Origin of the sequence: Nocardia sp. CA-107356 (assembly GCF_050946365.1) — a bacterium.
GTDB lineage: Bacteria > Actinomycetota > Actinomycetes > Mycobacteriales > Mycobacteriaceae > Nocardia.
In genome coordinates this window covers 7,628,408-8,551,153 of sequence record NZ_CP191992.1, presented here as the reverse complement: position 1 = coordinate 8,551,153, position 922,746 = coordinate 7,628,408, and the positions used below count along the sequence as shown (strand labels likewise).

Sequence of the window (922,746 nt, the reverse complement as noted above, 5' to 3'; positions counted from 1 at the left end):
GAAGAGGTAGTTCTTACCGGGTTGCGCCTGGTCGGCGGATTCGGGTGATTGCTCGGGCACGAGCATCCAGCGCACCGCGGCCGTGACCCCGGCGGCGTCGGTGACACCGAACGCGTTGAGCCCGCGGAAGGTGCTGTCGCCGAACCCGGAGGTCGGTGGGTGCTGCCGGACGATCTGCATGGCCGCCGCGGTCTCCGGGTGACCGGCCAGGAACGCGGCCATCTTCTCCGGATCGGGTTTTCCCGTTCCGGCAACGGGTTTGGAGGCGAGCAGTCGTTCGTAGAAGCCTTCCGGGGTGCTGTCGAGGAAGACCGGGAGGTTGAGCATCGCGGTGCGCCACTGCTCCCCGTTCGGCAGCGTGAACTGCAGCCCCAGGCCGCGGACTGTGGCGTTCGCGTCGGTGGCGCCGGGCAGGCTTCCCGAGAGCGAGAACCGGCCGGCCACCGGAACCCGTCCGGGCTGGAAGACGACGGCGGTGGACACCGCGGCGCCCGCCCCGTTGCTCTCGAAATATCCAGTGGCACTGAGTCCCTTGGCATGGTTGCGCCGGAAGCCTTCGTGCTTGCCGTTCAGCTGCTCGAATCGGTCGGCTATTCGTGACGACGTCAACGCGTCCGGCGTCAACCAGCCCTTGGCATAGAGGAAACCGCCGACGTCCACCGCGGCGATCCCCCCGACGGCGGCCAATCCGAGGAGGACACCGCGCCGACTGACTTCCGTGCCTGTCCCGGGATCCGCCCGTTCGGTGTCGTCCTCCATCGGCTCTCCTTCTCTCCCATGCGGTGTGCGGCTTGTGGGATTCGGTTCTCTCGGTGGGCCCGTTGAAGCGAGTGGAACTCGCCCCTACCGGCCGGCGGTGGGGGGTGCGACCGGCGCCGGGGTCACCAGGGCGACGTGCCACTGGCCCTTGACGCCCTCGCCGTTGGTCTGGCCCGGCGCGTCGTCCTTAGCGAACCGGTACAGCGGGCGGCCGTCGTACACCGCCTGCTGTGCCCCGCCGTCGGGGCGGGTGAGGGTGCCCAGTGCGCCGGGGAGGTCCGTCCCTGCGGCGGCTCTCGGAGCGCCGAGCGTCGGCGGCCAGGTCGTGGCGCACTGTCCGACGCAGGCGGAGGAGGTCGGGGTGTCCTGCGTGAACCAGTACAGGGTGTAGCCGGCCGCGTCGGTCACGACGTTGCCGAGGGCGGTGGTGGTTGCGCCGAGCTGCGCCACTGGGGCGGCGGCGGAGGCCTGCGGGGCAGAACTGGTCGGCTGTGCGTCCTGCGCGGCGGTGTCGTTGCCGCAGGCGGACAGCAGCACCAGCGCGGCGCCGAGCCCGATGCACTGTGTCGGTAGCGTTCGCGTCTTCATCGTTGTCTCGCTTCCGTTCGTGATCGCAGTTGTGCGAGCTGAACGGGAATACGGCCGCGGGGCGGCGCACCTTCACTTCGCGACTGTGTGACATGTCACTCGTCTGGTGTCCCGGCGACGTGAATGATCCGAAGGGTCGGTCCGTATACCGGGTGAGGACATCGCTGGTGACTGGAGCGTTGGGGACACGATGGTGCGGAGGTGAAGGCATGCGGCTGATCTCGCAGCGCCGGCATGTCGGTGGGCTCGGAGATGAATCTGCGCTGCGCGCAGCGTACGAGGACCACGCCGGCGAACTGTTCCGGTTTGCGCACCGCTCGCTGGGTGACGCGGGCGGCGCCGAGGAGGCCGTGCAGGAGACGTTCCTGCGCGCCTGGCGGGCGGCGCACAGCTTCCGACCGGACACCGCGTCACTGCGCACCTGGTTGTTCTCGATCTGCCGCAACATCGTCATCGACATCAGCCGTGCCCGGGCCAGCCGGCCGCCGCTGGCCGACACCGAACCGATCGATGCCCCCAGTGCCGCGCAGCCCCTGGAAGAACTGGTGGTGGGTCTGCAGGTGGAGGAGGCCCTGCGCCGGTTGTCCGAGCAGCATCGTCAGGTTCTCGTCGAGGTGCACCTGCGCGACCGACCGGCCGCCGAGGTCGCCGCTCAGCTCGGGATCCCCGAGGGCACCGTCCGCAGCCGCGTCTACTACGGTCTCCAAGCTCTCAAACTCGTACTGGAAGAAATGGGGTGGCACGGTGAGTACTGATCAGTGCAGGCAGATACGAACCCACCTCGGCATGCACGCCCTGGGCCGGTTCGAACCCGCCGCGACCGTGGCGCTGCGGGCGCACCTCGACGGCTGCCCGGACTGCCGTTCCGAACTGCGCGAACTGCGCGGCGTCGCCCAGGTCCTTCGCCAGGCCGACCCCGAGCGGGTCGACGATCAGCCTGCCGGTCCGCCCCCGGCGCTGCGCACCGCTGTGTTCACCGCAGTCGAGCAGGAACGACGCCGGAAGCGCTCTGTCCGGATCGCGCAGCGCGCCGCGGCGGCGGCGATGCTGATCGTCGCGCTGGGGGGAGTCTTCGTCGTCACGTCGCAGCCGGCCACGAACTCCCCGCAGGGCACGAACTCCAGGCCGGTCGCCTTCGCCGAACAGCCCGCCGGTGTCCACGCCTCGGCCAGCGTGGAGAACCGCAACTGGGGCACCAGCATCGCCCTCGATGTCACCGGCCTGCCGCAGGGCCAGCGCTACGCCGTGTGGCTCGAACGTCCGGACGGCAGCAGAATGCCCGCCGGTAGTTTCGTCGCGGGCGGCGAGAAAAAGATGTCCATGCAGATGGCGGTCGGACTACCCATGTACGAGGCCGCGGCCCTGGGCATCAGCACTCCCACTGACCCGAGCCCCCTCCTCCTGGCACCGCTCCACTCCTGACGTACTCGGAGACCCAGATCGGGCGGGCCTCGACGGTGTCTGCGTGGGCGGGAAATGGGACACGACGTGGCGGCGTCCGCGTCTTCGACGTGCACGACCGCCGCGACCGGCTGGTCGATATTCAGATTCCACGGCGTCCGTGCCGTATCGAACTCTTCGTCACCCGGCAGCAGTACCCGTCCGCGCACGGCGGATCGCAATGTGTTGTGTGACATGTGGATTCCCTTCGTTGCAAAAATGTTCACCGCGTCGTGCCCGAGCCACTGGACGGAGCCTGGCCCCTGGCAGGGTCCCGGGTGGCCGGGTCGGTTGCCGGGGAGATGGGTGTGGGCATCGGAAAGGCCACTTCGTAGTTGAACGACCTACATCGTCAGAGGTGATATCCCGCCGGACCTTCCCGACTGCTTCCTGGCGTTTACCGGGCAATTCGTGTGATTACTCTCAGCGGGGCACTGCGTACCCGCTGGTCAGCGGGTCGCAGTTCTGTATGGTGCCCTCGGCAGGACACGCAAAACATGGGCAACTGGGAAACGCTTGGTCATTGTGGGTATGTATCCCGTCTGAGGGACCGCGATTCCCCTGCGGGCGTTGGTCAATCGGCCCCAACTTTATGGCGCCTGGGGCGGGGCGTGTCGAACATGAAGTCCATGACGAGATGTCGACGCCGATTTCGGTCCTCGGTCACGAATCGGTCCCTGTGCCCCAACTGCCGCAAACAGCATGCTGCACAGATTGTTTCGGATCGGTGAGGCGGTGCGGTTTGCTGCCGTCGCTGTTCATCACCCAGAGTTCCGAGAACATGACTCCTTGTTCGGATGCTGGATCACGGGTGAAACGGGTGTAGACGATCTTCGTGCCGTCCGGCGAGAACGACGGGTATGCCGCGTCATCGTCGTTGAGCAGTCGGATGTTTTGACCATCGACATCCATCAGGTAGATCCCGGTCCGGCCATTGTGAGCGCGGTTGCTGGCGAAGACGATCCCGGCTCCGTCCGGGGTGAAGACCGGCGCGAAATTGACATTCGGATCGTCCGGCAGCAGCTGCCGTGCACCGGTTCCGTCCGATGCCATCACCCAGATAACTCCGGAGGATCTGGCGAAAAGGATCTTCGAACCGTCCGGTGAGAATGCGGGACGGTCCGTCGAGCCCTCGCCATCAGGGTCCTCGACGAGGAAGCGACCGGACGGAACGGGGATGACGGCGCCGGGGACGACGATGCCGGTGACGGGGCCGGTCGGATCGGGGACGACGTTGAGTTGCTTCAACTCGCCGCCATCGGCATTCATCACGAAGACGGCACGACCACGAGTAAACGCGATCCTGGTGCCGTCGGGAGAGAACGTCGGGTAAGTGGACCCACCGTGGGCGAGTTTCCTGACATTGCCGCCGTCGGGATCCATGACCGCGATCGTGTACCCACCCACGACGATTTCCGAGCCATCAGAAGCAAAGCTCGGACAGGCGCCGTCGCCGATCCGGGTGACCCTGGTGCCGTCGGGATTCATCACGAAGATCGAGTTCCGGTCACCAGCGAACACGATCTTGCCCGGAGGCGACGACTGCTCGACATCCGTACCGCAGCCGACGGCCAGCCCCGACAATGCAACGGTGACGGCGAGGGACGGCACCAATCGGCTTCCTGTCCCGACCAGATCGCCCACCCGACTCACACCAGACGCATGCGCATGTGCCGACGCACACCCATGTTCTTCCCGGTCGCGCCCATTCCCGCCCGCCTTCACCGTGCGGCTGATCAACATGCCCGTCCGGCGGACGATGCCAGCCCAGCGCGTGAGAGTGAGGATGCTCGACATGTCCAGCATCGTCCGCGGACCCACACCGCAAGCCTTACCAATCCTGGGAATCCAGCGACCGAGCTGCTCGAGGGTGGGGCCAACTCAACCCGGGCGGATTCAGATTGACATAGCCACCGAGGGGCCGGTAGGGCCGCGTCGTTCTGGCGGGCCGGCCGTCGATCACCGGGTGAGGGTCGTCCAGCAGTAGGAGCGTGAACAGCAGTGAGCCGCACCCGCAGATCATCCCCCGCCATCCGCACCCTCGGCCGCGCCTGGCTACTCATCATCTGGGCCTACTGGCGCGCCCGAACCCGTACAACCCCACCCGGCACCAGTCCGAAAAGACAGCCGATCGCTGGATAGGGTTGACTCACGGAACTCAGTCCTGTGCGCCGACGATCGGAAGCCACGGAACGGCGTTGGGGCGGAAACTCTGTCGCTCGGGTGCCAACCCGCTGTGATCATCGAGGCTCATCATCGTGACACCAACCAGCTCCGCATCACCGTCGTCCTGGGCGCCAACAGAACTCCCGCAATTGCCGCAGAAGCCACGCTGGGAATCGGGAAAGGTGTTGTACCAGACCGGCTCGCCGCCTGGCCCGGTCCACTCGAAACCGTCGCGAGGGAAATCGACCCACGACATCACCGGGCTACCGGACAATCTCTGACAATGTGGACAACTGCACAGGTGGGGAAACGACAGATCGCCCGACGCTTGATACCTGATATTGCCGCACAGACAGCCGCCGGAATGCATGGTGCACATATCCTTTCACGTCGTCGCTGGAATAACGAAGGGCATCTATGCGCGACACTCATCAGCGGGACCACGTCCGGCTGATGACCTCCGTGTTCGTCGCTTCAGATCTTTGCCGATACTAGTTGGCTCCTGTCCATCGCCGGAGGAAACGGATGACTCCAGCGCCACGATCAGGGCAAATGCCCCGTGTGCCAACGGGAGGCCGCAGTGGCGAGCACGATCTGTTCGGCGCGGCGCTTCTGCAACGCCATCTGGTGGTGACCATCGCTGGTGTTAGCGCCGGATTCCGGCCGGTTGCACCGGACCTCGGCCTCGATGGCCAGGGAGGCCACTGTGAGACTGCCGTCCGACCCCTATTCGGAACTAGGCTCGACCTCGAGCTCTTCACGCGCCCGGCCGCCGAACTTGATCCGGCCGATCTTGCGGCCCTTTTCGATGAACGGGCGCAGAGCCGCGTCCAGTTTGTCGTAGTTCTCAGGCGTCAGGTCGATTTCGTACGCGGTGCCCTCGAGTGAGAAGCGGTGCGTCGACACCTCGGCTGATTCAGTGCCGGTGAGGTCGTCGGAGTACGCACCCTGCTCACTCATGGACGGATCGTAACTCCACGATCGCCGAAATCGTTCACACCACAAGGTGATCCACCAACGCTCTGCACCCAGATCCTCTCCCGTGGCTGCGCGGGCGGCGTCTCGGCGTGCCGCAGGTTGCGTCCAGGGGTGTCCAGCGTCGGCAACCGCAACGCCGTAACAAACCGCCATCACCACAGTGCCGTGTACGTCGAAATTGGCCGATACCAACATCTTCCGCATGATGGTGGTGTCGAATTGCCAATTGATCAACGGTGTTTGTGGATGACCGATGTACCCAGTCAGGAGTGCCCGCGTGCCACGTGAAATCGATTCCACTGTCTTCCCGCATCTGGCGGCGGACCTCGACCGCGTCCGTGACGTTCTCGGCCCCGTGCAGTTCGAGGGCAGGCCCGAGCTGACCGCACTCACCGACGAAGGACCCGACACCTCACGCCGCCTGGTGCGCCCCACCCTGACCTTGCTGTCGTACTACCTGCTCACCGATCCCGCGAACCCGGCCGACGACCGGGCGGTAAGCGCCGCCGCCGCCGTCGAGTTGCTGCATCTGGGCTCGCTGTACCACGACGACGTCATCGATCACGCCTACCAGCGCCGCGGCCGTCCCAGCGCCAACGCGGTGTGGGGTTCGCACATGGCCGTACTGGGTGGAGACTCGGTGACGACCGAGGGCATGCGCATGCTGATCGAACTCGGCCAGCGCGAAGGGCTCGCGGCGACAACCACGGGTGCGCAGATGTGTGCGGGCATGGTGATCGAGGCCGCCGACCAGTATGTGGCCTCCCGCAGCGAGCAATCCTACCTGGAGTCGATCGCCGGCAAAACGGCGGCGCTGCTGTCGCTGGCCTGCCGGGTGGGCGCGATGCAAGCCGGCCGCCCCGAGGATCAAGAGGAAGCGTTGGCCCTGTTCGGTCGACACTTCGGGCTGGCCTACCAGCTGTACGACGACATCCTCGATCTGACCTCGACCGCCGAAGAGATGGGCAAGCCCGTCAACGCGGATCTGCCCGAGGGCATCTACACACTTCCCGTGATCCGCGCCGCTGCCCGCGACCAGGACCTTGCCCGCCTGCTGCGCAGCAGAATGACCGGTGAGCAAGCCGCACACGCCCGCGACCTTGTCATCACCTCTGACGCCGTGGACGAAGCACAGGTGTTGGCCGAGGAATTCCTGGACCAGGCCGCCGGTAAGCTTGCCGCCCTGCCCGCCGACCCGCGCGCCCGCCACGCTATGACCGCCTACGCCCGGTCCATACTCGATCGGCGAACTCCCCGCCCCACGGCATCCAGGCCTTCGACGCAGTCACCCCAAGCCCACGGTGATGTGTTCCCGCAGGAGGTCATGCGATGGTTGAGGGGCTGGCTGGTGGAAACCGGCCTTGTGGTCACCCCGGCCGAGTTGGACCACCGCCGGTGGGCAGGCACATTCCGGATCCCGGCAGCGCAGGCCTTGGCCCCAGTGGACGCGGCCCGTGGACAGGCCGCTGTCGGCCTCGCCGTGCTGTCCCTTGTGTGGGACGACCTGTTCGAGGATCCGCGGCTGACCGACCCCGAAGCCGTCACCGCGCTGCGGCGTGGCCTGGTGGCAACGCTGCGCCAGGACCCGGACAAACTATGGAGGCCCGGCGCGATTCCGACGGCCTGGGCGAGTTTGTGGCCGCGCCTGCGCGCGGGCCGCAGCAGCCGCTGGCAGGAGCGGTTCCTCGACAGCCTGGAGGAGTGGTTCGAAGCCTGCGAACGCGAAGCGCACCATCGCATCGACGGCTACATCCCCGCCACGGCCGACTATCTGCCGCTGCGGAAGTCGACCGGCGCGTTCGACAGCATGATTGCTTGCCTGGAGGTGTACCAGGACCGGGAACTGCCGTCGAAGCTGCGGAGCCATCCCGTGGTCCGCCGTCTCGAGGAACTGCTCTTCAAGGTGAGCTTCGCGGAGAACGACCTGGTGTCACTGGATCGGGACGAGGCAGACCATGTCCCCTACAACCTGGTGCGGGCGATCCGGCACGAGACCGGCTGCACTCGCGGCGAAGCCGTCGAGCAGGTGCAGCGCCAGGTGAGCGAGCATCGGACCCAGATCGACGCGGTGACCCGCTACCTCCCCGCGCTCCTGCGCGTGCTTCCCGGCCTGTCCGGCCGCTGGAAGGAGTACGCGTCGATCTATGAGGACCTGACGACCGTGTTGCTCCGCACGCATCAGCTCGATCGGTACACGCAGACCTCCACTTCCGCAGAGCCGGACTTGGAACGCCTGCGCCGTGAGATCTACTACCCGGCCACCGAACCGGCTCCTACCGCGCCCTAAAGCCCATGCACCCGAACGTTCTTGCAACCGAGCCGAGGGGCAAAGCGTCGCCTCGAATCCAGCGGTATGTCCCGCGCGCTCCGCCATGGTGGTCGCGCGGGACCCCCTTTCAGTGGTTCGCTGGCTGTCTGAATTTCGCCGGGCCGCAGAGGCGAGGTGTGCGGAGGCTGATCCGGATCGTGGGTCGTAGAGACGAGCGGGTACGCAGATGGACAGCGGCCAGTCCTATGAGGGCCCACGCCAGTTGCACGGCGAAACCAGCGAATAGTGTGTTGTCGGAGAAACCGGCCGCGGTCGAAGCCTGCATGGCCCGTAGGAGGGCAGCCCCAGCGCACGAATTCGCTGTCTACCCCGGCACTGGCGATGGGGTTCTGCACGGCCATGTCGAAGCAGCTGATCATCGCGATGGCGAACATGCCTCCGTGTGTTCGAGTGCGCTCGAACACACGGCACGCAAATCCGGCAGATCTGCCGGGAATCGGTGCGCGAGAGGGGAATCGATCACGCAGCCGCAACAATATTGGTGCAGATGTGTGCACGAGTGGCATCTATCGTGCGTCGCTAGAGCGTAGCACAGAATCTGTGATCACGTATTGACGACGGTATTCTCTTGAGCTGCAACACTTTTCGGTATTCCAGTGGGGGTAGCTGAGCGGAAGGGGCTGGCGTCGGTTCCGTCGCGTGGTTCAGATTCGGGTTGTTGCCCGAGTCAAATGTGTTGTGGCCGCAGTGGAATCGTTGGTCGAGGGCTGCTCTGGATGGTGCCGGTCGCGTGTTGGTGGGACCGGCACCATGGTTGTCAGAGCGTGATGCGGTGGGGTTCAGCAGTGACTAGTGGGTGGGGTTCTTGGGTGAGGGCGGATAGTGCTGCGGCGATTTCGTAGAGGTCGGCTTTGACGTAGGTGGCGGTGGTGCCGTGGGTTTTTCGGGTGTGGTGGCCTGCGTATGTGCGGGCGGTGGCGTAGCCGAAGGTGCGTTCGACCAGGTGAGGGTGGTGTGGCGTAGCCAGTGGGTGGTGATGTGTTGGGTGGCGACCCAGGGGAGGTGTTCACCGATTCGGGCCCAGAGGTGGTCGTAGCGGCGAGCGGTGATGGGTTTGGTGTTGCGGTAGCGCAGCAGCTGCCCTTGGGGTGGGCTGCCGCGTTGTTCGGCGTGGCGCAGGAGGTGGCGCATGAGGGTGGGTGAGACGGGTTGCCAGCGGTCGATGCCTTCTTTTTCGCGGAGCAGGATCAGGCATTGGTGTGGGTCGAGGTCGCAGGGGCGTAGGCGTAGGGCGCCGTTGCGGCGGCATGCGGTTTCGATGTGTAGGCGCAGGATGAGGGTGTCGAGTTCGGGGTCGTTGCCGGTGAGGGAGGTGACGTGGCAGATCTCGGTGAGTTGGGGTGAGGGGATCGCTTGGCGTTGTGATGGGGGTCGGGTGGGTATTGCTAGGTGGCGGGCGGGGTTTCGGGTGGGGTGGATCCAGTTGTTGTCTTCGGCGTAGCGGTAGAGGCAGCGCACGGTGCTGATGAAGTGTTCTCGTGCGCTGGTTCCGTTGCGTGCGCCGGGTTTGGCGCTGCTGGTGGTCTGGATGGTGTGGGCTCGGTGGTCGAGATCAGCTTTGGAGATTTGGTCCAATGGGTGGTTGTGCCAGGTGGTTTCGAGCCAGTTGAGATGGGTGTTATAGGTGCGCAGGGTGCCCGGGGTGAGGGTGGCCCGCAGTTTCGGGATGGTTTGGCCGAAGGTGGGTACGGCGGGGGTGGTGAGTAGGTCTGTGGCGGTGATGCCTATCTGCGACAACAGGATTCGGGTGGTGTCGATGGCTGTCGGGTCGGCGACTGTGCGGACGTCTGTTGTCATCGGCTATGACTCCAGTGACCGCAGGTAGTTGCCGAACAGCGCGTTCAGCATCGGTGGTGGGTAGATCGCGAGTTGCTGTTGATCCGGGTGAGCGACGAGCAGGACTTTGTCACCGATGTCCAGGTCTGCTTGGCGTCGTTGCCGGAAGGGGATGCGAAAGTAGGCGCTGGTGACGCGTGCGGTGCCGAGATCGGTGTGGTGGATGAGCAGGATGCCGTCGTAGGCGCAGCGGATTGCGAGGCGGGTGCCGCTGGTCCAGTCGAGGGCGTCCAGTACTGCGCGGTCGTGTATGCGTCCGGCGGTGCCGATGGTGCACATGCTGTAGACGATGCCGGGGTGGATGGGTGTGGCGACCTGTCGTGGTGCGGTGCGTATGGCGTGGATGAGTTCGTGGACGGGTGTTTGTGGTGGGATGACCGGTGCGATCAGCACGGCAGCCACCACCTTCCGGCGGCACCGGGATGTTCCGGTTGTGTGTGCTCAATTCCATTGTGGGCCAAGTCATTACCTCCATGGTCGAGGCACTCGACCGCGCGGCCCAGGTCGCGGTCAGCCACACCGTCGGGTGCGTGAACGATTCGGGGGTATTCGATCATGGTCACGCGCGAGCACGCTGCAGAGTTGGCGTGTGTCTGCCTCCGAGGCAGGCGTGGCGCCCACGGCGAGGCAGCCTACAGCTGGGAATGGGGACAACCAGCGGTTTCTTGTTGGCCAGCCAGTGCACAGTGTCCGATGCCAGATCATGTGACGCAGCGATGGTGATCTAGCAGAGGTGCGTCGGATATATAGCAGTCGATGGAGTTGGCGTCTGCCGGATTCTTGAGTAGTAGGGCGGGGCAATGCAGCGGCGGCTGCAATGCAACCGGACCGGCCGGTCACCGAGAACAGAACTGCAGGGTGCGAAACAACTATTTGTCGGCGGCCGATGCTGTACTGAGGAAGACAGCTACTCAGTGCGCAAGGGGGTTCTCGAGTGGCCGACGTGACCGCGGAGCAGATCTTCCACGAATTCCGCAGCAGCGTGAGCGCGGACATCTCGTTGTCGTTGTTGAGGTCGAGGGATGCGCTGCTCGATCTGGCGCTCATGGCAGCGCATCTGGGTGATGGACAGATTGTCGACGGGCAGACGCTCACCGCTGCGATGGATGCCGATTTGCCCGTATTGCTGCGCAGTTATCTCCCTGACGGCCGCGGTGATGAACAAGAGCTCTTGCTGGATGCTGACGCTGTGCTCATCCGATGGCGAAAGAAGAGTTGGGTGCACCGTAGTGCCGATCCGCGAGATCCTCGCATCGAGCGGTACCAGCTGACGTCGGGAGCCCAGGCCGCAGTGCGGCAGATGCGCAACTTGCGGCGGCGAACGTCGATCGCCACCGAGTCGGCGCTGGCGATTGTCATGTCGGAACTGCATGAGATCGCTACCGAAGCGAATCCCGATCGGGTCGCCAGGCGACGAGCGATCGATGAGCGGATCGCCGCCCTTGTGGCGCAACGTGACGCGCTCGACAGCGGTGAAGTACTCGAAGTGGACCATGTGGAATTGGTGGACAAGGTCGCCACGCTTGCCGAGCTCATCGACCGGATTCCTGCTGATGTCGCCAGTTATGGGGAGCGGATGCATGCCAATACCGCCGCTCTGCTGCGGCAAAGCCTCTCTGATGACGCCACGGAGTTTGCGGAGTCATTGCAGCGCATGTTCGACGGACATGACGTTATCGCCGAATCCCCTTCGGGGTGTCGCTTTCCGCCGGATGAGCAATTTCGTACGCGGCGGAGATCTGACGCACTACCGCAGCATGCGGACGCGGATCAGCGAGGCGCAGGCTTCGGCGGCCCTCGCATTTCAACACACCCACGGTGGCCGTGATATCGGTTTCGTGGTGCCCATGAGCGGTGTGGACACGACCTCGGTCGGCCGACTCCGGCTTGATCAGGGAACCGCGACTATTCCTGCGGCGGTGGAGAATACGAGTGCGGAGTTCGCTATCGACCCGACCATGATGGTAGGTCGGGAATCCATCGACTGGACTGCCTTGCGTGATGCGGTGCACACCACGATGGAGGCGCATTCAGGGTTCGCCACCCTCTCCGAGGTTCTCGAGCGACTGCCTGCTGCTCGGACCGGTGACATCATCGGGTTGTGGTCACTGGCGGCACGGTACGGAGAGGTCGACGACGAGGCGATCTCCCCGGTGTGGGCGGCGACCGCTCGCGGCTATCGCGAGATCGCTATTCCCTACGCGATATTCGGCGAACGTATTCCCGCGCCGGTCACTCCGCAACGAACTCCGCGCAGCCTCGACCGACAGCTGTCTCTAGCAGAGGAGTTTGGTGATGAGTGACACGACCGATCCGACATTCGCGGATGTTTTTGGAGAGGACGATTCTGGAGAGGTGAGCGAGGCGTCCCGGGGCGACCCCGCGCGGCTCGACCCCTCTACCGTGTTCGCAGGGGATAACGATGTGGTCGGCTCGCATGTGGTCGTAGGGGAGTGCATTGCGCGTTTCGACGGAGACACCAGCGAACTTCCTCCCGAATTGTGCTGGGCGTTGCAGGAATTGGTGTCGGCTCCTCACATCACGGAGAAGTCTAGAAGTTGGCCGGTAGTCCTGCAGTTCGAAGAGCGGTTGCGGTCACGGTTGTCGGAGCTCGGACTGCTTCTCGAGATCAACCGTGAGTATCGGTACGCGTTCACGCGTCAAGCAGACGACCCCAGCCCGCGCAGCCGAACGATACTGCGCGCTAAGACGCTCAGTCTGGCGGCCAGCGCGCTGGCGCTCTACCTGTATCGGCAGTATGTCGTTTCGCCGGATGATCCGATCGTCGATCGCGCCGACATGATCGACCACATGATGGCCTACCGGCCGTCGGACGACACGGACGAGGTCAAGTTCCGGGACAAGATCAATGTGGCGATCAAGTCGCTCGATGACGCCGCGATCATCAAGCCCATCAGGGGAAACGACGATCGATTCACGATCTACGGGGTGATCACCGCGATCCTCACCGCCGATCAGGTGGTGACGCTCGAAACCCGGTACCGGGCGATCGCACGGGGCGGGGTAACAGCGGCCGTCGAGGGCGCAAGTTCGGGGGAAGGGGCATCCGCATGACAGGGTCCACGAAACGTGCGGTACACCTAGGTCAGTTCCGCCTGGCGCGACTGCAGGTCGTGAACTGGGGAACTTTCTGCGGCTACAAAGATTTTCGCATCGATGATCGCGGTGTGCTGCTCACCGGTCCGTCCGGATCGGGCAAGTCATCGCTGATGGACGCGCATTCCTTGGTGCTGTTGCCGACCTACGACCAGCGTTTCAACGCATCGGCGGATCTGACGGCGCGAGGGTCGAAACGGAACACCCGCACCGTCGCGGACTACGTCCGGGGCGCGTGGTCGGAGACCAACGACGAGAACGAACGTTCGCAGGTCCGTTATCTGCGCGGGGGTGAACCCACATGGTCGGCAGTCGGAGCAACCTACGACGACGGCCGCGGCGCGGTCACCACGGCTGTCGTGGTCAAATGGTTCACCGGCGTCGAAAACGACGGTGCAGCAATGAGCACTCTGCATCAATTGAGTGACGGCGATTTCGATCTGCAAGAACTCAACGCCTGGGCAGAGCGCAAGTTCGATACTCGATGGTGGAAGCAGACGCATACGACAGCGCAATTCCCCCCGACTCAAGACCAGTACATGAAGGAGTTGGCAAAACGCGTCGGGCTGAGCAAATCTCGAACCGCACTGGCGCTGCTGGGCAAGGCAAAGGCGATGAAGAACGTTGGCGACCTAAACCTCTTCATCCGCGACAATATGCTCGACCGGCCGGACACCTTCGACGATGCTCAGCGGATGTTGGCCGCGTTCATGCCACTCAACGAGGCCTATGAGACGGCCAAACGAGCCAACATGCAGGCGCAGGTGCTTCGGGATCTTCCTGAAAGCTGGCGGATCTATCGCGAATCCAGGGACACGATCGACCGGGCTACGACACTGCGGGGATCGACCCTCGACCGGTATGTACGAGAGAGGCTCCTCGCGGCCATCGGGAAGGAACTCGACGACATCGATGCCGAGGTCGGACGTCTCGATGACGTGATCGGAGGTCAGAAAGCTCGCTCTGACGCGACTTTGAAAGTCTATGTCGATTTGGAATTGGAGATCAGCAGCGAGAATCAGAACCTGCGGAGTCTGGAAGAGCGTCAGAGTGCTCTCGTGAGTCGAGCTGATGCGGCGAAGCGATCGTACGGGCAGTACAGCGGCTACGTGACACGGTTAGGTGAACAGTCCCCGCAGGATGGCGATGCCTTCGAAAGTCTCCGCAGCCGGCTTCCCGCATTGCAGTCCGCTGCCGCTGCTCGTTCGGTGGAACTCACTCCCAGAACCAATGCGGCGATTGCCGCCGAGTATGCGGCCGCGAAAGCGCACCGCGAGAGCGAGACCGAACTCGTCAGGCTCCGTTCGGCCAAGTCTCTGATTCCCGGCCCGGCAATCGACAGACGCGCCTGGATCAGTAGCGAGACCGGCGTGCCGATCAACGAAATCCCGTACGCCGCCGAACTGATCGACATGGCCGACGGTCACGAACGCTGGCGGCCCGCGGCGGAGAAGGTGCTGCGCAGCTACGGTATGCGGATGCTGGTGCCCGAGCGGCACAAGGATGTCGTACGTCAGTTCATCGATCGGAACGACATGCATGGCGTGCTCGAATACAGCATTGTCACAGCAGTTTCCGCGCATGAGCCCCGCCCGCTGCCGAACACGCTGGCCGGAAAGCTGGCCATCGACCGCGATCATCCGCACGGCCGATGGCTCGCCGACCAGATCACCCGGCGCTTCAACCACGTCTGCGTCGAATCGGCTCTTGAGATGGACGATCATAACGTGGCTGTCACGGTGAACGGCACCGTGAAGCTTCCCGGAAACCATTACCGCAAGGACGATCGACCCGAGTTGACCAGCAAGTCGACCTACATCCTCGGAGCCAACACGGTCGCCAAACGACAAGCGCTGGAGGCGGATGTCCAGCAACTCGCGGAGAAGAAGGAGGCGACAGCCGAGGCCGCGCAGGGGCTGAGAGATCAACTCGAGGAGGCGAACGGTCATCGCGATGCGGCCGCACAGGTTGCCACGTTCGCCACCTGGGTGGAACTGGATTTCTGGACTCCGACCCGCGACGCGAGTGAGCTCGGCGAGCGAATCGCGGAGATCCGTACAGGAAACGTCGATTTGCATCGCCTTGAAGCAAAGCGAGATCGGGCCAAGGCGGAGCACGACAAGGCGTACGGCGCTTGGCACAGCACACACCAGCGTATCGCGGAAGTGACGCAACGGCAGACAGTTCTGGTGGACCTGCAATCGGCCGAGGAACAGAGGCCGCACCTTCTCGACGAAGAGGACCGCGAGTACCTCGACGGTGTGTACGTGTCGATCAATATCACCGCGACGGTCGATGCCATCAGCAACATTCGGCGCCAACTCGATTCGGCCCTGGAGAAACTCGTCGTCGCTGCGCGCGGCGATCGACAGACCGCGCACGAGAAGGTCCGATCCGCGATCATGCGATTTCTCGACCATTGGCGTGACAGCGCTCCCGACGACAGCGGGGATGTCGATCGCAGCGGCCAAGACTTCGCTGATCTGCACGCCGATATCGTCAAGCGGCGGCTGCCGGAGGCGATGGAACGGTTCGAGAAGATGATCAGCGAGGACATGGTTCCTTCGATTGCGATGTTGCAGCGCAGCATCGAGAACGCGGCGACCGAGATCGAGCGGCGCATCGGGATGGTCGACTCCGGCTTGCGCCGAGTCGAATTCAATACCGGGACTCACCTGCAGATCTCGTACACGACAAGCCAGTCCGCAGATATCAAGGCGTTTCGCGCCAGTGTCGACACTCTGATGCGCAAGGCCGCGCAGCTGAAGAGCGATCCGGAGAAGTATGTCGAGCAGTTCAAACGGGTCAAGGCGCTCATGGCACGGTTCACCGCGACCGACTCGGCGGCCGAGCGCTGGCGCAAGAACGTCCTCGACGTCCGGAACGGGTACGTCTTCTACGGACGGGAAGTCGACGGCGAAACCACTAGGCACACCTATCGCAACACGGCATCCAACTCGGGCGGAGAACAGGAGAAGTTGGTGGCGTTCTGTCTGGCGGCGGCGTTGAGCTACAACCTCGCCGATGACGAGACGGATGCTCGTCCACGCTTCGGCACGCTCATGCTCGACGAGGCGTTCAGCAAATCCGATGAGAACTTCTCCGCGCAGGCGCTGTCCGCGTTCGACGAGTTCGGGTTCCAGCTGCTCATCGCGGCACCGATCCGAATGTCCGGCATCGTCGAGCCGTACATCGGCCAGGCAATCCTGGTCGAGAAGCGAACCTATCCCGATGGCACACGGTCGCACGGCAGGTCGGCCACATTCGGCGAACTCGCCGACCAGCGATTCGCCGAGAGCGACGGTGCCACTCGTGCTTCAGCCTGACGAGGTTCTCGAGCGACTGCACCGACGTTTCGGCGACGACTACGCGGACTGGGCCCGCGGAAAAGGCGCTTGGCCGCTGCGGATCTCGCTACAGCCACCGGATATGGCAGAACGTTCCGAATCGCCGATCGCCTGTCATGAGTGGGCTGCCCGCTGGGAGGACTACACCGGTCCGGGCACGCTCGGGTACGCGAACCTCCGGTTCCCGACCGGCACCCACCGCATGCCGAAGACACTTGTACTCAGCCGACCGGGTGACGTTGCCGCCGCGCATCCGGACGACCTGACGGTTTGGCAGCGGTGTGGGCAACGACTTACATACTTGCAAAAGGAGTTTCCCGGCGCGCGCCTGTCCGATCAGGTCCGCCGCATCACCGGACTCGACGATGCCGATTACAAACGCTTGGTCCGTACCGCGCGATGGCTCCGCGCCAATCCGACATCCGGATTGCTGCTACGGCAGTTGCCGATCGAGGGGATAGGCACCAAGTGGTTGGGAGCTCACCAGAATCTCGTACTCGCCCTGCTCGGGGACGATGCCGACATCGAGTCCTCCGACAGTGCGCCACCCAGGTCCAAGAAGCGGGCTCTGCATCGTCGGCTAGGGCTGAAAGTGGTTCCGGAACTCGTGCAGGTAACAGTATGCGACCCGTTCCTGCGGGTTCAACTTTCGTGCATGCACCATCTCGCGGCGACAGTCGAGGATCTCAGTCGATGGCCGCATCATCCCACTACAGTCGTGATCCTGGAGAACAAGGAGACCGCCTTCGCAGTCACAGGTGACCACACGGGCACGGTCATCCTGCATGGGCACGGCTTCTTCGTAGATCAGTATGCGCGAATCACGTGGGTACGGAACGCCGAGCGTGTGATCTACTGGGGCGACATCGACACGGCGGGCCTGCAATTCATCAGCGACCTGCGTGCCCTGGGCGTCGTCGCCACCACTATTCTCACCGACACCGAAACCCTGGACCGATACCGGCATTTGGCAGTCGAAGGTGCGATGCCGCAACGCAAATCGACACCACCGCACCTGACCGCCCGCGAGCAAGAGCTCTATCACGTGCTCGTCGATCATGCGGCGAAGACCGGCACAGGACTGTTGCTGGAGCAGGAACGGATCCCATGGGAATCCGCTTACCCGCGGCTGATGAGCGCAATCGGAACCGTGCAGCACCACGCATAAGACGGTGAAGCGAGTAGTCGAACGCGCCAAGGCTGGTGGCGACCGGCCAGCACCGGTGTCGCGTCTCCGCAACTACGACCAGGTGCGCGATCTGGTCGCTGAGCGGGTCGAGAAATCGAAGGTGACTTCAAAGGGACGGATCTCGGCCAAGCGGTTGCTGTCGGCGGCCGTGCGGCCGGTTATGAGGTGTCACCAAGGAATTTCCGGCAGCTGGTGGCCGAACAGAAAGTATTTTCGCCGCCGACGAGTCCAGTCGCCGCGACGTATGTGAGGTCCTGCGCATCGCGCTCCAAGTACCGCGGGATGACGAGGCCTACCCCACGCCGGATCCGGTCGAACCGGGACTGACCAGCCCGGAGCTGCTGATGCGTTATGAGAGCTAGTAGCTGAGTCCTGCTCGGGGTACCGGCTACCGCGAAAGCAGTTCCGCACGACACTCTGTCTCTGTCTTCACCGCGACGCACTCTGCCCAGGCCCGCTGGATATCACCGGAGGTGGGCGGCTCGCCGCAGGCGACCCCGCACCGTTGGTATCCCGGTACCGGTGAGCCGTCGGGCCAAAAACAGCCGTCGTCGTTGCAGGTGTACCCGCGGGGGCCTGGTCGTCCGCCGAGCCCTGACCTCGATTCTTCATCGAGGTACTGGCTGCCGCCGTGCGTGTCGAAGCACCATTGCGAGTACCCTACGGTGCCGTCGCTCCATCTTGCGGGTCCTGGTGTTCCCACAAGGCATTCGATTACGTGCGGTTCCGGGTCGGCGGCGGCTGCGCCGTGGACTCCGCCGAAGACCAGCGAAGCACCGACGAAAGCAGTGATGACGATCTTGCTCATGGTTCCCCCTGTAGCAGTGGTGGGTAGGTTCGCGACGTCGACACATCAGTCAACCTCGAACCTTCTTGCCCTAGAAAGCAACTGGCGAAGATCATCTCACTGCTGGCGCCGACTTCTGTCCTTACTCGTAAGGATTTGGGGTTGTTCGGGTGCGAATTCGTTCCGCGTGACTGTTTTGCTACCCGGCAACCCAGGCGGAGATGTTCACCAATGCGGCCCACAGGTGGTCGTATCGGCGGGCGGTGATGGGTTTGCCGTTGCGGCAGCGCAGCAGCTATTGATCGGGCTGCCGCGTTATTAGGCGTGGCGGAATAGGTGCCGCATGAGGGTGGGGGAGACGGGTTGCCACCGGTAGATTCTGTCCTTTTCGGTGGTATGCAGGCCGTCAGGCCGCTCGCGGACCTCGATGGCACGAACTCGTCGAGTCAGTTGCCGGAATATCGATCCAACACTGCGATGATTCTCTCGAAATCACGTACCGAACGCTGGCAGAACTCTGGATCCGTCCTCACTAGGAGGTCCACGGCTTGTGCTTCGGTTGCTAGTCCGTGAAGTTCTTTCTCAGCCATCACTCGTGCAGGTACGAGCACCCAGTTTCGTCGGGTAGTGTCAAACAACCAGTCGATCTCTCGATTGTCGGCAAAAGCGGCCTCGTGCAACAGTTCAGCAACACGACCTGGCCGAGGTTCAGGGAAACGCCAGACAACAAGCGGCGGAGCGGGAGTGCCATCATCACCGATGCCACCCGCATGGCGATACCACTCCAGGTCTCCGTACCGCTTCAACCGAGTAATAAAATCACCAGAATTCACTACCCTACTCCCTTGATCGTAGCGCCCGGATTATCTCCCATAATAGTCTTCCGCCATTGCTCGATCGGAACGGGGTTTGAACTATGCCTCGGATCGTAGACATATTTGCCATCGGTATAAACCTCATGATATAAAAATTGTTCACGCAGTCCATATTCTTCAACAGTTACCTCTTGCCCGGGAGCAGGATCCACCCTGAGTATCTCCCCTTCCTCAGCGGCAACCTTCTTTAAATGCTCTGCAATCTCGGAACAATCCTCACCCGGATGAATGCCCTCTCGCAGCATTCTCGCCATCTCATCGGTAACCGTGCTCGAAGGAATGCCAGAGGAGCCTCCTTCGTTTGCCGGGTCTCCATCGTCATCGATGTAGACCTTCATGGCGATGATGGCACCGAGTTTGATGGCGATATCGGTGAGGCTGGGGACCTTGTCGAACGCGGTCACCGTAAAGGCTGTGGTTCCCGCGACTGCCGCTGCGGTGCCGATTATTTTGATGAGTTTGCTTGTGTCGTAGGTGCTTTTGAGAACTCTGGCGGTGTTGCCTGCGATCGCTACGACGCCGACGCCGGCGGCGACGTCGCTGAGGGCGGCGGTGATCCAGGATGCGGCGACGCCGATGACGACAGTGGTTCCGGCTGCTATCAAGGCGTTGGTGACCGCGTCGCGGAATTTGTCGCGGGTTTCGGAGGTGGCGGTGCTGTATTCGGTGACGGGTGTGGCGAGGTTGAGGGATGCGGAGGCGAGTTGGGTGGCGCCGCTGTTGAGGGTGGTGAGGTGGCCTAGGAGGGGGTCGAGGCCTTTCTTGTCCTGGATGTCGCTGAAGAGGTTGGTGATCTCGGTGATCCGGGATGCGGCATCGGTGATGGTTTTGTGTTCGGCGAACGTCTTCCAGGTCGATGCGGCCTTGGCGAGCTTGTCTTTGTTGCCGTTGGGCAGCTTGCTGCCGAACTCGTCCTGGATCTTCCCGACCAGGGCGTCGTAGAAGCCGGGGATACTGCCCTTTCCCTCGGTCACGCCGTCGCCGTTGTTGCCGACCGAAGTCGGGATGGTCACCTTGTACTCCGACATCGCCGTCACGGTGGGCCGGTCGGGCATCGGGTTGGAGTTGTTCGACAGTGCCCAGTTGTGCCCGGCGGCGTAGAGCATGGTGCCGAAGTTGGTGAGGGCGTCGGCCAGGTTCGTGCAGGTCTGCATCGTTTCCTGGGCGACGCGGTCGTAGGTTTTGCCCCAAGATTCGCAGCCAGCGGTGTCACCGGCCATGCCCGCGCATTCGCCTTTGACCGCGTCGTGGATCGGTTTGTCGGCGGCACGCAGGTCGGTGGCCAGGGCGTGGCATTTCTTGCCGGCCTCGTAGTAGGTCTGCCAGTCGATAACCAGTACACCCATGTGACTTATCCCTGGGAGAACATTGTGTAATTGGTGTCGTGGGCGGTGGTGTAGCGTGCGTGGGCCGCCTTCGCGGCGTCGCTGACATCCTTCACACCCTCGACGAATTCGCGTGCGCCAGTGACCCATTGAGCGTGGGCATCGGCATAGGCCTGGGCGGCAACGCCTTCCCACCCACTGCCGGTCAGGGTGGCGACCCGGTCATCGATCTCATCGAGATGCTCGCCGATGAACCCCGCCAGACCCGACAGACGGACCACGATCTCATCGAGATGGTCCAGATCAACCGAAAACTGAGAGTTCACGGCAGATCCAAACTCGACGTGTTCAATGTGGCGGCGTTGCTCTCGTCCCCCGCCTGATAGGTGTCGGCGGTGACACCCAGCTTCTCCGCCATGCCGGTAAGAGCGGTCATGATCTGGACACCGCCGTCACGCACTTCGGTCCAGCCCTCGGAGAACTCGTTGGCCGCGTCCCCGGTCCAGCTGCCATCGGTCAGCGAAGCGACGTCCTTCGCGGCGGAATCCAACGCCGTGCGCAGTGCCTCGGCCAACTCGTAGACGTACTTGCCGACCTCGCGCACCTTCTCGGGCACCACCGAGAGGTTCCGGCCAGAGGCTGGTGTCCCCCCATCACTCATGGCGCCAATCCTACCGATTCCTATCAGAGTGGGCATGGACAGGTCGTAAGCGCTGGCGCGACCAAAGTTCTGAGATGCCGATTCCCCGACCGACGTCAATGATCTTGTCCCGCAACGGGTCGGACTGTCACGGCAGCCCAGCGTGCCTGGTCGATCTCACTGATGAACCAGTCGAGCACCAAGCGTGACGGCAAGTGGCCTCCAGGCATCCAAACTCCTTCCGGAGGCCAGTATCTCGCCTCACCATCGGGTGTCCGGAAGACCATGGGAACTTCACGCTTTCCGACCAACCGGAAGCTCACGCCAAACCGCGTGCAGCACAGCCGAAGTCGGTAACATCGCTTGCTGGCTCGGGTTGCTTTCGATGAAGTCCCAGAGTTGCCGTTGATGAAGGGGGTTATGGGTGGTCAGCCATTCCGCGCTGCAGGGTTACCTGCTCGAGGAGGCCCTAGCCTGGCTGCTGCGGTCCAGCGGGTATCGGTTGCTGGTTCACGCAGATCAGGATCCGGTCGAGCTCGTGGACCAGGGTGGCGATCTCCGCGTACGGGGGCGCGGCGCGCTCCATCAAGCCGACGTGCTCGGCGAGTTCACGTTCACGCCCGCGTTCTCGATGCCGGTTCGGTTGTTCGTGGAGGCCAAATACCGCAAGGAAAGCTGCGATTTGCCGATGGTGCGGAACGCGCACGGGGTGGTGCACGACGTCAACGAAAACTACATGACCGGATCGGGGACACGTCCGCGGCAGCGGTACAAGTATTCGTATGTGTTGTTCTCTGCGAGTGGTTTCACCGCAGATGCGCAGAAATATGCTCTGGCCCACCATATTTCGCTTGTCGACCTTTCCGGTCCCACTTTCGACTTGCTACGCGGCATCATCGGCACCACCGGCAACACCCTAGACGCGGCTCAAAAGCACCTCCCGGAAACCGGCAGTTCGAGGAAAAAGGTCTTTCCGGTGAACTGGATGCGAGCGATGCTGCGGCGGCATCTGGGAACTGCTCCGTCGAACCTGCTGCCACAGCCAGGTTCTCCTGGAGGGGAATTCGACCAGAAGGCCGGTAGAGCTCTGGCGGAGTTCGCCGAGACCCTGGTGCGGAGAAGCGGTTCGGAACTGCTGCTGGGGTTTCCGGCGGCGCCCTTCATCCTGCCGTTGGCCACCGAGAACTACGAGAAGTTCATTGAATTCGGGGCCGAGCAGCCGGACCACAAAGTGCGGATCCGGCGTGACGGTACGGGTGTCCGGGCGGAATGGAAGCTCTCGCCCGCCGAGGCGCCGGATGCTTATGAGCTGACGTTTAAACTTCCCGAGCAGATCGAGGACTGGATCGGCGAAGTCGCCGACGAGGAGATCTCCCGTGCGGTGAAGGTCAAAAAGCAGTTTCTGTCGGAGATCACGCTGTATCGGATGAACGGTGCGAGCCCCCGCGTCTACCAGTTGCGCTACGAGCCGGGTTCGCTGTCCCGGATGCGCGGGGATGCGTGAACACTCGGTGCTGATCCGCTGTTCGACAGCGGATCAACAGCCGTTCCCAACGGGTAGGTAGGGACTGGGTTTGCCGTGCCAACTCACCCGCAGAACGTCCCTGGCCCGAGTGGCGGCGACGAATAGCAGTGACCGAGCTTTTCGGTGTTCGCGGTCATAACGCGGTGGGTCGTCGGTCCGGTAGCGCTCGATGGTGCTGCGGGGGATGGTGCCGTCGCCGGCTCCGACGATGGCGAGGCGTTGGTATTCGAGACCTTTGAATCGGTGCATGGTGCCGATGTGGATTTCGCCGTCAGCGTCGAGGCCGTCTTTGGTGAGCTCGGCGCAGGTGATTCCGGTGGTGGACAGGTGATGGGCGATGCGGCCGACCAGGTCGCGGTCGGCGACGCAGACCGCGATTCGGCCGCTGGGGTCGACCGGTGCACCGGATGCATCGGTGGAGAGTTCTGCCCGCCACCGTAGCAACACCTCGGTCAGGGCGGATAGTTCGTCGTTCCAGGTGTCGTATCCGGTGAACTCGGGTGGGTTCCCGTGGAGAACGGACCGATATCCGGCGAGGGTATCGGTGCCGTCGTCGAGGTCGTCGTAGGTGATCGGCTCGCTCGCGGGGTCGATGATGTGGAGGGCCTGGGCGAGGATTTCCTTGGTGGTGCGGTAGCTGAGGGTCAGGCGAGACGCACGACCGCGGATATTGATGCCGAGGGCGCCGAGCGCGATCTGGTGGTCGTAGATGCGCTGGTGGGTGTCGCCCGCGATGAACATGTCATTGGGTCGTCCGGGGTCGGTCATGGCGCGCAGCATTTTCCAGTGTGCCGGTCGCAGGTCTTGGGCTTCGTCGACCACGATGTGCCGGTAGCGGTGGTTGCGATATCGCACGCCCGAGCTGCTGTCCAGGCTGTCCGGATCGTTGTCTCGGTTGCGGCGTTCGGCGATCTTTGTGGCGCGTTCGATCTCGAATCGAGCCGCGCGTTCGGCGGCCTGACCCCAGGTTTCGATGCCGAGTTTGTCCAGTCGCGCGGTGAACTGCTCGACCAGTTTCCAGATATGGGCGCGTTCGGGGCGGGTGAGTGCTTGTCCGCGGCCTGCCCGGCGGGCCTGGAAGTACTGGCTGCGGGTAGGGATGGACTGGCCGAGGATGATCTGTTCCCATTCGTCGAAGACGAATTCGGAGGTGAAGCGGTGGTCGTCGAGTTCGGTCTGTAGCTGGCGTAGTTCGGTGCGGGCGATGGTGTCGAAAACACGCTGTTTGCCGCGGCCGGATGCGGTGTTCTCGCCGATGACGCGGGCAGCAAGCTGATCGATGTGCACGATATCGACCCGGCTCAGCATGCGGGGGTCGATGAGGGAGGCCAGCCGGTTGCGCAGGTCGGTGGTCAGATTCTTGGTGAATGTGGTCAGCAGGATCGGTCGGTCATCGCCGGGCGGTAGCTGTTCGACGAGGTGTTTTACGCGGTGCAGGGCGACGATAGTTTTGCCGGTGCCTGGACCGCCGGAGACCCGGGCTGGGCCGTTGTAGTGACGGTGGACGATGCGTTCCTGGGTGGGGTGCAGGAAGACTTTCCAGGCGCGGAAGTCGCCTTCTTCGATGGCCGAGCGCACGTCGTCGTCTACCGTTCGGACCTTGGTGCGGGCCAGGGCTGCGGCCAGGTCGTCCGGATCCGGGATGGCTTCGATTTTGGCCGGTGTGGTGATTTCCCGGCGTACTTCGTCGATATCCATCCCGGCTGCCAGGCCGTACAGCACATCTTTCGACAGCAGTGGGGCGGTGGCGACAAGTTCGTCGAGTTCAGAGCTGGTGGTGACCGTCAGCGCCAGGTCGAGTACCTGCTCGGCGACACCCAGTTCACGGAGTTGCTCGGCGGTGTATCCGGCTAGTAACGGTGATCCCGTATCCGAGTTCTCGGTCTCCGGCTCAGGTCGGGCGGGCTCGGGGGCAGCCTGCTCGGGCTCGGGTTCGGCCGGGGTGAGGGTGATGCCGGCGCGGCGGAGGGCGCTGTCACCGACGACGGCGATATCGACGAACTCGATTTCCCCGGTGATGCGGTTGATCGCGACCTGGAGTTCTTCGTAGACGTCCTTGCGGTGCCGTACGGCGATGACGAGCCAGCTTTCGACTCCGTCCGGATCGCGGCCGGTTGGCACCATGAGCGCCCGATAGCTTTGGTCGATGCGAAAGGACCAGATTCGGGAGTCGCCTTTGAGTGGTTTCTTGCGCAATCCCGGCAGGTCGGGGTTTTCGCGGAAGTTGTGGCTGAAGTCGTAGAACTTGGCTTTGACCGAGCGGTCGAGCTTGTACAGCTCCTCTTCGGCCTTCCGGTACAGGCTGAGCCGGGCGGTCATCGGGCCATTCCTCCTTCCATATCCTGAAGCCTTGCCAGGAGGTCGTCCAGGTGATCGAGCCATTCGGCCGCGGTGCGTACGATCCAGCCGTCCGCGGTGTAGGCGGCGTCGCGGCGCCGGGCTTCCTCGTCGTCCGCATTGCGCGGTGGCGGCACCACCGCCACTTTGATATCCGATCCGGGCCAGGCGAAGTCGGCCGGCCATCGGCTGGTGGCGCCGAGTTCGTAGCCGAATACCGGTGCTCTTTTCCCGCGGTCGGCGAGCAGTTCTGCCAGTCGCAGCAGGTCTGGCGATTCCTCGGGTTCGTCGCGCAAGATGTCCAGGATGTCGGTGTCCCAAACCTTGTCCCGCAGCATCTGAGTGAGGACGGTCTCCGGGGTCTGTCGTTGCGGCCGTTCCGATATCGAAGTTGCCGCCGGTTGTGCGGGAACGCCGAGGAGGGAATCGAGTTCACCGACCCCGCCGCAGGCGGCGAGTACTTCGGCCTCGAAGTCACCGACCCGGCTGCTCGCCAGCTGCACGCCGTCACCGCCTGCCAGGGACAGGAATTGCGTGAGGTTGGTCCAGTACAGCCAGGACCGCCAGCGGTCCTTGTGCTCGGCGCTGTCCAGGACCGCGTCACGATCGTCCAGAACGGTGAGGGCGGTCCACTTCAGGTTTTCTGGATAGCCGGCGTCCAGTACGAGCACGGTCGGCAGCCCGGAGTCGTCCTGCGTGCGGAAGATATGGGCCGGGCCGACGGCAGCCGTGTCCACCGCTCGCTGCCGATCACGCTGTTCGATGCCGGCCAGGGCGGCCAGCTCATCCTGCACAGCCGCGACCAGTTCCCGGCGACTACCGGTCGCCACGACCGGAGTGGTGCCGGGCTGGCGGGTGAGCCCAGTGACCAGGGCGCGGGCTCGCCGGCCCCATTCTTCGGCGTCCGGGCACCGTAGGTAGTCGATGAGGGTGTCGATTGGATTGGCGAAAACCGTGGTGGCGAATCGGGCCCGTTGCCCGCCGTATTGTTCGTACGCGCGTTTGGCTTGTTCCTGCGCGGACGCCTGGTACGGCGGCCACACCGGCCGGGTTCGGGTGGTGGCCTGTTCGAACAGGTCGATATCGGCCCAGGTGATCTGGAACACGATGGCGCCCTCGGCGCGGAGGCGGGTTCGTTTGGCGGCGTCGTCGGCAATCCGGTTGTGGTCGCGGGTGGCGTGGAACCGGAAACCTTCCAGGTAGACCTTGACCGTCTGGGCGGGGCCGTCGACCCGGGTGAAGGTGAAGTCGGTGATCGTGTCCTGCAGTCGCTGTTGCGCGGTCAGCCGCCAGTGGGTGACATCGCCGGTGGCGGCCGTGTCGACGAACCGCAGGTGCCCGCTCGCGTGACTGTCCTCGTCCAGGGAGACATCGTCGGTCACCTTCACCCAGTCGCGCATGGCCGACAGGAACCGTGCTTCCAGATCGGATTCCACCTGTGCGTCCAGCCCGACCAGCCCGGTGTGCTCGACTCCGGTGGTTTCCCAGCCGTCCGTGCCGTCCTCGGTGAACAGCAGGGATTCGAGCATAGTCAGTGCGGCCTGACGAGACACGATGTCCTGGAAGCGTTCCGGGGTGTAGCGGTACAGGCAGCGGTGGCAGGCTCGGCGCTGTTCCTCAGCACACGAACAGGTCTCGAGCAGCGTGTGTGCGGCTTTGAGGGTTTTCCGGAATTCGTTCGGATCGGTGAGTCGGTCGAGGTAACCGGTACCGCCGGGCAGGGAATCGAACAGCACGAGAAACCAGCGGCGTTCCCCACTGTTTCGGTCCGGCATGGACGTCACAGTGGTGTCCAGATGTTGCGGATCTCCGCCGTAGTACAGGTCCACTCCGAGTCGTAGGGCGGCCTGGAACGAATACACGCGCGCGTCAACATTCGCGGCGGCGGCAGGAAGCAAGATCCGCAGCGCCTCGGTCTTCAGTTGGTGCGCCAGCAGTACCGGTTCCTCACCGGCCTCGGGTTTCTTGCCGCGGCGCAGTGGACACCACGGTCGGTGGTGTTTGAGACGGCCACTGCGGGCGGCGGCTGAATCGAGTTCGTCGATATGCGGGTCGAAGACCGGCTGGCCGTCGGCGCTGGCGGCACCACAGGCAGTGCAGACGTAGAACGGGTTGAGCCGTACTCGCATTCCGGCGAAATCGTCACGGCCGGGGGCGTCGAATCGGGCCGGTCCGACGTTGATCCGCCGGATCACGGCACGACGGCAGTAGTCGACACCGAACGTCTGACGTGCATGCCGCCACGAACCGGGTTCCAGCTCATCCTGCGGAATATCGACCGCGTCGATCACCTGGTAGGCACGGCGATCACGGTCGTCCTTGTCGTCTCGGATCCGGGCATCCTCACGTTTGTCCCGGGCGGTGACCGTGGCGGGTTCGACGACTTTGAACAGGCAGGAGCCGTCGTCGGCGATCTGGTCGGTGGCGCAGCGCGGGCACGGCGACCGGTCCGCGTGCGCGTTCTCGGAGCGGATATACCCGCAACCCGGGCACACCCGCCAGGTGCGCCATTCCTGCCGTCCTCCGATGGCGACCTGGATTCCGCTAATGCGATGTTGGAATCCATTGACGTAGAAGGTGTTTCCGGGCGCCAGTTCCTCGAGTGCGAGCCGCCGCGGCCGTTCGTATTCGAAGGTGTCGGAGGTAAATTTCTTGGGGTTGGCCGGATCGGTGCCGTATACGGTGGCCGCCAGGGTGGTGGTCGAGTCGACCAGAGCGTAGTTGGGCAGCAGCCCCAGATCGCACAACGCGTTCTGAGCGGGGGTGTCACCGCGCAGCATCAGCGCCCGCCCGACACCACGGCGTTCGGCATCGAGTTCGTCCTTCTGCTCGGCCTGGTCGGGATCGGAGTCGTGCAGTTCCGCACGGGCTTCATCGATTTCGCGCAGCCGGTCGCGCAGCGATTGCTGTTGCAGGAACCATTCCCGTTCGGCCGCTTCGATCGCCGACCGCAACCCATGCGTGGCGTAGTCGCGGAGTTCGGCAGTGGTCTGCTCCCACTTCGCCCGCTCATCCTCCGGTACCGGGAAGAGGGCGAGGAATCCGGCGACGAGCTCATCACCCCGCGTCAGCGCCAACTCCACCAGATCGGCGAGATAACCGGACGGTCCGAACAACCGGGGCGCCTTGTGTGGAATGGCGCGCAGGACGATGCCGTCGGAGCGCACGAGTTTCCCGGCGGCGGCCAGGTCCAGCAGGTGTGCCAGGTATTGGCGGCGCAGGATTTCGATCGCCGACAGGTAGCAGCCGGGCGGCACGATGGTGCCAGCGATGAGATCGGTGGGGCGCTCCAGGAAGTACAGATCGCGACGGCGGCGGTCGGCGATGGTGAGTAGGAAGGCGTTCCCGCTCCGGCGCCCGGCCCGGCCGACCTGCTGGGCGTAGGACGCGGGCCGCCGCGGTAGCGCGGCCAGCACCACCGCGGACAGTTCCCCGATGTCGATACCCATCTCCAGGGTCGGCGTGCAGGAGAGAACGTTGGGGCTGTTGAACCCTTTCCGATGTTTGAACGCCGCTTCGACTTCTTCCCGCTGTGGCCGGGTGAGCATGCCGGTGTGTTCGGCGGTGACCACCTGGTAGGTGCCGGCCTCGCGGTACAGGCGTCGGTAATAGTCGCGGGTGAAGTCCCGGTCGCGGTGGTGCACACCGAGTTCTTCCCGCCGGTCACCGGCCACCAGGCGACCGGTCCGGCACCGATACGAGGGACAGGGCTGGCCGTGCCACTGATCCAGCAGTGCCGGGTGCACGGTCTGCTCCCAGAAACACACCCGGCAGCGCACGAACGCCGACGACACCTGTGCGTCGTCCACCAGTTGGGCGGCGATATGCCCGGGTTTGAGGCCATACACGCGCAGGGAACTGTCGTTCGGGCTGCGCGCCGCCAGCAGCCCGAGCCGGTTCAGCTCGGGTAGTAGCTGGGTCCAGAACTCCGGGGATCGTTCCCGGGGCAGTTCCAGGCAGCGGCCGGCCCACCGCTCGTACCAGGACAGCCGACCGGTTGCGGAGTCGAACTCGCTATTGCTCTTCGGCGTCCCCAACAGGAAAGTCGGCGCCGCAATCCGCCGGGGAAAGGCCCGCATCCCGGGCGCTCGGCCACCCCAGATCGGATAGCGGTTGGTCCCGGCCTCATCGACATACCGGTCCAGCCATTGATGCGCGACCGCACCACGGGTCCGCACCCGCTCCAGCAGCACTCGGACGAAGGCCAGATACCGGGCGTCGTCCTGGGCGATCAACGGAACTTTGTCGCCGGTGCTCTCCTCGTGGATCCGCCGGACCGCCGCCGCGACAGCGTCCGGGTCGTTGATGTGCACATGCGCGGCCGCGGTGCGCGTCAGCTCCAGGGTGCGGCCGTTGCGGGAACGGAACCCGAACTCCATGAAGGTTTCGAAGGCCAGTCGCTGCCCGATCAGCCGCCGCACCTGCCGACTTCTCTTGCCCGGGAGTAGCTGGCCGGACAATAGTCGCTGCACACCCGGGTACCGATGCAGATCCGGCGGCGCCACTGCGGCGAGGATCTCCGGGTCGGTCGTCGCCTCGACCATATCGGCGATCAGATCGTTCAGCGCGGTGGGCTGCTCATGGTTCAGATGTTCGGCCAGCAGCGCACGTAAGGAAAAGGTGTAGGACCGGCTGGCGACGAACCCGGCCCGGTGCGCGGCGTCCTGCACCGAATCGTTGAACATCAGCGTCCGGTCTTCACCCAGCTTCTTGTCCAGTTCACCTCCGGTGAACAACTGGGTGATCGAGGCCGCAGCCAGAGCTGCCGCCCCGGTACCGAGGTAGCGGATGGCGTTGCGTTCCCCGCAGGCCGGGCACCAGTCCTCCCGCGCGGCCGTATTGGCCGGACCGGCGAAATACACGAGCACGAACGCCGAATCCTGTGCCGCCAACCGCGGCTCTTTGGTTTCCGCGTCGTAGTCGGATTTTGGATCGGGCAGCCGCAACCGGCTGCGCGGCCCGTCCAGCACCATCAGCATGCCGCCGGCGCCCTGCCCCGCCGCACCGGCCGCCGGCATCGCCGCCGCCCCCGATCCCTCCTGTGCTTCCTGGGTGGTCGCGGCGATCAGGTTCCGCACCCGAACCTTGTCCTGCCCGAGCGAAGCCCGCCGGATCTTGAACGTATCGAACTCGATCTCGTAGTCGTCGCTCTCCGGGGAGAACACCGCCCACCCCGACCGCCCACAATCCCGGCAATACACCGCAGGCAGAAACAGATTCGCGCTCTGCGCCGATGTCGCCGTGGTCACCGGAGCACCCCGCCCGTCGGTATCCGACTCCACCGCCCCGGACACATCCCACCGGAACTCCGCCCGCGGCCACGGCAGCACTCCACGCAGTAGACGGGACACCGACCGCGCCCACTGATGCACTTCGACCTGCACAAACGGCAATATGCGGTCCGGTGTCGAATTCGGGTCCCGCGCATACGACAGCAGCGCCACGTACCGGGCCAAGGCCTCGGCAGCCTTCTCCGGCTGCCGCGCCACCGCCTCGGCCCACCCCGCCGCACCGGCCCGCCACATCACATCCAGCACCTCGGCGCTGGTTTTCAATTTCCCGTCCAGCGCCTGCAGCACCGCCCGGGTGAACAGATGCCGCCGCAACCTATCGCCCAGCCAGGCGCGCAGTGCTATATCCGCGTCGGACGGCTCGTTCCGGTTGAACGGGTGCTTGTCCAGCCAATCTCGATCCGGTTCACGTTCCCCGGTCACCGCCTCGATATGGTCGAGGAGCGCTTCCGCCCCGGAAGCCGGGTCGGGGAGCGCGAGCAGTTCGTCGGGGGTGGGCAGGCGTTGCATCGCTACCCTGGTGAGCGGAATGAAATCCTCCACCGGCAGGCGGTTCTCGCCGATAATCGATTTCTTGGTGAACTCGGTCCCGAATACCGCGGTCGCCACTTGCAGCAGCCGCTGTGCACCGTCCTCGCCGGTCCCCGAGCCCAAGGTCGCCGAGGTCGCCACCGGACAGATGTCGCCCAGCGGCCGTCCCGGCTCCGATGCCCCGACAACGGCGGCCAAGCGGCGCAGCAGCATTGCCACATCGGTGCCCTGGGCGCCGTCGTAGGTGTGGAATTCGTCCACCACGATGTAGCGGATATCCGACTCCCGCCACAGCGGGGCATCCTCCTCCCGCTGTAACAGCAGGTCCAGCATCTTGTAGTTCGTGAACAAGATGTCCGGCGCGGACAACTGCATGTCCGAACGCCGGGTGTCCACCTTCTCGTATCGGGTCGCGGCCCGGTCACCGATATAGAGACCGGCCCGCAACCGGCCCAATTCGCTGTGCTTCCTGAGCAGTGCGTCGATACGCTGCGCCTGATCGGTGGCCAGAGCGTTCATCGGATACAGGAATACCGCTTTGATCCCGGTCCGGCCGGCTTCCCGCTCCCGGCGGCAGTGGTCGAGCACCGGGTACAGGAAAGCTTCCGTCTTACCGGAACCCGTGCCCGTGGTAACCAGCGTCGGTTCCGGGAGGTGACCGCGAGCGGAGGTCAACCGCGCAAACGCCGCCGCCTGATGCGCATACGGGGTGAATCCCGCGGGGCACCAATCCAAATGCTCGTCCCAGCTGTCCTCGGCGGTGGTGAACGGGGTGCGGATCCGCAGATACGGGCCGCGGAACATTCCGGAGGTTTCATCGCCGAGGAACCGATGCAGTGCCTCCCGGGCGCCCTCGTCACTCAGCGCGTAGGTTGTAGACAGGTACTGCAGCAGACTCTCCTTGAGCCCCCGCGCCTGCAGTGTCGGCCTCACGGCTTCGGCACCTCCTGTGTCGCCGGATCCCACTCGCCGCGAGCGACCGCCTCGTCGAGGCGGCGCTGGAACACCGCATGCGCTGCCCGCATCTCCGCTTCACGGTCTGCCTGATAGAGCGGAGCGGTGTAGCCGTCCGGGACCGGGAGGCCACTCGGGTCTCGATCTTGTTCTACCGCAACACGGTACGACTCGGACTGTTTCCAGGAATCCTTGGTCTGCCTCTGGCCGTAGGTGCGCGCATCACCGGCGAGCTTCCAGCCGTTGGCGTCGAACCAGGTCACGGCCTCGAATTTCTGCAGTACGAAGAAGCGTCCGCGGTAAGCTGCGATCAGCGCATCGGCATCCATGCCGATCCAGACCGCGACGAGCGCATCTATCTCAACGAGCGCGGCACGACGAGCGCGTTCTGAACGGAGGGGTGTCGCGGGGCGCCATTTTGGGGCTGCGGTTTCGAGAGGTTGCAGCCCCAGCCATTCACAAGCCCATTGTTCACTACTCCACCTTGTTTCATACAATTCCTCCCACAGGCGGGCATAGGCGGAGGTCAAGCAATTGAGTCGGAGTGTTCGCAGCAATAAGGCAGAAGCCAGCGGATGGTCCGTCGAGGGAGCCGGTGTTGCCTCAGCGTCACCGATGCGCAGATCTCCCCTTCCTGTTATTCGAAGAAAATAATCCAATGGCAGTGCAGCCCAGAATCCTGCAACAAGTGCTGTCAGGCGATTTTCACGCATCGCCAAGCTGTGTACGGCATCGACGTGTGCAAGCCCGGGAGGTACGAGCGCGGCGAAGAGAGATCGCTCGGTATTCGAGGCGACTCTCCGACGCCAAGCAAGGCGATAGAAGGCGGTATACCTCCGTTGTGCTCGTCTCGCGAGAGCATCGTCAATACTCTTCTGATCTACTTCTTCATCGGGAATTTCGAGTAAGTCGGCTATTTCGCTGCGGGCCCTGGCTGCAGCCTCCTTACTTTTCTGCAGACATCCAAGGGTGCGATAATCGACCCAACGATCCTGTTCATGCAGGTACTCCAAGGTTCGGTGGGGAAATCGTACATACTCGGTATCCGGTACCGCGTCCTCGGGTAGGGTGACAAGATCAGTCCCGTAGGAGTCGTTGGGGTTGGCATCGTAGTGCTTAAATATGGAAGTCGCGACTCCGAGCTGGATACCTTTGAGGATTACTCGACGCCAAACCTGAGGCTGCAAGTTTTCTGTATTGTACTGAATCAATTTGGCTTTCTTTGCGCCGCTCTCGTGGTAGCCAGGTGTAATCCTTGGGGAAAGTCTTGTCAGGCGAAGCGGATAGTCCGCGAGCGCTTGGATGGCCGCTGCTTCGTCGATGCTGACTGGGTATAGGAGCCGGGCCTGTATGACCGGTTGGGAGGAGTCGTCGAGCAGCCGCTGCCATACAGACAGTCGTTCTTTGTCCACCCGGACAACGCGTGCGCGATGAGGACGTTCGTCGTATGCCCCACCTTTGTATCTGATACCGGGACCTATCCCGGAACCGTCGTGTTCCGACGACAGGCGGAGGGCATCCGTTGAGACCAGCCAAGAAAGGTGATCGAATGCTATATCAGCTTGTATGGCGCCGTAGATATGTACCCCGAAGTGGGTCCATTCACCGACCGGCTTCTGAAAGAAACGGTGGTATGCATTGAAGAAATCTCCATGGATACGCAATCGACGATAAGATTCTTCTCTAAGTCTTGATTCTTTATCGCCAGAGAAGTGACTATCGGGATGTACCATTCCTGCTACGGCGTCACAAGCGGAATGCGCCCACACCTGCAGCATAAATGCCCTGTAAAGGTTCGGCTGGGTTCCGGTCAGTAGCGGGTACATCTGTGGCGATCCGAAAATTGCTACCTGCCCGCTGATATCGGTCAATTCTTTCAAGGTGTAACTACGAACACTCGAATTCTCCAGGAGAGCGGACCGACGACTCTCTTTCTCGGGTGTGGATGAATTTTCCTGCAGCTCGAACCATGGTTCATACTCTGCCAGCACTGCCGATTCGTCCCATCGTGGCCGCACCCACGGCGGATTACCCACCTGAATATCGAACCCGCCGTTCCGGGCGAAGATGAGCGCGAATTCCAGCTCCCAGTGCAGGAACCCCTTCTCCTTCGCAATATCCCGTACTTGCCGCAGCCACGGGAACCGGTCCTCGGGGTTGCCGGTGTCCATCTGCATATACCCGGTGAGGGTGGTCTCGAAGTCCTTCAGCTCATCCAGCGTCTGGAAGGTATCGAGCAGTGTTTCCTCGGGTACATCCGACCGGCCGAGCATGGCCTCGAGGAAGTCGATCCAGTCGTCGAGGTCTGTCAAGGGAACAATCGGGCGGCGCTGGGGCTGTGGCCGTTTCGCCGGAGTCTTCTGGGATTTCGCCGGGCTGATCTGCTTGCGGATGACGGATGGTTCGCCGTCGGTGTCGGGATCGAAGTCATCGAAGGATGTCTGTTCGCCGTCGACCGCGAACAAGGTGAGCATGTCGACGAATCGCGGTTTCGCTTCCGTCGCAGTCTTCGTCTCTGCGGTAACGGGTTCCGGTGCGGGTGGTTCTCCGGCTGCAGGAAGCCCGTCGAGCACCTCGCGCAGGTCTTCGACGTCTTGGATTGCGGTCGTCGCGGTGTATTCGCCGTCGGTTCCATCGAGCAGACCGGTTTTGTCGGCGGACCAGAACCAGAGGGCGCACCAGGCATCCATCACTGTCTTCAGTCGCCAATAGGGTGTATCGACGGCGTTGAACAGGTCTTCGAGGACCTTCTCTTTCGGCGCCGGGTGTTCCGGGTACTGGAGGAACGCGAATTCCGGGTCGGTCGGGTCGGCTTGCCAGACGTCGATACGGCGCGCGATCTCTCGTTCGGAGATCTCCATGCGTTTGACCACCGAGGACCAGAGGAATTCGGCGCGGCGGGCGAGGTCCCGGAGCCGGGTGAATTGTGAGCGGGCTTCAGCTTTGGGGTTACCGGTTTTCGTATCGATTTTCGGTGTGCCGTCCCTGTCGAGATGCGCGGTGCTGCGTTTCGGCCGCTGCAGGATTCCCCGTTTCCAGGCTGCCAATTGTGCGATCTCGGTGGCGGCGAGCTGTTTGGCTTCCGTGGAACCGGTGACCGCCGCCCAACCCGGGGCGGGCAGCAGGAACTGGTGGATGGCTTCATGCGGAAGTTCTTGATGCTGCCCGTCTTTCACGAACGGCAGGGTTTCCGGAGCGAGCGCCCCCTTGGCCTTCAGCCATTCCTTGGCCGGGCTCGACACATCGTCTCCGGCGAACACCGCACGCCGGGCGCCGATGAGCGAGTTGCCGCGACGCAGGTGGAGACCGAACCAAGGCGCCCGCATTCCGGGGTGCATGGTGTTGAGCCACAACGACACTTCGGCCAGTTCGACACCCGTGGCATTCAGGTCGACACCGTAGGCGTTGTGCAGGGCGATATACGCCTTCGCCTTCTGCTTCTCGGTGAGTGCGTCGGCGGTGGGGATGCTGGTGCCGAGCTCTTCCTGGCGGCGCCGCAGGTATTCGTCGGCCAGCTGGTTTATGGCTTCGTTGAGGAAGGCGCCGGACCCGAGTGCCGGTTCGCAGATCTTGAACTTCAGCAGTTCGGCGGCTCGGGTTTTGATGGTGGTGCCGTCGTCGTCCTTCTCCTGATCGAGGCGGTAGCGCAGGGCGAGTTCGACGGTGACCTTGGTCAGCGATTCGGGTGTGTAATAGGAGGCCGAGGTCTGCCGGTCGCGGCCGGCAAGCCGGTAGACGAATTCGCCCTTCCGGTATTTCTTCACACCCCGCAGCCCTTTCCGGGCGTCGTCGTCTTTGTAGTGGACGAGGGTGCTGTCGGGATACTCCTTCTGGTTGTGCGCCGGGATGAGCCACGATCCCTGTTCTGAGTCGCCGCTCTTGGCGACCTCGCACAATTCTTCAACGGCGACGATGCCGGTGTATGACATCAATCCTTCGTAGACGGCGCCGAGCTGGTTGATGCCGAGGTTGCGGTAGGAGATGAAGCCGCCGCGCTCACCGCGTTTGCCCTTTTTCATGGTGAGCAGCCGCAGTACTTCGTGCAGGGCTTCGTTGCGGAGCCGGAGGTCGAGGTGGCGGGGTTCGAGGTCGTCGTCGCAGCGCGGGTCGGGAACGGTGCGGCCGATGAGCCGGATGGCTCCGGGTTCGAACAGTTCGCTGCGCAGCGGTTCGAAGCGCAGGCCACGGTCTTCGCTGCGCCGGGCTTGTTTCTCCTTGCGGGTTTCGGGGTCGTCGCCCGGCTGGTCGTCATCGGGTTCGGTGCCGTATTCGCGGTGCCCTTTATTGACCTTGGTGAACAGGATGTCGAGGGATTTGTAGAGGTGGAAGCTGTTCTTGGCTTCCTCTTCGACGAGTTCTTCGCTGCGGGCGACGAGTTCACGCAGCCGGGACATCGAATACCCGGCCTCGTAGGAGCCGTCATCGGCGGGCAGGATACCGAGTTCGGGCCGGGCTTCGGCATACAGCAGGAACAGGATTCGGTACAGGTATCGGAGGGTTTCCCGCGTTAGTTCGCGGGCGAACGGGATAGCGGGGCTTTCGATGTCGGCGGGGGTGACGTTGTTGCCGGGTTCGGCCATCCGGCGCAGTACTTCGTTGGCGATGATCTCGACGGAACGCTGCAGGCCGTAGCGCAGATCGGTGGAGACACCGGCGGCGTTGGTGGCGGATGCTTCGAGCAGGGTGTCGAGGACCGAGCCGGTCTGGTTGTCGCCAGGGTGGAGTGTGTCCTGGCAGAGCAGGGCGGCGATGGTGGCCAGCTCGCCCTGCTGGGTCCGGTCGTTGCGTTCGAGTGCGGTATCGAGACTTACAGACAGATAGCGGCCTTCGTTCCAGGTGTGCCGGTCTGCCAGGACGAGTACACCGCCGCACAGCAGGAGGATGAAACGGGGTCGCGGTCCGCCCGCTCCGTCCAGTTCGCTCTGGAAAAGCCAGGATGCCAGTGCCGGGCCGGTCTCGTACGTCTCGCTCGCGCCGATATGGAAGGCAGTGAGCAGTCGGCCGGCGCCGTCGGTGTTGAGCGCGGCATCAGTGTCGGTTGACCAGCCGCAGTCCACGGCGATAATGCCGGCGTCGTGGTAGGCGACGGACACGCGATGGTCGCGCCCGGCTCGGTGAGCGGTCAGGTCCGCGGTGGTGTCTTTGTCCCCGTATCCGAGAGCGCGCAGGATCAGCTGATGCCATTCGGCGAGCTTCTTGACCCATTCGGGATTGCCGTAGGTGTTGATGCGCGATTCGCTGTCGCTGTCGGCGTGCGCGGCCGCTGCGAAGTAGCCACGACGTTCCTCGCCGAGGTACTGGGCGCGCAGGGCGCGGACCCGTTCGCGGGGGGTATTCCGCGGGTCGAGTTCGTCGCCTTCCTGTATCGCCCAGGAGTTGAACACCTGCTTTTTGAGGTCAGGGCCGAGTTGTTCGGCGAAGTAGTGGGCCGAGAAGTATTCGCCGCGGTTGGTAAAGGAATCGAAATCCGTGCTCATCGCGTGGTATCTCTTTCGGCGGCGGTCTGCGGTTCGAGGACGGCCAGCAGCCGCAGCATCGGCGCGCTGGCGGTTTCCAGGGCGGCGGCCAGGCGCAGCAGCCGGTCGGCGGTGCGGTCGAGTTCGGCTTCCCGGGGGCGTGCGCTGGCGAACAATGCCAGCTGACGCCATCCGGTGACGCGCTGCCGGTAGGGAGCGAGAGTCGCCTCGATCTGCTTGCGGTACTCGGCTTCCAGGCCGATCAGGTGGTGTTCGGCAGCATCGATCGCGGCCGGTACCAGCTCGCTGAGTGCCTGCTGATCATGGGGTGCCGCGCGGCCGGGCATCCCAGGGCCGACACCGGCACGTTCCAGGAATTCGGTGGTCAGTTTCTCTACCGCGGGATCGCCGGCCAGGCCGGATACCGCCATCCATTCGACGATGGTGGGTTTGCCCAGGGCGTTGGAGTAAACACCCTGGACCAGAAAGGTCGGGCTGTCGACGCTCGCGGCGAGTACGGGCGCCTTGTGCCTGCCGATCTCGACCAGCACTTTATCGGTGACCCAATCCAGCACTGGGTGAATATCGGTCGCATAGGAAACATTGGGCCACTGGCTTTTCCGGGTTTCCCGCGCGACCTGCAGCCGTTTGTCGGCGAGCTGCTTGGCGAAGGTGATCCGCATCCGCGCCGGCTCGTCCTTGCGCGGCATGATCCGCTGCTCGTCCAGATACGATTTCGGCAGTGCTTTCAGCCGATACAACAGGTCCCGAGGTGGTTCGAAGGCGATGGTGCCGTCCTCTTCGCGGCGCAGGGACAGCTGGTCCTCGGGATTCGGGCGACAGACCTGACGCAGCGCCTCGTCGAAATAGTCTGCGGTGGAGGGAAACAGGGCTGGCACATCCGCGCGCGCCACGTCCGAATGTTCAGCAACCGCGCCGACCTGGCCCAGCAGGTCGGCAAGGAAATCGGATCCGCTGCTGCGGGATTGTTCGAAAGACTGCTCGACGGTGCGGCCCGCGATCAGGTCCTTGGTGAGCCGTTCTTCCTCGTCCTTGGCGCGATACAGGCCGGTCACCGCCTCGGCGGAGCCTTCGAGTTTGTGGGCTTCGGCCTCACGGGCGAGGACTTTCTCGCCGACGAGCCGGTCGTCGAGGGTGCGGGGCTGCCCGGTTTCCGGGTCGGTTCGCCACGGTATGTCGCTGGTGAGGATCAGCGCGCGGAATTCGGGTGGTTCCTGTTGTCCGTATCGGTCGATCCGGCCGTTGCGCTGTTCGATGCGAATCAGCGACCAGGGCAGGTCGTAGTGGATCAGCAGGTGACACTGCTGGTGCAGGTTCACGCCCTCGGAGGCCACGTCCCCGGTGAACAGGATCCGTACCGGGTCGTCGCGTAGCCCGAACTGTTCGACCAGTTTGCGTTGTTCTTCATCGGTGTTGGCTTCGCCGTGCATGACCTGCACCGCGCCGCCGAAACGCAGCCATGGCTTCTTCTCGTCATGGATCGCACCACTGTGGAAACCGAGTGCGGCCGGGACGGTGTCGGCGAGCCAGGTCAAGGTGGGGACGCTTTCGGAGAACACCACCACACGGGCCTCCGAGCCGGGACCGATGCCCATCGTGCGCAATTCGCCGATGAGCGCCTGCAGTTTGGCCGAGTCCGGGTCTTCGATCCGCGCGGCCAACTGCTGCATCGCCAGTAGCGCTGTCCGCTCGGTCTGCCTTCGCATACCAGCGGCCGGGCCATCACTTGCGGACTTGCCGAGAGTGTCGAGCCTGGTCTTGATCGTCGCGAGCAATGCCTTGTGCGAGGACAAGAACGACTTGAACAATCGCCACGGAACAAGCTGATGCCGGCTGACCGAGGGCGTGTCCGGATCCGCGGGAATCCAACAGGTGGCCAGCTCGGCGAATACCGCCAGCTCTTTCTCGGTGGCCCCCGCCTCGATCGGTTTCGATGGGCCACGGTCGCGCCACTTCTCGTCCTTGATGGATTCGCGCACCTCGCGGGAAGTTTTCGTGCGCCGGATATACAGGTGCGTGAGATCGGCTACGTCGTAGTGGTTCGGGTCGGCGATTGCCGCTTCGTCCAGCATCCGGACCAGCTCCGCGAATGACGCCATGTCACCGTTGTGCGGGGTGGCCGACGCCAGGATCAGGGCATCGGTTCGGCGGGACAACAGGCGGGCCAGCGCATTGTTCTTTGTGCCCCGGTTCATCAGATTATGCGATTCGTCGATGACAACCGCATCCCACTCGGTGTGTTCGAGATGATGCACGTAGACATCGCTTTTGAGGGTGTCCACGGAGATGATCACGCGCTTGAAGTAGGCGAACGGGTTTCGGCCGGCTGGAATCTCCTGCTGCACTCGCTGAATACCGGTCGAATCCAGGCGTACCAACGGAATCCCGAACCGCGTCCACAGCTCCCGCTGGAACTGTTCGAGCACATGCTGCGGGGTGACCACCAGGATCCGCTCACCCCGGCCCCGCCGGATCAGCTCCCCGAGCAGCACACCGATCTCGAGCGTCTTACCCAGACCCACCACATCGGCAATCAGCAGGCGCGGCTGCGGATTCTTCATCGACAACGCCAGCTCGGCCGGACGCAGCTGATGAACCTGATCGTCCATCAGGAAGTTCCCGACCAGCGCGAGCCCGTGCTCGGTTTGCGGCAGATACGTTTTGCGTAGTACGGCCTCCAGGAACAACCGGCCCCGGCGGTGATTCGGGGAATCATCGGCTACCAGTTCGGTTTTCCGGGGGTCCAGCTTCCGCACTGTGTCGATGCCGTCGTAGAAGATCGCATCGGTGTCACGAACGAACGGGGACATACCGCTGACTTCCAGCATCCAGCCATCGTGGGCGGTGGCGGTGCACTTGCGGACCAGCCACAGCTCATCGCGAATCAAGACCTGAGCGCCCGGAGCATAACCACCCTGAAGGGCTTCCTGGCTCGGGACTCCGGCAGCGGCTCTACTCTCGACGACTGCACGCTGCCCATCCGCCGCTCCCGCTTCGACGCCCACCATCTGCTCCGACTCTCCGTCCGCCACACCAGATCCTGACCCAATCGGGCGCCTACCCGGGTTCGAGGGCAGCACGCCAACCATCCACTGTCCTACAGCACCGCGCTCATCGCGTATTGCGCACGTAGTTCGTCCGCTACCAGCTTCGCCTCGGAGATGCTGGAGGCCGGCCGTTGGCCTCGCGGTCCAGTGACCTCACGGCGCTCTTTCTTGCCGGTGTCCGGGGTCGGCAACTCGGCCGGTGCCGACTCATCGGATTCGGCATCCTCCGGTCCTTCGTCCAGTGGTGAGCGCTCGTGGTTCCCGATCTCGTCCCGGCTTTCGATCAGCGCCGGTGGCGGCTCCTCAGCGGCTCCCGATATCCCGCCCGAGGTGGTCCTGGCAATCAACGCCTGCCGCATGCCGACCGGAGTCCGGCCTGCGGATTCCATCAGAGAGATACAGCTGTCCGCGATATCGTCGAGAGTCGGCCGATCCCGCGGCTCGAAGGCGAGCATGGAAGCGATCAGCGGAACCAGGTCTTCGGGGACGCCGTGCAGGTCCGGTCCGATATCGGGATTGGTGACCTGCGCGAGAACAGCGTTCCACCCGATTCCGTCGTAGGGGAACCTTCTGGCCGCCGCATATAACAGCACCGCGCCCAGTGCATACACGTCAGCGGCAGTCGTCAGCTCGGAACTGCCGCGGGCCTGCTCCGGTGGCATACAGCGAATCGTGCCGACCACCATTCCGCTGCGTGACAACGATTCGGAGTCCCCGTCCAGAAACGCTCCCAGCCCGAAATCGATGATCATGGGGCCGTCCCGGCCCATGATCACGTTCTGTGGTTTCAGATCGCGATGCAGCAACTTGGCCGCGTGCACAGCGTCCAAACCTTCGGCGAGCAACACACCGAGACTCGCGACGAACAGCGAGGGCAGCACACCATCGGCATCGATACATGTCAGCAGCGTCCGACCGGGAACGTATTCCATGGCCATCCACGGGCGCTCCGCGAAAGGATCCGCGTTCAAGAACCGCGCGACCCTGCCGGTGCCGATCACCGTCCGCGCGATCAGGGCCTCGCGCTCGAAACGCGCGCGGGTCTCGGGGTCGTGTTTGTCGCTGCGAATCAGTTTCACCGCCACCTGATCACCGCCCGGTGAATGCGCGAGATAGACCTCGCCCATCCCTCCCGACCCCAGTTCCCGGTCCACGGTGTATCGGTCGATCTTTGCGGGCATCCCCGTCATCTAACGCCCCAACCCTCCTGCGACACGTCTCTGCGGCGCCGGCCGAGACGAACAGGCGCTCAACAAGCGTAGTCGCCAAACGGACTGTCAATCCCTCGAAGAGACTGTGAATGGCCACGTGTCCCGCCGGGTGTGCGAGGGATCGCTCGCGCACGCGTCCGTCGCAGTTGTGCCGTTGCCGAGTGTCAGAGGGGCGAGCGAAGTTCTACTCGCGCACGCGGCGGTGTCACCGGTGACGGAACTGTGTGCCGCGAGCGGCCTCGCTGTCGCATCTGCGCCAACGTCCGACGGCTCGAGCGAGGGCAAACGTGTGCGAGGAAGTGATCGAGCACGTATTTGCATCAAATTTGATGCAAATACGTGCTCGAGTAATGCGCGAGAGGGGAATCGATCACGCAGCCGCAACAATATTGGTGCAGATGTGTGCACGAGTGGTTCTATTGTGCGTCGCTGGAGCGTAGCACAGATCCATCATTGTTGTTGTAGGTGCTGTATTCTGTTGAGCTGCAGTAGTTTTCACTGCCTCGATGGAAGTAGCTGAGTGGCAGGCCATCGTCGCGTTTCTGTCGAGGGTTCGGTTTCGGACTGTTGTGGGCTTCAAATGGGTTGCGGCGCGGGTGGAATCACCGATCGAATGTTGTCCATTGTGTTGCCGATCGTCTGTTGATGGCGACCGGCACCGTGGTTGTTTGGCCCGTGGCGGGGGTGCCTTGTTAGCCACCCGGACCGGCGTTCCTTCCACGCCCCAATATTCCGAGGCGCGGATCCATACGCTGTTCGGGAGCCATCACGTAGGTGGGAACAGCGTCAATGGTGTTTTCTGGTGGTCGAGGGATGCGAGGGGGTGTTGTTCTCCGGTGAGTATCGACAGTGCCATGGCGACTTCTTCGGTGGTCGCTCGTGTGTATATGAGTGTGGCCCCGTCTTGTCCGGTTGGTTCGGCATGGGCGGCGAATGCTCGGGCGATGGCGTAGTTGAAGTTGCGTTCGACCCAGGTGAGTGTGGTGTGCCGTAACCAGTGGGTCGAGATCTGTTGTGTTGCGACCCAGGGGAGTTCGCGGCCGATCCGCTGCCAGATGTAGTCGTATCGACGGCGAGTAATCCGACGCCGGTTCCGGTATCGCAGTAGCTGCTCGCCGGGATCAGGGCTTCTCTCACTGTGTGTGGACAGTCTGTTCATCAGCGTGGGCGAGACTGGTTGCCAGTGGACGGTACCGCCTTTGCCGTGCAGCCTGATTAGGCACTGTTCGGTGTCGAGATCTTCGGGGCGAAGAGCGAGTGCGCTTCCTGTGCGGCAGGCTGTTTCGAGATGGAGTCGCAGTAGCAGGGTGTCGAGGTCTGGGTCGTTGCCTGTTGTTGTGGTGACGTGGTTGATCTGCGCGAGTTGGCGGGGGGACAGCGCACGGCGGGTGCTCGGAAGGCGTCTGGGCTTATTGATGTGCAGAGACGAGTTGTAGGAAGCTGAGACGAAGCCGTCGTTTGCCGCGAATCGGTACATGCAGCGGAGTGCGCCGACCATATGTTCGGCGGCTGAGCGCCCGTCGCGGCTGTTGCGGCGCACGACGGCGTTATGCCTCGTTTCCTCGACGAGTGTCTGCAGCTCGAGTGCTGATGGTTCATTGAGTCTTCGGTCGGGCCAGCGTTCAGCGATGTGACGCCAGTACGGGATGTAGGTTCGTCGGGTGCCATGGGAAACCGCAGCGGTGACTCGAGGCACGTATTCGTCGAACGTAGGAATGCCCGCGTCGGCCGTCGTCGGGTTGAGCAATTCTTCGGGATGGATGCCTAGGCGTTCCAGGAAGAGTCGAGCAACCTCGAGTTCGTTCGTGCTCATGCCGAGACCGTGAAGAAGGCCAACATGGGTGACAAGGCCGTGTACACCACTGTCGGGGAAAGGATGATGACGACGTCGTGGGCGGGGTATGCCATGAGAAGTAGATGATCTCGTGGCGAGATACCCACGGCTTGTTGCACCGCTGTTGGAACGTAAATCTGCCCGAACTGGCCGATCCTAGGGTGTTTTCGCGTGGGAGCAGCACTGCGCAATGCGACGATTTGCTCGGCGACTGAGTATTCGATGGTGTGGCCCTGTAGCCAGCCCATCGGTTGAAAGACATCGGCGCCTGACAGGCGCCCACGCTTGCTGATCACCGAAACTGCGATGTGCAATGGCGATGGCGGGGAGTCGGATGTGGCCACGATAGGTGCTCGGGGTAGCGGAAGTCCGGAGACCTCCGACGCTGAGCGAGCGGGCACGTGGTCGTGCTGAGTTGACATGGGACTCGTTTCTGCCCCAGTCTGCTGATTCTCCCATCTTCCATAAAACCGGATTGCCAGTGATTTCGCCACTTTCGGTGCAGCGATCAGTGTGCCGAGCGTTCGGCTGAGTGCCGGGGGTCATCTGTCGTTGTTGGCTCCGCACCCGGCAACTCGGCGGCCGAACTGTGCTTGCTCGCCGTCGCGTTTCCGGGTGACTGCGGGGAGAACGCCCCCTGTGCAAACAGGAACCTGTGTGCACAGGGGGCATTGGCCGTATCTTTTTTACCAATTACAAGGGCGTCGTGAGTTCCATTGGAGAGCCCAGTTCATGATTCTCGCGTCAGCAAATTCCGTGGGCGAGGCTTCCGAAGCCGATGCTTCTTTGTAGTTGTGGCCCCGGTGTGAGATTCCCCCCATCGACCCTGCATCGTTGCTGGACCGGTGGTACCAAGGCCTCGAGAGCTGGCGGTGAGCAGTGGAAAGATCATCGGCGGCAGATGGATTCGCGAGGTTGAATACTCGGATGCGGCGTGTCACGCCTGCGTGTCTGGCGACAGCATGGCGGCTATGGACCTGGGGGTCCGGAGTACGGTTTGCCGATTGCGGTGACGAGGTAGACATCGAGTGCCTCGGTGTGCGGAGCGATGCTGATCCGGTAGGAGCGGAGCTCGCCGGTCGTTACGTCGCGGTGATGTAGAAGGTGGTCGGTGTCGCGGCCGTAGGTCACTGACAGGCTCGCTGCCCAGAGGCGACGGCATTGGTTGTTGGGCCCGAGCTGCCGGATGAGGTCGCGGGCTTGTTGGGAGTCGCGGTAGATGCCGAGGATGGCCTTGTTGTAGGCGACTGAGTGAGCGGCCTCGCGGTTCCAGTCGACAAAGACCTGCTGGGCTATGGGGCTGAAAATCCAGGTTGGGATCGAGTCGGTCTTCTCGATGCCGGGTAGGGCTGAGTGAAACAAGTCGTTGCAGGCCAGGACGTTCCATATCGGATCCACGTATGCCGCGAACACGCCCCGTCGTTCGAGGTCGTCGAGGTGACTTATCCAATCGATGTTGGCGGCCACGGACTGGCGAAGCTTGTCCACCGGTGCCAGATCCTCGGCCGGAGCACGTAGTTCGTGCAGGTGACGTGCTAGCAGTGAGTCGACCTTGTAGCCGGCGATGATCGCCTCGAGCGTCTCTAGTTTCGGTACATACCTGTCGGTTTCGATCTCGAACAGGTATGAGTCGCTGATGCCGTGGCGGTCGCGAGCTGTGGAGCGTGCTAGTCCCAGGTTTTCTCTGATCAGTCGCAACGTGGTCCCCAGCGTCGGGATGGACGGTTGCGGTTTGAGCCTGCTGTTGTTCGAACGGTATGTGGGACTCACGGAGTCCCCCCCTTCTGGTGTCTTCCGTTGCGAGATGTGCGGCGATACGATGATCGGTTGCCCCCAAGCACCAGCTTTGTGTCTACCAGAACAGGTAGGCCCCGGCAACATCTTCCATCTGAGGGAAACCGCCGATCGTGCTGGATCGCGGGGTTCGTGGGGTCGCGCACGCATCGAATGATGCTGCCGCAGAGGGAATCCGCGAAAAATCTTTTTTGCCGATCAGATCATGAAGTGGGTAGCAAACACCCTGCATGATGGCACTTTAGCAACTTGACGATCCATTCCTCACCTAAAAATAGGTGAACGTAAACCCTAGCTTTTCCGGTGGTTTCGAGGTTTGGATGTGAAGTGCAAGTCCAAACTGATTGAAAGGAAACCACATTGGACCCGCTCACTATTCTGGGATGGGCGAATGCCGCTCTGTCGCTGCTGTCGAATGGCTTGTACGTCGCAGGACAGGCACTGGCGCTCATCCTGCCCTTCATCTGACTGGTAAGACCTGAGAAGCGGCCTCCCAGAAGCGTATTCGCTGCTGGGAGGCACCTCGAAAAGCGCCCGCCCCCGCGCATCCAGGCCATAAATCACTATTTCCCGCCTTCACGATGAAGGGTTATTTGGCATGCCCGAATCCAGCAGAATTTCTTGCCTTCGCATACCTGATCAGCGAATTGAAACCGGTGCCCTGCGAGGGCGAAATCGTTTGTCCAGCAGTATCACCAGAGGCAGCCGCGCCGTCCTCGCGGGTGCACTACCCGTGGCAATGGTGTTGGCCGCCTCGACGGGAGCCGCCACGGCGGTCGACAGACCTGCCGCCATCGCCGACCAACCCGGTGTCACCAGCCCCGACCAGCCCGGCGCCACCACCCCGCCACCGCCACCGCCCTCGCCCGAGCCTGAACCAGCGCCGTCGGTGTACTACTCGCAGCCGCCGCAGATCCGCAATGACGCGACCTCGCGTCCGGCTCCGCCGCCGGAAGAGCCGGTGGAACCGATCAGGTTCGAGGACCTACATCTGCCCGAGCCTGTCGCGCCGGTCGCGCCGATCGAGGCGCCGGAGAACACGATCCGTGTCGGGCAGTGGCAGACCCCGCGCCCGGACTGGCTGCCTGCGGAATGCGCGGACGCCATCAACGATGCTGCCGCAGGTGCCGAAGCTCAGGTCGCGACGGCGCTGGACTCGATCGGGATTCCCGCCGGACGCTCGGACCGGGTCTCTGGTGCCACCTTGGCTGGTGCCGGAATCGGTGGCGCCGCAGGCGCTGTCGTCGCTGGAGTACCGGTAGCTGCCGCGGGAGCGGTGGTCGGTGGCTTGATCGGCGGCACTATCGGCGGCATCGCCGGAGCCGCGCTCGGCACAGTTGTGCCGGTGCCGATCATCGGCACGGTGACCTCCGGCGTCGCTGGAACAGCGCTCGGTGCCGTAGTCGGTGCCGCCGTGGGTGCCGCCGTGATCGGTGTCCCCGCCGCCGTCGTCGGTGCCGTCGCCGCGGGCACGGTCGGTGCCGGATTCGGCGCTGGAGTTGGAGTCGGGCAGCCATGACCATAGAGGTAAACAACCGCGCACGTGTCTTCGCCGCGGCAGTAACCACCGCTACCGCGCTTGGCCTGGCCGCCGCGACCACTGCCACCGGACCAGCTCAGGCAGTGCCGATCGGTCCCGGCTGCCCTGCGCTATATGTGCTCGGCGTCCAGGGCACCGGCCAATCCTCGCCAACCGCAGACCCACTCGCCGACACCGGAGTCGTCGGCGCGCTCATCGCGCCGGTCCTCTCAGCCGCTCCTGGTTTGGTGCAACGCAGCTACATTCCCTACGGCGCCGGGTTCGGTGGCGCCGTCCCTGGAGGCGGACCGGACCCGTATGTGGTGTCGGTAACCGACGCCCGCAATCAACTCGACGCCGCTGCCGCCCAGATCGCCGAAACCTGCCCTGGCACGATGATCGCCGGGATCGGCTATTCCCAAGGCGCGCAGGCGATGTCATTGTTCGCACGTGATGTCGGTTCGGGCGTCGGGCCGGTCGCGCCGGATCGGATCGCCGGGATCGCGCTGTATGCCCATCCCGACCGCGCCCCGGACGCGCCGATCTTCCCCGGCCGCCCGGGGCAGACCGTGCCCGACCCCGCGCCCGGCACCGGCGGTGCGGCGGTGTCGGCGGTGCAGATCTCCAACCCGCCCGCTGGTGGCGGCGGTATCGCCGACGGCGCGACCGGTTACGGGGCACTGACCGGCCGCGTTGCCGATATCTGCACCGATGGTGACCTAGCCTGCTCGGCGCCGGACCGGGCCGCGCTGCTTCGCGTTGGTGCCGAGATCGCCGCCCAAGCCGACCTGCGCGACCCGATAGCCGCAATCGGGTCAATGAACAATTTGTTCGCCGCTGCTATGGGTGATGCATGGACGAGCGTGGTGCTCAACGACTTTCAGGTCGGCGCGGGCAACGTCGACTACACGCCTCAGCAGAGTTTGGCAGGCCGGTTGATCGAGGCCGCCGACCCCCGTACACCTGGCCCGAGCCCGGAGGAGATCGGTGCGGCGGGTGCGCGGTGGAACGAGATCACCGCCACCGTCGCGGCGAACCCGATCGGCCTACTGCCCAAACTCGCCGGTCAACTCGCCGCGGCATGGGGACAGTTGGTCACCGATAACGCCGACCTGCTCAATCCCGCGGTCTGGGTTCGCTACGCCGACACCGTTGCCCGACACAACAACTACGCCATCAACGGGCAACTCAATTCGGGCATCGCCTGGATGGTCGCCCTCGCCCACGATATCGCCGGGAGCCGATAATGTCCGATTCCACCACCATCGATGACTTCTACAGCATCCCCGATGACTTCTACAGCATCCCCGAAATCGACTTCACCCCCAAACCGGGGGAGATCCAGCGCCGCCGCAGCGTAAACACCCCGGGGTTACCCGGCGCGAAGCGCGCGTGGCAGCTCGTCTACGCCACCCGCACCGCGTCCAACGCCCCCATCCCGGCGTCGGGGATCGTGATCACACCGGACCGGCCGGACACCGCTGGAGCAAGCCCGATCCTGGTGTACTGCACGGAATTCCACGGCCTCGGCGGGCGGTGCGCACCCTCGCAGTTGCTCGCGGGGGAGGGGACCGAACCCGCAGCCTCATTCATCGCCACCGCGCTTGAGCGCGGCTGGACAGTGGCGGTGCCCGACGGTCAGTGCTTGGGCATCACCGGGTTGGGACCGCACATGTTCCTGGCCGGTCGCGCCGCCGCGCACGCGGTGCTCGACCTCGCCCGCGCTGTCCGCGCCGTGCCGGAACTGGACTCCGTGAACGCGCCGTGCGTGGTGTGGGGATACGCCGACGGTGGACGCGCCGCGATCTGGGCCGCCGAGCAGCATCCCCGGTACGCGCCGGAGCTGGATCTACGTGGCGTCGCCGCCGGGGCGGTCGTGGCTGATCCCGGGGCGCTGATCACAGAGATCGACGGCGGGCCCTGGTCGGGGCTGGCACTGGCCGGACTGATCGGCCTGACGCGAGCGTATTCCCATCTGCCGGTGGGACACCTGCTCACCGACGAAGGACACCTCATCGTCGAGCAGGCGCAAGAACTCGACGCGGCGACGCTACTGATCACCTATCGCAACCAGCCGCTGGGGCACTGGTGCGAACGCGACGACCCCTGGAACGACCCCATCTGGCAGTACGTGCTGGCCAATGAGGCCAGCGGCTACGCGACCCCAGCGGTACCCGTTCACCTCTACCACGGCACTGAAGACGCCCTCGTGCCGGTCGCGATGGGACGGCACCTGTTCGCCGAATACCGATCTCTCGGAGTCGATTTGAGCTGGCGGGAATACCCAAACAGTCACAGCGGCACCGCCACCGACGGCGCTCCCGAAGCCATCGTGCAGCTGGCGAACTACCTGGCCCGCCGACCCGAGCGCAGCAGGCGCCCGGAACCACCGCGCCCACAGACCACCTGAATCGCCTGCCCGCACCTGCGAACCCCTCGCCCGGGTGCGGGCAGGCCCCACAACGAGCACAGATCGAGGTGAAATCCCATGCATCCCTGCACTATCAGGACTCGGACTTTGCGGTGCGCCGCCGCGACGGTACTGATGTCGGTCGTCGTGTCGGTGGCCGGTGTCAGCACGGTGCACGCCGATGACGGTGTCCCGCTTGGCGCGAAGTGTCCCAGCCTGTATGCGCTGGGGGTGCAGGGCAGCGAGGAGGGAGCTCCAGAGGCCGGGATTGTCAGCGACTCCGGGGCGTTGGGCCAGGTCTTCGGTCCGCTGGCCACTGCCGCAGGGGATCTCGTGCAGCGCGCCTACGTCCCCTACGGCCAAGCGGCCGACGGGAAGGCACTGCCGTATGACGCCGCGGTCACCGCCGCCGCGGAGCGCCTAGAGCACATGGCCGCCGAGGTCGCCACACGCTGTCCCAACACCAAGATCGCCGGCGCCGGCTACGCCCAGGGCGCAGCCGCGGTCTCTACCTTCGCCCAACGAGTCGGAACCGGCAACGCCCAAGTTGCTGCGGACCGAGTCGCTGGAATTGCGTTGCTGGCCAACCCCACTCGCGCGGCCAATACCTCGGTATTGCCCGGCCTGCCACAGGCAACCACACCCGCCGCGGCACCCGGCACGACGGGGGAGAAGGTCGCCTCCATCACACTGAGCAATCCAGCGTTGACCGGAATCGGGATCGCCCCTTCGGCGGGGTCGAGCGGGTATGGAGCGTTGGTCGGGCGAGTCGCGGATCTGTGCGTAGCAGGCGACGCTACCTGCGACGCACCGGCTGGGAGCCCGCTGGCCACCACCGTGGCCAACATCGCCGCACGGTCGGATCTGCGAGACCCGATCGCCGCGATTTCCACTGTCGCGCAGGCGTTGTCGGCGACGGTCTACACCACCGCGGTGAATGTGGTCAACGAGGACCTCAGCGGCACGAGCCTCGATCAGCTGTCCTATCAACCCAGCAAATCTCTCGGTCAACGCCTGGCCGAAGCGTCCACTCCGACCACGACACCACCAGCACCTGCCGACGCCCTCTCGGCACTATTCAAGCTCGGCACCATCGGGCTCGGTGCCGTCGTGTCGGTCGCGCAGAAGGTATTCACACCAGCGACAGTTGCCGAGCTGGCGACTGTCGGCATGTCCAATCCTTGGGCGGCGATCGCCGCGTTGGGCACCAAGCTCGCCGCAGCGGTCGTGGAGTTGATACCGCCCCAGACCGCCAGTCGCTGGATCAATCAAGCCTTCGACGCGATCACCAGCACCATCACCGACCACAGCGAGCTCTACACCCTGGCCAGCTCCGCCAAATACAGCGACACCACCGGCCGCCACGGCTCCTACCAAACCGTGCCCGCCACACAAACCGGGCACTCAACGCTGCGCGCTACCGCCGACTGGTTCACCGCCCTGGCCCGCGACCTCGCCGCCACCGGAAGCACCTCAGCCCCACCACAACCCGCCACCCCCTCGACGAGCACACCACCCACCCCCAGCGCCACCGCCGTGACACCAGCGGCCCCCACGTCGAGCACCGGCCCCTAGACCCCTTCGGGCGGAGCCCGAATCCGCCCGACGTACCCAAACCTTGTCGGCTGATTCTCCCCTGGCCACCCGCCCGAAGGGCCCGCCCTGCCCGCCAACCACACCAAGGAGGTGAGAACCGAGATGCCCAACACCCGAACCGATATAGACACCGATCATGGTGAGGGCTGGCTGCATCGCGGCGAACCTGTTGCCCTGCAAACCATCTCGCCAGCCACCGGCGCCGCGAACCCTGAGCGCGGCACCGAATGGCAGTGGATCAGCCAGCCACCCGCGCAATCTGCCAGCGGCAGAACTCGCGCGGGCATACCGCGGCGGGTGTGGATCGGGCTTACCGGCGCACTCGGTGTGGCCGCCGCGTTGATCGCTGTGGGAATCGGCTCGATCGCTGACCGTCCGGACATGGCCGCGGTGCTCCCCACGGCGACCGCGAGTCCTCCGACAACGACCTCACCACCCGGTGGCGCATGCACCGGGCTGTCGGGGCAGACCGTCACCGACACCGCTGGTGACACCCACAGCCCGCCAGGGGTGATCGCGGCCTTCGAGCACGCCTACTACCGACAGCGCAGCGCCGAAGCCACCTTGAGGCTGGTCGCCCCCGAGGCTGGTCTCACCCTCGAGGGGCTGGCAGCGGGCATCGGCTCGATCCCAATCGGCACCACCCACTGTGTCGCGATCACCCCGATCGCAGAGGGCACCGCAGAAGTACATCTGGTCGAGCAGCATCCCGATGGCCAGCGTATCGACTACCTGCAGTTGATCAACGTCGGCCACGGCCCAGACGGCGTGGCCATCACCAACATTCAGAAGCGGGGCTGAGCGATGGCCGCACCGCTGCACCTACACGACGACCACCGCGATCTAGGGCAGCGTCTCGACCCGGGCACCATCGCCGCGCCGGAACAATTGGCGCCGGTGCGGGAGACACCGCTGCCGACCACCGGTGCGCATCCACCGCTGTTCGCGGTGCTCGGCGCACATGGCGGTGCCGGAACCTCGACGCTGGCGCGGTGGTGGGCACCGGCAGCCGACACCGGTCTGGCCTGGCCCGGATCATCGCGCACGACCCAGCACGTCATTATCGCCGCCCGCCTGTGCATGCCCGGCCTCACCGCGGCCGCTGAACGGCTCCGCGAATGGCACGCCGGACTGACACCTGAGGGTGTGGAGGTGATCGGGCTGGTACTCACCGCGGCTCGCCCGGGAAAGGTCCCCGCTGTGGTGCGCCGGTATCGCGCTGTGGTCGCCGAGTTGGTCGCCCACATTTTTGAGATCGGCTGGCACGACGAACTCGTCGTCTGTGAACTCACCGAACTTGCCCAGTATGTGCCATTCGCCCCACCGCCACCGCGCCGATCAGGGCTGCGCGATGCGGTCCCCGCCGACGTGCACCACGCCGGAACCCAGATCATCACCCACCTCGCAGCAACCCGTTCGATTGCTGCACAACCCGATTCGGAGAAAACGCCATGACCACCGCCTACGCGGTCGGCGAGGCGATCACCGTGCTCGCCCAAGAAATCAAACCCACCCCCATAGCGCCGCCGGGCGCAGACAAGCTGATCAACCTCGTCAACTACCTGTCCTGGATCGTCATGCTCGCCGGCATCGCATCGCTGATCTACGCCGGCGGCAAATTCGGATGGGAGCGATTCCACGGCGGCGCGGTCGAATCACCCAAGATCATCCTCGGCGCCCTCGTAGGCGGCATCATCGCCACGAGCGCCGGAACGATCATGAACGCCGTCGTCACCGGAGGCGCATAACCCATGCGCCACTTCCCGATTCATCCCCAACGCTGCGCAACAATGCCCGGTAGCTGGAGAGCCGACACCCGGATCCCGTCTACGGCGCACACACGCGAACACAACGTGGCCCATCATCGCGACGCGGACCCGTTCACGATCGCCGCCCCCGACGGACTGCGGCTCTCGGCCGCACGCCTCGGCCCGGCGCATCCTCCGGCGAGCGTGGTCTATGTCCACGCGATGCTCACCGACTCCACCTACTGGACGCCGCTGACGGAGTGCCTACACCAACGGCTCGACGGCGGCATTGCCCAGATCGTCTATGACCAGCGCGCACACGGCACTTCCGAGCATGCAGCCCTCGGCGCCCGAGCCATATTGTCGACGCTGGTCGATGACCTCGACACGGTTCTCGCCCACGCTCACGGAGCGGTCGTGCTGGTCGCGCACTCGGTGGCATCGCTGCTGGTGCAGGCATGGGCCGAGCAGTACCCACGCCGTGCCCGCGCCTTGGCGGGGACCGTGTTTTTCAACGGCTGCCCCGAATTCCCCTGGCGCCCAAACCCTGACGTCCACGCCGAGGACAGACGCTCCCGACGCGCAACGCATCAACTGCTCGAGGAACTGACCACCTACCTGTTCGAGCCGCCGCTCCGCTTCCGAACGCAGCGCCGCAGCCCGTTCGACACCGTCGGCGGCGCGACGCGCCTCGAGAACCTCGAAGCGATGCTCGCCGACCTCGCCGTCTACAGCGGCGCCGCCCTGACCGCTGAGGCAGCCAGCGTCTTGCGAGCTGTCCCGTCCTGGGTACTGACCGGGCGGCTCGACCCCGTCGTCGCACCGAGCAGATCCCAGCATCTGGCCGAACGGATCTGGAGCGACTACGACAGCATCCCCGACGCCGGGCACTCCTTGCCCTACGCCGAACCGGGCAAAGCCTGCGAGCCGATCCTGGCCGCACTCGAGGTCGCCTACCGCACCCAACAACAGCACGGTGGCCCGCTGTGATCGCCAAACCACTTCCTGCGCAAGTGCTTTCGCCGCTGACTCAATTGCTGGGCTACCTGATGTGGTTCGTGCTGCTGCTGTGCATCGCCCGCGCAGTGTGGGTCGGCGGGCTGCTCGCGATCCGCATGTACCGCGAAGAAAGCGTCGAAGGCCTCCTCGGCGCACTGCTAGGCGCGGCCCTGCTCGGATCGGCCAGCTCCATCGCCATCACCGTCCTGCCCACCTGACCGAACGAAGGAGACCGACCCCGTGAACCCCTTCCGCACACACCGGATTGGCGTCGTGGCCCTGCTCGTGTTCACCGGAACGCTCGCCGTAGCGGGCTTGCTCGCCTGCAGTGGCCAGGACAGCAACGGATCCGCCCAGCCGAGCGCCACCGTAACTGTCACCGCGCCAACCGGATTGCGCTGGCAGAGCTTCCAAGGCGTGGACCTACCAGTCGCTGACCAAGGCCCCGAGCGCATCGACGGACCGGTAGCCAGCGGATTCGACCGCTCACCAGCAGGTGCGGCGCTGGCCGCGATCCACTCGACGGTGCGGATGTCGATCGCCACCGACAGCCAATGGCCCACGGTCGGCCAGCGCATGCTCGCCGAGGGACCGGGCCGCGACAGTTGGGCCACCGCCCGCGCCCAGGTTTCGATCACGGCACCGATCGCTAGCGGCGCACCGAAAGTCGCGGGCTACGTGATCGCCCAGTACACCCTCGCCGACGCCGCCGTCGACATCTACACCATCCACCCCGACAACTCCATCACCCGCAACAACGCCCACGTCTTGTGGCAAGGCGGGGACTGGCGGCTGCACCTACCCGAGGACGCGACTTCACCACCGGTTACCACCGCTGCGGTGCTCCCCACCGACATCGTCGCGTTCACCCCGCGCTGAGGAGCCCAACTCATGAGATCTCATCGCCTGCTGGTCATCTTGCTCACCGGTGTCGCCGCCGTGGTGATCGCGGTGTTCGTACTGACCATCACCAACAACAGCTCTCGCGACATCCCCGCTGACCCCGGCAATACCCCCGCACCGACCGAGCGCACCTTTCCCGAGTTGCCGCCGACCACGATCCTGCCGCCGACGACAGACCTGTTCGGCAACCGCCTCGAAGTGCCCAACGACGAATCCGGTGTCGCATTTGCCCAAGATCCGAGCACCCGCAACGACCCCGCCAGTCCGGACTACCTGACCACACCGCCCACCCGGATGCAGTGGCAGCGCGGCTGGGGTGGGGCGGCACTCCCGGCATCGGGCAGCGACGGACCCGCCCGGATTCACGACGGCATCGCAACAGGATTCGCCCACACCCCGCAGGGCGCGGCCCTGGCCGCCGCCGACGCACTCGCCCGCGCTCTAGCCGCACCAGACCGGGTCTGGCAGCAGGTCGTGCGGGAACGCTACTACGGCGGAGGCCAAGCGCTGCTCGACCGGTTCGCCCGCTCGCGCGAACGCACCCGCGACGCCGCCCGTTACGTCGTGGTGCCCGACGGCGTCCGGATCCAGCCCGGCTACCGCGAAGACCTCGCCCTGGTGCAGTTCGCCACGCACAACGACATCGGCTACACGATCTCGACCTGGCCGATGGCCTGGATCGACGGCGACTGGCACGTGCGTGTGCCAGAGAACATCGAAACACTCTGGGGCCCAGGCACTTCCGCATCATCGCTGACCGGATTCGGAAACTGGAAGGGCCTGTCGTGACCGATATTGCCCTCGCCGGTACTCCAATCACCGCGATCACGACATGGCGAACCCAGTTGCCGATTCCCGATGTCTGCGACATGCCACTGGGGCCGCAACAGGCATGCGAACAACTCGGACAGGCCGCCTCCGACGCGGCCGGCTCGGCCCTCGACGACATAGTCGCGCAATTCGCGGAGAGCTTCAGCAACATCCTGCGGTTCGTCATGACCTGGTGGACAGCGCTGCCCTCTCCGCAACTGACCGACAACCAGGGAGGACTCGGACCGACGTTGTCGGGCATCCGGGAATACACCAGCGGCCTGCAGGTGCTGCTGCTCACCTGCGGAATCATGTTCGCGGCGGCACGGCTCGCGCTGGCCAAGCGCGGTGGGGTCGCTGGTGAGGCACAGGAAAGCCTGCTGATGTTGGGCCGGGCAGTGTTCGCCTCAATGGCCTTCGCCGCGGTCATCACCGCCGGAACCCATGCCGGTGACGCCTTTGCCGAGTGGGTGATCTTCGACTCATCCCGAGGCGACGCCCACAACATCGTCGCTGAGCTGACCCAATTCGATCTCAGGACGAACAACTCCGGAATGGGAACTGGTGTCCTATTCGTGCTGTTCCTCCTCGGGATCATCAGCATGCTCATACAGCTGGTGATGCTGGTGCTACGGCAAGCCTTGCTGATTCTGGTCGTCGCCGTGATCCCGATCGCGGCGGCTGCTTCTGGGACAGGGCCGGGTTCTCAGGCATACAAGCGTCTATTGAGTTGGTCGCTGGCGTTCGTGTTGTGGAAGCCGGTCGGGGCCTTGATCTATGCGATGGCGTTCACCGTGGCCGGGCGTGATCAGAAGGATCCACAGCTGGTGCTCCTAGGCCTGATCTTGCTGGTCATGACGGTGATTGTTTTGCCTGCGCTGATCCGGCTGGTCGCACCCGCGGTGGCCACCCTCGGCGGCGGTGGCGGCGCGGCGGCCGTGCTGGCAGGCGGCGGCGCAGGAATCGCGATGGCATCGCTGGGCGACCGCTCGGGAGGCCGCAAGGTCAGCGAAGGCGAGAACGACCCTGGCGGTGCCTCACCACCCAAGGAGCCGCCTCCAGGAGGCGGTGGTGGCGGAGGGGGCCGCCCGATGCCCGACGGCAGCGGTGGTACTGGCGGTAACGGTTCCTCCGCCTCGGGGGCGGGCAGCTCAGGGGGCGGCCACGGTGGCTCGGGCAGGGGTTCGAATGGTGGTGGTGCACCGCCACCGGGAGCCGCGGCATCGAAGGCGTCGAATGGGGCCGGTGCGGGCGGCGGCGGGGAGGCGGCTGGTGCTGCTGGCGGCGTAGCCGGTGCGGTCGCGTTGGGTGCGCAGCTGGGGGAGCAGGGGGTTTCGGCCATCGAGAGCCAGACCCGAGACGCCACCGAGGGTGGTCTGGATCCGGATGCGTTGGGGCCGGGGGAGGTTCGGCGATGACCACGCGCATGTACGGCCGTTGGGAACGCCCTCGCTCGGCCGGGTTCTTCGGGTTGACCTGGGGTGTGTCCATGCTCGGGCTCGCCTTGATCATCACCGTGATGGTCGGGTTCATGCTCACCCGGTCGCTGTCGGTGGCCGCGAGCTTGGTCGCCGCCGCAGCACTGGTATTCACACCACTGGCGATCACCCGCAACGGCCGCACCGGCTGGGAGATCGCCTTGCTGCGCATCCAGTTCGCCGCTGCCGCAGCGCGCGGTGAGCACGTCTACCAGGCCGGCCGGTTCTCCAAGATCCCGGGCATCGCGAAACTGCCTGGGCTGCTGGCAGATTCGCGGCTCTCGGAGTACGAGACGGCGGGCGGGAAACGCTTCGCCATGATCCACATCCGCCGCAGCGACCACTACACGGTGGTGCTACGGGTGATCCCACGCGGCAAAGAACTCGTCGACCAAGCCCAGATCGACTCCTGGGTCGAAGGATTCGGCCAGTTCCTGGCGACTCAGAGTCGCGGTGGGGAAGTCGTCGCGGTGACCGCGGTGTTGGACAACGTCGTCGAGACCCGCCTCAAGCAAGCCCGGGAGGTCGCCCGCCTGGTGCGCCCGGATGCTCCGGCGTATGCGAAGGCGGTGATGCGGGAAGCCGCCGCCGATATCGGTGGGGTTGGGGTGCGGATCGAGGCGCGTATCGCGATCACCTACCGCGCGATCGGCAAGGGCCGCATCCGTCGTGATGAGGCCGAGCAGGCCCGCGAGATCGGGCAACGCCTGCAAGGAGTCTTGTCTCAGCTGGCCCGTGCCGGGCTGCCGGCGACACCGCTGCAGGCGTGGGAGGTCCTCGGGCTGGTGCGCACCCGCTACGACCTCGCCTCCCAACGCGATGTCGAAGCCGCCGGTGCGGAAATCGTCCGTACACAGTCGTGGGACTCGGTCGGCCCGCTGGCGCATCGGGACCGCTGGGATCACTACCTGCACGACGGTGCCCGCTCGATCACCTGGGAAATGGACGCCGCCCCACGCGGTGCGGTCATGGAAACCGTGCTCGAGGAGTTACTGCGCCCGCGCGCCGACGTGCCACGCAAGCGGGTGGCGATCGTCTACCGGCTGCATTCTGCTGCTGAGGCAACCACGTTGGTGGACTCGGACTTTCGTGACGCGGTCGCGGCGGAGCAGACCGAACGCGGGATCGCGAGCGCGTCGGCGCGGATCCGGGTCGGCAATACCCAAGCCGCCCGGGAGGAGCAGGCGCGTGGGGCGGGCTTGACCCGGTTCGGGGCGCTGGTGACGGTCACCGATCACCTCGACGGGGACCTGCCCGGCATCGAAGCGTCGGTGAAAGCGATGGCCGCTGCCTCCCGCTTGGGGGTGCGGCGCTGCTACGGCAGCCAGGCCGCCGCATTCGCGGCCAGCCTCGGAATCGGGTTGATCCTGCCCGAGCACACTTCCATTTCCAAGGGGGTGTCGTTGAATTGAACTCCCACCGCGCCAAGGGATCTCGCCCCGCCCGCACCGAAACGATCGCCGGTGTCCGAGTTCTCACACCACACACGCGTGCCGCGATCGAGACGGCCGCTGCCAAGTCTGGGTTGCGTGGTTGGCGGGCACGGCTGGCGATATCCAGCGATGACCATCGCCGGGCCACCGCGGCCCGCCGCGGGGAGGAAACCGGCCGCGCAGGCTTCGACCGATCGCTGCTGGCGCTGACCGATCGCGGCTACCGTGGGCTCGGCGGTGGCCGCGCCGCGGTGGTGCCTGGTATGCGGGAGTGGCGTGCGACAACCGTGCAAGTGGGCGGATTGTGGCCGTTCACCGTTGGTGCCAGCGCGCCCACCGTCGGCACGCCGGTCGGCGCGCACTACATCACCGGTGCCCCGGTGCATTTCGACCCGATGAGCTGGTTTTTGCGGGGCTTCATCACCGCCCCGATCGCGTTCGTTCTGGCACTCAATGGTTTCGGCAAATCCAGCCTGATCCGGCGCATGGTGACCGGCGCGGTCGCGGCCGGGGAAACCGTGCTGTGCATGGGCGACACCAAACCCGACTACCGCGACCTCGTCGTGGAACTCGGCGGGCAAGTCGTCGACGTCGGCTACGGGCACGGCACCATCAACCCCCTCGATGTCGGCGCGCTCGGTGCTGTGGTGGGGCGACTCACCGACCCCGACCAGCGCCGCCAGGTCACCGCGCGGGTCGAAGCCGGGCAGGTCAACATCGTCGCCGGGCTCATCGAACTCGTGCGCGGATCCCGTGTCGCCGACTACGAAGAAGTGCTCCTCGCCGCCGGATTACGCGAACTCTACAGCCCCGCAGGTGGTTTCAGCTACGAACACCCGCCGATGTTGTCGAACCTGCTCGAGGTCATCTCCGGCGGTGGCGAGCAACTGCGCCAGTTCGCCGAGGAAGACGACGAACCCGCCTACCGTGCGAGCACCAAAACCTTGCGCAGGTCCCTGCGTGCGCTGGTCGAAGGGCCCTTCGGTGCGATCTTCAACGGGCCGACCACCACCCGCCTTGATCTGGCGAGTCCCGCCGTGTGTGTGGATGTCAGCCGCATACCTGAAGGCGACACCAAACTCTTGGCGGCGGTGCTGATGGTCTGCTGGAGCGAGGGCTTCGGAGCGGTCGCCGCCGCGCACGCACTCGCTGATGCCGGACTCGCCCCGCCACGCACGTTCGAAGTCGTCATGGACGAGATCTGGCGGGTGCTCGGGGTGGGCGAATTCATGGTCGACCGCGTCGATGCCCTCACCCGACTCAACCGTGTCCTGGGCACTGGGTTGATCATGTGCTCGCACACGATCAAGGACCTGTCGAGCTTCGATTCGCCTGCCGCGCAAGCGAAAGCGCTCGGGTTCTTCGAGCGAGCTCGGGCGAAGCTGATCGGTCCGGTGGGGCCAGAGGAGATCGATCGCATCCGTGCTGCGGTCGGTATCACTGATACCGAGAAACGCCTGGTCACCTCGTGGGCGGCTCCTCGGCCACCCTCAGATGACGACCTGGACCCCTCACGCCGCGAAACCCCACCCGGCACAGGCTGCTTCCTACTCAAAACCGGTGAAGCCAACGAACCCGGAATCCCGTTCCGGCTGGTATTCACCCCCACCGAGCGCGCCGCCGATATCCACAACACCAACCGCCGCTTCGACAACCTGCCTGCAGCAGGGGAAGCGAGTAGGTGGTGATGAACGATGAACAGCTCGAAAACCATAATCGCGACCGCGATCTCGCTACCGATCGCGCTGATCATACTACTGCTGATCGTTGTCGGCCTCGACTCGGCCCGTTCGTGTGCAGCCCCACTTGCCAACAGTGCCGTCGGGGTCAGCGGTGCCACCGGACAATCGGTGGCGGGGCTGTCGGAGCCCCAGCTACAACTGGCCCGCAACGGTGTCGCGATCGGCAAACAACGCGGCATGACACAGAACATCATTATCGCCGAGCTGGCGGCCGCTGCCACCGAATCCACCTTCCGCAACCTGGCCAACCCCGCGGTGCCGGAATCGCTGAACTACCGCAACGACGGTCTGGGCTACGACCACGACTCGCTCGGCCCGCACCAGATGCGTGCCAGCGTCTGGGGATCGGTCGGTGTCGCCGCCCTGATGAATCCGATTTACCAAATCAACTGGTTTTACGACCATGCCGTCCAACTCGGGCCTGCCGCCGCGCACATGTCACCGGCCGAACTGGCGCAGGCGATCGAACAATCCGCACCGAATGCCTATGGGGCACAACTGGATTTAGCGCAACGGCTCTATGCGATGTTCGCCGACATCGACACCGCCTCGATGCCCTCCACTCAGGACGGGTCCTCACCCGCCGGGTGCGGGCCGAACGGATCTGGGACGCCACTACCCGCGCACGCCAGTGCCTTCGGTCGCGCGGTGATCGAGGCGGCGATGAAATGGATCGGCACCCCGTATGTGTGGGGCGGCGGCGACACCAATGGCCCGACCAGCGGTGGGTTCGACTGCTCGGGCCTGACGCTATATGCGATCTATCAGGCCTCGGGCGGGCGAATCCGGTTGCCGCACTACACCCAAGCCCAGCAAGACCACCCCAGCGCGCAACCGGTGCCGTTCGCCGAGCGCGCACCGGGGGATCTGATCTTTTTCACCGCGCCAGGCGATACGGATTCCCATCACGTCGGCATCTACTACGGCCGCGATTCCCAAGGCCGCGACCTGCTGTTACACAGCCCGCAAAGCGGCCAAAACGTCACTCTCACTGCGTTATCAGCGTTCGACGGAGAACGGATGGCCGTGCGCCGCTACACCACCCCCGCCGCCGCCTCCACTTCACCCCTCGACACCACCCCGGGAGGACGAGAATGAAAACCACACCGACAGTAGCGGCCCCGCACTCAGGTGTCACACCGGAGATGGTCGTGCGTGTGCGTGCGGCCGAACTGCACGGGTTCACCAGTACCCGCCAATTCGATCGGGTCGCGGTCGAGCACAAGTTCACCGACGGCCGCGCCTTCGAGCGATTTCTGACCGCATTGCTGGTCGAGGCCGGGATCGACTACGAAGGATTGCGCCAGATCGAAGCCGCTCGCCGCAGCGCCGATCAGCGGCTGGCGGCGATGACGGTGCGGGGGCCGCGGCTGATGCTGTGGTCGGCCGCCACCATGGACGCCTTCACCGTGTGCCGCGGTGACGGACGCGTCATCTGGCACGACCGGTTTGCCAGCGACACCGTCATCGCCACCGGTGCTGCGGCTGCGGAAGCCTCAGCGCGACAAGCGATCTGGTTGGCCGGGCAAGCCCGCACCAAATGGGGTGCCGAGGCGGCCACCCTGCACCTGATCCTGGCCCGCACCCGCAGCATCGACATCGAGAACCTGCACCACACCGCCCGCACCTGCGCGCTGGTGCTGGACGTGGTGAGCGAACCAGTGCACAACCCGGCCGCCGAACAATGCAACCGCCACGAGGCCGTCGACTGGTCCGCCACCGACCTCGGCGGCCTCCTACACCCCCACCGGGAGCCGGCATGACCCCACCAAAAGCCCTGACCGCGGCCATCTGTCTCGCTGCCGTGACCGCAGCCTGCGCCGCGAACATACCCCACCCCGCCACGAACGATGAACACCATTGCAGGACAGCGAGTTTCGCCCTGCCCTTCGACACGGTGGACCCGTGCTCGGCCGAGGCCGTCCTGACCGCGGCGGTGAGCACCGTGTTCGGCTATCGCCCGAGCGAGCAAACCGATGCGCGGGTGGCGTTTCGTGCCGCGCGGGTGTTGATGGATCCCGAGTTCGCTGAGCGTGCGGAATCCGCTGCCCTGGTGTGGGCGCCGGTGAGCCCGACGCAATGGCAGCAGTGGCGCGGTGGGGCCACCGCGATCACCACGTCGGCTCATATCACCAGTGACGACCATCCCACCGACACCGCGACTACCGCCAGCCGCGTGCTGGGTGTGGACCTGCAACCGGGGGACCAGCCGCCGATCAGGTGGGCGGTGTACGCCCACGCCACCCGCACCACGGCGGTATCGGCGTGGGTGTTATCCGGATTGGGGGTTCTGCCATGAGTGGAGATCCCGTCGAAGAATCCAGTCAGGCGATGCGCCAGGGTTTCGTTCAAGCGTTGCAAACTGCGCACACCACCGCTGCCCTGATGCGGGGACGTGGTGGGGAATCACGATCGAGGGCGGAGTCCGATCAGCGGATACGCCTGGCCGACAACAAAGAGTTGCGGTCGGTCATCGAACACCACCAGCGCGTCTTCAACGCTGGACAGGCCGCGGGCCTGGCGCGGGAACTGAACACCGCCAAAGTCGATGAAGTGCATGCCCGCATCGAGCGTGGCGGGGAGATGCACGAGATGGAGCAGTGGATCAAGGAGGGGCAAGCCGAACGCGCCGACGCCGACCTGGACCGCCGCAACGCAGCGGGCGAACTCGAACGCGAGCAGAACAGCGAACTCCACGAGTGGAAGATCGACGCCTACGCCAACCGGGAGACCCGCGCCGCCGAGTTGCACGAGCTCGATGTCGAATACAAGGAACTGCTCATCGAGAGCCGTCGCCGCGCAGCCGGTTTCAGCGACACCCTCAGCGCACACGGAGAATCCGGCGAAGCGATGGCATCGGCCGCGGCGTTCGCCGCAGCCAAGAGCGCCGAGGGGTTGTCCGAGGAACTCGACGACGAGTTCGACGCCTACGCCGAGCGGTTCGTCGAGGACACCGGCAGCGACTACACCGACATCATCGACGCCGACATCGTCGAAGATTTCGACGACCGAGACGTGACGGTGGAACCGCAGAGCAAGGCACCGGAAGTAGCGATCGAGAACATCATCGACGCCGAGGTCATCGAAGATTTCGACGATCTCGATGCGACGGCGCATGCGCGGAGCAGGTCGTCGTCAGTCGCGGTCGAGGACATCGCGGGGCTGGCCGAGGAACTGAGTTTCGCCACCCACCTCACCCACGAGTTCGCTGATCTGGGTGGCGATCCGGACCCCGACCCCGATGCGGGATCAGTGATCGCAGATGCGGTCGACGCCGCCGGACTCACCAGCGAAACCCTCGCTGAGGACATGGATTTCGGCCCCGAAGAAGATCCGCGCACGACGCACGTGTCGCCGATCCCTGATCTGGGGATGCAGCGGTGACAGCGACAACGACAACAACAGTGATGGCCTCTGCTGCAGGTGGGGGCCGGTGAGATGGATACACCGACTCCGCTGCAGGCGCATCTGCTCAAAGCGGTGCAGAACCTCGCCTACGACAACCAGCAGCGTCTCGAACATGCCCGTCACGCCGGGCACGTGAGTGTTCCGCCAGAAGTGGTGCAGCAGTTGCGTATCGGCGAACGGTCGCGCGAACAGCTCGAGGATGTGGCGTTGGCGGTAGGTGTGCCGAAGCCATGGATCGACTATGTTCGCGCCGCGGGTGAGCGTGGCGGGCAGTGGCAGCCGGGGCAAGTACTGCTCGGGTCGGGACAGGTTGATCGGGCCGTACTGACCGAGGCGTTGGGCGTCGAGGTGCGGGGTTTGCAGGATATGGCGGGTGTGGCCGCCATCTATACCCGCCGTGGCGAGCTGAATGTCGATGCGGTGGTGCGGTTTCGGCGGGTGATGGGGATGACGTGGCAGCGCCTGGGCGCGGTCTCCCATGCCTTGACCTTGAGCGAAGAAGAACGCCACCAGATCTGGCAGCGCGGCGCCCAGCATTGGTCGACCGCGGTCGCCGCAAAGTTCGCCACACACAGCGACCAGCAGCTGGCGGCGCGCTGGAACCAGGTGGCAGGCACCGACTTCACCGCCATCACGATGCCGGTGATCGTGCTGCAAACCGCTGGGATCACCCACGACGACATCACCGCCCAGATGCCGATTTCCCCGGACCGGATGGTCTCACTCGCCGCCGACGCCCTCACCACGCTCGACCGGCGTTCAGCGCAGCCGACGATCACCGACCCCGACCGAGAGCCCGACGCCGCGGGAATCAACGCGGCGATCGAGGCCGCCGGATTGACCGGCGACCTGCCCGCAGCACTCGAAGCCGCCGACACCACGACCGACCCGACGCCCGCGTCGGCGCTGGCCGAGGTCGACCACGGACACGACCCATGACCGTCGATCTCGGCAGCCTCTGGAAGCCGGAAACGACCGAATACCAATCTCTTTCAGGAAAGGGACAAGCATGAGTGAACCGATACCCGGGATGGAGGGGTTACCCAGCTGGAAGCTGCGGCTGCTCGAACGCATCCAGAACGCCTCCGCCGACCACATGCAGCTCCTGCTACGGGGGCATCCGACCTACGAACCCCATTACGGCGGCGGCGAAATCCCGCTGCAGACCTGGCGCACCCACCTGCGGGCGCTGGCCGCCGATCGTCACGAGATCGAGATCCATGCCAGCGCCGTTGGTGTTCCGCCCGCGGCGATCGCTGAGGCACGGGAGATGGGAGAGCGGGGACTGCGATGGGGCGACAGCGTGCATTCCCCACCCACCATGCGTCACGGCGAGGACCCCGTACGCGCCCATATGGTCGAAGGGATCGCCAATGACGTGTGGCAGCTCGAGCACATGGCCGCGATCAATGTCGCGCACCGACTCCGCGGCGCGGACGGACGATTCCCGCCTGACCCGCAGGCACACGAACAGTTTGACCGGAACATGGCCGCCCTGTGGTCCCGCGCGTACGACACCGGCCATGTGATCGGTTTGACCAGTGAGGAGGGTGCCGAGTTGTGGGGCCGCGGCCAGGCGGGCTGGACGCAGTTGGTGGCAGCGACTGTGCACCGCTACGGTGACGCCGCGCTCCACGAACGATGGCGTGCCTATGCCTGGCGAGGGATAGAACATGAAGCCTGGCGCAGCGTCGACAACCTCGCCGCCGACCGGATACAGGACCCCAATGTGGCGCCGCCCCCGACGCCGCCCGAGCTCATCGAACGAGCCACCCAAGCCCTCACCGGAATAACGAGTGAGGCGAGTGCCGACCCGAGTATCGGCGCTGCCGTCGACGCCGCGTTGCCGCTCGATGTAGCGGCGGAATGGGATAGCGAACCGGCGTCGGAACCCGATATTCGTCCTCCCGAACCCGAGGCGTCGGTCGGGTTCGAGCGGTGAGGCGCGATGACGATGACGACTCCCGAACCCGAGTCCTCCCCGCCGCAATCGGTGGTCGAATGGCAGGCGCAACTGTTGCTGCGGATCCGGCTGCTGGCCGCTGAACACACCCGCATCCTGGATGGCGGGTGGGAGAACTTCGAAGCCCTCACCATCGATGACAATCCGCGCACGGCGTGGCAAACGCATCTGGATGGGCTGGAAGCCCAGCGGGAACAGGCCGAACAGACCGCGCTCACCGCCGGGATCGAACCGGCCTGGATCGAGGACGCCCGCGAACTCGGCATCCAGAGCACTCGCCCCCGCGTGGATGCCGGGGTGCGGCAGAACCCGTTACGCGACAACGCCGCTCAGGACTTCTACGTCGACATGCTGTCCCTAGATTTGTGGCATCTGGAACGGATGGCGGGGCTGTTCGCGGCACGCGCGGACCGCATCGCTACCGGACGGTGGAGCTTCGCCACCAATCCCATCGCGGCGGCGCAGTTCTCGCAGAACATGCAGCTCTACCAGGAACGAGTGACCGCTCTGGCGCACGCCGCGCAGATCACCGCCACCGAGGCGGGCGAACTGTGGGGTCCGGTTGCCGAAGGCGTCCGGCGACAGCTCGCGGTCAATCTCGCAACCTATGACGAATTGACGCTGGTCAACGAATGGAACTCCTACGCAACCGTGCGCACCGACCTAGCGATTCCGCCCTATGTTCCTACCGACCCCGATACCGGCATCCCCATCGCTGGCGCGCAGGTTATCCCACCGACACCGCAACACATGATCGACGCCGCTACCGCGTCGCTGCGCGCGGAATTCGTCGACGCGGCCATCAACAACGCCGCCAGCGAATCCGATCACAACGCCGAGCCCACCGCCATCACCGACGCCATCGACGCCGCCCTCCCCGAAGGCGCCCACAGCTGGGACAGCGAACCCGACCACGGCGACCAGACCACCAACCCGCACCACCAGATCGACCTGGGCAGCGAACCTTACTAGCCGAACTCCACGAATCCAACCCTGCGCCGATCACTGATCCATCAGAGGTATTCGCAGCAATCGTTTTTCGTCGACGCACCGGTCACGGGTACTGACCGGAGGCGCCGAAACCGCACTGCCAGGGGACATCCGAACACCGCCGCACCGTCGATAGCCGGTTTGCGGCACACGCCTTTCCTCATTGGAGGTCGACGATGTCCACCACATCCGAATGGGCTGCGCGATGAGCTGGCCAGAACCACGCCACGCAGCCACCGATCCGGCCTATTACCACGACGCGGCCGACCGGACCGAAGCCCAGATCCGGGCTGATTTCACCCGTTACTACCAACTGAGGTTGTTCGCGCCGTTCGCCGAAACACCTGAGCAGAAGCAAGAATTCACCACCTGGGCCGATGAGCTGGCCGCCCAGTGGGGCCGCAACGAATCCATCGAGCACCGTAGACAGTGGGAACAACTACAAGCCGCGGTCTCGGGGTGGGAGCTTCGACCGGAAGCCACCCGCGCCGCCTACACCCGCATCGACCAAGCCAAAGCCGCCGGCGAACTCGGTGTCGACGCTCGAGTGTGGCGCAACCTGCGACAAGCCGCCGAAGTCACCGGCCACATCGAAACCACCATCACCGGCTCCGATCAAGACGGCGCCCGCTGGCGAGCCCCGGACCACTCCGCCGAACTGGACCCCGAGCGCACCAGTCTGCTCGACCGAGCCCTCGGCGGCCGCGGCCCGGAACTGGCCAGTCTGGCCGAGGTCGACGCGATCATCGCCGAAACCGATCAGCTACTGGCGGCCGAGGAAGAACTCGGCGACCGCGACACCGGCGCCGACGAACGTGCTGCCCGTCAGCGCGAGATTTTACGCCGCCTCCAGGATCTGACCGCCGAACATGCCTGGCTGTCCGAACGTTGGGATGGCTCACCCGAACAGGACCAGGCCCACATCGCACGCCTGGAGTCCCTGCTTGCGGAAGCCCGCAGCGCCCGCGTCGACGCTGCCGACGCTGGTGTCCCGTCCGCCGATATCGAGGCCGCTTACCAGGCAGGACGTGACGGCACCTACCGGCACGCACACATCGGCAACCCGCTGATCGAGCCCAACACAGCGCCGCAACGCGACCTGTCCGCTGCCGAGGCGGTGTCCGACGGGTTCGAGAACACCGGCGACGGGCTCTTGGACACCGATCGAGGTGGTGGCGCAGCCATCGACGACGCCACTGCCGCCGCTCTGCCCGGCGCGGAGTTCGCCGAATGGGGCACCGCCGACGGCGTCGAGGAAGACCTTGCGACCACACACCGCACCCACAGCGTGGACGCCGACATGGCGCTGTGAAAACCGTTCCACCCCAATCTCTTCCACCTCTGAAGGACGTTGATCATGATCTCGACACGAGAGACCCGTCGCCGCACCAAACGCGGCCTGGGCGAGGAAACCACGCTGCTGCTCGCGTTCCTGGCATTGGTGGCATTCGCCCTGGCGTTGTGGGCGGCGTTGAGCCTGGGCAGCTGGTGGGCCGGACTGCCTGTCAGCGGTCACCCGGTGACCGCGCTGCTCGAAGTCGTTGCTGGACAGCACCGTTGGCCGTGGCAGGCCAGTGTGCTGGCTGTCGTCTTCACCGCGACGGGAGCCGCGCTGGTGATTGCGGGCTGGCGGGCATTGAGCGCCCGTAGTGAGATCGACGCGGCCGCGCGCACGATGCAACGACCCGCGGCGATTCGGTTGGCCCGCGCGAGCGATAACGCGGTCGCCAACCAGCGACTCCTCCGCGACGCCGACCCAGCAATTCAAGCCCTCAAGGGCCCACCACTAGGAAAGACAGTGATCGGCGGCGTCGAACTATTCGTACCAGCCGAAATGTGCGTGACACTCGCAGCCGGCGCCCGCACCGGGAAGACGATGGTCTGGGCGGTGCCCGCGGTTCTGGCCGCCTGGGGGCCATGCCTGGCCACCTCGATCCGGCCGGACCTGTACCGGCACACCGTCTATGGGCGCGAACAGCGGGGCCGGATCTGGCTGTGTGATCTGCAAGCGGTCACCGGCACGATCGAGTGCGGGTTCTGGGTCGACCTGCTCACCCAGGTCACGAACTTGCCCGCGGCCCGCAAACTGGCCGGGTTCTTCGTCTCCGCGGCCTCCGGATCGGTGTCGCAGGCCGCCAACGCGCGAGTGGATTCCTATTTCGACGGTGGCGCTCAAGAGTTACTGAGCTTGTATATGTATGCGGCGGCGTGCGCGGGCGGGGATTTGCTGCATGTGGCCGAATGGCTGGGCAGAGACCAGGATCAGACCCCGGCGTTGATCCTGCGTCACTACGGCCACCAGCGGCCCGCCGAACGCATCCTCGAATCCCAAGCCCTCTACGCCCGCCAACGCGACGGCCTGTACGACATGGCACGCCGGTATCTCAACGTACTCTCCGACGAAGGCTACGCGCGGCTGGTCACCCCACCCCGGCGCAAGCTGCTAGCGGTACGCGAGGAAACCGACAAGAAGACCCGCAAAACCCGCATCGTCATCGACAAGACTGAACAGGACCCGACCCACAGCCTGCCGGAATTCAAACCCGCGGAATTCGTCACCTCCACGGACACGTTGTATGCGCTGTCGATGGCCGGTCCTGACGGAGCCACACCGTTGACCGCGGCATTGGTCGGCCAAATCCTCGAGGCTGGGCTTGAGGCGGCACGGGCTCGCGCGGATGGGCGCCTAGCGGTGCCGCTGCTCGGGGTGCTCGACGAGGCCGCCAACTGCGCCCGCATCTCGGAATTGCCTTCCTATTACACCTACGCCGGTGGCAGCGGGATCATCCTCATCACGATCTTGCAGGTCCTCGAACAAGGCGAAGACCTTTGGGGCGCAAACGGTCTCAAAACGATGCGCGCTCAATCCATCGAGGTCTACGGCGGCGGGATTGCCGCGGTCGACTACCTCGAACACTGGTCAGCGATGACCGGGCCCCATGATGTGGCCGACCGATCCCGCAGCCACGGCGCCGGGGGAGTCAACCGCACCCTGACCTGGCGTCCCGAACCCATCCTCGACGTCGCCCTGCTGGCCGCACTGCCCAAAGACCGTGCCCTGGTTCGACTCCCGAACCACGGGCCTGTCGTCGTGCACAAGATCTGGTGGTCCGACACCGAATACGCACCCCTGATCCGGAAATCGTTGGCGCGCTTCGAGAAAGCCGCCCACCTGATCTATGGGGCAGCTGAAGTCATCGACGGCGATCCGGCAGACGGTGGTGAGCGGCCATGAGCGCGCCGAGCGCGGCGGCGAGCAAGAAGAAGCCGATGCCGCCGGCATACCGGCATTTCACCGAATTCACCGAAAAGTGGCTGCTGCCGACGATCAACGTCCGGTTGGCCGAAGCGTCCCGGGAGAACACCTACACCTGGTGCAGCAAGTGGTGGGCCCACCGCGGCGTCGCCGTGCGTTTCGCGCATCTGCACCGCGCATTCGAGGCACAACGGCGCGCACAGACCGCTAACAGCCTCAGCACGTTCCTGCTCTCACACCTCGACGCCCACTTCCAAGTCATCCTTGACGCCGCCAACGGTCCGCTGCACCGCTGCACCCGCACCACCCACCTCACCACACCCTCGTTGCCATTCGACCCCGTCCCAGTGGGGTGGTTCACTTCCGCGAACCGCCCACCCGAGGCCGCACCCGAGGGCGAGGAGCAGGAGCCGAAGAAGCCACCGCCGCGGTTCGCTCATTACAGCGAGTTCGTGCAGGACTGGTTGCTGCCGGTCACCGCGGTGCGGATCGCGGGCTCCAACCGGGAAGGCCAATACAGCTGGTGTCGCCAGTGGTGGCGCCACCAAGCGGTCGCGGTCCGCTTCGCCGGCCTGCACGCGGTCTTCGAAGCCGCGCGCCTGGCGGAGGACAAGTCCGCGATGAGCGGGCTGTTCGTGCGCCATATCGACCCCCACATGCGCTACATCCTCGACGCCGCCAACGGCCCCGTTCACCGCTGCACCCCAGACCAACACCTCGACATCCCCGGGCTGCCCACCGAACCCATCCCCGCGGCATGGTTCGGCGCTCCTGGTGCGAAAACCGCGATCGAGCACCTCGGATTCGGCCCCGACTTCCGAGCCTTCGCAAATGGTGCGGCGGGAGGGCGGCAGTTGTGATCACGCCGACCCGTCCACAGGTGCAGGTGCTGCGATCCCTGCAGACCCAGTCGATGATAGTCACCACGATGCTGGCCGAGGCGGCCCAGTACGAGCAACACAGCGGGCAACGTCCACCGCCGTCCTGGTTCGAGGTCTTCCACAACCGCGCGACGCTGCGGGAAGCATTGTCCGATGTCGCAGTCGCTGGTGGGGTGCCGCGCGCGTGGGTCGATCACGTCCGCGAGCGTGGCAACCGAGCAATGCGGTGGAACCCGGACCTCTACCTGCGTACCCCCGAACCGCTCAACTGGGACGAGATCCTCGGCGGACTCGACGCACACGTGCAGCGCCTACGCGAATGGACCGCCCTCGCCGCCGCCTACAGCCCGCTCACAGCAGCGGCCGAGGACGCGGCGAGCGCACGATTCGATGACAACCTGCGGGTACTACGGGCCAGGACCGCGGGAGTGGCGAACCTGCTCGGCGTCGATGCGCAGCAGGCCCACGAGTTGTGGGGCACCGAGGGAGACTGGGTGGCCACAGGGGTGGCGATGCTCGAGGGTGTTTCGGTTGAGGGTCTTTCGCAGCGCTGGCATCAAGTGGCACGCACCGACACCCGCACCGACGCACTACAAGCCCGCGCGCTGGCCGAAGCCGGGATCGCGATCGACACCGCCGTGGCGCTGCCCTCCCACGAAGCGCTCGAGTCCGCGATCGGTGCCGCGCTCACGCCCCCGACACCACTGTTCCTTTCGGCGGCGACACCGGGCGCGGACATCGACGCTGCGGTCGACGCCGCGAGCCCCACCTATAGCGCCGATGCCGAAACAGTCATGGACGCACCGATATTCAGTGACTCAGCGGGCACCGAACCCTGGAGCGCCGCACAGATTGACGTAGCTGCGGCGGCACCGATGTGGCGGGAGGCTGAGCCGTGACCGGACCGCCCTCGCCGCTGCGGATCCGCGATATCCCGCCCGAGCAGGCCGCGCTCCTACGCCAGATCCACCAGCTCGCCGCCGTCGGCGAGCGGCTGCGCCGAGCCCTACCAGAGACCACGCCGCACACCGCGGAGGGCAGCCAGTTGCTCGACCATATCGCTGAAGTCGATCGCGATCGGGACCTGACCGAGATCCGCGCCCGCGCAGACGGTATGCCTGCGGGCTGGGTCGACCAAGCCCGTGCGGCTGGGCGATCCGGGCGTGCCTGGACCGACGAACTACTGCTGCCCCCAACGCGATCGCCGGCACGGCGCCGAAACCTTCAACGGGTTGTCCAGGACACCCGACAGCTCGCCGACATGGCCGCGCTAACGGTCGCCCGCCAGCAGCGACTCGCAACCAACGCAGTCACCACCGACCCGGAACCCGCTGCCGCCGAACAGCTTCGACGCAACATGGCGGCGCTGTGGACGCGTGCTGCAGCCACCGCCACCTCGCTCGGCATGGACGGCACAGAGCGCGCCCGCGTATTCAACGCCGCCAGGAGATACCTCGATCGACGCGTCCAGACCTACGAGCACTACAGCCTCGACGACCTCAACGCTGCCTGGCGCACCTACACCACCCCTACCATCGCCGCCACAGTGCGGCGCTCACTCAAGAGCCTGCGCAGGACAGATCGCGACACCGACACCTCAGCAGCCGAGGCAGACCAGCCCCCGACACCACAGGCGCTGATCGACCGCGCTCGCCACAGCCTCGACACCGCAGCCACAACCGACTCCGACACCGGAACCGACATCGAGTCAGTGATCACCATCGCGATACCAGGCAACGCCTACGGATGGGATGCCTCAGCTGAGTTCGACAGCGGTGATTCCGCCGCCGTCGACGCGTATCCGGACGCCGGACCAGATCCGTAGCGGTCGGTAGTCGTTGTCCACCAACAACTTTCAAGCGAGGCGACATGAATTCATCGAACATCGGCTCCACCGCCGGCGGCGTTGCAGCCGAACGGTCGGCGACCACGACACCGTGGCCGTTCACGCCATGACACGGCCACCGGGCCGTCGTGACCAGCGTCGTCCCAGAGCCCACACACGCCATGTCCGCCCCGATGCCGCACGCCGCTTCCCGCGTCCGTCCCATACCCAGCTGACAGGAACTCCCACCATGACCATGAGCCTGGACCACTTCACCCGCCCCGCAACAAGCCACCACCGCCAGCTAGGTGCTCACCACATCACCTACCTACCCGACGGGGTCGCTCTGCTCGATCCCCGCGTCTGGCTGCCCGGCTCCGATGACCGGATCTTGACCGAGCACGCGCATCTGATCAACCCCGACGGATACCTGGTCGCAAGCATCGGCGCACTGCTGATCGAATACGCCAACCGGACCATGCTCATCGACGCAGGATTCGGACCACTGGCCGTGCCCACACCCTACGGGCTCATGCGCGGCGGGCAGCTACTCACCAGCCTCGCCGCCACGGGCAAAGCCCCAGCCGACATCGAACTGATCGCCATAACCCACCTACATCTGGACCACATCGGCTGGCTATGGCAATCCATGCCCGCAACCACCGCCAGTCCCTTCGCCGATACCCCGGTCCTGGTCGGCGACACCGAGTGGGATCACCGCGATCTCGCCCTCGCCAGCGGGATCAGCCAAGAAATGCTCGACACATTTACCGCCCACGTCCACACCATCGCTGACGGCGAGGAGATCTTCCCAGGCGTACACGCCCTGGCCACCCCCGGCCACAGCCGCGGCCACCTCGCCTACACCATCACCTCACCCGGCCACCGGCTGATCGCCTTCGGCGACGCCATGCAAACCCCACTCCAGATCACCCACCCCGAACTATGCGCCGCCGTCGACGACGACCCCGCCGAATCAGAGACGACCAGCCGCCGCCTGATCGACGAACTCACCGCACCCGACACCCTCGGCTTCGGGATGCACTTCTCCGACGTCCAATTCGGACGCGTCACCACCGACACCCGCGGCGAACAGGTGTGGCTCCCCGAATAGCCACCCTTCCAACACTGTTCGGCACACGCCCCACCTCGCACGACGAACCGATCCTCTGCTCCACTGAATAGGAGAAATCTATGCCTGCCTCGCCCGGTCCATCGGGATCACCGTTCAAATACGCCCTGCCCGTTGCCGCGCCGAGCTACGCGAGTTCACCCGATGGCATCATCTGGCCGGAGTGGCCCACGCACGCCGGGCCGGACGCAACCTCGTTCAAGTCAGTGACGCAGGAATTCTGTCCACTGGGCTCTCGCGCGGATACGAACTGTCGGTGCACAACACCGCAAGCGCAGCGACCAACGTGCCGACAGTGCTGGCCGCACGGACGATGGCTCTGGTCGCCGTCGCCGATGGCCGCCCGATCGGGGGGCTGTCGGCGGGGCCGTCGTTTCTCCTGTGCGCTCAACTCGCCGCCTTCGGACGCACCGCGGTCGTTCAGGCAGCGCTGACGACGATGAAAATCCACGCCATGGCCGTGCTCCCCGGCTACACCCGGCACGGCGTAGGAACAGCGCTGCTACATCAAGCGCTCACCCTCTCACGCCAAGCGGGTGTAGGCATCGTCTACGGCCAGTTCGACACCAGCACAACAGGACTGGCCCAGTTCTTCCGACACAACGGCATGAACCTCGCCGCCCCCAGCGCAGTACTGGACCTACGCACCCACCTCGACCTACCCACCGCCGTCGCGCCCGGCCCCGGTGAGACCCTGTTCCACCAGGTGGTGAACCAGTGAGCGCCGCAGAAGGCCGACAACAGCCACAGATCCGCCGAAGCTCCGATCGGCACACCGTTTCTGATCGACGCCCGCTACACCGTGCACGTCGATGGCCCGTCGGAGGGCTGGCGCGGGCAGACCGCCAAGGCAGGCGGCGGCTGCGTGATCGACATGGGCTACCACCTCATCGACCTGCTCCTGTGGTCTTTCGGATTGCCCGACAGCATCACAGCCGAGCTGTCGGTCGGCGCGCGACCGGACCGGCGCTACGACGCCGAAGATACTGCGCTCATTCACTTTTCGTACGACAGCGGCCTCTATGGCTCGTTGCTACTGTCGCGGTTCATCGGGCCGAAGACCGAGGAGATCCGGCTCGTCGGGTCTGACGGTGTCGTGCATCTGGAACGGGGCCGCATCCGCCGACTGACCAACAGTGGCGAGGTCATCGAGTCACTGCATCGTGAACAAGCCTGGCCCTCGGCCGCGGCCTGCCAGATCGACTACTTCCACCGCGTCATCGACGGCACCCGACCCAACCTCAGCGGTCCCGCCGAAAACCTCGATCACATGGCCTTCGTCGCCGCCTGCTACGAGTCCGCACGTACCCACACCCACCTCAATCCCAAGGAGCTCTTGTGACCTCACACCTCGCCCTGCTCGGCGGCCCACCCGTTATATCCGAAGTGGCGCCGCACTTTTCATGGCCACCACTGACCGAGGCCACCAGCGTCGCCGTCCTCGATCAGCTCGACGAGGGCATCTCGATCTACGACCGCTCCGGTGTCATCGCCCGACTCGAAGATGCGCTTCAGCGCTATTTCGGCGTCCGCTACGCCATCCTGACCAGCTCCGGAACGGCTGCGCTGTATTCGGTGTACGCCGCGTGCGGCATCGGGCCCGGCGATGAGGTGATCGTGCCCGCGTACACGTTCTTCGCCACCGCCACACCGCTGCTGCACTTGGGTGCGACTCCTGTCCTGGCCGATTGCGACGCCAGTGGCAACCTCGATCCGGTCGACGTGCCGCGCCGCATCACCGACTGCACCAAAGCCATTGTGGTAACGCATATGTGGGGGATGCCCGCACAAGTCCGACGTCTGCGCACACTGGCCGACGCTCATGGCCTGCTACTGCTCGAAGACGCTTCCCACGCTCACGGGGCGAGCATCGGTGAGAAGAAGCTCGGCACGTTCGGGCGAGCCGCCGCTTTCAGCATGAATGGGCCAAAACCGCTGTCGGCGGGCGAAGGCGGCTTCATCCTCGCCGATGACGAAGAGGTGTATCACCGCGTCTTGCTGCACGGTCAATACAACAAACGGTGCCGCAACGAAATCCCAGCGCATTCCGACCTCAGGCGCTACGCCGTGACGGGCATGGGACTCAAGCATCGCATCCACCCGCTGGCCGCGGCCCTTGCTCTGGAACAGCTTTCAGCTCTGGATGACTACCTCGCCGAGCGCCAGCGCATCGCCGAGCACATCCACGACGAACTGCGGCGAGAGCCGGGCCTGACCATCACCTGGCACGAAACGCACACGCGACCGGCCTGGTACGGACTCACGATTCTCTACGACAGCGAATTCTTCGACGATGTGCCGGTCGAGCGTGTCCAGCCATCACCGTCGGCAGCGGCCTGTTCGACGACCTCCCGGAGCCGAGTTGCGACATGCGGTGGCACATCCACTGCCGCTGTTCGCGCTGCCGTCACCGATTGTGGAGAGGCAGGCGGTGCGGGCTCCTGCGGTGACCGCGTCGATCGAGGTGCGGCAGTGAGGTTTTCGAGGTGTAGGAACTCATCACACGCGGCGACCAGCGGCTGGGGGTCTTCAGTTCCCCCGACTCCGTAGACGCGGCACCCGGATTCGTGGATTCGTCGGGCCAGAGTGGTGAAGTCGGAGTCGCTGCTGACCAACACGACCGCGCGCAACTCGGTGGTGTGGAGGAGGTCGAGTGCGCCGATGGGCAACGGCGTCGGTGGCGTTGCGACCGGTAGTCCAGCGGAACTGTTGCACCGGCTGGATCGACAATGTCAGCAGGTGCGACTTCCACTCGGTGAGGTTGGTGCTGGTCCAGTCGCCGTAGGCGCGTTTGACGTGCGCGGTGCCGCATCTCGCGATCTCGGCCAGCAAGGGCTCGGCCACCGACGGCGACGCGTTGTCGGCATCGATCAGGACGGCCAGCCGCATGGTGTTCTCCGCCCTCGGTGCTTCCTCCCCGTCACTCGTTCGCGAGCACCATTTTCGAGGTAGATGTCGGATAGGGCAGCGATACGCCGTTTTCGTTCAAACGGACAGCCGAATTCGTCCGTCACCATGAAGATGACCACAGTCGTTGCCGCGTCACCGTGCACATCTGGGCGTCAGGATGGGCCCGAACTCACCGACTTTCGTCTCCATCTGAAATTGCGGCGTTGTGTGCATCATCGGTGACGCGCAACAGTCAGGCGCTCACTCGAGTGGTTCGTCTCCGGGGTCTCCGTCGATGAGTCTGTCGCGTTCGTCCGGTGTCGCCCAGTGTGCTTCGCTCCCATTCTTTTCGGTGTTGGTGACCAGGAGGATGTCGTCGAAGTAGTCGGCGACCTTTCGCATGTGGGTGATGGCGGCGATCATCCGGCCGGCGGTGGCTTGGTGGTTGAGTGCATCCATGGCTTCGCGGAGGGTGCGGGTATCGAGGGAGCCGAAGCCTTCATCGAGGAAGAGGGCTTCGATGCGCCCTCCGCCGCGTGAGGTGAGCTGAGCCAGCGCGAGTGCCAGCGCCAGGCTGGCCATGAATGTCTCTCCGCCGGAGAGGGTTTTGACATCGCGGGATCGGCCGGTTTCACGATCCATGATCATGAAGTCGTCGAGGAATTTGAACCGGCCGGCGGTCATGTCGAGGAGGAGTTCGGTCGCGATGTTCAGCACGGCTTTCTGACGTTGCTCGGTGACGAAGCTGAGGAATTCGCCCTTCTGCAGCAGGTCGGAGAGCACGTTGAGGCTGTCGGCTTCGGGTTTCAGCAGATTCCGGCGTTGCTCAATCTCGGCGCGGCGGGGTTTGTCAGCGACTGCCTTGTCGTGTCGGTCCTGTGCTTCTTCCATCAAGCGTTGCGCTTTGCCCGCTTGCTGGTGGAGGTCCTCGGGTGAGGTGGCATTCGCCTTCGCGAGGGTTGTGGTGATGGTGGTCTGTGCTTGTCGACGGTTTTCGTCGTGGACGGCGGCGTCGCGGTCGCACTCACGAAGGAGTTGCTGGGTCGCCCTGACAAGGTCGCCGGCCCACGCCGTGTCAGTTTCGAGGCACCATGGCTGCGGTCGGGTGGGGATGTCGACCGGACGCGTGAGCTGCGGCACCGATGCGGCGCGGTGGGCCAGCTCGAGTAGTTGGTCTGCCAATCTGCTTGCTGGTTTGTCGACGTCGTCGCTGATAAGGTTTCGGACTTCGGCAAATGCTGTGTGTTGTTTCTTGAGGTGTTGCCGAATTGCAGCCGCCTTCTTGGTGAGGGTGTCGAGGTGCTTGCGCTGCTGTTCGGCTCGTTCGAAGGCTCGGTCGAGCGTGGCGGCGGTCGGGTCGGTGCCGTCACGCAGATCCTCGGGTATAGACCGGTAATCGTCGAGTGCCTTGTCGCGCCGCTCGGTCCAGGAACGCAGGGATTCGGTGACGTTCTTCGTCTGGCGGATGAGATCCTTCTCGTCACCCCGGAGTTCGACTTCGAACTCTTTCTGTCGTGTCCGGGCCTGATCGGCGGCCGACCGAGTGTGTTTCACGTGAGCGGTGGCGGCTTCGACCGTTGTGAACGCTGCAGCCAAGATCTCGGAGTCGGGTTGGCTGAGGTCGGCGGGACCGACGGCAGCGGTCAGTGCATCGAAGGACGCCTGGAAGTCTGCATGCGCTTGTAGCGTTTCGGCCGTTGCAGCCGTCAGCTCTGCTCGAGCCCTGTCGTGTGCCGCCTGGGCCGTCGCCAGTGCCGTGCCCTTCCCTGTGGCGCGTCGCTTCGCGTCCTTGAGTGCGTTGTGTGCTTGCGTGATGTCGGTTTCGGTCGGGGCGCGGAAGTCGTCGGGCAGGGGCCGAGTGCAGACCGGGCACAGAGTGCCGGGTTCGTGACCTTCCGCGGCGTGGGCGGCGGAGTTGCGACGGCGTACGGCCTCGACGGCTGCTTCGGCATCGTCAACGTCGCTGTCGGCTTGTGCGGCGGCCTGCTGGGCCTCGGTGAGCGCGTGCGTGGTCGCCGGCACTGCGGCTTCGGCCTTGTCAAGGGCCCGATCGGTCTTCGTGGCCTGCCCGTGGGCATCGCGGGCGTGAAGGAGTAGCGACTGCTGGAGGTCGAGGTCGGTCTTCGCGAGGTCGAGCGCTGCTTCGGCTTGCTGGGCCGTAGCCTCGGCCTCCCTGGTCTGCTGGGCATGGCGCGGCAGGGCCTGGCGGCGAGCCTCTAGTTCTGTTCGCTTCTGCTGTGTCTCGGATTCACGGCCCGCGTAGAGTGCGAGTTTGTCGTGTATCTGGGGGAGATCGCGCTGCAGAGAGCGGAGAGTGGTGAGCGCGACCGTGGTGCCGGCGATGCCGGTGCCCTGGCGGTCGGCATCGTCGAGCGCAGCCTGCAACTGCTGCTCCTGCGCGGTTGCGGAGGCGATCTCGGATTCGACGGCTAGCCGTCGCTGAGAAAGCTCGGCGTCGCGGTGTGACAGCTGCCGATAGTCGTCGTCCCATCCTTGCTGCGGGTATTTTCGCAGCTGTTCTGCGGCACGCCGCAGGTCGGCGCCGCACCGTTCGGCAGTAGCGAGGGCTGTCTTGGCCTGATCGCAGGTTGCCGCGGCGACGGTGAGATCGGTGATCTGGCCTGCGAGTACGGCCAGCTGGAGGGAGGTCTCCTCGAGGACGCTGTCGGGATCGGTGGTGAGTTCGCCCAGCGTGCGCTCCAATTTGTCGATCTCGTCCTGCAGGTTCTTCGCCTTGTCTTGCACCTGCGGGCGCATGTCGCTGATCCGTTCCAGCCCGAGGGCGGCCTGCAGAATCGGTCTCCGATTTCCTGGGGTGGCTTGCAGCAGTTCCTGGAACTTGCCTTGCGGCAGTAGAACCGCCTTCAGGAACGAGTCCCGGTTGAGTCCGACGATCGCTTCGATGGCGTTGTCGACCTCGGTGGTGCCGTTGAACTGTTGTCCGTCGTCCTCACCGACGAGGCGGTCCTGGCGCCGCCCGCGGGCGGGCACAGCGCGCGTTACCCGCCAGCGCTTGCCGTTGGCCAGGAACGTCAGCTCGGCGCGGACGGCACCGTCGCCGCCGTGAGCGACCAGCATGTCCGAATGCAGTGCGGTCCAGGTGGGTTTTCCGTAGAGGGCGAAGCACAGGGCTTCGAAGACCGAGGACTTGCCGGCGCCGGTATCGCCCATGATCGCCATCAGGCTGATGTTGGTGAAGTCGATGACTTGCTCGTTGCGATAGGACCGCAACCCTTTGAACTGCAGGCGCAGTGGTCTCATCGGCCGGACTCCTTGCTTGTGGTGTCGAGGGGCGTGGTGAGCAGGTTGTCCACATCGGGCAGGGTGAAGGGGCGCTCGTCGTCGAGGCAGGCGAGCAACTGCCGGAACTGCGCACGGACCCGGCCCACATCGGCGACGACCCCAGGTCGCGTTGCGAGGAACTCGTCGAACAACTCGGCCAGGTCCGGCTCGGCGTCCTCGGCATCCTCGCAGTCGTCGGGCGCCAGGTCCCAGCCCTGGGACCCGAGGGGTATCGGGCGTACTCCGAGGATCGTCACCGTCGGAACGAGGGCGTGGACCTGTTCGTACAAGGTGGGATCGTCGGTCTGGGTTTCGATGAAGAACATGCACATCTCGTCCCCGAAGCTGGACGCCTGCGCCTGTAGTTTGTCTAGGGTGCCGGTGAACTTCCGCAGTGTCCGGCCGGCTGTCAGCGGGACCGGGGTGATGTCTGCTGGCTGCCCGGGACGGAGGTCGACGATCAGGACGTTCTTGGTCTGCCCGGCCTCACCGAGGTCGAGCTGGATGGGAGATCCGGCGTAGTACCCGGTGACCTTGCTGTGGGGCAGCGGCTGAGGATTGTGGATGTGCCCAAAAGCGGCATACGCGACAGCGGGTATGTCGTCGGGGCTGGTGGCGTAGCCCTGATTCGTCGCGCGTTCTGTCCCGGAAAGTTCGGCACCGGTGAGGTATTCGTGGGCGGCGAACACGGCGACTTCGCGGCTGGGGTCGAGGTCTCGCTGCAGTTCGGTGGCCAGTTCTCGCTCGAGTCGGCCAACGGTTTGTGCGTATTCCGACTGCCATTGCTCGGGATGGATGAAAAGATCGGTCGCGCTGGCGTCGATGAACGGCAGCACACCCAGTCGCAGGATGGTGCCGTCGGCGCCTGTAAAACTCAGCACGCCACCGTCTTTCGGGTCTTCCCGCGGTTTGTCGATGAGGTGGATATTGCTGTGCGGGCCGAAAGCGCGGCCGATGATCTGGAACCAGCTCGGGGAGTCGTGATTGCCACGCAACACGACGACGGGTGCGAGCGTGGCGAGGTTGCGCAAGGTGTCGATCGCGAGTCCCTCGTCCTGATAGGAAGGACGGCGGTTGTCGAACAGGTCGCCGGAATGAATGATCAGGTCCGGGGAGTGGGACTGCGCGATGCCGACGATTTCTGCGAGGACGGCGCGGTGATCGCCGATGCGGGATCGTTTGTAGAGCATCTTGCCGAGATGCCAATCGGAAGTATGCAGGATTCTCATGGTCTCACCTTTGGGCGGATAGGGGTGAACGCGCACCGCGCACGGTCGGCGGCTGTCGTTGAAAGATGGTGTAGCAGTTTGTAATTGGTGATCAGTGGAGGTGCTGCTGTAGGTGGGTGAGCATGGCCTGGTTGGCTTCCCAGCCGTCGGGGAATTTGGCGGGGACGCCGAGGTGGATCGGTTCGCCCGGAGGATGGGCATCGAGGAGGTCCTGGATACCGGCGCGGGCGACGACGATGCAGGCATGGCGATGACGGGAGGTCAGCACGCACAGCCGTCCCGCCTCGAGGTGGAATGCGGTGGCGTCGCGTCGGCCGGACAGAGGATGCAGGACCAGCAGCAGATCATATTCACTGCCCTGGAGCCGGTTCGCTGTATCGGCGCGGATCTCGGCGGCATCGCGTGCTGCCAGCGCCTGCCGGATGGCGGCTACCTGGTCGCGGTGGGCAGCGCCGACAGCGATGTCGGCAGCGGTGATGTCACGTTCATGTGGGCTTCGTTCGTCGGTGGCCGCGGCGCCGCGGGCCAGGATGCGTACCGCCAGGTCGGCGATAGCCTCGACCGCTTCGGTGTCGGTGCGAAGCGTGTGGCGGGCGGGAAGCTCATGCAGCGCCCATCCGGTCCGGGCAGCCCTGTCGAGGGTGGCGTCGACCGCGGCAAGTCCGAATCCCCGGGTGCGGTAACGGAGGTGACGCTGGTCCGGGCGGGTGGCCGCGTCGAACGGCGTAAATGAGTAAAACGCCGCCGACACCGGCTCGGCTGCGGCGGGGGCCAGCCGCCACGACACCGGCAGCGGGTGGACCGGTAGGTCGGGATTGTGTCGCCGCAGCACAGCGACGGCGCTCTGCATGGGATCCCATGTCAGGCCGGTCCATCGGTCGATGTCGATGGTCGCGAACGGGTCCAATTGGCCTGGGTCGCCGACAAACAGCGCACGGTGAAATCGTGGGGCAACGCGCAGCAGCATGTCCGACCGCATTTGATACGCCTCATCGATGATCGCCCAGGGCCAGACCCCGTCCTCGACGTGCACCCATTTCGCTGCGGTAGCGATGACGATCCGGGCGTGACGCAGCTGTTCGGGCTTTGGTGCGACGGTGACGTTCGGGTGCAGTGTGCGGGGTGTCGGGACGTAGGTGTCGGATCTGAGGCGGCCGATCGGGATCGACGGTGCCTGGATGGCCATGCGGCTGATCAGGTCGTCGACCTGGTCGTTGGTTTGCGCGACGACCATCGCTGGCTCGCCGGAGTTGGCGATGTGGATTGCGGCCCGCACGACCAATGTGGACTTCCCGGCGCCTGGCGGGGAGTCGACGATAAGCCCGCGGTGACGGCCGTCGGTAAACTCGGCGAGTACCGTCGTGACGACTCGCTCGGCCTGTTGAGCGACGTCGCCGGTCACGCCCACTCCTCCTCTGCGCCGTCGGCCGGTATCTGCGGTGGCGGGGGTCCTCCGTGAGTCCACGGCGTCATCGATGGCTCCGGAAACTTCCCTGTGGGCGTGTATCGGTCGGATAGCAGGGTGTAGCAGACATGATCGTTCACCTTCGGGACGCTGCCCGGGATCGGAATGCTGTTGTTGCCCATGCCCTTCGACAGCCGCAGCGTTATCCGAGTCTGGTCGGGTCCACTGTCGACGGCGGTGATGGTGCCCTTTTGCTGAGGGCGGTGGTGATCGCGAAGGCCGGTGGTCTCGGCGATGAGCCGAACCGGGTCGTTGGTAGTGATCGTGATGGTCGCCTGCGGCGATCTCCTCGACCTGGGATCGATCTCCACGGCGGTGACGGTTCCGGCGAAAGCTTCACCGGCTAGCCGGAATTCGGCCATCACGAGCGGATCGTCGAAGGCCCGCTGAGCGTCATATTCGGCCTTCGCCCGCTCGAGCCAGTTGATTTCCCGGGCGGAGTTGACTGGATTGGGATGCTTTGGCTGCGGCGGGCCGTCGCCAGCGATGTAGTCGTCGGTTTTTTGAAACGCCTTGACATCTCGCGCCCACCGGGTGCCGACCCGGTCGCCGGCGGGCAAAGCCCGCATTAGATCGATCGCCCGCCATACCAGCTCCCATGTCGGCTCGATCTGTCCGCGCACGGCTGTCTCGAGCCGGGCTCTGGCCGTCCGGCGATCACGGTCGGTCCGGGCGTGGTCGTAGTCACGGAAGATGCCGACCAGCGCTTCTCGGTCGAACAGGGGATCGGTGGCTGGACCCGCTGGGGGCCACGTCAATGGGTCCTCGGCCTCGAGCGCGGCCTGCGGACCGTCGCGGCCTGCAGGTGGATCGATCCACCCCAGCAATGCCGCGAGGTTGCCATCCTCCATGGCGCTCTGCCCGGTCGCCCAGTGTTGGCCGAGAACATCGGTCGCGGCCAGCAGCAGCGCCGATCCCGGGTGGTCGGCGCGGTCGGCCAGGAATTTCAGCCACCTCCCCAGCGTCGGGACCGGGATCGGGACGGAATGGCTCCCGGTCGTGGAGCGGAATCGAATCGCACGACTGAGCAGCCCAAGGAACTCGATACCACCGCGATTGGGAACCCACAGTTGCGGTGCGACCGCGTGTGCGGTCCGGCGGGGCCGGGAATGCCGACAGGCAGCGATGTAGTCCAGAATCGGCAGCGCCAGCTGATGCGCGAACCGCAACCGCAGGTCTTTGTCGCGGGGCTGGGCAACCACCAGAAACTCCGGACGGTCGCGGTCGGTTCCGACCATCGCCGCCAACGGAGCAAGGGTTTCACCGGCCAGGTTCAATGGAACGCACACCATCGGGCGCCGACTGATATGAACGTGTCGGACTGTCGTGATCGGTTGAGCGCGACGCTCTTTCACGGCGTAAGCACGCGCTAGCGATGTCAGGGTGCTCACGCGACCCCCTTGAGGCAGTCAGCACGCATCCTGTCCGCCAGCCGAAGCAGGTGCGCGGCCTCGTACTCGTGCTCACCGGGAGCGCGTCCCTGCGCCAAAGCCAGGGCGGCGTCCAGCATTTCGATGCCGCCCAGATCTTCGCGTACCGATCGGCCGAGTCTCTCGGTCGAATGGTGCGCCTGTGCGCGACAGTACAGCGCCATTTCGCAGGTGGTCAGGCACTCCGGCGCGTAGCGCGCATCGACTTGCTCTAGGGCGTCGATCAGTTCATCGACCGGCCTGGTGGCGATGCCGTGGTCGTCGCGGCGAAGGTCCAGGGTCAGTTCGGGCGGCAGCAGCGACAGCAGTGGGCCGATCTGCGCCAGGCGGGACAGCTGCCGCCGCAGGACCGCGACCTGTTTGCGGATGTCGATGCGAGCCGAGGTCGGCTGGTTGGAGAAGTCCGTCGGGCACACCAGGAAGATCGCGTCGGACACCAGCCCCGGCTTCAACCCCAGTTCCTGTAACAGCTGCCGCAGCGCCAGCACGTACACCGCCGCCTGGGTCGCCGCGAAAGCGACCTTGCCTGGGTCGGCGCGGCCATCGATGATCGAGAACGACTTGATCTCGACCACGTGGAACCGGTCGCCCAGTTTGAACGCCACCAGATCCGGTTCCAGGTAGGCGTCGTGGCCGGCGATATTCAGCCGCAGCAGCGGATGATCGAACAAGGTGCCCGAGTCGGGGTCGGACCGCGCCGCTCGTGCCAGCAGCTGCCGGGTGTACCGATGTCGCGTCTGGGAAGTCTCGTGACCGGCAGCAACGGCGAGGTCGTGGTAGGACACCTGCGGGATCGGCAGCGACAATTTCTCCCGCAGCAGCCGGAGTAGCTCGGCGCAGGAGTTGGCTTTCACGAATTGTTCGAAGGCGATGCCGCGGGTGATGTCGAATGGGGACTGCCCGAACTGTGGCGGGTAGCCGATATGCTCGGCCAGTTCCTGCTTGTTGACGGCGGCGGCATCCAGCACACCGCGGCGGCTGCATCCGGGGTTGCTGGTCAGCGCAGCGATCGTTCTCGCATCGTGTTTCTTCGGGTCAGCCGATCCGCGGATGGTATCCAGACGAATGTCGGTGTCGTTCAACAGATCTTCCTTCGTAACGGAAGCACGCATGGATAGAAGAGGGAAAAGAATACTGCCCGTGGACCCGATCAGCGCTCGGTTGTGGACTGGGAGACCACCGTGAGTGTCGAGCCGAATAGTTGTTGTCGTTCGTCGAGCTGCGATGTGGCACGCTCGGCTGCCACGTCCCGCTGCACCTGATCGTCGTCTTGATGGACCGCGAGCTCGGTCCGTGCCGCCTCGGCCACCGTCGCCGGGTCGAGAGCATCGAATGAGTCACCGGCACTGGGGATACTGGTGGCGAACCGCCTTAGCAGCCGCTTGGCTGGCAGTGTCGGCTCGCTCATACGACCGACTTGCTCGGCCACATGGATTGCGCCAGTGAGGAAGTCGACGCGCCCACTCAGCGGGCCGACGATACGGCGGCTGATCGGCCACGTCGACACCGCCAGCAGTCCACGGGCAGCGATGAGCCGATCTGCCGTAAGCGCGCTACACAAATAGTAGGGCCGCGCATGCGGAGACGACCGGAACGAGCGCTCCTCATCGCGCCGTAGATGCCTGACCTTCTCGCTGGACAGTTCCCCGGCGAAGAACACATCCTGTACAGCCACAACCATTTTCGGTGCTGAAGGTACACCCAGCAGGGTCAACGCCTGATGGACCTGGTCCCGCACCGACAGAATGGACCCGAGAGGGCCCGCAGCCTTCGCGGCGTCGTCAGGTGCGGCAACGGCATCGATCGCGTCGTGCCATGCCCGCTCCACCCGGCGAAGCTCCACCCGAACCTGATTTGCTCGCACCGTGTCGCCGGCCATCAATGCCCGGCGCACCTCGTCGCGCAAGATCTCGATCCGCCGGTCGAGCTCCTCCAGGGAATTGGTCACGGCACCGCACACTACCACCTGTGCCGCATATTCCAACATTCTCCGACAAAGACGCCCAAGAGTTCCGGCTCGGATTGCGACCGGCAACCTGGAAAATCGAACATATAAGCGAATATTGGGTAGTTGGATCCTCACGATGTTGCCGAGATTGGTCGTCGCCCTCATGCATCGGACTTTGGATGCAACCCGTCCGGCTCGCGCCTATCCTGCGTGTGCTGCATGAACGCGCATCCTCCCGTGCACTGGCCCACCCAACTCGGGCGATCCGCTCGAGAGTTCTGCAGATGGCGCCGGGTAGATCGTTCTGACGGCGGCGCGCATGGGCATGGGCATGGGGTTTGTCGGTGTCGTCCGGCATGCTGATGCGAAGACGCTGTCGATCCACGGAGTGCGCAATGTTATCCGCTCGAACCGGCCCGCAGCCCTTGTCCGACAGTGATATTCAGCAGATAACGGCGGATATCGCGGAAGGTCGGGCACCAAGAGTTTGGTTCACCGCGCAGGCGGTCGGCATGCGGGAAGGGCGCTCGGGCAGGGTAGTCGCGGTCGGCAACCCCGGCGAGGCCGATTTCCTCCGAGTACAACCCACCGGATCGAAGGACACGCTGGCCTTCTCGCCCGCCGAATTGACCCTGGCCAAACCCGCCCGACGCAGCGCCCGCAACTCCGCCGCATCGCGCGGTCAGGGGACATTGTGGTGATACATCCCAAGTGCGCCTCGAGCCTCCGCCCCGACACCATGACAGACACCGCTCTGGCTGCATCCCCGATCGCAAACCGCTCTGCTGCAATGTCCGGCGCTGCTGATGTTTGAAACTCGCGCCTCGCGTCGGACCCTTCGGCGAGTTTCCGGTATTCACCGGTCGATGACCGAGGGCGCGGCGCTGTTGCATTCCTACGCGCCGGTAGATCGATATAGCTCAGCGATCTGGGTGTAATCGGTCAAGGAGACAACGTCGTTGTCGCGAGGGTATCGATCAATGACTCAAGCCGTCCTGCGGCGTCATGGAGTGGGATGGCTTCCTGCTCGATTCGCCGGAACGGTGCGGGTCCTGCCGTGGCGACGGCGTCGTAGGCGGCTGCTTCGGCCTGGGTGAGGTTGGTGAGCCGCGTCGAGGACGGTTTGATTGGCCGACCGGCCTTGTCGTGGTTCACACCATGATGTGCGTAGCGGTGCAGGTCGGTGGCGTCCATAAGGATGGAGTGGACGGTCTTGGCGGGCATGCCATCGGGGGCAGGTGCGGCCATCGCGGCGCGGAGCCGGTCGAGGATCGTGTAGCCGTCGGCGTCGATATCGCCCCAGTAGAAGATATGTTCGGCCGCGCGGATCCAGGCGATACCAGCAAGCAGGGACCCGGCGGCTTTGCCGCTTCCTTCGACGATGATCGAATCGCCGGCAGGTGGGAACCAGAGGCGACAGTCACGGTTTTCGACGATGAGGACGACCCGCGGTTCGTAGGCGAGGTCGTGGACATCACCGGTGGTCCAGGAGTCGTGCCTGCGCCTGCCCGAGGCGGTGTAGTCGGGGTCAACGTAGGTCAGGTGAACGACAGCCAGCCGTGGCCTGACTTCGGAGCGCACGTCGCGGCCGGTCACCATTGCCAGGAGCGCGCCGTGGGTTTCGAGCCACTTCGAGTGCATGCCGGGAACCGGCAGTTGGCGGGCAGTCCAGGCACTCACGTCAGGGTGGTCGCGTAACCAGGACACAGCTGCGAATAAGACAGAGGTGTCGGGCTCGGCGAGCCGGTAGGTGGCCTTCAAGGTGGCTGGGGTGAGAGTTGCGCCGACCGCGGCGAGGGACGTGGCGAGTCTGCGGGCGTGATCGATGTCGACGGCTGGGAGCCTGCCCTGGGCTTGGTGCACGAGTTCGATGGCGGCGGTTGCGGTCTCGGCTATGAGCGTCGCCGGGAACTCGTCAGTCACACCGCGGATTGTCACCGGTTTGCGGATGATCTCGAGTCCGACGGCACCGCTGATGAATTGTGTATCGAACGCGCGCCACGCCGTATGCCATTCGTGCCAGAGGTCGTACCCGATCTGCCCAACACTTTTCCCGGTCGATAGTCCGGGGCGAAGCGGCACGGAATAGGTCACGGGTGCTTCGCCGCCGCGCTCCGCGCAGACTGCTTCGGCCCATTTCTGGTCGATCTTGCGGCGGATCGCTTCGACGGCCTCTTCCACTGTCACAAGGCTGGAGGTCACTCGTCGTCCTCGGGCACGCCGATTATGGGTTTGGCCCAGGAGCGGCTCTGGGTGTCTTTGAGCACCAGATATTCGGCCTCGACATGCGGTTCGATGGCGCTGTTCTTGTCGTTGGGGGCGCCGACGATGAGCTGGAATCCGAGGCCACGCCAGGCGCCAATGGCGCGACCGGTGTAGCGGGCGTCAGCCTTGATAAGCGCTTCGTCGAGAAAGACCGGAGCGTAGCGGGGACGTTCGGCGCCCGCGTCGCCCAGCTGATAGCGCAACGCCGAGCCGACGATGAAGGCAACGAGTTCCTGGGACTCGCCGCCGGATTTCTCTCCGATGTGGTCGTAGAGGGCGACGTGTTCGTTTGCGGCGTTGCGCTTTTCGGCGCTGATGCGGATGTGGTTGCGCACATCGATCAGGTCGGCGAAGTCCGGGGCCGTGCGGCGGATGCGGTCGATCACCTTGGCCATCCGACCGTAGGCACGCTCCCGGGCTGTATCGGTGTCGGCCTGGTCGATCAGGCGGCGAACGTCACGCAGCTCCTTGCGGAAGCGTGCGCGTACTGCCGAGTGGCTTTCCTGCGGGTCGATCTGCAGTCGATGGTCGTCGTCGGAGAACGGCAGGTCGGCGAGGATGCGGTTGACCGGTTCGATCCGGTCGCGGATCTCCCGGATAGCCGAGGCGAGTTCGCTGTCGAGGCTGGTGAGGTCGTTGCCGGACAGTTTCAGCAGGCTGTCGCGCCATTGGTTTTCCAGCTCGTGCAGCCGACTGGTCTCCAGGTCGGTGAGCAGGCGTTCGAAATCGTCGTAGGAGGCATCGGGGTCGGTGCCGAGGTTCGGATTCGGCCAACGTTCGACGAATGTCGAAAACGTTTCCGACAGTGCTGTTCTGGCCCTGGCTATCGCACTCGCAGCAGTCTGCCGATCGGCTCTGAGCCGGTCGGCCACACGGTCGGTGGTCGCATCGAATTGTGTGATGGCCTCGCTGGCCGGGATATCGCCAGTCCCCCCTGTATCGAACAATGCGGTGAGATAGTCACGGTACTCGGCAGTGACCTCGCGACCGGACTGGCGGGTGGCGTCGAGTTCTTGCTGGGCGTCGACCGCCTCGCCTGCGGTTGTTTTCCAGGCTTCGTCGAGGTCTTCTTTCTCGACCTTGGCCCGGATGGCCTTCTCGGCGAGGTCGTTCACCTTGACCTCCAGCGCAGCCAATTTCTTCTGCAGTCGGTCGATTTCGGGGTTGTCGGAGTGAACTTCGTCGATGATCTGTGTCCATCGGTCTCGTTCGGCCGAGACCGAGTCGACGTCTACCTGATCCCACGACAGCTCGGTCAGGGTGCGGTAGGCGCCGCGGCGGTCCTCGAACGAGTCGAGGGCGTCCTGCGCCTGTTTCAGTAGCCTGTCGGCGTCGGTCTGGCGTTCCTCGGCGTCGCGGATCTGTTCGTCGAGATGCGCGAGCAATCGGTCGTTGGTGAAGCCGAGGACGTTGGCCCTTCCCTGACCGCCGTGCGCGCCGCGCACACCGTCGGAGATCTGACCGGTGATCGTGAGTGCCTTGAGATGCTGTGGCAGCAGGCGAGGAGTCTCGACGCAGACATAGTCGAACCGGATGACGAGTTCGCTTTTGAGCCACGCCGTGAACGGTGAGGGACGGTAGTCGAGGCGGCCCGGCAGCGTGCGATCGTCAAGCCCGATCTCGTCCCGCAATCCGGTCCGTACGCCCTCGAACTGGATGCGCCGCACGGTGCACACGGTGTTGATCTTTTCGCGGAAAGTATTCAGGTGTGCGATGTCGATCAGCATCTTGGTGGCGAACCCGCCCAGAGCGAGGTTGAACGCTTCGCGCCACGGCTCGAATCCCGTACGAACCTCGATCAATTCACCGACAAACGGAAGATCATCCGGCGTAAGACCAGCGGCCTCCGCAAGCGCCGCGCGCGCTCGATGCAACTCTGTGGGGATATTGCCCCGGCGAGCCGCGACAGCCTTGCGCTCGGCATGCAACTCCGCCAGCTCTCGCGTTACGGTCGTCTGGTGTGCCTTCGCCGCGGCGAAGTGGTTCTGCGTGGTTTCCCTGGATTTCTTGTCATCGAGCAGCCGGCGTGCCTGTACGACCAAAGCAGCGAAGTCCTCTTCGCCGGATACCTCGACGTCGAGGACATTCAACGCCTTGTCCAGTCGCGTGCGCACCCGCCTGACCTCGTCGAGGTGCTTATCGACCTCACGAAGCTCTCTACGGGCCCTGTCCAATCGGTCGCCACCGGAAGCGCGCAGAGTCTCTGCTACTCCGTCCCGTTCGGATTTGGCCGACTCGGCCAGGGCCGACTGCGCATCGACTGCTGCCTTGGCCTGCTCGCGGCGTCGCTGCAGGTTTTCCGCGGTAGCGTCCAGCAATTCGACTCGTCGTTCGTGCCGCCACAACCACGCTGGGGACGAGGAGTCGGTGAACGATCCGATGGCCTCGATCATGTGCAGCCGCTCGGTTTCGTCGTGGATGGTGCTGCGATGCTCCCGGATCGGAGTCAGTGCCCTGACCTGCTGGCGCGCGGTGGTCATCTGTTTGCGCGTGCTGGACAGTTCGTCGAACTGCTTGACCACCTCGTCGGCCGTGGAAAGGGTAGACGGTTCCTCGAGAACCATCGTCTTGTACAACGCGTCGACCGTGGTGATCTGCTGTCCGGCCTGAATCCGGCCCAGCAGCGCGACCGCTTTGTTCCCGTCTCCGGCGGCGCCGATCCCGAGCGCGGTGTGCAACCGCGCTGTGTACTCCAGGTCGGTGGGGTAACACGTCAGCCCGAGCGCTTTCACCGCAGGTTCGGCGAGCCGCTTGCTCGCCGGTCCCGCCAGCTCGCGCAGGTCGAACGGTACGTCGCAGGTGGCTCGCACCTTGGCGAGGTCCTCGAGAGAACGCGCCGACGACGGCACGTACCATGCCCGGACGGCAGTGAATCTCGCACCGGAACGGTCGGCCCATGTCATCGCGATCGCTGACCAGGTGTCCCGGCCGTCGCCACGCAGAACCTGGGCCTTCGTCTCACCTGCGGTTCGGGATTCGTCGAGCTTTCCCCGTGCATACGACAGGATGTTGCGCTGATCCTTGCCGCGCGGCCGACCGACGACACCACCGTTGGAGGCCCCGTTGAACGGCATCGTGTGGGGCATGATCAACGCGATATAGGAGTCCATCAGAGTCGACTTGCCCGATCCAGACTCACCGCACAGCAGGGTCGCGCCGGGCGCGAACCGCACACGATGGTGCCCGTCGTACCCGCCCCAGTTGACCAACTGCAGATCCTGCGCCACCCACTGCTGACCGCGAGACGCCTCGGGGATCAGCCCAAACAGCGTGTCGATCATATTCATGACGCGATATCCCCCATGGTGTCGTCGACCACGTGGCCCGTGCCGTCGTTGCGTTCACGCAACCATCGGCTCAGCTCGCTGAGTTTCTCCGTACTCATCACGACCTCCACCAGCGGCGTGATCCGGTATCGACCCGCGGTTTCCTCGTCCATCAATCCTTCCCTGGCCAACCGCGTCACTGCGCCACGGATCTCTTTCTGCCTGTCCGCCATATTGGTGCCATCAGGGTCGAAGTAGGTCAGCACCGTCTGCTCGAGTTCTTCGATATCGACCCGCGCCGACATCTCACCCGCGACCCGTTCCTGCTGGAACACCGTGCGTAGATGCACCAGTACCAGCGTCTCGGCACGGTTGTAGGGATCGTCCTTCAAAAGGATCGGCACATCGAGTTCCGCCGACCGCACCTGCTGCTTGTGGGCGATGCCGCGCTCGTGATCGATCACGAGCCGGACGAACATGTCATGCAACCGGGACTCTATGAGTTGCTGGTTCTCGAGCAGGGTCCGCCACTGCGCCGAGTTCTTATCGGCCAAAAGGAACCGGCGCTGCAACAGCCGCACAAGCACCCGCCGCACCTCCGCGTCCAGCGTGCCCGTGTCGCCGGCGAACAGCTCGGTCGGGTCCTCCTCCATCGAGACCGGATCGATGAACCCTGCATCCTCACCCTCAGACCACGCGTTGTCACAGAAATCAGTCTCACTCATCCGCCGCCCCCTCCTTCGTCGTCACGACTACACCGCCGAACGCGAATCGCCGCCGAGTCCGATCCGGCCGGACCGCCTCGACGGTGACAATCTCCCCAGTTTCGGTCATACCCGCGCGATGCGCGAGCTCGAGCAGACCGAGCAAATCGACCGGGCGGCGGATCTCCTCGGGTGCCACACCAAAGGCGACCGCGATCTCGACGGTGTCCGCTTCGGCGGCGAACCGTGCTAGATGCTCATCCAGCGCCGCATAATTCGGGCCGCCCCATGCCCGGGTATCGGTGTCCGGCATCATATCGTAGCTCCACTCGGCCAACGGCACGGGCGGCTGAAGCGGGCGGGGATCACTCAGCGATTGACGCAGATGCTCGACGCTGGCGGTCGGTAGGCGACGCAGTGGCTCGATCGGCTCCCCGCGCCGGGAACCGGGCATCCATCGGTGAAAGCCAGTCATCACTTCACGGAGCAGCTCGTCTACCTGACGGTCCCGCATCGGGTCATGGTTGCGGACCTGAGTCGTGATCACATGCGACGCCTGCCGCTGCGCGGTCAGCACCTCTTTGACGCCTCGCTCGATCCGGCGCGCGATCTCGGTGAACTCCCGCCGCTGCGGTTCGGTCAACTGCGCGGTGAACCGATGCCGCAGCACCGTGCGCAACCGGCTCGACAAATCATCGATTCGCTCCGGATCGCCGATCAACCCCAACGCCCCGGCGAAGGCCCGTCCTTCCGGCGTTGCGTCCATGATCTGCTGCCCGTGTTCCAGGTATTCCCGCAGCACCTCGCCGGTCGGCCGGACGTCCTGCCGCAGATCGGCAACTACATGCCGCTGCATGGCCTTGATCGACTCTGCCACCCGGGCGAAATCCGCCGGCAGCTCCCGCGCCAAATGCAGCACGTTCTCCGCCTCCTCCACCAGCCGCTCGTCGTCGACGGACTCGACGGCGCCGCCAGCCTCGAGCCGCCACAGCTCCTGCTGCCGTTCCCGGATCTCCGCCTCCAGACGGGCAATCCGTGCCATCACATCCGGGTCAGCGTCCTGCGCCAGCCGCTCTACTGCTTCCAACAGCGTCCGGACCCGCGACTCCGATACTCGTGTGCGGGAACCCGCGACTCGGCCCGCGACTTCCAACGCGCCCACGCCATGCGCGGACAACCGATAGACCTCGCCCTCGTTGTCCAGCACCTGACGTACGAGCCACCCAGCGTTCACCCACTGACGGCACAGATCCCGGGCGCTCCCGACGGGCAACGGTAGCTGGTTCTCCTCGCCGTATCCCATTGCCCGCAACTGGTTCAACGCATCGCTGATCTCCGCGTGCGCGTCCGCCACTGTCACTGCGGGCCGCTCGGCGGTGAACACTGTCGCCAGCATGGTCACGACAAACGGTGCATACGTTTGATGGAGCAAATCGAGCATCGGGGTTTTGAACGCCCGAAGAGCCCCCTGATACGCACCCTCTACGCTTCGAACACTCATCGTCGCCAGAGTACGTCGACCGACCGACACACAAGCGTGAAAGACAACCCTCTGAGTAGCGAGTGCACCCGCAGCTGATACTGCGGACCGCGGGACGGGCTGTTGAAGGCGAAAACGGTTGGCGTTGCGCAGGTCTGGAAGGCAGGCTATGAATCATGAACTGGTCCAAAGTGTTCGCGGATCGGTACGAGTGAACTTCGGACGGGAGAGCCGATATCGGCTTCTACACGGGGCTGGCATCTGGGACCGACGGGCCGCTGATGGAGCTTCCTCATGGGCAACGGCCGTGTCGCTATCTCGATCGCGCAGGCCACCGGGCGGCCGGTGAAGCCAGCAACGGTCTTTCGCTGATGGCGCAGCGGATCGTGTCGTGGTTGACTTCGACAGAACTTCTCGCCACGCGAAGCCGCGCGCGACGCCGGATGAACACCGGATACGAGCAGCGAGTGAAGGCAGGTCGCGGACGACAAGCCGAGCGCGACGGGCGATCGAGGTGGCCGCGTTGCGGCGGCTCACCGCGATGCGCGACTGACGCATTCTGCTCGCTGACCGGTCGAGGTGACCCGGGTATGGCGGCACGCGTGGACGACCATCGACGAGATGACGATCGTGTGGTCGACGCTCATCGGAATCGGGTCGACGAATGTGCAGGATAGCTGCCTGCTCTGGTCAGTGGAACAGGCGCTTGTCGTACGGCTCGCCGTGATCGTCGGCGCCTGGGCGCGGCACGTCACGGTAGACACCCGGCGAGTCCGGGCGCGCACCGGGTTCAGGTACGAAACCTGGGCGCGCTAGAGGCGGCAGGATCGGCTGTCACCGACAGGCGCGATATCGGGATTGAACTGGTGGACGAGGTTGGCCAGGCTCGGGCGGTGCCCGGCGTCCCGGCCTCGATTCTGATCAGGAAGGCGTTCGGGGTATGCCCGCTCATGGTGGCGCTGAGCCGATTCCCCCCGTACACCGTGTGCAGTTCGGACGTCCTCACCCAGGTGCTCGGCCGAACGACCCCAGGAGGGCGCCGAGTCCGCCGGTGGCCGTGGTGGTTTCGAAGCCGGGTCCACGCTGCGACGACGGGAGCGTGTCGGTGTGGCTCAGTATCATCACTGCCGAATCCGATCGGAACGGTACCGGCAGGTGGTAGGCGATGCAGGCAGATTATGTGTACTTGATTGGCGGCGACGAATGCCCGCGAGTCAAGATCGGGCACTCGAGGTCGCCCGAACACCGCCTTGCCGAGTTCAAGACAGGATTTCCCTTCCGCATGCGTGTGCTGTGGAGACATGGCGGCGGTGCGGCGCTTGAGCGTGCCCTGCATGAACGGTTTCAGCGCTACCGCCGGGAAGGTGAGTGGTTCGAGTTCGGCGACATCGATGCCGTTACCGCCATTTCCGCAGCGACGGCCGAACTCTGGGAGAGTGGCGCCGTTGACGGTCGGGTTCGGAAACGGCGGTTTCCGACAATCATCAATCTCAATGGTCTCTGGATCGCGTACCTCGCCCCAGGCGGTGTGGAGACAAAGTCATTTCCAGGTGAATCCGACCAAAACATCCCAGGGCTACATGCCGGGTTCGCGGCATGCACAGCCGTCAACGACGCGGGCAACAGCAGGTGCCCCGACACGATTGGAGGATACGAATACAGGCCTGGCCAAAAGTACATATCACCGCCCGAGATCGAGGCGATCGAGTTCGAGGGAGGTTGGATCATCAGCGCCCGCTTGCAACTTGACGCTCTTGAGCTCGATCGTTGGCTTCGGCAACGGTGTCGTGCGCATGCCAGCCCCCTGCACAACATGTGGTGTTTGCCCGAGTGGGAACCTGTGGATGTCGCTAAGCATCAGCCGAACATCTACACCAGCAAGCCAGACTGGCCGGAGGAATCGAACAACCGGTGGCGAGTCCGGTTGGCTCGGATGCGAGCCCTGACCGACGACCGAACTTCGGGGGTCAGCGCACCGTCAGCATCCACCCCGTAGGACGCTGCCGTGCTGTAAAGCACAAGAGTCGATCTCCAGCAAGCGGACAGCGAACTAAAACTGAGATTGACGCACATGCGTTGATCCGTTGGAGGTGCGGGTGACGTCGACGAACTTCAGCGATACTCCGCCCGCTTGCGGGCGAGGAATTCCTCCCCATCGAACGGCACGCCGGGCCCGGCGTGCTCGGCCTCGATGAGGGCTTCCCGCACCCCGCGGAGGTTGGTCTCGCGGTCCTCGAGTAGCCGTAGGGCGGAGCGCACAACATCGCTGGCCGACCCGTAGCGGCCCGAGCTGACCTCGGTCTCGATGAACCCGAGGTAGTGATCACTGACGGAAATTCGGATTGGATATGGTCGACAACGTTGAACATGCTTCCAGCGGTTCGCATTTCACTCTTCCGGCGATGCCAGTCAGACGTCCGCGGTCGGATCCGGTTGGACCGACCGGGCCGGCGGTCGCGGCGTTGCCGTGATGCACCACGCAGTCGGATGATGTTCGTCTTTGCCGATGGCGGAGCATGCACAGGCGAATTCGTTTGTCGCTGTGGATCGTTTCTGTCCCGATCGTCACCCTTCCCTCGACACATAGCCGGTCGGTCGGGTTCGCTCGCACGGTCAAGATCGTGAATGCTGCCGTCACGTCCGGTTCGAGGCTATCTGCCCGGTCGGGTCATCGTGGCTTACCGGTCGTTCGCCATCCGGGGTGAGGCATGGGCGTGTACCTCATTCTGGGTCCAGGGATTCCGAAGCTCGACTATCTGGAGCCGCGTGACGCGCTGCTGGTGGTGCCGTTGATCGATGAGGACCGGGTGTTTACTTCCCGGGTCGGCGGCGTCGACTGGATCTGTGCGTTCACCAGCGTCGAGTCCTACGCCCGCTATATGAGTGCTCGCGGTGTCGATTCGGACCAGGAGTACCGCTATCACACGCTGCGCGGGGGTCGCCTCGCTGAGTATGCGGCAAGCCGGGCCGAGCCGACCGGAGTCGCTGTCGATATGGCGGGCACAGCACCAATGGCGTTCCCGCCGAACGCTTCCGAGACCTCCCTCGCTGGTGATGGGAACCGCTGATGGGTGAGCAACTGAATGTCGATCCCGCAGTGTTGCAGCAGGCGGCAGACGGGATCACCGGTGTCATCGGTGAACTGTCCGATCTCGGTGTCGGTGAGACGGGGGCGATGGGGCGAGGGTTTTCGCTGTTGACGTTGTCGCCGATGCAGGCGGGTAAGTCCTTGGTGCAGAATGCGTTTGAGACGTTCACCGAGCGGTGGTCGTGGGGTGTGCGGTCGTTGGTGCAGGCGGGTAACGCTATCGCGCAAACGTTGGGGTTGGCGGCGGGCCGCTATCACATCATGGATGAGAAGTTCTCTGACACGTTCAAGGAGATCACCGCCCATCTGATCGGGAACCCGCATCTGTCGAATGAGGAGATCGACAAACGGTCGTGGGGCGAGACTCTGGCCGATAACCAGTACAACCAGATCCGCAACCGCGACTACAGCGCCGAGTCGTTCCAGAACGCGTTCAACCAGATCGGCACCAACATCGAGGTCATTCAGGCGGTGGGCCCGGACGCGTTGGGCAACAACGGCCCGATACCGGGGATCCCGCAGCATTGGAATACCGGTGCCGCGGAGCGAGCGGCGGAGATTCGTAACGGGCAAGGGGGGCAATAGCTTTGGGGATCGGGGATTTCGTCACCTCGGTTGGTGACGCGATCGAGCACGGTGTCGAATCGGTCACCCAGAAGGCGGGCGAGCTCGCCGATTCCGGTTTGGACGCTGCCGCCACGCTGGCCCGCAACCTTGGCGCGGATGGGGTCGCCGAAGGGTTGGACGATCTCGGCGACAAGATCGCCGACCTGGCCGGCGGTGAAATTCACGAGCGTGAACTCGGACAAACCAAGGATCCGAAAGAACTGATCCGCGGTGACCCCTCGGCGATCCACGATGCCGCCGAAGCATTGCAGAAGATGGGGGATTCGATCGGGCAGACCGGCGACGCGCTGCGCACGGTGAACACCGCGGACTGGACCGGGACCGCGGCCGAGGAGTTCCACACCGAGTTCGCCAAACAACCCAAGCTGTGGTGGGAAGGCTCGGACGCGATGCACAAGGCGTCGGGCGTGCTCAACAGTTGGTATTACGAGGTGACCGCCGCTCAAACCAAGGCCGCGGACGCGATTGCACGGTGGGATGCTGCCGAGGTCGAGGAAAACAGTAAGAAAACCCAGTGGAACGCGCTGTCCGATGAGCAGAAACGCAAAACGCCTCTGGTGGATACGTGGACGTCGATACGCAATGAGGCCCGTGAGATCTTGCGCGGTGCCCGCGCCCAACGCGACAATGCCGCAGCCTCAGCCGCGGCAGCATTGGTGGCCGCGACCGAGTCCGCGCCGACCGAGTCGCCGTTCACCGAACGCTGGACCGACAACGTCTCGGACCTGTCGGGGGCATTGGATCAAGCGAAACTGAACTTCACCTCCGGGTTGTTGACCAGTTTCTCCGGGATCGTGCAGTTCGTGCGTCAGGTCAGCCCACTCGACGCCTACAACCTCACTCATCCGGCCGAATACTTCTCGAGCATGTCGGATCTGGGCACCGGACTGGTGGTGGCCGCCGCTGATCCCGGGGCGATGACGTCGGCGATCCTGTCCGGTGCCCGCAAGAACCCCTCGGAGTTCCTGGGCTCGCTCACCGGAGACCTGATCACCACCGTCGGCACCGGCGGTGCGGGCGCGGACAAACCCGCACTGTCGGCTCTGGACAAGGTCGGCGACGTCTCCAAAGTCACCAAAGCCACCCACACTGTGGCCAGCGCGGCAGAACACGCTCCACACCCATCGGCCGGCGCCCACACGCCGAGCGCTCCCACATCTCATGCTCCTTCGTCGACACCGCATGAGCCGGGCGCACCGACGGGCACCCACCCAACAAGCGAGGCATCGTCGCCGACCTCGACCGAGCACGAGCCGGGAACGCCGACGGGCACCCACCCGAGTACGACCGAGCCGGGCACCCACCCCAACACGGCGACCGAATCCCCAACCCAGCCGGGAACCACCGACCCCCATCCCGGCGACACCACGTCCCAAACCCCCTCGCACACTGCAGAACCCGACGCACCCCGACCGGAGAACTCGGCTCCCAACCACACACAGCCGGAGTCACCATCGGCGGCACCGCATCCGGACACGAATCCGGCTCCTCACAACACTGATTCGCCCACCACAACCGAGCACGGCGGTGACCCTCCACAGCAGACCCATGACCCGAACCCGACCTCCACGGACGGACATGGAGGGGACGGCACTACCCCGGGCGGTCACGGCAGCCCGAGCCCGGATCATCAACAGTCTCACCACGACCAACCGGTGGACAACACGCCGCAGGGTCGCGCCGAGGCCGACCAGGGTGCCGGTGACACGGCGCGCGAAAACGGCGCGGACAGCAACCAGACCCCGAACGAGAAAACCTGCGACCGAGATCCCGTCGATGTCGCCAGTGGCGAATTCCTGCTTCCGGAAACCGATCTCGACCTGCCTGGAGTTCTGTCGCTGGTGTTGGAGCGCACTCACCGCTCGAGCTACCGGTATGGCCGCTGGTTCGGTCCTTCCTGGTCAGCGACCCTCGACATCCGTTTGGTGGTCGAGCACGAAGGTGTGACCTTCCTCGGGCAGGACGGGATCATGCTGGTCTATCCGCACGCCGCGGCTGGTGTGGCGGTGGAGCCGATCACTGGTGGGCAGCGGTGGACGTTGACTCGCACCGACACCGGCGGCTATCGGCTCTGGGATCAAGGTCGTGAACTGATCTGGCATTTCGCTCCAGAACCGGTACTCGGCGACCTTGAATCCCGGCTGGGGAACTACGCGATCTCGGCGATTACCGACCGGCACCGTAACCGAATCCGCTTCCACTACAACAGCGACGGCACACCGGTCGAGGTCTCGCATTCCGGCGGATATCGAGTCCTCATCGACACCGCGGCGGGCCGGGTGACCGGACTGTCGGTCAGCAGTTCCGGCGACAACGGTGTTGAAACCGTTACGCGGGTACTGGAATTCGACTACGAGTTCGGTGAACTCGCGATGGTCACCAACGCCGTCGGCGCCACCACCCGTTACAGCTACGACACTGAACACCGGTTGACCTCGTGGACCGATTCAAACGGCAATCAGATGGTCAACGCCTACGATGAGTCCGGTCGCGTCATCTACCAGCGCGGCACCGCCGGTGTGATGAACTGCGACTTCGACTATCTCGAATTCCCCGACGGCGCCGGCAGCCTCACCACCGTCACCGACTCCTTCGGTGCGGTCACCAGCCACGGCTTCGACCGGGACCGTCGCCTCCGTGACCTTGTCGACCCGGCAGGTGGTCGTACCCATGTCGACTACAACGCCGACCGCAACCCGCTGAAAGTCGTTGCTCCCGACGGTGGCATCACCCGCTACAAGTACACCGCCGAGGGTGACGTCGCCGAAATCACCCGCCCTGACGGCCACACCGTCGAGATCGAGTACCTGTGGCGCAACCGCCCCACCCGAGTCATCGAGGCAGACGGCAGTGCGCGACAACAGGAATGGGACAAGACCGGCAACCTCGCCGCCATTGTCGACCCGGCGGGCACCCGCACCGAATACCGCTACCACCCCAATGGCGCTATCGCCCAGATCACCAACGCCGACGGCGCCCGCACCACCATCGAGGTAGATCCGGCCGGTCTTCCCATCCAGACAACCGACCCGAACGGCGCGATCACCCGCATAGAACGCGACCACTTCGGCAGACCGATCAGAGTCATCGACTCCTTCGGCGGCCACACCTGCTATGCGTGGGCTCCCGATGGAAAACTGCTGCAGCGCACCGACCCCGACGGTCACACCGAATCGTGGACCTACGACGGTGAACGCAACCTGCTGACACACACAGACCGCGCAGCCAACCTCACCCGCTTCACCTACGGTGCCTTCGACCTGCTGACCTCCCGCACCGAGCCCGACGGGTCGACCACCCGCTACACCTGGGACGCCGAACGCCGCCTCACCACGGTCACCAACCCCCTGGGCCACACCTGGACCTACGAGCACGACCTCGCGGGCCGCCTGATCGCCGAAACCGACTACACCGGTGCCACCACCCACTACACCCACGACCGCGCCGGCCGCGTCGCCACGATCACTCCCGCCACCGGCGTCACCCGCCATTACACCCGCGACATCCTCGGGCGTCTTACCGAAATCACAGCCGACACCGGCGAATGGCTCCGCTACACCCACGACCCCGTCGGGCGCATCCTCACCGCTGTATCCGGCAGCGGAGGGGACTCCATCCACGCCCTCGAATTCGGCTACACCCCAACAGGCCACATAGCCACCCAAACGCTCGATCATCAATCCCCGATGCGGCACGACTACGACCAACTCAGCCGCCGCACCCGCCGCATCACCCCCTCCGACGCGACCACCGACTGGCACTACGACTTCACCGGCCGTACTCGCGCAATGACAGTCGACGGCAACCACGTCCAGTTCACCCACGACCCACTCGGTCGTCTAACCTGTTGGCGCATAGGTGAAATCGCGGTCACCCGCAACCTCACCGCAGTAGGGCACCTCACCCACCAAGACGTCACTGCCTACCCCGGCAGCTCACTCGACCTCGGCCCGTCTACCCGCCCGAGCCCACACCGGCTCCGGTACGACGAATACACCTACCGCCCAGACGGATACCCCACCAGCCACATCCTCACCCACCCCGACACCGATCGGGTGCATCGCGAATACACCCTCGATCCCGCAGGTCGCGTTACCACCATCACCCGCAACGGCGCCCTCACTGAGCAATACACGTATGACCCTCTCAGCAACATCACCAGCACCCTGCCCGCGCAGGCCTCCGGCGAAGGCGCCGTTGCTCTCGCTACCGCGCCAACAACATCGGCTACCACTCACGGTTCACATCCCACACCGGAGACCAACGATCACCGCGAATACCACAACAACCTCCTCATCCGAGACGGTCGCACCCGCTACCAGTACGACGAGTCCGGCCGCCTGATTCGCAAAACCACCACACGCCTGTCCCGCAAACCTGACATCTGGCGGTACCGCTACAACGCCTTCGACCAACTCACAGACGTCTGGACCCCGGACCACCAGTGGTGGCACTACACCTACGATCCCCTCGGTCGCCGCACCACCAAACAACACCTCGCCGCCGATGGCGCCATCCTCCACCGCACCGACTACACCTGGGACGGCACCCACCTCATCGAACAGACCACCGACGACAGCTCGAAACGGTGGCAGTACCAACCGAACTCCTACATCCCGATCACCCAGACCACCGACCAAACCCGCGTCGATCGCGAGTTCTTCGCAATCATCACCGACCTCGTCGGCACCCCCACCGAACTCATCGATCCCGCCACCGCGACCAACGTCGCCACCGCATACACCGATCTATGGGGCAACACCACCTGGCCAGAACACGCCGGAACCCCACTCCGATTTCCTGGTCAGCATCACGACGCCGAAACCGGTCTGCATTACAACCTGCACCGCGTCTACGACCCGCACACAGGGCGGTTTCTCACAGCAGATCCTATGGGCCTCGCACCTGGCCCCAACCCCATGGGCTACCCTCGCAATCCGGGGCTGTGGACCGACCCGTTGGGGCTGGTGCCCTGTCGTAATGAGGATGGATCGTTCCAGTTCCGTGAGCCGAATCCGGCTCACCCGCCGAACCCTCAGCTCGATGATTTGATGCACAAGAAATATTCGGAAAGCTACGACTGCTCAGAGATCGCGCAGGACATGCTCTCGAGAGCCGATGGGGTTGGGAGCATCATTCGTTACGAACCAGCAGATGGGAGCCTCCTCCTCACGCCCGAGAACACCGGGCGTGTAACCCAGGAGTACGTATTTCATGAGGTATATACAGATGGTCGTTACGTTTACGATCCAAGGCTATCGGTAACTCCGATTCCTTTAGGCGACTTCGAGAGAGCGATCAAATACCTAAACCCAGGAGTGAGGTGGTCGGGATGACCAACGCAGCCGATCGGCCATCCAAACGCGTACTCTCCACGCTTGCGATTCTCGGCGAGGTCGAATGGGCTCGAATTGATATGGGCTTCGACGACTTCACCCCCCGAAGGACTCCGCCATTCATAGTTTGGCGCTACAAGTCTGAATCCAACGATACACCCGACGTAATCCAATCTAGCGTGCGATCCTATCGCGGTGAGATCGACTGGAACGTCGATAAACCGGGTCGCAACTGGATCATCCAGCCGATCCGAGTCGCCTCGGGCACCCCGGAATTCGCGGGGCTGGAGGGGCGCGAACTGTTAGACGCCATCGCACAGAGCGATCCAGAGTATTGTGAATCTTCCATCCGAGATTTCCAAAACTTGTTCGAATATCTGGCCCGTCTATGGCAAGGTAGTAACCATGAATAAGGATGAGGTGGTTACTGCGACTTCTGGCAAGATTTCTTTTATAATCGTAAACGATCGTAGACGGCGCTCCTCGCAGAGTTTCGCCCACGTTATCATAGACGCGCCCAACCCCTGAACGAATGGATGTCAAAAGTCCGGACGTCGAACGGATCGGCCGCCTTCTCGCCGAATGGTTGCCTGACCAGAAAGCAATGACAGTCGTGGAATATTTCGACGCGCCAATCAAATGGTTTGTTTCCTTGGCGAATGCATGATCGCGATATGTGCGGCATTCTGGTTCGACCTATGTTAGCACAACAAAACATCTGGTCTACGTGAGAGAAAATCGGGTTCTGTCACTGTATGAAGGATTCGAACCAGCTATTGTTGTGCAGGATATAGGAAAGGCCCGACGAGCCGCCATACACCTATGTTGCGGGGAAGCTATTGCCGCGAGCGGTCAAGAATTTCGTCAATATGACCCGATTCATGCGGGGACTTGCCGGGTACTGCGTACCGGGCACCTGATTGTTGTCAGGGGAAGCACCTCACTGGTGTGGTCCATTAGCTGGTCGCGGATCGGATGGTGTGGGTCGGCGCAGATGGACTGACAGTAGAAGTCGCTGGAAAGGCACGCGTCACCAGTCGATGAATACCACGTGGCGGCGCGCCGGCATCCGCTCTGCCATGCTCATTTCTCGAAGCCCCATGTAGATGTCCTTGCCGGTACGCCACTGGCTCTTCTTCAGGAATTGCGGGTGGATGTGTTCCTCGGCCTCAATGACTCCGGCCGCGGTCGATGTCACGTGTGATCTGACGGTCGACTAAACGGTCTCGCTCACGAGATTTCCTGTGACGCAACGGAATCCGGTGTCGTCGTCGAGCATCCTGCGCGTGGCATCGTTGAATGCTGCTGGTTCGCCTCGGTCGAAAGGGCTGGTGAACGCCGAGCCTTTGAGCTCGAATCGGTCGGTGGCGGTCTCGGTGGCGGTCCATTCCCAGGTGTTTCCGACGAGGTCGTAGATGCCGAATGGGCTGACTCCGCTGGCGTAGGTTGATACCGGCGTTGTGGTGCCGGGCCCGGAGCCTCGGACATTGCATTTGGCCGGGGTCGGCTGGTTGCCCCAGGGCCAGGTGTTGCCGCGGGTGCCTCGGGCGGCCTTCTCCCATTGTTGGCTGGTCGGCAGAGCTTTGTGCGCCCACTGGGCATAGGTGTTGGCGTCGTCCCAGCTGACCCAGACCACAGGCTGGTCGGCGATGTCGCGGTCGGGGGCCGGGCCGTCCCAATGCTGGGGCGTGGAATGTCGGTGGGCGGCAACGAATCGCGCGTAGTCGGCGTTAGTGGTCGGGAAGACATCCATCCAGAATCCGGCCACCCACACGGGTTGGTCTTGTGGTCCGGCGAGGAAGATTCCTTCGGGCACCCAGGTCATCAGCTTGCCGTCGGCGGGATGGCGGGTGTTGGTGCGTTGCTGGACGACGTCGGTATCGCGAGCGTCGCTCAGGGCGGTGGGAGACATCGCTTCGACGAACCGGGCGAGTTCATCGTCGTTCAGGCGCGACAAGATGGTATCGAGGGCTGCTTGGTTCACAGGGCGGGGGCGGATGTTCGCGCCGCCGGCTTCCCAGCGGGAGATCACCCGGGGGTTGACGCCAATATGCGCTGCGAATTCGATCAGACTCATCCGCCGGGCATCTCGCAGTGCGGCTGCTTCGGAGCCGGTCCAGCTCCGGACCACGATGGCCATCGCGCGTGTCCTCCCTTCCCGAGCGGTGGGATCTGAGCCTAGTCACAGCGGTGGCATGGCGCGCGTCAGATGCGTTGCGGGGGAATGGATTCGTATTCCGCGCGGAGCCGTTCGATCATCTCGTGGTCGATGGGAAGGTCAATGTCGTCGATACGGGCGATTGCACGCACACCGACCGCGGCGTTGGTCGCGACGGCCGCGTCGACGTGCGGCAGTTCGGCCAGGGTGATGGGCTTGACGACGACTTCCTCATCCAGGGTCTGACTGAGCAGGCGCATCGTGATGCCAGGCAGCACCTCGGCCTGCGGCCAGATCAGCTGGCCTCCGGAGATGACGCCGATGTTGGACGTCGCGATCTCGGTGATGGTGCCGTCGGCGTTGGTGAACAGGACATCGTCGGCACCGTCGCGTTGGGCGAGGCGGCGCTGGTAGAGGGCGCCGAACAGGCCGACGTGCTTGGTTTTGGGTAGGTCGCGGGTGTAGACCGCCGACCGCAGAGTCATCGGGGCTTGCGGGACGGCGGGTGCTTCACGCCAGGTCACGAGGATTTGAGGGTCGGCGTCAGCGCCGGGCCTGCCGAGGGCGATGTGCGGGTCGAACACCGTGATCCGCACGACTACCGCCGTATCAGTGTCGGCCACGACGCGGCGGATGAGGTGGCGCACGCGTTCGGGGTCGAGTTCGGCGTCGAACACCGTGCGGCAGTCGCGGGTGAGCCGGTCCATGTGCTGGCTGAGCCCGCGCACAGCGCGATTCTTCACGCGCATGGACGTGAAGTGCCCGTATCCGACCAAACCCAGCGCCGCGAGCTCGGACTGACTGATCGGCGACCCGTTGAGTTCCATGCGGCCAGTGTGTCACCGAGGGCGCGTCGCGGAAGCGCGGCCCAACGCCGAACGTCAGTGAAAAGTCAGTGCAACGACATTCAGCGACAGTTCCGGGCAGGCAGGCGTGCACCGATTCTGAGGTCCATGAAAAACACGGATCGCGGCAGCCGGGGTTTTCAGTCCGATCAACCAACCCACCGCAGGGACCGAACCACCATGAGATCACCCGCAGCAATGGGCTACATCCGTCGTGACGAATCCGGAACACGCCAACCGTGGGACGAGACCGAAATCCGGCGCGCTGCACAGGATTTGGGCTACAACCTGATCAAAACAGTCGTGTTCGGCGACGACACGGACCATCCGGCGATGCGCCTGCGGAACGTGGCCCGCAACATGACCCGGGTGCGCGGGGTGGAGATCTCGGCCGTGCTCACCCCGAACCTGAAGCATCTCGACGGTGACGTGGGGCCGGTCATCGAGTGGTGTGACGAGGTGATCACCGTGGAGGACGGTGCGAGCTACAGCCGCCTCGGATCACATGTCATCGCCTGATGCTGGGGTGGCAACTGGGCCTGGTCATCGCGGTCACGCTGGTGTTCGCGGGAGCGATTTCCGGGGCCACGTGGCTGATGTACCAGGACCGGGCCGATGACGAGTTGGACAGTCAGAGCACATCGACATACGACACCACCGCCGACGACCTCGGTGTGAGTGCAGCCGAAATTCTATCCAGGCTCGGACCTGAGTACGACGACCCAGACGACCAGTGACCAAAGGAGCTACTTCGATGACAACATCGCACGACGCGCCACCGCAGTGGCGGAAGGTCCTCGATGCCGAGATACGGCCGTGGCCGGAGGAGCACCGCGCCTGTGAAGCCCACGAAGGCGGCACGACATCGCAGGCGTGCGGCGCGAAATGGTGGCTGCTGCAACAGCATCAAGCACGCGGATCGACGTTTCCCGATGTGGCTTCAGGTGGTTGCGCAGCGTCTCGGCTGGGCACCAAACAGCATGAGGGGGCCGGCCATGCAGGCTGAAGGTCTCGGCGGTTCGAGGCATTGCAGGCTCTTCCGGTCTACGACCGAGGCGGTGCAGCGGCACCGTGCCGGCGTGTTTCGGGTCCGGAATCCCCTACGGTCGTCCCGATGCCGTGATGGTTATGTGCCCCGGCCTCGGGCGTTTCCACGAGGCTCGACGATGAGTGGTGAACGACCGCTGTCGGCGCTGCTGGACAACGCGTTCACCCCCGCGCGGTGCTGTCCGAACGGAGCGGCGTGATGGGGCGGCTGCGGATTGCGGTGATCGGCTGCGGCGTCGCCGCGCAGACTCGGCATTTGCCGGCGCTGGCTCATCTCGGGGACCGGTTTCGGGTGGTCGCACTCTGCGACACCGACCTGCGGGCGCTGGAGCAGGCCGCGGTGTGGGCGACCGGATGTCGCGTGTTCGCCTCGGTGGGAGAGTTATTCGCCGCGGCCGAACTGTTCGACGTAGTGCTGATCGCCACCAGCGGTGACCACGTCGCAGAGATTCAGGCTGCGGCGGCAGCCGGAAAGCCGGTATTCGTCGAGAAGCCGCTGTCGCTGACGCCGGAACAGGCCCGAGGGTTGGTCGAGGCCATCGAGTCCGCCGGGATCGGTTGCGTTGTCGGGTATATGAAGCGCTACAGCGCGGCGGTGACCACCGCGCTGGGGCAGATCGGGATCGCGTCGGGCCTGCGTACCGCGGCTGCAGATCTGGTTCATCCGCCAGAGGACCGCTACTTGTATTCGGTACTCGGCCGCGCGCGGCCACCCGGCGGGTCACTGTTGGAGTTCGTGCATCACCAGGTCACCGATGGAGCCAGCGCCGCCGCCATCCGGCGGACCGCCGGAGTCGATGCTCCCCTCGCCGCGCTGGCTGCCTATTTTCTGTTGGCCACCAGCGTCATTCACGACGTCAACCTGGTGCGGACCGCGCTCGGCGGCCAGGTGCGGGTCGTGAACGCCGCGTTCTGGAACGACGGGCTGAGCGGGCAGGCGACCCTGCGCAGCCCCTCGGGGCGGGTCGGGCTTGTGTCCTACACCTTCGTCGCGGCTGGCCGGTACACCGAAACCCTGTCACTGGTCGGCGACACCGCCCGGTGCGCGGTGTCGTTCCCGTCGCCGTATCTGGCATACGCGCCGATCGCGCTGGACACCGAGAACGACGGTGACGCGGTGACGCGGGAGTTGGTCTACGACGACGTGTTCGCTGCCGAGTTGATCGCCTTCCATGACCAGCTCGTGTCCGGCCCGGCCGCGGCGACCGGCCCGCGCGAGGCACTGGCCGACCTTGAACTCATTGCCGAAATCGTACGGTCAGCGCAGACCGTCGAGCGCGACACCACCACAGAAGGGAACCGTCGTGTTGGTCTCTGTTGATCTGGACAACCGCTTCGTCGACGCCTACGGGTTCGACATCGTCGAACGCAAGGGCATCGGCCACCCCGACTCGCTGGCCGACGGGCTGGCCGAGGAGCTCTCGCGTGCCTATTCACGACTGTGCCTCGAGGAGTTCGGGGCGATCCTGCACCACAACACCGACAAGACCGCCCTGCTCGGCGGCTCGGCCACCGTCGCGTTCGGCGGCGGCAGCATGGACGGGCCTATCACCGCCTTGGTCAACGGCCGGTTCAGCGAGACCTTGGGTGACCGGAAGCTACCGGTGGGGGACTTGATCGAGACCGTGTCCCGCGATTTCCTGTGTTCCCGGCTGCCGCTGCTGCGCCGCGACGACATCGAGGTCCGCATGCGGCTGAACCCGGCCTCGAGCCCCGGCCACGTCCACAGCGACACCAGCTCCCGTGACGGCGGGCGGCTGCACTGGTTCGCCCCGCGCAGCCTCGACGATCTGAGCGAGCGCCGCCGCCTACATGCCAACGACACCTCCGCCGGCGTCGGGTACGCGCCGCTGAGCATCGCCGAACGCACGGCCCTCGACATCGAGGGATGGCTCAACGGCTCCGAATTCACTACCGCCGCAACGTATTTCGGGTCGGACATCAAGATCATGGTGTGCCGCGACGGAGGCGACCTGCACATCACGTTGTGCGTGCCTCAGATCGATCGGCACACACCGGATCTGGCCACCTACATCGACCGCAAACGCGCCCTGCAGGAGTTGGTGCTGCAGCGGGCGCGTGGTCTGGCCCCCTCCGGTGAGGCGACGGTGGCGTTGAACACCCGCGACGACCACGACGCCCGGGAGTTGTATTTGACGGTGACCGGGTCCTCGATCGAGAGCGGCGACGAGGGCGTGGTCGGGCGCGGTAACCGCTGCAACGGTGTCATCTCGCTGATGCGGCCCATGAGTATGGAGGGCGCCAACGGCAAGAACCCCGTCTACCACGTCGGCAAGCTCTACAACGTGCTGGCCCAAGCCGTCGCCGAGCGGCTGTACTCCGAAACAGGGTTGCCGATGGCGGTGTGCCTGGTGTCGCGGTCGGGCGGCGAGCTGACCTGCCCGGAGTTCGTCGGGGTCCAGCAGTCCGGCGGTGTCGCGGTGGACAGCGGGTACGTGACCGCGGTCGTCGAGGACGTGATGGGTTCGCTGCCCACGCTGCGCGAGGACCTGATCGCGGGGAGGCGAGCGCTGTGCTGACCCGACTGACGGCCCGCGACGACCGTTCGGGCTTGCCGGTGTGCATCAACCCGGCCTGTTTCCGGTGGGGCACTTCGGTCAGCGAGTTCCTCGCAGCCTCCAGGAATGCGGGATTCGAGCGGGTGGAGGTGTCCATCCAGCAGATCCTGGCTCTAGCCGAGGTCCTCGGCGGCCTGGGCGCCGTCGCCGCCCGAATCGCGGAGTTGGGGGTGCGGGTCGAGGCGTTCAGTGGCCTGATCCCGGCCGGACCGGTGCTGCCCGCGCCGCTGCTGGTCGAGCAGACCGCGTGGAGTGCCGCCGAGGCCACCATGGATGAACGGCTCACCGCCGCAGCCGCATTGGGCTGCACACGGGCGGCGATCGTGTGCAATCCACGCACCGATCTGTCGCCCGCCGACGCCGTTTTGACCGCGGTGGATCGGCTCGGGCTGTTGGCCGACCGCGCCGAACCCTACGGTGTGCGCTTGGCGGTCGAGTTCATCGGCCTGCACGCGGGGCTGCCCGCGACGCTGGATGGAACCCACCCGTTCGTGCGGGATCTCGCGGGGCTGGTGGGTCTACTCGACCAGTTGCGCCACCCCAACGTCGGGCTCCTGCTGGACACCTGCCATCTGTTCGCCGCCGCCGTGCCCGAGGCCGAGATCCGGGCGCTGCAACCAGGATCGGTCGAGTTCGTGCAGGTCAGCGACGTCCCTGCTGACATCGACCCGGCGGCGATGCGCGACGAGTTGCGCTGCCCGCCAGGCCAAGGCGTCCTCGACCTGCCCGGGCTGCTCGCGGTCATCGCCGACACGGGATACAGCGGGCCTGCCTCGATCGAGCTGTTCTCGCCCGCGGTCTGGAGCCTCGATCCGGCCGACGCCGCGCACCACCTGTTCGCCGCCGGACGGCGCGGCCTGGCGCCCGCTTCGGCGTACTCGGCCGGGCACATCCCGATGGGAGGACTGTCATGACGCTGCGTGTCGGGTTGATCGGCTGCGGCCGAATCGGCACCGAGGGACACCTGCCCGCCTACGCTCTCGGCGAGGTGACGGTGAGCGCGGTCTGCGACCTCGACCTCTCCCGTGCTCGACATGCGGCCGAATCCTGCGGTGCCGCTGTCGAATCCGATGCCATTGCCTTGGCGCGACGCGGCGATGTCGATGTCGTCGACGTCGCGACCCGTCCCGGCGACCGCGCCGCGCTGATCCGCACGCTGCTTGACGCCGGCAAGCCGCTGCTGGTGCAGAAGCCGGTCCTCTACGACCTAGCCGAGGCACGTGAGCTGGCGCAGCAGGTGCGCCGGGCGGGGCTGGCGGTGGCGGTCAACCACAACGCCCGGTGGGCACCTACGCACGCGCGGGTGCGCGGCTGGATCGAGGCCGGACGCCTCGGGCAGGTGTATGCGGTGCATCATGCGAACAGGTTCAACGAGGATCTGGCCGCCTGGTACACCGATCACCCGGACTACCTATTCCTCGACCACGGCCTGCACTACCTCGACCTGGTCCGCCACCTCACCGGCCGCACCCCGACGACGGTGTCCGCGCGGGCATGGTCCAAACCCGGCCAGCACGCGTCGTGCCCGCTCGCGTACGCCATCACGCTGGGCTTCGACGACACATCACCGTTGACCGCGAGCCTGTCGTTCAACAACGCCGTCCCTGCGCCCGGCGGATTCCACTACCGCCTCGACATCGACGGCTCCCTCGGCAGCGCTGGGGCCGACCTGGAACATGCCTGGCTCGTCTCCGGCGACGGCGTGCCCGTCGAGAACGAGAAGTGTGGCGGGGCGTGGGTGCCCGACGGCATCCTCGGCGCCTATCGTGCGTTCGAGCACGCCGTGGAAACCGGTGCGGCGCCCCCGCATTCGCTCGACGACCATCTGCGCAGCCTCGCCGTCGCCACCGCGGCCGCGGACTCGGCCCGCGCCGACGGCGCCTGGACCAGCGTGGAGCAGCCATGAACACCGTGCCGCCCGAGGTCGGTGTCGCGGTGATCGGCGCGGGCACCCGAGCGCGCACGCTCTACGGTCCACTGCTGAAGATGCTTCCCGGTGTCCGGCCCGCAGGGATCTGCGGACGCGACCGCCACCGCAGCGCCGAGGCCGCGACCGCGTTGGGCACCGTCGCGTATCCGGACCTCGACGCGCTGCTCGACGCTGCGGGCGTGGACGCGGTGGTCGCGTGCGTCACCTGGTCGCAGAACCCCGAGCTGTATCGGCGACTCGCGGCCTGGGACGGCCCGGTCCTGCTGGAAACACCCCTGTCGGCGGACCCGACCGAAGCAGCGGAGGTCGCCACGGCGCTGGCCGCACGGGACAGGTACACCGATGTCGCCGAGCAGTACCACCGCCGCCCGATCGAGACCGTCAAACGCGACCTGATCAACCGCGGCGTGTTCGGTGAGGTCCGGACCGCCTACAGCGATGGAGTCGGCCACGAGTACCACGGTGTGAGCCTGCTGCGCTCCTACCTCGCAGCGCCCGCCGCCCCGAGGCGGGTGCTGGCGGTGCAGCGGGATCTGCCGATCACCGACCACATCACCCACCGAGGCGTGTTCTTCCCCGGAGAACGCGTCCAGCACGCGGTGATCGAGTTCGACAACGACACCCTCGCGACCTATCACTGGTCGTGGCTGAACTATGAGTCCCCGATCCGCGCCCGCCGCCAAGCGGGTTTCACCGGCACCCATGGCGCGGCTTGGGGTGAGGAGATGGTCGCCCTCGCAGACCCGGACAACCCCCACGCCCAGCATTACCGCATCCAGCGCCGTACCCGCGTCGTGCACGGCGTCGAAGTCCTCGCCGAGATCGCTGTCCTGGCCGACGATGCATGTGTCACCAAGTGGCACAACCCATTCCCGCTGCTGCCGCTGGACGAGGAACGCATCACCGCTGCCGCTTTCCTTACCAATCTCGCCGCGGCCGTCACCGACTCCACCGTCGCGCCGCTGTACCCACTCACCGAAGCCGCCGCCGACCACGTCACGGTCGCCGCGATGTACCAAGCGATGGCTGAGGAGTCCGGCAGTTGGACTATCCCGTCACCGGGAGCCGTTGCATGACGATCAGTGTGTATCTGGAAGGTCTCCCCGGTGCGGGCAAGACCTCCATCATGGTCACCCTCGCCGCCACGCTTGGCGAGGACTGCCTCGCTGTCCCCGAAACCAACCCCACCACCGCCGACCGGGAAGCCTTGCACGACAGGCCCTCCCAGGAGGCCACCATGTGGTATCTACGGCGGGAGTTGCGCCGCGACCGGCTCGCGTCGCGCCTCACCGACGCGCGGTATCCGGCGGTGGCGGTGTTCGACCGCAGCTACCTCAGCGTGCTGGCCTACTGCTGGGCCACCGCCGCCACCAGCGGCGACCGCGACCGGTACCGGCACGCCCTCGCCGTCTTCGACCGCGACATCCGGCCGCACCTAACTTCGGCGGCGACGATTGTGCTGCTCACCACCCCGATCGCCACGTCGCTGCACCGCCGACGCGACAAAGCCGACCGCGAATTCGAACACCAGTGGTACCGCGGCGATTTCCTCGACGCGCTCGCCGAGTTCTACCGCGTCGAAGCCCCCACACTGGCCGTAGGTCCACTACACAACCTGGACACCACCGGCAGGCCCGCCGACCAGATCCACACGGCGTTGCTGCCCGTCCTCGACCCGACCGGACGCCGCACCGCCATCCCGGTCGAGCACTTGGCGGCACCCCTGGTGCCGCGGCTGCACGGCCGACACCTGTGCCGACCTGGTCTTCGCCGCTACTACGAAACACACGGCGGCGTTCAGATTCTCGGGCAACCGCTGGGCGAGCCGATCAAACACCACGCTGGAGTCTGCCAGTTCTTCGAGCGGCACGCGGTGCTACTCGATGAGACCGGCGCCATCGTCCCCCTCGATCCCGCTATGACAGTCGACGACCTTATGGAGACACCGTGACTGCGCCGCTGCGATTAGGAGTGCTCGGCTGCGGCATGATCGGCAGCGCATACCTGCGCCAAGCCCACACTGTGGCCGGGGTTCGTGTCACCGCCATATGCAGCCCGACCCCCGCCTCCCGCGATTCGGCGTTGCGGTTGTGGCCGACCGCCCGCGCCCACCGCGACCGCAGCGCGCTACTGGACGACCCAGCGGTGGACGCGATTCTGGTCTGCACCCCACATGCACACCACTGCGCCGACGCGGTGGCCGCGCTCAAGGCCGGCAAACACGTTCTGATCGAGAAACCGATCGCGACCTCGCTTCGCGAGCTGGATCAACTCGAACTGACCGCCGCCCACCACGATCGAGTCGTGGTCGCACTGCCGCTCCTCGACCGCCCAGCGCTCACTGCGGTGGCTGAGCTGGTCGGCTCGGGAATCATCGGCCCACCAATGGAATTCACCTCCATGCTCGACGTCCCGGGGCCACCACGATCGAACTGGTACTACAGCCGCGAGGCCGTGGCAGGCCCGGCGCTGGACACCTTGCCGTATGCGTTGACGCGGCTGCTGGCCCTCACCGGCACGCCGAGCGCGGCCACCGCCGCGGTGACCCAGGCCATCGTTCACCGGCGATGCCTCGACGGCGCAACACTCACCCAGCAGGTCGAAGACCATATGAGCATGCAGTTGACATTCCCGACAGGACAGCAAGCCATGGTCAAGTCGTCGTGGTGCCTGCACCGGCCCGAGGACTACCTCATCGTCCGCGGCCGATCCGGCGACATTCGACTCGACTGCTGGCGCAACCGCATCCTCGTCCGATCCGACACCCCACCCGAGCAGCCGCACTACACCGCCACATGGGACGACACCCCGGCCTTCGGCATCGACCTGCCCAGTGCCGATCCCGAACATTCCAAGCTCACCGCGCTGGTCGCCGCAGTGACGAGCAATACCGACATCCTGGCCGAATCGTCATTCGCGATGCGGCTGATCCTGACCGGACTGACAACACAGACCGGCGCCGTCGAGGTCGCGCCCGCCACCGGCGGACCACAGCCGCTTGTCGATCTGCGGATCGGACAGGAGTACCTGTAGGCGATGACCGTCACCGTGAAACGCTCCACGCGTCTGGCGACGCTGCCGAAGGCGCACCTGCACGTGCATCTGGAAGGCGCCGCCCGCGCCACCACCATCGCCGAATTCGCGAATCGGCACCGCCGCCCGACGCCTGCCGGCACGGCTTTCAGCGACCTTCTGGGGTTCATGCACTGCTTCCGGCAAGTCACCGACACGATCGCCACACCCCAAGACCTGGGACGGGTCATCTGCGAGTTCGTCGCCGACGAAGCGGCCGAGGGCGTGCGTTACAGCGAACCGATGGTCGGGCCGTGGCTCTACGCCGGCCGATTCGGCTGGTCCGTGCCCGACACCCTCGCATTCATCGACGACACCTTCCAGCAAGCCGCGCGCCGCCACGGCATCGAAGTGCGCTACCTGCTCGGGGTGAACTGGGCACGCCCGCCCGACTGGATCGAACAAGCCGCCCGCTTCGCCGTCGAGTATGCCGACCACAATGTGGCCGGGCTCGGCCTGACCGGGCAGGAACCCGCCGACGGATTCGAGCGGTACTCCCGGGCCGCCGTGATCGTGCGCGCACACGGCCTACTCGTAGTGCCACACCTTGGGGAAACCCAAGGACCGCAAGCGATCCGCGCCGCCATCGCCGCCATGCGACCGCATCGGATCGCGCACGGCGTGCGCGCCGCCGCCGATCCGCGCCTACTCGACGAACTCGCCGACCACCGCATCGTCTGTGACGTGTGCCCGACATCCAACGTGCGCCTCGCCGTCACCAGCGATTTGGCCAGCCACCCGCTGCCGAGGATGCTGCGCCACGGCGTCCCCGTCACGCTCAACGCCGACGACCCCACGCTGCTCGCCACCACCCTCACCAGCGAGTACACGCACGTCGGTCGTGCCTTCGGGCTCACCGATCATCAGCTGGCCGACCTCGCCGCCGAGGGAACCTCGAGGGCTGGTATGACCGAGACCACATGCGCCGCACTGCGATCGAGCATCCGGCGATGGCTCGCCGACGATCAACCCACCACGGAAGGACACCATGGATAGCGACGCCACCAACCAGTTCCAGATCCAGGTCACCGCACGCGCCCTGGTCACCAGGGGCGAGGATCTGCTACTGGTCTCCAACGACGGCCGGATCTGGTACACACCCGGCGGTCGCCTGCAACCCGGCGAATCGCTGCACGACTGCATCCGCCGCGAAGTCCACGAGGAAACCGGCCTGCACGTCACCGCAGGGGAACTGGTGCACGTCTTCGAGTACTGGGAGGCCAAACACCACCGCCACAAAGTGGAGTGCTATTTTCTCGCGCGCCTGGAATCCGGTGAGCTGGACCAGGATTGGGCCGACCTCGACGGCCCGGTCGAACACATGCGGTTCTTCACCCCGGCCGAAGTACAGGCCGCCGAACACATCTACCCGCAATTCCTGAAGAAAGGCCAGTGGCGCACCGGCAAGGACATCTACATGGGTTTCGAAAAATGAACACCGCGGATCGGATGGCACCGCGACGCCGCGTGGTATTCGTCGACTGGTGGGGTGTGCTCTCGCGCGACTTCTACTGGCAGTCCATCTGCGCCGACCCACACCATCAGATCCGCGACCAGCTAATGCAGTACATCGGTGAGATACTCACCCCCAACAGCATCCCCGGGGACGAATGGATGCGTGGCATCCGGTCAAGCCAGCAGGTCATCGCCGCGATGAACCTCACGCCCACCAACGGGCTCGACGGGAAGTTCCTGCTCGACAGGCTGATCAAGGACTGCGCAGCCATGTCGGTCAACACCGAACTCGCTGCGCTGCTGGCCGAACTGCGGGCACACGCGTTCATTGTGGTCGCCACGGACAACATCGACTGCTTCGCCGACACCTTCCGTCACGTGCAGCGGACCGCCGCACCGTGGTCCGGTGCAGCGGCGACGCTGACCGACGCCGTCGGTCTGTTCGACGACCTCATTTGCTCCAGTGACGTCGGCGTCTGCAAAAAGGACGACCCGAACCGGTTCTTCGGTGGGTGGCTCGATGCTCACGGCCTGACGATCGCCGAGGCCACGCTCATCGATGACAAGACCGCTAACTGCGACGCCTTCGACCTCAACGGCGGCACCGCCGTGCGATGGGATGCCAACCGCGACAGCATCGCTGAGCTGCGCCACACGCTGGCGCGGTGGATGACACATTCGCTCAAATGACCGCAAGGCCGGCCGAGAAGCACCTCCCGGGTCTCGCGGCGGCAACCGGTGATGGATGCGCGCACCGGGTTCTGGCACGGCCGGTGCCAGTGGACGCGCCTGATGGTCTCAGCTCAGGAACCGCCGTCGGTGGAGTCGACACGAATGCGGGCGGGAGGAACGAGGGCGCGAACGCGGCATCGAACGGGAACGTGGATGAGTACCAGAACGAAAGTTGGGAGTAGATAGGATGAGTTCCCATACGGCTGAGTCGCGGCGGATACGCGATGACATCGCCGCGCTCACCGAAGAAGTTGCGGCACTGGCGTATCCGGGACATCTGGCAGTCTCGGCACTGCTGCAAGCGGCTGATGAGCTGGCAGCGACCGCACTTGCCGGTGCGCCCCGTAGCTACGGCGACCGAGCGGAGCGGGGGTGAGCATCGATGTGTGCGTTGTGTGATGACGAGCGTTGCATTACTCGGTTCTATGCGACTCCACGTCCGAAAGAGTCGAGGATTCTCGGGACCTGGGATGAGGATGACTACGATGCGCCGACGTTGTCCGATCATCTCGAGGACGCCAAACCGGCCGGTGTCGAGGCGCGCGAACTCGACGATGCGGCATGGTTCGTGGGTTTCGACAGACTGAAAAGCGATCCGCCACCGCCGATCCGATGGCGTATCGCCGGACCGCTGGAATTTCCCGAATACTGCTTCGGTGATAGTCCCGGCGTCGTGGTGGGACCGATCCGCACGGCATGGGAGCTGGCGGCGTTTGCGGAACGGTTGATGACCGGCCACGAACACGACGACGGCGGCACCATCGCCGAATGCCTCGTGGGTGCGGTGCCGTTGCGGCAGGAACAACACTGCTGGTTCCTGCCGAACCTACGAGTGATGGGACCGTGGCAGGAACGAGTTACCGATGACGGCGCGGTGTACCGGGTGTGTGGATATCTTCCGACACCACCACCGCCCCGGCTGTAACTGGCTACCTCTGGTAGAGACGACCACCAGCGGATTGCCCCGTCCGGTCGATCGCCGACGCCACGCTCATCGATGACAAGACCACCAACTGTGACGCCTTCGACCTCCACGGCGGCACCGCAATGCGATGGGCCGCCAACCGCGAGGGGCGTCGCCGAGCTGCGTCACACGCTGACGCGGTGGATGACACATTCGCTCAGCTGACTCGGGTGGCCCCCTGGAAGGGGCGCTCAGCAGGTGTTGAGGCGAGCTTCGTAGCGCAGGAGAGACAGCGCTGAGCGACCGTCTGTGATGATGCCGGTGCGGGCCATGTGGAGGACGCGGTCAATGGGCAGCAGATGAGGTGTAATGAGTTCGGTCTGGCCTAAAGACGGAGTGTGATCGAGGACGGTGTCGTAGGCCAGGTAGATATCGCAGCGGGAGTTGGTGATGGGCAGGCTGTCGTAGAAGAAGCCGACATGTTCGATGTGGGAGGCCGTTGCGCCTGCCTCGTCGCGAAGCTCCTTCGCCGCGAGATCCTTCGGGTCACCGTCGTGATCGAACAAGGCTCCTGCTGGCAGTTCCCAGCCCCAGACACCCACGGTTTGGCGGTATTGACGAAGCAGCAGGATCCTGCCGTCGCAGGTGAGGGGGACCACATAGACGGCACCTGCGTTCTCCAGGGTTGTCTGGGTGTGCTCGGCGCCGTCGCGCCCGAGGATCCGGTCGCGACGGAGTCTGCCGAGTTTGTAGGTGTAGGGGTAGTCGCTGTCGATTAGCGGCCAACCAACAGTCATGTGAGGTCCAGTGCGATATCGGTGCGTACGACTCGCCCCCGCAGCTGGATGTGGTTGAGCGCTTCGTAGGCGGTGGAGCGGGCTTGGCTCGGGTCGGCGGCGCGGGCCACCACGTTGATCAGACGTCCGCCAGCGGCGACCAATTCACCGTCGTCGTTGAGGGCTGTTCCAGCGTGCAGTACGTGCGCGCCGTCGACCGCGGCGGCGGTGTCGAGACCGGTGATGGTGTCACCGGCGACAGGGCGCGAGGGGTATCCGTCGCTGGCGATGACGATGTTGACGGCGGTGTCGGGGCTCCAGTCCAACTGTGTGTCTGGTTTGAGAGTGCCTGTGGCGCAAGCCATCAGCAGCCCTGCCAGTGGGGTGTTGAGGCGTTCGAGGACCACTTGGGTTTCCGGGTCGCCGAAGCGGGCGTTGTATTCGATGACTTTGACGCCATCGTCGGTGAGGACGAGCCCTGGGAACAGGACACCGGAGAACGGTGCGCCGCGCTTGTCCAGTTCTGCCAGCAGGGGTTCGACGACTGTCGCAGCCAGTTCGTCTTCCACTCCGGCGGGCAGCCAGCTGACGGGGGAGTAGGCACCCATTCCGCCGGTGTTCGGTCCGAGGTCTCCGTCGGCGACGCGTTTGTAGTCGCGGGCCAATGCCAGCAAGACCGATCGGTTGCCGTCGCAGAGGGCGAACGCGGAGAACTCGGGGCCGGCGAGGTATTCCTCGATGACGACCCGCTCGCATTCGGCGGCGTGAGCGCGGGCGGCGTCGATGTCGTCGGTGACGATGACGCCCTTGCCCGCCGCCAGCCCGTCATCCTTGACGACGTGCGGTGGGCCGAACTCGGTGAGCGCGGCGTCTACTTCGGCGGCGGTGGTGCAGGTGCGCGACTTCGCGGTCGGGATCCCCGCTGCCGCCATCACATCCTTGGCGAAGGCTTTGGAGCCCTCGATGCGCGCTGCCTCCTCGGTCGGGCCGAAGCAGGCGATTCCGGCTGCGCGCACCGCGTCGGCGACCCCGGCGATCAGTGGCGCTTCGGGGCCGATCACCACGAGATCGACGGCGAGGTCGACGGCCAGGGCAGCGACTGCGGTGCCGTCGCAGGCCTCGACCGGGTGACACTGTGCGATCGCCGCGATGCCGGGGTTGCCTGGCGCGGCATGCAGTTCGGTGACCTCGGGGTCGCGCGAGAGCGCCTTGGTGATGGCGTGCTCACGGCCTCCGGGACCAACGACGAGGATCTTCACAGGTATTCATCCTTTTCTGGGGTGTTGGGCACTCGGGTGGTTTATCGGTGTCGGCGCAGAACTGACTGCAGCGAATCGAGGCCCCACTCGAGCTCGTCAGCGGTCAGATTGAGTGGTGGGGTAAACCGCAGCACGCGCTCGGCTACGACCGACAGCAGTAAGCCTTGCTCACGCAGCTGCGCGAGCAAGTGTTGGGGGTCGATAGCGGCGGAGAGTTCCAGGCCCTGCAGGAGGCCTGTGCCGCGGGCTGCGGTGACGGGCAGGGTGTCGTCGTCGGCGAGTTCGCGCAATCTGCTGGCCAGTGTGTGCCCGATGCGTTCGACGTTTGCTGGGATGTCTTCGGTGTCAATGACTTCCAGGACTGCTCGCGCGGCAGCGGCGGCGACCGGGTTGCCGCCGAAGGTGCTGGCGTGGCTGCCTGCCGGTAGCGCACCGGCGAGAGTTTCTCGCGCGAACACCGCTCCCATCGGAAGGCCGGCGGCGATTCCCTTCGCGAGTGAACAGGCGTCCGGGATCACGGCGCTGTGCTCGGAGGATAAGAACGGTCCCGTGCGGCAGATGCCGGTTTGTACCTCGTCGAACATCAGCAGCGCACCGTAGTCGTCGCAGAGCTCACGCAGCCCCCGCAGATAGCTGTCGTCAGCGGGGATGACGCCTGCTTCGGCTTGGATCGTTTCCACGATCACCGCGGCGGTGTCCGTGGAGATCGTCGCGGCGACAGCATCGAGGCTATTGAAAGGGACGTGCGTGACGCCCGCGAGGAGTGGGCCTGTCCCGATCTTGTGCTTGGTGTGGCCGGTCAAGGTCAGTGCGCCGTAGGTGCGGCCGTGAAATCCGGTGGTTGTGGAGATGATCTGGGTTCGGTCTTGGCCTTGTTCGTGGAAGTGGCGTCGCGCCAGTTTGAGGAGGCATTCGTTGGCCTCGGAGCCGCTGTTGCAGAAGAACACGCGGTCGAAGGGTGTTCGCTGACAGAGCTGTTCGGCGAGCAGTATTGCTTGGCGGTTGTGAACGAGGTTGGAGGTGTGGACAATTCGTGCGGCTTGCTCGGCGATCGCGGCGGTGATGTTCGGGTGGGCGTAGCCGAGGCAGCTGACGGCGTTGCCTGCGGTGAAGTCCAGATAGTGTTTGCCGTCGACGGTGATGAGATGGCGGCCGCTCCCGCGCTCGATGATCAGCGGTGCGGGCTTGTAGGTGGAAAAGGTTGTGCGTGCCGCCGCAGCCAGCAGTCGGGTGGTCTGTTCGTCGGGGTGGCCGGTTCCTGCCGTGGGGTCGCAGACGGCGTCGGTGTTGACTTGGATGTCGTTGTGGCTCATGGGAACTCCGGTGATGGGGCCGATCATCGACAGTCGCTCGGCGATGGTGGCTGCGATGAGTTGGTTTGCTCGGTCGCTGGGGTGCGGGCCGAGTTTGCCGCGGGCGTAGAGGCCCGCCGGGTCGGGTTCGGCCCGGAAGGTGGGGGTGAGGTCGATGACCGGCAGCACCGCGCCCATCGCGGAGTAGAACGGTTCGTGGGCGGCGGGAACGCGGTCCAGATCGGCGGGTTGGGGAACGATGACCAGCGCGGCCTGCTTGCTGGCCGCAGCGCACGTCCGAGCGAACCTGCCGATCAGCGCTTCCAGCAGCGCAGTCGAATGCTCTTCGCTGTAAAGGCGGGAGGTGAGGGTGTGGTTCTCGCGCACCACGATCGCGAACGCTCGCCGGAATCCGTGGTCGGGCTGTCGACGGAGGCGGCCGACGGTGAGGTGGAACAGGATCGGAATGTGGCGTCGGGCTCGGGTGAGCAGGTGCACGACGTGGGGGAAGGCGAGCAGGTCTCGCCGGAACTTGCGGCGGTAGAACGGGTCGATCACCTGGAGGTGCGGTAGGCGTGGGCGGTAGTCGAGGTAGTCCTCGGCGCGCTGGATCACGCTGGGGTGCAGGATAAGTCGCCCGTTGAGGTGTTGGAAGCGGGGCTTGAACGCCAAGGTGTTGCCGTATTCGAAGTAGTGCTTCCATGCGGACTGGATGCGGGCGATGGTTTCGGGTACCACGCCCATGACGACGAGGTCGGCGTCGAGGTGGGGCAACTCCCGCTCGAGCCGCAACAGCGCCTGGTCCAGGCCGTAGTTGCCGACGCCGTAGTTGGCGACGTTGGCGCCGGTCAGCCGGGAAAGGTGGTGCGGCCAGGTCTGGTGGTCGTTGACCAAGCGGCAGAAGGTGAACGAGTCACCGAAACACGCGATCGGCGCTGAGGGCTCCTCACCGTAGCCAGGATTGGTGCGCCGCCCAGCGTCGTCGACGCTGTAGCTGGTGACACCGTCATCGGTGACCTCGTTCGCTGTCTCGCCAGGCCGTCGACACCAGCCGAGTTCGCGGTCGAAAGACCGGTCGGCGTGGGCATTCACGGTGGCGGGGCTGAGTACTGGTGCGAGGTCTGCGCAGGTGATCAGCCATGGGAAGGACCGGCGATGCCAGCCGATCAACGCCCATGCTGCGAGTTCAGCCACAACAGCAGCTAGAATTGCCCGCCGCATCATCGCAGCTCCCGTATGCGATCCAGGATCGCCGCGGCCAGCACAACTGGGCTGCCGGCAGCACCAGAGGTGTCGAGCACAAGGTCAGGAGCGGCCGGGCGGGGGAACGGGATATCGACGCCTACAACGTTGCTTTCGTGTCCGGCGGCGGCCGCGGCATAGAGGCCCTTGGTGTCACGCGTACGCAACACGTCCATCGGCGCGTCGAGGAAGACCTCGAAATACGACGAGAAGGTGGCCCGATTCCACGCTTGCCAGTCCGGGAAGATCGACAAGACGGCAGAGACGACGTCGAGGCCTTGCTGGTCGAGCATGGCGCACATCCGCGAGATCCGGCCCGCGTTGACCTCCCGGCCCGCGATGTCGTGCCCGGTCTGCTCACCCCACACCTCGCGCAGCAGGTCGCCGTCGAGGTACACCGTGCCGGGGCGGGTGGTGCGTAGTTCGGCCTCAACGAGACGTCCGATGGTCGTCTTTCCAGCCCCGGACATCCCTATCAACCAGGTGATCATGTGGTTCCGGCTTTCGTCTCGGAGGTTGGCGGGTGCTCGAGTATCGAGGTGTAGAGGGAAACGTCGGCGGGATGATCGACTTCACCCCAGGGACCGTGCCGGGGGACGGCCACGATCTGTTCACCGGCGGTGATCAGGCCCTGCAACAGCGAGGTCATGTCCATGGCGTCGCGAGCTGCCGGGGGCAGGGCAGCGAGGTGATCGCGTACCCGTGCCCAGGCTGGTGGGGTGAAACGCAGCAGCCCCATGTATTGGCCTTGGACTTCTTCGGTGGAGGTTGCCCTTCGGCCGATTTCGGCGACCGTCGAGTCGCTGCGCAGCCGAAAGGTTTCGGCATCGGCCAGAGGGTCGGCGAACCGCTTGGCCCACAGCTCGAGCCAGTGCGGGTCGTAGGCGATGGCCAGCTCGGCGGAGGTGTCGGCGAGGGATCGGACGGTTTCGGCGGTGTAGAAGATGTCGCCGTATGCGACCAGGCTAGGGGCCGTGCTGAGCCAGTCGTGGGCGGCGGTGAGCGAAACGACCATGTTGGTTTCCTGCCAGCGCGGGGCGTGGAAGTCCCGTGACAGCCGCCCAGTGAGTGATTCGGCGCGGTAGCCGGTCACGATGGCGACCTCCGCGATGCCGGCTTCGGCCAGAGTGTCGCGGTGGCGGTCGAGCAGGGTTCGGCCGCCGACGTTCACGAGGCATTTGGGGCGCTCGTCGGTGTGTGCGCCCATGCGGCTGCCCCGACCGGCGGCGAGGATCACCGCGCGCATGGCACGCTCGCGAAAAGGTCGCGGAACAAGGCGATGTCGTGCGGGTCGGGCACGGTGACACGTTCGGGATGCCACATGATCCCCGCTACCCGCAGCTCGTGCGATCCGACCGACTCCACCACACCGTCGGCGGCGCGAGCCCACACATCCAGTGGGTCGGCGCTGTCGCGGGCGGCCCAGCGGTGGTAGCTGTTGACGATGCGGGCTTTGCCCAGGAATTCGATCTCATGGTCGACGCCAGCGTGCTTGGGTACGCGGGCCAGGCTCACACCGAAGTGGTGTTGAAGCATCTGCATTCCCCGGCACACGCCGAGAACACCTCGGTGCCGCCGCAGAGCCTCAGTGACGAGAAGTCGCTCGGTGGCGTCGCGTTCGGGTGCCGTCCCGCCGTAGGCGCTGAGATCGTTGCCACCGGTGAGCAGCACTCCCGCCGTGGGGATGGCGGTGAGTAGGTGGGCGGCGGCCTCGGGATGGTTGGGGACCGCGATCGGCACCAGCCCGCATCTGGTGAGGAACTCGGTCCACCGGTGGTCGAGGGTGTCGCGGCGTTCGCCGCGTTGCTCGTCGATGGTGACCATCTGGGTTGTCAGGACCGGGATCATCGCAGGATCTCGATTCGCCGGTTGGTGCAGTCGATCGCGACCATTTTGGACTCGCGTAGTGCCTGGTAGGTGGTTTCACCGACGCCGAGCACCGCGGGAACACCGAACTGGTGGGCGCGGATGGCCATGTGAGAGTTGACGCCGCCATAGGCGGTGATGACTCCGGCGATCCGGTGTGAGTAGATCCAGTCATAGCCCGGGTCGCCGCTGGGCAGCAGCAGGATCTTGCCGTCGATCGGCGCCCCGATATCGAGGGGGATGAGCGGAGCGGTCACCGAGGCTTGGGTGATGAAGCTGGGTTCTGCGTGGGGCTGGTGGAAAGCGAACACATCCTGCGGCCGGGTCAGGAGTGGGGGTAGCACGATTTGCCGTGTCAGCGCGTAGGTTTCGTGTCCGTTCTCGACGCCACGGCGCAACTCCTCGGGCGCCCACCCGGTGCCTTGGTAGAGCTCCTCGATGACACGGACGTCCAGATAGGAGCAGTCTTCGGGGGAGAGCCCGCGCTCTGCGCCGAGGCGGCTGATGGCCGACAGTGCCTCCGACAGGTGGCGGGTGAAGGCGAACTTGGAGTTTTCGCGCCCGATGATCCCGTCGCCGATGAATGTCACAAGCTCGGCGCCACCGTGTTCCAGTCCCGCGCTGGATGCGAGGTCGTCGAGGGTGTGTAGTTGGGATATGTTGGGCTCGAAGGGCTTTGGAGGTGGGTTGTTGTGTGTTTCGGTGCTGCTGGTGAAGTACAGGTGCGGGGCCTGGTCATAGCGCGGGGAGCAGATGTTGTAGGTGCCAGGGCGCAGATGCCCATAGATCCGCAGGAATTCCTCGGTCGAGAGGGCCGCGCGGTCGGCGCTCATCTCGTTGGTGACAGTGTGCAGGCCGGACACGAACTGGTCGGCCTCGCGCCGTGACAAAACGCCGGCACGCACGATCGAGCGCAGCAGCTCGACGGCGATGAACCCGAGGCGCGCATACCCGGAAAAGGCGGGAGTGCCGTAGCGGGCGCAGTCGTGCAGTAGCCAGCGAGCCTCGGCGACCGGGTCGAGGTCCAGGCCTTTGACGACAGTCCATCGTTGTTCCAGGCTCCGCAGGTTCTCGTCATCCTCGACGCGGGCTGGGTGAGCTGGATCGAGGAGTTGGTTGGTCAGCCGCAAGAGGCTTTCGGCCAGAGCGTGGTGCTCGTCGTCGGTCAACGCGGGGCCGAACCGTGCCCGTGATTGCTCGCGGGTGTCAAAAGTGAAGCAGGACTGGACAATTTCGAACTCGACTTTGTCGTGCAGGGCGGGTTCGGCGGCGAGCCGGTCGAGCTGAAGGTCGACGACCCGTGCTGCGACGGCGTCGTCGAGGTCGGCCGGGAGCAGGGAATTGAAGCTGGCCCGCACGTCGATGTAGGGGAGGCCCGCCAGGTCGATCATCAATGGGCAGCCCCGAACATCGCGGTAGCCGTAGCGATGTCGCTGATCGGCCCAGACCTGGTTGGTGATCAGGCGCCGATACAAGCTCAACGCCAGCGGTCGGGGCCGGATGCCGATGATCTCGGCAGGGTTCCAGTCCGGCATCACGCCCAACAGCGTGCGGCGGCCGAGCAGGGTAGGGTGTCTGCCGTCGCGAGCAAGCTTGGCGGCGGCGGCGTGCAAGGCGGATTGGTGGGCCCGGGTCCGGACCGGATCCGCCGCCGCGGCGAGCAGACGGCGCACCTGCAGGAGATAGAGGCGGTCGGGCTCCCCGAACGCGAACTCCACGTCGAGCAGATCCTCGCCGGTGAGCGCCTCGAGTTCACGCGTGAGGGCCAGCAATCTGGCCATTCGGTCATCGCCGAGCGAATCCTGCGCGGGCTTCCAGTAGTAGAAGGTTCGCAAGCTCGTGCCGCGGCCGCCGGTCACGGCAGCGGTGTCGGCGCCGTCGTTGTAGTTCACGACGATGTAGGCAGCGCCAGTATTCGGGTCGCCGCTGAACACCACCCCGCTTCGGGTGACCCGCGGCGCCATCGGCTGGACCAGGATTTCATCCGCGCGATCTATCGCTCGCTGTCCTGCCTCGGTGTAGGAGGACACCACGCGCTCGATCGCTGCGGTGATGGCTTCGCGGCCTACGACATTGGCTTCCGAGTTGTAGCGGCCTGCTTCCTGGGTGTCGGCGGCGTCCTCGTGCACGGTGCTGCTACGAACGATCAGCGGCCCGCCCGCCCAAGACTGTGTGGCCAGTTCATCGAGTAGTTCGTCGCGGCGCTCGGCCCAGTCCGCGACGGTGAAGTACATCAGCGGCAGCACCTCAGCATGGCGAAGCAGCGGAGCCAGGCTCTGCAAGGTCTGCGCCTTGGTGCCGAGATCGACGACGGTCCGTGATATTTCCGTGGTGGGAGTGCTCATCAACGGTCGCCTTCCTTCACGCCGATGAACACCATCACGTTGCAGAACTGAGCAGGCCACCACCGCATCAACAGCCCGTCGACCGCGCGGCCGAGGACGTTGAGCCGGTAGCCCCCTGCGCGGCGCACGCTCTCCTCGGCGTGAGCGATGTGTCGTTCGCGCAGGAAGGGCAGCCGGTAGAGGATCGACATGTTGCGGGCGTAGTGAACCTGCTCGGTGCGCAGCCCGACTCCGGCCAGCACCGCGGTGAATTCCTGGGCGCCGACGAGCCATTTATGGAAGTGCGGCGGGCCGGTGCGGTGCCGATTGCGCCATTGCCAGTACCGCTCGTTGAGGCGCATCTCGATGTTGTCCGGGCGCATCGTGATGCAGAACCGGCCGGTGGGAGACAGGATCCGAGCCGACTCGCCCAGCGCAGGCACGAGGTCGTGTTCGAGATTGTGATACAGCCCGAACGCCAGCAAGACATCGATTGCGTTGTCCGCCAGACTGATTCGGGTCGCATCACCCACCGTCACATCCAGGCCGGGGTCCTGATCGCGGATGGCATCGACCGCGATTTTGCTGCGCTCGATACCAGCGATCTTCCAACCGCGGTGGTGGTAGTGCTTGACGACTCTGCCGAGTCCGCATCCGAGTTCCAACACCCGATCAGACTGGTCTCCCATCACCATCTCGGCGTATTTGATCGGGTAGATCGACAAATCAGTGAAAGATGCTTCGTCGCTTCCGGCTTCGGCCCAGCGGCGGTCCCAGTAGGACTCGTTGGTTTCGGATCGTCTGATCGCCTTGCGCATGATGGGTGTCCTTCCTCGCTAGGCTTCAGGACTTGTTCGATGCCGGCTCGGGGACGCTGAGCCACGCTCGGGCCAGAAGACGCTTGCGCTCGGGTTCGGGGAAGTCGGTGAATTCGGTGCGGTTGTGGGCGACGGTGGCGTTGTTGAAGAAGATGACCTCACTGGCGGCCATGTCGAGGGCCAGGACGTTGTCCTCGTCTTCCAGAACGCTGTCGAGCCGGTCGAATGCGGCCGCGTCCTGCGCGCTGATCGGCAGTTCGGCCTTGGCGTAACCGGTCTCGATCCAATGCCGCATGTAGCGCAGCGTCGGACCCGCCGCGAACTCACCCCAGGTGAACACCGGGTAGGCGTTGTCGAAGATGTTGGTGTCCTCGTCACCGGGAGTCACGGTGTTGCGGTAGTGATCCTTGAACAGTGCTGGCAGGTGCTCAGGGGTTGTCTCGGCGATCTGCCGGTAGGCCTGGCAACCGCTGGTCAGCAGGCTCTGGCCGCCGTGCATGGCCGGGCGCAGACACATCAGGCCGAAAACGTTGGGGAACAGCCGCTTGGAGGTGCTGTCGGTGTGGAACGGTGCGCGCACCCGCGTCTTGGACACCGACACATCGGTGGAGCGGAAATCGTAGCCGCGGTCGAATACGTCGTGCAGGCGCCCGTACGGGGTGAGCATCTCACCCAGATGCAGACAGGTCAGCACGTAGAACAAACGCAGTTCGGATCCGTTGAATTTGCCAGCGTCCAGGCCAGTGAGGTGGGCGAACCCGAAACGACCGAAGATCTGTTCACGCAGCCGCTCGGCGAGGGTCACCAACTGGGGCAACTCGACATCACCGCGCTCGACGGTGTCGAGCAGGGCCGCCGGATCGGTGACTGTCGCGAGATAGTCGGCGAACTCGCGCAGTACTTCCGGTCCCACAGCGACGCTCCAGGAACGGGTCGCCAAGGCGTCGCTCCTGGTCCAGGCGAGCTCGGCGATCACGCCTTCCTCGGCGGCGAACTTTTGGGCAGCAACACAGACAAAATCGGACATGAGGGCGCTCCAATGAAAGGGATCCGGCGGAGTTCTCGGCGGTTCAATGGGCGGAGCCGCAGCAACCGCTGCCCAAGCCAGCCGAAACGAGCCAGAAGTAGGCGAAAGAGCATGTGTACCAGTGACATTCACGCATTACCTCTCCGACTCGGGGTGAAAATGCTGAACGTTCAGTCAACCCGTCTGCGCATGGTCTCCGTAACCGGATAAACCCGTGAACATCGTGAAGTTCGTCAAGGGACATGAAGAGTCATGGGTAGTGAAGAGTGGTGCGCCGCAACATCATTGAAAACGGCGCGAGCGCGCGCCGGTTCCCGCTACGGTCGGAGAGTGAACGGGGGACCAGGCGCGGAGACGACATCGTTGCGTGCGACGTTGGAGCAAGCCGAATGGGGGCCGCGAGATCTGACCCGTGCGGTCAACGCGTGGCTGTCCACACGCGGGCGAGCGAGCGAGCGTATCGATGCGACTGCCGCCTACCCGTGGGTGAGGCTGAACTACTGCCCGGACAACGGCATCGCAGCAGTCGTGGCCACCGTGCTCACCGAACGGCTCGGTCGCTATGTATCCGCCGAAGCATTGTGGCCCGACCATCCCCGCGCTCGACGAGTGACCACCCGGATGCGATCGTGCGGCGATCAGAACATCGACGAGATCGTCCGCTCGCTGGACCTGCTCGCCGCGGGTGCCCGCCCGCCGGCGCTCACCAGTGCAGAACTGACTGTCGCCGCGATAGCGGGATTGCGCGAGCCGATCGCGCCGCCTGCAGGTGTCCGCGGACGGGATCGTGTGCAACTGGCCCAAGCCGAACTCATCGCGGGTCATGTCGCCGCACTGCGCAAACTCGACGACTGCCAGGGTGGCGGCGCACTGAGCCTGCGCTACGTATCGCGCGAACTGGGCAGCGTCTTGGACCTGATCCGGTGCGGGAGCTATGAACCCGATGTCGGCGATATCCTGTTGACCTCGGTCGCTGACCTCACACAACTGGCTGGATGGATGCAGTTCGACTCCGGTGCAACCGATATCGCACAGCGATACCTTCAACTCGGCATCCGCGTCGCCCGCGCTGCTGGCGACAAAGATCGCGCTATGAACAACGCGGGAATGCTAGCCTACATCGCCGCCGAAGCGGGCGAAGGGGTGAATTCGCTGGCCATCATGGACGCCGCGGCGCAGCTACCGACGACCAGTCGACTGCTGCGAGCCCGCCTTGCGGGGCGACACGCCACCGCCCACGCTGCGGTTGGTGACCTCCACGCATTCCGCGCGGCCAGCGAAAACGCCCAGGAACTGCTGGCAGCCTCGCACCGGGACCACACTCAGTCTTATCTGTACTACCTGACTCCCGCTCAACTCGACGCCGAGGCCGGATACAGTCTCGTCGCCCTCGCCCAGCGCACTGACCGACACCGCTCCAGGCTGCTGATGCAAGCCTCGCAGCTATTGGCGCCGCGAGCTCAGATGGATGGTGATCAGAGCTATCAGCGCTCCGCGGTCCTGCACGGCTGCCAACTCACCCACGTGCACCTGATGCTGCGCGACTACGACGGCGCTGTCGCGGCCGCCCGCGGCGCGGCGGCGCTGTTGCCGAGCGTCCAGTCGGGCCGATGTGTCGCCAAGCTTCGCACCCTGCACAAGGCCTTCGCTCGCCGCCGCCGCTCGGCGGTTGTCGCGGAGTTCCTCCCAGACCTCGAAGAGACACTCCAGGCATGTACCTAAGACAATGTCGAATGTGTCTTCACAATCTTGCGGCAGCCGGCCCGGATTGCTGCCAGGTGAGAATTGCGGTCTGATGTCACACTTCGCCAGGACTGCCGGTGCAGTCGATATTTCGCTAACCACACGGAACTTCGATCACATCGACTCGGCGCGACTCCTGCGCGCATATGCGGTCGAGCGACGCGAAGTCGTCGGCTTCGACGACTTACCTGACCTGGACAAGCCTTTCGAGTTCGCGCCACCGTGCGGACGGTTTGTCGTCGTGTACTCCGCCGTCGGCGAGCCCATTGCCTGTGGTGGTTTCCGAACCTATCCCGAGCGTGACGCCGTGGTCGAGGTCCGCAAGATGTATGTCGACCCGCGTCACCGGAGACTGGGGTTGGGAAGCCTTGTTCTGGCTGCGCTCGAGAAGCATGCGGCAGAACAAGGCGCACACGAGGTGATCCTGGAAACCGGCTCCTACAACCGAGTAGCTACCAGGATGTACGAATCAGCTGGCTACCACTTGATTCCCGCCTATGTGCCGGGGCGACCCGACTTCAACAGGGCTTACTCCAAAACGCTGAGCCCGCTGGACTGACGCCCTGTTGCACGGGCACCTCCGTTGCAACGAAATCTGGTGCCGAGCACAGATCTATGAGCTTAACTGCTCGGCACGCCACATCCGCTGCGCCGCAACCGATCCCACTCCACAAGCAAGCTGCGCTCACGCTCGGCGGTGATTCCGTGCTCACCGGCACGTTGATGCTCGACCGCCCGGTTGCCGGAGCACATCCACGCCCAGGTGTCGTTGACTGTGTCCGACAGTGGACGACACCGCAGCCCCTCGGCCTGTGCGCGATCGGTCACCATCGACCACGCTGTGGGAAGCGCACGCCACATCGGCAGTTCGGTCCACTGACTCACCCCACGTGCGATCAGCCAGTCTTCATCGACCCACAGCGGGACCGCATCCGAACCGGTCGCCGCCCGGCACGCGTCGAACAGTCCACTGAAAGTTTCACGGCCCGCCGGTGCCGCGACATTGAAGACCGCGCACGTGGCCGCCTGCGCCCGATCCACCACGAACGCTGCTACATCTCGGACATCGATAGGCTGAATGCTGCGATCCGGCGCCGGGACGAGCACCCGTCCGCCGCGGGCGGTGCGCGACAACCACCACGGCAGCCGTCCGACATACTCACCCGGCCCCAACACCACATGCGGCCGCACGATCGACACACGCTCGGTCCCGAACTGCTGGCGGATCGCCATCTCGCAACCAACCTTGAGAGGACCGTAGGCGTCAGGATCCCAAGCTCTTGTCCCAGGATCGCATTCAGGATCGGCGTCCTCCCACAGCGGTGAATTCTCGTCCACCGGCTTGTGCGGCCAGTCCATATACACCGAGATCGTTGACACGAACACGTACCGATCCACCAGCGGCGCCAGCACTTTCGCGCAGTGGCCCACCAACCGCGGAATCACCCCGGCGACATCGATCGCGACATCCCACGGCCCAGCGCTAGCAAGTCGGTCGACATCGGACTTGCGTTCCCAGTCGCCGCAGATCCGCGTTGCTGTGGAAACCGAGCACTGGGAGATGCCCCGATTGAACAGCGTCACGTGATGGCCGCGGTGCACAGCTACCGCAGTGATAGCACTGCCAAGGAACCACGACCCGCCGAGAATGAGAACTCGCATACCAACACCGGCCTTTCGATCATGTCGGCGTGTGCATCGCGACAGCCCCTGGGGTGATGGGCATTCGAGCCCACATGTAGATTCCTGGGGTCACGACCGCAAGGACACTGATCCGCCACTGTGAGACATGGAAATCCATTGCGGCTCCTCCCTACCCGCGCACCAGCATATGAGACGTTGGTGCGCGGCAGCCCGTATCGGAGCTACGGCGCAAACATTTTTCGACCAAAGTTATCAGCGCGATGGGGCGACGACCGGGCCCGGCTGGTTCGTCGAGACGCTTGGAATCCGTTCTACGCAAGCGTTCTGGTCAGTGATCATCGGTATGCTGCGAAGACTGAGCTGGTGGGTGGCCGATGGATCGCGAACGGGGGTCCTCGACATCCCCGCACGCCAGTTGGCTTACGGCCTGCCAAGAAGTCCAGGAATTTGGGGGGACTACCAGGATCAGCTGCGGCGCTGCCTCACCGATGACGGCCTGGCGCTCGACATCCGGGTCGCCGGTGCACTGATCCGGTTGTACGGCATGTCGCTGGACCACATTGTCAAGTGCGCCGATGATCGGAAGCCATGGGACGGCGTTGGGGCGGAAGCTCTGTCGCTCGGGTATCAAGTCGCTGTGGTCGTCGAGGCCATCATGGTGACACCCACCAACTCCGCGTCACCGTCGTCCTGGGCTGCGACCGAACTACCGCAGATACCGCAGAAGCCGCGCTGGGAGTCGGGGAAGGTGTTGTACCAGGTCGGCTCCCCTGTTCCGGTCCACTCGAATCCTTTGCGGGGAAAGTCGACCCACGACATGACCGGGCTGCTGGACAATCGTTGACAGTGGCGACAGCTACAGAGTTGCCTGTCAAGTTCATCTGTTCAGCGGTCGTCTGGGCGCACGGGTTGGTTTGCCATACCGGTGGCTGTCCGCAGCTGACCACACAGCCAATAGTCTGGGCGCTGGGAATTCCGCTGTCAGACGACAATCGGTGCCAGGGAAGCGAGCGAATGCATGATCACGACCGATAGCGAGTTGATCGCCGCATTGGCGGAGCGGACAAGCTGCGACCCCGGCGACCTGTTCATGCCTGTCACATGGGGCCGAATGCGGGATACGTTCTCATACCCGCTGGACGAGGCCGCGGCCGAGCAGGTCATGCAGAAGATCATTGAGGAGATGACCCATGTGGTCGAAACCGGTGTTCCGGCCATTACCGATCCAGCGTCGCGATATGTGTGGCTGCACGAGATGATTACCCACTACCAGTCGTGCGAGACCCGCAAGGTTGCGATCCGAGTAAGCGACGCGGGCCGAATGTCAGCGTGGGCGATGTCGGGCTACGACTATGACCCGGCGGCCGACGGCTGGGACCTCGACCCGGAAGACTACGACGACGAGCTGATCGCGCAGGTACAGACGTGGGAGTGGTGGAAGCAGGTCAAAGCCTCTGGTGTCCGGGAGAGCTGGCGCATGCCGTCTCCCTACGCTGGGGCGGACTCCGAGGTCCCGATCGACAGGGTCCTGGACGAGCGTGACAGCACCGGCGACGAATCCGTGTATCGGAGGGCACTGAAGCGGATCCGCGACGCGAACTACCGTGACGTTGACGCATGGGCGCACTCGGGCCACGAAGCTCTCTCCCGTGCCGACGCTGTTGTCGGGACGACGAAGCAGTCCAACGCACGGCGCGCCGCAGCGCTCGATGAAGCGCTGGGCTTCTACCAAACCGGTGTCATAGTCGGTGAACTGAGCCTGCCGGTGGGGTTCACCGGTGTGCTGCCGTGGTCCTGTATCGAGAATCGCCCGTTCCACCGTGCCCGGCACGGTCTGGCACTGGCCTGGTGGCGGCTCGGCGACTTCGACCGCGCGGCCACCGTCCTGTGGAGCGGGCTGTGGATCAACCCGGATGACAATCAGGGCCTGCGAGATCTGCTGCCGCTGGCCGAGTCGCGTATTGCATACGAGGACACCCACATCGACTAGGACTGGCTCGGCGGCGCCTGCCCGACCGGGTGCCGCGCTCGCTGCAACCCTATGCCCAGCTGCTGACGCCAGCCGCGGCCTGGCGTAGGCAAGGTCGATCAGAGCTGCTGGTCGGGCGTGGTGACGAATCGTGCGATGGCGTCGAAACCCGGTTCATATCCGTTCGTAGTATCGACCGTCATCTGCGCGACGTCCATTTTCACGGGTACGAAGGACTCGGCGGTACGGGTTCCGGCGGCGATCTCGGCGAGGAGGTCGGCGTCGTTGTGTGCGCGCCGGTGAAGGTCGTGCTCGGCGCGATGGGTGATGCGGTCGTGGAACATGTGTTGCGGCGCGGTGCAGTAGTTGATGCGGATCTCGGCGAACTCGGCCACACGCAGCAGGTTCGGGCGCCATAGTTCTGGAACGCGGCTTCGGCGACCGCGCTGACACCACCGCGGGCGCGCACGGTCAGCACGTCGAAGAAGGCCGTCGCTCGTCGGCACAGTGGCGGCGACCATGCCCTGTTTGATCTCGTCGCGGATGATCGCCGGAATGCCGACCCGCGCGGCCAAGGCGTGGGCGAGCGTGGACTTCCCCGCCCCCGGAGGACCGCTCACGACCACGATCACCTGCGCGCCGGGTCTGGGTTGCGGCCGAGGATGTAGTAGTGCGCGATCGACTCCCGCAGCTGTCCGGACGGCTCGCATTTGAGCAACTGTGCTCGAAGGTCCTTCTCGAATTCTTCTGCGAGAGCGGGGTCCTGACGAATCCGGGCGGTGTACGAGGTCGACCACAAGAATCCGAGGAACTCATCCACCGTCCAAGCGTGTGGCGTCGGGAACCGGTACTCGGTGACGTCGAGGAACCCTGCCTCTTGCAGGATCTCTTCGTGGGTGCGCCGCGCTGGGGCGTTGCTCTCGGCCGTCGCTGGCGACGCACTCGCAGGGCGCCCCGGTTCCCCGGACCATCGGGCCACGACATCGACAGCGACGGCTTGCCACGGCTCTGTCCCGCTCCAGGGTGTGCTGCTGCCCAGGATGGCCAGGCAGCCGTCGGAGGCCAGCCACTGGCGGGCGCGTTCGGCGATCATCGGTCGGTCCAGGCGGTGGTAGGCGTTGCCGATCGTGACCAGCTGTGCCGGTTCGGTGACGGTCAGGTCTTCTGCCATACCGGTGCTCCAGGTGATGTTGGTGGCACCGGCCTGGTCGGCTTTGGCGCGCCCGACCTCGATCATGTCGGGTTCGAGGTCCACGGCGTAGACGTGGGCGAATCGGATGTGCAGGGGAATCGCGATTTCACCAGTGCCGCAGGCGAGGTCGACCAGGACGCCACCTTCGCCTGCCCGGTTGAGGAGGTCGTCGAACAGTGGCTGAGGGTAGGCCGGGCGGTACCGGCTGTAGTATTCGGCTGCGCCGCGGAACAGATCCTCGCTATAGCCGGGTCGGACAGGCCAGCTCGGTGGGGTCGACGGGGTCTTGGCCATTTCGGCTTTGTCGCTCCTTGCTCTGGCAGTTCGGTGCGATACGGCTTGGTTTCGTGCGTTCGATCGTTGTTAGGGGACGAGGTCCGGGCGGTCGAACTGACGTCGGTATGCGCTGAATCCTTCCCTGCAGACCCGCGAGCACACCTTGAGTTTCCCACCAGCGATGGAGTCGGTGCTCCAGCTGCGTTCCACGGCCGCTGGTGGCGCGGTGCACGACCAACAGCGCGTCGCGACCCCTGCCGACGCCATTCGCTGCGGCGCAAGCATTCTCGTCCTCGGCCGAGCGATCACCGCCGCGCCGGATCCCGCCGAAGCCGCACAAGCCATCGCTGAAGAAGTCGCGCAGGCACTCTGATCGAAACCCGGCCGATCGTCGAGCGCTCGAGATGGTCGGCCGGTCTCGTCAACCTGGGGGGATGATCAGTCCTGGGCTCCGACAATCGGAAGCCATGCGACAGCATTGGGACGAAAACTCTGTCGCTCGGGCGTCAAATCTGAATGGTCGTCAAGGCTCATCATGGTGACGCCCATGGCGGTGCCGCCATCGTCGATCGCGGCGAGGAACGAGCCGCAGGTGGGGCAGAACCCTCGGCGGGTCGTCGGGTACGTGTTGTACCAGGTCGGCTCACCGTCGGGGCCGGTCCATTCGAACTTCTCGAGCGGGAAATCGACCCAGGCGGCGACCGGGCCGCCGGCCAGCTTCTGGCAGTGCGGGCATGAGCACAAATGCGGCCAGATCGGCTCCGCGTCGGCGCGGAACCGGATCCGGCCGCACAGACAGCCACCCTCATACATCAGACGTCTCCTCTCGTTGAATTTCATTGTGCCAGAAGCGAATTGAAGCCCATGTGTTTCGTTTGGTATCGGACCCGGCTAGCGTAGAGCAGCACGGCCAGCCGGGCGGGAATTCAGGGGTGTGCCGCGCCTGGCGGGTCAGAAGCGTGCGGACTGCTGAGACAGCCGGATGTCGCGGACACCGGTGGCGCCCAGGCAGAGCCGTTCAGTGCCGATGCCCAGGCCGACGCTGCGGGCGGGTACGGCGCCGTCGAGGACCGCCTTCTGCACCACCGACTGCTCAGCTGAGGCGATCAACTCATATCAGCAGCTGACCAGTCACGCCGAGCCGATCTCTTGACTCACTCTCACACCGACGGAAACGAACTGCCCGGCCCCACGAGTCAGCGGAGTTTTCGCGACTTGTCGGTACCCGCTGGCATCATTCAAAGAAACTCCTGGGGCGAATGCCCTGACCTACCAATGTCGTTCATGGAGAACGCTATGCAACGTAACCAATACCCGGGATTCTGCTCCGAATGCCGAGGCGGCGTAGCACGTGACGGCGGCGCCCTTTATGGTGCCGGTGCGAGCAACACGATCGTCTGCGACTCTTGCCTGTTTGACTACTACGGCGAGAGTAAGGGGTACCTGGCCCCGCTGGCGGGGCAGCGGAGCAGATTCGCAGACCTCGCCGCTCGGGCTGAGGAGGGACGGCGCGGCTATGACCCGGATCAACCTCAGTAGCATGAACTAGCGTGCAATGGGTGTCGTTGTCAAGAGTTGGCAGCGTTGGGTGTCGTTGGTTGGCGTCAGCCATTAAATGGCTGGTTTGATGACAAGCCTCGACGGCTGGTCAGCAGCCATGCCGGACATGTGCGACTTCCAGCTATACGTGGCGGTTCCCAGTTGTTGTCGGCGGCTGGCGTTCGGCAGCGCGGAAGTGGAACAGGTTATTGCACCGCCGATCGGCGGACGCCGGGCTCCCGAACAGCCGACATGCTGCTATGAGCGGACGTTTGCAGGTTGGGCGTATTCGACTCGCTTCGCGCATCAATACCGGTGGGTCTTGAACGCCCGAAGATGTGCATCCGCATGCGACAGATCTCGCTTTTAGGCAATCGACCGACGCGAACCTGCCCGCGGCGCACTTATACGCGTCGAATGGCGTTGGCAGTCTGGCTTCGGTGTGAGAAGGAGCAGCGGCCTCGTCAGGAGCGTCATTTGTGTCCTGAATCGTGATCGTTCAGCTGGCACCATTGAGCGGTGACTGGAACCACGACGCAAGACGTGTTCGCGATCCCCGGGGACTCGCACCATGCACGGGTGCCGTACTATCTCTGGGCGTACGCCCACGATCATGCTCATCTGGCAGAAGCTGCCGATGAGCTGCAGCGCTTCCTCGCGGACGTAGCCAACGAAGCGTCCATCACAGTCCACACGATTCAGGCGCGTGCCAAGACCCTGGGCTCCTACCAAGACAAGTCCTTGAAGAAGCTCGATGACGGAACAGCGAAGTACCCCGACCCGAAGCACCCGGAGACGGGAATCCAGGACTGCATCGCCGCGCGGGTGATCCTGTACACCTCGCAGGCCCGGGATGACTTTGCTGACCAAATCACCCGGCGAGCTGCCGCCGGTGACCCGTTCAACCCGGGCGACGAGAAGCACAACGGGTACGACAGCGTTCACGTCATCGTCAGGGAAATCACCAATGACGCACTAAAGACCCGCTATAAAGCTCTCGCCAAATACCTTGAGGCATATCCGGGCCTGGAGATTCAGCTCCGAAGCGTCGCAGCTCACGCCTGGGCGGAGTACGAGCACGACATCCGATACAAGTCCCCGGCATACCAGGCGTTGTCGAAGAATGACCGCGAGCAAGTGGACCAGTACTTCGTCGAAGCAGGCGGCTTACGGCGGTTCATGGACGAGTTATTCGACCGGATCGACGGGCTCATGGCGAAGGAAGATGACAGCACATCTCCCGTAGACCCCGATGAACTGACCGACGAAGTCGGGTACTCCAAGGACGAACCTGGCGAAGACCACGACCTTGCCACCGATACACTTCGCAGCTTGATCGAGGAGCGTTTCCCGAAGAACGACGTCGGCGAGAACGCTGCGGTGACAGAGCTGATCTCGAACCTCGGCCCATTGGGCGTCCGTTCAATCGGACGCCTGAAATCGACGCTCGAACAGATTGAGTCCGACGACGTCTTCAGTCTCATGGAGTACCCGGTCACACCGACCGGTGCGCGCCGACTCGACGACGAACTGCTCACGGCATTTACCGAGCGCTATGTGGAGCATGCGCCTAACGATGACCGTCGACAACTCCTTAGGCTCCGGTTGCGCAAAGTCCGAGGCAAATATGCCATCTACTCGATCCACGACGGCGAAACATTTGGGCCTGCTGTACCTGCGGCACGCGCAGTGCGGGATCTCGCCCAGATGGTTGCAACCGACCGCGGCATGTACGCGGCGCTAATTGATGGCGCAATCGCGCTCGACGCCGAGAAACTGAAAAGTTCCGCCAAACCCGGCGCTGTGTCCACACCCAGCGGCGACCTCCAGGTCGCAACCAACCTCTCCCGTCCCTTTGCCGAGGAGATCTTGAAGACACTGATGGAACGTGCGGCTGGGTCTGGTTGGAGCGTGACACGGGCCGGGGACGTACTGGTCGAGGCACCCTCGGCTATCGTTCCTGGCGAGCCAGCAACGGGCGATATGTCTACCTCTGAGATCACCGAGCCGGGATTGCACGCCGAGGCATAGTCGGCCAGAACCGGCAGGGCGTGAGTTGGGCCGATCGAATCGGCCGCCGTGCCAGTCATCGAACGCGCCATTGCCGCGCCGGTAGGACGTGCCTGCTGTTTCACCGCGGGAACGTCATGCGCATGTTAACTAAGTCAATGGTTGCCGTAGCATGTGCGGCAAGAACCCACTGATCCGGAGAAGTTGATGTCCCAGCCCAACGCAATACCGGTGACGTTGGCTGAAATCGCTAGAATTGCTGGCGTCGGACGGGCGGCGGCCAGTAACTGGCGGCGGCGGCACGACACATTCCCGGCGCCCATCGGCGGCACAGATGTCAGTCCGCAGTTCTCCTTGACGGAGGTCGAGGCATGGCTGCGGGATCAGGGCAAGCTGCGAGACATCGGTGAGAAGGAGCGATTGTGGCCACAGTTCGACGCATTGGGTGACCGTGCCGAAACCGGTCGGGCAATCGCTGTGACCGCGCTGAAGCAGCAACATCATGATGTCGTCCTGGAGTCCGAACCTGAACTCTCGCTGTCGCATTCGGCAGAACATCTGGTAGATCGGGCTATTGCGTTGGCGGAGCGGGAGGGTCCGCGAGAAGTCTTCGAGTTTCTGCTCGGCCGCTGGCTGGATACGCATGTGCGCCAAATCAGTTCCACTCCCGAACCGTTGGCGCAGTTGATGGCCGAGATCGCCGAGCGTGTCCGCACTGGTACGGAAAGTAGCGGCCCGCGCACCGTACTCGACCCCGCTTGCGGTTCGGGTGGCCTGCTGCGCGCCGCAGCCGATGTCTGCGTCGGCGGCAGCGATGGCATGGATCCGGTGCTACTGGCAGGGGCGGAGAAGGATCCGGTTCTGGCGGCTTTGGCGGCTGCGCGACTGTCGCTGACCTCTTTGGAGGACACTGCGTCCCGACCGTGGACTGTGGATGTACGGACCGCCGACTCGCTGCGTGAGGATTCCCATCCGGACCTTCGTGTCGATCTTGTACTGTGCAACCCGCCGTTCAACGAGCGCGACTGGGGATACGAGGAACTGGCAACCGATCCCCGTTGGGTCTACGGGCTTCCGCCGCGCACTGAACCCGAGCTGGCGTGGGTCGAGCACGCAGTGTCGAAGCTGCGTCCCGGCGGGGTCGCGGTGCTGTTGCTTCCTCCTGCGGCCGCGTCCAGGAAAGCGGGACGGCGAATACGCGGAGCCCTACTGCGTGCAGGTGTTCTGCGAGCGGTAATCGCATTGCCGTCGGGGTGCGCCCCGCCGCACAGCGTGGCTCTGCAGCTGTGGGTACTTCAGGCCGACCGCCCAGGCCAGAGAACCGATGTAGGTCATTCGGTCCATCTGATCGATGCCGGTGACGCGGCGAAGAATGCTGATGGCCTCGACTGGATTGCCTTGCGCAGCGGCGTTTTTGCGGCGATTGGGGTAAAGGATCATGCCCTCCGCCAGGATTCGCCGGGAGACTTTGCGCTGTGGCAGATCCGCTCCGTAACCGTGCCTACGATCGATCTGCTCGACGACGAGGTCGATCTCACCCCAGCGCGCCACGTACCCGCCGGATCGTCCGGGAGCTTCGTCGAACTGCGAGAATCCTGGAGTCGATTCTCGACATTGCTCGCAGAAGTACAACAGTCGGCAGGCTCCCTATCCTCAATCGGGTTGAGCGCGAAGGAGGATGGACAGCCCGGAATAACGACGATCGGGGAACTGGCACGGGCCGGGGCGTTGGTCGTGTATGCCGGACAGCTGCCGGCGGAGGGTTCCGTTCGGACCGGAGCGGTCAGCAAAGCGGGGGTGCCCTTCTTGGCCGTGTCCGACCTGTTGATGGGCGGCGAGCCGGGCGGATGGATTCCGGAACAAGAGGTGGCTGCTGCCGCCCTGAGGACCACCGAGCGCAACGATGTGATCGTTTCCGGAGTGACGCGGGCGTTCTTCGCCTGGGTGGAAGATCGGGCCGCGACCGTACTGGGGCCACAGCTCTATGCGTTGCGTGTGGACCCCGCGAAGCTGGATCCATGGTTCCTCGCTGGGTGTCTGCGCGCGCCCGCGAATGGTCGTCAGGCCGGTACGCACACGTCGAGTTCGGCTCGAGTCGATGTTCGGAAGCTACAGGTTCTGCAGGTGCCCATTGCGGAACAGCGCCGATACGGCGAGGTCTTCCGCCAGGTGGTACGTTTCGAACAAACCGTTCAGGAGCTCGGAGATCTGGGTGCCGTACTCGTGCGGGAGCTCAGCAACAACCTGTCCGCCGGGCGTCTTTCGCAGAGCTAAACGATTCCGAGTCGGTGTCAGCCATGGTCTGTGGCGTAGCCCGATTCGTTCAAGTTGGTGTCCAGTTCCCGACAGATCGCACGCACCATTTCGGCCTCATGCGGAGGCAGAGCTGCCGCTGCTGCGACCGCTTCGCGCAGCGTTTTAACGGCGAGGTCGCCTTCTCCGAAGGGCAGGCGGCATTCGGCTACCCGTAAGCGCCAGATCAAGGCCGTTGCCTGATCCTGCGGATCGCGGCTGTGCGCCAAATCCTCAGCCATTTGCTGATAGAGCGGGGCCGCGCGGCCGCAATCTCCGAGCACGCGCAATCCCTCGGCTGCCAGCCGCCAGACGCGTCGAACAAGGGGTCTGGCTGATCCCCACTCCCTTCGCGCCGCCATCGCGATATCCGCCAGGCGGGCGATCGCAGGGCCGGGCTCGAGTGCAGCTAGTTCCCGTTCCGCGTCCTCACAGTCCTGCTCGACGTTCCGCACCTTCAGCCAGCCCGAAGATTCCGGCTGGGGTGGTGGTACGGCTGCCGCTCCGCCATGAGTCGGCTCCTCCGTGTCGTTTTGCGAGATTCGGTACGGCAAAGTCGGGTCGGGTTCCAGACGCGGGATAGGTGAAGGTGAACCCGGGGGCGGCAGATGAGGCCGGAGCCCACGCTGAATCTCTATCATGTCCGGTCGCTCGTCTGGGCTCTTGGCGAGCATGCGTAGGACAAGTTCATTGAGCTCGACCGGTACCTGTGGGGCGAATACCTCCAAAGGGAACGGAAGTTTGTCCAAGTGCTGGCCCTGCAGGCCGCCGTGCTCCTCGAGGAACGGTGTCCGGCCCGTGAGCAACTCGTAACAGACGCAGCCGAGCGCATAGCTGTCCGTTTTGGGGACGACCATATCTCCCCGGATTTGTTCCGGTGCTTGATATCCGGGACTGCCCAGACTGGAGCCGTGCTGCGTGTAGCGGGTGACGTCGGCGCCGAGAGGCCTTGCGATTCCGAAGTCGAGCAGCACCGCGATACCGCTTGCGGAGACGATCACGTTCTGCGGCTTCAGGTCTCGATGCACCACGGGTCGTTCGTGCGCACATTCCAGCGCGGAAGCGATCTGCATCGCGATGGCGACAGCCGGTCCGAGGGTCAGCGGGCGGTATCGCGACAGGAAGTCGCTGAGTGGGGTGCCATCGATGTACTGCATGACCAGATAGGGCGTACCTCCATGGCTCCCTTCGTCGTACAAACGGGGGATGCCGGGATGATCGATCTTGCCCAGCAAGCTGCCCTCACGCCTGAATCGCTTGCGCACAGTGGCGAGTTCTTCGGAGTGGTATTGCGTGTCGACGCGAAGCATCAACTCCTCGGCAGGGTTCATGAACTTCACCGCGACCACGCGCTCGTCCTGGATATCGATCGCCCGCCAGACCTCCGCCATGCCTCCTTTCCCGATCGGCGATTCCAGTCTGTACCGGCCGCCGACTAGCACATCACACCGAATCTCTCGCGTCCGCATTCCTATTCCTTCTACCCAACGGTTCCCAGACTCCAGTCTGTGAATGGTTTTGTCAGCAAATCATCTGTGGACTAAGTTCACAGCATGTGTCATCATTGAGGCTCACTCAAATCTGCAGGGGAGTGCTCGATGACCGACTGGCTACGGCCGACCGGGACCCAAGGGGGCATGTGGCTCGTACGGGCAAGTAGTGTCGCCGTCCGTGAGAATCCGAGGGACTGTCCGACGGCCAAAAGTGCCGCGTTGCGGCTGTTCCTGAAACCTGACCCCGTTCCACCTCGGAGCTCAAAAGCATTGGAGGACTTCACTTTCGCGCCGCTGATGGGCGCTCTCGATCTGATCGAACACGAGGGCTGGTCGCACGCCGACGCCAACGCCGAGCTGATGCGCACCAAAGGAAAGTTTGACAGCAACCGCGCGCCGGCACACCCATCTCTGCTCGAGTGGACCGCGTACGCGATTCCGCGCTATCTCGCGGCCCGCGAGGCGGAGCAAGCCGAAACCGAAGGTTCGGTCCCGCAGACGATTCCGATGCGATTCGAGTGGGCGGCGCTGTATGACCGCGGCACCGCGGAGCCGGATTCTCGTGGAGCCACCCGCTATGAGCGGTTTGCATGGGGACGTCGCTACGCTTCCGCTGATGGGACGGTCCGCGATCTGTGGCTACCGTCCATCGGCACAGCAAGATCGAATCGGTCGGAAGCCGAGAAGGCCGCATTGGCGGATGTGCTAGCCAGGGGCGAGGTCTGTCCGCGCCCGGGATTCGAGCGTCCTTATCGACCGCTCCGCAACCAGCCATCCCTCCGGCCGGAAAGGGTAAGAGCTTTCGGCTACGGATGCGGTGACGGCAAGGCGGTACTGCTCCTGGATTGGGGCCCGGACGAGGTACGCAATCGCTATCGCGAACACGCCGCGCCGGCCTTTGCGCGGGTGGCCGAAGGATCGGGAGCTGTTCCGGGCTCCAGCTGTATCAAATGCAAGGCATTGGCGGGCTGCGCAACTCTGCCACGTACCCCGGGATTGTGGGGTGGGCTCCCTGGTGAGGTTCGGCGCCCTCGACGCAGTCTCTCTGCGTGGGATCTGCGGCTGTACGGGCAATGCCCGGCCCAATATCACCTGACGCGCCAGCTCAACCTGACGTCGTTGCGCCCGGAACCCGAGGCGGCGGTGCGTGGTCGGGCTGTCGACGCTCGGCTCAACGATCAGCACAGGAGAAATCCGGTGGGTGGATGCCGGACAGTCGCATGGCCACCCGATCCGGACAACTGGTCGGCAGGTGGTGTGGAACTCGCCGGCCAAGCGGCGCGAGACGGCGCCGCAATGCTCGCTCAGCACGCCTGGCTGTGCCCGGTCGACGGCTCGAGGCCTGCCGAACGTGTCCTCGTCCAGCATCAATTATCCTGTTACATACCGGAACTCGACGTTGTCGTAATCGCCACCCCCGATCTCCTCTATACCCGCTCCGGCGGATGGGTCTGGCGCGAAACTAAGACGGCCACCAGCAGGCTCTGGGAGGGACGGCCGTTGCTGCGGAGCTACCCACAGCTCGCGCTGGCAGTCCTCTTGCTGGCGGCGGGAGCGCTCAGCGGCGAACTCCGCCGCTCCCGTGTCGAGCTCGAACTGCTCTACCCCGATGACGGCACATTGGAGGAGCTCGATCCAAGTCGTTCGGCTGTTGTCGACGAAGCACGTGACGTCATCGCCGAGCTCGCCGATCCGCTCCTGCATGACGACTTGTACAACCCCGTGCCCGGACGCCATTGTCACGGCTGCGAGGCCCGCACCTGGTGCCGGCCCGGCCGCGAATTCGTCGACCGGAATCCGCTGTCGGAAGCACAGCCTCCCAACGCCATCCAAGACGTGAGTTGAGGTCTCTCACATGCCATTACACGACACTCCCGAGGACTGGCTCGACCATGCCGACGTACCGTTGTTGCGAACCATCGCGACTGCCGTGGTGAAACTAGCCGATACCACTGGCATGCAGTCGTTTTCGCTACCGTACGATGCCGAGGCGCAGCGCGCCGTGAACGGCATGGCGCTGGCCTGCGTACGGCAGCGAGCTCAGCCTCCGGCAAGCCTGCCCGATCTGCTCCGCTGGTGCCGAACCCGGCCACTGGAGGATTGGCCGCTCGATCTGCCCGCCGATGCATTCGGACCGGATGACTATCTGATCGACAGCGCGTCGGGCGAGCCGACCCAGTTGTGTCACGAGTGGTGGGTTCAAGGCCGAGACAGTGCGGCCGCGCAATTCGACCGCAGAGTTGTACGCCGGGCGATGCAACTGTGCCGTGAGGCATCCTCGCCCGAGTCCTACACCGCCTTTCGCCGGCTGCTCGTCACGAAACCCGTGCTGACGAGTGCGGACCACTTTGAACTAGCCACGGATTTGATTCTCGAACCTGTCCGGTCGTTGCTCGACAACATCTATGAACCGGTACCCGCCGGCTACCTGCGTAGCGGCGTATACATCACCTGCTATCGATGTCTGACCTTGTTGAGCCCCTTGATCGACGGTGGCTGGTGGTGTGAACGAGACCAATGTCGAAGTCGCGGCCCGGCGCCACGGGGCCGAACCCTGATCACTGAGGAGGTCGGCACGGTCTATCAGCTCGTTCGCCCATTGCGGCAGTTCGTTACCGGGCCGGGCCGTGCCGAGATCGAGCTGGAAAAACGATTGCAGGCGCTACAGCTGGCGGTGGAAATGTGGCCGGGATACGACGCCTACGACCTGCGGATCACCTTCCCCGATGACCACGTGTGGGCGGTCGATGTCAAGGACTGGGCCCACCCGGGACTGCTCGGCCGGGCTGCCCGGATCGTCCGTGCCGAACCACCTTATGACCAAGCGTGCTGGGTCGTACCGCAATACCGCATCGATCTCCGCCGCGACTACCTCCGTACGTATGCCCGAAGTCGCCCGGCAAAAGCGGCCGGTCTGCGACTGCTGAGCGACGACCAGCTCGTCGCCGCGGCTACTGCGCGACTGCGTGGAAAATCCGGGCCTTCGGCACAGATAAGCCCTGACAATTCCGACTCGAACGACGGAGCTGCTCATGCGTGACCGCCACAGTTGGTATAAGCCGGTCGTCGAGGCACTGCGGCCCTGGCCGGAGGAGTACCTGCAGATCAAGCCCGCCGTACTGTGCCAGGTGGAACTCGGCCTGCGGCTGCTGGAACGCCTCGATTCGGACCGGCCGGCCAATAGTGTGTGGCCGCTACTGGGCGGCTATCCCTTCGCGGTTGCCGCCGGACTGGCCCCGGATGAGTGGTCGCGGCAGCTGATCGTGAATGCCCGACATCTGCTATGGACATTGCGCCGGAACCGCATGTGGCAGCAGAGTCTCGATACGTACGAGAGACTGCCCGAGCGTTTGCGCGGCTACCGCATCGTATCCAACGATGCCCCTGCTCGCCGTATCCCACTGATGGTCGCGGCTGATCGCTTCGCCACCTACGACGCTGCCCTCGAGTCGTTGCCCGCCCTGGACCGCAATGTGCTGCCACTCGCCGCGGCCGGGACGAGTCGATTCGTGGACCGCCGTCGCAGAACCTCTGTCACTCTGCCCGAAGAACTGGTCCTTCCCTCGGTAGCAGGACACGATCTCGAACAGACCCGTAAGGCCGCGGGTAACCCGTTGGACATCCCGCTGGCCGAACTGGCGGACACCGCACAATGGATGGATACGACCGAGGAGGAACGGAAGTTCCCTCGCCGCGGAAACTGGGCGCGCCGCCTCGCCGATTTGCAGTTGGATACCCGTACCGACGACGGCCTGAGTTTCGCGAAGGCATCGGTGCTCCGGTTGGACCGGCTCGTCCATCTCGTCGGGATGGTCGGCGCAGGCAAGAGCACGCTCATGACATTGATCGCGGTATGGGGTGCACGGGAAGGCCTGCGGACCACATTGGTCGTCGGCGATGTCGCCGAGCAGCTCACACTGACCGCGCTCTTCCGTGCACTGGAACTGCCTGCTGCTCCGGTGCTCGGGCCGACCACTCGGGAACGTCACGTTCAGCGGCTCCACCGCAGAATCGCTGCCCGCAGTGGGCAGTCCGTGCTGATGCACGACGATCCGGGCTTCGTGGACCTGAGCACCGTGTGTGTGCTCGATGCGCAGCGCGGCCTCGACGCCGCCGAACCGTTGCGCTACATTGATGCGCCTTGTACGGCGCTGTACCCCTCGCGCTCAGAGGCCGCCAGTACTGCGGAGAGCTCGGAGAGCATCGGCCGCTACCGCGAATCCGATTCCGCGCCCGGGGAACAGCGCGACGAAGACGATCTGGGCCGGCGCCACGGTTGCCCGATCTGGAGTGGCTGTCCCAGGCACAGTTCCGCACGGGAACTCGTGAATGCCCTGATCTGGGTGGCCAATCCGGCGAGCCTGATGCAGACCGCCGTGCCACGTCATCTGAACGCGGAGCGGCTGCGCCACCTCGAGCTGGCTTGTCTGCGTAGTGACATCGTGATCGTCGACGAAGCCGACCGGGTTCAAATGCAATTGGACGAGGCCTTTGCGCCGTCCGCGACCCTGGTGATGCGTGGTCCGGAGTCCTGGCTCGACCGGCTGGATATGCACAAGATTGAGGAACTGGCCCGGCAAGGCCGGCTACCGTTGTCGGACCGCGACGTGGAACGGTGGGCGGCGGCCCTCGATGTTGTCAGTACGACGACCAACCGGCTCTACGCGATGCTGATCAACGACGCGAGTCTGCGCGACTGGGCGGAAATCGACTACTTCAGTGCATGGACATTGCAAGAGAAACTCTTGGAGGAGTGGTATCCGAGCACCGCTGATGTCGGCGGCGAGGGTTCGACCGAGGCATTGCCAGACGAGGCCGATCTATTCAGCATCGACGATGACCACGACGATTCCGCTGCCACGCAGGGCATTTCGCTCGACGCTGCAAACTCTGCCAGCCCCTCGTGGGCGCAGCGTCGGATCGCGGTCACCAAATTGCTCGACACCTTCCGCGATGATCCGCTGGGCGACCGCGGCCCTTACGGCACCATCACCGATGACCTTGTCCGCGCCACCCAGGATCTGCTGCTCACGCTCGATGAGGCCAGCACGCGGCGACGCGTCAAGGCCCTCTTGGATGAATTGCTCAGTGGTGCACCGGGTCTCGCGAAGGACGATAATTGGCCCGCGCCAATTCCACGCAAGGGCAGCGATCTGGTCCCGGCCGATATTCGTGCTAGTGAGGACTGGTACGACCGCAATGCCCGGCGGTTGGAATTCACGTTGCTGCTCGCGGCACTGCATCAGCGCTTGAGTCGAGTGACCTTTCTGTGGCCTCAGGTCGAGGCCGCTCTCCACTTGGATGCGACCGACAACGAGCTCTCGCGTCGCCCACCGCTGGATTACGCCCCGATCGTCCCCGAGTCCCCGATGGGCAATGTCCTCGGATTCCAGTACCTACCCGACGACCAAGACCAGACACCAGATATCGAAGGACGCTGTACTGGGACCTTGCGCTATTTCCGTTGTGCTGGGGTCGGTCGTGAACTACTGCACGCGCTGCCCGAGCTGGGCGCCGATCGCATCTCCGGACGGCCGGGACCACACGTCTTGCTGATGTCGGGTACCAGCTGGGCGGGCACCTCGACCCGTGCCCACATCCTGGCCCCCGTTCAGGCCGTCCTCAAACCTGACGACAAAGCCCTTGAGGCTATTCGAGGCACCACCTTCCGGACCAACTTCCTCTACGACCAGCAAAATCGCCCTATCACCCTTTCCGGGCAGGATCACACGATCCGCAATGACGTTCTCAAACAACTCGTCGGAAAGCTGGCGCGGCCCGGCAGGGGCGGGACATTGAGCCCCATCGAGGCAGAGCTTGCCCGGATCGAGGATCCACGTCGCCGCCGTGCACTGCTGCTCGTCGGCAGTTATCGCGAGGCCACAACGGCCTTCGGTCTCCTGCATGAGATGCCGCGCTGGCGCGGTCGGGTGAAAGTGCTCGCCCGTGACGACGCCGATCTCGACGAGACGACCGACGATATGTTGCCCACGCCAGACCGGCATGCGGCGGCGCTGCGACGAGGTGAGCTCGCCACTTTCGCCGAGGATGAGGAGGCCGAGCTGCTGATCGCGCCACTCATGGCGATCGAGCGTGGCCACAATATTCTCAGTCCCGCCCGGACACCCAACGAGGAGCGGGTCGCGGCATTCGGGAGCGTGTTCTTCTTGGTCCGTCCGCACCCTCGCCCTGACGACCTGTCGCTCGCCATTTTTGCTATCAACGACTGGGTGACTCGTTTTGTCCGTAACCAGGTTCCGCATCCCGAACACGGAACGTTTCACGACATGGTCGGCAAGGCCGGCACTCTCGGCCGCGCTGGACTCGCCTTCCGTCACATCGCGCGTACGGAGTGGCGGCGTCTGCTCACCCGGCGCTATGTCTACTCGCGGCTGAGCGACACAGAGAAAAAGTCCTTCGCGTGGGATCAGTTGGTTAGCATCTGGCAGGTCATTGGTCGCCTCGTACGTGGAGGGGTACCCGCGCGAGTGGTCTTCGTCGATGCCGCGTTCGCCCCGGCGCTGGCTGAGGCACTCGCACCCCCAATGCCGACCGATCTAGCGATCGGACTGGAAGACGAACCCGAGAGGAAGGCGCGCCGTCGTAAGTACTCCGACGACGGTCTGCTCGCTCGTCTCCATGATGTTCTAGCGCCGTATTTCGATCCAACAGCGAGCCCCACCGATTTCGTCGAGCCGTCCGACCCGGCACTGGTGCAGATGCTGTACAAGCCGCTCTACGAGGCGCTGTGTGGCATGCAGATCCGGTCTGCGCCAACAGAATTGGCGATGCTCAATCCCGATACCCTCGAACCGTCCTGAAGGAGCCCCGCAGTGGGATTCAGCTACCAGAGCATCAGTCGCGCCGCGTATCACCTCGACTCCGACGCAACCCCGTGGACCGTCGACTATCGGGCGCTGCCCTTTCCCGAGCACGCCCGCGAAAGCCTACTGAAACTGTGTAACTACAGTCGAGACAAGGACGGCGATACGCCCTATCGAACCGTCCCGACCTACCGGTTGGACGGGGTGCTGCAGAGCTTGGCTCCCGATCTAGTGGTGCGTGGACGCTCCAGTGCCACAGTGCTTTCCGGCGAAGGTACGCCGCCGGAGGACTTCTGGCTGTATGCCCCCGCCGATCTTCCCGACCCCTTGCCGGAACGGACGATGTACCGACTGTTTGCGGCTTGGCTGACCGATCTGGGTCGGCCCGCAGGCTCCACCGACGCGTCGTCGGCTCGTCAAGACCTCCTGCTAGAGACTCTCGCCGAACTCGAGGCATCACCGCTGGTGTGGCAGCCCGCCCATGTCGATCTTCTCAGTTGTACCCTGAGCGAGGGTGGAACAGCGGCACCCGCCGCACGCCAGTATCAGCTTGCCACCGATGCCCTCGCCAGGCGGATCACCACGCTCGACCCCTACGATTTCGGTGCTGGCACACTGCGTTTCCGTGCTGTTCCGCGCGGCCCTCGCCAGCAAGGGGCAGAGCTGATGTCTCAACCCCTTTCTCAAGACATCAAGGGTAAGACCTGGTGGTTCTCCATCACGATCAATATTTCGCTGCACACGGTGCCATTGGATCCGATGCCGCGGCTGCACCTTCACACCGGAGTGCGCCGCTGGGCCACCCATCCACGCGCCGATACCGGAAAAGTTCATCTCCCCTACGGTCGCGCCACCAGCGTCTATCTGAGGCCGACCATTCCGTGGCTCCCCGGAGCTCCCGCCAGCGAACGCTACGCTGTGGCCCGGCTGGCTTACGACCGGAAAGCCCGTGCCATCGATTGGCGGGAAAACGGTCCGGCCGGCATTCTGCGCCGATTGGCGCTGAGCCAATCGTTTCCCGATCCCGAACAGTTGCTGAGCGCACCGCAGCAGTGGCTGGACAAAGGTCCCGGCGTGCGCGGTGCTGTCGTGTACAGCAACCACATGGGCGTACACGGAATCGGGCCCGGGCTTATGTCGCATCAGCGCTCGCTGATCACCGAATGGGCAGAGCAAGCACTTCCCGACGGGCTCGTTCGAGCGAAATCACTGTCCCGCAGCGCAGTTGGTACCAACAAACCCGCCAATGCCCGGCCTGCTGTGGAAGGGCAGGCGAAGAAAGCCGAGGAGTTGCGAGCCGCGCACGCGCGTCGTGGAGCTCTTGCGGCCGCGGTCGTCCATATGCGGCCCTCCGATCTAACTGTGCTCGACGGACCCCCGGTCTTCGAAGCCAGATTGCTGTGGCAAACGGCGGCATTGCGCCAGGCCGCGGTTGAGGGGCTCGCAGAAATCCTGGGCCTTGAGGGGAAAGACGGCGCGCCCCAGTCCGATCACGATAATCCCGACGCCCTGAAAGCGGTTTTCGACACAGCCGAGCCGGGGAACGCCGTGCTATTCGAGTGGCGCACACCGGAACTAACCGTCAGGCTGCGCTGTCTCCCCTTGTCCGGAGGGCTCGCCGACAAGCTCGCACTCGATCCCGGGGCACGCTCCCAGAGCGCCGCGCTGACCGGTGCGGTCAACAGACGCCGAGGTGAGCTGGCCGTATTCCTCAGTGACGACGGTTCCGATCCCGAATCACCAACCCTCGCTCTCGTCGAGATCGTACACCGCAGCACCTTCCGCCCCGCGACCACCGACCCGAAGTTCGCCATGCGACTCGGTTGCGCAGACGCCGGCGTTCTCACCCAGTTCGTCGTCGTTCCTTCCAACGCCAAGGGCATAAAGACCGAAAAGAATGTCGATCACCGCGTCCGTTCGGGGTGGTTGGATGGGCTGCGGCAGCTCGGGGTACGCGTGCTTCCGGAACATACCCTCGGCGGCAACCTTCCCGAGGACCTGCGATACGCCGCAGTCTGGATGGTCAAGCGCCGCAAGGACGGTCCAACCCGGCTCCCTTTGCATCTGCCCGTTGCGGTCTTGATGACTCCGCTGCCGGAAGGCACCGGCCGAGCACAGGTCCAAGGCTGGGACGACGATACGAAAAGCTGGATACCGTATCCGAAGTTCCTTCTGCGACTGGTGAAAAAGGCCGAGATCCCCGGCGCCGAGTCGCCGACCGGGCAGTGGATCACCAGCGCCGCTTGGCGCAAGAACATAGATCAACAGCGCAAGGAAACAGCCAGCTACCTGCAGCGGATACTGTTCTCCTTGCGAGGTCAGCCCACTGTGCTGATCGCGCACTCCCAGAACAGTCGCCAACACTGGCCCTGGCTTCAGGATGGCAAAGCAGTCGTGGACCTCATCAAGACCGGCCACGCCCCGCCGTCGACACTCGACCCCGACCTCAGGCTCGTGCGGATTCGCGGCGCCGCTGGGCGAGAGACTCCACAGTGGTGGGGTATCGACAGTCCCGACGGCATCAACGGCCTTCCCGCAGGCTTGTGGACGCAGCCGACCGAGCCAGGAGCCGCCCATCGAGTCTTCTATAGCACTACGGAAAAGGCCAGCCAATTCAAGAATTCCGCTGTGAGTGCCGACCGTCTAGCCCCGCGAACGTTGACCAGAGGCAGCAACGCAGGCAACTGGACCATCGACGCGGACAAACCCGCATGGAACCCCTCGTTGGTGGAAATCGCAGTTCTCGGCTGCCACCCAGCAGCACAAGAGAACAGCACCGGCGACAATCCCGAAGCCATCGCCCTGGCCATGCACCAACTACGCCAGGCCCCTGACTATTTGGACGCACTCTCCCTACCTCTTCCACTGCACCTCGCCGGGTTGGCTCAGGCATACGTCCTGCCAATGATGGCCACCGACGACGAGCCCGACGGCACCGATGTGGAATTCGACCACATGTCCGATGACATCGACCCAGATCTGGCGAACGCGCCTGGTCTGTCGCAGGAACCCGATCCTGCCGAGCAACTGGCCTTGTCGATTTGGTGAAACCGATAGTGAACCGTCGTCAAAGGTGCGGGCGCGCAGTGCGATCCATCTGCCGGTCTTCGAGAAAGTGATTCAGACCGACTGCCGGAACACCAGTTCGGCGGCCGTTGGCCGTGCGCAACAGATCAGCAGCCTTCCTCACAGGATGCCGCAGCCAGCAACTTGAGCAGGCTCACGCCCACCGCAGTGTTGGGGAGTCTTTCGAGCAAGCCACTGAGTTTGCGTCGATCCTGTTGCGTAGCAGTTGCTGCTTGAGTGATTTTCCGAAACAGCGCGACGAGTCGACGTCGGTAAGCTGCGGGGGCGTGCTTTGTGGCGGATGGATCGCGAACGGGGGTGGCTAGGCGATTGGCTGAATTCGACGGTCGTGGTGTGTTGCGGGCGGAGATCGCTGCGTTCTATGCGGGTTTCGGACAGCCGGAGGTGCTGCAGACGGCGTTTCGGCAGGCTGCTTTGTTGGTGCCGCTGATCGAGGATGATCGCCTGTGCACTTCCCGGGTCGGGGGTGTCGATTGGATCTGTGCGTTCACCAGTGTCGAGGAGTACGCCCAGTACATGGCTGCGCGGGGTGTCGCTGGTGATCAGGAGTATCGGTATCAGTCGCTGTTGGGGTGGCGGCTGGTGGAGTACGCGGCGGGGCGGTCGGAGCCGACGGGTGTGGCTGTCGATATCACCGGTTCGGCGCCGATCGCGTTTCCGCCGCAGGTGTCGGACGATTCGGTCGGGGAGGGGAGGTAGCCGGTGGGGGATCAGCTCAACGTTGACCCGGCGGTGTTGCAGCAGGCTGCGGATGGGATCACCGGTGTCATTGGCGAACTGTCCGACCTGGGGATCGGAGAGACGGGGTCGATGGGACGCGGGTTCTCGCTGCTGACGCTGTCGCCGATGGAGGCGGGGAAGGCGTCGGTGCAGAAGGCTTTCGAGACTTTCACCGAGCGTTGGTCGTGGGGTGTGCGGTCGTTGGTGCAGGCGGGCAACGAGATCGCGAAGACGTTGGGGTTGGCGGCGGGGCGCTATCACATCATGGATGAGAAGTTCTCGGACACGTTCAAGGAGATGTTTACGCAGCTGACGGGTAACCCGCATCTGTCGAAGGAAGAGATCGATGCGCGGTCGTGGGGGGAGACGTTGGCCGACAACCAGTTCAACCAGATCCGCCACACCGACTACAGCGCCGAGTCGTTCCAGAACGCGTTCACCCACATCGGCACGAACGTCAAGGTGATCGAGGCGGTGGGCCCGGACGCGTTGGGCAACAACGGTCCGATTCCGGGGATCCCGCGGCATTGGAATACCGGTGCTGCCGAGCAGGCGGCGCAGATCATGAATGGCCAAGGTGGGGGTGATAAGTGAGTGGTCTGGGTGATTTCGTCAACAAGGTTGGTGAGGCGGTCGAGCACGGCGTCGAGTCGGTCACGCAGAAGGCGGGTGAGCTCGCCGATGCTGGTTTGGATGCGGCGGCGGGGCTGGCGCGCAAGGTGGGTGCCGACGGGGTCGCGGAGGACCTCGACGATCTCGGGGACACGATCGCCGATCTGGCCGGCGGTGAAATCAAGGAACGTGAACTCGGACAGACCAGTGACCCGAAAGAGCTGATCCGGGGTGAGCCCTCGGCGATCCACGACGCGGTCGAGGCGTTGCAGAAGATGGGCGATTCGATCGGCAAGACCGGTGATGCGCTGCGCACGGTCAACACCGCGGACTGGACCGGCTCGGCGGCGGAGGAGTTCCACACCGAGTTCGCGAAACAGCCGAAGCTGTGGTGGGAGGGCGCCGATTCGATGCACAAGGCATCGGGTGTGCTCGATGGCTGGTACCACGAGGTCACCGCCGCGCAAACCAAAGCCGCTGACGCGATCGCGAGATGGGAAGCGGCCGATACCGAGGAAACCACTAGAAAGAACCAGTGGAACGCCCAGTCGGACGAGCAGAAACGCAAGACACCGCTGACCGACACGTGGACCTCGATCCGCAACGAGGCCCGCGAGATCCTGCGCGGCGCACGAGCCCAGCGGGACAACGCCGCGGCCTCGGCCGCGGCGGCGTTGGCGGCGGCGACCGAGGCGGCCCCGACCGAGCCGCCGTTCACCGAACGCTGGACCGATAATCTCTCGGACCTGTCGGGGGCTTTGGATCAGGCGAAGCTCAACTTCACCTCCGGGTTGTTGACCAGTTTCACCGGGATCGTGCAGTTCGTGCGGCAGGTCAGCCCGATGGACGCCTACAACCTGACCCATCCGGCCGAATACTTCTCGGGGATGTCGGATCTGGGCACCGGGCTGGTGGTCGCGGCGGCCGACCCCGGGGCGACGGTGTCCTCGATCCTGTCCGGTGCACGGAAGAACCCGTCGGAGTTCCTCGGCTCATTGACCGGGGATCTGATCACCACCGTCGGCACCGGCGGTGCGGGCGCAGCCAAACCCGCCCTGTCCGCGTTGGACAAGATCGGTGACGTCTCCAAGGTCAGCAAAGCGACCCACACCGCGGCCAGCGCGGCAGAACACGCCCCACACACCCCGAGCGGCACTCCCACACCCCACACTCCCTCTTCGACCCCGCACGAATCCGGCGCACCAACAGGCACGCACCCGACAACCGAAGCGCCGTCACCAACCACGACCGCAAGCGAGCCGGGCACCCCGACCGGTACCCACCCGAGCACCAGCGAGCCTGGCACACAACCACACGCGACAACCGAATCGCCAACGCAACCTGGAACAACCAACCCACAACCTGAAACCCCCACGCACACACCGGAGTCCGGCACACCAGGAGCCGACAACACCGCACCGGGACACACTCAGCCGGATGTACCGCAGGCGCGTCCCGAACTCGCCGCACCTGACTCGCACCCCAGCGGCGAGCATCCCGGTGACGCACCCCAAACTCCCCACCAGCAGCCCTCCGACACTCCGGCGGTTCGACCGGATGCGGAGGTTTCCCCGGGACCGAACCCGAGCCACGAGACACCCAGCCAGCACCCTGATCCCGACTCGAGCCCGCCTGCTCACACCGATTCACCTGACACCCCAACAGATCACGGTGACGGCAGTCCGCGTCAAACCCACGACGGGACAGAACCCACCCACCCGGACGGGGACGGCAGGAACCCCGATGGACACGACAACCCCTCCCCGGAAAACCAACCGACCCATCATGATTCGCCGCAGGAGCACCCCACACCGCAGGAGCGAGCCGAGGCCGATCAAGGTGCTGGCGATACGGCGCGGGAGAACGGTGCGGACCACGACCGCGTTGAGGGCGACAAAACGTGTTCCGAGGATCCCGTCGATATCGCGACCGGTGAATTCCTGCTCCCCGAAACCGATGTCGACCTCCCCGGTGTCCTCGCCCTGACTCTGCGGCGCACGCATCGCTCGAACTACCGGTACGGCCGCTGGTTCGGGCCGTCGTGGTCGACCACCCTGGATATGCGTCTGGTCGTCGAGCACGAAGGAGTCACCTTCCTCGGCGAGGACGGCATCATGCTGGCCTACCCGCACGCCGAGGTCGGTATCGCAGCTGAACCGGTGACCGGTGGACAGGCATGGACGCTGACCCGAACCGAGGTCGGCGGTTACCGCATCTGGGACCAGCAGCGGGAAATCCTCTGGCATTTCGCGCCCGAGCCGACCCTCGATGGCATCGAGTCGCGCCTTGGCAACTACGCCATCTCCGCGATCACCGACCGCCACCGCAACCGGGTCCGCTTCCACTACGACCCCGACGGCGCACCGGTCGAGGTGTCACATTCGGGCGGATACCGAGTACGCATCGATACCGCCGCGGGACGCGTCATCGGGCTATCCGTACTCGGCGCCAACACCGAGGGTGCCGAAACGCAAACCCAGTTAGGGGAATTCGGATACGAGGCAGGCCAGCTGTCGGTGGTTGTGAACGCTGTCGGCGCTACCACGAGCTACACCTACGATGACGAACATCGGCTGACTTCTTGGACTGATTCCAACGGCAACCAGATGGTCAACACCTACGACGAATCCGGCCGCGTCGTCTTCCAGCGCGGCACCGCCGGGATCCTGGATACCGACTTCGACTACCTCGAATTCCCCGACGGCACTGGCCGTCTCACCACCGTCACCGACTCCCTCGGCGCCACCACATCCCACGGCTTCGATCGCGACTTCCGCCTGCGGGACCTCGTCGACGCCACCGGTGGGCGCACCCACACTGACTACAACGCCGATCGCAAACCACTGAAGGTGACGGCGCCGGACGGGACGGTGACCCGATACCGCTACACCGGCGAGGGCGATATCGCCGAAATCATCCGGCCGGACGGCAGCACTGTCGAGATCGAGTACATGTGGCGTAACCGCCCCACCCGAGTGACCGACGTCGACGGCACTGTGCGGCAACAGGAATGGGACAAGACCGGCAACCTCTCCGCCATTATCGACCCGGCCGGAGCCCGGACTGAGTACTCCTACCACCTCAACGGTGCTATCGCCGCGGTCACTGGACCCGACCTGAGCCGGACCGTGGTCGAGGTCGATCTGGCCGGACTGCCGATTCAGCTGACGGATGCTGCCGGTGCAGTGACGTGGATCGAACGCGACGCTGTTGGGCAACCTATCCGGATCGTCGATCCCCTCGGCGCTATCACGCAATACGAATGGTCACCTGCGGGAAAGCTGCTGCGGCGAACCGATCCTGATGGTCACCCCGAATCTTGGACCTACGACGGCGAAGGCAACATCCTCACCCACACCAACCGTGCAGGCGGCGTCACGCGATACGCCTACGGTGCTTTCGATCTACCGGCATCGCGTACCGACCCCGACGGTTCGACCACGCACTTCATCTGGGATAGCGAGCGCCACCTGACGACGGTCGTCAACCCGCTGAAACAGAAGTGGATCTACACCCGTGACCGATCGCACCGGGTGATCGCCGAGACCGACTACACCGCGGCGACGACCCGCTACACCCGCGACAGCATGGGACGCGTCGTCACTATCACCACGGCAACCGGGACTATCCGCCATCACACCTACGACCTTCTCGGCCGGCTCACCGAGATCGCCAGCGACACCGGTGAATGGATCCGCTACACCCACGACAGCGCCGGTCGCGTCCTGTCGGCGGACAACGGCACCGGCGAGACACTCACGCACACACTGCAATTCACGTACGATGTCACCGGGCAGCTCTCCTCCGAGCAGCTCGACAGCCACCCGGCCATGCGCTACGAACACGACGCCCTTGGTCGCCGGATCCGCCGAAGGACCCCCACCGGGGCTGTCACCACTTGGCAGTACGACGGCCTCGGCAGAGTCCGCGCCTTTTCCGCCGACGATCACCTCATCACCTTCGACTATGACCGTGTCGGCCGTCCCACTGGCTGGCGTACTGCCGAAATCGCGGTCACCCGTAGCTTCACCAGCACCGGGCGACTCACCCGACAACAGGTCACTGCCTATCCGGCGACATCGCTGAGGATCGACTTCGAACACACCACGCGTCCGGCTTCGCGGTCGCTTCGAGATGACGAATTCGTCTACCGCCCTGACGGATACCTCACCAGCCACACCATCAACCGACCCGATACCGATCCGGTGCGCCGTGATTACCGTCTGGACTCGGTCGGGCGGGTCACGGCCGTCGCTCGCGGCGCTGCGCTTGCCGAGCAGTTTGCCTACGACCCGCTCGGCAACATCACCAGCACCCTGCCCGCCCCGATATCCGCCTACTCGACCATCGAAGCCGATGGCGGCCCAGCAGGCGAGGACGCCCCGTCGCAAGCCGACAAGCATTCGGGCCAGCGGGAGTACCGCAATAGCCTGCTCAGCCGCGACGGCCGCACCCGCTACCACTACGACGCATCCGGTCGCCTCATCCGCAAAACCACCACCCGGCTATCACGTAAACCCGACATCTGGCACTACCGATACAACAGCTTCGACCAGCTCACCGACGTCTGGACTCCCGAGCATCAGTGGTGGCACTACACCTACGACGCTCTCGGGCGCCGCACCACCAAACAACACCAGTCGACCGACGGCACGGTCCTCGAACGGATCGACTACACCTGGGACGGCACACACCTGGTCGAACAATCGACTGCGACGACGGTCACCCGCTGGCACTACCAGCCAGATTCCTACACCCCGATCACTCAAACGACCGACCAGGACACGATCGATCGCGAGTTCTTCGCCATCATCACCGATCTGGTCGGTGCGCCCGTGGAGATGATCAACCCCGACACCCCCCGGATTGCCGCGACCGCCGCCACGGGTCTTTGGGGAGACACCACCTGGCACGGGGATACCAGCACGCCCCTGCGTTTCCCTGGCCAGATCCACGACCCAGAGACAGGACTGCACTACAACCTGCACCGCACCTACGACCCTGCGGTCGGACGATTCCTCACTCCGGACCCACTGGGTCTCGCTCCTGCCCCCAATCCCCACACCTACCCGCACAATCCGACCCGCTGGTCCGATCCTCTCGGGCTGATACCGGCCGAATGCGGCCCGCGTCAGCAGGAAGGCGACCCAACCTCACCTCATGCCAGCGCACCTCGCGAGACCCTGTTCCACTACACAGACGAGCCCGGTCAAAAAGGCATCCTTGACAGCGAACAGCTGCACCCATCCTTGAAAGCCAACAACCCCGCAGACGCCCGCTATGGAGACGGCCAATACCTTTCCGACATCATCCCCGGCTCGCATTCCAACGCGCAGCTGTCCCGCGCGTTTATCGGCCAGCCGTTCCAAGGCGCCCGCTTCAGCCATTACATTGAAATCGATGTTTCAGGACTCAACGTCGTCCCGGGCCGCAAGAACGTGTTCGTCATCCCGAACTCGGGCCCCCTGGACCTAGCCGGACGGATCATCGGATGGGGAGTGAACTAACCATGAAGTACCTGAAAGTCCTATGGTCACACAACTTCCCGGATGAGCCGGTGGAGCTCTTCAGTGAGATAAACGACGACGGATGGGAAGTCCGCAAAGTCGAAATCTTCAGCGACGGACACAGCGACTGGGCCGACACGACCCAATCGAAAGGCACCAGCATGCTGTCCGAGAAGCGGATGCCCAGCATCGCGGAGATCGCCGAACAGCCCGAATTCTCGCCACAGCAGATCACCCCGAGCGAGTTCGAGGAAATCTGGCGACAGTCGACCACAGACCATGCGTGAACGACTTTGCGCTGATAGGGAGCCGGGGATGAGGTATGTGAGGGTTACTTGGCATCACGACAATGACGAGCCGATCCTTTACTTCCATGAAGTCGGTGCTGACGGCCGCGAGACTCGCCGAGTGCAGATCTACCGCGACGGATACTCGGAATGGGCCGACGAGAGCCATGAGACAGATGCAGCGGGACTCGCCGAAATACCTATCGCGCCGATCGAAGAAATCGCCGGCCAACCCGAATTCAAGGCTGAAGAGATCTCCCAAGGCCAGTTCGAGACCGAGTGGGAAAAAGCTAGAGGAATCAATGTTCGGACTGAATCGCCCCGGTGAGTTCGGAGACTCTCCGGACGTGCCGGGGCCGATTCAGACTGCCAGTTCTCCCCTCGTGTCGATGTGTTCAGCGGTATGTCCTCGCTGGCCGACTTCCCGAACCGATGAGACAGTGAGCAATGCGTCGGGAAGTCACGATACCGAATTCAGTTCCCTTACCGAAAGGCCTCCCGCAATCTATCACCGGCTTCATGCACGTGATGTTGTGAGGGTTTGTCCCGTCCAGAGAACGGCTTTCGCCGCGCCCGCAGGCACTGGCTATTTCAGGTGCACATCATTCTGACCGTATCGCCCCAACGGGTGCAACGCGCGAAAGCTTGGGTTCGACCTACTGAGACCCCCTCGTCCGAGGCTGAAGTAAGGCACCGGTCGAACTCGTCAGCGGTGGAGGATGGGGAGATGTCGGGTGTCGTTGTGCCTGATGAGTACCCATCGCCGGTGTTGGGGGTTTCTGGTTCGGGGTCGGTGTTCCCATTCAGTGATTGCGGTGTAGTCGATCTCGGCGGTCGCGTAGGTCAGGGTTGGTGGGATGCGTTGAAAGTGTTGTGCCGCAGCGAGAATCGTTTCTCGGTGGCAGGTGAGCACAATGGTGTCGCTGGGGTGTTGGGCGGTCAGTATGTCCAGCGCGCATCCGACTCGGTGAGCTGCTGTGGCCCATGAATCGGCGCCGGGTGCGCGTGGGTGGTCGGGGGAGGAGACCGGTGAGTGTGCGGGATCGGGGGCGATCTGGTGTCGTTGTCGGCCCTCGGCGGTTCCGTGCTCGATATATGGGAATATCGGTCGCAGGGGTAGCAGGAGTGCCTGTGCGATTGGTTCGGCGGTTTGCACAGCTCGTGGTACTGCTGTCGAGTACACCGCAGTGATGGCGAGCTGGTCCTGTTCGGCGGCGAGGTAGTCGGCGACGGCGCGGGCTTGGCGGTGGCCGTGATCGGTCAGGCCCCGGCAGGTGTGCTCGCTGGCAATCACATCCTCGATGTTGCTCCAGCTTTCGCCGTGCCGGACAAGGATCAGCCGCAGTCCGCGGCCTCGTTTCGCCGGGCTGGTTTGAGCGGTTTCCGGAGTCGCGGATTGGGGATCGGTGGGCTGTGGGTCGGTCATTGGTCTCGCATTCTTCGGATTGGGTTGTGGTGCAAGAGGATTGGACCTCCTGTAGGTCGGCGAGGTGTGGCAGTGGTGAGGTCGGCACGGCCGTGATCGGTTTCGGCGACCCGGTTGTCGCCGCGGGAGAGTCGCGTCCGGGCTGGAGCGGTGCCACGGTCTGATCACGGGCTGGGCAAGTCGAGGTAGTGCACGAGAAGGCGGATGACAGCGTTGATCGCGGTTGCCTTGTCGGAGTTGGTGAGGTTGTTGAAGTGCTCGGTGAGGAGCGGCGTGACGCCCGCGCTGATCCGGACTTCATGCCAGCTGTGTTCGGCGGTGCCTCCGGTGACGGCAATCGGGATTATCGGGATGCCGAATTCTCGGGCGATCGCCACTTCCTCGGCTGTGCCGTTGCCGTCGGCGTCGCCGAAGTCACCGCCTGCGAAGACAAGGCATGCTTGTGCGGTGCGCAGCATGATGCGGCGTGCCTCTGTCCGGCCGCTGTCGATGTGGATGATTTTTCCGAGAGGCTGGTAAAGGGTACTTAGGCGTGTGGATTCGGTGCGCACGTACATAGTGGTGCGGCCTGGTGCGTAGGTGCCGTTGGCTTGCAGGGCACGCGCCATAGTGTGGGAGGTGTGTGCGCCGAGGCGCGAACCACCACAGACCAAGGTGATGGGCAACCCTGCGAGGGCGGCCCCCAGGGCGCATGCGAATGTCTGCTGGAGTTGCTCGTCGAGGTAGCGGCCGCAGAGAAACACATGCGGTGCACATCTGTTGCGGTGCGCCTGTTCCAGCGCGGCGGCCATCCTGGCCAGCACGGGTCGGCGCTGTCGTTTGAAGGCGCTCTCGACGTAGCCTTCGTTGTGGCTGCGCAGGTAGCTGCGCCGTTCCTTGACTGTCGTGCCGTGAAATTCCTGACCGACGGCCAGGATGGTTTCTGCCAGTCGCCGGTCGATGTAGTCGGGGAACGCGGTGACGATGCACTCGAGCTTGTCGAAGGTCCAGTTGGATAGTTCGATGTGGTCGGCCGGGTTGGTGATCGCCGCCGGGCCTGCGAGGGCTTCCAGCAGGTAGTCGGCAGCGAGGATGGTGTCAGGGGCGAAGCGCTTTGCGTTGCGTCCGTATCGCTCCAGCGCGTGATGCAGCGGTGTCACCGTCATGGTGTTGCATCTTTCCCCGGATGCTGCTGCGCGAGAACGGGCTTGGGCGTCGATGGCCAACATGTGTGCCTTTTTGCAGGCGTGCGGGGTCGTATCGTCGTGCTGTCGGCCGAGTCCGGCCGCGAGGCTCGAAAGTATTGGCTACCAGGTTGGTTGGTGACCGAGTGAGGGAGGAAGCGCAGACGATGGGTCGGCATCGCAGAAGTGTGTCGTGCCAGGACAGGGCCGCGGAAGCCGTGGTGGTGGTGGCGATCGCCGTCGCGGTGATCGCGGTTGTGCTGGCGTTGGTCGGGCATGGGTGGGAGCACCAGCGATGACCCCGGCGGGGACAGGTGGCGGGAACTCTCCGGCGGTCAGTACTGAAGTTGTTTGTCCAGCCAGTTGCGGAAGGCGGGGTAGTCGGCGCGGGTGGTGATCCAGGTGGGGTATCCGTCGGTGGTGGCGCTCATACGCGCGTCGGGGGCGAGGGTGATGCGGCGGCGGCTGAAGTCCACGAACGGTAGTTGCAGTGCGGCAGTGAGCGTGAGGGGGTCGTGTTGCTTGCTAGCGGGATACATGCGGGCGAACCATTGGTCCAGGTGTGCGGCTAACAGTTTGGCCCAGTCAGGGGCGGCGTCGGCGGCGAGGTGCTGGTAGGTGCTGGTGCCGGCGGCGATCGCGATTTCGTCGGTGAAGGTGACATCGGAGGTGACCAGCAGCAGGTCGTGGGCGGTGGCGACGACGTGGCGCGCGGCGTCGGGGTCGAGGCGGAAGTTGTGTTCGGCGCGGGTGGGGTCTCGGTAGTTGAGGGCGCCGCCCATCTGGGTGATGACGAGCCGCTCGACTAATTCGGGCGCGGTTCGCAGGACGTGGGCGAGGTTGCTCATCGGGCCCATGCCGACCCATCGCACGGGTGTGTCGGTGCTGGCGCAGATCTCGCGCACGGTCTGCACGACGTCGGTGGGTTGATCGGGTATGTGGTCGGGGGTCAGGCCGTCGGCGGCGTGATAGCGGGTGTTGCCGAGATCGGCGCCAGCGGTGACGGGCACGTCGGGACGGTTGTTGAGGTCGAGCAGGTGGCGGGCGAGTCGGGAGCGTTGTCCGCGGCGTTCGTCGGCGGTGATGACGGCGGCCAGTTCGGGCAGGTTGCGTGCGGCGCAGGTGACCGCGATCGCGTCGTCGGGGTCACCGCCGATGTCGGTGTCGATGATGATCGGGGTGCCCTGCACAGAAGGGGGTGGGGCACCGCCGGCGCGCAGTTTCGCGGCCAGAGACGGATAGCCGAGCTCTTCGTAGCGTTCGGCGTATCCGAGTTGCGCGGCCCAGGCCGACTGTAAGGTCTGTTTCTGCTCGTCGTCGATGTCACTCATGCTCAGCTCCTCTGGCGGGGTTGGTGCGGTGGAATTCGGTGAGGAAGGCTTGTTTGGCGTCGAGGCTTTCGAGTTGCTGATACCGGCGCCACTCGTCTCGAGCTCGAGGGGGATCGAGCCCGCTGGCTTCGATGGCCCCGTGCAGAGCACCCACGATGTGTTTGTCGCTGCGGCGCACGATGGAGTTCATCATCTCGGCGAGATCCGGATCGGTATCTGTTAGCGAGCGTGTTGCCCATGATCGCACCTGTCGCAGCCCGGCTTCGGCAGCGGCAGCAAGCTCGGCACGCACGTCCTGCCCGGCGCTGCGGCGTTGGGCGATCTCACGGGCGTAGTCGCCAACCGCCATCTGGTTGGCGTCCATGACCGCCAGACGTGCGTTGTTTTCGAGGTAGTCCGGTGATACGTCGAGCGGGTTGATCTGGTCGGTCGGCGGCGCTTCGAAATGTTGTTCGGGCGTCCAGTCCGGGCCGAACCGTTCGGCTTTCGAGTACGGGCCACGCAAGGACTGCTCGATCGCCAGCACAGTGTCCTTGTCGGATAAGGTTGCCGCCAGGTCCGCTGGTATTGCGTCGTCGTGGGAGACCACGGTGCCGTCGACGGCTTGATGCAGCAGGTATCCCTGCTTGCTGGCGGCATGCGGGTCGCGCTCGGCTTCGCTGAACGCAAGGTATTTGCCTTGGAAATTCACGTCGGGGTAGGTGACCGACAGCAGCGATTGGACGCTGCCTTTGAAGCTGGTATCGACCAGGACGATGTTGGCTCCCGGGATACCGACCGGTATTCCGCGCGATTCCAGGAAGCGAGTCATCGTTGCCCTCGATCCTGGGATCTGATCGGGGTCGACATCGTCGCGGGCGTCACGAAAGTTGTCGATCTCCGGGAAGGACTTGTCGGCGTTGGTCTCCAGATCCTGGACCAGGGAATCGGCCAGGCAGCGCGAAATCGGGGCCTCGGCGCAGTGGCGGGCGAACCGTTCGGGGTCGAGTTCTTGCGCGGCCAGCGCCATGGTGTGTGCGTCGCGGCCGAGGAAGACGACAACGGTGTCGGGCCGCTTGGTGATCAGTTCTTTGCAGTCCTCGAGGATCCTGCTGGTCGCGTGGACAATTGCCGGGGCCAGATGGGAGCGCACAGCGTCGAATGCCTTCGACACGGTTGCCCGGTCGGCGTCAGTCTCCACGCCGTTGCGGGCGGTGACTATGTCGAGGATTTTCTCGCGGCGCTCGGCCTGGTCACTGGGTTCGACGGGTTCAGCGTTGCTGCCGGTATCGGAAGTAGACGGTGCGTCTGGGGTTTGCGCGTTCGCGGTGGTGTCCGGCTGACCCCCGGGCTCGGGGGTGGTGCCCTGACAGTCTGTGGGCACGTGCTCGACAGTGCGCCCGCCGGCCTCATCTGCTGGGCCGCCTGGTGGGTCGATCTTCAGGATATGTTCGCTGCGGGTGAGACTCGCCTCGGGGCTGCTACCGGCGTGACGGTCGCTGGTCGCGCCTTGGGTCTCGGATTCGGTTCGCTGTGCGATCTGGGCGGAAAGTCCCCTGATGTCGCCGTGTGTGGCGGGCTCTGGCGGCAATTCGGGGGTGTCGCGGCGGTCGGGGGGAGGATGGCTGTCGATGCTCATGGGTCACCTCGCGCGGGTATCGCGGTGGTGTCCTCTGGTGCGGGGAGTAGCGCGAGCGGCCATCGCGTCAACCCGTGCAGATGCGCGGTGGCATGGCGTAATCGCTGTTCGACCGAGTCGGCGCGGCTGAGCCGATCGATAGTGGTGACCAGCAGGCTGGGTTCTGGCCCGGTCACGATGCGCGGGTCGGCCCAGTTGTCCGGATGGGCGCGCAGCATCTCGCGTTGCTCGGCGAGGGTGGCACCGGGTAGGTGGAGTCCCCGCTGCGCCCATGCGGCGGTGCCGGGGTGGGGCCGATCCGACGGCAGCGCAAGGTTCTGCAGAGAGTGCTCAACGTCGACCCACCGATAACAACCAGCCTGCCAACAGAATTCGTTGCCGGTGCACTGTCCGGGAGCGCCGCGAAGCACTGCGGCGGCGAGGGCGCACAGGTGCTCAAGGAGCTGCTCGGGTGGGAAGTATGCGGCCAGTCCGGCGTATCGGTGATCGATCGCGGTGCGTATGCGGTGGTCGATGGCCTCGGCCAGAATCGCCGGCTCGGTCCGGGTTGTCCATTCGGTGAGCCAGTCGGGCTTCGGTCGCGGGCTGGGGCGCCCGACGAGATGTGCGATCAGCATCAGCTCCGTCCACAGAGTCAGCCGAGGATCTTCGGCGAGGGTGTGGGCGCGGTGCAGACTCCGCAAAGTCAGTGGGATCTCGCTCATGTGCGCTGAAAGGGGCGGTGTTCGGGCCGGAGCGCGTGCCTCACGGGACTCGCCGAGGGGGACCTCGATGCGGATGGGCCGGTCCATGCCATCGCTGAACACCGCTGCGCGGCCCGGCGGGAGCGACACGATCTGTCGGGACTGGGCTGGGTCGAGGTTCATGGTGGCGCCGATGAGGTCACGGTCCTCGGCGGCGGGCAGCCGGTGCACGATCTTGAGCGCGGTGTTCTTCACAACATCCGGGGTGATCTTGCTAGGAATCTGCTCGGCGACAATGATTCCCTCGCCGTAGGCGCGGATCTCGGCCAGCAACGCGGCGAACAATTCGACCGCGCGCGCGGCCGGGCTACCAGCTTCGGCGCGACGCAACAGCCGGTGCGCCTCCTCGATCACCGTCACGTGCGCCAGTCCAGCGCGCCGGTTGGCGCGGTGAGTGCGCAGGTGTTCGGCGACACGGATGAGGACCACCCCGATGAGGAATGCCTTGTCGGCATCGTCACCGACATCCTCGATCTCGATCACCGTGTTGGTGGCCAGCAGCGCAGCTATATCGAGGCGGTAGCGGCCGTCGAAGAATCGTCCTGGGGTACCCAGACGCAAGGCCCCGAGCCGCACGTCGATGAATCCGCGCACGTTGTCGGTCACTTCCCGCCCGTACCCGATCGCCTCGACTACCGCAACGGCAGTGGCCTGCAAGTCACTCAGGCCGGGATGACGTGGCGACCAGCCAAAGTGGCTGGGCTCGCCGGTGACGAGGTCCCATCCGAGATCGGTGTAACAGCGGGTCAGCGCGTGGGAGAGCACCTGCGGGAACGGGTCGACGGCGTCGAAGGCAGCCAGGAACAGCGCGCGGACCAGGTCGATGTGGGTCTGCAGGGGAAAACCCGGCTCGGGTTCGAGAGGGTTGATCCCGGCCGGGACCGCATCGGGGTCACCGGGGCGCAGCACCGTGACCGGCGCGTCGATCCGCCCGGCCATCGCCGCGTACTCGGCCTTGGCCGGTTCGATCACCAGCCACGGCACAGCGGCAGCGTGCAGGCCCTCGAGCATATGCCGCACCGTCTGTGACTTGCCTGACCCGGTCGCGCCGGCGACGAAGCCGTGCCGGTTGAGAGTGTCGCGGGCCACGGTGAACCGCGCCACCGGTTGATCGGCATCGTCGAGAACCGCGCCGAGATCGATCTCCCCGTCGTGCTCGGGGGTGAGATCGAAGCCAGCCATTTCGACCATCCGAATTCCGGGCAGTTCCCGACGTGGGGGCCGCGCCAGCGCCGCCAGCAGTTCCGCATCGGCCACGAACGGTGACCGAGCGTCGTCGTCAGCGCCGGTGACCAGCGCCGACCACACACGGTCGGCGGAGGAGGCCTGCGGGTGCGGTGTCAGAATATAGGGCAGGTCATCGAGATCGGCTGCGCTGCATAATAATCCGGCTGCCCGATGCGTGCTCGCGCCGTCATCGCCGCCGACGATGACATGTATCCGCCACAGCCCCGACCCGCGCGCTCGCGAGAGCTCCCGGTACCGGAATTCCCCGCGCTGCACCGCAATCCGAGCCGGTTCGGAATCCGCCCGCGCCCGCAGCCGCGGCAGCTGGACTTCCAGCTCGGCCAGCTCGTCATCGACCTCAGTGATCGGGACCGGTGAGGCCACCACCAGCCACACGAACCGTCCCGGCAGGTGCGCGATGTAGTCCTCGAACCCGCCCCGCCGCATCCGAGTCCGCGCACCGGGCGTCTGCAACCAGAGAGAATCCGCGCGCCCGGTACACCGCACCCACACGGGTACTTGCCGCCACTGCGCAACCACCGACTCGCTGTCAACAGCTTCGGCCACAGCACCCGGCGGAAACAGCACTGCACCCGAGTCACGACTGTACTCGGGTACGGCGGGAAACAGCGGGTTGCCGCCCACCAGAACCCGGATCTGGCGGTCATCGCCGATACGATCCCACGCCACCGCGAGCGCGGAATCCGCACCAGCGGCGCTCAGGTCGGCGTGTGCGGCGGTCAACGCAGCAAACACGGCCACATGGGCGTGGTGCTGAGGCGAGTCCGTCACGGCTTCGCTGCCAGCACGTGGTGGTGACGGAATGGTCAGCAGTTGGTGAAAACAGAACCCGCTCAACACGATACGGCCACCGTCCCCGACCGAGGCGATCGCGCTACCCGATCCAGCAGCGCGATCCCGGGATTACAATCGCCAGCGACCACGCGCCGACCACGCCCCCCGGCCTCCACCCACACGAATGCCGTCGCCGGCAGCGATTGAAACACCGTCGGCTCCACCACGTACTCATAGGCGCGTGCCCACGTCTGCGCGGTCGAGGAATTCTGTGAAAATGACCAGCTTGTGGTCTGCGACCACGTCATCGCCCGCGAACGCGAATCCGAACTCCCCGTCGAGGTCGGCGAAGAGTTGGCGGTTACCGTCGATGTCACCGAATCACCGGCGGTATCGGAGAGTCCGTCGGTGAAGCTGCGCCCGATCTGCTCGGTCAGCTGCGAGAGCACGAACCGATGCCCGCGACCGACGAAATCGGCTGCCGCAGCGGCCTCCCCAGCATGCCCGAGCCGCATCAGCACCGCGGCGCTGCCCGCGGCACCGAGCAACTGCGTCTGCTCACCACGCAAATGCTCCGACATCACAATCAACCGCATCCCCACCCGCCCGGCGTGACGAGCCAGCACCTCCAGCTCCGCGGCACCCAGATGATCCGCCCCGGCGATCACCACAGCGCCGGCCGGTGCAGAGGCAGCGGCGCGGACCTCATACACCATCCGGCAAAACGCCAACCGATCGAGCAGATCCTTGCAGCGTGCGTTGGCCTCGGCCGTCTCGATCACCCGCAGGCCCGCCTCCGGCCACAGCGATCCGAGCGATAAGTGTGTATTCGGCAAGCGGGCGAGAGAGCGCAGTGACGCGGCCAGAAAACGCAACTGGTCAGCGGCGGCCGCGGAGGAGCCCACGATCTCTGTCGCCCGGTTCAGTGCGCGGATCTCCTGCGCCGATAGACATGTCTGCTGGTCGACGTCAAGGGTCCGCCGCACCAGGGCCAGACCCGCCGCGATCCGCTCGATAGTGCGAGGAGGCTCCAGACAGCCACTCACAGCTTCGATCAACTCCGCGTCCACAGCCCGTGTCCGCACCGTATCCGGCTGCGCTCCCAAGACACCGGCCAACGCCTGCGACACCAGCTCGCCGGCCTCGGCGGGGGACAACCCGTCGACAGCGACCACACCATCGGCGGGCACACGATCCACCCGCACCGCGTACCCCACCGTGCGCGCCAGCGCCGCCAGATCCGACGCCACGCCCCGTTCGGTGAAATCCAGCACCAGCAGTCGCGAACCATCGGACAGCAATGAAAGCCCCAGCGTGGCAAGCAGACTCGCCCATCCATCGACTGTGCCGCCGAACAAGTTCACCTGCCCCCAACGCTGCTCGGGCTGCACCGGATGCCACAGCAGCGTCGAGGCCACACGCTCTTGTTCCCGTTGATCGTGCTCAGCGACCTCCGATCGCCAACATTGCAGGGCGGCCTGAAAGCGGGACCACTCCTCGGCATGCCGCGACTCGTGCATTCGGCGGGCCGCGCTCAAGCGCGCTCCCACCAGCGCACACCACACCGCAACAGGCGCCAGCACACAGCCACCTACCAACGGCCACAACGCGATCCCCCACGACGCCGCCACCACACTCGCCCACGCCGCTACCAGCGCCGCGACTCCGATGACCAGCGGCATCATGCGCACTCTTGCCCGGTCCCGAACCAGCGTTTCCGGCGCTGCAAACCCCGCCCAGCGTGGAGCACTGTCCCGTAAAGGACTCGGTGCCACCGGCGCGGGAACGACATACTCCCATCCCCAGCGTTCCTGCGGAACAAGCAACCGGACCGCCAGATCTCGACTGTCCACCACCGGCAACTGATCCACGACATCCCCCCAGGCAATTGAAGACGTGGCAACTCCGAAACGCAAAGACAGAATAAGAGGCAGACGCGAATACAGGGACGAATCGTTACCGAACAGTAGTCATAGAACTCGGTCATATAATGTTCGTAGACGACAAAAACGACGAAGAATCTGGTAGCCATGGATTCGCATTCCAGGACAGATTTCTAATAGAACCTTTCCAAGATGCATCGGCATCGGCAGCGGAATATTAGCGACAGCGATGCGGTGCGATCCTTAATCGAAACGTAATTGCATACGCACGCTCAGATGAAAAAACGAAGCACCACCGATCCGGAGACACAATTGGCAGCCGACCACTTCAGCAACCCGTCTCCGTCGAGCTGGGCCAAGAGACCGAACGCGTTGCGCGACAAGGACCCTACCCACAACAGACAAGCCTCGAGTTCCTGACAGAGCTGTCCGAGCTGGCCCGTGACACCACCGCGGCGAAGAAACCCGCCGCCGAGGTTCCATGAGAGGGCCGCGCGGCACGACAGCATCGACCGAGGTTCGAGTCACTCCCGGGCCACCAGACACCGATCATCACCGCGAACGTCGTCAACGAAATCGTCCCGTTGGTTGGATCGATAGTTTTCCGGCACACCCATAACGGGCGCCCGCAGGTCCAACAGGATTTCTACAGCAGCTGACTCATGATGATCGCGTCCCAGAGTTCACCGTTGCGCCGCGGGTAGTGGGCGCGCAATGTGCCTTCGGTTTCGAAGCCGGCGCGGTGATAGAGCCTGATCGCGGGTAGGTTGTGCGGCCAGACCTTCAGGGTCGCCTTGTGGGCGTGATGGTGCTTGCACCAGTCGAGGATATGGTCGAGCAATGTGCTGCCGACGCCCACGCCTCGATGGTCGGCGGCGATCATCATGGTGATCTCGGCGACGCCCGGTGTCGTAAAGTCGGCGGTTGCGATCGCTATGACTCCGGCGGTGCGGTGGTGGGCGACGAGGACACCTGCGGTGTCCGCGGCGATCTGCTCGGACAGTCGGGTGGCAGCCTTGTCTTCGTCTATTGGTGGTTCCGCGCCAATCCATTTCTGTTCGGCCGCCACTGCGACGCGCAACCGCACCAATGACGGTACGTCCTCGACGCGGGCGGGCCGGATCACCACCTCCGCACTGGGTTTCTTGGCCTTCGTGCGCGTCGACACCAGGGCGGTGATGATGTTGTTGCCGATGAGGGTGGTTTCGAGGCTGCGCAGGATCAGTTCATCGCCGATGTCGGAGAGGTGGATTCCGTCGGCGAGCCACGGGCTGAGGCCACCGTCTCGTTCGCGTAGTAAGGCGGCGGTGGTGACGAACGCGCCCCAGTAGTCCACGAACATCGCGCCGTTATCGCGGGCCGCCTTCTGTGCGGCGAGGTTGTAGGCGAACAGGTCCTCGTTGATCGATACCGCGTCCAGACCGCATTCATCGCTGACTGGGGGTGCGGCAAGGCAGATCACTCGCAGTGCTCGTGGTTGCAGGTGCTCGAGGATCGCTCGATAGTTTCGCGTGAATTCCTCGATATCGACAGCTTCGTGGTCGCGGCCTTGCGCGCGGCGGAGCACGTCGTTGGTTCCGCACTCCAGTAGGGCCAGGTCTTGGTCGAGGTCTACCCCGACGACGTCGGCGAGTAGGTCCAGGCTGGTGGCACCGCCGCGGCCGTGGTTGTGGATCGTGAACGCCACGTCGGGAAGCTTCATTGCCAGGACGGTTTCCAGGCGAGCCACGAACCCGGCGTTGTGTCGACCATCGACGCTCACCGTGTCGCCGGTTTCCGGCAGATCCGCGAGGTCGGTCAACCGGGACGAGGTCGCGACCAGGTGCTCGGTGTGGCTTGTGCCCCAGCAGCGGAGCACCACGGGTTGGCCGGGTTGTGCGGTCTGTGGTGGCCGCCGGTCGGTGCCGGGATCGAAGGCCGTTGCGATCGGCGGTGAGCTGTTCGCCAGGCTCTGATTCGGGGAGTGCGGGGTCATGTCGGTGTAGATCGTGTCGACGATGTCTTCGAGTGTGTCGGCCGCGTCGATGCGTACCTCGTCCACGAACCCGAGGGGGTCCCACCCGTGGTACCAGTTGCGCATGTCGTCGCGGTCGAACTCGGCGGTCTTGGTGCGCCGTCCGGAGTGACGCTGCACGGTGTCGGCGAAGGTGAGGTCGAAGGCGTAGAAGCATGCCTGCTCCGCCATGGCGGCGAGCTGTGCCAGCATGGTGCCGTAGCGGCGTGCGGTGAGGATGCCCTCCACGACGACGGTGAGTCCGCGTTCGAGGCCGAGTGTGGCGATGTCGCGCAGGAGGTCGATGTTGTAGCCGCCGGTGACATCGGATTCGCGGAGGAACCCGCGTCGCACGACATCCTGACCGATGACCAGGCACCGCCCGCGGTCGAACCGTCTCTGCAACTGGCGGGCCACGGTTGTCTTTCCGGAGCCGGAGTTCCCGCGAATAACCACGAGCCGACCGCTTTTCGCGGTCACTGAACCATCTGGCGTGGGCACCGCGAGGGCGGTCCGGATCCGGTCGGCCAGTGCTGCGAGCTCCGGTGGTGAGTACGCCAGAATGCCGTTTTCTGCCGCGACAGCGTGGAACTGCTGTTCACGGTAGGGCACGCCGGGCGGCAACGGTGCGATGTGAATGTGTGCGTTGCCGTCAGCCGACCCCATCGAGAACAGGTATAGGCGTTCGGGATTCATCGCTTCGGCGGTGCCCCTGGCCGCTGTGTGGACAGAGGATTGCAGTCGAAGATATTCCTGCGGCGTCAGGTCGCGGGCGAGGTCCTCGACGTGTCGGCGGGGCACCACCAACACGTGGCCGGGCAGCGTCGGGTACTTGTTCAGGAAACCCACGTGCTCGCTGTCGTCATAGACGGTCTCATGCTCGAAACCAGGTGTCCCGGCCAGGAACTCGCAGATGAAACACGGACCGGTGCGCACCTGTGTCTCGTAGCCCGCGATGTCCATCGGGACGCGTCGCCGCCGCATCTCGGCCGCGGTGTCCGTTGACGGCTCGGGTTTGGTGGCGATCAGATGAAAGAACCGGGCGCCCTCCAGGCACGGGCTGCGGTCGGCCACAGCGTTCTCCAACCGCAGCAGCTTGTCGAAGAATACGGGGTCGTGCTTGGCTTCATCGTCGGCGATCAAATCGCACACGACACGCACCCCGTAACGCAGCGGCGGATTCATCCCCGCGCCAAGGACGTATCCAACGACTTCATCTGCTGTGCGGGAAGCGTATTCCAGACCGTAGGTGGCCGACTCGCGCTGCGTGGTGTTCAACAGGCGCAGCGCCTCGTCGAAATCGCTTCGGCGGACCGCGGCTGCCAGTGGGGCGCATGAGGGATTCGGCGCCAGAATCGATATCAGCCCTCCGGTGTCGAGCAGTCCCACCAGATCCTCGATCACCGACGCGGGTCCGGCGAGGTACTGGATCACGTTGTGCAGCAGGACGATGTCGCATTGCCGGTCACGCAGATCCCATGCCGCCTGCCGTATATCGCCGGGCTGGCATTCGATTCGGTCTTCGACACCGGCGTCTGCGGCGCGTTGACGCGTGGCGTGCAACGACCGGCTCGAGGTGTCCAGGACCGTGACGTGGTGACCTGTTTGAGCCAGCCGCACCGCGTCGATGCCGTTGCCGCCGCCTGCGTCCAGGACTCGCACCCGATCCGGCAGGTGCCGGGCCAGGTTAGAGAACACCTGCTCATACCGCAGTCGACCCCACGGCGTGTGCTGGTATGAGTTGAAGTCGTCCAAGTGGTGGTCGAACTCCGACAATGCCCCTGCCTCCCGCCTGCCGCTGTTGCTCGTGGACCTGCCCCGACCTGACTCGTCCTGCATCGACTCCCCATTGCCCCGAATCAGATCCAGTAGCGTCGGATAAGCGTCCCGTCATCCCACGGCTCAACCGATTCCACTGTGCCGCCGCAGGATTCGATGATCCGGTGGCTTCCATCGTTGCCCTCATCGCACGTAATGAACACACGCTCGATGCCCATCCGGTGCGCGAGGTCCAGACTCTGCCGAAGGATAGCGCGGCCGTGGCCCCGGCGTCGGTGTTCGGCGAGGACGGCATAACCGATGTGTCCGCCTCTACGAGCCAGGTAGTCATTGAGCATGTGCCGGATGTCGGCGCGACCGACGATCTCATCGTCGACGGTGGCGATCAGAAACGTGGCGGGAACGATGCCGTCGGGCAAGTTGCGTCCCTGACGGTAGTCCTCGAGCATCTTGAGGTATTGCTTCCAGTCCATCGCCGGTTCCAGACCGAGAGCGAAGTCGAAGTCGTCCTCGGCAGCCATCACCTGGTGGGCCGCGCGTACGACCTGCTCGTCGCCCATGCGCGGGGAGCGCAGGATCACGTTACCGATGCTGAAACCGTTGATGGACATGGCTGAACGGTAAGTCCACGCGATTGCGGAGTCGATCGCTTTTCCCTCCGGCACATCATGGTTCGCTGCCATGAGGGGCGGCCGGTCTGCGACGCCCCCAGGGCAAGGCCCGCGCCGCGCACGAGACGGATGCTCTACGCAAACCCCGCACGGGCGCAAGAATACTTGAAAGAACTGACCGGACAGCTACCTCAGTTCGACGAACACGCTGAAGCCGTGGAATACCACCAAAGCAGCACCGTTGCCCGAAACGCGCGCCCGACGTAAACGGGCAGCCCGATCACTACAACTCGCCCAGCCGCTGGGACTGCGCATGGCAACTGTGGAAAGGTTGCGAGGCCGGGAATTCGAGTTGGATGCGATAAAGTTGAATCTGTTTCTAGCGGTTCGCATTTCACACTTCCAGCGATACCAGTCAGGTACGTTCATCGTCGGGCCGGCCGCGATATCGGCGGCGGTAAGCTGACCAGAAATCGTCGATCTACCATAAGAGAGCCGTCTGAGGTTGGGAGCTCTCCAGATGCGCGTCGCAACAACCGAACTCATCGCGCGAGCGGTCATCGGGTCCCTTGACGGGTTGCTAGTCGCTCGCGAACGCGGCAAGTCCTACGTCTTCTTGCCCGGCGGCCACGTTGAACCCGGGGAACCGGTCGAAGACGCTCTCGTGCGGGAACTGAATGAAGAAATCGGCGCCAGCGCCAGCATCGGTCGACTGCTCGGAGTCGTCGAACACGGCTATGTCGACGACACCGATACCGTCCGCCATGAACTGAACCTGATCTTCACTGCCCACATCATCGGTGAACCCGTCAGCCAGGAAGCCCACCTCGAATTCCTGTGGCTACCCCTTGACCAGCTCCCCATCGCCGACCTGCGGCCCTGCGCGCTCAAAGACGCACTCGCCACTAACCATGCCAACACATTCTGGCGACGGTGGAACCGCTGAATTCTTCGGAATCGGCCCTCCATGTGACCTCAGCGGTGCACGAATCGCGTTGTCACATATGTGATTCCGGATCGACCGTCTCCGTTGAACATAACCGAGAACAGCGACTTCGAGCGCCGACCTCGACGTTGGGAGAGCGAATCAGTTCACGGCACGTTCGAACCATCCGCCAGGTGCGAAGTCCGGAACTACGCGCGGCAGCTCGCGCGACTTCGCCTCGCTGTCCGCGGGCCACAGCACTTCCACATGCTCGGCAGCACGCCGGAACACTTCGGTGTCGATTTCGACGCGCTGCTCGGCGATCCCGGCCGCGGGCCAAGCGGCGATCACCGTCAGCGGTCCGGGCGGTGGCAGCGGTGTCAGGTAGTAGGCGGTGACGCTGATTCCCTCGCTCGAACCACCGCCACCGCCCATCAGGATCGCGGTGTCCGCGTCGTCGTCGAGGCGCCAGCGATCGATATTGGTCGCGGTGCGTCCGTCGGAGAATTCGACACCGATCAGAAATTGGTCCTTGTCGCCACCGGGATAGCCATGGAAGCTACTGAACGCTGAATGGTCGCTTCCCGGTCGGACGTACAGGTGAAACGACAACTCGATTCCCTCGCGGTAGGCGCGAGCCCCGACCAGCGCTGCGACGACATCCTCAGTCCGCACCAATACCCGCTCAACCGGTATCGCTACTGGCATCTCATTCGATGGTCTTGTGCGTGTCAGGGTCACAGGACCGGAGTTGCTTGTGCTTGGTTGTGTCGAAGTCGGTTCGCTCATGTCCTTCTCTCCTCGTCGTGGGTGTCGCTTGGTTGAACAGCATTGGCCCGTGCGCCGTGGCGGTGGGCTGGTTCTGGCAGCTTTGGCCCTGTAATCGTCCGGCCGCTATTCCGCCCAGCACGTCTGGAACATGGGACTGAATTCGGCCAGGAGCTCGATCGGATCACCGTGCTCGGCGTCGACTGGCGTGGAAGTGATGGTCGCGCTCGACCAGGGCGACAATGTCCTCGCACGTGTTTTGGCTCAGTGGTGTCGCGAGACCGCGGAGGATGGTGTCGGTGAGTTGCCAGGGATCGGAACTGACGAAATCCACCCCAGGGGTTACGCATTCGACGAGTTGAGCATGCGCGTGCATGAGCATCACCGCCGTCCGCACGCCGAGGTGATGTCCTTGCCGCTCCAACCATGCGGCCAGATCGTGCGCGACGTCGCCGACCTGGCGAGGCCAGCTACGGCCGCCGCCGTCGACCGCCCACTCCGACTCGCACACACGGCCCTGTGCGCTGATCTTCTGAAACCACCATTGGTCGCCGACGGCGTGCAGCAGAATCCGGCGGCGTTTGACCTCGACCGCCCATACTCCGGCCGGGCCGACCAGTACGTGGTCGGTCTCGCCGCGTCGGTTGCGGTAGCCGCGGAGCATGACCCATTCATCCGGTAGCAGGCCAGCAAGACTCCAGGTGAGCAAGTCCTCGCCGTATACCCCCGCGCCTTGCTGCTGGACCCGGTGATATGCCCGCTGCACCTCGTAGTCGGCCGATTCCACCTGCCGGAAAGCGTCACCGACCCGTGCTTGGGCAGCTTGTTCGTCGGTGGTGGGCACAGACAGCAACCGCTTCCACAGCGGCTTCGTGCGGCGAGTAGCTTCCAACTCGCCGGATGCCTGAGCGTAATAGCCTTGCCACGCGGCATGATCCGCTGCGGCACCCTGTAACTGCTGTTCGGACAGGTGAAGCTGCTCACCTCCGTGATCCGACAGAATCTTGACCCGCATCGTGCCCCGCCTCCTCCACACGCCCCCAACACTCAGCATGACCGAACAGTCGAAGACGCGGACAAGAATGAGCCACAGGGCATTTCGCATCCATAGCGTCAGACGCACCCAGGAAGCCAACGGCCACATCATCGTTACCTCCCAGTGGGCGTTGACGCCACATGCTGGCGTTTGGAGTCATCCTCCGCATGCGCAGGGCGACGATGCGGGCCTGATTCGAGTCCGGCGGGGCAAATGCATAACTATGTCATCCGGCGGCCGTGACTCATCGCTTGCAAAATGACCTGTCGGAAACTCTTGCGCTCGGCTGGGCTGTAGCGCGGGCCAGCTAACTCGTGTTCGATCACGGTCAATATTTCTTCCACGGCAAGTGCGCGGCCATATGCCGGGTTATGGGTGTGCGTCGCGTTGCGGACAGCTTCGGCGAGTAGTCGTCGAAGGTCAGGCCCCAGGCGGTCCATGTCGGCGACAATACCCGATTCGATCGAACATATGTTCGCTCCACGGGTTACCATGCACCATGGTTGCGCGGTGGACGATTGACGGCGAGGAGGTCCAGTTCGATTCAGGTGTGGATCTCTGACGATGCATTTGTCGGCGGCGTCGTTCCCGGCGGTGCATCGGAGGGATAAGTGGCAGGCAGGTAGGTCCAGGTTGATGGCTGCGGTTGTGGGCGGATCCAGTCGCCGTGCCCTGAATAGCCTTTCCGTCGGTGAAGAGGTATCCGGGGCTTAACACGATGTTGGGGTGGGAGCTAATGATCAAGCACGCGACAGCGTCTACGTTTGTGTTTCATCGGTTCAGTGATGGTTGGAAGCTGGGGCTGATCGAACACCCGCGTTTGGGTCGCCGCATGGTTTGCGGCGGTTAGGCCAAGCATTTTCAACTGTCTCACCCTCCCCTCGTGGAGGTTTCGTTGGCGGTCGTCGAACGGCTAGGTTCATTGCTCCTTACTCGTCTTAAGGAGCCCTGTGGACTACTGTTTCACCTCCCGCGACAAGGTCCGCCAGTTCGGGGCGGCTGTCGATGGCATCGACCTCGACTGCCTCCGTTACGTGACCCGGCAACGGGCACTCAAGGACGGCACCCCGTTCTTCCTCGGCGCGGATATGCGCCCTTTGGAGCCGCACTGTTCGTTCTTCCTTGAGCTGGCCAAGACCCTGAAGGCGAGGTCGCTGCAGGATTACGCCTACGACTTCATGGACTTCAGCGACTTCCTGGGGAGCCTGGATCCGCCGAGTGATGTGCTGTCCGCGACGGAGGACGATCTGCTCGCCTACCGGGAGCACTGCACCGAGCACCGGGATGAGCCCATGTCGCCGGCGACCTGGAAGCGCCGCCGGGTGACGATCCAAAACTTCTACGACTGGGCGGTCGATGAGGCCAAGCTGCTGGCCAGGCGCCCGTACTATCGACGTCCCAGCGGGCGTGACGTCCTGAGCTGGGGTGCCACCGCGGCGCTGGACGTGAGGCATCTGACGTACAAGCAGTGGCGGTTCCTGAACAGCGTTGGCCTGCGAGGGCTACTGCCGGACGGCGCGGCCGACCCGTCGTTCCGGTCGGCACATACGTTGCGCGACAGCGCCGCTGGCTCGCTGGCTATCACCACTGGCCTGCGGCTGCGGGAGTTCCGGGCGTTGCTCGATATCGAGGTCGGCCCGCCGCGCCGCGACGGTACTGCCAAGGATGTGGAGCTGCAGGCCATTGCCAAGTTCGGGCTGCCGCGGACCGTGGAAATCCAGGACGCGACGGTGCGGGAGATCGACTGGTATCGCCGGACCGAGCGTGCCGCCACGGTGCGCAAGGCGTCAAAGACCTTGTGGCGCCTGCGCAATGAGTTCTTCATCGTCGACGATGTCGACACACGCCAGATGAAGTTACGCGGGGTCGAGCACGGCAGACGCCGGACCTGGAGCGTCAAGGCGATGGACGCGCAGTTGCGAGCGCGGACCATGGTCGAGGGTGAGCACGGGCTCGAGCCGATGGCCCTGTTCGTCGGGCGCCACGGGCGGATGCTCACCAGCCAGAGGTGGCAGCAGATATTCCTCGATGCGCACGCGCGCACCCTGCGGATCATCGCCGAGCACGACCTGAAACTGGAAATGCCGCAACGGATCCGGATTCACGATCTACGACACACGTTCGCGGTCTACATGCTGGAGCTGCTGACCGAGCTGCTCCGCCAACAGGATGCGCAGGAGTACGCGCGCTCAGGCCGAGTACCCGCCTACGCGGCCGACCACCAGGCGCGCAATCCCTTCCTGACCGTGATGCGGCTGCTCGGGCACCGCCGTCCAGAGTCGACGATGCGGTACCTGACGTACAAGAGGAACTCGAATTTGCTTGTCGCGCACGCTATCAGGGAATGGAACGACCAAGATAGCACGTACGCGGAACTGGCGTCGCGGCACGGGGGACGGGGCAACGCCTGATGCCCCGCCGCGGACAACGCCGAGCTACTTCCGGAACGCGGCCGCCCCGCCCCGCCGAGCCCTCCCCGGACCGAATCGGGGTGCGCGAGATCGTCTTCCGTCAGAGAGAGCGACCCGTCTATGCCCGGCTCGACCCGTCAGCGTTCGCCTGTTCCACCCTGGCCGGACAGCTCGCGGACCTGTGGGTCGACTATCACCGCAAGAACTCGCTGAAGACTGTTCACGCCTACCCGACTGCGATCCGCTCGTTCGCAACATTCCTCGACGTCCACCTGCCCTCGCAAGGCATCGACGCGGCGCACGCCCGGTTGGAGGACGAATCGATTGATCTACCGGCGATGATCCACGCCTGGGGACAGAACCTTCTGACGCAGTACCCCGAGCATTCCCGACGTCCCTGGGGTTTGGAGCGCGCGCTGCTCGCGTTGCTCAACCACGGTTCGGAGCGAGAGCTGGCCGTGTCCGAACGGGTACGCCGTCGAGTTGCAGCCCCTCCAGGGGTACGCAAGGCCAGCGGTCAGGTCCTGGACGAGTTCAGCAACAGTGAACGGGCGGTGATGCGCAGGACCGCTCGCGACGATGTTCGTGCGCTGGAGGGGCGTCTGGCCCGCGGGCGCGAACTCCTGGCGGCTGGACGGGATCCGCGCCGGCATGGCTGGCTGGAGCTGCCCAACCTGATCTGGGCTGCCCGCCACGGGCTGGTGGACAGCGGCGCCCTGAGCGACAACCTCCTGAGCCGCAACTGGTCTGCGGAGGTTCGCGAGTTCGCCGAAAGCTCTGGTATCTGGCCCGGAATCGGTTTGATGGGCTGCCTGTACCGCATGCTGTTCCCCCGCGAGATCGACCTGCACCCGTTCCGGGTCCTGCTCCTGCTCGCAATGACCGACTGCACCTCCGAGGAGCTGCACTCCTTGCAGGTGCCGGACTTGGAGTTCAGCACCGAAGGCGTACGCATCGTGCAGACCAAGCAACGCGCGCAACGCATCCGAGCCGACTTCCACATGGCCGAACCACTCGACGCGATGCCCGAGGAGTCTGGTGACAAAACGTATGCGGGGCAAGGAGCGTGGGACGTACCCGGTTTGCTGCGGCGCTTGGTCGGGGTCAACGTCCTGACTCGCGAGGTGTTCGACGGCGAGCCGTGGGTGTTCACCGCGGTGGAGTCCCGCCAGCGGGTGCGCATGGAGGCTGCGCTCGCCGCGTTCCAGGACCCCGGCCGCCGCTTCACCCACTGGCTTGAGGGCCACAGCGGTCCGGAAAGGCCGTTCCCGCAAGGAGTCTCACGCCCCCACGATATCCGGCGACTACGTAAAACCGCGAAGACAACCCGGGTAGTCGCGCTCGGCGGCACCCTGACCGACCTGGCCGGAGACGATCACAATGTCCGTGTGTTCCAGCAGCACTACGCCCATGGGACCACCGCCCACGTGTTGGCAGGGGCCGCGATGAACCGCGCCCAGTCCAAGGTCTTCGCCAAGATCACCGGGACGCCCACCTTGGTGCGGCCCGAGGACCAAACGCACCTTGGCGATCCCGAGGTCGCCGCCGCACTCGGCGTCACCCCGCAGCAGGGCATCGACCTACGCGACGGCGAACTCGACATGGGCGTGAGCAACTGCAAAGACCCGCACAACTCGCCGCACTCGGTGCCCGGAAAGCTCTGCCACGTCGCCCCGGCAATGTGCATGATCTGCGACAACGCCGTCGTTTTCGTCTCTCAACTTCCCCAGCAGCTGCTGCTGTTCGACCACATCCAGCGCATGCGTGACGTGCTGCCGCCCAAGAGCTGGCACAGCGTCTGGGGGCGCCAGGAGGCCACGCTCAAGCAGATCTTCGCCGAATGTGCCGACCACGTGGCAGCCGCGCGCAGGACGATCGAGGAGCAAGCGCTCACCCTGAATCTGCCGCTGGGGATGCGAACGGAGTACGACCGATGATCGGTCCTGCTCGCCGGTCGGCGCTCAAGTCCGCGGTATTCGCCGATCACGAGCCGGTCTACGCTGACCTTCCTGGGCAGATTCCCGGTGTGGCCGGGCCGACGTTCGGCCGCACCGACATGTGGCCGGCGGACAACGTGCGTCGGCCTGCGAACACGGTCAAGGCCGCGTGGAGATGCAGCTTCCCCGACGACCCCGTGTGGAACCTGCTGGTGCGGGAAGTCGCGTTCGGCATGCTCCACCCGACCCACCCCGCCCTGCAGAAAGCCGGAATCTTCCTGACTCCCGGCAAGTGGGGGCTGCGAACGACCGCGTCGCGCTGCTTGTATCTCGCACTGTTGAAAACCTGGGCGATCGAGCAGGACATGCCCGATGACCTCGGCCTGTGGCAGGCAGACGATTGGCAGGCGTTCATCGACTCACGCGCGCAGCGGACCGACCCCTCGTCGGTCCGCAATGTGGTGTCAGCGGTGCGACAGCTGATCACGTTTTCGCCGGTCCTCACCGGTGTTCCCACCCTGGCCGATCCGTGGCCGGGTAAGTCGAGCGCCCAGGTCGCCGAATCGATGTGGACCGACGAGCTGTCCACACCGGCAATACCGCCCGAGGTCTGGTGGCCGCTGCTGCGAGCCTCCTGGGCCTACATCGACCGCTTCGCACCGGATATCCTGGCCGACCGTGATCGGCGCCAGTCCGCACCATGCAGCTGCCCGCCACCGCAGACGGACAACGACCGCGAGCTCGAGCAGTGGCTGGCAGATCCGCGCACCAGCATCCCACTCAACCCACAAGACCGGGGCCGGGCACATCGCGGCGAGGTGAACTGGCGGCGTGCCAGCCTCCTTGCCACCAACGGCCGTACCCCTGTCTTGTTCGCCGCCGAGAAACCCTTGGGTCTCCGGCGACGTCAGCGCCTACTGGGGTGGCTCGCCGAAACCGGCCGTAGTCACACAGGCTCCGTGCGTCAGCCGTCTTTCTCTCCGCCCGCGCAGCAGCGGCTCACCCATTGTGACCGGATCCTGCGTGAGTGGCTGGACAACCCGAACAACCTGATTCCAGTCCACTCGGTGCACGATCAGGTCGCGTGGGCCGGCGAGCCGAACTGGACGGAACTGGCCCAGCTGGTCTACCAGCAGCCCAGCCACGTCTTCTCCACCAGCAGCAAGGCCAGGGCCGAGCGACGTCGCCGGTGGGTTTATGAGGTGGCCCGCGACCCGAACCGCACCATCGCGACCGATCACGGCCTCAACCCTCGCATGCTCCGGGCAGCCTGCTATGTCTTCGTCGCTGCGCTGACTGCCATGCGCGACAGTGAGATTCACGAGATCGAACGCGGCGCACTCACCCAGTACTACGGCGCCCGAGCGCTCGCATCCCGGAAGGTAAAGGGCGACGATTCCCGGCCCCGCGGCTACTGGTGGATCATCGAGCCTGTCGCGCAAGCCATCGCCGTTGCCGAACAGCTGACCTGGCACGACACCAGAGTGTTCACCGCTCTCACCGCAGACGCTGGATGTGGAGATGGCGGCTTCGATGCCGCCCGCGACATCGACGATTTCATCGCCACCGTCAACGCCAACCGCGACCACACCGGCCTCGAGGCGATCCCCGAAGCGCTGGTGCGGCCCCACATGTTCCGGCACACCATGTCGATCATCGCCGCCCAGGAGCCCGACGGAGAGATCGCGCTCGGGCTGCAACTCAAGCACGCCGCCCGCCGCGCGCTGGCGAACCGCACCACACTGGCCTACGGCATGCCCGACGCGCGGTGGGCCAAGGAGTTCGACAACCAGCTGCAGGTCGCCGCCGCCAAGAAGCTGGTCTCCCTGCTCCAGGCCCGCCGGTCCGGCCAGACGATCGCGGTCAGGCCCGGGGCCGCGCGGTTCCACGCCGGGCTCGACAAGGTCAACGACGTCATCGAGCACAGCGCGGCGCTGCGTGCCCAGCTCGCCGACGAACGCCTGGAAATCACCCTTCTGCGCGACGAATTCGCCAACCTGCACCTCGGCACGGTCAACCACTGTCTGTGGAACGCCCCCACCGCCGAATGTCAGAACCAACTCCCACCCGATCAGCGCGGTCACGCCCCACTGCTGGGGGCCTGCCAGCCGTCCCGATGCCGCAACTCGGTACTCACACTCGCCCATGAGCCGATCTGGCGAATGGAGGAGATCGGCCTCGTTGCGCTGCTGAACAAAACGTTGTCCAAGCCGTTGCACGAACAGGCGCTGACCCGGCTTGCCGAGGTCCGCTCGGCAACCGCACAGTTCGACAAGTTGAGGGAGAACCCCTGATGCCGGTGTCCGCCGCCACCGAGAAGAAGCTCCGCGAGGCCATGGCCCGTCTCCTGGCCGGCGAGCCGCTACACAGCGACGGCGCGCTGTCCAAGGAAAACCTTGCACGCGAAGCACAGCTCAGCCACGCCACAGTCCACCGCGCCGAGGAGGTTCTGGCCGAGTGGGATGCCCGGGTCGCGCGACCGGTGGTCCGGACGCCGGGAGAAGTTCGCCGCGACGAGACGATCACCGATCTGCGTCGTCGGCTTCGGGAGGCCACCACCCGGGCGACCGAGTTGCAGGGCAAGCTCGACGCGCTCGCCACGGTGACCGCAAACCTCTACTACGAGAACCTGGAACTGAAGAAGAAGATGTCCGTCAAGGCGCAGGGACGGATCGCTGCCATACCGGCTTCGGGCCCCTGGATGGAGTGAACCGGCAGCTCTCATCCGAACCGTCTGTCGTTGGCCACCGCGCCGAATCCCCTGGCCACCACGACGTCCCAATGGCTCGGGCTGCGGTGAATGTCGCCTCTGGCCCTAGCCGCGACCGCGGCCGAGCAACGCGACCTTTCCCGCGGTGCCGCTGCGATCGATCACCTGCGAGGCGATCATGCCGCCGTCGAAGACATAGCCGACCGGTCCGGTGAAAAGCGGCTCGCCAGTGCGCAAATCGTAGACACGTATGTTGCCGTCGCGCCCGTACCGGAAGTAGTCCGGTGCGCCGATGACGGGTCCGGTGCGCTGATGACGGGTCTGACCGGCTCTCCGGGAACCACTGTCGGAAACGTCTTACGCCAGCTCGCGGAGATATCTGAGACGGTTCCTCGCGTGAAGACAGCGGTCTGCCAATCCGCTGTTCGCACCGCCACCGTGACGACACCGTCGCGAGCATCGACCTGCTCCACCTCGAAATCGGTGATGTGGTCGGTGAGCACCGTGCCCGTCGCGCTGTCGACGATCAGGACCCGATGGGTGTCCCAACAGCTCAGCAGGCCCTGAAAGACCTGTTCGGCGCAGCTGTCCGGCACCGCGGTGGCCGCCACGATCGTGGTCCCGGCATCCATCGGCGTGCCGTTTCCGTAGTAGACGTTCAGACTGTGCGGAGCGGACAGTAGAACAGCGCCGGGGTCAGTGGACAGATCGGCGGCGCGCACCGTCCAGCGAGGAGTGGGTGCGGAGCCTAGAGTGGGCTCGATACGAAACTTGCCGCCCACCACCGGCGTTGCCTGCTGGGACTGCCGTGGTGATCGGTCCGCCCATACGACCGCAGCGACACCCACCACGACGGCCACGACAAGCACCGCGATCCAACTTCGACGCCTGTTCGGACCGGTGAACCACTGTGCAGCCGTGTTCATGCGGAGAGGTCTCCTTCATACATCTATCTGGACCAGGCACTGGCCGAACTGTGGGAATCTGCAAGGTATCAGCCATCGTTGAAGGGTGGCGATCGCGAGGACGACCCATCGCTGGTGATTTCCCATAGCTCGAAGATCAAGTTCTCGGCGCGGTGGGATTCGCCGACCTGGAGATGCCGCGTCTGAGGAAGCAAACGAGCTTCAGATGGTGACGCCGCAGTCGATCTCGACCATGATCGGGACGATGTAACAGACCCCAGCGTGTGGTGGCCCGCGCCGCGCCAGACGCGGCAGCGTGTCACTTCGAAGAAGGGTTCTTGATCGGCATCGGCGGGCCGGTCGTTCATCACATTGGCGCTGAGCGTGGCGAGGGCTTCGGGTTCGTGCAGGTCGACCACCCGCTCGGTGCGAGACTTCGAGCGGGCTCCTTTCGACGAGTTGGCTCTCCAGGGGTCCGTTTATTGCGGGATGCACCCCATGGTGGTGGCCCGGGCCGATTGCCCAAAGCCATCACGAAAAGTGTTGCGGCCGTCGCTACCTCATGCCCGAACTGCTGGGCTCGGCCGCGGCCGACTGTGCCCGGCTGGCGAACCCGATACAGCCAGGATTATCCGGGTCCTCGAGCGGTTCGCCCGGGTAGAGCATGTCTCTCGGAAACACCGCACCGCCTGAATTCGGCGGAGCCGAGCCCCGCCGCTTCCCCGAGCATGCGCACGAAGCTCGACTCCGACCCCGCGCGGCCCCCGACGAAAGACCGGGAACCGACCAGACGGTATCGAATGACCTCATGATTTACCAGGAATGGGAAGTGTCGCACGGGGGTGAGGAGTTTCCGTTGCCTGATGCTCGTGACCGGTCGGGCCGGGAGGCCGTTGATCCGCGAGGGCAAAGTCTCACCCTGCTACTTCGTGCCCGCCACGAAGATCTGCATACCAGGCCGCGACATCGACTGCCCGCGGAAGCGGAACTGTCATGCCGCACATCAATACGTGGTTAATGTCACGAAACTCGTTGTGCGAGTCCATAATTCACTTCTCGTCGATACGCTGGTCAGGCATGACCGGCAGTAGAATCATCCGACGTGTTTCCAGAGTTGACACACTGAGGCAGAACCCAGCGGTGCCCGCGGCCGATGCTGTCCGGCTCTGCGCTGCAGCGTTCGTGCAAAGTGGCGAAGGCACCGTCCTGCTGATCTGTGGCGGCGACGAGGGCAACTGGTCCATGCCCGGCGGCCGGCACGAGCCCGGCGAATCTCTCAGCGACACCGCCGTCCGCGCGACTCGCGAACAGACCGCCATCGGCATCCACCTCACCGGCCTGGTCGGCATCTTCACCACCCTGGCCCACCTCACCGCCAACACGCGCAACGACGAGGCTGGACGCACGTGCACGATTGTCTACCGCGGCGAGCCTGTGACTGGTGAACCGACACCGAGCAGCGAAAGTGCCCACATCGAATGGGTTTCCATCGGCGCCATCGCTGACCTGTCGACGAATCCCGTCCAGCGCGAACGCATCGACTGGGCCTTGACCCAGCCCGAACCGCACATCGACGTGCCCACACGGTGAACTGTTCGCTGCCCGTCATCTTCTTCGGGTGGCCTGGTGTGTTCACCCATCGCCGGCACTTGACATATCACATCGGCGTGGCAGGGTGCTGGGTTGAGGCCGGGGTCCCGCAACGTCGAGTTCGGACACCGGTCGAAACGCCGCAGGCTCAGTCGTGGTGAAGCGATCGGTCGGTACTGAGCCTGCGGTGTTTTGTTGGAGCACCGCACCGATAGGGCCTCGATAGGCCCGTGCCACGGCTCGTCCTCATCGCATTGACGCTGAATGAGCAACCCTCCGGCAAAACAGACCGTGCGGTGTTATCGTGGGCGGGTCGCCGGATGTGCTCTGATCCGGCGACTGGTTCGAGGGATGTGTTTGTGCGACTCACCCTCCCCACCCGCCCAGGACGGCGCACGCGGCGCCCTGGGCGGCGCCAAGTCCGGACGGGCCCGCCCGGCTGGATTCCGCTCGCCGTAACCAGTGATGTAGCCGCCGACGCGCATCCCGGCGAGCGTTGCGCGCCACGTTTTCTGGCCGGTCTCACGCTGTTTCGGTCCGGTCGAGTGTGTCAGCGATGACCCATTCGGTTTGCTGAGCCGCTCATCGGGCCGGCGTTAGCGGGCCAGGCAGCCGCGCTAAACCAACTCGGTGAACCCGCGGGTGACCCATTGCCGCAGTCATGTGCGCGAGCCCCCAACGCTCCAGCCCGACCGCTGCAGTCGCCGACAAGAACTGTCCATTGTGCCGCTACCTCGACCATCGCCTCACGAACCCCAAGCCAGTACGGGCCGGATACCCGCCCATCGCAGGCACGTTGCCGATCGGGGATGAACGGGAGCTCGTTGCAGCCAATCGGGGCGCGACGAAACCCGGGTTTGCTTGATGCCGCGCAGGCGATGCGCTTGGACCGCAGCGAACGCTGCGCCGATCCGCGCGACCACCGAGTACCAGGAACGCGCGGGCATCATCGCAGACGATCTGCTGACGGCACAACCGAAGCCGGACAGACACGGGGGTCATCGACGGCGGCGATGATCAGTTCTCGGCCACGCAGACTGCCGCCGAACACGCTCGTGCACCTCGGAATCGACCCGATCGCGCCGCTCCGCGCGGCCACGTGGATCCAAAGCTGCGGCCGCGATAGCAAGCAACACCAGCACGACGATGACGCCCACGATAGATCCGCCGATCAACAACAACCGTTTCCTATTCCCTCGACAGGTACGCGGCGCGAACACCGCCACCGGTAATCTGATAGTCCTTGCGGCACAAATACTTTCATGCCGCACCATCGGCAAACCAACCCCCGTAGGCGCGGACCAGTCAGCCGAGCTCGATCACCACGGGCCCCTGGGGCAATCCTGCCCCCACAGCCGCAAAGCGAGCAGAGACTTCCGAAGCCGTTTTGCGGGAGCATGGCGCCCGATGTGACCGGTCCGCAACCTCATGACCGGCGCGGACCCGCCGGTGGTGTGAAATGTGTTGTCGCGCGAGGGTTTCCGCCGTTACCGTCGCCCCCCTGACTGGCCGCGGCCACTGTGTACCGGTTAGGCTCGACGCCTATCAGCCATCCCCCCGGCTGATAGCTGCTCGCGGCCACCGACCCTCCCCCTCCAGGTGCCGCGAGCCCGGATGCCGTCGGGCCCTCCACGCTCGACGGCATCACTCATTTCGGCCCGTCCCGGCGTGAATCCGGCAAACGACCTGGTCGTCGACGATATGCCCGTGCGGAGCGTGGCGGGGTCGGCCCGATCGAGCCCGATACCGGTTGCCGGTGATGTGTGGGCACAGTGTGCACTCCCCGACGGCTGCGGTGGTGTCGGCGCAGTCGGTTCCATACCGCCAACAGCGCCTCCACCGACCCATAGCGGGTCGTGAGTCGCGCAGCAGGTGCTGCGCAGGCGAGGTACTCGCATAACCATCCGGCATCCATGCGCATTGGGTCTCAAAGCTGGTGAGGCGATGTATCGGTGCGGGAACACCACTGGGTGAGACGGCGGGCGAGATCACACAGCTCGGGCGCGATATCGAGGGCGTGGACGGGTCCGGCGACCTGTTCGAACACGCAGTCGCCGCGGTGCACCTGGCAGTCGAACCAACACCACGACCGCGTCAGTGGATCGAGATCTCGAGCCAACCGGGCGGCCAGCTCGGTGAACGCGCCGGCGACCTGCGCGGGGGAACCGATGTTACGGACGCGCCACCACAGTCGGTGATAGTCCCCGGGTGTGGAAATGCGCACCCGATAGACCAGCATGTCCGAGACCGTCACCGCCGCACCGTCGCCCTCGACGACGACCAGCCGACGGCACAACCACGGCGGTAACCGGTGACGATGGGCACCCACATGCCTGGGCCATACCCGATACCACCACGACCACACCGCCTGATGCCGCCCCAGATCCATGCGCATTCGCGACAGCCGCTGGCACCGAACCATCCCCCCTAACCGCACACCGCGAGGTCGGTGCCTCCAGCCCGGGCTCCGCTCGCGGTGTGCGGTAGTCGTTGCTCATCCCAGGCGAACGGCCAGGGGTGGTCCGGGCCGCTGCCCTGTCGGTCGAACGAAGCGGCGGCTCACCAGGGTTGGTGTTTATCCACCCCGGATCGGGCCGTTGACCCCTGCGGCATTCCAGATACGAACCCTCCCTGGACCAGCTCGGAACATCACATGATGGGGAGCTGATCGAGTCTGCGGACCCAGGCAGCTATGGCGGCCGCGGTGGTTTGGGTTGGTGAGGTCGTTCGTCGGCGCATTCGCCCACAATTCGCCACCGTTCGGTTTCTCCTGTTCGCCGACTACGTCGTTCCCGGTGTGTTTCGCCGGCATCTGCGGGGTGTTGGATGGATTAGGGCTGCTCGGGTACTAATAGGGTGAGGGGAAGGGGGTTGGTGGCGTGGCGATTGTGTTTGCCGATCCGATGGGTGCGCGTGTTGCGGAGGCGATCGGGCACGGTGATTACGCGCGGGTGGCGCAGTTGATCCAGGACGGGGCGGACCCGGACGCGGTCGGTACCGGCGGGGTCAGTCTGCTCGGGTGGGCGATCCTCAACCGCAGCGCCGAGGCGGTCTGGGTGCTGCTCAACGCCGGCGCGGACACCGGTCGCCCCGACGATGCCGGTGACACCGCGGTGCACTACGCGGCGGTGGCCGAAGACCCCCGCTATCTCGGGGCGATGCTGGCCCGGCAGGCAAACGTGGATCTGGTGAATCCGCAGACCGGGCACACTCCGCTGATGAGCGCGGTGTTGTCCGGGCGCCGCCCGCAGATGCACATGCTGCTGACCGCCGGAGCGTGTCCGGACGCCACCGACCGTGCCGGGGACACACCCTTGCACCTGGCCGCCGAAATCGGTGATTACCGCAGCGTCGTGGATCTGTTGGCGGCCGGCGCCGACCCGACCCGCACCAACGCTCGAGGGTCGACGTTTCACCGCACCCTGTTGCTGACCCCGCCGGAGTCGCTCACCGCCCGAGCGCGCCGCGACCGCGACCGCATCATCGACTGGCTGCACACCCACGACATTCCCGTCGAAGGCTCCTAGACACCCATACCGAACCGAGCCGAAGATGCGTTCCGGTCCGCCCGGATGGGGTGGGCGTGGAAAACTCCGGGTTCGCCGGTGGTGGCTGGTGACGATCACCGATCGTGACCATCGCAAACCGTCGGGTCCCGCGTCGACCGGCAGTGTCAACGTCGTTGACGAGACCGGGTGCGACACCGCGCATGTGGCGGCCGTCGAACCCGCCGTCGGGGTTGGAGGTGCTCGCCGCCGGGATCACCAACGATCCACCCGCCCGCGCCGAACGCGGCTACCAGGTCCAGGTGTCGCGGGCCGAGGAAGAGGCGATCATCGACATGAGGGGCGGTGAACTGCGCCCAGCGGAGATCGACGCCGGCCTGCGCGGCTACGCGGCACCGCCCCGGCGACCCACTGCCCGCGCCGACCCGGAATAACAGCCACACCGCCGGTGGACGCGGCGAGCCCGAACAGGTAGCCACGCTGGACCGGTCGACTGGTGTGGCCGGCAGCGTGGGGGGTGAGGTGGCGGTAGCGGCAGTCGGCGATCGTGTCGGGTCGGCAGCAGACGGTCGGGTCTATGGTGATCGCGCGATCCTGCGTTACCTGGGCGGTCGGGCCGATCGATGCCGCCTTCACTCCGAACCAGCGACCCCGGCTCCCGCTCTTTCGGCTGATGAGGGAGGCCGGGGTCGCTGCCTATCTGCGGTTGCCGCACCCCCGGTGTTGTGTTGTGGAGTCCTGGGCGCGACGACATCTATTCGATCACGAATTCTGTTGTGCACCAAGATTGTTGACACACATTCCGTCAAAGTATACGAAAACTACTGACCGACAGTCGGTTTAATGCGCTCAAAACAGGTGCACAGTCAGGAATCGTCCATCCGGAAGTCGCGGCCAAGTCAAGCGCATGCATCGCCCGCTCATCGAGTTCGCCGGTCGATTTCCGTCGTCCCCGGATGTGCCGGAAGTAGGTGTGAGGGCAATGCCGCAGCAGTGGCCGCGCGGGAACGAGGCGGGCGGGGTCTGCTCGTGCATGCCGCTGCCCAGGGCGGCTGGGCAATGTCGTCCTGGGCAGTGGGTGAGGAATCACACCCGAATCCTCGAACTGCGTCGCCGGACGGGAGGATCTCGGCGACCCACCGACGATAACACCGCCCGGCATGTCTTTGTTTGGATGACCTGGTCCCGCAACTCGTCCAATAGCCGGAAGCAAGTCGATGCGGTGGGCGAGGGCTCAGGTGATGCCGGTGATGTCTTTGGCGATGGTCGTGAGCCGGTTTCGGGCGGCGGTGAGCACACCCTGGCGATTCTTATTGGCTTGCTCGTAGGTGAGGATCGCGCGGATGTCGGCGGGGTCGGTGAGATCCTTGATCGCGGTCGTGGCCTCGGTGAGATTCAGCTCCGGATAGTCGCTGATGGGGAGTTCGTCGGGGTCCAGGACGCCGGTGGCGGCGCGGACCGAGCGCAGGGCGTCGGCGGCGGTGTCGGCGCCTTCGCGGCGGGTGACTTCCTCGGCGGTGGCCAGCGCCGCGTCCCGGGACGCGGTGAGGGTCTTGACCGCGACATCCCCGGCATGGGTTCCTTGCGCGAGTAGCTCACCGAGCGCGGGTCCGGTGGTGCGCACGGCATCCATGGCCCGGTCCAGGCCGCGTGCCGACCAGTCGGCGGGCAGGTTGAACAGTTTCACCGCGGTGCCGGTGGCTGCTTGCAGCGGGGTGCGGCGCAGCGCGGCGGGCCCGCCGAGGGCGTCTTCGGCCAAGACCGTGGTCAGCCAGTCCACGGTCTCGGTGTGGGCGGTGATCAGCCGCTCCGCCAACCGCACCATCTCGGGATGCCCGGTGGTGGTGGCGAGGGCTTTGATGTAGCGGGCGCGGTCGAGGAGTTGGTGTTCGAGGGTGAGGTCACCGAGCAGGGCTTCCTCGAACGGCTGGGCTTGCTCGGCCAGTGTCTTGACCGCCGCGACCGCCCGTCCGAGGAAGGGGCCGATGACCTCGGGTACGCCGCCGAGTTCACCGATGGCGGCCGCGATGGCCTTCGCGCGAGCGCGGGCCCGGTCGGCGTTGGCGGACAATTCCCGGCGTACCGCCGCGGTGCGGGCTTGGGCGATGCGGGTGTCGGCGAGATGGATCTCGGTGTTGGTCAACCCCAGCACAGCGCGCAGCTGCGCCAGCAATGTGGTTTCACGGGTACTCATACCGACATTTCCTCCCTTCAACGTTGAGGCATCGAATCGGCGCAACAGTGCACCGCTGACGGGACTACCCGCATTCCCGCCCGCCAACCCGCCCCACACTGCACTGCGCCGGTGGCGTGTGCTGGCGCGTACTTCCCAGACTGGGCGTCGGTGCAGCGGCGGGACCATCGACAGACGAAACGGCGGCCCGTAGACACGATGTCCACGGGCCGCCCTTGTGCGCTGGTCGAACAATACGGCGGGATGGGCGTCTACCCACACCCGAATCGGATTCGCTTGCCTGTAGACCCCGCCGTCTCCACAGCATAAAACGCCCCGGCGGCGACCGCCCGCAACCCACCGGCGAGTGTCGCCGCGAGAGCGTGCGGGGCACTCGCGTCGAACCGGTCGATCGGCGCCTGTGGGGGCCCCGAGGGCTCTCGTTGCGCCTGCGGGCATAGGCCGGGAAAGACCGGGTGCGTTGATGCGCCCGGTCGTTATCAACCAATTTTGTTGCATTCCAGTCTGTTTGCTCTTCTCGCGCGATCCGTAGTTCCGGCGGGTTCAAAGGCGCTATCTTCGTTGCGGAGTACTGGTCAAATCTTGTGTGGCGCAATCGCTCATCTCATGGCACATCCGCCCCCGAGAGGATTCGACTATGACGACGTATGCACCGGTCACCATCCAGCAGGCCCAGTTCCCGATCATCGAATCGTTCACCCACGACACCGTGACCAACCCGCACTGGCAACTGCTGGGCAGCGCGCGGCTGCACGACGGCAGCCTGGAACTCACCCCCAACGCCAATTCCCAGGCCGGGACGGCGTTCCTCGATCAGCCGTTCTCCTCCACGCTCGGGGTCACCATCGACTTCGACTACTCGTGTGAGGGAGGAGCCAGCCTCGGCGACGGCTTCAGCGTCTACGTGATCGACGGCGCGCACACCACCCAGCCCGGCGGTATCGGCGCCGCACTCGGCTACTCCATCACGAAAACGGGGTCGGGGCAGATCGTCGCGCCGGGCGTCACCGCCGGATTCGTCGGCGTCGGCTTCGACAACTACGGCAACTTCGCCACACCGCTGGCCGGTACCGGCGGCGGTACATCACGGTCCAACACGGTCGGGGTACGCGGAGCCGGCAATCTGCGGGAAGGGTTCAGGTGGCTCACCGGCGTTGCGGTGCCGGGCGGCTTCCGCGCGGATTGGGAGCGCGGCGCCCACATCCAGGTCTCCATCATCGGCGGCCGGCTGACCGTGCGCCACGCCGACAAAACCAACCCGAACGGCACCCTGCTGATCGACAACTTCGATCTCGCCGGCGCCGACGGCCAGCCACCGGTGCCCGAGACCTTCAAACTGGGTTTCGCCGCCGGGACCGGCGCCGCGACCGCCTACCACCGGATCCGCAACCTCAAGGTGACCCTGCCCGCGGAAATGCCTTTGGAGATCACCGGCCCGCAGGCAGCGCAGTCCGGACATCGGATCAGCTACCGCATCGGCGTGCAGAATCTCGGTCCCAACGACGCCCCCGACGCCGTGCTCGACGCCACTGTCCCGACAGAGCTGACCGATCTCGAAGTCACCTGCCAGGCCGAGAACGGGGCCGTCTGCGGCGCCGGTTCGGTCCGCGACGGCCTACACCTGCCGATCGACCTGCCCAAAGGCAGCAAAGCGACTATCACCCTGACCGGCACCATCGACCCCCAATTCGAGGGCCGACTCACCTGCACCAGCCTGATCACCTCACCGTCTCGCGCCAATACCGCCGAACGGCACTCCGGCTCGGTCACCACCGAGGTCGATCGGCCCCCGGTCACCGTCTCCCCTGTGATCGTCGGGCAGTGGCCCCAGACCTGGCCTGATGACGCGAAGGGCTGGGTCATCAGCTACGAACTCACTCTGGCCGCCCACGCCCAGCGGGTGGTGTGGTGGGAGATCGGTTTCGACGTCCCGCCACGAACCCGCATCAATCCCCAGCAAAGCCAGTGGTACCAGGTGATCAAGGACGGCACCGACGGATCGGTCGTCATCACCACACCCGATGACACCCACACCATCGAACCCGGCACACCCCTGACCGTCGCCGTGCAACTGCTCTACTCTTCCCAGCACGAGGCCGGGGACGGCGCCCTGCGCAACCTCCACGCCACCGAGATCACCCGCCCATAGCCCAAGCCCCGAACACTTCCACTCGAAGCCGGCGCCCGTCGAATCCTCGAAGGGGACTGCAGGAATGTGGTGAAACAGAGTCGAGCGGGCCGGGGCACGGTGTCGGGACTACTCCCAATCCGTACCCCGGACCTCTCGCCGAACCCCGCCCCCGCCGTACGCCCAGAAGCATCCGCCGCTGAGGACGCGCAGTTTCGGCTCCCAGCGACGCTCTGTGGCCAAGCCACAAAGCGGAACGATCCACCCGGCTGCTCCTCGGTTCGAGGGCACGCTGTCGGGAAAGGCGTGACCGGCCGCTGTACTGCCGAAATCTTCCGGTCTGGTTCGGCGGGATCAACCTGATTCACGAGTTTGCGGCCAGGTAGTTCCCAGATGCACGCGGGCGTCTCTCACCCGGACACCGATAGGTAGGTGGCTGCTCACGAAGACAGGTATACGCCCAGGTGCGATGACCGATGCGGGCCCGGTACCTATCCGATGAACATAGTTGCCCTGCAGCAAACACAACCCTTGGTGACAATACTGTGACCCGACCCCGCCCCCGACAACAGCGTCGGACAGGCCGACAACGAAGCCGGCCGCGCAGGCGGACACCACAACACCACGAACCAGAAACCCCTGCCTGATGTCCACTAATCCGTTCAGCATGTTCGGCCTGGTCGCCGCGCTCGACGACCGCAACATCCAAGCCCACCTCACCGGCACTGCCGAGGACTGCGCGGTCTGCGCCACCGTGTCCGGCCCGGAAACCACGTGTCCGGCCAGCCGCGTCGCCGAGATCACCCGCACCACCCAACGCCGCCTGACAGCCACCGAAATCGTCGACCACCTCGGCATGGCCAGCTCCATCGAGGCCTGATAGCAGCACAAACCAATGCCCGCCGGTTTCACTGCTCATCGACAGTTGTCGCGAACGTCCAGTTCAGCACCCTGACAGGCAATTCCGTCGAACTCCGGCGAATCCGACGTGTGGGTCCTGGTGGCCATCGGCATTCAGTGAGAACCGCTCGACGATCCGTAATCCAGCTATAGTTGATCGAGCAACTGTTGCGCAACCTAGGTTGGGGGCACTACGTTGCTGATGGCGTGCTGGAACCTCCACCCCCAAGGGGCCGGCAGACGCAAGACGGTCCGGTAGCCGCAAGGTCCCGGGCCGTCGTCCATTCCACACCCACGTTCGGTCACGTCACCGGGGTAGTAATCGCAGCAACTGCAACGCAGATGCGGGACTCGTCGAGTCGTATCCCGGATACGCCGATGGCTGTTCAGCCCTCGCCCCATACTGATAGCCATGGGGTATGAAGCCGTGCGGCCACATTCTCGTCGGGGACGGATAGGCGGAAACTACGTGCGCGGATCGGTCCGCGTCACCGACCGGCCCGCACCCTGGCACCGGAGCCGGTCCCCATACCATCTCGGCTACCGCAGTACCTCGCCCACGCCGATCCTGTGGGCTCTCGGGACGCTCATGGGCGGGGTGATCCTGCTGCTGGTCGTGGGGACCCTCACCCACCTGGGATCCCCGGCCAGGCCGGGCGAGACCGCCGTGGCGCCCTCCAGCGTCGCGCCCACGGGCCCGAGTGTCCAGCCGCCGTCGTGCTTCCCGTCTCAGGCACCGTGCTGACGCTGTCTGCGGTCCAGGGCCAACTGGGGTGGTCCTGGGGTCAGCAGGGCTGGGGGCTCGACATTTGCTACAGTCAGACCGAAGAGGGCGGGTCCGCTCCTCCTCGGTGAAGTTCGCCAAGTCCGCCACGGCCCAGGGCTGGTTGCGGTAGTCGATCCACTCGCCCGGCGCGGTCTCACACAGCATCGCCTCGCGCCACCGGGTCTTCTCCGCCTCGGGCAGGTTCGTGGCTTCCAGCTCACCCACCTTGTCCGCACGGCAGGTGATCCCCCACGAGATCTGCTTGGGTGCACCCGTGAGGTCCGGCCAGCCCGCCACCCGGGCAGCCGCGGCGTTGGCGGCGTTCACGCAGTTGTAGTCGCTCATGGAATCCGGGGTGCGCTCAGGTACCGACACCGATCCGGTCTCTCATGGCAGACTCAGTGGTCATGACCTCGGCCCTGTCGCAAACCTGCAGCGAGATTCGCCGGGCACTGGCCGCCGCGCTCGGCGTCGATCTCGATGTCTTCGACTATCCGATCCCGGACTACCTGTTCGAGCCCCACGACGATGACGACGGCGAGGACGACACCGCGGTCATGGTGTTCGACCTTCGCGATCTCGCGGACCAGAACGGTGTCGCGTGGCTCGCCTGGATCGACGGGCTCGGCTGGTTCCACACCGCCGCCGACGTCGGCGATGTGCTTATCGCCAGCGGCGCACGGACATTCGATCCGTACCGGTGGGATGCCCTGCCCGTCGAGCAGGTCGCCTCAGCCACCGAGGTAGCCGACGCGTGCGCGGCAGTCGTGACCGACACCGCGCGCCGCGAACAGAAACTGCAGTTGCTCGCGCGGACCTTGAAGCTCCAGCAACTCGGGCACACCTCGGCCGAGATCGCCACGATCGTCGGTGCGCCGATCGATGAGGTCGAACGGATACTCGCAACCGGACGCTGAGGCGCGGCTCTACATGCGGGGCGCCGTGCTGGTGTGAAGGCCCGCCCTCGGTGAGTGAGGAGGTTCAGGCGGGCCTGCCCATCACCGCGTGAAAGACCTGAATCACGTCGGGAGACACCCTGGGGGGACGACACCCCAAGACCCGCCCAAAGGATGGATTGAGTGAGCGGGACCCAGGGGTGTCTACGCCCCTCCGGGCGCTGTCACGATGACCGCAGGGACAATGCTCGTGACAGCCGCAGACACTACCGCCACACCCGCCCGGACACTCGGTACCGCAGTTCACGCGTGTCACGCCCGGCCCAGTAGCAGGCTGGTTTCGCTGACCGTGCGGAGGATGCTGCCCGACCGCAACGAGACCGATCGGTAGCTGGTGAACCAGGGCCGCCCCTGGGTCCCACCTGGATCCGGGTGTGGTCCCGCAGCCGGATAATTCACTGGCAACAGGCGGGGATGTCGCTCAGGAAGTGGTGCGGATCCACGGCCGAACAGGGGCGCAGCGCAAGCGAAACATCGTCAATCTAGTTGGGTCACCAGACTGCTCAACCGTGCCGGGGCAGTGCGGGCTCGTGCTATGCGTGGCCCGACAAGGCATTCGGCCTCAGCGAGGGGGTACCACGCGGCGGCGGTCACCTCGGACAGCTGAATATGCCCGATGTCAGCGTGCACCGTGGTGAAGCAGTACCCGATGTCGAGGTGATAGTGGGCCGGCTCATCTTTGGCCGGCCGAGCTGGAACCGGGCCGTATTCGATGTAGACGGGGTCAGGTGATGCTGGGACAACGGCGCTGGGATCAAGCCCGGTCTCCTCCGCCAGTTCGCGCACCGCCGCGTCGATCAGTGTGGCGTCAAATTGCTCGAGATGCCCTCCCGGTTGCAACAAAATTCCTCCATACGCCTTGTGGCGCACCAAGAGGACCTCGGCATGATGGCGGACCAACAGAGCGCCGACGGTCACGTGCATGGGGAAGGTCCGCCGTGAGGCGACATCCTGTCCGTGGCGCAGCAACTGCATCGGCTCGGACAGGTGCCCGGCCTCATCCGGGTGGTGCTTCAGGTAGGTGGCGAGCGTGCCCAAGATGTCGGAATCGCTAATCGCCATAGGTTGTCCTCCGTCGAAAGCGTGTGGCGAGCGGGAACGGCCGTACTCTACAGGCTGGGCCCGAGTCGGCATGAATATCGTGTGGTTCGAAAGTCTTGCCTCTCAATCCCTATCGCTATCCGAGGCGATGGCCAAACCGGGGACGTGTCGAATGTGGCGCAGCCGTCCTGAAAGTCACAAACGGGCAACGTTTCCCGCGTCCTCTGAGACAGTTGCCGCGTAGTTGGCAGTGGATCGGTCAGGTGCTCTCGTCCGGGAGACAGTGAGACAGAAGGCGGGCTGAGACATACGAACTGTTCCTAATGGTGGCCATGTCGAGCGAGACGAAACACCAGCCGAAGCCGCTGTGCGGGAAGTTCGGGAGGAGTCGGGGCTTGAGGTGCGGTTGCTGAGCGGGCTGCGGGCGCCGCTGCCGGCGGGATATCCGTTGCGGTTGATGCAGCAACCATGGTGGGTCACAGAGACTGCGGTGGCGGCTGACGATCACCGTGCTGAGCCCCATGTGCATGTCGACTACCAGTACTTGGCGGTCGCGGATTCCGTAGTGCCGGTGTGTGATCCGGCCCATCCCTTCGCCTGGTATAGCTTGGCGGAGTTGGCGGATCTGTCGATGTTCAACGACACGCGGATGCTGGCGACGATGCTCCTGCCCGATGTCGTGGCCGCGATCGAGACCGCAACCGGAGCGTCTCGTGGCGACACCGCCTGATGGTCTCGTCCTCGCCGCGCGTGCAGCTTGAATCCGTCTCGTCCAAGTACTGAACGAGACGCAAAAGGCGGTGTCGCGTAGGCGCAGATATTGACCTTGCTCCTCGAAACTCCAACATCGCGACGCCGATATCGGCTGGGAGCGCCATGTAGGGGATCTGTTGGCGTGCAGTACATTCAACGATCCGATCTACGATGCACGTCCCGAGATTGATGCGTTGCTGCGTCGGCATGACGATGACGTCGACGATCAACGCGTAGAGCGCGGCGCCTGAGACCCGCCCTATGCCCCGTGGCTGCACCGCCGCAGTCCGTGGTGAGACAGCGTCGTGGGGTCAGTTGCCGATGACGAAATCCACTAGGGCGTGGGCAGTTTCGCGCAGGCCGCTGGTCAGGACCGCGGTTTCGTACGCGGACCAGTCGGCCAGCTTCGAGGCGTCACGGTCGGCGCCCCGGGTTGTCATGCGGGCGCGGATCTGCTCGGTGGTGCTGTCCAGCCAGATCGTGATCGCTGGCAGCGACTGTGGCGCTGCGACCTGTTTCTTGAGGTGCTCGGTGAGTCGTTCCCTCGCATCGGCGGCGGTGCGGATGAGGCTCAGCAAGGGTGCGTCCACGATCACCGGAATGCGGGTGGCCACGGTCGTTGCCATGCGGATCAGGCCGTCGTAGACGTGTGGGGCGACAACCGACTTGTAGGCGTCGCTGTCGCGATCAACGGGGTTGCCAGTCAGCTGGGTCATCACCGCCGATTCCAGCCCCGGCGCGAAGGTGTCCTTGTCCAGCACTATCGCGTCGGTGGCTGCGGCCAGATACCGTGCGGCGGTAGATTTTCCGGACGCGGGAAACCCGCACAAGACGATCAATCCGGGCCCGTTCACGTGCCGGGCGCAATCGATCAACGCCTCCCTCGTCGGTGCCGACAGCGCAGTCGTTATCGCGCTGGCGTCGTCGCCACCGCAGGCGGCATGCACCGGCGTCGAGTCGTCGGTTCCGACCCCTCGCTCCGTGTGCGTTGCTTGGGGCCGGTTCGGCAGGACGGTGCCCGTGCCGTCCGAGGTTGGGCCGGGTAGCAACGGCGGCCGGGAGCCCTCGCCGGTTGCGGTGCGCCGCAGCCACTTGCGATCGAGTGCGCCCTGCAGGTCGGTACCTCGATGGTGGGCTAACAGGATCGTGTGGCCCAGCAAGTCGGCGATCTCATTGTCGACCGAATCATTCAGCTCCGCAGGCGATTTGCCACGAGAGCGTCCCTGCCCCGTGGCAGCGAGGAACTGCTGCACCAACTCCCCAGCCTCCTCGGCGATCTTCAGCACCAGCCACTCCGGTGTCCGCCGGAACCCGTGCCGCTGCGCGTACTGCCGAGATACCGCATCCAACTGCGCACCCAACACATCCCAATCCACGTCCTCACCCTCCCAACTCCGTCCTACAACCGGTCCACCATGGCGGATGTCCACCGCAAGAACTCACGGTCTCGACAGCCAACCGCCACCCGTACCGGCCGGCGAGCCACGCCCCCTCAGCAGCACCGATCAGCATCCGCCACGCAGTGCGGCCTCTCCCGAAGGCTACTGCGGTCCCGGCAACGGCCAGGACTTTCTGCTGGTTCGAGCGCGTGAGCACGGCCGCCGACCTCGTGACTGCATGCTCTCCACGGCAGTCATGGTCGTGCCCAAACGGGTGTACCGAGCCGCACACCCCGTTGGCCAGATACCCGAGATGCACGGTATTGCCGTCGCACAGGAAGGTGCCGGACGGAGAGCGCTGCCGTAGCAGTACGTGCAACCCACCGAACGCGTCTTCCGACGTGCGAATCCCGGGCTGCACCTCGATCTTGCGGACAGTGCCTCGATGTACCGCTATCACTGCGAGAACGTCGTGTGCGTCCAGTGTGAAAGTAATCCGGTCGACGGCCCGCTCATATCCTACGGTCCCTGCACGGAGACCGAAGCACGAAATCTCAAGCTACTGCACGACGATATGCGGTGATGGCACGCAGGCGGCGTCAGCCAGGAATCTGCGTGCGCGGCCGATCACCGCGGTTGGCTTGTCACGATCGACGAAAATCATTGTCGGACATCGAAATCCACACGGCATAACGCTCTGACCGCCGAGTAAAGATATACATGTATTCCATGGATGACTCCCTGCTTTCTGAAATACGTTCTCGCCCAGTGGAGAACGCTGATCTGTTCTGAATCCCCATCCACATCCTGGAGGCAAATCCTTATGGCCGAGGCCATCTGTCCCCCTGCACTGAAGCCCGGAGACCGTGTTGGCATCCTCGCCTCCTCGGCGCCGGAACCCTTCCTCGCCTCCTCGGCGCCGGAACCCTTCATCGACTCGGAGGGGTTCGAGCGCGGCCTGACCGCCCTCGAGTCCGCAGGCTTCGCAGTAGCGGTGGCAGAAACAGCGGTGCAGGAATTCGGCTACCGGGCCGTGCCCGAGGCGAACATCCTGACCGACCTGCACACCTTCGTCACCGACCCGACCATCAACGCCATCATCTTCGCCGGCGGCGGCAAGAACTCCAACCGGCTGCTGGGCGGCCTGGATTACAGCGCGCTGGCTCGGCAGCCGAAAGTCATTGTCGGCGTCAGCGATCCAACCGTGCTCCTCAATGCCATCACCGCCCGGACCGGGCTTGTCACCTTCCATGGTCCCTCTGTGGTCTGGGATTGGGGCAGCCCAGAACCGAACGACCTGACCGCTCGCCACTTCGCACGGATGGTCAGCGGCGTCGCGTATGCCGGTCGGCTGGAGGACGCGCCGCTTACCGCGCTGCGGCCTGGTCAGGCCGAAGGCCAGCTCGTGGCCGGGTGCCTGTCGGCGGTGCGCAACCTACTCGGCACGCCATACGAACCGAGTTGGGACGGCGCGATCTTCGCGTGGGAGGACATCAGCAAACCGATCGAACTGCTGGATGCGACCCTGACGCATTTTCGGGATCTGCGTGTACTGGAACGGATTTCCGGCATGGTGGTCGGTGAGCTGGTGAACTGTGAGGACTCACACGGTTGGGGGCTCACTGCAATGCTGCACGACCTGTGCGAGGACTACGGTTTCCCGATCCTGACCGGCCTGCCGTTCGGCCACACCAGCACCAAATACACCCTGCCCATTGGCGCACGGGCGCGCATCAACACCGACGACTCGACGCCGCTGCAGATCGTCGGTCCGTGGGTCAGCCAATGAACGAACACGACCAAACGGGGTAGCTCCATGACCGTTCTCACCAACACCGACCGCTGGCAGCATGGCCGGTTTCTTCACCACCACAAGTAGGTGCGCGAAATGGCCCTCCGCCGCCTGCTGTTCATTCAGGCTGTCCGGGATCCCTTGCGCTCCAAGGGCTACCAGGAGACGCCGGTGCCGGACGCGCGAGCTGGAAAGCGCCGACCGTGCGGCCGGAAACCTACGGCTGCGTATGTGCTGTGTGTTTCAGCAAGTCGAGTACCGTCTCGTGCAGGTGACCGTTGGTGAATACCGCGGCACCCGACCCGATTCGGCGCTTGCCCTGCAAGTCGCTGAATCGGCCTCCCGCTTCCTCGACGATCGGGACAGCGGCAGCGATGTCCCAGGGACCAGCGGCCAGATGAAGGAAGACGTCAGTTCGCCCGGCAGCGACGAGCATGGCGCCCTGGCAGGTGTCAGCCCAGCCGGTCAGCGGGCCGCCAGCGGCGCATCGGGCGAGAAACGCAGCGCCCATGGCAAGACGTTGAGCAGGCATTGTGGACCTGACGGGCCAAATCGCGGCGGTGGCATCGCTGAGCGTCCGGGTTGTCGTTACCGCGAGCCGTTCGCGGGGGCCGAGTTGCCCGGCTACGCAGGCACTGGTCCAGGCACCTGCATCTCGCGTCGCCCACCAACGGCGCCGCAGAGCTGGCGCCGAGATGATCCCGGTCAGTACCTCGCCGTTGTCCTCGATGCCGATCAACGTGCTCCATTGCGGCTTTCCAGCAGCGAAGTTGTCTGTGCCGTCGATAGGATCGACCACCCATCGGCGAGCGCTGTCCCCCTGCTGGCCGAACTCCTCACCGACAACGCAGTCGTGCGGACGGACATCGACGAGCCGACGGCGGATGGCTTGCTCCACCGCGCGGTCGGCGGCCGTGACCGGGCTGCCGTCGGCCTTGGTCTCAGCGGACAGGCGCCCCGATGAGAAATATCGCATGGAGATGTGATCGGCCGCGTCGGCGAGCTGATGGACAAGCGTCAGGTCATCGGGCGCCACCACAAGGATGAAATTCTAGACAGCAATAACCTGCCCGCGACCTGCGGCAGTACTGTCGCCGTGACCGATGGGAGCGTCGACATGACGGGCGCTACTCGCGCCGAACGGCCTCGGAAATGATGAGGGTCAACGATATCGGCCCACCGACTGTCGACACACCGACAGCAGCCCCGAAACGTTCGTCGGAATCGGGCTACAGGTGGATCGCAAGTGCCATTACGAAGCTTGCGGCATCGACGTCGCCAATCGGGCCGTCACCGATCTGGTGTTGCAGTTGGGCGCGACGGGGTTCTGCACGGATCGCCAGATGGCCAAGCTCTGCCGGGACCTCGCAGGATTGCTGTAGGCCGATGGCATCCCACGACCGCCTCTACCGTGCCGTCGACAAGCCGTGCACCGCCCACCCGGACATAACGACGAGCCCGCGGCGTGTCCTGCGGTCAGTGCCTGCGTCGGCATCAACACTATGCGAGCGGGGCGGAGTATCGGTCAGGCGATAGGCCGCCTCTGCTCGCACAGGACGATCCCGCCTTCGCGCACGGCATTCAGCGCGGCAGTGAAACGATCGATGAGTATCGGTTTCATCTTGCCCGCAAGCTCCTGGAGGGTGTAGAAGCCCGCTGAACGAATCTCGTTGGCATTCAGTGTCATCCGGGCAAGATCTCCTTCCGTGAGCACGCCGCCGTCGAAGACGAAGATCACCCCCTCGGGCCGCGAGTCCTGGGGACGGACATAATCCACCACCAGAAGCCTGCCGAGCCTGTAGTTCCACCCCAGTTCTTCGAGCAGTTCGCGCTCAGTTGCCGCCCAGGGCGCCTCATCCGCCTCGACCGAACCGCCCGGCATTTCCCAGTACTGCTTGTAGGACGGCTCGACCACGAGCACCCGGTCCGAGCTGTCCCGAAACAGCACCCCGGCGGCCATGCGTTTGCGCGGCAGTCCGGCTACGTACTGCTCGACCGGCTGTGTCCCGGTCACGGCGGGACCGTCGTGCGACGTCGTCACCTGCGACACCCTAACCGCTACATCCACCGTCGTTCGGGTTGCTGGTGACCTGGCCGGTTGCCCACTGCCGCATTCGCGGCTCGACTTCGTCGAAGAACAATGACTTGGAGCGGGTGTAGTCGTCGTAGTCGGGATCTGCCGCATGTTGAACGGCAAGCTCATACTTGAGTTCGGCGTAGCGCCGCGCCTGGTCCGGATGTGCACGCAGCCAATCCCGGACGAGAACAACGAAAGCGGCGAATGGAGAATCCCGCCGACGAATGTGCAGGATGGCCGACTGCTCCGGTGAATGGAACAACCGTTTTCCGTGCACTTCGGCGTGATCTTCGTCGCCTGGGCGCGGGATGTCGCGGTACACACCCGGCGAGTCGGGCCGCGCGCCCGACGCGGGCACGAAACCCGTGTGCGCCAGCAGCACTGCGAGCTCATCCAGTGGTAACAGGGCGGGCATACACACCTGTAGATCCACGATAGGTTTGGCGGCCAAGCCAGGCACTGCGGTCGAACCGATGTGCTCATAAACGAACACGTGAAGCCGTTTCTCGCACGCAGGTGCTCGGCACGACAGTTTGCCCTCAGCGAATTACGCTGCGACACAATCATATTGACCTGAACCAGTAGCATACGGCACGCCCGGGCGACCTCGCCACCAATCGATGGTTTGGCCTTCGGCCACGCCCAGTTCGTCGGTGTAACCGGATTGGAGCAGTTACCTCACCCGGCGAGCCAGCATGCTTGCTCGGCCCGGTTTGCTTGGCTACCAACGCAATCAACGCACCCGCATCCCATGTGGTCCAGGCGATAACATGGGAGTGATACAGGACCTCCCGCCGCAGCAACGCCCATGCTCGGCGGGCAGATCAGCCGAACTCAACGTCACCTGCTCGATATCCCTGATCTCGCCCTACCCGACCCCACAAAACCCGCTGGTTGGTCTCATTCGAGTCTGGCGGAATGACCTACTGAGTAATTGCGGCGATCGACGCTTCGATGGCTTCGAAGATGTGTGAATCAACTTTGCGCTGCCAGTCCGGCATGTCTTCCCAGTCGGCGATGTAGGACGGTTTCGGTTCGGGAAAGTGCTTATGGATCTGCCCGATCCAGCACAGGGCGACCCAGCGCCCCTTCTGCTCGGGCGAAAGTTTGGTGGCATTACCGTCGGTGACGGTAATGAACTCAGCGACCTGGTCGTACACTGCGATCGCGGCTGCCTGCTCCCATACGGGCATCTCTTCCCAGGACGCGATGTAGCCAGGCTTCGGTTCCCCTGGGTAGTGCTTGACGACACCAGCGATCCAAGCCGCACGAAAGACACGCCCACGGTCGATATCCTGCAACATTTCTCCTAAGCGGTTTCAGTGGAGTTGTAGTCCCGCGATTTGTTTGCTGACGTGATGTACGTGGCGATCGCGTTACCTGCCCGTGTTCGGGACGGTCGCTGCGAGCACCGCACCGATTTTCGTCGGCTACACATTGTCGGCGTCTACGAGCACCGCCACTGCGCCCGCTCCGTGGATGTGGACTTCGTCCAATCGCGGATCCGCCTCGTCAGCGTTCCCGCGACGATGCGGCCCCGCACACCCAGCCGGGCCGCGATGCCCTGGAAACGGTTGCCGCCTGTCCATCGCCTCGGTGACATCACTCATGCACGGTACCGCGCCGATGTGATCAACGACCCCGACATCGCTCAGATGTCGTCTGACTCGATGGCAGGGGGCGCGGCCCCGCGTGCGCGGGAAAGGTGCGATCGACGAGAGGAGTCGGAACTTGACAAAACCCCTTGTGTCTCCACGGGTTTCGCGACAGATGCCGACTCCCTATTCCGACGGAGCGGGACCCCGTCCCAGAGTTCCACTAGGCCGGCGCTCGGTTGTCGACCAGTCGGATGCCGCTGCGAGCAGCCGTTGCGACCAGGGCGGCGATATCGAATTGGTGCCAGGTCATCAGCCCGCCGACGAGCTGTTGCATCTCCCTGTCGCCTGGACGCCACGATTGATGTTGTACCGCTTGGCCTGCAGTTGACGGTCCCGCGTGGTCTGGAAGAATCGGTCTCATCACCCCGATCCGGCGGGAGGACGAGCCGATGAATCATTCGAGGGATAGCGCGGCAGATGCCCTCCACGAGAAGCTAGTCGCAGCCTATGGGCCCGACTTCAGCATCGACGACTTCCGGCCGGATCCGGACACCGCTCCGATGGAGCCACCGCCACCGCCACCGCCACCGCCACCGCTGCCGCAGGAGAACGCTGAACAGTTGCTGCGCGAGGCCCTGATCGGCGGAGAGAACAGCGGCGATCCGACACCGGTCGATTTCGACGCCTTCCTCGCCCGCAAGCGGGACCAGACCAGCGAGCAATGAGCGGCATCGACACTGGCGTGTTGGGTGGTCCCAGCGATAGCGGGCGTCGGCGGCTTGCACGTGGGCGGCCATGATCGCGGCAAGGGTTTCCGGCTCGGTGTCGCGGAAGGTCAGTTCGATAGCTCGTTTGTCCACGTCGATGCGGATCAGTACCGAGCCCCATACCGAAGCGTTGTCAACGGATCCGACGACGCCATCGACGTCGGGAAGATCGAGGTCATGCCGGTTGGTGAGCGGATCGCGCGCCCACGACGCCCGCATATGCAGCGGCTCATCTTCACTGATCGGTTCAAATCCGAACGGTCCGCGCTTCACCCCTCCCCAGTGAGAAAGTCATCGATCGCAGCGATGACGGCGGCGAGTTGTTCGTAGCTGGGAGGGTGCAGATCCGCACAACTCATTCGGGCACACCGCCAGATCGGGCAGATTCATGCGAACGGTCTGCTTCGGCGACCACGCCAGATTCGGGCGCTCGCACACGACATCGAGCCGTTGACCACCGATCCGGGTCCGCGGTCCGGCAACTCGATGGCTGGATGGCTCGGTCGTGAGGGCGGCGCGCCCGGCGACCGTTCAGTGTGTGTGTGGGAACTCCTCGCGATGCTGTCGCGGCTGGATCGTGCGCGGTGCCGGGATGCTGTGAGGCCCAGTCAAGTACATGTGGCCAGGTGTCACAGTACGCTGGCGTGGTTTGAGATGCTTTGAGGTGCGGGTCGCGTTTGCGGCCCTGGACGAGGAAGGACGCGCCAGTCGTGACGCAGAGCCTGGGCAACGTTTTCGACGAGCTTTCTTGGCGAGGGCTGATCGCATTGTCCACCGATGAGCAGGACCTACGCGCCGCGTTGTCGGCGGGCCCGGTGACGTATTACTGCGGGTTCGATCCGACTGCGCCGAGCCTGCACATGGGAAACCTCGTCCAGCTTCTCACGATGCGACGGCTTCAGGACTTCGGCCACAAGCCGCTGGCGCTTGTCGGCGGAGCGACAGGACTCATTGGGGACCCGCGGATGTCAGGTGAGCGGGTACTCAACGACCCTGCCACTGTGGCCGACTGGCTGGAGCGGATCCGGTCACAGGTTGAACGGTTCCTGTCCTTCGAGGGCGAGAATGCTGCACGGGTAGTCAACAACCTCGACTGGTCGGCGCCGATGTCGGCGATCGATTTCCTCCGCGATGTCGGCAAGCACTTCCGGCTGAGCCGAATGCTGTCCAAGGAGGCGGTGTCGGCGCGGCTCAACAGCGAGGTTGGTATCAGCTTCACCGAGTTCAGCTACCAACTCCTTCAGGGCATGGATTTCTACGAGCTCTACCGGCGATACGGCTGCACACTGCAGACCGGTGGGTCCGACCAATGGGGCAACTTGACCGCAGGCGCGGACCTGACCCACCGTGTCGAGGGGGTCAGTCTGCATGCCCTGGCCACACCGCTCATCACGAAGGCCGACGGTACGAAGTTCGGTAAGACGGAGGGCGGCGCTATCTGGCTCGACCCAGAGATGACCTCGCCGTATGCCTTCTACCAGTTCTGGCTCAACGCCGAAGACGCGAAGGTCACCGACTACCTGAAGATCTTCACCTTCCGGGAACGGGAGGAAATAGATGCCCTCGATGCGGTCACCCGCGAACGCCCTGCGGAGCGGGTAGCGCAGCGCGCTCTGGCTGAGGATGTCACCTCGCTCGTTCACGGCAAGGAGGCGATGGTCCGGGTCCGAGAGGCCAGCCAGGCGCTGTTCGGCCGCGGCGATCTCGCCGCCCTCGACGCATCGACGCTGCGGGAGGCTGTCCAGGAACTACCGTCAGCGGCTGTTCTACGTGGCGAGCACGACATCGCCGAGTTGCTCGCCACGACCGGTCTGGTGGCAAGCAGATCGGCCGGTCGGCGCACGATCGCCGAGGGCGGGGCGTACGTGAACAACACAAAGGTCAGTAGCGAGGATGCGACCGTCGACGTCGCTGATCTGCTGCACGGCCGGTGGATACTTCTGCGCCGCGGTCGGCGTTCGCTGGCCGTCGTCGAGGCCGTCTGAGCGTCAAACCGGCTGGGGTGCGACTGGTCTGCCGGGCGCGCTCCAGCCGCGACCAGCCGTGAGGGTGCGCTTATGGGGGTGAGATCGGCATGTTGGTCCTCGACCTTGACGGCACTGTGTACCCGCAGGACAGTGTCCTGACCGAAATAATCGACACTCGGACTGCGGCGTTCTTCCTGGAACGGGCAGGGTTGGATACGCGGGAATTGACTGCTCTGGAAGTGGAGCGCCCGTCTGTCCTGGATGCGCTCGATCACCTTGGCCTGTCTCGATTCGACTGGGCCCGAACGGTTTACGCTGACCTGCCCTACACCGAGATCCTCCGGCCCGACCTCCGGCTTCGGGCTGCCCTGGTTCGAGTCCAGGTCCCCCGGGTTGTCGTGACGCTGGCCCCGGCGACTCACGCGCGGAGGGTGCTGGCTGCTCTCGGGATCACCGAGCTGGTCGATGATCTTCACTCGGTCTTCGACAGCGCAGACGTCGTCAAGGATCGTGTGTACGCGAAACTGGTTGCTAGCCAAGGTGAGGCGGCCAATATCTTCGTGATCGGGGACAACCCTCGGCTGGACCTGGCACCGGCGGCCGAGTACGGGTGCCGCTGCGTGTTGGTGGGACAGACGCGGAGACCCCGGCAGTACCCGACGTACATCACCCTGATGGACGCGTTAGCGTCCCTCAGTGCCGGAATATGAAGCGGGCCTGCCTTTTCCGATCTGCTAGGCGACCCGTCCTGACGTGCACACACTGCATACTCTCCCGCGATGATGTCTGCGCGCTGGCGATACCGGCTCGATAGCAGTCACAGCGGGAGCTGAATGACTCAGTGGCCCTGCGCATTCCGGTGCTCGGTGTCCGAGCTCGATCCCAACGTTATCGGAACCATATGGACCGAGACCCATGCCCGAAGCCGAAACCGTGTCCGTAGCAATGTATCCGGATCGGACGACCGCGATTCGGAAACAGCCGAGGGGTTCTCGCTCAGCGTCGGACGTCGCTAACTTTGAAGTTTCCGGCTGATGCCGCTGAGCAGGCTAGTAGTGATGGAGGGGCCGACGATGCGCGAATTCTTTCAGGACCCGGATAGTGACGATCTGACTGAGCTGCAGCGGAACCTGCGCACTCTGCACGATCTCGTCAGCGGCTTCATCGATCCAGAGGAGCCCCGCATACGGCGGCTGGGTGATGAGTCCTTTGGAGAGATCCTCGAACGGGAGTCGCTTCCGGGACCATCGAGCACACCCACAGCGGTCTTGGAGAGTTTGGCCCCTTACTTTCAGGGGATGGTTCGGTGGAACCATCCGGGCACGATGATCAACGTGACACCGCCGCCGACGTATGCGTCGGTGGCGGCGGCAGCGTATACGTCATTGCTTAACGCCAATGGCGCTCAGGATATGTCCAGCGGATTGCTGCTGGGCGCCGAGCTCGCGGTGGTCAAGATGGTGTCGCAGCTGGCCGGGCTCGACCTCGAAAAGTCTGGCGGTGTCTTCACTTTCGGGGGCAAGAGCACCAATGTTCATGCGGTCAAACATGGTATCCAGCGCGCTGTGCCGAATGCTCGCCGGGAAGGTATCCCTACCCCGATCCGGGTGCTGTCGTCCACACAGGGGCATCCGTGCCACGAGGAGGTGTGCGGGTGGCTGGGCATCGGCGAAACCAGCTGCTTGCGGGTGCCCACGCTACCGGACGGGTCGATGGACCTCGGTGCCCTCGACGAGGCGTTGCGCGCGACGGTGCGGTCCGGGAAACAGGTGGCCACCATCTTCGCCAACGGCGGCACGACAATTCAGATGGTTGTCGATCCGATCGGCGAAATCGTGGCCCTTCGAGACGCTGTGGTCGAAGACCTCGGGCTCGACTACGTCCCCTGTGTCCACGTGGACTCTGTGGTGGGCTGGGTGTGGCTCTTCTTCCGCGACTATAACGCCGAGGCCAACCCGTGGGGATTCCCGGCGCGGGTACTGGACAAGATCCGTCGACAGGCTGCCCGTATCACCGAGATTCGGTTGGCCGACTCGTTCGGCGTGGATTTCCACAAGACCGGTTTCGCGTCGTACTCTGCCAGCCTCTTCATGGCCGCCGACCGCACTGAGATCTACCAGCAGGGCGGGATCACCCATGCCGACCATCCGATCGGCGGCGGAGGCCGCAAAGGGCTGCCCTACGAGGATCTTCGCTTCGGCCATCACTCCCCGTTCCAATACACATTCGAGCTGAGCCGATCTTTGACCGGCCCCGTCGAGGCGTACGTCAACCTCAAATTGCTCGGCGTCGAGGGCTACCAACAACTGATCGGCGGGCTGATCGTGGCATCGCAACGCTTCGGGGAAGAGTTGGTTTCCCTCCAACGCTTCGAGGTGCTCAGTGCCACCGACAGCCAAGGTTTCGCCGTCCTGTTCATCGCCAAGCCGAATTCGGACACACCATCGGTGTTCGACCAGAGCTGGGACCGGTCGAGCCTGGAGGCGCTGGCAACGTTCAACTACAAGTTCTACCGCTACCTCTTCGAACAACAGAGCCAAGGACGCTGCCCGATCATCTGTGACTACTCCTCGGGCTACCACAAGCTGGTCGGCGGCGCACGCATCGGCGTCCACAAGTCCTACCCCATGTCACCGTTCTACGACGAGAAAACAGCAGTCGGGTTTGCCAGGCAATTGGGCGGCCTACTCGAGGAGTTCGACGCGAGAGCCCCCGACGCCCCCTTCGCCGATGGGCCGCACGAAGCCCGGCCGATGATCTTCCGACCGGGCACGCTGACGTGAATAGCCTCAAGAGCGTCAGTCTGGACGACGCACGTCTCGAGTCGCTCCTGCGCTGCTACTCCACATTCCGGGACAGTGACCGCAGCCGGATACTCACGGCGGTCGTAAAGAATTACCGGCGCAGCATCGGCGCTGACAACCCGGTGTGGGCAGAGCGCTGGGAGCGTGCGCTGCACAAACTCACCGACGGCAGGCTCACCCTCACCCAAGTCGTCGTCTTGGCGACCGATCTCAGCGGCGAAAGCACTCCGATCATGGAGTTGCGGCGCGACTCACCAACACTTCTGGCCGATCTCGGCGCAGTCGTATCGACCCTGCCCTTATCGGCCAAGCCCCAATTGAGCCTCGCAGTAGCGCTACACAACCTGGGTCTGCCGCCTCTGCTGACGTATGCGTTCAACGACTGGCAGGTCGAGGCGAGTTCCCCGCTGGAGTTGGGGCGACGGCTCGGTGAACTCGCGGTGATGGGCCTGTACCGCCTCGCGGAGACACACGCCACGACCTGCGCAGCTGGCCCTGTGCTGGCGTCCGGCGCGATCGCCGATGTCGTTCGATCATCCGGCGATCGTGTTACGAAGTTGCCCCGGAACTATGCGGCACGTGCCGTGCTGCTCCCCGAGGAATATGAGAACTTCGGTCGGCTCGCGCGCGCGGGGCTCGGTGACAGGATCCCCGGCGGGGCCAGCTTTGATGCTGGAACGGCGTCATTGAGCCGCGACTATGTCGAGGGCCCGGACGGAGAGGCTGTCCTCCGTAGCGAACAGGAACTTTCACCCAGTCAGCGCGCCGACCTCGGCAAGATATACGACAGGCTTCAGGAGACCATGACAAACACCGGGCTGGTGCTTGACCTGCACCCGGGTAACTTCATCTGGGACAAGGGAATCCAACGCTGGATCCTTGTCGATCTCGGCCCCATACCCGTCATCGGGTCGGCGGAATACACCGGGAGTTCCTTCGACGACTACTACCGGCACACCTGGCTCAACAGGCGATGGCGCGAACAAACCGAGCCGATCCGGTCCCTCGACTACAACGTCGAGCGGACCCCCGAGTCGGGCGGTGGAATCGAGCCGGTAGGCGGAACCGCGACCCAGGCTGTGGGACGCGCGTGACATCGACCGCGTTTTACCTGCTCAAGCCGGACGCTCTTACCTGCGGGACGGTTGCCCAGCGTGCACGCGAGCTGGCCCCGAACCTACACGTCGTTGCCGAACAGGACGTTGTCATCACATCGCAGCAAGTTTCCGCGCTCTGGGCCGACAACCGGTCCGAGTTGTACCCCATCGCATCGGCATTCCTCAAGCTCTACCTCGTCGGGCAAACCTCAAGACTCGTCACCGTGCACGGCGAAACAGCGCTGGAAGACGTTATCGGGCTCAAGCAGCAGTTGCGGCGCGAGTACGGGCGAGGCGCCTTTGCCAATGTGGTTCACGCGCCGTCGGACCCGCGGGAGAACGAAGACCACGCCGCAGTCCTTGAAGGGCGCAGTCGGCCACCCCGGTCGGGACCGGTCTATCCGCCGGCATCCTCGCGCGTGGTGTCTCTTGGTCAGGATGAAATCTTTCATGTGGTCTCGGCGATCTGGAAGCAGGCCCACGAGTTCGGCTGGCCCTCGCTCGCAGCACCGCCTTCGAACGCTCCCGCCGCGGTATGGCTGATCGCCGACCACGTGCATTCGATCGATTCGGCCGTGTCCGCGCTATGGGAAGGCCTGCCACAGCTCAGCTTGCACACGGCGGTGGCACTGGTGTGCGAGGTGGAACGCACGGGTCGCACACCCGTGCTGTCGGGGACGCCCGCAGTTGTGGCGCATGCCGCGCGACGACTGCGCGCGCTGGGACTCCAGATCGAAACGGGCCCCAGCACCGCTGGTTAGCTGAAAGCCGGTGCGGCAGTGCGATTCATGCGGCATGCACGTACGCGCTCAGTGTCTGCCGCATGTCCTTGGCAACGCGCGAGTCCGGGAAGTGCTTGGCCAACAGACTCTCAAGCTGATTCAGACGCTTGCGGACCCAGGAGAAGTGAGCCGAGATCGGTTTCTCCAGAACAGGAGCGACAGCGGCCAGGCTGCTGTCGAGGTCGCCGAGCCGGGCGCTGGCCGACGCCAGATAAATCTGGGTCAACATTTCGTCGCCAGGAGAGTGCTGCACCTGCCACGCCGCGATGGCCTCGGTGGACGCGGTAACCGACTTTCGGAGGATCTTTGGCTCGTCAGCCCACATGAGGGAAAAACCGTGGTAATAAATCTGCTTCGCTGGGCTGAAGCTGAACAGGCCAGGTACTTCGTCGGCACCGCACTTGTCCCGTGCGCGGTCTGCCTGTTCGAGCAATTCGAGTGCCGTTTGGGAATCGCCGAGGTTCGCGACCGACGCAGCGAGGCCGCACAGTAGGCGAGGCTCAGCAGTCCCGGTTGACGCGTTGGTGTAGTTCAGCCCGTCGATCGCGGCGTCTCGGGCCTGTTCGAAGTCCTTCGTGAACCTGAACGCGAGGGCTTGTGTGCCCTTTGCCCATGCCCGCAGTTGATCGTGATCAGCCCGGTCGCCGAGCTGAAATGCGGCTTGGGCGTGGATACGTGCGGTGTCGGCCTGACCGAGATCCAGTGTCAGATACGCGAGTACTCCACAAACTCGTCCGAGGGCGACGTACAGGTCACGGATGTCGTCGGGCCGATGCGCTCCTTCTTTCAAGCGGCGCATCAACTCTGCCCGGATATCAACGGCGCGTTTCAATGTCTTCTCGTAGGGCTCGAACCGAGCGTTCGTAGCCACATGAATGACGCCGTCGTGGATCTGGTCGAGTTGCACTCCGTCCGGGCTTGTCAACAACGCTTCGGAGTCCCGGCGTGTGGCGTCCAGGATCCGCATCGTGTCGGCGAGCCGGGCATTTTCGCGTTGGTCGGTGTCCCATGCTGCCACGAGCGTGCCGTTGGCGTTCAGTGCGAGATCAGCTTGTTCGACCCATCCGCGGTCTTTGGGCCATCTCCGGCCAGTCTCGATATTGGCCAGCCAGGAGTGGCTGCAGTAGAGGACCGCGGCGAGTTCCCGCAGGCTGTAACCACGCCTCTGCCGTAGTTGCCCGAGCAGTTGTCCGGTTCGTTCAGCGTTCATCCCGAGCAATCGTGCCGTCTCCGAGGTCACTGGCCGTCGCCCCCGTGTTTTCAGTTTCTGCTCGTGGATATGGAAAACAGCGTAGCGGTTCCATGGGTTCACTGGTGGTGGTGATCTGAAGTTACGTCCCGCCCCGGGCAACCAGCGGTCGACTCGACTCGGGTGCAGGAGACAGAGGCGGGCAGTGTGTCGCGACGAGGCGGCGCTGCCCGCGCGGTTACCCTGTCCGGCTCGAAACGACCAGGGCAGCACGAGTAACAACGGAGTGGCAGAAAGCGTGAGAGTACCAGCAAAATTCACTGACAAAAAGGACGGGCTACTGGCAACGGACAGGAGGAGGGCCTTCAGCCCTCCGACCACCCGACACACATTAATCCCATGTGAGGCCTCAGGGCGGACTTCATGCACCGAGGCCGCGACCTGCCCGTTCCTGTTGTCTCGCAACGCTTTCACGGCGGATTTCGCCAGGTACCCCATATCCTTGAGCCGGACCCGGTTTACCTGGGCCGAGCGAGTGCTTATGACTTGCCAAGCCCCAACTTCGCAGTCGGACGCGAAGTTGAGACGAAGTCGGCCGCGAGATTACGAAGCCCGCCGTGAGAACCTACACGTCACGCTGCTGTGGCTTCGAGCTGATCGAATTCGCCCTTCTGGATCCCGTCGCGAAATGCATGCCATTCAGTAGGTGTGTACGTGAGCGCATATGCGGCGAGGCGCAAGGATACGTTGCCGTTGGCGGCGTAATCGATTGTTGGAAGATCCTCACCACCGGCCTCGCCGCCGTCCAAGACAACGTTCAGGAAGTGACGCCAGCGGTTTGCGGGGATACTAATAGTCGGCTGGTCGGCTGCCCGGTCTCGGTTGCTCGGGTCGCGCAGGAATTTGCTGTCACGGACCAGGACTACCCGGCCCGCATGGGCAACTTCGACACAGCTCGAGGATGAACTGGACAAGGTCGCTTTTACCCAGTTGAGGCGTGAGGTGGTGCTGACGTCCATGTCGATGATGTTACTCACCTGCTGTTCTGTCCCTATCTACGAGTTCGTTGAGGAGGTGGAGAGAGTCTTCGCGGCTGAGTGATTCCTGCTGGAGATGCCCGAAGACGATGGTCAAGTTGCGGACCCGCTGCTGGTCCTCGACGAGTTCGTCGTGTGTGGGCACCTCGCTCCATGCGAGGGTAGGCAGCCGCGGCCGAGGGAAATCGAGAATGTGGAAGGTCGAGCAGCCACGGATCGCGCCTGTGTAGCTGGTGAAGGGCAGGACGCGGAAGTTGATGGTTTCCCAATGGGCTTCGATGACGGTGATCAGGTGATGCAGCTGGTTCAGCAGGACCTCTGGGCCTCCGGTTTGCTGTCGCAGCGAGGCCTCGCTTACGACGACGTTCAGGCGGAGCGGGTCATCACCAGTGAGGCGCTTCTGCCGCTCCATCCGGGCGTCGATACGCTGCTGAACCTCGATCTGGCGAATGAACGCGGTGTCGCCTGTAATCAGCGTGCGCGCATACTCTTCGGTCTGAAGCAGACCGGGAATGAGCAGGCTCTCGACGGTGCTGATCTCCTCGGCTCCGTACTCCATGCCGAACAGGCGTAGCTGTTGCTCGCTGAACAGTCCTTCGTACTCCGACCACCATCCACGCTCGCCGGCCAACCGGCGTACCTCGATCAGGTCGAGCTGATCCTCTTCGGTGAACCCGAGGAACTGAAGAAGTTGAGTCAGCTTCTCCTCGGAGAGGATTCGCTGGTCACGCTCAACTTTCGGCCAGTAGGTCGCGGCGAACTTCAGCTCTTTCGCGATCTGCGGTCCGGTGATGCCCAGCTCGTCACGCCGCTTGCGCGTCCGATAGGAGAGTTCCCACCGCGCAACAGCAGGTGATTGAGGTGCCATCGCAGCAGTCTCCTCCCGAGTCGTATCAAGCAGTCAACACCCTAACATCCATTCGGAATGACAGCTGTCATGCTCACGGCTATAACTAGGTCTTGAACAGCTTGACGGCATAGTGTTGTAGCTCTAATCTCAGCTGTGTCGCTCATCACTTGATGAAGGTCAGCGACCAAAGCAACCAGGGGTGATGGTCATGCAGCTCATTTCCGACGGTTCTTCCACGTCAAGCCTGATTGAGCCTGGCGATCCGGATGGCCTTGCAGAGACGCCTGCATGCGGTGCAGCCACTGGACCCGAACTGGCTATCGAGTACCTCAGTGAGGGCAGGTGGTCGGTCCGGCGCGGTGATCAGCGGGAGAGTCGGGCCGTGTGATGGCGATCGCAGTTGGAGCCGGGCGTCGAACGTCAGCGAAACGTCAGCGCAACGCGATCAAGCGACAGTTCCGGACACGCGGTCGCGCACCGATTCTGAGGTCCATGGAAACCACCCTGATGCCCCGATGGGGGTGGGTTCCTGGCTCGGGCCCGTCGCGGTGTCGATGCGTGAGGCCGCATTTCTACTCGCTCTGCCATTCGACTTCCGCAGCTGCCGACAGCGCCAGTTGCGGGGGAGTGTCTGGTGAAGAAACGGAGGTTGCCGCGGTGGCTACAGCAGTGATGCATGTCTATGTCCGAGATGACCTGGCGGAGCCTGGGTGGCGTGATCGTGTCGAAAAATTCATCAAGGGGCAGTCGTTCGCTCTGGGCACCATCATCCATGCCTCGGGAGATGCGGATTCCGATGACGCTGAGGCGCCCGAATCTGCTGCGAGACGTTTGTTTGACGAGATGCTGCGCACCGACAGCTATCACGCCGTGACCCCATCGCGAGCGCACCTGCGTGACATTCCATTTGCTCTGCAACTGCGATTCACGCGGGCGGAGATGTGGTTCTGGACTGTCCCTGATGACTGGGGGCAGCGATGACGACGGTGGAACTGGTGCGGGGTGAACGAGTCGCCGCGACTGCGGCTGTCGAGATGGTGCTGCCGACGAAGTCGGAGTTGACGCGGGCTGCTTGGGGCCTGTCGGTCGAGGCTAAGGGCGGGCCCGCAGCGGGAGTAATCGTGCGGCTGTCGCATGCGCTGGCGGAACTTCACGCATGGGATCTGGGGTTCCGTGCCGAGCTCGGAACCCGGCCGGCCGGACAGTTCGATCGCAACTACAGTGCCCTGCTCGACAGGGTTGCTGAAGTGTTGATGCGCAATCTGCCTGATCTGCCGGAGAAGGACCTGAGAGGTGTAGCCGATCGGATCGGCCGAATCACGCGCCTGTCGGCACAAGCCAACCGGCTTGGCCGCAGCATCCGCCGTCCGGCGCAAGCGAATCAATCGCATCCCGACTGCTACGTGGATCTGTTGGATTATCACCAGATTTGGACGCGGCTGGCCCAATGGATCGACCACTACGACGACGACGTGTCGGCCCTCGCCGCGCGGGCACCCTGGCGCGCACCGGCCGCCGACGAGGCTTCTGTCGAGGAGCCCAACGCACATACCCCAGTCCACGATCCGGTAGCGATCACGCCACCTGTGGATAGCCCCCGTCGAACTCGACCCCGCCAACGCGGACCGGATCACCCCATCACCCTCGGCACCGCAAACACCCGCGCCGACGCACCCCCAGGGAGTGAATGAATGATGTTGCGCTCCAGACGCAAACCCACCCCCGAGTCAGCGCCGGTCCTGCTCGGCTACATCGACACCGCCTCCATCTCGGCCGGAAAGACAGCGATCGATGTCGGTGCGCCGATGCGTGCCCGCGCCGCCGAGTACGGATACACCTGGGGCGGAACCTATCTCGACCACCACACCCACGGTGAAACCGTCGCCGCACTCACCCGCGCCGCCGCAGCCAACCCAGCCGTGGTCGCGGTGATCGTCCCCGACGACACCCACCTCCCCGACGGCCAACACACCATCATCACCACCAGCACACGCCGGATCCGCGTCCTGACCACCCACACCCTCAACGACACCCTCGGTCACCGGGCACTCCCCGCCACCGGGAAGGGCGGGCGTGATGACTGAGGACACCGCATACGCCAGCTCTAACCACAGCTGGTCGAACCTCGGGGACTTGTCATGACCGGGCGGCGCGTGCGGGCCTATGGGATTGTGAGCTTGGACCGGTCCGGGCCGCAGGCCGCGGCCGATGTGCAGGCCATCCGCGAGGTTGCCCGCTTCGCGCGGCTTGATCTGCGTGCGGTGTCGGTGATGTATTCGGCGGACCTGAGTGTGCTGCTCGCTAGTTTCGCGGCGTCCGGAATCGGTGTGGTGATCGTGCCGAGTGTGCTGCACCTGACCGGTTGGCTCGACGCGGTGCGCCGCGACTGCGAGGTGTGGACTCTGTCGCCGCCTGGCTATTGGCCCCGCGTCCACGCTTCGGGGCGACCGGGTGAGTTCATCGCCAGCTCGGGGCTGTGCTGATGAATCCACTCCAGCCCATCCGGCACATCCACATCGCGGTCCGCTCGCATAGGACCTCCCTGGCAGTGCCGACCAAATCATTAGTGTCGCTGCTGAACTGGGCGCGACCGCGTACTTGGTCACCGTCGACGACGATGTGCGACCGGCACTCCCGCACTGCCGTGCGGCGGGGGGCTGGGAATACCCCCGACCAGCTCGTCGAGTCGCCATCCACCTGCCGCACTCACACCACGACGTGATGCCGCGCGGACTGCGTGACTGGTGAATGCCCCGGTTGAATTCGAAAGGACAATTCAGTGACCACAGCAACGGTTTTCACCCCTGAGACCACCAATGCCGAAGCCCCGGCCGCCGAACGCGCGATGATCGACGAGCGTCGGCGGGTGTATCGGGATCAGTTCGGGTTCAACACTTTCCGTGATCCGCGCACTGATGCGATCACGATGGTCGCTGGGTCGGTGTCGGCGGTGATAACACCAAGCAGTCTCGGCGCGCGGGTCAGAGCCTTGTTCGGCTCCGGGACGGTGCCGGTGTTCTCGGTCGGGCATCGTCTGTGGGTGTTTTTGGCCGAGGGCCCGACACCGATGGACAACACCGCTCAGCTGACGGCTGATTTGTTCAAATGTGGTGCGGTGCCGTTGGTCTCGGGTGCGCTGATTGTGCTGCCGACCCCGGGTAACGATAAGCGGTGCTGGATGCACGTGCCCGACGGCGCTGCCCGGCCGCCGTTCGCCGCGGTGGTCGAGGCGGTCCACACCGCTTCAACTGAGGTGGGTTCGCAGTGAGCGCCGTCGACCCGAGCATGTCGCGGCGGTCGCTGAGTGACCAACTGGCCCCGTTCTGGGTGGAATGGCTCGCGTACAAGACCGACGCCTTGGACCGGTTCGTCACCCATGACGTGCCGCAGTTGCCGTCGGACCGCTACTCCGAGACCGGCATCCGTGTCGCCGAGCAGGCTCTGCTCGCCCGCTTCACCGCTCTGGAAACCGCCGATCCCGACGATTCGCTGCTCACGCGGTTCGGCTGCTACCTCGGTGAGACCTTGACCGAGGCACTCGACGGGTATTGGTTCAACGACCCGTTCCCGGATCCCCGCCTCCCACGGCCGACCGTGCGGTTCCTTTACACCGATGTCCGGCTGTGTGTCCGGGAGCAGGTTGTCCTGGCCCTGCATTACCGATCTGGCACCTACTGGTCGCAGATCTACCGCGCGTTGTCGGGCCTTTGCGTGACGTGGTGGGAATCCGGGCACAGCCGCCGCTGAACCACACCACGCGATACCGCACCGCCCAGGCTTGCGGGCGCGCCCCGAACAGTCACTTACCACCAAGGAGTTGGAGAAGGTCATGGCCGAGGGAGCCATCAAATGGTTCGACAGGAAACGCGGGTTCGGATTCATCGTGCGCCCCGGCGAGGTGGACATGTTCGTGCATTGCTCCGGGCTGGCGAACCCCGACTCCTCTCTCCTCGCTGACGGAGTGTGGGTCACCTACGACATCGTTGCGGGCCCCAAAGGACCCGAAGCGATCAACGTTCGCCCCGTGCCGAGCAACCGGCATGCAAGGCCCAGGGCCGCGCGCTACCAACCCATCCGGGACCGAGACTGACCAGCTCCGGCCGGGTACGAGCCCGACCCGATGACCACGGATCCAAGCCTCCAACCCTGCCCGCACCAGGAGACACCACGGAGATGACCGACCCCACCACACACACTCCCGAGAGCGCGATTGGTCCCGCGCCGCTGCCGCATGTGACCGGACTTCGCTTGTCTCGCAAGCAAAGCCAGCAGCGGACCCGGCAGCGTGTTCTCGATGCCGCCACCGTCTTGTTCCTCACCGATGGCTACCCAGCGACGTCGATCGAGGCGATCGGCGAACGCACTGGATACACCTACGGGGCGGTGTTAGGTCACTTCCGGACCAAGGACGCACTCGCGGTCGCCGTGCTCGAACAGGTATATCGCCGTGCCCACGCTCGCGTGCACCGGTATCAGGTCCGCGACCACGATCACGTCCTGACCACCGTTACGACCTGGATGCACATCGCGATCACACATCCCGGCTGGATACGCCTCGAACACGCCCTCGACGCAGCCGGTGAATATCGCGACACGCAAAGACGGTTGTGCAATATCCACAGCACTGCAACGACTTTCATCGCCAATGCTTTCCACGAAACCGGTATGGAGCCCGACGTCTCCCCGGCAACCGCCGCCACGATGCTGCTGTCGATCGTGATCGGGCACGCCGCCATCGACTTCGACGAGGCCACCACCTCGGCGGGTCTGCGTCTGCTGGTGGACCACGTTCTTGCTCCCGCCGACCCACAGGCCTCGACGAGTGCGGACACCGCACCGGCCACCGCAGTCGGCTGCGACACCGTGACCGAGTTCGCCGCCAGCGACGGGCCGTGCGATCGCCGGGTCCACACGTGACGGGGTGTGGTTGACCGCCCTCCGGATCCGGTCGGGGGCGAGAGCGGTTGCCAGAGCATCAGGATTCGACACTTGATGAAGGGGAGAACACACCCGATGGACGTGGGAGTTTCGGTGGACGTGCCGGATGTGCTGGTCGTCGACGATGGGCATTTGCGAGCGAATTGGCCGTATCTGCGGGCCCGGTTGCGGGCCGGGCTGGTCAACCACGACCTGACTGTCGTGTTCGCCAGTCTCGGTGCGGGCCAGCGGATCCGGGATCTGTACGGGATCGGGGCAGTGCCCGCGTTGGTCGTGATCGATGTCGAGCCCGACGCCGAGGACATCGCGGCACTGACCAAGCTGGAAGTGGTGGCGGGGGTGACCGGCGGCGGCAAGCTCGCCGTCGCCGACCGACTCGCGGAGCGGGGCATCGTGTTCGTGGATGGATCACGCGGTCGCGCCCGGTCACAGGCGGAAATGGCGATCGGGCTGATGATCAACGCCCTGCGTCAGATCTGTACCTGGCACAACATCATTGCCGCCGCCGGGCCGTGGCCGCGCCCGAGCTGGCAGTTCACCGACCACCCGAGCTTCGTTAACGGCACGGTGTGCGGCAAGCAGGTCGCTGTGATCGGGATGGACCTGGTGGGTCGCGCGGTGATCGGCTTGTGTGTGGGGATGGGGGCACGGGTGTGGGCGGTGGACCCGGGCGTCGAGGAGACAGATTTCCAGGAGGTGGGGGCGCGGCGCATTCAGCTCGATGAGGTTGCCTCGGTCGCCGATATCGTTGTCGTCGCGGGAAATTCGAGCACACCTCCGTTGACTGGCGAGATGGTCGCGCGGTTGGCCAGCAGAACGCTGGTGGTGACGGTGCGCGGCGGCGGGATCGACCTTGTGGCGTTGCGCGCCCGTGTGCTGGCCGATGAACTTTTCTGGGCGACTGATGTCTACGAGTCGGTGCCCGTCGCGGCCGGTGATCCGATCCTGGGTCGTGGCAACGTCATTCACACACCAGGCATCGCCGCCTGCACGCGGGAGGCGAACCTCGCCGTGGCCGACATCCTGACCGCCAACATCGACCGTGTCCTGCGTGGAGGTCCACCACTGCGATGGGATTGTGTCCCGGCCGTCACTGTCGAGGACACATCGGGTGAACCCGCTGGAGGTCCTGCGGCAGATGAGCTGATCAACAGGATCGGGGCTGCGGGAGTACATCCATGGTCGAGATGACGAAATCGAATATGTTGCGGCCCGGCAAACCGTTCGGTGATCCGGGAGCGAGGAGGGGCAGCCGCCGGATGGTGGCCTCGATGGCGGTGACCGATATCGGCATCGGTTTGGTGTATGTGCGCTTCGACGCCGATCACCCGCTCGACCTCAACGACGGGCGTGGCTTCGTCTTCGACTACGAGTTGCTGGACTCCTCCGCTTACACCCCCGAGGTCTTCGGGGGGGTCATCGACGACCGCCTATTCGAGATCGACCTGCACGCTGAGGTCATCACCGGCCACGACATGCTTTCCGGCCTGGCGAAACTCAGTCACGACATCACCGACCCGGAGGCTCTGTCCAGCATCGATAGCTGGATCCAGATGTGGCCCGAGCGCGAGAACGTCAACGCCTGCGGTGACCTCGAACGCATCATGGTCGACACCGCTTACGATCTCACCGTTTCTCATGTCGATCTTGTCCAGACCTGTCGGCAATTGTGGGTGCACAGCTGGTATCTGGATCCTGATCGCCATACCCAACGGTTCCCGATCACCACGGCTCTGGCATCGGCGGTCCTGGCCGGGCGCGAGATGGGTTGGTGCAGTTGGAACATGCTCGATCTGGATCCGCTGGTGACCGAATCCATTCGACGCCTCGATGCGTGAGGCGGTGTGCATGAGAGCCGCAATCACGGGGGATCGGCACATCGTCGAGGCAGGAAACGACACAGCCGAGGACATAGTCCCGCGGCATCACAGTGACGGAACTTCCGCCGAGCTGGTGAGGGTCGGTTGCCGAGTGGCGCATGCCCAAGAGTGCAAGCACCGAACCGCGGCTGGTCCACCGGTCGGGCCCGGTGCGCGAGCCGTGTGCAAGTCACTCGCTGATCGCGACATCTGGTGGACGCCAGCAGAATCCGGAAAGCCGCGTAGCGGCCCATGCTGATGGGGGAGAGCTGAGGATGAACAAAAGATGTTGTCGCTCGTGTAGCGGATCGCTTACTGCGGGGCACGTGGGCGATTTGTGTGCGAAGTGTGCATCGGTGGCGGGGTTCAAGCGGTTGATCCCACCGGGATTCTTCGACTCGCCATCTATGCGTAAGGCATTGGCGCAACAGGATTTCGGGAGTGTTTTCGGCGCGGTAAGGACAGAAACCGGGTTGAGCCAGGGCCAGTTGGCGCAGCTGGTGGGGTTGAGCCAGGGCCGGGTCTCGGAGATCGAGAACAAGGGCCACAAGGTCACTGGGCTTTCTCTCGGTGCCCGGATCTCCATGGCGCTGGGGATCCCTGCGAGCACGATGGGGTTCTGGAGCGAGCCGGGTAGCCTTGTCGATGAGGAGGTGAGTTGGGTGTACCGACGTGACTTCCTCTCTCTGGCGACGGCCACCGCGCTGGGCTCGAATCTGCACCCGGAACTCGATCGGCTCGGCAGCGCGCTTCCCGCGCGAGTGAAATCCTCACCGCGCACACTGATCGGCGCCAACGACATCGAAGCGATCGAGGAAGTCGCCGACTTCTTTCGCCGCCAAGGGCTGGCCCGTGGCAGCGGCTTGTATCGTGATGCTGCCCTGGCGCAGCTGCATGAGGTTCGCTCCTATGAGCACGTCGAGTGCAGCGCGGTATTGCGACCCTGGTTGTGGGTGGCTACGGCGGAGCTGGCGTGGGTGACCGGCTGGCTGGCTTACGACGTGGAAGATCATGATGCCGCGCGCCGGCTGTGGTCGTATGCTCTGTGGGCCGCAGGTCAGGGCGCCGATCACCCACGTAGTACCGATTTGTCGGTGGCGATCCTGCTGGATTTGGCACACCAAGCGCTGCATCTGTGGCGGCCGTTGTGGACGGCCCCGACTCGTGCGGAAAGTGACCACCAGCAGCAGATGCTCGACGACGCATTGCGGTGCGCGCAGACCGCGGCCGCGACCGCGAGTAGCCGCCGCCATCCGGTCTCTACGGTCACCGAAGCGTATATCGCGTCGGTGACGGCGTGGTGCTGGGCGGCCCGTGGTGACGCCGCCGCGGTGCACCGGTTGATCCAGCAATCCCAAGACCTCTACGCGAAGGTGGATCGAAGCAGCCTTGCCCCGTGGGCGGCGTTCATCACTCCCGCCGAAATCTCCGCCCAGCACGGGCATTCGTATTACCTACTCTCCACCCATGATCGCGATCACGCCCCGCAAGCGGTGCAACTGCTCAGCGCCGCCGTGGAAGGCCACGCCCTTGCGCACGCCCGCAGCAAGGCCGTTGCTCTGCCGACCCTGGCTGGGGCGTGCCTGCAGGCCGGTGACCACGACGGCGCCGCTGCCTACTGTGACACCGCGATCGAACAGATCGGTGGCTTGACCTCGCGACGCTGCTACACCCGGCTGGGCGATTTGAATCGGATCGCGGCCCAATACGACCGCGACTCCCTGGTCACCGATATGCGATCTCACATCACCGACACCCTCGAGGCGAAGTGATCGACAGCGGTCTGCCGGGCCACGACGCTCTGGAAGCGGTGTGCGCGGAATTCGGTGTTTCCGGCGTCGAGGATGCGGTGATGCTGCATCACCGATCGAACGCGGTGTGGCTGGTCGGTTCTGTCGTAGTGCGGTTGGCGCCCGCTACCGAGCTGCGGCGTCGACGCGCTGCCGCGGCCGTCGCGGTGACTCGATGGCTGTCGAATGCAGACGATCCGATCGCGCTGACGCCGCTGCCGGGGCCACAACTGGTCGTCGCCGGTGGGGCGGTGGCCACTTTCTGGCCGTACCGGCCTACGCAGGGATCCGCCGATCCGGCCGCTCTCGGCGCGCTGGTGCGGCGACTGCACGCGGTCGGTGATCCGCCGCAGTCCGCCCCGATACCGGAATACCGGCCGCTAGTGCGCCTGGGTGAGGCACTCGACATCGACGAGCGCCGGACACGACCAGCGCTGTCTAACGCTGACCGCGTGTGGCTGCGGAGCCGGGCCGAGGAACTGGTCGCTGAGTTCGCAGACACGCAGTGGCCGTTGGGAATCGGGCTGATCCACGCCGACGCACATTCTGGTAACGCGGTCCGCGACCAGGCCGGTTGGGTGTTGATCGACTGGGACGGAACCAGTATCGGCCCCCGGGAGCTGGACCTGATCGGTACGGTTCCCGACCATTTCCACGAACCCGACTGCCATCGGCAGCAATTCGCCGCCGCCTACGGCTACGACATGCTCACCTGGCCGGGCTGGGTCCTGCTGCGCGACATCGTCGAACTGCACTCGATCGGCTCCTATATCCGTCTAGCACCGGACAAACCAGCCGCCGCGAACGAACTCCACCACCGCGTCCAATCCCTACGCAGCGGCGACCGATCCGTGCTCTGGCACCCAGTGCACTGAGCCCGCCACCGTGATCGGGTGCAGACGAGTATCCGGCCCCATGATCAAAGTACGGAAATTTCCTCTCCGTCCAATGGTGTTTTCGCACAAGGTTTTTCGGCACCTGGCCAGGCGAGATATTCGAAGTTTCTGAAATGCGATCCCTGGCAGGGATATCCCTGCCAGGGATTGGATGCCCCCCTCGTGCGCGCGAGCCTGATACAGGCATCCGGCACCGGATTCGCTTCGGTCACAACGTCGTGAACCACCCGCCGTCCGGGACGTGGCGGACGACGAGGCGCGGTGTCCGGATGCTGTCGGGCTACCTGGGAGGCGCGCATGACCACGGTCGTGGACAAAGAGCTGTGGATCGTCGGACACGCCAACTGCGCAGCCCCCGGCGACATTCGGTTCGGGTCGATCAATGAAGCCCGTTTCATCCGCGCCACCCACTCCGGGCACGGTCCGCAGTGCCGCCAGTACCTCGCCGCCGCCGCGTACAGCGGCGGGGTAAACGCCCAAGACGACTGGGACGACTAGCTGGTCCTCACGACCCATCGGCGTGCAGTCGCTGTCAGGGGCGCCTGCACCCAGAGATGTGCCGGGACCGCATGTACGCCTCGTGCCAAAGTCCGTGCCCCACAGTGAAAGGCCGAACATCAGTGACCACTGGGCAACCAGCTTTTCCGCCACCGCCGGTGTGCTCTTCGGGCTTGCCGGTGTCGCTATTCGGGCCAGAATTCAGGGCGGACCCCCATCGTGCGTACCGGGAAATGCGGCAACGTTTCGGGTCTCTGGTCCCGGTGGACATCGGGGTACCAGCCACCCTGGTCACCGAATATCGCGATGCACTGGAGATCCTCACCCACGAGGAGCGGTATCCGACCGATCCGACGGCCTGGGCGCAGCAGGTGCCTCCCGACTGCCCTGCCCTGCCGATCTTGGGCCCACGGCCGGACGCCCTGCACAGCTCGGGAGCGACACGCTCGAGGTACCGGCTCGCCATCAGCGAAACCCTCGCCAGCATCGACCAATTCGCTCTAGGGGACACAGTCGAACGTGTGGCGGTGACGCTGATCAACGGCTTCTGTGGAGGGGATTCGGCGGATCTGCTGGGCCAGTTCGCGCGACCGCTGGTTGTCGAAGTGGTTCATGAGGTGCTGGGTCTATCGCCGGAGGCGGGGCGGCACGCAGTGAACGCGATCATGACGCTGCGAGCCACCGATCCGGCGTCGGTGACGCAGGGCAACCGCATGCTTGAGGAGGCGATGAGCGACACCGTCGCGGTAAAGCGGGCCGCTCCAGGTATGGATGTGACGTCGTGGCTGCTGAAGCATCGGTCCGGGCTGTCGGTCGATGAGGTCATTCACCAGTTGGCGATGCTGTACCGGTTCACCGAGCCGACGTGGAACCTGATCGCCAATGCTGTGCTGCGGGCGATGACCGATGAGCCGTTCGGCGGCGACGCTGTTGGTGGCGCACTGTCGCCGCAGGAAGCGATCGAGGAAGTGCTCTACAGCGATCCGCCGCTGGCGATCGCGTTCGCGCGCTTCCCACGGCAGATGCAGATCCTCGACAGCGGCACGGTGCACGAGCACGAACCGGTACTGGTCGGCGTGGCGGCGTGCAACAGCGATCCCGCTGCGATGAATGTGACACGCACGGAGATCCGCGGCAACCGCGCGCACCTGTCTTTCGGTGCGGGAGCCCAAAAGTGCCCGGCAGACGAGTTGGCGACGCTGATCGCGCGCGAGGCCCTCGCTCAGCTTTGGGACGCGTTGCCCGATATCGAGCTGGCTGTGCCCGTCGAGAGCCTAGAGCGGGTGGCGAACCCCTTCCTCAGCGCCGTGGTCGCGCTACCGGTCAGGTTCCGCCCCTCCCCTCAGCTCGAGCTTCCATAGGAGACCCCTGCCGTGATGCAGAACTTCCCTGCGGCTGCTGCTGCTCCTGCGCGGGCAGCTTCGACACCGATCGAACAGGTCGGTCCCCGAATCCTGCTGCACACACCCGAGTTCGCGAACGACCCGCACGCCGCCTACCAGGACATGCGGAACAAGAAGTACGGGTCGCTGGTCCCGGTCGAACTCGCACCAGACGTGCCCGCGACACTGGTGATCAAGTACTACACTGCGGTGAGGATTCTCACCGATCCCGAGCACTTTCCCGCCGACCCCCGCGCCTGGCAGGACACCATTCCCGCCGACAGTCCGGTTAAGCCGATGTTGGAGTGGCGGCCCAACGCGTTGCGTAGCGCGGGCCTCGCGCATGCTCTCTATCGCGGTGCCAACACCGCTGGACTCGACGGCGTCGAGCCGCACCGCCTGCGCGATCAGGTGATTGCCACCACCATTCCGTTGATCAATAAGTTCTGTCGCGCCGGAGAAGCCGATGTCATCGTCGACTACGTGCGGCCACTGGCCTTCTCGGTGATGAACACGATGCTGGGCTGCACCGATGACACCGGAAACGATGTCGCCTGGGCGCTGGGGAGGATGTTCGACTCCACCACCGACACCGACAAAGTCAACCAGGTACTTGTCCAATCGCTGGGCGGTCATATCGCGGACAAGCGGGCCAATCCTGGTGACGACATCACCACGCGGCTGCTCGCCCATGACTCCGGGTTGTCCGACGAGGAACTCATCAACCAGCTGGTCACCCTCTACGCTGCGGGGATCGAGCCGATGGTGAATCTGATCGCCAACACGGTGCTACTCATGGTGACCGAGGACCGGTTCCTCACTAGCCGCGAGTCGTACGGCACCCCGATCGCGGACGCGCTCACCGAGATCTTGGTGAAAGACCCGCCGATAACCAACCTCTGCCTCAGTTACCCGCCGCAACCCATCAAGGTCGACGGCATCTGGCTCCCGGCAAATCAGCCTGTCGTGATCAGCATGGCCGCCTGCAACAACGATCCCACCGTCAACACAGGCCAGTTCTTCGAGGCCGAATGGCATCTGTCCTGGGGCGCCGGCCCACACGCGTGTCACCGATCGGCGCGAGTTCTGGCACGCATGATCGCCCACACCGCCATCGAACGACTGCTCGACGCGCTACCCGACCTGGTACCGGCCCGCCCGAAAAAGCAACTCGTGTGGCGTCCCGGACCGTTCCATCGCGCACTGGACGCATTCCCGGTCGTGTTCAATCCAGCTCCGCCACTGCACATCTAAGGACAACGCGATGACCACCGACATACTGCGCCCGCCAGCCCTGCACCGCGACGGCACACCGGTCCCGCACCGATTCCTCGACACCTACCACCGGCAGTTCATCGAACACCACCGTGTCACCGGAAGGCTGAACCAAGAGCAGCTGCAGGCTCTCGATGACGACCCACACTTCTATCTGGAGTTCTTCGCCCAGCAGCTGGCCACCGCGCGCCGGTCGTGGAATCCCGAGCAGGCGGTGGTGTTGACGCTGACGCTGTGCGACGTCATCGACACCCCCATCGCGCGGTTCGACCACCGGTGGTGGCCCCACCCAGGTCAAACCATGGCGACCATGGTCCGCACCGGCGCCATGGTGGCGCACCACAACGAACGCTGGTGCGCCGACTGGAACGTACTGGCTCGGGTGTGCGAATCCTGGCGTCCGGAAGAGGCTTTCGCCGTCCTCGGCGCCATCACCCGCCACCGCGTAGTCGCCCGCGACGGCGTCTCAGCCCTCGAAGCCGTCGGTCTCTTGCCCTGATCACACAGACCGGCCGCCAAGACGTTTCGACCTACCGATGACATTTCCCGGACCCGAACGCACACGAAAGGCATCGCAACCCAACATGATTCGGCGGCACGCCGCGCGGCTACAGCCGTCGGCGGGTCGCCTGGCGAGAAGGCGAGTTCCACATGACCATCGATCTCACCACCACCACCCGCGCGCACGTCGGCAGCGAACCTGTCGAGGCGTTGCGGACCGCGTTGTTCGGCCCAGACATCGTGCAGCGGGCATGGGTCCGCGACGCGGTAAGCGCAGTGGAGGACCTGCCGGTGTCGGGCCTGACCTATAACGAGCACGCAGCACGCGGGCCGGTCAAGCTGCGGTCGGCGATCGAGAAGCTCGGCGTACCCGTGCGAGACCTCGCTGCCGACCCCCAGCTGCGGGGTGTGTTCTGCGATGAGTCCGCCGTTAGCGCGACCCACGTGCTGCCTCTTCTGACCGGGGACATCGACCTGGTGGCACAAGCGATTCTGACACTGGGGACCGGCACCCCGTATCAACAGCAATGCTTGGCCGATCTCGACACCGGTGCCGCGGTAGGGGTGTTTTCTTCGACCGAACTCGGCGGCACCAACGGCGCCGACCACCGCAACCGGGCGATCTGGGATCCCGCGACCCAAGGGTGCTGGATGCGCACCACCGACCTTCTCGCGGCGTACTCGCTGCCGAATCTCGCCGACCCCGACGTGCCGAACATCGTCGTGGCCATCGCCCGCCTCTACGTACACGGCCACGATGAGGGCGTCTTCGCTTTCCTGGTACGCCTGCGGACCGCAGACGGCTTGGCCGAGGGGGTGGATGTCGAGCCGTTGCCGGACAAGGACTTTTCGCCGATGGCTCACGCGATCTTCCGGTTCCGCAATTGTTGGGTACCGAAAGATGCACTGCTCGCTGGGGATTGGGCTCGCTTCACCGAGGACGGTCGATTCGAATGCGATATCGCTGACCGGCGCGAACGCTTCCATCGCACGATTATCCCGCTGGGGGATGGTCGTCTCGATTTGGCGAACGCTTCGGTGGCCAGCGCTCGCGCCGCCCTGCACGGCGTACACAATTTCGCCGGGCAACGCCGACCAGGATCGGGCACGGTGATGGCCGACCGTGACGCGGTACAAGACAATCTCGCCACCGGGCTGGCCGCCATGTACTGCGCGAGCATCCTGGGCCGCCATCTGCGCGACATGCGCGCGGCGACCACCAACAGCGACCCTGCGATGGGACTGTGGTCGATGCTCGCCAAGACCACGATGACCCAGCTGGCTGAGCGGGTGCTGCTGATGTGCCGTATGCGCACCGCCTCGCACGGCGCGACCGTGCTGAGCCGTCTGGGCGCGTGGCACGGGAACATTTTCGGGGCCATGGTCGCGGAGGGGGAGACACAAGTCCTGCAGATCAAAGCAGGAAAGGCACTATTAGGCGGCGCAACGCCACAGCTGGCGGGCACGCCGGACGATCTGCCTTGGCCGGTCGAACTGCTCGTCCAGCGGGAGCGGGCCATCGCTGAGGGGCTGCGCCGCGGAGATCTCACGGCGGCAGGGCCGGTCGTGGGCCCAGGCACGGCGGCCATCGCACTGACGGTCGCCGCCGGGGACCGGGCGACTGCTATCGCCCCGATCATCGCCGCATCCGGCACCACCAAGCCCCTCGCGAAACATCTTCTCGTCACCGTCGGTGAGACCTTCGCGCTCGGCCTCATCTACTACCTGCACAGCGGCTGGTACAACACCCACCCGGTCGAGGGCTGGGGCGAGCACAGCGCATCGATCGAGACCGAACTTGCCACGCGCCAGCACATCCTCATCGACCACATACCGGACCTATGCGCCGCCCTCGACGTCCCCGACCTCCCCGGCTCACCGCTGAGCGGCGACAACTACCTCGCACCCTACGAGCAGCTCACCGGCTGGACCCCCGACAGCTTCATTACCGCCACCACACCATGACCCGCGGTCAGCCGGTCCTGGTCGCCGCGCTGGTGGTTGATCGATGCGGCTGTGAACAACGGCGCTTGCAGCCGTATCGGAAGGAAATAGAACGCGCCCACGTGGACTCTGTGACAACGCACGCCGCCATTGATGATCCTGCTCAGCCTCAGTTTCTGGGCCGCACACAGCCTTCACCACCTCACACGGCCGCGCAACTACCAAACACGTTGCAGGAGAAGGGAAATTCATGTCCAGCGTGGAACTCATCCCCGGTTGCTTCTCGCCGACACCATGTTCGAACTCGCGGCCGCGGGCGTCGCCGAGCATGCACGAACCCGGCACCATGAGCCTGATGGTCTGCCGGAACAGCGAATTCGGGAACCGGCGCCACCTCTACCGCCACAGAATCGGGTGCTGTCGGCGTTGGCCAAGGCTGGTTGCCCGCTGCAGGCGATCGACTTCCCAGGAGGCGACGATGTCCCGGGCCGCGGCGGGATCGTGAAAACCTTGAAGATCTGTGGACGCAACAAGTTCGCAGTCGCTCTCCAGGCTAATAATTCCCACATCGTCCGGTCTCGACCTGCTGGTCACCACATCGGCGCGCGGCCAGATGCAGCGGCACATGGTTGAGGTGGAACCGCGAGCGCTAATCCGGAACGACATCCCCCATTCAGCGCGGATCTGGAACTTCTGGATGGGCGGCAAGGACTACTGCGACATCGATCGGATTGTCGGGGGCGAGTGCATCAGTGTGTACCCGGACATCACCACGATGGCGGTGCAGTCGCGGCAGTTCTTGGTCCGCGCGGTCGATTTCGTCGCCCGTGACGCCGGTGTCCACCAGTTCCTCGATATCGGCTGCGGCTTGCCGACTTTGCTGAACACCCATGAGGTAGCCCAGGCTGTGGCGCCAGTGGCGAGAGTGGTTTACATCGACGATGATCCGCTGGTACTCGCATACGCCCGAGCGTTGCTGATCAGCACGACACCGGAAGGCATCACAAGCTGCGTGTATGGAGATTGCCACGAACCCACGCAGATCCTCTACCAGGCGCGGAACCGACTGGACTTCACCGAGCCCGTCGCGGTGATGTTCATGGGGGTGCTCGGCCACGCCCGCAGCCACGACGACATGCTGCAAGCGGTGCGCACCGTGATGGCCGAGATGCCCTCTGGCAGTTACCTGGCCATGTGGGACGGCACCGACGACAGCCCGGCCTACGTGGAAATGTGCCGCCGCTACGGCACGGCCGGTGCGACGCCCTACGTTCCTCGTCCCCGCGAGGAGATCCGCGCCGCGTTCGACGGTTTGGAATTCGTAGAACCGGGCTTTGTGCCGATCACGCACTGGCGTGCCGTCGCCGCCGAAGTTGGCCAGACCACACCGGTCTCGGCCTACGGCGCAGTTGCACGCAAACCATGAGAATCAAGGAGCCACGACTTGCGAGCAGTCCCGCTTTCCCTTGACCCCACGGATCTATGAACCGCTCGAGGTTTCCGGCGCGGCGCGGGCGCGGACCGGTGACCAGCAGATCACCCGCAAGCGCATCCTCCACTCGGCGCGCGCGTTGTTCCTTGCCCATGGCTTACGTCCACATCGATCGATCAAATCGCCGAGCGCGTCGCCTATACACGAGGCGCGGTCTACAACAACATCGACTCTCACGAACGGGCTGGGACTACCGACAAGGCTAGCGACCCGACAGACCCCCGCACAGCGCAACGGCTTCCAATAATGACTGGAGCGCAGCGGCGTGCGGCATCACGATGGTGCGATGGGCGAGATCACGGGCACCGTGGCGCGAATCGCATGGGCGGACCTGCCACGGCCGGTACGCGCCGAACTCGAACGCCGCCTCGGTGCACGGGTTCGCACTGCTGCCTCCCAATCGGGTGGGTTCAGCCACGGCATGGCCGCGCGACTGCTGTTGGATGATGGCCGCAGGGTGTTCGCGAAAGCGATCAACTGCGCGGACAACCTGTCAGGCATGTACCGGACCGAAGCGCGGACCGCAGCACGGTTACCGCGCACGGTGCCGACTTCGTCAGTCCAGTTCACGGTCGACATCGCGGGATGGTTCGCCGTAGTGTTCGACGACCTCGACGGCCGCCACCCCCGACTCGAACGGCCGACCGAGTTGCGTGCGGTCCTCGCCACAGTCGAGCAGTTGACCCACACACTGACACCCAGCCCACTGTCCGATGCGCCCACGATCGCCGATGGCTACGGGCCGCGCCTGAACTGCTGGCGGCGATTCGCCGGGCAGGGCCCGCCCTCCGACCTCGACAGCTGGTCGCTGAGCAACCTCGACCGGTTGGCCGAGTTGGAATCGACCTGGCCTGAACACGCCGCCGGTGACACCTTGTTACACACCGACTTACGGCCGGATAATATGCTGCTGCGTCCCGAAGGGGGCGTGTCGGTGATCGACTGGGCGTGGCCGTGCGTCGGCGCAGCCTGGATCGACCTCGTCTCGCTGGCGCCATCGATCGCGGCCAGCGGCGTCGACCCGGACCCAATCCTTGCCGCGCATACGTCGACTCGTGATGCCGAGCCAGCGGCGATAGACGCGTTTATCTGTGCGCTGGTCGGCTACTGGGAGCACAACCGCCGCCAACCCGGCCCACCACGATCACCAAATCTTCGCCGCCACCAAGCGCACTCGGCACAGGTGTCACGAGCATGGCTGAGGCGACGGCTGGCATGGCTGTAGAGACGGCGTCGCGATCAGCTCACTGGACAGAATCTTCGAGTCGTCGCGACACCGCCTGACCGTTGATCCAATTTGCCGAGGCCCTGTTCTCTTTCTGCGGCAGCAGCACGGCCGGCCCACATCGCGACGCGATCTTGGGCTGACTTCAAAACCTGGTTCGCCACGCTTAGTGTGGCGTGGCGGGACCCCAAGGGCTACATCGTCGCCGCCACGAGGCGGCCCGATCGTCGGTGATTCATCGCGATACGTGTTTGCGCTGAGGGGTCGGCGGGATGGGATCGCTCATTGACAGCCGGAGGTATTGACCACTGGACTGCAAGCTCCATTTCGCGTAGTAGTCGGCAACGGAGTCATCTGCGAACAGTCCGACGTGGCTGATCCCGCATGTACTGGCCCATTCGATCAAGCGGTTGATGATTGCTTGACCGATGCCGTGACCGTGAAAACCCTCTGCGACAACGACATCCACAATGGTGGCGTACACTGCGCCGTCGCCGTCGCCGTCGCCGTCGCCGTCGCCGTCGCCGTCGCCGTCGCCGTCGCCGACGCCGACGACCCGGCCCATCCCGACTGTGATGCCATCCCGTAGGGCGACGACACCGAACAGCGACTGTGCCAGCGCTGCCTGGCATTTCGACCGCGAAGGACTCGCCCATCCGACTGACTCACGCAGAGATCGATACTCCTCGACGGTCGTGGTTCGATCTATGATGGCGAATTTTGGCGGCATCATCGGGGCATTGCTGCGACAGTTGTGTCGTCCCAGTAGGCGGTGTCGCGGCCGTAGTTCGGTGTGGTGTAGGCCGTGTCCCAGGTGGCACCTGGTTCTATCAAGTCTCTCCATGGGGCGACTTCGACGTAGAGGACGCGCATCGAGTTCAGTGCTGCGTAGTGCAGCGCTGGCCCGTCGGTGGCGACGGCGTTCTCGGCTACGGCGACTTCGAAGTTGTGCTCGAGGCCCGCCCGCACGGTGGCTTCGACGCACACGTTGGTTTGCAGACCGGCGACGATGAGTCGTTGAGCGCCGAGGCTGCGCAGTATCGGCCCTAGTTCGGTGTAGGCGAAGAAGTTATGTCTGGTCTTGTCCAGTACCACATCGCCGGATTCGGGTGCCACCGCATCCATCAGTTGCGAGCGCCACACCTTTTCCTCCGGTGGCAGGTGCGGTACGCGTAAGGCCCGATATCGGCGGTGTCGCGCGGCCCGCGGGTTGAATGCCAACTGCCCTGCCGGGCTGAGGGTTTGGCGTGAGTAGATCACAGGTATATCGGCGGATCTGGCTGCGGCGAGCAGGGTTGCGCACTCGGTGACCACCTCGTGCAGCCGCCAGATCGGTGGCCACCCCAGCGCGTCGCGTACATCTTGGACCAGATAGCTGTTCTGCAGGTCGATCATGAGCAGCACGGTGCTCGGCATCGAAACGCTCCCTCCCGCTGGACGCGGATATTGATTGTGTCGATGGCTGCTCGAGCTGTCGACGCTGTCGAGTGTGGTGGTCGTGACGTTGAAGGCGGTCGCGCGGGCCTGCGGCCGCGACTGGTTCCCGGGTAGTTGCAGGGCTGAGACGAACTGAGTCCATACAGCCTCCCGTATAGATAAACCAGTGAAAACGGAATCCCACAGACCAGCACTGCACTGCCGGATCCTCGTTCCGACCTACGATGCCAGCCCTGCCGCTCGCGGACATCGCCATGGAGTCCGCGACAGTTGCCGTCGCCGAGTCCGTACGCGCAACCATGTTCGGGTTGTCCGGCCCGACTCGTCCCGGAGATAGCTCCGCCACCGTGTCCAGTCATCATGCGACGGCACGACAGCCTCGCGGGTCTGCTGGACGCTCTGATCACTCGCGCAGAGGCAGGCAGCTAGCCGTAAGACACCGATCCAGTATCCGAAAAACCGCGAAAATGCTTGGAACACCGTTTATTTGACGACAGAACCAGCGACGTGGCGCCAGGGTGAACACATGGGTCCGCTACTAGACTGCCTGGCTGGAGACGGCCGCACGTGCCGTCGGAGGGTTGGGCTCGGTCTGGCAGTTCGTTCATTCCACGCCACCTTGATTCCATGATTCGCAGGAAGGATTGCGCCTGATGTCCGAGAAGGTCGTCAAGGAGAAGGTACTGGTCTACGTCGTTTACGACGGAAAGCTGCTGGTGTTCCGGCACACCGACTACTCGTGGGAGGAAGTCGGGATTCAGGTGCCCGCTGGCAGCATTCGCGCCGGGGAAACGCCCGAAGATGCGGCGCTGCGTGAAGCGCGGGAGGAGACCGGGCTGTCGGACTTCAATATCGTGCGCAAGCTTGGAGAAGCCGAGTACGACATCAGCCCCTACCGGTTCGAGATCCAGCACCGGCACTTCTTCGAGTTGGAGTTGTGTCAGGACGCGCCGGACCGGTGGGCAAGCCAGGAAGACCACGACGGCGAGGCAGAGCCGACACGGTTCGAATGCTTCTGGATTGCGCTCGAAGCCGCCCACGTCCTGCAATCGGGACAGGGCGCTCTGCTCGGCCGCCTCGTCGATTGAGCCAGACCAAGCCACCGATTCTGGTTGGGAGTGAGCCCTGTGAACGGGGACAACGACAGCCCGTACCTGACGATGACGCAAACCGGAACCGAGACAGCGGTGTCGGTCATCCGCAAGCTGCGCGGAGAGACCTGCGACATCGACTGTCTCTACTGCTGCCTAGCCTGACAGCTTTGCGATTATTCCCTGACGCCGGCTTTGCCGAGTTGACGGTTGTAACGGTGCGGGCGGGACACGATGGATGTCCCCTGAGGGTGTTCGCTCGTCGCGCACTGACGTAGAGTGCAAATTTGGGCCGACCGCGCTGGCCCGCACCGTGCCGGACACCGACGCCCACGCCGTCACCGGGCTGTTCACGGTCAAGGTCTGTGATCGTGCGGAGCGTATGTTGTCGTGCCTGGAAACTTTGGAGGCGCGGAGCGTGGAAAGCCGTGCCGCACAAGGAGTTCCGGATGACCCGCGATTACTGGCGTAAGAAGACGGTGCGCGACCACGCCGCAGCGACCGACAGGACCTATCTCGACGCAGCTACCTCCATGCGCGCCCATCCGGCGGGAGTTGCCCTGGCCGGTGATCTGCGCGATGCCCTGGCCGCAGGGCTCGACGCGGCGGCATGGCCCGTCGAGATTGAGCACCACCCGGAGGCGACCGGACTGCGTCTGTATGCAGGGTTCGCGACGATCTCGGTCGAGCGGCAAAACGAGTTGTCTAGTTTCACCGGTGACGAGCACCCCGACGACCCCGACACATTCGACCTGTCCATGCCGCTTCGCGTGATCGTGTGGGCCCCGCTCGTCGTCGACTTCTCCGAGGAGTTGGGCCGGGTCCGCGGCGTCGACGCCCAGGAGATCCCAGCCGACGGTGGTGTATCCCGGATCATCGCTGAGATCGACCGCGTGGTGGGGCAGGCGCGTCAACGCGATCATGCCGACACAGCCGTGGACACCGACTGCGGAATCTGTGGGGACTCATACGCCGCATCGGCGCTATTAGAGCCCACCACGACCAGGGTCAGTGTCTGTCCTGCGTGCGCATTCGACGGCGATCTGCTCGGTGCCCATCCTGCCCAGCTCGCATTCCAGCTCGACCAGGCCGCCACCACGAACCTGGCACTCGTGGCTGGCTGGGCGGGAGTGCAGGCTCTGTTGTGTTGTCTGGGCGGCGCCGACTTCCACACATGGCTGACCGAAGAGTGGGAGGCAGCGGGAACCGTTTTCAGACCACTGGAGTGGTGGCACGATCCAGGAAGACGTGGATCTGGCTGCCTCCGGCGGATCGTCGGCCGAGCGTGTTTGCCGATTTCGGCTGCGGCGCCTCCCTCAAACACATTGCCGCCGCGATCGACCAGGCCCACCCGGGTCTCCGCGCTCTCAGCCGAGCCAATCGAGCGGACGAGGTGAGCGAATACCTGGACGACGGCGAAAGCGACGATCTCGATGACACCACGCTGGAACGGATCTGGCCCGCGGCTGTCGCCTACACTGTCGCCCTGCTCACCCAGAAGACCGAACGCCCGAATCACCGCACGCCCTGGCACGTGATGGAGTCATTCGAACTCGCGGAGTGGATCGACGAACTGGAATCCGATCTCGACTATTACCAAGTGGAATCCGTTCTGGGCGCGGCCATTCCGACCATCCTTCATGCCCTCGACCCGGTCGACCAGGAGATCTGAACGGTGAACGCCTGGAGAGCGCGATCGCGGACCTGATCCGTTCAGACGACACCCAGTGGCCTTGACCCGATGCCATCGATCGCACGATCAGCGCCTGGCAGTTCCTGCGACGCATCCACTTTGACAACGCGCCGGATCATCCGCTCCACGACGCACTCGCCGCCGCGGGTGACCGCTACATCCTTCAGGCCATGATCTTCCTGCCCGCCAAGACAACGATGTGGATCGCCCCTGGCCTCGTCACCGTCGTAGTCGGCGCTCGCGGCACGGTAGAACAAGTTCCGCTCCTCGACGAAAGCCCAGACGGCGACCGCTGACCCAGTGTCGCGCTCAACCTAATTGGTGGACTGTGCGCGGACCTGGGATTGCCGTTCACGGACAGAAGGTGGCTCTTTCGAGTCGAACCGGTCGTCATCGGCGTAGACGCTGTGCTGTATCTGCCGCTATGTCTCTGGCGTGCAGGCTCATTGAGATCGATGTCATGGGTCGGCGGTCACCGTTTGGCGTCAGTTTGGTTACAGTGGATTGCGGTGGGGCTCAGGCCCGACGGACTTCGTTCGCCATGGGGGGGATCGATTGTGGCCATTGTTCTTTCGTGTCCGGTGTGGTGTGTGTGGCATCGCGATCCGGGTGAACCCGGTACTCGTTGTGTGCATTACGGTCCGGAATTGTCAGTTCCGGTTTCGGGGATGGTTTCGTCGAGTGCGCAGCGGCGTGTGTTTGTACAGTTGACTGCCGTCGACTGTGATGGTGTGCGGCACCGCGTAATTGATCTCGTCGTGCCAGGGGTTGGTCATGTGGAGTTGACCTCCGGGCAGGCGCGTGCGCTGGCTGAGTGGTTGATCGTCGGGACCGAAGTGTGTGGTGTCGCGTCCGCGGTGCCGATGTGTCGGCCGTTGTGGTGTGTCGATCATCGCGACCTGGATCCATCGGAGCCGGGTGCGCTGGTGGAGCATTACGGTCCGGTGGTGTCAGTGAAGGTGTCGGGGCCCGAGCTGTCGGCTGCCGTCGGGGTGCGGGTGAAGGCGGCGGATATCGACGGGGATCGGCATGTTTTCCTGGAGTTGATATTGCCGGACGGGCTCACCAGCGTGACAGAAGCACAGGCATGCAAGATCGCGGCGAACCTGCTCGATTCAGCGGATGTCTACGACGGCCTCTTGTGACGACAGTGCGGAGGTCTCTGGATCGGTGTGGCTGGGTGGTATCGGGTGCGTGCGGAATCGACGGGTGCGGCCGTGCTTAGTCGTGGGGCTCGGGGATGCGGCGGAGCCGCGGCCGGTATCGGCTCGTTTCGGATGAACAGCGCCCGACCCGTGGCGTGACAAGAATATTTCGCGTGACACATGGATAAGTGGTGGCGAGGTCGGCGACCAACGGTTCTGCTGTTTCGTTCAGTATTTACAGTCCGAGGTCATCGTCTGGAAGGTGATTGACAGGCTCGGGGTGGTTGGTGCTGTTTTCACAGTTGAATTCGTCTGCTGGTTCAGCGTGCTGTCGATGGTGTTGTTCGTGTGCTTTCTGGGTGTTTGTGAGGTTGCGGCGGCGGCGTTGCTCGGCGTGGTATTCCTCGAGCTGTTGGTTGATGTCGGCGATGCGGGTCCGGACTTCTTCACTGGTGTGGGTTCCCGCTTCGGTGTGGTGTTGGTCGGTGTCTGGTGCGTGTTCAGGGGCGGTGTTCAAGAGTTGGTCCCAGCAGTCGGGGGTGCCGGCGAGCAGGATGGCGTCGCGTTTTGCCTGGCGTGCGGCGGCGCGTGCGGCGCTGTGTTCGCGGTTGCGCGTGGTTTGTTCGGCGATCAGAGTGTCGATGCGGGTTTGCAGTGCTCGGCGTTGGCCGCGCCGGTAGGTGGGTGTGGCGTCGAGATCGGCACGCGCGTCGTGGAGTTCGGTCGCAACGGCGTGGAAGGCCTTGGCGGCGGTGTGGAGTTGCTGGTCGGCGGTGTGGGCGTCGCGGATCGCCTGTTGTGCTGCTGTGTGGCGGCGGGCGAGATCGTCTGGGTCGGGTGGGTGCTGGGGTGGGTTGAACAGGAATGTCTCGGTGTCGGCGAGGGCGAGGCGTTGGTGTAGTTGGGCGATGTGCTCGTCGAGTTGAGCGTCGGTGAGCACGTAGAGCGGATTGTCGAATGCTGGATCGGCGGGGTCGACCGAGCGCGATGGCTGGGTGGTGTCGGGGAGTGGGTGATCGTGGAGCCAGGCTTCGATCGCGGCTCGGTGTGCTGGGTTGCGGGTGGCGCGCCAGTCGCGGCGCAGCATCGCGCGGGCGGCGGCGGGGGGTTTGGTGGCGGCGATGTGGGTGCAGCGTGCGGCGACGTGGTCGGCGGGATCGTGGTCGGGGATGCCTTGCTGGTCACTGTCGCGGCATTCGCCGCACAGCCCGTCGTCGGCGCGGCGCGGCAGCACGGGAGAGGCGTCGGTGCGGGTGCGTTCCAGACCACAGGCGACACAGCCCAATCCGCGCGTGTCGGACAGGGCGGCGCGGTCGTAATCGAGTGGGCGGTGCTTCGGGCGCGCATCGGGCAACACTGGCCGGTAGTAGTGATGCAGAACTCCATCCGGAACTACGTTGTCGTAGGGCTGGTCGTCGACGTCGGCGCGGGTGTCGTGGTAGCCCTGCTCGGCTCGGCGGGCATCGATCTGTGCGTCGGTGAGTTGTTCGCGGCGTGCATCGGGGTTGATGTGGTCAGGGTGGTCACGGGCGACTTCGCGGTGTCGGTCGCGCTGGTAGCCGGGTTCGGCTGGGCGGGTGGGGGTTTGGTAGACGTGCGGGTCGCTGTCCGGTGTGCATGCCTCGATGAGTGCCCGATGCTCGGGCAGACGCTCGGCAGCCCACCGCAACCGTGCGCGAGCGACGGGAAAGCTGTTGCGGTACAGAGTTTCTGCGATGTCGGCGAGGACGGTGTGTTGTTCATCGGTAGCGATATCGGCGAGCTCACCGAACGCATCGACGCCGACAGCGATCTGGCCGGTGCGGAACAGTTCGGCCACCTCGCGAATACGGTCAGGGAACTCAGCGGCGTCGGTTTCAGCTCCGATGTCTACCTCGGAGGCCGGTGGTGACGCAGGTTCGGGGGGCATTGTCTGTCGGCCTTCCTGGTTGTATTCGGGTTGCGGTGGTGCATCAGGGGATGTGGTGGACTCGGGCAAATCCGCACGACCAGGCGCGTCGGCGGCGGGAGCGTTGGTGCGTGGGGTGGGTGTGTGGTGTAGGAGTGCGTCGATGCGCCAGGCCAGCGCACTGGCGAGTTGGTCGGGGCGCAGGCCGGAGGTGTCGTCAGGTTGGGCGGCGAGGAGCAGTTCGTGCGCGGTGGCGAGTAGTTGCTGCGGTGTCCATGTGGTGCCGGTCGCGCGGTCGATCGCAGCGACCACACGCGGCCACGCCGGGTCGGCGATGACGCGGTCGGCGGCATCGTCACCAAGCACGGTGCGCAGATCGGTGATCCAGTACGGGCGCAGGTTTCGGTGGTCGAGACCGGCGTCGAGGGCGGAGGGCTCCAATTCCAGGCGCGACCACAGCGCGGCGGCGGGCATCTGATCGGGCAGCGGCCGCAGCGCCGCGGCGTCGGTGAGCAATGCCTCGATGTCGATTCCGGCGCGGGAGGCGACTTCGATCTTGTCCGCGAGGACGGGCCAATACGGGTCTTTCACGACGCGGGCCTCCAACCGCTCGATGGTGGCGGCCCACTTGTTTACCGGCAGATGGATGTCGCCGAGCGCATCGGTGACTTGTTCGTCGAGGAGCTGTTGGTGCTCACGTTCGAGCGCGCCGTAGCGTGGTGGTCCGGTGGGGCGCATGTCGCGGTCGTCGACATGCAGACTGGCGCGCCAGACCGCGAGATCGCCGAGCAGTCCCGGATCGGTGCCGACGAGAGGTCGAGCCCAGTGCGGCGCTGTGACCGGAGTCCACCAGTGGATGTCGCAGCGGATCTGAGCCGCGAGTTCGCCGACGATGCCTGCGCGCGGAGTGACTTGTGTGGAGTCTCGGTCTTCGCGCAGACCGCGCGGGATTCCTTGTGCCCACGGCAGCGGTCCGGTGCCGGTGGAGTGCGCGCCGGAGGGGTCCAGCCGCCAGTCCAATACCGCGGCAACATCATCGGCGGTGTCGAGTTCCCGCGCGCCTGCGGCGGTGTGCAGGGCAGCGATCGGGTCGGCCCCGGACAGCGCGATCATCGCAAGGTGCTGACGCAACACGGTATAGGCGGGGCTGTCGGTGAGGTTCGGGCGCAGTGCTTCCGCGGCGGTGTCGAGACGGTCCAGGCCCTCAGTGCCGAGGGCGTGTTCTGTGGCGACACCGAGCGCGTCGAGGTAGATATCGAGTGCGCGACCGATCCGAGCGCGCGGGTCGAGCGCGTCACGCAGTTGGGTGTGTGCCGATTTTTGTGCGCCGTCGCGGCCGAGGATGCGCAGTAAAACTTCGACCGCGGTGTGCGGAAACACCGCTGGTTCACTCCAAAACGAGCCCTCACTGCCGTCCAACGCGGTCGGAATGTAGGCGTGGTTGGCGTACACACCGCGCGTCATCGCGACGTAAAGCTGCTGCCGAGATTCATTTCCGGTGAGCGCGACATGACAGGTATCGGCGGTGATTCCCTGCGCGGAATCGATCGTCGTGGCGTACCCGAGGCGCACATGCGCGGCGACGTAGTCGGCGGGAAGCCGCACACTCGCACCGCGTTTTCCACCGGAACGCAGGTGCGTAGCGGTCAAACTGCCGTCGCCGTGGACAGCGGTGACGGTCCAGGCATAACCGTTGCGCACCCAATCACTCGCACCCAGACGCAGGCGTGGATTGTTGCGGCGGGTGCGGATCGTGTCACCGACCGAGGCCGCCAAGCTGTCGGCGAGCTCGCATTCCGCGCCGGCTGCGCCACCGCTGCGTGTGATGCGGTCCGCGCGAGCGCGGGTGTTGAGCGCTTTCACCACGTCGTGGTTTGCGGCGAGCATGATCGCGTCGCGGTCGGCGAGATGGTCAGCGGCCCAGGCGGTGTAGGTGTCATCGTGGGTCGCGCCGTGATGGCCCGCATGTATGCGAGCGTTGTCGAGATACCAGCCCAGGGCGGCTGGGTCGCCTTCGCGCAGTTGCAAACTGGCCGTTGCTTCGGCTGTGGAGGCGAAGCGCACGACGTGGGTCAGTGTCAGGGTGTGCTCGGGTGCGGCGGCGTTCATGTCGGTGTCCGCGCCGCCGGCCTCGATCGCGGGCAGCTGCTGATCGTCGCCGATACAGCGGATCGTCGCCCCGCGAGAAGCCAGAAACCGCAGCAGTCGTAGGCGTTTGAGGTTGCCGAGCTTGACATGCTCGTCGACGATCACCAACGTGTCGGAATCGATTTGCAGCACCCATTCCGGCAGCGGCGGCGGGACATCACGATCCACAGCTGGGTTGTCCGGACGCGGTGTGTGACGAGACAAGACGTCGAGGACCTTGTCGACGGTCTCGACCCGGGCACCGATCGACTCACCCAGCACCGCGGCGGCTGACGCGGTGGGTGCCAGGCCGAGAACTTGTCCGCCGCTGGTGTGCCAGGCGTCGGTGAGCACAGCCATCGCAGTGGTCTTGCCGGATCCGGCGGGGGCGTTGGCGGTATGCACCCGCAACCCCGAGGTCGCGAAGCCTTCGACGACACCGACCTGCCCGGCGTTCAACGGCCTATCCGGATGCAGCGTGTTGTAGTTGCGCACCGCCGCAGCCACCATCGCGGGGGTGAGTTGGCGGGCACCGGACTGCACCGACAGCTCGATCAACTGCTTCTCCACCGACAACGTGTGCGCCGAGGTGAACAGCTGCGAGCCCGCGGCGGTGTAGACGCTGGAGCCGTCGCGACGCCGCAACAGCTCGGGCACCGTACGCAATTCGGGTGCGTCAGCGACATCGGGGTCGCCGCGTTCGATCGACTGGGTCGGCGACAGCGCTTCGGTCAGTACGGCTTCGGCGGTGTGTTCCCAATCCTGGCCGTGGATGCGGCCGCGGACCTGCCGCTCGACTTCGGCGCGCACATTGTTGGGCCGCCAGGTCGATCGATGCTCCGCCACGACCTCCAGCACGCGCTCGGCGGTGTGCGCGATCCACTGCGCCGATACCGAAACACGCGGCGCACGAATCGGATTCAACGCCGCCACGATCATCCGCGACAGTGTTTCCCGGCCGCCGAGCACCGCCACCGCCTCTGCCCGCCAGCTGGTGCGTTGTTCGGCGAGTGAGCGCAGGTGGTGTTTGGCGGGGCGGGTTTCCAGGGTGGCGCGCTGGGCGAGGTCATAGATTTCGCCGGGGATCGGTTCGCGCCCGAACCGGTGTTGGAAGTCGGCGGCGAGCTCACCCAGACGTTCCTTGATCGCGGCCTCGCGCCGCGACCACACCTCGATCAACCGGGTTGGGATGCCGACGATTTCGCGGATCGGCCGCTTGGTGGGATCGGTACCGGCGCGTTCGGTGAACTCCACACCGACGAGATCTTCGAGATGATGCTCCAGGCGGGTGTTGTAGATCTCGGACACGGTGACCACAGCGTGGTAGATCGCGGCACCATCGAGGGTGCGCCATTTTCCGTCGAGCGTGCGCACCCGGTTCGCGATCACCACGTGCGTGTGCAGGTCAGGATCCCCGGCACGGCTATCGCGGTGGGTGAAACACGCCGCGACAATGCCCTCGACATCGACCTGGCGCACACCGTTGCGTCCCAACCGGGTGAAGACCGCGTGCTCCTCGAGCCACTTGAGCGCGTCGCGCACCGCGCGCTGGTGCGCGAGCTCGATCTTGCCCGCGACGGTGCGCGGGGCCAGCGCCCACAACACCGAGACGCTCTTCACCGGTGAGAAAGTGATATCGAAACCCGCGACCGCAGTCGTGCTGGGACGCGAGTTACGCGCCACCCACCCCGACAATTCCCGCGCATCCAAGGGCGGACGATCGTAGGTTTCGCAGAACATTTCAAACGCGACACGAGTACGAATACGCGCGCGTTCGTCATTGCTAATAGCGTCCTGAGGGTCGAATCCGTGCGCGGAATTGTATTCGGTGAAGGCTTTCGAACACCGTTTCCGGAACTCGGAAACCTCCGCATAGACCCGGAATGGGTTACCTAAACGCGACGCGTGATCGGCGGCTTGTGTCGCTTGTTTGTGCGTGGCACCCTTGTTGATCTCAGCGTCGTAGACACGTGCTTCGATCACTTCCGCGTTCGGATGACGCCCCAGTCCGAGCAGGGATTTCAGCTGTTCTTCGGTGACTTCCTCACCGAGTTGCAGGCCTAACGCGGCAAGGCCCGTGCCGTGCCAGCGGCCCGGAGCTTCCCCATGAGCTGAGTAATAGTCAGCGAGGCTGGAACGGCCGCGAGCCGAAACATCATTCGCGGCGACATTGCGCAGATAATATTGATACCCATTGCCTGCCGCGACTTTATGAATCGTCGCGGTCATATACCCATCAAGCACCCCACCGGCCATTTACGCCAGGGGTTGGAATTGACTATTTTTTCGTCAAATCAAGCATATTCCCAGGTCGTTACCAAATCGTTTGTTGGTGGAGCGGGACTATCGCAACCCGAGACTATCGGCGCGCATGGCTGTGTAGTGTGCCCAGGTTTGAGCGGAGAGCGCGGCCCATCTGGCCGCGGTGGTTGGGGAAAGTCCGAGTAGCTCGGCCAGGACTGGGGTGGGCATGGCGGCTGCGAGGTGGAACAGGGCGGCTTTGCGGGCGTGGCCGGGCCGGATGCCTCGCGCGACGAGGTGGCCGCGAATGTTCTCTGTGACCAGGTGTTTTCCTGGGAGGCGGCCAGGGAAGAGCCAGCGGCCGTCGTTGGCGTAGGAGGCGGGCGTGCCGGTGGTCAGGTGCTCACGGATGAGTTGGTCGAGAGGTTCGGGCATTTCGATGGGAATGGTGTCGAAGGTGATGGTGACGGTGCCGTCGGGGTGGAGGACGGCCTGGTCGTGGTGCATTCGGGCGATGCGTGAGAGTGGCTGGGCGAACAGGAGCATGAACAGACCGGCGACGCGGGTGTAGAGCCGGATCGTGGTGTCGTGCAGCAGTGTTTCGACGTGCTGCCAGCGTTGTTCGTCGCCGAGTTCGACCTGTAAATCAGGCCGCTGCGGGACGGGAATCAACAGGTCGTTGGTGAGCTGGGTGTGGTTGGTCCAGTCGATAAACCGGGTCAGAGTGGTGCTGCGGCTGGGGTGCTGGGCCAGGTAGCGGTCGAGATCGGCCTGGGTCGTGTCGGCGAGTGCGCGGTGGTGCTGGTCGAGCCAGATGAGAAGGCGTAGAGCGGCGAGGAAATCGGCGCGAGCGTTCTGGACGGCGCCTCTGGTGATCTTGCCGCGTGCTTCAAGCAGTCGCAGACGTCGCAGGATATGCCAGCGGGCGAAGCGTTCGACCAGGTCGGCGTGGTGTTTGGGAAGTTCTGGCAGGAGGCTGCCGAGCCAGTGGGTGGTTCGTGCGACCAGTGGTTCGTAGGGTTCGAGAACGCCGGTGGCGGTGAGCAAGTCTCGGATGTAGTTGATGTTCCGGGTGCTGGGGAGGTCTTCGAAGGTGGTGTGGGCGATGGGCAGGTCTCCCAGCGCCATCGCTTGCAGGATCTCGGGGCAGCTGGATCGTTTGATGAGCCAGGTCAAAGTGGATTGCGGACGTCGACCGGCCATCCAGGCGTCGAAGACCGGCCGAAGACGCGGATGGACCCTGCCGCGGTGATCGGAGAGGAGTTCGGTGGCGCGTCGGGCCAGTGTGCAGCGGGCGCAGAGGCGACCGTAGGGGTTGTCCTCCCGACCGCATTGCGGGCAGGCGAAGATCGGTTCGTTGTCTGTGCATGCCGCGCATGCCGGTCGATGTTGTGCGTCGTGGAAGGCCAGTACTTTCGGTTCCGCGCAGCCGGGACAGGCTCTGACGTCTCGGCGAACTCGCAGATGGCAGGCATCGCAGATGGGTTCGCCGAGGACTTCGCGGGTGCGGTTGCAGGCCTGACCGCAGCGTGAACAGGTAGTGCGCGGCAGAGGAATCCGGTCCCTCACTCGGCGGGGTCGTGTGGCCGTCGGACAGTGGCCCGGATCGGACGTAGCTCCCCGATGCCCAGGCCTTCCTCGCTGCGGCCATCGGTTCCGGTGTCGGCCTGTTCGGCAGGTAGAACGATAGGCTCGAGCAGGTCGTTGGGTTGGCAGTTGAGGATGTCGCAGAGAGCCGCGAGCAGGTCGGTGTTGATCCGTTGCGGCGGGGTCGTGACCATCTTGTGGACGTATTGACGGGTCAGGCGGACCCCGCGCTCGGCCAGCAGAGGCACCAGATCGCTGGTTTGGAAGATTCCGCGGGTCGCCATGACCTGCCGCAGATGCCAGCGCATGACGACCCGTCGCGTGCTCACGAACTCTCCTTCGGTTCCCTCGGTCGAGGCGCGTGTGGGTAGACCCTGCTCAGCGCTGTTCGCAGGGTCTGTTTCTTGAAGTCGTTGCTGACCGAAGCGTAGATCGCGGTGGTGGACGCGTAGAGGTGTCCGACCTGTTCCTGGACGAATCGCTCCGGATAGCCGAACTCGATCAAGTGGGTCACGTAGGAGTGTCGCAGGCAGTGCAACGTCAATTCCGGGGACAACCCGGCGCCGGTGCGGATCCGGGAGAACCGCTTCTCGAAGAACGCGCCATCGATGCGGGTGAGGCGTTCGGTGACCCAAAGGGCCTGATGGTCACCGGGGTTGAGGATGGGGCGGGCCTGCTCGACCCACTGGCGCATCCCGGCTACGACCCAGTCGAACTCCGGCACCGTCACCACGGTGCGTCGCCGCGGTGCGCTGCCTCTTGTCGCCTTGCCGTAGCGCACGTGCAGCGACCCGTAGGTGCCCCACTCGGGCATGTGCGGGTTCGGTCGCAGGTCGACCACGTCCAAGCGGCAGAGTTCGTTGCGGCGCAATCCCTCTCCAGGGTTTCCTGACCTGTTGCAGGACGTTGCCCAACCGGGGTAGTCCCGCCGGTGCTTCGGCGATTCTCCGTGGGTGTGGTGCTCGTGGCTGGTAGTCGTATCGGGTTGCCGACCAGAAAGCGAGCATCTATGCGGGCATTTCCGGTGAGTTTGCCGTCCGGGCAGCGGTATTGGACGGTGCTGGACGAGGAGTTGCGGATCGTCGGCGTCGCCGACGAGTATTTGCGGCATCTGCGGTTCGGCCGCGACGCGGCCGAATCCACGACGAAGGCGTATGCGCACTCGATCACGTTGTTCATGCGCTGGTGCGCCCGGTCGGGCCGGACCTGGCAGGCCGGGGTCGAGCAGTTCGCCCTGTTCATGACGTGGCTGGCGCATGCCCCTGCGTCGGCTGATGCCGCGACGGTGGTCGCGGGTCCGGGTGCGGCACTGCGATGCCCATCGCGGATCAACGGTGTGCTGACCGCAGTGCGGGGCATGGTCGTCCACGCGATCGCGGCCGGTCACGGTGAACCGGGACTGGTGGCGATGCTGTACGAGGTAGCCGACGATCGCGACCTGCCGGCCGAGGCTCGCGGCGAGGACGGGCGGATGGCGTGGCGGATGCGAGTGCGGCATCGGCTGCCCGAGCCGGAGACGATGGTCGAACGAGCCAGTGACACCCAGATCGTCGCGCTGCTGCGCGCGTGCAGGTCCGCGCGGGACCGGCTGATCGTGCTGCTTTTGGCTCGCGCCGGGCTGCGGCGTGGGGAATTGTGCGGGCTGCGCCGCAGCGACGTGCATCTGCTGGTGGACTCGCGGCGGCTGGGTTGCGAGGTTGAGCGTGCGCATCTGCATGTGGTGCGCCGCGAGGACAACCCAAATGGCGCCGTGGCAAAGTCCCGCCGTCAGCGGGTGGTGCCGCTGGATTTCCTTGTGGTGCAAGCCTTCGATACCTACGAGTTCGAGCGCATGCGCATCCCTTCTGCTGCCAGCAGTGATTTCGTGTTCGTCAACATGTTCCGCGGAACCATCGGCGCGCCGATGCGCCCGGACGCTGTCGCGGAGTTGATGGCCGCCGCGTCGCGGCGGGCCGGGCTCGACGCCCCGGTCCGGCCGCATCAACTGCGGCATGCCTTCGGCAGCAACGCCGTCGACGCCGGAGCCGGCATCGACGTGGTCGCCGACCTTATGGGACACGCGTCGATCACGTCCTCCCAGGTCTATATTCATCCGGACTCCTCCAGGCTGCGCGCGGCCGTCGACTCCGTGCCCAGTCCCCGCGAGCTCGGCGCGGTGAACCGATGACAGCCGCCGTCGTAGACCGCGCGGTCGAATGGAACGGCCTGGAGGCGATCGAGTTCCCGCATGTGCTCGCCGGTGTCGGTCTCGCCGGCCCGGCTGCGGTGCTGGCACGAGCACTGGATAAGGAGCTGCTGGCCGAGGCCGGGTGGGATCCGGTCGCCCGGATTCTGTTCCTGCCTGCCGAACATCGGCTTCTCGGCCGGAAGGTATGCCGGGTCCACCAGTGCATCGGGACCGCCCACGACGATTACCCAGACATCTGCCACCGGTGTTTCACCAGGCTGTCCCGCATGGGCATGACCATGGCCGAGATCACCGCCAGCGATGCGCTTCCTGCCGCGCCGCTGCCGGCGCCGCGCTGCGCGGTCCCCAAATGTCGACGCCTGCCGATCGTTCCGGGTGCCCAGTTGTGCGAACCTCACGCAGCAAACTTCCGCGCCAGGCGCATTCGTGTGAGCGTCGCAGAGTTCGCGCGGCATCCGCGTGTTCGTCCCCACCCGCTGTCGCCGGATTGCTTGGTTTCGGCGTGCACCCGCGCCGCTGACGGGGCGGTCGGTTACTGCGGCACGCACTTTCAGCGGCGGTCGGTAGCCCGTCGCGATGATCCGAATATCGACGAACGATCCTGGCGGACAACGGAATCGGGAGTGGCTGAACCAGGGCAGGTGAACCTGCGGGCACTGCCCGAGCTGGTGGTCGTGGAGGTGCTGATCGGCATGCAGGCACGCCTGCGTGACGGGTTGCGGCTCACCGATGTCGCGATTCGGGCAGTCTGCGACACCCTGCGCCGCCACCAGGTCGCCACCATCCACGACTGCGATCCGAAACTTGCCCCCGACCGGCGGCCGAGGTCGATCATGACGTCGTTCACCCGCGACGTGCGCCGGATGCTCACCGACCCCGGCATCGAACAAGCAAAGGACACTTGGGATCTGGCCATCTTCGGTCACCCGGGGAGGCTGTCGTTCACCATGATCACCCAGCCATGGTTGTCCAACGCAGCGAAGCGGTGGGCGGCCGAGCAACTGCCGCACCATCGAGGCAGTGGCGCATCGCGGGTTCGCGGCAAGATCAATAACATGGGGCGGCTGTCCGAACACCTCGCTCGCCGGCCCGACCATGGTCTGGATCCCGCCGCTCTCGGACGCCCCGATCTGGAAGGGTTCCTCAACCGGCTCGGCCACCTGGAAGCCACCGGACGAATCGGCCGCTATCAACGCAACATGATCTGCCGCGACGTGCGTCAGGTGCTCGCCGGAATCCGATCCCTGGGCCTGACCCGGCCCGGTCAGCACGCGGCCGGACTGCCTGGCGACTTCGCCGTCGAACACGTCGACATCCCTGCCGATCCCGAACGCGGCGAACCCGGACGCTGCCTGCCGCCAGAGATCATGACAGTGCTGTGTGCCAACCTCGACACCCTCCGGCCTGCCGAGGTCCGGGTCGCCACCCAGATCGGCATCGACACCGGCCGCCGTCCCGAAGACATCCTGAACCTCACGCTGAACTGCCTCGACTACGACAAGGACGGCGGCCCAGTGCTGGTCTACGACAACATCAAAGCCAACCGGCTCGGCCGACGGTTGCCGATCAGCAAGGCCACCGCCGACGTCGTCATCGCCCAGCAGCAACGGGTCCGGGAACGATTCCCCGACGCACCCTCGGCGCAGCTGAAGCTGTTGCCCACCCGGTATCGGAATCCCGACGGGCGCAAGGCGATCAGCAAAACAACCCTGCAAGCGCGTCACCGCGACTGGCTGGCCACGCTGCCGACATTGCGCACCCGCGACGGCGTCGACTTCGACAAGTCCCGGGTCGTGCCCTACGGATATCGCCACACCTACGCCCAAAGACATGCTGACGCCGGGGTTCCGATCGATGTCCTGGCCGAGCTGCTCGATCACCGCAGCTTCTCCGTGACCCGCCGCTACTACCGCATTGGGGAAGACCGGCGCCGCGCCGCGGTCGACACCGTCACCGCGCTCAGTTTCGATCGGCACGGCAACCGGATCTGGCGTGACGCGCGGATGCTGCTGGAATCCGAACGCGTCCGTCACGCCGTCGGCGAGGTCGCCGTCCCCTACGGCACCTGCACCGAACCTACCAACGTCACAGCCGGCGGAGGAGCCTGCCCGGTCCGGTTCCGCTGCGCGGGCTGTGATCACTTCCGCACCAACATCGCCTACCTGCCCGACCTGCAAGCACACCTCGACGACCTGCTGCGCACCCGGGAACGCCTGTCGGCCGCCGTCGACGGAGTCGACGACTGGGCCCGCGTCGACGCCACACCAACCCAGGAAGAAATCACCCGCATCCGGCGGCTGATCAACCGGATCAAAAGCGACATCGCCGACCTCGACGAGGACGAGCGCGCCCACATCGACGAGGCGGTCGCCGTCGTGCGCCGTCACCGCGCTGCCCACAGCGTCCCGCTCGGCATGCCGACTCTCACCACTCCCACCACGGAGGCCAGCGCATGAGTTCAACGAAATCTGCCCGCGCGCAACACACCACGAGCTCCGGCCCGATGCTCGACGGCCGCCGCAACGACTCGATGCGCCGCCGCCAACGCGTCATCGCGATACTCGACCGAGCCGCGGCCGACGGCGAGCAGCCCAGCACGGCCGCCATCGCTCGCGCCGCCGGAGTCGACCGAACTTTCCTCTACCGGCACCGTGACCTGCTGGAGAAAATCCATGCGCTGCAAGCAGATCCAGCCACCACGTCCGGGACCGGACCGGCGGTAACCCGTGCCTCGCTGCAAGCCGACCTTCTCGCTGCCCACGAACGCGCTGCACGGCTCAACGCCCGGGTCCAGCACCTCGAGAAACGGCTGTCCGAAGCACTCGGCGAACAGACGTGGCGCGAGTCCGGGCTCGGCGCACCCACCGACATCGACGCCCTCCACCAGCGGATCAACCAGCTCGAACAACACAACCTCGACCTGCAGCAGCAACTCGAGGAACGTGACCACGACATCGCCGCAGCCCGCGCCACCAACTGCGAACTCATGGCCCGGCTCAACACAACAACCCGAACGCGATGACACGCCGCGAGCCCGCTTGCACCACGGCTGTTGCGACCGCTAGCATTCCTCGCATCAGCCTCTGAACTGCACAAATTCAGAGAATCGCGGAAGTGCACGCGGCTGGAGCCCCGGAGAACAGACCGTAGGCGTAGGCGGTCTTGATCATCTGCGCGTCGCGCAGCGCCGCGAACGCGCCTTTGCGACCGGAGTTGGCGATGACCTCGACCCGTTGGTCGAGGTAGTCGAACAACCGCTGTAACTCGTCGTAGGACAACGGCCGCCGCTCGGGCCGGCCTTCGTAGTTGAGCAGGTGCGCGGTGGTGTTCCACTCATGGCAGATCTGAGATGGGATCTGCCCGAACCGATCTCGGCATTGACGCACCCACTCGTAGCGCTGATCGGTCAGATAGTCGCAAAACATGCGAAGCACCAAGTGGTAGCCCCGAATCGTCGACGGTGCCAGCCGGCCACCGCTGTCGGAGGTCAGCGAGACCGTGAAGTCCTCGACATCGGAGGCCGTCCACTCCCAGGGATAGGTTTCCGCGAAATTCCGGAACCGCTTGATCAGCGCGATCCGCGGTTCGATCGTCGTCACCGCCAACATTCGAGACCTCTGCTGGTTCTCCCAGCCGAGGAGCATGCCCTCGAAAACCGCGGCGGCTTCATCGAGATGCCGCACTCCCTCGACCAGGACCAGCCCTGCCGATCCAGGGACCTTCGTCAAGAAACCACTCCAGCCGTCAACGGAAAAGCGACAATGTCGCATCACCGTAGCGACAGCTGCTTGCTCGTCAAACTCGTCCAGGTCGACAGGATCGCGGTAGTCCCGACACGTCCGATAGTCCACCTGCGTGACCTCGAACTTGTCTCATTTCCGTCGATAGTCCCGCTTAACCTCCTGGATGCAAGAGGTGTGCTTGTGAAAAAGAGATAAAGAGAGGGAGTAGGTGAGTAGTAGGAGGAGGAGAAGAAGAAGTCGCTGGGTGGTGATGGGGAGCGTAGTGGAGGGGGTGGCGAGTTGTGAGGTGATGGTGGAGGGGATTGGGTTGAAGGGGCGCTGGTAGCTGGTGGTGCCGGTCCGTCGCGGGAGTGGGCACCGCGACGGACCGGGGTAGCGAGAGACGCTGGTGGTCTGGGCGGCGGGGAGCCGCTGTGCCGAGCGGTTCTGGACTACCTCGTGCCGGGCTCGGTGGTGGTGGTGGTGGTGGTGGAACACCGGCAGTGGCAGCGAGATTCGGTGAGGGGGCGCGCCCAGTGCACGCAGATGGCGAACCAGCACAGGACCCAGATCGAGGAGTAGTGGTCGGAGAGGAAGTCGAGCCAGGGGTGGGGCACGGCGTGTACCTCCAAGTCGGAGCGGGAGTGAGGGGATGTCGGTGGTGGCGTCCGGTCCGCAGTTCGAGCGCTCAGTCGAGTGGTGCGGCGATGCGCATCCACCCACTGGACTCGCAGGCGTAGTAGCGGTCCTCGATGGCGACGACGTCGCCGACCGACAGCGACCGCAACGGTTTCTCGGCCCACGCGTCGGCGTGGGCGTGGTCGTCGGGGTGCTCAGGGTGGCTGTTGAACGCGGCGAAGGCGCGTTCGAGAATCACCGCGTCGGCCGGGGCAGCTGCGGTGGTGACGTTGTATTCGTAGGCGAGGACCAGCGGCGCGTCGCGGGTGTAGCCGTGGAGCAGGGAGTGCGGGTCGCGGTTAAGGAACACTCGCACGGTGACGGCACGGCGGTGCGGTGCGAATGCGCGGCGCAACGCTCGGGTGAGGCGGCGGAGGCCGGTCGGATATCGGTGCATCACGAGAGCTCCTCGAGGTTCGAGTTGGTGGTGGACCGGTCCGCCGTGGGCGCGAGGCAGCCACGGCGGACCGGCGATCAAAGGGAGACAGCGGATGTCGGGTCAGGCCGCTTGGGACTGACGGGGCCGGGCGGGTACGAGGCCGAGATCGATCCGGCAGGTGAGGCAGTAGTTGTCGGTGTGGATGACGGTGTAGCGGGTGCAGCCGTCGCAGCGGCCGTGACGCTGATCGGCTCCCAACTTCGCCCGCCGGTTCCGCGCGGCGGCGCGGGGACGCGGTGCTACCTCGGTGGCGGCAACCTCGGCGGCGCGCTGGAGCGGCTTGGCCGGGTTCGGGGTCAGCTCGGGATGAGCGGCGAGGAAGCGCGTGATGTGGCGGCAGATCGGGTGCGGTGCCGCCCGGTGCCACACCTCGACGATCAGAGCGTGCGCGGCCGCAGGGTAGGTGGCGGCGAGGAATTCACAGCGAGAGACCACGAAATCCTCGGTGGTGAACTCCTCGGGCAGCGGCGCGATCCCGGGACGGGCGTCGGCGCGGCAGGAATCGCAGAGGCCGTCATCGGAAACCAACTGTCCGCCTCGAATGTGGATGGGCCGCTGGTCGGTCATGGAGCGTTCGATGAAGCAGGACACGCACCGCCACCCCATGACCGGGACCATCGCTGCGTCGTCGTAGTCGAGGCCGTTGCCCTGGTTCGGGATCTTCGGACGGGCGTCGTCACGCACCCGCAACCCGGTGCGGGCATCGGCGAATGCCTTCGCCTCGTCCTCGGTGATCCGGCCACCGCGCCGCGGCGCACCACCCTGCCCGCGTCGGCGCGAGCGCCGATCCCGCGCTGCTGTCTCGTCGTGGCTGTCGAAGTAGTCGCTGGCGCGTTCGTCCAACGTCTCGCCGTCGCGCTCGCCCTCGTGTTGGGCGTTCCAGGCGGCGCGGTGCTCGGTGTCGTACTGGCCCGCAACATAGTTGACGTAGACGCGGTCCCACAGCTCGGTGGCTTCGGCGTGGTCGCGGGCATACCGACGGCGCTGCCGCTTGGCGCGCTCCTCGTCGGAATCGGGATCGGGCACCGGAACATCGATCGGGCGCTGAGGCGGTTCGGGCGCGGCGTTGGGATCAGCGATGGTGGTGCCGTCGGTGAACATTGTGCCGGTCACGTACCCGGTGAGGATTGCCTCGGTCGCGATCGCATACGGCAGCAGGTGGGCACGGTGATCCCCAGGAGTGCTCGGCGTCGGGACCGGGCGGGCTTGGGTGCGCGCGGCGACCTTGTCGGGGGCGAGGCGGGCAGCGTCGGTGGCTCGCGAGGGCGCACGCTGGGTGATCAGCGGCCGGTAGCGGTCACGTACTGGCATCGGCGGGAGTTCTGCGGCGGTGTAGGAGACCTCGAAGATCTCCGGTAGCTCTCGGGAGTGCAGGCCGGGGTCGGTGTCGGGGGTGCAGCGGTTGATCAGCTCCCGCCGTTCTGGGTCGGCTGCCTTCCACATCGCGTCGAGCCGTTTGTGCGCGGTCGCGAACGGGTAGCGGGTGAAGGTGTCGGTGAGCTCGTCGAGGAACGCACGCTCGGCCGGTGTCGCGAGAGCGAGTACATCGGGGAACATTTCGCGCGCGAGGCGCGGGCTGTCGAGGTGGAAGAGGCGGTCCAGGTGGAACAGAGCATCGAGGAAAGCGCTGGGCATGACGAATGTCCTGTCTCGCGAGGAAAAAGGAAACCCACCCCGAGAGATCGCGTGCGCTTTTCGCAACACGAGGGGTGGGCGGCTGGTCGGGTGACCCGCCTGAAGGGCGATCGACCAGGGTGGTGAACGACGCGGCGGAGGGAACGCGCCGAAACGGGTGGGCGCGAATTTCGCGCGCACACAACCCAACCCGCACCCGAACCGGTGGCGGTCGCGCCGGAGGGAAATTCGTGCGCGCACGGGCGCGGGCCCGCAGGCGCGGCGGGCACCGCCCTGGTAGCCCTTCAGTCAGGCGGGGCGCTCGACCAGACGAACACCCCGGACACCCAACCCAAACCCCTTCCTTTTCTTGCTTTCCTGGGCGGGAAGGTCAGGCCACCAACGGTGGACGCTGCGCGAAGTAGGCATCAGCGTCGGCCTCGGCGCGGCGGCGACGCTGGGCGGCTCGCTCGTCGCGGGCACGGTGCCGCAACACACTCGGTCCGAGAGGGTGGGGCGTGTGGCGTGCGCGGCGAGCCGCGACCGCCTCCGGTGTTTCGCGCCTGGCATCGGTGGTCGTGCTCGGGGTCGCGTGCAGGCGAAGATCGTGACCGGGCTCGCGGACCGGAGTGCGCGCCCACGGACCGAGTTCGACCTCCACCGGGATCTCGATGGCGTCGGCCAGGGCGTAGAGGCGCTCGTCGGGATCTGTGCAGGGGGCGGATCCGTTGTCGGGTATGCCGATACGGGCGTTGGTGATCGAGACCACCCGCGCCAGTGCCGTTTCCGGGGAGTTGGCGAACCCACGGTGGATGAGACCGAGAAACCCCCAGTCGGCCGGGGTGAGGGTCTTCAGCGCCTGCCGGAATTGTTGGCGGGCCCGGCAGGGATCGGTGTCGATCAGCTCGGCGAGGGCGGCGATATCGGTCAACATGGGGGTCACCGCGATCGCGGTGTGGGAAGCAATGGTCACGACAGTTCTCCTGATCACGGAAGTAGAATGGACACAGCGGGATTCGCGTCAGCGGTCGAGGCGGTGCCCGGCGGCATCAACCCGCCAGGCACCGCTCACGCGCGAGGGAAAGTGAGTTAGAACTGGGGGTCGTCATTGCTGGTGCCGCCGCCGAAGGAACCCGCAGTGTTCACCGCCCACGGATCGGCCGACCCGCCGCTGCTGCCGGTGGACGCTGCCGCGCCGACCAGGTCGCGGGACCGGTCACCAATATCGGAGCGCCCGGCCGCAGACCGGCCGTTGCCGTTGGTGTCGCGTTTAGTGCGAGTGACTTTGGCGGTGGCGAAAAGCAACGAGGGCCCGACCTCGTCGACCTCGAGCTCAACGACGGTGCGGTTCTGACCGTCTGGGGTCTGCCAGCGGCGCTGCTTCAGGCGGCCAGTCACAATCACGCGCGAGCCCCTGCTCAAGCTCTCCGCGGCGTTCTCCGCGGCCTCGCGCCACAGGTTGCAGCGCAGGAACAACGCCTCGCCGTCTTTCCACTCCCCGCTGCTGGGGTCGCGGTATCGGGGTGTGGAAGCGACGGTGAAATCGAGGACCGCCACACCATTGGGTGTGAACCGAAGCTCAGGATCCGCGGTCAGATTCCCTTTGACGGTGATGACCGTATCTGCGACCATGCCGAGTACTCCTTCGAATGTTAGTGGATGAGAACAGCAATCGCGCACCCAGGCCCACACGGACCGCGCGATGGCGGCCACCGCTGAGGGCAGCCAGTGGATCGGACGGGGTTCAGGCGACGGAACCGACTCCGCGGTAGCTGAGGAACCGCCACGGGCGGTGCAGGTGTGGATGCGGGCCGGGTCAGTGGGGGATCGGTCCCAGATCGACGCCGAGGTCGGCGGCGATGCCGCGTCCGGTGTGGGCGAGTCGGCGCACGGTTTGTGGGCGTATTCCGCTGCGCAGGCACGTTTCGAGGAGGATGGTCATCGAGTGTGTCGGGTCGGCGTGTAGGGCGGCCTGCAGGGCGATACCGGCGAGCGGGCCGTCGCCGCGGATGTAGGCGCTGTAGGCGAGAAGTGTTGCGGCATCAGCGCGGTCGCAGCCCGACAGTGCCCGAGCCGAAGCCAGCCACAGCCGTTCGGCGGTCGCGGCGTGCTCACCCACCGCGAGCGCGAACAACGAATCACGCACCATCCGATCCCGCAGCGCCGCAGCCAATTCGGCGTACTGTCCGGCGGTGAGCGCGATCCCGGAGTCGGTGTCGGCGACCCGCCACAGCACCCACTCCAACATCTGCCGGTGATAGCTGCCGGGATCGCCGCGGCGCTCGGCCTCGGCATACCGGTCGTGGGCCTGCCGGAGGGCGTCGTCGAGATCCGCGGCGACCTGGGTGGTCAGTTCGGTGTTGGGGGTGAGCAGTTCGATGAGTTCGGAGCGGGTGCTGCGGATCGGCCGCCCGTGGAGCACGTGGGCGAGGGTCACCATCGAGGTGGCCGGATCCGGCAGTGTCCCACGGCTGTTGGGTCCGAGCAGATCCCACCAGCGTTGCCCCGGTTCGAGGGCGCGGACCGCCCACGCGCCCGCGACCACGATGTCCTCCTCGGCCAGGCAACTGGTGAACGCGGCGATCAGCCGCCCCCACGGCCCGATATCCGAACCGGTCGGGGGCTGTGTGTCGTGGGGTTCGCTCATCCGGTCATCGACGATGACCGCGAGCACCATGGTCGCGTTCTCGGTGGCGCAGATCGTGGCGACGGCGTCGGCGTAAGCATCCGCCCGACCCGGGTGGCTGTCGTCGATGTCGAGATCCAGCCGTAGCACCGCGTCGATGACGGGCGCTTGGCGGGGATCACCGGATTCGCGAAGTACTGCCACCACCAGCGAGCGTTCGGGGACGAACCCGACCATCGCGGGCACCGCCGCGATCAATTCACCGGGATCATCGACATGCAGCGACTCGCCCGGAACACGATCCCGGGAAACCCGATCCGGATCACCGGTCAGCTGGTCGAACAAGCGCGATAGAGCGTCATCGGTGTCGTCGGGCATGGAAGTCCTCTCTGTCGCGGGATGTGTGTGCGATGACCGGGCGCGCCTGCGGCATGAGCGGTCAGTGCGTCGGCTGGTCGTGGGGTTGATGACTTCGGTGAATCGGCGCGGCGGCAGCACACCTCGGGCGCGGGCGTGACCGATGACGGTGTCGTGGCGGTGCGCGGCGTGGACGCGGCTGCGGTCGTGGCGGTGCCCGTCGGGTCCGTGTTCGTCACCGCAGCCGCCGCGCGGGGGGCAGCCGATGCGGTTGGACAGCGAACAGCCACACCAACTCGGGTGAGCTTCAGGTCGGGGTAGGCGGTCAGAACCGATCACGATGAGGACAGGTGTCTGCGGCCATGAGGGTGTTCTGTTTCTATTCGGGTGAGTGACGAGCACCGGCCCACCACGAACAGATCCGTGGTAGGCCGGTGCGGGTTGTGGTGTGCTGGTTCAGGACTCGATGTCGATGTCGTGGTAGTCGATGAGTTTGGCGGCGGCCTGTTCGACGTCGACCAGGGCGAAGTCGATGTCGGGATCGGCGGTGGCCTCGTCGAGGAACCGCAGATACCGCTGCGTGGCGGGTAGGGCGTCGCGCCACAAGCTCTTGCCGATCGCGAGTTCGGCGCAGGCGATCTGCATTGCGAGCACGATCATCCACGCCCGGTTGGGTGAGGCGTTGCTGATCGCGGTGACCAACGCCTCGATTGAGGCGTCGATCCGCAGCAGTGAGGCCACTTTCGTGCGCTCGACGGGGTTGAGTTTGTGCGCGAGGGCTTCGGCGACGAACCTGGCAGTGGCCCGGTGCAGGGTGGCACCGGCCACCAGTTGCGGCAGGAATTTGTTGCGGCGATCGTTGGCGGCCTCTCCCCGCACGTTCAACTCGATCACCCGCCGCCGCGCCAGCCGAGCCTGCTCCCGCTCGGCTGCGATATCGGCTTCGCTCTGCGGGTCAGATTCGGATATTACGATCTGGAATCCGCTGCCCGCCAGCGCATCCTCGGGCAGGTAATAGGTCGGGGTCCACCGATCCGCGCGCTGCACCGACTCGGCGTGGCGCAGTCCCTCGCCAGGTTCGGCGTCGGGGTTGGCGCGGGTGTTCCAGTCCACGGCCTCGGATTCGACGAGCGCACCGGTTTCCTTATCGACGAGCAGTGCGTTCTTCTCTACCGCCAACCACACCACCCACTGCTGCGGGTCGGCATAGAAATCCTCGGCGGTGACCGGATCACCGGCGGCGGTGGTGAGCGTCGCGGCGGGCACGAACCCAGCGTCAGTGTCGGGTTCGGCGGTCAGGATGCCGAATCCGTAAGCGGCATACGGGAGTGCGGCTTGCAGCAGGGCGCGAGTGGCGGCGCGTTCATTGTCGATGCGCTTGTGCACGTAGGTGAAGTCGTAGCGTCCGGCGCGTTCGAGGCGCGCCACGGCGTCGGTGTCGCCGCGGCGTTCGTAGTCGGCGATGATCGCGAGCTGATCGAAATCGAGCTGCCGTCCCTCGGTCAGGAGCCGTTTCGCGGTCGGTGACGCCCCGATAGCGGCGGTCTTGGTGATCTCGGATCGCTTGCGCTGCAACCCTTCGGCCACCCGCGTAGGGCTCGCCCCCAACTCCAGGGTGAGCGCGACACCGCTGGCGCGGTCGGCATCGAGTAACGGGACCCGGCGGTCATTGAGGTTGATCTGGTCGATCGTGCGCGCAATGCGGCGTTCGTTGTCCTCGACGCTCGGGTCGGCGTCGGTGATCCACACCGGCACCCTCGCCAGGCCGACCTCGCGGGCCAGCAGCACCCGCAATTGGCCGTCGTAGACGTGCACCGACCCATCGGGCTCACGCTCGGCCAACGCCGGGGCCCGCACCCCGAACATGCTGATCGACGCCTTCTCCTTGGAATAGGCATCCAGATCGATCGTCGTACGTACGTTTTCATCTATCAGCAGCGCATTCGGATCCATGTACGCCGCCTCAGCCTGCGGTGGCGGTGACACGATCGGATCGGAATCGGTGGGGGCGTCGGGCTCCACATCGGTGCCCTCGATATCCACGATGTCGGGCGTGGGGCTCGTGTCGGGCTGTTCGGTGCTGGTGTCGGGGACGACGGACAGCGAGGCAGTGCTCACGGTGATCTCCTCACATAAGAGACGGCGCGGCACCGCGCCCCGGACGTCCGGGGTGCGGTGCCGCGCCGAAAATGCGGATACGGGATAGGCCCAAGCGCGCCTGGGAATCTGGGGCCGCGGGTAGGGGCCGGGTGTCAGGCGGCGCGGGTATTGCGCTGGCGGGTGAGGTTGACCGGTGCCAGCCGCAGCACGCCGCGCTCGTCTTCGGTGAAGGTCCAGTTCCGGGCGCGCCAGTCCGGGAACTGCGCCCGCCAACCCTCCAGCCCCGGTGTGTCAGGGATCGCGGTGACCGGACCGGCACAGCCGCGCTCGACGAGGGTCTGATACTCCGCGCGGGTCATGCTCTGCACGGCAACAGGATTCGAGGACATGAACAACCTCCAACACAATCGATTCGGACATGGATGCCGCTATGGACAGCGGTGACAGCGAGAGGAAACGCCATAGCTGCTGCTGAGGGATCAGCGAGACAGTGAGTCGATCGCTGCCAGAAGGGCAGTGGTGGTGGTGACCGGCTCGGCGCGGCGGTCCTGGATCAAGCGGTGACAGCCCGCCGAGGCTGCGGCGTCGGCGGGTCCGGGTACCGCGAACACCGGCCGGTGCAGCCGGTGGGCCCACCCGGCGGTGTTCAGGGTGCCCGACCAGCGACCCGCCTCGGGAACCACCACCGCATGCGACAGCGCCGCCACGAGCCGGTTGCGCCGCAAGAACCGCTCACGGCTGGGTCCGCTGCCCGGCGGGTACTCCGACACGATCGCCCCCGACTCGGCGATCCGGTCGAACAACTCCCGATGCGGATACGGGTATGCGCGATCCACGCCGTTGGCCAGGACCACGGTCGTGCCCGCCGCGTGGGCGAGCACGGCCCGATGCGCGACGGCGTCCACGCCATAGGCACCGCCGCTGACGATATGCCAACCACGCTCAGCCAACACGGCGGCAACCTCCCCGGTGATCCGTTGGCCGCGTTCGGTGATCGCCCGCGCCCCGACCACCCCGGCCCGCAGGCCGGTCGCTGGCACACCGTGGCCGCGGACCCACACCGCGACCGGAGCGGCGTCGGCGACGGTGAGGTCGTCGAATCCCAGTGCCGCCCAGTGCGGGTCGTCGCGGGTCAGCAGCCGCGCCCCTACTTTCGCTGCGCGTTCGAGATCCTCGGCGGCCAACTCCCCGACGGTCGTGCGGGACATGGGGTCCGGTCGTCGACCGGTGAGCTGGTCGGCAAGGTGTTCGACCGAGTCGAGATCACCCGGCGCCGCGCCCACACCGTTGACGCTGTGCAGGACGGCGCGGGCGAGGATCGCCCACGCGAGCTGGCGTTCCTGCGAAGGTGTGGCTGCGGCCACGGTGGTCCTCCCTGGGAATTGGTGAATGAAGTGCGGCTCAGGCCGAGGGCGACACCGGATCAGGTGCGCCGGCATCGGGTGTGCGAGGCCGGGCACGAATCAGCGAGTTGGCGAAAGTCGGCGAGCGACCAGACGCGGGGGTGTGTGGATGCGAGGGCGGCGACCGCACAGAACGCAACAGGTGTCCGGCGCGAAGGAGGGGGAGACAGTGGATACACTCCGGAGGGGTTGGCGTGCATCCACTCTCGCGCCTCGGCGCCAATACCGAAAAGGCATGGACGCGGGCAGCATCGGAACCGATCAGTGGGCTGTGTGAAGCATTACCCCCCGGGCGACCCGACCCCTGCTGTCCAGACTAACGCCGGCGTCAGCGGGATACGGCGGTACTCGCCAGTTCAGGAACCTATCCCCAAACGCGTCGACAGTGCCGGGTGCACTCCTCGGCGGCGGTGGTGTTCGCGCGGTGAGGATCGCCGGTCGCTGCGGCGGGCCGCAAAGATGGACAGACAGGGTGAATCGACCGGTTTGCAACCGCATCTACAGACCGTGCAGCGGCACAGCGAAAATGTTCAGTGCTGGCGGGCGGTGAACCGGTGGGTACTGCTACCTCTCTGGTGTGGGGCGGTCAGGCGACCGGCTGGTGTGGGTGGCGGCGTAGGTGAGGCCGTCGCCGATGGTGCGTGCGGCTTCGGTGTCGGTGAATCCGTCGACACCGACGTGCTGTGCCGCAGCATCAGCAAGGACGCGGTAGGCGTGGTCGCGATCGAGTAGTCCCTGCCCGACGAGGCGTCCGAGGCTGTTGGCGGCCAGCAACACCGCGCGATGGCGTGTACCAGTGCGTGCGAACCGGATCCGGTCGGCCTGGTTACGCAGCGCCGCCGCGATGTAGACGTCCGGGTGCGTGATCTGGGCAGCCGACCCCACCGGCAGCAGCGGCGGTGGTGGTGGTGCGAGGAGTTCGGCCAGCCAGCGGGGTAGCGGGATCGGGTCGCGGTCGTCGAGGACCCGGTACCGCCCCGACGGCAGCGCGGAGCCGGGGCCGACGACATAGCCGCCGATACCGCGGCTGTCGATGCGCCACCCGAGGCGGGCGATGGTGTTGCGCAACAACGGGGTTGGGGGTGGCCGGTAGTACAAGTGCATCCCGCCCGAGGGTGTAGCGACTGCGAAGGTCGGCACCGGGACCGGATGCCCGGCTTCGGCAGCGAGGCGTGTGAGGACGTCGCGGCCGTCGCGGGCCCCGGCCCACCGCGCGGGTGGGGGCTGGTCGTGGCTGGTGTCGAGATCGAGCACGTGCAGGCGGCTGGGCCCGCAGGCGATACCGATGTTTCTCTCAGGCCAGCGGAGCCACCACGAGCGGATGCGGGCGGGATCGACGGTGGCGGCGTTCTTCCAGTTCTCGATCGCGGGTGCCTTGCTGCCCGGGTGCAGCGGAAACACATGGAACCCGCGGGCAGCGCTGTGGATCGCGACCCCGACCCGCGAGGCGTCGGGGCGGTGGTGCCCGCGAGCGTCGGCCGCGGCACGCGGGGCGGGGTTCACACCGTTCCCATCGTGCGTTGCGCGGCGAGGTGGCGGGCGAGGTGGAGAACGCGGCCGCCGCCCAGGCGCAGCTTCACTTCGGCCTCACCGCTGCGAAGCACCCGGATCGAGGCAGATACCGGGTCGGTGAGATCGCCGAAATCGATCCGGTCCTCGCGGGAACGATGGACAGGTGCCAGCACGGCGGCCAACTCGTCGAGCACCGCGTCGCGGCGGGCGAGGACGGCCGCGTCTTCGCGGGCCCTGGCCCGGTATCCGTCGAGGGTGCGTTGATAGCCGGGGAGCAGACGTCGCGCGATGTCTGCGGCGATCCGGGCGGGTGGCCGGTGGGCGGCGACGGTGATGACATGGTCGGGGTCGCCGCGATAGCGGTGGGCGCTGAACCGGGTGTAGGTGCCTTCGATGCGCAGACGGCCGTGATCGGTGTGGCGTGAGGAATCATCGCCGTGGGGGATCGTCAACGACTGATCCGCCGGGCCGGCGAGCACAGCGTGGCGGCGGGTCATGTATCCCCGCTTTGCACGCCACCCGTCTGCGAGCTCGGCCGCGATTTGATGGGTGAGGTCGAGGAAATCCATACCAGCGCAACTCCTTTCACACGGTGGATGGATGGATCGGTGGTGTGGTCAGATCCCGAACACCTCGCGCAGCGCGGCCAGCATCGCCAACGGTTCCGGCGGCTGATCCCCGGAAGGCGCGGTGGCGTCGCGGATCTTGCGCAGCTTGAGGAAACGGACTCCGGTGAGGTTCACTCCGACCGCGGGGGCGGCGTGTTTGGTGCCGGGGTCGTCGATGATGCGGTAGTCATCGATGTGCAGCCATGCCTCGTACCAGGCTTCGGCCGGTTGCCCTTGCCGGGACGGTTCGCGGGGGTCGGGGTCGCGGGGCTGCCAGTACCGGCATTCGCAGTCCGTGTCGTCGCAGTGGGCGAAGCGAACCGTGGGGTTGGGGTGGTAGTGGTGTTGTTGTCCTGCCAGCATCGGGCACGCGAGGCGGCTGTAGTGCGCGCACTCGGGATGCAAACCCGGTTCGACCGCCAGGCCGCGTAGGTAGTCGATCGAGCGGATGAACACGATAACCCGGTCCTCAAGCCGTTGACCGCAGATCTGACACCGCTTGCCCCACAAGATCTCCCAGGCACGGCGCGGGTCGAGCATCCCCCAGACCGGTCGCGCGGGGTCACGATGGGTGAGAGTGATGTGGGGGACGACCAGTCCCCGCGCACGCGCAGCGCCGGTGAGGCGGGCGGGGACCGGGACCCGGTCCGGGCCGGTCGCAGACGATGGTGTGGAAGTCAATGCTCACCTCGAATCTTTCAGTGGACAGGTTCGGCGGTCAGGGCGACGCTGACCCGCCGGTTGGGGTGTCCGGGGCTGTGGATGCCGACCTCGATGCGGGCTGTCGGTGCGCCGGGTGCGGCGGTGCCGGTGGTCCAGGGGTGGAAGTGGTTCTCGTCGAGGTCGGGCAGGTTCGCCTCGATCCAGGCGATGAGGTCGCCGATGTGGCCGATCAGGTGCTCGGCCATCGGTTTCCGGTGCGCGGGTCGTGCTCGTGGACGGTGACGACGGTCGGGGCACCGGGTACCTGGGTGGTGAGTGAGCGCGGCAGCACACCTTGTCGGCCACCGGCGGCCCAGCAGCCGTGTGCGATCACCCACCGGCCACCAGTGTGTTGCGCGGGGACCAGCCGCCACCCGAATTCGGGCAGTCCGATACCGAACGGGTCAGGGGCCCAGCTGATCTCGCTGCCACCGTCGGGGGCGACGGTGGTGATTTCGGTGGCGTACTCGACGCGCACCAACGCCAGCGCCGCGGTGCCCTGTACGAGGGTGCGGTTGGGCAGGCGGTCGAAGACCGCGATGGGGGTACCCGGTCGCGGGCCGGTGGCAAACGCCGCGTGATATCCCACGACCAGCATCGACAGCAGCCGCCCACCGTCGGGCAGGTACGGCGCGTGGTACGGATCGACCTGGATACGAGCGCTGAAGCAAGACAGGTCAGTGCCCATCGGGATCACCCCTCGACGCCTGGAATGGGGGAGTTGCCGCTGTCGGTGAACAGCAGCGTGAGGGACTGGCGGCGGTCGGTGGGGAACGGGTCGGTCATTGGGGTGTGGGCTCCTTGTCGGTCGAGGCGGGGGTGTGGGGGTGGACTGCTTCGATGAACCGCAGCGGCAGCAGAACCCGGTCGCGGCCACCGAGGCGGTGCAGGACCGTGTGGTGGCGGTGAACCGCGGCGACGTGGACGCGGTCGTGGCGGTGTCCGCCGCGGGTGGTGATCGTCGCGGCGGAGCCGCAGCGACGTAGCCGATGAAGTTCGATGGTGATGAGTGCGATCACCGGATCGGCGGACTCACCGCCACCGTGACCGTCGTCGTCGGTGGCGTCGGTGTCGGCGAGCACGGTGACCCGCTGGGCGATGACTGCGCGCAGGCGGCGCAGCCCGTCCCACGGGGCGGCGTCCCGCATGAGGGTGTCGAGGCGGTCTAGGACGTGACGCAGGAACCGGATCTGTGTCTGGGCTCCGTTGTCGGCGATGGTGTGGTCTCCGCTCATCGGTTCGCTGCCTGCCGCCGACGCCGCGGCGTGAGCCACCGCACCGGGCGGTGTCTTGTCGCGATCGCCGTGGTCAGGGCGTCGGCCGTCTCGGGGGCGCGATCGGCGTAAAACCATTCGGTTGCAAGGTTGTCGGTGTCGCGGATTCGCACCCGGATGCGGTGTCCGTCAGTGCTAGCGATGACCTGGCGGTCATTAGTGTCGGGGACACGGATCAGGGCGCTGGCCTGGTTCAGGCGCTGGGGCATGACAGACGTGCTCCTTGTAGGCGGGGTGGGGTAGGGAAGTACCTGGGGTTCAGGCGTTTTCGATGTCGAGCAGGTCCGCGTAGCGTTGGCGGCCCGCCAGGTCGGGGCAGGCGCAGTGGGGGAAAAGTTGGTAGCAATCGGCGCAGAATCCGCAATAGCCGCAGTGCGGGCCGAGGCGTTCGCTGTCGTCTTCGCCGCAGCAAAAGCAGTAGTCGAGTTCGCCGTCGTAGACGTAGCCCCAGCGGTAACCGAGGTAATCGTGGTTGGAGTACCAGATACCGGTGTCGGCGTCCCAGTGCCCGCGCGCCTCGTTGAACAGGTAGGCGCGGTGGCGGTAGGCGGGATCGACGGTGAGCAGCACGATCTTGTCGCTGCCCAGCCACCGTTCCAGGCCCTCACGCCCGGTCCAGGAATCCAGCGACCCGAACGGCGTGGTGGGCAAGAAATCCTCGGCCGCGATCCGGGTGTCGGAGCGCTCGTCCCCGGTAGCGGGGTGGACAGCCGAAGGCAGGATCCCGTTGTGGGCGAGCACGGTTCGCTCGTCGCCACCGACCGGGAAGGGGTGACAGTTGTCGAGGGTGTGCTGGCCGTGGGTGGCGAAGCGGGAATGGAACAACGCCGCCCCGTCGGGGTATTCGCAACGCAGGGCGGCGAATTCACCGATCGCGGTCTCGGCGTCGAGGCTGTGGCCGGTGGTGATCGTGTTCGCGGTGATCAGGGCGTAGCCGTGGCCGTGCGGGTTGGACAGTGCCCCGTTGCGCAGCGCGGTGATGTCGGGGGTGGCGCCCGGTTTGAGGAATGTCGGCATGCACATCGCAGGACCTCCAACTCGGTGAGCAGATCGGCGTAGTCAGGGCGGGTGGACAGCCAGGCGGTGAACGCCGACCACTCCCAGCCGCGGCGGCGTGCGACCTGCGCGGCGGTGAGGGTGCGGGTGTATTCGACCGAGGCCGCGGCGAACGCGAGCGCGGCTTTGACCTGGCGCGGGTAGAGGGAGCTGGCGAACACGCGCAGTTCGAAGGTGTGGGCGGGGTAGACGTTGATGGCCTGGTAGCGGCCCCACCCGTTGGTGCTGCCCTTGGCGAATTCGGCGGCGCTCGAGCGGGCTTCGGGGGAGAATTCCGCCCAGTCCCGCGAGCGGCGGCGCGCCAGCGTGGTGACCTGGGATTCGTTGCGGTAGACGAACTTCAGCCACCGGTAGATGTGGGCGGGGGAAGAGAACCCGGCCCGGGAGACGTGCACGTGGATCCCGACGCTGCTGTCGGTACGGCAACCCAATAGCCGCAGCTTGTTCAACAGCTGCCACGGGAACCGGGTGCGCGCGTAGTCCCACGACATCGGGTGGGTGACCAGCTCGAACCCGCACGGACTGATGGAGCTGTCCTCTTTGAGGTAACCCAGGTCCCCGAGTTCGGCGACCGCGAGTTCGACCGCGTCGTCGAATTGCGAATGGGGGGTGATGAGTTCGAGTTCCATTCCCAAAAACAGCGGGCCCTCGCCGTGGAACAACGGTTGCGGGTGGTAGTCGTAGTCGTGGACCAGGTGGTGGCCGCCCTCGTGGTAGCAGTTGTCACAGCGGTCGTCGCTGAGCGGGATGAGGGTGTCGCAGTCCTCGCAGTAGTGGTAGTCATCGAAGCGGCACGTCGAGCACACCTCGTTGCCGCCCTGCACGGTCTCGGTGTGTTCGGCGTACGCGCCGCACTCATCACAGCGGTCGTAATTTTCGACGCAGGTCGGGCACACGTCCGGCCCGTCGATCACCGCGGTGATATCGCGGGTGAACAGATCACAGCGGTCACAACGCGACCAACCGTCAAGGCAGCGAGGACACAGCGCGGTGTCGGTGACCGTGTAGCCGACCTCACGGGTGTGGATGGCGCAGCCATCGCACAACGAGAGACCGGTGGCGCAGTCACCGCAGACCCGGTCGCCTTCGACGAGGGTGACGACAGTGTCCGAGGCGACGATGAGCGCGCAGTACTCACAGCGCGTATCGGGCACGGTGGTGGTGGGCATGGGGGATCACGACCTTTCGACGGGAACGGCAAAGCCCCCGCACAACCACCGGAAAACCGGTGGGGTGCGGGGGCTTTGACAGGTGAGGTGGAGATCGACAGTGGCGAGGGTCAGGCAGTGTCAGGTGCGCTCGTGCGGGCGCGATGGTGACCGGTGCGCCGGGTGCGGGTCAGCGCACTCGCCTCGCCACTGCGGCCTCGGGTGGCGTGAGGGGAGTAGCAATCACAGTGCGGGAAGGGCTGCTCGCAGTCGAAGCACCAACCGCACCACGTGCAGTGACGGCCTCGCCGGTCGAGGTCGAACTCCCGGCACCCACCGCAGCGCAGCCGGTAGCGGTCGGGCCAGCGCCGCGACATCGGCTGATAACTGGTGTTGGAGTACCAGATCCGGTCCTCCCAGATCCCGGCCTGTTCACCGAAGAGGTAGGCGCGGTGCTGGTAGGTGGGGTCGACGGTGAGGATCAGCAGCTTGCTTGACCCAAGCCACGACGCCAGACCGCGGGCCCCGCGGTGGGTGTCGATCGACCCGAACGGCTGTGCGGCCAAATATTCCTCGGCCGCGATCCGGGTATCCGACCGCGGATCGTAGGCGCGCGGATGTACCCGTTTGGGCAGGGTCCCGTTGTGCGCCAGCACCGTTCGTGGATCACCACCGAGCCGGAACGGATGACAGTTCTCGATCGAGCGGACACCGCGTGTGGCGTAGCGGGAATGGAACAACGCGTACCCGTCGGGATACCGCGCACGCAAACCGGTGAACTCCTCGATCAACGGCTCGGAATCCATGCTGTGACCGATGCGGATGCCGTCGCCGATGATCAGGGCGTACCCGTGGCCGTGATGGTTGGTGTGCGCGCCGATCCGCAACGAATGCGAGTCAGCTGCGACACCGGGCGGGAAGCAGGTCAGCAGGCACATGCGAGCTCCAATTCACGCAACTGTTCGGCCAACGGCAGATACGCCGGGTGCGCATCCACCCACGTGGCGAAACGCGCCCACTCCCACGCGCCGGCCCGCACGTCGGGGATGCGCAGGGCGCGGGTGTAGTCGATCGAGGCCGCGGTGAACGCCAACGCCGCCTGCACCCGCCCGACGTCCAGCGACGCCGCGAAGATCCGCAGTTCGAGGGTGTGGCGCGGGTAGGGGTTGATGGCCTGATGCCGGTCCAAGCCCAAGGCGTGGACGTGGTTCTTGGCGGTGTCCTTGACCCGCGAGCGCGCGGCCCGGTCGAACGGGGCGTAGCGCGAGCGTCGCCGCGCGAGCCTGGTGACCTCGGATTCGTTGCGGTACAACAACTTCATCCACCGGAACACATGCGCCGGACAGGCGAACCCGGCGCGGCTGGCATGCACATGTAACCCGACTCCGGCGTTCGTGCCGCAGCCGAGATCCTCGAGTTCTTCCAGTAGCGGCCACGGGAACCGATCCAGGGCATACCGGTAGCTCATCGGGTGAGTGACCAGTTCGAAGCCGCCTGGCTGGATCGAGGAGTCCCGCTTCAGATACCCCAAACCGGACAGCCGATCGGTTGCCACTTCCACTGCGGTGTCGAGGGTGTCGTCGGGGACGACGATCTCGAGTTCGAGCCCGAGGAACAGCGGACCCGCGCCGTGGAAGCGGGGATCGGGTTTGAAGCTGTAGTTACGTACCCGCGCCGGATGCGTGCACAGCTCACACGAGCGTTGCCCGCGCAGTAGCGTCCCGCACTCCCGACACGAACTGAACCCCGCCGCGCAGCGGACACAGGCACGCAGCCCACCGGAGACATACCGGCTCGCGGCACTATGGCGGCCACAGTTGAAACACCGGTCGAAGAACGCGTCCGCGCATCGGCAGCACACCGTTTCGTCGGTGTCGGTGCGCTCGTACGGATGGGTCAACCGAGCACACGACACACAGCCGCTCCACCCCGCCGTGCAGGTGCTGCACAGTCGACGGTCATCAGCGGTTTCGGTGACACGCAGCACTCGGTTTGCGCAGCCATCACACGACGGCAGCTCACCGAGACACGGTGGGCACACCGACTGGTCCTCGACCGGATATCGCGGACCACTCCGGCGGGTCCGGCACACCGCACACGCGGTGGTATCGAGTTCAGGCATGACAGAACACCTTCCGCGGAAACGAAAGAACGCCAGATCCGAGCGAGGGGATCGCTCGAACCTGGCGTTCGAAAGGACAGAACAACGGCAGACAGACGCGGCGACTGCGGACCAGCGGGGGTGTGGTGCGTGGCTACTAGGAATGGAGCTGTGCACACCGGCGGTTCCGCAGCAGCCGATAGAGGAGATGGGCGGAGTGGATGCTCATACCCCACGAATCAGGGGACCTGCCAACAACACTGACCACGCAGCTGCTCAAAGCGGGTCAGACGCAAGGATTTGAGAAACCTTCGACAGCAGATCACCTGCGCCGTAGTTTGATTACAAGACCGGTGCAATGGGAGGAACCGCGATGCGTGTCGATGTCGAATTCACCAGTGGCGCAGTGACCTTGCGGGGTTGGCTGTATCGGCCCGAGCAGGCCTCAGGCGTCGTCCCGCTGGTGGTGATGACGCACGGGTTCGCTGGAGTCAAGGAATGGGTTGCGCCGTTCGCCGAAGTGTTCAGCAAGGCTGGTTTGGCTTGTCTTGTCTACGACCACCCTGGATTCGGGACCTCCGATGGTGAACCGCGTTTCGAGGTCGACCCTTTCGCGCAGATCGAGGGCTACCGCGATGCGATCACCTTCGCCCAGACCTTCGACGGTATCGACGCCGAACGCATCGGCATCTGGGGAACCAGCTTCGCCGGCGGCCACGTCCTGGTCGTCGCGGCGACCGACCGGCGCGTGCGTGCGGTCGTATCACAGGTGCCACTGACCAACGGGTGGGCCAACTTCCGCAGCTTGGTGCCGACCGTCATGCTGCCGACCGTGCATGCGGCCATCGCCGCCGACCGCCAGGCCCGCGCCTCCGGTAAACCACACCAGACGATCAAGGCGGCCTCCGATGATCCGACCGAACTCGTCGCCATGCCCGGTATCGAGGTCTACAACTGGTTGATGGCCAACGGGCCGCAAGTCCCCACCTGGCGCAACGAGGTCACCCTCTCCAGCATCGATAAATTCCAGTCCTACGCCCCGGAAGCGTTCCTACGTCGCGTATCTCCGACACCGTTGCTGATGGTGATCGCCGATCAGGACACCCTGACACCCGCCGATATCGCGCTGCAGAGCTACGCGGAGGCACTGGAACCCAAACAACTGGCGCTGATCCCCGGCCCGCACTTCGCCGTGTACGAGGAGCAGTTTCAACGAGCCTCCAGCGTCGCCCGCGACTTTCTACTCGCCAACCTGAACGGATAACGCCTGGATCTGGCTCGGAATTTGCTCGCGATCTGGATCAGGCGTCAGCCGGGTTAGCTGACCGGCAAGACTGCGGCGACCAGATCACACGTGCTGGAACACTCGTCGCCAGCTTGGGCGAGGCGCAGGAATCGAATTCGACCGATCATCGTTCGAATACGACCGAGACTTGCCGTGCGAGTGCGGGAGTATGATCGATCGCGGGAGAATCAGCAGGCAGGCCCGACTAGGAGGTCGGCCATGTCGTCGCGTCATCCGCCGCGGTCACCGCGGACAGTTCGATCCCCGGAAACCCTTGAGCGACTGGCCCGCTCGCGTGCGCGTATTCGTGAACGCCGAGAACAGGCACGTCAGCGGGAGCGAGCGATCACCGACGCGGTGAAGCGGTATCTCATCGATTGGCAGGCGATCAGGACGTGTGAAGCCAAGCGTGACCAAGAAATCGAGGCGCTGCGCCAGCAGATCAGCGCAGTCGAATCACGCGCCAGTGAGGAGATCGCCCGCCACCGCGCCGACCAAGCTGTTGCCGCCGCAGTGATCCGTGACCAAGATCAAACTGATGAAGATGTCGCTGATCTACTCGAAATCAGCGTCAAACAAGCCCGGCAACTGATCACCGCCGCACGCGCAACGGGCGGCACAATGTCGGCGAGCCCATCACCGAAGCCGACCGCCACGCCAACCACCTCTCCCGACTCGATGTTGGATTCAGGCGCTGGCATAACCACCGGCGTTCCACACGAACCACCGGAAGTGCTTCGGCGCGAAGGCTTGCCGTGAAGGAATGCCCGGTGCTGGAGACAAGGGCCAAAACGCGACACCGCACCGATGGCAGTAGAAACCGGCCTGCCATACAGCGTGAGCGCGCCGACGTCCTCGTACGACTCTCCCGTTGCGGCGAATACGACGTAGGGCAACGCTGAGCAGGAGGCCGCCAGGCGTCGTCAGGACCACGAAGAAGATCACGGTGGAAAGAGCCGCGACCCATCGCGATACGCCGGGGTACGGATCGGCGACCGAGATGATTGCCGGAACGATCCAGCACATCGCTGGCAACAGCAGCACAAGCGCGAAGAAGGTCAGGCGCCCGGCTGGAGTACGTGCGGGCTCGCGGGCCAGACTCCGTGCCAGTGTTGTGGTGTGAGTGCGCTCAACCGTGGCCGTACCGAACACTGGGACCAGGCCAGTCGAAGCCACACCAACGCCGGAATAGACGTTCGTTCCGGAGCTGGTCGACACGCCTTCCGCATTCAAGGCGGGCACACTCTGAACCAAGTCGAGCTGGCGGCAGTGTGGACACGTGAGGTCGATGTCCATGCGGGGGACCCCCTCCCAAGCCGTTGCGCTGTAGCGGCGCGTGTGTGGTGCTGGTACCTGCAACGAAAGCTCTGTGAGGTATCCAACACCTTCAGTGACCCGCTGTCGAGAGGTATTGGCGTGCTGCTGCATTGATGAGTCCTTCCTTGTGTTCGACGGTTGAGGCAGATTCGTGCGATCCAGCTGCACATGGGCCCAGACCGACAAAGGGGATCACCGCCTCGTACTTCTACAAGAAGGCGTGGCAACCTGCCCGGCGGCGCCTCGACGGGCTCGCGCGTGCTGCCCCCGCGTTCTAGCGCGCGGCGACGACATTGGTGCGCGTGGACATCTGAATCCTTCACCCGCCGGGCGTTGTGGCGGGGTGCGAACCCGAGCAGTTAATTGCCCGTTACGGCACGGCCCTGAAGTCCCTGCGGATCAAGCATCTGACGCCGTACACGCTGCGGCACACCGGGATCTCGTGGAAATTGCAGGACAGCGTGCCGATGTTCGTGGTGTCCCGCGACGCCGGGCACGGATCGGTCACCGTCACCGACCACGTCTACGGCCACAACGACCGCCGCGCCAGCGAATCCGCCGCCCAGGTCACCGCGCACCAGCTGCCCCGGTTGCGTACGAACATGCTCGTCCGGGTCGTCTGAGCGCACATACCAGTACACATCGGCGGACCGAAATCCATTCCATTGCATTCCCAGCGAAACGGAATGAATTGGAAGGCAATGGAACGGATGGAAGGGAATCCGCGATGCTCACGGCGGTCACCACTCACGTCGCGGCCGAGCCTCGGTCAGCGCCAGTTCCCGGCTGCAGTTGGCTCGTCCTGGTACGACAGTCGGGCCAGCGGCGGTGCGATTGTCAGCAGCCGGCGTGGGAGCACGGTCCCCCGGAAATGTCGTCGGTGTCAGCCTGTTCCGTACGGACATTGCTGGGCGCGGCGATGATTTCGGTGTCTGGGATGTCGATTGTTGCGGCGTCGCTGAGTATTCGACTGATCGTCGAGCGGCTTTTGTTCAGTTCTCGTGCGATTCGGGTTGGTGTCCACCCATCGAGGTGGTGGTGAGTCAGTGCTCGGGCGACTGTGTCGGGATCGCGGCGGCGGCCGGGGTCTCGTGCGCACAGAAGCGCGGCCACTTCCCTGAACTCTGCGTCGGTGCGGTTGGCTAACGGCGGTGGCGTGCGCACTTGATCGCTGTCGATCATCACCTCGAGTTGAGTCGCTGCCGGTGTGCACGTGTTCTGCGGTGCGCACTGATCAGTGGTGGCCGAAGCGCTGTCACTGTGGGTGGTGGAGTGGGCGAGCGCGAGCAGTGCGACCGTCGCCTGCGCCATCGAGCCCTCGATGATCAGCGGCCACAGCCATGCCTCCCCGTGCGGGACGCCGGCGGTGATCGCGAGTGACCGTAGTGCGGTGAACGACAACCAGAACGCGCCGGTCGCGATGAGAGCGGTCATCGCGGTGGCGATCAGATGGGTGCTGCGGGCTCCGGCGTGCGCACGCGCGAGTACCGAAACGCCGTGCACTGCCGCCAGCAAAGCAAGGGGTGGGATGATCGCGACCGCGGCGGCGACGGCGGGGAGTGCGGTGTCGTGCAGGACGGCTTGGGTGGCGTTGCCAGTGATGCTGACCGTGGCTGCCGCGGTGAGCACTGTCCAGAAGAAGCCGTGCGCACGCGGCTTTGGTGTGGTCGTCTCGGGCAGAGCGGTGCGCATGACGACGGCTGTGGGTGAGGTGAGGGCGATCTCTGTCATGACAGTCCTTTGTCGCGATGCGATCCGCGTGCGGACGGCGCATGCGTGCCCGGCTGGTGTCCGGGGACGAGCGGATGCGGTTCGGCGGTGAGTATCGACAGCGCAGCGGCGACTTCTTGGAGATGGGATTTGACGTAGGTGGCAGTCGTGCCGGGGGCTTTGCCTCGGTGTCCGGCGTATTCGCGGGCGACGGCGTAGCTGAAGGTGCGTTCGACCCAGGTGAGGGTGGTGTGACGTAGCCAGTGCATGCTGATGCCTTGGGTCGCGACCCAAGGCAGGGCCTCGCCGACTCGCCTCCAGATGTAGTCGAAACGCCGTGCGGTGATGGGTTTTCCGTTGCGGTAGCGCAGCAGTTGCCCGGATCGAGGACTATGGCGGGTGTCGGCGTGGTCGAGCAGGTGTCGCATCAAGGTCGGCGACACTGGTTGCCACCGGTCGGTGCCGTCCTTCTCCCGCAGATACACCAGGCATTGGTCGGGGTCGAGGTCGTGTGGGCGCAGCGCGAGCGCACCTCCTCGGCGGCAGGCGGTTTCGATGTGCAGACGCAGGATCAAGGCGTCGAGTTCGGGGTCGTCACCGGTGGTAGCTGCGGTCTGGCAGATCTCGGCCAACTGGCCCGAGGGGATCGCGTAGCGGTGTGAGGGGCGTCGCACGGGCATGGTGAGTTGGCGGGCGGGGTTGTCACACGGGCGGATCCAGCCGTTGTCCTCGCCGTAGCGGTAGACGCAGCGCACCGCGCTGATGAAGTGCTGCACGGCGCAGGCGCCGCCGCGGGAGGCGCGGTTGGTCTGGGCGGTGGCTTGGATGGCGCGCGCCTTCTCCTCGAGGTCGGTCTTCGTCGGCTCGTCGAGGCGGTGATCGCTCCACGCTGCGAGGAGGTGCTCGAAGTGAGTGTTGTACGTGCGCAGCGTGCCCTCCGACAACCGGGCCCTCACCTTCGGGATGACCTCGCCGAAGGTCGGCACCGCCGCACCGGTGGTGACGAGATCGGCGGGAGAGATACCCATCTGGGTCAGCAGCACTCGCGCGGCGGCAATGGTCTCGGCGTTCGCCGCAGGCTGAGTCAGTGTCGTCATCGCCGCGCCGCCTCGAGGACGCGCAGGCTCGCCGCACACAACTCGTCGAGCGCGACGGGCGGATGGATCAGCAACTGGTTGCGGGTGCGGTGCCCTATCAGCAGGGCACGGTCTCCGATGAACAGGCTCACCCGGCGCCGCAGCCGATACGGGATACGGAAGAACCCGCCCGCGGTGACAAGGACCGTCCCATCCACGGCTGGGCGGGCCAGCAGCACACCCGCATCCAGGCAGCTCAAATCCAGGCGAGTTCCCGGCCGCCAGTCCAGGACGGCGTAGGCGTGCTTGTCGATGACGCGTCCGGCTTCCCCGACGGTGCACACCCCGTAGACGACCTCACTGTTGGCGACACGCGTCGAGGTCGTGGACACGGGGCCGTGGATGAGTTCCTGCAGCGGCGACTGGGGCGGGACGACGGGTGTGATCACCGTCGATCACCCCCGCCAGCAAACATTCCCGAGGGTGCCGAGGAGTCGATTTCCGGCAGGTATGCCACATATCGGTGCAGGTCAGAGCATGGAATCACTGGTCAACCTCCGTGTGTGCGAGTGCACTCGCACACACGGCACCGATATCCAACAAAAATGTTGCAGATCCGTGCGCGAGAGGGGACTTGAACCCCTACGTCCGTGGACACCAGAACCTAAATCTGGCGCGTCTGCCAATTTCGCCACTCGCGCTTGATGGTACGACCGTCCAAACTCTACCGGGCCTGACCGTCATCGCGAAGCGCACCCCGGGCGTGTCGTACTCACCGGTAACCCCACCTGGGATTATAACGATTTCATAACGTCCAACATGAGGAGTGCTCATGTTTCGTACGCGTTGGTAACCAGGTAGACCAGCGGCTTTGAACATGAGGGAGGGTCATGTTTCTGGGCATTCTGGTACGGATGTACGGAAATACTCGAGGGTAAGGCCGATGCCGGGGGGCAAACGTGAGGATTTCCTCATGATTTTCTGGAATCCTTGCGGACATCAGGGCTCATTGGTGAGGAACACCTGCGCACCGGAGGGAGCGGCGTGTCTCGACGGCATGTCGCCAGGAGAAGGAAGTCGAAGCGTCTTGACGATCAATGAGAGCACTGCGGCCGGAACCGGACAGAGCCCGAAAGTGGTTGGGGTGCCACAGCAGGGGGGATCCAGGGCCCCGCTGTTGGATCGACTGCTGGGCGGAACGCCGTACGCGCTGGCGTTCGGTGGGCAGGGAGCCCGCTGGCTGGGTGAGTTGGAGGAGATCGGGCGGGATGCCGCGCTGGAGCCCGAGCTGACCGCCTTGGTTCATGAGGCGGCCGCGCTGCTGGAACCCGTTGCGCCGCAACTGCTCGTGGTGCGCCCGGTCGGCTTCGACCCGATCGGCTGGATGCTCGAGAACGAGCTCGCCGATGGTGATGAGGCCGAGGTCTCGGGTGCGCCCTCGGAGCAGGTGCTGCGGTCGGCCGCGGTGTCGATGCCGGGCGTATTCCTGACGCAGGTGGCCGCCATGCGCGCACTGCGACTGCAAGGTCTGGATTCGAACGAACACGCGCCGGTCGCGATCGTCGGACATTCCCAGGGCCGGCTGGCCGCGACCTCGGTGGAGGCCGGGGGACAGCGCGACGCCGAACTCCTCGCCATCGCCCAAATGATCGGTGCGGCAGCGGGTTTGGTGGCGCGTCGGCGCGGTCTGATGCCGGTGGGCGAGCGCTCGTCGATGGTCGCGGTATCGAATGTCGATCCCGAACACCTGAGCACGGTGGTGGCCGAGGTGTCCGCTGGGGTGGACCCCGCCGCGGCGGCAGTGGTTTCGATTCGCAACGGTCGTCGCCGCGCGGTGCTCTCCGGGACGCCGACCCAACTGGAGCGCGTGCGTCAGCGGTGCGCTCAGATCCATGACGAGCAAACCCGTGAGCGAGATGCGAAGTCGCGCGGTGGAGCGGTGTTCGCGCCGGTCTTCGAGGATCTGGCTGTCGATGTCGCATTCCATCACCCCGCACTCGCCGATACCGTCGACATCGTCAGCGGCTGGGCGTCCCAGTGCGGTCTGGACGCGGCACTGGCGGGCGCTCTGGCCAGGGAGATCCTGGTCGACCCGATCGACTGGGTCGAGGCGGTCGACGGCGTCGTCGCCGCTGGCGCGCAGTGGATTCTCGATATGGGCCCCGGCGATCTGCTCAGCAGGCTCACCAGTGGCTCGCTGAAGGGCACCGGCGTCGGTATCGTCGCGGCCGCGACCCGTGCGGGTCAGCGCAGCCTGCTGACCCCGGGTGCCGCGCCCACGGTCGCCCAGCCGTGGTCGGCCTTCGCGCCGCGGCCGGTGCGCCTGCCCAGCGGCCGCGTCGTGGTGGAGACCGCGTTCACCAAGCTGACGGGTCGCTCACCGATCCTGCTCGCGGGCATGACCCCGACCACCGTCGACGCGAAAATCGTTGCGGCGGCGGCGAATGCGGGCCACTGGGCCGAGCTGGCCGGTGGCGGTCAGGTGACCGAGCAGATCTTCGCCGACCGGGTGGCGGAACTGAAGACGCTGCTGCACCCGGGTCGCACGGTGCAGTTCAACTCGCTGTTCCTCGACCCGTACCTGTGGAAGCTGCAGTTGGGCGGTAAGCGCCTGGTGCAGAAGGCCCGGGCGGCGGGCGCGCCGTTCGACGGCGTCATCGTCACCGCGGGCATTCCCGAACTGGAAGAAGCCGTCGCGCTGATCGCGGAACTGACCGAGGTCGGCATTACCCACGTGGCGTTCAAGCCGGGCACCGTGGCCCAGATCCGCGCGGTGTTGCGCATTGCCGACGAGGTGCCGGACTACCCGGTGATCATGCACATCGAAGGCGGCAGGGCCGGTGGCCACCACTCCTGGGAGGACCTCGACGACCTGCTGCTGGAGACCTACGCCGAACTGCGCAATCGCGCCAATGTGGTGGTCTGCGTGGGCGGCGGCATCGGCACCCCGGAACGCGCCACCGAATATCTGACCGGCGAATGGGCTGTGCCGCACGGCTATCCGGTGATGCCGCTGGACGGCGTGCTGGTCGGCACGGCCGCCATGGCCACGCTGGAGGCCACTACCGCACCCGAGGTCAAGCAACTGCTCGTCGACACACCCGGCACCCCGGACTGGGTCGGTGCGGGTACCGCGACCGGCGGAATGGCTTCCGGCCGTAGCCAATTGGGTGCCGATATCCACGAGATCGACAATGCGGCCTCGCGCACCGGCCGCCTGCTCGACGAGGTCGCCGGTGACGCCGACGCGGTCGCCGAGCGCCGCGAGGAGATCATCGCCGCGCTGAACGGCACGGCCAAGCCATATTTCGGCGATGTGGTGAGCATGACCTATCTCGAGTGGCTGGAGCGCTACGTCGAATTGGCCGTCGGCCTGGATCGCCGCAAGGATTTCGACTGCGGCAGCGACCTCGGCGACGCCTTCCTCGACGCCACCCGCTCACTGTGGCTCGACATCACCTGGCGCGACCGGTTCGCGGAAATGATGCGCCGCACCGAATCCCGGCTGCATCCGGCCGATCGCGGCGCGATCCCGACGCTGTTCGAATCCGATGAGGTCTTCGAGAATCCGGTCGACGCGCTGTGCACGCTCAAGCAGCAGTACCCGGCCGCCGCGCAGACCGTGCTGCATCCGGCGGATGTGCCGTTCTTCGTCAGCCTGTGCAAGACCCCGGGTAAGCCGGTGAACTTCGTGCCCGTGGTGGACCGCGATGTGCGCCGCTGGTGGCGCTCGGATTCGCTGTGGCAGGCCCATGATCCGCGCTACTCGGCCGATCAGGTCTGCATCATCCCCGGCACGGTGTCGGTCGCTGGCATCACCCGCGTCGACGAGCCGGTCGGCGAACTGCTGGACCGCTTCGAGCAGGACACCGCGTTCTCGCTGGTTCGTGCGGGCGTAGCACCGGTCGCCGTCGACGCGCGGCGCACCGCGGGCGTGACCACCGGTCCGATCGACGCGGTACTGGCCGCGCCGGATGTCGAATGGTCCGGCCGCACCACCATCAACCCGATCCACCGCCTCGGCGATCTGGCCGCGTGGACCGTCGACGATAAGGGCGCGCTGCATCCGCCGACCGGCGCGACGATCACCGAAACCACTGGGCCGGATGCCGATCATTCCTATGTCGAGCTGACCGTTCCGCTGGCCGGCCGGGACGCCGTGCGCATCCGGATTCGCATCACCGTTCCGTCCTCGCTCTACAACGGCGGCGCTCCGGTCATCACCGAAACTGATGCCGACACCGCCATGTCCGCACTGCTCGCGGTCGCGGCGGGCCAAGCGCTGCCGGAGGTGAAGGGCAGGGTCGCGCACATCAACCTGGCGTGGACCCCGGACCTCATCGCCGATCACGCTGGCGTCACCGGCTCGGGCCTGCCCGAATCGTTGAGCACGCTCGGCCGTACCGTGCCCGACGTCCTGGTCGGCGCGTGCTGGCCAACCGTCTTCGCGGTGCTCGGCGCCTCGCGCACCGAGGGCGCGGATTCGGTGATCGAGGGCATGCTGGATCTGGTGCATCTCGATCATCAGATCGAGTTGCTGCGCGAGTTGCCGCGCACGACGAGCATTCTCGTCGTCCGCGCGGAGTCGAAGTCGGTGGTCGATACCGACCTCGGTCGTGTGGTCGAGGTCGAGGTCACCGTCGGCGAAATGCGCGATCAGGGCCTCGATGTGGTGCCGCTGGCTCGCCTCACCGAACGTTTTGCCATTCGCGGCCGCAATGGCGCGGGTGAACTGACCGATCCGCCGCGCGCGGCCGGTGCGGTTTCCGATGCGGCCACCGACACCCCGCGTCGGCGTCGCCGCGACGTCACCATGGTCGCGCCGCGCGCCATGAACGCCTTCGCCGAGGTCTCCGGTGACCACAACCCGATCCACACCAGCGATTCCGCCGCGAAACTGGCCGGGCTCGGCAGCCCGATCGTGCACGGCATGTGGCTCTCGGCCGCCGCGCAGCACGCCGTCTCCGCCGTTGATCCCGAAAGCTCGACTCCGGCACGGACTTTGACCGCGTGGACCACCCGGTTCCTGGGAATGGTCCGCCCCGGCGCGGAGATCGACGTGCGCGTCGAGCGGGTCGCGGCCGACGCGGGCAGCGAAATCATCGAGGTCTCCTGCCGGACCGACGGTGAGCTGGTGATGACCGCAACCGGTCGCACCGCCGCACCGAAGACCGTCTACGCCTTCCCGGGTCAGGGCATTCAGCGCAAGGGCATGGGCCTGGACGCTCGCGCCCGCTCGAAGGCCGCCAAGGAAATCTGGGAGCGCGCCGATAAGCACACCCGTGCGGCACTCGGCTTCTCCATCCTGGCCGTGGTCCGGGACAACCCGACCTACCTCAAGGCGCGCGGTGTCGAGCACCGGCACCCGGACGGTGTCCTGCACCTGACCCAGTTCACCCAGGTCGCCATGGCGGTGCTCGGCGTCGCCCAGGTCGCCGAGCTGCGCGAGGCCGGTGCCTTCGTCGAGGGCGCGATGCTGGCCGGACATTCGGTCGGTGAGTACAACGCACTCGCTGCCGTCGCCGGTGTGCTGCCGCTGGAGGCGGTGCTCGAGGTCGTCTTCCAGCGCGGTTCGGCCATGCACGAGCTGGTGCCCCGCGATGCACAGGGCCGCAGCGACTATCGGATGGCCGCGATCCGGCCGTCGCAGATCGGGTTGCCCGATGACGAGGTCGTCGGCTTCGTCTCCGGTATCGGCGAGAGCGTCGATGAATTCCTCGAGGTCGTCAACCTGAATCTGCGCGGTTCGCAGTACGCGATCGCGGGCACGGTCAAGGGGCTCGAGGCGCTGGAGACCGAAATCGACCGCCGCCGTGCCGAATTCGGTGGTAAGCGGGCGTTCATCCTGGTTCCCGGCATCGATGTGCCGTTCCACTCCACTGTGCTGCGCGAGGGTGTTCCGGAGTTCCGGCACAAGCTCGAACAGCTGCTGCCCGCCGATCTGCACCCGGAAATCCTTATCGGACACTACATTCCGAACCTGGTGCCCAAGCCGTTCTCACTGGAGCGAGCATTCATCCAGGAGATCGCCGATCTGGTGCCCTCGGAGCCGCTGGCCGCCGTGCTCGCCGACTTCGACAGCTGGGCCGCGCGTCCGACCGAACTGTGCCGAGTGGTGTTGATCGAACTGCTGGCTTGGCAGTTCGCCAGCCCGGTCCGCTGGATCGAGACCCAGGACCTGCTGTTCACCGATGCCGCGCGCGGCGGACTCGGCGTCGAGCGGTTCGTCGAAATCGGTTTGGGTGCCACCCCGACCGTGGCGAACCTGGCCAGCCAGACCCTCAAGCTGCCCGCCTTCGGCACCGTCACCGTCGAGGTGCTGAATATCGAGCGCGAGGCCGCGATCGTCTACTCGACCGACACCGATCCCGCACCCGTCGACGAACCCGCCGACGAGCCGGTCGAAACCGCTTCGGCCGCAACGCCGGTCGCCGCGGCGCCGGTTGCGGCCCCGGTCGCGAGCTCGGGTGGTCCGCGTCCGGACGACATCGCGTTCACCGCGGCCGACGCCACTCGCGTGCTCATCGCGCTGTGGACCAAGCTGCGGCTGGATCAGATCGGCCCGGTCGACACCATCGAGGGTCTCTGCGACGGCGTTTCGTCGCGGCGCAACCAGCTGCTCGTCGACCTCGGCTCCGAGCTGTCGCTCGGCGCGATCGACGGCGCGGCCGACGCCGATATGGGCGCGCTCTCCGCCACGGTCGAGCGACTTGCACGCACCTATAAGCCGTTCGGATCAGTACTCTCCGATGCCATCGGTGATCACCTGCGCAAGATCTTCGGCCCGTCCGGCAAGCGGCCCGCCGCGATCGCCGAGCGCGTCAAGAAGGTCTGGGAACTCGGCGACGGCTGGGCCAACCATGTCACCGCCGAGTTGTCGCTCGGCACCCGCGAGGGTGTCAGCGTGCGCGGCGGCGATCTCGGCGGATTGGTCGCTGGTGTAAGCGATGCCGCCTCGGTCGACGCGGCCATCGACGCCGCGGTACAGGCCGTCGCGGCCCGTCGCGGTGTCGCGGTGTCGCTGCCGAGTGCGGGCGGCGGTGGCGGCGCCACCGTGGACGCCGCGGCACTCGGCGAGTTCACCGAGCAGATCACCGGTCGAGACGGCGTACTGGCCACGGCCGCCCGTGTCGTGCTCGACCAGCTCGGCTTGACCGAGCAGGCATCGGCACCGGAGGCCACCGACGACACCTTGGTCGATCTGGTTTCGGCCGAATTGGGTTCGGACTGGCCGCGTCTGGTCGCGCCCGCCTTCGACCCACGCAAGGCGGTGCTGATCGACGACCGCTGGGCGACCGCGCGCGAAGATCTGGCCAAGCTGTGGCTGCTCGATGACATCGGCTCCGGTGAGGGTCCGGTGCACGGCTACCTCGGTGCGGGCGAAGCCGTTGCGGCGCAGGCCAACTGGTGGCGTGAGAAGGCCAAGCACGAAGCCCGCTCGGTGCTCGCCGGACTGTACGAGCGCATTGCTGAGGCGGCGCTGAGCACCGAAGAATCCGGCCTGTGGTCCTCGGATATCGCCGTGATCACCGGTGCCAGTAAGGGATCCATCGCAGCGGCGGCCGCCGGTCGACTGCTCGGTGGCGGCGCCACCGTGGTGGTCACCACCTCGAGCCTCGATCACGAGCGGCTGGGCTTCTACCGCGAGCTCTACCGCGAGAACGCGCGCCACGGTGCCGCACTGTGGGTCGTCCCCGCGAATATGGCCTCCTACCAGGATGTCGACGCGCTGATCGACTGGGTCGGCGCCCAACAGGTCGACAATGCGGGCGGTGCGAAGGTCAAGACCAAGGACGCGATGACGCCGACTCTCCTGCTGCCGTTCGCGGCGCCGCGGGTCGCCGGTGATCTCTCCGATGCGGGCGCTCGCGCCGAAATGGAGATGCGGGTTCTGCTCTGGTCGGTCGAGCGGCTCATCGGTGGGCTGTCCAAGATCGGCGCCGACCATGACGTCGACGCGAAACTGCATGTGGTGCTTCCGGGTTCGCCCAACCGCGGTATGTTCGGCGGCGACGGCGCCTACGGCGAGTCCAAGGCCGCGCTCGACGCCGTCGTCGGCAAGTGGCGGGTCGAGAAGTCGTGGTCCAGCCGAGTTACCTTGGTACACGCCATGATCGGCTGGGTGCGCGGCACCGGACTGATGGGCCACAACGATCCGATGGTGGCGGCGGTCGAGAAGGCCGGCGTGCACACCTGGTCCACCACCGAGATGGCCGAGGAGCTGCTCAAGTGGTGCACCTCGCGAGCCCGCCAGGTGACCGTCGCCGGACCGCAGCAGATCGACCTCACCGGCGGACTCGGCCGGGCCAAGCTCGACCTGCCCACGCTGGCCAAGCAGGCCCAGGAGGCCGCCGCGGCCGAAAGCGAGGAAGCCGCTGCGGCGGCGACGATCTCGGCGCTGCCGGCACCGCCGACCATGAGTTCGGTGCTGCCGGTGCCCGAATGGGGTACGGTCACTGCCGATCTCGCCGATATGGTCGTCATCGTCGGCGCCGGTGAGCTCGGCCCGTACGGATCGGCGCGCACCCGGTTCGAAATGGAGGTCGAAGACCAGCTCTCGGCCGCGGGCGTGCTGGAACTCGCCTGGAGCACCGGCATGGTGACCTGGGAGAACGAGCCCAAGCCCGGCTGGTACGACACCGAGTCCGGTGACTATGTCCCCGAACACGAGCTGGCCGAGAAGTACCACGACGCGGTCGTCGCCCGCTGCGGTGTGCGTCGCTACCAGGACGACGGCGCCATGATCGACAATGCCGCGCCGCTGATGACTTCGGTCTTCCTCGACCAGGATCTGACCTTCACGGTCGGCGGTGAGGCCGAGGCGCGCGCCTTCTACGCCGCGGATCCGGAGCACACGGTGATCACGCCGGTCCCGGATGCCGGTGACTGGCAGGTGATCCGCAAGGCGGGCACCGAGATTCGGGTGCCGCGCAAGGCCAAGCTGTCGCGCACGGTCGGCGGTCAGATCCCGACCGGCTGGGATCCCACCATCTGGGGCATCTCCGCCGATATGGCCGCCTCGGTGGACCGGGTCGCGCTGTGGAACATCGTCTGCACCGTGGACGCGTTCATCAGCTCCGGTTTCAGTCCGGCCGAGCTGATGAGCTGGGTGCATCCGAGCCTGGTCGCCAACACCCAGGGCACCGGTATGGGCGGTATGTCCTCGATGCGCTCGCTCTACATCGACAACCTGCTCGGTGAGCCGCGCCCGAACGATATCCTGCAGGAGGCGCTGCCCAACGTCGCGCTCGCACATGTGGTGCAGTCCTACGTCGGCAGCTACGGCGCGATGGTGCATCCGGTGGCGGCCTGCGCAACGGCCGCGGTGTCGGTGGAAGAGGGCGTCGACAAGATCCGTTTGGGCAAGGCCGAATTGGTGGTCGCCGGTGGCTTCGACGATCTCGGCATCGAGGGCATCGTCGGCTTCGGTGATATGTCCGCCACCGCGGATTCGGCGGTCATGACCGCCAAGGGCATCAGCGATCGGTACTTCTCCCGCGCCAACGACCGCCGCCGCGGCGGATTCGTGGAATCGCAGGGCGGTGGCACCGTGCTGCTCGCCCGCGGCGACGTGGCGGTGGAAATGGGCCTGCCGGTGCTCGGCGTGGTCGCCTTCGCGCAGTCCTTCGCGGACGGTGTGCACACCTCCATCCCGGCGCCCGGACTCGGCGCGCTCGGTGCGGGGCGTGGCGGCCGCGAATCCAAGTTCGCCGCCGAACTGCGCAAACTCGGTGTGGCACCGGACGATATCGCGGTCATCTCCAAGCACGACACCTCGACAGCGGCCAACGACCCGAACGAGTCCGAACTGCACGAGCGGTTGGCCACGGCCATCGGACGTTCCGAAGGCGCACCGCTGTTCGTGGTTTCGCAGAAGAGCCTGACCGGGCACGCCAAGGGTGGTGCGGCCGCGTTCCAGCTGATCGGCCTGTGCCAGGTGCTGGAAAACAGTGTCGTGCCGCCGAATCGGAGCCTGGACTGCGTCGATGACAAGATGCAGGCCTACCCGCATCTGGTGTGGGCGCGCGAACCGCTGCGCTTCGGTGATCGGTTCCCGCTCAAGGCCGGTCTGCTGACCTCGCTCGGCTTCGGTCACGTCTCGGGTCTGCTCGCGGTGGTGCATCCGGAGGCGTTCATCCAGGCGATCGAGCCGGGTCGGCGCGAGGAGTACCAGCGCAGGGCGCAGGAGCGTCAGCTCGCCGGACGGCAGCGGTTCGCCGAGGCCATGTGCGGCGGTGCCCCGCTGTACGAGCGGCCGGCCGACCGGCGTCTCGGTGGCGATGGCACGCCGTCCGAGCAGAAGCGGCAACTGGAGGCGGACGTGCTGCTCTCGCCCGACGCGCGCCTGTCCGGCAGCGGCACCTATCGGGCCGACGGCGCGGGTTGCGGCACCGGGGCAGTGATCCTGGGGCAACTCGATGCCGGTGGGTCTATGGGATAGCGGCTACGGCCACTACCGTGCAGAGTGCGGCCGCTACGGCGGCCGCACTCTGAGTTTCATTGAGCTATTGGGCTGAGGAGCGGCGACGCATTGACCATCCTGGGGATCGGCTTGGACTTGGTGACCATCTCCGAGTTCGCCGAACAGTTGCAACGGTCCGGAACCACCATGCTCCGGGAGAGTTTCACCGCCGGTGAGCGGCGCTACTGTCAGAGCAAGGGTACCGATCCGGCACGCAGTTACGCCGCACGCTGGGCGGCGAAGGAGGCGGTGCTGAAGGCTTGGGCGACATCGCGTTTCGCGCGCCGCCCACAGATCGGTGACAATCCGTACCCTCTCATCGAGGTCGTCAACGACGCCTGGGGGCGGCCGAGCATCAAACTACACGGCCTGGCCGCCGAATTCCTGCCCCGCGCAAGGGTTCACCTCTCGCTGACCCATGATGGGGATACCGCCGCCGCCATGGTTGTCCTGGAAGATCCGGGCGAACTCGCGGACCTCATCGAAGGTCGCGAAGCGACATAATCCGAACCGGCACGCCGGGCCCCGTACTACGGATGCCCGGTTGCTGGGTCATTTCTGGCTGGCGGTGCGAGATTCCTTCTCGGCGACCATCAGGTACGCGACCATGAGGCGCTTGAGTTCGGAGACGGCCTCGGTGTTGCTCTGGTCGTCCTGGACGGAGAAATTCAGCATCGAGTAGACGACGTGGACCAGAACCTCGGCCATCATGGTGCGGCGCGCGCGGGGGGTGCGCGGGGTCAATGGACGCAGCATCTGCGAGACGACCTCGGCGAACTCCTTTTCGTGGATCGCGCCGGTGGCCCGGGTGGACGGAGTCGACTGCATTGCCAGCCAGACCTCGCGTCGGGACGGGTCGGTCATCCACAGATTCGCCAGGTGGTCGACGAACTGGTTCATATGCCGCAACCAGTCCAGTGACGGGATCTCGCCGTGGAAATCGGCGAGCTCCTGGGAAACGGCAACGAGGTCTTGGCGATTCAGCTCGCAGACAATGACATATTTGTTGGCGAAGAACTGATACAGCGTGCCGATCGGCACCTCGGCCCGCGCTGCCACCTCTTCACAGGTGAACGATTCGAACCCGACCTCGACGAGCAATTCCCGGGAAGCCTGCAAGAGGGCATCGAACTTGCGTTTGCTGCGTTCCTGGGTAGGCCTGCGCCGGGGCATGAGCTCCTGCGGGTCGTCCTGCAGGTCCAACGCAGGGTCCAGACGTCGCTTCGACCTGGCCTCCGTGCGTACATCCACGTATCAAGGCTAGCGGTATCGACACGCGTGCGACACGCGCATGGTATCTGCGTGTTAAGAACTGTCACATTTCATCACCCATCCAAGACTGAGATGGCCCCGAACACATAACCGAGCGTGCGTGCATCACAACGCACATTCAGGGCCGGGGAATCCAAGGGGCTCAGGGGTTTCGGCAAGCTCGTGAGCTCGGCAAATGCACTGGGAAGGCGTGATCAGTGGCAGCTCGATCCGTAACACTAGGCGTTTCCACCGAACGCGGCGCCGTTCACGCGGTAGCCCTCGCCGACGGCGGCGAGAAACTACCCGAACGCGTGCTGTTCCAACGGGTGGTGAAAACCCGTGGCGAATCCAAGGCGGACCTGGCGGTCGCGGTCGAGACGGCGATGGAGAGCCTCGCCGCGGAGATCGGGCCGGACCAGGAGATCTGTGGTACGGCGGTCGCCTACCGCGATGCCGCCGAGCGCCGCGCGATCGTCACCGAATTGGCATGCGGGCGGTGGCAGACCGCCTCGCTGGTGTCGGCGAAGGCCGCACACCTGAGTGTGGCCGGAGTCATGACCTGGCTCAACGAATTCGACAATCTGCTCATCGGCGAGGTCGTCCCCGGACACCAGGCTTTCACGCTGGTCGACCGCAGGCGTAGCCGGGTGCTGGCCGCGACGAGCCAGTCGGGCGCGGCCACCGCGGCGGCGCTGGACGCCGCCACCGCGGCGGCGTGGGATCAGTTCGAGGCGGCCACGGTTCGGCCGGACGCGGTCGTGCTGATCGGCTCGGGTGCGAGCGGGCGGGCGGTGGCCACGGCAATGGGCGGATTCGGTGCGCCGATTATCCCGTGCAAGATCGCGACATCCGCGACGGCGGTCGGTGCGGCGCTGTTCGCCATGTCCGATGCGGAAGGTCCGGGTGAGCCGGTCGAGGAGGCCAGGCATTCCCACGGCACCGCGGCGCTGGTCGCCGCGGCCAGCGTGCTGGCGGGCGGACTGGTCGCGGGCGGTCTCTACGTGACGAACACCTCGTCGCGGAGCGCGACATCGGTCACCGCGGCTGCGCGAGTCACCGCGGACGCCCGGGCGGTCGATGGCACCGGATCGGCCAGCGGCTCCAGCGCGGGCTCCTCGGTCCAGCCGAACCTCTACCCCTTCGATCGACCGGACGCCCGGCAACCCGCCGCCGGATCCTCCTCCGACCCAACGGCGGCCCACTTCGACTTGGGCGAAGTACCCCCGTACAGCATGCAACGCTGGGGCACACAGCAGCCGCTCGCCCTGGCCCCCTTCGATGTGTACGAGCACGAAAACGAAGCGGGGGTATTGCCACAGCAACAGGTCCCCGGCTCAGGCATACCCGGCCCCACCGCAAAGGTCGGCGCCCCCAACGGCTCCATGCTCTTCCCCGGTGAATCCCCACCCCCAGCGGCTTTCACCCCGGAGTTCTACCACTGGTGGGACAACCACTTCCGCATGCTCGTGCAATGGGCGGCCCAGCAATTGCAGCCCACCACCTAGCAGAAATCGCATAGCAGGTCCGGTGCCCCAGTGGCACCGGACCTTTCGCTATGTGGAGCTCGATCCGCCGTCCGACACCGGAACAGCGCGCCCGCCGCGACATACCCGAGCACCGCGATCCCCGTACACCCCCGCTGAGCGAGCTGGTATCCGATCGCGTGGTCGGCCCCCCGGAACTGCTCGACGATCCGAACTGGCGGGTCCGCCTGGATGCCTGGGCGTGGGCGGAGTTCCGCATGATCGGACAACACCCGTGGTGGGTCGATCCCGGTGGGGCCGCGGAATATGGCCTGGCTGGATGTCGGGCTGTTCGCATTCGCCGGAACCGGGGTGCCCGAACCGGTGAAACTACAACCGGTGCTGAACGTTTCGCTGTAGGTGATCGGGCGTACGCGGCCGGCCAGCGAGTAGTGGCCAGCGCCGAGTACGGACTGGTAGATGGCCGCGCGATCGACCCGCAGCGCCCCTGGCGTCGGCCCCTGGCCATATCGCAGCAGGCCTTCGACCTGGAGGAGACGACCTGCGGAGAAGGCCATCTGCGGTTCGGTGTGGATCGGCTGCTGCGAACAGTTCGTGCGCTCGTTCGAGACGTAGGTCTACACCGACAGGTCGCGCCGAAGTTTGGCGACGTGGCCGGTGGCGCGGACGTTGTATTGGGCGACGTCGATTTTGCCCGCTTCGTCGACCAGGAAGGTGGAGCGGATGACGCCCGTGACGGTTTTGCCGTACATCATTTTCTCGCCGAATGCGCCCCATGCGGTGAGTACGGACTTATCCGGATCTGACAGCAGTGGAAAGGTGAGCTTTTCGGCATCGCGGAACTTGGCCAGCTTGGCGGGCTTATCCGGGGAGATGCCGATGACCTCGATACCCGCGCCCTCGAGGTCGGCGAGGTTGTCGCGGAAATCGCAGGCCTGTTTGGTGCAGCCGGGGGTGCTCGCGGCGGGGTAGAAGTAGACGATCACCTTGCGGCCGCGGTAATCGGACAGCGACACGTTCTTGCCGTCGGCGTCGGGCAGGGTGAAATCGGGGGCGGGATCGCCGGGGGAGAGTCGTTGGTTGTCGGTCACGCCTTGCACGGTAATCGAATGTCCCGACAATCGAGCCCGCACCGACGCGGTGCGGCTGGCTAGACTCGTCGGCGAGCGCGTTCGCGGCACATCTGACACAGGAGGACATACGTGGCGAGGGATACCGAGCAGATCGAGCGGGAGATCGAGGCCGCGCGGACACGGCTCGCGAGCACGCTCGACGAAATCGCCGTGCGGGCCGATCCGCAGCGCATCGCCGATGACACCAAGCACATCGTGCTGGCGAAGCTGAACGAGCCGAAGGTGAAGTACAGCCTGATCGGTGCGGCCGCTGTGGCCGTCGGGTTGGTACTGCTCAAGATCTTCCGCTGAGCCGAAACGACAACACCCGGTGTGGCAAAAGGTCTGCCACACCGGGTGTTCTGCGTTTCAGGGCTATCAGACCGTCGGGCAGGCGAAGCCGTCGCCGTCCGGATCCAAGTGCGGGCCGTAGCCCGGCTCCCCGCGGAACAGCGGTGCCCGTCCGGCGGCACGGGCCTCATCGCAGTTGGCGAATGCACCACCGGCCGAGCCGGTCTGGGACATACCTGCCGAGCCGGTCGCGGCCGAACCGGTATCGATTGCGGACGAGCCCGTTCCTGCGGAACCGGAGGGGACGTCGGCCAGGGCTGCGGGCGCGGCTAGGAAGGTCAGTCCCGCGATGGCAACGCTGACGGTGAGCGCGCGAACGTTCATATATTCCTCTGTTTGTGTGCTGCGGTGGATTGGCGCCCAGGGGGAGACGCCGCATCCACTGTTGTGACGGGCCGCTCCGTTGTCAACCGCGCCGCCGGACAATTAGGGGAATTAGGGGAACATCACCGCTATCGCCGTCACTCGCCGAGACGCTTACCCGCCAAGTGTTCGGCAGGAATATTCCCCATCCGCCCGGCTTGGTAATCCTCCATGGCCTGGATGATTTCGGCACGGGTATTCATGACGAACGGACCGTATTGCACGACAGGCTCTTTGATCGGCTGGCCACCGAGCAGCAGTACCTCCAGATCGCCGGTCCGGTTGTGCTGCACCGCATCCGCGGCGACGGTGATCGAATCGCCCGGACCGAAGACGGCGAGTTGTCCTTCGCTGACCGGTCGGCGCTCGGCACCCACCGTTCCGCTACCGGACAACACATACGCCATTGCGGTAAACCGTTGCGGCCACGGGGTTTCCAGTTGTCCGCCCGGTGAAATGGAGGCGTGTGCGTACGAGATCGGGGTATAGGTCGAGCCGGGTCCGTCGAAGCCGCCGATCTCGCCCGCGATGATGCGCACCAAGGCGCCACCGTCGTGCGAGCTGACCAGCGTCAGCTCAGCGCTGCGCAGATCCTGATAGCGCGGGGCGGCCATCTTCTGTGCGCGCGGCAGATTGACCCACAGCTGGATGCCGTGGAACCAGCCGCCCGCGATGACCAGCTCCTCGGCGGGCAGCTCGTCGTGCAGGATGCCGGATCCGGCCGTCATCCACTGGGTATCGCCCTCGCTGATGACGCCGCCGCCGCCGTTCGAGTCGTGGTGCACCATGGTGCCGTCCATGACATAGGTGACGGTTTCGAAGCCGCGATGCGGATGCCACGGCGCACCCTTGGCCTCGTACGGCTCGTAGGCGACCGGGCCCATCTGATCGAGCAGGATGAACGGATCGGCCGAGCGCACATCCATACTGGGGAACGGTCGGCGCACCTCGAAGCCCGCGCCCTCGCGCTGCTCAGGTGCGGTGCTGATACCGGCGACCTTCCGTTCACGCGTGGAATCGGTGGGGCGGGGCAGTCGTGGCAGCACCATGATGTCGGGGACGGTGATGGCTGGCATGGGCACCTCCTGAGTGGTTGGTGTCCATGTCAACCAAAGGATGGCTAGGATCATTCCCGTGGTCCGATGGCTGAACGATGACGAGCAGGAGAGCTGGCAGGCCTTTATCCGGCTACGCCAGCGGCTGGACGCGGCGCTATCGGCCGGGCTGGCCCAGGACGGCCTGTCCACCGCCGACTACGAACTGCTGGTGCCGCTGTCCGCGGCCCCCGGCGGCTGCCTGCGTGCCAAAGAGTTGGCCGCCGAGGTCTGCTGGGAGAAAAGTAGGCTCTCGAAACACTTGGCGCGCATGGCTTCTCGCGGACTTGTCGACCGTCGCCCGGCCGCGGACGATGCCAGGGGGATCCTGGTCGAACTCACGCCGGAGGGTCGTAAGGTGCTGGAAAAGGCGGCGCCGAACCATGTCGAACTGGTGCGCCGGATCTTCGTCGATCCGATGACACCCGTGGAGGCGCGGGCATTGCGGTCACTGGCCGACAAGGTGGTCACCGAGGCCGAGCGCGATACCGAGCTAGGCTACTGAATCACCACGGTGTGATCGGCGGCTTCACCCACAGCAGCTTTTCGTCGGTGTGATTGCGTTGTGCCGCAGGATGATTCGGATGACGAGCGGCCCAGATGTCCTTCTCGTCGAGCAGGTGACCCACGCTCGTCCAGGTTTCGTCGGTACTCGGCGGATTCGTCTCGGCGGCGCGCGCCAGCTTCCGGCGGACCGCCGCGGGCATGTCCAGCAGTTCGGCCCCGGTGATGCCGCGATCCCAGATATAGGTCGCGAGGCGGCGCGCCTTCTCGGCGCGGCTCTTCGACGCGTGGTCGGAGTGGGCGTAATCGGTCATGGCGCAGTCCACATCGATGGTGGTTGGTCTGCGTCGACCCTACGACAACGCCTCCCCGCCGTCGGGCGGGGAGGCGTTGTCGAGAAGTCGTGGATCAGTACGCCGAGTTGACGTTGTCCATCGAGCCGTAGCGGTGGGCCGCGTAGTTGCAGGCGGCGGTGATGTTGGCCACCGGGTCCCAGATGTCCCAGGCGGTGCCTTCGACGTGGTAGGAGTTGAAGGTGGGGTCGATCACCTGGAGCAGGCCCTTGGAGGGGATGCCAGCGGCGGCGTTGGAGTCCCAGAGGTTGATGGCCTGGGGGTTGCCGCCGGATTCGCGCATGATGTTGCGGTAGATGCCGTTGTAGCTGCCCGGAATGCCCTGTGCGGCCATGACGTCGAGGGCGTGGTGGATCCAGCCATCGAGATCGTCGGAGTAGATCGGGGCAGGGGGCGGCGGCGGGGTCAGTCCGGGCACCGGCGGCAGTTCGGGCAGCGCGGGCAGCGCGGGCAGCGCGGGAATAGCCGGGGCGTCAACCGGCGTGGCCGCGGGGGCGTCCACGGGGGCGGCCGCAAGTGCGGCGGCGGGGGCGGGCTGTTCCTCGGCGACCATGGCAATGCGCGACGGAACGCTGTCGTCGGCCAGCGCGACTACGGAGGAGGTGCCAACGGCGATGACACCGGCTGCGGCCACCGCGAGGGCGACACTGTCACGGAGCGAAAGGCGGCGGAAGGAGGGGAGGCGTTTGTCGAGCATTGCGAAATCAGTTCCTTGATCGTTTCCATAGGGGATCCGGCCCGGTACGGGCAGCGCGGATCTCCAACGGGGCACCCGGTGGGCAACCCGAATGAATCGGTTCCGTATGCTGTTTTCGGGTTTTGTTGTGAAGGCCAGGCGGAGCCCTGGCGCCCGACGCGGTAAGAGCCACCCGGGTTCGGTTCCCGGCGGGTGCCGCTATCGTGCGGGGAGAATGCGGTCACGGACTGTGATGCCGCTGATATCTCCAGCGACCGCGGCAGGTGAACACATTTGCCGTTGCGGTCGTTTTCCGAATGTGTGTGGATCGTTCTTCGGTCTAACCCAAACCTCGGGTCTGTTCGTGATCTGGTCTCAGCTTGGTCACGACTGGTTAACGCAAGGTAAACGAATAGTGAATGGGCGGGGTTGCCGATCTTGGAAAGCCCTGGTCGGACTCCGCGAAAGGCCCCGTATGCGGGGAGTTTGCCGCTAAACCGGATGTGGCGTAGGTCACTGAATTTTCCTAGTAACGCAGGCCACTTTGTCTCAATTTGGTCACCATGAGGCCGGACGGACACGTCCAGGGGCCACCACGCGGGTCAAACTGTTACGCAATTCGGCCACCGTGGAATCGCCCAAAACGGACGCCCACTGGTCGGCGAAATTCGCCGCTGCGGCATCTGCCGCGCGTGTGCAGGCCCATCCCTTAGCGGTGAGGGTGATCAGTCGCGCGCGGGCATCGTCGGGATGTGCGTTGCGTTCGGCGTAGCCCTTGCGCACAAGTTCGTCCACCAGCTGACTGGCGGCCTGTTTGGTCACTCCCAGATGTTCGGCCAGCTCGCCGACCGTCGCACCGTTCGGTGCGAGCCGAACGAATGCGAACCCATGTGTCGGCCGTACGTCGGCGAATCCGGCTGCGACCACTCCCGCATGGATGGCGTCGGTCGCCGCCGCTCCTGCGGCCAGCAGTAGCAGCGCGAGATCCTGTCCGGGCCGCAGGCTCGAGGCGGGTTTCAGATCCGACATGACTGACATCTTGACACAGATGGGCAATTTGCTTGACTATATAGTCAATCTGCTTGACCAAATAGAGGAGTAAGACATGCCTGTAACCCGTGCCGCCGAGGCCGAAACCCACGAACTGCACGGCACCCGATTCACCTCCTACATCCGTCCCGGCACGGGCAGCGCCGAACTGTGCGTCTGGCAGATCCAGGTGCCCCCGGGTTTGAAAGGTATGCCGCACAAGGTTTTACGAGAAGAGGCGTTCGTGATCATCGCGGGTGTGGTGACCCTGACCATCGACGGTCAGCCGGAGGAATTGCGGGTGGGCGATGCCGCCGTGGCCCCCGCGGGCTCGATCATCAACCTCGACAACACCGGAACCGAAACCGCCACCCTCGTGGTGACCGTTCCGGTCGGCTTCCAGGGTGAACTGCTCGACGGGACCATCATCAATCCGCCGTGGGTCAGCTGATCGCCGCCGACCGGGTACGTGTCCGACGACACACCCGGTGTTATCGCTTCGACGGCGGTGCGGTACCACATTGATCCAACAGAAAATCCCCCCATGCTGCGTACTGCCGAATGGGGGGATTTTGCTGGTGGTGCGCAGGGACTCGAACCCCGATCCCGCTGTTAAGGGTTCGGGGTTTTCTGCGTTCACCCCTGATCACGGGCAATCCTACGTGACTGCCTTACCTGCGGTTATGTTGAAATGCACTGCGTACTTGGTCACGCAGAATCACGCGCAGTCACCCGGAAAGTTTGGGGTAATCGTGGGTGGGTTGAGTCTGTGTCGCTCCTGTGACGCAATCCAAACGGTGTTCCGTCCAATGAGCGTCTGGCCTCGAGGCACATTCGGGTGGTGTGTCGCAGGTTGGTGCCTTCGGCAGGGCGCGCAAAACATGGGCAACTGAAGAACGCCTGGTCATCGTGGGTACGTATGCCGCCTGAGGGATCGCAATGCCCTGCAGGAGTTGGGCAATCGGCCCCAACTTCATGGTGCCCTGCGGGGCGTGTCGCATATGAGAACGATGACGACCTGCGGTTTTCGGGAGGGTCTGCGATACGCAGTCGCACCTCGTATCCGCGCCTGGACACAGGTTCAGGGTGACAGGGGGCTCCACCCGTGGAATCGGTTCTGGTGCGTGCTCAGGTCCCGAGATCGAGTCTCGGCCACGGCGAAATGGGCTCGGTCTATCTGGCTCATGATGATCGGCTGGACCGAATGGTCGCTCTGAGGATTCTGCATCTTCATCTGATGGCCACCGGCGAACTGCGACGTCGGTTCGAGCGTGAAGCGAAATTGACTGCTCGACTGGACCATCCGGGCATCGTTGCTCTGAAACCGTTCGATCGGGGCGTGGATTAGGTCGTCCTGACCGGCAAGTTGGTAGTGGGTCGGCGAGCCTAGAGGCGTCTGCTGACTTGTGGAAACGGGTCACAGGTTTTGTGCCCTTGGCAGGACAAACATGGCAACCGGAAAACGCCTGGTCAGTGTGGGTGCCTACCCGATCTGGTCGCCGTAATTGGCGATAGCGCACTAGCCCGGCGTTTGCTGTTGCGCCAAAATCAACTGGCTTTGCTGGTAGATCAGGTTTCCGCGGGTGCGCAGGGTTTCTTCGTGCTCCGAGCCGAGCACGCGGGTTCGCGCATCGAGCAGTCGCTGGTAGTCGGCGGTGGCGCCTTCGTGGTCGTTGGCGTCCGCCCGGCAGCTGGCGAGAGCACTGAGCGCTCGGAGCGTGTCTGGGCTGTCGGCGCCGAGCACGCGGGTTCGCGCGTCGTACAACTGCTGGTAGTCGGCGATCGCGGTGGCGAGGTCCTCTGTCAGCGCACGGCAGGTGGCAAGGTTGTACAACGCATTCAGCGTGTCCGGGTGGTCGGCTCCGTGGACGCGCGCCCGTGCCGCGTGCAGTTGCCCATAGTCGCGGGTTGCGCCCGGGTAATCGCGGCAGTCGAAACGGAACTCGGCGAGCCGACGCAGGGTGGTCAAGGTGTCGGGATGATCGGCCCCCAGCAGGCGAGTCTGGTCGGCGATCAGTTTCTCGTACTCCGAGACGATGCTCATTCGTCCACTGTACGGTCGAAAAGGCTAGTTGCTCAGCTGGTTTCAGCGGATCCCCGCCGCGGTCAGTTCATCCGGAAGATCGCAATGGCCGATTCCGCCGTGGGTACCGCGAGGTCACATGAGTTGCTTCGGACTTCCACGGCCATCAGGTCATAGGGAGCCGCACGCTTGGGGGCGGGAAGGAGCAGTCCGACGAAAGCGATGATCCTGCACCAGCCTCCGCTGGTGTTCTCGATGGCGGGGACTCCATCGATCCGGACTCTTCGATCGCCGTCGCTGAGTGGATACGAAGCGTCTGTGGCTCGGCGCCGGGACTCGTAGCTGAGTTCGATTCTCTGAGCGGCGGAGTAGAGCTTCGGATCGTCGAGAGTGAAGTCGCACTCGTACAGAAAGGTTTTGGTGTCCAGGTATGGCGTGTGTCCCTCGCCGACACCGCTGAGACCGGCGCACGGGTCGAACGTCGCGGCGTCGCGGCGGCTGGGGCCGCCGTCGAAAATGCGCACCGAAGACTGGGCGAGCTTCTCCAGCGCTGGACAATTGGCTCGGCCGCCATTGCCGACCATCTCCGAGAACATCAGTAGTGTCTTCAAACCGTCGTCGATCTGCTTGATCGTCACCGCGATCGCACATCCGCCGTCAGTGACGGCCTGGATGGCGTCACGTCCGGCCACCTCGATCCGCTGCGCTCCGTCCGGTAGACGGTCCGTCGGTGTGCCGACGGAGATGTCGAGAAAGATCGCGGATGTTTTGGTCTCGGGCAATAGGTCTTCGAAGGACACGACGCAGCGATCAAGTCCTTGGGCTGGCATGATGCGCGCGGATCCGACTTCGGCTACGGCCGCGGTATCGAGCAGATCGCATGGATCGATCGCGCGCAGTTCGTCGAACGCATCGAGCCTGGCCTGGGATCCTTGCGGCTGGACTCGGCCGCGATAAACTCTGCTCGGTGTCGCTGGCGCCACGCCGCGCCCGATCTCCGGCGCAGTCCCGAAGGCGGTGGCGTCGGTAGCCCTCGCGCCGGTGGCCGTCGGATCGGGTGTGCTACTCGCACAGGCACATAGGAATGCCAGCAGTACAGCACCAATGGCTGCAATACGAAAGGCTCTGGATCCCAATCGCATACGCCCCCCACGATCTTGTTCAGCAGATTCTTTGGGCAGCGTAACGACCGGCTCGAACCGCGGCACGATCGGGACGCGAACCGTTGGGGCGTGGCAACATCTCGATTCCGACCAGGTTCGTGTTCCGCCACGCGGTCGCGACCATCCTCGACCGTTCAGCGGCGTTCGACGACGCCCGAATCGATTGGATGCGACCGCGTCGCACGATTGCTCCTGCTGTGGAGCGAGGTGGCGTGTCTCGAAAAGCCTTCTATATTCAAAGAATTCGACAATGTCATCTCGTGTCCTACTGGTCGCCTCGGCCGAGCATGTCGCGGGTGGTCTGGCTCGAAGACAACACGGTGGATCGCTGGTACCGGCGCGCGGCGAGTGTTGTGTGGCCTCGGGAGCAACCCGTCGCCGGAGGTTGTAGCTGCTGCGGCGACGCATGTCGCCGACGACCGGAATCCCTGGCCTGCCGCGGACTCTCGGTCGCGCATGGGATCGACGGCCGCTCCGCGGTGACCCCTCCGAGTCGGGCGAGGGGTGTCTCTGCATCTACTCTGTGTTACAGTCTAGTGGTACTCAGTGACACTGAATAGCGTATTTCTATCGAAAGAGGTCTGCTACGGACAATTTGACGGAGATGCTGAAAGGTACGCTCGAAGGCTGCGTCCTCGAGATCATCGACACCGAGGAGACATATGGTTACGCCATCACGCGTCGGCTGAATGAACTCGGTTTCGCAGACGTCATCGAAGGGACGATCTACGCCATCCTGCTGCGGTTGGAGAAAAATGGACTGGTCGATGTTTCCAAACGATCTTCCGAAGTCGGCCCGCCGCGCAAATTTTACGCACTCAACGACGCGGGACGCAAAGAGCTTGCGACATTCTGGTCGAAATGGGAATACGTCTCATCACGCATCAATGAGCTCAAGGAAAACGAGAAATGAACTTCTGGGAGACAATCACAGGAAACGATCTCACCAGGGAATATAAAGCCTTCGAAGCTCGAGCCGAGGCCCTCCCGGCCGAGTATCAAGCGGCGTGGGAAGAGATCAAGATCCATCTCTTCCCCTACTCGGGCTTCACGGGCCGCAACTTGATGCCGATTCTCGACGGCACTCTAGGGCTGCTCGAGGAAACAGCGTCGGATGGTCAGAGTGTCCACGAGGCACTGGGCGATGACATCAAAGGCTTCTGTGCGGCGATTGCCGGCGAAGAAGGAGCAAAGAGTTATCGCGACAAGTGGCGCGAGCAGCTGAACAAGAACGTTGCAAAGAAACTGGGCCGGCTAGGAGGATAAAGTGGGCATCCGCGACATCATCGAAGGTAAGAGAGAGTGGCGGGCGCACATGGCGCGCGTCAAGGCGCTCCCGCCCGATTACCAGATTGTCTACAAGGAGATTCAGAAGTACTTTTTCAAGATCGGGCCAGTCGAGCTGGTCGACGGGAGCTTGCTGTCGGGGATTAGCGATTTCTTCGAGGAAGGGGTCGTGGCCGGCAAAGGAGTCATGGAACTCATCGGCAATGATGTCGCGGCTTTCTGCGATGACCTTATAAAAGACTCACGGACCTATGCCGACATCTATCAGGAGTCCGTCAGCAAGGAAGTCGGTAAGGGAATGAAATGATCTCCGTTGTCTCGCTGTCCATCTGCGCTCGGGTCTGAGCGCCACCACGCGTCGTACTGTCGACAGCAGTGCTGAATGGTGGTCCGGATGGCGCTCTGATCACCGCGGGTGTGGCGGTCTGGTGCCTGTAGAGAAGGCGTATGGCACTTGCGGCCGGGGTTCGAATTCCTTGATTGCGCACTGCGGCGGGGAGTTGGATCGAAGCACGCGATAGAGGTCGGCTCCGATGAACGATGTGCTGCCTTCGCGACGGCGCTGCTCATCCTTTGAGTGGTGCGACAGTTGGTGGCCATGAGAGTCATCCATTCCACCTCGGTCTCGGGTGGTTCCTCGCCGGGAGCGACGAACCACCGCAGCATGTCGCGTGTGTGTTCCGTGCTGGGATGTAGCGTCCAAATAGCTGAAGCTACAGCGACTTTCGGGTTCACGGTGAGTCGGATGTAACCGGCAGGGGAGATCAATGCTCGTGCCGTGATGCGAGCCGAGCGGGCGGCGAGAGCCACCGCCGCGCCCAGCGAATTACCGCCAGCGCAACGTCATCCAGCCGCGCGACGGTCAGGATTTCATCGAGCACCCGGCCGTACCAGGGCAGCCGGGCTCGGCGTGGTCGGCGCGGGTCGCTGAGACCGGGTTGACCTTTCGCCGGACAGCGAGCATCTTGCGCCGCCGCTACTCAGTGTTACTATCTACTAGTAGTAAGCAACACTGAGTAGTGCGAGGAGATGATCCGTGGGCAAGCAGATAACGGAGATGCTCAAGGGCACGCTCGAGGGCATCGTCCTGGCGATCCTGGCCGTGCGGTCCGCATACGGCTACGAGATCACGGCGTGGCTGCGGGAGCAGGGCTTCTCTGATATCGCCGAAGGCACCGTCTATGCCCTGCTCGTCAGGATCGAGAAACGGGGCCTGGTCGACGTGGAGAAGATCCCGTCGGAGAAGGGGCCGCCGCGCAAGGTGTACTCCCTCAACGAGCAGGGGCAGGAATATCTCGACGAGTTCTGGAGGACCTGGAGCTTCCTGTCCGAACGGCTCGAACAGCTCCACGAAGGAGGCAAGTGATCATGTTCATCGAAAAGGCGCTCGGCGATCTCGGCGATAAGCGGCGGTGGCGACAGTATCGGGCGCGCGTGCGACAGCTTCCGCAGAGCCATCGCACGGCAGTCGAAGCTTTCGAGCGGTACCTGATGGGCTCCGGGCCGGGTGGCGGCGTTTCGATGTTCGAGGATCTTGCCGATCTGTTCGAGCAGAGCGCCGCGGATCGAACCCCGATCCGCGAGGTCGTCGGGGCGGATCCCGTGGAGTTCAGTGAGACGTTCGCGCGGAACTACGCGGAGGATTCGTGGCACAACCGTGAACGGGAACGGCTGATCAACGCCATTGAACGCGCCACCGGAAGAGGAAATTAGGGCCGTTCGATGACGACACAGCAAGCCCTGGCGGTCCCTATGCAGGGTCTGGAGAAGTCCCGCGGCGCACTGCATGTTGCGCGGGACGGGTTCACGATCGGCCAGGCGGCGGCATTCGCCGGTGTCACGGTGACGACGGTGCAGCAATACCACCAGTGCGGGTTGGTCGACGAACCGGACTACGACGGGTCCGGCCGCAGGCGATATCGATCTACCGATTTGATGCGACTGGTGCAGGTCCGGACGCTGGCCGGAGCGGGTGTGCCGCTGGCCGAAATCGGGGATCTGCTCGACTATCTCGCCCACGTCGAGCGCGTCCTCGGCAACCCCCACTGAGCTACGGCGCCCGAAGGATATTGTGCCCCAACCGAATACGCGGATAGGGGCCACTGCGGAATCTGCGCGTGCGTGATACGCGCTGGGCGGGCACTACCCGGAAACTCTCGACGGCCGGCATGTCCTCGGATATACGTATACATATACTTATAAATATAATAGAAAGGATTGGGGCAATGGTAGGCACGACAAATGGGAACGGTGTCGAGGACGGCTGGGGAAAGGTCGCGGACGCGTTCCGCGCGAACTTCGAACCCAACCCCGGCGAGTTGGGCGCGGCATGCTGCGTCTACGTGGGCGGCCGCCGCGTCGTCGACCTGTGGGACGGCCTTGCCGATCGCGCGGCGAACCGGCCGTGGGGCGAAGACACTGTCGTCCGGGTCGCCTCGACGACGAAGGGCGCTACCGCGATCTGTGCCCATCTGCTGGCACAGCGCGGTCAGCTGGATCTCGACGCCCCGGTGGTCCAGTATTGGCCGGAGTTCGGCGCCGCCGGCAAGGACCGGATCCCGGTGCGCTGGTTGCTGTCCCACCAGGCCGGGCTACCGATCATCGACGGACCGTTGACGTTCGAGCAGGCGTGCGCCTGGGACCCGGTCATCCGAGCACTCGAGGCGCAGCCGCCGCTGTGGCAACCGGGCACCGAACACCTGTACCACGGCGTCACGTTCGGGCATCTGGTCGGAGAGGTCGTGCGTCGGATCTCCGGCAAGTCGCTCGGCACGTTCTTCGCCGACGAGGTGGCTGCTCCGCTCGGACTGAGCGCCTGGATCGGGCTGCCCGAGGAACACGAAGGACGGGTGGCCCGGATCGAGTACGCCGCTTCGTTCAGCGTGGAGGAGCTGACCGCCGGGATGATCAGGAGTACCGGGCTGGATGCGGACACGGTCAACGCATGGATGCAGGCCGCGTGGGGGCCGGATTCGGTCGTAGCCCGCGCCGGGTCACTCGGCGGTGCATTGGACAACATGGCCGATCCCGCGACCGCGTACTACACGACGCGTGCCTGGTCCGCGGCGGAGTTCCCGGCCGCGAACGGCATCGCGGATGCGCGATCGTTGGCTCGGATGTATGCCGCCACGGTGAGCGATGTCGACGGCGTGCGGCTGCTCGACCCGTCCACGGTCGAGAAGGTGATAGCTGTACAGACCGATAAGACCCGGATGCACGGGTTGCCGCCGGAGCTGAACATCCCGGCCGACCGCTCCTTCTACATGTCGCTCGGGTTCTGGCGCGCGTGCCCGCCGCTGCCGATGCTCGGACCGGGATCGTTCGGCCACCCCGGCTCCGGTGGATCGATCGGCTTCGCGGACCCCGACGCCGGTGTCGGCTTCGGCTACGTCACCAACCTGTGGGACCTCCGGCCCGACGACCCGAGGGCGTCGAGCCTGGCCGAAGCCGTCCGATCCTGCCTCTAGAGGAATTCTCGTCATGCGCGCCGTTGCAGACACTCGACCGAACGGAATAGCCACGCGGCTGCTGGGTGACCGCCAGTCCCTGCCGGTCCTCGTCCTGTCGCATCACGCGGCGTCGAGGGCTGCGGTGATCTTGCGGACCATCTCGGTCATGGTGGGGCTGGGCTTGTCCTGGTGGGTCTGGGCGGCTTCGATGGCGACCAGGACGGTGCTGCGGAAGTTGTCGGCCTCTGTCGGGGCCTGCTCGTTGAGCAGGCTCATGGTTGCGGTCAGGGCGGGCAGCACGTGGTCGGCGAGTTCGGCGACGGTCTTGCCGTTGAGGTTCACGGGCTTGGACTTCTCGGCGAGCACGTGTCCGACCAGGCCGGTCGCCGAGGACAGGGCGATAGAGCCGTTGGTGGCGATCTTGTGGGGCTTGCCGGTGGCATCGGCGGCGACCAGCAGCGAGACGGCGCCGTAGGCGGCGGTGCGCAGGGTGAGCTTGTCGGAGTCGGTGAGGGTGATGGACATGGTGGTGTGCTCCTTGGAATCTGTTGTGGTGGAAGTTGATTGAACGAACGGGTGGTGGATGCGGCCGGGCCTGTGCCCGGGTGGTGTCCGAATTGCTCAGGGCGAGTCGCGTAGGTCGCGGCGGCCGTGAACGCCGCCGCCGGACCGGTCGTGAGCGAGTCCGTCAGCGGATCGATGAACCGTCCCGGTCGAGGGCGGCGGCCTCGCGCACGGCCTCGGCGACGGCACCGAAGTCTTTGCGCAGGATGTGGTCGTGGTTGCTGGCGACCTTCGCGCTGATGCGGATGTTCTGGTTGCGGGCGGTCACCGCATCGAGGCTGGCGCGGATCTTTTCCTGCTCGTCACCCTTGCTTCCGAGCGAGGCGCCCGAGGCGAGCACATACCGCGTCGCGACGGTGATGTTGTCCAGCACGGGGCCCAGCTCGCGCTCGCGGGCGATCTTGCCGAGTTCGATATTGCACTCGGCCTGCTGTGCCGCACCCATGCGCGGGGTCAGGCCGGTCGGGCGCAGCAGCGCGGTGATCGGGCGCAATCGCTTGAACAGCTTACGGATCCGCGCCTCCATGGCGTCGTCGAGCCAGTCGTGCGGTTGCGCGCCTTCGACCAGGACCGCGCCCATGCACCGTTGCGGATTGCGGCTGGCCCAGTGCGCGGCGACGAACGCCCCGTAGGACCATCCGATCACCACCGCCCGCTCAACGCCCCGGGCTGCGAGCACGGCGTCGACATCGTTCACGCAGGTGGCGAAGGAATAGTCGGCCGAGGTCTTGGATTTGCCGCGAGCCCGCTCGTCGAAGGTGATGTGCCGCAAGCCGGAGCCGAGGTCGGCAATGACGCGCTTCCAGTACCCCTGCGTGGCGAACTGGCCATTGCAGTAGATCACGGGGATCCCGGAACCGCCGGTGTCGGTCACGGCCAGCGCCGTGTCGTCGACCGGCACCATGCCCGTCCAGGCCGGGGTGTTCGCGGTGTGGTTCGAGTTGTTCGCTGCGCTGTTCATGTGGACTACTGTCGCCAGCCCGGCTGATACCGACCTGACGCCGACCTGACACCCCCACTGACACGGTGTCCGACCTGGTTACAGCGGACAAGGGGGACAGACAGGCATCGGCCGTGCTCGCTTCGCGCCGATGTTCAACCTGATCGTCTCGAATGTGCCGGGCCCGGACCAGCCCCGCTACCTGGCCGGTGCGCGAATGGTCATGCTGTACCCGCTGTCACTGCTGTTCAAGGGCGAGGGGCTCAACATCACCGCGGTGTCCTACGACGGGCGGATGCACCTCGGTTTTACGGCGAGCCCGACCGTGCATACAAAACTCCTAATGATGAATTTGTCAGATGTGACCTTAGCATCATGTGGATAGGAACTGATAACCTCATCACACTTGATTGGATCAATTGTTAATAGATGCGGTGTGAGATGGCCGATGGTCTACTGGGCAAACCTCTCGAGATCGGCCCCATGCGGGTCGAGGGATGTCTCTACAAGTCGGCAACCAGCGAAACACTCGCCATCGCAGACGGTTTCGTTACCGATGACCTACTGGCCTTCTATGAGGCGACGGCACAGCCCGGGACGCCGATGACGTCACCGGAAACCTCTACGTCTCGCTCCAAGGCAAATCAGCGGGCGGGCAAGCGGGAATCGATAGCGATGACAAATCCTGGGTCTACGCGAGTAGGTCGACCTCGCCCACATCGGGGGTAGCAAGCGCGTGGCGCAGCTCAATCATGAACGTTAACGCAGATTTCTTGCCTTTAATAAGGGAGGAATCTACCATCGGTTAATGCAAGGAATCTTGTGTTAACGCTTGGTCGAGTTCGGCGACCTTCAGCAATGAACGGTCCGTCGGAGACCTCGACACCGCTCCGGGGCATCGGTACCGGCTCCACGCTCGGGTTCCGAGTCATACGACGCCACTGGACCACTTCGAACCCACCCCCGAAAGGAGTCACCGATGACTCGCACACCTCTGCTGCCGACCAAACTGTTCATCAGTGCCGCGGCGTTCATCCGCGCCACCGAACGGCTGGCCACGCCGATGGGCACCCGGTTCTTTCTGCCCGCGCTGTTCGTGGACCGGTTCGCGAACATGGGCGCGATCGACAAAACCCTGTTCACCGGCCAGCTCGACCGGTGTCGTTCCTTCACTGATGAGGTCTGGGCCGGGTATTGGAACAGCCTGGCCGATCCGCATATCGCCGCCGCCGACGCCGCCCTCGAGCGACTGGGTGGGCCGAACGTGCGCGATCTACTCGACGACGCCGACCACACCGTGGTCGAGCACCTCGGCAAGCTTCTCGCCCCGGCGGTATCCATCTTGTCCGAGCGTGGTGCGCAACCGAGCCCCGATCTCGTTGCACGGTTCAGCGCGGCGCACCCCGCCGATGCCGATGCCGCTGTCGCGGTGGATGCCCTGATCAAGGCGACGGTCTACACCTTCGCCGCATCCTGGCCCGGCTGGACACCGCAGCGGCTGCAGGCCTACGCCGTCTCACGACGGCTGACCCATGTCCTGTTGACCGCTCTGGCCCCGGCGATGGGCCTGGTCATCGAAGCCATCGAGGTCCCAGCCGGGAACGAAACCGTTCGCGGGTACACCATCTTCCCTCCCGGTACCGACCGCGTGCCGACCTTGTTGGCCACCAACGGAATCGAGGGCACGATCCAGGAACTGCTGTTCCCCAGCCTGGCTCACCGTCCGGCCGGATTGGGCATGTTCGTCATGGAGATGCCCGGCACCTACGACTACCGGCAGCCGATGTCGCTGGAGTCCGAGCAGATCTATCACCAGGTGATCGATTACCTCGCCGAGCATCCTCGCGTCGCCCCCGACCGCATCGGCATGTTCGGTCTCAGTTTCGGGGCCTACTGGTCCACCCGCATGGCAGCTACCGATTCGCGGTTGCGCGCGGTGGTCTCCAATGGTGCACCGGCGGAGAAGACCTGGGCGCTGACCGGCTCGCTCGGGGTTCCCGAAATCATGGCCTGGACGCTGACCAACACCGTGGCGGCCACCGGCACCTTCAACCTGCTGCGGCGCCTATCTACCCTCACCGTGCGCGAGTTGTGCCCCAGGATCACCATCCCGTTGCTGGTCATCAACGGCGACTCCGACACCCTGGTGCAAACCCAGGACTCTATCGACATCGCCACCCTCGCACCACACGGGTTACTCAAGCTCTACCCGGGCGACGACCACTGCGCGATGAACCACTTCGACGAGTGGGTGGGCATGGTTATGCGGTGGATGTACACCCAACTGACCACCTGAACCGGCCTGCCCCCGTTGGTTCGGCATAGCAGCGAAGTTGCTGTCGTTCTGTTCACCGGTGGCGCTAATTCGGTCGGGTGATTCCGTGAAGCAGCTGGTCGACGACGCGCGCAAAGAACGCCTCGTCGACCGGCTGGCGGGTCAGCAGTGCCCGGAAGTGCACCGGTGCGATCAGCGACTCCAAAGCCATCGCCGCGTCGGTGGTTTCGGGTAGTTCACCCCGAGCCACGCCGCGGTCGATTATGACCCGGGCCAGGTCGAATCGCGACTGCCAGAACTGCGCGCGATTACTCGCCAGGACCGAATCGTCCTCGGCGACAGCCATCGCCCGAGCCAATGCGATGCCGAGCGGGCCTGCCTGATACGCCGCGATCGAGCGGGCGAACTCGAGCAGATCTCCGCGCACGGTCCCGGTGTCGGGAATCGGCAACTGTTGGGAGCTGTAGCTCAGCAGCGCGTCGAGGATCACATGCTCCCGGGTGCCCCAACGCCGGTAGATCGAGGTCTCGTGCACACCGGCCAGCCGGGCGACCTCCCCGATACTCACCGCATCGGGACCGTGCTCGGCGGCCAACTGTAACGTGGCATCCAGCACCGCTTGCCGGACCCGGGCCGAGCGGCCACCGGTTCTGCGGCGGACCTCTGTCTCGCTCATTCCAAACATTTTAACGCAAAGACCTTGCGATAAATCTCCGGTTGGTTGTACGGTTCACTAACGCAATGTTCTTGCGTTTATTGGCGGGTCGTACAAAGGAGTCACGATGTCCTACCAGTGGCCACTGGACGCCGAAGATCTATTCGGGGAGCGATATCCGCACATGCTCGACGTCGGGCTTCCACCGGTGAATCGGCGGTACCGATGACCGCGGCCCGTGGCGCCGAGATCGTACGCGGCCTCATCGCCCATGCCCGCGCGATCGGCAACGGCGTCGTGGTGCACTTGGGCATCTCGGTGGGTGGCTCACTACGCGGCCAGCCCCGGTCTTGTCGGTGAGGTCGACGCGGCCATCGTCGCAGGTGGTCCAGTCGAAAAATCCTTCAATCAGGTGATCTCGATCCTGATGACCCGGCTCGAACGGGCCCTCGCCGCCGACCCGGCAGATCTCATCCGATGACCCCCGTCAGAGCTCTTCGACCATCCCGCAGTGGAGGAACCCGGTGACCGACTCCGTACTCGACGACTACATCGCTCGATTCAGCCGCTGGGGCAAATGGGGCGAGCACGACCAACTCGGCGCGATGAACCTCGTCGGACCAGACCAGGTGCGCGCCGCCGCCGCGTTGATACGCGACGGCCAGGTCATCTCCCTGACGCTGCCCTATGACCAGGCCGGTCCCCAGCCCGGCGGGCTGCGGTCGAACCCGCAACTGGTGACCACCGCGACCGGCACCGATCACCTCGCCGGGGTGCAGGAGAAGGTCCTCTCAACGTTCGGTCCGACCGGTGAGTTCGGGTTCTCCGACGACATGATCGTGATGGGAACCCAGTGTGGCACCCAATGGGATGCGCTGTCGCACATCTTCCACAAGGGCAAGATGTGGAACGGCTACAGCGCCGCCGAGCATACGTCCAACGGTGCATTCCGCAACGGCATCCAGCACTGGAGCGACCGCATGGTGTTACGGGCGGTCCTGGTCGATCTGCCCGCGCGACGCCAGGTCGCCAGCCTGGACCCCGGTTACGCGATCACCGTCGAGGACCTCGAAGACGCTCTCACCGCCCAAGGGGCCACAGTGCAACCCGGTGACGCGCTGATCGTGCGGACCGGGCAGCTCGGCGCGCGCCGCGGTAACTGGGGCGACTACGCCGGAGGCGCTGCACCGGGGCTGTCGTTGCACACCGTGCCCTGGCTCTACGAGCGCGAGGTTGCCGCCGTCGCCGCCGACACCTGGGGTGTGGAGGTACGCCCCAACGAGATCGAGACATTTCAGCCGTGGCACCAAGTTGCGCTGGTGCACATGGGTTTGGCGGTCGGGGAAATGTTCGACCTGGACGCGTTGTCGGTGGCGTGCGCGGCCGATGGCCGTTACGAGTTCATGCTCGCCGCGTCTCCGCTGCCGATCACCGGTGCGGTCGGCTCCCCGGTCGCGGCGGTGGCGATCCGATGACCGCCCACACCACACCAGCATTGTTGTGGGAACCCCACGACAGCAGCACCACCGAAATCGCCCGCTACGTGGCCTGGTTGCAAGCCGACGGCCGCTTCGACGGGCCCGTGGACTACTCGCGGTTGTGGGACTGGTCTGTCGCCGACCCCGATCGTTTCTGGTCCTCGATCTGGGAGTTCTTCGACATCAAGGCCGACGGCGACCCGCACCCGGTGCTCGCCGACGCCACCATGCCCGGCGCGACCTGGTTCCCGAACGTCGCGCTCAACTACGCCGAGCACGCCTTGGCCCACCACCGACCCGACACCGCGTTGGCGGTAATCGCGCACAACCAAACCGATCCCAACCCCATCCAGATCACCTACGGACAGCTGCGCGAGCAGGTCGCACGCGCCCGCGCCGGCCTGCTCGACCTCGGAGTGCGTCGCGGGGACCGTGTCGCAGCGTACATGCCCAACATCCCCGAAACCGTCATCGCGTTCCTGGCCGCGGCCAGCATCGGCGCCATCTGGTCCTCGTGCCCGCCGGAGTTCGGCGCCACAGCGGTGATCGACCGGTTCGGCCAGATCGAACCGACCGTGCTGCTCGTCGTCGACGGCTACACCTTCGGCGACAAGACCATCGACCTGCGCGCCGAACACGCCACGCTGCGTGCCGGGTTGGCGTCGGTGACCACCACCGTGCTGGTGTCCTCGGTGTTCGACGAAACGACACCGGTGGACATGCTGTCGTGGCGCGAACTGCTCGATCAGCCAGCGGAATTGGGCTTCGACCGGGTCCCGTTCGACCACCCGCTGTATGTGCTGTACTCCTCGGGCACCACCGGGCTGCCCAAACCGATCGTGCACGGCCACGGCGGCATGCTGCTGACCCACCTCAAAGACGGTGCCCTGCACCTGGACGTCCAAGCCGGCGACCGCCTGTTCTGGTACACCACCACCGGCTGGATGATGTGGAACACCGTGGTCTCCGGGCTGCTCTCCGGTGCCACGATCGTGCTGTTCGACGGCAACCCCACCTACCCCGACCTGGCCACCCTGTGGCGCCTAGCCGCCGAAGACCAGCTCACCCACTTCGGTGTCAACGCCGCATTCCTCATGGGATGTCGCACCTCTCGGATCCACCCCCGCGATCACGGTGACCTGAGCGCGCTGCGGTTCATCGGGTCCACCGGATCACCGCTTCCCCCCGACGGCTACACCTGGGTCTACGACGAACTCGACTCCCACGTGCTGCTCGGATCGGTCAGCGGCGGTACCGACGTGTGCTCGATCCTCACTGGCTGCTCCCCGATGACGCCGGTGTGGTCCGGTGAAATGTCCTGCCGCGCACTAGGAGTGCCCGTCGATTCTTACGACCCCGAGGGAAATTCCGTCGTGGACACCGATGGTGAGCTGGTGATCACCGGACCTGTCCCCGCGATGCCGGTGGCGCTCTACAACGACACCGACGGTTCCCGCTATCGCTCGACATGGTTCGACAACTATCCCAGGATCTGGCGCCAAGGCGACTGGATCACCATCACCGCCCGCGGATCAGCGGTTATCAGCGGACGCTCCGATGCCACCCTCAACCGCGGTGGCGTCCGCCTGGGCACCGCCGAGTTCTATGCCACCCTCGGGGCGCTACCTGAAATCAACGACAGCCTCGTAGTGCACCTCGACGACCCGAAAACCGGTCACGGCCAACTGATCCTGTTCCTCGTACCGGCCGACCAGGATCAGCCCGAAGACGAATTGCGCGAGCTGGCCGCACAAACGTTGCGCGCCAACTTGTCACCGCGCCACGTGCCCGACCGCATCATCCTCACCCCCGAAGTGCCCTACACCCGCACCGGCAAAAAGCTCGAGATCCCGGTCAAACGGCTTCTCCAGGGCGCGGACCCGGCCACCATCACCAGCCCCGGCATCCTGGCCAATCCTGACAGTCTGGCCTTTTTTCACGCGTCACTGCTGACCAGGTGAGGCACTGATACGCAGCCAACCGCCTCGACCGAGCCGCAATCGACTTTCCAGACCTATTGGCCCGCCTCGGGATGGTCGCGCAAGACGGCACCGACGGCAACGCCTACCTATGCAGGCTCGATATCTCCCTCTACGACGTCCCGCTGCCCTGCGGGCTCGTACCGCAGATCGGCGGGAATTCGCAATCCGCGGTCTGCCGCCCATGAACCGGCACCACTGTCGATAGTGAGCAGTGCTACGTCGCACTCGTTGAGAGATCTGTGTCCGCCGATCAGGCACTGCACCGGATGAAACCTATGTCCACCGATTGGGGTGGGATCGCCCACGATGGCTGACTACTCGGCGCCGCGACTGGTGAAGTCGAAGGATCCGCCGTCGATGCCCCAGGAGATGACCCGTTCGGGGTGAATTCGGATGACCGCGCGTTCCTGGGGTTGGAACGGTGGCTCCTCGTCATCGAGCGCCTCGGCCGTGCCGCGTACCTCGATGCCGCGAATCACGTATGGCTCCAATGAAACCTGTTGGTCGATGACGAACGACACCCGGCTGCCCGCCTCGACATTGCGGTACTTTCGACTGGCACGCATCCGCATGCCCCCGATGTCGATCGCGCCGTCGGCGTTCACCCGATAGCTGGTCGGGTTATTCTGCACGACGCCGTCGGGCGACACCGTGGCCAGCCGACCGATCCCGGCCTCCGCGAGGAACTGCTGTTCGTTGATGGTGAAGGTCATGTCAGTTACTCCTCAGTGAATTCGATATCAGGTGTGCCCCCGGCGATCAGCCGGAAGTTGTCGGCTGAGATCAGAACAGGATCAGCGCGGCGCACAGTCCGGCAATGGCAATGAACTGCAGGGTGACCCGGTACTTCAGAATGCTGTCCCACTTGTCCTGCAGCGCACGGGCATTGGCCGGAATGATGCCGCTCTGCGCAGCGGCGGTCTGCTGGGAATTGATCGGCTTGGCGATGCGGACATAGAAGGCGAGCCAGGTCAGCAGCGCCGCCACCGTGATCCCCGCCGCGACAGCGGCGCCGATCTGCCCGGCCAACAGCGCGATCAGCAGTGTGAGCACGGCGGTGACCACACCGCCCGCACCGACAACCGGCATGCGCTTATCGCCGTAATAGTGACCCCATCCCGCACTCATGGTCACGGCCGCATCATCGAGCTTGCGGTACACCGACCGGGTGATCACGGCCCCGCAGACATCGGTGCCATAGACGACGGCATTGGCGAGAACGGCGATAGCGGCAATGATCTGGCCGGTGACAATCAGCATTTTCGGCTTCCCTTCCTAGATTCTAGCAGCGCTAGAAACTAGAGCAACGGTAACATCCGTCCACTATCTTGTCTAGCGTTGCTAGATTTCAGATCGCTACCGCGGGATCGCGCTCGGATCAGCAAGGTGCACATGCCCGTTCCGGCCGAGCGGACGCTGTCGCCGGCAAGCCGGTCACCGAACGCTGGCAGATCTTCGGTCTGCTGGTTCCGCTGGTGGTGCCGGGGCTCATCGCGGTCCCGGCCCTCGTCGACCGGGGTTGCGGGCGGCCTGACCGCGTCGGGGCCGGACGTGGAACGGCAGGTATCGATTCGCGCCGACCCTTGACTTTCCCGGTAGGAAAGTGGAGTCTTACTTTCCTACCGGGAAAGTGAGGGCACCATGGAAAACGTCGCTCCGGATCAGGCACGCGCCGCGCTGGACACGGTCGAGCGGGCCCGCCGCCGAGTGGCCGACGAGGTCGGGCTGCCGCGCGGATACTGGTGGGCAATGGCCGCCGGCTGGGTCGTGCTCGGCGTGATCGGGGACCTCGGGCCGCAGTGGCTGGTCATCGCCACGACGCTGATCTTCGGCGCCGGACACTCGTTCCTCGCCTCGCGGCTGCTCAACGGGCGTCGCCGCACCGATCAGATTCAGGTCAGCGCGGCCGTTGCCGGACGCCGCACCCCGATCGTGGTGGTGGGCATGCTGTTCGCGCTCGTCGCCCTCACCATCGGTGTGGCGATCGCCCTGGACACCGACGGCGACCGCAACCCCGGAATCTGGGCAGCAGTGCTGGTGGCGGCGATCATCGGCTTCGGCGGCCCGGAAATCCTTCGCGTCCTGCGGCAGTGGTTCGGCGCGTGAGGCAAACCCGTTTCGACGAACTCATCCACCCGAGCACGCGGCTATCGCTGGTCGCGACCCTCGCAGCCGCCGACTGGGCCGAGTTCGCGTTCCTCAAAGACCACCTGGGGCTGTCGGACTCTGCCCTGTCCAAGCAGCTCGCCATTCTCGAAAACGCCGGTTATGTCGCCACCGAACGCCACCTGGACGGCAGCCGGCGCAAGGTCCGCGCCCGGCTGACCGAGCGCGGCAGGGCAGCCTTCACCGGCCATATCGCCGCCCTGCAGGAAATCGTCGCCGCCGCGACACCCGCGGCCCCGACCACAACGTCCTGATTCGAAACCTCAGCAGAGGCCGGGATCCGCCGCCGAAGCTTTCGAATCGCCCTACCGAACAGGAGAACTCGACATGGGAATCTTCGGCAAGACCAAGCGTGACCCCGAACAGCCGCCCCAGCCCCAGCCCGCAGCGACCCCGCCCCGGCCCGACCAGGAAGCCAAGCGCCGCCGCCGGCGTCGCCTCCTGGGCGGCGCGTTCACCGGCGGCTGGAGCGGGAGCTGACCGCACCGGGCTGGACCCGCGGCCCAGCCTGCGCTACTGAACCTGAATCAGGTTGCCGTGCAAGCCGACTCGACGCCAGTGTGGGTTAGTAAGAACAACTTCACCTGGCCGGCGACGATCCAACAGAAGGCGTTGCCGGACCAGGACTTCCAGACGACTCTCACACCGGAGCAGGAACTGCACGTTCTCGAGGTCCTGTTCGATGCGCTCGGCAGATTCCTCGGGGCCCGCGAAAGCACTTCGTAGAACGTCTATGCCGTGTAGTGCGCTGGCTGAATCGCAGAAAGGCCCGGGAAGTCAGCTGCAGGAGACGAATTGCTGGACGAAGATGCCCGCGGGGTCGGTGGTGTCGAAGCCGGGGCGGGCGGCGCCGGCACGGACACCTACACCGAGCTCGGTGAGCTTGCGGTCGAGGATGTTGGCCTTGTGGGTGGGGCTGTTCATCCACCAGGTGAGGGCTGCTCGGGCGGTGGTGAAGGTGTTCGAGCCCCAGCCTGCGTAGGTGTTCTCGGACCAGCGGTTCACGTCGTGGCCATCGCCCTGGTAGTAGGTGCAGGGGTTGTAGGACTTCACGCGGCGCTGGAGCTGGGTGATCACTGGGACACCGGCGAGGTCGGGATCGTCGTGAGAGTTCGCCCCGTCGGTCCACCATTGGCGCCCCTCGGCGTGGCGGGCGAAATCAGCTGCGCTGTTGCGTAAGTCGTCGCTCCATTTCAGCTCGGGGACACCGGCATTGGTGCGTTCGATGTTGGTGAGGCAGAAGACGGCGCGCTCGATCTTGTCGAACTGGTCGTTCAGGGCGAACATGGCGCCGAGGCCGTTGTTGGGGTACTTGTTCGCGAAGTACTGGTAGCCGTGTACTGGGTCGTCGGCGTTGTCGCAGGTGGGGGCCGCGGCGGCGGGTGCGGCGGTGCGCGGGAGACCGGTGACGGCGGTGGTGGTGATGGCCAGCGCCAGGACGGCACCGCCGATGATCTTGCGGCTCATGGTCTTTCAACTCCGTACGCTCGAGGAACCAATGGGCTCCTTCAGCGTCGGCGCCGAGACCAACAGTCCACCAACGGAATACCAATGGACGCCGGGCACTCGAACGACACCTTGCTTCATCGTCACCGAAGACCTCTCGCAGCATCGAGCGAGAAGATGACGAGCACCTCATCAGGCGGTGCGGGCGCAACACCGCGTCAACTCTGAGAATTCGGTGGGAAGGGGGCGCCACGGTCCGCGGGCTGGGACCGGACCAGGGGAATGGGCCTGCGCAGGTCGACCATGCGGGCGGTGGGGATTTGCCGTTCTCGTTCGAGGATCGGGCCGGTGGATTCCGTGCCGAGCGAGACGGTCGCGGTGCAGTCGCCGGGGCCGAAGGCGACGAGGGTGCCGTGGCGGACGGTGGCGGCCAGCGGCTGGATCTCCAGAGTGAGGACGAGCTCGACGGTGACCGAGCCGGCGGACTGCCCGTCGACGAGGATCTCCAGGTTCGGGCGGTAGGTGTGGGTGAGCTCGTGGGCGAACAACTCGACGGTTTCCTCGGGGCCGCGCTGGGAGCGGACGGCCGCGGAGCGGAGACGATCGTAGCCGCGCCAGCCGGCGACCGCCGCGTCACCGAGATCGATGTCGAGCAGGCTGTCGACGGCTTCGGCGATTCTCGGCAGGGCGATATCGCGCACCAGGTCGCCGAGCGCCGGTGCGGCCGTGTGCAGTGTGTGGTCGAAGCCGACCTCGCGCAGGCGCGCGGTGAGCTCGGCGCAGCCCATTTCGCGGGATCCGTTGTTGTAGAGCACGGCTCGTGCGGTGAGGGTTTCGGGGAACATCAGCGTCGCACCTCTCGCACGGTCGTGATGGGTTCGGCCCGGTGCACGCGGATCTGCACACTCGGTGGGCGAGAAGGGAAGGTCCGGATGTCCAGGCGGGGGCTCGGGTCCTGATGGACGCGGACCTGCACGTCGGGTACGCGACCCGTGTGCTGGGGGCTGGGTGCCGGGCTGCCGAAACGAGGGGATTCGGCGGTGCGGCGACCGAACGGTGCAGCGCCGGGTGCCCGGCCGCCGGGCTGTGCGGTGTCGGGCTCGCGACTACGCAACGGTGCGGGCCCGGGGGCACGGCTGTTGCCCGTGGCAGGGGACTCCGGTGCGGGTGTGCGGCGGCCGAGCAGGGTGACGGCACCCACGATCGCGGCGAGGATCAGGGCGGCACTCACGGCGAGCGGACCGACCGACGATGTCCCGGACTTGTTCTCGGGGCCCTGTGCGTCCGCGGTGGGTGGTGTGGGATTCGTTTCATCGGGGTCGGAGGTCACGATCGGGTCCGTGGTCACCTTCCGGGCCGCGAGCACGGTGATGGGCTTCGTCGAGGTGATCGAGCTGTCCGCGGTGCAGGTGGCGGTCAGGGTGGACTTGCCCGGTGTCGCGCCGGTGGGCACGGTGACGGTCGTGTCGAACTTGTAGCTCGTGACGGTCACCGTGGTGGCGGAGGTGGTCCAGCCCGGGGTGACGGTCACCTTGCTGCAGAGCCAGTTCCCGCCGTGCACAGTGATCGTCGTGCCCTGCACCGCCGTCGATGGGACCTCGAGGATCAGTATGTAGCCGTCGCTGGTGCCGCTGCCGTCACCCGCGCCGGTGGTCGTGGTGGTCGGTGACGCCTTGCGCACGGTTGTGCCGGTCGGTGGGGGCGGCACCGAGGTCGCGCTCGAATTCGGCGGCGGCGCAATCGAAGACGGGTCCGCAGCCGCGGGAATCGTGGTGGCGGCGAGGACCGCGGCGAGCACGGCGGCTGCTGTCGCGACCTGCCGGATGAGAGAGCGGCGACCGGATGGGATCGAAGCGGAAGGGATCGTCATGGCTGCGCACTCCGGGAAGCGCCCTCCGCCGCCCGTCACCCGGCACGGCGGGGGTTGTGAAAGAGAGACGGGAACAACGGGATACGTTGCCTGTCCACGGTAAGCGGCGCCGATATGGGCCGGCAACCGATTTTGTTCACAGGACGGCTGCGAAGCCGTTGGGGCATTCTCGCGAGGGCATCACGGAGCGGCATTACATCGTCTCGCCGGAGGGGCACCGGACTCATCGGCCGGGCCGGGCTGGGCACGCCAGCTGAGGAACGATTGGTGGTGAATTTTTGGTGTTCTTTTGGTGACGGTCCGATAGAGCGGAACAGCCCCGATCATAATATCGGGCCTCACCTGCTAATTTAAGTGCGGTTTGTGAGGTCCTACTGCAATCTCACTACCGCTGGTCAGGGGCTTTCAGCCCTGTTAGCAGAGGCCCAGGATGAGGCCGAGCACGGCGCAGATCGGCCAGTCTCACAACCACCAGCCCGAGCTCGGCGGCTGTCGGACAGCGAGAGGGTGGAGCTAGCCAATGACTACCGGCGTGGGATGACGGTCTACCAGCTGGCCGAAAAATACCGAGTGCAGCGACAGACCGTGAGCAAGCACCTGCACGCCATGGGCGTGACAATGCGACAGCAAGGCTTGAGCGAGGCGCAGGTCGACCGGGCGGTAGAGCTGTACGTGGAGGAGAGACTGACGCTCAAGCAGGTCGGCGCGAAGCTTGGGGCGGATGCTGGGACGGTGCGGCTGGCGCTGATTCGGCGAGGGGTGAAGATGCGGGCAGCGGTGGCGAGGCGATAAGTACGGCGATCCGCGGCAGAGGGTGAGCCCTGTCGCGGACCATGCCGAATAGGCGCTACTTCTTCTTGCCCTTGTTGCCCTTCGACTGTGCCAAGTCGCTGGCGGCCACGCTCTTCTGCGCCTTGGTCGCCTTCTTGTCTGCCAGCTGCTTGCCAGCGAGACTGGCATCCTTCTTGCTCGTTGCCACGGTTTGGGTCCTTTCCGACCGGAACAGTATCCAGTGATATGCGCAACCACCTGGGCGAACGCTCCCCGCGACGGGTGCAAGGCGACTGTACGCCGAACCACCGACAGCCAGCGGAGAGGATTTCGCCCAGCTCGTTCGTCCCTGCATACCGAGGACGATGCCGGATATTTCAGGAAACTCCTCAGCATTGATAAGATAAACGTATGAACGAGTTGCTTGACAGCATCATTGATAAGTATCTGACGTCTGGGGACTTCAATGGATTGTATATCCATCACGAGTCGCCGGAGACGCTTGCTGCTGCAATTCAACTGGTGGAAGGCGGACTAGCTCAGGTCGTCGACAGCAATGACTATATGAACTGCCACATTCGGCCCTGGCAGTCGAGACGTTCGCTCGAAGAGCAAGTGGCGTCGGTTAATAATTTGCCTGATGCAGAATATGGCCTCTGTCTGTATCCAACTCCACAGGCGATGTCCGGATTTGGCCTCGGCGATCGTTTTAGGGATGAGCCTTACTGCCGCTGGATGGCCGAGGGTGGAGGTACGCTCGAACTCGCATATTTTAGATTCGATGTCCTGGAGCCTTATCGGAATGATCCACGTTTCTCGTTCCAGTTCCACGACTACGGAGCCGATGCGGGTGTCAGTGATCCGGTCTACCTTGACGAATCAGAGTCAGAGGACGACAAAACCTCGATTAGTCATATCGGATTTGCGTATGACCTGTCCGAATACGACCGCGGTAATCCCGATTCAAAAATTGTCCGGCGAGTCTGTGCATTTCTGGGCGATCTAGCGAAACTTACACCAGTACATCAACAGCGCTGGCGTACTTACGAAGTCCCAGAACAAGGCAAGTTGAAACCGCATCCTATCTGGTGGGGGCAGCAGATGGGGCACTGGCCAGATGGTCTAGGTCCGTTCGAAAAGCTCTTTTTTGAGCTGCGGACATGGAATGAATTGCATCAACGAGTATTCGGTGATGACCTGCTTCGCGTGACTGAACGGCCCAGTGATTTCGGATGGATTTTGCGCCCCTCGCAGCAAGAATACGATGCATTCGTTCATCAATTAGACAAACTTCTATCAGATAATATTCGACATGCTGGTCTCGACGCACTTGGTGCAGCAAAGCGAGATGGTCAGGACCAGGTATTGGGTAGCTTGAATCGTCTCGATGATGTGTTGCGTCAACGAGGAGTCTCCGAAGAGGCGCGCCGGGAAGTATTGAAGCCGCTGAGGGACGTCCGCCAGGCGAGACAACGACCGGCTCATGCAATCGGCGGAAACATCACGGATGTCACTTTTATTCATAAGCAAGCTTCCCTGCTCGAACAAGTGACACTATCGCTTGAGAATTTCCGGCGATTTTGGCAGAGCCATCCGCTGAATAGTGACTGGGAAGAACCAGAATACGCCAAGATTGATAGCCACTATTACAAGCTTTAGCTTGAATAGACACTAAGCCTGTGTGTTTAGGCTAGCCACTTAACTTCTTCGAGCAGCGCCAGCAGACCCGCTATTGAGCAGTCATCGGTGTCTCGGTACCGTTTCTGTTCATCGAGGTTGTTGTAGACGCCAACTCCCCAGCCGGTTTGGTCAGAGCGTTGTAGTTCTAGCGGACCTTCCTTGTCAGTGATGAGCACCGTTCGTGTCATGAGGGGCTTAAAGGTAATAGCCAGGCAGCCACCGCCAGTGTTAGTCATGGCAGCGTCGTAGCCGTGAGCTTCAAGGGCCTGAAGGACGTCAGCATATTCTTTTTCGGTGTCGGATGCCCAAGTCTCTTGTTTCGTGTTCATGGTGTGATCTCCGCTTATCTTTGCTCCACCCCTGTTCTAACTCTGAATGCAGAAGTGATCAATAGAGGTGCCGAAGAAAGAGATGTAGTTTTGTCGTCAGTGGTGGTGCGGGCCGATGTCTATCAATCGTGAGGGAGCTTCACACCGGTCGCGTCGGCTACATGTTGAATCTGGGCATTTTGGCGGTTCTCGCGCTCTGTCGTCGTCTCGCCTACGACCGCCAGGATTTGGGCGAGCTGTTCTTGGATTTGTTCGTGGTTGCGATTGACCTTCTGGTCGATTCGGTCGATTCGTTCGGTGATTTCGCGGATCGACTGATGCTGCGTGGGCCAGTCGTCCTGTTCATCCCGTCGTCCAAATTGCTTATGCATACCCCTCCTTCGGTTGGTTGTTGTATCGGGCCGGTCGAGAAGCAGAGAGCGGCGAACCACTCGATCTGCTTCCGACCGGCCCGGTTCCGGACGTTGCTGGGTGATCAGCTGTCCGGCGTGCCCTCAGCGGGTTTTTGGCCGCGCCGCTGGCGTGGGCGACGGCCGCCCTCCTCTGTGATCGCTTCCTCCTCTGCACCATCCGACTCATCCTGGGTCGGCGGTGGCGGCGAGGTCTCGGTGAACAGGTTGTCGATGGCTGCCTGCCGAGCGCGCGCCTCTTCTTCGATGGCGGCGCGGGCTGCGTTGGCCCTGGCCATAAGGTCAGGATCGTTCTTGGCTGCCTCGATGTGGGCATCGACGGCCTTAAAGCATTCCGCTTTCAGGCTGCTGCCACGCAGTTCGGCAATCCAGGTCAGCTGCGCATGGCGAGCTGTGTCGATGCGGATCGCCAGCGTGATTTCCTTGCTCGACGGTTCGGGCATTGCTCCTCCTCGGTGCGAGCGACCGGTAAACGCTTGTTGCGCTTACGAGTACGGCCGCAGGACGCCGACGAGGCACGCCACGGCATAGTGAGCGGCGAGTCACGCTCACCAATGCCGTGGGGCTGGTGGCTCCAGGGGGAGCCGTCACCCAGTTAATGACAGCGGGAGTTGAGGCTCAATCGTCTGACCGGGCGACTGGTCGGCAGCTGCGACGAGCGACCGGACATGATCGAGCGACGGTGAATACCCCGGCATGGAGCCCGGCGTTGGTACTGCTTTTTGCGTTGTAGAACAAACAACTAATTCGAAATTGATACGCTGATCGCATCGTCGGGTAATCGAGGCAAAAACTACATCGCTATCTCTCGCGACATCTGTTGTAATGGTCTGCGATCAGAGTTATAACAGGGGTAGAGAACAATAGTAAGCGGAGATAACCGACATGACCAACACTCAAACCACTGTAGAAACACCAATCGTAGACGACCCAGCTTCTACGGAAGCGCAGTACACCGATGTCATCGAACTTCTCACCAAGCACGGCTACATTGCTGGAATTGCTGACACAGGTGGCGGCTGCGAAGCCGTCGAAATCGTGATTGACGATGACCACCGCCTGCTTGCCAATGGCAAGGACGAACTTCTCGCCTGGGACCGCGCTGACCACCAGGGATGGCGAGTTGGCCGCTACCGTGAAGACGACCTTGAGGAATCTGTTACCAGCGAGGATGGTTCCGCCGAGGGGTTGCTGAGCTTGGTGAAAGGGCTGTCGCGTTAAGCCACTATGCTAGCGGTTGACCAAATCATGTCTTCCGGTCAAAATCAAACATGCATGGACGATCAATACAACAGATTCGAACTCCTCGCCATCGCTCTCTATCCCCGCTTCGGGAATATCTACGAGTATAACGTGGCGAACAATGGCGACGTCGGCTACGACATTCAGATCTGGACGGACGAACTTCGCGATGCCGTCAGACAGTACCTCAGGCACGACCTCCCTGCCGAAGTGACCGACCGACTACTCAGTTCGGACGAAGGTGCTGTCGACGCCACCAACAAGGCAGCTCGCGTTGATTCTCTGCTTGAGGTGGAGCCCTGGGAGATTGCCCTAGAAGTGTGCAATGCTGCCATCGTGGTCGTGCCCAGCTTGTATCAACTCATCGGTGATCTTGACGATTGGCCCTCTGAGGAAGAACGCGATATGACGATCGTGTGGCTCGAAGCCCATTCCAATATCGACACGTGGAACGAACTTGCCATAGCAAGTCGCTATGACGTGCTACGTCGGACCAGGATGCCATCCGGCGCCACCGGCCAGGTGCTCCCTGACGATCTGGTTCAGGTGCTCACACCGGCTGAGCTGGTTGCGGCTTGGGAGTGCGTCGTCGGGCCAGCCGAATCCGACCTCACCGACGAAGAATGGCAGCTGCTGGAACCCCACTTCGGACCCGTCAATGGCCCCTCCGGGATGCGCCCGCGATCGAGCTACGAGCTCCGCCGCAAGCGCCGTGCCTTTGATGCCATCCGGTTCAAGATGGCTCACGATGTGCCATGGACACGGCTTCCGAGCCGTTATGCCCCCAGTTCGACCTACCAGATGTACCGCCACTACAACGCAGATGGCCTCTTCAGCCGCTTGTACGAGGCGCTCCGCGGTAATCCGGATGCTGGCCGAATAGTGGAGTGGTTAGAACAGATCGTGAACGACGGCGGCAGCGCGAAGCCAGCCACGTCGACGGAGGCTATTGCATGATGCTGCGATTCCACCGGCATCCTAGATCATGGTACGTCGAGGATATTGAACTAGTGGCTGCTCTGGGGTTCGGGTGGTATGGCTTCAGATCGACGCTTCGCTGTCAGCGCTGCGACCGTATACGCACTGCCACGTACCTCGACTCGATCCTGGCACTCAAGCTCGTGGGAATGGGTCTTCGCGATCCGTCCTACCAGAATAAAGCCGTGGAATTGGCGGAGCAGATCGCGGATGACAAGCGAGCGAGTTTGATCTAGTTGTCGCCAAGTTCACCCCTCAGCCTCTCCGCCCACTCCGCCCGCTCTTCAGCCCCAGCCAACCGCTTCTCGGAAAGCTGAACAGCATTGAAGCCATCATCGTTGTAGCGGGGGAAGATATGAAAGTGGTAGTGAAAGGGATGTTGGTCGCCTGCTGGTTCGTTGTTTTGGCGGGTCGTGATGCCATCACATTGATATGCGTCTTTCATGGCGAGGGCAATCTTTTGGGCGACATCAAACACCCGGTGCCCGTACGCCGAGGGCAGGGTATGGATACTTTCATAGTGCTCGTTCGGAACCACGATCACATGGCCGCTATTCACACCAACAAAGAACGAATTGATAAACGCCGTGACCAGTTCATCCTGATAGACCACATCCGTTGGTCTTATCAGCGTGTCCGGACTGACAATGCCTTGAACACCGAGGCAGATAGGGCAGCGGTAGGTGGCGGGGGCATGGGTGGTGATCACTTCCGTATGATTACCGACAGCCCCGCCTGAGCGATCACGACACTGCCCGCCATTGCTGCACTACTGCGGCCACGGGTACCACGGGCGGGCGAAAGGGCCGCTAGCGGGCCGACACGCGCCGAAACCGCCGGGCAATGGCCCCACGGGGGCGGGTCAGGGCGGAACTCGCCGCACGCGGCGAAATTCGCGGCCTCCTGCCGATCCACCGTCAGCCTTCCCAGATGGTGATCTACACCTGGCTGCGACTGAGGTCGTCTGGTTGACTTGTCCTGTGGTTCCGACGAGCACCATCACCCGCATCCGTACCCTCGACGGCCTGCACCTGGCGGCCACCCTCGTAACCCCTGACCAACCACCGACGCGCGCTGTCGTGTTGGTGCACGGTGGCGGTGTCACCCGCGAGGAGGGCGGCTTCTTCACCCGGCTGGCCGCTGGTCTGGCTGAGGCGGGGATTGCCTCGCTGCGCTTCGATCTCCGTGGTCACGGGGAGAGTGAAGGGAGCCAAGCAGAGCTGACGCTCGCCACCATCCTGAACGACATCCGCGTCAGCCTGGCCTACGTCCGCGAGGCCACTGGCGCAACCAAGTTGAGCCTGTGCGGTGCGAGCTTCGCTGGTGGCATCTGCGCCTACTACGCGGCCAAGCGGCCGGACGATCTGTCACGGCTGGTGCTGCTCAATCCGCAGGTGGACTACAAGAAGCGGACCATCGACACGCGGGACTACTGGACGAACGACGTCATCAGCGACGAGCGAGCCGAAGAGCTGAATTCGACTGGCGCCATTCAATTTAAGGCCGACTTGCAGCATGGCCGTCCGTTCCTGAACGAGGTGTTCTGGTTCCGGCCGCTGGACGTGCTCGGCGAGATCACCGCGCCAACTCTCATCATCCACGGCAACGCCGACACCTTGGTGCCGATCGACGGATCGCGCGAGGCCGCCACCAAGTTCACCGCGCCGGTTGAACTGGTGGAGATCGAAGGATCGCAGCACGGCTTCGCCGTCCACGACGACCCGGAGTACCTGAATCCGAAGAGCCAGGAGTACCAAGCGCAGGTTATCGGCATCGTGGCTAATTGGCTGACAACCGGCTTGCCGTCAGGGCAATAGCACGTCGCGCAACTCTTGCACCCTCGGCAGATGACGCCACGGATCAAGGGTGCGGACCACGTCGACGATGACGTTCATCGTTCGCTCGGACCTTGTTTCGCGGGCGACGGCGACCGATTCAACCGCGACCGTGGCCGCTTCGTCCGGCTCGCCGCTCAGTGCCAAGGCTTTGGCCTGCCGAGCCCCGAAAAATCCGGCGTCGCGCCGAGACAGTGAGCCACTGGCGAGCACCTGGCCAAACAATTGCGTTGCCGTCTGCGGTCGGCCTGCTTCGGTGTAGCAGCAGGCCGACCGCACCAGGAGCGTGCCTTCGTTGAAATAGCTGACCAGTGCGTGGTCATCCGCGCCGTTCGCCTGAGTGAGAAGGTGCCCGGCATCGGCCAAGCTCTGTTCCACAACGCTGGTTGGTTCGCCGATCATGGCCAGGCCCAGGGCTTCCTGTTGCACCACCTCGGCCCGTACCCGGATCGGCAGTTGCCACGGACCATCCTTCGCCGCCTGCGCCAGCGTCAGCAACGTGCCGGTGTCGCGGGTTTCGTAGGCCATCTGGGATTTCTTCAGGAGCACGTAGCCCTGCATCGGCAGACTGCCCGCCGCCTGCGCCCACTCCATGGCTCGGTCGTAGAGAAAGGTGGCGGTCAGCGGATCGTGCAGATCGCGGTACAGCCACCCGGCGAATTCGGCACCATCGGCCCCGACCGCGAGCAGTTGCCGTTGGACATCCGGCCTGACCTGCCGACCATGCCGCCGGATGGCACCGAGAATCCCGAGCACCAGCGGGAGCGCCGCTGCCGGACCCAGCGTGCCGTCGTCGGCCTTGCACCGTGCCAGCTGCGCACGGAAGAAGTTCACGACGGTGCCGTCGAAGTACCGACGCGCATCCTCCAAGGCCACACCGACACGTTCGAGGTCGTCGGCGTGATTCGGTGGCGGTGCGGCAGTGCCGTCCGAGGCCAACCATCGAACAAGTGCCACGGCGTCATGGCCTGCGGCACTGGTAGTTTCGGTGGGCAACACTGCTCCGTCGCCTTCGGCATCCGGCAGCTTGAACCACAAGAGGTCAGCCGGAATATCGAGGATCTCGGCCCAGCGAATCAGCTTGGAAATCTGTTCAGGTGCCGCGCCTTTCTCGATCCGGCTGAGCTGCGCTTGGGTCAGTTCCAGCCAGTTGGCAACCAACTCCTGCGGCAATGGTCGGCCGTGGTACGGATGAGTCCGGTAGGCGAAGATGACCCGGCCCATGTGCCAGGTAGCCAAGGCATCCCGGATCTTGTCGGTTTGCCAGAAGCCCGGCGGCACGGTTGGCGGACGAATCACCTGATCGCGAGCAGTGAGACTACAAGGGCCACATAGTGTTTCGACGTTATAGCGATTGAGCCTGCTCCCACAGCGAGCGCAGTAACGTTGCTGCTCGGGTTCGCGCTTCATGGCTACTCCGCAATCGTTTTGGGGTGCCCTAACCCGACCCCGTTCGCCCTGGTCGCGTGACCCTACCAGGGCTTGACAGTACCCACTATACGTTTCATACATACCCCGCATACCCCCTTGTCGTGGCCGTTTTCGCCCCGCAGATCGACTCTTGGGACCTGGACATATTCGGGCCTCACGAAAGGGGTTGGCCGTGACCTTGTCCCTGGTAGTTCCCATTTTCGGCCCACCAGCCGCTGGAAAAACAACGCTGACGTTGCGCCTCCAGTCACCGGGACGACGGATCTTCCGGCTGCGCGAGCACGTACCGAAAGAGGTGCTGGCCGCGACAGCCACAAGCAGCGAACGGCTGGGCTGGATTGACGAGTTCACTGTCGGCGAAGCGCTGCGATCGTATTTCGGTGCAGCTCACGAGGATCCGGGCGTTCACACCGTGCTGCTGGACAACCTTCCGGGATCGGCCAGCCAGGTCGACCAGCTGCTGGCCACGCTCTGGACGCTGACACCCTCGCCGCATATCGAGCCGATCGAGGTGGTGACAGATGCACGAACACTGAAGCAGCGGGCCAAGAACCGCAAGGTGTGCCACCGCTGCGAACGCGATCCGATCCACGATCCGCGCCTCCCAGCAGTGCCGACGACAGACGACCCCTGGCAATGCGCACACTGCGGCGGTCTGCTGCATCCGAGGCGAGGTGACTCCCCGCGGTTGTTCAAGGCCAGGTTGCAGCGCTACCACCAAACGGCCGCTGGCATCCGGGCTGGCTTCACGGATTCCGGGATCGCCGTGACCCAGCTCGACACCACCAACACCATCGACGTGGCGGCGAATCTGCTTGCCCCGCTCCTCATTTCACGGAGTTCTTCGCTATGACGACTGTCTACTTGCCCGCCCCTCTGCTCAGAAGCAAAAGCGATGCCTACGGCCACGCCAGGATGCCCCGTGGTGCCAGCGTCCGGGAACCGGACCGGATTGACCGCGTGGCCTACGGCCGCTTTCGCAATGTGTATCTGTACATCACCGAAGCCTGCCAATTGCGCTGCGAGCACTGCTACATGGGCGAACGGTTGGACCGGGCACTGAAGATGCCGCTGCAGCAGATCGTGGATACGCTCGCGACCTGGCGCCGGATGGGCGGCAGCAAGTTGACCCTGCTCGGTGGCGAACCGACGTTGCACCCCAACTACTGCGATGCCGTCCGGATGAGCCGGAAGCTTGGCTACGAGCACGTCATCACGACAACGAACGCGCAGAAGCCAGCGCTCAAGAAGTTCCGGCAGCTGGAACCGGACGACTTCGCCTACGTCCAAGTCAGTTTGGATGGCGGCAGTACCAATAGCCACGACGCGATCAGGGGCACCGGCACGTTCGACATTGCCCTGGAAACCACGGCGGAGCTGACCGGGCGAGGGTTTGATACCCGCATCATCTGCACGGTGAACAAGGCCAACGAGGGTGACGTGCTGCGACTGCTCGATCTCGCCGATGAGCTGAACGTCAACCTGGTGAAGTTTCACGTCTTTTCGACCATCGGCACCGGCCACGGCAATGCAGAGATAGCGATGACGCCGCCCGAATGGGTGAATTTCTGCGACCGCCTGCATGTGGTTGCACCCGAGCACAACACACGCGTCTGGTACCAGCCGACCTACGCCCGGCGCGACCAGATGCCGCGCTACGCCGCCGAGGGCTACCAGGGATGCATCGGCCGGACGCTGGATCGGATCTCGATCTTCCCTGATGGGCGCTGCTACGTCTGCTCTTATTTGTTCGACACCGACTTGTACTTCGCGCAGATGGTTGACGGTCAGGTGCAGCTCAACCACGGCTCGAACGAGTTTGACTTATTCACCAAGCCCCTGACGACCAGCGCGTGTGGCGGGTGCAAGGCGTCGGCCTGCCAGGGCGGCTGCCCTGCTGAAGAGGTCGTCATGGGCAGCTCGTCGTGCGCGGCATACGACGACATTGTGCCGGTCTGCCGGTTGTGGAAGTCCAGCGCGAAAGACGAAGCGTGAGCCGAGGAATGAAGCCAATGGATGACATGGACCGAGTGGTCGAAGAACTGTGCTGGATCGACTGGAACGACATTGACGAGGTCGAGGAGGCATGCTCCCTGGTGCTAAAGGAACTGGCCTCCAACCCCGGCACCGTGCGAGCGCGACTTGATGATCTGCCCAACCGACCGGAACTGCTCAACCTGTGCGAGCACTACGACATCCTGGACAAGATCGTGCTGTTCAGCGACGATAACCCTGGTGTCCGGGTTCGGCTACACATCTTCCTGCCGGGCTATTTCGACCGGCCGCACAACCATCGTTGGTCGTATGCCAGCCGCATCCTACGGGGGCACTACCGGCACTATCTGTTCGGCAATGCGGAGCTGGACGAGCAGGTGGACCCGGCCAAACTGCCGGTGCTACAGGCGCGCGAGGAGCCGGTTGGCACTAGCTACGCCTTGCACCACAGCATGGTTCATGCCGTGGTGGCCGAGCCGTTCACGGTGTCGCTGGTGGTGCGGGGGCCTGCGGTGAAGGATCGGTTTTTGGTGATGGACCGCAAGACGGGCGAAAGCTGGTGGCAGTACGGGGCGAAAGAGGAATCTGCCGAGGAGGCCAAGGCGAAGCAGATGAGCCGGACGCGGTTCGCGGAAGTTACTGGGTGGTTGGAGGAGTGGGGGGTGTTGGGCACGACGTAGCGTCGGCCAGGGAATCTACCTCCCACAAAACGCCCGTCCTACACTCAGGTGTAGGACGGGCGTTTGTATTGGGAGTGATATCAGAATGGGCTCCGCTACTCTGCGGATTCCTTAAGATGCTCTTTGAGATGCGCGATGTCCTCAGCGAGCATTTCCTCGACCTGTTCTTCGTATCCTTTTGTCCAGCCAGTCGGGTCGGTGCCGTCGTCTTCGATCTTAAACTCTATGTGTTCGATGAAGGTAATTCCTATATCGGAATGCAGGCAGTCACTATAGTCCTCCAGTGCAGCGCTGAGATCTAGCGCTACCTCTTTTATTAGCTTGAGTTGCCCTTTCTCTTTAACGGACGTTTGTTTTGTGAGCGTTAGAATAGACCTAGCTAGTTTGACAAGATGCAAAGCGTGGCGATAGTTGCAGCCGCATGCCTCTTCGACCTCTTCGTTTGGAGTGCTTGGATGTTGTTCTGATGATTTAGTCATACGCTTTCTATAATATCTCATTCATTGAAGTGAGCCAGTTTTTCGACATGGCTCAGGTCGTCGTGCTATGTGCGATTAGGCACCAGAGCCGGTGTAGTAACCGCGGTCATCGTCGACTCGGCCGCCTCCTTCTCGCTTCTGGCCATAGTGATTGTGGCCCGCGTCGAACGTCCGGCTCGACTGCTCTCCATCGGAGATCAGCGTATGCCCGTCGTTGTAGCCAGTCCCTTGACGGAAGGTGACAGTGTTGCCGTCTTCCGTCGTGCCGACGGTACGGGGTGTCCAGCCGGTCCTCTCCTTCATTCCCCGCTGGCAGCAGCGGTTGCAGGGATAACTGTTCGAGCAGTCCTTGCGCTTGCACGCCATTGTTTCGCTTCTTTCGAAGTCGTGTAGCGCCTAGCAAGGCGCTACAGTGAGTTGTGGCGAGATACATGCCTGTCTCATTGCTTCGACATCGGGCCGAAACGAGGTGGGCATTACGCGTGAAATTTCAGTGTCGCTCTACGCCAGCGACGGATTATGATATATCTCCGCACCAAAGGCAAGCATGAGCCCAAAGAATATTGAAATGGTTAATGATTATTTAATATCTCGGGTTTACATTAGGCGATGTTCACCGAATGAGCCGAGGTGGCAAACGTGAGCAGCTCGTCAAGACTTGGGAGTGGAGAATTCTGATGACGCGCACAGCGCAGCGCACCACTCCCCGATCCCAGCTCCATGCTGCGCTGCATCGACCACCCGGCCCGAAGGCCGGAGAGCAGACCACCGGAAAACGCCGCACCCGCGCAGTGGGTATGGCGGACGACAACCTGGAAGGCAGGCACGGAAATTTGCTCCGATCGGGAGACCGCCACAGCGCCGAAGGCACCGGCCGTGACGATCACCCAACGAGCGCCAGTCTGGGCCAGCAGCGATCTGGCCAGGGCTGGTGCTTCTTCGTGGGCAACGTCATCCACGTTGGTTTGGATGAAGAGATGCGGGTAGCCGCGGATGGCGGTGGCGACATGCTCCGAGAGGTCGGAGCCGCCAAGGTTGAGCAGCATGGGCACCTCGGCCGCGCGGCCGGCCTCGATCACGCGCAGGACTGCCCGCTCGATGATTTCGTAGCAGTCGACATAGAGGAACGAGGCGGAAGCGATCGGCGAAAGATCAACCTGTTCAAGGCTGGCAACCACGCTGGGCAGATGCGCGAACCATGTCCGGGTGTGATCGTCGTCGGCAGCCACCACGATCCGTGGTGTGATGACTTCTGGTCGGACCGTGAAAGCGCATTCGACTGTGCGCTCCTCCAACCATTGGCGAACGAACGCGCCGTGACTGTCATTGCCAATGTCGTTGGCAACCAACAGGGTCGGCGCTCCGAGGGCTGCGAGCACCGCCGCTGTTGTCGGCCCGTCAGCCGCGACGGACCGTTCAAGACGTCGGATTTCGGCCCCATGGTTCGCACGCGGAAAGTGGGGCACGGTCCATAGCTCCGCCAGCGCCAGGTAGCTGACGCACACCACCGGGCCGGACTGGAGCATCATCGTCTACCAGCCGTAGACCGAGAAGCTCTTGCCGTCGGCGATGGACTGCATCGCCACCCGGCAGTAGTCGATCATGTGCTGAGGCAGCGCGTCGGTCGAAAACCATTGCAGCTCTGAGCATTTGTCCGGCTCTTGGTTTTCCGGCTCACCCTGCCAGGTACGCACGGTGAAGAAGAAGGCCATCCGGCCACCGGATGACGAGTTGTGCATGATGTGGCTGAACCGGACGTCCTCGGGCTTGATGACAGTCCCGATTTCTTCTTTAGCCTCGCGGATCAGGGCGTCAATGACGGATTCGTCGGCCTCCAGGTGACCGCTGGGCAGATGCCAGGCACCATCCTCGAAGCCGGTGTTCTGGCGCTGACCGAAGAGCACTTCGTTACCGCGGCGCAGGACGAGGTGAACATCGCCGGTGACTTTGTGTCGCCGGGTGTCTGAGCCGTGAGCCTGCTTGGTTGCTGTGTCCGTCATGAAGTGAAAATTCCCTCTTTCCATAGTAGTTGAGCTGGGGTTTTTGGCCAAGCGACTGCCGTGCTGGGGCCAGCCTAATGCGCCGCCTGCCAGCGGAGTATGCGCCGGATGTATAGCCGGGCGGGGCGAAGCGGTATAGCCCCTGGCCTGCCCGGATTCCAGGCTGGGACCACGGCAACAGCCCAACCAGTCCCACGTCATGGAAGGCAGCCATCATGCGAAAACCACTGCGGCACATTCGGGTCGAGTCAGGCGAATTACGAGTCGACTTCTCCGCACCAGCCGAGCAGATCACGGACGTTGCTCAAGAGCTGAGACTCGGCATGCCTGAACTCACTGTCACGGTGGATGACGACGTCAGTGACGATTTGCCGCCGCTGCCATACCGAAGGCTCTGGGAGTGAATTACAGGACAGCAGCATGGGATTCATCATTGGCTTCACGGTGTTGGTGGTTGCGTATATGTCTGTGCTGGTGCTGCTGATCCTCGACGCCGAGGATGGACCACCTCGATTCCGAGGAAACCCACGACAGCGAAAACGCTTACGTCGGCCGAAGCGAAACCGCGAGCCCCGACAAAAGGCTGGACGCCATGGCCGACAACCTGACGATACTGATGTTTATGCGGTTATTGCTCGGATTAAGAGGCGGGGCCGAAGATGAAACAGGCACAGGCGCATTTCTTCCTGCGAAATCTGGCCAACTGGCTGGGCGCGGGACCGGGCGAGTGACGGGCTGGTGTTTCCGGAGGTGAAAGGGTGCAAGGGATGATCGAACGATGCAGAGAGCACGGACGTGAAGGCGTGTTCGCCGTTACGATGGCTCCCGACCTCGACCGAGGCAGATCACACAGCGAAGGTGCAGACTAGTGGACAACTTCTGGCAAGGACTGGCCGACGACGTGCTGGCGTCGCTCACGGCTTACCGGGCTCGCATCGGTTCGTTGGATATCAGCATGAAGCCGGACGACACATTGCTGACCGAAGCGGACATCGAGGTCCAAAATCTCATCGTCCAGCGGATTCGCGACCTGGACGCCGATGCCTACGTCATCGCTGAGGAGGACACGAGCGATACCTCGGCAGCGCTCCGGTCAGGGCAGACGGTTTCCGGGAACGTCTGGATCGTTGACCCTATCGATGGCACCGCGCAGTTCGTCAAACCAGACGAGGTGGACTATTGCAGTGTCGTCGCTTTCTACAAGGACGGTCAGCCTTCATCGACGCTGATCGTCGTGCCCGAGTTCGGGCCTGGTCGCACGCCGGTTGTTATCTACGGCTCGATTGAAGACAACTCCGTCACCGTGAATGGCACACCCGTTCAGATCCAGCGCCCCCGGCCGTTGAGTCATACGGCATCTGCTACGCGCAGCCAGGGCGACCCGCCGAGTACCATAGAAGCGGCTTTGGCCGCCAAGGGGTATGGCATCAAGAGCCGGACGACGTCGCAGACCCTCGACATGGTGCGAACGGCGCTGGACTTGTCCGAGCTTTCGCCAGTGGCTGAGCCGTTCGATCTGTTCCACCGCCGAGACCAGAAACTCTGGGACGCTGCGGCTGGCATGTGCCTTGCCGAGATTGCCGGGCTCGCTATCCACGACGAACACGGCGGCGACATCTTGCCGCTACCGAGCGAGTTCTTGGCATTGCCTGAGCCGGTGTTGACGTCGTCGCTGGTGGGGAACGCCGATCTCATCCGGGAACTGCTGTCCTGCTAAGGATGGCCAATCGCGAAAGGTACGTCATGCAAGGGAATCAGCTGAGCGACAACGACTATCAGCGGCTGGCCGAGGTTATGGCCGGTCCGCACGGTGCCAAGGTCAGTGCCAACAGCCCGGTCGATGTCCTCATCGTCTTCTCGTGTGTTGATCCAACCGTGGGGCACGCTGCAGCCAGCCTGTACCGCCAGGGCCTGTGTCGGCACGTCATCTTCTCCGGTGGGGTTGGCAAGGATTCGGGTGGGCTGGCGACGCTGGGTATCGCCGAGGCCCAGTTTCTGGCGTCGGTCGCCATCGCCGATGGCCTGCCCTTCGATGCGATCTCGCTGGAGCTTGAGGCCAGGAACGGTAAAGAGAACGCGGTGTTGGGATTGCAACTCGCCGCCATGCGAGGGCTCCTGACCGACGGTGGCCACGTCGCGAGTCTGGTGCCAGCCCAGCGCAGCCGACGCCTGTTTGAGGAGTTGCGGTATCAGGCGGGGACTGGCTATCCGGATTTGGCGTTGTCCGTCTCTGGGCTGTCGAGCGGTGTCGTTGACGCTGCTACTCCCGGTGTTCAGGTCGAGCTGCTCGGGGAGCTTCAGGGGCTCGCCACCATGCACGCCAAGGCTGAACCGCGGATCTATCGCCAAGACGACTTCCAAGCTGGCGGTGAGTATTTCGAGCTGGTCGCCAAGGCCGGGATTGACTCATAGGGTGGTTGTCGGTCAGGCCCGCTCTCGCCTCACAATCCATTTCCTGACGATCTCAGCTTCGACTGATTTGTGATCGCGAAAGATTTCCTCTGCCTGGTGGAGGCACGACAAGGCAATCTGCCGATCGAGTGCGGAAGAAGGCAATTGGCCCATGCGAGCGAGAGTCCGAGCTTCCGCTTGCCACAAGTCCCCTCGGGACCGGAATGCCTGCACAGCATCGCCAAGAACCGACGCGGCGCCAGCCACGTTGCCTTGCCGCTGTAGCAGTTTGGCTCGTCGAATCAAGCCGTGGCCGGCAATATTCGCGTGTCTGTACGTGCCGGGGGCCGGGATAGCCCAGTCCAAAGCACGGTCGATTCGCTCACGCGCCTTGTCATCGTCGTCCATCAGTATGTACACGTCAGCAAATGAAACACTCAGGCTCGCAATCGGGTTGTCCTTACCCTCGAAGAGTGGTTCGGCTTCAATGTAGGCCGTATGCGCGGCGGCGATGACGTCCGTTTCGGAATGCACCTGGGCCAATTGCAGTCGGACGTCAGCGATTTCACGCATGACGGTGGGAAAGGCCCCAGGCAGCGCCCGCTCATCCCGAAGTAGTTTGATGCTGGCTCGGAACTGTTCGATACCGGTCAGGCACGACTCTTGGAGGGCTTCCTTCTCCTTGTCGGAGATGGCGGAAATTCTCAACATGTCCAACGCATCACGCACGCGCACGAGCCGGATCCGAGCACTGTTGCGGAGCAGAAACCCGTGGGTGCCGGGGTCGTTGATCTTTTTCACTGCGGCCAGGCCAGCGGTCGTGACCGCTTCCCAGTCGCTCAAATAGTTGCCTGTGTCCAATTGGTAGAAGAGGCTCGCGGCGAGCTTGGGGGCGTACTCGTCGGGAGGTTCAGCGGCGCAGGCACGGATCGTCAGGTCGACCAGGGCTGCTCGTTCTGTCGCGAACCATGGGCCAATCGCCCCAGGGTCGTCGCCCAGCCAGTCGGCTGCGTCGCTCCCGCCAGTCCACCCTAGAAGATATGCGTGGTCAATCATGGGGTTACCCCCGTTGACCATGTTGAACGCGTAGTTGGTGGAGCCGTAGTAACCAGCCAGCATCCGCGATATTGCTTCGCGTCGTTCGTCTTCCGAACACTGCTCCCTAGAAAATTCTCGCAAGAGGTCGTGGATGTCGAACCGATAGCCACTGGTTCGGTCGATAAGCCCAACATGCTCGAAATCGACGACCATGCGCTCAGCAGCTCTGATCGACACGCCCGCCACGAGGCTCACTGTATAGGCGTCGATTCCTTGGCCCAACCGTGAACTAAGCAGGCGGTAGGCCCTCTGCTGCTTGTCGTTGAGATGTTCGTACGACGTTGAGAAGATAATGCGGATGTTTCCGTCTTCATCGCCTTCCGACACCTTGTCGAGCGCGCGCCTATCCCTGAGTTTTCGCGCCAACTGCGTCGGTGTCTCGTATTCGTACTTGACGAGGCTGGCAAGACTCTTTAGGGCGCGAGGCAGTCCGCAGGCAAATGGGGCGAGCCTCTCCAGCGCCTCGTCTGATTCCCATCGGTTGGCCGGAATGTTGAGCTTCAGCATCTCAACAGCCTCTGGCAATTTCATGGGCTTTAGGCCGATTGATTCAACAGAATGCGTGGCCTCAAGCCCTCGCAGCGGCGGCCTGCCGGTGACTACCGTGAAGTACGACTGACCGTCCGGGAGGAGTGGTGCTACCTGCTTCGCGGTGGCGGCATTATCGAGAATGAGAAGCGGACGGTACGAATCGCACAATCGGCGGAATTCGATAGCAGCGATACCGTCATCTTCAATGTGCGCAATGGACGAAGCAGCTACCCCGAGATGCGCAGCCAATTGGGTAAGGGCTTCGATCGGTCCGATAGGATCCTTCCCTCCGGCGTCGAAGCCACGTAGGTTTATCTGATACCAATTCAGCTCGCGATTCGCGCTGGCAATGCGTTTAGCCCAGTACCGCGCCAGTTCTGTTTTTCCATATCCACCTGGACCCCAAATGATGACTGTGTGTGCGCTACCCTCTTCTGTGGCAGCGGTGATCGCCTGGTCTAGCTGGTCGATGTAGGCAGGGCGGGGAAGGTAACCTTTTGGGACCACAGTTTTTAATGGCGGGATAGCGATAATGGGGGGTTGCCTGGGTTCAGGCGGTAAAGGCTCCCTGAGGATGCGGAGCCTTTCACGCAGCTCATCAATTGGCTGACGTCGATCCGTCAGAACATTATCTGCATGGATTAGAAATTGGAGCGTGAAGTCTTTATCCTCGCCATCGTTTCCTCCTTCTACGCACCGAACCAACGCTGTGCTTGTAGCATCCTTCCACCTACGGTGGATCGGTACCGTAGCATTTGCTATTCTACGACGTTCGTCATGCGACGGTACCGCATCCGAAAATGGATCAAGTAGTGCGCCGAGTATCAAAGGTGCATCCCACCAGCATGGCTGTTTATAACGCTTGACCTCATCGGGCTCCTCCCTGTTTTTCGCTCGCTCAACCACCCATACCAAGATCACTCGGGCTGCCCGACCGTCGATGTCCTCAAACTTGATCTTGAGTTTGTTGGCGAGGTGCTGTCGGATCTCAGGGCGGGCGTCCAGTTCTTTTACTGAAGCGCCAGAGCCGAGCGCAAGTTCTCGCAGCTCCAGGAGCGCTTGCCCACGCGTCGGGTCGGGATCGCGGTTCATATTCAAGATAGTAGTCCTCCAAACACGTGAGCGGTTACCGTTCGGCCTATCCGGATAATGCTCGTGCTTGCATTTATTGTCATTTCCTTCATAGTCTGCCATGGCGCAACTTACTTGAAATGAGGTAAGTGCGATGGGAAATTTAAACAACTGCGGGTTAGAGCTTGAGTGTGGCTTCGATCTCGAAGACCCGATTCTGGGGTATCGTCAAGAATTCTTTCTGTGGGTTCGTGGCTTCGACCTTGATATCCGGGGTGTCACCGGTGGCCGCGATAGTGGCGGCCTACTCTACTTGTTCGTAGAATGGTACAACCGCCGACGGCAAGAGTACGATTCCCAGGGATCGGAAATCGATGTGGAGCACGACAAGAGGCTGCTGTCGGAACTGCGGCCCTACATCCTGCTTGCAATTATGGATGCAGTTTTGCTCGATCCCTCCAAGCTCGATTATGTCGGGACGGGAGCGGATGGCCGAAGCTATTCGGTTCCACGGCCATTGCGACGGATTATGACGTCGGCCTCCGAGTCCTACGACACCGCGGGTGAGTGGGACCTGATTGACGGGATGCTTCGGCACATGCCGATATCCATTCAGTGACCTTCGTCACGTAAACCCAACCAACCATGTTGCGCCACCCCATCACGCCCATCCCCGAAAGGGGGTGGGCGATTTACTTAGTGCCTCTGATCAGCCCATATAGCAGATTTGTCGTCCATTTGTATTTTGCCCTACAAATCGAATATAAATCGGCGATAAATGCGCGACAAATCGATTTCTACCGTTGATGGAGTCAGCTTCAATTCGTATTCAAGGGAGCAGTTGATGACCATCAACAACCCGGAGCAGCAACGCCTGACCGTGAGCGACCTGCCCGCCCCCGACCTCATGAACCTCGGTGAGGCTTCGGCTGCCTACGCGAACCTGCTGCAGGTCGCCAAGCGTGTTCTGGTCGAGGTTTCCCGCCGTCACTGTGACATAGCACCCGGACTACAGGAGCACGTCGAGGATGAGGTCTTGGTGGTCGCAGCTGGAACGAAACGGAAGTTGCTGGGTTCGTTTCAGTGTGGCTCGTGGCAGCATGACGGCCGGCCCATCGATGAGATCTTCCTGAATGCCGATTGGCGCTGTGGCGGCGATGATCTCGACTTCATCGAGGAGCTGCTTGACACCCTGATTCATGAGCTGACGCACTGCTGGTGCCGCTTGAGCGGGATCAAGGACACGTCGAACCGCGGCCGTTACCACAACAAGAGGTTCGCCCAAATATCGATGGCGCTCGGCTGCGCCATTGTTAAGGACTCACGCTACGGCCACGCCACTGTGGGGCTGCAGCAGTGGGCGCGAGAGGAGTACGCCGACCTCCTGCGCGAACTTGGCGGCGCTTTGATCATCGGCCGGGCACCGCAGCCGAAGATCAAGACGACGACCGCCGCCAGCGCTGAGGCCGTCCTGCTCATGGTCGAGAGCCCGGAGCCTGACGCCAAATACATCTTTCCCGCCTGCCGCTGCCGCACTCCTCGCGGTGGCCTGGTCGCTCTCCGCATCGCTCGGGGCTCCTGGCGACCCGGCACCATCTGGTGCTCGGTCTGCGGCCATGCCTTCGAGGCCGAGTCGGAGTCTTGACCTTTTTTGGTTAGACGCACAGCAAGGAGGACCGCCCCACCACCCATGCCATCTACCCCATCAAGAAATCCATTGCATACCAAAGGAGTTCCACATCATGTCCAACCCAACCACCGCTCGCCCCACCGTCACAGTGGGTGGGCACCGCTTCGCCATCGGCGAGGACGACTACCCCGAGGTCGCGAAAGAGGTTATTGCGCGGACGTTCGCCGACCTTGATCAAGTCTTCGAGAACCTGCACGAGGTCTTGGACCAGCGTGCCGAAGCCGCGCCGAAGGTGGTGTCCCACATCCTCATCCTGCTCAGCGTCCTCGGCTACCACATCGACCGCTCGCGGATGGGGTGGTCCTAAAGCAAGACGGTCGTGGGGCCAGGTAGCCGCCTGGCCCCACGACCTACCGAAAGCCCCTGCTCCCAATTCCCAACCATTCCGAATCAGTAAACAGAAGGAGAATCCGGTGGTATCTATCCAACCACCCGCAGCAGCCAGAATCAGGCTGCTCACCGCAGTTCGTCTTGTCGCCCTCGGCCTGGCGGCCGTGCTGCTCGGCGGCGTGGTGGGCTGTGCGTCCATCACCCAAATTCAGCCAGGCGGCCTGGCCGACGCGGAGCAGATCGCGGCGACCTGCCCGGCCGGGCACCTGATCGCCGCCCGCGCGGCCATTGACGTGGGGGCCAACCTGCGCGCCGTGGCGGGCGAGGCGGGTCGGCTCGATCCAGTGCGCAAGCTGGTGCGGCTGACCGAGATCTGCGGCGGGCACCTGCGCGTCGACGCTTTCGCCGGGTCGGCGGGCTCGACAGCGGCGGTCTACGACGGCGATCTCGCCCTCGGCGGCGCGACGCAAAACGCTAGGCTCCGTCGCGAGCCTCGTCAGAGCGACGAGGTCATGGCCGCGATCATGAAGAACCTGCCGATCGCCGCGGCCAAGCTGCCCCCGGAGGGCAGTGACATCATCACCCAACTGGGCACCATGGCAGCGGAATACGGGCAGGGCCTCGACCCCGCCGGTTCGCGCTACGTGCTGCACGAGGTCATCACCACCGACGGCGTGCAGACCGAGCGGGTGCCGCTGACCGACCCCTCGCTCACCGTGGCGCGGGCCGAAGTGTTGGCGGCAGGCGTGGCGATGCCCAGCCTGGCGGGGGCCGACGTGCAGTTGACCAGTATCGGTAAGACGGCTGGCCCTGCTCCGGCTACCAGCTATTCCGATGCCCTGAAAGCCTTCTACCGCAAGCTGTGCGACGCGGCGCGCGCGGCGCGCTGTGTGGTCGTGACGGACGGGGCGGGCCGATGAGCATGTGGCATATTCGCCCTTTCGAGCGACTGAGACGGCGCAGCGTGTTCGACGCCACTGCCTTGATGGCAAGGGCTGAGCAGACCCGGCTGGTGCCGGTCGGCGAGGCCAACGCTGTTGTCCGACCGACGTCGGTCAGCGACACCTACTTGGAAACCGAGTACGACCAGCTCGGTGTCGAGCAGCTGCGCGAGCACGCCGCCGCAGGCGAGCAGGCAGCACGGAAATCGGCGGTGCGGGCCACCGGGCTCGACATCGCCCGCGAGGCTCGCCGCAAGCTGATCGAGGCCAACGAGCAGCTCGTCACCATCGCCGGTGATCACTACAGCAACGTAAAAAAGCTGCTCGGGCCGTTTGCCTCGCGCAAGGCCGGATCAGGCATGCGCTACCTGATCTTCTTGGTGGCGTTCCTGTGTGGCGACAGCGTCGGGCTGCTGGGCGCGTTCATCCAGTACGGCGAAATCCCCATGCTCGCCGCGTGCCAGGCGGTCTCGGCCGGGGCCGCCACGGTGACGGCCGGGATGGTCGGCGCTGAAGCCAAGAACGTGAAGCTCGCCGCCGAGCGGCAGCTCGACCCTGATGCCCTGTCCGAAGAGTTGGCACCGTATCGGGCGCTGCTGGTCGGCCCACTCGCTGCGCGCAAGTTCGTCATGGCGGCCACCGCGGTCGCGACGCTGATCGCCTTGGCGGTCGCGGTCGGCATCTGTGCCTTGCGCAGCAGTATTGAGGGCCAGACGTCGGGATTCGTGTTCGGCGGGTTGGCTATCGCTATCGCGTGCGGCAGCTGGGTCAACTCGTACCTGCACGCCGACGCCGTGGCCGACAAGGTCGAGTTGGCCTACAAGGACTACAGGCGGGAACTGCGCGCTCACGGTTGGCGGTCGCGGTCGTGGCGGTTTGCTCGCAGCGAGCGCGCCGCCGAACGGGCGCGGCTCATTCGCCAGCAACACGAGATGCACGGCGAAGCCGCCAACGCCAAAGTGATGGCGGCAAAGCACAGGGCGATGCAGCAGAGCCCCGACGTGATCGGCCACGGCCCTGCCGCCTCGGCCGACATCGAGATCGGCCGCAAGCCCCGCCCGCGCTCGACCAACCGGGGGAAGGCATGACGTTGCTGTCCGCGCGGCTGCGCCGCGTCACGCTCATCGGGAAGGAGGCGAAGCCGTCCACTGCACATGGTCGGACGGCACCCGCCTTCACCCTTCCCCACCCCGGCCACTGCTCGGGGCTGCGGACGCTGACGATCGTCATCACCGACGACTCGGCCAGCCTCACCAGCCCCGGCGGCAACGACCCGGTGTCGCAGCGCTACCAGGAGGCTCGAATTGCCTTCCGGCACCTGGCGAATGCCTGCACATGTGGTCAGGAGTTCGGCGCGGTGGCGCATTTCGATCGGCCGAGTAGCGGTGACGTCGCGCCGGTATCCCTGGCTGGATGGGGGCTACGGCGCCTTGAGCGGGGCCTCCGTGTGCCCCGTCTGGCTGCCGGTACGAGCCGCCTCGGCCCGGTACTGGCGGAGGCCAAGGTCATCGCCGAAGCCTTCGCCGCCGACCTTGTACAGCTGGTGGTGTTCAGCGATTTCCTGCTGACGGACCAGGACGTCGACGGCGTGCTGGCCGACTTGGACAACTTTCCCGGCCAGGTGCATGCCGTCGTGTTGACAGCCTCGCCGCAGAAGCAGCTGTTCAGCGGCACGTCGGTCACGGTGACGCCGGTTGGCATCGACGCCGAGTCCGGCGACGTGGCGCGGGCGCTCCTCCGAAGCCTCACGGCACATCGGCTGGCCGCAGCCACTTCTCAAATTCCCCGCACGACAGAGCTTTAGGAGCACCCCACTATGACCGACCCCCAAGACAACCACGAATCCGGCGCAGGGCCACAGCGATTCGTCGGCCGAGTGCCTGCCGGTGACCACCCGGTGACCGCCGGACACATTGCCGATCAGTCAGTCAGGCTCATCCTGGCTGCCTTGACAGAGATCGTGGAAATCATAAGGGTCCACGGCGACATGGCTCCCACGAGCACCGCCTACGTGATCGAACTGGCCAACATTGTGGCTGGCGAAACGCTGGCCTGGACACGGCGCTGGCCGAAATGACGAGCACGGAAGACCATTCCATCGACCGTCTCGTTGCTCATTGCACAACGCGACAGTGAGTACCACCAAGCGAGCTTGTCGCCGCTCGTAACCAGTAGTCACGCACGTTCTGCACCCTGTCTTATCGGGCGACGCGTCGCCCGATAAGACGATTGAGCCGGACACATGCCGCGTAATTAACTACAGATATTCGCGCACATCGCAAAAGCATCCAGTTAAAGCAGTCGTCATGCTGCGAGGATTCGTGCGCGCAAATTCAGAAGATAAAAGGAGATTCATTATGACCGAACAATCCAGCCACCAGGGAGCGCCGCGTCGGTATCGGACGATACTTGCGGACCCGCCGTGGGACGTGCACCAAAAAGGCCACCGTGGTGCGATTCAGCACTATGACTTGATGACGCTCCAGCAAATCAAGGGGATGCCCATCGCCGATTTGGTCGAGCCGGATGGCCATTGCTGGCTGTGGGTGACAAATGCCACTTTGCGCGATGGCTATGACGTCTTGGAGGCATGGGGCTACGTCCCGCGCTCGCCCCTGACCTGGGTGAAGACCCGCCTGGGGCTCGGCCAGTACCTGCGCAACATGACAGAACACCTGATCCTCGGCACTCGCGGCAATGCGCCAGTCAATTTCCGGGGGCAGCCGACCTGGACATTCGCGCCCGTGCAGGACCATTCTCATAAGCCCGAGGAACAATACGCCATCATCGAAAGAATCAGCAGCGGACCGTATCTGGAGCTGTTCGCCCGCCGGCCGCAGCCTGGCTGGCACGCTTGGGGAGATCAGATCGATTCGGACGTCGTCATTACGGGTTATCCGGTGCCATCGGATCGCAACAACATGCGTGATGGAGACGTTGCGTCATGAGCGAAGGAGATCCTTTCAAGAATCCATTTCGATGGTTTTTCCATATCAGCCTGCTGTTCCTGTTCGGGATGGTTGCCCTCTCGCTGGCGTTCCAGCTGCTAGGACAAATCTGGCCATGGCTGCTTCTCGTCGGCTTGATCGTTGGTGGTGTGGTGGCTGGCGTTGCGATTTGGCGAGCCAGGAGGCAGCCATGGTAGGCATTAAATATTTCTTAACTCGCACTGGGATTCTGTTGTGGAATGCGCCAAATCTGTTGAAACAGGTTGCGCGTTGCGTCATAGATGGAATAGGCACCACTGCCACTTTTTTGTTAGGCGACGGGTGGAACGACCATCGTGATAACCAGAAGGAGGGCAGTGATGACTAATCCGAAGCGGCGATACCGCAAGAATTCTGAGCGGCGGATTTTTGTTCAAGGCGAACGCCACGATCCGCCCGACACCTTCCTCCTGGCACGGGCGCTGCTCGACCTCGCGGCGGAAATGGCCGCTGCCAAGGCTGGCAAGGACGCTCCATCCGACGATCAGGCCGACAACGATGCACTGCCTCGGTCGGAGGACCGATCATGAACGCGCCGATAGTGTTCTCGCAGCTGTACCTACCTCGGCCGCTACTGGTGGATGACATCGTGTTGCCCTTCGGCCGGCTGGCTGCCGATCCGGGCACGCCAGGTCTGGTGCTGGAGACCCGCGCGGATGCCGACGGCACGCGTCATCTCCTCGGTGTCGCACCGGAACATGTGATCTGGGTGCATCGCACGCTGGCCGATCTTCTTCCCGGTCTCACTATCTTGCCGATCACTCCAGAACGCCCGCGGACTGCCGTCACCAAGGCGGCGGCGATCTCATTTCAACCGGCACCACTCGGCCTGCTCGACACGATGGCCGAGAGTACGACCACTGCCCTGCTCTCCGCCCTCAACGCCAAGTTGCTGCCCGGCGAGCAACTCGTCGTGCAATTGCTCCTCGGACCGACGTCGCCAGGGCGCACCGTTCGCAGTCGGATTCCAGATCCCGGACTGTCGCTGTGGCGAGCCGTGTCGCATGGCCAACAACCGGCTCCACCGTCTGTGGCCAAACAGATCGAGCAGCGCCTGGCTCACAATGGTTTTCAAGTGGCAATCCGACTGGGTATCACTGCCACCACACAGGAGCGCACGCGGCGGCTCGGCACCGGGCTGGTCGGTGCGCTGTCGAGCGCAAAACCACCCGACGTGGCCGTCACCGTCACACGCGTCCGCCCGGCCGAGTTCAGTCAGGCCAAGGCCCCGAGATGGTGGCCGCTGCGCCTGACTACGGCCGAATTGCCCTGCGTTCTGGGCTGGCCGCTCGGCGAGGCCGATCTGCCCGGCATCACGCCCATCCATCCAAAATTGTTGCTGCCGAAGCGGATACCGACCGAGACAGAACGGATCTTCGGGTACACCGCTTTGCCCGGCACCAATATTCCCATCGGCCTCGGTGCTGCCGACGCGCTAATGCACGTAATCGTCTTGGGGCCAACGGGTTCCGGCAAGTCGACCGCTCTTCTCGTGCAGATTCGTATCGATGTTGCGGCAGGGCGTGCCGTCTTTGTTATGGACCCGAAAAAGCAGCTGATCGACGACATCGTCGCTCGCTGCATTCCGGCGGATCAGATGGACCGAGTTGTCATTATCGATCCGTCTGACCCGCTGGCTCCTGGCTTCAACCCACTCGACGTGGGCGACCGCGATCCCGATGTCGTGGTCGATGGGCTACTGGCCGTGTTCAAGGCAGTGTTCTCCGACGGCTGGGGGCCGCGCACCGAAGACATCTTCCTGGCGACGTTGCTGACGCTGGCCCGCGCCGGCAAACGTCGGGCTGAGCCGTTCACGCTGCTGGATATGCCGACCCTGCTGACGGACGACCGGTTCCGCAGATCGGTCATCGGCAAGGTTTCTGACGACCCTGTGCTGGAAGGTTTTTGGGCCACTTTTAACGAGCTGTCGCCCGGCGCGCAGGCGTCGATGATCGCGGCACCCATGAACAAATTGAGGCGGTACCTGCTGCGGCCCGCAGTCGCACGCATGCTCGGCCAACCCAGGCCACGCTTTCGACTGCGAGATATCTTCCGCGACAACACGATTGTGCTGTTCGCGCTGAACGACGGTCTGATCGGGCCGATCACCTCCCAGCTGATCGGCAGCTTGGCTGTTTCGGAAATTTGGATGGCCACAATGGAGCGCGCCAACGAACACAAGCCGATGGAACGGCCGGGCATCGTCGTGGTCGATGAATGCCAAAACTATGTGCACCTGCCGACATCGTTCGGCGACGCACTCAGCCAGAGTCGGTCCTACGGCGTGGCCTGGGTGCTGGCACACCAGAGCCGGAAGCAGCTGCCTGCCGACTTGCTGGAATCGGTGGACTCGAATGCTCGTAGCAAGGTCATCTTCCGCCTGGAGAGCGCCAAGGACGCGGCCGACATCGCCAAGCTGGCACCGGAACTCGATGCGGCCGATCTTCAGAAGCTGCCCAAGCACCACGCCTACGCGCGGGTGGTGACTGGTGGCGAGTCCAGCGGGTGGACGGCAATCAAGACATTGCCGCCCCCGCCCGAGACCCAACTCGAAGCTGAGATCCGTCGCCGCAGTCGGAAGCGCTACGGCAACGACGCGCCACCAGCAACTCATGCTGCCGCGACGCCGATTGGCCCGGCGGACGACCCGGTCGTGCCTGTCGGTCGCAAGAAGCGCGGCACCGCTCGCCGAGCGGCCGAGGGAGGGGAAAAGTGAGCGCCGCGCCGGAAAAATCGCGTCTTCCCGACCGTCCTGCCGTGTTGCCTATATTTTCCTGTTTCCCTAGTTCCCTCCCCCTTGTTCCGTCCCTTCGGGACGGAACTGACCGCTGGTTCAGCGGTCCCAGACGGCGAGGGTGGCGGGTGCGGTTTGCGGCTGCTCGCGGAGAACGGTCATGAGGCAGCTCGATGAACTTCGCGAGCAGCTCAGCGATCGTGACATCGCGATTCTGGCCGATATTGAACGCTTCCGGCTCCTGACCACCGCGCAGATCCGCCGGCTGCACTTCGCTACCGGCCACGACACGATCGGAGCCGCGACCCGTGCCTGCACCCGCGTTCTTGACCGCCTGCGCGAGCACGGCTTGATCTCCACGTTGGCACGCCGTATCGGGGGCGTGCGACGGGGGTCGGCCAGCCTGACGTGGCAGCTGGCCAGCGGCGGTGAACGGCTGCTGCGGCAGCTATATGAGCGACCGTACCGACGGCGCTACCGCGAACCGTCATACGAGTTCACCGACCACACGATTGCCGTCGCCGAACTTGGCGTGCAGCTCTTGGAGACCGATCGACGCGGCACCCTCGAACTGGTGGAGCTGGCAGTCGAAGGCCCGGCCTACCGTTCGTTCCTTGGGCCGCATGGCGCGAAGGAAACGCTCAAGCCTGACTTATACGCGATTACGGCAACGGCCGACTTCGAAAGCCACTGGCTGATCGAAGCCGACCGGGCACGGGAGCATGGACCGCACTTGCTACGCAAGCTCGGCGCTTACCACCGCTACTTCAAGACCGGTCGCTACCAGGCCGAGCATGGGCTGTTTCCTTCGGTGCTGTGGGTGGTGCCCGATGACGCCCGCACCAACCAGCTCAGCAAACTCATCACCAGCGCCGAGCCGATGCCGCCTGACCTATTCCAAATCTGCACGTTCGATGGGTTTCTCGACTTCGTTATGACAAAGACCCTTGGCGTGGAATCGCTTCCATTGCCGGGCGTGCTCGAATCGACGGTAACTGATGGGCCACCAGCTGGGCTGGCCGAATACTAACTGTGCCAATGCAGATATCGGCTCTCCCATCCGCGAGTCTCAACAGATGTAAATTCCGCTTCGGAAACCCTATCCACAAATGGCGGAAAGAGAGTTATCGTTCCAAGTAACGCCGAAATAGGCGGGCCAGCAAGGCAATTACGCAAAAGGAGGAAAAATGGTAAGTGAAATTGAAGCTGTAATAGGGCAAAATGGCGAGACACCTGCTCCAAAGGCGTTCATATATCTACGGTTCGCAACCGACCGCGACACCGACGCGGGATCAGCTGACAAGCAGCGAGCCGCCTGTCAGCGCCTGGCCGATAGGCTCGGACTAGGCATCGAGATATTTGACGAGAATTGCGATACTGAACGCAGCGGTGGAGGCCCGGTATGAACTCGCCAGACCGTGGATCAGCCGTGGCGCCGGAGGGAGGCGCTCCTGCTGTGCTGTTCATGTCGTTTGCTCGAACGCCGAAGAACCAAGACCTACAGCGGGAGATCGGTATTCGTCGGGCGGACGAGTCGAAGCTCCGTCTCGTGCATGAGATTGTGGAAGTAGGTTCTGCAGCAACACCATACGACAAACGCTGGGCTCTCAACGCCCTGTTCGGCTACCTCGATGAGCATCCCGACGTCCGGCATGTGCTGCTGCCAAGCTTGGGACGCGTGTCCCGTAGTTGGCAGAACCTCGGCCCAATCCTGAAGGAATTCGAGAATCGCCATGTAGTGATCGTGACCTTCGATGGGCGGCGAGTGACCGACCTTGATATGGCAATCATGTGCTCAGGATTCAATAAGCTACTGAATTTCGAGGGGCCGACGCATCTAGGAAGAGGACTTCATGACGCTTGAGCGTCCACGCGATTTGAATGCCAGCCAGGCAAGCGCATTCCTCGGCACTGCCAAAGACTGGATGCTGCCGTATATAGCACCGGACGTTGAGGCGGCCGAGGATTTTGACTTCGTCGACGAGAACGAAGCGCCGCCCGGCACACGGACACTGTTCTATCTTCGTGTGTCCACGCCCGGACAGGTAAACAAAGACTTCGATCCAGAAGGCATTTCGATCCCGGCACAACGGCTCGCCTGCACCGGTAAGGCCAAACAGCTCGGACTGAATGTCATTGGTGAATACATCGAACCTGGCAGATCGGCCACCGAGATCACCAAGCGAGTCGAGTTCCAGAGAATGCTCGACCGCATCCGGCGCGAACGCGACGTCGACTACATCGTCGTCTACGAGCTGGCACGCTTCGCACGCAACCGGCTCGACGACGCCATCGTCATGGCCGACCTGAAGAAACGCGGCGTGACACTGATCAGCGCCACCGAATCGATCGACGACAGCCCTGTCGGCCAGCTGATGCACGGAATCCTGGCCGCGTTCAACGAATACCGCTCCCGCAAGGACGGCGCGGATGTGGCCTTCAAGATGGGCGCGAAGGCCAAGAAGGGCGGCACCCTCGGCCAAGCACCGATCGGCTACCTGAACGTGCTGCTCCAGACTGACGATGGCCGCAAGATCCGCACTGTTGAAATCGACCCTGAACGGGGGCCGCTGGTCGAGCAGGCGTGGAAGCTCTATGCGACTGGCGATTACAGCCTGGTGGAGATCGAACGCACCATGGCGGACCGCGGGCTACGTACTCGCCGCACGCCGAAGCGAGCCCCGAAGATCGTGACGTCCAAGGAATGGGCGCGGTTCTTCCGCAACAACTACTACATCGGCATTGTCACCTACAAGGGCGAAGAAGAGATTCCGGGCCGACACATGCCGCTAGTTGACGATGAGACGTTCAACCGCGTCCAGCGGGTACTGGATGAACATGGCGTGGCTGGCGAGCGCCGCCGGGTCCTCCACCACTACCTCAAGGGCTCGCTGTTCTGCGGCCAGTGCCGCATGGACAAGCGGGTCCGGCGGATGATCATGCAGCGCTCAGCGGGGCGGCATGGTGGGGAGTACTTGTACTTCTTCTGCATCGGCAACCAGAAGAACGCAGGCTGTCACTCGCCGTACATGAATGTCGACCGGGTGGACGATGCGGTGGTGGAGTACTACAAGACGATCGCCTTCTCACCGGAGTTCATCACGGCCATGCATACCAGCCTGGACGCGATGCTCGCTGAGGGCGAAGCGGCGCAGCGGCTGTACCGGAAGCAACTGCAAGACCAGCTCAAGGACTTGGACGTCAAGGAAACGAACCTGATCGGGTTGGCCGAAGACGGGGCAATGCCGAAGGCCAAGATCCGGACACGGCTGACTGAGATTGCTCGGGAGAGGGAGAAGCTAGAGGCTGAGCTGGGCAAGGTGCAGCTGGACCTCTCAGAAGGCGCTGCATTCTTGACGACCTGCCTGGAGCTACTGCGTGATCCGTATCGGCTGTATCGAGGAGCGAGCGACAAGGTACGGCGTCGGCTGAACCAGGCGATCTTCAAGCGGTTGTATGTGTTCGAGGATGAGAACACCGGCCAGGAGCGGATCATGGGGCATGAGCTGCAACCGGCTTTGGCGGAACTGAAGGCGATCGAGGCGGGACAGGCGGCTCTGCGACGCGGGGAGGATGAGGCGACAGCGATGGCTGTGGCCGAAGGAGTCCTGAGGCAACATCTGCCGGAAACGACGTTCGCCACCCGGTTGGGTGGCGAACGTATGAAGCTGGTCACGGCCCTGGCTTGCGCCGTTTATTCGGGTCGTGTTTCTAGTAATGGTCTAATGGTGCGCCATCAGGGACTCGAACCCCGAACCCGCTGATTAAGAGTCAGCTGCTCTGCCAATTGAGCTAATGGCGCGTGTCTTGCAGTGCTCCGTGTTCCGGTGCGGGACAAACATTAACAGGCGAAGTGCCCAGAAGTGAAATCGGTTTCTGACCGGGGCCGATGGGGGAGTCGGCGGCCGGTGTTAACACAGTGCGGCATGGAAGTGATCTAACCCCTGAACTCGCCTGCGGCGGAGTGGATTCGCGGTGGATCATCCATGCCGACCTGGCAGACTGGCAGCGCGTGGTCTCGACCGAACTCCATCGGCGTTGCGGGAGGAGCGTGTGTCGGTTGGATCCGAAGCCATCGGTGCGTTTTGGCGGCATCGAGACTTGAAACGGGGTTGAATATGGGCGTTGGTCAGGGTCGACATCGGTTGATGCGAAAGATCACCGGACCTGCAGTCGTTTTCGCGGTGTTCGCGCTGGCCTTGACGGCATGCTCGTCGTCCAACGCTACGGACACCTCATCGGTCACCATCGACCGCAATCCGATCACCGAGCTGATGAAGCCCAAGCTGTTGTCCCCGGTCAAGAATGGTGACGTGGGGGTTTCGCCGGGTATGCCGATGACGTTCAAGGTCGATGACGGCAAATTCACCGCTGTGACGTTGACCAACCCGCAGGGCGACCCGGTCGGTGGCACGCTGGCCGCCGACGGGCGGACCTGGGAGACCACCGAGTTGCTCGGCTACGGCAAGACCTACAAGCTGAAGGCCGACGCGATCGGTCTCAGCGGCGCGAACTCCACCGTGCTGAGCTTCACCACCAGCTCGCCGAACAGTCAGACCAAGCCGTTTCTGCTGCCCGGCGAGGCTGAAGTGGTCGGCATCGGCCAGCCCGTCGCCGTGCAGTTCGACGAGAACATTCCGGACCGCGCTGCTGCGCAGAATGCGATCAAGGTCACCACTGAGCCGCCGGTCGAGGGCGCCTTCTATTGGGTGAGCAACCGTGAGGTCCGGTGGCGGCCGGAGCATTTCTGGGCGCCGGGTACCAAGGTCACCATCGATGTGAACGTCTACGGCCGTAATCTCGGCAATGGGCTGTTCGGCCAGGACAACATCCACTCGTTCTTCACCGTCGGCGATCCGACCATCTTCACCGCGGACGACAACACCAAGCAGGTGACGGTGGAGATGAACGGTCAGGTGGTGCGGACCATGCCGACGTCGATGGGCAAGGACAGCACGCCTACCGATAACGGCATCTACATCGTCGGCGACCGCTTCGATCGCATCATCATGGACTCCTCGACCTACGGCGTCGCGGTGAGTTCGCCGAACGGCTACAAGACGCCGGTCGACTATGCGACCCGACTGTCCTACTCCGGCATCTTCTTCCACTCCGCGCCGTGGTCGGTCGGTGCGCAGGGCTACTCGAACACCAGCCATGGCTGCCTGAACCTGAGTCCGGCGAACGCGCTGTGGGTGCTGCAGAACGCCAAGCGTGGCGACATCACCATTGTCAAGAACACGATGGGCGGCACGTTGTCGGGTGTGGACGGTCTCGGTGATTGGAACATTCCGTGGCCGGAGTGGAAGGCGGGCAACGCCGACAATCGCTGACCACCACGGATGGCGAGCAGGCCCCCGGCGTTGCTTGTCGCCGGGGGCCTTTTCCTGTCGAATCAGGGAATGACCGGGCCTGATGTGCCCGCGCAACTGAGCGTCGCGCCGACCGCACTGCCGAGCGCGGCGCACAATAACGGCCCACCGAAGAGCAGGCCCTCCAGGCCCGCCATGGCGGCCCCGGCCGATCCGGTCCCCGAGGAGCCGGTGGTCGTGGCCCCGCCCGCCGATCCGGTGGTGAGCGTGCCCGAGCCCGAACTGGATCCGGTGCCCGGCTCGACCGCGATATCCGCGGTTGCGGTACCGGTGGCGCCTGCGAACAGAGTTGCGCCGACGAAAGCTGCGATTACCGCGGAACGCATCACGAACTTGGTGTCTTTCTGATCAGCCGGGGTGGCGTCCTTGCGACACCGCCCTCGTGCCCGCAGTCTACGGAGTGAAAAGGAGATCTGTCAGACAATCGGCCGAGTTGGCCGGAGCCCGGGATGCGGGGGCTTGACACTTGCGAAATCGCCTGCGCCACATAGAAATATGCCCATCGATCCAGCGGCGACTGGATTGATCACTACGACTCCGGACTGGTTGTATCGGAGGGAGAGGTTTCCAGTCATGCGGAAGTCGGCGTCCTCCCAGGAATTCGCGCCGGTCCGGTCGATTTCGATTACGCCCGGCAGCTCGTTCATCGACTCGGGCACAGTGGGCCGGTTGACACCCATCCCGACCGCTGCGCGGAACGGTCCCGCTGACGGTGGATGGGCACCGAGGGTCAGAACTGGACGCCCGCGTGCATTTCCCAGACCAGGATCTCGGCGGGCTCGCTCGCGGTGACCTGCTGGCCGCCGGTGGCGGTGAAGCGCACCGCGTCGCCGGTGTGCAGCGGGCCGGCACCCTCCAGTGTCACCGCGCCGCGGGCCACGAACAGGTGCAGGAACGGCGCGTCGGGCAGGTGCACCGACTGTCCTGGGGCGAGCCGCGCGGCGTACAGGGCCGCGTGCGAGTTCCGGATCCGGATCGCGGCGTGGCCGTCATGTTTGCGCATACCCGAGGCGACCGGCAGCAGACTGCCGGACAGCAGTTCCGCCTCGATCTCCAGCTGCTCGTAACCGGGGGTGATACCGGCTTCGTCGGGTACCACCCACATCTGCACGAAGTGCACCGGATCCTGGTGGACGTCGCCGCTGAGCCGCCACGAGTCGTTCTTCTCCGAGTGCAGGATTCCGGTGCCGGCGCTCATGCGCTGGGCCAGGCCGGGGTATATCACGCCGTTGTGGCCGGTGGAGTCCTGGTGGACCAGCGAGCCCTCCAGCACCCACGTGACGATCTCCATGTCGCGGTGTGGATGGGTGTCGAACCCCGTACCGGGATCGACGATGTCGTCGTTGTTGACCAGCAGCAGCCCGTGATGAGTGTTGGCCTGGTCGAGATGGTGGCCGAAGGAGAACGAGTGCTTGGAATCCAGCCAGCCGAAGTCGGACTCGAACCGGTCCTCGGCGCGGCGGATGTCGACGGTGGGAGTCAAGTCGATGGTGCTCATGAGGTGCCCTCCTTCAGGATCGGCGCCGGCCTGATCGCCGACCCGCAATTGGTTTCCATGGAAACTAACCCGCGTCGGAGCGGAACTATTTCCGCCAGCGATCACGCAGTTGTCGTGTCAACTTGTTGGTTGCTCAGGTCGGACTTGGCTACCGGGCGGCGCTCGGTCCGAGCGCCGGAACATCCCGAACAGGCCGGAGCAGTGGTTCAACGCGAGGGCCCCCACGGGTCGGAAGACCCAATCCGGGTTTTCGGCTCGCAACTCTTCGGCGCGGCGTTCGAGGTCCTTGCGCCCGATTCGGTCCTGTTCGTGCCACACCACATCTTCGGTATGGGTCTCGGCGATGGTCGCAGCCCGGTGAGGCCAGTCGACCTTCATGTACGTGGTGACACAATCCTTAACGGCCGAGCCGGGCGACTCGATAGCGGCCTGCAGGCCCGAGACCAGCTGCGGAAGGTACGCCAGGTACGGCTCCAGCTCTTCCCACCGCTCGTCGTCACAAGTTCGAAGAGATTGTGTGCAGCCGTCCCGGATGTTCACCACTGACACGGATTTTGTATTCATCCTGGTGATCTGCCGCCACGACGTCGCGTTACGTGTGCATGGCATCTCATTGTGCGGATGCACAAGACAGGTTCGCCGGTTTGTTGCGGATCGATGCTAGCGGGCGAGGTGTGACCGACGCATCATTGCTCGTGACACCCCGATCCGGGGAAGGACCCATGGGCACGACCGGCTTCGGCTGGGCCTGAGCTGACCAGGAGCAGAGCCGATGAACACACAGCACATCGACTACGACACCGCCGAAGGAGTCGACGTCCTCATCGTGGGCGCCGGAGCATCTGGCGGGGTGGCAGCACTCGAGTTGGCCAGCAGAGGCCTAAAGGTTGTGTGTCTGGAGCAGGGAGACTGGAACCTGCCCGACGACTTCACCGGCGACAAACCGTCGTGGGAGCTCACCCGTCTGAAGCAGTGGAACTCCAGCCCGAATGTGCGCCAGAACCGGGCCGACTATCCGGTCGACGCCACCGAGAGCCCGGTCGAACCGCTGATGTTCAACGGCGTCGGCGGCAGCACGATCATGTTCTCCGGGCACTGGGTTCGCGCGATGCCGTCGGACTTCCGGGTCAAGACACTCGACGGTGTGGCCGAGGACTGGCCGTTCACCTATGAGGATCTGCGACCGTTCTACGACGAGGTCACCCACCATATCGGCGCGTCTGGGCTGGAAGGCGACCCCGCCTATCCGGATCCGCACACCTTTCCGCTGCCGCCGCTGCCGATCGGCAAGTACGGGGTAGTCGCGGCCAAAGGGATGGACAAGCTGGGCTGGCACTGGTGGCCGGCACCGAATGCCATCGCGTCGCGCAACTTCAAGAACCGCCCGGCCTGTCTGCGCTACGGCGCGTGTGAATCCGGATGCCCAACCGGAGCCAAGGCCAGCACTGACCTCACACACTGGCGTGACGCGATCGCGCTGGGTGCGGTGCTGATCACCGGTGCCCGGGTCAGCCAGCTCACCGTGAACGACCGCGGCCTGGTCACCGGCGCCGAGTACATCGACCGCGACGGGAACCTGCAACACCAGGCGGCCCGGGTGACCGTGATGGCTGCAAACGGGGTAGGCACACCGCGCCTGCTGCTGAACTCGACCTCGTCGCTCTTCCCCAACGGCCTCGCCAACTCCTCCGGGCTGGTGGGCAAGCGTCTGATGACGCACCCGTACGCCTCGGTATTCGGCGCCTACGACGAAGAGCTCGAAACCTGGCTCGGCCCGGCAGGACAGGCGCTGCAGTCGATGCAGTTCTACGAGACCGACACCGACCGCGGTTTCGTGCGGGGAGCGAAGTGGAACCTGATGCCGACCGGTGGCCCGCTCGCCCACACCCTGTGGGAGCGGGGCCAGGACTGGCGTGAGGGTTTCGGACCCGCCTTCCACAGCCACCTCGAGCGCACGTTCGGGCGCTACACCGAATGGGGGATCACCACCGAAGACCTGCCCGACGAGCACAACGCGGTTGTGCTCGACCCAGACGTCACAGACTCCGACGGGATCCCGGCCGCGAAAATCCGCTACACCATCGGTGAGAACTGTGAGCGAATGCTCAAATTCAACGTGGAGCGGGCGATCGAGGCGCACCAGGCCGCCGGGGCTGTCGAAGTCCACCCGATCCCAGTGGTACGCCACAGCGCCTGGCATCTGCTCGGCACAGCCACCATGGGCACCGACCCCGCCACCTCCGTCGTCGATCAGTGGGGTCGGGCACACGACGTACCCAACTTGTTCATCATCGACGGCAGCGTCTTCGTCACCTCCACGGGCGTGAACCCGACCGCGACCATCATGGCGATCGCCCTGCGCTCGATGCGGCACCTCGCCGAAACCCGCCACAGCATCCAGACCGCGTTCTAAGGACAGCATGATGCTCGATTCCGACCAGCGACGCACCTTCGCGCTTCTCGCCGACGCACTGATTCCCGCGTCGGGCTCCATGCCCTCGGCCAGCGCCGCTGGAGTACCCGACGCGTTGCTCGACCAGGTTCTCGGCTACCGGCCTGATCTCGCAGAGGCATTCGCCGCGGCCGTTGCCTCGTGCACCGGCAAGGACCCCGAAGCCGCTCTCGATGAGCTCGCCGCGCACAGGCCCGACCAGTTCGAGGCGCTGACGGTGTTGACGGCGGGCGGGTACTTCCTCAGTCCCGCTGTGAAGGCCGCCATGCCCTATGCCGCGGCACCGCGTCCGGCCCGCGAGGACATGGATTCCTACGTCGATCTTCTCGCCGACGTTGTCGAGCGCGGCTTCGTCATCCGCTGATCAAGCCCGTCGAGGCCGAAACCACCACCTCCAAACCTGGCCGGGTCCAGCGAAAGGCAACAGCAGTGAGTGAAAATCACAACGGGCGTGAAGAATCTGTCTCCACCATCGAATCGGCCACCATCCAACCGATCCCGGCCGACCAGCGCCACGGGCGCAACCGGGACATGTTCACGATCTGGTTCGGAACCAACATCATGATCCTGGCGGTCGTCACCGGGGCGTTGTCGACGACCCTCTTCGGGCAGCCCGCCTGGTCGGCCGCGCTGGCGGTCATCGCGGGAAACCTCTTCGGTGCGATCTTCATGGCGCTGCACTCTGCTCAGGGGCCGCGGCTGGGTGTTCCACAGATGGTGCAGACCAAGGGCCAATTCGGTTCGCTGGGATCGATTCTGATCGTCGCAGTCGTCGTCTTCATGTACCTCGGGTTCTTCATCTCGATTCTTGTCTTCGGCGGGCAGTCCCTCGCGTCCGCCTTACCCTTCCTGAGCGGTAAGGCCGGCATCGTTGTGCTCGCGGTGATCAGCGTCTGCGCGACCATCTGGGGTTACACCCTGATCCACGCCTACGCGCGCATCATGACGTGGGCGTCGGGGCTGGTGCTGCTGATGGCGTTCGTCTGGGCGTTCATTGTCCACCCGGTGCCCGATCACTTCTTCAGCACGGGCACCGCGACGCTGGCCGGCTTCTTGAGTACCTTCGGGGCGTGTGCGGTGTGGCAGATCGCCTATGCCCCATATGTTTCCGACTATTCGCGCTACCTGCCGGCGAAGACGGGATCGAGGCCGGCATTCTGGATGAGCTACTGGGGCACCAGTATCGGCTCGATCCTGCCGATGTTCCTCGGGGCAGGCGTCGGATTGCTGCTCCCCGACACCGACCCGGTTGTCGCCCTGACCCAGGCCACCGCAGGGATCAGCGTCGTGGTGGTTGTGGTCTTCAGCGTCGGAGTCGCCGCTACGAACGCGATGAACCTGTACTGCGGCACGCTGAGCACGATCACGATTGTGCAGACGATCTTGCCGCGCTTCAATCCACGCGGCCGCGAACGTGCTTTGATCGCCACCGGACTATGTGCGCTGGCCGTGAGCGTCGCGCTCACCGCGGGCAGCGACTTCGTCGCCACCTACAACAACTTCCTGGTTCTGCTGCTGGGTTCGCTGGTCCCGTGGACCGCCGTGAATCTGGTGGACTACTACCTGGTCCGGCATGGGGACTACGCCGTCGAGGACTTTTACAAGCGCGACGGCGGTCGCTACGGGCGGGTCAACTGGCCTGCGGTCAGCTGCTACCTCATCGGTGTCGCTGTACAACTCCCATTCATGATCATCGGAACCGCCTTCATCGGACCGATCGCCAAAATGCTTGGCAACACAGATATCTCGTTCATCGTCGGATTGGCTGTCGTTTCACCGCTCTACTACTTCACAGCCACGGCTCTTGCCCGCCGCAACAATCGTTCGATGGAACCAATCACGCAACCGGCATGAACTACCACCGCTGCGGAACCGAAACGAAGAACCTACCTACGGGCGCCGGACCGGGCGCAGAAAGTACAGGCGAATGATCATGGCATCAACTGAAATTGGGCGATTCACCGTTCGGCGTCCCTCTCCGGATCAGATCCCGGTCGCTGACCTGCCGCCCGCGGGCCACTTCATCGGCGGATCGTTTGTCCAGAGCTCGTCCACCGAGGTCATCGACGTCCTCGATCCGACCACGGAAAAAGTCCTCGCATCCGTCCCGGCAGGAACCGTCCAGGATGTCGATTCGGCCGTGGAGGTGGCCGTCGAGTCTCAGAGATCGTGGGGCTGCACCACACCGAAGGAACGATCCGAGGTGCTCTCTCAGATCGCGGACATCGTAGAAGCCAACCGCGAAGTACTCACAGTGCTCGAGTCCGCGAATACCGGCAAGCCCCGCAGCGTCGCCGAGGACGATCTCTCCAACACCATCGACACGTTCCGGTTCATGGCGGGGGCGGGGCGGACGATGACTTCCCTGGCCGGTGGAGACTACGCGCGCGAACACACCTCGGTCATTCTCCGCGAACCGGTTGGAGTGGTCGGGGTGATCACGCCCTGGAACTATCCGCTACTGATGGCCGCCTGGAAGATCGCCCCCATTCTTGCCGCCGGAAACAGCGTGGTGCTCAAGCCCTCCGAACAGACGCCGCTGTCGATACTGAAGCTGGCCGAGCTCATCGCCGGACACATCCCCGACGGGATCGTCAATATTGTGACCGGCCGAGGCCGGACAGTGGGACAGCGCCTGGCCGAACACCCCGACATCGCACTTGTCGCGGTGACGGGAAGTGTTCTCAGTGGCCAGGCCGTCGCAGAAACCGCCTCACGTTCGGTCAAACGCGTCCATCTCGAACTCGGTGGCAAAGCACCCGTCGTCGTCTTCGCCGACGCCGACCTCGATGCGGCCGCGGTCGGAGTGCGTAACGCCGGATTCTGGAATGCGGGCCAGGACTGCGGCGCAGCCTGCCGGGTGCTGGTGCACGAATCGGTGGCGGAAAAGTTCACCGAACTCCTGGTTCAGGAAGTCGGCAACCTGGTAGTCGGCGCGCCGGCCGCCGGGGACGACGTCGAAATCGGTCCTATGGTTTCCCGCCCGCACTTCGAGCGCGTACGGGACTCGCTGGCCGACGCGACAGCGGCCGGCCTGCACGCGGCCATCGGCGGCGCGGTCCTGGACGGCCCCGGCTACTTCATCGAACCGACCGTGTTCAGCGGGGTGCCGGCCGGGGCGCCGATCACCCACCAGGAAATCTTCGGCCCTGTCGTCACGGTCGAATCGTTCAGCACCACCGACGAGGCGGTTGCGAGGGCCAACGAGACACCGTACGGACTCGCGGCGTCGGTATGGACCCGGGACGCGGGCCTGTCCCTGAGCGTGCCCAAGCGGCTCGACTTCGGCACCGTCTGGGTCAACTCGCACCTCGTGTTCGCATGCGAGGTGCCGTGGGGTGGGTTCAAGGGATCGGGCTACGGGCGCGACCTCTCGCTCTACGCGCTCGACGACTTTTCCCGGACCAAGCACGTCATGATCAACCACAGCGCATGAGCCCTGGGCGTCGGCCCGCCGATCTGGCACGCGAGGCCGAGTTCCCGGCCGACCTCGATGCGGTAAAAACAGGATTGATACCGCCGCGCTGAGCGCCTGTCCGGGACGCAGCCCGCGGGTAGTCTTGACAACACTCAGCAGGCAGTGACACAGGTGTTCGAGGAAAGAGCGTGCCGTGGCCGATGCGGACCCACCGGCGACCCAGGCGGACTTCGCCGGATTCGATCCGATCGAGGCAGTTGGCGCTGAACTGAGCGCCGCCGGATTCGAGGATTCGCACGAGGTCGGCCGCGGCGGCTTCGGCGTCGTGCTTCGGTGCCGGCAGGGTGCCCTCGGCCGAACGGTCGCGGTCAAGGTGCTCTCAGCGTCCCTCGACCGCGAGAATCGAGAACGCTTCCTGCGCGAGGAATACGCGATGGGCACGCTCTCAGGGCACCCGAACATCGTCGCGGTCTACGAAGCGGGGGTCACCGCCGGCGGCCGGCCCTTCATCGTGATGCCGTTCTGCGGCGCAGGCTCGCTGGAGGCGAGAATCCGGCGACAGGGTCCGTTGACCTGGTCGGAGGCCCTGCGTGTCGGTGTGAAGCTGGCCGGCGCCCTCGAGACGGCCCACGGTGCGGGGATTCTGCACCGGGACGTGAAGCCGGCGAACGTCCTGCTGACCGACTACGGCGAGCCGCAGCTCACCGACTTCGGCATAGCCCGCACCATCGGTGGGTTCGAGACCACCGCCCGTGCCGTGACCGGCACTCTGGCGTTCACCGCCCCCGAGGTGCTCGAGGGTGGGCCGCCGAGCGTCGAGTCCGACGTCTACGCGCTCGGTGCCACACTGTTCAGCCTCATCTCCGGTCATGCCGCCTTCGAACGACGCAAGGGGGAGGAGGCTGTCGCGCAGTTCCTGCGGATCGCCGCGAATCACATCCCCGACCTGCGCCAGCAGGGAGTGCCCGGGATCGCGTGCGAGCTGATCGAGACCGCGATGGCGCGCGACCCGGTCGAACGCCCGCACACCGCGGCGGAGTTCGGAAACCTGGTGCGCGAGGTCGAGCTGCGCAGCGGCCTGTCGATCGACGAGATGGCCCTGCCCGGCGCGACGGGATCGCGGGACACGTCCGCGCCGAGACCGGCGCGGGAGCGCTCCCCGTCCGGCTGGACCGCGCGACCTCCGCGCTTGCCGCTGCAGTTGACCAGCTTTGTCGGACGGCGGGCCGCGCTTGCCGATGTCGGCGCGCTGTTGACGACGGCGCGTCTGGTCACGCTCACCGGCCCGGGCGGGGTCGGGAAGACTCGGCTCGCGGTGGAGGCGGCGGCGGCGTCACCGCTGCGCGCGAACACCTGGCTCGTCGAGTTGGGAACTGTGCTCGAACCGGAACTGCTCATCGACAAGATCGTCGACGACCTGCGACTCGGCGACGAACCGATCGGCGCGCGCAACCCGATCCGGGCCCTGGTCGACCGACTCTCGGACGTGTGGGGCGATCGCGACGCCCTGATCGTGCTGGACAGCTGCGAGCACCTGGTCGAGTCGTGCGGCCCGCTGGTAGAGGAGTTGCTGCGGTCGATCGGCGGATTGCGCGTGCTGGTGACCAGTCAACGGGTTCTGGGCGTCAATGGTGAACATGTCTATCCGGTCATGCCGCTCTCGCTGCCCGATCCGGCCGCCGACGAAGAGCAGGGGGACGAATCCGAGGCGATCGCCCTGTTCGCCGAGCGTGCGCGGGCGGCCGAACCGGATTTCGCGCTGACCGACGACAACCGGGTCGCGGTGGCCGGGTTGTGCGAGCAGCTCGACGGAATGCCGCTGGCCATCGAGTTGGCGGCCGCCCGGCTGCGTGCGTACGGGCTGGACGAGATGCTGGCGATGTTCGCCGACCGGTTCCGGATGTTGGCCACCGCCGGCCGGCCGGCGGATCCGCGGCACGGCTCGCTACAGGCGCTGGTGGAATGGAGCTACGACCTGCTCACCGCCCAGGAACGCGACGTGTGGGCCATGGTATCGGTGTTCACGGGACGTTTCACCGCTGCGGCTGCGGCGGAGGTCTGCGCGGGTCCCGGATACCAGGAACGGGATGTCCGGTTGATTCTGGCGTCGCTGGTGGACAAGTCGATGTTGTTGTCCGGCACCGTCAGTGGTGTCCGTCGCTACCGGCTGCTGGTGACGCTGCGCGACTTCGGGCGCGAGCGCCTGGCCGAGACCGACCTGCGGCAGGCGTGCCTGCAACGATTCGTCGCCCGGTACCGGCGCCTGGCCGCGGAGTTCCGGCGGGGGTGGTTCGGCCCCGGTCAGCAGGCGCTGTACGACGCGGTCCACGACGAGCGGGAGAACTTCCGCGCGGCCCTTTCGTACAGCCGCAGCGACGGGCAACTGTCCCTGGCCGGTATCGAGATCGTGACGTCGCTGCACTTCTATTGGCTGGCCAGCTGCAGCCTGTCGGAGGCGCGGCGCTGGTTGTCGGCAGCGCTCGAGTCCACCTCGATGGACGAAGCGAATCGATCACGGGCACAGTGGAGTTCGTCGGTCGTGATGATGCTGCAGGGTGACCGGACGATGGCGCTCGATTGGGCCACTCGGGCGCGCGAACTCGCGATCGTACGCGGCGATCACGGCGACCAGGGGTACGCCGCAGCCGCGCTGGGATTCGCCGCGATCTGTGGTGGCGAACTCGAGCTCGCCCGGGTGCACTACCAGGAGGCAGTGCAGTGCCAACGCGACTCCGGCGACGCCGAGGGGCTCGCGGTCGCCATTACCGGGCTGCTCACCAGTCTGCCGCAGGGCGGCGACACCCCCGATGCCCAGCTCTGGCATGAGGCGGAGGCGTTGTGCACGGCGGCCGGCGACAAGTGGACCCTCGCGTACCTCACCTTCACGCGTGGATACGATGCCTTCCTGGCGGGGGACCTCTCGGGTGCCCTCGACTGTCAACGCGAGTGTCTGCGGCTCGCAAGGGGATTCGGCGATCGGATCCTGTGCGCCTGGGTGTTCGAGGTGACGTCCTGGATTGCGGTCCAGCGCGGCGACGCCGAACTGGCCGCGCGGATGCAGGGGGCCGCGGCCGCCAGTTGGGCGTCGGGGGAGACGTCGATGCTCGGCTACGGCGGTATGCGCGAAGGGCACGACGAGACCAGCGCTCGTATCCGCGCCGAACTGGGGGAGTCGTCGTCCGATCGGCTGTTGCGTAGGGGCGGTCGGACGTCCCTACGGGAGAGCATTTCCGTTGCTCTCGGGGAGCGGGACTGAGGTTCCGCCCGCCCCGATCAGCGCAGGACGACGGTGCGGCGTACCTGCGCGGTGACCCGGCCTTCGCATCGACCACCTTCTGCGCGATGATCTGTCCCTCGTCCAGGTCCGCGGTCACGTAGTGGGCGCTGGCTTCCGCACGTCACGTGGACCAGCATCAAGAAGTGGCCGGCCGCCCGATCGTCGAACAGTTGTTGTCGATGATGTCGCAGCCGTGCTCGACCAGGTATCCCGAGACGGCGAAGACGATGCCGGGTGACCCGCCGCAGGGGCGACCGCTCGGATCATTCCGACCGCGCGCCACGAGAGTCCCTGGGCCAGGGACGGATCACGACGGCCCCGGGTGGACTTCGGTTATCTCGAGAGCGTGGTCTCCTCGAGTGACTCGGCGGCGGCGACGGCCTTCGCGGCCGAACCGGACACCATCAGCGAGACCAGGTCGAACACCAGCGTGGCGGCCGCAACGCAGGTGATCTCGGCGTGGTCGTAGGCGGGGGCGACCTCGACGACATCGGCGCCGATAATGTTCAGACCCGTCAGCTGGCGGAGCATCCGCAGCAACTCCCGCGAGGTGAGCCCGCCGGCCTCGGGCGTGCCGGTGCCCGGTGCGAACGCCGGGTCGAGCACGTCGATGTCGATGGAGACGTACACCGGTACGTCACCGATGCGCCGGCGCACGACGTCGACGGCCGCCTCGATGCCCATGACGTCGAGGTCGCCGGCGCGGATGATCCGGAATCCCATGCGCGCGTCGTCGTTGAGGTCCGCCTGGTCGTAGATCGGCCCGCGGATGCCCACATGAATCGAGTGGTCCTCGATCAACAGCCCCTCTTCGAAGGCGCGGCGGAAGATCGTCCCGTGGGTTACCGGAGCATTGAAGTAGGTGTCCCACGTGTCGAGGTGGGCGTCGAAGTGCAGCAGGGCGACCGGGCCGTGCTTTGCATGCAGCGCACGAAGATTCGGCAGGGCGATGGTGTGGTCACCACCGATCGAGACGATCCTGCGGTCCCCGCCGCGGAGGATCTCGCTGGCATGGTCCTCGATCTGCTTGCAGGCCTCGGCGATGTCGTACGGGGTGACCGTGATGTCGCCGGCGTCGACGACCTGGACCTCTTCGAGCGGCGCGAGACCGAGTTCGACGTGGTAGCCGGGGCGCAAAGCCCGGGCGGCCTGACGGACGGCGAGCGGGCCGAACCGGGCGCCGGGGCGGTACGAGGTGCCCCCGTCGAACGGCACTCCGAGGATGGCGATGTCGTAGTCGTGCACCTCATGGATGTCGGCAATGCGGGCGAAGGTGCCCTTTCCAGCGAAACGGGGAACCTCGGTGGCGGGAACTGCACCGACGAGGGTGTCTTTGGGCTGAGGCATGTCGGTTGTCTCCTGTGTTCGGTGTCGTGGATCAAAGAGGGATGACGGCCCGGGGTTTTCGGTGCGAGGAAGGTCCGATGCGGACACCCATCGGCGGACGCCCTGCGCGCAAGCTCACCAAGGTCAACACCAGATACGTCCGCCGCAGATGATCCTGGCGGCCGGAATCACCCTGGGTCGACGAAGCTTGCGACGAATATGGTGAGACGACCGGTACTGGCCATTGCGGCTCCTGGGCTGCGTTGATACATGGCGCGCAGAGTGCTGACGTCCAATCAGACTGCCTCGGACCCATGCCTGTGCGCGAGTAGCAAAGACGCAAAACTGATCGATCTGTTCTATTCGATCGCACAAACCGCTTGGTCGCCAGCGCTTAAGATGCGATTGTGGCAATCACTATCGGCGAGCTCGCGGAGATCCCGCACCTTCGACTCGATGTGCACTCGGGAGCGGCAGGTCTCGGGCGTGAAGTCGCGTGGACACATGTCACCGATCTCCCCGAACCCTGGCGCTGGGTGACCGGCGGCGAGTTGCTGATGACCAACGGTATGTCGTTTCCGAAATCAGCGAAAGCACAGGTCGACCTGGTGCGACAGCTCGCCGCGAAAGGAGTGGTCGGCCTCGGCATCGGCGAGAACATGTACTGCCCGCCGCTCACCAAGGCGATTTCGACGATCAGTGACGAGCTGGGGTTTCCGGTGTTGTGGATCCGGTATCCGCTGCCCTTCGTCGCCATCTCGCGGGCCGTCGCGGAGGCCACCCTCCTCGACCAGTCGCAGCGGCTGAGTCGCACGGTCCGGATGTATGACCTGATCCGCCGCCGCACCGCGCACGGCGCCGACCCAGCAGCCCTACTGTCCGCGCTGGCGCGCGAGCTGGGATGTGAGATCCAGGTATGCGAACGCGCAACCGGCGAGCCGTGGTTCCCGGACTCGCCGCCGCTGGATCCGACGGTCAGCGACGCCATCGCGACATTGTCGGAGTCGTCGAAGAACGTGGCCGGTGGAGCATATGGCCTTCCGTCCATCGGTGACCGCGCGGCCATGCTCACCGACATCCCTCGGCACGCGGAGGCCGCATTGGTCGCGCTCAGCGATCCGAAGGTCGGCGTCGACCCGATCCAACTCCAGCATGCGGCCACCGTCGTAGCGATCGAGCTCTCCCAGACACGGCTCATGCTCGAACACGAGCGGCGCTACAAGTCGGGATTGCTCACTCAGATGCTCGAAGGGCGGACGGACATTCCCGCCGTAGCCGATCAACTCGCCGAAGTCGGCCTGGATCCGGCGTCCGCGGTGCTCGTCGCCGCCCGCAGCGACGACACGAATCGCATGCTGGACCTGCACAATTCGTTGTGGCGGCGTTCGCTGCCCTATCTGTGCCGGCTCCGCATGGACACAGCCCATGTTCTGGTACCCGATGGCCCCGACACCGACGCCGTGCTGATCCGAGCGCTCGGCCCGACCGCCCGGATCGGAGTAAGCGGGACAATCAGTTCGCTCAGCAGGTTTCAGGATGCGGCTCGGGAAGCTTCCTGGGCGTTGTCGATCGCGGAACGCCGGGGAACCGTCGTGTCTCGGTACGGCAGCGCCGTACCCTGGATCGGCCTGTCCGACGTGGCCGATGCGCAGACCCTGGTCGACCGCATCCTGCGGCCGGTCCTGGACTACGACGAGAAGCACCAGTCGCAACTCGTCGAAACCCTCTACACATTCTTGCAGAACCAGCGGTCGTGGCAGCGGACTGCGCAGGCCATGCACATCCACCGGCAGACGGTGATGTACAGAATCCGGAAGGTGGAGGCGCTCACCGACCGCGACGTGGCGGACACGAACTCACTGGCAGAGCTATGGCTGGCCGTGCGGGCCGCCGAGCTGCTCTCGATTCGCTCCGAGTAGACATCGAAAGTAGCCCGTGTGGATCATCCACCCGCGATCCGGGGCCACCACTCAGCCGCGCCGCAACGATCTCATCCAAAGCTGGTCAAGGCCGTCCGGCTCGGCCTGTACGACCCGGTCGGCCGCTGAACGCATGGTGCGGGGACCCTGCAGTCGGTCTGACCGGCGGAAGGGTCCCCTCATTGGGGTGGTAGGGGGCTACCCGTGTACATGCAGGGGCTTGCCGGAGACGGCCAGCAACGCCTCGCCCAGCGCCTCGCCCTGCGTGGGATGGGCATGCACGAACTTTGCGGCCTCGCCCGCATTCGCCTTCAAGTTGTAGAGCATCTGTGCCTCGCCGATCAGCTCGCCGACCCGATCGCCGACCATGTGCACGCCGATCACCGAATCATCCGGCGCCACTACGAGTTTGACTGCTCCCGATGTCCCGAGGATCTGGCTCTTGCCGTTGCCCGCGAGGTCGTAGGTCATGGTTTTGATGTCCTCGCCGAACGCCCCCCGTGCCGTGGCCTCGGTCAGGCCGACCGAGGCCACCTCGGGGTGTGAGTACGTCACGCGGGGGATGCCGGTCTCGTCGATCGGGTCGGGGCTCAGGCCCGCGATCTCCTCGGCGACGAAGATGCCCTGCTGGAATCCGCGGTGGGCCAACTGGAGTCCGGGCACGATATCGCCGACCGCGTACACGTTCGGGAGCGCGGTGCGCAGTCGCTCGTCGGTGGTGACGAAGCCGCGGTCGAGGACGATGCCCGCCTCCTCGTAGCCCGTCGCCGCGGTGTTCGGACCTCGACCCACCGCGACCAGCACGACGTCGGCATCGAGGACGTCGCCGGACGCGAGGGTGACGCGCACGCCGTCGTCGTCCTGCGCCACCTCGGTCACCCGGGCGCCCGTCTTGGCGGTGATCTTGCGCCGCCGGAAGGCCCGTTCGAGGTACTTCGAGAGCGCCTCGTCCTCGTTCGGGACCAGCCGCGGCAGCGCCTCGACGATCGTCACCGAGGCGCCGAAGGACGCCCAGACACTGGCGAACTCGACGCCGATGACGCCGCCGCCGAGGATCACGGCCTTGGCGGGGACCTCGGACAGGGTCAGGGCCTGGTCGCTGGTGATCACCCGGCCGCCGATGCTGATCCCGGGCAGCGGCTTGGGGTACGACCCGGTCGCGAGGATCACGTCGGTGCCGGTGATCAACTCGCCGTCGACCTCGACGCCGTTCGGTGCGACGAACCGGCCGCGGCCGTTGACCACCTTGATGCCGTACGAATCGATCAGGCCCTGCAGGCCCTTGTGTAACCGGGTGACGATGGTGTCCTTGTAGCTGAGCACCTTCTCGACGTCGACGCCGCCGAACGACGCATCGACGCCGAATTGCGAAGCCGTGCGGGCGTTGTCGGCCACCTCGGCGGCATGCAGTAGCGCCTTGGTGGGAATGCACCCGCGGTGCAGGCAGGTGCCACCGAGCTCGTTCTCCTCGACGAGGATGACCGAGCGGCCGAGTTCGGCCGAGCGGATGGCGGCGGCGTACCCGCCGGAACCGCCGCCGAGAACGACCACGTCTGCGGATCGTGAGGTCATGTGAATACTCCTTGTGTGGAATGTGAAAGCTGTGTGGATGAAGGCATTTCGTGGATCTACCGGGAATCGGAGGCGGTCGTCGCCTCGGCATGCAGGCGGCCTGCGCGGTAGGAGGACCGGACCAGTGGACCCGACATGACGCCGAGGAATCCGATCTCGCGGGCCACCTGCTCGAGGTGCGCGAACTCCTCGGGCTCGGCCCACCGCTCGACGGGATGGTGCCGGGACGACGGCCGCAGGTACTGGGTGATCGTGACCAGCTGGCAGCCCGCGTCGTGCAGGTCCCGCAGTGCCTGGATCACCTCGTCGGTGGTCTCGCCCAGTCCGAGGATGAGGTTCGACTTCGTGATCAGACCGTCCGTCCTGGCCCGGGTGATCACCTCGAGGGACCGCGCATAGGTGAAGGCGGGCCGGATCCGGCGAAACACGCGTGGAACGGTCTCGACGTTGTGCGCCAGCACTTCTGGACGGGTGTCGAAGACCTCACGCAGTTGTCCGGGATCCGCGTTGAAGTCCGGAATCAACAGTTCTACGCCGGTGCCCGGGCTCTGCTGGCGAATCTGGCGCACCGTTTCGGCATACAGCCAGGAGCCGCCGTCCGGTAGATCGTCGCGAGCGACGCCGGTCACCGTGGCGTACCGCAGACCCATCGCGCTCACCGACTCGCCGACCCGTCGCGGTTCGTCGAGGTCGAGATCGGCGGGTTTGCCCGTGTCGATCTGGCAGAAGTCGCAGCGCCGCGTGCACTGGTCCCCGCCGATCAGGAAGGTCGCCTCGCGGTCCTCCCAGCACTCGAAGATGTTGGGGCACCCCGCCTCCTGGCAGACGGTATGCAGGTTCTCGCGTTCGACGAGGGCGGCGAGCGCTCGGTACTCGGCTCCGGTGCGCATCCGCACCTTCATCCACGGCGGCTTGCGTTCGACTGGAGTCCGGGCGTTGCGAACCTCGAGCCGAAGCAGTCGACGCCCGTCCGGGGCGAGGGGGGAGGGGTGGGGTGAGACGCTCATGGGAACTCCTTCGATAGCCGGAGCTGGCGAATTCTCGCTTGCAGGCTCCGGCTGCTGTGCGGCGACGCAAAGTCGCCGGTGATATCAGACCCGCACGGTCATGGCCGAGCAGCGCTCGCAGGAAGCGGTGTCAGCGGGGGAGAGGAGGCAGGCCCTCGATACCTTTGCGGGACTTGGTATCTGGACGCCGAATGCTCGGTGTGTGCGGTCACAGCTGAGCGAGTTCCAGACCGAGGATGCCAAACGCTGACGCGTTTTGGCAAGGGTGGCGCGGTCGAGTGGTCCCGAGGAGGTGGTGGCAGACAAACCTCGGGGGAGTGTGTACTGTTCTGCGAATCACAACTGAAAACGCCGATGACGCGCAGCGGGAGAACCTCCGAGTTTCAGACTTCTGAACTCCGAGGCGCCGTAGGAGCAACTTCCTCCCCGGGAATCTCTCAGGCCCCAGTACCGCAGCGCCGAGGCAACTCTGGAGAACAGGAACGGCCGCAGGCCGGTACTTACCGAAGGTGAAGAGCAACGCCGTAGCTGCGGCAATGCCCAAACTCTCAGGTTTCAGGACAGAGCGGGGAGGTGTCCCTCAGTCGATGTCCGGTGCGGTCCGGACATAGCGAAACCGGAGTCACCTCGTGCCAGTTGAAACCCGCATTGCCCCCACTGGTGGGCCCTCTACCAGCGACTTTCCCTCGCGCCACATCGGTCCCGACGCGTCCGCAGCACAGCACATGCTCGAGGCACTCGGCTACGAGACGCTCGATGAGCTGATCGACGCAGCGGTGCCGGACCAGATCCGCAGCGAGAAAGCCATGGACCTGCCGGCGGCCCGGAGCGAGCCGCAGGTCCTCGCCGACCTGCGCGCCCTCGCCGACCGCAATCAGACGCGTGTCCAGATGATCGGTCTCGGCTACCACGACACCGTCACACCTGCGGTTTTGCGGCGAAACCTGCTCGAATCGCCGGCCTGGTACACCGCCTACACGCCCTATCAGCCGGAGATCTCCCAGGGTCGGCTCGAAGCGTTGCTGACCTTCCAGACGTTGATCGAGGATCTCACCGCGCTCCCCCTGGCCGGGGCCTCCCTGCTGGACGAGGCCACCGCCGTGATGGAGGCCGTGCTGCTCATGCGGCGGGCCAACAAGTCCAAGTCCGCCACGAACCGGGTGATCGTCGACGCGGACTGCCTGCCGCAGACCCTCGCGGTCGTCCAGGGGCGTGCCAAGTCGGTCGGCATCGAGGTGCTGGTCGCGGATCTCTCCAGTGAATTGCCCGACGGTGACGCATTCGGTGTGGTGTTCCAGGCGCCGGGCGCGAGCGGCGCCGTGCGCGGCCTGTCGCCGCTGATCGCGGCCGCGGGCGAGCGCGGCGCGCTGACCACGGTGGCCGCTGACCTGCTCGCGTTGACGATCTTGACGCCGCCCGGAGAACAGGGCGCCGACATCGCGGTCGGATCCGCGCAGCGCTTCGGCGTGCCGCTGTTCTTCGGCGGCCCGCACGCCGGCTACATGGCCGTGCGCACCGGGCTCGAGCGCATGCTCCCGGGCCGCCTGGTCGGGGTCTCCGTCGACGTCGAGGGAGCGCCCGCCTACCGGCTCGCGCTGCAGACCCGCGAACAGCACATCCGCCGCGACAAGGCGACCAGCAACATCTGCACCGCGCAGGCACTGCTCGCCAACGTGGCCGCCATGTACGCGGCGTACCACGGTCCGGAAGGTCTGCGCGCCATCGCAACCCGCGTCCACCGCCATGCCGTGGCGATTGCCGAGAGCCTGCGGGCAGCCGGCCACCAGATCGTGCACAACCGCTTCTTCGACACCGTGCAGGTCCGGGTGCCGGATCAGGCAAGGGAGTTCGTCGCCAACGCCGATCGCCTCGGCATCAACTTGCGCCTGGTGGACGACGACCACGTCGGCATCTCCTGCAACGAGTGCACCACCGATGACGTGGTGCGTCGCGTCGTGGCCGCCTTCGGCGCGACGGTGACGGCAACGCCGACCGCGGTCTCCGGGCTGCCGACCGAGCTCGACCGCACCTCGAAGTTCTTGCAGCATCCGGTGTTCCACGAGCACCGTTCGGAAACCGCGATGCTGCGGTTCCTTCGGAAGCTCTCGGACAAGGATCTCGCCCTGGACCGCACCATGATCCCGCTGGGGTCGTGCACGATGAAGCTGAACTCCGCGGTGGAGATGGAGCCCATCAGCTGGCCCGGATTCGCCGGCATCCACCCCTACGCGCCCTCCGAGCAGACCGGCGGGTACCTGGAGCTGATCGGCGACCTCGAGCGGTGGCTCGGGGAGATCACCGGATACGACCGAGTCTCGTTGCAGCCCAACGCCGGATCTCAGGGCGAGCTGGCCGGGCTGTTGGCGATCCACGGATACCACGAGTCCCGCGGCGAGAGCGGCCGCAACATCTGTCTCATCCCGCAGTCCGCACACGGAACCAACGCCGCCTCGGCGGTCCTGGCCGGGATGCAGGTGGTCGTGGTGGCCACCGCGACCAACGGCAATATCGACATCGACGATCTGCGCGCCAAGATTGCGGTCCACGAGGGCAAGGTCGCCGCGATCATGCTCACCTACCCCTCCACTCACGGTGTGTACGAGAACGACGTGCGCACGGTCTGCGACCTGGTGCACCAGGCCGGCGGTCAGGTGTATGTCGACGGCGCGAACCTCAATGCGCTGGTCGGCCTGGCCCAGCCGGGCAAGTTCGGTGGCGACGTCTCACACCTGAACCTGCACAAGACCTTCTGCATCCCGCACGGCGGCGGCGGACCCGGCGTCGGACCGGTCGCGGTGCGCGAGCATCTGGCCCCGTTCCTGCCCGGGGACCCACTCGGCAGCGGCGACGGGGGAGCCCCGGTCTCGGCCGCGAACTACGGCTCGGCCGGCATCCTGCCGATCACCTGGGCGTACCTCGCGCTGATGGGCCCGGACGGCCTGACCAGCGCCACCGAGGCCGCGGTGCTGGCGGCCAACTACGTCGCGAAGTCGCTCGACGCGCACTTCCCGGTGCTCTACACCGGACCGTCGGGTCTGGTGGCGCACGAGTGCATCCTCGACCTGCGCGCCATCACCAAGGAGACAGGTGTGACCGCCGAGGACGTGGCAAAGCGACTGATCGACTACGGATTCCACGCGCCGACCCTGTCCTTCCCGGTGACCGGCACCCTGATGGTCGAACCGACGGAGTCGGAGGACCTGGCCGAGCTGGACCGGTTCATCCAGGCGATGGTCGCGATCCGGCAGGAGATCGACCTGGTCGGTGACGGGGTGTGGCCGGTCGAGCGGAGCCCGCTGCGTCAGGCGCCGCACACCGCGGAACAGGTCACTGCCGACGAGTGGACGCTGCCCTACCCCCGCCACCTGGCCGCCTTCCCCGTCGCCTCCTTGCGCGCCGCGAAGTACTGGCCACCGGTACGTCGGATCGACGGGGTACACGGGGACCGCAACCTCGTCTGCTCCTGCCCGACACCCGAGGCATTCGAAACCCCGACCAGCCAGAACGTCACCGACACCTCGGCGAACGCCGACTCCCGCGAGGAGGTTTTCGCATGAGCGAGCGTAGCGAGCGAACCATAGGCACAGCCGAGCACTCGCTCGTGCCGGAGCGAAGCGGAGGCATGAGCGAGCGTAGCGAGCGAGCATCCGACACAGCCACCCGCGGTGGTCATGCCGGAGCCGAGCGTCAGCGAGGCGGAGGCATGAGCACCGGTTCGTCCGTCTCGACATCCCCCGCATCTCCACTGCTCGAAGAGCACGCCAACCTCGAGGCCAGCTTCACCGACTTCGCCGGCTGGCAGATGCCACTCAAGTACGACAGCGAGCTCGCCGAGCACCGAGCCGTGCGCAGCACTGCCGGGCTCTTCGACCTCTCGCACATGGGCGAGATCGCGATCACCGGCCCCGCCGCCGGTGCGCTGCTCGACTACGCGCTTGTCGGCGAACTCTCCAAGATCGGCATCGGGCGAGCCAAGTACTCGCTGCTGTGCAACGCCGACGGCGGAGTGATCGACGACCTGGTCGTCTACCGGCTCGCCGACGACTACTTCCTGGTCGTGGCCAACGCGTCCAACGCGTCGACGGTGGCACGTGAACTCGTCTCGCGCGCAGCGGGATTCGATGCCGAGGTCGACGACCAGTCGGCGCAGACCGCGCTGATCGCCGTGCAGGGTCCGGCCGCCCAGGACATCGTGCAGGCACTCGTGCCCGACGGGCAGGTCGCAGCCGTGACGGAGCTCGGGTACTACGCGGTCACCCCCGCATCGGTCGCCGACATCGACGTGCTGCTCGCCCGCACCGGGTACACCGGCGAGGACGGCTTCGAGCTGTACGTGCCCAACGAGCAGGCGGTGCGCCTGTGGCGGGCACTGCTCGACGCGACCGCGGCCCGTGGCGGTGTGCCGGCCGGTCTCGCCTGCCGCGACACCCTGCGGCTCGAGGCGGGCATGGCGCTTTACGGCCACGAGCTGACCCTGGACACCAACCCCTACGAGGCCGGACTCGGCAAGGTGGTCCGGTTGGGCAAGGAGTTCGTGGGACGCGATGCGCTGCAGGAACTCTCGGAGCGGCCCATCGAGCGGGTGCTGGTGGGACTGAAGGGCACCAGCCGGCGAGCGGCCCGCGCCGACTACACCGTGTACGACGCGGCGGGCGAGACGGCAGTCGGTGTCGTCACCTCTGGTGCGCTCTCGCCGACGCTCGGCTACCCGGTCGCGCTCGCCTTCGTGGATGCGGCTCTGCAGGAGTCCGGGACGGAGCTGACCGTCGACGTCCGCGGCAAGAAGGAACCCTTCGTGGTCACTCCCTCGCCCTTCTATCGCCGCTCCTGAAGCCGGAGCGCTCGAACACTTCGCGCTCGAACACGCAGCGCTCGAACACTATTGACCTACCCAGTCACCAACAAGAGCCCTCGAGAAGGTACAAGCATGTCCTCATTCGATCTGCCCAACGACCGCAGCTACACCGACGACCACGAGTGGGTGGCCATCACACCGGGAGCCGAGCTCCCCGACTACCCCGTCCGAGTCGGCATCACCTCGATCGCCGTCAACTCGCTCGGCGAGCTGGTCTTCGTGGACCTGCCCGAGGTCGGCGCCACCATAGTCGCCGGCGAGAGCTGCGGTGAGGTCGAGTCCACCAAGACCGTCTCCGAGCTGTACCCGCCGGTCAGCGGCCGTGTGACCCTGGTCAACAGCGCTGTCGTCGACGACCCGAGTCTGGTCACCTCCGACCCCTACGGGCAGGGCTGGCTGTTCGCCGTGCAGCCCTCCGCCGCCGGTGACCTGTTGACCGCCGCCCAGTACGCAGAGAAGAACGGAGTCGTGGCATGAGCGGTCAGGCGCGGAGGCGGCAGCGGAGTGTAACCACGCAGCGCCCCCGCTCATGCCAGAAAGGACACAGCATGAGCGTCCTGGACCAGACCCTCGCGGATTTCGATCCCGACGTCGCCGCCCTCATCGGAAGGGAGCTCGAGCGTCAGCGCACCGGGCTCGAGATGATCGCCTCCGAGAACCACGCTCCGATCGCCGTCATGCAGGCGCAGGGTTCGGTGCTGACCAACAAATACGCCGAGGGCTACCCGGGGCGCCGGTACTACGGCGGGTGCGAGCACGTCGACGGGATCGAGCAGCTCGCCATCGACCGAATCAAGGCACTCTTCGGCGCGAAGTTCGCCAACGTGCAGCCGCACTCCGGAGCCACGGCGAACGCGTCGGTGATGCACGCGCTGCTCGAGCCGGGCGATACCATCCTCGGCCTGTCCCTCGCCGACGGCGGACACCTCACGCACGGCATGCGGCTGAACTTCTCCGGGAAGCTGTACAACGTTGCGGCGTACGGGGTTTCGGACAGCGACTACCTCATCGACATGGACGAGGTGGCCAGGGCGGCACGCGAGCACAAGCCGCGGCTGATCATCGCCGGCTGGTCGGCCTACCCCCGGCATCTGGACTGCGCCCGCTTCCGCGAGATCGCGGACGAGGTCGGCGCCTACCTGATGGTGGACATGGCCCACTTCGCCGGGCTCGTCGCGGCCGGGCTGCACCCGTCACCGGTGCCGCACGCGCACGTCGTCACCTCGACGACCCACAAGACGCTCGGCGGACCGCGCGGCGGCATCATCCTCACCAACGAGGCCGACATCGCGAAGAAGATCAACTCGGCGGTGTTCCCCGGCCAGCAGGGTGGGCCGCTCGAGCACGTCATCGCAGGTAAGGCGACCGCATTCAAGATGGCCGCCCAGCCCGAGTTCGCCGAGCGGCAGCAGCGTTGCCTCGACGGCGCCAAGATCCTTGCGGAGCGGTTGAGTCAACCGGACGTGAAGGGCGCCGGCATTTCCGTGCTGACCGGCGGGACCGACGTGCACCTGGTCCTGGTCGACCTGCGGGACGCGGAGATCGACGGCCAGCAGGCGGAGGATCGCCTCGACGCGATCGGAATCACGGTCAATCGCAACGCGGTGCCGTTCGATCCGCGTCCGCCGATGGTGACCTCGGGGCTGCGAATCGGCACCCCGGCCCTGGCTGCCAGGGGTTTCGACGCCGGGGACTTCGAGAAGGTCGCCGACCTCATCGCCCGGGCGTTGATCGCGGCGCCGGAGGCGGACGTGTCGGCGCTGGCGACCGACGTGCGCACACTCGCCGACAAGTACCCCCTCTACCCGGAGCTGTAGAGCATGGCTGCGCTGCCCGTCGCGGCCCTGACGTCCGCTCCTTGCTGCGCTGCGGCACTCGCTGCGATGATCCGGAAGGACCTCGACTCATGACCATCAGCGTGTTCGACCTCTTCACGGTCGGCATCGGTCCGTCCAGTTCACACACCGTCGGCCCGATGCGGGCGGGCGGGAGGTTCGCCGAGGCCCTCGCTTCCCGCGGTGTGCTCGATGCCGTCGCCGGTATCCGCATCGATCTCTACGGATCGCTCGCGGCCACCGGCGCCGGCCACGGCACCTTCTCCGCGATCCTGCTCGGGCTGGAGGGGTACCGGCCGGAGACTATCGAGACGCAGGAGAAGGACCGTCGCCTCGCGACGTTGCGGGAGACCCGTCGGATCATGCTGGGCGGCGTCCGGGAGATCGAGCTCGCCGAAGACGAGATCGTGCTGCATCCGTTGACCGTTCGGGACTTTCATCCGAACGCGATGACCGTCGCCGCGACCGACGACGGCGGGCAGGAACTGCTGCGGGAGACCTACTACTCCATCGGCGGGGGCTTCGTGGTCACTGAGTTCGAGACGGAGGCGCCGGCGCCGACGGACCCGCTGGCGCTCTCGTTCGGTTCCGCGAAGGAGTTGCTGGAGATCACCGAGCACCACGGGATCTCGATCGGCGACGTGATGCTCGAGCACGAACGTGCGGCCAGGCCCGAGTGCGAGGTGCGCAGCCAGTTGCTGCACATCAGGGACGTGCTGGTGGAGTGCTTCGAGCTGGGTATTTCGCGGATGGGTTACCTGCCGGGTGGACTGCACGTCCGGCGTCGGGCCCGCGACTGGTACGAACGTCTACGTAGCGAGGATCCCAACCGGGACCCTGCCTTTGCCGAGGACTGGGTCAATCTGGTGGCCCTGGCGGTCAACGAGGAGAACGCCTCCGGGGGACGGATCGTCACCGCTCCCACGAACGGTGCGGCCGGGATCATTCCTGCGGTGCTGCACTATGCCACCCACTACACGCCCATGGGCAAGTCCGATCCGGACGGCACGGCTATTCGTTTCCTGCTGGCGGCGGGTGCGGTCGGGTCCCTCTACAAGGAGCGCGCCTCGATTTCGGGCGCCGAGGTCGGGTGCCAGGGTGAGGTTGGGTCCGCCGCCTCGATGGCGGCGGCGGGGCTCGCGGAGATCCTCGGCGGCACGCCGGCGCAGGTGGAGAATGCCGCGGAGATCGCCATGGAGCACAGCCTGGGCCTGACGTGCGACCCCATCGGCGGGCTCGTCCAGATCCCGTGCATCGAACGGAACGCGATCTCGGCGGGCAAGGCCATAAATGCCGCCCGAATGGCGTTGCGCGGCGACGGAACTCATCGTGTCAGCCTCGACCAGGTGATCGAGACGATGCGCGCGACCGGGCTGGACATGAGCTCGAAGTACAAGGAGACGTCCATGGGCGGGCTCGCCGTCAACGTCTCGGTCAACGTCGTCGAATGCTGATCGGGGGCAACAGGCATGGAAAGGAACAGCCAGTGGTTGAATGACCTCGCCTGCGTGCGGATCTCGAGGTCCGGGTCGTCGTCGATTCCGCCGCCAGCGCCGACGCATCAATCACGCCGGCAGCCTTACCCTGCGGGAAAACGGGTTAGCACAACGGCAATAGGGGGTGGATGTCATGATGCCGATTCGATCAGCAGATGCTCCAAGCGGGCCGTGTCGTCGGAGTCCTCATCGACACCGACCACTGCGACGAACTCGCGATCACCGGCACGTCGCTGCAAGGGACTCCAGGAGTTGGCGAGATACCAGCTCGCCCCGGTGGTGCCACGCGGGCCTAAGCCCGCGCAGAATATCCAGTATCGGTCGGGGTGCAGGTCCGGGCTCGGTCGCACCCGCGCGATGACGCCGATGCTGTGATCTCCGCTCGAGCCATACCGGCTACCGTCGGTCAACTCCAACTGCTCTGAACGGGAACCGTCTTCAGCACCACTGCCATTGAGAGTGAAAAGCGGACGATCGACGCTTTCGAGGTACATACGTGTGCAGTCGTTGCAAGTCAGTCCAAAACTGATATAGGGGCGGTCGCCGTGCGCAACGACGTCCCGGTCGCTCCGGATTTCAGTCAAAAGACCAGTGTGGCGCCGCAGCGCAGAGAACACGTATAGCAGTCCGCGAACTTCCTTCTCCGGTAAGGCAGCCAGCACATCCGAGCGATGATCAGCCGCAACTGCGCGGACCTTCCCGAATGCGCACGGATAGGGAGCCTCGGCCGCACCGAATGCTTGCACAGGCCGCAGCGGTAGCTCGAACGTCGGGTACACGAGAGTAATCCCGCTGGTGATCATCTCAGCCCCGAGAAATGCTTCGAGCTCGATGTCGGTTCCGGGAGAATCCAACTCGTGCCCGCGAACGGCGACCGGTGCGGCATCTGCCATCTGAAACAATCTCTCGATCGTCCAGCCAGGGAACATCCGGACCAGTACCCGGCAATGGTAGTCGCGCGGAAGCCCGACCATCCCGCCCGAAAGCCACTGGTAGAACTGTGTCTTCGCTGGCCCGTAACCAGGTGGGATGGGAGGATCGAGTTGCGCGGCGCACCTATCGTACGCGGCCAGGAAATCCGAATGGCTCTTGAGATGCTGCTCCGCCAGCAGCATCTTCAGAACGGTAGCCAATGAAACCCCCTTACCCCTGAAACCACCGCCCTGGTGGCGGCGACTCGATTTACAACCGCGGCTCGCACGGTCGGCAACGCTGTCCGGTGACCGCCCCGACCACTCGGACACCAGTGCAGCAGAGGCTGTTACCGCTCCCGCCCGCCGTGGCCACGGTGCGCTGTGCCGTCCCCTCCCTGCTGGGGCGAGCGCAACGCCGCGTGTCCGGGTCGATGTATAGCGAGGTAGCCGCAATGCTGCCGACGAAAGTGAGCGCAGTGGCGGTCGACGGGCCGATCCCGGTGCGGCTGGTCGTAGCGCCGGCTGCGGCAGCCCCTTGGATGGTGCTGTTCAAAGCGGGTATGGGAACCTAACAGACAATGTTGCCGGGTCTCTCCGAGGGGTGGCAATGACCTGCACCGTACCGGCAGGCGCGATCGCCGTGACCTGCGTATCCGAGTCGATGGTGTAGGTGGTCGCGGCAGTACCGGATCGCCCGATCAAGAAACGGCGAAGCCGGTACCCATCACGGAACGTTCGCGTCTCCCGACGTGTTCCACAAGGTCGGAGAGCGGGAGGTGATGGTAGGCATGACGCGCCTCCTTTGCCGCGATGATGATTCCCCGACTGCAACCGGATGGTTGCTTCCAGTAAGCCCTCTACGTTGTTGCAGAGCAATGAATCTCCGATCCGTTTTCGTCCGTTTTCACACGTAGACCTTGCCTCCCGTCGATGTAACCGACCGACTGCTGCAGATCCCCCGACGGTAAGCCGCGACCAGGGTGATTCGGTGCCGGCGGTGGCGCGGACGGACCTGCGCGGTGATCGCATCAGAGCGTCGCCGGTGAGTCATCGCATCAGTGACGAGAACCGTTGTGGCGCATGTCTCGAGGGTGCCGATGCGGCGTTATATCCAACGGCTGCGGCGGTGCTCGTGATCACGGCGATCGGCTCAGGTCGGGTAGGGGGGTTGCCGACCCGACCGGGAGTCTCCAGATCTTCGACAGGCGGCGGGAATCCGATAACGAACGAAAACGAACCCCTCGGGCCGGTCCATCGCCTGTTTCAAGGACGTTAATGGAAGTTGCGGGCCGCCACAGCAACTCGGGCAACCGCCCGGGGGCACTAGAGGAATTACACAGCAGCAAGGAGGCAAGCATCGTGCCTACCATCACCTCGATCTCCCCGACCTCGGGACCCACGACCGGGGGAACAAGCGTCACGATCACCGGTACCGGGTTCACCGGTCCGACTACCGTGCGATTCGGTACTACGGCAACGACTTTCACCCTGGATTCACCGACGCAGATCACGGCGATCGCCCCTGCCGGATCAGTCGGTACCGTACAGGTCACTGTTACCACCTCGGCGGGCACCAGCAATGGTGTGCCCTACACCTATCTCGCGGTTCCCACGTTGAGCAGCATCAGCCCCAGCCAGGGGTCCACTGCGGGCGGAACGACAGTCACGCTCACCGGGTCGGGCCTGACGGGAGTCACCGCAGTGAATTTCGGTGGCACACCCGCGACCTCGTTCACGGTCAACTCCAACACGCAGATCACCGCTGTAACCCCCGCGGGCACCGGGATCGTCACCGTCACCGTGACCGGGCCAGGTGGCACCAGCAACCCGGTTACCTACATCTATGTCGTCGTTCCGACCATCACCTCCATCTCCCCGACCGCCGGACCCACTGCGGGCGGGAACAACGTGACGATCACCGGCACCGGATTCACCGGCCCGTTGACCGTCCGATTCGGCACGACCGCAACGATATTCACCGTGAACTCCGCCACCCAGATCACCGCCGTCGCCCCAGCCCATGCGGCCGGGACGGTGCAGGTCACGGTCACCGGCTCGGGCGGAACCAGCAACGGTGTCACCTACACCTACGCCGCGGTGCCCACACTGACGAGCATTACCCCCACCTCAGGATCGGTGACCGGCGGAACCACGGTCGTTCTTGCCGGGACGAATTTGACGGGTGCGACGGTGGTGAGTTTCGGTGGGACGCCGGCGACGTCGTTCACGGTGAACTCCGCCACTCAGATCACTGCTGTGGCTCCGGCCCATTCGGCCGGGACTGTGCTGGTTACTGTCACGACAGCGGGTGGAACGAGCAACGGTGTCGCCTACACCTACGTCGCTGTGCCGACGCTGACCAGCATTACCCCCGCATCAGGATCGGTGACGGGTGGGACCACGGTCGTTCTTACCGGGACGAACCTGACGGGTGCGACGGTGGTGAGTTTTGGTGGGACGCCGGCGTCTTCGTTCACGGTGAACTCCGCCACTCAGATCACTGCTGTGGCTCCGGCCCATTCGGCCGGGACTGTGCTGGTTACTGTCACGACAGCGGGTGGAACGAGCAACGGTGTCGCCTACACCTACGTCGCTGTGCCGACGCTGACCAGCATTACCCCCGCATCAGGATCGGTGACGGGTGGGACCACGGTCGTTCTTACCGGGACGAACCTGACGGGTGCGACGGTGGTGAGTTTTGGTGGGACGCCGGCGTCTTCGTTCACGGTGAACTCCGCCACTCAGATCACTGCTGTGGCTCCGGCCCATTCGGCCGGGACCGTGCTGGTGACCGTCACCACCGCGGGTGGAACCAGCAACGGTATCGCCTACACCTATGTCGCTGTGCCCACTTTGACCACAGTGGTGCCCAATGTCGGATCGGTGACGGGCGGAACGACGGTCGTGCTGACCGGGACGAACCTGACGGGTGCGACGGTGGTGAGTTTCGGTGGGACGCCGGCGACGTCGTTCACGGTGAACTCCGCCACTCAGATCACGGCGGTCACCCCGGCCGGATCGGCGGGGACCGTGCTGGTTACTGTCACGACAGCGGGTGGAACGAGCAACGGTGTCGCGTTCACCTATGTCGCTGTGCCCACTTTGACCACGATCGTGCCCAATGTCGGATCGGTGACGGGCGGGACGACGGTCGTTCTTACCGGCACGGCCCTGACGGGTGCGACGGTGGTGAGTTTCGGTGGGACGCCGGCGTCTTCGTTCACGGTGGACTCCGGCACCCAGATCACTGCCGTGGCTCCGGCCGGAACAGCCGGGACCGTGCTGGTCACTGTCACGACAGCGGGTGGAACCAGCAACGGTGTCGCCTACACCTATGTCGCTGTGCCCACTTTGACCACAGTGGTGCCCAATGCAGGTCCGGTGACGGGCGGAACGACGGTCGTTCTTACCGGCACGGCCCTGACGGGTGCGACGGTGGTGAGTTTTGGTGGTACGCCGGCGTCTTCGTTCACGGTTGACTCCGCCACTCAGATCACGGCGGTCACCCCGGCCGGGTCGGCGGGGACGGTCCTGGTGACCGTTACGACAGCGGGTGGAACGAGCAACGGTGTCGCGTTCACCTATGTCGCTGTGCCCACTTTGACCACGATCGTGCCCAATGTCGGATCGGTGACAGGCGGAACGACAGTCGTGCTGACCGGGACGAACCTGACGGGTGCGACTGCGGTGAGTTTCGGTGGTACGCCGGCGACTTCGTTCACAGTTGACTCCGCCACTCAGATCACTGCCGTCGCCCCCGCTGGGTCCGCCGGGACCGTGCTGGTTACTGTCACGACAGCGGGTGGAACGAGCAACGGTGTCGCGTTCACCTATGTCGCTGTGCCCACTTTGACCACAGTGGTGCCCAATGCAGGTCCGGTGACCGGCGGGACGACGGTCGTTCTTACCGGCACGGCCCTGACCGGTGCGACGGCGGTGAGTTTCGGTGGGACACCGGCGACTTCGTTCACAGTTGACTCCGCCACTCAGATCACTGCCGTCGCCCCCGCAGGGTCCGCCGGGACGGTCCTGGTCACTGTCACGACAGCGGGTGGAACCAGCAACGGCGTCGCCTACACCTATGTCGCTGTGCCCACTTTGACCACGATCGTGCCCAATGTCGGATCGGTGACCGGCGGAACGACGGTCGTGCTGACCGGGACGAACCTGACGGGTGCGACCGTGGTGAGTTTCGGTGGGACACCGGCGACTTCGTTCACGGTTGACTCCGCCACCCAGATCACGGCGGTCACCCCGGCCGGGTCGGCGGGGACAGTACAGGTCACCGTCACGACAGCGGGTGGAACCAGCAACAGTGTCGCCTACACCTATGTCGCTGTGCCCACTTTGACCACGATCACCCCCGCATCAGGATCGGTGACCGGCGGAACGACAGTCGTGCTGACCGGGACGAACCTGACCGGTGCGACCGTGGTGAGTTTCGGTGGTACACCGTCGACTTCGTTCATCGTCGACTCCGCCACTCAGATCACCGCCGTCGCCCCCGCAGGGTCCGCCGGGACGGTCCTGGTCACTGTCACGACAGCGGGTGGAACCAGCAACGGCGTCGCCTACACCTACATCGCGATACCTGCCCTGACTGCCATAGTTCCCAGTTCAGGGCCGGTGGCCGGTGGGACCACCGTCACCCTGACAGGAACGGCACTCACCGGAGCCACCGGGGTCAGTTTCGGTGGGACACCCGCGACCTCGTTCAGCGTCGACTCCGCCACTCAGATCACGGCGGTCACCGCTGCTGGGACGGCGGGGACGGTCCTGGTCACCGTCACCACCGCTGGTGGTACCGGTGATGGTGTCTCCTTCACCTTTGCCGCGGTGCCCACGCTGACCGCCGTCGTTCCCAACTCGGGGCCGGTGGCCGGTGGGACCACCGTCACCCTGACAGGAACGGCCCTCACCGGAGCCACCGGGGTCAGTTTCGGTGGGACACCGGCGTCGTTCGCCGTCGACTCCGCGACCCAGATCACGGCGGTTGTCCCCGCCGGGACGGCGGGGACTGTGCTGGTCACCGTCACCACCGCGGGTGGAACCAGCAACGGTGTCGCCTACACCTACGTCGCGGTTCCTACCCTGACCGTGGCGGTGCCGAACACCGGCCCGGTCGCTGGTGGGACGAGCGTGGTACTGACCGGGACGGACCTGACAGGTGCGACTGCGGTGAATTTCGGTGGTACACCGGCGACTTCGTTCAGTGTCGACTCCGCTACCCAGATCACCGCGGTGACCCCTGCCGGGTCGGCCGGGACCGTGCTGGTCACCGTCACCACCGCGGGTGGAACAGTCGATGGTGTCTCCTTCACCTACGCTGCGGTTCCTACCCTGACCGTGGCGGTGCCGAACACCGGGCCGGTCGCTGGTGGCACGACCGTCGTACTGACCGGGACGGACCTGACAGGTGCGACGGCGGTGAGTTTCGGTGGTACACCGGCGACTTCGTTCAGTGTCGACTCCGCCACCCAGATCACCGCCGTCGCCCCGGGGGAGTCGGCCGGGACGGTGCAGATCACTGCCACGACAGCGGGCGGCACCAGTAACGGTATCGCTTTCATCTACGTCTGACAGCGAATGCGGCTGGGCCGCCGGTAGGCCGTTGCCTGCCGGCGGCCCAGTTACGTCGCGATCGAACCGAAGCCCGCCATCATGGATGGCGTTGCGGGGCACGTGACTGGAGCCCTTTGAGCAGGTCCAGCGGTTGTGAGAGTTCTGATGCACCAGAATGGGTGCAGGAGGACGAGATCACGACATGGCGCGACGACGACACACCCCCGAGCAGATCATCCGCAAGCTGCGCGAGGGCGAGAAGCTGATCGGGGAGAAATTCTCGATCGAGGAGGTGTGCAAGCACCTCGAGATTTCCGAGGCTTCCTGGCATCGCTGGCAAGCCCAGTACGGCGGCATGAAATCCGACGACGCGAAACGGCTCAAAGAGCTGGAGCGCGAGAACGCGCGGTTGAAGAAGATGGTCGCCGAGCAGGCCCTCGATATCGACATGCTCAAGGAAGTGAACCGGGGAAACTATTGAGCCCGGACCGCCGTCGCAGGGCCGTGGTGGTTCTGCAGCAGCGGTTTCGGGTGTCGCAACGCCGCGCCTGCCGAGTGGTGGGGCAGTCGCGGTCGGTGCAACGTCGGCCGCGCGCGGTCGCCGAGGTCGAACGGACGCTGAGGGAGCGGCTGCGCGTGATCTCCCGGCGTCATCCGCGGTGGGGCTGGCGGAAGGCGCACGCGTTGTGCCGTGGCGAGGGTCTGGTAACCAACCACAAACGCACCCAACGACTCTGGCGTGAGGAGGGATTGAAGCGACCGAGTCGAGTGCGTAAGAAACGCCGCATCGGGCCGGGTCGGAATCAGCGTCTGAAGGCGTCGTTCCCGGATCAGATGTGGGCCCTGGATTTCCAGGTCGATGTCACTGTCGACGGTCGACAAGTCCGGTTCCTTAACATTGTCGACGAGTTCACGCGGGAAGCCTTGGCCACCAGAGCATTCCGGTCGTGCACCGCCGATCAGCTGGTCGGTGTGCTCCACGAGATCATCGTGGCCACCGGGCGGAAGCCGATGCACATTCGCATGGACAATGGCACCGAGATGACCGCGCACGCGATGCGGGATTGGTGCCGGTTCACCGGGGTCGATGCCTCGTTCATCGATCCGGGATCGCCGTGGCAGAACGGTGTCTGTGAGTCGTTCAATGGGCGTTTCCGCGACGAGTTCCTGTCCTGCGAGGTGTTTCATTCCCTGACCGAGGTGCGGGTCCTTGCCGAGGATTGGCGCATCGAGTACAACAGTTACCGGCCACACGGATCGCTGGGTTTCCTTACCCCGCAAGCATTCCGTGAGCAATGGGTACCGACCGAGTTCGAGCAGCAACTACAACTCGCATAGCCGGTGGACCTGCCATCGGGGCCCAGTCACACGAGGTTCGGTGCTTTCGCACGCTCCGTGCTCGAGATCGGTACGTCTTCAGCCCCTCCGATCGGACCACTCCGATTCCTCCAGCACCACAACCCGCCGCCCCCGTCGAGCAGAAGACCCGGAAATCTGCCTGGTCGACTGTTCATGTCAAGCACACGGTGGTCGGTAGTCGCGGTCGGGTAGGTACCGCATCCACTCTTGCCGCGTCATTGGATCGCCGACGGCGTTGCACACATCTCCGACTATCGGCTCCGGGTCGAGGTTCCAGATTTCGACACCGGATCCGGATCGCGCCACCGCCAACGCGGTGCCGTCGGGGCTGAAGGCGAGTTTCTCGACATCTCCTTGGCTCAGGTACGACTCCAAGAAGGGCGCGTCAGGATTTGCGACGTTCCATATCTCTGGACGCACCAGGTACTCGCCGGACGATGAGACGCGGTTCGCCGCCAATGCGAGTCTCTTGCCATCGTGGCTGAAGGTTATGTTCGCTCGGGGAGCGCCGACCGGAACAACGACCGGAGAACCCTCCAGGCTGTTGTTCTTCAGCTTCCACAGGCGCAGGAGTCCATCGGATCCGTAAAGTGCCAACAGTGCACTGTCCGGGCTCAGTGCCATCTTGCTGTATCCCCGCTCGCTTGCCGGCAGGTACTGCGACCACAATTCGGAAGGACTGGTTCGGCTCACCACGCTCCATGCACGTAGCCGCATATCAATCGTCGGCCGCAACTCCTGAGGCTGGGATGACGAAGCCGATTCGGCCGTGAGCAGCGTTGTGCCGTCGGCCGTGAACGCGAGCCAGTTCGCGGGTGCGGGAATGGTAACGATGGGACGGGGATGGTGTGGGTCACTGACGTCGTACAGCCGGACTACGCGACTCTCGGCCGGCGCGTCATACTGGTCATCGGCCACCGCGAGAATCGGCTGGGTAGGGCTGAAGGCGACTGCCGCCACGCCGTTGACCAGGTCATCGATCGTGGCCACGATGCCGGACGCCGGATCGGATGTCGATCGGAATCGTAGGACGTAGTCATCCGCAGTATTCTCTTCGACCGCCGCGAAATAACTACCGTCGGGACTGATTCCGATGTCCTGGCCGAGGAAGGCGGGCGCTGCGGAAAGATACGTCGGATTGTCGGCACCGTCTTTGACGCTTCCCCGGCTTGTCCACACGAAATTTCCGTAGGACGTCCCGACAATGAGCACTTCGCCGCTGCCTTTCGACCGGAACACCAGCGGCGCCGCCAGTCTCGGCGGGCCGGGCAAGAAGTACGCTGCACCGGGTTGCGCGGGATTGGAAATGCCCCATACCGCGACACCCTGGTCCGTTGCTTGGAATGCGCGACCGGCGTGACGCGGGTCGAACAACATGTGACCGCTGGCGTGGCCGGTTTCGGCGCTGACCGAAGCCCCCGCCGCGATCGCCCCGGTTTGCACGCTGTAGCGCCACAGCTGCCAGGTCTCGCCGCATACAGCGACGAATTCGCCGATATCGCGACTTGTTCGGTCGAAGGCGATCGAGGTGATGTCCCTGTAGCACTGGCCCGTCGAGTTCGTCACCGGTGGGGAATCATTGGTCCGCGGCGCGGTCGGGTCACCGAGGTCCCACAAGAGCAGGGGTCGTTGGTCGCCCGAGCCGATCACAGATTGGTGAGGGGCGGCCAGATAGCGCCCCTCGGGGTCGAATGCGATGCGATGCCACGGCCTGAACACGGGGAACCGCGGCGCGTAAGGCTCGGCCCCGATGTCGAGCGTGGTCACGGGAACGGGATTCGAGACATCCCAGACGTCGGTGTGCCCGTCGATGGTGGCGGAGGCGAACAAGCCGCGGTGCGGTGCGACGGTGAGCGTGTCGATCTGCGCGGAACGGGCTCGCAATATCGGCAGCGCCGAAGGCGTGGCGGGTTGTGTGATGTTCCACCGCAGGATTTCCCCGGTCGAGGTGCCCGCGTAGAGCGTCGCGCCGTCAGGCGCGATGGCCATCGCGGTCACCGCTGACTCCAGCCTCATCCCGACCACCTCGATCGGGTGGGTCACGTCGGTCGTATCCCACAGGCGCAGGTCGGTCTCCACCGATCCGGGAGGAGTGAAGGTAGCCGCGGCCAGCAAGGTTCCTGCCGGGTTGACGGCGATCGCGCCGGCCAGCAGATCGGTGATCAGTCCGGCTTCGGATCCTTGCGTGCGGCGTACCGCGATGGCGTCCACCGACGAGATTGCCAGCACGTTGCCGTCGGCGCTGGTGGCGATATCGGCGGCCGTTCTTCCCTGGTTTATCATGCCCGGGGTGTTCCGACTGTTGAGCAGCGAACCGAGACCTGCCTCGGCATCGATTCGATAGGCCAACACGCTGAGTTGTTTGGCGAGGCCCGGTTGGCGGGAGCGAAGGTTCTCCGCTTCGGCCGCCAGATACCGGGCGAGGTCGCGCTGCTGAGCGTCCGCCGCCTTCTGCTGATACAGCAACGCTCCGGTCAGACCTACCGTCGCCAACAGCGCGAGCACCGCCAGCACCGCGACAGTCGTTTGACGGATCCGTGTGGAGCGACGCTCCTGACGCGCGGACGCTTCGACGAATCCGGCCGACACCGGCTCCAATTCGGTCGTGACATCGGCGGCGCCGAGCTGTTCGCGCAGTGCCGCCAAGCGCGTTCCCCTGTAGAGCAGCGAGGAGTCACGCTCAGCGTGCTCCCACTCCCCGGCGTCGTGGGCGAGTTGTTGCTCGGCGCGCAACCGGGCGCGATCGGAATCGATCCATGCACGCAGACGTGGCCATTCGCGCAGCAGCGCCTCGTGCGCCAACCGCACGGTGTCGCGATCCATCGTGATCAATCGGGACTCGGTCAACCGGTCCAGGACCGCGTGCGCCACATCCAGATCGGGCACCGCGTGGGTGAGATCGGTGCGGTCGCAAGGTCGGCCCGTGTCGGCATCGCCATCGGCGCCGACGCGCACCAGCCGGGGCAGCATCGTGCGGAGCGCGTCGCGGCCGGCATCGTCTGCGGACGCGTAGATCGAGTCCGCCGATTGTTTGATGGCGTGGGCGATTCCGCCGGTGTCCCGGTACCCGGCCACAGTCAGTTCGTTGCCGTCCCGGCGGTGCCAGGTGGACAGCATCGCGTGGGACAACAGTGGCAGTGCTTCCGCCGAGGCGCCGGGCCCGAGGTCGTTGATCACTATGTCGGCGAGCCCATCCGCCAGACACCAGCCGTTTCGCAGCGCGGGTTCGTCGATCGCCTCTCTCAGCTCGTCACGAGTCATGGGTTCGATCAGGATCTGCCGGTCTCGCAGTGCAGCAACGAGTTCCGGATGACAGACAGCGTGTCCGTAGAAGTCGGCACGGAGCGCCATCACCACGAGCGCGCACGGCGTCGAGCCATCCGCTGCCTCGGCCAGCGCGGTGAGCGCGCGCAGAAAGGCAGTCCGCGTGGAGGTGTCGGCGCAAAGAGTGAACAGTTCTTCGAGTTGGTCCACGATCACGGTCAGGGTGTCCCCGGGGCGCCGCGCCAACACCTTGTCGGCGAGTTCGGTCACCCTGCCGGGATCTCGGTCGATCAGATCGCGGCTGTCTGGAGCATCAAGAGCGGCGACCAACCGTTGGAGCGGATCGGCGCCGGGGGTGAACCGGCGCAGCGCCCAACCCACCGATCCCGCCACGCCCGGTAGACCGCGATCTCGTAGGGCCGCGATCACACCGGCATTGAGCAGTGAGGTCTTGCCCGAACCGGACGCACCGACCAGCACCCTAGGCCCGCCCTCCGTGGCCGCGACCGCCAGTTCGTCGAGAAGCCGTGCGAGCATGGTGGCGCGACCGAAGAACATCCCCGCGTCGTCGGGCCCGAACGACGCCAGACCCGGATACGGGGACCGTCCGGGAGTCGGATCGCGCGCGGGTTCATCCGTCGGTGCAGCAGCCGGATTGGCCGCAATGATCAGCGTGCCCGCACGGTCACCGGCTTGGCGGCGCGGGAGCGGGCCGCGTTGAGCATCACGCAACGAGCGATATACCCCGTCGAAGAGCGCGTCCAGGGTCAGCATCGACGGCGCCCGGGGATCGCCGTTCTCGAGGAGTTGCAGAAGGGCGCCGGAGAAGGCGGTATGACGTTGCCCGGCCGGCGCCGACGCGAGATGTTCGGCGGAGCCGATCAGATAGCGACCGTGGGCACCGGTGGCGAACTCCCGAATCGAAGCGGTGTCCGCTTCGAGGGTCGCCGACCCGGAAAAACAGCAATCCAGAATCACCACCACCGACGGCGCCCGGCATTCTCCCAATGCCTGCGCCAACGCGGCGAAGGACAGGGCTTGGTGCGCGGCCAGACCCGGGATGAGCTCGCCGGTGTCCTTCGCCGCCAAATAGAGTTCACCGCCGGGGCCGCGCAGGCCATGCCCGAGGAAGTACACGACCAGCACCGACCGAGCACGTGCGGCTTCCTCGGCGATCGCCGCCGCCATCGTGCGCGCGTCCGGCGGGTCGAGTACACCGACCACGTTCTCCGTCATGGCGCCACACCGCTCGATGAAGGCGGCATGCAAGTCGGAGAAGGTCTGCGCCACCGTAGGCAGCGGTGGCAACGCGGTTGTGGTGTGAGTCGCGGTGGCCAGGACGAGGATTCGAACGCCCTCGCCGGATAGATCGGTCACTGCTCGATCGGCGCTCGACCCTGGCCTTCCGGCTCGACGGTTCTCAGCAGCCTTTCGGCCAACTGTTGCAGTTCGGCACCGTCCAACGCGCCGACACCTCGCGCGTCGAGTTCCACGATTCGATCACCCGAACCCCGCACCGTCAGCCGAACATCCGCCCGCCGGCTGCGTATCCACGCGACGATCGCGGTTGCCGTCGCGGCCGTGATACCACCCGGGCCGACCAGGATCTCCAATGCCTCGAGAATCGGTCCCATATCCTCCGGCCCCGGCGGCCGCAGCTGCGATTTGAGCCGGCCCCGCAGCTCGTCGGTGTCCCCGAGAAACTCCGCGAGGTCGCGCAATTCGTCGGAATTGTCGGTAACGATGATCATCGACACCCTGTCCCCCTGAAGGCCGCTCGTCACGACGAATTGTATTGCACCGCAACTCCTGAAGGAGAGCGAACCCGAATGGGTTCTCGGTCATCCGGCGCCGCGATTACTCGCTGAGGGTGGGCGTGAAACCTCGCGATAGACTCGCTAGGTGTCGAGTAGCAGAAGGGCCAGGCCGGAGCTTTGATGCCCTGACCTGGCCCGCGCGGGTGGCTGACGGGACTCGAACCCGCGACACCCAGGATCACAACCTGGTGCTCTACCAGCTGAACTACAGCCACCATGCTGGTTATGTACCAGCGCGGTAGATATTAGCGTGTTACCCCCGCCAGTCCCTAATCGGTTTTTGACGTGCCATTTTGTCCGGCCGCGGCGGCGCCTTTCGCGGTCCCGCTCACTTCGCTCGCGATGGCGGCTATCTCCGCGGTCGACGGGCCGGGTGTGGGGACGAACGCGGTGCGCCGGTAGTACTCCAACTCGCGGATGGATTCCTTGATATCGGCGAGGGCGCGGTGGGTGAGACCCTTCTCCGGCTGGCCGAAGTAGATGCGCGGGTACCAGCGGCGGCACAGCTCCTTGATGGAGCTCACATCGATCATCCGGTAGTGCAGATGCGTATCGAGCGCGGGCATATCGCGGGCGATGAAGCCACGGTCGGTTGCGATCGAATTGCCCGCGAGCGGGACCGTACCCGCGGTCGGGGCGTATTCGCGGATGTAGTCGAGTACCTGCTGTTCGGCGTCGGCGAGGGTGACCGTGGAGCGGCGCACCTCGTCGGTGAGGCCGGAGCGCGCGTGCATATCGGCGACCACCTGTGGCATGGCGGCGAGAGCCTCGTCATCGGCGTGGATGACGATATCCACGCCCTCACCGAGAATATTGAGGTCGCTGTCGGTCACCAGCGCGGCCACCTCGATCAGCTTGTCGCTGTCGAGTCGCAGGCCGGTCATCTCACAATCCATCCACACCACATATTTGTCGGACACCTCGGCAACATTAGCGGTGTTTGTCTGCGATGCCTGCGGCATCGGTCCTAATGGGTGGCAGCGGCGATAGAGTTTGCGGAGATCGGCGTATGCGTTTCGACACGACAGCTAACACCGCGGAAGCAGTCACAGTCAGACCAGACGGAGGACGCGCGATGAACGCAGGATCGCACAGCGATTCGATGGGGGGTGGTGGCCAGGGGGCGGGTGGGCTCACCCCCCAGGAGAAGGCGGCCGCGGCTAGGCGGGCGGCCGAGGAGGCAGCGCGCGTCGCCGCGGAGGCCGCCGCGGCGGCGGAGGCCGCCGAGCGCGAGTTGGCAGAGCAGGAGGCGGCGGCCGCGACCGCCGATCCGAATGCGGCGAATGCGGTGGCGCAGGCCGAGGCCGCGCAATCGAGGGCGGCCGCGACGGCCGAGACCGCGGCCGCCAGTGCCGCCGCGGCGGTAACCGCGAAGGCGGCGGCGAACGAAACCGCCGAGGTCGCAGAGCAATCGGTGGCTCAGCAGATCGCCGCAGGGTACGCGTTCGACGGGGTCGCGCTGGAACTGGGCACCATTGTGGTCGACGGTGCCGTCGATTCGACCGCGCGCGTACGGATTCCGATGCGCACCATGAACCGGCACGGTCTGGTGGCCGGTGCGACCGGTACCGGAAAGACGAAAACGCTGCAGGGCATCGCCGAGCAGCTCTCGCGGGCCGGGGTGCCGGTGGTGCTCGCCGATATCAAGGGTGACCTGTCGGGGCTCGCACAGCCGGGGCAGGCGAATGACAAGCTCAGCGCCAGGGCGGCCGAAACCGGTGCGGCGGACTGGGCGCCGGCCGGATATCCGACCGAATTCGTCTCGCTCGGTACCGGCGGAGTCGGGGTGCCGATCCGCGCGACCATCACCGCATTCGGGCCGGTATTGCTCAGTAAAGTGTTGGGCCTGAACGAGACTCAGGAATCCACGCTCGGGCTGATCTTCCACTGGGCGGATAAGGCGGGGCTCGGCCTGCTGGATCTGAAGGATCTGCGTGCGGTCATCACTCATCTCACCAGTCCGCAGGGCAAGGAAGATCTCAAGGGCATCGGCGGGGTTTCGGCGGCCACCGCGGGTGTCATCCTGCGCGCACTGGTGAATCTGGAGGCCGACGGCGGTGACACGTTCTTCGGCGAGCCGGAACTGGATCCGGCGGATCTGCTGCGCACCGCGGGCGGCCAGGGCGTGGTCACGCTGTTCGAATTGGGCGCGCAAGCGGCCCGGCCGGTGATGTTCTCCACGTTCCTGATGTGGGTGCTGGCCGACCTGTTCCAGACCCTGCCCGAGGTCGGCGACGTCGAAAAGCCCAAGCTCGTTTTCATTTTCGACGAGGCGCACCTGTTGTTCGCGGATGCCTCGAAGGCATTCCTGGAACAGGTGGAGCAGACGGTCAAGCTGATCCGGTCCAAGGGCGTCGGCGTATTCTTCTGCACCCAGCTGCCAACCGATATCCCGAATCCGGTGCTCTCCCAACTGGGTGCGCGCATTCAGCACGCCCTGCGCGCCTTCACCCCCGACGATCAGAAGGCGCTGTCCAAGACGGTGCGCACCTACCCGAAGACCGGGGCCTACGACTTGGAGAAGGCGCTCACCTCGCTGGGCACCGGTGAGGCGATCGTCACGGTGCTCTCGGAGCAGGGAGCTCCAACTCCCGTGGCGTGGACCAGGATTCAGCCGCCGCGCTCGCTGATGGACACCATCGGCGATGAGCAGATCAAGTCGCGGGCGCTGTCCAGTGCGCTGTCGGCCAAGTACGGCCAGACCATCGACCGGGAGTCGGCCTATGAGATCCTGGCCGCCAAGGTCGCGGCGGCGCAGCAACAGGAACCGGAGTCGGCTCCGGCGCCGGGCCGTTCCTCGAAGGCGCCGGAGGAAGAGTCGGCGGCCGAGCGCATCATGAAGAATCCGGCGGTGAAGAGCTTCCTGCGTTCGGCCGCCACGGCCGCGGGCCGCGAGATCAGCCGCAGCATTTTCGGCACCCGTAAGCGCTGAGGGCGCCACCCCGAGTGAAAATCCGAACCCGCTGATCCGCCGTCGGCGGGTCCGGTCATTTCCGAGTAGCGGGTACTCGATACGTCGTCGCTGGTCAGCGCTAATTTTGCAGTGGTGTTCGGGCGGTGACAATTAAGGAGTCGTCATGCCAACCGCAAACTTCGGGACCAAAAACGATCCCGGTTTCGAATTGGAACAAAGTCCGGACCTGATCGCGGTCCGAACCCAGAACAGACGTCCGATCCCCCGCTCCATCGGGTCGGTCCGCACACCGCTGAGCGGCGAACTGGATGACGCTGCCGTGGTGGTGTCCTATCCCGAAGCAGGTGTGCAGGTCTACCGGGTGCCGCCGGATTCGCGGACGGTCGCTGCGCGCAAGTCGGTACTGGCCGCCGCGCCGGAGGTGCGTTTCGCCGGTCATGTGCTGGTGGATCCGGTGAGCGAGGAGCCCGTGTTGTACACCGAGAACATCTTCGTGAAGTTCACCGACGACGCGAAACCCGAACAGTGTCGCAGGGTGCTCGACCAGGCGGGTCTGCGGATCAAGGAGACGGTGACCTATGCGGCGAACGCGTACTTCACCGGCGCGGTCGAAGGGACCGGGCAGCGGGTGTTCGATATCGCGAATGGGCTGCTGAGCCGTGCTGATGTCGTCTATTGCCATCCCGAGCTGATCCGACGGCGCTCCCGCAAGACGATCTTCCCGCAGCAGTGGCATCTGAAGCCGACCACCATCGGCGGCGCGGCGGTGAACGCGCACGCGAATGTGGAGGCGGCCCATGCGGTAACCCGCGGCAAGGGGGTGACGATCGCGCTCATCGACGACGGTGTCGATATCGACCACCCGGAATTCGCCGGGGCGGGCAAGGTGGTCGCACCGCGCGACGCGACCTTGCAGTCCAACGATCCGCGGCCGCGCGATGTGCAAGGGACCGGTCCCCGAGATGGCGATAATCACGGCACCGCATGCGCGGGTGTCGCCTGTGCCAATGGCACGCTCGGCGCCTCCGGCGTCGCACCCGAGGCCAGGCTGATGCCGATTCGGCTCGCCTCCCAACTCGGGTCACAGGCGGAGGCGCGCGCCTTCACGTGGGCCGCCGACCACGGCGCCGACGTCATCTCGTGCAGTTGGGGCCCCGCCGACGGCGTCTGGTTCCGACCGGACGACCCGGCACACGATCAGGTGGTGCCGATACCGGCCAGCACGCGATTGGCGATCGAGCATGCGGTGAACAATGGCCGCAATGGCAAGGGCTGCGTCGTGCTGTTCGCGGCGGGCAATGGCAACGAGTCGGTCGATAACGACGGCTATGCGAGCTTCCCGAAGGTTATCGCCGTCGCGGCCTGCAACGACACCGGAAAACGCAGTGTCTACAGCGATTTCGGCAAGGCTGTGTGGTGCGCTTTCCCGAGTAGCGACTTCGGGCATCCGGCGTTCCATCATCCCGACGCACTGACACCGGGCATCTGGACCGTCGATCGACACGGCGCCGCCGGGTACAACGTCGGCACCACCGATGACGGCGACGCCGCCGGGAACTTCACCAATAGCTTCGGCGGCACGTCGAGCGCATGCCCCGGGGCGGCCGGTGTCGTGGCCTTGGTGCTGTCGGTACATCCGGGTCTCGCGTCGAACGAGGTCAAGGACCTGTTGAAGCAGTCGTGCGACATGATCGATCCGCAGCACGGCGGGTACAGCGCGGACGGGCACAGCGCCAAATACGGCTTCGGTCGTCTCAATGCGCTCACCGCGGTGCAGACCGCGAAGAAGCTGCGGGGGCCGAACTGAGCGTCAGCTCACGCTGCGCAGTGAGCGTTGCACCATGTCGAAACCGTAGTCGAGCATTTCGGTCTCATAGGCGTGGACCGCGTCCCGCAGCGGACCGGTCCGCTCGGTAATGCGCTGGCACAGCAGTGCGGCGTCGCGCAGTGCGGTCGCCGCGCTGCTCCCGGCCGGAATCATGGTGTGGATGGCATCGCCCATCAGCGTGACCGGACCGGTTTCCCAGTGCGGCAATGGTTTTGCCGTCCGGATCGTGGTGTTGTGGACCGATTTCTGATCGGCACGGCGCACGAGCGTGCCGAGATTTTCGGGCCAGTCGGCGATCAGTTCCGTCGCGACCTTGCACAGCTCGTACTTGTCCAGGGCGGACAGATCGGCCGAAATCAGCGCGCTCGGCGCGGCGACCACCCACATCACGTAGTCCGCGCCGTCACCGGAGGCGAATTCGTGGGCGGCCAGCGACATGAACCGGCCGTCGGCACCGGCTATCACGCTGAACCCGTCCAGCGCGGCGGCCGGCGTCAGCGCGCGGGTCTCGTCGGTCAGCAGTGTCTTGCCGTAGATCTCCGCTTGACCGGTTTCGATGACCTCGGCATCCGGCAGCCATTGGGCGCGAATCCTGGAATGCGTGCCATCGGCGGCGACCAGCAGGTCGGCGTCGGTGACCGTGCCGTCGTCGAAATGGGTCCGGACCCGGCCGTCGTCCAGCAGTTCGAAGTGTTCGAACGACGCGCCGTGGTGGACGTCGATGCCGGTGAGCAGGAACTTGCGCAGTGTGAGCCGGTCGACGGTCAGATGCCGTCCGTGCACATCCTCGTCCGCTGTCGGCGGCACCAGCATTTCGCGGACGACGTGCAGTTGCGGGTCGAGGAACCGCACGCCGGTACCGCGTTTGCCCGCGGTGGCGACGATTCGTTCGTAGCGGTCGGGTGGCAGGCAGGCGCGCAGGGCGAGGTCGCCTTCCGGGTCGAGGTGAATGCGATAACCCTGGCTGTGGTGGTCCGCGGCCTCGCGTTCGTAGAGCTCCACGGTGATTCCGGCTCGGTGCAGGCCCTGTGCGAGCAGGGGTCCGGCCAGCCCGGCCCCGACGATGACAATCTTCATATTCTAAAACTATCTGAATACAGACGATCTGTCATCGGATACACTTTGCTCCGTGGAGCAGACTTCGCAGCGACTCGGCGCCCAGATCGGTGGACAGCTCTATCTGGCGCATCGCTACGCACGCGCGGCGGCCAATCGTGCGCTGCGGGAACAGCAGCTCGAGCTGCGCCATCTCGGCGTGCTCGGCTGCCTCGCCGACGTGGGACCGCTCAGTCAGCGCGCCTTGGTCGACCGGCTGCAGCTGGACAAGTCATCGATGGTCTACATCATCGATGAGCTGGAACGGCAGGGGCTAGCGCAGCGGCGCAAGGATGAGCGGGACCGCCGCAGCTACGCCGTGCACATCACGCCGAGCGGCCGGAAGCGACTGGCCGAGGCCAACGACACCGCCGATGACGTGGTGAACGAATTGCTCGTGCCGTTCTCCGATGCCGAACGCCGACAGTTGCACGAGCTGCTCGCGCGGTTCATCGAACACGCCGCCGAGCAGCCTTGATCGCGGCAGGACTCAGCCCGCGTCGCGGTCGAGTAGGTCGGCATCTTCGCGGTATCCGAGTTCCTGGCACCGGCCCTTGCCGACGGCGATGATCGGCGTGCGCGGCGCGCTGTGGTCGGATATCGCGCTGTTGTACTGGTAGGCGCCCGTGCACGGTGCCGCGAGTACCTCGCCGGCACGCAGATCGGCGGGCAGCCGGACGCCGGTGGCGAGAATCTCCTCGGCGCTGCCGGTGTGGCATGCGACGGTCGCGGTTACTTCGGGGCCGGTCGAATACCGGTTCACCACAACCATATTCGCGCGGGCACCGTCCCTGGGACCCTGCGGCCGGTCGCATCTGCCGCCATCTACGACAACGAAATTGTGGCCGTTGTGGAGGCGTTGCACCGAGCGGACCCGATAGAGGGTCACACCCGCGCGAGCGACGATGGCCCGGCCCGGTTCGAGGGCGATATTGGGGCGCGGGAATCGGTGGCGCGCGCACGCGGCGTCGAGGGCGTCCTCGACGATGGCGGCGAGTTCGGTCAGGTTCATCTCGGCGTCACCGCAGCGATAAGCGATGGCATGTCCGCCGCCCAGATCGAGATCGGTCAGGATCCGGCCGTGGTCGTGGCGGATCTGTGCCATTTCGCCGACCATCCTGCGGATCGCTTCGCCGTAGTAGTCCGGGTTGTAGATCTGGGACCCGAGATGGCAGTGAAAGCCGATCAGATCCAGCATCGGTTGGGCCACGATCCGCTCGGTGGCAGCGGCCGCGGCGTCGAGCGGGAACCCGTACTGCTGGCCGGCTTTGGGAGGATTGGTCGAGTTTCCGTGGATATCAATGCCGGGGGACAGGCGCAGCAGCACCCGCTGTGGCCGGGTCGTCATGGCGGCCAGCAGGTCGATCTCGGCGAATGAGCCGACCACGATCCGCCCGACGCCGCATTCCACCGCTGTCTGTAGCGCGTCCGGATTTCCATAGCCGTGCAGGATGATTCGTTTGGGGTGGACACCCGCGGCGAGGGCGATCGCCAGTTCGCCGGAGGAGCCGACATCCATCGAGAGCCCCTCGGCGGTGACCCAATCGGCCACCGCTCGGACCAGGAGCGCCTGTCCCGCGTAGATGATCTCGGCCTCCGGGAAGGCCCGCACATACGCCCGGCAGCGGTCCCGGACCTCTCGCTCGTCCAGTACGCGAGTTGCGGTGCCGAACTGGTCGGCGATCTCGGCGAGGGGGACGCCGCCTACGACGATCCGGCCTGCGGCGTCGTAGTGCGAATCCCGGGGCCAGATCGCGAAATCGAGGCGTGCGGCCGACCCCGACCGAGCGGACGAAAAGAGGTCCAGCAGCGTCACGGTGTACTCCTTTGTGCCCGCTGAATCTGCGGGGATACTTCGGTTTACCTCTCGGGCGGGGGCTCGGGGTCGGCCTTAGCGCAACCTTGACCAGCGCGATTTCGTTCTTTACGCGTTGCTGACGGATCAGCGGCCGACATCGCGGCTGAGCAGGTCAGCGATGGTTTCGCGGCGGATCAGTTCCCGGCAGCGGCCCTCGCGCACGGCGATGATCGGCGGGCGGCCGACGCTGTTGTAGGACGAGGCAAGGCTGTGGTGATAGGCCCCGGTGCACGGCACTGCCAGCACCTCGCCGGGACGTAGGTCGGCGGGCAGGCGCACATCGGTGGCGAGGATATCGCCCGCTTCGCAGAATCGGCCCGCGACGGTCGCGGTCATGTGCGGGCCGGTGGGGTGTCGATTGGCGACGACGACGGAGTAGTGGGCACCGTATAGCGCGACCCGCGGGTTATCACTCATGCCGCCGTCGACGGTGACGTAGGTGTGCCCGCCGTCGATGTGCTTGATCGACAGCACCCGGTACAGCGTGACACCAGCGCGGGCGACGATGGCGCGGCCCGGTTCGATGGCGATGACCGGTCGTGGGAAGCCACGGCGTGCACAGGCGGCATCGAGGGCGTCCTCGACGATCGCGGACAGTTCGGTGAGATTCATTTCGGCGTCGCCGCAGCGGTAGGCGACCGCGTGGCCGCCGCCGATATCCAAGTGTGTGAGCAGATAGTCGTGATCGTCGCGGACCCTGGCCATCTCGGCGATCATGCGGCGGATGGCCTCGCCGTAGTAGTCGGGGTCATCGATCTGGGAGCCGAGGTGGCAGTGGAAGCCGATCAGCCGCAACTTCGGCTGGCGCAGAATGCGAGCGACGGCCTCGGCGGCCGACTCGCTGCCGATGGGGAAGCCGAACTTCTGATCGGTGACGCCGGTGGCGACGGCGGGGTGCCCGTGCACGTCGATACCGGGTGTCAGCCGCAGCAGTACCTGCTGTCCGTCCATGGCCAGGGCCGAGAGCAGGGTGATCTCGGTGAGCGAGTCGACAACGATGCGGCCGACGCCCGCCTCGACCGCGGTTTCCAGTTCATCGAAGGTTTTTCCGTTGCCGTGCAGGATGATTCGCTTCGGGTCGACCCCGGCCGACAGTGCGACCGCCAGTTCGCCCGCCGAGCAGACGTCCACCGACAGGCCCTCCTGGGTGACCCAGTCGGCGACCGCCCTGATCATCAGTGCCTTGCCCGCATAGTAGATCTCGGCTTCCGGAAAGGCGGCCCGGTACGCCTTGCACCGCTCCCGGACCTCACGCTCGGCCAGGACGTAGGTGGGAGTGCCGTACTGGTCGGCGATATCGGCCAGCGCGACTCCGTCGATGGTTATTCGACCCGCGTCGTCGTAGTGCGTATCCCGCGGCCATACGGCGGAGTCGAGGCGTGCGGGCATGCCACCCGACCGCAGCGACGGGAAGATTTCCAGCAGCGTCACGATGTCTCCTGTGTCGCCCCCGCTTTCTCCTGTCTGCGGGGCCGATGCCAGGACTACGCCTGTTTCAACGGTGTGAACCGCGGGCTTATGCGAACTTGACACCGCGACCGGCGATCTTGACGGGATGACAACAGGTCTGTGACCTGCGACAACACCTTCAGGGACGGGCGTGCAACGGTGCCCGGTCCGCGGGACCGCCCGGCCGATGACATCGGGTAGGGCTCAGTTGCCCAGTTTTTTGTAGAACGCACCGGCGATCGGTGCGGTGAGGGAGCGGGGGCCGTACTGGCCGGCGACGCTCATGCCCTTGCTGATCAGGCCGGGGACTACCCGCATTTTGTTGCGGGCCAGGGCGTCGATGGAGATCTTGGCGGTGTATTCGGAGGTGACCCACATGAAGTCGGGGACCATGCGGTCGACAATGGAGGCCTCGGCCGGGTCGGGGGTTTCGGTGCGGACCGGGCCTGGGGCGAGCAGGGTGACATGCACACCGGAGTCCTTCAATTCGCCGCGCAACGACTCGGAGAAGGTATTGGCGAAGGCCTTGCTCGCCGCATAGGTCGCGTTGTTCGGGATCGGCATATTGCCCGCGGCCGAACCGCTGATCAGGATGCCGCCACCGCCCCTGGCGATCATGCCGGGCAGCACGGCCAGCGTGAGGTCGTGCACCGCGACGGCATTGAGCTCCATCTGGTCCCGCTCGTAGGCCGGATCGAGTTCCGCGACCGCGCCGAAGGTGGCGATACCCGCGTTATTGCACAGGATCGAGATATTGCGGGCGGCCAACTCCTCGACCAGCGCACCGCGGGCGGTCCGATCGGACAGATCGACAGCGCGCACCTCGGCGGTAATACCGTGCGCCAGCGTCAACCGCTGTGCGAGTTCGGTCAGCACCTCACCGCGCCGCGCGACCAGGATCAACGAGTATCCACGCGCGGCGAGTTCAGCGGCCAGCGCAATGCCGATGCCGGAGGAGGCGCCGGTGACAACCGCGCGATTCTCGGAGGTAGGGGAGGGCAGGCTCACGAGTGGAGCCTAGGGGATGCAGGTCGGAGGTCGTCTCAGCGCCCATTCGCCCGGAGCGGCGGGATCCGCGGGACTCGGCTGGGAATGGGCGCTCAATTCGTCGCGACGCTGGTAATACCGCTCCCGCGCACCTTTTCTCGGGCCGCGCACGAAATCGCGGGGCGAGAACGTGTGTGGCGCATGAAAAGGTGTGCGGAAACAACGCAGAGCGCGGCCGAACAAGTGACTACCGATTCAACGGTGTGCGGCAGCTGGCCGCTATAGCCGGGCCGCCAGTCGTGTGCCCTGGTCGATCGCGCGCTTGGCGTCGAGTTCGGCTGCCAGCTCCGCGCCGCCGATCACGTGGATGTCGGCTCCGGCGGCGCGCAGCGGCTCTTCCAGTTCGCGTACGGATTCCTGGCCTGCGCAGATGATGACGTTGTCGACCGGGATCAGTTGGGGGCGTTGGCGTTTTTCGCCGAAGCTGATGTGCAGGCCGTTGTCGTCGATGCGCTCGTAGTTCACACCGCCGACGTGTTCGACGCCCTTGGCTTTCAGTGCGGCGCGATGCACCCAGCCGGAGGTTTTGCCGAGGTCCTTGCCGAAGGGGGTGGACTTGCGTTGCAGCAGAACGACTTCGCGGGCGGCGGGGGCGGGCTTGGGCTCGGTGAGCTGGCCGGGGGCCTGCTCGTCCGCAGAGTCGACGCCCCACTCTTGCTTCCACTCGTCCAGTTTGAGCGCAGGATGTCCTTCGACAGTGAGGTATTCGCTCACGTCGTAGCCGATGCCGCCCGCGCCGATGACGGCGACGCGCTTGCCGACGGCGCGCTCTTCGCGCACCAGTTCGGCGTAGGACAGCACCATCGGGTGATCGATGCCGGGAATATTCGGAATGCGCGGGCGCACACCAGTGGCCAGCACGATGTCGTCGTAGCGCGCCTCGATCAGCTCCGCCGCGGTGACCCGCTTGTTGAGGTGCACGGTCACGCCGGTGACCTCGAGCATCCTGGTGTAGTAGCGGATCGACTCGTTGAACTCTTCCTTGCCCGGAATGCGGCGGGCGATATCGAATTGCCCGCCGATCTTGTCGTCGGCCTCGAATAGGTCTACCCGGTGCCCACGTTCGGCGAGATTGACCGCCGCTGAGAGTCCGGCCGGGCCGGCGCCGACGACCGCGACGCGTTTGGTGCGTCGGGTCGGCAGCAGCTTCAGTTGGGTTTCGTGGCCCGCGCGCGGGTTCAGCAGGCAGGAGACGGTTTTGTGCTGGAAGGCGTGGTCCAGGCAGGCCTGGTTGCAGGCGATACAGGTGTTGATCTCGTCGACCCGGTCGGCGGCGGCCTTGTTGACCCATTCCGGATCGGTGAGGAACGGCCGGGCCAGCGAAACCAGTTGCGCATCACCGCGAGTGAGGATTTCCTCGGCGATCTCGGGCATATTGATCCGGTTGGAGGCGCAGACCGGAATGTTCACCTGCGCGGTGATCTTCGCGGTGAATTCGACGAAGGCTGCCCGCGGCACCGAGGTGACGATGGTCGGGACACGCGCCTCGTGCCAGCCGATATCGGAATTCAGAATGCTCGCGCCCGCGGCTTCGAGTTCCTTTGCCAGCGCGACGATTTCGTCGAATGTCTGGCCTTTCTCGACCAATTCGGCCATGGACAGCCGGAATACGATGATGAAGTCGGGTCCGACCGCGGCGCGGGTGCGGCGCACGATCTCCACCGCGATCCGGTGCCGGTTCTCCGCCGATCCGCCCCACCTGTCGGTGCGCTTATTGGTGCGCGGCGCGAGGAACTGGTTGATGAAATAGCCTTCACCGCCCATGATTTCGCAGCCGTCATAGCCCGCGAATTGGGCCAGCTTCGCGCAGCGGGCGTAGTCGTCGATGGTCTGCTCGATGCCGCGCGCGGAGAGCTTGCGCGGCCGGAACGGGTTGATCGGTGCCTTGATCGAGGACGCCGAAACACTGCCCGGCATATACGAATAGCGGCCCGCGTGCAGGATCTGGATGGCGATCTTGCCGCCTTCCTTGTGCACCGCCCTGGTGATCACCCGGTGCCGGTACGCCTCGGTCTTATTGGTGAGCTTGGCGCCGAACGGCAACAGCCAGCCGGTGCGGTTCGGGGCATAGCCGCCGGTAATGATGAGACCGACACCGCCGCGGGCGCGTTCGGCGAAATAGGCGGCGAGCCGGTTGGTATCCCAGGCGCGATCCTCCAGGCCGGTATGCATCGACCCCATGATCACGCGATTGCGCAGCGTGGTGAAGCCGAGGTCGAGGGGCTCGAAAAGATGGGGGAACGAACTCATCGCTGAGTCTCACCTTTCTTCGGGTCCGCGTGCGGGGCTGTTGCACGGGGTTGCAGGGCTTGCAGTACTTCGTCGCACCATTCGATGAATCCGGATTCGACGCGAATGCCCGCGCGTAGCACGAGGTACTGGTGCAGTGGGGTTCCGGAGAGCTGATCCGGAGCCGGGAAGTCGCGCTTCTCGATCAGCCGGAACAGTTCGAGCCGCTGGTTGTGCTGATCGCGATGCCGGACGACCTCATTGCAGAGCGCGCCGATATCGCCGTGCGCGGCGGCGCGGATCTTCACCCCGAGTTCGTTGCGCGGTATGGAGGTATCCGTCGGCGCGGCGATCCAGCGGGCCAATTCGGCGCGTCCCGCCTCGTTCACCGAGTAGACCTTCTTATCGGGCCTGCCCTCCTGGGCCACCACTTCGCTGCTCAACCATCCGGATTCCTCCATGCGCTTGAGCACCCGATAGATCTGCTGATGGGTAGCGCTCCAGAAGAAGCCGATGGACTTGTCGAAGCGGCGCGCCAGCTCATAGCCCGAACCGGCGCGCTCGGTCAGCGATACCAGCAGCGCATGTTCGAGGGCCATGGGGCAAGGTTATCGTTACAGCCAGTACTATGCAACTGAGTGCATAGCTGTCTTGGTATCGAGGGTTGCCCAGCCTGCCGACGTGATCCGCATTAGGCTGCGCCCATGAGGGCGGCATCGCGCAGCGATTCGATGGTGGTGGTCGCGTGACGGGTAGGCCCGAGGTCGACGCGCAGTCGACTGTTGGACAGGCCGCCGGGCGCGGGCACGTGCTGGCGTGGGGGTTGTGGGATTGGGGGTCCTCGGCGTTCAACGCGGTGATCCTGACCTTCGTCTTCTCGGTGTACCTGACCGATAAGGTCGGCGACGATCTGCCGGGCGGGGTGTCGTCGAGCGCCTGGCTCGGTTGGGCCCTCGGCCTGGCGGGTTTCGTGGTCGCGCTCACCGCGCCGATCAGCGGGCAGCGCTTCGACGCGAGCGCGAAACGCAAAGGCTCCCTTGGCGTGCTGACCGCGCTGACCATCTTGTCGATGGCACTGATGTTTTTCGTGCACGACGATTACCGGTACTTCTGGCTCGGTCTGGTCCTGCTCGGCTTCGGCTCGGCATTCTTCGAATTGGCGGGCGTGCCTTACAACGCGATGCTGCGCCAGGTCTCCACGCCCGACGATGTCGGCCGGATCTCCGGATTCGGCTGGGCTATGGGCTATTTCGGCGGCATCTTCATCCTGCTGATCAGCTATTTCGGCTTCATCTCCGGCCATGGAGATAACCGCGGCCTGCTCGGCGTTCCCATCGACGACGGCACGAATATCCGGTTGGTTGCGATGCTGGCGGCCGTGTGGTTCGCGGTCTTCGCGCTGCCGGTATTGCTGGCCGTGCCCGAATTACCGCGCACCAATGCCGATCCGGGCGCGGCGAAGGCCGGATTCTTCGGCTCCTACCGGGTGCTGGTGCGGGATCTGCGCGAACTCTGGGCCGTCGATCGACGCACCGTCAGCTTTCTGATCGCCAGCGCGATCTTCCGGGACGGCTTGGCCGGTGTGTTCACCTTCGGTGCGATCCTGGCCGTGCGGGTCTACGGCATCGCCGATTCCGATGTGCTGCTCTTCGGTATCGCCGCGAATGTCGTTGCGGCGCTCGGCGCGATCACCGCGGGCCGTTTCGACGACCGCGTCGGCCCGAAGATCGTGATCGTCACCTCGTTGATCGCCATGGTGATCTGCGGCATCGCGTTGTTGCTGGTCTCCGGTCCGGTCATGTTCTGGATCTTCGGCCTACTGCTGACGATCTTCGTCGGTCCCGCCCAATCCGCCTCCCGCTCCTTTCTGACCCGGCTGGCCCCACCCGGGCGCGAAGGCCAGATGTTCGGCCTCTACACCACTACGGGCCGCGCCGTATCCTTCCTGGCCCCAGCTCTTTTCGGCTTCTTTGTCTGGGCCTTCGATACCGATCGCGCGGGCATTGTCGGCATCCTGGTAGTCCTCGCGCTCGGTCTGGCGGCTCTGCTGCCGGTCCGCGGGCCGGAGCGGACCGCGGCCTAACGGTCCTTGGACGGCAACCAGGCGGCCATGCCGAGAGCGATCAGCCGGACCTGGCGGATGGTGCGGTCGACGATGGCGGGTTGATCGCGGGGTGTGGCGGCCACATAGTCGGCGATGCAGTCGGCGACTGTGGAGACGATCAGGTCGGCGGCCAGTTCGAGGTCTTCGGGGGACCAGGAGTCCAGGTCCGGAATGCGGGAGAGGTCGACGACCAGTTCGCGGACGATCAATTGCAGTTCGAGCGCGATGGCGTGCTGCAGGGCGGCCGAACCGCCGCGGCGTTCGCGGGTGATGAAGCCGAAGAGTTCGCGCTTGGTGGCGACCTGATCGAAGACGAACCGCACCGTCTCCGAAAGCCGGGCATCGGGCGTGCGGCGCAGTTGGCGCAGGGCCAGGCGCAGCGCGCGGATGCCCTCGTCGACCAGGGCCGCGCCGAGATCGTCGAGTGAGGCGAAGTGCCGGTAGAAGGCGGTGGGCACAATGCCCGCGGAACGGGCGATTTCACGCAGGCTCAGCGCACCGAAGCCGCGCTCGGCGGCGAGCGTAAGTGTGCCGTCGAGCAGGGCCTGCCTGGTGCGCTCCTTACGTTCCAACCGGGTAGCTGCGGGCTCGCTCATCACAGTGAGCATACATCCGTTCACCATTCGTCCATTCCAAGGATGTAGTTCGGGTCACATCAATTGCTGGTTGACACCGGACCCGGTCCATCAGTCACACTTGTTGAGTGTACAGACGTGCACTGAAATCTTCACCGAAGAAGATCGGGAGCACGCCGCAGCCCGATAAGCAGAGGTACCCGGCGGCGTGCGCTCAGGGTCCGGAGGCGGCAGCTTGCGTGACCACGCAGGACCCGCGCACGCCGCGAATTGAACGGAGAACCGCATGGTGGGACTTCTCGACCTGGTGCAAACCCTGACCACACCACACCCACTGGATCGCTACCTGGAACTCGTCCGTCCGACGCTGACGGTCCGCGAGCTCCGGGCCGAGATCACCCACGTCCGCCGCTCGGCGCCGGGGTCGGTGACGCTGACCCTGCGTCCCACTCGACAGTGGCGCGGCCACGCCGCCGGGCAATATGTGCAGATCGGCGTCGTGATCGACGGCATCCGGCACACCAGGTGCTACTCGCCGGTGAATCCGGAGGCCCGGCGCGACCGGCACATCGAACTGACCGTCAGGGCGCATCCGGGCGGCCTGGTCTCGCAATACCTGTACCGCAACGCCGTACCGGGCATGGTCGTCAGCCTCGAACCCGCCGACGGTGTCTTCCGGCTCCCCGAACCGCGCCCCGAACGGGTGCTGCTGATCAGCGGCGGCAGCGGCATTACGCCGGTGCTCTCGATGTTGCGCACCCTGGCGGATGAGGGCTACCCGGGCGAAGTCGCCTTCCTGCATTACGCGAAGTCGCCAGCAGTGGTGCCACATCGCGCGGAATTGGACGCGATCGCACAGGCGTACAAGAACTTTCACATCGAAGTGCGCCATCCCGGTGACGGCTCCGGCTATTTCGACTACGACCAGCTCGAACGTATCGCGCCATGGTTCGCCGACGGCGAGACCTATGTCTGCGGCCCGCAGGGCCTGATGGACGCGGTGCGCAAGATCTTCGAGGCCGAACAGCTGGACCACCGGCTGCACGCCGAGGAGTTCACCCTGTCCACGACACCAGTCGACGCGGACGAGGCCGTCGGCACGGTCAGCTTCGCGGCCAGTGGAAAGACCGCCGAGAACAACGGCGCGGTCCTGCTGGAGCAGGCCGAGGCCGCAGGCCTTACCCCGGAGTACGGCTGCCGGATGGGTATCTGCTTTTCCTGCACCGCGGTTCGGCGCAGCGGTTGCACCCGCAATGTGCGCACCGGCCAAACCGACAGCGATCCGGATCAGCCCATCCAGCTCTGCATCAGCGCGCCCGTCGGCGACGTCGAGATCGATATCTGACAAAGCAAGGGGACTACAGCAATGACAATTTTGACCGAAACGAAAGATGGCCCGCTGGTATTGAGCCCGGACCAGGTCGAGGAACTCGGCCGGGCACTGGACGACCTGCGCGCCCGTACTGTCGCCGATCTCGGCGACCGCGACCGCGAATACATCTACTCGATCATCAAGGCGCAGCGCGGTTTCGAGATCGCCGGTCGCGGCCTGATGTACCTGGGCTTCCTGCCGCCGTTCTGGCTGGCCGCGGTCGCCGCGCTGAGTGTGTCGAAGATCCTGGACAATATGGAGATCGGCCACAACGTCATGCACGGCCAGTATGACTGGATGCGTGAACGCGGCCTGAATTCCCGTGAATTCGAATGGGATAACGTCTGCCCGGCGGATCAGTGGAAGCATTCGCACAACTACATGCACCACACCTACACCAATATCCACGGCATGGACCGCGATATCGGCTACGGCATCCTGCGCATGGACGAGGGACAGAAGTGGAATCCGCTGCGCCTCGGCCAGCCGCTCTACGCCTTTGGGCTGATGGTGCTGTTCGAGTGGGGTGTGATGGGCCATGACCTCGAGGTGGAGAACATCCTTCGGGGCAAGCGGTCCTGGTCCGATGTCAAGAAGCTGGTAAAGGGCCAGTGGCGTAAGGCCGGTCGGCAGGTTCTCAAGGACTATGTCGTCTTCCCGGCGCTGACCGGTCCGCTGTTCCTGAGCACGCTCGCCGGGAACGCCGCCGCGAATCTGGTGCGCAACCTCTGGGCCTTCTCCATCATCTTCTGCGGCCACTTCCCCACGGGCGTACAGACGTTCACCGAAGAGGAGACCGCCGAGGAGACCCGCGGCGAGTGGTACGTCCGGCAGATGCTCGGCTCGGCCAACATCACCGGCGGCAAGCTGTTCCACATCATGTCCGGTAATTTGTCGCACCAGATCGAGCACCATCTGTTCCCGGATCTGCCCGCGAACCGCTATCCGCAGATGGCGCCCGAGGTCAGGGAACTGTGCGAGAAGTATGGATTGCCGTACAACACGGGTTCACTCGGAAAGCAGGTCGGATCGGTCTGGCTGAAGATTTTCAAGCTGGCCCTGCCGCCGTTCTTGGTCGGGAAGGAGTCCACGCCCGGTGTTATTGTGATGCGACAGCGGAACGCAACCGAAGTGGGCGTGTGAATGATCGGGAAATTCGAAAGCAACAAGGACCTAATTCAAGAATTGACTTCGTCGGGCGCACGTCATGTCGGAAATATCGCGAGCATCATCACCGGCACCGTCGCAGAGGTCACCCGGGAGATCGGTGAGTGGATCACCGACGCTATCGAGATGAACGAGGCCGCGGCCGCCGCGCGTAAAGACGCGGCGGAGCAACGGGGCGAAGAACTCCTCGACGACGATGATTTCGCGGGCACCGCCGTCCAGGACCGGGCCGATGTGTCCTATGACGCGGAGGTCGAGCCGACCACCTCGTTCGTCGAGGCCGAGGTGGTTGAGCCCAACAACGATCGATAGGGGGCTCGAGACCCCCTTGGTGATCACCACACCGGCAGTCTGCGCCGGTGTTCGATCACATCGGTGATCAGATCCTTGTATCCGTCGGCCAGTTCGGCCAACCGGCTCCACTGCAGTTGGGCGTCATCGTCCAGCTGCAGTGGGTGCGGGTCGACGGGTGCCGAAATTCCCAATGCGTGTTGTGCCGCAACCCATTTCGCCGCCATCCGATCGATGACGGCGCCGAGGGTCTCGGTGTGCAGTGAGGCGCCGGTGCGGTGCTGCACATGGCTGGCGACCCAATTGTCGATGCGGCCCACTAGATCCGTTCGGTGCGCATCGGTGTCGTCGACGAGTTGCAGGCACTTGGTGACACAGCTGCTCGACGCGTCCGGCGCATGCGCCGCCAGCAGCGCGTTATGCCTGCGTTCATGGCATTCGACCAACTCGCGCGCCACGGCGAGCACGCGGTGCCGGTGCCGATTCGGATTGTCGGGTTCGCGAAATGCGCTCAGTAGCGCCGTTGACGATGGCAGCTCGTCGGCTCCGATACGGCCTGTGGCGTATTCGGTAGGCATGATGCACGCCCCTGCGGTAACGATTGATGTGTTTGGATGCGCCAGGGCCGAGGAGGATTTCGGGGAGGGGCACCCCTCGGCTCCGGCGCAGCCCCGCGCCCCGGACGTCCCCCATACAGTCCACCAGCACGGCAAAGAAACCGGGAAATCCGCGACGATGCGATGAGGAAGACGGCCCGAGAAAATCGGGACCTTTTCAGGAAAGCGCGATAGTCGAATCGGCGCAATAGAATGGTGTAGAAACAGATGAGCTGCCGAGAAATCGTTATGATCCGTTACGGATCGGTCACATGCGCGCCACCATTCACGCCTTACCGGAATCTGTGAGCGCATGGGCAGCAACCACTTCTGGCGAGGCGCACCCACGACCTCGTTCGATCGACTAGCCTCGACGTTTGTGCCCGCTTATGTGTCTTCGCCCGAGCTGACATTCGGGTTCATGTTCGCGCTGGAAGACCCCGAGCGAATCGCCGAGGTCGTGCGCACGCTCATCCTCCGCAAGACGGTGTCGGTGTTCCGACTCGCACGCCTGTCCGATGACGACGGACCGCCCGAACGCTATGTCGTGAACTGGGCGGTGATCCCGCAGATTTCGATCACCACCAGCGCCCCTGATCCGGACGAGCTGGAGGCGAGCCAGATCATGCTGGTGAACGCCTTCCTCGGCGAGGAGGGCGAAGTGAGTTTGTACTCGGCCCAGGGGCAGGCGCCCGGCTGATCCTCTTGTGCGCAACGGCAACTGGCGGATAAGCCGCACTGGGAACAACTTTCGATCCGCCCCGATCGCGCTTGGCTTCGGGGCGGCTCCGTTTGCTCCGCGCATATCCTCTGGACTTCACGCATACCTTCGGGTCGGTGGCGCGGCGTTTCGTGCGGTGAGTCGGTATGCGAGGTTCGCGAGGAGGCCGGCATGGTGGTGGTGTCGATATTTCGGTCTCTCGGCTGTGCCAGGGCTCATGGCTCCTCGCTATCGTGGACGTAGTTCGATTCGACGGTGATTGCTTCGGCTTCGTCCAGGTCGTCGTCGTACTCTGTGGGCCAGCCGTCCGCACCGATCTCGCACAGTGAACCGTCCGCGCGCTCGCACACCGGGTTGCTATCGACCGGGGCCAGTTCGAGTTTGAGCCGGGTGACTTCGTGGAAGGCGGCGAGCAATACCAGGACGGATGGGGCGATGTCGTTTCGCTGGGGCCGATTCTCAGTCATCCGAGTTACGTCCCAACGGATTCGGGAGATCTGAGGCGCGCAGCAGGGCCGTCCAGTAGTCATTGCGGAGCGCATCCCAGAGGTCGTCGTGCTCCGGGAGCAACTGGCGCGCGTCGACCAGATCGGGGTAGGTGTCGAACATGATCGTTCCGGGTTGTGCGTCGGGAAGTAGCGTGCGCGAGGGGAGTCGATGGGCGGTGAACGCTTCGTGCGGGAACTGCACGCGCAGGATCCGTGCGGAACTGCGGATCAGCTGCCAGACGGCGGTTTTGCGGCCGTCCTGAGTTCGGGTGGTGCGCAATGCATCTCGTCGCATTACGACACCTTCCCGTTGGTGCGCCCGATGCCGGGGGACTCGACACCCCGGCACCGGGACGGTTCTGCGGGCGCAGACCGGTCTGCCCACTCGCGGACGGCGTCGGCGAACTGTTCGACTACCTCGGCGGAAGCGCCGGTGTAGATTGCGGGCGGCCCGATGAACGGGTCTCGCTGTGGAAGCTCTCCGCTCGGCATGTGCGACCTCCAGACCTTGACGAATGTTTGGTGCGCCCGGTCCCGACAACCCCTGAATGTCGACGGGACGGGAGTGGACCTGCTGGAGGGGTTAGCGGGTCGTTCTCCCTGCCGGGCGCACATCGAGCACACACCGTGCAGTCGTGAAAGACACTCGAAATTGGATGATCCATTGCAAGTCATCAGAATTTCCTGCGGAGGATCCTGCGGGTGCGGCACGATCGTCCGGAAAGTGGCACACCACCATCCAGCCAGGAGGTTCGCGTTGTCCATACACGACTCAGCATCCGAACGGGCACCGAAGGCGAGGTCCAGGCAACCCGCCAAGCCGGGTGCGGAAGTCGGCTCGACCGTCCCGCGGCGGCAACTCGGACGGCATCTACGCGAGCTGCGCCAACAGACCGGGATGTCTATCGCCGAGGTCGCCAAATTGATCGAACGCGGGGCGACCACCCTGCAGCGGCTCGAAGCCGGTACCGCCGATCGAATCCGCTTGTGGGATATAGAGGCGCTGTGCCGGGTGCTGGGCGCGGACGAGACGACCACCGATGCGCTGAAGGGACTCGCGCAGCAGGGGAACACCGAGAGCTGGTGGCATGAATACGGGGATCTGATCCCGAAAGACTTCGATGTGTACATCGGCCTGGAATCGGCGGCGAGCACGCTCACGTCGTTCCAAGAACTCGTGCCGGGACTGTTTCAAACCCCCGGTTATGCCGAGTCCCTGATCCGCGCGGTGTACCCGGAGGAGCCATCGTCTGAGATCACCCGCAGGGTAGAGATGAAGATGCACCGCCAGAGACTCATCACGCGGAAAGGTCGCCCCGCTGCCGTCGATGTCATCTTGGATGAATCAGTCCTGCGCCGGATGGTCGGAAGTCCGCGAATTATGGCCGAGCAGCTGCGCTATCTGGCCGACCTCAGCACCAAGCCCAATATCACGGTGCGGGTCCTGCCCTACGTGGCTGGTGTTCCACTGGGCGATCTGACCGGCCCGTTCACCATCGTGGACTTCGCCTCGGATGCCAAAGGCAAGCACGAACCGTCAGTGGTCTACGTTGAGAACTTCACGGGTGATATGTATCTGGAGCGCCCGGGAAGCGTCAGTCGATATCGGACAGCGCACGAGGCCATCGGTCGCGTAGCGTTGAGTGCGCAGTCAAGTAGGGACCTGCTTCGCAGGGCAGCAAGGGAGTACGAGCGTGAGCGTTGACCTGTCCGGGGCCCAGTGGTTCAAGAGCACTCGCAGCGGGGGCAGCAAGGACTGTGTGGAAGTCGCCTTCCTCGATGACGGTCAGGTCGGCGTACGTGACTCGAAGGACCCCACCGGGCCGGCGCTCGTATTCACGCCGAGCGTGTGGGACTCGTTCATTGCCGGTGCCAAGGACCATGTCGAGTGAGTGCCGACATATCGAAAGCGGATTGGTTCAAGAGCAGCCGGAGTTCGGCTAACGCAGAGTGCGTGGAAGTTGCGTTCCTCGACGGCGACATGGTCGGGGTTCGTGACTGCAAGAACCCGGCCGGTCCCGCCTTGGTCTTCACACCCGGTGAATGGGATGCCTTCACGGCTGGTGTAGCCGACGGAGAGTTCAAGCGTCCGTAGGGGGTTCGCCCCGAAGACCCGAGCGGCCCTCAGTATCAAGCTGGGGGCCGCTTTGTGTTCGCGGACGTCTGGGCCGCTGCGGGGAACGCGATTCACCGCACCTGCCGGGCACCTTTTCGTTGGCATGTCGGTATCGGAACGTGGCATGAGCGGATGCCCAGTACGGGACAATCAGGACATTCCTCACTCGTTGTCGAGGCATCGAAGCACCTGGAAGGAGCATCGATTATGGAGCCCGAGAACACCGCCAAAGCCGTGAGTCCGGTCAATCCGGTTCGTGTCCGAGGAGATCTCGATCCCGCCCTATCGCGGTGGATGTGGCTGGTCAAGTGGATCCTGGCCATCCCGCACGCCATTATTCTGGTTTTCCTGTACATCGCGTACGTGATCGTTTCGGTGATCGCATTCTTCGCGATCCTGATCACCGGGCAGTATCCGCGCGCGCTGTTCGACTTCAACGTCGGTGTCATGCGTTGGGGTTGGCGGGTCGGCTTCTACGCCTACTCGGTGCTCGGCACCGATAAGTACCCACCGTTCAGTCTGCAATCGGATCCCGACTATCCGGCGGATCTGGAGATCGACTATCCGGAGCAGCTGAGTCGTGGTCTGGTGCTGGTGAAGTGGTGGCTGCTGGCCATTCCGCACTACCTGATCCTCGCCGCGATCTTCAGTGCCGGTATGGGCGGCAAGTACGGCTGGGGCGGTTTCTCGCTGGCCAATGTGCTGGTGCTGATCGCGGCGGTGGCACTGCTGTTCACGGCGGTTTATCCCAAGGGCCTGTTCGATTTCCTACTCGGCGTGCATCGCTGGTACATCCGGGTCAGTGCCTATGCCTCGCTGATGCGCGACGAATACCCGCCGTTCCGACTCGATCAGGGCGCTCGCGAACCCGAAAGTGACTGAATAGCAACCGAACCGGGAGCCGGACAGCGAGTAGCGGTCACCACGCGGATTCATAGATCCGCCGGACCACATCTTCGATGTCCGGCTCTTCTATGGACAGGTCGCGTACTTCGGCGCGATCGGAGACCGCGGCGAGAACCTGTGCCGCCGTGGTCGCTTCGGCATCGAAGGCCAAGCGCTGTCGCATCCCGTCGCCCTCGCTGGTCAGCAGTTCGGTACACGGCAGATCGTCCAGATTGCGGGTGGGTTCGACCAGATCGACGACCAGTACCCGCCGGGCGCCCACCCGCACCGCGAGTCCGGTCAGTGAACCGTCGTACACCAGACTGCCGCGATCGACGACCAGCACGCGATCGCAGAGCCGTTCGATATCGCCCATATCGTGGGTGGTGAGCAGCAGCGTGGTGCCACGCTCGGTGCGTTCGGCGCGTAGGAATTCGCGTAGTCGCTGTTTCGACAGCACATCCAGGCCGATGGTCGGCTCGTCGAGAATGATCAATTCGGGGGAGTGCAGCAGCGCCGCGGCGACCTCGGCTCGCATGCGCTGACCCAGCGAGAGCTGGCGCACCGGCGTATCCAGTGTCTCGGCCATCTCCAACTGTTCGACCAACTCGTAGGTACGTTTATGCGCGACATCGGATTCCAGCCGGTGGATGGCGGCTAGAATCGAAAACGATTCGCGCAGCGGCAGATCCCACCACAGCTGGGAGCGCTGGCCGAAGACCACCCCGATCCGGGCGGCGAGTTCGCGCCGCTGCCGCACCGGGTCCAGACCGCAGGTGCGCACGGTGCCCGTGGTCGGGACCAGGATGCCGGTCAACATCTTGATCGTGGTGGATTTCCCCGCCCCGTTCGCCCCGATATAGCCGACCGCCGAGCCCCGTTCGATCCGAAACGTCATCCGGTCCACTGCGGTGAGCGTCTCGCGGCGGCGTCGCCAGCGGTGTCCGGTCTTGCGATGCAGGATGAACTCTCTTGTCAGGTTCTCGATGTCGATAATCGAGTCCGATAACGCACTCTCCACCACGCTTATCCGCCGCCTCCCTGATAGTGCCGAGTACCTAGTCGCCACAAGCTCAACGCGAGCAGCCACACCCACAGCGCCGCCAACGGGGTGAACCAGGCCAGCCAGGACGGCAGCAGCGGCGGGCCGGGTAGGTGCAGGAGTGCGATGGTCGGCAGATATGCCGTGAACGCCACCGGAATCGCGAAGCCGAACACCAACTGCAGCGACGTCGGGAACACCGAAGCGGGTTGCATCGCAGCGAAGGATCCCCCATAAGTGAAACTGTTGGTCAGTTCCGCACCGTCGATCAGGTAGAACTGTGCGCCCGCAGCGCAGACGAACAGGCCGCCGAAGAGGGCGACGCCACCTAGCAGAGTAGTCGTCAGGAGTACGAAAGTTTGGGGCCCCCACTCGATATCGTTGCGAATCAGTCCCCAACCGAGCACGGTGATCGCCACCGCGGCGCGGGCCAACCGGCGCAGGGAAATATCGCTGGTAATGAGCTGCAGGAGCAGGGGTTGGGGGCGTAGGTGGTACGCGTCGAGCATGCCGAGCCGGATGAGCGTCGGTAGCGAATCGAGGTGGCCGAACAGGACTTGGGCCAGTGCGAATCCGGTATTGCTGAGGCCGAACAGCAAAAGTGCGTCGTCCAGGTCGAGCCCGCCGAGCACCCCGACGTTGTGGTAGATGACCCACACCTCGGCGAACTCGACGATGCCGATCAGGAAGGCGCTGAATACCTCACTGGCGAAGGACAACCGGTAGGTGCGCTGGGCCCGCATCCGGGACCGCAACACGGCCGCGTACGGGGTGAACCAGGTTCCGGCCGGTACGGGCGTATACGGGGGCTCAGCCACCCTGCACCTCCAGCCTGCGGCGTCCGGCCGCCAACAGCACCCGGCCGACGGCACCGACCGCGAGAACCCAGAACACCTGTGTGGCAACGACTGTCACGCTGGCCAGCCCGGTTACCCGGCCCGACAGGATGTCGATCGGCGACTGCAGGATCGACGGGAACGGGGTGGTTTGCGCGACGGTGCGCAGCCATGCCGGGAACATGTGGACCGGCACGAACAGCCCGGCCAGAAACGTGCCGCAAATCTGGTATAGCACCCGAATACCGCGTGTTTCTACTACCCAGAATCCGATCAATCCGACGGCGAAAAGGCATAGAAACGACAACGCTACGGCTAGAACCACACTGACCAGTCCGAGTAGATAGGGCCCCGGTGTGCCGGGCATGGCGAGCCCGAAGGTGAGTACGCCGACCAGCACACTCGGCGCGCCGCGCGGCAGGATCGTGCAGGCGGCACGGCCGAGATCGATAGTGAGATAACTGAATTGGACATCGACCGGACGCAAGAAGTCGATCGCGATATCGCCGTTCTTGACCCGGTCCACCAATTCCAGTGGTGGTCCCATGAATTGGGTCGCGCCGAGCAGGCCCTGGGACAGCCAGACATAGGCGCCGATCGATCCCGCGTCGTAACCACCGAACCCGCCGGAGGCGCGCACCGCGGCCATCATGACCGCTGCGCGCACGAACCCGAAGATGCAGTTGGTGAAGAGTCCGGCGAACATCGCGAGCTTGTACTGGGATTGGCGTCGGAATCCGGCTCGGGCGAGATAGAGATACAACCGTGCGGTTCGTAAGGCGGGTGCCGCGACGGGCCGCAATCTGTCGCTCTCCGCTCTGCCGCGCACAAACGGTTAACTCTACGGCGAGCGGGCGGACGCGCGGTAGGTGTGCGCGCGATTTTTGGAAAAGTGCTACAAACCCGGTGCGCCAATGTTAGAAACACAGTCACTTCAGATTTGCCCTCGCATCGAGTGGGCGGAGCCGCCCGCGCGCGCGACAGGAAGGATCGTCGATGACTGTCGTCCAGATGACCGTTTTCGAGGCGCTCGAGTCGAACGTGCGCGGGTACAGCCGAGCCTGGCCGACCGTCTTCGACACCGGCAGCGGTGCCTGGCTGCGTGATGAGAACGGTAAGGATTACCTCGACTTCTTCGCGGGCGCGGGCGCACTCAACTACGGCCACAACAACCCCATCCTCAAGCGGGCGCTGATCGAATACATCGTCGGTGACGGGATCACCCACAGCCTCGACATGTCGACCGTCGCCAAGCGGGGACTGCTCGAGACCCTGCGTGACCGGATCTTCGCGCCACGCGCACTGGACTACAAGGTGCAGTTTCCCGGCCCGACCGGCGCGAATGCCGTTGAGGCCGCGCTGAAGCTGGCCAGAAAAGTCACCGGACGCCAGACCGTTCTCAACTTCACGAACGCCTTCCACGGCATGTCGCTCGGTGCGCTGTCGGTGACCGGCAATGCCGCCAAACGCGCCGGAGCCGGTGTGCCGCTGGTGCATGTGACGCCCATGCCCTACGACGGGTTCCTCGACGAGCACGACGACCTGCGCTGGATGCGGCGCGCACTGGACGATTCGTCCTCCGGCCTCGACAAACCCGCCGCGGTGATCGTGGAGACGGTGCAGGGCGAGGGTGGTGTGAATGTCGCACGCGCGCAATGGCTGCGAGAACTGGCCGAATTGTGCGCGGCGCGCGGCATCTTGCTGATCGTCGACGATGTGCAGATGGGTTGCGGACGGACCGGTGGGTTCTTCTCGTTCGAACTCGCCGGTATCACCCCCGACATCGTGACCCTGTCCAAATCGATCGGCGGCTACGGATTGCCCATGGCGCTGGTGCTTTTCAAGCCAGAACTCGACCAGTGGGCGCCCGGCGAACACAACGGCACCTTCCGCGGCAACAACGCGGCATTCGTCACCGCGCGAGTGGCGCTCGAGCACTACTGGTCCGACAGCGCGCTGGAGTTCGCGACGTTGGCCAAGGGGGAACTCGTGGCGGGCGCCCTTGCCGACATCGCGGCGGCATTTCCCGGTGTGTCGACCCGTGGACGTGGGCTGGTACACGGACTTGTCTTCGAGGACGCGTCACGTGCGGGCAAGGTATGTCAACTCGCCTTCGAACGTGGGCTGCTCGTCGAAACCTCCGGCTCCACCGACGAAGTGGTGAAGCTGTTGCCGCCGTTGACCATTACCGAGGAGGAGTTGGACCGAGGGCTGGCGGTGCTCGCCGGTGCGGTCGAGGTCATCTGCGGATAGTCAGCGGCCCGTGATTCCGATGTTGATCACCGGATGCGCGCCGGGATCCAGCCATCGCATGACGGTGCGGAGATCGGCGGCCGCGATCGCGACGCACCCCGCGGTCGGGCGCCCGGTCTCGATATGCAGGAAGAACGCCGATCCCGCGCCCGCCACGACCGGCTGGCGGTTGTAGTCGATCACCACGGCGTGGTCGTAGGCCACACCCGCCATGCCGAGATTCTCGCTGGCATGCTCGTCGAATTCGCAAGTGCCCGTCGCGCAATGGGCATAGCGGTTGTAGTTCGGCGCATCGGCGTCGGAGACCCACCAGTCCGCATCGCCGACCTGCCGATAGGGAAGGCTGGTCCCGTCGTTCGGTGCGATCCCGAATGCCTCGGTGAGCGTCCAGACACCAGCGGGAGTGTGTGCCGAGTTCTCGCTTGCGCGGCCGATGCCGTCGCGCCCGACGAATGCCGGCAGTGGCCCGATCTCGGCCCGCCACCCGCCGGGGAAGCGTTGCCAGGCAGTCAGTGTCGCTGTTGTCGCAGTGGTGTCTGCCGCGACGACGGTGAGCAGCTGCGTGGCATCGCCGTGGTACGGCAGCGGCAGGTCCGGCCGCGGGGCGCTGGTGCACGCGGCGACTGCGGCCAGCAGCACGATGAGCAGCGATATCCGTATCGACAACTGATACCTCCCGAAATATGCGCCAGCCCCCAGGGGTGTCGACCTTACTGGCGCGTGCAACCGTCGTCCGGCGATCGCGAGGGCGTGGCATCCGATGTCGACTACCCGTGCATCAACTGGTGATAGTGGGGAATGCCGGAGGTAGGAGTCGCGGGCGCGGGCTCACCGTGGCTCCGTCGTAGGAGGTGGTACAGGTGTCGGAGTCGCCAGCGCTACCGGTGCGCATCTGGCGTATGCAGCCCTGGAATCCCAGCCCATTGATGCGGGTCTCGGATCGAATGCAGGGGATCACGCGGATTCTGGCCGTCCTGATCGTGCTGGTCGCTGTGCCGATCGCCGCCGCCGCGGGTACGGCTGCCTATGCCACGGCCTCGGCGCGGATCCGCACCGAGAACGCCTCGAAAGTCGCCGTGACGGCATTCATCACCGGCAATCCGGTCCGGGTCGCGGCCCCGGTAGCAGACCGAAACGGCGCGATGGTCGAGCATTTCCAGGCGCAGGTGTCCTGGACCAACGACGGAAAGTCCGCAACCGCGATAGTCGGCGTCCCTGATAGCGCACAACCAGGTCAGCCGGCTCCCGTCTGGCTGGGCCCGGACGGACGCCCGACAACCGCCCCACAGCGATCCAGCACCGCCGCCGTCCACGGCATCAGCGTCGGGGCGGCCGTCCTGCTCGAAATCTGGCTCGGCGCGGCAGCCTTCCTCTGCGCCACCGCCTGGGCCCTCGACCACCACCGCAACAACGGCTGGGACCGCGAGTGGCGCCAGATCACCCATCCCACCGGCCAGGGCAGCCAATGACGTGTCAGCAGAAAGAATTCTGATCGACGGTGTGGGGCAGCGGTTCCTGTCCCGCATTCACCCGCGATATGACTGCGGTCGGTCCTTGCTGTGTTCGACGCTGCCTCCCTCGTCGGGTGCAGCCCTCCCGTCGGACTCGGGGTGCGGGACAGGACCACGGGTGGTGCCGGGCATACCGTGATTCGCAGGTTCCTCGAACTGGCCGGTTCCCGACAGCACGGTCGTCAGCATCCGAACCAGTTCGGCCTGCCGATGCGTTCCGGTCTTTTCGAAGGCGCGTTGCAGGTGTGTGCGCACGGTGTTCACTGAGACCGCGAGTTCCTCGGCGATCGACCGCAGCCCTTCGCCGCGTAGTGCCGCTATCGCGACGCGCGCTTCGGCCCCGGTCATCCCGTACAGCTGCCGCAGCGCCTTCGGCCCTCCCGATATTTCATGGTCCGGGTCGACGATGACGACGAGCGCCGCCGACGCGCGCTCGTCACGGCACCCGGCCTTCGGATCCAGCGGCAACACCAGCAGTGCGTACGAGCTGGCGCCGCTGTGTCGGGGAATGAGGGCGCGCCCTCCGACGCACGGCCCGTACTCGCGCAGTGCCGAATCGATGACGGCGCGCAGCCCGACCGCGGATCGGCTGTCCGATGATTCGAGGTGGCCGCAGCGTCCCATACCGAGGCCGTCTCGCGATTCCAGGATCGACATTGCCGTCGGGTTCGCGTAGCTGATCACCCCGCAACTCGACACGATCACCAGCCCGTGCCGATGCACGTCCAGCACGGCGATGACTTGGTCACGCTCGGTCCGGACCGCTGCCAGACAGGACTGGACGTTCAGTGCGTGCCGCAGATGTGGCAGCAGCAGGCGCATTGTCGATATCGCCGGTGATCGGTCGAGGTCGTGGCCCCGATCGGGATACACCCCGATCCACGCTGTCTCGGCGCCACTGGTGAGCAACGCGAACATCCCGTTGCCGAGCCGGTGCGGAACCATCCAGTCGCGGAAGAATGGATGCCGACGCAGGTAGTCCGGACCGAGCAGCTCTTCGCACGTCGTGATGACACCGGCGGGTTCGTGTTCGAGCGCCCGCGCGATCGGATCGATACGCCAGAATCGGGCGTTGTAGCTGTGGCGCAGTTCGTCCGCCCCGAGCGAACAGGCGGTCATCTGCCGGCTACTCGAGCCGGATACGACCAGGCCGCCGCGGTCCGCGCCCAGCGCCGTGACAATATCGTGCACCGCCTGCGGCCAGTCACCCGGATGCAGCGCAGCGCGGTTGATTCGCGCAACGATCGCGGAAAACCTCTCGATTGTCATTGCCATATGAAATGACCTGCGGCACAAGAGAAACGGGAATCATCCAGAGTTGACCATCGGTGTTCGAGCGATGCGTCACACGAGTAGTTCGATACCTGATTCTACGCACCTGAATTCATCGACAGGGCCAGCATTCTCATCTGTTCAGATGAGGAACCGCGTCACGAGCCCTGCTCTACTCGGAAGAGCAACCGCTTCGCTACAGCCGGTCGGCTGTGTCTTCCCGGGGGGCATCGTGATCAGGCGTACGACAACCGGAAACCTTGCCGGGCCGACGGCGGTATCGCCCGGCATCTGCACTCCTGCACACCGTCCGGATCGGACCGGCTCGACCCGTTGCCGGCCGACGCCGCAGACCCGCCGTCTTCGATCAATGGAGGTTCCCTCATGTCGACGGCAGTTGATTTCGCCGCACGTTTGATCGATCCCGCGGCCATCAAGGCAGCCGGTCACAGTGCCGTCCTGGTCTACGTATCGCCGAGCAGGCCCGGAGCCGGTTTCGGTGCCAAGCCGGTGACCAAGGAATATGCCGATCGCTTGAAAGCCGTTGGCCTCGAGACCGTTTCGATATGGCAGTACGGAAAGCCCGGTAATGCCCAGGCACCCTCGGACTGGACCACGGGCTACGACGGCGGGCATCGGATGGGCCGTCAGGCCAGGGAAATCCATTCCGCCGCCGGCGGATCCGACCGGTGCCCGATCTTCTTCGCGGTGGACGAGGACATCGGATCGGCCGAATGGAACGACCGGGCGGTCGACTTCTTCCGGGGCGTCAACGACTCGATCGGACAGGAGTGGACCGGTATCTACGGCTCGTCGAAGGTGTGCGCTTGGGCCATCGAAGACAACGTGATCGGCCGGACTGCCGAGGGCCGGTACTGGGCCTGGCAGACGCGCGCATGGTCCGGCAACCGACTCGATACCCCCGAGGCCGTCCTGTATCAGCGCGTCATCGACACCCCTGCCGATCCGGGCCCGCTCATCGACGGCAGCTCGGTGGACGTCAACGACATCTTGGCTGCCGACTTCGGGCAGTGGTCCATCGATCGCCCTGCGACGCAAGGAGAACACATCGTGAACGCTCCCGCATACACCGAACTCGACAGGTTCGGAAATTCCCGCTCGGACCGCTGGGGCGCTCGTATCACCAACTTCCTGCTGCACACCCAGGAAGGCAATGGCACCGCCGAATCGCTGGCGGCCTATCTCGACAACACGGCCAACGGCGTCTCCTATCACTACACGCTCAAAGATGGGATCGTCTGTGATGTCGTCGATACCGACTACGCGTCATGGTCGGTCCTGGATGCCAACAGCAGTACGATCAATCTCTGCTTCGCGGGCAGCCGGGCGTCCTGGTCCAGGGACGAATGGTTGGCCATCGACGATGACCTTCGGATAGCCGCCTGGCTGGCCGTTCAGGATGCGAAGAAATACGGTTTCGCCACCGATGTCATCGCCCCGCCGTATACCCGCAGGGACGGCATCTCCGACCATAAATACGTGACCGAGTGCCTCGGGATCGGCACGCATATCGATGTTGGCTGGAACTTCCCCTGGGACGTCTTCGAGAGCCATGTCCGAGAGTTCACCGGTGGCGCGCCGGTAGCGGGCGAAATCGGTGCGAAGGCGGCCACATCGCCCTGGCTGGGTGCGCGGCTCGGCCCCGAGGGCGAAATGAAGACAGCCGACGGTGTGGGCCGATTCGTTCAGTTCGAGCACGGATACATCTATTGGTATCCGTCCACCGGTGCACATCCGATCCCGAATTCATTGTTCGAGAAGTATGCGGAAACTGGTTGGGAGGCCGGGCCTTTGGGCTATCCGATTACCGATCACACCGTGCTGCGCGACCCGAAGGACGAAGAATGGGGCGAGGTACAGGGCTTCCAGAACGGGGCTCTCTACCAGCGTAACGGTCAGCCGGCGTACTGGGTACACGGCGAAATCCGTGAGCGCTGGAACCGGAGCGGATTCGAGAACGGGCTCCTCGGCTGGCCGACATCCGACGAAATCCCTTTCGACACCGGGACCTACCAGGAGTTCGACAACGGCCGAATCTACTGGACACCGAAACCGACGCTTGCCCTTCGGACGACCGACGAACGCGACGAGCCGCTGCTCGATACTGCCTGAGCCCGGGCGGTCGAACGGTATGGTCGCGTTGGATGAAACGACCAGGAGATCCCTACTTGGGCCGCGAATCCGTTGTGTAGACCTGGAAGTCGCTGAGCAGTTGCTCCTCCTGGAGCAGTGACGCGCGCGCCTCATGCCCGTGCGACGTCGCCACCCCCGCGGTGAGTGCTTGCACCAGCGAGGTGAACGCGGTCATCGAACGCAGCACCGAGGCACTGGCCGCATCGACGAAGAAGCATTCGTCCGCCGATGCGGCCAGTGGTGACCCCGGGTTGTCGGTCAGTGTGACGACATGGGCGCCGACCGACCGAGCCCACGCCGCACCGCGCACCGTGTCGGCCATATAGCGATGAATCGAGATGGCCACGAAGCAATCTCCCGCACGCACCCGGCGCAGATCATCGGTCAACGCGCCGGCCGTCGCCGTCACCAGCGCGACGTCCTCACGCACCATGCCGAGCAGGTAGGCCAGTAGATACGCGGGCGCATGGCTTTTGCGCAGGCCCATCACATGCACCCGCGGCGCGTCGGCCAGATGCCGGACCGCCGAGTCCCAGGTGTCGTCATCGATGCGCGCGAAAGTTCGAGCGATATTGGCCTGATCGAATTCCAGTGTGCGGTTCAGCAATCCGCTGCCGTCGGCGGGCAACTGCTCCAAGGTGTCGAACCGACGTAGCAGCTGGGCCTGCTCCTGTAGCCGCTCGCGGCACAGGCGGGCCAGTCCCGGATAGCCCTTGAGACCCAGGGCATTGGCGAAGCGGACGACGGTGGCCTCGTTGACGCCGACCGCCGCGGCCAGCTCCGACACTGTCATAAAGGCCACGGCTTCCGGATCGGCCATCACCCGCTCCGACAGCTTGCGATGCGACTGCGACAGCGAGTCGTGTCGCATTCGCAGTTCCGCGACCAGTTCATCGAACGTCTGCGGCCCTTTGTCCGCCTGTTGCTCGTTCACGCGGTCATTCTCCCTTGTGGCTCGGGCCGGGCGGAGTGCATCCACCGGCTCTGCAATCAAAATTGCATCATTGCAGATTCTGCAAATCTACTTGCATATCGCGGTTCGAGGCGGTTAACTACCTCGCACGAGCCTCCGATCAGGACTGGATCCGCCCATGACAACTACATCGCTCACCGACGCCACCACCTCCCCGCAACCCCCGCTGATTTCGATGCGTGGTGTGACCAAGACCTTCGGCACCATCACCGTGCTGCGCGACATCGACCTGGACATCGCCAAAGGCGAGGTCGTGGTGGTGATCGGGCCCTCCGGTTCGGGCAAGTCGACGCTGTGTCGCACCATCAATCGGCTAGAGACGATCAGCGGCGGTGCCATCACTTTCCGCGGTGAGCCACTACCGTCGTCCGGCGCGGCGCTGAAGAAGGTGCGCGCCGACATCGGGATGGTGTTCCAGTCGTTCAACCTGTTCCCGCACATGACCGTGCTGCGGAACATCACGTTCTCGCCGATGCGCATCCGGAAGTTGTCCCGGGCGGACGCCGAGACCAAGGCGAGGGCTCTGCTGGAGCGGGTCGGCCTGGCGCACAAGGCCGATGCCTATCCGCCCCAGCTGTCCGGCGGGCAGCAGCAGCGGGTCGCGATCGCCCGCGGGTTGGCCATGGAGCCGGAGGTCATGCTGTTCGACGAGCCGACGAGCGCCCTCGATCCGGAGATGGTCAGCGAGGTGCTGGACGTCATGAGATCGCTGGCGAGCGAGGGGATGACGATGGTGGTGGTCACCCACGAGATGGGATTCGCGCGCGCCAGCGCCGACCGCGTGCTGTTCCTCACCGACGGTGCCATCGCCGAACAGGCCACTCCCGACGAATTCTTCACCGCGCCGAGCAGCGACCGCGCCAAAGACTTTCTCGCGCGGGTGCTGCAACCGTGAATCCTCCATCACTGCAATCCGTTTCAGGAACTCCGCTATGAGAAGACTGTCCCGCCTCGCCGCGGCGCTGCTCGGTGTGGCCGCGGTAACCCTCGCCGCCGCCTGCGATTCCGGCGCACCCCCGATCGAGCTGTCCAATTCCGGCCCGCCGGTGGACACCACTGTCAACTTCGCCGCGGGCTCGACGATGCGGCACCTACACGATGCCGAAAAGATCACCATCGGAACCAAATTCGACCAGCCCCTGTTCGGCCTGAAGAACCCGATCACCGGTCGGCCCGAGGGATTCGACGCCGAAATCGGCAAGCTCATCGCGGCCAAAATCGGCATCCCGGCCAACCGGATCGAATGGGTCGAGACCGTCTCCGCCAACCGGGAACCGTTCCTGCAGCAGGGCCGGGTCGATGCCGTCATCGCCACCTACACCATCAACGACCAGCGTAAAGAGATCATCGACTTCGCCGGACCGTATTACATTGCGGGACAGTCGCTCATGGTGCGCGGCGGCAATCCGGCCAAGATCTCCTCGCCGGACGATCTCACCGGCAAGAATGTCTGCGCGGTGGAGGGATCGGCGTCCTCGACCAATATGCGCAACCGCGTCCCCGGCGCGCACGTCGTGCTCTTCGATTCCTACAGCAAGTGCGCGGAGGCGTTGAAGAACGGCCAGGTGGCGGCCATGACCACCGACAACACCATCCTCGGCGGCCTGCGCAGCCTCGACCAGGACGCTTTCGACCTCGTCCCCGGCACGTTCACCCAGGAGCCGTACGGCATCGGAATCCGCAAGGGGCAGACGGATTTCGTGCGGTTCATCGATGACGCGCTGCGTACCGCGTTCGCCGACGGTAGCTGGTCGGCGGCGTGGGACCGCACCGCTGGCCGGATCCTCGGCGCGGCGCCGCCGTTCCCGGATCTCGAAAGCTACTGAGGGGCATCGTTATGCATGTAGTTACCGACAACGCCGCGCTGCTGTCGAAGGCATTCGGCACCACCCTGCTGTTGAGCTTCGGCGGCGGCGTACTAGCCGCGGTCATCGGACTGCTCGTCGCAGTCGCGCGGCTGTCGCCGGTGCCGTTCCTGCAGCACGTCGGCGCCGTCTACGTCGAAACCATCCGCAACACGCCACTGACCGTCGTGTTCTTCCTGATCGTGTTCGTGCTGCCCCAACTGGGGCTGACCATCCCGAGCTATGTGGTGTCGGCGATCGTCGCACTGGGCTGCTACACGGCGGCGTTCGTGTCCGAGGCGGTACGCGCGGGCGTCAACACCGTCGGCCGCGGGCAGGCCGAAGCCGCACGGGCGCTCGGTCTTTCGTTCACCGAGGATATGCGGTTCATCATCATCCCGCAGGCCGTGCGCGCCGTGGTGCCACCGCTGGCCAACGTGTGGATCGCGCTGGTCAAGAACACCTCCCTCGCCGCCGGATTCGGCGTGCTGGAACTGACCGCGTCGGGGCAGCGGATCAACTTCCTCGACCCGGCCGCCGTCGTCGCGGCCCTGTTGTGGATCGCGGTGGCCTATCTCGTCATCACCCTGGGATCCGCCTTCGGATTCCGCAGGCTCGAGCACCGATTGGCGGTCGCGCGATGAACACCTCCTTCCTCTACGACGAGCCGGGTCCCGACGAGATCCGCCGGGCCCGCCGCATCACCATCGCTGCCGGACTCGTCAGCGCGCTCATCGTCGCCGCGATCCTGCTGCGGCTCGGCTCACACGGACAGCTGAACCACAAGCGGTGGGCGATCCTGTTCGATCCGGAAACCGGTGTGCCCCAGGCATTGTGGCAGGGATACCGGGCCACGATCAAGGCCGCAGGGCTCGCCATGATCATCGCGTTGGCGGTCGGGTTGCTGCTGGCCGTCGGGCGGCTGTCGCGGTATCGGCCCGTCCGGCTGGCCACCGGTGCCGTGGTCGAGGGCTTCCGCGGTGTTCCGCTACTGCTGCTCATGTTGTTCGCGGCCCTCGGATTCCCCGGTCTGGGACTGGATCTGAGCCTGCTGCAGATCGTGGTGCTGGCGCTGGTCGCCTACAACTCCTCGGTGCTGTGCGAGATCTTCCGCGGTGGCATCCTCGCCATCGACAGCGGACAGGCCGAGGCCGCCGAGGCCATGGGGCTGGGTCGTTCCGTCGTGCTCGGCAGAATCCTACTGCCACAGGCGATTCCGAACATGCTGCCGGTACTCGTCAGTCAGATGGTCATCCTGCTCAAGGACACCTCGCTCGGCTTCATCGTCGGCTATGCCGAACTGCTGCGGCAGGGCCGCTCACTGGTCGAGTACTACGGCAGTCAGTACTCCATGCAGCTGTACGTCGGGGTTGCGGTGATGTACATCGCCACCAACTTCGCGATCTCGTTCCTGGCGCGGTGGCTCACCGCCCGGCAGGGCCGCGGCAGGCGCTCGAAATCCGGACCCGCCGACGACATTCCGCTCACTCCCACCCCCGTGGTCGGCGCTGCGCGCTGACCCATAACGAGAGGAGATCTACCTCGATGACCACAGCCACCGACGCACCCACGGTGCTGGTGTCCCGTCGCGGACAGGTCACGGTGCTGACGCTGAACCGCCCCGAACGGCTCAACGCCGTCAGCGAGCAGCTGTATCGCACCCTCATCGACGCCCTCGCCACCGCCGATGCCGACCCGCAGGTGCGGTGCGTGATCCTGACCGGCGCCGGGCGCGCGTTCTGCGTCGGCGCGGACCTGAAGGCGCACGCCGCGGGCACCCGCACTCGCGCCGACCGGGAACATTACGCACAGCTCGGGCAGCAGGCCTGCCGACAGATCCAGCACATGTCCACCCCGGTCGTGGCCGCGGTGCACGGCTACGCGCTGGGTGCCGGTGCGGAAATGGCAGTGAGCGCAGACTTTCTCGTGATCGCCGACGACGCCGGGATGGGATTTCCCGAGGTGAGTATCGGCACCTTCGTGGGCGGCGGGGTCACCCACCGGCTGCCGCGGCTGATCGGGTTGCGGCGCGCGACGGACCTGCTGATCCTCGGTGAACGCTTCACCGGCGCACAGGCTTACGAGTGGGGCCTCGCACACGCCGTCGTCGCCCCCGACGCACTGCTGGATTCGGCTGCGGCGCTGGCCGATTCGCTGGCCGCCAAGGCGCCGCTCGCTCTGGCCAGGATGAAGGCCGCACTGCGACGCGACGATCCGCTCGACGTCGCCCTCGACGCCGAACCGCGAGATCTGCTGGCGCTGATGGACTCCGAGGACTGGGCCGAGGGAGTCATGGCCTTCGCCGAACGTCGCCAGCCGGTCTTCCGGGGACAGTGAGGGACCTCTGGTGACACGCGCATCCACTACCACTCTGGTCGGCACCGAGCGCACCGGACTGCAGCGACTGCTCGATCCTCGGTCCATCGCAATCATCGGTGCCTCCACAGATCCGGCCAAACGCGGCTATCAAGCGATCCGGGCGCTGCAGGAATCCGGGTACGCACACCCGGTATACCCGGTCAATCCGAAGGCCGGCCAGATCCGCGGGCTCGACGTCGTCGCGAGCATCGACCGGCTGCCGCCCGGGGTCGATGTCGCACTCATCGCCGTACCCGGCGCTGCCGTCCCGGGGGTACTGCGCGAATGTGGCGCGGTCGGCATCGCGGGGGCGGTGGTGCTGGCCAACGGTTTTCGGGAGATCGGCGCCGCAGGTGCGTGGCTCGCGGCCGAACTCGCCGCCGCCATCGCCGATAGCGGGGTGCGGGTGATCGGACCCAATACCTCCGGCATCGCCAACGTCGCCACCGGCGCCAATCTGGTTGGGTTGCAGGCCATTCCGCCGGGCCCGGTCAGCGTCGTCACGCAGAGCGGGAATATGTTGTTGTCGCTGGTCAACGATGTTCGCACGGTGCGCGGGCCGGGCCTGCACACCTATGTCGGCCTGGGTAATCAGGCCGACGTCCGCTACGACGAATGTCTGACCGAACTCGCCGCCCAGTCGGGCTGCGGTGCGGTCGCCGTGCACGCCGAGGGACTGGCCGACGGGCGCGCATTCCTCGCCGCCGCGGCCCGTGCCACCGTCGGCACCCCGGTGGTGATGCTGCGCGGCGGGCGATCGGCCGCCGGGCAGCGAACCGCCCTCTCACACACCGGATCCGTCGCGGGGTCGGACGCGGTCGCGACCGCTGTACTGGCACAGGCCGGGGTCGAACTGGTGCGGCGCTCCGATGAGCTCGCCGTCGTCGCCGGAGCGTTGTCGACCACCGCACCGGTGCTGACCGGCCGACGGGTGGCCGTCCTCAGCGACGGCGGCGGGCACGCGACCTTGGCGGTGGACGCGCTCACCGCGCACGGGATCGAGATAGCGGAGTTGAGCGGTCCGACCCGGGCGGCATTGCGTGAGCTGCTCGGCCCAGCGGCCTCGGTGATCGTCCCCGTCGACGTCGCCGGTGCCACCGATACCGATCCGACCGTGTTCGCCACGGCGGTCGAGATCCTGATGGCCGATCCCGCGGTCGGGCTGGTGCTCATCGTCGGGCTCTTCGGCGGATATCACCGGCGTTTCGATCAATCGCTCGAACCGGCCGAAAACGACACCGCGCGTGGCATTCTCGCCGCACAGTCCGCACACGGCACGCCACTGCTCGTGCAGAGCTGCTACGCGGGCGATCCGATCGCCAATCACGACATCCTCCGCGCCGCAGGGGTGCCCGTACTCGCTTCCATCGATCATGCGGTGCGGATCGCGGCCGCACTGGATCGGCGCAGCAGGTGGTTGGACAGCGCCGACCGGCGATCGCCGCTCGTATTGCCCGCGCCCGCCGCACCAGTGCGCGTGCCGGCGGGTGTACTCGACGAACCGTCCGCACGGACACTGCTCATCGAGGCCGGAATAGCCATCGGCCCATGGCGATTCGTGTCCTCGCCCGAGGAGGTCGCCGCCGTGGTCGGCGAATTCGACCAGCCGTGCGCGGTGAAAGTCGTCTCCCCGCAAGTGATTCACAAATCCGAGGCCGGTGGGGTACGGCTCGATGTCGTCGTCGAGACGGCCGCAGCGCAGGCACTGGACATCACCGCATCGGTTCGAAAGGTCGTGCCGGACGCACACATCGACGGCATGATCGTCACACCGATGGCGCCGCGCGGTGTCGAACTGCTCATCGGGGCCACCCGCGACCCGATCTTCGGGCCCGTCGTCGCGTTCGGCAGCGGTGGTGTGCTGGTAGAGGCACTCTCGGATGTCACCTTCCGCGCCGCGCCGTTCACCGAACTCGAGGCGCACGAAATGATCCGGGAAACGATCGCCTCGCGGCTGCTGGACGGGTACCGCCACCTGCCTGCCGTCGACCGCACCGCGCTCGCCCGGTTCCTCGTCCGCATCGGTGATCTGGTGGCCGCGCATCCCGAGATCGCGGAACTGGACCTCAATCCCGTCGTGGCCTCGGGTACCGGCATAGTTCCGGTGGATGTCCGGATCGTCATCGCACCCGAGGAGTAGATCGTGAGTGAGCCCGTCCTGATCGAGCGCACCGGCGACGTCGTCGTCTGGACCCTCAACAACCCCCAGGCCCGCAACCCGATATCCGATGTCGAGACGGTGGACGCGCTGGAGCGGGCGGTGTCCGCCGTCAACGCCGATCCCTCGGTGCGGGTGGCGATCCTGACCGGTGCCGGTACCGCCTTCTCCTCGGGCGGCAATATCAAACACATGCGCGACCGAGCCGGCATGTTCGGCGGCGCACCCGCCGAGTTGCGGCAGGGCTATCGGCACGGGATCCAGCGCATCCCCAAAGCCCTGTATCACTGCGAAATTCCGACCATCGCCGCGGTCAACGGCCCGGCCATCGGCGCGGGCTGCGATCTGGCCCTCATGTGCGATATGCGTATCGCCGCCGACACCGCGACATTCGCCGAGAGCTTCGCCAAGGTCGGCATCATCCCCGGTGACGGCGGTGCCTGGCTACTGCCTCGCGCCGTCGGCATGGCTCGCGCCAGCGAGATGGCGTTCACCGGCGAGCCGATCGACGCGGCCACGGCGCTGGAGTGGGGGCTGGTCTCGGCGGTCGTCGAACCCGACGCACTGCTCGACGCGGCCCAGGCGCTGGCCGCCCGGGTCGCCGCCAATCCACCCCACGTGCTGCGCATGACCAAGAAGCTGCTCCGCGAGGGCCAATGGCAGAGCCTGGAAAGTCTGCTCGAACTATCCGCCGCCCTCCAGGCCATCGCCCACCAGACCGACGACCACCACGAAGCGGTCTCCGCCATGCTCGATCGCCGGGCACCCAAGTTCACGGGCAGGTAGGCACGGGTTACGGGTGTCGGAACCGATCGTCCGCGGTCTCGAACTCGTCGACGATCCCGACCGGACGCCATCCGCGATACCAACGAACCTCGCACCGAACTCCGCCGGGCAACACGCCAAGCGACGAACACGACTCGCCGGCACGGGAATGAAGAAGTCTGATTTATCCCGTTTAGGGATGGGGTCTCGGTGGTATCTATCGGTGGCGGGTGTGGGGAGCCTGCATACCTTGGGCTATTCGCAGAGCTGAGCAGAGCTGAGTAGCCGCGAAGGCGACAACTGAATCGGCGCGAACCCTGCCTGTGAGTCAGGGGCGGGCCCGGCGGATGATCCCGCGCACGACCGACAGAGGGTGGATATCGTGCGCGGCACCCGCCTGTCCGCGTAAAACGCGGAGAGACGGGTGTATGGCGCCCCCGGCAGGAATCGAACCTGCGACCTAGGGATTAGAAGGCCCTTGCTCTATCCAACTGAGCTACGGAGGCAGTGGGTTCCACGATGGCCGACATTGGCCGTGCTGTCCAGCACGGCAAGTATAGCGACCGTCCAGATTGCTAGGTTCTTAGCGTTAGCAACATTTCAGCCACCTGTGGCGCATGGGCCAAGCGAGTCGCGGGATGATCGACATCGCACCTCCGATCCGTTAGCCACCTTATCGGCCCAAACCCCGCCGGGCTACGCATTAGCGGCCGACTACGCTCAATCCCATGTCGTCACCGCAGGACCTGTCCGTCGCACCCGATCTCCGAACGGGTAAGTCGGGCTCCGGGGCGACCTTCGCGACTATGACGGTGCTCGCCGGTGCGATCGCGGCGGTGGTCGCCGCGATGATCGTCGGACTGTCGGCGGCGCAGGCGTTGACCTTGCTCGGCATTCCGGATCCTGGACCGCTGACCACCTATGGCCTGCCCGCATTGCGGGCGCTCGCCGATCTGTCCGCGGCATTGACCGTCGGCTCCCTGCTGTTCGCCGCGTTCCTGGTACCGCCGCAGGCGAATGGCCTGCTCGATGTCGGCGGGTATCGCGCGGTGCGGCGCGCCGCCAACTTCGCCCTGAGCTGGGCCTGCTGCGCGGCGCTGCTCATACCGCTCACGGTGTCGGATACCACCGGGCAGTCGGTGAGTCAGATCTGGCGGCCGGAGCAGTTGTGGCGCGCGATCGGCCAGGTGGATCTGGCCCAGGCGTGGCGCACGACGGTGGTCTTCTCGCTGATCGTCGCGGTGGGGTGCCGACTGGCGCTGCGCTGGGGGTGGACCCCGGTGCTGTTCGGCGGCGCGGTCGTCACGATGATGCCGCTGGCGCTGACCGGGCATTCGTCCGCGGGTGGTGCGCACGACCTGGCGACCAATAGCCTGATCCTGCACCTGGTCTCCGCCGCCGTATGGGTCGGTGGATTGTTCGCGGTGCTCGCGTACGCGATGCGCGGCGGTGTGCACACCGATATCGCGACCCGGCGATTCTCGCTCACCGCCACTATCGCCTTCGTCGTGATCGGCGTCAGCGGCGTGATCAACTCCTGGGTGCGGGTGCCGTGGAGCGATCTGTTCACCACCACCTACGGCCGACTGGTGATCGCCAAGGCGTGCGCGCTCGTGGTGCTCGGCGGCATCGGATATCTGCAGCGTCGCGCCAGCCTGCCCGCACTCGCCGCGAACCCGCTCGACCGCGCCGCGCTCATCCGATTCGGTGGTGTCGAGGCACTGATCTTCGCGGCCACCATGGGGCTGGCCGTGGGGTTGGGGCGAACGCCGCCGCCACCACCGACCAGCGTGCCGACACCCGCGGAGGTCGAGCTCGGTTACAACCTCGACGGCCCGCCGTCGGTATCGCGATTGCTGTTCGACTGGCGCTTCGACTTGATCTTCGGCACGCTGGCCATCGTGCTTGCGGTGCTGTACCTGATGGGGGTGCGGCGGTTGCGTGCGCGCGGGGATGCGTGGCCGGTCGGGCGGACCATCGCCTGGCTCTCGGCCTGCGCGATCCTGCTCTTCGCCACCTCGTCGGGGGTCGGGCGGTATTCGCCCGCGGTCTTCAGCGTGCACATGGGGCAGCACATGGCGCTATCGATGCTGGCGCCGATCCTGTTCGCACTCGGTGGTGCGGTCACGTTGGCGCTGCGCGCCTTGCCAGGGGCCGGCCGTAGTGGTGTGCCCGGTCCGCGCGAATGGATTCTGGCCGCGGTGCATAACCCGGTCTCGCGTCTTCTGACCCATCCGATCGTCGCGTCGGTGATCTTCGTCGGCGGGTTCTACGCGCTGTACATGGGCGGTATCTACGACTCGTTCGTCGATTCCCACGCGGCCCATCTGATGATGAACCTGCACTTCCTGCTCAGTGGCTATCTGTTCTATTGGGTGGTGATCGGCATCGACCCGAAGCCGCGTCAGGTGCAGCCGCTGACCAAGCTCGGCATGGTGTTCGGCTCGCTGCCGTTCCATGCTTTCTTCGGCATCGCGCTGATGAGTATGACCACGGTGATGGGTGGGTGGTTCTTCCGCAGCCTGGGCCTCGGCTGGAACAACGACCTGCTCGATGACCAGCGCACCGGCGGTAGCCTGGCGTGGGCCAGCGGTGAGGTGCCTTTGGTGGTGGTGATGTTGGCACTGCTCATCCAATGGTCGCGCAGCGACGCGAAACTCGCGAAGCGGACCGACCGGGCCGCGGACCGGGACCACGGCGCGGAGTTGGCCGCCCATAATGCCATGTTCGCCGAATTGGCCAAGCGTGACCGAGGAATACGTAATTGAGCTCCATCGAGGTGCAAGTTGTGAGTGAGCGGGGTGCCGCGGTGGTGGAGAACAGGCATGCCCGGCGGGTGTATCGATCGGATGTGCGTGCGGCGCGCAGACGGTTGGCCGGACAGGTGCGCAAGACGCCGGTATTCCATACCTCGATCATGGGACCGAACGGGCCCGTTCCGGTCACGCTGAAGCTCGAATACCTGCAGCACGGTGGGACCTTCAAGGTGCGCGGCAGCTTCAACGCGCTATTGGAGTCGGCCGAGCAGGTCGACCAGGTTGTCATCGCCTCCGGCGGGAACGCCGGGATCGCGGCCGCCCTGGCCTCCGCTCGCCTCAGCAAGCTGTGCACCGTGGTGGTCCCGGAGTCGGCGCCGCATACCAAGGTGGCCGCGATGTGGTCCTACGGTGCCGAAGTGCTGTGGCACGGAACGACTTACGCCGAGGCCTACCGTTACGCGACCGATCTCGCGAGCGAGCGGGGCGCCATGCAATTGCACGCCTACGACCTGCCCGCGGTGGTCGCGGGTGCGGGCGTGGTCGGGCTGGAGTTGGAGGAGCAGGTACGGGGGCGGCCGCCGGTGCTGGCCGCCGTCGGTGGCGGCGGGCTGGTCGCCGGGATCGCGGCGGCGCTCGGGCGGCGGCAGCAGGTGGTCGGGATCGAACCGGAGGGGATTGCGACGCTGAACGCCGCGTTGCACGCGCAACGGCCGGTGGATGTGAATGTCTCCAGCATCGCGGCGGAGTCCTTGGGCGCCAATCGGATCGGGGATATCGCGCTGGATATCGCGCGTCGCTATGACGTGCGCTCGCTGTTGGTGACCGATGATGCCATCGCGACGGCTCGCGAATATCTGTGGCGGGAGTTTCGGATCGTGGTGGAACTCGCGGGGGCGACGGCGTTTGCCGCCGTGCAGAGCGGTGCGTATGTGCCCGCCGAGGGGGAGCGGCCCGTGATCGTGCTGTGCGGTGCCAATACCGACCCGGCGGTCCTGTAAGGCTGGTTCGCGACGAACCCGGCTCTACCACTGGGGGATTCGTCGATTCGCGGTCGCCTGTTCGGACCCGATCGCCGCCTGCGATCCTCCGACGATGGGGATGTATGAAGCGGCGACTGTCCACATGTGGCGAAGTTGTCCACATTCGGGAATCGGGGCGGCCGGATGGGGTCCGGAGCGGTCAGGCTGAAGGGGCCCTCAGGTGCGAGGGAGCAATACCCGCAGCGATCCGTGACGGATCGAAACGTAAAGGGGCGCAACGATGTATGAAGCGATGGTGACCGTCATCGGCACGGTGGTGACCCATCCGGTCAAGCGCGATCTGACCAACGGGGAGCAGGTGGTGACCTTTCGGATGGCGAGCAACTCCCGGCGATTCAATCCCGAGAGCGGGGACTGGGTGGACAACGGAACCCTGTATCTGACGGTCAGCTGCTGGCGCAGGCTGGTGCTCGGTGTCGACGCCTCCCTGCGTCGCGGCGATCCGATCGTCGCGCACGGCCAGCTGCGCTCACACGAGTACCGGGGCAGGGACGGCGCGGAGCGGCGCGACATCGAGATGCGTGCCACCGCGATCGGCCCTGACCTGTCCCGCTGCACCGCACAGGTGGTCCGGCGCGCAGTTTCGGGCGTGGCGTCCGGACCCAGTAGCCTGACACGGAATAGTTGTGACCGATCCAGCACTGATGATCGTGCATGCGTCGACGGCCAGGAGCCGGGGGAGGGCGCGACGTCCCTGTCTTCCGCACCGCCCCAGCTCGCTGATCCCGAGCCCGTCGACGCTTGACCGCACGGCCGGATCCCCCCGGCGACAGTGGTGGTGCTGGGGTGTTGGTGGGTGGTCATAGGTGACCGGAGTGGACCTCTGACGGCCTGTGAGTCTCTGACTGCCAGGCGCGGACGGGATGTCTGACGAAGAACCGAGCCCGGGGCAACCGCGGTTTGTCGGCATGACGCCGCCCGGAGGCCGCTGCGGTTCTCGGCGAGTTCGTTGGGCGTGCCCTCGGCAGTCGATTGCACTGACCAGAGCCGGAGTCCTTGTCGGAGTAGATGGGTAGATTGCTCGCCATGTCGCTGAGGGACTTGCTCGAGGAAGTGTTGACACTGCAACCCAACTTCAGTGCAGACGCACAAGATCCAGTGATGGTTCGCCGGAAAGCTTTGGTGGAGAAGGCGATTCCGGAATGGATCCAGACAGAGCTCAATTCGAACTTCCCGAAGTGGCAGACCGAGGGCAGCGGTGGGAAAGGCACGCCGGCGCGAGTTCCCTGGAGCCGCTACTTCGATCCTCAGCGGAGCGGCAAGCCCGGCGGCGGGTGGTACGCCGTGTACCTGTTCAGTGCCACCGGCGATGCTGTGTATCTGTCGTTGAACCAGGGCACCAGTCCGTTCGATCCGATTCGGCGACGGATCATCTCGCTGTCCGACAGCATTGTGATCCGTCGCGCCGACTGGGCTCGCTCGGCACTTGCATCGGACGGAGTAGACCCCACATCGTTCGGCGCCATTGACCTGCATATGAGCCGCGGACTTGGACACGCCTACGAGCTCGGGAACGTACACGGTATCGGGTACCAGGCCGACTCGCTCCCAACCGAAGAACAACTCCGCCAGGACTTCTCAACAATTGGCGAGATGCTGGACAAGTTGTACAAGCTCGCTGACGACACTGTGTTCATTCCCGGTGATGAGCCGCCGGAAATCGTCGATGCTGAAAAGGCCGCAGCGGAATCTGCTGGAAAGACACGGCGGACAGGTGGGCAGCATCAGCGGTTGAGCCATGCTGACAAGGTTGCGATCGAGGAGCACGCGGTTGACCTTGCGATCGAGCATTTCAAGGCGATGAAGTACACAGTCAAAAACACCGGCGACCTGGAGTCATATGACTTGCTCGCGACCCGTGGTGCCGAAAGGATCTACGTGGAAGTCAAAGGGACGACATCGCTTGGCGGGCAGGTGATCCTGACCTACAACGAGGTCGAACACCATCGGCAGGAATATCCCAACAACGCGCTGGTGGTGGTGCACTCGATCAAGCTCGATCGAACACCCGTGCCGCCTAGAGCTTCTGGAGGAGCGATCGTCGTCCACCAGCCTTGGCAGATCGACCAGGCGATGCTGCGGCCCGTCTCCTACTACTACACCGTCCCCAACGTATAGATGTTGAAAATGGGCAGGCAGGTGCTCGGTCCGAGGTCCGATGTCACCCACTGTATCGCGGGGTGCCACAACGGTTTTTGAGGCTATCGCTGATGGCGTTTGTCGCAGGTGGCGTTCATCGAGAGTAACTAGCTCGCCGGGGGCCCCGGTGCGGAATCCGCAATCATGGCCGGAAGCTCGTAGGCCAAGTGAAGCAGTTGATACGTGAACTTCGCGACATCCATTGCCTGCTTCTCCGAAATCGAGGTCAACTCGTGGTTGGCTTCGTTGCCGACATCCTTGATGCGGTCGATCCACGTGCGCATCGCCGCTGTCACAATCCCCACATCCTCGAGGTGGTCGAGTGCCCGCGCGAACGAGGGGCTACGGTTCTTCTCATCTTTGGCGGGGAGTTCGTGCGCGATCGCTACGTGAACGAGAAGCTTTCGGCACATCATCACGGCAGCAGTGTTCGCCCCGACCGAAAGGCAACTACGGACTTCTTCCCAAGCAGCTACGTCCTCCGGCGGCAGCGCGTGTGGCGTCTCGAGGGGGCATACACCTGGACTCAAGACTCCCTCGTTCCGCACGAGCCCGCGATGGCATCTGACGCACCGAAGCCACTCGACATCCGCTTTGAGTAGGTCATGGCCAGATGTCGTTGCGATCACCATCGCCTGGCTACCGTGACAGTGTGCGCAATCAGCCTGCTGCCAGCTGCGCACGTCGCTCTTTTCCAAGCTTTCAAGGCGGTCGGCTGTGACTAAAAGGTCGCCGCTCAAATCGTTCGCCACAGGTGCGATTGTGTCACCCTCCACCAACGCGGCTCCGGAGTTTGTATGACAGGGCAAGCGTGACACGGCGATCCAAGCCCTTTGCTCCGGAGGCAGACTCGAGCCGATTTCGGCGGTATCCGGCCGGATGCGGGAGGTCAGGTCACTCGGCGTTTCGGTACTCGGCTGTCCGGGCGTGTCCGGCGTAGTTGGCCTACAGGCGGCATGACGAACTCGTAGAGGCTGGGAGCGATGGCCTTGGGAATCGCTCGGATCTCGTCCTGGTTGAATGACGGTGGGCTGTGAGCTGCGCAAGTGGGGGCAGCGGGCCGTAATCATCAATCCTCGTACCGATAGGCTCGTGTATATGGCTGAGTTCATCTACCAAATGAAGAAGGTTCGTAAGGCGCACGGCGACAAGGTCGTGCTCGACGATGTCAACCTGAACTTCCTTCCTGGCGCGAAGATCGGCGTCGTCGGCCCTAACGGCGCCGGTAAATCCAGCGTGCTGAAGATCATGGCCGCATTGGACCAGCCGAATAACGGAGACGCCTTCCTCGCCCCGGGTGCCACGGTCGGCATCCTGCAGCAGGAGCCGCCGCTGAACGAGGAGAAGACGGTTCGCGGCAATGTCGAGGAGGGCCTGGGCGAGGTCAAGGTGAAGCTGGATCGCTTCAACGAGATCGCCGAACTCATGGCCACCGACTACTCCGACGAGCTCATGGACGAAATGGGCAAACTCCAGGAGTACTTGGACCACGCCGATGCCTGGGATGTCGACTCCCAGCTCGAGCAGGCCATGGACGCACTGCGCTGCCCGCCGCCGGACGAGTCGGTCACCAACCTCTCCGGTGGTGAGCGCCGCCGGGTCGCGCTGTGCAAGCTGCTGCTGAGCAAACCCGATCTGCTGCTGCTCGACGAACCGACCAACCACCTCGATGCCGAGAGTGTGCTCTGGCTCGAGCAGCATCTGGCCTCGTACGCAGGCGCCGTGCTCGCCGTCACCCACGACCGGTACTTCCTCGACAATGTCGCCGAGTGGATCCTCGAACTCGACCGTGGCCGCGCCTACCCCTACGAGGGCAACTACTCCACCTACCTGGAGAAGAAGGCCCAGCGTCTCGAGGTCCAGGGCAAGAAGGACCAGAAGCTGCAGAAGCGGCTCAAGGAGGAGTTGGCCTGGGTCCGTTCCGGCGCCAAGGCCCGCCAGGCCAAGAACAAGGCCCGCCTCGGGCGGTACGAAGAGATGGCGGCCGAGGCCGAGAAGCACAGGAAGTTGGACTTCGAGGAGATCCAGATCCCGGCGGGTCCGCGCCTGGGCAGTGTGGTCGTCGAGGTCGAGCATCTGGACAAGGGTTTCGGCGACCGCCAGCTCATCAAGGATCTGTCGTTCACCCTGCCGCGCAATGGCATTGTCGGCGTGATCGGCCCGAACGGTGTCGGTAAGACCACGCTGTTCAAGACGATCGTCGGGCTCGAGTCGACCGATAGCGGTGAGGTGAAGGTCGGCGAGACGGTCAAGCTGAGCTACGTCGACCAGAACCGTGCGGGCATTGACCCGAAGAAGAATGTCTGGCAGGTCGTCTCCGACGGTCTGGACTTCATCGAGGTCGGCAATCAGGAAATGCCCTCGCGCGCCTATGTCAGTGCGTTCGGTTTCAAGGGCCCGGACCAGCAGAAGCCCGCCGGGGTGCTCTCCGGTGGTGAGCGCAACCGGCTGAACCTCGCGCTCACCCTCAAGCAGGGCGGCAACCTGATCCTGCTCGACGAGCCGACCAACGACCTCGACGTGGAAACGCTGAGTTCGCTGGAGAACGCACTCGAACAGTTCCCGGGCTGCGCCGTTGTCATCTCCCACGACCGCTGGTTCCTCGACCGGACCTGCACCCACATCCTGGCGTGGGAGGGCGATAACGACAACGACGCCAAGTGGTTCTGGTTCGAGGGCAACTTCGAGGCATACGAGGCCAATAAGATCGAGCGTCTCGGTATCGAAGCCGCCCGACCGCACCGGGTGACACACCGCAAGCTCACCCGCGGCTGAGTCCCGTGCTCGGCGGGGCGGTCGCTATTGCCGCCCCGCCGGAATACGGTGCCAGCAGCTCGATTCCGTCACGCAGCACGTCCTGTCGGTTGGTCGCCAGCCCGAGACGAAGTAGCGATGTGTGGTCAGCAGGAAGTCGACATCACGTGATGTCAGACCCGATGCCAGCGTCGATCACTCGGGCCACCAGTGCGGCCGCTCGATCGAATTCGCCTGCGCCGCACCAATACAGCGCCGCCTGCGCGATGATCGACGGTGCTGCCTCGGTCAGTCCGAACCGTTCGAACTCGGCCGCCTCTGCGCCGCCGTGCTGCGGTCGCCGGTCTGACAAGCGAGCCGTGCGCTGCGGCTGTGCACCACCGCATCTCGATCGGACATCGAGACATCGAGCGCAGCGACCTGGGCGGTCAGGTCGGCGGCGCCTCTGTACTGCTCGTCGCGGTCCGGAATAGCGCAGGGGCAGCAGTCCTGACGGGACCGGTGCTTGCTGATGTGTGGCATCGCGTTCACTGCCTCTAGATATGTCGGTGGATCCTTCACGAACGAGGCGTGAGGTTCGGCGTTACGACGTGACGTGAGCGTGAGCCGCGTACCCGAGTTCGATGAGGGCGACGGCGCGCACGCGGGCGCAGTCCGAGCAATCCGCGATCCGCACCGCCGAACGGCATTCGGAACCGATCTGCCACGGCGGGCTGGTCGACCGCTGCCGCAGCGGTAGCATCCGCGCATCACGTCATCCAACGGTCGTTCTGCCGAAGGAATTGCGGAGAATCCGCACCGGGCCGTGTCTCCATCGAAGGAAATACGGTCGGCGCACGCCCGGCCACAGATCTGACTATGGTGGGGACCGTGCATGCGCAGGCGCAGTCCGGGCATTGGGTCGCTACCACCGCGATCGCGTCTACCTGACGTTGCCGGTCCGATCGGGTGCTGTGCCGGGTTCATCGACCTCGGCAATCAAGCGGCGAACGCTACGGTATCGGTGAACACCCTGCATTTAGAAGGGAATTCACCCCCGCGTCTGCAAGGCACAGCTACTCTCGGACCGGCGTCACTTTGTTGCGGAACCGAATCCGAGGAGTTGGCGAAAAAATGACGGTCTCGTCCGAATTGTCCAGTGCGGCGTGGGCCGCGGGATTGCCGCAGTCGCTGCGCGGTGAACTCGCATCCCTCGAGGAGGCGTATTTCCGCCACGTCGACGCGGGCGATGTGGACTGCGCGATCACCGGGATCACTCAGATCTTCCGGCGGCATATGGAGCTGGCGATGACTCGCCCGGCCGAGCGGGCACTGGTGCGGGTCTACCACCCGGACGACGGCTCCGGCCTCGGCGCCGCGCTGCAGTTGGTCACCGACGATATGGCGCTATTGGTGGAGTCGATCACCTCGTCGCTGACCCGGATGGGCGTCAGCGTGAGCGAGGTGATCCACCCGATCTTCGAGGTGACGCGCGATGCGGACGGACGGCTGACCAGTGCCGCGCCGCACGAGGTCGACAGCAATGGCACCAGCGGCCTGCGCGAATCCTGGATGCACCTGCAATTGCACCCCTCGACCAGTCGCGCCCTGCTGGACCGGATCGAGCAGTCGATGCCGGATGTGATCGCCGACGTGCGTCAGGTCATCGGCGATACCGAGGCCATCAAAGAGGTACAGAGCGGTCTGGCCGATGAGCTCGAGGTAGCGGCCAAATCCGGCCACGCGCCGTTCTCCGACGCCGATCTGGTCGATACCGCGAATCTGTTGCGCTGGTTGGCCAGCGGCAATTTCACCGTGCTCGGCTATGCCCGCTACCGGCTCAGTGCCGACGAGGGGCAGACGATCTCGAACCCGCTGCCCGGCACCTGCCTCGGCGTGCTGCGCCCGGATGTCGGCACCGACTTCCGGGTGCCGGTCAATGGCGGCGACCGGCCGCTGCTGATGCTCACCCAGGGCCTGGTGCCCGCCACCGTGCACCGCTCGGTGTACCCGTATTTCATCGGTGTCGCTGACTTCGACGAATCCGGCACCATCGTCGGCGAGCACCTGTTCATCGGTGTGTTCACCGTGACGGCGGTGCACGAGAACGTTCTCGACATTCCGGTGATCGAACGCCGCGTGCGCTCGGTCATCGAGGAGAGCGGATTCGACCTGGACTCGTTCTCCGGTCAGGCCATGCTCGAGGTCATCCAGTCGTTCCCGCGCACCGAGCTGTTCTCCTCCGATGTGGAGACCATGCGCCGCACTGCCACTGCGGTCCTGAATGTCGGTCTGCGCAGGCAGGTTCGGCTGTTCCTGCGTTCGGACGGTTACGGACGATTCGTCGCGTGCCTGGTTTATCTGCCACGGGATCGCTACACCACTCGGGTGCGGCTGGAGATGCAGGAAATCCTGGTCCGCGAACTGGGCGGCGTCTCCATCGACTATTCGGCGCGGGTCAGCGAAAGTGAGCTGGCCAGTGTGTATTTCACGGTGCGCATGCCGGAGGCGGAGTTCCCGGTGCTGCGCCAGGCCGTCGCCGTCGCCGACACCTCCGAGGCCAATCGGCTGCGCATCCAGAACCTGCTCTCCGAGGCGACACACACCTGGGATGATCGCCTCAATGATGCGGTGAGCACCTCCACCGTGCTCGATCCCGGGGTTGTCCAGCGCTATGCCGAGGCGTTTCCGGAGGCGTACAAACAGGATTTCGCCTCCGACCGCGCCCTGGCCGATGTCGTCCGGCTGGAGCGGCTCGCCGAGGGCTCGATCGACCAATACCTCTACCGCCGTGCGGATTCGGTACCGGGCTCGTGGCGGTTCACGCTCTACATCGGCGGCACCGGCATCTCACTGAGCCAGGTGCTGCCGGTGCTGCAGAGTCTGGGTGTCGAAGTGGTCGACGAGCGGCCGTACCAGATCCTGTTGGATCCGGTACCCGGCGATGGGGGCGGGGAACGCTGGATCTACGACTTCGGCCTGCTGGCCAGGCCGGAATTGCTGCGCAGTTCGCTGGATCGGGATCTGGACGCCGAACTGCTGGAGTCCTCGGCCAGAGCCGATGCGCTGGCATCGGAGGAGCAGGGGCTGCACGATCGGTTCACCGCGGCGTTCGAGGCGGTCTGGTACGACCGAGCCGAGGCGGATGCGCTCAATGAGCTCGTACTGCGCGCCCGGCTGCCGTGGCGTGCGGTGTCGATCCTGCGGATGTACGCGAAGTACCTGCAGCAGGCCGATTTTCCGTACAGTCAGGCGAATATCGCCAGGGTCCTGCTCGCATATCCGGATATCGCGCGGCTGTTCGTCGACCTGTTCGCCGCGCGGTTCGATCCGGATACCGAATCGGCCGAGCATGCCGCCGAGTTGGAGACCCGGGTGCGCGGCCGCATCGACGAGGTCGTCAGCCTGGACGCCGACCGCATCCTGCGTGCGATCCTGTCCCTGGTCAAGGCGACGCTGCGGACGAACTACTACGTGACCGACATCGCGGGCAATCCGCGCGGGTACGTCTCGGTGAAGGTCGAGCCGCGCGAGATCGCCGAATTGCCCAAGCCGAGGCCACAATTCGAGATCTTCGTCTATTCGCCTCGGGTCGAGGGCGTGCATTTGCGCTTCGGTCCGGTGGCGCGCGGCGGGTTGCGCTGGTCGGACCGGCTGGAGGACTTCCGCACCGAAATCCTGGGCCTGGTGAAGGCGCAGGCGGTGAAGAACGCGGTCATCGTCCCGGTCGGCGCCAAGGGCGGTTTCGTGGTCAAGCAGCCGCCGGCCGCCACCGGTGATCCGACCGCGGATCGGCAGGCGCTGGGCGCGGAGGGCGTCGAGTGCTACCGGACCTTCATCTCCGGTCTGCTCGATGTCACCGACAATGTGGACCGGGCGACCGGTGCCGTCTTGCCGCCCGCGCGGGTGATCCGTCGCGACGCCGATGACACCTATCTGGTGGTGGCCGCCGATAAGGGCACCGCCACGTTCTCCGATATCGCCAACGACGTGGCGCAGAGCTACGGGTTCTGGCTCGGTGACGCATTCGCCTCCGGCGGTTCGGCGGGTTACGACCACAAGGCGATGGGCATCACCGCCAAGGGGGCGTGGGAGAGCGTGAAACGCCACTTCCAGGAGATGGATATCGACACCCAGACCGAGGACTTCACCGTGGTCGGGGTCGGCGATATGAGTGGCGACGTCTTCGGCAACGGCATGCTGCTCTCCGAGCACATCCGGCTGGTCGCGGCATTCGACCATCGGCACATCTTCCTGGATCCCGATCCTGATGCGGCCACCTCGTTCCGGGAGCGGCAGCGAATGTTCGCGCTGCCGCGCTCGTCCTGGGCCGATTACGACACCTCGCTGATCAGCGCCGGCGGTGGCGTCTGGGATCGCACCGTGAAGTCGGTGCCGATCAGCCCACAGACGCGAAAAGCGCTGGGGCTGGCCGATGATGTGGTCGCGCTGTCGCCGCCGGAACTGGTGCGGGCGATCCTGCTCGCGCCGGTGCAGCTGTTGTGGAACGGCGGTATCGGAACCTACATCAAGGCGAGCACCGAGACCAATGCCGAGGTCGGCGACAAGTCCAATGACGCGGTGCGGGTCAATGGAAATCAGTTGCGGGTCAAGGTGATCGGTGAGGGCGGCAATCTGGGCGCGACCGCGCTGGGCCGCATCGAGTTCTGCCGCAACGGCGGCAAGATGAACACCGATGCGCTGGACAACTCGGCCGGTGTCGACTGCTCCGACCACGAGGTCAATATCAAGGTGCTGCTCGACGGTGTGGTCAGCGCGGGCGGACTGTCCGAGGCCGAACGCAATCCGCTGCTCGCCTCGATGACCGATGAGGTCGCCCAGATGGTGTTGCAGGACAACGTCTCCCAGAATTTCCTGATGGGCATCTCGCGGACCGAGGCGCCCAGGATGCTGAATGTGCACCAGCGGCTCATCGAGGATCTGGAGGCGCGTCGCGGGGTGGATCGCGAGCTGGAGGCGCTGCCGTCGGAGGTGGAGGTCAAGCGCAGACTCGAGGAGGGCACCGGCCTCGCCTCGCCCGAGCTGTCCAATCTCATGGCGCATGTGAAGCTTTCGCTCAAGGCCGATCTGCTCGAGACCGATCTGCCGGATATCTCGTACTTCGCCACCCGGCTTCCGCAGTACTTCCCGACACCGTTGCGGACTCGGTTCGGCACCGCCATCAAGCGGCACCGGCTGCGTCGGGAGATCACCACCACGATGGTGGTCAACGAGATGGTCGACTACGGCGGCATTACCTACGCCCACCGGCTCAACGAGGAAATCGGCGCCAGCGCGACCGATGCGGTGCGCGCGTTCGCGGCGGCCAGCGAGATCTTCGACCTGCACACCATGTGGGCGCGGATCCGGGCCACCGACGCCGCGGTATCGGTGCGCGACGAACTCGAACTCGAGACCAAGCGTGCGCTCGACCGAGCCTCACGCTGGCTGTTGAGCAACCGTCCGCAGCCGATCGCGGTCGGCGCGGAGATCAACCGGTACAGCCGAGGTGTGCGCGAGCTGGCGCCGAAGGTGCCCGGTTGGCTGCGCGGACATCACGTCTCGACGCTGACCGATCAGTCCGCCGAAGTGATCGCCCGTGGCGCGCCCACCGACCTCGCCACCGAGGCCTTCGGGCTGCTGAACCTGTTCCCACTGCTCGATGTGTTGGATATCGCAGATATCACCGATCGCAGCGGTGAGGAGGTCGGCTCGCTGTACTACGCGCTCAACGATCACCTCAAGATCGATTGGCTGTTGCAGGCGGTCAGCCACCTGGAACGCGGCGATCGCTGGCATGCGCTGGCCCGGCTGGCACTGCGCGACGATATGTACGGTTCGCTGCGCTCGCTGACCCTCGACGTGCTCTCCGGCGGTGACCCGGAAGAGACAGCGGACGAGAAGATTGCATACTGGGAGTCGAAAAACCAGTCCCGGCTCGGACGCGCTCGGGCAGCGCTGTCGGAGTTGTTCGAGTCCGGAACCCACGATCTCGCCACGCTGTCGGTTGCGGCGCGGCAAGTGCGAAGCATGGTGAGCGGGGTGGGCGCCCAATCGGAGGTACCACGTTGACGAGTTCGTTGAACGGTAATGGAAAGGCGCCCGGCAGCGCCCTGCTGCTGCCGAAGCGCTTCCACGCCAAGGTAGACGTCAGGTGGTCGGATATGGACGTGTTCCAGCACGTCAATCACGCCCGCATGGTGACGCTGTTGGAGGAGGCGCGGATTCCGTGGCTGTTCGAGGACGGGCGTCCGACCGCCCCGCTGCGTGAAGGCTGTGTGCTGGCGGACCTGCGGGTCCGCTACCGCGGTCAGCTGCGGCACGAGGACACCCCACTCGATATCGCGATGTGGATCGAGCAACTGCGGGCGGTCGACTTCACCATCGGTTACGAGGTGCGCGCCAACGGTGCGGCCCCGGACTCGCCGGCCGCGGTGATCGCCTCCACCCAGATCGCGGCCTTCGATATGCGTTCGCAGCGTCTGCGTCGGCTGACCGATACCGAACGTGATTACCTTGCTGAGTGGAAAGATTGAGCGATTGCCCGCATCATTCGGGCGGCGGATCCGGATCGCTGGGCAGTAATGGCTGACCTCGGTCGTCGTGTGGTGGCGGCCGGGGCCGGCCGCGATGTGGTGATGTGGGAGCACTGATGTCGGGACAGCGAGTCCTGGAGGTTGCCGATCCGGCTGAGCGGGAGAATCTCGCGACGTTCTTGAGTCGAGCCGTTCGGCTGGATCCGGCGGCGGTGGTGCGTATGCGCCGTCGTGGGGAACGGTACGTATCCGCTTGGGTGGCAACGGGTTTCGAGGCGCTCGCAGTGCGCACCGTGGTCGCCGAGTTGGGCGTCGACGATGTCACTGTCGGTGCCGATCTGGTGCTCGCCGGTTTGCCGTCCGGCAATCCGATCGATCTCGGCTACGCGATGGATTCGGCCTGGCGTGGCGCGCTGCCGCCGGATGTCGGCTTCGAACATATCGACGATGTGCCCGCACGTACCCTGGTCGAACTCGCCGAACAGGGCGCGGCACTGGCCAAGGAACACGGCAGTAGCCATGGCCCGCCCGCTTCCCTGCTCGACCAGACGGTGCTCACCGTCTCGGCGGCTCCGGCGCAGGTCCAGGTCCCGATGCGCGTTGTGTTCGCCCTCACCGCAATGGATTTCATCCCGCACTCCGGTGACAAGGCCGATTCCCGCCGCATCCCGCCCACCGAAATCGTCCGGGTCCGCGCCAGCAGAACCTGGCTCCGCCTCGACGCCCGCTACGGTTCCGTCGCCCGCCGCCTCAGCGGCGGCATCCCGCTGACCCCCAGCTGATCCGAGCTGCCTGCCACTGGTGGCCTGTCGCACGAATTCCCGCACCTCCGGTCGGGATTCGCATCCGTCGTGCGGTGCGGATCCCGATAGTGGGGGCTGCTCAACGGTTTTGGGGATGTCGAACCGGTGGGGGGTCAGGAGAGGCCGAGCAGGCGCAAGAGGGCGGTGGTTGCGGCTGCCGCGAGGATGACGACGAGCATGGGTTGATTGCGCCAGGCCAGCAGGCCGCCGACGAGAACGCCTGCGGGCAGGGCGAATCCGAGGTGGGCGGAGCCGGTGGGCAGCGTCGTGATGGCGACCATCGCGGCGAGCAGGACGACCGCGCCGATTTCCAGGAGCTGTTTCGCGCGCTCCGGGAACCGAATGCGGTTGCGCAGGGCCGGACCCAACGAACGGAAGGCATAGGTTCCCGCGGATAGCGCGGCCATGGCGACCAGCAGGATCGGGGTGCTCATGCCCGGACCTCGCCCGGCTCCGAAATGACCGGCACGTCGATGCTTCGCTGGTTCATGACGCCTGTGCCTCTGCAGCGCCCGGCTTCTCGTCGTCGTGCTTCGAGATCGCGAAGAATAACCCCGACAGTGCAACCAACACAGGCATTCCCGCGGGCAGGAACGGCGCGCTCGCCACGGCCGCGATCGACCCGATCAGCGCCGCGCGCAAGGTGCCACGCGACCGCAGCGCGGGCATGATCAGTGATAACAGCACCGCGGGAAATACCGCGTCCAATCCGATCGCACCGGTATCGGGCACCATCGTGCCGATCAGCGCACCGATCGCCGCACCGCCGGGCCAGGCGATGAGCACACCCAGCCCGCTCACCCAATACGCGGCCCGCCTACGCGCGACATCTGGCTGGGCCAGGGCCAGTGCGACGGATTCGTCGTTCATCACATGGACGCCGATCCGCCGCCGCCATCCGGTGCCGACCACATCGGGTACCGACAGCCCGTACGGCAGATGCCGGGCATTGACCAGCAGCCCGGCCAGTACGGCCGCGATCGGGCTGCCGCCTGCCGCCATGATCCCGATGAACAGGAACTCCGCACCGCCCGCGAGCACGACGACGCCGAGCACGATCGGAACCCACAACGGAAAACCGGAGGTGACGGCGGTGGCGCCGTAGGAAACACCGATCAGCCCGACCGCGAGTAGTACCGCCGCGATCCCGGAGAGCGTGTCCCGATCGAGTGTTCGCCATATCGAACGCATGTAGCTTATAGTGAACATGGCGGGACGATTCGTCAATATGGTTCTCTGTTGGGCGGTCAGCTACTCGACGGGAGCGCGCATGGAGCAGGATCCAACGACGCCGCAGGCAGTGATCGCCGCTGCGCTGCGCCGCGAGCGCACGCGCGCAGGGCTGTCGCTCACCGAGGTCGCCAACCGTGCGGGTATCGCGAAATCCACACTGTCCCAACTGGAATCGGGTACCGGCAACCCGAGCCTGGAGACCTTGTGGGCGCTGTGCGTCGCCCTGGACATGCCCTTCTCGCGACTGCTCGACCCGCCGCGCCCGACCGTGCATGTAATCCGCGCGGGAGAGGGCCCGGTGGTCGCCGCCGCGGAATCGGATTACCGCGCCACCCTGCTGGCGGCCGGACCGGCCAACACTCGCCGTGACCTCTTCCGGATCACGGCCGAACCCGGTCATGCCCGCAAATCCGACCCACACATTCCAGGCGTGATCGAGCATGTGCTGCTGGCCGCCGGCCGCGCCCTCATCGGCCCGATCGACGCACCCGTCGAACTCGGCCCGGGCGACTACATCTCCTACCCGGGAGATGCCCCTCACGTTTTCGAAGCCCTCGCCCCCGACACCTGGGCAGCATTGGTCGTCGAATACACCTAGCGGAAGCCACCGATCACGGCTGCGGTGCACCCGCTGGTGCGACGCTCACCGATCGACCCCGCGGATTCGAGTGCGGTGACCAAGAACACCCGCGGCGGATGAGCACGAATCCCGATCCGGGTGTCGACGGAGCCAATCCGGACGGGGCTAGGCGGCGCCTTCGCCGAGATACTGCAACCACACCGGATCCAGCTCCGTAGTGGTCGACAGCAGTCGCCAGTGCGGCCCCTTCGGCGACACCAGCGGCGAACGCAACGTCCACCCCAGCTCGCTGAGCAGTTTGTCCGCCTTGCGATGGTTACACGGCGCGCAACTCGCGACGCAGTTCTCCCAGGAATGTTCACCGCCGCGGCTGCGCGGGATGACATGGTCGATGGTCTCCGCCTTACCACCGCAGTACCCGCAGCGGTAGCGGTCGCGATGCATGAGGGCGGCTCGGGTCATCGGGACGCGCGCCCGATAGGGCACGTGGACGTAGCTGCGCAGTCGGATGACCGACGGAATCGTGACGGCGGATTCAGCGGAATGCACCACCGAACCCTCGGGGTCGTGATGGACGGTATCGGCTTTATCGCAGATCAGAAGCACCACGGCGCGGCGTGCGGACAGCGCGGTGAGCGGCTCGTAGGTGGCATTGAGAAGCAACACCCGGCGCTTCAACCAGTTGGCGGTCTCGTTCTGGACCGGCGTGAGGTGCGGATTGTGGTGAGCAGGCTCACCGGTGCGATGTGCACCCGGATAGTGATCGGACAAGATGTGCAGCGGAGTAGCCCCCGACCCACGATTGTGGACGTCGGCGGGCTGGAGTTGTCGGTGCGTCCTGGCCTCGTGTGATCGGCCGTGCCGCTGCTTCATGGGGACCCCGGTTTCATGGTTTCAAGATCATGTGGTATCTCGGCAGAGACTGCCACCCAGTTGACCATGGAACGCGGGCTATTGCACGGTGATTTCGCACAATGTCGGATGAACTGTGGTTGAAGGGCCGCCCGTTCGTGACGCGGGCACAATGGAGTGCGGCCCGTAGTGAGCATGCGGGTCGCTCGAAACGATCAGCAGCGGACCGATCGAGAGGACCTGATGACTTCCGGCGAGCAGACAGCGACGTCGTTCTACGAGGCGATCGGCGGGGCGGCAACGTTCCACCGGATCATCGCGGCGTTCTATCGAGAGGTGGCGGCCGACGAGGTGTTGCGCCCGCTGTACCCGGAGCCGGACCTCGAACCGGCGGAGCGGCGTCTGCGTATGTTCCTGGAGCAGTACTGGGGTGGACCGCGCACGTACTCCGATGAGCGCGGGCATCCGCGGCTGCGGATGCGGCATATGCCGTTCACGATCGGTCCGGTGGAACGTGACGCGTGGCTGCGCTGCATGCGAATCGGCGTGGCGGAGATCGAACCGGAGATTCTGGACGATGAGCATCGAAAGGCGTTGCTCGATTATCTCGAGATGGCGGCAAATTCGCTGGTGAACGCTGCGTGGTGAGGTCGTTTCGGTCGAGTTCCCGGACAGGCCCAAGGTTTTCGGCTCGGATATCGAACGCTGGATATTTGCCCGATGTCATCGAATATCGCTGAGCCTGAGCGAATTTGCCGAAAATTTTTGGCACTATTGCGGATGTGACTGATATACCTGCCGTCCCGGCGCCGGTGGATCGCACCGCCCAACCTTGGTGGCGGTCGGCCATGTTCTACCAGGTCTATCCGAGATCCTTCGCGGACTCCGACGGTGACGGGATCGGCGATCTCCGCGGGATTCGCGACAAGCTCGGCTACCTGGAACTACTCGGGGTCGACGCGCTCTGGATCTGTCCGGTGATGCGATCCCCGATGGCCGACGGTGGCTATGACGTATCCGATCCGCGCGATATCGACCCGCTCTTCGGCGGTATGGCGGCGATGGACGAGCTGATCGCCGACGCGCACGACCGCCGTCTCAAGGTCACCATGGATCTGGTGCCGAACCACACCAGCGATCGGCATCCGTGGTTCGCGGCGGCTTTGGCCGGCGCACCCGGCGGCCGGGAACGCGACCGCTACATCTTCCGCGACGGCCGCGGCCTCGACGGTGCGATACCGCCGAACAACTGGCCGAGCATCTTCGGGGGGCCGGCGTGGACCCGCGTTGCCGAGGCCGACGGCAGGCCCGGCCAGTGGTACCTGCATATCTTCGCGCCCGAGCAACCGGATCTGAACTGGGCAAATCCCGAGGTTGCCGCTGATTTCGAGCAGACGCTGCGCTTCTGGCTCGATCGGGGTGTCGACGGGTTCCGCCTCGATGTCGCGCACGGTATGGCCAAACCGGACGGTTTGCCCGATATGGAGCGCGTCGACACCAAAATGCTCGTGCACGACGACAGCGATCCGCGCTTCAACAATCCCGCCGTGCACGAGATCCACCGCCGCATCCGCAAAGTGCTCGACGAATATCCGGATGCGGTCTCGATCGGCGAGGTCTGGGTGGACGACAACATTCGCTTCGGCGAATACGTCCGGCCGGACGAATTGCACCTGGCCTTCAATTTCCGCCTCGCCGAGACGCCGTTCAGTGCCGACGCGGTGCGCGCCGCCATCGACAATTCGCTGGCGGCCGTCGCGCCGGTGGGTGCGGTCCCCACCTGGACCCTGTCCAATCACGACATCGCGCGTGAGGTCACCCGGTATGGCGGCGGTCCCGTCGGGGTAGCGCGGGCCCGCGCCATGATGATGGTGGAGCTGGCGCTGCCCGGCGCGGTCTTCATCTACAACGGCGCCGAACTCGGGCTGCCGAATGTCGACGATCTGCCCGAGGCGGTGCTGCGGGATCCGGTCTGGGAACGCTCCGGACATACCGAGCGCGGACGCGACGGCTGCCGGGTGCCGATTCCCTGGGAGGGTGTGGCACCGCCGTTCGGCTTCACCAGGGCCGAATCCTGGTTGCCGATGCCGCCGGAGTGGGCCGCGTCGACTGTCGAGGCGCAGTTGGAGGAATTGGGCTCCACCCTGTCGCTGTATCGCATGGCGATCGAATTGCGTGGTGTCCGACCGGAATTCGCGGGTCCGCGGATCGAGTGGTACGGCAGCCCGGCTGGTTGCCTCGCCTTCCGTCGGCCCGGCGGACTGGTCTGCGTGCTGAACGCCTCGCCCGTGCCGATCTCGTTGCCGCCCGGTGATGTGCTGCTCGCCAGCGTCGCGCCGGAGAATGGTCAGCTGCCCGCGAATGCCGCCGCCTGGCTGGTGTGACCGGACAACACGAGCGCGACCACAGCGCGAACTACTACACACCATCGTCTACCGTTGGTCTCGTGAGTGAGCGAAGCGAGCGAAGCATGTGCCAGCGTGCCATGCGCATGACGGAGCCGAGCGTCAGCGAGGCTCGGTCATGAGCATTCTCGAGACAGTGCTGATCTTCCTCGGCATCCCCTTGGTGATCTACGGCGCGATCGCCGGATTGTCGTTTCTCGGCAAGCCACTGCCCGGGGAGAAGCCGGTCCACTTCGATCTCGGTCAGAAGTGGACCCAGCCTCCCGTGCTGTGGAGTGCTACCGACGAGGTGACCGGATCGGGTCATCACGACACTGAGTCGTCGCATGGTCACCATGCGGCAATCGAGTCCACCGAGGTGGAGCTGATCGGAGGCCGGGCAAGTGGCAAGTTCTAATTGGCCCGCGGTAATCGAATCCGAACTGCCACACGGTTCGGTGGTCACCAGCAGTGGCCGCGTCTCCGGTGTGCACGAGGCCGGTGCCGTGTTCAAGGAAGCCCCGTTCAGCGATGACGAGCGGCTGGCCATGGACAACGTGCTCACCGAGGCGACCCGCGCGACGAAGGTGCGCTTCAACATCTACATCGGCGATCTGGGTGCGGATCCGGCCGCCGGTGCGGACGCGGTCTTCCCGGCGACCCCCGAGGCAGCGCGTTCGGTGCTCATCGCCGTCTCGCCCAACGACAAGGCCGTCGAGGTCCGTTCCGGCAGCGAGATCGCCGATCGCGCCAACGACCGCGTCTGCCAGCTCGGCGTCACCGCCGCCCTGAGCTCGTTCCGTCAGGGCCAGCTCATCGACGGTCTGGTCTCCGCGGTCCGCGTCATGGCCGCCGCCATCGGTCGCTGATCGCGTAGTTCCTCATCCGGCGCGTTCACCTGCACAAGGTGGACGCGCCGATTGCGTTCGGCCGCAGCACATCGACAAGTCCGGCAGCTAGTGTCTCGGGTGAGATGCGAACGGGGCGTGCTCATCACGATGATGAGCACGCCCCGTTTCGATCAGGCCGAGGTAGCCATCAGTGCCGCATGCCCTTTCAGCCCTGGGCGTCGAAGGCGCGGGCGCGCAGTGAGCGCTCGATGCCCGCCTTACCCTCGATCACCAGGCGACGCAGGGCGGGCGGGTGCTCACCGGCGAGGAACTTGTCCGCCGTCGCCACCGCTTCCTCGCTGATCGCCCAGACGGGGTAGAGGCCGACAACGACGGTTTGCGCGACCTCGCTCGAGCGGCGCTCCCAGACGCCGGGCACCTCGGCGAAGTAGCGGTCGACATAGGGCGCGAGCAGCTCGCCCTGGCCCGCCGGTGCGAAGCCACCGACGATCGAGCGAGCGGTGATATTGGGCACCGAATCGTCCGACATCACCGTGGTCCAGGCCTGCTCCTTCACTTCGGCGATCGGTCGGGCCGTCGCCGCCGCCGCGGCCTGGCGCTTGCCCGCGGCGGTGGGGTCGTTCGCCAATTCCTGGTCGATAGCCGGAGTGTCGAGGCCATCGGCATCGATCTCGCCCGCCGCCGCCAGCGCGGCGACCAGTCGCCAGCGCAGATCGGTGTCCACCAGCAGACCGGGCAGACCGACGGTGGCCGGATCACCGTCGAGCAGTTCGCGCAGCACCTCGGTGTGCCAGGCCTGCAGTCGCGCGCCGGTGAGCGCGTTGACGAAGGCGAGCTGATGATCCGAGCCCGGCGCGGCCTCGCGGGCGAGTTCCAGCAGCCGGTTGGCGTATTCGGTCCAGCCGGCGGTATTCGCCCACTCCGGATCGGCGTAGCTGCCGATCGCGGTATTGGCCTGCATCAGAAGTCGTTGCACCACACCGATTTCGGTCTCGGTACCGATACCGCGCTGCACCAGGGCCACGAAGTCGCGTGCGCGCATCTCGGCCTGCCTGGTCATCTCCCATGCGGCCGACCAGCACAGCGTGCGCGGCAGCGGTTCGACGATTTCGTGGATGCGGTGCAGCACCACGTCGAGCGAATCGGAATCGAGGCGCACCGAGCAGTAGGTGAGATCGTCGTCGTTGATCAGCACCAGCTGGCCGCGTTCCACGCCGACGAGTTCGGGCACCTCGGTACGTTCGGCGGCGTCGAGGTCGAGTTCGATTCGGTTGGTGCGGACCAGCCTTCCGTCCCGTTCGCCGTATACGCCGATCGCCAGGCGATGTACGCGACGCTCACCGGCGCCCGGTTCGGCGCCCTCCTGGACGACCGCGAACCTGGTGAAACGGCCGCCGGGATCGACCTCGAAGTCCGGACGCAGGATATTCAGGCCGGTGGTCTTGAGCCACTGCGCGCCCCAGCCGGACAGATCGCGGCCGGAGGACTTCTCCAGCGCCGACAGTAGATCGTCGAAAGTGGCATTGCCGTAGGCATGTTCGGTGAAGTAGTCGCGCAGACCCGTGAGGAACGGCTCCAGCCCCACGTACGCCACGAGCTGCTTGAGCACGGAAGCGCCCTTGGCGTAGGTGATTCCGTCGAAGTTGACCTCGACCGCGTGCAGGTCCGGGATGTCCGCGGCGATCGGATGCGTCGAGGGCAGCTGATCCTGCCGGTACGCCCAGGACTTCTCCACATTCGCGAAAGTGGTCCAGGCACTGGTGTATTCGGTCGCCTCGGACTGGCACAGCACCGAGGCGAAGGTCGCGAACGACTCGTTCAACCACAGATCGTCCCACCACTTCATGGTGACCAGATCGCCGAACCACATATGCGCCATCTCGTGCAGCACCGTCTCGGCGCGCCGCTCATAGGACGCACGGGTCACCTTGGACCGGAAGACGTAGTCCTCCAAGAAGGTAACGGCACCGGCGTTCTCCATCGCGCCCGCATTGAACTCCGGGACGAACAGCTGGTCGTACTTGCCGAATGCGTAGGGCACACCGAAGTTCTTGTGGTAGAAGCCGAATCCCTGCTTGGTCTCGCTGAACAGTCGCTCGGCATCCATATGCTCGGCGAGTGAGGCGCGGCAGTAGATGCCGAGCGGGATGCTGCCGTGGTCGTCGGTGTAGGCGTCGGTCCACTCGGCGTATGGGCCCGCGATGAGCGCGACCAGGTAGGTGCTCATCTTCGGGGTGGTGCGGAACAGGTGTTTGCCCGGCTCGGCGATCAGCGTGTCGACGACCGCGCCGTTGGAGATGACCTTCCAGCTCGGCGCGGCGGTGACGTTGATATCGAAGGTGGCCTTGAGGTCCGGCTGATCGAAGCAGGCGAACATGCGCTTGGCGTCGGCGGTTTCGAACTGCGAGTACAGGTAGACCTCATCATCGGTGGGGTCGACGAAGCGGTGCAGGCCCTCACCGGTATTGGAGTATTCGCAGTCGGCCTCGACGATCAGTTCATTGCGCTCGGCCAGACCGGTGAGCGTGATGCCCTTGGACTCGTCGTAGTCGGCGATATCGACCGCGGCGCCGTTGAGCACGGCCGAGCGGACCCCGCGGGCGACGATATCGACGAACGTGCTCGCACCCGGAGTCGCGGTGAAGGTGACCGTGCTGCGGGAGAAGAAGGTCTGCTCGCCCGGCTTCCCCGCCCCGTCGGTCAGGTCGAGGTCGATGCGATAGTTCTCGACCTGCACTGTCGAGGCGCGTTCGATCGCCTGGTCGCGAGTCAGGTTCGGTGCGGACATGGGACTCCTTCGTGGTTCGAAGAACAGGCTCGGGCGGGCCGCCCGGCGGGCACAGCACTCACCACAATGCCACCTCGGTAAGGTTGCCCGCGCGGAACTTTTTCCCATAAACCCTATCGACCAGGATCGGAGCTACGACGTGAAGCACATCCACGCCGGAAAGGTGCGCGACCTCTACGAGGACGGCGACACGCTGCTGCTCGTGGCATCGGACCGGGTGTCGGTGTACGACGTGGTGTTGCCGACGCCGATACCGGATAAGGGCGCGCTACTGACCCAGCTGTCGAACTGGTGGTTCGAGTACTTCGCCGACGTGCCCAACCATGTGGTCTCGGCGACCGATGTGCCCGCCGAATTCGCCGGTCGCGGCATTCGGGTCAAGCCGCTGAAGATGTTGCAGGTCGAGTGCATCGCGCGCGGCTACCTGACCGGTTCGGGGCTCGAGGAGTACCAGCAAACGGGCACGGTCTCCGGCATCGCGCTGCCGCCTGGGCTGCGCGACGGCGACAAACTGCCCGAACCGATCTTCACCCCGTCCAGCAAGGCATCCGAGGGTCACGACGAGCCCATCACCTTCGCGGATGTGGTGAACCAGGAGGGTCGCGAGGTTGCCGAGCAACTGCGCGAGCTGACATTGCGGATCTACACCCGCGGTGCCGCGCACGCCGCCGTTCGGGGTGTCATCGTCGCCGACACCAAGGTCGAATTCGGTTGGGACGGTGACACTCTCACCCTCGGCGACGAGGTGCTGACCTCGGATTCCTCACGCTTCTGGCCCGGCGCCGAATGGGAGCCCGGCCGCCCCCAACGCTCCTTCGACAAGCAGTTCGTCCGCGACTGGTCCACCTCCACCGGCTGGAACAAGGAATACCCAGGCCCACCCATTCCCACCGAAATCGTCGAGGCCACCCGCCAAAAATACATCGAAGCCTTCCAACTGATCACCGGCCAAACCTGGAGCCCCGCACCCCGCTGACCACCGGGCAGCCCGTCCCGAGACTGGGCATCCCATGTGCGGGGTGCCGGCTCGATGGGCGGGGTGCCCGGTGCCAGACGGCTGGCGCGGGGGCGGTCAGATGAGGTGTTGGGTGAGGCGGTCGAGGTAGGGGCGTTGGCCGGTGCCGAGCTTTTGGTGGGCGGTGGGGAGGTCGAACCAGGCGGCGCGGTCGATTTCTGGGAAGGTGGCCAGGCGGCCCGATTTGGGCGGCCATTCCATTTCGAAGGTGCCGGGCACCACGGTGGCCGGATCCAGGTCGGCCTCGACGGCCCAGACGGTGAGTTCCTTGGTGGATTTGCCACTGCCGTAACGGACCTCGCCGAGCGGCACCCGCTCGCCCTCGGGCACCGGTAGGCCCAGTTCCTCGGTGAACTCGCGTGCGGCCGCAGCGTCGGGGCTCTCGTGCTCCGGCTCGTATTCGCCTTTCGGAATCGACCAGGCACCGGCATCCTTGCGCGCCCAGAACGGGCCACCCATATGCCCGATCAGGACCTCGGTCCCTCCCGATTGCCGACGGAACAACAAGATCCCCGCACTGAATTTCCCAGCCACACCCAGCAGTCTGCCGCGTGCCGCCACTGGGCGCGCAGACGACACGGCCCAACGCCACTCTCAACGCGCCGCCGCCTCGCCGCCGCGGCGGCACCGATCTGGCAGGCCGCGCCTGGATCCGGCAGCTCGTGGGGCCCTTGCGTGCCCAACTGTTCCGTCGCCCGTCGCCCGTCGCCCGTCGCCCGTCGCCCGTCGCCCGTCGCCCGTCGCCCGTTGTCCGTCGCTCGTCGCCCGTTGTCCGTTGCCCGTTGCCCGTTGTCCGTTGCCCGTTGCCCGCTGCCGCTGCCCGCTGCCCGCTGCTCGTTGCCCGCTGCTCGTTGCCCGCTGCCGCTGCCGCTGCCCGCTGCCCGCTGCTCGTCGCTCGTCGCTCGCTGCCGCTGCCGCTGCCCGCTGCTCGTCGCTCGTTACCCGCTGCTCGTTGCCCGTTGCCCGTTGCCCGCTGCTCGTCGCTGTCGCTCGTCGCTGTCGCCCGTCGCCGAGCGCGCTGCCGACGCTGACGCCGACGCGGGGCGGGCGGTCAGGGGGTGGCGCGGTGGCGGAGGTGGGCGGCGCGGAGGGTGAGGTAGTCGCGTTCGGGAAAGCTGGTGGTGCGGTGGGCGGCAATGGTGTAGCAGGCGATGGCGGCGTCGAAATCGCCTGCCATTTCGTGTAAGTGGCCGCGGACCGCGTCGAGGCGGTGGTTGCCGGCCAGCTGATCGTAGAGGGTGTCGGCGAGTTCGAGACCCGCGGCGGGCCCGTGCACCATGGCGGTGGCAACGGCGCGGTTGAGCGTCACCATCGGGTTCTTCGAGATGCGCTCGATCATGTGGTACAGCGCCAGGATTCGCGTCCAGTCGGTGTCCTCGGCACGTGGGGCCTGTGCGTGCAGCACCGCGATCGCGGCCTGAATTTGATAGGGCCCGGTGAGACCGGATGCGAGCGTGCCGGTCGTCAGCGTGACGCCCTCGGTGATCAGCGCGCGATCCCACAGTGCGCGATTCTGCTCGGCGAGCGGAATCAACTCACCGTGGGTCCCGGTGCGTGCCGCACGCCGGGAATCGGTGAGCAACATGAGTGCGAGCAGACCGGCGACCTCGGTGTCGTCGGGGAGCAGCCGGTGGATCGATCTGGTCAGGCGGATCGCCTCGCCGGACAGATCCGCCCGCTGCAGGTCGGGCCCCGAAGTGGTGGTGTGCCCCTCGTTGAAGATCAGGTACAGCACATGCAGCACCGAACTCAGCCGTTCATGCCATTGCGCGTCACCGGGCCGGGCGAACGGCCGGTCGAGGGTGGCCAGCTTCTTCTTGGCACGGGTAATCCGTTGCGCCATGGTCGCTTCCGGCAGCAGGAAGGCATTGGCGATCTCCGCCGTGCCGAGCCCGCCGACCGCGCGCAGCGTCAGCGCGATGGCACTTGCGGACGACAGTGCCGGATGGCAGCAGAGGAAGAACATGGCGAGCGTGTCGTCCCGATCGACGGCCGCGGCGTCGGGCACATCGCGTTCGAAAACCGTTGTCTCCCTGCGTCGCCGAGCCACCTCGGCGCGAACCGTATCGGCCATCCGCCGTTGCGCGACATGGGTCAGCCACCCGCGCGGATTATCCGGCAGACCGTCGGCGGGCCATTGGGTCGCCGCTGCCAGCATGGCCTCCTGCAGCGCATCCTCGGCGGTGTCGAAGTCGCCGAACCGGCGCACCAACGTACCGAGGACCTGCGGCGCGAGTTCGCGCAACAGGTCGTCGATGCCCACGGGCAACGTCGTACTCATCGAGGACTATTGCTCGGTCGCCGGAACACCCATCACCGCGCGCACCTCTATGTACTCGCCGATCGGCTTCCCGCCCGGCCCCGGTGCCGCCGAAGCCTGTGCGGCGATCTGCAACGCGCGCTGTGGGCTGTCCACATCGACGATCCAGTATCCGGCCAGGAACTCCTTGGTCTCCGGAAATGGCCCGTCGGTGATCACCGGCGCCGAGCGCCCGTCGGAACTGACCACGCGCGCGTCTTCCGGTCCGGCCAGTCCCTGGGCGTCGACCAGCTCACCGTTCGTGGTCAACTCCGCACCGAGTGCCCGCTGGAAATCCAGATGTGCCTGGATCTCTTGCGGCGTCCACTCGGTGATCGGGGCGTCGCAGTTGGCGGCGGATCCATAGGTCTTCAGCAGCATGTACTTCATATCCGGCCTCCTGGCCTTCGGTGCGCCCGTCCGGCGCTTTCGCGATGAGGTCGGAGCCCGCCAGGCCGATTCGACACATTCTCGAATACCTCGATGTGATCTGCGTCATAGTGGTGTCGCGGGATCGGCGAGCCGTTCCGGATCGACCTGCTGCCCGATCAACTCCTTGATCCGGTCGGTGGCATCCCAGATGTTCACGTTCATCCCCGCCAATACTCGGTTGTCGGCGTCGAGCCAGAACGCGACGAACTCACGCGTGGACTCATCGCCGCGCACCACTACCCGCGCGTACTCGCCGGGCGCGGCATAGCCGGTGTACTCCATGCCGAGGTCGTATTGGTCGGTGAAGAAGTAGGGCAGCCGATCGTAGGCGGCGGACTTGCCGAGCATGGTCTGTGCCGCGACGGCTGGCTGGTTGAGCGCATTCGCCCAGTGCTCCACCCGAACTCGACGACCGAGCACCGGATGCTGTTCGTCGGCGATATCGCCGACGGCCACGATATCCGGGTCGCTGGTGGCCAGGTTCGCATCGACCAGCACGCCGCCATCGGTCGCGAGCCCGGCGGCCGCGGCCAACTCGATATTCGGACGTGCGCCGATCGCAACCAGCACCGCATCACCCTCGATGACAGTGCCGTCGGCGAGCCGGACGCCGGTCGCGAGATCCGTCTCCACCTGGTGCGTGGTGATCTCGCTGACCTGCGCGCCGAATCGGAAGTCGACGCCGTGATCGCGATGGAGCTGCGCGAAGACCCGCGCCATTTCGGGGCCGAGCGCCGCCAGGAGCGGCAATTGGGCGGCCTCGACGATGGTGACCTCGACTTGGGCGGCACGCGCGGCCGAAGCGACCTCGAGCCCGATCCAGCCCGCCCCGATGATGACGAGGCGGCGTGCGGTGCCGAACAGCTCGATCAGCGTGTCGGAATCGCCGATGGTGCGCAGCGTGTACACGCCGCGAGCGTCCATGCCGGGGATCGGCAGCCGACGCGGTGTCGAACCGGTCGCGAGCGCGAGCTTGTCGTAACCCAGCGTCGAACCATCCGGCAGCGTCACGGTTTTCGCGGTCCGATCGATCGCGCCGACCTCGGTGCCGAGTCGGACGTCGATGTGGTGATCGCGATACCACTGGCCCGGATCCACTGTGAATTCCTCGAGTGATTTCTTCCCCGCCAGATGTTCCTTGGACAGTGGTGGTCGCTCGTAGGGGAGATAGTCCTCGGCGCTGATCAGCGTCACTGCTCCGGCGAAATCGTTGTCGCGCAGTGCTTCCGCCAGTTTGGCCGCGGCCAGACCGCCACCGACTATGACGAAACGCTGATCAGAGGTCATTGCGGACTCCTTGTCGGGAGGGAACCGGATGCCTGCGTGTCAACCCTACTGGGACCCGACGCCGCCTTTCGGGGAAATCGACGACCGGCGCGGGAACGAATCGTGTGGTTGCGTGGTTGGCCACGGATAGCGGTGCGCCGAGCCACCGCGATGACTGCATGCGATGGAGAGGAACAGATCCATGAGCGAGACGACCACCAAGAATGTCGCCGATTTCTGGTTCGACCCGCTGTGCCCGTGGTGTTGGATCACCTCCCGTTGGATCCTGGAGGTCGAGCAGGTTCGCGATATCGAGGCCCGCTTCCACGTGATGAGCCTGTCGGTGCTCAACGAGGGCAAGGAGGGGCTGCCCCCGCAGTACGAGGAGCTGCTGGCCACCGGCTGGGGTCCGGTCCGGGTCGCCATCGCCGCCGCGCAGGAGCACGGTGACAAGGTGCTGGCCCCGCTGTACACCGCCATGGGCAACCGCATCCACAACCGGAGCGAGGAGTACGCGCGCGATTCCCGCAAGGAGACCCTCGCCGCGGTGATCGCGGATTCGCTCGCCGAGGTCGGCCTGCCCGCCGAACTCGCCGCGGCGGCCGAAACCGCCGAATTCGATGAGGCGCTGCGCAAGAGCCATCACGAGGGCATGGACAAGGTCGGGCCCGATGTCGGCACCCCGACCATCCACATCAACGGCAACGCGTTCTTCGGTCCGGTGCTGTCGCGGATCCCGCGTGGCGAGGAGGCCGGGAAGCTGTGGGACGCCGCGGTCACCCTGGCCGACTACCCGCACTTCTTCGAGCTGAAGCGGACCAGGACCGAGGATCCGGCCTTCGACTGAGTTCGGTCCGCTACGGCACGGGTTTCGGCGGCAGCGCCGGAACCTCGCCGTAGCTGCTCGGATACGGACCTGCCGGGGGCGCACCGGCGGGTCGGTTCGGTCGCCAGAACAGGCGACCGTGCTTGCTGCGGTCGCGCAGCGCCCACATCCGCCAGGTCAACACCGGATGCGAAGCCATAGCATTGCTGACCCAGACGAAAAAGCCCCTCTCGACGCCCGCCCGGTCGGCCATCTCGTCGAAGCCGACCAGTTTGTTGAGGTATTTGCCCGCAGCGAGGGTGCCCATGGCGGCCGGTGCGCCGATATACCGATTGCAGTAGCCGTGGTTGTCGGCGGTGTACTCCTGGGACCGGATCAATGAGCTGCCGATGATCGGCAGCGATGGCGCGATGAACATGCCGAGCTGGCGCCAGTACGACGTATGCCCGGCCGCGATATGTCCGACCTCGTGGCCGATGATGAAGGCGAGTGCGTCGGGTTCGCGTGCGGCGCCGCCGATTTCGAACAGATCGCTGTAGACCGCGACATAGCGCCGGAAACCGTGCCCGGAGGCGAAGGCGTTGATCTGGCCGTTGCCGAGCACCACGTAGGCATCGGGCACCTTCGCCAGCCCGAATCGAGCCGCTGCCTCGACCACCAGCTGATATCCCTCGGGAAACTGGGTGGGTGACATCTTGACGCCGTTGACCCGCTGGGCCGCGTAGCCCATACCGCGCAGGAACCAGACCACGATCGGCGCGAAGACCAGGATCACCAGGTACGGACTCGGCACCTTCCCATCCACGATGAGGCCGATGAAGACCAGCAATGCCAGTAGCAATGCGGCCGTGGTGATCACGCACACGACCACGAGCAGCGGAATCTCCCACGGATGCCGTGCGGGCATGCCGAATGGCGACAGACCGCGCGGCTGACGCTGCGGTGGCATCCCCGGCGGCACCGGAGCCACACCGTAGGGACCTTGGCCGTAGGGCGCCGGACCGTAATGGGGTGTCGGGTACGGCGACGGCGCTCCGGGATAGGGCTGGGGCGTCGACGGATATTGAGGCGTCGACGGGTATCGCGGCGAATCGTGCTGGGCGGAAATCTGCCCGTTCGAGGTGGCGGTCGCGTCCTGAGCCTGCGCCCACCCGCCCAATGCGGGATAGGGGTCGGCAGGTTGGCCCGCCTGCTGGGGCGGCTTGGATTCGGGCGGCTGCATGAGGTGAACTCTATTCATTTGCCGGGGACGACGTTCGACGCCGTTGTGGTGCGGTCGATACCGGTGGCCGCGAACTCGGATGGCATACCTGTCGATTCGTCGCGGCCGTCACCGGTGTTGATCACGGTGGCGCGGTGTCGTACATCCCCTCTCGCGGCACGGCGAAACACGCCTGACACAATCGCAGCCATGCGCGTATACCTGGGTGCCGACCATGCCGGTTTCGAACTGAAGAATCACGTCAAGGCCCATCTGGAGCAGGCGGGCCACGAGGTCGTCGACTGCGGCGCCCTCGAATACGACGCGCTCGACGACTACCCTGCCTTCTGCATCGAGGCGGCCCGTCGCACCGTCGCCGATCCGGGCAGTCTCGGCCTGGTCTTCGGCGGCAGCGGCAACGGCGAGCAGATCGCCGCGAACAAGGTGCCCGGCGCCCGCTGCGCCCTGGCCTGGAGCGTGGAGACGGCCCAGCTGGCCCGTGAGCACAACAATGCCCAGCTGATCGGCATCGGCGGCCGCATGCACTCCACCGAGGAGGCGCTGGCGATCGTGGACGCGTTCATCTCGACCAAGTGGTCCGAGGAGCCGCGCCATCAGCGCCGCATCGACATCCTGGCCGAGTACGAGAAGACCGGTGTGCCCCCGGCCGTTCCGGCATCCTGACGCACAGCATTGGCGAAATCCGCCATCTCGCAAGCCGAACCACAACACCGCGGACGCGAGACGGTGGACCGGAGAGGATTTCGGTCTTCGATGCCTGAGGGGCATACGTTGCATCGGCTTGTGCGGCGGCGTCAGCGGTGCTTCGTGGGCACTGTGGTGTGCGTTTCGAGCCCGAAGCCGAGGTTCGCGGCTCCTGCCGCGTGCGTTGGTGGACGGGAGAGGATTTCGGCCTTCGATGCCTGAGGGGCATACGTTGCATCGGCTTGCGCGGCTGCGTCAGCGGTGCTTCGTGGGCAGTGTGGTGTGCGTTTCGAGCCCGAAGCCGAGGTTCGCGGCTCCTGTCGCGTGCGTTGGTGGACGGGAGAGGATTTCGGCCTTCGATGCCTGAGGGGCATACGCTACATCGGCTTGCGCGACTACATCAGCGGCGTTTCGCTGGGGGAGTGGTGCGCGTTTCCAGCCCGCAGGGCAAGTTCGCCGCCGGGGCTGCGCGCGTCGACGGTCAGGTGCTCGCCAAGGCCGAGGCGTGGGGCAAACACCTACTGCACCACTACGAGTCGGGTCTCATCGTGCACGTGCACCTCGGGCTGTACGGGGTGTTCACCGAGGTGCCGCTGCCGATGGGCGAGCCGGTCGGGCAGGTGCGGATGCGGATCATGGGGGACGCGTCCGCCGATGATCGCCTGTACGGCACCGACTTACGCGGTCCCACCGCCTGCGAGGTGTACACCCGCGCGGAGGTCACGGCGCTGACCGAGCGGCTCGGCCCCGACCCGCTGCGGCGCGGTGCCGATCCCGAACGGGCCTGGCGGCGCATTCACCGTTCGCGTAGGCCGATCGGCGCGCTGCTGATGGATCAGCAGGTGCTCGCCGGTGTCGGGAATGTCTATCGCGCGGAACTGCTGTTCCGGCACGGCATTTCGCCACAGCGGCCGGGCACGTCGCTGACCGCCGACGAGTGGGATGCGATGTGGACCGATCTGGTCGCGCTGATGCGGGTCGGGGTACGGGTCGGCAAGATGGTCGTCGTCCGGCCCGAACACGACCACGGTGAACCATCCTACGCGGCCGACCGCCCCCGCACCTACGTCTACCGCCGCCCCGGCGCCCCCTGTCGCATCTGCGGCACACCCGTCGCGCACTGCGTCCTGGAGGGCCGAAACCTCTTCTGGTGCCCCAGCTGTCAAGCGAGCTGACCGACGACACAGGCCCTTTGGTCACCTCGCCCGCGTGATAGCGCGTGTGTGGTGACCAAAGCGCGTGACCAAAGCGCGTGACCAAAGCGCGTGACCAAAGCGCGTGACCAAAGCGCGTGACCAAAGCGCGTGTGTGGTGACCAAAGCGCATATGTGGCCACCAGAGGGCGTATGCGGTGGCGGAGCGGTCTGTGGCGGAGCGGTGTGCGCGATGGAGCGGTGTGTGTGGCCGACCGGTGTGTGGCCGAGTGGTGTGTGTGGCGGAGCGGTGTGCGCGACGGAGTGGTGTGTGTGGCCGAGCAGTGGGTGCGGTGTCCAGCGGGTCAATGTGGTCGGGGCCGGTGCGGTGCTGGATCAGCCTGCGACGGCCTTGATTTCGGGTTTATCGGATTCGGCGAGGGCGAAGCGGCGTCCGCCCGCGGTCTTGGCCGCGTACATCGCGCGATCGGCACGCCGTAGCAGATCGGTGAAATCGCAGGAATCGCCCGGCGGCGAGTACGCGGTGCCGACACTGGCCGAGACCGGCACCGGACCGGCCGTCGACCACACCGGATCACGCAGCGCGGCCACGATCCGGTGCGCGATATCGCCGAGGGTGTTGTCGTGCGGATTGGTGGCGAGCACGAATTCGTCACCGCCGTAACGGCAGATGACCGTATCCGGCGGGCAGATCTCGCGCAGCCTGCGGGCCAGTTCGACGAGCACCTCGTCGCCGACCGCATGGCCGTAGTTGTCGTTGATCTGTTTGAACCGGTCCAGGTCGATCAGCAGCAGGCCGACGCCGCGGTTCGGGTCGGCCGCCATCAGCCGCACCTTGTCCTGTAGCAGCGTGCGGTTGGCGAGGTCGGTGAGCGCGTCGTGGGTAGCCTCGTGCCGCAGCCGATGCTGTAGTGCGGCGATCTCCTGTACCCGCAACGACACTGCCGCCGAAATGTGCTGCTCCTGCTGGGCCAGTGCCCGTTCCTGTAGCGCCTGGGCATAGCTGTCGATGGCCTGGCTGGCGACCAACGGCCAGCGCGTCGCGACCAGCGACCCGGGCGCCCCCGCCGGGAAGCCGAGCAGCCAGCGGGTGGCCTGGGCCAGCATTCTGGTCCGTTCGAACGGCGCCTCGACCAGCCGTGCCCCCAACATCCGCGCCTCGGGCACCGGAAAGGGCTCGGACCTGGCCAGTTGCAGTAGCCGCTCGATGATCTCGACTAGAAACGGTTGTAACTGTTGTGGTGACGCGTGTGATCCCGGCTCCGCGCAGACCGCATGCGCCCACGCGCCGGCCATCTGCGCTACGGGTGGTTCGATATCCGCAGACATCGCACTCACCCGCCACGGGTGATGTCGGTATCCGGGTGCCCTGTTCCCACGCAGGTGCCGGCTTCACCCCGATCGTTCCCACTGCTACGCGGTTGTGTCCACCTCGCTTGGTGCACGCTCACCGCCCCCTTTCCAGATACCCCCGTCCGGCAAAAAGGATCCTAGCAAGCCACTCGGCACCGAAAAACGCTGTTTTACAACGAGTTCTCGGTCCCTCGCGAATGGCGATCGGGTATGTGATCGCTGCCGCACCTCCGGCGTTACACAGGAATTTCGTTCGCTGAGAAATCGCGGACCGACACGCCGACGGCGCGCCGAAACGGGGGTGAAATTGGGTGGCTACCGGCTCGCTCGCGTCTTGGCGAGGTGGTCCGAGCGGCCCGATGCGATCAGTGATAGCAATACGCTACCGTCGATGGTTGGCACGTGATCTCGCGCTCGGCACCTGTTCGCAGTGGTTCGGCGGGGGCGGATTAGCGTTTCCGACGCCGTATTCGGTACAGTCGGTGCGCACACGGCATCGTGGCGATCCCATTGATGTCGTATGCCTGCGGGTGTAGTTCAATGGTAGAACCTCAGCCTTCCAAGCTGATGGTGCGGGTTCGATTCCCGTCACCCGCTCCACAGCAGGATTCATCCTCGTCGGCGTCATCTTTCGCCGCGAGGCCACGGGGTGTAGCGCAGCTTGGTAGCGCATCCGCTTTGGGAGCGGAGGGTCGCAGGTTCAAATCCTGTCACCCCGACTGAAACCGCAGGTGGGGCTCGGGGAGGAGACGGCGGGGCCGAATCACCCCGATTCCTTCCTCGGACATCGTCGGTTCGACGATGTTCAAGAGGGCGATGTATGCCGGCACCGTTGGAGGACCGGGTCACCCTCGAGACGCTCGTGGCTGCGTTGACGATGCAGCAGGCGGAAGCGAAGGCGAAATGGTTCGCCGACCGAGCCGGTTCTCTGATGTCGGATCGCATCCTGGCGGCGCTAGGGGGTGCCGAAGCCGAGGGCGATCGGTAGTCGATTCCGAAGCTCGTCGCGGTAGTACCGAACCAGGGGTAGCCGCACAACGTGCTGGCGCGATGCCGAAACGTAGCTGAAGATGCGGGTTCGGAGAGATCTCGGGGCGAAATTCGTCCGATGCCGGCCCCACGGTGATCGTCTCGACGGTGTGGCGAGGAGTTCGGCATAGTGTGTAGCCGTGCCCGACCTTGACACGGCTCCGGCCGCGAGCGTGCTGGTCGTCGACGATGAGCCGAACATTCTCGACCTGCTCTCCGCCGCGTTGCGGATGAGCGGATTCGACGTGCACACCGCGGACAGTGGACTCGGGGCGTTGGCCGCGGCGGCGGCACATCCACCCGACATCGTCGTGCTGGATGTGATGCTGCCGGATCTGGACGGCTATGCGGTGGCACGGCGGCTGCGGGAGTCCGGCGATCAGGTTCCGGTGTTGTTCTTGACGTCCCGGGATGCGGTCGAGGATCGGATCGCCGGGCTGGCCGCCGGTGGCGACGATTATGTCAGCAAACCGTTCAGTCTCGAGGAGGTCGTGCTGCGGCTGCGCGCGATTCTGCGTCGCACCCAGGGCACGGAATCCGACGACAGTGTGCTCAGGTACGCGGATCTGGAGTTGGACGTCGATGCGCATACGGCACACCGTGCGGGCGAAGAGATCTGGTTGTCGGCCACCGAATTCAGCCTGTTGCAGTATCTGGTCGTCAACGCGGAGAAGGTGCTCAGCAAACAGCAGATCATCGATCGGGTGTGGAGTGCGGAGACCGGGCGTGACGGTCGGGTCGTCGAGACCTTCATCAGCCAGCTCCGGCGCAAGGTCGATGCCCGGAATCCGCCGCTGATCCACACGATTCGCGGTGTCGGCTACACCGTGCGGCTCGGTGGCGCGCGCTCGTGACGGCCCGCCGAATCTGGGATCGGCGCCGATCGACATTGCGCACCAGGCTGCTGTTGGTCCTGGTCGCGATCGCCGGGATCGGGATGGCGGCCTTCGGGGTGCTCAGTATCGCGATGTTGGATCGCGCACTGCTCGACCGGGTGGATGATCAGCTGAATCATGTTGCCAGCGATATGACCTCGACCAAGCGGCCACCGCCGCCACCGCCGTCCGCCGCCCCGGAGTACGAGCAGTTGCCCTCGGACTTTCGGCTCATGTTCTTCGATGTCGATGGTCAACCGATCGGCAGGCTCGGTGCGCCGGTCGAGTTGAGTACGGTACCGGCATTGCCGTCGATGGACGCGGCCTCGGTGCGCGCCAGGGCGAATACCGCTTTTACGGTCGGCGACCAGAAGAGCGATATTCGGTGGCGGGTGCGCACTGTCGTACAGCCGGCCACCGAATGGCAGCCCAACGGCGGCACCGCCGCGGTCGCGATGTCACTGGCGACCACCGAGGCGACCACCGGCAAACTGCGCACCATCGAGCTGGCGGCGGGCGCGACGCTGCTGATCGCCATCTCGGTGATCGCGGCGGTGCTGGTCCGGCTCGGATTGCGGCCGCTGACCCGGATCGAGCACACGGCCGAGGCGATCGCCGGCGGGGATCTGGATCGCCGTGTCGCACAGACCGATCCGCATACCGAGGTGGGCCGGCTCGGCACCGCATTCAACGTGATGGTCACCCGGTTGTCCTCGGCGCTGCGCCAACTCGCGGATTCCGAGCGGCGGATGCGGGCGTTCGTCGCCGATGCATCCCATGAACTGCGCACCCCGCTGACCTCGGTGCGCGGATACGCCGAGCTGTATCGGCGCGGCGGCGCGCAGGACGAGGCGGGCGTGCGGGAGATGATGCGCCGGATCGAGGGCGAGGCGATCCGGATGGGGCTGCTCGTCGATGATCTCCTGCTGCTCGCGAAGTTCGACCAGGAGCGTGCGCTGGATCTGGCGGAGGTCGATCTGGTGGCGCTCGCAGCGGATGTGGTGGGCGATGCGGCAACGCGGGCGCCGGACCGCGACATCGGACTCGAGAGTCCGGACGCGAGGGTTCGGGTTGTCGGTGACGAGCACCGATTGCGGCAGGTCGTGACGAATCTGGTCAATAATGCGCTGGTACACACGCCATCCGAGGCATCGGTCACCGTCGCCGTCGGGATCCGAGCCGCGGATACGCTGGCCGATCCGGTGGCCGCCGAGGCGGGCGCGGCACCGCCCGCGGCAGCCGAATTCGCCGTGCTCGATGTCCATGACGATGGTCCTGGCATCGCGGCGGAAAACGCGCCGCGCATCTTCGACCGCTTCTACCGGGCGGCCGAATCACGTTCCCGTACTGGTGGTTCGGGGCTCGGACTAGCCATTGCCGATGCGATCCTCGGTGCGCATGGTGCTCGGATCCAGCTGTTGCGCACGCCCGGCGCGGGTACCACGTTCCGAATCCTTTTCGCCGCCATCTGAACTCGCCGTCGTGGACATGCCCCTGCAGTGGCTGCGACACTGAGGGATCGGGGCTCGTCCGCCCGAGGAAAGAGGGCTGCGATGGGCAGCGCAGATTTCGTGGATACCGTGCTCGCGGTCGGCCGGGCATTGGACATGCTGCAGAAGGTGCTGTTTCTGATCATTCTGCACAGATGAGGCGCGCCGACGGGGCAGCACGGGTAGGTTAAGTTACTAACCGTTCTGGAGCTGTGTCCCGGAGGAGACTCATGTCCCTGACCCTCGCCCAGCGCGCGACGCTCGGCCTCATCTGCGATACATTCGCGCCGGGGGACGGGTCGGAGCTGCCGTCCGCGTCGCGGCTCGGCGCCGTGGACGCCGTCGAGCAGCTGCTGGCACGCAATCCGAGTGTCGCCGAGCGCCGCGCCTTCGAAACCCTGCTGCGCGTGTGGAATTCCCGCGCGCTCGGGGTGCTGATCGGGGCGGGGCCGCGCAGATTCGCCGATCTCACACAGGCCGATCGTGAGCAGGCGTTGTGGCGGCTCGGGAACTCCCGGCTGGCGCGCAAGCGTGCGGTCTTTCAGGCGCTCAAGGGTGCGGCATTAACGGCGTACTACGCGACACCCGGGTCGACGGGTAGCAATCCGGCCTGGCGGCAGATGGGTTTTCCCGGTCCGTTCGGCGCGCTGCCGGATGCGCCACGGCCCGCGTTGGCCCCGCTGCGCCCGACCGGCGATATGACACTCGACTGCGATGTGGTGGTTGTCGGGTCCGGTGCGGGCGGCGGCACGGCGGCGGCGGTGCTCGCAGCGGCCGGATTGGACGTCGTGGTCGTCGAACGCGGCGGCTACTACGACGACGCGGATTTCGGGACCGGCGAGCTCACCGGACTGCTGAATCTGTATTCCCCGGGTCCGGCGACCACACAGGAGGGTCAGCTCGGCCTCGTCGCGGGATCGTGTCTGGGCGGCGGCACGGTGGTCAACTGGACCACGTCCTTTCGCACACCCGAAGATGTGCGCGAGGAGTGGGCGAGCTTGGGCGCCAAACAATTCGCGGCCGATGAGTACACCGAAGCGCTGGACGCGGTCGAGGCGCGACTCGGCGTCAACGGTAAGCACTCCGATGCCTCCGGCCGCGATACCGTCCTGGAACGCGGTCTGCGCGAACTGGATTGGCATGTCGATGCGATGCCGCGGAACGTGCGCGGCTGTGATGCCGGAATCGAATGCGGCCGTTGTGGTTTCGGCTGCCGGATCGGCGCGAAGCAGTCGGTGACCAAGACCTGGCTCGCCGATGCCGCCGAGCACGGTGCCCGGCTGTTGATCGATACCGAGGTCCGCACGATCACGCTGCGCGACGGCAGCGCGAGCGGCGTCGCGGCGGTGACGCCGGAAGGCGACTCGGTCACTATCCGGGCCCGTGCGGTGGTCGTCGCCGCGGGCGCGATCCACACGCCCGCGCTGCTGCGCCGCTCCGGGATATCCGGTCAGAACATCGGCCGCTACCTGCGACTGCATCCCGCCACCGCGGTCTTCGGCACCTTCGATGAGGAGATCCGCCCCTGGGAGGGCGGTCTGCAGACCCGCTACTCCGCCGAGCACCGTGACCTCGACGGCCACGGCTACGGCGTGATCTACGAGACCGGGCCGCTGACACCGGGTATGACGGTCGGCTTCCTCAACTGGACCAGCGCGGCGCAGCATCGGGCGATCATGCACAATCTCGCGCATACCGTCGCTGTCGGCGTCATAACCCGAGATCGCGACCACGGCACGGTATCGATCGACCGCGCGGGCGACGCGGTGGTCCGCTATCGTCTGTCCGGCTACGACCAGGCCCATATGCACGCCGGAATCGATGGCGCGGCACGGATTCTGGAAGCAGCTGGGGCGCGCCGGATCTTCTCCGGACATCAGTTCGGCCCGGTCTACGAACCCGGTATCGAGGGCTCCCACGACACCTTCGTCGCCGAATGCCTGCGTGCCGGTTACGATCCCGGCCGCTGTGCGATGGGTGCGCTGCACATCATGGGCTCGGCCCGCATGGGCGGCGCGCGCGCCGATTCGGCCACCGACCCGGACGGCGCGGTCTGGGACGTGCCGAATGTCGTCGTCGCCGACGGCTCCTGCTTCCCGACCGCCTCCGGGGTCAACCCGATGCTGAGCATCGAGGCCATCGCCCACATGAACGCCGCCAGATTGGCCGCGCGGCTGACCTGAGCGCTGACGGATCCGAGCTATCGCAGACCGCGTGAGCGCCGCACGAGGTTGCAACCTGTGTGACGACGCCACGCGGTATGCGCCAGTCGGACTGGGTCAGTCGGCCCCGCCCCTTCAGGAGGTAGGCGTGCTGAACAGTCGGGCTCGCCGGGTCAGGGTGAGTCCGATCCCCTCGGCGGCCGCGCGGACCGACGCGGCGTGGGTTTCGGGGTGGAACCGGTGGGACGGGCCGGCCACACTGATCGCGGCTACCACCTTGTCCGCCTCACGGACCGGGGCGGCTACGCACACGAGGCCGGGAGCCGATTCTTCGAATTCGTACCCCACGCCTTCGGCCGCGATCCGATCGAGCTGGTTGCGCAGCGGGCCCGGCAGGATCATCGTGCGTGGGGTGTAGCGGCGCAGCGGGCCGGTCAGTACCTGGTTACGGAGCGCCGCATCGGCGTGGGCCAGCAGCACCTTGCCGATGGCCGTGCAGTGCACCGGCATACGGCCCCCGATCCGCGAGGGGGCGCTCGCCTGTCGACGTCCGCCGATCTTGGTCAGATACACCACGTCCGTGCCGTCCAGGACGCCGAGATGCACTGTCTCGTGAATGCGCGCGTTCAACTCTTCCAGGAACGGGATGGCCACCTCGAGCAAACTCCGCTCGATCGATGCGCGCATACCCAGCTCGAACAGGTACCCGCCGAGCCGATAGCCGGCCTCGGTCCGGTCCAGCAACCGCACCGTCACCATGTCGGACAGGACCCGATGCAAGGTTCCCTTCGGAATGCCGGTACGCCGCCCGATCTCGGCCAGGCTCAACGCGGTGTCATCGATCGAGAACGACTCGAGCACCGCCATGATCTTGCCCAACACGGTCGAGTGGTCTACTGCACGACCAGGAAACGCAGATGACATCGCCGACCTCCAGCCATTCGGGCCCCGTTCACTCTACTGGGCGGCGTTCGGCTCAGTGGAACAAAATACTGGCGGGTCCGTTACTCCGGCGGCGACAGTGAGAGCCACTGCCTCACTTTCCGCAAACGACTTCCGGGACCCCAGATGCCAACACCTCCAGGTCTTGACCGACCTTCCGCAGCCGCGGACACCGCCACGATCGCCGCCGCGAACCTGCTCAGCGCGGCCGCCCGCTCCGGCACACCGTGTGTCCCCGTACGGGATCTGATCGGCGCCGACGACGTGGCCGCTGCCTACGCGGTACAGGAGTGGCTGACCGCTGAGCGCATTACCGCGGGCGCCACGGTCGTCGGCCGCAAGATCGGCCTGACCTCCCCGGCGGTGCAGCGGCAGCTCGGCGTCGACCAGCCGGATTTCGGAGTGTTGTTCGACGACATGCAGTACAACCAGGACACGCCCGTACCTCTGAGCCGGCTGCTGCAACCGAAGGTCGAAGCCGAGATCGCGTTCGTGCTCGCCCAGGACCTGGTCGAGGGTCCGCTCGACGACGAGCAAGTTCGCGGCGCAGTCGACTATGCGGTGGCCGCACTCGAGATCGTCGACAGCCGCATCGCCGGCTGGGACATCACCTTCGGCGACACCGTCGCCGACAACGCCTCCAGCGGCCTATTCGTACTCGGCACCGAGCGCCGCACCCTTGATGGCTTCGACCCCGTTTCGGCGCAGATGCAGATGTCGATCGACGGCCGCTGTGTATCCACTGGAACCGGAGCAGCCTGTCTCGGCGATCCACTGCACGCGCTGGCCTGGCTGGCACGTACGACACGGGAGTTCGGGCAGCCACTGCGCGCCGGTCAGATAGTTCTGTCCGGAGCCCTCGGACCGATGGCCGCGATCGAGGCCCCCGGCACCGCGACCGCGGACATCACCGGGCTCGGCTCAGTGACCGCAGCCTTCATTCAGGAGTGAAACCTATGGACAACAGCCCCACCAAACTCAAAGTCGCGGTGATCGGATCGGGCAACATCGGCACCGACCTGATGATCAAGGTGATCCGACACTCGAACGTGCTGGCGATGGGCGCGATGGTCGGCATCGACCCCGAGTCCGACGGCCTCGCCCGGGCCCGCCGGCTCGGCGTCCCCACCACGGCCGACGGTGTCCAGGGCCTGCTGGAGCTGCCGAACTTCGACGAGATCGGCTTGGTCTTCGACGCAACCTCCGCCAAGGCGCACGCCACCCACGCCGCGCTGCTCGAACCGCTCGGCAAACGCCTGGTCGACCTGACACCGGCCGCCCTCGGTCCGTTCGTAGTACCGGCGGTGAATCTCGACGAACATCGTGACGCCCGCAATGTCAATATGGTCACCTGCGGCGGGCAGGCCACTATCCCGATCGTCGCCGCCATCTCGCGCGTCGCACCGGTCGCCTACGCCGAGATCGTCGCGTCCATCGCCTCGAAATCCGCAGGACCGGGCACCCGCGCCAACATCGACGAGTTCACCGAGACCACCGCGCACGCGATCGAAACGGTCGGCGGCGCCCAACGTGGCAAGGCCATCATCATCCTCAATCCGGCGGACCCGCCGCTGATCATGCGCGATACGGTGCTGTGCCTGACCACCGCACCGGACTCCGCCACCCACCGGGCGATTCGGGAATCGGTCGAACGAATGATCGCGCAGGTGGCCACCTACGTGCCCGGCTACCGCCTCAAGCAACAAGTCCAGATCACCGCCGTGCCGCAGGACCAACCGGTGCGGACACTGCTCACCATGGACGCGGCGGCTGCTCCCACTCATCAGGTGACGGTGTTCCTCGAAGTCGAAGGCGCTGCCCACTACCTTCCGGCCTACGCCGGCAACCTCGACATCATGACCTCGGCGGCCCTGCGCTACGCCGAATCCATCGCCGACACGATCGCCGCCGCACCGGCAGGACAGGAAGCACTCCGATGACGATGCAGCTGTTCATCCAAGACGTCACACTCCGTGATGGCATGCACGCGGTGCGCCACCGCATCACTCCGGACGACGTCGGACGGATCGTGGCGGCACTCGATGCCGCCGGTGTCGACGGCATCGAGGTCGCCCACGGTGACGGACTCGCCGGGGGGAGCTTGAACTATGGCCCGGGCAGCAACACCGACTGGGAATGGATCGAAGCCGCTGCCGCGAATCTCACGCATGCTCGGTTGACCACACTGTTGTTGCCCGGCATCGGCACCATCAAAGAACTCGAGCAGGCCTATCGGCTGGGAGTCCGGTCGGTGCGCGTGGCCACCCACTGCACCGAGGCCGATGTGTCCGCCCAGCACATCGCCACCGCACGGGAACTCGGCATGGACGTCTCCGGATTTCTGATGATGTCGCATATGGCCGAACCGGCCCGTCTCGCCGAACAAGCCAAGCTGATGGAATCGTATGGGGCGCAATGCGTCTACGTCACCGACTCCGGTGGGCGGTTGACCCTGGACGGCGTCCGCGACCGGGTTCGCGCATACCGTCAGGTTCTCGATCCGGGCACTGAGATCGGCATCCACGCGCACGAGAATCTTTCGCTGTCGGTGGCCAATTCCGTTGTCGCCGTCGAAGAAGGTGTCACCAGGGTCGACGCCTCGCTTGCCGGTCACGGCGCCGGCGCGGGTAACTGCCCGATCGAACCCTTCGTCGCCGTCGCCGACTTGTACGGTTGGAAGCACAACTGTGATCTGTTCGCCCTGCAAGACGCGGCCGATGACCTGGTGCGCCCCCTGCAGGACCGCCCGGTGCGCGTGGATCGGGAAACCCTCACTCTCGGATACGCGGGGGTCTACTCGTCGTTCCTGCGCCATGCCGAAGCCGCATCGCAGCGCTACGGCATCGACGTCCGCACCATCCTGCTCGAAGTGGGACGTCGGGGCCTGGTCGGTGGGCAGGAAGACCTCATCGTCGACATCGCTCTCGACTTGCTGACCGACTCCACCGGCAGCTAGCGCCCGCCTCGACGATCTGCCGAACTTCCAGTTCACGCGGGCCGACTCGTTTATCGTTGCTCGCGAGAACTCGTGGACCCGCTAGTCGATGTGCAGAGCCGATCCCCAAAAGAAAGGCACGACATGGGCGCGATTACGACTACTGACGGCACCGAGATCTTCTATAAGGACTGGGGCAGCGGTCAGCCGATCGTCTTCAGCCACGGCTGGCCACTGTCCGCCGACGACTGGGACAACCAGATGCTGTTCTTCCTGCAGCAGGGCTACCGCGTGATCGCCCACGACCGCCGCGGGCACGGACGATCCACCCAGACCGGCGACGGCCACGATATGGACCACTACGCTGACGACCTCGCGGCGTTGACATCCCACCTCGATCTCGAAGACGCCATCCATGTCGGGCACTCCACCGGCGGCGGCGAAGTGGTGCGCTACCTGGCGCGCCACGGCGAGAGCCGGGTGTTCAAAGCCGCGCTCATCAGCGCAGTGCCACCGTTGATGGTCAAGACCGACGCCAACCCGGACGGCCTGCCCAAAGACGTTTTCGACGATCTTCAGAACCAACTCGCCGCCAACCGCTCGGTGTTCTACCGCGCACTGCCCTCGGGACCGTTCTACGGGTTCAACCGCCCGGGTGTGGAGTCCTCGGAGGCCATCATCGAAAACTGGTGGCGCCAGGGCATGATGGGTGGCGCCAAGGCCCATTACGACGGCATTGTGGCGTTCTCCCAAACCGATTTCACCGAGGACCTCCAGAAAATCACCGTGCCGGTCCTCGTGATGCACAGCGAAGACGACCAGATCGTGCCCTACGTCGCTGCCGGTCCGAAGTCCGCGAAGCTGCTGCGGAACGGGACACTGAAGACATACCAGGGCTTTCCGCACGGAATGCCCACCACGCATGCCGACACCATCAACGCTGATCTGTTGGCGTTCCTACGGACATAGTCCGGTGCCATCGACCCGGAGCGGGCGCACGGTGCGTGGGAGTCGGGTACAGCTGCGAATACTCGGCTCAGCGGATCGAGGCTGTCATTCTGATGACCGGGGTCGCTTATCGACGCGGAGGACATGATGGGCGACTTCGACTATCTGGTCACCGGCGCTGGTGGCGGCACCGGCGGGGTGAGCCATTCGGTGGTCGAACTACTTATCCGGGATGGCGCGAGCGTTCGGGCCATGGTCCACCGGCAGGACGACCGGGCCGACGCGGTGCGCGCACTTGGCGCGCAAGTGGTGGTCGGCGACCTCACCGAGCCCCGAGACGTGGTCTCCGCGATGGAGGGCGTGCAGCGGATGTTCTTCAACATGAGTGTCTCGGAGTCCTATCTGAAGGCCGCGGCCATCGTCTGCGCCGCCGGACGTGAACAGGGCGGACTCGAGACCATCGTGAACATGTCGCAGATGACGGTCTCCCAAATGACGTTGACCAGCACCGACGAGTCACACCAGCAGTGGTTGCACTGGCTGACCGAAGAAGTGATGGATTGGTCGGGCCTGCCCGTCACCCACGTGCGGCCCACGGTGTTCATCGACAACCCGCTTTTCACGTTCCTCGGCGCAGCCTCGGTCCGCGACCGCCACGCCCTGGTGCTGCCCTTCGGCGACGGCCGGACCTCGCCCATCGCCGCCAGCGACGTCGCCCGCGTAGTAGCCACGATCCTTCGCGCACCACAGGATCATCAGCGCCATGTTTACGAGCTGACGGGGCCGCAGATCCTCGACGTCGACGGCCTGGCCCGAAGCTACTCCCGGGCGCTGCAGTTTCCGGTGACGGCAGTCGACGTGCCCTACGACGACTGGCTCGAGCAGGTCTTGAAACCTGTGGGCCTTCCGTCACACGTCGAGCAGCACATCGCCACCATGGCGCGGCTGCACCGCGCCGACCGGTACAACCGCATCACCGATGACGTCGAACAAGTGACGGGTGAGCCCCCGGTCGCGGTCGAGCAATACATCGCTGACCATCGAGAGAGGTTCGGCGGCTAGCTAGTAGCCGATGGTGAAGCGGCGCTGGATGAATCGCGGCACCTCGACCTCGTCGAGCAGGGCGACGGCGGCGTCCTCGATCGAGATGCGGCTGTGGCCATCGGTGTCGCGGACCGGCTGGTCGCCGCCGATCCGGTAGCGGCCGGTGCGTTCGCCGGGGGCGATCAGCTCGGCCGGGCTGAGATAGGTCCACAGTCGGTTCGAGGTGCGTAGGACGTCGAGTGCGGCGCGGTGGCCACGTGTGGCGCTGATCGAGGGATCGGCCAACGGCCGGGTGGTCGTGCCGTGACGACGCAGCGCCCACCCGTCACCCCGCATGCGACCACTGGGCGATGCGGTAACCGTTAGAGGCGCGGGTCCACCGGTTCGGATTCGAGGGCGAGGATCGCGAAGACGGCCTCGTGTACGCGCCAGAGCGGTTCGCCCGCGACGAAGCGATCCAGTGACTCCAGGCCCAGTGCGTACTCGCGCAGGGCCATCGAGCGCTTGCGGCCCAGGCCACGAGTACGCAGCCTGCGTAAGTTGTTGTCGCGCATGTACTCCGGGCCATAGATGATCCGGAGGTACTCGGGACCGCGGCATTTCACGCCGGGCTGGACCAGGCGATCGCCCTCGGCGGCACCGCGGACCATCGCGTCGTACGGTTTGACAACCATGCCCTCGCCGCCCGCTGTGGTCAGCTCGGTCCACCAGGTGGTGGCGGCGGACTCGCTGTCCGGCTGGGTCGGATCGACGATCATCCGACCCGTCGAAGTGAACAGGTCAGTATTGGCGGCAGCCATGCGGTCGATGCGTGACAGATGCCAATCGTGGTCGCGCACGGCGTAATTGACGCCTTCACCGGCCAGGATCTGGAAGGGCGCGAGCCGTAGTCCGGCCAGGCCGTCAACCGGCCAGCAGTAGCGGCCGTAGGCCGTGGTGAACGCCTCCGCATCGGTCTTGCGGGCGGCGGTCCGGTCGATGAGATCGGCTACGTCCAGCCCGCGGGCCGCGACGGCGGTCAGCAGGTCGGTGGCGGTGCCGAGCGAGGCTCGGGCCGCCGCACCCACCGCCGCGTACTGATTGCGTAGCAGGCCAATGGCTTTGGCCGACCATGGCATCAGCTCGGTATCCAGCAGGAGCCAGTCGGTGTTCAATTCGTCGAACAGCCCCGCTGTTTCGGCTGCGGCGCGCACACGGGCCAGCAATTCCTCGGTCTGCGCGGTGTCGTCGAAGAACGGGCGGCCGGTGCGGGTGTAGACCACACCGGTGCTGCCGTCGTCGACCCCGAATCGATCGGCCGCGCTCTGCGCCGAGCGTGTCACGAGAACCATTGCGCGCGAACCCATGTGCTTCTCCTCGCACACCAGTTTCGGCACTCCCTCGGACCGGAAGTAGGCGAACGCCTCGGCAGGGTGTTCCAGGTAGCCGTCCAGCTGAGTGGTCGCACACGGCGCCATGGTCGGCGGCAGGTACACCAGCCAGCGCGGGTCGATGGCGAAGCGGCTCATCACCTCCAGGGCGGCGCCGGCGTTCTCCTCCTGTACACCGATCCGGCCGTGCTGGCGGGTTTCGACCACCCGGCGGCCGAGCACATCGTCGAGATCGAGGACGCCGGGATCGCGGTGCACCACACCCGCGCCCGTCGCGATGGTGGTGGCCTGTAGCGGACGCACCGGCTCGTACCACACCCGTTCGGCCGGCACCGAGATCGGCACGCGCTCCGGATAGCGCAGGGCCGAGAGTTTGCCGCCGAAAACGACCCCGGTATCCAGGCACAGGGTGTTGTTCACCCAGCGCAGATCGGTCACCGGCGTGTGGCCGTACAGCACGGTCGCGCGGCCGCGGTAGTCCTCGGCCCAGGGATAACGCACCGGAAGGCCGTATTCATCGGTCTCCCCGGTGGATTCGCCGTACATGGCGAAGGCGCGAACCCGACCCGACGCCCGTCCGTGGTACTCCTGCTTGAGTCCGGCATGCGCGACAACCAACCGGCCGCCGTCGAGGACGTAGTGGCTGATCAGACCGCGACAGAAGTCCAGCGTCGCCTTGCGGAAATCCTCGTCCTCGGCCTCCAGTTGGGCCAGCGACTCCGCGAGTCCGTGTGCGATGCGCACCGTCTTGCCATCGAGTGCGCGCACCAGCTTGTTCTCATGATTTCCGGTAACGCACAATGCCGTTCCCGCGCGCACCATACCCATGACGAGTCGGAGCACACCAGGGGTATCCGGCCCACGATCGACCAGATCGCCGACGAATACCGCGGTGCGTCCGGCCGGGTGACTCGCGCCGACCGCGCGGCCCGCATCGTCACGCACCAGGTCGTAGCCGAGTTCGCCGAGCAGCGTTTCCAATTCGGCGCGGCAGCCGTGCACATCACCGATCACATCGAACGGTCCGGTGAGTTCACGCCTATCGTTCCACGCCTTTTCATCGACGATGGTCGCGGACGCGATCTCCTCGACGCCGCGCAGTATGTACACCTTCCGGAAGCCTTCGCGTTCCAGACCGCGCAGACCTCGGCGCAGTTCGCGCTGTTGCCTGGTTACCACGTGCCTGGCCAGGTGTGACCGGTCGGGGCGGTGCGCATTGCGTTCGCAGCACACGTCATCGGGCACATCGAGCACGATCGCCACCGGCAGCACATCGTGCGCCCGCGCCACCGCGATCAGTTCCTGCCGCGCCTTGGGCTGCACATTGGTGGCATCGATGACGGTGCGCAGCCCGCGCCGCAGCCGGATACCGGCGATGTGGTGCAGCAGTGCGAAGGCATCCGGTGTCGCGGACTGGTCGTTCTCGTCATCGCTGACGACGCCGCGGCAGGCATCCGACGAGACGATCGCGGTGTGCCGAAAGTGCTTGTGCGCGAACGTCGATTTTCCGGAACCGGTGCTGCCGATCAACACGACCAGAGAAAGTTCCGGGACGGCTAGTTCGGTCATCACGCGGCTCCTCTCGTACTGCCGTCGGTGGCATCGGTCGTCGTGGCTTTGGTGAACAGCGCCAGCTGCGTGGGCGGGCCGAATTCGGGATGTTCGACACCGACGGGCCCGAAGCGCACCGTGTACCCGTACCGGTCGGCCACCCGGGACGCCCAGCCCGCGAATTCCGTACGGGTCCATTCGAACCGGTGATCGGAATGCCGGAACGTGCCCGCCGGAAGCGTCTCGTACACCACGTTGTGCTCGGCGTTCGGCGTCGTCATGATCACGGAAGTCGGTGCGGCCGCAGCGAATACGGAGTGTTCGAGTGCGCCCAACCGCGGCTCGTCGATATGTTCGACCACCTCCATCAGCACGGCCGCGTCGTACCCACGCAACCGTGTATCGGTATAGGTCAACGCCCCTTGCAGTAATGTCAACCGCCGCGCCACCCGCTCCGGCATCCGATCCAGCCGCAACCGCCGCTTGGCGATATTCAATGCCCGCATCGATACGTCGACACCGACAACCTCGGTAAAAGCCTTGTCCGCCAGCAGTTCCCGCAACAGTGCACCCTCCCCGCAGCCCAGATCCAGCACCCGATGCGCCCCGACTTCCCGTAGAGCGGCCAAGACCGCGGCCCGCCGCATAACGGCCAACGACGGCGCAGGCGCATCGTCTTCGGTCGCCGATTCGTCTGCCGCCCCAGCCCCAGCCGACGCGGTGTCTGCCGATGCGGACTGTGCCGCAGCTGCGGTCGATGCGGACTGTGCCGCCGCAGCCCCGATCGATGCGGTCACGGCCACCGCATCAAGGCCGAGCCCGGAGTTCTCGACCACAGCGTCGGATCCCGTGACCGGCCGATCGACTGCTATCGCGAAAGCTCCAGGCGCATCGACGGTTTCAGAGCCTGCTCCCCGCTGATCCGCCGAACCTTCGCCAGTGCCCACCTGGTCGGACAAGGCCACGTCGTCAGCTGCTTCCAGCGCTTCATCGAATCCCTCCTCGACCGCATCGAGATCCTCCGGCTCCACATCGTCGACCTCGGCGAGCCGGGCCAGCGCGGTGCGCACCAGTGACTGGCGTCGAGCCAGGTAGCGCCGGGTGATCCACGCGCGCTCGGGGTGCTCGGCGAGCCAGCCAGCGCCCGCACGGATGAGCTTGTCGACCTCATCGGCGGCCAGCCAATAATGCTTGGCTCCGTCCAGCACCGGCAGTAGGACGTACAAGTGCGCGAGTGCGTCGGCAAGCCGGATGGTGCCGGTGAGTTCCAGTCGCACGTAATGCGAATCGCCCCATTCCGGGAAGGCCGGATCGAGGGGGAGCGGTTCGGCGATGACGGTCCAGCCGAGCGGCGCGAAGACACGCTCGGCCGCCTCCGGTCCGCCCTTGCAGGGCACCGCGGGCAGCGCGATCCGCAACGGCAGCGCGGTCCGCACCAATTCGGGTCGCTGGTCGCAGCGGCCGTGCAGGGCGGTGCGGAATACCGCGCCGAGCGCGACCGACAGCAGCGACGACGCCGCGTACGGCCGATCGTTGACATACTGGCCGAGGCTGAAATCCGGTGTGCTGCGGGAACGCCCGCGCACCAAGCGAATCGGATCGATCTCCAACAACAGCGCCGCCGTGCATCGCCCGGCCGTGGCCTCCGGGTACACCACGTGCGCGGTGCCGTAGGACTGCTCGAACGCCTGCACCCGGTCGGGATTCTTGTGCAGCAGGAAGCCCAGATCGGTCGCGGGCCAGGCCGCGCCCTGCGGCGGTGTGCAGGTAATCGTCAACAGCATCTTGCGATCGTCGCCGAGCCGCAGACCGCACGCAAGGAGGTTTCAGAGGCTGAGGTTCGGCCACGTCCAGTCCGCGACGGCCGGGATGTCCTCGCCGTGTTCGCGGGTCCAGACGCGTGCGTTCCACCGCGCGTCGACCATCTCCTGCCGCAACCCCGCCGCCTTTTCCCGCAGCGTGGGCACCCGGTCGATGACGTCCATCACCAAGTGGTACCGGTCCAGGTCGTTGAGCATCACCATGTCGAAAGGTGTTGTCGTGGTGCCCTTTTCCCTGTACCCGCGCACATGCAGCCCATCGTGGTTGGCGCGTCGATAGGTGAGGCGGTGGATCAGCCACGGATACCCGTGGAAGGCGAAGATCACCGGACGGTCGCGAGTGAACAGCGTGTCGAATTCGCTGTCGGACAACCCATGTGGATGTTCGTCCGGCGGCTGCAACCGCATCAGATCGACCACATTCACCACCCGGATCCGCAGTTCGGGCAGTCGTGCCCGCAGAATCGCCGCCGCCGCAAGCGTTTCCAGCGTGGGCACATCACCGGCGCAGGCGAGTACGACATCGGGCGTGGTGCCGGGATCGTCGTTCTGCCCGGCCCAGTCCCAGATTCCGGCGCCCCGCGCGCAGTGCACCGCGGCATCGGCGACCGAAAGCCAGTCCGCCTGTGGCTGTTTTCCCGCGACCACCACATTGACATAGTGCCGTGACCGCAGACAGTGGTCATAGGTCGAGAGCAGCGTATTCGCGTCCGGCGGCAGATATACCCGCACGATCGACGGCTTCTTGTTCAGCACTACATCGAGGAATCCGGGATCCTGATGGGTGAACCCATTGTGGTCCTGCCGCCAAACATGTGACGACAGTAGGTAATTCAGGCTCGCGATCGGCCGCCGCCACGGCACCGCCGCGCTCGCGTCCAACCATTTGGCATGCTGGTTGAACATCGCGTCGACAATGTGGATGAACGCCTCGTAGCAGGTGAACACGCCATGTCTGCCGGTCAGCAGATATCCCTCGAGCAGCCCCTGGCACATATGCTCGGAGAGCACCTCGATCACCCGCCCGGTGCGATCGAGCCGCTGATCGAATTCGCCGATCTCGGCCTGCCAGTCGCGTCCGGTCACCTCGAGGATGTCCTGTAGACGATTGCTGGCCAACTCATCCGGCGCGAAGGTGAGGAAGTTGTGCGGGTTGCGCGCGGTGACATCGCGCAGCCAGCCGCCGAGCACCCTGGTCGCCTCGTGCGAGCTCGCGCCCGGCGCGGTTACCGCGACACCGTAATCACGCCAGTCGGGCAGCATGAGATCGCGAACGAGCATGCCGCCGTTGGCAATCGGGTTCGCGCTGAGCCGCCGATCACCAAGGGGCGCCAGCTCCCGCAGCGCGGCTACCGGCCGACCCGCCGCATCGAACAACTCCTCCGGTCGATAGGAGCGCAGCCATTGTTCGAGCACGGCGCGGTGCGTGTCATCGGTGCGGGCCGCGGGCAGTGGCACCTGATGTGCGCGGAAAGTCCCCTCGACCTGATCGCCATCGACCACCGGCGGACAGGTCCACCCCTTCGGCGTGCGCAAGACGATCATCGGCCAACTCGGGCGCGCGCCATCGGTACCGCCGCGCGCGGTCTGCTGGATCCGCGCGATGCGGTCCAAACAATCATCCACGGCGATCGCCATTGCCTGATGTACCGCCGCCGGATCGTTGCCCGCGACGAGCACCGGCTCATAGCCGTATCCGCGCAGCAATGCCACCAACTCCGACTCCGGAATCCGCGCCAGAATCGTCGGGTTGGCGATTTTGTACTGATTCAGCGCCAGAATCGGCAGCACCGCACCATCGCGCGCGGGGTTGAGGAATTTGTTGGCATGCCAACTGGTGGCCAGCGGCCCGGTCTCCGCCTCGCCGTCGCCGACTACGCAGAACACCGTCAGATCCGGATTGTCCAGCGCCGCCCCGAACGCGTGCAGCAGCGAATAGCCGAGCTCACCTCCTTCATGAAAGGACCCCGGCGTCTCCGGTGCACAGTGACTCGGCACGCCACCGGGGAAGGAAAACTGCGCGAACAGGGCACCCATCCCGTCGGCGTCCTGCGGAACATGGCTGTAGAGCTCGGAATAGGTGCCCTCGAGCCAGGCGCAGGCGTTCGGCCCAGGGCCGCCGTGCCCGGGTCCGGCGACGAAGACGGCGTTCAGATCGCGCTGCCGGATCGCCCGATTGGCATGCACCCAGACCAGATTCAGGCCGGGTACGGTTCCGAAATGTCCGAGCAGCCGCGGTTTGATGTGTTCGGGCCCCAGCGGTTCGCGCAGCAGCGGATTGCTCATGAGATAGATCTGGCCCACCGCGAGATAGTTCGCCGCCCGCCACCACGCGTCGAGCGATTCCAGTTCCGCGCGCTCGAGCGGCCCGGGGACGTCCGCGAGCCGATACGCCCGCGGCGCGACGGTCGCACCGCCACTGCTCTCGACATTGTCGGCCGAGGTATCGCCCCCGACACCGGCCATCTGCGTCATACGCCAACTCTCCTCACACTCGGGCATCGGAAGCGGCACCTGGCGGGACCGCTGTCGGGTCTGCACGGTTGCCGATGGCAATCGACAACGCCGGTTGGAGAATTCATCGTCAGCCTACCCAGGGATCGCGCCGGTGATCGGTCTTCACGATCTCGCGCCCGCGGTCGATCCGTCTGGTGCCGGATGTCACTGCGCCGGGGCCATCGGTCCTCGCTCGGACGACGATTCCCGCGGCCCGGACGCAGGGTGGCTGGGACGCGTGTGGCCCGGTGTATTACGGTCCGCCGCATGCAAACACTGCGCAGGATCATCGGTATCGGCACCATCGCCGCGGCGACGTTCGCGCTGGCCGCGTGTGGCTCCGACGATGGCAAGGGCTCGGCGGCCACGTCGTCGGTGGCCACGTCCGCGGCCGCGCCGGCATCGGCACAGCCCACCTTCGGCCAGTTGCCCGCGCAGAGCACCGGAGCCGAATGCACCGCCGACGACATCGTAGTGGTCGGCGGTTTCGGTGCGACTCCGAAGATCACCATCCCGGACACCTGCACCCCGCCGACTCAGCTCGTCGTCAAGGATCTGGTCGCGGGCAGCGGTCCCGGCGCGGTCGCGGGTCAGCCACTCACCATGAACTACACGCTGATCACCTGGTCGGATAAGAAGAAGCTGGACAGCTCGTTCGACCGCGGCAAGCCCTTCCAGCTCACGCTGGGCGAAGGAAAGGTCATTCCGGGCTGGGAGCAGGGCCTGGTCGGTGTGCAGGCGGGCGCGCGGCGGCTGCTGATCATCCCGCCGAACCTCGGCTACGGCGCAGGTGGCAATGGCATCAAGCCCAACGAGACACTGGTCTTCGTCACCGACGCGGTCGCCGTCGGCAAGTAGCGACAGCGAACGGTCCTCAGCGGTGGTGCTGCCTGCAGCCCGCCGCGACCGGTCAACTAACCTGGTCGAGATACGCACGTTGAGCCGTGTGGCGATTCGGCTCGTGATCACCCCTAGCAAGTCGACCAGAACCAACGAACAAGGAGCATGTCCGTGAAGAGCACCGTCGAGCAGCTGAGCCCGACCCGGGTCCGGATCAACGTCGAGGTGCCTTTCGAGGAGCTGAAGCCGGACTTCGACAAGGCCTACAAGGCGCTGGCCAACCAGGTCCGCATCCCCGGCTTCCGTCCGGGCAAGGCCCCGGCCAAGCTCATCGAGGCCCGCCTGGGCCGCGGCGCGATCCTGGAGCAGGTCGTCAACGACGTGCTGCCCGGTCGCTACAGCGAGGCCGTCACCACCTCCGAGGTCAAGGTCATCGGCCAGCCCGAGATCGAGATCACCAAGATCGAGGACGGCCAGGAGCTTGCGTTCACGGCCGAGGTCGACGTGCGCCCGGAGATCGCCCTGCCCGCCTACGACGGCATCGAGGTGACCGTCGACTCGTTCACCATCGGTGACGAGGACATCGAGGAGCAGCTGCAGTCGCTGCGCCAGCGCTTCGGCACCCTGACCGGTGTCGAGCGTGCGGTCCAGGACGGCGACTTCGTCTCCATCGACCTCTCGGCCACCGTCGACGGCGAGGACGTGCCAGAGGCCGCCACCACCGGCCTGTCCCACGAGGTCGGCTCCGGCCAGCTGATCGAGGGCCTGGACGAGGCGCTCACCGGCCTGTCGGTCGACGAGTCCAAGGAGTTCACCTCGACCCTGGTCGCCGGTGAGCACGCGGGCAAGGAAGCGGTCATCACCGTGACCGTGCGCTCGGTCAAGGAGCGCGAGCTGCCCGAGGCCGATGACGATTTCGCCCAGCTGGCCAGCGAATTCGACACCCTCGACGAGCTGAAGGATGACCTGCGCAACCGGGTCGAGCGCGTCAAGAAGGTCGAGCAGGCCGGTCAGATCCGCGACAAGGTGCTCGAGACCCTGCTGGAGCAGGTCGAGGTGCCGCTGCCGGAGGCGGTCGTGCAGGCCGAGATCGATGCCGTGGTGCACGATGCGGTGCACGGGTTCGACCACGACGAAGCCAAGCTCGCCGAGGCGCTGGAGGCCCAGGGTTCCAGTCGCGAGGAGTTCGACAAGGACACCAAGGAGTCCGCCGAGAAGTCGGTGAAGACCCAGCTGCTGCTGGATGCCATCGCCGAGGCGGACAACACCCAGGTCGGCCAGGAGGAGCTCACCGAGCGGATCCTGTTCCAGGCGCAGCGCTACGGCCTCTCGCCCGAACAGTTCATCCAGCAGGTGCAGCAGGCGGGTCAGCTCGGCGCGGTCTTCGCCGACGTGCGTCGCGGTAAGGCGCTCGCCGGTGTCGTCGGCCAGGTGAAGGTCATCGACTCCGACGGCAACACCGTGGACACCGCCGAAATGTTCGGTGGCCCTGAGGATTCCGCCGACGAGGCGGAGTCCACCGAGACCACTGCGGCGAGCGCCGAATAATTCCATGAAATGCCAGCGTGATTGTGTTCCGGATGGACTTTTGATCGCGCTGTGAGCGAGCGTAGCGAGTGAACCAAAGACACAGTGCGCTCTCGCGCACAGCGCAATCGAGCGTTAGCGAGATTGCGCTGTGAGCGAAGAAGGGCGGTACCGGGAGTTCGGTGCCGCCCTGCTTCGTTAATGTTTGTGACAAGCGAACCAGAGATGGCTGTTCGGCATCAGCAACGAGCCGGTGAGAGAAGGCAGGTATCCGTGACAATGAACAAGGCAGGGGTCGTCATGACATCCGCGACTGCTGGTCTGAACCTCAGTGATTCGGTGTACGAGCGCCTGCTGCGTGAGCGCATCATCTTCCTCGGCACTCAGGTCGACGACGACATCGCCAATAAGCTGTGCGCGCAGATCCTGCTGCTCTCGGCGGAGGACCCCACCCGCGACATCTCGCTCTACATCAACTCGCCCGGCGGATCCGTGACCGCGGGTATGGCCATATACGACACCATGCAGTTCGCCGAATGCGATATCGCCACCTTTGGCATGGGTCTGGCCGCGTCGATGGGGCAGTTCCTGCTCACCGCGGGCACCAAGGGCAAGCGCAGTGCGCTGCCGCACGCGCGCATCATGATGCACCAGCCCTCGGCGGGCATCGGTGGTTCCGCGGCCGATATCGCGATCATGGCCGAGCAGTTCGCGCATACCAAGCGTGAGCTCAACGAGCTGCAGGCACTGCATACGGGCAAGTCGGTCGAGCAGGTGGCCACCGACGCCGACCGCGACCGCTGGTTCACCGCGAAGCAGGCCCTCGAATACGGCTTCATCGATCGTGTGATCAGCCACGCGGCGCAGGCGAACGGCGCGGGTAACTAGCGACGGGTGCGCTGACCCGTTCCCCTTCAACAACTTTGGAGACGAAGATGGCCAATCAGTTCGACCCGCGCGCAGGCCTGGGTGGCACCGCTCCGGCGAGCCCGCAGTCGCGCTACATCCTGCCCTCGTTCATCGAGCACTCGAGCTTCGGTGTCAAGGAGTCCAACCCGTACAACAAGCTGTTCGAGGAGCGCATCATCTTCCTCGGCGTGCAGGTCGACGACGCCTCGGCCAACGACATCATGGCGCAGCTGCTGGTGCTGGAGTCGCTGGATCCCGATCGCGACATCACCATGTACATCAACTCGCCGGGTGGCTCGTTCACCTCGCTGATGGCGATCTACGACACCATGCAGTACGTGCGTGCCGATGTCGCCACCGTCTGCCTGGGGCAGGCCGCTTCGGCCGCCGCCGTGCTGCTCGCCGCCGGTACCCCCGGTAAGCGTGCATGCCTGCCCAATGCCCGTGTGCTGATCCACCAGCCGTCGCTGGAGGGTGGTATCCAGGGGCAGGTTTCGGATCTGGAGATCCAGGCCGCCGAGATCGAGCGCATGCGCCGCCTGATGGAGACCACGCTGGCGCGACACACCGGTAAGGATGCGGACACCATCCGCAAGGACACCGACCGCGACAAGATCCTGACGGCAGAGGACGCCAAGGAGTACGGGATCATCGATACGGTGTTCGACTACCGCAAGCTCAGCGCTCAGAAGTAGACAAGCCGCGTCGGATGACGCGGTGTGCTGATCGCTCGTAAGTTGCTCAATGTCAGGATATTCCGGCCGGGACAGATGCCACTCGGCATGTGGCCCGGCCGGACTGCTTCGGGGAATTCGACCGGCCGGAACGGTATCCGGCGGAAGGCTTTCCGGGGGCGGGCGGCCAGGCGTGTCGACTGGCCGCCGAACGGGGTGAACGTGTTCCATAGCGGTAAGAACTCGTAGGACCCCGGCGAGAAACATGCTCGAGTTGTCGACCTCCGTCGCACACACCGGGTACGGTCGACCTAGGGACCTTTGCTCCCGGTTGACGGCAGTGCTCGAACCGTCGGATTCGCTCGAGGTGTTCGTGATTACACCCGAGAGTGGCGGATTGCTGGCAACCTGGATAGACGGTTGCAGGCGGACAAGGAAGTAGGGACCCACGAGATGGCGCGCATCGGAGATGGCGGCGATCTGCTGAAGTGCTCGTTCTGCGGAAAGAGCCAGAAGCAGGTCAAGAAGCTCATTGCGGGACCAGGGGTGTACATCTGCGACGAGTGCATCGATCTATGCAACGAGATCATCGAGGAAGAGCTGGCCGAGTCCAGCGAGGTCAAACTCGATGAGCTGCCCAAGCCCGCCGAGATCCGGGACTTCCTGGAGAACTACGTGATCGGGCAGGACACCGCCAAGCGCACGCTCGCCGTCGCCGTCTACAACCACTACAAGCGCATCCAGGCGGGCGATAAGGGTCGTGACAGCCGGGGCGAGACGGTCGAGCTGGCCAAGTCGAACATCCTGATGCTCGGCCCCACCGGCTGCGGTAAGACCTATCTGGCGCAGACGCTGGCCAAGATGCTCAACGTCCCGTTCGCCATCGCCGACGCGACGGCGCTGACCGAGGCCGGATACGTCGGTGAGGATGTCGAGAACATCCTGCTGAAGCTGATCCAGGCCGCGGACTACGACGTGAAGCGAGCCGAGACCGGCATCATCTACATCGATGAGGTCGACAAGATCGCGCGCAAGAGCGAGAATCCCTCGATCACCCGCGACGTCTCCGGTGAGGGCGTGCAGCAGGCGCTGCTGAAGATCCTGGAGGGCACCCAGGCCAGTGTGCCGCCGCAGGGTGGGCGCAAGCATCCGCACCAGGAATTCATCCAGATCGACACCACCAACGTGCTTTTCATCGTGGCTGGCGCGTTCGCCGGGCTGGAGAAGATCATCTCCGATCGCACCGGTCACCGCGGCATCGGCTTCGGTGCCGAGGTGCGTTCCAAGGCCGAGATCGACACCGATGACCACTTCGCCGAAGTGATGCCGGAGGACCTGATCAAATTCGGTCTGATCCCGGAATTCATCGGCCGTCTCCCTGTCGTCGCCTCGGTGACGAACCTGGACAAGGATTCGCTGGTCAAGATCCTCTCCGAGCCGAAGAACGCACTGGTGAAGCAGTACGTGCGGCTCTTCGAGATGGACGGCGTCGACCTCGAGTTCACCGAGGACGCGCTCGAGGCGATCGCCGATCAGGCGATCCTGCGCGGCACCGGCGCCCGTGGCCTGCGCGCCATCATGGAGGAAGTCCTGCAACTGGCGATGTTCGACATCCCCAGCCGCGACGACGTCGCCAAGGTGGTCGTCAACGCCGATACCGTCAACGACAACGTGCTGCCGACCATCGTGCCGCGTAAGGCGCAGCGCGCGGAGCGCAGGGAGAAGTCGGCGTAGCACCGACGCATCACATGCCCCAGCGAGCGGGCCGGAGACTTCTCCGGCCCGCTCGATGTGTATCGGTCGGTCCGTTGGGGTACTCAAAGGTCACGGTTGAGTAACCAGCCCAGTCTTGGTTCGCACTGGATCGGGGCGAAAAGACCCCGCCTGCAAGGTTTCTGCGCGGCGGGCGCGATGGACCCGAGGTCCCTTCATGTCGATAGTTCCAGTTTCCTCAGATCACAGCACGGCTGGCGTGCGCGGATCCGGACCACCCGCCGATCGGCTGTTCGTAGCGGTTCTGCCGCCGATGGATTCGATCACGCTGTGCGCGGTGGGCGGCGAAGTGGATTACCCGACAGCCGAAATTCTTCGGCAGTCCCTGCTCGCGGCACTACCCACGGCGGGTGCGGTGGTGGTCATCGACCTGTCTCAGGTGACGTTCTTCGGCGTTGCCGGGCTCCGGGTATTGATGGACGCCCGATCCTGGTTCGGCCGCAGTGGCCGGCGACTCCAGTTGATCACCGGCTCGCGCTGCGTGGATCGGCTGCTCGAGGTGGCGGGTCATGCCGCGGTGTTCGATATCGTGCCGACCCTTGCCGCGGTCGCGCGGGCAACGTCGTCCGAGCCGGTGCGCGCGAGTGCTTGATAGCGAAAATGTAGGTGCGGCAGTCGAATTCGACTGCCGCACCCGCGGTATATCGCGTTGACTCAGAGTGTTTCGTTGAGCATATCGTCCTGGCTCCAGTAGGCGCGCATGCTGACGATCCTGCCTTCGTCGTCGAACTCCATCACATCGATGGGCGAGAGCGTCAAGCGGTGATTGCCGAATGTAGTGACGAGGGTGAACATGAACGCGGCGTGGTTGCCCGCGATCCGGATCGTCTCCGGACGCAGCTCGGTCTCCCGATCGAGGTTGGCGATCACGCCGTAGAACTCGCGGATGGCGTCGTGGCCGCGCTTGGGCTCGGTGCCGATGGGATCTTCCACCACCGCGTCGGGCGCGTAGAGATTGACGATCTCTTCGGTCGGACCGGAGCCGACCAGCTTGACGTACTGCTCGACCACATCGCGGATCTGCTGTGCCATGAAAACCCCTCTTGATTCGAGCAACCTGCGGGCAGTCGCTCGGGGCGACGAATTGAAACGTGTTCCAATTCGGAGCCTAGCAGTGTCCCGTGGCCGCGTTGAAGAGGGAATCTCGTCAGCCGGGATGGGAGGGTGAGGTACTGGCGCAGATGGCCCCCCGCACCAGCACGCTCCCCGCCTCCCCGAACCTTCTGCCTTTTTCGGCTATCCTGTTGGCGCGCTAGTGCTCTGGATACGGTGACGACCGCTGCCGCATCGCTGTGCCGCCCGATCGCGCCCGGTGTCGGAATCGCCGTTGATTCCCTGGTTCGCCGTTGAACCTTCTGTCCCGCACTGGTGCGTCTGCTTGTGGTTTCGCTGATGTGGCTTCGCGTGTTACTGCCTGCCGATGCCCCGTGTTACCGAGGCGTGCTCACTGGTTCGTGAAGCCGTCGGTGCTGGCTGTCCAGAAAACTCGTCGCTATTTCCCGCCGTTCGACCCCGGTGTGTCGAGCTTGTGTGGTGCTCGTCGTGCTGTTTACTCGGTCCGGTCAACCAGATGTTCGAGTGACGAGTGAAAGCGGAGGAGACATGCCACTGCCTACCATGACCGCGGAACAGCGCACTGAGGCGTTGGCCAAAGCGGCTGCGGTCCGCAAGGCGCGCTCGGAACTGATCGGCAAGGTGAAGGCCGGAAAAGTATCGGTCGCCGACCTGTTGAAGAAGGCCGACAGCGATGACCTGGTCAAGAAGACCAAGGTCGCTGCCGTGATCAAGGCGCTGCCCGGCGTCGGACCGGTGAAGGCCGCCAAGCTGATGGACCAGGCGGAGATCCCCGAGGACCGCCGCATCGGCGGACTCGGCGCACGCCAGCGTGCGGCGTTGCTCGACGCGCTGAAGGACTGACAACGCCGCAAGCGACTGCTTGCAGGTCGCTCGAAAGGGTCGGCTCGGACCATGATCGGGGAACGAACGCTCACGTCGGTGGCGTGGCTGTGCGTCGAGAACGGCCGCTTGCTGGCGGTCCGGACCGAGGGACGCGACGCCTTCTATCTACCGGGCGGCAAGCCCGAGCCCGGGGAAACCCTGGCCGGAGCGCTCGTTCGTGAGGTTCGCGAGGAAGTGGGCGTCGAGTTGGAGGCGCACCGGATCACGCCCGTGGTGACCATTACGGCCCCCGCCCACGGGCGTCCCGGAACGCTGGTCGAGATGCACTGCTTTCGGGCACCCGGTCACGGCATTCCGGCTCCGGCCGCGGAGATCGCCGAGATGGCGTGGCTCGGACCCGACGATGGCCACCGGTGCGCACCGGCAGTGGTGCGGGCGCTGCACCATCTGACCGCGATCGGCGGATGGGACGCGTCCTGAATGTCGGACGCGCCTTGACTTTTGACAGACCGAACGCCCCACAGCATGTGCTGTGGGGCGTTGACTGTTTCGGGGAGCTAGCGGGGTGTGCGGCGGCGGGGAAGTTGGAAGGAGATCGGGTCGGGATCGCGTAGTTGCGGCCCGCGCGGGGTGACCAGGATCAGGGCCAGCCCGAGGGCGGCGATCAGTACCGCGCCGATGATGCTGAGGGTGAAACTGCCCGCGCCCAGCTCAGCGGGCTTGTGGAAGGCGTGATAGATCAGGTGCGGTACACCGAAGACCAGCCAGCCCAGGCCCGCGACCTGGGCCAGGGCGCTGCCGCCGAGGAACAGCGCGGCCAGGGTCACCGCGGTCAGCGCCAGGAAGAACGAGCCGACATCGGCGGCGAGATGATGGTTGTACGGACCGTCGGCCGAGATCCATTGCATGCCGAAGCCCGGAAAGCTGGTGTACCACGAATGCGGCGCGACAACCGCCCACAAGCCGACGACCGCGCCCTGGAATGCCAATACCCCCAACATGATTCGGACCGCCAGCCAGCGGTTGCGCTGCTGTTCGAATCGCATTCGCACGCGTAGTCCGCCGGATTTGCCATCGACCGTGATCCGCATCGGTCTCTCCGTTCATCGCCGAACCATGGATCTGGTGATGTCACCGTAAGACGGACATCGGCCACGATCAATAGGCGGCGACCTCGTCGGTGACGGTCAGCCGGTCGGAGCGGGTGTAGATGTTCATGGTGTCGCCACGTAGGAACCCGACGAGGGTGAGGCCGGATTCGGCGGCGAGGTCGACGGCCAATGAGCTGGGGGCCGAGACGGCGCCGAGCATCGGGATGCCTGCCATCACGGCTTTCTGGACCAGTTCGAAGGAGGCGCGGCCGCTGACGATGAGCACGAGATCGTTGGCGGGGATGCGGTTTTCGAGTAGGGCCCAGCCGAGGACTTTGTCGACGGCGTTGTGTCGGCCGATGTCTTCGCGGACGGCGAGTGCGGTGCCGTCGGTGGTGAACAGTCCGGCGGCGTGCAGGCCGCCGGTGGCGTCGAAAACTGTTTGGCGGGTGCGTAATCGGTCGGGCATGGCGGCGAGGGTGTCGCTGTCGACGGTGATCGAGATGGTTGGAAGCGGGAATCGGGTGCGGGTGCGGACTTCGTCGAGTGCGGTTTTGCCGCAGAGGCCGCAGGCGCTGGTGGTGAGGAAGTTGCGGGTGTGTATCGGGGTGGGGGTGCGTAGCTGGATGTCGAGGACGTTGTAGGTGTTGCGGCCGTCCTCGTCGGTACCAGCGCAGTAGCGGGCGCTGACCACGTCCTCGGCGGTGTGAATGATGCCCTCGCCCAAGAGGAATCCGTGCACGAGGTCGATGTCGCTGCCGGGTGTGCGCATGGTGACGGTGAGTGATTGTCCGTTGAGGCGCAGCTCGAGCGGTTCTTCGACGGCGAGGGAGTCGGGGCGTTCGATTACGCCGTTGGGGGAGATTCGGCGCATCTTGCGGCGCGCGGTCACTCTGCTCACGACTGCACCTCCTGCTCGGCGGTCGGGCACGTAGCGCAGGGTGAAACGATTCGCTCGACCACGGCTGTTGCCCATTCGCTCGCAGCGCTGTTGTGCCGAAATGCTGTGCGGCCGGGCTCCGCTGGTCTCACGACGGCTGCCCGACATGGACGTGCGGTTCGACTCGGATCGTGACGGCTTTGGAGACCGGTGTATTCGATCGTGCGGCAACGTGATCGAGGGGGATCAGGGGGTTGGTTTCGGGATAGTAGGCGGCGGCGTTGCCGCGTGGGGTGGGGTATTCGACGATGCGGAAGCCGGTGACTGTGCGTTCGGTGCCGTCGGTCCATTCGGAGATCAGGTCGACCAGATCGCCGGGGACGAATCCGAATTCGGTGATGTCGTCGGTGTGCATCAGGATGACTTTGCGGCCGCCGTGGATGCCGCGGTAGCGGTCGTCGAGGCCGTAGATGGTGGTGTTGTATTGGTCGTGGCTGCGTAGGGTTTGCAGAATCAATCGGCCTTCGGGGACGGGGACCCAGCTCAGTTCGTTGACGGCGAAGTTGGCTTTGCCGGTGGTGGTGCGGAATTCGCGGGCGTCGCGCGGTGGATGTGGAAGCTGGAAGCCGTTGCGTTGGCGTACTCGTCTGTTGTAGTCGGTGCAGCCGGGGACGACTCGGGCGATCGCGTCGCGGATGGTGTCGTAGTCGTGCTGATACTGCGCCCATGGCACTGGATGATCGGCGCCGAGGAGGGTGTGCGCGAGTTCGCAGACGATGGCGACTTCGCTGCGGAGGTGGTCGCTGACCGGTGCGAGTCGTCCGGTGGACAGGTGCACCATCGACATCGAATCTTCCACCGACACTTGCTGTTTCTTGCCATTGTGCAGGTCGAGGTCGGTGCGGCCGAGGGTGGGTAGGATGAGCGCGGTCTGTCCGTGCACGACGTGGCTGCGGTTGAGTTTGGTCGAGATGTGCACGGTGAGGTCGCAGTTGCGTAGGGCGGCCTCGGTGACTTCGGTGTCGGGGGTGGCGGAGACGAAGTTGCCGCCCATGCCGATGAACACTTTCGCGGTGCCGTCGCGCATGGCGCGGATCGAATCCACGGTGTCCATGCCGTGTTCGCGTGGGCTGGTGATGCCGAATTCGTGGTCGAGTGCGTCGAGGAAGGTGTCGGGCATCTTTTCCCAGATGCCCATGGTGCGGTCGCCTTGGACGTTGGAATGCCCGCGTACCGGGCAGACACCGGCGCCGGGTTTGCCGATCATGCCGCGCAGCAGTAGTAGGTTGGTTGCTTCTTCGATGGTGGCGACGCCGTGGCGTTGCTGGGTCAGGCCCATCGCCCAGCAGATGATGATGTTGCTGGATTCGGCCACCAGTGTTGCGGTGCGCTGGAGGTCGTCGTCGGACAGGCCGGTCGCTTCCCGCACGGTGTCGAGGTCGACGGCATGGGTGTTCTTTTCGTATTGGGCGAAGCCGGCGCAGTGGGTGTCGACGAACGCGCGGTCGACCACTGTGCCGGGGGCGCGGTCCTCGGCGTCGAACAAGAGTTTGCCCAGGCCTTGGAACAGTGCCATATCGCCGCCGAGGCGGATCTGGAGGAAGTCGTCGGCGATGGCGACGCCGCTGGTGAAACCCTTGACAGTCTGCGGATCGCGGAAGCCGAGCAGTCCGGTCTCCGGTAGCGGGTTGACCGCGATGACCTTGGCGCCGTTGGCTTTCGCGCCCGCGAGCGCGCTGAGCATGCGTGGGTGGTTGGTGCCCGGGTTCTGGCCGGCGACGATGATCAGGTCGGCTTTGCCGAAGTCGTCGATGGAGACCGAGCCCTTGCCGATGCCGATGGAACTGGTCAGCGCGGTGCCGGAGGATTCGTGGCACATGTTCGAACAGTCGGGCAGGTTGTTGGTGCCGAAGCTGCGGACCAACAGTTGATACAGGAACGCGGTTTCGTTGGCGGTGCGGCCGGAGGTGTAGAACAGGGCCTCATCGGGGGAGGTCAGGGCGTGCAGGTGCTCGGCGATGAGCCGGTAGGCATCAGCCCACTCGATCGGGGTGTAGTGGGTGTGGCCGGGGTGTAGCACCATCGGGTGGGTGAGTCGGCCCTGTTGGCCGAGCCAGTAACCGGATTTGCTCGCGAGTTCCTCGATCGAATGCGCGGCGAAGAATTCGGGGGTGACGGTGCGCAGTGTTGCCTCCTCGGCGACGGCCTTGGCGCCGTTCTCACAGAACTCGGCCGGGCGACGGTGCCCCGTCGGCTCCGGCCAGGCACAGCCGGGACAGTCGAAACCGTGCACCTGATTCACCCGCGCCAACGAGCGCGTGGTTCGCACCACGCCCATCTCCTCGACACCGCGTTTCAGCGCCACGGCCACCGCGGTCACGCCCGCAGCCTGCTCCTTCGGCTGGGTCACGGTCAGCGCGGACTCATCGATGTCCTGTGTGGGCCCTTTACGGTGCATGCTGGATATTGTCCTCTTCACACGAATTTTGTCGCGGGCACCCTTGTCCGATCCCGGGTCGCGGCGTAATACCTGTGCCGCGACGTTGGGCTCCTGCCTGACGGATACCGCTCGGTTCGGATCGTAGGCACTCGCGCCGCGTTCGGCAGGGTTTATCCGCCGATCGCATGCGGCGGCGACGCCACCTGATAGCCAGCGGCTTTCGCGGCAGCCGGGCTGGGCGAGAAAGCTCCGCGTCGGCGGGTGCGGGCTTACCATTGCTACTGATCAAATCGCTGATCTGAGGCACAGCCGATGGGGACGCAGGCAGCAATTCCCGCGCGTGCTGGCGGGGCGCGTCGGCAGGTGCGGTGTCGCTATGCGAATCGTGGGGTGCTATCCGGAATTCTGAGTTGTGCGGTTGTGCTCGCCGGGGTGGTGCCGGTGCTCGGCGGGGTGTCGGCATTCGGTGTTCCGGCATCGGAAGAACCGACATCATCGGTGGTTCGGCCGCAGCCGCACACGGTGGAGCAGCCCCCAGGTGACGGGACCGAGGACGGGGGCGGAACGCGAGACGGGTCCGGGTCGCAGACCAGCACCGGGACACCGGATGGGCATTCGGACGGCAGCGGGACCCATGATGGCACCGGGACGCGGGACGGTACCGCAACGCCGCCGACAAGTAGTCGGGTGCCTGCCGATCCCTGCGCCGGGCGCTCGTCCGACGGGTGCTCCGGACCGCCATCCAGCAGTGCGCGACCGCCGGATATTGTGCTGCCGCCGATCACCATTACGATCTTGCCGCCGCCTCCGCAGCAGTCGACCACGCCGGATCGGCCGCGTGTGGATCCGACCACCGCGCCGCAGAATCCGCCGCCGGACAATCCGCCGCCGCCGGATACCCCGCAACCACCGGACAATCCGCAGCCGTCGAACAAATCGCCCGAGGTGGCTGTTCCGTCCGTTCGGCCGGTGGAGCCGACGCAGATCGCACCGTCGACTACATCGGCCGTTCCGCTGCCTCCCGTCGCCGCGCAACCCGCCGGGCTCGAGCTCACCCCCTCGGCGATCGGGCTCGGTGACGATGTCACCGCGGCCGGATCGGGCTGTGATCCGCAGGCGCAGGTCAGCCTGCTTGTCGGGGAGACGCCGGTGGGCAGCACCGTCGCTGGGGCCGACGGGGTATTCCGGTCACCGCTGGCACTGACCTCGATCGAAGTCGGGCGCTACCAGGTGACGGCTCGGTGCGGACGCACGCTCAGCGCGCCGCTGGATGTGGTGCTGGTCAGCCGGATCAGCGCGGCCACGTCGACATTGACGGTGATCCTGTTCTTCCTGTTGATCGGTGGGTGGTTCTACGGGCACCGGCTCGTATCGCATCTGCCCGAACGGAGCGGACCGTGATGCGCGCGTACGTCTCGGTGGCGACCCGAATCATTGTGCTGCCCAGCGTGTTCGTGCTGATACTCGGTGTGGTTGCCGGGTTGTCGGCGGCACCGGTCGCGGCCAGGCCGCAGGGCGTCGATATGTCGGCAACCATCGATGATCACGATATTGCCGAAGCCACCGCCGCCAAACCGCTTCGGCTGCAACCGAACAGCACCATCCGCGTGGCGATCGCGTTGACCAACAACACCGATGCGGTCGTGCGTATTCGGCGGGTGGATCTCGCCGGGCAGGTGCTCGGGCTGAGTTTCTTCGCCTACTCGACCGCTGTCGAATTATCCATCGCACCAGGGAAATCCGATGCGCTGAAGTATCGGCTCGATCTCACCGGACTGGACGGCCAAGCGACCGGACTGATCGGCGCGGATCTGGCGGTGATCGGTGAGGACGGCGCGCGGATAGCCTCGATACCGCTCGACACCGATGTGCGCGGCTCGCTGCGATCGGTGTACGGGCTGTTCGGGATCGCACTGGCGGTGCTGACCATGCTCGCCATCGTCGATGCCGTGCTGGCCATCGCCCGGCACCGGCTGTCCCCCAACCGATGGCAGCGCGGGGTGCGGTTGCTCGCGCCCGGAGTCGGCATCGGATTGGTCTTCGGGTTCACCGCGTCGGTGGTGCGGTGGTGGGTTCCGGACACGGGGCTGTGGCTCGCGGTCGCCGGAGTGGCGGGGGCCGTCGGCTTCCTGCTCGGATACTGTTCGCCGACACCGGAATTCGGGCCGAACGAGGATCTCGCCCCGGCTCCGGAACTCGAAGAACTCGCCGATGTCGATACCGTGCGGCTCCGGGAGAATGGGCAATGACTTGACCAGTGATACCGGCCGGTTGCGGGCCGCGCTGCCCGCCTACGACATCGGCGCGCAGGTCGGCAGGGGCGGATGTGGTGTAGTGCTGGCGGGTACCCACCGCCGGTTGGGCCGACCGGTTGCCATCAAGCAGATTCCGCCGCAGTTCGCCGATGACGAGCAGGTGCGCCGCCGGTTTGTCGCCGAGGCGCGATTGCTCGCGGCCATCGATCATCCCCATGTGGTGCGAGTTTTCGATTACATCGAGGATGATGAGCTGTGTCTGCTGGTGATGGAGTACCTGCCGGGCGGCACCGTCGGCAGCCGGTTCGCCACCGAGGGGTTCGACGCGGCAACCGCGGTCGCGGTCGGGCTGGCCTGCGCGGCGGGACTGGAAGCGGCGCACCGCCACCAGATTCTGCATCGCGACGTCAAACCGTCGAACTTGATGTTCGGTACCGGCGGTGCGATCAAACTGACCGATTTCGGCATCGCCAAGATCGTCGGCGGCGACCAGACACTGGTGACCAGGACCGGTGAGATCGTCGGCACCCCGTCCTATATTGCGCCGGAACAGGCACGCGGACAACCGCTTTCCCCCGCCACCGACGTCTATGCGCTGGCCACCATGCTCTACCAGCTGCTGTCCGGAGTGCTACCGTTCCCGCCGAGCGAAGACCACCTCGCAACGCTTTTCGCCCATGCCTTCGGCGACCCCATACCTCTCGTCGAGGTCGCGCCCGGTGTCCCAGGGCCGATCGCCGATGTGGTGATGCGCGGCCTCGCAACCGATCCCGCCGACCGCTTCGATACCGCCGAACTCTTCGGCATCGCGCTCGCCGAACCGGCCGCCCGCTGCTGGGGCGGTGATTGGCTGACCCCGGTAGGTATTCCGGTGATCGGCGCCGACACGATCGTCGCGGCCGCCACCGGGAGTGGTCGCGCCGCGCGGCATCTCGGTGCGGCGGCACCGAGATCGCAAGGTGTGCGAGGTAATCGGACGATGGTCGGCCCCGAAACCCTGCCTCCTACCGAAACCCCGCCGCCACCCCGATACGGTTCGCCTTCGCCCAGCGCATCCTCAGCGCCTACCGAAACCACACCCCGTCCAGATACCCCGGATTCGGCTGGAGCCGGGCCGATTCCGCCGGCGGTTGCGTTCCGGTCTTCAGACAGCGCTCCGTCGCGACCGACCACACCGCCGCGGCACGCACACGACTCGGATTCGGTTCCACGCGGCCCGATTTCGCCCGTTGCACCGGGGTACGGCGAGATCGCTTCCGGACCGTTGCGGCCTCCGATGGTTCGCGTGCGGCCACGGCAGGGGCTGGCGGACAAGGGCGTTCGGTTGGCCGATGTCGATCGGCGCGATCTGGTGCCGATTCGGGATGTCGTCGCCTTCGCTTCGCCTCGGCTGCCGTTCCTCGTGGCATTGTTGTGCGCGGCCGGTGCGTGTGTGGTCGCGGTGCTCGGGCTCGGCGCACCCACGGCAGGAGGAGATCTGATGCCGGGCACGGTCACCGTTGCCGGTGTCGATCCGACGGGTTCGAATCCGATCGATATCGATCTTTCGGAGCCGATTCCATTGCGAGTCAACGGGATCGATGTCGATTCCGCTTCGCTCGCGGTGGATGTGGTCGGTGCGCGGCTGGGTGGGGATCCGGTGCCGCTGCAGCCCGGTGGGACGGCCATGCTGCCCGATCCGGTCAACCCGCATGTGCTGGCGGGCCACCTCGACGGCGAGCTGACCCTGCTGCGCAACGGCACCGAAATCGCCACACAGCGGGTCGAACTGCACACGACGCAGCGTCCGACGCTCACCGCCGCATCGGCCGCGATCGTCATCCTCGCGCTGTTCGCTGCCGCCTACCTGGAGTCCAACACCCGCACTTTGCGTCGTGGTCACGGCGGATTCGCCAATACCATCGGCCTGTCGGCCAGTTCGGCCATCTCGGCCGCTGCCGTAGCCGGTGGTGCCTGGATCCTGCGCGGTACCCCGCCGACCATCGCCACCCTGGCTGTCAGCGCGGTGCTCGCCGCCGCGGCGGGCTTCGCCGTCGCGGTCTGCGCACGACGCATCGGCGAGCGGCGCAACTTCCTTCGTCGCGCACGGCGGGAAAATCGCTGAGTGCGATCCACTCAGGAGCGACGGTCCTTACCGGCCTCCGTAGGATGCTTCGGGCGGTCCTCGGTGCGGTACGTGATGATCCGCTGGCCGATGCGCAAGCTCCAGCCGGGTGGTAGTTCGATCGGGGCGGTGCCGACACGGGTCCAGTCATCGTCGCCGGGGGCGGCGATGAAAGTGCCTGCGGGAGTGGCGGCGTCGCGGACGTAGACCTTGCCGCGATCCACCGAGACATAGGCGTGGACACGGGAGACATGGCGGTCGCGGGGGACCGTGATGGGCGTGGCGGTCGCCGCACGCACCGCCTCGTCGACCGTCGGACTCCGACCGACAACATAGGTCCGGTCCAGCGGATATGCCGCGCCGTCCTCGAGAATCAGCGCACCGGCGACCTGCCCCGAACTCTCCGGATTGCCCACACCGCCAACCGGCCGCACCGGTCGCGGCCGCACCCCGTGCAACGGTGGGATCTTGTGCAGCGCAATAGGTTCGGGCCGCGACGGCGTACCCGCGCGAGACCCACCGGGATCCGCGCGTTCTGCGGCGGACATAGCCTGAGTACTGACGTCCTGTGGGGCCTGCGTCGCTCCTGACTCACCGGACTCCGGCGCCCGCCCCTTCGCAGATGACGTCGTTCGTTCGGCGACAGGCGACTGCGCCGCTGCCCCGGGACCGGCTTTCTCAGTGGGGTCCTCGGACTGTGCGGAGGATTGCCGCGGAATGCCAGTAGACCCGGCCTTCTCGGTGGGCTCGTCCGGCGTGGCGGATCGGACGGAGGGCTGCTGCCGGGGCCCAGCGGCGGTGGGAGGTTGTGCCGCGTCTGTACGTCGGCTTTTCGAAGTGTGTTGGGATTGTGCCGTCGGGTCGAGCAGGGCTTCCAATCCGGCCGCGGCGGTCGGTGGCGGTTCGGGGGTGGTGCCGAGGGACGGGGATGGGCCGGTGGAACGGCCGCCAGCGGCTGCGGATTTGCCTGCGCGTCGGGCCGCGATGCGCAGGGTGAAACCGCCGCCGGGGACGATACCGGCGCGCAGGTCGGTCCGTGGCAATTCGTGCACCGGAAATGCACTGTCGGCGCCGACTGTGATCCGGCGCACCGGTTCTCGGACGATTTCGTCTACCCAGGTGAATGCGCGTGCCCCGGAGAGGCGTCGAGTTCCTTCCGCACCTTGGATCTCCGCGGTTACCTGGCCGCGCAGCAGGATCACGGTGCCATCGGCCGTTGGCGCGACCACGCCGAACGGCGGTGGCTCGGAATTGCCGCCGAAAACCACCGCAGCCAGCCGCTGCGCGATCGCCGCGCCTGGATGGCGCGCATCGGCTACGGCCTCGATAGCGCCGAGTATCCGGTCGGTGGAGGGGGTTTCGCCCGCGAGATACACGACAACCCCACCGAAGCGTGCGATCAGACCAGCGCCAGGCGCAATCCCCACGGTCGACGGGTTCTGCTGCACCCGCGCCTCCTTCCCGGACCACTACCGGCGTCCAGCATAGAGCGTGCGAAGCAGCCGAAACCGGCCCGCGACGAACAGCACGTGCGCACACGTAGTGACCTGTACCCGCCCTGATCGACCGAGTGACGTGCATCACTCGATGCCGCACCTCCCTGATCCCTCGCGAGCGACCTGCTGTGTGTGGCCGGTCAGGTGACCTCGGAGGGTCAGGCGGTGAATTCGGACGCGTGGTCTTCGAGCCAGGTGGTGAAGGGGCGGGCGGGGTGGGCGGTGAGGGTGCTGACGGCGTTGGTGATCAGGGTGGGGACGCCGTCGCGGCGGCGCCAGTAGTCGAGCAGGCCGTCGGCGTAGTGGGCGGGGATGAATTCGGCCATCTCCTCTTTCCACGCGTCGGGGGTGACATGGGCGATGGTCGCGGTTCGACCGGTGATCTGGTTGATCAGATCGATCTGCGCGGTGAATGTCAGGGTCTGCGGACCGGTGAGGGTGTAGACGCCACCGCGGTGATCCGGTTCGGTGAGTAGGGCGTAGGCGCACTCGACGACGTCGAGTTCGTGGATCGGATCGGTGTAGGCATGGGGGTAGGGGAGGCTGACCGGGCGGTCGGCCTTGATCGCGAACGACCAGCCGCGGGCATTGCCCGCGAAGGCGCCGGGGCGCAGCACCGAGACGGTCATCGGTGCGTCGGCGAGTCCGCGTTCGGCGTCGAGATGCGATTTCGCGACCGGGTTGGAGGCAGCATCGGGGTCGAGCACTGAGGACGAGGACAGCAGCACGATGTGGGTGACTCCGGCTTCGGTTGCGGCGGAAACGAATTCGGCGATGCATTCGGGCTCTGCGTAGAGGAACACCGAGGTGACGCCGTCGAGTGCGGCGGCGAAGGTGGCCGGGTTCCGCAGGTCGCAGGCGACGGCGGGGATTCCCGCCGGAAGCTGCTCGGGGCGGCCGGACCCGACGCGGACGGTGTGGCCGTCGGAGCGCAGCAGGGATACGAGGTCGGTGGCGACCGCGCCGCGGCCTCCGGTAACGAGAATCATGAGAAGTCCTTTGGTAGAGGGTGGTTCAGTGCTGTGGTTCGGCCTGAGCGTGCCGCGGCAGTAGCCGCACCAGCCCGAGACCGACCAGCGTGATGGCGGCGACGAACACCAGGCTGACGGTCAGCGCGTGCGCCTCACCGGAGCCGACGGTGTGGAAGTACACCGTGGTGATGGCGGCGGCGCCGATCGCATTGGCGAGTTGCTGTACGGCGGAAAGGGATCCGCTGCCGCTACCGGTCTCGGACGGGTCGATATCGCCGATGGTGACGACGAAGATGGTGCCGAAGCAGGTGCCCATCCCGATGCCGAGCACCAGGATAGCCACCGCGAGAGCCCAAGGGGCAATACCGATTCCGGCGGTCAGTGCCTCGATGAGCAGCAGCCCGGTGCCCGCCAGGGTGATCAGCAGGCCGACCAGGATGAGGTTGCGCCCGAGCGTGGCCAGCAGTTGGTGCGCGGCGATCGAGGCGATGATGATGCCGACGGCGAGCGGGGCGAGGCCGAGCGCGGCGTCGGTGGGGGTGTAGCCGAGACCGTTCTGCATGAACAGCGACAGCACATACAACAGGCCGGAGACCGCGGCGAAGAATACGAGGCCGAGGATCAGACCCGAGGTGAAACCCCGGTTCTCGAAGAGCGTCGGCTCGATCAGCGGGTTGGTCGCGGTGATCTGCCGACGGGCGAACATCGCGAACGATACGGCTCCGGCCGCCAAGGCCGCGAAGGGCGCCGTGGTCCAGCCGTTGGCCGAACCATCGATCAGGCCGAACAGTGTGCCGAGCATGGCCGCGGCGAGCAGGATGGCGCCGAATACGTCGATGGTGACGGTGCGGTCGCCGTCCTCGGCGGGCAGCAGGCGATGGGCGGCGGCGAACGCGAGGCCGCCGAGCGCGATATTGATCAGGAACATCGCGCGCCAGCCGAGGCCGAACAGATCGGCGTCGATCAGGAATCCGGCCAGGATCGGGCCGCAGACGCCGGACAGACCGAGGGCCGGTCCGAAGACACTGAATGCCCTACCGAGCTGCTCGCGGGGAAAGACGCTGGTGAGAATGCCGAAACCCTGCGGGATCAGCATCGCGCCGAAGGCTCCTTGGACCAGGCGCGCGGTGATGAGCGTGACCGGATCGACGGCGAGGCCGCAGGCGATCGAGGCAAGGGTGAATCCGGCAAGGCCGATCAGGAACAGTCGGCGTTTGCCGAAGCGGTCGCCGAGTCGACCGCCGACTACCAGCAGGACGCCCAGGGATAGGGCATAACCCGCGCCGAGCCATTGGATCAGCGATGCCCCGCCGTGTAGGTCTCGCGCGATGGTCGGCGCGGCGATATTGGTGATGGTCGAGTCGAGTAGGTCGAGGATGTCGGCCGCGAGAATCACGGCCAGTATCGCCCACATCCGGGCGCTGACCTTGGTATCCGGTGGGGCGGGTTGCTGCGTGCGGGTGTTCATGGCCATCTCCTGATGGGAAGAATTTGAGCGAACGTCGATCGTGACGAACGTTGTTCGACAACCGAACGATATTCGACGAACAACGTTCGTGTCAAACAGTGTTCGTTGAAGCGTATGCTCAGCTCCATGAGCGCCGCACCCGTCAGCCGCCGGGCCCGACCCGCCAAGGCCCCCCTCAGCCGTGACGTCATCATCGAAACCGGCCTGCGCATCCTCGACCGCGACGGTCTGGCCGCCCTCACCATGCGCCGCGTCGCACAGGACCTGGATACCGGTGCGGCCTCGCTCTACGTCTACGTCGCCAACCGGGACGACCTGATGGCCGCCATGCTCGATCACGTGCTCGGCACCGTGCCGGAGCCGACCGGTGACACCTGGCGCGACCGGCTCACCACACTGGTCGAGACGACCGTCGATGCCATGGCCAAACATGAGGGGCTCGCGCTCGTCGCCCTCGGCTCGATCCCGACCAGCCCCAATGCACTGCAGATCGTCGAGCGGCTGCTCGCCCTGCTCGCCGAGGGTGGGGTGGACGCGCTGACCAATTCCTGGGCGGTCGACCTGATCTATCTGCACATGTCCGCGCAGGCCGCGGAGCAGAGCGTGTACAACACCAAGGACACCAACGAGCAGGATTACGTCGCCGAAGTAGCGCAGCGATTCGCCACGCTACCGGCCGATCGGTATCCGACGCTCGTGGCCATGCGTGACCAGATGTTGGCGGGCGACGGCGACGAGCGTGCCCGGTGGGCGCTGCGTGCGCTGGTCAACGGCATCCTCGCGACTCCGGCCGAGTGATGCCCGTGGGAGAATCGTCCATGCGGATGATTCGACCGGCGGTCGAGGAAGACCTGCCGATACTGCAAGATATCGAGCGCGTTGCGGGCAAACCCTTCGCCGATATCGGCATGATGGCCGTCGCGGATGACGATCCGCCGTCGCTGCACACTCTCCGTGAGTTCCAGCAGGCGGGGCGGGCCTGGGTCTATCCCGACGACAACGGTCGCCCGATCGGCTATCTGATCCTCGGGATCGTCGACGGCAACGCGCATATCGACCAGGTCTCGGTGGATCCGGACCATGCGGGAAACCGGATCGGCAAGCAGCTCATCGACCATGCGGTGCGATGGTCGAAAGCTCAAGGGCTGCAGGCGATCACGCTGACGACGTTCATCGACGTGGCGTGGAACGGACCCTACTACGAACGCCTCGGCTTCCGCTTTCTGACCGCCGCCGAAGAGACCGAAGAGCTACGCGAAATCCGCGCCGCCGAGGCCGCGCACGGCCTCGATCTCTGGCCGCGCGCCGCGATGCACGCCGAACTTGCTACTTGGCGGATGGACTGAACTTCGCCACTCCGCCATCCGGTCGAATGCGGCGCCGAGTGTCGCGAATCAATGCTGGTGCGCGAATGCGGCCTCCGCCGCGGGTAGCGCCGCGGCGCGGTCCTCGGGGACCAAGCCGATACGGGTGCGGCGGTCGAGCAGGTCGCCGGTGTCGAGTGCGCCCTCGTGGGTTATGGCGAAGGCGAATTCGGCTGCGGTGACGTCGATTCCGGGGGCTACGTAGTCGGCGAGGGCGGGGTTCCGGTCGGCCGTCGCGAGCACGGTCGCCGCCTCGCTGCCGAAGCGTTCGACCAGCAGCGGTGGCGCGGCGATGTGGTCGCGGGCAGCGCCGGAGACCGCGCCTACCAGCGGAAGTCGCTTGGTGCGGCACGGGCCCGCCGTGAGGTTGCCCTGGGTGACGGCTGCGTCGACGGCGTCCTGGGCCATCTGGCGGTAGGTGGTGAGTTTGCCGCCGACGATGGTGATGACACCGGTGGGGGAGTGCAGGACCGCGTGCTGCCGGGAGATATCGGCGGTGCTGTTGTCGGCCGTCTTCAGCAGTGGCCGCAGTCCGGCGTAGGTGCCGCGAATATCGCTGCGGGTCAATGGCTCTCGGAGTGCGGTGTTGATGGTATCGAGGAGGAAGTCGATTTCGGTGTCGGTGGGCTCGGGTTCGTCGGGGACCGGTCCGGGGGCGTCCTCGTCGGTCAGGCCGAGGTATACCCGCCCGTGCGCCGCTGGGAAGGCGAAGACGAAGCGGCTCGTGCTCCCCGGCACCGGGACGGTCAGCGACGCGGTCAGGCCGCCGAATGATTCGGCATCGAAGACCAAGTGGGTGCCGCGGCTCGGGCGCAGTTCGATGCTCGGGTCGACCTGATCGGCCCAGACGCCGGTGGCATTGACGACGGTGCGGGACCCGATGGCCATGGTCTCGCCGGTCAGAGTATCGCGGAGGGTGGCCGAATCCCCGGTGACGTCAAGGGCTTCGACGCGGGTGAGGATGGTCGCACCGTGCGCGGCCGCGGTGCGGGCCAGCGCCACCACCAGTCGCGCGTCGTCCACCAGCTGTCCGTCCCAGGCCTGCAGGCCGCCGCGCAATCCCGCGCGGCGCACGGTCGGTGCCAAGCGCAGCGCCTCGGCGGTGGCCACTCGACGGGAACGGGGAAGCGTCGCAGGCGAAGTGCCCGCGCTGCGCCGCAGCACATCGCCCGCGACGAATCCGGCGCGGATCAACGCGCGTTGCGCCACACCGATTTCCGGAAGCAGCGGAACCAATTGCGGCAATGGTCGCACCAGATGCGGTGCCGTGGTGTTGATCAGAATCCCCCGCTCGACGGCACTTTCGTGCGCGATGCCGACCCGACCGCTGGCCAGATACCGCAGCCCGCCGTGCACCAGCTTGGAACTCCAGCGGCTCGTACCGAATGCCAGATCGTGCCGCTCCACCAGCACCGTTCGCAGTCCGCGAGCCGCGGCGTCGAGCGCCGCGCCGACACCGGTCACGCCGCCGCCGATCACCAGCACGTCGATGTCGACACCGTCGCCGAGTCCCTGTAGCTCACGCGCGCGGCGTCCGGCGTTCAGCGCGGAATTTCCACGGGCGTCGGCCGAATTCGCAGTCATCACAATCCTTTCCGGTGGCGGACGGACCGCCGGTGCAGAGGTGTTCGGTCATCGGTGCTCGCCGTCGGGAACGAGGTAGCCGTCGATCGCGCGGGTCAGTTCCGCATCCAGCGCCGCTCCGGCCAGCAGCGGGGCGACGGTACCCGCCGACTGCACCGCCGATTGCGCGATCAGCAGCAGCATCGTCGCCATCTGCACGGGCTCACCATGGCGAATGGAGCCGTCTCGGTGGCCCTGGATGATGCCCTCGGTGAACAGGTCGATCAGGGCGCGTTGGTTGCGGCCGAGGCGGCCGAAGACATAGGTGAGCATCAGGTCGGTGTCGGTGCGGAAGATCTTGCCGAACAACGGATTCGAGCGAACGGTCGCCGCGCCCGCGACAACGCCTTCGACCAGCCGGCTGCGTGCGTTGCCGGTGGTCGGCATGGCGGCGGCGACGATCGCGCGCAGTTCGCGCACCAGCAATTCGGCCACCAGCGATCCGGTATCGGGCCAACGCCGGTATACGGTCGGCCGGCTGACCCCGGCGCGGCGGGCCACCTCGGTGAGGGTGGTGCGGCGCACGCCGAATTCCTCCACGCAGGCCCGGGCCGCGTCGAGGATCGCGAGATCGGTTGCCGCGAGCGCGTCGTCGGGGGCGGACTCTTCGGAGGCAGTCATCGGGTGTCACCACCGGGTGTTGGCGGCACCGTCACCGCGGTGCCGGAAGTGGGCGTCTGTTCGTTACTGCTTGACAGTCTATGTCAAACTGTAACGCATGGTCGAGACGCAGCACACCGACAACACCGGGCCGGCCCCGAGCGAGGCGGGCGCCGCAAACCCGGGCGCGCCGGAGTATGCGGCGAGTATGGTTTGGGACGCCTGGGGCATCCCCGCCGGACATAAGCCGCTTTCGGCTTCCATCCGGAACCTGCTGACGCAGGTATTCGGAATCTCCGGTGACCCGGTGGCGCGCCGCGATGAGGGCGATGTGCCGCTACGCGAGTCGACGTTGACGCCGACTCAACGGGACGGGTTGGTCGAGGTGGTCGGCGTGGGCAGCATTTCGGTCGACCACCACGATCGTTTGCGGCACGCGGGCGGCAAGAGCACCCCCGATCTGCTGCGCCGCCGGGCCGATGGCCCACAGGACGCACCCGACGCGATCGTCTTCCCCGCCGACCATCAGCAGGTGCTCGCGGTGCTGGCCTATTGTGCCGATAATGCCATCGCGGTGGTGCCCTTCGGCGGCGGTACCAGCGTGGTCGGCGGCGTCGACCCGATCCGCGGTCGCTTCGACACCGTCATCGCGCTGGATCTGCGCCGTCTCGACGATATTTCGGATATCGACCCGATCAGCGGCACCGCGACTCTCGGCGCCGGACTTACCGGCCCGATGGCCGAGAAACTCCTGGCTGCCCATGATCTTTCGCTGGGCCACTTCCCGCAGAGCTTCGAATTCGCCAGCATCGGCGGATTCGCCGCCACCCGGTCCTCCGGCCAGGCCTCGGCGGGCTACGGCCGTTTCGATGACATGGTGCAGCGGCTGAAGATCGCGACGCCGAGCGGCACCATCGAACTCGGCCGGGCACCCGCATCCGCCGCGGGCCCGGACCTGCGCGAACTGTTCGTCGGTTCGGAAGGCGCCCTCGGCGTGGTCACCGAGGTGACCCTGCGGGTGCATCCGGTGCCGGAAACCATCGGCTACCAGGCCTGGTCGTTCCCGGATTTCGAAACCGGAGCCGCCGCACTGCGTTCGGTGGTGCAGGCGGGTGCCGCGCCGACCGTGCTCCGCCTGTCCGACGAGGTCGAGACCGGCGTCAACCTGGCCCGCTCCGCCGATATCGGCGGAGCGACGGTGGCGGGTTGCCTGGCCATCACCACCTTCGAGGGCACCGAGGCGCATGTCGAGTCTCGCAGTGTCGAGGCGGGCGCACTGCTCGCCGCGGCGGGCGGGACCGCGCTGGGACAGACCCCGGCCGAGGAATGGGAGCACGGTCGTTTCGCCGCGCCCTATATGCGCGATGCCCTACTGGATGTCGGCGTGCTGTGCGAGACCTTGGAGACCGCGACAACCTGGTCGAATCTGGCCGAGCTGAAGGCGAGGGTGACCGCGGCACTGACGGATTCGCTCGCCGGACAGGGCACCCCGCCGCTGGTGATGTGTCATATCTCGCACACCTATCCGACCGGCGCTTCGCTGTACTTCACCGTCATCGCCAAGCAGCTCGACGACCCGATCGCCCAGTGGCATATCGCGAAACAGGCCGTCGGTGACGCGATCGTGGCCGCGGGTGGCACCATCACCCATCATCACGCGGTCGGCACCGACCACCGCCCGTGGATGCCCGAGGAGATCGGCGATCTCGGCGTGCGCGTGCTGCGCGCGGTGAAGCGGGAACTGGACCCTGCGGGCATCCTCAACCCCGGAAAGCTGGTCCCGTGACACAGGATTCGCCCCGCCCGGTGCGCGCGGTCACCGTGGTGACCAACCCGCGGTCCGGCGTCGGAAAGGGCAACGATGTGGCCGCGGCGGCGCTGGCCCGCTTCGCCGCAAGCGGTGTCGAGGTCGCCGAGGTGCGTGCGCCGTCGGCCGCCGAATCGGTACGTCTGGTGCGGGATTCGATCGCGGGCGCTACCCCGCCGGACGCGGTGGTCTGCATCGGCGGTGACGGGTTGATGAATGTGGTGCTGGAAGCGCTCGCGCAGACGGGCGTGCCGCTCGGACTGATCCCCGCGGGCACCGGCAACGACCTCGCCCGCGAAATCGGTGTGCCCACAGACGATCCCGTCGCCGCCGCGGATCTGGTGCTCGGCGGTCGAACCCGCGTCATCGACCTCGGCCTGATCGAATCGTCGGCGCCCGGATTCAGCCCCAAGTGGTTCGCCACCGTCACCGGTACCGGATTCGACGCACGAGTCACCTTGCGCGCCAACAATATGCGTTGGCCCAAAGGCCCGCTGCGCTACACCTTCGCCGCACTGGCCGAAATCTCGGGCCGCTTTACCGTGCCCTACCGGATCGAGCTGTCCGGCGTCGTATCCGGCGAGTTCGACAATCCGGACGTCGACACCGTGATCGAGACCGACGCGGTCATGGTGGCGATCGGCAATACCCGTACCTATGGCGGTGGCATGCTGGTCTGTCCGGACGCGGTGATGGATGACGGTCTGCTGGATCTCACAGTCGTCGGCGCGGTTTCGCGGCGAGATATGCTCCGCCTGCTGCCTGCGCTGTCGGCGGGTAAGCGGATCGATCATCCGAAGTCCAAGCAGTACCGCGTCGCGCAGGTCACCCTCACTGCCCCGGGCGCCCCGGCGACCGCCGATGGTGAGCCCGCTGGCACGCTCCCGATCACCTTGCGCGCGATGCCCGGCGCGCTGACCGTGCTCGTCCCATGATCAGGCGAACATTCCTCACGCCGCGAAGCTGACGCGACCCAGCCGGTCGACGGTGGTCCGATCGACGATCACCATCGACGCGGGTGCGGGCCGCGGGAGCTGCCCCGCGTCGATGGCACGAATGAGGCGATCCCAGCGACGGCAATGCAGTATGAAAAAGAACGGATTGATCCGCCGCCCGCGTGCGTATTGACCGGCGCGCGCCACCCCGCGGGCACATCGAGCAGGATCACGTGCACTTCCCGGCCGTATCGCGTCGCCCACCGGCCGATCAAACGTCTCGCCCATCCGAAAGTGGCGCAGTCGTGGATCACCACCGGTCCGCTGCCGTCTCGCAGTGCGGTCCTGACCCCGAGGTAATGCACGATGTGCACCACCGGCCGCCACAGCGGGTACGGCAGCCGACCGAGCTTGCGCCGCCAGCGATTTCGCGCATGGTGCGAGTCGAGCACCACCGAACCCGCTGGTCCGCGCGGCGGCTCCGCGGCCTCGACCTCGGCGCCGAAGAACAGCCGTAGCGCCGTACTCTTGCCAGCGCCCGGTACCCCGGCCACGACCAGCGCCGCCTTCGCGGGATACCGCAACTCCTCGATCGTGCGTCCGCGTAGATCGTGCACGGAGTTCGGCGCGACGACCCGCATATCGGGTAGTCGCGATTGCGAACCTGGATAGGGCGAATCAAGCGGAGGGCTCACCCCTTCCAGGCTCCTCAGCCAACTCCGCCGCGACAACCGGGAAAACCCTGATTATGGCTGAGTATTTCCTGAGCTGGGCGTGCGCGGGCGGCTCTCGATGCCGGCGCCCGCGGTGTCGTTTGCGGCGGCTGCGGATGGAAAATGCCAAGAAGCTGAGAATTACTTATGGATTCGGAGCTCGAGCCGTTTTGGGCGGTAAGCTCTCCGGGTGTAGGCGGAGTGTTCGGTGTCCCTCATCCACCGAAGACTCCGCCTTTTTCTGTGCGCTGGCCCTTTTAGGAGCTCAGCCGGCACGACCACTAGAATGCCGGGGTGACCAGCGCAGCCTCTGACAACCCGCGTAATCGTGCCGATGCCCTCCCCAAGAGCTGGAATCCCAGCGAGGTGGAGGCCGAGATGTACGAGCGCTGGGTAGCGGCTGGCTACTTCGCCGCCGACAGCGCCAGTGCCGAACCCGGCTACTCCATCGTGCTGCCGCCACCGAACGTCACCGGCAGTCTGCACATGGGCCATGCGCTCGACCACACGCTGATGGACACTCTCTCGCGTCGCAAGCGCATGCAGGGTTATGAGGTGCTGTGGCTGCCCGGCATGGACCACGCGGGCATCGCCACCCAGACCATCGTGGAAAAGCAGCTCGCGGTGGACGGCAAGACCAAGGAAGACTTCGGCCGCGAACTGTTCATCGACAAGGTCTGGGACTGGAAGCGGGAATCCGGCGGACAGATCCAGTGGCAGATGCGCGCGCTCGGCGACGGTGTCGACTGGAGCCGCGACCGCTTCACCATGGACGACGGGCTCTCGCGCGCCGTGCAGACCATCTTCAAGCGGCTCTACGACGCTGGCCTGATCTACCGCGCCGAGCGTCTGGTCAACTGGTCGCCGGAACTGCGCACCGCCATCTCCGATATCGAGGTCAAATTCGAGGATGTCGAGGGCGAGTTGGTCTCGCTGCGCTACGGCTCGCTCGAAGACGATGAGCCGCATGTGATCGTTGCCACCACCCGGGTGGAGACCATGCTCGGTGATACCGCGGTCGCGGTGCATCCGGAGGATCCGCGCTATAAGGACCTGATCGGCTCCACTCTCGAGCATCCGATCACCGGACGCCAGATCCCGATCATCGCCGACGACTATGTCGATCCCGAATTCGGCACCGGCGCGGTGAAGATCACGCCCGCGCACGACCCGAACGACTTCGAGATGGGCCTGCGGCACAACCTGCCCATGCCGAACATCATGGACGAGCGCGGTCGGATCACCGGCACCGGAACCGAATTCGACGGTTTGGATCGGTTCGAAGCGCGGGTCAAGGTGCGCGAGCGGCTCGCCAGCGAGGGACGGATCGCCGCCGAGAAGCGGCCCTACCTGCACAGCGTCGGACATTCCGAGCGCAGCGGCGAGGCGATCGAGCCGCGGCTTTCGATGCAGTGGTGGGTCAAGGTGGACTCGCTCGCCAAGGCGGCGGGTGACGCGGTTCGCAACGGCGACACCGTGATTCACCCGACCAGCCAGGAACCGCGCTGGTTCGAATGGGTCGACAATATGCACGACTGGTGCATCTCCCGGCAGCTGTGGTGGGGCCACCGCATCCCGATCTGGTACGGCCCCGAGGGCGAGGTCGCCTGCGTCGGTCCGGATGAGACCGCGCCCGAGGGTTGGGTGCAGGATCCGGACGTGCTCGACACCTGGTTCTCCTCCGGGCTGTGGCCGTTCTCCACCATGGGCTGGCCGGACTCCACCGAAGAACTCCAGAAGTTCTATCCCACGAGCGTTCTCGTCACCGGCTACGACATCCTGTTCTTCTGGGTGGCCCGGATGATGATGTTCGGCACCTTCGTCTCCGACGATCACGTGCTCACCGCGGGCAAGGGTGGCGCGAAGCAGGTGCCGTTCAAAGATGTGTTCCTGCACGGCCTGATTCGCGATCAGTACGGCAAGAAGATGTCGAAGTCGCGCGGCAACGGCATCGACCCGCTGGACTGGATCAACTCCTACGGCGCGGATGCGTTGCGCTTCACCCTGGCGCGCGGCGCACAGCCCGGCGGTGACCTCTCGGTCGGCGAATCGCACGCCCTCGCCTCGCGCAGCTTCGTGACGAAGCTGTTCAACGCCACCAAGTTCGCGCTCATGAACGGTGCGAAGCCGGGCACGTTGCCCGATCGCGCCGAACTCACCGATGCCGATCGCTGGATCGTCGACCGGCTCGAACAGGTTCGCGCCGAGGTGGATTCGGCATTCGACGCCTACGAATTCGGTAAGGCCTGCGAGGCGCTGTACCACTTCGCCTGGGACGAACTGTGCGACTGGTACCTGGAGCTGTCCAAGGTGCAGTTCGCGGCGGCCGGTGCGCGTGCCGAGTCGACCAGCATCGTGCTCGGCAATGTGCTCGACGCGGTGTTGCGGCTGCTGCACCCGGTCATCCCGTTCGTCACCGAGGCGCTGTGGCGGGCACTGACCGGCGGCGAATCGGTCGTCATCGCCGCCTGGCCCGAGGCCACCGGTGTGACCACGGATGAGACCGCCGCGCAACGGGTTTCGGACGGACAGCGGTTGATCACCGAGATCCGCCGATTCCGCAGCGACCAGGGCCTGGCCGATAAGCAGAAGGTGGCGGCCAAGCTGATCGGCCTGGACGCCGCTGGCCTGACCGAACTGCACGATTCGGTGGCCAACCTGGCCCGGCTCACCGAGCCGGGCGCCGATTTCGCTGCGACCGCCTCGGTCGAGGTCCGGCTGAGCGGGGCCACGGTGACGGTGGAGCTCGACACCTCCGGCGCGGTCGATCTGGACGCCGAACGCCGCCGCCTGGAGAAGGACCTCGCCGCGGCCGAGAAGGAATTGGCGACTACCGCGGTCAAACTCGGCAACGAGGCCTTCCTGGCCAAGGCGCCGGATCAGGTCGTCGACAAGATCAAGGGACGTCGCGATGTCGCCGAGGCCGAGGTGGCGCGCATCGGGGCCCGACTCACGGAACTGAGCAGCAAGTGAACACCGAACCGGAGCCGCAGTACGCGGACGACGAACACCCCAAGGCGCGGCTGCGATCTGGGCCGTCCCCGGTAGATCTGGCCGAAATGGCCTTGGTCGAGGCGGAGTTGGACCGGCGCTGGCCGGAGACCAAGATCGAGCCGTCGCTGTCCCGTATCGCCACGCTCATGGATCTGCTCGGCTCACCGCAGCAGAGCTATCCGGCCATCCACATCGCGGGCACCAATGGCAAGACCTCGGTCACCCGGATGATCGACGCGCTGCTCACCGCACTGCACCGGCGCACCGGCAGGATCATCAGCCCGCATCTGCAGCTGGCCACCGAGCGGATCAGCATCGATAACGCGCCGATCACCCCGGCCAAATACGTCGAGACCTATCGCGAACTGCTGCCGTATATCGAGATGATCGATAAACAGTCCGCTGCCGCCGATGGTCCGGCCATGAGCAAGTTCGAGGTGCTCACCGGTATGGCCTACGCCGCCTTCGCGGAGGCGCCGGTCGATGTGGCGGTCGTCGAGACGGGTATGGGCGGCAGCTGGGACGCGACCAATGTCATCGACGGACAGGTCGCGGTGATCACCCCGATCGGCCTGGACCACATCGATTTCCTCGGCGACGATCTCGCCTCCATCGCGGCGGAGAAGGCCGGAATCATCAAACGCGCCCCGGAGAGCCTGATTCCGCGCGATACCGTCGCCATCATCGCCGAGCAGGCGCCCGAGGCGATGGAAGTACTGCTGCGCCGGGCCGTGGAGGTCGATGCCGCGGTGGCGCGGGAGGGCTCGGAGTTCCGTGTACTGGCCCGCCAGATCGCGGTCGGCGGCCAGCAGCTCGAATTGCAGGGCCTCGGTGGGGTATACGACGAGATTTTCCTGCCGCTGCACGGTGAGCATCAGGCCCACAATGCGGTGCTCGCGCTCGCCGCGGTGGAAGCGTTCTTCGGCGCGGGCGCCGACCGGCAGCTCGATATCACCTCGGTCCGTGAGGGTTTCGCGAGCGTCACCAGCCCGGGGCGAATGGAGCGCATGCGCAATGCCCCGACCATCTTCATCGACGCAGCACACAATCCGGCGGGTGCACAAGCGCTGGCCGCGACGATGACCGCGGAATTCGACTTCCGCAAACTGGTCGGTGTCGTGGCGGTGCTCGGTGATAAGGATGCGGCGGGCATTCTGGAAGCCCTGGAGCCGGTTCTGGACGAGATCGTGGTCACCAGCAATGGTTCGCCGCGCGCCATGGATATCGAGCGCCTCGCCGACCTCGCCGTGCAGCGCTTCGGCGATGAGCGAGTGGTCACCGCCGAGACACTGCCCGACGCGCTGGAAACGGCCATCGCCATCGCCGAGGAGGTCGGCGATACGGGTGAAATGGTTTCGGGCGCGGGCGTCGTGGTCACCGGATCGGTGGTTACGGCGGGTGCGGCGCGCGCGCTGTTCGGGAAGGACCCGGCATGAGGGTCAGGCCCGGAGGCAGCCCATAATCACGTAGGGCCCGCGAATGCCGCGATGAACACAGCACGAGAGTCAGTCCGAACAAGGAGACAGCGTGACCGAGGCAACCGGCGACGCCGCCGAGCCAGAGCGGACCGACGGCGCACCGCAGGTCCCCCCGCCTGCCACCGATCCGTGGAAGGGGCTGCGCGGTGTCATGGCGGGCACGTTGATCCTCGAGGCGATCACGGTGCTGCTCGCGTTGCCGGTCGTCGCGGCCGTCGGCGGGGGAGTCGGTTGGTTCTCCGGCGGCTATCTCGTGATCCTCGCGCTGGTGATGATCCTCGGCGCCGGACTCCAACGTCGCCCGTGGGCCATCCCGTTCAATCTGGCCCTGCAGGTGCTGCTGATCCTCGGCGTCTTCGTCCATCTGTCCGTCGGCGTCATGGGCGTCTTCTTCGCCGTGGTGTGGGGCTTCATCCTGGTCTTGCGCGCCGATGTCAAGCGCCGAATGGAACTCGGTATGCTTCCCAGTCAACGCTAGCGACTGCTTGCAGGTCGCTCGATAGGGTCGGCATCCAAGGGTCTTCGTAGCTCCGGTTCGGTGACCCGGGAGACTGCCCATTAGGCTGTGCGCCGTGACTGAGCAGACGTTGGTACTCATCAAGCCGGACGGTGTGGCCCGTGGCCTCGTCGGCGAGGTGCTGGCCCGGATCGAGCGCAAGGGGCTGAAGATCGCCGCCTTGGAGCTGAAGCAGGTATCCGAAGAGGTGGCCCGTGGCCACTACGCCGAGCACGCCGAGAAGCCGTTCTTCGGATCCTTGATCGAGTTCATCACCTCCGGCCCGGTCGTCGCGGCCATCCTGGAGGGCCCGCGCGCCATCGCCGCGTTCCGTCAGATCGCCGGTGGCACCGATCCGGTCGAGAAGGCCGTCCCCGGCAGCATTCGTGGTGACCTCGCGCTGCAGACCCAGGAGAACCTGGTGCACGGCTCGGATTCGCCGGAATCGGCCAAGCGGGAAATCGCGCTCTGGTTCCCCGAGTTCCCCGCCTGATCCAAGGCTCGCGGTGTGAGCTGCGCGGACCGATGACCCGGTCGGCGTCGCCGCCGCACGAGGCCGAGTGTCAGCTAGGTGTAGGGCATGAGCTGCGCGAACCGATGACACAGCCGGCCCGCCGCGGGACGGAGCCGAGCGCTGGCGAGGCGTAGTCGTGCGGCGATGGCAAGACGTCGCGGCACTGTGTGGGATACTGGCAGTGGTTATCGACGATGCCGAGTGTTCGCGCAGGTACGCGGACGATCGGTGCCGGACGGTAACCGGATGACACTGCGGTTCGATGCCGATCATCGCTGCTACGAACAACTGGCCCGTTGCTGGGACCGGAGGTTCGCGTCGGCACGCTGGATGAGCGCTCGCGCCGTGGAGTTCAGCCAACAGCCAGGCGCCGCGTGACCAGTTAGCCCGACCGACGAACAGAACATGGTGTTAACCGGGCATGCGGGGCGAGACCACTTGACCTTGCGCCAACCGCGTGAGGTGAACGGACAGTGCCCCCGCGTCGGCCGCGTCACTCCTGCCAGGAGGGACGCGCCCGGGGACCCGAGGAGACTTCGTGGCCGATCAAGAGCCGCTGACAACAACATCACAGGATGCAGAACAATTGCCGGAGCGAATCCGAGTTCACGCGCTTGCCAAGAGGCTGGGAGTAACCAGCAAACGCATCCTGGCCAAGCTCGCCGAGTTGGGTGCCGATGCGCGTAGTGCGCAGTCGAATGTCGATCGATCGGTAGCGGAATCGGTCCGCGACGCGCTCGTCACGACGGAGCCGGACGCCGAGGCGTCGCAGGCTCCCGAGATCGCGGCGGACCAAGAGCCAGCTCCCAAGGAGCCCGGCCCCATCTTTTCCGCGCCGGACCAGGTGATCGACCAGTCCGGATCGCTGCCATCGGGGGAGCAGCCCGCGGCACACCAGCCGTCGGTGCAGCTGTTCACCCATTCGGCTCCGCAGGAGCCGCACGTCGCGACGCCGGTCGTCTTCGAGGCCGCCGCCGCGGTCTCGGCGCCGCTGTTCCTGCCGCCGGACGCTGCGGCGGCCGAACAGGCACGCAAACAGCGCCGGGCCGAGCGGGAGACCCGCCGGGTCGAGGAGCCGCCGGTCGAAGCGGTCGAGGACGAGGTCGAGACCGCCGAGGACGAGCAGGAATCGACCGACCAGCAGGGCGATGCGGACCAGCCGCGGCGTCGGCGGCGTGGCCGTCGCGGCCGTGGTCGTGGCCGCGGTGAACAGCACAGCGAATCCGATGCCGACGGTGACGACGGCGACGTCGCCGAGGAGAGCGCCGAGGACGAGCAGCCCGCCGCGCGCAAGGCGACCGAGGCCGAGGCCGTCGAAACCACCGAGGACTCCGAGAACGAGGACGAGGAATCCGGTCTGCCGGAGGGGGCGAGCCGTCGTCGTCGCCGTCGTCGTCGCCGCAAGGTGGCCGGCGAGGGCGCCGAGACCGAGGCCGTCTCCGAGGATGATCCGCCGAACACCGTCGTACACGAGCGCGAGCCGCGCAATAAGACCCGCAGCCGCGCCACGGTCGACGAGGTGCAGGGCATCTCCGGCTCCACCCGGCTGGAGGCCAAGCGGCAGCGTCGGCGCGACGGTCGCGAGGCCGGTCGCCGTCGCCCGCCGATCCTGACCGAGTCGGAATTCCTGGCCCGCCGCGAGGCGGTGGACCGGGTGATGGTGGTGCGCGAGAAGACCTTCCCCGATCACCCGACGGCCACCCAGGTCGCGGTGCTCGAGGACAACATCCTGGTCGAGCACTTCGTCACCAACACCGGCTCCGCGTCGATGGTCGGCAACGTCTACCTCGGCAAGGTGCAGAATGTGCTGCCCTCGATGGAGGCGGCGTTCGTCGATATCGGCCGCGGCCGCAACGGCGTGCTCTACGCCGGTGAGGTGAACTGGGAGGCCGCCGGTCTCGGCGGCAAGGAGCGCAAGATCGAGCAGGCGCTCAAACCCGGCGATCAGGTGCTGGTCCAGGTGAGCAAGGATCCGGTCGGGCACAAGGGCGCCCGCCTGACCACGCAGATCAGCATGGCCGGACGCTTCCTCGTGTATGTGCCGGGTGGTTCGTCCACCGGTATCAGCCGCAAGCTGCCCGATACCGAGCGCAAGCGACTCAAGGAGATCCTGCGCGATATCGTGCCCGCCGATGCCGGGGTGATCATCCGCACCGCGTCGGAGGGCGTCAGCGAGGCCGAATTGGCCCGCGACGTGGAGCGGTTGCAGGCGACCTGGCGCACCATCGAGAAGGCCTCCGAGGCCAAGGACAACGGCGCACCCAAGACGCTGTACGAAGAGCCGGACCTGTTGGTCAAGGTCATCCGCGACCTGTTCAACGAGGACTTCTCCAAGCTGGTCATCGAGGGTGAACGGTCCTGGAGCACCGTCGAGAACTACATCCGCACGGTCGCACCGGACATGCTCGCCCGGGTCTCCCGGCACGAGAACAACGGTATCGACGTGTTCGAGACCTACCGGATCGACGAACAGCTCGCCAAGGCGCTCGATCGCAAGGTGTGGCTGCCCTCGGGCGGCACCCTGGTGATCGACCGGACCGAGGCGATGACGGTCATCGACGTCAACACCGGCAAGTTCACCGGTGCGGGCGGCAGCAACCTGGAAGAGACGGTCACCCGCAACAACCTGGAGGCGGCCGAGGAGATCGTGCGCCAGATGCGGTTGCGCGATATCGGCGGCATGATCGTCGTCGACTTCATCGACATGGTGCTGGAGTCGAACCGGGATCTGGTGCTGCGGCGGCTGACCGAGGCATTGGGCCGCGACCGCACCCGCCATCAGGTCTCCGAGGTGACCTCGCTCGGGCTGGTGCAGATGACCCGCAAGAAGCTGGGCACCGGTCTGGTCGAAGCGTTCTCGTCGACCTGTGAGCATTGCCATGGCCGAGGCATCATCGTGCACACGTATCCGGTGGAGCTCACCGCGACCGAGGACACCGCGCGTGGCACCCGGGAGACCGGGTCGCGGCGGCGGCGTGGCCGGGACAAGGGTGCGGCGGCCACTGCGCCTGCCGCGGCCAGCAATGGCACCGGGCATGTCGCAGAGGGGGACGAGGCGGAGATCGCGGTCAAGCGGGCCCATCCGGTCGCGCTGGCGATGGCGGCGCATCAGTCCGAGGAGACCGGGCACGGCGACGAGCTCGAAACGTCGGCTGAGGTCGCCGTGGCCGAGGCTGTTGCGACGGATGCCGAGGCCGTTGCGGCCGACGGCGCCGAGGCTGCGGATGTGGCCGAGGAAGTCGTGGCCGACGAAGCCCTTGCGGCAGTGGCCGAGGAAGCCGCGCAGGCAGTAGCCGAGGGAGCGGTCCAGCCCGCGCCCGACGAGGTCGCGGCTGCCGAGCCGGTCGATGCCGGGGTTGGCGAGCCCGTCGCGGAGGCCCCCGTCGCGGTCGCCGAACCTGTGGTCGAGCAAGCTGTGACAGCGGAGGCACCCGCAGCCTCGACCAACGGTGTGTCGGAGCCAGCGGCGCCCCGTTCGACCAGCCGCAGACGTCGTGTGGCGCGCTCGGCTGCCGCACCGGCCGCGGATAGCGCGGGCGCGGTGTTCGTGCTGCCGACGGCTGATCAGGCGTCCACAACGCCCGTGGTGGATTACGCGGCGGATGTGCCGGTCGTGGTGCCGACCCGCAAGCCGCGCCGCCGGGCGGTCGGTCGTCCCGCCGGACCGCCGGTGGACGAAGCGAACTGACCGCCACCATCGGATCCGATCCCGGGACCCCCGCCGCACTTCGCGACGGGGGTTCCGTCGTTCGGCGATCTGGTCCGACCGGCGGCCGCGGCCCTGACCTGGTCCTTGGCACCGGTTTGGTTGGCGTGGTATCCGTCCTGTAATCTTGGACAGTCGCTGCCCGGCGACAGCGCTCAACTGCGCTGTGTTCGTGATTCGGCTCGAAGCCGAGAGCCATCAGGTTGCTGAGGCGGCGGTGACTACCAGACCAGAATGCTGTGGTTTCCAAGCGGAGTTATCCGGGCGGGAACACGCAGCCGCGCGAGCACGAGCACGAGCCGCGCGCATTACAGGAAGAAGGGCAGCCGACCGATGGCAACGTACGCGATCGTCAAGACCGGCGGAAAGCAGTACAAGGTCGCGGTCGGTGACCTGGTGAAGGTCGAGAAGATCGAGGGTGCGCCGGGTTCGTCCGTAGCGCTGGCCCCGGTTCTCGTCGTCGATGGCGCCGAGCTGACCACCGATGCGGCCGCGCTGGCCAAGTTCTCCGTGGCCGCCGAGGTCGTCGAGCACACCAAGGGCCCGAAGATCCGCATCCACAAGTTCAAGAACAAGACCGGCTACCACAAGCGTCAGGGTCACCGTCAGCCGCTGACGGTCCTCAAGGTCACCGGCATCAAGTAAGCCTCCGCGCTTTCTCGAGTTACTTCACAGGAGTTCAGAAATGGCACATAAGAAGGGTGCATCCAGCTCCCGCAACGGTCGCGACTCGAACGCCCAGCGACTCGGCGTCAAGCGTTTCGGTGGCCAGACCGTTTCGGCGGGCGAGATCCTGGTTCGCCAGCGTGGCACGCACTTCCACCCCGGCGTGCTCGTCGGCCGTGGCGGCGACGACACCCTGTTCGCCCTGGCGGCGGGCAAGGTCGAGTTCGGCACCAAGCGTGGCCGCAAGACCGTGAACATCGTGGTTCCGGAGCCGGTCGAGGCCTGAGCGCCTTCAACCACTCCGGAAACAGCTGAGCGGGTCAGGGTGGATTCCCTGGCCCGCTTTCGCGTTCTCGAAAGAGCGCGTTCCCATAGAGCAGGTTCTTTCGAGCGACCTGCAAGCAGTCGCTACGGCTGATCGTTTCGAGCGACCTGCAAGCAGTCGCTACGGCTGATCGTTTCGAGCGACCTGCAAGCAGTCGCTACGGCTACCGAGGAGGATGATTCGGACATGTCCAAATTCATCGACCGTGTCGTATTGCACGTGCGTGCGGGCAAGGGTGGTCACGGCTGCGCCTCCGTGCGCCGGGAGAAGTTCATGCCGCTCGGCGGTCCCGACGGCGGCAACGGGGGACGCGGCGGGGATGTGATCCTCGAGGTCGACCCGAATGTGCACACCCTGTTGGACTTCCATTTCCATCCGCACGCCAAGGCGAGTAGTGGCAAACCGGGCGAGGGCAGCAACCGCGACGGTAAGCAGGGCACCGATCTGCTGTTGAAGGTGCCCGACGGCACCGTGGTGCTCGACGATGACGGCAAGGTGCTCGTCGACCTGGTCGGTGCGGGCAATAAGTTCATCGTGGCGCGCGGCGGACGCGGCGGGCTCGGCAATGCCTCGCTGGCCTCCAAGGCGCGCAAGGCGCCCGGTTTCGCACTGCTCGGTGAGGACGGGGAGGAGGGCGATCTCGTCCTCGAGCTGAAGTCCGTGGCCGATGTCGGGCTGGTCGGATTCCCGTCGGCGGGTAAGTCCTCGCTGGTGTCGGTGCTCTCGGCGGCCAAGCCGAAGATCGCGGACTACCCGTTCACCACGTTGGTGCCCAATCTCGGTGTGGTCTCCAGCGGTGACACCACGTTCACCATCGCCGACGTGCCGGGTCTGATTCCCGGGGCCAGCGAGGGGCGCGGGCTCGGCCTTGACTTCCTGCGGCATCTCGAGCGTTGTGCGGTGCTCGCACACGTCGTCGACTGTGCGACATTGGAGCCGGGACGCGATCCGGTCTCCGATGTCGATGCGCTCGAGGCCGAACTCGCGGCCTACCAACCAGCGTTGGATGCCGATACCGGGCTCGGTGATCTGGCCGATCGGCCGCGCGTAGTGATTCTGAACAAGGTCGACGTGCCCGATGCCGCCGAGCTGGCGGAGATGGTCACGACCGAATTCAGCGACCGTGGCTGGCCGGTCTTCGAGATCTCGGCGGTGAGCCGAGCTGGCCTGCGCCCCTTGACATTCGCGCTTGCCGAGATGGTTGAGCAGTATCGTGCGGCACATCCCAAGGCCGCGCCCAAGCGTCCGGTGATCCGCCCGATCGCGGTGAACGAGACCGGTTTCAGCGTGATCGCCGATCCGGAAGAGCCCGGCGGTTTCATCGTGCGCGGTCCGCAACCGGAGCGCTGGGTGCGCCAGACCCAGTTCGACAACGACGAGGCCGTCGGCTATCTCGCTGACCGCCTGGCCCGCCTCGGTGTCGAAGAGGAGCTGGTCAAACAGGGCGCCGAGCCGGGAGCCCCGGTCACCATCGGCGACGTCACCTTCGAATGGGAGCCGCAGATCTCCGCGGGCATCGATATGGTGCCAACGGGCCGCGGCACCGATATCCGCCTGGAGCAGAACGACCGGATCAGCGCCGCCGAACGCAAGCACGCGTCGCGGGTGCGGCGTGGTCTGGTCGAGGACGACGAGGAATAGCGTGAACGCCGTAGGTTTGTCGTGTGCGCCGAAGTCCCGCACGGCGCTGCGGCCGGTGGGTTCTGTTGCGGTACAGGGAGTTCGGTTGCGATGCAGGTGAGTTCGGGGATCGCGGAGTCGATATCGCAGTCCGGTCTGAGTGAGGCCAGGACGGCGATCGCGGCGGCGCGCAGTGTGGTGGTGAAGATCGGGTCGTCGGCGTTGACCAGTTTGAAGGGTGGGCTGGATACGGCGCGGCTGGATCGGCTGGCCGATGCGGTAGAGGCGCGGATGCGGGCCGGATCCGATGTCGTCGTGGTTTCCTCCGGTGCGATCGGTGCCGGTATCGCTCCGCTCGGATTGACAAGCCGCCCACGGGATCTGGCCACCAAGCAGGCGGCGGCGAGCGTCGGCCAGCTGGCGTTGGCGCATGCGTGGGGCACCTCGTTCGCGCGGTTCGGGCGCACGGTCGGTCAGGTGTTGTTGAGCGCCGACGACTTCTCCCGGCGCGAACACCATCGCAACGCGCAGCGCACCCTGGACCGGTTGCGCTCGCTCGGCGCGGTCGCCGTCGTGAACGAAAACGATACTGTCGCAACCGAAGAGATCCGCTTCGGCGACAATGACCGGCTCGCCGCGCTGGTCGCGCACCTGGTCGGCGCCGACGCGCTGGTGCTGCTCTCCGATGTCGAGGGCCTCTACGACGGGGACCCGCGCAAGGGCGCCGCGAATTTCATCCCCGAGGTCCGCAGCAGCGCCGATCTCGACGGCGTCATCGCGGGCAGCGGCGGCGCACTCGGCACCGGCGGCATGGCCTCGAAACTCTCCGCCGCCCGCCTGGCCGCCGACGCGGGCGTTCCCGTACTGCTCGCCGCCGCCACCGAAGCCGATATCGCGCTCAGCGCGGGCACCGTCGGCACCGCCTTCGCCGCGCGCCCGGTTCGCCTCTCCGCCCGCAAATTCTGGGTTCGCCACGCCGCCGACAGCCGTGGTGCCATCCTCATCGACGAGGGCGCCGTTCAAGCCGTGGCCCATCGCCGCCGCTCCCTCCTCGCCGCTGGTATCACCGGTGTTCGCGGCCGCTTCCACGGCGGCGACGTAGTAGATCTCGTCGCCCCCGACAACCGCATTGTCGCCCGCGGCGTAGTGGAATACGACAGCGCCGAACTCTCCGGCATGCTCGGCCGCTCCACCACCGAACTCCCGGACACTATGCAGCGCCCCGTAATTCACGCCGACGACCTGGTCAAGGTCTAACCGCCTGCCGGATCGCCCGGCAGGCCGAGAAGTCGACTTGATGGGGTGGCCGATGCGCCTGGATCAGTTGCAGATTCCGCGCCCTTGCCGACCGCTGGCCCGAGCCCAAACCTATTGATGAACAACGCCGGAAGCGCCGTTAGCCCGATAGACCCGGATCCGCATCGTTTGGGGCACCCGCCAAGGGCCGCGGAGTCCGGGAAGGGCCGCGGATCCCGGGAAGGGTGCGAGTCCGGCGAGGGGTGCGGAATCCGACAAGCGGTGGGGCTGAGGCGGTAGTTGCGGGCTTGGTGCGCAGACCACACCTTGGGTGACGTCGACTGCGCGGTTGGATGCGGTGGATCGGTTGTGAGGCAGGGGGTCAGCGGGTTCCCTCCGGGGTCGGGATGACGCCGGGCTGGTTGGACGTGGGTGGGGGTTGGGACTGGCCGGATGCTTCGGGGATGGGGCCGGTGATGCCGGGTTGGCCGCCCGGGTCGGGCAGTGGTGGGGTCGGTTCGGTTGGGCCGGGAACTGCGGGTGCTGGTACTGGCGGCGGGGGTGCCTGCTGGGTTGGCGGTGCGGGTGCAGGGGTTTGTGGTTCGGGTGCAGGGGTTTGTGGTTCGGGTGTTGGTGGAGGCGTGTGCTGGGTTGTCGGCGGTGGCACAGGTTCCTGGCTCGGCTGCGGAGCGGGCGGTGGGGCTTGCTGGGGTGCTGGTTCCGGCGTTGAGGTTGGTGGTGCCGGGGCGGGGGTCGGATCGGGGGGCGGAGCTGGCTGCGGGGTCGTCGGTGCCGGGGTGGGCTGTGGTGCCTGGGATTCCGGCGTGGACGGTCCCGGTTGCGGCGTGGACGGTGCCGGGGTGGGTGGCGCTTGTGACTCCGGCGTAGCCGGTGTCGGCTGTGGGTCCGGGGTGGGTGGCGCTTGCGATTCCGGCGTGGACGGTCCCGGCTGTGGGTCCGGGACGGGCTGTGGTGTGGTTGGGGCCGGAGTGGGTTGTGGCGCTTGGGATTCCGGCGTCGATGGGGTGGGCGCCGGTGCGGTCGGGTACGGAGTCGGTTGTGGTGCTCGGGATTCCGGTGTCGACGGTGTTGGTTCGGGGACCTGGACGCCAGGTGGGGTTGGTCCGGGAGCTCGAGCGCCGGGCTCGGTGGACGGCTGCTGCGAATGCCGGGGCACGGACGGGGCCGCGCCCGGTGCGCCGGGGAGCGCGGGCGGTGCGGGGAGGGCGGGGACTGCGGTGCCCGCCATGTGGTAGGCCGGTTTGTAGATCATGTTCATGGCGAGGACGGCTTCTTGGCGCAGCGCCTCCTCCGCCATTTGCGCATTGATCACATTCGCGGCCTCGAGCAGTCGAGCGATGGTGCCGATCGGGCCCGAATTGCCCGGTGGCACAACGGCGATCTTCACGGCTTCCGCGGCCGCGGCCACGGCCCCGAGGCGAGCGCCGACCTGGCCCATGATCGCGGCGAGTTCGTCGACAGAGGCCGCGTAGCTGCGGGCGCTGGCATAGGCGGCCTCGGCCGCCGCGCCCTCCCAGGCCATCGTATTCATCACCCGATCCGAGCTGGCGCGGGTCAGTGGGAACGAACTGGCAAGCGTCCCTGCGACTTCCAGCCAGGTGACCGATGCGGTGAGAATCTGGGCGGCATCGATCTGCTGGGTCCTGGTGTAGATCTCCTCGTGCTTCATCGACTCGAAATGTTCCATCGAGCTGATGTAGTCGGGGTCATTCCCGCCCCTCGCCCGACCACCACTCCCGACGGAATCGCTGTGCGACACGGCATTCCCCGTCACCTGACCGCCACCTCCACGCAATCGCTACGCGATGCGGTGTTCCCCGTCACCCGATCGCGACCCCCGACGGAATCGCTGGCCCGGCCGCGTCGCCCCACGGAATCGCTGGGCAATGCGCCGTTCATCGCGGCACCCGCGATTCGATCGCCCGCAGCGCCGCGGCGTTGGCGGCGTCGGCCTCCTCGAACAGCCCGCCGCTGATCAGGTACGCCTCCTTCATTCGGTAGGCGGCCTCGATGTAGTGGTCTAGCAGGGTGGCCGCGTCGCGGGCCTTGTGCGCGAATCCGGCCTGCAACTGCTGTGCGGAGATGAATCCGCCGAATCCGCCGGACTCGCCCGCCGATTCGAGGCGTTGTCGCAGATAGATGAGCCGGTCGGCTTGGTGGTCGTACATTTCGGCGCAACGCCGCGCCGCATCCGGATCGAATGTGATGGTGCCCGCCTGTGCCTCCTGTTTGAAGCGGGCAATATCGGCTCGGCTGCTCTCGATCGTCATGCACACCCCCGGGGATCGGTCGGTCCGCCTCAGACTAACTGTTGGCTATGCGTCCGGTTGCCATAGTTCCGGCCCGTCACGGTTATCGGGCCTGCGCGGGAATGCGTTTCTGCAGCTGCGTCGCGAGTTGCTCGGCCGAGGCGGGCACGATGTGCACGGTATCGCCCGCTTTGATCAGATAGCGTCCGTCGCCTTTGACATCGATCCAGGTGTAGTGGATCGGCGGCTGCGGTGTCGGATGGTCCAGTCGACCCTCGATCCGGATATGCCCCTCGGCGGTATGCGGCTTCAGCAGCAGCCGCCGGATCGAGGGCACCGAACGCTGCGAGACGATTACGACCTCCTCGTCGCGGATCGCATCGGCGGCGGCGGTCCTCGGCGGTTCGTGACCGGCTGGGACCGCGGGCAACAGCGATGCGATCCGAGCGCCGAGCTTGGCACTGAGACCGATCGAAAGACGTACGCGCCCACCGAAATCCGCGCCGGCGCCGGGCTCCTGGACGGCGAGTACGGCGCGGTCGTAGATCGCGCACGCCAGCAGTCTGATCTCGGTGCCGGGGCCATGTCCGCCGCCGATCGCCACGATCCGGGTCTGCGGGGCCGCCATGATCCGCAGACATGCCGATAGGTCCGGATCGCTGCGTGGTGGCAGTCGCTCGTTCAGCTGTGCGCGCAGTTTGTCGGCGTCCGTCTCGGTCCGCGGCGTTTCCAGGATGCGCAGTGGATACGGATGGCGATCCAATTCGGTTTCGCGCCAGATATGGGCGAACTCGTCCGGGGTGAAGGTCCAACTCACGCCGAATCACTCCTCACAACCCACGAACGTCGGGCCGCCCGCCGGCGACCGCGTGCAGGTCGCTCGAAGGATCAGCTTAGCGGTGGCTCGAGGCGTTCGAACCAAGTCTTTCGGCAACCAGTACCACAGGATTGCGGGCTAACGTCAGACTGAAATCTCGGATATATCCAGACAGCCCCTTCGGTTTGCTCTGCCTTGTTGTGCCGGAGCGCCTGCTCCGGTGCGGTGAACGGGGGGTGATGGGAGAGATGACTTGCAGGTTCTTGGACCGTGGACCGACTCAGCGACGTTTGCCGCGCTGGCCGGGGGGAAAGCACGTGGTTTGTACACCTTGCACAACGGTGGCTTCCGCGTCCCGGACTGGGCGGTGCTCGGCACCGACGTTTTCAACCGGTTCCTTATCGAGACCACCGCCGACGCCGATCTGGCGGCGCTTGTGGTGAATGTCACATCATCGGATGACTTGGCCGCGGCGCTGACCGCCGGTGCGGAAGTGCGCGCCGCGATCGTCGCCGCGCCGCTGCCGCCGACGGTCCTCGAGTTGATCGGCGACGCCTACGCGCGCCTCGGCGCCAGCGCGATCGCGGTCCGATCCTCGGCGCTCGTCGAGGACGGCCCCGGCCACTCCTACGCGGGTCAGTTCGACTCGTTCCTCAATATCAACGGCGTCGATGCGGTCGCGCGGCACGTGCGCGACTGCTGGGCCTCGGCGTTCTCGGAAAGATCCATCCGCTACGCCTTCGCGCACGGACAGCCGCGTGCCGCCGCCATAGCCGTTGTCCTGCAACGCCTTATCGATGCGCGCTGCAGCGGCGTGATGTTCACCGCGAACCCGATCACCGGCGCCACCGACGAATTGGTCGTCAGCGCGGTGTACGGCCTCGGCGAGGGGTTGGTGTCGGGCGCGGTGGACGCCGATTCGGTGGTGGTCGACAAGTCCTCCGGCACGGTGCTGGAAACGACTGTGGGGGACAAGGATCGGACCTACGCACCCGCCGCAGAGCAGGGCTACGCGGTGCTGGAGGTCGAGCAGCAGCGCCGCGAGAGCGCCGTGCTCTCGGATCCCGAACTGGCCGAGTTGGTGGAGTGGGGACGCAAGCTGGAGGCCGATATCGGTGCGCCACAGGACATCGAGTGGGCCATCGATGCCGACGGGCTCTGGTTGCTGCAGTCACGGCCGATCACCACGGCGGTCGGCGACGGTGCGGTGCGCGGCACGGTGCTGCGCGGCGCCGGTGAGGCGGTCCCCGACGGCGAACAGCGAATCTGGGACAACTCCAACATCATTGAGAGTTTCAGCGGCATCACCTCCCCGCTGACCTATACGACGGCGGCCGATATCTACGGCCGCGTGTATCACGGCTACGCGAAGTCGCTGCGGGTGCCCGCCGAGCAACTGCGCCAGACCGATCGCTGGACTCCGGTGCTGCTCGGCTACTTTCACGGCAGGGTCTACTACAACCTGCTGCACTGGTACCGGATGGTCGGCATCGCACCCGGATATCCGTTGAACCGCAAGGTGCTCGAGGCGGCGCTCGGCGTCGATGAACCGCTGCCCGACGAGATCGCGAAGACCCTGCGCCCGTTCACCTTCCGCACGCCCCTGGCTCGACTGCGGTCGCGCGCTGTCACCACGGTCACCTATGTGCGGCGGTTGTTCGGCATCGACGAGATGGTCGAGCGCTTCATGGCCGACTTCTATCGCGTGTACGACGAATACGACGCGCTCGACTATTCGACGCTGACCGGTGAGCAGGCGTACGCGGCCTACCGCAAGGTCGACCGCGACCTGGTCGACCGCTGGGGCCCGCTGATGGTCCTCGACGCGATCCTGCTGACCACTACCGGTCTGATGTATCTACTGACCAAGCTGCTGCTGCCGAAGGCGCCGGAATGGTTCCTGTACGCCGTGGTCGGCCCCGGCGCGGATGTCGAATCCGCCGAACCGGCCCGTGCCATGACCGAGCTGGCACAGTTCGTCCGCACCGACCCCGAACTGGTGTCACTGATCAATTCGACACCGCCGGAACAGATCTACGATGCGTTGGTTGATCGCGCCGAACTCCTCGGCCGAGTCGAGGACTACATAGACCGCTACGGCTATCGCAGTCTGGACGAGCTCAAGCTCGAAACACCGGACCTGCGTGAGGATCCCGCGAGCCTGTTCATCATGTTGCGCAGTACGATCGGGCGCGTCGGCGAGGCCGCACAGCACAGCCGCAGTACCGAAGCCGACGAATACCTCGATGCCAATCTGCACGGATTCCGGCGCCGGATCTATGAACGCCTGCGCGGCAAGGTGAATCGCTGCGCCGCCCATCGCGAGCGGCTGCGGTTCTGCCGCACCAGGGCTTTCGGCATGGTCAAGCGGATGATCCGGGTGATGGGCCGGGATCTGGTCACCCGCGAGGTCATCGACGAATTCGGTGACGTCTTCTCGCTGACCGTGCAGGAGTTGCGCGGCTGCTACGAGGGCGCCGACACCAGCGGTCTGCGTGAGCTGGTCGCCGCACGGAAGGCGCAGCGCGCCAGGGACGCCGAGTTGGTGGCTCCGGCACGGTTCGTCACCACCGGCTCGACCTTCGGGCGGGCCGAACTCGCGCGCCAGGGCTGGGTGCCGGTCGCCGATACTCCGGCCGCGACCGTCGGCACCGTCCTGCCCGGCACGCCATCGGCATCCGGGCTCGTCGAGGGCAATGCGGTGGTCGTCGACGAGCCGCGCGACGTCGCAGGCGGCATCCTGGTTGCATACCGCACCGATCCCGGTTGGGTGGCCGCGCTGCCCTCGGCGTCGGCGTTGGTCATCGAGCGCGGCAGCCCCCTCACCCATGTCGCGATCGTGGCGCGGGAGTTGGGAGTGCCGACGGTGGTTCAAGTCAAGGATCTGACCAAGAAGATACGGTCCGGTATGCGAATTCGGGTGGATGGTACAAACGGGACAGTGACTGTGCTGTCCGAAGGAGATCTGCGGAATGAACCCTGATAAAGACGTTGCCGCAGTTCGTAATTGGCTAGCCCGTCCGGCGCAGCACACCGGGATCTATCTGGCCGATGAGGCCGACGGCTGGGAGTACCGCAGCTATGCCGATCTCGCCGAGCTGACCTGGTCGATCGCGGCGCGCATGCGCGAACACGGTATGGGCAGCGGTGCCGGCGCGTGCGTGATCATGCCGACCGGATTCCCTTGTGCCGCAGCGTTCTACGCGGTGTGGGCATGCGGCGGGGTGTTCACACCGGTCGCGCCGCCGATGTTCGGCGACCTCGACCAGATCATCGCCCATATCGCGGCCATTCTCGAACAGGCCCGGCCGCGACTGGTGGTGACCTCGACCGAATTCGAAGAGTTGGTGCGCAGGGCCGCGACCGTGGCCGGCCGCACCGACGAGCCGCTGGTGATCGACGCTGCGAAACTGGGCCCGGCACCCGAGGTCCGCGAATTCGGGGAGCCCGACGAATGCGCGCTGCTGCAATTCACCTCCGGGTCCACCGGAACGCCGCGCGGGGTGCGGGTCAGCTGGCACAACCTGGCCAACAATATCGCGATGATCTCCACGCTGATCGACTGGCGCTCCGGCGAGACGATGGTCTCCTGGCTGCCGCTCTATCACGATATGGGTCTGGTCGGCGCGTTCCTCACCACCGTGACCAATCAGGGCGATCTGTATCTGATGCGCCCCGACCAGTTCGTCCGTGACCCCGCGCGCTGGTTGCGTGCCATGACGCAGGCCCAGCACACGCCGTCGCCGTCCTTCGCGCTCGGCTATGTGGCGCATCGGGTCGCGCCGGAAGAGATCGCGGACCTGGACCTGTCCGGATGGCGCACGCTGGCGGTGGGTTCCGAACCGGTCGAAGTGGCCGATCTCCAGTCGTTTGCGAATCTTGCGGGCAGCCGAGGCTTTTCGACCAATGCGTACACACTTGCCTATGGTCTGGCCGAGGCGACGCTGATGGTGACCTCCTCCGCACGCAATCGGCCCATCACCGCCCTGCGGCTGGACAATCCGAATCTGCGCTTCGGCGAACCGATTACGATCCTGGCCGAAGAGCTGCTCGACGACACCCACCGCGTCGAGGGCTCCGGATGGATCACCGGACTCGGGTACTCGACACCCGAATCGACTGTGCGGGTGGTGGATGAACACGGCCGGGAACTACCGGACGGCATCCTCGGCGAGATGATCGTGGTCGGCGATTCGGTCGCACTCGGCTACTCCGGCGAACCGGACGCCGGTTCGTCCACCAGGATCGTCGAAAGCGTGCTGTTCAGCGGTGATGCGGGATTCCTGCACAACGGTGAGGTTTTCGTACTCGGCCGGATGGGGTCGAGCCTGAAGGTGCGCGGCCGGTCGGTGTTCATGGAGGACATCGAATCCCGGGTCGCTCAGGAAACCGGGATCACCAAGGGCAAACTCGCCGCCGTCGCGATCACCGAGGCCGGTGCCCAGGGCATCGCATTGTTCGCCGAATCGGCACCCGGTGATTGGCTCGCCGAGGCGCGCAGGATCATTCGCGGTGAACTCGGCCCGGCGCAGACGGTGACCATCGTGACCGGACCGCGCGGCATCATTCGCCGCACGTCCAGCGGTAAACCACGGCGTCGGCACATGTGGCAGCTGTTCGTGGACGGTGCGTTGGCGGACGCGACGGTGCACGCGGCCGAAGATGCCGCGAAGTCGGAACCGCGTTCGGTGAGTGCCGGTACCGACGATGCGGTGCCCGAGCCTGCCCTGCCCGCCGAGCGCGTACGACAACTGCTCGATCGGGCACTGGAAAGTGTTGTGGTGCCGCGTGATTCGACCATGCTGTTCGAAGGATCGCTGGCGGAGGGATTCGGCAACGCCGGATCCGATGTCGATTTCCTGGTCGTCGCACCAGGTGAGGAAGATCTGCCGACGTTGCCGACGGTGTTGTTCATCGACGGTCGGCGCGTGGAGGTGCGGACCCGGTCCGAGGCGCAGGTGCGCAATCAGCTGGCGCAGGCGGCAGGAGATCCGGACAAGCTCGACGAGGATCTGCTCAACCGGTGTCAGCGCTTCCTGCGCGCGACCGTGGTCGAGTCCGGAGCGCCCGATATCGCGGAACTGCGTGCACTGCTGCCGCATTCGAACTTCACCATGCTGATCGCCGACTGGTGGACCCAGCGCGCGACGCAGGCGCTGAGGTACGCGGTCGCGCTGCGGGCATTGCACGCGGGCGACGAGGCCGCGGACTGGGCGCGCGATGGACTGCTACAGGCCATGAAGGGTTGGGCGGCCCGCAGGGGCGAAAGCTATCTGGAGACCAAATGGCTGCCGCATCAGCTCGCCCGCATCGGTCGCGACGAGCTGATCGATCGCTATCACGAACTGAGCACCCCCGCCGAGCAGGTGCGGTGGGAACAGGTTCGGGAGTTGGCCGCCGCGCTCGGTGTCCCCGAGGTGGCCGACGATCCACATCAGCTCGTGTTCGCACGAACACCCCGGGTGACAACCTGGACGATCGGCGGTCGCGTGCATGTGATCCGTGACGACCGAGATGTCTTCGCGCTCTCGGACCGCGCCGCTCCCGCCTGGCGCTCGGTGGTATTCCGGCACTCACTGCGCGATGTCCTCGCCCGTGCCGAGCACGATATCGCCGAGGACCTACTCGAATTCCTCAGGCTCGGTTTGGTCGGGTTGCAGTGGCGCGGTGGCGAACTCGTCGAACCCGCACTGGCCATGTGCAAGCCGGTCAAGCCGTATACGCCGGTGCCGAGCCCCGCCGCGCCAGCGCTCGGTCTGACCGGCGCGGCGCGCGACGATGTGATTGCGACGCTATCGCCGCTGCCCGCAACCAGATTCACCGAATGTGCGCTGAATCTGGTGTGGTCGAATATCGTCCTGGAGAACGCCAGGGAGGATCTCGCGGGTGCGGTCAAGAACTCCCAGGGTGCGGTCGCCGATATCGCCGCCCATCGGCTGATCGCGATGGCCGTGCGGGTCCTGTTGTCCGCATTCGGGATTCACCCGCTGCCCGCCGACGTCGCGCCCGCGCCGACCCTGCGGCGGCTGTTGCCGCAGCACGCCACGCGCCGCGACGATCTACTGGCACAGCTCGAATCGGCACGGCGGGTGCGCTTCTCGGAGATCATCGGCACCGGCGGCGATACCATCGCCGGGCTGGCGATCCTCGATGACTTCGTCACCTTGGTCCGGTGGGTCGCCGCTGGTTCCGATGCGTCGACGGGATTTCCGGCCTCCTTCGATTCGCGTGAGCAATGGCGGCGCACCCTGGCGATCGGCTACGACTGGCTGCGTATCGCTGGCTACCTCGACACCGACCTGCCCCTGGACGAGGCCCGCGATCTGCTGACTTCCGGTGGCCAACAACCTCATCTCCGGGAGGGAGAACCCGCATGAAGGCAGTTTCGCGCAGCGATTCGACGGCGGGTGGTGACCGGGTGACGGGCGGTCCCGCCGAGAAGGTGCGCAGAATCGTCTTGGCCATGGCCCCCGAACCACCGGCCGAACTGGCCGATGAGCACCGCCTCGTGGAAGACCTCGGATTCGATTCGCTGCGTCTGATGGAGCTCACGGTCGTCCTGGAGCGGGCGTTCGCGCTGCCACGCTACCGGCCGGAAGAGTTGGTCGGTGTCCGCCGGGTCGATGCGGTGATCGCCCTGGTTTCCGGCACTTTGGCGGCGGTTGACGAGGTGCGCGGATGAGTCCGGGCGATACCGTCCTGGTGACCGGCGCGGCGGGTTCGGTCGGCGCGGAGGTGGTGGCGCGGCTGGCTGCCGCGAGCCGGCCGGTTGCCGCTGTGCTGCACAGTAATTCGACCATCGTGCGCAATGACGGCACCCTGATCGAGGCGGGTACCGCAATCGCGGGTGACGTCCGGGTGCCCGGATTCGGCCTGGCCGACGGTGTCGCCGCGGATCTGTCCGAGCGGGTCGGCACCATCGTGCACTGTGCGGCGACAACAGCATTCGACGCGTCGGCGGCGGAATACGAGGAACTCAATGTGCGTGGCACCGCCAACGCCATCGCACTCGCCCGCCAATGGGATGTGCCGCTGGTGCACGTCAGCACCGCTTACGTCTGCGGTATGCGCGGCGGCACCGTCACCGAGGACGAGCTGGAGGCAGCCCAGACCTTCGGAAATGGCTACGAGGAGAGCAAGTTTCGCGCCGAACAGCTGGTTCGGGCAGCGGGCAAGCACGGCCTGCCGTGGGTGATCGTGCGCCCGGGCATCGTGACCGGCGCCAGCGATACCGGCGCCATCCGGGAGTACAAGAACCTCTACACCGTCGTGAAACTCATGGTCGAGGGCAAACTCCGTTCGCTACCCGGCCGCTACGATGCGACGCTGTCGCTGGCGCCGGTCGATCACGTCGCCGATGTCATCGCCGCTGCGGTACTGGATTTCGACTCCGCACAGAACCGTACGCTGCATGCCCTCGGCCGCGATACCCTGTCCCTGCGCGAGGTGTCCGATGTGCTCGCCGAATATCCGTCGTTCGAGGTCGCCACCTTCGTACCGGAGGCGACGTTTTCCGAGGACGACCTCGCGCCGATCGAGCGGGAGTACTACCGCCGCATCGGTTCGCTGTACACCAGCTACTTCCGGCGTCGCCTGGTATTCGATACCACCCACGCCGAGGTCCTACTCGGCCAACCGTCCCCACCGAGTGGCAAGGAGTATCTGCGGTTGCTGCTGGACTATTGCCTGGAATCGGGATACCTGGGAATTCCGCTGCCCTCGATCGAGGATGTCCTGGCCAGCAACGACTTCGACGGAGCCGCACAGTGAGTGCCACAACACCCGAGCCGATGCGGCAGCTGCTGAGCGCGCTCACGCCGTCGCCGGAGAAGGTCGACGCGTATATCGCCGACACCTACGTCCAGGAATCGGTCGACCAGCTCGACCGGCTCGGCGTCGATGCGGCCAAATTCGCCAGGGAGCATTCGCTGCTGCTGCTCAAGCCGGACGCGATCGTCGCCCGCTCCGTCGAGCCGACGCTGAACTGGTTGGCCGACAACGGATTTCGCGTCGTCGGCGCATACCGCATCCCGGTGGACCGGCATCTGGCCCGCGCGCTGTGGTACTTCGCCTGGAATATCGCCTCACCCGAACGTCGTCGCCTCGCGGATCTGCTGGTCGGCATCTCGGATGTGCTGGTGCTCGTTGTGCACGGATCCGACGGTGCACTGCCGGTTCCGGTGCGGCTCACCGAAGCGAAGGGCGCCACCGATCCCCGCAAGCGCCGCCCGGGTGAGCTGCGGTATGTGCTCGGCCGCCATAACTATCTGCTGAATCTGGTGCATTCACCTGACGATCCGGCGGATGTCCTGCGGGAACTCGCCATCTACCTGGACGAGTGGAGTAGGGCGAGGATGATCGCGCAGGCCGGCACGGGCGAGGACCGCTCGACGGATGCGATCGCGATCGCGCAGGACCTGTATGCGCGTACACCGGCGCGCAGCTTCGAGCGGGCGGACGCGCTCGACCGAATGCTGCACGATCTCGAACGGGGCGGCCACACGGCCCCACCGGGCTTCGATCCGGCGGCGGATGCGGACTGCGCGCAGCTGCTGTATCTGGCCTGGGCCGAGGGCCGCGATCTCGATCCGTGGTCGGCGATCGTGCTCGGATCCTATGTACTTCCCATGCGCAGCGGCACCGAGCCGCAGATGTTGCGGCCGGTGTCGGCCGAAGATTGGTTGGAGGGTCGACCGTGACCACAGAAGCGGCCGCCGTGCAGACGGCAAGCCATACCCGCACGATCTCCCGGGAACTCGCGCACCGATGCGCGGTCTCGGAGGTATTCGTCACCTCGCTGGACGAAGTGGCCGAACACACCTATATCGCCGGGGCCCAATTGCCCAGAATGCACGCCTATTACGGCGACCACGCCGGATCGCTCGCGGTGCGCCACGATCCGCTGGTGGTGATGGAGGCTGCGCGGCAGACCGCGATCGCATTGACGCACAAGTTCTATGGCGTACCACCCGAAATGGCATTCGTGGTGCGCACTTTCAACGGCACCGGCTCCGACACGGTGGCCTGGGAGGTCGGCACCGCGCCAGCGGATCTGGTCATGCGGGTGCGAGTTCCGCAGCGACACCAGCGCGGTGGCGTACTGCACGGCGTCGATATGGTCCTCGAGATCGAATCCGACGGCGAGCCGATGCTGACGGTCGACGGATCCTTCTCCTGGGTGACCGCACGGCAGTGGTCGGCATTGCGCAGCGGATTTCGGGAAAGCCTCGGGCTCGGCCCATTTCACGGTGCTCTGGCGCTCAGCGAACGCGCCGCACCATCCGCGGTGGGCCGGGAGAACTGGCGCAATGTGGTGATCGGCCCGCCGGTGCGCACCGGTGCGGTCGCCAGGGCGACGCTCGTTCCCGACCTCGGCCATCCCTTCCTGTTCGACCACCAGCTCGACCATGTCCCCGGTAGCCTGCTGATCGAGGCGTGCCGTCAGACCGCATTGTCGATGATCGTGCGTGACCTACCCCAACTCGAATGTGTGGCAAGCACTTTCGACCGGTTCGTCGAGTTGGACCTGCCCGCGGAATGCACCGCGGAGATCACCGATCAAGGTGCGGGCAGTCTCGTGATCCATTGCGAGATCCATCAGGCCGATGCCGTTGCCGCCCAGATCGATCTCGAATTCGCCGAGGACACCTTGGTTTCCGAGCCCGATACCGAAGGCGTCTGATGGGTGAGGAGTTCAAGGGCACCGACCTGCTGACCACCACCCGTGCCTTCCGCCGCCGCCTCGACCTGACCCGCCCGGTCGCGCGCCAGGATCTGCTGGACTGCCTGGACGTCGCGGTGCATGCCCCGAGTGGCACCAACCGTCAGCCGTGGCGCTTCCTCGTCGTCGAGGATCCGGAGACCAAGCGGCAGATCGGCGAGTACTACCGAAAGGGTTTCGCCGCTTACCTTTCCGCGCGCACACCCCGCCCGGACCAGCTCGGCGATCTGGCCTCGGGCCAGCACCTCGCCGCGCACCTGCACGAGGTTCCCGCCCTGGTCATCGTCTGCTCCCTGGGGCGCCCGCCCGCGAACGCCGCCCCGCTGCTGCTCGCCAGCTTCTACGGCTCGATCTATCCGGCGGTATGGAACTTCATGCTCGCACTGCACGAACGTGGGTTCGGTTCCACCATGACGACCGCGCACCTGGCCTACGAGCGGGAGATCGCCGATCTGCTCGGGATTCCGTTCGACCAGGTCACCCAGGTCGCGATGCTGCCGGTCGCACATTTGCTGCCCGGTACTCGGGGGCCGGGCCCGCGGCGCACTCCGGCCACGGAGGTGACCATGTGGGACCGGTGGACCGACGGATGAGTGAGCGCACCGCTTGGTCTCCCGGTCTCGTGGACTCGGTCGTTCGCATCGGTCGCTTCACCGCGGTGATGTACAAGCCGCATTACCTCCTTTACGGCGTGCTCTGGGTGCTGGCGCTGGAGGGCACCGCGGCCCTGGTGTCGCAACCGGATTCGTCGTGGCATCCGACCGGGTCCACGGTGTTGCGGATCGTCGTCGTCGCCTTCGTCCTGCTGTATCTGCGCATGGTCGACGAACAGAAGGACCTCGACTACGACCGCGTCCACAACCCGGACCGCCCGCTGGTCACCGGCGCGATCACCGCCACCGAACTGCGCGCAGCGATGACCGTCATCGCCGTCGGGGCGATAGCCGCCAGCCTCACCCTGTCGGCGCTATCGGCGCTCATGATCGCCGCCGTCCTCGCCTATGGTCTGGCCCTGTGGGGCCTCGAACGCCTGTCGGTCACCATTCGGACCGACATCCTGGTGAATCTGGCCGTCACCTATCCGGTCCAGCTCCTCGTCACCGCCTACGTCATCCTCTCCGCCGCGGACACCGGCGAAGTCCGCGCCACCTGGCGGACCGCCGCCGTCGCCCTGATCTTCGCGGGCGCGTTCCTCCAATTCGAGTTCGCCCGCAAGACTTCCCGAACGCCCCGCCCAGACGAACTCTTCTACTCCAACGCCCTCGGCCCCATCGGCAGTACTGCCTTCGGGCTGCTGTGCGCCGCGGTCGCCGCGCTCACCGATATCGTCCTCGTCCAACCATGGACGTACTCGTCGGCTCAGGCGGTCATCGCGTGGATTCCCTTGGCGCTTCTACTGCTTCCGATCTGGGGCGCACTGAAGTTCCTGCGCGGCACCCGGCCCGACTACCCGGTGCTCCCGGCCGTCCTGTTCATTCTGACGTCCTACATCGTGCTGATAGCCCAGGCGCTCACGCTGACGTAAGTTCGATCCCTGCAGCTGATCTCGGCCCGAACCCGTCAGCCCATCGGTAAGCGCGCCGAGCCGAGATCAATGCCGATCCCGACGCTCGTCAGGACCGACCGCTCCGACTCCGGGTTGCGGGCCAGATGACCGGAATCCGGCGCTGCGGCGGGGCCTACCTCCGCGATGGTGTGAGCGCGATCCTGCCGAACACCTCGCCTGCTTCCATTTTCTGGTGGGCCAGCACGGCCTGCTCGAGCGGAAGCACCTCGTGCACAACGGCTTCCAGCTCGCCGCGACTCGCGGCGGCGAACAGTTCGGTGATCACGGCATGTTGGTCGGGTGCGGGCACGGTGTCGGCGCTGAAGGTCGCGAACGACAGCGACTTCTGGAAGGCCGTGACCATCTCCATGCCGAAGTCCGCGGGCGGTTGTCCCGCCATCGCGCCGACGACCACCATGCGACCGTTCGGCTCGAGCCTGGCGAAGAACGACGGCAGATTCGCGCCGGCGACGATATCGATGATGACGTCGTAGCCCGCGGGCGCACCCTCGGGTCCCACGCCGAGGCGGTCCAGCACGTGTGTCGCGCCGAGCGTGCGCAGGCGGTCGCCGCGCTCGGCCGACGAGGTGGTGACTGCGACCGCACCCGCTCCGGCCCGAGCCGCGAGCTGGACCGCCATGACGCCGATGCCACCGGCCGCGCCGCGTACCAGCACCGACTCACCGCGCGCGAAATGGGCATGGCGCAACGCGAAGTGGGCCACCATCGCAGAGCTGCCGAGCGTCACCGCGTCGACAGCCGACAAGGCGGCCGGGAGGGGGATGAGCGTCGCGGCCGCGGCGACGACGTGTTCGGCGTAGCCGCCTTCGGCGTAGCCGCCGCCGGCGCCGGTGGACGTCCACACGCGCCGACCGACCCAGGCGCTGTCGACGCCCGCGCCGACAGCGGCGACCGTGCCTGCGATCTCGTTGCCGAGGACGTGACCGGGTGTGTATCCGTATCCGGCCAGTGCGCCGCTTCGGAGCAGGGTGTCGAGACCGCCGACGCCGATCGCCTCGGTGGTGATCAGTACCTGTCCGTCGGCCGGACTCGGGTCGGGGAGGTCGACGATCGCGAGGGTCTCGGGGCCGCCGAACGTTTGGACCGTCACTGCTTTCACTGTTGTCTCCGTATGCTTTTCGATCGGGTACCGACCAACGGACCGTAACGGACGCTACCGTCCGTTTCGGCTAAAGTGAGAGCGGTGACCGCTCGTTTGTCTCACACCCAGCGTTCCGATGCCCGGGACAACCGTGAACGCATCCTCGCCGCGGCTCGCGCGGTATTCGTCACCGACGGCCTGGACGTGCCGATGCGGACCATCGCCCGGCGCGCCGACGTCGGCCCCGCGACCCTCTACCGTCACTTCCCGACCAAGCAGATGCTGGTCGCCGAGGCGTTCACCGACCAGATGTGCGCGTGCCGGTCGATCGTGGACGAGGGCCTGGCCGACCCGGATCCGTGGCACGGCTTCTGTCTCGTGGTCGAGAAGATCTGTGAGCTGCAAGCGCACGATCGAGGCTTCACCGCGGCCTTCATGTCGACCTTCCCGCACGCGATGGACTTCGCCGCGATCCGGACGTCCTCGCTGACCGGCGCTGCCGAACTGATTCGCCGCGCCAAGGACACCGGCCGCCTGCGCCCCGATATCGTCCTGGACGACATGATCCTCATGATGATGGCCGACAGCGGCATCCGCGCCGGCACACCGGCAGCACGAATCGCGGCGTCCCGACGCTTCGCTGCCCTGATGATCCAGGCGTTCCAAGCCTCACCCATGTCTTCGCCGCTGCCACCAGTGCCACGATTGGTACCTGCGGTTCCGGTACCTCGGCGCAAATCCAGAGGCGCTTCGGATGATTGACCGATGGTCGAACACCCTGTCATCGCGGGACTGAACACGACCAGCGAGCCGTCGGGCAGCGTGGTGCCACCGATGGTGACCTCGCCGTCGGCGGTAAGGGTGCTGACCCACGGACCCCAGCAGCGCAGCGTTTCCAGGATCACCAGGTGCAGATACGGCAGGGTGGCCACGTGTTCGGCGTGGACCGGGCCGGACCCGACGAAATCGTCGAGTTCACGACCGAGTTCGGCCGCGATCTCCGGATTCCGCATGATCTCGTACCAGACCCAGCCGAGGATCGATGCGGTGGATCCGACACCGGCGGCGAGCATGAGGATCAGTTCGTCGACGATCTCCGCATCGGAGAGCCGCGTCCCGGTCTCCGGATCGGTATAACGTCCTGAATGGCCTCGCGCAGCTCCTCGCGGTGGAATTCACCCGCCTCGCCCAGGCTCACTTCGCGGATCAGATCGGCGGTGGTGAGCACGTAGGCCGGTCGCGGCCCGAGATAGATCCGCACGATGAGCCCGATCTCGGCCAGCGACATCACGAAGTCCAGCCCATGGCGCAGCGCGACCACACTGTGGCTCAGCAGCGGCATCCGGCACGGGGCGGTTGGCACGTTCGGACCTGTTTGCCGCATGAGGTGATCAGGTCCTGAAATCGATAGCACCACGCATGCGGACCACCGTAGTTACGCAGGATGTCCCCTGAGCCGCAGACACGCGCCGCATGTCGGTCCGAAGTAACGGTTGTGTTGCCATGCGCTCACATGGCATTGAGTCCGCCGGAATTGGGAATTCCTCGTCACACGTCCCGTGAGCGGAATGAGGTGCCACATGAACACAGTGGTATGCGGCGATTGCTGGCGTCGCGAAAACTTGACGTTCGCACAGCGACTGGACCCGGCATTCATCCGGCCAGGATTCGCCTACCTATGTGCCGAGCACCGGGCCTGTCGAGACGAAACGCTCGGCCGCACCGACTTCCGGCAATCGGCGGCGTGAGTACTCGAAACCAACCGTCCGCGGCCAGCGCGCACCCGTCCGGCCGACTCTGTCGGCTGCGATCCCAGCGGGATCAGCGAATTTCGCTGGCGGTCAAGGCACATCGGGCAATGAGCCGGTGCGTCCGCGCTCGCGCTCCGCGGCGGTGGCGAGGTAATCGCCCAGCTCGCGGCGCAGCGTGACATCGAGCGACCGGGCAAGGGTGGCGTGCACCGAGGCGACGGCCAGTTCGCGCATCTTGTTGAGCATCGTTGTGGTGTCGGCGATTTCGCTGCTGGTCTCCGGAAGCCAGCCGGGTCCGTGTTCGTCGACGATGTGCTGTTTGGCGGCCGTGATCATGATGTGGGTGATGTCATCGATGTGGTCGGCGACTTTGGCGTAGATCTCGATGAGCGTGCGCAGCTCCAAGCCGTATTCGTGCAATTCGGCGAACGAGGTGAGCAGTGCGGTATCGGTGAAGGCGACGGTATCGCCGTCGATCCGCACCAGTTTCATCTCCGCCAGCCGGTCGACGAGTTCGTCGGTATCGGTGCCGAGAATGGTGCCGATGAGTTCGCGGGGAACTTCGAAGGTTTCGTCCTTGGCCCATGCGGCCGTCACCGCATGCTGCAGGCCGAGCACCTCGGTGAGATCTTTGCCGGTCTCCCAGCTGGTGATGAAATCGGCGATATGGGCGGTGGTGAAGCCGCGCTGCAACAGCGCGTCGATGAGCCGCAGCCGCTCCAGATGCGAATCGTCGTAGATGCTGGCGCGGCCATCCTTGCCGACCGGCGGCGGCAGCAGCCCGCGTTCCTGGTAGGCGCGCACATTCCGGGATGTGGTGCCCGCGGCGCGGGCGAGCTCATCGATCCGATACTCCGACACCGATATCACCTCCCATAGCGACTGCGGCACGCTGCGCCGGCGGCCTGGACTCGGTCTTCGAACCGACCGAGTCTAGCGTCATGGCCGCCGGCAGCGATTGCTTGCAGGTCGCTCGAAAGCGCCAGCCGTCCGGCACCTAGGAAACCGCCGCGATCCGTGGCTTGCTGCGCGCGCTCGCGGGTACGACGTGGTAGTCGTCGAGGTTCACTGTGCGCAGCTGACCGACGTACTGGGTGGCGAAGCCCGGGTACATGGTCGCGTTGAACCCGTCCTCGGTGAGATACCAGCTGCGGCAGCCGGAGTTCCAGGTGGTACTGCCGAGCCGCCGCTGGATCGCGGCGTTGTAGCGGTCCTGCCGCTCCCTGCGCACGTCGAGCATGCGCAGATTCCGGTCGAGGATGGTGCCGATGGCGCGGACCAGATAGTCGATCTGGGCCTCCATGTACACCAGTGCCGAATTATGTCCCGGCCCCGAGTTGGGCCCGAAGGTGAAGAACAGATTCGGGTACCCGGAGACCGCGATGCTCTTGTAGGCATAGGCGCCGCGCCGCCATTCCTCGGCGAGCACCTGTCCGTTCCGGCCCACGATCGGGATGGGCGTGCCGGTCTTGGAGACATCGAATCCGGTGGCGAAAACGAGGCAATCGGCCTGGTGCTCGATGCCTTCCGCGGTGCGGATGCCGTGTTCGGCGATGCGGGCGATAGGCCAGGTGATCAGCTTGCAGTTGTCGCGTTGTAGCGCCGGATAGTAGTCATCGGTCATCAGCAGCCGCTTGCATCCGGCGCGGAAGTCGGGGGTGAGCTGGCGGCGCAGCCACGGATCCTTGACCTGCCTGCGCAGTTGGGCCCGCCCGACGAGCTCGACCACCCGGGTCAGCGGGGTATTCCAGACGACGCCGAGCGCAACGGATTCGTGCCCGTAGAACCAAGCCAGGCGCGAGAGGGATTCGGCAGCGGGCAGCCGGCGGTAGAGCTCCCTGGTCAACGGTGTGGTGCGCCGATTGACCCGGGGCAGTACCCATCCCGGCGTACGCTGGAATACCTTGACCGAGGCCGCCTTCTCGACCAGTTCCGGAATGATCTGCACCGCACTGGCTCCGGTGCCGACGACCGCGACCTTCTTGCCGGTGAAGTCGTAATCGTGATCCCAACGGGCACTGTGGATCTTGTGCCCACAGTAGTCCTCGATACCCGGAATGTTCGGCAGACTCGCATTGGCCAGGGGGCCGGAGGCCAGTACCACGGTCCGGGCGCGGACCGCCTCCGTTCGGCCCTCGATCGTGATATCCCAGGCCCCGGCGTCCTCGTCGAACGCGATCCCGGTGACGTTGTGGCCGAAGCGAAAATGCTTGTGCAGCCCGAAATGCGCGGCCATCGACTCGATGTAGCCGAGGATTTCACTGCTGCCGGAATAGGTGTGCGACCAGTTCGGGTTCGGCGCGAAGCTGTAGGAGTACAGCCGTGACGGAATATCGCACGCCGCACCGGGATAGGTGTTGTCGCGCCAGGTACCGCCGATAGCGGCGCCGCGTTCGAAGATCGCGAAATCGCCGATTCCCTTTTGCTTCAAGCGAATCGCCGCGCCGATTCCGGCGAATCCGCCGCCGATGACGGCGACGTCGAGCGTGTCGGTCATCATTTCCCTCGTCATGCCGCGGGCTTGTAGGTGAGTTCCTTGGACCAGGTGGGGTCTTTGCGCAGCAACACCTTCGGCACCCGCGCGGTGATCTTCACCAGCGCATCTGCCAGCAGGTGGTAGGGATGGTCGCGATTGATCACCCAGCCGCCGTGCATCTTGACGATCTGATACATCGGCAGCCGCCGCGCGAATTCGCTGCGCTCACCGACATTCGAGTAACGCTTGAGCGCCGCGTACAGCTTCTCCTCGTCGACGCCCATCTCGATGATGTTGTCGCGCATCTTGTTCAGCAGCGGCACATAGCTCAGCACGCCGATGATGAACGTCGGTTTGGCCCAGCCGCCGACCAGATCGATGAGCAGCTTGCGCATCTGCGCGTGGCCGAGCAGATCCATCACCGCGAAGTCCACGGCCAGATGTCGGGATTCGTCGGCATTGATCTTCTTGAACGCCTCCTGGCAGATCGGATCCTCGATCTCGTCCATGATGAATTTGATCAGCGCGCCGTCCAGGGCGACCTCCAGCATCGGGATCACCGTGCCGAGGAATGACAGCGACATATCGTCGGAGTACTGGTCGAGGAAGTCGATGACCAGTTTGACGTTCACATTCGGCTGCGGAATTTCGTCACCGTCGAGCATGCCCCAGCGCCGCATCAGTGCGAGTTCGGCATTGGCGTGCTTCTGCTCCTCGGCGTGGAAGTAGCGGTATATCTCGCGCAGCGTCTCATTGGGCGCCTTCTTCGCCATGGCGGCGAAGCCGCGCGCGCCGACGTTCTCGATCCACATCAGATCGGCCATGAACGGCTTCAGTTTGGCGTGCAGCTCGGGTGAAATCGTCTCCGCGCCGGGTGCATCCCAGTCGATATCGGCCAGCGCCCACTGTCGATCCTTGATCTTGCGGAGCATATCGTCGAAGTCCATAACGTTCGCCATGATCAGACTCCCGTCTTATCGGAGACCGCGGACCGGTCCGTGGTGGTCGAGTTCTCCTGTGGCAGTAGCCGATCCAGGAGCCCGAGGGCATAGGTGTACTGGGCGGGGAAGTAGCGTTTGAGCCGCCAGATGAGGTGTGCGTCCAGCTGCGGCAGCACATACAGCTGGCCGCGGTCATGGGCGTCGAGGGTGGTGCGCGCGACCCGGTCGGGGGAGAAGCCGGTCAGGCGCATGAGGGTGTCGGCCAGTCGGGCCGAGTGTTCGGTGATGCGGCCGTCGCGTGCCACATTGGTTTTGACGAAGGTCGGGCACAGCACGGTGACCGCGACCCCGGTGCCGCTCATTTCGGCGGCCATGGTCTCCGACAGCGATAGCACCGCGGCCTTGGACGCGTTGTAGACCGCCATCGACGGCGCGGCGGCGAAGGCGGCCGCCGAGGCGACATTGATGATTCCGCCGCGGCGAGCGGCGCGCAGCTGCGGCGCGAAGATCTCGCAGCCGTGCACCACGCCCCACAGGTTGATGCCGAGGGCCCATTCCCAGTCGCTGAAACCGATCTCGCCGACATGCTTTCCACCGATGCCGACGCCAGCATTGTTGACCACCAGCGTGACCGGGCGCTCGAACAATGATTCGGCGAAGCGCGCAAGCACCTCCACGTCCGCACGCTGGGAAACATCGCACCGGAAGGCATGAGCGGCGCCCGGGTGGTCGCGTTCGATGAGTGCGACGGTCTCGTCGGCGCGGGATTCATCGATATCGGCGCAGATCACCTGCCCACCGCGGGCGGCGATTTCCAGTGCGAAGGCCCGGCCGATGCCGCTGCCAGCGCCGGTCACCACCGCGCGAGCGCCGTGGCTGCGGCGCGGCCGGATCCCGATCGGGATGAGCCTTTCCAGTCCGAACATATCAGCTCACCTTCTTCGTGGTGGTGTGGGAAATCAGTGCGGTACACAGGAATTCGGCGGCCCGATCCAATGCCCTGTCGGCCTCGGGCACCAGCAGCGGCAGCGCCTGGAAGACGTGCACCTGGCCGGGCCAGATCTCGAGTTCACAATTGCCGCCCGCGTCCCGCACCATCTCGTACAGGTGTCGTGCATCGGCACTGAGCATTTCGGCGCCGCCCGCCTGGATCAGCATCGGTGGCAAGGCCATACCGGGTGGCACCCGCAGCCGCAGCCGCGGTGCGTCGACGGGCAGACCGCGGGTGTAGGCGTGCGGGAGTCGGCTGGCCGCGCGTGCCGAGATGACCGGATCCCGGTGCCGCCGTTCCTGTTCGGCGGCCAGTCCGAGGGTCAGATCGAGCAGCGGGGAGAACATCGTGACGGCGGCGGGTTGCGGCCGGTTATGGCGTTCGTTCTCGATCAGCAGATCCAGTGCCAGATGTCCGCCCGCCGAATCGCAGGCGATCGCCAGGTCGTGCGCGGCGAAACCGCGGTCGAGCAGCCAGCGGTATCCGGCCTCGACATCATCGGCGGCGGCCGGAAACCGATGCTCCGGTGCGAGCCGGTAGTCGGTGAGGAAGACCGGCAGCCCGGTCTTCTTCGACAGCTGTGCGGCGAGTCCGCGATGAGTGCGGGTCGAACAGAGCACATAGCCGCTGCCGTGGACGTAGTAGATGGCGCGCGGACCGAAATCCACGCCGGGAGCACGGACCCATTCGCCGCGGACCATGCCGGACCGTACCTGCGTGACGGCCGTGCCCCGCGACGGTGGACCCGCCGTGGCCATGATCGTCGCGATCAGCTTGCGTGCGAACCACACTCCCGGTGCGTTCATGGGTACCGCGTTGTTCAGCGGCCGCAGCCCGATCTCGCATGCCGTGGCAGCGAGTCTGGACCGTACCGATGGCACCGTCGGAACGCCGGGGACCGAGGTCCTCGTTGACCTTGTCATGCACTCAGCGTCATCGATGAATGTGCCAGTTGTCAATGGCACATTTAAAACAGGCTGATCACAGTGTCGGCAATGCCGTCCACGTCCGTCGGTGCGGCCGCGTTTCGGGTGGTGGTCGTCTCAGTAGCCGCGGCCCGGGTCGATCGGCGCGAGGAGGTTTCGGCCTTCGACGAAACGCAGCACGTTCTCCGACACGTGATCGGCGAAGGCGGCGAGTCTCAGTTGCGGGGGATTCGAATCATGCGGGGTGACAATGGCATTCGGGAGCACCCAGAGGGGGTGGCCGTCGGGGAGGGGTTCCGGGTCGGTGACGTCGAGGCCGGCGCCGCCGATCGCGCCCGCGGCCAGCGCGGCCACCAGCGCGTCGGTATCGATCAGGCTGCCGCGCGCGACATTGACGATCCAGGACGTCGGCTTGAGGCGGGCGAGTTCGTCGGCGCCGACCAGATGGCGGGTGGCGGCGGTGGCCGGGGCGGCGATGACAACGTGGTCGGTGCGGGGCCAGATGCGGGCGAGCTGATCGGCGGGGATCGTCTCGACGGTATCGGGGATGCCAGGGCCGGTTACCGGTCTGCCGGAGCGGTTGACGGCGATGACGTGCACGCCGAGCGGAATGAGCATGGGGATCAGTGCGCGGCCGATACCGCCCGCGCCGACGATCGCCACGGTCTTACCGCGCAGGGTGTCGACGTGGGGAAAGAACTCCTGTTGCCGCCAACTCCCGGCGTGTAGATGTTCGGGCAGATAGCGCACTCCGGCGAGCAGCAGCATCAGTGCGTGTTCGGCCACGCTGGCGGCGAAAGCGCCTGCGGCGGAGGTGAATCGAACGTCGGGGTGGCGGGCGAAAATGCCCGCGGTGAACCAGTCCTCGACACCGGCCGCCGGTAGCTGCACCCATTCGACGGTGCCCGGCAGTTCGTCCGGGAACTCGCCGGGACCACCGGACCAGATCAGCGCCCTGGCCTCGGTCAGATCCGCGACCGTCGCGCCGCTTTCGACGACGGCCTTGCGCAGCAATGTCGGAGCGGGGGTGGACGGGCCGATCGCGATCGGAACCGGAACCTCGGTGGGGCTCATGGATGACCTCCTATCGCGGGCGAGACCGCGCAGCATGCGGCCGACTCCGAAGCGAACGGTAGCACCGGCGGGTGCAACGGCCGTTGGCTGCTAGTCCTGCTCGTCGAGGTCGACTTCCAGGTTGTCGCGCTCGGCCCATTCCAGCAGGTGATCGATGCGGAACACCGCGTCGTCGATGCCCTCGTGCAGATCGCCGAATTCGGCGAAGCGAGCGGGGACGGTTTTCATGGTGAAGTCCTGCGGTTCGATATCCGATATCTCATCCCAGCGGACGGGGGTGGATACCGTCGCCTCCGGTACGCCACGCACCGAATAGGCGGCGGCGATGGTGTGGTCGCGGGCATTCTGGTTGTAGTCGACGAACAGCAGCTTCGGATCGCGGTCCTTGCGCCACCAAGTGGTCGTCACATCGTCGGGGGCGCGCCGCTCGACCTCGTGCGCGAAGGCGAGTGCCGCCCGCCGCACCTCGGTGAAACCCCACTCCGGTGCGATGCGGACGTAGATGTGCAGGCCTTTGCCGCCGGAGGTCTTCGGCCAGCCGACCGCACCCAGCTCGTCGAGCACCTCGTGTGCGACGCCCGCCACCCGCTGCACCCGCGACCACGGACAATCCGGCATCGGATCCAGATCGATCCGCCATTCGTCGGGTCGCTCGGTGTCGGCGCGGCGGGAGTTCCATGGATGGAATTCGACGGTCGACATCTGCACGGCCCAGATGACATCGGCCAACTTGTCCACGCAGAGTTCGTCCGCATGCCTGCCGTAGCGCGGGAAGAAGACCCGCACCGTCGGAATCCAGTCCGGCGCACCCGCGGGCAGCCGCTTCTGATGCACCTTGTCGCCCGCGAGCCCCTTGGGAAACCGGTGCAGCATGCAGGGCCGGTCCCGCAGCGCGCGGACGATGCCGTCCCCGACGCTCAGGTAGTACTGCACCAGGTCGAGCTTGGTTGCGCCGGACTCCGGGAAGTAGATCCGGTCCGGGTTGGAGATGCGGACGGTGCGGTCGCCGACATCGAGTTCGATGGCGGGCGACGCGGACTTACTGGCCACCCGTCCGACGATAACGGCTGCACGGGTCGACCGCGCGCATCCGCGTGATATGCAGCTCGAACTGTGCAGGTGAAACTGTACAGTTTGAACTGAATAAACTAGAGTCGTGCACATGGACGAGAAGATCTCCGAATCCGCCGTCCGGGCCGCCGCCGAGGTGCGGATCGTCTTCGGCAGGCTGCGACGGCGCATGCGTGAACTGGCCGCCGATGACGACCTCACCCCATCGCAGACGGCGGTGCTCAGCCGCTTGGACAAGGACGGTGTGGCGTCGACCAGCGATCTGGCCGCGGCCGAACGCGTGCGGCCGCAGTCGATGGCGATGACGATCGCGGCACTGGATCGCTACGGGTTCGTCGAGCGCCGTCCGGATCCCGCGGACGGGCGCAGGCAATTGCTGTCGTTGACTGCCGCGGGGCGCGAGCGACTGCGGGGTGAGCGGCAGGTGCGCCAGGAGTGGTTGGCTCGGACGCTGCAGCAGCGGTGTACGGAGGCGCAACGGCGCACCATCCTCGAGGCACTCGCATTACTGGACGACGTGGCGCAATCATGACGGCCGTCGAGCAGCAGGACTCCGGCCTGTCCACTGGCGCAACGGGATTCGATCGCAGGCTGATCGCACCGATGATCCTCGGTTCGATTCTGAACCCGATCAACTCCTCGATGCTCGCGGTGGCGCTGGTGCCCATCGGGAAGGCGTTCGGCGCACCGCCGTCGCAGACCATCTGGTTGGTCTCGGCTCTCTACCTGGCGACCGCGGTCGGGCAGCCGGTCATCGGGCGGCTCGTCGACCGATACGGGCCGCGCAAGCTCTATCTGATCGGCACCGCACTGGTCGGTATCGCGGGCGTGCTGGGTGCGCTCGCGCCCGGTCTCGGCGTGCTGATCCTGTCCAGGGTGCTGCTCGGATTCGGCACCTCGGCGGCCTATCCGGCCTCGATGTTCCTGTTGCGCAGCGAATCCGAGCGGACCGGAGCGCAGAGCCCGGCCGGGGTGCTGGCCGTATTGTCGATCGCCAATCAGGTGATGGCGGTGGTCGGGCCGACGCTGGGTGGGGTGCTGATCGGCGTCGGTGGTTGGCATCTGATCTTCACCATCAATGTGCCGTTGTCGTTGGCGTGCCTCGTGCTCGGGCGGATGCGCATGCCCGAGGTGGCCGAATTGCCCGCGGCGGTGCGGGCGTGGCAGGGCGGCGGTGTGGATATCGCGGGCATGGTGCTGTTCGCGGGTGCGCTTGTCGCTTCGATGCTGTTTCTGATGAAACCGGCTGTCGCGCATTGGTATCTGCTGGTGATCGCCGGTGTGGCCGGGCTGGTGTTCGTGCTGCGGGAGCTGCGTGCCGCCGAGCCGTTCATCGATCTGCGGGTGCTCGGCGGTAATGCGCCGTTGTTGGCCACCTACGGCCGTCAGGTGCTCGCCTTCGTCACCGCCTATGCGTTCCTCTATGGCTTTACCCAATGGCTGGAGCAGGGGCGGTCGCTGAGCGCGTCCGTGGCCGGGCTGGTGCTTTTGCCGATGTCGTTGAGCGCCATCGCGATTACCGCGATCACCGGGCGGCGTCGGCAGGTGCGCGGCAAGCTCATCGCGGGTGGTCTGCTGCAGGTCGCGGCGTGCGCATGCCTGCTGCTGCTCGGTCCGCACACCGGGATCTGGCTGTTGATGGCGCTCGGCGTGCTGATCGGGCTGCCCCAGGGACTCAACGGACTCGCCAATCAGAATGCGCTGTACTACCAGGCCGATCCGGCGCGGATGGCGTCATCGGCCGGATTGTTGCGCACCGGAATGTATCTCGGTGCGTTGATCGCGGCAGCGGCCGATGCGGCTGTATTCCCGCATGTCGCGGATAGTGCCGGGGTGCACGAGTTGGCGGTGCTGCTGCTCGTCGTCTCGGTGCTGCTGGTGATCGTCACGATCGCGGATCGCTCACTCGCGCGCGTGGCGGCCTGATCTTCCTATATCCCACGATAATTCGCCTCAGAAAGGTCTCATCATGCCGGTCACCACACTCGACGAGCGCACCGCACTGGTCATCATCGATCTCCAGCACGGCATCGTCGCCGCACCGCGCCAACCGCATTCGGCCGCTGCGGTCATCGAGAACTCCGCGGCGCTCGCCAACGCCTTCCGCGAGCACGGCCTGCCGGTGGTGCTGGTGCGGGTCTCGTTCGCGGCCGATGGTGCCGATCAAGTGAAGGGGCGCAATGAATTTCCGTTCCCGGGTGGCAATCCGCCCGAGGGCTGGGATCGGATCGTGGACGATCTCACCGGTCATCCGGAGGACATCCACGTCACCAAACGCAATTGGGGCGCGTTCTACGGCACCGACCTCGACCTGCAATTGCGCCGTCGCGGCATCACCCAGATCGTGCTGGCCGGGATCGCCACCAGCATCGGCGTCGAATCCACCGCCCGCGCCGCGCACGAACACGGCTACCACATCACCCTGGCCGTCGATGCCATGACCGACTCCGATGCCGAGGCCCATCGGCACAGCATCACCAAGATCTTCCCGCGCCTCGGCGAGACCGGCACCACCGCCGAGATCGTCGAACTACTCGCCGCGACCCGCTGACCCGCAGCTTCGCCGGTTGTGAACACCGGTGCCAACCGAGCTCGAATGGGCGCACACTGACGAGATGATGACCAAGCTGATGCGAGCGATTCGTCGATTGTTCGGACGCGGGGTGCCCGCCGGTGGCGGTCGGGGTCCCGGCGAAGCCGGTGGCGGCGCCGCGGGTGTCCGCGAGCCGCGCACGCCGCTACCGCCCGATGACCGGCTCAGCGACACCAAGCGATTGGAACCGGACCCGCCGACGCTTCGACTACCGGACGCGCGCCAGTGAGGCGCGGCCGGTAGCCGTCGGCTCCCGCTCAGTCGTGCCCGTGCAGCTCCGGCATGGGCGGTAGCTCGATGGTGTCGGCGACCGGGTCGATGCGCAGGTTGTCCAAGGTTTCGAAGAACGCCTCGGCCGAGCCATACCGCGCGATGACCTCTCTGAGCAGCCTTTCTGCGGGCATGTTCGAGTTCATGGGGATATCGTGACCTATCGAACCCGGTCCGAAACGCACGTTCGCCAAAGATTCGCTAGGTTGTCAGTTATTTAGTGGCGAACGTCGGGCTCGAGGAGCCGCCGGCCGCCACAATCCGGCCGAAACCGACTACGTCTGGGTGGCCAGCACGAACGGCAGAACTGCCGGTGCGCCCGCATTCCGGAGCGAGTGGGCGGCCACGGTGAGCGTCCAGCCGGTATCGGAAAGGGCGTCGACCAGCAGAATCGGCCCGTCGGCCGAAATCGGGTCCGGGATCGACCAGGAGTCGAACAGCCCCGCCACCCGGTGCGCGGAGTTCGCGGCCGATACCGGCGGCCGGTCCGGCCGCAGCCGCAAAGTGCCGAGGTCACGGAGGCGACCGATCTCGGCGAGGCGGGCCGCGAGGGTGGCGGTGAGTACTGGATAGCGGTGCGATTCGAGGGCCATGACCGCGGTCGGGCGGGTCGCCCACTTCCACTCGCGCAATACGGCGATGCAGGCGTCGAAGACCGCATCCGGAACCGGATCGTCGGGAGCGTCGAGCAGGGCGCGCAGGCGCTGGCCCCAACCGAGGTCGGTGAGTCTGCCGAGAGCTCGACCGGTCTCCGCGCCATTGGTGATCTTGCCGGACAATGGGATGCCGAGTTTCGCCATCCCGGTGGGCCACTGCTTGCGCGGGGCGAGATCGAGACCGGGACGGTCGAGCCGGGCGCGGGTCGCGGCGATCGCCGAGGAGTCGATGGTGGTATCGAGCCGGGTGCCGGTGCAGTTGTCGCAGCGGCCGCAACCGGGCGCATTGCCCTCCAGTGCGGGCAATCCCGGGTCATCGAGCTGGCGGCGCAGGAACTGCATCCGGCAGCCGGTGGTGCTCTGATAGTCGATCATCGCCTGCTGTTCGACCTCGCGAGCCGCGGCCAGGCGTTCATAGCGTTCGGTGTCGTAGGTCCACGGCGCTCCGGTGGCGATCCAGCCGCCGCGTACCCGGCGCACCGCACCGTCGACATCGAGGACCTTGAGCACCATCTCCAGTCGCGAGCGGTTCAGCTCCACCAGCGGTTCCAGTGCGGCCGTCGAGATGGCCCGATCGAAATCCAACGCGTCGAGTACCGAGCGCACGATATGTTCGCGCGGGAAGGCGACGGAGGCGAAGTAACTCCAGATCCTGGCATCCTCGGGCCCGGGCAGCAGCACCACCTCGGCGCGATCGGTGCCGCGTCCCGCACGGCCGACCTGCTGGTAGTAGGCAATAGGGGAGGACGGCGCGCCGACATGCACCACGAATCCGAGATCGGGTTTGTCGAAGCCCATGCCGAGCGCGGAGGTGGCGATGAGCGCCTTCACCTCGTTATCGAGCAGCGCCGCCTCCAGCACCTCGCGTTCGGCGGTATCGGTCTGCCCGGTGTAGGCGGCGACATTGTGCCCGTGCGCATTCAGCAGGTCGGCGAGATCGTGTGCGGCGGCGACGGTGAGGGTGTAGACGATGCCGGAGCCCGTCAGCCGGCCGAGGTGCCCGCTCAGCCAGGCGGTGCGCTCGACCGCGTCATCGAAGCGGACCACCGACAGATGCAGCGATTCGCGATCCAGGGTGCCGCGCAGTACCAGGGTGTCCGTGCCGATCTGGGTCGCGACATCGGTGACCACCCGGTCGTTGGCGGTCGCGGTGGTGGCGAGCACCGGCACATCGGAACCGAGATCGGCGATCAAGGTGCGGATGCGGCGGTAGTCGGGCCGGAAATCGTGACCCCAGTCGGAGACGCAGTGCGCCTCGTCGATCACGACCAGTCCGGCATCGGCGGCCAGCTTCGGCAGCACCTGGTCACGGAAGTCCGGATTGTTCAGCCGCTCCGGGCTGACCAGCAGCACGTCCACGTCGCCCGCGGCCACCCGATCGTGGATCTCGTCCCATTCGGTGACATTGCCGGAGTTGATGGTCGCCGCGACGACGCCCGCGCGTTCGGCGGCCGCGACCTGGTTGCGCATCAGTGCGAGCAGCGGCGACACGATCACCGTCGGGCCGCGTCCCGCCCGCCGCAACAGCTTGGCCGCGATGAAATACACCGCCGACTTGCCCCAGCCGGTGCGCTGCACCACCAGCGCCCGCCGCCGTTGCACGATCAGTGCCTCGATCGCCGTCCACTGATCCTCGCGCAGCTTCGCCCCTGGTCCCGCGAGATCGCGCAGCAGCTCCTCGGCCCGCTCCCGCAGGTCGGGAGCGGTGAGGTCGATCGCTGACGTACCGGCCGCCGTGGTCATGGCTCCATCGTGCCCGATGCCTCCGACATCGATACCGACGACCGTGTTGTGCGGTATCCGCTCGACGCAAGGATCGGCGGATCGAGGATCGCGATCGTTACCGGCGGACACCGACACTCCCGTGCGGCCAGCGCGGCGAAAACGGCGAAATACCCCTGGGCAACGGACAATAGGATGAGACGATTGCTCGGCACCGTGGGACCGCGCAGGAGGTAACCATGACCAACTACGACCCACTGCCGGGTTGGTCTCCGCCCGGTGCGCAATTCCGCAGCACCGGTGGGTTCGGGCGGGCCGTCGTCGGCATTCTGGTCGGGCTGGTGGTGACCCCGATCGGGATCGGGCTTGCCGCGCATGCGGCGCTGGATACCCGCCAGTGGGTCATTCTCGGATCAGCGGCCAATCGGGCCGAATCGACCTTCCAGATCGTCGGCGGGGCGCTGCTACTGCTCTTGGTGGCCGCGCTGGCCGCGTACTCACCGGCGGGCACGGTACTGGCCGGTCTGGTCTGGGGTGTGGTGCCGGGGTTCATGTACCTACTGTTCCCGGACGACACGTGGCGGATCATTCACGACGATCTACCGATGTTGTCCGATGAGATGCGATTAGCGCTGATCACCTGGGTGACGAGCGGCTTCCCATTCATCATGGGCGTACTGCTGATCGGCGCGGGTGTCGCTGGCACATTTCGGCGGCGCTGAATAGGTGCAGGGCCGAATTGCGGCTGTGCGCACCGCAATTCGGCCCCGATTTGTATCAGGCAATTCCGCCGGGGCGGTTCAGCCCTTGACGCACAGCACCTGACGCAGCGTCGCGACGATATCGACCAGATCGCGCTGCGCGGCGATCACCTCATCGATGTCCTTGTACGCGGCCGGAATCTCATCGACTACACCAGCGTCCTTACGCGACTCCACCCCCTCGGTCTGCGCGATCAGATCGGCGACGGTGAACTGCCTCTTCGCCGCGTGCCGGCTCATCCGCCGACCCGCACCGTGCGACGCGGACTGGAACGAGGCCGGATTTCCCTTGCCACGCACCACATATGAGCGCGTACCCATCGAGCCGGGGATCAAAGCCAGATCGCCAGCACCAGCCCGCACCGCGCCCTTCCGCGTCACCAGCATCGGCACACCGTCGATCTCTTCCTCGGCCACATAGTTGTGATGACAAGAAATCGGCTCGTCGAAACGCACCTCACGTCCGGCGAATTCCGCGCGCACCGCACCGCATACCAGCGACAGCATGACCGCGCGGTTGCGGGCGGCGTATTCCTGCGCCCAGGTGAGGTCGCGCCGGTAGGCTTCCATTTCCGGTGTGCCGGAAAGGAATACGGCCAGATCGCGATCGGGCAGATCCTGGTTGTGCGGTAGTGCTCGCGCGACGGTCATATGCCGCTCGGCGAGTTCCTTGCCGATATTGCGGCTACCGGAGTGCAGCAGGACCCATACCGTGTCGTGCTCGTCCAGGCAGACCTCGATGAAGTGGTTGCCGGAGCCGAGCGAGCCGATTTGCCTGTGTGCCTTGGATTCCAGCGCCTGAACGCCCGGATTCAATGCGCCGAACTCGGACCAGAAACGCTCCCAGCCGCTGATGTGCCTGGCCAATTCGCCGTGTGAGGCGGCGAACTGCGCGCCCAGCTTCGCGACATCGACCGCATTCTTATGCGCCTGGAACCCCACCGGCACCGCCGCTTCGATGCGTGAGCGCAGCGAATGCAGATTGTCGGGCAGGTCGGCAGCGGTGAGATCGGTCTTGACGCTCTCCATACCGCAGCCGATATCGACGCCGACGGCCGCGGGCGCGACCGCATCGCGCATGGCGATGACCGAGCCGACCGTTGCCCCCTTGCCGAGGTGCACGTCCGGCATGACGCGGACGCCGTGGACCCATGGCAGTTGCGCGATATTTCGCAGTTGCCGCAGCGCGGACTGCTCGATCTCGTGCTCGTTGGCCCACATGAGTGTCTGCGCCCTGGTGCCGCGCAGCTCGACGGGAAACATGGGGAATGTCCTTTCTGGTCGGGTGTGTTCCCCTTCAACGCTAGATTCCCGGTACAGCTATCTGCACGTCATTTCTTCGCCGGTTACGGCTCCACGAAATCGGCGGCCAGACTGCACAGCTTCCATGTCCCGCCACGGCGCGCCATCGTCCCGGTGTAATCGATGTCCTTGAAGTACTGCCGATATTTCGCGGGCACATCGGTGAAGGATTCGTGTGCGAGGAAGGTCGCCGAATCGGGGCCGGTCTGCGTGATTCCGGTAATCGTGTTGGTGAAGCCCGCTTCTTCGACCTCAGGGCCGATTCGTCCGTCGTATTGCGGCGTGTACTGCATGAGCAGCGCGTCGACGGCCTGCTGCGCCTCCGGGCAGACGAGCGCGCCGAAGGATTGCCACTGCCGGGCATTGGCCGTCGCGGCCAGTTGTTCGACGACCGCGACGAGCGCCGGATCCGGGCTGGTCGGATTGTTCGTCGTGGTGCGCGCATCCGGCGGATTGAAGACCATCGGCGCGGGCAGTGGCCGATAGCCCGACGGCTCGATATTCGTGGCGACCGCGCGGTCCCAGGCGCCGTCGGCGATCATCGCCTGAATGGCGTGGGTGATCCTGCGCTGCAGGCCGATGTCGCCTTTTTTGACACCGACGCCATACCGCTCGCGGGTGAAGGGGCGTCCGACGACCCGCAGTTCATCCGGATGCTGGGCGGCGAATCCGGCGAGGATCACATCATCGGTGCTGACCGCGTCGATCTCGCCAGCGCGCAACTCGTCCACGCAGATCGAATAGGTCTCCTCGACGGTGACCAGCACGTCGGTCGCGAAATCTCGCTTGATCTTATCGGCCGAGGTGGATCCCTCGCCGGTGCAGATGGTCCGGCCGTCGAGGGCCTCCGGCCGATCGATACCAGCCTCGTCGCGACGGACCAGCAGGTCCTGACCGGCGAGCAGATACGGTCCGGCGAAGGAGACCGCCTTCTGCCGATCGGCGGTGATCGAATACGACGCGACGACGAAATCCACTTCGCCGCGCTCGAGCAGCTCTTCGCGTCGATTCGACGGTGCCTCGCGCCAGCTGATCCGCTCGGCCTCGACGCCGAGATATTTCGCGATATAGGTCGCGGTATCGACGTCGAACCCGTACGGAACCCCGTCCTCGCCCATCACCGACAGCCCGGGCTGATCGAATTTGATGCCGATGGTGAAGGTCCATGGCGTGTCATCGGTGCGGTACGCGCACGCGGCGGCGAGCATCAGGCCACTCGCCAGGCCGACAGTCAGGATCGAGTGCTTCATCGAACCGGATCTCCTGTCGATGCGGGGACCTTCCGTCGCGCGCCAACGCGCCTCCGCGTATATCCAGCTATTGAGGCGTGCCCTCCTGATTGTCGCTGATATCGCCGCGGAAGCGGGGTCGGATTGCGCGAAACCGTTTGTTCTTCGAAATCTGGCTATTGATGAGCACACACTGTTGTTCAGTTGCGGTAGGTGCTGGTGGCGTTCCCGTTCGCGACCGCGGTGACGAGTCGTTCGGCGTCGGCAGTCGTGATGATGTCCTCGGCGATCCACTCGTCGAGCAGGCGGCCGAGGCCACGCCGCCACAGCACCGCGCCGAGGTAGTGCAGTTCCGGAAGTCCGCAGCCGTCAGAGGAATAGAGCATCGAGTGGAAGGGAGCCAACTCGAGTGCTTCCGCGAGCACCGTCGTGGCCCGCTGTCCCACATAGGGAATCGTCAGGCCGAGGTCGAGTCGCACGTGGTCGAAGGCATGCGCGAGGTAGGCCGCATTGCGATGGAAGGGCCAGCAGTGCAGCAGTGCGACCGATGATCCCGCGCCCGCTGTGGCACGCAGGAAGTCGGTGAGCAATAACGGATCCGCGTGCTGGAGTCGCAGATCGGTATCACCGAAACCGGTGTGGAATTGCAAGGGCAGGCCGAATTCCGCGCCGATGCGGGCGCCGAGTCCGACCAGCCAGCCCAGGATCGCCGGATCGGTGAGGCGGCGTTCGAGGGTGATCGTGTCGGGTGGGGTGTCGGTGAGTGGGAAGTCGAGTCCGCAGCGGTAGGCGACAATTGTCTTGAGGCCGACGGCATTTCCGGCCCGGCCGCGCAGGGCGGTCTCGATATCCTCGAACGGCATTGTCTCCGTACCGACTTCGGCGATCACCTGTTCGGCGAGGTGTTCGAGTCGGACGATCTCGCGCACCTCCCCGTCGGCGACCGCCGCGAATTCCGCTCGTCCGCCGCCGAATCCGGTATCCAAGAACCATCGGGTGGTGCCGGTGGCGCGCAGGAGCCTGGTGGTCGCCTCGCGCCAGCCGAGTTCGGCGCGGCGGGCCAGATACCGCTCCGGATCCGCATGCGGTTCCAGATCGAGAATCGGTGCGCACCAACGTCGTACCGCGAGACCGAGCGCCGAATCGAAACTGCCGCGTCGCCCTTCACTGAGCAGCCGCTCGAAACCGGGCCGGTCCAGATCTGCGGCTACGACGCCGTGACAGTGGTGATCGGTGAGCGCGACACCATCGGTCAGCACCTAGAACCGCCACCGGGTCAACTCGACCACCTTGGCCGGGCTGATATCCCGATAGCGTTCTGCCTCGGCGCGGCGCACGGTGAGCAGTGCGTCGTGCAATTCGACGCCGAGCGCCTCGGTGAGCACCTTGGAGTCCGCAAGTGCGTCGGCGGCCTCCATGGAGTTGGTCGGCAGCCGTCGCACACCGGAGAGCATGAGTTGTTCCGCGTCGAATCCGACCGGGTCACCGGTGATTTCGGCGGGCAGCCGCAGCTCTTCGGCGACGCCAGCGAGTCCGGCGGCGATGACCGTGCCGACGATCAGATAGGGATTGCCGGTCGCGTCGAAACATTTGATTTCGGCATTGGCGGCCCACTCTTCGGTGCCCTTGACACCGGTGATGAAGCGCAGCGCCGACTCCCTGGTCTCCCGACCCCAGCACTGCCAGACCCCGGCCCAGCGCGAGGGCTGTAGCCGCAGGAAACTCGCCGGATTCCCGGCGCCGACCGCGACCAGCGCGGGCAGTTCCCGCAGCACACCGGCCAGGAAGGCCTCGCCAACGGGGCGCATGCCGTAGGGCCCGTCGCCCTCGGCGAACAGCGGCCCCCGCTCATCGTGGAGCGAAAGATGCAGGTGTGCCCCGGAACCCGCGCCGCCGGGCTCGATGCACGGCGCCAGCAGCGCGCGCCAGCCATATTGCGCGCTCATCTGGCGGATGGTATGCCGGAGCAGGACCGCATCGTCGGCCGCCGCCACCGGATCGTTGGGGGCGACGGACAGCTCCAGCTGCGCGAGCGCGTACTCGGGATGGAACTGATCGACCGCGATCTCCTGGCGCTCCAATGCCGCGACGAGATCGCTGGCGTACTCGGCCACCTGGCCCAACCGGATCATGCCGTAGGCGGGCCCGTATAGCGCTGGAACGAAATCGTTTTCGGTATCCGCGCGCCCGACCGCCCACTCCGTTTCGAAGGCCATCGACAGTCGCAGACCCGACTCCTGCGCCGCATTGGCCTGTCGGGTCGCGAACGCACGCTGACAGGCGACGAAGCGGGTGCCGTCCTGGGTGAACTTATCGGCGGGCACCCAGGCCCAGCCCGGCTGACAGGCGAGTTCGGTCAACCGGGACAGGTCCGGAATCAGGCGTAGATCGCCGTCGGGTCCGCCGAGATAGCGGCCGACCGACATCAGATCGTCGAAGGTGAACGTCTCGAAACAGGGCGACACGCCGATGCCGTATTTGGCGGCATGCGCCAGCCGCCCCTTCGGCACCGTCTTCACTCTGGTTATCCCCGCATTGTCGACGAACGACAGCACGACCATATGGGCCTCGAGGTGTCCGATCAACGCATCGTGGGCACCTTCGGCCGGTATCCGATCCGGCATGGTGGGCATAGTCCCAAGATAATCCGCTCATGCCCGCTGATGGCGCAAACGACGGTCAGTCGTCCGGTTCGTCGCCGTCGTCGCGCTGCATATCGGCCAGCTGGGTGCGGGTATTGAGAAGTTCGGTGGTCACCTCGGCTGACGGGGCCGTTTCGGCGAGGTCTGCCAATTCCGCGAGCAGCGCGCGCATCGTCGCGAGCCACGGTCGATCGGATTCCATACCGCTGCCGTACCGCTGTAGCCAGGCCGCCGAGCGCAGGCATTTGGCTCGGGGGCCGATTCGACCGAGGTTGCCCCACAGGTGTGCGGCGCGCAGGAAGGCGGCGATGGCCTGTTCGTCTTCGCCGCAGTAGTCCAGCACCGAGGCCGCTGACCAGGCGAGGTCGGCTTCGAGTTCGACGCGGTCGGGATCGTTGTGGACCAGCCTCGCGCCCGCGACGAACTGCTGCGCGGCATCACGGAAGCGGTTGAGCTTGCGCAGTGATTCGCCGTATTGGCGGCGCACGATCGCCATTTCGGCGGGTGGGTACGGCATCTCCCCGGCCGCGAGTGGCTGTTCGAATACGGCGGCCGCCTCCCCGTGCCGTCCGGCCCGGTGGAAGGCACGCGCGGCGACGAAGGTGAGGTGTATCGCGTCCGCGGCCGAAATCGGTTCCCAGCGTGCGGCGGCGGTGAGCGCCGCGTCGGCCAATTCGTATTCGCGGCCCGGCTGCCCGGACAGCGCCATGACGAGTTGGGAGCTCAGGCGGGCGAGATGTTCGGCGGGCAGTGCGGTCGCACCGATCGAGAGTGCGCGGCGCAGATACTGTTCGGCATCCTTCGGGAAGTCGATGAGCCGCACCGCGGCCAGTTCGGCCAGCTGCAACGCGTCCTCGGCTTGTTCCTCGGATGTCGCAGTCACCACCGGTGCTACCGCGACAGCCCTGCGCGGCAGGGTATTTCGCACACCGAGTGGAAGGTGCTCGACCAGCGGCCGTTGCGCGAGCCGGGCCGCGACCCGATCGCTGACCACCGTATTGCCATTGCGAGCGTCGTAACGTGCGGTGAGCTCGCCGATTTCGACGGTGAGGTCCGCGCGTACCGAATCCATCGTGCCCGCACCGACTTCGAGCCCGCCGAGATCCAGCTCGGTCAGCCGCCGCAACAGCACACCGACACCCGATATGAACGCGAGTCGGATGGCGGCGTCCGCGCCGGGATCGGTCAGCCACGCCGTGTGCTCGGCCAGGATCTCCAGACCGCGCGCCTCGTTCCCGGTCAACGCGCAGAATTCGATGTGCTCACCCACCGAGCGCCGCAGATCCGGAATGTGGCGTACCAGTGGATAACCCGTCAAATGCGCGCTGCGCGCCGCGGCGGCGCGACCGGCGCGCACCATCGGCAGCAACGCCTGCCCGAGCACCCGGTGCGGTTGCTCGGCGCAGCTGCGCGCACCGTCGATGACCGGATGCCAGCACTCGAGTGCGGACTCATCGTCACCGGCCTGCGCATAGTTGGCGCCCCATTGGTCGCGTTCACAGGCGTCGCAGTCGGACATACTGTCGCGCGGCGCGGCGCGGGCCGCGTCGAGCAGTTTCGCGGCCGCGTCGTGTTCACCGAGTTCGCGGGCCAGGTCGGAGCGCAGCGCGAGCACCGGGCGAGCACTGTATCCGCGCTGCCGATAGCGACTTTCGAGTTCGTCGAGCCAGCGGTAGATGGTTGGCAGCGGCACGGCGGGATTCTCGATCAGGCCCCAGGTCAGCCATTTCAGATACCAGTGCACCGAATGTGTCATCCCGCCGAGTTCGGCGGGAAAGTCGTCGTAGATCCGCAGTAGCCTGCCGTAGGCGACCGGAGCCAGATCTCGTTCGCCCGCATAGGCGTACGCCTTGGCCAGCTCCAGCAGGACACTCCCCTCCAGTGCCCGGTCCGGACCCGACTTCGCCGCGCCGGCAAGGGTTTCCAGGCGTTCGGTGCGCCCGCGTCCGTGTGGCAGCGAACGGCTCTGCGCCAGTGCCAGCTGGATCTCGGAGGTTTCCATCTCAGGCCTCCTCGGCGGTCTCGCCCGCCGCGTGTCGGGTCGCCCAGCTGAGGAATTCGCCGAACGCGCGATTGAGCAGCGCGGTATCGGCCGGGCGCAGCGGCCGGTGGGTCATCAATAACGCCTGGCCGTACAGGGATTCGATCGCGGTCTTCAGAAAGGCGGGATCACCGATGCGGCTCAGTCTGCGCACCACGGGACTGTGGTGATTCAACACCAACTGCGCGCGGGGTGCGCTGGCCTCCAGTGCCCCGAGGATTTCGGTCCACAGTTCGTCGGCGCCGACACTGGTCTCGACGCGGGTTCGTTCATTGCGTGCGCCGCGACTGTCCAGATGCAGGGCGGGCACCGAAACCGGGTGGAACGCACGCAGGATCACATCGCAGGACAGTGCATCCAGTGCGGTGCGGGCGGCGGCGAGCACCGGGGCCAGTGCCAGTTCGTCGGACGGATCCACCAGGTCGAGGGCGGCGGTGACCGCGGCCGCGTCCAACTCGGTGACCGTCACCCCGGGCAGGATGGCGGGCAGCAGGGCGACGAGTTCCGCATCGTAGGTGTAGCCGCCGTTGACGACGCCGATACCCTGCGCGGCCGCGGTCGCGGCCACCTGCCGGAACTCCTCGACCGTTGCCGTCATCCGCACCGCGGGATGGTTGCGCGCGAATTCGGTCAGCGGCAACCGGCCATCGGTTGTCTCGAACAGCAAGTGCGGCACCATGATCCGCAGCATGTCCGGCGAGTGCCTGGCCATCGCCTTGACGCCGAGCGCGTGCACCGACAGGAATGCGGCCAGCCGCTCGGGCTGTTCGGCGGCGATTTCGGTGAGCCAGTAGCGAATTCGATCGCCGAGAGCCTCGCGGACGATGGCGAGGCGTTCGTCTTCGTAGAGTCCCTCGCGCGAGGCCGTCGGGCGCAGGCTGTCGGTATCGATCACACAGCGTACGAAGAAGGCCCAGTCCGGCAGCAATCCGCGCACCGCGTCACCGAGCAGCATGCCCTTGAGATAGACCCGGTGTGCGCTGGGATCAGCCGGATTGCCCGGCTGCGACAGCACGAAGGCGATACCGCTGACTCCGGCCAGTTCGGCATCGAGTTCGATCACATCCAGCGGGGTGAAGCCGAGTGTGCGCTCGCCGTATTCGAACAGCGCCGCCCGACGCTGCGCCGGGGACGCGTACGTACGCCGCCATACCGGCAGTCCGTCGGTCGCGCGCAGTCCGGCACCATTCGCCTCGACCGTCACCTCGTAGGGCAGGAGCGAACCGAAATCGCGGACCAGGTCGAGTACTCGTCCGGGCGTGAACCAGGCCTGCGCACCGGCGCGCGGCGTGAGATGCACGGTGGTGCCGGGCTCTTGACGGTCCGCGGGGTCGAGCCGCCGCAGCGAGTAGGTGCCGTCGGCGGCGGCCAGCCATTCGACGGGCGCGGCCGCCGAATCGACGGCCGAACGGGTGACGACCCGAATCGTCTCGGCCACGGTGAAGCAGGCCAGCAGCCCGATGCCGAACTGTCCGAGGAACTCTCGGCGCGCGCCTTCGATATCGTCACGTTTCGACGAGTGTCCGATGGTGGCGAGGAAGCGGTGCACGTCCGCCTCGGTGAGACCGATGCCGGGATCGGTGATCCGCAGCCCCGATTCATCGATGACCAGGCGAATCGCGGTGGGCGCCGACGCATCGCGCTGCGTGCGGGCGGTGACGGCATCGACCGCGTTCTGCAACAGCTCACGGATGTAGACCCGAGGACTCGAATACAAGTGATGCGATAAGAGATCGACGATTCCACGCAGATCGACCTGGAATGAATAGTTCCCATCACCATGGCGGCCCGATCCCGCCCGTGCACCATCCGGTGTGCTCTTCACCATGGGTCGAATCCTGGTGCCGAGCGCCAACGGTTCTCTTAACGAATGCTGATGGTGTCAACAGACTCGACGTTGCGACTCGAGGGGATTGCTCACACCGGCAGCAGGCGCGACACCACCGCAGTCAGCTGTTTGGCCGAGCGGCATTCGTGCATCTCGATCACCTCACGGTACTTATCGGCGGCGGAATCGCCGGTGCCCCAATTGCTTTCCTTCTCCGGATTGAGCCAGTGCGCGTGTTTGGCGGTCTGCACCAGTCGGCGCAGCGTATTCAGTTCCGGGTCACGGTAATTGGTGCGGGCATCGCCGAGGATGAGCAGCGAGCTGCGGGCGGTCACGGCATCGGGCCAGTCGGTGGCGAAGCCAGCGAGCGCATGGCCGTAGTCGGAGTGCCCGTCCAGGCCGACCACCTTGCCCTCGGTGAAGATGCGGGCCATGGCCTTGTCCGGCTGGGTGTTCGGATCGAAGAACCGGGTCACCTCGTCGGTGCGGTCCACGAACGCGAAAATGCGCACCCGGGAGAACTGTTCGCGCAGCGCGTTGACGAGCAACAGCGTGAAGTTGCTGAACCCGGCCACTGAACCGGATACATCGCAGAGCAGGACCAACTCGGGACGACCCGGCCGTGGTTTGCGATTGACCAGGTCGATCGGCACGCCGCCGGTGGACATCGATTTGCGCAGCGTTTTACGCAGATCGATCTCGCCGCGGCGAGCATGCCTGCGCCGCACGGCAAGTCGGGACGCCAGTATCCGGGCCAGGCGCTGGGTGCTGCGCCGCATCTCCGCGAGTTCGGTTTCCGAGGCGCGCAGGAAATCGACATCCTCCACCTGCCGTGCGACGGCATAGCTGGCGACGCGCTCCCGGCCGATATTCTCGGCCACCCGCCGGTGTGTTTCCGCCTCAACGATGGCGCGGAATCCGGCGATGCGCTGGCGGCCGATTCTGCGGGCGACCTCGGTGTCGAAGTCACTGGTATCCGGTCCGACGGACAGCCCCTGCAGGATCCTGGCCAGCAGTGTTTCCGGCTGTACCTCGCGCAGGGTCCGGTATGCCGAGAAGGAGGGGCCGCGGGAGGACTCGTACTGTCCGAGCTGCTCGACCAACTGCGCGGCGATCATTTCCAGCTGCGGTGCCGAATCCTCGCGGGTCAGCAGCGCTGCGAGGATTCCACGCAGCGCGGGAATGTCGATCTCACCGGTGGGTGTGCGCGGAATCTCGATATCGTCCGGTGCGCCGCTGCGCTCGCCGAACGCGGCCGGAAACCACAGGTCGAACAGGCCGTCGAAGGTGCGGCGGTGGGTGGTGCGGCGCAGCAGCGAGCAGGCCAGCCCCTCCCGCAGTACCTCGCGGTCCATCAGGTCCAGCACCGACACCACCCGGCCCGCGTCCACGGTCTCCGAGGGCCCCACCGCGATACCGCGCTCCCGCAACGCCTCGACGAATCCGACAAGATGTCCCGAAATCCCGTGCGGCGCATCGAGTGTGGGCGCCGCGGGCACCGATCCGGCCGCCATGGTCAGGCCAGCTTCAGCTCGGCCAGCGCACGCTGGTGGTCGGCCCGATGTTTGAGCACGACACCCAGGGTGGCGCGCACAGTGGTGTCGTCGAGATCCTGCATGCCGAGCGCGAGCAGGGTGCGTCCCCAGTCGATCGACTCGGCGACACTCGGCAGCTTCTTCAACTGCATACCGCGCAGCACGTGCACGATGCGCACCAGCTGCTCCGCGATCGCGGCCGAGAGCTCCGGCACCCGGCTCGCCAGGATGCGGCGTTCGAGCTCTTCGTCAGGGAAGTCCAGGTGCAGGTAGAGGCAGCGGCGTTTGAGCGCCTCGGACAGCTCACGGGTGGCGTTGGAGGTCAGCACCACGAACGGTTTGCGGCTCGCGGTGATGGTGCCGAGCTCGGGCACCGTAACCGCGAAATCGCTGAGCACCTCGAGCAGCAGACCCTCGATCTCGACATCGGCCTTATCGGTCTCGTCGATGAGCAGCACGGTCGGATCGGCGCGCCGGATCGCGGTCAGCAGCGGCCGGGAGAGCAGGAATTCCTCGGTGAAGACGTCGGCCTTGGTCTCTTCCCAGTCGTTTTCGCTGGACGCCTGGATGCGCAGGATCTGCTTGGCGTGGTTCCACTCGTAGAGCGCGCGGGCCTCGTCGACACCCTCGTAGCACTGCAGGCGCACCAGCTCCGCATCAGCGGTCTGCGCGACCGCCCTGGCCAGTTCGGTCTTGCCGACGCCGGCCGGGCCCTCGATGAGCAGCGGCTTGCCGAGCCGGTCGGCCAGGAATACCGACGTCGCCGTCGCCTTATCGGCCAGGTATCCAGTGGTGGCCAACCGTTCGATCACATCGTCGACCGATGTGAAGATCGGCTCCTGCACTGCGCTTTCGGTAGCCACGTGGCGTCCTTCCCTCGAAACCCACCCTTCACGCTACGGGAGGGGCCGAAGCAAGCGTTCGGCGGTTCTTACACCGAACGAAATCTAGACGGGGCGGATCTGGCCGTCGCCCCAGACGATCCACTTGGTCGAGGTCAGTTCCGGCAGCGCCATCGGGCCACGGGCGTGCAGCTTCTGAGTGGAGATGCCGATCTCGGCGCCGAAGCCGAACTGCTCACCGTCGGTGAAGGCGGTGGAGGCGTTGACCATGACGGCGGCGGCATCGACGCGGTTGGTGAATTCGCGGGCCGCGGCCAGCTCAGCGGTGACGATGGCCTCGGTGTGACCGGTGCCCCAAGTGTTGATGTGCTCGACCGCCTCGTCGAGATCCTTGACGACCTTGAGTGCGATATCGAGGGTGAGGTACTCCTCGCCCCAGTCCTGATCGTTGGCGGGCACCAGTCCGGGCAGGTCGCCGTGCACGGTGACGCCGTTGCGCTCCAGCGCCTCGATCAGCCGGGGCACGGCGATGGAGGCGATCGCGTCGTCGATGAGCACCGTCTCGGCGGCATTGCACACGCTGGGACGCCGGGTCTTGGCATTGATCAGGATCTGCTCGGCCATCTCCAGATCGGCGGCTTCGTGCACGTAGACGTGGCAGTTGCCGGTACCGGTCTCGATGGTGGGCACCTGGGCGTCGCGGACCACGGCATTGATCAGGCCGGCCCCGCCTCGCGGGATGACCACGTCGACCAGGCCGCGTGCTTGGATCAGATGGGTCACGCTGGAGCGGTCGTGGCTGGGCAGCAGCTGTACCGCATCCGCCGGAATGTCCAGTGCGACAAGGGCTTCCCGCAGCACCGTGACCAATGCGGCATTGGAATGCGCGGCCGAGGAGGAACCACGCAGCAGCGCGGCATTGCCGGATTTGAGCGCGAGCCCGAATGCGTCGACGGTGACATTCGGGCGGGCCTCGTAGACCATGCCAACGACGCCGAGCGGCACCCGGACCTGACGGATCTCCAGCCCGTTCGGCAGCGTCGACCCGCGCACGACCACACCGACCGGATCCGGCAGCCCCGCCACCTGGCGCAGCCCGGACGCGATGCCGTCGATGCGCGCCTTGGTCAGCCGCAGCCGGTCCAGCAGCGACTCCTCGGTCCCAGCCGCCTGCGCGGTCGCGATGTCCTCGACATTGGCGGCGAGCACGGTATCGGCCGCCGCGAGCAACGCATCGGCCGCCGCATGCAGCGCCTCGTTCTTCTGCGCCGTGGTCAGCTGTGCGAGCGCTCGCGAAGCCACCCGAGCCTTACGCGCGGCATCGTGCACCGTCTCGCGGATATCCTGGCCGGTCGTCGTCCCTACCGTCATAGGTGACAGCCTACTGACCGGCGCGAAAGCGGTTCCAGCCACGGCACCGGTCCGGCGACTCGGCCATACTTGCCGCATGAACCTCCTGCTGCTCGTGATTGTGGCACTGGTGGCCGTCGGCATCGGACTCGTCCTTCTCATCGTGCGGGGCGGATCTCGCAGACCGAACCATCGGCCACCATCGATGACACCGGGGTGGTATCCAGATCCGGCGAACCCCGGCGTCGTGCGCTGGTTCGACGGGCAGCAATGGACGCCGCATACGCAGCCGCGAATGCACTGACCACCGACGCACCGATCAGAACCAGCGCACAAGTCGCGTGACGGCGCTCGGACCTGCTTCGCGAGGTGCCAGGTGGGAATCACCTCGTGCCCCGTGAATTCTCTTTGGGAGCAAGGGATTCAACCCAATATTCGTGCCGTACCGCGTCCCATAACCTCGCCAGTTCCGGGAACCGCTCACGGACCTGCACCAGATCCGGCGCGGCGACGACGCTCGACATCGAAATCGCCGGCTCCGCTTCGGATAGATTGCGCACCAACATCATTCGAATGCAGCAATTGTCGATCCGCCAGATCGCCTGCCAGCCGTCCACCTCGGTGCGATGCTCGCTCATCCCCGGCTCGTCAGCCGTCGCCGCCACTGTTCGCGCCCGAAATCGGTAGTGCCAGTTCGGTGAGTTTGTCCAGCACCTCACGCAGTGTTCGAATTGTCGGCCCGTCCTGCGCGCAGCTCTCGCAGTCCAGTGGCGGGAATTCGAGTCCGCGCGCGGCAGCGCGCTCGCGCGGGGTCAACGATTGCGGCGCGAGTCGACGCGCATCGACCAGGGTGTAGTACGCCGCCGCCTTCCACACGCACCGGCCGATCCGACAGGCGCGATGCTCGCGCATCTGCTCATGCGCCAACGCGATATCGGCATACCCGCAAACTCTCGGCGGCGTGACGATCGTGTCCTCGCGCATCACGCCGCCCCCGTCTCGGGGATGGCCCGGCACGCGACCCTCGCCCATGTGGTTGCGGGACAAACGGTTTCGAGATCGAAGTCCTCACACACCCGCGCTGGTTGGTCGTCGACCTGCGCCAGGTCGTAGACCACGATCGCGGCCATACCCAGCCCGGCGGCGATCCCGAGGGCATACCCGATCGGATCGGAAGTGTCCTGCGGGGGCCGTACCGTGTAAACGTACTGGTAGCCCAGTAGCCGGGCGTGCTGCGCTACGGCGTTCGCGTGTCGGGGTGCCGCAAGTCCGGACACGTCACCGCGGACGAATCCAACGGCCTTCGGCGCGTCGAATCCTTCTGTATGTGATTCTGCCACTTGATTGTTCGTCATCGCTCCAGGCCTTCGGTCGATGGAGTTGCGGGGGTGGCGGTCGAATAGGCCTTGTACCTCAACGATTCCCATCTCGAGCGCCGCCCACAGCACAGCATCAGCAACCGATAGACAGCAGCAGAAACGAGAACTCGATTGCGATTGCTCTAAAACGCCAGGACGGCGCTCGGTTCTGCAGTAAGAACAGGCTCAGTTTCCGATCCGATGTGACTCGATTCCAGGAGACCCCCGTGACCAGCACTGAAAAGGACGGCCCGTCATCAACTCTGCCGCGCCGCCAGCTCGGACGATTCCTTCGCGAGCGCCGCGAAGCAACCGGATTCACCATTGCCGAAGCCGCCAAATTGGTCGACCTGTCCAGAGCCGTGCTTCAGCGCATCGAGACCGGACAGATTCAGAAGGTCCGCCGACAGGATGTACAGGCCCTATGCGAGGTATACGACGTCGGCGCCGCCGACACCAAGGCCGCCGTCGACCTCGCCCAGCAAGGCAGAGCCAAGAGCTGGCACCACGTCTACGGCGGCCTGTACAGCACCGCATTCAACATGTACGTCGGCCTCGAAGCCGCCGCACGCCAACTCACCACCTACCACGAACAACACGTCCCCGGCCTGCTCCAGACAGCCGACTACGCGCGGGCAATCATCGGCGCGTTCCCCAAGTTCACCAGCACCGATGATGTCAACCGCCGCGTCGAGCACCGAATGAAACGGCAAGCCCTCGTCACACGCAAGACAAACCCGATCCAGCTGGACGTGATACTGCACGAATCGGTGCTCCACCGGGTCATCGGCACCCGGAGCACCATGGCGGCGCAGCTGAAGTACCTCGCCGAGATGTCCAAGCGGCCCAACATCACGCTGCGGATACATCCATACAGTGCAGGTTTGACCTGGGGGACGCCCTACAGCTCGTTCATCATCCTGGAGTTCGCGCGCGCCGCCAAAGCGGAACCAATCGAGCCCCCAGTGGTATTCATCGACGGCGGAGCCGGACAAGACGTCTATCTCGAGAAGCCCGAGGACGTACGGTTCTATGGTGAGCTTGCTACGGCCATCCGGGATACATGTCTGGGTGAGGTAGAAAGCAGAAACCTGCTGCGGCAGGTGGCGAAGGAGCACGAACGTGGTGAACGTTGACCTATCCAGGGTGAACTGGTTCAAGAGCAGCTACAGCGAAGGCAGCGCGCAATGCGTCGAGGTGGCGTGGCTCGACAGCGGCAAGGTCGGCGTCCGGGACTCGAAGAACCCAACCGACCCAGCACTGGTATTCACTCCCGGCGAGTGGGATGCCTTCACCGCATGCATGCAAAACGGTGAGTTCACCCGGCCCACCACGTAACAGCTCTCCGAAACGACCACAGTGGACGACCTCGGTCCGATACGTAATGGACCGAGGTCGTTACCCTTTCAGCTCTCAGGCATTGACCTCGTTCAGGATCTGTCGCAGGAAGGGCCGGGGTGGCAGGTCGGGTGCCTCCGGGGCGGCGAGCAGAGATTCCACCACCGGTGCGATCGCGGGGGCGCTGTCCACCACCATCCCGACGAGACCGAGTTCGGCGCACCGAGAAAGTGCCGGAGCGAGGCAGGCAATCGCCTGCTCGGTTTGTCCGGCGGCGGAAAGGCAACCGCCGTATAGCAATTGAGCCTGCAGAAGCGCGCGGGGGCGGGGCTGGGTACGGATTTCGGCGACGATTTGTTCGGCGTCGGCGGCGGCGCGCTCGTCGGCGTCCGGTGACTGTTGGGCGAGTAGGAGGCGAATGGCCGAGTCGTGGGTGAGTTCGGCGGTGACCGCGAGTGGGTGGTTCGGTTGCCGCTGGTACGCGGGCAGGTGCTCGAGCATCTGCCGGTCTTCGTCGGTGATCGGCAGACCCAGTCGTACCCGCTCGTTCAGAATGCGGGCGGTCAGCCGTGGCAGGACGATGTGCTCCGCGACCGTTTGTCCCTCGTCCAACCGTTGTCGTGCGGCCTCGAGGTCGCCGCGCACTGCCGTCAGCCTGGCACCGGTCCCGTAGTTGGCGATCAGGAATTCCACGGCGCCGGCCGCGACGCCGGGACCGGATGCCAGCAGCTCGGTGGCTTCGGTGTATTGCCCTTTCTGGTAGAGCAATTCGCCGAGCAGGCCGCTGGCCATGCGGGTCGCGTGGGATTGGCTGCCGGTATTCCGGGCGAGGGTGAGCGCGGAGCGGAAGAGCTCCTCGGCGCCGGCGATGTCGAGTTGTTCGACGGCGGCTTGGCCGGCGATGCAGGCGCCGTACACCACGCCGGCCGGGCCGTTGATGCGGGTCCGGTAGGGCTCGGCCCACGCATGCCAGCGGCGGGCACCGGCAAAGTCGAAGCGATAGTAGGTGGCCGCTTCCGCGGTGGTGGCCGCGACGCTGGCGAAGAACGGTCGTACCCGCTGCTGCAGCCATGCCACGGCGGTATCCGGGATATCCTTGAACCGGTCCGTCACAAGATATTCCGCGGCTCGCGTCACATCAGCCTGGATGCGCAGCTCCGCGGTCCCGCGATCGTCCGGTGCGGTTGCCAGTGCCGCGTCCACGCGATCCAGCGCGGCTCGAGTGGCGGCGGGGCGCTGGAGGGAGATGTTGGCCCAGGCCACCGACAGTTGCAGCCGTGGATCGGCAACCGTGATCTCGGCGGGCAGCTTCTTCACCAGCCCTAGGAAGGTGGCCATGCGGGAATCTTCGATCAGCGTGTCGGCGTGTTCTTGCACCAGTTGTTTCGCCCGCTCGGCGGCGCCGGCCGCGAGTGCGTGATCCACGGCTTCGGTGACCATTTCGTGCCCGGCGAACCAGGTCGACGCGGTCAGATGGAGCTGTTCGAGCAAGCCGGGATGCTGCCGGATCAGTCTGCGGCGCAAGAAGTCCGCGAAGAGCGCGTGATAGCGGAACCACCGCAGCTCGTCATCGACGCTGCGCAGGAACAGATCTCGGCGCCGCACCTCCTCGAGCTGTTCCTGGCCGGACCGCACTCCCGTCAGCGCCTCCGCGAGATCTCCGCAGACGGTGTCGGTGATCGCGGTCCGCATGACGAAGTCGAGCATCGTCGGTTCGAGCGCGCCGACGACGTTTTCCATCAGGTATTCGCCGATGGCGTAGTGCTGCCCCGTGATCTGGTCCAGGTAGCTCCCGGGATCCTCCTTGCCGCGCAGTGACAGTGAGGCGAGCTGCAGTGCCGCCACCCAGCCCTCCGTCGACTCGCGCAGCCGGTCCACGTCGGCGTCGGAAAGGTGCAATCTCTTCATTCCGACCAGGAAATCCGTCGCTTCCCCGGAGTCGAAACGCAGTGCGCTCTGGTCGATTTCCACCAGTTCGTCCTGAACGCTCATGCGCCCCAACGGAAGACCGGTGCGCGTGCGGCTGGTGACGATCAATCGCAGGTATTGGCCACCGTTGTCGAGCAGGAACTCCATCGCGGCGAGGGTCGCCGGACTGGTCACATGGTGCCAATCGTCGATCACGACGGCAACGGGTTCCGCACTGTCGTGGATCTCGTTGATCAGGGCCGTCATCACCTGCTGCGCCGCACCGGCGGAACGCTCCTCGAGAATCTGCGTCAGTTCGATCGCCAGCGTGGGACGAACCTGCCGAATCGCCTCCACCAAATGGCTCAGGAACCACACGACATTGTTGTCGTCCTCCGCGATCGCCAACCAGGCAGCCCGGACGCCGTTCGCTTCGAGAGCGTGCGCCCACTGTGCGGCCAGGCTGCTCTTGCCGAAACCGGCCGGGCCATGAATGAGGACCAGGTGCCTGGATTGTCCCTCCCGTAAGGTCTCCAGCAACCGCGGGCGATCGACCAGCCGGCGCAGTGTCGTCGGTGGACGGAACCGGGTCGTCGGGGCAGATTGCGGCCGCAACGCGGTTGCGGAGGTCGACGTTCTCGGCAGGATCGGCTGCGCGCCCGCGACCGAGACTGTTTCGACGGATCCGTCGTGCTCCAGGGCAGGCATCGTGTCCACCGACAACCCGCAGGAGAACTGCACGGTGCGCAACCGCTCGCCGAATTCCCGGGCAGTGGTCGGCCGGTCGGCCGGTTCGGTGGCCATCGCGGCTTCCAGGACGGCGCACACCATTGCCGGTACACCGGCGGATCGCAGGTCGGGGACGGGTTCGGAGGTGATGCGCACGAACTGCGTCACCATCGACTCGCCCGCTTGGCGCTCGAACGCGGCGTGGCCGGTGAGCGCCGTGAACAGCGTCGCGCCCAGCCCGTAGATATCGGAGCGAACCGTCGGAGGTTCGCCGCGTATTACCTCCGGAGCCGTGTAGGCCGGGGTCCCCGCGACCACGCCGGCCGCTGTCTCGAACGCGCCGCCTACGCGCGCGATACCGAAGTCCGCCAGCTGCGGCTCACCGTAGTCGCTGATCAGCACGTTGGCGGGATTGACGTCGCGATGGACGACGCCACAGGCGTGCGCGGTCGCCAGCGCGCCCGCCAGCTTTACGCCAACGGCGAGTACCTCCTGCCACGACAACGGTCCGTCCGCGCGAATCCGTGCGTCGAGTGAACCCCTGGGGTGGAAGGGCATCACGATGAACGGCCGTCCGGTCGGAGTTACGTCGGTCGTCAGCACCTGGACGATGTTCGGGTGGGTCGAGAACTTCCCCAGCGCACGTTGTTCGCGCAGGAAGCGGGTCCGGTCCTGATCGTCGACCGTGGAAACGAGAACCTTGACCGCCACGTCCCGATCGAGTGCGGAGTCGGTGCACCGGTACACGATGCCGAATGCGCCGCGGCCGATCTCTTGGGCGTCGGCCAACCCGGCCGCAGCCAGTTCCGCTGCGATGCCGAAAGTCAGGTCGCGTTGCGTCCCCTCGGCATTACCCTCGGACACCGACCGCTCAACCGATCATCGGCGCAGACTTCCCGGATATTCGCGCGTTCGCGGCGGGCTGCCGCCCCGACCGCACCACGAGCGACTCATGTACTCACCTCTCGAGGCGAAACCAGCTGGTCCCGACAGGTCGATCATAAGCCGCGACGACGGGAGCAGCGTGCCGGCCATCGAATCGGCCGGATAACTGCGGCGCGACGAGGTGGGCCGAGTCCCAGCCGTATCCGCCCGCCGAAAATGGCGCTGGTGCGCCGCCGATACGGCGAATCCCTGCGCAAGCGCACGCCCCGTTTGTCTGTCTGCTAATCGAAAGCGCTGCACGACGGTGATGCCGAGGTGGGCGTTCAGTGAGTCCGAATTCGCGACCCACAGCGGGTAGCGGCGTTGATCTGCCATTGCCTCCGACCTACGCGGCATGCACCGGAATGACGCTGGCGGTGCCGTCTGCTGGCTTGGCCCATCGGGGTGTTTGCGGACGATAAGAAAACTGTTGGGCGGCATCGGCATTGTTGTGGCGGATACCGAGATCGCCTCGGTGCGACATGGATTCGGAGTTCCGGATGAAGAAGACCGCCGCTGTTATCGGTGCGCTGGCGAGCGCCGCAGTACTCACGGCCTGCGGGCCGGACGATTCGCCGACGACCGGGGGTGGATCGCCGGTGCCTGCGACCTCGTCCGCGGCGGGAGCGCCGACGACCGTCGCCGGATCGCCGCGAGCCGAAACCTTCACCGCGACAACAGTGCATCTCGAGGGCGCCGGGTACAGGATCGACGTGCCCCAGTTGAGCGGCGGAAAGGCCGATGCCAGAACCGAATTCAACGCGGCGATGCGGGCCGGGGCGCAGGAGTGGATCGACCGCATCAGCCGTCCGGGCGATTCGGTCACCGGCGGTGACAGCCAGGTCGTCCGCATCGGTGCGCAGGTGCTCAGCGGGCATCTGGTCGTCAGCATGTATGCCGAGGGCGCCGCGCACCCGAACAGCAATGACTTCGCGCACGTCACCAATATCGATACCGGCAAGGCCATCACCCTGCCCGACTTGTTCACCGACCTGCAGCAGGGCCTCAACACACTCTCGACTCAGGCCGAGGCTCTGGTCCAGCAGAACCCGAGGGCGACGGGCTACAGCAAGAGCCAGCTCACCCCGGTGGCCGAGCACTTCCAGACCTGGGTCGCCACGCCCGAGGGCATGAAGATCTATCTCGGTGAAGTCGCGTCGCACGCCGCGGGCAATATCGATGTCACCGTGCCGTGGTCCGCACTGGACGGCATGCTGAAGCCGGGGATGCGCGCGGTGGTCGGCAGCTGACGCCCTCGGCACAGCTCGCGGTGGTACCTTCTCGGGCACTGACGCGCGCCATTCGGGGAGGCCTAATGAAGAAGACCGTTGCCGCTGTCCTGGTCAGCGTCCTGTTCGCCGTGCTGACGGCCTGCGGGTCCGACGATCGGGCCGGCTCGTCCGCGGCATCGGCCTTCACCGCGTCCTCGATTCGGCTCGAGGGCGCCTGGTATTCCGTCGACCTGCCGCAGGTGGCGGGTGGCAGCGACGATGCGCGCACCGATTTCAATGAGGGCATGCGCGCCGAGGTTGGTCCGTTCCTCCGGGCCGCGGCGGAGAAACAAAAGGTGAAGGGGTTCAACAGCGAGGTCGCCCACATCGGCGGCCACGTGCTCAGCGGTGTGCTCGGCATCGAGGTCTCCGACGGCAATCTGCATCCGACCACCTTCAAACGCACGCATGTGACGAATATCGACACCGGCAAGGCGCTCACCCTGCCCGATCTGTTCACCGATCTGCAGAAGGGCCTCGAGGTGCTGTCGGCGCAGGCCGCGGTGCAGATTCCGAAGACGCGGGTCGGCACGAACCCCTACGACAAGCAGAGCATCACGCCCGCCGTGGACAACTTCAAGGACTGGCTGGCCATGCCCGACGGTATGCGCGTCTACGTCGGGGAGATCGCATCGCACGCGCTGGGCTATATCGACATCACGATCCCGTGGTCCGAACTGGACGGAGCACTGAAGCCGAGTCTGCGGGCAGTCGTCAGCAGTTGACCGTCCGGACCCCGGTCGGTCCGAACCGACCGGTTAAGCTCGGCACTCATGCAGAAGAACGGTCGGCGTCGACGCAAGCTGGGGGTGATGGGTGGCACTTTCGACCCCATCCACCACGGCCACCTCGTCGCCGCCAGCGAGGTCGCGAACCGGTTCGAACTGGATGAAGTGATCTTCGTCCCAACCGGACAGCCGTGGCAGAAGGCCGATAAGCAGGTCAGCCCGGCCGAGGATCGCTACCTGATGACCGTGATCGCGACCGCGTCGAACCCCCGATTCTCGGTCAGCCGAGCCGATATCGACCGGGGCAAGGTCACCTACACCGTCGACACACTGCGCGAGATGCGCAGCAAGCATCCCGACGCCGAGCTGTACTTCATCACCGGAGCTGACGCGCTCGCCAACATCCTGACGTGGCAGGATTGGGCGGAGTTGTTCGAACTGGCGAAATTCGTCGGAGTGAGCCGACCGGGGTATGAGCTGAACACCGATCATCTCGAGGAGCATCTGCGTGACCTGCCGGTCGACGCGGTGACCATGATCGAGATCCCGGCGTTGGCGATCTCATCGAGTGACTGCCGTCGCCGCGCCGCCGAGAACCGGCCGGTGTGGTACCTCGTGCCCGACGGCGTCGTGCAGTACATATCGAAGCGGCATTTATATGTGCCCGTGGGAGTGGAAGGTAGTTAATTTGAGCGCATCTGTCGAGTCGGTGGAGATGGCGCAGGTCGCCGCGCGCGCGGCGGACGAGAAGCTGGCCTCCGACGTCGTGGTGCTCGACGTGTCGGAGCAGTTGGTGATCACCGACTGTTTCGTGATCGCCTCCGCGCCGAACGAGCGTCAGGTCAATGCCATCGTCGATAACGTCGAAGAGAAATTGCGCGAGGCGGGGCATAAGCCGGTCCGGCGCGAAGGCACCCGCGAGGGTCGCTGGGCGCTGCTGGACTACGTCGACATCGTCGTGCACATCCAGCACAATGACGAGCGCAATTTCTATGCGCTGGAACGGCTCTGGAAGGACTGCCCGTTGGTTCCGGTGGAGGGGATCGCGGCAGGGAGTGATGTATTCAAGCGCGCGGACGAAGACGACGCCGCGGCGGTGAACAGCGAAACGGGGACAGCTGCGAGTGAGTAAGTATGCCGGGGTCCGCACGCTGATCCTGTTGCGGCACGGGCAGACCGAATGGAATGCTGCCGACCGTATGCAGGGTCAGATCGACACCGACCTCACCGAACTCGGCCGTCGCCAAGCGAAAGAGGCCGCGCGCGAACTGGTTTCGCGCAATGCGATCGCCCTCGTGTCCTCCGATCTGCGGCGCGCCTTCGACACCGCATCGGCACTGGCCGACCACACCGATGTCCCCGTGGTCTCGGATCCGCGGCTGCGGGAAACCAATCTCGGCGATTGGGAGGGGCTGACCCACCTGGAGGTCGACGCCGACTATCCGGGCGCGCGGGTGGCCTGGCGGTTGGACGCGGCTTACACCCCGCCGGGCGGCGAGAGCAAGCTCGAGGTGGGTGCGCGTTCGCTGCCCGTCGTTCGAGAATTGTTCGCCGATCGGCAGGATTGGCCCGGCCGGACTATCATCCTGGTGGCGCACGGCGGGCTGATCGCCGCCCTCACGGCTGCGCTGCTCGACCTGCCGCCGCGGAACTGGCCTGTCCTTGGAGGACTGGCCAACACCAGTTGGGTGCAACTGAGCAGCCACGGCCCGAGCATTGATCAGCCCGGTTGGCGCCTCGATGTGTGGAACGCAGCGGCGAAGGTGGCCCCGGATGTCCTCTGAAGAACCGGTTCGTCAGGTACCGGACGAAATGTTCCGTCGGGTATCGGCGAAGCCCGAACGGGCGATCCCGGACGCGCTATTCGGACCTCCCCCGGTGCAGAAGGCCGAGCCGGAGGCACCGGCCGAGTCGCAGACGCCGGGGTCCGATGGCGATGAGGCGGTTGCCGCCGAGTCCGGTGAGGACAACGGCGAGCCCGCCGCGCCAGCGGCGAAGTCCGGTGCCAGTGCCGAGCCCGCGGAACCAGCGGGTGAACCACCCGAAGGTGTTGGGACAGTATCCAATGCGATCGAGTCCGCGACTCCCGCCATCGATGCTGCCGCATCGACTGCCGAGTCGGTGACCGACGCTGCGACGGCTACCCCCGCGGACGAGTCTGCTTCTTCTCCAGTGGATCCCGTGGTCGGCGATGCCGAATCTGTCACTGTCGGATCCGCGCCCAGCCCGGCCGATTCCGGTAATTCGGTTGTCGATGACGAGGTTTCGGCCGCCGCGGTGGCCTCGACCGGTGAGCTACAGCAGACGGATCGGCCGGTGCTGCTGGTGATCGCGGATTCGCTGTCCTACTTCGGTCCGAAGGGCGGCCTGCCCGCGGACCATCCGAGGATCTGGCCCAACCTGGTTGGCACCGAACTCGATTGGGATGTCGAGCTGATCGGTCGGATCGGCTGGACCTGCCGCGACGCGTACTGGGCCCTGATCGGCGATCCCCGGGTGTGGGCCGCGGTACCGCGCGCGGGTGCGGTCGTCTTCGCGGTCGGCGGGATGGATACATTGCCCTCGCCGCTCCCGACCGCGCTGCGTGAGCTGATCCGGTACGTGCGACCGCCCGCGCTGCGCCGTGGGGTTCGCGCCACCTACAACTGGCTGCAGCCGAAACTCTCGAAACTCGGTCGCCCGGTGGCCTTGCCGCCGAAGGTGAGCGTGGACTACCTGGAGCAGTCGCGAGAGGCGCTGGCACAGTTGCGTCCGGATCTGCCCGTGGTCGCGGTGCTGCCGTCGGTGCACAACTGCGCTGCCTACGGACGCGTGCACAGCGGCCGCGAGCGTGCGGTGCAGGCACTGCGCGCCTGGTCGGCGAAGACCTCGGTGCCGCTGGTCGATCTCGGTGAAGCGGTGCACGACAATATCTTCTCCGGTGCGGCGAATCCGGACGGCATCCACTGGGGCTGGGACGGTCATACGGCCGTCGCGAATTCGATGGTGAAGACCCTGCAGGAGGTTCGGTAGTCCGTGGCCGTTGTGGTCGTCACCGATTCGTCCGCCAGCCTCCCTGCCGAACTCGTCGGTGAGTTGGACATTGCCGTTGTCCCGCTCCACGTTCTGGTCGGTGACCGCGCCATTCGCGAAGGCGTCGACCCCATCGATATCGACTACGGCTCCGATACCGTGACGACCTCGGCGGCCTCGCCCGGCGAGCTGCGCGCGGTCTACGAGCAGGCACTCGCCCGGAGCAACGGGGATGGTGTTGTCGCGGTACATCTTTCGCGCCAACTCTCCGGCACCTGGGAGGCCGGTCGGCAGGCGGTCCGCGATATGGACGCCGCCGACCGGGTCCGGCTGGTCGATTCGCTCGGCGCGGGCCTGGCCACCGGCCTGCCGGTGCTCGCGGCCGCCCGCCGCGCACACAGCGGCGCGTCATTGGATGTCGTATATGACACCGCCGTCGCCGCGTCGAGCCGATCGCGCACGTTCATTCTGGTGAACCGTACCGAACAATTGCGCCGTGGCGGCCGATTGAGCAGCGCCGCTGCCTTTTTCGGCAGCGAACTGGTGAGCAAACCGCTGCTGCAGATCGTCGATGGCCGATTGGAGCTGCGTGAGAAGGTCCGCACCCGGTCCAAGGCCTACGCCAAACTCGTTGCGGCAGCGGTGGACGCGGCCGGTGATGAAGGTGCCGCTGTCGCCGTCCAGCACCTCGGTGCCGAGGACGCCGCGAATACTGTCGCCGCCCAACTCCGCGATCTGGTTCCCGGTATCCGTGAAATGATCGTCGCCGAATTCGGTCCCGCCCTCGGCGTGCACTTGGGCGTTGGTGCCGTCGGTGTGCTGGTTGTCCCCGGCGGCTGCGCCTGATCGCCGATGCGGCGAACCGTACTGTGGGGCGGGCCCGACCCGACCTTGTCGGCGGAATTTTGCGAAGTGCGGGAAGGGCTCTCGGCGATGTCGAGTCGGGTGGACTGAGCGTCGCGCGGCCATCGGCACGTTTTCGCCTGTCCGCACGGCACGCCCGCGTCGGTGCCGTGGACCAGCGCCGATGCGTGGCCGGACGCGCCACACATCGATGCGTGCGCGCTCGGTGAACTCTGTGATCGCCTGGCGATCCACTTCGTCACCGAGCGCTTAAGGCCGGATCCAGCTGGCATCACTGCGGATTCGACCACAGTGCGGTGCTATGCACGGCGATGAGTTCGGTGACCGGGGACAGGAATTCCTCGACCGGCAGCGGTTCGAGGCGACGTCCGTCCCGAAGCCGTACCGCGACACGGTCATTAGCGACCTCTTTCGGGCCGATGACGACCTGATACGGGACCAAGCGGGCCTGGCGGATGCGCGCGCCGAGACTGCCGAGTTCGTGATCGGCGATCTCGGTGCGCAACCCCAGTTCGAGACAGCGTCGGGCAAGGGCCTCGGCGTGCGGAACTTCGGCCGCCGAGACCGGCAGGATGACCAGCTGGGTCGGGGCCAGCCAGGCCGGGAAGGCTCCGCCGTGCTCCTCGATCAGATGTGCGACTGCCCGCTCGATGCTGCCGATTATGCTGCGGTGCACCATGACCGGGCGGTGCTTCGCACCGTCGGCACCGATGTAGTGCAGGTCGAACTGCTCCGGTTGGTGGAAGTCGACCTGCACGGTGGACAGGGTGAACTCGCGACCGGCACTGTCGGTGAACTGGATATCGATCTTGGGACCGTAGAACGCGGCCTCACCCTCGGCCCGTTCGTAGGGCATACCGGAGCGGTCGAGGACATCGGCGAGCATGGCGCTGGACCGCTGCCAAAGTCCCGGGGCCGCAACATATTTCCCGCCGGGGCCGGGCAGTGAGAGCCGGTAGCGGGTCGGGTTGATACCCAGCGCCACGTGGGCCCGTCGGATCAGCTCGAGTGCGCCCGCGACCTCGTCGGCGACCTGGTCCACGGTGCAGAAGATGTGTGCGTCATTGAGCTGGATCGCGCGGACCCTGGTGAGTCCGCCGAGTACACCGGAGAGCTCAGCACGATACATCCCGCCCAATTCGGCCATACGCAAAGGCAATTCGCGGTAGCTGTGCGAGCGTGCGCGGAACATCACCGCATGGTGCGGGCACAGGCTCGGGCGCAGCACCACCTGTTCGCCGCCCAACTCCATGGGCGGGAACATGTCATCTCGGTAGTGCGACCAGTGCCCCGATATTTCGTAGAGCTCCCGCTTGCCGAGCACCGGCGAGTACACGTGCCGGTATCCGGCCCGCCGTTCCGCGGTGCGGATGTAGTCCTCCAGGACATGGCGCACGGTGGCGCCGTCGGGCAGCCAATACGGCAGCCCGGATCCGATCAGCGGGTCGGTGTCGAACAGGCCTAGTTCGCGGCCGAGTTTGCGATGGTCGTACATGGGGTCTCCTCGCGGACAGCGGGCGAGTGACCACAAGACGAAGCCCCGGGGCACTCGCCCCGGGGCTTCGATCAAGACATCAATCAGCGCGCCGGGACAGTATCCGGCGTCGTCGTCACAGCAGCGCGCTTCATGTTCGCCACAGTAGCAGATCCGTCGTAGCACTAGCTGGCGAATAGCTGTCCCGCGCAGAATAGTGCTGACGCGCAACAAGATTCGCTATCCGACCTGCTCCGCGAGGAAGTCCTCCCAGGTGAGCTTGCCGACCGTCGCGCCATCGATGGTCAGATTCTCCTTGGCGCGATAGGCGCGTCCGACCTTGCCCGGCACCCGGACCGGCAGGAACACTCGCCGCTTGCCCTCGGCCTGCAGATAGCCGCGGATCAGTTCGGCCATCGGGTACACCGTCGGTCCGACCAGATCGGGCACCCGTCCGGCTGGTGCGCCGAGCGTCAGCTCCACGAGCCGGACGGCGACCTCCCGCGAATCGACCGGTTGCCAGTCGATTCCGCCGGGCGCCGGGACGATCGGACTCTTCGCCATGCCCCGCGCGGTCTTCAGCGCCAGGTCGTGGAACTGCGCCGCACGCAGAATGGTGAACGGCACACCCGATTCGATAATGGCCTGTTCGGCGGCGAACTTGGCCTTGAAGTAGCCGATCGGCAGCTTATCGGCGCCGATCACGCCGATATAGACGATATGCCGCACCCCGGCCTTGGCCGCGGCGTCGATCAGATGCCGCGTCGCCACATCATCGCCCTTGGGTCCGCCCGCCAGGTGCAGGATGACCTCCACGCCATCGACCGCCGCCTCCACGCCCGTGCCCTGCAGCAGATCGCCGGTCACGAATTCGATGCCGTCGGTCGATTCGTGGGCATTGCGGCTGAGCATCCGAATCTGGAAACCGGCATCGACCAGCAGCGGGGTGACGTGGCGGCCCAGCGTGCCAGTGCCGCCGGTCAACAGGATGGTCGTCATGATTCCTCCAAGCTCGGTGGGCCCGTGGTGCGCGGCCGCGTCAGTAGGTCTTCCTAGAGGTATGACGGCGCTGCGGGGCATGGTGTGACATGACCGGAGAACGCGCAGGTACCCGACGGTGTGCGCGAACGAATTGTCTGCCGCTTGCCTCTACGATTCCCCGGGTGACCGGATACGACGACCTCGATGCCTTCGAGCACCTCGACACTTCGACGCTGCCGCCGCGCCAGCAGCGGATTCTCGCCACGATTCGGGACTGGGTGGTGCGGTACGGGTATGCGCCGAATACCCGCGAAATCGGCGACGCGGTAGGGCTGCGTTCCTCGTCGTCGGTGTCCAAACATCTGAAGTCCTTGGAGGACAGGGGATTTCTGCGTCGCAGCGAGACGATGTCGCGGCCGATCGATGTGCGCAGGTTCCTGCGGGCGTCCGCGCCGCGAGAGCAGAGCGAGGATTCGGTGACGGTGCCGGTCGTCGGCGATATCGCGGCGGGCACGCCCATCCTCGCCGAGGAGCACACCGACGATGTGATGACGCTGCCGCGCGAACTCGTCGGGCGCGGAACGGTTTTCGGACTGCGGGTGCGCGGCGATTCGATGATCGACGCGGCGATCTGCGATGGCGATCTGGTCGTCATCCGCAAACAGCACGAGGCGCATTCGGGTGACATCGTCGCCGCGATGATCGATGGTGAGGCGACGGTCAAGGTCTACCGCCGTCGCAACGGGCACGTCTACCTGGAGCCGCGCAATCCGGCCTATTCCGTCATCGACGGCGACGAGGCTGTGGTCCTGGGGAAGGTGGTCTCGGTGATGCGCCGCGTGTGAGCTCGGCGACACGGCGTGTGGTGGCGGCAACGGTGGCTCGAAAATCCATTGCCCGAGCTAACGACCACCTGTAGCGTCGCTTCGGTTTGTCCACCTATCGACCGAAGGAGTCGATGCCGTATGAAAGCCGTCACCGAACGCGACATCAGGTCGTCGTTCATCAATTGCTCCAAGACGACCGCCAAGAAGTTGCCCGTGCCGCGGGATCTGGACGCCCAACCGTGGGATGACCTGGACTTCCTCGGCTGGAGCGATCCGTCGCTGCCCGGGCGCGGCTATCTCGTTGTCCCGCAGGACGATCGCCTGGTCGGGGTCGCGCTGCGTTACGAAACGGGTGGATCCGGCCGGACCCAGATGTGCGCGATCTGTCTGACCACGCATACCGGCCGCGGCGTCTCGCTGATGACCGCGCACAAGGCGGGCGAATCCGGGCGTCGAGGCAATTCGATCGGTACCTACATGTGCACCGATCTCGCCTGCTCGCTCTACGCGCGCGGTAAGCGAACGCCCGCACTCGGTAACCGGTACCGGGAAGATCTCATCACCGAGGAGACGAAGATCGGACGGGTCCGCGACAACATGAACGCCTTCGTCACCAGGCTCTTCAGCTAGTCCGTCGCATCCGGACGCAGCTGTGTAAAGGAGGTAGATGCCATGCGCCGACACTCGACAATCCGCGCACTGTCGCACCCTGAGTTCCGCCACACCGCACCCGAACTCGGGGTGCCCAGGATTGCGCTCCGGTCGAGACGGCCCGGACACCGGCCGGACCACCTCATCCGGAGCGGAATCCTCGCCCCGTAGCAGTGTCGATCCCGCAGCCCGCGAACGCCACGGCACCCGCCTCACAGGCCGTGGACCGTGGATGAGGCGCTGATCGACCTGCTCGGCTATTACATCGACCGACAGGCCGTCAGAACATAGCGGCAGAGCCGTGCCAGCCCCCCCAGTTGCGATGACGGACACGCGATCTCCGCCTGCGGACAGCACGTCTGCGCAGGTGGGAGGCTATTGTCATGACCAGTTCACAGACCAACGGGTTTCCTTCGGGTGAGTTTCGGGTCGTCGAGGTGGATTCCGGACTATGCCTCACCACCAAGCCCGGCGTCACTAGCAGGACCGACGGCAACCAGGAGTACAACGAGCGTCACGGTATGGCCACTCAAACCGGGAACCCCGCCGTCGAGGTGCTCTCGGTCACCGGGGAGCCACGACAGCGCTGGTACACCGACGGCGCCCTGTTGATCAACACGGTCAAAGAAGACGTCCGCGGAAACTTCGCCCTCCGCATCAGCCCCGATCTCATGAGTCGCCTCGGCGACGGAAACAACCCGGACTACGTGGAGATGGTCGGTATTGGTTCTATCGATGCCGCTCAGTTACAGGCCGAGGACGGGTATATCTACCTGGAGGGTGAGCCCGAGAACGTCATCACCTATGCACCGGGCAATGAAGGACTGTTGGGCAAGGTCGAGCTGATCATGACCCCTCGCGGTGGTGCACACCAGCGCTGGCGTTTCGAGCTTGGGAAATAGCGCAGCACTGTCTGGGGTCCACAATTGTGAAAGCCGCAGGTCAGCAACCTGCGGCTTTCACTGTCTGCAACGTCATCCTGTGCGGGGACTGCCTCCCGGGGTGCAGGCCGGAAACGGTCGAGATTCTGGCTCAGATGCAACATTGATGCATCCAGCACGTCGACGCTGGTCATCGATTCAGGATTGGCCCGAATCGCTACCGCAGCAAGCCATCTAACAGCAAGAACGACGCGATCAATAGGCAATACAGTGTTGCATCCGATGCTATAGAGGCATTTTGATTTCTCGCGCGTCCTTGTCGGGGCGGAGTCCGCGCCATGACGGGTGCCGCAACCGACCGTCGCTGGTCCATTCAGTGAACGACACTTCGCCGACGAGTTGGGGCTCTACCCAGATGGCATCGGGAACGTCGGCATCGGCAGTGGGAGTGTTGCGTTGCAGCGGTTGAAGTTTCGCCTTCAGGTCGTCGAGCATCGCTTGGGTGAACCCGGTGCCGACGTTGCCGATATAGGCGAGTTTTCCTTGGTTGTCGTAGATGCCCATCAGCAGTGAGCCGATGTGCCCGGCCCGGCGGCCAGTGCCGGGACGCCATCCGAGGAGAACGACTTCTTGGTCGTTGACATTTTTGACTTTGGTCCACAGCGGGCTACGGCGGCCCGGCAGATACGGGCTGTCGAGGCGCTTGCACACGATCCCTTCGAGGCCGAGTCGCCGGGATTCGGCGAGGATCTCGACGCCAGAGCCCTGCAGCCGCGGCGGAACCTGCCAGTGCGGGCCATGGAGGCCGAGGTGTTCGAGCAGTTCTCGCCGCTGCTCGTAGGGCAGATCGATCAACGGGCGTGTGCCGATATGGAGGAGATCGAAGACGAGGTAGGTCGCCTTCACGGAGTTGGCGAGGTCTCGGATCACTGCGGGGTTGCGCTGATGCATTCGCGGCTGCAGTGCTTCGAAGGAAGTACGTCCGTCGGCGGTGAAGGTGACGATTTCACCATCGATGACGAACGGCGGGGTTGCCGGGGCGAGGGTGGCGAGTTCGGGCCATGCCGGGGTGATGTCGTTGCCGTTGCGTGAGACCAGGTGCAGGTCACGGTCGATATAGCCGATGGCGCGAATGCCATCGAACTTGACCTCATATGCCCAGCGCTGGTCATCGCTGGGGAGGCTGCCCGCCGCCGCCAGCATCGCCGCATACCGCGGCAGTCCTGTCACTCGCGCCTCGACACCATTGTCTGGCCCTTTCGCGGTTGACTGATCGTTTGAATAGTACCGACCGGTCTTGTATCTGGTTGGTCACTGACCGTGTTCTGCCAAACTCGGCGTGTGTCGCCGGTGGTTGTCTACGTTGTCGCGGTGCCTGTTCCGGTGTGGAGGTTGTGCTACTTTCCGGCGGCGTTGCCGACACCCATGGGTTCGCCGTCGTTTGCTTCGCTGATTGCCGATGACTGGGCCGAATGGCGGCAGGGGTCTTCCCGGTGAGTCCTCACACACCGGCAAAGAGGCTTGGTCAACGGTCAGCTGCTAAACCCTGTCCATAAGATCTTCGACCTGCTCCACATCGGCGACCGATCGCTGATCGACCTGCCCTACCAGCAGCGGCGCCAGCTACTCGAACAACTCGGCCACCAGAAATCCGTGCCATGGCGGGCCGAGTTGTCCACAGGCCGGGAGTTATCAACAGACTTTTTATTTCGCCTGCTCAGCGCCCATCTCCCTCTCTGACTCGGGACTAGCGTCGCCGCCATGCCACGACATGACGAGCGCGAGCGGATTCGGCGGCGACTCAGTGCGTTGACCGAGCGAGTCGGTGCCACCCGGACGATCGGTGCCCGGGGTGCGGCCGGTTCGGTGGGCGCCGAGTACGGAAAGCCGCCTGGACCCCGAAAGCGATCGGAGGCCGAAAGGCGGTGCGCGAAGCCGTCGTTGGGCTCGCGGCGCTCGTCCGACGGCGGGCGGTGGGATGACGAGCAGTTGCCCTCGTCCAACCCCGAGGATCTGCGAACCGAGGACGACGGGGATGCGGTCGATGAGGACGACGGGGTCGGCGAGGTGCGCATTCCCGGCTGGTTGGACGCGCCGGAGGGACGCTCGTCGTGGCGGGATCGCTTTGTGCCGGAACGATTTCGGGGGACAAGATTGGACCCGGGGTGGCGGGGGTTGGTGACGCTGGTCATGGTCGGGCTGGCGGCGGTGGTCGTCGCATCGGTCGTCGTGTTGCGTGAGCGACCGGTGGCGCAGGCGGTGCCACCACTGTCCGCGGTGCGAACCAGCACCGGCACGGCCACGGTATCGGCAGGACTGTCCGGTCCGAGTATGGCCGCGGCGCCCGGCGCCGTTTCGCCTGTCGCATCGGTAACCACGACTCCCGCAACGGAAGTGGTCGTCAGCGTGGTCGGGCTCGTGCACCGTAGCGGTCTCGTGCGGTTACCCGCGGGGTCTCGGGTAGCCGACGCACTCAACGCAGCGGGCGGTGCGAACGACAGGGCGGACCTGAGCGGCCTCAACCTGGCCCAGCGCCTACAGGATGGTGACCAGGTGCTCGTCGGTCCCGGTGGACCGAACACGGGCGCGCCGCAACTCGGCAGCGCGACGATCAGCGCGGGCGGACGCGCGCCGAGCGGTTCGGCATCGAATTCCACCGCCGCACCACGCCCGTCGACCAAAGTCGACCTCAACACTGCGACCGAAGCCGAACTCGACGCCCTCCCCGGTATCGGCCCCGTCACCGCCCACGCAATCGTCGCCTGGCGCACCACAAATGGACGATTCACCGATATCGCCCAACTCGGCGAGGTCGACGGTATCGGCCCAGCCCGCCTCGCCCGCCTCCGCGACCTGGTGACGATATGACCACGTCGAGTGACCGGGGTCGCATCGACCGCCGGGCTGCGCTGGATGGTGGTCATCGGGCGGGTGTGGAGGTTGATCGGCGGACCGGTGTGGGTGTTGATCGGCGGGCGGGTATGGAGGCTGATCGGTGGGCAAGCGCGGGGGGTGATCGGCGGGAGGGTGCGGGGGGTGATTCGGCGTCGGAGGAGGTGGTACCGGCTCTCGATGCGCGGTTACTGCCTGCGGCGTTGTGTTGTTGGGGGGCAACGATTGTTGCGCTGACGGCGGGGTGGGTGGCCGGTCTGGTGCTGGCTACGGCGCTGGTGTTGCTGGCGATCGGGCTTTGGGTGGTGCTCTTGCGTGCACTGGCGCATCCCAGCGAGCGGTGGCGGGTCGTCGCCATTGCCGCGCTGGCCGCGATGCTGCTCGGTGCCGGGTTCGCGACGGCGGGCGCATGGCGTGTGCACCGGGTGGCGACGCATCCGTTGCGGCACACCGCGGCCTCGGTGCGGGTGGTGGTCGTACCGACCGATGATCCGAAACCGGTGCGGTCCAGTGCCTTCGGCGGCGAGCGGCGGTGGACCGTGCGGGCGCGGCTGCGGGAATACCGGCAAGGCGAGTCGACGGTGCGGGTCGGTGGTGCCGTGGTCATCCTCGCGTCCGGTGCGGAGTGGGGTGAGTTGCTGCCCGGTCGAGCGGTGGAGTTCCGTGCCAGACCGGAGCGGCCGTGGCACCGCGATCTCACCGTCGCCACCCTGCGAGCCCAGGGACCGCCGGTCGCGGTCGGCGCGTTGCCCTGGTGGCAGCGAGTGGCCGGAGCCGTACGCACCGACCTCGCGTCGGCAGCGCGCGTATTGCCCGAGCGTCAAGCCGGACTGCTGCCCGCACTGGTGGTCGGGGACACCTCCGCGCTGCCCGATGAGGTGCGCGAGGACTTCGAAATCGCTGGGCTGGAACACCTTTGCGTGGTCAGCGGTGCCAATTTCACGATTCTGCTCGCGGTGGTGCTCGGTGCGATGCGACTGCTCACCCTCGGCCCGCGTATCGCAGCCGCGGTCGCGGCAGCGGCGCTGCTGATGTTCATTGTCGTCGCGCGCCCGGATCCCAGCGTGCTGCGGGCGGGCGCGATGGGCGCGATCACGTTGCTCGCGTTGATAACCGGACGCCGCAAGCAAGCGTTGCCCGCGCTCTGTACGGCGGTCATCGGTCTGCTCGCAGTGTCGCCGGAACTGGCGGTGCGTGCCGGATTCGGGCTGTCGGTGCTCGCAACCGCCGGACTGATCTTATTGGCACCGAGTTGGGCGGACTGGTTGCGCGCCCGCGGCTGGTGGCGGGTCCCGGCCGAAATCGTCGCGGTATCGGCCGCAGCCTTCGTGGTGACGACACCACTCGTGGTCGCGCTCACCGGACGGCTCAGCCTGGTCGCGATTCTCGCGAATATCCTTGTCGAACCGGTAATCGCGCCCGTGACGGTGCTCGGCGCGATCGGTACCGCGCTCGCCGCGGGCTGCTCGCCGCTGGCCGAACTGGTGCTGCGCTGCGCCGAACCGCCGCTGTGGTGGTTACTGTTCGTCGCCGAACATGCGGCGAGTGTGCCGGGCGCGGAGGTTTCGGTACCCGATGGCACGACCGGTGGGCTGATCGCTTGCGGGGCGGTCGTTCTCCTGGTGCTGGCATTGCGGTCCGCGATTCTTCGCCGTCTGGCCGCCGCCGTACTGCTCGGTGTCGCGGTGGTGCTGATTCCGGTCCGCATCTGGCATCCGGGCTGGCCACCCGCGGGCTGGGTGCTGGCCGTCTGCGATGTCGGACAGGGCGACGGACTCGCATTATCCGTCGGCGACCACACCGCTGTGGTCATCGATGTCGGCCCTGATCCACGAACCATCCGCACCTGTCTGGATCGCTTGCGCGTCAACCGGATAGCGCTGCTGGTCCTGACCCATCCGCACGCCGACCATATCGCCGGTCTCGCCGGTGCCGTACAAGGCCGCACGATTGATGCCCTGGCAGTCGGCCCCGGCGAACTCTCCGGAGCAGCGATTTCCGGACGTACCGTATCCGGTCCCGCCGCCGCCGAAAACCGTCCGATATCGAATATGCCCAGATCCGAAGTGGGTTCGAGCAAGGCGACCGGTACCACTCCAGAACCGACTGTGACACGGGAACGGCGCACGGAGGTCAGCGGACCGGACCAAGTCGCCAGCATCGCGGCGCAGGTACACATCCCGGTGCTCGAGCTGACCTCCGGACACGTATTGCGTTTCGGCGCTGTCGAATTGGACGTACTCGCACCGGCCCAACCAGAGCGCCGCCCGATAAGCATGCCCAGTACCGACGATGCCAACGACCGCTCGATCGTCATCGCCGCGACTACACCAGCGGGCCGGATCCTGCTCACCGGCGATATCGAAGCCCCGGCACAGCAGCGACTACTGCGCTCCGGTGCCACCGTCCAGGCTGCCATCCTGAAGGTTCCGCACCACGGATCACGAACCACCACAAGGGAATTCCTCACCGCTGTCCGGCCTCGTCTCGCACTGGTGAGCGTCGGCGCCGACAACACCTTCGGCCACCCGAATCCCGCTGTACTGGCCGAACTCGCCGACATCGGCACCCGCGTGATCCGCACCGACCGATCCGGCGACACCGTGATCGTCGGCTCCGGTCCGGACCTTCGCATCTTTTCATCACGATCGACCAAATCGTGATGGCTGGTGCCATATCGATTCAGCGGCCCGCAGGTCGGAGCCGGACTGCGACTGGACTGGAACGCGTGTCGAAGATCGGGGCGAGGCAGCTGGCCGCCAACGAAAACATGGATCGCGACAAAACGAAGGATCGGTCCCTGCCACGACCACCGTGCAGATGTCGGAGATCTTGTTCAGCACGCAGCGCCCGGCCGAGTGGGACGCGTTTGCCGACCTCGAGCAGTATCGGCTGTTGCACCTCACGATCGAACCCACCGGATCTTCATCGACATCCGAAAGGGCTACGGCACAGCGGCAAGCAGAGATCGGCAGATGCCATTGACGTTGACAGCCGCAGTGCGGTCAGGACACGACCGTCGTGCAACAACTACGCCGACTACCAGCACATCGCCGACGTTCTAGCATGACCGGGGTGGCAAAGCGGGGGACGCTGTGAGGCGCGGCGGCTCTGTCGGTGGGGGTACGTAGGATGCATCCGTGAGCGAACGGACTGCGGCAGTGCACCTGGTGCTCGGTGATGAAGAGTTGCTGGTCGAGCGGGCTATCGCGGGGATTGCGGCGCAGGTGCGGGGGAGTGCGCCGGATCCCGATGCGGTGCCCGTTGATCGGCTGCGGGCGGGGGATGCCAATACCGCGGAACTGGCGGAGCTGTTGAGTCCTTCGCTGTTCGCCGAGGATCGGGTGATCGTGCTCGATTCGGCGGCGGAGGCGGGCAAGGATGCTGTCGCGGTGATCACCGCTGCTGCCGAGGATCCGCCTGAGGGCGTGGTGCTCGTGGTGCTGCACTCCGGGGGCGGTCGGGCCAAGGCATTGGCACCAGCGCTGCAGAAGTTGGGTGCGCAGACGCACGATTGTGCCAAGTTGACCAAGGCGTCCGAACGTGTGGAGTTCGTGCGCGGCGAATTCCGGAATGCCGGGGTGCGGGTCTCGAGCGAGGTCGTGCAGGTGATGCTGGAGGCGGTCGGCTCGGATCTGCGGGAATTGTCCGCGGCCTGTTCACAATTGGCCTCCGATACCGGCGGCAAGATCGATATCGCCGCGGTGCGCCGCTACTACTCCGGCAAGGCCGAGATCTCCGGTTTCGATGTCGCTGAACTCGCGGTGGCGGGGGATCGGCCCGGTGCGATGGAGGCATTGCGCTGGGCCAACGACCGGGGCGTGCCGCATGTGCTACTCGCCGACGCCCTCGCCGACTCGGTCCACACCATCGCGCGTGTCGGTTCCGCGGGCCGTGGTGACCCGTTCAAACTGGCCCAGCAGTTGGGCATGCCGCCATGGAAGGTCAAGAAGGCCCAGGCCCAAGCACGAGGCTGGAACGCGGCCAGCATCGGCTCGGCCCTCCAGGTGGTCGCCACACTGAACGCCGATGTCAAAGGTGGCGCTGCCGACCCCAATTACGCTCTGGAACACGCCCTCTCCCGAATCCTCGATCTGCACTCGGCGAGCTGACCTGCCGCGCGATAGCGATTTGCGCGTCGGAGAGCCGCTGAGGAGTGGTGTCGGCATCCGGCTGCCGACCTCGTTGTTGTGAAAGTCAGCGAGCGGGCGGTATGCCAACTATTTGCTCCGCCTGGCGCACGCGCGCATCCGCCAAGCGACTGAACAGCGCTTATTGCGATTTTCAGCACATACCGGACGCTCGTTCTCCATGGCAATCTAGATACCGGCTATGGACTAGCAAACAAGATCGCTAGATGGCGATTTCGAGCGTGCCCCTAGAGGGCACGCTCGTCGCCGTGACGGCCGGGGCGTGCACCGCCACCCACAGCCGCGACGCCGGATCGGGCGGGCGATCGCGAAGGTCGCCGCGGGCGTATCGGCGGTGGTCGTGCTCGCCGGAACGGCGGTCGGCTGGGCGACAGCGGGCGACCCCACTGCCATTCGCCGCGAAGTCCGCGCCGCCTTCGGCCAAGCCATCGCCGCCATTCCGACAGCCGGGCGGTCGCCGTCAACCGACAACGACCAGCCCGTCGAAACCTCCATATCCGGTTCGCTCACCCCGACTCCCGACGTGGGCACCCCGGTCGAGAGCTCCATCTACGGCGACACCATCCCCTGCGTGAACTGACGCCCCACCCGGACTCAGTCGCGCCCTTCGATCTTCAGCTCGCCGAAGGTCACCCCGCGGGTCATCGGCCGGGCCAGCATGTCGTGCGGGAAGCCGAGTTCTACCGCGCTGGCCTGCTCGAGGCGTGCCACCTGCGCGGTATCGAATTCCACCTCGAGCGCACCGAGGTTGTCCTCCAACTGCGCGGCCGTGCGGGCGCCGATGATCGGTGCGGTTACCCCGGGATTGCGCAGGGTCCAGGCGAGCGCAACCTGCGAGGGCGTCTTACCCAGTTGTGCCGCAACATCTTTCACCACATCGGCGATGGCGAGTCCGCGTTCGGTGAGCGACCCGTTGGCGGCGGCCACATTCTTGCGGGTGCCCTCGGGCGAGCCCGCCGCATCGTGATCCAGATCGGCGCGGCTGTACTTGCCGGTGAGCACGCCGCTGGCCAGCGGCGACCACGGCACCACGCCGAGACCGAGTTCCCGCGCCATCGGAATGAGTTCGCGTTCGACGGTCCGCTCGATCAGGCTGTATTCGATTTGCAGCGCGATCAGCGGTGACCAGCCGCGCAGGTCGGCGATGGTCTGCATGCGCGCGATCTGCCAGGCCGGTGCGTCGGAGATGCCAACGTAGAGCACCTTGCCCGCGCGGACCAGATCGTCCATGGCGCGCAGGATCTCCTCGACCGGGGTCAGGAAGTCCCAGGCGTGCAGGTACAGCAGATCGATGTAGTCGGTGTTCAGCCTGCGCAGGCTGGCCTCCACCGAGCCGACCATGCTCTTGCGGTGGTTACCGCCGGAGTTGGGATCGCCCGGCCGCCGCAGCATCGTGTATTTCGTTGCCAGCACCAGACTTTCGCGATTGTCGGCGCTGAACTCACCGAGCAGCTTCTCCGAGGTGCCGTTCGTGTATTGGCTGGCGGTGTCGATGAAATTGCCGCCGCGCTCGACGTAAGTGTCGAAGATCTTTCGGGCCTCGTCCTTATCGGCGCCCCAACCCCAATCGGCGCCGAATGTCATGGTCCCCAAGGACAGCGGAGACACCCGAAGACCCGAGCGGCCGAGCAGCCGGTAGGTATCGAGGGTGCGGGCTCCGGACATGTCGTGCTCCTGTCGTTTGTGCTTCGTTTCCGGTGTGACCAAGTCTGGAGCGGTACCTGGCCATGGGTAAGGGAAGGTTCTTCCTGGGAAGGCCAGTCCTACCCGGCCGTAAGATCGAGAGCGATGACCAGCACCGTGAATGCGACGCCGCGGGGCGAGCCCGGGCCCGGAGGCGGCGGCTTGCGTGACCAGACAGACTCGGGGAGTGCGGCGAATTGGGCACAAGCACTCGCGGACTTTCTGCGCGCTCGGCGCGAGCGACTGAATCCCGGCGATCTTGGTCTGCCCGCACGCAAACAGGCCCGGCGCACCCCGGGGTTGCGCCGCGAGGAAGTCGCCGAACTGGCGGGTGTGAGCACCGACTACATCGTCCGGCTGGAACAGGGGCGCGGCCTGCGCCCATCCGCGGACGTCCTGGAGGCGCTCGCAGGCGCCCTGCGCCTGGACACCGATGAGCGCGCCTACCTCTTCGATCTGGCCCAGCAGCGCCAGCCGAATGCCGGGAAACCGAGCACCGTCCCGGCGCCCGCACTGGCGATGCTGGTGCGCGATCTGTCGCCGCTGCCCGCGATGCTGGTCAACCACCGCTACGACATCCTGGCGTGGAATCCGGAAATGGCCAGACTGATCGTCGACTTCGGCGCCCTGCCACCGCGGCAGCGCAACTCCATGTGGCTGTGCCTGATGGATCCGGCGATGCGCGATTTCTATGCTGAGCGCGATCGCATCATTCGCGAGGGCATCGCCGACTTGCGCGCCGCATGGGCGGCCCACCCCGACGATCAGGAACTGGCCGATCTGGTCGCCGAGTTCACCGCCCGCAGCGAGGAGTTCGCGCAAGGATGGGCCACGCACGACGTCAAGGTCCATGGCCGCGGACAGAAGCCGCTGCGGCACCCGCAGGTCGGCCCACTGGTCGTCAATTATGAAGTGCTCATGCCGCTGCAGGATCCGGACCAGCGCGTCATCATCTATCGCGCGGCCGATGCGGATTCCCAGGACGCGCTGGATCGCCTATGCGCCGATCTGGATTGAGCACTCGCCCCATCAGATGATCCGCACCCGCTCGGTGCGGGTGCGGATGCGCGGGGAGATTATTCGACCGAGCTGAGAACTAGCTCGATATCCTCGTCCGACTCCTCATAGCGGCCCTCCCATTCCTCGTAGACCGGAATCTCCTCGTCCCGGGTGACGATCCACTCCAGGGAGTAGCCGCCTTCCTCATCCGGAACCATGACGTTCTCGATCTTCAGTCCGATGCCGAGGACCTCGGCGGCGCGGATGACATCCGCGAGGTCTTCGGAGCGAACCGGCGTCTGATTGGCGTACACGGTAACCATGCGCCGAATCGTAGCGGGAACCTCCGACATGTGGCTGCCCGATCCGATTACGGCTCGAGGAGTGGGATGCGGCGATGACCTGGGGGATGGTGCCGTCCGCTGCTTCTCTGCCGATTTGCCAGGGCAGTCTCGATGACATGGCACCTATCGAGGGCGTTCTGCTCAGCGCCCAGGGAGCGGCATCGGTGCCGAGATTGAGGTTTGCTGAACTGTTGCGACAAAAATTGTGAAAACGGATGCACCACGCCGAGCTCGAGGCGTCGGCAGACCGATAAAAAGTGATCCTCGCAATAGTCGATCGGGGACGACAAAAGCCGCCGTGGTCATCGAGGCCACGACGGCTGCGTCAACGTATGAAGTGGTACCACAGCGGTACCGATGTGATCAGAGCTTGTTCACCGCGACCGAGAGAGCCGACTTCTTGTTGGCGGCCTGGTTGGCGTGGATAACGCCCTTGGAAGCGGCCTTGTCCAGCTTGCGGCTGGCGAATTTCACCAGATCGGTGGCCTTTTCCTTATCGCTGGCCGCAACGGCCTCACGGACGCGGCGGATCGCGGTGCGCAGCTCGGACTTGACCGACTGGTTGCGCTGGCGCGCCGCCTCGTTGGTACGGATCCGCTTCATCTGGGACTTGATGTTGGCCACGCCTGTTTCCTCGTGTTCCTGTCGCTGAGTGGACTGTGCTGAAAAGTTCGCGAGCGCGCGTTGGTAACCGGAGTGATCAGGTAATACGACGCCGAAGATCGAGGGTACCAGCCGCCGCGTCGCACACGAAATCACCACAACCCGACATGCGAAATCACTACCGCGCGAACGGTTCGATCAGCAACGCTACCGACCGTGGTAATCGGGCGGAAACCCGGAGTGATGCAAGAAATTTACCTGTGTCACACACGGCATCGGTGCTGCGTGTAGCACGATTTTTGCATGACTCCCGCCTCACCGCCACGTTCGGCTCGATCTCTTGCGCCGACGCGTGCCCGGTCGAACGGGTATGCGAACGGCAACGGCAGAGCAACCACTACCGGCCTGTTCGAGGGTTATGGGCCCGGTCGGTATGCGGATGCCTTCGACGAGATGTTCGACGGCCAAGGCCGGGTGCGCCAGCCGTACCGGGGCATCTTCTCGGCACTGGCGCCCATCGACGTGGCCGATCTCGCGGCGCGCTCCGATGCGCTGGACCGCGCCTTCATCGATCAGGGCATCACTTTCTCGCTGTCCGGACAGGAGCGGCCCTTCCCGCTCGATCTGGTGCCCAGGGTGATCGCGGCCGCCGAATGGGCCAAGCTGGAGCGCGGGATCAAGCAGCGGGTGACCGCGCTGGAACTGTTCCTCGCCGACGTCTACGGCGAGCAGAACATCCTGCGTGACGAGGTCATCCCGAAGCGGCTGGTGACCTCGTGCCAGCACTTCCATCGGGAGGCCGCCGGACTGGTGCCGCCGAACGGGGTGCGCATCCATGTGGCGGGTATCGATCTGATCCGCGACGAACGCGGCGATTTCCGGGTGCTCGAGGACAATCTGCGCTCGCCGTCCGGAGTCTCCTACGTCATGGAGAACCGGCGCACCATGGCGCGGGTCTTCCCCGATCTGTTCTCCTCGCACCGGGTCCGCGCGGTCGGCGACTATCCGACCCATCTGCTGGCCGCACTGCGCGCCTCCGCCGCGCCGAACGAGGCCGATCCCACGGTCGTGGTGCTGACGCCCGGCGTCTACAACTCGGCCTATTTCGAACATTCGCTGCTGGCCAGGCAGATGGGGGTGGAATTGGTCGAGGGGCGCGACCTGTTCTGCCGCGACAATGTCGTCTATATGCGGACCACAGCGGGGGAGCGTCAGGTCGACGTGATCTACCGGCGCATCGACGACACCTTCCTCGACCCGATGCACTTCCGGCCCGATTCGGTGCTCGGCGTCGCCGGACTGGTCAATGCCGCGCGGGCGGGCAATGTGGTCATCTCCAGCGCGATCGGCAATGGCGTCGGCGACGACAAGCTGACCTACGCGTATGTGCCGACGATCATCGAGTACTACCTCGGTGAGAAACCGGTGCTGCCCAATGTCGACACCTATCGCTGCTGGCTCGACGAGGAGCGCGAAGAGGTGCTCGACCGCATCGACGAACTGGTGATCAAACCTGTCGAGGGCTCCGGTGGCTACGGCATCGTCATCGGCCCGGTGGCCACGCCGCGGGAACTGGAGGCGACCCGGCGCAAGATCAAATCGGATCCGCGCGGGTGGATCGCGCAGCCGGTGGTGCAGCTGTCCACCGTGCCAACCAAGATCGGAAATGCGCTGGTCCCGCGCCATGTCGACCTGCGCCCGTTCGCGGTCAACGATGGCGACGACATCTGGGTGCTGCCGGGCGGTTTGACGCGGGTGGCGCTGCCGGAGGGTTCGCTGGTCGTCAATTCCAGTCAGGGCGGTGGCAGTAAGGACACCTGGGTGCTCGCCGGGCGCACCTCACCCGCCGACCGTGAGCTCGCTGGTGAGGAGTTGGTGAGCGAACCGCCGCAGTCCGACCAGCGGGAACTGGGCCGGGAATTGACCGCGACGCAGGCGAATCAGCAACAGCAGCAACAACAACAGGAACAGCGGCTGGGTTCGATGCGGCAGAGTCAACGGCAGCGGTCCGGGCCGGGGCAACAGCAGCAACAAGGCCCGGTGATGCGCTGATGCTGGCCCGCAACGCTGAATCCCTCTACTGGATCGGACGGTACGTCGAACGTGCCGACGACACCGCCCGCATCCTGGACGTCGCGGTGCATCAGCTGCTCGAGGACGCAACGGTGGATCCGGACCGAACCTCGCGAGTCCTGCTGCGGGTACTGGGTATCGAACCGCCCGACGCCGAACTCGACGTCTGGTCGGTCACCGATCTCGTCGCGTTCAGCCACGACCACGGCAATTCGATCGTCGACTCGATCGCCAATGCCCGCGAAAACGCCAGGGGCGCACGCGAAGTCACCTCCAGTGAGATGTGGGAATGCCTCAACGCCACCTTTATCGGGCTCACGGCAACCGAGAAGGCCGCCCGCAGCCTCGGCCCGCACGAGTTCTTCCACTACATCAAGGACCGGGCGGCGATGTTCGCCGGCCTCTCCGATTCCACCCTCAGCCGCGACGACGGCTACCGCTTCCTGCTGCTCGGCCGGTCCATCGAACGCGTGGATATGACTGTGCGCCTGCTGCTTTCGCGCGCGGGTGACCGCACCTCCTCACCGGCCTGGGTGACCGTACTGCGCTCGGCGGGCGCGCACGACACCTATCTGCGCACCCACCGCGGCGCACTCGACGCCAATCTGGTCGCCGAATTCATCCTGCTCGACCGGCTCTTCCCGCGTTCGGTCTTCCATTCGGTGCGGGTGGCCGAGACCTGCCTCGCCGAACTCGATCAGCGGCCGAGCAGCCGGGTCGGCGCGCGACACGAGGCGCAGCGACTGCTCGGCCGGGCCCGCAGCGAACTGGAATTCCTGCCGCCCGGAGCGCTTTTGGAGGATCTGCAGAACCGCCTGCTCTCGCTGCAGAAGACCTGCCGCGAGGTCAGCGAGGCGATCGCACTGCAGTACTTCCACGCCGCGCCGTGGGTGGCCTGGACCGATCTGCGCAGTAGTCACGATAACCATGCGCAGGTGGAGGGAGAGTTGTGAGCTGGCGGATCAGGGTGGTGCACACCACCGGTTATGTATACGACGCTCCGGTTACCCGGTCGTTCAACGAGGCTCGGCTCACCCCGCGTGCGGACAGCAGGCAGAACGTCATCCTGAATCGGGTCGAGACGGTGCCCTCCACCCGGTCCTATCGATACACCGACTACTGGGGCACCGCGGTCACCTCCTTCGATCTGCATGCGCCGCATACCGAATTGGAGGTCACCGGGTCATCGGTGGTGGAAACCGAACCCTTTGCCGGTCCGGCCGAGGAGCTGTCCTGGGAGGAGTTGCGTTCCGAGCACACCGGTGACCGTTTCGACGAAATGCTCTCGCCCACCGCCTATGTGCCGCAGGACAAGAAGCTGGCCACGATCGCAAAGCACCTCGGCCGCGGTGTGCCGCCCGCGAAGGCGGTAGTGCGTGCGGCCGAATGGGTGCACAGCGAAATGGACTACATCGCGGGCACCACGTCGGTGCACACCTCGGCCGTGCAGGCCTTCGCCGAACGTCAAGGCGTATGCCAGGATTACGCGCATCTGACACTGGTGTTGTTGCGCAGCATGGGGATTCCGAGCCGCTACGTCTCCGGATATCTGCACCCCAATCCGGCCGCCGAGATCAATACGACGGTCGCCGGGCAGTCGCACGCCTGGATCGAGGCATGGACCGGAGCGTGGTGGGGCTACGACCCGACCAACAATATCGCCATCAACGAACAGCACGTATCCGTCGGCGTCGGTCGTGACTACGCGGATGTGCCGCCGCTGAAAGGCATCTTCTCCGGCGGTGGCTCGACCGATCTGGAGGTCGTCGTGGAGATCACCCGTCTTGCCTAGCGGTCGCTTGTGTGGCGCTCGAACAGGTCAGCCGTGGCAATCGCCTTGCGGGTCGCTCGAAAGGCCGCCGTAGTGATCGCTTGTGGGTCGCTCGAAAGGGCTAGCCGTAGTGATCGCTTGTGGGTCGCTCGAAAGGGCTAGCCGTAGTGATCGCTTGTGGGTCGCTCGAAAGGGCTAGCCGTAGTGATCGCTTGTGGGTCGCACGAATGGGCCAGCCGTAGTGATCGCTTGTGGGTCGCACGAATGGGCCAGCTCGCGCGGGTCGTTGTAGTGCTCACCCGTCTCGCGTAACGTCCAGTTTCACATCAGCCGTGATTTTCGCAGCAGGTCCCAGGCAAACCCCGTACCCGCGGGGATGATCCTCTCGGAAGGTGGCGCGCATGTCTCCCACTGCTCAGGAAGTCGTCGAGGAAGTAACCGAACTGGAGCCGACGCCGGAGCCCAAGAAGTGGGCGGCCGAGGCGCTCGGCACGTTCGTCTTGGTGATCAGCGGTGTCGGCACCGCGGTGCTGGCCGGTGAGCGCGTCGGCCCGCTCGGCGTGGCACTCGCATTCGGCTTGTCCCTACTTTTCCTGGTCTATGCGATCGGGCCGATCTCCGGCTGCCACGTCAACCCGGCCGTGACCGTCGGGCAACTGCTGCTCGGCAGGCTCTCGGTGATCTCCGCGGTCGGCTATGTGATCGCACAGCTGATCGGCGGGTTCCTGGCCGGCCTAGTGCTGTTCGCGATCGCCAAGAATCTGCCGTCCTATGACCGCGCGGTCGCCGGGCTCGGCGCGAACGGCTGGGGTAAACACAGTCCGTCCGCGGTGCGCGGTCCGCTGGGGCAAGTGGTGATCGAGAACGGATACGGGCTGTCCGCGACGATCATCATCGAGGTCATGTTGACCGCGCTGCTGGTCTTCGTGGTGCTGGCCTCGACCGACCAGATCTCCGATATTCCGCTGGCCGGTCTGTCGATCGGTGTCACGCTCTCGGTCATCCACCTGATCTCGATCCCGGTGGACAACACCTCGGTGAACCCGGCCCGCAGCCTCGCCGTCGCCTTCTATCAGGACGGCGCTGGTCCCCAGGTCTGGGCGTTCATCGTATTCCCGCTCATCGGCGGTGTGCTCGGCGCGCTGGTCTACGGCCTGCTCTTCGGCCGCTCCCGGGAGATGGTCTCCTGATCGCCTTCCCGCGTCTCGGGCCGACCGGTGAGTGCCGCGGGGTCGCGTTGCGGACCAGCTGGTTCGAGGCCGGTTGAGCTGGCTCGTCCTCGGCGCGTTACCCATGTGCTCTCTAAACGGGTCGCCGCTGGTCATGGCGCCGACAGTACCGTGTGTTCTATGGCCAATTGCCATCAAGTCGTCAAGAATGCGGCCGACAGAACGTGCCGCACGCCGGCCCCGGCCCCGTCTTCGCCCTGCACGCGCGGCGCGGTAGGAGGCTTCGAATCATCCGACAGACCTTCGGATTTCGTCGGTAGTCCTGGATAGCCTTAGTGGCATGAGCGGACTCTCCGACTTCCTGACACATGCCACGGCACCGTGGTGGGTTCTTGCAGCGTCCGTCGTCGGCGGTGGCATCACGGCATCCGTCACTCGCGCCAGCGACAACCGCAAGGACCGCCAGGCAACGGCTGCCGACCAGAGGAGACTTGAGCAGCAACAAGCGCAGCTACGACGGGAGGACATCAGTCGGCTGTGCGCGGGAGCCCTCGCGGAGGTGGATGCGCTCCACCGCATCGCCACCGTTCAGCTGAAGATGATGCCCATGGCAGTCATAGAAACTAGCTTCGAGGTGCAAGATTCGCCGAAGTTCGATCTGATGGACTCCGCGATGAACGCTGCCGAAAGGCGGCCCGAGCGGCTTGGGGAGGTCTCCCAACAGCTAAAACCGCTTGGGCAGCTTGTCAGCCAGCTGGCAATACATGCGCCAGCCGAACTAACGAAGGCTGCGCTATCCCTTGAGGCTCCACTGTTCACATTGCTGTTCCGAGGGCCAACCACCCTGAACCAGGAACGCCTGAGCACGCAATTCTTCAGCGTCGAATACACGCGCCGCGCGTTCCTGAACTCTGCACGCGAGTATCTGGGCCCAAATCTCGCACCGGAATGAGCGGCTGGAACGCAACCGGATAGCGTTCGATAGCTGGCGAGTGCCCAACAACTACTTCTAGACGTGAGGTGAAGGACGTTCCTGCCCGAGGGACATACCTTGCATCACCGGGTGTGAGGCTCGACATGAAACGCGGGTGACCGTGGTGTATCTGATACACCGATATCACCGCCGCCGCGCTGATCAGCAGTGCAAGGCTGACCGGGACGACTGCGAAGATCACAATGTCCCGAAGCTGTCGATCGGAATACATCACGTTCTTACTCCTTGTCTTCAGGTGGAGCCGCAGGGGTATCGCTGCGGTACAAGAGGTGTCGATGTAGCCGGACGCCATCGTCGGTGAGCCAGTACACCGGCTCGCGGCGCTGACCTCGGGTGTGCGATGTTCCGGACTCGGCATACCCGCCATCCAGCAGCCAGCGCAGCGCGGCAACAGTCGGTCCGAGGCGAAAACTGCCCGCGAGATTACGGGCCGAGATCGGCTTTCCGATCAACCCGAGCGCACGAACCGTCCGAATCAGCCCGCGTGCTAATTCCACTTCTTTACCGGCAGGACCAGTAACGCGGCCCATCCCGCCCTTCCGTTAGATCGTTCCGCGTGAATTCTCTTGAGCTGTAAAGAATTCCGCCCAATACTCTCGACGGATCGCATCCCACAGCTCCGACAGTTTCGGGAACCGCTCACGCATCTCCGCCAAGTCGGGAGCAGCGGCGAGAACAGCAGCGGAAAACAAACGTTGCGTCTCGGATTCGTTACCCACCAGCATTATTCGAACGCGGTGGTGATCGAGTAGCCAGTGTGCGACCCAGCCGTCCACTTCCGTGCAGCGCTCGCTCATACCAGCCCCTCGAAAGTTATTGATTGCCTTTGCTAGCGGGAGTGTTCGCGCCCGGGGCGGGTGTTCCCAACTCCGAAAGCTTGCTCAACACTTCGCGAATCGTCTGTGTCGTCGGCCCGCTGTGCGCGCTCGGCTCACTGTCCAGTGGCGGGAACGCGATTCCCCGTGCGGCGGCGCGCTCGCGTGGGCTCGAAGTCTGCGGCGCGAGTCGGCCCGCATCCACCAACGTGCGGTGCGCTGCCGCTTTCCATAGGCAGTGGTCGACCCGGCAGGCGAGGTGACGTTGCATCTGCTTGTGGGCGAGTTCGACGTCAGCGTTGTCGCAGACTCGCGGGGGCGTCACGATCACGGTCCTGTTGATCACGCCGCCCCCGTTTCGATCGGTGCCGGGTACATGATCCTTGACCAAGTCTCTGGCGGGCACACGGTTTGCAGGTCGAAGTCTTCGCAGACCCGCGCTGGCTGGTTATCGACGTGGGCCAGGTCGTACACCACGATCGCCGCCACGCCCAGCCCCGCCGCGATACCAAGCGCGTAGCCGATCGGGTCGGTAGTGCCTTGTGGGGGCCGCACCGTGTAGAGGTAGCGCAAGCCCAGCGATCGGGCGTGCCGCTCGATCGCAAGCGCGTGTCGGGGTGCGTCGAGACCCGAGATGGCCCCGCGCATGAGTCCGATCGCTTTCGGTCGGCGGTCGCCATCTGGGATGTCGGGTTCTGTGGGTTGCATGCTCTCACCACCAGTAACTGTCAGTTGTATTGCGAGTGAAGGGGGTCGGGGAAGATCAGGCCGTTCACGCGGTGACACTGGCGGGGCCGGGGATCGCGTCGTCACCGAGTTGTTCGGCGACGAAACAAGTCGCCAGCGCCAGCGCGGCCTCGTGGCCGTCGGCGGCCAGAGGTAGCCATGGGAGCGCCAGCTCTGTCATCACCGCTCCGACGTGGTAGTCGGCCAGTGTCCGGAATTGCTGGTTGCCGTCGCGGGACTTGTTGGTGCCCAACGGAATATTCGGGTCGAGTTGCGTGCGGAAGACGAGGTGATAGCGGTCGCTGTGGGCGCGAGCCAGCGTCTCCAGATACGCCCATCCCTCCGGGTCCGGGGTCTCGCCGCGATAGTCCAGAGCGGCCCGGTAGTAACCCAGCGCGTCGGGGACGGCGCGGTCGACCAGCACCACATCGCCGTGTAGCCATGCCTCGAGCTCGTTGCTGATCCCGCGCGTCATGATCCACAACGTGGAGGTCCAGGTGTGATTCCACAGGATCGGCAACCCCAAGCGTTGCGCTTGTTCGCCGAGGTCCGCGACCGTGGAGACTTGCAGGCCCGTCCGGCGTAGCTCGTGAGCGAGCCGGGCAAGGAAGGTGCTCTTGCCAGTGGAATGGGTGCCGACCGCAGCGATGGTGACCGGCTGATCGAGGGAATTCACCACAAACCTCCTTCGGGTTCTGGGACAGGCAGGAACTCGGGAGAACCAGCCGCAGTGAGCAACTCGGGCCAGTCCAGTTCGCCATCGGTGATCAATGCGCACAGCAACTGCCACGCGGCCCAGGTGTCGTATCCGGCGCGGTGGTAGCCCTGTCCGGCAACGGTGCTGGTGTCGAGTTGGCCGCGTTCTATGAGCTTGTCCAGCGCATACGAATCCAGCCCCTGCCAGACCGTCTTTGCCAGCCGCAGCGTGTCCAGAATCAACGGCGGGTTCCAGTTCGGCAGGTGTGCTGTGAGGACCTTGCGCTCGACAGTGGCGTTGTGGGCGACCAACACCCGCCCGCACAGGGCTTCGTCGATCTCGTCTGCAACTTCCTGCCACTGCGGGCAGGCGGCGAGATCGGCGTTGGTGATTCCGTGGACCTTGCGCGTGACGATCGGTGTCACCGGCTGTTGCGGCCGAATCAGCCACGACCGCAACGCATCCGAGGTCGTCGGCCCGTCCACCAGCAACACCGCGATCTCGATGATCTCCGGCGGGTTCTGCCCGTTGCCCTCCACGTCGACCACGGCCAACTGCCGCTCGCGCAGCGCGTTCGGGAACGGAAGTGGGTTCGTCATGATGGCGTGTTCTCCCTCGTGGTGGGCCAGCCGAGATCGGCGCGGCCGTGACGGTTGTGGTGGTGTGGTTTGTCGATGTCGTGGACCTGGTATCCGTGACCGTGCTGGAGCAAGTAGCGGCGCTGCTCGTCCAGCCCGGCCACGACCACGGCGCGGTCGTTGACCTCTACGAGGGTGCCGCCCAGGTCGGCGGCCAGGTCGGCGACATGCCGTTCGTCGGGGCGTCGCCACGCCTGAGCACACCGCTGTAGCTGTGCGGCCGGGCAGATGTCACACAGTTCCCGGATGCCGTAATGGCCGTTGTAGTCGGCGATTCCGTGCGCGTAGGCGACCGCGCAACTGGTCTTGCGGAACAACGCGGAACCGGGCCGACTGGTGTCGGCAGCATTGAGAATCCGTCGTTCCAGCGCCTCGGGGAACACCTTGCGGCGGGCACCGTCCGGATACGGTTCCGGCAGTCCGTTCGCCTGGTAATAATCGCGGATCTGATCTTTGAAGAACAGACCAGTGAACACGGTCGCGTGTGCGTGGTGGCTCAGCGTGAGCGCACGGCGTAGATGCTCGTCCGAGTCGTTGAGACCCGGCACGATCGGCCGCCAGTACAACACCACTCGATACCGGTCCGCGCGCTCGAACGCCGTCACCAGCGATCGCGCCGCGATCGTGGAGTCCACCGGCTCTACACGTGGGTCGTCGATCCCCGAATGCGTCACCAGCACAGTGACTTTCAGATTCTTGATCGAGTTCAGGACTGCGCAGTCCTCCGGCTCGATCCGCCACCGGGTGATCACCAGAACGTGGTTGGTCAACCCGCGCGCATCCAGCAGTTTCAGCATCGTGAAGGTGTGCTGCTTGACCCTGGGCAACATCGGATCGGTAGCCCGGTTCAGCAGCTGAATCGGTGTCACGTGCGGCCGGAAGTACCGATGACCGGTCAGCAGGTCGGCGGCCTTCTGGTCGTCCATCAGCGCTCGCGGAACCTTCATCTCGAAGTTGTCGAACAGATGCCGCACGCAATACCCGCAATCCAGCGGGCACCCCACAATCCAGTTCAGACTGAGCCCGGACTTGCGGTACTCGATCACATCCAGCAGTTCCGGCCGCATCCTCGCTCGCTGCGCCACGTCCAGCAGCGGAACGCCGTGGCGGGTAGTCGTTCTCATGGCCTGCGCCTCCCACTCGATTCCAGGCCACCGGTTTTCGCGGTGCCTACAACGAGCAGACCGCCACACCCCCAAGGCAAGGAAGAAGGCAAATCGCCGGAAAGCCGATTTGCCACCCCGGTGCGGTAGGCAAGAATGAACCAATGCAGGGGGTACCAATGAACGACCCGACCAGCGAATCAGAACGGCAACCGGCAAGCATCGCCGACCAGTTGGCGCGCGAAATCAAACATCGCAGGCAAGCGGCGGGCCTGAGTCAGCGCCAGCTCGCTGCCAAGATTCGCTATACCCGTCAGTATGTCGGCATGGCCGAGAGTCAGGACGCCGTGCTCCCATCGCGCGAGCTCGTGGCCGCGCTGGACGCCGTGCTCGGTGCGGACGGCGCACTGGTCACACTGCGCGCGCAGGCCCACGACGTGCAACGCGCCACGCGCATCCGCAACAGGTCGACCGCCCCGGAGAACACGGTCAACGGCACCACCGTCATGTTGCCGGTTATCGTCGACGGCCGAGTTGTATCACTGCCTCTCGATCCGCGTATCGTCGGTCTAGGGGGTGGCGGTCTTGCCGGTCCCGCTTGTGAATCCGAAGACGATGGGGATTTTTCTGTGGTAAACCGTCGCACACTCCTCACTCAAGGAATTGCGGTCGCGGCAACCGGCGCATTAGACCCCGACCTTATTCGTAACTCTGACCCCGTAGAGGCTGTCGTTCGTTCAAGACAAATTTCTGAACGCACCCTGACTAGCTTTACGGCGGTGACGCGCTTACTTGCAGGTCAAAGGCAAAGCATTGCACCCGATGCGCTATTGGCACTCATTTCGGCGCATCGAAATTCGGTGACTGCGCTGTTTCGGAGCGCCTCCGACGAACGTGTCAAGAATCAGATCGGTTTCCTCCTTGGCGAAACCTCAATCGTGGCGAGTCGACTCTGGAGCGCAATTGGAGATCGTTCGATGGCGCTGGCGAGTTGCGCATTCGCAAAACGTCTCGCGGACGATATTAGAGACCCAGCACTCGGTGGGGTTGCAAGAATCTTCGAAAGCAATCTCCGCTCGGACGCCGCGACGCTGATCGGTTCAGACGGCGATATCGTGGACGGTCTCCAGCTGCTCGGGGAAGCTGCGGCAGTCGCCGATGTTCTTCCGCCCGCCGCGCAAGCTCGGATAGCAGCGGAGCAAGCACAGGCATTCGCAGTGTTGGAGCTGGCCAGGGAATGTCGAGAAGCACTAGCGCGCGCACGCCGCGCTGTAGACGAAATCGCCGAGCCCGATCAGACCGGTCTTTTCAGCGATTGGAACCCGACACGCCTTATGGTCTACGAAGGAACATGCTGGCTATTCCTTAACGAACCTCAGAAAGCAATAACTGCACTGAATCAAGCCATCAGCACAACCACAGCGGATAATCGGAATGTCGCTCTCGCCGCACGAGTCGACCTCGCGAGCGCCCACGTACTGAGTGGCGAACTAGAAGAAGGGTGCCGAATGCTGGGAGATGCATACGAAAATCTAGTTGCAATGGGAAATTCGCGAGGGATTGAACGCGCTCAGCGCGCGCTTGGCCGACTCAAGCCATGGAAAACTGAAACACCGGTTCGGGAGCTTCGGGAGAGGATAGAAACCCTCAAGGTCTCCTAATTATTACCTGCCAAGGAAGCTACGGCCGAGACCACCATATCCGTGTCCAGCCGGTCCAAGGCCGCGTCAGGAGAATGCTGCTCGAGCTCATTACGGGGCATTCGATGCGCGACCGCGATAACGTGAAAACCTGCATGACGAGCACAAGCAATGTCGTTCGGAGCATCACCAATGACAACCGTCCGACTCGCATCGAGCGTAGTGCCGTATTGAGCGGCGAACCGCTCGACAACCACGGCAGGAAGCTCGAACCGGTCACGCGCGTCATCGCCGAACGCGCCGATACCCAGATCCAGGTATCGGTCCAGGCCCGATACGCGAAGTTTGACTTCGGCTGCTACACGCAGATTTCCGGTCAAGACAGTCTGCACGAACCCACGTTCGTGCAGCGAGGCAATGGAATCAAACGCACCGGGATACGCTGGCTGCTCACGGGCAAGTTCCTGTTCCCCTTCGAACATCACACGGGCCAGCACCTCGTGAAACCGCTCGACGCCCTCTTCGGCAACTTCCGACTGCACCCCCGAAGCGACAGCAGTATCCACAACGATCGACTCATCGGTGTAGCCATGCACGCGTGCCTTCGGGAAGACGATCGACTCCTCCTCAAGACCATAGGTGCGGGCGACAGCCCTTCGGAGCCAACGCAAGTCGGCCGGTATCAAGGTGCCGTCAACATCCCAAACGACCAGACCCGCGTAAGCCGCACTCATACCGAGCATTCTGGCATGAGGTCTGTCTGACCGGCACTCTGCGCGTCCGTGTCCGTGATGGGTGGCCCACCGGCCGACTCGGAGCTGACCTACGAAACGTAGCGGCCTTCGCTCAGGGACGTTCGCTTGTCTCCTGGGCGGTTGCTGGTCAGCCGTCGCCCGCTTGTCATCAATCCCGCCATTAAATGACTGACGTCGACCAACGACGCTCGCACGCGCCAACGCTAGTAATCGGTATCACAGCCGAAACGGGGTGAGACTCCAACGTATCCACAGCTCAGAGGCCCAATGAAACCAACTACACCCAACGGTGTCCGCACTTGACAATGACACCAACCGCCAGCTAGTTCGATGCGAGTACATGGAGTTACCCATGTACCTGCGAGATCAGTTGTCCTGTAGACATTTTCGTAGCCGCCCGGACAATGGAGGCACGACGCTTCATACCGCCGGGCGGTTTTCGGTCCCGGTGCGGCAGGTCAGCGAGATCAGCGCGGGCAGGGGGAACAGCAGCAGGAACAGGTTGGGCACCCACCAGAGCGGGCTGAAGTCGCCGCGCAGCGTCCAGAATGCGATGGCCTGTAGTCCGGCCACACTGGTCAGGGTCAGCGATACGGTCATCAGGGTGCGCCAACCGGGTGTCCGGCACAGGCTGGCCAACCCGGTCGCACTGGCCGCCAGATCGAGCAGTACGAATGAGTTGTTCCAATCGGTCAGGATCGGATCGGTGTAGTCCTTATAGGCCCATTCGGGTGGGATCACGTGTCCGAAGGCGATTGCCCAGTAGAGCAGGAATCCGACATCGGTGACCAGCATGGCGATCTTTGTCGGCCCGAGCACACGATTCACGACAGCTCCCGACTCCCGGTCAGTGCCAGGCGTATTCGGCGCACAGGCGGTGCGCGACCAGGTCGAAGGTCTTGCGCGCCAGGATCGCGCCTTCGCGGCGGATGCCGTCTTCCGGAACGTCGAGTACCCGGTCGAGGCGGACCCAGCTCGGTCTGCCGTCGTGATCCCAACTGCCGCTGCCGATTCCGACCCAGTTCCGGTCGTGGGCGCGGTCCGGATTCGACGACAGCATCAGGCCGAGTAGGGTCCTGCGGTCGCGCCCGACGACGAGCACCGGGCGATCCTTGCCGTTATTCGGATCCTCCTCATAGGGCACCCAGGTCCACACGATCTCGCCCGGATCGGCGCGTCCGTCCAACTGCGGGCTGTAGACGATCTGCCTGGCCCGCTCGGCCGTCGGCACCGGGGGCGACGCGGCAGGGCGAACCGAGACGGCGGGCGCCTTGCGCGCCGCCAACGAGCCGACCGCGCGTTCCAACAGTGCGGAGCGCTGCAGTTTGTCCACCAGTTTCGGTCCCTGCTGCTTGATCTTGGGACCCTGTTCCCTGGCTATGATGCCGAGCTGCTTGCCGATCGTGTTCCAAGTTCCGGCCATCCTTGGATGGTAACGGTCTGGTCTCGCCTTCTCATCCCTGCCGGACCCGCTACCTGGCCTTGGTGATGACCGTCTCCGCGTATTCCTCCAGCCGGGCGATTTTGGTGGCCAGCGGCTCCACATCGAGTCCGTGCCGGTAGGAGGGGCGGAACCCGACGATGACATCGGTAACCCCGCGGTCTTGCAGCCGTTTCACCCCGTCGACGGAGTAGGCCTCCGGCGCGACGACGTGGATCTCGAACCGACCCCCCGGATCGTCACGCTCACTACGTAATTCGTCGATCCGGCCGAGCAGTCGCGTCAACTCCGCGTCATCCCCACCCGCGTGCATCCACCCGTCGCCGAGCCGCACGGCGCGGCGCAGCGCGGCGTCACTGTGCCCGCCGACCAGGATCGGCAGCGGTTCGGTCGGCGCGGGGGTGAGTTTGATCGACTGGATGTCGTAGAACTCGCCGTGGAATTCGAAATAGCCGCCCGCGCACAGCCCGCGAATGATCCGCACACATTCGTCCATCCGCTTGCCGCGCCGCTCGAACGGGACGCCCATGATCGCGAAATCCTCTGGCCACGGGCTGATTCCAACGCCGAGCGCGAACCGATTGCCGCTCAAACAGGCCAGCGAACCGGCCTGTTTGGCGACCAGCACCGGCGGCCGGATCGCCAGCTTGAGCACGAACGGCACGATCCGCAGCGTCGTGGTCGCCGCCGCCAATGCCGAGGACAGGACGAAGGCCTCGACGAACGGTTTGTCCTCCAGGAATTCGCGATTGCCATCGGGGGAGTAGGGATAGGTCGAGTCGGACTCGGCCGGATAGGCGATGCTGTCGGCCACCGACATGCTGGTGAACCCGGCCGCCTCGGCCGCGCGCGCCAGCGGCACATAGTGCGCCGGATCGGTCATCGCCTGCGCGTAGGTAAATCTCATGCGCCGGAGTTCTGCTGTGCTGCAACGGAATTCGGCACAACAAACGGGTACCGCACCGGATATCTGCTCGCTGACACGGTATCGAGATCGCGATCGGCCCCGATCCGCGCGACCGACGCCAGCATCCGCCCCACCCGATCCTGGAACTCGGCCGCGTCGCGCGCGCCGTACCAGACCATCGGATCGGTGAGCGCCGCGGCCGGGAACTGTTCCTCGACAATGGCATCGATGGCGGGCGCATCCGGTGTGACTGCCCGGACGACCACATTCTGCGTATAGCCGAACGTCGACTGCGTCTCGATGGCGACGCCGGTGTGCTGCCCCTGCCAGCGCTGCAACCACTCCTGCGGCGTGAGCTCGGCGGGCCTGCGCAGGAACGCCAGATTGCCGAAGCCCTCGGTGCGCACCGGGTTCGAGTCGTCCAGCCGCAGCGGCACCGACTCGGTCACCAGATAGCCGTGTACTGCTGCGGCGACCTCCCCGAGGATGCTCGCTGCCGCGGTCGCCTCCGGCCCGTAGCTCTGCTCGACCCAGACCGTGACCACGGCGGCGATCGGCGGATCCATCGTGGCGTAGCGCATCAACGCGTCCTGCACCGCGCTGTCGCGCACGTAGACGGTGACACCAGCCACCCCGAGTTCGACGAGGCGCTCGGCCACGGTGGTGCGCAGCGCTTCGCACCATGACTCGGTGGCATCGCGATCGGCGTGCCGCAGGACGAAGACCAGTTTCTCCACTCGCCGAAAGTACGGCCGCAGCCTCGGCGGCGGGAGGGAATTGCCCGATCATCGGGACCGCTTCCGCGAAGCCGTCCCGCGCAACCCCGGCTCTGGTAGGCGAATCCTCGGTTAGAGTCTGGAAATTCGGCGTCAGGAGGTGTCCATGCAGCCGCAGGTGTTTCCGGGGACCTACCAGGACGGGAACGGTATCGAGCGCATCGTGTGGCGGATCGGGCCATCGCGGCACTGGGGTCCGAACCGGTTCGACATCCGAACCGTGATCCGTGGCGTCCCGGTGGCGGGTCCGGACTTCGACGCGCTCGGTCCGTACGACACGGGTGCCGCGCTTCGGGTCGGGCTGTCCGTCGATGAGTGGGATGCCATCTCGGGCTGCGCCTTCTCCGGCGAGATGCCCTGCACGGTGCAGGTGGACAGTGAACGGGGACCCGCTGCGATCCATTTCCGGCTGACACTGCCGCCCGGCGGGGCCGGTGAGTCACTGCAACTCGCCGTCGATATCGATGGGCAGATCTACCAGGGCACAGACAGGTACTTCGAGGACGCGCTGTTCCGGCTCGGACAACAATTTCCCGACGGCATCCGACTGATCTCCTGTATGACGTGCCTGTTCTCCGACTACTCGCCCTACGGTCACGGCCTCACCGGCATGTGGTGTCATCGCGAGGCCCGCGACCGGTACCTCGCGGTTCGCTCCAAGGACGAATATTTGGAGGTGCCGGTCACCGAGCAGGTACCCGAGACCTATCTGTGCGCCGACTACGAGCGCCGCATCCCCGGCGCCGGCTACCGCGGCTGAAGAGTGCTCCGGAACGCAGAACGGTGAACCGCTGACAGGGCCTTTACCTCGCGCATGGGACGATGGACGGCAGTTTGCCGATACCCATGAGGAGTGGAGTGCCCGCCAGCTTCGCCGACACGACGTTCACCGATCCCGCCAGGATCCGGAACTTCTGCATCATTGCGCACATCGACCACGGTAAGTCGACGCTGGCCGACCGCATGCTGCAGCTCACCGGTGTGGTCGAGGAGCGGGCGATGCGCGCCCAGTACCTGGACCGGATGGATATCGAGCGCGAGCGCGGCATCACCATCAAGGCCCAGAACGTGCGGCTGCCCTGGCAGGTCGACGGCACCGACTATGTGCTGCATCTCATCGATACGCCAGGCCACGTCGACTTCACCTACGAGGTATCGCGTGCGCTCGAGGCATGTGAGGGCGCGGTGCTGTTGGTCGACGCGGCGCAGGGCATCGAGGCGCAGACGCTGGCGAATCTGTACCTGGCGCTGGACAAGGATCTGACGATCATTCCGGTGCTCAACAAGATCGATCTCCCGGCCGCGGATCCGGATCGCTATGCGAGCGAGATCGCGCACATCATCGGTTGCGAACCCGAGGACGTGCTGCGGGTCTCCGGTAAGACCGGCGTCGGTGTTCCGGAACTGCTGAACAAGGTCATCGAGACGGTGCCGGCGCCGGTCGGCGATCCGGACGCGCCCGCCCGAGCCATGATCTTCGACTCGGTCTACGACACCTACCGCGGCGTGGTCACCTATGTCCGCGTGGTGGACGGCAAGATCGTTCCGCGCGAGAAGATCAAGATGATGTCCACCGGCGCGACGCACGAACTGCTCGAGGTCGGCATCGTCTCCCCGGAGCCGAAGCCCACCCAGGGCCTCGGCGTCGGCGAGGTCGGTTATCTGATCACCGGCGTGAAGGATGTACGCCAGTCGAAGGTCGGCGATACCGTGACCTCGGCCCGCGGCGGCGCGACCGAACCGCTCACCGGCTACCGCGAGCCGCGGCCGATGGTGTACTCCGGTCTCTATCCGGTCGACGGCTCGGACTATCCGGACCTGCGCGACGCACTGGACAAGCTCCAGCTCAATGACGCCGCCCTGACCTACGAGCCGGAGACCTCGGTGGCCCTCGGCTTCGGCTTCCGCTGTGGATTCCTCGGTTTGCTGCATATGGAGATCACCCGCGAGCGGCTGCAGCGCGAATTCGATCTTGATCTGATCTCCACCGCGCCCAACGTGGTCTACAAGGTGGAGATGGAGGATGGCGCCGAACAGGTCGTCACCAACCCCTCGTACTGGCCCGAGGGCAAGGTCCGGCATGTGTACGAGCCGGTGGTCAAGTGCACCATCATCTCGCCGAGCGAATTCATCGGCTCGATCATGGAACTGTGCCAATCCCGCCGCGGCGAACTCGGCGGGATGGACTACCTGTCCGAGACCCGCGTCGAGCTGCGCTACACCATGCCGATGGCCGAGATCATCTTCGACTTCTTCGACTCGCTGAAATCGCGGACCCGTGGTTACGCCAGCCTCGATTACGAGGAGTCGGGCGTACAGGAGTCGGCGCTGGTGAAGGTGGACATTCTGCTGCAGGGCGAGGCGGTGGACGCGTTTTCCGCGATCGTGCACCGCGACGCCGCCCAGGCCTACGGCCACAAGATGACCACCAAACTGCGTGAGCTCATCCCGCGCCAGCAGTTCGAGGTGCCGATCCAGGCCGCCATCGGCTCGAAAATCATTGCCCGCGAAAACATCCGCGCCATCCGCAAGGACGTCCTTGCCAAGTGCTACGGCGGTGACATCAGCCGCAAGCGCAAACTGCTCGAAAAGCAGAAGGAAGGCAAGAAGCGCATGAAGACGATCGGCCGCGTGGAGGTTCCCCAGGAAGCCTTCGTCGCCGCTCTCTCCTCCGACGCCGCCTCCGATAAGCCGAAGGGGCAGAAATAGGTTCGCCACCCCGGCGCCGCCCGGCAAACTGCGGGATAATGCCTCATAGGGAACGACTGTGAGGCAGGATCCGTTGTCAGGTGGGCAGAAACCGAGGAGGCGGGCTGTGACTGCGGTACACGGGGACCCGATTCTCACGTCGGAGGAGGGGCCCATCCTCACAAGCGAGTTCGAGTCGATCGCTCGTGCCGTCGAGCGCGAGACCGAGGGCGTGCAGGTTGAACTTATCGGCGGACGACTGGGGGTCAAACGAGTGCCCGATGGCGACCATGGCCGGATACTCAACTGGCTGCTCCTGCTGCTGATGCCGTTGAGCCCGGGGCTGTTTCTACACGTCATCGGGCAGGGTTTGGCAGTTGGGTCTTACCGCAAGGGGCGATCACGTCCTGACGGCATTCTGGCGCCCCCCGATGCGTTCGCTGGGGCGGGTGAGTGGGCATCGCCTGACGCCGTAGCGATGACGGTGGAAGTCACTTCTCATGATTCGGACACCAACCAACGTGATCGAGTCGAGAAGCCGATCGCCTACGCGCGAGCTGGGATTCCGATCTATCTGCTCATCGATCGCGAGGCTGGCAAGGTCGTGGTGCACAGCCAGCCTGATGAGGATGGCTACCAGGACTTGCACAGCTATGCGTTCGGGCGCGCGGTGAGTCTTCCAGAACCAGTGGGCATCACCTTCGATACCGAGTCGCTCAAAGACATGGGCGACTGAGCCTCACCTGGGCTTCCGGGCGGCGATTCGCACGCGCAGGCGGACGCCGCCCAGCGGGCTGTTATCGAGTTCGGCTGTGCCGGAATGGAGTTCGGCTTGTTGGCGGACGAGGGCGAGGCCCAGGCCGCAGCCGGGGGAGCCGGGGCCTTTGCTGAAGCGGTCGAAGGCGGTGGGGCGGATGGTTTCGGGGATGCCGGTGCCGTCGTCGTCGATGATGATCTCGACTCCGGCGGTTGCGTCGGAGGCGTTGTGGCGCAGGGCCTTCGGATCGGCCGTGTGACCGTCGGTGTTCGGGTCGACAGTGTTCGGATCGGCGGGGGTCGCGCCAGCCGGGGCTGGATCGGCAGGCGCGCCAGCAACACTCGGACCGGCGGCGCGCGGATCGGCGGGGTTCGCGCCAGCCGGGCTCGGATCCGCAATACTCGGATCGAAGTGACGGGCGGCGATCGTGATGGTTCGGGCGTGACCGTGCTGTACGGCGTTGGCGACCGCGTTCGTGACGATGAGCATGAAACCGCCGGGTAGACCGGTCACCGTTGTCGGGGTGCATTCAGTGAGGTCGATGTGCACGTCGGGGTGTCGGCGGCGGGCGTCTTGGACTGCGCGGTCGAGGATTTCGCAGAGTTCGAAGGTTTCGAAGGCATCGGATTCGGTGAGTTCACCGACGGCGAGTTGTTCCAGATCGGTCAGGGTGTTCTCGATCTGGCGCTCGGCGAGCAGGATGTCGGCGAGTACCGCGCGCCGCTGTTCGGCGGGTAATTCCTTGGTGGCCAAGACTGTCAGGTCGGTGCGCATCGCGGTGAGCGGTGTGCGCAGCTCATGGGCGCAGACCGCGGCGAAGTCCCTGGCGCTGGCCAGCGCGCGACTGGTGGCACCGTGCGCCGCCTCGAGTCGTGTCAGCATTCGGGTGATGGCGTCGGAAAGTTCTTCCGCCTCACGGGCTCCCCGGCCGCTCAGCGGAGGGAGCTGCTCGAGGGTATCGATGCCGTGCGTCGCAGTGGCGAGTCTGCGTAGTGGCCGCGCGGCGTAACCGGCCAGGAACCAGCCGAGCGCCGCGGCGAGGAGCACGCCCGCGATGCCGATCGCGATGCCGATCAGCTGGCTGCGGCGGATGGCCGAATCAACCAGTGCGCGATCGGGATCGAGCCGCACCACCAACCCGGGCGCACCCGCCACGGTGGTGCGGACATCACCGGGGCCGACGAGCACCGGCCCGGATACCGCGGGTCCCGGCAGTGGCGGCAGGGCCGGAAGTGGTGGCGGCAGCGGAAGTGCCGGAATCGCCCCGTGCGGTGGCGCATCCAACCGTTGCACGACCGCGACACCCATCGTCGACACGGTCTCGTCGAACTGTCGAGATCCGGTGGCGTCGAGCAGGGCGGTATAGGCGATGCCGAGCGTGATCGCCACTAGCGCGGCGACGACGCCCGATACCAGCGCCACGCGGGCGCGCAACGATAGCGACACCTTCGGCGCCCTCACCGTCCGGCTCCGCAGGGGGATGTGTACGCGCTCATGACTCCATCTCGCTGACTCTCGGCTCCCGCGTGCGCCGGGGTGCACTGTGCCGATGGTTCACTTGCTGACTCGGGCTCACAACTGTGCCGCGCTGACACTCGGCTCCGCTATGCGCGAAGGCGCGCTTTGTCTTCGGTTTCACTCGCTCACGCTTCCTCCCGCAGTACGAACCCGACCCCGCGCACGGTGTGGATCACCCGTGGCGCACCGTGCGCCTCCAATTTGCGGCGCAGATAGGAGACGAACACATCCACCACATTGGTGTCGGTGGTGAAGTCGTAACCCCAGACCGCGGACAGGATCTGCTCGCGGCTGAGCACAATGCCGATATTGTCGGCCAGCAGCGCGAGCACCTCGAATTCCCGTTTGGTCAGCTCCACCGGCTGTCCGCTCGCGAACACGCGATATCCGGCCCGATCGATCCGCACCTGTCCGACCTGGCGGTGATCGGCGCCGGACGGCTGGACCGCCGCGGGCCGACGGCGCAGCAATGCGTGCAGCCGGGCGACCAACTCACCGAGGTCGAAGGGTTTGGTCAGGTAGTCGTCGGCACCGCGCTCCAGGGCGGCGATGCGATCGCTGACCGCGGTGCGGGCGCTGAGCACGCAGATCGGAATGTCGTTGCCCATCGCGCGCAATGCCGTAACCACGCCCGCCCCATCGAGATTCGGCATATTCACATCGAGCACCATGGCATCCGGTTCGGTGCTGTGGACCATGGTCAGCGCCTCGGCGCCGTCACCCGCGGTGACCACCTCGAAGTCCGAGAGTTCGAGCCCGCGTCGTAGCGATGCGAGAACTCGAACCTCGTCGTCCACGACCAAGATGCGTTGCCCACCCGTCATCCGGGCACCGCCCCTCATCGAATCGCCGCCGGATACTGCCGCCATGGAGCCACGATAGAGCCGCTGTTCGGTCAGCTGCCGCTACTGCCGGTGGGGGCCGGACGCGCGGGTTGGACGTATACGACGTCGGGCCCGCCGCGTTCGATGGTCACCTGCGGACCGCCGGGCTGAGCAGGCGCGACGATGACCGGTCCGGACGGATCGATATCCGGGCAGTCGGGGAGCGCGGCACCCGGCGGCAGCGGTGCGGCCGGAACGGCGTCCGCATGGCCCGGCCCGCGCTGGATCAACACATGGGAACCACCGGGAGCGACCAGCACACACGTTACGGTCGGGCCGCCCGGATGCGGCGGCTGGGCCGAGGCGGCGCCCGCTACCAACGCGGCCGCGGTGGCGGCGAATGCCGTTGCGGTGACGATGGCGACAATGCGGGCTCGGCTGCGGCCGAGGGGAGCGGTCATGATGAGTTCTCCTTCGCGTCGGTGCCGGGTCGTCCCGGCGAGATCGACGCTAGGGAGCGAAACTTCACCATCTCTCGAGCAATCGTTAGAGATCTCTTGCAGCGCACCGAACTTCGGGGTGTACGGGTCGCCACCGACAAGTTAGTCTCGTCGACACGGCTTCGACCGCCGCGCGGCGCGGTTCGGAGCGCTCGATCAGGGTCCACATGACGACGGCTGGACCCAGTCCGGGATGCCCGCAGAAACAGGGCTTCCGTTCTGGTTTCTCCAATGGCAAGGTTGTGTTGCTTGTCACAGTCGCATTCTTTGCGGACCTGCAGAATGTGACAGTTGGGTTTTCCGGAATATCGTTAGGTGATCTTCACTCGGTCTGCCCGGCGTGATGAGGATGCTGGAAACCTGAGAGTGGAGCTTGCATGACGAGTGACCTGCCCTTCGACAGCGATGACACCGAAGCTGACGACCGTGCGGGAGATACCGCCTATCGTGTCGCCACCGGCGTTGCGCGAGTAGCGAGGGCGGGCGCGTACGTCACCGGTGGTGCCCTGGTCGCCGCCAACGGCGGTACCGCGCCCGTACATCCCGGCGGGCAGAGGCTCGACAGCTGGACTTCGGCCTATACCCGTGATCCCGATGCGGACGCACCGAGCCCGGTGGTGACATTTCCGGATCCGGATCCGAATTCGGTGCCGCCGGCACCCATTCACTCGCACACGTCGACACCGCGCGATATCGGCGTCAATGCTCCGTTCACCATTCCGAACGTGCCGGACTCGGGTCTGCACATCGGTTCGCCACCGCAGCAGCACACGCCGCAACCGTGGCAGGACGGCACCTATGGGAACGGTCACCAGCCCGGACTCGCTCTCGGTACCGAGAGCGAGCGGTCCGGACTCGATCTGCGTGGCGAGACGCCGCAGTCGGGCCTGGATTTCGGCACGGACCACGCGGGCGGCGGCTTCGGTGGGGCGCCCGGACTCGACTTCGGTCAGGGCGGCTTCGGCCTGCCCGGACACGGCCTCGGTCAGGAGGGGCACGGCTTCGGCCTGCCCGGCGTGAACGGCTTCGTCGCGCCCGGCTCGAATCCCTTTGTGCTGCCCCGCATTCCGGTGGCCGGGACGGCCGCCAACACCAGCGCCGAGTCGGTGAGCGGCGACGCCGACGATTCCGACGCCAGCACCGAGGACGCGAGCGGCGGCGCTCCGTTCTTCGGCGGCAATATGTTTCACACCGGCGCGCCCGGGGGCAGCGGTGAACTGTTCCACGGCGCCGACGCGTTCCACGGCGGAGATATGTTCCACGGCATCGGAAATCCGGATGCCGTCGGCGTATTCCTCAATGCGGACGCCAGTTTCAGCGTGCACACCGGGCTCGAAGTGGACTTCGGCGTCGGCCCGAACGGGATGTACCTGACCACGCAGTCCAAGGTCGAGGTCAACGGCGCGCTGAAGATCGAGACCGGTGCGGGGCGGGTCGGCGACAATATCGACCGGTTCTCCGACTGGCTCGGCCAAACGCCCGGCACCACCGGACGTTCCGGCCTGGACCCGTCCGGCACTTCGGGTCATGGCCCGGGCAGCGCGCCCGGAACGCAGCCCACCGGATCCGTCCCCCAGTACTCGGCCGCGGCTCAGCCCGTCGCGGTGCAGCCCGTCCAGCCGTTCGCCACGCCGTTGCCCGCCCCGGTCGCACCGGCCCTCGCGGCGCCGGTGCCGGTGGCGGCCCCCGCCGTCGCGCCCGCCGCAGTCGCCGCGCCGGTCGCGGCCACCCCGCTGCAGACCACGATCCAGCCGGATGTGGCCAGCACCCCGGTCGCCAATGTGCTCGTGGCGCCGACGGGTCCATCGCCGCTGACCGCGCCCGCCGCGGTGGTGCCCGCACTGTTCGAGCCCAGGCCCGCTCCGGCCAAGCCGGTCCTGGTCGACGATTCACACTCGACGACAGCGCCGCTGACCAACACCCCGACCACCGTCACCAAGACGGTGCCGGTTCCGGTCGTCCCCGGCGATAACACCACCGGACATCCGACCAAGCTGCCCGATCCGGGCAGCACCAAGACGCCCGGTGCCACCCTCCCCGGCACGGATATCACCGGCACGACCAAGACTCCGGTCACCCAGGCGCCGACCACGCACGCGCCGAGCACCAATGTGCCCGGCACCAACGCACCGGGCCACACCGCGACCCCGACCACACCGGACGACGACGATGTGACGCTTCCCAGCACCGGCAACGGTGGCGCGACCACTCCGAGCGCCGGCCACGGCGGGACCAGCCCGAGCACCGTCAACGGCGGGACCGGGGGCAACTCGGCCCCGACCACACACACCCAGCCGACGGTGGACATCCCGACCAACGAGCCGACGGTATCGGTGCCGACGGTCACCCACTCGGCACCGACCCTTGCGCCGACCGTGGATATCGACATCCCGACCGCGAATTCCCCCGCGCCGATCCCGACCCCGCAGACCCACGCGCCTGTCCCGACGATGCCAGTACCGGTCACCCCGATGCAGCCGCCGATCGATATCAAGCCGCACCCGATCGCCGCCGAACTCGGCGACCCGGCAGATTTTGCGCACCCGGTATTCGAGCCCGACCATTCGGCGCTGACCTTGATCGCCGGTGGCCTGTCCTCCTCGCTGCTGCCCGAGTCGAGCTTCGACGACGGCCACCACCTGGCAGCGGGCCTGGATATCGCCCTGATCTAGGAACCATATCGGGGGGTGCGCGCACACGTCGCGCTGGCGCATGTCATCGTCGAACGCGATATTCGTACGACAGTTAGGAGGAGGGTTGTCTGCCGCAGCCGGGCTGGAGGCCGCCACGGTGAAACATCCGGAGGTCATGGCGCCAGTTATCGGAATTCTCGATCAACTGCAGGAGATGACCCGCTCCGCGGGCCGCGACGACCTCGGCGGCCGACTGAATATGGTCCGGGCCAGGGTTGGTGACCCTCGGCTACGCGTTGTGGTCATCGGTGCGTCCAAGAACGGAATGAGCACCCTGGTCAACGGTTTGATCGGCGCCAGGGTCAGCGCCACCGAGAGCACGCTCAGCGTGCCGGTGATCGCGGAGTACGGACCGGAGCCGACCGCGGTGCTGGTGAAATCGCTCGGCGCGGGCCGCATCGAACGCCAGTCGGTCGATCCGCTCGATCCCGCTCCCGCGCTGGCCGCCGACGGGGTGATCCGCGCGGAATTCACCGAGCCGAGTCCGCTGCTGGCCGAGGGCGTCGTCCTGATGGACGCACCGGGCACCAATGGTGAGGACCACGCCACCTGGTCGATGATCGCCGCCGCGGATGCCGTGCTCTACGTCGGTGACGCCGGAACCGAGTTCACCGCGGAACAGATCGCCTACCTGGACCGCATCCAGCAGATCTGCCCCGCGGTGGTCTGCGTGCTGAACAAGATCGACCTGCACCCGCACTGGCAGCACACCCAGCAGCGCAATCGCGCGCTGCTGGACGCGGCCGGACTCGGCTTCGCGGTGGCTCCGGTTTCGGCGCTGCTGCACCTGCAGGCAGGCAACTATCAGCGCGATATCGAATCGGGCGTCCCTCAACTCGTCGACCATCTGCGCGATTATCTGGTGGCCAGGGCCGACACCGTCGTCCTCGAGGCCGCGGCCAATGACATCCGGCTGGTCGCCGACCATCTCGCCGTGACCCTGCGGACCGAGGCCGAGGCGCTGCGCGATCCGCGCCGCCGGGTGGAGATCACCGAACAACTGGTGGCCGCCCGCGACCAGGCCGATCAGTTACGGCAGCGCTCGGCCAACTGGCAGGTCACCCTCGGCGACGGCAGCACCGAGCTGATGGCCGATATCGAACACGATCTGCGGCACCGGTTGCGCAGTCTGGTCCGTGACGCCGAAGCCGAGATCGCTCAGACCGATCCGGCCCGGCGCTGGAACGACTTCGGCACCGATCTGGACGCGCGCATCTGCGAGGCCGTCGAAGAGAATTTCGTCATGGCGCACTACCGGGCAGTGGAACTGTCCGAGCAGGTCGCCGGCAAATTCCCCGCCGATCACCGCACCCCGCCACTGCCGGATCTACGCCTGGACAATCCCGGTGAAGTGCTCGGCCCCGTCGCACCGCTGGATCCCCTGGTCAGTGCGAAAGCCGGTGTGATGGCGCAATTCCTGACCGTCATGCGCGGCTCCTACGGTGGTCTGCTGATGGTGGGCGTGCTCACCAGCCTGCTGAAGATGCCGCTGGTGAACTGGTATTCGGCCGCTGCCGCGCTGCTGCTCGGCGCGAATGCGCTGTGGGACGATCGCAAGGCACGCAGGCAGCGCCGTCAGGCCGAGGCGAAGGTTTCGGTGGCCAGGCTGATGGACGATGTCGTATTCCAGGTCGGCAAGGAATCGCGAAATCGGTTGCGCGCCATGCAGCGCACGCTGCGCGACCACTTCACCGATATCGCCACCGATGTGCTGCGGGCTGTCGACGAGCGGCTGCGGGTGGCGGAGGTGGCCTATGGGAAGTACGGCGATCACCGCGAGGAGCGCATCGCCGACCTCGACGTCCAGCTCGGCAAGTTGCGCGGGCTGCGCGCCGATGCCGATAGCATCAGCGCGCCCGCGTAAATATTCGTCAGGCTGGGTGAATCGCCGGGGTGTGCGCCGGTTGGAACCCGCCGGAGTTGTGTGACTGCTCGGCCCTGATCACATGCGTCACCGCGTTGATGAGTGCCAGATGGGTGAAGGCCTGCGGGAAGTTGCCGAGGTGGCGTCCACTGCGCGAATCTATCTCCTCGGCATAGAGCCGCAGTGGGCTGGCATAGCCGAGCAGGCGCTCGCACAGATGCCGGGCCCGCTGCAATTCGCCGATCTCCACCAGCGCGGAGACCAGCCAGAACGAGCAGATGGTGAAGGTGCCCTCGGCGCCGGACAACCCGTCGTCGGTGGTCTCGGTCCGGTAGCGCAGTACCAGACCGTTCTCGGTGAGCCGGTCGGCGATCGAGAGCACGGTGGCGCGCACCCGGTGGTCGGTGGGCGGCAGGAAACGGTTCAGCACCACCAAAAGCAGTGAGGCGTCCAGGGTGTCGCCGTCGTAGGTCTGGGTGAAGACACCGTATTCGTTCACGCCGTGGGTGAGGATATCGGCCTTGATCTCGTCGGCAACGGTGTACCACTCGGTGGCGCGTTCGTATTCGCCGTGCAGTTCGGCCAGTTTCGCGCCCCGGTCCAGCGCCACCCAGCACATCACCTTCGAGGAGGTGAAATGCTGTGGTTCACCGCGGACTTCCCAGATGCCGCGGTCGGGCTCCCGCCAGCGCGCGATGGTCGCCTCGACCTGGCGCTCCAGCAGCGGCCACAGCGATTCCGGCACCTGTTGGCGGGATTTCACGTGCAGGTACACCGCGTCGAGCATGGTGCCCCAGATATCGTGTTGGTCCTGGTTGTACGCGCCGTTGCCGATGCGCACGGGTTTGGCGCCGTCGTAGCCGGTCAGGTTGTCGAGCGTGGTCTCGCTGAGCTCGCGTTCGCCACCGATACCGTAGAGCACCTGCAGCGGAACGGGTTCGCCGTCGTCGCCGGTGGTGGCGTCGTTCAGAAAGGCGAAGAAGTCGTTGGCCTCGCGGTCGAGGCCGAGGGTGTACAGGCCCCACAGTGCGAAGCTGGAATCGCGCACCCAGGTATAGCGGTAGTCCCAGTTGCGTTGGCCGCCGGGGGTTTCCGGCAGTGAAGTGGTGGCGGCGGCCATCAGCGCACCGGTCGGCGCGTAGGTGAGCCCCTTCAGCGTCAGCGCGCTGCGCTGTAAGTAGTTGCGCCACGGATGGTCCGGGAAATCGCCGAGGGTGATCCACTGCCGCCAGCATTCGGTGGTCTGCCACATCTTCTGGGCCGCGTCCTCGAAGGTGCGCGGTGCGGGCAGCTCCGACCAGGTCAGTGCGACGAACACCTCGTCGCCCTCCTTCATCCTGGTCCTGGCGCGCGCCTCGCGGCCCTCGAGTCCCAGCCGCAGATCGGTGGTCAGCACCAGGGTCGGACCCGCGCTCGGGTCGAGGGAGCGCACCGCCGTCGCCTCCTCGTAGACCTTGCCGGTGTACTCCCAGTGGGCCGGGGCGCGGTGGTAGTCGAAGGCGGGTTCGCAGCTCATCTCCAGCTCGACCGTGCCGTTCACACATTTCACCGTGCGCAGCAGGACGTGCTCGGCATCCCAGTCCATCGGCGTGCGGCGATGGGTCTTGCTGCGCTGATCGTTGTTGTGCCATGGACCGAGCACCAGGGCGTCGCGCACGATCAGCCAGCCCGTCTCGGACTGCCAGGTGGTTTCCAGGATCATGCCGCCCGGGAGATACCTGCGCGCAGCGGGCACATTGACCCCGTACGGGCCGATTCGGAAGTGCCCGGCGCTGCGGTCGAGCATCGCGCCGAAGATGCTCGGCGAATCGGGCCGTGGCACACACATCCACTCGACGGCGCCGTTGCTGGCGATCAGACAGCTCGTCTCACAGTCGGAGAGAAATGCGTAATCGTCGATCGGCGGATAGGTGGCGTGCTGGTGTGCCCCCCCGCTCAGCGGACTGAGCGTGGGCAGGTCGTCGGGTTCGTCGACGGTCTGATCATCGGAAGACGCCATACCTCATCTTCGGTCCGTCGAAGCATCTCGTCCACCGCCGCGCCGAATCCCGCCCGCAGCGCCGGAGGCGCGGCCATCGAACACAGCTAGGCTGGGGGCGTGCACAGGATCGCAGGATTGTGGGACGGATTCGAGCTGTGGGTTGCGGGTTTGCCGTTCATCCCGCAGTTCGTCGTGGTGCTGGTGGGTATGGTCCCGGTCAGCTTCGCGATCGCCTACGTGCTCGACCGCGTGCTGCGGGTCTCCCTGCAGCTGCTCGGCCGCAACCGTGCCCTGACTGCCGAGGAAGTTGTGCCCGAGGAACCCGCCCTGATCCCTGAGTCGATCGCACCGTCCGTCCCGGTGCGTGAGATCGCGCAGAGCGGGGCGCGTTGATGCCGCGTTCCCGCGTCCAGCTCGCCCTCGTCGCCCTGCTCGTGCTGGTTATCATCGCCTGGCTCTTCACCCGCTGACGCCGTGCAGGGGGCCGCAGTGTTGGCATTTGTGATCGGCCGCACGTCGGCTTCATCGAGTCATCCAATGCGTCGGCCAACGGTTCTCGTCGACCTCGCACAATGCCCCGTCAGCCAGAGATCAACCCGATCGTCATCGCAGCGCTGGACGAGGTCCCGCACAGCCAGGAGGAATATCTCGAATTCGGCTGGCTACCAATGGATCAGCTCGGCGCGACCGACCTCCGACCGTACGCCGTGAAGGGCGTGATAGTCGGTGACGCGCGGTCTGTCCGGCACCCTTGGACCGGCCGACGGGTGAACCCGTTCGACGTCGATCCCGGATGCGGGCCGACCCTCGCGTTCCGCTTGAACCATGACCCACCCGGACACAGAACATCCTGTGTCATGCTGCCGATGGCGCGGTCACTCGAATGCACGCTCATGCCGACTATCACTCGCAAGGGTGGCCGCTGTTCCCCGTGACCGGCGTGGCGGCGGTGAGGTGTTCACCGCGGCGGGTGGCGTTCATGAGGACCGGGACGATACGACAGTGTCATGGCTCGGTCGTCCCCGCTGGACAGCTCTACCGTCTCACCGGAAAAGGCCGAGCGCTGCCGAACAACCTGCCCAAGGGCCCCAGCCCTGAGCGGAGAGTACCCGCTCGGCGATGGCGATCTGCTGTTCACGGGTGGCTTTGTCGGCAGTCGGCCCATATGCGGCACCGCCGTATGCGGCCCATGTGCCCGGCGTGAACTGCAGGCCTCCCTGAAACCCGTTGCCGGTGTTGATACTCCAATTACCACCCGACTCGCAGGCGGCGAGACTGTCCCATTCCTGATCGGTGGCGGCGGAAGCTTGGCCAATGTATGCCATGCTGGCCCCGCCAATGATCGCGCTGGTGGCGACGATCTTTTTGAGTGGGGTGCCCAGAGCGCTCATGTCGCAATTCCTTTCGAGTCAGCAAACCTATTACAGGTGTCCAAGCATGAAAGGTGATCACTGGATCTTTTGGGCCCGTTCGAGTGTGTGCTGGGCGCGGTGAGCCGAAGTGACAGTCCTGGATATCGTGTCCACATCGAAATACAGACCCATGTCGTGCGTGAACCTGTTGACAGTCGCCGGGTCGGTCGAAAAAGCTGCGGCGACGTCTGGATGAATGGCGGTGTGCACGCGCGGTAATGTCGATTACCAGATGTTCGCCAAGCTTCACAGATATGGCTATTCGAGCGAGTCCGCGCCGCCGGTAATGAATCTTCTCGGTGATCGACGCTCAGCGCGGCAGTATTGCGCGTCCACGGACAGCGGAGCGGTTGAGCCGCGTGACGGCGCGGGTTGCGAGGCCCGCACCGCGCATCAGCCACTTGAAGGCGGTGGTCGACGGGCCCGGCACGATTCCAGCCAGTTGTACGCCGTCGAGCAGGTCGTAGAGGGTTTCGCCTTCGTACATCAGGTGTTCGGCGTTGAAGTGATATCGGTCGACAGCGGCACACTGGATGAAGGCGCCGTTGCCCGGGATCGCGACCGCGTCCTTTCCATAGGGATGAAGCTTCAGCGGCCCGACCAGGTGACCACTGCCGTAGTAGCGGACGACTATGCGGACCTCACCGTCCGCTGTCAGATCGATATAGCACTGCCCGGGTATCGGGTCGTAACGCCAATCGGGGATGGCATCGAAGAACGCGAAGTTGTACGCCACGAATTCATCGAGCCCGACCATTGTTGCGCCCAGCGTCGTAACGTCCTTGTAGCGCAGATCGTCGGTGTAGAGCTCGTGGTTGTAGCTCATGTCCCGTGTCTGCCAGCTCCACCAGTACTTCTTTGCCCATTCGAGAGTCCAAGCGATATCCAGGCCGTGCCCCGCATAGAAGTCGATCTTCTGCTCGTACTCGTCGAACCACGCCTGGGTCATCGCAGTCAGCGCGTCCTCGTCGAGGACCTCCACCGGCTCGGCGCGGTTCGTCATCACTGTCGGGATCGGCTGCGCAAGGCGTGGCAGCCGTAGTGACTGTTGGAACTTCTCGTTGGTGAACATGGACGTCTCCCATCTGGAAGCGCATGCTTCCCAAATGAGATGGTTCTTGTAAAGTGATTCTGTGTCAAGGAGCTACGGTGGGCAGACAGCCGAGGATCGCGCCGCCGACCGGCGGGCCCGCCTCATCGATGTCGGTGTCGAAGTGGTTGGCACACAAGGAGTTTCTGCTCTGGGAATGCGAGCGGTCTGCCGTGCAGCGGGGTTGAGCCAGAAGTTCTTCTACGAGAGCTTTCCCGATACAGACGTGCTGCTGCATTCGGTGTATCGGGCGGCGCTGTCCCGCCTGGAAGACGCAGTCGCGCCCGCGGTAGCGTCCGGCGATCTACACGCGGTGTTCGACGCCGCCGCCCAGCTCATGGAGGCCGATCCCCGTCTGTGCCGCATCCTGTTGGTCGAGCCGGTGGCGGACGCGCGACTACGGCGCCACGTGCGAGAAACGATTCCGGCGATTGCCATCGCCGCACTGGGGGACTGCATCGGTGGCTCGCCCGACGATCCCCGTATCCGAATGCGCTTTTCCGCGCTCTTCGGCGCCCTGATCTCGCTCTTCATCGAGTGGACCGAAGGAAACCTCGGCACCGACCGCGCCGCCTTTGCCAGCCACGTGACCGCAGTCGCAACACAACTCATGGAAGGCGCAGGCCACGCCGACGCTTGACCCTCCAACCACCAGCCCATCCGAATGAAGCACACGCTTTCGCGGCCCTGTCGAGAATCACCGGGCGAACGGAGCGGAATTCCGCTGATCGTGGGGTGCTGATGCCTCGCCGATCGGCCACGTCGGTCTGCCCGGCCGCAGAGCGTCCGGAGTCCAGCCGCTCACGAAATAGGTGCCTGAACCCGGATCTCGGCGGAATCGACGCCCTCATCCCTGCTCGTCATCGCTCGCTCTTCACTCGTCGGCCGAGTCGTCTCGATCGGCGCCGGTGCGCCAGTCGTTGAAGCGTTTGCCGATCTTGGAGACGGTCTCGCCGACCTCGTGACCCACCGTGCTCACCGCGGATCCGACATCGCGGCCGAGGCCGCGCACCGTGCGGATCAGTGGGTCCTCGGACTGGTCGAAGTTCTGCCGGTAGGTGCGCGCGGCTTCCTTGATTTCGTCGCTGATCTTGGTGTTCTTATCGTGTTCGCGGCGCGGGTAGTCACCGCCGAGCATGCGGTTGTAGTCGCCGGATTGGATCCAGCGGCGCAGTTCCGCGGCCCGCAGCACCGAGAAGGGATGGCTCTGCAACTCCAGATTGAGCAGTTTCAGCACGCCGTCGCGCAGATCGCCGGAGCGCTCGTAGTCATCGGCCTGCTGCAGGAACGCGCCGTGGTTCATCTCCTTGATCCAGGTGCCGCCCGCGGTCTTCATATGCACCCGCACCGACGCCTCCACATCCTGGCCGCACAGCAGCCCGGCGCGGTCGCCGGAGAGTTCGGACTTGCGGCTCCACTCCATCAGCGCGGCCACGATCGCGCGTAAGGCCCAGCCGCCCACCGGCATCCAACCCAGGTTGGCCGAGATGCGCAGCAGATGCATGAGCATGGTGCGATAAACCGCATGCCCGGACAGCGCGTGCCCGAGTTCGTGGCCGACGATGAAGCGCAACTCTTCGGTGTCCATCAGATCGATCAGCCCGGTGGTCAGCACGATGAACGGCTGGTCCATGCCGATGGTGAAGGCGTTCACGTGCGGACTCTGCAGCACGAACATCTCGGGTGTGGTGCGCGCGTCGAGGATCTCCACACAGTCCTGACGCAACTGGTGCAGCGAACGGAACTGGCGTTCGTCCACGCGAACCGCGGTCGCCAGATAGAGCAGCCGGTGCTGGCGTTCCTGCAGTAGTCCCGACAGGGTGCGCAGGATGACATCGAAACCGGCGAGCGAGCGCAGTGTCACCAGCGCGGTGCGATCGGCGGGATGTTCCCACGCGCGGGTGCTGATATCGGGAAACCGGGTGCGAACGCGATCCGGGCTGGTAGTCATGGGATGAAACCCCCCTCTTACTGGAACTTTGTCGGTTTTTGCCGCCGGAAAGCGGATAGCTGGCGTTGATTCGAAGTGGTGACGTTTCCTCTGCTACAGTCTGCCCGTGTCTTCGAGTGCCGTCCCGCAGGTCCGCCATGAATTGGCGTTGATCGCTGTCGGCAATCTCGCGGTCGCGGACATTCTCTGTCGCTGATCTGCGCCGGGCGCTGCTGCGCACTCTCTTTCTCTAGACTGGCGCGCAACTTTTCGCAGCAGTGTCCGTAGCCGAACGACCCGTCGGTCGGTAGTCGCGCCGTGTCAGTTCTATCGTCGCGACCCCTAGTCCACGTCGCGGCGGAGCGCATAGGAAAGGTTCCATCCATGTCACCCAGATCCTTGCTCCTCGGATCGTCCCGATCGCACCGTCGCCCGGTCATCGCAGCGCTAACGGCAGTCGCTGCCGTCGTGCTCACCGCGTGCGGTGGTGGAGCCAGTGACACCGTGGGTGGTGCTGGAGCCGACGGCAGCGGCGGCACCCTCAACCTCTATGCCTATGCCGTCCCCAAGCCGGGCTTCGACAAGGTCGTCCCCGAATTCAATAAGACCGATAAGGGCAAGGGCGTCCAGATCAATGGCGCCTACGGCGCATCGGGCGATCAGTCCCGCAAGGTCAAGGACGGCGCCGAGGCCGATATCGTCAACTTCTCGGTCGAGCCCGATATCACCCGCCTCGTCGACGCCGGTCTGGTCGACCCGAGCTGGAATGCCGACGCCACCAAGGGAATTCCGTTCGGTTCGGTCGTCGCGATCGTCGTCCGCAAGGGCAACCCGAAGGGCATCAAAGACTGGGACGACCTGCTCAAACCGGGCGTCCAGGTGGTCACCCCGAACCCGTTCAGCTCGGGCTCGGCCAAGTGGAACCTGCTCGCCCCGTACGCGGCCAAGAGCGACGGCGGCAAGAACCCGCAGGCGGGTCTGGACTACCTGAGCCAGCTCATCTCCAAAGAGCATGTGCAGGTGCAGCCGAAGTCGGGCCGCGAAGCGACCGAGACCTTCCTGCAGGGCACCGGTGACGTGCTGCTGAGCTATGAGAACGAGGCGATCTTCTCCGAGCGCAACGGTGATCCGATCGAGCACATCGTGCCGCCGACCACCTTCAAGATCGAGAACCCGGTCGCGGTACTGAAGAGCAGCAAGCATCTGGAACTGGCGAGCGCCTTCCGCGACTTCCTGTTCACCACGGCGGGGCAGAAGGCCTGGGCCTCGGCCGGATTCCGCCCGGTCGACCCGCAGGTGGCCGCCGACTACGCCAAGGACTTCCCGACTCCGCAGAAGTTGTGGACGATCGCCGACCTCGGTGGCTGGAAGAGCGTGGACAAGGAGTTGTTCACCGCGAACACCGGCTCCGTCGCGGTCATCTATGACAAGGCCACCAAGTAGTTCGGTGATCTGAAACACACGGGATACTGGACGACTGTGACAGACAGCAGCACCGCCGGGATCGGGCACGTCCCCGATCCCGGCGGCTCCGAAATCGCGGATGAACCCGCGTCCCCTGTAGCCGCTGGCCGAACCTGGTCGTGGCTACGGGTGACCGGTTCGGTGGGTCCGCTCGGCATCGCCACCGCGGTGCTCTGGCTCAGCATCATCGTGCTGCTACCGCTGGCCGCGCTCACCGTCACCTCATTCGACGACGGCTGGTCCGGATTCTGGGATGCCATCACCGCGCCCGCCGCCGTCGACTCGCTGCGCATCACGGTGGTCGTCTCCGTGGTGGTGGCGGTCATCAATGTGGTGATGGGCACGCTGATCGCCTGGGTCCTGGTGCGTGACGACTTCCCGGGTAAGAGCATTGTCAACGCGCTCATCGACCTACCGTTCGCGCTACCGACCATCGTCGCCAGCATCGTGCTGCTGTCGCTGTACGGCCCGCAGAGCCCGATCGATATCCACCTCAACGCCACCCAGCCCGGCCTCGTCGTGGCGTTGGCGTTCGTCACGTTGCCGTTCGTGGTCCGATCGGTGCAGCCGGTGCTCATCGAGGCCGACCGCGAGGTCGAGCAGGCCGCGCTCTCGCTCGGTGCGGATAACTGGACCACGTTCCGCCGTATCGTCCTACCGACCCTCGCACCCGCCATCATCAGCGGCGGCGGTCTGGCCTTCGCCCGCGCCATCGGCGAATACGGTTCGGTGGTGCTGATCGGCGGCGCCATCCCGCGCAAGACCGAGATGGCCTCGCAGTACATCCAGAAGCAGATCGAGATCGACCGGCCGGTGAACGCGGCCGCGGTCTCGGTCGCGCTGCTGGTCATCTCGTTCGCGACCCTGCTGGTGCTGCGGCTGTGGGCCGAGCGGACGGCGCGCAAAGAGCAGGAGGCACAGTGAATCTGTCCTGGCCGACCCGTATTTCGCTGCGCACCGTCGCATTGGGTTACCTTTTCGTGCTGCTGGTGCTGCCGCTGATCATCATTCTGTGGCGCACCTTCGAAAAGGGGATCGGCGCGTTCATCGACTCGATCTCCACACCGGCGGCGATCTCGGCATTCCAACTCTCGATCCTCATCGTGGCGATCGTGGTCCCGGTGAACGTGATTTTCGGCATCGTCACCGCGATCGCCCTGGTGCGCGGGAAGTTCCCGGGCCGCACCCTGGTGCAGGGCATCGTGGATCTGCCCTTCGCCGTTTCGCCGGTCGTGGTCGGCGTCGCGCTGATCCTGCTGTGGGGTGCGGACGGCTGGTTCGGCGGACTGGAAGATCTCGGCTTCAAGGTCATCTTCAATCTGCCCGGCATGGTGATCGCCACCATCTTCGTCACGCTGCCGTTCGTGGTGCGCGAGGTCGAGCCGGTGCTGCACGAGATCGGCGACGATCAGGAGCAGGCCGCGGCCACCCTCGGCGCCTCCCGCTGGCAGACGTTCTGGCGGATCACGCTGCCCGCCATCCGCTGGGGCCTGACCTACGGCATCGTGCTGACCGTCGCGCGTGCGCTCGGTGAATTCGGCGCGGTGATCATGGTGTCCTCGGCGCTGCCGGGTAAATCGCAGACGCTGACACTGCTCGTGCACGGTCGATACATCAACGACCACAACACCTTCGGCGCCTACGCCGCCGCCACCCTGCTGATGGGCCTCGCCCTCATAGTCCTTCTGTTGATGACCCTCCTCGAACGTAAGCGGGGCACCAAGTGATCACCGTGACCAATGCGAAGAAGAACTACGGTTCCTTCGCCGCCCTGAACGATGTCAGCATCGATATCCCGTCGGGGGAGCTGACCGCACTGCTCGGGCCGTCGGGTTCGGGCAAGTCGACCCTGCTGCGCTCGATCGCGGGTCTGGAGTCGCTCGACTCCGGCATCGTCACCATTGCGGGCAATGACGTCACCCACGTGCCGCCGCAGAAGCGCGATATCGGCTTCGTATTCCAGCACTACGCCGCGTTCAAGCACATGACCGTGCGGGACAACGTGGCCTTCGGACTCAAGATCCGCAAGCGCCCCAAGGGCGAGATCGCCAAGCGTGTCGACGAATTGCTCGGCATCGTCGGCCTCGACGGCTTCCAGCATCGCTACCCGGCCCAGCTCTCCGGCGGTCAGCGCCAGCGCATGGCACTGGCCCGCGCGCTCGCCGTCGACCCACAGGTGCTGCTGCTCGACGAACCCTTCGGCGCCCTCGACGCCAAGGTGCGCGCCGATCTGCGCACCTGGCTGCGCCGCCTGCACGAGGAGGTCCACGTGACCACCGTGTTGGTCACCCATGATCAGGAAGAAGCGCTCGACGTCGCCGACCGGATCGCGGTGATGAACAAGGGCCGCATCGAACAGGTCGGCAGCCCGGAGGATGTCTACGACCGTCCCGCCAACGAGTTCGTCATGTCCTTCCTCGGCGCGGTGGCCAGGCTCAATGGGCACCTGGTGCGCCCGCACGATATTCGCGTCGGCCGCGACGCCAGCATGGCGTTGGCCAAGGACGAGGGCACCGCGGAATCGGCGGGCGTCACCCGCGCCACCGTGGAGCGCGTTGTGCACCTGGGTTTCGAGGTGCGCGTCGAACTGCGCAATGCTGCCACCGGCGATCTGTTCGCCGCCCAGGTGACCCGGGGCGACGCCGAGGCGTTGCAGCTCAGCGACGGGGAGACCGTCTACGCGCGGGCCACCCGCATTCCGGAACTGCCTGCGGGATAAGGGTGAATTAAGCTCCGCTGTATTGGCCGGATTCTGACCATTTCGAGTGACCTGCAAGCCATCGCCAGCGTGCGTGGGCGAAATCCGCACCCTTTCATGGCGTGTCGAAACCGAACTCTGTTTCAACTTCTCATATTGTGCTGAATGCGAAACATGTGCTAGTGGGTTCCGGTGAGTTATCGGAACGTAATCCGAAGTGAGCCATTCGCAATGGTCGTCGAACGCGGCCCGGATGAGCGATATCCGGCCGCCCGATCGCAGCCTGCTCGACCTGCCGTCCGTGGGTCAAGGCCCGCGACGTAGGTCGTGTGCAGGCGGCGGGGAGTTGATCGATCGCCATGTCAATTCGAAGACAGGTATTTCTGGCGCTGGCCGTTGTCAGTGCCGCGGTGATAATCCAATCCGGTCCGGCCACGGCCGCACCACCACCCGGAACGCCCGCACTGCGGGCACCGGATGGGCCGGCAATCACCGAGATCCCCTTGGACTCGCCCGAAGTGGCCGCCGTGAGCCCGGAATCGGTGGGGAAGCCGATCCCGAACTCTGCTGCCGGCCGCATCCCGGCGCAGTCGCTGCCACACGGAATCGAGGGCGATCAACTGCATTTCACGCCGAATCCGGAGCAGTGGGATAACGCGCGAACGATTGTCGAGGTGGTCCGCCACCGCGGCATGCCCGATTATGCGGCGGTGGTCGCACTGGCCACCGCACTACAGGAATCAATGCTGCGCAACCTGACCGAGGCGGTCGACTACGACTCGCTCGGGGTGTTCCAGCAGCGTCCCTCCGCGGGCTGGGGTACGCCGGAACAGATCACCGATCTGCGCTACGCGACCGAGCGATTCCTGGACGCATTGCTGGTCCACGCGCCGAATTACCAGGCGATGCCGCTGTGGCAGGCGGCGCAGGCCGCGCAGCGTTCGGGCTTCCCGAGGGCGTACGCGCGGTGGCAGGACCAGGCCGCGCAGATGGTGCTGCAGTTGCTCGGGCAAGCGCAGGGTCCGGCGCAGCGTACAGCGTACGCAGCGAGTGCTCAGGCTGTGCTGGAATGTTGCTAAGTGATTGCCAACGGCCGCACAGGCTTTGATTTCCCGCACCGGAACGGTTCGCGAATTCCGGTGCGGGAAGTCGGAACTCGGGTGACCGCGATAGCGGATCCGCGCGCCGTGGTGTGCACGAACTGGTCGGTATCGGCACAGCCGTCCGTTCGGCCTCCCACGGCTGCACGGCTATCGTGACGAGGGGTGCGTTGAGGTGATGTTTGCGCATGTAGGAACATGTAGCCGTAGCCGAGATGGCGGAGTTGGCGTCGATCGGCGAACCGTGACAGGGCATCGTCGAATTCCGGCGCGCCGGAAGGGATCCGACCATGATCGGGTCGCGCGGAGTCGCGTGGCGGGTGAGCCGGGTTCGGTGCGCTCGCTATGCAACGTGTGTCAGTACCGGCGGTGTGCGGACAACCGTATGTCCGGTGGTTGGCAGGCGGGTCGCGGAGTGGTTGCGTGAATAGGTTCGAAGCAAATCGGCTCGGCGATCAAAGGATTGCGATGGCGGTTGGTCTTGGTTTGAGCATAGGCACTGTGAACACGGTTTCCGCTCTGGCGGAGGAGAGTTCGGCCAAGGCTCCGCCGGGGCGCCGCTCGGCCGCCGAACGCTCGCCCGCTGTCACCCGTCGCACCACCCTCACCTTCGACAGCACCGGCATGGCCAGGGTCGGCATGATTCCGCGGCACGGGCGCGCGATCACCGAATTCGCCGACCTCGGCCAGCGCAAGACCACGCGGGCCAGAGTCGGGCACCGGGCGCTGACCGCCGCCGATCTGATCGCGGTCGTCGCGGAGTGCCTGATCACCGAGGCGCGCCGCGATCACCGGGCGGTCGATGCCGGAGTCACGCTGACCCATCCAGCGGGCTACTCCGAGGGACAGGTAGGGGAGTTGCGCGCGGCGTTGGACGCGATCGGCCTGCCGCAGGTCGCGCTGGTTGCCGAACCCGTTGCGGCGGCGACCTGGCTCGAGGTCGAACGCGGGCCGCTGATGCCGGGCCTAGCCCTGGTCTATGACCTAGGTGGCGCCAACCTCGACATCACCCTGGTGCGAGTCGGCGCGGGATGTCCGAATAATCCGATCGTCGGCGTGCCGGTTCGATCCTCGGAATTCGGCGGCCGTGCCTTCGGCGCACTGGTTTCCGCGCGGGCCGGGAACGGCACCGCTGCGGCCTCCATTTCCGGTGCGGTCACCGGTGTTACCGCCGATGAGTTGCGCACCATCCATATCCGATCCTCGCTGAAATTGGTGTACCGCTGTCTGCGGATGGCCGATGTGACGATGGCCGATGTGGACTGCGTCCTGGTGGTCGGCGGCGCGGCCCGCCCGGTCGAGGTATCCCAGGTGCTCGCCAACGAACTGGCGCGCCCGGTGATCACGGCCCCGGATCCCGAGCGCACCATCGCCGACGGCGCCGCCATCATGGCGCCGTGCCGCCGCCGTGGATGAGGAGGCGGCCGGACACCACCACCGGCACAGGCGTCAAGGCGCGCACCGCCTAGCGGCGGCGCGCGCCCTTTTACTTTCGCGACGCACAAGGCGCCGCTTGTCCCGGGTTGCGATCGCGGCGGGGATGTCGGCATGTGGGGTCGTGATCGCGCTGGCGCTCCCCGCCGATTCCGTAGTCGCGGGGTTGTCGCAGGTCGGGCTGCGGTAGCGGCGGACCCGGCGGCGAACCCACCGTCGCCGGAACGTCGATCATGTGCCAGGTTGACGTTACTCCTCGTAAGTGTAACTATGGGATACAGTAAATGTCCCACGAGGAGAGGCAGTGACGACGATGTCTACAGCCGTTACGCCCGCAGTCGATCCCGATCTGGCGAAGGCGCAGGAGTATGCCGCGAAGCTGCTGCTGCTCTCCGAAGGTTCGGTGAACAAGCACTTCGACCCCTTCGAGGACATCGACTGGGACAACCCGGACTTCGCCGTCGACGCCGGTCCGGAGCGTTGGGTGCTCCCGGTGTCCGGCGATGCGCTCGGTCGCCACCCCTGGTACCAGGCGCTGCCGCTCGACCGCAAGATCGCCATCGGCAAGTACCGCCAAGCCAATGTCGCCAAGGTCGGTCTGCAGTTCGAATCCATCCTGATCAGCGGCATGGTGACGCACAGCTTCGGCCTGCCGAACGGCTCACCCGAATTCCGCTACTGCTCCCACGAGATGATCGAGGAGCACAACCACACCCTGATGTTCCAGGAGATGGTCAACCGGATCGGGATCGACGTCCCCGGTATGGGGCCGCTGGTGCGCAAGTTCAAGTACATCGGTGCGCCGGTGGCCGCGTTGTTCCCCAATCTGTTCTTCATGGCCGTGCTCGCGGGTGAGGAGCCCATCGACCACATCCAGAAGGCGGTCCTGCGCTCCGGCGAGGAAGTGCATCCGATCATGCATGGCGTAATGGCCATCCATGTCGCCGAGGAGGCGCGCCACATCTCCTTCGCGCACGGATTCCTCGAGCAGCATGTGCCCGAGACGAATTCGGCCAACAAGTTTGTGCTCTCGATTGTCATGCCGATCGTCATGTGGATCCTCGGCCGCTCCATCTACACCCCGCCCCGGTCGTTTTTCCGCGAGTTCGATATCCCGGACGAGGTGCGCAAGGAGCTGTTCTACGGGTCGAAGCAGGCCAAACAGGAGTTCAGCGATTTCTTCGGCGATGTGCGCACGCTGGCCAACGACATCGGCCTGATGAATCCCATCGGCAAGGCCGTGTGGAAGTTGCTGAAGATCGACGGCCACACCACCCGCTACCGCTCCGAGCCGTTGCGCACGGCGAAGGCTGGCTGACGTGCCCTACGTCGTCACGCAGTCGTGTTGCAGCGACGCGTCCTGCGTGTACGCCTGCCCGGTCAACTGCATCCATCCCACGCCCGACGAACCCGATTTCCTGACGGCGGAGATGCTGTACGTGGACCCGCAGGCGTGCGTGGACTGCGGTGCGTGTGCCACCGCGTGCCCGGTCGATGCCATCACCTCGTCGAAGAAACTGACCGATGAGCAGAAGCCGTTCATCGAGATCAACGCCGACTTCTATCGCCAGGCGCGACCGCGGCCGCTCCTCGCGAAGCCGGTGCCCGCCGCCGAGATTCTCACCGAGCATCAGCCGCTGCGGGTGGCGATCGTCGGATCGGGTCCGTCGGCGATGTATGCGGCCGATGAATTGCTGACCCAACCCGATGTCACTGTGACGGTCTTCGACCGACTGCCGGTGCCTCATGGGCTGGCCAGGTACGGCGTCGCACCGGACCATGCCAAGACCAGGCAGGTCGATAAGCTCTTCGACATCATCTCCGCGCAGTCGGGTTTCGGGTCGTATCTGAATGTCGAAGTGGGCAAGCATATTTCGCATGCAGAGCTGCTCGCGCACTTTCATGCGGTGATCTACGCGGTCGGCGCGTCCTCGGATCGCAAGCTCGACATTCCCGGAGAGGGGTTGGCGGGTAACGTATCCGCCACCGACTTCGTCGCCTGGTATAACGGGCACCCCGATCACGCGGAGCGCACCTTCGATCTGTCGCAGCGCCGGGCGGTCATCGTCGGAAATGGCAATGTGGCTCTCGATGTGGCGCGCATCCTGACCAGTGATCCGGAAGCGTTGGCGGGCACCGATATCGCACCGCATGCGCTGAAGGCCCTGCGGGAGAGCAAGGTCGAGGAAGTGGTCATCCTCGGCCGGCGTGGTCCGGCCGAATCCGCTTTCACCGTTCCGGAATTCGTCGGTCTGCTCGGCGCCGATGTCGATATCGCCATCGAGGGAGAATTGCCGGAGGTGACGGAGGGGCTGCCGTATCAGGTCGAGCAGAAGCTGCGGCTGTTGCGCACCTTGTCCGAGCGGGCGTTCGGTGCGCGCAAGCGGATCGTTTTCCGGTATCTGGCCGCGCCGACCGAGATCCTCGGCGCCGACGAGGTGACCGGTATCGAGGTGCGCCGCAATGCACTCGTCACTGATCCGGACGGATGCGTCCGTGCCGTCGCGACAGGGGAGACCGAGCGGTTGGATGCCGGGTTGGTGCTCACCTCGGTCGGCTATCGCGGTGTGGCGCTGCCCGGCTTGCCATTCGACGAGCAGGCCGCCGTTCTCCCGAACCTGAACGGTCGCGTGCTGGAGCAGTCCGGCGGTGCGGTGCTGTCGGGAACGTATGTCACCGGCTGGATCAAGCGTGGTCCCACCGGATTCATCGGTACCAACAAATCCTGCGCGCAGGAGACGGTTCGGCAGTTGGCCGATGACTTCAATGCCGGTCGGCTGCGTGAACCGGTCGGCGGCGCTACGGACTTCGACCACTTGGTGCGTGGCCGTCGGCCCGCGCTGGTCGCTGGTGGCGCCGTGGTGCGGACCGGTAGAGTGCGCCGCCTGCTCACCCGCGCCTGAGCGCTCGCGGCGCATTCGCGCCGCTGTCGTATTGGTGATACGTAACAAAGTTCGCCCCCCGCCGACATGACGGATGCGAGGTAGGGTCCGAGAATGGTCGGCACCTCGGCGATCGGCGACGCGATGAGGGCGTGTGTCGGGCCGAGGTGCCGGTCGGCTGCCTGGTCGGGCACCGGCGAGGCCACCGCCTACTTGGCGGTGAATCCGCCATCGATCGCGAGCGCCGCGCCGGTGATGAAACTGGCCTCATCGCTCAGCAGGTAGGCGCAGAAGGATGCGATCTCCGCTGGCTTGCTGATCCGGCCGAGCGGATGCAGTGCGGCGATGGCCGCTTCGCCTTCGGGTGTCGCACCCATCGAATTGCGGAATGCCGGAGTATCGACGGCGCCGGAGACCAGCGCGTTCACTCGCACGCCCTGTTCGGCGGCTTCCAGCGCCACCGCGCGGGTCAGTCCGACGACACCGTGCTTGGCCGCCACATACGGCGCGACCGAACCCATACCGACCACGCCGAGGTTCGAAGCGTTATTGAGAATCGCGCCGCCGCCGGAGGCAACAATGGCCGGAACCTGGTGCCGCAGACCGTAGAACACGCTTGTCAGGTTCAGTTCGAGATCGGCGCGCCACCCCGCCTCGTCGATCTGTGAGACCGGGCCGAAGGCATTGACGGCACCCGCGTTGTTGAAAGCTGCGTCCAGCCGTCCGTATTCGGTGAGCGCCGCCTGGGTCAGCCGGGCCACATCGGCCTCCACGGTGACATCGGTCGGCACGAAGACCGCCCGGCTGCCCGTCGCGCGGATATCGGCCGCGATCTTTTCGCCCGCGTCCTTACCACGAGCGCCGAGCACCACTGCCGCGCCCTCGGCCGCCGCCCGCAGCGCCACGGCCTTGCCGACTCCCGAGCTCGCTCCGGTGATCAGCACGACCTTCTCCGCGAAACGTGTAGACATCGTCCTCGTTTTCCCTTCTCTTCCTGGCGATTTCATGCACGATGAAGTGGGCGGGACCTCGGCTCGGCCGAGCGCTTCCGCATCGCGGAACCCAGTCAAGTCGTTGGCGGATGGTGCTGCTGGCGGAAAACGGGCATTACATTTGATGCGTCATGCTTGATGGGCCGATACGGGCGTGCAATGAAATAGCTAGCGCTGGCAATGATCTGGTTACCGACCGGTCGGTGTGTGCTGTCGCTTCTGTGCGGTTCGGTCGTTGCCCGTTGCGGACGGCCGATCGGCGCCGTGATTCGAGTTACTGTGCAGTAGCGGAAACTGGCTTGCCGCACTGGAATCGGGCTTCAGGTTGCGAAACGCCGAACGTCCAGGGGTCTGGATCGCGTTTAATCAGGCGATCTAGCTGGAGGTTTGAATCATCATCAACGTAAGTCGAACGTTTCATATCAATTCTGCATCCCATTCGATCCGATAGCAGCTAACCTGTGGGAGCTGTTTGGGAAGCGACCGCGGCCACATGGATCTCCTATGTGATGGACGTGGTCTCGGTGCGTTGACGGGATAGCGAATGACTACAGGTCTGGGTTTCAGCATCGGTTCAGTGAACTCCGTATCCGCCTTGGTGACCGGCGAGCGACCATGGTCGTCGGTGCGGGCGCGCCGCACGGCGGTGACCTTCGACAGTGCGGGCGGTATCCGGATCGGTGGGATCCCCCAATTCGCTATGGCGGTAACGGATTTCGCAGATCTGGCGCGTGACCCGGAATCGGTGATCGTGGGCGGTCGGCTCTGGTCGCCCGCGAATCTGGTGGCCGCGGTGGTGAACGGTCTGCTCGAATCGTTCCCGCCGACCGCGGGGGCCGTCGCAACCTATCCCGCAAGCTATTCCGATAAGCAGCTGGCGCTGCTGCGACAGGCGCTGAACCTGGCCGGGGCCGCCGATGTAATGCTGGTACCCGAACCCGTCGCGGCCGCGGAGTGGCTCGAACAGGAGCGCGGACCGCTGGAGCCGGGCTTCGTGCTGGTTTACGACCTCGGCGGGGCGAGCCTCGATGTCTCGATCGTCCGGGTCGGACCGGACTGGGACGACCATCCGATCGTCGGAAAGTCCGTGCGCTCCTACGATTTCGGTGGCCGTCCGCTCGGTGCGATGATCGCGCAATACTCGCGGGTCGGGGCGCCCGACGACAACGGGTCGATGCTGCAGATGACCTCGATCGTCGATATCGGGGGTCTGCGCACCCAGCACATCCGGGATTCCTTCGACGTGATCCACGAGTGCGTGGAATCGACCGGACGCAGCCTGTCCGATATCGATTACATTCTGCTCGTCGGCGGTGCCACCCGTCCCGTCGAGGTCGCGCGCACCATCGCCGAACTCGGGCGACCCGTGGTGATGTCGACCGATCCGGGCCAGACCGTCGCCGTCGGCGCCGCCGGTTACGCCGCGCGCAGCTTTGCCCCACTATCGACGGGCGGTCGACATCGAGCCCCGAAGATCGCCGTATTCTCCAGTGCCGCAGTGGCATCCGCGGTGGCAGTATCGGCGGTCACGGTATTCGGCGGCCCGACCATCCCGGAGATGCCGTCCCTGCTCGACGCCGCGCCGAATGGCGGGCGCCCGATGGACAATCTGCTATTCGAGCCCGATATCCACGCGCTCACCGATGCTGGTTCGGCCGTGTCGAGGGCAGTCGGCTGGGCCACCACGGCCGCGGGCTTCGGCAACTCGGGTAGGCCCGCCTACGGGATCGCTCCCGACGTCCATACGACAACGATCGGTCCGTCGGTGGCCGAGGCCCACTGGGGCAGCCACCAGCAGCCGCGACGTGGGTCGATGCAGTCCGACGGTGTCACCTACGCCAACCCGGCCCAGTTCCTGAACCCGTTGCCCTTCGTTCAAAGCCCGCAGCGCGCCCCCGCGGTCCCCGACCAGCCCGCGACTCCCGCACCGATCCCACGCGTCAGCCTCCCGGGTTCCCGTCCCACCCCGATCAATCCAGCTCCCGCCGTCCCGGTACCGCCGCCTACCGCCGGAACGGGTACAGCGACTCCCGGTATCCCCGGCATAACCATCGGCAACCCCCCGATCTTCACCGGGCCTGCCACGGGCGCCCCGTCGGGCGAAATCCCCTCCGGGACCGTGACTCCGGGTGGCACCACCTCGGAGGGCAGTTGGTCCGGCGGCAGCGCGGACAGTACGCCCGGCGGAAGTACCTCGGGCGGTGCGTCTTCTGGGGGAACGAGCGGTTCGACATCTGGGGGATCCACGAGCGGATCGACGGGTGGTACCTCCGGTTCGACCAACGGTGGTTCGACGAGTGAGAGCCCAACGGGTGGCTCCGCAAGCGGTGCTACCTCGGGTGGTTCGGCCAGTGGTGCGACCTCGGGTGGTTCGGCCAGTGGTGCGACCTCGGGTGGTTCGGCCAGTGGTGCGACCTCGGGTGGTTCGGCTAGTGGTGCCTCGGGTGGTTCGGCCGGTGGTAGTAGGTCGGGTGGCTCGACGAGCGGTGGTACATCGAGTGGTTCGACCGGGGGGCATACCTCGGGTGGCTCGGCCAACGGTGGCACCTCGGGTGGCTCGACTAATGGCGGTACATCAGGCGGTCCAACTAGAGGTGGTGCATTCGGCGGTTCGACCGGTGGCACCTCGTCCAGCGGAACCTCCTCCGGCGGTTCGACATTCGGCGGCAGAAGCTCCTCCGGTGCCAGCTCCTCGGGTGGTGGTTCCGCCTCTGGCCACTCCGGTGGTTCCAGCGGTGGGGGCGGCGGAGCCCACAGATGATCACCGCGGTCACATAAAACCAACTGAATTCGCGGCTCGCGTAGCCGATACATCCGCTCCAGCCCCCGCAGAGTGCCATAGCGATGCACAATGGATTGGTGGTAGACGGGGGACCTCAGCTCATTGCGCTGGATATCGATGGGACGTTGCTGCAGCCGGGATCGGCGGTCAGTGCCCGTGTGGTCGATGCTGTGCGTGCGGCCGTTGCGGCGGGTGCGCATGTGGTCGTGACGACCGGGCGGACGTTGATGACGACGCGTCCCGTGCTGGAAGAGCTGGGCTTGGTCGATGGACATGCGTTGTGCTCCAACGGCGCGGTGCACATCGATGTGGCGAAGGGGGAGCCGGTGGCGGTGCAGACATTCGATCCCGGACCTGCCGTCGTCGCCTTGCGCGCACTGTTCCCGGAGATGATTTTCGCGGTGGAGAAGGTCGGTGTCGGCACCTGGGCCACTGGGATCAGTCCGGGCGAATTCTCCATCGGTGAATACGTTCTCGTCGATGACGGTGCGTTGAGCAGTGAGCCGACGCCGCGACTCAACGGCTGGTGGCCCGAGGGTTCCCTGGAGGAGATGCTGCGACTGCTCGCCCAGCTGCGCGTGCCCGGAGCGAGCTGGGTGCACGGCGAATTCGGCCCGTGGCTTACCGTTTCGCGGAGCGGGGTCTCCAAGGGATGGGCGCTGGAGCGACTGCGCACCGCACTCTGTATTCCGCGCGCGGCGACCCTGGCCATCGGCGACGGCTACAACGACCGCGAAATGCTGCACTGGGCAGGGCATTCCGTCGCAATGGCGAACGCGCCGCACGAGGTCCGCGACTGGGCGGACGAAGTTGCCGACGACGTGGCCGACGACGGCGTCGCCAAAATCCTGGAGCGCTGGTTCGGCCCCTGAGCCGACAGCGAAACCCTAACCGACGACGACCATGCGCCGACGCAGGTAAACATCCCTGCGTCAGCGCATCCTCGCGGCAATGCGAGCCTGGCTCGAGCGGGCCGACTCTTCGCCAAGATCTCGAGGTAGTGCGGATTCTGCATGATCCCCAGCACGTTTCCGAACGGATCCATCACCGACGCGGTGATGAAATCACCATCGCCGTGCGGCGTGATCGGGTCGTACTCGGTGGCCCCCAGTGCCAGCAGCCGGTCGAAACTCGCCTGCAGATCGTCGACGTGCCAGTGCAGGATGGCCCCGCCGGGCTGATCGTGCGCGCCCGCCGGTGCGAACTTGCGGTTGATGATCCCGAGTTCGTGCTGATAGTCGCCGATGCGGAATTCGTAGTAGCCGCCGGGCACGGCGTAATAGGGCTCGAAGCCGAGCACCTCGGTGTACCAGCTCTTCGCGGCCTCGAGGTCGTCGGCATAGAACGAAACGGTGGCCATTCCTCGCAACATCTTGGTCTCCTCGGATCGGGGTCTTCCTTATCTGTGCGATCCATCATTCCGGTCAAAGTGCTCACCGAATGAGCACTTTTTTCGGCAGAATTGTGATCATGCGAGCGGACCGATTGGTGGCGACCCTGCTCTTGATGCAGACGCGTGGACGGGTGACGGCAGCCGAGATCGCCGCTGAACTCGAGGTATCGGTCGCGACCGCGCGCCGCGATCTGGAGGCGTTGTCGGCCGCGGGTGTCCCGGTCTATCCGCAGCCGGGTCGTGGTGGCGGCTGGTCCCTGGTAGGCGGTGCGCGCACCGACCTCAGCGGCCTGACCGAACCGGAGGCCCGCGCGCTGTTCCTACTGGCCGGACCGTCCGCGAGCGCGGTGCCCGCGGTGAAGTCGGCGTTGCGAAAGTTGGTGCGTGCCTTGCCACACACCTTCCGCACCGATGCCGAGGCCGCGGCCGACGCGGTGGTCATCGATCCCGCGCGCTGGGGTGAGCATGATCAGCTGCGGCCGCAACTTGTCGAATTGTTGCAGCGCGCGGTCGTCGAACGCCGCAAGGTGCGCATGGAGTACGAGCGGGCCGGGGAGCGCAGCCAGCGCATTGTCGACCCGTGGGGTCTGGTCGACAAGGATGCCGTCTGGTACCTCGTCGCCGGCACCGATCGCGGCCGCCGCACCTTCCGCGTCGACCGCATTGTCGATGCCGCGATTGCTGACGAAATCGCCCATCGCCCAGCGGATTTCGATCTGTCGATGGTATGGGCAGAGGTGGTCGGCGAGGTCGAGCAACGCCGCGCCGCCACGTCGGCGACCGCACTCGTCGCGCCGCGACTCCTGCCGATCCTGCGCAAGCAGCAGGGCCGACACTGCGAGGTGGACGGCCCGGCCGCCGACGGTCGTATCCAGGTCCGCGTCACCGCGCCGACGCCGCGCATGATCGCCCAGCAATTGGCGGGCTGGGGCGCCGAAATCGAGGTGTTGGCACCGCGATCGGTGCAGGCGGAGCTGGCCGTCCTCGGTGCCGAACTCGTCGACCGGTATGGCGAGTAAGGCGTAGCGGAGGACGCCACCGGGCCGCGCACGAGCTCATCTGCTCGGGCGCGGCCCGGTGTCATATCAGTGTGCCGGTTCCCGCGTCGGCAGCCGCTCGGCCATCGCACGGACCATCTCGGTGGCCACCACCGCATGTCCGGTCATTGTGAAGTGAATGAGGTCCTCGCTCATGATCTCGGGTCGCAGTCGCAGCGGATGGTCCCAGAACTCGACCAGGATCGCGTCGTAGCGCACGGCCAGTTCGCGCACGATGTCGTTGAGCGCCGACATCCGTTCCCGCATCGGCCGCATCGGCGCCATCCGCTCCGCGTCCCACACATCGGCGAGGGTGAATGTGCTGATCTGAGCCCCGCTGCGGGCCAGCGCGCCGAACAGTGCGTCGAGATTCGCGCGCAACTCGTCGAGACTGCCGCCCGGAACGAACAGATCGTTGCCGCCGCAGCTCAGATGCACCAGATCCGGCTCGAATTCGAGGACCCGCGGCAGTTGGTGGGCGAGCACCTGCGCGGACGTCGCGCCGATTCGGCCGGTATTCAGGTATGCCAGAGCGGGATTCGTTGCCTTCAGAATTGCGGCGATGCGATCGGCCCACCCGACGGTGTCATATCCGGGGCTCGGGTCGCCGACGCCCTGGGCGATCGAATCACCCAGCACCGCATAGCGCCGCCATGGAGCAGCGGTGAGCAGGCCGCGTGCCACCGTGGTCGACAGCAGCATCGGGTCGTCGGCTTCGGTACGAATATCGTTGTGCGTCAAGATAACTCCTAGCTCTGGGCGGGAACGGCGACGGCCGGAACCGGGGTACGCGTCGGAATGGCCATCACCACGGCGGCGACGGCGCCGATGACCGCGCAGACGGCGAACAGCGTGTGGAAGGCGGCCAGCGCATCGTCGGTATTGGCGGCGAACACTGCGGCGAGCACTGCGACACCGAGCGCGCCGCCCACCTGCCTGGCGGTCAAATTCATTCCGATACCCGCCGCGAAGCGTTGCGGCGGAAGCGAACTCGCGGCCGCCGTACCGAGTACCGTCACGACTATTCCGACGCCACCGCCGCCGAGCAGTCCGGCGGGCACCCATGCCGACCACAGAGTCGGTGTCGCACCGAAGGAATCGGTGCTCATCCAGAGCGTGGTTCCGGTGAACATCAGCGCGCCGAGGACACCGAACCAGCGTCGGGTGGTCGGCGCGGTGATGCGCCCGGCGATGGTCGCGGTCACCATCGAGGACACCGCGCCCACTGTCAGCGCGGCCGCCGAACCGAGCACCGAATACTGCCAGATCGCATCGAGGAACAGCGGACCGGCGAGCAACCAGGCGAACATGGTCGCGCCGAAGACGAACGAGGCGGCATTCGCCAGCGCGTACGGCCTGCTCTGCCACAGCTCGACCGCGATGGCCGGATTGTGGTGGCGCGCGGAACGAATCAGCGCCGCCAGGATCAGCAGCGCGCCGACAGCGAGTGCGGCGAGCGTGCTCGGCGCGGTCCAGCCCCACCGTTGGCCCTCGGTAACACCGGCGACCAGGCCGCCGAGGCCGAGGGCAATGGCGACGGTCCCGAGCGGGTCGGGCAGCGCGCTACCCGGCTGTCGCGTATCGGGCACCGGAATGCGCAGTCCCGGCACGATCAGCACGATCGCGACCGGAATATTGATCACGAACACGGCCCGCCAACCGAACGCCTCGACCAGCGCACCACCGATCGCCGGACCTACCACGGCGGCGAAACCGCCTGCGGCAGACCAGGCTCCGATGGCCGCGCCGATTTTCTCGCGCGGCGTGACGCTGAGCACCAGTCCCAGCGCGGACGGCACCATCAGTGCCGCCGTCGCGCCTTGCAGCAGGCGACCGGCGATGAGCCAACCGGCGGTGGGCGCGAGCCCGCACAGCAGGGAGGTCAGCGCGAAACCGGCCAGTGCGATCAGGAACAGTCTGCGCCGTCCGAGGGTGTCGGCGAACCGGCCCGCCGGGGTGAGCAATGCCGCGAAGGCGATCGCATAGCCGCTGACGACCCAGGTGAGTGTGGTCGTCGCGGTATCGGGGAAGTCGCGCGCGATGGAGGGAAAGGCGATATTGACGACGGAGAGATCGAGAAAGGCGATAAACGCTGCACCACAGGCGATTACGAGCGTTCGCACGGCGGCTTGGTTGGTCGGCGGACTGTCGGTCCGCGTGGACACTGCGGTCATGGGGAGATCCTTCGACGAGAACGGAAAACAAAGCGTACGATCGTTCGTGTAATTAACGTACGACCGTTCGTTCGTATTTGCAAGTGCCGAGTGGAAGAATGTGGTTATGGCCGAGACGACGATCACCCCTGAGCATGACCAGCGCTTGGCGAAAGGCGCGCGATCCCGGGCATCGATCGCCAGACGCGCCGCCGACCTGGCCTCCGTCGAGGGGCTGACCGGTCTGAGTATCGGCAGGCTGGCCACCGATCTCGGCATCAGCAAGAGCGGCATCGCCACCCTGTTCGGCACCAAGGAGGCGCTGCAGGTGGCGGCGGTGAAGTCCGCCCGCGAGGCCTTCATCGAGCGCGTCATCGCCCCCGCCATGACCGAACCGCGCGGCCTGATCCGGCTACGCGCCATCGTGGACCGCTGGTTCGAGCACATCATCGACCCGACCTTCCCCGGCGGCTGCTTCCGCGTCGCCACCATCGCCGAGTTCGACAGCAAACCGGGCCCCGTCCGTGACGTCATCGCCGAAGACCACGCCGACTGGCTCGGTTTCTTGGCCAAACAGATCAGCTACGCCCAAGACGAGGGGCGCTGCACCGGCCGGAACCCCGACGCCATTGCCTTCGAACTGGACGCACTGATCAGCGCCGCCAACACCGCCCGGCAAATGGGCGACACCGACGGCGTCACCACCGCCCGCACCATCGTCGACGCCCTGCTCGCCTGAGCGACTGCGGGTTCACAAAGTGATCAGCGGCAGAGTGCTGTCCAGCTCGGTACGCCATCGGGATCCGTTGTGACGATCGGCGAGTAGTTCATCGACCTCGCGCAGATGACCACCGCAGCATCGACTACATCGTGGGTGCAGCTCTCGCCGAGCAACGTGCCGATCTGCAATGCTGCCAGGTAGTCGAGTTCGGCGAATCGGATCGCGGGATCGGCAAGGAATCGTCGGGGCGGCGCGGAGCAGCGGTGGATTGCCTTCAGGATCGGCGGATGTCGCGCGGAGTGGCGCCGAAGCGGCGGCGGAAGGCGGTGCTGAAGGAGTTGGCGGAGTTGAAACCGAGTCCGGCGGCGAGGGTGGCGATGGTCCAGTGGCGGTATGCGGGATTCTGCAGCCGTGCGTGGGCGAGTCGTAGGCGTTCTTCCTTGATGAGTTCGCGCGGTGTGGTGCCGCCGTGTTGGAGCGCGAGCTGGACCTGGCGCAGCGACCAGCCGAGGGCGCGGGCGACGGCGGCCGGAGTCAGTTCGGGATTGTGGGCGTTGGTGTGAATGTAGTGGCGGACACGGGATTCCACGTCGGTGAGATGGCTCTGTTCGGTCGGGTGGTCGCCGACGATGTGCATGCACAACAGCTCGACCAGCCGCTCGGATACGGCGTTGAACTGACGGTGGGTGAGGGTGTCGCGCTCGGCGATCAAACCGGTGGCGAGGTCGGCGACCACTCGTCCGAGCCCCGAGGTAAGGTCCACGAGCGGCGAAGGCGGTGCGGCGCTGCCGAGGCGGTGGTCGATCTCACCCTTGGGGATGGTTATGGTCAGCCCCTCGGTGCCGTCGACCTGGGTGAACGCGAACGGTTGGTCGATGGTCACCAGTGCGCCGATGCCGGGCGGCATGGGTACGTGCTGATCGTCCTGCCAGATGGTGACGTGCCCGGTCGTCGGCAGCATCAGGCGATAGTCCTCGTCGGCGTCTTCGCGCACATGTCCGGCAGTGCGGTAGTAGGTCACGGCATCGGCCTGCCATCCGACGATTTGGTAATTGTCCGTGCGGCGCAGCGCTACTCGTCCTTGGAAGTCGCTTCGGCGGGGGAATACGTAGCCCACCCGGCGTCGGTGGCACGACTGGATCAGTTCGCCCCAATAGTCCGTGCGCTCGTGCGGCGCGACGGCGCTCGTGGCGGCGGTCTCGACGAGGTCGACTCCAGCTTTCATCGGCATCATCTCCCGTCATCGCGATCTATCACCACACCACAAACCGGTTGGTCTGGCGCTTCCATAGAGTGGCTCGGCGCGCCACGCGCTAAACGTGGTGCAGGACACGGCCGACGCTGCGCTCGGCGATAACTTTGCTGCGCTCACCGGCAATTGGCGCCCGCACACCGCCCCTACCATCGGGATCTCACCTGTAATGCGATAGAGGAGTTCTGCGTGAGCAACGCACTGAAGATCGTCGCGTCCTGTGCGGCCACGGCCGGAATTGCCTCCGGGGCAGCGTTTTTCGCTCCCGGCACCGCTTCGGCGGCGACATATGGCAATCAGTGCGGGGCCGGATACAACGTGATCGATACTCACGATCTGCGGGGCGGCACCATCTTCCTCACCTACAACGGCGAGAAGAACTGTGTCGTCACCGTGCGGGACCAGCCGGGCGCCGCGGTGCGTATGGCCGCCGGCTTGGAACTGTCCGAAGGCAAGAAGGACGTGACCATCGATGAGGGTCAGTTCACCGAATACGCCGGACCGGTGTTCGTCTCCGCGAAGGGCCGGTGCATCGATTGGGGCGGAATCATCGGCGACGACAAGTGGCAGATCTTCAACGTGCACTGCCAGTGAGCCACTGAGTTATCGAAAGGTCATCATGCGTATAACGAGCAGGCTCCTCGCGGGAATCGCCATCGCCGCCGCCTCGATCGGATTCACCGTCGCCACCAGCGCGACGGCCTCCGCCGAACGCAGCGAAAGTGGCTGCTTCTCTTACTCATACGAGCCTGGCACCTTCACAACCACCGTCTACTACCACAACCGGTGCGACGTAACCCGCAAGCTCACCATCTACCGTGCAAGCAACTCGCCCTGCAACGACGACAAGATCGAACTCTACGTCGACGGCGGTGCGAAGGGCGACGAGGTGGTCCGATGCGGCGATGTCACCCAAGTGGTCGGTGAGTGACCGGACTATCGTTCACGTGGGGGGACTGCGGTACTCGGCCGAATAACCTTCCCCGCTAGCCGATTCGGGAAGTGGTATGAGCGTCGAGGAACATTGGGACGAGATTCGGGCGGTTGTCGCACAAGGGAAACGGTCTACCGGACACTTTGCGATCGCGTCGGTGGACGCCGACGGTGCGCCGCATGTGACGCCGGTAGGAACTGTCTTTCTCCGTGACAACCAGACCGGCTTCTATTTCGATCAGTACACGAGCGCGCTGGCGCGCAATGTCGACGCCGACCCGCGAGTGTGCCTGATGGCCGTCGACACCGGATTGCTGTTCTGGCTTCGCTCGCTGTTCCTCGGCCGCTTCATTTCCGCGCCCGGAGTGCGCTTGTACGGCACCGTCGGCGCCCTGCGGCCCGCGACCCCATCGGAACTCGAACAGGTGCGGCGCAGCGTCCGTATCGCCCAGTGGCTGAAAGGCGGCAAAATGCTCTGGTCCGACTTCAGCCACGTCCGCGATATCGACTTCACCGAATTTCGGCCGGTCCGCTACCCGGTAATGATGTCCCACCTGTGGGAGGGCGTTTCCTGAGTGCTCAGGGTTGGCGGGTGGGGAGGGTGAAGGCGGCGGTGTGGACGGTGTCGCCGTGTTCGAAATCGAGGAAGAGACGGTAGGTTCCGGGGCCGGGGACCGCGGTGTGGAAGGTGATGTCGGGGCCGGGGGTGGTGATCCCGTCGTCGGGGGCGCCGTTCGGGTGGACGTGGACGTAGGCCAGATCGCCCGCTCGGAGGATTACTAGGTGTCCGAACGCGGCCAGGTAGGGCTGAAGGTCGGTGACCGGGGTGCCGTCCTTGCGCACGGTGAGGGTGAGCAGTTGGGCCGCGCCGGGGGTGAGGTTTCCGGCCAGCGAGACTTCGTAGCCGTCCACGGTGACGGTGCGTGCGGCATCGGGGGTCGGCTGCGGGTCGTAGGTGCCTGCGACCGCGAGATCCGCCCCCAGCGTGATGGTTTTGCCGAGTGCGCGCGGTGCGATATCGGTGAAGATGCGATAGGCGCCCGCATCCGGCAGATTCAAACGCACCGACCAGGTGCCGTCGGTCGCGCGCACCGGGTGCACGTGCCAGAAGCCGGTGAGTTCCCGCCGCGCGACGATCAAGTGCAGTTCGCGGTCGTGCAGATCGGTGTACTCGGTGACCGGCCGTCCGTTCGGTCCGAGAATCCGGAACCGGAAGTCGAATTCGCCTGGGCGGACGATGGTGTCGGCGAGTTCGAGTGTGTAACCGTCCTGCGAGATCAACAGTCCGCCGGGTGCGCCGTGCGCCGTGTGATCGGCGTGCGCCGTGTGATCGGCGTGCGCCGTGTGATCGGCGGCAGCAGTCTGGGCGCTGTGGTCGGTGTGCTTTCCAGCGTGCGTCCGGGTGTTCATTGTTCGTCCTCCGACCTGTGTTCCGCTCTGACACAGGAAACCTATACCCCCTATGGGTATGTGATCAAGAGACGTGATTGTGAACCGGATCACCGGTGTGGAACTGTTCTGATGCGATCAGGCCGACAGGCTCAGGACATCGGTTAGCGCGTTGTCGTAACGGTCCCAAACGATATCGGCCAGCGCCGGATGCGGACCGATGACGTGCGCGTGCGCCAGATCGGGCACGGCGGCTTCCAGCCGATCGGTGAGCAGCCCCGGTGCGAGGAACCACGGTGCCACCAGCACGCGCTCGGCGCCTCTGTCGTGCAGACGCGAAACTGCTTGGGCGAGAGTGGGTTCGGTGGTGGCGAAGCAGATCTCGGTGCGCCAGCCGGTGATCGCCGTGAGCTGTCGCGCCACAGTGGCGGTGCGGGCATTGGCGGCTACCGAAGACGAGCCCACCGCCGCAATGGCTACGCCGACGCTCCGATCCATGCCATCCACCGCCAGTACCCGGTCGCGCAGGGCCGCGATCAGCCGCGCATCGGGCCCCAGGACATCGGCTTGGGTGAGCCGCAGCCGCGGGTGGCGAAGGCGAGCGGCCGCGAGCAACCCGGGTAGGTCCACCCGCGCATGGAAGGCGTTGCCCAGCAGCAGTGGAGCGACCACGGCGTGTGTATGCCCTTGTGCCGCAACGGCATCCACCACCTGATCGACCGACGGCGCGTTCAGGTCGAGGAAGGCGAGCCGGACGTCGAGATCTGGTCGGACGGCAGGGATATCGGCGACTACCGCCGCCATCGTTGCTGCCGACCGCGGATCACGGCTGCCGTGCGCGACCGCGATCAGCGCCGGATACCCGTCGACCGGAGTCGACAGCAGTTCGAGCTGCGCCCACATGGATCTACCGCCCGGCAGCCCCACAGCCGAGACGGCACCGCTGCCGGGCGAATTCACCTCAGGCTCCGACCTCGACCGCGGTCAGCACATCGCCGACCAGGCCCGCGGCCAGCGTATTGCCACCGGCCGGGTCGATGAGCAGGAAGCTGCCGGTGTGCCGGTTGACACGGTAGTCATCGGCGGCGATGGGTTCGGCGACGCGCACCGAGATCCGACCTATATCGTTGAGCTCCAACGACTCCGGGTTCGGCGCCGCGGTCAGGTTCTGCTCGTCGAACCGCTCGACGAGCGCGCCGACGATAGCCTGTGTGGTGCGCGTGCCGTGCTTGAGCAGCAGGCGCGCTCCGGGACGCAGTGGCTTATCACCCAGCCAGCAGACGGTCGCGTCGAACGAGTCGATCGGCTCCGGTGCATCGGCGGGTGAGGCGATGATGTCCCCGCGCGAGATGTCGACATCATCGGCCAGGATCAGCGTCACGCTGCGCCCGACCTGAGCAACGGCGAGCTCACCATCGGGCGTATCGACCCGCTCGACGGTGGAGCGAATTCCCGAGGGCAGCACCACGATTTCATCGCCGGGTGACACCGAGCCCGCCGCGATCTGGCCCGCATAGCCGCGGTAGTCCGGGTATTCGGCGGTGCGCGGCCGGATCACGTACTGCACCGGAAAGCGCAGGCCGAGCGCGTGCTCGCCCGAGCTGTCGGCATCGACCGGCACCGATTCGAGGTGCTCGATCAGCGAAGGTCCGTCGTAGTACGGGGTGTTCTCCGACCGCGAAGCGATATTGTCACCGTGCAGCGCGGACACCGGGATCTCCAGCACGTCCTCGCTCGACCAGCCGAGAGTGCTGGTGAGCGTGTTGAATTCGGCCGAAATCTGCGTGAAGACGGTCGCTGGGTCGTCCACCAGGTCGATCTTGTTGACCGCGAGCACCAGCTTGGGCACGCCGAGCAGCGCGAGCACCGCGGCATGCCGACGGGTCTGCTCGATAACACCCTTGCGTGCGTCGACGAGCAGGATCACCAGCTGCGCGGTGGACGCGCCGGATACGGTATTGCGGGTGTACTGCACATGCCCGGGGGTGTCCGCGAGCACGAATGACCGCTTGGGCGTTGCGAAGTAGCGGTAGGCGACATCGATGGTGATGCCCTGTTCGCGTTCCGCGCGCAACCCGTCGACGAGCAGCGAAAGATCCGGTGTACTCAACCCTTTGTCTACCGAGGCGCGTGTAACGGCGTCGATCTGGTCGGCCAGTACGGATTTCGTGTCGTAGAGCAGCCGTCCGACCAGGGTGGACTTACCGTCGTCGACAGAACCGGCGGTGGCCAGCCTCAATAGGTCGGACATATCAGAAATAACCCTCTCGTTTGCGGTCTTCCATCGCGGCCTCCGACACTCGGTCGTCGCCACGCGTAGCTCCGCGTTCGGTCAAACGGGACGCGGCCACCTCGGCGAGGATCGCCTCGTTATCGGCAGCGTCGGAAAGAATTGCGCCGGTGGAGGATCCGTCGCCGACGGTGCGATAGCGCACCGAACGGGTCTCCAGTACCTCACCCTCGCGCGGACCGCCCCAGACGCCGGGCGTCATCCACATGCCGTCGCGCTGGTACACCGGACGCTCGTGCGAGTAGTAGATGCTCGCCAGGTCGACATCCTCGCGGGCGATGTAGCGCCAGATATCGAGTTCGGTCCAGTTGCTCAGCGGGAACACCCGGACATGCTCGCCGGGCGCGTGCTTGCCGTTGTACAGGTTCCACAGTTCGGGCCGCTGCCGTTTCGGATCCCACTGCCCGAAGGCGTTGCGCAGCGAGAAGATTCGCTCCTTGGCGCGCGAACGCTCCTCGTCGCGGCGGCCGCCGCCGAAGACCGCGTCGAAGCGGTGTTCGGCGATGGCGTCCAGCAGCGGCACGGTCTGCAGCGGATTGCGGATACCGTCCGGGCGCTCGGTCAGGCGACCGTCGGCGAGGTAGTCCTCGACCTTCGCGACATGCAGCCGCAGGCCGTACTTTTCGACCACCTTGTCACGGAACTCCAGCACCTCGGGCAGATTGTGCCCGGTGTCGACGTGCAGCAGCGCGAAGGGGAGCGGCGCGGGCCAGAAGGCTTTGAGCGCCAGGTGCAGCAGCACCGTGGAATCCTTGCCGCCGGAGAACAGGATCACCGGCCGCTCGAATTCGCCTGCCACCTCACGGAAGATGTGGATCGACTCCGATTCGAGCGCCGCGAGGGTGTCGAAATCGGTGATGCCGAGTGAACGTGTGCTGATGGTTTCGGTCATGCTGTGTCCATTTCTGCATGCCCGAGGGGCCCTACGTGGTTACGCACGCTACCTCCTCCGGGCCCTGACTCGGTCATGCGGTGTGCAACCCGCATTCGGTCTTGGCGAGGCCAGCCCAGCGGCCGCTTCGCGGATCGGATCCCAGCTCCGGCTTCCGTGTGCACGGAGCGCAGCCGATGGACGGATATCCCTCCTCCACCAGGGGATTGACGAGGATGCCGTGCTGTTCGATATAGGTCTGCATCTCGTCGTCGGACCAGGCGGCGATCGGGTTGATCTTCACCAGTCCGAACGCGTCGTCGAACGAGATGAGCGGCGCGTTGGCCCGGGTCGGCGCCTCCACGCGGCGAATGCCGGTGACCCAGGCGTTGTATCCGCCGAGCGAGCGCTTCAGCGGCACAACCTTGCGCAACCGGCAGCATTCACCGGCATCGCGCGCGAACAAATCCTTGCCGAGCAGCTGATCCTGTTCGGCCACCGTGTGCTCCGGCCGGACGTTGATCACGTTCACCCCGTAGACGGCCTCCACCGCATCCCGGGTGCCGATGGTCTCGGCGAAGTGGTAACCGGTATCGAGGAACAGCACGTCGACACCCGAATGCACCTGTGCGGCAAGGTGAACCAGCACGCCGTCCTGCATATTCGAGGCGACGATATAGCCGGTGCCGAAGTTGTCCTCGGTCCATCGCAGCAGCTCCAGCGCCGAGGCATGCGTCCCGAGTTCGGCCGCGCCTTTTTCGGCGATCGCCCGCAACTCGTCTTCCGACAGCTTCGCGGGCAGGTCTGCCGCTACTTGATCTGTTGTCACGCTTGGTCTCCCATTCACCTGAGGTCGGCCTCGTCGGCGCGAACGGCCCATTGGGCGAACCGCTCGCCGTCCTCGCGGTGCTTGATGAAGTTGCGCACCACCCGCTCGATGTAGTCACCGAGTTCGTCGGTCGTCACCTTGTGCTGGCGCAGTTTGCGACCGAAGGCGCTGTCGAAGCCGAGGCTGCCACCGAGGTGAACCTGGAAACCCTCGACGTGATTCCCGGCGCCGTCATCGACCAGCTGACCCTTGAACCCGATATCGGCGATCTGTGCACGCGCGCACGAGTTCGGGCAGCCGTTGATATTGATCGTCACCGGAACATCCAGCTGCGCATTGAGATCCGCGAGTCGTTCCTCCAACTCGGGCACCAGCGCCTGGGAGCGCTTGCGGGTCTCGGCGAAGGAGAGCTTGCAGAACTCGATGCCGGAGCAGGCCATCAGGTTCCGTCGCCACAGCGACGGACGTGCCTGCAGGCCAAGGGGTTCCAGCTCGTCGATCAGCGCGTCGACCTGATCGTCGGCGACGTCGAGAATGATCAGCTTCTGGTAGGGGGTGAACCGGATCCGGTCCGAGCCGTACTTTTCCGCGGCCTCGGCGACCTTGGTCAGGACGGTGCCCGACACCCGGCCCGCGATGGGGGAGAAGCCGACCGCGTTGAGCCCGTTGCGCAGCTTCTGCACGCCGACGTGATCGATCGGCTTCTTCGGCTGCTCGGGTGCCGGACCGTCGATCAGCTTGCGCTTCAGGTACTCGTCCTCGAGCACCTGCCGGAACTTCTCGATGCCCCAGTCCTTGATCAGGAACTTCAGCCGCGCCTTGGTGCGCAGGCGGCGGTAGCCGTAATCGCGGAACACCGAGACAACGGCCTCCCACACATCGGGCACCTCGTCCAGCGGCACCCACACGCCGACGCGCTGGGCCAGCATCGGATTCGTCGACAGACCGCCGCCGACCCACAGATCCAGACCCGGGCCGTGCTCCGGGTGATTCACCCCGACGAACGCGACGTCGTTGATCTCGTGCACCACATCCTGCTGGCCGGAGATCGCGGTCTTGAACTTGCGCGGCAGGTTGGAGTACTCCTTCTTGCCGATGTAGCGGCGCACGATCTCGTCGATCGCGGGCGTCGGATCGATGATCTCGTTCAGCGATTCACCGGCCAGCGGCGAACCGAGCACGACGCGCGGGCAGTCGCCGCATGCTTCGGTGGTCTTCAGCCCGACCCCCTCGATCCGCTTCCAGATCTCGGGGACGTTCTCCACCTCGATCCAGTGGTACTGGACGTTCTCGCGGTCCGACAGATCGGCGGTGTCGCGGGCGAACTCGGTGGAGATCTGGCCGAGGGTCTTCAGCTGCGCGACATCGAGTGCGCCCGCGTCGCAGCGGATGCGCATCATGAAGTACTTGGCCTCGAGAATGTCGATGTTCTCGTCGCCGGTCCAGGTGCCGTCGTAGCCCTGTTCGCGCTGGGTGTAGAGACCCCACCAGCGGAACCGGCCGCGCAGATCGCCCTTGTCGATGCTGTCGAAACCCTGTTTGGAATAGATGTTCTCGATCCGGGCCCGCACATTGAGTGGGTTGTCGTCCTTCTTGGACTGTTCGTTCGGGTTCAGCGGTTCGCGGTAGCCGAGCGCCCATTGGCCCTCGGCCTTGCGGCGCACCGGCTTACCGGTGCGGGCACGCGGGGCTGTTGGCGCCTCGGCGCGGGGACGGTCCGCGCGGACGCGCCGCTCGGAGGCCGGGCGCTGCGGGCGCGCGTGCGGCCCGGAACCGGGCTGATCCGTGGGACCGGCGTCGGTGCTCGACGTCATGGGGTCGCTCCTGCTGGGTGGGGGTACATCCGTGCTGAGGGCGTGAGGGGCTGACTCACGCCTGCGGTGTCAGCGGGCCGATGTCCATCGAAATCGGGAGATCACCGGGAAATCCGGGAATGGGCGCCGCTGAGCTACCGGAGGGAACCGGGCAGACAGCAGGCGCTGCATACGCGCTTGAAGTCGACGTGGCGACGTGCCACAAGTCGTACTCCAGATCCACGCATAGGCCTATTGTGCCATGTCAGGGTGGCCGTTCCGACCGCGCGGTCATATTTCCCGCGAAATCGAGGGAAATTCCCTGGACCGTGTGGACCGATTGTGATGGCGGTCATAGTTAGGGGTCTGAATGCGGCGCATGATTCGTCAGGATCGTCGCCGGTGACTCATCTCACGACCGGTTGACCTCGAGTTATCTCGAGGTTGCAAGCTCGGAGCCATGAGTACCGCATCTGTCGCCACCGATACCGACCTCGACGCGATCCGCGACGTGGTCGCCACCATCCAGCACTCCCAGCAGAACGAACTCGTCGACGAATTCGTCGGCCTCTTCCGCGAGGATGCCATCTGGACCACCGGGGGCGGTAAGCGGCTGTTCGGCCGCGCTGCCATCGCCGAGTTCACCGCCCGGGTGCTGCCGGGTGCGATGCGGGACGGCACCGCCACCTACGAGGTCGAACACGTGCTGTTCATCCGTCCCGACGTCGCCGCCGTCAAGGTGGTCCAGCGGTATTTCGACGGTACCGGGCAGCTCTCCGGGCAGGGGTCGCCGATGTACGTCATGGCGAAGGAGGACGGGCGCTGGCTCCTGACGGCCAACCAGAACACCGTGGTCGCCGACTGATACCGGGGTGCGGTAGCCCGCGTCGGTGCCCGGCATCGGCAGCAGGGTGCCTGGTGACAGGGTCCGGGACAGCGGCGGTCACACTGGTGGGGTGAGTTCCGCCGTCGCCCCGATCGAAACCGAGACGCCTGCCCTCGTGCTGCGCGATTTCGGGCGCGGGCCGTTCGGGATCTATATCCACGTGCCGTTCTGCGCAACACGCTGCGGATATTGCGATTTCAACACCTATACCGCGGGTGAACTGGGTACGTCGGCGTCGCCGCAGTCCTGGCTCGAAGCGCTGCGCGGTGAATTGGCGACGGCGGCCGAGCAATGTGCGCTGCTGCCGTCGGCGACGCCCGAGGTTGCGACGATATTCGTCGGCGGCGGCACGCCATCGCTACTCGGCGGCGACGGTTTGGCCGCGGTGCTGAACTCGGTGCGTGCGAACTTCACCCTCGCCGCCGATGCCGAGGTGACCACCGAATCGAATCCGGAGTCGACCGCACCGGAATTCTTCGACAGGATCCGCGCGGCCGGGTACACCCGCATCTCGCTCGGCATGCAGTCCGCGGCCCAGCACGTGCTGAAGGTGCTCGATCGCACCCACACCCCGGGCCGGGCCGTTGCCGCCGCGCGAGAGGCCCGCGCCGCCGGATTCGAACACGTGAACCTGGACCTGATCTATGGCACCCCGGGGGAGCGCGACAGCGATCTCGACGCGAGTCTGGACGCGGTGTTGAGCGCGGGTGTCGACCACGTATCGGCGTACTCGCTCATCGTCGAGGACGGCACCGCCCTGGCTCGTCGCGTCCGCCGCGGCGAACTGCCCGCACCCGATGACGATGTACTCGCCGCCCGGTACGAGCGCATCGACTCCAGGCTGAGCGCGGCGGGCCTCACCTGGTACGAGGTATCCAATTGGGCCGCAAGCGATGCCGCCCGCTGCCGCCACAACCTCGGCTACTGGGATGGCGGTGACTGGCTCGGCGCTGGCCCCGGCGCGCACAGTCATATCGGTGGTGTCCGCTGGTGGAACATCAAACACCCTGCGCGCTATGCCGATACGGTCGCTCGCGGCGGACTGCCCGCGGCGGGTTGGGAAACACTCACCGCCGACGAGCAGCACACCGAACGCGTCATGCTCACCGTCCGCCTGCGCACCGGCCTACCGTTGCACGAGCTGGCCCCGGCGGAATTCGCCGCCGCCGACCGAATCATCGCCGACGGCCTGGCAATTCGTTCGGACGACCGGCTGATCCTCACCGACCGCGGCCGACTGCTCGCCGACGGCGTCGTCCGAGATCTCCTGACCTGAACGCATCCGCTGCGGGTGCCGGGTCCGCGTACGTGGCATCCGGGCTCGTGAGTTCTCCGAATGTCTGCGGTAGGCCCGCCGAATGCTGTCGGTTGCACTATCACAGATCGGTAAAGGCGCGTAGGCTGCGCAGCAACCCAAGGAGTCTTATGCCACCGGCACGACACATCACGCTGATCTCCGAACAAAGTGACTTCGCCGAGTCGCGGGCCGCTGAAAAGGCGGAAAATGCACGTCAGAGTGCGATCGCCGCGCGGACTGTCGCCAGCCATTCCGAGAATGCGGCAGATTGTGTGGCCCTACTGGCCATGCTCGGTCTGGACGCGATGGCGGGCAAGATGGCCAAGAGCGCACAGGCTCAGCTCTAACCTCCCGCACCCTGTGCGGCCTCGTGCCGCCATTCGCGCGGCGACATGCCGTACGCCGCGCGAAATCGGCGGGCGAAATGCGATGGGTCGCGGAAGCCCCAGCGGCGCGCGATCATCGCGATCGACCGATGCCTGCTATCCGGGCGGACCAGTTCGGCGCGCACCCGGTCCAGCCGCTGGCCGATGATCCACTGTTCGAGGCTGTATTCGGCGTTCGCGCAGACCTTGTACAGATACCGCACCGACACGCTGTGCGCACGGGCGATCTGCTCCGCACCGAGATCCGGATCCGCGAGATGCTGGTGCACATAGGCGCGAATCCTGGTCAGCAAAATATCGGTCGGAACTACGGCGGCGCCACCGCCGGATTCGCTGGCCGACAGCAGCAGGCCGCGGACGAGTTCGATGGTGGCCAAGCCCGCCAGCGCCGCCGCCGGATCGGCGCTGAGCGCGTCGGCGTCACGGGTCAGCGCGAGTATGTGGTCGGCCACCAGTCGATAGTGCGGGCTCTCGCGCACGCGCGCAGCCGCGCGGCGGATCACCTCGGTCGGCAGGCCGAGTAGATCGAGCGGCACGTACAGACAGGTCGAGGCGCCGTCGGCGGTCCAGCGGAAGTCGTACGGCGCATGGAGATCCATGATGTGCAGTTCGCCGGGCGCGACGACGCGCTGGGCATTGTCCTGCTGATAGTGGCCGTCACGTGCCCGCTGCACCGCGATGGCGAGTACCGGCGTTGGCGTGGTGAGCGCCTGATCGGATATGCGGATCGGCTGGTTGCCCGCGGTTCTTGCCTGGAAGATGCTGGCGTCGCCGAACTGCCAGACATCGAAGTCCGCGGCCACGCCGTCCGGATCCTCGACGATGACATGCAATGGCGCCGACGCCTCCGCCATGGCGGTCGAGAGCATGTCGGTCTGTTCCCGCGGTGCGATGGTGCTGGTGTCGAACACAACCGGCATGGCGGCCTCCGTCGCTGCTGGGACAGATCTCCATATCGTCGCACGTCGACGGGGCCGGCCGTGCATTGTCAGCCGAGGATCGTGCACTGTCGGACCGTTGCGCTGGCGCGGGCCCTCCTAGGCTTCGAAACGGTCATCGACGCAGGTCGACTCCACCCGGCCCGCGGACCGCAATGGATCTTCCGGCGAAGAACGACATCAGCGAAAGGGTAGGTTTCCTGTGAACATCACCCGTAGCCTGCGCGTCTGCATCGCGGCGCTCATCCTCGCTTTCCCGCCCGTCCTGGCGGCCGCACCCGCTACCGCAGCACCCCTCCCGACGATCGTGCTGGTGCATGGCGCCTTCGCCGATACCACGAGCTGGAACGGTGTCGCCGCGGTGTTGCGCGAGCACGGCTATCAGGTGGTTGTGCCGGAGAATCCGCTGCGCGGCCCGGCCAACGACGCCGCGGCGGTGCAGCGGACTCTGGATACGATCTCCGGACCCGTTGTCCTGGTCGGTCATTCATACGGCGGCTTCGTCATCACCAACGTGCACGACCCGAAAGTCCAAGCGCTGGTCTACATTGCGGCCTTCGCTCCCGTGCAGGGCGAATTCGGACTACTCGAACTCGACCCCATCCGCTTCCCCGGCAGCCAGCTGCTGCCTCCGGCACTGCAGTTTCGCCTCGTCGACGATCCAAATGGCTTGGCGGGCCAGAACCTCGACAGCTACATAGCACCCGATCGCTTCAACGACGTCTTCGCCCAAGACGTGGGCCCCGACGTGGCCGCCGACCTGATCGCCCACCAACGCGCCCTCGCTGTTGTCGCCAATGTCGAACCCTCCAGCGCACCCGCATGGTCCGCAACCCCCAGTTGGTTCCTCGTCTCGGCGGACGACCGCGTCATTCCCCCTGCGTCCCAACGCTTCATGGCAAATCGCATGGGCGCACACACCGCTGAAATCGGCTCCTCCCATGCCTCCCTGGTCTCCCACCCCACCGAGGTCGCCGCGGTAGTGGAGTCCGCCGCCGGTCAGTAGCCAGCTGACCACTGGCCTCGCGGAGTTCGCGGCGCGCACCGGAATAGGCGGCTGGGACCCGGGTCACGCGGCCCGGGTGGTTGCGCGGGTGCGCGAACGGGCAATTATCCGGTAGGCAATTAGACTGGATAAACAGACGTACCCGACGACAAGCGAGGAGGTGGGGCCATGTCGAGCACCGATGATCGGCGCTTCGAGGTCCTGCGTGCGATCGTCGCGGACTATGTCGCGACCAAGGAACCGATCGGGTCGAAGACGCTGGTGGAGCGGCACAACCTCGGGGTGTCCAGCGCGACGGTCCGCAACGATATGGCGGTGCTGGAGGCCGAGGGCTATATCACCCAGCCGCACACCAGTTCCGGTCGCATTCCCACCGATAAGGGCTACCGGCAGTTCGTCGACCGCATCTCCGAGGTGAAGCCGCTCTCGCCCGCCGAGCGCAGGGCGATCATGGAATTCCTGGAGTCCGGCGTCGATCTCGACGATGTGCTGCGCCGCGGCGTCCGTCTGCTGGCCCAGCTCACCCGGCAGGTCGCGGTTGTCCAGTATCCGACGGTGTCGGCCTCAACGGTCCGCCACATAGAGGTGGTCGCGCTGAATCCGGCGCGGCTGCTGCTGGTGGTGATCACCGATACCGGCCGCGTCGACCAGCGTCTGGTGGAACTCGGCGCGCTCATCGATGACCAGGACCTCGCCGCACTGCGTGGCATGCTCGGCGGCGCCATGGACGGCAAGCGGCTGTCCGATGCCTCGGCCGCCGTCGCGGAACTGCCCGAGCGGTCGCCGCTGCGACTGAAGGATGTGCTGGTGCGCGTCTCGACCGTGCTCGTCGAGACTCTGGTCGAGCATCCGGAAGAGCGTCTGGTCCTCGGCGGGACCGCCAACCTGACGCGCAACGCCGCCGACTTCGTCTTCCCCGGTTCGCTGCGTGATGTGCTCGAGGCGCTGGAGGAGCAGGTGATCGTGCTGAAGCTGCTCGCGGCCGCACAGCATCCGGGTACCGTCACGGTGCGCATCGGCGAGGAGACCCAAGTCGAGCAGATGCGCGGGACCTCGGTAGTGTCGACCGGCTACGGCGCGGCGGGTGCGGTACTCGGCGGCATGGGTGTGCTCGGCCCGACCCGCATGGACTATCCGGGGACCATCGCATCGGTCGCGGCCGTTGCCCGTTATATCGGTGAGGTGCTCGCGGAGCGCTGATGGGTGATGTCCACTGGCGACGTCGCTGTTACCCTCGATCTTTCGGCGGATAAAGTTGAGTGCATCCGACTAATGCTGTTGCAAACCAAGGACTAGAGAACTCAAGTGGCACGGGACTACTACGGACTGCTCGGCGTCGCGAAGAACGCGACCGACCAGGAGATCAAGCGCGCCTACCGCAAGCTGGCGCGGGAACTCCACCCCGACGTCAACCCCGACGAGACGGCGCAGGCCAAGTTCAAGGAAGTGTCGACCGCCTATGAGGTGCTGTCGGACCCGGAGAAGCGGCGCATCGTCGATATGGGCGGTGACCCGCTGGAGTCCGGTGGCGGCGGCGCGGGCTTCTCGGGCGCCGGATTCGGTGGGCTCGGCGATGTTTTCGAGGCGTTCTTCGGCGGTATGAGCGGCTCCGGCGGGACGCGCAAGCCGCGCGGCCGGGTACAGCCCGGTGCGGATTCGCTGCTGCGGACCCGGCTCAGCCTGGCCGAATGCGCGGTCGGTGTCACCAAGCATCTGACCGTCGACACCGCCATCCTCTGTGACATCTGCCACGGCGCTGGCACCAACGGCAAGTCCAAGCCGGTGCGCTGCGAAACCTGTGGCGGCGCTGGTGAAGTCCAGTCTGTGCAGCGTTCGTTCCTCGGTCAGGTGCTGACCTCGCGTCCGTGTCCGACCTGTCGCGGTGCGGGCGAGACCATTCCGGATCCGTGCCACAAGTGCGGCGGCGACGGCCGGGTGCGGGCGCGGCGTGAAATCGCCGCGCCGATTCCGGCGGGTGTCGCCAATGGCATGCGGGTACGGCTGGCCGCGCAGGGTGAGGTTGGTCCCGGTGGCGGTCACGCGGGCGATCTGTACGTGGAGATCGTCGAGCAGCCGCACGATGTCTTCGTCCGCGACGGCGACGATCTGCACTGCACCATCCGGGTGCCGATGGTCGATGCCGCACTCGGCACCACCGTCGTCATCGACACCATCCTGGACGGCCCGACCGAGCTGACCATCCCGCCGGGCACCCAGCCGGGTGAGATTTCGGTGCTGCGCGGCCACGGTATGCCGCGACTGCGCTCCGGTGCGCGCGGTGATCTGCTCGCGCACTTGGACATCGTGGTGCCGACCAAACTCGACGCCAAGTCGACCGATCTGCTGCGCACGTACAAGGGTCTGCGCGGTGTCGAGCGCGCCGAGGTGATGTCGGCGCAGTCCGAGCACAACAGCGGCCTGTTCGCCCGGCTGCGGGCGTCGTTCAGCGGGCGATAGCCGTTGGCCGCCACGGTCTTCTACCTCGACGATATTCCGGAGCCGGGCGCCATCGCGGTGTTGGACGGCCCGGAGGGACGCCATGCCGCGACGGTGCGGCGCATCCGGGTCGGCGAACCGATTACGCTGTCCGATGGCAACGGTCTGCTTGCCGCATCAGAAGTCGTTGCGGCACAGAAGGATCGGCTCGAACTGAAGGTGCTCGACCGGGCACTCGCCGCGCCAGCGACGCCGCGCGTGAGCGTTGTCCAGGCGCTGCCGAAGTCCGACCGGTCGGAACTGGCCGTCGAGCTGATGACCGAGGCGGGCGCCGACGTCATCATTCCGTGGCAGGCCGCACGCTGCATCGCCAACTGGGAAGCCAAGGCGGGTAAGGCCGTTGACAAATGGCGCGCTGCCGCCCGCACGGCCGCCCGTCAGTCCCGCCGCGCCTACATCCCCGAGGTCGCCGACCTGCACCGCACCCGCGATCTACTCGACAAGATCCGCGAGATCATCGCCGCGGGCGGAATCGCGGTGGCGCTACACGAATCCGGCGCCGCCCGCTTCGTCGAACTGCCTTTCGACCGGGCCACCGAGATCATGCTCATCGTCGGCCCCGAAGGCGGCCTGGACGATTCAGAGCTCACCGCCTTCGCCGCCGCGGGCGCCGACGTAACCCTGCTCGGCCCCACCGTACTGCGCACCTCCACCGCCGCCGCCGTCGCTCTCGGCGCCTTGGGCGCGTTGACCTCCCGTTGGTAGTGGGTCGGCTTTTCGGTGCGGCACCGTGAATACGGCGACCACACAGAGTGTCGCGACAACGAAGCACGACAGTGTGTACCAGAGATTCCCGAGGGGGTCTCCATTGCTCGTCGAACCGTCGACGGCGTCGAAGAAGTCGGGTAGCGCGCGCACCCAGAGCAACGCCATCACGCACAGGTACACCACGCTGTAAATTCGCACGAATTCATTCGTGTAGTGCGCGGTGCCGGAGTGGTCGCGCCGCAGCCGCAGCCACTGGCGGGCGAGAATCGGAACCGCGACAATCGTGACGATGACCAGTTCGGCGGCGTAGAGGAAGCCCCGCAACGTGGTGCTCCCGGCGCCGAACAGCGTTGCCGGGATCGGCAATACGGCCGTACCCAAAGATCCGAGTATGCCGATGACAACGGTGCGCCGAACCAATTGCGGTGCGGATAAGGTTCGCCCCTGGTCGATGTGGCGACCGACGAGCAACTGGACACAGAACGCCAGCGACATCGGCCACAGGGCGGCGAAAACCACCACGCTCGGTAGTGGTACCGAATCGAACATCGGCTGATTGAGCGGGTTTTCGGTCGACCACTCCCACCAGCGCAGCTGCGGTCCGAGATGGTCGAAGATCTCATAGAAGCCGTGGTGGACGAAGCCGACGCAGATTGCGCCGACGAGAACACCGTACTGACGGAAAACTCCCAGCATTCTGACGATTTCGAAGGCCAAGGTAGCCATCAATGGGTAGATCGCGACGATATAGAGCGGGAGCCGACCCCAGAGGAAATCCACGGTGAAGACGTTGTGGGCGAACATCGTGTCGACGTGTGCGTCGATACCGAAGGCCGCGGGAAAGTACAGCGGCGGTTCGATAATGAACAGGTACGCCGTCGCGCCGAACCAGACCACGAGATTGGTGGGATCGCCGTGCCGACGCATGCGCACAATTGCGTAGATCAGCGCCAGCACCGCGCCGAGGACGATGGTGAATTCGAGAACCGGCAACGTCCAGTTCTCCAAGGCGAAGGGGTTTCGCACCTCGACGAGTCCACCGGCCTCCTGACAGGAAAAGCCGAGCGCCTTCGCAAGCTGGTCGAAGGTGGGCGCGCAATGATCGGCCATCAGTCCCCCTGCTGCGCGGCGACCGTATCGGCGGTGTACCAGTGCGTGACGTCGTAGCCGGCGTCGTAGCGCTGGAACCACACATCGGCGAGTGCGGGCAGCTTCTCGTGGTCCGGGTTGTGCTTGGGCATTTGACTGCGGATGATGCCCACCAGTGCGATGAGTTGTTCGCCGAGTCGTAGATCGTCGAACGCGCGCAGCATCGGGCCGTTGTCCAGCACCGGCAGCCGCAACCACCTGCGCAGCTTCTGCTTATTCCGGTGCGTCGCGAACATCGCCAGTGCGTCGATCTGCCGATCCTCCTGCGGGACATGCTTATTGAAGCCTTCGCAGGCCACCTTGATGACCCTCATGACGTGCCGGAAGATCGACGGGGCCATGCGCATCCGGTAGGCGTCGCTGCCGACAATCGAATCGAAGATGATCAGTGCGGAACTTCGATGTTCGACTTCCTCGACGAAATGCCAGATGAACAGCGACGCGACCCGGTCGTCTCCCGGCCGGAAGAGCGTCGAATCGTTGTCGAGCATCAGTTTGAACACCGGGGTGAAGGTCGCCTCCAGGTCGGCGGTGTATGCGAGCCGATAGTTCAGGGGGGTGTTCGTGGTGAGGCGGTCGAATTCCGCGATCACCTCGTTGAGGGTCTCCTGGAGCCCTGGGTAGTTCCTGATCAGACCATTGACGTGTTGGCGGTGGGCGGTCGAGTGCTGCCCCTCCTGACGCACGAATGCGTCGGCCTCCTCTGCCACCACGGGATCGGCAATCCGCGGCATGGCCTCGCGAATCATATTGACGATCATCTTCTCGAAGCCGATCGCCAAGAAGGAGACTGCGTTGGCCATGGAGGAGAAGGCCGGATTCTCTTCGTTCCACAGGAACGGTACGTCGTAGTCCGCGAATGCGAATCGCATTTTTCGGACGTGCAGATCGGTCACTTGGCTGTACCTCGTGTTTCGAAAGGGTCTGGTAGCCGCGCTCGGATGTACCGAAGCCTCGATGCCGCTGATCATACATAGAACGAGTGGAGTGTATGATAACAATCGTCGCTATCGTCTCTAGCAGGGAGAACGGCGAGCATGCGGCCCTGTGGTAGCGTCGAACCCCTGATCCGGAGGGTTTCCCCGCGGTCGGTCGCACGCGACGGACATGGTTCGAGCCGAGGAAGCGAGCAGTGGCAGGAAGGCGCGGGTGGGGCGGGAGTCCACCGAGCAGCGATGAAGAAGCATCTCGTCGAATAGTCGCCGCCGCAGTCGATCTGATCGGACGAACGGGTTCGGAGATCAGCATTGCCGACGTCGCGGAGTCGCTGGGCGTCATCCGGCAGACGGTGTACCGATACTTCCCCAGCGCGGATGCACTGATGCAGGCTGCGGCGATCGCATCTGTCGACGGTTTTCTGGATCGGCTGACACAGCAGGTCAGCGGTATCGAGAACCCCGTCGAAGCGATGACCGAGGGCGTGGTCTACACGCTCACCGAGGTGCGGCGCACGCCCCATCTGGGCATTCTGCTCTCGAGCACATATTCGAATGTGCACCCCGAGAGCCTCACCTCCGAAGAGGCGCAAACCTTCGGAATGACGATGATCAGACGCTTCGACGTCGACTGGGAACAGTTCGGATACGACGACGCATCTCTGTACGAACTCGTCGAATACGTCCTGCGAACGATGCAGTCGTTCTTCGTTTCTCCAGGGAATCCGCCACGCAGCGAAGATGATCTGCGCCGCTACCTACGCCGATGGATGGGAACCGCGATCATCGCCCAAGCCGAGAACAGCTAGCGCCCCGCCTGCCCCCCTAGGCCGCAGGGACCACACCAGAAGCGCGGCCACCGCGAGTAGGGCCCCGACGCAGGCTGTCAGCCCGGGCCAACCTTGCTTCGCGTAGGCGATGCCGACCGTACTGCCGATGATGGCGCTGCCGAGGTAGTAGGCGAACAGGTACAACGATGACGCGGCGCCGCGGTTTCCGGGAGCCATCGCGCCGACCCAGGTGCTCGCCACCGCGTGGGCGCCGAAAAACCCTGCGGTGCACAGTGCTATCCCTAGGATGATCGCGATCAAATGGTCCGCGATGGTGACCAGGACGCCGCCGCCCATCAGTGCGACGGATGCGGCGAGCACCCGGTGCTTGCCGAAACGATCGGCCCAACGACCGGCCGCGGCCGAGGCGAGCGTGCCCGCCAGATACAGTAGGAACACCGAACCCGCGACGGCGGAAGGCAATTCGAAGGGCGGCCGGGCGAGCCGATAGCCGAGGAAGTTGTAGATGGAGACGAAGCCGCCCATCAACACGAAGGCCAGTCCGAACAGGGCCAGCAGCCCGCGGTGACGCAGCGACCTGCCGAGATCGCCTAGCGCGGAACGCATTCCGGCGGGTCGAGCGACGAATCCACGCGACGGTGGCAGTCCGCGCACAAACCAGACGGTGCAGCCGGCCGCCGCGACCGCAATCGCCGCCTCGGCCCAGCGCCACGATGTCAGGTCCAGAGCGACGGCCGGAATCAACCGCCCCGCCAGCCCGCCGATCGAGGTACCCGCGACGTAGATACCCATCGCGGCACCCAATCCATCGCCACCGATCTCTTCGGCCAGATACGCCATCGCGACGGCTGGCACCCCGGCGAGCGCCACACCCTGCAGCGCCCGTCCCGCCAGCAGCACATCCAGCGACGGGCTCAATGGCAGCAGCAGGCCGATCGCGGCCGAGATCACCGCCGATCCCGTCATCACCGTGGTCCTGCCGATCCGCGAGGACAGCGCGCTCACCGGAATGATCGCCAGGGCCAGCAGCCCGGTGGTCAACGAGACCGCCAACGCGGCCTGCGCCGGGGCGACGCCGAAGGCCGCCGACAGGCTCGGCAGCAACGCCTGCGCGCTGTACATCGACGCGAATGTGGTCAGTCCCGCGGCGAACAGCGCGGTGGTGATCCGACGGTCGTGCGATATGTCGGAAATGGCGGTCGAGCCGGTATCCGTGCTGGTCATGGCACCTCCTGTACTCAGGATCGGTACCTGTCCCTAGAAACGGAAATGAATAGTAATGTGATAGTTGATGCGTCAGGTGCATAAGAAAGGGTCAGCGCGTGTTGGGTGACGACCTGCTGTGGTTCACGACACTCGCCGAACTGGAACGAGTCGGCGCGGCCGCCGACCGGCTGCACATCGCTCAGCCGACGCTCTCGCGCATGCTCGCCCGCCTCGAGCGCCGCCTCGGCGTCGAACTCTTCGACCGTCACGGAAAACGGATCACGCTCAACGACTACGGCCGTATCTACTACGAGCACGCCCGCCGCGCCCGATCCGAACTCGACGCCGCCGCCCAGGCCGTCGCCGATCGCACCGATCCCGCGAAAGGCGTTGTCCGCCTGTCGTTTCAGCATTCCTTCGGCGGCTGGCTGATCCCGCAACTGATCGGCGGCTTCCGGCGCGGTTCGGCCGGCATCTCGTTCACCCTCTGGCAGGGGGCGTTCGCCGCGGTCAACGGTCGGATACTCGACGGCACAGCGGATTTGGCGATCGTGTCGCCCCGTCCATCGGCTGCCGGACTCGGCTGGCACAAACTGCTGGACCAGCCACTGGCCCTGGCCGTGCCCGCGGAGCATCGGCTCGCCACGCGGCGACAGATCCGGCTCGCCGATATCGGCGACGCGGAATTCGTTGCCATGCATTCGGGTTTCGGTATGCGCCGCATCTTCGACGAACTCTGCGCGGCCGCGAATATCCGCCCCCGCATCGCCTTCGAATCGAGCGATCTGGTCACCGTCGCGGGTCTGGTGGCGGCCGGGCTCGGCGTCGCGGTGCTACCGCTGGAGGATCCGATTCCGGCAGCGGGTTCGCTATCGGACCTGGTGACCGTCCCGCTCGCGGATGCGGGAGCATCACGCGATGTCGGGCTGATCTGGTCGGCGACCGCCCCGCCGTCGGACGCCGTGCGTCGATTTCGTGACTTCACCGAGGATTGGGCCCGGCGGCGCGGGGGAATCCAGATGCCGCGGCGGTAGGCGCACGGTAGCCGTTTATTCACTGCGTGTTGTCGGTGGGGCGCGTTAAACTTTCATCAACGACGCAGCAATTCGAGACCGGAAAGCAGGCCATAGCCACTTTTGAGAACACAAGGCGAGATCGGCGACCCGACTACACCCGCGGCAGGCAGTAGCTCACCCACCCCGCCGACTTCGTCGGCTTCCATCCCCCGTGGTGCAGGAGACAACGGTTCGGGCCCGGCAGCGCGCACCGTGCGTTCCAGTATCGAACTCGCTCCCGAATCCGTGTTCCCCTTCCTGGGCTCGGCCGACCAGAACCTGCGTGAACTCGAGCAGCTGCTGGATGCGGATATCCATGTCCGCGGCAATTCCGTCACACTCACCGGCAAGGCGGCCGATGTCGCCCTCGCCGAGCGGGTCATCGAACAGCTCGTCGCGCTGACCGGTCGCAATCGAGTGGTGACCCCGGAGGCGGTGCGCCACACCGTATCGATGCTGACCGAGGGTTCTTCGGAATCCCCGGCCGAGGTGCTGAGCCTGGACATCCTGTCCCGGCGCGGTAAGACCATCCGGCCGAAGACACTCAATCAGAAGCGCTACGTCGACGCGATCGACGCCAACACCATCGTGTTCGGCATCGGCCCCGCTGGCACCGGTAAGACGTATCTGGCGATGGCCAAGGCCGTGCAGGCACTGCAGACCAAGCAGGTCAACCGGATCATCCTCACCCGTCCCGCGGTCGAGGCGGGCGAGCGGCTCGGCTTCCTGCCCGGCACGCTCAACGAGAAGATCGACCCGTATCTGCGCCCGCTCTACGACGCGCTGCACGACATGATGGATCCGGAGGCCATTCCGAAGCTGATGGCGGCCGGTGTCATCGAGGTCGCCCCGCTGGCGTACATGCGCGGTCGGACGCTGAACGATTCGTTCATCATTCTCGACGAGGCGCAGAACACCACGGCCGAGCAGATGAAGATGTTCCTCACCCGGCTCGGATTCGGATCGAAGATCGTGGTGACCGGTGACGTCACCCAGGTCGACCTACCCAATGGCGCGCGCTCGGGTCTGCGCGCCGCGAGTGAGATCCTCACCGAGATCGAAGACATCCACTTCTCCACGCTGACCAGCAGCGATGTGGTTCGGCACCGGTTGGTCTCCGATATCGTCGACGCCTACGAACGGGCCGAAGCCGAACGGGTCACCCAGGTCGGACCGCACTATCCGGGCAATCGCGCCCAGCGCCGCGCCGCGAGCCGGGGAGATCGGCGCTGACGTCGGCTTATAGGCTGATGCGGTGAGCATCGAGATCGCCAATGAATCGGGTATCGACGTACCCGAAGAAGACCTGGTCAGTGTCGCGCGATTCGTCATCGGCCGGATGGATGTGCACCCAGCGGCCGAACTGTCGATGGTGCTCGTCGATCTCGACACCATGGCCGATCTGCATATGCGCTGGATGGACCTACCCGGCCCGACCGATGTGATGTCGTTCCCGATGGACGAACTGGAGCCGGGTGGTCGACCCGACAGCGCCGAACCGGGCCCGTCCATGCTCGGCGATATCGTGCTGTGCCCGGAGTTCGCCGCCGGCCAGGCCCGCAAGGCTGGTCATTCGCTCGATCAGGAACTAGCACTGCTCACTGTGCACGGCGTGCTGCACCTGCTCGGCTACGACCACGCCGAGCCCGAGGAGGAGAAGGAGATGTTCGCGCTACAGGCGCGGCTACTCGAGGAGTGGTACGAGAGCCTGCGCGAGGCGCAATTGCGGGCGGAATTGGCCGAACGCGATGCCAGGCTGCTGGGGAAGGCGGGTTTCACCACACCTGGTGAGGCGCTGGGCCCCGCGTGAATTCGCTGACCCTCATCCTGCTGGCGGTGCTGCTCGTCCCGGTGGGCGGGGTGTTCGCCGGTGTCGATTCGGCGCTGAATACCATCTCACCGGCGCGGCTCGAGGATATGGTCCGGGCGGAGCGGCCCGGAGCGGTACGGCTCACCAGGATCGTGGCCGATCGGCCGCGATACGTGAATCTTCTTGTGCTGCTTCGCATTCTGTGCGAGATCAGCGCGACGGTATTGTTGGTGGCGGCGTTGATCCCGCTCTGGGACGACGATTGGGCGCTGCTGTTCACCGCCGCCGTCATGGTGCTGGTGGACTATGTGGTGATCGGGGTCGGTCCGCGAACGCTCGGCCGCCAGCACGCCTACTCCATCGCACTGGCCTCGGCGCTGCCGCTGCAGTTCATCGGCACGGTGCTCGGTCCGGTCAGCAGGCTGCTGATCCTGATCGGCAATGCGATCACCCCCGGTAAGGGATTTCGCAACGGCCCCTTCGCATCCGAGATCGAGCTACGCGAAGTGTTCGAGATGGCCAGTGAACGCGGCGTGGTGGCCGACGACGAACGCCGGATGATCCAGTCCGTCTTCGAACTCGGCGACACCCCGGCCCGCGCGGTGATGGTGCCGCGCACCGAGATGGTCTGGATCGAAGCGGATAAGACTGCGGCACAGGCGATGTCGCTCGCGGTGCGCAGTGGGCACTCCCGCATTCCGGTGGTCGGCGAGAACGTCGACGATATCCTCGGCGTGGTGTATCTGAAAGATCTTGTGCCGTATGCGGATAGGAGTCGCAAGGTACAAGTGCGCGATGCGATGCGCCCTGCCGTGTTCATGCCCGACTCCAAACCACTGGACAGTCTGCTCGACGAAATGCAGCGCAGGCGAAACCATATGGCACTGCTGGTCGACGAATACGGTGGCATTGCCGGACTGGTCACGATCGAGGATGTGCTCGAGGAGATCGTCGGTGAGATCGCCGACGAGTACGACACCGACGAGACCCCGCCGATCGAGGACCTCGGCGAGGGCCGCTACCGGGTTTCGGCGCGGCTGTCGGTCGATGATCTGGCCGAACTGTACGGCCTGGAGATCGAGGAGGAGGACGTCGACACTGTCGGCGGCCTGCTCGCACACGCACTGGGCCGGGTGCCGCTGCCCGGCTCCAAGGCCGTTGTGCACGGCCTGGTACTACGCGGTGAAGGCGGCGCGGACACGCGGGGCCGGGTGCGGGTGCACACCGTTGTCGTGCGCAAGGCGACGGAGAAATCGCATGCCGAGAAGTCCAACGGCAGGCGCAAAAGCAACGGATCGGAACGGGATATCCCGAACGAACGTGATCAGGACGGAGACAACGATGACTGAACTGGACGTCGAGGACAACAAGCTCCTGGTACTGGCCAAGGGCGCGCTCGGGCGCACCGATGGCGGCTCGGGCGCGGCCATCCGCGATACCGACGGCCGCACGTACTCGGCCGGTGAGGTTTCCCTGCAGTCGCTGCGGCTGACCGCGCTGCAGGCCGCCGTAGCGGCCGCGATCTCCAGCGGCGCAGAGGGATTCGAGGCGGCGGTGGTCGTCGGGGGCAGGTTGTCGGATCCGGGGGTCTTCGCGGTTCGCGAGGTATCGGCCGAGACGCGCATCATCTTCACCGACCGCTCGGGCGCCGTCTTCGAGATCGTCGACGATGCCGACACCGCGGAGGTGCACGGTGGCTGAGGGCAGTACCGAATTCCGTTCCGGCTTCGTCTGTTTCGTCGGCCGCCCGAATACCGGCAAGTCGACGCTGACCAATGCGCTGGTCGGCCAGAAGATCGCGATCACTTCCTCGCGCCCGCAGACCACCCGCCACACCATCCGCGGCATCGTGCACCGCGACCACGCCCAACTCATCCTGGTCGACACCCCCGGCCTGCACCGACCGCGCACGCTGCTCGGCCAGCGCCTGAACGACCTTGTCCGCGATACCTATTCCGAGGTCGACGTGATCGCGCTGTGTATCCCGGCCGACGAGAAGATCGGTCCGGGCGATAAGTGGATCCTGCAGCAGATCAAGCAGATGGCGCCGAAGACCACCCTGCTCGGTGTGGTCACCAAGATCGACAAGGTGAGCCGCGACCAGGTCGCCGAACAGCTGATGGCGCTGTCACGATTGCTCGGTCCGGATCACGATGTGGTACCGGTTTCCGCGGTCAAGGGGGAACAGGTCGAGGTCCTCGTCGACGTCATCGCCTCGAAAATGCCGGAGGGCCCGGCCTTCTACCCCGACGGCGAGCTCACCGACGAGCCCGAGGAAACCCTCATGGCCGAGCTCATCCGCGAGGCCGCCCTGGAAGGCGTCCGCGACGAACTCCCACATTCGCTCGCGGTGGTCATCGAAGAGGTACTGCCGCGCGAAGAGAACGAAGACATGCTGGACGTGCACGGCCTGCTGTACGTCGAACGCCCGTCGCAGAAGGCCATCATCATCGGCAAGGGCGGTGCCCGTCTCAAAGAGGTCGGCACCAACGCCCGCAAGCAGATCGAACACATCCTCGGCGTCCGCATCTACTTGCATCTGCACGTCAAGGTTGCCAAGGATTGGCAGCGCGACCCGAAACAGCTTGGCAAACTTGGGTTCTGACGCTGGAAATCATGGGATGTGATATTCCGATCCCGCTGCTATAGTCGGCCCGTTGGCGGCTGTCCGTGATGACTCCGGGCCGCCGCCGAGTGCGTCGGAAGGGTCCCGACGCATACGGAGGGCTGAGCTGTGAGCGTGGTCGAGGGTGCGGTATTCGCCGGGTATCAGATCGAACGCCGTCTCGGTGCGGGTGGGATGGGCACTGTCTTCCTCGTCCAGCATCCGCGGCTGCCGCGCAAGGACGCGCTGAAGGTCCTCGCCGAAATCCATGCCGAGGATCCGGAATTCCGGGCCAGATTCCTGCGTGAGGCCGAAATAGCGGCGCGGCTGCAGCATCCGAACCTGGTCGCCGTGCGGGATCGCGGTGAGCAGGACGGTCGACTGTGGATCGCGATGCAGTATGTGGACGGCGTCGATGTCGCCCAGTTGATCAAGACGAACGCGCTCCCGATCGAGCGAGCTGTTCGGATTTTCGTCGAGGCGGCGCGCGGTCTGGACGAGATCCATCAGGCGGGTCTGCTGCACCGCGATGTGAAACCGGCCAATATCCTGGTCGCCCAACAGCCGGACGGATCCGATCGGGTGCTCGTCACCGACTTCGGGATCGCCCGTGCCGCAGACGATTCGACCACCCTCGCCTCCGGCGGGACCACCGCCACCCTGGCCTATGCGCCGCCGGAGCAGATCAGCGGTGATCCGATGGACCACCGGGGCGATGTCTACGCACTGGGCTGCACGCTCTATCACATGCTGACCGGCTCGGTCCCGTACCCTCGGGACAGTCCGGGGGCGGTGATGTACGCACATCTGAACGAGCCACCGCCTCGGCCCTCGCTCGAAAATTCCAGCGTGCCAACGGCATTCGATGCGGTGATCGCCAAGGCCATGGCAAAGCAGCCGGACGGGCGGTTCTCCAGTTGCGGGGCGTTCGCGGCAGCGGCTCGGGCCGCACTGGACGGGGGCGCGCTCACCGGTTCCGGACCGGACGCAGCGCGGACGAAGCGCCGCGATCGGTTGCTCGCGGCGGGGTTGCTGGTTGTCGTTGTTGTGGCAAGTGCGATTTCGACGGTTCTGTGGATCGGCGGCGACCCACCGGCCAGCACATCGCCACCCTCGACCACCGCCGGTCCGCCGGATGTGAACACCGCCGAGTGGGGTGCCTACGCCTATATAGCGCAGGCATTTCCCGAACTGCTGCCGCCCTCGCCATTGGCGACCGGGTACAAGGACGTCGGGGGCTGTATTCCACTCGACGAGCAGGGCCGTACCGCTTCCTTCGACGTACCTGCCGCGGTCGGCGAACTGTTCTGCATCGGTGATGGCGACCCGGCGCGCACCATGGCCGTCACATGCAATGCCAACCGGTCGCCGATCTTCCCCGATCGCTTCTTCGCCCGGGTAGAGGGCGATGAACGCTGGGTGCGGTCGTCCGGCACGGGGCATGTGAACTGGGGTTCCGATATCGAAATCGATGGCAAGATCCGCGGCCAGTTGGACGTCTACTTCGACGATCCGAGCCGGAATTTCTGCACCGTGCAGGTGCACGGCACTGGGTCGGGCACCGAACTACACGACCGGTGGTGGCCTGATGCGCCGCTGTGATCGGGTACGCAAAGTCCGTGCCGCCCTGGCCAGCGCGGTGGCGATGCTGGCGCTCACCACCGGCTGCACTGTGCACGGGCAGCCGATGCCGCAACGACCCGACCTCGGCGCGCTCGATATCGGCGGATATAGCCTCGATCCGCTCCACGAACCGGCCGTCGACAATGAGAAATACGGCAGGGTCATGGAATCGATACGGCTGGGCGAGGTCATGGCCGATCCGGCCGAGGCGGATTCGACCTTGACCTTCCCGATGAGCGGCTTCACCGCCGTACCACTGCCAACACCGGCCAAAGCGGGTGCGTATCTCGCGGCACCGGTCCGCCCGGTCCTCGAAAAGTGGGGAATGCTGGCCGGTTTCGCCGTCGGCCGCGCCGACAAGGACATCGAGCGCACGCCGGTGGTCGGCGCCGCCCGGCTATTGACCGTCCTGGTGCTGCGATTCCCCGCCTCCACCGCGGCGCAGCGAGCCGCCGAGGAGATCGACTCGGTCGATGCGTCGGTCAGTCCCGAGAATGTGTCCGTCACTATCCCGGAATATCCGGCCGCACACGGCCATTGGCGTCCGACCGTGCCGACCATAGCGGTCTCGCTCGCGCACGAATCATTTGTCGTCACGCTGCTCGGTGGGCATACCGCTGCCGATCTCACTGCCCTCACCACGTTGGCGCGCAAGGCATTCGATGCCCAGCTGCCCAGACTGCGCGGGTTCGCGCTCACCCCGCGCGAACAGCTCGCGGCCCTGCCGCTGGACCGCGACGGCATGGTCGCGCGCATGGTGCCGAAAGCGCCGGGGCGCTGGCCGTTTCCCGCCGTGGCCTTCGGCACCGAACAGGAGAACGCGGGGTGGAAGAGCGCTCCCCAGGCAAGTGGCGTCGTATACGGCACACATGCCACCTTGTTGTACCGGGGTATCGGGAAACCGAATCCGCCGGAGCTCATGGCCTTCAACGGTTTAGAGGCTCTGATGCGATTTCCGAATGTGGCCGCCGCACGCACATCCTTCGCAAAGGCGCAGGACAGGGTCGACAAAGACGGGCGGCGATCGGTGCCCGGCCCGACCGGGGTGCCCGATGTCACCTGCGCGAAGGAGCCGGACGGCCTGACCGCGCTTCCGTTCAACTACAGCTGCACAGTGTGGTACGGGCGTTATGTCGCAGTACTTTTCGGTCGGGATCTGCACGACTTCCAACAGCGGGTCGCGGCTCAGTACGGGCTGCTGGTGAACAGTGAGCGGGGTACATGACCGAGACCCTTGCCCCGGGCACGGTATTCGCCGGGTATCTGATAGAGCGGGTGCTGGGCACCGGCGGGATGGGAACGGTGTACCTCGCGCGGCACCCGCGACTCCCGCGCCGTGACGCGCTCAAAGTGCTCGCGCAGATCCACAGCGGTGATAACGAGTTCCGTGCTCGATTCATTCGGGAGGCCGAACTCGCCGCCCGGCTCGAACATCCCAATATCGTCGCGGTGCACGATCGCGGCGTGTGCGACGGTCGGCTGTGGATCGCGATGCAGTTCGTCGACGGCATCGATGCGGCCGAACTCATTCGCCACGATGGCGCCGAACTGCCACCGGAGCGCGCGTCGCACATTGTCGGATCGGCCGCGCGTGGGCTGGATGCCGCGCATCGCGCGGGACTGCTGCACCGTGACGTCAAACCGGCGAATATCCTGCTCGAGTCGCGACCTGGCGAACCCGATCGAGTATTCGTTTCCGATTTCGGAATAGCCAGGGCCGCAGGACAATCGACCGCGCTGACCTCGGTGGGGTCGGTGCTGGCGACCTTGGCCTACGCTGCGCCGGAACAGCTCATGGGTGGTGTGGTCGATCAGCGAGCCGACGTGTACGCACTGGGCTGCACACTCTATGAATTGCTCACCCGCACAAAGCCGTTCCCGCGCAACACCGCCATCGCGGTGATGCAGGCGCACGTCCAGGACCCACCGCCCCGCGCCACCGAGGTGAATCCGCTACTGCCGCAGGCCATCGATCGGGTGATCGCGCGGGCGTTGGCGAAGAGCCCGGATGATCGGTATCCGTCGTGTGGTGCGCTGGCCGATGCGGCGGCGGCCGCCCTCGACGGCCGCGCGGAGGCGGCGACCGTCGAGGTGCGTAAGACCGAGCCGCGACTTCCCATGCGTCGGCGGCGCGTGGGGATCGCGATCGGTATCGCCGCATCGGTCGTTGTCGTCGTTGTCGTCGTTGTCGCGAGTGCAGTTGTGCTGAACAGGAATTCGACCCGAACCGTGGCGACGATCGCCACGATCGGGTCGACGACGAGCACCGCGGCCCCGGCGACCGGTCCGCCCGCCGTCACCGGGACCGCCAACGGTCGGCTGTCGTGGGGCAGCCACACCTTTATTGCGCAAGCCTTTCCCGAACTGCTGCCGGCCAGCCCGGTCGAGAGCGGGTATCAGGGCCTCAGATGCGTCGCGCGGGACCTGGACGATCGTCGCGTCGACGTGAACCAACCCGCCCCTGCGGTCGCCAACCTGGATTGCAACGGGAACCGGGATCCGGTGGAGGCGATCTTCGTGGGCTGCAATTCGAATCGCAGCCCGACCAACTACTACGCCCACCCCGATTTCGTCGCGCTCGGTGATGAACGATGGGATCGGCGAACCGGGCGCGGCCGAATTCTCGTGTTCGACAACATCACTCCGGACAATGACCACCTCGGGCCCAACCGGCCTCAGGGCGTGCTCCAGATTCTGTTCGACGATCCCCAGCGGAACTTCTGTTCGCTGTTCGTGTACGGCGGGACCTCCGGAAAAGACCTGTACGACCGCTGGTGGCGTAGCGCGCCGTTCTGAACCGAGTTAGGGAGGAAGCCGCCGTGGATGTTGCCGAAGGCACCACATTCGCCGGGTATCGCATCGAGCGCCGCCTCGGCGCCGACGATATGGGCGCCACCTATCTGGCGCAGCATCCGCGACTGCCGCGTCGGGACGCGCTGAAGATTCTGTCCGATGAGTATGCCGCCGAGCCCGACTTCCGTGCGCGTTTCCTGCGCGAGGCCGAAATCGCCGGGCGGCTGCAGCATCCCAATCTCGCCGCGGTCCGGGATTGTGGTGAACAGGACGGCCGACTCTGGATCGCGATGCAGTATGTAGGCGGCGTCGATGTCGGTGAGTTGATCCGGCGCGGCCGGACCGAACTGAACGTGGAGCGCGCGGTGCACATCGTCGTCGAGGCCGCACGCGGACTGGACGAGATCCATCGTGCGGGCCTGCTGCACGGGGATGTGCGGCCGGGCAGCATTCTCGTCGCCGAAGAATCGGATGGGCCGGATCGGGTGCTGATCGCCGATGTCGGTATCGCCCGCGCCGTCGGCGATGTGACGACGGTGGCCGGTGGCGGCGGTATGCCCGGGGCCGTGGACTATGCGGCACCGGAGCAGATCAGCGGTGACGCGGTGGACGATCGCGCCGACGTGTATTCGCTCGGCTGCACGCTATACCACATGCTCACCGGCTCGGTCCCGTTTCCTCGGGACAGTCCGGGAGCCGTGATGGGTGCGCATCTGAACGAGCCACCGCCTCGGCCCTCGCGCGGAAATCCCAGCGTGCCAGCGGCATTCGATGCGGTGATCGCCAAGGCCATGGCAAAGCAGCCGCAGGATCGGTACCCGAGCTGCGGAGCGCTCGCGACCGCGGCGACGGCGGCGCTGCTGCCCGAATCGGATCCGATCGTGGTCGCACCGGCTCCCGCGTCACGCGGGCCGGATCGGCGGCGGCTGCTGCTCGGTGCGGCAGTGGTCGCCATTGCCCTGGTCGCTGTGTTGGTTTCGGCGGCGCACCGGATCGGCCGCGACATATCGACCACGGCCGGCGCGCCGGGGCCGACCACCAGCGTCGAGGGCGCGGCTGCCGCATCGGCCGCGGCATGGAGCCCGCACGCCACTGTCTTCGCGGCATTTTCCGATCTGCTACCGGCCACACCGCTGGGTGTCGGCTATCGGGAATTGCACGATTGCAAGTTCCTCGATGAGCAGGGGAGACCCATATCGTTCGATGCGCGGGTGCCGATCGATCGGCTGGACTGTACCGGCGACCAGGATCCGATGGAACAAGTCATCCTCACCTGCAATACCGATCGTTCGGTCATGAAGCCAGCAGCTCCGCAAGAACAGCCCGAGGGGGCCGAGCGCTGGACCCGGCCGTCCGGTTCGGGGGCACTGCACTGGGGCAACTACACGAACCGACTGGGAGGCGTGTTGGGCGAGTTGGAGGTGTCGTTCGATAGTCCGAATCGGAACTTCTGTCGGATGCGGGTGATCGGCGCTCAGTCCGGCGCGGATCTGCGTACGCGGTGGTGGCTCGATGCGCCATTGTGAGGTGAACGATCGCGCGAGAATGAACCGCGCCGACCCGACTCGTTCGGTGGCCGCCGCGGCCGTAGCGGTCATGGTGCTGGTCTTGACAGTGGGCTGTGCGCTGCAGGGGCATCCGATACCGGCGAACCCGAATCCCACATCGCTCGATATCGGCCTGAACAGCATCGAACCCCTCGCGGTACCGCCCAATGACAACGAAAGCTATGGGCGGACACTGGAATCAGTTCGGATGGCGGAGGCGATGATCGATCCGGTCGAGGCCGACGCATCTCTGAAATTCGCCTTCGACACCGGCGGCGCAATGCCGCTACCGACGCCCGCGAAGGCGACCCGAGTGCTCGCGAAATCGGTGCGCCCGGTGCTCGAACGGTACGGGATGCTGGCCGGTTTCATGGTCGGCGGCGCGGACAAGGAACAGATCGGTCCGCCCGTCATCGGTCGGTCCCGGTTGCTCACCATTGTGCTGCTTCGCTTTCCGGATGCGACCGCGGCTCGGCAGGCAGCTCGGGAAATGGAGGCGACCGATGCCGCGGTGAGTTCCGACAATGTGTCCGTCGCCATTCCGAATCAGCCATCGGCATCCGCGCATTGGCGTCCGAACGTACCGACACTGGCCGCGACTATGGCGCACGAATCCTTCGTGATCAGTGTGCTCGTCGGCCATACGAGTCCGGATCTCGCCGTACTCACGGCAGTGGCGCGCCAGGCTTTCGAAGCGCAATCGACGCGGTTGCGCGACTATTCGGCCACACCGCGGGACCGGCTCGCCACGCTGCCACTCGACACCGACGGCATGCTGGCCAAGTTGATCGCCGAAGTACCTGGGCGCTGGCCCTTTCCGGCGGTGGCAATGACCGACTATGAGCAGAATGCCGGCTGGTATGCCGCCGCCATCGTGACCGGGATCGTCTTGGGCCCGCGTGGCACCTACCTGTACGGCTCGCGCCAGCGCCCGAGCTCGGTCGAGCTCGAGGCCGTCAACATCTGGAATGAACTCGACCGCTATCCGGATGCGGTCTCCGCCCGTCGGGCGTTCTCAGATCCTGAGCAGGATCAGAACCCCGAACTCCGCGCTGCGTCTGCGCCGGACGCGGTGCCGGACGTGCGCTGCGCGGAGCAGCTCGATGTGCCCCCGCAGCTCCCGCTCCGATTCACCTGCAGGCTCATCCACGGTCGCTACATCGCGCTGATTCGCGGCCGCGATCTGAAGAGCACCCATCAGCAGCTCGCGGCGCAGCTGGGTCTGCTGTTGAACAGCGAGTAGGGATATGGCTGGAAGGTTCGTTCCGGGAACGGTTTTTGCCGGATATGTGATCGAGAGGGTGCTCGGCAGCGGCGGGATGGGCGCGGTGTACGTGGCCAAACATCCGCGGCTGCCGCGTCGCGACGCGCTGAAGGTGTTGTCGGATGACCACAGCACCGATGCCGAATTTCGCGCGCGCTTCATTCGCGAGGCCGAACTCGCTGCCCGGCTGGACCATCCGAATATCGTCGCCGTGCACGACCGCGGTGTGCAGGACGGCCGTCTCTGGATCGCGATGCAGTTCGTCGACGGAATCGATGCCGCCCAGCTCATCCGCCGGGGGCCCGCGGAGCTGACACCCGATCGGGCGCTGCACATTATCGATGCCGCCGCACGCGGTCTCGATGAGGCCCATCGAGTCGGGATGCTGCACCGCGACGTCAAGCCGGCGAATATCCTATTGCAGCCCCGGCCGGGGCAGCCGGATCGCGTGTATGTCACCGATTTCGGAATCGCTAGGGCCGCAATCGAAACGACGGCGCTGACCGAGGTCGGTTCGGTGCTGGCCACGCTCGCCTATGCCGCTCCGGAGCAACTGATGGCAGGCCAGGTCGATCATCGGGCCGACGTGTACGCGTTGGGCTGCACACTGTTCGAACTACTGACCGGGCAGAAGCCCTTTCCCCGGACCACCGCCGTCGCGGTGATGCAGGCGCATATCCAGGACCCGCCCCCGCGTGCCACCGCCGCGAATCCGGCACTGCCGCAGGCGATCGATGACGTGATCGCACGAGCGATGGCGAAGAACCCGGAACATCGGCACCCATCCTGCGGTGCGCTCGCGGACGCGGCGGCCGCCGCGTTCGTACCGCGGGTGGCCGCGGCCACGCTCGACCTGCGGACGCAGGGCAGGGGGCGTTCCCGTCGTCGCATTGCGCTGGCTGTCGGCGTCGCGGCATCGGTCGTCGTGCTCGGGGGCGCGAGTGCGATAGCGTTGATCGGGAATTCGCATGAGACTCCCTCGACGGACGCTGCGGCAGGGTCGTCTGCGGTCGCGGTGTCCAGCAGCACAACACCGCCGACAACTACGGTTGCCGCAGGTGCCGCATCATGGGGTGGTCACAACTATATGGTTCGGGTGCTGCCCGACCTACTGCCCAGGACCCCTGCGGACAGCGGCTATCAGGGCATGCGGTGTGTCGCGGTCGATGACAAACGGCGTCCGATCGATGTGTACCAGGCGGTGGGAGCGTCGACCTATCTGTCCTGCAACGGCGATCGCGATCCGCTGGAATTCCTTATCGTGCAGTGCAATTCCAACCGAACGGTCAGCAGAATAGAGGCCTACACCGATGCTCCCGTCGCCGGTGATGAGCAGTGGGAACGCCCATCGGGCCGGGGCCGGGTGATCTGGCAGGACATCGCTGGTCCGGCCGGTCGACCGGCGGGCTCCCTGGAGGTCGAATTCGCAGACGGCGGCCGAAACTTCTGTCAGCTGCGGGTATTCGGCGGCAATTCCGGTCGTGATCTCTTCGAACGCTGGTGGCGAAACGCCCCGGTCTAGCGTCGAAAGTTCTTGTACCGTCTAACTACTCGACCATCGGCATCCTCGTCGCCACCGGCCTCGGGACGTCCGGTCAGCCACAGCAGTGCTTGCTGATGTATCCGCAGGGTGTTGTCAACGGCCGGGGTCCGGACGGGTGCCCGGCGGGCACCCGCAGCGATACCGAGGTCTGGATCCCGCCCGAACGCTGAACTCACCACCAGGGTTCGGGGCGGTGCCGATCCCAGCGCAATTCCGATTCCAGTTGTGCCGCAACCGATACCAGTAGCGGCTCGGTGTTCGCGGTTCCCATCAGTTGTGCGCCGACCGGGAGGCCGGCGTCGGTGAAGCCAGCGGGGACATTGACGGCGGGCCAACCGAGCACATTCCAGGGCCAGGTGTAGGGGCAGGCGGCGGTGATGAGGTCATTGGTGGCGTTGACGCCGATGCCATCGATCTCCTCGGCGCGCGGCGGTGGCGTCGCGGTGGTCGGCGCCAGCACCAGATCGTAGTCGCGGAAGAAGCCGCCGATTCGCTTGTGCAGCAATGATTCCGCCTGGCGCGCGGCGAACAGTGCCGGTCCGCTGAGGGCACGGCCGAACCGCACGTTCGCGGTGGTGCGCGGATCGACCTGCGCGCCGGGCATGTTGTCGTAGGCGGCCCGGATGCCCGCCATCGAGCGCGGCAGGAAGGATGCGCCGATCATGATGCCGTAGTGCAGATCCGCCACGGTCACCGCATGCCCGAGGCGGCGCAGCGTTGCGGCGATGCGCTGGACCGCGACCTCGACCTCCGGATGCAGCGCGGTCTTGGTGGCGGTGAACGGAATTCGCAGCGACAGTGCGATGCGCAGTCGCCCCGGATCACGGCCGACGGCATCGGATACGGTGAGTGGTTCGGGGGTGTGCAGATCGCCTCGATGCGGTCCGGCGGCCGTGTCGAGCAGCAGTGCGGCATCGGCGACGGTGCGCGCCAGCGGTCCGTTCACGGTGAGACCATAGAAGGCCTCGGCCTGCGGCCAGGTGGAGATGCGGCCGCGCTGCGGCTTGATGCCGACCAGGTTGGTCCACGCGGTCGGGATGCGGACCGAGCCCGCGCCATCGGAACCCAGTGCGGCGGGTACCAATCCGGCCGCGACGGCGGCCGCGGAACCGCCGGATGAACCGCCGGGCGTATGCGCGGCGCCCCAGGGATTGCGGGTGTGCCCGAAAGCGGCGCCGCTGGTGAACGGCAGCTGACCGAGTTCGCAGGTATTGGTCTTGCCGACGATCACCGCACCGGCCGCGCGCAGCCGCCGAACCGATTCCGCGTCTTCGGTTTTCGGGGGCAGATCGCCCCCGCAGCCGAATGCCGTTGGCACACCGGCGATATCGGTATCGTCCTTGATCGCGATCGGCACGCCGAGCAGGGGGAGTCGTTCGCCAGCGGCCAGGCGTTCGTCGGCCTCGGCCGCCTCGGCGAGTGCTTGTGCGCGCCGAACGATTCGGAAGGCGTTGAGGCTCGGCTGGCTGGCCTCGATCCGGTCGAGCGCGGCCCCGACCGCGGCCACGGAGCTGATCGTGCCCTGTGCGAGTGCCGCCGCGGAGTCGGCGAGTCCGAGTTCGGCGGTCTCGGCTGGGCGCAGGCTGGGGTCGGACACCGTCATGGGAACTCCGTCTCCTTCATTCTTTCGTTGCACGGTAGCGCGGAGCTGGTCAGTCGTCCACATTGCGTCGCAAATCTCCACCCGAGGTAGGAGGCGGAAACCTAGACATACATACGGGATGTATGTAACAGTGGGTAGGCACTGCAAACACATGGAGGAACCATGGGAATCAGTACGTCACTCGGCCGCAGTCACGAGGTAGACCTACCCGGCGGCCGCATCCGGTATCACGACACAGGGGAGGGCGCGCCGGTCGTATTCGTGCACGGCCTGCTCGTCAACTCCGATCTCTGGCGCAAGGTCGTCCCCGCCATCGCGGCGGCGGGCTATCGCTGTCTCAGTCCGGACTTGCCGCTCGGCTCACACGAAATCCCGGTCCCCGCAGCGGATCTCACGCCAACCGGGGTCGCCGATCTGATCGCCGACTTCCTGGAGCGACTGGACCTCACCGACGTCACCATCGTCGCCAATGACACCGGCGGCGCGATCACCCAGGTGTTGCTGACCCGGCGACCGGAGCGGATCGGTCGCGTAGTGCTGACCTCGTGCGACGCCTACGAAGGGTTCTTCCCTCCGGCCTTCGCAGCGCTACCGGTGCTGGCGCGGATGCCGGGTTCGCTGCGGCCGCTGACCGAGTTGATGCGTATTCGTGCACTGCACCGCCTGCCTATCGCGTTCGGCTGGGTGACAAAGCGCCCGGTCCCGCCGGAGATCGCCGACTCCTATCTGCTGCCGAGCCGGAATTCGGCGGCGATCCGCAAGGATCTGCGACGCTTCCTGAAGACCGTGCATCGCCGCTATACGCTCGACGCTGCCACCCGATTCCCGTCGGTGCGGGTTCCGGTGCTGATCGCGTGGGCCCGCGAGGACAAGATCTTCCCGTTGAAGTTCGCCGAGCGTCTGGCCGCCGAACTGCCGAACTCCACCCTGAAATTCATCGACGACTCCTACACGTTCCTGTCCGAAGATCAGCCCGAGTTGCTCTCCGAAACGATCCTGGAGTTCACTCGGCTGCATGCAACGCCGTAGTCAGGAGGATCGCTCCCGTGCCACCCGAGCCGCGCTCGAGCAGGCCGGCCGCCGGTTGTTCGCCGAGCGCGGGTTCGCGGCGACCTCGGCCGAGGAACTCGTCACCGAGGCGGGGGTCACCCGCGGCGCACTGCACCACCACTACGGCGATAAGCGCGGGCTGTTCCTCGCAGTGCTCGAACAACTGGAAGTCGAGGGCACCACGGAAATCGAAAACGCCATCGGCGCAGTGAATCCCGATGACATCCTCACCTCGATGGCCATCGGCCTCAATACCTTCCTGGAGATCTGCCAGCGCCCCGAGATGATCCGCATCACCCTCTACGACGGCCCCGCCGTACTCGGGTGGCAGGCCTTTCGCGAATTCGAGGTGCGCCACGGGCTGGGGCTGATCGTCTCCGAACTGGAGCGCGCCCGCGACGAAGGTCTGATCGCCGACGCGCCCATTCCGGTGCTGGCCCAGCTGATCTTCAGCGCGGTCACCGAAGCGGGCCTGATCGTCGCCCACGCGGCCGATAAGGACGCCGCCCGCGCCCAGGCCCAACAGTCCCTGATGCTGCTCATCGGCGGCATTCTCCGCACCTGACGGCGCGGTTGCAGGGGTGTCGCATTGCTGATGGTCTCTTCGCATAGGTCGCTGTGAGGAGACCACTCGTTATGCGAGGCACGGAACATCAGTGGATGGGGAAGTTGAAGTAGGTTTCGGGGAAGGGCTCGGCTTTCAAGGTGAAGTGCCACCACTCCTCGGCGAGGTTTTTGAAGCCGTGCTCGTCCATGAGGTTCGTCAGTAGCTCACGGAGCGCGCGCTGGGTGCCGCTCGGTGCTGGGGCGGCCGTATGCGCCAGCGGATCGAAGCAGTCATAGCCTGTGCCGAAGTCGAGGCTGTTATCCCGGAATCGCTGGTCGGCGGGCAGTGTGCATGCGTGCAGCGGATCACCGTCGTGATACTGGTCTTGATCGGCCGCCGGTAGCGCGACGATCGTGAGATCCAACGTGCTGCCACGACTGTGTCCGGACTTCTCCGCGATATACCCGTCGCGGAACAGATTCGCCTTCTCCACCGTCGGATAGAACTCCGCCCGCATCTTGGTGTCGCCGAGATCCTTTGCCCAACTGACGAATTGGTCCACCGCGCGCTGCGGTCGGTAGCAGTCGTAGGTCTTCAACCCGAGTCCCATCGGCCGCAACTCCCGCTGCACGTCAGCGAGCGCCGCGGCTGCCTCCTTGGTCAACAGGCACTTCGGCGCTTCATACCCGTTGATCCGCCCGCCGATGAAGTTGTGCTCTCCGAAGTACCGCGCATCGACAATGATGGTCGGGTCGAGCTCCGTCACCGACACGAACGCCGTTTCGTCGGGCTTGGGCTTGCTCGGTTCCGTATCCCCGCAACCTACGACACCGATGGCACCGACCACCGCCAAAACCGCTGAGCAGAAGCGAATTCCGCGCATCCGAAGATCATAGCCGCTGAGCTACGCTCCCGAACCGAGTTCCGTTCGCAGCCGCCCGCCGAACTCCGCCGCCTCCGCGGCCGACCAAGGAATCACCCCGTTCTCGGCCATCAGCGCATGAAACTGCTGGCGCTCATAAGGTGTGCCGGGCGTGAGCGGCTGAATATGCCAGTGCACATGCGCGTTGCCCTGTTGGCTCCCGAGTGAGAGCACATAGGTGCGCTCCGACGGCACAACGGCTTCGACGGCTCGTGCGATCCGATATACCACCGCCTGCAACCGCAGGTACGCAGCCTCGTCGAAGTCCCGAACGACATGTTCGACATGCGCCTTCGGAGCCACCAGAACATGTCCGTACATCGTCGGATATCTCCCCAGGAAAGCACTGTGCACATCGTCATCGAAGACAACCTCGTGCTCGGACCCCGGCGCACCGGCAACAAGGTCGCAGATGAAGCATGGCCCTGACCGCACCCGCCGTTGATAACCCACCAGATCGAACGGCACCCGATCTCCCCGCATCCGATCACTCCCTCCTCGAAAAGATCCGTTCACCTCGGTCGGCGGTCGACGCACTACCCGGGCGTCGATGTCAGCAGACCCCGGGTTCAGACCTGTCGACCTGTGTCCGGTTCGATGTTGCCCGACTCCACCAGGACATTCCAGGCCGCGGCCTTGCGTAGACACCCGTCGGCGCGCCATTCGCGATGTCGCTGCACGGTCCGGTGCGCTTCGGTCACGCTCAGCGGTTGGTCGGGTGCCTCGTGCGGCCACGATTCGGAGTTGGTGGGCTGGGCATTCTCGGTCTCGCTGCGTCGGCGCTCGGCTCTCCATTCGGCCCTGGACAAGCTCTCACCGAGTGAGATTCCGCCGCTTTCGAACCGTCCGCAGGCGTTCTATGAGATCGACGCTCATGGTTCGAGACCGGGCTCTTCCAGCCATGGCGCATCCGAAGCACACGGCGAGCAAGCATTGCTGCGCCGCGCCTGGCGGTGGGGGTCAGGGGTTCGTGGGAGGATGAGGGCGTGCGTTTGTATCGGGATGAGGCGGTGGTGGTTCGCCAGCACAAGCTGGGCGAGGCGGATCGCATTGTCACGTTGCTGACGCGGCAGCACGGGTTGGTGCGGGCGGTGGCCAAGGGGGTGCGGCGGACGAAGTCGCGGTTCGGGGCGCGGCTGGAGCCGTTCGCTTATGTGGATGTGCAACTGCATCCGGGGCGCAATCTCGACACGATCACCCAGGCGCACACCATGGAGGCGTTCGCCGCCGATATCGTCGACGACTACGGGCGCTACACCACGGCCTGCGCGGTGCTGGAGACCGCGGAACGGCTGGCCGGTGAGGAGCGCGCACCCGCACCGAAGCTGCACGCGCTGACCGCGAGCGCGCTGCGGGCGATCGCCGCCAAACAACGCCCGCACGAGTTGATCCTCGACGCATATCTGTTGCGCGCCATGGGTTTTGCGGGTTGGGCCCCCGCGCTGGACGAATGCGCGCGCTGCGCGACGCCCGGTCCGCACCGCGCGTTCCACGTCGCCGCCGGTGGCGCTGTCTGTGTGCACTGCCGCCCGCCCGGTTCCGCCACCCCGGCCCCCGGCGTCCTCGACCTGCTGATCGCCCTGCTGAAAGGCGAGTGGGACTACGTCGAGCAGGTCCCCGACCAGATCCGCAGACAGGCCAGCGGCTTGGTCGCGGCGCACCTGCAGTGGCATCTCGAGCGTCAGTTGCGCACTCTTCCGCTGGTCGAGCGGTCGCGCTCGACCGATGCGACGGCCGTTTCGGCGTCCGCGACCGCCGGACAAACCGGCTGACCTGGACACAAGTTCTCCACAACCATCAGGCAGGATGGTTGTCGTGATCCTCCGTCGAGACTCTGCCGCGCCGACCAGGTCGACCAGCGCACGGTCGGGTGCCGAACGCACCGTCCGTCCGCCGTCGCCGCACCCTTCGGGTGCCACGCCGCCGGAATTGCCGGCGGAGTTGGTGCCCAAACACGTGGCGCTGGTGATGGACGGCAATGGGCGCTGGGCGCAGGAGCGCGGGCTGCCGCGCACCGCGGGCCACGAGCGCGGCGAGGCGGTGCTGATGGACACCGTCGAGGGCTGTATCGAGATCGGGGTGAAGTGGCTCTCGGCCTACGCCTTCTCCACCGAGAACTGGCGGCGCAGCCCGGAGGAGGTGCGCTTCCTCATGGGGTTCAACCGCGATGTCATCCGCCGCCGCCGTGACGAGATGCACGAGATGGGTGTGCGGGTGCGCTGGGCGGGGCGGCGACCGCGATTGTGGCGCAGCGTGATCAACGAGTTGGAGACCGCGCAGGAGCTGACCAAGGACAACACGGTGATGACCCTCACCATGTGCGTCAACTATGGCGGTCGTGCCGAAATCGCGGACGCCGCAAGGGAAATCGCGCGTCGGGTCGCGGCGGGCGAGATCGATCCGGAGCGGGTGAACGAGGCGACGATCGCCAAGTACCTCGACGAGCCGGATATGCCGGACGTCGACCTGTTCCTGCGCCCCTCCGGTGAATTCCGCAGTTCGAACTTCCTCATCTGGCAGTCCGCCTATGCCGAATTCGTCTACCAGGACACGCTGTTTCCCGATTTCGACAGGCGCAACTTGTGGGAGGCCTGCCTCCAGTACGCTTCGCGTGACCGTCGCTTCGGGGGGACCAAGTGAACGGCGGCACCAGATGAACGGCGGCACCGACATGGACGCAGCAGTGACCCCCGAGCAGGAGCTACAGGCCAGGGCTGGCGCCTGTCTGTCGCTCTATGACGTCGATGTGCGGGTCGACCCCGAGGGTTCGATCGGCTTCGAGTACGAGGGCGCGCTGTGCTCGCTGCGGGCGGTGACCTTGGCACCCGGCCTGGATGTGCTGACGCTGACCTGCGTGCTGGCCTGGGACCGCCCATTGAAGCCGCAGCTGCACAAGCGAGTCGCCGAGCGCAATAGCGCGATTCAGTTCGGCTCGATCACACTGATCAGTCGCGGCAGCCAGGCCGATGTCATCCTGCGCTACACCTTCCCGGCCGCGGGTCTGGACGATCAGGCGCTGGCCACCATGCTGCTGCTGGTGCTCTCCGGCGCGGGTAAGGCCAGGCAGGGACTATTGCCCTGAGCGGCGCCACGCCGATGTCATGACAGATGTCATGGCAGGTTCGTGACACTCATGCGAGGTACCGGGCCGCTGATTGCGTGACCGTTGAGTCATGACATCGGCACTGACATCCACGGCCATCTTCGCCGCGGCGGGGGGCTCGGGCAGGCACCGGGCGTCGTCCGCGATCGAACTGCGCGACCTGCACAAGAGCTTCCGGCTCCCGGGTGGCGGCGAGGTGCGCGCCGTCGACGGACTCGAACTGGTGGTCGCGCCGGGGGAGATCGTCGCCTTCCTCGGCCCCAATGGCGCGGGTAAGACCACCACCATCGATATGCTGCTCGGTCTGGCTGCACCGGACTCCGGCAGCGTGCAGGTCTTCGGCGGCACACCGGCGCAAGCGCTTGCGGCGGGCCGCATCTCGGCGGTCATGCAGTCGGGCGGGCTGCTGCCCGATCTGACCGTCGCCGAGACCGTGCAACTGGTGGCCACGCTGCACGCACATCCGCGCTCGGTCGAGGAGGTGCTGGCCCGCGCGGGTATCGCCGATATCGGCGCGCGTCTGGTCGGCAAATGCTCGGGCGGGCAGAAGCAGCGCCTGCGATTCGCGCTGGCGCTACTCCCCAATCCGGATCTCATCGTCCTCGACGAGCCGACCACCGGCATGGATGTCGAAGGGCGCCGGGAGTTCTGGAATGCCATGCGCGAGGACTCCGACCGCGGCCGGACCGTGCTGTTCGCCACCCACTATCTCGACGAGGCCGATGCCTATGCCGACCGGATCGTGCTGGTGCGCGCGGGCCGGGTGGTCGCCGACGGCAGCGCCGCCGAGATCAAGAACCTGGTCGCTGGCCGTGCCGTCAGCGCCACCCTGCCCAGCGCCGATCCGGCTCGGCTGCTCGCGGTCCCCGGCGTCGACAATGTCGAACTGCGTGGTGACCGAATCATCCTGCACACCAAGGACTCCGACGCCATCGCCCGCTATCTGCTCACCGAGACCGCCGCGGTAGATCTCGAAATCACCTCGCACAATCTCGAATCCGCATTCCTGGCGCTCACCACGGGAGACAACTGATATGACCACCATCGCCCCACAGGCGGTTTCGACGCACGTACCGCTCGGCGGCTTCAGTGTCGGCTTCCTGCGCCTGGAACTGCGCCGCATGCTGCGCAACCGGCGCACCATGATCTTCACGTTGATCATGCCGCCGCTGTTCTTCGTCATCTTCGGCCTGCAATCCGATTACAAGACACAGTCTTTCGGCTCGGGCAATGTCACCGGCTACGTCATGGTCTCGATGGCGGTGTACGGCGCGATGCTGGCGACCACGAGCGGCGGTGCCATGGTCGCGATCGAACGCGCGCAGGGCTGGAGCCGCCAATTGCGGCTCACCCCACTGCATCCGATCGCCTATATCGCCACCAAGGTCGCCGTCGCGATGGTGCTCGGCCTGGTGTCGGTCGCCGCGGTCTTCGTCATCGGCGGAATCTTCGGTGCCCATCTGACGGTCACCGCCTGGGTGAGCTGCTTCCTGCTCGCCTGGATCTGCTCCCTGGTCTTCGCCGCCTTCGGCCTGTTCGTCGGCTACCTGCTGCCCTCGGAGAACGTCATGCAGCTGCTCGGTCCCGCGCTCGCGGGCCTGTCCTTCGCCGGTGGCCTGTTCATGCCCTTGCACGGCTGGTTCGAGACGGTCTCCAAGATCTTCCCGACCAATGGCGTAGCCACCCTGGCCCGCATGCCCTTCGGTGACACCAGCACCACATCGGTGGCCCTGGCGATCCTCAATGTCATCGCGTGGGCCACGGTCTTCGTCGGCGGCGCCGCCATCCTGTTCCGCCGTGACACCGCTCGCTGACCCGCCGGGCAGCACCGGCCACCCGCCCCGCACGGTATGCGGTTGTGCCGTGCCGAGTGGCCAGGTGGTGCTGGGCCGTCGTGTGGTGGCGGCGTCGGGTGGGTCGGCGATGCGATGCCGGGCGGCGTCGCGCGAGTTGACCACGCGATGCGGGTGCGCCGGGCTCGTCGGCGATGCCGCGCCGAGTGGCCATGTGGTGGCGCGCCGAATGGCCACGCGGGTGCCGGGTCGCCGTGATGTGCCGGGCGGTGGCGTCGTGCAAGTTGACCGTGCGATGCGAGGTGGGTGCGCGAGACTTGTCGGCGGTGTCGGGTGGGTTGGTGATGCGATGCCGGGCGGCGTCGCGCGAGTTGACGACGCGATGCGCTGCGGGTGCGTTGGGCTCGTCGGCGATGCCGTATGTGCTGGCCATGGGGTGCCGGGCGGCCGTATCGTGTCGGCTTTCAATGCGGTGCCGGGCGGCTGTGCGAGCCGCGCGGTGCGAGTGATTCGGGCGGTGCGAGGAGTATCGGCGATATCGGGCGGGGTCGGTTCGGTAGCGTCGGTGCTCGTGATCAGCCAGTATGCGCGCCGGTACCGGGGGTTCGCCTGCACGGTGGCGGGGCGGGGGCAGCGATGGGTGTGAAGTCCGCGCTCGATTCGCTGCGGGGCGGGGCGGCGTCCGAGCTGTTGGATCGGGTAGTCCAGGACGGGGGAGTCGCAGCGGACGGGAAGCGGCGCGGGTGGTTCGGCGGGCTCATGTCGGTGGCGTGGCTGTCGTACATGGTCGGACCGGTTATCCAGAGTTGGGTGGACGGGGAGCAGCCGACGGCGAGTTTGGCGACGGCGGCACTGCTCGCCTATGCGGCGTTGATCGTCGGATCCTTCATCGTCTTCCGTCGGCCCAGCCGCAGCGACCCGTTGGTGGACCGTCCGGTCGACTGGCGAATGTGGCCGGTGCTCGCGGCCATGCTGGCGTGCACCGCGGCGTTGATCGCGCTGCTCGGCCCGGTCGCCATGCCGACCTTGATCTTTGTCGGCGTGATCGCCATTTTCCATATGCCGTCGCGTGAATCGGGATATGTGGCGGTCACGGTCATGCTCGCGCTGCTGCTCGTGCCGGTGGCATTGCCGAGGCTGTCCGGTGTGCCGTTCTACGTGTCCTTCGTGCCCGTCGTGATCTGGGTGGCCAGGCAGCTGGGTTTACGAGGCGATCGGTTGGCCGAGTTGACCCGACGGCAGCAGGCCGAGCTCGCAATTGTCGAGGAACGCAACCGCGTCGCGCGCGACGTACACGATATCCTCGGACATTCGCTGACCGTGATCACGGTGAAAACCGAACTCGCGCAACGCCTCATCGATGTGGATCTGGTGCGGGCGAAGGCCGAGATGGCCGATGTCGAGCGGTTGGCGCGCGAGGCGTTGGCCGGGGTTCGCGACACCGTCGGCGGTCTGCGGGAGGTCTCGCTGCGCGGTGAATTGGCCAATGCGCGAACGGCGTTGGCGGCCGCCGATATCGACGCGGCGCTTCCGGATGCCGCGCAACTGCCCGAGATCGGCAACAGTGAATTGTTCGGCTGGGTACTGCGCGAGGCGGTGACCAATGTGATCCGGCACAGTGCTGCCCGGCATTGCACGGTCACCGTGACCGATACGAGCATCGAAGTGGTCGACGATGGTCGCGGGCTCGGGGACCCCGAGTCCGGGACGGGCCTGTCCGGCCTGCGTGAACGGGTGCGGGCCGCTGGGGGAACATTGACGTTGTCGTCGCCCGAAGGAGGTGGAGTTCGTGTGCGTGCCACGGTGCCCGCAGTCGAGTGAAATGGGTCCAGGCGTGCATCTACCGCCGAATCATCGCGGAAATGGCCATGAACCAGCGAAATATGCATGCTCAGAGCCATTCTCGCGCCTGACATCCTGGGGCAGCGCATGATCCGCCTCCTGCTCGCCGACGATCAGGCGCTGGTCCGTGGTGCACTCGCCGCGCTGCTCGGCTTGGAGTCCGATCTCGAGGTGGTCGCCGAGGTCGGACGTGGTGACGAAGTACTCGACGCCGTGGCACGCACGACCCCCGATGTGGTGCTGCTGGATGTGGAAATGCCGGGCCTGGACGGCATCGCGGTCGCGGCGCAACTGCATACCGCGCATCCGGACCTGCGCATCCTGATGGTCACGACCTTCGGTCGACCGGGCTATCTGCGGCGCGCAATCGACGCGGGCGCAAGCGGATTCGTCGTCAAGGACACTCCGGCCCGCGAACTCGCGGATGCGGTGCGGCGAGTCCACCTGGGCTTACGTGTGGTCGATCCCGCGCTCGCCACCGAAACCTTGACCGTCGGCACCTCACCACTGACCGCCCGCGAACGCGAGGTCCTCGCCGCCGCGGCCGACGGTGCGACCGCGGGCGCGATCGCCAAAAAGCTCCACCTATCGGAAGGCACTGTCCGCAACCACCTTTCGTCCGCCATCGGCAAAACCGGAACCAGCACCCGCGCCGAGGCCGTGCGCGCCGCCGAACGCCTGGGCTGGCTCTAAAGGCAACACGCTGCCGCACAATCAGTTATCGCCTCGCGCAATGTGTGCGCCTTATGCGAGGCGGCCACTGGATATGCGTCGTCTAGACGTCGACCGACGGGGCGGCAGGCTGGCCATACGGCAGCAGGGTCTGCACGCCACGAGCCAGCGTTTCTGGATCCAGATCGCCGATGATCAAGTGCTGCAACATGAATCCCGGTACCAGGCCCAGGATGGCCGTCGCGACCGCGTGGATATCGGTATCCGGCGGTAACCAGCCAACGTCCACCATGCGCTCGGTGTACTCGTACCATCGCTCGCGCATTGCGAGCACGGCGTCCTTGACGTATTCGGCCGCCTCCGCGTGTACCAGCGCCAGCGCCCACGCCTGTGGTGCGAGCCGGACCGGCCCCTCCGGACCGCTCCGCTCGACCACCTGCTCGGCGATGAGTCGGATGAGTTGGGCTGGGGTCGGCAGCGGATCGGACCGAATCGCCCTGGTCATTGCGGCCCGCAGTTCGACGGTGGTCTCGGTGGCCAGTGCAGCGATGATGTCGTTCTTGCTCTTGAAGTAGCGGTAGACCGCACCGGCCGAGAGCCCCGATTCGCTGAAGATGTCCTGCATCGACGTCTCGTGAAAGCCTTTGCGGGCAAAGCAGAGTTGTGCGGCGTCGAGGATCTGCTGCCTGCGGCGCTCCAGGTGTTCTGTACTGACTCGGGGCATGGTTCCAAAATAAAACGAATGCTCGTTCTTGACAAGTGGGATGGGGCGTGCGACGGTATCCACATCGAAAGAGAACGATCATTCGATTTTCGGGAGACGTCATGAATACCATCCAGCGGGCACTCGCCGTCGGCGTCGGCGCGGCCCTGCTCCAGGCGCTGATGCTGATCGCTTTCGCCTGGCCCGCGGCCCATATCGCACCGCGCGATCTGCCCATTGCCGTGAGCGGCCCACAGGCCGCGGTGGTCGCCGACAAATTGACCCAACATGATCCGGATGCCTTCGATATCACCAACCCGGCCGACGAAGCGGCGGCTCGCGACGCGATCGAGAACCGCGATGTCTACGGCGCCGTCATCACCGGCGGCGGCGCCCCGCGCGTACTGGTCGCCTCCGGCGCGAGTCCCATAGTGGCCCAACAACTCACCGCGATCGCCCAGCAGTTGTCCGGTGCCCCGGTCGCGGCGGTCGAGGATGTGGTCGCCGCCGACCCCGACGATCCGCGCGGTACCGCCTTCGGTGCGATGGTGTTGCCGCTGGTGATGTCCGGTATTGCGGCGGGTGTCGTACTCAGCCTGTTGATTCCGACGGTCGGTGGTCGGGCGATCGGACTGATCACCTTCGGTATCGCGGGCGGGCTGCTGAGCATGGTGATCATCCAGACCTGGATGTCGGTGGTACCCGGTCCCTACCTGACCCTGGCCGCGGTCGCGGGTCTGGTGTCGTTCGCGGTCTCCGGCGCGGTTGTCGGGCTCGCCACCGCGGTCGGCCGCGCGGGTATCGGCATCGCGGCGCTGACCATGCTCCTGGTCGGCAACCCGTTCTCGGCCGCCACCTCGGCCCCGGAACTGCTACCACAGCCGTGGGGGGCCGTCGGTCAGCTGCTGCCGCCCGGCGCCGCTGCCTCGCTGCTGCGCTCGGTTGCCTTCTTCGACGGTGCCGCCGCCACCAAACCGCTGGTGGTCCTGACCATTTGGGCCCTGGCAGCCCTCGTCCTGCTCGGCATCGGGGCACTGCGTGGACGCCGCCCGGCCGCGGATCCAGTGCCGGTCCGGTCCGGCGATCCGGTCGCCGCCTGAGCCGAACCACCGCCTCGAAAACGACCGCAGGCCACCACTATCGGGTAATCCCGACAGTGGTGGCCTGCGGTGTGTTCTCAGTTGATGGTGAAGGAGAAGGTCGGGGCGGCGGCCTCGCCCTTCTTGGCGTCGTAGCTCACCACGTAGCTGCCGGTGGCCGGGGACGGAACCACGAAGACAACGTAGTTCTTCGCGTTGTCGATGGTTTCGTTCGTATTCAGCAACTCGTTGATCGGGCCGCGAATATCGGCTGGAATGGCTTGGCCGTCAGGGGTTTTCACGGTGAAGTAGTCGTAGAAGACGTTCAGTCCGCCTGCGGAGATCCCGGGCCCACCAATGAGCTTGATGTGAAGCGAGAGATCCATCTTGCCGCGCTCGTCCTCGGTGTAACTCGGTGTGAATGTGCCGCCGGTGATTTCGATCGTCGTCTGATCCTGCACCAGTTTGCCGGTGACATTCAGTGTCTTCGGCGCGACGCCCTCGACCTGAGCCGAGGTCCTCAACGGAATCTTGGTCTGATTGTCCGAGGCCTGCCCGTAGATCACCGTAATGGTGTCCAGCAGGTGCTCGGCATCGTGCAGTGTCTTGACCGATGTGGTGACTTTCCCAGTGGCCGAACCCTTTCCGGGCACGGTTGGGGAGTCGAAGCTCGCACCGGCGTCGACCTCCTTGTCGACCTGCAGGTAGGTGTTGTTGCTGATCGTCTTGTTGTCGGGGGTGGTGTTCTTGTAGGTGATGTCGATCAGCACCTTGGCTCCGCCGAATTCGTCGGGGACCACGGTCGCCTTGTCCACCGTAATATCGAAACCTTCGTACCAGCCGGTCTTGCCGATGGTTCGGATGGTCGATCGGCCGTTGGTCGACCCCGGTTGTCCTTGGCCGACGGTGCTCTGGGCGGAGACCGTCGTGGTCGGTCCCGCTTTGGTGTCCTTGTCATTGCACGCCGTCATGAGCACGGCGGAACTGCCGATGAGTACGGCCGCCCCAATTGTGGTGAGATACCGTCGTTTACCCGACGGAATGACCGATGATCGCACGCTGCCTCCCAGAAGATTTGCCATCTCAGTGCGCGACGCCCGGAACGCCCGGGCGTTGTCTGATTCGCAGTGAAATCTTCTTCGGAGGCGGTGTTGTTAACTATGGGACCGCCGTCATGCTTTGGAGCGGTTCGCTTTCGCGCATTCGCAGCAGGTGCCGAAGATCTCCATGGTGTGGCTGACCTCGGTGAATCCATGTTCGCCCGCGATGGTTTCGGCCCAGGCCTCCACGGTCGGGCCCTCGACCTCCACGGTGCGTCCACAGTGTCGGCACACCAGATGGTGATGGTGCCCGGTCGAGCACTGCCGATAGACGGACTCTCCGGTGTCGGTGCGCAGTACGTCGACGAGTCCGGCATCGGCCAGTGATTGCAGGGTGCGGTAGACCGTGGTCAGTCCGATGCCCTCGCCGCGCCGACGCAACTCGTCGTGCAACTCCTGTGCGGAGCGGAACTCCTCGATATCGCGGAGCAGTGCGGCGATCGCGCTGCGCTGCCGGGTACTGCGGACACCGACCGGCTTGTCCGGCAAGACCGTCTTATCTGGCACGTTCACCCTTCCTCGGCATGGGCCACGGCGTCGACGACGATATGCGCCAGGTGGTCGTCGACGAGTTCGTACAACACCTCGCGGCCGGAACGTTCTCCGTGCACCACGCCCGCGGACTTCAGAATTCGCAGATGCTGGCTGACCAGCGGCTGGGTGACGCCGAGGACATCGACCAGTTCGTGCACGCAGCGCGGCGATTCGCGCAATTGCAGCACAATGGCGATACGCACCGGCGCGGCGAGGGCGCGTAGCAACTCGCCCGCGTCCTCCAGGACGGTCCGCGAGGGCACCGGCGCCGGCGCGGGGGACCGGTACGGGTTGTGCGGATGGGCGGTGGCGGTCTCGGCGGTCATCGAACCAACTCCTTATTGGAAAGCGATCCCATTTTGATATGCATAGTTGCGCATGTCAAACGCGCGCCATGGAGTGTCGATTCGAGTGGTGCGTCGGACACCGGGAACCAGTAGACCTGTGCGGTGCAAAACCGATTGGCAGGTGCCGATAGGCTGGAGGGCATCTTTAGTGCAGTGTATTGACTGCGCTATACCCAATCCGATTCGTAGTGGATGGAGAATTCTCGAGTGGCACCCAAGTCGAAGGTGGACACCGTTGCCAACCTCGCCAAGCGCCGGGGTCTGGTGTACCCGTGTGGTGAGATCTACGGAGGCACCAAATCGGCGTGGGACTACGGTCCGCTGGGTGTCGAGTTCAAGGAGAACATCAAGAAGCAGTGGTGGCGTTCGATGGTCACCAGCCGCGAGGATGTCGTCGGCCTCGACTCGTCGGTGATCCTGCCGCGTCAGGTGTGGGTCGCCTCGGGTCACGTCGGCGTATTCAACGATCCGCTGGTCGAATGCCTGAACTGCCACCATCGGCACCGGCAGGACCACCTGCAGGAGGCCTACGCGCTCAAGCACAAGATCGACGACCCGGACTCCGTCTCGATGGAGCTGGTGGCGTGCCCCGACTGCGGCACCGTCGGCCGCTGGACCGAGCCGCGCGATTTCAACATGATGCTCAAGACCTACCTCGGCCCGATCGAATCCGAAGAGGGTCTGCACTACCTGCGCCCGGAGACCGCGCAGGGCATCTTCATCAACTTCGCCAATGTGATGACGACCGCGCGCAAGAAGCCGCCGTTCGGTATCGCGCAGATCGGTAAGAGCTTCCGCAACGAGATCACCCCGGGCAACTTCATCTTCCGCACCCGCGAGTTCGAGCAGATGGAGATGGAGTACTTCGTCAAGCCGGGCGAGGATGCGGAGTGGCACAAGTATTGGATCGACACCCGGTTCTCCTGGTACACCGACCTCGGCATCGATCCGGAGAACCTGCGGCTGTTCGAGCATCCGAAGGACAAGCTGTCGCACTACTCGGCGGGCACCACCGATATCGAGTACCGCTTCGGCTTCCAGGGCAATGAGTGGGGTGAGTTGGAGGGTGTCGCCAACCGCACCGATTTCGACCTGAAGACGCATTCGGAGCACTCCGGTACCGACCTGAGCTTCTTCGACCAGACCACCAATGAGCGCTACACCCCGTATGTCATCGAACCCGCGGCCGGTCTGACCCGCTCGCTGATGGCATTCCTGGTCGACGCGTACACCGTTGGTGAGGCGCCCAATGCCAAAGGTGTGATGGAGGAGCGGATCAGCCTGCGCCTGGATCGCAGGCTCGCGCCGGTGAAGGCGGCCGTGCTGCCGCTGTCGCGCAACGCGGATCTGACGCCGAAGGCGAAAGACCTTGCCGCGCAACTGCGTAAGAACTGGAATGTCGAATTCGACGATGCGGGCGCCATCGGCCGCCGCTACCGGCGCCAAGACGAGATCGGCACGCCGTTCTGCATCACCGTCGACTTCGACACCCTCGATGACCAAGCGGTCACCGTCCGCGAGCGCGATTCCATGGCGCAGGAGCGGATCGCGCTGGACAAGGTGGAGGGCTATCTGGCACAACACCTCATCGGCGCCTGAACTAGATGACGATCAACGCCCTGTCGCACTGCGGCAGGGCGTTTTCGCAGGTCAGTGGCCCCATAGATGTCAGGTCAGGGTAATCCCGGTACTCGACGACTCTGATCGAGGATCTACTTCTATCGGTATGGTGCGGGCGCGCCGATTGGCGTGGACTTCGCGGTGAATCCGGTTCTGTACGAGCAGGACTCGCTGGCTCGGCATCATCGGCGGTTCATGACGCTGTTCGCTTCGCTACTGGCGGCAGCCCCGGATGCCGCGGTGGCGGGGTCGGCTCGATCGCGGATTACCTGCGGCGCAGGTCAATTCAGCCGTTATCCGGCTTCCGTTGATTCGACTGGACGAGCAGCCCGATCGCGGTCGGGATCAGCAGCGCACACCCCCACGGCACCGCCACCCAGAACGGCCAGAAGTATCCGGCGCCGGTCGCCACCCAGATCGTGATGCACAGCGCGTTCACCGCGGCCCACGGAATCCACATGATGATGACCCACGGCGGTACTCGCTGTGCCACCGTCGCCGGTTTCCGTGGCACGGGCAGATCCGATAGCAGCGGGTTCAGCTCGCCATAGGTCTTGGCGGCGTAGACCTGCACGAGTCGATCGTCGTATTCGTGCAGCGACAACCGGCCGTCGTTCATCGCCACTCGCAATTGTTCAGCGATTTTCTCGCGGTCTGCGTCCGATGCCCGCAGCCTCTCCTCACGCACGGGTGTCAGCTTAGGGCCTGATGCCCTCAGTGGCAGTGCGTTTCGGGGCTGTCGTAGCGATCATGGTGTACCGCCTCGCCGACATGTTTCTGCCTGCCCAGCGGGGTGAGGTCCAGGAAGTTGTGGGTGCCGATATGGATGTCGCCGCCGCGGGCGTAGGAGGAATAGGTGTGGAATACCGCACCGTCGTCGTCGCGCCAGAAAACGCTGGTACCCGGCTGTTCGCCGGCAGTGAAGTAGATCTGGCCCGCTGCCTCGAGTTCGGCCTTGGTGCGGTAGTTGTATTCGACGGGTGCAACGGATTCGTCCTGGGTGACGTGGAAGTCGTAATTGAAGTCGCTGCCGAACGAGGAGTACATCGGGAACGTCCACTGCATGCGCTCCCGGTACCGCTTCAGCTTCTCCCACGGCCCGCGGGAGATCACCGCGAAACTGGTGTCCTGGGCGTGCAGATGGGCCAGATGCCCCACGTTATCGAGGAACATCGCGCAGCTCGGACAGCCCGCGTCCAGATCCCAGCGCCACATCATGTGATAGACGATCAGCTGGCGGCGCTTCTCGAACAGATCGGCCAACTCGACCTCGCCTGCCGGACCTTCGAATACGTACTGTTTGTCGATCGCCACCATCGGCAGCGCGCGGCGCTGTGCGGCCAGCGCGTCCATGCGATGGGTGAGTTCCTTCTCTTCGGCCAGCAGGCCCTTGCGGGCGGTCGACCATTCCTCGCGGGAAACAACGGCCGGACGATGCATGATCATCTCCTAGTTCGGTGAGACCGGTCCACGTAGGTAGACCGGACGGCCGAGCGGAAATCATCGGTCCGGCACGCATGGCATGGAAATTTCTCGCGGGGTTACTCCGTTGACGGTCGATGTGCCGTATATCACCGAGTAGGCGGGAGCCGGACATGGCAAGAGCCGTGAAGTTCGATCGTTATGGCGGAATCGAAGAACTCCAGGTGGTCGAGGCGCCGACGCCAACGGCGGGCCCAGGTCAGGTCGTCGTCGAAGTCGTCGCCGCGGGGATCAATCCGGGGGAGGGGTATATCCGTTCGGGGACGTTGCACGATCGTTGGCCCGCGACATTTCCCTCCGGTGAGGGCACCGATTTCGCGGGGCGCGTCGTAGCGGTCGGGTCCGGGGTCGGTGAGATCGGGATCGGCGAGGAGGTGCTCGGTTTCACCGACGAGCGGGCCAGCCACGCCACCCAGGTGGTGGTGCCCGCCGAGCAGGTCACACCCAAGCCCGCGGGTCTGGACTGGGATGTCGCGGGATCGCTCTATGTCGCTGGCACGACGGCTTTCGCCGCGGTGCGCGCGGTGGACGCGGGGCCGGGCGATACGGTCGCGGTCTCGGGCGCCGCGGGCGGCGTCGGCTCGATCGCGGTGCAATTGCTGCGGGCCAGGGGCGCAACGGTGCTCGGCATCGCGAGCGAGGCCAACCACGACTGGCTGCGCAAGGCCGGGGCGATACCCGTGGCCTATGGCACGGGGCTGATCGACCGGATCCGCGCGGCCGCTCCCGACGGCGTGGACGCGTTCATCGACACCTTCGGAGCCGAATATGTCGAGCTCGCAGTCGAACTCGGCGTACCGGTCGAGCGCATCGACACCATCATCAACTGGGAGGCCGCCGAGAAGTACGGGGTGAAGACCGAGGGCAACGCCGCGGCGGGCACCATCGATGTGCTCGCCGAACTCGCCGAGTTGGCCGCCGCGGGCACGGTCGAGGTGCCCATTGCCGCCGTCTACCCACTCGACAAGGTCCAAGAGGCCTATCGCGAGCTGGAGCAACGCCACACCCGAGGCAAGATCGTGCTGCACCCCTGAGGTCAGAGCGGTACGTCCCAGAAAGCGGATTCGTGGCGCATGCCCTGTAGGAAGAGCTGTTCCGCGCGTGCCGGGTCGCCGCCTGCCTCGTCGAGCATCTGCCCGCAGCGACGGGTCAGCGCGGCGAATCCCGGATCGGCGTAGGTGTCGACCCAGCGCCGATACCGGGGTTCCGACGGCGGGTTCTCGGCGAGGATGGCGCCGAGCGTCGAGTAACCCCACATACACGGGTACAGCGCGGCGAGTCCGTCGGTGTAGGACGCGGCCGATTCCAGCAGGAACGCGGTGTATGCCGTGCACGGCGCACCCTTCGTCGCGCCGTCCAGGTCCGCGCCGAATTCGGCGGCCAGCGCGCGGTGCAGCGACAGCTCTTCGTGGTAGGTGGCGTGCGCGAGGTCCACCAGATCGCCGAGGTGCGCCGCGGGCGCCTGCCAGGCCAGGCGGGCGAACACCCGGACGTAGTCCAGCAGGAACAGATAGTCCTGTTCGAGCCAGGATCGGAACACCGGCTCGGGCAGCTCGCCGGTGGCGATGCCCACCACTGTCGGGTGCTTCAGCTGGCTTTCCACCAGCGGAAAGCCCAGCTCATGCAGATGTGCCGTAAGACTGATGTGTGCCGCGGGACTCATGTGGGCAGTCTCTCTCAGTCGGAGCGTGTTCTGGTTTGCGCCCCGGTCTGTTTTTGCCGCACGCTGAGCGATGTGTCGTGGGATGAGGAGGATTTGGTGCGGGTGTTGGGTGCCTCGGAACAACGTTTCGTGCGCGCGGGGACCTACACGGGACGATCCGTTATGGTCGTCGGTGATCTCGATACGACGGTGTTGGGGGCGGCGTTCAGCGCGCTACAGCGCGCCTATCCGGTGGTGACCTGCCGGATCGCGGAGGACGGCACGGGCCGCGGCTATCTGCTCCGGCCGGAGGAACGGCCGGTAGTCGGTATGACGGCGAGTCAGGGCGATCCGGATGTGGTCCGGATTCCGGACTCGATCGATCCGGCCGAACAGCTCGCATACCTCGACGTTGTGCTCTCCGAGCGGGGCCGGTCGCGCGTCACACTGTTCGCCCACCACAGCATCGCCGACGCGGGCCACTGCGTCGAGCTGCTCTCCCGACTATGGGGCTACTACACCGATTATCTCGAATTCGGCACGACGACCGTTGTGCCGCAGGACTACCCGCAATCGCTGGAATGGCATGTTGCGGCGCGCGGGATCGCCCGCGGTTCGGTCTCCGGATTCGAGGATGTGACCCGGCCGCTGGAAGCCACGGTCATCCCACCCGCGCCCGCGATCCCCGCGCCAGCAGCACTGGTCCGCCCCCGGCGCATCGTCTTGGACGAGGAGGCGACCGCGCGCATCATCGGCCTCGGACGGTATCCGGATGTGACGGTCAACGGGCTGGTCACCGCGGCCCTGTTGCGTGCCTTCGCCTCGGGAAAGGCCGGGGCCACCGGGGATCCCGTTCCGCTCGGCTGCCTGTATCCGGTGGACCTGCGCACTCGCCTCGAGCCGCCGGTCGCGCGCGCCGCGGGTACCAATATGGCGGGCCTGGCCTCCTTCGCCGCCGAGGTCGACCTGTCCGCGGACGTCCTCGAACTGGCCCAGCGCATTTCGTACCGGCTGCGACACGACCTCGCCGACGGCATCGTCCAGCAGTCGGTCCTGCACTTCCCGAATTACTTCGGCTCCACCAGGATCCACTCCCTGGTCGGGCACGTCGCGGTCACGAATACCGGCGCCGTACCCGCCTTCCGGATCCCGGCGACCATTGCGCTGACCGATTACGAGATCGTCTACGTCTCAGCGCATCCGCGTCCGTCCGCGGGTGCTTCGGCCGCGGTCACCTTCCTGGTCTACACCTTCGAAGGCCGACTCACCGTCGGCCTACTCGGCGGCGGTGATGGTGACCAGCTCGTGACCGCGGTGCGCGACGAGTTGGCGGCCCTCGCCGAGGAGGCGGTCAACTCCTGAGGCCGCAACGGCTTTCGCCGCGCTACTGGAAGGTGGCGTGCGTCGGCCGCATGACCATCACGACACGGCGTGGATGGTCGGCAACGGGGCGCTCGTAGGGCAGGTCGTAGCGGCGGGCGAGCACATCGAAGAATTCGCCGTTCGGATCGGGTTCGATGGCCTCGATGACACCGCGGACCTCGAGGTAGCGGTAGGGCTTGTCCGGATCGTTGATGCTCACCGCTACGTCGGGATTCTGCTTGGTATTGACGGCCTTACGCCGATCGATCGTGGTGGTGAAGCGCAGCCGCCCGCCGTCCCAGACCTGCCACACCGGAGTCACCTGTGGGGTGCCGTCGGGGTTGAGCGTGGCGAGGTGGGCGAACAGCGGCCGCGACAATAGGTCGGCATGGCTCTCGGGGATCACGGGATTATCCATGTCTTGAATATTATCAAAGCTTTGATAGTTGTCCTATCATTGACACTCATGGGAATGCCCGCGCACGAGCGGCTCGGTCTGGACGTCAAGCGGGCCGAGCAGGAGCTGATGGCCGTCAAACACGAGGCGGTCAAACCGCTTACGGTTCCGCAGTACTCCGCACTCTACGCATTATCGGACAATCCGGGCATCTCCGCGGCCGCGCTGGCGCGCGCGTGTCTGGTTACGCCGCAAGCGATGACGGTCGTGCTCAAGAACCTGCAAGAGCGTGGACTGGTGGAGCGAACGCCGCACCCCTGGCACCGTGGTGTCCTGGAGACCAGGTTGACCGCGGCGGGCCGCAAGGCCTTCGCCAAGGCGGATGCCAAGGCCGCGGCCATCGAACGTCGAGTGGCGGATGCGTTCACCGCGAAGGAGCGCGAGCAGTTGCGGAAGTTGTTGACCCGCTTCACCGAAGCATTACAGGAGTAACGCCGCGACGCCATGGGAATGCGGGCGCCGGATCGGTAGGTTCGTGGAGAATACTGGTGGGTGATCGAGGAAAGCGGGTGTTCCGACGGTGCGGACCAACGAAGGCCGGGGGCGCGGTGGTGGGCTCGGAGCCGCCGCCATCGGTATCGCGGCGCTGGGAGTCGGCGAACTGATCGCCGCGACCCGCGGTGATTCGCTGATCGACGCCATCGGCCGGATCATGACCGATACCGCACCGGTGCCGGTGGTCGAGACGACCGTCGCCCTGTCCGGCAGACACGATAAGGTCGTGACCCGGCTCGGCGTGAGTGCGGGGGCGGTCGCCGCGACCGTCGGGCTCGGGGCGCTGTCCGATCGCGCGCGTACGCCCGCTGTCGCCGCCTTCGGTGCCACCGCGGCCGCGCTGGGGTTGCGCCGACCGACCCGATCGCCCGCCACGGTCGCGGGTGCGGCGGCCGCCGCCGGTGTACTCGGTATCGGGCTGCGCAGGCGGCCGCGCGGGCTGTTCGGCACGTTGGGATGGGCGGGGGCCGGTGCCGGACTACTGGCTGCGGCGCGGGCGCTGAATCGCGATTACGACCGCAGGCAGGACGAGGTGATCCAGCGGGTCGGCCCGATGGGCGGCATCTCGATGGTGCCGCAGGACGGGTTGGAGGGTGAGCCCGGACTGTCGTCGCTGATCACCGCGAACCGGAGTTTCTATGTCGCCGACGTCAATCTGAGTCCGCCGCGCATCGATCCGACCCGCTGGCGGCTGTCGGTCACCGGTCGGGTCGCGCATCCGCTGCGTCTGTCGCTGGCCGAGTTGGCCGCGGACGCGGTGGAATTCGACGCCGTCATGGTGTGCGTGCACAACCGCCCCGGCGAGCGTCGTGCGGGTAATGGGCGCTGGTACGGGGTGCCACTGGCCAAGGTGTTGGCACACGCGATACCCGAAACCGGGGCGACCCGGCTGGTGACCAGGGCCGTCGACGGTTACACCATCTCGCTACCGGTCGAACCGCTGCGGTCCGGCGCGTGGCCAGGGTATGTGGTGATCGGCGTGAACGGTGCCCCGCTGGCCCCGGAGCACGGATTCCCGGCTCGCGTCTTCGTCCCCGGTCTCTACGGTCAGTACACCGGCGCGAAATGGCTTGCGGAACTGGAACTCACCGATGACAGCCAGGTCGACTACTGGTGGAAGCGTGGCTGGCCACCCGAGCCGATGTGGGTGACGCCACAGGCACGCATCGACGTGACCGCACCCGGCCGCGCGGCGGCGGGCACCACCAGCATCGCCGGTGTCGCCTGGGCGCCACCGCACGGCATCGACCGGGTGGAGCTCCGTATCGACGAGAGTGATTGGCGCCCAGTCGACCTCGGCACCGAAATCGCCCCCGCCGCCTGGCGGCGCTGGCGTACCACGGTCGACCTGCCCGCCGGCGAACACACCGTGCAAGCCCGCGCCATCAGCCGGTCCGGCGAGGTCCAAGACGGCACCCCACGCGCCCCTTTCCCCTCCGGCCCAACCGGCTTCCACACCGTCACCATCAAGATCTGATCGTCTGAGGCCGACCGCTGCGGGGTGCTGGATGGCCCGCGCCGGACGGGCGCCGCGTTCGGAACGCTGCTGTGTGTGGGACGGTCGCCGTCTACCGGACGGCCGTCCGTGCCAGACGGCCGCCGCGCGCCGGTCGGTCGCCGTCTGCTGGATCGCCGCCGTGTGTGTGGGACGGTCGCCCTCTACCGGACCGCCGCTCCGTGCTGGACGGTCGCCGTCTGCTGGACCGCCGCTCCGTGCTGGACGGTCGCCGTCTGTCGGACCGCCGCTCCGCGTTGGATGGCCGCCGCGTGTCGGACGGCTGCCCTGCGTTGGACCGGCCCCGCGCAGGACCGGCCCGCGCCGTATCGCTTGCTGGTGAGCACTCCCGCGCCCGTGGTCGAGGTCCCCTTGCGGGTGCCCACAAAGAGGTGCGGGAGTGCGTGCCGGCTATACGGTGTGGATGGGCTCCTGGAGTTCGGTGACCCAGCCGCTCGGGTCCTCGGTGAACTCGAGGGTTACCTCACGTGCGGGTCCGGCGGAGCGGTATCCGTTGGCGTCGATCCATTTGCCCAGGGACTGCCACGGTTCCAGGACCTCGTCCATGCTGCCCCGGTGCACCAGTGTCGCCGCTTGCGGCACCGCGGGCAGGTCGACTATCGCGAAGTCGGCGGCAGCGGAGGGGTCGATATTGACCGGCATGGCGGCGTGCACATGTACCGAACCGTCCGACTGCTCCTCGTAGTAGGCGATACCTGGACCGACGATATCGACGCTGGCCCGCGCCAACCGGGCGCAGAGCTGCTCGAACAGCGGCCCCACCACCGGCCCGATCGTCTGCGGCTCGAAATCACTGGCGACACTGGTCAATTCGGCGACCCGGACGGCCGGAATGGACTTGATGACCACATCGTTGGCGGGCATGGCGCCCTCCTTCTCGATAATGCGGAGCCTCGTCTCGACCTGGACGAGCCGGGCGCGGTCGCCGGTGATCCGCTGCTCCAACTCCGCGCGGCGCAGTGTGAGCATGCCGCGCAGTTCCGCGGTGCCGACCTTGTCGTCGAGGATCCGGCCCACCTGTTCCAGGGTGAGGCCCAGATCCTTCAGCGCGACAATGCGATTGAGCCGAGCGAGCTGGCCGCCCTGGTAATAGCGATAGCCGGTCGCGGCGTCCACCCGGTCGGGCCGCAGCAGCCCGATCGCGTCGTAATGACGCAGCATCCGCACCGATACCCGTCCGTGTCTGGCGAAGTCTCCGATACTGAACATGACGACTCCTGGTCTATGGCCTCACACCGTGTCAGGGTCAACTCTCAGAACCGACCACCCCGACTGATCCGCCGGGATCCGCTGGAGCCGCCGTACGAACCGGGGGTATAGCCGCCGCCGGACCGCTGTCGGGCGGCGGTGCCCGCGCCGCGGAGCAGTCCCTCGATCAGGATTCCGCCGAGTACCGCACCGGCCTGCGCCGTACCCGACGGCGGCTGGCTGTTCTCCCAGGCCCGGACGCTGGACTGCGCCTCGTGCAGGGCGCGACCACCCAGGTCCGCGGCAGTCTGGGCGCTGGCGAGCGCCCGTGTCGGATCTGTCGTGGACAGCTGTTGTGCCGCATCGAGATTGCGCTGCGCCTCGGACAATCGGGTGCGCGCTTGTGCGTCGATACCGCCGCGTCGGGTCGTGATGTAGTCCGCGGCCGCGCCGACCCGGGCGCGGGCGTCGGTGAGCGCCCGGTCGAGTCTGCGCCGCAACTCCTCGGCGGCGAGTTTGCGGTCGGTGGCCGCCGCATTGGCGAGGTCGAGCGCGCTGTCGGCCGCTACCGCGGTGTGGAAGGCATCGAGCGGATCACTGGTCGCGCTGGCGGCGGCGCTGGTCAGGGCCGTCTCCGCCGCGGTGATGGCGGCCTGCAACTCGGCACCGCCGTAGCCAGCGAGATTCTTCGCGCTGACGATATCCGCGCGCAGTTCCTCGAGCGCGGCGGGTAGTCCGTCGGTCGCCTGCTGGATATTCGTCGCCGCATAGTCGACGGCATCGAGCAGCGTGCGTGCCTGTCCAACCGCACCTTCCGCGGCCCGAATCGCCGCGACCGCGCCGCCCTGCTTGCCGACCGGTTGAGTGAGCGCATCGCGACCTGCGTCAATGTTGTGTTCCGCGAAGGTGATTCGCTCCCGCGCCATGGTCACGTTGTTGTGCACCGGTGCGAGCACACTGGCCGGATAGGAGGTGGTGAGCCGGGTGAGTTCGGTCTCCGAATTCGGCACCCGACCGGTCAACTCGACCAGATCTCTTGTCAGCCCGTCCAATCGAGTGGCGGCGTTGATGAGCAGATCCCGCATCGCATCGAATTCGGCCACTTGGCCGTCGAGTTCCCGATCGGCCCGCCCGACCGTACCGATCAGATCGACCAGCATGGTGCGCTGCTGATCCGGCGTCTCGGGAATATCGTCATCCAGCTGCTGTCGGATCGAGAATGCCTTGGCGGCAGCGGCTTTCGCATGCAACAAGGCGCTACTGAAAGGGGTGACCGCGGTGGTGCCGAATTCGCCGGTCGCCAACTCCAACTCCTCGGCGCTGGTCCGCACCGCATTGTCGATCTCCACCAGCACCTCCTTGGACCGGGCCTGCAGTGCCTCCAGCGATAAGGCCGCGAGCGCGGTGGAATTGTCCGGATCCAGCTGCCGCGCCGCCGCCAATTCGGCACGTCTGCGGTCGTCGCGCCGTTTACGCGAATACAGCACCAGCCCACCGGCGACGACCACGATCACCACCGCGACGATCAGCAGCGTCCGTCCGCTGACGCCACCGCCCCGCATCGCCGAATCCAACCCATCTGCCATCGCGACCCCGGCGTCCGCCCACCGGCTGTTGCGCAGTGCGGGTTCCACATCGCGCGTCAGTACCCGGTCCAACTGGGAATCGCTGACACCACTGGGCAATTCGCCGTAGAACGAATATCCGCGATCCTGCGTCGCGACCGCGAGCAACACATCGCGTGCGCCGAACCCGGACATGGTCGCCGTGCGATCGGCCCACTCCTGCGGAATCATCCCGTTGAAATCGCGCACATAGACGACCCAGAGCCGCACCTGATGGTCGGCGTACAGGCCGTCAACCGCCGCGGACACCCGATCGAGCTGTCCCTGATCGAGTACCTGGGCCGAGTCGACCACATACGGCCCCATCCGCAGCGGCGGCTCCGCACCGACCGGGCCCGTGGCCAGTGCGACACATAGCAACGCCATGCTCAGTACCACCGAGGCGGCCCGGCGGATCGGACGAATCGGCGCTAACAATGGCATGGGATGAATTTAGCTCGCTAGCATCGATTCGTGATCACGATCGACCTGCCGTATACCGGTCACGTGTCCCGTGGATCGAATCCGCAACAGCGGGACGTCCCCGGTGCCCGCATCATCAAAATGTCCGTCGGCGGAATGGACAACAACTGTTACCTAGTGCAGTGCACCGCCACCGGCGCCGCGCTGCTCATCGACGCCGCCAATGAGCCCGACCGCATCATCGAACTCATCAACCAGGAAACGCCGGACCGCGTCGCCCTGGTCGTCACCACCCACCAGCATCCGGACCACTGGTGGGCCCTGGAAAAGGTCGCCGCGGCCACGGGCGCGCCGACCGCCGCGCATCCACTCGACGCCGAACCCCTCCCGGTGCGCCCCGACCGACTGCTCGCCGACGGCGATTTGATCGAGATCGGCGACCTGGCCTTCGAGGTCATTCACTTACGTGGACATACTCCCGGCTCGGTTGCCCTCGCTCTCGTCGATGGCCCCGGGGTGCACCTGTTCACCGGCGATTCCCTCTTCCCGGGCGGCGTCGGCCGCACCACCAACCCGGAGGATTTCACCTCGCTCTACAACGACGTCACCACGAAAATTTTCGACCGCTATCCCGACGACGCCGTCGTCTATCCCGGTCACGGTGACGACACCACTCTCGGCACCGATCGCCCGCACCTCGACGAATGGCGGGAACGCGGCTGGTAGGCCGACCGCTACGCTGCCCGGTCGTCGCGCGGATGCAGGCTCTCGAACATCCGCTCGCTGCTCTGCGCGCCGTATCCGTCGGCGACCTGGCGATCGACGAGATTCTTGATCGCGCCGATGACGTCCAGATCGACGCCCGCGTCCCGGCTGGCGGAGACGATGGTGTCGAGGGCCGCCTTGGTGAAATCCAAGGGCTGGAATGGTTTCGAGTAGTCGCCGGAGTCGATGGTGGCTCCGGCCCTCGGGAGCGATCCGGTCATGGCGGCGAGCCAGATCGATGCGCGGTCGCCGAAGTCCTCGGCCGAGATGCCGATCGTGCGGACCATGGCGGCGCCGTGGTAGTAGCCCGCGAACATGATGTACATCCCGGCGAGCAGGGCGAAGTCGACGAGTGCGGCCCGCCCCGCGTCGGCGCCGAAATACTCGGCGCTGCCGAGCGATTCGAGGGTGGTGCGGTGCGCGTCGAAAACCGATCGTGAGCCGCTGTACAGCACCGATGAGCCGGGCTGTCCGATCATCGGCGGGGTGGCCATGATGCCGCCGTCGAGAAAATTCATACCGTGGCTCGCGGCCCATTCGGCCAGTTCGCGCGAGCCGCGCGGCTCGGTGCTGGTCAGATTCAGCAGTGCGCGGTCGACCAGGATGTCGGCCACCGGGTCCAGCACCTCGTGCACGGATCGATGGTCGAACAGACACACCACCACCAGATCGCTCGCCGCCACCGCTTCAGCGGCTGTCTGCGCCGATTTTGCCCCTGCTGCAACAAGTTCCGTATCTCGGCCCGCGCTGCGATTCCAGACCGTTGTCGGATGTCCGGCGCGCACGAAGGCCGTTGCCAGCGCTTGTCCCATCGCGCCGAGCCCCAGCACCGTCACTGATGTTGTCATGTATCCACTCCTCAATGTTTCGATATGCCCGAGGGCGAAGGATCCGGCGCCGGAATCCATTCTCGATATGTGCTGCGCTTGCGACAAGTACTCACTAATAAGTCCAGTACTAACCAAAAGGTAAGTATGGACATTCGGTATCCGCCGGTGACGTCCTCGTCGCTGGTGACCTGGCAAACTTGGTGAGGTGAATTCGGCGACCCTGGCCTCGGCTCCCGGATCCAGCCCGTCCCGCGGCGCTGGAGGCGGACTACTGCGCTGGGCTCGACGGCTGGTGATCGGCGCGATCTTGATAGGCGCGGTACTGGTCGGCGGCACCGCATTCCGCGTGTGGCAGGTGGCGCGCATCGACGACTACAGCAAGGCCGACGCGATCGTGGTACTCGGCGCCGCGCAATACTCCGGCACACCGTCAACGGTTTTCGAGGCGCGACTGGACCAGGCCTACAAACTGTTCAAGGCCGGTGTCGCGCCGAGGGTGATCACGGTGGGCGGTAAGCAGGACGGCGATCTCTACACCGAGGCCGCCTCCGGCAAGAACTATCTGCAGGAGCGGGGGATACCCGGCGACCGAATTCTCGCAGTCGAAACGGGTTCGGACACACTGCGCAGTATCGAAGCCGTCGCAATGGCAATGAGCGCCAGGGAACTGTCGTCGGCGGTACTGGTCAGCGATCCGTGGCATTCGCTGCGCACCAGAACCATGGCCCGTGACGCCGGACTGGAGGCCTGGACCGCACCGACTCGCACCGGTCCCGCCGTCTACACCAGGGAGTCGCAGGCGCACGGAATCGCCAGGGAGACCGGCGCTTTGCTCTGGTATCAACTCACGCACTTCTCGTCGGACTTCAAATACTCAGCGGGGCAGTGAGATCAATGAGTGAAGCATCGCGTAGCGATTCGATGAGGGGTGGTGGTCGGGCGACGGGTGGGCGTGAAGCATCGCGTAGCGATTCGATGAGGGGTGGTGGTCGGGTGACAGGTGGGCACCGTCGCTACACCGAGCACGACCGCGAGCGAATGGTGGTCGAGGGCGCCAAGACTGCCGGACTCGGTCCGCCGCGCAGTGAATTCGAAACCGGCCATCGCACCGAATTCGCCCGCGACCGCGCCCGGGTGCTGCACTCCGCGGCCCTGCGCAGACTCGCCGACAAGACCCAGGTCATGGGGCCACGCGACGGTGACACCCCACGCACGCGACTGACCCACTCGATCGAAGTGGCGCAGATCGGGCGCAGTATCGCCGACGGCCTCGGCTGCGATCCGGACCTGGTCGACCTGGCCGGACTGGCCCACGACATCGGCCATCCGCCCTATGGCCACAACGGTGAGAAGGCCCTCGATATCTTCGCCGACGCCTATGGCGGCTTCGAGGGCAACGCACAGAACCTACGCATCCTCACCCGGCTGGAACCGAAGGTCTTGGACGCCGACGGGACGAGTGCGGGCTTGAATCTCACGCGCGCCGCTCTCGACGCGGCCATTAAATACCCTTGGGGCAGAACAGGTTCGGGCACCAAGTTCGGTGCCTACGATATCGATCTGGACCGCCTGGAATGGGTGCGCAAGGATGCGCCGGACCGTCGGAAGAGTCTCGAATGTCAGATCATGGACTGGTCCGATGACGTCGCGTACTCGGTGCACGACGTCGAGGACGGTGTGATCGCAGGGCGCATCGAATTGCGGGCCCTCGCCGATCCTGTCGAACAGGCCGCCCTCGCCGAACTCGGGCATGGCCAGCACCCATCGCTTTCGGTGGACGACCTCGTCGGCGCCGCCCAGCGGCTCTCCGAGCTGCCGGTGGTGGCCGAAGCCGTGTCATACGACGGAACGCTCGCCAGTTCGGTTGCGTTGAAGCACCTCACGAGTGAACTGGTCGGCCGCTTCGCCACCGCCGCGATCATTGCCACTCGGGAGGTCGCCGGGGGACATGCGTTGTCCCGATATGCCGCGGATCTCGAGATTCCGCCGATCGTCGCCGCCGAGGTGGCGATGCTCAAGACCGTCGCGCTGCGCTATGTCATGTCCGATCTGGATCACAAACAGCGCCAAGCCGTGCAGCGCGAGCAGATTCTGATGGTCGCGAACCGGCTGCTGGCGACGGCCCCGCACGGTTTGGATCCACTGCTGTTGCCGTGGTGGCACGCCGCGGCCGACGACACCGCGCGGGTTCGGGTAATCGTCGACCAGATCGCGTCGTATACCGAGAGTCGGCTCGAACGCGTATCGCGGTCGCTGGCCGAATAGTTCCAATGGTTAGACGCGTGACCAGCCGCTGGGCGTGTCGGGGCCGGACTAGCCTAGACTGACCGCCGTGGCCGGACGACTCCCTGATCGCGATATCGCGGCAATACGCGAACGCGTCCGGATCGAGGATGTGGTGGGGGAGTACGTCGCGCTGAAGCGGGCGGGTGCGGACTCCATGAAGGGCCTGTGCCCGTTCCATGACGAGAAGTCGCCATCGTTCCATGTGCGGCCCAACCACGGCCTGTACCACTGCTTCGGCTGCGGTGAGGGCGGCGACGTCTTCGCATTCCTGCAGAAGGTCGAGCACGTCGGCTTCGTCGAGGCGGTCGAGCAGCTGGCCGACCGGATCGGCTACCAGATCAACTACGAGGGCGGCGGCACCTCGGTGCAGCGCGATCGCGGCACCCGGACCAGGCTGGTCGCCGCCAACGCCGCCGCGCACGAGTTCTACATGGCCAAACTGCGTGAGCCCGAGGCCGAGGTGGCGCGCAAGTATTTGACCGACCGCAACTTCGACGGCAATGCCGCCCAGCAGTTCGGCTGCGGCTACGCCCCCGCGGGCTGGGACACGCTCACCAAATATCTACTGCGCAAGGGGTTCGACTTCAAGGAGTTGGAGGCGGCCGGACTGTCGCGGCAGGGCCAGCGTGGCCCGATCGACCGGTTCCACCGGCGGCTGCTGTGGCCGATCCGCAATCTCGGTGGCGACGTCATCGGCTTCGGCGCACGCAAGCTCTTCGACGACGACACCATGCCCGGCAAGTACGTCAATACGCCGGAAACGTTGCTGTACAAGAAGTCTCAGGTGCTCTTCGGCCTGGACCACGCCAAGCGTGAAATCGCCAAGGGCCACCAGGCGGTGGTCGTCGAGGGCTACACCGACGTGATGGCCATGCACCTGGCCGGAGTGAAGACCGCCGTCGCCTCCTGTGGTACCGCCTTCGGCGACGAGCACCTCGCACTGCTGCGCCGACTGCTCATGGACGACAACTTCTGGCGCGGCGAAATCATCTACACCTTCGACGGTGACGCGGCCGGACAAGCGGCGGCGCTGAAAGCCTTTGCGGGCGACCAGAAGGTGGCCGGACAGACCTATATCGCCATCGCCCCCGACGGTCAGGACCCGTGCGAGCTGCGCCAGCACTCCGGCGACGGCGCCGTCCGCGATCTGGTGGCCCGGCGAACCCCATTGTACGAGTTCGTGATTCGCGGCCTGCTCGCCGACCACAACCTGGACACCGCCGAGGGACAGGTGGAGGCGCTGCGCCGCGCCGTGCCGGTGGTCGCCCAGATCAAGGACAACGCACTGCGCAAGGCATACGCGACGAAACTGGCCGGGTGGGTCGGTTGGGATGACATCCAGACCGTCGTGCGCCGCGTCGGTGAGGAAGCCAAGCGCAACCGCAACGGCGGGCGTCCGAGCGGTCGTGGCTCGGTTGCCAGCGCGGCGCAGCCCACCGCGGTTGTCGCCGAACACCCCGCCGCCCGTCCCAACCCGAACGACCCGACCCTGTTGCCGCAACGGCAAGCGCTCGGCGCGGCACTGCAGTATCCGGCGATGGCGGGCGCGGTCTTCGACTCCATCGAAACCGAGGCCTTCACCCATCCCGCCTACGCGGCCGTCCGCACACTGATCGCCGAGGCAGGCGGCACCGCCTCCGGACTCGGCGGCGCGGAGTGGGTCAACGCAGTCTCCGACGGCACCGACGACCTGACCATGCGAGCGCTGGTCTCCGAACTCTCCGGCGAACAGATGCCCGTGAAATCCGCCAACGACATCCCCCGCTTCGTCACCGGCGTGCTGGCTCGTGTCCAGGAGGCCTGGGTCGGCCGCCAGATCGCCGAACTGAAATCGAAGCTGCAGCGCGTGTCCTCAACCGAACAAGCCGAGGCCTATATGGCGCTGTTCGGCGACCTCGTGGCGCTGGAGCAGTACCGCAAGAGTCTGCTCACCCAGGCGATGGGCAATCACAACGACTTCGCCGCAGGCTGAGTCGCGCCGCCCCTTGCTCGCCGCGGGCGATTCGTTATCGGCCCGCGGCGCTCTGGTGTGGATCGTGAAATTCCCAGTCCGACCCCAGGCTCAGCGACGCAATTGATCCTGCGGCACCAGCAGCGTGGTCCGCTCATCCAACGGCACCATCGGCTCCAACTTCGCCCGGGTGCTGAGCTTGTCCGACAGCTTCTGCCTGCCCACGAGCACCAGCTTGCGAGTCACCGGACTTTCGGCCACGGCACGGGTAGCCGCACTGATCTGCTCATAACGACCCCGCCCTGCCTTCGTCCCGAGCACATAACCGGCCGCAATGCCGATGATCAACCGCAGCATCTCGTAGAGCTCCTCCCAAAGTGCCTGTGCGCGCGGCTACCATCCTGCCCGACGCCCGGTACGCCTGTCGATCCGGATCCACCCCAACCGCGCGCCACTCCCAGACCCGCCGCCCCCCACATGTCTCCAGGTAGAGACGCGATTTGGGAAGGCGCCAGCCGATACGCTAAAGTTTCACCTCGGCCCGCCCAGTACGGACGAGCCAAAGGATAGTCCCCTATAGCTCAATTGGCAGAGCAGCCGACTGTTAATCGGCAGGTTTCTGGTTCGAGTCCAGATGGGGGAGCTTTGACCAGGGCGAACGTAGCAGTTCGACCCTGGTTTTGTCCGTTTCAGGGGTCGAACGACACGGAAATGACACGTTTTCAGCGTGAGAGTCGTCCCAAGGCCGCCGTGAAGTCGGGTGCTTCGGTCGGTTGGTCGATGTAGTGACGCTTGGTGACCGAGTCGTTGGCGTGGCCGAGTTGTTGGGCTGCGGCCTGGGGGCCGTATTGGTCGGCGATGAGGGATGCGACGGTCTTGCGGAAGGTCTTGGGTGTCACCCAGGCGAACTTCTCGCCGCGGGCCTGGCGCCACAGGCGGTTGAAGTTGTGCGGGTCCCAGATGCCGCCGTCGCGGTTCGGAAAAACCAGGTCCAGGTCGTTGTCGACTGCTTCGGCTTTGACGCGCTGAAGGGTGTCGACGACGAACTGCGGCAGGACCACTGTCCGGTAGCCGGAGTCGGTCTTGGTCCATTCCTGGCGGATGAGTCCTTTGCCTTTGATTCTGATAATTGTGCCGGAGAAGGTGATTCGCGCCGGTTTGTCGTCCAGGTCGACATCGGCCCAGCGCAAGGCGAGTGCTTCGCCGGGGCGTGGGCCGGTTCCGAGTTCGACGTCGGCGACGTCGAGGACCCGCGGGTTGCGTTTGGGGCCGTGAGTGTAGGCGGGCGCGCCATCGAATTGCTTTCCCTCCAGCCACGCCTGCAGCTGCGCGCGCAGCTCTGTGAGGGTCTCCATGTCGGCTGCACGCGGTTTCTGGCGCTTGCGGGGAAGGTCCGCGACCTCGCGGACCGGGTTGCGGTCGATGGCGTCATGGCGGACGGCCATGCTCATCATCTCGGAGAGGATGACCCGCTGCCGCCGCGCCTTCTCCCGGTGACCGTCGAGCACGATCCGCTTCAGATGCGCGTCGATGCGGGAGGTGGTGGCTTCCCATAGGCGCAGGCCGCCGAGCGCTGATTTGATCTTGACGGTTCTCTCGCTCGCCCGGTGGTCGGTGGACACTACGATCTCCCGCCGGTACAGGTCCAGCGTCTGCTCGGTAATGCCTTCTTGCAGAACCTTTTCCGCCAGCCACAAGTCGGCCAGCTCGGTGAGTTTCGTGTCCCGCGTGATCAGTCGTCCCCGAGCTCCGGTGCGCTGGGTAAGGGACTCACGGAGAATGTCTTCGGCTCGGCCTTTGGTGGGGCCGAATTTGTGCGCGGTGCGGGTGATGCCGTCGTCGTCTCGGTAGCGCGTGGTTGCACGCCAGCTTCCGTTCGGCTGCCGCTTGGAGGTGATCCGGCCGTAGGTGCCGATCGGAAGCGATTGCCTGGGCAACGTTTGTCCTTCCTGCGGGGGTGTGGTGGTGAGGAGGCGGTGGCCTCGATCGGGACGACTGGTTTCGGTGCGTGCGCGAGGAGTTTGCGAAGCGTGCGAGTGCGCCGAGTGTGTGATCGAGCCTGTCCGGTTTCGATGGTTGAGCCACCGCACAAACTGCTAGATCTCAGCAATGCAGACAAGAGCTGGTTGATTGCTGAAAGATAGCTAGAACGGCTGTCTGCGCTTACTGGTCCCGGTGGTGGCTGCGGTCTTCCGTCGTCGGTGGCCGACGTCGAGAGTCCTGTACACGACCGGCCGACGCATCGAGATCGGGCCGTCCACTCTTGTCGAGTTGTTCCTGCTCCCACGCGAGCAGATCGCTCAACCGATACCGCCGGTATCGCCCTATCCGCGCATATCTGGGCCCCCGCCCAGTAGAAGCCCAGACTGCGAGCGTCTTCGCCGGAATCTTGAGCCGTGCGGCTAGTTCTTCTGTGCTGAGCCACACGTCATCGGAGTTCAACGGAGCTCCTGGAGGAAGCTGAATCTCTGTCTCGTGCCGGACAGGCCGACGGCTGGCGGCGCAGAGATGGCGGCGAGCAGGAGTCGCGAGTCAGCTTGTCTCGGAAGAGGGATGATGGCAGGCATCGGGGCGAGAAACGTCCATCCGAGGCCGCGGTAATGATGATTGGGAGTCCGCCTCAACGGAGTTCCCTCCTTCTCAGGTGTCTGGCCCGCGCGTGTCTGCGGCAGTGTGTGCTGTAAGACGCTCTGAGAAGCTAATTTCATTGGTACCAGGGTCGTTCGGGTCCGACAAGATCGGACAATGGCCGGAACCCTATGCCGTTCGGCAACATCGTCGGCAGCGAGCCAGACCTGGTTACCGTTCACCCTCTTTCCCGAACGAAACACCGTGTCCCAGTTCGCCCTCGACATAGTCGTCGCGAAGGCAGTGTCGGGCTGAACGTGAGAGCACCTCGGGCTGAGCTGTTCTCGCGAGAACATAGCGAAGTCGAGCCATCGGCATGAACCGATATCAAGCTGTGTGTGTGGGGCTGCGATGAATGACGGCCGAGGAGCGCAGGACAGACCATTGCGGAACGAATACATGCGTCTCTCAATTCTGACCCGATCCGCGATTCATCCCCAACCTCCATGAAACCCCAAATCCCAGATCTACGCCACTGATGGCGGATTCGGACGATGCCTGCGTGTTCAACACGGTGCCTACCGGCCGGGCCGGCGCAGCTCGCTGTGGACGAAGGTCAAAAACTCCTACTACCGGGAAGTGGTGGTTGTCGGCTGGAAGCCGGGAGTCGGGAACAGAAGCGGCCGGATCGAGTCGCTGCTGCTCGTCGTTGCCAAACCCGCCGGACAGCTTGTCCACATCGGCAACCTCGTAGCCGACTTCACCCGAGGGATGCTCGCCGACTTGCAGGCGAAACTGACTCCGTTGCAACGCGATACAGCATCAGCGGTCGGCGGAAGAAGAATTCGGGTGTGGTCTGGGGCGACCCCGCTAGGTCGGTGACGTCGCCTACGCCTGGTGGACTCGCGAGGGCATCCTGCGGCACCGACCTGGCTTGAGTTGGACCGGACAAAACCGGACCAAGGTCTGGCGCGAGGCCGGCCCGGCCACAGCTGAGCCAGGCGGATGGAGCGGGTCGCGTCATCCCGGGGTGCGGTCAGCGAGTGGATGTTCGTCTGCAGCGCCGCGCACGCGACCTCCCGATCGCGGGTTAGCCGGTGATGTCGGCCGATGAGGCGCGAGCGACGGCCTATTGCAGGACTTCGTTGGCGCCTTCGAAGATGTCGAGGATCATGCAGCAGGTTCGGGCCACCTGCCGGTTCCATGCTGAAACCTGTTGCGAACTGCGATGATCCACCTCGGCACTTCTCGATGAATCTGACGGCTTCCGGGCATCTGACGGTCTGTGGACGGCCTGGCGCCTCCACACTGCCAGGCACGGGCAGGCTCGATGGTCAGCGCGAATCGTGTGCCGTTCGGTACGTCGGTCTCGGGTCGATGTGCACCGCGGTCGTCAGCGTTGTCGTCAGCTTGGCGAGCTAGGAGGGGCCATGGAGGCAGGAAGTGTCCAGTCCCTTTTGGAGAGGGCAAACAATAGCCCGCCTCTTTGGACGATCAATCAGACCTGCCACTTCTCGACGATTGTCTCGCGACAATATCTTGTGCTCGCTTCATCTGATCGGCGCGATCCCATTCACTTTGATGCAATTCCGGGTGAGGAAGTTCCGTACGTTCACGAAGCGGAACAACTCGCTGGGAACAGAAATTAATACCTGCACTCCATTCCGCGTGCCACCACCAGAATAGAGCGCCGATGGGTCCGTTCTGAACCTCAGCCGTAAAACCTTCCAATGGGCCAACACTCGGCTTTTCGGGACTGTGCATACGGTTAGCGAAAGGGTAGTGTCCGCTCAAGCCTGCGCGCTGAAACTGGTCATAATTCGAAAAATCCTTGTACAACACAATGATTGCTTTAGGCATATATGATGCGCCGTCCATGAAATCAATCATCTCGGGAGGAACTTCAAATCCCGCTTCCGCGATTCGGCACGCTATGTTCTTGATGTAGTATCGACACAACTTCTGCGGACCAAAAGGATCTTCAGGATATAGTTCCTGCATGTCCAAACTACTTCGGGAACGAAAATATTCTGGATCATCCCAAACGAGTTGAATGAACTTATCGTAAGCTTCATCAAACGGCTGACTGCGCACATTGTTGCACTGCCTACAGAGAACCTTCGGAAAGAGCATCGGTTTCGCGCCCGGCCCATTCAGCCGTGTCGGACGTTCTTTCCCGTCAAGGATGAGGTGGTCGCTATCTGTGAACATCTTCTTCAGTTGCGATGCTTTGATCCGATGCTCGCGCGAATCAGCGATTCCTCCGCACCACCAGCAGCGGGGAGCGAGGTCGGCGGTACTCATGCGCTAAGGATAGGTAACTGACGTCCAGTAGACCTGCCATTAATCACGAACCCGATCTGGTTTGGGAGCGGAGGGTCGCAGGTTCAAATCCTGTCACTCCGACAGTCTTTCGCGGAGCCCCGCCAGGTCAGGGGTGTTGCGCCTTCTTCGGCAACTCGGCCGTATCGCCCTCGATCACCGTTCTTGCCCGCTGCTCACCGGTGTTAGGTGCACGTACAGGGCACGAGATTGGCCCGGGTGGTGGGTTGCAATCACCGGGGGCTGGCTACCCGCCTGCCCCATAAGACCTGCCCGTCACGCGCGGAGGCTCACAGGTCAAGAGTCGGCGTAGCTGATCCCATTCGTAGGGACGCCGTAGGCGCTCTTGAGGTGTGAGGGGCACAGGATCACAATGCAGGCCGCTACTGACCAGGGTTGCGCGTCCGCAGGGCGCGCAGATCGACTGCGGGAACTTGATATTCGAGCTCGATCGGATACGATTTCGCTACCCGCTGGAGGCACACCCCAGAGGGTCCAAACTTGAGAATCGGACTGCGTAGGAAGTTCGTTGCGTGTGGTACGGGTCTGGAGCGTCGTTTACGGCGTTGCTGGCCGCAGCGGTGTGCAGTGCTCTTGTTGTACTTGTTGGTCTCCCCCTTCTGGAAGCAAACATCAGCGGTGTCGTTAACCAGCTCGAATCCGGTTGCGAGGGAACCTCGAAGGGAGGTCGCATGATTCGTGAATCGTGGTCGGCCGTCAAGGGTATCTTCTATGGCCTGCCGGGAGGAATCCTGATCCAGACCAGACGCAACGAGCTTCCTACGCCGGACCTCAGCTCATCGACTTGCTTCTTTCGGTGACAACAGCCAGGCCCCACGAACGGCGCTGAAGGACTCGTGATCGGGCGCGGAAGAGCAAGCCCGGTACGGCTGGTGTCGTGCCCAGCACTGCCCGGTGAATGAAAAGCGACCACGGCCAAAGTCACCGTGCTTGCAGGAGCGGTGTGAGACGACCGTGCTGCACGATCCGACCTGACAACCAACCTCACCGACGTGCTGGTAGCGGCTTCGGTCGCCGGATCGTGAGTTATCAGGTGCCAGGACAGCCGAAGGTGAGCCGAGGTGGGGACGCTGAAGGTGGTCGCCAACGCGGTAAACCGACCACCCGAATCTGCCTACTCGGCCGATAGGTCGGGCACATATGGACCTATTGACAGCTGAAACAGTGCGAGTCGCGATTGCGTCTCCCGTCAACATGTTTGTCGCATTACTCGCCCGGAATCGCTTTACTCAAAGGATCTTCGAAACGCATTTCTCTGATCTTGCCTTTCGCGCAACTCTTCAACTGGCGCGTCCGTATCAGGTGAGTGTTGCGCGCATCCCCAGGAACTGCTTCACCTCTGCGACCGCCGCGTGCGGCTGTACTAATGTCGTGATTGCATCCAATTTGCGTTGCAGTCGAGCGGACGCGACGTTGATGATGCTGTTGAAGTTTGTCGTGAGCAGCGAACACCCTTGGGCGACATCGCCGCCCTTGATATAGCTGTGCCCGAGGTAAAGGTGCCAAGCACCGCGTTCCCGAGGCCAGGCGGCGGCCCCGTCGATGGCGGCTTGCAGGTAGGTCTGCGCTTGTTGGTAGTTGCCAGCCTCCATGTAGGAAATCCCAGTCAGCGCGTTGAACTCGGGCTCTGGCAACCACACCCAGTCCGGGTCATGGCCTCGCCCAGATGCGTAGGCGCGATGGGCACGGCCAATCGCCTTCTCCATTGCGATCGGATCTAATGCTGCACCGCAGGCTTGAGCCTCTCGAAGTGTCGCAAGCGCACGCACTTTCGGGCCACCATTGCGACGAGCAGCCTCCTGTGCGGCCTGAGTAAGATGTACTGAATCTTGCGGACGGGGCTGACGGCCTGGACGTCCTTGCAATCCGTCTGTATCGAGATCGATAATGCTGGCGTTGAGCAATGCGTGCGACGTGGCGAGACCGTCGCCTGATGCGGCGGAAGTCTGGGCTGCGTCCGCGTAGTAGCGGCGAGCGGCGTTTCGGCGATCCGCGTCGTAGTGCACCCATCCCGCGGCGGTCATCATCTCGGCTGTGGCCGTGGCCAGCGCTTTGCCTGTGTTCTCGTTGTAGCTACCGGTGTCGAGCAGTTGCTGAACGTAGCGCACCTGGCCAGCCGCCAGATGGCACAGCCGGTCACCGCCGACAACCAGATCCAACTCGTGAATCTGGCTAATGCTGCCAGTGATTTCAGCTACGTCGCTGGCGCCGACTTTCACCCCGGAGGACACGGCGTGGGCCGGAACATTCGCCGCGACCATGGCAGCGCCTGCGCCGCCGAGTGCCCCTGCTCTGAAGAAGTTGCGACGGTCCACGTCTGCCTCCTCGTCCGACTCCACTACCAGTATGGCAAGCGGAACCTGAAGCGCCCGTGCGACGAGTCGCAGGACACGGACGTCGTGTGAGGCGGGGCCACCGCGCTCCAAGCCCGAAATCGCGGGCTGGGAGAAGTTGAGCAACTCTCCCAGCTCTGCCTGAGTCATCCCGATAGATTTCCTAATCCGACGGATCACTTCGCCGGTTGTCATATGCATATCCAGCTTCCCCAATTGTCGGCTGATTTGCCCAAGCTGTCCACCCGAAAACCGTTCCACCGCAGAATATATGGCTTTTCGTATAAGTAAAACGGAAACCTAAATTTCCGCGCCCACCCAGCGTTTTGGTGGCCTTACCGTCGGTTTCGGTACCCGGCACCGGGCCGACGCCGTTACCCCTCGGGCGGCGCATCGGCCCCTGTGAGCCGGGGCCGGTGGCGAAAACCCCCGGTGCCGGGCACCGACTGACCTTGCTGACTTCTTGCACCGGAAGGAATCGATGCCCGATGCCTACCAATTCCCTTGCCATGTACCAACTCATCGCCCTGTGCGACGCAGGTGCCCACCAGGCGCCGATGCTGCCGTTCACGGTCGCCCAAGCACACGGGATTATGCAGATCCACGTTGCGTGCCCAGCGAAGCAGTGCCTGCGCAAGGCTGCTGCGCTCCAAGTTCTGGTCGAAGCCGGCCGGATGGTTCTAGCCGCGAACAGACTGCGGTGATTGTGGTGACGGCGCACCAGCGGAACATCCCACCACCGCCTCGCCGAATTCGCCACATCCACATCGAATCCGGCGCTCTCACCCTGGATTACAAAGCCAGCGCCGAGCAAGCACAAAACGTCGCTGACGAATTGGCGAGCAGCTTTCCGAAATTCGAGCTCGCCGTCACGGTCGACGACCACCTCAGCGCAGACATGCCTCCCCTCCCGTGCGCCGAACTCTGGGAGTAAGGCAGTCCCAGCCGACATCCCAAATCTTCGATACCAAACCCGAAGGGACACCGCAGTGCCGCCCGACCGTCCGCCGTCATTGCATTTCATTTTCGGGATCTCGCCAAGCGCACCAACTTTCTTCTCGTTTCCACCCGCCGAAGCGACACCTGACCAAGCACTGCCCGACTCCGGGCCGTTCCTCCGGGTTTTCGCAGGCGTGGACGAACCCACCGCAGTGCTAATGCGCTGTGCCCGTGAGTACATCGGGATCTGGCGCTACGTCTACGAACACGACCCCAACACCGGCGCTCCAGCCGAGGAGCACTTGTCACTGCTGACCCGGCTGATCGACTGTGAAGCAGGTGGGCACGTCAGCGGGATGACGGTCGAGGCAGGCGCGCCGACGAATCCGTCGTCCTATGGCGAGATGGTGGCTTGGCTTGCGTGGAAATACCTGCTCATGGTGACGCGGCAGGATCAGTCCGCTCATGCCGAACATGATGCAGCGGAGTTGAATCGACAAATCGAAGCGCTCGACCAGCTGGTCGCCGACGTGTGGGCTGGGCGGATGCGGTTGCCGGAGACAGCGGTGAATGGGTTTCCGCCGAGGTCAATTCGGCCACGGGGAACGACCACCACTGATGGTGGCGTACCGCAGGCGAACAGGCTGCACGACCGGTCGGATCGCTGATGGCAAACCCGCTCAACCACAGGACATTCGTTCAGGCCGACGGTGTGCTGGCCGAATACATGTGCCAAGTGCACCTGATGGAACTCACCCGCGAACGAGCTCACCAGCTCCTCAGAATCCACCGCTACCACCATCCGGATGACTGCGCGGTGCATGCGGAGGCGGCGTATCTGCTCGTATGCGAGGACGAATCCTGAACGATGCCAACGCTGCTTGTCGCCATCCCGTGGGGCGGTTCAGTCGTATTCACGGCTGTGTGCTTTCGGCTGGGCTACTGGTGGAAGACGACGGAGCTGCAGGGGGGCGGCACGCGGTGGGCAATATGCGCCGAGGCGAGACGATCCGTGGGGGTCCGACGAGAACGAGCTCGGCGATGACGCACCGAAGAGTGCAGCACCGCCGATGAGGCTGCGGCAGTGGTGGAGCGAAGATGACGACACCGAGGTGATGCCGGTGATCGAAGACTCCGGAGATGACCAGTAGCTCGGACATACGCCATCAACCAGACCCACTCCGTTGCAGGAGCGCGCTGTTGGCGTTGTGGAGACTCCAGTTTCGCACCTTTGCGCGGCTTAATTGCCTGTGTCCGTTCAGATCTCGCGGTATCGCGCGAGAATCTGCTTGACAGCATCGGTTACTGGTGGTTCTTCGACCAGGCTGGTCCATGTGTATGCGTCGTGTTCTGTCAGTTCCACGGGCTCGGCGCGCTCGACGTCGACGGTGAAGTTGAACTGGCGACTCTTTTTGCCGCTGCCGGATTGGTAGTCGAACTCGCCGAGGTAGTTCGTGATGGCGGTGACGTCGAGGCCGGTCTCTTCTTTGACTTCCCGGATCAGGGCTTGGTCGATGGCTTCGCCGGGGTCGACTTTGCCGCTGGGAAGTTCCCAGATCCCACCCATGAAGTCGTCGGCGGGGCGTTGCAGCAGTAGGACTTTGCCGCCGTGTTGGACGACTGCACCGACAACGAGTTGTTGCACCTCGTCCCGGTCGGCTTCGCGCGTCAACTTCTCCAGCAGTGTTGTCTCGATCATCGAGTTCTACCCTTTCAGGTCGGCGTGGTGGGTGATGACTTTGTAGAGGGCTTCGATGTAGCGGTCAACGAGCGGCAGGTCCTCGTCTCGATGCCAAACAGGGAGCTTGAGCGTGGTGTGGTGGAGCTCTTCGGCTCGTGGGTAATCGCCCGCAGCGTAGGCCAGTTTGCCGGTGAAGGCCGGAAACAGTGGACCTGGCTCCTGGAAGAGCGGCAGGAGGTTGAGTGGGCAGGTCGATCCGGGCCGGTCGAACTCGTGGCAGCCCTCGGCCTGCAGCGCGGCGTGGAAGCGTTCGACTGGCACGTCGTCGAAGAATTCGCTGTCGTAGAGGATGGTGAGTCCGTACCAGGCTGGTCGTGTGTGTGGTTCGTGCCAAGTGATGGTCAGTCCCGGTTCGCGCTGGAGTTCGTCGTGGATGTGCTCGGCGATGCGATGGCGCCCGGCGAGGTAGTCATCCAGATGTGAAAGTTGTTCCAGCGCAAGGGCTGCGGCCAGTGGGTGGATGCGATGTTTGAGTCCCATGCCTGTGACGGCGTAGCGACTGAGGTCTGAATGCGCTGGGATTTCGTTTCGGCAACGCCTGTTGTATTGGCCGTGCAGCAAGACGCGGTGATACACCTGCTCGTCGTCGGTGAGGATGAAGCCGCCTTCCCCGGCTGACAGCGGTTTTGGCCCGTTCATGCTGAAAGCGGCGGCTTGTCCGAACGTGCCGAGCTTCTTCTCACCGATGCTTGCCCCGTGAGCGTGGGAAGCGTCTTCGAGCAGTAGCAGGCCAAAAGCGTCTGCCACTGTTTTCAGGCGTCGAATTTGGGCGGGCATTCCCCACATATGGGTTACCACAATGGCTTTGGTGCGCTCGGTTATGCGTCGCGGCACGTCGATCGGATCGAGGTTGCCGTTGGTGTCGCAGTCGGCCAGGACGGGCGTGGCGCCTAAGTGCAGCAGTGGTGTGGCGGTGGCGAAGAAGGTATAGGCGGGCACGATCACCTCATCGCCGGGCCCGATGCCACAGGCGGCGTGCATCGAATACAGCGCAGCGGTGCCTGAGCTGGCGAGGATGGCGTAGCGGGCACCGAAGTAGTGCTGGAGTGCGTCTTCGAGTCGGGCGATGACACCGGAGCGGTCGTAGATCGAGATGCCCTCGTCGAGCTGATCGAGGATGGCGATGCTGGTTTCCTCGGTCAGTGGTGGCCATGAAAAGTGCGGTGCTGCTTCGGATATGACGGGCGGGCCGCCGAGCAGCGCCAGTGGTGAAGTCACAACAGCTCCTTCGGATTGACGTGGGAGTGGGTACGTGCGGCGTCGTAGCACGCGGCGACGAAGGCCATGTGAGCGAGGTTTTCGGCGGGACCGCTGAGGTTTGGTCGGGTGCCGTCGATGACGCGGTGGAAGTAGTCGATCTGGCAGGCCGCGGCCGAGGGCCAGGCTTGTTCACGATGCAGCGACTCGATGACCTCGCCGCTGTTGGTTAGCCGGCGGATACGGCCACGCTCCAGATGCACGACGCCGTCAGATCCGACGAGCCGGATCTCCTCGGTCTTCGGCCCGATGAACCGCGAAAGCAGCAACGAACCGTAGAGGCCGCTGTCATAGGAAAAGTGAACGAGCGCAGTGTCTTCGGCGTCGTAACGCCGGTCCGGTCGCGCACCGACCGACAGCTCGGCTGTGATGCTGTCGGGCAATCCGAAGTACCAGACAAGTAGGTCGATGAGGTGGTAGCCCATGTCGATCACGCATCCGCCGCCCGCCTTGGCGGTCTGCCCGCGCCAGCCCTCCGACGGGTCATCGACATGCACGGTGTAGCGGGCGTCGATCAGAAACGGTGTGCCGACCTGGTCGGCGAGCTGTGGGAAGCTCGAATAGATCGGATTGAATCGCCGTTGCAGCGTAACCATCAGCTCGATACCGGATCGATCGCACAACTGCGCCAGTTCAATGGCCTCGAAAAGATCGGTGGCGAACGGCTTCTCCTTGAGCACGTGCACCCGATGCTCCGCGGCACACTCGATCACCGCCCGACCGACATCGTGCGGCACGCAAACCACCACGAGGTCGAGCGCCTCGGCTTCGAACATTTCGCGGTAATCGGCGAAGCCGGGCACCTGATGCAATGTTTCCTGCTCACGCACGACATTCGCATCCTCATCACAGACGGCGGCCAGTTCAACGTGGTGCGAGGCTATGAGTGCTGGTAGATGATCATTGATTGCCTGGCGCCCGAGGCCCACGACACCGGCGCGCAGAGTTGTGCTGCGGTCAGCGACACGGCGCGATGTGCGCCACCCGGGTTCAACGTCTGGGCGGACGATACGCGACACCGGTGCCGCACCGAGAGCACCTCGGACCGATTCGCATGGTCTCATTGGATCCCCCAACTGATCACGTTGTGCTTGACGCCTCCGCCAGATCGGAGCCGTTATTCCAGCCTCACGCACGCGACGCTTCTAAAAGAGGGCAAGTTACGGGGCAGATAGTCTGCCCCGACTCAGCGTCGGTGCCGCTGGATAGACTGAGCTGCGACCGATACCAGCAAGGGACGCATGCAACCAAACGTGCAACTCCAGCAGCGACGGGAAGCCACACCGTCGCGGGTGACACCTGGTCAGGTAATGGGCCGCGCCGAGCTGGCCGAGGCCGTCAACACCTACATCTGGCGCCAGCACGGTCAGCGGCGCGAACTCGATGCCCACACCATCGCCCGCTACGAGCGCGGCACTGTCCGCTGGCCCAACGAGCTCTACCGGGAAGCCTTCCGCGCCATCCTGCACGCCACCGACAGTGAACTGGGCTTCGTACCGAATCGTCGGCGACGCGAAGCAGTGGCACAGCCAGACGGGTTGCTCGCGACAAACCTGTTCAGCCCTTTCGATCCAGGCATCGGTCCCGCCCACTATTTCGGACCTAACGCCGACGACAAGCCGATCCGCTGTGTCGGCACAACCGAGGTAATCGACGTCCAAACTGCCACGCGCACAATCGCTTCGGCGGAGAACCTACGTGGTGGCGGCTCGATCAGCCTTGTCGCGGGCAGACAACTTGGCCGCTTCGTCCGCCTACTCGATGGAAAAACGTCGCCAGGCACCCGCCGGGCCCTGCTCGAAGCGATCGGAAACTTCGGCAGCGTCGCTGGGTATGCCGCCTTCGACATCGGCGATCACGCGGCGGCGGAGCGAAGGTTCCGGCTCGCATTATGGTGCGCCGACACAGCCGGATCATGGGAACTGCGCGCCAGCACACTGGCCGACATGGCACGCAAGCTGGCGTATATCGGCAACCCTGATGGCGGATTGTCGCTCATCGAGCTGGCCCAAGTGCGATCCGACCGACTCTCCGCAACAACACGCGCCATGCTCAGCGCCTTGCGCGCCCAATACTTGGCCTCCATGGAACGACCTGACGAAGCGCTCTCCGAGGTAGCATGCGCCGACGAGTACTTTGCCCAGCGCAGCCCCGCCACCGACGCCCCCTGGCTGTGCTTCTACGACGAGGCCGAGCACCTCGGCAGCACCGGCAAGGCCCTGATCCCGATCGCGCGGACCCGCCACCGAATCGAGTTGGCAGCCTATAGGATTCGACAAGCCGTCGAACTTCAAGCCGCGGAATACCCCCGTTCCCAGACGTTCTCGCTCACCCGACTGGCTACCCTGACCATGCAGCTCGGCGACCCGAAAGAAGCAGTCGCCCTCGGAACCCGCGCCGCCACGCAGGCGATCCAATTCGATTCCCATCGCATCCACAAGGAACTGCAGCGATTGGCCGCTGCTTCGTCTCGTCACCGGCGAATGAGCGACGTCGTGGAACTGTGCGAGGTCATTACCCGCCGATCTGCGGCGAAAGCAGCGCTATGAACGCCACATCGTCATCCGAGGCAACACTGGCGAAGGCTGCCCGACAAGCTGGACTTGCCCTGAATGAGCCGAAGGTGATCCGCGAGGGATCCCACGCCATTTACCGCGTCGGTGACATCGTGGCGCGGATCGGGAGACCGGGCAGCCTGGAGAATGCTGAGCGCGAGTTGCGAGTGTCGCAGTGGCTCAACAGTTCTGGCATCCCGACCGTGGAGACGGTATCGGAACTGTCTCAACCGATCGTTGTCGACGACCGACCCGTCACCTGGTGGCGTCTCATCCCGGATCATCGGCCCGCCACCCCTGCCGAACTGGGAGCAATGCTGCGAGCACTGCATTCGTTGACACCACCGGCCGATTTTGCGCTGCCGAGTTACGACCCGTTCGGTGATCTTCGCGAACGATTGGTGACGGCGGGCACGGTGGACGACGATGGCCGAAGGTGGCTGCTGACGCGATACGACGAACTACACCAGCAATATGACGGGCTGCAGGATCCGTTACGGCTCGTGGTGATTCATGGTGATGCCTGGCAAGGCAACCTGGTCGTGCCGCCATCGGGCCCTCCCATCGTCCTGGATTTGGACAAGGTGTCGGTTGGCCGACCGGGATGGGATCTCATTCAACTCGCCGTCGACTACACCGACTTCGCGCGGATTCCCGCCGCTGACTACCTGTCGCTCGTGAACGCTTATGGCGGCCAGGACATCACAGATTGGTCGGACTTCAGACTCTTCGCCGATATCCAAGAGCTGCGTTGGGTGGGGTTCGCGTTAGAGCGAGCAGCAGCGAATGAGAGTGCGGCGCAACAAGCGAAGCATCGAATTGCTTGCGTGCGTGGGCAAATACCGAAACCGTGGGTATGGAAGGCACTCTAAGCCGGTGGCAGCATCGACGTCCCGGATAGCGGTTTCTGCTGACGCTGAACACGGCTTGGTAGGGCAGTGGATCGGGGCACTGGGCCAGGAGTTCTTTCAGGTACCGGTCCGTGCGGATGCGGTCCAAGCCCACAAGTAGGTCACCGGCGCGGCGCTGAGGCGAGGTCTGGGTCACCGGGCACTGTCAGCGCGGTGTACTGAGTTGTGTTGATCCGGTTGGAAGGGGCGCTTCGCTCTGCTGCGCCAGCACCAACATGATGTGAGGCGAGAGTTGAGCCGAGGCGCATCTACCGGAGAGCTGGCCAGCTCTACACGCGTTATTCGCCGAATGCGAATACGAACGCTGCTGGGGCCGAGGACCGTGCTGCTGGCCGACGGATGGCTGCAGGAATTCGCTGATAGCCGAACGGAATTCGATGTCGTAGGTGAACCGTTCTATAGGCCGAGATCGTTGTAGCCGAACGTCGGATCGATGACCGGGTCGAGCTCGTATTCCGGGGGATCTTCGGCGGCGTTGTCATTCTGGTGGCGGGTCCGGAAGGTGTCTTCGGCGTCGGCTTGTTCGGGTGTGAGTTGGGCGCGGCGTTGGTGTTCGTCGTTGAGGTAGGCCAATTCGTCTTGCAGCCAGGTGGTGGTGTCGACTGCTGTCGTGTCCGCGGATGCGGTGCCTGGTGCGGGTCCGTAGATGATGGCTTCGGTCTCGGCGAGGTCGATGCGCTGGCTGATGTCGGTGATGGCTTGGGCGAGTTGGTTGTCGGTGAGCATCTGCACAGGGTCGGCCACATCGAGGGGAATATCGGGGGGTGGTGTCGGTTGTGCGGCGCTGTCGCTGTGCGAGTGGTTGTGTGGTTCGGGTTCGGGGTGGTCCTCGGGTGGCTGCATGGTGGGCTCTGGGGAGGGGTGGGTGGGTTCGTGCAGGAGCGCGTCGATGCGCCTGGCCAAGGCACTGGCGTACTGGTCGGGGCGTCGGTTCGCGATGCCGTCGGGTTGAGCGGCGAGGATGAGTTCGTGTGCGGTGGTGAGGAGTTCGTGCGGTGTCCAGTCGGTGCCGGTGGCGCGGTCGATCGCCGCGACCAGGCGCGGCCAGGCCGGGTCGTCGATGACGCGGTGTGCGGTGTCGGCGCCGATGATCTGATGCAGTTCGTTGGTCCAATCGGGGGTGAGGTTGTCGGTGTCGGTGCCCTCGGCGGCGACGAGTTCGAGCTCGAGTCGTGACCACAGGGCCGCGGCGGGCATGTCATCGGGCAACGCTCGTAGTGCCGCAGCGTGGGTCAACCGGGCTTCGATGTCGATTCCGGATCGGTCGGCGACCTCGATCTTGTCGGCGAGGATCGGCCACCACGGATCGGTGAGAATGCGGGATTCGAGGCGTGTGATCAGCGGAGCCCACTTGTTGGCGGGCAGGTGGATATCCCCGAGGGCGTCGGTGACGCGGGCGTCGAGCAGTTGTTGGTGTTCGCGTTCGCCCATGGTGTAGCGGGCCGGTCCGGTGGGGCGCGGATCGCGGTCGTGGATGTGCAGGGAGGCCCGCCACACGGCGAGGTCTTCGAGCAGTAGTGGATCTGATCCGATGAGTGGGCGTGCCCAGTGCGGCGCGGACGCCGGCGTCCAGGTCTGAACGTCATCACGGATTTGGGCGGCCAGGTCGGCGACGATGCGCGCGCGGGCAGCGAGTTGGGTGGAGTCGAGTTCGGTGCGTAGCCCTCGGGGGATCCCGTAAGCCCATGGAAGGGGCGCGTCGGTGGTGGAGTGCGCGCCGGAGGGATCCAGACGCCAGTCCAGCACGGCGGCAACATCATCGGCGGTGTCGAGTTCGCGCGCGTTCGCGGCGGTGTGTAACGCGGTGATCGGGTCACGCCCGGACAGCGCGATCATCGCCAAGTGCTGACGCAGCACAGGGTAGGCGGGGCTGTCGGTCAGGTTCGGGCGCACCGCTTCGGCGAGGGCGTCGACGCGTTCGAGTGCATCGATACCGAGGGCGTTTTCGGCGGCGACACCGATCGCGTCGAGGTAGATGTCGAGTGCGCGTCCGATCCTCTGGTGCGGATCCAGGGCGTCGCGCAGCATGGTGTGCGCCGATTTTTGTGCGCCGTCGCGCCCGAAAATGCGCAGCAATACCTCGACAGCGGTGCGCGGAAACATCGCCGGTTCAGTCCAAAACGAGCCATCATTGCCGTCCAATGCGGTCGGTACGTAGACATGGTTGGCGTGGATTCCGCGGGTGAGTGCGACGTAAAGCTGTTGCAGGGATTCGCCTCCGGTGAGCGCGACATGGCACGAATCGGCGGTGATTCCTTGCGCGGAATCGATCGTTGTCGCATACCCGAGACGCACATGTGCGGCCACGTAATCAGCGGGAAGCCGCACGCTGTGACTGAGTTCGTTGTCCGAACGCAGATGTGTGGCGGTCAGACTTCCATCGCGGTGGACGGCGGTGACGGTCCAGGGATAGCCGTTGCGGACCCAATCGTTGGCACCGAGTCGTAGTCGTCGGTTGTTGCGGCGGGTGCGGATCGTGTCCCCGACCGAGGCGCGAAGACCGTCGGCCAGAGCAGTTTCCGCGCCGACCACGCCGCCGTTGCGGGTGATGCGGTCGGCGCGAGCGCGCGCGTTGAGTTCGGTGACGATGTCGTGGGTGGCGGCCAACATGATGGTGTTGTGACCGGCGAGGTGGTCGGTGATCCACGCGGTGTAGGCGTCGTCGTGGGTGGCGCCTTCGTGTCCGGCGTGGATGCGGCCGTTGTCCAGATACCAGCCCAGCGCTGCCGGGTCTCCCTCGCGTAGTTGCAGACTCGCGGTGGCTTCGGCGTTGGAGGCGAACCGTACGACGTGGGTGAGGGTCATGGTCGCTTCGGGTGCGGCCGTGTCCATGTCGGTGTCGGCGCCGCCGGCTTCGATTGATGCGAGCTGGTGTGGGTCGCCGATGCAGCGGATCGTGGCGCTGCGGTCATGCAGGAATCGCAGTAGGCGTAGGCGTTTGAGGTTGCCGATCTTGACGTGCTCGTCGACGATCACCAGCGTGTCGGGGTCGATGTCGAGGATCCATTGCGGCAGCGACGGCGGTATATCCCGGTCCAGCGCAGGGTTGTCCGGGCGCGGGGTGTGGCGGTCCAGGACGTCGAGGACCTTGTCGACGGTCTCCACCCGTGCGCCGATCGCTTTGCCCAACTCGGCGGCCGCGGACGCGGTCGGCGCCAACCCGAGGACCCGGCCGCCGCTGGTGTGCCAGGCGTCGGTGAGCACAGCCATCGCGGTGGTCTTGCCCGTTCCCGCCGGCGCGTTGGTGGTGCGTACCCGCAGAGGTGAGGTGGCGAACCCTCGGATCACGCTGATCTGCCCGGCATTGAGCGGGCATTCGGGATTCCGGGTGTTGTAGCGGCCCACGGCCGCGGTCACGAGATCCGGTGGGAGTTGGCGTGCGCCGGGCTGCAGCGACATCTCGATCAGTTGCTGTTCGACCGACAGCATCCGTGCCGAGGTGTAGATCTGTGCGCCGGAGGTGGTGTAGACGCTGGTGTCGTCGCGGCGACGCAACAGCTCTGGCACGGTGCGCAGTTCGGGTTCGTCGGTCAGATCGGGGTCACCGCGTGCGATCACATGCTCGGGGGAGAGTGTTTCGGCGAGGACTGCTTCGGTGGCCTGTTGCCAGTCCTGGCTGCGTATGTGTCCGCGGAGTTGGCGTTCGATTTCTGCACGCAGGTTGGTGGCTTGCCAGGTGGAGCGGTGCTCGGAAACCACCTCGATGACCCGCTGCGCAGTGTGGTTGATCCACCCGGCGGTCACCGCAACACGTTGGGGCCGTATGGGATTCAAGGCCGTGGCGATCATCTCCGAGAGTGCTTCGCGGCCGCCGAGCAGTGCCATCGCCTGTGAGCGCCAGGTGCTGCGCTGCTCGGCCAGTGACCGCAAATGGTGTTTGGGCGGTCGGGTTTCGAGGGTTGCCTGTTGGGCCAGGGCATACATTTCGGTGGGGGTCGGTTCGCGGTCGAACCGGTGTTGGAACCGTGCGGCGAGCTCCCCGACACGCTCTTTGATCGCGGCTTCGCGGCGTGACCAGGCGTGGATCAACTGGGTTGGGATGCCGACGATTTCGCGGATCGGACGCTTGGACGGATCAGATGTGGGGCGTTCGGCGAACTCGACACCCACCAGGTCTTCGAGGTGGTGTTCCAGGCGGGTGTTGTAGATCTCGGAGACGGTGACCACCGCCTTGTAGACCGCGGTCCCATCGTGAGTGCGCCATTTGCCGTCGTGGGTGCGGACCCGGTTGGCGATCAGGACGTGGGTGTGCAGGTCTGGGTCCCCGGCCCGGCTGTCGCGGTGGGTGAAACACGCGGCCACGATGCCCTGCACATCGACTTGGCGCACACCGTTGCGGCCGAGTCTGGTGAAGATCGCATGCTGTTCGAGCCAGCCGAGTGCGTCGCGCACCGCACGCTGATGCGCGAGCTCGACCTTCTCCGCAACAGCCTGTGGCGCGAGCGCCCACAACGCCGACACCGACTTCACCGGGGAGAAAGTGATGTCGAAACCCGCGACCGCGACCGTGTTCGGGCGCGAGTTTCTCGCCACCCACCCCGACAATTCCCGCTCATTCAGGGGCGCGCGATCATACTGTTCGCAGAACATATCGAACGCGACACGGGTACGAATCCGTGCACGTTCGTCATCGCTAATGGCGTCATGAGGGTCGAATCCGTGCTCTATATTGTGTCGCGTGAAAGCCTCCGCGCACCGTTTACGGAATTCGGAAACCTCCGCATAAACCCGAAAAGTGTTTCCTAAACGCGACGCACGATCGGCGGCTTGCGCCGCATCCTTCTGCTTGGCACCGAGACGTATCTGCTCGTCATAGGTAGCGTTTTCGATCGCGTCGGCGTTCGGGTGACGCCCCAGTCCGAAGGGATTTCATCTGTTCTTCCGTGACCTCCTCACCCGGTTGCAGGCCCAACGCGGCCAGGCCCGTGCCGTGCCAGCGGCCCGAAGCTTCCCCATGAGCGGAGTAATAATCGGCCAGGCTGGAACGGCCACGAGCCGACACATCATTCGCGGCGACATTGCGCAGATAATATTGATACCCATTGCCTGCCACGACTTTATGAATCGTCGCGGTCATATATCCATCAAGCACCCGACCGGCCATTAACGCCAGGGGTTGGATTTGACTATTTTTTCGTCAAATCAAGCAAAACCCCTGGTCGTTACCGAATCGCAACGGTGGAGGCTAACTAGGCAGCACGATCAGACCGTGTGGTCTTACCGCCTACGACGAAACTTGTCGTATCAACGATCCCCGGGTCGGCCGCAAGCGTGTCACCGAAACCACGCCGGATCGTCCACCTGGGAGACCGCCAGCTTGTCGCATTTGCGCTGACAGTCCGGAAAGTGTTGGTGGAGCGGGACTATCGCAACCCGAGACTATCGGCGCGCATGGCTGTGTAGTGTGCCCAGGTTTGAGCGGAGAGCGCGGCCCATCTGGCCGCGGTGGTTGGGGAAAGTCCGAGTAGCTCGGCCAGGACTGGGGTGGGCATGGCGGCTGCGAGGTGGAACAGGGCGGCTTTGCGGGCGTGGCCGGGCCGGATGCCTCGCGCGACGAGGTGGCCGCGAATGTTCTCTGTGACCAGGTGTTTTCCTGGGAGGCGGCCAGGGAAGAGCCAGCGGCCGTCGTTGGCGTAGGAGGCGGGCGTGCCGGTGGTCAGGTGCTCACGGATGAGTTGGTCGAGAGGTTCGGGCATTTCGATGGGAATGGTGTCGAAGGTGATGGTGACGGTGCCGTCGGGGTGGAGGACGGCCTGGTCGTGGTGCATTCGGGCGATGCGTGAGAGTGGCTGGGCGAACAGGAGCATGAACAGACCGGCGACGCGGGTGTAGAGCCGGATCGTGGTGTCGTGCAGCAGTGTTTCGACGTGCTGCCAGCGTTGTTCGTCGCCGAGTTCGACCTGTAAATCAGGCCGCTGCGGGACGGGAATCAACAGGTCGTTGGTGAGCTGGGTGTGGTTGGTCCAGTCGATAAACCGGGTCAGAGTGGTGCTGCGGCTGGGGTGCTGGGCCAGGTAGCGGTCGAGATCGGCCTGGGTCGTGTCGGCGAGTGCGCGGTGGTGCTGGTCGAGCCAGATGAGAAGGCGTAGAGCGGCGAGGAAATCGGCGCGAGCGTTCTGGACGGCGCCTCTGGTGATCTTGCCGCGTGCTTCAAGCAGTCGCAGACGTCGCAGGATATGCCAGCGGGCGAAGCGTTCGACCAGGTCGGCGTGGTGTTTGGGAAGTTCTGGCAGGAGGCTGCCGAGCCAGTGGGTGGTTCGTGCGACCAGTGGTTCGTAGGGTTCGAGAACGCCGGTGGCGGTGAGCAAGTCTCGGATGTAGTTGATGTTCCGGGTGCTGGGGAGGTCTTCGAAGGTGGTGTGGGCGATGGGCAGGTCTCCCAGCGCCATCGCTTGCAGGATCTCGGGGCAGCTGGATCGTTTGATGAGCCAGGTCAAAGTGGATTGCGGACGTCGACCGGCCATCCAGGCGTCGAAGACCGGCCGAAGACGCGGATGGACCCTGCCGCGGTGATCGGAGAGGAGTTCGGTGGCGCGTCGGGCCAGTGTGCAGCGGGCGCAGAGGCGACCGTAGGGGTTGTCCTCCCGACCGCATTGCGGGCAGGCGAAGATCGGTTCGTTGTCTGTGCATGCCGCGCATGCCGGTCGATGTTGTGCGTCGTGGAAGGCCAGTACTTTCGGTTCCGCGCAGCCGGGACAGGCTCTGACGTCTCGGCGAACTCGCAGATGGCAGGCATCGCAGATGGGTTCGCCGAGGACTTCGCGGGTGCGGTTGCAGGCCTGACCGCAGCGTGAACAGGTAGTGCGCGGCAGAGGAATCCGGTCCCTCACTCGGCGGGGTCGTGTGGCCGTCGGACAGTGGCCCGGATCGGACGTAGCTCCCCGATGCCCAGGCCTTCCTCGCTGCGGCCATCGGTTCCGGTGTCGGCCTGTTCGGCAGGTAGAACGATAGGCTCGAGCAGGTCGTTGGGTTGGCAGTTGAGGATGTCGCAGAGAGCCGCGAGCAGGTCGGTGTTGATCCGTTGCGGCGGGGTCGTGACCATCTTGTGGACGTATTGACGGGTCAGGCGGACCCCGCGCTCGGCCAGCAGAGGCACCAGATCGCTGGTTTGGAAGATTCCGCGGGTCGCCATGACCTGCCGCAGATGCCAGCGCATGACGACCCGTCGCGTGCTCACGAACTCTCCTTCGGTTCCCTCGGTCGAGGCGCGTGTGGGTAGACCCTGCTCAGCGCTGTTCGCAGGGTCTGTTTCTTGAAGTCGTTGCTGACCGAAGCGTAGATCGCGGTGGTGGACGCGTAGAGGTGTCCGACCTGTTCCTGGACGAATCGCTCCGGATAGCCGAACTCGATCAAGTGGGTCACGTAGGAGTGTCGCAGGCAGTGCAACGTCAATTCCGGGGACAACCCGGCGCCGGTGCGGATCCGGGAGAACCGCTTCTCGAAGAACGCGCCATCGATGCGGGTGAGGCGTTCGGTGACCCAAAGGGCCTGATGGTCACCGGGGTTGAGGATGGGGCGGGCCTGCTCGACCCACTGGCGCATCCCGGCTACGACCCAGTCGAACTCCGGCACCGTCACCACGGTGCGTCGCCGCGGTGCGCTGCCTCTTGTCGCCTTGCCGTAGCGCACGTGCAGCGACCCGTAGGTGCCCCACTCGGGCATGTGCGGGTTCGGTCGCAGGTCGACCACGTCCAAGCGGCAGAGTTCGTTGCGGCGCAATCCCTCTCCAGGGTTTCCTGACCTGTTGCAGGACGTTGCCCAACCGGGGTAGTCCCGCCGGTGCTTCGGCGATTCTCCGTGGGTGTGGTGCTCGTGGCTGGTAGTCGTATCGGGTTGCCGACCAGAAAGCGAGCATCTATGCGGGCATTTCCGGTGAGTTTGCCGTCCGGGCAGCGGTATTGGACGGTGCTGGACGAGGAGTTGCGGATCGTCGGCGTCGCCGACGAGTATTTGCGGCATCTGCGGTTCGGCCGCGACGCGGCCGAATCCACGACGAAGGCGTATGCGCACTCGATCACGTTGTTCATGCGCTGGTGCGCCCGGTCGGGCCGGACCTGGCAGGCCGGGGTCGAGCAGTTCGCCCTGTTCATGACGTGGCTGGCGCATGCCCCTGCGTCGGCTGATGCCGCGACGGTGGTCGCGGGTCCGGGTGCGGCACTGCGATGCCCATCGCGGATCAACGGTGTGCTGACCGCAGTGCGGGGCATGGTCGTCCACGCGATCGCGGCCGGTCACGGTGAACCGGGACTGGTGGCGATGCTGTACGAGGTAGCCGACGATCGCGACCTGCCGGCCGAGGCTCGCGGCGAGGACGGGCGGATGGCGTGGCGGATGCGAGTGCGGCATCGGCTGCCCGAGCCGGAGACGATGGTCGAACGAGCCAGTGACACCCAGATCGTCGCGCTGCTGCGCGCGTGCAGGTCCGCGCGGGACCGGCTGATCGTGCTGCTTTTGGCTCGCGCCGGGCTGCGGCGTGGGGAATTGTGCGGGCTGCGCCGCAGCGACGTGCATCTGCTGGTGGACTCGCGGCGGCTGGGTTGCGAGGTTGAGCGTGCGCATCTGCATGTGGTGCGCCGCGAGGACAACCCAAATGGCGCCGTGGCAAAGTCCCGCCGTCAGCGGGTGGTGCCGCTGGATTTCCTTGTGGTGCAAGCCTTCGATACCTACGAGTTCGAGCGCATGCGCATCCCTTCTGCTGCCAGCAGTGATTTCGTGTTCGTCAACATGTTCCGCGGAACCATCGGCGCGCCGATGCGCCCGGACGCTGTCGCGGAGTTGATGGCCGCCGCGTCGCGGCGGGCCGGGCTCGACGCCCCGGTCCGGCCGCATCAACTGCGGCATGCCTTCGGCAGCAACGCCGTCGACGCCGGAGCCGGCATCGACGTGGTCGCCGACCTTATGGGACACGCGTCGATCACGTCCTCCCAGGTCTATATTCATCCGGACTCCTCCAGGCTGCGCGCGGCCGTCGACTCCGTGCCCAGTCCCCGCGAGCTCGGCGCGGTGAACCGATGACAGCCGCCGTCGTAGACCGCGCGGTCGAATGGAACGGCCTGGAGGCGATCGAGTTCCCGCATGTGCTCGCCGGTGTCGGTCTCGCCGGCCCGGCTGCGGTGCTGGCACGAGCACTGGATAAGGAGCTGCTGGCCGAGGCCGGGTGGGATCCGGTCGCCCGGATTCTGTTCCTGCCTGCCGAACATCGGCTTCTCGGCCGGAAGGTATGCCGGGTCCACCAGTGCATCGGGACCGCCCACGACGATTACCCAGACATCTGCCACCGGTGTTTCACCAGGCTGTCCCGCATGGGCATGACCATGGCCGAGATCACCGCCAGCGATGCGCTTCCTGCCGCGCCGCTGCCGGCGCCGCGCTGCGCGGTCCCCAAATGTCGACGCCTGCCGATCGTTCCGGGTGCCCAGTTGTGCGAACCTCACGCAGCAAACTTCCGCGCCAGGCGCATTCGTGTGAGCGTCGCAGAGTTCGCGCGGCATCCGCGTGTTCGTCCCCACCCGCTGTCGCCGGATTGCTTGGTTTCGGCGTGCACCCGCGCCGCTGACGGGGCGGTCGGTTACTGCGGCACGCACTTTCAGCGGCGGTCGGTAGCCCGTCGCGATGATCCGAATATCGACGAACGATCCTGGCGGACAACGGAATCGGGAGTGGCTGAACCAGGGCAGGTGAACCTGCGGGCACTGCCCGAGCTGGTGGTCGTGGAGGTGCTGATCGGCATGCAGGCACGCCTGCGTGACGGGTTGCGGCTCACCGATGTCGCGATTCGGGCAGTCTGCGACACCCTGCGCCGCCACCAGGTCGCCACCATCCACGACTGCGATCCGAAACTTGCCCCCGACCGGCGGCCGAGGTCGATCATGACGTCGTTCACCCGCGACGTGCGCCGGATGCTCACCGACCCCGGCATCGAACAAGCAAAGGACACTTGGGATCTGGCCATCTTCGGTCACCCGGGGAGGCTGTCGTTCACCATGATCACCCAGCCATGGTTGTCCAACGCAGCGAAGCGGTGGGCGGCCGAGCAACTGCCGCACCATCGAGGCAGTGGCGCATCGCGGGTTCGCGGCAAGATCAATAACATGGGGCGGCTGTCCGAACACCTCGCTCGCCGGCCCGACCATGGTCTGGATCCCGCCGCTCTCGGACGCCCCGATCTGGAAGGGTTCCTCAACCGGCTCGGCCACCTGGAAGCCACCGGACGAATCGGCCGCTATCAACGCAACATGATCTGCCGCGACGTGCGTCAGGTGCTCGCCGGAATCCGATCCCTGGGCCTGACCCGGCCCGGTCAGCACGCGGCCGGACTGCCTGGCGACTTCGCCGTCGAACACGTCGACATCCCTGCCGATCCCGAACGCGGCGAACCCGGACGCTGCCTGCCGCCAGAGATCATGACAGTGCTGTGTGCCAACCTCGACACCCTCCGGCCTGCCGAGGTCCGGGTCGCCACCCAGATCGGCATCGACACCGGCCGCCGTCCCGAAGACATCCTGAACCTCACGCTGAACTGCCTCGACTACGACAAGGACGGCGGCCCAGTGCTGGTCTACGACAACATCAAAGCCAACCGGCTCGGCCGACGGTTGCCGATCAGCAAGGCCACCGCCGACGTCGTCATCGCCCAGCAGCAACGGGTCCGGGAACGATTCCCCGACGCACCCTCGGCGCAGCTGAAGCTGTTGCCCACCCGGTATCGGAATCCCGACGGGCGCAAGGCGATCAGCAAAACAACCCTGCAAGCGCGTCACCGCGACTGGCTGGCCACGCTGCCGACATTGCGCACCCGCGACGGCGTCGACTTCGACAAGTCCCGGGTCGTGCCCTACGGATATCGCCACACCTACGCCCAAAGACATGCTGACGCCGGGGTTCCGATCGATGTCCTGGCCGAGCTGCTCGATCACCGCAGCTTCTCCGTGACCCGCCGCTACTACCGCATTGGGGAAGACCGGCGCCGCGCCGCGGTCGACACCGTCACCGCGCTCAGTTTCGATCGGCACGGCAACCGGATCTGGCGTGACGCGCGGATGCTGCTGGAATCCGAACGCGTCCGTCACGCCGTCGGCGAGGTCGCCGTCCCCTACGGCACCTGCACCGAACCTACCAACGTCACAGCCGGCGGAGGAGCCTGCCCGGTCCGGTTCCGCTGCGCGGGCTGTGATCACTTCCGCACCAACATCGCCTACCTGCCCGACCTGCAAGCACACCTCGACGACCTGCTGCGCACCCGGGAACGCCTGTCGGCCGCCGTCGACGGAGTCGACGACTGGGCCCGCGTCGACGCCACACCAACCCAGGAAGAAATCACCCGCATCCGGCGGCTGATCAACCGGATCAAAAGCGACATCGCCGACCTCGACGAGGACGAGCGCGCCCACATCGACGAGGCGGTCGCCGTCGTGCGCCGTCACCGCGCTGCCCACAGCGTCCCGCTCGGCATGCCGACTCTCACCACTCCCACCACGGAGGCCAGCGCATGAGTTCAACGAAATCTGCCCGCGCGCAACACACCACGAGCTCCGGCCCGATGCTCGACGGCCGCCGCAACGACTCGATGCGCCGCCGCCAACGCGTCATCGCGATACTCGACCGAGCCGCGGCCGACGGCGAGCAGCCCAGCACGGCCGCCATCGCTCGCGCCGCCGGAGTCGACCGAACTTTCCTCTACCGGCACCGTGACCTGCTGGAGAAAATCCATGCGCTGCAAGCAGATCCAGCCACCACGTCCGGGACCGGACCGGCGGTAACCCGTGCCTCGCTGCAAGCCGACCTTCTCGCTGCCCACGAACGCGCTGCACGGCTCAACGCCCGGGTCCAGCACCTCGAGAAACGGCTGTCCGAAGCACTCGGCGAACAGACGTGGCGCGAGTCCGGGCTCGGCGCACCCACCGACATCGACGCCCTCCACCAGCGGATCAACCAGCTCGAACAACACAACCTCGACCTGCAGCAGCAACTCGAGGAACGTGACCACGACATCGCCGCAGCCCGCGCCACCAACTGCGAACTCATGGCCCGGCTCAACACAACAACCCGAACGCGATGACACGCCGCGAGCCCGCTTGCACCACGGCTGTTGCGACCGCTAGCATTCCTCGCATCAGCCTCTGAACTGCACAAATTCAGAGAATCGCGGAAGTGCACGCGGCTGGAGCCCCGGAGAACAGACCGTAGGCGTAGGCGGTCTTGATCATCTGCGCGTCGCGCAGCGCCGCGAACGCGCCTTTGCGACCGGAGTTGGCGATGACCTCGACCCGTTGGTCGAGGTAGTCGAACAACCGCTGTAACTCGTCGTAGGACAACGGCCGCCGCTCGGGCCGGCCTTCGTAGTTGAGCAGGTGCGCGGTGGTGTTCCACTCATGGCAGATCTGAGATGGGATCTGCCCGAACCGATCTCGGCATTGACGCACCCACTCGTAGCGCTGATCGGTCAGATAGTCGCAAAACATGCGAAGCACCAAGTGGTAGCCCCGAATCGTCGACGGTGCCAGCCGGCCACCGCTGTCGGAGGTCAGCGAGACCGTGAAGTCCTCGACATCGGAGGCCGTCCACTCCCAGGGATAGGTTTCCGCGAAATTCCGGAACCGCTTGATCAGCGCGATCCGCGGTTCGATCGTCGTCACCGCCAACATTCGAGACCTCTGCTGGTTCTCCCAGCCGAGGAGCATGCCCTCGAAAACCGCGGCGGCTTCATCGAGATGCCGCACTCCCTCGACCAGGACCAGCCCTGCCGATCCAGGGACCTTCGTCAAGAAACCACTCCAGCCGTCAACGGAAAAGCGACAATGTCGCATCACCGTAGCGACAGCTGCTTGCTCGTCAAACTCGTCCAGGTCGACAGGATCGCGGTAGTCCCGACACGTCCGATAGTCCACCTGCGTGACCTCGAACTTGTCTCATTTCCGTCGATAGTCCCGCTTAGTGCCTCGGATGCAAGAGGTGTGCTTGTGGAAATGAAGGGGAGTGGGGTGGTGAGGGTGGAAGCGAGGAGGTTGAGCAGGGGTGAGTGGAGTTGCGTGGCGGTGTGCGGATGGAGGTGAGTGTAGTTGTGGGCGTGAGGATGTGGGTGGGTTGGTGGCTCGGTGAGGCTGGTGGTGGCCGGTCCGTCACGGGAGTGGGCACCGCGACGGACCGGGGTATCGAGAGCCGCCGATGGGCGGCGGGGAGCCGTTGTGCGCGAGCGGTTCTGGCCTACTTCGTACCGCGCTCGGTGGTGGTGGTGGAACACTGGCAGCGGCAGCGAGATTCGGTCAGGGGGCGCCCCCAATACACGAGGATGGCGAACCAGCACAGGACCCAGATCGACCCATCGTGGTCGGAGAGGAAGTCGAGCCAGGGGTTGGTCACGGCATGTACCTCCAAGGGGGAGGGAATGGGGTTTGGTGGTTGGTGACCGGTCCGCCGCCGGAGCGCGATGCTGCGGCGGGCCGGGGGATGTCAGACCAGTTGTGGGCGGGCAGGTGTGGAGAGGAAATTAGGTCAGGCGGCGGTGCGGTAGAGGTCGCGGGCATTCGCCGCACAGGTCGTCGATGTCGATGTCGATGTCGCGGCCGGGGGTATAGCAGGAGCAGCAACGTCCGGTCCGTAACTGCACCGGAGTCAAGGTCGTGATCGGCGTGCTCGATGCCGACGGTTGCGCGGCTCGGTCGCGGAAGGCCACGACCAGCCCCTCACGACCCGGGTGGAGCGTTGCTGCAAGTCGTGCGCGGGTACGGCGGCGGGTAGTGGTCGGCGAGGTGTTGGCAGTTGGCGGCGACCTCCTCGGCGAGGGTGAAACCTGCCGGGAGGGCAGGGATTCCGGTGCGGTTGTGGTCCCGGCAGTGTTGGCAGAGTCCGTCGTCGCTGAGGCGTTGGCCGGTGGTGTCGGTGCGGAAATGGTCGTTGCAGGCGCGTTCGCCGAAGCAGTGGACACACACCCAGCCTTGCAGTGGCGGGAGGGTGGTGTGGTCGTAGTCGAGGCCGTCGCCGTTGGGGTAGGAAGGCGGGTCGGTTGTCGTCGCGGATGTCGAGGCCGGTTCGGGTGCGGGCGATCGTGTCGGTGTCGAAGTCGTCGCGGGTGCGTGCACCGGCGCGGTCGCGTTCGGTGCGGACCTGTTCGCCGACTTGGCGCACGTAGTGCCGATCCCAGGCTGAGGGTTCGGGGCCGGTCGGTGTCGCGCAGGAAGCGGGTGCGGATGTAGTCGGTGACGACTCGGTCCTCGTGCACGGGACGACGTTTGGTGGTGATCGCCTCGATGTGTTCGTTCCGCCGCCTCGCGCGTTTGGCCGCGATCTACGTAGCGGTCGAGGGTTTGCGGTTCACCACAGGTGTGTCGTCGGTGGCGAGCAGCCTCCGGAGGTTCGAGTCGATGGCGGTAAGCGGGACGGTCGTGATCCATCGGGGCTGGTTCTCAGCGGGCCGGTACAAGCCGGGATCGGTACGGTGACAAACAGGTCGAGCCACGCCCGCAGGCTGGGGTTGGAACGTCGCCACAGTGAGCGCAGGGGAGGCGCGCGATCACGTATGGCTCGTGGGTGAAGGTGTCGGCGAGTCGCGTGAGGCGGTCGAGGTCGTCGGTGGTGGCGAGTTCGGTGAGGGCGTGTTCGAAGGTGTCGCGGGCGTCGTAGTGGCCGTGGCGTATAACGATGCGACCTCGTCGGCATCGAGCTCGAAGACGGTGCGCTTGTCGCCTTCGCGGGTTTGGTAGGTGCGCTGTTTGAGTCGTCCGGACATGATCACCCGTACACCGCGGGGCAATGACGACTAGGCCACGTTCTCCGCGGCCTCGCGCCAGATGCTGCAGGGCATGAACAACGGGTCGCCGTCGGTCCACTCGTTGGTAGTGCGGTCGAGGCGACCGCGAAGTTCGCGACAGCGACGCCCGCGGGCGTGAACCTCAACTCGGCTGCGGCAGTGAAACCGATGACAGTAATGACCGTGTCTCCAGCCATGATGATCCTCCAAACGATAGTAGTGGACAGTGGTGTTCCCGGATGCTCACGGCAGCAGGGGATTTGAGGAATGCCTGCCGGCTTCTCGAACCCATTGGGCCAGTGGGGCTGTCGAAGGCAGTTCGCCGTTCGATTCCGCGCGAACGACCCTTCGGAATTCGTGAACCCATGGGAGTCGGCGTGAATCCCAGCCCGGATGCGGCAATCAGATTCCGATGACGGTGATTTCCGCACGAAGGCCTTGGGTCCTACCGTCAAAGGTCTCCGTTGTTTGTGCAGTTCCGACCCGAGTCGAATGGTGTTGACGGGAACAGGAATCGGCACACCGTCGGCCTCGCCGCTGTCTGCGGGGCGAGGGTCTCTCGGCACCTCCGGGCTCACCGATCCGGCGTGGGTTCAGGCGGCGATATCGATATCGATGTCGTGGTAGTCGATGTCTCCGGCGGCGGCTTGTTCGACGTCGGTGAGGGGGAAGTCAAGTGCGGCGGCTTCGGCAAGGAAGTGCAGATTGCGTTGTGTGGCTAAGGAGTTGGTGCGCCATAGGGATCTGTCGAGACCGGTTTCGTGTGGCGATGATCATGGCAGTCACGATCACCCACGCCCGTGCCGGCGTGGCGGCTTTGATGACCTTGACCAGAACGTCGGAGGTGCCGCCGACGCCGATCCGATGCAGCACCTTCCGCAGGACTCCAGTGTCGAGTTCGTGGGCGAGGGATTCGGCCACGAAGGCCGCGGCCAGGTTCGCCGGGGTGCGGCGGGTCAGGAATTTGACCTGTGCGGTTGTCGCGGCGTTCGGCCGCGGCCTCACGTCGGATGTTGAGCTCGTCGACCCGGGCACGCTCTTGACGGGCTTGCTCGCGTAGGCCGCTGCCTTCTCCACTGCCGCGGCCGCTGTCTCGCTCTCGTCGGTGTCAGTGTAAGAGTCGTCGGCGGAGCGGTCCGGCGAGATTGCGGGGTAGCTGATGGCGAGGTTGCCAACCTGGCACGGAAGGTCGCGGAATCGGCATCGGATGTCATACGTGATCGATTAACATCGCGATGGAATCATGAGGGCGGCAATATCTTTCGGCTTCTGGTGATAGGGGTGTCCGCCTGAGGTTTGATCTTGCTGCGCACTGAACCTGGCGCAGCCTCACATCGAGGCTGGCCGGAACGAGGGAGGGGAAATACTGCGTCGTTCCGTGCATGTAGCGAACCGCCGTTGCGGCGCGCTGCATGAAGGTGCCGTGTGGTGGTCTGAGCGGTTGCTCTGCCGGCGGTGTCGGTGATCTGTTATCAGAGGATGGAGAGTCATGTATTCGGCGGAGATCAACCGTAAACAGCCAGCACTATTGATGTTGCTGGTAGATCAGTCGTTTTCGATGTCCGAGCCTGCCGGGCAGGGGCAGGGTACGAAGGCTGACGTGTTGGCGCTGGCCGTGAACAACCTGCTGGGCAATGCGGTGTTGTTGTGCAGTCGTGGCGGCGAGAGGATCTACAACTATTTCGAGGTCGGGGTTGTGGGATACGGTGCGAAGATCGGGCCGATCCTGCACGGTGCCGATGCCGAGCGGCGGGTGTTGCCGGTCAAGGAACTTGCCGAGAATCCTCGCCGTGTCGACACAGTGACGCGGCGAGTGCCGGATGGTGCCGGTGGAGTCGTGTCGGTGAAGCAGCAGATCCCTGTCTGGGTGGATCCACTGGCGGATGGTGCTACTCCGATGGTGTCGGCCTTGAGCTACGTCGAGCCGGTGATCGCATCCTGGTGTGTGGGCCATCCATCGAGTTTCCCGCCGATCGTAATCAATGTGACCGATGGTGCAAGCACCGACGGGGACCCTCGGGACGCCGCTGATCGGATCCGCAAGTTGTCCACCGACGACGGCGCGGCGCTGGTGTTCAACCTACATTTGTCGGCCCTCGGTGGGCAGGCGGTGACCTTCGCGGACACTGCGGAGGGTTTGAGCGACCCGAATGCGCAAGGGCTATTCGAGGCATCGAGTATCTTGCCGCCGTCGATGCTGGAAGCGTCTGCGGCACTTGGGTATCCGGTACGTGTCGGATCACGTGGGTTCCTGTACAACGCGGATGTCACGATGGTGATCGACTTTCTCGATATCGGTACGCGCGCGGTCACCCCGACCGGCCTCAAGGATCTCATTACCCCGACTGACAATGATGAGGTCTCCGGCGACGGCGGCGATGCAACTTCAGTCGATGGCGATCATGATGGCGATGACAGCACTCACAATGGTGGCGACCAGCCGACGCTGTGATCGAGTGTGCGGAAAGCCCCTCGGATACAGGGGATACGGTGACCAGGGCTCCGGTAGCGCGGCTGGCGACTCATCATAAAGAAGGGCGCGACCCCGACGAGAACGACGATCGCGCGGTCGGGGGAACCGGTTCGCGTTTCGCACTTGCCGACGGCGCGTCGACGTCCGCGCGCGCTGATGTGTGGGCAGAAATTCTGGTGTGCGCCTATGTGCTTGAGGGCGCGGATATTCTCGAACCGATCGTTCTGGAGAGTCTCAGGTCGGACTGGTGGCAGCAAGTGCACAGCGATGATCTTCCCTGGTATGCGCTGGCGAAGCTGCAGCACGGCGGTGCCGCAACCTTCGTCGGAATGGATATTAACTTTGCCGAGCAACGGTATTGTGCTTTCGCTGTAGGTGACGCTTGCCTGCTGCATATACGTCGCGGGCGGGTGATCACGGCGGGTCCGTTGAATCATCCGCGCCGATTCGGTCGCACTCCACCGCTGATTACCACGCAGGCCGGGGATCACTCTCATCGGGCGACGCTCTGGGAGCACGAGGACGGCTACGTGTGCGGTGATCAGGTCGTGCTCGCGTCCGACGGGCTTGCCAAGTATCTGCTGGAACAGCATTGCAGTGGTGCGACTATCGACGTGGCCGCGATCCCCGGCAACGACAACGAGTTCCGAGCGTGGGTGGCGGACGCGCGTCGCGCTGGTATGGACAACGATGACACCACGATCTGCATGGTGCAACTATGAGATTGCCGAGCCTGCTGAATTACCAACTCGCGTTGCAGGATCCACGTACTGCTTTCAGAAATGTCGACCTGCTTCGGGCCGGTACTACTGAGCTCAACGCGCAGGGGATGCCGTCGGTTGCTTCGGGTGGGTTCGCTGCGACATTCACCGTCAAAAGTGTTGGTGGGCAACGTTTCGCGGTGCGCTGCTTCCACAAGCAAGGGCATGACGACCGTCGATTGCGCGAGCGCTACGAGCACATTCATCGGTTCGTGGCCAGTCATCCGAAGTTGGCGTTCCTGATCGACGCGGTCTACCAAGACGACGGGATCATCGTGAACGGCACCGGTTTTCCGATGGTTTGGATGCGGTGGGCGGTCGGTGAAATGCTGGGTGTGTGGGTTGAGGACTGGATCGAGTCCGAACAGGATCCGGCCGCCATCGAGACTGTGCGGATGGCGATCGCGGACGCTGTTGTCGCACTGCGTGCCGCCGGTGCCGCGCACGGCGATCTCCAGCACGGGAATATCCTTGTCGGTAAGGATCTTTCGATCAAATTTATCGACTACGACGGCATGTATCTCGATGCGTTCGCGGGTACATCGTTGCAGGCCATCGAACAAGGCCACCGCAACTATCAGCACCCAGGTCGTGGTGGTCGTTTCGACAGCGGCATGGATACTTTCGCGGCAGCGGTCATCGACGTTTCGCTGCACGCATTGCGGCACCAGCCATCATTGTGGGACGACTTCGGTGGTACCGGCGAGAACCTGATATTCACCGCGCGAGACTTCGTCGATCCAGAAAACTCACCGGTGTTCGCGGCGCTTGCCCGCATCCCTGGGGTCGCCGAGGATGCCTCTCGGCTGCGGCGCGCCTGTCGAACCGACTACAGCTACGTCGAAGCAGTCTTGGCTGGTGCTGCGGTGACCGCACCGACGGCAGGTGGGTTCGCACTGGCTGTCGGTGAGATAGTCGCTGGCGGTGAACGCGAGAAATTGCTGAAACGTGAGGGCGAAACCGTCACCGTGTACGGGACAGTCCAATTCGCTATCGTCAACAAGGGACGCCAGGGCCGTGACGTGGCGTTGATTAACCTGGGTGACTACACCCAGGGTGATTTCACCATCGTCGCCTACGACGACGTCGCTCGTCGGCTCTACGCCGAGTTCGGAAGTCTCAGTCAGCACGGGAAACGCCTTCTGAGGAAACTGCGCGGCTGGCAGGTCGCGATCACCGGGACCGTCGTGATCTACGTGAACAAGGGCGTCCATGTTCCCCAGATCGAACTTGTGCGCGTCGGCCTGCTGCGCAATCTCACCGACCAACAGATCGCCGCGCTGACAACCCCGCCACCTCGAGTCCCACCGATGCCACCCAGATCTACCCGGGCATCAGAGACCGCGGCTACACCACCCTCGGCTCCTCCATCCGCGCCGGTAACAGCGGAAGCCGTTGTACCGCCTGTTGATCGCTCGGCGGCACAAGCGCGCCGCGAGGCACGGCTCAGCGAAATGTACAAGAACTACTCCGCGGCGCCGACATCACAACCTCCGCCGACTCCACCGCGGAAGAGTCCGCCGCCGGCTGCCGCGTCGACTGCGCTCAGACCGGGGGCACCAATCTCGCGACCGCACATCCCGGCATCGTGGTCCGCGCGACCGGCATCTTCGGTGTCGCCGCCGTCCAACCAGCCGTCCCGGTCGGCGGCCTCTCGACATACCCCCTCAGCCCCGTCTCGCCCGGTGGTTCCTTCTTCCCCTCCTACTTTGCCTCCGCCACTGCCCGCATATTCGCATGTTTCCGACCCGTGGGCGCAACCGGCCGATAATCCACGACGCGGGGGGATATCGGTGCGTTGGGGTCTGGTGTTGTGGGTGCTGGTGATCCTGGTCCTGCTGATCGCGCTGACCCTGGTGGCATGAGCGATGATCGATGCGCGTCGAGTCGCTGTCATCGTCCGCGAACGTAACGGGGGCATAGTAGAGAACAAGACCGCCGAAATAGTGGACTACCGCATCGATGGCCGTCTGGTTCATATCACCTACGGGCGCAATACCACCTATCACTACGGCAGTGATCGGGTCTATATTGCGGGCAGCCCGCGGCAGTTGCCGCTGGACCCGCAGACCGAGATCCTCATCGATGGCGAGTTCTGCGACAGCGCCGGTGGCGCTTACCATTTCAACACCCCCGACGGTGGCTGGTGGCACATCTTCTCCCATGACGGGACGTGGCGTGCGTGCCGGACCAACCAGGTCGAGATGGTTCGCAATGGTGCTGCCGATCCTAAATCGGCTGCGGTACTCGGGTATTGGCGCACGCTGGCAGGGCTGCTTCCCGCGGAGGGCCGCTTACTGCGGCAAGGACTCGAACAGCTCACCTTCGTGCATGCTGACAGCGTGCTGCACCGCTTCCTCATCGGCGGGCGCATGGAGCAGCGCAAGGACACACCAGTGCCTCGCATCTACCCGTTCCACACCAATCTCAGTCAACGCGACGCGATCGACAACGCGCTGCGATTCCCAATATCGGCGGTCGACGGGCCGCCCGGTACCGGCAAGACGCAGACCATCCTCAACCTGATCGCCAACATTCTGCTCGACGAGTCCAAGACCGTTGCGGTCGTATCCTCCAACAATGCCGCGGTCGACAACGTGCGTGAGAAGCTCGATGGTGTCGGGATCGGGTATGTCGTGGCCAATCTGGGGCGATCGGAGAAGAGGCGGCAGTTCCTCAGCGCGCAGTCACAAGCGAGCAGGAATAGTCTCGTCGCGCGGCTGCTCGCTACGGCTGGGTCCTCCACCGCCTCCATCAAAGAGCTTGCCGCACTTGATCGTCGGCTGCGAAGCCTGCAAGCCACTCAGGGGCAGCTCGCGCAGCGGCGATCCGAACGCCACGGCTACGTTCTCGAGCGCGAACACTTCATGAACTACTTCGATCGTCAATCCCTGCCGGCTCCGGAGTTGCTTCCGGTGCTGCGATGGGGCGCGGACAAGCTGCTGGACTACATCGCCGATACCGATCCGGAGATGGCACGCGCCGGTGCGTTACCCGAGCTGCTCGACCGGATCACTCATTGGATCAAGTACCGCTCGATGCGCGCGGTCGATGCCGCCGACGTCGAAGTAGTCCTGCGGCTACAGCGGCTCTATTTCGACAAGAAGATCGCCGAGCTCGACGACGAGATCGCCAGGCTCGAAGGCTCCCTCGGCTCGGCGAAGTTCGAGCAGCTGACCGACCAGCACCGTGAGCGGTCGTTGCAGTGGCTCACCGACCGCCTGCGTCACCGCTACACCGAACACTCGCCGAGAGCCTACAGCCACAACTACCTGGACCAGTGGCGGAGGTTCAGTCGCGACTACCCGGTAATTCTCAGCACATGTCATTCCCTGCAACGCAGTATCGGTACCGGCCGAATGCTCGACTACCTCATCATTGATGAAGCCTCGCAGGTGAACCTGCTCGAAGCCGCGAACGTGCTGGCGTGTTGCAAGAACGTCGTCGTGGTGGGAGATCTCAAGCAACTGGCCCACATTCCTGGGCTGGAGCAAACCGATTGTCCGTCGGCGCCGCACCCGGTGTACGACTTCCACCGTCACAGCATCTTGTCCTCGCTGATCGAGTTGTACGGGCAGGCGTTACCGCGCACCATGCTGCGCGAGCACTATCGGTGCGATCCCGACATCATGGGATTCTGCAACAAGAAGTTCTACGACGACGAACTGATCGCCTTCACCACCAGCACGCCGGGCTGGCAATCGATGGTCGTTGCGCGCACCGTTCCGGGCAATCACATGCGCCGCCACGCTGCCGGAAGTCGCTCCAACCAACGAGAAATCGATGTGATCGAACGCGAAATCCTTCCGCAGTATTGCGTCGGCTTCGCTCCGACGGACATCGGCGTCACCACTCCCTATCGCAAGCAAGTCAGCAAGGTCACGGACGCGCTCGTCGACGCCATCGAAGCCGACACGATCCACCGGTTCCAAGGCAGGGAAAAGGATGTGATCGTCATGACGACCGTCCTCGACGAAACGCCGCCGAATCACGATGACAAATACGGGCTCGGGTTCCTCGATGACCCTCATATGGTCAATGTCGCTGTCTCACGGGCAAAGAAGCGGTTCGTGCTCGTGACCAACCACGACATGTTGCCCCGCAGCCGAAACCTTCGCGACCTCATCGGTTACATCGGATACCGGAACCCAGGTAGTGGGGTTTTTGACAGCTCGATCGTCTCGGTGTTCGACTTGCTCTACCACGACTACTCTGCGCGTCTCAGACCGCTCATGGCTCGCATTCGCCGTCGCTCACGATTTTTGTCCGAAGACATAATCGCGACTGTTCTGGAAGGTCTTCTGCAGGAACAGAATTACCTCGGTCTGGCCATCAGGACCGAGGTGCTGGTGCGGAATCTGCTGCCCGACATCAGCAAGCTGACAGCGGTCGAGGCGCGGTACGTGAACAACCGAGCAAGGTTTGATTTCGTCGTGTTCAACCGAGTTACCAAGCGATGGGTATGCGCGATCGAGGTCGACGGGTTCGAACACCATGAAAACGACCCTGCGCAGCTGGCACGAGATGCGTTGAAGAACAATGTGTGCACAAAGTACCGCATCCCGCTCCTGCGCCTACCCACCACCGGGAGTGAGGAGATTCCGCGCATTCGAGCTGCTCTCGACAAGGTTCTGGCCCCCGGCTCCAGCATCGGTGGGTTGTTGTGACCGACCTGTTCGAGACGCAGCTGGATGTCGAGCTCGGCTCGATCGATCCGGGCATACCAACACATCGAACTCGGGCTACGCTCAACCGTTGTAGCGGGTTCATCAAACTGGGGGCGTGATGACTGCGGGGCAAGGACGATACGATCAGCCGGAACCGGGCGCTTACCAGCCGGGACCTCAATCGTGGCGGCCATCCAGTGCTGCGAGACCCCGCCGCGGTATACATATGACGACAGCGTTCCAGCTGCTCCTGGGACTCCCGTGGTTCGTGTGCAGCCTCGTGGTGATAGGTCTGGTCGCGGAGCTCGCAGCGTCGGGCAATGTTGTCGTGGTGTGGGCAGCGATCGGGGCGTTCGTGTTGTCCGGGGCTGCGGTGTTCGCTGGTCCGGCGGAGTTCATCATCGCGCGCGTGATATTCCGTTTGCGTCGTCCGACACTGGCTGAGCAGCAGCGGCTCGATCAGGCGTGGGGTCCGGTGTCGTGGGCGGCAGGTGTCCCGCCGGATCGGTATCGATTGTGGGTGCAGGACTCCGGCGAGTTGAACGCGTTCGCTACATCCGGACATATCGTGGCGGTAACTCGTGCCGCTCTCGATCGTCTTCCACCACAGCACCTTTCGGCGGTGCTGGCACATGAGCTGGGACACCACCTCGGCGGTCATTCCTGGGCAGCATTGCTGACGTACTGGTACGCCTTGCCCGGGCGCATGGCGGCGCGGGCATTGTTCGCGACAACCCGGTTTCTGTTCGCCGTCGTCGCAGGTTTGACTCTGGGCGCGGCCGGTGGAGTCATCGCTGGGCGAGCCGGTGGTGAAGCAGCGGGCTGCATCATGGGACCGTTGGTGCGGCTGTTTCCCTGGCTGGGTCTAGGCGCGATCACATGGTTCATGTATTCCATCCACCCCGCGTTGGTGCTGGTGTGGGCGATCCCGTTCCTGCTGGCCTGGGTCAGCCGATGCGGGGAGGGATATGCAGATCGTATGGCTGCCGACCTCGGTTACGGCCCGCTCCTTATCCAAGTTCTATACGGCTGGCTACGGGCCGGGGACGACGATGCCCGGCGGCGCCGTGGACTGCGCGCGAGCCTGTTCGCCACGCATCCGTCCCACGCCGAGCGGATCCGGGCACTTGAGAAGCATGTCTACGGGCAGACCCGCATCGGTGACGGTTCGTCGGGTGGACGAGACACATCTGAAGGTGGTTGGTGATGGCATACGGTTCTCCCTACGACCCGTACGGCGGTTACGGATCGGATCGTGAACGCAAGGCGTGGGAACGCCAGCAGGCACAGGCCGCTGCTGAGCAGCGGGACCGGCAGGCGGCATTCGCGACCGACGAGATCGAGGAGCGGGTCGCGGAACTGGAGAATTTGTTGCGGTCTTCGCTCGGTCGGGATCCGCGCATCGAAGTCAGCTCGTTCTACAGGCGGGCGGAGGTTCCTCCGCTCGATCTCGGTGCTCTCGCCTTCCCGAACCCTGCGCCAGCGTGGAATCCACCGGCGGAACCGGCTGGTGTGGCGCGAATGTTCGGCGGCAAGAAGCGGTACGAGGAGGAGCTGCGGCTGGCCCAGCAGCAATTCGCTCAGGCAGAAGAGGACTACCTCCGGGCAGAGGCGGCACGGGAACAGCACATCGCGCGGAAACACCAAGAGCACCAAGATGCGGTCGAGCAGGCAGAGTGTCTGGCGGCTGAGGCGAACGCCCAGATAGACGGCTGGCTCGCACGGGTCCGGGAGGGGGATCGGTTGGCGGTCAGTGAGTACATGGAGGAGGTGTTGCGCAGATCCGGCTACCCGAGCAGCTTCCCGAATCAACGGCAAGCCGGGTATGTGCCGGAGTCGACCCGATTGGTGGTGCAGTGGTATTTGCCCCCGATCGAGGCGGTGCCCGAACAGAAGGCGTACCGGCATATCAAGTCCCGCAAGGCAATCGAGCCCACGGTGCGACCGGTGAAGGAGATTCGCAAGCTGTATCAAAGCGTCATCGCCCAAATTGCCTTGCGCACGGTTCGAGAGGTGTTCGCTGCCTCATCCGAAGAGCTGATCAGCACGGTCGTATTCAACGGAGTCGTGCGTGCGGTGTCCCCGGAGACCGGGCAGCGGATCGACGCCCCACTGATCTCGATGCGCGCCACTCGCGATCAGTTCGCGCGCCTGATTCTCGATGAGCCGAAGTTCAATCCCGTTGCCTGCGTGCGGAAACACTTCTTCGCCGATGTGTCGGAGCATCCCGACGAACTGGTGGCGGTGAAGCCGGTAATGACCTTCGACATGGCCGATCCCCGGATCATCGATCCGGTCGACGTCATCTCCGAACTCGACAAGCGCCCCAATCTGCTCGATCTCACGCCGACGGAGTTCGAAGCATTCATCCAGAATCTCTTCGCGAGAATGGGATACGACACGAAACTGTTCCGAGCCAGCGGGGACCGTGGTGTCGATTGCGTGGCATACGACACGGATCCGCTCAAGGGCGGCAGACTGATCATTCAAGCCAAGCTGTACACGCACACGGTGAAGCCGAACCACGTCCGCGAACTATGGGGGACCGTTGAAAGCGAAGGCGCGCTCAAAGGAATCATGATCACGACCTCCGGGTATGGGCCGGAGAGTGAGAGGTTCGCCAACGGCAAGCGCCTGACGTTGATCGATGCCAGTGGTTTGCTGTCACTATGCCAGCAGCACGATATCCCCGCTCGAATCGTCAATCGCAACAAGAATGGGAAGACACCGCCGGACGCGCAATAAGGCCGGAGTAGTTACCGCTCCGCCTTCCAAATGGCTGTCGTGTCGATCCTGAGGACGAGCAGGCCGTCATCCAGCCCGACGGCGAGCTGCTCGCCGGGCAACGCGACCATCGTGTTGATGGGGGCGTCGACCGGGATCGTGTGCAGCGGAGCCGTTTCAGTGGGAGTCCACAAGCGAATCGTGGAATCCCGTCCGCCGCTGACGAATAGCGCGGGGAGCCAGGCTGTCAGCGCGGTAACTGCCCCCTTATGTCCGTGCATCACCGCAATCGGTTGTGCGGCAGCAGGACTCATCGGATCGAATATGTTCACCCTGCCGTCCTGGCTGGCGCTGGCGAGTAGCGGGCCACCTGTACCGGAAATGACCGTCAACGCCCGCACGGCGGCAGTGCCGCCTGAGAAGGTTCCCAGCAGTTCTTTCCCGGACGGATTCGACGGATCGAATATCCGAACGTTCCCGTCCACATCCGCGCTGGCGAGCAGCGTGGTCCGAGAGGCACCGGGTACTGAAACCAGCGCGGTGATCGCGGGACCGTGGTCCGATATCGTGGCGATCGGCGGTCGTTGTCCGGCGGCGGGATCCCACAAACAGATGACTCCGTCGCGGCCAGCGCTGGCAAGCAGGGTGGTGCCATCGGTGGTCGTCACCGCAGCGAGAGCGGTCACCAAGCTTCCGTGGCTGGGCAGGGTGATGCCAGGACCTTGTCCGGGAACGCAATTCCACAGGCAGATCCCCCCGTCGTCGGACGCGGTGGCGAGCATGGCGTTACCGTCGGCGCCACGGATAGTAACCAGGGCGGTCACGGTGTTGGTCCGGTTGATGAAGGTTCCGAGGAAGCCGAGCGGTTCGCCACTATCGGCAAGATGGAGGGCGACCGGTCGATCGTGGCAGGAGCTGGCGAGCATGGTGGTCTTGCGAGAAGGGGTTGAAACCGCCGCCAAGGCCGTGACGGCGCCGCGGTGTTCTGTCAGGCGTATGCCGGAACTCGCTTGTTCGACGGCTGAATTCCACAGTCCGGCGGTCGGGTTCCACAAGCGGATCGTCGCGTAGTGTGCGCTCGCGAGAAGGGCTCCGTGGTCCGGCAAAGGAATCGTTGCAAGCGCCGTGGCCTCCGATGTATCGGTGATCTGACCGGAGAGCGTCGAAATCGGTTCTGTCGCCGACCTTTTCCAGCCCCACTCACTTCCCAGTGAGAAGCCTTCGCGAATGCCCGGCGAAAGTTCATCGAACAGTACAGAACTCACATCCCACAGACTGATCGTGCCGCGACCGGCGCCGGCGACCAGTGCACCCCACTTGCCGAGGGACATCACAGCCATTGACGTAATCGGGTTGCCGTGCGATTGCGTTGGACGCCATGGACCGGTTCCCGTGAGGTTCATCAGAGTCACTCGCCCATCGGCCACGGCGGCCAGCAGAATCTTGCGGTCATACTGCAGCGCGGCTAACTGAGTGACCGGCCCAGCCGGGCTCGGGACGCTAGTAATCTCGCGGCCGTCAATAGCGTTCCACACCCGGATCATCGAGTCCGCACCGGCACTGATGAGAAGGCTGCCGTGGTCCGGGTCGATGAGGAAGGCCAATGCGGTGACGCCGCCGGTGTGTGCGACCAACACGCCCATCAACCGGCTGGTTACGAGATCCCAGACCTGAATGGCTGCGCCGCTGCTACAAGCGAGCAGAAACCTTTTGTCCGCCATGGGGATCGCTGCGAGGGCGACCCCATCGACGTGATCGGTCAGTGTTGCCAGGGGTTGTTTGCTACGAAGATCCCATATGAGGAGCCGGTGGTCTTCGCCGACGCTTGCCAGGATGCCGTCGCCTGCGACAGCCAGCGCGGTTACCGCACCATTGTGTCCGGACAGCACCCCCAGTGGCTGTCCGGTCGTGGGATTCCACAGACGGATCGTGCCGTCGCGGCTAGCGCTCGCCAGCCAGACTCCGCCGTCCGAGGCGGGTACGACAGCGAAGGTGACGACCGAGTCTGTGTGACCGGTGAGAGTTCGGAACGACATCCGTCGCTGCACGGTCGCCCAGCACATGTCGACAATGGCGTGGGGATCTACTGGCGCGGTCTTGGTGTGAAAGCCGGTGGTCCGGGCGGCCGCGATCCTCGAGGCGAAGCCGTAATACTGCCGATCTGTACGGCGGAGCCATTCCCGCGCGTTGGCTATGCCGTCGACCAGGGGAGGAAGAACCACTCTGCCGAAAGCTGCCCGCTCGGCGTCTGCACCAACCTGTTCCGGGTCGAGTAGTGCAAGCAGCTTCTCATTGTTGAGCAGCTGCCACCCCTGTGCGCCGGCATTCGCCGCGTGTGTCGAAAGATAGTGCCGGATATAGGGATTGATTGAGACCGGCAGATCCGCGCTGCCGTCGGCTGCCGCCTCGCCGGCTGCCGTGATCAAGGCGGCAGTGATGGCCGATTCCGAGATCTCGGTGGCAAAGAAGTGCCGGTGCTCGGTGTGGTAACCCTGGACGAAATATTCGGCGAAGGTGCGGTGGGCGAGTCGATAGACCGTTTGCTGGTGCTCGTTGTCGACGATCACGTATGGCGCGGCATCATCGATGAACCGCTCGATGTCGTGATCGTCGATCGCGTGTGAATTGTCCACAACGGCAACGGCTTGGGCGACGTTCCGCCAGAGCCCATCGTGGATGGGCAACCCGTGCCCAGCCGAAAACGCCAACGAGATCAGCAGTCCGGGGTAGGACGGATGTTTGCGCGACAGTCGGTCCACAGCGAGGCTGAAGATTCCTCGGTGATTACGCGCGAGTAGATCGTCCCAGGTGTTGTCGGAGTGCCAGTGTGGATCGGAGAGGACCTCGTGGACCGCTAGCTGGGCGATGAGGAAATGCGTATTGCGCTGCGCGACAGCATCGGCGAAGCGGTCGACATCCATGCGAACCCGGTTTCGCAGCCGGTGCGCGACGAACCGTCGAACCGCCTGGTGGTCGGAGCGGATCGACACGAGGTTCCGCTCGGATGCGCCGAGGGCACGCAGCAGGTTCGTGTCGGTGGTCGGACTGTCGATCTGGTCCTGGGTGCTTTGGCGAGTGCCCACGAGCAGCCGGACCTTCGGAAGCCGTCCGAGCGGACCCAGCACATGGTTGGCGAGTTCCTCGGGGAACACCGCCTCATCGAGTGCGTCGACCACAATCGTCAGCGGTGTACCGCGGGTGCGAATGGCCAGCGCCAGCCACCGGCCGGCGTCAGCGGCATCTCGGCCCATCACATCGTCCGGAATTGCGATATCCATGGCTGCAGCCAGTTTGGCGATCACATCGATTGTGGGGGCGCCGATCAGTGAAAGGCAGGTGTCGAAAACTTTGTCGGGCACGGTATCTGGAGACTTGGCCAGCAGACCCGCCCGCCGTAGGGCCGTACGCAATGCCGGGTTGGCGTGCACGATCAGGTTTCCGAGGAAGGCTGATTTGCCTGAGCCGGGTGGGCCGGTGATCACCAGCATGCCGCTGCGATGTTCTCGCAGCCAGGACACGACGTGGCGAGTAGCTTCCTCTCGGCCCTCGAAGTACCAGGACTGTTCGTTGAGCACCACATGCTCGAACGAGCCGAGCCCACCGTGGGCCTTGGTGATGAAATGCCGTTGGACATCGAGCGGCAAACTGCCTATCGCCCGCGCGAGCTCCTCGCGTGCATCGACGGATATATTGGCGGGCAGTCGAATTCGCCTCACAAGCGCCACAATGTCGTCGGCGATAGGTCCGCTCTGCTTAACGGTGACGTCCCTACTGGACAGAGCCTTGGCGAATCGATCCAGCAGCACATCCTCGGTGGCGAAGGTCTTGTGCAGAATGTTGTGCAGCATGGCCTGCCACCGTCCCAACGTCACCGCGCCTTCGTCGATGGTCGGGCTGATGAGCAGATAACAGCCCGGATATGACCTGTCATTCAGGGCGTTCTGCAACCGGCTGACGAAGCGCGCGGACTGGCATGCCTCGATCATCACTATCACCCACGGCCGTGGACGCGACTCGAAGCGACTTGCGATGGCGTCCGCGATTCGCTCAGGACCGATCCCCTCGGTGGCGGCATGCTGCGGGCTCGTTCGGCTGTGAATTAGCGTCGGATGCTCTTGGTCAGACGATCCGTGGCCGACCCAATACAGGATCGAGCTAGTCGCCGGATCGCGGGCTTCCCATTCCCGGAGCCTGTCGTGGACGTCGTCGTGGCCTCGATAGTGGTCGCCCCTACGGTCGGGGCACGCCGAACAATCCGGGTGCAGTCCAGCGGGAGGACGCCTGCAGCACGCCCAGGAGGTGCGCGGCCATTCGACGACATGGCATTCGAAATCGCCGAATGTGTCGATCATCGCTGCGAGATTTGTCTCGATCCCGTCGATCCGTTCATACCACTCCGTATCGAACTCTCCGATCGCGATCGGGAAGAGCTCAACACTGTCGGTCATCGATCATCACCGTCGGCAACCAGGATCAGCTGCTTGACCGGTGATGTTCCCGCGCCGGCGACAGTGACGCGATACAGACCGGGCCGGTGAATCCGTACCGGTGCCACGATTCGGTCGTCGCGGCGCTCCGCGGTCGGCAGGAATGTGGCGCGGCCCATCCTCGGGTCGTCGACCTGCTGCTCGATCCGAACCTTGAACCCTGTCACCGCATTCGCTCCGCTGATGCCGATCTCGAATTCGGTGCCGGTGCGAATTTCATCCGGAATCTCCAACCCGAGCTCGCCACCGGCGAGCCGTGTGCTGCGCGGATGGTGGAACAGGCAATCGCGGACATCCTGGAACGCTTCCGTCACCTGCGCCAAGGCACCGTGCTGTTGCGGCACAGTCTGATAGTTCTCGACATGCTCGGAGGTTCGCGGGACGGTGCCGTCGCCGAAGCTATGTTCGCGTCGCAGCGTTCTATCGGGTTGGCGAACCGGATTGCCTTCAGCGTCGAATCGTACGGTGTAGCCGTGACCCTCGACCCGGTTATCACGGTCGATGGTGATCGTGCTGATCGTCGGCTGGGCAATGCCGATCACCCTGCGATGATTGGGAGTACACACTCGCGCGAGCAGTTCCCGATCAGCGAACGCTGCTCGCGCAAGGTCACGATCTCCGCCGACCCGCACGACATCATCGACCGTCAACTCACGCATCTCGTCATCGTCGGTATGCAGGCACCGGTAAGCCGGAAGCAGGTCGTAGATCCCCGGCAGTGTCCGGGCCAGCTCCCGCATGCGATGGGCGGGAAGCGGTTTCCCTTCGCCGGAGCCCAGCATCACCATTGCCGGCGCCGCTCCATCGAACGGCGTACCCAACGTGACGGTCACGCCGACATTGTCCATGGCCCCGCTGATCAGGCCTAGAGCACGGCAGAGCAGTCCACCCATCGAATGCGCCACCAGATGCACCTTCGCATCCGGCCGCCCGGACAGCTGCCGCCAGCGCCTCAGATGCTCGTCGATCGCGACCGCCAGTAGTTCGGCATTGAGCCGTACCGGACGTCGCCAGTCGTAGCCGAACTCCCCGATCGCACGCGGGTCCTGGACAACCTTCGCCAGATCCTCGATGAGGTCCGTATAGGGTTCGTAGCCCTTGAGGAACGGCGCGTAGGCAGGCATCCGCAGCAGACGGCCCGGCACGATCCGGGTGTCATCGGGATCGTACTTCAACCGTTCGAACACATCCGCAGATCCCAACCACATCTTGCTCAGCAGGCCAGGCTTCAACCCCCACAACAGTTTCGGCGAGCCGCCCGAGATATCGACCAGTTCGGTCCCCATGATCCCGGGCACCACCAGGACCGCATCGGCGATAAGTGGCCGATCGGCCAGCCCTGCGTCCCTGACAGGCGGTGACTTCTCCAGGTTGCCGAAGCCCCCTGGCAGCTTGGTGTCCGGAAAGAAGTTGAGAAACGGATCTTGCTGCATACCAACATCATTACCGCTGCGGCAAGGTACGTCAGCAATACCGTGCTGCGCAGCGCCACCGTGCGAGCTGCCGGCTTTGAGAGCTGTTGCGAAAGATGATCTTGGACGTTGTTGCTGATCGTCGCTATCACGGGGCGAGGGGATGGGTTCGCCGGTGAGCGCCGCGAGCGCGGCGGCGATGTCGACCAGGGACGCGCGTACGTACGGCCCGTTCAAGGGCGTCTACTACACGCTGCTGGTGATGCTGGACATCTTCTCCCGCAAGGTCATCGCCTGGCGCGTGGTCCCGGGCGAATCCCAGTGGATCGCAAAGCAATTCCAGCTCGATGCCATCGCTGCCAACGATGGGGTCGTGCCCGATTACATCCACGCCGACAACGGCGGCCCGATGACCAGCAAACCGGTGTCGGAGCTGCTGATCGACCTCAACATCACCCGGAAGCTCGACCAGGCGCGCGAACTCCTGGACACAGGGGCCGACAGCGACTCTGCTGAATTCGGCGCTCATTACGACGAGCACACCCATCTGCTGCGTTCGGCCAGCTGCTATATCGAGGCGGGCAAACCGACAAGGGTGGCTGATCTCTACGGCACCGTGCTCACGACGGGTACCTTGTCTGACCGCGACGAGGGCTACTTCCGCGCCCGCCATGCCGTCGCGCTGGCCCTCAGCGGCGAACCGGACAGTGCTGCCGATGAAGGACTTCTCGCTATGCGCCGTGCCACTGAAAAGCAATCTGCCCGAACCATGCAGGAACTGGCCCGAGCTATGGAGGCGATGGGACGTTGGCAGCACCGGCCAGGGCCGCGAGAGCTGCGAGAAGCCCTCGCTGCCCACGGAACCAGGTAGCGATCAGCCACCGTTGGACGGCTCGGATAACGAAGGCCAGCCCTAGGGGGACCGACCAGGCTGCACCCCCGTTTTCGAGGGTTCAGCCAAACACAGGGTGGCAATCCTTAGCAATTGAATGGCAAAGCTTGTTTCCACCTGGCGACCTTTCCACCCGAGCGAAACCAAACAGTAAAATACTGGGCGGTTGAGTTAGATTTCCGATCGAAGTTTCGCCTGGTCAGAGTCGATTTATGACCGAAGTCCGAGATTTACTGGATAAGTGTGGCGCAAATCATGTTTAAGCGTCGGAGTGTCGGGCGAAGCTGCTTTCCAAGTTTATTGATCAACCTGTAAGCTCGGTTCCCAGCACACAGCAAACCCCAGGCCAGATGCCGAGGGGCTCTGGTCCTGGGGCTTTTGCTTCTGCTTGGTCGGCAGGGGGCTGAAGTTACCAGACGGGTGGGCCGTTGTCAGTGACTGCGGGCACAGTCTGATCGGAGCTTTGCGTGCCGTGTGCCATGAGTCCGGCGAAACCGTGCTCATGAGCGGAAGGCGGCTCCCTATGGTCAACTTGGAATAGCTTTCCCATCAGTGGTTCCTGCTCGGCATGTCCGCGATTTCGCAAGATAACTGCTACGTGCGGCATAAAGTAGGCATATGGCTGGATGACCGAATATGTCGTCGGCCAGGTTTTGGCACGCTCATTTGGTGGTGCGTCGAGTAGCGAAAACTATAAAGTCTTCCCGTTCGCTGATGACTTTGTTCGATTGTGGGCGGGCGCAGAATTTGTGATATCCTATAAAAGGAAGCTTATTTCGTCTTATGAACTCTGAAAATACAAGCGTGTCGCCGCGTGGAGACGATACGACAGCGAAGAAGATTCTCTGCATAGATGGTGGCGGAATCAAGGGGGTCTTCCCAGCGGCATTTCTTGCCGACCTGGAGGAGGAGGTCGACGGCTCGATCGGCGACTATTTTGATTTGATCGTTGGAACATCGACCGGTGGAATCATCGCACTCGGTCTGGGTCTTGGCCTGTCGGCGAAGGAGACCCTCGGGTTCTATGAGAAGTACGGACCAAGTATCTTCCGTGGTAATGGTGGCCTTGGTCTTGTTCGCTGGCTCGGCGCGGCAAAATATAATCCGACTCCGTTGCGAGATGCTTTGACCGAGGTTTTTGGTGAGAAGAAGCTCGGACATAGCCGCACGCGTCTTGTCATTCCATCGCTAGATCTGGAGACGGGGCAGGTGCATGTCAAGAAAACTGCACACCATCCTCGCTTTGAGCGTGATTATAAAGAGCTTGCTGTCGATGTCGCTCTTGCGACTGCAGCGGCGCCGACATATTTTCCGACGCACCGCATCCAGGCTGGTATTCCCTTGATAGACGGCGGTACATGGGCCAACAATCCGATGGGTGCGGCCGCCGTCGAAGCGCTCGGCGTGCTCGAATGGACAAAGGGGGACGTTCGCCTCCTCAGTGTTGGCTGCACAACCGCCCCACTCAACGTCGGCGCGGATCGCACCGAGCGTCTGGGCGTGAATTACTGGGCTAAACGTCTGGTGGCCGTCATGATGGCGGGGCAATCATCGGCATCTATCGGAACCGCTCAACTTCTTCTCGGACATGAGAACGTTAGACGCATCTCACCGATGGTCGGTGATGGCCGGTACAAACTTGACCGCGTAAAGGACATACCGTCGCTACGGGCCCGCGGAGCCTCGGAGGCTCGTACGCAGCTTCCGCTCCTGCGGGAGATGTTCTTCTCGACCAAAGCGAGCGAGTTCGTTCCTATTCGATCGCTTGACGAACAGTCGATGGAGGCGGCCCGATGAAGCTGATCAAACACTTCGATGCGTTCCTGGCAAACAAAGTGAACCTACGACAGTCGCGCATTGATCTGCTGGACGATCGCGTCACGGCAGTCGAAAACTACTTGTCGTCTGGCGACAATGTAGTAGCTGATAATTTCCTTGAGCTGATACCACAAGGGTCCTATGCTCACCGGACGATTATCAACCCGGTTCAGACCAACGACGAGTTTGATGCTGACGTCTTGCTCAGTATGAAGGAAGTGGAGGGCTGGGACGCTGAGGACTATGTTCAGCAGCTGTATTCTGTCTTCCGGGCTGAGGGTGGTCGGTATCGGGATAAGGTTAGCCGCAATAAGCGGTGCGTGAAAGTCGACTATGCGAACGAGTTTCATATCGACGTTGTTCCATATTTGGAACGACATGACGAGCACTACATCACGAACCGCGAGACAAACGAGTTCGAGAAGACGGACCCCGAAGGCTTCAATCAGTGGTTGGACGGCAAGAATCGGACCGCTAACGGACATCTCGTCAAGGTGCTGCGCCTATTGAAATTCCTTCGCGACCACAAGAACACCTTCTCGGTAAAATCGGTGATTCTCACAATTCTTGTCGGTGAGCGAGTCAATGACGTGCTTATCTGGGGCGATCCTGACTACTACAAGGATGTCCCAACTACTCTAAAGAACGTTCTGAACGACCTCGACAACTATCTTCAGAACTATCCTGAAACGCCACCGCTTGTCGCTGACCCAAGCTGTCCTACGGAAGACTTTAATCACAGGATCGACCCGGATCAGTACAAGAATTTCGTCACCAAGGTTGCTTACTACTCCCAGAAGGTGACTGAGGCATTTGAAGAGAAGGATGTTGAGGAGAGTAAGCGCAAGTGGCGTGCGATCTTCGGCGACGACTTCGGCACTTATGATACGACAACAAAATCAGCGCTCGAAGCCCACAAGGGCCGCATGGGTGTCAAAGACACTGAGGAAACCATAGAGGGACGGTGGGGAATTCCAATTCAACTCGACCCTAAATTCAAGGTGAGGATCGGGGCACAACTGCAGAAAAAAACAGGCTTCCGCCACTACGAGCTGGGAAGTCACGGAAATGTTGTCAGTAGGGGCCGCACCATCAACTTTCGACTCTCTGAAGTCACCGTTCCGGCGCCATTCGCCGTCTATTGGAAGGTCCGGAACACGGGTGAAGAGGCGATCGAAGCAGATTGCATCCGTGGCCAGGTTGTAGAGGACGACGGGACTAGAACCAGGTCCGAGCCGACTACTTTCCGGGGCAGCCACTTCGTCGAGTGCTACATCGTCAAGGACGGGGTTTGCGTGGCGAAGGACCGGCACTCCGTAATTATTCGGTGAGAAGATAGCGGCCTTGGCGCGGTCGGAGGAGTCGTCTGTCGTACTCCTCCGGCCCTGCCGCATATTCCTCACCGCTTCCTCCCATGCGTATCCCGCATCCTTTCCCCACGCCCCAACAACCGCCGCCGTACCGTCTGCGGATACACATCAAGCTTGTCTCCGATCCGTTGGGCGGACCATCCCTCGTCATACAGCCGCACCGCCTCATCGATCTGTTCTTCGCTCAGCCCCGCCCGACGCATCTCTACCCCCATCCGGTGGAGGTGCTTGCCGACCGTGTCTCGACTGATGCCGTACTTCGTCGCTAGCTCGTACACCGTGAGTCCGCCACTCGTGCAGTCCAAGGCCAGCGCCGCTCGCTCCTGCTCGTTCAGTTGCCGCAATCGACGAGGTGAGGCGCTAGTCAAATCACGAGATCGTGGCTGGTTGGCTTCATGCCCGGCCTCCGCCAACAGGGCTAAAAGCCCCTGACCTGCGCCGTTGCAATTTGACTGTCGCCTCAGATCGCCCACAAGGGGTGGTCTTACCCGGCCCGGGTTCCTTTGGGACCACGGGCCGGGTAAGACCACTTTTCCGTTTCTAGCCTCGCTACGTATTGGCCGCTGTGTGGTCCTTGTGGAACCTCTCCCGCCCCTCCCAGCTGCATCGTGCAGATCGGCGAATGGCTGGTTCAGTCGGTCGGACGTGACCCCGTGGATATCCAGGTAGAAGCATTCATAGACGTCTCGTTCAAGAGCCGCCGGATGGCGTCGTCGCTGCAGTCGCTGAGGGGGGTCGGCTATCAGCTCCAATACGCTCATCAGCACCTCGACACCGACTGCCGACTCCGCGCCGGTGGCCGCCAAGTTGGCTTCGACGGTCGCCCAGTCATTACGAATACGGTGCAGCCGTGTCTTGATCTTGTCCTGCGGAAGCTGGCCGTCTGCCGCGATGTCGAGTAGTCGCTCCGCCTTGCCATCCAGTTCCTTCAGCCGATTCTGCATGCTGGCGTGCATCGCGCTGGCACTCCGTTCAGGGCGATGACGGCAGACTGATTGAAAGTTATCTCCGATGTCATGTGGAGAACAATCGGATCACTATGGTAGCGTTTGTCAAACTGGATATCTCACCTATGGAGCTGTATCAATGATAGAGTTGCCTCGTCCTCTCCTGTGGGCCGACCGAGCCGCCTCGATGCCTTACGTAAAGGGTGGCGGTGACGCTCAAGTGGAGTCTCTGCGTGATCTACTTGAGCGGGTTCAGCGTGATGGTGGCGACCCGGAGACAGTGCTTGCCGTTGAACGCACGCGCCCCAGAGGATTTGTTGAGCGGGCCACGCGGCGAAGTTGGCGAGTGACCGATGCTGGAGAGGAATGGCTTAGGTCGGGGGATAACGCTTTCCTTATTGGTGTATTTCACTCCGAGATTCGCTTTGTAGGAGAGCTCTTGGCTCAGCTGGAAAACGGCCCTCTGACTCATGGTCAGCTGTTGGATCAGGCTAAGTCGGAATATGACTTGATTTGGAACTCGCCAGACCAGGTGCGGCGACGAACTACGTGGTTGCGCTGTGCGGGATTTGTCGAGCTAAATTTCGATAACTATTTGTCCATCACGTCAGGTGGTCGTGCTTTTGTTGCGCGGCTAGAAAACCATCCTCCTTCCTCCTCTTTCGAAAATATAGATCATCTACAGAAGCCCGTCGTCGAACTCGGTTCCGGTTCAGGCGAAATCCGAGAGTTCTTAGACTCGCTCAGTAATGAGAAGCTTCGAGAACGACGTCGCCTCATCGGCTATATGCCAGGTAGTACATTAAATCTTGATGGTATCAAGAGCCTGGTGACGGCGGCTTCTCCTAGTATCACCAAGGCGGACTGGAGCAATCGCTGCCAAGAGGTATTCGATGTCAGCCATTCATCGGCGATGCAGGCACTGGGATCATTCCGTGGTGCAGGATTGCTTCAACAGGTCGCAAGAGATTCCGATTCAGTTACTCCGCTGGCTGCAGCTTGGCTTGAATCAGATCTTGATCTGGACCTCATCCGGCTGATGCATGGACATATCCGCTTCTTCGGAGAGATTCTGGCATTTTTGCAGAAGACGGGGTCTGCCGCCGAATTGGCCTCCAAAGCGCTTGAGTTCAATATTCCAGTACCTGATCTGCAACGCCGGATTAATCTTCTGATTGCTAGTGGGCTAATTGCGGAGTCGGTAGGTCGCCGCTTTCAGCTCACTGCCTTGGGGCAAGCATTGGTTCATGAACTCCCTCTGGAGGCCATAGAAATTACTGCCCAGGAGTCGATCGAAAATGAATTGAAGCCGAGCTATGCGCCGTTAGATGATGTGATGTCAGCCGATCGCCTCCAAAGCGAACTGAGAACCGCTGCGCGCGCGGCTTCTGATTTTACGCGCCTTGAGCGTGCTGTAGCGTCTGCGTTTTCATTCCTCGGCTTCAATGTTCGGCATATTGGAGGGCAGGGGCGAACTGACGTGAGGGCATCCGCTCCATTGTCTGGAGGACGTCGGTTTGTTGTGATAGCCGATGCCAAGGCGTCGGCAAAGGGACAAGTTGCGTCGTTCGATGTTGTCACTCTCAGGGAACATAAAGAACAGCATAATGCCGATTACGTGGTGGCGGTCGGCGAGAGTTTTTCGGACAAGAGGACCATAGATCGAGCCAAATCTGAAGGTGTAGGCCTTCTACCGATTGGAGTCCTTTGCGATATTTTGGATTTAGCAAGCGAAGGTTTGATCGGATCGGAGGATATTCGCATCCTGGTGTCGGGGGAGGGATTAATTAGCGATGCGTCGATTAAAGAGACTGCTCGTGCGAACCGCCGCATCCTGGAAATTTATAAGTCTGTCCTGGCGGCGCTGGCGGTAGAAGCTGTGCGCGACGATGAAGTAACGAATGGGGCTTTGAGTCCGTCAGATATTTACATGGAACTTCGAAATCAAGTCAACGCTCCATCGCTGAAGGAAATAGAATTTATTCTCGACTTCTTGGCAAGTCCGCTGGTTCGTAGCGTATCGAAATTACAGGAGAAGTATGTTCTGGCCGAGCACGTAAGCATCGTTTGCGGGCGGCTTCGTCAGTTGAGCATCACCGTTGGTGGAGCGAGTGCAGTCGAATAATAGCCTGGAGCGAGTGCAGTCGAATAATAGCTGGGCCTTGGATCCTCGGTCAGGCTTGAGTACGATTCCGACATCCAAGCGGCATGGTGCGCGCCGATCGTGGTGGGCGAAAGTAGACAATCTAACCGCCGTTTGACCTGTGCCGCAACCTGCGGACGGAGGCCTGGCAGCGCGGCGCAGCCTCGATCTTGGCGATGTGACCTTGGCCAGCCAGCCCGGTTCCCACTGTTTCAAGTAGCGTCCGGTCTACCCCGGCTCGAAGGGGCCATACCGGACGTTACTTGAACCGGATGACCACTAAGCAATCGTCAGCACCGCGGCGCGCCCAGGACACGTTTCTGTCGGTGGGCCATGAGAGCATCTGCGCCAACCAAGAGAGGACGAGATGATCGTCAAGTGCGTTGACTGCTCAAGAACATTCGAAGATAGGCCCACTGGCCGCGGGAGTGCAAGAAAACGCTGCGCCGAGCATGCCACGCTTCGGGCCAAGGAACTCCTGAGAGCTCGGGATGCGCTTGTGCGGGCGAATAAGTGGGGTGTGACAGCGGAATTGGTAATTGCGCGAGAGGTATTCGAGCGGGACAACTGGATCTGCCACCTGTGTCAGTCCGAGATCCCGGCGGACGTACGTGGAGCGCGAGTACCCGGCAGCAAGCACCAGCCGTTGGGACCGGTTGTTGATCATGTGATCCCGTTGTCCGCAGGCGGGCCGCACACTCTCGCAAATGTGAAGACTGCACATTGGACCTGCAATGCGCAGAAGCACACCAAAACACAAATTGTTACGGCCACAGAGAGCGCAGCCTTGGAGGGGGATCAGGGTTCGAAAAACTATCTGCCGTACCCAAAAGGCCGTCAATGTGAACTCGACGGGTGCGCTCGGCCCTTCTTCGCAAAAAGATATTGTCAGCTTCACTATAGTCGACAGCGAAAGTTTGGTCATCCGTTGACTGCGCGATGTTGTTGTGGTTGCAGAGGTCTTGCCGACGTCTCCCCCTCATTCCAGGGGATGTTTTATCTCCCGGGACACGGCTTAAGCGGGCCATCTGCTTCTCCTACCGAAAAGTTGCATGTCAGCCTCAAACCCCAGCCGGTATCGAACCATGGGCGCCAACGTCATGGGCTACTCGATGACTGTGCGATATGGACTGGGCCGCAAAATGACAAGGGTTATGGGAAACTGTATCTCAGGATTGAGGGTTTGAAACGGCGAGGTAAAATGATGCTTGCGCACCGGTTGGCCTATGAGCTGGCCTACGGAAGAGAAGCGCTGGAGGGGTTTACGGTAGATCATCTTTGCGCTGTCCGACTGTGCTGTAACCCTAATCATCTGGAGGCTGTCTTTCTTGCCGAAAATCTCAAGCGTGCAGGGGAAATGGTGCTTGCTTGTACGCGTGGACACATCTACGATACCGAAAACACTGCTCGATTCGCAAGTGGATATCGCAAGTGTCGTCAGTGCATTGTCGATCGGACCCATATAACCGAACAAGGGCACTCTTTCGTTGCGGACCCGAACAGTCCGTCCAAAAAGCGTCGGTGTCTCATTTGCCGGCAAGCTCGCCAGTCTGAATCATCCTTTTGTCCGCATGGCCACGAGTTCACTCCAGAAAACACAGTCTATAGCAAAGAGGGATATCGGAAATGTCAACAGTGCATTTTCGAAGTCAACGATCGAGATCATTTCGCATTGAAGGGACACCGATTCGTAGCCGATACCTCCAACTCAAGCGGCAAGCGACGCCGATGCCTGATTTGCCAAAACAAATCAGCCAAGAACCTGGAGCTGTTCTAGAAGCTCTATGGAAAGACCCAGTTTTGCGCCACAGCATCAACACTCCAGTGCTATAACCACCGCAGCCAGAGACAGGGATTGAATGCTGCTTTAAGTGCCTCGACAGACGGGTTCGTCTCCCAGTCCATCGGGGCGGGGCCAAAACGGTTGCGTTGCATTGATCGCCATCAGACCAGACGGTTTTACTGGCGTTGTGGGGCGAACGACCCAGTGTCTCGTTGAGCAACCTTCGATAGGTAGTCGGGCAGCCGGATCTTGGAGTTCACGGCGAATTCGCGTTTGGGTCGGGCGTGCTGGTTGTGCCAGCGGATGTAGGTGCCGATCGCAGCGTCCTGCTCGCCGTGACTGCGGTGATCGGTGCCGGCTAGCGCGAAGTAGCGCAGGGCCGCGAACTCGGACTCGATCCAGTTCAACCGGGACGAATAGGTCGGCAGGAACACCAGTTCCACGTCATCGTCGGCGGACCACTCGCGGACTTCGGCCCGCTTGTGCGGGGAGAAGTTGTCGGCGATGACGTAGAGCTTCTCCCCGGGCCAGCGGGCCTGCGGGGATTTCAGAAATGCCAGGAACTCGGTCCACCGCTTGCGATCTCGGATTCGGTAGTGGGTCTTCCCGGTTGCCAGATCCAGGGCCCTGAGCAGGTGCCGCACACCGTGGGTGCGGTGGTAGGTCGCGCGCAACCCTTTCGGTCTTCGTTGCCGGAACCAGCCGCGGCCGGGGCGGGTTTGCAGATTCAACGGCCCGAACTCGTCCACGCAGATCACGCGCCCGTCGGCGGGCGGGTGGTCGTAGAGGTCGAGAATCCCGTTCATCTTCGCCGTGAATTCCCGATCGGTGCCGGCCTTCCAGGTCTTGATCGCCTGCCACGACACCCCTCGGCCTTCAAAGTCTTGCGCAGCGTCTCGCGGCTGATCTCGGCGATTTCGTTGGTGGCCAGCACTTCTCGCGGTTTCGACAGGCTCCACGTCGAGAACGGCCACCCGGGTCGCGGGGGCAGCGCCGGGCGATGCAGGCGATGCGTTCACGCGTCGCCCGATCGACCTTCTTCGGCCTGCCCCCGCTCCATTTTGGACACCGTTGGCGAATTCGGTTGGGGCGTAGGTAGTTCGGCATGATCGACATCGATATTTCGGTCACGGTGTCGGTGGAGGTTGTGGTGTCGTTGCGTCCGCGCAGGTGGGACGAGGTTCCAGCGGAGACGGTCCGGATCGCCCGGGCGGTGTTCCCGCAGGGTTGCCTGGCTATGCGGACGCGGGATGTTCTGGGTCCGATCTTCGCTGATGCAGAGTTCGCGGAAGTGTTCTCCCGCCGCGGTCAGCCTGCGATCTCACCCGCGTTGCTGGCGTTGGTGTCGGTGTTGCAGTTCTCCGAGGGACTCACCGATCGTCAAGCGGCGCAAGCGATTCGGGCTCGGATCGACTGGAAATACGCGCTCGGGTTGGAGGTGACCGATCCCGGCTTCGACTACTCGGTGCTCAGCGAGTTCCGTTCCCGGCTGGTCGCGGGCGGGCTGGAACACCGTGTGCTCGACGCGGTCCTGGAGGCGGCTCGGAAGGCGGGGCTGCTGAAGCCGGGCGGTCGGCAACGGACCGATTCCACTCACGTGCTGGCAGCGGTCCGGGACCTCAACCGGCTCCAGTTCGTCACCGAAACGCTACGAGCCGCGCTAAACGCGCTCGCCGCCGCGGCCCCGGACTGGTTGACCAGCATCGCCGAGCCGGAGTGGTTCGACCGATACAGTGCCCGATCAGAAGACACCCGGTTCCCGAGCCGCTGGTCGGCGCGGGCAGCGCACGCCGACCAGATCGGCTCCGACGGGATGACCGTGCTGTCGGCCGTCACCGCCGCGGACGCACCGGCCTGGCTGCCACAGCTTCCGGCGATGGAATTGCTGCGCAGGATATGGATTCAGCAGTATCAGGTCACCGACGGAACAGTGACGTGGCGAGACAAGAAAGACCTGCCACCAGCAGCGATCCGCTACTGCTCGCCCTATGACGAACAAGCCCGAACCGGCACCAAGCGTGACACCTCCTGGAACGGCTATAAAGTCCATCTGACCGAAACCTGCGAGCCTGACGCACCCCACCTGATCACTCAGGTCGTCACTACTGCGGCGCCGGTTCCCGACATGGCGATGACCGCAGCGATCCATACCGACCTGGCCGAACGGGATCTGCTTCCCGGCGTGCACCTCGTGGATGCAGGCTATGTCGATGCAGACCTGCTCATTGCAGCGCAGCAGCGCCACGGAGTCGAACTGTTGGGCCCGGCGAAAGCGGCCACGGGCTGGCAGGCCGCCGCGGACAGCGGCTACACCCTGTCCGATTTCACGATCGACTGGGACAACGCGCAGGTCACCTGCCCGCAAGGCACCACTTCCAATTCCTGGAAAGCCGACCAGTCCCAGGACGGAATCCCTGTCATCAGAGTTCGATTCCCCAGCTCACAGTGCCGGTCCTGCCCCGCTCGCGAACAATGCACCCGCTCCAATTCAGGACGGCGGCTCACCCTGCGCCACCGCGCCCAGCACCAAGCTCTTCAACGCGCTCGCGCCGAACAACAGACCGAGCAGTGGCAACAGCGCTACCAACACCGCGCGGGCGTGGAAGGCACCATCGCCCAAGGAATTCGAGCCTGCGGCCTGCGCCGGTCCCGCTACCGCGGCCTGGCCAAGACCAGTCTCCAACACCTACTGACCGCAGCAGGCATCAACCTCAACCGCCTCGATACCTGGTGGGCGGCAACACCTTTCGCGCCGACCCGAACCTCACACTTCGCCGCGCTCAGACCTGTAGCCTGACGACACACCGGAGTTCGCCAACGGTGTCCATTTTGGGTCCAATGCTTCGAACCCCCGTTCGTTGAACTCGTGGATCACTCGCCGCACATCGGCTTCCGACACTTGCATCGGCCGAGCGATCGCGGGGACCGGCTGCCGCTGCGCCGAGGCCATCACCACGATCGCGCGACGCATCCTGCTGGTCTTCGTGATCTTCTGCAACCGGCACCCTTCCTCCGAGGTCACCGCTCGCACAAACACTTCCGGGCCACCGGCACCACCTCCACCAGCAGCATCACCGCGTGTAGGCACTCGATCAACTCGACACCCGGTTACCTGCGCGACCTTTCTAGACGAGGCACCAGATGGAAGAGTGAATCCGGAGAATTAGGTGCCGGTTCGATGCTGCAGTGCGGCCGGAACGGGTTCGGTGCAATCCATAAGTTTGCTGATGGATTGCTAAAGTCGTAAGACGGTCGGCGTGTCGTTCGGCGACATGCCGGAGATGATTACTTCGTCGAAGTAGCGACGCATCCCGCGAGTTCCACGTCGGAGGGCGAGCTTTCGGGAACTCGCGCCTGGTTGCGGGCTGCGTTGATGGTGCGAGCCGCAGCGCCTGTAGGTCTGAGGGCGGAGAGCTATGCCATCTTTCGATCCTCCCTCGCCCTCCGCGCGGACGTCGTCTGCCATGGCGGTGACCGGCAGACCCTGCGAGGGGCGACTCGACCAACGACACGCAAACGTCACGCTTTCAGTGGGAATCCACCGGATTCAACGGGATTCGTTGGGATCCCAATTTTCGCTATCCGTGCAGCTCGCGGGCATCATTGGGAACTCTCGAGAAGTCAGAAACATCGCCTACTCAGAAACGGCAGGTTTCTGGTTCGAGTCCAGATGGGGGAGCATAACTACCAGGTCAGGCACGGTCATCGTGCCTGACCTGTTTAGTCTGCGGGCTGCGACCAAAAATACGCCAAGAATTCCGGTCCAAACTCCTGGCGCGGGACCCTAGCAGGGCTTTTCGCTGATTCGCCCACAAGATCCTGACACTCTCCGTGCACGACCTATCTCAGGCGGTTGACAACCTCCCTGCTGTGTTGGAACCGCCAGATTGTTGACAGCCCTCAGCCGGTTGAGCGCGCATGGGTCAGGAGCGGACCGGCACCCTAACGTTGAACATCCACATTCTCGTCGGGCTACACTCGGGCGAAGGAAAAGTCTCGTAACTTACCGGCAGCGACCATTTCCTGATCGTGGAGGTTCTATGGCCCGCGTCGTCGATGTGAACGTCACGTTGTTCGGTGAAGATCTCGACATCGAGCAGCTCGATGGCAGCGCCCGGCAACTTCGATCGGAGTTGCTGGATCTGGATGTCGATCACGTCTCCGCTGTCAGCGGTGGACCTGCTCCGCAGGGTACCCGCGGCCTCGGTACGGAGCTGGTCGGCCAGCTTGTCGTCGGGATCGGTCCGGGCTTGGTAGCGATGCGTCAGCTTTTGGACACGCTGCGTGGCTGGCGGTCCAACCAGGAGCATCTCGCGATCAGCGTGCAGATAGGCGAGGATCGACTCGAGCTGACGAATGCCTCCTCGGAGACCGAGATGCAATTGGTGTCCGCTTTTATCGAGCGTCACGCGAGTGGGTGAGCATCGGGCTGTGCGCGACTGTGCGGTGCTCAGATGCGGCGGCGATGGCCGCGGTCGTGACCGCCACTGTCATTGTCAGTACGAAGATGATGACGACTTCGGGGTTGAGGTTGTCGGGCGTGGGCAGGCGAATCGAGTAATAAACAACGAGCCCGGCCGCGCCACACCAGCCGCCGAGAAGAGTGACCCCGAACCTGCGCGGCACCGCGACCGCAGCGCAGATCGGTACCGCCAGCGCCATGACTATCAAGGAGAGGACTCCCCAGCGTTGTGGTGCTTCTGAGCACGTAGTGACGGCATAGAGAAGAAGCGGCGCGATACCAAGGCCGATACATCCCATCGTCCAGGCGCCGGGGTCGGTGGGCAGCTGAAACCGGAGGTGTACTCCGGCCGTTCGAATGATCGTCGACGCCGCGAAACCTGCGGCGAGCACTGATATCTGGAGTGCAACGAACCACAGCCACGTCGCCGCCCCCCAGTCCGTCCACGGGCCCCACTGATTCCATAGGAACCACGGGACGGTGGCATTGAATCCCAACGCAATGCCTGCACCGATCAACCGCCCTCTATGCACACCGAGCAGGCTTATTCCGGCGCAAGCTGCCAGCGCGGCCATCACGAAGGCCAGCGCAACCGCTTCAGGACCGAGATCGAGCACCCGCGCGTCGGACGCTCGGCCATACGGCACGAAGGGATTGCAGGCCATCAGAACGGCGCTGCACAGCATCAATGCACCGGCGATACGTGGCTGCATGACCGGGTCGGATTGACGGGCATCGGCCGTCTGGACCGGCTCGTTGCTCGGCTGCCGAGGTTTCCCCAAAGGTTCGGGAGAAGGCGGCGGAAGCTGCGTCCGCTGCGGGCGGGGTCGCTGCGGTTCAGTCGAGAAAGCGGCGGCTGCGTCGGGAAACGGATGCGGTGGCGGTGGTTCGACGGATTCAGCAGATGCCGGTGACGGCGGTTTCGTCTGGTCGGTGATCGGCGCGGGAAACAGCGGACCGGGAGAGGGTATGTCCGTGTGGAGCGCGGCTTCGGCTGCCGCCGATACTGCGCGGCTGTCGTCCTCGGTGAGGTTGCGCAAATTCTGTTGAGCGGCCTCGGCCAGCCCGAGATGCTTACCGCGTAGGAGCTTTTCGAGCTCACGAACAGCGACAGCGCGAACACTGGGCAGGGGATTGTCTATCAACATCTGAAGTTCGACAGGCAAGAGTATGGGTTGGGCCAACCGCCGGTTGCGCCGGGCGATATACAGCTCACCTTGCACACCGAACACCCATTTCCCGGGTGTCTGGTTCGGTGAGGAAGACCGGACTTTGCCGTACACGTAGTCGTACAACTCATCGAGGGTGATGAAACCGTCCTGGTTCCGATCCGCTTCGCCTGTCGAAAGGCCATCGACCAACGCTCCGGTGAAGACCGATGGGTCACCATCGGCGGTGTCGGTGAGTTCTCCGCTTTCGAACGAATATTCCATCGCGCTCGACGCGGTGATCACCGCACGGCCTCGCCCGCTCAACTGTTCCAGGTTCATTCCGGTTCCTGCCCGGTGGGTCATGCCCCGTTCGAAGGCGCCCGCGTAGCAGCAGTCCAATAGCAACACGATGCGCCGCGATCGGCTTCGGTTCATCCGGCGGTTCACGAACTCTGCTGCCACACCCGTGGCGCCCAGGCGCCCCAGCTTCGTGTTCGACGCGGCGAAGTACAACTCTCCGTCCTCATCCTTGACACCGTGGCAGGAGAAATGCAGAAGCAGCAGATCTTCAGGAACTCTGTCAGCGAAGAACCCCTCGACCGCCTCGCCCACCACGTGCGCCGGTTCGTTCACCGACATATGCACTTCGAAGCCTCCGATCAGTGGATCCTGTAGAACGCCGGCAAGCGCCTGGGCGTCACGGGTCGGAGCTCGCAACTTACGCAGACTCGGATCCAGATAGTTATCGCAAGCAACTATTAATGCGCTGCGTTTACCAGCAACCATGATTCACCTACCCGGCACGCCGATTACTGCGGTGACAACAATCTCTTCCGTCCGATTACTGTTCGCGGGAGTACGTATAGTTCATCGCTCAAATAATTTGCATCGAAAAACATTCTTCGGATATTGTTCAATGCTGATCGCATTACCTGCCGATTGCATGAGTAGTGCAGTACTCGACTGCCGCAATCAGGTGCTATCACTAACCTCGATCTTTCTCGGGGTGTCCGACCTGGCCTGATCGAGTTCGGATTGGTTTCCGGTCGCTGATCAGCGACCGTTGGGCAAGGCAGGATAGCCCGGTCAGCGGGTGGCTGCCGAGTTCCACGGGCCCGGATGAAGGTCCTTCCGTTGGTTGTAGGGGTGGTTTGTGCTGGTCAGCCTGGTTGCAGGTGGTCCAGCGCGGTCAGCAGCAGGCCGGTGCCGCGGTGGTGTCGAGACAACCGCAGATGGACGCGGCGGGCGTGGTGCGCTATCCAGGCGGGGATCGAGAACAGTTGCAGGCGTAGTGTTTTCGGTTCCCAGCAGCGGGCGGGGTCGTGGTGCAGACCGATCGTTTGCAGCCAGGCGGTCAGATCCAGAGCCAGGGCGACGATCGCGACCCAGATCCGGTTCGCATCAAAGGATTTGAACAGCAAATTTCGTAGCCCGGTGTCCTTGGCGCAGCGGATACGGTCCTCGCAGCGAGCGCGGCGACGGTGCCGTAACACCAGGTCGGAGAGCTGCCCCTTTTTCGTATTGGTGGCGAACGCGGTCAGCCGGAGGCCGCCGACATCGGTGAACCGCAACTGGGCGCCGGGATGTGGGGGCTCTTTGCGCACGATGAGTCGCATGCCGGCGGGCCAGCCGGCCAGGTCGAGCATGCCGTTGACCTCGGCGACCCAGGCGCCTTTGCGGACTTCGCCGTCGCCGTCATAGGCCAGGGTCGACATATGCGTCGGGATGGCGTTGACGGCTTCGACGATGGTGTCGGTGAGGGTGAACCTCAGTGAATACCGGACCCGACGGGCGGTGCAGTATTCGACGAAGTCGTGGGTGCCGCCGCCGGAGTCGGTGTGCACCAGCACTTTCCGGCCGACCCGGTAGCCCGGCTGCCACGGCAACTGCTGCAATGCGGCGGCCAGGACCTGCTTGTGGTCGGCAGCGGTATTGGCTCCAGCATTGCCCTGGCCGCAGCAGTTCGGCGACCGGTTCTCCGGTGCCGTCCGGGCTGTGATCACAGAACGCCAGCAGCGGATGGAAGCCGTATCCCTTCTTGTATGTCGGTGCAGCACACTCTTTTTCGGAATGTGAGTCGAGCAGGGTCGCATCCAGATCGATGGTCAGCGGGCTGTCGGTGGTGATCCCATGGTCCGGCGCCCGGTCGCCTGCGGCCTGCCACGCCGCCACCCGCGCGGTGGCTCGCGCGGATGCGAGGGCGGCCAGCAGTCTCGGCACATCCTTCGCCGTGGTCGTGACTAGCCGCGACACCGTCGGGTCCGACGCCAGCGACCCGAACACGCCCGGCTCGCCACGCAGCAACCCCAGATCGGTGGCCCAGTCACCGCCGATCGCGACCGACACGGCCAGATCCAGCACAATCTTCCCCGGATCATGGGGCGCAACGGTTTCCGCCACGGCGCTAGGACCTGCGACAATACCCGATCCAACCCCACCCGAGGCGTGCTCTCGGTGGGCTCGCAACGACCGATGGTTCCTCGTACCCACGGACTGGCAACAACACAAAGGGTTCATCCTTATCATTCCGATGCACGACGACTCGGCACGCCTGCGAATCGAGCAGATACCCGAACACGCCACAGTCCTCTGCCCGCCCCCCTCTTGAACTGAGTGAAGAACGGGTGACACCGCCACACCGGGAACAGCTCATCTTGGCGGGCAGCGTCTTTGACACGACGCACGATCAGCCGGGCGGCTCGGCGCGAGCGGCGAGACGTTTGAATCGTTCCCGGATGGAATCGGGGTGCACTGGGTGGCCGTCTTCGTAGGTGAAGACCAGGTCGGCGTCCGTGTCAGCACCCCACACAGCGCCTTGTCACCGTCGGTCGAGCAGCTCGGCTGGTCGGCGCGCGGTCCGCTGACGTAGGCCGGCCCGAATGTCGGCCGCTCGCACCGCATCCCCGAAATCGAGGCCGGTGAGTTTCTCCACGCCTTTGACCGTCGACAGGAAGTCTGCGACCAGGTCGAGTTCCCTGGAGTCCTGGAAGTTTTCTTCGCCCAGTGATTCTGGGTCCAGGGCTTCGGGCCAGACCTCGAGCACCGGGCGTTGATCGGCGATCATGGCCAGCGAGCGCAACTGCCCGCCTTCGACCCACACCGCGATCTTGAAGAACCGGCCGGGCACCTGGATCCCCCGGAAGGTTCGGTCGTGCTCGTCGAACACCGGTCCGGTGAAACAGGTGACGCGTTGACGTTCGGCGACCGCATTGCGCAGAACATAGTTCTCCACTGCGCGCCACAGCCGCCCGCCGCCCGTCCCAGGTTTCGCGGGATCGGCCGTGCCCTGGTTGAAGAACCCGACCTGCGGCGTGCAATTGGTGAAGTGGAACGTGTCGAGTTCGGCCGCCAGTGCGAGATCGTCGCTGCCCCAGACAGTGTCGAGCCGGCGAACCAGGTGCCCGCGCTGGAACATTCGAGCGATCCGGCCATTGCCGCTCGGAAATCCCGGAACCCGTTGTCGAGCATAGACATCGGCGCCAGCGCAGTCGGCCGACGCGATGCGAGGGTCGGTGTACCAGGTCTCGGCGGCTTCGGCGCCGTTCATCGACTCTAGGCCGGGATCGGTTGGCAGCAACTGCGTCACAGTCTTGGTCTTGCGGTCGACGCTCTTGCTCGTCGCGCCGTCGATGTTTGCTGCGGTGAAGAACGCGAGCTTGCGGGACCGGTTCACCACGACGCTGAAGTGGTGGTAACGCAACTCGAACGGATTGTCACCGCGGCGGGCCTGCTTGTTCGGTGCTGCCTGTCGGGCCAGCGCGGGAGACAATCCCGGCAGCGCAACCGTATTGGCGGGCAGGAAGTTCGGGTCGTAGCCGCTGCGGTCGGTGTAGTCGCTGCGGTCGGTGTAGTCGCTGCGCGGTGCGGCTTCGGACACGGCGACCACGGTCGGCGGCGCCGCGAGTTGCGGGATCCGGATGGAGATCTCGATGGGGACCGTCCACGTCATCGCGCCGTCCGCGGATATCCGGGGCGCTCGCACGGCCACGGCCGGCTCGGCCGGCTGCGGGACGGCGATCGGGGTCGTGAGGAATCCCTCGCCGTTGCTTTGCTCGCCGAGCTCGATGACCGCGTCCATTCGGTTCCGGACCGGCCCCGGGAGAGCGGACAGACCCGCGCTGAGCTTCGCGAGGATCGCCGTGACCCGGATGCCTTCGTTGACACTGACCGGAAGTGGTTGTCCGGCCGCGTCTTGCACCTGTCGCCAGGGGCCGCCCCAGTGGTGCAGCGCGATCACCTGCCAGTCGCTGTTGAACGCCGGTGACCCGGACGAGCCGGGCTCGGTGTCAGCGACGTAGTGCAGCACCTCATCCAGCCGCGCCACGAGTCTGTTCTCCCGCAGGACGACCTCCTTCAGCCGGCCCATCGGATGCTGGACGATGTTGGCGAACTCGCCGAGCATGTGCTTCTCCGGCGAATTCGACAGCGGCACGAAGCCGAATTCCGCAAGTTCGCGGTCGCCGTCGATGCGCGCGCCGACCGCGACGATCGTGAAGTCGAGCCCGTCGACATCGTCGGTGACGAACACCGAGGTGTCGATGGCATACCGGGTCACCGGGCGCGGGCGTCCGGCGAGGTCGAGCTCGTAGTCGAATTCGAGGCAGAGCCGTTGCGCGGTCTCGATATCCGGTATCACATGATGGTTGGTGAGGAACAGCCCGGCACCGATGAGGAAGCCCGATCCCTGCGGATTCCCGGTTCGAAACGCGACTCGGGCGACCGCTCGCGACACCCGCGTGCCCTTCTCGAGGAACGCGACGTTCACGAAATCGAGTGTGTCACCGTAGACCTTCTCCGGGCGGTTGACCCGGGTGGCCGCGGCGACCGCCGCATTGGTCAACGGCGCACCGCCGGTCACGAGCCCTTCGCCACCGGATCGCGCCGACCGGTGGATCGCGGTGGCGGCCCGCTGCGCGTCGTCGGCGCTCAACTCTCCACTCGTCTTCGCCTGCAACCGCGCCGTGATGCGCTGCGGGTCCGGTTCGGCGGCGAACGGGTTGCCCTGGGCCGCGACGAGTACCGAATGCCGGATCTCGGTGTCGCTGCGGGCCAGCCGTCGCTGGACGACCGCTTCCAGATCGGTGGTCATCGGACTAGACAGTCACGGTCGGGTCGTCGGCGTCGGCGAGCTGGCGGCGCGCGAGGTCTTTCGCGCATGCGGTCAACGCGGCCATCGCATCCACGCGGCCGTAACGCAGGCCGGAGTGCTGCACATTGTCTTGCTCGTCGTCGCCGTCGATGATGTCGACCGCACTGCGGATCAGCCAGTCGCGAATCTGGGCGACGGTCGGCAGGGCGCCGGTGACGCGGACGCAGAAGTCCTGCAGCAGTGCCACGATGCCGGCGATCACTGGCGTCGCCTGGCTTGTGCCGTGCTGGATCGACTCGCCGCGATCGTTGTTGATGCCCGAGGAGGTGATCGGTGCGCCAGGCGCGAAGATGTCGGTCTCGCAGTCGCCGCCGACCTTTCGGTGCAGCCGCTGAGAGAACGGGGTGATGCGGTCGGCTGCCGTCGAGATCGCCTTGGCTCCGGACTGGTAGCTGAATCCGCCCTCGTCGGCGTCGTATACCGCGCCGACACTGAGGGTTTCGCGGAAGATCGCCGGATAGCTCATGCCCTGTGCGCTGTTGAACGCGAAGTAGTCGTTGCCGGCCGCGACGCAGCAGACGACACCGGCCGCGGTCAGCTGCCGGAAGAGGGAACCGATCGCGTCGTTGGCGAGATCGGTGTCGGTGTCGCGGTTGTCCGATGCGCCCAGCGACATGCTGACCACCGAAATACCGTGTTGCGCATGGTTGTCGAGCACCCATTGCAGGGCATCGCGGATCTGGGTGAAGTTGCCGCCGCCGGAGTTCGCGAGCACTTTCAGCGCGACGAGCTTCGCGCGCGGGGCCATGCCAGTGTGGATCTCGCCGGCGCATACGATGCCGGACACGTTGGTGCCGTGGCCGTTTCCGTCGGCTGCGTTGCCGGAATCGCCGTTGTTGTCGGCGGTGAAGTTGCGTTGGGCGACCACACGACCCGCGAAGTCGACGTGCGTGGCGCGCAGTCCGGTGTCGAGCACGGCAACCGTCGCGCGGGCGCCGTCGACGTTGAAGGTATGGCGTGCCTCGGCGGCCCGGACGAGTTGTGTCGCCTGGATGAGTTCGGGCAGCACGGCCCGGTCGTGCTGGATCGGCGTTTCGACCGGAGCGACCTGCTCGGCGGCGAGTGTTTCGGTGCCGACTGTTGTTGTCATGGGAACCCCCTGGAGTTGTTCTGCACGATCTTCGGCGCAGCAATATTGTCGGCCTTCGCCACGCGTCTGCATCGAGTAGCGCACTACCTGCCTTTGAGCCGTTCCTTTGTCGCGGCGCCGTCCACGATGGTCTGCGAGAGGTCGTCAGTCGGAATCGTCGAAGGTCGGTAAATAGTGAACGTCGCCGGCAAACCACCGGGTGTGTTGATCGAGGAGATCACTCCCGCCGGTCCGATCGCAGGCAGCGGTACGAGGACCGTCGCGCTGCTGGGCGTTCCAGAGAAGCGGCCAGCGTCGCCGGTCCCCGTGTTCGTCACCAATCTCACCGAATACGCCAACACCTTCGGTGGATTCACGCGCAAGGAGCCGGGCGCCAACGGGCAGCCGGATACAACGGTTGCCGTTGCATGGGGTGGAGCTGGCCAGGCACCTGCGCCGGCACGGCTACGCTGTCGCCGAGGTGCCCCGCCCGAACCGGCGGCTGCGCTGCGCCCAAGGCAAATCCGACGCGATCGACGTCTACGCCGCCGCCCGTAGGCTGCTCGACGGGTCCGAGGTCACCGCGCCCAAGAACCGTGACGGCGCCATCGAGGCCGTCCGCGCCCTGCGCGTGGCCCGCAACAACGCGGTCAAAGCCCTCTCCGCCGCCCTCAACACGCTGCGCGCCCTGATCAGTACCAGCCCCGAAGAACTGCGCAGTCAGCTGCGCAAAATGCCACGCGCCCAGCTGATCTCCACCTGCGCCGCGTTCGACCCCGACCTCGGCCGGCTGACCGACCCGATCGAGGCAACCAAGTTCGCGCTGCGGTCACTCGCCCAAGCTTCCCGGCCAATAGAGGATCATAGCTTGTAGCTATTGCTGTGCAACAAGCATGTGTATCGACTCTGCGGCGATCAAGAAGGAGACGGGCTCATGGCTGACGACTCGAACCCGGTCGACGGTACACCCCAGACTGACGAAGATAGCAAAAGCCACCCGAAACCAAAGCCCAGCCCAGCACTGGTTGACGGGGCATCTGCTGCGAAGTCTGACAATGAAACACTCGATGCGGATCCTGTGGAAACGGCCTGGCGGATCCAGACCGCGATTATGGACTGGATGGGCAAGGTCGACCTCAAGGCGTCTTTCACTTTCACCCTCGATGCCGCTGTGCTCGGTGGCGTCCTTGCTCTGTCGAAAGACGGCGGGCTCTTCGCCGGGCTGGGCGGATTTTCGCGTTTCTGTTACGTCGTCGGGTTGGTGCTGTTGGCAGCCTCGGCTGCGTTCGCGGTCGGCGTCGTACTTCCAAAAATGCGGGGCCCAATAACTAAGAAAAACTTCATTTATTTCGGCAACCTTCGCAAATGTCTCGATGCTGAGGATGTAGAGAAACAACTCAGGTCCAAGCAGGTTCTTCCTGCCCTAGCAGAGCAGTTGTATCGGGTCAGTGGCATTGCCTGGAAAAAGCATACCTATATCCAGTACTCGCTGGGGTTCGCCGCTGCTACGATGATTTTTCTTGTGCTGAGTTTCTTAACCAAGTAGGGGTTACGACTGGCGAACTGGCCTATTCGAAGAATCTTCGAATAGGTGTAGGTGGCGACACGCCACCAGAATTCGCGAACAACCAACATCACATGCGCGGACAAAAGCCAACTACTTCTGCGTCCAAACAGCGTGCGTATGAGATTGCCGCGTGCTAGCCGAGACCGGATGTCCTGTTCTCGATGGCCTCCCGGCCACCGCTGCGGAGCTCGGGGACGTACTTGTAGAGGGTGCCGCGCGAGACCCCGAGCAGTCGCGCCACCGAGGACACCGGGTGAGGATGGTCTTCAGCGCTAATTGTTGCGTCGGATGCTATAGCCGCGCGCATCCCTTGTTCGCGGGTCGCAGGTTGGTGCCTTCGGCAGGACACGTAGAACATGGGCAACTGGAAAACGTCTAGTCATTGCTGATTCCTATCCGGTCTGACGACCAGGGTCTGCCGGTTCGGATGGGTTCCTGGTCCCATCTTCGATGTGACAGGGAGTTGGAGTCCTTACCAGCGGCTCAGCCGATCGCTGAGGTGGCTCCGGCGAGTTCGACTCGGCTGGTGATGCCGAGGCGGGGGTAGATGCGGTAGAGGTGGGAGCCGAGGGTGCGGTGGGTGCTGGTTTCACCCGCGGCGCGCAGTTAGTTGCGGGCGGCCTGGGCCCAGGGGTCGGCGCCGAGGGCGTCGCGCGCAGTGGTTCGCGGGCTTCCGAGGTACGGCGTAGGCGGCAGGTTTCGCAGCATGTCCACATACTGGTCTCGACCGATCAAAACTGACCGCGAAATCTCACCGCTCACTGCCCGATCCTGACAGAGAACTCTGGTTTCACAACGCGACGACGCAGGTAGGTGCTGTAATCGGGCAATTACTGATCATCGGAGGACGCCATGACTCAGTCACCGATGCAGTCGTTCGACTGATTCGTAGGCGTGGGTCCGCTCGTAATTTTGTCGGCATGACAAACACCTTCACCACCTCCGACGGCGCCGAGATCTTCTTCAAGGACTGGGGCACCGGCCAGCCGGTCGTCTTCAGTCACGGCTGGCCGCTCAGCGCCGACGCCTGGGACGAGCAGGCCCGTCTGGTCGCCGACCACGGCTACCGCGCTATTGCCCATGACCGCCGCGGTCACGGCCGATCGAGCCAGACCTGGGACGGCAACACCATGGACCGTTATGCCGACGACCTGGGCGAGCTGATCGAGCACCTGGATTTGCACGACGCGGTTCTGGTCGGCCACTCCACAGGCGGCGGCGAAGTCGCTCGCTACCTGGGTCGCCACGGCAGCGCCCGGGTCGCCAAGGCGGTGCTGCTGGGTGCGGTGCCCCCGGTGATGGTCAAGTCCGACACCAACCCCGACGGCAGTGCGATGGAGGTCTTCGACGGGATCCGCGCCGGTGTCGCCGCCGACCGCTCGCAGTTCTACTGGGATCTGAGCGAGGCGTTCTACGGTTTCAACCGGCTCGACGCGACCGTCTCCGAAGGTGCGCGCCGGGCGTTCTGGCGACTCGGCATGCAGGTCGGGGTGCGCGCCGCCTACGAATGCATCGCCCAGTTCTCCGAAACCGATTTCACCGAGGACCTGCTCGGGATCGACGTGCCGGTGCTGGTCGCCCACGGTGACGACGACCAGATCGTCCCACTGCACGACTCGGCGATGAAGTCGGCCGAGCTGATCAAGAACGCGACGCTGCGGGTGTATCCCGGCGCACCGCACGGCCTCTACGGCGAATTCCGCACCGCATTCGAAGCCGACCTCCTCGCCTTCCTCGCGCACTGATCACCTTCAGCACACCTTTTAGGAGCCCATCATGAGCACACCCACCGTCATCCTCGTCCATGGCGCCTTCGCCGAGTCAGCCAGTTGGAGCCGCGTCATCAGTCGGTTGCGCACCGTCGACGCCACCGTCATCGCCGCCGCCAACCCGCTGCGTGATGTCGATACCGACGCCGACATCGTCCGCGGCATCGTCGACTCCGTCGACGGTCCGGTCGTCCTCGTCGGACATTCCTACGGCGGCCAGGTCATCTCCCAGGTCCACGACCCCAAGATCGCCGCCCTCGTCTACGTCGCCGCCTTCGCCCCCGAGGAGGGGGAGACCATCGGCGAACTGTCTGGGAAGTTCCCCGGCAGCACACTCGGCGAAACGCTGAACCAGGTGGTGCTGCCCGACGGCAGCACCGACTTCTACATCCAGCCCGCCAAGTTCCACCAGCAGTTCGCCGCGGACATCTCCGACACCCAGGCCGCAATCGACGCCGCCACTCAGCGCCCGCTCAACGACTGCGCCCTCAACGGCAAATCCGGCGCACCCAACTGGAAGACCGTTCCGTCGTGGTTCGTCTTCCCTGACGCCGATTACAACATCCCAGTCGCCGCGCACCGGTTCATGGCCGAACGGGCGGGTGCACGCGCCACGATCGAGATCGTCGGTGCCTCGCACGCGCTGCCCGCATCTCAGCCCGCCGCGGTCGCCGAGGTCATCCTCACCGCGATCGAAGCCGTCGTCGGGTGACACTGCCGAACATTCACTCCCACAACACCACTGTCCCGAGGAACTGTCATGCGTATCACCGCAATTCGCGATCGCGCGCCGGGGACGGTGGTCAGCGAGATGCTGTCGTGGTGTTCCAACGGCCACGGTCACTGCGCGGGCATCGAACCGTCCTGCGACCGGAAGTAGCGGCTGTAAGCCAGGAATCCGGTGTCGTGCCGAGCGACAACGGGGGCGGCAGCGCCGATGTCGACGAGCATGTTGCCACCGGTGAGTTGCGGCCACCCGCGTCGATGACGAGATCGGCCGCGATCGATTCGCCGTCGCGCGTCCGTACTCCGGTCACTCGTGGCCGATTCGCCCCGCCGTCGCTGAGCAGTCCGGCGACCGCGACGCCTCGACGGACGGTGATCCCGGCAGTCTTCGCCGCGGTATTTCCGAGCGCCGCCTCGATCACCGGGCGCCGAGCGGCGAGGGTATCGAACCGCTCGTCGCCCTCCAGCCTGCCGCCGATGGCCGGGAGGTCATACGCCCCGGCCAGCATGTTGTGGGTCGTTGCCCCCAGGGCTTGCAATTCCGCGACAGCCTCGGGCACCTCCGTGGAGAGCAGCTGATAAGCCGCCGGCAGCATGATGTGCGGATGCCGGAACTGATTGACGCCAGGCCGCTGCCACTGCTCCCACGACTCTTCGGCCCCTCCTTCTGGACTCGTCACATCCCGGTCGAGCACTGTCACCCGCTGACCGTCACGCGCTCCGGGTGGCGCGAGATCGGCGGGGCGCGGCCGAGCGAGGCGGTTGGGCGCGCATGTGGTCGCGGACGCGGGTCATGATGTCGCCGAGGTGGTCGACGTCGTCCTCGGTCAGGGAGTCGAACAGCAGGTCGCGGGAGAGCTGGACGTGGCCGGGCAGGACACGGTGGAACAGAGCGCGGCCGCTGTCGGTGAGGGTGACCAGGGTGGCGCGCTCGTCCTCGGGCGAGGGGGCGCGGGTGATGAGACCGGCCTTCTCCAACAGCCCGGCCTGGTAGGTGAGACCGCTGCGGCTGTAGACAACGCCATCGGCCAGTTGGGTCATGGTGAGCGGGCCGGGGGCTTCGAGCAGGCGCGCCAGGAGCTGGAACTGCACGTAGCTGATGTCTCCTTCGGCGCGCAATTGCTGCTCGATGGCGTGTTGGAGCAGGCCGACGGCTTCCAGGAGCGCGAAATAGGCCCCGAGTTGGCCGGGTTCGAGCGGCTCGACATCGCCGGAGTCCGCCGCTGAGTCGTGGTCTGCCATGCCCGCACCTTACCTGCTTCGAATTTGAAACATAGTGACGACGATCACCGCATTCTCGGGTATTGCTTCGAACTCGAAGCAGGTTACTGTCTAGACCTGCTTCGAATTCGAAGCAGCGTACCGAGGAGAGATCATGAAGGCAGTGCGATTCCACGCCCACGGCGACAGCGAAGTCCTGGCCTACGAAGAGGCGCCCAAGCCTGTCGCCGCCGCGGCGGAGGTCGTGGTGAAAGTAGCCGCGACTTCGTTCAATCCGGTGGATGTCGCGATCCGTGCCGGCTACTTGCAGCAGGTGTTCCCGGTGTCCTTCCCACACGTGCCGGGCATCGATGTGGCAGGCACCATCGCCGAAGTCGGTGCGGAGGTGACCGGCTGGGCGGTCGGGGACGCGGTAGTGGCTTTCCTGCCGATGAACACCGACGGCGCGGGCGCAGAGTACGTCGCCGTCGCGGCCGACCTGTTGGCCTCGGCCCCCCGCAACGTCGAGCTCACCGACACCGCAGCACTTCCCGCCGTCGGGCTGACGGCCTGGCAGGCACTGTTCGAATATGCGGGCCTCGTCGCGGGTAACAGCGTCCTGATCAACGGTGCGGGCGGTGCGGTCGGCGGCTACGCGGTACAGCTGGCCGCCCGAGCTGGAGCTGCGGTCACCGCAACCGCGAGCACGCGAAGCACCGACCGGGTTCGCGCCGACGGTGCGGACCGAATCGTCGACTACACCGCAATTCCGTTGGCACAGGCGGTATCCGGGCAGCGGTTCGACGTCGTGGTCAACTTGGTCGCCACCTCACCGGAAGAGACCGCCGCTCTGGTCGATCTGGTCGCCGACCGTGGAATCTTCGTCAGCACAACAACTCCCGGTGAACCCGACCCCGAGCGCGGAGTGCGCGCGGAACGGGTGTTCGCCCGCAGCGACGCCACCCAGCTCGCCGGACTGGTCGCGCTCGTCGACGCCGGTGATCTGCGCATCGACGTTGCCGACCGCCGACCGCTGAGCGAAATGGCAACCGTCCATGCCGAAGCCGTCACTGGTCAGCTGCCCGGCAAGACGATCCTGCTGCCCTGAGCCACACCTACCTACCCATCTCGCACTGACACCTCACCCGGTGTCACACAAGGAGTTACGTCATGTCTTTCACCCTCGACCCACAGGTCGCCGATGCGCTGGCCCCGATGGCTGCCGCGATGGCCGACAGCACACCGCCACCGGTCGGCGATGTGACCACCCGCCGCGCAATCCTCGAGCAGGTCATCGCCCACACCGATACCGCCCAACCGGTCGCGCCCGATGTCACGATCACCGACCACAAGATGACCACCGCTGACGGCGCCACGATCCTGCTGCGCTGGTACGAGCGCGATGACCGCCCGACCGAACCGGGTCCGGCCGCGATCTATCTGCACGGCGGCGGCATGATCCTGGGTCACGTCGGCCTATTCGACGGGTCGGTCTCCCGATACGTGTCGGCGAGCGGCACCCCGATCCTGTCGGTCGACTACCGGCGTGCACCCGAACATCCGCACCCGACCCCGGTCGATGACGCTTACGACGCCCTGGTCTGGCTGCACGAACACGCCACCGACCTCAACGTCGACCCCACCCGCATCGCGGTGTTCGGCGACAGCGCGGGCGGCGGACTGGCCGCCGCGGTAGCGATCGTGGCCCGCGACCGCGGCGGACCCGCCATCGCCCGCCAGATCCTGGTCATGCCGATGCTCGACGACCGCACCCGCACTCCGGACCCACACCTCGCGCCGTTCGTCCTGTGGTCATGGGACGACAACCGAACGGGCTGGCAAGCACTACTCGGCGATACCGCAGGCGGACCCGACACCTCAGCCCACGCCGCGCCCGCCCGCGTCGCCGATCCCGAAGGCCTGCCACCGGCATACATCGAGGTCGGCCAACTCGACATCTTCCGCGACGAGGACCTCACCTACGCCCTGCGTCTGTCCCGCGCAGGCGTGCCGGTCGAATTCCACCTCCACCCCGGCGTCCCGCACGAGTTCGAAGGGATTGCCTTCACCTCTGATGTCGCACGCCGCGTCATGGCCGACCGCATCCGCGTCCTGGCTTCCCTCTGAGCGCTCACGCCTGCGTCGTGCGACGACGGCGATGATCGCGAGCAGGCCCGATGTAGTGCGCGTTCATCGGCTGCTCATCGCCGCACCGCACGCTCGAACTCGATCCGCACAGACCTCGTGGACCCGCCTCCCAACGAAAGCGTTCGGTGACGTCGGTTCGGTCCTGACCAGCCCCGAGGAAGCGATGGCACGACCCGGCGTGCTCGATCGAATCATGGAAATCGGCAGCGATACTGCCGGCAATCCAGAGCCCGGCCCGTCGCGAATCGAGCTGCTGGCCGCGACCGTGGCGGGCTGATGGTACGGCCGGTGATGTCCCACCGCCCTCCTTCGTTCGGTGGCCGCGCCGCGCCGCAACACCGTTATCCAGATCACTGCCTGAACCCGACCCCCCTCTCCAGGAGCCATCATGAACAACCAGATCCTTTGGACACCTACACAACTGGGCAGCATCGCCCTACCGCACCGCCTAACCATGGCGCCGATGACCCGCAGCCGCGCCGCCGCGGACGGCACAGTCACCGACCTGACCGCCACCTACTACGAGCAGCGGTCCTCGTTCGCGATGCTCATCAGCGAAGGCACCCAGCCTTCCTCTGACGGGCAGGGTTACCTGAACACGCCCGGCATTTACGAGCCCGCCCACGTCGAGTCGTGGAAACGGGTCGCCGCAGCAGTCCACGAAGCAGGTGCCGCGTTTGTCATCCAACTGATGCACGTGGGCCGGGTCTCCCATCCCTCCAATACATCCCACGGCCGACCGCCGGTCGCGCCGTCGCCGATCGCGGCCGACGCGACGATGTTCACCGCCGCCGGGCCACAACCCATGGCCCAACCGGTGGCACTGGACGCGGACGCCATCGCGCGAACCGTCGACGAGTTCCGCGTGGCCGCCGCGATGGCCATCGACGCGGGGGCCGACGGTGTCGAGATCCACGGCGCCAACGGATATCTGTTGCACCAGTTCCTCAGCACCAATGCCAACCAGCGTGTGGACGAATACGGCGGCTCCATCGCCGGACGCGTCCGGTTCCCGCTCGAAGTCGCCGCTGCCGTGGTCGACGAAATCGGCGCCGACCGCACCGGATTTCGCATCTCACCGGCCAACCCGTTCAACGACATCACCGAAACCGACACCCCTGCGCTCTATACACACCTCGCCACCGAGTTGGCCCGCCTCGACCTCGCCTACCTGCACCTGGTCCACGCCGGAGACGAACAACTTCTGCGGACGATCCGTGGGATCTGGCCAGAGCGGCTGATCGTGAACCGCGCGGGGGCAGACCTCAACGCACGCATCGCAGACCTCGACAACGGCACCGCCGACGTCATCGCCGTCGGCGCTCCCGCCTTGGCCAACCCTGACCTACCCGCTCGTGTTCGCGCCGGTGCCGCGCTAAATGAACCCAACCCGGCCACCTTCTATGGCGGGGACCACCGCGGCTATACCGATTACCCCGTGCTCACCACCTGACCGCCAGCTCTCCTACCAATTCTGCTGAGGTGGGGAGCGCTATCTGGTGCCACTGCACACTGCCCGCGATTTACCCCGCATATCTGCGTTACCGGCACGGTGGAGTCGGAGGAGGCTGAGGCACCGGAACTCAGCCGCCGACGGCCGCACCACGGGTAGTGGGCGCGACCGTTGCGGGTTCTGGATGCCGCTCAGAGCGGGATGGCTCAGGAGGGTATCGCTGACGAGCTGCGTGAGCGGATGGCCAAGTCGTTGGGCGCGATCAAGGTCGGACCGGGCGACGACCCGAACAGCGAGATGGGCCCGATGATCGATCGTGCCAACGCCGAGCGCGTCGATCGGATGGTCGCCGAGGCGGCCGAGTACGCCACGATCGTCGAGCGGGGCGGGCTCGTGAACCGCGGCGCCGACGCCGTCGACGCCTACTACCGGCCGAGCCTCGTCGAGGTCACCGACGTGTCGGCACCGATCGTGCAACACGAAGTATTCGGCCCCGGCCGCTACGGGTCGGCCGCGAGTTGCAGGCCGGCACGGTGTGGACCAACATCTGGGCCGTCGTCGTCGACCAGTTCGAGGAGGGCGGGTTCACACAGAGCGGAATGGGACGGCTCAACGGGCTGCGTGGTCTGGCCGAATTCCAGGAGATCAAGCACATGGTGCACGCCGCGCTCTGCGGTGCGTGACAACGGATCCGATGCCACCGACACCACCGCACCGGAAACAAGTGGTGGTGTCGGAGCTGGCGATCCGCACGGCTGGCCACACCCGATTACTACGACAGGCGAACATCCACCCCGATGACCGATACCGCCCCATCACCTGACGCCGTCGCCGCACAGATGGCAACCTTGATCCCCGCGCCACCCCGCGGGCGCCTGCTGCATCACCGCGGCGTCACCGTGACAGGGTCCTTTCGTGCAGGAGCCGGACACCGACACCGGCGACCAAGGCCTCTCGGTCCGATTCGCCCGGGGACGAGCCCACCCGTCTCGTCCTGAGCCGCGGCGCGGTTCTGAGATGGCTCATCAATACATGCACCGAACTCGCGGCGGTCCATTCGGCATTCGCCAACCTCCACTTCACGCCACACGACTACCGGAGATTGTTCGCGACCGAGCTGGCCAACAGCGGACTCCCGATCCACATCGGCGCAGCACTGCTAGGCCATTTGGATCGGGATACCTTCCGCGGCTATGTGACGGTCTTCGATGAAGACGTTGTTCAGCACTACCAGGCACACCTGGAGAGCCGGCGGCAGATGCGACCGGCGGACGAATACCGCGACGTGACAGCCGAAGAGTGGGCCGAGTTCGAGGAGCATTTCGACAAACGCAAGGTCGAGCTCGGCGGCTGCGCTCGCCCATACGGCACTGGATGCCAGCATGAACACGCCTGCTTCTCTGAACTAACTGGCCATGCCCATCCCGGCGTCGCCCGAACGCACTCTTCTGCCGAATGCCGGTCGTTCGTCTCGCCGCCGACGCTAGGGAGCTGGCACGCCACATCGACGGTCGGAAATCCCACGGTAAGGCATCGACTGCTCAGCTGCTGCGATCATGTGGATGCGATCAGATCTTCCGATAAAGGGCAACTACGTGCAGATCACAGGCGAACACGCCCCAGCGTTCCTCGACAGGTTCATCACCTTCTACGACAGCGTCATCCTCGGAGTTGCCATCCAGACCGCACCCGGAAAGCTCGCGACCGTGAGGGTCGATATCCAGGCGATGGATAAGATGACACCCACAACTCCCGGCCCCGGCGACGGGCGGAGGTCCGAGTGGTGTCACGTCCAGCTGACCGTGTACGGAGTTCACGAATATCGGTTCCTGGAGAGTCGGCGATTTCCGTATCGGGTGCTCTCCGATGGTATGGCCGTCGCGGCGTCTCCGACAGAGTTCGTGCTTGACCTCGACCCGGGTCCCGATGAATGGAGCCCTTCACAGGTGTATCGCGAAGGCATCTATTCCAAGCAGTATGTGGTGGGTGAGCGAGGTGATTACGAGGTGACGAACATCCGATAATGGCTCCCGACCCGGGCGGTCCGGCGCGGCAAGAGCAAAAGCGATCGTCCGTCTCGCGTGACCTGCTGCGCGTCAGTCCGGCAGCCAGTGCAGCTCGTGTGCCAGGGTTTTGGCGACGGTGCGGATGCGGCGGTGTAGTGGTGACTGCACGCGCGGGAGGACCAGGTGGATCGTCAAGGCGGGTGCGCCCTGCAGCGGTCGCCACGTGAGACCGGCCGGTTGTGTCGTGACCGCGGCTTCACCGGCCGGGGCGAGGGTGAGCCCGTCGCGTAGGTCGCGCTGAGACATGTCGAAAGAGACTGGGGGCGTGTGGAATCGGGGGCGGGGCCGGGTGTCGCGGAACAGTGCGGACAGCTGGTCGTGGATCACGGGGTTGGCCGTACGGTCGGGGAGTCGCAGCGGATACGCGGCCGCATCGGCGATCGCGATCTCCGGGTGTTCGGCCAGCGGATGATGCTGTGCCAGTTGGACCCCGACGCGCTGACGCCGCAGCAGGAACCGGCGCACGCCACGACCCGGCTGTTCACCGCGGGTGATCCCCGCATCGATGCGGCCGTCGGCGACCGCGGGGGAGATCTCCGGTGTCGCCATGGGGAACGCGCCGACCTCGAGTCCCGGGCTGCTGCGAATGAGCCTGTCCACCAGGGCCGGTGCCGTCTCGGCCCCCGCGCTGAGGCTGTATCCGATGCGCAGCGTGCCCAGTTCACCGGCCCCCGCATTCCGGGCGGTGTCCCATGCCCGGTCCAGCGCCGCCAGCGCGGGCGGCGCGGACTCCGCCAAAGCCGCACCGGCCGTGGTCAATACGACGCTACGCGTGTCACGAACCAACAGGCTCGTACCGAGTTCCGCCTCCAATCGGCGCATCCGGGCACTGAGTGCGGGCTGCGCGATACCGATCCGTGCGGCCGCGCGGGTGAAGTTCAACTCCTGTGCCAGCACCAGAAAGTACCGCAGGCTCACCGTATCCGGTGCCACATGCCCTCCCGGTCATTGATAACGATCCGTTCTGAGTCTAGCCCGTCCCAGTCTTTCCCTCGACCACACATCAAGCCCTAACCTGCGCATATGACGATTCAACTGACCGCGGTACTGGACACCGCGCTCACACACACCGGGAGGCAGTCATGCATAAGTTGCTAGTCCTATATCCCAAGCCCGCCGACCCTGACCACTTCCGCGACTACTACGTGACCAACCACCTTCCACTGGTCATGAATTGGCCCGGCCTGCTTGCGTGGCGCTACAGCTTCGACGTAGCGGCGACCAACGGAGAAGCGCCGTATTTCGCGGTCTTCGAAGCCGACTTCGCCGACGCCGCCGCCATGGCCGCGGCACGGGCATCGCAGCACGGCCAGCGGGCGGCCGCCGATGTCGTCAACTACGCCACCGGCGGTGTGATCGTCATCGACTATCCGGTGCAGGACGGCACCGACTGAGGCAGGACGGTAGGCTCCGGGACGCGTTCGGCCGGCCGTTGCGGCCAGGTCCCGGCTATCGGCGCAACGCCGTTCCCGGTTGCCGTTTCGTGGAGCGTCAAAGGTGGGCCGATGTCCTGGCCGGCGAAGACGAAGTTTTCCCAACCAAACTGGTCAGCCTCACCATGTCGTCGCGCCCGCAGGTCAGATTGGCGTCACATCGGCGGACGAACGTCCTGACATGCCGCTGATCGCGCTGACCTCACCGGCCTGCGCGGCGCGGCGGAAGATCAACCGATGGTGTCGATCTGAGGCCGCCTGAACCCGCACTGTGTCGAGTGTGGTCAGATCTGTCTGGCCATAAAGCGGGTCTATGTTCCGATGTCACTCGAAACCGAAGTGCTGCGCGAACTCTCGCGACGAGCGGAGGCTGTCACGGTGGGCGACCGTTCGAACCGAACGTGATGCTGGGCCCCATCCAGAACAAGATGCAGTTCGAACGAGTGAGTGAGCTCGTCCGGGAGGCCATCAGCCGGGGCGCCCGCGCCGTGGCCGGAGGCAAGGCGATCGATCGTGCTGTCGTCACCGCGGCGGCGGAGATCCGATGATCCCGCCGCCCGGCGACTGTCCCGATCGACGACATCAGAATCGGGTTTTCCAGGCTGCCGTTGGCGTCGTCTACGAGCGTCGCAGCTGCTGGAGGGCGGTGGTCCAGTTCTCGATGTGGTAGCCCGTGGCGAGCTTTCCATCGCGGACCGTGAACAGGTCGATGGCCATCGTGCGGAAGGATTTGCCGGTGGGCTCGGTCCCCCAGAACTCGGCCACGGGTGTACCGGTCGCCTTGCCGCGCACGATCATCACGTCATCGACCACATGGATGTCGACGACTTCCCATGTCAGGTCGGGAATGGTGGTTCCCATGTTCGTGAAAACATCGACCAGTTGGTCGCGGGTCAGGTAATCCTGGTTCGTGTGGTAGGAGCGGTAGTCGTCGTTGCATGCTGCCGCCAGCAGCGCTGAGACGTCTTTGTTCGCCGGCTGGTTCAACGCCTCATAGAGTGGTGCGGAGATTTTCCGGGCCTGCTCTACCGTCATTACCGATTCGTCGTTCTTGGTCATGTGATGTGCTCCTGAGATCGGGACTGTATGAGCTGCGGTGGTTTCGCCGCGGAACGGAGTCGTTGACGTCGCTTTCGCAGGTAATGGGTTTCGTCGATCAGCTTGTGAGGCCGAGGAATTGGTGAATCGAGCGGACACAGCTCGCACCGTCTCCGGCCGCGGCGGCGACGCGCTTCATGGACCACGCTCGTACGTCGCCGATCGCGAAGATGCCGGGCTCACTGGTCTCGAACGGCAGCGGGTTCCGCCCGAGCGAAGCCCACACAGCGCTGTCGAGGCGTAGCGCCGAGTCGGTGAGGATGAACCCGTCGGCATCGAGCTGGATGCCCGGTAGCCAGGAACTCGCCGGGTCAGCGCCGATGAAACAGAACAGGGCGTGGCAGTCCAGCGCGTCGGTATGACTGGTTGCGTGATCGGTGACTGCGATTCCGGTCAGGTTGCTCTGCCCGGCGAGGGCCGTTACCTCGGACCCGAGACGGACGTGGATACGCGGGTCGGCCTCGATACGGTGCGCGAGGTAGGCCGACATCCCGGCGTAGAGGTCGTTCGATCGCAGGACCATGGTGACAGTCGAGCCGCGTTCGGCGAGGAACAGGGCTGCCTGCCCGGCGGAGTTGGCGCCACCGATCATGGCGACCGGCCCAGCTTCGCACAGTCGGGCCTCGGACTCGGTGGCCGCGTAGAAGATCCCCCGGCCTTCGAACTCATGCCACCGAGGCAGGTCCAGAGTCCTGAAGTGCGCTCCAGTCGCGACGACGACGGTGCGGGTGCGCATGGTTGTGCTGTCGGACAGGGATACCTCGAAGGTCCCGTTCGTGGCGTGCACCGACTCGACGACGCAGGGACTGGCGATCGTCGCGCCGAACTTCTGCGCTTGAATCATGGCGCGTCCGGTCAATTCGGTTCCGCTGATCCCGGATTCGAATCCGAGGTAGTTCTCGATACGGGAACTGGCGCTGGCCTGTCCGCCCACCGCGACCGCCTCGAAAACCATCGTCCGCAGGCCCTCCGAAGCACCGTAGACAGCGGCTGCCAGGCCCGCCGGGCCCGCCCCGACCACGACCGTATCGGCAACGGCTTCCGCGCCCGCTGCGGCATTCGGCGCGTAAGTCAAGTTCATGGCCTGGGCGAGCAGCGCCGTCGTCGCGTGCAGAATCGGACCGTCGTGCGTCACGCCGACCGGCAGTTGGTCGGGCGATACGTCGAGTGATTCGGCGAGGGCTCGCCCGGAATCGGTGTCGATGTCGATCCAGGTGTGCGCGATCCTGGAACGCACGGCCCACGTTCGCAGGGCCAAGGACTCCGGTGATCGGCCGCTGCCCAATATGCGTATGCTGCGTGCGCCCTCGCCGGTCTGTAGCTCACCGCGGCGTGCGAGGAATGAGCGCAGGATGAGATCGGACAGTTGTGTCTCGTCCGCCATCAGCCGACGGAAGTTGGGAGGATCGATGCGGATGATCTCCCCGTCCGAGGTTGTTCGCGTGGTGAGATATACGGCCTGTCCCGTGATCAGATTCAACTCGCCGAGAAAGCGCCGCGGCGGGGCCTGCGCGACAACCGCTTCGATCTGATCAGCGTCGGCCTCGCGCACGATTTCCGCCGAGGCCGTGTCCAGAACGATGAAGTCGTAGGTCAATTGGCCCGTCGACACCAGAACGTCGCCGTCGCGAACCATCTCCGCCGCGCCGTAGCCGCGCAGCCGAGCCATCTGCTCGTCGTTCAGCGCGGGGAACGCAGCCTTCTCGGTATTCGACATGACATCCGGCCTTCGCGATTGTGATACCTGCTGCAGCACATCGTCCGCGAGACTGGCGCGGCGCGGACATCACATGAATAGGTGATGTCCGCATCGGGCTGCCGGGTGTGATGCTGTGGTCCCAGATCGGGCTGATGGGCGCTTCGATCAGGGTGTCGGCACATTGCGTGAGCTGCTATGTTGAGAAGCTATGCGTTGATCCGGCTCGCGACTGGTCGGGCTCGATCAACGCCCCTCGGATCGGAGGAGTGCGCGATGCGACCGGGATCGTTGTGGGGGCGGACCGAGCCGATGGCGCAGGCGCTTTCGGTGGTTCGCAACGCACGTCGCCACGAGCTGGGCGGCGTCTTGACCATCGGCGGCCCGGCCGGCATCGGGAAGACCGCACTGGCGGCGGAGATCTGCCGCCAAGCCGCACGCACCGGTCTGCGAGTGGTCGAGGTCCGGTGCGATCCGCTGCAGCAGGTCTCGCCGGGGGCTCCGGTGATCGCGATGTTGCGGGCAGGGCGGGATCCGGTGATCAGCCGCGAGGACTACGCACAACTGGTGCGCTCGATCCCTGAGCCGTTGCTGGCGGCGGATCGGATCGCCGATCACCTGGAGGCCGCGACCGAGAACGGGCCACTGCTGATCTCGGTGGACGATCTCCATGGAGCCGACGCGACCAGCCTGTTCCTGTTGCGGACGTTGATTCCCCGTGCGGCCTCGTTACCGATTGTCTGGGTGCTGGCGGGCCGTGACGGCACAGTGCTCGACGATCTCGTGGGTCACGATTCGGTTCGGGTCGAACAGCTGCGGTTGTCGCCGCTGGCCACTGCCGACCTGGTGTCGATGACCACCGACCGCCTCGGGCAACCACCAGACGAGGACCTGCGTCGATTCCTCGATGCCGCCGGTGGCAATCCCGACCTCGCACGACGGATACTCGACCGTGTCGATCGGGGCGAATCCGACTCCGTCCCTGCCGAGTTCATCGCCGCCATCACTGATCGGCTCATCCAGGCCGACGAGGCGACCCAGCACCTGGTGCGATTGCTGGCCATCGCGGACCGGCCGCTGACGATGGGTGAGATCGCTGTGCTGCTGCCCGATCGGGTCGACGAACGAGAACAGCTGCTGTCGGGGGCACTCGCGTCGGGATTGGTCACCGCGGCCGGTGAAACCCTGTCCTGTCGGCACGAACTGGTCCGCGACGCGGTAGCCGATGCCACCTCCGATCGTGTGACACGGCAAGTCCACCGAACGCTGGCCGCGTACTATCTCACCGAGACCGACCGGCCGTTGCTCGCCGCGATCCATGCGCGCGCGGCGGCCGAGCCGGGCGATCTGCACAGCGGAACGATTCTGCTATCGGTCGCGGAAGCCCTGGCCGCCACCGACGCCGACACTGCCGGAGATCTGGCACTGCTCGCCATGCGCACATTCCCCTGCTGGGACCGGGCTTGGCTGGAGCTGAGTCAACGCTGCCTGTCGGTGCTCCGTCGCACCCAACGCACGACGGACGCGATCACCGCCGCCGCGTTGATCCTGGCGCGCGTCGACGACAACGATGTGATCGGGGCCGTGGAGACCGACGCCGCCCACGCGTTGTGGCTCGGTGGCCGCATCACCGAACTCGTGCAACGCACGGACAAGGTGCTGGCGCGAGCGGATCTGACTCCACCCATCGAGGCGCGATTGCGTTCGGCGCGAGCGCTGGCCACTACGCGTATCGCCAGTGGCGAGCAAGCCGCGCGCGAGGCACGGGCGGCTCTCGAGAATTCCCGGGCTGTCGATGATCGCGAAGCGGTCATGCTCGCGTTGCAGGCGGTCGGTGAGGCCGCGAAGAACGAAGGGCGGCACGAGACCGCGTTGTCGTCCTTCCGCGAGCTGCGTGAACTGCTCGGCTCCTCCTGCGTCGTGGAGGAGATCACCGAGCTGCAGATCCTCGACCGCTACGATCATGCCCAAACCCTGCTGGATCAAGCAGCAGACGCCAGCGGGACCAGTCCCGGGATGACGGTCCCCGCACTGCATTGCGCGCAGATGTGGCAGCACTTCTACTTGGCCCGCTTCGAGGAGGCCGATATCGCGGGGCGAGCGCTGATCGAACTGGGGCGCCAGCTCGGCAATGCCGAGCATGCCCTCGATGCCGCCATGGCTTGCACGGCGGTCGCGCTGCTGCGTGGCGATGTCGAGGCGGCTACCGCACAGATGAGCCTGGCCGGTGAACTGGTCGACGCGACCGATGGCGTTCGGCGGCCGTCGTTGAACATGATGCGCGGGTGGCTTGCCGCCGGTCAGGGCGATCTCGATGCGGCCCTGCGTATTCTGCGGCCTGTCGTCGCCGGAGGCGGTGAGGAATTCAATTATTGGCCGCTGTGGCCGTGCTGGAGCGGCTTGTTCTTCGATTTCGGGACCATGGCCCGCGACGACCAATTCGCCGCCGACGCTGTCGAAACCGCAGAGCTCGCGGCCGCGCGAAATCCGGGTGTGGCCAGTTTCGTGGGCATCGCGATGAACCTGCGCGGATGCTTCAAGGACGATCTCGACACCTTGGCCGAGTCGGTCCGGGTGCTCAACGGTAGTCCGCGACCCATACTGCGGGCTCGCGGAGCCGAATCATACGGCCGCGCGCTGCTGGCGGTCGGTGAGGTTCAGAACGGACTGGCCGAACTCGACCGCGCCTGGGACGAATACCACCGTGTCGGTGCCACATTCTGTTGCACCGGCGTCGAGGATACGATGCGTGAGGCGGGTGTGCGACGCGCAAAATGGTCGACCGCCCCCGCAGCGGTCGCCACGACTGCTTCGGTTTGGGTCTCGCTGACCCCCTCCGAGCGCAAGGTCGCGGCTTTGATCGCGGCGGGCCACACCAACAAGTCCGCGTCGGTGGAACTTGGCGTTTCAATCAATACCGTTGGCACGCATATGCGTTCGGTATTCGCAAAGCTCGGTATCCGATCCCGGGTGCAGTTGGCCAACACAGTGAGCAAAGAACTGGCTCGCTGAGACCCTCCGGCTCGCGGGTACGGAGCGTGCGGTCAGCCAGGCGGCTTGTTGAACACCACGATCCGGGCCTTGGTCCGTTGCCGGAGCTTTCCGGCCTGATTCAGCGTCGAGTGCTCGGTCGTGACGAACCCTGGTGCCGTGAGCGACGGTGCCGGGGTCACGTCGGTGACCAGCAGTTCGACGTGCAGTTCATCGCCGGGCCGGGTGGGTGTGGGCCAGACGAGCTCCATACGGGCACCGATGATTCCGTGCGCGATCGGCAACCCGCTGGTGACCAGCAGTCGCATCGTGATCGCGGCTGTGTGCCAGCCACTGGCGGCAAGGCCGCCGAAGAACGTATCGGCGGCACTCGCTTCGCTCAGATGAAAGGGCTGCGGATCGTATTGTGCCGCGAAGGAGACGATCTCATCGGTCGTCACCGTATGGCTTCCGGTGCAGAGCGTCGTGCCGATCTTGATGTCTTCGAGCCATAGCCGTGTGGTCATTCCATGCCTCCGAAGTTGTTCACCCCTTGCATTACAACGAGGTTCAACCTTGTCCAGCGGCGATCTGAGCGCGTGCCGCCGCTATCAGCTCGTCGTTGGTGGGCGCATGCCCCGTCAGACCCCATCCACCCTGCGCCGCTTCGGTGAGCAGCACCCACGTGCGCTCGGCCAGGGACGGATCACCAGCGGCCGCAGCGATCACATCCGTCAGTTGCCGCACTTGGCGAGTTGTTTGTCCCGGTCCAACGCACCGGCATTGGTCAGGACCACGACGCGTACGTAGTCGGTGTCACCATCGACATTTGACACCTGGTTGGTGGACAGAGAGTGGACGAATGTGGCGGTGTTCTGACGGAACATCGTCTGTCGGGAACCTGTTCGATGACCATCAGGGTGCTCGCGAGGTCCTGCGCGAGCTGCTTGGTATCGGCGAATGTACCTGCGACGGCGTAAACATCGATCATGGGCATGTTGCGAAACCTCGCCTTCTCTTCTCCGGCGCGCCGACCTGTGGGTGTCTTCTCGGTCGGCGGCTCGCCGCTGTGACGAACCCAGTGTCCGGCACAGGTGATGACCACGGCACTCACCCGAATAGGTGAATGACCGCAGATCAAATGGCATGGGAACGTGGCGTCGTCGGCCCCGGTGAGGACCCCGACCAGCCGGGCATCAGCAAAGGACGACGAGATGACCACAGCGACAGCGCTCGATTACGCCACTGCTCCCAACTGGAGCGTCCACGCCGACAACGGCATCGACTACGCCTACCGCGAGATCGGCACCGGCGCGGTGCCGCTGGTGTTGTTGCAACACTTTCGCGGCAACCTCGAGAACTGGGATCCGCGACTCGTCGACGCCCTCGCCGCCGGTCGCCACGTCATCGCCTTCGACAATGTCGGAGTCGGCGCGACCACCGGGACCACGCCCAGCACGATCGCGCAGATGGCGCACGACGCGATCGCGTTCATCGAGACCTTGGACGTCCCGCAGGTCGACATCCTCGGATTCTCGATCGGCAGCTTCGTCGCCCAGGAGATCGCACTGACGCGGCCCGCCATCGTGCGCCGCCTCGTGCTCGCCTCCGCAGCCCCGCGTGGTGCGGCAGGGATGCATGGCTGGGCCCGCGAGGTGATCGGCGCGGTGGGCAAGCCGCAGCCGGACCCGGCAGACTATCTCGGCGTCTTCTTCACCTCGTCACCGGCAAGTCTGCAAGCGGGTATGGAAACACTGGGCCGGATCCATGGTCGGACCACCGACGTGGACGCACCCACGACATGGGCCACCCAGCAGTCGCAGTACGACGCGGTGTGCGAGTGGGGTATCCCCGACCACAACGCTCTGCACCGGGTCAGCGCGATCCGGCAGCCCGTGTTCATCGCCAACGGTGACCGCGACCCGATGATCCTGCCGCACTATTCCCACCTGTTGGCCGGTCTCATTCCCCATGCGCAGATCACGATCTACCCCGACGCCGCACACGGATTCCTCTTCCAGCATGCGGCCGAATACGCAGCCGATGTCACCGCGTTCCTCGACGCCGAGGTGCACTGACGGCGAGGACCGGCACCGCGAAAAGGTGCGGTCAAATCTGTTCCTGGATCCAGCTTTCGGCGAAGGAGGTCCATGTCGCGGCACCGCCGGCGGCGTGGGCCAGGCCGAGACTGTGCGGACCGTGGGCGAATACGTGTACCTCATGCGGCACACCATTTTTCGCCAGGGCAGACGCCAGACGGTAACTGTGCTCGACCGGCACGTAGGGGTCCTCTGCGGTATGCCAGACGAAGAACGGTGGTGCCGCAGGAGTCACCAACCGGTCCAGGGACGTGGCACTGCGCGACTCGGGACTTGCGTTCTCTCCGAGCAGGATCAGTCTGGCGGGGCGGTAGGTCTCGGTCTCCATCGAAGTGATGGCGTATCCGAGCACTGCGAATTGCACCGTCTCGGCCGGGGTCGCGTGCGGTTCGAGGGCGGCCAGCCCTGCGAGATGACCGCCCGCGGAGAATCCGATGAGACCGATGTGATCCGCGCCCTCGGCCCGTCTTCGGCGAATCTCACCGCGGAGCGCCTCCAGCGGAGCCGGATGGGGTGCGTGGAGCGGGTAGCGGAAGACGGTGGCGGGCACGCCGATGTCGTTGAGCCACTGCGCGACCGGTTCTGCCTCGTGCGGAGCATGTTCGGCGTATCCGCCGCCGGGCAGGACGATCATATGCGTACTCGCCAACGGTCTTCGTCCTCTCGAAACTTCGCTCTGATCGGGAACCCAGGGCTGGGGACTCTGGTTGTGGACGTCAACCTCTCTCAGCGCGCCGGTAGCCCCCGCTGATCCAGTCCGCAAGCAGCCGTCCGTACTCCTCGGATGCTTCCTCCCAGGCGAAGTGGCCCGCATCGAGTGGATGAATCTCGCTGTGCGGGAGGTTGTCGGCCAGGTACTGATTGTTTGACCAAGGGACGAGGTCGTCGTGCTTGCCGGCCATGATCTGGGTCGGAGTGGTGATGGTGGGCAGCAGGCTACGCAGAATCGGGTTCTGCTCCGGGTAGTGCCGCACGAACCGGGCCGATTCAGCGAACCGTCCGAGGTCATAGGCGCTGACGAAGTCCTCGTGGATCTCCGGCTCGGTGTCTGCGGATGCAGCCGACGCGACTGCGTAGCCGATGTTGGTCCTTGCGTCCAGCCCGCGTACTACGTCCAAGTCGGGTGCCTCGATCACATCTTTGAGGGCGCCGCCGGCGTCGATTGGGTGGCCGACAGCTCCGCCGCCGATGGTCAGGCTCGTCACGCGGTCGGGGGCCGAGGCTGCGAGGAAGAGAGCTGCCGCGGTGCCGACGTCGGGCCCGACGATGTGTGGTGCCCCGAGGCCCCACTCGTCGATCAAGCGGGAGAGGAAATCTCCCATGGCATCGGGCGCGATGAGTTCTGTGCGGTGTTGGTCGGAGTGGCCGAAGCCCGGCATGTCGATGGCGACGACTCGACCGAGTGGGGTGACGCGATTCCAGATTCGACGAAAGGCCAAGAGTGTCTCCGGCCACGGTGCGAGCATCAGAACGGTGGTGTTCGAGTCGGTCCGGGTATCGGCGTAGCGCACCCGGACTCCGTCGACGACACGGAAGTAGGTGGTGATCGCCGCGGTCTGTTGAACAGTCATCTGCTCGCCTTGCTGTAGAAGGAATATCGCGTGACGGTATTCGCGTCCGTGGCGCGACGAAATCACCTGAACAGGTGAGTGAGTGGATCACATGTTGCCGGGGCGGTTCAGTGCCGCACTCCGGCCAGCAATGCGGTCAGGATTCGGGTCAGTCGTGGTTCGACGTCGACGATCGCGTGGGTCAATTCGGGGCGGGATTCGTAGAGTGCGCGCAGGTCGGTGCCAGGGGCGGCCATCTGCCAGAATGCGCCAGCCAAACTGGTTGCCGTGGACAGCACGTCCGCGGCGGCAAGTTCGGTGCTGTCTGTCCGTTGCCGCAGAGCAGTTGTCAGCGTGGCGAATTCGGCGAGTACCTCGGTCTTGAACGTGTATGCGGCATCGAGGGACTGCTCACCGTGGGGACTCCGGGCACACCGGCAGCCCCGCCATGGAAACCGCCATCCTCGATGCCGTCGCCCGATTCGCCAACTGAGCATCCTCTGCGTCAATGCCCTAATTGGGGTAGAGCGCATGAACATCTTTTGAAGATGTATCCGACAAGTTGTTGATATGTCGGTCTACCAGCATTCTGCGAAATTCCAATGCCGATGTGCGCACATCGATGAAGTCGGTGAACTGGATGGCGGACCCGGTATTGCTTCAGTTCTGTTCGTGTCCAAGCAAATCGAGCACTTGCTCGTGCAGGCGGCCGTTGGTGAATACGGCGGCGCCGGATGAGATGCTGCGTCCTTTGTGGAGGTCGCTGAACTGTCCGCCTGCTTCCTCCACGATCGGTACGGCGGCGGCAATGTCCCAGGGCCCGGCAGTCAGGTGAAGAAAGATATCGGCCTGTCCGGCGGCCACGAGCATGGCGCCCTGGCATGCTCCGGCCCAGTCCGACAGCGGGCCACCGTCAGCACACCGCGCGAGAAGGGTATCCGCTCTGGCCAGACGCTGTGTTGGAACCCAGTCCGCGACAGGCCAGATCACAACGGTGGCCTCGCTGAGGGTGTCGGTCCTGGTCACCGTCAGCGCCTGATTCGGTCCGAGTTGTCCATCCAGGCAAGTACTGGTCCACGCTCCTGTGGTGCGTGAGGCCCACCATCGGCGCTGCAGGGCCGGGGCGGAGATCATGCCGGTGCGTACCTCGCCGCCGTCTTCGACTGCGAGCAAGGTGCTCCACTCGGCCCGTCCCATGCAGAAGTTGCTCGTCCCGTCGATCGGGTCGATAACCCACCGTCGTGTGGCACTGCCGTGAGTACCGAATTCTTCTCCGACCCAACAGTCCTGAGGGCGGGCGCTCGCGAGTCGAGCGCGGATGGCTTGCTCTACCGCGCGATCGGCCACCGTGACCGGGCTGCCGTCGGGCTTGGACTGCGTAGCGATGCTCCCGGCCGAGAAGTACCGCATAGAGATGGTGTCGGCAACATCGGCCAACTGCTGAGCAAGGGTCAGGTCATCCATCGGGGTCACAGGTACCAGAGCTTATAAGTGGCCGGCTGCTCGGTCGCAAGATCGACCCGAACCATGTGGCGCACTTCAAGACAGCGCGCAGTAATGCCGCTGAGCGTGGGTCCCGAACGTCCACTTCGGGCCAATTGTCGGATGTCCGGTATGAGTCTGTAGTCGGCTGGCGGGGTTGTCATGTGCACGCCACCCGGGGTCACCTGCTCAGGCCCAGGGATATCCGGAGTATCGCGACGCCATCGAGCCCGAGCGCGATGAAGCCGCCCGCAACCTGTGGGTTCGTGCTGAAACCTGGGATCGGTAGGTGGCGCGCGCGGCATCTACTTACCCCATGACATCTTCTCAACCTCCCGCAAACCAACCGCAGCCCGCCGGCTTGGACAAAAAGACCAGCGCGATCCTGTCCTACGCACTGGGGTGGCTCACCGGAATCATCTTCCTATTTGTGGGAAAGAACGATCCCGATGTGAAATTCCATGCCTCGCAATCGATCGTCTTCTTCGGGGCGGTCTCGGTGATCAATATTGTTCTGAGCATCATCGGCTCGCTCCTCGGAGTCCTGGGGATCATCTTCAGCCTCGCCGGACTCGCAGTCGCGGTCTTCGCAGTCGTCGTCTGGATCATGGCCATGGTCCAGACGAACAACACCGGCGGTGTCCGCGCAGAGCTTCCCATTGTCGGAAAATTCACTGCACCATATGCCGATCGGTTGGCCAACTCGGTCAAGTAGCGGCATATTCGAAGTCCCCGACTAGATTTCGTAGTCGAGGATACTGTCGGCACCCCTACCGGCGGCCAGATGCGACAGTCCGAAGATCAACGGCCCGAGGCCATCTCGGGCCGTTGGCGTCTGCGCGGAACGTCCGAATGCCGTGCGTTCCGTCGGAGCGTCATAGTTCGGACCATGCGACCCCGAACCATGGTGAGGTTCGTCCAGCTAGCAGCTGGAGGTGGAAGTCGGGGCCTTCATGTGTCCGATCCTCTTCGGGATCGGTGAGTTGACTGATGGTGCAGATGTAGTCGCCGTTGGGGAGTTCGATACTGGACCCGTATATATCCTTGTCGTCGTCCACGGCGGAGTCCGCGAACTGGGCAGCCATGGTGACCGTGTCCAAATTGACGACGACGAGCTCACCGCGCGTCACGGTGATGGGGCCGGCGATTTGCCTGATGATCGGCAGCCGCGGATCTACCGGCGAATCCGAAAGGTCGATCCGCCATCGCTCCTCGCCGCCGGTTCCCCAGAGCAGCATCGTCCGCTGCTGCATCTCTGATTCGACGCGCTCGAACAGCATCTCCAAGGTCCAGTCTTCGCCCACGAACGACGTGTACGCGTGTGGGTCGACAAGACCGAGGAATCCCGAGTCGTCGGTCATTTCGTCGATCCGATGCTGAAGCTGCGCCATGCGGTAGTCCTCCCCAGATTGGTCACCGAAACCTACAGGCACAACGCTCGGTCGAACACCGAGCTCATCTACCGGCCCACCCTCCACGTCTGAGTCCATCCATGCCCCGTCGAGCAGCCGAACCTGGGGTTCGGACCTTCCTCAACTCCATGCAGAGAGCACGTCGGAGGCGTTCCACACCAGGTCGACGGTGTCTGCGAGGGTCGGCTCGATATCGGCCAAGGTCACTACGGCCAAAGCTGTTTCGTGCGGGACAAAGCCTGGAACACTGGCGACCCCGCGGGTGAGTTCGGCTAGATCGTGGCGGTCGAACGGGGTGCCGAGCCATTTGATCGATCCGGCGAAGATCACCCGATTGGCAACGGGGGAGCGGTCGGCGCCGATGAGGTCTATCTCGGGGTTGAAGGCGCGGTTCCACCAGCCGCCGACCGTGGTGACGTCTTTCCAGGGCAGTGTTCCCGCGAGCGCGGTCAGTTCGAGGGCATCTCGCACGAGGGGTTCGACAGCTTTGCCGCGCCAGGAGGTCCAGCGCCGAGCGAACAACTCATAGGCTGCGTCGACTCGTCCTCGCCGAACCAGGTCCTGAACCGAGCGCAGGGCGGCGAGGTAGAGCCGCAGATTGCTGTCAGCGACCCGGTAGAGGGCCGGTTTCCCAGGTTTGACCGACAGTGGCTGGTCTACCGACAGCACCTGCTTGTCTGCCGAGAGTCGGTGCAGTAGAGGCGATAACGAGCCGGAAGGCAACGCCCCGGCGCGGCTGCCTGCGGCGGCCGCGATGGTGGCGTGGGTGCGTTCCCCGCTGCCGATCGCTTCGAGTACGCGTCGCGCTTGGTCGGGTGTCGGGAACTCGGCGAGGAGGGTGGACTCGGGCACTCCGAACAGCGGCGCGGCGGGGTCGCTGCATTCGCGTCGCACGAACTGAAGTGGTGGCAGCCCATGCGGCCAGCTACGCAAGATGCCTGGCAGCCCGCCGGTGATCAAATGTGCGTCGATGCTCTCGGCTGCGTCGAGTCCGAGAGCGTGACCGACTTCGGCCGGGTTGAGCGGATCGAGGACGAGGTTGTCGGCTCGCCCGTAGAACGGGCGGTCGTAGGCGGTGAGTCGTTCCATCATGTGGATGTCACTGCCAAGGAGTAGCAGCAAGACTGGGCGTTGCTGCAGCAACCTGTCCCACGCCGTTTGCAACGCGCCATCGAAGACGGTGTCTTGTTCTGCCAGCCACGGCAATTCGTCGATCACGACGACGGTCGGCGTATCACTGAGGGAGGCCGCCAACAGCCGGAATGCGTCGGTCCAGCCGCCGCCGATGCCCTCGGGGAGGGTCTCGGGATCGGGTGCGATTCCCGATCTCTTCAGCTCCGCTAGAAAGATCGCGAGCGATTCGGAGACCGGCATACCCTTGGTGGCGGTGAAGTACAGGTACGGCATTTGTGCCGTGTCGCAGAACTCCTGAACCAGTCGCGATTTTCCGACCTGTCGGCGTCCTCGGATCGCAACGGCGACGCCTCTGCGAGACTCTGCGACACGCTGCAAGCGAGTCCCCAACAGTCCCAGCTCGACACTTCGGCCGACGAACCCTGATGGCACGGGCGCTCCTAGGGTGGTTCAGATCTATGTAGATGGCATCTACGTAGCTGAAATCTACACCGCCTCGAGCTGGTGTGCGGCGGGAGATCCTTGGAGGGTCAGTTCTGGAGTTTGCGTGGGTCGGGGAATCCGAGGGTGGTGTATCCGAGTGCCCGTTTCGATAGCGAAGATGCGATGACCGGAGTCAGGACGTCGTGGTAGTCGTGGACAGTGGCAGCGGTCTTGCCAGGGTGAGGCCGGGTGATGCGTCCGACATTGGACGAGGCTTGGCGGTAGATCAGGTCGTCGAGTTGATCGCGCCGGTATGGGGTGGCAGTGAGACCGAGCCAGTATTTCGCGGGATCTGGTTGAGTACCTCGGTAAAGGCGGAGGCTGAGATGTGGTGGCACTCGTCGACGATGACGAATCCTCGCAATAGCTGATCAACCTGTGACCCGCTGGGCGTTCCGGCGCTGCTCGGTGGTCACGGCCCCAGGAACAATCGTTCGTACGGTAAGCGTCGCGGCGGCAGACATTCCTCGATGGTGTCGCGGATCAATTCGATTGTGTACCAACGCCTTCGTCTCCAATCATGGATCAAATTGCGTACCGCCACCGCCTGGGCCGCGTAGTCGAAGACCATGCCACCCAGCCATATCCGCAGGTGCACATGACTTCCGGTCGGGAACCATGCGTCGGATGTCATCGCCTAGGCCCTGTGCTGAAGTAGCCAGCTCGCATTGAACCGGGCTTGCTCGGACAATTGCCGCGCCGGCATCACCGTGCGCCCCCGGATCGGGTGCCCGGTCGGGGGACCGGGGAGCTGCTCGAGCTGCGGCGTCCTGCTGATCCGAGTCGGGTCATCGCGACGTATCCTGCGCAGACCAACCCCGCCCAGACGGCGCCTACCGCCACCGCGGTGCGCCCGCTGTCGGTGAAAAACAGCAGGACCACGACCAGGGCGAGGAATCCGAGCGCGAGCGGGGCGGTCACCCGTGCGGCGGGCAGGCGGTAGTCGCTGGCCGGCAGGGTGCCGTCTTCGACGCGGGCGCGGTAGATCCTGTGGCAGACCAGGATGACTGCCCAGACGAAGATGATGCCGATGGTGGAGACCGAGGTGATGTAGGCGAAGGCCTTGTCGGGGGAGATGGCGTTGACGACGACGCCGATGACCATTACGCCGGCGGAGAGGCAGAGTCCGGTGAACGGCACCGAGCGGGAGCTGAGGGTGCCGACCTGGGCGGGTGCCTCCCCGCGCAGCGACAGGCTGCGCAGCATCCGGCCGGTGGAGTAGATGCCCGAGTTGCATGAGGACAGTGCGGCGGTGAGCAGGACGAAATTGATGATGCCCGCCGCGGCCGGGATGCCGATCTGCTCGAAGACTTCGACGAACGGACTCTTTCCTGACTGGAAGTTGCGCCAGCTGGCGACGGACATGATCACCAGCAGCGCACCAATGTAGAACAGGCCGATGCGGACCGGGAGGGTGTTGATCGCCTTGCGGAGCGTCTTCTTGGGCTCGTGTGCCTCACCGGCGGTCACCCCGACGAGTTCGACGCCGACGTAGGCGAACAGCACGATCTGCAGGGTCATCAGGGACTGGCCGAAACCGTGCGGGAACACTCCGCCGTCGGCCCACAGGTTGGTCACCGATGGGTGGGTGGCGTGACCGAATCCGATGGTCAACACCCCGATCCCGATCAGGATCATGCCGACGATCGCGGTGACCTTGACCGCGGAGAACCAGAATTCGGTCTCCCCGAACAGACGCACCGAGATCAGGTTCGCCCCGAACAGCACGGTCAGCACGACCAGGGCGGTGATCCACGGCTTGATGTCGAACCAGTACTCGATGTATTTGCCCGCGACGGTGATTTCGGCCATGCACGTGCTCACCCACACCGCCCAGTAGGTCCACCCGGTGGCGAAGCCGGCGAACCGGCCGAGGAACTCGTGGGCGTACTCGGCGAAGCTGCCGGAGACCGGCCGGTACGTGAGCAGCTCGCCCAGTGCCCGCATGATCACGAAGATGGCCAGGCCCGCGAGGAGGTAGGCCAGGATCAGCGCGGGACCCGCCTGTGCGATCGCACCGCCGGATCCGTAGAACAGGCCGGTGCCGATCGCCCCGCCGATCGCGATCATCTGAATCGTCCGCGAACTCAATCCGCGGGCGTAGCCCTCCGACTCGGGTCCCCCGTCCGGCGGGAACCCCGGTGGCGCACTTGCGGTCGTGGGCCGGTGGTGCTGGTGGTCGGGAATGGTCATGTGTGCACTCCTTCGGCGATCGCGGCGGGCACAGACATCGACATCGACATAGACATCGTGGGGCTGTCCGATGCACGGCGCGGGTACGCCTGGATCGAATTCGGATTGGTTCGTCGCGCGCGGGTGGGGCCAGGCACAGGGGTGCCGCGCGGCGGTACGCCGGCCCACCCGGGGAGGGCCTAGGCCTAGGCCGCCACGCTGTGCTCCACGGCCTGCTCGAGTTCGAGGGTGTCGGAGACGATGGTCTCGACCCGCCCTTGATACTGGGCGTCGATCTCGCGGAGGCGAGCGATGGACAGGTCCAGCACGGTGACATCGGCCTGCATGCCGTGGGCGACGGCGATCGCGTTCTTCCCGGACACCCCAGCGCCGATGACGACGACCTTCGCCGGCCGGACGCCCGGGACGAGCAGCAGGTCGGCGGTCTCCCGCACCTGGTCGGCGGTGGAGAGGATCGGCGCACCGGCGGCTTTGAAGTCCTCGTCGGCGAACAAGGAGCCGACGCCGACGCCGACTTCGACGACAACCTCGTGCCCGTGGGAGACCGGTTCGTGCACTCCGGCCGGAGTGATGGCCACCCGGTTCTCGTGGTTCTTGATTGCGCGGGGGATTCCGATCTTCACAGATACAGCTCCTGAGCGGGGGTGTTGGGGATGTGAGCGGCGGGCGCCGCGACGACCCGTCGATATGAGGTACATCACCTATTCGCGAAACCAGTATGAATATTCACCGATATGCTGCCAAGAGAAGGGCAGATAATTCTGCAAAGAACCTAGCTAGTTGCTGAAAATTCAGTTCGAGAGGTGGATCGGCCCTGGAACCGAAGCATGTTCGGACTCGAGCGATGAGCCCAGCCGCCCCGAGTCCGTCCAGCGGCCGGGAAATGGGCCCGGAGGTAGCCCAGGACGCATCGACGAGGAATGGCTTGGCCGGCACATGGCTGCTGCGCACCTCCTGACCTCGGAGGATCTCGCAGACGCCGACCAGCAGCTGCTCGCCGTCGAATGCGGCCGGCGCGACATGAAAGCGCCCTGAGGCTACGGCCGGTGTTCCATGATCGTGAGGACCGCATCCGCGCCCCAGTGTGCGGCTGGTGACACGTGACGCTGGTGGCGTGGTTGCGCGAGTGCACCGAACGGCTCACCGGTATCGAGGAATGCACCGGCGACGACGCGGTGGCCGAACGGCCTTCCCCGCTGATCCCGTACAACCCCTGCCTGGGAATCCGGCTGCCCCGCCACCGAGTTGTGCTTGCTCAGCGGCAGGGCACCGTGACCACGCCCGCCGGTGGTTGCGTGCGCCGCTGGGCCCGAAACCTGTTGAGCGCAAACGGAAACCGCGTTCTCCGGGGTTATCGGCGAAGGTGGTCGAGGCGTTGCGGAAGGGAAGGGTGCTCCTGCCGCGCACCGGGCGTGGGTTGTCGTCCGCCCCGGACTTCATGGCCACGATGGAACATGCTGTCACTGACAGGGGCGGATGCGCGGTTCGGGAAGATCACATCGGGTACACCGGGTGTTTGCGCGGGTTGAACTCCGGCTTGACCGGCGGCTTGTCGCGCAACAGGTGCAGTGCGCGCCGAATCTCCAGACGGGTGCGCGCTGGTTCGATGACCGCGTCGATGTAGCCGCGTTCGGCGGCGATCCACGGGGTGGCGATCGTCTCGTTGTACTGGTTGATCATGAACTCGCGCGCCGCTGCCCGATGCTCCTCCGGTACCGCCGCCAATTGCCGCTTGCCGATGAGGTCGACCGCGCTGTCGGCGCCGATCACCGCGATCCGGGCCGTCGGCCAGGCGAAACTGATATCGGCACCCACCTGCCGGGCCGCCATCATGCCGTAGGCGCCACCGTAGGACTTGCGCACGACCAGGTTGATGATCGGGACCGTCGCCTCGATGATCGCGCGCGGGACCCGGCCGCCGCGGATGATCACACCATTGGCTTCCTGCTCGAGGCCCGGCAGCACGCCCGGGGTGTCGGCGACGAACACCAGCGGGATATTGAACGCGTCGCACAGTCGGATGAAATAGGTCGACTTGTCCGAGCAGGCGGCGTCGATGGAACCACCCAACACCAACGGCTGGTTGGCGATCACACCGACCGGATATCCGTCGACCCTGGCAAATCCGGTGATCAGATTCGGGGCGAACGCGGCGCGGATCTCGTGAAATTCACCGTCGTCGAAGATCCGTAGCAGGATCTCGTGCATGTCATAACCGGCCCGATCGGAATCCGGGATGATCGTGTCGAGTTCCCGATCGGCAGCAGTGATCTCCGGCTCCAGACCGGGGTTCACGATCGGCGGCTGCTCGAGACAGCTCGTCGGCATGTAGCTCAGGTAGTTGCGGGCCCAGTCGTAGGCTTGCTGCTCGGTGTCGGCGACGTGATGCAGGGTGCCGCGTTTGGCCTGTACCTCGGCGCCACCGAGTTCCTCGGCGGTGATGTCCTCACCGTTGACGGCTTTGATCACCTCCGGCCCGGTGACGAACATGTAGGAATCCTTGGTGCCGATGAGCACGTCGGTGTTGATCGGCCCGTATACCGAACCCGCGGCGCACTTGCCGAGAATGATCGACACCTGCGGCACATACCCGGACAGTTTCTCCAGCACCCGGGAGATATCACCGAACGAAGCGATCGAACCCACCGCGTCCTGGATACGCGCACCGCCGGAATCATTGATCGTCACCACCGGGCACGCGTTATCGAACGCGAGTTGCAGCGCCCGCATGAACTTGCGGGCGGACGTGATACCGACCGACCCGCCGTACACGGTCTGATCGTGGGCTATCACCACCACCGGGCGACCCCCGATCAGCCCGCGACCGGTGACCAGCCCGTCACCGTAGAGAGCATCCGGTTGGCCGGGCTGACGAGCGAACGCACCGGTTTCGATGAACGTCCCGCGGTCGAGCAGCATGTCCACACGCTGGCGAACGCTCGGAACGCCCTTCTTCTCCCGCTTGGCGACACCGGCCTCACCTGCCGGTTCCGCAGCGATCGTCAGGATCTTGACCAGTTCATCGATCCTCGCCTGGGTACCTGCCACGCTCGCTGCCACCTTCCGAACCAAATGTTGTGCCGTCGCGACGTTAAGCGGTCTCGACACGGAACGTGTCATTGAACCGGATATACGGGATAAATCACAGTCGAGGCCGGACGCACATCACAGACTCGACTGTCGCCCAACAAGTTCGAACACAGTCAGAGGTATGCCCTCGAACGCCGGTACCGGCGGCAACAAGATCGACTTGTGAAGCGCGCCAAGGGCGTTGCTGCTCTCGATCCGCACCCGCGCCCGTGACACCGGACGCGGGTGGGCGAGATCGATGGCTACTTGTGGCAGGCCTGACGGTAGTCGTGGATGGCCGCGCGGGCGGTCTTGAAGTCCTGTACGTCCTGCGGGTGCGCCTGGCGGTAGGACTTCCACTCTGCCTTGCGCTGATCCTTGGGCAGGGCCTTCACCTTCGCCATTTCCGCGGCGAAATCCGGGTGACCGGCCAGGAATGCCGCGACCTTCGGAGCGCTGTCCGCCTTCGCCTGGGCCGCGGCCGCGGGGTTGCATTGCGGCCCGGGGTCGGCGGAGGCGGTCGCGGGCAGGGCAATGGCCAGGCCGGCGAGGCCGGTGAGGGTGGCGGCGACGAGACTGCGCTTCATTGCTTACTCCAGTGGTCGCAGGGATATGTCCCCATCGAATCTGCCGACCCGGCCGGCCGAGTGCCCTTGTCGTGCCACGATCTTCAGGCGATCTTCAGCCGCAGCACGAACACCGCACCGTGTTGTCCGGGTGGAGGGTCGAGGCAGATCAGGTCGCCGCCATGGGCTCTGGCGATGCCGCGGGCGATGGCAAGTCCCAGGCCGGAACCGTCCGCGCGGCGATCGCGTGCCTGGTCGAGACGCACCAGCCGGTCGAAGATCCGCTCGCGTTCGCCGGGCGGCACCCCTGGGCCGGTGTCGCTGATCGTCACCTCGGCCAGGTTGCGGGTGGCGCCGACCCACACTGTCACCGCGCCGCTGTCCGGCAGGGCTTGGCACGCGTTCTCGAGCAGGTTCAACAGCACCTGGTTGACCCGTTCCGGGTCGATGGCCGCGACCACATGATCGCCCGCGAGTTCGAAATCGATATCGCTGTGCAGCAGCCGCATCCGATTCAACTGGGCGTCGGCGAGGTCGTATAGATCGGTCGTTGTGTGCCGCAGCCGCAGTCCGGCGTCGATGCGGGCCAGATCGACGAGATCGTCGACCAGCCGGCCCGCGCGCTGGGCCTCACGGACCAATAGCAACTGCATCTGCTGGCGGGCGTCGGGATCGGCGTCGGGCGGCTGCTGTAGGACCGCTTCGGCGATCGCGCGAATCCCGGTGATCGGGGTGCGCAACTCGTGCGCGGCGTCGGCGACGAAGGTACGGATCTGTTCCTCCGAGGCCTGCGCTCTGGCCTCGGCGCCTTCCAGTGCGTCCAGCATTTCATCGAAAGCCGTTGCGGTGCGTCCCAGTTCGGTGTCGGGCCGCGATGGTGACAACCGTCGCCCGCGTCGGCCGCGGGCGATCTCGCGAGCCAGCACGGTCATCGAATCCAATGGTGCGATGGCGCGCCGAATACCGAACGGCAACCCGATGAGGATCACGAGCAGCGCGGCGGCGGTGGTGCCCGCGAGCACGCGCACCAGCTTCGACTGCGCCCCCGCCAACAGTTTGGTATCGAGCTGCAGGGTCATTCGCGCGTGGTCCAACTCGCCCTGGCCGTTCAGCAGCACGTGTCTGGTCTTCACCGTGGACTGGTCCTCGTGCTGGGCGTTCAGGCTGCCGAAGGTGCGGCCGTCGGCGAGGACAAGCCGCGCCCGCACCGACCGCGCATCGATCCGGGTGAGCAGATCGGTGGGCGAGATGCCCTGGCCGGCGAGTTGCTGTGCCAGTTGAACGCGGTCGGCGAGCACCGCGTTCTGACTGCGATTCAGCGCCACCGAGAACAATCCGTGCACCACCAGCGAAACGACGATCAGCACCGCACCGAGCACCGTAGCGGTGGTGAGCGTGACGCGCCTGCGTAGCGACACCGTCTTCATCGCACCCCGGCCCGAGATGAGCGGTGGTGGTCACCCGGGCCGCGCCGCCAGCTCACTGGTCACCGACCCGCAAGATGTAGCCGAGGCCGCGCACGGTGTGCAGCAGCCGCGGTCCGTGCGCCTCCAGCTTGCGCCGAACCGCGCTGACATACACCTCGACCAGGTTGGGGTCGTAATCCTCGTATCCCCATACGGCGGTCAGGATTTGGGCCTTGGTGACCACCCGATCGCGGTGCGCGGCGAGATAGCCGAGGAGCTTGAACTCGGTGAGGGTCAGCACGATGGTTTCGCCGCCACGGTGCACCGCACCGGATTCCACGTCGATGACGAGATCGCCGATCGTGGTCTTGGTCTGGAGCCTCCCCATCCGCCGCAACAGCGCATCGACCCGGGCCACCAGCTCGGCCAGGTCGAACGGTTTGACCACATAATCATCCGAGCCGGCCCGCAGCCCGCGCAGCCGGTCCTCGATACCGTCGCGGGCGGTCAGGATGACGACACCGGCTCCCGATCTGGCGCGCACAGTTTCCAGCAGAGTGAATCCGTCGCGTCCGGGCAGCATGATGTCGAGCACGACCACATCCGGCCGGAACTGCGCGAGATCGCGCTCCAACTGTTGGCCGTGCTCCCGGCTGAGCACCTGGTGTCCGGCCGTGGTCAGCCCCGATCCCACCGCGACCCGGATGGCCTCGGCGTCTTCGATGACAAGTATTCGTCCCGGCTGCACAGGTGTCATTGTTGCGCCTGGGAGCTGAAGATCGCCTGAAAGATCGCGATCAACGAGCCGATGACGCCGGGGCCGGCGCGATACTCCGATCATGGGCAGCCAATCGGCGCAGTGGATGCACACCGCGCGCGTGCTTCGTCGCGCCGGCTTCGGTGCGACCGGGGCCGAGATCGATGCCGTGCGTGCGCAGCAGCCCGCCGACTACCTGCGATCGGCATTGACCACCGGCCCGGACGACGATGCCGGCGCGCGGGCGACGCCGCTGCCGGTGTTCGCCGGGATCGCCGCACCGGGTAAAAACGCGACGCCCGAGGTCCGCCGACGGTACAACGCCGAACGCAACAACGAACTCGCAATGCTGACCGCGTGGTGGTTACGGCGCATGGCCGCCGTACAGCAGCCGATCCACGAGAAGCTGACCCTGTTGTGGCACAACCACTTCGCGACATCGGCGGTCAAAGTTCGCGACGCCGCGGCCCTGGCCGCGCAGAACCAGAAGCTGCGCGCTCTGGGCACCGGCGACTTCGGCGCGCTCGCCTACGCGATGCTCACCGACGCGGCCATGCTCAAATGGCTCGACGGCACCAGCAATTCGGCGAAGGCGCCCAACGAGAATCTGTCGCGCGAGTTCCTGGAACTGTTCGCGCTCGGGCACGGCAACGGCTACACCGAGACCGATGTGCGCGAAGGCGCGCGTGCGCTGACCGGGTGGACGATCGACGGCAGCGGTGTCGCCACGCTGAATTCCCGGCGGCACGATCTCGGCACCAAAACCCTACTCGGCGTGACGGGTTCGCTCGGCGCCCGTGAATTCTGCGATATCGTACTCGGTCGGCCCGAGTCGGCTCGCTATGTGGCCGGTCGGATGTGGCAGCAGCTCGGCTCCGATACACCGCCGCCGCAACCGGCGATCGATCGTGCCGTGGCGGCCTACGGACCGAACCGCGACGCCGCGGGGATGGTGGCTGCGATCCTCACCGACGACGAATTCGCCGCCGTGCACGACACTGTCGTGCACGGCCCGGTCGAATGGCTGATCGGCATGGTGCGGGCGCTGGCGGTGCCGATGGACAACGACGCCGACGTCAAGAAGCTGGCGGGTGTGCTGCGCAATCTTGGACAGCTGCCGTTCTATCCGCCGTCCGTCGGTGGCTGGCCGCACGGCCAGGCATGGATGTCGACGGCCGCAGCGCAGATTCGGCTCACCGCGGCATCCGAGCTCGTGAAAAAGGCGGACCTCAGCCGGATTTCGTCTGCCGCGCCGGGCGATCGCCTCGATGCGGTCGGCTACCAGCTCGGCATCGGCGCCTGGTCGGACCGCAGCGCCGCCGTGCTCGCGGCGGTGCGAAACGATCCCGCCCGGCTCACCACGATCGCGGTGAACACTCCCGAGTACCTGACCAGCTGACCGGAAAGTCATCGAACCATGGCTCAATTCAATCGCAGACAGTTCCTTGTCGGCAGCAGCGTACTGGGTGCACTCGGGCTGGCCGGTGGCTCCGTGATCACCTGGGATGAACTGCACCGGCACGCCGCCACCGCACCCCTGGCGCCGAGCACCGGAATCCTGGTCCTGGTGACGATGTACGGCGGCAACGACGGCGTCAACACCGTGATTCCGTACGCGGACAACGCCTATCACGATGCGCGACCGGAGTTGTCGTATCAGCCGCAGGAGGTACTGCACCTGGACGGGCAGCTCGGACTCAATCCGGCGATGCAGGGCTTCGCGGATCTGTGGAGCAGCCACAACCTCGCGATCGTGCGCGGGGTCGGCTACCCGCATCCGGATCACAGCCACTTCCGCTCGATGGATATCTGGCAGACGGCCGCTCCGGACCGTCCGATCAATACCGGATGGATCGGGCGCTGGCTCGACGCGACCGGCGACGATCCGGTGCGTGCGGTCAATATCGGCCCGGTGCTGCCGCAGCTGGCAATGGGGGACAAGCACACGGCAGCGGCGCTGGATCCCGCCGCGGCCCCGCTATCGCCCGAATTGTCCACCGCATTGGCCGCGCTCGCCGCCACCGACCCCCGCGACAGTCCCGCCCAGGCGCTCGTCTGTGCGGGCTATCGCGCCGAACAGGCTGTGACGCAGACGTTTTCCTCAGTCGGCGCGAAACCCGCCGACCCCGGCGGTAATCCGCTCGCCGCCCAGCTCGCGCTCGTCGGACAGTGCATCAAGGCGGGCGTGCCCACCCAGGTGTATTCGGTCAGCCTGGGCGGATTCGACACCCATGCCGATGAACGCCGCACTCAGCAGCAACTGCTCGGACGACTCGACGAGGCGGTGTCGGCCTTCTTGACGGATATGGCAGGCCATCCCCGTGGCCGCGACGTAGTTCTCATGGCCTACAGCGAATTCGGCCGCCGCGTCGCCGCCAACGCTTCCCAGGGCACCGACCACGGCACTGCCGGCCCGGTGTTCGTTGCGGGAGCGCGGGTCAAGGGCGGCTTCTACGGCGACGAGCCCAGCCTGACCGACCTCGACAACGGTGATCTGAAGTCCACCGTCGACTTCCGTGACATCTACTCGGAATTGCTGCACCGCGTCGTCGCGACCGACCCGGGTCCCGCTGTCGGTACCGCTCGACACGACCTGGGTTTGATCGCCTGAGGGAACGTCTTGTCGCTCAGGGGCGTGTGCGCGACGGTCCTGCCGTCGCACGGTGTAGAGGTCTATGCGAAGTACGAAGCCGACCTCGTCAGGGTTTCCCGGCACCCGGCGCGGGTGCCGGGAACGCCACCACCTGCCCTGTGGGTTCCGATGACTCCGCGCCGCCCCATTTCTGGCCGACGACATACAGATGCGGATTCGCACCCCGGCTGAGCGCGCAGGCGAAGGCGCCGCGGTCGAGTTCGACAGTGGCCAGTACCGCACCGCCCTCACCCACACGAACACAATGCTGGTTGCCCACATCGGCGTACCAGACCGCGCCATCGGCATCGATACAGATCCCGTCCGGATGGTCACCCGGGGTCTCTGCCCATATCCGGCGTTTGTCGAGGCCGCCGTCGGGCCCGATGTCGTAGGCGGTGAGTCGGTTGGCGTACGACTCGGCAACGATGAGGGTCTCGCCGTCGGGCATGATTGCCATCCCGTTCGGGAAAGCGAGGTCGTCGGCGACCTGACGGACGTTGCCCGCCGGCGTAACGAGGGCAACGAGGCCCGGCGCGAATTCACCGGCGGGGAAGCTGAAGCCGATGTTGTTGACATAGGCGTTACCCCGGTCGTCGACCACGATGTCGTTCCATGGCTTGTCCGACACCGCGGAAAGGTCGGCATGCCGAACGAGCGCCCCGTCGGGATCGCGGCGAACGAGCTGTTGCTGGGCCGAGTCCACGACCAGCAGTTGCCCGTCGGGGAGGAAGTCGATGCACATCGGGAACGACGGGATTTTCACGATGACCTCGTGGCGGTGATCGTCGCCGAGGGCAATCACCTGGTTCGCTCCCCAGTCGGAGAACCAGAGTCGTTCGTCGTGCCAGCGTGGAGACTCGCCGAACACGACTCCATCCATCAGAATCTCGAACGTACTCACGTCGTGATTTCCTTCCTGCGTCGGTAGTAGTGCAGACGTCGTAGGTTTCGAAAACTCATCGCGAGACAGATATTCAGCCGCCCAGGCGCACTTCCCATGGCGGTAGACGCTCGACAACTCATACTTCATGCCGCATCAACTCGCATGAGGCAACGCGCCGATGCATCACATCGGTGCGGCCTGGATCTACCTTGCGGTGTACTGGTTCTGCCACCGATATATGCCCGAATTCGGTGTTCAGGGACTTATTCTGCCCGTGTGACAGGGGAACCGGCGTTCTCGGCGCGGCCATTTCGGCGGCGGATGGTGCTGCTGGCCGTCGGTGTTGTGCTGGCGGCGGGTGGGGCCGCCACCCGACCGTTCAGTTGGTCGGCGACCGTGTTGGTGGTGGTGTCGGTGGTTGTGGTTTCGGTGCTGGCGTTCCGGGCGAGGCCCAAGCGGATTTCCCGTACCGTCCGGCTGCGGCGCGGAGTGGCTGTCTGGTCGACGCTGCTGGTCACGGCATCGGTGTGGGAGGTGTATGCGTTTGCGCGGCAACCGGATTGGCGGCGGCCGAGTGAGGTGCACCCGACGTTGTCGACGTTGCTGGATCCGGCGCTCGAGCAGTGGCCGCTGCGGTTCGTCGGATGGCTGGTGTGGCTGGGTGTCGGCTGGTGGCTGGTGTCGAGATGAGCGATCGGATGATCGTCATCGTCGGGTTCGTGGTGGTGCTGCTGGTCACGCTCGGCGTAGTTGTGGTCACGCATGTGCGCCGGGATCTGGTCGCGCCGGTGGGGGAAACAGTTGCGTACCTCACGCGCACTCGGGTGGCGAGGATTGCCGCTGTGGTCGTGTGGGCGTGGGTCGGCTGGCACTTTCTCGTGCGGTAGGGGCAACCGTGACGTTGCTGGACGGTTCCGCCGCGTGCTTCGGCAGGTGTCCGATCTGATCCACGATTGGCGGCGAAAGCGCTGGTGCACAATCGAATTGATTCGCGAAGCGGTCGAGGAATGTCGGCTGCTACCGCGCCTGTCGTGCGAACGCTTGTTTCTCGAGCCATGACCAGCAGCGCCGCGATACCGATAAGCCGAGTTGACCGCAGATGCGGCTGCTAGGGGGTGCTCGGTCGAGGTGAGGGCGTCACCAGTGTGTTCAGTTCGTCGGCGAACAGTAGGGCGGGGTCGAATTCCATGCCGGTGAAGTGGCCGGCGAGTTCGAGGGAGAGGACGCCGTGGAGTCGGGTCCAGAAGGACACGGCGCGGTGGAGGGTCGTGGTGGGCACCGAGTGGCCGTCGGCCCATCGGCGGTGGGTTTCGAGGTGGGCGTCGAAGGGTGTTGTCGGCGTGTTCAGGGGCAGCGCGGGGAAGGCCTCGATCAGCACCGCCATGATTTCGGACGAGATCGCGGTGGTGTCGTCGGGCGCGTGATAGCCGGGGACGGGTGTGCCGTAGATGAGGAAGTATCGCTGTGGGTCGTGCAGGGCCCATTCGCGCACGGTGTAGGCCAGCCCGGCCACGTCGGCACCGGAGTCGAATGCTGCTCGGAGAGTGTCGGCAAGGCTTCGGTAGGCGTCGCGGATGAGTTCGGTGATCAACTCGTCACGGCTGGCGAAGTACCGGTACAGGGCGGGGCCGCTCATACCCACATGTTTGGCGATCGCGTTGAGCGAGAGCGCGGGCACGCCGGCCGTGGCGATTTGCTGCCATGCGTGCTGCTTGATCTCCTCGCGCACTTGGGCCCGATAGCGCTCTCGCGAACCTGTCGCACCGGCTCCCATCGTCAACCGTCTCCTCTCGGGCTCCGCTCTGTCAGCAGGTTGGTTAGACCCTATCACTTTCCCTATTGACACTCACAGCATGGCGGTTATAGCCTCTAACTAAATCGAGCATATATAACTCGATGGAAGTCGGCTCGAGCCATGAACGAGGAGAGACCCATGTCCAACCCGCAAATCCGCCGCCGGGCCGGTAGGCGCACCGCCCTGTTCCTGATCCCGTTGGCCGCCGCGGTTGCCCTGGCCGCCGTCGCCGCGTGCGGTAGCGATGCCGGTAACGGCGACCCCCGGCAGGAAACGACCGCCGAACCCGCTCATCCGGATTCGCTGACCTGCGGCGGGGCCGGTATCGATGGTGCTGCCCGGATCCGGTACCGCACCGAGGCCTTGATCAAGGCACCGCTGAGCACCATCTGGGAACTGCACACCGACGTGGAACGCTGGCCCGCGTGGCAGCAGCCCGTCACCAGCATGAAGCGGCTGGACCAGGGACCACTGCGAGAAGGCTCGCAGTTTCAGTGGACAACTCCGGCGCCCGCCACTGCCACGACCCCTGCGACCACCCTTGTCATCACGTCCTCCGTCCAGCAACTCCAGCGCAACAACTGCATCCGCTGGAGCGGACCCGCGATCGGCGACGGGCTCGGCATCGACAATGGCGTCCACGTCTGGACCTTCACCGAGGTTGCCGGCGGTGTTCTCGTGCGCACCGAAGAGAACTGGACGGGCGAACAGGTCGAAGCCGACATACCCACATCCACCGCCTTCCTCGGAGCCGGTCTCGAAGCCTGGTTGCGAGACCTGAAGGCCACCGCCGAAGCCCACCCCTGAAGTCCCGATACGGATGTCGTGGTGCGGGCGCCTCGGCACGGCAAGGCGGTCACCCAGGTGGATGCGTCACGGGCACCGACATCGTCACAAAGCGAACGCCTACAGCTGATCTCGGCACTGCCGTCTTGATCCGAATGATCTTCGGCGGCTGCTGCCCAGCGCGTCTGCGATTCACCGGCTCTGGTCTCGCAGCTGACGTTTGTAGACCTTGCCGGAGTCATCGCGCGGAAGCCGGGTCGTGATGGTGATGTGCGTGGGTATTTTGTAGTGCGCGAGTTGCCCTTCCAGGTTCGCGCGGATCAGTTCCGCGCTGAGGTCGGCGTCGGGGCGGGGGACGATGTGGGCGGCCACTGTCTCACCGAGGTCGGTGGCGGAGGGGATTGCGGATACTGCGACGTCTTCTACGGTTTCGAGTGCCATGATGGCGTTTTCGATTTCGGCGGGATAGATGTTGACGCCGCCGGAGATGATGACTTCGCTGGAGCGGCCGGTGAGGTACAGGTAGCCGTCGCTGTCGAGATAGCCGGTGTCGCCGACGGTGATGAATCCCGGAACGGGACCGGGCGTGGTGCTGTTCCGGTTGAGGTAGGTGAAGCTCGGCCAGTACTCGGCGCCACGGACGAAGACGTGTCCGATTTCGCCTGGGGGACAGGGGGTTCCGTTCTCATCGGCGATGATGACGGCGGAGCCGTCTGCGCCGCGGCCGACGCTGCCGGGGTGTTCGAGCCATTCGGCGGCGGTGATCCAGGTGATGGTGCCTGCTTCGGTGCAGCCGTAGTACTCGATCAGTGCGTCGCCGAACCAGTCGATGGCGGTGCGTTTGACCGCGGGCGGGCAGGGCGCGGCGGAGTGGATGAGGTGGGTGAGGCTGGAAACGTTGTAGCGACTACGGATTTCGATGGGCAGTGACTGCAGTCGGGAGAGCATGGTCGGCACGATTTTGGCCTGGGTGATGCGGTGTTCGTCGACGAGTTGCAGGAATCGCTCGGCATCCCAGCGGGGCATGATCGTGATATTGGTGCCCATGCGCAGGGCCAGCACGGCGACCGCGTTGGGGCTGGTGTGGTACAACGGCCCGGCCACCAGCATCCGACCGCCCGGGGCGAGCCCCATCCGGTTCGCCGCGCCGCCCGCGATGGACAGCAGTTGGTGCGGTGTCATGCGTTCGCGCAGAACACCTTTGGGTGTTCCGGTGGTGCCGGAGGTGTAGATGAGTCCCATCGAATCGGCGACGGCGCCTTCGAGGTGGCCGAGCGGTTCCGGGTGGTCGCGGATCCACTGTTCGAGAGTGGTGTGTCGCTGGGTGGGGTGCGCCAACGCACGGTCGAGTCCGGCTTCATCGAGCAACTCGGTCGGCATCGCGACCTCGACGATGCGCGTATCCAGGCCTGCGCGTGCGAGCGCGGTCGTGATGACGTCGATGAATTCGGTATGGGCGATGACGAGTCCGGCAGCGCTGTCGACGAGTACATGTTCGACCTCGGGTGCCTGCCATCGCGTGTTGATCGGCACTGGATTGGCCCCGCTGGCGGCGATGGCCAACGAGACCTCGAGGAACTCGATGTCGTTGCGCAGCATGACCGCGACCCGATTCCCGCGGCCGATTCCGGCGGCTGCCAGAGCTGCGGCGAGACGACCGGCGCGGTGGTGGGCTTCCTGGTGGTTGCGCACCCGGGTTCCACAGGTGATCGTGGGGTCGGCCGAGCGGTTCACCGAAGCGTCGTCCATGAACCGCAGTCTGCCATGTCGGCCTGTGCAGACTGTGTGATCGGATTCGGTCGTCCGCTGGATGGGCGAGGTCGAAGAACTCGGCGATCAGTTCGGTGCTCGACAGGCCGGAGGGGGTTGCCGAATGCGCATCTCGCTCCGTTGGATTATCCGGGTATCTCTCGCGACCCGGATCACCCGAAATCGCGGGCCAGGACGGCACGGGCGTGGGCGTCGGCTAGCAGCAATCCGGCTTCGCGGCGTAGCCTGCCGAGTTCGCGACGCCGGTCGGCGGACCCTGTCTCGAGTTCCAGGTCCAAGGAGCCCAAGGTGTACTGCAGGCCGCCTACTGTCTCGACGGTCGCACCGCTGCCCAAGGTTCTCGCCTCCTCGATGAGCTGAGCCAGTCGACCTTCCAGACCGAGCATTTCGCCTCCCGAGCACGCGCAGCCGTATGTCCACCGTCGGCGTCGCCGAAGTCGGTCCCGTTCGCGTTGCGATATTTTCGCGGGTCGGCCGCGGCTTCGCCGTGCGTACGCCTCATATATTGAGCCGTTAAATAACGGTACACCGAATCACGGGAAGGTGGAAGAGGTTGTTCACGGCCTACAGCGACATGCCCCGGCAAAGGCGTCATCGCGGCGTGATCCGGCTCCTCCATCAGTGTCAGCTCCGCCGAGTCCGGTTGGCTGAGGCCAAGTGCCACAGGGATATTCGCCGTGCTGACGGAGTGTGGGGGATGTGCCCGGTCCGCTGGGAGCCGCTGCTGCTGCTCAGATCACCTGGTTGGCGATCATGATGAACTCGGCGGCAAGTGCCATGGTGGACAGGACTATTCCCGTGACTGCCAGGCCCTTGCCGCGGCGTTGTCCGGTGCAGCCGACGATCCCGAGGATCAGTCCGGCGGTTCCGAACGGGAGGCCGATGAAGGGGCGTACACCGGTCAGGTCGATCGGCAGGAACGGGAGTACGCAACCGATGATGCCGAGGAGTACCGCCCCGACGGCGAGCCCCATTCCGTGCCGCCGATCGGTCGGTTGTGGGCCGCCTTGCCATCCGTGGCCGCTGGGATAGTCCCAGGATTGTTGCGGCCGAGGAGGATTCGGATAGAGCGGATCCGGTGGCGTGAAGTATCCGGCGTTCGGGCCGGGAGTCGCCGTGCCGGGGTACTGGGGCGGGTTGGTCGGTTCCGGCGGCGGACTGTACGACATTGATTGTCCCTACTCACGGAAAGAACTGTTCGGGCGACAAGGCGGCTGCGCGGCTCGCGCGAGTCGACGTGAATTGTCGTCTGCGCATGATGGATTCGATTGTATTTGTCGATGAGTTCTTGGACGTCGTACCGGAAAGCGGGGTCCATCCAGTCCAGGACGGCGCGGTATGCGTCGGCTGCGGTCTCGGCCAGCGGCAGGTAGCCGATGGTCGGGTAGCCGTCGATCGGACGTGGGAGGAGCGGGAACTCGGGATGTGGTGCCGGCACGGGCTCGGTGATCACGAAGCCACTGCCAACCGAGCCGCTCGATCGAGCCCGCGCCCGCCCGACCCACTCGAATTCATTGGCGATTCTGCGCGGACCCGGCGACGATTGGTGGGTGGATCTCAGCACCTCGGATGGCGGTTCCTGGCGAATCGGAACCAACGCGGAGACCGCATGGATCGCGGACGGTACCTCGGCCGGGCTGACCATCGTCTCCGCGATCCCGCCGGTCTTCGACAGGTATGCCACGATCGTCGTGCCGGAAGACGACGACGCGGCCTGGGAGGCGCTGGACCGAGCGCTGGTGTCGGTCCTGCGCGTTGAGTCGGCGAACCCGCGTTGGTGGTTGGGTTACCTCGATAACGGCGTCGACGACATCGTCTTCCCCGAAGCTCCCCGCGTGACCTTGTACGCCGATTGGCACTATGTGCTGGTCGAGGCGGGGCCGGAGCAGGCGCTCAGCTGGCGCAAGCTGACTTGGCGTCAACGTCGTAGCCTGCCCGACCTGATCTTTCCGACCGACCGCTGCTGGCTGGTGTCGCGGCTGTTCGACGACGACTGGATCTGTGTCGGCGGGCCTGCCGGACTGGTACACGAGCTTGTTCGCCATCCCGACCTCGAGACACGTCGAGTGGAACTCGGGCAGGATGCGACACCCCCCGGATGTATTGCCATGTAGCCCTTCGGGACCTCCAGGCGCAGTCGTTCGACTGATTCGCCCAAGAGCCTGCGCGGCCTAAATTCTTCGGCATGCCGACAAACACCACCATGCTGGCTCACACTTTGGCCGCCGGGCGTGACCGGGCCTTCGTCGGCCGACGCACCGAACTCGAGGGATTCGCCGCGGCGCTCGCGGGGGATCACGCGGCCCGGCCCGTCCATTACCTGCACGGGCCAGGCGGTATCGGCAAGTCCACGCTGCTGTGGAAGTTTGCCGGGCAGGCTCGGCGCGCGGGTCGGCAAGTCGTCGAAATCGACGGCCGAACAGTGGTTCCGACGCCCGAGGGGTTCCTGGCGGCAGCCGGAGCCGCACTGCAGCGACCGGGGGTGGTGCTGCTCATCGATACCTTCGAGAAGTGCCAGGGACTCGAAGGATGGCTGTGGGAGCGGTTTCTGCCGCAGTTGCCTGTCGGCGCGGTGGTGGTGGTCGCCGGGCGTGCCGAGCCGGACCCGCTGTGGACCTCTGACCCGGGATGGGTTGATCTCCTCCGGGTCACCGCGCTCCGGAATCTCGTTCCGCAGGAGGCGGCCGAATTCCTGCACGCGCGGCATGTGCCGGCCACTGTGCAGCAGGCCGTGCTCGAGTTCACCGGGGGCAATCCGCTCGCGCTGGCCTTGGCGGCCGCGGTGGCGGTGGAGGCGGTAAAAGATGGTGCACCGACCGGTGATTGGCGACCGAGCCAGGACACCATCGCGACATTGCTGCGCCAATTGATCGGCAGCACACCGAGCCCCGAGCACAGCCGGGCGCTCGAAGTCTGCGCGCACGCCTATGTCACCTCGGAGTCACTGCTGCGGGCCGTGTTCGGGGAGCGGGCGGCGGAGTTGTTCGCGTGGCTGCGGGTGCAGCCGTTCATCGAGTACACCGGCGCCGGGTTGTTTCCGCACGATGTGGTGCGGGAAGCGCTGGAAGCCGATCTGCGGTGGCGTGACGCGGAGGGATTTGCCGAAATACATCACCGGATGCGGGAAGTGCAGCTGGCGCACCTGCGGTCGGCTCCGGAATCACAGTTGCTGCAGTCAACCGGCGCGGTGATCTTCCTGTATCGCACTGACCGGCAGATCTCGGAATTCAATGTCTGGCGCGATGTGGGGCTCGTCGAGGATCATCCGTATGTCGAGTCGCAGCGCGAGCAGGTGTTGGCGCTGGTGCAGCGGCACGAAGGGGATGCGTCGGCGGCGATCGTAGCGTTCTGGCTGGACCAGCAGCCCGCGGCGTTCCGGGCCTATCTCGCGACGCAGACGGGCGAGGTCGTCGCATTCTCCGCGTGGCTCGAACTCGCCGAGCCCGTGGGGCTGGAGGTCGATCCGGTGGTCGCGGCGGCGTGGCGCTACGCGCGCGCCCATGGGCCGCTCCGGTCGGGGGAGTATATGGCGTTGGCTCGCTTCACCGTCGACGCCACCGCCTACCAACGACCCGCTGCGGCTACCACGCTCGCCCAGTGGCGTGCCACCGGGGAAATGATTCGCGGTGAAAGGCTCGCCTGGTCGTTTGTCGTCATGCGTGACGATGGCTACTGGGACGCGCACCTCGGCGATATCAATATGGCGCCCATCGATGCTCCGCCGAGCGTTGGTGCCCATCGGTACGCGCTGTTCGCCCACGACTGGCGCACGCAACCGCCCGGCCCGTGGCTGGAGGAGAAGTCCGCTGCCATGCTCGCGGGCGCCTCCATGGCCGATGGGCCGGTTCGCGGGCCCACGGAGTTGGTTGTGCTGTCCCGTCCGGAGTTCGACACGGCAATTCGCGACGCGCTGCGCACGCTGCGCAAACCGGTTGCGCTCGGTGATAACCCGCTCAACCGGAGCCGTCTGGTCACCGAGAGCGGGAAGTCGCTGACCGAAGTGCTCGCGGACGCGGCGCAGTCGCTGCTCGCCGAGCGCGGCGGTGAGAAGTTGCACCGGGCGGTGAATGTCGCCTACTTCAAGGGCGCGCCCACTCAGGAGGTGGCGGCGGAGCTGCTGGGATTGCCGTTCAGCACCTACCGCCGCCATCTCGGCACCGCCGTGGATCGGATGAGCGAGCTGCTCTGGCATCACGAGTTGAACGGCCAGTGAGGTCCGCACGCGGGAAACAGCGATGTCCAGAAGTCCTGCAGCGCTTCGGCTCCCGCTGCCGGCTGCTCGACCATCCATTGGTGGCCCGCGTCCGGCATGAGGTAGAAGGTTGCCCCGAGGTCCCGGGCGACCTCGCCGGCTAGCTGGTAATCGTCGTAGGGGTCCTGCAGCGGGGTGATGACCAGGCCCGCTGCGGCGGTGCGCCGCAGGTCGGTTCCCCAGTCCCAGTAAAGATTTGGAGTGGCGGAACGATAGAGATCCAGGATGGAGCGCCCCATGCGGGCGTCGATATCGGTGGACTGTCGCATGAATTCTTCGCCGGCTCCGATGGTCTGCCAGGTTTGGCCCAGCTCGTGCCAGCGGTAGTCTGGGTGCATGATGCTCGCTGCGTCCGCTATCCAACTGCGGACTGGAACATCATATTTGGTGACGATCCGGTAGGTCAGCAGGGCGCCCCAGTCATGGCCGACCAGGTCGATTGGGCCGGGGATGCCCCGCAGCTCGGCCGCCAGCCAGTCCGCGTACGCGGTTTTGGTGGCGGCGAACGACTCCGGTCTGGCGACCCCGAAGCCGGGCAGCGACAGTGCCCTGCTGTCGACAGCGAGATGGGCGCGCAGGGCGTCCCACACGGCCGCAGTCCCAGGGACACCGTGCACGAAGACGACAGTCATTCGATTTCCTCTTTCGAAGGTTATGAGTAGCAAGGAGTTCGGCGTGGCTCACGGCACGTCGCGGAGCCTGCCGTAGTCGCGCTCGTAGATTCGGGGAGCAGCCAGGCGAAGCACCGTGTTACGAACGACCGGGGCCGTTCCCCTCGTGCTGTCGCGTCGCCGCGTCCGGGCCTGCACCCACTGGGTGCGCGGCAGCCGCCGCTGCCGATACCCCTCCAGCAACTGCTCGATTTCGCCGGTCCCGCTCAGTGATTCGGCAAGCACGAGGGCGTCCTCCACCGACATCGCCACACCCTGAGCCATATTGGGGGAACTCGCGTGTGCGGCATCACCGATGAGGATGATGCGCCGGATCCGCCAGGCCGGGTCGGTGACTTCCTCGATGCCGGAGAAGTGAGCATCGGTGGCCTCCGGCCGCGCGATCAGATCTCGGACCTGGTTGTCGAAACGGGAAAAGTGTTCGGCCAGAGACGATCCCGCCGGTGTGACGGCAACCGGTCCGGACGTCGACAGATCGGCATAGCAGTACAGCCGGTCCTTGCCGACCGGCACCGCGAGGAACGTCGCACCGCGCCCGAGCCACACGGTCCAGGCGTCGATATCCGCGGTGTTGTCGGTGACGAACCGCCAGCAGATCTGACCCACATAGCGTGCTTCGGCTTGCGGATTCACTATGCGCCGCAGCTCGGAGTGCACTCCGTCGGCGCCGACCACGACGTCGAAGCGGCCGCCGCTACCGTCGCTGAACTCCACCTCTACACCGGATTCGGACTCGGTGAGCGCGCGCACGGTGACACCGGTCCGGACGGGCAGCGGCAGGTTGTCCACCAGGGCCGTGCGCAGCCGGTCATACGTGATACCCATCGGCTGCCCGACACCGTCCCACAGGGCGGTCACGTCGATTTCGGCGAGCGTGTGGCCGCGCTGGTCCCGTAGGCGCTGTCTGTGAATCGGCACACCGTCCGCGCCCAGCGCAGCCCCGAGACCGAGTTCGGTCAGCGCCCGAACGGCATTGCCCGGCAAGAAGAGTCCAGCCCCGGCCGGGCTGTGTGTCCGTCGCTCGACGATATCCACCGACAACCCGCGACGATGCATCGCGCCGGCCGCCGCCATCCCGGCGACCCCCGACCCGACGACCAGAACGTTGAGCGGAATCGGCATGTGACCTCCTCGTTGTGCCTGTCCGGCGCACCCGAGCCGGTCGGCACCAAACCTCGCCTGCGCCACAGCCCATCCGCCAGACCAGAAACTGCTCACTTCTGTCATTCGTGGGTGCCTGTCCACTCGATCATTGCCAGCGGCCGGAAGAACCTACGGCACCTGGGATCAGCTCCGCATCAGTCGGATGACTCTGCCGGACGGATCACGGGAGAATTCCGATAAGGTCCACAGTCGAAACGGCATAAGTCGACCAATTGGGATGTTTCTCCGGCGGGTGGACACGGAGAGGGTGGCACAATGCGGGGAATGCTGGTCGGCCGCGACCAGGAGATGTCGCTCATAGCGGATGCGCTGTCTCCGCATACGGCGGGCCCCTCGCTGATCGCCGTGCTGGGCGAGGCGGGTATCGGCAAGTCCGCACTGCTGGGCGCCACCGCCGAGGACGCCGTCGAACGCGGCGTGCGCGTGCTGCGCGCCAGGGGCAGTGTCGCCGAGATCGACCTCGCCTACGCCGGTCTGCACCAGCTGCTCTTTTCCTACCTCGACGACGCTGACGCGCTACCGGGCCGGCAGCGGTCAGCGCTGCTCAATGCCTTCGGCTTCGGCGAAGAGACCGCCGCGCCCGACCGCATGATCTTCAACATGGCCGTGCTCACGCTGCTGTCGAACCTGGCCGAACAGCAACCGCTGCTGATCGTGCTGGACGACCTGCAATGGTTCGACCTCGCCAGCCGGGCGCTGCTGGCCTTCCTTATCCGAAGGCTGGAAGGCGAACCGATCGGCCTGCTCGCCGCCTGCCGTGGCGACCGGCTGCCGGAGGAGTTCGAGGACGCGCTGCCCTCGATCGTGTTGGCTCCTCTCGGGCCGGTCGAATCGGGGCAGGTGCTGGACCTGCTACCCGACGCCCCGGACGGTGAGCTGCGGGCCCGGGTGCTCGCAGCGGCGGAAGGCAACCCGCTCGCCTTACACGAATTGCCCAGGGCCATGCGCGATGCCGACGTCTTCGCCCCCGCGATCCCCGTCACCGATCGGCTCATCCGGGCCTTCGCCGCCCAACTCGTTACGCTCCCCGCGGACACCCGGCACGCACTGTTGGTCGGCGCCGCCGCGGATATCACCGACCAGGCTGTGGTGCGAGCAGTCCTCCCGCCGGTCGGCGCTCAGGTCTGGCGGCCCGCGGAACAGGCCGGACTGATCCGGCTGAGCCCCGGGCGAATCGAGTTCCGCCATCCCCTCATTCGCTCGGCGATCTATGGTGCCGCGCCAGCGTCAGTGCGCAGACAGGTGCATCTCGAGCTCGCCGAGGCGTTGACCGACGACATCGTCCGTCGCGCCTGGCACCTGTCGGCGGCCACGATCGAGCCCGACGAGGACGTCGCACAGATCATCGAGCAGGCCGCGACGCGGTCCTGGGGTCGCGGCGCGTTGGCGGAGGGCGCGACCGGCCTGGTGCGCGCGGCCCAGCTGACCCCCGGCGTCCGCGACCACGGCCGTCGGCTGTTCCACGCCGCGATCGAGTTCTTCGCCGTCGGAATGGTCTCGCAGGCAATGGCACTCGCCGCCCGCGCGAGTGAGCTCGTCGCGCAGAACGACGAATCGGCCGACGACGCCATCGCCCGATCGTGGCGCGGAATCGCCGCGCTCCAAGATCTCGAACTGGATCGGGCCTTCGTGCTGCTCGCTCCCACGCTCGATGATGCCGTGCCGTACGACGGGGGCACCTTGACTGCCCTCACCATCGTGGGCGAGGCCACCTACCTGTCCGGCCGCGCCGAACACCGCGCCCGCAGCCTGCGCGCCATGGCCGATATCGACTGGGTCCCAGCGGAATACCGGCTGGACATGCTGATGGCGGTGGATCCCTTCGGCTTCGCCGAGACCACCCGCAAGAGCCTGCCCGACCTGACGGCCGCGCAGCAAGAGCACACCGCGCTGAATTTTCACCTCGCGCGGATCTGCCTGCGGCTCGACGAGACCGCGACCGCCGCCGGCCTGCTGAACTCTGTCGCACACCCCGAACGCCCGGACGCTCACGTCCTGCTCGGCGGAATGATGGCCGCCTATCTGGGCACCGCGCTGTTCTGCACGGGTCGCTGGGACGAGGCCGAACGTGCCGTCGCCAAGATCGATGCGGGCGACACCACGCTCCTGGCGGTCCAGTTCGCCCAGTTCACCCAGGCCGCCATCGCCGCCTTGCGCGGCGATACGGCCCGCGCTGCGACCTCGGCCGCGGACATCCTTGCCCGCATCCCGGATCCGGCGAGCGTCAGCGAGTTGACGGTCAGGGCCCGCTGGGTCGCGGGGCTCGCGGCGATCACCGAAGGGGACCATCAATCCGGGTTCGGTTGGCTGCGACAGAATTTCGACGATGCTGGCGTGCCACTGCATTACGGCGTCTCCTGCTACGGCGTTGCCGACCTGGCGGCGGCCGCCGCCAGAACCGGCCGGACCGAGGAGGCGCGCACCGTGCTCGACCATGTCGTGGCCGCGACCACCGGGGGCCCGTCGCTGCGGCTGCGACTGATCTTCGACCGTGCGCGCGCCCTGCTCGCCGCGGGCGATGATGCCGAGCAGTATTTCCGGGCGGCGCTGGGTGAATCGGCGGGCGAGCAATGGCCGTTCGAACGGGCGCAGACCCAGCTGGAATTCGGCGAATGGCTACGCCGCGCCCGTCGGATCGCCGAGGCCCGGCCCATGCTTACCGAGGCCCTGCGAATCTTCGAACGACTGGGTGCCGCACCCTGGGCCGAACGGACCCGTGCCGAGCTGCGTGCGGCGGGGTTGCACCCCAAGCCCGTCAGCCGTGGCGCATTGGCCAACCTGCCTGCCCGCACCCGGCAGATTGTCGAACTCGCCGCCGCGGGATACACCAACAAAGAGATCGGTGAGCGTCTCTATCTGTCGCACCGTACGGTCGGGAGCCACCTGTACCAGGCCTTCCCGTTGCTCGGTGTCACCGCGCGGCACCAGCTGAGAGACGCTGTCGCGGAAGGATAGACAACCCGGGGCGCAGCGCAGTCACGTGACGGATGTGGTCGCCCGCCGGGTCCCGGCAGAATCGCGGGTACGTCCGCACTCCACCGAGGAACGGGGTTCGTCGATGGCGCTGCGGATATTCGGCAGTTGCTTCCTGGCCTATATGGATGACTACGTGGCCGTGCTGCGGTACGAGTCCGACACCAGTTTGACGATCACGGTGCTGGAAGGAGCCGGGCTGGCCGATGCGGGCCATCGCGAGTCCGTCGAGACCACCATGGCGGAGCTGCGTCCCGGCTTGTTCTTCAGCACCTGGCGGGAGCGAAGCGGCACCGTGGTCGCCCAGATCGCCGACTTCCCCAACGGTGTGGTGCGCGCCGTGGCCATGCCTGCCGGGGGAGAGGCGGTGATTCTTGCCGGGACGCTGCGACTGTTCCACGCTGTGTGCGACGAGTGAGTGGCCTCCGTCCACCGGTCAGGAAGCGCAGGTCGCGCTGCGCCGCAGCGCGACCTCGTCGGTGAGTATTCGCTGATGCAATGCGGCCAGGGCGGTGCCCGGCTCCAGGCCCAGATCCGCCACCAGGCGCTGCCTGGCGTCCAGATAGACGGCTAATGCCTCGGCCCGCCGGCCGTTGTCGTGCAGGGCCGTCATCATCAGCGCCGTCAACCGTTCGCAGTGCGGATCCACGATCCGCAGCGACTCCACCTCAGTGATCGCGCGGTCTAATTCACCTGTGGCCGAGGCAGTTTCGATAGAGAGTTCTTGCAGGGTGCGGCGCAGTCGCCGCAGCCGCGCACGCTCCACCGCCGCCCAAGGCCCCGGCACTCCGGACAACGGATCGCCGCGCCAAAGCGCCAGTCCGGCAAGCGCTTCCCGGTCGGCATCGACGAGACTTCCTGCGGCGCGGGACATTTCCGCCGTGGCCCGGTGCCGTTCGGCGGCATCGGCATCGGTATCGACCGGCAGCGCCAGGCGGTAACCACCACGCACCGACACTACGGCGTCGGCGCAGTCATCATGGACGGCCAACTGCCGACGCACCGACCACACGAAATTCCGAATGGCTCCGACCGCCGAATCAGGACTGTCGTCCACGCCCCACAGGCCATCGATCAGCTCGTCGATCGACACCACCCGCCCCGCGTTCCGGGCCAGCATCGCCAGCAGCGTCTGCGGCTTCTGCTGCTGGATCCCTACCGGAACCTCGCCGAACCACACCTCCACAGGTCCGAGCATCGAAAGCCGCAACAACGTCACATCCGTGTTCGACACCGCCTCGTACTCCTCACTCTAGGTGGCAGCCCATGATCACCACGAAAGCTGCTCACTTCCCAGCCCATTCGGCTGTTCAGCAGTGCTCAAATCGGCGCTGGGCGGCGATACTCTCGAGCACCGCGGCCAACTCGACTCGGCCGGTGATGCCAGCCGCGGGAAGATTCGGTACAGGTGGGAGCCGACAGTGCGGTGCGAAAGGTAGAGCTTCTCGGCGATCTGGCGGTGGGTGAGTCCTTCGGCGGCAAGCGTGGCGATCTGAAGTTCCTGCGGGGTGAGCTGGTCGCGGGCGTTCGCGGCGCGACGGGTGCTGGCCTCATCGGCGGCAGCGTCCTCGGGGAGCAGTTCGACGACCAGACAGAACCGTCGCGGTTCGACAATGTCACTCAGTCATCGACGCAGTCGTTCAACTGATTCGGCAGGGGTGCCCAGCTTCGTAATTTCATGGCCATGACATCGACATTCACCACGACCGACGGCGCCGAGATCTTCTTCAAGGACTGGGGCACCGGACGACCGATCGTCTTCAGCCACGGCTGGCCGCTCAACGCCGACGCCTGGGACGAGCAAGCCCGCCTGGTCGCCGAGCACGGTTTCCGCGCCATCGCCCACGACCGCCGCGGCCATGGCCGATCCACCCAGACCTGGGGCGGCAACACCATGGATCGCTACGCCGACGATCTGGCCGAGCTGATCGAGACGCTCGATCTACGCGACGCCGTGCTCGTCGGGCATTCCACCGGCGGCGGCGAGGTCGCCCGCTACCTCGGCCGGCACGGCAGCGCCCGCGTCTCGAAGGCCGTGCTGCTGGGTGCGGTGCCGCCGATCATGGTCGAGTCGGAGACCAATCCCGAAGGCACCCCGAGGGAGGTGTTCGACGCCATCCGCGCCGGCGTCGACACCGATCGCTCTCAGTTCTATTGGGATCTGAGCGAAACCTTCTACGGCTTCAACCGGCCCGGCGTGATCGCGTCGGAAGGTGCGCGCCGCGCGTTCTGGCGGCTGAGTATGCAGGCCGGTATCCGCGCCGCCTACGAATGCATCACCCAGTTCTCCGAGACCGACTTCACCGAGGATCTGCGGCGCATCGATATTCCGGTACTGGTCGCGCACGGCGATGACGACCAGATCGTCCCGCTGCACGACTCGGCGGTGAAATCCGCTGAGCTGCTCGAGCATTCGACCCTGCGCGTCTACCCAGGCGGAGCGCACGGGCTCTACGGCGAATTCCGGACCGCCTTCGAAGCGGATCTGCTCGAGTTCCTGAAGTACTGACTCCCTCTGAAATTCCCATAACCTCAACGAAACACCTTGAACAGCAGAGGAATTCGTCATGCGTATTGCCAACTCCGCCAAGATCGCCGCCGCCGCCCTTGGCCTGAGCGCCACCCTCGCCAGCGCCGGCTGTGCCTCCGCCGACCCGGCCCCCGCGCCGGTGAAACCGACCATCGTTCTTGTCCACGGCGCGTTCGCCGAGTCCGCCAGCTGGAACGGAGTCATCGACCGGCTGAATCGGCAGGGCCTGACCAATATCGCGGTGGGCAATCCGCTGCGTAGCGTCCAGGGTGATGCCGATGCCGTCCGCGGCGTGGTCGCCTCGATCAACGGGCCGGTCGTCCTGGTCGGGCATTCCTATGGCGGGCAGGTCATTTCGCAGATCATCGATCCCAAGGTCAAGGGCCTGGTCTACGTAGCGGCCTTCGCCCCCGAGGAGGGCGAAACCATCGGTGAGCTGTCCGGCAAGTTCCCGGGCAGCACCCTCGGCGAAACCCTGAACAAGGTCACGCTCGCCGACGGCAGTACCGACCTCTACATCAAGCCCGAGAAGTACCAGAAGCAGTTCGCTGCCGACGTGAGCGCCGCGCAGGCCGCACTCGACGCCCGCACTCAGCGACCGCTCAACGATCGCGCCCTCAACGGCAAATCCGGTGCGCCCAACTGGAAGACCCGGCCCTCCTGGTTCGTCTACCCCGACGCCGACTACAACATCCCGGTCGCCGCGCACCGATTCATGGCCGAACGCGCCGGAGCCCGCGCGACCGTCGAAATCCCCGGCGCCTCGCACGCGGTCACGGTCTCCCAGCCCGATGTCGTGGCCAAGGTCATCGTCGACGCCGCCGGCGCCGTCTCCTGATCGGCCCAGCCGATTTCGATGCAGTGGCGCCTGGATAGCCATGCGGCACCGGCAACTTCCTCGTAATTGAGCAGTTTCCGGTCTGGGAACTGAGCGTCATTCCAGCCGACAGTTGCCAGACCTGCTCCGCATCCTCGAAAGGACACATCATGCGAACCACCAAGGAAGGCCGGCCGATGCACGTGGTAGTTCTCGGCGGCGGTCCGGTCGGGCTGACCGCGGCCATGCTGCTGGCCCGCGAAGGCCATCGAGTCACCCTGTTGGACAAGGATCCCGACGGGCCGGGCGTCGACGCCGAGCACGCGTGGGACCAGTGGCGGCGATCGGGAGTCAACCAATTCCGGCACCCGCACCTCGTGTTGCCGGGGGCGTATCACCTACTCTCCCAGGAACTGCCGGAGGCGATCACCGAGCTGCGAGCTCTGGGCGCCCGAAGCCACAACATGCTCGACGGCGCCTACGATCTGCCGACCATCGGCGGCCGGAAACCCGGCGACGAACGGTTCGACACCCTCGCCGCTCGCCGGCCCGTCCTCGAGCAGGGACTCGGCAACGCCGCCGTGCACGCCGGGGTCACGGTACGCCGGGAGACTCCGGTCACCGGATTCCTGACCGAGGCCACACCGGCCTCCGGTGTCCTGCACATCACCGGCGTCCTGACTGCGCAAGGCGAGGAAATCCACGCCGACCTGGTCGTCGACGCACTCGGCCGCAATTCCCCGGCGAGCAAGATGCTCACCGACGTCGGTGCCCCTGCCCCGAAATACGACAAGCACGAGACCGGATTCCTGGCCTACAGCCGGTACTTCCGCTCCGCCGACGGGTCCTATCCGGACCAGGCGGCCTGGCCGCTGGAACACCACAGCAGTCTGGGGATCACCACCGTTCCCGGTGACGCGGGAACATGGGCCGTGGCCTTGTTCGTCTCAGCGAAGGACCGCGCCATGCGGGCGTTGAGTGATCCCGAGGTCTGGCAGCGGGTCGCTGCGCTGTATCCCGGTATGGCGCACTGGGCTTCGTATGGCGAGCCCATCACCGGAGTGCTCGCCATGTCCGGCATGGAGTCCCGGCATCGGCGCTTCGTCATCGACAACAAGCCGGTGGCGACCGGACTGCTCAGCATCGGCGATGCTTGGGCGACAACCAATCCCACCTTCGGGTATGGCATCACCATGGGCATGGCGCATGCGCTGTTGCTGCGGGATGTGCTGCGCGAGACCGGTTTCGACGATCGGGAGAAGCTCGCGCTCCGGTTCGACGAGATCACCGATGACACGCTCGGCCGTACCCAGCAGGCCTCGGCCGCGTGGGATCTGCATCGGCTCGAGCAGATCGACCTCGAAATCGCCGCCATCCCTTATGTCGAGGGCGTCGTTTATCGAACCGACGATCCGGAATGGCACCTGCGGCAGGCACTGGAGGCCGCGAAGCTGCAGGACCCCGACGTGCTGCGGGCTTATAGCGACGTCGGTTCGGGACTGAGCAGCCCCGAGGAAGCACTGGCCCGACCGGGCGTGCTCGACCGAGCCATGGATATCGGCGGCGGTGCTACCGGCTATCCGCAGCCCGGCCCGTCCCGGGTCGAGCTGCTCACCGCGATCGGAGCGAGGTAGTGCGCATCGAAAGCAATGGCATCGAATTGCAGGTGCAGGTCAGCGGATCCGGCACGGATGTGCTTCTGGTGCACGGGTATCCGGATACCCACGCCGTATGGCGTTATCAGGTGCCGGCGTTGAACGCGGCGGGCTACCGCACTATCGCACCCGATCTGCGCGGCTTCGGGTCCTCGGACAAACCGACGGAACTGGCACAGTACGAGCTCGCGCAGTATGTCGCCGATCTGGTGGGCGTGCTCGACGAACTCGAGGTGCAGTCCGCACACGTCATCGGGCACGATTGGGGTGCGTCCCTGGCCGTGCTGCTCGCGGGGCTGCATCCCGAGCGGGTCGCCGACCTCACCACGCTCTCGGTGGGGACCCCGGCGGCGGTGGTGGACGCGGGGCTGCCACAGCGCGAGAAGTCCTGGTACTTCTTGCTGTTCCAGTCCCTTGGCATCGCCGAACGCTGGCTCGCGCAAGACGATTTCGCCAATATGCGGCAATGGCTCGCCAGTCATCCGGACCTGCTCGAGGTCATCGAGCGGATGCGTGATCCGCGGGCGCTGAGCACCAGCCTGGGGCTGTACCGCACCGGGGCCGGACCGGAATTCCTCGTCGAACCGCCCGTCCTGCCACCGGTACTCGCCCCGATGATGGGCGTGTGGAGCAGCGAAGACGCGTTCCTGACCGAGCAGGCCGTGCTCGGTAGCGAGAAGTACGTCAGCGGGTCGTGGCGGTACGAGCGGCTCGACGGCATTGGCCACTGGATGCAAGTCGAGGCACCGGACCGGGTCAACGGCCTGATCCTGGACTTCCTGTCCACAACCCCGCGCTAGCGGTTCGGCTGTCGGGTGGTTGTGCCGCCGACCTCCCGACACCGAAAGCCCCTTTCCGAGAGTCACCTTCGAATGAAAGAAGCCCACACGATGACTCGCACCATTCCCGGATTCGACTACCACCGGGTCCCCGTGGCCGACGACATCGCTCTCAACGTCGCCGTCGCCGGCTCGGGAACCCCGATCGTGCTGCTGCACGGTTTTCCCCAGACCCACCTGATGTGGCGGCACGTCGCCGCCGACCTGGTCGCCGGGGGCCACACCGTCGTCGTCCCGGACCTGCGTGGTTACGGCGACAGCGATAAACCTGCAGAAGCCGGGACCGATACCTACTCGAAGCGGACCATGGCCGCCGACATCATCGCCGTGGCGAAAGCTTTCGGCCATGAACGTTTCGCACTCGCCGGGCACGACCGGGGCGCGCTGGTCGCCTTCCGAGCAGGCCTCGACCACCCCGACGCGATCAGCCATCTCGCGTGTCTGGACGTGCTGCCCACCCTGGACATGTGGGATGTGCTGCACGGCACCAGCGCCGCCGTCGGATTCCATCTGTACCTGATGGCGCAGCCGCCTGGCCTGCCCGAACAGATGATCTCCGCCAGCGCCGACGCGTTCTTCTCTTCCTTCCTGGACCAGTGGAGCAAGGATCCATCCGCGATTCCCACGTCGGTGCGCGCGGCCTACCTCGATGCATGCCGCGAAGCCGTCCCCTCGATCGTGGCCGACTACCGCGCTTCGGCAACCGTCGATGTCGACCATGATCGTGTCGACCGCGCCGCAGGCATCCGGCTGGCGATGCCCGTGACGGTCATCCAGCAAGACTGGGGCGCCACACTCGGATACGAGGCCGCCGCTCTGTGGTCGAACTGGGCACCGGATCTGGACCATCGCACCATCGACGCGGGTCACTTCATGGCTGAGGAGGACCCGGCTGCCGTCGTCGCCGCCATTCGTGACCTCGTGCACCGCTGACCTACGTCGAAGTCCCGAGCTGTCCGAGCGCGTTGCGCGTGAGGGCATCGCGATCCAATCCGATGGCGAGCTCGACGATCTCGCGCAACCCTGAAGAACCGAGAGGCTGATACCCAATGGTGGAAATGAACCGTCGACGGCTGTTCGGGCTCAGCGCGATGGCCGCCCTCGCCGCGGCCGGTTGTTCTCGCACCGATGCTGGCAACGGTGCGGCGGTACAGGCAGGAACCGACGAGATTGCCGAGATCGTCGGTCCGGTGTCACCGATTTCGGCATTTCCGACGGCGGACGAGATGAACGCCTTCGTCGATAGATTGGCGGCAGTCGATCCGGGCCGAGTCCTGGTCACCGAGATCGGCCGTTCCCGGGCCGGGCAGGCGATTCGCAACGTGCGCATCGGATCCGGGCCGCGCCCGATACTGGTGCTCGGTAGCCCACACTCCAATGAGCCGATCGGCTTGGCCACCACCCGTCATCTGCTGGGCCGGCTGGCCGCCGACGAGGCGCTGACGTCTTCGCTCGGGGCTACCTGGAATTTCGTCCCGCTGGTGGATCCGGACGCCACCCGGCTGGGCGAAGGCTGGTTCGGTGGCCCGTTCACCCGCACCAATGTGGCGCGTCACTTCTATCGGCCGCCCGGTGACCTGCAAGCGGAGTGGACCTTCCCGATGAATTGGCGGGGCACCCCGATCGGCCGTCCGCTGCCGGAGACCCGGGCACTGATGACACTGATCGATTCCACCCGCCCCGCGCTGGTGGCCTCGCTCCACAACGCGGACTTCAGCGGCGGATTCGCCTACGTCAGCGGCGGCGATAGTGACTACTGGAGGTCGCTGACCGGGCACATCACCGGCAACGGATTGCCGCTGTACCGAGGTGAACCCGATGCCCCCGGCGCGGCGCCGCTGACCGAAGGCATCTTCGGCATGCCGAGCTTCGATCAGATGTGCAGCGCGATCGCGGCCGGCTGCGCGGATCCGCTGGCCCTGTCCGGCGGCAGCAGCGGCCACTACGCCGGACAGTACGGTGGTGCGTACCTGGTCAGCGAATTGCCGCTGTGGAGCGACCCCCGCTTGGCCGATGACTCCCCTGGTTGCGAATCGCCGGACCGCTCGCTCGGCTGCTGCGCGAGGAGGCCGCCCGCAGCGGATCTCCCGAACTCCACTCGGAAAGTAGGCGTTTCGAGGCTGTCTTCGATCGGTGGTGCGGTGAGATCGAACGCGATGCACCCGGGCAGTTGGTTCCACTGGATCGACTGGTTGCTATCCAGGCATCGTCTGTCATCACGGCGGTGACCCGGTTGCGCGATCAACGGCCGGTGTAGCGGGGCCAAAATGTCGGCCGGACCAAACTGTCAGCAGAAACGGCGAGGACACAGATGCGCCTGACCCGGGCGCAAACCCGACAACGAAAACGGGAAGCCTTGATCGATGCCGCTATCGCATGAGTTGATTGAGGCGGTCCCATGCCGGGGATGAGGCTCCGGGCTGGGATCGGGCGGCCAACTGGGCGATGGCCGGGTTGTGGACGGGGCGGGTTTCGGAGCGGCTGTGGTGGTTGGCGAACCAGTTGCGGGTGCGTTCCGCGAGGGCAGGGAGGCGGGGGTCGTCGGGTGACCAGTCGTAGGCGGCGTCGTATTCGAGGTAGAGGGCGCGGACTTCGGGATGGGTGATGAGTTCACGTTTTTCGGCGATCCATCCGGCGGCGTCCTCGGGTGAGGCGGTTTGCATGAGGATCCAGCCGTCGCGTTCCAGGTGGATCCGGTGCTCGCTGACGCCTAGTTCGCGCAAGTCGTCGAGGTAGGCGGCGACTTCGGAGGAGACGAAAAGCCGGTCGCCGCTGCGTAGTTGGGCGAGTTGATCGCGGGTTCGTCGCAGCTGCGCGATGCGGTCGCGGAGGTTGCGGTCGATCTCGGCGATGACTGTCGTGAGCGCGTCCGGGTCGGTGTCGAGGAGGTCTTTGATGCGAGCCAGTGGTACGCCCGCATCGGCCAGGGTTCTGATCTTGATGAGGTCGATGGCGTCTTGCGCGGTGTAGCGCCGGTAGCCGGACGAGTCGCGGTCGGGCTCGGCGAGCAGACCGCGCTCGTGATAGTGGCGGATGGCTTTGATGGTCACTCCGGCGTAGTCCGCGAGCCGGCCGATCGTGATCATGCTGGATATCCTTCCACTTATTCGGAACGGTCAGGCCCGTCGGGTCAGGCGGCCGCCGCCGTTGCGGAAGCGCGCTCGGCCGTCGCGGATGTCGTGGTAGGAGACGAGCAGCAGTCGCAGATATCCGTCGAACGTCTCCAGTGGATATCCGGCGGGTGCGAAAAGGCCGGGGCGGATCGGCACGTAGCGCTGCGGCGGGGCGGAGGTCATGCCGCCAGCGAACTCGGTGAAGATCTGCGCCTGCGATTCGTCTGCCGGTTCGTAGGTCATCCGTTCCTCGAGCTGACCTTCGACAATGCTGACGTCGATGCGGAGCTGGTTGGACCGGTAGGTGCCCACATAGGGGGTGAGGTCGACGTCGGCCTCCAATTCGGTGATCAGAGTGGGGATTTGGCCGCCGAGATGCCCGCTGAGGAGCCATTGCAGGATCTGGTCCTGCAGCATGATCGCCCTGGAGGTATTGCCGAAGGCGGTGAAGACCAGGTCGTATTCGGGCAGGACACACAGGATGGACACGCCGCCGGGCGATGCGCCCGACATGGCGAGGACGGTCGTGTCACCGAACGGATACCGCACCCAACCCAGGCCCATCGGTGGGACATTCGGGGTGGCCATGTCGTGCGAGACCTGTTGCATCAGCGCGGTCGACTCGCTCGACAGGACGCGGGTGCCGGATGGGGATATTCCGCCCGCGAGGTGGGTGCGTCCGAAGGCGAGCAGGTCGGCGATGGTGCCGATCGGTGTGCCGCCCGCTGGCCCCCACGTATCGGGCAGCATGAACATGCGAGTCGGCTTGGCCGCCATGGTCTCGGCGTCCAGGAAGTGGCCGACGGCGGTGCTGCGCAGGATGGCCTGCTCGGCTGAGGTGCTGGAGTTCCGCATGCCGACGGGTGCGTAGATATCGCGCTCGAGCAGGTCGGGGAAGGACAGGCCGGTCACCACTTCCAGCAGGCGGCCCGCGACGATCATGCCGCCGTTGGAGTAGCTGAGCTGCTCGCCGGGTTCGAACAGGGTGCCGCAGCTGTTCGCGAGGCCCTCGACGTAGGTCTGCAGGGCGTCACGGCCCGCGGCGTCGGGGAAGAACAGGTCCGCATCGATGCCATTGGTATGCGAGATCAGGTGCCGGACCAGGATCTTGTCCGCCGCGCCGGGGGCGGTCAGCGCGAATTCCGGGAGGTACTTCACTACGGGCGCGTCGAGGTCCAGGAGTCCGCCCTCGACCTGCCGGAGCACCAGCGTGGTGGTCAGGACCTTGGTAACCGAGCCGAACAGGAATCCGGTGTCCTCGAGCATCGGTGCGCCGGTGGCGACGTTCGCGGTGCCGTGAGCGACGATGATCTGCTCGCCGGCGTGATACACGCCAGCGACGAACCCGGGGACGTTGTCGGACTCGCAGTAGGCGGCGGCCCGCTCGCGGATGTGGGCTTCGACGGTGTGCAATGCGTTGTTGTTCATGCGAACCATCGTCGAACCTTGCCCATGGGGCAAGGTCAAGCCCTGAACAGAGAAACGCTTCCGGACCCATGGAAGTCCGCACGGGCCCGGATGCCTCTGCGGCGATCGGGCCGCCGAACTCCTGTGCAGTGCATCGCAATCGGTGTGCGCAGGGGATCTGGGCATTGCTTTGAGCAGCTCGGTCGATATCGAGATCACCGCCGTACCAGTAACTTTCCGGCATGACCGGTTCGCACGACCTCACCGCCAAGGTGACGTTGCGGCGCTCGGATCGCGGTTGGCGTATCGATCCGATCGAATTCATTTGAGCCACAACCCGGCCTGGGCGAGGATATCGTCGCGGCCATGTGACGCAGGGTTGCCGAGGACAACGGCATCGGGTGACCTACCGCGGGTCGGGGGTCCATGCGCGGCGGCCGCCGTGGTGGAGCCGAACCAAGAAGTCCACCCAGCCTGCCACGCCGACCGAATAGTCGGTCCCCAAGGCGGTCATCGATTCGTCCGGCGCGAGCAGGCGGCCGTCCCGGATTCCGGCTCGGGCGACAAGGGCCGACGCGAAATATTCGGCCCGCCTGCGGAACCGGTCGTCGCCGGTGGCATCGGCGAGGTCGAGCATGAGTTCGCCGCCGCCCGCCAGACCGTGACATTGTGCGGGAACCGGCGTCCAGCGGCGGGCCCACACCCCCTCGGCGGCCTGTTCGGCGTATCGCCATAGGTCTCGGTCGCCGGTCGCGCGCCAGCATTGCAGCAGGAATGTGCCGATACCCGCCGACCCGCTGCACCAGAATTCGGCCAGCGGGCCGTCGGCGTCGGGTCCGGGCGGCCACAGGTATCCGACGCCGGTGTCGATGCCGACGCGGCCCAGTGACGTGGCCGCCTCGGTGGCCAGTTCGACCCACTCCGATACACCGAGACGTACACCCGCGGCCAGTAGGAATGCGGCGATACCCGCGGTGCCGTGCGCGAATCCGTAGTCGACGGCGCCGGCGAGCAGTGAATCGAAATCGTCCGGAATGGGCCAGACCGGCACACCGTCGTGCCGTTCGACACGGTCGGCGAGACGTTCGGCATACTCGCCCGCACGGTCGCGGAAGGTCGACGCGCCGGTCGCCGACCACAGCATCAGCGACGCCATGCCGACCCCGGCGAGGCCGTGTGTGACATCGGGATTGCGCCAGTCCCGCGGCATCCGGTCGAACAGGTCGGCCGCGGCTTTGTCGAGATCGTCGTCGCCGAGCAGGCGTCCGGCGGCATCGAGTGCGACCGCGGTGCCGGAGCGGCCGAAATAGAGGCCGGGCAACGGGTCCTGCGATCCCAGCCGCCGTACGATCCAATCCGCGGTGGTCCGGATCGCGGCGCGGACCTGTTCGTCGGCGGTGATACCGGTGACCCGGATCAGGGTGCCGAGCACGCCCGCGGCGCCGTGGTACACCGCGCACGGATCGCTTCGGCTCGCGGTTCGCGTTCTCGGCCACAATGCTTCGGTGTCGTCGGGTGTCATCGAGGCCAGCAGGTAGTCGATGCCGTCGGCGAGCAGGCGCGCCGATTCCTCCTGCCGGGTGTCCGCGGGTCGCGGTATGTCCGCGGGCCGATCGGCTTCGAGGAAGTCACCGACCCGGTCCAGCGTCCACCGCTGTGCTGGCTCGTCGGCGAGCAGCCCGAGCAGCAGCGGTCGCATCGGGGCGATGTCGTCGGTCACCTCGGCCAGGTCGAGCAGGCTCGCGATGCGGTCCCGGCCGCCACGGCCGGGTGGATCGTCCGGCGCGAGTTCGGGACCGGCGCCGGTGTACAGCAGGAACAGCAGCGCGCCGAGCGCGTACCGGTCGGCGGCGGGATCTGGCACCGCACCTCGAATCTGTTCGGGCGCAGCGTAACCCGGTGTCCAGACCAGTTTTGCGGGCACACCGGCTCGGGCGGCCAGCTCGAGATCGATGAACCGGACCGATCCGTCCGCGCATATCATCACATTCGTCGGCGAGAGATCGCGCAGCACAACGCCTTTCGCGTGCACGGCTGCGATCGACGCGGTCAGCGCGCGTGCGATCACCCGCCGATGCACCGGCCGGTCGGGCCGCTTGCACCAATCCTCCAGCGTCATACCGTCGACCCGTTCGACCACGTGGAACAGGTCGCCGCCCTGCTCGAACAGTGCAAGTGGGCGCGGCGAAATACCCAGTGAAGCCAGCAGATCGAGCATCTCGGCCTCATTGCGGAGCGCGACCCGATAGGTCCAGCCATCGGGGCCGTCACCGACTCCGGCGCGCGCCTGTTTGACGATCAGCGCCGCACCCGTGCCGATATCGGTCGCTTCGAATACGCCGCCCTTATTGGCGTGTTTGATGGCCCGGTGTACCACGTACCGATCCGCCAGCAGCACACCGTCGACGGCGGGCGCGGGTGGCTCGGTGTACCCGAACGGGTCGATGGCCCACGGTGGCGGGGTGAACCAGGCATCGCGCCGATCCTCGATCGTCGTCCCATCGGGCGCGACGAGTACGCGCAGGTAGACGCCATCGTTGCCGAGCACAGGATCGCCGAGGAACTCACCGTATCGGTAGTGGACGAGGCTACCGGGGGCATAGGGGCGATCCGACAAGATCGTCGGCCCCGTCAAGCCGGTTGTCCGCTCGTGCAATCGGGCGGCGAGCTCGCGCAGCTGATCGTCGTCGTCGGGGTAGATCGTGACGAACTTACCGGAGCTGCCGCGCGCGTATCTGCCGGAATTCAGCCTGCTGACATTGTCGAGCGTGGCGGCGAATTTGAAGGGGCATCCCGCGGCGAGGAGTACATCGGCCACGCGGTCGAGCACCTCGGGCGCGGCGGCGACCGTTGCCGACACGTGCAGCTTCCAGCCCTGACGGCGATAGTGGTGTCCTTGCGGGACGATGTAGCACCAGATGTCGTCCAACCGAACGGTCCAGCCGTCCAGCGGCGCCAGCCGTCGTTCGATGTCCTCGACAAGCATGATGGCTCTCCTCACGAATGCTTGCTGTTTCCTTGGACTTTCAACGGCGCGACGGGCGTTGCCCGTCGCGCCGCCACTTGTGTCAGCTCACGCTGATGCCGGTACGCGAACAGGTACAAGACCCGCCGTCGCACTGCCGCGCGCGTTCCCGACCGGGAAGCCGTTGCAGTGCGGCGATATCGGTGGTGAGTTCGATGTGTTCGGTCGCCACTCTCGTTCTCCTTTCATCGAACAGGCGAAGCGGTATTCACCTGTGGAAACGGCAGTTGCCTTTCCAGTCACCGACGTTAGGAACGCGACCTTTCACCCGCCTTTCACACGAATTTCAGCGGCGCAGACGCCGAGATCTACCTGCGGATAGGCCGTGCGGGCCGAGGGTTTCGATGTTTCGGGTGCGCGCGGAGTGCCGGATGCATAGGCTCACGGGGCTGATTTGTCCGAACGCCTGGAGTTATCTCGATGACGATACCGTCGCCAGCACACAGCCGATCCGGTCGCGCTCCACTCACCTCGCCGATCGACACGGATGGGCCCCGGGTGGCGCTGTACACGCCGGAGTTCGCGGCGGATCCGCACAGAGCGTATCGGGAGATGCGGGGGCGGTACGGGGCGCTGGTGCCGGTGGACTTGGCGCCGGGTGTGCCTGCGACATTGGTGGTCGGATATTACGCGGCGTTGCGGATTCTCAATGATCCGGACCATTTTCCGGCGGATCCGCGCACATGGCAGAAGGATGTGCCCGCGGACTGTCCGGTACTGCCGATGATGCAGTGGCGACCGAATGCCCTGCGCAATGCCGGTGATACGCACGCCAGATATCGGCAGAGCAATGTCGCGGGTCTGGAGAAGGTCGATCAGTACGGTCTGCACGATACGGTGGCCAAACTCGCGGTACCGCTGATCAATACGTTCTGTGCGGACAGGTCGGCGGATCTGGTGCGCCAGTATGCCTTTCCGCTCGCCTTCGCGGTGCTGAACGCGATGCTCGGATGTCCGGCCGATATCGCACAGCAGGCCGCCACGGGGATGGCCGCGATCTTCGAGGGCGTCGATGCCGAGCAGGGCAACCAGTTGCTCGTCGGGGCAATGCTGGCGTTGACCCAACTCAAGCGCGCCGAGCCCGGCGACGACATCACCACGCGGATGCTGCGGCATCCGGCGGCGCTGACCGATACCGAAATGGTGCACCAGCTGGGCACGCTGTACGGGGCGGGCATCGAGCCGCAACAGAATCTGATCGTCAACACCCTGCTGTTGATCCTGACCGACGAGCGGTTCGGCGGCAGCGTGCTCGGCGGGACCCTGTCCACCCGGGACGCGCTCGACGAGGTGTTGTTCAACGATCCGCCGATGGCGAATTTCTGCATGAGTTTTCCGCGCCAGCCCATCCTGATCGACAATGTCTGGCTACCCGCGCACCAACCGGTCGTCATCAGCATCGCCGCCTGCAATACCGATCCGGCGATCACCGGCAACCAGTACGCGGGCAATCGGTCCCATCTGGCCTGGGGTGCCGGACCGCATGTGTGCCCCGCGAATTCGATGGCATACCTGATCGCCCAGGAAGCCATCGACCAACTACTCGACGCACTGCCCGAGCTCCGCCTCGCGGTGTCACCCGGCGAACTGACCTGGCGGCCGGGTCCGTTCCACCGCGCACTGACCGCGCTACCGGTCGCTTTCCCGCAATCGCCGCCGCTACCGGTGTCCTAGGACCGACGGTGCCTCCCCGGCGCGCGCTGGTCGTGCCACGCTCGGGGTATGCGACTGAGTATTTCCCTTGCTGACTTCACCTGGCCGGATTCGCCGGAGGCGATCGGCCCGCGGGTCGACCGGATCGTGCGCGCGGCCGATCAGGGCGGGCTCGACTCGGTATTCGTCATGGATCACCTGTTCCAGATCGGTTCGAACGGTCCGGCCGAACACGACATGCTCGAGGCATACGCCGCCCTCGGGTACATCGCGGCCCGGACCGAACGAATTCGGTTCGGCGCCTTGGTCACCGCCGTCACCTATCGGGATCCGGGTCTGCTGGTGAAGAGTGTCACGACCCTCGACGTGCTCTCCGGCGGCCGAGCCTGGCTCGGTATCGGCGCGGCGTGGAATGCCGATGAATCCGCGGGCCTCGGACTGTTCTTTCCGCCGACATCCGAGCGATACGAACGTTTAGAGGAGACCCTGCGGATTGCGAAGCAGATGTGGGAGGGTTCCGAAAAGCCGTTCCACGGTGCGCATTACACGCTCGAACGACCGCTCAATGTGCCCAACTCGCTGACCCGCCCCCATCCGCCCATAATGATCGGCGGCCAGGGCGAGCGCAAGACATTGCGCTTGGTCGCGCAGTACGCCGACGCCTGCAACCTCTTCGGTCCATCCGTCGATACGGTCGCGGCCAAACTCGCAGTCCTGCAAGGGCATTGCGAGGCGGTCGGTCGACCGTACGAAGAGATCGAGAAGACGATGGTCGTGTACTACGATCCCGACAAATCGCTCGCGGAACAGGCGGATTCGTTCGCCCGCTTCGCCGAGGTCGGCATCCAACACATCGTACTCGGCCGCCCGGGCCCGTTCGTGGACGAGGACCTGGAGAAACTCTCGGAATTGGTGCGCATGGTCAGCGACCTCTGAGCATTCGGACCCGGTAGAACCGGCGGCAGATCGGCGGCGGTCAGTTGCCGCATGCTCTTGCTGCGGCGCTGAGCACCATCACCATGGGCGCCACCATCGGCACCCTGGTCGGCGGCGCCGTCGGCTGTGTCCTCGGTGGTATCGCCGGTGCGACGGTCGCCTCGGCCGCCATCGTCGGCCTCTTCGGCGCCTTCATTCCCGCGGCGGCCATCGGCGGCATCGTCGCGATCGGTGCCCTCGGCACCATCGCGGGCCAGCTCCTGGTGACCGCTCCGGTCGCCATCGGCGCCGCCATCCAGTACTTCTCCACGGTCAATTCGCCTGTCCAGGGTCATTGATCTGACCTGGGAAAACAGGAGATTCCGAGTGCCTGAACAGACGTTCTGACAGATGTGTGATTCCAGTCATATCGCGGCCCCTGATGCTGAGCCCAGCTGCCCAGTATCAGGGGCCGTTACCGTCTACCGGACCGCGGTGCCTATCTGGCAAGCCCCGCAGGGGTGCGGCAGCTCGTTCAGGAACCGGTGGCGGTGACGAGTAGCCGATGCCAAGTCGGTGGCACAGTCATCCGCCGCCGATCGGCCGGGTTGGCTCAGGGCGTGGGGTCAGCCGGGCATGCCTGATGGAAGCGCGGTAATGCCGATTCCAGGGTGTTCGGACATCGCGCGCGACTTGAAGGCGGACAACCGAGACTGCGAGGTTGGGCTCCTAGAGTTCAGGCGACATTGAGAACGAGCACGACTGACGTCGCGATCGAGAGCGCAAGGAAGACCACGGCTCCCAGCATGTTCCGGTCGCCGCTGCGGAGGTGGGCGATGATCGCGCCGGTGAAGTAGAGCACCAGCCCGATCGCGGCGGCGATCGCGAAGGGCGGGAACCAGATTCCCCAGAGGAGACCGACCGTCGCGGCGATCTGCAGGCTCCCGAGCGCGGTGAGCTGGGAGGTGGTGAGGTGGACCGCTTCGGCGAATTGGCGTATCCACGCGGGGCGGAAGAACTTCATCATTCCGGACTGGAGCATGGCCAAAGCGAGCAGGACGGACAAGATCAGGGCTGCGATGTGCATGACGGCCACGCTAGGAATCCGATAGGTACCTTTTGGTAACCTTCGGACCGTGAGTCCCCCTGCCGGAATCATGTTCATGTCCGACTGTCCCGCCCGCACAGCAATCGAGATCGTCGCGAACAAGTGGTCCGTAGTCACCCTCTACGCGCTCCAGGATGGCCCCAAGCGGCACAGTGAACTTATCGCTTTGTCGGGCGGTATCTCGCGGAAGGTGCTGACCCAGACCCTGCGCCGCTTGCAGAGCAACGGCCTCATCGATCGACAGCGGTACGCCGAAGTGCCCCCACGGGTGGAATACAGCCTGACCCCGCTCGGCCGGACGCTCCAGGAGCCGATAGCGATGCTGACGGAGTGGGCGCAGACGCATGGAGAAGCACTCCTCGACTTCCAGGAATCGGCAGCCGCGAACCAGACGCACTAGGTTCCAGACAGCCGCACACCGTGTGTCGCTGATCGTTTCCGCGGGGCCGAGATCGCCCACCAATGCACTCACATGCCGCAGAGCGGGCGCGCCATTACGCCGCTCGGCGGCATTTGCTCAGGGCCGGAGTCGGTCTGATCGGCCGTCGTAGTAGACGAGGCCGTGCACCTTGGCCAGGCCCGCAACGAATTCCGAGACCTCTGCCTCTCGACCCCACTGGATATGCACGTCCAGCGAAGATCCGTGCGCATCACCGGTTCCACTGGAGGACCATGGACTGTCTTGCTCGCCATGGCAAATTCAGGCGTGCTGCGGCAGCTTCGAGGCTGGTGATTTCTCCGCATCCGGCCGAGTGTGCAGCATGTCGGTACCGGCAGACACAATGCAGAACATGGAAAACGGTGATGACAAGGACGCGCCCCAGCCCTCCCCGGCTGTGAACAGATGGACGGTGGGTCTGACCTGCGCCGCGATCGTCGCGACCGGCTACCTCATCGCCTGGCTGGTGCACGAGCCGGAGCCGTCGGAGCCCACGGCTCGGGCCGAAAACTCCTATGTCACTCCGCCGGTCACGTTTCCGGTGCAGATCCCGGGTTGTGATGTCGTAGAACCTCCGCGGAAAGGGCAATCGTTCGGGATGGTTTACTCCGACACGGATAGATACGACAATCCGTCCTATCCGTGGTTCTCCGGTCCCAAGGCCGTCGCGATGACGCAGGCGCTGCAGGATGCGCTGCCCGGTGATATCGAGATCGCATTCGACTCGCTGCGCGACTCGCTGGTGTTCCAGCCGATCCTGGGCGATCCCACGCAGAACAAGGGACTCGGCGGTTGGACCAGGGCGAACGCCACGCTGCTGCGCGGTGATCGAGCGGGCGCGCTGTCGGTGACCGTACGCAAAGCCACCAAGCCGATTCCACCGTGCGTCGCCGGCGAACTCGACGAGCGGCGGCACCTCCCCGACGGCACGATCGTCGATACCGATGACACCTGGTCGGAAACGAATGGGGTTCGCACCCTTTCGCGCGACGCCACCGCTTATCTGCCCGACGGATCCGTCGCCTACGCGAACGCCACTGATCAAGCCGCTGACGGCAGCGGCCGTACCCGAGCCGTCCCCTTGGCCATCGACGAGCTCGTCGCGCTCGTGACCGACCCCGAACTACGCATCAGCGCGCCGGTACCGCCCGGAACGCCGAGCCCGCCCGAGCGCTGCCTTCGCTTCTCGAAATCCGGTGCGGTGATCGATCAGGCCCAGGCTCGTCGATGGGACGAGGTGCTGGCGCAGATTCCGCTCGACGGTGTGACCCTGGACCGGCCATTGGGGGCGCTGCTGCCAGGGGAGTTGGGCGGCGGCGTGTGCCAGGCGGTTCGAGTAACCACGCCCGGCCTGCAATCGCGGTTGACCGTCGTGATCAGCACCGACCAACCCCTGCCGCAGGGGCCCGATACTTCCTCATACGACGGCGCGACGCGGCGGCTGCCGGACGGGGCGGTGGTCGAGTCCATGGAGCGGCGAAGCTCGCCGTCGCGCACCGTCACCGTCACTCGCCGGTCCGGGGTGCAGATCCAGGTCAGCTCCACCGATGCCTCCGATGAGCCTCTGCCATTCGCGGTGCTGGAGGAGATCGCCCTGAATCCGGGACTCGAGGTGTCGCGATAAGGGCGATCCCCGGGCTGCGCGATCTCGTGCTCGCCACCGCGAGGGGCGTAATCACCAGCGCACAAGACCGGACCGGCAGCGACCCGCATCGCTTCGACGTCGAGATGCACGCTCTGGGAGCCCGACTCGAAGAGGACGAGTACGGCCCTCTGGGATTCCGCGGATTGTTCTACAAACTCGCCGAGAACCTCGGCGTCGGCATCCCTGAGGAAGACCGCAACCAACGGCCGATCCTCAGCGGCCGACTCCGACCGCCATCCGCATAGCCGCTGCTACTGGTCGAGCAGCCGCGTATCGCGCTGGGGGAGCTCGGCCGGACTGCGGCTCGGCCCCGGCAGTTCAACCAGTAGTGACATGTCCGCTCATGCCGCTGGTCGCGTGGTTCGACGCGGCCAAGCGGCCTAGCTGAAGATCAACGGCCCGAGAGCATGTGGGTTCATGGTGGTGCAACCGTGAACCGTTTCAGGGGTGGGTAATCCGATTCCGGAGATTCCACCCCCGCAACGTCAACGGAGCCTCACTGTTACTCGGACGGACCTCCGCTAGCTTCGAATCGAGCGCACAGAGAGGTCTTGGGACGCTCGCGCCACCAAAGTGCCATCCGCGGTATGAATCTCGGTGGTGTGCGTGGTCACCGAATGACCGTCTGCACGGATCTGATCACGGATCACTTCGACCTCGTCAGCGCGTAGTTGCATTGTCGCGCTGACAGTTCCGCGTCCGGGTGCGAGGAATTCGATGCCGCCGACGATATTCCAGATGCGGTAGCCGCTGCCCAGCTGACCGGCCGCCATTACTGCATAGAAAGGGTCGGTCATGGCGAACAGGGTGCCACCGAAGGCGGAGCGGTTGACATTGCAATTCCACGGACGAACCCGGTGGCTGACCCGGATCGTGGTCCAGTCTTCTGCGACACTTTCTACTCGCACACCTGAGAAGAACAACGGCGGATACAGGCTCATCAGCAGCCGGAACCGCGAGGGTTCGGCCGGCAGTGAGCGGGGTGCACGCGCAGGACCAGTCGATGTGGAGTCCCACGGTTTCATGAACGAACCTTCCTGGCTACCTGGTGATGTGGGGTCATCGCACTGCGGCGTATGTGGGCGGAGCTGCACCGAGGAACCCCGGCACGCAGGGCATCCGATTCCACTGGGGTTGCACGCTTTCGACGGAGGGGCGGTCGCCCCGGATGCCTTCCTCCGAGTCGCCCGGCCCGACGATTACATGAGCATTTGTCCCGATGATGCCGAATGAGCTCACACCGGCAAGCTGGCCGCTGTGTGTGGCTGTCCACGGTTCGGCCTGGTTGGATATCCGAATGTCGGTGCCGTTCAGATCAATTCGCGGATTGAGGGTATCGAAGTGCAGGAGCGGCGGGATCACCCGTTCTCGAACGCACATGAGGGCTTTGATGAGGCCTGCAGCCCCCGACGCTGCCTCGAGATGCCCGAAGTTCGTCTTCAGAGATCCGATATGCAATGGCCTACCGTCGTTTCGAGCGCCCAGCGACGCAACGATAGCGCTCATCTCTATCGGATCCCCCAAAGCGGTTCCGGTGCCGTGTGCTTCGATCAAGCCGAGATCCGCTGGGCTGCATGTGGCATCGGCCAGGGCGGCCTCGATCAGCCGACGCTGGGCGTCAGCATTGGGTGCGGTGAAGCCGGAAGATCGGCCGTCCTGGTTGAGTGCGGCTCCGTGAATGACACCCAGCACTCGGTCATTGTCGCGCCGGGCGTCGGCGAGGCGCTTCAGCACGATCAGCGCGCAGCCCTCACCACGGACGAAGCCGTTGGCCCGCGCGTCGAAGGCCTTGCACAGGCCGTCGGGCGCCAGTGAGCCTGTTCGGCTGATCGCCCGGGTGGAGCCCGGCGCGAGGATCAGATTGACGCCGCCGGCCACCGCGATCTCCGTTTCGCCGCGTCGCAATGACTGCACCGCGTGGGTGATCGCGACCAGTGCGGAGGAGCACGCGGTATCGAAGGCAATGGCGGGCCCGGTGAACCCGAACGTGTAGGCGATTCGCCCGGCCGCGAAGCTGTGCCCGTTGCCGAGCGCCCAGTGCGCGTCGGCGTGCTGGCGTGCCCAGTCGGCATAGTCCTGACGACCGCTGATCCCGATGAACGTGCCTACCGCTTCCCCGCGCAGCCGATCCGGGTTGGCGCCGCTGTGCTGCAAAGCTTCCCAGGCGACCTCCAGCAGCATCCGATGTTGCGGATCGATGGCCTGCGCGGCGCGCGGGCTGATCCCGAAGAAGTCCGGATCGAAATCGAGTGCGTCGTAGATGAAGCTGCCCCGGATCGGCAGTTGCGCCCATTCATCTTCGAACGGCCATCGCCGGTGCATCGGCATGTCACCGATCAGGTCCCGGCCCTGCAGCAGTGCCGCCCAAAATCCGTCGAGGTCGCTGATCCCGCCGGCGAGCCGCAACCCGACGCCGACGACTGCGATGGGTCCGACCTCGGATCGCTGATCCAGCTGTGCGCGTAGCTTTTTGATGGTCTCGGTGGCGCGGCGCAGGGCGATGTTGTCCGGTGCGCCCGCACTCGCGGTATCTATCTCATCCATCCTGTATCTCCTGACGTCACGTTGTTCGCGCGGGTTCGCCGGCCGCGGCGACCAGTTCGCCGTGGAGTGCGACGGCCAGTGCCTCGGCGGTGCCGTGGGTCCATAGCAGGGTCGGGGAGATCCGCAGGGCGAATACGGATTCGAGCCTGTTGCGCATCTCCAGACTCATGAGCGAGTCGAGCCCCATGGCGCGCAAGGGCGTTTGCACGTCGACGCCATCGGTGGCCATCCGGAGAACGCCTGCGGCAACTTCGACGATCTTGTCCAGCACGAGCCGGGGCGCTTCGGCGTCCGTCGCATCGGATAAGACGGAGCGGAACTCGCTCATAGCGAGCCCCGGTGCCGCGGTGTCGACGCTGTGTCGCAATGCTTTCCAGCTCGGCTGCGCGGCACAGTCGGGATACGCGTCGAACCAACGGCGCGAATCGAAGGACAGATACCCGATGATCTGGCGGTCCTCGGCGAGGAATCCGCCGAGCGCCGTCCATGCGTCGGTCTCGGTGATGCCGGCCATGCCATGCGCAGCCAGCCGTTCACCTCGATTCTGTTGTGCCGCAGCCAAACCGATGTCCGCGAAGGGTCCCCACTGGATGCTCAGTCCGGGTCGGCCGTCATAGCGGCGCGCCACCGCGAGCGCATCGAGGTAGGAGTTCGCCGCGGCGTATGCGGACTGGCCAGGGTTACCGACGAGGGCGGCGGCGGAGGAGAACAGCACGAACAAATCCAGCGGATCGTTCGCGGTGAGTGCATCCAGATGGCGCGCGCCGTCGACCTTCGGTCGTAGTACCCGTTCGACCTGTTCGGCGGAGAGTCCGAGCACGGTGGCGTCGTCGAGCACGCCGGCGGCATGGAATACCCCGCGCAGCGGAGGAAGCTCCGTCCGGATCGAATCCAGCACCGCAGCGAGAGCTTCGTGATCAGAGACGTCGGCACGATAGCTGTTCACTGTCGCGCCGGAGCTCGTTCCAGTCTCGAATTCGCCGATCGGCAGCGTTGCCCCGGGCGCGTTGCGCCCGAGCAGCGCGACCGCTCCGGCTCCGTGCGCGAGCAGCCAGCTGGCGAGGCTGCGACCGAGCGCACCGTGGCCGCCGGTGATCAGATATGTCCCGTCCGCCCGGAATCGGCCGTCCGGCATGGGCTCCGGAGCGATCTCGCGCACCGTTTCGGGGCGATTGAGCACGAATTTGCCGATGTGCTCGCCGCGGGCCATATCCCGCAGAACATCCGCGACATCGGCGAGCGCGTGGGTGGTGGTCGGTACCGGTGCGAGGTAACCGTCGAGGACCAGCTGCCACGACTCATACAGTGCGGCCGCGAAGCGCTCGGGTCGACGGGTCATCATCCCGGCCAAGTCGACGGCGAGGAACCCGATGCCTTTGGCGAACGCCCGCAAGCCGAGTCGGCGATCGGCGTAGATATCCTTCTTCCCGACCTCGATGAAACGGCCGTCCTCGGCGAGCACGTCGAGACCGTGATCAATGGCCGCGCCGGACAGCGAATTGAGCACGACATCCACTCCGCGCCCACCGGTCACGGCCTTCACCTCGTCCGCCCAGCTCAGCGCACGCGAGTCGAAGACATGCTCGATACCGTGTGCCTTCCGCAGGAACGCGCGGCGCTCTGCGGAACCGGCAGTAGCGAACACCTGCGCGCCGAGACAGCGGGCCACGCTGATGGCCGCCAGGCCCAATCCACCGGCACCGGAATGGATCAGCACAGTGTCGCCTGGTCCCACGCGCCCGAGTACGGCCAGCGCATACCAGGCGGTTGTCGTCACGATGGGCAGAGCCGCAGCGGTCTCGGCGGTCATGCCGGCGGGGATCGGCGCGGTGTGATCGGCCCGAACAGTGATATGCGAGGCGAATGTCCCCAGTCCACAGGCCACCACCCGATCGCCGACGGCTCGACCGGTCACGCCCGGCCCGATCCGGCGGATCACACCGGCACATTCGACACCGAAATTCTCCGCTCCCGGTGAGGTATCCGGGTAGGTTCCGGCCGCCTTCATCACATCAATGAAATTCACTGCGGCCGACTCGATTTCGACCAGCACCTCACCGTCGTTCGGTGCGCGGGGGTCGAGCGGAACGAACTGCAGCCCGTCCCAGTATCGGTTCGGAGCCGACCGCAGCCGGAAGGGCTGCGGGAGTAGGTGCCACTGGCGCACTACGCTCTCGCTCGGATGCTCACCGCCTTCGAGTCGTCCGATGTAGCGCCGCCCGGCACGAAGCACCACCTGATCTTCTCCGGTCGCCGCCAGGAGTTCGCCTGCGCAGTCGTCGATCCCGTCGGGCAGGGCGATATCGATGATCTCGGTGGACAGCTCGGGATGCTCACGTCGCAGGACGCGGACGAATCCCCAGAACATGGCGGCACCCGGATCTGGTCGATCCGCAACCTCGGCGGCGCAGGCGTTCGCGGTCACCACGACCAGCCGCCGCGGCACGGTTCCGGCACCGACGTGGGTGCGTACCAGCTCGGCGAGCTGCACAAGTCCCCGGCGTTGCGAATCGAGGTCGGCGGTGGGCGCGAGATAGACCACCGTAGTGGTCTGGTCCATGCGGTTGTGATCGGCGGTGCGCACGGACCCGCCGCATCGGCGAAGGGCTTCCGTCAATGCCTCTCGATGCGTTGCCGCACCGTCCAGGACGAAGTGGGTATCGCGCACAACGACATCGTCCGAGCCCTGCTCAGCGGTACCCGCACGCCGCAACACGAAGTGGAATTCCCGATCGAAGCGCCGGGCAGCGGTCCGTTCGCCGTCGATGGCGCTCAGCTCGAGTCCGCGGATGACTGCCAACGGCGCCCGCTGCGCATCGAAGAGATGGATATCCGCCGAATTCGCCGACCTCCGAGCGGCGTACACGCAGGCCGTGTCGATGTAGTCGGCCGGTTCGGCGTACAGCCGAAGCTCCTCGATCGCCGCTGGAACGACAGTTCGTTCCTCGTCGAACAGCACGAGCGCGACCTGCATCGCGCTGTCGAGCAGTGCCGCGTGCAGCTCACCTCGGTGCAGCTGTGCCCGTCCTTGTTCACCGAGTGCGATCCGCGCGAGCGCGGTGTCGCGCGAAATCCGGATCTCGCGCACACCTCGGAATTCGGGGCCGTAGTTCAGTCCTCGCCGTCGACACAGCTCGTAGAACTCCTCGGAGCTCACGGGATCCTCGCCCGGTGATTCGGCCGGGAAGTTCGGCGCATCTGTGCCCTCCACCACGTGCATCACCCGGCCACGAGCATGCGACGTCCATGTCTGCGCCCCGTCGTCGAGCGACCTGATTTCGACGCTCGCACCCGCCGTGATGTCTTCGCGCAGCATCACATCGAGGCGAGTCGGGGTGTCGTTGAGCGTCAGCGCACGGGTGAACCGCAAGTCCCGCAACGCCGCTGGTGAGTGCCCGTATCTGGTACGGCAGACCGCGACAGCCATGGCCATCGTCATGGCCGCTGGCAGCACCACGGCGTCGCCGACGCGATGGTCGGCCAGCCACGCCATGGCGTCGAGTGTGATGGGAACGGTGGCGTGCCATGCCCCGGATTCAACGACACTGGGGTACGCGGGAACTCGCAGCGTACCTGCCGCCGATACACCGGCTCCGCGCGTCGGAAGCCAGAAGGACTGTCGTCGCATCGGATACGCAGGCAGCGGTGTGGAGGCCGGGGCGGCGATATCAGAGAAGGGATGCAGGCCCGAGATGTACGCCCGGGCGCGACTGCGACACATCTCGGCGAGGGGGTCACGGTCCCGGTACAGCGACGGTAGCGCTATGGGCGGGTACGTCCGCGTGGCGGCCAGCTGCTCGCTGGCCGGTGTCAGCACCGGATGCGGACTGATCTCGATCGCGTGGGTGACGCCCGAGTCGAAGAGCGCTGTCATTGTGTCGGCGAATAGCACTGGGCGACAAAGGTTCTCGACCCAGTAGTCGCCGCCGAGATCGTCGGGCCCGACGCGGCGCCCAGTGACAGTCGAATGCATCTCGACACTGCCCGCACGCCCTGTCACCGTGGTGAGCGCCGCCGACAGTTCGGGCCGGAGCTGATTCATCTGCGGGCTGTGCGAGGCGTAGTCCACCTTGACCATTCGGCAGAACACGCCGTCGGCTGTGAGAATCTCGTGCAGCGCTTCGATCGAGTCGGTATCACCGGACAGCACACAGGATCTCGGACCGTTGTCGACTGCCAGTCCAACGGAATTCTCGAAGCCCGCTATGACCAAGGGGATCTCATCCTTGGAAAGATCAACCGCAAGCATTCGGCCCGAGCCCGCCAGCGCTCGGAGCGCGGCGCTGCGACGGGCCACGACGAGCGCACCGTCCGCCAGGCTGATCCCGCCGGCCAGCGTGGCCGCCGCGATTTCGCCTTGACTGTGGCCGACGACCACATCGGGAGCGATGCCCATGTGCCGCCACATGGCGGCGATACCCAGCGACAGCGCCCACAGCACTGGTTGCACCTGATCGACGCGCTCGAGCCAATCCGGTCCTGCCGCACCGGATATCACCGGTAGCGGGCTCCAGTCCACGTGCGGCTCGAGCGCGGCAGCGCATGCATCGACGACGGTGGTGAACGCCTGGTCATTCCCGTAGAGCGCCGCGCCGACACCATGCCACTGCGCGCCCTGACCCGGAAAGACGAAGGCCACCCGACCGACGTCGCGAGCGCGGCCGGACAGCACCTCGGGTTGCTCGGCAGCCGGGTCCGCGGCATAACGACGCAGCGCCGCCGACACGTTATCCGGCGCGAAGCCAAGCACGGCGGCACGCCACGACATCGACGGCGCACGGCGGGCGAGCGTGGCGGCCACTGCATCCAACTGCTGCGGATCAGCGGTCAGCAGGTCCGCGATGTCATTGCACCGCTGGCGTAGCGTTTCGTCGGAATGCGCCGAGACCGGCACGAAACCGAACCGCGATGGGTACGAATCGCTGGCTCTGTCTGCGGATTCCGCGCGCTCGAGGACGGCATGCGCATTGGTGCCACCCCACCCGAAGGAGTTGACGCCGACATAGACCGGCGCATCGGCGGGCAACTCGACGCGATCACGCGCGACCTGCACATTCAGGTCGTCGAAGGCGATCTCCGGATTGAGTTCACCGGAGTGCAGACTCGGCGGCACGATCCCGTGCTCCAAGGACAGCACGCACTTGATCAGACCCGTGAGGCCGGCCGCCGCCTCCAGATGCCCGATATTGGTTTTGATCGAACCGATCAGCAGCGGGCCGCGCTCGGCATTCCTGGGTATTCCGAGGACCTCGCCCAGCGCCCGGGCTTCGATCGGGTCGCCTTTACCGGTGCCGGTTCCGTGCGCTTCGACGTAGGCCAGTCGGTCGAGGTCCAGTCCGCGCTCTCGGTAGGCCAGGTGCAAAAGCTCTCGCTGGCCCTCGATGCTCGGCGTGACGAGGCTTTCGCCGCCGCCGTCATTGTTCACGACGGTGCTGACGATGATCGCTCGCACCCGGTCGCCGTCGCGTCGTGCGGCGTCCAGCGGCTTGAGATATACCGCCGCCACGCCCTCGCCGCGAACGAATCCATCCGCACCCGCACCGAAGGCCGCACACCGTCCGGCACCGGACAGCGCCCCGAAATGGGTGAGTCCGATCGAGATATCCGGCGCCAGAATAAGATTCACGCCGCCGACGAGAGCGGATTCGATATCGCCGGTGCGGATCGCGCGAACCGCCAGATCGAGCGCCACCAGTGCCGAGGAACATCCGGTCTCGACCACGAGGCTGGGTCCGGCCAGGCCGAAAACGTAGGACAGGCGCGAAGCGATCACATCGAGCGCGGCGCCGACGAGGCTGTGCTGGGTGGCGGCGAGACCCCGCTGTGCGCGAAGCGTCTCATAGTCGTGCCAGGAGGCGCCGACGTACACCCCGGTCCGGGTGCTGCGCAGCGTGTGTGCGGGCACACCCGCGTCTTCCAGTGCACGCCAGGCGGTTTCGAGCATGAGCCGCTGCTGCGGGTCGATATCGGCGGCCTCGCGCGGCGAGATGCCGAACAGTGCCGCGTCGAAGCCGTCGATACCGTCGAGAAAGCCGCCGACCGCCTGCACCCGCTTGGATCCGTCCAGTGGAGCGGCGGCGTCCCAGCGGTCGGCGGGGACCGGTCTGATCGCGTCACCGCGCGAGATCAGCAGATCCCAGAGCGCGTCGAGATCCTCGGCCCCAGGGAAACGGCCGGCCATGCCGACGATCGCGATGGGCTCGTTCATGACGTTCCTTCCGGCGGCGGCGAGAATCCGCCGACGATCGCGTCCGCGACCTGCTGTGCGTCGGTGATGGGGGACCAGTGGCCCGAATCGATTTCGGTGAAGGTCAGGTGGTCTGCCGCGCCTTCGATCGCCCGCGTCATGACCGGAATCCCGACATACAGGTCGTGCACCGCAACGATGACGTGCACGTCACGCACGACGAGGTGGCTGTAGGTCGGATCGGTGAGACGCTGAAACACATTGGCCCGATACCGGTTCAGCGACGCGATCCCGTCGGCGGGCGGTACGTGCGGCGCCGGAGCGCCCTCCAATGGGATGAACGCGTCGAGCGTGGCTCCCATGATGCCCGTGTGCCACATGGCCTCGGTGACGACGGGCATATGCCAGAGCGGGATGTACACCGAACGCACGGCTTGGTCGAGCACTGCCGGAAGGTCCGCTGGATTCTGCACGGTGCGCGCGAGCCATCGCCCCCACAGATCGAGGCTCTGCCCGGAGAGAGCGGTGAAGTCGAGGAGTTCGGCGGCGACAGCCGGGGTCGCGGCGGCCTCCCAGCCCTCGCCGGCACCCCAATCCCAGCCCACCAGATGTACTCGGCGGCCGCCGGCGGTAGCGTCGATGACCGTGCCGATATCGGCGGCCAGCACGGGGAGCGCGTAGTCCTCCTGCCGTGCGGGATGATCGCTCTCGCCATTGCCGCGGGTGTCGTAGGTGACCACGTGATAGTTCGGGGCCAGTCGCGCGACAACCTGATCCCAGGCGCGCGAGGTGGACATATAACCGTGAACGAGGACAACGGTCGATGCCGAATCGGCCGGCGGTCCGTACTCGTGCACGCGCAGCCGAACATCGCCGGAACCCAGCACCCAACTGTCCGTCGAGGCAGGCATCAGGAGTGTCGCTGCGCCCCCTGGTTGCGTTGTATCTGCCAGTGCTACCGCGGATTCCGCAAGGACGACAATAGACATCGCGAACAGTGCGAGCGCTGCCCGCGCGACGCCTCTCGGCATGCTCCGGATCATCCGAGACGTCTCCCGGCGACGAATCCGCGTTCCCAGCCGGTCAGCGGCGGCTCGGTCAGCGGCGGCTTGCGCGGGCCGAGGACGGCTCCGGCCAGCACCGCCGGATGTCCCATTGCCAGGGTCGGGCGGGCCAGGAACATCACATCCGACGCCACGGTGGCCACCGCGGGTCGCGACTGCGCAGCGCGGAACACCCGCGCGCCGTATCGAAGCATCCAGCGATCCAGCACGGCCTGTCCGGGGCCTTCGGTATTGCGGAACGCGAGATCCTGGCTGGTCGCCATCTGCCACGGATCAGCAGCCGCCCGGATGATCGAGCGTTGCAGGCGAGGCGCCGAAGCGGCACCGACGCCATTGCGCGCAAATTCCGCACCCAGCGCGCCGGCACAGCGTGTCGCAACCGAAAGTCCCTGGCCGTACACCGGATTCAGTGCCGTCGCGGCATCACCGACGACCACGAATCCGGTGGGCCAGCTTCGGATGCGGTCGAACCGGTACCGCCGATTGCCGGTGCTGCGCGAGCGCATCGTCCCGGTCAACGGCTCGGCTGACGCGAGGATGTCGGCGACCAGCGGATCGGATACGCCGTGCCGGGCGAAGTCGATGAAATCGTCATCCTCGGTGGGCAGCTTGCTGCCTCGGGTGCCGCCGACAGCCGCGATCCACCGGCCGCCTTCGATCGGCAACAAGGTGGCATTGCCACCGGGCTCACCGGAGCGGGATTCGGCTTGGATGAGCACTGCGGGAAAACCCGATTCGGCGCCCGATGCCGCGCGGAAGACCCGGGTGAGATAGGCATGCCCCGAGTCGACGATTTCAGGGGGCGGCACGACGACTCCCAGCGCGTCCAGCCACCGGCCGGCCTGCGATCCGCGGCCGGTGGCATCGATCACCAAGTCGCCGTCGAACTGCTCTGTCGTTCTGGCCGCGGTGTCGCGCAACCGCACACCGTGGACTGCGGTCGCAGATCCCAGCAGCCCCATCGGCTCGCACTCCTGCCGAACGGTGACGGCGTCCTGCTCGACGACCATTGCACGAACGATATGGTCGAGTAGCTGTCTGCTGCAGGTGATCCCGAATCGGCCCGTGTGATTGCGGGCCATCCAGCCGCCCATGTTGGGGCGGAACAGCAAGTCGGCATTGACGCGGATGCGATGCGCGCCGGCCGCGAGGAGCCGGTCGGCGATCCCGGGCAGTAGCCGCTCGAGTCCGAGCACACCGCCGGGCGCGAGAAAGTGTGGATGTCGAGCCTGTGGCAGCCCACGGCGTGGCTCCGGTCGCTCCGGGTATCGGTCTCGCTCGATGACGGTGACAGCACCGGCGTGCCGGGCCGCCGCCGAGGCGGCCAGCAAGCCTGCGAAGCCGCCGCCGAGCACAACCACCCGCGGTCTTGCCGCGTTCATACTCTTCCCTCCCGGTCAGAGTGGGTCAGACGTACCGCGCCGCACCAGAATTGGGAGCGCTCGAGCCTGGCTCCCGGTTCGGTGTCCGGCAGCAGCGCCCATCCGCGCAGTACCAGGGGGGAACGATGCCATCGGGCCGCGGCCCGGAATATCGAGTGCGCCGTCTCGACCGACCAGTCCTGGTAGAAGTTGAGACTGGACGCGAAAGTCCAACGCGCCGAGCCGAGTTCGCGCCCCATCGTGAGATTGACCATTCGCAGCATGGCGGGTGACCAGTGATCCTGGGCCCACCAGCGGATTTCCGGCCGACGCAGGGCGTTGCTCAACATCCGGACCTGCGACGCCTCGAGATACGGCAGTAGCCCTTCGGTGATGACGAGGACAGCGCGTGCACCCTCGCACGCCTCGGCGAGGAACTCCGCGGTCGCGGTCTCGTCGGTGACGTCGACGGTCCTGGTGACCCGTTCGCAGCGAGCTCGCCGGTCGGCCAGCCGCGCGGCTTTGTAGGCGATCAGGTCGGGCAGATCCGCTTCGTACCAGATTGTTTCGGCTGGAATGTCGAGCCGATAGGGACGCGTGTCCAGACCTGCGGCCAGATTGATCACCCGGTCGCATCCCCGTTGCAGGGAGTCGATGACGAGATCGTCGACCAGCCTGGTGCGCACTACCGTCGGCCAGTGGTTTCGCGCGCCGCGCGGCAGCATGCCCGATGCCCCGAGCGTCACGCCCTGCTCGCCGGCCAGCATCGACGCGAGCTCGTCGTGGAACAGCGCGTCGGGTCGTGCCGATTCCAGCGCTCGGTAGACCGCAACCCAGCGCGCGGTATCGGAAACGTGGCCGATCGACGGTGAAGTCATGACGCCTCCTGCTGTTCGGCGGTCCGCTCCTCGCACGCTGTGAACGCGTAGTCCGCGAGCGGGAATCTCCGCATCCGCCACCAGGCTTCGACACTTGTCGACGGCCGGAAGAGGGGTACGTCGCCGAACTGGTCGAAGTAGAAGCTACGGGCCTGCTCGCAGTTCGAGTTGTAGAAGATGGACGCGGCCTGACGGGTGATCATCTCCTCGATGAAGCGCGCATAGGGTTCCGGCTTCACCTCCACCCGGGTGGCGCCGCGCCGCCGCGCTTCGCAGATGCACCGAATCGCATGCGCCACCGCGTTTTCGATGGTCATGAAGAAGGAGCCGGTCATCGAGTAGGGACCGTGGATGATGAAGGCGTTGGGGCAGGGCGGGAGCGTGACGCCCTCGTAGGCGGCGTTGCGATTGCGATCCAAATAGTCGCCCAGATCCACGCCGCCGCTGCCGGTGATCGGGAACCGAGGCAGGCTGGTGCGTTCGAAGACCTCGAAACCTGTTGCCATGACCAGGGTGTCGATGTGGTGATGGCGACCGTCGCCGGTGGTGACACCTGTGGCCGTGATCGCCACGATGTCCGCGGAGATCAGGTCGACATTGTCGCGCGCGAAAGTCTTGTAGTACCTGTTGGACAGGGTCAGGAATTTGCAGCCGAAGCGATACTGCGGTGTCAGCCGATCGCGGAGAGAGCGATCGGGCACCTGCGCGCGCAGGGCGAGCCGGGCCATCCACTCCAGCGCGGTCACCGCGCTGGGCGCTTTGAACCGGAAGATGCCGTTGTACAGCAGTTCCAGCCACACCAGTACGATCCAACGCGGCAGTCTCAGCAGTCCGGGCATGCGGCGGAACACCCAGCGCAGGAACAGCGGAATGGGGAAATCCGGCTTGGGGATCACCCAGATGGGTGTGCGCTGGAATACCGCGAGCCGTTCCGCGCGCTCGGCGGCCTCGGGGATGATCTGGACCGCCGACGACCCGGTGCCGATCACCCCGACCCGGCCTGCGAGCGACACTGTGTGATCCCAGCGCGCACTGTGGATCACCGTTCCGGCGAAGGTGTCCAGACCCGCGATGTCGGGAAGCTTCGGCCGCCCCAGCGCACCGTAGGCGTTGATCACGAATCGAGCGCGCAGCGGACCCCGGCTGGTTTGCAGATCCCAGTGGTGAAGTTCGTCGTCGAATCGGATGCCGGTCACCTCGGTGCCGAGGCGCAGATGCGGGCGCACGCCGTACTTGTCGACGCATCGGTCCGCATAGGACTTCAGCTCGTCGCCCTTGGCATAGGCGTATCGCCAGTCCGGATTCGGCTCGAAGGAGTAGCAGTATCCCCAGATCGGAATATCCACGGCCACATCGGGATAGGTATTGTCACGCCAGATACCGCCGACGTCGTCGGCCTTGTCCACCATGATGAAATCGTGGATTCCGGCCTGCCGCAATCGGATCGCGGCGCAGATGCCGGAGAAGCCGGCGCCCACCACCACGACTTCGAATTCGCGCTGGCCCGCCGGTGTCACCGTTTCCTCCGCAATCTCCGGAGCAGGCCCCGGCGTGGCTGTCGCGCGTCCGAATCGCCGGCCGGTTCCTCCGCCGCCATGAAGAACTCGGTGACGTAGTCGACGAACAGGTCGGCGGTGTCGAAATCCTTGCGCGCCAGCAGTTCTCCCATCACGCCGCTGATCAGTTCCGGTGCCGCGATCTCCGCCAGCCGGCCGACCACCGCAGGGTTCATATAGGGCGCGGCGTCCGCGACGACCACGGGATCGATATTCGACAGCACGGCCAGAGACTTGTCGGTGCGCCCGTCGAGCAGTTCGCCGCCGATCGAGCGTCCCAGCAGCCGGGGCGGCAGCACCCGGGTGGCGAACGGCACCGCCAGCCGCATCGGCACCTGCCGTCCCAGTGCCGAATAGCGCTGGTACTCACCGGGGTAACGCGATCGCAGGTTGTTCACGACCTGCTCGTGCAGCGCCGCCAGATGTTCGCCACCGATCACGCCCAGGTACTCGATGCGCTCGATGGGCACGTGCAGCGCGTCGGCCAGCTTCGTCAACTGAATGCTCGTCGCACGATCGGTCACCGCCGCCTCCTCAGCAGTGCCGCACGCACGATGGATCTGGTTCCCCATGGCAGGCGGGCTATATTGTCCGCGAGCGCGGTCTCGGCAAGGGCGCGGTCACGCCCGGGCGCGCCGTTCAGCAGTGTGAGCAGGTCCGCGCACTGGTCTTCGGACAACAGGTAGAGCGCGGTCAGACCCTCGCCGAGCTCACTCTCGAGTTTTCTTCTCGCGCCGATTGTCTCGGTCATCGTGGCAATATTCCTTTTCGAGCCATTCGCCAGGCCTGACCGGCGGCGCGCCGGCTCAGCGCGCCGACCGATCGCGACGAATCGTCCGGACCTGGCAGGATTTCCCGCAGCAGCGGTTCGGGGAGCCCCCGGCGCCGCCATTCCCGCGGGTAGCCGATGGACACCTCCTCGAACCGCACTCCGTCGAAGTGGTCGGTCCTACGAATGTGCAGGTGCCCGTACACCACGCACCGCACGTTGTAGCGGCGATGCCAATCCGCGGTCAGCTCGGTGCCGCACCACATGGCGAACTCCGACCGGAACAGCCGCTCGGTCGGCCGCCGGAGCAGCGGAAAGTGGTTGATCAGCACCAATGGCACCGCCGGATCCAGTTCGTCGAGCCGGGCACGGGTGTACTGCACCCGCTGCCGGCACCACTCCTCCCGGGAGATGTACGGGTCGTAGGCGAGCAGTTGTTCGTCGGTGGCGACCGATCCGGTGGCCTCCGCGCGCGCCAGACCCTCCTGCTTCGTCTGCACGCCGCGCGGCAGGAAGCTGTAGTCGTACAGCAGGAACAGCGGTGCCAGCACCGCGGGACCGCCCGCACCTTCCCATATCGGGTACGGATCCTCCGGAGTGATCACATCGAGGTCCCGGCAGGTGTCGATCAGATGCCGGTACCGCCCCTCGCCGCGGCGGCGTCGCGGATCCCGTGCAGTGGTCCACATCTCGTGATTGCCGGGCACCCAGATCAGCTTCGCGAAGCGCTCGCGCAGCAGTCCCAGCGCCCAGCGGATCGTATCGGTCTTCTCCGCCACGTCACCCGCGACGATCAGCCAGTCGTCCGGGGAATCGGGCCGAATCTGCTCGACCACTTCCCGATTCCCCGGATGACTGACATGCAGGTCGCTCACCGCGAGCAACTGACTCACGAAACCGCCTCGGTGGCAACGGAACTACCCAGCCTGCGCACCGCCCCAGAGAGCCGGGTGACCAGTTCGTCGGGCACATCGCCGTCCATGTGAATCGCTGTCAGCCGCTCCAACAGCATCTCCACCTCGGCGACGATCGGATCCGCGAGCTCCGCATCCTGCGGAGTCACCTGATCGAGCACATGCCGGGCCAGCAGGTGCACCGTCGGATACTGGAAGATGACCGAGTTCGCCAGCTTCACACCGGTGAGTGCCCGCAGGTGCGCACCGAGCTCGATAGAGCTGAGCGAATCGATACCCATCTCGGTGAACTCCCGATCCGCTTGGACCGCATCGGGAGACGAGTAGCCCAAGACCATCGAGATCGGCGTCTTGAGCAGATCTACGATCACCTCGTGCTGTTCGGACGGGCTCAGTCCGCCCAGCCGCTTGGCCAGCTGAGAGGGATCGCCCATCTGCTGCGTGGCACGCGGCCGAGTGTGTAGCAGCGCGCGGAAGAACGGCGGCAATTCGGTCACCTGAGAGGCCACCCGCAGCAGCGACAGATCCATACCGACAGGCAGCACATGCGGCCGCCCGGTGCGCAACGCCGCGTCGAACAGTTCCAACGCCTCCTGCGTCGGGATCGGCGTCACGCCCATGCGGGTCAGGCGAGAACGATCCTTCTCGTCCATGCCGCCGGTATTGGAAGTATCCTCCGCCCACCAGCCCCACGCCATCGCCGTGGCGGGCAACCCGCGGTGGTAACGGTGTGCGGCCAAACTGTCGAGGAAAACATTGGCCGCACCGTAGTTGGCCTGACCGGCGCTACCGAATGTGCCTGCCGCCGAAGAGAACAGCACGAACATCGACAGATCCAGGTGCTGGGTCAGCTCGTGCAGATGCCAGGCGCCGTGCGCCTTGGCGGGCAGCACCGCGTCCAGATGTTCGGCCGTCAGCGCGGCGAAAGTCGAGTCCGCCAATGCGGCCGCCAGATGGACCACGCCTCCGAGCGGATGCTGCGCGGGCAGGGAGTCGAGCACCGCCGCCAGCGCGTCCCGATCACCGGCATCACACGCGGCGACCGTCACCCTAGCGCCCAAGGCATCCAATTCCCCGACCAGAGCGGCGATTCCGTCGGCCTGCATACCACTGCGACTGGTCAGCAGCAGATGCTTGGCACCGTAGTCGGAGACCAGATGCCGGGCGATGATCCCACCGATCGTGCCGGTGCCGCCGGTGATCAGCACCGTCGATTCCGGATCGAAGGCGGTCGGCCAGGTGAGCACCACCTTGCCGACGTGCCGCGCCTCGGACAGCAGACGCAGCGCCGCGCAGGCGTGCCGCACATCGAAACGGGTCAATGGCAGCGGGGCCAGGACGCCATTCGCGAACAGCTCCGCCAACTCGGCGAGGAGTCCGCCCACCAGGTCCGGAGCCAGTGCACCCAACTCGAACGAGGAGTAGGTGACATCGTGCGCACCGCGTACCTCCGCCGGATCGCGCACCACGTCCCGGGCGATCTCCACGAACCGGCCGCCGGATGCGAGTAGTCCCAGTGAGTCGTTGGTGAAGGTGTCCGGCAGCAGGTTCAGCACGATCCCGATGTCGTGGTTCGCGAACCGGGCGGCAAAGTCCGAGGAACGGGAATCCGCCAGATGATCTTCGGCAAAACCCAGGCCGCGCAAGTCATCCCACTTGGTGCGACTTGCGGTCGCCAATACCTCCAGGCCGAGATGCCGGGACAGGTTCACCGCAGCCGTGCCGACGCCACCGGTGGCGGCGTGCACGAGCACCCGCTCGCCCGCCCGGGCCTCGGCGACCTCGCGGAGGCCGTACAGTGCGGTCAGATAGGCGACCGGTGCGGCGGCAGCCTGAGCGAATGACCATGCCGCCGGAACCGCGGCGAGCAGCCTGTGATCGGCCACCGAGGTAGCGGCGATCTCGTCGAACAGGCCGAATACCCGATCACCGGGCGCGAGACCCGTCACGTCCGACGCGACCGCGACGACGACACCGGCCGCCTCGTGCACCAGCCGGGACGGCGTCCCGGACGACGCGGCCAATCCGGTGAGCGCGACCGGAAAGGACAGACCGGCGGCACGCAGCGCGACCGAGACCGTGCCGGGTGGCAGCGTGTCCGCGGCGGAGTTGTCATCGGCTTCGGACAGCGTGACGTCGTCGAGGTTGCCGGACGCGGGGATCGCCAGCCGCCATGTGCCGGCCAGCCGCGCCCCGACGGTGGCCGCGGCTTCGAGGCCCGCACGCAGTCGGCGCCCGAAGAATTCGCCGGCGCGCAGTACCAGCTCGGGTTCGTCGGTCTGCAGGACCGCGCTGAGCTGATCGAGGGTGATATCAGCCTCATCGAGATCGATCTGCTGGATCCGGTCCTGGAACTCCGACTGAGCGCTTCGCACCAGCGCCCACACCGTCGAGCCGGCCAGGTCGGAAACCTCTTCGGAGATGTCGACCGCCTGTACCCGCCTCGTGAGCACGACCAGCTTCGTCTCGGCGAATCGTTCATCGGCGAACCAGGTTTGGAGCTGGGTCAGCGTCCGCACCAGTTCGTCGCGCATGGTGACCGTCAGGTGCGCGCCCGGCTCGGCGCCCGCGGATCCCGCAAGCCTCGCAAGCAGCACAACCTTCGGAGCCTCGGCACCGGAGTCGATCGCCGCGCTCAACGCGTCGATATCCGTGTAGGTCGTCAGTTCGCTTTCGTCGGACACCCCGAACGGTTCGCTGCCGACGACGGCCCATTCACCCCGCCGTGCCGAATACCGGGCTCGCTGAGCGGGAAGGGCCAGCCAGTCCACGCCGAACAGAGATTCCTGGCGTCCCGACAAGCCGCGGGTCGCGAGTTTGCCCATGGAGATGGACCGCACCTGCAGGGTGCCGACGGCGACAACGCGGCCGGTGTTGTCTGCCAGTACCCAGCGCAGCCGGTCGTCTCCGACCGGAGTCAGCTTGACACGCAGCGCTTTCGCGCCCACCGCACGCAGTTCTACCCGTTCCCAGGCAAAGGGCAGTCGAATCGCGCCCGCCTCCGAAGGCATCAACGCCGCAGCGGCGGCAGCAGATTGCATAGCGGCATCCAGCAGTGCCGGATGCAGGCCGTACTTGTCGGCGTCGCCCACCGTTTCCGGTAGCGCGACCTCGGCGAATACCTCCTCGCCGCGCTTCCACACGGCCTTCATCCCCTGGAAGACAGGACCGTACTGGTAGCCCAGCGCGGCAAGGGTCCGGTACGCGGTTTCGGGATCCATCCCCGGCTCCGCGCCCACCGGTGGCCACAGTTCGAGGCTCTGCCCGTCGGTCTCATCGGTTTTGGCCGCAGCGGTCAGCAATCCGTCGGCGTGCAGGCTCCACTGGCTGGCACCCGGCAGTTCGTCGGTCACCTCCGGACGCGAATAGATCGCTACTTTGCGCCGCCCGCCCTTCTCCGGCTCGCCCACCACCAGTTGCAGGTGGATGGCGCCCTCCGTCGGCAAGGTGACCGGGGTGTACATACTCAGCTTCTCCACCCGCGGGCAGCCGAGCGAGTCACCGGCGTGCAGTGCGAGTTCCAGCAGCATGGCGCCGGGCACCAGTACATTGCCGTGCAGGGCGTGGTCTGCCAGCCAGGGATGGCTGGTCACCGACAGTCGGGTGCTGAACTGGAATCGATCGGCACCGGGCAGCTCGGACACCGCGCCGAGCAGGGGGTGGCCCGCGGCGACCAGGCCCAGGCCGCTCGGCTTCCCGCCACCGGTGTTGGCGACACTCGCCAGCCAGTACTTCTGACGCTGGAAAGCATAGGTGGGCAACGTAACCGGCTGAGCGGTACTGACCGGATAGACCTTCGACCAGTCGGGTGAGACGCCCTTGACGTGCGCCTCGGCCACCGAGGTCAGGAACCGGCGAATACCGGCGTCTTCACGCCTGAGTGAGCCGACGACGAGGCAGGAATCCGCGAAAGATCCAGCGTGGTCCAGGGATTCGTGCATCGCGGAGGTGAGCACCGGGTGCACGCTCATCTCTATGAACGCGTCGAACCCGGACTGGAACGCCGCTTGGAAGCCCCGCTCGAAGTCGACCGGCTCGCGCAGATTACGGAACCAGTAGTCGGGGCCCAGCTGCTCGGCCGGCAATACGTCACCGGTGACGGTGGAGAAGAACACCACGTCGGTACCCGTCGGCGCGATCGGCGCAACAGCCGCCTGCAACTGCTCCCGCACTGGGTCCAGATGCGGAGTGTGTGCGGCATAGTCCACCGGAATGCGCTTGGCACGCACTCCATTTTCTTCGGCAAGCTCGACGATTCGGGTCACCGCCTCCGCGCCACCGGCGACGACGGTGGTGGTCGGGGAATTGATCGCGGCGATGTAGAGGTCGTCGAGGCCGTCCATGAGTTCTCGAACCCGCTCGGCCGCAGCGTTGATGGAGGCCATGCCGCCGGAACCGGGGAGGCTGCGCAGCGGCTTGCTGCGCATGGTCACGATCCGGGCGGCGTCGGACAGCGACAGCGCGCCCGCCACGTAGGCTGCCGCGACTTCGCCCTGCGAATGCCCGATCACGGCGGCTGGCTCGATGCCGTACGAACGCCACAGCGCCGCAAGGGAAACCATGGTTGCGAACAAGGCGGGCTGCACTGCATCGACGCGTTCGATCGACGGCGCGCCGTCCGCTTCGCGCAGAACATCGGTCAGCGACCAATCCACGAATTCGGCGAACGCGTCCGCACATGCGCGGATCTGCTCCGCGAAGAAGGGCGATTCCTCCATCAATTGCGCTGCCATGCCGGCGAATTGCGCGCCTTGACCGGGAAAGACGAATGCCACCCGACGATCCGGATGCGCCTGACCCCGAATCGGCCCGACCGGCTTGCTCTCCGCTACCTCGGCCAGACCGGCGAGCAGATCGACTCGGTTGGTGCCGAGCAGCACGGCACGATGCTCGAATGTCGCCCGCGTGGTCGCCAAGGCGCAACCCACATCACGCAGGGCGAATTCCGGGTGTCGCTTGACATGATCGGCCAGCCGGGCCGCCTGGTCGGCCAGCGCCTCTGGCGTCTTGCCGGAGATCGGCCACACGGCAACGGGCACAACCGATTCCGACAACGGAGCAGACGGTTGCTCAGCAACCGGCGGGGCCTCTTCGAGGATGATGTGCGCATTGGTTCCGGCGATGCCGAACGACGAGACGCCAGCTCTGCGCGGATGGCCATTGTCCGGCCACGGACCGACCTGCGTCACCAATTCCACCGCGCCGTGCGACCAATCCACCGCTTGGGTGGGTTCGCTGACGTTGACTGTGGACGGGAGCACGCCGTGCCGCATCGCCTGGACCATCTTGATGACTCCGGCCGCACCGGCCGCCGCTTGCGTGTGGCCGAAGTTGCCCTTGATGGATCCCAACTTCAGCGGCTGCCCCGCGGCGCGATCCTGACCGTAGGTGTCGAACAGCGCCCGCAATTCGATGGGATCGCCTACCGGAGTACCGGTTCCATGTCCCTCGACGACATCGATGTCAGCGGCCGCCAGTCCGGCGTTCGCCAACGCCGCACAGATCAGCTTCTGCTGCGCCGGCGTACTCGGCACAGTCAAGCCTTTGGTGGCGCCGTCCTGGTTGACGGCCGCGCCACGCATGACGGCCAGCACCCGATGTCCGTTCCGGCGGGCGTCGCAGAGCCGTTCCAATACCAGCATTGCCACGCCCTCGGACATGCAGAAGCCGTCGGCGTCGGCCGAAAAGGGTCTGCTGCGGCCCTCTTTGGAGATAGCGCCGTGCTGGCCCAGTGCGAAGAAGCCGGTGAGGGTGGACATGATCGAGACGCCACCGACCAGCGCCAGCGAGCATTCCTCGGCCTGCAGCGCCTGACCACCCAGGTGCATCGCCACCAGCGAGGACGAGCAGGCGGTGTCGATGCTCATCGTGGGACCTTGCAACCCCAGAACGTAGGACACGCGCCCGGACAGCACACTCTGGCTGACGCCCAATGAGACATATCCCGGGTCCAGGTCCTTCTGACCGGGGATCAAATAGGCGTAGTCACCGCCCATCGCACCGACATAGACGCCGGTGTCGGTGTCGCGCAACGTGGTCGGGTCGATGCCTGCGTCCTCGAGCGCCTGCCAGGTGGTCTCGAGCACCATCCGTTGCTGCGGATCCATCGCCCTGGCCTCGCGGGGGCTGATCCCGAAGAACTCCGGGTCGAATTGTCCTGGCTCGTCGATGAATCCACCCATCGGCGCCATGGCCGCCGCCACTTCAGGCGAGGCCATATCTGCCAGCTCCGTCATGGATCGATCCGGCGGAAATTTGCTGGATATGTGCTTACCTTCAACTAGGAAGCGCCATAACGATTCCGGCGAGTCGATTCCCCCGGGAAAACGGCACGCCATTCCGACGATAGCGACAGCATTCGAAGAGATTTCTTCATTCGCCATGAGGTCCCCTTTTCCTCGGCATGCAGACCAAAATCTGCAGATAGAACACGTTCTAATGATTGGTTGACCGTGAGTGGCCAGAGAAGTCGAGTCCGCTCCGAGCGCTCGGCATCGGTGCGGCGAAAGCTACCGTAACTCAGGCCATCTGTGACTGCAACACATTTCAGAATGAAGGTTTAATGTGACAGTGGGTAACTTGCAAATTCCCGGCGAATCATGAACGCTCACAGCTGAGTTCAAGCCAGTGAGACTCGTGTGGGGTGGGGGAATATCCTCTCGTTAGCAATCGAAGTGCTTCGCGCCCATGAGTTTGCTAGTTAATTACCGAGAAGGGCGAAGCGTGGCCAAGTTCGAAGTCACCAGAGCATTGGAGGTTAGCCCGGTGCAGCTGTACGCACTCATCGCCGACACCTCGACGTGGGGGGACTGGTTCCTGCTGCACGACGGGTTCGCCGAGCAGCCGCCGGAGCGTATCGGCGTGAACACGAAGCTGGTGCAGAACATTCGCATGCTCGGCATGACCCAGAGGCTGGAACTGACCATAGCCGCGTTCAAACCGCCGATGCAGTTGACCCTTTCGGGCAGCAGTCCTGCTGGCGTCACCTGCGAGTTCAGCTTCACCATCGAACGCGGCCCTGGCGGTTGCCAGCTCACCATCGCAGGCGACTTCGCCGGTCCGATTCTGACGGGACAGCTAGCCAAGGTGATCGAGGGCGACGCGCAGGCGCAGCTGACCAAATCCATGGCGAGGCTGTCCAGGATCACAGGATCCGATGCCGGATGATGCTCGAACTCAGCAGGGTGGTCCGGAGCTACCGAATCGGTGGACAATCCGTGCGCGCACTGGATGGAATCGATCTCCGCATCGACGCAGGGCAATTCGTCTCAGTGGTCGGCCCGTCCGGTGCCGGCAAAAGCACCCTGCTGCATCTGCTCGGTGCGCTGGATCTGCCCGACAGCGGATCGATCCGATTCCGTGACCGCGAGATCGGGCATCTCGACGACGATCAGCAGTCCGAGTTCCGCCGTCACCATGTGGGATTCGTGTTCCAGTTCTTCAACCTGCTGCCGACACTGTCCGCGTGGGAGAACGTCGCGGTCCCGAAGCTGTTGGACGGCAACGGGCTTCGCGCCACCAAGACTCGCGCCCTCGAGCTGCTCGGGTTGGTCGGATTGGGCGACCGCGCCGAACATCGACCATCGGAACTCTCCGGTGGACAGATGCAGCGAGTCGCGTTGGCTCGCGCCCTGGTGATGGATCCCCCACTCATCCTCGCGGACGAACCGACAGGGAACCTCGATTCCAAGACCGGCGCCGATATCATGGCATTGCTCGCCCAGATCGCCCACGACGATCAGCGAGAACGCGCGGTCATCATGGTCACCCACAATACCGAGGCCGCGAACACCACGGACCGGATACTCACCTTGGCCGACGGCCGCCTGGTCGGCGACGAATCCTCCTGCGATGCAGTCGTTCTCGACGACCCTGTCGCGGAGGTTCGATGACCGCATTGATCGATCGCTGGCGGCTGTTCAGCCTGCGCGAATTCACGATCCACCGCGGACGGACCATTGCCTCGGTAACGGTGATGGCGGTGTCCGCCGCATTCCTGGTTTCGGTCTTCGGCATCTTCGGCTCACTGACCGGCTCGGTGGACCGGCTGGTCGGAGGCCTCGCCGGTAACGCCGCGCTCGAGGTCACCGGAGTCACCGATTCCGGATTTCCCGCGTCGATCCGCGACGACATCGCCACCGCCCCCGGGGTCGCGGCAGCGGTCCCGATGGTGCGGACCCAGATCGACTCCGATGGCGGGCCATTGCTTCTGCTCGGCGCCGACGCGAGCGCGACCGCGCTGGGCAGCGATCTCCAGCAGGCTGTCGAGGAACAGCTCGCGGCGTTCGTGTCTGCGATGAATGGGGTATTGGTCGGTCCGGGCGTCGGCGCGACAACCGGCGACACCATTCGGCTGGGATCGCATCAGGTCACGGTCGCCGGCGTGATCCACGGCGGCACGGCGGCACGGCTCAACGAAGGCCACTACATCCTGACGTCCCTCGCTGTCGCGCAACAGGTGACCGGGCACGTGGGACGGCTGGATTCGGTGATGATCGTCGCCGCACCGCACACGGATTCGAAGGCACTTCGTGAGGCCGTCGACCGTACGGTGAACGGCCGGGCCCTGGTGGCCGAACCCAGCGTTCGAGCCGTGCAGACCGGCAACGGCGTGCGAATACTGCAGTACATGACGCTGATGGGTGCCGCGCTGGCGTTCATCGTCGCGGCATTCTTGATCTACACCACCATGACGATGGCGATAGCCCAACGGCGACCGACGATTTCGATGCTGCGCGCCATCGGTGGGCGTCGTCGCACCATCGTCGCCGATCTGCTCACCGAGTCCGCGGTGATCGGGCTGATCGGTGGTGCGGTGGGCTCGGTGATCGGAATCGCATTCGGCCGCACTGCCATCGGCACCCTGCCCGTTGCCCTGATGCAGTCGGTAGAGGCGCGAACGGTGTATTCCCTTCCCCTCTATGCGATTCCGCTCGCCATCGGTGCAGCGGTGTGCACCAGTGTTGCCGCATCGGCGGTAGCCGCGTACCAGGTGTACAAGGTGTCGCCGATCGAAGCGCTCGCCCCGGTCGGAGCATCGGTCGCCGATCAGGTGCGCCCCTGGCTGCGCCTGGCCGCGATCTGCGTGACGGTCGGCGGGTTGACGGTTTCCATTGTCCTTGTGGTCCTTCGGCTGGGTAATTTCCTCTGGTCCGGGGTCGCATTGTCGATGTTCTTCGGCGCAGGTATCGCCCTGTGCTTCGCGAGCATCGGGGGTCTGGTCCGCGTGGCCGCGTGGGCGGCGCGGCGTTTCGGCCGGGCGGGCGAGCTCGCCGCAGCGACGCTCGAGCGCGCCCCGCGGCGAGTCTGGGCGACCATGATGACTGTCTTCATGGCCGTGACGGTGACCATCACCATCACGGGCGCGAACAATGACCTGCTGAATTCGGTGCGCAGCTCACTGGGAGCGGTCGGAGATGTCGACGTGTGGGTGGCATCGCATCCGCCGGAACAGTTTCCGACCAGCGCACTGCCATCCGACCTACCCGCCGAAGTCGCAGCGCTGCCCGGCGTCGCGCACGTCACCGAGGGACAGCTCGCCTATGCCACCCTCGGCGACGAGAAGGTCATTCTCTACGGATTGGATCATGGCAGCGTCAGCCCGATGTACCAGGCGCTGGACCCGCAGGTCCGCGCCGATGTGGTCGCCGGGCACGGCATGGTGCTTTCCCGGGACCTCAGCCGCACCCTGGGCGTCGGGGTCGGCGACGAACTGCCGATTCGAACTCCGCGCGGACTCCAACGAATCCGGGTACTGGGAGTGGTCTCATACTTCTCGGCGCTGACGGGTACCGCCGGGATCGGCCTGAATCAGATGCGTGACTGGTTCGATCGCCCGGGGGCCACACTGCTACAGGTCGATGGCGCACCGGGCGTCGACAAGGCACAGCTGCTGGCATCGATCCGACAGGCGAGCCCTTCCGAAGTGCACGTCTACTCTGGGGCGGAATCGCTGGCAGGTGTCGAGGGCGCTATCCGGCAGGGCATGGCGGTGGCGAACGCCGTATGGGTGATCGTCGTGCTGATCGCGGCGATAGCACTGCTGAATACCCTCACGCTCTCGGTATTGGAGCGGCGACGAGAAATCGGGGTGCTGCGGGCCATGGGCGCGAGCCGTCGCGTCACGCTGCGCATGGTGCTCGCCGAAGCCGCCGGCATCGGCGTCGTCGGCGGCGGACTCGGACTGCTGTTCGGCGTGGCCAGCCAGTACTTCTTCGACAGTGTCACCCCGGACATCATGAACATCGATGTCGCATATACACCGAGCGCGATGGTTCTCGTCTTCGCCGCGGCAGCAATAGGACTCAGCCTGCTCGGCTCGATTCCGCCTGCCGTCCGAGCATCGCGACTGAACATCATCGAGGCAGTGAGCATCGAATGACCGAGCAGGAGGTACAGATGAACAGGCATACGGCTACTCGCGGCCGGCTGGCCGCGATCATGCTCGCCATAGTTGTGGCCGCCACCACGGCCGCATGCGGTGGTTCCGACGACCACAGTGCGAAACCTGTTGCACAACACACCACGACAAAGCCTGCCGGTGACCAACCACCGCTGCCGCTGCCCGGTCCGGGTGACCTCAATGCCGGCCTGATGTTGGCGCTGGATCCGAATACGCCGCGGGAGCAGAAGATCGGCGCCGTGCAGGGCGCGGATGCCGATCCGGATCTGATCGACAAGATGACCCAGGCCGGAGCGGCCAACAACGTGACCATGACCGTCACGAAGGTGGAGTACGTCGGTGAGGGCGTAATGCAAGCGAGCGCGACGCTCACTCTCAACGGCAAGCCGGTGGATGGCCAAGCGCAGATCCCCTTCATAGCCGAGGGTGGTCGCTGGAAGCTTCAGAAGGCATGGGCCTGTCAGATGCTCGCCAATGCGCAGCTCGCCTCGTCAGCCTGCAAGTAACGGAGGGGATGGACGCCATGAGCATCGAGATCGCGGGTCTCGAGCCCACACTCGTCGAAGGCATGACCTCCGATGAACTCGCTGCGGCGATGCCGGAGTTGGTGACGACCTTCGTCGGGCGAGCCACAGATCAAGCGATCATGTGGCGTGACTGGTCGATGCGGTGGCTGGACGCGTGGAGCGAGCACGACCTCGAGGGGGTGCTGGCGCTCGTCGCCGACGATGTCGTCTACGAGGACCCTTCGCTGTTCGGCGAGCGGCTCGCCGGCAAAGCCGCCCTCCGGGAAGTCGTGGCGATGACATGGCGTGCGTTCCCCGATGTGCGATTCGAGCTCTCGGGAACTCCCTACCTGGCGGTGCTGGGCACCGGTATGGCAGTGCCATGGCGAATGCGCGCCACATTCGCAGGAGATATGGGCGGTGGCCCGTCGCCACTGGGAATCGCGCCAACCGGTCGGCGATTCGACACCCACGGGGTCGACATCTACGAACTGAGCGACGGATTGCTCTGCCGATGGTCGACCACAACCGATATGTTCGATCTCGCCCAACAGGTCGGCATGCTGCCCGGTCCGCGAACCAGACTGTTCCAGTTCGGGATTCGCATGCAACGCCTGGGCGCACCGCTACTGCGCATGGTCCACCGATTCCGGGAACGTGCACAGCAGTAGTCACGGGCCCGATCCATTGGCTCAACCGCGCGTGGCCCCGTAGAACCGGTACTTCTCCACTACCAACCGGCCACCCTTCCTCCGGCGAAGTAGATAGCGAAGAACGGCGTTCGTTGGGGGACACCCGACTCCGCCCGGCCCTCATCCGCGGGCGGGTCTTCGTTATGTGGTCGAGGTGCGGATGGCGCGGCGGGCGGCGATCGAGCCGAAGGTTTCGCGGTCGGCGAGGAAACCTTCCAGGGCGAAGGTGGCGGCGCCGAGGCTGGAGGGGTTGTGGGGGAGGGTGCAGAGTTGGAGGGTGACGGCGGCGAAGGGGTCGGTCATTGCGTGGTGGGCCGCTACTCGGCGGGTTACTTCTAATAGCCGTTCGCCCAACACATTTGCGACCAGGTCGCCGAAGACCATGGTGCGCGGGTTGAAGAGGTTCACCAGGTTGGCTACGGCGACACCCAGGTAGGTCCCGGTCTTTTCGATGACCTCGCGGGCGATGGGATCCTCGCCCGCGGCGGCGATGGCCGCGATGGTGGCGGCATCGTCGGCGGCGAGTAGTGGACTGGCGGGGGCGAGTTCGCGCAGTGTCTGCGCGATACCGCGTGCGCTCACATAGGCCTCGACGCAGCCGCGGCGTCCGCATCGGCATTCGCGGCCGTCGAGGACGAGGTTGGTGTGGCCCCATTCGCCCGCGCTATTGGTTACGCCGCGATACAGCGTGCCATCGATGACGACACCGATGCCGACACCGGCGCGCAGCGTGACGACGATCAGATCGTCCACATCGCGTCCCGCCCCGAACCAAAGATGCGCTGCCGTACTGGCTTTCAGCGGATTGTCGAGATACAGCGGGTGCGGTACCCGCGGTTGCAGCAGTGACTTCAACGAAACGTCGTGCCAGTGCCAATACGGCGAGAACACCGAGACACCGCCCTCGGGTTCGACCAGGCCCGGCACGCTCAAGCCGACACCGAGCACCGTGTCGGAATCGTCGGCGGTCAGCTCGCGGATGCCGCGGATGATGAGTTCGGTGACGTCGTCGGGCTGGGTGGCTTCGGGGTCAACGGGGATCTCGACCGATCGCAGCACCGTCATGGCCAGGTCGAAAAGGTCGAAGTGGATGCTGGTTTCAGCGATGTCGACGCCGACCAACATCCCGCGCTCCGGATTGATCGCGAGCTGCGCGCGCGGTCGGCCGACGCCGGGCGCGTCGTAGCCGAGTTCGGCGAGCACCCCGACATCCAGCAACTCGGCGATCATATTGCCGACCGTGGCGAACGAGAGCCCGGTGGCCCTGGCGATCTCCTGACGGCTGGTGTGGCCCTCGGCGGCATAGACCGCCTGCAGCACGTAGAACCGATTCCGGCGTCGGATATCGCGCGCGGTCAGCTGGTACACGGTCGGGCCATCTCCTTCCGATTGATATTCGCAGACGCTACCCGAGCACTTCGGCCAACAGTATTTACAACCGTTAGCAGAAGTCCTACTGTAACCCAGGTCACCACCAGACGCCGAGTGCGCGGCAGATCACACAAGGAGCACCCCATGTCCTGGACCCACCAAAGCCGTTGGACCAGAGCCGTTTTCTGCGGGGTATCGCTCGCATTAGCCGTGTCGGCCTGCTCATCAGGCAAGGACGACAACTCGAAGGCGACCGGGCCGCAACACACCAGCGGCTCGATCAGCCTGGTTTACGCCCAGAAGCAGGGCGATCAGGAGTACTTCATCGGCGAGGCCGAGGGAGCCAAGGCGAAGGCCAAGGAACTCGGCATCGATCTGAGGGTGGTGAATCTCCACAATGACGCGAACAGCGCTGTCACCGAGGTGCAGAACGCGGTCAACCAGAAGGCCAGCGGCGTGATCGTGGTAGTGCCCGATCCGTCGGTCGGCCCGCAGGTCGCCCAGCTGGCGAAGGCCGGTGGCGTCGCGCTGCTGACTTCCGACGACCAGGTCTGTACGAACGGTCCGGATCCGACGTCCTGCGCCAAGGACAATCTCGTGCCCCGGGTCGGCTTCAGCGGCACCCAGATGGGCACCGAGGTCGGCACCCGCGCCGGTCAGGACTTCAAGAAGGCCGGATGGAAGCCCGAGGAGACCGCGATCATCGACGCCTGGAAGCAGGACGTGACCGTCTGCACCGACCGGGTCAAGGCCAACCAGAAGGCATTCAAGGACGCCGCTGGCGTGGACGTCAAGGTGATCGAGGTCGGCACCGATAACACTCCGTCGGATGCGCAGAACAAGATCTCGGCAACGGTCTCGGGCAACCGGTCGGTGAAGAACTGGATTGTCATGGGTTGCAACGACGAGAACGTCAGCGGCGGAGTCGCGGCGATCCAGAACGCCGGTTATGCCGCCGACAATGTGCTCGGTGTCGGTCTCGGCGCCTATCTGGCCTGCAAGGAATGGCGCGGCGGCAAGCCGACCGGATTCAAGGCGGCACTGTTCATCAATGGCAAAGACGTTGGCGCGCTGTCGGTTCAGACGATGTACGACTACCTGAAGAACGGCCAGCAGATGCCGCCCGAGGCCTATGCGCCGACCAAGATGGTCGACTCGACCAACTGGCAGCAGGCGGGCGTCACATGCAGCTGACCGGACTGCGGGTATCCGGGCTGAGCAAGAACTTCGCCGGGGTGCCGGCCCTGCGCGAAGTGAGCCTGGATTTTCCCGCTGGTGCGGTGACGGCGCTGATGGGTGAGAACGGGGCGGGTAAATCCACCCTGATCCGCATCCTCGGTGGCGATCACCGCCCGGACGGTGGCCAGCTCGAGTTGGATGGTGTGCGACTCGAACTGGCCACCCCGGCCGCCGCGCGGGCGGCCGGGATCCGGGTGATCGGCCAGGAGCCGGAGATCGTTCCGCATGTTTCGGTCGCCGAGAACGTCTACCTCGGTTCGCTGCCGCGGCGCGCGGGTCGCCTGCTCGACCGGGCGGCACTGCGCGAGCGGATGCGCACCGACCTCGCACGGCTCGGATTCGACCGTGATCTCGATCCCGACACTCTCGGTTCGAAACTTACTGCCGCACAACGGCAATTGGTGGAGATCATGCGGGCGCTGACCACCGACGCCAAGGTGATCGCATTCGACGAGCCGACCTCGTCGCTATCGGACCATGAGACCGAATCGCTGTTCGCGCTGATCGGTCGGCTGCGGGAGCAGGGCCTCGCGGTCATCTACGTATCGCATCGCATGCGGGAGATCTTCCGGCTGGCCGACCGGGTCGCCGTGCTGCGCGATGGCGCGGTCGTCGGCGAACGGGCGACCGGCGAGACCACCGATCGCGAGATCGTCCGGATGATGGTCGGCCGGGATCTGTCGACGTTGTTCGCGCGCAAGCACAATACGCCGGGCCGGGTCGTCCTCGACGCCGATGCGGTCACCACCGACGACGTGCGGGAGGTGAGCCTGCGGGTGCACGCCGGCGAGGTGGTCGCGCTGGCCGGACTGGTCGGCGCGGGTCGCTCGGAACTGGCCGGTGCGCTTGCCGGAGACCTGCCGATCCGGTCGGGTGAAGTGCGGGTGGACGGTAAGAAGCTGCGCCTGCGTCAGCCGCGCGATGCGGTGCGAGCCGGATTGGGTTACGCGCCCGAGGAGCGCAAGGCGCAGGCGCTGCTGCTGCATCGCGGTGTGCGCGACAATATTTCGCTCGCGATGCTGGACCGGTTGCGGCGGCTGCGGTTCGTCCGGCGTGGCGAGGAGCGGCGGCTGGCTCGTCAGTTCGTCGAATCCCTCAGGGTGCGAACGCCTTCGATCGAGCAGGAGGTGCGCAAGCTCTCCGGCGGCAATCAGCAGAAGGTGGTGCTGGCCCGCTGGCTGGCCCGCAAACCCAAGGTGCTGATCCTGGACGAGCCGACCCGCGGCGTCGATGTCGGCGCGAAAATCGAGATCTACCACATTATCGAGGAACTGGCCGAATCCGGTGTCGCGGTGCTGGTGATCTCCTCGGAGCTACCCGAAGTGCTCGGCCTGGCCGACCGGATCGTCGTCATGCAGCACGGCCGGGTCACCGGCGAGCTGGACCGGGGCGAGGCCAGCGAGGAGGCGATTCTCGCGCTGGCCATGGCCGCAGACCTGTCGCATACATCTCGAGGAAACCCATGACAGACCAACAACTCTCCCTCCCGGTGGAGACCGCCGCTACCGCGCCGCCCTCGGTGCTGGCGCGCGGCGCGGCCTCGCTCACACCACGGCGGCTGGTGCAGGCGATCGGCACCGGCAATCTCAGTCTGATCGGGGCGCTCGCGGTGATCGTCGCGATCTTCGGCTGGCTCAACGACGGCTATCTCGATCCGGCGAATCTGGCCGGAATCGGTGAAGCGGTCACGGTTTTCGGCCTGCTGGCCGTGGTGCAGACCGTGGTGATCATCTGTGGCGCGCTGGATATTTCGGTCGGCTCGCAGGCCGGTGTCGCGTCGGTGATCAGCGCGATGGCCTTCACCGCGACCACCGACAACGCCTTCTTGGGCATTCTGGCCGCGATCGGCGTCGGGCTGGTGCTCGGGGCGATCAATGGGCTGATCATCGTCTACGGTCGCGTCAATCCGGTGATCGCGACGTTGGCCACACTGGCCGCGTTCAAGGGCGTCGCGCAGTTGATATCCGGCGGTAAGGCCCAGGGTTTCGTGCTGGGCAATGACGTATTCATCTTCATCGCCCGCGGCAAGATGCTCGGTCTGCCGGTGCCGGTGGTCATCCTCGCGGTGGTCGCGACGGGCATGCATGTGCTGCTCAAATACACCGATATCGGCCGCAATATCTACGCCATCGGCGGAAACGATACGGCCGCACGGCTTTCCGGAATCAATATCAACAAGTACCTGATCGCGGTATTCGTGCTCGCGGGCGCGGTGGCGGCGATCGCGGGGATCATTCTGACCGCCCGTACCGGCTCCGGGCAGCCGGTCTCGGGTAGTGAAGGGCTCGAGCTGAAGGCGATCACCGCGGCGGCATTGGGCGGGTGTGCGTTGAAGGGCGGCAAGGGCACCATCGGCGGCACACTGCTGGCGGTAGTGCTGCTCGGTGCCTTGGACAACGGGCTGAACGTGGTGGGCGTGAATACGTTCTGGCAGAACGTCGCTCAGGGTTCGTTGCTGGTCGCCGCGGTCGTGATCCAGCAGCGGCGCAGTGGGGAGCGCGCGGTCGGGCTACCGACATAGCTCTCGTATCGCCGCCGTTGCCAACTCACACCAGGAGCAAACGATGATCGAACTCGAAGCCGACCGGTGCTCGCCGAGGCCGGGCCGGTTGTGTGAAGGACCGGTCTGGGATGACCGCACCAATGAGGTGCTGTGGGTGGACATTCCGGCCGGGCGCATCCATCGTGCCGCCTTGCGCGACGGCGACCTCGAACACCGGTCCACAGTGGCGGTGGGCAAGCGGGTCAGCGCGGTGGTGCCGTGCGCATCGGGTGGGCTGATCGCGACCGCCGTCGAAACCTTCCTGCGTATCGCTGATGACGGCACGAGCACCGCGGTCGCGGCGCTTGCCCTGCCCGACGACGGTGTTCGGCGACGCATGAACGATGCCAAGGCCGATCCGTGGGGGCGGCTGTTCGCCGGCACCATGTCCGAGGACGAAATCGCCGGCAGCGCCGCGCTCTATCGACTCGACCCGGACGGAACGCTGAGTACCGTGCGCCAGCGGGTGACGATCTCCAACGGCCTCGGCTGGAGCCCGGACGGCACCACGCTGTACTACGCCGACAGCCCGACGCGTCGGGTCGATGCCTTCGATTACGACTCGGCCACCGGCACCTTCAGCGGTGGCCGAACCTTCGCCGAATTCCCGGACGGGCTACCCGATGGATTGACCGTGGACGCACGGGGTTTCGTCTGGGTCGCGGTCTGGGGCGCTGGGCAGGTACGCGCCTTCGACCCAGCGGGCCGACCGCATGCGGTCATCGACGTCGGTCCGCCGCAGGTCTCCAGCTGTGTCTTCGCGGGGCCGGATCTGGATGTCCTGGTAGTCACCACCGCCGCGGAAGGTTCCGCGGCGCCGGGTGCTGGCTGCCTGTTCACCTGTCGGCCCGGTGTGACCGGACTCCCGACGAATACGTACTCCGACGCGAGGTTGGTGCACAACCCATGACCACAGATCACGGTCTGCCCCTGGATACGCCGGTGATCGCGATCCTGCGCGCCCCGGCGGCCACCCGGTTCGCCGAGATAGCCGCCACTCTGCACGAGGCGGGCATCACGGCGGTGGAGTTCACACTCAACACCCCCGGCGCACTGGACGCCTTGCGCGACACCTCCGGATTCGCCCACCCGGTCGGCGCGGGCACGGTACTCACCGCCCTCGATGCCACACGAGCCGTCGATGCGGGCGCGGCATACCTCATCACGCCGACCGTATGCCCCGAAGTGATCGCGGAGGGCCGCCGCATGGGCGTTCCGGTGATCTGCGGCGCGTTCACACCCACCGAGATCCACAGCGCTCGGGCGGCGGGCGCCACCATGGTCAAGGTATTCCCGGCCTCGGTTGGCGGTTCCGGCTATCTGAAGGCGATTCGGGGTCCGCTGCCGGGGATCCCGCTGGTGCCGACGGGTGGTATCGGACTCGCCGACGCCAGGGCGTATCTGGACGCGGGTGCCACGGCGCTCGGGATGGGCACGCCGCTGGTCGGTGACGCGTGTACCGGCGGCGATCTGGACGCGCTGCGTGAGCGCGCGCTCGCGGTACGAAAGGCATTGCTATGAGCGGCAATTCGGAAGCCGCGAGTGAGTCCGCGTCCGCGACCCTGCACAAGCGCCTGCCATGACCGGGTTGGTCACTCTGGGCGAGGCTCTCGGGGTCGTCGCCGCCACCGAACCCGGTCCGTTGGCTCCCGGTACCGCACTGCGCATGGACTTCGCCGGCGCGGAAGCGACGGTAGCCATCGGTGTCCGCAGGCTCGGCCACGACAGCGCATGGGTGGGTAGCGTCGGTGCCGATGCCGTCGGCACCATGGTGCTCGATCGGCTGCGCGCCGAACGCGTCGATACGTCGCGGTGCCGGATCGATCCGGAATTGCCGAGCGGTCTGATGCTGCGCGAGCGCCGCACCGCGGACCACATCCGAGTCACCTACTACCGCAAGGGTTTCGCGGGTTCGCGACTGTCGGCAGCCGATATCGACACCACCCAGATCGCCGCCGCGCGCGTACTGCACCTCACCGGAATCACCCCGGCGCTGAGCCCATCCGCCCGCGACGCCGTGCACACCGCACTCGACGCCGCTGTCGATGCCGGGGTGACGGTCTCGCTGGATATCAACTATCGCCGCGCGCTGTGGTCGCAAGCCGATGCCGCGGTGGAGCTTTCGAAGCTGGTCTCGCGAGCCGACATCGTCTTCGGCGGAACCGACGAAGCAGCCCTGCTGGTCCCGGCGGCGAGTCCAGCCGATATGGCTGAATCCCTTGCCGCACTCGGCCCTGCGCAAGTCGTGATCAAACTCGGATCCGAAGGCGCACTCGCACTGCACGAGGGCGAGCTGATCCGGCAGCCCGCGGTGGCGGTCCGCAGCGTCGACCCGGTCGGGGCCGGTGATGCGTTCGTCGCGGGCTACCTCGCCGGAGTGCTCGACAACGGGTCCGCGAGACACCGCCTGCGATTGGCCGCCACCTGCGGTGCATTCGCCGTATCCGTACCCGGTGATTGGGCTGGTCTGCCGATGCGGCACGAACTCGGCCTGATCACCGGCACCGACATCAACCGATGAGGGGAAGAGCATGAGTCGTCTGGCAGACCGGGTCGCGGTCGTCACCGGGGCCGCATCCGGCATCGGTGCGGCCACCGCCCACCGGCTCGCCGCCGATGGTGCCGCGGTCGTCATCGCCGATATCGCCGAACCGGCGGGGCGCGAGGTCGCCTCGAAGATCCGCGCGGCCGGCCATCGGGCCGAATTCGTCGAGTGCGACGTATCTGTGGAGGAGTCCTGGATCGAGCTCCGGCATCGGGTCAACGAGCTGTTCGGACCCCTGGACTTCTTGTGTAGCAACGCATCCCATCAGGACACCGTCCCGGCGCACGAGCTGACCCGTCGGGCTTGGGACGACGGTCTCGCGGTCAATCTGACCCCGCTGTTCCTCGGCCTGCGCACCTTCATCGACGATCTGCGCGACCGCCGCGGCAATGTGGTTGCGGTCTCCAGCGTGCACGCACAGTTCGGCCTGCCCGGCTATCCGGTCTACGCCGCCGCCAAGGGCGGGCTGACCGCATTGGTTCGGCAACTGGCCGTCGAGTACGGGCGCGCCCGAGTTCGGGTCAATGCCGTACTGCCCGGTCCGATCCTCACCCCGGTATGGGATGACGTCGACGAGGCGGGTCTGCGGCTCTCCGCCGCGGCCACCGCCCTGGACCGGATGGGCGCGCCCGAGGAGGTCGCCGCCGCGGTCGCCTTCCTCGCCTCTGATGACGCCTCCTTCATCACCGGCGCCAACCTGGTCGTCGACGGCGGCTGGAGCGTGCGAAAGGAGTCCCGGTGAAGATCACCGCACTCACCACCTACCTGGTCGCGCCGCGCTGGTGCTTCCTGAAGATCGAGACCGACGAGGGCGTTACCGGCTGGGGTGAGCCGGTCATCGAAGGCCGCGCGCACACGGTCGCCGCCGCCGTCGACGAATTGGCCGACTATCTCATCGGCAAGGACCCGATGAGCATCGAGGCGCACTGGCAGGTCCTCACCAAGGGCGGCTTCTATCGGGGCGGACCGATCCTGTCGAGTGCGGTCGCCGGCATCGACCAGGCGCTGTGGGATATCACCGGAAAGGCGCTCGGCGTACCGGTTTGGCAGTTGCTCGGCGGCGCGGTCCGCGATCGGATCCGGGTGTACAGCTGGATCGGCGGTGACCGTCCCGACGATGTCGCCGAGGCCGCGCTGGAGCGAAAAGCACAGGGCTTCACCGCGATCAAGATGAACGGTTCGGCCGAACTGGAGCTGATCGATACCCCACGCGCGACCAGGGAGATCGTCGACCGGGTGGCCGCCGTACGTGCGGCGACCGGTGACGAGTTCGATATCGCCGTCGATTTCCATGGCCGCCTGTCGATTCCGATGGCGCGGCGGGTGCTGCCGCTGCTCGAACCGTATGTGCCGTTCTTCGTCGAGGAACCACTCGTCCCGGAGTGCAGTACTCAGATCGGTGAGATCACCCGCGCGACAAGCATTCCCATCGCGACCGGCGAAAGACTGTATTCACGGTGGGATTTCAACGTGGTGCTCGATCAGGGCATCGCCGTCGTCCAACCCGATCTATCGCATGCGGGCGGCATCTCCGAGGTGCGCCGCATCGCCGCACTCGCCGAAAGCCGCGATGTCGCCCTGGCCCCGCACTGTCCGCTCGGCCCGATCGCGCTCGCCGCCAGCCTGCAAGTAGGCTTCGCCACCCCGAACCTGCTCATTCAGGAACAAAGCCTCGGCATCCACTACAACACCGGCTCCGATCTCCTCGACTACCTCCTCGACCCGGCCGTTTTCGCCTACCGCGACGGTTACGTCGATCTACTGCAAGCTCCCGGCCTCGGCATCCAGATCGATGAGCAGGCGGTGGTGCGCGCCGCCGCGCAGGGCCATCGATGGCGCAATCCGATCTGGCACCGAAAGGACGGGGCATTCGCCGAATGGTGATGTGTCCCCGGTGCGGACTGGGTGTCGACCGGCCACTAGGGCGGGCGTCGTTATCCGCCTACGGTTTCCCGTAGATTTGCGCGGGTCGGAGATGATCCGGCGCAAACCGGACGAATCTCGCAGGGGAACATAATGACCACGACCGCGGAGCGAACGCGCTCGCCCTTGTCATCCTGGCTATTGCAGGGCGCGACCGACGAACGGTATTCCCAGCATGCGGGACCGATGCGCAAACCGGGTGATGTCGAACACGAGCGGTCCTGGTGGCAGGTGATGTGCCTGACCGGTGTCGACTACTTCTCGACCCTGGGCTATCAGCCCGGTATCGCCGCGGTCGCGGCCGGTGTGCTGTCACCGTTGGCCACGCTGGTGCTGGTCGCGCTGACGTTGTTCGGTGCGCTGCCGGTGTATCGGCGGGTGGCGCGGGAGAGCCCGCACGGCGGGGGCTCGCTGGCCATGTTCACCCAGCACCTGCCGCGCTGGACCGGCAAGATCTTCATCCTGGTGCTGCTCGGGTTCGCGGCGACCGACTTCGTCATCACGATGACATTGTCCGCCGCCGACGGTGCGGCGCATATTGTCGAAAACCCTTATGTCCCTTCGGCTCTGCACAACCATAATCTGCTGATCACACTGGTCCTGCTCGCATTGCTCGCGGCGATCTTCCTGAAGGGCTTCGCGGAGGCCATCAAGATCGCGGTCGCACTGGTCGCGGCGTACCTGTCGCTGAATGTCGTTGTCGCCGTTGTCGGTTTGTATCAGGTACTCATCGCCGGTGATCTGGTGGTGGACTGGACGCATGCGCTGACCGCCGAACACGGCAATATCGCGGTGATGATCGGCGTCTCGCTCTTGGTGTTCCCGAAACTGGCGCTCGGGTTGTCCGGATTCGAGACCGGTGTCGCGGTCATGCCGCAAATCAAGGGCGCGCCAGGGGATTCCGAGGAGAATCCGGTCGCTCGCATCGCCGGCGCGCGCAAACTGCTGACGGCCTCGGCCCTGATCATGAGCACCTTCCTCATCGTGACCAGCTTCATTACGGTCGTGCTGATTCCGGAGCAGGAATTCGAAACCGGCGGATCCGCGAACGGTCGGGCATTGGCCTTTTTGGCGCACAAATATCTCGGCGACGTCTTCGGCACCGTCTACGACGTCAGCACCATCGCGATCCTCTGGTTCGCGGGTGCGTCGGCCATGGCCGGACTGCTGAATCTGGTGCCGCGCTACCTACCCCGGTACGGCATGGCGCCGGAATGGGCGCGCGCGGTGCGGCCCCTGGTACTGGTATTCGCGGTCATCGCCTTCGGTATCACGTGGTACTTCGACGCCGACGTCGACGCGCAGGGTGGTGCGTATGCGACCGGTGTGCTCGTGCTCATCACCTCCGCTGCAGTCGCGGTGACCCTGTCTGCGGCGCGAAAAGGCCAGCGCAACAAGGTGATCGGCTTCGGCGCGATATCGGCGGTCTTCGTCTACACAACCATCACCAATATCTTCGAACGCCCCGAGGGTGTGCAGCTGGCGTCGCTGTTCATCCTCACGATCATCGTGATGTCCTTCATCTCTCGCGCCCGGCGTTCCTTCGAATTGCGCGCCATCGAGGTGACTTTCGACGAAACCGCCGCCGCGATGATCGATCAGGCCGCGGCCGAGGGCATGATCCGCATCGTCACCCACGACATCGACCAGCGTCGGCCGGAGGAGTACCGGGAGAAAGAGGCCGAGCAGCGCCTGGAGAGCCACATTCCGGCGGACGCCCCCATCCTGTTCCTCGAGGTCATCGTGCGCGACGCCTCCGACTTCAGCACCGACCTGCGAGTCACCGGACTCGAATTGGCGGGCTATCGAATCCTCAGCGTCGAAGCCACCGCCGTCCCCAACTCCATCGCTGCGATCCTGCTCGCCATCCGCGACCGCACCGGCCTGGAACCGCACGTGTATTTCGAGTGGACAGAAGGCAATCCACTGGTCAACCTGCTGAAGTTCCTCTTCGTCGGCGAGGGTGAGGTCGCCCCGGTAACCCGCGAGATCATCCGCCGAGCGGTGCCGAATCCGGCCGACCGGCCCCACGTCCACGTCGACAGCTAGTCCCTTTCAGTGCCGTGGCCGAGTCTGATTGGTCCACTGATACCCGTCGAACCAGCGCAATAGCGCGGGATTCGCGTGATCGGGATACCAGCCGGGGGCGACCGACGTGGAAGCCGGGGGCCGTCCTCCCGAGTTCGACCTCGCGATCAACACGATGGGCACCACGATGACCGCGAGGACAACGAGAAGAATGAGGATGTGCCACACATTGATTGCTCCCATGCGGTCAGTATGTAGGACCGCGTGCCCGGCAGCCTGATCACGTGGATATGCAGCGGCATCCCCGCTCACAGCTGTCATGGCAACCCGATCTGCACATCGGCCTTTCGGACAGAGCCACGTCAATTCCGGGGCTGCTCTATCAGTTCAGCGAAACAATCCTGCCCGCTCCACTCGTAAGCGTCACGGGAATCCGGATTCAAACCCCTAGGGGGTGAAAACAGACCGTAATTCGGAAATTGGCTGACCCCATCGACAAAGATCAATTCGGCGGCGCATGATAATAAAGCTATTCGGTACCGTTCGTCGGGGGGGACGTCAAATGGAATCGGTAAGGATTGGAAGTCAAATGGTCATCAGGAAATTGATAGCGACCGCCTTTATGGCTGTCGCTGCGACGAGCATAGCCACGGCCACGGCGCATGGTGAGGCGGGGCTGGCGGATGTCAGCTTCAGCGGTGTGGACGGACCAGTCGCGTACACGACGAGTCTGGCGGCCGATCACACGAGTGCGCTGGTAAGCCTCGCTTCCGGCAGTTTCGCCGTCACGCCCGACGGGGTTAGCGTCCTGGCGAACGACGGTGCGGTAGTCGGCACCATCCCAACGACACTGCGTACGGAGGCCGGACAGGCTCTCGCGGTGTCACCGGCGCTGGACAGCACCAGCACGCAACTGACCCTGACACCGGTCGGCGGGCCGACAACCGAGGCGGTCACGTCACAGACTATGCCCGGCGTACAGCAGGCATTGGGACCGATTTCGATCGCCGTCGGTGCGGCCATCGGCTGCGCGGTCGGCGCTGCGATCGGCATCTGGTTCTTCTGGGTCGGAGCCATCATTGGATGCGTCATCGGTTCAGCCGTTGGTGCGGCCATCGGCTTCTTCACACCGTTCCCGTGACGGGTCGATCAGTGGAGGTAATCGAACACAATGACATGCGGGCCGGGCGCCTATTGGCCGCCCGGCCCGTTTCCGTCTGCACATCGTTGGTTACCAATTACGCGCGGAGTGCGTCGAGAATCATCGGACGCGCAGTCGCGAGCGCTTGCTGCCAATAGGGCCAGGTGTGTGTTCCGTTGACGATATCGATACGGGCGGCAATTCCCAATGCCGCGGTTCGATCACGGAACATTTGGGCGGCGATCACCGTTATGGCTTCCAGGCCGATCGCATTCGCCGTATTACCGACCCCGTACGGCAGGTCGAGTGGACCGGGCAGGGCATTGCCCGCCGAGACGTAAATCGGCAGTCCGCGCAGCAATTCGGCCTGTACGGTGGCATCGTTGCGATTCCAGGCAGGATCCCCGACCGGACCCCACATATCGTCCAGATTGAAGTTGCCTTCGTCCCGCAGGGCAGCGCGCATCGCTTCGTTCCAGAGCGGAAACGTCGGTTGTAAGAATCCCGAAAAGGATCCGGCGAACTTGAACTGGTCGCGATGGTAACCAGCCAGCGTCAGCGCGGCGCCGCCTCCCATGGACGCTCCGGCAATGGCGTTGTTGGTACGCGATACGCCGTATTCCGCCAGGAAGGCGGGGAGGTCCTGGGTAAGGAAGGTCTCCCATTTGTACGTCGTCGCCTGATCATTGGTACTACTCGGTCGGTACCAGTCGGTGTAGAAACTAGAGCGACCACCGACCGGAAACACCAAAGTGACGTTGTCGCCAGCGAACTGGCGCAGCGCATCGGTATCGGTAGTCCACTGATTGTGGTCGGTCGGCGCACGGAGACCGTCGAGCAGGTAGAGAGCCGCGCTCCCGCCGCGCGCCGCCCATTGCACCTGCACTTTGATCGGCCCCATACTGGACGGCACGAATAGCTCCTCTATACCGCCCGCCGATGTGCGCAGTATCCGCGCGTTGATCGGCGCGGCGGTAGCCGCCGCCGCGCCGATCCATGACACCAGCAGAGCTGTCGCCATGACGATGCCGGTCTTGCCCAGCCGACCACGAACTCCCCGCTGATCCCCAGCTCGCGTTGCCTTGCCCATCCCGCACCTCCTACTCGGTTTCCCTGGAAAATTGCCGAACAGACGCCGAATTCGGCTGCCGCCAACACCAAGTCACTTCGTGCGCGCCTGCACTCCCCGCCGCGCCCGGAATCGGGAAGATCATCATAGATTGCCACGCCATCGCTCTCGAGCCTGGGAATATTGATCCCCACTCGGTATCAGTTGTGCAATCGTCGCCGATCGGACCCGCGGCAGACCGACGAAATGGGTCACCGCAGGCGCAGCCGAAACGGCCTCAACGCTGCAGCAGGGTTTCGCGTTGCATATGCGAGAGCTTCTGCGGATTGCGCACGGAGTAGATCCCGCTGATCAGTCCGTCGTCGATGCGCACCGCCATCACGCTGTCGAGCTCGCCGTTGAGCCGGATGATCAGTGCCGGGTGTCCATTGACCTGTGTCGGTTGCAGTGTCGCCGCGGCGCCGATCGAGTCCCAGTAGACGGCGAACCGCCGAGCCACTTGGTCGGCCCCGACGACGGGCCGGGGTAGGGCCTGCTTGATTCCGCCACCGTCGTTCAGGGCGACGACGTCGGGCGCGAGGATCGCGAGCAGGTTGCGTAGGTCGCCGGTTTCGACCGCTCGTTGAAACGCCTCGAGTGCGTCTCGGGTCTGGGCCGAGGAAACAACTCCGCGCGGTCGGCGCGCGGCGACGTGTGCCCGTGCCCGGTGGGCGATCTGGCGGACCGCGGCCTGGGTCTTGTCGACGGCGTCGGCGATCTCGTCATAGGCCAGGTCGAATACCTCGCGCAGCACGAATACCGCCCGCTCGGTCGGGGCAAGGGTCTCGAGCACCAGCAGCATCGCCATCGAGACGCTGTCGGCCAGCTCGATGTCCTCGGCCACATCGGGTGCGGTGAGCAGCGGCTCGGGCAGCCAGGGCCCGACATAGGACTCCTTGCGCCGGTCGAGGGCACGCAGCCGGTCGAGCGCCTGGCGGGTGGTGATCCGGACCAGGTAGGCCCGCCGATCCTGCACGGTCTCGAGGTCGACCCGGACCCATCGCAGCCAGGTTTCCTGCAGGACGTCTTCGGCGTCGGCAGCCGAGCCGAGCATCTCGTAGGCGACGGTGAACAGCAGATTGCGGTGGGCCAGGAACGCTTCGGTGGCGGGATCGGCGCGGTCGTGACGGGGCGGCTCGGCCGTGCCCATTGTCCGCCCGCTGTGCTCGCTCATCGCCGACTCCTGCCCGCTCACTCTGAATGTGCCACACACGAGACGCCCGCCCGGCCCGCTTTGTGACACCCACGATCAGTGGCGCACGTCACGTCGCCGCACCTGTCACAGGGGCACGGCGACGGGCGTCTCGTGTTCGTCCAGGTACTCCGACAGCAGGCAGCGCGGTCACGCCCGAGGAAATGGGCGTCCACAGCGCAGGCGTCTCCAGCTTCCGACGAACACCACCACAGGAGATTCGAACATGATCAGAATCGGCACCATCATCGGCAGCACCCGACCCGGCCGCATCGGCGACCAGGTGGCCCGATGGGTTCGGGACCTGGCGGCCGAACATGCGAGCGACGTAGCGGAATTCGAGCTCGTGGACTTGAAGGACTATCGGCTGCCGCTGCTCGACGAGCCGATCCCGGCGGGCAGTGCGCCGGGCCAGCAGCCGCACACCCGGCGATGGGCCGAGCGGATCTGCTCGTACGACGCCTACATCTTCGTCACGCCCGAGTACAACACCGCTGCGCCCGCCGCTCTGACCAACGCTATCGACTACCTCTACGACGAGTGGGGCGGCAAGCCGGTCGCCTACGTCGGTTACGGCATCTTCGGCGCGGTCATGGCGGTGCACAAGCTGCGCGCGCAGGCGGGCGGGCTGCGGATGGCCGATATCGGGCCGCAGGTGGCGCTGTCGCTGCGCGAAGACTTCGTGAACTTCGTCGACTTCCGGCCGCGCGAGCTGCATACGGCGGAGGTACACGGGCTGGTCGACGAGCTGCTGGCGTGGGCACGAGCACTCGGCCCGCTGCGCGCGGCTGCCCGAGCCGTTCGCCAGCAGGTCCAGTAACCAGGATAAGGACAGTCGTCATGCGTATCACCGTCTTCGGAGCCAATGGGCGCACCGGCCGCCTGCTCACCGGCCAGGCACTCGCCGCAGGACATCAGGTCTCTGCGGTCACCCGGCAGCCGGACTCGTTTCCGCTGCACCATGATCGGCTCGAGGTAGTCGGAGCCGACGTACTCGATCCGGTGGCCGTCGACGCGGCCGTTGCGGAACGGGATGCGGTGTTGTCGGCGCTCGGGGTGCCCGCGGGGAAGGAACCGATCAGCACCTATTCGAGTGGTGTGGCCAATATTGTCGCCGCGATGGACCGGCATCGGGTGCGTCGGCTCGCCGTGGTCAGCTCGAGCGGGGTCGACCCGCACCCGTACTCCGATGGCGGGTTCTTGTTCAACCGAGTCTTGCTGCCGTACGTGACGCGGGTGCTGGGTAAGACGCTGTACGACGACATGCGGCGGATGGAAACGCTGGTGCGCGCCAGCGATCTGGACTGGACGATCGTGCGCCCGAGCGGGCTCTACGACCTGCCGTCGGTCACCGACTACACCATCGTCGAGGGTCACGCCGACGGCAGGTTCACCGCCCGTGCGGGCCTGGCCGCGAGCATGTTGGCCCTGCTGGACGACGATCGCTACCGCCGCACCACCGTCGGTGTCATCACCACCGTCGACAACCCCACCTTGCTCCAGTGGATCCGTCGCGAAGCACTCGCCAGCAGCTGAGCCGATTCGTCGGCACGAAATCGCCCGCGCCGCATCACATCATCGCGTGGGCGGAGAAAATATCCACGCACGGCACGACGCGCTTCGTGGCATACGCGGCCGCATCGGTGGACCCGGTGCGGTAGGCCTTGTCGATACCCGGCTGGCGGTGCTCTGCCATCGCGGTCGGCTGTCGCGCGACCACGCTGACGACATTGTGTCGGTCGAAACCGAATGGGTATCCGCCCAGTGTGCCGACTGGACCAACTCGGCGACGCCAATGAATTCGGTATCGCTGGGCCACGCTAGGAGGTCATCGTGACCAGTGACATGCAGCAGGCCAAACACCCGGTCAGCGCGATGCTGGCGGGCCCGTACGGGCATCCGTTCCACCCGATCCTGGTCACGGTGCCGATCGGGGCATGGGTGGCGAGCCTGGTGTTCGACATCTCTTCGCATGTGGTGGACGACCCGCAGTTCCTCGCCCGCGGTGCGGTGTGGCTCATTGCGGTCGGAGTGCTCGGCGCACTGGCCGCGGCCATGGTCGGTTTCCTGGACTTGTTCGCCATCCCGACCGGCACCTCGGCATTTCGCACCGGTCTGGTGCATATGAGCCTGAATCTGACGGTGACCGTCGCCTTCGCCCTCGACTTCTGGTGGCGGCTATCCCGCGGCGGACCACAGGGCGCCGTACCACCGGGCCCGTTGGCGTTGTCGATTGCCGCACTCGCTGTGCTGACGGTCTCGGGTTACCTCGGCGGCAAACTCGCCTACCGCTACGGCGTACGGGTGGCCGATGAAACCACCCAGGCCACCGGCTACCAACGCTGAACCATTCACCTCGTCGTCAGGAGACATCATGGGCATCGCAGCATTGATCCTCTGGCTGCTCACCGCCGTCGGTGGTTTCGTACTGCTGGGCACCTGGATCACGAAAGGCGGTGGGCGACAAGCGGATAGCTCCCATCTCCCGCCGCCGGTCATATTCGGCCACTTCCTGCTCGCTGTTTCGGGGCTGGTGGTGTGGATCATCTACCTCGCCGTCGACAACGACGCGCTCGGTTGGATCGCGTTCGCATTGCTGATCCCGGTGGCGCTGCTCGGCTTCGTCATGTTTCTGCGCTGGCTGCCCACCTATCGGGCCCGCGCTACGGCCGATACACCCGAGCTCGCCGAAGGCCATTTTCCGGTGGCGGTCGTGGCCGGTCACGGGCTGCTCGCCGTCACCACGGTGGTGCTCGTGCTGCTGACGGCCCTCGGTGTCGGCAGCTAGCGATCGTGTCGCATCCGGGGGTGTCCACAGCGGCTCGAGTGCCCGCGGCTGTTCGGCCACGACGGACCGCTGTCGCGACAAACCGCTCGAGGTGGCGGCAGTCTGAATAGACTTGGGCCCGTGCGGAAGACGGCGAAGGTCAACGATGGTCAGCTGGTGAGCTATATCGATCACGAGGGCCCCGGGCCCGCGGTGTTGCTGCTGCACAGCTATCTGATGGACGCCGACATGTTCGCCCCCCAGGTGCGGGCGCTCGGCGATGCGTTCCGGCTGATCGCGATGGATGAGCGTGGCCACGGCGGCACTCCGGCCGACCGCCCGTTCACCTACTGGGATGTGGCCCGCGACGCGCTCGGCCTCCTCGACGAGCTCGGGGTGGACCGCTGCGCCGTGGTCGGCACGAGTCAGGGCGGTTTCATCGCCCTGCGGATGGCGCTGCTGGCGCCGGACCGCGTGACCGCGCTGGCGCTACTCGGCACGTCGGGCAGCGCGGAGGATCCGGAGGTGGCCGCCGGGTACCGCCAAGCGGCCGCCGCCTGGCGAGAATACGGTCCGACCCAGGAACTGCTCGACCTCAATGCCGCGATCTGCCTCGGTTCGCACGACGCGACCGAGTGGCAGGCCAAGTGGCGGCTGCTCTCCGGTGACCACGTCGACCGCGTACTCACTCCACTGGTCGAGCGGGACAGCGTGCTCGACCGAGTGCCGGAGATAGGCTGCCCGGCTCTGGTACTGCACGGCTCGGCCGACGCCGCCTACTCCGTCGACCGCGCCCGCGAGCTGGCAGCGGCCCTGCCGAACGCCGAACCTCCAGTGATCATCGACGGCGGCGCGCACTTCCTCAGCCTCACCGACGCAGACGCCGTGAACCCACACTTGCGGGCGTTCCTCAGCTGACCGCTTTCTGCACGAGTTCGCCGATCCTCGCCTCACCGGCGGCGGTGTTTGCCACCGCTTGCAGCACATCGTCGGGCTCGATGTCGGCGCGGATCGCACCTGCGGCCGCCAGGGCTGGTGCGGCGCCGACCCACGGACGAGCGCTCCGCCAGCGCGGACATCATTCCCCTTGCGGTGTAGCCACTTTCGAGGCGAAGGGCGACGAGGCGGATCAGTCGAGTAGCCGCCATGTGATGAGGGCGAGTGTGGCTCGTATCAGTCCGGTGGGGTCGGTGAGTTCGATGTCGAGGGTCTTGCCGATCTGTTCGAGTCGGCGGGCGACGCTGCTGTGGTGCAGGTGGAGTACCTGGGCGGCGCGGCGTAGCGAGCCGGTGGCGCAGTAGGCGTCCAGTGTCTCGAGATCGTCTGGGCTGTCGGCCATTCGGGCGATCGCGGCCACATCGGGGTTGTGTTGCGCGTCGTCGCGGGGTACCTGTGCGAGTAGTGCCAGCGCGCCGAGGTGGTCGTAGTGGACGATCGGCTGGCGTGCGGTGGTGAAGCGGAGGGCGGTGCGGGCTTGCTGCCAGGATCGGTCGGGGCTGTCGGTGGCACCGATACCCGCGTGTACGCCTGCCGGAAACCGGGCCGGGTCCACGGTGGTGGCCAGGAGGACGCCGACGTCGGCGAGCGGTGCCGCTTTCACCGGGCGGTTCGGGCAGATCAGGCCGCCGATGCGGTCGAGTGGAAGCGGGGAGCGCACGGCGACGACGTGAACGGGCAGGTCGGGGGCGAAACCCAGCAGGCGTAGGGCTCGGGCTCTGGCGGCTTCGTCGCTGTCGGCGCTGATCACGAGTTCGACCAGGGCGGGGTCGGCCATGGTGGTGCGGGCCGGGCCGTATCGCTCGATGACCGCTGCGGCGGCGATGGCGAGCCGCTCCAGCAGTAGGTCGTCGAGCGAACGGGGCGGGCCGGTGCGTTCCAGCCACACGGTGCCGATCTCCTCCTCATCGAGGGTGATCGGCGATGTAGTGGACGTGGACCGTGGCGGGGTCGATGCCTCCCGGCCGTCGGGCGAGAATCGGATCACTTGTCCCGTGCCGTGCAACCGTATCCCGGCCACGTCTTCGGCCAGGCCCGCCGAGGCGCGGGCGAGCGCCGGGAGATCCACCCGACGGCGCATCAACGTGTCGTAGAACATCACAACGCGCAGCGCGCCCTCGGCTTCGGAATCCAACTGCGACAGCCGAAGGACCAAGGCATCCATGACAGGAGGATATGCGGCGATCGTCGCGGTGTGGGGCCGGAATGTCCGACAGCTGGCGGATGATCTGGCGGTAGCCGATCGCGAGGATAGTTGTCATGGATCCCGAACTCGAACCATTCCTCCCGCTGTTCCCGCCGGCCGACCTGACCGACCCGCCCACCGCGCGTAAGCAGCTCGCCGAGTTGGCCGCCGCGATTCCGGTACCGGCCACCGCGCAGATGGAGATCGAAACTCGCACGGTGCCCGCCGACTTCGATGTACCGGTGCGGATCTACCGGCCGCACGATGCGCAGGGTGCCATCATCTGGCTGCACGGCGGCGGATTCGTGATGGGTGATCTGGACACCGAACATCCGTGGGCCACGCTGCTGGCCAACGGTTCCGGCGCGACGGTGATCTCGGTGGACTACCGCCTGGCCCCCGAAAACCCGTTCCCCGCCGCGCATGATGACATCTACGCGGTGCTGACCTGGACGGCCGAGCACGCGGCCGAACTCGGCATCGACCCGGCTCGGATCGCGATCGGCGGCCACAGCGCGGGTGCGGGGCTCGCGGCCGCGGTGGCATTGCGGGCGCGGGACCAGCAGGGGCCGCCGATCCGCTTCCAACTGCTCAACCAGCCCGGTCTCGACGACCGGCAGCAGACGTGGTCGCAGCGGAACTTCACCGATACGCCCTTTGTGACTCGCGAGAAAGTCGCCCAGATGTGGGGGCACTACCTGGGCTCGCAGCAAGCGACGCCGTATGCCGCGCCGGCACGGGCCGCCGATCTGTCCGGCCTGCCACCGGCCTATATCGCCACCGCGGAGTTCTGCCCGAACCGTGACGAAGACATCGACTATGCGCTGCGGCTGTTGCAGGCGGGCGTGCCGGTCGAACTGCACCAGTGGCCCGGTACGTTCCACGGGTCGCAGGCGATCCTGTCCGCGGAGGTGTCACAGCGGCAGAATGCCGAACTCGCCGCAGCCCTGCGCCGCGCGCTGGCCGAGTGACGGTCTCGCGTCATCGGGGGCTGTCGGTCGGGTCGAGCGGCACTTCGTTTCGCCTGCCAGCCCGCGGCGCGTGCGACGGTGTTCGACGTATCGCGGTGCGGTGTTCGATAGCGTGACCCGCGCCGACATCGCCAGCCACTTCGCCACGGCCGCCCTCTGCGGCGTACACCCGCGGCTGGTTTGTCAGATGTGCGCCGAATGCGTGGTGAAGTAGTTGCCCTCGTCGAAGTCGGCGAGGAGGCCGGGATGGGTCGGTTCCCAGCCGAGGACGCGGCGGGTCGTGCGGGTGGACGTCGGGATGTCGTGAGCGATCACCATCGCGAGGAACCCGCCGAAGTAGGCCTGCAGCCGGTCCGCCGAGATGCTCTCGGTGGGCAGGCCGAGGTGGTCGCCGATGCTCTGTGCGATCTCGCGCAGCGGGATGCCCTCGTCTCCGACCGCGTGCCATCGGGTGCCCGCCGGTGCTTTCTCCAGCGCCAGGCGGAACAGGTGGGCGACGTCGAGTGTGTGCACGGCGGGCCACCGGTTCGCTCCAGCCCCGGGGTACCCGGCGAAGCCCTTCTCCTCGGCGGTGGCGATCAGCATCCGGGCGAAGCCGTGACGGTCCAGCGTGCTGTGGGTGATGGGTGGGATCCGTACGACCGAGGACCGCACGTCCCGCTCCGCGAAGCCGACCACGGCGATCTCCGAGTCGATACGGCTGTGGGGCGTGCCCGCGTCCGCCTCCCCGCTGGGCGTGCCCGCGTCCTCCTCCGTCAACGGTCGGCCCAGCTGCCCGAACGTGCCCGTGCCCGACGCCGTGACCAGCGGTTTGCCGGTTCCAGCGAGCGCATCGCCGAGCGCCTGCACGGTGGCGAGTTCCGCGGCGACCGCGGCGGCGACGTGGCCGGAGAGCATCTGATCGTGTTTGAACGCGACGTGGATGACGCCGTCGTAGTCCGCGGCCGCCGCTTTCAGCCCGTCGAGATCGTCGAGATCGCCTCGTCGCGCGGTCGCGCCGAGCGCGGTGACGGTCGCCGCGGCGGTGTCCGACCGCGCGAGGCCGACGACCTCGTGTCCGGCGGCTACGAGTTCGGACACGACGGCCGAGCCGATATGGCCGGACGCGCCGGTGACGAATACACGCATGGTGGCTCCTGGAGTGAGTGATGAGACTTGGTCCCGTCACTCTACAAGTGATGCGACTCGGTGTCATCACTTAGGATGGAGCCATGGGTCGATGGGAACCGAACGCGCGGGAACGTCTGGAGCGCGCCGCGCTCGCCCTGTTCGTCGAGCACGGGTACGACGCCACCACGGTTGCCGAGATCGCGGACCGTGCCGGACTGACCAAGAGCACGTTCTTTCGTCACTTCGCCGACAAGCGTGAGGTGCTGTTCGGTGGACGGGACGGGATGGCGGAACGCTTCGCCGAGGCGATCCGCACCGCCGCGCCTGAGGTGACGACCGTCGGCTGCCTCGCGGCGGCACTGGAGTCCGTCGCCCACGCATTCACCGCGGACCGCCATGATCTCGCCCGGCAGCGGCGCGCGGTGATCGCGGCCAACAGTGAGTTGCAGGAACGCGAGTTGCTCAAGCAGGCCCGCCTCGGTTCCGCCATGGCCGATGCCCTGCGTGCCCGCGGAGCCGACGATGCGACCGCGCGCCTGGCCGCCGAGATGGGCGTCCTCGCGCTCGCCACCGCCTTCGCGCAGTGGATCGAGCCCACCAATCAGCAGCCGTACACCGAGATCGCGCACGCGGCGTTGCGCGATCTGCAAACCCGCGCAACAACTCTCGGCACAGACGCCGACATCCGCGCCTGACCCGGTCTCCTGAACCCGACGCCACGTACCTGCTCGCAGCGCGGCGGGCGGCGACCCCAGATCGCACCGCCGAGCAGCGAACGAACCAGTGATCCGCAACCTGCCGCTCGGCGGTGGCCGTGACCGCCCCTACCGTGGTCGCGACGAAATGCGTTGCGGCAGGGGCGGAAACGTCAGTTCCAGTTGTCGATCTTGACGTCGTGCGGATCCGGAGCGCCTTTCCCGGTTTCGATCAGCGACTTCAGGCTCATCAGGAACACCGCCCACTTGGTGCTGCAATGGTGCATGAATTCCACCGGCTCTTTCCAGCCTTCGTGCTTGAAGAGAACGACGGCGTAGTCGTCGACTTGATCGAGGTTCCAGTCGACGTGGGTGCCGATCCATTCTTCGGGGCCGTCGACGACCTCCCATCGCACGTGCTTGCCCGGGTCGAGCTCGAGGACCTTCATATCGAATCCGCCTGCCCCGAATCGGAATTGGAGCACGCCGCCGATATCGTTTCCTTTACCTCGGGTGTCGGTTGTCCACCAGCCGGAAAGCCCCTCGGTGGTGGTCAATGCCGAATATGCCTCGGCCACTGACGATTTGATTCCGACCTTGTGCAGGATGTCTACCATTTTCGATTCCTCTTTCCAGTTCCCATATCACAGTGATGAATTCACTGCTGCAGGTCTTTGTTGCGCTGAATGGCCTCGGCGATCCGCTTGATCCGCCGGAGCCGGGCGTCCCACGCTGCCCCCACCGAGGACAACTGCGCGACCGCGCGGGCAAGTTGCTCCTCGTCCACCTGGTACCTCCGTTCTCGCCCGGCGGGCGTGGCATGCACCAAGCCGACACGGTCGAGCACGCCGAGATGTTTCGCGATGGCCTGTCGGGTTACCGGTAGTTGCCCGCTGAGGCTGGTGGCCGTACCACCGCCATCCGCCAGGAGTAGGTCGAGCATCCGCCGACGGGTCGGGTCCCCGACCGCGGACCACAGGTCGTCGTCGACGGCGGCGGTCATGGGGTCGACACCAGCCGCGCGAGGTATTCCCCGAGTCGGGGCACAAAGGTGTCCCAACCGGTGCTGTGGTCGCGGTACTCCTCCTCCAATTTCGCTGCCTCCCAACCCATCTCCCGGAACCCGGTCTCGGTGAGCCGAATCCTGGTGCCGGTGCCCGACGGGGTGAGCTCGAAGGTGACGAGCAGTGTGTTCGCGGAGTCGTCGACCTTGCTGTCGGGATAGCACCAGCGGAACGCGAACAATCGAGGCGGTTCGGCGTTCACCACGGTGATCGGGACAACCTGCGCCCGATCACCCCAGATGAGTTCACCGACCGCGCCGGGCCTCGCTTCGAGCGAGGCGTCGTCGCTCCACCATTCCGAGATGTGCTCAGGGCTGCTGACGACCTCGAAGACCACCTCGGGCGAGGCGTCGACGTGGATCTCTCGTTCGATGCTGCCGTACTCCATATGCTTCCTCCATGTGCAATGTTTGGTTGCGCATGACGGTAGTCCGCAATCTTCGAATGCGCAACCATTGGTTGCGCGTATGTGGGGATCGAGGTGTGCTCGGAGTTTGATCGAAGTCGCCGAGGCGGGCGTTAAACTGCTGATCGAGTGGGCGGTGCCTCGCGTCTTCATCAGTGTCGAGCGTGCCCGGCCAGGTCGGTTTGCTGTCCCGTCGCAGGGAGGTGGTGCCGTGTCCGTTCGTCGAAGTGTGCTGGTAGCAGCGGTTCTATGTGCCTTACCGGTGCTCGGCGCGCCGCAGAGCGAGGCCTACCCGCCGAACGAGGCAAGTGGCGGCTGCCAGCAGGGCAGCGTGATGACCGGCCGGTTGGTGCCCGGCACCGGTAGCGCGGGGCAGAACATCCTGCGGGAGGTCACCCTGCGGGGGTGTGTCAGCTCGCTGCTGCCGGGTATCGACGCCGGACAGTTCGCGGTGACCATTCCGTGGAACGCGCCCGGTGCGACCAGTGCGGCCACATTCGCGTGGTCGGATGGCAGCGTCAGCGCGGCGACCGGATACGGCAATGGCCTGTGGTTGATCACCGACGGTCCGGCGAATGGTCATGGGATCCAGGTGAATGTCGCCGATACCTGGAACGGGTGGTACCTCAGCTATGCCGATGTCGCCGTCACCTCGGCGACCTTCCGATCCTGATCCGGTCGCCGTTGCCCGGGCCCGCTTCTGGTGGGCGGCCACGGTCGGTTGTCGGGAACTGTGAAGAATGTGTATTCCGAATTCGCCCGCCGCGCGCAGCCGCATGGCAGGATCAGCGTGGACGACGGACGGGGATGTGATGACTGAAACTGATTCTACAGCAACGGTATTCACGACGATCGCAGATGCGGCGGCGGGGCTGCGGCGGGGGGAGGTGAGTGCGGCGGAATTGGTGGAGGCCGCACTGGCTGCCGCGGATGCGCACGATGAGACGTTCGGGGTGTTTCTGGCTCGGTTCCAGGATCGGGCTCGGGCGTGCGCCGCCGAGGTGGATCGGAAGATCGCGGCGGGGGAGCGGCTGGCGCCCTTGGATGGGATTCCGTTGGGGGTCAAGGATATTTTCGCGCATTCGGCGGGGCCGACCACGGCGCAGAGCCTGGTGTTGGACCCGGCGTGGGGGAAATCGGTGGGGGATGCCGCGGTCGTGCGACGGCTCGAGCAGGCCGGTGGGATCGTGGTCGGGAAGACCACCACAATGGAGTTCGCGATCGGGGTTCCGGATCCGGAGAAGCCGTTTCCGATACCGCGCAATCCGTGGGATGCGCAGCGGTGGGCGGGCGGATCCAGTTCCGGTTCTGCCAGTGGCCTTGTGACCGGAGCATTTCTGGGTGCGGTCGGCACCGACACCAGCGGCAGCCTCCGAATTCCCGCGGCCTTCTGCGGAATCACCGGCTTCAAGCCGACATTCGGCCGGGTGCCGAAATCCGGTGTGGTGCCACTGGCTTACACCCTTGATCATGCCGGTCCCTTGGCTCGCACGGCCGCCGACTGCGCCTTGCTGCTGCAGGTATTGGCGGGTCACGATGCCGAAGACCCCTACAGTGCGAACGAACCCGTCGCCGACTACCCTGCCGCGCTCACCGGTGACCTGCACGGAATCACCATCGGCGTGGACGATCTCGATCGCTTCGTCGGCGACGGACGGGATCCGCTACAGCCGCAACGGTTCTCGGCGGCCATCGACGCCCTGCGTGCAGCGGGCGCGACCATCGTCCCGATCGAGATACCCATGTACGTGGAGACGACGGCGACCGCCTTGATCGTGCTGGCCGCCGAATCGGCCGCGTACCACCGGCCGACCCTGCGCTCGCGCTACCACGACTACGCCCGCGGCAGTCGCGTCGTCTTCGCCGCTGGCAGCTCGGTCAGCGGCGCGGATTACGTTCAGGCCCAACGCGTTCGGCATGTCGCGCAGCGGCGGATGGCGGAGCTGTTCACCGAGGTCGATCTGGTGGTCACGCCGACCGGCCACCTCGGCGCTCCGCGCATCGACGCCATGGAGCAGCTGAACCCGGTGAGTGTGCTCGCGGGATTGCATACGCCGTACTGGAATTCGCTCGGCAACCCCACCATCGCGATCCCGATCGGAATGACCGCCGATGGCGTTCCCTTGTCGATCTCGATCAGCGGCAAGCACTTCGACGAGGCGACGGTGCTGCGCGCGGGCGACGCCTACCAGCGGCGCACCGATCACCACCGCCTGACGCCCGCGCTGTCCCGAAGCTGAAAGGTATTGCCATGAGCACCGAGCCGACGTGGCCCGCCTCCGACGAGGAGAACGCGGCCATCGCCATGCTGGAGCAGCTCCTGCAGGGGATGGCGGGTCTGCTGCAATCGGTCGAGGACGCCCGATATATCGATCCCAGCGGCGGCTATGCGCCGTACCGGGGAGCGACGCCGAGCTGATTCGGCATCTGTACGCCGCAGGGGTGGGGCGGTGAATTCGGCTCTACCTCCGCGGTATTCGACGTAGGCGGCATGCGCGTCGAATTTGTTCCACCGTTTGGAGTTGGTTTCGTGACTTCCCAGCAGCCCCTGTCCTGTCCTGTTCAGCACGGCTCTCCCATTGACACCGACGGCGAACGCGCTCCGCTCTACACGCCGGAGTTCGCCGCCGATCCGCACCGCGCCTATCGGGAGATGCGCCGCAAATACGGTTCGCTGGTGCCGGTGGATCTGGCCCCCGCCACCCCCGCGACCCTGGTGGTCGGCTATCGCGCCGCGGTGCGCATCCTGCACGATCCCGAGCACTTTCCGCGCGATCCGCGCATCTGGCAGAAGGACGTTCCGCCCGACTGTCCGGTCCTGCCCATGATGGATTGGCGCCCGAGCCTGCTGCACAGCAACGGCGCGGTGCACGCCAGGTATCGGGAAGCGGTGAACGCGGCCATCGAGGCGGTCGACCTGCACGCGCTGCACACCACCGTGGCGCAGATCGCCGTACCGCTGATCAATGCGTTCTGCGAGACCGGGTCGGCGGATTTGATCGGCCAGTACGCACTTCCGCTCGCCTTCACCGCGATCAACGCTGTCCTGGGCTGTCCGCCCGAAATCGGCGGGCGCACCGCGCTCGGATTGGCCGCGATGTTGGATACGGTCAACGCCGCCAAGGGAAATGAACTCGTGCACGAGGCGTTGACCGAACTGATCGCGCTCAAAAAGGCCGAACCGGGCGACGACATCACGACGCGACTGCTACAGCATCGCGTCGGTCTCGACGATCTGGAGGTGCTCGAACATGTCATGCTGCTCTATGGCGCTGGCATCGAACCGGCGCAGAATCTGATCGCCAACACGCTACTGCTGATGCTCACCGATGACCGTGTCGCGGACAGTATTCTCGGCGGCAGTCTGTCGACCCGCGACGCCCTGGACGAGGTGTTGTTCACCGACCCGCCGCTGGCGAACTACTGCATCACCTACCCGCGACAGCCCATCCTGATCGACGAAATATGGCTCCCCGCACACCAACCCGTGCTGATCAGCATGGCCGCCTGCAATAACGACCCGGAAATCGAAGGCGAGCACACCGGGAACCGCTCACATCTGGCATGGAGTGCGGGCCCGCACGCCTGCACCGCAAAATCCATGGCGTACTTGATAGCTCAGGACGCCATCGATGAATTGCTCGACACACTACCGGAATTGCAACTGGCTGCTCCGGCGGCCGAGCTCACCTGGCGGCCCGGTCCGTTCCACCGGGCGCTGGCGGCGCTCCCGGTGACATTCCCCAAGTCGCGAGCGCGGAGCGTGTGAACGGACGAATCACCGCAGCGCCTCGCCCGCGGCCGCGGCGATCGCGGCGGCGACCCCGTTGAGTGCGGGAGAGTCGACCTTCCACTGTTGCCAATACAGCGGAACATCGATGTAGGAATCCCCATCGATGGGTACGAGGTCCCGCCCGGTCCGGCCACCGCGAGTCTGCAGATCCGGCAGCATCCCCCACCCGAGCCCGATCCGAATCGCCTCCGCGAATCCCGCCGAGGACGGCACATAGTGGCGCGGCGGATCGACGGGCTGTTTGCACCGACGTCGCACATGCCGGTCCTGCAGATCGTCCTTGCGATCGAAGAGCACCACCGGTGCGGCGGCATACGCCTCGGCTGTCGGTCCGTCCGCGAACCAGGTGCGCGCGAACCGCGGATTCGCCATGGGCCGATACCGCATCGCACCGAGCTTGTCGACCCGGCACCCCTGCACCGCCGCCGCGGTGGCGGTGATGGCCGCCATCACCGTTCCATCGCGCAGCAGCCGAGTCGTATGCTCCTCATCCTCGCGATGTATCTCGAAACACACACCGGCCGGTGTGCGCCGCAGCGCGGGCATCACCCACGTTTCGAGCGAGTCGGCATTGACCGCGATCGGCACCCGGATCGGCCGATGCACGGGGCGATCGGCATCTCCGAGTTCGCGTGCGGTGTCACCGGAGAGCAGTTCGATCTGCCGTGCCAGCCGCAGCACCGCGAGTCCGGATTCGGTGGGCCGCACCGGTTTTGTGCGCTGCAGCAGAATGCGGCCGGCCGCATCCTCCAGCGCCTTGATGCGCTGACTCACCGCCGACGGTGTCACGCGCAGGCTGCGCGCGGCCGCGTCGAATGTGCCCTCGGTGACTGCCGCGTTGAGCGCACGGAGTTGATCCAGCTGTAGGTCCATATTAAGAAATCGTAAAGGTACTTCAGAATCTTTAGCTGGTCTGGTGCAATGCGCGCGGCTAGCGTCGATGTATGTGACGGCATCATCGGCGGCCCTGGCGGCCATCTCGGGACTCGGCTTCGGACTTTCCTTGATCGTGGCGATAGGCGCCCAGAACGCCTTCGTCCTGCGCCAGGGTTTGCGCGGGCAGCATGTGCTCGCGGTGGTCGCGGTCTGCGCGGTATCCGATATGGTGCTGATCGCGGCCGGAGTCGGCGGGCTGGGCGTCGTCGTCCGGTCGGCCCCCGTGGTGCTGACGGTCATCCGCTACGCCGGTGCTGCCTTCCTGATCGGCTACGGGATTCTCGCGGCGCGACGCGCGTTGTCGGCATCGTCGCTGACCGCCGAATCCACCGGCGCCACCGTCGCACTCGGCGCGACCATCCTCACCTGCCTGGCGCTGACCTGGCTCAACCCGCACGTCTACCTGGACACGGTGTTGCTCCTCGGCTCCTTCGCCAACACCTACGCCAGCCCGGACCGCTGGTTCCTCGGGGCGGGTGCGATGGTCGCCAGCATTGTCTGGTTCACCGCACTCGGCTACGGCGCTCGCAAACTCGGTCCGCTGTTCGCCCGCCCGCGCGCTTGGCAGGTCCTGGATTCGGCGATCGCGGCGGTGATGTTCGCGCTTGCGCTGGGCTTATTGCTCACCAGCTAGTCCCGCCGGCCACGGCTAGGCTTGCTGGAACACTGCAACGCTGCGGGATCGGATCGCGATCAGTACGTGACTGGTTCGGGCTGTGCAGGGTGGGGGTCGCCGCCCGAGGCGTGAGAGGTGGGCAGGCAGTGAGTTATCCGTACGGCTATGGCGAGCAGCCGCCGCGGCAGGATCCGTCGCCATGGGGGCAGCCGGTGGGCTATCCGGTGCAAACAGGCTGGGAGCAGACCGGCTATCCGACGGGATATCCCGGCGCGCCGACGTCGGGCCCGCCGCCGCAGCCCCCGAAGTCCAAGACCGGGGTGATCGTGGCGGTAGTGCTCGGGCTGGTCGCGGTGCTCGCCGTGGTCAGCGTTGCGCTGGTCGTCAGCACCGGCCGTGACAAGGGACAGCCGCAGGCATCCGATACCACCGCCACCGTTGTCCCGGCGACGAGTGCGCCGCGCTCGGGCACTCAGCGACCGACCACGACGACACCACGCCCCGGTCAGCCGTCCTCGGGCAAACTCACCTACAACGACTTCGCCGGTGACTGGAACTTCAAATTCGACAATGTGGAACTGCACGCCGACTGGGTCGAGGGTCGCGACCACACCAGCTGCCGGGATTTCGAGATAGACGGCAAGCTCACCGGATTGGGCTGCCAGTACGCCGCTGAACTGGTATATCGGGCCGAGAGTGGCGGGCTGAAGATCACCCAGTTCCTCATCGCCATGTCGGATGAGGGGCAAGCCGCCGCGGCGCTCGGCAAGTTCAGCGATGCGGATCTGCACCTGCGCTCGGGCACCTATATTGATCGTTTCGTCACGGGCAAATGGCGCGATGGGAATGAGAAGGAGTTCGTCGTGGTCACGGTGGCCACGGCCACCGCCGCCGTCGACGTGGAGACGGTCAAGAAATATCTGCAGTACCGGCATGCCGATACCCTCGGCGCGCTGGCGTTCCGATAGGTATCGCTTCGCTCATGATGTGGCCGCAACCCTATGGCAGTGTCGAAGTCATGCGACTCCGAAACTGGACGACGACCGCCGCCATCTGCGCGTGGGGCCTGCTGCTCGGCGGTTGCGCACCGGGAACACCCGCGCGCACCACGGCGTCGGGAACGACGGCATCGACAGCGATGCCGCGGACGGACGCGGGACCGATATCGACGCCAGCGCCCTTCATCGCCGATGACCGCGTGGTCGTGATCGACCCCGGACACAACGGCGGCAACGCCGCACAGCCCGGGGAGATCAACCGGCCGGTGCCGGCCGGTCGCGGACAAACCAAGGCGTGCAACACCACCGGCACTTCGGCCACCGACGGATACGCCGAGCACGAATTCACCTGGGACGTTGCCAATCGTGTCCGGGACGCATTGGCCGCCCGCGGTATTCGCGTCGTCATGACCCGCGACGACGATGCGGGCGTCGGCCCGTGCGTCGACGAACGCGCCGCCATCGGAAACCGCAGTGGTGCAGCGGCGGTCGTCTCGATCCATGCCGACGGCGCCGCCGCGGGCGCACACGGCTTCCATATCGCCTACTCGTCGCCGGCACTGAATGCAGCACAGGGCGAGCCGTCGCGGCGACTGGCGACAACGTTGCGCGACACCATGATCGGCTCCGGTTTCACCCCGTCGACCTATGTCGGGTCGGACGGTATGAACCCGCGCGCCGATCTGGCAGGTCTGAACCTCTCGGAACGCCCGGTCGCACTGGTGGAATGCGGAAATATGCGCGATCCGGGCGATGCCGCGCTGATCGAATCTCCTGACGGCCGGGCACGTTACGCGGATGCCATCACTACCGCCATCATGGCCTTCCTCGGATAGCGGACAGCTGTGATCGGGATCACCGTCTGCTTGCCGGACGTACCTATACCTCCTGAGGTAACGGCGTTACGCTAACGCTGTTACTTCAGGGTGCAGTCGAACAGGGGAGTCGCTCATGCTCGTACGGATAGCACATCTGGCCACCCGGCATCCACGCACGATCCTGCTCGCTGCCGCACTGTTGGCCGTGCTCTGCGGTGTATTCGGCGCCTCGGTGACCTCGCATATGAAGACCGGTGGCTTCACCTCGAGCGATGCCGAATCGACACAGGTATCCCGGCTCGTCGCCGATAACTTCGGCGGCGCCGAACCCGACCTCATCCTGCTGGTCCACGACGATGCGGGCGCCGACAGCGCGGCCGCCAAGGCCACGGGCGCGCGGCTGGTCGACACCCTGCGGTCGCGCGGCGACGTGATCGGCATCCAGTCCTACTGGAACACGCCGCAGCCGCTGTCCTCGGCATTGCGCAGCACGGACGGCAAGAGTGCGCTGGTGCTCGGGTACATCACCGGTGAGGAGACCGCGGCCCAAAAGGTCGCCGGTGAGATCGCCGAACAAGTAGTCGGCACCCGGGACGGCGTCACCGTCGACGAGGGCGGGGCCAGCTCGGTCTACCACGAGGTGAACGAACAGATCACCCACGATCTCGCGGTCGCGGAGAGTGTGGCGATCCCGCTGTCGTTCATCGTGCTGATCCTGGTGTTCGGCAGCCTGGTTGCGGCCTTCCTGCCGCTGGCCGTCGGCATCTTCGCGATTCTCACCACCTTGGCGATCCTGCGCACCCTGACGGTATTCACCGACGTCTCGATTTTCGCGCTGAATTTGACCACGGCACTCGGCCTCGCGCTCGCCATCGACTACAGCCTGTTCATCGTCAGCCGCTACCGCGAGGAACTCGGCAATGGCCTCGAGGTCGAGGCGGCCGTGGTGCGCGCGGTGCAGACCGCCGGGCGAACGGTGCTCTACTCTGCGCTGACCGTCGCGCTGTCGGTGGCGGCGCTCGGCGTGTTCAACCTGTACTTCCTGAAATCCTTTGCCTACGCGGGCATCGCGGTGGTCGCCGCCGCCGCGGCCGCTTCGATCCTGGTCCTGCCCGCGGCTCTGATGCTGCTCGGCCATCGTGTGAACGCGGGCGATCTGCGAAAGCCATTGGGGCGCTTGCTCGGGCGGACGCCACACGCCGATCTCGCACCCGAGCAGACCTTCTGGTATCGCACGGTACAGCGGGTGATGCGCTATGCCGCACCGGTCGCCATTGCGATTATCGTGCTGCTGCTCGCGGTCGGATCCCCGTTCCTCGGCGTGAAATTCGGCTACCCCGACGACCGGGTGCTCAACGCCAGCGCGTCCGCCACCAGCCGCACCGTCGGCGACGCACTGCGCAGCGACTTCCGATCCAATGCCGCCACCAATGTCATGGTGGTACTCGACGGCTACCACGCAGACCCCGCTGCCGTCGGTGACTACGCCGCCGCGCTATCGAAGGTGCCGGGCGTGGCCGGTGTGCTTTCCGGTGGCGGCGTGTACTCGGGTGGTATGAGGGCGTCCGCCGGGCCGCCGCAGATGACCAATGGCACCGGCGCATTCCTCACTGTCGCGACAACAGTCGATCCCTTCTCCGCTGCCGGCAAGACGCAATTGGCCCAACTGCGCGATGTCCGGAGTCCGGGGCCCGCCCTCTTCGGCGGCGCCGCGGCGATCAACGTCGACGCCCTCGACGCGCTGGGTGCGCGACTGCCCCTGGCCGGAGCGCTGGTCGTGCTGGCCACCTTCGTTGTGCTGTTCCTGTTCACCGGGAGCGTGCTGTTGCCGCTGAAAGCCCTTGTCCTCAACACGCTTTCGCTGACGGCGGCGTTCGGTGCGATGGTCTGGATCTTCCAGGACGGGCATTTGTCCGGTGTGCTCGGCAGTGATGCGACCGGATATCTGGTCCCGACCATGCCGATCCTGATGTTCTGCCTCGCCTTCGGCATGTCCATGGACTACGAGGTATTCCTGCTGTCGCGCATCCGCGAGGAGTGGTTGGCCTCCTCTGGGCGCACGGCGGCCGATAGCAACCGCGCGGTCGCGCTCGGCGTCGCGCGCACCGGCAAGATCTTCACCGCCGCAGCACTGTTGATGGCCATCGTGATGGCCGCCATGGTCACCTCCAAGGTATCGTTCATTCAGATGATGGGGCTCGGCCTGACATTGACGGTGCTCGCGGATGCCACGCTGATCCGCGGCCTCCTCGCGCCGGCACTCATGCGACTGATGGGTACCGCGAACTGGTGGGCGCCTGCGCCACTTGCCAGGCTGCACGCCAAGATCGGATTGCGCGAGGACGAATCCGCGTCCGGCACAGCGGAATCCGGCAAGCATGAACTGGCGGGGCGCACGTGAGTTTCACCCGTCGGCAGCGCTCCGCACGCGGCACAGGTGAGGGGTTGCGCGCCGAAATCATTGATGCCACAAAGGAATTGCTGGCTCACGCAGGTCAGGTGGACGCGGTCTCCATCCGCGCGATCGCCAAAATCGTCGGCGTCACCCCGCCATCGATCTACCGCCATTTCGCGGATAAGGATCAGTTGATCGAAGCGGTGGTGGCCCAGGTATTCGAGGATCTGGACGCGGTGATGTCGGCCGCGACCGATCCGAACGAATCACCGATGGAGCGGCTGCGCCAGCAGGGACAGGCCTACGTGCGCTTCGCCAGAGAACATCCCGAGCACTACCGGTTGGCCACCGCGCCCGGCGAGACCGCTGGCGCGGTCGATCAGGTGTTGACCAGCAGTGCCTTCGCGCATTTCACGGCGACCGTCACCGAGTGCATGAACCTCGGCGTGATCACCCCCGGCGATCCGGTGCCGGTGGTACTGGAACTGTGGTCGAGCGCGCACGGGATCGCCTCACTGCTGATCGCGAAACCCTATCTGCCGTGGGGCGATCCGGAGGTGTTCACCGATCGCGTACTGCGCTCGGTCTGTGTCGGTCGGGCCGTCATCGACAATGTGCTCGGCGACGACGTGACCCCTGATGGCGTCGCGCAGTGGCTACAGGAAAACCGTCGACAGCCTTGATCGCCTGGCAGGTGCCGTGGCAGAAGTCGGTATCGTCAGTCCGCGGCTGCCTCGACCCGTCCCGATGCGATCGCTGCGAGCAACGCGTCGTGGTCGGCATTCGTCTGGTCCGCATAAGCAACGGCGAACTCGCCCATCGCCCGTTCGAAGGTATCGCCGGAACCGAGATAGGCGGCGATCGCGAAACGATCACCGGAACGGGCGTGCGCCCGAGCCAACGTATGCCCGCAGAGCTCGGAGTATTCGCGGAGTCCGGCGCGGTTCAAATCCTCGATGACCACGGACCCCTTCATATCCCGCAGTTGCCGCCAGTAATAGCTGCGCTGATCGGGCCCGCTCGCCCAGCCGAGGAAGATATCGCTCACCGCCTGCATCAGCCGCTGCCCGTTGACAACTCGATGCCCGTGATGCCGAAACCTGCTGCGCTTCAAATGCGGCGCGAGCACCGACTCTTGGGCCTCCTTCACCTGCAGAAACAGCGGACTGCCGGTGTTCTGCCCCGCGAGCAGCACAATGTAGCACCGCGTCCCGACACTGCCGACACCGACGACCTTGCGCGCGATATCGAGTACGCGATGCCGTTCCAGCAGTACCCGCCGGTCCTCGGCGAGCGTCTTGCGGTAGTCGGCGAAGATGTGGTCGATTACCGCCGCGTCCACCTCTTCGATCGGCACCAGTAACGGCGGCCGACTCCGAATACGCGGCGTTCCGTCCACCCCCGGTTCGGTGAGCTTACCGAGCGCCTGCAAACTGGTGCTCGCCCGAGCCTTGCTGATCACATTCTCAACATCCTTGCGCCGCTTCGGCTTTGGCACCAAGGCGGCTACCCGCTCGGCGTCGACCCGCTCGTACCACACGCTCATCTCATCGAGTCCGGCCAGTCGGATCATGGCTTCGCGGTACCTTCGCGCCGCCGCGAGCACCGCCGCCTGCGCATCGGCATCACGGAACCCATTCGCCCGCGCCGCCACCGCGACACTTGCGACCAGGCGCTTCACATCCCATTCGAACGGCCCCGGCAACGTCTCGTCGAAATCGTTCAGATCGAATACCAACGCGCGTTCGGGCGAAGCGAACAACCCGAAATTCGACATATGCGCATCCCCACACAACTGCACTTCCAACCCGGTATTGGGCCCGGCGGCCAAATCGGCCGCCATAATCGCGGGCGCACCACGCAAGAACGCGAACCGCCCCGCTGCCATCCGCCCGTATCGAATCGGTACCAACTCCGGCACCCGACTCGCCGCCTGCCGCTCGAGTACCGCAATCGGATCGCCGCGATCCTCTGGTGCCTCCCACACCCCCAATGCCGACCGGGATACCCGCCGTCGAACTGCCCGCCCAAGCTCGGCCGAAGTCCGCGTGGTCATCGCAAAGCTTGTCTCTGCCATCCGCCCAGTCTCACCCCCGACAAAGGCCACAGCAACCACCTGGCCATCCATCGGCGAGCCCGTTGCCCCGCAAGACCGACCGCTCCCGCCCAGCTGACGTGCGCACGTTTACCTGTGCTAATGGCCCTGTTCAAGGGGGGTCGGCGGTGGTGTAGTGGATGAAAGGGGGGACCCCCCGTACGAGGAGCAGGCAATGGCCAAGCCATTCAGAGGTCTCGTCAATCTCGACATTCGCGACTCGATCCCGGACTGGGGTCCATACGAGCAACCGAAGGCACCGCCGGGGTCGCCGAACGTGCTGTACATCGTGCTCGACGACGTAGGATTCGGGGCCGTGGGCTGCTACGGCGGCCCGATCGACACCCCGAACATCGACCGGATCGCGGCCAGCGGACTGCGCTACAGCCAGTGGCACACCACTGCGCTGTGTTCTCCGACCCGATCCTGCCTGCTGACCGGCCGCAACCACACCACCAACGGCATGGCGTGCATCAGTGAGGCGGCGGTCGGCTTCCCCGGCGCGAACGGGCACATCCCGGCGGAATGCGCCACTCTCGCCGAGGTTTTGGTCGAACAAGGCTTTTCCACCGCGATGGTCGGTAAATGGCATCTGTGTGCCGAGGACGAGATGAATTTGGCGTCCACCAAAAGGAATTGGCCGGTCGGCCGCGGATTCGAACGCTTCTACGGCTTCCTCGGCGCCGAGACGAACCAGTGGTATCCCGACCTGGTCCACGACAACCATCCCGTCGAGCAGCCAGCCACCCCGGAGCAGGGCTACCACTTCAGTGTCGACATCACCGACAGGGCCCTCGATTTCATCGGAGACGTCAAGGCGATCGCCCCCGACCGGCCGGTGTTCCTCTACTACGCGCCGGGCTGCGCCCACGCACCGCACCAGGTGCCACGCGAATGGGCCGACCGCTACCGCGGACGGTTCGACGCCGGCTACGAGGCGATGCGGGAGCAGACCCTGGCCCGGCAGAAGGAGATGGGTCTGGTCCCCGCGAACACCGAGTTGCCGCCGCTGAACCCGATCGGCACCCCCGATACCCGCACCGGCCCGGATGGGCAACCCTTCCCGGAATTGGACTACACCAAACCGTGGGGGTCCCTCTCCGACGACGAGAAGCGTCTGTTCGCCCGGATGGCCGAGGTGTATGCGGGATTCGTCTCGCACTGCGACGATCAGATCGGTCGGCTGCTGGACTATCTCGAGGACATCGAGCAGCTCGACAACACCATCATCGTGGTGGTCTCCGATAACGGCGCCAGCGGCGAAGGCGGTCCTTCCGGGTCGGTCAACGAGAACAAGTTCGCCAACGGTGTACCGGATGATCTGGCCGAAAATCTCGCCAAACTGGACGAGTTGGGTGGTACCAAGACCTACAACCACTACCCGAACGGGTGGGCGATGGCCTTCAACACCCCGTACAAGATGTGGAAGCGCTACTCGTTCAACGGCGGCACCTGCGACCCGTGCATCATCTCGTGGCCCGCGGGGATCGAAGCGCGGGGCGAGACCCGGGACCAGTACCACCACGCGGTCGACGTCGTCCCAACGTTGTTGGACTGCATCGGCATTGAGCTTCCGGACACGGTGAAGGGATACACGCAGCACCCCTTGCAGGGTGTGAGCATGCGCTACAGCTTCGACGCCGCCAACATCCCTACTGCCAAGCGGACCCAGTTCTATTCGATGCTCGGCACTCGGGGTATCTGGCACGACGGCTGGAAGGCCGTCACCACCCATCCCGCCATCAGCGGCTGGGGCCACTTTCCGGAGGACACCTGGGAGCTCTACCACTGCCAGGAGGACCGATCGGAGCTGCGCGATCTCGCTGCCGAAGAACCCGTGCGGCTCGCCGAGCTGGTCGGGTTGTGGTTCCACGAGGCCGGTGCGAACCAGGCGTTGCCGCTCGACGATCGCGCCGCCGTCGAGATCGTCACCACCCCGCGTCCGCAGCTCGCGCCGCCCCGCAACCGGTACGTCTACCGTCCTGGTGGAGCCGAGGTGCCCGAGTCCGTCGCGGTCAATATCCGCAACCGCTCGTACTCGATCGGCGCGCTTGTCGACCTGCCCGAACCGGGTGCGGCCGGGGTGCTGTTCTCCCATGGCGGCCGGTTCGGCGGCCACGCCCTCTACGTCAAGGACAACCGGCTGCACTATGTCTACAACTTCCTCGGCAGTGAGGAGCAGAAGATCAGCGCGTCCGAGGATTTACCGACCGGGGAGAACCTGATCCTGGCGGCCTCGTTCGAGAAGGACGGTGAGGATCCGCCCGGCACCGCGCACGGCGTCGTGAGCCTGTATTACGGTGACCGCAAAGTCGGTTCGGGACGGATCAGAACCCAGGCAGGCAAGTTCAGTCTCGCTGGCGAGGGTCTGCACGCGGGCCGCGACAGTGGGGAATCGGTCACCGACGACTACCCCGGATCCGCTCCGTGGGCGTTCACTGGTGGCACCTTGAACCGGGTGGCCGTGGATGTCAGCGGCGAACCCTACGTCGACCTCGAACGCGAAGCCGTTGCCATGCTCTCCCGCGAATGACCGCTGCCCGACCATGACAGGCACCGTCGACCCGATGTCATCCGCGCTGGCGGTGCCATCGAACCTGTTGTGCGGGTTGGTCTTTCAGAGGTGACAGCAGACGGCCCCGTCGCGACTTCTCGAGTTCGTCGCGCGGGGCCGTCCGGGGCTGGCGTCAGGGTCTCATCGGCGGTGGCATCTGATGATGCCTTGGCCTGCGGCGCTCGTCTCACGCCGCCGCTCTTGGCGGCGATGCCGTAGCCCCTCACGTACGCGGAGAAGGGCAGGTGATCTCCCAGGCCGCCTCGATCATCCGGAAGATCTCGTCCACCGCAGCTTCCGGATCGGACGCCGCACGGGCCAGCGAATGGGCGTCGATCACGAACCTCGCGATCGCACGACAAGCCGTTGTCGTCTGTGGCAGGTCGAGATCGGCGGCGATGGCCGTTGCCAGCGACTCAGCGTGGCGCAGCCTCATCGACTCCTCGTACTTGCGCAGAGCAGGTGATTCATCGATCAAGTTCCAGATTTGCGCGCCGCCCTCCGCCGCGCTGCAGTGGTGCACCTGGGCTTGGATTTCGCGGCGCAGCGCGGGGATGAGCGGCTGATGCGGCGCCCGGCCGGTGACCGCCTGTGTGAGGCGCTGCTCAAAGTTTTCGTCCTGCTCGAACACCAGGGCCTCTTTCGAGGCGAAGTGGGAGAAGACCGTGGTGACGGCCACATCGGCCTCGGCGGCCACATCGCGGATGCCCACCGCGTCATACCCGCGTTCCAGGAACAGTTGCAGGGCGGTGTCGGCGATCTTCTGGCGCGTCACGGCCTTCTTACGCGCACGGCGCCCGGACGGCACAGTCATCTCTTTATGCTACCAGATACAAAAAAGAACCAGTTTCAAAACAAAAACCGTTAGTGTTATGGTCGATTGCATGAAGAGAGTGACTTTCGCCGAATTCGGTGGTCCGGACGTGCTGGAACTCGTAGACGCCGAGGAACCCCACGCAGGCCCCGGCCAGGTGCGCATCGACGTGCGAGCGGCGGGCGTGAACCCTGTCGACTGGCGGGTTCGTGAAGGCCAGGTTCTGGGGGCTCATCCGATCGAGTTGCCCTCCGGTGTCGGGCTGGACGCCGCCGGGGTAGTGGACGAGGTCGGCGAGGGTGTCGACGGGGTCGAGGTCGGCGACCACGTGTTCGGCGAAGGCTCGAGCACCTATGCCGAGTTCGCCGTGCTGTCGGTCTGGGCCCGCATGCCCGAGGGGCTGACGTTCGAAGAGGCGGCAGGGTACCCCTCGGTGGTGGAGACCGCGCTGCGCATCATCGACCAGGTCGGTGTGGAGCCCGGGCAGACGCTGCTGGTCAGCGGTGCGTCCGGGGGTGTCGGATCGGCCGTGCTGCAGATCGCCCGCGACCGAGGCATCGCGGTGATCGGCACGGGCGGGGCCGCCAGCCAGGACTATCTGCGCAGCCTGGGGGCTGTCGCCACGACGTACGGCGAGGGCTGGGTCGAGCGCGTTCGGCAGGTCGGCCGTGTCGACGCGGCTCTCGATCTGGCCGGCTCGGGCGTGATCCGCGAGTTGGTCGAGCTGGCCGGGGGTTCGCAGAAGGTGGTCTCCATCGCCGATCTCGGTGCGCCGGAGTTCGGTGTCCGATTCTCCGGCGTGGCCGGGAGCATGCCGGACGCGCTCGCCGAGGCCGCCGATCTCATCTCGCGAGGAAAGCTCCACATCCCGGTCGAGAAGTCGTACACGCTCGCCGAAGCCGCGGCGGCGCACATCGACAGCCAAGCCGGTCACACCCGCGGACGCCGGGTCATGGTCATCTGAGCAGGTCCCCGGATACTCCTGCCGCGGAACACAACTGGCGAAGATCAACCACCAACTGGCCAGCGAACGAAGCCGAATCTCAGAATCGTGGCCAATCGGCCAAGTCGTGGCCGAACATTCTGAGATTTGGCCACGACTTCTGAGGCTCTTCAGAATGTTTTCTGGCTCAGGCGGGGCGGTTGAACTCTCCGTCCGTGATGCCAGCTGTGAAGGCATCCCATTCACTCGGCGTGAAGATGAGTGCCGGGCCGGTCGGGTTCTTCGAGTCCCGAATGCCGACTTCGCCGCCATCGAGCCATGCCACCTCGACGCAGGAGGTCTGGCCGCTACTGTGGCTGCTCTTGAACCAATTCACCTCGGATAGTTCGGTATTCACGTCGCATAACTCCTTGCTGCTCGCCTGAGCAGGTCTCGCGTTTGCGCCCGGGTCAGGCAGGGCGTTGGAGTTCTCCGGCCATAACGCCAGCTGTGAAGGCATCCCATTCACCCGGCTTGAAGATGAGTGCCGGGCCGGTCGGGTTCTTCGAGTCACGAACGCCGACTTCGCCGCCATCGAGCCACGCCACCTCGACGCAGTCGGTCTGGCCGCTACTGTGGCTGCTCTTGAACCAATTCACTCCGGACAGGTCAGTATTCACTGATGCGACTCCTCGCTGCTCGTCAACTCGTTGGAGCTCATTCTCACTATGACAGCAGGCAGCCCCGTCACGACTTGGCTTGCCGCGCGGGGCCGTCTGGGTGTTCGGTGCTTTTGCCTGGCTCAGGCGGGGCGGTTGAACTCTCCGTCAGTGACGCCAGCTGTGAAGGCATCCCATTCGCCGGGGGTGAAGATCAGTGCCGGGCCGGTCGGGTTCTTCGAGTCACGAACGCCGATCCCGCCACCATCGAGCCACGCCACCTCAACGCATTCGGTCTGGCCGCTGCTGTGGCTGCTCTTGAACCAGTTCACTCCGGATAGGTCGGTATTCACGCTGCGTAACTCCTTGCTGCTCGCCAGAGCGGGTCTCGCGTTTGTGCCTGGCTCAGGCGGAGCGGTTGAACTCTCCGTCAGTGACGCCAGCAGTGAAGGCATCCCATTCGCCTGGGGTAAACGTTAGCGCCGAGCCGGTTGGGTTCTTCGAGTCTCGAACGCCAACCTCGCCACTAGCGAGCCACGCCACCTCGACGCAGTCGGTCTGGCCCCCACTGTGGCTGCTCTTGAACCAATTCACCCTGGATAGGTCAGTGTTCACGCTGTGTAACTCCTTGCTGCCCGCCGGAGCAGGTCTCGCGTATGCGTCTCATCCAGTGCCATACTCCGTATGGCCGAAGCAATGTCATGGTAGCGCCGCACGTCATCGGCATGTTCCAAGTACAGGTCTGGCTTCCCGTTCCCTTCGAAATAGGCCAGCGGCGGCTCGACCGGCTGCCCTTTCGCATCGGTGCCGAATTCCAGGATCACGACCGGGCCATGCAACACACCCCAGGCGCATCCGCTCGCGAAAGGATGTATGCGGAGCGAGATGTTCGGCAGCTTGCTGATCTCGGCCAGATGTCGCAGTTGCACGGCCATGATGCGAGGACTGCCGACGACGCGGTGTAGGGCTGATTCGTGAAGCAACAGTTCGAGTTTCACTGGATCGGACTTGCGGGTGATGACGGCTTGCCGCTTCAGTCGCAGCTCGACCCGTCGTTCGATATCTTCCGGGTCGCTGTCACGGTAGAACGAGCCGATCAGCGCGCGCGCATAGTCTGCGGTCTGCAATAGACCGAGAACGATCTCGTGGTATGCGATCAGTTGGCGCGCAGCGGCTGCCAGCCCAACGTACATATTGAATGTGGAATCGCTGTAGAGCCCGTCGAACGCCGCATGCCAACTCTTGACCTGTGCCTGCTCAGCGAGTTTCAGCACGCGGCTGGTTTCGTCCACCGGCACCCCGAACGTCTCGCACAGAGCTCGGATCTCGCGAATCTTGACCTTCGCCACTTGCGCGGTTTCGATGCGGTGTAGCCCGCTCTTGCTCAGCTCGGCCAGCCTCGCGGCCTGGTCGATGGATAGTCCCTGCCCCTCGCGGGTTTCGCGGAGGAAGCGCCCGAGCTGTCGCCGGGGCAGGGTCGAAGCATCATCTTCGCTGGTCAAAGTTCTTGCACCCCCTGCAGATCTGGGACGATCGCGACTCGAATGTGGAACGCAATGTACGTCCGATTCGGGATACGTCCTGCGGGTTTGGGACGACTTCATTTGGGAGTCCCGGATGGCTCGTCTCAGCATATAGCTCGTGGTGTGCTTGGTTCCGACGTTCGGATGACACCGCAGGTTGGAGCCTCGAGAACACCCCCAAACTGCCGCAACCGCAACAACTTCAGCTGTCCGCATCGCGGCTCGAACCCGATCTGCGCGAGCGAACAGCCGGTCACCCGGACGCGCCCGACACCCACCACACCGACCAGGTTCCGGGGGAACCATGACACACACGCAAACCGCCTCGCCGACGAGCGACAAACCGAAAGCCATTGGCTTCGTACGCGATGACGTATCCGGTTCGGATGCGCCACGCCACGCCGAGGACGTGCGGCGCCATGCGCACACGCTCGGCTATCAGTACGTGTACACCGTGCGGCCACCAGACGATGCCGACGACCCGATCGGGTACGCACTCGGGATGGCGGCCGGCTCGACGTCGAGGTGATCGTCGTCTTCGGCCTCGAGCACGTCGATTGTCGGCCCGCCTTGATCTGCGACGCCGGTTTCGATCTGGAAACCGTGTGCCCGCAAGGCACTTGGGCGCGTTCGGCCTCGCCCACACCCGGCGTCGAACGGGGAGCCGCGTGATGAGCGAAGACATGATCCTCACCAAGCCGACCATCTGCGGCCGCGCCGAGGTGGAGTTGGCGCACCGGCAGATGCGGCGACACCGCGCGTGCCAGATCGAACGGTGCGCGTGGAAGTGGGCGGCCTTCTACACACTCGTGCGGCACGGCCGGATCGCGCCGCAGGAGTTGAGCCCGCGCGAGCGCGCCCACAAACGCGGTATCGACTTCCCAGTCGACACCACCGAGCGCTGTCTCTCCATCGGTACACCCGGACTCCAGACGTTCCAGCAGGTGCTCGACGGACTCGCGCAGCTAGTTCTACCGCGGACCTGTCCGGACAACGGCCACGGGCGGTGAACGACCGTGGACGCATGGCAGGTGGTGCACAGCGTTCTCACGGTCGTCGGGGGTGGCGCGTGCGCGATGGTCGGGGTGGCGTGCGTGTGGCCGGTCGACCAGCGCCGCCGCCACCGGCACGCCGCCCGTCGCTGCCGCCTGCGTCCGGTCGAATGGCCGAAGGCATGGACATGCGGCCCACCCGGCCAACCGTTCACTCTCGCCGACGCCCATCTCGCCATGCAACTGCATCGCGACCACGACTGCGACCGCAAGCACGCCGCATTCGACGCCCTGGTAGCGGCCGGACGAATCCACCCCGATTCCGCACGGCGACACCGACTGTGGGGGAAGCCCAGGTGAGCATTCGCCGTTGGAGTTGTTGTCGCGGACCGCGCATTCCTATGCGAGTCAGCTGGGTGCGGCGGCCGGTGTCATCGCGGCAGTACGCGGTGATGAGCAGACGCCGATCATCTGGCATTGTCCAGTGAGCCGGAGCCGGGCCTCATGGCCGCCACGGCCAGGGTGGCGAAGGCGAGGGTGGCGGCGACGGTGCGCACTGCGTGCGATATTTGCCAATGGTCGCGAACGGTTGCCCAGTCGGCGGGTGGTGTGGCGATGATCCAGTCGCGTTGGTCGGCGTTGATGGGGAGGTTGACGATGATCGTCAGCACAAGCACCCCCGCCAGCAGGGCGAACGCGGTGATCGGCAGCCAGCGGGCGTTTCCGTGCTCGCGCAAGCGCGTCGCGATGATCAGGCCGGTGGCGATGAGTGCCGGCAGCAGGGTGACGGAGGCGAGGACGTCGAGGCCTTCCAGTTCGATCTGGCGAACCTGGGTGTAGGCGGAGGCGGTGGCGTCTCGCATACACAGCTCGAGGACGAGTACGGCGATCAGGAATCCGGCGAAGATGCCGCTGAATATCAAGGCGGCGAAGTGGGCGATTCGGGGAACTGCGCGCATCGTTCGCTCAATTCCGGAAGTCGGCTGCGTGATCGGCGGCCCAGTCGGCGAAAGTTCTTGTGCGGCCGAGGATTTTCTCGAGTTGGGCGGTGACGGGAGCCGGTTGGCCGACGCCGTTCGCGTACCTGGAAAGCAAGGTGTCGACGAAGGCCTCGGGAAAGCCGCGCCCGACCATGCCCTGCCGCACCATCGCGGCGGGAACCTCCTCGTAGTGCAACTGCCTGCCCAAGACGTCGCCGATGATGCGGACCATATCCGTATGGGTAAGTGATTGGGGCCCGGTCAGTTCCAGCCGTTGGCCGAGTAGATCGTCGGTCAGGAAGGCATGCGCCGTGACCGCGGCGACATCGCGTTCGTGCAGCGGGCTCTCGGCGAAGTCCGCGTACGGTCCACGCACCACATCACCGGCTCGAATCTGGGCATTCCATCCGCTCTGCAGGACATTGACCGCAAAACTGCTGGCGCGCAAGCTGACCCACTCTGATCCGCTTGCGATGACAGCCTGCTCCGCCTCCTTGTTCCGGTCGCCACGGTAGCGGGACGGCTGCGCGCTGAGCGGGTCGTCGATATTGATGGCCGAGAGGGCGACGAGTCGCCGCACACCGTGTTCGTGGGCCAGTTTCGCGAAGTCGAATGCCGCATCGCCCACGGCGCGCGGGTGCAGGAACGCCGCCGAGGCGCCGTCCAGTGCATCGGCGAGTGTGTCCGGTCGGGCCGGATCGCCCGCCACCACCTCGACATCCGGGGGCAGCGCTGCACTTTCGGGCGATCGGGTGACGGCTCGAACCCGAACCCCCTGTGCGGCAAGCAGTTCGACGAGTGGACGGCCGATGGTTCCGGTGGCTCCGGTGACAAGGATCATGACGCCTCCATATTTTCGGGTTCATATTGTATGGATCTCATATTAGCTCGCTTAGAGCTTCGTGAAATATGATTTCCATAACATCCCGACTGCTGTCGGTTCGCGATGCCGCGCCAGGGCATGGCAATCCTTGTCGCCAGGCAGGTGGGTCCATATCGCGGACGTTTGCCCTGGCATCGCTCCCGGTGCGGGCCGCTCGCCAGCGGCCCGCAGTAGCGCTCATGCGGCCAGGTTGCGCAGGTCGGTCGGCAGTTCGACGATCCGGCCGACATAGTCGAGGCTGCGCAGTGGATCCAGGATCCGCGGGGAGATTTGCCGCCGCCGACCGATCAGGAGAAGGTCTTGTGTGGGACTCCCACCGTGAGGCCGCCGTCGATGACGAATTCGGCGCCGGTCGAATAGGAGGATTCGTCGCTGGCCAGGTAGGTCACCAGGGCCGAGACCTCGGACGGGTCGGCGGCGCGGCCGAGCGGGATCTGCAGGAAGTCCTCCGGGATGCCCGCTGTCATGGGGGTCCGGATCAGGCCGGGATGGATCGAGTTCACGCGAATTCCGTACTGCGCCAACTCGAGTGCGGTGGATTTGGTGAGGCCGCGGACGGCGAATTTGGTTGCGGTGTAGCCGTGCAGGCCCGGACTGCCGCGCATGCCCTCGACCGAGGAGATATTGATGACCGAACCGCCGCCCGCCTCGATCATCGCGGGTGTCGCGGCCTGCATGCCGAGGAAGGTGCCGGTGAGATTGATATCGACGATCTTCTGCCACTCCGACAATTCGAAGTCGACGAGCAGATTGCCGTTGACGATGCCCGCATTGTTCACCAGGACGTTCAGTGATCCGAACCGCTGCACCGCCTCGGCGACCGCGTCGCGCCACTGCTGCTTTTCGCGCACATCGAGGTGTACGTAGGCGGCGTTGTCGCCGATTTCCTTGGCGAGCGCGGCGCCATCGTCGTCGAGGATGTCGCCGAGTACCACCCGCGCGCCCTCGGCCACCAGCGCCCGCGCGTGTGCGGCGCCCATACCGCGCGCCCCGCCACTGATCAATGCCACTTTGTCGGTCAACCGCCCCATCGCGGCCTCCTCTCCATCCGTCGACTACTGAAACACGTTACAGAGGATTCGCCGATCTGTTGCCGTCTCGGTATCGGCCAGTGGAACGCGGCGCTGGTGTGCGACAGCGGCGCCACGATCGCCGACGGCTACGTCACACCCGCGCTGCTCCCGCCGCTGATGGCGGATCTGATCACCATCAGAGACGCGTCGGCGCGAATCAACAACGGCCTGAACGAGGTTCGCCTCCAGCGCTGGTGCCTGTCGGGTCCCGAATCCGTGGCCCGGCCAACGCTTGTGAGCGTCGACGAGGTCCCTGGCGGCCCGCAGATCGTCATCCGGGCGACCATCGGCCGCGTGGGTGGCGATTAAGTCCGCCTGCATCGCCGAATGCATGGTCCGGGCCCTGGCCTGAGTTCTGCCAGGTCCTGTGGCATCATCGATATAGAACGCGTTCTAGTATTGCCACCGGACCGCACCGAGGAGGCCGACGATGACGAATCCGAATCCAACAGCGGTGGCAATGCGGCGGTTCTCCCGGCGTTCCGGAATTCCTGATATCGCGGAGGTGCCCGGCGGACGACTCGTCGATCTGCCGGGCCGGGGCCGCACGTACGTCGTCGATATCCCAGGGCCCGAGGGCGCGCCGACCCTGATCCTGCTGCATGCCACCGCCTGCACGGGCTATCTCACCTGGTTCCCCGCGCTCGACGCGCTCGCCGAGCGCTATCGGGTGATCGTCTTCGACCAGCGCTGGCACGGCCGCGGTATCCGCTCGGCGCGGTTCTCGGTGCGCGACTGCGCCGACGACGTCGTTGCCGTTGCCGATGCGCTGGGCATCGAGCGGGCCGTGCTGGCCGGATATTCCCTCGGCGGAGTCGTCGCATTGCTTGCCGCACACCGGCATCCGGATCGGGTGAGCGGTCTGGTTTTGTGCGCGACGCCGTATCGATTCCAGGAAAAGCTGCGCGAGCGTATCTTTCACCAGACATTCGGAGTATTTGCCGAAGCCATCGGCCCCTATTCGTTCCGGCGCGCCGAGGAACTTGCCGGGCAGCTGCCCGACCTGCCGGAACACGTCTGGGCGCCGGGAAAGCTGAATCGCTGGGCGCTCAATGAATTTCGCAGCAGCAGCGGCTGGGCCATGGCGCAGGTCATCGCCGAGGTCGGCCGATTCGATGCGACCGCTTGGCTTTGTGCGCTGAGTATGCCGACCGCGGTCGTGATCACGACCCGGGACCGGGCGATTCCGGTCTATCGGCAGTTGGAGATGGCGACCATGATTCCCGGGGCGAGTATTCATCTGGTCAAGGCCGGTCACGCGTCCTGCGTGCTCGAGGCCGACCGCTTCGTGCCGGTACTGCTGGAGGCTTGCGCCGCTGTCGCCGCAAGGCTGACAAAAACTTCGAATGCGGCCCTGTTCGGCGGCGATGGCGAACAGGGTAGCGGTGTGGGTTAGCCCAGATCGCGTGCCGCGGACAGCAATTCATTGACGACGCCGGGGACTGCGTCGGCGAGCGACTGCAGATCGGGGACCAGTTCCTTGCAGGCGATGAAGCCGAAGTCCAGATCACCGTTATTGGACAGGACGGTGACCGTCAGTCCCGCGCCGTGGAAAACCGGCCCGAACGGATGCATGGCCTCGACCTGGTGACCGAGGAAGTACAGCGGCATCGGCGGGCCGGGAACATTGGACACCACCAGGTTGTGCACCACTGGATGGTGCTCGGCCAGTTTCAGCGACGAGTAGACCCGCGCCGCCAGCTGAAAGGTGTTCGGCGGTGCGTACTTCGACCAGTCCATCAGGAAGTCCGCGCCGACGAGGGCGTGTTCCTTCTTGGCGTCGCGGTTGGCCTCGGCCACCTGCCGCAGCCGCTGCACCGGATCGGCGATATCGGTGCCGAGGTGGGAGAACAGCGAGGAGACCTTATTGATGCCCGTGG

General features: G+C 65.2%; 817 protein-coding genes, 7 tRNA genes, 13 pseudogenes and 1 riboswitch (2 of these 838 only partly in view). Of the genes and pseudogenes, 462 read left to right on the top strand and 375 right to left on the bottom strand.

Features of this window, described 5'->3' with window-relative positions; genetic code table 11:
* Together ACQP1G_RS38535 and ACQP1G_RS38530 are read right to left on the bottom strand one after the other, a co-directional pair.
* Positions 1-759 carry the 5' portion of a catalase family peroxidase gene (locus tag ACQP1G_RS38535; protein ID WP_433194604.1) on the bottom strand. 345 nt of this gene lie to the left of the window's left edge, so only the first 759 of its 1,104 coding nucleotides appear in the window; it begins with the start codon at positions 757-759; its stop codon lies off the left edge, out of view.
* Between the two features lie 84 nt (positions 760-843).
* On the bottom strand, positions 844-1,347 hold the full coding sequence (locus ACQP1G_RS38530) for a COG4315 family predicted lipoprotein (RefSeq protein WP_433194603.1): 504 nt from the start codon (positions 1,345-1,347) through the stop codon (positions 844-846).
* A gap of 209 nt (positions 1,348-1,556) precedes the next feature.
* Here ACQP1G_RS38530 and ACQP1G_RS38525 point away from each other — a divergent pair, with 209 nt between their 5' ends.
* Together ACQP1G_RS38525 and ACQP1G_RS38520 are read left to right on the top strand one after the other, a co-directional pair.
* Entirely contained in the window at positions 1,557-2,102 is a 546-nt protein-coding gene (locus ACQP1G_RS38525; protein WP_433194602.1) for a sigma-70 family RNA polymerase sigma factor, read from the top strand.
* The gene (locus ACQP1G_RS38520) at positions 2,092-2,769 is read left to right on the top strand and encodes an anti-sigma factor family protein (protein ID WP_433194601.1); all 678 of its coding nucleotides are present in this window, start codon (positions 2,092-2,094) and stop codon (positions 2,767-2,769) included. Before ACQP1G_RS38525 ends, ACQP1G_RS38520 begins: the two co-directional genes overlap by 11 nt.
* A 681-nt stretch (positions 2,770-3,450) precedes the next feature.
* Here ACQP1G_RS38520 and ACQP1G_RS38515 read toward each other — a convergent pair.
* From ACQP1G_RS38515 to ACQP1G_RS38500, 4 genes are all read right to left on the bottom strand, one after another.
* Entirely contained in the window at positions 3,451-4,584 is a 1,134-nt protein-coding gene (locus ACQP1G_RS38515; protein ID WP_433194600.1) for a TolB family protein, read from the bottom strand.
* Positions 4,585-4,945: 361 nt separating this feature from the next.
* On the bottom strand, positions 4,946-5,323 hold the full coding sequence (locus tag ACQP1G_RS38510; RefSeq protein ID WP_433194599.1) for a GFA family protein: 378 nt from the start codon (positions 5,321-5,323) through the stop codon (positions 4,946-4,948).
* 173 nt (positions 5,324-5,496) lie between these two features.
* Positions 5,497-5,658 carry a hypothetical protein gene (locus ACQP1G_RS38505; protein WP_433194598.1) on the bottom strand — a complete coding sequence of 54 codons (162 nt, stop codon included), beginning with the start codon at positions 5,656-5,658 and terminating at the stop codon, positions 5,497-5,499.
* Between the two features lie 21 nt (positions 5,659-5,679).
* Positions 5,680-5,913, bottom strand: a complete 234-nt coding sequence (locus ACQP1G_RS38500; protein WP_433194597.1) for an Lsr2 dimerization domain-containing protein — start codon at positions 5,911-5,913, stop codon at positions 5,680-5,682.
* A gap of 295 nt (positions 5,914-6,208) precedes the next feature.
* On the opposite strand from ACQP1G_RS38500, the gene ACQP1G_RS38495 reads away from it, so the two are divergent.
* Positions 6,209-8,218, top strand: coding sequence for a polyprenyl synthetase family protein (locus ACQP1G_RS38495; RefSeq protein WP_433194596.1), 2,010 nt, complete (start codon positions 6,209-6,211; stop codon positions 8,216-8,218).
* 831 nt (positions 8,219-9,049) lie between these two features.
* On the opposite strand, the gene ACQP1G_RS38490 is transcribed toward ACQP1G_RS38495, so the two are convergent.
* On the bottom strand, positions 9,050-10,057 hold the full coding sequence (locus tag ACQP1G_RS38490) for a tyrosine-type recombinase/integrase (RefSeq protein WP_433194595.1): 1,008 nt from the start codon (positions 10,055-10,057) through the stop codon (positions 9,050-9,052).
* A gap of 3 nt (positions 10,058-10,060) precedes the next feature.
* The gene (locus tag ACQP1G_RS38485; protein ID WP_433194594.1) at positions 10,061-10,489 is read right to left on the bottom strand and encodes a hypothetical protein; all 429 of its coding nucleotides are present in this window, start codon (positions 10,487-10,489) and stop codon (positions 10,061-10,063) included.
* A 541-nt stretch (positions 10,490-11,030) separates the two neighbouring features.
* Here ACQP1G_RS38485 and ACQP1G_RS38480 point away from each other — a divergent pair.
* The 6 genes and pseudogenes from ACQP1G_RS38480 to ACQP1G_RS38455 form a co-directional block, all read left to right on the top strand.
* Positions 11,031-11,924: a DUF3375 family protein gene (locus tag ACQP1G_RS38480; RefSeq protein ID WP_433194593.1), complete on the top strand. Its 894-nt coding sequence runs from the start codon at positions 11,031-11,033 to the stop codon at positions 11,922-11,924.
* Positions 11,809-12,399 (top strand): DUF3375 family protein, encoded by a 591-nt coding sequence (locus tag ACQP1G_RS38475; protein ID WP_433194592.1) that lies wholly within the window; start codon positions 11,809-11,811, stop codon positions 12,397-12,399. The genes ACQP1G_RS38480 and ACQP1G_RS38475 overlap by 116 nt, the downstream gene beginning before the upstream one ends.
* Positions 12,392-13,171, top strand: a complete 780-nt coding sequence (locus tag ACQP1G_RS38470; protein ID WP_433194591.1) for a DUF4194 domain-containing protein — start codon at positions 12,392-12,394, stop codon at positions 13,169-13,171. Before ACQP1G_RS38475 ends, ACQP1G_RS38470 begins: the two co-directional genes overlap by 8 nt.
* On the top strand, positions 13,168-16,539 hold the full coding sequence (locus tag ACQP1G_RS38465; protein ID WP_433194590.1) for an ATP-binding protein: 3,372 nt from the start codon (positions 13,168-13,170) through the stop codon (positions 16,537-16,539). The genes ACQP1G_RS38470 and ACQP1G_RS38465 overlap by 4 nt, the downstream gene beginning before the upstream one ends.
* The gene (locus ACQP1G_RS38460; RefSeq protein WP_433194589.1) at positions 16,445-17,728 is read left to right on the top strand and encodes a Wadjet anti-phage system protein JetD domain-containing protein; all 1,284 of its coding nucleotides are present in this window, start codon (positions 16,445-16,447) and stop codon (positions 17,726-17,728) included. Before ACQP1G_RS38465 ends, ACQP1G_RS38460 begins: the two co-directional genes overlap by 95 nt.
* A pseudogene (locus tag ACQP1G_RS38455) lies at positions 17,703-17,959 on the top strand (IS21 family transposase); the annotation flags it as partial. The gene ACQP1G_RS38460 and the pseudogene ACQP1G_RS38455, both read left to right, overlap by 26 nt.
* 1,023 nt (positions 17,960-18,982) lie before the next feature.
* On the opposite strand, the gene ACQP1G_RS38450 reads toward ACQP1G_RS38455, so the two are convergent.
* The 4 genes from ACQP1G_RS38450 to ACQP1G_RS38435 are packed head-to-tail and all read right to left on the bottom strand — an operon-like array spanning position 18,983 to position 21,397.
* Entirely contained in the window at positions 18,983-19,369 is a 387-nt protein-coding gene (locus ACQP1G_RS38450; protein WP_433194588.1) for a hypothetical protein, read from the bottom strand.
* Positions 19,369-20,757, bottom strand: coding sequence for a hypothetical protein (locus tag ACQP1G_RS38445; RefSeq protein WP_433194587.1), 1,389 nt, complete (start codon positions 20,755-20,757; stop codon positions 19,369-19,371). The genes ACQP1G_RS38450 and ACQP1G_RS38445 overlap by 1 nt, the downstream gene beginning before the upstream one ends.
* A gap of 5 nt (positions 20,758-20,762) precedes the next feature.
* Positions 20,763-21,062: a WXG100 family type VII secretion target gene (locus ACQP1G_RS38440; RefSeq protein ID WP_433194586.1), complete on the bottom strand. Its 300-nt coding sequence runs from the start codon at positions 21,060-21,062 to the stop codon at positions 20,763-20,765.
* A complete protein-coding gene (locus tag ACQP1G_RS38435; RefSeq protein WP_433194585.1) occupies positions 21,059-21,397 on the bottom strand; it encodes an ESX-1 secretion-associated protein in 339 nt (112 codons plus the stop codon). Before ACQP1G_RS38435 ends, ACQP1G_RS38440 begins: the two co-directional genes overlap by 4 nt.
* Before the next feature lie 403 nt (positions 21,398-21,800).
* Here ACQP1G_RS38435 and ACQP1G_RS38430 point away from each other — a divergent pair, with 403 nt between their 5' ends.
* The gene (locus ACQP1G_RS38430) at positions 21,801-22,880 is read left to right on the top strand and encodes a restriction endonuclease (protein WP_433194584.1); all 1,080 of its coding nucleotides are present in this window, start codon (positions 21,801-21,803) and stop codon (positions 22,878-22,880) included.
* A gap of 33 nt (positions 22,881-22,913) precedes the next feature.
* Here ACQP1G_RS38430 and ACQP1G_RS38425 read toward each other — a convergent pair whose 3' ends face one another.
* From ACQP1G_RS38425 to ACQP1G_RS38390, 8 genes are all read right to left on the bottom strand, one after another.
* Entirely contained in the window at positions 22,914-25,220 is a 2,307-nt protein-coding gene (locus ACQP1G_RS38425) for a UvrD-helicase domain-containing protein (RefSeq protein WP_433194583.1), read from the bottom strand.
* Positions 25,217-31,993: a DEAD/DEAH box helicase gene (locus tag ACQP1G_RS38420; RefSeq protein WP_433194582.1), complete on the bottom strand. Its 6,777-nt coding sequence runs from the start codon at positions 31,991-31,993 to the stop codon at positions 25,217-25,219. The genes ACQP1G_RS38425 and ACQP1G_RS38420 overlap by 4 nt, the downstream gene beginning before the upstream one ends.
* Entirely contained in the window at positions 31,990-37,491 is a 5,502-nt protein-coding gene (locus ACQP1G_RS38415; protein ID WP_433194581.1) for a hypothetical protein, read from the bottom strand. Before ACQP1G_RS38415 ends, ACQP1G_RS38420 begins: the two co-directional genes overlap by 4 nt.
* Entirely contained in the window at positions 37,488-40,523 is a 3,036-nt protein-coding gene (locus tag ACQP1G_RS38410; RefSeq protein WP_433194580.1) for an SNF2-related protein, read from the bottom strand. Before ACQP1G_RS38410 ends, ACQP1G_RS38415 begins: the two co-directional genes overlap by 4 nt.
* A 65-nt stretch (positions 40,524-40,588) precedes the next feature.
* On the bottom strand, positions 40,589-41,719 hold the full coding sequence (locus tag ACQP1G_RS38405) for a serine/threonine-protein kinase (RefSeq protein ID WP_433194579.1): 1,131 nt from the start codon (positions 41,717-41,719) through the stop codon (positions 40,589-40,591).
* 796 nt (positions 41,720-42,515) lie between these two features.
* Positions 42,516-43,562 carry a tyrosine-type recombinase/integrase gene (locus ACQP1G_RS38400; protein ID WP_433194578.1) on the bottom strand — a complete coding sequence of 349 codons (1,047 nt, stop codon included), beginning with the start codon at positions 43,560-43,562 and terminating at the stop codon, positions 42,516-42,518.
* Positions 43,559-43,879 (bottom strand): hypothetical protein, encoded by a 321-nt coding sequence (locus ACQP1G_RS38395; protein ID WP_433194577.1) that lies wholly within the window; start codon positions 43,877-43,879, stop codon positions 43,559-43,561. Before ACQP1G_RS38395 ends, ACQP1G_RS38400 begins: the two co-directional genes overlap by 4 nt.
* Before the next feature lie 673 nt (positions 43,880-44,552).
* Positions 44,553-45,353, bottom strand: a complete 801-nt coding sequence (locus ACQP1G_RS38390) for a helix-turn-helix domain-containing protein (RefSeq protein ID WP_433194576.1) — start codon at positions 45,351-45,353, stop codon at positions 44,553-44,555.
* Positions 45,354-46,056: 703 nt separating this feature from the next.
* On the opposite strand from ACQP1G_RS38390, the gene ACQP1G_RS38385 reads away from it, so the two are divergent.
* The 30 genes and pseudogenes from ACQP1G_RS38385 to ACQP1G_RS38240 form a co-directional block, all read left to right on the top strand.
* Positions 46,057-46,896, top strand: coding sequence for a hypothetical protein (locus ACQP1G_RS38385; protein ID WP_433194575.1), 840 nt, complete (start codon positions 46,057-46,059; stop codon positions 46,894-46,896).
* Entirely contained in the window at positions 46,893-48,143 is a 1,251-nt protein-coding gene (locus ACQP1G_RS38380; protein WP_433194574.1) for a cutinase family protein, read from the top strand. The genes ACQP1G_RS38385 and ACQP1G_RS38380 overlap by 4 nt, the downstream gene beginning before the upstream one ends.
* Entirely contained in the window at positions 48,143-49,306 is a 1,164-nt protein-coding gene (locus tag ACQP1G_RS38375; RefSeq protein ID WP_433194573.1) for a lipase family protein, read from the top strand. Before ACQP1G_RS38380 ends, ACQP1G_RS38375 begins: the two co-directional genes overlap by 1 nt.
* A 78-nt stretch (positions 49,307-49,384) precedes the next feature.
* A complete protein-coding gene (locus ACQP1G_RS38370; RefSeq protein WP_433194572.1) occupies positions 49,385-50,881 on the top strand; it encodes a cutinase family protein in 1,497 nt (498 codons plus the stop codon).
* Positions 50,882-51,004: 123 nt separating this feature from the next.
* Positions 51,005-51,703: a hypothetical protein gene (locus ACQP1G_RS38365; RefSeq protein ID WP_433194571.1), complete on the top strand. Its 699-nt coding sequence runs from the start codon at positions 51,005-51,007 to the stop codon at positions 51,701-51,703.
* 3 nt (positions 51,704-51,706) lie between these two features.
* Positions 51,707-52,357, top strand: a complete 651-nt coding sequence (locus ACQP1G_RS38360) for a DUF6668 family protein (protein WP_433194570.1) — start codon at positions 51,707-51,709, stop codon at positions 52,355-52,357.
* Complete coding sequence (locus ACQP1G_RS38355) at positions 52,354-52,650, top strand: hypothetical protein (RefSeq protein WP_327100330.1); 297 nt, start codon at positions 52,354-52,356, stop codon at positions 52,648-52,650. Before ACQP1G_RS38360 ends, ACQP1G_RS38355 begins: the two co-directional genes overlap by 4 nt.
* A gap of 42 nt (positions 52,651-52,692) precedes the next feature.
* A complete protein-coding gene (locus tag ACQP1G_RS38350; protein WP_433194569.1) occupies positions 52,693-53,640 on the top strand; it encodes an alpha/beta hydrolase in 948 nt (315 codons plus the stop codon).
* Positions 53,637-53,867 (top strand): hypothetical protein, encoded by a 231-nt coding sequence (locus tag ACQP1G_RS38345; protein WP_433194568.1) that lies wholly within the window; start codon positions 53,637-53,639, stop codon positions 53,865-53,867. Before ACQP1G_RS38350 ends, ACQP1G_RS38345 begins: the two co-directional genes overlap by 4 nt.
* Positions 53,868-53,922: 55 nt before the next feature.
* Positions 53,923-54,528, top strand: coding sequence for a hypothetical protein (locus tag ACQP1G_RS38340; RefSeq protein WP_433194567.1), 606 nt, complete (start codon positions 53,923-53,925; stop codon positions 54,526-54,528).
* A 12-nt stretch (positions 54,529-54,540) separates the two neighbouring features.
* A complete protein-coding gene (locus ACQP1G_RS38335; protein WP_433194566.1) occupies positions 54,541-55,341 on the top strand; it encodes a hypothetical protein in 801 nt (266 codons plus the stop codon).
* Positions 55,338-56,780 carry a hypothetical protein gene (locus tag ACQP1G_RS38330; RefSeq protein ID WP_433194565.1) on the top strand — a complete coding sequence of 481 codons (1,443 nt, stop codon included), beginning with the start codon at positions 55,338-55,340 and terminating at the stop codon, positions 56,778-56,780. The genes ACQP1G_RS38335 and ACQP1G_RS38330 overlap by 4 nt, the downstream gene beginning before the upstream one ends.
* The gene (locus ACQP1G_RS38325) at positions 56,777-58,252 is read left to right on the top strand and encodes an SCO6880 family protein (protein ID WP_433194564.1); all 1,476 of its coding nucleotides are present in this window, start codon (positions 56,777-56,779) and stop codon (positions 58,250-58,252) included. The genes ACQP1G_RS38330 and ACQP1G_RS38325 overlap by 4 nt, the downstream gene beginning before the upstream one ends.
* Positions 58,249-59,961, top strand: coding sequence for a hypothetical protein (locus ACQP1G_RS38320; RefSeq protein ID WP_433194563.1), 1,713 nt, complete (start codon positions 58,249-58,251; stop codon positions 59,959-59,961). The genes ACQP1G_RS38325 and ACQP1G_RS38320 overlap by 4 nt, the downstream gene beginning before the upstream one ends.
* 6 nt (positions 59,962-59,967) lie before the next feature.
* Positions 59,968-61,113, top strand: coding sequence for a C40 family peptidase (locus ACQP1G_RS38315; protein WP_433194562.1), 1,146 nt, complete (start codon positions 59,968-59,970; stop codon positions 61,111-61,113).
* Positions 61,110-61,778 carry a hypothetical protein gene (locus tag ACQP1G_RS38310; RefSeq protein ID WP_433194561.1) on the top strand — a complete coding sequence of 223 codons (669 nt, stop codon included), beginning with the start codon at positions 61,110-61,112 and terminating at the stop codon, positions 61,776-61,778. Before ACQP1G_RS38315 ends, ACQP1G_RS38310 begins: the two co-directional genes overlap by 4 nt.
* Complete coding sequence (locus ACQP1G_RS38305; protein WP_433194560.1) at positions 61,775-62,314, top strand: hypothetical protein; 540 nt, start codon at positions 61,775-61,777, stop codon at positions 62,312-62,314. Before ACQP1G_RS38310 ends, ACQP1G_RS38305 begins: the two co-directional genes overlap by 4 nt.
* Complete coding sequence (locus tag ACQP1G_RS38300) at positions 62,311-63,399, top strand: hypothetical protein (protein WP_433194559.1); 1,089 nt, start codon at positions 62,311-62,313, stop codon at positions 63,397-63,399. Before ACQP1G_RS38305 ends, ACQP1G_RS38300 begins: the two co-directional genes overlap by 4 nt.
* 54 nt (positions 63,400-63,453) lie before the next feature.
* Positions 63,454-64,362, top strand: coding sequence for a hypothetical protein (locus ACQP1G_RS38295; RefSeq protein ID WP_433194558.1), 909 nt, complete (start codon positions 63,454-63,456; stop codon positions 64,360-64,362).
* 70 nt (positions 64,363-64,432) lie between these two features.
* On the top strand, positions 64,433-65,365 hold the full coding sequence (locus ACQP1G_RS38290; protein ID WP_433194557.1) for a hypothetical protein: 933 nt from the start codon (positions 64,433-64,435) through the stop codon (positions 65,363-65,365).
* A gap of 6 nt (positions 65,366-65,371) precedes the next feature.
* Positions 65,372-66,358, top strand: coding sequence for a hypothetical protein (locus ACQP1G_RS38285; protein WP_433194556.1), 987 nt, complete (start codon positions 65,372-65,374; stop codon positions 66,356-66,358).
* Positions 66,359-66,581: 223 nt separating this feature from the next.
* Positions 66,582-67,688 carry a hypothetical protein gene (locus ACQP1G_RS38280; RefSeq protein ID WP_433194555.1) on the top strand — a complete coding sequence of 369 codons (1,107 nt, stop codon included), beginning with the start codon at positions 66,582-66,584 and terminating at the stop codon, positions 67,686-67,688.
* Positions 67,689-67,733: 45 nt separating this feature from the next.
* Positions 67,734-69,611 (top strand): type IV secretory system conjugative DNA transfer family protein, encoded by a 1,878-nt coding sequence (locus ACQP1G_RS38275; protein ID WP_433194554.1) that lies wholly within the window; start codon positions 67,734-67,736, stop codon positions 69,609-69,611.
* Positions 69,608-70,492, top strand: coding sequence for a DUF4913 domain-containing protein (locus ACQP1G_RS38270; RefSeq protein ID WP_433194553.1), 885 nt, complete (start codon positions 69,608-69,610; stop codon positions 70,490-70,492). Before ACQP1G_RS38275 ends, ACQP1G_RS38270 begins: the two co-directional genes overlap by 4 nt.
* Positions 70,489-71,412, top strand: a complete 924-nt coding sequence (locus tag ACQP1G_RS38265) for a hypothetical protein (RefSeq protein WP_433194552.1) — start codon at positions 70,489-70,491, stop codon at positions 71,410-71,412. The genes ACQP1G_RS38270 and ACQP1G_RS38265 overlap by 4 nt, the downstream gene beginning before the upstream one ends.
* Positions 71,409-72,338, top strand: a complete 930-nt coding sequence (locus tag ACQP1G_RS38260) for a hypothetical protein (RefSeq protein ID WP_433194551.1) — start codon at positions 71,409-71,411, stop codon at positions 72,336-72,338. Before ACQP1G_RS38265 ends, ACQP1G_RS38260 begins: the two co-directional genes overlap by 4 nt.
* Before the next feature lie 250 nt (positions 72,339-72,588).
* Positions 72,589-73,452, top strand: coding sequence for an MBL fold metallo-hydrolase (locus ACQP1G_RS38255; RefSeq protein ID WP_433194550.1), 864 nt, complete (start codon positions 72,589-72,591; stop codon positions 73,450-73,452).
* Between the two features lie 274 nt (positions 73,453-73,726).
* The gene (locus ACQP1G_RS38250) at positions 73,727-74,191 is read left to right on the top strand and encodes a GNAT family N-acetyltransferase (protein WP_433194549.1); all 465 of its coding nucleotides are present in this window, start codon (positions 73,727-73,729) and stop codon (positions 74,189-74,191) included.
* Positions 74,192-74,236: 45 nt separating this feature from the next.
* Positions 74,237-74,812, top strand: a complete 576-nt coding sequence (locus ACQP1G_RS38245; RefSeq protein WP_433209169.1) for a Gfo/Idh/MocA family protein — start codon at positions 74,237-74,239, stop codon at positions 74,810-74,812.
* Positions 74,809-75,699: pseudogene (locus tag ACQP1G_RS38240) on the top strand (DegT/DnrJ/EryC1/StrS family aminotransferase); the annotation flags it as partial. The gene ACQP1G_RS38245 and the pseudogene ACQP1G_RS38240, both read left to right, overlap by 4 nt.
* A gap of 41 nt (positions 75,700-75,740) precedes the next feature.
* On the opposite strand, the gene ACQP1G_RS38235 reads toward ACQP1G_RS38240, so the two are convergent.
* The 8 genes from ACQP1G_RS38235 to ACQP1G_RS38200 all read right to left on the bottom strand — a co-directional run bounded on the left by ACQP1G_RS38235 (position 75,741) and on the right by ACQP1G_RS38200 (position 85,878).
* A complete protein-coding gene (locus ACQP1G_RS38235) occupies positions 75,741-76,088 on the bottom strand; it encodes an NYN domain-containing protein (RefSeq protein ID WP_433209166.1) in 348 nt (115 codons plus the stop codon).
* On the bottom strand, positions 76,000-76,359 hold the full coding sequence (locus ACQP1G_RS38230) for an NYN domain-containing protein (protein WP_433194548.1): 360 nt from the start codon (positions 76,357-76,359) through the stop codon (positions 76,000-76,002). Before ACQP1G_RS38230 ends, ACQP1G_RS38235 begins: the two co-directional genes overlap by 89 nt.
* A 261-nt stretch (positions 76,360-76,620) precedes the next feature.
* Positions 76,621-79,620, bottom strand: a complete 3,000-nt coding sequence (locus tag ACQP1G_RS38225; protein ID WP_433194547.1) for an AAA family ATPase — start codon at positions 79,618-79,620, stop codon at positions 76,621-76,623.
* Positions 79,617-80,870: a metallophosphoesterase family protein gene (locus ACQP1G_RS38220; protein ID WP_433194546.1), complete on the bottom strand. Its 1,254-nt coding sequence runs from the start codon at positions 80,868-80,870 to the stop codon at positions 79,617-79,619. Before ACQP1G_RS38220 ends, ACQP1G_RS38225 begins: the two co-directional genes overlap by 4 nt.
* Before the next feature lie 91 nt (positions 80,871-80,961).
* A complete protein-coding gene (locus tag ACQP1G_RS38215; RefSeq protein ID WP_433194545.1) occupies positions 80,962-82,272 on the bottom strand; it encodes an AAA family ATPase in 1,311 nt (436 codons plus the stop codon).
* Positions 82,269-83,627 carry a hypothetical protein gene (locus ACQP1G_RS38210; RefSeq protein WP_433194544.1) on the bottom strand — a complete coding sequence of 453 codons (1,359 nt, stop codon included), beginning with the start codon at positions 83,625-83,627 and terminating at the stop codon, positions 82,269-82,271. The genes ACQP1G_RS38215 and ACQP1G_RS38210 overlap by 4 nt, the downstream gene beginning before the upstream one ends.
* Before the next feature lie 95 nt (positions 83,628-83,722).
* On the bottom strand, positions 83,723-84,847 hold the full coding sequence (locus tag ACQP1G_RS38205) for a hypothetical protein (RefSeq protein WP_433194543.1): 1,125 nt from the start codon (positions 84,845-84,847) through the stop codon (positions 83,723-83,725).
* A 68-nt stretch (positions 84,848-84,915) separates the two neighbouring features.
* Positions 84,916-85,878, bottom strand: a complete 963-nt coding sequence (locus ACQP1G_RS38200) for a hypothetical protein (protein ID WP_433194542.1) — start codon at positions 85,876-85,878, stop codon at positions 84,916-84,918.
* A 347-nt stretch (positions 85,879-86,225) separates the two neighbouring features.
* Here ACQP1G_RS38200 and ACQP1G_RS38195 point away from each other — a divergent pair, with 347 nt between their 5' ends.
* Positions 86,226-86,414: a hypothetical protein gene (locus tag ACQP1G_RS38195; RefSeq protein WP_433194541.1), complete on the top strand. Its 189-nt coding sequence runs from the start codon at positions 86,226-86,228 to the stop codon at positions 86,412-86,414.
* 241 nt (positions 86,415-86,655) lie between these two features.
* Here the strand turns inward: ACQP1G_RS38195 and ACQP1G_RS38190 are convergent, their stop codons facing one another.
* Genes ACQP1G_RS38190 through ACQP1G_RS38175 form a run of 4 tightly spaced genes read right to left on the bottom strand, consistent with a single transcriptional unit; the run spans position 86,656 to position 93,449 of the window.
* Positions 86,656-87,915, bottom strand: coding sequence for a Wadjet anti-phage system protein JetD domain-containing protein (locus ACQP1G_RS38190; RefSeq protein ID WP_433194540.1), 1,260 nt, complete (start codon positions 87,913-87,915; stop codon positions 86,656-86,658).
* Entirely contained in the window at positions 87,912-91,265 is a 3,354-nt protein-coding gene (locus tag ACQP1G_RS38185; RefSeq protein WP_433194539.1) for an ATP-binding protein, read from the bottom strand. Before ACQP1G_RS38185 ends, ACQP1G_RS38190 begins: the two co-directional genes overlap by 4 nt.
* Positions 91,262-91,969 carry a DUF4194 domain-containing protein gene (locus tag ACQP1G_RS38180; protein WP_433194538.1) on the bottom strand — a complete coding sequence of 236 codons (708 nt, stop codon included), beginning with the start codon at positions 91,967-91,969 and terminating at the stop codon, positions 91,262-91,264. Before ACQP1G_RS38180 ends, ACQP1G_RS38185 begins: the two co-directional genes overlap by 4 nt.
* A complete protein-coding gene (locus ACQP1G_RS38175) occupies positions 91,962-93,449 on the bottom strand; it encodes a DUF3375 domain-containing protein (RefSeq protein ID WP_433194537.1) in 1,488 nt (495 codons plus the stop codon). Before ACQP1G_RS38175 ends, ACQP1G_RS38180 begins: the two co-directional genes overlap by 8 nt.
* Before the next feature lie 600 nt (positions 93,450-94,049).
* Here ACQP1G_RS38175 and ACQP1G_RS38170 point away from each other — a divergent pair.
* On the top strand, positions 94,050-94,244 hold the full coding sequence (locus tag ACQP1G_RS38170; protein WP_433194536.1) for a hypothetical protein: 195 nt from the start codon (positions 94,050-94,052) through the stop codon (positions 94,242-94,244).
* Positions 94,245-94,593: 349 nt separating this feature from the next.
* The gene (locus tag ACQP1G_RS38165; protein ID WP_433194535.1) at positions 94,594-95,424 is read left to right on the top strand and encodes a GIY-YIG nuclease family protein; all 831 of its coding nucleotides are present in this window, start codon (positions 94,594-94,596) and stop codon (positions 95,422-95,424) included.
* 116 nt (positions 95,425-95,540) lie between these two features.
* Here the strand turns inward: ACQP1G_RS38165 and ACQP1G_RS38160 are convergent, their stop codons facing one another.
* On the bottom strand, positions 95,541-95,771 hold the full coding sequence (locus ACQP1G_RS38160; RefSeq protein WP_433209163.1) for a type II toxin-antitoxin system ParD family antitoxin: 231 nt from the start codon (positions 95,769-95,771) through the stop codon (positions 95,541-95,543).
* A 365-nt stretch (positions 95,772-96,136) separates the two neighbouring features.
* Between ACQP1G_RS38160 and ACQP1G_RS38155 the strand changes: the two genes are divergently transcribed.
* From ACQP1G_RS38155 to ACQP1G_RS38140, 4 genes are read left to right on the top strand one after another with little or no spacing between them, the layout of a single operon-like run.
* Positions 96,137-96,496, top strand: coding sequence for a hypothetical protein (locus tag ACQP1G_RS38155; protein WP_433194534.1), 360 nt, complete (start codon positions 96,137-96,139; stop codon positions 96,494-96,496).
* Complete coding sequence (locus tag ACQP1G_RS38150) at positions 96,496-97,101, top strand: hypothetical protein (protein ID WP_433194533.1); 606 nt, start codon at positions 96,496-96,498, stop codon at positions 97,099-97,101. The genes ACQP1G_RS38155 and ACQP1G_RS38150 overlap by 1 nt, the downstream gene beginning before the upstream one ends.
* A 2-nt stretch (positions 97,102-97,103) precedes the next feature.
* Positions 97,104-102,479: a putative T7SS-secreted protein gene (locus tag ACQP1G_RS38145; RefSeq protein ID WP_433194532.1), complete on the top strand. Its 5,376-nt coding sequence runs from the start codon at positions 97,104-97,106 to the stop codon at positions 102,477-102,479.
* Entirely contained in the window at positions 102,476-102,892 is a 417-nt protein-coding gene (locus ACQP1G_RS38140; protein ID WP_433194531.1) for a hypothetical protein, read from the top strand. The genes ACQP1G_RS38145 and ACQP1G_RS38140 overlap by 4 nt, the downstream gene beginning before the upstream one ends.
* A 617-nt stretch (positions 102,893-103,509) precedes the next feature.
* Here ACQP1G_RS38140 and ACQP1G_RS38135 read toward each other — a convergent pair.
* From ACQP1G_RS38135 to ACQP1G_RS38125, 3 genes are all read right to left on the bottom strand, one after another.
* Positions 103,510-103,677 (bottom strand): hypothetical protein, encoded by a 168-nt coding sequence (locus ACQP1G_RS38135; protein WP_433194530.1) that lies wholly within the window; start codon positions 103,675-103,677, stop codon positions 103,510-103,512.
* A gap of 18 nt (positions 103,678-103,695) precedes the next feature.
* Positions 103,696-104,619, bottom strand: a complete 924-nt coding sequence (locus tag ACQP1G_RS38130; protein WP_433194529.1) for an SUMF1/EgtB/PvdO family nonheme iron enzyme — start codon at positions 104,617-104,619, stop codon at positions 103,696-103,698.
* A gap of 65 nt (positions 104,620-104,684) precedes the next feature.
* Positions 104,685-105,464, bottom strand: a complete 780-nt coding sequence (locus ACQP1G_RS38125; protein ID WP_433194528.1) for an aminotransferase class IV family protein — start codon at positions 105,462-105,464, stop codon at positions 104,685-104,687.
* Between the two features lie 198 nt (positions 105,465-105,662).
* Here ACQP1G_RS38125 and ACQP1G_RS38120 point away from each other — a divergent pair, with 198 nt between their 5' ends.
* The 14 genes from ACQP1G_RS38120 to ACQP1G_RS38055 all read left to right on the top strand — a co-directional run bounded on the left by ACQP1G_RS38120 (position 105,663) and on the right by ACQP1G_RS38055 (position 117,222).
* The gene (locus ACQP1G_RS38120) at positions 105,663-106,001 is read left to right on the top strand and encodes a hypothetical protein (protein WP_433194527.1); all 339 of its coding nucleotides are present in this window, start codon (positions 105,663-105,665) and stop codon (positions 105,999-106,001) included.
* A complete protein-coding gene (locus ACQP1G_RS38115; RefSeq protein WP_433194526.1) occupies positions 106,001-106,219 on the top strand; it encodes a hypothetical protein in 219 nt (72 codons plus the stop codon). Before ACQP1G_RS38120 ends, ACQP1G_RS38115 begins: the two co-directional genes overlap by 1 nt.
* Positions 106,220-106,728: 509 nt before the next feature.
* Complete coding sequence (locus tag ACQP1G_RS38110; RefSeq protein ID WP_433194525.1) at positions 106,729-107,850, top strand: Gfo/Idh/MocA family protein; 1,122 nt, start codon at positions 106,729-106,731, stop codon at positions 107,848-107,850.
* Entirely contained in the window at positions 107,834-109,069 is a 1,236-nt protein-coding gene (locus ACQP1G_RS38105; RefSeq protein WP_433194524.1) for a methionine adenosyltransferase, read from the top strand. The genes ACQP1G_RS38110 and ACQP1G_RS38105 overlap by 17 nt, the downstream gene beginning before the upstream one ends.
* Positions 109,063-110,022, top strand: coding sequence for a sugar phosphate isomerase/epimerase family protein (locus ACQP1G_RS38100; protein WP_433194523.1), 960 nt, complete (start codon positions 109,063-109,065; stop codon positions 110,020-110,022). Before ACQP1G_RS38105 ends, ACQP1G_RS38100 begins: the two co-directional genes overlap by 7 nt.
* Complete coding sequence (locus ACQP1G_RS38095) at positions 110,019-111,014, top strand: Gfo/Idh/MocA family protein (RefSeq protein ID WP_433194522.1); 996 nt, start codon at positions 110,019-110,021, stop codon at positions 111,012-111,014. The genes ACQP1G_RS38100 and ACQP1G_RS38095 overlap by 4 nt, the downstream gene beginning before the upstream one ends.
* On the top strand, positions 111,011-112,114 hold the full coding sequence (locus ACQP1G_RS38090) for a Gfo/Idh/MocA family protein (protein WP_433194521.1): 1,104 nt from the start codon (positions 111,011-111,013) through the stop codon (positions 112,112-112,114). The genes ACQP1G_RS38095 and ACQP1G_RS38090 overlap by 4 nt, the downstream gene beginning before the upstream one ends.
* Positions 112,111-112,989 (top strand): AAA family ATPase, encoded by an 879-nt coding sequence (locus ACQP1G_RS38085; RefSeq protein WP_433194520.1) that lies wholly within the window; start codon positions 112,111-112,113, stop codon positions 112,987-112,989. The genes ACQP1G_RS38090 and ACQP1G_RS38085 overlap by 4 nt, the downstream gene beginning before the upstream one ends.
* Positions 112,986-114,071: a Gfo/Idh/MocA family protein gene (locus ACQP1G_RS38080; RefSeq protein WP_433194519.1), complete on the top strand. Its 1,086-nt coding sequence runs from the start codon at positions 112,986-112,988 to the stop codon at positions 114,069-114,071. The genes ACQP1G_RS38085 and ACQP1G_RS38080 overlap by 4 nt, the downstream gene beginning before the upstream one ends.
* Before the next feature lie 3 nt (positions 114,072-114,074).
* Positions 114,075-115,106, top strand: a complete 1,032-nt coding sequence (gene add / locus ACQP1G_RS38075; protein WP_433194518.1) for an adenosine deaminase — start codon at positions 114,075-114,077, stop codon at positions 115,104-115,106.
* Positions 115,099-115,545 (top strand): NUDIX domain-containing protein, encoded by a 447-nt coding sequence (locus ACQP1G_RS38070; protein WP_433194517.1) that lies wholly within the window; start codon positions 115,099-115,101, stop codon positions 115,543-115,545. Before add ends, ACQP1G_RS38070 begins: the two co-directional genes overlap by 8 nt.
* On the top strand, positions 115,542-116,255 hold the full coding sequence (locus ACQP1G_RS38065; RefSeq protein ID WP_433194516.1) for a hypothetical protein: 714 nt from the start codon (positions 115,542-115,544) through the stop codon (positions 116,253-116,255). The genes ACQP1G_RS38070 and ACQP1G_RS38065 overlap by 4 nt, the downstream gene beginning before the upstream one ends.
* A gap of 229 nt (positions 116,256-116,484) precedes the next feature.
* On the top strand, positions 116,485-116,673 hold the full coding sequence (locus ACQP1G_RS38060; protein WP_433194515.1) for a hypothetical protein: 189 nt from the start codon (positions 116,485-116,487) through the stop codon (positions 116,671-116,673).
* A 120-nt stretch (positions 116,674-116,793) separates the two neighbouring features.
* Positions 116,794-117,222, top strand: coding sequence for a hypothetical protein (locus ACQP1G_RS38055; RefSeq protein ID WP_433194514.1), 429 nt, complete (start codon positions 116,794-116,796; stop codon positions 117,220-117,222).
* Between the two features lie 230 nt (positions 117,223-117,452).
* Here the strand turns inward: ACQP1G_RS38055 and ACQP1G_RS38050 are convergent, their stop codons facing one another.
* From ACQP1G_RS38050 to ACQP1G_RS38010, 9 genes are read right to left on the bottom strand one after another with little or no spacing between them, the layout of a single operon-like run.
* Positions 117,453-117,998, bottom strand: a complete 546-nt coding sequence (locus ACQP1G_RS38050; RefSeq protein ID WP_433194513.1) for an NUDIX hydrolase — start codon at positions 117,996-117,998, stop codon at positions 117,453-117,455.
* Entirely contained in the window at positions 117,995-119,236 is a 1,242-nt protein-coding gene (gene purD, locus ACQP1G_RS38045) for a phosphoribosylamine--glycine ligase (protein ID WP_433194512.1), read from the bottom strand. The genes ACQP1G_RS38050 and purD overlap by 4 nt, the downstream gene beginning before the upstream one ends.
* Before the next feature lie 41 nt (positions 119,237-119,277).
* Positions 119,278-121,722 carry an acetylornithine transaminase gene (locus tag ACQP1G_RS38040; protein WP_433194511.1) on the bottom strand — a complete coding sequence of 815 codons (2,445 nt, stop codon included), beginning with the start codon at positions 121,720-121,722 and terminating at the stop codon, positions 119,278-119,280.
* Positions 121,723-121,748: 26 nt separating this feature from the next.
* Positions 121,749-122,240 (bottom strand): adenylyl-sulfate kinase, encoded by a 492-nt coding sequence (locus ACQP1G_RS38035; protein ID WP_433194510.1) that lies wholly within the window; start codon positions 122,238-122,240, stop codon positions 121,749-121,751.
* Between the two features lie 17 nt (positions 122,241-122,257).
* Positions 122,258-123,016 carry an NTP transferase domain-containing protein gene (locus tag ACQP1G_RS38030; RefSeq protein ID WP_433194509.1) on the bottom strand — a complete coding sequence of 253 codons (759 nt, stop codon included), beginning with the start codon at positions 123,014-123,016 and terminating at the stop codon, positions 122,258-122,260.
* On the bottom strand, positions 123,004-123,618 hold the full coding sequence (locus ACQP1G_RS38025; protein WP_433194508.1) for a gamma-glutamyl-gamma-aminobutyrate hydrolase family protein: 615 nt from the start codon (positions 123,616-123,618) through the stop codon (positions 123,004-123,006). The genes ACQP1G_RS38030 and ACQP1G_RS38025 overlap by 13 nt, the downstream gene beginning before the upstream one ends.
* On the bottom strand, positions 123,615-125,981 hold the full coding sequence (locus ACQP1G_RS38020; RefSeq protein ID WP_433194507.1) for a PEP-utilizing enzyme: 2,367 nt from the start codon (positions 125,979-125,981) through the stop codon (positions 123,615-123,617). The genes ACQP1G_RS38025 and ACQP1G_RS38020 overlap by 4 nt, the downstream gene beginning before the upstream one ends.
* Positions 125,981-126,778, bottom strand: a complete 798-nt coding sequence (locus tag ACQP1G_RS38015) for a class I SAM-dependent methyltransferase (RefSeq protein ID WP_433194506.1) — start codon at positions 126,776-126,778, stop codon at positions 125,981-125,983. Before ACQP1G_RS38015 ends, ACQP1G_RS38020 begins: the two co-directional genes overlap by 1 nt.
* Before the next feature lie 25 nt (positions 126,779-126,803).
* Positions 126,804-127,805 (bottom strand): TauD/TfdA family dioxygenase, encoded by a 1,002-nt coding sequence (locus tag ACQP1G_RS38010; RefSeq protein ID WP_433194505.1) that lies wholly within the window; start codon positions 127,803-127,805, stop codon positions 126,804-126,806.
* A 330-nt stretch (positions 127,806-128,135) separates the two neighbouring features.
* Here ACQP1G_RS38010 and ACQP1G_RS38005 point away from each other — a divergent pair, with 330 nt between their 5' ends.
* Together ACQP1G_RS38005 and ACQP1G_RS38000 are read left to right on the top strand one after the other, a co-directional pair.
* Positions 128,136-129,527: a hypothetical protein gene (locus ACQP1G_RS38005; protein WP_433194504.1), complete on the top strand. Its 1,392-nt coding sequence runs from the start codon at positions 128,136-128,138 to the stop codon at positions 129,525-129,527.
* A gap of 13 nt (positions 129,528-129,540) precedes the next feature.
* The gene (locus ACQP1G_RS38000; protein ID WP_433194503.1) at positions 129,541-130,107 is read left to right on the top strand and encodes a GNAT family N-acetyltransferase; all 567 of its coding nucleotides are present in this window, start codon (positions 129,541-129,543) and stop codon (positions 130,105-130,107) included.
* Positions 130,108-130,169: 62 nt separating this feature from the next.
* Here ACQP1G_RS38000 and ACQP1G_RS37995 read toward each other — a convergent pair whose 3' ends face one another.
* Positions 130,170-131,210 (bottom strand): reductase, encoded by a 1,041-nt coding sequence (locus ACQP1G_RS37995; protein WP_433194502.1) that lies wholly within the window; start codon positions 131,208-131,210, stop codon positions 130,170-130,172.
* 609 nt (positions 131,211-131,819) lie between these two features.
* Positions 131,820-132,011: a hypothetical protein gene (locus tag ACQP1G_RS37990; protein ID WP_433209161.1), complete on the bottom strand. Its 192-nt coding sequence runs from the start codon at positions 132,009-132,011 to the stop codon at positions 131,820-131,822.
* Positions 132,012-132,210: 199 nt separating this feature from the next.
* Between ACQP1G_RS37990 and ACQP1G_RS37985 the strand changes: the two genes are divergently transcribed.
* Complete coding sequence (locus ACQP1G_RS37985; RefSeq protein ID WP_433194501.1) at positions 132,211-133,182, top strand: hypothetical protein; 972 nt, start codon at positions 132,211-132,213, stop codon at positions 133,180-133,182.
* A gap of 98 nt (positions 133,183-133,280) precedes the next feature.
* Here ACQP1G_RS37985 and ACQP1G_RS37980 read toward each other — a convergent pair whose 3' ends face one another.
* Together ACQP1G_RS37980 and ACQP1G_RS37975 are read right to left on the bottom strand one after the other, a co-directional pair.
* Positions 133,281-133,781 (bottom strand): AAA family ATPase, encoded by a 501-nt coding sequence (locus ACQP1G_RS37980; RefSeq protein ID WP_433194500.1) that lies wholly within the window; start codon positions 133,779-133,781, stop codon positions 133,281-133,283.
* Between the two features lie 8 nt (positions 133,782-133,789).
* Positions 133,790-134,647, bottom strand: a complete 858-nt coding sequence (locus tag ACQP1G_RS37975) for a class I SAM-dependent methyltransferase (protein ID WP_433194499.1) — start codon at positions 134,645-134,647, stop codon at positions 133,790-133,792.
* A gap of 145 nt (positions 134,648-134,792) precedes the next feature.
* Here ACQP1G_RS37975 and ACQP1G_RS37970 point away from each other — a divergent pair, with 145 nt between their 5' ends.
* Positions 134,793-135,002, top strand: a complete 210-nt coding sequence (locus ACQP1G_RS37970; protein ID WP_433194498.1) for an orotidine 5'-phosphate decarboxylase / HUMPS family protein — start codon at positions 134,793-134,795, stop codon at positions 135,000-135,002.
* A 65-nt stretch (positions 135,003-135,067) separates the two neighbouring features.
* Here ACQP1G_RS37970 and ACQP1G_RS37965 read toward each other — a convergent pair whose 3' ends face one another.
* Both ACQP1G_RS37965 and ACQP1G_RS37960 read right to left on the bottom strand, forming a co-directional pair.
* The gene (locus ACQP1G_RS37965) at positions 135,068-135,442 is read right to left on the bottom strand and encodes a GFA family protein (protein WP_433194497.1); all 375 of its coding nucleotides are present in this window, start codon (positions 135,440-135,442) and stop codon (positions 135,068-135,070) included.
* 138 nt (positions 135,443-135,580) lie between these two features.
* Positions 135,581-135,739, bottom strand: a complete 159-nt coding sequence (locus ACQP1G_RS37960; RefSeq protein WP_433194496.1) for a hypothetical protein — start codon at positions 135,737-135,739, stop codon at positions 135,581-135,583.
* 948 nt (positions 135,740-136,687) lie between these two features.
* On the opposite strand from ACQP1G_RS37960, the gene ACQP1G_RS37955 reads away from it, so the two are divergent.
* Positions 136,688-138,199 carry a hypothetical protein gene (locus ACQP1G_RS37955; RefSeq protein ID WP_433194495.1) on the top strand — a complete coding sequence of 504 codons (1,512 nt, stop codon included), beginning with the start codon at positions 136,688-136,690 and terminating at the stop codon, positions 138,197-138,199.
* Positions 138,200-138,385: 186 nt separating this feature from the next.
* Positions 138,386-140,452, top strand: coding sequence for an N-6 DNA methylase (locus ACQP1G_RS37950; RefSeq protein WP_433194494.1), 2,067 nt, complete (start codon positions 138,386-138,388; stop codon positions 140,450-140,452).
* A 17-nt stretch (positions 140,453-140,469) separates the two neighbouring features.
* Here the strand turns inward: ACQP1G_RS37950 and ACQP1G_RS37945 are convergent, their stop codons facing one another.
* A complete protein-coding gene (locus tag ACQP1G_RS37945; protein WP_433194493.1) occupies positions 140,470-141,939 on the bottom strand; it encodes a serine/threonine-protein kinase in 1,470 nt (489 codons plus the stop codon).
* Positions 141,940-142,233: 294 nt separating this feature from the next.
* Between ACQP1G_RS37945 and ACQP1G_RS37940 the strand changes: the two genes are divergently transcribed.
* The 9 genes from ACQP1G_RS37940 to ACQP1G_RS37900 all read left to right on the top strand — a co-directional run bounded on the left by ACQP1G_RS37940 (position 142,234) and on the right by ACQP1G_RS37900 (position 159,328).
* Positions 142,234-143,808, top strand: a complete 1,575-nt coding sequence (locus tag ACQP1G_RS37940) for a PD-(D/E)XK nuclease family protein (RefSeq protein WP_433194492.1) — start codon at positions 142,234-142,236, stop codon at positions 143,806-143,808.
* A gap of 10 nt (positions 143,809-143,818) precedes the next feature.
* On the top strand, positions 143,819-145,003 hold the full coding sequence (locus tag ACQP1G_RS37935) for a hypothetical protein (RefSeq protein ID WP_433194491.1): 1,185 nt from the start codon (positions 143,819-143,821) through the stop codon (positions 145,001-145,003).
* Positions 144,996-148,784 (top strand): hypothetical protein, encoded by a 3,789-nt coding sequence (locus tag ACQP1G_RS37930; RefSeq protein ID WP_433194490.1) that lies wholly within the window; start codon positions 144,996-144,998, stop codon positions 148,782-148,784. Before ACQP1G_RS37935 ends, ACQP1G_RS37930 begins: the two co-directional genes overlap by 8 nt.
* 12 nt (positions 148,785-148,796) lie before the next feature.
* Positions 148,797-151,835: a pPIWI_RE module domain-containing protein gene (locus ACQP1G_RS37925; RefSeq protein WP_433194489.1), complete on the top strand. Its 3,039-nt coding sequence runs from the start codon at positions 148,797-148,799 to the stop codon at positions 151,833-151,835.
* A gap of 348 nt (positions 151,836-152,183) precedes the next feature.
* Positions 152,184-152,573 (top strand): hypothetical protein, encoded by a 390-nt coding sequence (locus tag ACQP1G_RS37920; RefSeq protein WP_433194488.1) that lies wholly within the window; start codon positions 152,184-152,186, stop codon positions 152,571-152,573.
* Between the two features lie 3 nt (positions 152,574-152,576).
* Positions 152,577-153,188, top strand: coding sequence for a type VII secretion target (locus tag ACQP1G_RS37915; protein WP_433194487.1), 612 nt, complete (start codon positions 152,577-152,579; stop codon positions 153,186-153,188).
* Positions 153,185-158,713: a putative T7SS-secreted protein gene (locus tag ACQP1G_RS37910; protein WP_433194486.1), complete on the top strand. Its 5,529-nt coding sequence runs from the start codon at positions 153,185-153,187 to the stop codon at positions 158,711-158,713. Before ACQP1G_RS37915 ends, ACQP1G_RS37910 begins: the two co-directional genes overlap by 4 nt.
* Positions 158,698-159,000, top strand: coding sequence for a DUF6881 domain-containing protein (locus ACQP1G_RS37905; RefSeq protein ID WP_433194485.1), 303 nt, complete (start codon positions 158,698-158,700; stop codon positions 158,998-159,000). The genes ACQP1G_RS37910 and ACQP1G_RS37905 overlap by 16 nt, the downstream gene beginning before the upstream one ends.
* Positions 159,001-159,028: 28 nt before the next feature.
* Positions 159,029-159,328: a DUF6881 domain-containing protein gene (locus ACQP1G_RS37900; RefSeq protein ID WP_433194484.1), complete on the top strand. Its 300-nt coding sequence runs from the start codon at positions 159,029-159,031 to the stop codon at positions 159,326-159,328.
* Positions 159,329-159,706: 378 nt separating this feature from the next.
* On the opposite strand, the gene ACQP1G_RS37895 is transcribed toward ACQP1G_RS37900, so the two are convergent.
* Both ACQP1G_RS37895 and ACQP1G_RS37890 read right to left on the bottom strand, forming a co-directional pair.
* Positions 159,707-160,426, bottom strand: a complete 720-nt coding sequence (locus ACQP1G_RS37895) for a histidine phosphatase family protein (protein WP_433194483.1) — start codon at positions 160,424-160,426, stop codon at positions 159,707-159,709.
* A gap of 164 nt (positions 160,427-160,590) precedes the next feature.
* Positions 160,591-161,571, bottom strand: coding sequence for a hypothetical protein (locus ACQP1G_RS37890; RefSeq protein ID WP_433194482.1), 981 nt, complete (start codon positions 161,569-161,571; stop codon positions 160,591-160,593).
* Positions 161,572-161,735: 164 nt separating this feature from the next.
* On the opposite strand from ACQP1G_RS37890, the gene ACQP1G_RS37885 reads away from it, so the two are divergent.
* Entirely contained in the window at positions 161,736-161,888 is a 153-nt protein-coding gene (locus ACQP1G_RS37885) for a hypothetical protein (RefSeq protein ID WP_433194481.1), read from the top strand.
* A 36-nt stretch (positions 161,889-161,924) separates the two neighbouring features.
* On the opposite strand, the gene ACQP1G_RS37880 is transcribed toward ACQP1G_RS37885, so the two are convergent.
* The 6 genes from ACQP1G_RS37880 to ACQP1G_RS37855 form a co-directional block, all read right to left on the bottom strand.
* Positions 161,925-162,920 carry a nucleoside hydrolase gene (locus ACQP1G_RS37880; protein ID WP_433194480.1) on the bottom strand — a complete coding sequence of 332 codons (996 nt, stop codon included), beginning with the start codon at positions 162,918-162,920 and terminating at the stop codon, positions 161,925-161,927.
* Positions 162,913-164,538: a hypothetical protein gene (locus ACQP1G_RS37875; RefSeq protein ID WP_433194479.1), complete on the bottom strand. Its 1,626-nt coding sequence runs from the start codon at positions 164,536-164,538 to the stop codon at positions 162,913-162,915. The genes ACQP1G_RS37880 and ACQP1G_RS37875 overlap by 8 nt, the downstream gene beginning before the upstream one ends.
* A complete protein-coding gene (locus tag ACQP1G_RS37870) occupies positions 164,535-167,270 on the bottom strand; it encodes an ATP-binding protein (protein WP_433194478.1) in 2,736 nt (911 codons plus the stop codon). Before ACQP1G_RS37870 ends, ACQP1G_RS37875 begins: the two co-directional genes overlap by 4 nt.
* A gap of 92 nt (positions 167,271-167,362) precedes the next feature.
* A complete protein-coding gene (locus ACQP1G_RS37865; protein WP_433194477.1) occupies positions 167,363-168,988 on the bottom strand; it encodes a hypothetical protein in 1,626 nt (541 codons plus the stop codon).
* Between the two features lie 844 nt (positions 168,989-169,832).
* Positions 169,833-172,955 carry a GNAT family N-acetyltransferase gene (locus tag ACQP1G_RS37860; protein ID WP_433194476.1) on the bottom strand — a complete coding sequence of 1,041 codons (3,123 nt, stop codon included), beginning with the start codon at positions 172,953-172,955 and terminating at the stop codon, positions 169,833-169,835.
* 83 nt (positions 172,956-173,038) lie between these two features.
* Entirely contained in the window at positions 173,039-173,569 is a 531-nt protein-coding gene (locus tag ACQP1G_RS37855) for a GNAT family N-acetyltransferase (protein ID WP_433194475.1), read from the bottom strand.
* A 520-nt stretch (positions 173,570-174,089) separates the two neighbouring features.
* Between ACQP1G_RS37855 and ACQP1G_RS37850 the strand changes: the two genes are divergently transcribed.
* Positions 174,090-174,515 (top strand): NUDIX domain-containing protein, encoded by a 426-nt coding sequence (locus ACQP1G_RS37850; protein WP_433194474.1) that lies wholly within the window; start codon positions 174,090-174,092, stop codon positions 174,513-174,515.
* Positions 174,516-174,656: 141 nt separating this feature from the next.
* On the opposite strand, the gene ACQP1G_RS37845 is transcribed toward ACQP1G_RS37850, so the two are convergent.
* The 3 genes from ACQP1G_RS37845 to ACQP1G_RS37835 form a co-directional block, all read right to left on the bottom strand.
* The gene (locus tag ACQP1G_RS37845) at positions 174,657-175,202 is read right to left on the bottom strand and encodes a hypothetical protein (protein WP_433194473.1); all 546 of its coding nucleotides are present in this window, start codon (positions 175,200-175,202) and stop codon (positions 174,657-174,659) included.
* 244 nt (positions 175,203-175,446) lie between these two features.
* Positions 175,447-176,277, bottom strand: a complete 831-nt coding sequence (locus tag ACQP1G_RS37840; RefSeq protein ID WP_433194472.1) for a nuclease-related domain-containing protein — start codon at positions 176,275-176,277, stop codon at positions 175,447-175,449.
* A gap of 349 nt (positions 176,278-176,626) precedes the next feature.
* On the bottom strand, positions 176,627-176,749 hold the full coding sequence (locus ACQP1G_RS37835) for a hypothetical protein (RefSeq protein WP_433194471.1): 123 nt from the start codon (positions 176,747-176,749) through the stop codon (positions 176,627-176,629).
* Between the two features lie 499 nt (positions 176,750-177,248).
* On the opposite strand from ACQP1G_RS37835, the gene ACQP1G_RS37830 reads away from it, so the two are divergent.
* The 4 genes from ACQP1G_RS37830 to ACQP1G_RS37815 all read left to right on the top strand — a co-directional run bounded on the left by ACQP1G_RS37830 (position 177,249) and on the right by ACQP1G_RS37815 (position 183,356).
* On the top strand, positions 177,249-178,709 hold the full coding sequence (locus ACQP1G_RS37830; RefSeq protein WP_433194470.1) for a tyrosine-type recombinase/integrase: 1,461 nt from the start codon (positions 177,249-177,251) through the stop codon (positions 178,707-178,709).
* An 80-nt stretch (positions 178,710-178,789) separates the two neighbouring features.
* The gene (locus ACQP1G_RS37825; RefSeq protein ID WP_433194469.1) at positions 178,790-180,646 is read left to right on the top strand and encodes a hypothetical protein; all 1,857 of its coding nucleotides are present in this window, start codon (positions 178,790-178,792) and stop codon (positions 180,644-180,646) included.
* Entirely contained in the window at positions 180,643-182,940 is a 2,298-nt protein-coding gene (locus tag ACQP1G_RS37820; protein WP_433194468.1) for a hypothetical protein, read from the top strand. Before ACQP1G_RS37825 ends, ACQP1G_RS37820 begins: the two co-directional genes overlap by 4 nt.
* Entirely contained in the window at positions 182,940-183,356 is a 417-nt protein-coding gene (locus ACQP1G_RS37815) for a hypothetical protein (protein ID WP_433194467.1), read from the top strand. Before ACQP1G_RS37820 ends, ACQP1G_RS37815 begins: the two co-directional genes overlap by 1 nt.
* 176 nt (positions 183,357-183,532) lie before the next feature.
* Here ACQP1G_RS37815 and ACQP1G_RS37810 read toward each other — a convergent pair whose 3' ends face one another.
* Positions 183,533-184,282 (bottom strand): hypothetical protein, encoded by a 750-nt coding sequence (locus ACQP1G_RS37810; protein ID WP_433194466.1) that lies wholly within the window; start codon positions 184,280-184,282, stop codon positions 183,533-183,535.
* A gap of 68 nt (positions 184,283-184,350) precedes the next feature.
* Positions 184,351-184,680 (bottom strand): hypothetical protein, encoded by a 330-nt coding sequence (locus ACQP1G_RS37805; RefSeq protein WP_433194465.1) that lies wholly within the window; start codon positions 184,678-184,680, stop codon positions 184,351-184,353.
* 721 nt (positions 184,681-185,401) lie between these two features.
* Here ACQP1G_RS37805 and ACQP1G_RS37800 point away from each other — a divergent pair.
* Complete coding sequence (locus ACQP1G_RS37800) at positions 185,402-185,851, top strand: NUDIX hydrolase (protein ID WP_433194464.1); 450 nt, start codon at positions 185,402-185,404, stop codon at positions 185,849-185,851.
* A gap of 1,927 nt (positions 185,852-187,778) precedes the next feature.
* On the opposite strand, the gene ACQP1G_RS37795 is transcribed toward ACQP1G_RS37800, so the two are convergent.
* Complete coding sequence (locus ACQP1G_RS37795; protein WP_433194463.1) at positions 187,779-188,246, bottom strand: hypothetical protein; 468 nt, start codon at positions 188,244-188,246, stop codon at positions 187,779-187,781.
* Between the two features lie 484 nt (positions 188,247-188,730).
* Between ACQP1G_RS37795 and ACQP1G_RS37790 the strand changes: the two genes are divergently transcribed.
* Positions 188,731-189,378 (top strand): ankyrin repeat domain-containing protein, encoded by a 648-nt coding sequence (locus ACQP1G_RS37790; protein WP_433194462.1) that lies wholly within the window; start codon positions 188,731-188,733, stop codon positions 189,376-189,378.
* A 155-nt stretch (positions 189,379-189,533) separates the two neighbouring features.
* Positions 189,534-189,791 carry a hypothetical protein gene (locus ACQP1G_RS37785; RefSeq protein ID WP_433194461.1) on the top strand — a complete coding sequence of 86 codons (258 nt, stop codon included), beginning with the start codon at positions 189,534-189,536 and terminating at the stop codon, positions 189,789-189,791.
* 800 nt (positions 189,792-190,591) lie between these two features.
* Here ACQP1G_RS37785 and ACQP1G_RS37780 read toward each other — a convergent pair.
* A complete protein-coding gene (locus ACQP1G_RS37780) occupies positions 190,592-191,551 on the bottom strand; it encodes a ferritin-like domain-containing protein (protein WP_433194460.1) in 960 nt (319 codons plus the stop codon).
* 637 nt (positions 191,552-192,188) lie between these two features.
* Here ACQP1G_RS37780 and ACQP1G_RS37775 point away from each other — a divergent pair.
* The 3 genes from ACQP1G_RS37775 to ACQP1G_RS37765 all read left to right on the top strand — a co-directional run bounded on the left by ACQP1G_RS37775 (position 192,189) and on the right by ACQP1G_RS37765 (position 196,262).
* Positions 192,189-193,700 carry a lectin-like domain-containing protein gene (locus ACQP1G_RS37775; protein ID WP_433194459.1) on the top strand — a complete coding sequence of 504 codons (1,512 nt, stop codon included), beginning with the start codon at positions 192,189-192,191 and terminating at the stop codon, positions 193,698-193,700.
* A gap of 625 nt (positions 193,701-194,325) precedes the next feature.
* Positions 194,326-194,559: a hypothetical protein gene (locus ACQP1G_RS37770; RefSeq protein ID WP_433194458.1), complete on the top strand. Its 234-nt coding sequence runs from the start codon at positions 194,326-194,328 to the stop codon at positions 194,557-194,559.
* A 1,193-nt stretch (positions 194,560-195,752) separates the two neighbouring features.
* Positions 195,753-196,262: a hypothetical protein gene (locus ACQP1G_RS37765; RefSeq protein WP_433194457.1), complete on the top strand. Its 510-nt coding sequence runs from the start codon at positions 195,753-195,755 to the stop codon at positions 196,260-196,262.
* Between the two features lie 516 nt (positions 196,263-196,778).
* Here the strand turns inward: ACQP1G_RS37765 and ACQP1G_RS37760 are convergent.
* Positions 196,779-197,339, bottom strand: coding sequence for an NUDIX hydrolase (locus tag ACQP1G_RS37760; protein ID WP_433194456.1), 561 nt, complete (start codon positions 197,337-197,339; stop codon positions 196,779-196,781).
* A gap of 310 nt (positions 197,340-197,649) precedes the next feature.
* Here ACQP1G_RS37760 and ACQP1G_RS37755 point away from each other — a divergent pair, with 310 nt between their 5' ends.
* Positions 197,650-198,072, top strand: coding sequence for an NUDIX domain-containing protein (locus tag ACQP1G_RS37755; RefSeq protein WP_433209158.1), 423 nt, complete (start codon positions 197,650-197,652; stop codon positions 198,070-198,072).
* A gap of 334 nt (positions 198,073-198,406) precedes the next feature.
* Here the strand turns inward: ACQP1G_RS37755 and ACQP1G_RS37750 are convergent, their stop codons facing one another.
* Complete coding sequence (locus ACQP1G_RS37750) at positions 198,407-199,471, bottom strand: AAA family ATPase (RefSeq protein WP_433194455.1); 1,065 nt, start codon at positions 199,469-199,471, stop codon at positions 198,407-198,409.
* An 826-nt stretch (positions 199,472-200,297) separates the two neighbouring features.
* Here ACQP1G_RS37750 and ACQP1G_RS37745 point away from each other — a divergent pair.
* The gene (locus tag ACQP1G_RS37745) at positions 200,298-201,263 is read left to right on the top strand and encodes a S66 peptidase family protein (RefSeq protein ID WP_433194454.1); all 966 of its coding nucleotides are present in this window, start codon (positions 200,298-200,300) and stop codon (positions 201,261-201,263) included.
* Positions 201,264-201,483: 220 nt separating this feature from the next.
* Here ACQP1G_RS37745 and ACQP1G_RS37740 read toward each other — a convergent pair whose 3' ends face one another.
* From ACQP1G_RS37740 to ACQP1G_RS37725, 4 genes are all read right to left on the bottom strand, one after another.
* Positions 201,484-202,302: an inositol monophosphatase family protein gene (locus tag ACQP1G_RS37740; RefSeq protein WP_433194453.1), complete on the bottom strand. Its 819-nt coding sequence runs from the start codon at positions 202,300-202,302 to the stop codon at positions 201,484-201,486.
* Positions 202,303-202,791: 489 nt separating this feature from the next.
* On the bottom strand, positions 202,792-203,307 hold the full coding sequence (locus ACQP1G_RS37735; protein WP_433194452.1) for an NUDIX domain-containing protein: 516 nt from the start codon (positions 203,305-203,307) through the stop codon (positions 202,792-202,794).
* Positions 203,308-203,317: 10 nt separating this feature from the next.
* Positions 203,318-203,836, bottom strand: a complete 519-nt coding sequence (locus tag ACQP1G_RS37730; RefSeq protein WP_433194451.1) for a GrpB family protein — start codon at positions 203,834-203,836, stop codon at positions 203,318-203,320.
* 430 nt (positions 203,837-204,266) lie between these two features.
* Positions 204,267-204,647 carry a hypothetical protein gene (locus ACQP1G_RS37725; RefSeq protein ID WP_433194450.1) on the bottom strand — a complete coding sequence of 127 codons (381 nt, stop codon included), beginning with the start codon at positions 204,645-204,647 and terminating at the stop codon, positions 204,267-204,269.
* Between the two features lie 743 nt (positions 204,648-205,390).
* Here ACQP1G_RS37725 and ACQP1G_RS37720 point away from each other — a divergent pair.
* From ACQP1G_RS37720 to ACQP1G_RS37695, 6 genes are all read left to right on the top strand, one after another.
* Positions 205,391-205,666, top strand: a complete 276-nt coding sequence (locus tag ACQP1G_RS37720) for a type II toxin-antitoxin system ParD family antitoxin (RefSeq protein WP_433194449.1) — start codon at positions 205,391-205,393, stop codon at positions 205,664-205,666.
* 752 nt (positions 205,667-206,418) lie between these two features.
* Complete coding sequence (gene tyrS / locus ACQP1G_RS37715) at positions 206,419-207,693, top strand: tyrosine--tRNA ligase (RefSeq protein ID WP_433194448.1); 1,275 nt, start codon at positions 206,419-206,421, stop codon at positions 207,691-207,693.
* A gap of 89 nt (positions 207,694-207,782) precedes the next feature.
* Positions 207,783-208,385: an HAD family hydrolase gene (locus ACQP1G_RS37710; RefSeq protein WP_433194447.1), complete on the top strand. Its 603-nt coding sequence runs from the start codon at positions 207,783-207,785 to the stop codon at positions 208,383-208,385.
* A 363-nt stretch (positions 208,386-208,748) separates the two neighbouring features.
* Positions 208,749-210,458 carry a pyridoxal phosphate-dependent decarboxylase family protein gene (locus ACQP1G_RS37705; RefSeq protein WP_433194446.1) on the top strand — a complete coding sequence of 570 codons (1,710 nt, stop codon included), beginning with the start codon at positions 208,749-208,751 and terminating at the stop codon, positions 210,456-210,458.
* Positions 210,455-211,573 (top strand): hypothetical protein, encoded by a 1,119-nt coding sequence (locus tag ACQP1G_RS37700; RefSeq protein WP_433194445.1) that lies wholly within the window; start codon positions 210,455-210,457, stop codon positions 211,571-211,573. The genes ACQP1G_RS37705 and ACQP1G_RS37700 overlap by 4 nt, the downstream gene beginning before the upstream one ends.
* The gene (locus ACQP1G_RS37695; protein ID WP_433194444.1) at positions 211,570-212,337 is read left to right on the top strand and encodes a hypothetical protein; all 768 of its coding nucleotides are present in this window, start codon (positions 211,570-211,572) and stop codon (positions 212,335-212,337) included. Before ACQP1G_RS37700 ends, ACQP1G_RS37695 begins: the two co-directional genes overlap by 4 nt.
* A 25-nt stretch (positions 212,338-212,362) precedes the next feature.
* Here the strand turns inward: ACQP1G_RS37695 and ACQP1G_RS37690 are convergent, their stop codons facing one another.
* From ACQP1G_RS37690 to ACQP1G_RS37680, 3 genes are all read right to left on the bottom strand, one after another.
* On the bottom strand, positions 212,363-213,670 hold the full coding sequence (locus ACQP1G_RS37690; RefSeq protein WP_433194443.1) for a helix-turn-helix domain-containing protein: 1,308 nt from the start codon (positions 213,668-213,670) through the stop codon (positions 212,363-212,365).
* 509 nt (positions 213,671-214,179) lie between these two features.
* Complete coding sequence (locus ACQP1G_RS37685; protein ID WP_433194442.1) at positions 214,180-214,566, bottom strand: DUF397 domain-containing protein; 387 nt, start codon at positions 214,564-214,566, stop codon at positions 214,180-214,182.
* Positions 214,567-214,576: 10 nt separating this feature from the next.
* Entirely contained in the window at positions 214,577-215,452 is an 876-nt protein-coding gene (locus ACQP1G_RS37680) for a Scr1 family TA system antitoxin-like transcriptional regulator (RefSeq protein ID WP_433194441.1), read from the bottom strand.
* A 639-nt stretch (positions 215,453-216,091) separates the two neighbouring features.
* Here ACQP1G_RS37680 and ACQP1G_RS37675 point away from each other — a divergent pair.
* From ACQP1G_RS37675 to ACQP1G_RS37585, 19 genes are all read left to right on the top strand, one after another.
* Positions 216,092-216,415 (top strand): hypothetical protein, encoded by a 324-nt coding sequence (locus tag ACQP1G_RS37675; RefSeq protein WP_433194440.1) that lies wholly within the window; start codon positions 216,092-216,094, stop codon positions 216,413-216,415.
* A gap of 140 nt (positions 216,416-216,555) precedes the next feature.
* Entirely contained in the window at positions 216,556-217,125 is a 570-nt protein-coding gene (locus tag ACQP1G_RS37670; protein WP_433194439.1) for a hypothetical protein, read from the top strand.
* Positions 217,126-217,518 (top strand): hypothetical protein, encoded by a 393-nt coding sequence (locus ACQP1G_RS37665; protein WP_433194438.1) that lies wholly within the window; start codon positions 217,126-217,128, stop codon positions 217,516-217,518.
* A 54-nt stretch (positions 217,519-217,572) separates the two neighbouring features.
* Entirely contained in the window at positions 217,573-217,917 is a 345-nt protein-coding gene (locus tag ACQP1G_RS37660) for a hypothetical protein (RefSeq protein ID WP_433194437.1), read from the top strand.
* A 296-nt stretch (positions 217,918-218,213) separates the two neighbouring features.
* The gene (locus ACQP1G_RS37655) at positions 218,214-218,702 is read left to right on the top strand and encodes a hypothetical protein (RefSeq protein WP_433194436.1); all 489 of its coding nucleotides are present in this window, start codon (positions 218,214-218,216) and stop codon (positions 218,700-218,702) included.
* The gene (locus tag ACQP1G_RS37650; RefSeq protein ID WP_433194435.1) at positions 218,699-219,181 is read left to right on the top strand and encodes a hypothetical protein; all 483 of its coding nucleotides are present in this window, start codon (positions 218,699-218,701) and stop codon (positions 219,179-219,181) included. Before ACQP1G_RS37655 ends, ACQP1G_RS37650 begins: the two co-directional genes overlap by 4 nt.
* 70 nt (positions 219,182-219,251) lie before the next feature.
* Positions 219,252-219,524, top strand: coding sequence for a cold-shock protein (locus tag ACQP1G_RS37645; protein ID WP_433194434.1), 273 nt, complete (start codon positions 219,252-219,254; stop codon positions 219,522-219,524).
* 83 nt (positions 219,525-219,607) lie between these two features.
* Positions 219,608-220,351 carry a TetR/AcrR family transcriptional regulator gene (locus ACQP1G_RS37640; protein ID WP_433194433.1) on the top strand — a complete coding sequence of 248 codons (744 nt, stop codon included), beginning with the start codon at positions 219,608-219,610 and terminating at the stop codon, positions 220,349-220,351.
* Positions 220,352-220,447: 96 nt separating this feature from the next.
* Positions 220,448-221,563: an NAD(P)-dependent oxidoreductase gene (locus ACQP1G_RS37635; protein WP_433194432.1), complete on the top strand. Its 1,116-nt coding sequence runs from the start codon at positions 220,448-220,450 to the stop codon at positions 221,561-221,563.
* Positions 221,551-222,210, top strand: coding sequence for a hypothetical protein (locus ACQP1G_RS37630; RefSeq protein ID WP_433194431.1), 660 nt, complete (start codon positions 221,551-221,553; stop codon positions 222,208-222,210). Before ACQP1G_RS37635 ends, ACQP1G_RS37630 begins: the two co-directional genes overlap by 13 nt.
* Positions 222,211-222,587: 377 nt before the next feature.
* The gene (locus ACQP1G_RS37625; RefSeq protein WP_433194430.1) at positions 222,588-224,003 is read left to right on the top strand and encodes a helix-turn-helix domain-containing protein; all 1,416 of its coding nucleotides are present in this window, start codon (positions 222,588-222,590) and stop codon (positions 224,001-224,003) included.
* Positions 224,000-224,896, top strand: a complete 897-nt coding sequence (locus ACQP1G_RS37620; RefSeq protein WP_433194429.1) for a phosphotransferase family protein — start codon at positions 224,000-224,002, stop codon at positions 224,894-224,896. Before ACQP1G_RS37625 ends, ACQP1G_RS37620 begins: the two co-directional genes overlap by 4 nt.
* A 318-nt stretch (positions 224,897-225,214) precedes the next feature.
* On the top strand, positions 225,215-225,415 hold the full coding sequence (locus ACQP1G_RS37615; RefSeq protein ID WP_433194428.1) for a hypothetical protein: 201 nt from the start codon (positions 225,215-225,217) through the stop codon (positions 225,413-225,415).
* Between the two features lie 521 nt (positions 225,416-225,936).
* Complete coding sequence (locus tag ACQP1G_RS37610; RefSeq protein WP_433194427.1) at positions 225,937-226,776, top strand: hypothetical protein; 840 nt, start codon at positions 225,937-225,939, stop codon at positions 226,774-226,776.
* 15 nt (positions 226,777-226,791) lie between these two features.
* Positions 226,792-228,051, top strand: coding sequence for a cytochrome P450 (locus ACQP1G_RS37605; RefSeq protein ID WP_433209155.1), 1,260 nt, complete (start codon positions 226,792-226,794; stop codon positions 228,049-228,051).
* Between the two features lie 10 nt (positions 228,052-228,061).
* Positions 228,062-228,571, top strand: coding sequence for a hypothetical protein (locus ACQP1G_RS37600; RefSeq protein WP_433194426.1), 510 nt, complete (start codon positions 228,062-228,064; stop codon positions 228,569-228,571).
* Positions 228,572-228,723: 152 nt separating this feature from the next.
* On the top strand, positions 228,724-230,538 hold the full coding sequence (locus ACQP1G_RS37595) for a hypothetical protein (protein ID WP_433194425.1): 1,815 nt from the start codon (positions 228,724-228,726) through the stop codon (positions 230,536-230,538).
* A 499-nt stretch (positions 230,539-231,037) separates the two neighbouring features.
* A complete protein-coding gene (locus ACQP1G_RS37590; RefSeq protein WP_433194424.1) occupies positions 231,038-231,943 on the top strand; it encodes an SAM-dependent methyltransferase in 906 nt (301 codons plus the stop codon).
* Positions 231,944-232,295: 352 nt separating this feature from the next.
* Positions 232,296-233,234 (top strand): phosphotransferase, encoded by a 939-nt coding sequence (locus ACQP1G_RS37585; RefSeq protein WP_433194423.1) that lies wholly within the window; start codon positions 232,296-232,298, stop codon positions 233,232-233,234.
* Between the two features lie 235 nt (positions 233,235-233,469).
* On the opposite strand, the gene ACQP1G_RS37580 is transcribed toward ACQP1G_RS37585, so the two are convergent.
* On the bottom strand, positions 233,470-233,964 hold the full coding sequence (locus ACQP1G_RS37580; protein ID WP_433194422.1) for a GNAT family N-acetyltransferase: 495 nt from the start codon (positions 233,962-233,964) through the stop codon (positions 233,470-233,472).
* Complete coding sequence (locus ACQP1G_RS37575; RefSeq protein ID WP_433194421.1) at positions 233,964-234,650, bottom strand: cysteine hydrolase family protein; 687 nt, start codon at positions 234,648-234,650, stop codon at positions 233,964-233,966. Before ACQP1G_RS37575 ends, ACQP1G_RS37580 begins: the two co-directional genes overlap by 1 nt.
* A gap of 674 nt (positions 234,651-235,324) precedes the next feature.
* On the opposite strand from ACQP1G_RS37575, the gene ACQP1G_RS37570 reads away from it, so the two are divergent.
* The 3 genes from ACQP1G_RS37570 to ACQP1G_RS37560 all read left to right on the top strand — a co-directional run bounded on the left by ACQP1G_RS37570 (position 235,325) and on the right by ACQP1G_RS37560 (position 237,434).
* Complete coding sequence (locus ACQP1G_RS37570; RefSeq protein WP_433194420.1) at positions 235,325-235,759, top strand: NUDIX hydrolase; 435 nt, start codon at positions 235,325-235,327, stop codon at positions 235,757-235,759.
* A gap of 452 nt (positions 235,760-236,211) precedes the next feature.
* Positions 236,212-237,159 (top strand): hypothetical protein, encoded by a 948-nt coding sequence (locus tag ACQP1G_RS37565; protein WP_433194419.1) that lies wholly within the window; start codon positions 236,212-236,214, stop codon positions 237,157-237,159.
* Complete coding sequence (locus tag ACQP1G_RS37560; protein WP_433194418.1) at positions 237,156-237,434, top strand: hypothetical protein; 279 nt, start codon at positions 237,156-237,158, stop codon at positions 237,432-237,434. Before ACQP1G_RS37565 ends, ACQP1G_RS37560 begins: the two co-directional genes overlap by 4 nt.
* 41 nt (positions 237,435-237,475) lie before the next feature.
* Here ACQP1G_RS37560 and ACQP1G_RS37555 read toward each other — a convergent pair whose 3' ends face one another.
* Positions 237,476-237,712, bottom strand: coding sequence for a hypothetical protein (locus ACQP1G_RS37555; RefSeq protein WP_433194417.1), 237 nt, complete (start codon positions 237,710-237,712; stop codon positions 237,476-237,478).
* 519 nt (positions 237,713-238,231) lie between these two features.
* Between ACQP1G_RS37555 and ACQP1G_RS37550 the strand changes: the two genes are divergently transcribed.
* On the top strand, positions 238,232-238,600 hold the full coding sequence (locus ACQP1G_RS37550; RefSeq protein ID WP_433194416.1) for a hypothetical protein: 369 nt from the start codon (positions 238,232-238,234) through the stop codon (positions 238,598-238,600).
* A 235-nt stretch (positions 238,601-238,835) separates the two neighbouring features.
* On the opposite strand, the gene mobF (ACQP1G_RS37545) is transcribed toward ACQP1G_RS37550, so the two are convergent.
* The 4 genes from mobF (ACQP1G_RS37545) to ACQP1G_RS37530 form a co-directional block, all read right to left on the bottom strand.
* Positions 238,836-244,844 carry a MobF family relaxase gene (gene mobF, locus ACQP1G_RS37545; RefSeq protein ID WP_433194415.1) on the bottom strand — a complete coding sequence of 2,003 codons (6,009 nt, stop codon included), beginning with the start codon at positions 244,842-244,844 and terminating at the stop codon, positions 238,836-238,838.
* Between the two features lie 114 nt (positions 244,845-244,958).
* Positions 244,959-245,984: a hypothetical protein gene (locus ACQP1G_RS37540; RefSeq protein WP_433194001.1), complete on the bottom strand. Its 1,026-nt coding sequence runs from the start codon at positions 245,982-245,984 to the stop codon at positions 244,959-244,961.
* A 437-nt stretch (positions 245,985-246,421) separates the two neighbouring features.
* Positions 246,422-246,772, bottom strand: a complete 351-nt coding sequence (locus ACQP1G_RS37535; RefSeq protein WP_433194000.1) for a helix-turn-helix domain-containing protein — start codon at positions 246,770-246,772, stop codon at positions 246,422-246,424.
* Positions 246,769-247,314 carry a tyrosine-type recombinase/integrase gene (locus tag ACQP1G_RS37530; protein ID WP_433193999.1) on the bottom strand — a complete coding sequence of 182 codons (546 nt, stop codon included), beginning with the start codon at positions 247,312-247,314 and terminating at the stop codon, positions 246,769-246,771. The genes ACQP1G_RS37535 and ACQP1G_RS37530 overlap by 4 nt, the downstream gene beginning before the upstream one ends.
* A 138-nt stretch (positions 247,315-247,452) precedes the next feature.
* Between ACQP1G_RS37530 and ACQP1G_RS37525 the strand changes: the two genes are divergently transcribed.
* Genes ACQP1G_RS37525 through ACQP1G_RS37515 form a run of 3 tightly spaced genes read left to right on the top strand, consistent with a single transcriptional unit; the run spans position 247,453 to position 251,653 of the window.
* A complete protein-coding gene (locus ACQP1G_RS37525) occupies positions 247,453-248,610 on the top strand; it encodes a tyrosine-type recombinase/integrase (RefSeq protein WP_433192224.1) in 1,158 nt (385 codons plus the stop codon).
* The gene (locus ACQP1G_RS37520; RefSeq protein WP_433192223.1) at positions 248,607-251,087 is read left to right on the top strand and encodes a tyrosine-type recombinase/integrase; all 2,481 of its coding nucleotides are present in this window, start codon (positions 248,607-248,609) and stop codon (positions 251,085-251,087) included. The genes ACQP1G_RS37525 and ACQP1G_RS37520 overlap by 4 nt, the downstream gene beginning before the upstream one ends.
* On the top strand, positions 251,084-251,653 hold the full coding sequence (locus ACQP1G_RS37515; protein WP_433192222.1) for a hypothetical protein: 570 nt from the start codon (positions 251,084-251,086) through the stop codon (positions 251,651-251,653). Before ACQP1G_RS37520 ends, ACQP1G_RS37515 begins: the two co-directional genes overlap by 4 nt.
* Positions 251,654-251,729: 76 nt before the next feature.
* On the opposite strand, the gene ACQP1G_RS37510 is transcribed toward ACQP1G_RS37515, so the two are convergent.
* The 21 genes from ACQP1G_RS37510 to ACQP1G_RS37410 all read right to left on the bottom strand — a co-directional run bounded on the left by ACQP1G_RS37510 (position 251,730) and on the right by ACQP1G_RS37410 (position 269,770).
* Positions 251,730-252,359: a hypothetical protein gene (locus tag ACQP1G_RS37510; RefSeq protein ID WP_433193998.1), complete on the bottom strand. Its 630-nt coding sequence runs from the start codon at positions 252,357-252,359 to the stop codon at positions 251,730-251,732.
* Positions 252,360-252,805: 446 nt separating this feature from the next.
* Positions 252,806-252,970 (bottom strand): hypothetical protein, encoded by a 165-nt coding sequence (locus ACQP1G_RS37505; protein WP_433194414.1) that lies wholly within the window; start codon positions 252,968-252,970, stop codon positions 252,806-252,808.
* A 71-nt stretch (positions 252,971-253,041) separates the two neighbouring features.
* Positions 253,042-253,431, bottom strand: a complete 390-nt coding sequence (locus ACQP1G_RS37500; RefSeq protein WP_433194413.1) for a hypothetical protein — start codon at positions 253,429-253,431, stop codon at positions 253,042-253,044.
* Between the two features lie 99 nt (positions 253,432-253,530).
* The gene (locus ACQP1G_RS37495; protein ID WP_433194412.1) at positions 253,531-255,105 is read right to left on the bottom strand and encodes a hypothetical protein; all 1,575 of its coding nucleotides are present in this window, start codon (positions 255,103-255,105) and stop codon (positions 253,531-253,533) included.
* 370 nt (positions 255,106-255,475) lie between these two features.
* A complete protein-coding gene (locus ACQP1G_RS37490; protein ID WP_433194411.1) occupies positions 255,476-256,057 on the bottom strand; it encodes a hypothetical protein in 582 nt (193 codons plus the stop codon).
* Positions 256,058-256,173: 116 nt separating this feature from the next.
* Positions 256,174-256,716, bottom strand: coding sequence for a single-stranded DNA-binding protein (locus ACQP1G_RS37485; RefSeq protein ID WP_433194410.1), 543 nt, complete (start codon positions 256,714-256,716; stop codon positions 256,174-256,176).
* A 184-nt stretch (positions 256,717-256,900) separates the two neighbouring features.
* Positions 256,901-258,088 carry a DUF4192 domain-containing protein gene (locus ACQP1G_RS37480; protein ID WP_433194409.1) on the bottom strand — a complete coding sequence of 396 codons (1,188 nt, stop codon included), beginning with the start codon at positions 258,086-258,088 and terminating at the stop codon, positions 256,901-256,903.
* Between the two features lie 435 nt (positions 258,089-258,523).
* A complete protein-coding gene (locus tag ACQP1G_RS37475) occupies positions 258,524-260,185 on the bottom strand; it encodes a hypothetical protein (RefSeq protein WP_433194408.1) in 1,662 nt (553 codons plus the stop codon).
* Positions 260,186-260,319: 134 nt separating this feature from the next.
* The gene (locus ACQP1G_RS37470) at positions 260,320-260,556 is read right to left on the bottom strand and encodes a hypothetical protein (RefSeq protein ID WP_433194407.1); all 237 of its coding nucleotides are present in this window, start codon (positions 260,554-260,556) and stop codon (positions 260,320-260,322) included.
* 90 nt (positions 260,557-260,646) lie between these two features.
* Positions 260,647-261,531: a DNA-processing protein DprA gene (gene dprA, locus ACQP1G_RS37465; RefSeq protein ID WP_433194406.1), complete on the bottom strand. Its 885-nt coding sequence runs from the start codon at positions 261,529-261,531 to the stop codon at positions 260,647-260,649.
* Positions 261,532-262,134: 603 nt separating this feature from the next.
* Positions 262,135-263,073, bottom strand: a complete 939-nt coding sequence (locus tag ACQP1G_RS37460) for a bifunctional DNA primase/polymerase (protein ID WP_433194405.1) — start codon at positions 263,071-263,073, stop codon at positions 262,135-262,137.
* A complete protein-coding gene (locus ACQP1G_RS37455; RefSeq protein WP_433194404.1) occupies positions 263,070-263,651 on the bottom strand; it encodes a hypothetical protein in 582 nt (193 codons plus the stop codon). Before ACQP1G_RS37455 ends, ACQP1G_RS37460 begins: the two co-directional genes overlap by 4 nt.
* 48 nt (positions 263,652-263,699) lie before the next feature.
* Positions 263,700-264,371, bottom strand: a complete 672-nt coding sequence (locus ACQP1G_RS37450; protein ID WP_433194403.1) for a hypothetical protein — start codon at positions 264,369-264,371, stop codon at positions 263,700-263,702.
* A 17-nt stretch (positions 264,372-264,388) separates the two neighbouring features.
* Positions 264,389-264,598, bottom strand: a complete 210-nt coding sequence (locus ACQP1G_RS37445) for a hypothetical protein (RefSeq protein WP_433194402.1) — start codon at positions 264,596-264,598, stop codon at positions 264,389-264,391.
* On the bottom strand, positions 264,583-265,080 hold the full coding sequence (locus tag ACQP1G_RS37440; RefSeq protein ID WP_433194401.1) for a hypothetical protein: 498 nt from the start codon (positions 265,078-265,080) through the stop codon (positions 264,583-264,585). The genes ACQP1G_RS37445 and ACQP1G_RS37440 overlap by 16 nt, the downstream gene beginning before the upstream one ends.
* 94 nt (positions 265,081-265,174) lie before the next feature.
* Positions 265,175-265,627 carry a hypothetical protein gene (locus tag ACQP1G_RS37435; RefSeq protein ID WP_433194400.1) on the bottom strand — a complete coding sequence of 151 codons (453 nt, stop codon included), beginning with the start codon at positions 265,625-265,627 and terminating at the stop codon, positions 265,175-265,177.
* Positions 265,624-265,875: a hypothetical protein gene (locus ACQP1G_RS37430; RefSeq protein WP_433194399.1), complete on the bottom strand. Its 252-nt coding sequence runs from the start codon at positions 265,873-265,875 to the stop codon at positions 265,624-265,626. Before ACQP1G_RS37430 ends, ACQP1G_RS37435 begins: the two co-directional genes overlap by 4 nt.
* A 49-nt stretch (positions 265,876-265,924) precedes the next feature.
* Complete coding sequence (locus ACQP1G_RS37425) at positions 265,925-266,683, bottom strand: hypothetical protein (protein ID WP_433194398.1); 759 nt, start codon at positions 266,681-266,683, stop codon at positions 265,925-265,927.
* Entirely contained in the window at positions 266,590-267,891 is a 1,302-nt protein-coding gene (locus tag ACQP1G_RS37420) for a hypothetical protein (RefSeq protein ID WP_433194397.1), read from the bottom strand. The genes ACQP1G_RS37425 and ACQP1G_RS37420 overlap by 94 nt, the downstream gene beginning before the upstream one ends.
* Positions 267,892-268,001: 110 nt before the next feature.
* On the bottom strand, positions 268,002-268,808 hold the full coding sequence (locus ACQP1G_RS37415; protein WP_433194396.1) for a hypothetical protein: 807 nt from the start codon (positions 268,806-268,808) through the stop codon (positions 268,002-268,004).
* Positions 268,796-269,770, bottom strand: coding sequence for a hypothetical protein (locus tag ACQP1G_RS37410; protein WP_433194395.1), 975 nt, complete (start codon positions 269,768-269,770; stop codon positions 268,796-268,798). Before ACQP1G_RS37410 ends, ACQP1G_RS37415 begins: the two co-directional genes overlap by 13 nt.
* Positions 269,771-270,344: 574 nt before the next feature.
* Here ACQP1G_RS37410 and ACQP1G_RS37405 point away from each other — a divergent pair.
* The 3 genes from ACQP1G_RS37405 to ACQP1G_RS37395 all read left to right on the top strand — a co-directional run bounded on the left by ACQP1G_RS37405 (position 270,345) and on the right by ACQP1G_RS37395 (position 273,196).
* Positions 270,345-271,235, top strand: a complete 891-nt coding sequence (locus ACQP1G_RS37405) for an alpha/beta hydrolase (RefSeq protein WP_433194394.1) — start codon at positions 270,345-270,347, stop codon at positions 271,233-271,235.
* Between the two features lie 378 nt (positions 271,236-271,613).
* Positions 271,614-272,015: a hypothetical protein gene (locus tag ACQP1G_RS37400; protein ID WP_433194393.1), complete on the top strand. Its 402-nt coding sequence runs from the start codon at positions 271,614-271,616 to the stop codon at positions 272,013-272,015.
* Positions 272,016-272,908: 893 nt separating this feature from the next.
* Entirely contained in the window at positions 272,909-273,196 is a 288-nt protein-coding gene (locus tag ACQP1G_RS37395) for a hypothetical protein (protein ID WP_433194392.1), read from the top strand.
* A 214-nt stretch (positions 273,197-273,410) separates the two neighbouring features.
* Here the strand turns inward: ACQP1G_RS37395 and ACQP1G_RS37390 are convergent, their stop codons facing one another.
* From ACQP1G_RS37390 to ACQP1G_RS37375, 4 genes are all read right to left on the bottom strand, one after another.
* Positions 273,411-274,304, bottom strand: a complete 894-nt coding sequence (locus ACQP1G_RS37390) for a DUF2637 domain-containing protein (protein WP_433194391.1) — start codon at positions 274,302-274,304, stop codon at positions 273,411-273,413.
* The gene (locus ACQP1G_RS37385; protein WP_433194390.1) at positions 274,301-275,380 is read right to left on the bottom strand and encodes a tyrosine-type recombinase/integrase; all 1,080 of its coding nucleotides are present in this window, start codon (positions 275,378-275,380) and stop codon (positions 274,301-274,303) included. The genes ACQP1G_RS37390 and ACQP1G_RS37385 overlap by 4 nt, the downstream gene beginning before the upstream one ends.
* Positions 275,377-275,808, bottom strand: coding sequence for a hypothetical protein (locus ACQP1G_RS37380; RefSeq protein WP_433194389.1), 432 nt, complete (start codon positions 275,806-275,808; stop codon positions 275,377-275,379). The genes ACQP1G_RS37385 and ACQP1G_RS37380 overlap by 4 nt, the downstream gene beginning before the upstream one ends.
* A gap of 170 nt (positions 275,809-275,978) precedes the next feature.
* Positions 275,979-276,060: transfer RNA gene (locus tag ACQP1G_RS37375), tRNA-Leu, on the bottom strand.
* Between the two features lie 386 nt (positions 276,061-276,446).
* Here ACQP1G_RS37375 and ACQP1G_RS37370 point away from each other — a divergent pair.
* Positions 276,447-285,800, top strand: coding sequence for a fatty acid synthase subunit beta domain-containing protein (locus tag ACQP1G_RS37370; RefSeq protein WP_433194388.1), 9,354 nt, complete (start codon positions 276,447-276,449; stop codon positions 285,798-285,800).
* 90 nt (positions 285,801-285,890) lie between these two features.
* Positions 285,891-286,325, top strand: a complete 435-nt coding sequence (gene acpS / locus ACQP1G_RS37365) for a holo-ACP synthase AcpS (protein WP_433194387.1) — start codon at positions 285,891-285,893, stop codon at positions 286,323-286,325.
* A gap of 48 nt (positions 286,326-286,373) precedes the next feature.
* Here the strand turns inward: acpS and ACQP1G_RS37360 are convergent, their stop codons facing one another.
* Positions 286,374-286,994 carry a TetR family transcriptional regulator gene (locus ACQP1G_RS37360; protein WP_433209153.1) on the bottom strand — a complete coding sequence of 207 codons (621 nt, stop codon included), beginning with the start codon at positions 286,992-286,994 and terminating at the stop codon, positions 286,374-286,376.
* Positions 286,995-287,290: 296 nt separating this feature from the next.
* On the opposite strand from ACQP1G_RS37360, the gene ACQP1G_RS37355 reads away from it, so the two are divergent.
* Positions 287,291-288,580: a hypothetical protein gene (locus ACQP1G_RS37355; protein ID WP_433194386.1), complete on the top strand. Its 1,290-nt coding sequence runs from the start codon at positions 287,291-287,293 to the stop codon at positions 288,578-288,580.
* Here ACQP1G_RS37355 and ACQP1G_RS37350 read toward each other — a convergent pair.
* Positions 288,577-289,116 carry a hypothetical protein gene (locus ACQP1G_RS37350; protein ID WP_433194385.1) on the bottom strand — a complete coding sequence of 180 codons (540 nt, stop codon included), beginning with the start codon at positions 289,114-289,116 and terminating at the stop codon, positions 288,577-288,579. The two genes, ACQP1G_RS37355 and ACQP1G_RS37350, sit on opposite strands and share 4 nt — an antisense overlap.
* A gap of 60 nt (positions 289,117-289,176) precedes the next feature.
* Positions 289,177-289,650, bottom strand: a complete 474-nt coding sequence (gene bcp / locus ACQP1G_RS37345; RefSeq protein ID WP_433194384.1) for a thioredoxin-dependent thiol peroxidase — start codon at positions 289,648-289,650, stop codon at positions 289,177-289,179.
* Between the two features lie 111 nt (positions 289,651-289,761).
* Between bcp and ACQP1G_RS37340 the strand changes: the two genes are divergently transcribed.
* A complete protein-coding gene (locus ACQP1G_RS37340; RefSeq protein WP_433194383.1) occupies positions 289,762-289,983 on the top strand; it encodes a DUF3618 domain-containing protein in 222 nt (73 codons plus the stop codon).
* 66 nt (positions 289,984-290,049) lie between these two features.
* On the opposite strand, the gene ACQP1G_RS37335 is transcribed toward ACQP1G_RS37340, so the two are convergent.
* Positions 290,050-290,346: an excalibur calcium-binding domain-containing protein gene (locus tag ACQP1G_RS37335; protein WP_433194382.1), complete on the bottom strand. Its 297-nt coding sequence runs from the start codon at positions 290,344-290,346 to the stop codon at positions 290,050-290,052.
* Positions 290,347-290,483: 137 nt separating this feature from the next.
* Positions 290,484-291,461, bottom strand: a complete 978-nt coding sequence (locus ACQP1G_RS37330; protein WP_433194381.1) for a pirin family protein — start codon at positions 291,459-291,461, stop codon at positions 290,484-290,486.
* A 58-nt stretch (positions 291,462-291,519) separates the two neighbouring features.
* Between ACQP1G_RS37330 and ACQP1G_RS37325 the strand changes: the two genes are divergently transcribed.
* On the top strand, positions 291,520-291,984 hold the full coding sequence (locus ACQP1G_RS37325) for a MarR family winged helix-turn-helix transcriptional regulator (protein WP_433194380.1): 465 nt from the start codon (positions 291,520-291,522) through the stop codon (positions 291,982-291,984).
* Position 291,985: 1 nt separating this feature from the next.
* Here ACQP1G_RS37325 and ACQP1G_RS37320 read toward each other — a convergent pair whose 3' ends face one another.
* From ACQP1G_RS37320 to ACQP1G_RS37310, 3 genes are all read right to left on the bottom strand, one after another.
* A complete protein-coding gene (locus ACQP1G_RS37320; protein ID WP_433194379.1) occupies positions 291,986-292,297 on the bottom strand; it encodes a hypothetical protein in 312 nt (103 codons plus the stop codon).
* Positions 292,298-292,391: 94 nt separating this feature from the next.
* Entirely contained in the window at positions 292,392-293,033 is a 642-nt protein-coding gene (locus tag ACQP1G_RS37315) for a transglycosylase SLT domain-containing protein (protein WP_433194378.1), read from the bottom strand.
* Positions 293,034-293,570: 537 nt separating this feature from the next.
* Entirely contained in the window at positions 293,571-294,041 is a 471-nt protein-coding gene (locus ACQP1G_RS37310; RefSeq protein ID WP_433194377.1) for a MarR family winged helix-turn-helix transcriptional regulator, read from the bottom strand.
* 76 nt (positions 294,042-294,117) lie between these two features.
* On the opposite strand from ACQP1G_RS37310, the gene ACQP1G_RS37305 reads away from it, so the two are divergent.
* Together ACQP1G_RS37305 and ACQP1G_RS37300 are read left to right on the top strand one after the other, a co-directional pair.
* On the top strand, positions 294,118-294,492 hold the full coding sequence (locus tag ACQP1G_RS37305) for a cupin domain-containing protein (RefSeq protein ID WP_433194376.1): 375 nt from the start codon (positions 294,118-294,120) through the stop codon (positions 294,490-294,492).
* A gap of 654 nt (positions 294,493-295,146) precedes the next feature.
* A complete protein-coding gene (locus ACQP1G_RS37300; protein ID WP_433194375.1) occupies positions 295,147-295,389 on the top strand; it encodes a hypothetical protein in 243 nt (80 codons plus the stop codon).
* A 171-nt stretch (positions 295,390-295,560) separates the two neighbouring features.
* Here the strand turns inward: ACQP1G_RS37300 and ACQP1G_RS37295 are convergent, their stop codons facing one another.
* Entirely contained in the window at positions 295,561-296,085 is a 525-nt protein-coding gene (locus ACQP1G_RS37295) for a tetratricopeptide repeat protein (protein ID WP_433194374.1), read from the bottom strand.
* 62 nt (positions 296,086-296,147) lie between these two features.
* Complete coding sequence (locus ACQP1G_RS37290) at positions 296,148-296,864, bottom strand: hypothetical protein (RefSeq protein ID WP_433194373.1); 717 nt, start codon at positions 296,862-296,864, stop codon at positions 296,148-296,150.
* A 967-nt stretch (positions 296,865-297,831) separates the two neighbouring features.
* Here ACQP1G_RS37290 and ACQP1G_RS37285 point away from each other — a divergent pair.
* The 7 genes from ACQP1G_RS37285 to ACQP1G_RS37255 all read left to right on the top strand — a co-directional run bounded on the left by ACQP1G_RS37285 (position 297,832) and on the right by ACQP1G_RS37255 (position 301,981).
* On the top strand, positions 297,832-298,140 hold the full coding sequence (locus ACQP1G_RS37285; protein ID WP_433194372.1) for a PadR family transcriptional regulator: 309 nt from the start codon (positions 297,832-297,834) through the stop codon (positions 298,138-298,140).
* Positions 298,137-298,493: a DUF1048 domain-containing protein gene (locus ACQP1G_RS37280; protein WP_433194371.1), complete on the top strand. Its 357-nt coding sequence runs from the start codon at positions 298,137-298,139 to the stop codon at positions 298,491-298,493. The genes ACQP1G_RS37285 and ACQP1G_RS37280 overlap by 4 nt, the downstream gene beginning before the upstream one ends.
* Position 298,494: 1 nt before the next feature.
* Positions 298,495-298,821: a DUF1048 domain-containing protein gene (locus ACQP1G_RS37275; RefSeq protein WP_433194370.1), complete on the top strand. Its 327-nt coding sequence runs from the start codon at positions 298,495-298,497 to the stop codon at positions 298,819-298,821.
* Between the two features lie 729 nt (positions 298,822-299,550).
* Positions 299,551-299,880, top strand: coding sequence for a PadR family transcriptional regulator (locus ACQP1G_RS37270; RefSeq protein ID WP_433194369.1), 330 nt, complete (start codon positions 299,551-299,553; stop codon positions 299,878-299,880).
* Between the two features lie 2 nt (positions 299,881-299,882).
* Positions 299,883-300,227: a DUF1048 domain-containing protein gene (locus ACQP1G_RS37265; protein ID WP_433194368.1), complete on the top strand. Its 345-nt coding sequence runs from the start codon at positions 299,883-299,885 to the stop codon at positions 300,225-300,227.
* Positions 300,228-300,236: 9 nt separating this feature from the next.
* A complete protein-coding gene (locus tag ACQP1G_RS37260; RefSeq protein ID WP_433194367.1) occupies positions 300,237-300,563 on the top strand; it encodes a MerR family transcriptional regulator in 327 nt (108 codons plus the stop codon).
* 176 nt (positions 300,564-300,739) lie between these two features.
* Positions 300,740-301,981, top strand: a complete 1,242-nt coding sequence (locus tag ACQP1G_RS37255; RefSeq protein ID WP_433194366.1) for a serine hydrolase domain-containing protein — start codon at positions 300,740-300,742, stop codon at positions 301,979-301,981.
* Positions 301,982-302,083: 102 nt separating this feature from the next.
* Here ACQP1G_RS37255 and ACQP1G_RS37250 read toward each other — a convergent pair whose 3' ends face one another.
* Together ACQP1G_RS37250 and ACQP1G_RS37245 are read right to left on the bottom strand one after the other, a co-directional pair.
* Positions 302,084-302,488: a hypothetical protein gene (locus ACQP1G_RS37250; protein WP_433194365.1), complete on the bottom strand. Its 405-nt coding sequence runs from the start codon at positions 302,486-302,488 to the stop codon at positions 302,084-302,086.
* 163 nt (positions 302,489-302,651) lie between these two features.
* Complete coding sequence (locus tag ACQP1G_RS37245) at positions 302,652-303,488, bottom strand: alpha/beta fold hydrolase (RefSeq protein WP_433194364.1); 837 nt, start codon at positions 303,486-303,488, stop codon at positions 302,652-302,654.
* Positions 303,489-303,618: 130 nt separating this feature from the next.
* Here ACQP1G_RS37245 and ACQP1G_RS37240 point away from each other — a divergent pair, with 130 nt between their 5' ends.
* Positions 303,619-303,852 (top strand): WS/DGAT domain-containing protein, encoded by a 234-nt coding sequence (locus ACQP1G_RS37240; RefSeq protein ID WP_433194363.1) that lies wholly within the window; start codon positions 303,619-303,621, stop codon positions 303,850-303,852.
* 594 nt (positions 303,853-304,446) lie between these two features.
* Positions 304,447-305,763 carry an alpha/beta hydrolase family protein gene (locus tag ACQP1G_RS37235; protein WP_433194362.1) on the top strand — a complete coding sequence of 439 codons (1,317 nt, stop codon included), beginning with the start codon at positions 304,447-304,449 and terminating at the stop codon, positions 305,761-305,763.
* Between the two features lie 64 nt (positions 305,764-305,827).
* On the opposite strand, the gene ACQP1G_RS37230 is transcribed toward ACQP1G_RS37235, so the two are convergent.
* On the bottom strand, positions 305,828-306,418 hold the full coding sequence (locus ACQP1G_RS37230) for a TetR/AcrR family transcriptional regulator (RefSeq protein ID WP_433194361.1): 591 nt from the start codon (positions 306,416-306,418) through the stop codon (positions 305,828-305,830).
* Between the two features lie 301 nt (positions 306,419-306,719).
* Here ACQP1G_RS37230 and ACQP1G_RS37225 point away from each other — a divergent pair, with 301 nt between their 5' ends.
* The 3 genes from ACQP1G_RS37225 to ACQP1G_RS37215 are packed head-to-tail and all read left to right on the top strand — an operon-like array spanning position 306,720 to position 309,836.
* A complete protein-coding gene (locus ACQP1G_RS37225; RefSeq protein WP_433194360.1) occupies positions 306,720-306,878 on the top strand; it encodes a hypothetical protein in 159 nt (52 codons plus the stop codon).
* Positions 306,879-306,921: 43 nt separating this feature from the next.
* Positions 306,922-307,872, top strand: a complete 951-nt coding sequence (locus ACQP1G_RS37220; RefSeq protein WP_433194359.1) for a cyclase family protein — start codon at positions 306,922-306,924, stop codon at positions 307,870-307,872.
* The gene (locus ACQP1G_RS37215; protein ID WP_433194358.1) at positions 307,869-309,836 is read left to right on the top strand and encodes an acetoacetate--CoA ligase; all 1,968 of its coding nucleotides are present in this window, start codon (positions 307,869-307,871) and stop codon (positions 309,834-309,836) included. The genes ACQP1G_RS37220 and ACQP1G_RS37215 overlap by 4 nt, the downstream gene beginning before the upstream one ends.
* A 335-nt stretch (positions 309,837-310,171) precedes the next feature.
* Here the strand turns inward: ACQP1G_RS37215 and ACQP1G_RS37210 are convergent, their stop codons facing one another.
* On the bottom strand, positions 310,172-310,570 hold the full coding sequence (locus tag ACQP1G_RS37210; RefSeq protein WP_433194357.1) for a PPOX class F420-dependent oxidoreductase: 399 nt from the start codon (positions 310,568-310,570) through the stop codon (positions 310,172-310,174).
* 70 nt (positions 310,571-310,640) lie between these two features.
* A complete protein-coding gene (locus tag ACQP1G_RS37205; RefSeq protein ID WP_433194356.1) occupies positions 310,641-311,117 on the bottom strand; it encodes a DUF1772 domain-containing protein in 477 nt (158 codons plus the stop codon).
* Between the two features lie 381 nt (positions 311,118-311,498).
* Between ACQP1G_RS37205 and ACQP1G_RS37200 the strand changes: the two genes are divergently transcribed.
* The 3 genes from ACQP1G_RS37200 to ACQP1G_RS37190 all read left to right on the top strand — a co-directional run bounded on the left by ACQP1G_RS37200 (position 311,499) and on the right by ACQP1G_RS37190 (position 312,749).
* Positions 311,499-311,963: a hypothetical protein gene (locus ACQP1G_RS37200; RefSeq protein WP_433194355.1), complete on the top strand. Its 465-nt coding sequence runs from the start codon at positions 311,499-311,501 to the stop codon at positions 311,961-311,963.
* On the top strand, positions 311,960-312,277 hold the full coding sequence (locus ACQP1G_RS37195; protein WP_433194354.1) for a transcriptional regulator: 318 nt from the start codon (positions 311,960-311,962) through the stop codon (positions 312,275-312,277). The genes ACQP1G_RS37200 and ACQP1G_RS37195 overlap by 4 nt, the downstream gene beginning before the upstream one ends.
* 283 nt (positions 312,278-312,560) lie before the next feature.
* The gene (locus ACQP1G_RS37190) at positions 312,561-312,749 is read left to right on the top strand and encodes a hypothetical protein (RefSeq protein WP_433194353.1); all 189 of its coding nucleotides are present in this window, start codon (positions 312,561-312,563) and stop codon (positions 312,747-312,749) included.
* A gap of 51 nt (positions 312,750-312,800) precedes the next feature.
* On the opposite strand, the gene ACQP1G_RS37185 is transcribed toward ACQP1G_RS37190, so the two are convergent.
* The 3 genes from ACQP1G_RS37185 to ACQP1G_RS37175 form a co-directional block, all read right to left on the bottom strand.
* The gene (locus ACQP1G_RS37185) at positions 312,801-313,490 is read right to left on the bottom strand and encodes a CAP domain-containing protein (protein WP_433194352.1); all 690 of its coding nucleotides are present in this window, start codon (positions 313,488-313,490) and stop codon (positions 312,801-312,803) included.
* Between the two features lie 197 nt (positions 313,491-313,687).
* Complete coding sequence (locus ACQP1G_RS37180) at positions 313,688-314,314, bottom strand: hypothetical protein (protein ID WP_433194351.1); 627 nt, start codon at positions 314,312-314,314, stop codon at positions 313,688-313,690.
* The gene (locus ACQP1G_RS37175; protein ID WP_433194350.1) at positions 314,314-315,339 is read right to left on the bottom strand and encodes a hypothetical protein; all 1,026 of its coding nucleotides are present in this window, start codon (positions 315,337-315,339) and stop codon (positions 314,314-314,316) included. Before ACQP1G_RS37175 ends, ACQP1G_RS37180 begins: the two co-directional genes overlap by 1 nt.
* Before the next feature lie 537 nt (positions 315,340-315,876).
* On the opposite strand from ACQP1G_RS37175, the gene ACQP1G_RS37170 reads away from it, so the two are divergent.
* The gene (locus ACQP1G_RS37170; protein WP_433194349.1) at positions 315,877-316,131 is read left to right on the top strand and encodes a hypothetical protein; all 255 of its coding nucleotides are present in this window, start codon (positions 315,877-315,879) and stop codon (positions 316,129-316,131) included.
* A 55-nt stretch (positions 316,132-316,186) separates the two neighbouring features.
* Here the strand turns inward: ACQP1G_RS37170 and ACQP1G_RS37165 are convergent, their stop codons facing one another.
* A complete protein-coding gene (locus ACQP1G_RS37165) occupies positions 316,187-316,318 on the bottom strand; it encodes a hypothetical protein (RefSeq protein WP_433194348.1) in 132 nt (43 codons plus the stop codon).
* A 203-nt stretch (positions 316,319-316,521) separates the two neighbouring features.
* Between ACQP1G_RS37165 and ACQP1G_RS37160 the strand changes: the two genes are divergently transcribed.
* The gene (locus ACQP1G_RS37160; protein WP_433194347.1) at positions 316,522-317,769 is read left to right on the top strand and encodes a hypothetical protein; all 1,248 of its coding nucleotides are present in this window, start codon (positions 316,522-316,524) and stop codon (positions 317,767-317,769) included.
* Between the two features lie 26 nt (positions 317,770-317,795).
* Here the strand turns inward: ACQP1G_RS37160 and ACQP1G_RS37155 are convergent, their stop codons facing one another.
* The 3 genes from ACQP1G_RS37155 to ACQP1G_RS37145 all read right to left on the bottom strand — a co-directional run bounded on the left by ACQP1G_RS37155 (position 317,796) and on the right by ACQP1G_RS37145 (position 318,972).
* Positions 317,796-318,119: a hypothetical protein gene (locus ACQP1G_RS37155; protein WP_433194346.1), complete on the bottom strand. Its 324-nt coding sequence runs from the start codon at positions 318,117-318,119 to the stop codon at positions 317,796-317,798.
* 122 nt (positions 318,120-318,241) lie between these two features.
* A complete protein-coding gene (locus ACQP1G_RS37150) occupies positions 318,242-318,490 on the bottom strand; it encodes a hypothetical protein (RefSeq protein WP_433194345.1) in 249 nt (82 codons plus the stop codon).
* Positions 318,491-318,594: 104 nt separating this feature from the next.
* Positions 318,595-318,972 carry a hypothetical protein gene (locus tag ACQP1G_RS37145; RefSeq protein WP_433194344.1) on the bottom strand — a complete coding sequence of 126 codons (378 nt, stop codon included), beginning with the start codon at positions 318,970-318,972 and terminating at the stop codon, positions 318,595-318,597.
* A gap of 442 nt (positions 318,973-319,414) precedes the next feature.
* Between ACQP1G_RS37145 and ACQP1G_RS37140 the strand changes: the two genes are divergently transcribed.
* Both ACQP1G_RS37140 and ACQP1G_RS37135 read left to right on the top strand, forming a co-directional pair.
* On the top strand, positions 319,415-319,750 hold the full coding sequence (locus ACQP1G_RS37140; RefSeq protein WP_433194343.1) for a hypothetical protein: 336 nt from the start codon (positions 319,415-319,417) through the stop codon (positions 319,748-319,750).
* Positions 319,751-319,804: 54 nt separating this feature from the next.
* Positions 319,805-320,728, top strand: a complete 924-nt coding sequence (locus ACQP1G_RS37135) for a transposase (RefSeq protein WP_433194342.1) — start codon at positions 319,805-319,807, stop codon at positions 320,726-320,728.
* A 253-nt stretch (positions 320,729-320,981) separates the two neighbouring features.
* Here ACQP1G_RS37135 and ACQP1G_RS37130 read toward each other — a convergent pair whose 3' ends face one another.
* Positions 320,982-321,458: an HIT family protein gene (locus tag ACQP1G_RS37130; protein WP_433194341.1), complete on the bottom strand. Its 477-nt coding sequence runs from the start codon at positions 321,456-321,458 to the stop codon at positions 320,982-320,984.
* Between the two features lie 271 nt (positions 321,459-321,729).
* Between ACQP1G_RS37130 and ACQP1G_RS37125 the strand changes: the two genes are divergently transcribed.
* Complete coding sequence (locus tag ACQP1G_RS37125) at positions 321,730-322,566, top strand: alpha/beta hydrolase (protein WP_433194340.1); 837 nt, start codon at positions 321,730-321,732, stop codon at positions 322,564-322,566.
* Here ACQP1G_RS37125 and ACQP1G_RS37120 read toward each other — a convergent pair.
* The gene (locus ACQP1G_RS37120; protein WP_433194339.1) at positions 322,555-323,883 is read right to left on the bottom strand and encodes a helix-turn-helix domain-containing protein; all 1,329 of its coding nucleotides are present in this window, start codon (positions 323,881-323,883) and stop codon (positions 322,555-322,557) included. The two genes, ACQP1G_RS37125 and ACQP1G_RS37120, sit on opposite strands and share 12 nt — an antisense overlap.
* Positions 323,884-324,187: 304 nt before the next feature.
* On the opposite strand from ACQP1G_RS37120, the gene ACQP1G_RS37115 reads away from it, so the two are divergent.
* Genes ACQP1G_RS37115 through ACQP1G_RS37105 form a run of 3 tightly spaced genes read left to right on the top strand, consistent with a single transcriptional unit; the run spans position 324,188 to position 326,690 of the window.
* Positions 324,188-324,868, top strand: a complete 681-nt coding sequence (locus ACQP1G_RS37115) for a hypothetical protein (protein WP_433194338.1) — start codon at positions 324,188-324,190, stop codon at positions 324,866-324,868.
* Positions 324,865-326,010: a radical SAM protein gene (locus ACQP1G_RS37110; protein ID WP_433194337.1), complete on the top strand. Its 1,146-nt coding sequence runs from the start codon at positions 324,865-324,867 to the stop codon at positions 326,008-326,010. Before ACQP1G_RS37115 ends, ACQP1G_RS37110 begins: the two co-directional genes overlap by 4 nt.
* Before the next feature lie 17 nt (positions 326,011-326,027).
* Complete coding sequence (locus ACQP1G_RS37105) at positions 326,028-326,690, top strand: hypothetical protein (RefSeq protein ID WP_433194336.1); 663 nt, start codon at positions 326,028-326,030, stop codon at positions 326,688-326,690.
* Positions 326,691-326,785: 95 nt separating this feature from the next.
* Here the strand turns inward: ACQP1G_RS37105 and ACQP1G_RS37100 are convergent, their stop codons facing one another.
* From ACQP1G_RS37100 to ACQP1G_RS37090, 3 genes are all read right to left on the bottom strand, one after another.
* Positions 326,786-327,169, bottom strand: a complete 384-nt coding sequence (locus ACQP1G_RS37100; RefSeq protein WP_433194335.1) for a hypothetical protein — start codon at positions 327,167-327,169, stop codon at positions 326,786-326,788.
* A 602-nt stretch (positions 327,170-327,771) separates the two neighbouring features.
* The gene (locus ACQP1G_RS37095; protein WP_433194334.1) at positions 327,772-328,698 is read right to left on the bottom strand and encodes a carbohydrate kinase family protein; all 927 of its coding nucleotides are present in this window, start codon (positions 328,696-328,698) and stop codon (positions 327,772-327,774) included.
* A 3-nt stretch (positions 328,699-328,701) separates the two neighbouring features.
* Entirely contained in the window at positions 328,702-329,169 is a 468-nt protein-coding gene (locus tag ACQP1G_RS37090; RefSeq protein ID WP_433194333.1) for an NUDIX hydrolase, read from the bottom strand.
* Positions 329,170-330,037: 868 nt separating this feature from the next.
* Between ACQP1G_RS37090 and ACQP1G_RS37085 the strand changes: the two genes are divergently transcribed.
* Together ACQP1G_RS37085 and ACQP1G_RS37080 are read left to right on the top strand one after the other, a co-directional pair.
* Positions 330,038-330,886, top strand: coding sequence for an inositol monophosphatase family protein (locus ACQP1G_RS37085; RefSeq protein ID WP_433194332.1), 849 nt, complete (start codon positions 330,038-330,040; stop codon positions 330,884-330,886).
* 2 nt (positions 330,887-330,888) lie between these two features.
* Positions 330,889-331,581 carry a YdcF family protein gene (locus ACQP1G_RS37080; RefSeq protein ID WP_433194331.1) on the top strand — a complete coding sequence of 231 codons (693 nt, stop codon included), beginning with the start codon at positions 330,889-330,891 and terminating at the stop codon, positions 331,579-331,581.
* Positions 331,582-331,593: 12 nt separating this feature from the next.
* On the opposite strand, the gene ACQP1G_RS37075 is transcribed toward ACQP1G_RS37080, so the two are convergent.
* On the bottom strand, positions 331,594-334,281 hold the full coding sequence (locus ACQP1G_RS37075; protein WP_433194330.1) for a hypothetical protein: 2,688 nt from the start codon (positions 334,279-334,281) through the stop codon (positions 331,594-331,596).
* A 133-nt stretch (positions 334,282-334,414) separates the two neighbouring features.
* On the opposite strand from ACQP1G_RS37075, the gene ACQP1G_RS37070 reads away from it, so the two are divergent.
* The 13 genes from ACQP1G_RS37070 to ACQP1G_RS37010 all read left to right on the top strand — a co-directional run bounded on the left by ACQP1G_RS37070 (position 334,415) and on the right by ACQP1G_RS37010 (position 344,806).
* Complete coding sequence (locus ACQP1G_RS37070; RefSeq protein ID WP_433194329.1) at positions 334,415-334,879, top strand: hypothetical protein; 465 nt, start codon at positions 334,415-334,417, stop codon at positions 334,877-334,879.
* A gap of 225 nt (positions 334,880-335,104) precedes the next feature.
* Positions 335,105-335,905, top strand: a complete 801-nt coding sequence (locus ACQP1G_RS37065; RefSeq protein WP_433194328.1) for a hypothetical protein — start codon at positions 335,105-335,107, stop codon at positions 335,903-335,905.
* A gap of 97 nt (positions 335,906-336,002) precedes the next feature.
* Positions 336,003-336,257: a hypothetical protein gene (locus ACQP1G_RS37060; protein WP_433194327.1), complete on the top strand. Its 255-nt coding sequence runs from the start codon at positions 336,003-336,005 to the stop codon at positions 336,255-336,257.
* A gap of 106 nt (positions 336,258-336,363) precedes the next feature.
* Entirely contained in the window at positions 336,364-337,200 is an 837-nt protein-coding gene (locus ACQP1G_RS37055; RefSeq protein ID WP_433194326.1) for a hypothetical protein, read from the top strand.
* Positions 337,197-338,309 carry a hypothetical protein gene (locus ACQP1G_RS37050; RefSeq protein ID WP_433194325.1) on the top strand — a complete coding sequence of 371 codons (1,113 nt, stop codon included), beginning with the start codon at positions 337,197-337,199 and terminating at the stop codon, positions 338,307-338,309. The genes ACQP1G_RS37055 and ACQP1G_RS37050 overlap by 4 nt, the downstream gene beginning before the upstream one ends.
* Positions 338,306-339,025: a hypothetical protein gene (locus ACQP1G_RS37045; RefSeq protein WP_433194324.1), complete on the top strand. Its 720-nt coding sequence runs from the start codon at positions 338,306-338,308 to the stop codon at positions 339,023-339,025. The genes ACQP1G_RS37050 and ACQP1G_RS37045 overlap by 4 nt, the downstream gene beginning before the upstream one ends.
* Positions 339,026-339,037: 12 nt before the next feature.
* Complete coding sequence (locus ACQP1G_RS37040; protein ID WP_433194323.1) at positions 339,038-339,298, top strand: hypothetical protein; 261 nt, start codon at positions 339,038-339,040, stop codon at positions 339,296-339,298.
* Positions 339,299-339,578: 280 nt separating this feature from the next.
* Positions 339,579-340,169 carry an MT-A70 family methyltransferase gene (locus ACQP1G_RS37035; protein ID WP_433194322.1) on the top strand — a complete coding sequence of 197 codons (591 nt, stop codon included), beginning with the start codon at positions 339,579-339,581 and terminating at the stop codon, positions 340,167-340,169.
* Complete coding sequence (locus tag ACQP1G_RS37030; RefSeq protein WP_433194321.1) at positions 340,166-340,366, top strand: hypothetical protein; 201 nt, start codon at positions 340,166-340,168, stop codon at positions 340,364-340,366. Before ACQP1G_RS37035 ends, ACQP1G_RS37030 begins: the two co-directional genes overlap by 4 nt.
* Before the next feature lie 162 nt (positions 340,367-340,528).
* Entirely contained in the window at positions 340,529-340,738 is a 210-nt protein-coding gene (locus ACQP1G_RS37025; RefSeq protein WP_433194320.1) for a hypothetical protein, read from the top strand.
* The gene (locus ACQP1G_RS37020) at positions 340,735-342,924 is read left to right on the top strand and encodes a type IV secretory system conjugative DNA transfer family protein (RefSeq protein WP_433194319.1); all 2,190 of its coding nucleotides are present in this window, start codon (positions 340,735-340,737) and stop codon (positions 342,922-342,924) included. Before ACQP1G_RS37025 ends, ACQP1G_RS37020 begins: the two co-directional genes overlap by 4 nt.
* 178 nt (positions 342,925-343,102) lie before the next feature.
* Positions 343,103-343,972 carry a replication-relaxation family protein gene (locus ACQP1G_RS37015; protein ID WP_433194318.1) on the top strand — a complete coding sequence of 290 codons (870 nt, stop codon included), beginning with the start codon at positions 343,103-343,105 and terminating at the stop codon, positions 343,970-343,972.
* Between the two features lie 372 nt (positions 343,973-344,344).
* Positions 344,345-344,806: a recombinase family protein gene (locus ACQP1G_RS37010; RefSeq protein WP_433194317.1), complete on the top strand. Its 462-nt coding sequence runs from the start codon at positions 344,345-344,347 to the stop codon at positions 344,804-344,806.
* Here the strand turns inward: ACQP1G_RS37010 and ACQP1G_RS37005 are convergent.
* Positions 344,745-345,425: a hypothetical protein gene (locus ACQP1G_RS37005; protein WP_433194316.1), complete on the bottom strand. Its 681-nt coding sequence runs from the start codon at positions 345,423-345,425 to the stop codon at positions 344,745-344,747. The genes ACQP1G_RS37010 and ACQP1G_RS37005 overlap by 62 nt on opposite strands.
* Here ACQP1G_RS37005 and ACQP1G_RS37000 point away from each other — a divergent pair.
* Positions 345,318-346,706 carry a recombinase family protein gene (locus tag ACQP1G_RS37000; RefSeq protein WP_433209150.1) on the top strand — a complete coding sequence of 463 codons (1,389 nt, stop codon included), beginning with the start codon at positions 345,318-345,320 and terminating at the stop codon, positions 346,704-346,706. The two genes, ACQP1G_RS37005 and ACQP1G_RS37000, sit on opposite strands and share 108 nt — an antisense overlap.
* Here the strand turns inward: ACQP1G_RS37000 and ACQP1G_RS36995 are convergent.
* Positions 346,669-346,744 (bottom strand) — tRNA-Lys (locus ACQP1G_RS36995). The genes ACQP1G_RS37000 and ACQP1G_RS36995 overlap by 38 nt on opposite strands.
* Before the next feature lie 316 nt (positions 346,745-347,060).
* On the opposite strand from ACQP1G_RS36995, the gene ACQP1G_RS36990 reads away from it, so the two are divergent.
* Positions 347,061-348,275: a L,D-transpeptidase gene (locus tag ACQP1G_RS36990; protein WP_433194315.1), complete on the top strand. Its 1,215-nt coding sequence runs from the start codon at positions 347,061-347,063 to the stop codon at positions 348,273-348,275.
* A gap of 62 nt (positions 348,276-348,337) precedes the next feature.
* On the opposite strand, the gene ACQP1G_RS36985 is transcribed toward ACQP1G_RS36990, so the two are convergent.
* From ACQP1G_RS36985 to ACQP1G_RS36975, 3 genes are all read right to left on the bottom strand, one after another.
* Positions 348,338-348,640 carry a hypothetical protein gene (locus ACQP1G_RS36985; protein ID WP_433194314.1) on the bottom strand — a complete coding sequence of 101 codons (303 nt, stop codon included), beginning with the start codon at positions 348,638-348,640 and terminating at the stop codon, positions 348,338-348,340.
* Between the two features lie 404 nt (positions 348,641-349,044).
* On the bottom strand, positions 349,045-349,812 hold the full coding sequence (locus ACQP1G_RS36980; RefSeq protein WP_433194313.1) for a pirin family protein: 768 nt from the start codon (positions 349,810-349,812) through the stop codon (positions 349,045-349,047).
* A 117-nt stretch (positions 349,813-349,929) separates the two neighbouring features.
* Positions 349,930-350,376 (bottom strand): hypothetical protein, encoded by a 447-nt coding sequence (locus ACQP1G_RS36975; RefSeq protein ID WP_433194312.1) that lies wholly within the window; start codon positions 350,374-350,376, stop codon positions 349,930-349,932.
* 208 nt (positions 350,377-350,584) lie between these two features.
* Between ACQP1G_RS36975 and ACQP1G_RS36970 the strand changes: the two genes are divergently transcribed.
* From ACQP1G_RS36970 to ACQP1G_RS36950, 5 genes are all read left to right on the top strand, one after another.
* A complete protein-coding gene (locus tag ACQP1G_RS36970; protein WP_433194311.1) occupies positions 350,585-352,225 on the top strand; it encodes a GMC family oxidoreductase in 1,641 nt (546 codons plus the stop codon).
* Between the two features lie 7 nt (positions 352,226-352,232).
* Positions 352,233-352,628 (top strand): hypothetical protein, encoded by a 396-nt coding sequence (locus ACQP1G_RS36965; protein WP_433194310.1) that lies wholly within the window; start codon positions 352,233-352,235, stop codon positions 352,626-352,628.
* Between the two features lie 65 nt (positions 352,629-352,693).
* Positions 352,694-354,118 carry a purine-cytosine permease family protein gene (locus tag ACQP1G_RS36960; RefSeq protein WP_433194309.1) on the top strand — a complete coding sequence of 475 codons (1,425 nt, stop codon included), beginning with the start codon at positions 352,694-352,696 and terminating at the stop codon, positions 354,116-354,118.
* Positions 354,119-354,197: 79 nt separating this feature from the next.
* Complete coding sequence (locus tag ACQP1G_RS36955) at positions 354,198-355,700, top strand: aldehyde dehydrogenase family protein (RefSeq protein ID WP_433194308.1); 1,503 nt, start codon at positions 354,198-354,200, stop codon at positions 355,698-355,700.
* 175 nt (positions 355,701-355,875) lie between these two features.
* Complete coding sequence (locus tag ACQP1G_RS36950; protein WP_433194307.1) at positions 355,876-358,938, top strand: protein kinase domain-containing protein; 3,063 nt, start codon at positions 355,876-355,878, stop codon at positions 358,936-358,938.
* Between the two features lie 354 nt (positions 358,939-359,292).
* On the opposite strand, the gene speB is transcribed toward ACQP1G_RS36950, so the two are convergent.
* Positions 359,293-360,306, bottom strand: coding sequence for an agmatinase (gene speB, locus ACQP1G_RS36945; protein WP_433194306.1), 1,014 nt, complete (start codon positions 360,304-360,306; stop codon positions 359,293-359,295).
* Positions 360,307-360,692: 386 nt separating this feature from the next.
* Here speB and ACQP1G_RS36940 point away from each other — a divergent pair, with 386 nt between their 5' ends.
* Positions 360,693-362,204 carry a PucR family transcriptional regulator gene (locus ACQP1G_RS36940; RefSeq protein ID WP_433194305.1) on the top strand — a complete coding sequence of 504 codons (1,512 nt, stop codon included), beginning with the start codon at positions 360,693-360,695 and terminating at the stop codon, positions 362,202-362,204.
* Positions 362,205-362,402: 198 nt separating this feature from the next.
* Here the strand turns inward: ACQP1G_RS36940 and lpdA are convergent, their stop codons facing one another.
* Positions 362,403-363,776: a dihydrolipoyl dehydrogenase gene (gene lpdA / locus ACQP1G_RS36935; RefSeq protein WP_433194304.1), complete on the bottom strand. Its 1,374-nt coding sequence runs from the start codon at positions 363,774-363,776 to the stop codon at positions 362,403-362,405.
* A gap of 56 nt (positions 363,777-363,832) precedes the next feature.
* On the bottom strand, positions 363,833-364,783 hold the full coding sequence (lipA, locus tag ACQP1G_RS36930; RefSeq protein ID WP_433194303.1) for a lipoyl synthase: 951 nt from the start codon (positions 364,781-364,783) through the stop codon (positions 363,833-363,835).
* 355 nt (positions 364,784-365,138) lie between these two features.
* Positions 365,139-365,246: riboswitch (glycine riboswitch) on the top strand.
* Positions 365,247-365,412: 166 nt separating this feature from the next.
* Here lipA and gcvP point away from each other — a divergent pair.
* From gcvP to ACQP1G_RS36905, 5 genes are all read left to right on the top strand, one after another.
* Positions 365,413-368,340, top strand: a complete 2,928-nt coding sequence (gene gcvP / locus ACQP1G_RS36925) for an aminomethyl-transferring glycine dehydrogenase (RefSeq protein ID WP_433194302.1) — start codon at positions 365,413-365,415, stop codon at positions 368,338-368,340.
* Between the two features lie 146 nt (positions 368,341-368,486).
* Complete coding sequence (gcvT, locus tag ACQP1G_RS36920) at positions 368,487-369,614, top strand: glycine cleavage system aminomethyltransferase GcvT (protein ID WP_433194301.1); 1,128 nt, start codon at positions 368,487-368,489, stop codon at positions 369,612-369,614.
* Between the two features lie 96 nt (positions 369,615-369,710).
* Positions 369,711-370,115, top strand: a complete 405-nt coding sequence (gene gcvH / locus ACQP1G_RS36915) for a glycine cleavage system protein GcvH (RefSeq protein ID WP_433194300.1) — start codon at positions 369,711-369,713, stop codon at positions 370,113-370,115.
* Positions 370,116-370,186: 71 nt separating this feature from the next.
* A complete protein-coding gene (glyA, locus tag ACQP1G_RS36910) occupies positions 370,187-371,455 on the top strand; it encodes a serine hydroxymethyltransferase (RefSeq protein ID WP_433194299.1) in 1,269 nt (422 codons plus the stop codon).
* A gap of 89 nt (positions 371,456-371,544) precedes the next feature.
* Positions 371,545-372,927, top strand: coding sequence for an L-serine ammonia-lyase (locus ACQP1G_RS36905; RefSeq protein ID WP_433194298.1), 1,383 nt, complete (start codon positions 371,545-371,547; stop codon positions 372,925-372,927).
* Between the two features lie 173 nt (positions 372,928-373,100).
* Here ACQP1G_RS36905 and ACQP1G_RS36900 read toward each other — a convergent pair whose 3' ends face one another.
* Positions 373,101-374,084, bottom strand: a complete 984-nt coding sequence (locus ACQP1G_RS36900) for a hypothetical protein (protein WP_433194297.1) — start codon at positions 374,082-374,084, stop codon at positions 373,101-373,103.
* A 1,158-nt stretch (positions 374,085-375,242) separates the two neighbouring features.
* On the opposite strand from ACQP1G_RS36900, the gene ACQP1G_RS36895 reads away from it, so the two are divergent.
* The gene (locus ACQP1G_RS36895) at positions 375,243-379,463 is read left to right on the top strand and encodes a beta strand repeat-containing protein (RefSeq protein ID WP_433194296.1); all 4,221 of its coding nucleotides are present in this window, start codon (positions 375,243-375,245) and stop codon (positions 379,461-379,463) included.
* A 184-nt stretch (positions 379,464-379,647) separates the two neighbouring features.
* A protein-coding gene (locus tag ACQP1G_RS36890) for an IS3 family transposase (protein WP_433191779.1) occupies positions 379,648-380,783 on the top strand; the annotation gives its coding sequence in 2 pieces (ribosomal slippage) (positions 379,648-379,909 and positions 379,909-380,783; 1,137 coding nt in all).
* A gap of 177 nt (positions 380,784-380,960) precedes the next feature.
* On the opposite strand, the gene ACQP1G_RS36885 is transcribed toward ACQP1G_RS36890, so the two are convergent.
* The 4 genes from ACQP1G_RS36885 to orn form a co-directional block, all read right to left on the bottom strand.
* On the bottom strand, positions 380,961-385,445 hold the full coding sequence (locus ACQP1G_RS36885) for a caspase, EACC1-associated type (RefSeq protein ID WP_433194295.1): 4,485 nt from the start codon (positions 385,443-385,445) through the stop codon (positions 380,961-380,963).
* Positions 385,442-385,819, bottom strand: a complete 378-nt coding sequence (locus ACQP1G_RS36880) for an effector-associated constant component EACC1 (protein ID WP_433194294.1) — start codon at positions 385,817-385,819, stop codon at positions 385,442-385,444. The genes ACQP1G_RS36885 and ACQP1G_RS36880 overlap by 4 nt, the downstream gene beginning before the upstream one ends.
* A 208-nt stretch (positions 385,820-386,027) precedes the next feature.
* Positions 386,028-386,100 (bottom strand) — tRNA-His (locus ACQP1G_RS36875).
* A 54-nt stretch (positions 386,101-386,154) separates the two neighbouring features.
* Entirely contained in the window at positions 386,155-386,805 is a 651-nt protein-coding gene (gene orn, locus ACQP1G_RS36870) for an oligoribonuclease (RefSeq protein WP_433194293.1), read from the bottom strand.
* Between the two features lie 155 nt (positions 386,806-386,960).
* Between orn and ACQP1G_RS36865 the strand changes: the two genes are divergently transcribed.
* On the top strand, positions 386,961-388,817 hold the full coding sequence (locus ACQP1G_RS36865) for a helicase HerA-like domain-containing protein (protein ID WP_433194292.1): 1,857 nt from the start codon (positions 386,961-386,963) through the stop codon (positions 388,815-388,817).
* A gap of 145 nt (positions 388,818-388,962) precedes the next feature.
* Positions 388,963-390,606: a S8 family peptidase gene (locus ACQP1G_RS36860; protein WP_433194291.1), complete on the top strand. Its 1,644-nt coding sequence runs from the start codon at positions 388,963-388,965 to the stop codon at positions 390,604-390,606.
* Positions 390,607-390,609: 3 nt separating this feature from the next.
* Here ACQP1G_RS36860 and ACQP1G_RS36855 read toward each other — a convergent pair whose 3' ends face one another.
* Positions 390,610-391,704, bottom strand: coding sequence for an FAD-dependent oxidoreductase (locus ACQP1G_RS36855; RefSeq protein WP_433194290.1), 1,095 nt, complete (start codon positions 391,702-391,704; stop codon positions 390,610-390,612).
* Between the two features lie 52 nt (positions 391,705-391,756).
* Here ACQP1G_RS36855 and ACQP1G_RS36850 point away from each other — a divergent pair, with 52 nt between their 5' ends.
* Positions 391,757-392,200: a MarR family winged helix-turn-helix transcriptional regulator gene (locus ACQP1G_RS36850; protein ID WP_433194289.1), complete on the top strand. Its 444-nt coding sequence runs from the start codon at positions 391,757-391,759 to the stop codon at positions 392,198-392,200.
* 12 nt (positions 392,201-392,212) lie between these two features.
* Here the strand turns inward: ACQP1G_RS36850 and ACQP1G_RS36845 are convergent, their stop codons facing one another.
* The 5 genes from ACQP1G_RS36845 to ACQP1G_RS36825 form a co-directional block, all read right to left on the bottom strand.
* The gene (locus tag ACQP1G_RS36845) at positions 392,213-393,538 is read right to left on the bottom strand and encodes a diaminopimelate decarboxylase family protein (RefSeq protein ID WP_433194288.1); all 1,326 of its coding nucleotides are present in this window, start codon (positions 393,536-393,538) and stop codon (positions 392,213-392,215) included.
* 126 nt (positions 393,539-393,664) lie between these two features.
* A complete protein-coding gene (lysA, locus tag ACQP1G_RS36840) occupies positions 393,665-395,011 on the bottom strand; it encodes a diaminopimelate decarboxylase (RefSeq protein ID WP_433194287.1) in 1,347 nt (448 codons plus the stop codon).
* 222 nt (positions 395,012-395,233) lie between these two features.
* A complete protein-coding gene (gene cmrA, locus ACQP1G_RS36835) occupies positions 395,234-396,037 on the bottom strand; it encodes a mycolate reductase (RefSeq protein WP_433194286.1) in 804 nt (267 codons plus the stop codon).
* A gap of 258 nt (positions 396,038-396,295) precedes the next feature.
* A complete protein-coding gene (locus ACQP1G_RS36830) occupies positions 396,296-398,326 on the bottom strand; it encodes an FAD-dependent oxidoreductase (RefSeq protein WP_433194285.1) in 2,031 nt (676 codons plus the stop codon).
* On the bottom strand, positions 398,323-398,904 hold the full coding sequence (locus ACQP1G_RS36825; protein WP_433194284.1) for a PadR family transcriptional regulator: 582 nt from the start codon (positions 398,902-398,904) through the stop codon (positions 398,323-398,325). Before ACQP1G_RS36825 ends, ACQP1G_RS36830 begins: the two co-directional genes overlap by 4 nt.
* A gap of 146 nt (positions 398,905-399,050) precedes the next feature.
* Here ACQP1G_RS36825 and ACQP1G_RS36820 point away from each other — a divergent pair, with 146 nt between their 5' ends.
* On the top strand, positions 399,051-400,388 hold the full coding sequence (locus tag ACQP1G_RS36820; protein WP_433194283.1) for an MFS transporter: 1,338 nt from the start codon (positions 399,051-399,053) through the stop codon (positions 400,386-400,388).
* On the opposite strand, the gene ACQP1G_RS36815 is transcribed toward ACQP1G_RS36820, so the two are convergent.
* A complete protein-coding gene (locus ACQP1G_RS36815) occupies positions 400,385-401,005 on the bottom strand; it encodes a TetR family transcriptional regulator (protein WP_433194282.1) in 621 nt (206 codons plus the stop codon). The two genes, ACQP1G_RS36820 and ACQP1G_RS36815, sit on opposite strands and share 4 nt — an antisense overlap.
* 265 nt (positions 401,006-401,270) lie before the next feature.
* Between ACQP1G_RS36815 and ACQP1G_RS36810 the strand changes: the two genes are divergently transcribed.
* Genes ACQP1G_RS36810 through ACQP1G_RS36800 form a run of 3 tightly spaced genes read left to right on the top strand, consistent with a single transcriptional unit; the run spans position 401,271 to position 403,835 of the window.
* Complete coding sequence (locus ACQP1G_RS36810; RefSeq protein WP_433194281.1) at positions 401,271-402,329, top strand: ferredoxin reductase; 1,059 nt, start codon at positions 401,271-401,273, stop codon at positions 402,327-402,329.
* A 21-nt stretch (positions 402,330-402,350) separates the two neighbouring features.
* Positions 402,351-403,499 carry a fatty acid desaturase family protein gene (locus ACQP1G_RS36805; RefSeq protein WP_433194280.1) on the top strand — a complete coding sequence of 383 codons (1,149 nt, stop codon included), beginning with the start codon at positions 402,351-402,353 and terminating at the stop codon, positions 403,497-403,499.
* 42 nt (positions 403,500-403,541) lie between these two features.
* Complete coding sequence (locus ACQP1G_RS36800) at positions 403,542-403,835, top strand: hypothetical protein (RefSeq protein WP_433194279.1); 294 nt, start codon at positions 403,542-403,544, stop codon at positions 403,833-403,835.
* 23 nt (positions 403,836-403,858) lie between these two features.
* Here the strand turns inward: ACQP1G_RS36800 and ACQP1G_RS36795 are convergent, their stop codons facing one another.
* Positions 403,859-404,392 carry a DUF4254 domain-containing protein gene (locus tag ACQP1G_RS36795; protein WP_433194278.1) on the bottom strand — a complete coding sequence of 178 codons (534 nt, stop codon included), beginning with the start codon at positions 404,390-404,392 and terminating at the stop codon, positions 403,859-403,861.
* A 439-nt stretch (positions 404,393-404,831) separates the two neighbouring features.
* Between ACQP1G_RS36795 and ACQP1G_RS36790 the strand changes: the two genes are divergently transcribed.
* On the top strand, positions 404,832-405,110 hold the full coding sequence (locus ACQP1G_RS36790; RefSeq protein ID WP_433194277.1) for a hypothetical protein: 279 nt from the start codon (positions 404,832-404,834) through the stop codon (positions 405,108-405,110).
* Between the two features lie 236 nt (positions 405,111-405,346).
* On the opposite strand, the gene ACQP1G_RS36785 is transcribed toward ACQP1G_RS36790, so the two are convergent.
* Positions 405,347-405,598 carry a hypothetical protein gene (locus ACQP1G_RS36785; RefSeq protein WP_433194276.1) on the bottom strand — a complete coding sequence of 84 codons (252 nt, stop codon included), beginning with the start codon at positions 405,596-405,598 and terminating at the stop codon, positions 405,347-405,349.
* Complete coding sequence (locus ACQP1G_RS36780; RefSeq protein WP_433194275.1) at positions 405,591-405,914, bottom strand: hypothetical protein; 324 nt, start codon at positions 405,912-405,914, stop codon at positions 405,591-405,593. Before ACQP1G_RS36780 ends, ACQP1G_RS36785 begins: the two co-directional genes overlap by 8 nt.
* Before the next feature lie 462 nt (positions 405,915-406,376).
* Between ACQP1G_RS36780 and ACQP1G_RS36775 the strand changes: the two genes are divergently transcribed.
* The 4 genes from ACQP1G_RS36775 to ACQP1G_RS36760 all read left to right on the top strand — a co-directional run bounded on the left by ACQP1G_RS36775 (position 406,377) and on the right by ACQP1G_RS36760 (position 408,617).
* On the top strand, positions 406,377-407,324 hold the full coding sequence (locus tag ACQP1G_RS36775) for a helix-turn-helix domain-containing protein (RefSeq protein ID WP_433194274.1): 948 nt from the start codon (positions 406,377-406,379) through the stop codon (positions 407,322-407,324).
* Positions 407,314-407,511, top strand: a complete 198-nt coding sequence (locus ACQP1G_RS36770; protein WP_433194273.1) for a DUF397 domain-containing protein — start codon at positions 407,314-407,316, stop codon at positions 407,509-407,511. Before ACQP1G_RS36775 ends, ACQP1G_RS36770 begins: the two co-directional genes overlap by 11 nt.
* Positions 407,469-407,714, top strand: coding sequence for a DUF397 domain-containing protein (locus ACQP1G_RS36765; RefSeq protein WP_433194272.1), 246 nt, complete (start codon positions 407,469-407,471; stop codon positions 407,712-407,714). The genes ACQP1G_RS36770 and ACQP1G_RS36765 overlap by 43 nt, the downstream gene beginning before the upstream one ends.
* Before the next feature lie 228 nt (positions 407,715-407,942).
* Positions 407,943-408,617 carry a DUF4389 domain-containing protein gene (locus ACQP1G_RS36760; RefSeq protein ID WP_433194271.1) on the top strand — a complete coding sequence of 225 codons (675 nt, stop codon included), beginning with the start codon at positions 407,943-407,945 and terminating at the stop codon, positions 408,615-408,617.
* Positions 408,618-408,654: 37 nt separating this feature from the next.
* Here ACQP1G_RS36760 and ACQP1G_RS36755 read toward each other — a convergent pair whose 3' ends face one another.
* The 3 genes from ACQP1G_RS36755 to ACQP1G_RS36745 all read right to left on the bottom strand — a co-directional run bounded on the left by ACQP1G_RS36755 (position 408,655) and on the right by ACQP1G_RS36745 (position 411,261).
* Positions 408,655-409,518 (bottom strand): ABC transporter ATP-binding protein, encoded by an 864-nt coding sequence (locus tag ACQP1G_RS36755; RefSeq protein WP_433209147.1) that lies wholly within the window; start codon positions 409,516-409,518, stop codon positions 408,655-408,657.
* Positions 409,519-409,646: 128 nt separating this feature from the next.
* Positions 409,647-410,480, bottom strand: a complete 834-nt coding sequence (locus tag ACQP1G_RS36750) for an ABC transporter permease (protein ID WP_433194270.1) — start codon at positions 410,478-410,480, stop codon at positions 409,647-409,649.
* Complete coding sequence (locus ACQP1G_RS36745; protein WP_433194269.1) at positions 410,473-411,261, bottom strand: ABC transporter permease; 789 nt, start codon at positions 411,259-411,261, stop codon at positions 410,473-410,475. The genes ACQP1G_RS36750 and ACQP1G_RS36745 overlap by 8 nt, the downstream gene beginning before the upstream one ends.
* Before the next feature lie 233 nt (positions 411,262-411,494).
* Here ACQP1G_RS36745 and ectB point away from each other — a divergent pair, with 233 nt between their 5' ends.
* On the top strand, positions 411,495-412,751 hold the full coding sequence (ectB, locus tag ACQP1G_RS36740) for a diaminobutyrate--2-oxoglutarate transaminase (RefSeq protein ID WP_433194268.1): 1,257 nt from the start codon (positions 411,495-411,497) through the stop codon (positions 412,749-412,751).
* Here ectB and ACQP1G_RS36735 read toward each other — a convergent pair whose 3' ends face one another.
* On the bottom strand, positions 412,752-413,417 hold the full coding sequence (locus ACQP1G_RS36735) for a L,D-transpeptidase family protein (protein WP_433194267.1): 666 nt from the start codon (positions 413,415-413,417) through the stop codon (positions 412,752-412,754).
* A 194-nt stretch (positions 413,418-413,611) separates the two neighbouring features.
* Here ACQP1G_RS36735 and ACQP1G_RS36730 point away from each other — a divergent pair, with 194 nt between their 5' ends.
* Positions 413,612-414,220, top strand: coding sequence for an Rv1733c family protein (locus ACQP1G_RS36730; protein ID WP_433194266.1), 609 nt, complete (start codon positions 413,612-413,614; stop codon positions 414,218-414,220).
* 57 nt (positions 414,221-414,277) lie between these two features.
* Here ACQP1G_RS36730 and ACQP1G_RS36725 read toward each other — a convergent pair whose 3' ends face one another.
* Positions 414,278-415,531 carry a helix-turn-helix transcriptional regulator gene (locus ACQP1G_RS36725; RefSeq protein ID WP_433194265.1) on the bottom strand — a complete coding sequence of 418 codons (1,254 nt, stop codon included), beginning with the start codon at positions 415,529-415,531 and terminating at the stop codon, positions 414,278-414,280.
* Between the two features lie 387 nt (positions 415,532-415,918).
* On the opposite strand from ACQP1G_RS36725, the gene ACQP1G_RS36720 reads away from it, so the two are divergent.
* Complete coding sequence (locus ACQP1G_RS36720; RefSeq protein ID WP_433194264.1) at positions 415,919-417,667, top strand: glycoside hydrolase domain-containing protein; 1,749 nt, start codon at positions 415,919-415,921, stop codon at positions 417,665-417,667.
* A gap of 52 nt (positions 417,668-417,719) precedes the next feature.
* Here ACQP1G_RS36720 and ACQP1G_RS36715 read toward each other — a convergent pair whose 3' ends face one another.
* A complete protein-coding gene (locus tag ACQP1G_RS36715; protein ID WP_433194263.1) occupies positions 417,720-418,622 on the bottom strand; it encodes a MurR/RpiR family transcriptional regulator in 903 nt (300 codons plus the stop codon).
* 157 nt (positions 418,623-418,779) lie between these two features.
* Between ACQP1G_RS36715 and ACQP1G_RS36710 the strand changes: the two genes are divergently transcribed.
* From ACQP1G_RS36710 to ACQP1G_RS36680, 7 genes are read left to right on the top strand one after another with little or no spacing between them, the layout of a single operon-like run.
* Positions 418,780-419,556 (top strand): amino acid ABC transporter ATP-binding protein, encoded by a 777-nt coding sequence (locus tag ACQP1G_RS36710; RefSeq protein ID WP_433194262.1) that lies wholly within the window; start codon positions 418,780-418,782, stop codon positions 419,554-419,556.
* A gap of 37 nt (positions 419,557-419,593) precedes the next feature.
* Positions 419,594-420,487, top strand: a complete 894-nt coding sequence (locus tag ACQP1G_RS36705) for a glutamate ABC transporter substrate-binding protein (protein WP_433194261.1) — start codon at positions 419,594-419,596, stop codon at positions 420,485-420,487.
* 11 nt (positions 420,488-420,498) lie between these two features.
* The gene (locus ACQP1G_RS36700) at positions 420,499-421,149 is read left to right on the top strand and encodes an amino acid ABC transporter permease (protein WP_433194260.1); all 651 of its coding nucleotides are present in this window, start codon (positions 420,499-420,501) and stop codon (positions 421,147-421,149) included.
* Complete coding sequence (locus ACQP1G_RS36695; protein ID WP_433194259.1) at positions 421,146-422,024, top strand: amino acid ABC transporter permease; 879 nt, start codon at positions 421,146-421,148, stop codon at positions 422,022-422,024. The genes ACQP1G_RS36700 and ACQP1G_RS36695 overlap by 4 nt, the downstream gene beginning before the upstream one ends.
* A gap of 26 nt (positions 422,025-422,050) precedes the next feature.
* Complete coding sequence (locus tag ACQP1G_RS36690) at positions 422,051-422,842, top strand: enoyl-CoA hydratase/isomerase family protein (protein WP_433194258.1); 792 nt, start codon at positions 422,051-422,053, stop codon at positions 422,840-422,842.
* Positions 422,843-422,852: 10 nt separating this feature from the next.
* The gene (locus tag ACQP1G_RS36685) at positions 422,853-425,003 is read left to right on the top strand and encodes an acetate--CoA ligase family protein (RefSeq protein WP_433194257.1); all 2,151 of its coding nucleotides are present in this window, start codon (positions 422,853-422,855) and stop codon (positions 425,001-425,003) included.
* A gap of 3 nt (positions 425,004-425,006) precedes the next feature.
* Complete coding sequence (locus ACQP1G_RS36680; protein ID WP_433194256.1) at positions 425,007-425,807, top strand: crotonase/enoyl-CoA hydratase family protein; 801 nt, start codon at positions 425,007-425,009, stop codon at positions 425,805-425,807.
* 408 nt (positions 425,808-426,215) lie between these two features.
* Here the strand turns inward: ACQP1G_RS36680 and ACQP1G_RS36675 are convergent.
* A tRNA-Arg gene (locus tag ACQP1G_RS36675) sits at positions 426,216-426,292 on the bottom strand.
* A gap of 222 nt (positions 426,293-426,514) precedes the next feature.
* On the opposite strand from ACQP1G_RS36675, the gene ACQP1G_RS36670 reads away from it, so the two are divergent.
* The 4 genes from ACQP1G_RS36670 (at position 426,515) to ACQP1G_RS36655 (ending at position 431,703) form a co-directional block, all read left to right on the top strand.
* Positions 426,515-428,554 carry a cytochrome c oxidase assembly protein gene (locus ACQP1G_RS36670; RefSeq protein WP_433194255.1) on the top strand — a complete coding sequence of 680 codons (2,040 nt, stop codon included), beginning with the start codon at positions 426,515-426,517 and terminating at the stop codon, positions 428,552-428,554.
* Between the two features lie 20 nt (positions 428,555-428,574).
* The gene (locus tag ACQP1G_RS36665) at positions 428,575-429,543 is read left to right on the top strand and encodes a threonine/serine dehydratase (protein WP_433194254.1); all 969 of its coding nucleotides are present in this window, start codon (positions 428,575-428,577) and stop codon (positions 429,541-429,543) included.
* Between the two features lie 262 nt (positions 429,544-429,805).
* Entirely contained in the window at positions 429,806-430,330 is a 525-nt protein-coding gene (locus tag ACQP1G_RS36660; RefSeq protein WP_433194253.1) for a single-stranded DNA-binding protein, read from the top strand.
* Positions 430,331-430,611: 281 nt separating this feature from the next.
* Positions 430,612-431,703 (top strand): MrcB family domain-containing protein, encoded by a 1,092-nt coding sequence (locus ACQP1G_RS36655; protein WP_433194252.1) that lies wholly within the window; start codon positions 430,612-430,614, stop codon positions 431,701-431,703.
* Positions 431,704-431,831: 128 nt separating this feature from the next.
* On the opposite strand, the gene ACQP1G_RS36650 is transcribed toward ACQP1G_RS36655, so the two are convergent.
* On the bottom strand, positions 431,832-432,476 hold the full coding sequence (locus tag ACQP1G_RS36650; RefSeq protein WP_433194251.1) for a DUF4145 domain-containing protein: 645 nt from the start codon (positions 432,474-432,476) through the stop codon (positions 431,832-431,834).
* Positions 432,477-432,822: 346 nt separating this feature from the next.
* On the opposite strand from ACQP1G_RS36650, the gene ettA reads away from it, so the two are divergent.
* A complete protein-coding gene (ettA, locus tag ACQP1G_RS36645; protein WP_433194250.1) occupies positions 432,823-434,499 on the top strand; it encodes an energy-dependent translational throttle protein EttA in 1,677 nt (558 codons plus the stop codon).
* 142 nt (positions 434,500-434,641) lie between these two features.
* Here ettA and ACQP1G_RS36640 read toward each other — a convergent pair whose 3' ends face one another.
* On the bottom strand, positions 434,642-434,830 hold the full coding sequence (locus ACQP1G_RS36640; protein ID WP_433194249.1) for a hypothetical protein: 189 nt from the start codon (positions 434,828-434,830) through the stop codon (positions 434,642-434,644).
* 761 nt (positions 434,831-435,591) lie between these two features.
* Between ACQP1G_RS36640 and ACQP1G_RS36635 the strand changes: the two genes are divergently transcribed.
* The 3 genes from ACQP1G_RS36635 (at position 435,592) to ACQP1G_RS36625 (ending at position 441,775) form a co-directional block, all read left to right on the top strand.
* The gene (locus ACQP1G_RS36635) at positions 435,592-440,529 is read left to right on the top strand and encodes an NAD-glutamate dehydrogenase (protein ID WP_433209144.1); all 4,938 of its coding nucleotides are present in this window, start codon (positions 435,592-435,594) and stop codon (positions 440,527-440,529) included.
* An 8-nt stretch (positions 440,530-440,537) separates the two neighbouring features.
* The gene (locus ACQP1G_RS36630) at positions 440,538-440,993 is read left to right on the top strand and encodes an acyl-CoA thioesterase (RefSeq protein WP_433209141.1); all 456 of its coding nucleotides are present in this window, start codon (positions 440,538-440,540) and stop codon (positions 440,991-440,993) included.
* 116 nt (positions 440,994-441,109) lie between these two features.
* Positions 441,110-441,775 carry a hypothetical protein gene (locus ACQP1G_RS36625; RefSeq protein ID WP_433194248.1) on the top strand — a complete coding sequence of 222 codons (666 nt, stop codon included), beginning with the start codon at positions 441,110-441,112 and terminating at the stop codon, positions 441,773-441,775.
* A gap of 134 nt (positions 441,776-441,909) precedes the next feature.
* Here the strand turns inward: ACQP1G_RS36625 and ACQP1G_RS36620 are convergent, their stop codons facing one another.
* Together ACQP1G_RS36620 and ACQP1G_RS36615 are read right to left on the bottom strand one after the other, a co-directional pair.
* Entirely contained in the window at positions 441,910-442,230 is a 321-nt protein-coding gene (locus ACQP1G_RS36620; protein ID WP_433194247.1) for an AzlD domain-containing protein, read from the bottom strand.
* Positions 442,231-442,282: 52 nt separating this feature from the next.
* Complete coding sequence (locus ACQP1G_RS36615) at positions 442,283-442,987, bottom strand: AzlC family ABC transporter permease (protein ID WP_433194246.1); 705 nt, start codon at positions 442,985-442,987, stop codon at positions 442,283-442,285.
* 79 nt (positions 442,988-443,066) lie between these two features.
* On the opposite strand from ACQP1G_RS36615, the gene ACQP1G_RS36610 reads away from it, so the two are divergent.
* Complete coding sequence (locus ACQP1G_RS36610) at positions 443,067-443,627, top strand: helix-turn-helix domain-containing protein (protein ID WP_433194245.1); 561 nt, start codon at positions 443,067-443,069, stop codon at positions 443,625-443,627.
* 147 nt (positions 443,628-443,774) lie between these two features.
* Here the strand turns inward: ACQP1G_RS36610 and ACQP1G_RS36605 are convergent, their stop codons facing one another.
* Positions 443,775-444,482: an HNH endonuclease gene (locus ACQP1G_RS36605; RefSeq protein WP_433194244.1), complete on the bottom strand. Its 708-nt coding sequence runs from the start codon at positions 444,480-444,482 to the stop codon at positions 443,775-443,777.
* 222 nt (positions 444,483-444,704) lie between these two features.
* Between ACQP1G_RS36605 and ACQP1G_RS36600 the strand changes: the two genes are divergently transcribed.
* From ACQP1G_RS36600 to ACQP1G_RS36585, 4 genes are all read left to right on the top strand, one after another.
* Positions 444,705-445,109, top strand: coding sequence for a globin (locus tag ACQP1G_RS36600; protein WP_433194243.1), 405 nt, complete (start codon positions 444,705-444,707; stop codon positions 445,107-445,109).
* 200 nt (positions 445,110-445,309) lie between these two features.
* Entirely contained in the window at positions 445,310-446,845 is a 1,536-nt protein-coding gene (locus tag ACQP1G_RS36595) for a glycoside hydrolase family 13 protein (RefSeq protein ID WP_433209138.1), read from the top strand.
* Positions 446,846-446,984: 139 nt separating this feature from the next.
* Positions 446,985-447,263: an aa3-type cytochrome oxidase subunit CtaJ gene (gene ctaJ / locus ACQP1G_RS36590; protein ID WP_433194242.1), complete on the top strand. Its 279-nt coding sequence runs from the start codon at positions 446,985-446,987 to the stop codon at positions 447,261-447,263.
* On the top strand, positions 447,250-447,714 hold the full coding sequence (locus ACQP1G_RS36585; RefSeq protein ID WP_433194241.1) for a DUF5130 domain-containing protein: 465 nt from the start codon (positions 447,250-447,252) through the stop codon (positions 447,712-447,714). Before ctaJ ends, ACQP1G_RS36585 begins: the two co-directional genes overlap by 14 nt.
* A gap of 187 nt (positions 447,715-447,901) precedes the next feature.
* On the opposite strand, the gene pepN is transcribed toward ACQP1G_RS36585, so the two are convergent.
* A complete protein-coding gene (gene pepN, locus ACQP1G_RS36580) occupies positions 447,902-450,484 on the bottom strand; it encodes an aminopeptidase N (RefSeq protein WP_433194240.1) in 2,583 nt (860 codons plus the stop codon).
* Positions 450,485-450,623: 139 nt separating this feature from the next.
* On the opposite strand from pepN, the gene ACQP1G_RS36575 reads away from it, so the two are divergent.
* On the top strand, positions 450,624-451,460 hold the full coding sequence (locus tag ACQP1G_RS36575) for a phosphoribosylaminoimidazolesuccinocarboxamide synthase (protein WP_433194239.1): 837 nt from the start codon (positions 450,624-450,626) through the stop codon (positions 451,458-451,460).
* 96 nt (positions 451,461-451,556) lie between these two features.
* On the opposite strand, the gene ACQP1G_RS36570 is transcribed toward ACQP1G_RS36575, so the two are convergent.
* The 4 genes from ACQP1G_RS36570 to ACQP1G_RS36555 form a co-directional block, all read right to left on the bottom strand.
* A complete protein-coding gene (locus tag ACQP1G_RS36570) occupies positions 451,557-452,033 on the bottom strand; it encodes an NUDIX domain-containing protein (protein WP_433194238.1) in 477 nt (158 codons plus the stop codon).
* Positions 452,034-452,550: 517 nt separating this feature from the next.
* The gene (locus tag ACQP1G_RS36565) at positions 452,551-453,780 is read right to left on the bottom strand and encodes an RNA polymerase sigma factor (RefSeq protein WP_433194237.1); all 1,230 of its coding nucleotides are present in this window, start codon (positions 453,778-453,780) and stop codon (positions 452,551-452,553) included.
* A gap of 6 nt (positions 453,781-453,786) precedes the next feature.
* Positions 453,787-454,188 (bottom strand): YciI family protein, encoded by a 402-nt coding sequence (locus tag ACQP1G_RS36560; protein WP_433194236.1) that lies wholly within the window; start codon positions 454,186-454,188, stop codon positions 453,787-453,789.
* 105 nt (positions 454,189-454,293) lie between these two features.
* A complete protein-coding gene (locus tag ACQP1G_RS36555; RefSeq protein WP_433194235.1) occupies positions 454,294-455,517 on the bottom strand; it encodes an NAD(P)/FAD-dependent oxidoreductase in 1,224 nt (407 codons plus the stop codon).
* A gap of 181 nt (positions 455,518-455,698) precedes the next feature.
* Here ACQP1G_RS36555 and ACQP1G_RS36550 point away from each other — a divergent pair, with 181 nt between their 5' ends.
* Entirely contained in the window at positions 455,699-456,343 is a 645-nt protein-coding gene (locus ACQP1G_RS36550; RefSeq protein WP_433194234.1) for a DsbA family protein, read from the top strand.
* A 10-nt stretch (positions 456,344-456,353) separates the two neighbouring features.
* Here the strand turns inward: ACQP1G_RS36550 and ACQP1G_RS36545 are convergent, their stop codons facing one another.
* Positions 456,354-457,544 carry a M48 family metalloprotease gene (locus ACQP1G_RS36545; RefSeq protein WP_433194233.1) on the bottom strand — a complete coding sequence of 397 codons (1,191 nt, stop codon included), beginning with the start codon at positions 457,542-457,544 and terminating at the stop codon, positions 456,354-456,356.
* A 189-nt stretch (positions 457,545-457,733) separates the two neighbouring features.
* Here ACQP1G_RS36545 and ACQP1G_RS36540 point away from each other — a divergent pair, with 189 nt between their 5' ends.
* The 3 genes and pseudogenes from ACQP1G_RS36540 (at position 457,734) to ACQP1G_RS36530 (ending at position 459,403) form a co-directional block, all read left to right on the top strand.
* Positions 457,734-458,207, top strand: a complete 474-nt coding sequence (locus tag ACQP1G_RS36540) for a ribose-5-phosphate isomerase (RefSeq protein WP_433194232.1) — start codon at positions 457,734-457,736, stop codon at positions 458,205-458,207.
* 90 nt (positions 458,208-458,297) lie between these two features.
* Positions 458,298-458,441: pseudogene (locus tag ACQP1G_RS36535) on the top strand (Fpg/Nei family DNA glycosylase); the annotation flags it as partial.
* Between the two features lie 146 nt (positions 458,442-458,587).
* Positions 458,588-459,403 carry an Fpg/Nei family DNA glycosylase gene (locus ACQP1G_RS36530; protein ID WP_433194231.1) on the top strand — a complete coding sequence of 272 codons (816 nt, stop codon included), beginning with the start codon at positions 458,588-458,590 and terminating at the stop codon, positions 459,401-459,403.
* A 354-nt stretch (positions 459,404-459,757) separates the two neighbouring features.
* Here ACQP1G_RS36530 and ACQP1G_RS36525 read toward each other — a convergent pair whose 3' ends face one another.
* The gene (locus ACQP1G_RS36525; protein WP_433194230.1) at positions 459,758-460,711 is read right to left on the bottom strand and encodes a diguanylate cyclase domain-containing protein; all 954 of its coding nucleotides are present in this window, start codon (positions 460,709-460,711) and stop codon (positions 459,758-459,760) included.
* Between the two features lie 550 nt (positions 460,712-461,261).
* Between ACQP1G_RS36525 and ACQP1G_RS36520 the strand changes: the two genes are divergently transcribed.
* The 6 genes from ACQP1G_RS36520 to ACQP1G_RS36495 all read left to right on the top strand — a co-directional run bounded on the left by ACQP1G_RS36520 (position 461,262) and on the right by ACQP1G_RS36495 (position 466,312).
* A tRNA-Gly gene (locus ACQP1G_RS36520) sits at positions 461,262-461,335 on the top strand.
* 45 nt (positions 461,336-461,380) lie between these two features.
* A tRNA-Pro gene (locus ACQP1G_RS36515) sits at positions 461,381-461,454 on the top strand.
* Between the two features lie 101 nt (positions 461,455-461,555).
* Entirely contained in the window at positions 461,556-461,723 is a 168-nt protein-coding gene (locus ACQP1G_RS36510) for a hypothetical protein (RefSeq protein WP_433194229.1), read from the top strand.
* A 181-nt stretch (positions 461,724-461,904) separates the two neighbouring features.
* Positions 461,905-462,618 carry a response regulator transcription factor gene (locus tag ACQP1G_RS36505; RefSeq protein ID WP_433194228.1) on the top strand — a complete coding sequence of 238 codons (714 nt, stop codon included), beginning with the start codon at positions 461,905-461,907 and terminating at the stop codon, positions 462,616-462,618.
* The gene (locus ACQP1G_RS36500; protein WP_433194227.1) at positions 462,615-464,111 is read left to right on the top strand and encodes a sensor histidine kinase; all 1,497 of its coding nucleotides are present in this window, start codon (positions 462,615-462,617) and stop codon (positions 464,109-464,111) included. Before ACQP1G_RS36505 ends, ACQP1G_RS36500 begins: the two co-directional genes overlap by 4 nt.
* A 248-nt stretch (positions 464,112-464,359) precedes the next feature.
* Positions 464,360-466,312 (top strand): FAD-dependent oxidoreductase, encoded by a 1,953-nt coding sequence (locus tag ACQP1G_RS36495; RefSeq protein ID WP_433194226.1) that lies wholly within the window; start codon positions 464,360-464,362, stop codon positions 466,310-466,312.
* 114 nt (positions 466,313-466,426) lie between these two features.
* Here the strand turns inward: ACQP1G_RS36495 and ACQP1G_RS36490 are convergent, their stop codons facing one another.
* Entirely contained in the window at positions 466,427-467,215 is a 789-nt protein-coding gene (locus tag ACQP1G_RS36490; protein ID WP_433194225.1) for an IclR family transcriptional regulator, read from the bottom strand.
* Between the two features lie 144 nt (positions 467,216-467,359).
* Here ACQP1G_RS36490 and ACQP1G_RS36485 point away from each other — a divergent pair, with 144 nt between their 5' ends.
* The 5 genes from ACQP1G_RS36485 (at position 467,360) to ACQP1G_RS36465 (ending at position 472,178) form a co-directional block, all read left to right on the top strand.
* Positions 467,360-468,184: a 2-keto-4-pentenoate hydratase gene (locus tag ACQP1G_RS36485; protein WP_433194224.1), complete on the top strand. Its 825-nt coding sequence runs from the start codon at positions 467,360-467,362 to the stop codon at positions 468,182-468,184.
* A gap of 5 nt (positions 468,185-468,189) precedes the next feature.
* Positions 468,190-469,173 (top strand): acetaldehyde dehydrogenase (acetylating), encoded by a 984-nt coding sequence (locus ACQP1G_RS36480; protein ID WP_433194223.1) that lies wholly within the window; start codon positions 468,190-468,192, stop codon positions 469,171-469,173.
* Positions 469,170-470,189, top strand: coding sequence for a 4-hydroxy-2-oxovalerate aldolase (gene dmpG / locus ACQP1G_RS36475; RefSeq protein WP_433194222.1), 1,020 nt, complete (start codon positions 469,170-469,172; stop codon positions 470,187-470,189). The genes ACQP1G_RS36480 and dmpG overlap by 4 nt, the downstream gene beginning before the upstream one ends.
* A 123-nt stretch (positions 470,190-470,312) precedes the next feature.
* Entirely contained in the window at positions 470,313-471,137 is an 825-nt protein-coding gene (locus tag ACQP1G_RS36470; protein WP_433194221.1) for an alpha/beta fold hydrolase, read from the top strand.
* Between the two features lie 123 nt (positions 471,138-471,260).
* Positions 471,261-472,178, top strand: coding sequence for an NAD(P)H-binding protein (locus tag ACQP1G_RS36465; RefSeq protein WP_433194220.1), 918 nt, complete (start codon positions 471,261-471,263; stop codon positions 472,176-472,178).
* On the opposite strand, the gene ACQP1G_RS36460 is transcribed toward ACQP1G_RS36465, so the two are convergent.
* Genes ACQP1G_RS36460 through ACQP1G_RS36445 form a run of 4 tightly spaced genes read right to left on the bottom strand, consistent with a single transcriptional unit; the run spans position 472,179 to position 479,376 of the window.
* Positions 472,179-472,496: an NAD(P)-dependent oxidoreductase gene (locus ACQP1G_RS36460; protein ID WP_433194219.1), complete on the bottom strand. Its 318-nt coding sequence runs from the start codon at positions 472,494-472,496 to the stop codon at positions 472,179-472,181.
* A 26-nt stretch (positions 472,497-472,522) separates the two neighbouring features.
* Positions 472,523-475,099, bottom strand: coding sequence for a polynucleotide kinase-phosphatase (locus ACQP1G_RS36455; RefSeq protein WP_433194218.1), 2,577 nt, complete (start codon positions 475,097-475,099; stop codon positions 472,523-472,525).
* A complete protein-coding gene (locus ACQP1G_RS36450; RefSeq protein WP_433194217.1) occupies positions 475,099-476,865 on the bottom strand; it encodes a 3' terminal RNA ribose 2'-O-methyltransferase Hen1 in 1,767 nt (588 codons plus the stop codon). Before ACQP1G_RS36450 ends, ACQP1G_RS36455 begins: the two co-directional genes overlap by 1 nt.
* A 42-nt stretch (positions 476,866-476,907) precedes the next feature.
* Positions 476,908-479,376, bottom strand: coding sequence for a phosphoketolase family protein (locus tag ACQP1G_RS36445; protein ID WP_433194216.1), 2,469 nt, complete (start codon positions 479,374-479,376; stop codon positions 476,908-476,910).
* A gap of 288 nt (positions 479,377-479,664) precedes the next feature.
* Here ACQP1G_RS36445 and ACQP1G_RS36440 point away from each other — a divergent pair, with 288 nt between their 5' ends.
* The 6 genes from ACQP1G_RS36440 to ACQP1G_RS36415 all read left to right on the top strand — a co-directional run bounded on the left by ACQP1G_RS36440 (position 479,665) and on the right by ACQP1G_RS36415 (position 485,712).
* On the top strand, positions 479,665-480,255 hold the full coding sequence (locus ACQP1G_RS36440; protein WP_433194215.1) for an FKBP-type peptidyl-prolyl cis-trans isomerase: 591 nt from the start codon (positions 479,665-479,667) through the stop codon (positions 480,253-480,255).
* Between the two features lie 153 nt (positions 480,256-480,408).
* On the top strand, positions 480,409-481,785 hold the full coding sequence (tig, locus tag ACQP1G_RS36435) for a trigger factor (RefSeq protein WP_433194214.1): 1,377 nt from the start codon (positions 480,409-480,411) through the stop codon (positions 481,783-481,785).
* A gap of 258 nt (positions 481,786-482,043) precedes the next feature.
* Complete coding sequence (locus ACQP1G_RS36430) at positions 482,044-482,652, top strand: ATP-dependent Clp protease proteolytic subunit (RefSeq protein ID WP_433194213.1); 609 nt, start codon at positions 482,044-482,046, stop codon at positions 482,650-482,652.
* 47 nt (positions 482,653-482,699) lie between these two features.
* Entirely contained in the window at positions 482,700-483,368 is a 669-nt protein-coding gene (locus ACQP1G_RS36425; protein ID WP_357473896.1) for an ATP-dependent Clp protease proteolytic subunit, read from the top strand.
* 432 nt (positions 483,369-483,800) lie between these two features.
* Positions 483,801-485,081 carry an ATP-dependent Clp protease ATP-binding subunit ClpX gene (gene clpX / locus ACQP1G_RS36420; protein ID WP_433194212.1) on the top strand — a complete coding sequence of 427 codons (1,281 nt, stop codon included), beginning with the start codon at positions 483,801-483,803 and terminating at the stop codon, positions 485,079-485,081.
* Positions 485,082-485,277: 196 nt separating this feature from the next.
* A complete protein-coding gene (locus tag ACQP1G_RS36415; RefSeq protein WP_433194211.1) occupies positions 485,278-485,712 on the top strand; it encodes an STAS domain-containing protein in 435 nt (144 codons plus the stop codon).
* 62 nt (positions 485,713-485,774) lie between these two features.
* Here ACQP1G_RS36415 and ACQP1G_RS36410 read toward each other — a convergent pair whose 3' ends face one another.
* Entirely contained in the window at positions 485,775-486,152 is a 378-nt protein-coding gene (locus ACQP1G_RS36410) for a nuclear transport factor 2 family protein (RefSeq protein WP_433194210.1), read from the bottom strand.
* A 570-nt stretch (positions 486,153-486,722) separates the two neighbouring features.
* On the opposite strand from ACQP1G_RS36410, the gene mihF reads away from it, so the two are divergent.
* Together mihF and ACQP1G_RS36400 are read left to right on the top strand one after the other, a co-directional pair.
* Positions 486,723-487,037 (top strand): integration host factor, actinobacterial type, encoded by a 315-nt coding sequence (gene mihF / locus ACQP1G_RS36405; RefSeq protein ID WP_433194209.1) that lies wholly within the window; start codon positions 486,723-486,725, stop codon positions 487,035-487,037.
* 51 nt (positions 487,038-487,088) lie between these two features.
* Entirely contained in the window at positions 487,089-487,499 is a 411-nt protein-coding gene (locus ACQP1G_RS36400; RefSeq protein ID WP_433194208.1) for an NUDIX hydrolase, read from the top strand.
* Between the two features lie 77 nt (positions 487,500-487,576).
* Here the strand turns inward: ACQP1G_RS36400 and ACQP1G_RS36395 are convergent, their stop codons facing one another.
* The 3 genes from ACQP1G_RS36395 to ACQP1G_RS36385 all read right to left on the bottom strand — a co-directional run bounded on the left by ACQP1G_RS36395 (position 487,577) and on the right by ACQP1G_RS36385 (position 491,448).
* Positions 487,577-488,110 carry a hypothetical protein gene (locus ACQP1G_RS36395; protein WP_433194207.1) on the bottom strand — a complete coding sequence of 178 codons (534 nt, stop codon included), beginning with the start codon at positions 488,108-488,110 and terminating at the stop codon, positions 487,577-487,579.
* A 67-nt stretch (positions 488,111-488,177) separates the two neighbouring features.
* Positions 488,178-489,011, bottom strand: coding sequence for a formate dehydrogenase accessory sulfurtransferase FdhD (gene fdhD / locus ACQP1G_RS36390; RefSeq protein WP_433194206.1), 834 nt, complete (start codon positions 489,009-489,011; stop codon positions 488,178-488,180).
* A gap of 127 nt (positions 489,012-489,138) precedes the next feature.
* Positions 489,139-491,448, bottom strand: a complete 2,310-nt coding sequence (locus ACQP1G_RS36385; RefSeq protein ID WP_433194205.1) for an FdhF/YdeP family oxidoreductase — start codon at positions 491,446-491,448, stop codon at positions 489,139-489,141.
* A gap of 777 nt (positions 491,449-492,225) precedes the next feature.
* Here ACQP1G_RS36385 and ACQP1G_RS36380 point away from each other — a divergent pair.
* Genes ACQP1G_RS36380 through ACQP1G_RS36370 form a run of 3 tightly spaced genes read left to right on the top strand, consistent with a single transcriptional unit; the run spans position 492,226 to position 495,789 of the window.
* Positions 492,226-492,831: a hypothetical protein gene (locus ACQP1G_RS36380; RefSeq protein WP_433194204.1), complete on the top strand. Its 606-nt coding sequence runs from the start codon at positions 492,226-492,228 to the stop codon at positions 492,829-492,831.
* Positions 492,828-493,679 carry a hypothetical protein gene (locus tag ACQP1G_RS36375; RefSeq protein WP_433194203.1) on the top strand — a complete coding sequence of 284 codons (852 nt, stop codon included), beginning with the start codon at positions 492,828-492,830 and terminating at the stop codon, positions 493,677-493,679. Before ACQP1G_RS36380 ends, ACQP1G_RS36375 begins: the two co-directional genes overlap by 4 nt.
* 1 nt (position 493,680) lies before the next feature.
* Entirely contained in the window at positions 493,681-495,789 is a 2,109-nt protein-coding gene (locus ACQP1G_RS36370; protein ID WP_433194202.1) for a serine/threonine-protein kinase, read from the top strand.
* 11 nt (positions 495,790-495,800) lie between these two features.
* On the opposite strand, the gene ACQP1G_RS36365 is transcribed toward ACQP1G_RS36370, so the two are convergent.
* The 3 genes from ACQP1G_RS36365 to ACQP1G_RS36355 form a co-directional block, all read right to left on the bottom strand.
* Positions 495,801-497,237, bottom strand: coding sequence for an FHA domain-containing protein (locus ACQP1G_RS36365; RefSeq protein WP_433194201.1), 1,437 nt, complete (start codon positions 497,235-497,237; stop codon positions 495,801-495,803).
* A 206-nt stretch (positions 497,238-497,443) separates the two neighbouring features.
* A complete protein-coding gene (locus ACQP1G_RS36360; protein WP_433194200.1) occupies positions 497,444-498,274 on the bottom strand; it encodes an SDR family oxidoreductase in 831 nt (276 codons plus the stop codon).
* 25 nt (positions 498,275-498,299) lie between these two features.
* Positions 498,300-499,724 carry an MFS transporter gene (locus tag ACQP1G_RS36355; RefSeq protein ID WP_433194199.1) on the bottom strand — a complete coding sequence of 475 codons (1,425 nt, stop codon included), beginning with the start codon at positions 499,722-499,724 and terminating at the stop codon, positions 498,300-498,302.
* 126 nt (positions 499,725-499,850) lie between these two features.
* Between ACQP1G_RS36355 and ACQP1G_RS36350 the strand changes: the two genes are divergently transcribed.
* Together ACQP1G_RS36350 and ACQP1G_RS36345 are read left to right on the top strand one after the other, a co-directional pair.
* Positions 499,851-500,522 (top strand): TetR/AcrR family transcriptional regulator, encoded by a 672-nt coding sequence (locus tag ACQP1G_RS36350; RefSeq protein WP_433194198.1) that lies wholly within the window; start codon positions 499,851-499,853, stop codon positions 500,520-500,522.
* A 20-nt stretch (positions 500,523-500,542) separates the two neighbouring features.
* Entirely contained in the window at positions 500,543-501,070 is a 528-nt protein-coding gene (locus ACQP1G_RS36345) for a GNAT family N-acetyltransferase (RefSeq protein WP_433194197.1), read from the top strand.
* A gap of 48 nt (positions 501,071-501,118) precedes the next feature.
* Here ACQP1G_RS36345 and ACQP1G_RS36340 read toward each other — a convergent pair whose 3' ends face one another.
* Both ACQP1G_RS36340 and ACQP1G_RS36335 read right to left on the bottom strand, forming a co-directional pair.
* Complete coding sequence (locus ACQP1G_RS36340; protein WP_433194196.1) at positions 501,119-502,672, bottom strand: glycerol-3-phosphate dehydrogenase/oxidase; 1,554 nt, start codon at positions 502,670-502,672, stop codon at positions 501,119-501,121.
* A 48-nt stretch (positions 502,673-502,720) separates the two neighbouring features.
* Entirely contained in the window at positions 502,721-503,332 is a 612-nt protein-coding gene (locus ACQP1G_RS36335) for a TetR/AcrR family transcriptional regulator (RefSeq protein ID WP_433194195.1), read from the bottom strand.
* Between the two features lie 187 nt (positions 503,333-503,519).
* Here ACQP1G_RS36335 and ACQP1G_RS36330 point away from each other — a divergent pair, with 187 nt between their 5' ends.
* Entirely contained in the window at positions 503,520-505,097 is a 1,578-nt protein-coding gene (locus ACQP1G_RS36330; RefSeq protein ID WP_433209135.1) for an FAD-binding oxidoreductase, read from the top strand.
* Complete coding sequence (locus ACQP1G_RS36325; protein ID WP_433194194.1) at positions 505,094-506,053, top strand: diacylglycerol kinase family protein; 960 nt, start codon at positions 505,094-505,096, stop codon at positions 506,051-506,053. The genes ACQP1G_RS36330 and ACQP1G_RS36325 overlap by 4 nt, the downstream gene beginning before the upstream one ends.
* A gap of 68 nt (positions 506,054-506,121) precedes the next feature.
* Here ACQP1G_RS36325 and ACQP1G_RS36320 read toward each other — a convergent pair whose 3' ends face one another.
* Positions 506,122-506,748: a hypothetical protein gene (locus tag ACQP1G_RS36320; RefSeq protein WP_433194193.1), complete on the bottom strand. Its 627-nt coding sequence runs from the start codon at positions 506,746-506,748 to the stop codon at positions 506,122-506,124.
* Between the two features lie 312 nt (positions 506,749-507,060).
* Here ACQP1G_RS36320 and ACQP1G_RS36315 point away from each other — a divergent pair, with 312 nt between their 5' ends.
* The 9 genes from ACQP1G_RS36315 (at position 507,061) to proB (ending at position 519,822) form a co-directional block, all read left to right on the top strand.
* The gene (locus tag ACQP1G_RS36315) at positions 507,061-509,739 is read left to right on the top strand and encodes a valine--tRNA ligase (protein WP_433194192.1); all 2,679 of its coding nucleotides are present in this window, start codon (positions 507,061-507,063) and stop codon (positions 509,737-509,739) included.
* Between the two features lie 50 nt (positions 509,740-509,789).
* Positions 509,790-511,196 carry a bifunctional tetrahydrofolate synthase/dihydrofolate synthase gene (folC, locus tag ACQP1G_RS36310; protein ID WP_433209132.1) on the top strand — a complete coding sequence of 469 codons (1,407 nt, stop codon included), beginning with the start codon at positions 509,790-509,792 and terminating at the stop codon, positions 511,194-511,196.
* Between the two features lie 193 nt (positions 511,197-511,389).
* The gene (locus ACQP1G_RS36305) at positions 511,390-511,716 is read left to right on the top strand and encodes a DUF4233 domain-containing protein (protein WP_433209129.1); all 327 of its coding nucleotides are present in this window, start codon (positions 511,390-511,392) and stop codon (positions 511,714-511,716) included.
* 94 nt (positions 511,717-511,810) lie between these two features.
* Entirely contained in the window at positions 511,811-512,227 is a 417-nt protein-coding gene (gene ndk, locus ACQP1G_RS36300; RefSeq protein WP_366528037.1) for a nucleoside-diphosphate kinase, read from the top strand.
* 559 nt (positions 512,228-512,786) lie between these two features.
* Positions 512,787-515,936, top strand: a complete 3,150-nt coding sequence (locus ACQP1G_RS36295) for a translation initiation factor IF-2 N-terminal domain-containing protein (protein WP_433194191.1) — start codon at positions 512,787-512,789, stop codon at positions 515,934-515,936.
* A gap of 351 nt (positions 515,937-516,287) precedes the next feature.
* On the top strand, positions 516,288-516,599 hold the full coding sequence (rplU, locus tag ACQP1G_RS36290) for a 50S ribosomal protein L21 (RefSeq protein WP_433194190.1): 312 nt from the start codon (positions 516,288-516,290) through the stop codon (positions 516,597-516,599).
* Positions 516,600-516,639: 40 nt separating this feature from the next.
* A complete protein-coding gene (gene rpmA, locus ACQP1G_RS36285) occupies positions 516,640-516,906 on the top strand; it encodes a 50S ribosomal protein L27 (protein WP_433194189.1) in 267 nt (88 codons plus the stop codon).
* Positions 516,907-517,131: 225 nt separating this feature from the next.
* Positions 517,132-518,586, top strand: a complete 1,455-nt coding sequence (obgE, locus tag ACQP1G_RS36280; protein ID WP_433194188.1) for a GTPase ObgE — start codon at positions 517,132-517,134, stop codon at positions 518,584-518,586.
* 90 nt (positions 518,587-518,676) lie between these two features.
* Entirely contained in the window at positions 518,677-519,822 is a 1,146-nt protein-coding gene (gene proB / locus ACQP1G_RS36275; protein ID WP_433194187.1) for a glutamate 5-kinase, read from the top strand.
* Between the two features lie 361 nt (positions 519,823-520,183).
* Here the strand turns inward: proB and ACQP1G_RS36270 are convergent, their stop codons facing one another.
* The 3 genes from ACQP1G_RS36270 to ACQP1G_RS36260 form a co-directional block, all read right to left on the bottom strand.
* A complete protein-coding gene (locus ACQP1G_RS36270) occupies positions 520,184-521,509 on the bottom strand; it encodes a hypothetical protein (protein ID WP_433194186.1) in 1,326 nt (441 codons plus the stop codon).
* Between the two features lie 208 nt (positions 521,510-521,717).
* The gene (locus ACQP1G_RS36265) at positions 521,718-522,092 is read right to left on the bottom strand and encodes a hypothetical protein (RefSeq protein ID WP_433194185.1); all 375 of its coding nucleotides are present in this window, start codon (positions 522,090-522,092) and stop codon (positions 521,718-521,720) included.
* A gap of 82 nt (positions 522,093-522,174) precedes the next feature.
* Positions 522,175-522,888: an ESX secretion-associated protein EspG gene (locus ACQP1G_RS36260; RefSeq protein ID WP_433194184.1), complete on the bottom strand. Its 714-nt coding sequence runs from the start codon at positions 522,886-522,888 to the stop codon at positions 522,175-522,177.
* Between the two features lie 253 nt (positions 522,889-523,141).
* On the opposite strand from ACQP1G_RS36260, the gene ACQP1G_RS36255 reads away from it, so the two are divergent.
* From ACQP1G_RS36255 to ACQP1G_RS36220, 8 genes are read left to right on the top strand one after another with little or no spacing between them, the layout of a single operon-like run.
* Complete coding sequence (locus ACQP1G_RS36255; RefSeq protein WP_433194183.1) at positions 523,142-525,871, top strand: phosphoenolpyruvate synthase; 2,730 nt, start codon at positions 523,142-523,144, stop codon at positions 525,869-525,871.
* Positions 525,861-529,265 carry an AMP-binding protein gene (locus ACQP1G_RS36250; protein WP_433194182.1) on the top strand — a complete coding sequence of 1,135 codons (3,405 nt, stop codon included), beginning with the start codon at positions 525,861-525,863 and terminating at the stop codon, positions 529,263-529,265. Before ACQP1G_RS36255 ends, ACQP1G_RS36250 begins: the two co-directional genes overlap by 11 nt.
* Positions 529,262-529,570 (top strand): acyl carrier protein, encoded by a 309-nt coding sequence (locus tag ACQP1G_RS36245; RefSeq protein WP_433194181.1) that lies wholly within the window; start codon positions 529,262-529,264, stop codon positions 529,568-529,570. Before ACQP1G_RS36250 ends, ACQP1G_RS36245 begins: the two co-directional genes overlap by 4 nt.
* The gene (locus ACQP1G_RS36240) at positions 529,567-530,658 is read left to right on the top strand and encodes an SDR family oxidoreductase (RefSeq protein ID WP_433194180.1); all 1,092 of its coding nucleotides are present in this window, start codon (positions 529,567-529,569) and stop codon (positions 530,656-530,658) included. The genes ACQP1G_RS36245 and ACQP1G_RS36240 overlap by 4 nt, the downstream gene beginning before the upstream one ends.
* Positions 530,655-531,587 carry a nucleoside-diphosphate kinase gene (locus tag ACQP1G_RS36235; RefSeq protein WP_433194179.1) on the top strand — a complete coding sequence of 311 codons (933 nt, stop codon included), beginning with the start codon at positions 530,655-530,657 and terminating at the stop codon, positions 531,585-531,587. The genes ACQP1G_RS36240 and ACQP1G_RS36235 overlap by 4 nt, the downstream gene beginning before the upstream one ends.
* Positions 531,584-532,570, top strand: a complete 987-nt coding sequence (locus ACQP1G_RS36230; RefSeq protein WP_433194178.1) for a ScbA/BarX family gamma-butyrolactone biosynthesis protein — start codon at positions 531,584-531,586, stop codon at positions 532,568-532,570. The genes ACQP1G_RS36235 and ACQP1G_RS36230 overlap by 4 nt, the downstream gene beginning before the upstream one ends.
* Positions 532,570-533,202: a nitroreductase family protein gene (locus tag ACQP1G_RS36225; RefSeq protein ID WP_433194177.1), complete on the top strand. Its 633-nt coding sequence runs from the start codon at positions 532,570-532,572 to the stop codon at positions 533,200-533,202. Before ACQP1G_RS36230 ends, ACQP1G_RS36225 begins: the two co-directional genes overlap by 1 nt.
* A complete protein-coding gene (locus tag ACQP1G_RS36220) occupies positions 533,199-534,134 on the top strand; it encodes a hypothetical protein (protein WP_433194176.1) in 936 nt (311 codons plus the stop codon). The genes ACQP1G_RS36225 and ACQP1G_RS36220 overlap by 4 nt, the downstream gene beginning before the upstream one ends.
* A gap of 154 nt (positions 534,135-534,288) precedes the next feature.
* On the opposite strand, the gene ACQP1G_RS36215 is transcribed toward ACQP1G_RS36220, so the two are convergent.
* Positions 534,289-535,275 carry a zinc-binding dehydrogenase gene (locus tag ACQP1G_RS36215; protein WP_433194175.1) on the bottom strand — a complete coding sequence of 329 codons (987 nt, stop codon included), beginning with the start codon at positions 535,273-535,275 and terminating at the stop codon, positions 534,289-534,291.
* An 84-nt stretch (positions 535,276-535,359) separates the two neighbouring features.
* Between ACQP1G_RS36215 and ACQP1G_RS36210 the strand changes: the two genes are divergently transcribed.
* Positions 535,360-536,019, top strand: coding sequence for a TetR/AcrR family transcriptional regulator (locus ACQP1G_RS36210; protein WP_433194174.1), 660 nt, complete (start codon positions 535,360-535,362; stop codon positions 536,017-536,019).
* An 86-nt stretch (positions 536,020-536,105) separates the two neighbouring features.
* On the opposite strand, the pseudogene ACQP1G_RS36205 reads toward ACQP1G_RS36210, so the two are convergent.
* The 9 genes and pseudogenes from ACQP1G_RS36205 to ligD (ACQP1G_RS36165) all read right to left on the bottom strand — a co-directional run.
* Positions 536,106-536,330, bottom strand: a pseudogene (locus ACQP1G_RS36205) (cytochrome P450); the annotation flags it as partial.
* Between the two features lie 5 nt (positions 536,331-536,335).
* Positions 536,336-536,620, bottom strand: coding sequence for a hypothetical protein (locus ACQP1G_RS36200; protein ID WP_433194173.1), 285 nt, complete (start codon positions 536,618-536,620; stop codon positions 536,336-536,338).
* Positions 536,621-537,098: 478 nt separating this feature from the next.
* Complete coding sequence (locus ACQP1G_RS36195; protein ID WP_433194172.1) at positions 537,099-537,869, bottom strand: MerR family transcriptional regulator; 771 nt, start codon at positions 537,867-537,869, stop codon at positions 537,099-537,101.
* A 136-nt stretch (positions 537,870-538,005) separates the two neighbouring features.
* Positions 538,006-539,520, bottom strand: a complete 1,515-nt coding sequence (locus tag ACQP1G_RS36190) for a flavin-containing monooxygenase (protein ID WP_433194171.1) — start codon at positions 539,518-539,520, stop codon at positions 538,006-538,008.
* Positions 539,517-540,443, bottom strand: coding sequence for a ferritin-like domain-containing protein (locus ACQP1G_RS36185; RefSeq protein WP_433194170.1), 927 nt, complete (start codon positions 540,441-540,443; stop codon positions 539,517-539,519). The genes ACQP1G_RS36190 and ACQP1G_RS36185 overlap by 4 nt, the downstream gene beginning before the upstream one ends.
* Positions 540,444-540,445: 2 nt before the next feature.
* The gene (locus ACQP1G_RS36180) at positions 540,446-541,351 is read right to left on the bottom strand and encodes an SDR family NAD(P)-dependent oxidoreductase (protein WP_433194169.1); all 906 of its coding nucleotides are present in this window, start codon (positions 541,349-541,351) and stop codon (positions 540,446-540,448) included.
* A 1-nt stretch (position 541,352) separates the two neighbouring features.
* Positions 541,353-542,339, bottom strand: coding sequence for an alpha/beta hydrolase (locus ACQP1G_RS36175; protein WP_433194168.1), 987 nt, complete (start codon positions 542,337-542,339; stop codon positions 541,353-541,355).
* 120 nt (positions 542,340-542,459) lie between these two features.
* Positions 542,460-543,416, bottom strand: coding sequence for a D-isomer specific 2-hydroxyacid dehydrogenase family protein (locus tag ACQP1G_RS36170; protein ID WP_433194167.1), 957 nt, complete (start codon positions 543,414-543,416; stop codon positions 542,460-542,462).
* 90 nt (positions 543,417-543,506) lie between these two features.
* Positions 543,507-544,466 (bottom strand): non-homologous end-joining DNA ligase, encoded by a 960-nt coding sequence (gene ligD, locus ACQP1G_RS36165; protein ID WP_433194166.1) that lies wholly within the window; start codon positions 544,464-544,466, stop codon positions 543,507-543,509.
* A gap of 112 nt (positions 544,467-544,578) precedes the next feature.
* On the opposite strand from ligD (ACQP1G_RS36165), the gene ACQP1G_RS36160 reads away from it, so the two are divergent.
* The 4 genes from ACQP1G_RS36160 (at position 544,579) to ACQP1G_RS36145 (ending at position 547,309) form a co-directional block, all read left to right on the top strand.
* Positions 544,579-545,019, top strand: a complete 441-nt coding sequence (locus ACQP1G_RS36160) for a MarR family winged helix-turn-helix transcriptional regulator (protein ID WP_433194165.1) — start codon at positions 544,579-544,581, stop codon at positions 545,017-545,019.
* Entirely contained in the window at positions 545,016-546,413 is a 1,398-nt protein-coding gene (locus ACQP1G_RS36155; RefSeq protein ID WP_433194164.1) for an MFS transporter, read from the top strand. The genes ACQP1G_RS36160 and ACQP1G_RS36155 overlap by 4 nt, the downstream gene beginning before the upstream one ends.
* A 43-nt stretch (positions 546,414-546,456) precedes the next feature.
* Positions 546,457-547,038 (top strand): hydrolase, encoded by a 582-nt coding sequence (locus tag ACQP1G_RS36150; RefSeq protein WP_433194163.1) that lies wholly within the window; start codon positions 546,457-546,459, stop codon positions 547,036-547,038.
* Between the two features lie 64 nt (positions 547,039-547,102).
* Complete coding sequence (locus ACQP1G_RS36145) at positions 547,103-547,309, top strand: hypothetical protein (protein ID WP_433194162.1); 207 nt, start codon at positions 547,103-547,105, stop codon at positions 547,307-547,309.
* 28 nt (positions 547,310-547,337) lie between these two features.
* On the opposite strand, the gene ACQP1G_RS36140 is transcribed toward ACQP1G_RS36145, so the two are convergent.
* The gene (locus tag ACQP1G_RS36140; protein ID WP_433194161.1) at positions 547,338-547,496 is read right to left on the bottom strand and encodes a hypothetical protein; all 159 of its coding nucleotides are present in this window, start codon (positions 547,494-547,496) and stop codon (positions 547,338-547,340) included.
* Positions 547,497-547,625: 129 nt separating this feature from the next.
* Complete coding sequence (locus tag ACQP1G_RS36135; RefSeq protein WP_433194160.1) at positions 547,626-549,749, bottom strand: RecQ family ATP-dependent DNA helicase; 2,124 nt, start codon at positions 549,747-549,749, stop codon at positions 547,626-547,628.
* A gap of 218 nt (positions 549,750-549,967) precedes the next feature.
* Here ACQP1G_RS36135 and ACQP1G_RS36130 point away from each other — a divergent pair, with 218 nt between their 5' ends.
* Positions 549,968-550,450 carry a hypothetical protein gene (locus ACQP1G_RS36130; RefSeq protein WP_433194159.1) on the top strand — a complete coding sequence of 161 codons (483 nt, stop codon included), beginning with the start codon at positions 549,968-549,970 and terminating at the stop codon, positions 550,448-550,450.
* 78 nt (positions 550,451-550,528) lie between these two features.
* Here the strand turns inward: ACQP1G_RS36130 and ACQP1G_RS36125 are convergent, their stop codons facing one another.
* The 9 genes from ACQP1G_RS36125 to ACQP1G_RS36085 all read right to left on the bottom strand — a co-directional run bounded on the left by ACQP1G_RS36125 (position 550,529) and on the right by ACQP1G_RS36085 (position 563,279).
* Positions 550,529-551,752: an RtcB family protein gene (locus tag ACQP1G_RS36125; RefSeq protein ID WP_433194158.1), complete on the bottom strand. Its 1,224-nt coding sequence runs from the start codon at positions 551,750-551,752 to the stop codon at positions 550,529-550,531.
* A gap of 83 nt (positions 551,753-551,835) precedes the next feature.
* Entirely contained in the window at positions 551,836-553,041 is a 1,206-nt protein-coding gene (locus tag ACQP1G_RS36120; RefSeq protein ID WP_433194157.1) for a glutamate ABC transporter substrate-binding protein, read from the bottom strand.
* 179 nt (positions 553,042-553,220) lie between these two features.
* A complete protein-coding gene (locus tag ACQP1G_RS36115; RefSeq protein WP_433194156.1) occupies positions 553,221-554,279 on the bottom strand; it encodes an amidohydrolase family protein in 1,059 nt (352 codons plus the stop codon).
* Positions 554,280-555,653 carry a glutamine synthetase gene (locus ACQP1G_RS36110; protein ID WP_433194155.1) on the bottom strand — a complete coding sequence of 458 codons (1,374 nt, stop codon included), beginning with the start codon at positions 555,651-555,653 and terminating at the stop codon, positions 554,280-554,282.
* A 46-nt stretch (positions 555,654-555,699) separates the two neighbouring features.
* Positions 555,700-557,664: a hypothetical protein gene (locus tag ACQP1G_RS36105; protein WP_433194154.1), complete on the bottom strand. Its 1,965-nt coding sequence runs from the start codon at positions 557,662-557,664 to the stop codon at positions 555,700-555,702.
* 1 nt (position 557,665) lies between these two features.
* Complete coding sequence (locus ACQP1G_RS36100) at positions 557,666-559,531, bottom strand: HSP90 family protein (RefSeq protein WP_433194153.1); 1,866 nt, start codon at positions 559,529-559,531, stop codon at positions 557,666-557,668.
* A gap of 89 nt (positions 559,532-559,620) precedes the next feature.
* Complete coding sequence (locus tag ACQP1G_RS36095) at positions 559,621-561,045, bottom strand: vWA domain-containing protein (protein ID WP_433194152.1); 1,425 nt, start codon at positions 561,043-561,045, stop codon at positions 559,621-559,623.
* A gap of 2 nt (positions 561,046-561,047) precedes the next feature.
* Complete coding sequence (locus tag ACQP1G_RS36090; RefSeq protein ID WP_433194151.1) at positions 561,048-561,929, bottom strand: AAA family ATPase; 882 nt, start codon at positions 561,927-561,929, stop codon at positions 561,048-561,050.
* A gap of 84 nt (positions 561,930-562,013) precedes the next feature.
* Positions 562,014-563,279, bottom strand: a complete 1,266-nt coding sequence (locus ACQP1G_RS36085; protein WP_433194150.1) for a glutamate-5-semialdehyde dehydrogenase — start codon at positions 563,277-563,279, stop codon at positions 562,014-562,016.
* Positions 563,280-563,355: 76 nt separating this feature from the next.
* On the opposite strand from ACQP1G_RS36085, the gene ACQP1G_RS36080 reads away from it, so the two are divergent.
* Positions 563,356-563,562 (top strand): DUF2510 domain-containing protein, encoded by a 207-nt coding sequence (locus tag ACQP1G_RS36080; protein ID WP_433194149.1) that lies wholly within the window; start codon positions 563,356-563,358, stop codon positions 563,560-563,562.
* 79 nt (positions 563,563-563,641) lie between these two features.
* On the opposite strand, the gene ACQP1G_RS36075 is transcribed toward ACQP1G_RS36080, so the two are convergent.
* Genes ACQP1G_RS36075 through ACQP1G_RS36065 form a run of 3 tightly spaced genes read right to left on the bottom strand, consistent with a single transcriptional unit; the run spans position 563,642 to position 564,613 of the window.
* Positions 563,642-563,896: a hypothetical protein gene (locus ACQP1G_RS36075; protein WP_433194148.1), complete on the bottom strand. Its 255-nt coding sequence runs from the start codon at positions 563,894-563,896 to the stop codon at positions 563,642-563,644.
* A gap of 10 nt (positions 563,897-563,906) precedes the next feature.
* Complete coding sequence (locus ACQP1G_RS36070) at positions 563,907-564,242, bottom strand: hypothetical protein (protein WP_433194147.1); 336 nt, start codon at positions 564,240-564,242, stop codon at positions 563,907-563,909.
* Positions 564,242-564,613, bottom strand: coding sequence for a hypothetical protein (locus ACQP1G_RS36065; RefSeq protein WP_433194146.1), 372 nt, complete (start codon positions 564,611-564,613; stop codon positions 564,242-564,244). The genes ACQP1G_RS36070 and ACQP1G_RS36065 overlap by 1 nt, the downstream gene beginning before the upstream one ends.
* Before the next feature lie 230 nt (positions 564,614-564,843).
* Between ACQP1G_RS36065 and ACQP1G_RS36060 the strand changes: the two genes are divergently transcribed.
* Both ACQP1G_RS36060 and ACQP1G_RS36055 read left to right on the top strand, forming a co-directional pair.
* Positions 564,844-565,752 carry a helix-turn-helix domain-containing protein gene (locus ACQP1G_RS36060; protein WP_433194145.1) on the top strand — a complete coding sequence of 303 codons (909 nt, stop codon included), beginning with the start codon at positions 564,844-564,846 and terminating at the stop codon, positions 565,750-565,752.
* Positions 565,739-565,954, top strand: coding sequence for a DUF397 domain-containing protein (locus ACQP1G_RS36055; RefSeq protein WP_433194144.1), 216 nt, complete (start codon positions 565,739-565,741; stop codon positions 565,952-565,954). Before ACQP1G_RS36060 ends, ACQP1G_RS36055 begins: the two co-directional genes overlap by 14 nt.
* Positions 565,955-566,029: 75 nt before the next feature.
* On the opposite strand, the gene ACQP1G_RS36050 is transcribed toward ACQP1G_RS36055, so the two are convergent.
* Positions 566,030-569,455 (bottom strand): protein kinase domain-containing protein, encoded by a 3,426-nt coding sequence (locus ACQP1G_RS36050; RefSeq protein WP_433194143.1) that lies wholly within the window; start codon positions 569,453-569,455, stop codon positions 566,030-566,032.
* 406 nt (positions 569,456-569,861) lie between these two features.
* Entirely contained in the window at positions 569,862-570,185 is a 324-nt protein-coding gene (locus ACQP1G_RS36045) for a hypothetical protein (RefSeq protein WP_433194142.1), read from the bottom strand.
* Between the two features lie 43 nt (positions 570,186-570,228).
* On the opposite strand from ACQP1G_RS36045, the gene ACQP1G_RS36040 reads away from it, so the two are divergent.
* From ACQP1G_RS36040 to ACQP1G_RS36010, 7 genes are all read left to right on the top strand, one after another.
* Positions 570,229-570,765 carry an RsiV family protein gene (locus ACQP1G_RS36040; RefSeq protein WP_433194141.1) on the top strand — a complete coding sequence of 179 codons (537 nt, stop codon included), beginning with the start codon at positions 570,229-570,231 and terminating at the stop codon, positions 570,763-570,765.
* Between the two features lie 65 nt (positions 570,766-570,830).
* Positions 570,831-571,511 (top strand): RsiV family protein, encoded by a 681-nt coding sequence (locus ACQP1G_RS36035; RefSeq protein ID WP_433194140.1) that lies wholly within the window; start codon positions 570,831-570,833, stop codon positions 571,509-571,511.
* A 48-nt stretch (positions 571,512-571,559) separates the two neighbouring features.
* Positions 571,560-572,201: a nicotinate-nucleotide adenylyltransferase gene (gene nadD / locus ACQP1G_RS36030; RefSeq protein ID WP_433194139.1), complete on the top strand. Its 642-nt coding sequence runs from the start codon at positions 571,560-571,562 to the stop codon at positions 572,199-572,201.
* A 1-nt stretch (position 572,202) separates the two neighbouring features.
* Complete coding sequence (gene rsfS, locus ACQP1G_RS36025) at positions 572,203-572,646, top strand: ribosome silencing factor (protein WP_433194138.1); 444 nt, start codon at positions 572,203-572,205, stop codon at positions 572,644-572,646.
* Positions 572,639-573,298: a histidine phosphatase family protein gene (locus tag ACQP1G_RS36020; RefSeq protein ID WP_433194137.1), complete on the top strand. Its 660-nt coding sequence runs from the start codon at positions 572,639-572,641 to the stop codon at positions 573,296-573,298. The genes rsfS and ACQP1G_RS36020 overlap by 8 nt, the downstream gene beginning before the upstream one ends.
* A 493-nt stretch (positions 573,299-573,791) precedes the next feature.
* Complete coding sequence (gene octT, locus ACQP1G_RS36015) at positions 573,792-574,526, top strand: diglucosylglycerate octanoyltransferase (RefSeq protein WP_433209126.1); 735 nt, start codon at positions 573,792-573,794, stop codon at positions 574,524-574,526.
* A 3-nt stretch (positions 574,527-574,529) separates the two neighbouring features.
* Entirely contained in the window at positions 574,530-575,372 is an 843-nt protein-coding gene (locus ACQP1G_RS36010; RefSeq protein WP_433194136.1) for a DegV family protein, read from the top strand.
* A gap of 289 nt (positions 575,373-575,661) precedes the next feature.
* On the opposite strand, the gene thrS is transcribed toward ACQP1G_RS36010, so the two are convergent.
* Positions 575,662-576,885, bottom strand: a complete 1,224-nt coding sequence (gene thrS, locus ACQP1G_RS36005; protein WP_433194135.1) for a threonine--tRNA ligase — start codon at positions 576,883-576,885, stop codon at positions 575,662-575,664.
* A 219-nt stretch (positions 576,886-577,104) separates the two neighbouring features.
* Positions 577,105-577,866 (bottom strand): SDR family oxidoreductase, encoded by a 762-nt coding sequence (locus tag ACQP1G_RS36000; RefSeq protein ID WP_433209123.1) that lies wholly within the window; start codon positions 577,864-577,866, stop codon positions 577,105-577,107.
* Positions 577,867-578,027: 161 nt separating this feature from the next.
* Here ACQP1G_RS36000 and lexA point away from each other — a divergent pair, with 161 nt between their 5' ends.
* The 3 genes from lexA (at position 578,028) to ACQP1G_RS35985 (ending at position 580,225) form a co-directional block, all read left to right on the top strand.
* The gene (gene lexA, locus ACQP1G_RS35995; protein WP_433194134.1) at positions 578,028-578,690 is read left to right on the top strand and encodes a transcriptional repressor LexA; all 663 of its coding nucleotides are present in this window, start codon (positions 578,028-578,030) and stop codon (positions 578,688-578,690) included.
* Positions 578,691-578,810: 120 nt separating this feature from the next.
* The gene (locus ACQP1G_RS35990; protein ID WP_433194133.1) at positions 578,811-579,302 is read left to right on the top strand and encodes an FBP domain-containing protein; all 492 of its coding nucleotides are present in this window, start codon (positions 578,811-578,813) and stop codon (positions 579,300-579,302) included.
* 404 nt (positions 579,303-579,706) lie between these two features.
* Positions 579,707-580,225 carry a hypothetical protein gene (locus tag ACQP1G_RS35985; RefSeq protein ID WP_433194132.1) on the top strand — a complete coding sequence of 173 codons (519 nt, stop codon included), beginning with the start codon at positions 579,707-579,709 and terminating at the stop codon, positions 580,223-580,225.
* A 264-nt stretch (positions 580,226-580,489) separates the two neighbouring features.
* On the opposite strand, the gene ligD (ACQP1G_RS35980) is transcribed toward ACQP1G_RS35985, so the two are convergent.
* Positions 580,490-581,434, bottom strand: coding sequence for a non-homologous end-joining DNA ligase (ligD, locus tag ACQP1G_RS35980; RefSeq protein ID WP_433194131.1), 945 nt, complete (start codon positions 581,432-581,434; stop codon positions 580,490-580,492).
* Between the two features lie 291 nt (positions 581,435-581,725).
* On the opposite strand from ligD (ACQP1G_RS35980), the gene ACQP1G_RS35975 reads away from it, so the two are divergent.
* The 5 genes from ACQP1G_RS35975 (at position 581,726) to ACQP1G_RS35955 (ending at position 587,827) form a co-directional block, all read left to right on the top strand.
* Positions 581,726-581,944, top strand: coding sequence for a hypothetical protein (locus ACQP1G_RS35975; RefSeq protein WP_433194130.1), 219 nt, complete (start codon positions 581,726-581,728; stop codon positions 581,942-581,944).
* 21 nt (positions 581,945-581,965) lie between these two features.
* Entirely contained in the window at positions 581,966-583,072 is a 1,107-nt protein-coding gene (locus ACQP1G_RS35970; protein WP_433194129.1) for a helix-hairpin-helix domain-containing protein, read from the top strand.
* A 272-nt stretch (positions 583,073-583,344) separates the two neighbouring features.
* A complete protein-coding gene (locus ACQP1G_RS35965) occupies positions 583,345-585,759 on the top strand; it encodes a ComEC/Rec2 family competence protein (RefSeq protein WP_433194128.1) in 2,415 nt (804 codons plus the stop codon).
* 477 nt (positions 585,760-586,236) lie between these two features.
* Positions 586,237-587,208 (top strand): DNA polymerase III subunit delta, encoded by a 972-nt coding sequence (holA, locus tag ACQP1G_RS35960; RefSeq protein ID WP_433194127.1) that lies wholly within the window; start codon positions 586,237-586,239, stop codon positions 587,206-587,208.
* Between the two features lie 301 nt (positions 587,209-587,509).
* Positions 587,510-587,827 carry a hypothetical protein gene (locus tag ACQP1G_RS35955; RefSeq protein ID WP_433194126.1) on the top strand — a complete coding sequence of 106 codons (318 nt, stop codon included), beginning with the start codon at positions 587,510-587,512 and terminating at the stop codon, positions 587,825-587,827.
* A gap of 14 nt (positions 587,828-587,841) precedes the next feature.
* On the opposite strand, the gene ACQP1G_RS35950 is transcribed toward ACQP1G_RS35955, so the two are convergent.
* Entirely contained in the window at positions 587,842-588,912 is a 1,071-nt protein-coding gene (locus tag ACQP1G_RS35950) for an aldo/keto reductase (RefSeq protein ID WP_433194125.1), read from the bottom strand.
* Positions 588,913-589,035: 123 nt separating this feature from the next.
* On the opposite strand from ACQP1G_RS35950, the gene ACQP1G_RS35945 reads away from it, so the two are divergent.
* On the top strand, positions 589,036-589,947 hold the full coding sequence (locus ACQP1G_RS35945) for a helix-turn-helix domain-containing protein (RefSeq protein ID WP_433194124.1): 912 nt from the start codon (positions 589,036-589,038) through the stop codon (positions 589,945-589,947).
* A 59-nt stretch (positions 589,948-590,006) separates the two neighbouring features.
* Here ACQP1G_RS35945 and ACQP1G_RS35940 read toward each other — a convergent pair whose 3' ends face one another.
* Both ACQP1G_RS35940 and rpsT read right to left on the bottom strand, forming a co-directional pair.
* Entirely contained in the window at positions 590,007-590,252 is a 246-nt protein-coding gene (locus ACQP1G_RS35940) for a hypothetical protein (protein WP_433194123.1), read from the bottom strand.
* 384 nt (positions 590,253-590,636) lie between these two features.
* On the bottom strand, positions 590,637-590,897 hold the full coding sequence (rpsT, locus tag ACQP1G_RS35935; protein ID WP_433194122.1) for a 30S ribosomal protein S20: 261 nt from the start codon (positions 590,895-590,897) through the stop codon (positions 590,637-590,639).
* Between the two features lie 282 nt (positions 590,898-591,179).
* Here rpsT and ACQP1G_RS35930 point away from each other — a divergent pair, with 282 nt between their 5' ends.
* From ACQP1G_RS35930 to ACQP1G_RS35910, 5 genes are all read left to right on the top strand, one after another.
* Positions 591,180-592,928 (top strand): circularly permuted type 2 ATP-grasp protein, encoded by a 1,749-nt coding sequence (locus ACQP1G_RS35930; RefSeq protein WP_433194121.1) that lies wholly within the window; start codon positions 591,180-591,182, stop codon positions 592,926-592,928.
* Complete coding sequence (locus ACQP1G_RS35925) at positions 592,928-593,902, top strand: alpha-E domain-containing protein (protein ID WP_433194120.1); 975 nt, start codon at positions 592,928-592,930, stop codon at positions 593,900-593,902. Before ACQP1G_RS35930 ends, ACQP1G_RS35925 begins: the two co-directional genes overlap by 1 nt.
* Positions 593,899-594,741: a transglutaminase family protein gene (locus ACQP1G_RS35920; RefSeq protein WP_433194119.1), complete on the top strand. Its 843-nt coding sequence runs from the start codon at positions 593,899-593,901 to the stop codon at positions 594,739-594,741. The genes ACQP1G_RS35925 and ACQP1G_RS35920 overlap by 4 nt, the downstream gene beginning before the upstream one ends.
* A gap of 380 nt (positions 594,742-595,121) precedes the next feature.
* Positions 595,122-595,910 carry an aquaporin gene (locus ACQP1G_RS35915; RefSeq protein WP_433194118.1) on the top strand — a complete coding sequence of 263 codons (789 nt, stop codon included), beginning with the start codon at positions 595,122-595,124 and terminating at the stop codon, positions 595,908-595,910.
* Positions 595,911-596,229: 319 nt separating this feature from the next.
* The gene (locus ACQP1G_RS35910) at positions 596,230-596,841 is read left to right on the top strand and encodes a hypothetical protein (RefSeq protein WP_433194117.1); all 612 of its coding nucleotides are present in this window, start codon (positions 596,230-596,232) and stop codon (positions 596,839-596,841) included.
* A 260-nt stretch (positions 596,842-597,101) separates the two neighbouring features.
* On the opposite strand, the gene ACQP1G_RS35905 is transcribed toward ACQP1G_RS35910, so the two are convergent.
* The 7 genes from ACQP1G_RS35905 to ACQP1G_RS35875 all read right to left on the bottom strand — a co-directional run bounded on the left by ACQP1G_RS35905 (position 597,102) and on the right by ACQP1G_RS35875 (position 600,883).
* Complete coding sequence (locus ACQP1G_RS35905; RefSeq protein ID WP_433194116.1) at positions 597,102-597,380, bottom strand: hypothetical protein; 279 nt, start codon at positions 597,378-597,380, stop codon at positions 597,102-597,104.
* A 45-nt stretch (positions 597,381-597,425) separates the two neighbouring features.
* Positions 597,426-597,680, bottom strand: coding sequence for a hypothetical protein (locus ACQP1G_RS35900; protein ID WP_433194115.1), 255 nt, complete (start codon positions 597,678-597,680; stop codon positions 597,426-597,428).
* A 16-nt stretch (positions 597,681-597,696) separates the two neighbouring features.
* Positions 597,697-598,023, bottom strand: coding sequence for a hypothetical protein (locus ACQP1G_RS35895; protein ID WP_433194114.1), 327 nt, complete (start codon positions 598,021-598,023; stop codon positions 597,697-597,699).
* A 17-nt stretch (positions 598,024-598,040) separates the two neighbouring features.
* A complete protein-coding gene (locus ACQP1G_RS35890) occupies positions 598,041-598,406 on the bottom strand; it encodes a hypothetical protein (protein ID WP_433194113.1) in 366 nt (121 codons plus the stop codon).
* 64 nt (positions 598,407-598,470) lie between these two features.
* Positions 598,471-599,100, bottom strand: a complete 630-nt coding sequence (locus ACQP1G_RS35885; protein WP_433194112.1) for an AAA family ATPase — start codon at positions 599,098-599,100, stop codon at positions 598,471-598,473.
* Positions 599,097-599,720 (bottom strand): 3'-5' exonuclease, encoded by a 624-nt coding sequence (locus tag ACQP1G_RS35880; protein WP_433194111.1) that lies wholly within the window; start codon positions 599,718-599,720, stop codon positions 599,097-599,099. The genes ACQP1G_RS35885 and ACQP1G_RS35880 overlap by 4 nt, the downstream gene beginning before the upstream one ends.
* Positions 599,717-600,883, bottom strand: a complete 1,167-nt coding sequence (locus ACQP1G_RS35875; RefSeq protein WP_433194110.1) for a radical SAM protein — start codon at positions 600,881-600,883, stop codon at positions 599,717-599,719. Before ACQP1G_RS35875 ends, ACQP1G_RS35880 begins: the two co-directional genes overlap by 4 nt.
* Positions 600,884-601,041: 158 nt before the next feature.
* On the opposite strand from ACQP1G_RS35875, the gene ACQP1G_RS35870 reads away from it, so the two are divergent.
* The gene (locus ACQP1G_RS35870; RefSeq protein WP_433194109.1) at positions 601,042-602,523 is read left to right on the top strand and encodes a helix-turn-helix domain-containing protein; all 1,482 of its coding nucleotides are present in this window, start codon (positions 601,042-601,044) and stop codon (positions 602,521-602,523) included.
* On the opposite strand, the gene ACQP1G_RS35865 is transcribed toward ACQP1G_RS35870, so the two are convergent.
* The 5 genes from ACQP1G_RS35865 to ACQP1G_RS35845 all read right to left on the bottom strand — a co-directional run bounded on the left by ACQP1G_RS35865 (position 602,520) and on the right by ACQP1G_RS35845 (position 606,342).
* Positions 602,520-603,236 (bottom strand): HAD family hydrolase, encoded by a 717-nt coding sequence (locus tag ACQP1G_RS35865; RefSeq protein ID WP_433194108.1) that lies wholly within the window; start codon positions 603,234-603,236, stop codon positions 602,520-602,522. The genes ACQP1G_RS35870 and ACQP1G_RS35865 overlap by 4 nt on opposite strands.
* A gap of 441 nt (positions 603,237-603,677) precedes the next feature.
* Positions 603,678-604,085 carry a DUF5360 family protein gene (locus ACQP1G_RS35860; protein WP_433194107.1) on the bottom strand — a complete coding sequence of 136 codons (408 nt, stop codon included), beginning with the start codon at positions 604,083-604,085 and terminating at the stop codon, positions 603,678-603,680.
* Positions 604,086-604,104: 19 nt separating this feature from the next.
* The gene (locus ACQP1G_RS35855; RefSeq protein WP_433194106.1) at positions 604,105-604,680 is read right to left on the bottom strand and encodes a type II toxin-antitoxin system PemK/MazF family toxin; all 576 of its coding nucleotides are present in this window, start codon (positions 604,678-604,680) and stop codon (positions 604,105-604,107) included.
* Positions 604,681-604,729: 49 nt separating this feature from the next.
* Positions 604,730-605,605: a TIGR03619 family F420-dependent LLM class oxidoreductase gene (locus ACQP1G_RS35850; protein WP_433194105.1), complete on the bottom strand. Its 876-nt coding sequence runs from the start codon at positions 605,603-605,605 to the stop codon at positions 604,730-604,732.
* Positions 605,602-606,342 carry a hypothetical protein gene (locus ACQP1G_RS35845; RefSeq protein WP_433194104.1) on the bottom strand — a complete coding sequence of 247 codons (741 nt, stop codon included), beginning with the start codon at positions 606,340-606,342 and terminating at the stop codon, positions 605,602-605,604. The genes ACQP1G_RS35850 and ACQP1G_RS35845 overlap by 4 nt, the downstream gene beginning before the upstream one ends.
* A 145-nt stretch (positions 606,343-606,487) precedes the next feature.
* Between ACQP1G_RS35845 and ACQP1G_RS35840 the strand changes: the two genes are divergently transcribed.
* The 3 genes from ACQP1G_RS35840 to ACQP1G_RS35830 all read left to right on the top strand — a co-directional run bounded on the left by ACQP1G_RS35840 (position 606,488) and on the right by ACQP1G_RS35830 (position 609,805).
* Entirely contained in the window at positions 606,488-607,141 is a 654-nt protein-coding gene (locus ACQP1G_RS35840) for a DUF6304 family protein (RefSeq protein ID WP_433194103.1), read from the top strand.
* Positions 607,142-607,203: 62 nt separating this feature from the next.
* Positions 607,204-609,090 (top strand): translation elongation factor 4, encoded by a 1,887-nt coding sequence (gene lepA, locus ACQP1G_RS35835; RefSeq protein ID WP_433194102.1) that lies wholly within the window; start codon positions 607,204-607,206, stop codon positions 609,088-609,090.
* 106 nt (positions 609,091-609,196) lie between these two features.
* Positions 609,197-609,805: a Uma2 family endonuclease gene (locus ACQP1G_RS35830; protein WP_433194101.1), complete on the top strand. Its 609-nt coding sequence runs from the start codon at positions 609,197-609,199 to the stop codon at positions 609,803-609,805.
* Between the two features lie 3 nt (positions 609,806-609,808).
* On the opposite strand, the gene ACQP1G_RS35825 is transcribed toward ACQP1G_RS35830, so the two are convergent.
* From ACQP1G_RS35825 to ACQP1G_RS35815, 3 genes are all read right to left on the bottom strand, one after another.
* Positions 609,809-611,287: a sensor histidine kinase gene (locus ACQP1G_RS35825; protein ID WP_433194100.1), complete on the bottom strand. Its 1,479-nt coding sequence runs from the start codon at positions 611,285-611,287 to the stop codon at positions 609,809-609,811.
* A 182-nt stretch (positions 611,288-611,469) separates the two neighbouring features.
* Positions 611,470-612,168 (bottom strand): response regulator transcription factor, encoded by a 699-nt coding sequence (locus ACQP1G_RS35820; protein ID WP_433209120.1) that lies wholly within the window; start codon positions 612,166-612,168, stop codon positions 611,470-611,472.
* Positions 612,169-612,239: 71 nt separating this feature from the next.
* A complete protein-coding gene (locus tag ACQP1G_RS35815; protein WP_433194099.1) occupies positions 612,240-612,629 on the bottom strand; it encodes a hypothetical protein in 390 nt (129 codons plus the stop codon).
* A 416-nt stretch (positions 612,630-613,045) separates the two neighbouring features.
* On the opposite strand from ACQP1G_RS35815, the gene ACQP1G_RS35810 reads away from it, so the two are divergent.
* On the top strand, positions 613,046-615,340 hold the full coding sequence (locus tag ACQP1G_RS35810; protein WP_433194098.1) for a hypothetical protein: 2,295 nt from the start codon (positions 613,046-613,048) through the stop codon (positions 615,338-615,340).
* Positions 615,341-615,425: 85 nt separating this feature from the next.
* Positions 615,426-617,225 carry a dynamin family protein gene (locus ACQP1G_RS35805; RefSeq protein ID WP_433194097.1) on the top strand — a complete coding sequence of 600 codons (1,800 nt, stop codon included), beginning with the start codon at positions 615,426-615,428 and terminating at the stop codon, positions 617,223-617,225.
* Between the two features lie 7 nt (positions 617,226-617,232).
* Here the strand turns inward: ACQP1G_RS35805 and ACQP1G_RS35800 are convergent, their stop codons facing one another.
* Positions 617,233-619,224 (bottom strand): glycoside hydrolase family 15 protein, encoded by a 1,992-nt coding sequence (locus tag ACQP1G_RS35800; RefSeq protein ID WP_433194096.1) that lies wholly within the window; start codon positions 619,222-619,224, stop codon positions 617,233-617,235.
* 99 nt (positions 619,225-619,323) lie between these two features.
* Here ACQP1G_RS35800 and ACQP1G_RS35795 point away from each other — a divergent pair, with 99 nt between their 5' ends.
* Complete coding sequence (locus tag ACQP1G_RS35795) at positions 619,324-619,599, top strand: hypothetical protein (protein ID WP_433194095.1); 276 nt, start codon at positions 619,324-619,326, stop codon at positions 619,597-619,599.
* Between the two features lie 650 nt (positions 619,600-620,249).
* Here the strand turns inward: ACQP1G_RS35795 and ACQP1G_RS35790 are convergent.
* Positions 620,250-620,597: a transglycosylase family protein gene (locus ACQP1G_RS35790; protein WP_433194094.1), complete on the bottom strand. Its 348-nt coding sequence runs from the start codon at positions 620,595-620,597 to the stop codon at positions 620,250-620,252.
* Positions 620,598-620,928: 331 nt separating this feature from the next.
* Entirely contained in the window at positions 620,929-621,690 is a 762-nt protein-coding gene (locus tag ACQP1G_RS35785) for a nuclear transport factor 2 family protein (protein WP_433194093.1), read from the bottom strand.
* Positions 621,691-621,751: 61 nt separating this feature from the next.
* Between ACQP1G_RS35785 and ACQP1G_RS35780 the strand changes: the two genes are divergently transcribed.
* A complete protein-coding gene (locus ACQP1G_RS35780) occupies positions 621,752-622,348 on the top strand; it encodes a TetR/AcrR family transcriptional regulator (RefSeq protein WP_433194092.1) in 597 nt (198 codons plus the stop codon).
* A gap of 234 nt (positions 622,349-622,582) precedes the next feature.
* Here the strand turns inward: ACQP1G_RS35780 and ACQP1G_RS35775 are convergent, their stop codons facing one another.
* Positions 622,583-623,659 (bottom strand): M48 family metallopeptidase, encoded by a 1,077-nt coding sequence (locus ACQP1G_RS35775; RefSeq protein ID WP_433194091.1) that lies wholly within the window; start codon positions 623,657-623,659, stop codon positions 622,583-622,585.
* A 106-nt stretch (positions 623,660-623,765) separates the two neighbouring features.
* Between ACQP1G_RS35775 and ACQP1G_RS35770 the strand changes: the two genes are divergently transcribed.
* From ACQP1G_RS35770 to ACQP1G_RS35730, 9 genes are all read left to right on the top strand, one after another.
* Positions 623,766-623,855, top strand: coding sequence for an Ms4533A family Cys-rich leader peptide (locus ACQP1G_RS35770; RefSeq protein WP_309546086.1), 90 nt, complete (start codon positions 623,766-623,768; stop codon positions 623,853-623,855).
* Positions 623,856-624,022: 167 nt separating this feature from the next.
* Positions 624,023-625,081: a sulfate ABC transporter substrate-binding protein gene (locus ACQP1G_RS35765; protein WP_433194090.1), complete on the top strand. Its 1,059-nt coding sequence runs from the start codon at positions 624,023-624,025 to the stop codon at positions 625,079-625,081.
* A 93-nt stretch (positions 625,082-625,174) separates the two neighbouring features.
* The gene (gene cysT / locus ACQP1G_RS35760; protein WP_433209117.1) at positions 625,175-626,026 is read left to right on the top strand and encodes a sulfate ABC transporter permease subunit CysT; all 852 of its coding nucleotides are present in this window, start codon (positions 625,175-625,177) and stop codon (positions 626,024-626,026) included.
* Positions 626,023-626,829, top strand: a complete 807-nt coding sequence (gene cysW, locus ACQP1G_RS35755) for a sulfate ABC transporter permease subunit CysW (RefSeq protein ID WP_433194089.1) — start codon at positions 626,023-626,025, stop codon at positions 626,827-626,829. The genes cysT and cysW overlap by 4 nt, the downstream gene beginning before the upstream one ends.
* Positions 626,826-627,821 carry a sulfate/molybdate ABC transporter ATP-binding protein gene (locus ACQP1G_RS35750; RefSeq protein ID WP_433194088.1) on the top strand — a complete coding sequence of 332 codons (996 nt, stop codon included), beginning with the start codon at positions 626,826-626,828 and terminating at the stop codon, positions 627,819-627,821. Before cysW ends, ACQP1G_RS35750 begins: the two co-directional genes overlap by 4 nt.
* Before the next feature lie 338 nt (positions 627,822-628,159).
* Positions 628,160-628,879 carry a hypothetical protein gene (locus ACQP1G_RS35745; protein WP_433194087.1) on the top strand — a complete coding sequence of 240 codons (720 nt, stop codon included), beginning with the start codon at positions 628,160-628,162 and terminating at the stop codon, positions 628,877-628,879.
* 522 nt (positions 628,880-629,401) lie between these two features.
* Positions 629,402-630,316: an Hsp70 family protein gene (locus tag ACQP1G_RS35740; protein WP_433194086.1), complete on the top strand. Its 915-nt coding sequence runs from the start codon at positions 629,402-629,404 to the stop codon at positions 630,314-630,316.
* A 331-nt stretch (positions 630,317-630,647) separates the two neighbouring features.
* Positions 630,648-631,652 carry an AurF N-oxygenase family protein gene (locus ACQP1G_RS35735; protein WP_433194085.1) on the top strand — a complete coding sequence of 335 codons (1,005 nt, stop codon included), beginning with the start codon at positions 630,648-630,650 and terminating at the stop codon, positions 631,650-631,652.
* 1 nt (position 631,653) lies between these two features.
* The gene (locus ACQP1G_RS35730; RefSeq protein ID WP_433194084.1) at positions 631,654-633,237 is read left to right on the top strand and encodes an FAD-dependent oxidoreductase; all 1,584 of its coding nucleotides are present in this window, start codon (positions 631,654-631,656) and stop codon (positions 633,235-633,237) included.
* A 188-nt stretch (positions 633,238-633,425) separates the two neighbouring features.
* Here ACQP1G_RS35730 and ACQP1G_RS35725 read toward each other — a convergent pair whose 3' ends face one another.
* The gene (locus ACQP1G_RS35725; RefSeq protein WP_433194083.1) at positions 633,426-634,187 is read right to left on the bottom strand and encodes an SDR family NAD(P)-dependent oxidoreductase; all 762 of its coding nucleotides are present in this window, start codon (positions 634,185-634,187) and stop codon (positions 633,426-633,428) included.
* A 598-nt stretch (positions 634,188-634,785) separates the two neighbouring features.
* Here ACQP1G_RS35725 and ACQP1G_RS35720 point away from each other — a divergent pair.
* Positions 634,786-636,969: an Hsp70 family protein gene (locus ACQP1G_RS35720; protein WP_433194082.1), complete on the top strand. Its 2,184-nt coding sequence runs from the start codon at positions 634,786-634,788 to the stop codon at positions 636,967-636,969.
* A gap of 98 nt (positions 636,970-637,067) precedes the next feature.
* Positions 637,068-637,862, top strand: a complete 795-nt coding sequence (locus tag ACQP1G_RS35715; RefSeq protein WP_433194081.1) for an HAD family hydrolase — start codon at positions 637,068-637,070, stop codon at positions 637,860-637,862.
* 95 nt (positions 637,863-637,957) lie between these two features.
* Here ACQP1G_RS35715 and ACQP1G_RS35710 read toward each other — a convergent pair.
* Positions 637,958-638,362: pseudogene (locus ACQP1G_RS35710) on the bottom strand (VOC family protein); the annotation flags it as partial.
* A gap of 98 nt (positions 638,363-638,460) precedes the next feature.
* Between ACQP1G_RS35710 and ACQP1G_RS35705 the strand changes: the two are divergent.
* A complete protein-coding gene (locus tag ACQP1G_RS35705; protein WP_433194080.1) occupies positions 638,461-639,402 on the top strand; it encodes a helix-turn-helix transcriptional regulator in 942 nt (313 codons plus the stop codon).
* A 66-nt stretch (positions 639,403-639,468) separates the two neighbouring features.
* On the opposite strand, the gene ACQP1G_RS35700 is transcribed toward ACQP1G_RS35705, so the two are convergent.
* Both ACQP1G_RS35700 and ACQP1G_RS35695 read right to left on the bottom strand, forming a co-directional pair.
* Positions 639,469-640,161 carry an SGNH/GDSL hydrolase family protein gene (locus ACQP1G_RS35700; protein WP_433194079.1) on the bottom strand — a complete coding sequence of 231 codons (693 nt, stop codon included), beginning with the start codon at positions 640,159-640,161 and terminating at the stop codon, positions 639,469-639,471.
* Between the two features lie 8 nt (positions 640,162-640,169).
* Positions 640,170-641,594 (bottom strand): MFS transporter, encoded by a 1,425-nt coding sequence (locus tag ACQP1G_RS35695; protein WP_433194078.1) that lies wholly within the window; start codon positions 641,592-641,594, stop codon positions 640,170-640,172.
* A 106-nt stretch (positions 641,595-641,700) separates the two neighbouring features.
* On the opposite strand from ACQP1G_RS35695, the gene ACQP1G_RS35690 reads away from it, so the two are divergent.
* Positions 641,701-642,312 carry a TetR/AcrR family transcriptional regulator gene (locus tag ACQP1G_RS35690; protein ID WP_433194077.1) on the top strand — a complete coding sequence of 204 codons (612 nt, stop codon included), beginning with the start codon at positions 641,701-641,703 and terminating at the stop codon, positions 642,310-642,312.
* A 256-nt stretch (positions 642,313-642,568) separates the two neighbouring features.
* Here the strand turns inward: ACQP1G_RS35690 and ACQP1G_RS35685 are convergent, their stop codons facing one another.
* Positions 642,569-643,519, bottom strand: a complete 951-nt coding sequence (locus tag ACQP1G_RS35685; protein WP_433194076.1) for an AraC family transcriptional regulator — start codon at positions 643,517-643,519, stop codon at positions 642,569-642,571.
* Between the two features lie 216 nt (positions 643,520-643,735).
* Between ACQP1G_RS35685 and ACQP1G_RS35680 the strand changes: the two genes are divergently transcribed.
* From ACQP1G_RS35680 to ACQP1G_RS35670, 3 genes are all read left to right on the top strand, one after another.
* On the top strand, positions 643,736-644,140 hold the full coding sequence (locus ACQP1G_RS35680) for a hypothetical protein (RefSeq protein ID WP_433194075.1): 405 nt from the start codon (positions 643,736-643,738) through the stop codon (positions 644,138-644,140).
* Positions 644,141-644,165: 25 nt separating this feature from the next.
* Positions 644,166-644,477, top strand: coding sequence for a hypothetical protein (locus ACQP1G_RS35675; RefSeq protein WP_433194074.1), 312 nt, complete (start codon positions 644,166-644,168; stop codon positions 644,475-644,477).
* Positions 644,478-644,553: 76 nt separating this feature from the next.
* Positions 644,554-645,054, top strand: a complete 501-nt coding sequence (locus tag ACQP1G_RS35670) for a pyridoxamine 5'-phosphate oxidase family protein (protein ID WP_433194073.1) — start codon at positions 644,554-644,556, stop codon at positions 645,052-645,054.
* A gap of 4 nt (positions 645,055-645,058) precedes the next feature.
* On the opposite strand, the gene ACQP1G_RS35665 is transcribed toward ACQP1G_RS35670, so the two are convergent.
* The 7 genes from ACQP1G_RS35665 to ACQP1G_RS35635 all read right to left on the bottom strand — a co-directional run bounded on the left by ACQP1G_RS35665 (position 645,059) and on the right by ACQP1G_RS35635 (position 651,899).
* Entirely contained in the window at positions 645,059-645,889 is an 831-nt protein-coding gene (locus tag ACQP1G_RS35665) for a hypothetical protein (protein ID WP_433194072.1), read from the bottom strand.
* Positions 645,890-646,006: 117 nt separating this feature from the next.
* Positions 646,007-646,771 (bottom strand): sirohydrochlorin chelatase, encoded by a 765-nt coding sequence (locus ACQP1G_RS35660; protein WP_433209114.1) that lies wholly within the window; start codon positions 646,769-646,771, stop codon positions 646,007-646,009.
* A gap of 58 nt (positions 646,772-646,829) precedes the next feature.
* The gene (locus tag ACQP1G_RS35655; protein WP_433194071.1) at positions 646,830-648,119 is read right to left on the bottom strand and encodes a sulfate adenylyltransferase subunit 1; all 1,290 of its coding nucleotides are present in this window, start codon (positions 648,117-648,119) and stop codon (positions 646,830-646,832) included.
* 1 nt (position 648,120) lies between these two features.
* A complete protein-coding gene (cysD, locus tag ACQP1G_RS35650) occupies positions 648,121-649,050 on the bottom strand; it encodes a sulfate adenylyltransferase subunit CysD (RefSeq protein WP_433194070.1) in 930 nt (309 codons plus the stop codon).
* A gap of 73 nt (positions 649,051-649,123) precedes the next feature.
* The gene (locus ACQP1G_RS35645) at positions 649,124-649,858 is read right to left on the bottom strand and encodes a phosphoadenylyl-sulfate reductase (protein WP_433194069.1); all 735 of its coding nucleotides are present in this window, start codon (positions 649,856-649,858) and stop codon (positions 649,124-649,126) included.
* 14 nt (positions 649,859-649,872) lie between these two features.
* Positions 649,873-651,672 (bottom strand): nitrite/sulfite reductase, encoded by a 1,800-nt coding sequence (locus ACQP1G_RS35640; RefSeq protein ID WP_433194068.1) that lies wholly within the window; start codon positions 651,670-651,672, stop codon positions 649,873-649,875.
* Between the two features lie 134 nt (positions 651,673-651,806).
* Positions 651,807-651,899 carry an Ms4527A family Cys-rich leader peptide gene (locus ACQP1G_RS35635; protein WP_364989628.1) on the bottom strand — a complete coding sequence of 31 codons (93 nt, stop codon included), beginning with the start codon at positions 651,897-651,899 and terminating at the stop codon, positions 651,807-651,809.
* A 212-nt stretch (positions 651,900-652,111) separates the two neighbouring features.
* Between ACQP1G_RS35635 and ACQP1G_RS35630 the strand changes: the two genes are divergently transcribed.
* From ACQP1G_RS35630 to ACQP1G_RS35620, 3 genes are all read left to right on the top strand, one after another.
* Complete coding sequence (locus ACQP1G_RS35630; RefSeq protein WP_433194067.1) at positions 652,112-652,516, top strand: SgcJ/EcaC family oxidoreductase; 405 nt, start codon at positions 652,112-652,114, stop codon at positions 652,514-652,516.
* Between the two features lie 91 nt (positions 652,517-652,607).
* On the top strand, positions 652,608-653,813 hold the full coding sequence (gene hemW, locus ACQP1G_RS35625; protein WP_433194066.1) for a radical SAM family heme chaperone HemW: 1,206 nt from the start codon (positions 652,608-652,610) through the stop codon (positions 653,811-653,813).
* Between the two features lie 149 nt (positions 653,814-653,962).
* The gene (locus ACQP1G_RS35620; RefSeq protein WP_433194065.1) at positions 653,963-654,181 is read left to right on the top strand and encodes a hypothetical protein; all 219 of its coding nucleotides are present in this window, start codon (positions 653,963-653,965) and stop codon (positions 654,179-654,181) included.
* On the opposite strand, the gene ACQP1G_RS35615 is transcribed toward ACQP1G_RS35620, so the two are convergent.
* Entirely contained in the window at positions 654,178-655,140 is a 963-nt protein-coding gene (locus tag ACQP1G_RS35615) for a helix-turn-helix domain-containing protein (RefSeq protein WP_433194064.1), read from the bottom strand. The genes ACQP1G_RS35620 and ACQP1G_RS35615 overlap by 4 nt on opposite strands.
* A gap of 220 nt (positions 655,141-655,360) precedes the next feature.
* Here ACQP1G_RS35615 and ACQP1G_RS35610 point away from each other — a divergent pair, with 220 nt between their 5' ends.
* The 4 genes from ACQP1G_RS35610 (at position 655,361) to ACQP1G_RS35595 (ending at position 659,365) form a co-directional block, all read left to right on the top strand.
* Positions 655,361-656,164, top strand: a complete 804-nt coding sequence (locus tag ACQP1G_RS35610; RefSeq protein WP_433194063.1) for an alpha/beta fold hydrolase — start codon at positions 655,361-655,363, stop codon at positions 656,162-656,164.
* A 168-nt stretch (positions 656,165-656,332) separates the two neighbouring features.
* The gene (gene hrcA / locus ACQP1G_RS35605) at positions 656,333-657,364 is read left to right on the top strand and encodes a heat-inducible transcriptional repressor HrcA (RefSeq protein WP_433194062.1); all 1,032 of its coding nucleotides are present in this window, start codon (positions 656,333-656,335) and stop codon (positions 657,362-657,364) included.
* A 105-nt stretch (positions 657,365-657,469) separates the two neighbouring features.
* Positions 657,470-658,621, top strand: a complete 1,152-nt coding sequence (dnaJ, locus tag ACQP1G_RS35600) for a molecular chaperone DnaJ (protein WP_433194061.1) — start codon at positions 657,470-657,472, stop codon at positions 658,619-658,621.
* 3 nt (positions 658,622-658,624) lie between these two features.
* On the top strand, positions 658,625-659,365 hold the full coding sequence (locus ACQP1G_RS35595) for a 16S rRNA (uracil(1498)-N(3))-methyltransferase (protein ID WP_433194060.1): 741 nt from the start codon (positions 658,625-658,627) through the stop codon (positions 659,363-659,365).
* Positions 659,366-659,368: 3 nt separating this feature from the next.
* Here the strand turns inward: ACQP1G_RS35595 and ACQP1G_RS35590 are convergent.
* Both ACQP1G_RS35590 and ACQP1G_RS35585 read right to left on the bottom strand, forming a co-directional pair.
* Positions 659,369-660,478: pseudogene (locus ACQP1G_RS35590) on the bottom strand (hypothetical protein); the annotation flags it as partial.
* The gene (locus ACQP1G_RS35585; protein WP_433194059.1) at positions 660,478-661,413 is read right to left on the bottom strand and encodes a metal-dependent hydrolase; all 936 of its coding nucleotides are present in this window, start codon (positions 661,411-661,413) and stop codon (positions 660,478-660,480) included. The pseudogene ACQP1G_RS35590 and the gene ACQP1G_RS35585, both read right to left, overlap by 1 nt.
* Before the next feature lie 236 nt (positions 661,414-661,649).
* Here ACQP1G_RS35585 and ACQP1G_RS35580 point away from each other — a divergent pair, with 236 nt between their 5' ends.
* A complete protein-coding gene (locus tag ACQP1G_RS35580; protein WP_433194058.1) occupies positions 661,650-662,261 on the top strand; it encodes a TetR/AcrR family transcriptional regulator in 612 nt (203 codons plus the stop codon).
* On the opposite strand, the gene ACQP1G_RS35575 is transcribed toward ACQP1G_RS35580, so the two are convergent.
* Entirely contained in the window at positions 662,211-663,485 is a 1,275-nt protein-coding gene (locus ACQP1G_RS35575) for an MFS transporter (RefSeq protein ID WP_433209111.1), read from the bottom strand. The genes ACQP1G_RS35580 and ACQP1G_RS35575 overlap by 51 nt on opposite strands.
* Positions 663,486-663,565: 80 nt before the next feature.
* Here ACQP1G_RS35575 and ACQP1G_RS35570 point away from each other — a divergent pair, with 80 nt between their 5' ends.
* The 12 genes from ACQP1G_RS35570 (at position 663,566) to ACQP1G_RS35515 (ending at position 677,668) form a co-directional block, all read left to right on the top strand.
* The gene (locus ACQP1G_RS35570) at positions 663,566-664,483 is read left to right on the top strand and encodes a LysR family transcriptional regulator (RefSeq protein WP_433194057.1); all 918 of its coding nucleotides are present in this window, start codon (positions 663,566-663,568) and stop codon (positions 664,481-664,483) included.
* 186 nt (positions 664,484-664,669) lie between these two features.
* Entirely contained in the window at positions 664,670-665,737 is a 1,068-nt protein-coding gene (locus tag ACQP1G_RS35565; RefSeq protein ID WP_433209108.1) for a PhoH family protein, read from the top strand.
* A gap of 22 nt (positions 665,738-665,759) precedes the next feature.
* Positions 665,760-666,314, top strand: a complete 555-nt coding sequence (ybeY, locus tag ACQP1G_RS35560; RefSeq protein WP_433194056.1) for an rRNA maturation RNase YbeY — start codon at positions 665,760-665,762, stop codon at positions 666,312-666,314.
* Positions 666,311-667,663 carry a hemolysin family protein gene (locus ACQP1G_RS35555; RefSeq protein ID WP_433194055.1) on the top strand — a complete coding sequence of 451 codons (1,353 nt, stop codon included), beginning with the start codon at positions 666,311-666,313 and terminating at the stop codon, positions 667,661-667,663. Before ybeY ends, ACQP1G_RS35555 begins: the two co-directional genes overlap by 4 nt.
* Positions 667,656-668,015 carry a cytidine deaminase gene (locus ACQP1G_RS35550; RefSeq protein WP_433194054.1) on the top strand — a complete coding sequence of 120 codons (360 nt, stop codon included), beginning with the start codon at positions 667,656-667,658 and terminating at the stop codon, positions 668,013-668,015. The genes ACQP1G_RS35555 and ACQP1G_RS35550 overlap by 8 nt, the downstream gene beginning before the upstream one ends.
* The gene (era, locus tag ACQP1G_RS35545) at positions 668,008-668,919 is read left to right on the top strand and encodes a GTPase Era (RefSeq protein WP_433194053.1); all 912 of its coding nucleotides are present in this window, start codon (positions 668,008-668,010) and stop codon (positions 668,917-668,919) included. Before ACQP1G_RS35550 ends, era begins: the two co-directional genes overlap by 8 nt.
* Positions 668,920-669,048: 129 nt before the next feature.
* Positions 669,049-670,521, top strand: coding sequence for a serine/threonine-protein kinase (locus ACQP1G_RS35540; protein WP_433194052.1), 1,473 nt, complete (start codon positions 669,049-669,051; stop codon positions 670,519-670,521).
* Positions 670,508-671,767 (top strand): DUF7373 family lipoprotein, encoded by a 1,260-nt coding sequence (locus ACQP1G_RS35535; RefSeq protein WP_433194051.1) that lies wholly within the window; start codon positions 670,508-670,510, stop codon positions 671,765-671,767. Before ACQP1G_RS35540 ends, ACQP1G_RS35535 begins: the two co-directional genes overlap by 14 nt.
* Positions 671,764-673,338, top strand: a complete 1,575-nt coding sequence (locus ACQP1G_RS35530) for a serine/threonine-protein kinase (RefSeq protein WP_433194050.1) — start codon at positions 671,764-671,766, stop codon at positions 673,336-673,338. Before ACQP1G_RS35535 ends, ACQP1G_RS35530 begins: the two co-directional genes overlap by 4 nt.
* 23 nt (positions 673,339-673,361) lie before the next feature.
* Positions 673,362-674,861 carry a serine/threonine-protein kinase gene (locus ACQP1G_RS35525; RefSeq protein WP_433194049.1) on the top strand — a complete coding sequence of 500 codons (1,500 nt, stop codon included), beginning with the start codon at positions 673,362-673,364 and terminating at the stop codon, positions 674,859-674,861.
* A 19-nt stretch (positions 674,862-674,880) separates the two neighbouring features.
* Entirely contained in the window at positions 674,881-676,125 is a 1,245-nt protein-coding gene (locus tag ACQP1G_RS35520) for a DUF7373 family lipoprotein (protein WP_433194048.1), read from the top strand.
* 4 nt (positions 676,126-676,129) lie between these two features.
* A complete protein-coding gene (locus ACQP1G_RS35515; protein ID WP_433194047.1) occupies positions 676,130-677,668 on the top strand; it encodes a serine/threonine-protein kinase in 1,539 nt (512 codons plus the stop codon).
* A gap of 193 nt (positions 677,669-677,861) precedes the next feature.
* Here the strand turns inward: ACQP1G_RS35515 and ACQP1G_RS35510 are convergent, their stop codons facing one another.
* Positions 677,862-679,292 carry an amidase gene (locus ACQP1G_RS35510; RefSeq protein ID WP_433194046.1) on the bottom strand — a complete coding sequence of 477 codons (1,431 nt, stop codon included), beginning with the start codon at positions 679,290-679,292 and terminating at the stop codon, positions 677,862-677,864.
* Between the two features lie 162 nt (positions 679,293-679,454).
* Here ACQP1G_RS35510 and ACQP1G_RS35505 point away from each other — a divergent pair, with 162 nt between their 5' ends.
* Positions 679,455-680,321, top strand: coding sequence for an alpha/beta fold hydrolase (locus ACQP1G_RS35505; RefSeq protein WP_433194045.1), 867 nt, complete (start codon positions 679,455-679,457; stop codon positions 680,319-680,321).
* Positions 680,308-680,907, top strand: a complete 600-nt coding sequence (locus ACQP1G_RS35500; RefSeq protein ID WP_433194044.1) for a TetR/AcrR family transcriptional regulator — start codon at positions 680,308-680,310, stop codon at positions 680,905-680,907. Before ACQP1G_RS35505 ends, ACQP1G_RS35500 begins: the two co-directional genes overlap by 14 nt.
* 88 nt (positions 680,908-680,995) lie before the next feature.
* On the opposite strand, the gene ACQP1G_RS35495 is transcribed toward ACQP1G_RS35500, so the two are convergent.
* From ACQP1G_RS35495 to ACQP1G_RS35485, 3 genes are all read right to left on the bottom strand, one after another.
* Positions 680,996-681,772, bottom strand: coding sequence for a M15 family metallopeptidase (locus ACQP1G_RS35495; protein WP_433194043.1), 777 nt, complete (start codon positions 681,770-681,772; stop codon positions 680,996-680,998).
* A 21-nt stretch (positions 681,773-681,793) separates the two neighbouring features.
* Positions 681,794-682,294 (bottom strand): HIT family protein, encoded by a 501-nt coding sequence (locus ACQP1G_RS35490; protein ID WP_433194042.1) that lies wholly within the window; start codon positions 682,292-682,294, stop codon positions 681,794-681,796.
* A gap of 86 nt (positions 682,295-682,380) precedes the next feature.
* On the bottom strand, positions 682,381-682,620 hold the full coding sequence (locus tag ACQP1G_RS35485; protein WP_433194041.1) for a hypothetical protein: 240 nt from the start codon (positions 682,618-682,620) through the stop codon (positions 682,381-682,383).
* A 177-nt stretch (positions 682,621-682,797) separates the two neighbouring features.
* Between ACQP1G_RS35485 and recO the strand changes: the two genes are divergently transcribed.
* The 7 genes from recO (at position 682,798) to ACQP1G_RS35450 (ending at position 689,242) form a co-directional block, all read left to right on the top strand.
* The gene (gene recO / locus ACQP1G_RS35480; protein WP_433194040.1) at positions 682,798-683,583 is read left to right on the top strand and encodes a DNA repair protein RecO; all 786 of its coding nucleotides are present in this window, start codon (positions 682,798-682,800) and stop codon (positions 683,581-683,583) included.
* 43 nt (positions 683,584-683,626) lie between these two features.
* On the top strand, positions 683,627-684,451 hold the full coding sequence (locus ACQP1G_RS35475) for an isoprenyl transferase (protein WP_433194039.1): 825 nt from the start codon (positions 683,627-683,629) through the stop codon (positions 684,449-684,451).
* A 31-nt stretch (positions 684,452-684,482) separates the two neighbouring features.
* Positions 684,483-684,893, top strand: coding sequence for a hypothetical protein (locus tag ACQP1G_RS35470; RefSeq protein WP_433194038.1), 411 nt, complete (start codon positions 684,483-684,485; stop codon positions 684,891-684,893).
* A 91-nt stretch (positions 684,894-684,984) separates the two neighbouring features.
* On the top strand, positions 684,985-685,947 hold the full coding sequence (locus ACQP1G_RS35465; protein ID WP_433194037.1) for an ABC transporter ATP-binding protein: 963 nt from the start codon (positions 684,985-684,987) through the stop codon (positions 685,945-685,947).
* Position 685,948: 1 nt separating this feature from the next.
* Positions 685,949-686,728 (top strand): ABC transporter permease, encoded by a 780-nt coding sequence (locus ACQP1G_RS35460; RefSeq protein WP_433194036.1) that lies wholly within the window; start codon positions 685,949-685,951, stop codon positions 686,726-686,728.
* A gap of 615 nt (positions 686,729-687,343) precedes the next feature.
* A complete protein-coding gene (locus ACQP1G_RS35455; RefSeq protein WP_433194035.1) occupies positions 687,344-688,528 on the top strand; it encodes a sensor histidine kinase in 1,185 nt (394 codons plus the stop codon).
* 108 nt (positions 688,529-688,636) lie between these two features.
* The gene (locus tag ACQP1G_RS35450) at positions 688,637-689,242 is read left to right on the top strand and encodes a response regulator (protein ID WP_433209105.1); all 606 of its coding nucleotides are present in this window, start codon (positions 688,637-688,639) and stop codon (positions 689,240-689,242) included.
* 82 nt (positions 689,243-689,324) lie between these two features.
* Here ACQP1G_RS35450 and ACQP1G_RS35445 read toward each other — a convergent pair whose 3' ends face one another.
* A complete protein-coding gene (locus tag ACQP1G_RS35445; RefSeq protein ID WP_433194034.1) occupies positions 689,325-689,945 on the bottom strand; it encodes a TetR/AcrR family transcriptional regulator in 621 nt (206 codons plus the stop codon).
* A gap of 101 nt (positions 689,946-690,046) precedes the next feature.
* On the opposite strand from ACQP1G_RS35445, the gene ACQP1G_RS35440 reads away from it, so the two are divergent.
* The gene (locus ACQP1G_RS35440; protein ID WP_433194033.1) at positions 690,047-691,024 is read left to right on the top strand and encodes a hypothetical protein; all 978 of its coding nucleotides are present in this window, start codon (positions 690,047-690,049) and stop codon (positions 691,022-691,024) included.
* A 77-nt stretch (positions 691,025-691,101) separates the two neighbouring features.
* Here the strand turns inward: ACQP1G_RS35440 and ACQP1G_RS35435 are convergent, their stop codons facing one another.
* The 3 genes from ACQP1G_RS35435 to ACQP1G_RS35425 all read right to left on the bottom strand — a co-directional run bounded on the left by ACQP1G_RS35435 (position 691,102) and on the right by ACQP1G_RS35425 (position 692,963).
* Positions 691,102-692,061 carry a hypothetical protein gene (locus ACQP1G_RS35435; protein ID WP_433194032.1) on the bottom strand — a complete coding sequence of 320 codons (960 nt, stop codon included), beginning with the start codon at positions 692,059-692,061 and terminating at the stop codon, positions 691,102-691,104.
* 114 nt (positions 692,062-692,175) lie between these two features.
* The gene (locus tag ACQP1G_RS35430) at positions 692,176-692,610 is read right to left on the bottom strand and encodes a Fur family transcriptional regulator (RefSeq protein ID WP_433194031.1); all 435 of its coding nucleotides are present in this window, start codon (positions 692,608-692,610) and stop codon (positions 692,176-692,178) included.
* Between the two features lie 2 nt (positions 692,611-692,612).
* Positions 692,613-692,963: an ArsR/SmtB family transcription factor gene (locus ACQP1G_RS35425; protein ID WP_354955947.1), complete on the bottom strand. Its 351-nt coding sequence runs from the start codon at positions 692,961-692,963 to the stop codon at positions 692,613-692,615.
* 228 nt (positions 692,964-693,191) lie between these two features.
* Here ACQP1G_RS35425 and ACQP1G_RS35420 point away from each other — a divergent pair, with 228 nt between their 5' ends.
* Positions 693,192-694,583: a glycine--tRNA ligase gene (locus ACQP1G_RS35420; RefSeq protein WP_433194030.1), complete on the top strand. Its 1,392-nt coding sequence runs from the start codon at positions 693,192-693,194 to the stop codon at positions 694,581-694,583.
* A gap of 307 nt (positions 694,584-694,890) precedes the next feature.
* On the opposite strand, the gene ACQP1G_RS35415 is transcribed toward ACQP1G_RS35420, so the two are convergent.
* Together ACQP1G_RS35415 and ACQP1G_RS35410 are read right to left on the bottom strand one after the other, a co-directional pair.
* Positions 694,891-695,292, bottom strand: a complete 402-nt coding sequence (locus tag ACQP1G_RS35415) for a DUF1707 domain-containing protein (protein WP_433194029.1) — start codon at positions 695,290-695,292, stop codon at positions 694,891-694,893.
* A gap of 26 nt (positions 695,293-695,318) precedes the next feature.
* On the bottom strand, positions 695,319-696,044 hold the full coding sequence (locus tag ACQP1G_RS35410) for a DUF899 domain-containing protein (RefSeq protein WP_433194028.1): 726 nt from the start codon (positions 696,042-696,044) through the stop codon (positions 695,319-695,321).
* A 155-nt stretch (positions 696,045-696,199) separates the two neighbouring features.
* Between ACQP1G_RS35410 and ACQP1G_RS35405 the strand changes: the two genes are divergently transcribed.
* On the top strand, positions 696,200-697,120 hold the full coding sequence (locus ACQP1G_RS35405; RefSeq protein ID WP_433194027.1) for an NADP-dependent oxidoreductase: 921 nt from the start codon (positions 696,200-696,202) through the stop codon (positions 697,118-697,120).
* Positions 697,121-697,122: 2 nt separating this feature from the next.
* Here the strand turns inward: ACQP1G_RS35405 and ACQP1G_RS35400 are convergent, their stop codons facing one another.
* A complete protein-coding gene (locus tag ACQP1G_RS35400; protein ID WP_433194026.1) occupies positions 697,123-697,749 on the bottom strand; it encodes a TenA family protein in 627 nt (208 codons plus the stop codon).
* 72 nt (positions 697,750-697,821) lie between these two features.
* On the opposite strand from ACQP1G_RS35400, the gene ACQP1G_RS35395 reads away from it, so the two are divergent.
* Positions 697,822-699,090: a phthiocerol/phthiodiolone dimycocerosyl transferase family protein gene (locus tag ACQP1G_RS35395; protein ID WP_433194025.1), complete on the top strand. Its 1,269-nt coding sequence runs from the start codon at positions 697,822-697,824 to the stop codon at positions 699,088-699,090.
* 22 nt (positions 699,091-699,112) lie between these two features.
* Here the strand turns inward: ACQP1G_RS35395 and ACQP1G_RS35390 are convergent, their stop codons facing one another.
* Entirely contained in the window at positions 699,113-699,508 is a 396-nt protein-coding gene (locus ACQP1G_RS35390; RefSeq protein WP_433194024.1) for a PPOX class F420-dependent oxidoreductase, read from the bottom strand.
* Positions 699,509-699,556: 48 nt separating this feature from the next.
* Between ACQP1G_RS35390 and ACQP1G_RS35385 the strand changes: the two genes are divergently transcribed.
* Positions 699,557-699,979, top strand: coding sequence for a MarR family winged helix-turn-helix transcriptional regulator (locus ACQP1G_RS35385; protein WP_433194023.1), 423 nt, complete (start codon positions 699,557-699,559; stop codon positions 699,977-699,979).
* Between the two features lie 88 nt (positions 699,980-700,067).
* A complete protein-coding gene (locus tag ACQP1G_RS35380) occupies positions 700,068-701,519 on the top strand; it encodes a molybdopterin-dependent oxidoreductase (protein ID WP_433194022.1) in 1,452 nt (483 codons plus the stop codon).
* Positions 701,520-701,948: 429 nt separating this feature from the next.
* On the opposite strand, the gene ACQP1G_RS35375 is transcribed toward ACQP1G_RS35380, so the two are convergent.
* Positions 701,949-702,767, bottom strand: coding sequence for a MerR family transcriptional regulator (locus ACQP1G_RS35375; RefSeq protein ID WP_433194021.1), 819 nt, complete (start codon positions 702,765-702,767; stop codon positions 701,949-701,951).
* 44 nt (positions 702,768-702,811) lie between these two features.
* Positions 702,812-704,794 carry a TPM domain-containing protein gene (locus ACQP1G_RS35370; RefSeq protein WP_433194020.1) on the bottom strand — a complete coding sequence of 661 codons (1,983 nt, stop codon included), beginning with the start codon at positions 704,792-704,794 and terminating at the stop codon, positions 702,812-702,814.
* A 30-nt stretch (positions 704,795-704,824) separates the two neighbouring features.
* Here ACQP1G_RS35370 and ACQP1G_RS35365 point away from each other — a divergent pair, with 30 nt between their 5' ends.
* On the top strand, positions 704,825-705,499 hold the full coding sequence (locus ACQP1G_RS35365) for an MBL fold metallo-hydrolase (RefSeq protein ID WP_433194019.1): 675 nt from the start codon (positions 704,825-704,827) through the stop codon (positions 705,497-705,499).
* 8 nt (positions 705,500-705,507) lie between these two features.
* Here the strand turns inward: ACQP1G_RS35365 and ACQP1G_RS35360 are convergent, their stop codons facing one another.
* Positions 705,508-706,386 carry an NAD(P)-dependent oxidoreductase gene (locus ACQP1G_RS35360; protein ID WP_433194018.1) on the bottom strand — a complete coding sequence of 293 codons (879 nt, stop codon included), beginning with the start codon at positions 706,384-706,386 and terminating at the stop codon, positions 705,508-705,510.
* Between the two features lie 202 nt (positions 706,387-706,588).
* Here ACQP1G_RS35360 and ACQP1G_RS35355 point away from each other — a divergent pair, with 202 nt between their 5' ends.
* The 3 genes from ACQP1G_RS35355 to dnaG all read left to right on the top strand — a co-directional run bounded on the left by ACQP1G_RS35355 (position 706,589) and on the right by dnaG (position 710,626).
* Positions 706,589-707,257 (top strand): YdcF family protein, encoded by a 669-nt coding sequence (locus tag ACQP1G_RS35355; RefSeq protein WP_433209102.1) that lies wholly within the window; start codon positions 706,589-706,591, stop codon positions 707,255-707,257.
* A gap of 104 nt (positions 707,258-707,361) precedes the next feature.
* On the top strand, positions 707,362-708,633 hold the full coding sequence (locus ACQP1G_RS35350) for a deoxyguanosinetriphosphate triphosphohydrolase (RefSeq protein WP_433194017.1): 1,272 nt from the start codon (positions 707,362-707,364) through the stop codon (positions 708,631-708,633).
* A gap of 67 nt (positions 708,634-708,700) precedes the next feature.
* Positions 708,701-710,626, top strand: a complete 1,926-nt coding sequence (gene dnaG, locus ACQP1G_RS35345) for a DNA primase (protein ID WP_433194016.1) — start codon at positions 708,701-708,703, stop codon at positions 710,624-710,626.
* A 90-nt stretch (positions 710,627-710,716) separates the two neighbouring features.
* On the opposite strand, the gene ACQP1G_RS35340 is transcribed toward dnaG, so the two are convergent.
* Entirely contained in the window at positions 710,717-710,962 is a 246-nt protein-coding gene (locus ACQP1G_RS35340; RefSeq protein ID WP_433194015.1) for a hypothetical protein, read from the bottom strand.
* Between the two features lie 213 nt (positions 710,963-711,175).
* Here ACQP1G_RS35340 and ACQP1G_RS35335 point away from each other — a divergent pair.
* Positions 711,176-711,248, top strand: a tRNA-Asn gene (locus ACQP1G_RS35335).
* A 79-nt stretch (positions 711,249-711,327) separates the two neighbouring features.
* Here the strand turns inward: ACQP1G_RS35335 and ACQP1G_RS35330 are convergent.
* The 4 genes from ACQP1G_RS35330 to ACQP1G_RS35315 all read right to left on the bottom strand — a co-directional run bounded on the left by ACQP1G_RS35330 (position 711,328) and on the right by ACQP1G_RS35315 (position 718,044).
* On the bottom strand, positions 711,328-712,542 hold the full coding sequence (locus ACQP1G_RS35330) for a tyrosine-type recombinase/integrase (RefSeq protein ID WP_433194014.1): 1,215 nt from the start codon (positions 712,540-712,542) through the stop codon (positions 711,328-711,330).
* 226 nt (positions 712,543-712,768) lie between these two features.
* Positions 712,769-713,032 carry a helix-turn-helix domain-containing protein gene (locus tag ACQP1G_RS35325; RefSeq protein WP_433209099.1) on the bottom strand — a complete coding sequence of 88 codons (264 nt, stop codon included), beginning with the start codon at positions 713,030-713,032 and terminating at the stop codon, positions 712,769-712,771.
* Positions 713,033-714,667: 1,635 nt separating this feature from the next.
* On the bottom strand, positions 714,668-715,477 hold the full coding sequence (locus ACQP1G_RS35320; protein WP_433194013.1) for a hypothetical protein: 810 nt from the start codon (positions 715,475-715,477) through the stop codon (positions 714,668-714,670).
* Positions 715,478-716,814: 1,337 nt separating this feature from the next.
* Positions 716,815-718,044, bottom strand: coding sequence for a helix-turn-helix domain-containing protein (locus tag ACQP1G_RS35315; RefSeq protein ID WP_433194012.1), 1,230 nt, complete (start codon positions 718,042-718,044; stop codon positions 716,815-716,817).
* 514 nt (positions 718,045-718,558) lie between these two features.
* Here ACQP1G_RS35315 and ACQP1G_RS35310 point away from each other — a divergent pair.
* The 3 genes from ACQP1G_RS35310 to ACQP1G_RS35300 all read left to right on the top strand — a co-directional run bounded on the left by ACQP1G_RS35310 (position 718,559) and on the right by ACQP1G_RS35300 (position 719,653).
* Positions 718,559-718,783, top strand: a complete 225-nt coding sequence (locus ACQP1G_RS35310; protein ID WP_433194011.1) for a hypothetical protein — start codon at positions 718,559-718,561, stop codon at positions 718,781-718,783.
* 199 nt (positions 718,784-718,982) lie between these two features.
* Entirely contained in the window at positions 718,983-719,456 is a 474-nt protein-coding gene (locus ACQP1G_RS35305) for a hypothetical protein (protein ID WP_433194010.1), read from the top strand.
* Positions 719,456-719,653 (top strand): hypothetical protein, encoded by a 198-nt coding sequence (locus tag ACQP1G_RS35300; protein WP_433194009.1) that lies wholly within the window; start codon positions 719,456-719,458, stop codon positions 719,651-719,653. Before ACQP1G_RS35305 ends, ACQP1G_RS35300 begins: the two co-directional genes overlap by 1 nt.
* 393 nt (positions 719,654-720,046) lie before the next feature.
* Here the strand turns inward: ACQP1G_RS35300 and ACQP1G_RS35295 are convergent, their stop codons facing one another.
* Genes ACQP1G_RS35295 through ACQP1G_RS35285 form a run of 3 tightly spaced genes read right to left on the bottom strand, consistent with a single transcriptional unit; the run spans position 720,047 to position 722,850 of the window.
* Entirely contained in the window at positions 720,047-720,487 is a 441-nt protein-coding gene (locus ACQP1G_RS35295; RefSeq protein WP_433194008.1) for an NUDIX hydrolase, read from the bottom strand.
* Between the two features lie 6 nt (positions 720,488-720,493).
* Positions 720,494-721,798 (bottom strand): DegT/DnrJ/EryC1/StrS family aminotransferase, encoded by a 1,305-nt coding sequence (locus ACQP1G_RS35290; protein WP_433194007.1) that lies wholly within the window; start codon positions 721,796-721,798, stop codon positions 720,494-720,496.
* Complete coding sequence (locus tag ACQP1G_RS35285; RefSeq protein WP_433194006.1) at positions 721,744-722,850, bottom strand: Gfo/Idh/MocA family protein; 1,107 nt, start codon at positions 722,848-722,850, stop codon at positions 721,744-721,746. The genes ACQP1G_RS35290 and ACQP1G_RS35285 overlap by 55 nt, the downstream gene beginning before the upstream one ends.
* A gap of 177 nt (positions 722,851-723,027) precedes the next feature.
* Here ACQP1G_RS35285 and ACQP1G_RS35280 point away from each other — a divergent pair, with 177 nt between their 5' ends.
* Both ACQP1G_RS35280 and ACQP1G_RS35275 read left to right on the top strand, forming a co-directional pair.
* Positions 723,028-724,335, top strand: coding sequence for an XRE family transcriptional regulator (locus ACQP1G_RS35280; RefSeq protein WP_433194005.1), 1,308 nt, complete (start codon positions 723,028-723,030; stop codon positions 724,333-724,335).
* Positions 724,332-725,213, top strand: coding sequence for a phosphotransferase enzyme family protein (locus tag ACQP1G_RS35275; RefSeq protein ID WP_433194004.1), 882 nt, complete (start codon positions 724,332-724,334; stop codon positions 725,211-725,213). Before ACQP1G_RS35280 ends, ACQP1G_RS35275 begins: the two co-directional genes overlap by 4 nt.
* A gap of 435 nt (positions 725,214-725,648) precedes the next feature.
* On the opposite strand, the gene mobF (ACQP1G_RS35270) is transcribed toward ACQP1G_RS35275, so the two are convergent.
* From mobF (ACQP1G_RS35270) to ACQP1G_RS35250, 5 genes are all read right to left on the bottom strand, one after another.
* Positions 725,649-729,785: a MobF family relaxase gene (gene mobF / locus ACQP1G_RS35270; protein WP_433194003.1), complete on the bottom strand. Its 4,137-nt coding sequence runs from the start codon at positions 729,783-729,785 to the stop codon at positions 725,649-725,651.
* A gap of 277 nt (positions 729,786-730,062) precedes the next feature.
* The gene (locus ACQP1G_RS35265) at positions 730,063-730,329 is read right to left on the bottom strand and encodes a relaxase domain-containing protein (RefSeq protein ID WP_433194002.1); all 267 of its coding nucleotides are present in this window, start codon (positions 730,327-730,329) and stop codon (positions 730,063-730,065) included.
* A 286-nt stretch (positions 730,330-730,615) separates the two neighbouring features.
* Complete coding sequence (locus tag ACQP1G_RS35260; protein WP_433194001.1) at positions 730,616-731,641, bottom strand: hypothetical protein; 1,026 nt, start codon at positions 731,639-731,641, stop codon at positions 730,616-730,618.
* Positions 731,642-732,078: 437 nt separating this feature from the next.
* Entirely contained in the window at positions 732,079-732,429 is a 351-nt protein-coding gene (locus ACQP1G_RS35255; protein ID WP_433194000.1) for a helix-turn-helix domain-containing protein, read from the bottom strand.
* A complete protein-coding gene (locus ACQP1G_RS35250; protein WP_433193999.1) occupies positions 732,426-732,971 on the bottom strand; it encodes a tyrosine-type recombinase/integrase in 546 nt (181 codons plus the stop codon). Before ACQP1G_RS35250 ends, ACQP1G_RS35255 begins: the two co-directional genes overlap by 4 nt.
* A 138-nt stretch (positions 732,972-733,109) precedes the next feature.
* On the opposite strand from ACQP1G_RS35250, the gene ACQP1G_RS35245 reads away from it, so the two are divergent.
* The 3 genes from ACQP1G_RS35245 to ACQP1G_RS35235 are packed head-to-tail and all read left to right on the top strand — an operon-like array spanning position 733,110 to position 737,310.
* Positions 733,110-734,267: a tyrosine-type recombinase/integrase gene (locus ACQP1G_RS35245; protein WP_433192224.1), complete on the top strand. Its 1,158-nt coding sequence runs from the start codon at positions 733,110-733,112 to the stop codon at positions 734,265-734,267.
* The gene (locus ACQP1G_RS35240) at positions 734,264-736,744 is read left to right on the top strand and encodes a tyrosine-type recombinase/integrase (RefSeq protein WP_433192223.1); all 2,481 of its coding nucleotides are present in this window, start codon (positions 734,264-734,266) and stop codon (positions 736,742-736,744) included. Before ACQP1G_RS35245 ends, ACQP1G_RS35240 begins: the two co-directional genes overlap by 4 nt.
* Positions 736,741-737,310 carry a hypothetical protein gene (locus ACQP1G_RS35235; RefSeq protein ID WP_433192222.1) on the top strand — a complete coding sequence of 190 codons (570 nt, stop codon included), beginning with the start codon at positions 736,741-736,743 and terminating at the stop codon, positions 737,308-737,310. Before ACQP1G_RS35240 ends, ACQP1G_RS35235 begins: the two co-directional genes overlap by 4 nt.
* 76 nt (positions 737,311-737,386) lie before the next feature.
* Here ACQP1G_RS35235 and ACQP1G_RS35230 read toward each other — a convergent pair whose 3' ends face one another.
* The 3 genes and pseudogenes from ACQP1G_RS35230 to ssb form a co-directional block, all read right to left on the bottom strand.
* Positions 737,387-738,016, bottom strand: a complete 630-nt coding sequence (locus ACQP1G_RS35230) for a hypothetical protein (RefSeq protein ID WP_433193998.1) — start codon at positions 738,014-738,016, stop codon at positions 737,387-737,389.
* Positions 738,017-738,934: 918 nt separating this feature from the next.
* On the bottom strand, positions 738,935-739,330 hold the full coding sequence (locus ACQP1G_RS35225; RefSeq protein ID WP_433193997.1) for a hypothetical protein: 396 nt from the start codon (positions 739,328-739,330) through the stop codon (positions 738,935-738,937).
* Between the two features lie 431 nt (positions 739,331-739,761).
* Positions 739,762-740,195, bottom strand: a pseudogene (gene ssb / locus ACQP1G_RS35220) (single-stranded DNA-binding protein).
* 390 nt (positions 740,196-740,585) lie between these two features.
* On the opposite strand from ssb, the gene ACQP1G_RS35215 reads away from it, so the two are divergent.
* From ACQP1G_RS35215 to ACQP1G_RS35185, 7 genes are all read left to right on the top strand, one after another.
* Positions 740,586-740,720 (top strand): hypothetical protein, encoded by a 135-nt coding sequence (locus ACQP1G_RS35215; protein WP_433193996.1) that lies wholly within the window; start codon positions 740,586-740,588, stop codon positions 740,718-740,720.
* A 767-nt stretch (positions 740,721-741,487) separates the two neighbouring features.
* A complete protein-coding gene (locus ACQP1G_RS35210) occupies positions 741,488-742,450 on the top strand; it encodes a vWA domain-containing protein (RefSeq protein ID WP_433193995.1) in 963 nt (320 codons plus the stop codon).
* A gap of 38 nt (positions 742,451-742,488) precedes the next feature.
* Positions 742,489-743,193 (top strand): hypothetical protein, encoded by a 705-nt coding sequence (locus ACQP1G_RS35205; protein ID WP_433193994.1) that lies wholly within the window; start codon positions 742,489-742,491, stop codon positions 743,191-743,193.
* Complete coding sequence (locus ACQP1G_RS35200) at positions 743,190-745,097, top strand: hypothetical protein (protein WP_433193993.1); 1,908 nt, start codon at positions 743,190-743,192, stop codon at positions 745,095-745,097. Before ACQP1G_RS35205 ends, ACQP1G_RS35200 begins: the two co-directional genes overlap by 4 nt.
* A 3-nt stretch (positions 745,098-745,100) precedes the next feature.
* Entirely contained in the window at positions 745,101-747,899 is a 2,799-nt protein-coding gene (locus ACQP1G_RS35195; protein WP_433193992.1) for an AAA domain-containing protein, read from the top strand.
* A 226-nt stretch (positions 747,900-748,125) separates the two neighbouring features.
* Positions 748,126-749,106, top strand: a complete 981-nt coding sequence (locus ACQP1G_RS35190) for a M48 family metalloprotease (protein WP_433193991.1) — start codon at positions 748,126-748,128, stop codon at positions 749,104-749,106.
* Positions 749,106-750,644 carry a restriction endonuclease gene (locus ACQP1G_RS35185; protein WP_433193990.1) on the top strand — a complete coding sequence of 513 codons (1,539 nt, stop codon included), beginning with the start codon at positions 749,106-749,108 and terminating at the stop codon, positions 750,642-750,644. The genes ACQP1G_RS35190 and ACQP1G_RS35185 overlap by 1 nt, the downstream gene beginning before the upstream one ends.
* Before the next feature lie 11 nt (positions 750,645-750,655).
* On the opposite strand, the gene ACQP1G_RS35180 is transcribed toward ACQP1G_RS35185, so the two are convergent.
* Both ACQP1G_RS35180 and ACQP1G_RS35175 read right to left on the bottom strand, forming a co-directional pair.
* Positions 750,656-754,609 (bottom strand): NACHT and WD repeat domain-containing protein, encoded by a 3,954-nt coding sequence (locus ACQP1G_RS35180; RefSeq protein WP_433193989.1) that lies wholly within the window; start codon positions 754,607-754,609, stop codon positions 750,656-750,658.
* A gap of 458 nt (positions 754,610-755,067) precedes the next feature.
* Positions 755,068-756,543, bottom strand: a complete 1,476-nt coding sequence (locus tag ACQP1G_RS35175; RefSeq protein WP_433193988.1) for a lipase/acyltransferase domain-containing protein — start codon at positions 756,541-756,543, stop codon at positions 755,068-755,070.
* A 154-nt stretch (positions 756,544-756,697) separates the two neighbouring features.
* On the opposite strand from ACQP1G_RS35175, the gene ACQP1G_RS35170 reads away from it, so the two are divergent.
* The 3 genes from ACQP1G_RS35170 to ACQP1G_RS35160 all read left to right on the top strand — a co-directional run bounded on the left by ACQP1G_RS35170 (position 756,698) and on the right by ACQP1G_RS35160 (position 760,563).
* Positions 756,698-757,393 (top strand): integrase catalytic domain-containing protein, encoded by a 696-nt coding sequence (locus ACQP1G_RS35170; RefSeq protein WP_433193987.1) that lies wholly within the window; start codon positions 756,698-756,700, stop codon positions 757,391-757,393.
* 804 nt (positions 757,394-758,197) lie between these two features.
* Positions 758,198-759,211 carry a CBASS cGAMP-activated phospholipase gene (locus ACQP1G_RS35165; protein ID WP_433193986.1) on the top strand — a complete coding sequence of 338 codons (1,014 nt, stop codon included), beginning with the start codon at positions 758,198-758,200 and terminating at the stop codon, positions 759,209-759,211.
* A complete protein-coding gene (locus ACQP1G_RS35160; protein WP_433193985.1) occupies positions 759,208-760,563 on the top strand; it encodes an SMODS domain-containing nucleotidyltransferase in 1,356 nt (451 codons plus the stop codon). The genes ACQP1G_RS35165 and ACQP1G_RS35160 overlap by 4 nt, the downstream gene beginning before the upstream one ends.
* A gap of 68 nt (positions 760,564-760,631) precedes the next feature.
* Here the strand turns inward: ACQP1G_RS35160 and ACQP1G_RS35155 are convergent, their stop codons facing one another.
* Positions 760,632-761,558 (bottom strand): hypothetical protein, encoded by a 927-nt coding sequence (locus ACQP1G_RS35155; protein ID WP_433193984.1) that lies wholly within the window; start codon positions 761,556-761,558, stop codon positions 760,632-760,634.
* A 211-nt stretch (positions 761,559-761,769) separates the two neighbouring features.
* Here ACQP1G_RS35155 and ACQP1G_RS35150 point away from each other — a divergent pair, with 211 nt between their 5' ends.
* Together ACQP1G_RS35150 and ACQP1G_RS35145 are read left to right on the top strand one after the other, a co-directional pair.
* Positions 761,770-763,674 carry a hypothetical protein gene (locus ACQP1G_RS35150; protein ID WP_433193983.1) on the top strand — a complete coding sequence of 635 codons (1,905 nt, stop codon included), beginning with the start codon at positions 761,770-761,772 and terminating at the stop codon, positions 763,672-763,674.
* Positions 763,675-764,059: 385 nt separating this feature from the next.
* Complete coding sequence (locus ACQP1G_RS35145) at positions 764,060-765,469, top strand: HNH endonuclease (protein WP_433193982.1); 1,410 nt, start codon at positions 764,060-764,062, stop codon at positions 765,467-765,469.
* A 182-nt stretch (positions 765,470-765,651) separates the two neighbouring features.
* On the opposite strand, the gene ACQP1G_RS35140 is transcribed toward ACQP1G_RS35145, so the two are convergent.
* Positions 765,652-766,341, bottom strand: coding sequence for an IS630 family transposase (locus ACQP1G_RS35140; protein ID WP_433193981.1), 690 nt, complete (start codon positions 766,339-766,341; stop codon positions 765,652-765,654).
* A gap of 284 nt (positions 766,342-766,625) precedes the next feature.
* Here ACQP1G_RS35140 and ACQP1G_RS35135 point away from each other — a divergent pair, with 284 nt between their 5' ends.
* Complete coding sequence (locus ACQP1G_RS35135; RefSeq protein WP_433209096.1) at positions 766,626-768,272, top strand: IS1182 family transposase; 1,647 nt, start codon at positions 766,626-766,628, stop codon at positions 768,270-768,272.
* Here the strand turns inward: ACQP1G_RS35135 and ACQP1G_RS35130 are convergent.
* Positions 768,240-768,446, bottom strand: coding sequence for a helix-turn-helix domain-containing protein (locus ACQP1G_RS35130; RefSeq protein WP_433209093.1), 207 nt, complete (start codon positions 768,444-768,446; stop codon positions 768,240-768,242). The genes ACQP1G_RS35135 and ACQP1G_RS35130 overlap by 33 nt on opposite strands.
* A 1,069-nt stretch (positions 768,447-769,515) precedes the next feature.
* Here ACQP1G_RS35130 and ACQP1G_RS35125 point away from each other — a divergent pair.
* A complete protein-coding gene (locus ACQP1G_RS35125; RefSeq protein ID WP_433193980.1) occupies positions 769,516-769,896 on the top strand; it encodes a hypothetical protein in 381 nt (126 codons plus the stop codon).
* On the opposite strand, the gene ACQP1G_RS35120 is transcribed toward ACQP1G_RS35125, so the two are convergent.
* From ACQP1G_RS35120 to ACQP1G_RS35105, 4 genes and pseudogenes are all read right to left on the bottom strand, one after another.
* Entirely contained in the window at positions 769,871-771,874 is a 2,004-nt protein-coding gene (locus ACQP1G_RS35120) for a caspase, EACC1-associated type (protein ID WP_433193979.1), read from the bottom strand. The genes ACQP1G_RS35125 and ACQP1G_RS35120 overlap by 26 nt on opposite strands.
* Positions 771,875-772,248: 374 nt before the next feature.
* A pseudogene (locus ACQP1G_RS35115) lies at positions 772,249-773,529 on the bottom strand (IS1380 family transposase); the annotation flags it as partial.
* A 377-nt stretch (positions 773,530-773,906) separates the two neighbouring features.
* A complete protein-coding gene (locus tag ACQP1G_RS35110; protein WP_433193978.1) occupies positions 773,907-776,177 on the bottom strand; it encodes a DNA/RNA non-specific endonuclease in 2,271 nt (756 codons plus the stop codon).
* Positions 776,178-776,181: 4 nt separating this feature from the next.
* Positions 776,182-777,327, bottom strand: a complete 1,146-nt coding sequence (locus ACQP1G_RS35105; protein WP_433193977.1) for a S8 family serine peptidase — start codon at positions 777,325-777,327, stop codon at positions 776,182-776,184.
* Positions 777,328-777,724: 397 nt separating this feature from the next.
* On the opposite strand from ACQP1G_RS35105, the gene ACQP1G_RS35100 reads away from it, so the two are divergent.
* Both ACQP1G_RS35100 and ACQP1G_RS35095 read left to right on the top strand, forming a co-directional pair.
* Complete coding sequence (locus ACQP1G_RS35100) at positions 777,725-778,180, top strand: hypothetical protein (protein WP_433193976.1); 456 nt, start codon at positions 777,725-777,727, stop codon at positions 778,178-778,180.
* 60 nt (positions 778,181-778,240) lie between these two features.
* Positions 778,241-778,852: a Pycsar system effector family protein gene (locus ACQP1G_RS35095; protein ID WP_433193975.1), complete on the top strand. Its 612-nt coding sequence runs from the start codon at positions 778,241-778,243 to the stop codon at positions 778,850-778,852.
* Between the two features lie 154 nt (positions 778,853-779,006).
* On the opposite strand, the gene ACQP1G_RS35090 is transcribed toward ACQP1G_RS35095, so the two are convergent.
* On the bottom strand, positions 779,007-779,123 hold the full coding sequence (locus ACQP1G_RS35090; protein ID WP_433193974.1) for a helix-turn-helix domain-containing protein: 117 nt from the start codon (positions 779,121-779,123) through the stop codon (positions 779,007-779,009).
* 670 nt (positions 779,124-779,793) lie between these two features.
* Between ACQP1G_RS35090 and ACQP1G_RS35085 the strand changes: the two genes are divergently transcribed.
* Together ACQP1G_RS35085 and ACQP1G_RS35080 are read left to right on the top strand one after the other, a co-directional pair.
* The gene (locus ACQP1G_RS35085; RefSeq protein WP_433193973.1) at positions 779,794-780,618 is read left to right on the top strand and encodes an alpha/beta fold hydrolase; all 825 of its coding nucleotides are present in this window, start codon (positions 779,794-779,796) and stop codon (positions 780,616-780,618) included.
* Between the two features lie 31 nt (positions 780,619-780,649).
* Entirely contained in the window at positions 780,650-781,354 is a 705-nt protein-coding gene (locus ACQP1G_RS35080) for an alpha/beta fold hydrolase (RefSeq protein ID WP_433193972.1), read from the top strand.
* Between the two features lie 91 nt (positions 781,355-781,445).
* Here ACQP1G_RS35080 and ACQP1G_RS35075 read toward each other — a convergent pair whose 3' ends face one another.
* Positions 781,446-782,069 (bottom strand): NAD(P)/FAD-dependent oxidoreductase, encoded by a 624-nt coding sequence (locus tag ACQP1G_RS35075; protein WP_433193971.1) that lies wholly within the window; start codon positions 782,067-782,069, stop codon positions 781,446-781,448.
* A 10-nt stretch (positions 782,070-782,079) separates the two neighbouring features.
* On the bottom strand, positions 782,080-782,610 hold the full coding sequence (locus tag ACQP1G_RS35070) for a MarR family winged helix-turn-helix transcriptional regulator (RefSeq protein ID WP_433193970.1): 531 nt from the start codon (positions 782,608-782,610) through the stop codon (positions 782,080-782,082).
* A 133-nt stretch (positions 782,611-782,743) separates the two neighbouring features.
* On the opposite strand from ACQP1G_RS35070, the gene ACQP1G_RS35065 reads away from it, so the two are divergent.
* The 7 genes and pseudogenes from ACQP1G_RS35065 to ACQP1G_RS35035 form a co-directional block, all read left to right on the top strand.
* Positions 782,744-783,676 carry an NADP-dependent oxidoreductase gene (locus tag ACQP1G_RS35065; RefSeq protein ID WP_433193969.1) on the top strand — a complete coding sequence of 311 codons (933 nt, stop codon included), beginning with the start codon at positions 782,744-782,746 and terminating at the stop codon, positions 783,674-783,676.
* 62 nt (positions 783,677-783,738) lie between these two features.
* A complete protein-coding gene (locus ACQP1G_RS35060; RefSeq protein WP_433193968.1) occupies positions 783,739-784,695 on the top strand; it encodes an alpha/beta hydrolase in 957 nt (318 codons plus the stop codon).
* 31 nt (positions 784,696-784,726) lie between these two features.
* Positions 784,727-784,993, top strand: a complete 267-nt coding sequence (locus tag ACQP1G_RS35055; RefSeq protein ID WP_433193967.1) for a hypothetical protein — start codon at positions 784,727-784,729, stop codon at positions 784,991-784,993.
* Between the two features lie 111 nt (positions 784,994-785,104).
* On the top strand, positions 785,105-786,169 hold the full coding sequence (locus ACQP1G_RS35050) for an alkene reductase (protein ID WP_433193966.1): 1,065 nt from the start codon (positions 785,105-785,107) through the stop codon (positions 786,167-786,169).
* A gap of 201 nt (positions 786,170-786,370) precedes the next feature.
* A pseudogene (locus ACQP1G_RS35045) lies at positions 786,371-786,652 on the top strand (aldehyde dehydrogenase family protein); the annotation flags it as partial.
* 2 nt (positions 786,653-786,654) lie between these two features.
* Entirely contained in the window at positions 786,655-786,852 is a 198-nt protein-coding gene (locus ACQP1G_RS35040) for an aldehyde dehydrogenase family protein (RefSeq protein WP_433209090.1), read from the top strand.
* Positions 786,853-787,271: 419 nt separating this feature from the next.
* Positions 787,272-787,319: pseudogene (locus ACQP1G_RS35035) on the top strand (hypothetical protein); the annotation flags it as partial.
* A 9-nt stretch (positions 787,320-787,328) separates the two neighbouring features.
* Here the strand turns inward: ACQP1G_RS35035 and ACQP1G_RS35030 are convergent.
* On the bottom strand, positions 787,329-787,553 hold the full coding sequence (locus ACQP1G_RS35030; RefSeq protein WP_433209554.1) for a hypothetical protein: 225 nt from the start codon (positions 787,551-787,553) through the stop codon (positions 787,329-787,331).
* Between the two features lie 178 nt (positions 787,554-787,731).
* Between ACQP1G_RS35030 and ACQP1G_RS35025 the strand changes: the two genes are divergently transcribed.
* A complete protein-coding gene (locus tag ACQP1G_RS35025; RefSeq protein ID WP_433209551.1) occupies positions 787,732-788,193 on the top strand; it encodes a hypothetical protein in 462 nt (153 codons plus the stop codon).
* Positions 788,194-788,265: 72 nt separating this feature from the next.
* On the opposite strand, the gene ACQP1G_RS35020 is transcribed toward ACQP1G_RS35025, so the two are convergent.
* On the bottom strand, positions 788,266-789,168 hold the full coding sequence (locus ACQP1G_RS35020) for a LysR family transcriptional regulator (protein ID WP_433193965.1): 903 nt from the start codon (positions 789,166-789,168) through the stop codon (positions 788,266-788,268).
* A 149-nt stretch (positions 789,169-789,317) separates the two neighbouring features.
* Between ACQP1G_RS35020 and ACQP1G_RS35015 the strand changes: the two genes are divergently transcribed.
* The 3 genes from ACQP1G_RS35015 to ACQP1G_RS35005 all read left to right on the top strand — a co-directional run bounded on the left by ACQP1G_RS35015 (position 789,318) and on the right by ACQP1G_RS35005 (position 790,216).
* The gene (locus ACQP1G_RS35015) at positions 789,318-789,629 is read left to right on the top strand and encodes an EthD family reductase (RefSeq protein WP_433193964.1); all 312 of its coding nucleotides are present in this window, start codon (positions 789,318-789,320) and stop codon (positions 789,627-789,629) included.
* Between the two features lie 360 nt (positions 789,630-789,989).
* The gene (locus ACQP1G_RS35010; protein ID WP_433209087.1) at positions 789,990-790,073 is read left to right on the top strand and encodes a hypothetical protein; all 84 of its coding nucleotides are present in this window, start codon (positions 789,990-789,992) and stop codon (positions 790,071-790,073) included.
* 38 nt (positions 790,074-790,111) lie between these two features.
* On the top strand, positions 790,112-790,216 hold the full coding sequence (locus ACQP1G_RS35005) for a hypothetical protein (RefSeq protein WP_433193963.1): 105 nt from the start codon (positions 790,112-790,114) through the stop codon (positions 790,214-790,216).
* Between the two features lie 70 nt (positions 790,217-790,286).
* On the opposite strand, the gene ACQP1G_RS35000 is transcribed toward ACQP1G_RS35005, so the two are convergent.
* Entirely contained in the window at positions 790,287-790,727 is a 441-nt protein-coding gene (locus ACQP1G_RS35000; protein WP_433193962.1) for an ester cyclase, read from the bottom strand.
* 97 nt (positions 790,728-790,824) lie between these two features.
* A complete protein-coding gene (locus ACQP1G_RS34995) occupies positions 790,825-792,483 on the bottom strand; it encodes an FAD-dependent oxidoreductase (protein ID WP_433193961.1) in 1,659 nt (552 codons plus the stop codon).
* Positions 792,484-792,738: 255 nt separating this feature from the next.
* Here ACQP1G_RS34995 and ACQP1G_RS34990 point away from each other — a divergent pair, with 255 nt between their 5' ends.
* Positions 792,739-795,474: an AAA family ATPase gene (locus ACQP1G_RS34990; protein ID WP_433193960.1), complete on the top strand. Its 2,736-nt coding sequence runs from the start codon at positions 792,739-792,741 to the stop codon at positions 795,472-795,474.
* 32 nt (positions 795,475-795,506) lie between these two features.
* On the opposite strand, the gene ACQP1G_RS34985 is transcribed toward ACQP1G_RS34990, so the two are convergent.
* Genes ACQP1G_RS34985 through ACQP1G_RS34975 form a run of 3 tightly spaced genes read right to left on the bottom strand, consistent with a single transcriptional unit; the run spans position 795,507 to position 796,319 of the window.
* Complete coding sequence (locus ACQP1G_RS34985; RefSeq protein WP_433193959.1) at positions 795,507-795,959, bottom strand: MaoC family dehydratase; 453 nt, start codon at positions 795,957-795,959, stop codon at positions 795,507-795,509.
* A 43-nt stretch (positions 795,960-796,002) separates the two neighbouring features.
* Positions 796,003-796,179 carry a tautomerase family protein gene (locus tag ACQP1G_RS34980; protein ID WP_433193958.1) on the bottom strand — a complete coding sequence of 59 codons (177 nt, stop codon included), beginning with the start codon at positions 796,177-796,179 and terminating at the stop codon, positions 796,003-796,005.
* Complete coding sequence (locus tag ACQP1G_RS34975) at positions 796,167-796,319, bottom strand: hypothetical protein (protein WP_433193957.1); 153 nt, start codon at positions 796,317-796,319, stop codon at positions 796,167-796,169. Before ACQP1G_RS34975 ends, ACQP1G_RS34980 begins: the two co-directional genes overlap by 13 nt.
* A 327-nt stretch (positions 796,320-796,646) precedes the next feature.
* Here ACQP1G_RS34975 and ACQP1G_RS34970 point away from each other — a divergent pair, with 327 nt between their 5' ends.
* The gene (locus ACQP1G_RS34970) at positions 796,647-797,510 is read left to right on the top strand and encodes an alpha/beta fold hydrolase (protein ID WP_433193956.1); all 864 of its coding nucleotides are present in this window, start codon (positions 796,647-796,649) and stop codon (positions 797,508-797,510) included.
* Between the two features lie 31 nt (positions 797,511-797,541).
* Here the strand turns inward: ACQP1G_RS34970 and ACQP1G_RS34965 are convergent, their stop codons facing one another.
* The 4 genes from ACQP1G_RS34965 to ACQP1G_RS34950 form a co-directional block, all read right to left on the bottom strand.
* Entirely contained in the window at positions 797,542-798,180 is a 639-nt protein-coding gene (locus ACQP1G_RS34965) for an alpha/beta hydrolase (RefSeq protein WP_433193955.1), read from the bottom strand.
* A gap of 67 nt (positions 798,181-798,247) precedes the next feature.
* Positions 798,248-799,102, bottom strand: coding sequence for an alpha/beta fold hydrolase (locus tag ACQP1G_RS34960; protein WP_433193954.1), 855 nt, complete (start codon positions 799,100-799,102; stop codon positions 798,248-798,250).
* A 107-nt stretch (positions 799,103-799,209) separates the two neighbouring features.
* Positions 799,210-799,590 carry a hypothetical protein gene (locus ACQP1G_RS34955; protein ID WP_433193953.1) on the bottom strand — a complete coding sequence of 127 codons (381 nt, stop codon included), beginning with the start codon at positions 799,588-799,590 and terminating at the stop codon, positions 799,210-799,212.
* Positions 799,591-799,741: 151 nt separating this feature from the next.
* Entirely contained in the window at positions 799,742-800,545 is an 804-nt protein-coding gene (locus ACQP1G_RS34950; protein WP_433193952.1) for an inositol monophosphatase family protein, read from the bottom strand.
* A gap of 307 nt (positions 800,546-800,852) precedes the next feature.
* Here ACQP1G_RS34950 and ACQP1G_RS34945 point away from each other — a divergent pair, with 307 nt between their 5' ends.
* Entirely contained in the window at positions 800,853-801,278 is a 426-nt protein-coding gene (locus ACQP1G_RS34945; protein WP_433193951.1) for a DUF4870 domain-containing protein, read from the top strand.
* A gap of 160 nt (positions 801,279-801,438) precedes the next feature.
* Here ACQP1G_RS34945 and ACQP1G_RS34940 read toward each other — a convergent pair whose 3' ends face one another.
* The 10 genes and pseudogenes from ACQP1G_RS34940 to ACQP1G_RS34895 form a co-directional block, all read right to left on the bottom strand.
* Entirely contained in the window at positions 801,439-801,954 is a 516-nt protein-coding gene (locus ACQP1G_RS34940) for a hypothetical protein (protein WP_433193950.1), read from the bottom strand.
* Positions 801,955-802,095: 141 nt separating this feature from the next.
* Complete coding sequence (locus tag ACQP1G_RS34935; protein WP_433193949.1) at positions 802,096-803,541, bottom strand: ATP-binding protein; 1,446 nt, start codon at positions 803,539-803,541, stop codon at positions 802,096-802,098.
* A gap of 98 nt (positions 803,542-803,639) precedes the next feature.
* Entirely contained in the window at positions 803,640-803,930 is a 291-nt protein-coding gene (locus tag ACQP1G_RS34930; protein WP_433193948.1) for a hypothetical protein, read from the bottom strand.
* A gap of 74 nt (positions 803,931-804,004) precedes the next feature.
* Entirely contained in the window at positions 804,005-804,226 is a 222-nt protein-coding gene (locus ACQP1G_RS34925) for a hypothetical protein (protein WP_433193947.1), read from the bottom strand.
* A gap of 71 nt (positions 804,227-804,297) precedes the next feature.
* Complete coding sequence (locus tag ACQP1G_RS34920; protein ID WP_433193946.1) at positions 804,298-805,785, bottom strand: amino acid permease; 1,488 nt, start codon at positions 805,783-805,785, stop codon at positions 804,298-804,300.
* 206 nt (positions 805,786-805,991) lie between these two features.
* Positions 805,992-806,408, bottom strand: a pseudogene (locus ACQP1G_RS34915) (alanine dehydrogenase); the annotation flags it as partial.
* 871 nt (positions 806,409-807,279) lie between these two features.
* Positions 807,280-808,833, bottom strand: a complete 1,554-nt coding sequence (locus tag ACQP1G_RS34910) for an acyl-CoA carboxylase subunit beta (RefSeq protein ID WP_433193945.1) — start codon at positions 808,831-808,833, stop codon at positions 807,280-807,282.
* Positions 808,834-809,117: 284 nt separating this feature from the next.
* The gene (locus ACQP1G_RS34905; RefSeq protein ID WP_433193944.1) at positions 809,118-809,441 is read right to left on the bottom strand and encodes a hemophore-related protein; all 324 of its coding nucleotides are present in this window, start codon (positions 809,439-809,441) and stop codon (positions 809,118-809,120) included.
* A gap of 83 nt (positions 809,442-809,524) precedes the next feature.
* Positions 809,525-810,847, bottom strand: coding sequence for a sensor histidine kinase (locus tag ACQP1G_RS34900; RefSeq protein ID WP_433193943.1), 1,323 nt, complete (start codon positions 810,845-810,847; stop codon positions 809,525-809,527).
* A 52-nt stretch (positions 810,848-810,899) separates the two neighbouring features.
* Positions 810,900-811,583 (bottom strand): response regulator transcription factor, encoded by a 684-nt coding sequence (locus ACQP1G_RS34895; RefSeq protein ID WP_433193942.1) that lies wholly within the window; start codon positions 811,581-811,583, stop codon positions 810,900-810,902.
* 82 nt (positions 811,584-811,665) lie between these two features.
* Between ACQP1G_RS34895 and ACQP1G_RS34890 the strand changes: the two genes are divergently transcribed.
* Positions 811,666-812,982 (top strand): DUF1800 domain-containing protein, encoded by a 1,317-nt coding sequence (locus ACQP1G_RS34890; protein ID WP_433193941.1) that lies wholly within the window; start codon positions 811,666-811,668, stop codon positions 812,980-812,982.
* 18 nt (positions 812,983-813,000) lie between these two features.
* Positions 813,001-814,194, top strand: a complete 1,194-nt coding sequence (locus ACQP1G_RS34885) for a DUF1501 domain-containing protein (protein WP_433193940.1) — start codon at positions 813,001-813,003, stop codon at positions 814,192-814,194.
* An 88-nt stretch (positions 814,195-814,282) separates the two neighbouring features.
* Here ACQP1G_RS34885 and ACQP1G_RS34880 read toward each other — a convergent pair whose 3' ends face one another.
* On the bottom strand, positions 814,283-815,119 hold the full coding sequence (locus ACQP1G_RS34880) for an SMP-30/gluconolactonase/LRE family protein (RefSeq protein WP_433193939.1): 837 nt from the start codon (positions 815,117-815,119) through the stop codon (positions 814,283-814,285).
* A 258-nt stretch (positions 815,120-815,377) separates the two neighbouring features.
* Between ACQP1G_RS34880 and ACQP1G_RS34875 the strand changes: the two genes are divergently transcribed.
* The gene (locus ACQP1G_RS34875) at positions 815,378-815,791 is read left to right on the top strand and encodes a hypothetical protein (RefSeq protein ID WP_433193938.1); all 414 of its coding nucleotides are present in this window, start codon (positions 815,378-815,380) and stop codon (positions 815,789-815,791) included.
* The gene (locus ACQP1G_RS34870; RefSeq protein WP_433193937.1) at positions 815,788-815,988 is read left to right on the top strand and encodes a DUF6186 family protein; all 201 of its coding nucleotides are present in this window, start codon (positions 815,788-815,790) and stop codon (positions 815,986-815,988) included. The genes ACQP1G_RS34875 and ACQP1G_RS34870 overlap by 4 nt, the downstream gene beginning before the upstream one ends.
* Before the next feature lie 221 nt (positions 815,989-816,209).
* On the opposite strand, the gene ACQP1G_RS34865 is transcribed toward ACQP1G_RS34870, so the two are convergent.
* Positions 816,210-816,875, bottom strand: a complete 666-nt coding sequence (locus ACQP1G_RS34865) for a TetR/AcrR family transcriptional regulator (protein ID WP_433193936.1) — start codon at positions 816,873-816,875, stop codon at positions 816,210-816,212.
* 159 nt (positions 816,876-817,034) lie between these two features.
* Between ACQP1G_RS34865 and ACQP1G_RS34860 the strand changes: the two genes are divergently transcribed.
* Positions 817,035-817,703: an SRPBCC family protein gene (locus ACQP1G_RS34860; protein WP_433193935.1), complete on the top strand. Its 669-nt coding sequence runs from the start codon at positions 817,035-817,037 to the stop codon at positions 817,701-817,703.
* A 171-nt stretch (positions 817,704-817,874) separates the two neighbouring features.
* Here ACQP1G_RS34860 and ACQP1G_RS34855 read toward each other — a convergent pair whose 3' ends face one another.
* The 4 genes and pseudogenes from ACQP1G_RS34855 to ACQP1G_RS34840 form a co-directional block, all read right to left on the bottom strand.
* A complete protein-coding gene (locus tag ACQP1G_RS34855) occupies positions 817,875-819,431 on the bottom strand; it encodes an AMP-binding protein (protein WP_433193934.1) in 1,557 nt (518 codons plus the stop codon).
* Between the two features lie 173 nt (positions 819,432-819,604).
* Positions 819,605-819,838: a hypothetical protein gene (locus ACQP1G_RS34850; RefSeq protein ID WP_433193933.1), complete on the bottom strand. Its 234-nt coding sequence runs from the start codon at positions 819,836-819,838 to the stop codon at positions 819,605-819,607.
* A gap of 345 nt (positions 819,839-820,183) precedes the next feature.
* Positions 820,184-820,621 (bottom strand): hypothetical protein, encoded by a 438-nt coding sequence (locus tag ACQP1G_RS34845; protein ID WP_433209548.1) that lies wholly within the window; start codon positions 820,619-820,621, stop codon positions 820,184-820,186.
* Between the two features lie 101 nt (positions 820,622-820,722).
* Positions 820,723-821,097: pseudogene (locus ACQP1G_RS34840) on the bottom strand (DUF7691 family protein); the annotation flags it as partial.
* Here ACQP1G_RS34840 and ACQP1G_RS34835 point away from each other — a divergent pair.
* Together ACQP1G_RS34835 and ACQP1G_RS34830 are read left to right on the top strand one after the other, a co-directional pair.
* Positions 821,003-821,566 carry a hypothetical protein gene (locus tag ACQP1G_RS34835; RefSeq protein ID WP_433209545.1) on the top strand — a complete coding sequence of 188 codons (564 nt, stop codon included), beginning with the start codon at positions 821,003-821,005 and terminating at the stop codon, positions 821,564-821,566. The pseudogene ACQP1G_RS34840 and the gene ACQP1G_RS34835 sit on opposite strands and share 95 nt — an antisense overlap.
* A 71-nt stretch (positions 821,567-821,637) precedes the next feature.
* Positions 821,638-823,665 carry an ATP-binding protein gene (locus tag ACQP1G_RS34830; protein ID WP_433193932.1) on the top strand — a complete coding sequence of 676 codons (2,028 nt, stop codon included), beginning with the start codon at positions 821,638-821,640 and terminating at the stop codon, positions 823,663-823,665.
* Here the strand turns inward: ACQP1G_RS34830 and ACQP1G_RS34825 are convergent.
* Both ACQP1G_RS34825 and ACQP1G_RS34820 read right to left on the bottom strand, forming a co-directional pair.
* Positions 823,644-824,336, bottom strand: a complete 693-nt coding sequence (locus ACQP1G_RS34825) for an alpha/beta fold hydrolase (RefSeq protein ID WP_433193931.1) — start codon at positions 824,334-824,336, stop codon at positions 823,644-823,646. The genes ACQP1G_RS34830 and ACQP1G_RS34825 overlap by 22 nt on opposite strands.
* 48 nt (positions 824,337-824,384) lie before the next feature.
* Positions 824,385-825,497, bottom strand: a complete 1,113-nt coding sequence (locus ACQP1G_RS34820) for an FAD-dependent monooxygenase (protein ID WP_433193930.1) — start codon at positions 825,495-825,497, stop codon at positions 824,385-824,387.
* Between the two features lie 306 nt (positions 825,498-825,803).
* Here ACQP1G_RS34820 and ACQP1G_RS34815 point away from each other — a divergent pair, with 306 nt between their 5' ends.
* Both ACQP1G_RS34815 and ACQP1G_RS34810 read left to right on the top strand, forming a co-directional pair.
* On the top strand, positions 825,804-828,494 hold the full coding sequence (locus tag ACQP1G_RS34815; protein WP_433193929.1) for an ATP-binding protein: 2,691 nt from the start codon (positions 825,804-825,806) through the stop codon (positions 828,492-828,494).
* Positions 828,495-828,519: 25 nt separating this feature from the next.
* Positions 828,520-828,930 carry a MoaF-related domain-containing protein gene (locus ACQP1G_RS34810; RefSeq protein WP_433193928.1) on the top strand — a complete coding sequence of 137 codons (411 nt, stop codon included), beginning with the start codon at positions 828,520-828,522 and terminating at the stop codon, positions 828,928-828,930.
* Positions 828,931-828,948: 18 nt separating this feature from the next.
* Here the strand turns inward: ACQP1G_RS34810 and ACQP1G_RS34805 are convergent, their stop codons facing one another.
* The gene (locus ACQP1G_RS34805; RefSeq protein ID WP_433193927.1) at positions 828,949-829,746 is read right to left on the bottom strand and encodes an AfsR/SARP family transcriptional regulator; all 798 of its coding nucleotides are present in this window, start codon (positions 829,744-829,746) and stop codon (positions 828,949-828,951) included.
* A gap of 36 nt (positions 829,747-829,782) precedes the next feature.
* A complete protein-coding gene (locus ACQP1G_RS34800) occupies positions 829,783-830,004 on the bottom strand; it encodes a LuxR C-terminal-related transcriptional regulator (protein ID WP_433209084.1) in 222 nt (73 codons plus the stop codon).
* On the opposite strand from ACQP1G_RS34800, the gene ACQP1G_RS34795 reads away from it, so the two are divergent.
* The 7 genes from ACQP1G_RS34795 to ACQP1G_RS34765 all read left to right on the top strand — a co-directional run bounded on the left by ACQP1G_RS34795 (position 829,939) and on the right by ACQP1G_RS34765 (position 836,581).
* Positions 829,939-830,160: a hypothetical protein gene (locus tag ACQP1G_RS34795; protein ID WP_433193926.1), complete on the top strand. Its 222-nt coding sequence runs from the start codon at positions 829,939-829,941 to the stop codon at positions 830,158-830,160. The genes ACQP1G_RS34800 and ACQP1G_RS34795 overlap by 66 nt on opposite strands.
* Before the next feature lie 36 nt (positions 830,161-830,196).
* Complete coding sequence (locus ACQP1G_RS34790; protein ID WP_433193925.1) at positions 830,197-831,021, top strand: alpha/beta fold hydrolase; 825 nt, start codon at positions 830,197-830,199, stop codon at positions 831,019-831,021.
* 58 nt (positions 831,022-831,079) lie between these two features.
* Positions 831,080-831,880 (top strand): alpha/beta fold hydrolase, encoded by an 801-nt coding sequence (locus ACQP1G_RS34785; RefSeq protein ID WP_433193924.1) that lies wholly within the window; start codon positions 831,080-831,082, stop codon positions 831,878-831,880.
* A gap of 149 nt (positions 831,881-832,029) precedes the next feature.
* On the top strand, positions 832,030-833,493 hold the full coding sequence (locus ACQP1G_RS34780; protein ID WP_433193923.1) for an NAD(P)/FAD-dependent oxidoreductase: 1,464 nt from the start codon (positions 832,030-832,032) through the stop codon (positions 833,491-833,493).
* Positions 833,493-834,314 carry an alpha/beta fold hydrolase gene (locus ACQP1G_RS34775; protein WP_433193922.1) on the top strand — a complete coding sequence of 274 codons (822 nt, stop codon included), beginning with the start codon at positions 833,493-833,495 and terminating at the stop codon, positions 834,312-834,314. Before ACQP1G_RS34780 ends, ACQP1G_RS34775 begins: the two co-directional genes overlap by 1 nt.
* Positions 834,315-834,404: 90 nt before the next feature.
* Complete coding sequence (locus tag ACQP1G_RS34770) at positions 834,405-835,286, top strand: alpha/beta fold hydrolase (protein WP_433193921.1); 882 nt, start codon at positions 834,405-834,407, stop codon at positions 835,284-835,286.
* Between the two features lie 125 nt (positions 835,287-835,411).
* On the top strand, positions 835,412-836,581 hold the full coding sequence (locus ACQP1G_RS34765) for a M14 family zinc carboxypeptidase (protein ID WP_433193920.1): 1,170 nt from the start codon (positions 835,412-835,414) through the stop codon (positions 836,579-836,581).
* 141 nt (positions 836,582-836,722) lie between these two features.
* Here ACQP1G_RS34765 and ACQP1G_RS34760 read toward each other — a convergent pair whose 3' ends face one another.
* From ACQP1G_RS34760 to ACQP1G_RS34745, 4 genes are all read right to left on the bottom strand, one after another.
* Positions 836,723-837,439, bottom strand: coding sequence for a MerR family transcriptional regulator (locus ACQP1G_RS34760; RefSeq protein WP_433193919.1), 717 nt, complete (start codon positions 837,437-837,439; stop codon positions 836,723-836,725).
* A gap of 30 nt (positions 837,440-837,469) precedes the next feature.
* Positions 837,470-838,894 (bottom strand): serine hydrolase domain-containing protein, encoded by a 1,425-nt coding sequence (locus ACQP1G_RS34755; protein WP_433193918.1) that lies wholly within the window; start codon positions 838,892-838,894, stop codon positions 837,470-837,472.
* A 385-nt stretch (positions 838,895-839,279) separates the two neighbouring features.
* On the bottom strand, positions 839,280-841,859 hold the full coding sequence (lanL, locus tag ACQP1G_RS34750; protein WP_433193917.1) for a class IV lanthionine synthetase LanL: 2,580 nt from the start codon (positions 841,857-841,859) through the stop codon (positions 839,280-839,282).
* 82 nt (positions 841,860-841,941) lie between these two features.
* Complete coding sequence (locus ACQP1G_RS34745) at positions 841,942-842,070, bottom strand: hypothetical protein (protein WP_433193916.1); 129 nt, start codon at positions 842,068-842,070, stop codon at positions 841,942-841,944.
* A gap of 248 nt (positions 842,071-842,318) precedes the next feature.
* On the opposite strand from ACQP1G_RS34745, the gene ACQP1G_RS34740 reads away from it, so the two are divergent.
* The 3 genes and pseudogenes from ACQP1G_RS34740 to ACQP1G_RS34730 all read left to right on the top strand — a co-directional run.
* The gene (locus ACQP1G_RS34740) at positions 842,319-843,572 is read left to right on the top strand and encodes a cytochrome P450 (protein WP_433193915.1); all 1,254 of its coding nucleotides are present in this window, start codon (positions 842,319-842,321) and stop codon (positions 843,570-843,572) included.
* Between the two features lie 48 nt (positions 843,573-843,620).
* Positions 843,621-844,487, top strand: a complete 867-nt coding sequence (locus ACQP1G_RS34735) for an LLM class F420-dependent oxidoreductase (RefSeq protein WP_433193914.1) — start codon at positions 843,621-843,623, stop codon at positions 844,485-844,487.
* A gap of 71 nt (positions 844,488-844,558) precedes the next feature.
* Positions 844,559-844,825 (top strand): annotated as a pseudogene (locus tag ACQP1G_RS34730) (hypothetical protein); the annotation flags it as partial.
* Positions 844,826-845,202: 377 nt separating this feature from the next.
* On the opposite strand, the gene ACQP1G_RS34725 reads toward ACQP1G_RS34730, so the two are convergent.
* Complete coding sequence (locus ACQP1G_RS34725; protein ID WP_433193913.1) at positions 845,203-845,553, bottom strand: DoxX family protein; 351 nt, start codon at positions 845,551-845,553, stop codon at positions 845,203-845,205.
* A gap of 49 nt (positions 845,554-845,602) precedes the next feature.
* Between ACQP1G_RS34725 and ACQP1G_RS34720 the strand changes: the two genes are divergently transcribed.
* The 3 genes from ACQP1G_RS34720 to ACQP1G_RS34710 all read left to right on the top strand — a co-directional run bounded on the left by ACQP1G_RS34720 (position 845,603) and on the right by ACQP1G_RS34710 (position 847,903).
* Complete coding sequence (locus tag ACQP1G_RS34720; RefSeq protein WP_433193912.1) at positions 845,603-845,974, top strand: winged helix-turn-helix transcriptional regulator; 372 nt, start codon at positions 845,603-845,605, stop codon at positions 845,972-845,974.
* A gap of 391 nt (positions 845,975-846,365) precedes the next feature.
* Positions 846,366-847,637 (top strand): hypothetical protein, encoded by a 1,272-nt coding sequence (locus tag ACQP1G_RS34715; RefSeq protein ID WP_433193911.1) that lies wholly within the window; start codon positions 846,366-846,368, stop codon positions 847,635-847,637.
* A gap of 104 nt (positions 847,638-847,741) precedes the next feature.
* A complete protein-coding gene (locus ACQP1G_RS34710) occupies positions 847,742-847,903 on the top strand; it encodes a hypothetical protein (RefSeq protein WP_433193910.1) in 162 nt (53 codons plus the stop codon).
* Between the two features lie 276 nt (positions 847,904-848,179).
* Here the strand turns inward: ACQP1G_RS34710 and ACQP1G_RS34705 are convergent, their stop codons facing one another.
* The 11 genes from ACQP1G_RS34705 to ACQP1G_RS34655 form a co-directional block, all read right to left on the bottom strand.
* Complete coding sequence (locus ACQP1G_RS34705; RefSeq protein WP_433209081.1) at positions 848,180-848,599, bottom strand: PaaI family thioesterase; 420 nt, start codon at positions 848,597-848,599, stop codon at positions 848,180-848,182.
* A gap of 118 nt (positions 848,600-848,717) precedes the next feature.
* Positions 848,718-850,202: a beta-ketoacyl synthase N-terminal-like domain-containing protein gene (locus tag ACQP1G_RS34700; protein ID WP_433193909.1), complete on the bottom strand. Its 1,485-nt coding sequence runs from the start codon at positions 850,200-850,202 to the stop codon at positions 848,718-848,720.
* Positions 850,203-850,218: 16 nt separating this feature from the next.
* The gene (locus ACQP1G_RS34695) at positions 850,219-856,410 is read right to left on the bottom strand and encodes an SDR family NAD(P)-dependent oxidoreductase (RefSeq protein WP_433193908.1); all 6,192 of its coding nucleotides are present in this window, start codon (positions 856,408-856,410) and stop codon (positions 850,219-850,221) included.
* On the bottom strand, positions 856,407-857,300 hold the full coding sequence (locus tag ACQP1G_RS34690; protein ID WP_433193907.1) for an alpha/beta fold hydrolase: 894 nt from the start codon (positions 857,298-857,300) through the stop codon (positions 856,407-856,409). The genes ACQP1G_RS34695 and ACQP1G_RS34690 overlap by 4 nt, the downstream gene beginning before the upstream one ends.
* Positions 857,301-857,428: 128 nt before the next feature.
* Positions 857,429-858,835: an NAD(P)/FAD-dependent oxidoreductase gene (locus ACQP1G_RS34685; RefSeq protein WP_433193906.1), complete on the bottom strand. Its 1,407-nt coding sequence runs from the start codon at positions 858,833-858,835 to the stop codon at positions 857,429-857,431.
* Complete coding sequence (locus tag ACQP1G_RS34680; protein WP_433193905.1) at positions 858,832-859,692, bottom strand: class I SAM-dependent methyltransferase; 861 nt, start codon at positions 859,690-859,692, stop codon at positions 858,832-858,834. Before ACQP1G_RS34680 ends, ACQP1G_RS34685 begins: the two co-directional genes overlap by 4 nt.
* Positions 859,689-861,209 (bottom strand): flavin-containing monooxygenase, encoded by a 1,521-nt coding sequence (locus tag ACQP1G_RS34675; RefSeq protein WP_433193904.1) that lies wholly within the window; start codon positions 861,207-861,209, stop codon positions 859,689-859,691. Before ACQP1G_RS34675 ends, ACQP1G_RS34680 begins: the two co-directional genes overlap by 4 nt.
* Positions 861,206-861,772: a hypothetical protein gene (locus ACQP1G_RS34670; RefSeq protein ID WP_433193903.1), complete on the bottom strand. Its 567-nt coding sequence runs from the start codon at positions 861,770-861,772 to the stop codon at positions 861,206-861,208. The genes ACQP1G_RS34675 and ACQP1G_RS34670 overlap by 4 nt, the downstream gene beginning before the upstream one ends.
* Positions 861,769-861,999 carry a hypothetical protein gene (locus ACQP1G_RS34665; RefSeq protein WP_433193902.1) on the bottom strand — a complete coding sequence of 77 codons (231 nt, stop codon included), beginning with the start codon at positions 861,997-861,999 and terminating at the stop codon, positions 861,769-861,771. Before ACQP1G_RS34665 ends, ACQP1G_RS34670 begins: the two co-directional genes overlap by 4 nt.
* Positions 861,996-862,910, bottom strand: a complete 915-nt coding sequence (locus ACQP1G_RS34660) for a metallophosphoesterase family protein (RefSeq protein WP_433193901.1) — start codon at positions 862,908-862,910, stop codon at positions 861,996-861,998. Before ACQP1G_RS34660 ends, ACQP1G_RS34665 begins: the two co-directional genes overlap by 4 nt.
* Positions 862,907-869,314, bottom strand: coding sequence for an SDR family NAD(P)-dependent oxidoreductase (locus ACQP1G_RS34655; RefSeq protein WP_433193900.1), 6,408 nt, complete (start codon positions 869,312-869,314; stop codon positions 862,907-862,909). Before ACQP1G_RS34655 ends, ACQP1G_RS34660 begins: the two co-directional genes overlap by 4 nt.
* Before the next feature lie 340 nt (positions 869,315-869,654).
* Between ACQP1G_RS34655 and ACQP1G_RS34650 the strand changes: the two genes are divergently transcribed.
* The 5 genes from ACQP1G_RS34650 to ACQP1G_RS34630 are packed head-to-tail and all read left to right on the top strand — an operon-like array spanning position 869,655 to position 874,510.
* Positions 869,655-870,098, top strand: a complete 444-nt coding sequence (locus tag ACQP1G_RS34650) for a type II toxin-antitoxin system Rv0910 family toxin (protein WP_433193899.1) — start codon at positions 869,655-869,657, stop codon at positions 870,096-870,098.
* The gene (locus ACQP1G_RS34645) at positions 870,095-870,823 is read left to right on the top strand and encodes an ABC transporter ATP-binding protein (RefSeq protein ID WP_433193898.1); all 729 of its coding nucleotides are present in this window, start codon (positions 870,095-870,097) and stop codon (positions 870,821-870,823) included. The genes ACQP1G_RS34650 and ACQP1G_RS34645 overlap by 4 nt, the downstream gene beginning before the upstream one ends.
* Positions 870,820-873,312 carry an FtsX-like permease family protein gene (locus ACQP1G_RS34640; RefSeq protein ID WP_433193897.1) on the top strand — a complete coding sequence of 831 codons (2,493 nt, stop codon included), beginning with the start codon at positions 870,820-870,822 and terminating at the stop codon, positions 873,310-873,312. The genes ACQP1G_RS34645 and ACQP1G_RS34640 overlap by 4 nt, the downstream gene beginning before the upstream one ends.
* Positions 873,309-873,839 carry a hypothetical protein gene (locus tag ACQP1G_RS34635; RefSeq protein ID WP_433193896.1) on the top strand — a complete coding sequence of 177 codons (531 nt, stop codon included), beginning with the start codon at positions 873,309-873,311 and terminating at the stop codon, positions 873,837-873,839. Before ACQP1G_RS34640 ends, ACQP1G_RS34635 begins: the two co-directional genes overlap by 4 nt.
* A 17-nt stretch (positions 873,840-873,856) precedes the next feature.
* Entirely contained in the window at positions 873,857-874,510 is a 654-nt protein-coding gene (locus tag ACQP1G_RS34630) for an ester cyclase (protein WP_433193895.1), read from the top strand.
* A gap of 162 nt (positions 874,511-874,672) precedes the next feature.
* On the opposite strand, the gene ACQP1G_RS34625 is transcribed toward ACQP1G_RS34630, so the two are convergent.
* Positions 874,673-875,899 (bottom strand): ROK family protein, encoded by a 1,227-nt coding sequence (locus ACQP1G_RS34625; RefSeq protein WP_433193894.1) that lies wholly within the window; start codon positions 875,897-875,899, stop codon positions 874,673-874,675.
* 147 nt (positions 875,900-876,046) lie between these two features.
* On the opposite strand from ACQP1G_RS34625, the gene ACQP1G_RS34620 reads away from it, so the two are divergent.
* The 9 genes from ACQP1G_RS34620 (at position 876,047) to ACQP1G_RS34580 (ending at position 886,200) form a co-directional block, all read left to right on the top strand.
* Complete coding sequence (locus ACQP1G_RS34620) at positions 876,047-877,096, top strand: substrate-binding domain-containing protein (RefSeq protein WP_433193893.1); 1,050 nt, start codon at positions 876,047-876,049, stop codon at positions 877,094-877,096.
* Positions 877,087-878,607, top strand: a complete 1,521-nt coding sequence (locus ACQP1G_RS34615; protein WP_433193892.1) for a sugar ABC transporter ATP-binding protein — start codon at positions 877,087-877,089, stop codon at positions 878,605-878,607. Before ACQP1G_RS34620 ends, ACQP1G_RS34615 begins: the two co-directional genes overlap by 10 nt.
* On the top strand, positions 878,604-879,662 hold the full coding sequence (locus ACQP1G_RS34610) for an ABC transporter permease (RefSeq protein ID WP_433193891.1): 1,059 nt from the start codon (positions 878,604-878,606) through the stop codon (positions 879,660-879,662). Before ACQP1G_RS34615 ends, ACQP1G_RS34610 begins: the two co-directional genes overlap by 4 nt.
* Positions 879,663-879,705: 43 nt before the next feature.
* Positions 879,706-880,593, top strand: a complete 888-nt coding sequence (locus ACQP1G_RS34605) for an SMP-30/gluconolactonase/LRE family protein (protein ID WP_433193890.1) — start codon at positions 879,706-879,708, stop codon at positions 880,591-880,593.
* Complete coding sequence (locus tag ACQP1G_RS34600; RefSeq protein ID WP_433193889.1) at positions 880,590-881,204, top strand: bifunctional 4-hydroxy-2-oxoglutarate aldolase/2-dehydro-3-deoxy-phosphogluconate aldolase; 615 nt, start codon at positions 880,590-880,592, stop codon at positions 881,202-881,204. The genes ACQP1G_RS34605 and ACQP1G_RS34600 overlap by 4 nt, the downstream gene beginning before the upstream one ends.
* Before the next feature lie 58 nt (positions 881,205-881,262).
* Positions 881,263-882,204, top strand: a complete 942-nt coding sequence (locus ACQP1G_RS34595) for a sugar kinase (RefSeq protein ID WP_433193888.1) — start codon at positions 881,263-881,265, stop codon at positions 882,202-882,204.
* 10 nt (positions 882,205-882,214) lie between these two features.
* Positions 882,215-882,970, top strand: a complete 756-nt coding sequence (locus ACQP1G_RS34590) for an SDR family NAD(P)-dependent oxidoreductase (protein WP_433193887.1) — start codon at positions 882,215-882,217, stop codon at positions 882,968-882,970.
* The gene (gene dgoD, locus ACQP1G_RS34585; protein WP_433193886.1) at positions 882,967-884,112 is read left to right on the top strand and encodes a galactonate dehydratase; all 1,146 of its coding nucleotides are present in this window, start codon (positions 882,967-882,969) and stop codon (positions 884,110-884,112) included. The genes ACQP1G_RS34590 and dgoD overlap by 4 nt, the downstream gene beginning before the upstream one ends.
* Before the next feature lie 132 nt (positions 884,113-884,244).
* Positions 884,245-886,200, top strand: a complete 1,956-nt coding sequence (locus ACQP1G_RS34580; protein WP_433193885.1) for an amino acid transporter — start codon at positions 884,245-884,247, stop codon at positions 886,198-886,200.
* Positions 886,201-886,206: 6 nt separating this feature from the next.
* Here ACQP1G_RS34580 and ACQP1G_RS34575 read toward each other — a convergent pair whose 3' ends face one another.
* Positions 886,207-886,422, bottom strand: coding sequence for a DUF2510 domain-containing protein (locus ACQP1G_RS34575; RefSeq protein ID WP_433193884.1), 216 nt, complete (start codon positions 886,420-886,422; stop codon positions 886,207-886,209).
* Positions 886,423-886,768: 346 nt separating this feature from the next.
* Between ACQP1G_RS34575 and ACQP1G_RS34570 the strand changes: the two genes are divergently transcribed.
* A complete protein-coding gene (locus tag ACQP1G_RS34570) occupies positions 886,769-887,320 on the top strand; it encodes a hypothetical protein (protein ID WP_433193883.1) in 552 nt (183 codons plus the stop codon).
* Between the two features lie 97 nt (positions 887,321-887,417).
* On the opposite strand, the gene ACQP1G_RS34565 is transcribed toward ACQP1G_RS34570, so the two are convergent.
* The gene (locus ACQP1G_RS34565; RefSeq protein WP_433193882.1) at positions 887,418-888,410 is read right to left on the bottom strand and encodes an alpha/beta hydrolase; all 993 of its coding nucleotides are present in this window, start codon (positions 888,408-888,410) and stop codon (positions 887,418-887,420) included.
* A 256-nt stretch (positions 888,411-888,666) separates the two neighbouring features.
* The gene (locus ACQP1G_RS34560) at positions 888,667-889,602 is read right to left on the bottom strand and encodes an RNA polymerase sigma-70 factor (RefSeq protein WP_433193881.1); all 936 of its coding nucleotides are present in this window, start codon (positions 889,600-889,602) and stop codon (positions 888,667-888,669) included.
* 244 nt (positions 889,603-889,846) lie between these two features.
* Here ACQP1G_RS34560 and ACQP1G_RS34555 point away from each other — a divergent pair, with 244 nt between their 5' ends.
* Together ACQP1G_RS34555 and ACQP1G_RS34550 are read left to right on the top strand one after the other, a co-directional pair.
* Complete coding sequence (locus ACQP1G_RS34555) at positions 889,847-890,440, top strand: NADPH-dependent FMN reductase (RefSeq protein ID WP_433193880.1); 594 nt, start codon at positions 889,847-889,849, stop codon at positions 890,438-890,440.
* 20 nt (positions 890,441-890,460) lie between these two features.
* Positions 890,461-891,156 (top strand): NAD(P)-dependent oxidoreductase, encoded by a 696-nt coding sequence (locus ACQP1G_RS34550; protein ID WP_433193879.1) that lies wholly within the window; start codon positions 890,461-890,463, stop codon positions 891,154-891,156.
* 34 nt (positions 891,157-891,190) lie between these two features.
* Here the strand turns inward: ACQP1G_RS34550 and ACQP1G_RS34545 are convergent, their stop codons facing one another.
* Positions 891,191-891,340 carry a hypothetical protein gene (locus ACQP1G_RS34545; protein ID WP_433193878.1) on the bottom strand — a complete coding sequence of 50 codons (150 nt, stop codon included), beginning with the start codon at positions 891,338-891,340 and terminating at the stop codon, positions 891,191-891,193.
* A gap of 113 nt (positions 891,341-891,453) precedes the next feature.
* Between ACQP1G_RS34545 and ACQP1G_RS34540 the strand changes: the two genes are divergently transcribed.
* From ACQP1G_RS34540 to ACQP1G_RS34530, 3 genes are all read left to right on the top strand, one after another.
* A complete protein-coding gene (locus ACQP1G_RS34540) occupies positions 891,454-891,966 on the top strand; it encodes a DUF2231 domain-containing protein (RefSeq protein ID WP_433193877.1) in 513 nt (170 codons plus the stop codon).
* Positions 891,967-891,994: 28 nt separating this feature from the next.
* The gene (locus ACQP1G_RS34535; protein ID WP_433193876.1) at positions 891,995-892,408 is read left to right on the top strand and encodes a hypothetical protein; all 414 of its coding nucleotides are present in this window, start codon (positions 891,995-891,997) and stop codon (positions 892,406-892,408) included.
* A gap of 120 nt (positions 892,409-892,528) precedes the next feature.
* Positions 892,529-893,305 (top strand): alpha/beta fold hydrolase, encoded by a 777-nt coding sequence (locus ACQP1G_RS34530; protein WP_433193875.1) that lies wholly within the window; start codon positions 892,529-892,531, stop codon positions 893,303-893,305.
* A 211-nt stretch (positions 893,306-893,516) separates the two neighbouring features.
* Here the strand turns inward: ACQP1G_RS34530 and ACQP1G_RS34525 are convergent, their stop codons facing one another.
* Positions 893,517-894,548 carry a PucR family transcriptional regulator gene (locus tag ACQP1G_RS34525; protein WP_433193874.1) on the bottom strand — a complete coding sequence of 344 codons (1,032 nt, stop codon included), beginning with the start codon at positions 894,546-894,548 and terminating at the stop codon, positions 893,517-893,519.
* Positions 894,549-894,643: 95 nt separating this feature from the next.
* Between ACQP1G_RS34525 and ACQP1G_RS34520 the strand changes: the two genes are divergently transcribed.
* Positions 894,644-895,540: an alpha/beta hydrolase gene (locus tag ACQP1G_RS34520; RefSeq protein WP_433193873.1), complete on the top strand. Its 897-nt coding sequence runs from the start codon at positions 894,644-894,646 to the stop codon at positions 895,538-895,540.
* A 183-nt stretch (positions 895,541-895,723) separates the two neighbouring features.
* Here the strand turns inward: ACQP1G_RS34520 and ACQP1G_RS34515 are convergent, their stop codons facing one another.
* Positions 895,724-896,668: an SDR family oxidoreductase gene (locus tag ACQP1G_RS34515; protein ID WP_433193872.1), complete on the bottom strand. Its 945-nt coding sequence runs from the start codon at positions 896,666-896,668 to the stop codon at positions 895,724-895,726.
* Positions 896,669-896,751: 83 nt separating this feature from the next.
* On the opposite strand from ACQP1G_RS34515, the gene ACQP1G_RS34510 reads away from it, so the two are divergent.
* Positions 896,752-897,345: a TetR/AcrR family transcriptional regulator gene (locus ACQP1G_RS34510; RefSeq protein WP_433193871.1), complete on the top strand. Its 594-nt coding sequence runs from the start codon at positions 896,752-896,754 to the stop codon at positions 897,343-897,345.
* A gap of 173 nt (positions 897,346-897,518) precedes the next feature.
* Here the strand turns inward: ACQP1G_RS34510 and ACQP1G_RS34505 are convergent, their stop codons facing one another.
* From ACQP1G_RS34505 to ACQP1G_RS34495, 3 genes are read right to left on the bottom strand one after another with little or no spacing between them, the layout of a single operon-like run.
* On the bottom strand, positions 897,519-897,962 hold the full coding sequence (locus ACQP1G_RS34505; RefSeq protein WP_433193870.1) for an SRPBCC family protein: 444 nt from the start codon (positions 897,960-897,962) through the stop codon (positions 897,519-897,521).
* Positions 897,963-898,003: 41 nt separating this feature from the next.
* Positions 898,004-898,348: an ArsR/SmtB family transcription factor gene (locus tag ACQP1G_RS34500; RefSeq protein ID WP_433193869.1), complete on the bottom strand. Its 345-nt coding sequence runs from the start codon at positions 898,346-898,348 to the stop codon at positions 898,004-898,006.
* The gene (locus tag ACQP1G_RS34495; protein WP_433193868.1) at positions 898,345-898,797 is read right to left on the bottom strand and encodes an SRPBCC family protein; all 453 of its coding nucleotides are present in this window, start codon (positions 898,795-898,797) and stop codon (positions 898,345-898,347) included. Before ACQP1G_RS34495 ends, ACQP1G_RS34500 begins: the two co-directional genes overlap by 4 nt.
* 229 nt (positions 898,798-899,026) lie before the next feature.
* Between ACQP1G_RS34495 and ACQP1G_RS34490 the strand changes: the two genes are divergently transcribed.
* The 4 genes from ACQP1G_RS34490 to ACQP1G_RS34475 all read left to right on the top strand — a co-directional run bounded on the left by ACQP1G_RS34490 (position 899,027) and on the right by ACQP1G_RS34475 (position 902,584).
* Positions 899,027-899,488 carry a hypothetical protein gene (locus ACQP1G_RS34490; RefSeq protein ID WP_433193867.1) on the top strand — a complete coding sequence of 154 codons (462 nt, stop codon included), beginning with the start codon at positions 899,027-899,029 and terminating at the stop codon, positions 899,486-899,488.
* Between the two features lie 139 nt (positions 899,489-899,627).
* A complete protein-coding gene (locus ACQP1G_RS34485; protein ID WP_433193866.1) occupies positions 899,628-901,055 on the top strand; it encodes an amidase in 1,428 nt (475 codons plus the stop codon).
* A gap of 11 nt (positions 901,056-901,066) precedes the next feature.
* Positions 901,067-901,234, top strand: a complete 168-nt coding sequence (locus tag ACQP1G_RS34480; protein WP_433193865.1) for a hypothetical protein — start codon at positions 901,067-901,069, stop codon at positions 901,232-901,234.
* 111 nt (positions 901,235-901,345) lie between these two features.
* On the top strand, positions 901,346-902,584 hold the full coding sequence (locus tag ACQP1G_RS34475) for a cytochrome P450 (protein WP_433193864.1): 1,239 nt from the start codon (positions 901,346-901,348) through the stop codon (positions 902,582-902,584).
* Positions 902,585-902,593: 9 nt separating this feature from the next.
* Here ACQP1G_RS34475 and ACQP1G_RS34470 read toward each other — a convergent pair whose 3' ends face one another.
* Positions 902,594-903,481 carry a LysR family transcriptional regulator ArgP gene (locus tag ACQP1G_RS34470; protein ID WP_433193863.1) on the bottom strand — a complete coding sequence of 296 codons (888 nt, stop codon included), beginning with the start codon at positions 903,479-903,481 and terminating at the stop codon, positions 902,594-902,596.
* Between the two features lie 67 nt (positions 903,482-903,548).
* On the opposite strand from ACQP1G_RS34470, the gene ACQP1G_RS34465 reads away from it, so the two are divergent.
* The 5 genes from ACQP1G_RS34465 (at position 903,549) to ACQP1G_RS34445 (ending at position 909,054) form a co-directional block, all read left to right on the top strand.
* A complete protein-coding gene (locus ACQP1G_RS34465) occupies positions 903,549-904,178 on the top strand; it encodes a LysE/ArgO family amino acid transporter (protein WP_433193862.1) in 630 nt (209 codons plus the stop codon).
* Between the two features lie 128 nt (positions 904,179-904,306).
* Positions 904,307-905,128: a hypothetical protein gene (locus ACQP1G_RS34460; protein ID WP_433193861.1), complete on the top strand. Its 822-nt coding sequence runs from the start codon at positions 904,307-904,309 to the stop codon at positions 905,126-905,128.
* A gap of 50 nt (positions 905,129-905,178) precedes the next feature.
* Entirely contained in the window at positions 905,179-905,994 is an 816-nt protein-coding gene (locus tag ACQP1G_RS34455; protein WP_433193860.1) for an N-acetylmuramoyl-L-alanine amidase, read from the top strand.
* A gap of 115 nt (positions 905,995-906,109) precedes the next feature.
* Positions 906,110-908,377 carry an MMPL family transporter gene (locus tag ACQP1G_RS34450; protein WP_433193859.1) on the top strand — a complete coding sequence of 756 codons (2,268 nt, stop codon included), beginning with the start codon at positions 906,110-906,112 and terminating at the stop codon, positions 908,375-908,377.
* Positions 908,374-909,054 (top strand): TetR/AcrR family transcriptional regulator, encoded by a 681-nt coding sequence (locus tag ACQP1G_RS34445; RefSeq protein WP_433193858.1) that lies wholly within the window; start codon positions 908,374-908,376, stop codon positions 909,052-909,054. Before ACQP1G_RS34450 ends, ACQP1G_RS34445 begins: the two co-directional genes overlap by 4 nt.
* A 35-nt stretch (positions 909,055-909,089) precedes the next feature.
* Here the strand turns inward: ACQP1G_RS34445 and ACQP1G_RS34440 are convergent, their stop codons facing one another.
* A complete protein-coding gene (locus tag ACQP1G_RS34440) occupies positions 909,090-910,427 on the bottom strand; it encodes a DUF2252 domain-containing protein (RefSeq protein WP_433193857.1) in 1,338 nt (445 codons plus the stop codon).
* Positions 910,428-910,641: 214 nt separating this feature from the next.
* Here ACQP1G_RS34440 and ACQP1G_RS34435 point away from each other — a divergent pair, with 214 nt between their 5' ends.
* Positions 910,642-912,999, top strand: a complete 2,358-nt coding sequence (locus ACQP1G_RS34435; protein ID WP_433193856.1) for an arylsulfatase — start codon at positions 910,642-910,644, stop codon at positions 912,997-912,999.
* Positions 913,000-913,243: 244 nt separating this feature from the next.
* On the opposite strand, the gene ACQP1G_RS34430 is transcribed toward ACQP1G_RS34435, so the two are convergent.
* A complete protein-coding gene (locus ACQP1G_RS34430) occupies positions 913,244-913,834 on the bottom strand; it encodes a TetR/AcrR family transcriptional regulator (protein WP_433193855.1) in 591 nt (196 codons plus the stop codon).
* A gap of 70 nt (positions 913,835-913,904) precedes the next feature.
* Here ACQP1G_RS34430 and ACQP1G_RS34425 point away from each other — a divergent pair, with 70 nt between their 5' ends.
* The gene (locus ACQP1G_RS34425; RefSeq protein WP_433193854.1) at positions 913,905-914,798 is read left to right on the top strand and encodes an NADP-dependent oxidoreductase; all 894 of its coding nucleotides are present in this window, start codon (positions 913,905-913,907) and stop codon (positions 914,796-914,798) included.
* Between the two features lie 166 nt (positions 914,799-914,964).
* Here ACQP1G_RS34425 and ACQP1G_RS34420 read toward each other — a convergent pair whose 3' ends face one another.
* The 5 genes from ACQP1G_RS34420 to ACQP1G_RS34400 form a co-directional block, all read right to left on the bottom strand.
* On the bottom strand, positions 914,965-915,174 hold the full coding sequence (locus tag ACQP1G_RS34420) for a DUF397 domain-containing protein (RefSeq protein ID WP_433193853.1): 210 nt from the start codon (positions 915,172-915,174) through the stop codon (positions 914,965-914,967).
* Between the two features lie 52 nt (positions 915,175-915,226).
* Positions 915,227-915,436 carry a DUF397 domain-containing protein gene (locus ACQP1G_RS34415; RefSeq protein WP_433193852.1) on the bottom strand — a complete coding sequence of 70 codons (210 nt, stop codon included), beginning with the start codon at positions 915,434-915,436 and terminating at the stop codon, positions 915,227-915,229.
* A 122-nt stretch (positions 915,437-915,558) separates the two neighbouring features.
* Positions 915,559-915,768 (bottom strand): DUF397 domain-containing protein, encoded by a 210-nt coding sequence (locus ACQP1G_RS34410; RefSeq protein WP_433193851.1) that lies wholly within the window; start codon positions 915,766-915,768, stop codon positions 915,559-915,561.
* A 52-nt stretch (positions 915,769-915,820) separates the two neighbouring features.
* Positions 915,821-916,009, bottom strand: coding sequence for a DUF397 domain-containing protein (locus ACQP1G_RS34405; protein ID WP_433209078.1), 189 nt, complete (start codon positions 916,007-916,009; stop codon positions 915,821-915,823).
* 17 nt (positions 916,010-916,026) lie between these two features.
* Positions 916,027-916,917: a helix-turn-helix domain-containing protein gene (locus ACQP1G_RS34400; protein ID WP_433193850.1), complete on the bottom strand. Its 891-nt coding sequence runs from the start codon at positions 916,915-916,917 to the stop codon at positions 916,027-916,029.
* Positions 916,918-917,242: 325 nt separating this feature from the next.
* On the opposite strand from ACQP1G_RS34400, the gene ACQP1G_RS34395 reads away from it, so the two are divergent.
* The 3 genes from ACQP1G_RS34395 (at position 917,243) to ACQP1G_RS34385 (ending at position 918,290) form a co-directional block, all read left to right on the top strand.
* A complete protein-coding gene (locus ACQP1G_RS34395; protein ID WP_433193849.1) occupies positions 917,243-917,467 on the top strand; it encodes a hypothetical protein in 225 nt (74 codons plus the stop codon).
* 142 nt (positions 917,468-917,609) lie between these two features.
* Entirely contained in the window at positions 917,610-917,948 is a 339-nt protein-coding gene (locus tag ACQP1G_RS34390; RefSeq protein WP_433193848.1) for a hypothetical protein, read from the top strand.
* A 6-nt stretch (positions 917,949-917,954) separates the two neighbouring features.
* A complete protein-coding gene (locus ACQP1G_RS34385; RefSeq protein WP_433193847.1) occupies positions 917,955-918,290 on the top strand; it encodes a hypothetical protein in 336 nt (111 codons plus the stop codon).
* Between the two features lie 107 nt (positions 918,291-918,397).
* Here ACQP1G_RS34385 and ACQP1G_RS34380 read toward each other — a convergent pair whose 3' ends face one another.
* From ACQP1G_RS34380 to ACQP1G_RS34370, 3 genes are all read right to left on the bottom strand, one after another.
* Positions 918,398-918,889 carry an anthrone oxygenase family protein gene (locus ACQP1G_RS34380; protein WP_433193846.1) on the bottom strand — a complete coding sequence of 164 codons (492 nt, stop codon included), beginning with the start codon at positions 918,887-918,889 and terminating at the stop codon, positions 918,398-918,400.
* 7 nt (positions 918,890-918,896) lie between these two features.
* A complete protein-coding gene (locus tag ACQP1G_RS34375) occupies positions 918,897-919,751 on the bottom strand; it encodes an SDR family oxidoreductase (protein WP_433193845.1) in 855 nt (284 codons plus the stop codon).
* 329 nt (positions 919,752-920,080) lie between these two features.
* The gene (locus tag ACQP1G_RS34370) at positions 920,081-920,824 is read right to left on the bottom strand and encodes a glucose 1-dehydrogenase (protein ID WP_433193844.1); all 744 of its coding nucleotides are present in this window, start codon (positions 920,822-920,824) and stop codon (positions 920,081-920,083) included.
* A 96-nt stretch (positions 920,825-920,920) separates the two neighbouring features.
* On the opposite strand from ACQP1G_RS34370, the gene ACQP1G_RS34365 reads away from it, so the two are divergent.
* Complete coding sequence (locus ACQP1G_RS34365; RefSeq protein ID WP_433193843.1) at positions 920,921-921,175, top strand: hypothetical protein; 255 nt, start codon at positions 920,921-920,923, stop codon at positions 921,173-921,175.
* Positions 921,176-921,296: 121 nt separating this feature from the next.
* On the top strand, positions 921,297-922,262 hold the full coding sequence (locus tag ACQP1G_RS34360; protein WP_433193842.1) for an alpha/beta fold hydrolase: 966 nt from the start codon (positions 921,297-921,299) through the stop codon (positions 922,260-922,262).
* On the opposite strand, the gene ACQP1G_RS34355 is transcribed toward ACQP1G_RS34360, so the two are convergent.
* Positions 922,259-922,746: the 3' end of a WS/DGAT/MGAT family O-acyltransferase gene (locus ACQP1G_RS34355; protein WP_433193841.1), read on the bottom strand. It continues 910 nt past the right edge of the window; 488 of the gene's 1,398 nt are visible here — the last part of the coding sequence; its start codon lies beyond the right edge, outside the window; it ends in the stop codon at positions 922,259-922,261. The genes ACQP1G_RS34360 and ACQP1G_RS34355 overlap by 4 nt on opposite strands.

Bases quoted from the DNA above. Each gene is read 5' to 3' on its own strand.
- ACQP1G_RS38530 (WP_433194603.1), bottom strand. From the start codon at position 1,347: ATGAAGACGCGAACGCTACCGACACAGTGCATCGGGCTCGGCGCCGCG.
- ACQP1G_RS38525 (WP_433194602.1), top strand. From the start codon at position 1,557: ATGCGGCTGATCTCGCAGCGCCGGCATGTCGGTGGGCTCGGAGATGAA.
- ACQP1G_RS38515 (WP_433194600.1), bottom strand. From the start codon at position 4,584: ATGTCGAGCATCCTCACTCTCACGCGCTGGGCTGGCATCGTCCGCCGG.
- ACQP1G_RS38510 (WP_433194599.1), bottom strand. From the start codon at position 5,323: ATGCATTCCGGCGGCTGTCTGTGCGGCAATATCAGGTATCAAGCGTCG.
- ACQP1G_RS38500 (WP_433194597.1), bottom strand. From the start codon at position 5,913: ATGAGTGAGCAGGGTGCGTACTCCGACGACCTCACCGGCACTGAATCA.
- ACQP1G_RS38490 (WP_433194595.1), bottom strand. From the start codon at position 10,057: ATGACAACAGACGTCCGCACAGTCGCCGACCCGACAGCCATCGACACC.
- ACQP1G_RS38475 (WP_433194592.1), top strand. From the start codon at position 11,809: ATGAGCAATTTCGTACGCGGCGGAGATCTGACGCACTACCGCAGCATG.
- ACQP1G_RS38470 (WP_433194591.1), top strand. From the start codon at position 12,392: ATGAGTGACACGACCGATCCGACATTCGCGGATGTTTTTGGAGAGGAC.
- ACQP1G_RS38465 (WP_433194590.1), top strand. From the start codon at position 13,168: ATGACAGGGTCCACGAAACGTGCGGTACACCTAGGTCAGTTCCGCCTG.
- ACQP1G_RS38460 (WP_433194589.1), top strand. From the start codon at position 16,445: ATGGCACACGGTCGCACGGCAGGTCGGCCACATTCGGCGAACTCGCCG.
- ACQP1G_RS38445 (WP_433194587.1), bottom strand. From the start codon at position 20,757: ATGGGTGTACTGGTTATCGACTGGCAGACCTACTACGAGGCCGGCAAG.
- ACQP1G_RS38435 (WP_433194585.1), bottom strand. From the start codon at position 21,397: ATGAGTGATGGGGGGACACCAGCCTCTGGCCGGAACCTCTCGGTGGTG.
- ACQP1G_RS38425 (WP_433194583.1), bottom strand. From the start codon at position 25,220: ATGACCGCCCGGCTCAGCCTGTACCGGAAGGCCGAAGAGGAGCTGTAC.
- ACQP1G_RS38415 (WP_433194581.1), bottom strand. From the start codon at position 37,491: ATGAGCACGGATTTCGATTCCTTTACCAACCGCGGCGAATACTTCTCG.
- ACQP1G_RS38405 (WP_433194579.1), bottom strand. From the start codon at position 41,719: ATGCCCGCAAAGATCGACCGATACACCGTGGACCGGGAACTGGGGTCG.
- ACQP1G_RS38400 (WP_433194578.1), bottom strand. From the start codon at position 43,562: ATGAGCACGAACGAACTCGAGGTTGCTCGACTCTTCCTGGAACGCCTA.
- ACQP1G_RS38380 (WP_433194574.1), top strand. From the start codon at position 46,893: ATGACCATAGAGGTAAACAACCGCGCACGTGTCTTCGCCGCGGCAGTA.
- ACQP1G_RS38375 (WP_433194573.1), top strand. From the start codon at position 48,143: ATGTCCGATTCCACCACCATCGATGACTTCTACAGCATCCCCGATGAC.
- ACQP1G_RS38370 (WP_433194572.1), top strand. From the start codon at position 49,385: ATGCATCCCTGCACTATCAGGACTCGGACTTTGCGGTGCGCCGCCGCG.
- ACQP1G_RS38365 (WP_433194571.1), top strand. From the start codon at position 51,005: ATGCCCAACACCCGAACCGATATAGACACCGATCATGGTGAGGGCTGG.
- ACQP1G_RS38360 (WP_433194570.1), top strand. From the start codon at position 51,707: ATGGCCGCACCGCTGCACCTACACGACGACCACCGCGATCTAGGGCAG.
- ACQP1G_RS38355 (WP_327100330.1), top strand. From the start codon at position 52,354: ATGACCACCGCCTACGCGGTCGGCGAGGCGATCACCGTGCTCGCCCAA.
- ACQP1G_RS38350 (WP_433194569.1), top strand. From the start codon at position 52,693: ATGCCCGGTAGCTGGAGAGCCGACACCCGGATCCCGTCTACGGCGCAC.
- ACQP1G_RS38335 (WP_433194566.1), top strand. From the start codon at position 54,541: ATGAGATCTCATCGCCTGCTGGTCATCTTGCTCACCGGTGTCGCCGCC.
- ACQP1G_RS38325 (WP_433194564.1), top strand. From the start codon at position 56,777: ATGACCACGCGCATGTACGGCCGTTGGGAACGCCCTCGCTCGGCCGGG.
- ACQP1G_RS38315 (WP_433194562.1), top strand. From the start codon at position 59,968: ATGAACAGCTCGAAAACCATAATCGCGACCGCGATCTCGCTACCGATC.
- ACQP1G_RS38310 (WP_433194561.1), top strand. From the start codon at position 61,110: ATGAAAACCACACCGACAGTAGCGGCCCCGCACTCAGGTGTCACACCG.
- ACQP1G_RS38305 (WP_433194560.1), top strand. From the start codon at position 61,775: ATGACCCCACCAAAAGCCCTGACCGCGGCCATCTGTCTCGCTGCCGTG.
- ACQP1G_RS38300 (WP_433194559.1), top strand. From the start codon at position 62,311: ATGAGTGGAGATCCCGTCGAAGAATCCAGTCAGGCGATGCGCCAGGGT.
- ACQP1G_RS38295 (WP_433194558.1), top strand. From the start codon at position 63,454: ATGGATACACCGACTCCGCTGCAGGCGCATCTGCTCAAAGCGGTGCAG.
- ACQP1G_RS38290 (WP_433194557.1), top strand. From the start codon at position 64,433: ATGAGTGAACCGATACCCGGGATGGAGGGGTTACCCAGCTGGAAGCTG.
- ACQP1G_RS38285 (WP_433194556.1), top strand. From the start codon at position 65,372: ATGACGATGACGACTCCCGAACCCGAGTCCTCCCCGCCGCAATCGGTG.
- ACQP1G_RS38280 (WP_433194555.1), top strand. From the start codon at position 66,582: ATGAGCTGGCCAGAACCACGCCACGCAGCCACCGATCCGGCCTATTAC.
- ACQP1G_RS38275 (WP_433194554.1), top strand. From the start codon at position 67,734: ATGATCTCGACACGAGAGACCCGTCGCCGCACCAAACGCGGCCTGGGC.
- ACQP1G_RS38270 (WP_433194553.1), top strand. From the start codon at position 69,608: ATGAGCGCGCCGAGCGCGGCGGCGAGCAAGAAGAAGCCGATGCCGCCG.
- ACQP1G_RS38255 (WP_433194550.1), top strand. From the start codon at position 72,589: ATGACCATGAGCCTGGACCACTTCACCCGCCCCGCAACAAGCCACCAC.
- ACQP1G_RS38230 (WP_433194548.1), bottom strand. From the start codon at position 76,359: ATGCGGCTGGCCGTCCTGATCGATGCCGACAACGCGTCGCCGTCGGTG.
- ACQP1G_RS38225 (WP_433194547.1), bottom strand. From the start codon at position 79,620: ATGAGACCACTGCGCCTGCAGTTCAAAGGGTTGCGGTCCTATCGCAAC.
- ACQP1G_RS38220 (WP_433194546.1), bottom strand. From the start codon at position 80,870: ATGAGAATCCTGCATACTTCCGATTGGCATCTCGGCAAGATGCTCTAC.
- ACQP1G_RS38210 (WP_433194544.1), bottom strand. From the start codon at position 83,627: ATGGTGTGCGTTCCATTGAACCTGGCCGGTGAAACCCTTGCTCCGTTG.
- ACQP1G_RS38200 (WP_433194542.1), bottom strand. From the start codon at position 85,878: ATGAGGGCGACGACCAATCTCGGCAACATCGTGAGGATCCAACTACCC.
- ACQP1G_RS38195 (WP_433194541.1), top strand. From the start codon at position 86,226: ATGCGGGAAGGGCGCTCGGGCAGGGTAGTCGCGGTCGGCAACCCCGGC.
- ACQP1G_RS38185 (WP_433194539.1), bottom strand. From the start codon at position 91,265: ATGAATATGATCGACACGCTGTTTGGGCTGATCCCCGAGGCGTCTCGC.
- ACQP1G_RS38180 (WP_433194538.1), bottom strand. From the start codon at position 91,969: ATGAGTGAGACTGATTTCTGTGACAACGCGTGGTCTGAGGGTGAGGAT.
- ACQP1G_RS38175 (WP_433194537.1), bottom strand. From the start codon at position 93,449: ATGAGTGTTCGAAGCGTAGAGGGTGCGTATCAGGGGGCTCTTCGGGCG.
- ACQP1G_RS38170 (WP_433194536.1), top strand. From the start codon at position 94,050: ATGACGATCGTGTGGTCGACGCTCATCGGAATCGGGTCGACGAATGTG.
- ACQP1G_RS38165 (WP_433194535.1), top strand. From the start codon at position 94,594: ATGCAGGCAGATTATGTGTACTTGATTGGCGGCGACGAATGCCCGCGA.
- ACQP1G_RS38155 (WP_433194534.1), top strand. From the start codon at position 96,137: ATGGGCGTGTACCTCATTCTGGGTCCAGGGATTCCGAAGCTCGACTAT.
- ACQP1G_RS38150 (WP_433194533.1), top strand. From the start codon at position 96,496: ATGGGTGAGCAACTGAATGTCGATCCCGCAGTGTTGCAGCAGGCGGCA.
- ACQP1G_RS38140 (WP_433194531.1), top strand. From the start codon at position 102,476: ATGACCAACGCAGCCGATCGGCCATCCAAACGCGTACTCTCCACGCTT.
- ACQP1G_RS38130 (WP_433194529.1), bottom strand. From the start codon at position 104,619: ATGGCCATCGTGGTCCGGAGCTGGACCGGCTCCGAAGCAGCCGCACTG.
- ACQP1G_RS38125 (WP_433194528.1), bottom strand. From the start codon at position 105,464: ATGGAACTCAACGGGTCGCCGATCAGTCAGTCCGAGCTCGCGGCGCTG.
- ACQP1G_RS38120 (WP_433194527.1), top strand. From the start codon at position 105,663: ATGAGATCACCCGCAGCAATGGGCTACATCCGTCGTGACGAATCCGGA.
- ACQP1G_RS38115 (WP_433194526.1), top strand. From the start codon at position 106,001: ATGCTGGGGTGGCAACTGGGCCTGGTCATCGCGGTCACGCTGGTGTTC.
- ACQP1G_RS38110 (WP_433194525.1), top strand. From the start codon at position 106,729: ATGGGGCGGCTGCGGATTGCGGTGATCGGCTGCGGCGTCGCCGCGCAG.
- ACQP1G_RS38095 (WP_433194522.1), top strand. From the start codon at position 110,019: ATGACGCTGCGTGTCGGGTTGATCGGCTGCGGCCGAATCGGCACCGAG.
- ACQP1G_RS38090 (WP_433194521.1), top strand. From the start codon at position 111,011: ATGAACACCGTGCCGCCCGAGGTCGGTGTCGCGGTGATCGGCGCGGGC.
- ACQP1G_RS38085 (WP_433194520.1), top strand. From the start codon at position 112,111: ATGACGATCAGTGTGTATCTGGAAGGTCTCCCCGGTGCGGGCAAGACC.
- add (WP_433194518.1), top strand. From the start codon at position 114,075: ATGACCGTCACCGTGAAACGCTCCACGCGTCTGGCGACGCTGCCGAAG.
- ACQP1G_RS38070 (WP_433194517.1), top strand. From the start codon at position 115,099: ATGGATAGCGACGCCACCAACCAGTTCCAGATCCAGGTCACCGCACGC.
- ACQP1G_RS38065 (WP_433194516.1), top strand. From the start codon at position 115,542: ATGAACACCGCGGATCGGATGGCACCGCGACGCCGCGTGGTATTCGTC.
- ACQP1G_RS38060 (WP_433194515.1), top strand. From the start codon at position 116,485: ATGAGTTCCCATACGGCTGAGTCGCGGCGGATACGCGATGACATCGCC.
- ACQP1G_RS38050 (WP_433194513.1), bottom strand. From the start codon at position 117,998: ATGACTGTTGGTTGGCCGCTAATCGACAGCGACTACCCCTACACCTAC.
- ACQP1G_RS38035 (WP_433194510.1), bottom strand. From the start codon at position 122,240: ATGTCCGGGGCTGGAAAGACGACCATCGGACGTCTCGTTGAGGCCGAA.
- ACQP1G_RS38030 (WP_433194509.1), bottom strand. From the start codon at position 123,016: ATGCGCGCGGTGATCCTCGCCGCCGGTCGGGGCAGCCGCATGGGCGCA.
- ACQP1G_RS38025 (WP_433194508.1), bottom strand. From the start codon at position 123,618: ATGATCCCGGTCCTGACAACCCAGATGGTCACCATCGACGAGCAACGC.
- ACQP1G_RS38020 (WP_433194507.1), bottom strand. From the start codon at position 125,981: ATGAGCACTCCCACCACGGAAATATCACGGACCGTCGTCGATCTCGGC.
- ACQP1G_RS38015 (WP_433194506.1), bottom strand. From the start codon at position 126,778: ATGCGCAAGGCGATCAGACGATCCGAAACCAACGAGTCCTACTGGGAC.
- ACQP1G_RS38010 (WP_433194505.1), bottom strand. From the start codon at position 127,805: ATGTCCGATTTTGTCTGTGTTGCTGCCCAAAAGTTCGCCGCCGAGGAA.
- ACQP1G_RS37995 (WP_433194502.1), bottom strand. From the start codon at position 131,210: ATGCGAGTTCTCATTCTCGGCGGGTCGTGGTTCCTTGGCAGTGCTATC.
- ACQP1G_RS37990 (WP_433209161.1), bottom strand. From the start codon at position 132,011: ATGTCGTGGGTCGACTTTCCCCGCAAAGGATTCGAGTGGACCGGAACA.
- ACQP1G_RS37985 (WP_433194501.1), top strand. From the start codon at position 132,211: ATGATCACGACCGATAGCGAGTTGATCGCCGCATTGGCGGAGCGGACA.
- ACQP1G_RS37975 (WP_433194499.1), bottom strand. From the start codon at position 134,647: ATGGCCAAGACCCCGTCGACCCCACCGAGCTGGCCTGTCCGACCCGGC.
- ACQP1G_RS37965 (WP_433194497.1), bottom strand. From the start codon at position 135,442: ATGTATGAGGGTGGCTGTCTGTGCGGCCGGATCCGGTTCCGCGCCGAC.
- ACQP1G_RS37950 (WP_433194494.1), top strand. From the start codon at position 138,386: ATGTCCCAGCCCAACGCAATACCGGTGACGTTGGCTGAAATCGCTAGA.
- ACQP1G_RS37945 (WP_433194493.1), bottom strand. From the start codon at position 141,939: ATGCGGACGCGAGAGATTCGGTGTGATGTGCTAGTCGGCGGCCGGTAC.
- ACQP1G_RS37935 (WP_433194491.1), top strand. From the start codon at position 143,819: ATGCCATTACACGACACTCCCGAGGACTGGCTCGACCATGCCGACGTA.
- ACQP1G_RS37930 (WP_433194490.1), top strand. From the start codon at position 144,996: ATGCGTGACCGCCACAGTTGGTATAAGCCGGTCGTCGAGGCACTGCGG.
- ACQP1G_RS37905 (WP_433194485.1), top strand. From the start codon at position 158,698: ATGGGGAGTGAACTAACCATGAAGTACCTGAAAGTCCTATGGTCACAC.
- ACQP1G_RS37900 (WP_433194484.1), top strand. From the start codon at position 159,029: ATGAGGTATGTGAGGGTTACTTGGCATCACGACAATGACGAGCCGATC.
- ACQP1G_RS37895 (WP_433194483.1), bottom strand. From the start codon at position 160,426: ATGACCGACCCACAGCCCACCGATCCCCAATCCGCGACTCCGGAAACC.
- ACQP1G_RS37890 (WP_433194482.1), bottom strand. From the start codon at position 161,571: ATGACGGTGACACCGCTGCATCACGCGCTGGAGCGATACGGACGCAAC.
- ACQP1G_RS37880 (WP_433194480.1), bottom strand. From the start codon at position 162,920: ATGAGTGACATCGACGACGAGCAGAAACAGACCTTACAGTCGGCCTGG.
- ACQP1G_RS37875 (WP_433194479.1), bottom strand. From the start codon at position 164,538: ATGAGCATCGACAGCCATCCTCCCCCCGACCGCCGCGACACCCCCGAA.
- ACQP1G_RS37865 (WP_433194477.1), bottom strand. From the start codon at position 168,988: ATGATGCCGCTGGTCATCGGAGTCGCGGCGCTGGTAGCGGCGTGGGCG.
- ACQP1G_RS37855 (WP_433194475.1), bottom strand. From the start codon at position 173,569: ATGTCCATCAACGGTTTCAGCATCGGTAACGTGATCCTGCGCTCCCCG.
- ACQP1G_RS37850 (WP_433194474.1), top strand. From the start codon at position 174,090: ATGCGCGTCGCAACAACCGAACTCATCGCGCGAGCGGTCATCGGGTCC.
- ACQP1G_RS37845 (WP_433194473.1), bottom strand. From the start codon at position 175,202: ATGCCAGTAGCGATACCGGTTGAGCGGGTATTGGTGCGGACTGAGGAT.
- ACQP1G_RS37840 (WP_433194472.1), bottom strand. From the start codon at position 176,277: ATGCGGGTCAAGATTCTGTCGGATCACGGAGGTGAGCAGCTTCACCTG.
- ACQP1G_RS37820 (WP_433194468.1), top strand. From the start codon at position 180,643: ATGATCGGTCCTGCTCGCCGGTCGGCGCTCAAGTCCGCGGTATTCGCC.
- ACQP1G_RS37815 (WP_433194467.1), top strand. From the start codon at position 182,940: ATGCCGGTGTCCGCCGCCACCGAGAAGAAGCTCCGCGAGGCCATGGCC.
- ACQP1G_RS37810 (WP_433194466.1), bottom strand. From the start codon at position 184,282: ATGAACACGGCTGCACAGTGGTTCACCGGTCCGAACAGGCGTCGAAGT.
- ACQP1G_RS37795 (WP_433194463.1), bottom strand. From the start codon at position 188,246: ATGCGCATGGATCTGGGGCGGCATCAGGCGGTGTGGTCGTGGTGGTAT.
- ACQP1G_RS37780 (WP_433194460.1), bottom strand. From the start codon at position 191,551: ATGAGTACCCGTGAAACCACATTGCTGGCGCAGCTGCGCGCTGTGCTG.
- ACQP1G_RS37775 (WP_433194459.1), top strand. From the start codon at position 192,189: ATGACGACGTATGCACCGGTCACCATCCAGCAGGCCCAGTTCCCGATC.
- ACQP1G_RS37770 (WP_433194458.1), top strand. From the start codon at position 194,326: ATGTCCACTAATCCGTTCAGCATGTTCGGCCTGGTCGCCGCGCTCGAC.
- ACQP1G_RS37765 (WP_433194457.1), top strand. From the start codon at position 195,753: ATGACCTCGGCCCTGTCGCAAACCTGCAGCGAGATTCGCCGGGCACTG.
- ACQP1G_RS37745 (WP_433194454.1), top strand. From the start codon at position 200,298: ATGGCCGAGGCCATCTGTCCCCCTGCACTGAAGCCCGGAGACCGTGTT.
- ACQP1G_RS37725 (WP_433194450.1), bottom strand. From the start codon at position 204,647: ATGTTGCAGGATATCGACCGTGGGCGTGTCTTTCGTGCGGCTTGGATC.
- ACQP1G_RS37720 (WP_433194449.1), top strand. From the start codon at position 205,391: ATGAATCATTCGAGGGATAGCGCGGCAGATGCCCTCCACGAGAAGCTA.
- ACQP1G_RS37710 (WP_433194447.1), top strand. From the start codon at position 207,783: ATGTTGGTCCTCGACCTTGACGGCACTGTGTACCCGCAGGACAGTGTC.
- ACQP1G_RS37705 (WP_433194446.1), top strand. From the start codon at position 208,749: ATGCGCGAATTCTTTCAGGACCCGGATAGTGACGATCTGACTGAGCTG.
- ACQP1G_RS37685 (WP_433194442.1), bottom strand. From the start codon at position 214,566: ATGGACGTCAGCACCACCTCACGCCTCAACTGGGTAAAAGCGACCTTG.
- ACQP1G_RS37680 (WP_433194441.1), bottom strand. From the start codon at position 215,452: ATGGCACCTCAATCACCTGCTGTTGCGCGGTGGGAACTCTCCTATCGG.
- ACQP1G_RS37665 (WP_433194438.1), top strand. From the start codon at position 217,126: ATGATGTTGCGCTCCAGACGCAAACCCACCCCCGAGTCAGCGCCGGTC.
- ACQP1G_RS37660 (WP_433194437.1), top strand. From the start codon at position 217,573: ATGACCGGGCGGCGCGTGCGGGCCTATGGGATTGTGAGCTTGGACCGG.
- ACQP1G_RS37640 (WP_433194433.1), top strand. From the start codon at position 219,608: ATGACCGACCCCACCACACACACTCCCGAGAGCGCGATTGGTCCCGCG.
- ACQP1G_RS37635 (WP_433194432.1), top strand. From the start codon at position 220,448: ATGGACGTGGGAGTTTCGGTGGACGTGCCGGATGTGCTGGTCGTCGAC.
- ACQP1G_RS37630 (WP_433194431.1), top strand. From the start codon at position 221,551: ATGGTCGAGATGACGAAATCGAATATGTTGCGGCCCGGCAAACCGTTC.
- ACQP1G_RS37615 (WP_433194428.1), top strand. From the start codon at position 225,215: ATGACCACGGTCGTGGACAAAGAGCTGTGGATCGTCGGACACGCCAAC.
- ACQP1G_RS37605 (WP_433209155.1), top strand. From the start codon at position 226,792: ATGCAGAACTTCCCTGCGGCTGCTGCTGCTCCTGCGCGGGCAGCTTCG.
- ACQP1G_RS37600 (WP_433194426.1), top strand. From the start codon at position 228,062: ATGACCACCGACATACTGCGCCCGCCAGCCCTGCACCGCGACGGCACA.
- ACQP1G_RS37595 (WP_433194425.1), top strand. From the start codon at position 228,724: ATGACCATCGATCTCACCACCACCACCCGCGCGCACGTCGGCAGCGAA.
- ACQP1G_RS37585 (WP_433194423.1), top strand. From the start codon at position 232,296: ATGGGCGAGATCACGGGCACCGTGGCGCGAATCGCATGGGCGGACCTG.
- ACQP1G_RS37580 (WP_433194422.1), bottom strand. From the start codon at position 233,964: ATGCCGCCAAAATTCGCCATCATAGATCGAACCACGACCGTCGAGGAG.
- ACQP1G_RS37575 (WP_433194421.1), bottom strand. From the start codon at position 234,650: ATGCCGAGCACCGTGCTGCTCATGATCGACCTGCAGAACAGCTATCTG.
- ACQP1G_RS37570 (WP_433194420.1), top strand. From the start codon at position 235,325: ATGTCCGAGAAGGTCGTCAAGGAGAAGGTACTGGTCTACGTCGTTTAC.
- ACQP1G_RS37565 (WP_433194419.1), top strand. From the start codon at position 236,212: ATGACCCGCGATTACTGGCGTAAGAAGACGGTGCGCGACCACGCCGCA.
- mobF (WP_433194415.1), bottom strand. From the start codon at position 244,844: ATGACCGCGACGATTCATAAAGTCGCGGCAGGCAATGGGTATCAATAT.
- ACQP1G_RS37540 (WP_433194001.1), bottom strand. From the start codon at position 245,984: ATGGCGCTGGGAGACCTGCCCATCGCCCACACCACCTTCGAAGACCTC.
- ACQP1G_RS37525 (WP_433192224.1), top strand. From the start codon at position 247,453: ATGCGGGCATTTCCGGTGAGTTTGCCGTCCGGGCAGCGGTATTGGACG.
- ACQP1G_RS37520 (WP_433192223.1), top strand. From the start codon at position 248,607: ATGACAGCCGCCGTCGTAGACCGCGCGGTCGAATGGAACGGCCTGGAG.
- ACQP1G_RS37515 (WP_433192222.1), top strand. From the start codon at position 251,084: ATGAGTTCAACGAAATCTGCCCGCGCGCAACACACCACGAGCTCCGGC.
- ACQP1G_RS37495 (WP_433194412.1), bottom strand. From the start codon at position 255,105: ATGCCCAGCGCTTTCCTCGATGCTCTGTTCCACCTGGACCGCCTCTTC.
- ACQP1G_RS37485 (WP_433194410.1), bottom strand. From the start codon at position 256,716: ATGGTCGCAGATACGGTCATCACCGTCAAAGGGAATCTGACCGCGGAT.
- ACQP1G_RS37480 (WP_433194409.1), bottom strand. From the start codon at position 258,088: ATGCCCGACGACACCGATGACGCTCTATCGCGCTTGTTCGACCAGCTG.
- ACQP1G_RS37470 (WP_433194407.1), bottom strand. From the start codon at position 260,556: ATGTCCTCGAATCCTGTTGCCGTGCAGAGCATGACCCGCGCGGAGTAT.
- ACQP1G_RS37455 (WP_433194404.1), bottom strand. From the start codon at position 263,651: ATGGATTTCCTCGACCTCACCCATCAAATCGCGGCCGAGCTCGCAGAC.
- ACQP1G_RS37445 (WP_433194402.1), bottom strand. From the start codon at position 264,598: ATGGCCGAGCACCTGATCGGCCACATCGGCGACCTCATCGCCTGGATC.
- ACQP1G_RS37440 (WP_433194401.1), bottom strand. From the start codon at position 265,080: ATGGGCACTGACCTGTCTTGCTTCAGCGCTCGTATCCAGGTCGATCCG.
- ACQP1G_RS37435 (WP_433194400.1), bottom strand. From the start codon at position 265,627: ATGAGCGGAGACCACACCATCGCCGACAACGGAGCCCAGACACAGATC.
- ACQP1G_RS37430 (WP_433194399.1), bottom strand. From the start codon at position 265,875: ATGCCCCAGCGCCTGAACCAGGCCAGCGCCCTGATCCGTGTCCCCGAC.
- ACQP1G_RS37425 (WP_433194398.1), bottom strand. From the start codon at position 266,683: ATGCCGACATTCCTCAAACCGGGCGCCACCCCCGACATCACCGCGCTG.
- ACQP1G_RS37420 (WP_433194397.1), bottom strand. From the start codon at position 267,891: ATGCCCACCACCACCGTGCCCGATACGCGCTGTGAGTACTGCGCGCTC.
- ACQP1G_RS37415 (WP_433194396.1), bottom strand. From the start codon at position 268,808: ATGTGCCTGCTGACCTGCTTCCCGCCCGGTGTCGCAGCTGACTCGCAT.
- ACQP1G_RS37405 (WP_433194394.1), top strand. From the start codon at position 270,345: ATGCGTGTCGATGTCGAATTCACCAGTGGCGCAGTGACCTTGCGGGGT.
- ACQP1G_RS37390 (WP_433194391.1), bottom strand. From the start codon at position 274,304: ATGACAGAGATCGCCCTCACCTCACCCACAGCCGTCGTCATGCGCACC.
- ACQP1G_RS37385 (WP_433194390.1), bottom strand. From the start codon at position 275,380: ATGACGACACTGACTCAGCCTGCGGCGAACGCCGAGACCATTGCCGCC.
- ACQP1G_RS37360 (WP_433209153.1), bottom strand. From the start codon at position 286,994: ATGCCCCGGCGCAGGCCTACCCAGGAACGCAGCAAACGCAAGTTCGAT.
- ACQP1G_RS37350 (WP_433194385.1), bottom strand. From the start codon at position 289,116: ATGGCCTTCTCCGCAGGTCGTCTCCTCCAGGTCGAAGGCCTGCTGCGA.
- ACQP1G_RS37335 (WP_433194382.1), bottom strand. From the start codon at position 290,346: ATGAACGTTCGCGCGCTCACCGTCAGCGTTGCCATCGCGGGACTGACC.
- ACQP1G_RS37330 (WP_433194381.1), bottom strand. From the start codon at position 291,461: ATGCCAGCCATCACCGTCCCCGACATCATGGTGCTGCCACGACTGCCC.
- ACQP1G_RS37320 (WP_433194379.1), bottom strand. From the start codon at position 292,297: ATGACCGATTACGCCCACTCCGACCACGCGTCGAAGAGCCGCGCCGAG.
- ACQP1G_RS37315 (WP_433194378.1), bottom strand. From the start codon at position 293,033: ATGCTCGACAAACGCCTCCCCTCCTTCCGCCGCCTTTCGCTCCGTGAC.
- ACQP1G_RS37310 (WP_433194377.1), bottom strand. From the start codon at position 294,041: ATGTCGGATCTGAAACCCGCCTCGAGCCTGCGGCCCGGACAGGATCTC.
- ACQP1G_RS37305 (WP_433194376.1), top strand. From the start codon at position 294,118: ATGCCTGTAACCCGTGCCGCCGAGGCCGAAACCCACGAACTGCACGGC.
- ACQP1G_RS37295 (WP_433194374.1), bottom strand. From the start codon at position 296,085: ATGAGCATCGTCTCGGAGTACGAGAAACTGATCGCCGACCAGACTCGC.
- ACQP1G_RS37285 (WP_433194372.1), top strand. From the start codon at position 297,832: ATGCTGAAAGGTACGCTCGAAGGCTGCGTCCTCGAGATCATCGACACC.
- ACQP1G_RS37280 (WP_433194371.1), top strand. From the start codon at position 298,137: ATGAACTTCTGGGAGACAATCACAGGAAACGATCTCACCAGGGAATAT.
- ACQP1G_RS37265 (WP_433194368.1), top strand. From the start codon at position 299,883: ATGTTCATCGAAAAGGCGCTCGGCGATCTCGGCGATAAGCGGCGGTGG.
- ACQP1G_RS37260 (WP_433194367.1), top strand. From the start codon at position 300,237: ATGACGACACAGCAAGCCCTGGCGGTCCCTATGCAGGGTCTGGAGAAG.
- ACQP1G_RS37255 (WP_433194366.1), top strand. From the start codon at position 300,740: ATGGTAGGCACGACAAATGGGAACGGTGTCGAGGACGGCTGGGGAAAG.
- ACQP1G_RS37250 (WP_433194365.1), bottom strand. From the start codon at position 302,488: ATGTCCATCACCCTCACCGACTCCGACAAGCTCACCCTGCGCACCGCC.
- ACQP1G_RS37245 (WP_433194364.1), bottom strand. From the start codon at position 303,488: ATGAACAGCGCAGCGAACAACTCGAACCACACCGCGAACACCCCGGCC.
- ACQP1G_RS37240 (WP_433194363.1), top strand. From the start codon at position 303,619: ATGTTCAACCTGATCGTCTCGAATGTGCCGGGCCCGGACCAGCCCCGC.
- ACQP1G_RS37235 (WP_433194362.1), top strand. From the start codon at position 304,447: ATGACTCGCACACCTCTGCTGCCGACCAAACTGTTCATCAGTGCCGCG.
- ACQP1G_RS37230 (WP_433194361.1), bottom strand. From the start codon at position 306,418: ATGAGCGAGACAGAGGTCCGCCGCAGAACCGGTGGCCGCTCGGCCCGG.
- ACQP1G_RS37215 (WP_433194358.1), top strand. From the start codon at position 307,869: ATGACCGCCCACACCACACCAGCATTGTTGTGGGAACCCCACGACAGC.
- ACQP1G_RS37210 (WP_433194357.1), bottom strand. From the start codon at position 310,570: ATGACCTTCACCATCAACGAACAGCAGTTCCTCGCGGAGGCCGGGATC.
- ACQP1G_RS37205 (WP_433194356.1), bottom strand. From the start codon at position 311,117: ATGCTGATTGTCACCGGCCAGATCATTGCCGCTATCGCCGTTCTCGCC.
- ACQP1G_RS37200 (WP_433194355.1), top strand. From the start codon at position 311,499: ATGGAAAACGTCGCTCCGGATCAGGCACGCGCCGCGCTGGACACGGTC.
- ACQP1G_RS37185 (WP_433194352.1), bottom strand. From the start codon at position 313,490: ATGAGCCGCAAGATCATCGGCGGTGCCGTCCTGGCGCTGGCCATCACC.
- ACQP1G_RS37180 (WP_433194351.1), bottom strand. From the start codon at position 314,314: ATGTTCCCCGAAACCCTCACCGCACGAGCCGTGCTCTACAACAACGGA.
- ACQP1G_RS37175 (WP_433194350.1), bottom strand. From the start codon at position 315,339: ATGACGATCCCTTCCGCTTCGATCCCATCCGGTCGCCGCTCTCTCATC.
- ACQP1G_RS37170 (WP_433194349.1), top strand. From the start codon at position 315,877: ATGACGGTCTACCAGCTGGCCGAAAAATACCGAGTGCAGCGACAGACC.
- ACQP1G_RS37160 (WP_433194347.1), top strand. From the start codon at position 316,522: ATGAACGAGTTGCTTGACAGCATCATTGATAAGTATCTGACGTCTGGG.
- ACQP1G_RS37155 (WP_433194346.1), bottom strand. From the start codon at position 318,119: ATGAACACGAAACAAGAGACTTGGGCATCCGACACCGAAAAAGAATAT.
- ACQP1G_RS37150 (WP_433194345.1), bottom strand. From the start codon at position 318,490: ATGCATAAGCAATTTGGACGACGGGATGAACAGGACGACTGGCCCACG.
- ACQP1G_RS37145 (WP_433194344.1), bottom strand. From the start codon at position 318,972: ATGCCCGAACCGTCGAGCAAGGAAATCACGCTGGCGATCCGCATCGAC.
- ACQP1G_RS37140 (WP_433194343.1), top strand. From the start codon at position 319,415: ATGACCAACACTCAAACCACTGTAGAAACACCAATCGTAGACGACCCA.
- ACQP1G_RS37135 (WP_433194342.1), top strand. From the start codon at position 319,805: ATGGACGATCAATACAACAGATTCGAACTCCTCGCCATCGCTCTCTAT.
- ACQP1G_RS37110 (WP_433194337.1), top strand. From the start codon at position 324,865: ATGACGACTGTCTACTTGCCCGCCCCTCTGCTCAGAAGCAAAAGCGAT.
- ACQP1G_RS37105 (WP_433194336.1), top strand. From the start codon at position 326,028: ATGGATGACATGGACCGAGTGGTCGAAGAACTGTGCTGGATCGACTGG.
- ACQP1G_RS37100 (WP_433194335.1), bottom strand. From the start codon at position 327,169: ATGACTAAATCATCAGAACAACATCCAAGCACTCCAAACGAAGAGGTC.
- ACQP1G_RS37095 (WP_433194334.1), bottom strand. From the start codon at position 328,698: ATGATGCTCCAGTCCGGCCCGGTGGTGTGCGTCAGCTACCTGGCGCTG.
- ACQP1G_RS37090 (WP_433194333.1), bottom strand. From the start codon at position 329,169: ATGACGGACACAGCAACCAAGCAGGCTCACGGCTCAGACACCCGGCGA.
- ACQP1G_RS37080 (WP_433194331.1), top strand. From the start codon at position 330,889: ATGGCCAATCGCGAAAGGTACGTCATGCAAGGGAATCAGCTGAGCGAC.
- ACQP1G_RS37075 (WP_433194330.1), bottom strand. From the start codon at position 334,281: ATGAACCGCGATCCCGACCCGACGCGTGGGCAAGCGCTCCTGGAGCTG.
- ACQP1G_RS37070 (WP_433194329.1), top strand. From the start codon at position 334,415: ATGGGAAATTTAAACAACTGCGGGTTAGAGCTTGAGTGTGGCTTCGAT.
- ACQP1G_RS37065 (WP_433194328.1), top strand. From the start codon at position 335,105: ATGACCATCAACAACCCGGAGCAGCAACGCCTGACCGTGAGCGACCTG.
- ACQP1G_RS37060 (WP_433194327.1), top strand. From the start codon at position 336,003: ATGTCCAACCCAACCACCGCTCGCCCCACCGTCACAGTGGGTGGGCAC.
- ACQP1G_RS37050 (WP_433194325.1), top strand. From the start codon at position 337,197: ATGAGCATGTGGCATATTCGCCCTTTCGAGCGACTGAGACGGCGCAGC.
- ACQP1G_RS37045 (WP_433194324.1), top strand. From the start codon at position 338,306: ATGACGTTGCTGTCCGCGCGGCTGCGCCGCGTCACGCTCATCGGGAAG.
- ACQP1G_RS37040 (WP_433194323.1), top strand. From the start codon at position 339,038: ATGACCGACCCCCAAGACAACCACGAATCCGGCGCAGGGCCACAGCGA.
- ACQP1G_RS37035 (WP_433194322.1), top strand. From the start codon at position 339,579: ATGACCGAACAATCCAGCCACCAGGGAGCGCCGCGTCGGTATCGGACG.
- ACQP1G_RS37030 (WP_433194321.1), top strand. From the start codon at position 340,166: ATGAGCGAAGGAGATCCTTTCAAGAATCCATTTCGATGGTTTTTCCAT.
- ACQP1G_RS37025 (WP_433194320.1), top strand. From the start codon at position 340,529: ATGACTAATCCGAAGCGGCGATACCGCAAGAATTCTGAGCGGCGGATT.
- ACQP1G_RS37020 (WP_433194319.1), top strand. From the start codon at position 340,735: ATGAACGCGCCGATAGTGTTCTCGCAGCTGTACCTACCTCGGCCGCTA.
- ACQP1G_RS37015 (WP_433194318.1), top strand. From the start codon at position 343,103: ATGAGGCAGCTCGATGAACTTCGCGAGCAGCTCAGCGATCGTGACATC.
- ACQP1G_RS37010 (WP_433194317.1), top strand. From the start codon at position 344,345: ATGAACTCGCCAGACCGTGGATCAGCCGTGGCGCCGGAGGGAGGCGCT.
- ACQP1G_RS37000 (WP_433209150.1), top strand. From the start codon at position 345,318: ATGCACGGAATCCTGGCCGCGTTCAACGAATACCGCTCCCGCAAGGAC.
- ACQP1G_RS36990 (WP_433194315.1), top strand. From the start codon at position 347,061: ATGGGCGTTGGTCAGGGTCGACATCGGTTGATGCGAAAGATCACCGGA.
- ACQP1G_RS36985 (WP_433194314.1), bottom strand. From the start codon at position 348,640: ATGCGTTCCGCGGTAATCGCAGCTTTCGTCGGCGCAACTCTGTTCGCA.
- ACQP1G_RS36980 (WP_433194313.1), bottom strand. From the start codon at position 349,812: ATGAGCACCATCGACTTGACTCCCACCGTCGACATCCGCCGCGCCGAG.
- ACQP1G_RS36975 (WP_433194312.1), bottom strand. From the start codon at position 350,376: ATGAATACAAAATCCGTGTCAGTGGTGAACATCCGGGACGGCTGCACA.
- ACQP1G_RS36970 (WP_433194311.1), top strand. From the start codon at position 350,585: ATGAACACACAGCACATCGACTACGACACCGCCGAAGGAGTCGACGTC.
- ACQP1G_RS36965 (WP_433194310.1), top strand. From the start codon at position 352,233: ATGATGCTCGATTCCGACCAGCGACGCACCTTCGCGCTTCTCGCCGAC.
- ACQP1G_RS36955 (WP_433194308.1), top strand. From the start codon at position 354,198: ATGGCATCAACTGAAATTGGGCGATTCACCGTTCGGCGTCCCTCTCCG.
- speB (WP_433194306.1), bottom strand. From the start codon at position 360,306: ATGCCTCAGCCCAAAGACACCCTCGTCGGTGCAGTTCCCGCCACCGAG.
- lpdA (WP_433194304.1), bottom strand. From the start codon at position 363,776: ATGACCTCACGATCCGCAGACGTGGTCGTTCTCGGCGGCGGTTCCGGC.
- lipA (WP_433194303.1), bottom strand. From the start codon at position 364,783: ATGAGCGTCTCACCCCACCCCTCCCCCCTCGCCCCGGACGGGCGTCGA.
- gcvT (WP_433194301.1), top strand. From the start codon at position 368,487: ATGAGCACCGGTTCGTCCGTCTCGACATCCCCCGCATCTCCACTGCTC.
- gcvH (WP_433194300.1), top strand. From the start codon at position 369,711: ATGTCCTCATTCGATCTGCCCAACGACCGCAGCTACACCGACGACCAC.
- glyA (WP_433194299.1), top strand. From the start codon at position 370,187: ATGAGCGTCCTGGACCAGACCCTCGCGGATTTCGATCCCGACGTCGCC.
- ACQP1G_RS36905 (WP_433194298.1), top strand. From the start codon at position 371,545: ATGACCATCAGCGTGTTCGACCTCTTCACGGTCGGCATCGGTCCGTCC.
- ACQP1G_RS36900 (WP_433194297.1), bottom strand. From the start codon at position 374,084: ATGCTGCTGGCGGAGCAGCATCTCAAGAGCCATTCGGATTTCCTGGCC.
- ACQP1G_RS36880 (WP_433194294.1), bottom strand. From the start codon at position 385,819: ATGATCATCGTTACCGACAATTCCGACGAATTGCGCGACCTCGCGGAG.
- ACQP1G_RS36865 (WP_433194292.1), top strand. From the start codon at position 386,961: ATGAACGCAGGATCGCACAGCGATTCGATGGGGGGTGGTGGCCAGGGG.
- ACQP1G_RS36860 (WP_433194291.1), top strand. From the start codon at position 388,963: ATGCCAACCGCAAACTTCGGGACCAAAAACGATCCCGGTTTCGAATTG.
- ACQP1G_RS36855 (WP_433194290.1), bottom strand. From the start codon at position 391,704: ATGAAGATTGTCATCGTCGGGGCCGGGCTGGCCGGACCCCTGCTCGCA.
- ACQP1G_RS36830 (WP_433194285.1), bottom strand. From the start codon at position 398,326: ATGAGTTCGTTCCCCCATCTTTTCGAGCCCCTCGACCTCGGCTTCACC.
- ACQP1G_RS36825 (WP_433194284.1), bottom strand. From the start codon at position 398,904: ATGGCCCTCGAACATGCGCTGCTGGTATCGCTGACCGAGCGCGCCGGT.
- ACQP1G_RS36815 (WP_433194282.1), bottom strand. From the start codon at position 401,005: ATGAGCGAGCCCGCAGCTACCCGGTTGGAACGTAAGGAGCGCACCAGG.
- ACQP1G_RS36810 (WP_433194281.1), top strand. From the start codon at position 401,271: ATGGTGGGACTTCTCGACCTGGTGCAAACCCTGACCACACCACACCCA.
- ACQP1G_RS36805 (WP_433194280.1), top strand. From the start codon at position 402,351: ATGACAATTTTGACCGAAACGAAAGATGGCCCGCTGGTATTGAGCCCG.
- ACQP1G_RS36795 (WP_433194278.1), bottom strand. From the start codon at position 404,392: ATGCCTACCGAATACGCCACAGGCCGTATCGGAGCCGACGAGCTGCCA.
- ACQP1G_RS36790 (WP_433194277.1), top strand. From the start codon at position 404,832: ATGTTCGCGCTGGAAGACCCCGAGCGAATCGCCGAGGTCGTGCGCACG.
- ACQP1G_RS36785 (WP_433194276.1), bottom strand. From the start codon at position 405,598: ATGACTGAGAATCGGCCCCAGCGAAACGACATCGCCCCATCCGTCCTG.
- ACQP1G_RS36780 (WP_433194275.1), bottom strand. From the start codon at position 405,914: ATGCGACGAGATGCATTGCGCACCACCCGAACTCAGGACGGCCGCAAA.
- ACQP1G_RS36760 (WP_433194271.1), top strand. From the start codon at position 407,943: ATGGAGCCCGAGAACACCGCCAAAGCCGTGAGTCCGGTCAATCCGGTT.
- ACQP1G_RS36755 (WP_433209147.1), bottom strand. From the start codon at position 409,518: ATGACGTTTCGGATCGAACGGGGCTCGGCGGTCGGCTATATCGGGGCG.
- ectB (WP_433194268.1), top strand. From the start codon at position 411,495: ATGACTGTCGTCCAGATGACCGTTTTCGAGGCGCTCGAGTCGAACGTG.
- ACQP1G_RS36725 (WP_433194265.1), bottom strand. From the start codon at position 415,531: ATGACAATCGAGAGGTTTTCCGCGATCGTTGCGCGAATCAACCGCGCT.
- ACQP1G_RS36720 (WP_433194264.1), top strand. From the start codon at position 415,919: ATGTCGACGGCAGTTGATTTCGCCGCACGTTTGATCGATCCCGCGGCC.
- ACQP1G_RS36710 (WP_433194262.1), top strand. From the start codon at position 418,780: ATGACAACTACATCGCTCACCGACGCCACCACCTCCCCGCAACCCCCG.
- ACQP1G_RS36705 (WP_433194261.1), top strand. From the start codon at position 419,594: ATGAGAAGACTGTCCCGCCTCGCCGCGGCGCTGCTCGGTGTGGCCGCG.
- ACQP1G_RS36700 (WP_433194260.1), top strand. From the start codon at position 420,499: ATGCATGTAGTTACCGACAACGCCGCGCTGCTGTCGAAGGCATTCGGC.
- ACQP1G_RS36695 (WP_433194259.1), top strand. From the start codon at position 421,146: ATGAACACCTCCTTCCTCTACGACGAGCCGGGTCCCGACGAGATCCGC.
- ACQP1G_RS36690 (WP_433194258.1), top strand. From the start codon at position 422,051: ATGACCACAGCCACCGACGCACCCACGGTGCTGGTGTCCCGTCGCGGA.
- ACQP1G_RS36670 (WP_433194255.1), top strand. From the start codon at position 426,515: ATGTCGTCACCGCAGGACCTGTCCGTCGCACCCGATCTCCGAACGGGT.
- ACQP1G_RS36660 (WP_433194253.1), top strand. From the start codon at position 429,806: ATGTATGAAGCGATGGTGACCGTCATCGGCACGGTGGTGACCCATCCG.
- ACQP1G_RS36655 (WP_433194252.1), top strand. From the start codon at position 430,612: ATGTCGCTGAGGGACTTGCTCGAGGAAGTGTTGACACTGCAACCCAAC.
- ettA (WP_433194250.1), top strand. From the start codon at position 432,823: ATGGCTGAGTTCATCTACCAAATGAAGAAGGTTCGTAAGGCGCACGGC.
- ACQP1G_RS36635 (WP_433209144.1), top strand. From the start codon at position 435,592: ATGACGGTCTCGTCCGAATTGTCCAGTGCGGCGTGGGCCGCGGGATTG.
- ACQP1G_RS36625 (WP_433194248.1), top strand. From the start codon at position 441,110: ATGTCGGGACAGCGAGTCCTGGAGGTTGCCGATCCGGCTGAGCGGGAG.
- ACQP1G_RS36620 (WP_433194247.1), bottom strand. From the start codon at position 442,230: ATGAGCACCCCGATCCTGCTGGTCGCCATGGCCGCGCTATCCGCGGGA.
- ACQP1G_RS36615 (WP_433194246.1), bottom strand. From the start codon at position 442,987: ATGCGTTCGATATGGCGAACACTCGATCGGGACACGCTCTCCGGGATC.
- ACQP1G_RS36610 (WP_433194245.1), top strand. From the start codon at position 443,067: ATGGAGCAGGATCCAACGACGCCGCAGGCAGTGATCGCCGCTGCGCTG.
- ACQP1G_RS36605 (WP_433194244.1), bottom strand. From the start codon at position 444,482: ATGAAGCAGCGGCACGGCCGATCACACGAGGCCAGGACGCACCGACAA.
- ACQP1G_RS36600 (WP_433194243.1), top strand. From the start codon at position 444,705: ATGACTTCCGGCGAGCAGACAGCGACGTCGTTCTACGAGGCGATCGGC.
- ACQP1G_RS36595 (WP_433209138.1), top strand. From the start codon at position 445,310: ATGTTCTACCAGGTCTATCCGAGATCCTTCGCGGACTCCGACGGTGAC.
- ctaJ (WP_433194242.1), top strand. From the start codon at position 446,985: ATGAGCATTCTCGAGACAGTGCTGATCTTCCTCGGCATCCCCTTGGTG.
- pepN (WP_433194240.1), bottom strand. From the start codon at position 450,484: ATGTCCGCACCGAACCTGACTCGCGACCAGGCGATCGAACGCGCCTCG.
- ACQP1G_RS36565 (WP_433194237.1), bottom strand. From the start codon at position 453,780: ATGAGTACGACGTTGCCCGTGGGCATCGACGACCTGTTGCGCGAACTC.
- ACQP1G_RS36560 (WP_433194236.1), bottom strand. From the start codon at position 454,188: ATGAAGTACATGCTGCTGAAGACCTATGGATCCGCCGCCAACTGCGAC.
- ACQP1G_RS36555 (WP_433194235.1), bottom strand. From the start codon at position 455,517: ATGACCTCTGATCAGCGTTTCGTCATAGTCGGTGGCGGTCTGGCCGCG.
- ACQP1G_RS36550 (WP_433194234.1), top strand. From the start codon at position 455,699: ATGAGCGAGACGACCACCAAGAATGTCGCCGATTTCTGGTTCGACCCG.
- ACQP1G_RS36545 (WP_433194233.1), bottom strand. From the start codon at position 457,544: ATGCAGCCGCCCGAATCCAAGCCGCCCCAGCAGGCGGGCCAACCTGCC.
- ACQP1G_RS36540 (WP_433194232.1), top strand. From the start codon at position 457,734: ATGCGCGTATACCTGGGTGCCGACCATGCCGGTTTCGAACTGAAGAAT.
- ACQP1G_RS36530 (WP_433194231.1), top strand. From the start codon at position 458,588: ATGCCTGAGGGGCATACGCTACATCGGCTTGCGCGACTACATCAGCGG.
- ACQP1G_RS36525 (WP_433194230.1), bottom strand. From the start codon at position 460,711: ATGTCTGCGGATATCGAACCACCCGTAGCGCAGATGGCCGGCGCGTGG.
- ACQP1G_RS36510 (WP_433194229.1), top strand. From the start codon at position 461,556: ATGCCGGCACCGTTGGAGGACCGGGTCACCCTCGAGACGCTCGTGGCT.
- ACQP1G_RS36495 (WP_433194226.1), top strand. From the start codon at position 464,360: ATGTCCCTGACCCTCGCCCAGCGCGCGACGCTCGGCCTCATCTGCGAT.
- ACQP1G_RS36490 (WP_433194225.1), bottom strand. From the start codon at position 467,215: ATGTCATCTGCGTTTCCTGGTCGTGCAGTAGACCACTCGACCGTGTTG.
- ACQP1G_RS36485 (WP_433194224.1), top strand. From the start codon at position 467,360: ATGCCAACACCTCCAGGTCTTGACCGACCTTCCGCAGCCGCGGACACC.
- ACQP1G_RS36480 (WP_433194223.1), top strand. From the start codon at position 468,190: ATGGACAACAGCCCCACCAAACTCAAAGTCGCGGTGATCGGATCGGGC.
- dmpG (WP_433194222.1), top strand. From the start codon at position 469,170: ATGACGATGCAGCTGTTCATCCAAGACGTCACACTCCGTGATGGCATG.
- ACQP1G_RS36470 (WP_433194221.1), top strand. From the start codon at position 470,313: ATGGGCGCGATTACGACTACTGACGGCACCGAGATCTTCTATAAGGAC.
- ACQP1G_RS36465 (WP_433194220.1), top strand. From the start codon at position 471,261: ATGATGGGCGACTTCGACTATCTGGTCACCGGCGCTGGTGGCGGCACC.
- ACQP1G_RS36460 (WP_433194219.1), bottom strand. From the start codon at position 472,496: ATGCGGGGTGACGGGTGGGCGCTGCGTCGTCACGGCACGACCACCCGG.
- ACQP1G_RS36455 (WP_433194218.1), bottom strand. From the start codon at position 475,099: ATGACCGAACTAGCCGTCCCGGAACTTTCTCTGGTCGTGTTGATCGGC.
- ACQP1G_RS36450 (WP_433194217.1), bottom strand. From the start codon at position 476,865: ATGCTGTTGACGATTACCTGCACACCGCCGCAGGGCGCGGCCTGGCCC.
- ACQP1G_RS36445 (WP_433194216.1), bottom strand. From the start codon at position 479,376: ATGACGCAGATGGCCGGTGTCGGGGGCGATACCTCGGCCGACAATGTC.
- ACQP1G_RS36440 (WP_433194215.1), top strand. From the start codon at position 479,665: ATGCAAACACTGCGCAGGATCATCGGTATCGGCACCATCGCCGCGGCG.
- ACQP1G_RS36430 (WP_433194213.1), top strand. From the start codon at position 482,044: ATGAACAAGGCAGGGGTCGTCATGACATCCGCGACTGCTGGTCTGAAC.
- ACQP1G_RS36425 (WP_357473896.1), top strand. From the start codon at position 482,700: ATGGCCAATCAGTTCGACCCGCGCGCAGGCCTGGGTGGCACCGCTCCG.
- clpX (WP_433194212.1), top strand. From the start codon at position 483,801: ATGGCGCGCATCGGAGATGGCGGCGATCTGCTGAAGTGCTCGTTCTGC.
- ACQP1G_RS36415 (WP_433194211.1), top strand. From the start codon at position 485,278: ATGTCGATAGTTCCAGTTTCCTCAGATCACAGCACGGCTGGCGTGCGC.
- ACQP1G_RS36410 (WP_433194210.1), bottom strand. From the start codon at position 486,152: ATGGCACAGCAGATCCGCGATGTGGTCGAGCAGTACGTCAAGCTGGTC.
- mihF (WP_433194209.1), top strand. From the start codon at position 486,723: ATGCCACTGCCTACCATGACCGCGGAACAGCGCACTGAGGCGTTGGCC.
- ACQP1G_RS36400 (WP_433194208.1), top strand. From the start codon at position 487,089: ATGATCGGGGAACGAACGCTCACGTCGGTGGCGTGGCTGTGCGTCGAG.
- ACQP1G_RS36395 (WP_433194207.1), bottom strand. From the start codon at position 488,110: ATGCGGATCACGGTCGATGGCAAATCCGGCGGACTACGCGTGCGAATG.
- ACQP1G_RS36385 (WP_433194205.1), bottom strand. From the start codon at position 491,448: ATGCACCGTAAAGGGCCCACACAGGACATCGATGAGTCCGCGCTGACC.
- ACQP1G_RS36360 (WP_433194200.1), bottom strand. From the start codon at position 498,274: ATGATTCTCGTTACCGGAGGCCGCGGCGCGGTCGCCACCGACCTCGTA.
- ACQP1G_RS36355 (WP_433194199.1), bottom strand. From the start codon at position 499,724: ATGAACACCCGCACGCAGCAACCCGCCCCACCGGATACCAAGGTCAGC.
- ACQP1G_RS36350 (WP_433194198.1), top strand. From the start codon at position 499,851: ATGAGCGCCGCACCCGTCAGCCGCCGGGCCCGACCCGCCAAGGCCCCC.
- ACQP1G_RS36345 (WP_433194197.1), top strand. From the start codon at position 500,543: ATGCGGATGATTCGACCGGCGGTCGAGGAAGACCTGCCGATACTGCAA.
- ACQP1G_RS36340 (WP_433194196.1), bottom strand. From the start codon at position 502,672: ATGACTGCGAATTCGGCCGACGCCCGTGGAAATTCCGCGCTGAACGCC.
- ACQP1G_RS36335 (WP_433194195.1), bottom strand. From the start codon at position 503,332: ATGACTGCCTCCGAAGAGTCCGCCCCCGACGACGCGCTCGCGGCAACC.
- ACQP1G_RS36330 (WP_433209135.1), top strand. From the start codon at position 503,520: ATGGTTTGGGACGCCTGGGGCATCCCCGCCGGACATAAGCCGCTTTCG.
- ACQP1G_RS36305 (WP_433209129.1), top strand. From the start codon at position 511,390: ATGGCGGGCACGTTGATCCTCGAGGCGATCACGGTGCTGCTCGCGTTG.
- rplU (WP_433194190.1), top strand. From the start codon at position 516,288: ATGGCAACGTACGCGATCGTCAAGACCGGCGGAAAGCAGTACAAGGTC.
- rpmA (WP_433194189.1), top strand. From the start codon at position 516,640: ATGGCACATAAGAAGGGTGCATCCAGCTCCCGCAACGGTCGCGACTCG.
- obgE (WP_433194188.1), top strand. From the start codon at position 517,132: ATGTCCAAATTCATCGACCGTGTCGTATTGCACGTGCGTGCGGGCAAG.
- proB (WP_433194187.1), top strand. From the start codon at position 518,677: ATGCAGGTGAGTTCGGGGATCGCGGAGTCGATATCGCAGTCCGGTCTG.
- ACQP1G_RS36270 (WP_433194186.1), bottom strand. From the start codon at position 521,509: ATGGAACATTTCGAGTCGATGAAGCACGAGGAGATCTACACCAGGACC.
- ACQP1G_RS36265 (WP_433194185.1), bottom strand. From the start codon at position 522,092: ATGACGATCGAGAGCAGCCGAGCCGATATTGCCCGCTTCAAACAGGAG.
- ACQP1G_RS36250 (WP_433194182.1), top strand. From the start codon at position 525,861: ATGAACCCTGATAAAGACGTTGCCGCAGTTCGTAATTGGCTAGCCCGT.
- ACQP1G_RS36245 (WP_433194181.1), top strand. From the start codon at position 529,262: ATGAAGGCAGTTTCGCGCAGCGATTCGACGGCGGGTGGTGACCGGGTG.
- ACQP1G_RS36240 (WP_433194180.1), top strand. From the start codon at position 529,567: ATGAGTCCGGGCGATACCGTCCTGGTGACCGGCGCGGCGGGTTCGGTC.
- ACQP1G_RS36225 (WP_433194177.1), top strand. From the start codon at position 532,570: ATGGGTGAGGAGTTCAAGGGCACCGACCTGCTGACCACCACCCGTGCC.
- ACQP1G_RS36220 (WP_433194176.1), top strand. From the start codon at position 533,199: ATGAGTGAGCGCACCGCTTGGTCTCCCGGTCTCGTGGACTCGGTCGTT.
- ACQP1G_RS36190 (WP_433194171.1), bottom strand. From the start codon at position 539,520: ATGACGAGGGAAATGATGACCGACACGCTCGACGTCGCCGTCATCGGC.
- ACQP1G_RS36185 (WP_433194170.1), bottom strand. From the start codon at position 540,443: ATGGCGAACGTTATGGACTTCGACGATATGCTCCGCAAGATCAAGGAT.
- ACQP1G_RS36180 (WP_433194169.1), bottom strand. From the start codon at position 541,351: ATGTTCGGACTGGAAAGGCTCATCCCGATCGGGATCCGGCCGCGCCGC.
- ACQP1G_RS36175 (WP_433194168.1), bottom strand. From the start codon at position 542,339: ATGACAAGGTCAACGAGGACCTCGGTCCCCGGCGTTCCGACGGTGCCA.
- ACQP1G_RS36170 (WP_433194167.1), bottom strand. From the start codon at position 543,416: ATGAGCCCCACCGAGGTTCCGGTTCCGATCGCGATCGGCCCGTCCACC.
- ACQP1G_RS36160 (WP_433194165.1), top strand. From the start codon at position 544,579: ATGGACGAGAAGATCTCCGAATCCGCCGTCCGGGCCGCCGCCGAGGTG.
- ACQP1G_RS36155 (WP_433194164.1), top strand. From the start codon at position 545,016: ATGACGGCCGTCGAGCAGCAGGACTCCGGCCTGTCCACTGGCGCAACG.
- ACQP1G_RS36150 (WP_433194163.1), top strand. From the start codon at position 546,457: ATGCCGGTCACCACACTCGACGAGCGCACCGCACTGGTCATCATCGAT.
- ACQP1G_RS36145 (WP_433194162.1), top strand. From the start codon at position 547,103: ATGATGACCAAGCTGATGCGAGCGATTCGTCGATTGTTCGGACGCGGG.
- ACQP1G_RS36140 (WP_433194161.1), bottom strand. From the start codon at position 547,496: ATGAACTCGAACATGCCCGCAGAAAGGCTGCTCAGAGAGGTCATCGCG.
- ACQP1G_RS36135 (WP_433194160.1), bottom strand. From the start codon at position 549,749: ATGACCACGGCGGCCGGTACGTCAGCGATCGACCTCACCGCTCCCGAC.
- ACQP1G_RS36130 (WP_433194159.1), top strand. From the start codon at position 549,968: ATGACCAACTACGACCCACTGCCGGGTTGGTCTCCGCCCGGTGCGCAA.
- ACQP1G_RS36125 (WP_433194158.1), bottom strand. From the start codon at position 551,752: ATGTTTCCCGTCGAGCTGCGCGGCACCAGGGCGCAGACACTCATGTGG.
- ACQP1G_RS36120 (WP_433194157.1), bottom strand. From the start codon at position 553,041: ATGAAGCACTCGATCCTGACTGTCGGCCTGGCGAGTGGCCTGATGCTC.
- ACQP1G_RS36110 (WP_433194155.1), bottom strand. From the start codon at position 555,653: ATGCCCACCATGCCGGATCGGATACCGGCCGAAGGTGCCCACGATGCG.
- ACQP1G_RS36105 (WP_433194154.1), bottom strand. From the start codon at position 557,664: ATGGAAACCTCCGAGATCCAGCTGGCACTGGCGCAGAGCCGTTCGCTG.
- ACQP1G_RS36100 (WP_433194153.1), bottom strand. From the start codon at position 559,531: ATGGTGAAGAGCACACCGGATGGTGCACGGGCGGGATCGGGCCGCCAT.
- ACQP1G_RS36095 (WP_433194152.1), bottom strand. From the start codon at position 561,045: ATGGCGGCCGGATCGGTGCCCGCGGCGCCCACACTCGATGCGCCGCAC.
- ACQP1G_RS36085 (WP_433194150.1), bottom strand. From the start codon at position 563,279: ATGACGGTAGGGACGACGACCGGCCAGGATATCCGCGAGACGGTGCAC.
- ACQP1G_RS36080 (WP_433194149.1), top strand. From the start codon at position 563,356: ATGAACCTCCTGCTGCTCGTGATTGTGGCACTGGTGGCCGTCGGCATC.
- ACQP1G_RS36075 (WP_433194148.1), bottom strand. From the start codon at position 563,896: ATGAGCGAGCATCGCACCGAGGTGGACGGCTGGCAGGCGATCTGGCGG.
- ACQP1G_RS36070 (WP_433194147.1), bottom strand. From the start codon at position 564,242: ATGCGCGAGGACACGATCGTCACGCCGCCGAGAGTTTGCGGGTATGCC.
- ACQP1G_RS36065 (WP_433194146.1), bottom strand. From the start codon at position 564,613: ATGACGAACAATCAAGTGGCAGAATCACATACAGAAGGATTCGACGCG.
- ACQP1G_RS36035 (WP_433194140.1), top strand. From the start codon at position 570,831: ATGAAGAAGACCGTTGCCGCTGTCCTGGTCAGCGTCCTGTTCGCCGTG.
- nadD (WP_433194139.1), top strand. From the start codon at position 571,560: ATGCAGAAGAACGGTCGGCGTCGACGCAAGCTGGGGGTGATGGGTGGC.
- thrS (WP_433194135.1), bottom strand. From the start codon at position 576,885: ATGTACGACCATCGCAAACTCGGCCGCGAACTAGGCCTGTTCGACACC.
- ACQP1G_RS35990 (WP_433194133.1), top strand. From the start codon at position 578,811: ATGAAAGCCGTCACCGAACGCGACATCAGGTCGTCGTTCATCAATTGC.
- ACQP1G_RS35985 (WP_433194132.1), top strand. From the start codon at position 579,707: ATGACCAGTTCACAGACCAACGGGTTTCCTTCGGGTGAGTTTCGGGTC.
- ACQP1G_RS35970 (WP_433194129.1), top strand. From the start codon at position 581,966: ATGCCACGACATGACGAGCGCGAGCGGATTCGGCGGCGACTCAGTGCG.
- ACQP1G_RS35950 (WP_433194125.1), bottom strand. From the start codon at position 588,912: ATGTCCGGAGCCCGCACCCTCGATACCTACCGGCTGCTCGGCCGCTCG.
- ACQP1G_RS35945 (WP_433194124.1), top strand. From the start codon at position 589,036: ATGACCAGCACCGTGAATGCGACGCCGCGGGGCGAGCCCGGGCCCGGA.
- ACQP1G_RS35940 (WP_433194123.1), bottom strand. From the start codon at position 590,252: ATGGTTACCGTGTACGCCAATCAGACGCCGGTTCGCTCCGAAGACCTC.
- ACQP1G_RS35930 (WP_433194121.1), top strand. From the start codon at position 591,180: ATGACTCCCGCCTCACCGCCACGTTCGGCTCGATCTCTTGCGCCGACG.
- ACQP1G_RS35925 (WP_433194120.1), top strand. From the start codon at position 592,928: ATGCTGGCCCGCAACGCTGAATCCCTCTACTGGATCGGACGGTACGTC.
- ACQP1G_RS35915 (WP_433194118.1), top strand. From the start codon at position 595,122: ATGTCTCCCACTGCTCAGGAAGTCGTCGAGGAAGTAACCGAACTGGAG.
- ACQP1G_RS35910 (WP_433194117.1), top strand. From the start codon at position 596,230: ATGAGCGGACTCTCCGACTTCCTGACACATGCCACGGCACCGTGGTGG.
- ACQP1G_RS35900 (WP_433194115.1), bottom strand. From the start codon at position 597,680: ATGAGCGAGCGCTGCACGGAAGTGGACGGCTGGGTCGCACACTGGCTA.
- ACQP1G_RS35890 (WP_433194113.1), bottom strand. From the start codon at position 598,406: ATGCAACCCACAGAACCCGACATCCCAGATGGCGACCGCCGACCGAAA.
- ACQP1G_RS35880 (WP_433194111.1), bottom strand. From the start codon at position 599,720: ATGACGAACCCACTTCCGTTCCCGAACGCGCTGCGCGAGCGGCAGTTG.
- ACQP1G_RS35875 (WP_433194110.1), bottom strand. From the start codon at position 600,883: ATGAGAACGACTACCCGCCACGGCGTTCCGCTGCTGGACGTGGCGCAG.
- ACQP1G_RS35870 (WP_433194109.1), top strand. From the start codon at position 601,042: ATGAACGACCCGACCAGCGAATCAGAACGGCAACCGGCAAGCATCGCC.
- ACQP1G_RS35865 (WP_433194108.1), bottom strand. From the start codon at position 603,236: ATGAGTGCGGCTTACGCGGGTCTGGTCGTTTGGGATGTTGACGGCACC.
- ACQP1G_RS35855 (WP_433194106.1), bottom strand. From the start codon at position 604,680: ATGGCCGGAACTTGGAACACGATCGGCAAGCAGCTCGGCATCATAGCC.
- ACQP1G_RS35850 (WP_433194105.1), bottom strand. From the start codon at position 605,605: ATGAGATTTACCTACGCGCAGGCGATGACCGATCCGGCGCACTATGTG.
- ACQP1G_RS35840 (WP_433194103.1), top strand. From the start codon at position 606,488: ATGCAGCCGCAGGTGTTTCCGGGGACCTACCAGGACGGGAACGGTATC.
- lepA (WP_433194102.1), top strand. From the start codon at position 607,204: ATGGACGGCAGTTTGCCGATACCCATGAGGAGTGGAGTGCCCGCCAGC.
- ACQP1G_RS35820 (WP_433209120.1), bottom strand. From the start codon at position 612,168: ATGACGGGTGGGCAACGCATCTTGGTCGTGGACGACGAGGTTCGAGTT.
- ACQP1G_RS35815 (WP_433194099.1), bottom strand. From the start codon at position 612,629: ATGACCGCTCCCCTCGGCCGCAGCCGAGCCCGCATTGTCGCCATCGTC.
- ACQP1G_RS35810 (WP_433194098.1), top strand. From the start codon at position 613,046: ATGACGAGTGACCTGCCCTTCGACAGCGATGACACCGAAGCTGACGAC.
- ACQP1G_RS35800 (WP_433194096.1), bottom strand. From the start codon at position 619,224: ATGGCGTCTTCCGATGATCAGACCGTCGACGAACCCGACGACCTGCCC.
- ACQP1G_RS35790 (WP_433194094.1), bottom strand. From the start codon at position 620,597: ATGAGCGCTCTGGGCACCCCACTCAAAAAGATCGTCGCCACCAGCGCG.
- ACQP1G_RS35785 (WP_433194093.1), bottom strand. From the start codon at position 621,690: ATGTTCACCAACGAGAAGTTCCAACAGTCACTACGGCTGCCACGCCTT.
- ACQP1G_RS35775 (WP_433194091.1), bottom strand. From the start codon at position 623,659: ATGACTACCAGCCCGGATCGCGTTCGCACCCGGTTTCCCGATATCAGC.
- ACQP1G_RS35765 (WP_433194090.1), top strand. From the start codon at position 624,023: ATGTCACCCAGATCCTTGCTCCTCGGATCGTCCCGATCGCACCGTCGC.
- ACQP1G_RS35745 (WP_433194087.1), top strand. From the start codon at position 628,160: ATGTCAATTCGAAGACAGGTATTTCTGGCGCTGGCCGTTGTCAGTGCC.
- ACQP1G_RS35735 (WP_433194085.1), top strand. From the start codon at position 630,648: ATGTCTACAGCCGTTACGCCCGCAGTCGATCCCGATCTGGCGAAGGCG.
- ACQP1G_RS35725 (WP_433194083.1), bottom strand. From the start codon at position 634,187: ATGTCTACACGTTTCGCGGAGAAGGTCGTGCTGATCACCGGAGCGAGC.
- ACQP1G_RS35705 (WP_433194080.1), top strand. From the start codon at position 638,461: ATGCGAGCGGACCGATTGGTGGCGACCCTGCTCTTGATGCAGACGCGT.
- ACQP1G_RS35695 (WP_433194078.1), bottom strand. From the start codon at position 641,594: ATGACCGCAGTGTCCACGCGGACCGACAGTCCGCCGACCAACCAAGCC.
- ACQP1G_RS35690 (WP_433194077.1), top strand. From the start codon at position 641,701: ATGGCCGAGACGACGATCACCCCTGAGCATGACCAGCGCTTGGCGAAA.
- ACQP1G_RS35685 (WP_433194076.1), bottom strand. From the start codon at position 643,519: ATGAAAGCTGGAGTCGACCTCGTCGAGACCGCCGCCACGAGCGCCGTC.
- ACQP1G_RS35675 (WP_433194074.1), top strand. From the start codon at position 644,166: ATGCGTATAACGAGCAGGCTCCTCGCGGGAATCGCCATCGCCGCCGCC.
- ACQP1G_RS35670 (WP_433194073.1), top strand. From the start codon at position 644,554: ATGAGCGTCGAGGAACATTGGGACGAGATTCGGGCGGTTGTCGCACAA.
- ACQP1G_RS35665 (WP_433194072.1), bottom strand. From the start codon at position 645,889: ATGAACACCCGGACGCACGCTGGAAAGCACACCGACCACAGCGCCCAG.
- ACQP1G_RS35660 (WP_433209114.1), bottom strand. From the start codon at position 646,771: ATGTGGGCGCAGCTCGAACTGCTGTCGACTCCGGTCGACGGGTATCCG.
- ACQP1G_RS35655 (WP_433194071.1), bottom strand. From the start codon at position 648,119: ATGTCCGACCTATTGAGGCTGGCCACCGCCGGTTCTGTCGACGACGGT.
- cysD (WP_433194070.1), bottom strand. From the start codon at position 649,050: ATGACCGAAACCATCAGCACACGTTCACTCGGCATCACCGATTTCGAC.
- ACQP1G_RS35640 (WP_433194068.1), bottom strand. From the start codon at position 651,672: ATGACGTCGAGCACCGACGCCGGTCCCACGGATCAGCCCGGTTCCGGG.
- ACQP1G_RS35635 (WP_364989628.1), bottom strand. From the start codon at position 651,899: ATGCGTGGATCTGGAGTACGACTTGTGGCACGTCGCCACGTCGACTTC.
- ACQP1G_RS35630 (WP_433194067.1), top strand. From the start codon at position 652,112: ATGAGTACCGCATCTGTCGCCACCGATACCGACCTCGACGCGATCCGC.
- ACQP1G_RS35620 (WP_433194065.1), top strand. From the start codon at position 653,963: ATGCCACCGGCACGACACATCACGCTGATCTCCGAACAAAGTGACTTC.
- ACQP1G_RS35615 (WP_433194064.1), bottom strand. From the start codon at position 655,140: ATGCCGGTTGTGTTCGACACCAGCACCATCGCACCGCGGGAACAGACC.
- hrcA (WP_433194062.1), top strand. From the start codon at position 656,333: ATGTCGAGCACCGATGATCGGCGCTTCGAGGTCCTGCGTGCGATCGTC.
- ACQP1G_RS35550 (WP_433194054.1), top strand. From the start codon at position 667,656: ATGACTGAACTGGACGTCGAGGACAACAAGCTCCTGGTACTGGCCAAG.
- ACQP1G_RS35535 (WP_433194051.1), top strand. From the start codon at position 670,508: ATGCGCCGCTGTGATCGGGTACGCAAAGTCCGTGCCGCCCTGGCCAGC.
- ACQP1G_RS35530 (WP_433194050.1), top strand. From the start codon at position 671,764: ATGACCGAGACCCTTGCCCCGGGCACGGTATTCGCCGGGTATCTGATA.
- ACQP1G_RS35520 (WP_433194048.1), top strand. From the start codon at position 674,881: ATGAACCGCGCCGACCCGACTCGTTCGGTGGCCGCCGCGGCCGTAGCG.
- ACQP1G_RS35515 (WP_433194047.1), top strand. From the start codon at position 676,130: ATGGCTGGAAGGTTCGTTCCGGGAACGGTTTTTGCCGGATATGTGATC.
- ACQP1G_RS35510 (WP_433194046.1), bottom strand. From the start codon at position 679,292: ATGACGGTGTCCGACCCCAGCCTGCGCCCAGCCGAGACCGCCGAACTC.
- ACQP1G_RS35505 (WP_433194045.1), top strand. From the start codon at position 679,455: ATGGGAATCAGTACGTCACTCGGCCGCAGTCACGAGGTAGACCTACCC.
- ACQP1G_RS35500 (WP_433194044.1), top strand. From the start codon at position 680,308: ATGCAACGCCGTAGTCAGGAGGATCGCTCCCGTGCCACCCGAGCCGCG.
- ACQP1G_RS35495 (WP_433194043.1), bottom strand. From the start codon at position 681,772: ATGCGCGGAATTCGCTTCTGCTCAGCGGTTTTGGCGGTGGTCGGTGCC.
- ACQP1G_RS35490 (WP_433194042.1), bottom strand. From the start codon at position 682,294: ATGCGGGGAGATCGGGTGCCGTTCGATCTGGTGGGTTATCAACGGCGG.
- ACQP1G_RS35470 (WP_433194038.1), top strand. From the start codon at position 684,483: ATGGACGCAGCAGTGACCCCCGAGCAGGAGCTACAGGCCAGGGCTGGC.
- ACQP1G_RS35465 (WP_433194037.1), top strand. From the start codon at position 684,985: ATGACATCGGCACTGACATCCACGGCCATCTTCGCCGCGGCGGGGGGC.
- ACQP1G_RS35460 (WP_433194036.1), top strand. From the start codon at position 685,949: ATGACCACCATCGCCCCACAGGCGGTTTCGACGCACGTACCGCTCGGC.
- ACQP1G_RS35455 (WP_433194035.1), top strand. From the start codon at position 687,344: ATGGGTGTGAAGTCCGCGCTCGATTCGCTGCGGGGCGGGGCGGCGTCC.
- ACQP1G_RS35450 (WP_433209105.1), top strand. From the start codon at position 688,637: ATGATCCGCCTCCTGCTCGCCGACGATCAGGCGCTGGTCCGTGGTGCA.
- ACQP1G_RS35445 (WP_433194034.1), bottom strand. From the start codon at position 689,945: ATGCCCCGAGTCAGTACAGAACACCTGGAGCGCCGCAGGCAGCAGATC.
- ACQP1G_RS35440 (WP_433194033.1), top strand. From the start codon at position 690,047: ATGAATACCATCCAGCGGGCACTCGCCGTCGGCGTCGGCGCGGCCCTG.
- ACQP1G_RS35425 (WP_354955947.1), bottom strand. From the start codon at position 692,963: ATGACCGCCGAGACCGCCACCGCCCATCCGCACAACCCGTACCGGTCC.
- ACQP1G_RS35410 (WP_433194028.1), bottom strand. From the start codon at position 696,044: ATGCATCGTCCGGCCGTTGTTTCCCGCGAGGAATGGTCGACCGCCCGC.
- ACQP1G_RS35405 (WP_433194027.1), top strand. From the start codon at position 696,200: ATGGCAAGAGCCGTGAAGTTCGATCGTTATGGCGGAATCGAAGAACTC.
- ACQP1G_RS35400 (WP_433194026.1), bottom strand. From the start codon at position 697,749: ATGAGTCCCGCGGCACACATCAGTCTTACGGCACATCTGCATGAGCTG.
- ACQP1G_RS35390 (WP_433194024.1), bottom strand. From the start codon at position 699,508: ATGGATAATCCCGTGATCCCCGAGAGCCATGCCGACCTATTGTCGCGG.
- ACQP1G_RS35385 (WP_433194023.1), top strand. From the start codon at position 699,557: ATGGGAATGCCCGCGCACGAGCGGCTCGGTCTGGACGTCAAGCGGGCC.
- ACQP1G_RS35375 (WP_433194021.1), bottom strand. From the start codon at position 702,767: ATGTTCAGTATCGGAGACTTCGCCAGACACGGACGGGTATCGGTGCGG.
- ACQP1G_RS35370 (WP_433194020.1), bottom strand. From the start codon at position 704,794: ATGCCATTGTTAGCGCCGATTCGTCCGATCCGCCGGGCCGCCTCGGTG.
- ACQP1G_RS35360 (WP_433194018.1), bottom strand. From the start codon at position 706,386: ATGACAACATCAGTGACGGTGCTGGGGCTCGGCGCGATGGGACAAGCG.
- ACQP1G_RS35340 (WP_433194015.1), bottom strand. From the start codon at position 710,962: ATGCTGCGGTTGATCATCGGCATTGCGGCCGGTTATGTGCTCGGGACG.
- ACQP1G_RS35320 (WP_433194013.1), bottom strand. From the start codon at position 715,477: ATGAGTACCGCCGACCTCGCTCCCCGCTGCTGGTGGTGCGGAGGAATC.
- ACQP1G_RS35315 (WP_433194012.1), bottom strand. From the start codon at position 718,044: ATGACAACCGGCGAAGTGATCCGTCGGATTAGGAAATCTATCGGGATG.
- ACQP1G_RS35300 (WP_433194009.1), top strand. From the start codon at position 719,456: ATGGCAAACCCGCTCAACCACAGGACATTCGTTCAGGCCGACGGTGTG.
- ACQP1G_RS35295 (WP_433194008.1), bottom strand. From the start codon at position 720,487: ATGATCGAGACAACACTGCTGGAGAAGTTGACGCGCGAAGCCGACCGG.
- ACQP1G_RS35285 (WP_433194006.1), bottom strand. From the start codon at position 722,850: ATGAGACCATGCGAATCGGTCCGAGGTGCTCTCGGTGCGGCACCGGTG.
- ACQP1G_RS35280 (WP_433194005.1), top strand. From the start codon at position 723,028: ATGCAACCAAACGTGCAACTCCAGCAGCGACGGGAAGCCACACCGTCG.
- ACQP1G_RS35275 (WP_433194004.1), top strand. From the start codon at position 724,332: ATGAACGCCACATCGTCATCCGAGGCAACACTGGCGAAGGCTGCCCGA.
- ACQP1G_RS35265 (WP_433194002.1), bottom strand. From the start codon at position 730,329: ATGACCGCGACGATTCATAAAGTCGTGGCAGGCAATGGGTATCAATAT.
- ACQP1G_RS35260 (WP_433194001.1), bottom strand. From the start codon at position 731,641: ATGGCGCTGGGAGACCTGCCCATCGCCCACACCACCTTCGAAGACCTC.
- ACQP1G_RS35245 (WP_433192224.1), top strand. From the start codon at position 733,110: ATGCGGGCATTTCCGGTGAGTTTGCCGTCCGGGCAGCGGTATTGGACG.
- ACQP1G_RS35240 (WP_433192223.1), top strand. From the start codon at position 734,264: ATGACAGCCGCCGTCGTAGACCGCGCGGTCGAATGGAACGGCCTGGAG.
- ACQP1G_RS35235 (WP_433192222.1), top strand. From the start codon at position 736,741: ATGAGTTCAACGAAATCTGCCCGCGCGCAACACACCACGAGCTCCGGC.
- ACQP1G_RS35210 (WP_433193995.1), top strand. From the start codon at position 741,488: ATGTATTCGGCGGAGATCAACCGTAAACAGCCAGCACTATTGATGTTG.
- ACQP1G_RS35200 (WP_433193993.1), top strand. From the start codon at position 743,190: ATGAGATTGCCGAGCCTGCTGAATTACCAACTCGCGTTGCAGGATCCA.
- ACQP1G_RS35195 (WP_433193992.1), top strand. From the start codon at position 745,101: ATGATCGATGCGCGTCGAGTCGCTGTCATCGTCCGCGAACGTAACGGG.
- ACQP1G_RS35190 (WP_433193991.1), top strand. From the start codon at position 748,126: ATGACGACAGCGTTCCAGCTGCTCCTGGGACTCCCGTGGTTCGTGTGC.
- ACQP1G_RS35185 (WP_433193990.1), top strand. From the start codon at position 749,106: ATGGCATACGGTTCTCCCTACGACCCGTACGGCGGTTACGGATCGGAT.
- ACQP1G_RS35180 (WP_433193989.1), bottom strand. From the start codon at position 754,609: ATGATCGAGGCATGCCAGTCCGCGCGCTTCGTCAGCCGGTTGCAGAAC.
- ACQP1G_RS35175 (WP_433193988.1), bottom strand. From the start codon at position 756,543: ATGCAGCAAGATCCGTTTCTCAACTTCTTTCCGGACACCAAGCTGCCA.
- ACQP1G_RS35165 (WP_433193986.1), top strand. From the start codon at position 758,198: ATGAACTCTGAAAATACAAGCGTGTCGCCGCGTGGAGACGATACGACA.
- ACQP1G_RS35160 (WP_433193985.1), top strand. From the start codon at position 759,208: ATGAAGCTGATCAAACACTTCGATGCGTTCCTGGCAAACAAAGTGAAC.
- ACQP1G_RS35155 (WP_433193984.1), bottom strand. From the start codon at position 761,558: ATGCACGCCAGCATGCAGAATCGGCTGAAGGAACTGGATGGCAAGGCG.
- ACQP1G_RS35145 (WP_433193982.1), top strand. From the start codon at position 764,060: ATGATCGTCAAGTGCGTTGACTGCTCAAGAACATTCGAAGATAGGCCC.
- ACQP1G_RS35130 (WP_433209093.1), bottom strand. From the start codon at position 768,446: ATGCGTCGCGCGATCGTGGTGATGGCCTCGGCGCAGCGGCAGCCGGTC.
- ACQP1G_RS35125 (WP_433193980.1), top strand. From the start codon at position 769,516: ATGGCCCGCGTCGTCGATGTGAACGTCACGTTGTTCGGTGAAGATCTC.
- ACQP1G_RS35120 (WP_433193979.1), bottom strand. From the start codon at position 771,874: ATGGTTGCTGGTAAACGCAGCGCATTAATAGTTGCTTGCGATAACTAT.
- ACQP1G_RS35110 (WP_433193978.1), bottom strand. From the start codon at position 776,177: ATGACCACCGATCTGGAAGCGGTCGTCCAGCGACGGCTGGCCCGCAGC.
- ACQP1G_RS35105 (WP_433193977.1), bottom strand. From the start codon at position 777,327: ATGACAACAACAGTCGGCACCGAAACACTCGCCGCCGAGCAGGTCGCT.
- ACQP1G_RS35095 (WP_433193975.1), top strand. From the start codon at position 778,241: ATGGCTGACGACTCGAACCCGGTCGACGGTACACCCCAGACTGACGAA.
- ACQP1G_RS35085 (WP_433193973.1), top strand. From the start codon at position 779,794: ATGACAAACACCTTCACCACCTCCGACGGCGCCGAGATCTTCTTCAAG.
- ACQP1G_RS35080 (WP_433193972.1), top strand. From the start codon at position 780,650: ATGAGCACACCCACCGTCATCCTCGTCCATGGCGCCTTCGCCGAGTCA.
- ACQP1G_RS35070 (WP_433193970.1), bottom strand. From the start codon at position 782,610: ATGGCAGACCACGACTCAGCGGCGGACTCCGGCGATGTCGAGCCGCTC.
- ACQP1G_RS35065 (WP_433193969.1), top strand. From the start codon at position 782,744: ATGAAGGCAGTGCGATTCCACGCCCACGGCGACAGCGAAGTCCTGGCC.
- ACQP1G_RS35060 (WP_433193968.1), top strand. From the start codon at position 783,739: ATGTCTTTCACCCTCGACCCACAGGTCGCCGATGCGCTGGCCCCGATG.
- ACQP1G_RS35055 (WP_433193967.1), top strand. From the start codon at position 784,727: ATGATCGCGAGCAGGCCCGATGTAGTGCGCGTTCATCGGCTGCTCATC.
- ACQP1G_RS35050 (WP_433193966.1), top strand. From the start codon at position 785,105: ATGAACAACCAGATCCTTTGGACACCTACACAACTGGGCAGCATCGCC.
- ACQP1G_RS35030 (WP_433209554.1), bottom strand. From the start codon at position 787,553: ATGCTGGCATCCAGTGCCGTATGGGCGAGCGCAGCCGCCGAGCTCGAC.
- ACQP1G_RS35025 (WP_433209551.1), top strand. From the start codon at position 787,732: ATGCGATCAGATCTTCCGATAAAGGGCAACTACGTGCAGATCACAGGC.
- ACQP1G_RS35015 (WP_433193964.1), top strand. From the start codon at position 789,318: ATGCATAAGTTGCTAGTCCTATATCCCAAGCCCGCCGACCCTGACCAC.
- ACQP1G_RS35010 (WP_433209087.1), top strand. From the start codon at position 789,990: ATGTCACTCGAAACCGAAGTGCTGCGCGAACTCTCGCGACGAGCGGAG.
- ACQP1G_RS35000 (WP_433193962.1), bottom strand. From the start codon at position 790,727: ATGACCAAGAACGACGAATCGGTAATGACGGTAGAGCAGGCCCGGAAA.
- ACQP1G_RS34995 (WP_433193961.1), bottom strand. From the start codon at position 792,483: ATGTCGAATACCGAGAAGGCTGCGTTCCCCGCGCTGAACGACGAGCAG.
- ACQP1G_RS34990 (WP_433193960.1), top strand. From the start codon at position 792,739: ATGCGACCGGGATCGTTGTGGGGGCGGACCGAGCCGATGGCGCAGGCG.
- ACQP1G_RS34985 (WP_433193959.1), bottom strand. From the start codon at position 795,959: ATGACCACACGGCTATGGCTCGAAGACATCAAGATCGGCACGACGCTC.
- ACQP1G_RS34975 (WP_433193957.1), bottom strand. From the start codon at position 796,319: ATGTTCCGTCAGAACACCGCCACATTCGTCCACTCTCTGTCCACCAAC.
- ACQP1G_RS34970 (WP_433193956.1), top strand. From the start codon at position 796,647: ATGACCACAGCGACAGCGCTCGATTACGCCACTGCTCCCAACTGGAGC.
- ACQP1G_RS34960 (WP_433193954.1), bottom strand. From the start codon at position 799,102: ATGACTGTTCAACAGACCGCGGCGATCACCACCTACTTCCGTGTCGTC.
- ACQP1G_RS34950 (WP_433193952.1), bottom strand. From the start codon at position 800,545: ATGGATGACCTGACCCTTGCTCAGCAGTTGGCCGATGTTGCCGACACC.
- ACQP1G_RS34940 (WP_433193950.1), bottom strand. From the start codon at position 801,954: ATGGCGCAGCTTCAGCATCGGATCGACGAAATGACCGACGACTCGGGA.
- ACQP1G_RS34925 (WP_433193947.1), bottom strand. From the start codon at position 804,226: ATGACATCCGACGCATGGTTCCCGACCGGAAGTCATGTGCACCTGCGG.
- ACQP1G_RS34920 (WP_433193946.1), bottom strand. From the start codon at position 805,785: ATGACCATTCCCGACCACCAGCACCACCGGCCCACGACCGCAAGTGCG.
- ACQP1G_RS34905 (WP_433193944.1), bottom strand. From the start codon at position 809,441: ATGAAGCGCAGTCTCGTCGCCGCCACCCTCACCGGCCTCGCCGGCCTG.
- ACQP1G_RS34900 (WP_433193943.1), bottom strand. From the start codon at position 810,847: ATGAAGACGGTGTCGCTACGCAGGCGCGTCACGCTCACCACCGCTACG.
- ACQP1G_RS34895 (WP_433193942.1), bottom strand. From the start codon at position 811,583: ATGACACCTGTGCAGCCGGGACGAATACTTGTCATCGAAGACGCCGAG.
- ACQP1G_RS34890 (WP_433193941.1), top strand. From the start codon at position 811,666: ATGGGCAGCCAATCGGCGCAGTGGATGCACACCGCGCGCGTGCTTCGT.
- ACQP1G_RS34885 (WP_433193940.1), top strand. From the start codon at position 813,001: ATGGCTCAATTCAATCGCAGACAGTTCCTTGTCGGCAGCAGCGTACTG.
- ACQP1G_RS34870 (WP_433193937.1), top strand. From the start codon at position 815,788: ATGAGCGATCGGATGATCGTCATCGTCGGGTTCGTGGTGGTGCTGCTG.
- ACQP1G_RS34865 (WP_433193936.1), bottom strand. From the start codon at position 816,875: ATGGGAGCCGGTGCGACAGGTTCGCGAGAGCGCTATCGGGCCCAAGTG.
- ACQP1G_RS34860 (WP_433193935.1), top strand. From the start codon at position 817,035: ATGTCCAACCCGCAAATCCGCCGCCGGGCCGGTAGGCGCACCGCCCTG.
- ACQP1G_RS34855 (WP_433193934.1), bottom strand. From the start codon at position 819,431: ATGGACGACGCTTCGGTGAACCGCTCGGCCGACCCCACGATCACCTGT.
- ACQP1G_RS34850 (WP_433193933.1), bottom strand. From the start codon at position 819,838: ATGCTCGGTCTGGAAGGTCGACTGGCTCAGCTCATCGAGGAGGCGAGA.
- ACQP1G_RS34845 (WP_433209548.1), bottom strand. From the start codon at position 820,621: ATGTCGTACAGTCCGCCGCCGGAACCGACCAACCCGCCCCAGTACCCC.
- ACQP1G_RS34830 (WP_433193932.1), top strand. From the start codon at position 821,638: ATGCCGACAAACACCACCATGCTGGCTCACACTTTGGCCGCCGGGCGT.
- ACQP1G_RS34825 (WP_433193931.1), bottom strand. From the start codon at position 824,336: ATGACTGTCGTCTTCGTGCACGGTGTCCCTGGGACTGCGGCCGTGTGG.
- ACQP1G_RS34820 (WP_433193930.1), bottom strand. From the start codon at position 825,497: ATGCCGATTCCGCTCAACGTTCTGGTCGTCGGGTCGGGGGTCGCCGGG.
- ACQP1G_RS34815 (WP_433193929.1), top strand. From the start codon at position 825,804: ATGCTGGTCGGCCGCGACCAGGAGATGTCGCTCATAGCGGATGCGCTG.
- ACQP1G_RS34790 (WP_433193925.1), top strand. From the start codon at position 830,197: ATGACATCGACATTCACCACGACCGACGGCGCCGAGATCTTCTTCAAG.
- ACQP1G_RS34785 (WP_433193924.1), top strand. From the start codon at position 831,080: ATGCGTATTGCCAACTCCGCCAAGATCGCCGCCGCCGCCCTTGGCCTG.
- ACQP1G_RS34780 (WP_433193923.1), top strand. From the start codon at position 832,030: ATGCGAACCACCAAGGAAGGCCGGCCGATGCACGTGGTAGTTCTCGGC.
- ACQP1G_RS34770 (WP_433193921.1), top strand. From the start codon at position 834,405: ATGACTCGCACCATTCCCGGATTCGACTACCACCGGGTCCCCGTGGCC.
- ACQP1G_RS34765 (WP_433193920.1), top strand. From the start codon at position 835,412: ATGAACCGTCGACGGCTGTTCGGGCTCAGCGCGATGGCCGCCCTCGCC.
- ACQP1G_RS34760 (WP_433193919.1), bottom strand. From the start codon at position 837,439: ATGATCACGATCGGCCGGCTCGCGGACTACGCCGGAGTGACCATCAAA.
- ACQP1G_RS34755 (WP_433193918.1), bottom strand. From the start codon at position 838,894: ATGAACAACAACGCATTGCACACCGTCGAAGCCCACATCCGCGAGCGG.
- lanL (WP_433193917.1), bottom strand. From the start codon at position 841,859: ATGCTTGTCGAGGACATCGAACGACGGCTGGCGCCGCTGGACGGCTGG.
- ACQP1G_RS34740 (WP_433193915.1), top strand. From the start codon at position 842,319: ATGACGATACCGTCGCCAGCACACAGCCGATCCGGTCGCGCTCCACTC.
- ACQP1G_RS34735 (WP_433193914.1), top strand. From the start codon at position 843,621: ATGCGACTGAGTATTTCCCTTGCTGACTTCACCTGGCCGGATTCGCCG.
- ACQP1G_RS34725 (WP_433193913.1), bottom strand. From the start codon at position 845,553: ATGCACATCGCAGCCCTGATCTTGTCCGTCCTGCTCGCTTTGGCCATG.
- ACQP1G_RS34715 (WP_433193911.1), top strand. From the start codon at position 846,366: ATGGAAAACGGTGATGACAAGGACGCGCCCCAGCCCTCCCCGGCTGTG.
- ACQP1G_RS34710 (WP_433193910.1), top strand. From the start codon at position 847,742: ATGCACGCTCTGGGAGCCCGACTCGAAGAGGACGAGTACGGCCCTCTG.
- ACQP1G_RS34705 (WP_433209081.1), bottom strand. From the start codon at position 848,599: ATGAGCCTGTATCCGCCGTTGTTCTTCTCAGGTGTGCGAGTAGAAAGT.
- ACQP1G_RS34700 (WP_433193909.1), bottom strand. From the start codon at position 850,202: ATGGATGAGATAGATACCGCGAGTGCGGGCGCACCGGACAACATCGCC.
- ACQP1G_RS34695 (WP_433193908.1), bottom strand. From the start codon at position 856,410: ATGAACGAGCCCATCGCGATCGTCGGCATGGCCGGCCGTTTCCCTGGG.
- ACQP1G_RS34690 (WP_433193907.1), bottom strand. From the start codon at position 857,300: ATGCCTGCCTCGACGGACAGTTGGGTGCTGGGTTCCGGCGATGTTCGG.
- ACQP1G_RS34685 (WP_433193906.1), bottom strand. From the start codon at position 858,835: ATGAACGCGGCAAGACCGCGGGTGGTTGTGCTCGGCGGCGGCTTCGCA.
- ACQP1G_RS34680 (WP_433193905.1), bottom strand. From the start codon at position 859,692: ATGACTTCACCGTCGATCGGCCACGTTTCCGATACCGCGCGCTGGGTT.
- ACQP1G_RS34665 (WP_433193902.1), bottom strand. From the start codon at position 861,999: ATGACCGAGACAATCGGCGCGAGAAGAAAACTCGAGAGTGAGCTCGGC.
- ACQP1G_RS34655 (WP_433193900.1), bottom strand. From the start codon at position 869,314: ATGGCGAATGAAGAAATCTCTTCGAATGCTGTCGCTATCGTCGGAATG.
- ACQP1G_RS34645 (WP_433193898.1), top strand. From the start codon at position 870,095: ATGATGCTCGAACTCAGCAGGGTGGTCCGGAGCTACCGAATCGGTGGA.
- ACQP1G_RS34640 (WP_433193897.1), top strand. From the start codon at position 870,820: ATGACCGCATTGATCGATCGCTGGCGGCTGTTCAGCCTGCGCGAATTC.
- ACQP1G_RS34635 (WP_433193896.1), top strand. From the start codon at position 873,309: ATGACCGAGCAGGAGGTACAGATGAACAGGCATACGGCTACTCGCGGC.
- ACQP1G_RS34630 (WP_433193895.1), top strand. From the start codon at position 873,857: ATGAGCATCGAGATCGCGGGTCTCGAGCCCACACTCGTCGAAGGCATG.
- ACQP1G_RS34620 (WP_433193893.1), top strand. From the start codon at position 876,047: ATGTCCTGGACCCACCAAAGCCGTTGGACCAGAGCCGTTTTCTGCGGG.
- ACQP1G_RS34615 (WP_433193892.1), top strand. From the start codon at position 877,087: ATGCAGCTGACCGGACTGCGGGTATCCGGGCTGAGCAAGAACTTCGCC.
- ACQP1G_RS34610 (WP_433193891.1), top strand. From the start codon at position 878,604: ATGACAGACCAACAACTCTCCCTCCCGGTGGAGACCGCCGCTACCGCG.
- ACQP1G_RS34605 (WP_433193890.1), top strand. From the start codon at position 879,706: ATGATCGAACTCGAAGCCGACCGGTGCTCGCCGAGGCCGGGCCGGTTG.
- ACQP1G_RS34600 (WP_433193889.1), top strand. From the start codon at position 880,590: ATGACCACAGATCACGGTCTGCCCCTGGATACGCCGGTGATCGCGATC.
- ACQP1G_RS34595 (WP_433193888.1), top strand. From the start codon at position 881,263: ATGACCGGGTTGGTCACTCTGGGCGAGGCTCTCGGGGTCGTCGCCGCC.
- ACQP1G_RS34590 (WP_433193887.1), top strand. From the start codon at position 882,215: ATGAGTCGTCTGGCAGACCGGGTCGCGGTCGTCACCGGGGCCGCATCC.
- ACQP1G_RS34580 (WP_433193885.1), top strand. From the start codon at position 884,245: ATGACCACGACCGCGGAGCGAACGCGCTCGCCCTTGTCATCCTGGCTA.
- ACQP1G_RS34575 (WP_433193884.1), bottom strand. From the start codon at position 886,422: ATGGGAGCAATCAATGTGTGGCACATCCTCATTCTTCTCGTTGTCCTC.
- ACQP1G_RS34570 (WP_433193883.1), top strand. From the start codon at position 886,769: ATGGTCATCAGGAAATTGATAGCGACCGCCTTTATGGCTGTCGCTGCG.
- ACQP1G_RS34565 (WP_433193882.1), bottom strand. From the start codon at position 888,410: ATGGGCAAGGCAACGCGAGCTGGGGATCAGCGGGGAGTTCGTGGTCGG.
- ACQP1G_RS34560 (WP_433193881.1), bottom strand. From the start codon at position 889,602: ATGAGCGAGCACAGCGGGCGGACAATGGGCACGGCCGAGCCGCCCCGT.
- ACQP1G_RS34555 (WP_433193880.1), top strand. From the start codon at position 889,847: ATGATCAGAATCGGCACCATCATCGGCAGCACCCGACCCGGCCGCATC.
- ACQP1G_RS34550 (WP_433193879.1), top strand. From the start codon at position 890,461: ATGCGTATCACCGTCTTCGGAGCCAATGGGCGCACCGGCCGCCTGCTC.
- ACQP1G_RS34535 (WP_433193876.1), top strand. From the start codon at position 891,995: ATGGGCATCGCAGCATTGATCCTCTGGCTGCTCACCGCCGTCGGTGGT.
- ACQP1G_RS34525 (WP_433193874.1), bottom strand. From the start codon at position 894,548: ATGGATGCCTTGGTCCTTCGGCTGTCGCAGTTGGATTCCGAAGCCGAG.
- ACQP1G_RS34520 (WP_433193873.1), top strand. From the start codon at position 894,644: ATGGATCCCGAACTCGAACCATTCCTCCCGCTGTTCCCGCCGGCCGAC.
- ACQP1G_RS34515 (WP_433193872.1), bottom strand. From the start codon at position 896,668: ATGCGTGTATTCGTCACCGGCGCGTCCGGCCATATCGGCTCGGCCGTC.
- ACQP1G_RS34510 (WP_433193871.1), top strand. From the start codon at position 896,752: ATGGGTCGATGGGAACCGAACGCGCGGGAACGTCTGGAGCGCGCCGCG.
- ACQP1G_RS34505 (WP_433193870.1), bottom strand. From the start codon at position 897,962: ATGGTAGACATCCTGCACAAGGTCGGAATCAAATCGTCAGTGGCCGAG.
- ACQP1G_RS34500 (WP_433193869.1), bottom strand. From the start codon at position 898,348: ATGACCGCCGCCGTCGACGACGACCTGTGGTCCGCGGTCGGGGACCCG.
- ACQP1G_RS34495 (WP_433193868.1), bottom strand. From the start codon at position 898,797: ATGGAGTACGGCAGCATCGAACGAGAGATCCACGTCGACGCCTCGCCC.
- ACQP1G_RS34485 (WP_433193866.1), top strand. From the start codon at position 899,628: ATGACTGAAACTGATTCTACAGCAACGGTATTCACGACGATCGCAGAT.
- ACQP1G_RS34480 (WP_433193865.1), top strand. From the start codon at position 901,067: ATGAGCACCGAGCCGACGTGGCCCGCCTCCGACGAGGAGAACGCGGCC.
- ACQP1G_RS34470 (WP_433193863.1), bottom strand. From the start codon at position 903,481: ATGGACCTACAGCTGGATCAACTCCGTGCGCTCAACGCGGCAGTCACC.
- ACQP1G_RS34465 (WP_433193862.1), top strand. From the start codon at position 903,549: ATGTATGTGACGGCATCATCGGCGGCCCTGGCGGCCATCTCGGGACTC.
- ACQP1G_RS34455 (WP_433193860.1), top strand. From the start codon at position 905,179: ATGCGACTCCGAAACTGGACGACGACCGCCGCCATCTGCGCGTGGGGC.
- ACQP1G_RS34450 (WP_433193859.1), top strand. From the start codon at position 906,110: ATGCTCGTACGGATAGCACATCTGGCCACCCGGCATCCACGCACGATC.
- ACQP1G_RS34440 (WP_433193857.1), bottom strand. From the start codon at position 910,427: ATGACCACGCGGACTTCGGCCGAGCTTGGGCGGGCAGTTCGACGGCGG.
- ACQP1G_RS34435 (WP_433193856.1), top strand. From the start codon at position 910,642: ATGGCCAAGCCATTCAGAGGTCTCGTCAATCTCGACATTCGCGACTCG.
- ACQP1G_RS34430 (WP_433193855.1), bottom strand. From the start codon at position 913,834: ATGACTGTGCCGTCCGGGCGCCGTGCGCGTAAGAAGGCCGTGACGCGC.
- ACQP1G_RS34425 (WP_433193854.1), top strand. From the start codon at position 913,905: ATGAAGAGAGTGACTTTCGCCGAATTCGGTGGTCCGGACGTGCTGGAA.
- ACQP1G_RS34395 (WP_433193849.1), top strand. From the start codon at position 917,243: ATGACACACACGCAAACCGCCTCGCCGACGAGCGACAAACCGAAAGCC.
- ACQP1G_RS34390 (WP_433193848.1), top strand. From the start codon at position 917,610: ATGAGCGAAGACATGATCCTCACCAAGCCGACCATCTGCGGCCGCGCC.
- ACQP1G_RS34380 (WP_433193846.1), bottom strand. From the start codon at position 918,889: ATGCGCGCAGTTCCCCGAATCGCCCACTTCGCCGCCTTGATATTCAGC.
- ACQP1G_RS34375 (WP_433193845.1), bottom strand. From the start codon at position 919,751: ATGATCCTTGTCACCGGAGCCACCGGAACCATCGGCCGTCCACTCGTC.
- ACQP1G_RS34370 (WP_433193844.1), bottom strand. From the start codon at position 920,824: ATGGGGCGGTTGACCGACAAAGTGGCATTGATCAGTGGCGGGGCGCGC.
- ACQP1G_RS34360 (WP_433193842.1), top strand. From the start codon at position 921,297: ATGACGAATCCGAATCCAACAGCGGTGGCAATGCGGCGGTTCTCCCGG.